Genomic DNA, 906453 nt, shown 5'->3' on the forward strand with positions numbered 1-906453 from the left:
TGTCGGTGCCTCCCGAGTCCGTGACCTCTTCGAGCAGGCCAAGGCGAACGCCCCGGCGATCGTCTTCGTCGACGAGATCGACGCCGTCGGCCGGCACCGCGGTGCGGGTCTGGGCGGCGGTCACGACGAGCGCGAGCAGACGCTGAACCAGCTGCTCGTCGAGATGGACGGCTTCGACGTAAAGGGCGGCGTCATCCTGATCGCCGCCACCAACCGGCCGGACATCCTCGACCCCGCGCTGCTGCGTCCGGGCCGCTTCGACCGGCAGATCGCGGTCGACCGTCCCGACATGCAGGGCCGTCTGGAGATCCTCAAGGTCCACCAGAAGGGCAAGCCGGTCGCCCCGGACGTCGATCTGGGCGCAGTCGCCCGGCGCACGCCCGGCTTCACCGGCGCGGACCTGTCGAACGTGCTGAACGAAGCTGCGCTCCTGACGGCGCGCAGCGACAAGAAGCTGGTCGACAACCACGCCCTGGACGAGGCGATCGACCGCGTCGTGGCGGGCCCGCAGAAGCGGACCCGGATCATGTCGGACAAGGAGAAGAAGATCACCGCGTACCACGAGGGCGGTCACGCCCTGGTCGCGGCGGCTTCGCCGAACTCCGACCCGGTCCACAAGATCACGATCCTGTCCCGCGGCCGGGCGCTCGGCTACACCATGGTCCTGCCGGACGAGGACAAGTACTCCACGACGCGCAATGAGATGCTCGACCAGCTGGCGTACATGCTGGGCGGGCGCGCGGCCGAGGAGCTCGTCTTCCACGACCCGACCACCGGTGCTGCCAACGACATCGAGAAGGCCACGGCCACGGCCCGCGCGATGGTCACGCAGTACGGCATGACCGAGCGTCTTGGCGCGATCAAGTTCGGCGGCGACAACACCGAGCCGTTCCTCGGACGTGAGATGGCTCACCAGCGCGACTACTCGGAAGAGGTCGCGGCGCTGGTCGACGAAGAGGTCAAGAAGCTCATCGAGACCGCGCACAACGAGGCCTGGGAGATCCTCGTCGAGAACCGCGACGTCCTCGACAACCTGGTCCTCCAGCTTCTGGAGAAGGAGACCCTCGGCAAGGAGCAGATCGCCGAGATCTTCGCCCCGATCGTGAGGCGCCCGGCCCGCCCGGCGTGGACCGGTTCCTCACGGCGTACGCCCTCGACGCGGCCGCCGGTGCTCTCGCCCAAGGAGCTGGCGCTGACGAACGGCGCCGTCGGTTCCAACGGTTCCGCCCCGACGGACGCCGCTCCGGCGATCGAGGCGGTCCCGGAGGAGCGTCCGGAGAGCTGACACATCAGGCGCTGCGGCCACGCAGGGCCCGGAATGAATGCCGCGTCCCCCAGGTTCTAGCCTGGGGGACGCGGCATTCTCGTATGTCCGCATGCCGGAGCACGAAGGAACGAGGCACAAATGACCGACCCGGTGACGCTGGACGGCGAGGGCAAGATCGGCGAGTTCGACGAGAAGCGGGCCGAGAACGCTGTTCGGGAGCTCCTCATCGCGGTCGGGGAGGACCCGGACCGGGAGGGCCTGCGGGAGACGCCGGGGCGGGTGGCCCGCGCGTACAAGGAGATATTCGCGGGGCTGTGGCAGAAGCCGGAGGAAGTCCTGACGACGACGTTCGACCTCGGCCACGACGAGATGGTCCTGGTGAAGGACATCGAGGTCATGAGCTCCTGTGAACATCACCTCGTGCCGTTCCACGGCGTGGCGCACGTCGGCTACATCCCGTCGTCCGACGGGAAGATCACCGGCCTGTCGAAGCTGGCCCGCCTCGTCGACGTCTACGCGCGGCGGCCGCAGGTGCAGGAGCGGCTGACGACGCAGATCGCGGACTCGCTGATGGAGATACTGGAGCCGCGCGGTGTGATTGTGGTCGTGGAGTGCGAGCACATGTGCATGACGATGCGCGGGGTGCGGAAGCCGGGCGCGAAGACGATCACCTCGGCGGTGCGGGGGCAGCTGCGGCACCCTGCGACGCGCAATGAGGCGATGAGCCTGATCATGGCGCGCTGACAGGGCGCGTTGACCTGATCATGGCGCTGACTTGATCATGGCGCGCGGAGCAGCCGTGTTCGCACGACTCCAGTGCGGTGGCCGTCCCGCGCGTGGCTGCGCAGGCCGAGCCATCACACCGCCGGCGGGTTACGCCCGTGTCGCGTTCTCGTCGTCGTCCTCAGGGAGCTTGCAGACCCGCTCCAGGAAGAACGCCGCCGCGATCACCGCGATCCCCGCCACCACCGAGAAGCCCGCGTAGATCGCCTGGTCCCGGCGGGGCGGGATGTCCAGGGAGCCCAGCAGGAACACTCCCGTACCGCCGTACATCCCCGACACGATCGCCGCCACCAGCGCGCTCGCCTGGCCGAAGACCACCGCTCGCGCCGCCATCAGCGGCTCCACGCCCTTCGCGCCGGGGCGCCTTTCGCGCTGGGCCCGCAGCCGGGCGCGCAGCGACAGCGCGGTCGAGGTGAGGACGACCGCGATGACCGCCAGCACGATCGGTGCGGCCAGCGGCACGCTCGGCAGCGTGCCGATCGACTCCCACAGGCGGGCAGCGCCCCAGGACAGCACCCCGGCCGCGGCGAAGAGACCGGCCAGTACACCGAGCCGTAGTTGCTTCACCGAGAGCGCCGCCCTTCACTTGTTGCCGCTTGCCGCACCGAGCCGTACAGGCTCCGCAGAGCCTAACGACTACTCGGGCAGACGGAGTTCCAGGTCGGCGCGGGGAAACACGCCGTCCTGGCCGATGCCGTCCAGCAGCTGCGCGACCGGTCCGCGGCCCGGCAGCTGGGCCTCCGGCTCCACATCGCGCCACGGCGCGAGCACGAACGCGCGCTGGTGGGCCCGCGGGTGGGGCAGCGTGAGCGCGGGGTCCTCGGAGACCACATCCGCGTACGCCACGATGTCGACGTCGATCGTCCGCGGTCCCCAGCGCTCCTCCCGGACCCGGTCGAAGGCCTCTTCGATGGCCTGGCCGCGCTCCAGCAGGGACGACGGCGGAAGCGTGGTCTTGATCACGACGACCGCGTTGAAGTACGACGGCTGGCTGCCGGGTTCGACGCCCCACGGCTCCGTCTCGTACACCGGAGAGACCGCCTTGACCCGCAGGCCCGGCGTGTCCTCCAGCGCGTCGATCGCGCCCTGGAGGGTCTCCAGGCGGTTGCCCAGGTTGGAGCCGAGGGAGATCACGGCCCGTTTCGGATTGGACAGGGTGATGTCCGCGGCGTCCACCTGCTCCACCACGGAGGTGGGCACCGGCTGCACGGTGGGGTCGCTCATGCTCGGCTCCGGGTGATCGTGATGGTCACATCGTCGAACGGGACGGTGATCGGGGCGTCCGGCTTGTGCACGACCACCTCGACCTCCTGAACGCCCTCGTGCTTGAGGCACTGCTGGGCGATGCGCTCCGCGAGGGTCTCGATCAGGTCGACCGGCTCGCCCTGGACGACGTCGACGACCTCCTCCGCCACCACGCCGTAGTGCACGGTCTTCGCCAGGTCGTCGTCGGCCGCCGCGGGGCGGGTGTCGAGGCCGAGCACCAGGTCCACGATGAAGGTCTGGCCCTCCTCGCGCTCCTTGGGGAAGACGCCGTGGTGCCCGCGGGCCTTGAGGCCGCGCAGCGCGACACGATCCACGCGAATCACTCCTGCTGTCGTTGGGCTTGCGGGCACGCGGCTGCCTGCGGGCGGCCGGGTGTCCATATTCGAATCTACCTGCGGGCACTGACAGTGCTCGCCCATGGGGGCTCCGGCGGGAGTTGGGCGCGCGGGCCCCGAGAGGCTGATAGGCGCGCCTACCCGGGAGCCCGGATTCCAACCCCCGACGGGTCGGTTACCCCCTTATGGGGAGGGCTCTTCGTCCTCTTCGGCGTCGTTTTCCGCCAGTACGGGTGAACCGTGATGTGACCAGATCTTCCACCCGTCCGATGTGCGACGGAACACATTGGTGGCCACGACGAGCTGTCCGACGAGCGGGCCGAGCTGGCCGCTCTCCTCGGCGGGGCCGCCGCTGAGGATGTTCTCCGTACAGGAGACGAGGGCGGTGTCGCCGTGCAGGCTGACCTTCACATCGGTGAGGAAGAACTGGATGTAGTCCGTGTTCGCCATGATCAGGGCGTACGAGCGGAGCACTTCGCCGCGGCCGGAGAGGACGGGCCAGCCGGGGTGGATGCACGAGATGTCCTCGTCCAGCCAGAGGCTGGAGAGCTTCTCGAAGTCACCGCGCTCCATGGTCTCGTAGAACGTGGTGTTGGCCTCTTCGACCAGTTCTACGTCGGTACGGCTCACCGGGCGCCCTCGATGGCGCGGGCGACGCGTACGGCGTCGGCCGTGGCGCGTACTTCGTGCACGCGGACGGCCCAGGCGCCCTCGTGGGCCGCGATGGCGGAGACCGCGGCGGTGGCGGCGTCCCGCTCTCTCGCGGGCGGCGGGGCGCCCTCCTTCGCCAGCACGTGGCCGAGGAAGCGCTTGCGGGAGGCGGCGACGAGCAGGGGGCGGCCGAGCGCGCGGAGTTCGGCGAGGTGGGCGACGAGGGCGAGGTCGTGCTCGGCCTGCTTGGCGAAGCCGAGGCCGGGGTCGATGACGATGCGCTCGGGGGCGATGCCGCCGGAGACGACGGCGTCCATGCGGGCGCGGAGCTCGCCGACGACTTCGGCGACGACGTCGGTGTAGACGGCGCGGGAGTTCATGTCCTGGCTGAAGCCGCGCCAGTGCATGACGACGAAGGGGACACCGGTGGCGGCGACGGCGGGGACCATGCGGGGGTCGGCGAGGCCGCCGCTCACGTCGTTGACCAGTACGGCGCCGGCCGCGACGGCCTTCTCGGCGACGGAGGCGCGCATGGTGTCGACGGAGACGGTGACGCCCTCGGAGGCGAGGCCGCGGACGACGGGCACGACGCGGCGCAGCTCTTCGTCCTCGTCGACGCGGGTGGCGCCGGGGCGGGTGGACTCGCCGCCGACGTCGACGAGGTCGGCGCCCTCGGCGACGAGGTCGAGGCCGCGCTTGACGGCGGCGGTGGTGTCGAACCAGCGACCGCCGTCGGAGAAGGAATCGGGCGTCACATTGACGACCCCCATGACCGCACAGCGATCCCACTCCGGCAGCCCGCTGGCCGTGCCCCGTGCGCGCAACGTACTCATGTCCCCAGCCTAGGCCCGCGCCCCGGTCCCTCATCGCCGGGTGCGCTGTCCCCACCCCCGCGGGGCACCCCCACCGGGCCCGCTCGGCCCGGGGACGCGGTTGTGCCGCGCCCCCGGGCCGCAGGGGCCGAGCGCTGCCGAGGGCGGCGGGCCCGGCAGGGCTTGGCTCCCGCCGGGGCGGGTGGCTCCGTGCAGCCGGCGGACGGGGCGGCCCAGCGGCTCACACGTACGGTCTACGCCGCGCGGACTTCCCTTTCCGCCTTCGGGAGGTGCGCGCACGGGCGGGGCTGGCGGGCCGGGCGGCGGCGCGGGAAGAGGCGGGGGAGCGCGACGTTCACAAAGCCCTCCGCCTGCATCGCGGCGAAGCCGATACGCGGCAGGTCGCGCGTGTTGCGGAAGACCACGAAGCGCGGTTCCCACCGCGGCTGGAACTTGGCGTTGAACTTGTACAGCGACTCGATCTGGAACCAGCGCGAGAGGAAGACGAGCAGTCCGCGCCACATGCGCAGCACCGGCCCGGCCCCGATCTTCTCGCCGCGCGCCAGCGCCGAGCGGAACATCGCGAAGTTCAGCGAGACCCGCTCGATCTTCAGCCCGGGAGACGCCTGCAGCGCGGCCACGATCAGCAGTTCGTTCATGCCCGGGTCCGCCGAGCGGTCGCGGCGCATCAGCTCCAGGGACATCCCGTCCGTACCCCACGGAACGAAGTGGATGATCGCCTTCAGGTCGCCGTACGGAGAGGCGGTGCCTTCGTCGTCCTGCTTGTGCGCCGTGGCTATCACCGCGTCGCCGTCCGCCGGGTCGCCGATCCGGCCGAGCGCCATCGAGAAGCCCCGCTCGGTGTCGGTGCCGCGCCAGTCCGCCGCGGCCCGGCGGATCTGCTCCAGCTCCTCGTCCGAGAGGTCACGAGCGCGCCGTACCCGGGTTTCGTAGCCATTGCGCTCGATGCGCTTCACCATCTGGCGTACGTTTCGCATCGCGCGCCCGGTGAGGGAGAAATCCGCGACATCCACCACCGCCTCGTCACCGAGCTCCAGCGCGTCCAGACCGGTCTCCCGGGTCCAGACCTCGCCGCCGGTCTCCGAGCAGCCCATCACCGCCGGGGTCCAGGAGTGTGCCTTCGCCTCGTCCATGAAGCGCTCGATCGCGCCGGGCCAGGCCTCGACGTCGCCGATCGGGTCGCCACTGGCGAGCATCACGCCGGAGACCACGCGGTAGGTGACGGCGGCCTTGCCACTGGGGGAGAAGACGACGGCCTTGTCGCGGCGGAGCGCGAAGTGGCCCAGTGAGTCCCGGCCGCCGTGCCTGGTCAGCAGGTCGCGCAGCCGCTGCTCGTCGTCCTCGGTCAGCTGCGCGGCCGGGTGCTCCGGGCGGAAGGCGAGGTAGATGGTGGTGACGGCGGTCAGCAGGCCGAGCGCACCGAGGGAGTAACCGACGGTCCAGGACACCCCGTCGGAGTAGTCGACGGGACCCTCGAAGCCGAAGAGCCCGTACAGGACGTGCTCCAGGCGGTCCGTCAGGCTCGGGCTGCCGACCTCCTTGCCGGGGTGCGCGCTGACGATGACCAGACCGAGCCCGAGGGAACCGGCGCCCATAAGAACGAAGTTGGCGAGTGCCTTCCAGCGGCTGCGCGGGTCCGGCAGTGCCGCGAACTCACTCCGGTGGCGCAGCAGCAGCGTCAGCAGCGCCAGCGAGACCAGTACGCCGATGATCGAGTGCCTGTATACGAACTGCCCGGCCGCCCCGGCGGGCAGCAGAATCACCGCGGCCCGCCAGGCCCGGCGCTTGTGGCGCTTGAGGCCGTGGGCGAGCAGCAGAAGCAGTACGCCGGCGCACAGCGAGAGCGCCGCGGCGAAGGGGCCGGTGGCTCCGGGGAGCACCTCGGCCAGGGAGTGCATGCGGCTGTGCCGGAACCGGGGAAAGACCCCGGCGGCAATGTCGATCAGGCCGACGAGTGTGCAGGCCGTTCCGACCAGCGAAGGAACCGACTCCGGGCGGGGGCCGCGCAGCACGCGACGCACCCAATCCGGAACCGATCCTGACTTGTCCCCATCTACCGTTGCAGACATCGCTTCCCGTGACTCCGCGAGAGATCCAGTGTCCGTGGGCCGCAGGTTGGGCTCCGGACGATTAGCGCTCTCTAGGACGGGACTTTCGGGAGGCGGGTTCACTCATTCACAGGAAATTCTCAAGAAAGAAAGCTCTCCCGACTCATGGGTCTGACCAGTAACAAAGTTCTGGCCTTGGCCGTCCTCGTGGCTGTGCTGCTGTTCGCCGCCACGGTCTGGCTCTGGCCGCGGCTCGCCCGCCGCGGCTGGCGCGCCGTGACCGGCAGGATCGGTCTGCTGCTGGCTACCCAGCTCGCGCTCTTCGTCGCGGTCGGACTCGCGGCCAACAACTCCTTCCTCTTCTACGGCTCTTGGTCCGACCTCTTCGGTCAGGAACAGGACATGGGCGTGGTGGTGGACCACTCGGCCGGCGGAAAGCGGATCAAGATCGTCGAGAGGAAGAGGCCCGATGTGCCGGGCGGCTCGCGGCCCGCGACGGGCGGTCAGATACACAAGGTCGTCATCGCGGGTGAGAAATCGAAGATCGACAGCCCGGCCTATGTCTATCTGCCGCCGGAGTATTTCCAGCCGAAATTCGCGAAAAGCACTTTTCCGGCGACTGTCGTGCTGACCGGGTATCCGGGGACCGCGGAGAACCTGCTCAAGGGGCTGAAGTACCCGAGGACGGCTTTTCAGCAGTCCAGGGACGGCACCATGCAGCCGATGATCCTGGTGATGCTGCGGCCGACCGTCGCGCCGCCGCGGGACACCGAGTGCGTCGATGTACCGGGCGGGCCGCAGACCGAGACCTTCTTCGCCAAGGACCTGCCGAAGGCGGTGTCCGAGACGTACCGGGTCGGGACCAAGCCGCAGAACTGGGGCTTCATCGGGAATTCGACCGGCGGCTACTGCGCACTGAAGATCGCGCTGCACCACCCGGAGCAGTTCGCCGCGTCCGCCGGCCTCTCCGCGTACTACAAGGCCGCCGACGACCCGACGACCGGTGATCTCTTCCACGGCAACAAGAGGGAGAAGAACCGGTCCAATCTGCTGTGGAGCCTGGACCATCTGCCGCAGGGGAAGTCGTCGTTCCTGGTGACCAGCTCCACGTCGGGCGAGGCGAATTTCAAGAACACCCTGAAGTTCATCGACAAGGTGAAGTCCCCCGCGCGCGTTTCGTCGATCATGCTCGACAGCGGCGGGCACAACTTCAACACCTGGCGGCGCGAGATTCCGCCCGCCCTGGCGTGGATGAGCGGCAGGCTCAGTGCTTCGTGACGGACGTCTTGACGGACGTCTTCGTGGCGGGCGTGTCCGTCACGGGCGTGACGGGCGCGACCGTCTCGATCGACTCCAGCTCGACTGCGGTACGGGGAATGTCCTGCGCGTCCGCGTCGATCGAGCGGCGCAGCGCCTCATGCAGCCGGGCCGGGGTGAGGACCCCGAGGAAGCGCCCGGTCTCCTCCGCGTCGATGACCGCGATCCATCCCGCGTCGTGTTGCAGCATCGTGGAGAAGGCCTGCTTCAGGGAGGCGCCGACGGGCAGCCATGCCTCCATCCGGCGGGCGTGTTCGCGTACGGAGCCCTTCTGCTGCGCCTGTTCGGCAGAGATCCAGCCGTGCAGTTCGCCCGATTCGTCCAGGACGACGGCCCAGCGGGAGCCGAGCTCCTTCGGCAGCGGGTCGTCGAGCCGTACGACGGGCGGCTCTTCCAGATCGCTCTCCTCGATGGGAGTGACCGAGAGCCGCTTGAGACCGCGGTCCGCGCCGACGAAGTCGGCCACGTACGCCGTGGCAGGGGTGCCGAGGACCGCAGCCGGGGCGTCGAACTGCTCGATCCGCCCCTGGCCGTAGACGGCGATGCGGTCGCCGAGGCGGACCGCCTCCTCGATGTCGTGGGTGACGAAGAGCACGGTCTTGCGCACCTGGGACTGGAGCCTGAGGAACTCGTTCTGCAGATGCTCGCGCACCACCGGGTCGACCGCGCCGAACGGCTCGTCCATCAGCAGCACGGGCGGGTCGGCCGCGAGCGCCCTGGCCACGCCGACGCGCTGGCGCTGGCCGCCGGAGAGCTGCTCGGGGTACCGCCCGCCGTACGTCTTGGGGTCCAGGCCCACCAGATCGAGGAGTTCGGCTGCCCGCTCACGGCCCTTGGAGCGGCGCCAGCCGAGGAGATGGGGGACGGTCGCGACGTTCTCCAGGACCGTCTTGTGCGGGAACAGGCCGACCTGCTGGATCACATAGCCGATACGGCGGCGCAGCTGGACGGGATCGATGGCGGATATGTCGGCCCCGTCGAGGAATATCCGGCCACTGCTCGGCTCGATGAGGCGGTTGACCATCTTCATGGTCGTGGTCTTGCCACAGCCGGAGGGTCCGACGAGCGTGACCAGCTCGCCCTCGGCGACCTCGAACGACAGGTCGTCGACCGCCGTCGTCCCGTCCGGGTACCGCTTGGTGACGTGCTCGAATCGGATCATGGTTCCCCATTGTGACGGGTGTTGTGTGAAAGCCATGTTGCTGCAATGTGGCGGCCCTCGGCGATTGTCAGTGGTCAGGGATAGGGTCGCCAGACATACGTTCGGCACTGCTGGGGAGGTGGGGGTGCGTGAGTACGGAGCAGGCTGCACAGAGCTGTCTGGCGGCCAATGACTGGATTTGCGGGGAGTATCTGCGCACCCGCAGCCAGGAGTTGACCGACGCCACCGTCCAGCATGTCTGGATCACTGTGGTGTCCGTACTGATCGGGCTCGCCGTGGCCTTTCCGCTGGCGCTGCTCGCCCGCGCGAAGCCGCGATTCGCCGGCCCGGTCCTCGGTCTGACGACCCTGCTCTACACGATTCCTTCGCTGGCGATGTTCTCGCTGCTGCTGCCGGTCTTCGGCCTTTCGGCCGCGCTGGTGGTGACGGGCCTGGTGCTCTATTCGCTCACCATTCTCGTACGGAACATCATGGCCGGTCTCGAGGCGGTGCCCGACGAGGCGCGGGAGGCCGCTCGCGGCATGGGGTACGGCTCGGGGCGGCTGCTCTGGGAGGTCGAACTGCCCCTTGCGCTGCCCGCGTTGATGGCGGGCCTGCGCATAGCCACCGTCTCGACGATCGCGCTCACGACGGTGGGAGCGCTCGTCGGCAAGGGCGGCCTCGGCAATCTCATCGACGACGGGGTGCAGACCACGTTCAAGGCACAGGTGCTCACCGCCTCCGTGCTCTGTGTGCTGCTGGCGGCGGTCGCCGATGTGCTGCTGCTCGGTCTGCAGCGGCTGCTGACGCCCTGGACCCGCATACGCACGGCGAGGCCTGCGGTGCGGACCGCGAGCAATTCCGCGGGAAGTTCCGAGGAGAATTCCGAGGCGAAGGTGAAGGTGGCGGGCTGATGGGGGTAGTCGCCGACGCGTGGACATGGCTGACCACCGGTTCCAACTGGTCGGGGGAGAGCGGCGCCTGGCACCGCCTTGGCGAGCATGTGTACGTCAGCGGGATCGCACTCGTGCTGGCCTGCGCCATCGCTCTGCCGATCGCGCTGTGGCTGGGGCATCTCGGCAAGGGCGGCGCGCTCGCGATCAATATCTCCAACGCCGGGCGGGCGATCCCCGTCTTCGCGGTCCTCGCCCTCTTCATGCTCACATCGCTGCGCAACGCCGGCTATCTGCCGACGATCATCGCGCTGGTGCTGTTCGCGGTGCCGCCGCTGCTCACCAACGCGTACGTCGGCATGCGCGAGGTGGACCGGGCGGTGGTGGAGGCCGCGCGGGGGATGGGGATGTCGGGCGGCCAGCTCTTCCTCCGGGTCGAACTGCCCCTCGCCTACCCGCTGCTCATGACCGGGCTGCGGTCGGCCGCCGTCCAGGTGGTGGCCACGGCCACGATCGCCTCGATGGTCGGCCAGGGCGGCCTCGGCCGGATCATCACCGCGGGATTCAACACGTACAACACCCCGCAGGTGGTGGCGGGCGCGCTCCTCGCGGCGCTGCTTGCGCTGCTGGTGGAGGGGGTGCTGGTGGCGGCCGACCGGCTGCTGAGCCCCCTCCGTAAGACCGTGTGACAACACTTGGACGGAGAACCTGATGAGCAAGACCTCGCGCATCGCGGGTGCGGTACTCGGTGTGGTGGCCCTGACGGGTTCTCTCGCCGCATGCGGCGGTGACAGCCTGGAGAAGGAGAAGGGCGGCTCGGCCTCGGGCGGCGGCTCGGGCAGGAAGGGCGCGCTCGCGGTCGGCGCCGCGTCCTTCACCGAGTCCAAGGTGCTCGCCGAGCTGTACGCACAGCTTCTCAAGGACGCCGGATACACGACATCGGTCACCACGGTGAAGAACCGTGAGCTGTACGAACCCTCCTTGGAGAAGGGTGAGATCGACGTCGTACCGGAATACGCCGCGACGATCGCCGAATTCCTCAACGCGAAGGCGAACGGGCCCAAGGCGCCCGACGAGAAGCCGGTCGCGTCCGGCGATGTCACGGCCACCGTGGCGGCGCTCACCAAGCTCGCCGAACCGCGCGGACTGAAGGTGCTTTCCGCGGGGGCGGCCGTCGACCAGAACGCCTTCGCGGTCAGCAAGGAATTCGCCGAGAAGAACAAGCTGAAGACGCTTTCCGATCTTGGGAAGTCGAAGCTGAAGGTGAAGATCGCGGCGGGCGACGAGTGCGAGGTACGGCCGTTCTGCGCGCCCGGTCTGAAGAAGACGTACGGCATTGATGTCGCGGGCATCGACCCCAAGGGCGTCGGCACCCCGCAGTCCAAGCAGGCCGTCAAGGACGGCACCGACCAGCTGGTGCTGACCACGACCACCGACGCCGTGCTGGACGGCCTCGTCTTCCTCGAGGACGACAAGAAGCTCCAGAACGCCGACAACGTGCTGCCGGTGGTCAATGCGAAGGACGCGGGCTCCAAGGAGATAGCCGATGTCCTCGACAAGCTCACCAAGGTGCTGACCACCGAGGATCTTGCCGAGTTGAACCGCAAGGTGGACGCCGAGCGCGCGAAGCCCGAGGACGCGGCGAAGGCATATCTCGAGTCGAAGGGCCTGCTCAAGAAGTAGCGAGGGGCCGCTTCGGAAGAGACGGGCGCCCGCTTGGAGAAGTGGCGGGCGCCCGCTTGGAGAAGCGGTGGGTGTCTGCCTCGGAAGCGGCAGGCGCCTGCCTCGGAAGTGGCGGCGGTACGACCCGGCGTTCTTGAACGAGACATTTGCCGGTCCGAGACCCCATTTGGCGTCTACGCACGGTAAATTTCAGGCCATGCCACGTGGACGCCACCGCCATTCCCCACCCCTTCACAGGCTGCTGCCGCCTTCGGCGGTCGCCGGAGCGTCGGTTCTTTGTGCCGCCGGCGCGTGGTTTCTGGCGGAGCCAGTTGTGCTCCGTTCGCTGGTCACCGCTGCTACGGCCGCGGCCGTCACCGGCGCCGTCATGATGCGCGGTTGGGACCGGGCGGCCGGGCGCCGCGTAGCGGAGCTGACCCGCGGCCGCGCGAGCGATGCCTGGAAGACCGAGGAGCGCATAGCCGAACTGGAGACGGACATCGAGGAGTCGCGCGAGCTGCGCGCAAAGCTCGATGCGAAGCTGCGGGCAAAACGGGTCGAACTGGCCGCGCTGCGCGGTGAGCACGCCGCGCTGCTGCGCCGGTACGCAACCGCCGAGACCGAGCGGGCCGGCGTGCTCGAGGACCGCCGGCAGCTCGCGCTGGAGGCGTCGTCCCCGGTCAAGGCGCTGCCGCCGGCCGGGACCACGCCCACTCCGGCGACCTTCCTGCGCGCCAACAAGGCCCTGGACGAGCTGTCGCGCAACGCCGCCGAGCAGGAGGCGAAGCGCACCGTCGAGGAGGCCCGCGCCCGCGATCTGGCCGAACGGGCCAGGGAGGCGGACGAGCCGCAGGGGAAGCACGCGGCGGTCGCCGGGGGAGAGCAGCACACCCGCCCGTCGTCCGCCGTCCCCGCCAGGCGTGCCGTCCCGGCAGCGGCCGCCATCGTTCCTTACGGACCCCAGCGCCGCCCGGCCAAGCGCCCCGAGGGCGGCTTCGACTTCTTCGGCACCGCCGCGGCCGCGGAGGCGGGCGCGGGTGCGGGTGCGCAGAAGGCGATAGAGGCCGCGCACAACGAGGATCTCGCCGATGTGGTGGGCGAGGAGGCGCTGGCCGCGCAGGAGTCGGCGGACGCCCGCCCGGTCGGCAAGGTCATCGATCTGACCGCGCACGACGAGACGGAACACCTCGACGTGGTCGCGCTGCGCGACGCGGTCAGCTGATCACGGGCGACGATTCGGCGGTTGATCAATCGCCGGTGGATCACTTGTCGATGTCACCGACGACGAAGAACAGCGAGCCCAGGATCGCCACCATGTCGGCGACGAGCGTCCCCGGCAGGAGCACCGCCAGGGCCTGGATGTTGTTGTACGACGCCGAGCGCAGCTTCAGCCGGTAAGGGGTCTTCTCGCCCTTGGAGACCAGGTAGTAGCCGTTGATGCCGAGAGGGTTCTCGGTCCATGCGTAGGTGTGGCCCTCGGGCGCCTTCAGTACCTTCGGCAGCCGCTGGTTGATCGGTCCCGGCGGGAGGTCCGCGATCCGCTCCAGGCAGGCATCCGCCAGCTCCAGCGCGTTGTGCGTCTGCTCGAGCAGCACCTCGAAGCGGGCCAGGCAGTCGCCCTCCGCCCGTGTGACGACCTTGAGTGTGTCCTGCAGTTCCCCGTACGCCAGATAGGGCTCGTCGCGCCGCAGGTCGAAGTCGACACCGGACGCGCGGGCGATGGGGCCGCTGACTCCGTACGCGTGCACGGCCTCCGCCGGCAGCGCGCCCACGCCGCGCGTACGGCCGCGGAAGATCTCGTTGCCGAGGACCAGCCGGTCGTACACGTCCATCCGGGAACGGAGCTCCGCCACCGCCTGCCGGGCCCGGCCGAGCCAGCCGGCCGGGAGGTCCTCCTTGAGGCCGCCGACCCGGTTGAACATGTAGTGCATCCGGCCGCCGGAGACCTCCTCCATGACGTGCTGGAGGTCTTCACGTTCCCGGAAGGCGTAGAAGATCGGGGTGATTCCGCCCAGTTCGAGGGGGTACGAGCCGAGGAACATCAGGTGGTTCAGGACCCGGTTGAGCTCGGCGAGGAGTGTACGGGTCCAGACCGCGCGCTCGGGGACCTCCATGCCGAGCATGCGCTCGACGGCGATGACGACGCCGAGCTCGTTGGAGAACGCGGAGAGCCAGTCGTGGCGGTTGGCCAGCATGATGATCTGGCGGTAGTCGCGCGCCTCGAAGAGCTTCTCCGCGCCGCGGTGCATATAGCCGATGACGGGCTCGGCGTGCTGGATGCGCTCGCCGTCGAGTACGAGACGGAGCCGGAGGACGCCGTGGGTGGAGGGATGCTGGGGGCCGATGTTGAGCACCATGTCGGTGCTTTCCGCCGCGCCGCCGATGCCGACCGTGGTCTCCGTCATGGGTGACAGTATCCCTCTGTCGGGGCTCCGCCCCGAACCCTCCCCCTACGTCCTGCGGGCGTGGGGGGACCCCCGGTCCTCAATCGCCTGGCGGGGTTGATCGCGGGCCCACCCGCTGGCGCAGCCAGCCGAAGTCGCCGAGGCCGGCCCTCGCCGTCAGTTCGGCCGCCTCGCCCGCCGAGGCCAGCGCGCGCACGTATGCCGTCGGGTCGGCCGACGCCAGCGACAACGGGGGCCGCGCGGCCGAGATGCCCAGGTCGGCGAGGGCCTCGCGTTGGCTGGTCAGGGTCGCGCCCGGGAAGGCGCACGCGTCCAGGGCCACGTGCGCCGTGATGTCGCAGCTGCCGTCCGGGACGGGCGGCACCTCCCGGCCGGCCCGGAAGCCGGTCAGCGTTCCGAAGGGCGGCCGGGCGTCCCGTACATGCGCATAGTCGACCGCGACCGCGAGCCCCGCCCGGAGCGTGCCGACCGCCGACGCCCATGCCTCGTCGCGCGGGCGGCCGATCTCCGCGCGCATGCCCGGTTCGGTCAGTGGCCACCAGCGGGCCAGCCACTGCGCGTCCGGTCCGGTGACGGGGGAGCCGAGGCGTTCCGTGCCGTCCGGGCGGACGAGGACGTAGCGCGCCACCCCGTCCTGATCCACTTCGGCGACGTCCACGGGGACGTTGTCCAGCCACTCGTTGGCGAAGAGGAGTCCGCTCACCCCGGCGGGCGGCTCGGCGCACCACTCGATGCGCGGGTCCAGGCCGGTGGGCCGGGGGGCCTGTTCGACGGCGTACGCCTGGACCGGGAAGCCGGCGGGGAGCGCGGCCAGCACGCCCGTGAGGAGTTCGCCGCGCCCCGCGCCGATATCGACGAAAGCCACGTCGTCCAGCTCGTCCGCCGTCGCCATCAGCAGTCGCGCGACGGCCCCGGCGAACAGGGGCGAGGCGTGCACCGACGTACGGAAGTGGCCGGCCGGGCCCTCGGGCCGCAGATAGAAGCCGTCGGGTCCGTACAGCGCAGCCTGAGTCGCTTCCCGCCAACCCCGCCACCGACACGTCTCAGCCGCCACGTCATCCATCACGGGCACAAGTCTCCACCTTGCGGAGTACGCCTCCGCCGCCCGGATCGCTCCTCCGGTTGACCCCTGCACCTATCTGCCTTCCCTACTCTGGGTTACGTGCAGCGCCTCTATGACTTCATCCGCAGACACCCGATGGGCGTCGACACCTTCTGGGCTGTCATGCTCTTCGGGTTCTCCATGCTGTGGGTGATCCAGGTGCCGGTCGGGGTCCAGGCCCACTGGTCGGCCGCGTTCATCGTTCTCCTGCTGTGCGTGGTGGTGGCGCTGCGCCGCCGTATGCCGGAGAAGATGCTGGTCCTCGCCGCCGCGCTGGGCGTTGCCCAGCTGGTGGCGGACGTCGACGTCAACCCGGCCGACTTCGCGATGCTGGTGATCATCTACACCGTGGCCGCCCACGACGGACCCCGCTGGGCGTCCCGTCTCGCGCTCGCCGGCGGGCTCTCCGCGGCCACGCTCTCGCAGATCCGCTGGCCGGCGGAGAACACCGGCCTCGGCGGCAAGATCTTCTTCACGATCGTCATGAGCGTGCCCTTCGCGCTCGCCTGGGTGCTCGGCGACTCGATACGCACCCGGCGCGCGTACTTCGACCAGCTCGAGGAACGCGCGACCCGGCTGGAGAAGGAGCGCGAGGCGCAGGCGAAGGTCGCCGTCGCGGCCGAGCGCGCCCGGATCGCCCGCGAGCTGCACGACGTCGTCGCGCACAACGTCTCGGTGATGGTGGTGCAGGCAGACGGCGCCGCGTACGTCCTGGACGCCGCACCCGACCAGGCCAAGCAGGCGCTGGAGACCATCTCGACCACCGGCCGCCAGGCGCTCGCGGAGATGCGCCGACTGCTCGGCGTACTGCGCACCGGCGATGGCCCGGAGAGCGGCGAGTACGTCCCGCAGCCCGATGTGCAGCAGATCGAGGACCTGGTCGAGCAGGTGCGCCGCGCCGGTCTGACCGTGGACTTCAAGATCGAGGGAACGCCGCGGCCGCTGCCGAGCGGCGTCGAGCTCACCGCGTACCGCATCGTCCAGGAGGCGCTGACCAACACCCGCAAGCACGGCGGCCCGGACGTCGGCGCCAGCGTGCGTCTCGTCTACTTCGACGACGGCCTCGGTCTGCTGGTGGAGGACGACGGCCGTGGCTCGGCGCACGAGCTGTACGAGGACGGGGGCGCCGACGGCCAGGGCCACGGGCTCATCGGCATGCGCGAACGCGTCGGTATGGTCGGCGGCACGCTGGACGCGGGGCCACGGCCCGGCGGCGGCTTCCGGATCAGTGCACTGCTTCCCCTCAAGCCCGCCCACTAGAGCCCGCCCACTAGAGACCGAGGACACAACTGACATGTCCATCCGTGTGATGCTCGTCGACGATCAGGTGCTGCTGCGCACCGGGTTCCGGATGGTGCTCGCCGCCCAGCCGGACATGGAGGTCGTCGCCGAGGCGGGCGACGGCGCCGAAGCGATCGAGAACCTCCGTTCCACGGCCGTGGACGTGGTGCTGATGGACGTACGCATGCCGAGGCTGGACGGCGTCGAGGCGACCCGTCGGATCTGTGCCGAGCCGGACGCGCCGAAGGTGCTGATCCTGACCACCTTCGACCTGGACGAATACGCCTTCTCCGGGCTGAAGGCGGGCGCCAGCGGCTTCATGCTCAAGGACGTGCCGCCCGGCGAACTGCTCGGCGCGATCCGCTCGGTGCACAGCGGCGACGCGGTGGTCGCGCCGTCCACGACGCGGCGACTGCTCGACCGCTTCTCGCCGATGCTGCCCAGCAGCACCAGCGAGCCCCAGCACAAGGAGCTGGAGAGGCTCACCGACCGGGAGCGCGAGGTGATGCTGCTCGTCGCCCAGGGCCTGTCGAACGGCGAGATCGCGGCCCGTCTGGTGCTGTCGGAAGCCACGGTCAAGACGCATGTGGGCCGCATCCTGACCAAGCTGAATCTGCGGGACCGGGTGCAGGTGGTGGTGCTGGCGTACGAGACGGGTCTGGTGCGGGCGGGCGGCGGGGCGGCCTGACGCATGCTGCTCTGGATCAACGGCCCCTTCGGGGGCGGCAAGACCCAGACCGCGTACGAACTGCGGCGGCGTCTGCCCGGCCGCGTCGTCTGCGATCCCGAGCATGTCGGCTTCGGGCTGCACCGGATGCTTCCGCGTGAACTGCGCTCGGACTTCCAGGATCTGGCCGCCTGGCGGCAGGGCGTGTACGAGGTGCTGGATCTGACGCTGCGGGGGTACGAGGGCGTGGTGATCGCGCCCATGACGGTGGTCGAACCGGCGTACTTCGAGGAGACGGTGGGCCGGCTGCGGGCGGCCGGGCACGAGGTGCACCACTTCGCGCTGCTCGCGGAGCGCGAGACGGTGCTGCGGCGGCTGACGGAGCGGGGTCTCGGCCGCGGGCTCAAGCGCGAGAGCTTCGCGGTGCGGCAGCTGGACCTGTGTCTGGAGCGGCTGAACCGGCCGCTGTTCGCCGAGCACATCCGTACCGACCGGGTCGGCGTGCCGCAGGTGGCCGACAACATCGCGGCTTCGGCGGGGCTGAGTCTTGAGCCGAACATGGACGGGCCGCTGCGGCACCGGCTGCGCAAGGCTTGGACGGGCCTCAAGCACATCCGCATCGGCTGACCGGCGTCGACCGGCTCAGTCGTCTCAGTCCTGTCCGTCCTGACGCAGGACGAGGTCCAGCAGGCCGGGGAAGCGCGCGTCGAACTCCGGGCGCCGCAGCCGGTTCACGCGCTTCGGTCCCATGTCGCGCTGCTCGACGAGCCCGGCGGCGCGCAGCACCGAGAAGTGATGGCTGATCGCCGCTTTCCGTACGGGCACGTCGAAGGATCCGCAGGTGCGCGTCCACTCCTCGGAGGCGGCGAGTTCGCGGACGAGCTGGATGCGTACGGGATCGGCCAGGGCGTCGAGCGCGTACAGCAGCGGGACATCGGCGGGGTGGGTGTGCTCGGGTGCGGGCCGGTGACTGCTCATGGCTCTCTCGTGTCCTCCTCGTGCGCCTTGCGGAGTGTTCGACGGTGGTCATACACTCCGAGTGTTCGCTTCCCATTGAACACTCTGGGCGAGGAGTTCGCTATGCGCGCGATTCAGGTGACGGAGTTCGGCGGTCCCGAGGTGCTGCGGCCGGCCGAGGCGGAGGTGCCGGAGCCCGGTCCGGGCGAGGTCGCGGTCGATGTCGCGTACGCCGGTGTGAACTTCGCGGAGATCAAGGCCAGGAGTACCGGCTACCTGGTCCCAAGTCTTCCCTTCCGGCCGGGACTTGAGGTCTCGGGCCGGGTGCGGGCGCTCGGTGAGGGCGTCACGGATCTGACCGTCGGCCAGGAGGTCGCCGCCTTCATCGCGCACGGCGGCTATGCGGAGGTTGCCATCGCGCCCGCTGCCCAGGTCTTCCCGGTACCGGCCGGTCTTTCGCTGCGTACGGCGGCCACGCTGCCGACCGTGCTGCCCACCGCGCATGCGCTGGTGCATGAGGTGGGGCGGCTGCGGGCGGGCGGAAGTGTGCTGGTGCAGGGCGCGGCGGGCGGAGTCGGCACGGTGGTGGGCCAGTTGGCCAAGCGCGTCGGCGACGGTGCCGTCTACGGCGTCGTCTCGTCCACCGCCAAGGCGGAGTTCGCGCTGAAGCACGGCTACGACCAGGTCTTCGTCGGCGACGACTGGCAGTCGCGGCTGGCCGCAGCGACCGACGGGCGCGGCGTCGACCTGCTGCTCGACCCGCTCGGTGGCGAGCAGCTGAGCCGCGCTCTGGACTCGCTGGCGCCGTTCGGCCGGGTGGTGAACTTCGGCAATGCGAGCGACGAGGCTCCCTGGCAGTTCGGCGCGGCCGAACTCGCGCCCGGTGCACGGTCGGTGGCGTTCTTCTCGATCCTGCACCTGGCCGTGACGGAGCCGAAGGCGCTGCGGGAGCTGTCGGAGCGGGCGTTCCGGCTGGTCGCGGACGGGGATGTGGAGCTGCCGGTCACCGCCGAACTGCCGCTTGCCGAGGCGGCGGAGGCGCACCGGCTGGTCGAGAGCCGCGCGACGACGGGCAAGCTGCTGCTCCGTGTCACCGTGGATTAGCCGTGGATTGGCCGTGGTTGGTCATGGATTGGCCGTGGATTGGCCGTGGATTGGCTCTGGATCAGCGGAGCACGGTCTCCAGGAAGTCGCTGCCCAGCCGTGCGACAGCGGCCACGTCCAGCTGGTGCAGTCCGTACCGGCCGCGCCGCCGGGTCGAGACGAGCCCTGCCTTCTTCAGCACGGCGAGATGGCGGGAGACCTCGGGCGCGGTGATGTTGTAAGCGTCCGCCAGCTCGCTCGTCGTGTACGGCGAGCGGGCGAGGTTGCGGCACAGCTGCATCCGCATCGGGTGGGCAAGCGCCTCCATCCGGAGCTTCAGCAGCTCGACGGGGGCGGGGCCGGGCAGTGACGGTGAGCCGACCGGATAGTGGATCACCGGCCGCCAGCCGGGCGCGTGCAGCACCATCAGATGCGGCCAGCCGAAGCTGGACGGCATGAGGGAGAGCCCGGCGCCGACGGCGGGGTCGACGGCGGTCGTGTGCCCGTCCGCAAGCTTGTCGGCGCTGATACGGGCATGGTCCTCGTCCACCGCGAGCGCGGGCGAGACGGCGTGCAGAGCGTCGGCGAGACCCTTGCGGCGCAGCAGATCGGTCTTGTGGCGGGCGTCGGCGGCGAGCTGGGTGGCGACGCGACGCCAGGTGTCGGCGAAGAAGGCCTGGTCGCAGTCCTCGAAGAGCCGGCGCACCCAAGCGCGTACGGAAGCCGGGTCGTCCAGCAGCCGCCGGGTGAAGTCGAGCTGCTTGGGGCCGCGGGTGGCGGCGAGTTCGAGGGCGCGCTCGCGGCGGACAGGGTCGGTCAGGACGGAGGGGCCGGCGACTCCGTACGTACCGGCGCAGGTGAACTCCAGGGCGGCGGAGACGAACCGCTCCTCGTCCAGCCGGTCGAGCATGTCCAAGTCTTCGGCGAGGGTCGTGCCGGCGCGGGCGTCGGGGCTGTTGAGACCCGCGAACGGCATGAAGACGTCCGAGAAGGTGGTCCGCCACAGGAAGTCGGCCTCGTGCAGCCGGTCGGCGAGATCGGGCTTGAGCCCGGCGGCGGTGGCGGTGGCCCAGCCGTGCAGCCCGGGATGGTGCGCGGGCTCGGCGAGCGCGTGCAGCGCCACGCCCAGCTCGGGGAGTGGGGAAATCTCGAAGACGATCCGCTCCGGGGCCAGGCCCGCGATGTCGATGCTCACGCTCACGGCTCCATGGTGCGGGGTGCGCGGGGCGGGGGCGACGTCATTTGACGGGGCTCGTCAATCGACGGGACGAGCGCGGGTGGGTGGGCGCAGCGTGAGGTCATGAACGCGATGCATCAGTACATGCTGGACAGTTACCGCGCATCCCGGCATGGCACCAAGGCCCCGCCCCAGCCGGGCCTCCACGACTGGCAGGCCATGCGCGAACTCACCACCCACGCGGCTCCTCGCCGCGCTCGCCACCCCGGAGGCCGCGTCCGCGCCGTGCTGTCGCGCCTGCTCCACTCCGGCTGAGGGCGCGGCGGGCCGTCCGGGGCACGGGTGCTTTTTCCCCTACCCGCCCCTTCCCGAACCGGGGCGCCGCCCCGGACCCCTTCTTTCGGGGGCTCTGCCCCCGTACCCCCGCGCCTCAATCGGCGGCGGGGCTGATTTTGGGCCTCACGGCGGCGAGGCTGATTTTGGGGCTCCGTCCCAAGCCCGGCGCCTCAACCGCCGGCGGGGCTGATTCGCGGGTCCGGGGGCTTGCCCACGGTGCGGGAAGGGGCGCCCCCGGGCCGTGCCTTCGGCGACGGCCCGATCGTCGCCCACCGCACACTCAAACCCGCCCACAGCCTGTGGACAAGCGCAAGAGGGCCACCCGCGCTGGCGTAGCATGACGAGAAATCGTCCGGTACCCCCCGCGGACTGGAACGGAAGGCCCCGCCGCGTGAATGCCACAGCACCACAGGAACCGCTCGACCCGCGGGACCGCCCCGCCAGGCTGCGCGTCGGCGTTGTCGGAGCCGGCCGCGTCGGTCCCGCCCTCGCGGCATCGCTGCAGCTCGCGGGACACCGGCCGGTCGCGGTCTCCGGCGTCTCCGACGCATCCGTGCGACGAGCGGCCGCATTGCTCCCCGACGTACCGATCGTGCCTCCCGCCGAAGTCCTCGCCCGTGCCGAGCTCGTGCTGCTGACCGTCCCTGACGACGCACTGCCCGCGCTGGTCGACGGCCTCGTCGAGACCGGCGCCGTACGCCCCGGGCAGCTGCTCGTGCACACCTCCGGGCGGTACGGCGCCAGGGTGCTGGACCCCGCCACGCGGGCCGGCGCGCTCCCCCTCGCACTGCACCCGGCCATGACCTTCACCGGGACGAGCGTCGACGTGCAGCGTCTGGCCGGCTGCTCGTTCGGTGTGACCGCCCCCGACGAGCTGCGGCTCGCCGCGGAGGCGCTCGTCATCGAGATGGGCGGCGAGCCCGAGTGGATCGAGGAGGAGGCCCGCCCGCTCTACCACGCGGCCCTCGCCCTCGGCGCGAACCATCTGGTCACGCTGGTCGCCCAGTCGATGGAGCTGTTGCGTACGGCGGGGGTCGCCGCCCCCGACCGGATGCTCGGCCCGCTCCTCGGCGCCGCCCTCGACAACGCCCTGCGCTCCGGCGACGCGGCCCTGACCGGACCCGTCGCCCGCGGTGACGCCGGCACCGTCGCGGCCCATGTCGCCGAGCTGCGCAAGCACGCCCCCGGCACCGTCGCCGGCTATCTGGCGATGGCCCGCACCACCGCCGACCGGGCCCTCGCGCACGGCCTGCTCAAGCCGGAGCTGGCGGAGGATCTGCTGGGCGTTCTCGCCGAGGGGGACCAGCGATGAGCAGGCGCACCGTCGAGCTCGTACCGACCAGGGACGATCTGCGGTACGCCATCGACCACCACGGCGCCGCCGGCCGCACCGCCGTCGTCATGACCATGGGCGCGCTGCACGAGGGCCACGCCACGCTGATCCGTGCCGCGCGCGAGCACGTCGGCAGCGAGGGCTTCGTCATCGTCACGGTGTTCGTCAACCCGCTCCAGTTCGGCGCGGGCGAGGACCTCGACCGTTATCCCCGTACGCTCGACGCCGACCTCAAGACGGCCGAAGAGGCGGGCGCGGACGTCGTGTTCGCCCCTTCGGTCGAGGTGGTCTACCCGGGCGGCGAGCCGCAGGTCAGGATCGCCGCGGGCCCCATGGGCGAGCGCCTCGAAGGAGAGAGCCGCCCCGGCCACTTCGACGGCGTGCTCACCGTCGTCGCCAAGCTCCTGCATCTCACCCGCCCCGACATCGCCCTGTTCGGCCAGAAGGACGCGCAGCAGCTCGCCCTGATCCGCCGGATGGCCGCCGATCTGAACTTCCCGGTCGAGATTGTCGGCGTACCGACCGTGCGGGAGCCGGACGGCCTCGCGCTCTCCAGCCGCAACCGCTATCTCTCGGCCGACGAGCGGCGCACCGCCCTCGCGCTGTCCGGAGCGCTGTTCGCCGCCCGCGACCGGCTCGCGGCCCAGCAGGCGCTGCGCGCGCGTGCCGAGTCGCTGCCCGCCTCGCAGTCCCGGGCAGCCGCGCTCTCCAAGCTGGGCGAGGCCCGGGCCGCCGCCGATGCGCACGCGGTGGCGCAGGCGGGACCCGGCGGCGCGGACGCCGTACGGGCCGCGGCCCGTGTCGTCCTCGACGAGGCGGCCAAGGCAACCCCGCCGCTCGTACTCGACTATCTGGCCCTCGTCGATCCGGCCGACTTCACCGAGGTCCCAGACGACCACACCGGCGAGGCGATCATCGCCGTCGCGGCCCGGGTGGGCACCACACGGCTGATCGACAACATCCCCCTGACCTTCGGAGCACCTAAGTGACAGGAATACGGCTGCACGCCCCGGCCCCCGGCTGGTTCATCGACGCCGAGGTCGTCGTGGTCGGCTCCGGGGTCGCCGGCCTGACCGCCGCGCTGCGCTGCGCCGCGGCAGGGCTGAGCACGGTCGTGGTCACCAAGGCCCGTCTGGACGACGGCTCCACGCGCTGGGCGCAGGGCGGCATCGCCGCGGCGCTCGGCGACGGCGACACGCCCGAGCAGCATCTGGACGACACCCTGGTCGCGGGCGCCGGCCTGTGTGACGAGGAGGCGGTACGCACCCTGGTCACCGAGGGCCCCGGCGCCGTACGCCGACTGATCGCGACCGGCGCGCACTTCGACACCGACCCGGGCTCCGGGGAGATAGAGCTGACGCGCGAGGGCGGCCACCACCGCCGCCGTATCGCGCACGCGGGCGGCGACGCGACGGGTGCCGAGATCTCCCGCGCGCTGGTCGAGGCGGTGCGCGAAGCGGGCATCCGTACGATCGAGAACGCTCTGGTCCTGGACCTGTTGACGGACGCCGAAGGCCGTACAGCAGGCATCACCCTGCATGTCATGGGCGAGGGCCAGCACGACGGCGTCGGCGCGGTCCACAGCCCCATCGTCGTCCTGGCCACCGGCGGCATGGGCCAGGTCTTCTCCGCCACCACCAACCCCGCGGTCTCCACGGGCGACGGCGTCGCGCTCGCGCTGCGCGCCGGTGCGGAGGTCTCCGACCTCGAATTCGTCCAGTTCCACCCGACCGTGCTCTTCCTCGGCACGGACTCCGAGGGCCAGCAGCCGCTGGTCTCCGAGGCGGTACGGGGAGAGGGCGCCCATCTCGTCGACGCGTCCGGCACCCGCTTCATGCTCGGACAGCACGAACTGGCCGAGCTCGCGCCCCGCGACATCGTCGCCAAGGGCATCATGCGCCGGATGCAGGAACAGGGCACGGCCCATATGTACCTGGACGCCCGCCACTTCGGCGCCGAGATGTGGGAGCAGCGCTTCCCGACGATCCTGGCCGCCTGCCGCGCCCACGGCATCGACCCGGTCACCGAGCCCATCCCGGTCGCCCCGGCCGCCCACTACGCCTCCGGCGGTGTCCGCACGGACCTGCACGGCCGCACCACGGTCCCGGGCCTGTACGCCTGCGGCGAAGTGGCGTGTACGGGAGTGCACGGCGCGAACCGGCTGGCCTCCAACTCCCTCCTGGAGGGACTGGTCTTCGCGGAGCGCATCGCCGCCGACATCGCATCCCGGGCCCCGCTCGCGGCCGGCGCCCCCGCGGACCCGGCGAGCCCGTCCGTACTTCCGCTCATCGCCCCCGAGGCGCGGGCCGAGATCCAGCGGATCATGTCCCACGGCGCGGGCGTGCTCCGCTCGGCCGAGAGCCTGGCGGCCGCGGCCGCCGCGCTGCACTCCGTACACCGCAACGCCGTGCAGGACCAGGAGGGTTCGGGCAAGACGGCCGAGCCCGGCGTCGAGTCCTGGGAGACGTCGAACCTCCTGTGCGTGGCCCGCGTGCTGACCACCGCGGCCCTGGAGCGCGAGGAGACCCGCGGCTGCCACTGGCGCGACGACCGGCCCGAGCGGGACGACGACTGGCGCCGCCATCTCGTCGTACGTCTCGCGCCCGACGCGCCGCCCGTCTCCCGCCACCACTCCTCCAACGAGACGCTTCGCGTCACACCTCCCGCTCTCGCCGTCAGCCGCACCGAGAGCACCGCATTCGCCCCGACCGTCCCCGACGCCCCAAGGGAGCCGTAACCGTGAGCACGCCCGAAGAACGTCCGCGCCCCGTGGACGTACCGCTGATCCAGATCGGCGCCCCCGCCCCGCCCCAGGGCGGCTGCGGGGACGGCTGCGGCTGCTCCGGCGAGGGGGAGGAGTACGACGAGCTGGAATGCGGCCTGGACCCCACGCTCGCGCAGCTGCTCGCCGACGCGGGCCTCGATCCCGTACAGGTCGAGGACATCGCTCATCTCGCGATCGCCGAGGACCTCGACGGCGGCGTGGACGTGACGACGGTGGCGACCGTTCCCGAGGACGCCGTCGCCACCGGCGACTTCACGGCTCGTGAGGCCGGTACGGTCGCGGGCCTGCGGGTCGCCGAGGCGGTGCTGTCGATCGTGTGCACCGACGAGTTCGAGGTGGAGCGGCACGTCGAGGACGGCGAGCGCGTGGAAGCCGGCCAGAAGCTGCTGTCCGTCACCACCAACACCCGCGATCTGCTCACCGGCGAGCGCAGCGCGCTCAACATCCTGTGCCGCCTCTCCGGCATCGCGACCGCCACGCGCGCGTGGGCGGACGTACTCGAAGGCACCGGCGCCCGGGTCCGCGACACCCGAAAGACGACGCCGGGCCTGCGCGCCCTCGAGAAGTACGCGGTGCGCTGCGGCGGCGGCGTCAACCACCGGATGTCGCTCTCGGACGCCGCGCTCGTCAAGGACAACCACGTGGTCGCCGCGGGCGGCGTGGCGGAGGCGTTCAAGGCCGTACGGGACGCCTTCCCGGACCTTCCCATCGAGGTCGAAGTGGACACCCTGCACCAGGTCCGCGAAGTCCTGGACGCGGGCGCGGACCTGATCCTGCTCGACAACTTCACCCCGGCCGAGACCGAGGAGGCCGTCGCGATCGTCGCGCACCGCGCCGCCCTCGAGTCCTCAGGGAGGCTCACCCTGGACAACGCCCGCGCGTACGCGGAGACGGGCGTCGACTACCTCGCGGTGGGCGCGCTGACGCACTCGTCCCGGATCCTCGACATCGGCCTCGACCTGCGTGAGGCAGGCGCCTGATGCTGCTCACGATCGACGTCGGCAACACCCAGACGGTCCTCGGCCTGTTCGACGGTGAGGACGTCGTCGAGCACTGGCGCATCTCCACGGACGCCCGGCGCACCGCCGACGAACTGGCCGTTCTGCTGCAGGGTCTGATGGGCATGCACCCGCTGCTCGGCGACGACCTGGGCGACGGTATTGAGGGCATCGCCATCTGCTCCACCGTTCCCTCGGTCCTGCACGAGCTGCGCGAGGTGACCCGCCGCTACTACGGCGACGTCCCGTCCGTCCTCGTCGAGCCCGGCATCAAGACCGGCGTGCCGATCCTGATGGACAACCCCAAGGAGGTCGGCGCGGACCGCATCATCAACGCGGTCGCCGCGGTCGATCTGTACGGCGGCCCGGCGATCGTCGTCGACTTCGGCACGGCGACGACCTTCGACGCGGTCAGCGCGCGCGGCGAGTACGCGGGTGGCGTGATCGCCCCGGGCATCGAGATCTCCGTCGAGGCACTCGGCGTCAAGGGCGCCCAGCTCCGCAAGATCGAACTGGCCCGCCCGCGCAGCGTGATCGGCAAGAACACGGTCGAGGCGATGCAGGCGGGCATCGTGTACGGCTTCGCCGGCCAGGTCGACGGCGTGGTCCAGCGCATGAAGCGCGAACTCGCGGAGGACCCGGACGACGTCACGGTGATCGCGACGGGCGGCCTGGCGCCGATGGTGCTGGGAGAAGCCTCGGAAATCGACGAACACGAGCCGTGGCTGACGCTGATCGGGCTGCGGTTGGTGTACGAGCGGAACGTCTCCCGCATGTGACGGTCACCCTGGTCCGTGGCCGGCGTGGGCCAGGGGCGTTGGTGGTTGCTGTCCGGTGGTGGGTTTCGCGGGCGAACCCCCGGAGCCCGCGCCGCACGGCACAGGTGCGCCCCCACCCACGGACAGCTCGCCGCGCCCGGGGGCGGCCAATTAACCCGATTTTGTCCAAGTCGGACGTATCGTCGGCTCATGCCCACGCCATACGGATCCCGCGGCGGCATGGCCTTCAGCGCAGACGAGCTGCGTGTGCTCCGACGCGCTCTCGCCAGCGCCCTCCATCCCGCCCCTCTCGCCGACTCGGACGTCCAGGACTGTCTGCGACTGGCCGGTTCCCTGGACGAGGCAGTACGCGAGGCCGGCCGGCTGCGTACGTTCCTTCTCGCCGACCTCGTCCGCTACCGCGATGCGCTCCCCGGTTCCGCCACCGGCTATCTGGAGCTCCTCCAGGACGCCCTGGCCGCCGGCTACGACCCTCGCCCGGAAGACCTGTCCGCGCTGCGCACCCTGCGCGGCAACCCGGTCGGCGCCGCCGTACTGCACCGCTGCCAGGCGATCGCCGAGCAGTCGCTGCGCGCCCGGCTGGCCGGCCGCGCAAGGGGGCCCGGCGCCACCGCGCCCGGTCCCCGCACCCGCCTCCTCGCGCTCCCCGGCGGCCGCGCGTCCGACGGCCCGAAGCCGCAGCCCAAGCCCCAGCAGAAGCCCCGGCAGGAGCCGCAGGAGAAACCGGAGCCCAAGGGGCCCACGCCCCCCGACCGCCCGATGCCGAAGCCGTCCGAGGTCTTCCCGCCCCGCCGCAAGCCCGTGCCCCCACCGGAACAGCGCGCCGCCGGATAGCTACCCTGGGGCCATGGACTACGTATCCGCGCTCCTGCCCCCCGTGGTGATGGCCGCCTTCTTCACCGTCCTGGTCGTGACGATCGTCAAGAGCCAGGGTGGCCCGAACAAGGCCAAGGAGGACGCGTTCGTGGACGCCGCGATCGCCCGCGCGGACTCCACCCGCCAGACCGGCCGGGACGACTGACACCTCACGGCGCACCGCGCGCTCGCGCTTCAAGGACGTACGGCAGATTTCCGAGGCCGTACGTCCTTTTTGTTACGTCAATAACCGGCCATTCCCGGCATCTCGCACTATGGTGGCGCTGTGCCCCGCCAATTGGGAGAGCTCGAAGACGCCGTCATGACACGCGTCTGGCAATGGAACCGGCCGGTCACCGTCCGGGAAGTTCTGGAAGACCTTCAGCAGGAGCGGTCCATCGCCTACACCACCGTCATGACCGTAATGGACAATCTCCATCAGAAGGGCTGGGTACGCAGGGAAGTCGACGGCCGCGCCTATCGATATACGGCGGTCTCCACCCGCGCCGCGTACTCCGCCGCACTGATGAACGAAGCCTGGTCCAAGAGTGACAACCCCGCCGCCGCACTAGTCGCCTTCTTCGGCATGATGTCGTCCGAGCAGCGTGAAGCCCTGCAAGCCGCCGTCCGCATCGTTCAGGGCGACGAGGCCGCCGAGGGCGGTACGCAGGCCGGGCGATAGCGTCGGGCCATGCCTTATGCCGCAGCAAATGCCATCACCGTCCGGCGAGCCAGGACCGGCGATGTGCCCTCGGTCCGCCGACTCGTGGACCCGTACGTGAGTGAAGGCATCCTGCTCGACAAAGCGACGGTCACCCTTTACGAAGCCATCCAGGAGTTCTGGGTCGCGGAACGCGACGACGATGCCCGCGTGGTCGGCTGCGGCGCTCTGCATGTCATGTGGGAAGACCTCGCCGAAGTCCGCACTCTTGCCGTCGATCCGGTCTTCAAGGGCACCGGCATCGGACATCAGGTGCTGGACAAGCTGCTGGACACGGCTCGCTGGCTCGGTGTGCGCCGGGTTTTCTGCCTCACCTTCGAAGTGGACTTCTTCGGCAAGCACGGCTTCGTGGAGATCGGTGAGACACCGGTCGACGGAGATGTCTACAGCGAGCTGCTGCGTTCCTATGACGAGGGTGTCGCCGAGTTCCTCGGGCTCGAACGAGTGAAGCCGAACACCTTGGGCAACAGTCGGATGCTTCTGCACCTGTGATCACCACAAGAACCGGAACCCTATGTCCGAATCGCGCACGTTTCCCGCGTTCTCGAGGTTCTGAACCTCTCCCAAGGGTTTGTGTTTTCCAAGGAAAAGCGGTTTCCTTTCCGCGTACTGCATTTTCGATGAAAGGAAATCCGGTGGCACAGAAGGTTCAGGTCCTTCTTGTCGATGACCTCGTCGGCGGCGAGGCGGACGAGACGGTGACGTTCGCTCTGGATGGCAAGACGTACGAGATCGACCTCACCGCCGCCAACGCGGACAAGCTCCGTCAGTCGCTCGCGGAGTTCGTGAAGGCCGGCCGTCGCACGGGCGGTCGTAGCTCGACCAGCCGTGGCAAGGGCCGTGCGGCCGCGGGTGGCAACAAGGACACCGCCGAAATCCGCGCCTGGGCCAAGGCGAACGGCTTCGAGGTCAACGACCGCGGCCGCGTCCCGGCCCATGTCCGTGAGGCTTACGAGAAGGCCAACGGCTGAGTATTCGCACGCGGCGTATTCGTACGCAGCAATCGGGCCCGGTGGCACTCGGTGGCCACGGTGTCCACGAGTCGTACGAGATCGGGGCTGATGCCCCCATCGGTTCCGGCACTGCGCCCGAAAGGGTTCAGGGTCGGCAGAGTCGGCTCCACCTCGCGCCCCGGCACGGGGGGTCGCAGCCATACGGCGGCCCCCCGCGAGCCGAACCATCCGGGTGGCGGCGGAGCCGTCATCAGCCCGCCAGCGCCGATGGTGGTCAGACCGAGGGCGATCCCGCCCCACTGCAGCCAGTCGAGCAGCCCAGGCAGCTCGTCGGCGCTCCCAGCGGCCACCAGGAGCCGCATTCTGTGCCCCATGAGGGCTACCGGCCCGGCGGTCCCTGCCGAGTCCGTACGGCGCAGCACGGCCGCTCCGGCGTCCGCCGGCAGCTCCAGCACATCGAAGCGCAGCCCGGTCGGCAACCGCACCGGGGAACCGCCCGCGGTGGCCCAGCCGAGCTCGTACTCGTACCACTGCGCAATGCCGCCGTCCGAGGGCGTGCGGGGGTGCGGGACGGTGAGAGCCATACCCTGGGAACTACGGAAGAGCCCCCAGAGTTACGCAGCGTGTGTGACTGATTGCACACAGTGTCCGAGTTGAGAGCGTACGGGGGCATTCGAGGGCGCAAGGTTGTTCGCCCGTAGCTGAGGGAACCGGTGCGTGCCGCATGGAGTGTCAGTGCTAACGGGTAAGACATTCCTAGTGGCAAGGGGCGACACGCCTGCCTGGCCGTCTCACGTTCGCCATCGGCGTAGCGGTGGTGAGGGTATCTGCCTGGCCTGCGGGAACATCGTCTCGCACCATCGGGTTGGAGCAGTTGTCGGCGTTCAGCGGTCAGGAGGCCACAGACGGGTGTCGGCAGTTGGAATGAGCGGTCCCCGCTTGCGGGACTAAGCTGCGGAAGGACAGGGAGGGGACCGACCCCTTTACTGCCTGACCGCTCTGAGGAGCGATTAACGATGTTCGAGAGGTTCACCGACCGCGCGCGGCGGGTTGTCGTCCTGGCTCAGGAAGAAGCCCGGATGCTCAACCACAACTACATCGGCACCGAGCACATCCTCCTGGGCCTTATCCACGAGGGTGAGGGTGTCGCCGCTAAGGCCCTGGAGAGCCTCGGGATTTCGCTCGAGGCGGTCCGCCAGCAGGTGGAGGAGATCATCGGCCAGGGCCAGCAGGCCCCGTCCGGGCACATCCCCTTCACCCCTCGTGCCAAGAAGGTCCTGGAGCTGTCGCTCCGCGAGGCCCTTCAGCTGGGCCACAACTACATCGGCACCGAGCACATCCTGCTCGGCCTGATCCGCGAGGGCGAGGGCGTCGCCGCCCAGGTTCTCGTGAAGCTCGGCGCCGATCTCAACCGGGTGCGGCAGCAGGTCATCCAGCTGCTCTCCGGTTACCAGGGCAAGGAAGCCGCCACGGCAGGCGGCCCGGCCGAGGGCACGCCCTCGACGTCGCTCGTCCTGGACCAGTTCGGCCGGAATCTCACCCAGGCCGCTCGTGAGTCCAAGCTCGACCCGGTCATCGGGCGCGAGAAGGAGATCGAGCGGGTCATGCAGGTGCTGTCCCGCCGTACCAAGAACAACCCGGTCCTCATCGGCGAGCCCGGCGTCGGCAAGACGGCGGTCGTCGAGGGCCTGGCGCAGGCCATCGTCAAGGGCGAGGTGCCCGAGACCCTCAAGGACAAGCACCTCTACACCCTGGACCTCGGCGCGCTGGTCGCGGGCTCCCGCTACCGCGGTGACTTCGAGGAGCGCCTGAAGAAGGTCCTCAAGGAGATCCGCACCCGCGGCGACATCATCCTGTTCATCGACGAGCTCCACACCCTGGTGGGTGCGGGCGCCGCCGAGGGAGCGATCGACGCGGCTTCGATCCTGAAGCCGATGCTCGCGCGCGGTGAGCTGCAGACCATCGGCGCCACCACGCTCGACGAGTACCGCAAGCACCTGGAGAAGGACGCGGCCCTGGAGCGCCGCTTCCAGCCCATCCAGGTCGCGGAGCCGTCGCTGCCGCACACCATCGAGATCCTCAAGGGCCTCCGGGACCGTTACGAGGCCCACCACCGCGTCTCCATCACGGACGAGGCGCTGGTCCAGGCCGCGACGCTGGCCGACAGGTACATCTCGGACCGCTTCCTGCCGGACAAGGCGATCGACCTGATCGACGAGGCCGGCTCCCGGATGCGCATCCGCCGGATGACCGCGCCGCCGGACCTCCGCGAGTTCGACGAGAAGATCGCGGGCGTCCGACGCGACAAGGAGTCGGCGATCGACTCCCAGGACTTCGAGAAGGCGGCCTCTCTCCGCGACAAGGAAAAGCAGCTGCTCGCCGCGAAGGCCAAGCGCGAGAAGGAATGGAAGGCCGGCGACATGGACGTCGTCGCCGAGGTCGACGGCGAGCTGATCGCCGAAGTCCTCGCCACGGCGACGGGCATTCCGGTCTTCAAGCTGACCGAGGAGGAGTCCTCGCGTCTGCTGCGCATGGAGGACGAGCTCCACAAGCGCGTCATCGGTCAGAAGGACGCCATCAAGGCCCTTTCCCAGGCGATCCGGCGTACCCGCGCCGGCCTGAAGGACCCGAAGCGCCCCGGTGGCTCGTTCATCTTCGCCGGCCCGTCCGGTGTCGGTAAGACCGAGCTCTCCAAGACGCTCGCCGAATTCCTCTTCGGCGACGAGGACGCGCTGATCTCCCTCGACATGTCGGAGTTCAGCGAGAAGCACACGGTTTCCCGTCTCTTCGGTTCCCCGCCCGGATACGTGGGTTACGAAGAGGGCGGCCAGCTCACCGAGAAGGTGCGCCGGAAGCCGTTCTCCGTCGTCCTCTTCGACGAGGTCGAGAAGGCCCACCCCGATATCTTCAATTCCCTTCTGCAGATCCTGGAGGACGGTCGCCTGACCGACTCCCAGGGCCGCGTCGTGGACTTCAAGAACACGGTCATCATCATGACGACCAACCTCGGGACCCGGGACATCTCGAAGGGCTTCAACCTGGGCTTCGCGGCGCAGGGCGACGTCAAGTCGAACTACGACCGGATGAAGGTCAAGGTCAACGAAGAGCTCAAGCAGCACTTCCGGCCCGAGTTCCTCAACCGTGTCGACGACACGGTGGTCTTCCACCAGCTGACCGAGGAAGACATCATCCAGATCGTCGACCTCATGATCGCCAAGGTGGACGAGCGCCTGAAGGACCGCGACATGGGCCTGGAGCTCAGCCCCACGGCCAAGTCGCTGCTCGCGAAGAAGGGCTACGACCCGGTTCTGGGCGCCCGGCCGCTGCGCCGGACGATCCAGCGCGAGATCGAGGACATCCTGTCGGAGAAGATCCTCTTCGGCGAGCTGCGCCCCGGTCACATCGTGGTCGTGGACACCGAGGGCGAGGGTGAGGAGAAGAAGTTCACCTTCCGCGGCGAGGAGAAGTCGGCGCTGCCGGACGTGCCTCCGATCGAGCAGGCGGCCGGCGGAGCCGGGCCGAACCTGTCGAAGGACGCGTAAGCGTTCTGAGTGTCTGAAGGGGCTGCCCCGGAAACCAGTGATGGTTCCGGGGCAGCCCCTTTTCGCCGTTGTCAGCGGTAGCCGATGATCTGTCGCTTGGGGAGGCCGGAGACGTTGAGCTTCAGCCCTGCCACGGCCCGCAGTGGCGTCAGATTCAGCTCTTCCTCCTCCATCGAGGGGTACGAGATGAAGACGGAGCGCAGCCGGGAAATCCGGGCCATGGCGCCCACGTCGACGGCGGAAACCCGCACGGCATCCAGGTCGACCACCTCCAGCGCGTCGAGCTCGGGGAGAAAGGTGAGGCTCTCCACGGTGGGGCAGCGCCTGATGGCCACCTGCTTGAGCCGTGCACCGCAGCAGCGCAGGAAGGCAAGGTCGGTGAGGAGCTTGTTGTCCGCGATACCGATGGTCTCGATGCTGTGGCCGTCGAGGTGGGCCTCGAGTTCGGCGGCGCTGATGTCACCCGTGATGTCGAGGTGACGAGCGTGTGACAACACGGGGAGCTGTGCCAGCTGTTCGCGGTTGGTGATGAACAGGGGTACGGCAGTCAGGTCGAGGCGAGTGAGGACTTCGCGTACTCGCCGGCCGGATAGTTGGCCCAGTTGCCCGCCAGTGAGGAGGCGAAGTGGCTGGAGCCGTCGGCCTTTTCCGCGAAGCGCCGGGCGTAGGGGATGGCGTCGGCGCCGCCGATCTCGTTGATCAGATCGACCACCAACGTCTCGTGCGACATGGGCCTGGGTGCGGGGCTCGGCAGCAGCGGCAGCACATAGGGACCCAGCCGGGCCAGCAGGTGCAGCTCCAGGTTGTTGCGGGGCTCGACGACTGACCTGATACCCCTCCGTACGCGGTCAAGGGTGTCCGAGTCCAGCCAGGCCGCGTGTTGCGCGCACAGCGCGGCCAGTACGTACAGCTCGGTGTGCGGCCTGCCGTCCAGCACCCCCAGTGAGGAACCGGCGTTCATCAACCCATGGACCAGCACGGTCAGTTCCCGGCGGGAACAATGGCCTGCCGCCAGCAACAGGACATCCTGCCATTGCTGTTCATGGGCGTGCTTCAGCGCCTCCTGGATGTGGTCGCCCCTCGACGAACTCCTTGGCCGCCAGGAAGTCCTGGAAGGTCCGGTGGGCGAACTGGAAGTCGTCGTCGCCGCGTTCCTGGAGGAGACCACTGCGGTTGAGCAGATGGTTCAGTGCATCCTCGGGGGTGCCCTGCTCCCGTACCCGTGGCATCCCCGGCAGGGCGCGCTTCAGTTGGTGCAGGGCCTGTTCCCGGGTGAATTCTGCCTGGCCGCCCCGCACCAGCCATACCGCGATGCGCTGGAGCAGCTGCAGATGCTCCTCCACGGTCATCGAGATGCCTTCGGGCGCGTCGATCTTGCGGCGCTTGTCGCGGTTGCCGAGGAGCATCTGGAGCGCGGACTGGTAGAGCGCCCACCTGGTCTCCGGCAGGAACCCCTGGCGCAGCCGGTGCAGCGCGCAGATGACCGCGCAGAGCAGCGGTGTACGGGCGAGATCGCTGAGTGTGCGGTTCTGCGCGAACTGCTGGGCCAGGTCCCGTTCCAGGTCGTCCAGGTTCTCGCCGTCGTCGCCGTCCAGGCGGGCTGCCCGGTGCCACGCGGCGACGAAGGCATGGATGTCCGCGCCCGTCATGGGCAGCAGGCTGAGCTCCTCGAAACCCTCCGACTTCAGCCAGTCCGGCTCGACCGCGAGCGGCCGTACGGTCACCACGCACCGGGTGCCGGGGAAGCGGGCGAGCAGCCCGGACAGCCACTCGTGGGCCTCTTCCCGGTCGTGTTTCGGCATCTCGTCAAGACCGTCCAGCAGCAGCAGGGCGCGACCGGCCTTGAGGACCCGCCCCGCCCAGCCTTCGGGCGGATCATCAGCCGTCAGCTGGGCCACCGAGTGGAGCTGGGAAGGGGTGGGGAAGGTGCCGCCGCGGGCGCGCAGGGTACGCAGGGGGACGACGAACGGCACCAGGCCGTTCAGCTGATCGAGCCGCGGACCGAGCGTCCCCGCCGAGGCGTGCGCGGCAAGCCACCACATGAGTGTTGTCTTGCCGGCGCCCGCCTCGCCGCGCAGCAGGACGCGCGGGCGGCCGGCCAGCAGGTCGTCGATCCTCTTCGGTACGGAGGCCACGGCACCGCCCGCTTCGGGGAGTTCGGGCGCTACGGGGACGTGGGGCAGGGGACCGGGGCTGTCGTGACTCCCGCCCTGCCGAGGCCTGGCCTCCAGGCTCACATAGGCCGTGTCGAGGTCCCACTCGGAGTCCCGTTTGCTCAGCTCGTCGAGGCCGAAGATCCTCGTTCTGCGGTAGGCGGCGCCCACGGCCTCCGCGTACTCCCGCTCGAAGCGGAGGTCGTTGATCGCCGGGCTGCTGAGCTCCGTCAGGCGCGGCGGCGAGTGACCGGTGGACGCACCGTACGCCTCAAGGAATCCTTGGTTCATCGCGAGTGTCTGCAGGGGAAGGCACTCGACTCGCTGGTGGCCACGGCCGCGAGGGACCTTCTGGACGATGCCGAGAAGCCCCTCGTCGGCGAAGACCGGCGAACCGGAGAGCCCAGCGAGCGGCGAGGTACCGTCAGCGGGCTCGCTCGCGGGAGGCCGGTCGAACTCGAACACCATCATGCGCCGGATGAGCCCGGCCATGGGGAGGATCGTCCCGGTGTACTGATCGAGGTCCAGCCTGTGGCCACCGCCGTACCGCTGGACGCGGGGGAAGCCGATGATCTCGCAATCCGCTACTGGCCGATCGGTGGCCAGGGTGCTCATGCGGGGCAGCAGCGCGGGTGCTTCCGGCTTTTGCGTGATGTGCAGCAACGCCGCATCGAGGCCATGGTCGGACCAGAGAAGCTGGCAGACCCGTTCGCCGGAGCTGCCGGGGACGGCCACCCGAATCGTGTCGGCGGCGCCGACGACATGCGCGCACGTGAGCACAGTGCTACGACCGATCAGTACGCCGCTGCCCTGGTGTTCGGCCAGGACCGCGACGATGCAACCGGACGCCCAAAAAGCCGAGCGGGCCATCAGTCAGCGGGTCCGGCGCCGAAGTCTTCGGTGCTGCCGAGGTCTTCGTTGCCCACCTTCCAGGGCTCGCCCGTCGTCGCTGTCCGCGGCTTGAGGGCGAAGGCGATCTTGTGAGTGTGGCCCGTTGTACGGCCGGCGTCCGCGCCCGCCTCCACCACCCAGGCCTTGACCTTCGTGCCGCCCTTGATCTCCTTGCGGAGCTCGATCGTGAACTCCATCTGGATGTCGCCCACTTCGAAGACCACCGGCTGCCCGGTGGCGCGGGTGGCGGCGTCGAGTAACTGGTCCCGTACCGACTGGATGGCGTCGGCGAGCTCAATGTCCGTCATGGCCCGGACCGTACCTTCCGTACGGTCCGGGGCATGTCGTTTCAGCAGAACTTCGGCTTCTGCCAGGAGCATTCGAGGTCGGACGGAAGCTCATGGGCGCGCGTCGTCTTCGGCGGTACGGCGGTGATCGCTCCCTCACTCGTCTTCGAGGAGGCCAGCGTGACCACGATCGCGTCCTCGATGCTCTTCACCGAGGAGGCGAGGTAGTTGTTGAGGACGACGCTGTAGACGAGCTCCCGGCCGCCCGCATCCCTCACGTAACCGGAGAGCGCCGAAGCGCCCGTCAAGGAGCCCGTCTTGCCGCGGGCGTTGAGTGCGGCAGGCGTCGCGCACATACGGGAGCGGAGCGTGCCGCCGATGGCGCGGTCCGGGTTGCAGGCCACCGGGAGGGACGCGTACCAGTCGGCGTACCAGGGGGCGTCCCGTACCGAAAGGAGCAGGGTGGCGAGCTGCTGGGCCGGGAAGAGGTTCATCCGGGTCAGGCCCGAGCCGTCGAGCTGGCGGATCGTGGAGGTCTGCACGCCCTCCTGTTTCAGATAGCCGCTGATCGCCGTCAGGCCCGCGTCCCAGGTGCCGCGGCCGGCCTTCTCGTAACCGATCGTCTTGGTGAGCGCCTCGGCGTGCATGTTGTTGGACAGCTTCATGAACGGGAGGACCAACTCCCGCAGCGGCATGGAGCTGTGCGAGGCGAGGAGCTTCGCGTCGGGCGGGGTGGGGCGGCCGAGGCGGGGGTGGCCGGTGATGCGTATGCCGTGCTGGGCGAGGGCGTCGGAGAAGACCGCGGCGGCGTAGCCGGTGGGTTCCCAGACGGTCACCCACTCCTTGGTGGCGCTCGCGCCGACCGGGATGTTTCCGCTGATGGTGATCGTGTTGGTGCCGTGCTGCCGCTCGACGGAGAGGGTGTCGGGCAGGCCCTTGGCGACCGTGGTGCCGCGGTTGTCGATGCGTACGTAGTCGGTGGGCGGAGTGAGCTTCACCTGCGGTTTGTCGCCGGGCGCGGCGCCGGGGAGCGCCTCGACGATGACCGTGCCGGAGTCGTAGTCGGTGTCGGGCGCGACGGTCAGCGGTGAGATCTGCGCCGAGTAGTACGAGGACTCGTCGTCCGCGGCCCAGGAGCGGCCGAGGCGCTGGGTGTCGAAGCGGGTGTCGTCGGCGACGAGGCGGCCGGTGACGCGCTTGACGCCCGAGGCGGCGAGATCGGTGGCCAGCTGGTCGTAGTCCTTGGCGAGGGTGGTCGGGTCGCCGCTGCCGCGCAGATACAGGTCGCCGCGGAGGGTGGAGCCATGCCGGCGGCCGTCGGTCAGGACGTCGGTGCGGAAGCGGTAGTCGGGCCCGAGTAACGCCATCGCGGCGGTGGAGGTGGCGAGTTTGGTGTTGGAGGCGGGCATCAGCCGGTCGGTGCCGTCGTGCTGGTAGAGGCGCTCCCCGGTGGTGGCGTCGGCGATCACCACGCTCGCCGCCCCGCCGTCCAGCCGGGCGTCGGTGAGGATCTTGTCGATGGCGCCCTTGAGGCCGGTGTCGGAGGGTCCGGCCCCGGCGGGCGCGCTCCAGGTAAGTGTGCAGGCGAGCCCGATGGCGACGGGCCAGATCCAGCCGTGGCGCTTCACACGGCGCTTCGAGCGAATCACGGGTCTACTCATGGCACAGGAGCATCCCGGACGAGGGTGCGTGCGGGAAGAACGCGTCGGCGGCTGTGCGGCGCCTCGGCGGTGGCGGGTGGTGGCGGGTGCCTTCAGCCGACCGCGGAGGCCCGCAGTGGAGCCTGGGAGAAGCGCTGCGGGCAGGTGGTTGCCGCTTGAATCAGGTGACAAGGCGCACAGGACAATTCGGACCTACTACCCGGAATAGTCGCAGCGACCCGCCCCGATCCGGGACCTCCGGAGTGCCGAGGGGTGGGCACTTTGGCCCGCTCGTGCCCGATGGCTGGGGATCCATGCCGGATGTCCCATTCGGTCGCCTCGGATGTGGGGCTAAACCTCTTCGCTTCGGTCGATTCTCAACCGTTTTGTCCGGATTCAGGGAGGGTGGGAGGGGAGTCAAGAGTCGAATTCTTGGCGTGCCATCTACGGCCTATGGTCGTAGATGGGCGGTTTGAGACCCGGCGGGGACTCGGGTTACCAAGGGATGGCCAGCCCGGCGCAGATGTGCCGGGTCCCTTTATGCCCGGAGGTTTCCCGATGACGCAGCGCGCTACGTCCCACCATCCCCGCCGGTCCGCTCTCCGTACCCGTGCCGCCGTGCTGGCTGCCGGTCTGGGAGCGTCCATGGTGCTCGGAGCCGGGGCCGCGTTCGCCGCTGGGACCACCACGACCACTGAGGCGGTTGCCGCTCCGGTGAACACCTCCGGCGCCGTCGCCGCGCAGGCCCTGGCGCAGGCCAAGGCCGCCACCGCTGCCCAGCACGCGGCTGCCGTCAAGCACGCTGCCGCCGTCGCGCACGCCGCTGCCGTCAAGCAGGCCGCCGCCAAGCAGGCAGCGGTGAAGAAGGCCGCGGTGAAGAAGGCCGCGGCCGCCGCCAAGAAGGCCGCCGCGAAGAAGGCCGGCTGGCACCAGCCGGTCGCCAAGTACACGCTGAGCGCGACCTTCGGCAGGGCCGGCAACATGTGGTCGCACGCCCACTCCGGCCAGGACTTCGCTGTGCCGATCGGCACCAAGGTCGTGGCCACGCACAGCGGCACCGTCGTGAAGGCCGGCCCGAACGGCGGCGGCGACGGCCCCGCGTACGGCAACGCCATCGTGATCAAGCACTCCAACGGCAAGTACTCGCAGTACGCGCACCTCTCGCGCATCAATGTGCAGATAGGCCAGACGGTGAAGACCGGGCAGAAGATCGCCCTTTCCGGCAACACCGGCAACTCCAGCGGTCCGCACGTGCACTTCGAGATCCGTACGACCCCGAACTACGGCTCGGCCGTCGACCCGGTCGCCTTCCTGCGCTCCGTGGGCGTCACCGTCTGACGCTCCGACGCTGAAAGGCGCCCTCAGGGCGTGACGTGGTGGGCCTGGGTGACCAGGCCCATCGCCACTTCCAGGACGGCCTTGCGCTTGTCCTCCGGGTCGGCCTCGACGTCCTTGAGCACGAACATTCCGGCGTGCATCGTGAAGAGCGCGCTGACGCAGCGGACCTGGTCCTCCAGGGCTGCTTCCGGCTCCTTGACGAGGTCGAGCATCACCAGCATCCGGTCCTTGAAGGTCTCGCCGATGCTGAGGTCCCGCACGGTGGCCTGGTTCTCCTGCATGAAGCGGAAGAGCGGCGCCGAGCTCGTGAGCGCCTCGCTGTAGCGGCGCAGGATCTCCTGCTTCGTCTCCAGGGTGCGCGGCTGCGTCTGCCCCCACTCGATCAGTTCGTCGATCGGCCTGCTCAGGTCCTGGAAGAGGCTGATCAGGATGTCTTCCTTGGTCTTGAAGTGGTAGTACAGCGCGGCCTTGGTGACCTCCAGCCGTTCGGCGATCTCGCGCAGCGAGGTCTTCTCGTAACCCTGCTCGGCGAACAGCTCCAGGGCGACGTCCTGAATGCGCTGACGGGTGTTGCCTCTGGTCATGGGGCACTCCTGAGAAAACTTACTTGACGCCCGGCTAGTGGCGGGCTACCTTCCCCAGTGTAGTCAACTAGCCGGGCGGCAAGTAAGTGTCGGGGAGTGGGAGCGATGGCCGGTACAGCGAAAGATCATAAAGAGGCGACGGCGGTGGACGAGCCGCCTCAGCCTCGCAGCGTCCGGGTCGTGATCCTCGCGCTCATGATCGCCATGCTGCTCGCCATGCTCGACAACATGATCGTCGGCACCGCGATGCCGACCATCGTCGGCGAGCTGGGCGGCCTGGAACATCTGTCGTGGGTGGTCACCGCGTACACCCTGGCCACAGCGGCCTCCACCCCGATCTGGGGCAAGCTCGGCGACATGTACGGCCGCAAGGGCACCTTCCTCACCTCGATCGTGATCTTCCTGATCGGCTCGGTGCTGAGCGGCATGGCCCAGGACATGGGGCAGCTGATCGGCTTCCGCGCCATCCAGGGCCTGGGTGCCGGCGGCCTGATGGTCGGCGTGATGGCGATCATCGGCGATCTGGTCCCGCCCCGGGAGCGCGGCAAGTACCAGGGGATGATGGCCGCGGTCATGGCCGTCGCGATGATCGGCGGACCACTGGCCGGCGGCACCATCACCGACCACCTCGGCTGGCGCTGGAGCTTCTACATCAACCTGCCGCTGGGCGCCGTCGCGCTCGCCATGGTGACCGCTGTGCTCCACCTGCCGAAGAAGGAGCGTACGAAGCCGCGCATCGACTACCTGGGTGCGGCGCTGCTGACCGTGGGCATCACGTCGATCGTGCTGGTGACCACGTGGGGCGGTACGGAGTACGCCTGGGACTCGGCTGTGATCATGGAGCTGATCGCGATCGGTGTGGCCGCCCTCACCGGCTTCTTCTTCGTCGAGACCAAGGCCGCCGAGCCGATCATGCCGCTGCACATCTTCCGCAGCCGCAACTTCACGCTGATGTCGGTGATCGGCTTCCTCGCGGGCTTCGTGATGTTCGGCGCGGTGCTCTTCCTGCCGCTGTTCCAGCAGTCCGTCCAGGGCGCTTCGGCGACCAACTCCGGTCTGCTTCTGCTGCCCATGCTGCTGTCGATGCTCGTCGTCTCGATGGTCGCGGGCCGGGTCACCAGCAGCACCGGCAAGTACCGGCTCTTCCCGATCATCGGCGGCGCACTGATGACGGCCGGCCTGTTCCTGCTCTCGACGATGGACACCGAGACGTCCCGGCTGACCTCCGGCCTCTATATGGCGGTGCTCGGCGCGGGCATGGGCTTCCTGATGCAGATCACCATGCTGGTCGCGCAGAACAGCGTCGAGCTGAGGGACATGGGCGTCGCCTCCTCCGGGGCCACTCTCTTCCGTACGCTCGGCAGCTCCTTCGGCGTCGCGATCATGGGCGCGCTGTTCACCGGCCGGGTACAGGACGAGATGGCCGCGAGGGGCGGCGCGGGAATCACGCAGCGCTCTGCGCAGCTGGATGCCGCGAGCCTGGCGAAGCTGCCGGACCCGATCCGTGAGGCGTACGAGTTCGCGGTGGCGTCCGGGACACACGTGGCCTTCCTGCTGGGGGCGGCGGTCGCGGTGATCGGCTTCGTGGCGGCGTTCTTTGTCAAGGAGGTGCCGCTGCGGGGAGCGGGACCGAAGCAGGAGGCCGTCGGCGACCAGCCTGCGGACCGGCCAGTGGACAAGCTGGCCGAGACCGTCTGACCGCGGCGAAAGACCCGGCCAAAGCCCCGGCCGACGGCCCTCGGTGTGCACCCGGTGTGCACGCCGGGGGCCGTTGTCAGTGGTGCGTGGGCGCGCGGCGTGGAGCCTCAATCCCCGGGAGCCGCTAGCCGGGGAGCGGCATCATCGGGAAGCTGCCGGTGTTGGTCGGCGCGTGCTCGGGCAGCCACAGCACCGCGATCGCGCCGCCGGACTCGCCCAGCGGCGTCGTACCCTCCGGCGCCGCGTTGCGGAAGGTGAGCCGGGCGCCGAGGACCCGTGCCTGGCCGGCCGCGATCGTCAGGCCCAGGCCGTGGCCCGTGCCCGCGCGGTCGCTCGCGCCCGTACGGAAGCGGCTGGGGCCCTCCCGCAGCAGCGCCTCGGGGAAGCCGGGGCCGTGGTCGCGTACCCGCACCACCCGGCCCTCGACCGTGACCTCGAACGGCGCCTTGCCGTACTTGGCGGCGTTGGTGAGCAGATTGAGCAGGATGCGCTCCAGCCGCCGCGGGTCGGTGCTGACCCACGACTCGTGCACGACCCGGATCTCGACATGGCGGTTCAGGGCCGAGATGCGGCGGCTGACGAACTCACCCAGCGCGATCTCCTGCAGTTCGGCCCGCTCCGAGGCACTGTCGAGCCTGGCCACTTCCAGCACGTCCTCGACCAGCGTCCGCAAGGCCTGGGCCCGGTCCCGTACGAGTTCGCTGGGGCGGCCGGGCGGCAGCAGCTCGGCGGCCGTGAGCAGTCCGGTGACGGGGGTGCGCAGCTCGTGCGCGATGTCGGCGGTGACGCGGCGCTCGGCCTCGATGCGTTCGTTCAACGCGTCGGTGAGCGCGTCGATGGCGCGGGCCAGCAGGTCGGTCTCGTCGCGTACGACACCGCCGATGGCGTCCCTGACCCGTACCTCCGTATTGCCCTGTGCGACATTGCCGGCGGCCGCGGCCGCCTTGCGCAGCCGGCGCGAGAGCTGTCCGCCGATCAGCACGCCGAGCGCGCAGCCGCCGAACACCACCGAGACCGAGCCGATGATCAGAGCCCGGTCGAGGTCCTTCATGACCGTGGCGCTGCGCCCGGCGAACTGGGTGTGCAGGGAGAGCACGTCGCCGTTGGAGAGCGGCACGGCGGCCCAGATCTCGGGCGGGCCCTGATGGCCGTCCTGCACATAGCTGCCGCGCCGCTTCTCGTGCATCAGCTTCTGCAGCGGCTTGGGCAGCGTGCGGTCATTGAGCTTGGTGTTGAAGCGCGGGTCCTTGTTCTTGGACGTCTCGTACCAGCGCTGGGCGAGCAGCACCCGGTCCATCTGGACATCGCGGGCGTTGTCCAGCATCGAGACCCGGGCGGCGTTGTGCACGACAAGACTCAGCGCCATCGCGATGAGCGCGCCGACCAGCGCGATCGCGATGCTGATCTTCCAGCGGACTCCGGTGCGCAGTACGAGGCGCTTCATGCCTTGAGCTTGTAACCGAAGCCGCGGACCGTTTCTATCCGGTCCTGCCCGATCTTTGTGCGCAGGCGCTGGACATGGACGTCCACGACCCGGGTGTCCCCGCCCCAGCCGTAGTCCCAGACCCGCTCGAGCAGTTTGTCGCGGGAGAGCACCGTGCCCGGCGCGGACGAGAACTCCAGCAGCAGCCGCATCTCGGTCGGCGTCAGCGCCACCGGCTCGCCCGCCTTGCGCACCTCCATGCCCTCCGTGTCGATCTCCAGATCGCCGAAGGAGAGCAGCGCGCCCTGCGCGTCCTCGCCCGCCGCGGACTCGCCGCCCGCCGTGCCGCCCGCGTGGCCGAAGCGGCGCAGCACCGCGCGGATACGGGCGACCAGCACCGCGCCGTCGAAGGGCTTGGTGACGTAGTCGTCGGCGCCGGCCTCCAGGCCGAGCACCACGTCGATCGAGTCGGCGCGGGCCGACAGCATGATCACCGGCACGGTCGACTCGTCTCGGATGCGGCGGCACAGGCTCACCCCGTCCAGGCCCGGCACCATCACATCGAGCAGCGCGATGTCCGGCCGGTTCGCGCGGAAGGCCTCCAGGCCCTGCAGCCCGTCGGGCATGGCGGTGACCACGAAGCCGTCGCGCTCCAGCGTCAGCTGGGTAGCCTCGCGGATGACGTCGTCGTCCTCGACGAACAGGACATGAGTGTCGGCCATCCCGCTGCTCTCAGTTCTCGTTCTTCGTGGGCGGTTCCGTGGCGACTATCTCGCCCTCCCCGACCGCTCTGTTGAATTCGGTGCGCACCCAGTGCAGCTGCACGAACTTCCCGCTCGTCCAGTGGTACGTGGTCACTTCCTCGCCGGACGGCTGGGCCACCGGGTCGCCGTTCGCGTAGACCTGCTTGGTCACCACCAGGTCGCCCCGGTCGATCGCGGAGTACACCGCGGGCTCCTCGGCGGCGTAGACGTTTTCGTACTTCGCGCCGTTGTCGCGATACACGTACGTGCCCATGCCCACAGCGTCGCCGCACGTCATCACATTGACGACGACATCGGGCGAGGTCCCGCCGGTGAGGTTTCCGTACGACGTGTCCACCGGGTAGGTGTCCCGGCCGCAGGGCTTGAGGTCGGCCTTGACCCGTTCGCTGACCTTCGGGTCGCTCTTGATCAGCTCCACCGCGTCGACCGACTTGGCGAACTGGGCCGCGCTGCTGGAGGAGGGCACGGACGAGGGGGTGGTCTTGGCGACGGAGTCGGCGTGCGCCGCGCCCTCGTCCTGCACCCCTGTGCCGCCCGAGGAGCAGGCGACGGTGAACAGGCCGACGGCGGCGAGGCCGGCCACCGCCGCACCGCTCGCCGCCAGGCTCCTGTTGCCGGCTCCGACTTTCAGGCCGCGCACCGCTCCCGCCCCCGTTCTCCCCCGTGGCCACGCTGGCGCGGGAGGTGCCCCTTGCACTCACGATCGGGCTGCACGTCCCCGCGCTCCAGGGCGCGGAAGTCCAGGTCCCGGCTCTCCAGCTCCTGGCGGAGCCGGGCCAGCGCCCGGTGCAGCGTGCTCTTCACCGTACCCGCAGACATCCCCAGCGCGGCAGCGGTCTCCTCGGTGCTCATCTGCTCCCAGTGCCGCAGCACCACGACGCTGCGCTGCTTGGGCGCCAGCACCTTCAGTACGTCCATCAGCAGGGCGCGGTCCGCGCGCTGCTCGCTGCCGTCCTCGACGCTCGCGTCGGGCAGCTGCTCGGTCGGCACCTCTTCGAGCTTGCGGGCGCGCCACCACTCCGTACGCGTGTTGATCATCACCCGGCGGAGGTAGGCGTCGGCCAGCGACTTGTCCGCAATGCCGTCCCAGCGGCCGTAGGTGCGGACCAGAGCGGTCTGCAGCAGGTCCTGCGCGTCGATCGGGTCGGGGACGAGGCGGCGGGCGCTGCGCAGCAGCGCCTCCTGCCGGTTGCGTACGTACTCTTCGAACTCGAGCACCTCGCCGTGCGCCATTCCAACCGCCTCCGTCCCCGTTGAATCCCCGTGACAGCAAATGCCGTTTGCCTTACGTCGCAAGAAGCTACGGAGGTGTTGTCACGGGCCTGTGCGGAGCAGCCGTCGGAGGGCGCACGGCCATCCATCGGTTGTGTAACAGCGGATGTTTCAGGTCGGGTTCGGGTGGGAAACGGCCCTCGGAGTGTTCCAGGGCCGGGTGCGACTCAGCTGTGCGGGAGGCGGTAGACGCCGTTCTCCAGTGGCTCCACGAGGCCGTCGGCGACCAGTCCGTCCAGTGCCCGCGCCCGCTGTACGGGCTCGTGCCAGACCGCGTCCAGCGCCGACTGCGGGACCGGTGCGACGGCCTCGCGCAGTACGGCGAGGAGCTTGCCGCGCACCTGGCGGTCCGTGCCCGCGTAGGTCTGGCCCCGGCGAGCGGGACCGTCGTACGCGGGCTTGCCCGCCAGCCGCCACGCACACCGCGACTTGATCGGGCAGCGCGCGCAGTCCTCGTTCTTCGCCGTGCACACCAGCGCGCCCAGCTCCATGGAGGCCGCCGCCCAGCGGGCCGCGGTCGCCTGGTCGTCGGGCAGCAGCGCGCGGGCCAGCTTCCGCTCGGCGGCGGTCGTGGCGGTCGGCGGGTACTGGATGCCGCTCGCGGCGCGGGCGAACACCCGGCGGACATTGGTGTCGAGGACGGCATGCCGCTGTCCGTACGCGAACGAGGCCACCGCGGCCGCTGTGTACTCGCCGATGCCGGGCAGCGCGAGCAACTGCGCGTGCTCGCTGGGTACATCGCCGCCGTGCCGCTCCGTTATCGCCTGCGCGGCCCCGTGCAGGCGCAGCGCACGCCGCGGATAGCCGAGCCGCCCCCAGGCGCGGACGGCCTCGCCGGGCGCGTCCGCCGCCAGATCCGCGGGGCGCGGCCAGCGGGCCAGCCACTGCTCGTACACCGGGAGCACCCGGCTGACGGGGGTCTGCTGCAGCATGAACTCGCTGACCATCACACCCCAGGCGCCGGCCTCGGGGCGGCGCCAGGGAAGATCGCGGGCGTGCTCGTCGAACCAGGCGATGACGGGGGCGTGGAAGGACGCCGCGTCGGCCTGGGCGGGGACTGTGGCGGTGGCAGGGTCTGCGGAGATGTCAGTCATGGCACTGACGATCCTGGCATGTCCGGGCGGGCGGACGGTGCATACGCTCCGGGGCCGCCGCGCCGTCGCTACGGTCGGCAGTGTGGTCCCCGGCCGGGACTTGCACGCATGAACCCGCCGAAAGCGGGGTCGCGGGCCGCGCCCGTGATGATGATCCGCAGAACTCGCGAAGTCGGGCGGCGGGTGGGACGGGAGTTGGCCCCGATCTCTCGTACAGTTTGCGCCGTGGGATCTCTGCGCAATCCGATCGGGCCGCTCCCCTCCTCCATCTACTGGCGACGGAGGGCAGTCGCGCTGTCCCTGATCGCGCTGCTCGCGGTGCTGGCCGCATGGGCGCTCAGTGCCGGCGGCGGCAACGGTGACCAGGACGACGGCAGCGCCAACGGCACGACCCCCGTGCCCTCCATCACCCCGGGACCCTCGCAGTCCGGTCCCGCGATCAGTGAACAGCCGGGCGGGCGCGACGAGTCGGGGGACTCCGGCTCCGGCGACAGCGGCACGGACGAGGGCGGTACGGGCGCGGGATCCGACGGCGGCACGGGCGGTGAGGCGGGCGCCGGCGGCGACAACGGCGCGGGCGGCGCGGGCAGTGGCGGCGCGGGCGGCCAGCAGGTCCCGGCCTCCTCGAAGCTCCCCGACTGCGCCCCGGGCGCATTGAAGTTGACTCTGCGCAGCGCCAAGGTCGCGTACGCGCCGGGAGAGAAGCCCACGTTCCAGCTGGTCGCCTCCAACCCGTCGGGGACCACCTGCAAGGCGGACTTCGGTCCCCGGGCGGCGGTGCTGACGGTCAAGAACGACAAGGACGACAAGGTGTGGTCGTCGAAGGACTGCCCGCGGGCGGCGGGAAGCCTGCTGCTGAAGGTCCCGGCGGGAGCGACGATCACGCACCCGGTGCAGTGGGACCGCAAGCAGAGCGCACCGCAGTGCGCGACGCCGCCGCCGGGGGTGGCGGGGGCGGGCACGTACCTGGTGGAGGCGGAGTTCCCGGGGGCGACGGTGCTTCCGGCGTCGTTCCGCCTGGAGAAGGACTAAAGCGTGTTTTGGAAGTCCCGCCCGCCCCTGTGGGCAACCGGAATCACACGTAGCGTTCGAGGATCGAGGACTCCGCGAGGCGCGACAGGCCCTCGCGCACGCTGCGCGCCCGCGCCTCGCCCACGCCGTCGACCGTCTGCAGATCGTCCACACTCGCCGCGAGCAGCTTCTGCAGTCCGCCGAAGTGCTCGACAAGCCGCTCGATGATCGCGCCGGGCAGCCGCGGCACCTTCGCCAGCAGCCGGTAGCCCCGCGGCGAGACCGCCGAGTCCAGCGTCTCCGGGGAGCCGCTGTACCCCAACGCTCTTGCCACTATGGGCAGTTCGAGCAGCTCTGCGTGCGTGAGGTCGTTCAGCTCGGTGAGCGCCTCGTCGACCGTGCGGGACCGCTTCGCGGTCGGCTCCGGCACATAGTCGCGTACGACCAGCTCGCGCTCCGGTTCCACGCCCGCGATCAACTCGTCCAGCTGCAGCGCCAGAAGCCGGCCGTCGGTGCCCAACTCCACCACGTACTCGGCGATCTCCGTGGCGATCCGGCGCACCATCTCCAGCCGCTGGGCCACGGCCGTGACGTCCCGGACCGTGACCAGGTCCTCGATCTCCAGTGCGGACAGCGTGCCCGCGACCTCGTCGAGGCGGAGCTTGTACCGCTCCAGGGTGGCGAGCGCCTGGTTGGCGCGGGAGAGGATCGCGGCCGACTCCTCGAGGACCCGGCGCTCCCCGTCCACGTACAGCGCGATCAGGCGCATCGACTGCGACACGGAGACGACCGGGAAGCCGCATTGCCGGGAGACCCGGTCCGCCGTGCGATGGCGGGTGCCTGTCTCCTCGGTGGGGATGGAGGCGTCCGGGACCAGCTGTACACCGGCCCGGTGGATCTTGCCGATGTCCTTGTCGAGGATGAGCGCGCCGTCCAGTTTGCACAGCTCGCGCAGCCGGGTCGCGGTGAACTCCACATCCAGCACAAAACCGCCGGTACACATGGATTCGACCGTTTTGTCCATGCCGAGGACGAGCAGACCTCCGGTGTTGCCGCGGAGGATCCGCTCCAGGCCGTCGCGCAGGGCGGTGCCGGGTGCGACCGCGCTCAGGGCGGCGCGGATCAGCGCTTCGTTGCCGGAGCCTCCGCCGGACTTTCCGGGTGCTGATGCCCCGTCCTTGGCTGCCACTGCACTCCTCCGGCTCGTACGGATGGGCGAGACCAGGGCAAAGTCTACCGGCGCGTGTCGTCGTCCCGGGTGGCCTCCGCACGCTCTTTGCGCGGGGCCGTTACGGAAGCCCCCTCGGAAGGTCTCTGCCGCCCGCGCGGGAGCACCCTCAGCGCGTCCCCCATGTCGGCCACTTCCGTCACCTTCATACCGGCAGGGACCTTGCCCGGATCGGACGGTACGAGGGCGTGCGTGAAGCCGAGACGGTGCGCCTCGGCGAGTCTGCGCTGGACGCCCGTGACCCTTCTGACCTCGCCCGCGAGTCCTACCTCGCCGATCGCGACCAGGTTCTTGGGCAGTGGGGTGTCACTGGCGGCGGAGGCCAGCGCGAGCGCGATCGCCAGGTCCGCGGCGGGCTCGGAGAGCTTCACGCCGCCCACCGTCGCGCTGTAGATGTCGCGCTTTCCGAGCGCGGTGATCCGGCCGCGCTGCTCCAGAACGGCGAGCATCATCGAGACCCGGGAGGTCTCCAGACCCGAGGTCGTGCGCCGGGGCGAGGGGATCTGCGAGTCGACGGTCAGCGCCTGCACCTCGGCGACGAGGGGGCGGCGGCCTTCCAGGGTGACCGTCAGACAGGTGCCCGGCACCGGGGCGTCCCGGCGGGTGAGGAAGAGCCCCGAGGGGTCGGCGAGCCCGGTGATGCCCTCGTCGTGCAGCTCGAAGCAGCCGACCTCGTCCGTCGCGCCGTAGCGGTTCTTGACGCCTCGTACGAGACGCAGACGCGCATGCCGGTCGCCCTCGAAGGACAGCACCACGTCCACCAGGTGCTCAAGGAGGCGCGGTCCGGCGATCGCGCCGTCCTTGGTGACATGGCCGACCAGGAGCGTGGACATCCCGCGTTCCTTGGAGGCACGGATCAGCGCGCCGGCGACCTCGCGGACCTGTGCCATGCCGCCGGGCGCTCCGTCGATCTCGGGTGATGCGACGGTCTGCACGGAGTCGAGGATCAGCAGGGACGGCTTGACCGCGTCCAAGTGGCCGAGGACCGCGGAGAGATCGGTCTCGGCGGCGAGATAGAGATGGTCGTGCACGGCGTTGATGCGGTCGGCCCGCAGCCGCACCTGGCTCGCGGACTCCTCGCCGGTCACATACAGCGTGCGGTGCTCGTCGCTTGCGGCCTTCGCCGCGACGTCGAGCAGCAGTGTGGACTTGCCGACGCCCGGCTCGCCCGCGAGCAGCACGACGGCGCCGGGCACCAGGCCGCCGCCGAGGACCCGGTCGAGTTCGTCCACACCGGTGGAGCGGGCGGTGGCCTGCCGTCCGTCGACCTGGCCGATGGGAACGGCGGCGGTGGAGACACGGCCGGCGGCCGTGGTGCGGACCGCGGGTGCGCCGTACTCCTCGACCGTGCCCCAGGCCTGGCATTCGGGGCAGCGACCGAGCCACTTGGCGGTCGTCCAGCCGCATTCGGTGCAGCGGTAGGACGGCCGGTCCTTCGCGGATTTCGTACGGGCAGCCATGCGCAAACCGTAGCGGGGACCACTGACAACGCGGTCGCCGCGGGCTGATTCGCCACGTTGCCGGGGGCTGATTCGCCACGTTGCCGGGGGCTGATTCGCCACGTTGCCGCGGGCTACTTCACCACTTCGAAGCGCAGGTGGATGATGTCCGACGACTCCAGGGACCACCGCCGGCGCAGTTCGACCTGGCCGCCGACATGGTCGAACAGCCGCTTGCCCGCACCGAGCAGGACCGGGACCAGCATGATGTGGATCTCGTCCAGCAGACCGGAGTTCAGCGCCTGCTGGGCCGCGGTCGCACCGTGCACGCCGACGTCCTTGCCGCCCGCGGCCGCCTTCGCCCGCGCGACCGCCTCCTCGATGCCGCCCGTGACGAAGGTGAAGACGTCCGGCGCGACCACGTCGTGCGGATCCGGCGGGCGGTGGGTGAGGACGAAACAGGGGATCTTGCCGGCCGGGCCGCCGTCGCCCCACCCGCCGTCGCCCTCGCAGACGTCGTACGAGTGCCTGCCCATGATGATCGCGCCCAGGCTGCGGACCATGCCGTCCAGGACCTGGGCGTCGGTCCGGTCCATCTCCCGGACCCACCGGTGCAGGCGCGTGCCGCCCACCCCCAGCGGGTTCTCGCGGGTGTCGTCGGGGGCGGTGATGAAGCCGTCCAGGGACATCGACATGCCTGAGATCACGTTGCCTGAGATCACGTTGCTCATGACAGGTTGACTTCCCCCGGCCGGGTAACTCATCGGCGGCCGACTGGGCGGTAGGGATGGAATTAACGATTCCTGTCCCCCTTCGAGCGAACTGTTCACCCGTAAGGATTAAAAGTGTTCAAGGGGTACGAAGGGGGTGTGCTTGTGAGCCTACGGTCGCCGGGTGACGAGCAGCAGGCTTGAGCCACCCACGCACACCACCGGCGCACACCGCACGCACCGGCGCGCGCCCCGTCCGTCCGCAGGGCAGTCTCCCGCACGTTACGAGCCGTACCTCGACGGCCTGTTCACCTACTGCCTCGCCGTGCTCTGCGACCACGACGCGGCGACCGCGCTCCTCGGTGAGGTACTCGCCATAGCCGAGCGCCACTACGGGCGTTGCCCGTCGGGCGAGGCGGAGCGGAAGGCCTGGCTGTACGCGCTCGCGCGGTGGGCCTGTCTGCGGCGGCTGACCGAGCAGCGGCGCAAGCGGCAGGGGGCGCACACCGGGCGCCCGGCGCGGGCCGCCGACGCCGACGAGGCCCCGGGCGTCCCCGAGGACGTGGCGGAGCGCCGCCGCGGTGAACTGGCGCTGCTGGCCTGGCCGGAGGCGGCGGGCACCACGCCCGAACAGCGCGAGGCCCTCGAACTCGCCGTCCGGCACGGGCTGGGAACGCGCGAGGTCGCCTCCGTCCTCGGCCTCGACCCGCTCGCCGCGCGGGAACTGCTGGCCGCGGCCGCCTGCGAGGTCGAGCGCACCCGGGCCGCGCTCGCCGTCGTCGAGTGCGGCAACTGCCCGGCCGTCGCCCGGCTCACCGACGACCACCGGGTGCTGCTCTCCGCCGCCCTGCGCCAGGAGCTCGTCCGGCACGTCGACGACTGCCCGCGCTGCCGCCGCGTCGCCGAGCGCGCCGGGGCGGGCGGCCCGTGGCCGGGGTCGGCCGTCACCCCGGCCACGCTGCCGCTCGTCGAAGCCCCGCGGGCCGCCGTGTACGTCGCGATGCAGCACGTTCCCCGGGCGCGGTCGGGCGCGCCGCGGTTCGGCCGCGGCGGCTTTCCGCTGGACCCGAAGGACCACGCGGCCCGCCGGGGCCGGCTGAGGGCGCGCGCGCTGACGACCACGGTCGTGGCCACCGTCGTCGCGGCGCCGGTGCTGGCGCTGTGGGCGGCCTACCGGGGCGCGCCGCTGACCGGGGAGGGGTACGACGGATCCTCGGTCGTCGCCAGCGAGGCGGACGGGCCGCGCGGGATGCACGGCGTGCCGTACGACTACTACGAGAACGCGGGCAACGCGCAGGCGGAACCGGACTCCCGGTTCACGGCCGGCTCGCGCTCGCCGGACGTCTCGGTCGAGGTCATCAGCGTCGGCACGTCCACGCCGTCGTCCCGCGCCGGCCGCCCGGGCCGCCCGGGCGGCCCGGGCCGCCTCACGGTCGAGGCGCAGCCGTCCGGCAACACCACGCGGATCACGCTGACGGCGTCGGGCGGCTCGCAGGTTCGGTGGTCGGTGTGGACGGACGCGGCGTGGCTGTATATGAGCCACACGTCCGGGACGCTGCGCCCCGGCGAGTCGGTGACGATCTACGTGACCGTGGACCGTGCGCGGGAGCCGGCCGGGGCGTGGAGCGCGCGGGTGGGGGTGGACCCGTCGGGAGCGGTGGTCGAGATCGACGGCTTCGGCGCGACCCCGGCACCCACTCCGTCGGAGCCGACACCGGCCCCGACACAGCCGTCTCCGGAGCCGACGCCGACGGACCCGACGCCGACGGACCCGACCCCGACCGAGCCCACGCCGACCCCGACGGACTCCTCTCCGTCGGATCCGCCCGCGACCCCGTCGGACGAGTCGTCGCCCCCGTCTTCCCCGTCAGGCTGAGCCTCAGGGGTCCGGTCTGAGCCTCAGGCGTTCGACGAGTTCGACGAGTCCGTCGGGTCCGCCGGGTGCGGCGCCACGAGGGGAAGCTGCGACGCCAGCCGGGCCTCGCACAGGTCCGCCAGGACGTCGTACGCCTTCTTGCCCATCAGTTCCGTCAGCTCCGGCCGGTAGGTCACATAGACCGGCTCGCCCGCCCCGTGAGCCGACGTCGCCGACGTGCACCACCAGTGGAGGTCGTGGCCGCCCGGGCCCCAGCCCCGCCGGTCGTACTCGCCGATCGACACCTGGAGCACGCGTGTGTCGTCCGGGCGGTCGATCCAGTCGTACGTCCGGCGGATCGGCAGCTGCCAGCAGACGTCCGGCTTGGTCTCCAGCGGCTCGCGGCCCTCACGCAGGGCGAGGATGTGCAGCGAGCAGCCCGCGCCCGCAGGGAAGCCCGGGCGGTTCTGGAAGATGCACGAGCCGTCCCACCGCCGCGTCTGGCGTTCGCCGTCGTCGTCGAGCTGGACCCAGCCACCCTCCGTCCCCTCGTCGTGGAACTGCCACAGCTCAGGAGTGAGACGCGCGACATGCTCCGCGACCCGCTTTTCATCGTCCTCGTCGGAGAAGTGCGCGCCCAGCGTGCAGCACCCGTCGTCCGCCCGGCCCGCCTGGATGCCCTGGCAGCCGCTGCCGAAGATGCAGCTCCAGCGCGAGGTCAGCCAGGTCAGATCGCAGCGGAAGACCTGCTCGTCGTCGGCGGGGTCCGGGAATTCGACCCACGCGCGCGCGAAATCGAGCCCCTTCTCGTCGCGCTCGTCACGCCTGGGCTCGGCACGCTGCTTGGAGGGCTTGGCTTTGCCCGGGTTCGCCTTTTTCGTCTTTGGCACGGACCCAGCGTATGCGGGTAACGGCAGTAGCGTTCGCTCCATGAGACTCGGAGTCCTCGACGTCGGTTCGAACACAGTGCACCTGCTGGTGGTGGACGCCCACCCCGGCGCGCGCCCGCTGCCCGCCCATTCGTACAAGGCGGAGCTGCGGCTCGCCGAGCTGCTCGACGACGGGGCGATCGGACCCGCCGGTGTCGAGCGGCTCGTCGAGACGATCGAGGGCGCGGTGCAGACAGCGGAGGACCAAGGGTGCGAGGAGGTGCTGCCGTTCGCGACCTCCGCCGTCCGCGGGGCCAGCAACGCCGACAAGGTGCTGGCCAAGGTGAAGGCCAAGACCGGGGTCGATCTGCAGGTCCTGGCCGGCGACGAGGAGGCCCGGCTCACGTTCCTCGCGGCCCGCCGCTGGTTCGGCTGGTCGGCCGGCAAGCTGCTGGTCCTGGACATCGGCGGCGGCTCGCTGGAGATCGCGTACGGGCTCGACGAGGAGCCGGACAAAGCCGTGTCGCTGCCGCTCGGCGCGGGCCGGCTGACCGCCGCGATGCTGCCGGGCGACCCGCCCGACCCGCAGGACGTGAAGGCGCTGCGCCGCTATGTGCGCGCCGAAATCGCCCGCGTGGTCGGTGAGTTCAACCGGCTCGGACGGCCGGACCACGTCGTGGCGACGTCCAAGACCTTTAAGCAATTGGCTCGAATCGCAGGGGCGGCCCGCTCCACCGAGGGCTTGTACGTGCAGCGTGAACTGAGTCATAAATCACTGCAGGAGTGGGTGCCGAAACTCGCTGCCATGACGGTCGAGCAGCGCAATACCCTCCCGGGCGTGTCCGAGGGCCGTGCCCGCCAGCTGCTGGCAGGAGCCCTGGTCGCGGAGGGTGCGATGGATCTGTTCGGGGTCCAGGTGGCCGAAATCTGCCCCTGGGCGCTGCGCGAGGGCGTCATTCTGCGGCGGCTGGACCACCTCCCGGCCTCCTAGCGCGGCCCCGTACCCTGTCTCCCGTGGCAGAACCGGCAGAACCAGTGGTGCGCATCCCGGATGCGAAGGTTGTCCTGTCGACGGCTTCCGTCTATCCGGAGTCCACGGCGACGGCCTTCGAGATCGCCGCACGCCTGGGGTACGACGGCGTCGAAGTCATGGTCTGGACCGACCCCGTCAGTCAGGACATCGAGGCCCTGCGCCGTCTCTCGGACTACCACCAGGTACCGATACACGCCGTCCACGCGCCCTGTCTGCTGATCACCCAGCGGGTCTGGTCCACCGACCCCTGGGTCAAGCTCCAGCGCGCGCAGACGGCGGCAGAGAAGCTGGGGGCGTCGACGGTCGTCGTGCACCCTCCCTTCCGCTGGCAGCGGCAGTACGCCCGGGACTTCGTCACCGGAATCTGGCGGATGGCAAACGAGACGGACGTCCGTTTCGCCGTCGAGAACATGTACCCCTGGCGCTACCGGGACCGCGAGATGCTCGCGTACGCACCCGACTGGGACGTCACCAAAGAGGACTACCGGCACTTCACGATCGACCTCTCGCACACCGCGACCTCCCGGACCGACACCCTGGCGATGGTCGACCGGATGGGCGACCGGCTCGGCCATGTGCATCTCGCCGACGGCAAGGGGTCCGCGAAGGACGAGCACCTGGTTCCGGGCCGCGGCAACCAACCGTGCGCCGAGCTGCTGGAGCGCCTCGCCCGTAACGGCTTCGACGGCCATGTCGTCATCGAGGTCAACACCCGGCGCGCGATGTCGGCCGCCGAACGCGAGGCCGACCTCGCCGAGGCCCTCGCCTTCACCCGGCTGCACCTGGCGTCGGCAGCCCGTATCTCATGACGGGCACGTCACCGAAGCGGCGCGGCCGCCCGGCCCGTACGGAGTCGGACACGGGCCCCGGCGCCCGGGAGCGCATCCTCGCCGCCGCCCGTACGGAGTTCGCCGAGCGCGGCTACGACAAGACGACCGTCCGCGGCATCGCCCGGGCCGCGGGCGTCGACCCGGCCCTCGTGCACCACTACTTCGGTACGAAGGACGAGGTCTTCGCGGCCGCCATCGAGGTCTCCTTCGAGCCGGCCCTGGTCATCCCGGTGATCCTGGGTCAGGGCGCGGAGGGCATCGGCGAGCGGCTCGCCCGCTACTTCATCGGGGTGTGGGAGAACCCGGTCAGCCGGGCGCCCATGCTGGCGATCATCCGATCGGCGCTCACCCACGACGCGGCGGCGAAGGTGCTGCGGAGCTTTGTGCTGCGGCGTCTCCTCGAGCGGATCGCGGGCGATCTCGATGTGCCGGACCCGAAATTCCGGGCGGAGCTCGCGGCCTCGCACATGATCGGCATTGTGATCCTGCGCTATGTGATTCAGGTGGAGCCGCTGGCCTCGGCGGACCCGGAGACGATCGTGGCGATGGTGGCCCCCACGTTGCAGCGGTATCTGACCGAAGCGTGAGCCGGGCGTCCCGTATAACGGACAGGGTGTCCAGATCTTGGAGCCGCGGCGTACGCTCGAATGAGGCCCATCCGTCTGAAGGAGCGAGCGACGATGCCCGAGCTGAGGTCCCGCACTGTCACCCACGGCCGCAATATGGCAGGTGCCCGCGCGCTTATGCGGGCGTCGGGCGTAGCCAGTGCGGATATCGGTAAGCCGATCATCGCCGTCGCCAACTCCTTCACGGAGTTCGTGCCCGGGCACACCCACCTCGCCCCGGTCGGCCGGATCGTGTCCGACGCGATCCTGGCGGCGGGCGCCGTGCCCCGCGAGTTCAACACCATCGCCGTCGACGACGGCATCGCGATGGGCCACGCCGGCATGCTCTACAGCCTGCCCTCGCGCGACCTGATCGCCGACTCCGTCGAGTACATGGTCGAGGCGCACTGCGCCGACGCGCTGATCTGCATCTCCAACTGCGACAAGATCACCCCCGGCATGCTGATGGCCGCGCTGCGCCTCAACATCCCGGTCGTCTTCGTCTCCGGCGGCCCGATGGAGGCCGGCCAGGCCACCCTCGTCGACGGCACGGTCCGCAAGCTCGACCTGATCAACGCCATCGTGGACGCGGTCAACGAGAACGTCTCGGACGAGGACGTCCTGCGCATCGAGGAGAACGCCTGCCCGACCTGCGGTTCCTGTTCCGGCATGTTCACCGCGAACTCCATGAACTGCCTGACCGAGGCCATCGGTCTCTCCCTGCCGGGCAACGGCTCCGTCCTCGCCACGCACACCGCCCGCAAGGCGCTGTACGAGAACGCCGCCCGCACGGTGGTGGACATCACCCGGCGCTACTACGAGCAGGACGACGATTCCGTCCTGCCGCGCAATATCGCCACCCGCGCGGCCTTCGACAACGCCATGGCCCTCGACATCGCCATGGGCGGCTCGACCAACACGATCCTGCACCTGCTCGCCGCCGCCCAGGAGGCCGGGCTCGACTACGACCTCAAGGACATCGACGCGGTCTCGCGCCGGGTGCCGTGCCTGGCCAAGGTCGCGCCGAACGTCGCCCCCGGCGGCACGTACTACATGGAGGACGTGCACCGGGCCGGCGGCATCCCCGCCATCCTCGGCGAGCTCTACCGCGCCGGAATGCTCAACGAGGACGTGCACACGGTCCACTCGCCGGGGATCAAGGAATGGCTGGAGGCGTGGGACGTGCGCGGCGGTTCGCCCTCGGACGAGGCCGTCGAGCTGTGGCACGCGGCCCCCGGCTGCGTCCGCTCCGCGACCGCCTTCTCGCAGTCCGAGCGCTGGGAGTCGCTGGACACCGACGCCGCAGGCGGCTGCATCCGCGATGCGGCGCACGCGTACTCCAAGGACGGCGGCCTCGCCGTCCTCAAGGGCAATCTCGCCGTGGACGGCTGTGTGGTGAAGACCGCCGGCGTCGACGAGTCGATCTGGACCTTCGAGGGCCCGGCCGTCGTCTGCGAGTCGCAGGACGATGCCGTCGACAAGATCCTGCGCAAGCAGATCAAGGAGGGCGACGTCGTCGTCATCCGCTACGAGGGCCCCAAGGGCGGCCCCGGCATGCAGGAGATGCTGTACCCGACGTCTTTCCTGAAGGGCCGCGGGCTCGGCAAGGCCTGCGCACTGGTCACGGACGGCCGCTTCTCAGGCGGCACGTCGGGTCTGTCGATCGGCCACGCCTCGCCGGAGGCGGCCTCGGGCGGCACCATCGCGCTGGTCGAGGACGGCGACCGTATCCGTATCGACATCCCGAACCGCACGATCGAACTCCTTGTGTCCGAGGAGGACCTGGCTGGCCGGCGTGAGGCGCTGGGTGGCGTCTACGCGCCGAAGAACCGCGAGCGGAAGGTCTCGGCGGCGCTGCGGGCGTACGCCGCGATGGCGACGAGCGCGGACAAGGGCGCGGTGCGGGACGTGTCCCAGCTGGGCTGACCGGCTGGGGCTCCGCCCCAGACCCCGCATGCGACCGTCGGCCGCGTGTCGCCGGACGGGTTTGATGTGCCCGTCACCACCGCGCCGGATCCCCCGCGTCCAGCGCGAACACCGACCCGTCCGGCGCCGTCCCGTACACCTCGCCCCCCGTCGCGACAGGCGCGGGCAGCATGGACGCGAAGGTGTAACGCCCGTCGTCCATGCGCGGTTTCGTCTGGCCGACCAGCACACCGCGCAACGCGTCCACCGCCAGCAGCCGCCCGTCCCCGGCCGTCACATACACCGCGTGCGCATCCGCGGCCGGGCGTGAGAGATGGGTCACCGAGGTCTCGAGCCGCCACAGCTGCGCGGGCTTGGACCCGCCGGTGGCGAGGGCGAGCAGCGCGCCGCCCGAACCGCTGAGGTAGACGGTGCTACCCGCCACCGTCGCCTGCGCCTGGTCGAGAGGCGTGGGAAGTGCGATACGGCGGACGGTGCGCGCCCGGCCCGTGGTGTCGAGTCGTACGACGGCGTCCGTGAAGCCGTCGGCGTTGGCGGCGAGCAGATACAACGTTCCGCCCACTCGCTGTACCGGACTCAGCGACCCCTTCACCCGTTTCTGCCACAGCAGGTCGCCGCTGGCCGGGTCGACCGCGCTGACCAGCGTCGACGTACCGTCCGGCGAAGGCGTCGCGGCGAGTGCCGGCCCCTCGGCGCCGGCGGACGAGACCCACTGGGCGCCGCGTCCGCCCCGCTGCCGGGTCCAGCGTTCCTCGCCCGTCGCCGCGTCGAGGGCCCGTACCCGACCGCTCTCGGTCACCAGCAGCACCATGGAGCCGGCGTGCCGGACCGAGGAGTACGGGGAGATGTCGAGGCCCCAGCGCACTGTGCCCGACTCCGGGTCGAGCGCTTCCAGACGGTGTCCGCCGGGCGCGACCACGTGCAGCAGCCCTCCGGCGAGCACCGGCGTCATGCCTTCGTCGGTCTGTGCCGTGGTGCTGGCCGCCGGCGCGGACCAGAGGGTCTTGCCGTTGTCCGGGTTCAGCCGGGCCGCCTTGATCCCCGGGGCCGCGCAGTACAGCCCGGGACCTCCCACCGCGCAGACCGGTGTCCTGTTCTCCCCGTCACCGCCGCGCAGGGAGACGCTCCAGGGGCTGAAGCCCTGCTCGGCACGGGGCGCGCTGGGTGCGGAGCCAGTGCTGTCGTCGTCCGCCACGGCCCGTACGACGACGATCCCGGCCGTGACCAGCACGACGAGCGCCGCGCCTGCCGCCACCCACCGCAGCTTGCGGCTCAGCCTGAGCCGGGGGCGTGCGGTGAGCCTGCGGAGCACGTTCTCGCGGGGGTCCGGGGTCCGCTGCGCCGGTATGTATGCCTGGGTGTCGTACGAGGACGAGGGTGAGGAGCTGCGCAGCGCGACCATCAGCTCGTACGGCGTCGGCCGGTCCGCCGGGTCCTTCGCCAGGCAGCGCCGGAACAGCGGCACCAGGTCCTTCGGCACGCCCGCCAAGTCCGGTTCGTTGTGCACCACTTGGTACGCCACGATGTACGGGCTGTCCGAGTCGAAGGGGCCACGCCCGGTCGCCGCGTGCACCAGCACGGCGCCCATCGCGAACACATCGGCGGCGGGCCCGACTTCGCGCGGGCGCTGGAACTGCTCGGGTGCCATGAACGGCGGCGTACCGATCAGCTTGCCCGTCTCCGTACGCAGATCGCTGTCCGCGGGACGGGAGATGCCGAAGTCGATGACCTTGGGCCCGTCGGGCGCGAGAAGTACATTGCTCGGCTTGAGATCGCGGTGCACCACGCCGGCGCGGTGGATGTCGCGCAGCGCCTCGGCCAGTCCCGCGCCTGCCTTGCGCAGCTCGTCCGCGCCCAGCGGCCCGTTCCGCTTCACCCGCTCGGCGAGCGTCGGGCCCTCGATGAACAGCGTGGCCATCCAGGGCCGTTCGGCCTCCGGGTCGGCATCGACGACGGGTGCGGTGAAGGCGCCGCTGACCCTGCGGGCGGCCGCGACCTCCTGCCGGAAACGGGCCCTGAACTCGGGATCGGAGGCATGCTCGGCATGGATGACCTTGACCGCGAGGCGCAACCCCGATGCGGAGCTGGCCAGATGGACGACACCCATTCCGCCTGTGCCCAGGCATGACTCAAGGCGGTACTGCCCGGCATATTCCGGATGCTCCGCTTCCGGGAACCGCCCGGTGCTGCGCAGCGGTGGCATCTTCCACCCCCGTGGTTGTTCGTGCGCACGCGCGACGCACGGAGCCTAGTCGATGATGCGTGCGATGCAGGTGTGGCTTGCTAGCCTGCGCGGCGTACGGAAGAACGTACGGATCAAGACACCCTAACGGAATCAAGTCACAGTGGCGGGGGAGAAGTTCCATGGCTGTTGAAGAAGTGCAGAGCGCGTCCGAGGGCCTCGGGGAGACCTTCGAGGAGACGGCCAAGCGCTATCCGGTCGCACCGGGAGTGGCGCTGAATGTCCGCAGCGGTCCCGGCACCAACTACCGGCTGATCAAGGTGCTCCCGATCGGTGCCCGGGTGCCGATCAACTGCCAGAAGCCGGGGGAGCGGGTCAGCGGCCCGTACGGCACCTCCAACCTCTGGGACAACATCGCCAACGGACAGTTCGTCGCGGACGCGTATGTGAACACCGGTAGCGACGGCTATGTGACCATCCGCTGCTCCTGAGGGGGCGGCGGTCTCGCCCGGGGATAATCGACCCCGTGAGCGAACAGAGTGAGCAGAGCGAGACGCGCGCCGGCGGCGGCCCGCAGCCCGAGCCCATCCGTTTCTTCGGCACGACCTGGGTCGGCCGTGACGGGGGCTACGGGCTGCGCCGCGCCGGCGTTGCCGCCGGCTCGCTCGCGGCCGCCGTCGCGGGCTGCCTCGTACTGCGCTTCGCCTACCAGGGCCTGGCGGTGGCCGACGTCGGCGGCTTCGTCAACACGCTGGTCGTGGTCATGTTCGCGATCTGCAGCGCTGTCGCCTTCCGTAAGACCTGGGAGGGCTTCACCCGCCGCGGCGCCGGCCCGGTCAGCGAGGACTCGCTGCGCAGCCTCAAAATGATCGGCTTCGTCGGCCTGCTTCTCGCGTACTTCTTCCGCTCGCTGACCGAGGCGCCGGGCGAGAGGCTGCACCGTGAGGAGTACGAGACGGCCCGCGGGCAGTACGAGAAGCGCCGCGGCGCGCGCACCGGCAACCCCGCGGCCCGCAAGGCGAAGAGCGGTGGGCCGAAGGGCGGTGGGCCGTACGGTGGCGGAACGAAGGGCGGCGGGGCGAAGAGCGGCAAGTCCCGGCGTAAGTAGCAGCATTCCGGTGAGGATGGGGCGCATGACGGATCACGCGCTGCGTGCGCTCTCCTTCGAGGCGGCCGCCGCGCAGTACGACGCCGCGCGTCCCGGCTACCCGCCGGCCCTCTTCGACGCGGTCGAGGAGCTGACCGGCCGCCCGCTCAGCGGCTCGCGCGTCATAGACGTCGGCGCGGGCACCGGTATAGCCACCCGCCTGCTGCGCGAGCGCGGCGCGCAGGTCACCGCCGTGGAGCCGGGTGCTAAAATGGCCGCCCAACTGCGCGGCACCCTGCCGGACACACCGCTGGTGCGGGGCCTCGGTGACGCGCTGCCGCTGGCCGACGGCTGCGCCGACCTCGTCACCTATGCCCAGTCCTGGCACTGGACCGACCCGGCGCGCTCCGTCCCGGAGGCCCTGCGGGTGCTGCGGCCCGGCGGTGCGCTCGCCCTGTGGTGGAACGTCTCGGACCCCGCCGTGCCATGGATCGCCGCGCAGGACGAACGCCTCCGCCGCGAGCTGACGTACGGGGCGCACGGCGCCGGGGGTCGCGCTCGGCAGCTGCCGGACGGCCTGGAGTCCGCCGGACGCCGGGTGCACTGGACCCGGCGGGTTCCGCTCGACACCCACCTCGCGAACCTCGGCAGCCATTCGATCTTCCTGGTGCTCGGTGCGGAGGCCACGGCCGACTTCCTCGCCCGGGAGCGGGCCGAACTGCTCGCACTCTTCCCGGACGGCGTTGTGGAGGAGGCGTACGCCGTGGACCTGACTGTCACACTCCGCGCGCCCGTCACGACCACCTTCCAGGGCACAGAGCGGGACTGGGGCACAGCGCGGGAGAGGAGCCGAGGCATGGCCGAGCTGGCCGAATTCGAGAAGCAGCGCAGCCGTCTGTGGGGCATCGCCTATCGCATCACGGGGTCGGTGGCGGACGCCGACGACGCGGTGCAGGAGACGTGGCTGCGCTGGCAGGCGCTGCCGGACGGCGAGGCCGAGGACCCGAAGGCGTATCTGACGACCGTGGTCAGCCGCATCTGCTACGACCAGCTGGGATCGGCCCGGGCGCGCCGTGAGTCGTACGTCGGGCCGTGGCTGCCGGAGCCCGTGATCACCGACGGTGGCCCGGAGGACCGGGTCACGCTGGACGAGTCCGTGGGCGTCGCCCTGCTCACCGTGCTGGAACGGCTCACGCCCGCCGAGCGCACCGCCTTCATCCTGCACGACGTCTTCTCGGTGCCGTTCCCGGAGATCGCCGATGTGGTGGACCGTACGCCCGATGCCGTACGGCAGTTGGCCTCGCGCGCCCGCAGGCGCGTGCGGGCCGAGGCCCCGCGCCGCTCCGTGGACCGGGGCGAACACCGACGGACCGTCGAGGCGTTCCTGACGGCCGTCACGGGCGGGGACTTCGAGGGGCTCCTGGAGATCCTCGACCCCGAGGTGGTGTGGCGCTCGGACGGCGGCGGCAAGGTCACGGCGGCCAGGCTGCCGGTGCTCGGCAACGAGAAGGTCGCGCGTTTCACGCAGCGGCTCACCCGCGGGTTCGACCCGGCGGCGATGCTCGTGGCCGTACGGGACGTCAACGGCGCCCCGGGCGTGGTCATCGTCGACTCCGCGACCGCGCAGACCGTGGTGTTCGCGTTCACCGTGCACCAGGGGCGGATCACCGAGATCGACGCCATCCTCAACCCCGACAAACTGGCGCATCTCGATCTGGACAGCCTGCGATGACCATGTGACGGGCATCACGGTCACAGTTGGCCGCCGTGCGTCGTCCCCCTTGCATGACGACATCGACGAAGCAATGGCGGAAGCAACCGGCCGAGCGCGGGACACAGCGGGTCATCGTCCTCGGAGCGGGCTATGGAGGCCTGCTGGCCGCGCTGCGGCTGGCCCCGCACAGCCGGGTGACGCTCCTCGACCCCAGCGACCGTTTCACCGAGCGCGTCCGGCTGCATGAACTCGCGGCCGGGCGCCCGGATGTGACCCATCCGCTCGCCGACCTGCTGCGCGGCACCGTCGTGGAGCATCTGGCCGTGCGCGCCGGTTCGCTCGACCCGGACGCCCGCCGGGTCACGACCGACGACGGCCGGAGCCTTTCGTACGACCGGCTGGTGTACGCGCTCGGCAGCCGCACCGCCGAGACCGTGGGGGAGCGGGTCTACACCGCCGAGTCAGCCGAGGCCCTGCGCAAGCGGATGCAGGACGGGCCGGGCAGCCTGGCTGTCGTGGGCGGCGGCCTGACCGGCATCGAAATGGCCGCGGAACTGGCCGAGTCCTACCCCGAGTGGAACGTCCGACTGCTCTCGGCGGGTGAGGTGTCCGCCGGGCACTCGGTCCGCGGCCGGGCCCATGTACGTGGCGCTCTGCAGGCGCGCGGGGTCCGCATCGAGGAGGGCCTCGAGGTCACGGACGCCGAGGCGGTGGACGCGGACGCGGTCGTCTGGGCCGCCGCGATGGTCCCCAACACGGCGCTCGCCGCGGACGCGGGTCTGGCGCTGGACCCGCACACGGGCCGCATCGCGGTCGACGCGAGCCTGCGTTCGGTCTCGCACCCGGAGATCTACGCGGCGGGTGACGCGGCCGCCGCGCACTCACCGGCGGCGGGGGCGATGCGCATGGGCTGCGCCGCCGCACTGCCGACCGGCTCCCACACGGCGACGGCGATCATCGCCGAGCTGCGCGGCCGGGAGCCGAAGCCGCTGCGTTTCGGCTATCTGATCCAGTGCGTGAGCCTGGGCCGGCACGACGGACTGATCCAGTTCGTCCGCCCGGACGACTCCCCCCGTGAACGCCTCCTGACGGGCCGCGCGGCGGCCCGCACGAAGGAACAGGTGATCCGCTCGACCATCCGCTTCCTGCACCTGGCCCGCCGCTATCCGGGCGCGATCCCGCTGTTCCCGGGCGTGGGCTGAGGCCCCTCTGCGGGGGGGCGTCCACGGGTTCCTCGCGCGGGCGTCCGCGGGGTGGCCGACCGCGGGGTTGCCCCGCGTCGCGTGTGACAGGGCGCCGCCCCTCACCCCCGCCCGCGGGAGAACCGTCCCACCAGGCCCACCACGGCAACCACCATCGCGCCCCGCCACAGCCCGTCCCACACGCTGCCGAAGATCCCCTGCCTCGTGAGCGCCTGGTGCACCACCACATCCGCCGCCACCATCAACGCGCCCGGCACGGCCGCGACCCGCCATGGGTGGGCCGCGGCCCAGCGCCGTATCCGGCGGTCGGAGCCGCTTCCCGCGCCCGGCCTGTCGCCGAGCACCGCGCCCGCCCCGCCGACCATGAAGAACAGCATCAGCGCGACCGACAGAGCCCCCGCGAGCACGCCGAGTCCGAGTCCGATGCCGTCGCCGATCGTCCCCAGCGCGAGCGCGACACCTCCGCCAAGACCGCCGACCGCCGCCGCGGCGCGCCACGGCCCGAGTGTTGCCGACGCGACGGCGAGCCGCCGCCGTTCGGCCTTCGAGATCTCACTGTTGTGACTCATATGTCCACAGTCCGCCGCCCTTCCCCCGGTACGCCATGGGGGATGCCCCTGACCCGCCCCCCATCTCTTGACGCCGCACCGCCCCCAGCCGCATTATTCATCGCATGATGAATTCTTCTGGGATTGCCGTCCTGGCCCGCGGCCTCACCGTCGTACGAGGAGACCGCACCGTCATCCGCGGCATCGACTTCACCGTCCCGCCCGGCCGTATCACCGGCCTCCTCGGCCCCTCCGGCTGCGGCAAATCCACCCTGATGCGCGCGATCGTCGGCACACAGGCCCAGGTCACCGGAACACTCGAGGTCCTCGGCAAACCGGCGGGCGACCGCGCACTCCGCTCCCGTATCGGCTACGTCACCCAGGCCCCGTCCGTCTACGACGACCTGACGGTGCGCCAGAACCTCGACTACTTCGCCGCCGTCCTGCTGCCCGGCCGCCACCACCGCGACGCCCGCCGCGAACACGTCACCCGCGCCATCACCGACGTCGACCTCGCCGCGCACGCCGACGACCTCGCCGGCCGCCTCTCCGGAGGGCAGCGCAGCCGCGTCTCTCTCGCCGTCGCCCTGCTCGGCACACCCGAACTGCTCGTACTCGACGAACCGACCGTCGGCCTCGACCCCGTTCTGCGCCGCGACCTGTGGGATCTCTTCCACCGCATCGCCGACGAACGCGGCACGACGATCCTCGTCTCCTCGCACGTCATGGACGAGGCCGAACGCTGCCACCGCCTGCTCCTGATGCGGGCGGGCGAGATCCTCGCCGAGGACAGCCCGGACGATCTGCGCTTCCGCACCCGCTCGGAAACGGTCGAAGCCGCCTTCCTCCACCTCGTCGACGAGGCCAACGCCCGGCACGCGACGGCCGCCGCCGAGCCCAAGCCCCTTCAGGAGAACGCCCGATGAGCACCTCACGCACCCTCGCCACCGCCGCCCGTGTCCTGCGCCAGCTGCGCCACGACCCGCGCTCCATCGCCCTGATGGTCCTCGTGCCGTGCCTGATGCTCTTCCTGCTGCGGTACGTGTTCGACGGCAGCCCCCGGACCTTCGACTCCATCGGTGCCTCGCTGCTCGGCATCTTCCCGCTGATCACGATGTTCCTGGTGGCGTCCATCGCGACCCTGCGCGAACGCACCTCAGGCACCCTGGAGCGCCTCCTCGCGATGCCCCTGGGCAAGGGCGATCTCATTGCCGGCTACGCCCTGGCCTTCGGCATCGTCGCCGTCGTCCAGTCCCTCCTCGCCACCGGCCTCGCGCTCTGGGCCCTGGGCCTCGACGTCATCGGCTCGCCCTGGCTGCTGCTGCTCGTCGCACTCCTCGACGCCCTGCTCGGCACGGCACTCGGCCTGTTCGTCTCTGCCTTCGCCGCCTCCGAGTTCCAGGCCGTCCAGTTCATGCCGGCCGTGATCTTCCCGCAGCTGCTGCTCTGCGGTCTGTTCACCGCGCGCGAGCAGATGCAGCCCGTCCTGGAGGCGATCTCGAACGTCCTGCCCATGTCGTACGCCGTCGACGCCATGACCCAGGTCCTGCGCCACGCGGACGCCACCGGCGACTTCCTGCGGGACGTGCTGATCGTCGGCGCCTGCGCGGTACTCGTCCTGGCCCTCGGCGCGGCGACCCTGCGCCGCCGCACGGCCTGACGCTCCTACTCCAGCGTGACGGTGTCGCCGACATTCAGCCGGTCGTAGACCCACCCGGCGTCGGCGGCCGGCACCCGCAGCACGCTCCGGTTCATGGGGCTTCCCGAGGCGTCGTCCGCGAACAGATACAGCACCTCACCGCTCGGCAGCGAGAGCTCCACCACCCAACTCGCCTCAAGGTTGTACGAGTTGTCCGGTGGGTCCGACAGCAACGCGGGGATCTTCCGCCTCGGGTCCTTGTACCTGACCTTCGCGCTGCCCGCGGTCACGTCGTCCCTCATCGTCAGACGGAAGGAACGGGCCTTCTCACCGGCCGGCTCGAACGTCAGCACCTTCGTGCGGATGTCGACGCGCGCACGGGTGGACGCAGGCGCGGGAGCCGACAGCGACGGGTTCGGCGGATCGGTCGCCACCGGCCGCCGGACCTCCTTGTTAGCGTCCATCAACCACGGCACACCGACCACGGCACCCGCGCCCAGCACCACGACCGCGGCCGTCGCCGCCACCACCCGCCTGCGCCGCCCACGCGCCTCACCGCGCCGCCGGATCTGCCCGCCCGACAGCGTCGGCGGCGCCGCCGCGTCGGCGGCCAGCACCCGCAGCGCGGAATCCAGCCCGTCCGGCTCGTGCTCAGACACGGCTACCCTCCCTCTCGTCAGCGGGCTCCCCGGGGGACAACAGCTTGGCGAGAGCGGCACGCCCACGCGACAGCCTGGCCTTGATGGTCCCTGTCGGGGACCCCGTCTCCGCCGCGATCTGCTCGACGCTCAGATCGCACAGATGATGCAGCACCACCGCGTGCCGCTGTGCCTCCGGCAGCTGCCGCAACGCCTGCACAAGCATCGTGTGTTCCGGACCGGGGCCCGGCACCCGGTCCGCAGGCGCCTGGTGGCGCACCAGCTCCACCCACCGCTTCGCCCGCCGCCAGCGGCTCACCGCGAGCCGCATCGCCACCGTACGGATCCACGCCTCCGGAGCCGCCTCCGCCAGGAAGGAGACACGGCGGTCCCAGGCCCGTACGAACGCCTCCTGAACCACGTCCTGAGCCTCGCCGTGATCGCCCGTCAACGCGTACAACTGCCCCACCAACCGCGGGAACGAGGTCGCGTAGAAGGCATCGAACTCCTCCTCCGTCACGAGCGGTAGGACAGCGCACGCGCCCCGCCGGTTCCCCGGAAACTCTCCCCGTCACCGCTGCAACCTTTCCCCTCCTCCCGTGCGTACAGAAGCCGGACCAGCACAGCTGAACATCAGCTGACCCAGGGGGAGGAACCATGCGAGGACACATCGGCGCGGCCGCACTCGGCCTGATCTGCGCACTGACGCTCACCGGCTGCTCGGACGCGGGCCTGACACCCGACGCCGCCGCAGCGCCCAGGCAACCAGTCGCCGGCAGCCCGGCCTTTCCCGCAACACCCCGGCCCACGACCACCCCGCCTTCAGCCGCCACCCTCGGCCACCTGTCCGACGCCTCCATCAACATCACCGACGGCGGGCACGTCGGCGTCGGCATGCCGATCTCCGTGACCTTCAAGCGCCCGATACCCACGTCCGAGCGCGCCGACGTGGAACGCCTGCTGAAAGTCACCGCCGACCCCGGCGTCACCGGGTCCTGGGCCTGGATCAAGGACCGCAACCTCCACGACGGCCAGCGCGTCGACTTCCGCCCTCGCACCTACTGGAAGCCGGGCACCAAAGTCAGCGTCACGGCAGGCCCCTCCATCCGCTCCTTCACCGTCGCCCGCTCCCTCGTCGCAACGGTCGACGTCCGCACCCACAAGATGACCGTGGTCACGGACGACGCGGCCCCGCAGACCATCCCGATCACCGCGGGCCGCCCCGGCCTGGACACCTGGAACGGCACGATGGTGGTCTCCGACAAGCAGCGCCGCGTTTATATGGACTCCCGGACCGTCAACATCGCCGACGCCTACCAGGGCTGGTACAGCTACGCGGTCCACCTCACCACCTCCGGCACCTGCCTCCACGAGAACGACAGGGCCAACACCTACGCCGGGAGCGACAACGTCACCCACGGCTGCATCGGTCTCGCCTCCGACGGCACGGCCCGCCGCTTCTACGAGCAGATCATCCCGGGCGACGTCATCCGCGTGATCAACTCCAAGGACCGGGTGGCCCCCGGCAACGGCTACGGCGACTGGAACCTCTCCTGGTCCGAATGGCGCTCCGGCAGCGCCCTCTAGACCCGGCAGGCGGGCTCGGCGGATCGTGGCGGATCGATCCTGGTCCCACCGCGCCCGCCGGGCACCACGGGGAACGGCGGGTCCCGTCAGGTCCCGTGTGCCCCGCCGACCCCGGCGTCCGTGGTGCGGGCCGACGCTCACCCGTACCGCCCCTCGGACGCCCCGGCACCGCCGCGCCCCCGGTGCGAGGATGACGGCACGTACCCCCACCGGCGAGGTGAACAGAGCCATGACCCAGACAGTCGCAGTCCTCGGCACGGGCAAGATCGGCGAGGCCCTTCTCAGCGGCATGATCCGCGCCGGTTGGCGCCCCGCCGACCTGCTGGTCACCACCCGCCGCACCGATCGCGCCGAAGAGCTCCGCACCCGCTACGGCGTCGAGCCCGTCCCCAACGCCGAGGCCGCCAAGCGGGCCGACACCCTCATCCTGGCCGTCAAGCCCCAGGACATGGGCAAACTCCTCGACGAACTCGCCCCGCACCTCACCGCTGACCGCCTCGTCATCAGCGCCGCGGCCGGTATCCCCACCTCCTTCATCGAAGAGCGCCTCGCCGCGGGCACCCCCGTCGTCCGCGTCATGCCCAACACCCCCGTACTCGTCGACGAGGGCATGTCCGTGATCTCGGCCGGCAGCCATGCGACCGCCGATCACCTCGCCCACGCCGAGGAGATCTTCGGCGGCGTCGGCAAGACCCTCCGCGTCCCCGAGTCCCAGCAGGACGCGGCCACCGCCCTGTCCGGCTCGGGGCCGGCGTACTTCTACTTTCTCGTCGAGGCCATGACCGACGCGGGCATCCTCCTCGGCCTCCCGCGCGCCCAGGCCCACGACCTCATCGTGCAGGCCGCCATCGGAGCTGCCGTCATGCTCCGCGACAGCGGCGAGCACCCCGTAAAGCTCCGTGAAGCAGTCACCTCCCCCGCCGGCACCACCATCAGCGCCATCCGCGAACTCGAGAACCACGGTGTACGCGCCGCCCTGATCGCCGCCCTCGAAGCGGCCCGCGACCGCAGCCGCGAACTCGCCTCCGGCAACGGCTGACTCCTGTCACCCCACCGCCGAGACGCCACAGCGGTGGGGCGCGCCGTCCTGCGTTACCCGGGCAGCAGCCCGATCGCCCGATAGGCGGCATCCACCCTCGGCCTGGCCATCCCCCTGGCCCGCTCGGCCCCCTTCTTCAGCACCTCGTCGACATATCCCTGATCCGCCGCCAGCTCGGCGTGCCGCTCCCTGACCGGCCGCAGCAGCTCAACCACCGCCTCGGCGGTGTCCCTCTTCAAGGCCCCGTACGACTCGTATACACCGGCCAGCTCGATCGGGTTCCCACCCTCACAAGCCGCCAGCACTTCGAGCAGATTCGCGATCCCGGGCCTGCCCTCCCGGTCGTACTCGACCTCACGCCCGCTGTCCGTGACCGCCCGCATGATCTTCTTGCGCACCACGTCCGCGTCATCGAGCAGATAGACGATCCCGGCCCCGGCCGCGTGCGACTTCCCCATCTTCGACGTCGGGTCCTGCAGATCCATGACCCGAGCCGCCACCGGCGGATGCGTTGCCTTCGGCACGGTGAAGACGTGCCCGTACCGCTGGTTGAACCGCACCGCCAGATCCCGGGTCAGCTCCACATGCTGGGTCTGGTCGTCCCCCACAGGAACCTCATCAGTCCCGTAGGCCAGGATGTCCGCGGCCATCAGCACCGGGTACGTCAGCAGCGACAGCCGCACACTCTGCCCGACCGCCCGCGCCTGCGCGCTCTTCTCCTTGTACTGGATCATGCGGCGCAGCTCGCCGTCCGTCGCCGTGCACTCCAGCAGATACGAAAGCCGCGCGTGCTCGTCCACATGACTCTGCACGAATACGGTGCACAGCTCCGGATCCAGCCCCGCCGCCAGCATCAGCGTGGCGGCCTGCCGGCTGAGTCTGCGCACCCGCGCCGGATCGTGCTCCACGGTCAGCGCATGCAGATCGACCACGCTGAACAGCGCATCCGCCTGATGCTGGTCGACCTCGACCCACCGGCGAAGCGCCCCGAGGTAGTTGCCCAGCGTCAGATGCCCCGTGGGCTTGATCCCGCTGAAGATCCGCGTCATCCCGCTCTCCGTCTCCTGATCGGAGCCGCCGCGTCCAGCGACCGGACTCCCGGAGGGAGAAACGAGAACGGCCGCCGAAGCGGCGGCCGTTGAGTGCATGCGTAGGTGCCGGCCGCCGTCAGGCGGCCCACCACTGAAGGAGGCACGTACGCGATGTCATGCCTACGAGACTACGGGAGTCGGCACCAGGTTGACAGCGGATACCGGCAACCGTAGTGTTCTCCGAGTTGTCCGACGTGAGCACCGACTTCGGCCGGTCCCCGGACAGCCATTCCGCAAGACCCACTACAGGCGAGTGACACTCTGTCGCTCAGCTTTCTGTGCGCTTTTGTGAAATGAGGAATCCGCGTTCGCAGGAGCGCAACCCCGATTAGCATCGGGGGTAAGGATTCCGCTAAAGTCTCACTCGCCGGAACGGCTCAACGGCCGGAAAGGCAACCCGAGTTCGACCGGGAATCAGGCCCGAAAGGATCTGATAGAGTCGGAACCGCCGGAAAGCCGAAAGGCCGGAAAGCGAGCCCCTTCCGACGGGGAATCGGACACGAAAGAGTCTGATAGAGTCGGAAACGCAAGACCGAAGGGAAGCGCCCGGAGGAAAGCCTGCGAGGGTGAGTACGAAGGAAGCGTCCGTTCCTTGAGAACTCAACAGCGTGCCAAAAGTCAACGCCAGATATGTTGATACCCCGGCCTGTTTCGGCAGGTTCGAGGTTCCTTTGAAAGTCCTACCGGCCTGTGTGGCGGGTAGGCATTGACACAGCGAGGACGCTGTGAACGGCCGGTCTTATTCCGACTGGTTGTTCCGCTCTTGTGGTGTTCATCCCGATGACGGGAAAACATTCATGGAGAGTTTGATCCTGGCTCAGGACGAACGCTGGCGGCGTGCTTAACACATGCAAGTCGAACGATGAAGCCCTTCGGGGTGGATTAGTGGCGAACGGGTGAGTAACACGTGGGCAATCTGCCCTTCACTCTGGGACAAGCCCTGGAAACGGGGTCTAATACCGGATACCACCTTCCGAGGCATCTCGGGGGGTTGAAAGCTCCGGCGGTGAAGGATGAGCCCGCGGCCTATCAGCTTGTTGGTGGGGTGATGGCCTACCAAGGCGACGACGGGTAGCCGGCCTGAGAGGGCGACCGGCCACACTGGGACTGAGACACGGCCCAGACTCCTACGGGAGGCAGCAGTGGGGAATATTGCACAATGGGCGAAAGCCTGATGCAGCGACGCCGCGTGAGGGATGACGGCCTTCGGGTTGTAAACCTCTTTCAGCAGGGAAGAAGCGAAAGTGACGGTACCTGCAGAAGAAGCGCCGGCTAACTACGTGCCAGCAGCCGCGGTAATACGTAGGGCGCAAGCGTTGTCCGGAATTATTGGGCGTAAAGAGCTCGTAGGCGGCTTGTCACGTCGGTTGTGAAAGCCCGGGGCTTAACCCCGGGTCTGCAGTCGATACGGGCTAGCTAGAGTGTGGTAGGGGAGATCGGAATTCCTGGTGTAGCGGTGAAATGCGCAGATATCAGGAGGAACACCGGTGGCGAAGGCGGATCTCTGGGCCATTACTGACGCTGAGGAGCGAAAGCGTGGGGAGCGAACAGGATTAGATACCCTGGTAGTCCACGCCGTAAACGTTGGGAACTAGGTGTTGGCGACATTCCACGTCGTCGGTGCCGCAGCTAACGCATTAAGTTCCCCGCCTGGGGAGTACGGCCGCAAGGCTAAAACTCAAAGGAATTGACGGGGGCCCGCACAAGCAGCGGAGCATGTGGCTTAATTCGACGCAACGCGAAGAACCTTACCAAGGCTTGACATATACCGGAAAGCATTAGAGATAGTGCCCCCCTTGTGGTCGGTATACAGGTGGTGCATGGCTGTCGTCAGCTCGTGTCGTGAGATGTTGGGTTAAGTCCCGCAACGAGCGCAACCCTTGTTCTGTGTTGCCAGCATGCCCTTCGGGGTGATGGGGACTCACAGGAGACTGCCGGGGTCAACTCGGAGGAAGGTGGGGACGACGTCAAGTCATCATGCCCCTTATGTCTTGGGCTGCACACGTGCTACAATGGCCGGTACAATGAGCTGCGATGCCGCGAGGCGGAGCGAATCTCAAAAAGCCGGTCTCAGTTCGGATTGGGGTCTGCAACTCGACCCCATGAAGTCGGAGTTGCTAGTAATCGCAGATCAGCATTGCTGCGGTGAATACGTTCCCGGGCCTTGTACACACCGCCCGTCACGTCACGAAAGTCGGTAACACCCGAAGCCGGTGGCCCAACCCCTTGTGGGAGGGAGCTGTCGAAGGTGGGACTGGCGATTGGGACGAAGTCGTAACAAGGTAGCCGTACCGGAAGGTGCGGCTGGATCACCTCCTTTCTAAGGAGCATCTAGATTCCGCAAGGAATCCAGAGCCACAACGCAGGCGAATGTCCTGCGGTGGTCAGCTCATGGGTGGAACGTTGACTATTCGGCACGGTTTCAGGGCTTCACTAGTACTGCTTCGGCGTGGAACGTGAGAGTCAGGGGATCGTGCCGGGCGCGCTGTTGGGTATCTGAGGGTACGGACTGCGGTCCCTGCCTTCGTGATGCCGGCCCCAGTGAACTCGCCCTGTAAGGGGGTGGGGTGGTGGGTGGCTGGTCGTTGCTTGAGAACTGCACAGTGGACGCGAGCATCTGTGGCCAAGTTTTTAAGGGCGCACGGTGGATGCCTTGGCACCAGGAACCGATGAAGGACGTGGGAGGCCACGATAGTCCCCGGGGAGCCGTCAACCAGGCTTTGATCCGGGGGTTTCCGAATGGGGAAACCCGGCAGTCGTCATGGGCTGTCACCCGCTGCTGAACACATAGGCAGTGTGGAGGGAACGAGGGGAAGTGAAACATCTCAGTACCCTCAGGAAGAGAAAACAACCGTGATTCCGGGAGTAGTGGCGAGCGAAACCGGATGAGGCCAAACCGTATGCGTGTGATACCCGGCAGGGGTTGCGCATGCGGGGTTGTGGGATCTCTCTTTCACGGTCTGCCGGCTGTGAGACGAGTCAGAAACCGTATAGGTAGGCGAAGGACATGCGAAAGGTCCGGCGTAGAGGGTAAGACCCCCGTAGCTGAAATCTATGCGGCTCGTTTGAGAGACACCCAAGTAGCACGGGGCCCGAGAAATCCCGTGTGAATCTGGCGGGACCACCCGTTAAGCCTAAATATTCCCTGGTGACCGATAGCGGATAGTACCGTGAGGGAATGGTGAAAAGTACCGCGGGAGCGGAGTGAAATAGTACCTGAAACCGTGTGCCTACAAGCCGTGGGAGCGTCGCTGTTGTTCTTCGGAGCAACAGTCGTGACTGCGTGCCTTTTGAAGAATGAGCCTGCGAGTTTGCGGTGTGTTGCGAGGTTAACCCGTGTGGGGAAGCCGTAGCGAAAGCGAGTCCGAACAGGGCGGTACAGTAGCGCGCTCAAGACCCGAAGCGGAGTGATCTAGCCATGGGCAGGTTGAAGCGGAGGTAAGACTTCGTGGAGGACCGAACCCACCAGGGTTGAAAACCTGGGGGATGACCTGTGGTTAGGGGTGAAAGGCCAATCAAACTCCGTGATAGCTGGTTCTCCCCGAAATGCATTTAGGTGCAGCGTCGTGTGTTTCTTGCCGGAGGTAGAGCACTGGATAGGCGATGGGCCCTACCGGGTTACTGACCTTAGCCAAACTCCGAATGCCGGTAAGTGAGAGCGCGGCAGTGAGACTGTGGGGGATAAGCTCCATGGTCGAGAGGGAAACAGCCCAGAGCATCGACTAAGGCCCCTAAGCGTACGCTAAGTGGGAAAGGATGTGGAGTCGCAGAGACAACCAGGAGGTTGGCTTAGAAGCAGCCACCCTTGAAAGAGTGCGTAATAGCTCACTGGTCAAGTGATTCCGCGCCGACAATGTAGCGGGGCTCAAGCGTACCGCCGAAGTCGTGTCATTCCAGCATGAGGGCCAACGCCCGCTGGGATGGGTAGGGGAGCGTCGTGTGCCGGGTGAAGCAGCCGCGGAAGCGAGTTGTGGACGGTTCACGAGTGAGAATGCAGGCATGAGTAGCGATACACACGTGAGAAACGTGTGCGCCGATTGACTAAGGGTTCCTGGGTCAAGCTGATCTGCCCAGGGTAAGTCGGGACCTAAGGCGAGGCCGACAGGCGTAGTCGATGGACAACCGGTTGATATTCCGGTACCCGCTTTGAAACGCCCAGTATCGAGCCCATTAATGCTAAGGCCGTGAAGCCGTCCTGGAGCCTTCGGGTGAAGGGGAGTGGTGGAGCCGCCGGTCCAAGGTGGTAGTAGGTAAGCGATGGGGTGACGCAGGAAGGTAGTCCAGCCCGGGCGGTGGTTGTCCCGGGGTAAGGGTGTAGGACGCAGGGTAGGCAAATCCGCCCTGCACATAGTCTGAGACCTGATGCCGAGCCGATTGTGGTGAAGTGGATGATCCTATGCTGTCGAGAAAAGCCTCTAGCGAGTTTCATGGCGGCCCGTACCCTAAACCGACTCAGGTGGTCAGGTAGAGAATACCGAGGCGTTCGGGTGAACTATGGTTAAGGAACTCGGCAAAATGCCCCCGTAACTTCGGGAGAAGGGGGCCATCACTGGTGATCCGGTTTACTCGGTGAGCTGGGGGTGGCCGCAGAGACCAGCGAGAAGCGACTGTTTACTAAAAACACAGGTCCGTGCGAAGCCGTAAGGCGATGTATACGGACTGACGCCTGCCCGGTGCTGGAACGTTAAGGGGACCGGTTAGTCACATTTCGGTGTGGCGAAGCTGAGAACTTAAGCGCCAGTAAACGGCGGTGGTAACTATAACCATCCTAAGGTAGCGAAATTCCTTGTCGGGTAAGTTCCGACCTGCACGAATGGCGTAACGACTTCTCGACTGTCTCAACCATAGGCCCGGTGAAATTGCACTACGAGTAAAGATGCTCGTTTCGCGCAGCAGGACGGAAAGACCCCGGGACCTTTACTACAGTTTGATATTGGTGTTCGGTTCGGCTTGTGTAGGATAGGTGGGAGACTGTGAAGCTTGGACGCCAGTTCAGGTGGAGTCGTCGTTGAAATACCACTCTGGTCGTGCTGGATGTCTAACCTGGGTCCGTGATCCGGATCAGGGACAGTGTCTGATGGGTAGTTTAACTGGGGCGGTTGCCTCCCAAAGGGTAACGGAGGCGCCCAAAGGTTCCCTCAGCCTGGTTGGCAATCAGGTGTTGAGTGTAAGTGCACAAGGGAGCTTGACTGTGAGACCGACGGGTCGAGCAGGGACGAAAGTCGGGACTAGTGATCCGGCGGTGGCTTGTGGAAGCGCCGTCGCTCAACGGATAAAAGGTACCCCGGGGATAACAGGCTGATCTTCCCCAAGAGTCCATATCGACGGGATGGTTTGGCACCTCGATGTCGGCTCGTCGCATCCTGGGGCTGGAGTCGGTCCCAAGGGTTGGGCTGTTCGCCCATTAAAGCGGTACGCGAGCTGGGTTTAGAACGTCGTGAGACAGTTCGGTCCCTATCCGCTGTGCGCGTAGGAGTCTTGAGAAGGGCTGTCCCTAGTACGAGAGGACCGGGACGGACGAACCTCTGGTGTGCCAGTTGTCCTGCCAAGGGCATGGCTGGTTGGCTACGTTCGGAAAGGATAACCGCTGAAAGCATCTAAGCGGGAAGCCTGCTTCGAGATGAGGACTCCCACCCCCTTTGAGGGGTTAAGGCTCCCAGTAGACGACTGGGTTGATAGGCCAGATGTGGAAGCCCTGTAAGGGGTGGAGCTGACTGGTACTAATAGGCCGAGGGCTTGTCCTCAGTTGCTCGCGTCCACTGTGTATGTTCTGAAGTAACGAACTCGCCCTTTTGGCCGGCTGGAGTTCACTATTTTCATAGAGTTTCGGTGGTCATTGCGTTAGGGAAACGCCCGGTTACATTCCGAACCCGGAAGCTAAGCCTTTCAGCGCCGATGGTACTGCAGGGGGGACCCTGTGGGAGAGTAGGACGCCGCCGAACAATTTTTAGCCGCAATCCCCGGATCAAGAATCCGGGGATTGCGGCATTTTTGCGTTGCGGGTCCCCGTGGCATTGGCATGAGCATGTTAGGTGAGTGTCTGGTCAAGTGTCGCGTGCTGGGCCTCTCATAGGGTGGTGGGCATGCGCTATGACCTCGTCATCTTCGACAACGACGGCGTGCTCGTCGACAGCGAGCCGATCTCCAACACCATCCTCGCCGGGTATATGAGCGAGCTCGGACACCCCACCTCGTACGAGGACTCCCTGCGGGACTACATGGGGGCGGCTGTGCATCGCATACACGACCTCGTCATGGAGCGGACGGGGAAGCGGCTGCCCGACGACTTCGACGAGACCCTGCACGCTCGCGTCTTCGCCGCCTTCGAGCGGGAGTTGGCCGCAGTGGACGGAGTGACCGAGGTGCTCGGGAAGCTGGTGGCGGACTCCGTGCCGTACTGCGTTGCTTCGTCCGGGAGCCATGAGCGGATCCGGGTCGGGCATCGGAAGACCGGGCTCGATCTCTGGTTCCAGGACGGTGTCGTCTTCAGCGCGCAGGACGTGGGGCGGGGGAAGCCGGCGCCGGATCTGTTTCTGCATGCCGCCCAGCGGATGGGAGTCGCGCCCGAGCGATGCGTCGTTGTGGAGGACAGCCCGCTGGGGGTGCAGGCGGCCCTGGCGGCCGGGATGGATGTGTACGGGTTCACGGCGATGACCTCGGCCGAGAAGCTGGACGGTGCCAAGGGGTACTTCGGGACCATGGCGGAGTTGCCCGCGCTGCTTGCCTGAGCGCCTGATCGCCTGTGCGATTCCTTGCGTGATCGATCTACCCATGGGTAAGGCGGCGCCCTACGCTGTCCGGCCATGACAGATGCGCGTGTGCGGCACGGGCGGGCCTCCCTGGCCTTGAGTTTCTTCGCGCAGGGGGTGGCCTTCGCGCTGCTCGTGACGCGTATTCCTGCCATTCAGGACCGGTACGGGATATCCGACGTGCTGCTGCCCGCCTTTCTGGCGGCGGTGCCGGTGCTCGCCGGTGTGGGCAGCGTTGTCACCGAGAAGGTGGTCGGGCGGGTCGCGCCGAGTGCCGTACTGAGGTGGGCGCAGCCGGTTGTGATGCTGGCACTGCTCGGGGTCGCTGCGGGCAGCGAGATGTGGCAGGTGGCGGTCGCTCTGGCCGTGTTCGGACTGGCCGTGGGAGCGCTCGACGCGTCCATGAACATGCTTGGGGTCAGCCTGCAGCGGGCGTACGGGCGCAGCATCATGCTCGGCTTTCATGCGGCGTACAGCCTGGGCGGGATCGCAGGCGCCTCGCTCGCATGGGCCGGGGCGCACTGGCATCTGTCGCTGCTCGTGTCGTATCTGCCGGTGGTGGGCGTGCTGCTGCCGGCGGTGCTGGCAGGGAGCCGCTGGTACGCGGACGGGGAGCGCGGCGAGGAAGCGGCGCAAGCGGGAGCAGCGGGGGCGGCGGGGCAGGGGGTCGCGTTCAAGCTCCTGCTGCCGCTCTGCCTCGTCATGGCCTTCGCGTACATCGGGGACTCGACGGTCTCCAACTGGAGCGCGAAGTATCTGCAGGACGTACTGGGGAGCTCGGAGGAGCTCGCGACCGTTCCGTACAACGCCTATATGGTCACGACTCTGCTCGGGCGTGCCGTCGGCGATTTCGGCGTGCGGCGCTTCGGCGCGGAGGCGGTCGTGCGGTGCGGGACCGTGCTTGCGGCGGCCGGATTCGGGGTGGTGGCCGTGGCACCCGGGGCCTGGGTGGGGATTCTCGGATTCACGCTGCTGGGGCTCGGGCTGTGTGTGATCGTGCCGCAGACGTTCGGGGCGGCGGGGCGGCGGGCTGTGGAGAGCGGTGGTCCCGCTGCGAGCGACGCGGCGGTGGCGCGGCTGAACGTCTTCAACTACGTGGGGTTCCTCATCGGTTCACCGCTCGTGGGGGCCCTCGGGGATGCCTGGAGCTATCGGTGGGCGATGGTCGTCCCCATGGTGTTGGTGCTGGTGACGTTGCGGTATGCCAGGTCGTTCGGGGCGGATCAGGCCGGATACCGTGGCGGGTATGAGCGGCCGCGGATTGTTGATGTGGGACGAGGCGGTAACGAAGTATGACTTCGGGAACGGCCATCCGATGGATCCGGTGCGGCTTGCGCTGACCATGGAGTTGGTGCGGGCGTACGGGCTTGACCGTGTCGTCGATGTGGTGGCCGCGAAGTCGGCCGGGAACTCGACGCTCCGGCTCGTACACCGCGAGGACTATGTGGCGGCGGTGCGGGCCGCGTCGGCGGATCCAGGGGCGGCGGATCAGGCGTACGGGCTGGGGACCATTGATGATCCCGCCTTTGCCGGGATGCACGAGGCTTCTGCGCTGATCGCCGGGCAGTCGGTGGGGGCGGCGGAGGCGGTGTGGCGCGGGGAGGCGACGCACGCGGTGAACTTCGCGGGTGGGCTGCATCATGCGATGCCGGGTTCGGCCGCGGGGTTCTGCATCTACAACGACGCGGCGCTGGCGATCGCGCGGCTGCTGGAGCTGGGGGCGGAGCGGGTCGCGTACGTGGATGTCGACGTGCATCACGGGGACGGGGTGCAGGCGGCGTTCTGGGACGACCCGCGGGTCCTCACGGTGTCGCTGCACGAACATCCGCAGACCCTGTTCCCCGGTACGGGGTGGCCACAGGAGACGGGTGGGCCGAAGGCCGAGGGCGGTGCGGTGAATGTGGCGCTGCCGGCGGGGACGGGCGATGCGGGGTGGCTGCGGGCCTTTCACGCGGTGGTGCCGGAGCTGCTGGCGGACTTCCGGCCGCAGGTGCTGGTGACACAGCACGGCGCGGATACGCACTTCGAGGACCCGCTGGCGCATTTGGCGGTGTCGCTGGACGCGCAGCGGTTGGTGCAGGAGTCCTGCCATGCGCTGGCGCACGAGCATGTGGAGGACGGGCGGTGGGTGGCGCTCGGTGGGGGCGGGTACGCGGTGGTGGACGTGGTGCCCCGGTCGTGGACGCACCTGGTGGGGATCGCGGGGCATGCGCCGGTGGATCCGAAGTCGGTGATTCCGTCGTCGTGGCGGGATGAGGTGTATGCGCGGACGCGGCAGCTGGCACCGGGGCGGATGACGGATGGGCGCGAGCCGGTGTGGCGGGAGTGGGAGTCGGGGTTTGACCCGGCGGATCGGGTGGACCAGGCGGTGCTGGCGACGAGGCGAGCGGTGTTTCCGGTGCGGGGGTTGTTGGCGTAGTGCCGCTGCGCGGGGCGTTTCCCCTCCCCGCCCCTTCCCGAACCGGGGCTCCGCCCCGGACCCCGGGTTTGTCCCCCACCCACCCGCCCTTGAGATGTGAGGGTACGGGGTACCCCCACGCCCCCGGCGGTTGCGGCAGCTTCGCGCCGCGGGCGTGCCGGAGGGAACGGTCGATGAGGCTTCGCGCCCTCGGCGCGGGCGGAGGCGCCCGGCCCCGGCAGTTGTGGCAGCTTCGCGCCGCACATGGGCGCTGCGGCCCCGGCCCCGGCGGCTCCGCCGGCCTCGTGCCGCGGCGTGCCTGAAAGGCCGGCCGGCGGCGGCTTCCAGCCGCAAGTGAGCGCCGCGCCCGCCCCCGGCGGTACGGCGGCCTCGCGCCGTCGCGAGGCGCCCAACGGCCGGCTTTTGCGCATGCCCTCCACAGGAAGCCACGGCAGGCTCAACCCGCCCAGCCCCCTCCCCATGGCGTGATTACGCCAACTGTGGGGGGTATTCCGCCTTTTGGCCCGGGATTCTTCTCCGTGCGGCAGCATCGGCAGCGTGTTGAGTACCGGAGCGCTGCGTGCGCACCTCTTGGCCGCGCGGTTGGCCGGGCCCGTCGCCACCACGCGGGAGGAGAGTCTGCGCAGTTACCGGCTCTTCGCCGCCAGGGATCCCCGCGTCACCCTCGGGCTCGATCCCGAATCGGCGTGGGGCGAGCGGGACTTGATCGCTTTGATGGCCGACAGGTGCGGCGTTTCGGCCGATCCCGGGCAGGTGTCCGGGCCGGATGTGATTGATCCTGAACGGACGTTGGGCGGGCTCGATGCCTTCGCCGGGCGGCTGGGGGAGGTGGCCGCTCGGCGCGGAGTCGTCATGTTCGGGACCGGGCATCCGCACCGGCTTCTCGGGTTCTACGCAGCGCTGGCAGACGCTTTGTCGGCGGTGGGGTGCGAAGTCCTCACCCCTGCGCAGGGGCGATGTGTCGACATAACGACCCGGTTCGGCGTACGCACGTACAACCTTGAGTACGTACGAGGCGTCGCGCTGGTGCGCGAACGCGGCGCACGGGGCGCCGGGAGTGTGACCGGCGTGCACACCCATTCTCCGCTCCCGGTTCGGGCCGCGCTGGAGGGCGTGGTGGAGGGTGGCGGACCACTGCCCGAGCTGGTCGTCGGGGACCACGGGTGGGTCTGCGGGGCAGGTCAGCTGGGGATTGAAGCCATCGGCCTGGCCGATACGGACGATCCCGCGCTGTTCGTCGGCGAAGCCGAGGGGCGAGTTTCCGTCGCCGTTCCGCTTGATGACGCTGTGCGGTCCGATTACTACCGACCGCTGACTCGCTATGTACTCAATCGAGCGTGTCTGTCACAGTAGGCGGCCGATGGCTGCTCCTCTTCCCCACTCGCATCACCCGCCCCTAGTCTGGGGAGTGAGCGCACAGCGACGAAGAGTCACCGGAGGGGAAGCCGGTGTGCGTCGTGTGCGGAAGGTACAGGTGGGTCATGGCTGCTGGCAGCGAGAGGCCTCTCAACGAGGTCAAGTTTCTTACCGTGGCGGAAGTCGCCTCGGTAATGCGGGTGTCGAAGATGACCGTGTACCGCTTGGTGCACAGTGGTCATCTGCCGGCGATCCGGGTGGGGAGGTCCTTCCGGGTTCCGGAGCAAGCGGTTCACGAGTATCTCCGCGAGTCCTTTGTGGGGGTGGAATCCGCCTAGCCGGAGACGGCCGGCTCCCCTCGGATTACAGGCTCGGAGCTCTGGCGGGTAGGCTAGGCCGACGTAGGTCGTGTGGGCCCAGACGCCCCGCACCAGTGAAGAGAAGTGAGCGAGGGTAGTCGTGGGCTCTGTTATCAAGAAGCGGCGCAAGCGGATGGCGAAGAAGAAGCACCGCAAGCTGCTCAAGCGCACCCGCGTTCAGCGTCGCAACAAGAAGTAGCGCGAACGCTTTACGTGTCGCCGCGGCCCTCCCACCAGCACGGTGGGAGGGCCGCGGTGCGTTTGGGCCCGCTGGCGGAGTCGTTGGCTCCGTTGGTGGCTGAACACTGGCAAAAGTGCGCCGCGCGGTCATCACAGCGCAACACCGAACCGCTACGGTGACGCGTGAGGGCGGATCCAGGCGGATCTGCGGACCTCGCGGACCTATGGGAAGGCGCTGATCTTGGGGAAGGTCGTGCTCGTCACCGGAGTGGCCCGGCAGCTCGGAGGTCGTCTCGTACGGCGCATCCAGCGGGATCCCGAGGTGGACCGGGTGATCGGCGTCGATGCGGTGGCGCCCGAGCACCACCTGGGAGGCGCCGACTTCATCCACGCGGACATCCGCCAGCCCGCGATAGGGCGGGTCCTTGCCGAGCACGCCGTCGACACGGTCGTCCACATGGATGTCACGGGTACGCCCCTGGGCACCGGCGGTCGTACGACGGTCAAGGAGACCAACGTCATCGGCACCATGCAGCTGCTCGGCGCGTGCCAGAAGTCGCCGACGGTCAAGCGCCTGGTGATCAAGTCCTCCACGAGCGTGTACGGCTCCGCGCCCCGCGATCCGGCCGTCTTCACCGAGACCACCCCGCCCAAGTCGCTGCCGAGCGGCGGCTTCGCGAAGGACACGGTGGAGGTCGAGGGGTACGTACGCGGATTCGCGCGCCGCCGGCCCGATGTCGCGGTGTGCGTACTGCGCTTCGCGAACATCCTCGGGCCGTGCGCGGACTCCCCGCTCGCCGAGTTCTTTTCGCTGCCGGTCATGCCGACGGTCTTCGGCTACGACCCGCGGCTGCAGTTCGTCCACGAGGACGATGTGATCGATGTGCTGCGGATCGCCCTGCACGAGCCACGGCGCGGCACGCTCAACAGCGGCACCTTCAACATCGCGGGTGACGGCGTGCTGCTGCTGTCGCAGTGCTCGCGGCGGCTGGGGCGGCCGACGCTGCCGGTGCTGCTGCCCGCGGTCACCTGGGTCGGCTCCGCGCTGCGCACGGTCGGTGTCACGGACTTCTCGCCGGAGCAGATCCGGCTGCTCACGCATGGCCGGGTGGTGAGCACCGCTCAGATGCGCGAGACACTGGGCTTCGACCCGAAGTACACGACCGCGGAGACCTTCGCGGACTTCGCCCGCAGCCGGGCGCCGGGGCTGCTGCCGCCGGACGGCCTGGCCCACGCGGTGGACCAGGTGGCGGCGGCAGTGCCCCTTGTGGGCGGAGCGCTGACGAAGGCCACCCAGCAGCTGACTCGGACGACTCGGCTGACACAGACGACTCAGAGCGACGCCGAATAAGGAGCGCAGCCAACGATGGCGGACGCCAAGGTCATTCCGTTCGACGACGACCGTTCGCGGGCCGGCGCGCAGCGCTCTCCGCGGCGGCGCCCGGCGCAGGGCCGTCGGAAGACCGAGCCCGCGGTGGTGCGGGAGGTTCCGGTCAGCCCGCTGCCGGGGCAGCAGGGGCCCGCGAGGGCCGCCGAGACGGCCGGGCAGGAGCCCGGTGAGCTCCGGGAGGCCGCGGGCCTGGGCGGCGGCTGGGAGCGGCGTATCGCGGGCGGTCTCGCGTTTCTGCGCCGGCGGATCACCGGTGATTACGAGGTCGACGAGTTCGGCTACGACAAGGAGCTCACCGACCAGGTCCTGATGTCGATGGTCCGGCCGCTGTACGAGAAGTACTTCCGGGTCGAGGTGAAGGGCATCGAGAACATCCCGTCCGACGGCGGGGCCCTGGTGGTGGCGAACCACTCGGGGACGCTGCCGCTGGACGGTCTGATGATGCAGGTCGCCGTGCATGACAACCATCCGGACAACCGCCATCTGCGGCTGCTCGCCGCGGACTTGGTCTTCATGCTGCCGGTGGTCAATGAGCTGGCCCGCAAGGCCGGGCACACGCTGGCGTGCGCCGAGGACGCGGAGCGGCTGCTGCAGCGGGGCGAAGTGGTCGGGGTGATGCCCGAGGGCTTCAAGGGCATCGGCAAGCCCTTCAGCGACCGTTACAAGCTGCAGCGGTTCGGGCGCGGCGGCTTTGTGTCGACGGCGCTGCGGGCGGGGGCGCCGATCGTGCCGTGCTCGATCGTCGGGGCGGAGGAGATCTACCCGATGCTCGGCAACGCGAAAACACTGGCACGGCTGCTGGGGTTCCCGTATTTCCCGATCACGCCGACGTTTCCGTGGCTGGGGCCGCTGGGAGCGGTGCCGCTGCCGACGAAGTGGACGATTCAGTTCGGGGAGCCGATCCCGACGGACGGGTATCCGCCGGAGGCGGCGGAGGATCCGATGCTGATGTTCAACCTGACGGACCAGGTGAGGGAGCAGATCCAGCACACGCTGTACAAGTTGCTGGTGCAGCGTCGGTCGGTGTTCTTCTGACGGTCTGATTCGGCGTCGGATTCGGCGGTCTGCTTGGACGGCCTTTTCTGGGGCGTGCAGCACAAGGGCGGCCGCTCCCAGCGGGAGCGGCCGCCCTCGTGTGTGCGGATGTACTACTCGTCGTCCTCGCCATCGAACCCGAGGCCCGGGAGGATGCCCGGGAGCAGCGGCGGGATCGTGACATCCGGCTGGGACGGGGTGAGGCTCTTGCCGGACGCGGACGGCGAGGCACCGCCGTCCGGGGTGTCGAACAGGCCGCCCGTGTCCCCGCCCAACAGGCCGTCGTCCGTCCTGGTGCTCGAGCCGGAGGGACGCGGACTGTTCTCTCCCGGTCGGCTGTCGCCCGCGCCGGGCGACGACTGTGTCGTACGGCCGGGGTCCGAGGGGTGTGCCGAGTCCTGGCTCGACGAGCCGGGCCGCTGCGAGCCGCGGGCGCCCTTCTCGGGACCCCTGGGCAGCAACGACTCCAGCGGGCCGACCTCTTGGTCTATGGCGTCGAAGACGGAGCTCACCTCGTCGCCGACGTCGGTCAGCTGCATGGGCAGCCGGTCGCGGAGTCCGTTCCACACGTCGCGGTGGGAGCGGGCGAATGAATTGAGCGTCGCCATCGGCCCGAGCGAGCCGTCCCGTTCGTACGCGGCGTGCAGCAGGCGGTGACCCTCGCTGACGTCGTGCCGCATGCCATTGAGCGCGCGGCGGACCTCGCCGAGCGACTCGTGGTCCATCGTGCCCGCGCGGCCGCGCTCCATGAGGCGGCGCGCCTCGCTCAGGCGGGTGGAGGCCTGGTCGAGATAGAGCTCGCCGCGGTCGGAGTCGTCGTCCGCCATGCCGAGCTTGAGATCCTCCATGCCGCGCTTCAGCCCGTACAGCGAGTCACCGGGTAGTGCGTCGGAACTGGCAGCGGCCACTCCGCTGAAGGCCCCCGCGGCGACTCCGACGGTCAGACCGCCGGCCGCGAGGCCCTTCGACCAGCGCGAGCGTGGTCGCAGTTTCCGGAGTGGGGAGGCCCGATGGGCGCCGCGGCCGGACGCCCGTTGCTCGGGCAGCGTAGAGCCCGCGGACGCACCTCCCGAGGCGAACATCTCTTCCATGGCGGCCACGAGCTGTGCTCGTTGAACCACCTTGACCTCGGGGTCCATCTCCGGTTTCGGCAACTCGCCGAGACCGTTCGCCAGAGCCAACAGCCGTCCGCGCCCGGCCGGTTCGACCGATTCCTCCGGCTGTTCGGCCGCCTGATCTTCCAGGGCCTGGGCGAAGGCGTTCGCCCGCCGGTGTGCCGAAACTTGTCCGATCACTGGCGGCACCTCCTCTCGTCATGACGATCGACTCCCCCGGGGGTCTGGAAGGTTGCACGCCTTGCACACATCCACACGATCGAGTGAGTGGCTATGGGCATGGCGTGACCACAGGGGGCCTGCATCCCGCACAACGAGCGTCGTGGCACTTGGGTTACGCGCGAAAGATGATCGGACCAGTGCGTCATCAAGCCGTCACCGATTGTGAGTTGAGGGTGAGGTCGGGGGTCGTCAGCGGGCGGACGAGCGGTCAGCGGGCGTCGTCGGGGAGGAGCCGGGCGAGGGTGCGTACGGCCCGGTACTGGAGGGTCTTGATCGCGCCTTCGTTCTTGCCCATCACCCGGGCCGTCTCGGCGACCGAGAGGCCCTGCAGGAAGCGCAGGGTCACGCACTCCTGCTGCTGGGGGTTGAGCTTGCGGACCGCTTCGAGCAGTGCGGCGTTGGAGAGGGACTCCAGGACGGAATCCTCGGGGCTGCGCTCGACCTCGTTGGCGTCGAGCATCTCGCCGGTGGTGACTTCGAGGCGGAAGCGGCTGGACTTGAAGTGGTCCGCCACGAGGTTGCGGGCGATGGTGACGAGCCAGGCGCCGAAGTCGCGGCCCTGCCAGGTGAAGGTGGAGATACGGCGCAGGGCGCGCAGGAACGTCTCGCTGGTGAGGTCCTCGGCCGTCGCCTTCCCGCCCACGCGGTAGTAGATATAGCGGTAGACGGTGTCGCTGTACTGGTCGTAGAGCCGTCCGAAGGCGTCGGCCTCGCCCGCCTGGGCGCGCTCGACCAGCTCCATCATGCGGGCGCTGTCGCTGTCGGCGGTGGGCCGACGGGCGGCGGTCGAGGCACCGGAGCTGCCCCGGCTGCCTCGTCTGCCGACCGTGGCGCGGCCGTCGGTCAGGGCGTAGCAGGGGGCGGCGGGGCCGCTGGCGGCAAGGCGGGGCATGGCGAAGGCGGGGACGGCGTACGCGGTGGGGACGAAGCCGCGCAAGTGGTCGAGGACCGCTGCGCGCAGCGTAGCCAGGCCCGAGGCGTCAACCCCGACGTGTGGGTACACGGGACTCCCAGAGGCAGAGCTTCCATCACGTGCAGTGCGGGACCATTCACCCGTCGTGGGGACTGGTGGAGGTCCGTCATGCGTCTGAGGAGAATAACGCTTCGTACAGGCAGTGCTACACCCAGTTGCTCAAATCGCCGTTTCCGTCGCTTCTCTTACGACTCGACGGCGGATCAAGTGGCACATCGTGAGCGTTTGTTGATCGTATTGCGTCGCGATCTGTCCCAACGGGGGGTGAGTTGTGCACGAGGCACGGCAAGAGGACTGGCCAGGGGTGTGGCGGGGTAAGACCGGTGATTGGCTTGGGGGCGCGGGGCCACGCGGGTTCTGTGGTGCGTGGTCCGCCGGCTTCGCCCGACGGCACGCCGGGACGTTGCGTCGCGGGTCGGAGACGCGCTTCGACGGACAGCCAGCGGCATGGCAGCCCGCGCGTTCAGTCGGGCGTGCCCTGCCCAGAGCGACCCCCCTCGCGGCATGGCGTGGCTGCGGCGCGCCGGCCGCAGCGGCCGGGCTCGGGTCAGCGGCGGCGGCGGTGCAGGGCGACCGCGGCCGCCGTGCCGCCCGCCAGGGCGCCGACGCCCGCGGCCGCCGGGATGCCCACCTTCGCCGCCTTGCGGCCCGTCCTGTAGTCCCGCAGCCGCCACTCACGCTCGCGCGCGTGTTTGCGCAGCTTCGTGTCCGGGTTGATCGCGTACGGATGCCCCACCAGCGACAGCATCGGAATGTCGTTGTGCGAGTCGCTGTACGCCGCGCACCGGGTCAGGTCCAGGCCCTCCGCCGACGCCAGCGCCCGCACGGCCTCGGCCTTTGCGGGCCCGTGCAGCGGTTCACCCACGAGTTTGCCGGTGTACACGCCCTCGACGGACTCGGCGACGGTGCCCAGCGCGCCCGTCAGGCCGAGGCGGCGGGCGATGATCGTCGCCGTCTCCACCGGGGCCGCCGTCACCAGCCACACCTTCTGACCTGCATCCAGGTGCGCCTGGGCGAGTGCCCGGGTGCCCGGCCAGATGCGGTCCGCCATGTACTCGTCGTAGATCTCCTCGCCGATGGACATCAGCTCGGAGACCCGGTGGCCCTTCACGATCGACAACGCGGACTCTCGTACGTCCTGCATATGTTCCGGGTCTTCGACGCCGGCCAGCCGGAACCAGGTCTGCTGCCAGGCGAACCGCGCCAGTTCGCGGCGCTGGAAGAACTTCCGCTTGTACAGGCCGCGGCCGAAGTGGAAGATCGCGGCGCCCTGCATCACGGTGTTGTCGAGGTCGAAGAACGCGGCGGCCCGGTCGTCCCCCAGGACGGGGAACTCCGGCTCGGCAGGCGGGGCCGTGCCGTCCGGCGCCTCGAGCACCTCGAACTGCTGTGACGACTTCCGTGCTGCTTCCGCTGCTGCCTCGCCTGCGAGCACGCTCCGCGCGGTGGCGGAGCGTCTACGGGGCGTGAGCCATCCCAGTGCGGCCATGTCGTGAGCATAGCCAGTCCGTTCGGGACTTCCCGACACGCCGGGATGCGGTGGCGTGAACTCTCCGCGACCGCTCTGTTAAGCGGCGATCGTGCGCATGTCCGGGATGGGTGCCGTGTCCCGTACGCATGGGCGGACAGGACGGAGAATGGCTTTATGAGTCCTGTGCTGCGACGTACGAAGAAGAAGGCCGCCGAGCGCGTGGTGACGCTGATCGGGAAGCCGGGGTGTCATCTCTGTGACGACGCGCGGGCCGTGATCGAGGAGGTGTGCACCGAGACGGGCGCGTCCTTCGAGGAGAAGGACATCACGCAGGACGAGGCGCTGCACCGGGCGTACTGGGAGCAGATCCCGGTCGTCCTGGTCGACGGGGATCAGCACACCTTCTGGCGCGTGGATGCCGGGCGGCTGCGCCGCGCGCTGGGGGCGTAAGCGGAAAGGGGCTGCCTTCGCGGACGTTTTGCCGGTACTTCTCCGGCCGGCCGGGCTGACCCGGATCTGCTGACACGGCTCTATCGGGACGCGATGTGGACAGGGCACAGTAGGCGGTCTCGGGGGCCTATGCGTGAGGAGTGTGTACGGCTTTGCCCCCTTCGGCTCTTCAACGGACCGATGCGGTTCGCGGTTCCTGGAACAAGCGATCGGATTGCGTGACCCCGGTCACTTTGCACGGACAAAACGGACACCATCTTTGTGCACGCGTTCACAAAGACATAGCCTGCATTCGACGGGGCGGTCCTTGGACGTATGGCCGCCTGCAGCCTCGCTCATCCCGCAGGAGCACCGTGGCAACTGGCCGAAATCACCGACCGGCGACCCGAAGCCGAGGAATCCCCGAGGCCACCGTCGCCAGGCTTCCGCTGTACCTGCGCGCCCTGACCGCGCTGTCCGAGCGGTCCGTACCCACGGTCTCCTCCGAGGAACTCGCCGCCGCCGCGGGGGTCAACTCCGCGAAGCTGCGCAAGGACTTCTCGTACCTGGGCTCGTACGGCACGCGAGGCGTCGGCTACGACGTGGAGTACCTCGTCTACCAGATCTCCCGCGAGCTCGGTCTCACCCAGGACTGGCCGGTCGTCATCGTCGGCATCGGTAACCTCGGCGCCGCGCTCGCCAACTACGGCGGCTTCGCCTCCCGTGGTTTCCGGGTCGCCGCGCTGATCGACGCGGACCCGACGATGGCCGGGAAGCCGGTGGCCGGGATGCCCGTCCAGCACACCGACGAGCTCGAGAAGATCATCAACGACAACGGGGTGTCGATCGGCGTCATCTCGACGCCCGCCGGCGCGGCGCAGCAGGTGTGCGAACGCCTGATCGCGGCCGGTGTCACCTCCATCCTCAACTTCGCCCCCACCGTCCTCTCCGTGCCCGACGGCGTGGATGTGCGCAAGGTCGACCTCTCGATCGAGCTGCAGATCCTCGCCTTCCACGAGCAGCGGAAGGCCGGCGAGGAGGCCGAGGCCGCGGCAGGCCGGAAGGGACCGGACGGGGACATGCCCGCCGTGATGCCGGCATGAGCCTTCTGGTTGTCGGACTGAGCCATCGCAGCGCGCCGGTGAGCGTGCTGGAGCGGGCCTCGCTGTCCGCGGACGCGCAGATCAAGCTGTTGCAGGACTCGCTGGCGGCGGAGCCCGCGACCGAGGCGGCGGTGCTGGCCACGTGCAACCGCATCGAGCTGTACGCGGACGTGGACAAGTTCCACGCGGGTGTCGCCGAGCTGTCCACGCTGCTCGCGCAGCACAGCGGTGTCGGTCTCGAGGAGCTCACTCCTTATCTCTACGTCCACTACGAGGACCGGGCCGTCCACCACCTCTTCTCGGTGGCCTGCGGTCTCGACTCCATGGTCGTCGGCGAGGGCCAGATCCTCGGGCAGATCAAGGACGCGCTCGCGCTGGGGCAGGAACTGCACACCGCGGGCCGGCTGATCAACGACCTCTTCCAGCAGGCGCTGCGGGTCGGCAAGCGCGCGCACAGCGAGACCGGGATCGACCGGGCCGGGCAGTCGCTCGTCACGTTCGGCCTGGAGCAGCTCGCGGACGGCGCGGAGGTTTCGGGCTGGGCGGCGGACAAGCGGGTGCTGGTGATCGGCGCCGGCTCGATGTCCTCGCTCGCCGCGACGACGCTGGCGCGGCTGGGTGTACGTGAACTTGTCATCGTCAACCGGACCTTGGAGCGCGCGGAGCGGCTGGCCGCGGTGCTGGACGGGGCGAGCGGGGTTTCCGCGCGCGCGGTGTCGATGGCCGACCTTGACGACGAGCTGACACGTGCCGATGTGGCGGTGTCGTGCACGGGCGCGACGGGTCTTGTCCTGACGGCCGAGTCGGTCGCGACGGCGCTCGCGGAGCACACCGTCCCCGCCCCCGCGCCCCGGGCCGACCTGCGCGCACCGGACGGCAGCCTGGTGGCCCGCCTGGCGGCGACGGCCGCACGGGACGGGCGTGTGCATGACCGCTCCGCGTCGGTGGGGCTCACCGACGACGACGCGGGCACCGGTCGGGGCTCCGCCCCGAACCCCGCGCCTCAGACGCCGGCGGGGCCGGAAAGCGAGAGCTGCCCGGTGGGGCTGGACGAGCTGCATGTCGATGAGCTTGCGCAGCACGGGGCGTGGGTGGACAACGCGGCGCGGACCATCAGGCCCACCCTCGGAGCGCGGGCGGCACGCAGTGGGGCGGTGCGACTGGCCCTGCTCGATCTCGCCATGCCGCGGGACATCGACGGTGCCGTCCACCGGCTCGCCGGAGTACGGCTCGTCGACATCGAATCGCTCGCCGAGGCATCCGCCGACGCCCCCATGGCCGCCGACGTCGACCAGGTGCGCCGCATCGTCTCCGACGAGGTCGCCGCATTCGGCGCCGCCCAGCGGGCCGCGCACATCACGCCGACCGTGGTCGCGCTGCGCACCATGGCCGCCGATGTCGTCGAGGGCGAGATGGCGCGCCTCGAAGGGCGGCTGACCGGGCTCGACGAGAAGCAGCGCGCCGAGATCAACCAGACCGTGCGCCGCGTCGTCGACAAGCTCCTGCACGCGCCCACCGTGCGAGTCAAGCAGCTGGCCAGCGAGCCCGGGGGTGCCGGGTACGCCGACGCGCTGCGGACACTCTTCGACCTCGACCCGGAGACGGTCGCCGCCGTCAGCCGGGCCGACATGAATGACCCGAATCGAGGGCGAGTATGACCGAGAGGGCACTGAGGCTCGGGACCAGGCGCAGCAAGCTGGCCATGGCCCAGTCCGGGCAAGTGGCTCAGGCGGTGCGCCAGTTGACCGGACGCCCCGTCGAGCTCGTCGAGATCACCACGTACGGGGACACCTCCCGTGAGCATCTCGCACAGATAGGCGGCACGGGCGTCTTCGTCACCGCGCTGCGCGACGCGCTGATCGCCGGTGAAGTGGACTTCGCCGTGCACTCACTCAAGGACCTGCCCACCACGCAGCCCGACAACCTCTCGCTGGCGGCCGTGCCGCCGCGCGAGGACCCCCGGGACGCACTGGTGGCGCGCGACGGACTGACCTTCGACCGGCTGCCCGACGGCGCCCGCGTCGGCACGGGTTCGCCGCGCCGTATGGCGCAGCTCAACGCGTACGCCCGTACGCACGGCCTGCGCATAGAGACCGTACCGATCCGCGGCAACGTAGACACCCGGATCGGATATGTACGCAGCGGGGAGCTGGACGCCGTGGTGCTTGCCGCGGCCGGGCTCAACCGCCTTGGCAGGACCGACGAGGTCACCGACTTCCTGTCGGTCGACTTCGTCCTGCCCGCCCCCGGCCAGGGGGCCCTGGCGATCGAGTGTGCCGCGGCCAACGCGGACCTCGCCGCCGCGCTCGCCGAGCTCGACGACCCGCACACCCGGGTCGCCGTGACCGCCGAGCGTTCCCTGCTCGCCGCCCTGGAGGCCGGCTGCTCCGCACCTGTGGGTGCGTTGGCCGACCTGCTGGCCGACGGACAGGTTGTCACCGAAATGCGCCTGCGCGGCGTCGTCGGCACGACCGACGGCTCGACGCTGGTGCAGCTGTCCACCACCGGTCCCGTACCCACGTCGCACAGCGACGCCATCGCGCTCGGTCGCGAACTCGCGTCCGAGATGCTCGCCAAGGGTGCGGCTGGTCTTATGGGGGAGCGAGCACTTTGAGCCCCACCAGTCCCACCGCCAACGCATCCTCGACGCTCTCGGCACACGGGCACGTCACTTTCCTCGGCGCCGGTCCCGGCGACCCCGGACTGCTGACACTGCGCGCTGTCGAGGCGCTCGCGGGCGCGGACGTACTGATCGCCGAGCCGGATGTGCTCGAGGTCGTACGCAGCCATGCGAGAGCGAGCGTAAGCACGCCTGAACTGACGGTTGTTGACGACGCGTCAACAGCCGCCGGGATCCCCGTCCTCAGGGATGCGGCCAATCTTGTCATGGAGGCCGCGCGCAGCGGCAAGCGGGTCGTCCGTGCGGTGACCGGCGACCCCGGCCTGGACACCAACGCAGGTCAGGAGATGCTCGCGTGCGCCGCGGAGGGGATTCCCTTCGAGGTCGTGCCGGGTGTGGCGACCGCGGTGGGTGTGCCCGCGTACGCCGGTGTGCCGCTGCGCGACGCCCAGGGCGCGGACGTCCGCTTCGTGGACGCCCGCACCGCGAGCGAGCGTTGCTGGACCGAGGTCGGCGCGAGCGACGGCACGGTCGTCGTCTCGACGACGCTGGAGACGGTCGCCGCGGCGGCGGGCGAGCTGGTGGCGGCGGGCCGCAAGCCCGACACCCCGCTGACGGTCACCGTCGCCGGTACGACGACGCGCCAGCGCACCTGGACCGCGACGCTCGGCACGATCGCGCAGACGCTGAAGCAGGCGAAGGTGCTGCCGTCGCCGGACGGCCACCAGCCCGTCATAGCCGTGGTCGGTGAGCGCAGTTCCGCCGCTCAGCGCGACCAGCTCGCGTGGTTCGAGTCCAAGCCGCTGTTCGGCTGGAAGGTGCTCGTGCCGCGGACCAAGGAGCAGGCGGCGTCGCTCTCCGACCAGTTGCGTTCGTACGGCGCGGTGCCGCACGAGGTTCCGACGATCGCCGTCGAACCGCCGCGGACGCCGCAGCAGATGGAGCGCGCGGTCAAGGGTCTTGTGACCGGGCGTTACGAGTGGATCGCCTTCACCTCGGTGAACGCGGTCAAGGCCGTGCGCGAGAAGTTCGAGGAGTACGGGCTCGACGCGCGGGCCTTCGCCGGAATCAAGGTCGCGGCGGTGGGGGAGCAGACCGCGGCCGCGCTGGTGGACTTCGGTGTGAAGCCGGACCTCGTGCCGAGCGGTGAGCAGTCCGCGGCCGGTCTCCTGGAGGACTGGCCGCCGTACGACCCCGTCTTCGACCCGATCGACCGGGTCTTCCTGCCGCGTGCCGACATCGCGACCGAGACGCTGGTCGCGGGCCTCATCGAGCTCGGGTGGGAGGTCGACGACGTCACCGCGTACCGGACCGTGCGGGCGTCGCCGCCGCCGGCGGACACGCGCGAGGCGATCAAGGGCGGCGGCTTCGACGCGGTGCTCTTCACGTCGTCGTCGACGGTGCGGAATCTGGTCGGCATCGCGGGCAAGCCGCACAACGTGACCGTCATCGCGTGCATCGGTCCTGCGACCGCGAAGACCGCGGAGGAGCACGGGCTGCGGGTGGACGTCCTGTCCCCGGAGCCGTCGGTGCACAAGCTGGCGGAGGCGCTGGCGGAGTTCGGCGCGCGGCGGCGGGCGGCGGCGGTGGAGGCGGGGGAGCATGTGACCCGCCCGAGCGAGCGCCGGCCCGGGGGGCGGCGGAGGCGGACGACGTAACCCTGGCGAGTGCGGGTTTCGCGGGGCGGCGGCTGGGGGTTTCCCCCGCCCCGCCCTTTCCCGTAACTGGGGGCAAGCCCCAGACCCCCGCGCGCCGGCTTCGCGACGCGAGCTCAGGGGCTCCGCCCCGTGGCCCCGGACGCCCGCTGGGGCCCCACACCCGAAGGGCGTAGGGGGAGTGTCCTCAAACGCCGGCGGGGCTTGATATGCCAGGGCAGATCAAGCCCCGCCGGCGTTTGAGGCGCGGGATTTGGGGCGGAGCCCCCACATCAGAGGCGCTTCGCGCTGCGCAGCGTCGAGGCGTAGAAGCCATTGCCGTCGAGGCGGGACGTCCCGCCCTTGTCGCCCATGGTGGGGCCGTTGGCCTCCTCCCGGCTGGAGATGAAGATCTTGTGGCCGTCGGCGTCGTTGCCGAGGTACATCCCCACATGGTCCAGTCGCTGCCCGGTGCGCGAGTCGAGCTTGAAGAAGACCAGGTCGCCCGGCTGCAGCACATCGGTTGAGCTGGGCCGGTCCGCCGGACCGATGCCCTTGAGCGGGATGATGTCGACGCCGGCATCGGAGCGGGCCATGCCGTTGGAGCTGCGCGGCAGGCCGTCGCCAAACGTGTCGGTCGCCATCAGGGGGTAGCGAGCCCGGTAGCCGAAGACGGTACGGATGAAGCCGGAGCAGTCGATGGACCGGTACTTGGCCGGCTCGGCCGCCATCGTGGTGCCGTTGCGGAAGGTGTACGACTGGCCGAGGTAGTCGTAGAAGTCCGACTGCTCGATCCGGAGGTCGCCGCCTCCCACGGAGTCCGGGTTGAGGGGACCGAACGCGGCGTCGCCCGCGTACGGGGTGCCGTCCACGTCCTTCTTCACCGGTGCCTGGTCGCCGTACTGGAAGGCGATGGCGAAGAGGTCCTCCTTCTCGCTGCCGTAGTACTCCTTGAACCACTCCTTGAACCACTGCTCGCGCTCGGCACCCTTGCGCCACTCCTCGGGCATCAGCCGCACCCAGTTCTCCGTGACCACCTTGGACTTGGTGTTGGCGGGCTCGCTGAAGGTGCGGCTCGGGCCGGTCAGAGTGGCGGTCCGGGCGCCGTCGGTGAAGGTGGCGAGCACGTCGCCGGCACCGTCGCGCAGCACGGAGCGTGCGGGGTTCTTCAGCCGCTCCCAGTTCTGCGAGCCGCCCTCACCGACGGCACCGGAGTCGACGGGCTTGTCGGTGACCGCCTGGATGGCGGGTGCGCCGGCCTGCTCCTCCTTGCGCAGTTCGACGGTGAAGTACGCGCTGCCGGCCAGCAGCGCGATCACGGTTGCCCCGTGCAGGACGGGACGTGTGCGGCTCTTGGACTTGGCGGTCATTCGGTGGCTCCGGGTCGGTGGTTCGGCGGACGGGGCGTCACGCGTGCGGCATGAGGCCGAGCAGGATTCCCGCGGTCAGGACGACGTACGTCATGAGCGTCGCCGAACCCGTCGCGAGCAGCGTGGCGCCCTTGGGCTGGCGCACCAGCTGGTAGGCGATCAGGCCGGGCACGATGAAACCGAGGGTCTGGTTGGCATACAGGAGCGGGAATTTCATCTGCAGCACGATCACCACGGTCGCCTGCAGCAGCACGCCGATGAGCACCACCGCCGCGAACAGCCGCTTGCCGTAGAGGATCACAAAGCGCTGGGTGACCAGCGTGAGCACGTACGTCAGGACCGTGATGAAGACGACGAGCGCGGCGCGCTGCAGGTCCTCGGCGAGCGTGAGTGCCAGCCAGCCCGGCGTGATCATGCCGCCGGGGGAGAGGTTTGTCGTCAGGTAGCACAGGAGGGAGAACAGCAGGCCCAGCGCGATGCCGATCGCGGCGATCTCGGGCGTGAGGACGGCGGGGATCAACGGGGCTCTCCTGGGTTCTGCCACTGCTGGGGGGTCGAAGGGGGCTGCCGCTCGTACGGGAGTGCCTCGGGATGCCACTGCCGCGGACGGGCCTGTACACGGCGGTCCTCCTCGGCCGCGGGCAGGTGCGCGTACGGGTCGAGGTGCTTGACGTACAGCGGCACGGTCCGATCGTGCCGGGGGTGCCCGGGCCGCTCGGTGGTGCTGTCCGCGATGCCCGCCTCGTCCGTCTCCTCGTCGGGCGGCAGCTCCGCGAGGTGTTCAAGGAGGACCTCGCCCTGGCCGTGGATGTTGCCGATGGCGACGAGCGAGGAGTTCTCACCGAGCAGGCCGAGGAGTTCGTGCATGAACTCCTCGCCGTCGCGGGCGTCCCCGCCGAGGTCGACGGCGCGTGAACGCCATTCGGCGGGTATGGCGTCGATGGCGCTCTTGGCCGGGTGGCCGATGACGAACACCTTGTCCGGCTGGAGGCCGGGGACGATCTGGCCCATCTGGCCGTTGCGTTCGACGCGGTCGGGGCGGCAGTTGATGACGACGTTCAGCGGCCTGTTGATCGCGCCGAGGTCCAGCAGCTGGTTGATGTTCATCAGCGTCGACTCGGGGTCGTTGGCGGCGAAGACGTTGGCGAAGCGCAGCCGCTTTCCGCCCGGGGCGATGTAGCGCTCGACGGAGAGCACACCCGGGTCCGGCGGGGCGTCGTACATGCCCTGGAGCGCGGTGTCGCGGTCGATGCCGAGCAGGTCGGCGACGGTGAGCGCGATGGCCACGTTCTCCTTGAAGGTGAACCAGCTGAAGCCGCGCAGCTCTTCGTCGGTGACCTGCTCGGGGTCGGCGTAGATGAGCCGGCAGTCGCGCTTGTCGGCTTCCTCCTTCAGGACGTGGAAGCGGTCCTTCTCGGCGGTGACGCAGATACCGCCGTGCGGCATCGAGCGGGACAGCGACCGTGCGATGTCGTCCAGGGTCGGGCCCATTTCGGCGACGTGGTCCTCGCGGACGTTGCACAGCACGCCGATCGTGGACTGGATCAGCTTGGACTGGTTGATCTCCTGGAGCGCGGGCATGACCGCCATGCACTCCATGACCAGTGCGTCCGGCCGGTAGGCGGCGGCGCGCCGCACGATGCCGATCTGCTCGACGACATTCGCGATGCCGAACTTGCGGTAGACCGGCTCCTCGGTGGCGTCGGGGTGGATGAAGCGGGCAGCGGTGCCGGTGGTCTTGGCGACCGTCGTCAGTCCGCCGCCACGCAGCGCGCCCGCGCACAGGCGGGTGATGGAGCTCTTGCCGCGGATGCCGTTGACCAGCACCCTGGTCGGTATCTGGTCCAGGCTGGCGAAGTGCCGTCGCTGCTCGACGATGCCCGCGATCAGCATGATCGCGCAGCAGACGACGAGCACCGCGTAGAGGAAGAGCACGGTGGTTCAGGTCCTTCCGGCCGGACGGTAGCTGCCGGACCGGCCGGCGCTGCCGCCGACGTCCCGCTTGCGCTGTGCGTGCAGCTGCTGGCGGATGACTTCCAGGCTGCGGGTGACGGCGCCGACCTCGTCGTGATGGCGCGGGTACATGACGGTGCGCCGGTCCCCGTCGGCGAGGGCCTCGGCCCGCTGGGCGAGTTCACGCAGCGGCCGTGCGACGATGATGTGCAGCCAGCCGAGGCAGGCGGTGGCGGCCGTGAGACCGAGCAGCCCGGCCAGTACGGTGCGGTTCTGCACGTCGTACGCGGGGATGGCCAGGCCCTTGGCGGGCTGCCAGCTGACCACGGTCCACCCGAGCGGCCCGGCGACGCCGCCCCCGCCGAACGGGGCCGCCGCAGCGATGGACACGCCGTCGCTGCGGATGACCCTGCCCCTGGGACGGGAGCCGTCCGCGTCGCTGCCGCCGTCCTTGCCGGAAGCTTTCTGGTTCACCTTCGTCACCAAGGCGTCGATCCCGCCCGAGGGCAGGGCCTCGAAGGCCAGATAGCCGGTGTTGGCGCCGATCACGCGGTGCTTCTCGTCGACCACGCGAATCTGGCCCAGGCCCGGCCGCTTGAGCAGCGCGTTGAGATAGCCGATGCGCAACTCGCCGACGACGGCCGCGCCCTTGAGGCCGGGGGCGTCGGCGTACTCGACGACGATCGGCTCGCTGCCTCCCTTGCCGAGCAGGGCGACGGGCTCGGCCGACGGGCCTTTGCCGCGGGGGTGGCGGGGCTTGGAGCCGGACTTCGCCACGATGGTCCCGTCCGCCCCGAGCACATACACCGATGTGTAGCGCGCATGCTGGTTACGGGTCTGCTCCAGCGCCTTTGTCATGGCGGCGGGGGTGGTGCGGTCATCGAGCAAGGACGCCACCGAGGTCAGGTCGGCGTGGCTCTCGTTGAGCGCGCGCCGGACCCGGTCGGCCAGGGTGTCGGTGCGATCCCGCTGGTCGTGGACGATCGACTTCGGTACGGAGACGGAGTCTCCGGCCCTGTTGAGCAGCAGCACGAGCGGGACCGACCAGACGAGCAGCAGAACGCCACAGACGGCGACGAGCGCGCGCACACCGATTCTGCCGCGCCGGCCGCGGCCGGTTCCGGAGCGACCCTGGGTCTGAGCCGGCTCTCCGAGCAGCTGGCGGCGCAGCCGCTCCAGTACAGCTCCGATGCGGGACGCCTCGCCGTACTTCGGCTGAGTCACCGGACGGGTCAGGTCGCCGCGACTGAGCCGGCGACTCTCCAGGAAGAGTTGCAGCAGCGGCCGTTGGACCGTGCCGATCAGCAGGGCGACGGCGAGGGCACCGATGAGGAGCAGCGCGCCGGCGGCGGCGATCCCGAAGAAGGAGCCGAGTGCGGCGGTCCGGTTCTCGGGGATGTCGACGAGCGATACGACGGTGAGGCCCAGCGCGGTCGACTCGGTGGCCTCGCCGGGCACCGGGCCGGTCAGGGCCGCGTAGCCGGCCACCGGGCGCCCGTTTCCATGGGCCTGGCCGAGCAGGCTTCCGCTGACGCCGGGGAAGCCGCCGGAACCGGGCTCCTTGGTCGTCAGCGGATGCTGACGTGCCTTGTGTGCCGCTGTCCCGGCGAAGGAGGCGAGATCTTTCCCCGCCCGCTCGGCGTTCGCCCTGGCCTTGTCGGAGGCTCCACGACCGGGATCGGGGAGACCGTCGCTGCTGAGGACCTGCCCCGAGGAGTCGACCACCGCGATCGCGCGGTCGTCGCCGAGACTCACGCCGGGAAACTTCAGGCTGCTGGAGGCGATCAGCAGCTGCTGGGGCCGGCCGGGCCAGGACAGGACGGCGAGGGTGAGCAGTCGCGTCCCGCCGTGTTCGAGCCGGACCATGCGCGGGCTCAGCCCGTCCTTTTCGTGGAGCTGCGTCCGGTCGATGGCCGTCAGTGGCAGGTTCTCGCCCCGCTGGGCCTCGAGCCGTCCCGACTTGATCTCGATGACGGCGGTGCCGCGCCACTTCTGATAGACGCTGCCGAGCTTGTCGAGCACGGTGTCGGCCGAGACGGGCTCACCCGCGTTGAACATCGCGGCGGTACTGCTCAGATCGGTGATGCTCTCGTCCAGGGACGCGCGAAGTGCGATGGCGCCGTCCTCGGCGAAGTACTGCTGCGATGTGCGGACCGCCTCGGGAACGGGATCTTCGCCCGCGCGTCCGATCTGGAACGCCGTGAGCGCGGCGAGGCAGAGCAGCAGGGCGGCCAGCACGGCGATGGGGGGCCGTATCCCGCCCAGCAGCGACATGTCCGCCCTGCGGCGGACTTTGTGCCGTCGCTTTGTGCGCGACGCGGCCAACGGACGCTCCCTTTGAGTTGGTGGACGGGCATGCCGGGTCTTCGGCACGGCGAGTGTGTGAGTGCGTGAGTGCGGGCGGGTGCTCCGGCGTGGGTCCTACGCCGCCCGGCGGTGACGCGCGCGGCGTGCCCGCCGGTGAGTACCGGGGCCTGTGCCTGCGGGAGCGCCGAACCATCCGCAGCCGGTCAGGGACACAGGCCTTGGCGGGAGTGTCACCTGAGCGGGGGGAGGCGCATGGGCCGCAGTTTTCGTCACTCAGATATTTTCATCTGACTATGGCTGGATCTTTCGCAAAGCGGATAACGATTGGCGTAATTTTCGCTTCCATCTGCGTCGTCGTGACGTGTACCATGCGCGACCGCGTACAACCTTTTGCCGAGAAGCGGGAAACGCCGCGGGCCGAGCCCGTCGCGGCGGTCGATCTGGAAGAACGGATCGCCCGGTTCACGGCCGGGTTCGGTTCACGGGGCGGATACCGGATCCCCACGCGGGACGAACGGCAGACCGTCGCTGAGGGCGTCGCGCTGTTGCTGGAGGGACATCAGAACGAGGCCCGCACCCGCCTGGCCGAGGTCGACTTCACCGTGCAGACGTTCACGGACGGTGCCGGCGGACGCCGCTTCGCGGAGGTGTCCGACGCTGTCACCCGCACCGACGGGACGAACCGGGGCTGGGGCCGGGTGTACGTCGACCTGGAGGCGCCGCCACGCTGGTCGGTCCAGGTGCCGCACCCGATCGCCGACGTCGACACGGAGCGGCTGGGCGCACGCGTGCTGCGGAGCTCCCCGGGAGGCGTCATGGTGCTGGCGGGGGCACACCGTACGGCGGGCAAGGGGGATGCCGCAGACGTCGCCCACCGCACGGACTCCGTCTTCCACGAGATCGTGAAGGAGCTGATGCGGCGAGGACTCCCGGGGGTGCAGCTCCACGGCTTCGCGGACGAGTCCTTTCCGCGGTACGACGCCGTGGTCTCCACCGGCTCCGGGCGCCGGGCCGTCGGGGACGGCAGACGGCTCGCGAAGGCGTTCCGTTCCGCCGGGCTGGAGGTGTGCCGGGCCTGGGAGCACGAGTGCAGGCTGTCCGGCACGGACAATGTGCAGGGGCGGGCCGCGGCCAGGGAGAACCTTCCCTTCCTCCATGTGGAGCTGAGCGGAAGCACGCGTGCCGTCGAGGCCGGCCTCGACGAGTCGGCGCGGGCTGTTTCGAAGGTCGTTGACGGTTGGTCGAGGCCCTGAATTCAAGCGCCCGCACCGACGGGCTGTCGGTACGTGCCCCCTCCCGGCGGGCGTAGCGTTGCCCTTATGACTGCGTACGGTTCCTTTCCCGGCGCGCGGCCGCGGCGGCTGCGCACGACCCCCGCGATGCGGCGCATGGTCGCCGAGACGTGGCTCCACCCCGCCGATCTCATCCTCCCCGCCTTCGTACGGGAGGGCATCAGTGAGCCCGTGCCCATCTCCGCGATGCCCGGCGTCGTGCAGCACACCCGGGACACCCTGCGGAAGGCCGCCGTCGAGGCGCGTGAGGCCGGTGTCGCCGGGATCATGCTGTTCGGGGTGCCGGAGGACGCGAAGAAGGACGCCGCCGGGACCGCCGGCACGGACCCGGACGGGATCCTGCAGGTCGCCATTCGGGATGTGAAGGCCGAGGTCGGGGACGAGCTCGTCATCATGTCCGACCTGTGCCTGGACGAGTACACGGACCACGGCCACTGCGGTGTACTGGACGCGGACGGCCGCGTCGACAACGACGCCACCCTGGAGCGGTACGCCGAGATGGCCCAGGTCCAGGCCGACGCCGGCGTTCACGTCGTCGGGCCCAGCGGGATGATGGACGGCCAGATCGGCGTGGTCCGCGATGCGCTGGATCAGACGAGCCACGAGGACGTCTCGATCCTTGCCTACACGGCGAAGTACTCGTCGGCCTTCTACGGGCCGTTCCGCGAGGCCGTCGGCTCCTCCCTCAAGGGCGACCGCAAGACGTACCAGCAGGATCCCGCCAACGTCCGGGAGTCCCTGCGGGAGTTGGCGCTGGACCTGGAAGAGGGCGCCGACATGGTGATGGTCAAGCCCGCCGGTCCCTACCTCGACGTCCTGGCGAAGGTCGCGGACGCGGTCGACGTACCGGTCGCCGCGTACCAGATCAGCGGTGAGTACGCGATGATCGAGGCCGCCGCCGAGAAGGGCTGGATCGACCGGGACAAGGCGATCGCGGAGGCGCTGCTCGGCATCAGGCGGGCCGGGGCGAACATGATCCTTACATACTGGGCGACCGAGGTCGCGCGCACGCTCTGAGAGACATAAAGCGGCTGCGGACCGGGGAAGGCTCCCGGCCCGCAGCCTGTGTGGGGGGTGTCAGCAGTACAGGTTGGAGCCTGTGGGCACGCCGAGGATCTGAGTGAACCGCGTGTAGCTGTCGACGCGGCTCTGGACCTGCGCCGGGTTCTTGCCGTCGCACTCCAGCGAGCCGTTGATGGAGCGGATGGTCTGGCCGAAGCCCGCCTGGTTGACCATGGCGTTGTGCGGCGTCATCGTGCCCGGCCCGTTCTGGGTGTTCCAGTACCAGAGGCCCGTCTTCCACGCCACGGCGGCGTCGTTCTGCACAAGCCAGGGGTTGTTGAGCAGATCGATTCCGAGCGCGTCGCCCGCGGCCTTGTAGTTGAAGTTCCAGCTGAGCTGGATCGGCCCGCGGCCGTAGTACGCCGACTGACCGGCCGGGCAGCCGTAGGGCTGGCTCCAGTCGCAGTAGTGCGGGTAGTTGGCCTGGTTCTGCTCGACGACGTAGACCAGACCGCCCGTCTCATGGCTGACGTTCGCGAGGAAGGCCGCGGCCTCCTGCTTCTTCACCGTGTCGCTGCCGGTGTTCGCGAAGCCCGGGTACGCGCTCAGCGCGGCCGTCAGCCCGCTGTACGTGTAGAACGAATTCCGGCTCGGGAACATCTGGTTGAACTGCGCCTCGCTCACGACGAAGCCGGAGGGCGACGGGTTCCCGCCACCGCTACAGGTGTACGGGTCCCAGTACCAGGTGCTGATGGTGGGGTCGTAGCCCGGATTGTCGTGCTCCGCGATGTAATACTTGCCGTCGGTGTATTTGACAACGTTGCCAGTGACATAGGACGTACCGGCGGACCAGTTCGGCGCGGAGGTGCAGGCGTCCGTGGTGGCGGCGGTGGCGGCGGGCATGAGGACCGCGGCCAGTCCGCTTCCTACGAGGACCGCGATCAGCAACGCCATGATGCGGTGTCTCAGCACTCGATCACTCCTTTGCACGCAACGGCGGTGCCGTGGTGGGGGGTTGTGCCGCACACTCAAGCGCGTTGACGTGATCGAGTCAAGGTATAGACCAATGCGAAGTTGGGTTTGCCGGGAAGTGGGTGCCTGGCGTGGTCGTTCCTGTGGAGATGTGCGGGCGGAACACCCTCAGCGGTCGAGGCCGGACGTCACGAAGGAGGACCAGGTGGCGGGGGTGAGGGTGAGCACGGGGCCGTCGGGGTTCTTGGAGTCCCGGACGTGGACGGCGGCGGGGTGGGAGGCCACTTCGACGCAGGCTCCGCCCTCGTCGCTGCTGTAGGTGGACTTGCGCCAGATGTAGGCGACTTCGAGGCAGTCGCCACCGTCGCTGCCGCTGTAGCTGGACTTGAACCACTGCAGTGCGGTGCTCATTGCTCTCCTAGCAAACGGTCCAACAGGCCCACGGTGTCCTCTTGGTTGAGGGCCTGAGTCCGCAGCATCGCATACCTCTGGGCAAGGATGCTCACCTCATCCAGGTCCGAAATGAGCTGACTTCCACGCTGAGTTTCGGCGTACGCGAGGTATTGATGATCCGGGGTCTCCAGCAGAATGAAGGGGCCGTCGAGAGCGGGGTGAGCCCCTCGATCGAGCGGCATGACCTGGATGGAGACGCCAGGGAGTTCGGCGCAGGCGCGGAGGTGGCGAATTTGCCCCGTGTGGGTCTCCCCATCTCCGAGGCGAAGCATGAGCACCGGCTGCCAGATGACGAAGCTGATGCTCATTGGGTTCTTGCGCTGCAAGATCTCCTGGCGCTCAATGCGGGTGGCGACGCGCTTGGTGATCTCATCCTCATCGAGGATGGGGATGCGGCTGCGGAAGACGGCGCGGGCATAGTTCTCGGTCTGCAGCTGTCCCGGAACGACCTGGTTCTGATACGAGGACAAGGCGATTGCCTCGCGCTCCAAGTCCATGTACTGCTCGGCCCACGCCGGGATGAGATCAATTTCGGGCATGTTGGCGACCGCTGTCTCCAGCGCCCTCTTGGTTTCCAGCAGACGGTCCAGCTGTACGGCGAGGTCAGGCTTGAGTGGGCGGCGGCCCTGCTCAATCGAGGCGATCGTCTCCAAGTTCACGTTGATCAAACTGGCCAGTTCGCGCTGGGTGAGCCCGGCCGCTTCCCGGAACATGGCCAACTGCGCGCCCACGAGCTTCATCGCCGACGCGTTCTTCCGCTGCCGCTTTCTGGGGTGCATACACGTCCAACTCCCCACCCATGTCCGTACGTCACGCCCTGCGGGCCCGTACGGATTTCTTGTACGGGTTCGCGTACTGCACCACCGTAGTCACGGGGAGTGACGCTCGTCTCATGAAAGACGTCATTCAACAACCCTGTCTGCGCGAGCAGTTCTACCTTCGCGAGCGGCGATCCGTCCCCGCTGCCAGGGAGTTCGTACGAGCCGTGCTCGCCGACTGGGGCCTCGGCACCCGCACGGACGACGTACTGCTCTGCGTGAGCGAGCTCGCCACCAACGCCCTCGTCCACGGCGTCCCGCCGGGGCGCGGCTACCGGCTGCGACTGTTGAGGTACGAGGACGGGCTGCTGCGCGTCGAGGTGCACGACAGCGGTGGCGGACAGCCCGGGGTGCGGGAGCCGGACGGGGAGTCGGGCCGGGGGCTGGTGCTCGTGGCCGCGCTCGCCGACAAGTGGGGGGTCGGCGAGCGCGATCCCGGCAAGATCGTGTGGTGCGAGTTCGGACAGTGGTGATCTGAGCGCGGACGGAGCACTCTGGAGGGGTACCTCTGGAGGTGATCCGCCATGCAGACACTCGTCGGATGGCATGTGGAGATGGAATTCAAGGAGGACGGTGACCGGACCAGAGCCGCCGCCATGGTGAGGCTCGGCGACGGCACGGAAATTCGCGGTCACGGCAACGCGCAGCGTCATCACTCCGACCCGGAGCAGCTGCGGGTGGGCGAGGAGATCTCGGGCGCACGGGCGCTCATGGACATCGCGTCGCAGCTGCTGCAGAAGGCACACGTAGAGATCGACGAGGCCTCGGGCAGGACGTCGCACGCGCTGCAGTGAGGCCCAGGAGCAGTGATCTAGTAGGCGAGCGCATCATCCATGGTGCTCTGCCAGTAGCTGACGCTCGCGGTGTCGTCGATGTACGTGCCCGCGGGGAGCTTCAGCTCGTCGGGCTGGGTGTCCGTCGAGCCCGATCCGTCGCGCGGGGCGAAGGAGACGCCCAGGTTCTTCGCCGTGCGGCCGTTCCCGCCGCTGCCGTCGGCGCTGGACAGGAGGATGGAGGCGTACGCGGACTCCCCGGGCGAGAGGGTCACGACCGCCTGCGGCCTGCTGTCGTCCATGATCTGGGTGACTGCCTGGGCATCGTCGAAGCGGAGCAGCGGGGCGTGGTAGGCGTTGCAGCCCTTCGAGCCAGTGTTGGTCATGGTGAGCAGCAGGTGGTTGATGGGGCGGGACACCTTGGTGACGGTGACCTTGGTGTTCGCGCCGATGCAGGCGGCGGTGACGGGGCCGCTGTCCCCTGCCTTGCCCTTGTCGCCTGCCTTGCCGGAGCCCTTGGGGGTGGGCTTGGCGCCCCCCGCGGGCTGATCGGTCGGTGGGGTCTTGTCCGCGGCGGGGGCCTTGGGCGTGCCCCCTGGGCTGGACGGGGCCACCGCGTCCGGATTGCTGGGGCTGTTGTCGGACGACTGGCAGGCGCCCAGCGAGAGGGCGGCGAGCAGCGTGGTGGTGGCGATGGCGGTCTTGCGCATGGTGTTCGGTTCTCCCCGTAGCGATCTGTGGTGGATCAGTAGTGGCAGATGAGGGCCGTGACGGTCGCGGTCGCCGCGATCAGTACGAGCACGGCCACGGCATCCACGACGCCGTTTCGGATGCGGTTTCGCATGTGGCCAAAGACTGGGCGGCGGTGGATTCGAGCCGCAACAGCCCCTGAACCATTGGGGATGCTGGAACGCTTCCGCGTACTGTGACCTGGGGGGACATGGCGTCCCTGGAACGGCGTTCCGGGACGGTCCACGGGGCTCACGAGGGGGAACACCGCAGTGGCAACGCCAGAGGCCGAGGAGTTCGCGGCCCTTCTCAGGGAACTCAAGGACCGCTCGGGACGCAGTTACGGCGTGCTGGCGGGCAAGCTCCACGTCAGTACGTCCACGCTGCACCGGTACTGCAACGGGGACGCCGTCCCCACCGAGTACGCGCCCGTCGAGCGGCTCGCACGGCTGTGCGCGGCGACGCCGGACGAACTCGTGGAGCTGCACCGACGCTGGATCGTGGCGGACGGGGCGCGGCGGCGGGCGCGGGCCGAGGGGGCGGTGCCGGAGGCGGCCGAGGCTCCCGCCGAACCGGAGGTCGCGCCGGAGCCCGTGCCGGATGCCGATGCCGAGGCCGGGGTCGCGCCGCGCACCCGTGACCACAAGCGGATGCGGATCGCCTTCGTCGCGGGCGCTGTTGTCGCCCTCGCCGTGCCGGCCGCACTCGTCGCGGCCTACACGGGCAAGCCGGACCACGAGGACAAGGGGAAGTCCGGAGCCGTCGTAGGCGCCCGCACGCTCCCGGTGCCGTCCCCGTCGGGGAGCGCCTCGCCGAGCGGCAGCCCTTCCCCGACCACGTCGCCGAGCGAGAGCCCGTCGGCTTCACCGTCGCAGAGCCGCGCGACCAAGCCGCCGGCGACCGTCGGCGTACCGCTGCGTGTGGGCGTCAGTTCGTACAACTGGGACTCGCCCTGCGGCCAGTACTACCTCCTGGACCAGGCCCCGGGAGCGGTCCCGCCGCCGCCCGCGCCGCAGGACCACCGGAGCTGGGCCCGCGCGCTGGGCGGAGTGGACGGCGGCCACATGCTGCTTCAGCTGACCGCGACGGGCAAGACAGCGGACTCGGTGGTGCTGAATGCCGTGCACCTACGGGTCGTTGAGCGCGGCGCACCCCTCGACTGGAATGCGTACTCGATGGGCGACGGCTGCGGCGGCGGCGTCACCCCGCAGACCTTCGACATCGACCTGGATGCCGCGCATCCGCTGGTGAAGCCCGTGGCGGGGCAGGACGGCGACACCGTCGTGCCCGCCAAGGACTTCCCGTACAAGGTCGCGTCCAACGATCCGCAGGTGCTCAACCTCGACCTGCACACCGAGGGACACGACGTCAGCTGGTACCTGGAGCTCGACTGGAGCAGCGGGGACCGGCGGGGGACGGTACGTGTCGACGACGGCGGCAAGCCGTTCCGTACGAGCGCGACCAAGGGACGGACCCAGTACGGATACTGGCCGGACAAGAGCGAGTGGGTCGAGCAGCCCTCTTCCTGAACGAGGGCGTCTGAAGGGGGCCTCTGAGGGCCCCTTCAGACGTCAGAGACGCTCGGGGGTGCGGATGCCGAGGAGTGCCATGCCCCGGTGGAGCGTGCGCGCGGTCAGGTCGCACAGGAAGAGACGGTTCTCGGCCACCTCCTGCGCGGGTGCCGGCTTGATGACCGGGCACTGGTCGTAGAACGTCGTGTAGAGCGACGCAAGCTGGTACAGATACGCGGCCAGCTTGTGCGGCTCGTACGACTCGGCGACCTCCGCCAGCATCTCCCCGAACTGGTCCAGATGCAGGGCCAGCGCCCGCTCCGCCGGGGCCAGTTCGAGCTCCGGGTGGGCCGCGGGCCTGCGGTCGCCGGCCTTGCCGAAGATCGACCGGATACGGGCGTACGCGTACTGGATGTACACGGACGTGTCGCCGGTCAGCGACACCATCTGGTCCAGGTCGAACTTGTAGTCCCGGGCGGCCGAGGTGGAGAGGTCCGCGTACTTGATCGCTCCGATGCCCACCTGGGTGGCGCGCTCGGCGATCTCCTCCTCCGTCAGGTCCTGGGACTTCGAGCGCACGACGGCCGTCGCGCGCTCGATCGCCTCGTCCAGCAGGTCCACCAGCCGAACCGTCTCGCCCTCACGGGTCTTGAACGGCTTGCCGTCCTTGCCGAGCACCGTGCCGAACGCCAGCTGCGCCGCGTGCACCTTGTCGTTCAGCCACCCCGCCCTGCGCGCGGTCTCGAAGACCATCTTGAAGTGCAGGGACTGCCGCGCGTCCACGACGTACAGCAGGGTGTCCGCGCCCAGGTTCTGGACGCGGTCGCGGATCGCGGAGAGGTCGGTCGCCGCGTAGCCGTAGCCGCCGTCGGACTTCTTGACGATCAGCGGGGTCGGGTTGCCGTCCGGGCCCTTGACGTCGTCGAAGAAGACGCAGAGCGCGCCGTTGGAGCGGACCGCCACGCCCGACTCCTCAAGGAGGCGGCAGGTCTCGTCCAGCATGTCGTTGTAGCCGGACTCGCCCACGACGTCGGCGTCCCGGATCTCCATGTCGAGCTTCTCGAAGACCGAGTTGAAGTAGATCTTCGACTCGTCGACGAACTTCTGCCACAGGGAGACGGTCTCCGGGTCGCCCGCCTGGAGATCGACCACCCGGCGCCGCGCCCGGGTCTTGAACTCCTCGTCGGAGTCGAAGACGACGCGGGCGGCCTTGTAGAGGCGGTTGAGGTTCGACATGGCCTCCTCGCCGGAGACCTCCTCACCGCTCTTGTGGTCCAGCTCGTGCGGGTGCTCGATCAGATACTGGATGAGCATGCCGAACTGCGTGCCCCAGTCGCCGATGTGGTGCCGCCGGATGACCTGCTCGCCCGTGAACTGAAGGATCTGCACGACCGCGTCGCCGATCACGGCGGACCTCAGGTGGCCGACGTGCATCTCCTTGGCGACGTTCGGCTGGGCGTAGTCGATGACCGTCGTGCCGGGGTTCTCGGCGAGCGGGACGCCCAGGCGGTCGTCAGCGGCGCGGGCGGCGAGCGTCTTCACGATCGCCTCGTCGGTGATCGTGATGTTGAGGAAGCCGGGGCCGGAGACCTCGATCTCCCTGATCACATCATTGGCCGGGAGCGCGTCGGTGACCTTGGCCGCCAGCTCGCGCGGGTTGCCCTTCAGCTTCTTGGCGAGCGCCAGGATGCCGTTGGCCTGGAAGTCGGCCCGGTCGCTACGTCGCAGCAGGGGGTCGACGGAACCGGCCTCCGGCAGGGCTGCCGAGAGGGCGTCCGCGAGGCGCTGCTGCACGGTCGAAGCGAGGGAAGGGACCGAGGCCATGAGCTTCCGTTCCTGTTGGTGACGGCTATATCGGTTGTCAAGTGTCCCATGGGCGAGGAGCCTCTCTCTCCAGGTTTTGTCCCTGGAAACGGGCAACCTCGGACGACCTCGTTCCGTCTGGGAGAATGGCTAACGCCAAGCTTCGAGAATTCTCGAGAAAGAAGGACGTGCCAACCGTGGCTCAGAGCAGCACCGAGACCGACTGGGTCTCCCGTTTCGCGGACGATGTCATCGCCGAATCGGAGCGACGTGCGCCTGGGAAACCGGTTGTCGTCGCGTCCGGACTCTCCCCCTCCGGCCCCATCCACCTGGGCAATCTCCGTGAGGTGATGACCCCGCACCTGGTCGCGGACGAGATCCGGCGGCGTGGGTACGAGGTCAGGCACCTGATCTCCTGGGACGACTACGACCGGTACCGGAAGGTGCCGGCGGGCGTCGCGGGCGTGGACGAGTCATGGGCCGAGCACATCGGGCGGCCGCTGACCTCGGTGCCCGCGCCCAAGGGGTCCCCGTACCCGAACTGGGCCGAGCACTTCAAGGCCGCGATGATCGCGTCGCTGGCGGAGCTGGGCGTCGAGTACGACGGCATCAGCCAGACCGAGCAGTACACCTCGGGTGTGTACCGCGAGCAGGTGCTGTACGCGATGAAGCACCGCGGGGACATCGACGCGATCCTGGCGCAGTACCGGACGAAGAAGGCCCCGGGGCAGAAGAAGTCGCAGAAGCCGGTCGACGAGGCCGAGCTGGAGGCCGCGGAGGGCTCCGGCGCGGCGGCCGAGGACGACGGCACGAGCTCGGCCGGGTACTTCCCGTACAAGCCCTACTGCGGCAACTGCAACAAGGACCTGACGACGGTCACGGCGTACGAGGACGAGACCACCGAGCTGACCTACAGCTGCACCGCGTGCGGCTTCGCGGAAACGGTCCGGCTGAGTGAGTTCAACCGCGGAAAGCTGGTCTGGAAGGTCGACTGGCCGATGCGCTGGGCGTACGAGGGCGTCATCTTCGAGCCTTCGGGTGTCGACCACTCCTCGCCCGGGTCGTCCTTCCAGGTCGGCGGCCAGATCGTCGGGATCTTCGGTGGCGAGCAGCCGATCGGCCCGATGTACGCGTTCGTCGGGATCTCCGGGATGGCGAAGATGTCGTCGTCGCGCGGTGGCGTGCCGACGCCTGCGGATGCCCTGAAGATCATGGAGGCGCCGCTGCTGCGCTGGCTGTACGCGCGGCGCCGGCCGAACCAGTCCTTCAAGATCGCCTTCGACCAGGAGATCCAGCGGCTGTACGACGAGTGGGACAAGCTCGAGTCCAAGGTCACGGACGGGAGCGCACTGCCGGCGGACGCGGCGGCGTACTCGCGGGCCGTGCGGACCGCGGCAGGTGAGCTGCCGCGTACGCCGCGGCCGCTGCCGTACCGGACGCTCGCGTCCGTCGTCGACATCACGGCCGGGCACGACGAGCAGACGATCCGGATCCTGAGCGACCTGGACCCGGCGAACCCGCTGTCCTCGCTGGACGAGGTGCGGCCGCGGCTGGACCGTGCGGAGAACTGGATCTCCACGCAGGTCCCGGCGGAGGCGCGGACGGTCGTGCGCTCGGAACCCGACACGGAGCTGCTCGGCTCGCTCGACGACGCGGGCCGGGAGTCGCTGCGGCTGCTCCTCGAGGGGCTGGACACGCACTGGTCCCTGGACGGTCTGACGACGCTGGTCTACGGCGTGCCGAAGGTGATGGCGGGCCTGGAGGCGGACGCCAAGCCGACGCCGGAGCTGAAGGCGGCGCAGCGGTCGTTCTTCGCGCTGCTGTACCACCTGCTGGTGGGGAAGGACACGGGGCCGCGGCTGCCGACGCTGCTGCTGGCGGTGGGGGCGGACCGGGTGCGGAAGCTGCTGGGCGCGTAGGGCTCGCCTGCGGCGGGCTGGCCCCTAACCCGCCCTCCCCCTACGGTCTGGCGGCCGTGGGAGGTACCCCCCATCCCGTAACTGGGGCTTCGCCCCAGACCCAGGACGCCCTTCGGGCGTGTCCTCAATCGCCGGACGGGCTTGAATTCCCGCCGGTCGACCTGAAGATTCAGGCCTACCGGCGGAAAATTCAGCCTCGCCGGCGATTGAGGCGCGGGGGTACGGGGGCGGAGCCCCCGAAAGACGGGGTCTGGGGGCTTGCCCCCAGTTACGGGATCGCCGCAGGCGGACGCGCGGCCCCGGCTACGCGATGTGTTCCGCCTCAAGATCCGCCTGGTAGCGGTTCTTGAACGCCGGGATCAGCCGCCGCAACAGCGCCGAGCTGCGAGGGTGCTGAACCCCATGCCCGTCGTTCAGATGTATGTCGAGCTGGTCGGCGCTGGGAAAGTCCCCGTGCTGCTCCACATACGTCCGGAAGACCGGGTACGCCAGCTCGGCGAACTGCTCGTCCTCCGCCGGGCCGGGCGAGCCGGGGACATCCACCGGCTCGGGCTGCGGGGTCTCGACGCGCGGGCCGGGAACCATGCCGCCGAGGGGGCGGGTACGGCCGGGGCCCGCGGGTACGCGTACCGGGGTGGGCTCCAGGCCCTCCACGTACGTCGGGTTGAAGGCGCTCTCGTACGCCTCCTGATACGCCTCCTGCGGCACCTGCGGCGCGGCGAACCACGGGCTCTCGTGGTTGGTGACGCCGTTTGCGACCTCGTCCGCGATCCCATCCGCGACCCCGTTCTGGGCGGGACGGGGCTGCGGCACGGGCTGCTCCGCGTACTGCTCGTACGTCTCCGCGGGCCACTCCTGCCCCCGGGGCAGCTCGGGCTGTTGCTGTTGCTGCTGCGGTGCCGGGGGCAGCAGCATCGGCTCGACGCCCGCCGCGGCCAGCCCCGCCGGTGCCGTCTCCGCGAGCGGTACGCCGTACTTCGCGAGCCGCAGCGGCATCAGCGACTCCACCGGGGCCTTGCGCCGCCACGACCGCCCGAAGCGGGCCTGGAGGCGCGCCTGGTAGATCAGCCTGTCCTGTTCGAGCTTGATGACCTGCTCGTAGCTGCGCAGTTCCCACAGCTTCATCCGGCGCCACAGCTTGAAGGTGGGTATGGGGGACAGCAGCCAGCGGGTGAGGCGTACGCCCTCCATGTGCTTGTCGGCCGTGATGTCCGCGATCCGGCCCACCGCGTGCCGCGCCGCCTCGACCGAGACGACGAACAGCACCGGAATGACCGCGTGCATGCCGACGCCGAGCGGGTCGGGCCAGGACGCCGCGCCGTTGAAGGCGATCGTGGCGACCGTGAGCAGCCAGGCCGTCTGGCGCAGCAGCGGGAAGGGGATGCGCAGCCAGGTCAGCAGCAGATCGAGGGCGAGCAGCACACAGATGCCCGCGTCGATGCCGATGGGGAAGACCAGGGAGAAGTCGCCGAAGCCCTTCCGCACGGCGAGCTCGCGTACGGCGGCGTACGACCCTGCGAAGCCGATCGCGGCGATGATCACCGCGCCCGTGACGACGAGCCCGATGAGTATTCGGTGCGTGCGTGAAAGCTGCATCGCGGCCACCCGCGATCCCCTCCCGTTATTGAATCCAGCGGGGCACAGCCTGGCACATGCTTGCGGAGCCCGTCGCTCCGGGAGCGACGGGCTCCGTCAACAGGCTGTGAACGGAACCTACTTGCGGCCGTCCTGTGACCTGATCGCGGCCAAGGTGCCGGCTGTGGGCGCCTGCGTGCCGGGTCGCCGCCGCCTACTTGTTGGCGACTGCGACCGAGGCCACGGCCTCCTTCGCCGCCGCCACGGCGCCCTTCATCAGGTCGGCGGAGGCCGGCGCGTCGGCGCCCGCGTACCCCGTGCCGTTGTAGGTGAGGGTGATCACGATGTTGTCCGTACGCGTCACGATCGTGGCGTAGGTGAAGTCCTCGCCCGTCTTCTTCAGCTCGTAGCCGATCGCTGTAGCCGCGTCGCCGACGCCGCCCGCGGGCGACATGCGCACCTTCTTCGCGCCCTCGGCGGCCTGCGTCTTGGCGATCTCCTTGGCGTAGTTGTCCTCGGCGCGCTTCTTGCCGCTGACGCCGAGGGAGGCGTCGGACTCGTACCGGAGGAAGGAGACGTCGAGCCAGCGGTACTGCGAGCCCTTGACGCCGTTGTCGTCCAGGCCGTTCCAGGAGCAGCTGCCGCGGCTGGTGGTGTCGGAGGACCGGCCGGCCGTGCCCGCCTTGGACTTCGTCTCCGGCACCAGCTGCGTGATCGTCTTCGTGGCGATCGCCTTGCAGGGGTCCGGCAGCTTGGCGTACTTCGCGGGCTCGACGTTCGCCGGCTTCTTGCCGCCCTGGGAGGAGGCGGAGGAGGACGAGTCCGTGCTCGCGTTCTTGGCGCTGTCGGAGTCGGACGAGCAGCCGGCGACGACGAGCATCACCGGGACGGCTGCGCAGGCGAGGAGGCGAGTGAGTCGCGGGGCTGAACGGTGCATGGTTCCTTCAGTCGATCAGTCGATTGTCGTACGGTCTCTCCGGTCGGCCAGGCCACGGTACGCGGACTCGGCACGTCCGCGGGTGTGTCTCCGGATACGTACGCAATTGCGCGGCCCGTCCGCCGGACCCCTCAGTCGCTGAACTCCTCGGCGAGCCGGCCGGCCAGACTCTGGGCCTTTTCCTGCAGTTCCTTGCTGTCCGGGACCTCCGTCGTACGGGCGGGCTGCTCGACGTACACGATGGTCACGATCACGTTGGATGTGCGGAAGACCACGCTGACGGTGCGGCGCTGGGCGGTGGATCCGGCCCCGGCGCCGTCGAGAACGTCATTGAGGAAGGCGGCGTCGCCGAGGCCGTCGAGGACGCGGGGTTCGAGCCCGTCGAGGGCGCCGGAGCCGGACGGGGTACCGGAGTCGGAAGGAGTGCCCGTGGGGGGCGCCGATCCTGTCGGTGGCTTCGACTGCGAGGGGTTGGCGGAGGGCGAGACGCCCTGGCCCTTCTCGTCGCCGGTGTCGGCGGGGGCCGGCAGCGAGGCCGCGGTCTGCTTGGTGGCGAAGACCTCCTGCGCGCGGTCGTCGTCGCTGACCGCCGTGTCGTACGAGACGACACGCTCGAAGTCGAGGGTGAGGTGATGGGAGGCGTCCGGGGAGTCGGCGTTCCAGCTGCAGCCGACGCGGCGGTCGGTGTCGTAGGTGACGTCGGCGGTCCCACGGAAGATCTTCTGCTGCTGGTCGTCGGGCAGCTCGGCTGTGCCTGGCAGCAGATCCTTGAGGGTGGAGCGCCCTATGGAGCCGCAGGGCTCGCGCAGTGTGCGGTACTTCCCCGGCGCCGCGACGGGGCTCTTGGTGGCGCCGGCCTTGGAGTCGATGGCGGAGCCGTTGGTGCCGCTGTCAGCGGTGCAGCCGGCGACGAGTGCGACGAGGAGCGCCGCCAGGCCGGGTGCATACGCCTTTCGCGCCCTTCGCTGCACGGTCCCAGGCTCCCTTCGCGAGCGAAAAACGGTTGCCGCCCGATGGCGGCCGATGGACACAATGTCTATCGCACACGCAGCCGTGGATGCCGGTCCGTTGAGCCTTTTACCGACCTTGGCACCGGCTTTTGCGCTTTGAGGCTTTTGATGGTTTTTCGGGGGAATCGAGGAAGTATGTCGTACGTAGAGGTACCGGGCGCCAAGGTCCCGATCAGGATGTGGACCGACCCTTCGACGGTGGAGGGCGGTGCGATGCAGCAGCTGCAGAACGTCGCCACGCTGCCGTGGATCAAGGGCCTGGCCGTGATGCCGGACGTCCACTACGGCAAGGGCGCGACGGTCGGCTCGGTGATCGCGATGCACGGCGCGGTCTGCCCGGCGGCGGTCGGCGTCGACATCGGCTGTGGCATGTCGGCGGTGAAGACGTCGCTGATGGCGAACGACCTGCCGGGCGACCTGTCCCGCCTCCGCTCGAAGATCGAGCAGGCCATCCCGGTCGGCCGAGGGATGCACGACGATCCGGTCGACCCGGGGCGGCTGCACGGATTTCCGGCGGCGGGATGGGACGACTTCTGGAGCCGGTTCGACGGGGTGGCCGATGCGGTCAAGTTCCGTCAGGAGCGGGCGACGAAGCAGATGGGAACGCTCGGTTCCGGAAATCACTTCATCGAGTTCTGTCTCGACGAGTCGGGTTCGGTCTGGCTGATGCTGCACTCCGGGTCCCGGAACATCGGCAAGGAGCTCGCGGACTTCCACATCGGCGAGGCCCAGAAGCTGCCGCACAACCAGGGTCTGGTCGACCGGGATCTGGCGGTCTTCATCGCGGACACCCCGCAGATGGCGGCGTACCGGAACGATCTGTTCTGGGCGCAGGAGTACGCGAAGTACAACCGCGCGATCATGATGGGGCTCTTCCAGGACGTGGTCCGCAAGGAGTTCAAGAAGGCGAAGGTCACCTTCGAGCCGGTCATCTCCTGCCACCACAACTATGTGGCGGAGGAGCGGTACGAAGGCATGGACCTGCTGGTGACCCGCAAGGGAGCGATCCGGGCGGGCAGTGGGGACTTCGGCATCATCCCGGGCTCGATGGGCACCGGCTCGTACATCGTGAAGGGACTGGGGAACGAGGCGTCCTTCAACTCCGCCTCGCACGGCGCCGGCCGGAAGATGAGCCGGAACGCCGCGAAGAGGCGCTTCTCGACGCGGGACCTGGAGGAGCAGACGCGGGGTGTGGAGTGCCGCAAGGACTCCGGTGTGGTGGACGAGATCCCGGGTGCGTACAAGCCGATCGAAAAGGTGATGGAGCAGCAGCGGGACCTGGTGCAGGTCGTTGCGAAGCTCAAGCAGGTCATCTGCGTCAAGGGCTGAGGAACAGCACGCCGCCTGATCGAGGCCCCGGACTGATAGTGGTCCGGGGCCTTCTGCTCGTTGGGGGGTCTGTAAGCACTTCTGCTGGCCCCGGTGTACCGGCGGCATCTTGGAAGGCAGGCAAGCTCAGAAGCAGTCCGCGGGCATGTCCAGGGTGGTGCGGTCGAGGCTTTCCAGCAGCGCGAACTGCGCCTCCGCCCTGGGCAGTTCGTACAGGAAGAAGTACTGACCCGCCCGGCGCTTGCCCTCGTAGAAGGCGCCGCTGCGTCCGGCGGCGGCCAGCATCTGCTCCAGCCACATCCAGGCAACCACGACGTGCCCTACGGCCTCCAGATAGACCGAGGCGTTGGCGAGGGCGCTCTCGGCGTCCCCGGCCTCCCACAGGCGCCGCGTCACGGCGGCGACGCGGGCGACGGAGGCGTCCAGCTGCCGTCCGAAGTCGGCGACCTGGTCCTCCGCGGCCGCCGCGCGGGCGGTCGTCACGGAGACGGTCTCGATGAGCAGGCGAAGCCCCGCGCCGCCGTCCATGACGACCTTTCGGCCCAGCAGGTCGAGGCCGTGGACACCGTGCGTCCCCTCGTGGATGGGGTTGAGGCGGTTGTCCCGGTAGAACTGCTCGACGTTGTACTCGCGGGTGTAGCCGTAGCCGCCGTGGACCTGGATGGCAAGGTTGTTGGCCTCCAGGCACCACTGGGAGGGCCAGCTCTTGGCCATCGGGGTGAGCATGTCCAGCAGAAGCCCGGCCCTGGCCCGCTCGTCGGCCGTCGGGGCGGTGCGCTCGTCGTCCAGCAGCCGCCCGCAGTACAGGGTGAGAGCAAGCGCGCCTTCGACGTACGACTTCTGGGCGAGGAGCATGCGCCGGACATCGGCATGCCCGATGATCGGGATCTGGGGGGTGGTGGCGTCCCTGGCCGTGAGCGGGCGCCCCTGGGGCCGGGTGCGCGCGTAGTCCAGGGCGTGCAGGTAGCCGGTGTAACCGAGCGCTGTGGCACCGAGCCCGACACCGATGCGGGCCTCGTTCATCATGTGGAACATGTAGGACAGTCCGCGGTGGGGCTCCCCGACCAGGAAGCCGACCGCACCGGGGGCCCCGCCGGGCCGGAAGGCGCCCTCACCGAAATTCAGCAGCGTGTTGGTCGTCCCTCGATACCCCATCTTGTGATTGAGGCCGGCCAGGGCGACGTCGTTGCGCTCGCCGAGTGTCCCGTCGGCCCCCACCAAAACCTTGGGGACGATGAAGAGCGAGAGTCCCTTTACCCCGGGCGGGCCGCCGGGGATCCTGGCCAGGACCAGGTGGACGATGTTCTCCGTCAGTTCGTGGTCGCCACCCGAGATCCACATCTTGTTACCGAACAGACGGTAGGTGCCGTCGTCGGCCTGTTCCGCGCGGGTGCGCACATCAGCCAGTGAGGAGCCCGCCTGTGGCTCCGACAGGCACATGGTCCCGGAGAAGCGGCCCTCGACCATCGGGCGGACATAGGTGTCGATCTGCCCGGGGGTGCCGTGGGCCAGCAGCAGGTTTGCGTTGCCGATGGTGAGGAGGGGGTAGGCGGCCGTGCCCACGTTGGCTGCCTGGAACCAGGCGAAGCAGGCGTTGGCCACCACGCTGGGCAACTGCATGCCGCCCACCTCGTGATCCATGCCGCCGCCGATCAGCCCGCCGTCGGCGAAGACCTTCAGGGCCTCTTCGACTTCGGGGATGATGTGCACCCGCTCGCCGTCGAAGCGCGGCTCCTGGGTGTCGTTCTTCTTGTTGTGCGGGGCGAAGTGCCGGGCGGCGATCGTCTCGCTGAGGTCCAGTACCGCGTCGAAGGTTTCGCGCGAGTGGTCGGCGAAGCGGGGGCGCGCGGTCAGGGATTCAACGTCGAGCCACTCGTGCAGCAGGAAGTCGAGGTCTCGGCGGGAGAGCAGGAGGGAGGCCATGGTCCTCTTCTTCTCGGGTTCAGGTTGCTCGTTCGAGGGGGAGTGGAGCTGTCGTCGGTCGGTCAGACCGTGGTGCCGAGGCCGCCGTCGACGGGGATGACCGCGCCGGTGACGTAGGCGCCCGCACGGCTGGCCAGATAGACGGCGACGCCTGCCATGTCGTCCGGCCGCCCGATCCGGCGCAGCGGAGCTGCCTCCGCGATCGCCTCGCCCATGGCGTCCAGGGTCGCGGCCATCATCTTCGACTCGAAGGGGCCGGGCGCGATGGCGTTCACCGTGATTCCCTGGGGCCCGAGCTCCTTGGCCAGGACGCGGGTCAGGTGGTGCAGGCCCGCCTTGCTGGCCGCGTAGGAGTAGGCCGAGGCCGGGCTGACGTGCAGGCCGTCGATGGATCCGACGTTGATGATCCGCGCAGGGTCCTCCGTCGACCCGCCGGCGCGCAGCTTCGGCAGGAGGGCTTGGGTGAGCAGGAAGGGGCTGCGCAGGTTGAGGTCCATCACCTTGTCCCAGCCGCTGACCGGGAACTCGTCCAGGGGCGCGCCCCAGGTGGCGCCGGCGTTGTTCACCAGGATGTGCAGCCGCTCCTCCCGCTCGCCGATGTCTGCGGCGAGTCGGTGGCACTCCTCCTCGCGCGACAGGTCGGCGGGCAGCGCGACCGCCTGGCCGGGACCGGACAACCCGCGCACGGCCTCGTCACAGGCGTCCGCCTTGCGGGAGCTGATGTAGACCTTGGCTCCCGCTTCGACCAGGCCCCGGGCGATCATCAGGCCGATGCCGCGGGAACCGCCGGTCACGAGGGCGGTTTTGCCGGAGAGGGAGAACAGTGAGATCACGGTGGACTCCTGAGGGGGAGGGGCACGGGCAGGCTGTTCCCGCCCCAGGCTAGATACTAAGCAGTCGCTTAGCTGCTGGCCAAGCCTTGCGCCCACGGCACCCCATCCGTGCCTCACCCGCGCCTTCCACTGCCGGCTCGGCCTCGCCCTCAAATCAACGAAACTCATGCCCACCCACGCCGCGGGCGACCTGCCCAACGGCCTCCACCTCATGCTCAACACCCAGGACTTCGTTGCCGCGCCGGGGACATCAGTCGGCGACCGCCGACCGCTGACGCTCCCGATGTGCCCGCGCCATGGTCATCAGCCCGGCGAGGGCGTCCCGGGTTCGTACGAGGTCGGCGATGCGCTCGGACAGCCGGTCGCGCTCCTGCGCCATCCGCTCCAGCGCGGCGTCGGAGTTCTCCTCGTTGGGAGAATCGACGCACGGCAGCAGTTCGGCGATGGTGCGGCTGGACAGTCCTGCGGCGAACAGCCGCTGGATGAACGCGACCCGCTCGACCTCGTGGTCCGTGTAGTGCCGCTGCCCGCCGGCACTGCGGGTGCTGGTGAGCAGCCCCTGCTCCTCGTAGTAGCGCAGGGACCGGACGCTGACTCCGGCCCGTGATGCCAGCTCCCCGATGCGCACGTCGTCTCCCTCTGCTTGGTGTGAGCTGAGGCACAAAGCTTGCCCCTGACGTCAGTGTCAGGTTCTAGCGTAGCCGCCGCGCCCGGTTGTGCGGCGCCGATCACCAAGGAGCCATGACATGACGACCTTGTTCACCTCGTACCGGCTGGGGGACCTGACGCTGCCCAACCGGGTGGTGATGGCGCCGATGACACGGGTCCGTGCCGCCGCCGGCGGTCTGGCGACGCCGTCGATGGCGACCTACTACGCCCAGCGGGCCACGGCCGGACTGATCGTGAGCGAGGGGGTGCAGCCGAACGTGGTCGGGCAGTCCAACCCCGGCACGCCGGGACTGCACACCGACAAGCAGGTCTCCTCGTGGCGCCCGGTCACTGATGCGGTGCACGCCAACGGCGGACGGATTTTCGCCCAGATCATGCATGGCGGACGGGTTTCGCACCCCGACACCACCGGTATGCAGCCGACCGGCCCCTCGGCAGTCGCGGCCGAGGGGTGGAAGGTGTTCACCCCGACCGGGCTCCAGCCGGCGCCGATCCCGCGCGCTCTGGACACCGCCGAGGTGTCCGAGCACGCCGAGTCGTACGCCCAGGCCGCCCGCCGCGCCATCGACGCCGGCTTCGACGGCGTGGAGCTGCACGGCGCCAACGGCTATCTCATCTCGCAGTTCCTCTCGTCCAACGCCAACCTGCGCACCGACCGCTACGGAGGCTCGGTGAGCAACCGGATCCGATTCGCCGTCGAGGCGGTGTCCGCAACCGCCGAGGCCGTCGGCGCGGCCAGGACCGGAATACGCCTGTCCCCAGGCGTAACCTTCTGGGGAGTCGAGGAGACCGACGTCCCCGAGCTCTACACCGCGCTACTGACCGAACTGTCCCGCCTCGGACTGGCCTACATCCACCTCGAAGCCACCGCCGAGGAGGAAGTGCTGGCCGGCCTGCGCCGCGCATGGCAGGGCACCCTGATCATGAACCCGGTGCTCCCGATGGGACCGAAGCACACCGGCCGGGACGAGGCCGACCACTGGCTCGAGCTGGGGGCCGAGCTCATCAGCTTCGGCCGCGCCTTCATCTCCAACCCCGACCTGGTCGAGCGGCTGCGCACCGGAGTGCCGCTCGCTCCCGTCGACGAGGCCACGTACTACCAGGGCGGCGACGCGGGGTACTTGACCTACCCGGCATACCAGTACACGGCCTGATACCGCCCCCGCGGCGTCCGGACCCCGTGACGCATCAGGCAGCCCGGCGAACACCCCTCTTCTCTTCACCGCTTCAGAGGGCATCCAGGTCCACGGCGGAGGGGCAGGATGGTATCGCCGACGGCCTTGACCCCCGTTAGCGCGGGCCACGCGGATCGGCTTCTGGTGGGCCTGGATGAGCTGACGTGCGGTCACGCGGTGTGCTGATCCCATGCAGGGGTCGCCCATCTCAGGGGCGCCGATGTCGTTCGCGCTCGTGTGGATGATCACCGTGTGTACGCCGGTGTGGTCGAGTACTTCGCGCCGGAAGGGTCGGCGGCCTTGTCGACGTCGGATCACATCTGCTGTCTGCTGTCTGCTGTCTGCTGTCTGCTGTCTGCAGGTCGCAGCGCTATGCGGTGCGCTCGTGATCTGGCCCTGGGGCCCGCGGGCTGCGCGGAACTCCGCTCGTTGTTCAGGCCGTTCAGCATCGTCCTGGCGAAGGAGCTGTTGCCGTGGGCGGCCGGCGGCCTCGTCGCAGAGAACTGACGGGCCGGCACGACCCCGCGTGGCGCTTCACAGCGGCGGGCATCTTGGGGCGACCCGCACGGCGGTCGGCCTCCGGCGCTCACGCGCCTCCCGGCTCACCCTCCGGCGTCCTCTGCCGGATTGGCCACGCCCAGCAGGGCGAGGCAGATGTGCAGTACGGCGTCCTCCAGGGCGGGGACCTCGCCGATGCGCTCCTGGCGCAGGAGGCGGCAGACGGCTTCGTGTGTGGCATCAGCCGCGGCCATGTAGGTCTCATGGGGGACACGGCGGTAACCGGGAATCCTGTTGTGCCAGGCGCGCATCGACTCGGCGAACCAGGAGCGGCAGGCGTCCTGGTGCTCCCGCGCCCGGCCGCCGGCCGCCGCTGTCTCCAGGAAGAACGCTTTGGCGAATTCGGGCTCTTCGGCGATCAGCCCGAGAAAGGCACGGATCGAGGCACGAAGCGTCGCCACAGGGGAGAGCGACTTCGTCGACGAGCGGGCAAACGACGCCTCAAGCCGCTTGACCATCAGCTCGCGGCCCGTCTCCGCAGCGGCGATGAAGCACTCCTCCTTGTCCGCGAACAGCTCGTAGAACGTCTTGCGGGACACGCCCGCCCGAGCCGTCACATCGGCCACGGTCGCGGTGATGTAGCCCTTCTCGGCCACCACGACCGTCATCGCGTAGATCAGCCGCTGGCGCTGCGAACCCGTCACACGCTCCCGCGCGAGCCCGTGCGGCCCGCGGGGAAGGTCGGTCAGGCTCGGCTGCAGCAGCGGCCGGATTGGCTCTCTCATGAGTGAGAAACAGTCTGGTACATGTTATAGACGCAAGTGTTTCTCACCCGACGTCACCTTACGAGAAAGCAGGAGCGCACCTTCATGAGAAAACCAACTTCCCTTTCGACGCCGGCCGCCTTACTGGTGGCCCTCGCAGGGATCGTGGCCGCCCCGCCGACCTCTGCGCAAGCAGCCTCCGCGTCGGCGACCTTCACGGTCGACTCCACCGAAGACGCCGTGGATGCGGATGCGTCCGACGGCGTCTGCCGCACCGCCCGAGGCGCCTGCACCCTGCGCGCGGCGGTCATGGCCGCAAACGCCCAGCCCGGCAGCACCATCGAACTACCCGCCGCCCACTACCGGCTGACCATTCCCCCCAACCCCGACCAGCTCAACGGGCGCACCGCCGACCCGACCAAAGGCGACCTGAACATCCTCGCGCCGACCACCATCCGGGGGGCCGGTGCCCGGGAGACCATCATCGACGCCGACCACATCGACCGGGTCTTCCGCATGGGCGCCGACACGCAGCTGTCCGACCTCACCATCACCGGAGGAGACGCCAAGCAGCGGGAGGTGCCCATCACCGACCCCGGCGGCGGCGGCATCGCCAACGGCAAGAACATGACGCTGCGCCGGGTAACGGTAACGGGGAACCGCGCCGGCTACGGAGGCGGCATCTTCAACATCCCCGACTCCCACCTGACGCTGATCGACAGCACCGTCAGCCGCAACACAGCGGGCGAGGCCGGAGGTATCCGGTTCGACGACACAGGCACCGTGGTCAATTCGACGATCACGGACAACCGCGTGACCGACGACTGGGACCGGCCGGGCAGCCTGTCCGGATACGGCGGCGGCATCGACATACGCGGCACCGGCCTGGTGGACATCCGCAACTCCACAATCACCGGCAACACCGCCACCGACGGCGGCGGCGGGATCAACATCGCCCCCGCCTACCTGGACAGCCTGCCCTGGCCAATCCCCGACATCGTCGACCTGCCGCTGGGTCACCTGGCCCTGCGGAACACCATCATCGCCGAGAACACCGTCGGCCAGGCCGTCGGCAACTGCAAGAAGGCCTTCGCCACCATCGAATCACGGGGCAACAACCTCGACAGCGGAAACAGCTGCAACCTCACGGCCGGAGGCGATCTCCCTCACCGTGATCCCCGCCTAGCGCCCCTCGGCGACAACGGCGGGCCGACAGACACCGTGGCCCTACTGCCCGGCAGCCCCGCCCTCGACGCCGCCCTTGACTGCCCCTCCGCCGACCAGCGCGGCGTCCCGCGGCCTCAAGGCCCGGCGTGCGACATCGGAGCCTTCGAATACCAGCACTGACTCCCGCCCTGCCCCTTCCCCTCACCCCTCAAGGACTCCACGAACGCGTGGAGTCCTTGAGGCTTGATGAGCGCCACCGCCGCGGCCATCGTCATCTGGCTCCGCTCATGATCGACCGGACAGGGCCTAGCAGGCCATGGGCCTGTAGCAGAGGCGGATGGAGCGCCAGCTCCGGTCGAGGCGCTGGTCGGCCCCGTCCACGGCGACGCCGGTGATGATGTTCCCGCCGACCGTTGGCCATGGCTGCGAAGTCCTTGGCGACTTCGCGGTTGTCCTTGCTCTCCATCGACGCGACGTACCAGCGCAGCTACCGGTCTCGCTGTCGTTCGTCGTCCCCACTCCGCGCCGGACCGCGCCCGCCCCGCTCCTGGACCCGTAACGCCGGCGTCCCGTCACGGCTGGCGATTCCTTTCCCGTGGCGTGCCGCTGCGGCCTATCGGTGTGGACCAGTTGCACGGAGCGGGCAGACGGATGTACGACGTGGCCGTGCGAGATGGTCAGAGCAAGCTCGCGGAAGGAATCACGTTCCTCTTTCGGCTGCGCGGAGTGTGGTGCTTGCGGCAGCGTCTTCAACGTGGCGGGCGAGTACGCGGCCGCGAACTCGCCTGATGGAGCCGGTCAGTTGTAGTCACCACAACTATGTGGCGGAGGAGCGGTACGAAGGCATGTACCTGCTGGTGACCCGCAAGGGAGCGATCCGGGCGGGCAGTGGGGACTTCGGCATCATCCCGGGCTCGATGGGCACCGGCTCGTACATCGTGAAGGGACTGGGGAACGAGGCGTCCTTCAACTCCGCCTCGCACGGCGCCGGCCGGAAGATGAGCCGGAACGCCGCGAAGAGGCGCTTCTCGACGCGGGACCTGGAGGAGCAGACGCGGGGTGTGGAGTGCCGTAAGGACTCCGGTGTGGTGGACGAGATCCCGGGTGCGTACAAGCCGATCGAAAAGGTGATGGAGCAGCAGCGGGACCTGGTGCAGGTCGTTGCGAAGCTCAAGCAGGTCATCTGCGTCAAGGGCTGACAGCGTCTGCCGTACCCGCGAATGCGCGCTCAATGGTCTGCGGCTGCATGAGGTGGCGGCCGATCTGATTGCGCACGCGTGTCGGTGCCGTACTCGGGATCCGGCCTCGCGCCACACTGATCTCTGATCCGCGCGACCGGCGGCAGTCGGCCCGGGCTGCCGCCCGACGCTCCGATGCCCTGTCCAGGAGCACGTGCGAGGTAGGCGGGTCCGCACAGCGCGTTCTCTCCCGTTCCACGATCACGGCTTCGTGCGTTGCGACAGGAAGAGTGGGACGTCATGAGTGGTGGCAGCGCCTGGACCGGAGCTGCGGTTGCGGCCGTTACCGCCGGCTATGCGTTGTTCTCGCGGCGCCTGGCCTCGACGCCCGTGTCGGCTCCGATGGTGTTCACCGGCTTCGGGGTGCTCATCGGGCCGATCGGGCTGGACGTCCTCGACCTGGGCCACGACGCAGGTCCAGTGCTGACGCTGATCGAGGCCGCCCTGGCCCTCTTGCTCTTCACCGACGCGGCGACGGTCCACCGACGGGACCTGCGTACGGGCGGCTTCCTGCCACTGCGGCTGCTGGCGATCGGACTGCCGTTGAGTATCGGAGCGGGGTGGCTGTTGGGGTGGTCCTTGATTCCGGGCCTGACCCTGTGGGAGTTCGCGTTGCTCGGGGCGGTCCTTGCCCCCACCGATGCGGCGCTCGGCAAGACCGCCTGCTCCAGCCCTCGTGTCCCGCCCCTCGTGCGCCACGGGCTCAACGTCGAGAGCGGCCTGAACGACGGCCTGGTGCTTCCGTTCTTCCTCATGTTCCTCGCCGCGCTCCCCGGCACGGTCGCCTCCGAGGAGGGCGCGGGCGGAGTGTTCTGGCGGGCAGTGGTGGTGAGCACCGTGGTGGGCCTGGCCTTCGGGTGGGTCGGCGGGTGGCTGCTGACCCTGTCGCGGGACCGGGGCTGGGTGACAGGTGAATGGCAGCAGGTCCTCGTCCTGGCGGTGGCCTTCTGCGCGTACAGCGTGGCGACGGCCGTGGACGGAAGCGGCTTCATCGCCACCTGGATGGGGGGCTTCGCGTTCGGTGTGGCACTGCGCAAGGGTGAGCCGGCGGGTGGGGAGTCGGCCAAGGAGGGGCCCGCCGACCTGGCCGGGTACGTGGCCGGGCTGCTGGGGACCCTGAGCTTCCTGGTCTTCGGCGCGGTCCTGCTCGGCCCGGCGCTGGAGCACCTGAACTGGCGGATCATCACGTATGCGGTGCTCAGCCTGACGGTGGTCAGAATGCTTCCGGTGGCCCTCGCGCTGGCCGGCACCGGCGTGCGGCTGCCCACCGTCGCCTACGTCGGCTGGTTCGGGCCCCGCGGCCTGGCCTCCGTGGTCTTCGGACTCCTCCTGGTGGAGGAACACGTGCCCGGGATCGAACTGCTGGGCCAGGTTGTCGCGGTCACCATCGGCCTCAGCATCCTGCTGCACGGCATGTCGGCCCCGTACCTCGCCGACCGCTACGGGAACTGGTACGACGCCGCGAAAGCCGCCACCCCCGACCTGCGCGAAGCCCAGGACACGCCGGAAGGCGCCGGGAAACAGCACGGCGGCCCGCGACGCCTGCGCTGAGCCGGGCGGGATCTGCCGGCACGGGCCGCCACCGTCAACCCGGGCGGCCGCGGGCCTCCGTCAGGCCGGATGATCACCGACCTGGCCGTCCGCCCAGTATTTTTCGGCTTTCCGGATGCAGGTCAGCCGTCCGCTCGCCGGGACCAGCGGCTTCGTCTACAGATACGGCTTCGACGAGGGCAAGGGCAACAACGTCAACGACGGGTCCCAGCTGACAGTCTTCACCAGCGGGACGCTGCCACCGTGATCGGCCTCTTGCCTCGTCGAAGCGGGCCCCTTCAAGGTGCGCGTTTACCAGTCGCGCCCTCTTGAGGACGCTGCCTTGCAAACAGGTTTCCTTCAACCACGCTCCTTCGAGCCGGGCTTCAGGCAGCCAGGCACCTTCCAGGCGAGCCTGGTTCAGGACGGCCTTCTCCAGCCGGGCGCGGGCCAGACGCGCCCTTTCCGCGGGCCTTGTCATTTGCGGTCCAGTGGGCGTGCGGCCCACCGGTGACCTGAAGGGCGACGGGCCATACGACCTCATACGGCCCATCAGCGACCAGCAGTTCCTCTGATCGAGGCAGGCCCTCACCGAGATGATTCGGTGGGTCCGGGCCGCGCGCCCGGGCGGGTCGGCGGTTGTTGCCCCGAGGGGCCTAATGGGGGCCGCCATCCGTATGGATTTCCCGATGTTCTGAGCGCAGGTGCGCCGACGATGCCGAGGAAAGGGTTACGTCTGTCGCGTCTCTACGGCGCCCCCGGATCAGTTCCCTCACCCGTCTCCGGCCAAGCGGAGGGGGGAGGGTGGCGGGCCGCTTGAACCGAGAGGAAGAAAACGCATGAATAAGCGTCTCGTGCTTGCTGGATCCGCTCTGATGGCGAGCCTGGGTCTGTGCGCGGCGGCAGTACCGGCCGCGGCCGAGCCGGTGAACGGAAGCGACGACGTAAGCGGCGTAAGCATCGACTGCGGCGACGTCGCCGGACTCATCGACGCGGTGAACCAGGCGAACATCGACGGTGGCACGATCAAGCTCGCAGAGCGCTGCGCCTACCGCTTCGAGGACGACTTCGAGGACTCCGGCAACGCCCTGCCTGCCATCACGGGCGACGTCACCATCCTCGGCAAGGACTCGACCCTGATCCGGTCCTCGCAGCACGGCGCCTCGCTGTTCCGCCTCCTCGCCGTCAACGAGGGAGGCAGTCTGACCCTCAAGGGGGTCACGGTCGCCGGTGGCCTCGTCGACGGGGACGGTGCGGGGATCGCGAACGCAGGCACCTTGAAGCTGCTACGGAGCACTGTCGCCGGTAACCAGGCCACCGGGAACGGCGGCGGCATCTCCAACGAGGGAGGGGACGTCACCCTCGACGAAAGCCGCGTCATCAACAATGCGGTCTTCGACGCCGACACCGACGCCGGGGACGGCGGCGGTCTCAGCAACAACGCGGACGGCACCCTGACGATCAAGAGTTCCACCATCGCGGGCAACTCCTCGGAGGAGGACGGCGGCGGCATCGAGAACTGGGGCACGCTGGCCATCGACGGCAGCCGTATCGTCAATAACGTGGCCCGTGACGACGACGGCGGCGCCATCCACAACCTCGGCACTGCCACGATCGACAACAGCAAGATCACCGAAAACTGGGCCGGCATCGACGGCGGCGCCATCGACAACGGTGAGGACGCGACGCTGGACGTTCTGGCCACCACCTTCAGCCGCAACGTGGCGGGCCGGGACGGTGGTGCCATCAACAACGAAGGCACCGCGACCCTGACGGACAGCTGGGTCAAGAAGAACCAGGCGGGCCGGGACGGCGGCGGCATCAACAACGAGCAGGAGGCGGGCGCCGACACCGCCGAGCTGACGCTCGAAGGCACGAAGGTTTCGGAGAACCGCGCCGCCGGTGTCGGTGGCGGCATCAACAACTGGGCCGGGGGCGTCGTCACGCTCGACGAGGACAGCAGCGTCACCGAGAACGAGCCCACCAACTGCGAGGGCGACGTTCCTGGCTGTGACGCGGTCGCCTCCGCCGCAGTGCAGCAGAACAAGGGGTGAACCCCTGACACAGCGCGAGGAATCCGGTTCGGCCGCCGTCGGGGGATCAACGGCGGCCGAAGCCGCATCCGCGTCAGCCCTGTCCGGGGCCGGCCTCAGAGTTTGCGGTGCACCTTGGCGTTGGAGGCCTGGGCGCGCGGGCGGACCACCAGAAGGTCGATGTTGACGTGGGAGGGGCGGGTGACCGTCCAGGTGATGGTGTCCGCCACGTCCTCCGCCGTGAGCGGCTCGGCCACTCCCGCGTAGACCTTCGCGGCCTTCTCCTCGTCGCCGCGGAAGCGGGTCGTGGCGAACTCCTCGGTCCTGACCATGCCGGGGGCCACCTCGATCACCCGGACCGGGGTGCCGACGATCTCCAGACGGAGGGTCTCGGCGAGGACGTGGGCGCCGTGCTTGGCGGCGACATAGCCACCGCCGCCCTCGTAGGTGGCGTGGCCGGCGGTGGAGGAGAGGACCACGACCGTGCCGTCGCCGCTCGCGGTGAGGGCCGGGAGCAGGGCCTGGGTGGTGTTGAGGGTGCCGATGACGTTGACCTCGAACATCTGACGCCAGTCGGCGGGGTCGCCGGTGGCGACGGGGTCCGCACCCAGGGCGCCGCCGGCGTTGTTGACGAGGACGTCACAGCGGTCCAGGGATGCGGCGAACTCGTCGACTGCCGGACGGTCGGTGACATCGAGGGCGTACGCGGTGGCACGGTGCCCCGCGCCGGTCAGTTCGTCGGCGAGAGCCTCGATGCGGTCCTTGCGGCGGGCGGTCAGAACCACCTGGTACCCGGCCGCGGCGAGCCTGCGTGCGGTGGCGGCGCCGATGCCGCTGCTGGCTCCGGTGACGACGGCGACGGGGGTCCCAGCGGCGGTCATGTCCTGCTCCTCGCGCGTGTGATCGACAATACGGCCAGGATAGGCGGCCCACCCGGCGGACGGCTTCTGGTCTCAGCGGCCCCGGGGGCCGTACATGATCAACGCCCGGTGATCGCCTGGCCGGCACCGACGATTCAGCGGTATCTGACGGCGGAGCAGCCGCAGGGCATTTGGTCCGTACAATCTCTGCATGACGCAGAAGAACGCGGCCGGGCGCGACGCGCTGCTGACCGGGCGCAGCAGGCTGATGGACGAGCTGTCCACCGCCTCGCGGCGCTACATGGCCTCGTACGCCCTGTTCAACCAGGCCCTCGCCGACCATCTGCGGCTGCACCCCACCGATCTCCAGTGCCTCAATCTGCTGGGACTCGAACCGGGTCCTGTCACCACCGGGCGGGTCGCCGAGCTCACCGGGCTGACCACGGGGTCCGCGACGCGGCTCGTCGACCGGCTGGAGCGGGCCGGGTATGTCACGCGTGAGCGTGACGCCGAGGACCGCCGGCGGGTGCTGGTGACCCCGGTGCCCGAGCGGATGGCGGAGCTCGGCGCGGTGTGGGAGAAGCTGAACGGCTCCTGGTACGCCATGTTCGCCGCGTACAGCGACGAGGAGATCGCCCTCCTCACCGCCCATATGCGACGGACCGTGGAGCTCAGTGCCGCGCAGATCGAGCGCCTGCGGGGCGGCGAGTTCTGACCGTGCCGAGGCCGTGGGCGCGCCCGCGCGCGGCGGTGAACTATGCGGCGGCCCCGCCGAATTCCCGCACGGCCTCCTCGACGATGGCCTCCAGGCGGGCGTGGTGCGCGCCCCGCCAGTACACCCGGTCGCAGGCCGTGCACTGCGCGAACACGTCGTACGAGCGCTGCGTGCCCTGCTGCAGCTGGTCCTGGACCGAGTCCTTGTCGGCGTCCGCCAGTCGCCCGTTGCACGCCGTGCAGCGGGTCCACGGCGCCAGCGCGGGCGCGAACCGCTCCAGTACGTCACGGAGCTGGTCGTCCGGCCGGTCGCTGTAGATGTACGCCCCCGCCCAGATCTCCCGTCGCCGCAGCAGCCCGCGGTCCCGGGAGAGCAGCACCCGCCGCTCCTTCGCCGAGAGGGTGGCGAGCGCAGGGTCGCCGATGTCCTCGTTCTCGTACGCGGCGTCGACGCCGAGGAGCCGCAGCCGCCGCGCCAGCGTGCCGAGGTGGACGTCGAGCAGGAAGCGGAGCGGGGCGCCGGGGACCTGCTGCGGCCGCTCGACGCCGTGGACCTCGACGCTCTCGCCCGCGCTCGGGATGTGGGACACGGCCACCTCGCGGCCGTCGACGAGCAGCCGGCCCGCCTCGGTGAGCGGGACGCCCAGCGACTCGATGACATGGCCGAGCGTCGACGATCCGTCGGTGACGAGGGCCGTACGCCCCTGCCGGCGCTCCGACGGGATGAAGAGGCGCAGCTCAGGGGCGACGCTGAGGTGGATTTCCGGTCCGTTCACGCCGCCAGCATGTCATCGGGCGGCGCGGAAGGCATCCGCGTTCTCCTCGGCCCAGTCGGCGAAGGTGCGGGCGGGATGGCCGGTCAGTTCCTCGACGGTCGTGGTGAGGGGGGCGGGCGAACCGTCCGTCGAGGCCCAGTAGTTGAGCAGTCCGTCGGCGAAGGCGCCGGGCAGGTAACCGGCAATGGATTCCTTCCAGGCCTCGCGCGTCACGGTGTTGAAGGGGAAGGGGCTGCCGACGGCGCGTTCGAGGATCGCGAGCTGCTCGGTGAAGGTGAGCGATTCGGGGCCGGTCAGGTGGTACGTGCTGCCGCGCAGCCGCGGCTGGGTGAGCACCGCGAGCGCGGCCTCTGCGATGTCCCGCTCGTGGATCGGATCGCCGTAACTGCCGGGATACGGCAGGTCGATCGAGCCTTGGGACTCCAGTGCCCAGCGCCACTGGAGCGCGTTGCCCGCGAAGGCGCCGGGCTGCAGGACGGTGCTCTCGACGGGCGAGGCCGCGAGCGCCTGCTCGACCGCGAGATGGGACGCGGCGATCGGGTTGTCCGCGGCGTCGGGGTCGAGGACGGAGCTCGACGAGAGCAGCACTATGTGTTCGACGCCCGCGGCCACGGCCTCGTCGAGGAAGGCGCCGATGTGCGACGGCTCGGCGTACAGAAACACGGAGGTGACGGAGTCGAGGGCGGCCGGGAAGGTCGCGGGATCGTCGAGGGCGCACTTCACGGCGCCGGCGGCCGCGGGCAGGCTGAGTTTCTCGGGGGCTGCGGATGCGGCGCGGACATCGGCTCCGGCCTGGTGCAGGAGCGTGATGAGGGTGGAGCCGACTTTGCCGCGGCTGCCGGTGACGAGCACGGTCATGACTGAGGTTCCTTAAGGGAGTTGTGTGCGATGCGGCTCGGACGACGCGGAGAGGCCGCTCCGAGGGCAGGGGGCACGCAGTCGCAACGCTCAATTAGGCGATGTTGCGCAGAATCTGCGTGACGCAGATAAATATCCGTGAAGAGGTGCCTGCCCGTCAAGCACATTAAGTGCGCGTGAGCCCGCCCCGCCTTGCCGGGGGCCTAGCCTCGCGGAGGCGCCTGCAGGTCCAGCCGCCAGTCGTTCGACGTCGCCACGGTGCCCGGCGGGTACTCGAAGTCGCACTCGCCCATCAGCTCGAAGCCCGCCTTCCTGCACACCGCGTTCGAGGGGCCGTTGTCAGGGGGCGGGAACGCGTGCAGATAGCGGTGCTTGTGCTCCGCCCGTGCCTCCCCGACGACCGCCACCGCGCCCGCCGTCGCTATTCCCCTGCCCTGGAAGGCGGACAGGACGCTCCAGCCCGTCTCGTACACCTGCTGTCCGTGCCACGGCTTCTCCCAGAAGCCGACCGCGCCGGCCGCCTCACCTGTCTCCGCCAGGACGATGCGGTACATCCGGCCCCTGCCCGTACGGTCGGAGCTCAGCTCCACATAGCGCTGATGCCGCGTGATCAGCTGTTCTTCCGTCTCCGGGCCTCCCAGGTGCGTCATCAACTCCGGTGCGTTCGCAGCGTGCAGCAGGTCGAAGTCGTCCTCGGACCATGGCTCGATCCGTACCTCCGGTGCTTTGATCTCCATGTCACGCACTGTAAGACGCAGGTCTGACAACCGGGGGTCCCGAGGATGAGCTTCACCGGTGTGTGGGTGATCGGTGCCGTGTCCGACGCCGAAGTCGTCGCCCTGCCCGGGCGCTTCGCCCACCTGGAGGGGGAGTGGACCATGCCTCCCGGCTACGCCGATGACCTGGCGTGGTGGCTCAGTGGCGGCGACCGCGAGCCGTACTTCACGCCCGAACCCACGCCCGCCGCGCTCCGCTTCGCCGCCTTCGCGCGCAGCGTCGGCCCGAGCGCACCGGCCGTGATCGCCATGAAGGAGGCGGGCATGGACCTCCTCCGTGCGGCCGAAGGCAGCGCTGCGTTTGTCGCCGCCGCCCGCAAGGGGGACCCCGCCACCGCCCTCTATTACGGCCTCGGGGCGGAGGCTGCCGCCCGGCTCCCCGGCTGGTTCGGCGACTTCCTGCTGACCGCCGCCGAAGTACGGGCCGTCCTCCCGCACGCCGAGTCCGTGCTCGCCGTCCACGGGCCCCGCCGTACGGAGATCCTCGCGCGCATCAATGCCTGGATGTCGGCCATGAGTGACGACTCCGGCTTCGACGCGAGCACGCTGCTGGACGGGCCGCTGCGGGTGCTGCGGTATGCCGCAGCCAACGGAACCGGGGCGGTCGGAGTCACCGAAAGCTACTGAGATCCACTGAGAGTTGCTGAGGGCTATCCCGGGGCCGGGCGTGCGTACGCCGTCGGCGGCACCCCCACCGTCGCGGTGAAGTCCCGCACGAGATGCGCCTGATCGCTGTAGCCGAGTTCGGCGGCCAGCTCCGCCCAGTCCGGCGCACCGTCGCTCACCGGATCCTCGCCCGACTCGGCCCGCTCAAGCGCCTCATGGATGCGGTAGCGCAGGATGACCCACTTGGGTCCGACGCCGACGTACGCAGCGAAGAGCCGCTGCAGCGAACGCGACGACACTCCTTCCGCCGCCGCGAGCTCGGCGACGCGCCGGATCGTACGGTCCCTACGCACCAGATCGACAAGCATCATCGCCCGCAGTGCCTGGGGGTCCGCCGCCGGCTCCAGTCCCAGCAAGAAGGCGTCCAGGGCGGCCACCCGCGCGTCCTCCGCCTCCGGCCCGATGATCGCCCCCGCCGTCCGGTCATCCGCACCCGCGAGCACGTCCGTGACCGGCACCCGCTGCCCCGTCCAGTCGGAAACCGGCCACCGGGGCGCGAAGGGCCGGAAGCCGCCGGGGCGGAACTGCACCCCGCACACCCGCCCCCGGCCCTGAAGCTTCTGGGTGAAAAGCCCCAGGCCGACGCCCGCGACCTCGCCCCACGCCGGCTCGTCGCCGTACCGCTGGAAGACGACGTTCACGGACGGATGCGGCACCACATGGGAGGCATATGGCTCCGAGAGCTCCCAGTCGATGAGCCAGTAGTGCTCGAGATACGGACGCAGCTCGGGGGCCGGTTCGCGGCGGCGGAAATCGACCCGCGCGAAGAGCTCGCGGGCCTCGACGATTCCCCTGTTGTCGCGTCGCGGGCCTGCCATGACGGGGATCCTATGTCGCGTTTGTTCAATACGCAGGGTGCCTGTGGCGTCCTACTGTCGAGGGATGACGAAGACCATCAGTGAGCTGCTCGACGCGGCGGCGGAGCGTGCCGTTCCGATTGTCCGCGGCATCGCCGACGACCGGCTGTCCGACCCCACGCCGTGCGTCGAGTACGACGTACGCAGCCTGACCGATCACCTCATCCAGGTCGTGATCAACTTCCAGAGGCTGGCCGCGAAACAGGACTCCGACTTCACCTCCGAGCCGCACTACATGGAGGGCGACTGGCGAGGCCGGTTCGCCGACGAGACCGCCGCACTCGTCGTGGCGTGGGCGGCACCCGGTGCCGAGGAAGGCACCACCGGGAGCATGGGCTTCCCGGCCAGGACCGTCGGCAACATGGTGCTGGGCGATCTGACCGTGCACGCCTGGGACCTGGCCCGCGCCACCGGGCAGGAGTTCACGCCGGATCCGGCCGTGGTCGACGAGATCGGGCCGGCGCTCGCGGAGATGGCGCCGATGGCACGGCAGGGCGGCGTGTTCGGCGAGCCCGTCGAGGTGGGCGACGACGCGTCCGCGTTCGACCGGGTGCTCGCCCTGACCGGCCGTGACCCGCACTGGCAGCCCAAGCCGTCCGAGTAGCCGACGTCGGACCGGGCGGCCCGGCACCCCGGGCGGCCGGAGCAGCCCGCGACGGACCGGGCGGCGGCTTCACCGGGCGGCGCTCGGCTTCACCGGGCGGCGGCTTCACCAGGCGGCGCTCGCGTTCACCCGGCGGGGCGTCGCCACCGTGCGATCTGCCGCTCGTTCAGGCCGCCAACGCCCTGCCCGGGCTGCCGGCTCAGGGCCACACCAGGCAGTACGGCTGGTGCCCCGCCTCATGCAGACGGTGGCTGAAATCCTGCCATTCGTGCAGCAATTGGTAGACATTGAACGCGTCTCGCGGGCCGCCCCGGTCCGGGACCGTCGACCAGATGAAGGCCGCCGCACCCACGGACTCCTCGCCGATGTCCCGCAGCGGGTCGACCACCGTCATCGGAAGCTTGACCACCGCGTAGTCGGGGTGGAGCACCACCAGCTCCAGCGGCGGCACTTTGTTCAGCGGCATGCCCTGGATGCCGGTCAGCACCATCGCGGCTATCGTCTCCGGCTTGATCTTGGCGAACATCCCGCCCATGCCGAGCTCGTCGCCGCCCAATTCCTCCGGGCGCATCGAAATCGGCACCCGTGCGGCCGTGGCTCCGTCAGGCGCGCCGAAGTATTTGTAGGTCACCCCCACTCGGCCGCTCCTGCTTCCCAAGGGCTCGTGCGCGCCCGCGTCGCCTCGCCGGTGCTTTCCACGCCGGGCAGGCTCAGGACCCAGGTCGTCGGTCCCCTCGCCCAGTCCGCCACCGCGATGCATATCTCCACCCGACCACTCGCAGCCCCCGCCGCGCAACCCGATCATCGTGACAGTGACCTCCCCCACGAACGTACTGTGAAACACCAGTCCGCAAGAACGTCGGGGCCTCTGACACCATGGATTCCGTGAGCTTTCCCAATGTCGCCCCAGTTTCGCAGACGCGAGCGGGGTGACGCCCTTTCGTAATACGAGGAGACCGCGCTCCCTGCTCACCGGTGGCCGAGATCCTCTCTCCCGGCCCCACCGAACACCCGAATCGCAGATCAGGACCAAAGTGGCGTATTCATACGAAGCCCCAGTTTCGCAGTCGCTTTTCGACCGCGCGTCCCTCGTGACGCCCGGCGGCGTCAACTCTCCCGTCCGCGCCTTCCGAGCCGTGGGCGGTACGCCCCGGTTCATGGTGTCCGGAAACGGCCCATACCTCACCGATGCGGACGGACGCGAGTATGTCGACCTTGTCTGCTCGTGGGGGCCGATGATCCTCGGGCACTCCCATCCGGCCGTCATCGAGGCGGTGCAGTCGGCGGTCGCCCGCGGCACTTCCTTCGGCACGCCCGGAGAGGGCGAAGTCACACTCGCCGAGGAGATCGTGGACCGGATCGACCCCGTCGAGCAGGTACGGCTGGTTTCCAGCGGTACCGAAGCGACGATGTCCGCGATCCGGCTGGCCCGCGGCTTCACCGGCCGGACCAAGATCGTGAAGTTCGCCGGCTGCTACCACGGCCATGTGGACGCGCTGCTCGCCGCCGCCGGCTCGGGCGTGGCGACCTTCGCGCTGCCGGACACCCCAGGAGTCACGGGCGCGCAGGCCGGGGACACCATCGTGCTGCCGTACAACGATCTGGCGGCGGTGCACGAGGCCTTCCGCGCGCACCCCGGTGAGATCGCCTGTGTGATCACCGAGGCGTCGCCGGGCAACATGGGCGTCGTACCGCCGCTGCCCGGCTTCAACGAAGGCCTCAAGGCGGCCTGTGCGAACAACGGCGCGCTGTACATCTCCGACGAGGTCATGACCGGATTCCGTACCTCGAAGGCCGGCTGGTACGGCGTCGACGGTGTCGTACCCGATCTGATGACCTTCGGCAAGGTCATGGGCGGCGGCTTCCCCGCGGCGGCCTTCGGCGGCCGCCAGGACGTCATGGCGCACCTCGCCCCGGCCGGCCCCGTCTACCAGGCGGGCACGCTCTCCGGCAACCCGATCGCGACGGCTGCCGGTCTGGCGCAGCTGCGGCTGCTGGACGACGCCGCGTACGAGAAGGTCAACGCCGTCTCGGCCGAGATCCAGGATCTTGTGATCCAGGCGCTGAGCAAGGAGGGCGTGGCCCACCGGCTCCAGACGGCGAGCAACATGTTCTCCGTCTTCTTCACCGGCTCTCAGGTCAGGAACTACGAGGACGCGAAGAAGCAGGAGTCCTTCCGCTTCACCGCCTTCTTCCACTCGATGCTCGCCCAGGGCGTCTACCTGCCGCCGTCGGCCTTCGAGTCCTGGTTCGTCTCCACCGCCCACGACGACCGGGCGATCGAGCGGATCGCCGCCGCGCTGCCCGCCGCCGCCCGCGCCGCCGCCGAGGCGACGGAGGTGTCGGCATGAGCGACAACCAGGACATCACCGTCGTCCATCTGCTGCGGCACGGCGAGGTCGAGAACCCCGACGGTGTGCTCTACGGCCGCCGGGCCGGCTACCACCTCTCCGAGCTCGGCCGGCAGATGGCCGACCGGGTCGCCGAGCATCTCGCCGACCGCGACATCACCCATGTCGTCTCCTCACCTCTGGAGCGCGCACAGGAGACGGCGACCCCGGTCGCCAAGAGCCACAGCCTCACTCTCGACACCGACGACCGGCTGATCGAGGCGGCGAATGTCTTCGAGGGCAAGACCTTCGGCGTCGGCGACGGCGCGCTGCGCAAGCCGGCCAACTGGAGGCATCTGACCAACCCGTTCCGCCCGTCGTGGGGGGAGCCGTACGTCGATCAGGTCGTACGGATGATGGGTGCGCTGGGTGCGGCGCGGGACGCGGCGCGCGGCCACGAGGCCGTCTGCGTCAGCCATCAGCTGCCGATCTGGATCGTGCGGAGTTTTGTCGAGCGGCGCCGGCTCTGGCACGATCCGCGGCGGCGGCAGTGCACTCTGGCATCGCTGACCACATTCACGTATCAGGGCGACCGGATTGTCTCCGTCGGTTACAGCGAGCCCGCACGTGATCTTGTTCCGGCTCATCTTCTCGCCGGGGCAAAGCCCGTGAAGGGCAAGGCCAAAGCATTCGGCGCATAGCACGGCGCAAGTACCGCGCACAGTAGGGCGCGTGGTAGCGCATACGTGGACCCGCAGATCGGTGAGCAGTCCGTGAGCAGTGGCTGAGCAGTTCCTCACGGACGCTCACGAAAACGAGTGCGAGTCCTTCGGAACCCCCGTCTTCCATTTCGCATCTAAACCATTGCCGGTTTGGACGAGCTCTCCCGACCCGGGAGAGGGCGGATGGGGGACGACAGATATGCGTGACATCAGTCGAAGGGGCTTGCTGGGGGCGGGACTTGGAGCCGCGGCCGCGATCTCGATCGCGGGCTGCGGCTCGTCCGGCCTGGACGTAGGCGGACATACCGGACCTGGTAAGGATGGTGACGGAGGGAAGCCCTCGCCGTCCAAGCCCGAGGGCCGGCCCATCGGTGACGGCTCGACGTCCGACACCGGAAAGCAGCCCAACCAGCCGCCGAAGCCCATTCCGCTTGAGCCTGGACAGACGCCGCCGCAATTCGTCGTCTTCTCCTGGGACGGAGCGGGCGAGGTCGGCAACGGTCTCTTCCCGCGCTTCCTCGAACTCGCGAAGAACCACGACGCGGCGATGACGTTCTTCCTCTCCGGGCTCTATCTGCTCCCGGAGTCGAAGAAGACGCTCTACCGCCCGCCGAACAATGGAATCGGCGCGTCCGACATCGGTTATCTCACCGACGGTCACATAAAGGAGACGCTGAAGTACGTACGCCAGGCGTGGCTCGACGGCCATGAGATAGGCACGCACTTCAACGGGCATTTCTGCGGCGGCTCCGGATCGGTCGGCAACTGGTCGCCCACGGACTGGCAGAACGAGATAGACCAGGCTGTGAAGTTCGTCACCGAGTGGCGTACGAACACCGGCTGGAAGGACATCGATCCGCTGCCCTTCGACTACCGCAAGGAACTCGTCGGCGCCCGCACGCCCTGTCTGCTCGGCCAGGACAAGCTGCTGCCCACGGCGAAGAAGCTCGGCTGGCGCTACGACGCGAGCTCGCCCGGCGGCCGCCAGACGTGGCCCGTCAAGCGCCAGGGCCTGTGGGATCTGCCGCTCCAGCAGGTGCCGTTCCCGGGGCACTCCTTCGAGGTGCTCTCGATGGACTACAACATCCTCGCCAATCAGTCGCAGAATTCGACCAAGGGCATGCCCGAGCGCTATCCCGGCTGGAAGAGGCAGGCCACCGACGCCTACCTCGCCGGATTCACTCGCGCCTACGAGTCCAATCGCGCGCCCTTCTACATAGGCAACCACTTCGAGCAGTGGAACGGCGGCATCTACATGGACGCCGTCGAGGAGGCTCTCAAGGGCATGGCCGGCAAGAAGGACGTACGGCTGGTCTCCTTCCGGCAGTTCTGCGACTGGCTCGACGTCCAGGACCCGCAGGTGCTCGCCAGGCTTCGCACGCTCGAGGTGGGTCAGTCGCCGGCCGGCGGCTGGAACGCATTCTTTAAGGCAGCTTGACAAGGTGCGTTACGGGCACCCAGGGGGTCGCGGAAAGATCCCCGCAAGGGCCATGCGAAACTTTTCACATGAGCCTTGGTCGTGCCCCTCGCGCAGCCGTGCTGACCGCCGTGGTCGCCGCCGGCGCGCTCACCCTGTCCGCCTGCAGCGGTGACTCCAACGGCAAGTCCGGCGGTGGCGGCAACACCAACTTCGTCACCAACACCGGCGGCATCTCCACCGTCGCGAAGGGGGAGCGGACGGCTCCCCACAAGCTCTCCGGCGAGACCCTCGAAGGCAAGCAGCTCGACATCGCCGACCTCAAGGGCAAGGTCGTCGTGATGAACGTCTGGGGCTCCTGGTGCCCGCCCTGCCGCGCCGAGGCGCCGTATTTCTCCAAGGTCTCCAAGGAGACCAAGGACAAGGGCGTGGAGTTCGTGGGGATCAATACCCGCGACCACAACAAGGGCCCGGCGCTCGCCTTCGAGGAGGACTACGGGATCGCGTATCCGAGCCTGTACGACCCGGTGGGCAAACTGATCGTCAATGGCTTCCCCAGGGGCAGCCTCAATCCGCAGTCCATTCCCTCCACGATCGTGCTGGACCGTGAGGGGAAGATCGCGGCACGCTCGCTGAAGGCGCTCGACGACGAGGAACTCCGCAAGATGATCGATCCGCTGATCGCGGAGAAGTGATCCTGTGCATGTTCTCGCCGCCGCTCCCGGCATGAATGAGACGGTCTTCGGCGGGGCGCTCGTACTCGCCCTGCCCATCGCCGTACTCGGCGGGCTCGTCTCGTTCTTCTCGCCCTGCGTGCTGCCCCTGGTACCCGGCTACCTCTCGTACGTCACCGGGGTCAGCGGCAGCGATCTGGCCGAGGCCAGGCGGGGCCGGATGGTCGCGGGAGCCTCCCTCTTCGTACTCGGCTTCACCGCCGTCTTCGTCTCCGGCGGGGCGCTCTTCGGCTACTTCGGCTCCACCCTGCAAGGACAGCGGGAGACCCTCTCCAAGATCCTCGGGGTGCTGATGGTCCTGCTGGGCGTCTTCTTCATGGGGCTGATGCCCTGGCTCACCCAGCGGGAATTCCGTATCCACAAGCGGCCGGTGACCGGCCTGGTGGGCGCCCCGCTGCTGGGCGCGCTGTTCGGCGTCGGCTGGACGCCGTGCATCGGACCGACGCTCGCGTCCGTGAACGCGCTGGCCGCCGAGCAGGCGAGCGCGGGCCGGGGGGCCATACTGACCGTCGCGTACTGCATCGGTCTCGGGCTGCCCTTCGTGCTCGCGGCGGTGGCCTTCCGCAAGGCGCTCGGCGCCTTCGGCTGGGTCAAGCGCCACTACGCCTGGGTGATGCGGATCGGCGGCGTCATGATGATCGCGACCGGTCTGCTGCTGCTGACCGGCGTCTGGGACAGCCTGGTGCAGGGCATGCAGAGCTGGTCCAACGGCTTCACGGTGGGGATCTGAGTTCGATGAGCAAGACAGAAGCGACAGAGCAGGAATTCGGCGAGGCCGGGTCCCAGCTCTCCACCGCTCCCCAGGAAGAGCTCATCGGCGGGCCCACCCTCGGAATCATCGGCTGGACCCGCTGGTTCTGGCGGCAGCTGACCTCGATGCGGGTCGCGCTGATCCTGCTCTTCATGCTCTCGCTCGGTGCGATCCCCGGTTCGCTCATCCCGCAGAACAGCGTGGACGAGCTGAAGGTGCGGACCTTCAAGGAAGCGCACACGACGGTCTCGCCGCTCTACGACAAGCTGCAGTTCTTCGACGTCTACAGCTCGGTCTGGTTCTCGGCGATCTACATCCTGCTGTTCGTCTCCCTCATCGGGTGCATCGTGCCGCGCTCCTGGCAGTTCGTCGGGCAGCTGCGCGGCCGCCCGCCGGGCGCCCCCGGCCGGCTGACCCGGCTGCCCGCGTACACGACGTGGCGTACGGAGGCCGAGCCCGAGCAGGTGCGTGAGGCCGCCCTCGCGATGCTCAAGAAGCGCCGCTTCCGCGCCCACACCGTCGGTGACGCGGTCGCCGCCGAGAAGGGCTATCTGCGCGAGGCCGGAAACCTGCTCTTCCACATCGCGCTGATCGTGATGCTGGTCGCCTTCGCGGCGGGACAGCTCCTCAAGTCCGAGGGCGGCAAGCTGATCGTCGAGGGCGAAGGGTTCTCCAACACCCTCATCCTGTACGACGACTTCAGGTCCGGATCGCTGTACAGCACGGACGACCTCGTACCGTTCAGCTTCAAGCTGGACAAGTTCACCGGCACGTACCAGAAGGACGGGCCGCAGCGTGGCACCCCGCGCACCTTCGAGGCCGACGTCACCTACTCGCGGGCGGACGGCCCGGACAAGAAGTCCGTCATCCAGGTCAACAAGCCCCTGGTCATCGACGGCACCAAGATCTTCCTGCTGTCCCACGGCTATGCGCCCGTCGTCACCGTCCGGGACGGCAAGGGCAAGGTCGTCTTCAGCGGCGCGGTGCCGCTGCTGCCCATCGACAACAACGTCACCTCGACCGGCGCGATCAAGGTGATGGACGGCTACCGCGACAAGAACGGCAAGAAGGACCAGCTGGGCTTCCAGGCCTTCTTCGTCCCGACCTTCGGCGGTGTGGGCAAGGGCACGATGTTCTCGCAGTTCCCGGGACTCGAGTTCCCGGTGCTCGCGCTCACCGGCTACCACGGCAGCCTGGGCGTGGACGCGGGTCTGCCGCAGAACGTCTACCAGCTCGACACCAGCAAGATGAAGCAGTTCAAGGACGCGAAGGGTCAGATCGTCAAGGCGCGGCTGCTGCCCGGCGAGAAGATGACCCTGCCGGGCGGTGCGGGCTCCATCACCTTCGAGAAGGAAGTGAAGGAGTGGGCGAGCTTCCAGATCTCGCAGCAGCCCGGCAACGGCTGGGCGCTGACCGGTGCGATCGCCGCCATCGGGGGTCTGGTCGGCTCGCTGTTCATCCAGCGCCGCCGGGTCTGGGCCAAGGCCGTACGGGGAGATGACGGCGTCACCGTCGTCGAGATGGCGGGGCTGGGGCGCAGTGAGTCCCCCAAGCTCCCCGAAGAGCTGGCCGACCTGGTCATGACTCTGCATGCACAGGCGCCGACCGCGCCTGAACCCGAAGACGTACCTGCCGAAGGGGCTGAGAAGTGACTCTCGCCGCCGCTACCAACGAAAATCTGGCGCACATCAGCAACATGCTGGTCTATTCGTCGATGGCCGTGTACATGCTGGCCTTCTTCGCGCACATCGCGGAATGGGTCTTCGGCAGCCGCAGCAAGGTCGGCCGCACGGCCGCCGCGCTGACCGGCACCGCTGCCACGGCCCCCTCGGTCACGGTCCAGGTGAAGCAGCAGGGCGGCGGCACCGCCGTACTGGACAAGCCGAAGATCGTCACCCGCTCCGCGGCCGGCACCCGGGACGTCCCGGACGGCCCCGGCGCGGCCGGCGGTACCGAGAAGGGCGACCTGTACGGGCGGATCGCCGTCTCGCTGACCGTCCTCGCCTTCCTCATCGAGGCGGCCGGCGTCGTCGCCCGCGCGCTGTCGGTGCAGCGGGCCCCCTGGGGCAACATGTACGAGTTCTCCATCACCTTCTCCACGGTGGCGGTCGGCGCGTACCTCGGCTTCCTGCTCGCCCGGAAGAACGTCCGCTGGATGGGGCTGCTGCTGGTCACCACCGTCCTGCTGGACCTCGGCATCGCCACCACCTGGCTGTACACGGACAGCGACCAGCTGGTGCCCGCGCTCCACTCGTACTGGCTGTGGATCCACGTCTCCACCGCGATCTTCTGCGGCGCGGTCTTCTACCTGGGCGCCGTCGGCACCCTCCTCTACCTGTTCCGCGACAGCTACGAGAACAAGCTGGCGAGCGGCGGCAACCCGAGCTCCTTCGCCCGGTCCGTCCTGGAGCGGCTGCCCGCGGCCGCCTCGCTCGACAAGTTCTCGTACCGCATCAACGCCGCGGTCTTCCCGCTGTGGACCTTCACGATCATCGCGGGCGCGATCTGGGCCGGCGACGCCTGGGGCCGCTACTGGGGCTGGGACCCCAAGGAGGTCTGGTCCTTCATCACCTGGGTCGCGTACGCCTGCTATCTGCACGCCCGCGCCACCGCAGGCTGGAAGGGCCGCAAGGCAGCCACCCTGGCGCTCATCGCCTTCGGCTGCTGGCTCTTCAACTACTACGGCGTGAACATCTTCGTCACCGGCAAGCACTCCTACGCCGGGGTCTGAGGTAGCGGACGCGCCGCCCGGGAGCGACGCTGGTGCCATGAGCGACGCGATCCCGTACGGCACCAGCGAGACCCGGGACGGCGACGTACATCTCCACTTCGAGCTGCGTCTGCCGCACCCGGTGATCCGGACCTGGGCGGCGGTCGCCACGCCGGAGGGCCTGCCGACCTGGCTGGCCGCCGCCGACGTCCTGGAACCGCGGATCGGCGGGGCGGTCGCGCTGCACTGGCTCAACGCGGATGCGGAGGGCCGCCACACGGTCGCCGAGGGCACCGTCACGGCGTGGGACATGGAGCGGGTCGCCGAGTACACGGTCAGTGTCCACGGCCGGATCCGCTTCCATCTGGAGCCCTACGACGCGGACGGCGCCGCGGGCACGACGCTCCGCTTCACCAATGAGTTCCGGGGCACGGACGAGCTGCGGCTGGACAACCTGGCGGGCTGGCACCACCACTTCGAGCTGCTGGCTGCGGCGTTGGAGGGGCGGCCGATGACGGGCGCGGACTGGGACGGGTGGACGCCGGACCGGTGGGAGCAGCTGCGGTCGGAGTACGCGGCGGTGGAGTACGGCGGAAATTCGAGCCCCGTCGGCGATTGAGGCGTGGGGGGAGACAGGTTGGGGTCAGCCCGTCGTGATCGCGTCGAGCTGGGCCCGCAGATAGGTGTGCGAGTCGATGCCCCGCACCTGCGTGCCCGGGTCGCACTCGTAGAAGTAGACCAGCGAGATCAGCTCCTCGGCCGGTACGTCCGCCGGTGGCGGCAGCACCCGGTGCCGGCCCGAGCGCCAGCGGCCCTGGGTCCAGCGGGCCATGAGATCCCCGATGTTGATGGTGAAGGCGTCCGGGTCGTACGGCGCGTCCTCCCAGCCGCCCTCGTCCGTGAAGACCTGGAGTCCGCCCTTGCCCGCCTGCCGGTCCAGGACCGTGACCGTGCCGAAGTCGGTGTGCGGACCGATGCGGAACTGGCCCGGCTGCGGCTCGCCGAGCCGCTCCCGGCTCGGGTACCAGTTCACATTGAAGCCCCAGGTCGGATGCGTGGTGTGCCGGGTGAAGAAGGTCTCCGGCTCGCCCAGCGCGACACCGAGCAGCTCCAGGAGGCGGTCCGACAGGTCACGCATCTGCCCGAGATACGTCTCCACCAGGGTCCTGAGCCTCGGCACCTCGCCCGGCCAGGTGTTGGGCAGGAACCACTCGGCGTCCACCGCGGCGTCACCGGTCGGGTCCTCGGCCGCGAAGGACAGCGACTCCTTCAGGTCCGGCGGGGTCTCGGTGCCCTCCGCATAGCCGTTGGCCTCCGCGCCCGGGCCCAGCCAGCCCCGTCCGCCGACCCGCACGGCGTACGGCTCCTTCGCCTCCTGCGGCAGCCGGAAGAACTCACCGGCCGCCTTCCGGATCTCCATCCGCAGCCCCGGGTCGACACCGTGCCCCGTGACCAGCAGGAATCCGGCGGTCCGCAGGGCCCGGTCGACGCTCGCGGCGATCCCCGCGCGGGCTGCCGGGTCCCCGGAGAACCAGGGGCGCAGATCGATCGTGGGGATCCTGGGTCCAGCCACCTCAGTCGTCTGAGTCACCGATGTCCTCGTTCCACAGCTCGGGGTTGGCCTCGATGAAGTCACGCATCAGGCTTCTGCATTCGCCGTCGTCCACCAGCACGATCTCCACGCCGCATTCGGCCAGCCAGTCATGCCCTCCGTGGAAGGTGACCGCCTCGCCGATCACCACCCGGGAGATGCCGAACTGCCTGACCAGACCGCTGCAGTACCAGCAGGGGGAGAGCGTCGTCACCATTGTCGTACCCCGGTACGAGCGCTGCCGCCCGGCCGCCCGGAAAGCCGCCGTCTCGGCGTGCATCGACGGATCACCGTCCTGCACGCGCCGGTTGCGGCCGCGTCCGAGCACGCTCCCGTCCGCCCCGTACAGCGCGGCACCGATCGGGATCCCGCCCTCGGCGAGCCCGGCCCGCGCTTCCTCGACGGCTGTCGCCAGCCACGTCTCGTACACACCCCGAAACGTATGCCATCGGCGGTGCCGATCGGGCCATCGGCAGGACGCCCCACTGGCTCGTGGACCGGCCCGGGCCCCGCTCGTAGCGTCATGGCCATGAACACAGAGAGCAAGGGCACCCTCGAACTGACCGCGGCCATGGTCCTGTCCGGCACGCTCGGCATCTTCGTCGTCGAGTCCGGCGCTTCGGCGTTCAACGTCGTGTTCTTCCGCGTCCTCTTCGGCGCCCTGGCACTGGGCGGCTACGCGCTGGCCCGCGGCTACTTCCGCGGCCACGGCCTCACCCCGAAGAAGCTCTCACTGGCCGCGCTCGGCGGTCTGTTCATCGTCTTCAACTGGGTGTTTCTCTTCGAGTCGTACGAGAACACGTCGATCTCGGTGGCGACCGTCGTCTATCACACCCAGCCGTTCTACGTGGTGCTGCTGGGCGCCCTGTTCTTCCGTGAGCGCCTGACCGCGGCGAAGGCGGGCTGGATCGGGCTCGCCTTCGCCGGTCTGATCCTGGTCTCCGGGGTGACACCGGCCGACTTCGCCGGCGGCGACGGCACCTATCTGCTCGGCGTCGGCCAGGCACTCGCCGCCGCGCTCCTCTACGGCCTCTCGACGATCGTCACCAAGCGCATCACGGGTGTACGCCCCCACCTGATCGCCCTCGTCCAGGTCCTTGTCGGCATCCCGCTGCTGCTGCCCTTCGCGGACTTCGGCGCCATGAGCGGTACCGGCGCGGACTGGGGCTGGCTGATCGGTCTCGGGCTCATCCACACCGGGCTGATGTACGTGCTGATGTACTCCGCGTACCAGAAGCTGCCCACCACGAAGATCGCCGTGCTCGCCTTCACCTACCCGGCCGTCGCGATGGTCGCCGACTGGGCGGTGTACGGACACCACATCGGCCTTGTGCAGGCACTCGGCGTCCCGCTGATCGTGCTGGCGAGCCTCAAGGTGAGCCTCGCCAAGTCGCCGCGCACCGTGGCTCGTTCGGCAGACTCGGCCGGTTCGGCAGATCCGGCTGGTTCGCCGAGTCCTGCTCCTGCTCCCGCACCAGTCGCATCGTCTCGTCGATGAACAGCCGCACATGGCGCGGCAGTCGCTTCCCTTCCCGCCATGCCACCTGGGTGGACAGCTGGAACGGCGGCTCCCAGGGCAGTGCGACGAGCGTTCCCGTCGCGAGTTCCTGACGGACCGTCATCCGCGGCAGCAGCGCCACGCCGAGCCCGCCGGCCACACCCCGCTTGGTCGCCTCGAGGGTGCCGAACTCCATGAAGGGCGGCGGAGAGCCGGTGCTCTCGCGCAGCTCCTCCTCGAAGAGATCGCGGTAGGGGCAGCCCGGCTCCGTACCCACCAGCTGGACCTCCGCCAGATCGATGGTGGCGAGCCGCGCGGCCGCTACGAGGGCGTGGCTGGGCGCGCAGACCAGCACCAGCGGCTCGGCGGTCAGCACCACGGTCTCCAACCCGGCGTGCTCCGTCTCGCGCTCCATCAGGAAGCCGATGTCGTACCCGCCCCGGCGCAGCGCCTGCCGGGTCTCGTCGCCCAGCGTGGGCCGCAGCGACAGCTTCACCTGCGGATAGCGGTGGTGGAACAACTCGAGCAGGGCGGGCAGCCGGTAGGACGTCAGCGACTCCATGGTGCCGATGTTGATCGTCCCGGCGGGCTCATCGGCGCCGGTGACGGCGGCCCGGGCCTCGTCGTTCAGCTCGATGATCCGCCGGGCGTACGGCAGTAGCCGCTCGCCCGCCTCGGTGAGCCTGATCCTGCTGCCGAGCCGGTCGAAGAGCTCCGTACCGAGCGAGGCCTCCAGCGAGCGGATCTGGCTGGTCACGCTCGACTGGGCGTACTTCAGCTCCACGGCCGCCCGAGTGAAGCTGAGGACGGTGGCGACCTTCTCGAAGGTGACCAGCAGGCGCAGTTCCACGTCAGGGCTGCTTGGGATCGTCGCCGTTCTCGCGGCGCTTGAGCTCCTCCTCGCGGCGGCGCAGATCCGCCTCCCAGTCCTTGAGGAGCGACTCGTCCTTCTTGTTCTCGTCCTTCAGCGACTTGAGGAAGTCGGGGTTGTCATCGGGCGCGACCCACTCCGTGCGCTGGTTGCGGTGCCACTCGGAGGGTGTGCTGCCGCCGCTGGGAGTCCGGCGCGCCCTGCCCGCCACCAGCCAGGCGATCGGGCCGATCAGCACCTCGCCGAAGAGCAGCACGATGATGACCCAGGCCACCTTGGGCAGATGCCTGACCTCCTCCTCGGGGGTGTTCAGGCAGTCGATGAACGCGTAGATCCACAGCGCCAGGATCAGAAGGAAGGGCAGATACCGGAGCATGGTCGTGCAATCCCCCCGGGGGAGCGATGGCGGGGCGCGGCGGGCCCCGGTGACCGGGCCAGGGTAGCGGGTACCGGATACTGGACCGCATGGCTTACGACGATCTTCGCTCCCTGCTCCGGGCGCTGGAGCGCGAGGGAGACCTCAAGCGCATCAAGGCCGAGGTCGACCCCTGTCTGGAGGTCGGGGAGATCGTCGACCGCGTGAACAAGGCGGGCGGACCCGCGCTGCTCTTCGAGAACGTACGCGGGTCGGCCATGCCGCTCGCGATGAACGTCTTCGGCACCGACCGCCGGCTCCTCAAGGCGCTCGGCCTGACGTCCTACTCGGAGATCAGCGACAAGATCGGCGGTCTGCTCAAGCCGGAGCTGCCACACGGCTTCGTCGGGGTCCGCGAGGCCTTCGGGAAGCTCGGCACGATGGTTCACGTGCCGCCGAAGAAGGTGAAGAACGCGCCGGTGCAGGAGGTGGTCCTGCGCGGTGACGACGTCGATCTGTTCCAGCTGCCCGCCCTGTTCACCTGGCCCGAGGACGGCGGGTCCTTCTTCAACCTGGGCCTCACGCACACCAAGCACCCGGAGACGGGGGTGCGCAATCTCGGTCTGTACCGCCTCCAGCGCCACGACCGGAACACCATCGGCATGCACTGGCAGATTCACAAGGACAGCCGCAACCACTACCAGGTGTCGGCCAAGCGCGGTGAACGGCTGCCGGTCGCGATCGCCTTCGGCTGCCCGCCCGCGGTGACGTACGCGTCGACCGCGCCGCTGCCCGGCGACATCGACGAATATCTCTTCGCCGGCTTTGTGCAGGGCAAGCGGATCGAGATGATCGACTGCAAGACGGTGCCGCTCCAGGTCCCGGCGAACGCCGAAGTCGTCCTGGAGGGCTGGCTGGAGCCCGGCGAGATGCTGCCGGAAGGCCCCTTCGGCGACCACACCGGCTTCTACACGCCGCAGGAGCCGTTCCCGGCACTGACCATCGACTGCGTCACGATGCGCACGCGGCCGCTGCTCCAGTCGATCGTGGTCGGCCGGCCGCCGACGGAGGACGGGCCGCTGGGGCGGGCGACGGAGCGGTTCTTCCTGCCCCTGCTCAAGATCATCGTGCCGGACATCGTGGACTACCACCTGCCCGAGTCGGGCGGCTTCCACAACTGCGCGATCGTCTCGATCGACAAGAAGTACCCCAAGCACGCGCAGAAGGTCATGCACGCGATCTGGGGCGCGCACATGATGTCGCTGACGAAACTGATCGTGGTCGTCGACGCGGACTGCGACGTGCACGATCTGCACGAGGTCTCGTGGCGGGCGCTCGGCAACACCGACTACGCCCGTGACCTGACCGTCGTCGAGGGCCCGGTCGACCATCTCGACCACGCCTCGTACCAGCAGTTCTGGGGCGGCAAGGCGGGCATCGACGCGACGAAGAAGCTCCCCGAGGAGGGGTACGTCCGGGACGGCGGCTGGCCGGACATGGTCGAGTCCGACCCCGAGACGGCGGCGAAGGTCGACCGCCGCTGGAAGGAGTACGGGCTGTGACCAGCGCCGCCGCAGCGGTACCCGGACCGGGCAGGACCAAGGCGTTCCTGCGGCTCGTCATGATCGAGCACTCCGTCTTCGCGCTGCCCTTCGCGTACATCGCGGCCCTCACCGCGATGTTCCGGCTCGACCAGAACATCCACTGGGGACGGCTGCTGCTGGTCACGCTCGCCATGGTCGGGCTGCGTACGTTCGCCATGGCCTGCAACCGGATCATCGACCGCGAGATCGACGCCCGTAACCCGCGTACCGCCGGGCGCGAGCTGGTGACCGGCGCGGTCTCGGTGCGGTCCGCGTGGACCGGCGCGCTGATCGCGGTCGTGGTCTTCCTGGGCGCGGCGGCCGCGCTGAACCCGCTCTGTCTCGCGCTCGCCCCCATCGCCGTGATCCCGATGGTGGTCTATCCGTACGGCAAGCGGTTCACGAACTTCCCGCACGCCATCCTCGGTCTCGCCCAGGCCATGGGCCCGGTCGGCGCCTGGATCGCGATCACCGGGCAGTGGTCCTGGGACGCGGTGGTCCTCGGTCTCGCGGTAGGTGTCTGGATCGGCGGCTTCGACCTGATCTTCGCCTGCCAGGACGTCCAGGCGGACCGCGCGCACGGCGTGATGTCGGTCCCGGCGCGCTTCGGCATCCCGGCGGCGCTGTACGGGGCGCGGGCCTCGCACGTCGTGACGACGGTGCTGCTGGTCTGGTACGCCCTGGCGACGGACGCGGGTGGGTTCTTCTGGACGGGCCTGGTGATCGTCTCGGTGGCCTTCCTCTACGAGCACTCCATCGTGACCCCGCACGACCTGTCCCGGCTGAACCGCGCGTTCTTCACGGTGAACGGTGCGATCGGGATCGCCCTTTTCCTGTGCGCGCTGCTCGATCTGCTGGTGCGCGGCCTCACTGTGTGACCGGCGGATAGGCTCAACGGCATGAACGACGCCAAGCGCACCCCCTGGGTGGTGGGGGTATCCGGTGCGTCCGGGACTCCTTATGCCGCCGCCGTGCTGCGTGGGCTGCTGGCCGCGGGCGAGAGTGTGGACCTGGTGATCAGCCGCGCCTCGCGGCTGACCCTGCTCGACGAGACGGGGATCGCCTTCCGCGATGCGCACTGGCGCGATGATCTGCGGGAGTGGCTGGCGCGCGGTGCCGACGGGAAGCCCGGCACCTTCCGGGTGGACGTCGAGGATGTACGGCACTGGCCCGCGGGGGATCTGGCCGCCGGGCCGTCCTCGGGCTCCTATCCCGTCAAGGGGATGCTGATTGTGCCCGCGTCGACGGCGTGTGTGGCCGGGGTCGCGCTCGGGCTCTCGAAGGATCTGCTGCAGCGTGCCGCGAGCGTGACGCTCAAGGAGCGGCGGCGGCTTGTGGTCGCGGTGCGGGAGACCCCGCTGAACGGGCAGACGCTGAGGCATCTGGTGGCGCTCGACGAGGCGGGCGCCGTGGTGCTGCCCGCCTCTCCGGCGTTCTACGCGGCGGCGACGCACATCCAGGATCTGGTGGACTTCGTCGCGGGGCGGGTGCTGGACGCGGCTGGGGTGCCGCATCAGCTGTACCGCCGTTGGGAGGGAGAGCTGGGTGGCTCTCGTGCGGATTAGTCCGGATTAGCCCGGACTAGCGCTTCTTGGCGCGGCGGGCCGTGCGGTTTGAAGGATCGCCAGGGAAAGTGTGAAAGATTCACAGGGTGTTGACCCTGCGCACCTTGGATTCTAAAGTAGATTTGCGAGATTGTTGAATAATGGAAGGGTCCAGACTATGGACGCGGTGGACAGGCAGCTCATCCAGGCCCTCAGGGAGAACGGCAGGGCCTCGTACGCCGAGCTCGGCCGGCTCGTCGGGCTCTCCGGGCCCTCCGTCACCGACCGCATCAACCGCCTTGAGGCGGCAGGCGTCATCACGGGTTACCGCGCCACCGTCGACGCGGCCTCACTCGGCCTCGGCGTCACCGCCCTGATCGGCATTTCGCTCTCCGACGCCGCCGACCACGAGGACGTGGCGCGCCGGCTGAAGGACCTCGCCGAGATCGAGGACTGCTGGTTCATCGCGGGCGACGACTCGTACATGCTCAAGGTGCGGGCGAGCGACGTGGACGGTCTGGAGAAGACGATCCGCCGGCTGTCCGGCACGCGGGGAGTCTCCCGGACACGCACCACGATCGTGCTCTCCACCAAGTGGGAGAACCGGGTCGGGGATCTGCCCGAACAGGGCTGACCTGGAACGCCCATGGGGGTTCCCCCCGCCTGAAAAGTGCGGGGGAGTACGGTTGGTGAAGCTCTCGGGGGTCCGTGGGGTGTCCCCCACGGAAGACACAGAACGAGACATATGGGAGGCGGGCCGTTTATGGACGCGGGGCTCAAGCGCGAGCTGGAGGAGAAGGTCCGGGCCGGTGAGCGGCTGAGCCGCGAGGACGGCATCGCCCTCTACGAGTCGGACGATCTGGCCTGGCTCGGCGGCCTCGCCCACGAGGTGCGCACGCGCAAGAACGGCGACGTCGTCCACTTCAACGTCAACCGCCACCTCAACATGACGAACGTGTGCACCGCGTCGTGCGCGTACTGCTCGTTCCAGCGCAAGCCGGGCGAGAAGGACGCGTACACCATGCGCATCGAGGAGGCCGTCCGCCTCGCCAAGGCGATGGAGAACGAGAACCTCACCGAGCTGCACATCGTCAACGGGCTCCACCCCAACCTGCCGTGGCGCTACTACCCGCGCTCGCTCTCCGAGCTGAAGAAGGCCCTGCCGAACGTCTCCCTGAAGGCCTTCACCGCCACCGAGATCCACCACTTCGAGACGATCTCGGGGCTGAGCGCGAGCGAGATCCTCGACGAGCTGATCGAGGCCGGTCTGGAGTCGCTGACCGGCGGCGGCGCCGAGATCTTCGACTGGGAGGTCCGGCAGCACATCGTCGACCACCGCACCCACTGGGAGGACTGGTCGCGCATCCACCGGCTCGCGCACGAGAAGGGTCTCAAGACCCCCTCCACAATGCTGTACGGGCACATCGAAGAGCCCAGGCACCGGGTCGACCACGTCCTTCGGCTGCGGGAACTCCAGGACGAGACGGGCGGCTTCCAGGTCTTCATCCCGCTGCGCTACCAGCACGACTTCGTGGATGTGAAGGACGGCAAGGTCCGTAACCGCCTTCAGGCGCGGACGACCATGGCGACCGGCGCCGAGGCGCTGAAGACCTTCGCGGTCTCGCGGCTGCTGTTCGACAACGTCCAGCACGTCAAGGTCTTCTGGGTGATGCACGGCGTGCAGACCGCCCAGCTTGCGCTGCAGCACGGCGCCGACGACATGGACGGCTCGGTCGTCGAGTACAAGATCACGCACGACGCGGACAACTACGGCACGCCGAACAAGCTGACCCGCGACGATCTGCTCGACCTGATCCGCGACGCGGGCTTCCGCCCGGTGGAGCGGAACACCCGCTACGAGATCATCCGCGAGTACCCGGGTCCGGACGCCGACCGCCGTGAGTCGCCGCAGCCGATGCGGGTCTGACGCGCGGGGAGCCCCCTGGTCCTTCAGAAGCCCCGGCCGCAGGCCGGGGCTTCTCGCGTGGTGGAAACCGGTTGAGCCGACAGGGTGGTAATGATTAGCATCCCTCCATGCCCCTTACCTTTCGGCTGGACCCGCCGATCGACCGTGACCTGCGGGACGGGATCGTCGCGCTCTGGGTCGACGTGTCCAATGCCGGCGGCGCCGTCGGCTTTGTGCCGCCCGTTGACGCCGATGCCGTACGGCCCGAGCTGGTGAAGCATCTGGCCTCGATGGCCGGGGAGCGGACCCGGCTGCTCGTCGGGTACGACGAGGAAGGCGCCGTCGCGGCCACCGCCTTCTTCACGTACAACACCCACCGGCTGATGCGGCATTGGGTCTGGCTGTACACGGTCATGGTCCACCCCCGCCACCAGGGCGCGGGGTACGGCCGCGATCTGATGGCCGCGGCGGCCGGGGCAGCCCGCGGCTTCGACGGCATCGAGGCGATACGGCTCACCTGCCGCGGCGGCACCGGCGTCGACCGCTTCTACGCCGCCTGCGGCTACAAGGAGGTCGGGCGGGTGCCCGGCGCGATCCGGGTGGCCGAGGGCGACGACCGCGACGACATCGTGATGCTGCTCCCCCTGAACTGATCGCCCGTCCGGCGCCCGGCCGCCACGCCTCATCGAGGCCCTGCGGTCCGCCCCTTTTGCCCGTCGTGCTTCACTTGACGGGCACGAGCTGTCGTACGAGAGAGAAGGCCCACCGTGTCCGCTGCCAAGTCGAGCGCCGCGATCCGGTACACCACCCTGCGCCTGGCCATCTTCATCGGCTGCCTCGTCGTCGTCGGCGGCCTGGTCCAGGTCGGCGCACTGCCCAAGGGTCTGGGCGACTCGAACTACGTCTGGGTCGTCCTGCTCGCGCTCGTGCTCTCCGCGCCGCTGAGTTTCGTACTGCTGCGCAAGCAGCGCGACGCGATGTCCGAGCAGATCGTCACCAAGGTCGACGAGGCGAAGGCCCGTCTTGAGGCGAACCGTTCGCAGGAGGACGGCGCCGTCCAGTAGGCGCCGCGTCCAGACGTCGCGTTACTTGCCGCGCCTCTTTCCTGCGGGGACGGCAGAGGCCTGCTGCCGCGTCCGGACCGGCTGCCGCCGAGTGCGCCGCGCCGGCTCGGGAACCGCGGCGAGGCGCTGAGCGGCGAACTCGCGGTTGACGATCGTCTGCTTGCGAAACACGTCGGGCACGTCGGGCAGCGCGAGAATGCTGTCGCAGGCCTGCAGCGAGCCGAGGTGGTCGCCCACCCAGTAGGCGGCGATCGAGTATTCGAACAGCAGCCCCCAGCGGTACACCCAAGGCTGGACGAACAGCAGGTCGTCCGGCTGCTTCTGGCCGAGTCCGGCGCAGACGAACGCGTGCGCGACCCGGTGGCGGCCCAGTTTGCGCAGCCGCGACGCCAGTTCGTAACAGGCTTCGAGCCGCTGCGGGCGGGACTCCCAGGCGCGTGAGAAGGCGTCCATGGCGGCCGGCCAGTCGTCGGAATCGGCCTTGAGGATGCCGACCTGCAGCAGCGAGTAGTACACCTCCTCGGCCCAACCCCCCATCTGCGCGCGGCGCTCGTACAGGGCGATCGCCTCGTCGGTTCGCTGCATGTCGCGCATGGTCTGTGCCAGGTAGAAGACCGTGCGCGTATCGGTGGGGTCGCGCTCGAGTTCGGCGCTCAGCAGGCGCGCGTCGCGCTCGAACTTGTCGTGCCGTGAGCCTCCGTCGGCGAAGTCCTCGATGACGAGTGCGTCGAGATTCTGCTGGGGGCCTTGGCGGTCGGCGGTGAGGTACTCATGGGTGACGCCCTCGTAGCGCCAGGCGATGGACCCCCGGACCAGGCGCTTGATGCGGTACTCCACCGCGCCTTCGTGCCGCAGCATGTACGAGTCGGCGGTCAGCCGGGGCAGCGGGCCGTCCTGCCGGACCACGTGATCGGCGTCGAGGAGGAGGAGATAGCCGGCCTTGCCGCGGGCGTGCCTGATGTTCAGCGTCCGGTTGTGGCCGAAGTTGACCCAGGGCTCCTCGTGCAGTTCGCCCGGGATGCCGTCCAGCGCCGAACGGATCAGCTGCTGGGTCCCGTCGGTCGAGCCGGTGTCGGAGATCACCCAGGTGTCCACCAAGTCGCGCACGGAGGCGAGGCATCGCTCGATGACTTTCGCCTCGTTCTTGACGATCATGCACAGGCACACGGACGGCTTCACGGGCATCACCCTTTTCCGGCGGGTCGGTCCGGCGGCGACCCTATGCAGCGCACCCGTCGGCGAGGTGACGGCACGCCGACGGCCACATCGCGTTCGCGTCCGCGTACGCCCATTGGTGTGTCTCTCATAGGCCATTGCGTTGATAGCCCCGCGAGCCTCTCAAGACGTTGCGCCCGCTAACCGATGATGCCGAGGGAAGCCCGAACTCGCTTCCGGAGCTTCACTCAAACCGGTTCAAGAAGGAGCATTGTATGAGTCCTGAGAACAGGACCAAGTCCCCTCTGGGCCCGCTTCCGAGGCGGCGTGCCTGGGTGACCGGCGGTTCGATCGCGTCGCTCGTCCTCGTGCTTGCGGGGATCGCGACCCCCGTGACAGCCACGGCGCAGAGTGCCAACGCCGGCGTCTCCGTCGCAGGTGCCTCGGGCCACGAACTGACCGTGGCCGGTCCGCACGGTCCGACGGGTCCGCGGGGCCACACCGGTCCGCGGGGCAACACCGGTCCGCGGGGGCCGATTGGCCCCAGGGGTGCGACCGGGCCCACCGGTCCGACCGGCCCCACCGGGCCGACCGGTCCGTGCAACGACATCGACACCTACAACCCCCTCCTGGTGGCCCCGATCGTCGCCACCCACCAGATCAGCGGCGTGCTCTTCGACCCGGACGGCGCGGGCCCGCTCGACGTCGAGGCCCACGCGGGCATCCGGACGGTCCCCGGGGGCGTCTACACCTGGACGGAAATCAGCAACAACGCCGACTTCCCGGAGGACGCCTGCTCCCTCTCGGTGTCCAGCAACGGGCCGTCGACGGGTACGCCGCTGGTGGGGAACACCTCGGTCCAGGTGCTGACCCAGGAGGGGGTCGTGTGGGAGACCACGTGCACCAACTCCTTCGTGGCGCCTGGAGATCCTGTGGGGACGCTCCCGACCCTTACGTGCAACGCCGCTTGGACTGAGGTAACGGACCAGCCGTAGCCTGCTCCAGGCGCTCGGCTCGGCCAGTGGTTCCGGTCGGGTTGCAGTCCCTGACCTGGTCCGGATCGTGGCGCGGCCCCCCTTTCATCCTGGAAGGGGGGCCGTTCCGCGTTTTTGGGCTCCTCCCGGTAGCCGTAGGCTTACCGCGGAGTCGGGGTGCGGGGCGGGAGGACGTCTGAACATGAGTGCTGTGAAGGGCGCGAAGGCCAAACGGATGCCGCGCGCCGTGCGCGAGCGGCAGATGATGGACGCCGCCGTGCAGACCTTCGGGCAGCGTGGCTACCGGGCGGCCTCGATGGACGAGATAGCGGAGCTCGCAGGCGTCTCCAAGCCCCTGGTCTATCTGTACCTGAACTCCAAGGAAGAGCTCTTCACCGCGTGCATCCGGCGTGAGGCGGAGGCGCTGACCGCCGCCGTACAGGCGGGCGTTGAGCCGGGACTGCCGGCGGACCGGCAACTGTGGGCAGGGCTCGCGGCGTTCTTCACGCACACCGCCGAGAACCCGGACGGCTGGGCGGTGTTGCACCGTCAGGCGCGTACGCACGGGGAGCCGTTCGCCGCGGAGGTGTCGGCGATGCGGGACGAGATGCTGGCATACGTGACCGTTCTGATCGGCGCCGCGGCACGCGAGACCCACCGGGACCGCGAGCTCGCCCGCCGCGATGTGGCGGGACTCGCCCAGGCGCTGGTGGGCGCCGCGGAATCGCTCGCGGGATGGGCCAACGAGACCGACGGCCTGTCGGCGAAGGAAGCCGCGGGGACGCTGATGAACTTCGCCTGGACGGGGCTGGGGGGCCTGATGAAGGGTGAGCGCTGGTCTCCCCGTTGAGAGGCTCCGCCGGGGGCGCCTGCCGGGCGCGTCGGGTGAACTCAGGGTGGTCGCGCGAGTGCGGTTCGCCACAGTCGGGGTTCGGAGCGGGTCCGGATACCCGTGCGTAGGGCTTCGCGCATCGCCGTTCCGAGCAGGGGTGATGCCGCTTCGGCGGGGTACGGGCGGGACGTGAGCCGCCCGTTGTCTGTGCTTCGTACACCAGGCGAGTCGGGTTAACACTGGATAAAGTCCTCGTTTGCCGTGCGCGGAATGGGGATTCGCAGCGCACTCCACACGACGACGGAGAGTGAGAGATGCGTACGAGCCAGCCTGGTTGCCACCGGAGCAAGCCCGCACCACGTGTCCTGTCGGCCGGCGAACGGTGCGCTGTATGACCGTGGCCCCGGAGTCTTTGGCTCTTCTCGACCCGCTGCTGGACGAAGCGCCCGCACCGGCCCTGTTCGCCGCCGGTGCCGCCGCCCCCGAGCGCACCCTGCTGGACATCCTCGACGAGACCGCCCGGCGTCACCCGGACGCAGCAGCCGTCGACGACGGCACGGCGCCGCTCAGCTACCGGGCACTGCTCGGTGAGGTCGAGGCGCTGCGAGTGCGTCTTGCCGACGCCGGGATAGGCGTCGGCGACCGGGTCGGTGTGCGGGTGCCGTCCGGGACCGCCGATCTTTATGTGTCGATCCTCGCTGTGCTCGCCGCCGGTGCCGCCTACGTCCCCGTCGATGCCGAGGACCCCGACGAGCGCGCCGAGCTGGTCTTCTCCGAGGCCGCGGTCGGCGCCGTCATCGGTGCCGGGCGTCGGATCGAGGCGCTGGGCCCGGCGGGCGGGCGCAAGGACTGCCGGCCCGGACCCGACGACGACGCGTGGATCATCTTCACCTCCGGCTCCACCGGCAGACCCAAGGGCGTCGCCGTCAGCCACCGCAGCGCTGCCGCCTTCGTCGACGCGGAGGCCCGGCTCTTCCTGGCCGGGGAGCCGCTCGGCCCCGGCGACCGCGTCCTGGCGGGGCTCTCCGTGGCCTTCGACGCCTCCTGCGAGGAGATGTGGCTGGCCTGGCGGCACGGGGCGTGCCTGGTGCCCGCTCCCCGCTCGCTGGTACGGACCGGTCTTGACCTCGGTCCCTGGCTGGTCGAGCAGCGCATCACCGTCGTGTCGACGGTTCCCACGCTTGCCGCGCTCTGGCCCACCGAGGCACTGGACGACGTACGTCTGCTGATCTTCGGGGGCGAGGCCTGCCCGCCCGAGCTGGCCGAGCGCATGGCCGTCGAGGGGCGCGAGGTCTGGAACACCTACGGCCCCACCGAGGCCACCGTCGTCGCCTGCGCAGCGCCGCTGACCGGCGAGGGGCCGGTACGGATCGGGCTGCCGCTCGACGGCTGGGAGCTCGCCGTCGTGGACGCCCGTGGCGAGGTCGTGCCGATGGGCGGGACCGGCGAGCTCGTGATCGGTGGCGTCGGCCTCGCCCGCTACCTGGACGAGGGCAAGGACGCGGAGAAGTACGCGCCGCTGCCCGCGCTCGGCTGGGGCCGCGCCTACCGCAGCGGCGACCTGGTCCGGGCCGAGGCGGACGGCCTGCTCTTCGTCGGCCGCGCGGACGAGCAGATCAAGCTCGGCGGCCGACGCATCGAACTCGGTGAGATCGACGCGGCGCTGCAGGCGCTGCCGGGCGTCGCGGGGGCCGCGGCCGCGGTCCGCACGACGGGCGCGGGGCATCAGCTGCTGGTGGGCTATGTGGTGCCGAGCGCACCCGCGTCGGATACGGACAGCCCGGACAGCCCGGACGGCACGGCTTCCGGCGCGGACGGCGCGGACGGCGCGGACGGCACGGCCTCCGGCGCCGTTGCGGCCGATGCCGACGCGACCGCCGCGCCCGGCGAAGACGCCGACGCGTGCGACCTTGTCTGCGACGCGTTGCCCCTCGACACCGTGCCCTTCGATCCCACCGACGCCGTCGCGCGGCTGCGCAAGGAGCTGCCCGCCGCTCTCGTGCCGCTGCTCGCCGTCGTGGACACCCTCCCGACCCGTACCTCGGGCAAGGTGGACCGGGCCGCGCTGCCGTGGCCGCTGCCCGCTCTGGACGCTCCGGCCACCGGTCGGCCCGAGCTCACGCCCACCGAGGCCTGGCTCGCCGAGCAGTGGGCCGGCCTCCTCGGCGCGCCGGTGAGCGGCCCCGACACGGACTTCTTCGCCAGCGGCGGCGGCAGCCTGGCCGCAGCGCAGCTGGTGTCCCGGATCCGGGAGCGGTACGCCACCGGGTCGGTCGGCGACATCTACCAGAACCCGACCCTCGGCGCGCTCGCCCGGACACTGGAGGAGACCTCCACCTCCGGCGCGCCCACCCGCGAGATACGTCCGGTGCCGCGCCGCGCCGGCCTCGCGCAACTGCTGCTCCTGCTGCCGCTGTTCGGCGTGGCCGGGCTGCGTTGGGGCGTGGTCGCGGCCGCCGTCAACAACGTCATCGGCCTTCCCTGGGCGCCCACCGTGTCCTGGTGGTGGATCGCCCTCGGCTGGCTGCTGGTCCTCAGCCCGGCCGGACGGATCGTGATCGCGGCGGGCGGCGCGCGGCTGCTGCTGCGCGGCCTGCGCCCCGGCACATATCCGCGCGGCGGCTCCGTCCATCTGCGGCTGTGGACCGCGGAACGCCTTGCCGACCTGAGCGGCGCGACCAGCCTCGCCGGAGCCTGGCTCACGTACTACGCACGGGCGCTCGGCGTCCGCATCCAAGAGGGCGTCGATCTGCACGCCCTGCCCCCGGTGACGGGCATGCTGCGGCTCGGCAAGGGCTGCGCGGTCGAGCCCGAGGTGGATCTGTCCGGGCACTGGCTCGACGGCGACCGGCTGCACATCGGCGACATCCGGATCGGTGCGGGCGCCACGGTCGGCGCCCGCAGCACGCTCTTCCCCGGCGCGCGGATCGGCAAGCGGGCCGAGATCGCCGCCGGGTCGGGTGTGACCGGGACGGTCCCGGTCGGCGAGCGCTACTCGGGTGTGCCCGCCACACGCAAGGGCAAGGCCAACCGCCGTCTCCCCGAAGGCCGCCCGCCCCGCAGACGCCGCTGGATCGGCGTCTACTCGCTGACCTCACTGCTTCTGGGACTGCTGCCCGCACTCGCGGCGCTGCCGGGGCTGCTGGTGATCGGCCTGTTCCTGCGCGGCCGCACCGGTCTCGGCGATGCCCTGACGGCGGCCCTGACCGCCGTGCCGCTCGCGACGGTTGTCGCCGTGGTCAGCTACGCACTGATCGTCCTCGCCGGAGTGCGGCTGCTCGGCATCGGCCTGCGCGAGGGCTACCACCCCGTTCACGGCCGGATCGCCTGGCAGGCGTGGGCGACCGAGCGGCTGATGGACATGGCCCGGGTACACCTCTTTCCGCTGTACGCGAGCCTGTTCACGCCTGTGTGGCTGCGGGCGCTCGGTATGAAGGTCGGCCGCCGGGTCGAGGCGTCGACCGTGCTGGCGCTGCCCGCGATGACGACGGTCGGCGACGGCGCGTTCCTCGCCGACGACACGATGGTGGCGAGTTACGAACTCGGCGGCGGCTGGCTGCGTATCGCCGAGGCCCGCATCGGCAAGCGGGCCTTCCTCGGCAACTCCGGGATGACCGCCGCGGGCCGCTCCGTCCCCAAGCGCGGCCTGGTCGGCGTGCTGTCGGCGACCCCGAAGCGGGCGAAGGCGGGCAGCTCCTGGCTCGGCATGCCGCCGATGAAGCTGCCCAGGGCGGCCGAGAAGGGCGACCAGAGCCGTACGTTCGACCCGCCGAAGCGGCTGATGTGGGCGCGCGCTGCGGTCGAGCTCTGCCGGATCGTGCCGGTCATGTGCGGTGCGGCGCTCGCCGTGCTCGCGCTGGTGATCTTCGGTCTGCTGGCCGGCCGCATCGGCGTCCTGCTCGCGGTGCTGTCCGGCGGCGCGGTGCTTCTCGCCGGCGGCCTCGCGGCCGGAGTCGTCGCGATCGCCGCCAAGTGGCTGCTGGTGGGCCGATTCCGGGCGGTCGAGCACCCGCTGTGGTCGCCGTTCGTGTGGCGCAACGAGCTCGCCGACACCTTTGTCGAGGTGCTCGCCGTGCCGTGGCTGGTCGGTTCGATCTCCGGTACGCCGCTGATGAATCTGTGGCTGCGCGGTCTCGGCGCCCGCATCGGCGGCGGGGCCTGGTGCGAGACGTACTGGCTGCCGGAGGCCGACCTCGTCACCGTCGGCGGCGGCGCCAGTGTCAATCGGGGGTGTGTTGTGCAGACCCACCTCTTCCATGACCGGATCATGCGTATGGACAATGTCGTACTCGGAGCGGGCGCGACGCTCGGTCCGCACGGCATCGCGCTGCCCGGCGCGGTCATCGGTGACCACGCGGCGGTCGGTCCGGCGTCGCTGGTGATGCGCGGGGAGCGGGTGCCCGCGGGCACCCGCTGGCTGGGCAACCCGATCGCGGCATGGAAGCAGTGACGTACGAGAGCAACAGCACGAAGGACGCACGAGGGTGACGGATTCGTACTTCCCGCAGCACGGCGACAGCGGCTACCGCACCACGGCGTACGACCTGGAGCTGGACTACCGTCCGCACACCGGACGGCTCTCCGGCCGGGCCAGGATCAGCGCCGTCGCCGAACGCCAGCTGCCCGGAGTCGTCCTCGATCTCGGCCCGTTCAGGATCAACCGGGTCCTGGTGGACGGCGGTCGCCCGGCCCGGTACACGCACCGGGACGACAAGCTGCGGGTGCGGCCCGCACGGCCGCTGCGGGCCGGGGCCGCGTTCACCGTCGAGGTGCGCTACACCGGCGTCCCCCGCCCCGTCCGCACCCGCGACTGGGGCGACCTCGGCTGGGAGCAGTTGGAGGAGGGGGCGCTGGTGGCCTCGCAGCCGACCGGCGCGCGGTCCTGGTTCCCGTGCAACGACCGTCCCGACGACAAGGCCCGCTACCGGATCGCGGTGACCGCCCCGACCTCGTACACCGTGGTCGCCAACGGTGCCCTGACCTCCCGTACGATCAGCGCCTCCACCACGACCTGGGTGTACGAGCAGCCCGCGCCGATGGCCAGCTATCTGGCGACCGTCCAGATCGGCCCGTACGAGCTGGTCGATGTCGCGCACGCGGGCAGGGTGCCGCAGCCGGCGGCCGTGCCCCGGAGCCTGCTCGACCGCTTCGAGCACGACTTCGCCCGGCAGCCGCAGATGATGACCGCCTTCACGGACCTCTTCGGCCCCTACCCGTTCGACGACTACGCCGTCGTGGTGGTGGACGAGGAACTGGACGTGCCCGTCGAGGCGCAGGGCCTGTCGATCTTCGGCGCCAACCATGTGGACGGGCGGCGCGGCAGCGAGCGCCTGGTCGCGCACGAGCTCGCCCACCAGTGGTTCGGCAACAGCCTGACCGTCGCCGACTGGCGGGACATATGGCTCAACGAGGGCTTCGCGAAGTACGCGGAGTGGCTCTGGTCCGAGGTCTCCGGAGGACCGTCGGCGGCTGCGCTCGCCGCCAAGTCCCGGGCCCGCCTCGCCCTGATGCGCCAGGACATCCGCCTGGCCGACCCCGGTCTGCGGCGGCTGTTCGACGACCGGGTCTACGAGCGCGGCGGCCTCACGCTGCACGCGCTGCGCACGGTGATCGGGCACGCGGCGTTCGTATCGCTGCTGCGTGAGTGGACCACGACGCACCGGCACGGCGTGGTGTCCACCGAGGAGTTCATCGCGCTGGCGCAGCGGCACTCGGCGCATCCGCTGGCCGGTCTGTTCAGGATGTGGCTGTACGACGAGAAGCTTCCCGCGCTGCCGCAGCCGCGAGGCTGACCGCCACGACGCGTCGCCCCGGGCGCCCGGCTACTCGGCGCGGGCGGCGCGCCACTCCCGTACGACCGCGTCGATGTCGAAGGGCAGGATGCCCAGCGGCGGCCCCGGCGGCGGGCGGCGGATCGCGGCCTCGATCTTCTCGTTGACGTCGGTGAGGATGCGGCGCACCTGGGACTCCGTGCCGGCCCGGCCGGCCGACTCCCGCGCGTCCTCGGCCTCCTTGCGCAGGGCTAGCGCGGGAGGCAGGACCGAGACGCCCTCGCGGTGCATCTTGCCCTTGACCCACCACAATTCGTCGTACGGGGCCGTGTCGTCGGGCAGGGGCTTTCCGAAGCCCGGCAGATTCTTGAAGTCCCCGCGCTCCGAAGCGTCGCGGATCTGCTTGTCGACCCACGATTCGAAGCTGACACCAGGGGGCTTGCGTTCGGTCACGGTCCGCTCCTCCCGTTTCGTCCCTCCATCGTAGGCGGGCGTACAAGGCCGGCGCGGGGCTGTCGTGGAGCGCACGCCGCCGAAACAGGCAGGAGCCCCGTTCCACAGGGGACGGGGCTCCTTGGTACTGCTAAGTCGTGCGCGATCGCCGACCCTGGCTGACTAGGCCGGGGTGACGTTCTCCGCCTGCGGGCCCTTCGGGCCCTGAGTGACGTCGAAGTTCACGACCTGGTTCTCCTCGAGAGAGCGGAAACCAGACGCGTTGATCGCGGAGTAGTGGACGAAGACATCCGGGCCGCCGCCGTCCTGGGCGATGAAGCCGAAGCCCTTTTCAGCGTTGAACCACTTGACGGTTCCGGTAGCCATAAGCCCTCCTTGGGCCAAAGGGTTGCCCTGCTCCAGAACCTGCAAGAAGTCTGAAAACTACAAAAGCCTGCGGGTTACATGCTCCGCAGGCTCTGTACTGCAAGGGAAACCAAACTGCAACTTGCGTCGAGCCTAGCACGCAGCGTGTGCGCAGCGGTAGAGGGAAAGATCACGTCACCCGGACGTTTGAAGCGATCTTGATTCTGCTGACGAAACGCCGATGAACCGCAGCTCGGAGGGGGCGCGCACCGCCCCGGCGCCGCCCGCCGCACGCCACAGGTCTAGCCTCACGATGTGGACAGTCTTGGAGAAAGCCCGGCAACCGACCGCCCTCGGATCCGGCCCCGCGTCGGACACATCCAGTTCCTGAACTGCATGCCCCTCTACTGGGGGCTGGCGCGTACGGGAACTCTCCTCGATCTCGAGCTGACCAAGGACACCCCGGAAAAGCTCAGTGAGCGGCTGGTGCGCGGCGAACTCGACATCGCGCCGATCACACTCGTCGAATTCCTGCGCAATGCCGACCAGCTTGTCGCCTTCCCTGATCTCGCGGTCGGCTGTGACGGTCCCGTGATGTCCTGCGTGATCGTCTCCCAGGTGCCGCTGGAGCACCTGGACGGGGCGCGGGTCGCGCTCGGCTCCACCTCGCGTACGTCGGTACGGCTGGCCCAGCTGCTGCTGGCCGAGCAGTACAAGGTGACGCCGGAGTACTACACGTGCCCGCCCGATCTCGGCCTGATGATGCAGGAGGCGGAGGCGGCCGTGCTGATCGGGGACGCCGCGCTGCGCGCCTCGCTGCACGACGCGCCCCGGCTCGGTCTCACGGTCCACGATCTTGGGCTGATGTGGAAGGACTGGACCGGGCTGCCCTTCGTCTTCGCGGTGTGGGCGGCGCGCAAGGAGTATCTGGCGCGCGAGCCGGCGGTCGTACGGGAGGTGCACGAGGCCTTCCTCGCCTCGCGGGACCTCTCGCTCCAGGAGGTCGTCAAGATCGCCGAACAGGCGGCGCGCTGGGAGGCCTTCGACGCGCAGCTCCTGGAGCGCTACTTCCGGACGCTGGATTTCCGCTTCGGCGCCGAGCAGCTCGCCGGCGTACGGGAGTTCGCGCGGCGGACCGGTCCCACGACGGGGTTTCCCGCGGACGTGGCGGTCGAGCTGCTCGGCGGCCGGTAGGGACAGCCGGGGCGCCACCGGGGGGCCGGTGGCGGCTAGGACGAAGGGATGGGGGCCTGCATGTGCTCGCTGATCCACTGGATGGATCCGTCCCCCATGCCCTTCACATAGGTCTTGGCGTTGTGCTCGCCGTCCTGGATCAGCTGGAGGCGGGTCTTGACCGGCCCCTTGCCGTAGTCGCGGATGAAGCGCTTGACGCGCTTCACCCCCGACTCCTTGGTGCCGATCTGGAAGGCCAGATAGACGTCGTTGTCCTTGGTGTCGGGTTTGGCGGACAGCGCCTTGGCGAGCTTCTCCGGGTTGTTGGCCTGGCGCTGCGTCTCGTGGCTGGCCCAGAGCGGCGAGTCCGGGACGGTGTCCGGGCCCGAGGCGATCACGGCCTTGAACTTGCCCGGGTGCTGCAGCACGGACTTGAGGCCCACGAACGCACCGGACGAGGAGCCCATGAAGGCCCAGCCGTCGCGGGACTTGAAGGTGCGGAAGTTGGCCCTCACGAAGTCGGGGACGTCCTCGGTCATCCAGGTGCCCATCCGAGGCCGGCCGGGGATGTCGCTGCCGTCGTAGTAGTACTTGGCGTCCGGGTTCAGCACCGGCATGACCACGACGAACGGCAGGCTCTTGCCCTCCTTCGACCACTTGCTGATGCTGCTCTGCAGCTTGAGGTCGGTGCCCATCCAGTAGTTCTTCGGGTAGCCGTTGCCGCCGGGGAGGGCGATCAGGACGGGGAAGCCGCTGTTCGCGTACGCGGGGTCGAAGTACTCCTTCGGGGCCCAGACCCAGACCTTGCCCCGGAAGCCGGACTTCTTGCCGTCCAGCGTGGTGACGCCGATCTTGGTGCCGTCGTCGAGGCTGTTCTGGGTGGTGAAGGACGCCTTGGGGCCGGTGGGCATCAGCGTCTTCGCCGCGGCTTCTTCCGACCCCGCGTTGTTCCCCTTGCGGCCCCCGGATGCGCCGGGCTGCCCGGCGGGTGCCTGGGCGGTGGGGTCGAAGGAGACCGGGTCGCCCTCGTCCGAGCAGCCCGCGACGAGCGCGACAGAGCCGAGGGCGACGGCGGCTATGAGGGCCTTGGGCAGGCGTTTCATGGGGACTCCGAGCGGTGTTTTCGGACAACCGGTGTGATTTACGCCCAGAGAGATGGCGCCGGGCCCGGTTCGGTTGGCTCCGCGGCGCCAGGAATCCTCGTGAAGCCGGACACGACGCCCCTAGGCTGAGGGCCGTAGCAGGTAGGGCAATCGGGGGAGTACAAATGCAGCCGCTGGATCCGGGCGAGCCGCAGAGCATCGGTGCGTACCGGCTGCTCGGCAGGCTGGGTGCGGGCGGGATGGGACGCGTCTATCTCGGGCGCAGCGCCGGGGGCCGCACGGTCGCGGTGAAGGTCGTCCATCCGCATTTCGCGCTGGACGAGGAGTTCCGGGCGCGGTTCCGGCGCGAGGTGGCCGCGGCGCGGCGGGTCGGCGGCCAGTGGACGGCGCAGGTGCTCGACGCGGACCCGGAGGCGACAGTGCCGTGGGTGGCCACCGGGTATGTCGCCGGTCCCGCGCTGTCCCAGGCGGTCGCCGGGCACGGTCCGCTGCCCGCGGCCTCGGTACGGGTGCTGGGCGCGGGCCTCGCGGAGGCGCTTGCGGCCGTGCACGGCCTCGATCTGGTGCACCGGGATGTGAAGCCGTCCAATGTGATGCTCACGCTGGACGGTCCGCGGCTGATCGACTTCGGGATCGCCCGGGCCACCGACGGCACGGCCTCGCTCACCTCCACCGGAGTCTCGGTCGGCTCGCCCGGCTATATGTCGCCGGAGCAGATCCTCGGCAAGGGCGTCACGGGCGCGGCGGACATCTTCTCGCTGGGCGCGGTGCTCGCGTACGCGGCGACGGGCGAGGCTCCCTTCCCGGGCGACTCATCGGCGGCGCTGCTCTACAAGGTGGTGCACGAGGAGCCCGAACTGGGTTCCCTGGAGGGCGATCTGCGGGAGCTCGTCGCGCACTGTCTGGCGAAGGACCCGGCGGCGCGGCCCGCGCCCGCGCAGATCGCCGAGAGGCTGGCCCCCGGCGGCGCGGCCGCGCTGGTCGGCTCCGGCTGGCTGCCCGGCCCGCTGGTCGAAGAGGTCAGCCGGTCGGCGGTCAGGCTGCTGGACCTGGAGCCCTCGGACGAGCCGGTCGCGGACGCCGTCTCGGGCCCGGTCGCCTTCAGCAGCCCGGCGATAGGTACCTTCGGGCCGCCCGTCGAGCCGGTGGAACCGCCGCGGGACGCGCGGCCGCACACACCGGAGCGGCCCGCGGAACAGCCGCCGGGCCGCGGCCGCCGGAAGGTGAGCTGCACGGTGACCCTGACCGTCGCGGCGGCACTGGCCGCGGTCACGGTCGGCGGTGGCTTGCTGTTCGACCTGTGGCCGTCGCACGGTTCGGACGGCGACGCGGGAGACGTGGCGGCGCACCCGCCGGCGGCCGAGAGCACGGTGCTGAACGAGGTGCCCAAGGCCTTCGTCGGCACCTGGAAGGGCCCGTTCGACGTCGAGTTCGCCGGCAGCAAGATCGCGGCCGGGACCTTCTCGGTCGTCGTCGGCCCCGGTAAGGCGGGCGCAAAGGTGGGCACCGTCACCCAGTTCGACGCCCTGGGGAACTTCGCCTGCGAGGACAGACTCGTGCTGCGCAGCGCGACCGCGACGCAGCTTGTCGCCGACGGCACGTCCAGCGGCAAGGACGGCAACCACTGCACGCCGGGCACGCACTCGGTGAAGTTGAAGCTCAACGGGGCCCGGCTCGAGTACACCTCCGAGGAGCCACGCGCGGGCAACCCGCATGCGCTCCTCGACCGGGCGCAGTGACCGGCTCGCAGGCCGTCGAGGCGGCTGGCGTAGGCTGGACCGGCCCGCAGATGCTCTGAAAAACCGCCGAAAGGTGACGCCCGGTGACCGAGAAGGCCGACCTTCAGTCCGTGCTGGACCGTGCTGCCGAGGGTGGTCGGATCACTCCCGAGGAGGCGCTGGAGCTCTACCGCGGCGCGCCGCTGCACGCGCTCGGCGCCGCGGCGGACGCCGTGCGGCGACGGCGTTACGCGGGGACCGAACACATCGCGACGTACATCATCGAGCGCAACATCAACTACACCAATGTGTGCGTCACGGCCTGCAAGTTCTGCGCCTTCTACGCCCCGCCCAAGGACACCGCCAAGGGCTGGACCCGCGACCTCGACGACATCCTGCGGCGCTGCGCCGAGACCGTTGAACTGGGCGGCACCCAGATCATGTTCCAGGGCGGGCACCACCCGGACTACGGCGTCGAGTACTACGAGGAGCACTTCGCCGCGATCAAGAAGGCGTATCCGCAGCTCGTCATCCACTCCCTCGGCGCGTCCGAGGTCGAGCACATGGCCCGGATCTCCAAGGTGTCGGTCGAGGAGGCGATCTCGCGCATTCACGCCGCCGGTCTCGACTCCTTCGCGGGCGCCGGCGCCGAGTTGCTGCCCGAGCGGCCGCGCACGGCGATCGCCCCGCTCAAGGAGTCCGGCGAGCGGTGGCTGGAGATCATGGAGACCGCGCACGGGCTGGGCGTCGAGTCGACGTCCACGATGCTGATGGGCACCGGCGAGACCAACGCCGAGCGGATCGAGCATCTGCGGATGATCCGTGAGGTGCAGGACCGGACGGGCGGCTTCCGGGCCTTCATCCCGTACACGTACCAGCCCGAGAACAACCACCTCAAGGGCCAGACGCAGGCCACCATCTTCGAGTACCTGCGCATGATCGCGATCGCCCGGCTCTTCTTCGACAACATCGCGCACATCCAGGGCTCGTGGCTGACCACGGGCAAGGAGATCGGCCAGCTGACGCTGCACTACGGGGCGGACGACCTGGGCTCGATCATGCTGGAGGAGAACGTCGTCTCGTCGGCCGGTGCGAAGCACCGCTCGAACCTGATCGAGATGATCGACATGATCCGCAAGGCGGACCGGGTTCCGGCCCAGCGGACGACGACGTACGAGCACATCGTGGTGCACGACGACCCGGCGGACGACCCGGTCGACGAGCGCGTGGCCTCGCACATCTCGTCGACGGCGATCGCGGGCGGCACGGCGCATCCCGAGCTGAAGCTGCTCGCCTCCAACTGAGGCCTCGATGCTGACACTTCACCGGGTGCGCGGAGTGCGGCTCGCCGCCGACGATCCGCGCGCCGCGGAGACCGACCTCGGGCATGCCGTCGTCGTCGAGGGTGCGCGGTTCGCCGCGATCGGGCCGTACGAGGAGCTGTTCGCGGCGTACGGGGACCGGGCCAGGATCCGGGAGTGGGACGGGATTCTCACCCCCGGGCGGTACGAACCGGACGCGGTCGCCCTGTTGGAGTCCACGTACTGGCCCGACCCGCGGGAGGCCGGCGAGCTGGGCAACGAACCGCTCACCGGGGACGCTCTCGCCGCGCTCGGGATGACCGACGCCCGGTGGGGCGCGAGCGCCCGGCGCGGGGTGCAGCGACTGCTGGCGGCCGGGACCACCGTGCTCGCGGGTCCCTTCACCCGCCCCGCGGTCCGGGCGGCCGTCGAGCGCTCCGGCATCCGGTACTACCCGCAAGCTCCCACCGGGCCCCGGCCCAGGGTCCTGGTCCCGACCGGCGCCGCCGACTTCGCGGTGTTCGCGGACGACGGGCGCTGCCTGGTCACCGCCCTCGACGGACGCCTGGTGTTCCGGCGTCAATAGCGCGGCGGCCGTCCATCACTTCGGGTGACGGTACCGTCGTAACCAGGACCGCGCTCCGTACGTGCGTCCACACTCGCGTCCATGGGAGCAGTCATGGCTAGTACCGGTCGAACCGAGCGGGCCACCGAGGACAACTGGATGTTCCCGCCCGCAGAGGGCTGGACCGTTGACCAAGTGAATGACTTGGAGCTGCCCTTCGACTGGGACCTCGTGGACGGAGTGATCGTGGCCCGTGGGCAGACGACGATGGTGCATGACGTGGTCCGGGGAAATGTGTGCGATGCCCTCCGAGCCGCTGCTCCCGACGGCTTCCGAGCGGAGGTTGAACGCTGCGTGCAGCTGAACGAGACCACGGCCATCAAGCCCGATGTCGTCGTCTACGACAAGCGTGGGCTCGACCTGTTCACTGTGCGCTGCACGCCCGCAGGCAAGGTGACACTCGTGGTGGAGGTCATGTCGCCCGGCTCCAAGGGCCAGGACCGGATTTCCAAGCCTGCCCAGTTCGCCGAGGCGAAGGTGCCCTGTTTCTGGCGCGTCGAGCTGGAGCGGGATCGGAAGCTTGCTGTGCACGAGTACTGGCTGAACCGGGATACCCGCTCCTACTTTCCGGCACCCATGCATCCCGTGCATCGGGACAAGCTCAGCACCGAGCTCCCGTTCTCCGTCGAGCTCGACCTGGCCGCCCTGCTCGAACCCTGACCGTGCCGGAGGGGCACAATGGGGTGCGTGACCCGAGCAACCCTGGACAAGCAGCCGCACGAAGTCGCCTCGATGTTCGACGACGTGGCGGCGAACTACGACCTCACCAACGATGTGCTCTCCCTCGGTCAGGACCGGCGGTGGCGCAAGGAGGTCGCCAAGGCTGTGGACGCGCGCCCGGCGCAGAAGATCCTGGATCTGGCCGCGGGCACCGGCACGTCCTCGCTGCCGTTCACCGCCGCCGGCGCGTACGTCGTGCCCTGCGACTTCTCGCTCGGCATGCTGCGCGAGGGCAAGAAGCGCAACCCGTGGCTGCCGCTCACCGCGGGGGACGCGACACGGCTCCCCTTCCGCGACGGGGTCTTCGACGCCGTGACGATCTCCTTCGGGCTGCGCAATGTGCAGGACACGGGCGCGGCGCTGCGCGAGCTGTACCGGGTGACCAAGCCGGGTGGGCGGGTCGTGATCTGTGAGTTCTCGCAGCCGACCTGGACGCCGTTCCGCACGGTCTACACCGAGTACCTCATGCGCGCGCTGCCGCCGGTGGCGCGGGCCGTCTCGTCCAACCCCGACGCGTACGTCTATCTCGCCGAGTCCATCCGCGCCTGGCCCGACCAGGCCGGTCTGGCGAAGCGGCTCCAGCAGGCCGGCTGGACCAAGGTCGCCTGGCGGAATCTGTCCGGCGGCATCGTCGCACTGCACCGCGGCACCAAGCCCCAGTAAGGCCATGGAGCAGCTGGACTACCAGGCCGTCCTGGAACAGGTCGCTCAGGACGTCGCACCGCAGATCGGCAGTGGCACGCCCGCCGCGTACATTCCGGCACTCGCCTCCGTCGACCCGAACCGCTTCGGCATGGCCATAGCCGATGTGGACGGCAAGGTGTACGGAGCCGGGGACTGGCAGCACCCCTTCTCGACGCAGTCGATCACCAAGGTCTTCACGCTCGCGCTGGCGCTTGCCGAGGGCGGCGACAGCCTCTGGGAGCGTGTCGGCCGGGAGCCCTCCGGCAATCCCTTCAACTCGCTGGTGCAGCTGGAGTACGAGAACGGGATTCCGCGAAATCCCTTCATCAACGCAGGCGCGCTCGTCGTCACCGACTCGCTGCAGACCCTGACCGGCGACGCGAGCAGCGAACTCCTGGAATTCCTGCGACAGGAGAGCGGCAACCCGGAGCTGGCCTTCGACGCGGAGGTCGCCGAGTCCGAATCCGCCTTCGGTGACCGAAATGCCGCGCTGGCCCACTTCATGGCCTCGTACGGCAATATCGCCAATCCGGTCCCCACGCTCCTCGACCACTACTTCTGGCAGTGCTCGATCGAGATGAGCTGCGCGGACCTGACCCTGGCGGCCCGCTTTCTGGCCCGCCACGGGCTGCGGGCCGACGGCTCCCGCCTGCTGACGCGCAGCGAGGCCAAGCAGATCAATGCGGTGATGCTCACCTGCGGTACGTACGACGCGGCGGGCGAGTTCGCCTATCGGGTCGGACTGCCGGGCAAGAGCGGCGTGGGCGGCGGGATCGTCGCGGTCGTGCCAGGGCACTGCACGCTGTGTGTCTGGAGCCCGGGCCTGGACGAGCGCGGCAACTCGGTGACGGGCGTCGCGGCGCTGGACCGCTTCACGACGCTGACCGGTCTTTCCGTCTTCTAGCGCGTCCCGCGCGGGCGTGGGCCCGCTCCCCGGCGGGATCCTGAAGTCACCCTGCGAAGCCGTGAGTTGACGGGAACCGGCGGACGGGCAAGATGAGTCAGTTGTTTACGACTCTTGTTTACGGCTTGCTTATCCGCCCTGTTCCTGTCCCCGCTCGTCCCCCGGAGTCTCGCCATGGCCTCGTACTGCCCGCACTGCGGCAACCCATCCCCGGATGAGGCTCGCTTCTGCATGAAGTGCGGGCGCGAGCGCTTGCCCGACGCCGCTGCGGCCCCGCCGCCACCGGCGCTGCCGCCGGCTCTGCCGGCCGCACCCGTGTATGGGCCGGGGCCCGCGCAGTTCTCGCCCGTCGGGGCCTTCTTCGGCCGGGTGTTCCGCGGCGACTGGCTGTCCTCGGCGAAGGCGGCCGCCTGGCCGAGTGGACTGCTGCTCGCGCTCGCGGTGGCGCTCGCCATCCCCTCGTACGGTCAGGACGACGAGGTCGTCGTCGGCTGGAGCGACCGGCTGCGGATCGCGCTCGCGATGCTGCTGCAGGCGCTCGGCGGCGGCTTCGAGGTGAAGGCGACGGCCGGCTCGTCGCCGTTCGGCTCGGACTCGGGCTCCGGCTCCTCCGGCGGGATCTTCGGCGACGGCGGCTACCCCGACACCTCGGGCGGTGGGAGCTCGGACGCGATCGTGCAGGGCGGGGCCTCGCTCTCCCTGGTACCGCTGACGATGACCCTGCTGTGGATCGGCGCGGTCTGCCTGGGCGCGCGGATGCTGCGTACGCGCGGTGCGGGACTGGAAGCTGCGGTACGGCTCTCGCTGCTGGTCACCGGCGTGGTGCTGGTCCTCGGGCTGTTCGCGCAGCCCGAGGTCGCGGGGGTCGAGGTCTCCTCGTCCCCGCTGCTCGCGGCGCTCGGTGCGCTGGGCATCTCGCTCGCGGTGAGCTGCGGGGTGCTCCAGCGCGACGACCTCGCCGCATGGCTCGCGCAGCGGCCCGCGGCCCGGTCGGCGGTGCGCGCCCTCGGTACGTCGGTCCGCGCGCTCGGCGCGGTGGTGGCGCTCTGCTCCCTGGTCGGCTTCGTCGTGTACGCGAACGCGGACGACGTGGACGGCACGGCCCTGCTGATCGCGCTGCCGATCCTGCCCAACATCGGATTCGCGGTGCTCGGGCTGAGCTGGGGTGTGCCGGTCGAGTTCGCCGTCCAGGGGCAGTTCAGCATGGTCGGCTCCAGCACGGAGCGCGGCAGTTTCGGGCTCGGCGAGATCAAGGACGTGTGGGGCGGCGGGGCGGTTGCCGGGCTGCTGGCCCTCGGTGCGGTCTGCGCGCTGACGCTGGGCGTCTGGGCGGCGCGCCGCTCGGCGGACCGCCGCGAACAGCTGCTGGCCGGAGGCTTCTCGCTGGGGCTCATCCTGCTGTTCATGGGCGTCAGCGGGGTCGGCGGAGACCTCGCGGGCGGGATGGAGGGCTGGGGCGGCCGGGGCACATCGGAATTCGCCCCGAGTGTCCCGGACGCGCTGCTGTTCGGCCTGCTGTGGGTGGGCGCGGCGACGTTCCTGGGCCCGTACGTACTGAAACTGACGGGCCGGCAGCCGACGGCTGCTCCCGCGGTACCGCCGTACGCCCCGGGCACCTCAGTCGCGCCGTACGCCCCGGGCACGCCGGTCGCGCCGTACGCGCCGCCTGGCGCCCAGCCCCTGGCGGCCCCGGGCTTCCCCGCGGCCCCGGCCGCTCCCGCGACGCCCGGCGCTGCGGCGGACCCGGGCGCCGCTGGAGCTCCGGCTCCTCCGGCCACACAGGTGGACGCGGCTGCTTCGGCCGCTCCCGCGACGCCCGTCGCCCCCGCGGCCCCCGCCGCCCCGGTTACCGTGACCGACCCGGCTGCTTCCGCCGCCCCCGCGGGCCCGGGCGGTCCGCCCGCCGGCGTCGTACCGCCGTACGCCGCCCAGACCCACGCGGCCGGTGCGTACGACCCGCACGCCGTCCATCTCGCCGCGGCGGCCCCGGCGGCCCCCGCCCTCGCGGCCGAGCGCAAGCGCAAGGTCCTCGTCTGGACCGCCACCCTCACCGTCGCGTTCCTCATCGGCGGGGGAGCGACGGCCGGCGCGCTGATCATGCGGAAGGACAACGACGGGACGGACCACTCGCAGAACCAGCACCAGAACCAGAACAAGCCCCCCGCCGCCTCGCCCTCCGAGTCCCCGAAGACGGACCCGGAGCCGAGCCAGGACCCCGGCCCGCAGCAGTCGCCGATCCCGTCGGCCTCGCCGACGCAGTCGACGGGCACCGGCACCCTCCCCGCGGGTTTCGTGCTGAAGCAGGACCCCGCCGGGTTCAGCGTCGGCGTCATGGACGGCTGGAGCCGCCGCCAGACCGGCAGCCAGATCTTCTACGAGGCCCCGACCGGCGGCGAATACCTCCAGATCGGCATCGTCAAGAACACGCCGATGTCCTCGTACGAGAACTTCCTCGGACTGGAGCAGAAGCACTTGGGGACCCCGGAGACCCAGTACGAGCGCAGTCAGCTGATCCAGAACACCTATCAGGGACGGCCGGGCGCGCTCTGGGAGTTCACCCACATCCCCGAGCCGGACGAGGGCACCCTCAAGCGGCACGTCATCGACCAGGCGTTCGTCGCCGCGGACGGCACGGAGTACGCGATCCTCGCCGCCGGCCGCGCCGAACTCTGGGACGCGAACAAGGACGTGGTGTTCTCGACCGCGCTCAACACGTTCAAAGCGGGCTGAGCTCCAGACGGAAGCAGTACCCCTTCCGCCGCGACTGCGGTGTTGTGAAGGTCTCCGCGAGTTCCATCCCCAGCCGCCGGGTCACCGCGATGGAGCGCTCATTGAGGGCGTCCACCATCGCCACCACCCGCTCCACCCCCGCCGCCCGTACCCGCTCCAGCGTGGTGCGGGCGGCGGCCGTCGCGTACCCCTTGCCCCACGCGGACCGCGCCAGCCGCCAGCCGATCTCGATCTCGCCGACCGGGCCGAAGCCCTCGTGCGGCCAGGGCTGCGCCCCGGTGAAGCCGACGACCTCGCCGTCCTCGTCGAGCATGGTCCAGAAGCAGAAGCCGCGTTCGGCGTCGTGTCTGCGCTGCCGGGCGGTCAGCTCCTCGTAGACCGACAGCTCGGCCGGCCTGCCGCCGTGGAACTCCATGACTTCCGGGTCGGCGAAGACACGGTGCCAGGCCAGGGCGTCCTCGTCGGTGGGCACACGCAGCTGTACGGCGGGGAGCGGCCTGCTCATAGGGGGTAACCCTTCAGTTTGTGGATCAGTGCGCACCCATAGACTGCACATGTCCTGTGCCATTCGGTACGCAATATCGAGTCTTCGGGAGAACCCGCCGTGACCGAGCCCCTCTCCGAACACACCGCCGATGTGATCGTCGTCGGGGCAGGCCCGGCCGGCTCCACAACCGCGTACTACCTGGCCAAGGCCGGACTTGACGTTCTGCTCCTGGAGAAAACCGCCTTCCCGCGCGAGAAGGTCTGCGGCGACGGCCTCACCCCGCGTGCCACCAAGCAGCTCGTCGCCATGGGCATCGACATCTCCGAGGAGGCCGGCTGGCTGCGCAACAAGGGCCTGCGGATCATCGGCGGCGGTGTGCGGCTCCAGCTGGACTGGCCGGATCTCGCCAGTTACCCGGACTACGGACTCGTCCGCAAGCGCGACGACTTCGACGAGCAGCTGGCCCGGCAGGCGCAGAAGGCGGGCGCGCGGCTGTACGAGCGCTGCAATGTGGGTGCGCCGGTCATCGACGACCGCACCGGCCGTATCACCGGCGTGCACGCCAAGCTGGGCGAGGAGAAGCGCGAGGTCACCTTCCACGCCCCGCTCGTCGTCGCGGCCGACGGCAACTCCTCCCGGATCTCCCTCGCCATGGGCCTTCACCGGCGTGAGGACCGCCCGATGGGTGTGGCCGTACGGACGTACTTCACCTCGCCCCGGCACGAGGACGACTATCTGGAGTCCTGGCTGGAGCTGTGGGACCGGCGCGGTCCGGGCGAGGACCGGCTGCTGCCCGGCTACGGCTGGATCTTCGGTATGGGTGACGGCACCTCCAACGTCGGCCTCGGCGTGCTCAACACCTCCGCCTCGTTCAAGGAGCTGGACTGGCGCGAGGTGCTGAAGGCCTGGTGCGCCTCGATGCCCGAGGACTGGGGCTACACCGAGGAGAACATGACGGGCCCGATCCGTGGCGCCGCGCTCCCGATGGCCTTCAACCGCCAGCCCCACTACTCGAAGGGCCTGATGCTGGTCGGCGATGCGGGCGGTCTGGTCAACCCGTTCAACGGCGAGGGCATCGCATACGCCATGGAGTCCGGGCAGATCGCCGCCGATGTGATCGTCCAGGCACACGCCCGGCAGACCCCCGCCCAGCGCGAACTGGCCCTCCACCGCTACCCCAAGGTCCTCAAGGACACCTACGGCGGCTACTACACCCTGGGCCGCGCCTTCGTGAAGCTCATCGGCAATCCGAAGGTCATGAAGATCGCGACGCAGCGAGGTCTGACGCATCCCGTGCTGATGAAGTTCACCCTGAAGATGCTGGCCAATCTGACCGACCCGACGGGCGGCGACGCGATGGACCGCATCATCAACGGGCTGAGCAAGGTGGCCCCGCGTTCATGACGATGCGCCGCCGCTTCGTACGGCGGCGTACCGGGCGGGCCTGACCGGCCTTGCGGCGATACGACGAAGGGCCGCGGCTCCACCCCCGAGCGGGGGAGCCGCGGCCCTTCGAAGTGTGCCCTTCACGGCGTGCCAGTCAAGGCGTGGGGCGGTCAGAGAACGCGGACCGCGCCGCTCGCCGGGTAGCCCGACAGATCCTGGATGACGACGCCCTTGCTGGGGTTGGCCGCGTCGAGGTACTTGCCGTCGCCGATGTAGACACCGACGTGGTACGCGCTGCCGGCGCCGCCCCAGTAGAGGATGTCGCCGACCTGGAGGTTGCTGGTGCCCACCTGGGTGCCGGCCACCGACTGGTCCCCCGAGACACGCGGCAGGTCGACGCCGACCGTCTTGAACGCGGCCTGGACGAGGCCGGAGCAGTCCCACGAGTTGGGTCCGGTGCCGCCCATGACGTATGCGTCGCCGAGCTGCGCCTTGAGGAACGCGACGACGGTCGCGGCGGAGCCCGTGGCGTTCGAGGTGGAGGCGGAGGCGGAGAGCGTGGTGCGCTCGGAGGAGCGGGAGGCGCGGTCCTTGGCGTCGGCCTCGGCGCGCTTCTTCGCCTCGGCCTTCTTCTTGGCCTCTGCCTTGCGGTCCGCCTCGGCCTTGGCCACCTTCGCGGTCTTCGCGGCCTTGGCAGCCGCGGCGTCCTCCCGGGCCTGCAGCTCGAGGTCGAGGGCGACCTGCTGCGTGGCCTCGGCGGACTGCGCGACGGCGGCGGAGAGGTCCGACGTGAGCGTCGGCATCTCGATGGTCTCGGTCACCGGCTCGGCGTTCGCCGACCCCGTGGCGGCGGCCACCGCGATGGTGCTGAGGACGCCACCGGCAACTCCGGCTCGCAGCGCCAGTTTCGAGCTGCTGCGGCGGGGCTTCCGGTGGCTGGGTATGTGAGCGGTGTGGGACATGAGTACAACCGCTATCAGGGGCGCGTGGTTCCCTTCAAGAAACGTGTGTTGCGCCACAGTTACGACCGGAACCTCTGAATCCGCTCTTCTCCGGCCCTTATTGACGCCGTAACGGGCAAAACGGGCAGCCATGATCACGGCCGTGATCAAGGGCTTTCCATAAAAGGTCCGAATTGCCTGGCACTTACCATCCCTTCACTCCGTTGGCCAAGCCCGCTTTTATTGCGGATCGGGGCGAGTGGCACAGGTCACAGGAAGGTGACGTCCGGCCGCCCGGGAGTTCGTGAACGCGAGCACGCGTCCACCTCCATCTGCCCCTGCAACCCGACCGGGTGACGCGGCGTCCACTATCACCCGTTGCGGTCCATCGCCAATTTGCCTGTACGAGCCACTCCTTGGTAGGGCATCGGCCCTCCGACCAGCGGTAACAGGTCCAGATGTCACGCCTGGTGATTGCCCAGGCGCTTCGCGTATGAAGATCACCGCTCATCCGACTTCATGATCGTTCGCCGGGTGGTGGAGATCACAAAGGCGTTGTCGTACCCCGTGTCGCAGATCACAGACCGGCAGGCATAGGATGCGGAGCAGTCGGGCTTGTGAACTGCCTCACATGTGCACGATCTTCGCGAGGCGGCGAGGCGGAATGCCCGGTGCGGTCCAACGGTCAAGGACGACTGGAAGGAGCGAGGAGGGTGAATGCTTACGCGCCCATCCTTGTGCTCGGCGCCCTCGGGGCAGGGTTTGCGATCTTCTCCGTGGTCATGGCCACGCTTATCGGCCCAAAGCGGTACAACAGAGCGAAACTGGAGGCGTACGAGTGCGGCATTGAGCCGACTCCGACGCCCGCCGGAGGCGGCCGCTTTCCCATCAAGTACTACCTGACGGCGATGCTCTTCATCGTCTTCGACATCGAGATCGTCTTCCTCTACCCCTGGGCGGTCACCTTCGACGCCCTGGGGCTTTTCGGGCTCGTGGAGATGCTGCTCTTCGTGCTCACCGTCTTCGTTGCCTACGCGTATGTATGGCGGCGCGGCGGCCTGGAATGGGACTGAGGGGCTGAGGGGCACCAATGGGAATCGAAGAGAAGCTGCCGAGCGGTTTCCTGCTGACCACCGTCGAACAGGCCGCGGGCTGGGTGCGCAAGTCATCCGTCTTCCCGGCGACCTTCGGTCTGGCCTGCTGCGCCATCGAAATGATGACGACCGGCGCCGGCCGCTACGACCTGGCCCGCTTCGGCATGGAGGTCTTCCGCGGCTCGCCGCGCCAGGCCGACCTGATGATCGTCGCCGGCCGGGTGAGCCAGAAGATGGCGCCCGTCCTGCGGCAGGTCTACGACCAGATGCCCAACCCCAAGTGGGTGATCTCCATGGGTGTTTGTGCCTCATCGGGTGGAATGTTCAACAATTACGCGATTGTGCAGGGCGTTGATCACATTGTGCCCGTCGATATCTATTTGCCCGGCTGCCCGCCGCGTCCGGAGATGCTGATCGACGCGATTCTCAAGCTCCACCACAAGATCCAGACCTCCAAGCTCGGCGTGAACGCGGAGGAAGCGGCCCGCGAGGCGGAGGAAGCGGCCCTGAAGGCGCTCCCCACGATCGAGATGAAGGGGCTACTCCGGTGAGCGACGCACGCGCGGCCGCCGGGCCGCAGACGACGACGAAAGTCGCACCTCTGCGCCGCGCGGGCGGAGAAGCGACCAAGGGGATGCAGCGATGACGGACCAGCCGAACCCCGAGAAGGAACTCAGCGAGCAGAACCTGCCGGGGCAGCGCGGTGAGGGCGGCGAGGAGATCCGCGTCCAGCGCGGCATGTTCGGCGCCGCCAGCGGAGGGGACACGTCCGGCTACGGAGGGCTAGTGCGCTCGGTACGCCTGCCGGGCCCGGCCACCCGCCCCTACGGTGGGTATTTCGACGAGGTGGCCGACGAGCTCGAGGGCGCGCTGGAAGAACAGGGACTCGTCCCCGAGAACGCCATCGAGAAGACGGTCGTCGACCGCGACGAGCTCACCTTCCACATCGCCCGCGAACACCTCCTCCAGGTGGCCCGCACCCTGCGCGACGACCCGGCGCTCCGCTTCGAGCTCTGTACCGGCGTCTGTGGCGTGCACTACCTGGAGGACAAGGGCCGCGAGCTGCACGCCGTCTACCACCTGCGCTCGCTCACTCACCGGCGGCTGATCCGCCTCGAAGTCTCCGCCCCGGACAGCGACCCGCACGTCCCGTCGCTGGTCACGGTCTATCCGACCAACGACTGGCACGAACGCGAGACGTACGACTTCTTCGGGCTCGTCTTCGACGGCCACCCCGCCCTCACCCGGATCATGATGCCGGACGACTGGCAGGGCTTCCCGCAGCGCAAGGACTATCCGCTCGGCGGCATCGCCGTCGAGTACAAGGGCGCCCAGATCCCGGCTCCGGACCAGCGGAGGTCGTACTCGTGACCACCCCATCTGCAAGCGCACGCGAGACCACCGAGGGGACCGTCTATACGGTCACCGGCGGCGACTGGGACGAGGTCGTCCGGACCGCGGCCAAGGCCGACGACGAGCGGATCGTCGTCAACATGGGCCCGCAGCACCCGTCCACGCACGGCGTGCTCCGGCTGATCCTGGAGATCGACGGCGAGACCGTCACCGAGGCCCGCTGCGGCATCGGCTATCTGCACACCGGCATCGAAAAGAACCTCGAGTACCGGACCTGGACGCAGGGCACCACCTTCGTCACGCGCATGGATTACCTCACCTCGTTCTACAACGAGACGGCGTACTGCCTGGGCGTGGAGAAGCTGCTCGGCATCACCGACCAGATCCCGGACCGGGCGAGCATCGTCCGCGTCATGCTGATGGAACTGAACCGGCTCTCGTCCCATCTGGTGGCCATCGCCACCGGCGGCATGGAGCTCGGCGCCACCACGATCATGATCTACGGGTTCCGGGACCGCGAAATGATCCTGGACCTCTATGAGCTGATCACCGGCCTGCGGATGAACCACGCGTTCATCCGGCCCGGCGGACTCGCCCAGGATCTGCCCCCGGGCGCGGTCGACGCGGTGCGCGAGTTCGTCAAGAAGATGACCAGGAACCTGCCGGAGTACGACAAGCTCGCCACCGGCAACCCGATCTTCAAGGCCCGTATGCAGGACGTCGGCCATCTCGATCTGGCCGGCTGCATGGCGCTGGGCGCGACCGGGCCGATCCTGCGCTCCGCGGGCCTCCCCCACGATCTGCGCAAGACCGACCCCTACTGCGGCTACGAGACGTACGACTTCGACGTCCCGACCGCCGACACCTGCGACGCCTACGGTCGCTTCCTCATCCGCCTGGAAGAGATGCGGCAGTCGCTGCGCATCGTCGAGCAGTGCCTGGACCGCCTCGAGCCGGGACCGGTCATGGTCGCCGACAAGAAGATCGCCTGGCCCGCGCAGCTCGCGCTCGGCCCGGACGGGCTCGGCAACTCGCTCGACCACATCAAGAAGATCATGGGCACCTCCATGGAGGCCCTGATCCACCACTTCAAGCTGGTGACCGAGGGCTTCCGGGTCCCGGCCGGGCAGGCGTACGCGGCGGTCGAGTCGCCCAAGGGCGAGCTGGGTGTCCATGTCGTCAGCGACGGCGGCACCCGCCCCTACCGGGTCCACTTCCGCGATCCGTCGTTCACCAATCTGCAGGCCATGGCGGCGATGTGCGAAGGCGGCCAGGTCGCCGACGTCATCGTCGCCGTCGCGTCCATCGACCCCGTGATGGGAGGCGTCGACCGATGACGGCCAACTCGCCGAACCAAGAGGTGCAGCTGGGGATGCCGCAGCTCCCCGCCCCCGAGTACCCGGCCGATGTGCGCGCCAGGCTGGAAGCGGACGCGAAGGAGATCATCTCCCGCTACCCCGACAGCCGGTCCGCCCTGCTGCCGCTGCTGCACCTCGTGCAGGCGGAGGAGGGGTATGTGACCCGCACCGGGGTCCGGTTCTGTGCCGAGATGCTGGAGCTGACCACCGCCGAGGTCACCGCGGTGTCCACCTTCTACTCGATGTACCGGCGCAAGCCCTCCGGCGACTACCAGGTCGGCGTCTGCACCAACACGCTGTGCGCGGTGATGGGAGGTGACGCGATCTTCGAGGAGCTCAAGGAGCACCTCGGCGTCGGCAACAACGAGACGACCGAGGACGGCAAGGTCACCCTCGAACACATCGAGTGCAACGCGGCCTGCGACTTCGCCCCCGTGGTGATGGTCAACTGGGAGTTCTTCGACAACCAGACGCCCGAGTCCGCGCGGCAGCTCGTCGACGACCTGCGCGCCGGACGCCAGGTCGAGCCGACCCGCGGCGCCCCCCTGTGTACGTACAAGGAGACCGCGCGGATGCTCGCGGGCTTCCCCGACGAGCGCCCGGGCGCGGTCGAGGCGAGCGGCGGCGCGGGCCCCGCCTCGCTGATCGGTCTGCGCCTGGCCAAGGGTGAGACCTCGGCGGCCCGGATCGTCTCGCCGCGCAGCGAGGCCCGGCGGGACGCGCCGCAACGCGGCTCCGAGCACCTCAGTTCGCACGACGCACCGCAGCAGACATCGGACTCCGACCCGGACCACCCGGCGGGACCCGCAGCCGAGGAGGGGGAGTGATGACCTTGTCCACCGAATACGGGGGCACCTCGGGGCCGGACGCCGGGGGAGAGACGAGTCCCGAGAAGCTTCTCGCGCCCGTCCTGTCGGCCTTCTGGGACGAGGAGGAGTCCTGGACGCTGGACACCTACCGGCGGCACCAGGGGTACGAGGGGCTGCGCAAGGCGCTGGCGATGTCGCCGGACGACCTCATCGCCTACGTCAAGGACTCCGGGCTGCGCGGCCGCGGCGGCGCGGGCTTCCCCACCGGCATGAAGTGGCAGTTCATTCCGCAGGGAGATGGAAAGCCGCACTATCTGGTTGTCAACGCCGACGAATCGGAGCCCGGGACCTGCAAGGACATCCCGCTCCTGTTCGCCAACCCGCATTCCCTCATCGAGGGGATCGTGATCGCCTGTTATGCGATCCGGTCCCATCACGCGTTCATCTATCTGCGCGGTGAAGTCGTCCCCGTACTGCGTCGGCTGCATGAAGCAGTGCGTGAGGCATACGAAGCGGGCTTCCTCGGCAAGAACATTCTCGGCAGCGGACTCGACCTCGAGCTCACCGTGCACGCGGGCGCGGGCGCGTACATCTGCGGTGAGGAGACCGCGCTGCTGGACTCACTGGAGGGACGTCGCGGTCAGCCCCGGCTGCGTCCCCCTTTCCCCGCGGTCGCCGGTCTCTACGCGTGCCCCACTGTGGTGAACAACGTCGAGTCCATCGCCTCGGTTCCCGCGATCCTCAACCGAGGCAAGGACTGGTTCAAGTCGATGGGCAGCGAGAAGTCCCCGGGCTTCACGCTCTACTCGCTCAGCGGCCATGTCACCAACCCCGGCCAGTACGAGGCCCCGCTCGGCATCACGCTGCGCCAGCTGCTCGACATGAGCGGCGGAATGCGCGCCGGGCACCGGCTCAAGTTCTGGACGCCGGGCGGCTCTTCGACCCCGATGTTCACCGACGAGCACCTCGACGTCCCGCTGGACTACGAGGGCGTGGGCGCGGCCGGTTCGATGCTCGGCACCAAGGCGCTCCAGTGCTTCGACGAGACGACCTGTGTGGTGCGGGCCGTGACGCGGTGGACCGAGTTCTATGCCCACGAGTCCTGCGGCAAGTGCACGCCCTGCCGCGAAGGCACGTACTGGCTGGTGCAGTTGCTGCGCGACATCGAGGCCGGCCGGGGCGTCATGTCCGACCTCGACAAGCTGAACGACATCGCCGACAACATCAACGGCAAGTCGTTCTGCGCGCTGGGCGACGGAGCCGCGTCCCCGATCTTCTCCTCGCTCAAGTACTTCCGCGAGGAGTACGAGCAGCACATGACCGGCAACGGCTGCCCCTTCGACCCCGCACGGTCGACCGTCTGGGCCGACAAGCACCTGGAGGTGAACGCATGACGGTGGCGCATGCGCCGAGCCCGGGCCGCGGCCTCGCCGCAGGCCGCTCCTCGGGCCCCGCACCCCACTTCGACACGCATCGCCCGGAGGTGCAGTCATGACCGTCACCACGCCTTCCCCCGCCTCAGGCGCAGGCGCGGCCGTACCGCCGGAGGATCTCGTCTCGCTGACCATCGACGGCATCGAGATCAGCGTGCCCAAGGGGACCCTGGTCATCCGGGCCGCCGAGCTGCTCGGCATCGAGATCCCGCGCTTTTGCGACCACCCCCTCCTCGACCCGGCCGGCGCCTGCCGGCAGTGCATCGTCGAGGTCGAGGGCCAGCGCAAGCCGATGGCCTCCTGCACCATCACCTGCACCGACGGCATGGTCGTCAAGTCGCAGCTCACCTCGCCCGTCGCCGAGAAGGCGCAGAAGGGCGTGATGGAGCTGCTGCTGATCAACCACCCGCTGGACTGTCCGGTCTGCGACAAGGGCGGCGAGTGCCCGCTGCAGAACCAGGCGATGTCCCACGGCGATGTCGACACCCGCTTCGACGGCCAGAAGCGCACCTATGAGAAGCCCGTGCCGATCTCCACACAGGTGCTGCTCGACCGTGAGCGGTGCGTGCTGTGCGCGCGCTGCACCCGCTTCTCCAACCAGATCGCGGGCGACCCGATGATCGAGCTGGTCGAGCGGGGCGCGCTGCAGCAGGTTGGCACCGGCGAGGGCGACCCCTTCGAGTCGTACTTCTCAGGCAACACCATCCAGATCTGCCCGGTGGGCGCGCTGACCTCGGCGGCGTACCGGTTCCGCGCCCGCCCCTTCGACCTGGTCTCGTCCCACTCCGTGTGCGAGCACTGCTCCGGCGGCTGCGCGACCCGCACCGACCACCGGCGCGGCAAGGTCATGCGGCGGCTCGCGTCCAATGACCCCGAGGTCAACGAGGAGTGGATCTGCGACAAGGGACGCTTCGGCTTCCGTTACGCGCAGCAGCCCGACCGGCTGACCACTCCGCTCGTACGCAACTCTGAAGGCGTCCTCGAACCGGCGAGCTGGCCCGAGGCGCTGGAGGCGGCGGCCAACGGGCTGCGCGCGGCCCGCGGCCGGACCGGAGTCCTGGTGGGTGGCCGGCTCACCGTCGAGGACTCGTACGCGTACGCCAAGTTCGCCCGGGTCGCCCTCGAGACCAACGACGTCGACTTCCGCGCGCGCGTCCACTCGTCCGAGGAGGCCGACTTCCTGGCCGCCAGGGTGGCGGGCCGCGGGCGGGACCTCGACGGCACGGGCGTCACCTACACCTTGCTGGAGAACGCCCCGGCGGTGCTGCTCGCCGGGTTCGAGTCGGAGGAGGAGGCTCCCGGCGTCTTCCTGCGGCTGCGCAAGGCCAACCGCAAGCACGGGCAGCGCACCTTCGCGCTGGCCACGCACGCCACCCGCGGCCTGACCAAGGCGGGCGGCACGCTGCTGCCCGCCGCGCCCGGCACCGAGACCCAGTGGCTGGACGCGCTGGCGGCCGGCAGCGGCCCGGAAGGCGACGGCGCGAAGGCGGCCGAGGCGCTGCGCGCCGAAGGCGCGGTGATCGTGGTCGGCGAGCGGCTCGCGGGCGTGCCCGGCGGGCTCACCGCCGCCGTGCGGGCCGCGACTGCGACAGGCGCGCAACTGGTATGGATCCCGCGCAGGGCAGGCGAACGCGGTGCGATCGAGGCGGGCGCGATCCCCTCGCTGCTGCCCGGCGGCCGCCCGGCCACCGACCCGCGGGCCCGCGAGGAGACGGCGGCGGCATGGCGCGTACGCGAACTCCCGCACCACTACGGTCGCGACACCGGCCAGATCGTCGAGGCCGCGGCGACCGGCGAGCTGGGCGCGCTGCTGGTGGCGGGCGTCGAGGTCGCGGACCTTCCCGACCCGGCACGCGCGCGTGAAGCACTCGACGCGGTCGGCTTCCTGGTCTCCCTGGAGCTGCGGCCGAGCGCGGTCACCGAGCGCGCGGACGTGGTCTTCCCGGTCGCGGCGGTCGCCGAGAAGCCGGGCACCTTCCTCAACTGGGAGGGCAGGGCCCGGCCGTTCGAGGCCGCGCTGAGGCCCCAGCAGATGACGCGCACCGTGGCGCCGACCGATGCCCGGGTACTGCACATGCTCGCGGACGCGCTCGACGTCAGCTTCGGGCTCCCGGACCTCGCGTCCGTCCGCAGGGAGATGGACCGGCTGGGTACCTGGGACGGCCCCCGCGCGAGCGAGCCGCTGGAGTCGGCGCAGCCGCTGCCCCGTCCCGGCGAAGGCGAGGCGGTCCTCGCCGGCCACCGGTTGCTGCTCGACCTGGGCCTGCTCCAGCAGGGCGACGCGGCACTGGCGGGCACCCGCCATGCCGCCCTCGCCCGGCTCTCCGCGGCGACGGCGGCGGAGACCGGGGTGAAGGACGGCGACGTGCTGGCCGTCACGGGACCGGCGGGTTCGGTCGAACTCCCGCTCCAGGTCACCGAGATGCCGGACCGGGTGGTGTGGCTGCCGCTGAACTCCGTCGGCGGCGGCGTCACCTCGGACACCGGCGTCGCCCCCGGACAGCTGGTCCGCATCGGCCCGGCGGCAACGCAGTCCGCCACGGACGCGGAGGTTCAGTCGTGACCGCCTTCACCGACCGCCTCGCGGCGGTATCCCGGCCGGCCCCGGGCCCGGCCCTCCCCGCAACGGAGGTGCGAGCGTGAGTGCCCTTGCTCATATCGCCGAAGCCCAGCGGAGCGTTCTCGCTGCCGAGGATCTCTCGATGTTCGGGAGCGACCCCTGGTGGCTCGTCGTCATCAAGGCCGTGTTCTGCTTCGCCTTCCTGATGATCACCGTGCTCTTCTCCATCGTCTGGGAGCGCAAGGTCGTCGCCTGGATGCAGCTGCGCATCGGCCCCAACCGGCACGGCCCCTGGGGCATGCTCCAGTCGCTCGCCGACGGCATCAAGCTGATGCTCAAGGAAGACCTGATCGTCAAGCGCGCGGACAAGGTCGTCTATGTCCTCGCGCCGATCGTCGCCGCCATCCCCGCCTTCATGGCGATCGCCGTGATCCCCTTCGGGCCGGCCGGCAACGAGGTCTCGATCTTCGGCCACCGCACCAGCATGCAGCTCACCGACCTGCCGATCGCGATGCTCTACATCCTCGCCGTCGCCTCGGTCGGCATCTATGGCATCGTGCTCGCCGGCTGGTCGTCCGGATCGACGTACCCCCTGCTCGGCGGACTCCGCTCCTGCGCGCAGATGATCTCGTACGAGATCGCGATGGGCGCCGCCTTCGCCTCCGTCTTCCTCTACTCCGGGTCGATGTCGACCTCGGCGATCGTCGAGGCGCAGGCGGACCGCTGGTACATCATCCTGTTGCCGGTCTCCTTCATCATCTACGTCATCACGATGGTGGGCGAGACCAACCGCGCACCCTTCGACATGCCGGAGTCCGAGGGCGACCTCGTCGGCGGCTTCAATACCGAGTACAGCTCGATCAAGTTCGCGATGTTCATGCTGGCCGAGTACGTCAACATGGTCACCGTCTCCGCGGTCTCGGTCACCCTCTTCCTCGGCGGCTGGCGCGCCCCGTATCCGGTCTCCAGCTTCTGGGAGGGCGCGAACCACGGCTGGTGGCCGATGCTCTGGTTCGTCATCAAGGTCCAGCTGCTGCTGTTCTTCTTCATCTGGCTGCGCGGCACGCTGCCCCGCGTCCGCTACGACCAGCTGATGAAGCTCGGCTGGAAGGTGCTGATCCCGGTATCGGTGGTCTGGCTGATGCTGGTGGCGACCGTACGGGCGCTGCGGAACGAGAACTACGACTTCCAGCAGATCGTGCTCTACGTCGGCGGCGCCGTGATCGCGCTGCTGCTGCTCTCCTTCGTGACGGACATCTTCCGCGGCAAGAAGGAGAAGGAAGCGGAGGCCGCCGAGCCGGAGCCCGCCGCCTTCGACCCGATGGCGGGCGGATTCCCCGTACCGCCGCTGCCCGGACAGACCCTGCCGCCCGTGCCGCGCCGACGACCGCGCCACGAGCGCGCGTTGATTGTCAGTGGTGGCCCGGACACTACGAGTGACGGCCCGAGTAACGGAAAGGAGGCTGACGATGTCTGAGGGATCCGAGAGCAAGTTCCAGAATCCGGTTGCCGGCTTCGGCGTGACCTTCAAGGCCATGTTCAAGAAGCGGCTGACCGAGCAGTACCCGGAGCAGCGGAAGGTCACGGCGCCGCGCTTCCACGGCCGGCACCAGCTCAACCGGCATCCGGACGGGCTCGAGAAGTGCGTCGGGTGCGAGCTGTGCGCCTGGGCCTGCCCGGCGGACGCGATCTATGTGGAGGGCGCGGACAACACCGAGGCGGAGCGGTACTCCCCGGGAGAGAGGTACGGCCGGGTCTACCAGATCAACTACGCCCGCTGCATTCTGTGCGGGCTGTGCATCGAGGCCTGTCCGACGCGGGCGCTGACGATGACGAACGATTTCGAACTGGCCGACAGCTCCCGCGAGAACCTGATCTATACGAAGGAACAGCTCCTCGCGGGCCTGGAAGAGGGCATGGTCGACTCGCCCCACTCGATCTTCCCGGGGATGGACGAGCAGGACTACTACCGGGGCCTGGTCACCGAGGCCGCGCCCGGCACGGTCCAGCAGGTCGCCGCCTCCAAGGGGGAGAAGGGCGAGGAGGTGGACGCATGAACACCCTCGCGGCCACTGCCACTTCGACCGGCGAAGCCGTTCAGTTCTGGGTCCTCGGCATTGTCGCGGTGCTGGGAGCGCTCGGCACGATCCTGATGAAGCGGGCCGTGCACAGCGCGCTCGCTCTCGCCGGGACCATGATCGTCCTCGCGGTCTTCTACCTCGCCAACGGTGCGTACTTCCTCGGCGTCGTCCAGATCATCGTCTACACCGGCGCCATCATGATGCTGTTCCTCTTCGTCGTCATGCTGGTCGGTGTCACCGCCGCCGACTCGCTCACGGAGACGCTGAGGGGCCAGCGCTGGCTGGCCGCGGCCTGTGGTCTCGGCTTCGGCGTGCTGCTGATCGCCGGAATCGGCAATGCCTCGCTGAAGCACTTCAACGGTCTCGGCGCGGCCAACAGCGCGCAGGGCGGAAACGTCGAGGGCCTGGCCCGGCTGATCTTCACCAAGTACGTCTTCGCCTTCGAGATCACCGGCGCGCTGCTGATCACGGCGGCCGTCGGCGCGATGGTGCTCACCCACCGGGAGCGCACCGAACGCGCCAAGACCCAGCGCGAGCTGGCCGAGCTGCGCGTACGGGCGGCAAGTGCTCCCGAGCCCGAGCACCCGTCGCTGGCCGCCTACGGCTGGCGCCTGCCGACTCCGCTTCCCGCGCCCGGCGTCTTTGCCCGGCACAACGCCGTGGACATGGCCGGGCTGCTGCCCGACGGCACGCCGTCGCAGCTCACCGTCAGCAAGACGCTGCGGGACCGCGGCCAGGTCCGCGATGTGCCGAGCGAGGCGCTGAACGACCTCAAGGCGCTGGAGCAGCGCGCGGAGGAGCGGCTGCTCGGACGGGACCGGGACGAAGAGCGGGACCGGGACGAAGAGGAGGCCACACGGTGAATCCGGTCAACTACCTCTATCTCGCAGCCCTGTTGTTCACCATCGGCGCGGCCGGGGTGCTCATCCGGCGGAACGCGATCGTGGTCTTCATGTGCGTCGAACTGATGCTGAACGCCTGCAATCTCGCGTTCGTCGCGTTCTCCCGGATGCACGGCAATCTCGACGGCCAGATCATCGCCTTCTTCACGATGGTCGTCGCCGCCGCCGAGGTCGTGGTCGGGCTCGCGATCATCGTGTCTATTTTCCGCACCCGCCACTCGGCCTCGGTCGACGACGCCAGCCTGATGAAGCTGTAAGGGGTCGCTGAATCGTGGAGAACCTGATTGCGCTGCTCGTCGCGGCGCCTCTGCTCGGAGCGGCGGTCCTGCTGTGCGGCGGCCGGCGGCTCGACCGCACCGGCCACTGGATCGGCACGCTGCTCGCGGCCGCGTCCTTCGTGATCGGCGTGGTGCTGTTCGCCGACATGCTGGGCAAGGGCGCGGAGGAACGGACCCTGCACCAGAAGCTGTTCAGCTGGATCCCCGTCGAGAGCTTCCAGGCCGACGTCGCCTTCCAGCTCGACCAGCTGTCGATGACATTCGTCCTGCTGATCACGGGCGTGGGCTCGCTGATCCACCTCTACTCGGTCGGGTACATGGAGCACGACGAGCGGCGCCGCCGCTTCTTCGGCTACCTGAACCTCTTCCTCGCGGCGATGCTGCTGCTGGTCCTCGCCGACAACTACCTGCTGCTGTACGTCGGCTGGGAGGGCGTCGGCCTCGCCTCGTACCTGCTGATCGGCTTCTGGCAGCACAAGCCCAGTGCGGCGACGGCGGCGAAGAAGGCATTCCTGGTCAACCGCGTCGGCGACATGGGTCTGTCGATCGCGATCATGCTGATGTTCACCACCTTCGGGACCTTCGCCTTCGGGCCGGTCCTCGCGTCGACGGGCGAGACGAGCGAGGGAAAGCTGACGGCCATCGGGCTGATGCTGCTGCTCGCCGCCTGCGGCAAGTCGGCCCAGGTGCCGCTGCAGTCCTGGCTCGGGGACGCGATGGAGGGTCCGACCCCGGTCTCGGCCCTGATCCACGCGGCGACCATGGTGACCGCCGGCGTGTACCTCATCACCCGCTCCGGAGCGATCTTCAACGCGGCCCCGGACGCGCAGTTGGCGGTCACGGTGGTCGGCGCGGTCACGCTGATCTTCGGTGCGATCGTCGGTTGTGCGAAGGACGACATCAAGAAGGCGCTGGCCGGTTCGACGATGTCGCAGATCGGCTACATGGTGCTCGCGGCGGGCCTCGGCCCGATCGGATACGTCTTCGCGATCATGCACCTGGTGACGCACGGCTTCTTCAAGGCGGGACTGTTCCTCGGCGCCGGTTCGGTCATGCACGGCATGAACGACGAGGTCGACATGCGCAAGTACGGCGGCCTGCGGAAGTACATGCCGATCACCTTCGTCACCTTCGGCCTCGGCTATCTGGCGATCATCGGCTTCCCGGGTCTGTCCGGCTTCTTCTCCAAGGACAAGATCATCGAGGCGGCCTTCGCCAAGGGCGGCGCCGAGGGCTGGATCCTCGGCGGTACGGCCCTGCTGGGCGCCGCGATCACCGCGTTCTACATGACGCGCGTGATGCTGCTGACCTTCTTCGGCGAGAGGCGCTGGCAGCCCGCACCCGACCCGGACAAGACGCCCGGCATCGAGCCCGGTATCGAGGTGCACCCCGGTGAACTGCCGCATCCGCACGAGTCGCCCAGGTCGATGACGATCCCCATGATCGTCCTCGCTTTCGGTTCGGTCTTCGCCGGCGGGTTCTTCAGCATCGGCGACCGGTTCCTGCACTGGCTGGAGCCCGTCACCGGGCATGAGCACGGGGACTCCCCGCTCAGCGCGGCGACGGTCACCGGAGCCACCATGGTGTGCCTGGTCATCGGCGTCGCGATCGCCTGGGCGATGTACGGACGCCGACCGGTGCCGGTCATCGCTCCGCGCGGCTCGCTGCTCACCCGGGCCGCCCGCCGCGATCTCCTCCAGGACGACTTCAACCACGTCGTCCTGGTCCGCGGCGGGGAGCACCTCACTCGCTCCCTGGTCTACGTCGACCACACTCTGGTCGACGGCGTGGTCAACGGCACGGCCGCCTCGTTCGGCGGGCTCTCGGGCCGGCTGCGCAAGCTGCAGAACGGCTATGCCCGCACCTATGCGGTCTCGATGTTCGGAGGTACGGCAGTGCTGATCGCCGTGACCCTGCTGATGAGGGCGGTGTAACTGCCATGTCGTTCCCTCTGCTTACGGCGACGGCGGCGCTCCCGGCGCTCGGTGCCATTGCCACCGCCGCCGTCCCGGCCGCGCGGCGCAACGCGGCCAAGTGGCTGGCGCTGCTGGTCTCGCTCGGCACGCTGGTGCTGGCCGCGGTCGCGCTCGTACGGTTCGAGCCCGGCGGCGCCCGGTACCAGCTGACCGAGTCGCATGCCTGGATCGCGGACTTCGGTGTCCGGTACGAACTGGGCGTGGACGGCATCGGGGTGACGCTGCTGGCGCTGACCGCCCTGCTGATCCCCTTTGTGATCCTCGCGGGCTGGCACGACGCCGACCCCCTGGAGACGAAGTCCTCGCGCTGGCGCCCGACTCAGGGCTTCTTCGCCCTGATCCTCTCCGTCGAGGCGATGGTGATCCTCTCCTTCGAGGCCACCGACGTCTTCCTCTTCTACATCCTCTTCGAAGCCATGCTCATCCCGATGTACTTCCTCATCGGCGGCTTCGGGGACCGGGCCCACGCGGGCAGCGACGAGAACGCCGCGGCCCAACGCTCGTACGCGGCAGTGAAGTTCCTGCTCTACAACCTGGTCGGCGGTCTGATCATGCTGGCCGCGGTCATCGGGCTCTATGTCGTGGCGGGCAGCTTCTCGCTCACCGAGATCGCCGACGCGCGCGCGTCCGGCTCGCTCGACATGGCGACCAGCACCGAACGGCTGCTGTTCCTCGGCTTCTTCTTCGCCTTCGCGATCAAGGCGCCGCTGTGGCCGCTGCACACCTGGCTGCCCAACGCCATGGGTGAGGCGACCGCCCCGGTCGCCGTGCTGATCACCGCGGTCGTCGACAAGGTCGGCACCTTCGCGATGCTGCGCTTCTGCCTCCAGCTCTTCCCGGATGCCTCGAAGTGGGCGACGCCGGTCATTCTCGTACTGGCGCTGATCAGCATCGTCTACGGCGCGCTGCTCGCCGTCGGCCAGCGCGACATCAAGCGGCTGGTCGCGTACGCATCGATCTCGCACTTCGGCTTCATCATCCTGGGCATCTTCGCGATGACCTCCCAGGGGCAGTCGGGTGCGACGCTCTACATGGTCAACCACGGAATCTCGACCGCCGCGCTGATGCTGGTGGCCGGGTTCCTGATCTCCCGGCGCGGCTCGCGGCTCATCGCGGACTACGGGGGGGTGCAGAAGGTGGCGCCGGTGCTCGCCGGCACGTTCCTGGTCGGCGGTCTGGCCACGCTCTCGCTGCCGGGCCTCGCGCCCTTCGTCAGTGAATTCCTGGTCCTGGTCGGCACGTTCACGCGATATCCGGTGGCCGGGATCGTCGCCACCTTCGGCATTGTGCTCGCCGCGCTCTACACTCTCGTCCTCTACCAGCGGACGATGACGGGCCCGGTGAAACCCGAGGTGGCGAAGATGCCGGACCTCAGGGCTCGTGAGCTGGTGGTGGTCGCACCGCTGATCGCGCTGCTGCTCTTCCTCGGCGTCTTCCCGAAGCCGCTGACGGACATCGTGAACCCGGCGGTGGAGCACACGCTGTCCGACGTACATCAGAAGGACCCCCAGCCTGCTGTGCCTATTCAAAACGCGGAGGCGGCCAAGTGAGCGCAATGATTGTCCACAGCCTGTGGACAACGGCCGCCGAGCCGATCGACAAGATCCCGGCCCCGACCATCGAGTACGCGCAGCTGGCACCCGCGCTGATCGTCGTGGGCGCGGCCGTCGTGGGTGTGCTGGTGGAGGCATTCGTCCCGCGCAGGGCCCGTTACTACGCGCAGGTGTTCCTGACCGTGGTCGCCCTGACCGCCGCCTTCGCCGCCGTGGTCGCCCTCGCGGCCGGCGGCTACGGCAGCACCAAGGCGCGTATCGCGGCGATGGGCGCCATCGCGGTCGACGGCCCGGCGCTCTTCCTGCAGGGCACCATCCTGCTGGCCTCGCTGGTCGCCGTCTTCACCTTCGCCGAGCGCCGCCTCGATCCCGCGGCACACGGCAACCGCATCGACTCGTTCGCCGCGCAGGCCGCGTCCGTGCCGGGCGGCGACAGCGAAAAGGCCGCGGTCAAGGCCGGGTTCACCACCACCGAGGTCTTCCCGCTGGTGCTCTTCGCGATCACCGGCATGCTGGTCTTCCCGGCCGCCAACGATCTGCTGACGCTGTTCATCGCGCTGGAAGTCTTCTCGCTCCCGCTCTACCTGCTGTGCGCCGTCGCCCGCCGCAAGCGGCTGATGTCGCAGGAGGCCGCGGTGAAGTACTTCCTGCTCGGCGCGTTCTCGTCGGCGTTCCTGCTCTTCGGCATCGCGCTGCTGTACGGGTACGCGGGCTCCGTCTCGTACGCGAGGATCGCGGACGTCGTCGACGGCAGCGTGCGGACCATCGACCCGGCGCTCGCCGACACCATGGGGAACGACGCGCTGCTGCTGATCGGCGGGGCGATGATCCTGGTGGGGCTGCTCTTCAAGGTCGGCGCGGTGCCGTTCCACATGTGGACCCCGGACGTCTACCAGGGCGCGCCGACGCCGGTCACCGGCTTCATGGCGGCGGCGACGAAGGTCGCCGCGTTCGGCGCGCTGCTGCGGCTGCTGTATGTGGTGCTGCCGGGGCTGCGCTGGGACTGGCGGCCGGTCATGTGGGCGGTCGCGATCGTCACCATGCTGGGCGGTGCGATCGTCGCGATCACCCAGACCGACATCAAGCGTCTGCTCGCGTACTCCTCGATCGCGCACGCGGGCTTCATCCTGGCCGGTGTCATCGCGACGACGCCCGACGGTGTTTCCTCCGTCCTGTTCTACCTGGCCGCGTACTCCTTCGTGACGATCGGCGCGTTCGCGGTGGTCACGCTGGTGCGTGACGCGGGCGGCGAGGCGACGCACCTGTCCAAGTGGGCGGGGCTCGGGCGCCGTTCACCACTGGTGGCGGCGGTCTTCGCGGTCTTCCTGCTGGCCTTCGCCGGTATTCCGCTGACCTCGGGCTTCGCCGGGAAGTTCGCGGTCTTCAAGGCGGCGGCGGAGGGCGGCGCGGGTGCGCTGGTCGTGGTCGGTGTGATCTCGTCGGCGATCGCCGCGTTCTTCTACATCCGGGTGATCGTGCTGATGTTCTTCAGCGAGCCGAAGGAGGGCGGCCCGACGGTCGCCGTGCCGTCGCCGCTGACGATGACGACGATCGGGGTGGGTGTGGCGGTGACGCTGGTACTGGGTGTGGCGCCGCAGTACTTCCTGGATCTGGCGAGCCAGGCGAGCGTGTTCGTGCGCTGACCCGGCATGTATGAGGGCCCGGCTTCTCCGTACGGAGGGGCCGGGCCCTTCGGCTGTTACGGCTGCTGCTCCTGGGTTCGCTTCCGGCGCGCTGCGATCCCGTCCAGATCCAGGTCGACGGGGAACGGGACGGAGACCTTCATCCGGTCGTGGAAGATCCCGGTGCTGGTGTAGGCGCCGGTAGCCGGTTCGAGTTCGAAGACGTACACGACAGCCTTGCCCTCGTTGTCCTCCACCCGCCAGTAGTGCGGGATCTTGGCGCGTGCGTACTTCACCGGCTTGGTTTCGCGGTCGCGGGTCACAGAGTCGGTGGAGACGACCTCGATGGCCAGCACCACCGACTCGGCCGGGAACCGGGTCTGCTCCCAGTCCCCGATGACCTCCCCGCGCACGACGAGCACATCGAGCTCGGGCCGGTTCCAGCGGTCGATGTCGATGGTGAATCGCGCGACGACTTCCAGATCCTGGGGCGCGATCGACTCCAGTTGCCACCTGAAGAAGTCGATCGAGCGCGAATGAAAGACGGTTTGCGGACTCGGGAAGACGAGGCTCGCGTCGATGAGTTCCGTATGCGGAGGCAGATTCGGAAGCCGGTCCAGCCGCCGAGGGGCGGGGTGGGCCGGCTGGGCTCCGGGACGCCAGGGCCGCCGCTCATCGGTGTTCCCATGGGATGGGAGTCTCGCGGGCCTGTCCCGCGCAATCTGGGGGAAGTTGATCAGGCTCCCGCACACGGGTGAACGCGTCACGTCGCGTTGACGCGCCCAGCGTGTGGGCTAGCGTCGACGTCCATGGACGACATCTGGCAGTTGCTGGAATGCGCACACGCGCCCGTCTACTTCGCGCCGGAGACGGGGCCCGTCTACTCCGCCGCCGGATCGGGGCTCAAGGGCTTCTGGATGGGGTACTTCGCCTCCCGCGCCGCCGCCCTCGGTGCGGTCCCGCCGGGGGTGGTGACGGCCGCCTTCTACAACTTCGCACCCGCCCGGGTCGCCCGGGCGCTTCCCGATGCCTGGGAGCGTTGCTCACCCGCGCAGGTCCTCGCCGCCCGGCTCGACGTGGCCGACCGGTGTCTGCGTCGGCTGCTCGGGGAACTCGCCGACGGCCCGCAGGTGGCCGAGGCCGCGGAGCTCGGGCGACGGGCGGTCGAGGCCCTGCCCACCGCCGGGCGGGTGCTGTTCGCCGCGCATGCCGCGTTGCCCGTGCCCGAGCAGCCCCATCTGGCGCTGTGGTGGGCGGCGACCGCGCTGCGCGAATTCCGTGGGGACGGTCATGTCGCCGCCCTGGTGACCGCCGGGGTGGACGGCTGCGAGGCCAATGTGATCACCGTGGCACTGGGGCTCGCCCCGGCCGAGCAGCGGCTCAACCGCGGCTGGAGCGAGCCCGAGTGGGAGGCCGCGCACGCCGGTCTCCGCGACCGTGGAGTGCTCGCACCGGACGGAACCCTCACCGACGCGGGCCGCCTTGAGCGGATGCGATCGAGGCCACCACCGATCGGCTTGCCCGGCCCCTCCTCGGCGGTACGAGGCTCGCCGAGTGTCTGCGGCCGCTCGCCCGGCGGATTGTCGAGGCGGGCGGGGTGCCGTTCCCCAATGCGATGGGGCTGCCGCCGCTCAGGCCGGGGTAGCCGCCCGGGAGGCATACGCGCGGACGTCCGCGTCCGGGTCGGTGACCGCGGTGGCCAGCGCCGCCCGGGCGTCCTCGCGGGCGGAGTGCCTGAGCAAGGACAGCACCGCCGCCTTGCGGACATCGGCGTTGGAGTCGCCGAGCGCCTTGGCCAGGGCGGATACGGCAAGGTCCGGGCCGGCCGCGCCCAGGGCCGTGGCCGCGCCCGCGCGGACCTGCCAGGACGGGGCGGCCAGCGCGGTGATCGCCGTGGTGTCGTACGGGGCCGGGCAGCCCGCGACGGACAGTGCGGCGAGTGCGGCCGCGCGGACCAGGATGTCCGGGTCGTGGAGCAGGGGCTCGAGCGCGGCCGGGTCGTCCAGGCTGCGGGCCACCGCGACGCGGACCTCGCGGGCGGAGTCGGCGGTCGCTCGGGCGACGACATCGAGGGCGTCGACCGAGACCAGGGCGCGTACGGCCGCGATGCGGACCTCGATGGCCGGGTCCGAGAGCGCGCCGCCGAAGAGGCCGGCGTCACCCAGCCGGAGCGCGCGCAGGACGTCCAGCGTGGTGGAGCGGACCCGGGGGTCGTCGTTGTCGAGCGCCGCCACCAGGCGGGTGCTCAACTCCGGCGTCGGCGGCAGGACTTCGACCAGCTCCTGGAGGGAGGCCGCGGCCGCGGCACGTACCGCTCCGTCCTCGTCCACCAGGGCCGTGGCGAGCGCCGGGCCCGTGCCGTCCGGGGCCGTCTCGGTGAGCGTGGCGACCGCGGCGGCCCGGACCGCCGGGTCGGCGTCGGCGAGGTAGGGGCTCAACTCCGTGAGCGACGGCTCCTCCTCGGCGAGCGCGAGGAGTTCGAGGATGCGTGGGGAGTGGGCCGCGACATGTGTCTCGACGCGTACGGGGGCGGCGATGCGTGAGCCCGTCGGCGCGATCTCGCGCGGGCCCGCCGTGGAGACCTGCTCGAGAGCAACCTCACCGAGGTGGCGGGACGGGCCGCCGATGGGGCTGAACTCGTCGACCGGCACCAGGTAGGGCGCGACCGGGCGGGCCGTGAACTCCATCGTCCCGGCGGGGGACTTGCGCAGGTCCAGGTGGTGCAGCCAGTCCTCGTCGTCGCGCTGCGGGTGATCCGTACGCTCGTGGTAGAGGCCCCAGCGGGACTCCGTACGCGCGAGTGAGGAGCGGGCCGCCATCTCGGCGCAGTCGCGGATGAAGGTGACCTCGGCGCAGCGCATCAGCTCGTGCGGGGTCTCGGCGCCCATCTCGGCGATCTCGCCGCGCATCCGCTCGAAGTGCTCGACGGCGAGGGAGAGCCGGGCGCCGGACTTGCGCGGGGCGACGTAGTCGTTGACGAAGCGGCGGAGTTTGTACTCGACCTGGGTCTGGGGCGGTCCGTCCGGGTTGCGCAGCGGCCGGTAGATCAGCTCATGGGCGGCGCGCAGCTGGTCGGCGGGCAACTCGCCCTCGTACGCCCGGTACTGGGACGCGTCCGCGCCCGCCAGATCGCCGAAGACGAAGGCGCCGATCATGTAGTTGTGCGGGACGCAGGCCAGGTCGCCGGCGGCGTACAGACCGGGCACGGTGGTGCGGGCGTGGTCGTCGACGCGGACGCCCGAGGCCGAGTGGCCGCCGCAGAGGCCGATCTCGGAGATGTGCATCTCGACATCGTGGGTGCGGTAGTCGTGGCCGCGGTTCGCGTGGAAGGTGCCGCGGGTGGGGCGCTCGGTGGAGTGCAGGATGCCCTCCAGCGCGCCGATGGACTCCTCGGGGAGATGGCTGAGCTTGAGGAAGACGGGGCCGCGGTCGGAGGCGAGTTCGTTCGCGAACTCCGCCATCATCTGGCCCGACCAGTAGTCGGAGTCGACGAAGCGCTCGCCGTGCCGGTTGACCTGGTAGCCGCCGAAGGGGTTGGCCACATACGCGCAGGCGGGGCCGTTGTAGTCCTTGATCAGCGGGTTGATCTGAAAGCACTCGATGCCGGTGAGTTCGGCGCCGGCGTGGTAGGCCATGGCGTAGCCGTCGCCGGCGTTGGTGGGGTTCTCGTAGGTGCCGTAGAGATAGCCGGAGGCGGGGAGACCGAGGCGGCCGCAGGCGCCGGTGGCGAGGACGACGGCACCCGCGCGTACCGAGACGAACTGTCCTGTACGGGTGTTGAAGCCCGCGGCCCCGACGGCCTTCCCCCCGGCCGTCAGGACCCGGACCGGCATCACACGGTTCTCGATACGGATGCGCTCGCGCATCTCGCGGCGGCGCAGTTGCCGGTAGAGGACCTTCTTGACGTCCTTGCCCTCGGGCATCGGCAGGACGTACGAGCCGGAGCGGTGCACCTGGCGGACCGCGTACTCGCCGTGTTCGTCCTTCTCGAACTTCACGCCGTACGACTCCAGGCGCTGCACCATCGCGAAGCCGCGGGTCGCGGTCTGGCGGACGGTGGACTGGTCGACGATGCCGTCGTTGGCACGGGTGATCTCGGCGACGTAGTCGTCGGGCTCGGCGCGGCCGGGGATGACGGCGTTGTTGACGCCGTCCATGCCCATGGCGAGGGCGCCGGAGTGCCGTACGTGCGCCTTTTCGAGGAGCAGGACGTTCGCGCCGTGCTCGGCCGCGGTGAGCGCGGCCATGGTGCCGGCGGTGCCGCCACCGATGACGAGGACGTCGCAGGAGAGTTCCTCGGCGTCCGCGAGTGCGGGGATGTCCATGGGGGAGGGCCTCTCAGGTGCCGAGGGATTCGAGTACTTCGCGGCGCAGCGCGAGGGTCGCGGGTTCGCCGTGGGCCGCACGGTCGCGGGGGCGGGGGACGTCGAGGACGCGTCCGGTGCCGAGGAGGGCGACGCGGTCGCCGAGGAAGAGCGCCTCGTCGACGTCGTGCGTGACGAAGACGACGGTCGCGCCGGTGCCGCGCAGCACGTCGACGAGCAACTGCTGCATCCCGGCCCGGGTCTGCGCGTCGAGCGCGCCGAAGGGCTCGTCCATGAGGACGGCCCGCGGCTCGGCGGCGAGCGCCCGCGCGAGCTGGACGCGCTGGCGTTGCCCGCCGGAGACGCGGTGCGGGAGGTGGGCGGCCCGGTCGGCGAGCCCGACCCGGTCCAGCCATGCCTCGGCCCGCCGACGTCGCTCGGCGCGGCCGACTCCCCTGATGGCCAGGGGGAGTTCGACGTTGCCGCGCAGGGTGCGCCACGGAAGGAGGGCGTCTTCCTGGAAGATCAGTGCCCGCTCGGCACGGGGGGCGGTGATGGGCTCACCGTCCTGCGCGACCGCGCCGTCGAGCGGGGGGAGCAGCCCGGCGAGGGTCCGCAGGAGGGTCGACTTGCCGCACCCGGAGGGGCCGACGACGGTCAGGATCTCGCCGGGCACGACCTCCAGGTCGATCCCGTCGAGCACGGGCGCTCCGGGCCGCCCCAGCGACGCACCGCGCAGGGTGAGCCGGGTCCCACGGGGCGGTGCGGGGGTGGGGGCGAGGGTGGTTTCGGGGGGTGTGGTCATGGGGTTACGCCTCCTCGTGGGTGGGGATGGGGTATGGGTGGCCCCGGACGCCCTTCGGGCGTGTCCTCAATCGCCGGACGGGCTGAAGTTCAGCCCGTCCGGCGATTGAGGAGCGGGGTCCGGGGCGGAGCCCCGGAAATCAGCCTCGCCGGCGTTTGAGGCGCGGGGCCCGGGGGCTTGCCCCCCGCCGCGGGAAGGGGCCGGGTGGGGGAAACCCTCCGGCGCCGGACCGGCGGTCCCGACTCCACCCGCGGGAGCCACCTCGTCACCCGGCGCCCCGCCAGTTCCACCGCAGTCGACGTCAGCCAGCCCAGGACGCCGATCGTCGCCATGCCCACGAACACGCCGGGGTAGTCCACCACCGTGTAGTCCTGCCAGGTGCGGTAACCCACCCCGTACTCACCGGAGATCATCTCCGCCGAGATCACGCAGATCCACGAGACCCCGATCCCCACCGAGAGACCGCCGAGGATCCCCGGCAGCGCCCCCGGCAGGACCACCGACGCCAGAATCCGCCGGCGGCCGCCGCCCATGGTGAGGACGGCCTCTTCCCAGACCGGGGTCAGGGCGCGCACGGCATGCCGTGTGGAGACCATGATCGGGAAGAACGCCGCGGTGAAGGTGATGAAGACGATGCCCTGCTCGTTGCTGGGGAAGAGCAGGATCGCCACCGGTACCAGCGCGATCGCCGGTATTGGACGCAGGACTTCGAGCACCGGACCGAGCAGGTCCGCCGCCAGGTGGGAGCGGGCGATCGCGGTGCCGATCGCCACGCCCGCGAGCGCCGCCAGCGAGAAGCCGGTGACGATGCGGGTGAGGCTGTCGGTCAGGTCCTGCCAGTACGGGCCGCTCCCGACCCGCTCCCCGAACTCCCGCGCGACATCGACGACTGTCGGAAACTGCTCGAACCGCAGCCACAGATTGATGTCGAAGGCGGTCAGCAGCTGCCACACCCCGAGCGCGCCCAGCAGGGACAGCACGCGCACGATGTGCCGGGCGGTCATGACACCTGCTTCAAGGCTTCGGCGTACGACACGGCCCGGGCGCCCGCGTGTCCCGTCACGTAGGCCGCGGCCGCGGACCGGGTGACGAAGGGCAGCAGCGTCGTGCCGTCGGCCACCCACACCGCCTTTTCCGCGAACCAGCGCGTGCCGGTGGTCGCGTCGGGGACGTACGCTGCGCGCACCTGTCCGGGAGCCGCGGCGACCTGCCGCAGCAGCTCGGCCGGGGTCGCGAAGGACCGGGTCGTGTTCTTGCCCTTCAGCCACAGCTCGCTGCGCGCGGGCGCGGCCGCGGACGTGAGCTCCTTGGCATAGCCGTTCCCCAACGCCCGCTTCACATACTGGTCGTCGACGAAGGCGTCCACATCCACGTCGCCCACCAGCTTCGCCGACTTCAGCACCGGCACGTCCTTCTTCAACGCGTCGACCAGCTCGGGCTTGATGGCGGGGCCGAAGGTGGCGATGCCGTGCGCTCCGTTGTAGAGGTAGACGACCTCGGCCGGGAGTCCGGTCGCCTTGGCCACCGACTCCGCGGCCGCGACCGGCTGCTTGCGCAGATACTCGGTCGCGTCGGCCTGCGCGCGCAGGAAGTCTTCGAGCACCGCGGGCCGCTTCTTCGCGAAGTCCTCGCGCGCGGTGACGCCGTGGAAGGTCGGCAGATTCAGCTCCGCCCCGTCGTACAGCGCCTGCGCCTTGCCCTGGAAGGCCAGCAGCCCGGGCCAGGCCACGAACTGCGAGAGCGCGTCCGTGCTGCCTGCCTGGAGCGCCGACGCACCCACGGCCGGCTGCTGGTTGAGCTTGCGGATGTCCTTGTCCGCGTCGATGTCCGCCCGTTGCAGCGCCCGTACGAGCGTGCCGTCCGCGGCCGAGCCGACACTCGTGGAGACCTTCTTGCCGCGCAGGTCCTTCAGCGAGGACAGCTTCGAACCGGGTGCTGTGACAATGGTGTTGAGTCCGCCGCGCAGGTTGTAGCCGGTGACGGAGACGAGCCGCGTCGGCCGGTGCAGCTGCTTGCCGCGCGTGGCGTTGATCAGCAGCGGGAAGTCGCCCATCGAACCGATGTCGATCTTCCCGGCGGTCATCTGCGCGGTGATCGGCGCGCCCGTGGCGTAGTCCTGCCACTTCACCTTGTAGGTGACGCCCTCACGTTTGCCGCGGGCCGTGAGCTCCCGCTCGAAGTAGCCGAGCGACCGCAGCAGCGTGCCCGCCGTGACGGTGTTGATGGTCTTGGACTGGTAGCCGACGGTGACGGTGACGGTCGAGCCGCCCCCCGCCTCCGCGTCACCGCCGCAACCGGTGAGCGGCAGCAGCAGGGCGGCGGCGAGAAACACAACTGGCTTGCGTGACATGGGAGTTCGTACCTCTCGAGCTTTACCGCAACAGATAGGGCATATTGACCGTGACCGCGTCCGTGGGACACCGGGCCGCGCACGGGCCGCAGTACCAGCACTCGTCCACGTGCATATAGGCCTTGCCGCTGTCCGGGTTGATCGCGAGGGAGTCGAGCGGGCACATGTCGACGCAGAGGGTGCAGCCGTCGATGCACTTCGACTCGTCGATGGTCACGGGCACGTCGGCACGCTGGGGCGCAAGAGGCATGGCTGTCTCCGGGAAAGGGGTACGGGGCTATGGGGACGGGTCAGAGGGAGCGGTGGAGCAGCCCGCTCATGGTGATGCGGTCGCCGCGGAAGCGGATGAACTCCAGATCCACGGGGCGTCCGTCGGACAGATGCGTGAGCCGTTCGAGCATCAGCACGGCGGCGCCGCGCGGGGCTTCGAGTACGGCGGCGGAGTGCGCGTCGGCGTTGACGGCCTCCAGGGTGATCTCGGCCGTGCCCAGCGCCTGTCCGGTGAGGTTTTCGAGCAGCCGGAACACATCGGTGTGCTCCAGGTCGCAGCCGAGCAGACCGGTGCCGATGTCCATCGGGATGTAGGTGAGGTCGAGCGAGAGGGGCAGGCCGTTCAGCCGCCGCAGCCGCTCGATGTAGAGCACGTCGGCGTGCTCGGGCAGGCCGAGCCGCCGGGCCACGGGTGCGGGCGCGGGGACGGGGCCGACGGTGCGGACTTCGTTGGTGACGTCGCCGTGTTCGCGCAGGGTCTCGGCGAGGCCCTGCAGCCGGTCGAGGCCGTGCGGGTACTTCTCGGACACCACGACCGTGCCGACGCCCGGCTGGCGTTCGACCAGCCCTTCCGTACGGAGCAGATCCAGCGCTTGGCGGACGGTGTTGCGGGAGACGCGGTAGTCGTTGCCGATCGTGCCCTCCAGCGGCAGCACGCCGCCGGGGAAGCCGCCGGTGCGCACCTGGTGGCGCAGCAGGTCGGCGAGCTGCCGCGCCTGGTCCGCGCGCAGCCGCCGCCGGCGTGCGGCGGCGAGGGGCACGGTGTGCTCACGGGTACGTTCGGCTGGCATGCCCCGGACCATACCGACGCTGCGTCGGCGATGGTGTTGCCAGAGTGTTGCGCCATGAACCGGCCACCGGGACACCGTGCTGACCTGCGGTGATGCGGATCAGTCGGAAAGATCTGCCACCCCGGGGGCGTCAGTCGCCGCCGCCTCCGCCATCGCCTCCGCCACCGTCCCCGTCGCCCCCGAAGCTGATGCTGGTACTGCTCGACTTCTTGTCCTGCTTTATGGCGCGGTGCACGGCGTACGGGGCCCATTGCTCCCGGACGAGAACGCGCAGTGCGCCCCGCCCCTGCCACGACTCGAATCTCGGATGGAGCACTTTGGCGATGCCGATCGCCGCGGTGAAGGCGGCCAGCAGCCTGCTGCGGCGGTCCGGGAAGCCGGCCCACACCGACTGGGCGTAGCGCCCGCGGGCCGGGGCCGAGAGGTCCTCGGCCGCAGCGGGGTACCGGCGGTACGGGAAGATGCCCAGGAAGCGATGGGTCTCGACCCGCAGCGCACCGCGTCCCACCAGGTGGTGCAGGCACAACTCCTCGACGTGCCGCCCGGCGCGCCTGACCCAGGGCCGGGCGCGTACGCCGTCGCCGAACCGGCTGGTGCCCGGGGCCGGGAGACTCGCCAGTATCTGCGCCGACAGCGGGTCCTGCGGCGGCAGTGGATTGACCACCGTCACCCTGCCGCGCGCCTCGGCGACCCTGCCCTGGAGCTCCAGCTCGGCGAGGGCGGCGCCGGCCAGTCCGTACTGGAGGTAACTCCTGCTGCAGTGCCGGCGGCCCGTCACGGGGTCGAGAGCGAGCAGCAGGAGCTCCTCCGGCAGGGAGAGTCCGGTCATTCCGCGGCGCTCGCCGCGATCCGGCCGGTGACCTCGCCGAGGCCGACCCGTACGCCGTCCGGGCCAGGTGCCCAGGCCGTCATCGTCACCACGTCGCCGTCCTCCAGGAAGGTCCGCCTGCCCTCGGGAAGTTCGAGAGCGTCCCGTCCGTTCCAGGTGAGCTCCAGCAGCGAGCCGCGCTGATGGACCTCGGGCCCGCTGACCGTGCCGGAGCCGAAGAGGTCGCCCGTACGGAGCGAGGCGCCGTTGACCGTCATATGGGCCAGCTGCTGGGCGGCCGTCCAGTACATCGTGGCGAACGGCGGCTCGGAGACCACATGGTCGTTGATTGCCACCGTGATGCGCAGGTCGAAGCCGCCGGGCTCCTCGTCGCCGGAGTCGTCGAGGTAGGGGAGCAGCTCGAAGTCCCGCGCGGGGGGATCGGTGCGGGCCGCGTCGAGGGCCTCCAGCGGGGTCACCCAAGCGGAGACGGACGTGGCGAAGGACTTGCCGAGGAACGGGCCGAGCGGCACGTACTCCCAGGCCTGGATGTCCCGGGCCGACCAGTCGTTGAGGAGCGTCACACCGAAGACATGCTCCCGGAAGTCCCCGAGTGCCACCGGGCGGCCGAGCTCGGAGGGAGTGCCGACGAGGAAGCCGACCTCGGCCTCGATGTCGAGCTTCACGGACGGGCCGAACAGGGGCGCGGGGTCGGCCGGGGCCTTGCGCTGGCCGCTGGGGCGCACCACGTCGGTGCCGGAGACGACAACCGTCCCGGCCCGGCCGTGGTAACCGATCGGCAGATGCTTCCAGTTGGGCGTCAGGGCGTCCCCGTCCGGCCGGAACATCTTGCCGACATTCGTGGCGTGGTGCTCGCTCGCGTAGAAGTCGACATAGTCGGCGACCTCGTACGGAAGGTGCAGCGTGACCGAGTCGAGCGGGTGCAGCAGCGGCTCGATGTCCGGCCGGTGGGCGGGCACGGTGACCCAGGCGGTGATCGCCCGGCGCACGTCCCGCCAGGCGGTGCGGCCCGCCGCGAGGAGCGGGTTGAGGTTCGGCTGTGCGAGCAGTGCCGCGTAGGGGGAGCCGAGAGTGCGGGCGGCCGCTCCGGCGTCGAGCACATGGCTGCCGATGCGGACGCCTAGCCGTCGGCGCCCGGGCTCGTCGGCCGTGGTGAAGACGCCGTACGGGAGGTTGTGCGGGCCGAAGGGATCGCCCTCGGCCAGATCGAGCGGGCTCTGCTCGGGCATCGGTGCTTGCCTCGCTTTCCACGTGTGTGGGGCACACGTTACGTGGGTGTTGCCCCGCCGCGGCAGGTCACCCGCCCCGCCCGCTCACCCCGCCATTCTCGGGAAGCGCCGTTCCCATGTGCGGTGGAAGACGATCTCGTCGCCGTCCCTGCACACCACCTCGTCCGACGCGATGAAGTCGGCCGCGTCGCAGGTGAGTTCGGAGCGTGTCTCGATCCGTACGTCCCAGGCAAGCTCCGGCCGGTGCAGCCGGATTGTCCAGTCGGAGCGGGCTTGCGCGGAGTGCGGGTCGCGCTCGCGGATCGTGTACGTCTGAAGGGCCTCCTCCGTATACTCCAGACCGTCCGGATACACCCGCATGCCGCCGGGTCGCGGGTCGGCCTCCAGACGCCACTCGCCCTTGGCGACGTCGCGGATCACCAGACGCTCGGGCCGCTGCTCGTCGAGGGTGACGGGGGAGCTGACTCCGAGCGGCTCGGACTGCTCCGGTTCCTCGAAGAGGATCTTGTCCTCGCTCGCGCCCTGGGAACGTACGGGAAGTTCCAGGCGGGAGCCCGCCGGGTCGAGGGTGAAGCCCGCCGAGCCCGGCTGCGGCCAGATCCACGGCCAGTACGCGGAGGAGACGGCGAGCCGGATGCGGTGGCCGGGCGGGAAGCTGTGGCCAGCGGCGTTCAGCTCGAAGGTCACGTCCTCACGCGCGCCGAGCGGCCAGGCATTGGCGCGGTCACGGCCGTGGCGGGCGGAGAGATTGAGGACACCCCGGGTGACGAGGGTGGACGATCCGTCGGGGGCGACGTCGCAGAGGCGGGCGATCGCCTGGCCGTGGGGCACGTCCAGGCGCAGCTTCAGCGTGACCGCAGGGCGGCCCAGGAGCTCGACCGGCGCGTCGGTGACCGGGAACTCGAAGCAGGCCGAGCGGGCGTCCTCGTCGCGCTGGTCCGGCGGCAGATCGGCGTCGTTCCCGCAGGGGAGGAAGCGGCCCGCGTCCAGGCCGGTGTACTGGGGCGAGTCGACGATCACCGGCCCGCCCGTCAGCGCGTACGACACGGTCGTGACGTGCGGCGACGGCCAGGCGGGCGCACCGACCCAGCGGCCGGGCAGCTCCTCGTACACGGTCGCGGGCGGGTGCGAATCGCTGATCCAGGAGCGCAGCAAGGGCTCGGACATCACGTCATTGGCGGTGTTCTTCAGGTGGTGGTCCCACCATCTGAGCGTCTCCTGGAGAAAGCCGATGGCCGGGCCCGGCCGCATGCCCCGGTCCGGGTACTGGTGCGGCCACGGGCCGAGCAGTCCCCGTACCCGATCGGGCGGCAGCTGCTCGACCAGGCGCAGCACCGTGTCCCGGCAGGGGTCGTGCAGGCCGCCCACCGCGAGGACCGCCGCGTCGATCGCCGCGTAGTCCTCGCGGACGCTGCCGTGCTTCCAGTAGTCGTCGCGGATCTGGTGGGCGAGCCAGATGTGGATGAAGGGGGTGACCGCTTCGAGGCGCCCGAGCCACATCTGCCGCCACTGATCGCCGACGAAGAGGGGGTCCGGCGGTCGCGCGACGAGGGCGAGCAGGGTGGCGGCCCGGGCGTGCATGCCGCAGGCGAGCACGGAACCGCCCATGTAGTGCGCGTCGTTGTCGTAGCGGTCGTCCGTCGAGCAGACCGTGACGACCGCCTTCAGCGGCTCCGGGGCCAGCGCGGCGATCTGCAGGGAGTTGGTGCCGCCCCAGGAGATGCCGAACATGCCGACCCGCCCGGTGCACCAGGGCTGCGCGGCCAGCCAGTTGATCACCGCTACCCCGTCGGCCCTCTCGGTCGCGCTGTACTCGTCGCCGGGAAGGCCCTCGCTGTTGCCGTGCCCCCGCACATCGACCCGTACGGAGGCGTAGCCGTGGCCCGCGTACCAGGGGTGGCGCTGCCAGTCGCGCGGCGCGGTCCCGTCGCTCAGCCGGAACGGCAGATATTCGAGCAGGGCGGGTACGGGTTCATCGGTGAGCGGGCGCCACACGCGCGCGTAGAGCCTTGCGCCGTCCGGCATCGGGATCCGGATGTCCTCGTGGGAGGTCTCGTACGGGAAGTCGGTGCGGATGCGCATGGCAGGACCTCGGTTCCGACAAAGCAGCCGTTTCATGTCGTATTGGCTGATCACGAACATACCGGGGGTGGCGGGAAGGCGCCCACGGTGATCGAAACGCGACCGGATACGCTGACTTGAGTGAATCCAGCGACACATCGACAATCCGTGTGACCGTCAGCAGACAGGAGATCCCCTCGTGACCGTCGTCGGGCCGTTCGGGCTGAGCGTGCGGGACCAGGCTCTTGAGGCCGATGTCCAGACCGGATTGGCGGCTGTCGAGGCGGGACTGCTCGAAGCCACCAAGAGCGAGGTGCCCTTCATCACGGAGGCCGCACAGCACCTGGTACGAGCCGGGGGCAAGCGCTTCCGGCCGCTGCTGGTGATGCTCGCGGCCCAGTTCGGTGATCCGTACGCGCCGGGTGTGGTGCCCTCGGCCGTGGTCGTCGAGCTCACTCATCTCGCGACGCTGTACCACGACGATGTGATGGACGAGGCCGAGGTGCGGCGCGGTGTGGACAGCGCCAACGCCCGCTGGGGCAACTCGGTGGCGGTGCTGACCGGCGACTTCCTGTTCGCGCGGGCCTCCCACATACTGGCCGACCTGGGTCCCGAGGCCGTACGCATCCAGGCGGAGGCGTTCGAGCGCCTGGTCACCGGCCAGATCCTGGAGACGGCGGGTCCGCGGGACGGCCGCGACCCGGTGGAGCACTACCTCGACGTCATCGGGGGCAAGACCGGCTCGCTGATCGCGGTCTCGGGCCGGTTCGGCGCGATGATGTCGGGCGCGGACGAGGGTGTCGTGGACATCCTCACCCAGTACGGGGAGCGGCTCGGTGTCGCCTTCCAGCTCGCGGACGACGTACTCGACATCGCCTCCGACTCGCACGAGTCCGGCAAGACGCCCGGCACGGATCTGCGTGAGGGCATCCCGACGCTTCCGGTGCTGCATCTGCGCGCGCAGGCGGAGGCGCACGCGCGGTCCGAGGACCTTGAGCTCGTCGCGCTGCTCGAAGAGGATCTGACGGACGACGCCCGGCATGCCGAGGCGCTGCGGCTGCTGCGCATTCACCCCGCGCTGGAGCAGGCCAGGCGGGACACCGTGCGGTACGCGGAGGAGGCGCGCGCGATGCTGGCGCCGCTGCCCGACTGCTATGCGAAGGCCGCGCTGGAGGAACTCTGCGACGCGGTGGTCCACCGCGCGGGCTGACGCGCGGGGCTGACGGCTGACGCGCGAGGCCGACTGGCGAACGCCCCGGACTGATGGCCGACGCCCGGGACTGAGGGCGGACGCCCTGCTCACAGTGGGTGCGGGGCGCCCTCCTGGCGTGCCCGCAGGACCTCCGTTCATCCCTCGTTGATCTCCCGTACACCCTTCGTGTGGACCGCTGCCCGGCCCTTCCGTGATCTGTGGCGCAGGTCACATTATTGGATTGAGTCTAACCTTCGATCCACTCCGTACCCATGCCCAGAAGCTGACGCACAGGGCGTTGGCCTCAGTACGGGGAGACAACAGAATGAAGCGCAACAAGGCCCTCCTTATCGGCACCACCGCCGTCGCCGCCGCTGCCGGGGTGGCGCTCGCCGTCCTGCCGGCCTCGGCCGACAGCAAGAGCTCCGCCGCCGACCACGCGGGGCACGGCAACAGCGGCGCCGGCATCGCCGTCCAGAGCGGTTCGGACCGCACCGGCTCGGACCGTGGTGCCTCCCTCTTCGTGGCGAGCCTGAACGGCGCCAACGAGGTGCCGGTGCAGGGTGGACCCGCCGTCGGTGACCGCGACGGCGCGGCGCTCGAGTTTGTGAAGGTCAAGGGGGACAAGGTGTCCGTCGCCGTGAAGTTCCGCGGCACCGACAAGCCGACCGCCCTCCACCTCCACCAGGGCGCGAAGGGCACCAACGGCGGCATCAAAGTCGACTTCACCGGGCTGATCGGCAAGGGCAGGACCAAGGCCAAGGGCTGGACCGGCGCGGTCACCGGCACCGTCAAGGTCACCGACAAGGCCGTCCTCGACGCCTTCACGGCCGACCCGAACAGCTTCTACGCCAATCTGCACACCGCCGCCTTCCCGGGCGGCGCGGTCCGCGGTCAGTTCCACAAGATCACCGGCTCCTTCGGCTTCGGTGCCGCGCTCGACAACATCCAGGCGTCCGTGGTCAAGGGCAAGCAGATCTACGAGTGCAAGAAGGGTGACGACGGCACGTACTCCTTCCAGCAGCGCGACGTGCGTGCCGTCCTCGGCGGACACATCGCCCACTCCTTCGTCGCCCCCAACTCCGGTACGCCGCAGTGGATTGCGCCCGACCACAGCGCCGTCACCGGCAAGCTGATCAGCAAGACGCCCAACGGCGCCAAGAACATCGCCGAGCTGGACCTCAAGGCCACTCAGTCCGGCAAGAAGCGGGGACTGCTCGCGAACACCCAGGAGATCTTCCGGCTGAACACCGTGGGCGGCGTCGCCCCGGCCGGCAGCTGCGAGAAGGGAGCGATCGTCGGCGTCCCCTACGGGGCGGACTACGTCTTCATCCAGAAGTAACCCTTACGGCAACAGGGTTCGCGGCGCTTCCCCTACTGGTTGGGGGAGGCGCCGCGTCATCCTGTCATCCCAGAGCAGTACGCCAAGTTGCTCCCGCGGTCTGACGCTTCTTCACGCCCGATTTGGTCAGATGAATGCAGTTGAACGAATGCAGTTGAACAGCGCCACCCTGACCAACCACGGAGGTAGGGCACACCATGGCACCGAACGACAGCGCACAGACCACCGACGAGGCCGAGGACCTCGCAGCGGGCCGCCGCAAGGCAGCGCGCTACTTCGTCCCGGTCGCGGTGGCCGGGGTGGCGGCGGCGACCATCGGGCTCGTCCCGGCGCTCGCTGCCTCCGGTGACCCCGATCTGCCGAAGATCAGCGCGCAGGAACTCATCGCGAAGATGGCCGCGTCGGACACCCAGCAGCTCTCCGGCACGGTGAAGGTCAACACGGACCTCGGCCTGCCCTCGCTCGCCGGTCTCGGCGGCCTGGGCGGTGGCTCCTTCGCCCCCAAGGGCGGGAACGGCGACGGCGGCGGCTCGTCCGCATCCCCCGACGGCAAGCTGATGGAGCTGGCCTCGGGCTCGCACACGCTGCGGATCGCGGCCGACGGCCCCGACAAGCAGAAGGTGTCGATCCTTGAGGACGCCGCCGAGTACAGCCTGATCCACAACGGCAACGAGGTCTGGGCGTACGACAGTGCCTCGAACGAGGCCTTCCACACCAAGGACGGCGCACGCGACGGCAAGGACCGGAAGGCGACACCGCCCAAGGACCTGCCGACCACGCCCAAGGCGCTCGCCGACGAGGCGCTGAAGGCCGCGGACGACACCACCTCGGTGACCGTCGACGGTACGGCCCAGGTGGCCGGCCGGGACGCCTATCAGCTGGTCATCAAGCCCAAGCAGAGCGGTTCGACGATCGGCTCGATCAAGGTCGCGGTGGACGCGAAGAACGGCGTGCCGCTGAAGTTCACGCTCACCCCGAGCAGCGGCGGCAAGGCCGCGATCGACGTCGGCTTCACCAAGGTCGACTTCTCCAGGCCGGCCGCGTCCACCTTCGACTTCACCCCGCCCAAGGGCGCGAAGGTGACCGAGGGGGACGAGCCGGCGAAGGGGCACGCCGCCAAGGGGCACGAAGGGTTCAAGAACCACAAGGGCATCGAGGGCTTCAAGAACGGCAAGGGCGGCGAGGACGTCAAGGGCCCCCACGACTTCCAGGGTCTGAACGTCATCGGCAAGGGCTGGACCTCCATCGCCAAGATCGAGACGCCGGGCGGCAAGGGCGCCACCGCGCCCAAGGACGGCGACGTCCCGCCGGAGGCCAAGAAGTTCCTGGACGCGCTCGGCGACCAGGTCGAGGGGAAGTTCGGCTCGGGCACGGTCTTCACGACCCGCCTGGTCAACGTCCTGATGACGGACGACGGCACGGTCTACGCCGGCGCCGTGACCAAGGACGCGCTCGTGCAGGCCGCGAACGCGTCGAAGTAGCTCAAGGCGCGTCTTCCGTCCGCCCCGCCGTACGCTCCGTACGGTGGGGCGGACCGTTGACCGACAGAACGGGGACCGGAATGACAGCTGTCATCGAGACGCGCGGGCTCACCAAGCGTTACCGGGGCGGACAGTTGGCCGTCGACCGGCTCGATCTGTCTGTGCCGGCCGGCAGCGTCTTCGGGTTCCTCGGCCCCAATGGCTCCGGCAAGACCACCACCATCAGGATGCTGATGGGGCTCATCGAGCCGACGGCGGGCAGCGCCACGGTCCTCGGACGGCAGATGCCCCGCGCCGTGCGGACCGTACTGCCGCAGGTGGGCGCGTTGATCGAGGGGCCCGCGCTGTACGGGTTCCTGAGCGGCCGGGACAATCTGCTGCGCTACGACTGTGCCGACCCGGGCGCCGACCCCCGCACCCGGCGTGCCCGGGTCGCCGCCGCGCTGGACCGGGTCGGGCTGACCTCGGCCGCGGGCAAGAAGGCCAAGGCGTACTCGCTCGGGATGAAGCAGCGGCTCGGCCTTGCGGCCGCGCTGCTGCAGCCGCGGAGGCTGCTGGTGCTCGACGAGCCGACGAACGGCCTCGATCCGCAGGGCATGCGGGAAATCCGTTCCCTGGTACGGGAGCTGGCGGCGGACGGCACCACGGTCTTTCTCTCCTCGCATCTCCTCGACGAGATCGAGCAGGTCTGCACGCATGCGGCCGTGATGGCGCAGGGACGGCTGCTCACCCAGGGGCCGGTCGCCGATCTCGCGGCAGGTGCGCGGGGCCGGCTGGTCGTCACCACACCCGACGCGGGTGATGCCGCGCGCATTCTCAAGGAGCAGGGCGTGAGCGACCTGACCGTCACCGAGGAGAGGGTCGCCGGCGAACCACCCCCCAAGGACCTCGGGAAGGACCTCGCGGAACTCAACGCAGCACTGGTGCGGGCGGGCGTACGGGTACGGGGCTTCGGCCTCGAACGCGCCTCCCTGGAGGACGCCTTCGTGGCCCTGACCGGAGAGGGCTTCGATGTTGCAGGCTGAAGCGACGACGCTTCCCGTACGGCATCACTGGACGCTCGGGCTCTTCCGCTCCGAGCTGACCACGACGTTCCGGCGCTGGCGCACGCTCGCGCTGCTGGGGGTGCTGGCGGCCGTGCCCGTACTGATCGGCATCGCCGTGAAGATCGAGACGAGCGACGGCGGTCCGGTCGGCAACGGCGGCGGTGGCGGCCCGGCGTTCATCACGCAGATCACCAACAACGGGCTCTTCCTGGTCTTCGCGGCACTCGCCGCGACCCTGCCCGTCTTCCTCCCGATGGCAATCGGCGTCGTGGCGGGAGACGCGATCGCGGGCGAGTCGAACTCCGGCACCCTGCGCTATCTGCTGGTCGCGCCGGCCGGACGCACCCGGCTGCTGCTCGCCAAGTACGCCGCGGCGTGCGCCTTCTGCCTGGTCGCGGCCCTGGTGGTCGCGGCGTCCGCGCTCGCGGTCGGGTCGCTGCTCTTCCCGCTCGGCGATGTCACAACGATCTCCGGCACCCAAATCTCCTTCGGGGACGGGCTGCTGCGGGCCGGCCTCGTCGCGGTGGTCGTGGCGGCGTCGCTGACCGGGATCGCGGCGCTCGGACTGTTCGTCTCGACCCTGACGGGCAGTGGCATCGCGGCGATGGCGACGACGGTCGGGCTGCTGATCACGGTGCAGATCCTGGACAGCATCCCGCAGCTGCACGGGATCCATCCGTATCTCTTCCCGCACTACTGGCTGTCCTTCTCGGACCTGCTGCGGGAGCCGGTCTACTGGGACGAGGTGCTGAAGAACCTCGGTCTGCAAGGGGTGTACGCGGCGGTGTTCGGGTCGGCGGCGTGGGCGCGTTTCGCGGCGAAGGACATCACGGCCTGACCGTCTGGAAGAAGGACTTGGCGGTCAGCGCCGCCTCCGCGTCACGTACGACATCGCCGGGCCGGAGCTGCTCGGCGGCCGGCCGGGCGAGCGTCTCGGTGTTGCCGCCGGTACGGCTGCTGCCCAGCAGGAACAGGAACTTCCGGGTCATGGCGCTCCCCTCGTACGCGACTGCATGCGTGCGCAGTATATGCACACGCATGCAGTCTGTGGGGGGTGGCGGTCCTGGGCTATCTCAGAAGGTGAGCTTCCAGCTGTCGATGTATCCGGTGTCCTGCGCGGCCTTGTCCTGGACCCGTAGCTTCCAGGCGCCGTTGGCGACCTCGGAGGAGGCGTCGACGGTGTAGGTCGCCTGGACGTTGTCCGCCGAGTCGGAGGAGCTGAACGGCTTCAGGTTGTACACCGTGCCGTCCGGGGCGAGCAGGTCGACGACCAGATCGCCGCGCCAGGTGTGCTTGATGTCGACGCCGACCTTGAGGGTGGCCGGGGCGTTGCCGTTGCGGCCGGAGACGGTGACGGTCGAGGTGACGGCCGCGCCGTTGTCCGGGACGGTGACGTCCGCCGTGGTCTCGTACACCTCACCCGGCGGGGTGGTCGTCCCGGTCGAGAGCGTCCAGATCGCGTGCGCGATCGCATCGCTGTTGCGGTCGAGCGCGGTGTCGTTGATGTTCGACGAGTTGTCGCAGGAGGAGTGGTAGCAGCGGTCGAAGGCCTGGCCGGCCGTGCCGCCCCACTTCTGTGCCTGGGCTGCGGTCTTGGTGTAGTCGGCGCCGCTGAACAGGCCGCCGACGGGGACGCCCGCGTTCTTGAACGGCGCGTGGTCGGAGCGGCCGTCGCCCTCGGTCTCGATCTCGGTCGGGACGTTCAGCCCCGCGAAGTAGTCCTTGAGCGTCTTCTCGATCGTCGGGTCGTCGTCGTAGACGAAGTAACCGGGGTTCGGGGAGCCGATCATATCGAAGTTGAGATAGCCGGAGATCTTCGAACGCTCGGTGGCGGGAAGGTTGTTGACGTAGTACTTCGACCCGACCAGACCCAGCTCCTCCGCGCCCCACCAGCCGAAGCGCAGATGCTTGTCCGGCTTGAACTGGGCGCGGGAGACGGCGAGTGCGGTCTCCAGGACGGCCGCGGAGCCGGAGCCGTTGTCGTTGATCCCGGCGCCCGCGCCGACCGAGTCGAGGTGCGAGCCGGCCATCAGAATCTGATTGGCGTCGCCGCCCGGCCAGTCGGCTATCAGGTTGTAGCCGGTGGCGCCCGACGAGGTGAACTGCTGGATGGACGTGGTGAATCCGGCCGCGTCCAGCTTCGCCTTCACATAGTCGAGGGATGCCTTGTATCCGGCCCGGCCGTGCGCGCGGTTGCCGCCGTTGGCGGAGGCGATCGACTGCAGCTGGGTCAGATGGGCCTTGACGTTGGCGAGTGGTATGTCGGGGGCGGCGAGCGCGGGCGCCGGGGCCGCGTTCGCGGCGGGCGCGGCGGATGCGAGCAGCCCGGCCAGGGCCAACGCGGCAGCCGCGAGCGTGCGTCTGGGAACGGAGATGTTCATGTGGGGGCTCCGAATTCCGTACGGGGACAGGACGGAACGTGCGAGACGCCCCGGGATGGCGGGTCCTGGGGCGCTGGAGCTTGTGGTGCGCGTGCGTGGTGCGCTGGGACTTGTGGTGCGCGTGCGTGGTGCGTTGTGCGTGCTGAATGTTCGGTGAGAGCGTGACTCACCGTCAAGGGCGGAAATCGGTCACGGGTGTTCGGATGTCGGACGAATGTGCTGCTCGCTGGTACGTCGCGGAGCGCTGGGGTTCACGAGAACCGGCGCTCCCGCCCATGCCGAAGGCCCGCCGACCCCGGGGCATCACTGCACGCAGAACTCGTTGCCCTCGGGGTCCGCCATCGTCGTCCATACCCCCGTCGGCTCGTTCACGTCATAGAGGACCCTCGCCCCCAGGCCCTCGAGCCGGGCGACCTCCGCTTCCCTCCCGTCCGGGCCGACATGCACGTCGAGATGGATGCGGTTCTTCGTCGTCTTCTTCTCCGGGACGCGCTGGAACAGGAGCCGGCGGCCCCTGCCCATGCCGCTGGTCTCGTCGAAGGGGTCGTCCGGATGCCGAACAGCGGCGTAATCGCGCCAAGCGTCCCGGCCGTGCGACTGGACCGTCGAGTCGTCCGGCAATTGGCCGTACCCGCGCAGACGGGCGATCAGTGCGCTGTGGTCCTCCACCTCGTAGCCCAGGGCCTCGGACCAGAAGTCGGCCTGGGCGTGCGGGTCGGACGTATCGATGACGAGCTTCCAGTGCAGTGCCATGGTAACCAGTTATAGTAGTTACGTGAGCGAGGCCGCAAGAGGACTGACCCTTCGCACCCCGGAGGGGCACACCTATCGATTCGACGCCGGGGCGCTCTGTCTTGAGCTGCTGCCCACCGGAGGCCCTGGAGGCTTCGCGCGGTACGAGGTGCTGCACGGGCCCGATGATCTGGTGCGGTGGGCGGCGGAGAGCCGGCTGCCCGGCGGGCTCGAGCCCGTTGTCACCGGCACGGACATGGCCGCGGCCCGTGCGCTGCGCGACGCTCTGTGGCGGCTCACCGCCGACCGGGCGCACGGACGTCCCCTCGGCCCCGATGACCTGGCCGTGGTCAATGAGGCGGCCGCGCAGGCTCCGCCCGCCCCGCGAATCACCCCGGACGGCTGCCGCGGCTGGGTCCGGGCTGCCACCGGGACGCAACTGCTGTCCGCCGTGGCGCGCGACGCGGTCGACCTCTTCACCGGTCCGTACGCGGACCGCATCCGCGAATGCGCCTCGCACGACTGCTTCTTGCTCTTCGTCGACACCTCGCGGCCCGGGCGCCGCCGCTGGTGCGCGATGGAGCGATGCGGCAACCGGAACAAGGTCCGGGCGCACCGCGCCCGGCACGCGGAAGGGGACTGATGATGCCTACGGGACTGACGCAGGACGCAGGCTGGGAGATCGGTGTCTCGAAGACGCTGCCGCTCCCCGTGGACATCGTCTGGGAGTTCATCGCGAGCCCCGAGGGCGTCGCCTGCTGGCTCGGCGAGGGCACCCAACTGCCCACCCGGAAAGGGGAGTCGTACGAGAGGGAGGACGGCATCGCGGGCGAGGTGCGCAGCTACCGGCCGGGGGACCGGGTCCGGCTGACGTACGGCACGACCACCCTCCAGGTCGCGGTCTCCGCCGCGGGGGAGAAGACCGTGCTCCGCTTCCATCAGGAACGTCTGGCCGACTCGGGGGAGCGCGAGCGGCAGCGGGCGCACTGGAAGGCCGTGATGGCCGAGATCGTGCAGGCGCTGGGGTTGGACTGAGGGCCTTAGGTGGGCCGGTCCTTTGGCCAAGGGCTGTTACGGCCGTGCCGCACGGCTCACATCGGGTCGATGAAGTCCGGCCCCTCGCCCGGAGCCGTCGGGCCCCCGGGAGGCTTGCGGCGTGGCGTCGTCGGGCCCGGCTCCGCCTTCTCGCGGACCCGCGCCGACTCCTGTTCCGCGATCGAGAGCCACCGCTCCCAGCGCCGGCGCATCGGGTGGATGAGGCCGCCGCCCACGCCCACGATCAGGATGCCCGCGATCGTGGCCAGCGCGGCGGTGAGCACCGGTCCGGTCACCGAGGTCGCGATCTCGGCCTGGCCGAGCGCCGCGATCACGCCGAGCGCGACGATGCAGGCCCAGGCGACCGTGGACAGGCCCCTGCCGTACGGGGTCTCGCCCAGTGCTCCCCGGACGATGTCGCGGACCGCGCGTGCGATCGCCATGGCCACCACGACGATCACGCAGGCGACGATCGCCTTCGGCAGCCAGGCGACCACACCGTTGATCATGCTGCTGACCGGATTGGGGCCGAAGACCCCGAAGCCCAGCTGAAGGGCGATCAGCAGGATCCCGTAGTAGAGGATCTTGGCGAGGATCCCGGTGGCGTCGTACTGCGGCCCCCTGAGGGCGTGCGCGACGCCGCTGCGCTCCGCGAGCCGCTCGAAGCCGACCCGGCGCAGCAGCCGGTCGGCGACCCGGGCCGTCAGCTTCGCCAGAAACCAGCCGATGAGCAGGATGACCAGGAAGGCAATCAACTTCGGGACGAATGTGGCGACCGCGGTCCACGCGTCGGTGAACCCCTGACCGAAGTCGACCGAAAGGGCGAGGGGTGGCGGCATGACGCGCTCTCTCCGCTCCACGGGCCCGGCCCGAATGGCGAAAGGCCTCGACCTCCGGCGTATCACCGGTCGAGCGGTCGGGCCCTGCGGCCAGGGCCCAAGGTGGGCCGATCGAGTGACAGAACGAGGGACGCAAACGAGGGACGCAAACGAGGGATGGAAACGAGGGACGGCAGGAGCGATGGAAACGAGGGACGGCTTCGCGGCCGGGCGTCAGGCCGTCGGTTCCGCCTGCGGCGCGGGCGACGCAGGCACCCGGGACGGCGGCGCCGCCATCGCCGACCGCAGCGCCTCGGCCTTCGTACGCCGTGCCGTCCTCAGCGCGTCCCACGTCAGACACGTCAGCGCCAGCCACACCAGTGCGAAGCCCGCCCACCGCTCGGCCGGCATCTCCTCGTGGAAGTACAGGACGCCCAGCAGGAACTGGAAGACCGGCGCCAGATACTGCAGCAGCCCCAGCGTGGAGAGCGGCACCCGGATCGCCGCCGCGCCGAAGCAGACCAGCGGCACCGCCGTCACCACGCCCGTCGCGGCGAGCAGGGCGGCGTGGCCGGCCCCGTGCGCGCCGAAGGTGAGCGAGCCGTCGGCGCCCAGCCAGAGCAGAAAGCCGAGCGCCGGCAGGAACTGGATCGCCGTCTCGGCGGCCAGTGACTCGAGACCGCCGATGTTGACCTTCTTCTTGACCAGGCCGTACGTCGCGAAGGAGAAGGCGAGCGTCAGCGAGATCCACGGCGGCTGCCCATAACCGATCGCCAGGACCAGCACCGCCGCGAAGCCGGTGCCCACCGCGACCCACTGCGCCGGGCGCAGCCGCTCCTTCAGCAGCAGTACGCCCATCGCGATGGTGACCAGGGGGTTGATGAAGTAGCCGAGCGACGCCTCGACGACATGGCCGGAGTTCACGGCCCAGATGTAGATGCCCCAGTTGACGGTGATCACGGCCGCGGCGACCGTGATCAGTCCCAGCTTCCGGGGGCTGCGTATCAGCTCCGGTATCCAGCCCCACCGCTTGAGTGCGAGCAGCGCGATGCCGACGAAGGCGAGCGACCAGACCATCCGGTGGGCGAGGATCTCCGCCGCCCCGGACGGCTTCAGCAGCGGCCAGAACAGCGGGACGAGGCCCCACATTCCGTAGGCCCCGATCCCGTACAGCAGCCCTGCCCGCTGTTCGCCCTCAGGCTTCATCTGCCTCTCCTGCCCTGCGCGCATCACCAGGACGAAGGTACGCGGGACAGGGCCGGGATGTCATGCCCGTATCGCCATACGGTCATGACCGGGCAGGGGGCGCGGCAGGCCCCTGCCGGGTACGACGAAGCCCGGACCTCCTGACAGGAGATCCGGGCTTCGGGGTACCTCAACGCATCAGCCGACGACGGTCCACGTGTCGTTGCCCGCCAGCAGCGCGGCCAGGTCACCCTTGCCGTTCTGCTCGATGGCGGTGTCCAGCTGGTCGGCCATCATCGTGTCGTAGACCGGCCGCTCGACACTGCGCAGCACCCCGATGGGAGTGTGGTGCAGGGTGTCCGGGTCGGCCAGCCGGGAGAGTGCGAAGGCCGTGGTCGGGCTGGCGCTGTGGGCGTCGTGGACGAGGATCTGCGACTCGTTCTCCGGCGTGACGGCGACGACCAGCAGATCGCCGGTCGCCGGGTCCCGTACGACACCCTTGTCGCCGTCGGCGCCGAAGCGGATCGGCGCTCCGTGCTCCAGGCGGATGACCGCCTCTTCCGCCTGCTGCTTGTCCTTCAGCACGTCGAAGGCGCCGTCGTTGAAGATATTGCAGTTCTGGTAGATCTCCACCAGCGCCGTGCCCTGGTGGGCCGAGGCCTGGCGCAGCACCTCGGTGAGGTGCTTGCGGTCGGAGTCGACGGTGCGGGCCACGAAGGAGGCCTCGGCGCCGATCGCCAGCGACACCGGGTTGAAGGGCGCGTCCAGCGAGCCCATCGGGGTCGACTTGGTGATCTTGCCGACCTCGGAGGTCGGGCTGTACTGGCCCTTGGTGAGTCCGTAGATCCGGTTGTTGAAGAGCAGGATCTTCAGGTTCACATTGCGGCGCAGCGCGTGGATCAGGTGGTTTCCGCCGATGGAGAGGGCGTCGCCGTCACCGGTGACGACCCAGACCGACAGATCACGGCGGGAGGAGGCGAGCCCTGTCGCGATCGCGGGTGCGCGGCCGTGGATGGAGTGCATCCCGTAGGTGTTCATGTAGTACGGGAAGCGGGAGGAGCAGCCGATTCCGGAGACAAAGACGATGTTCTCCTTCGCCAGGCCGAGCTCGGGCATGAAGCCCTGCACGGCGGCGAGGATCGCGTAGTCACCGCAGCCCGGGCACCAGCGCACTTCCTGGTCGGACTTGAAGTCCTTCATGGACTGCTTGGCCTCGGCCTTGGGCACCAGTGAGAGCGCCTCAGTCATTGATGGCCTCCTTGAGAGCGGTGGCGAGCTGCTCCGCCTTGAACGGCATGCCGTTCACCTGGTTGTAGCTGTGCGCGTCGACCAGATATCTCGCCCGGATCAGGGTGGCGAGCTGGCCGAGGTTCATCTCGGGTACCACTACCTTCTGGTAACGCCCCAGAACCTCCCCGAGATTCCTCGGGAACGGGTTGAGGTGGCGCAGATGGGCCTGCGCGATGGGGAGGCCGGCGGTGCGCAGCCTGCGTACGGCGGCGGTGATCGGCCCGTACGTCGATCCCCAGCCGAGAACAAGCGTGGTCGCGCCGTGCGGATCGTCCACCTCGAGATCCGGGACCTCGATGCCGTCGATCTTGGCCTGACGGATGCGGACCATGAAGTCGTGGTTGGCCGGGTCGTAGGAGATGTTGCCGCTGCCGTCCTGCTTCTCGATGCCGCCGATCCGGTGCTCGAGTCCGGGCGTCCCCGGAACCGCCCAGGGACGCGCCAGGGTCTGCGGATCACGCTTGTACGGCCAGAACACCTCCGTACCGTCGGCGAGCTCGTGGTTGGGCCCGGTGGCGAACTGCACCCGCAGATCGGGCAGTTCGTCGATGTCCGGGATCCGCCACGGCTCGGAGCCGTTGGCCAGATAGCCGTCGCTCAGCAGCATCACCGGTGTGCGGTAGGCCAGGGCGATCCGGGCCGCCTCGATGGCCGCGTTGAAGCAGTCCGCGGGCGTACGCGGCGCGACGATCGGGACCGGGGCCTCGCCGTTGCGTCCGAACATCGCCTGCAGCAGATCGGCCTGCTCGGTCTTGGTGGGCAGACCGGTCGACGGGCCACCGCGCTGGATGTCCACGATCAGCAGCGGCAGCTCCAGGGAGACCGCGAGCCCGATGGTCTCGGACTTGAGCGCCACGCCCGGGCCCGAGGTGGTGGTGACACCGAGGGCGCCGCCGAAGGCCGCGCCGAGCGCCGCGCCGATGCCCGCGATCTCGTCCTCGGCCTGGAACGTCCGTACACCGAAGTTCTTGTGCTTGGAGAGCTCGTGCAGGATGTCGGAGGCCGGGGTGATGGGGTACGAGCCCAGGTAGAGCGGCAGGTCGGCCTGCTTGCTCGCGGCGATCAGCCCGTAGGCGAGGGCCAGGTTCCCGGAGATGTTGCGGTATGTGCCGGTGGGGAACGCCGCGCTCGCGGGCGCGACCTCGTAGGAGACGGCGAAGTCCTCGGTCGTCTCGCCGAAGTTCCACCCGGCCCGGAAGGCGGTGATGTTCGCCTCGGCGATCTGTGGCTTCTTGGCGAACTTGGTCCGCAGGAAGGTCTCGGTGCCCTCGGTCGGCCGGTGGTACATCCAGCTCAGGAGCCCCAGCGCGAACATGTTCTTGGAGCGCTCGGCCTCCTTGCGGGAGAGCCCGAAGTCCTTGAGCGCCTCGATCGTCAGCGTCGTCAGCGGCACCGGGTGGACGCGGTAGGCGGCCAGCGAGCCGTCTTCCAGAGGAGAGGTGTCGTAGCCGACCTTGGCCATGGCGCGCTTGGCGAATTCGTCGGTGTTGACGATGATCTCGCCGCCGCGCGGCACATCGCCGATGTTCGCCTTGAGGGCGGCCGGATTCATCGCCACCAGCACGTTCGGCGCGTCACCCGGGGTGAGGATGTCGTGGTCGGCGAAGTGCAGCTGGAAGCTGGAGACGCCGGGCAGCGTCCCGGCGGGTGCCCGGATCTCGGCGGGGAAGTTCGGCAGCGTGGAGAGGTCGTTTCCGAACGACGCGGTCTCCGAGGTGAAGCGGTCACCGGTGAGCTGCATACCGTCACCGGAGTCACCCGCGAAGCGGATGATCACCCGGTCGAGGTGGCGGATCTCCTTCTCGCCGGCGTGCTTGCGCTGCCCGCCGACGAGAGCGTCGTTGGCCTCGTCGTCACTGGACTCATCGGCCTGCTCGGCTGCGCTACTGACCTGGCTGGTCACTGAACTGGACCTCCCTCGAGGCGGCTCCTCGGGTCCGGCCGGCCTGCCGGCCGTCCCACTAGCCACCCTACGTCGCTAAGGGTGACCTTCCTTGGACCGCTCATATGCCGGACATCCTTTTGAGACATCCTGACGCCCTGATGTGCCATGTTCCTTCTTCGCCCCCGGTCCTTCTGGTAAGACGCTCTCCACTCATTCTTCGGTTCTGGAACTGCCGCCCGGCTCGACAGTGAATCAATATCTGACAGAGTGTCAGTCAACTACGAGTTGAGGTAGGTCAACACCGCCAGTACACGCCGGTGATCCCCGTCGCTGGGGGACAGCCCGAGCTTCAGAAAGATGTTGCTGACATGCTTCTCGACCGCGCCGTCGCTCACCACTAGCTGTTTGGCGATCGCTGAATTCGTACGCCCCTCGGCCATCAGGCCGAGGACCTCCCGCTCACGCGGAGTGAGACCCGCCAATACGTCCTGCTTACGGCTGCGGCCGAGGAGCTGCGCCACGACCTCCGGGTCCAGGGCCGTGCCGCCCCGGGCGACCCGGACCACGGCGTCCACGAACTCCCGCACCTCGGCCACCCGGTCCTTGAGCAGATAGCCCACTCCGCGGCTGCTGCCCGCGAGCAGCTCGGTGGCGTACTGCTCCTCGACGTACTGGGAAAGCACCAGCACGCCGACCCCTGGATGGTCCCGGCGCAGCCGCACCGCGGCCCGTACGCCCTCATCCGTATGGGTGGGCGGCATCCGCACGTCGGCGACGACCACATCCGGCAGCGCCTGCTGCGCGGCCAGCTCGCCGACCGACTTGATCAGCGCCTCCGCGTCGCCCACGCCGGCCACGACATCGTGTCCGCGGTCGGTCAACAGCCGGGTCAGGCCCTCCCGAAGCAGCACTGAATCCTCGGCGATGACCACCCGCACCCTGTCCTCCACGACCCTGAGCCCCCTGTCGATCTTTTCCCACCCCTGCACCGTCCAGCATCCCAGTATTCGGACCGGACCGCGCCCAGGCTCGGACAATCGACGGGTTTACGGGTTCCTGAGAGGACGGGTGGCGGGGGTCAGCCACGCCAGGGCAGCTCGGCGGTGACCGTGGTCGGACCGCCGGCCGGCGAGTCCAGGGCGAGGATGCCGTCCACCGCGTCCAGCCGCTCCGCGAGGCCCGCGAGACCGCTGCCGGCCGACCCGGCGGCCCAGCCGCCGACGGGCAGCGTGGCGCCACCCCGGCCGTCATCGGTGACCTGCAGCATCAGCCGGTCCCGGGAGCGCCACACGTCCACCGTGGCGCGGCGTGCCTGCGCGTGCTTGCTCACGTTCTGCAGCAGCTCCGAGACGGTGAAATAGGCGATCCCCTCGATGGCGGGGGCGGGCCTGGACGGCAGATCCACCTCGACCGTCACCGGGACGGTGCAGCGGGAGGCGACGGCGGAGAGGGCTGCGTCCAGTCCGCGGTCGGTCAGTACGGCGGGGTGGATGCCGCGCGCCAGATCGCGCAGCTCCTGCAGCGCCACCTTCACCTCGCCGTGGGCCTCGTCCACCATGCGGGCGGCGGCCTGCGGGTCCTCCGCGAGCTTCTCCTTCGCGAGACCGAGGTCCATGGCGAGCGCGACGAGGCGGGCCTGTGCGCCGTCGTGCAGATCGCGCTCGATACGGCGCAGATCGGCCGCGGCTGTGTCGACGACCACGCCGCGGTCCGACTCCAGCTCGACGACCCGGGTGTCGAGCGTTGACGGCCCGAGGAGCCCGGCGACCATCAGCCGGTCGACCCAGGTCAGACCGCGGATCAGCCAGGCGGTCGCGAGTACGAGCACAAAGCCGACGGCGGCGGTGGCACCGATCTCGAAGGGGGTGTCGAGATAGAACCTGGTGCCGTCGCTGTCGCCGTAGAGGGAGATGCCCGGCTCGTCGAGATAGCGGGGGAAGGTCCACCGCCACAGGGGGTAGGTGAGCAGACCCCAGCCGGTGAACCAGAAGGTCGCGGAGACGCTGAAGGCGAAGACCGCCCACGGGAAGTGCAGCATCGCGTAGAGGAAGTGCCGCCAGGAGGTCCCGCTCTTGAGCACGGCGCCGACCCACGACATCAGCCCGCTCTTCCGGGCGCGCACGGGAGACGGATCGCCGACATCCAGCCGCAGCAGCCCCCGCGCCCGGGCCCGCTCCAGGGCACCGAACCCGCGGCAGCCCGCGAGCCCGGCGGCGAGGACGGGGATGCCGAGGAAGGTGACGAGCAGCCCCGCACCCATCGAGACGGTCGCGACGGCGAAGGTGAAGAAGGCGATGCTGATCGGCAGGCTGAGCAACAGATAGCCGAACTCACGCCAGGTGCGGCCCTCGAACGGCGCGCTCAGCGCCGGGGGGAGGAAGTGGTCCCGGGGCTCCGAGGGGTATTCCGTGGCCATCGAAGTCGTCCGTTCTGCGTATCGGGCTGTCATGACAGCAAGCCTCCCGTCGCGGAGGGGTCCGCACCATGAGGGGGGTTCCCGGATTGGGGCGGGGGTTTTCCCCACCCTTGGGGCTCGGGCGGGGTGCGCCCGGTGCGGGTCGCGGGGTGGCCCGGTGCGGGCGTGCGCGGTGCGGGTCGCGAGGTGGCCCGGTGCCGCGGGGTGCGGGCTCCGGGGGTTCGCCCGCGAAGCCACCCACCGGGCAGCAACCACCAACGCCCCCTGGCCCACGCCCCCTGGCCCACGCCCCCTGGCCCACGCCCCCTGGCCCACGCCCCCTGGCCCACGCCCCCTGGCCCACGCCCCCTGGCCCACGCCCCCTGGCCCACGCCCCCTGGCCCACGCCCACCACGACCGCGGTACGGGCGCCGTCGGGCTCGACTCTTCGGGGTCGGCGGCGTACGGGGGTGCGCGTTGATCACTTGGCGATTGCCGCCGATCCCCTGCGGGGGCGACCCTGCACCGCCGCTCCCCACGAGACGGGGCACCCGAGCGCGGCGCGAAGCTCCCGGCGGCGGGAGGTGGCGCCACGAAGCGGGCGCGTCCGGGGTGTGGGGCGCCCGCCGGCCACTGCGAGCCCGGGGGCGGGGCGGAGCCCCGGTCAGCCGGCGACCCGCCCCCGCCACGGCAGCTCCGCCCTGACCGTCGTCGGTCCCCCCACCGGCGAGTCCAGTACGAACACCCCGTCCACCGCCCCCAGCCGCTCCGCCAGACCCGCCATCCCCGTGCCGCCGTCCAGCCGCGCGCCACCCTGCCCGTCGTCCGTGACCTTGATCAGCAGCCGCTCGTCAGCCCGCCACACATCCACCGAGACGCTCGTCGCCCGCGCGTGCTTGCTCACGTTCTGCAGCAGTTCGGAGACGGTGAAGTACGCGATGCCCTCGATCGCCTCGGCCGGCCGTTCCGCCAGATCCACGGTCACCTTCACCGGAGCGGTACAGCGGGACGCGACGGCGGAGAGGGCCGCGTCCAGTCCGCGGTCGGTCAGTACGGCGGGGTGGATGCCGCGCGCGAGATCGCGCAGCTCCCGCAGCGCGAGCTTCACCTCGCCGTGCGCCTCGTCGACCATCGCCGCGGCCGTGTCCGGGTCCTCCAGCAGCTTCTCCTTCGCGAGGCCGAGCCCCATCGCGAGCGCCACCAGCCGCGCCTGCGCGCCGTCGTGCAGATCGCGCTCGATACGCCGCAGATCCGCGGCGGCCCGGTCGACGACCACGCCGCGGTCCGACTCCAACTCCGCGATCCGCCGCTCCAGTTCGTCGGAGGGGGAGAGCAGGCCGCGGGCCATCGCCCGGTCCGCGTTGGTCAGCCCGCGCGCGACGAAGGGCAGTACGGGCCAGAGCACGAACAGCCCCACCAAGGTCACACTGAAGGTCAGTACACCCCACGGCAGCCGGATGAAGGAGTACAGCACCGACCGCCATGCGACCGGGTCCTTCAGGCTCGTCCACAGCCAGGGCAGGACTCCGTCCTGCCGGTGCGGCCGGTACAACGGGCTCGGCTCCTCGATCCGTACCCCCAGCAGCGCCCGTGCCCTCGCCCGCTCCGCCCTGCCCAGCAGACGCGCACCGGCCAGCCCGACGGCGAGCAGGGGCAGACCGATCACGGTCACCGACAGTCCAGCGCCGGTGAAGATCATGAACGCCACGTAGACGAATCCGATCAGCGCCGTCGGCAGATTGGCCAGGAGATACGCGATCTCCTTCCAGGTGTGGCGGCCGAAGGCGAAGCGCGCGGGTGGCGGCCGGTCGTGGTCGGGTGCGGTGCTGCTCACGGTCATAGGGCCCAGCCTGCCGGGCCGGGACCGCCGCACGCCATGGGGTACATGGGTGGGATGAAGTAGGGATAACCCCACCCGCCGCCCACGGATGCGTGACCGACTGCTTACCGTCCCTTTAGCAGGGCCTAGACTCCCGTGCGTACAGATCGTCGAACAGATCGCCAAACGAAGTCAGGGAGCGAGGGGCGGACGTGCCGGAACCGACCGTGGCCGTGCTCGCGGCGGACTATTTCGAGAGCTATTCGGTCGTCGGACTGATCGGGCTGATCGGCGTGCTGTTCGTCGCCGTCGCCTTCGGGGCGGGCCGGCTGCTGCGGCCCGTGGTGCCCACGCCGGAGAAGCTCCTGACGTACGAGTGCGGAGTGGACCCGGTCGGCGAGGGCTGGGCACACAGCCAGGTCCGCTACTACGTCTACGCTTTTCTGTACGTGATTTTCGCAGTCGACTCGATCTTCCTCTTCCCATGGGCGACGGTTTTCGCGGCCGCGGGATACGGCGCGACGACGCTCGTGGAGATGTTCATCTTCCTCGGCTTCCTGGCCGTGGGACTGCTCTACGCATGGAAGAAGGGCGTCCTGACATGGACGTGACCCGTGAGCCGGTTCCCGAGCCGGCTGCTGAGCTGCTTCCCCAACTGCTTCCCGAGCCGAAACGGCTCGGAGCCCTGGCCCGCCTCGCCCCCGAGCCGATGAAGGTGGTCCTCAACTGGGGCCGCCGCTACAGCCTGTGGGTCTTCAACTTCGGGCTGGCCTGCTGCGCGATCGAGTTCATCGCGGCCTCGATGGCGCGCCACGACTTCATCCGGCTCGGCGTGATCCCCTTCGCGCCCGGACCGCGCCAGGCGGACCTCATGGTCGTCTCGGGCACGGTGACGGACAAGATGGCACCGGCGGTGAAGCGGCTGTACGAGCAGATGCCCGAGCCCAAATACGTCATCTCCTTCGGCGCCTGCTCCAACTGCGGCGGCCCGTACTGGGATTCGTACTCCGTGACCAAGGGCGTCGACCAGATCATCCCCGTCGATGTGTATGTGCCGGGGTGTCCGCCGCGCCCCGAGGCGCTGCTCCAGGGCATTCTGAAGCTCCAGGAGAAGATCGCCCGGGAGTCGCTCGGCGAGCGCTACGCGTCGCCGCGGCCCTCCGCCGCCGCCCTCCAGAGCGGCCTGGTGCTGCCCCCGACCCCGGGGGAGGGACGCGCATGAGCTCGTACGACCGCCTTCCGGACGCCGTGACCGAGATCTTCGGTGAGGAGGCCACGGCCGAGAGCGCGTACGACCTGCTCACGGTCGATGTCCCCGTCGGCTCGTGGATCGCCGCGCTGGAGATCGCCCGGGACACGCTGGGCTGCACCTATTTCGACTGGCTGAGCGCTGTCGACGAACCGGGCACGGGCTTCCGCATCTGCGCCCATGTCGTCGCGCTGGGCGGCGGTACGGTGCGCCGCCTGCTGCTCCGTACGACCGTTCCGCACACCGCCCCCTCGCTCCCTTCCGCCGTCGAGATCTACGCCGGCGCGGCCTGGCACGAGCGCGAGACGCATGAGATGTTCGGCGTCGAGTTCCCCGGTCACCCGCACCTCGTCCCGCTGCTCCTGCCGGAGGGCTTCGAGGGCCATCCGCTGCGGAAGGACTTCGTGCTGGCGGCCCGGGTCGCGAAGGCCTGGCCGGGCGCGAAGGAGCCGGGGGAGTCGGAGCACGGCGGCCCGAAGCGCCGCCAGATGCTCCCGCCGGGCGTCCCGGACCCGAACGAATGGGGCCCCCTCAAGGGCCAGCTCCCTCCGGCTCCGGCCCGCCCTGCCCGCACCCCCCGCGCGGCGGGCGCGACCGCCGACCGCCCCCCGCGCCGCACGCGTACCGCGGGGGAGGGCTCGGCCGGCCAGGCGACGGAGCCCGCCGAGACGGGGGAGACCGGGGGAACCCGGGCACCCGCGGGCCCGCGCCGCGCACGCACCGGGAGCGAGGGCTCGGCCGGCCAGACCGCAGCCCCGGGCGCGACCCCGCCGCGCCGCGCACGCACCGCGAGCGAAGGCTCGGCAACACAGCGCGAGGACCTCACCCCCGCGCCGGACGCGGCACAGACACAGCCTGCCGAGTCCGCGGGCAGGGCGCCTGAGCAGGAGCCGAAGGACAAGTCCCCGGCAGCAGGGTCCGGGGCGCAGAAGCCCAGGGCCGAGGCGCCCGCCGAGGCACCGGCGGACGAGCCGTCCGCGCAGGCGTCGGCGGACGCCCCGGAGACGTCGGCCCCGCCGCCCCGCACTCGTAGCGCCGACGCGCCGTGGCACCACGCGCGGCCCGCGTTCGACGACTCGGCCGCCGGTGCCGAGACCGGCACCGACGAGGACGCAGGCGGCGACGCCCGCAGCGAAGCAGACAGCGACACCCCACCGACCACCCCCCGGCCGAAGACCCGGTCCGCCGAGGGACCCGACGACGAGCCGACCGATACCGCAGGAGGCGACCCCGCGTGAACGACGCCCTCGACATCGCCCTCCGGCTGGTCGTCGTCTTCGCCGTGTTCCTTGTCCTTCCCCTCGTCATCGGGCAGACCGAGCACAAGGTGATGGCCCATATGCAGGGCCGACTCGGCCCCATGTACGCCGGCGGTTTCCACGGCTGGGCCCAACTCGTCGCGGACGGCGTGAAGTTCGCACAGAAGGAGGACGTGGTCCCGGCCGGCGCCGACCGCCGCATCTTCCAGCTCGCCCCCGCCGTCGCCCTCCTCCCGTATCTGCTCGTACTGGTCGCCATCCCGATCGGCCCGAGCCAGGGCGCCGTCGGCCAGGTCGTCGACGCGGGCATCTTCTTCGTGCTCGCCGTGATGGGCGTCGGCGTGCTCGGCTCGCTCATGGCGGGCTGGGCCTCTGCCAATAAGTTCTCCCTCCTCGGCGGTCTGCGTACCGCCGCACAGCTGCTGGCGTACGAGCTGCCGATGCTGCTGGCCGCCGCCTCCGTCGCCATGGCGGCCGGCACGGTCTCGCTGCCCGGCATCCTGAACGCCTTCGAGTGGTGGTGGCTGCCCTGGCAGATCGTGGGCGCACTGGTCTTCTTCGTCGCGGGTCTCGCCGAACTCCAGCGCCCGCCCTTCGACATGCCGGTCGCCGACTCCGAGATCATCTTCGGCGCGTACACCGAGTACACCGGGCTGCGTTTCGCGCTGTTCCTGCTCGCCGAGTACGCGGGCATCGTCGTCCTGTGCGGACTGACCACCGTCCTCTTCCTGGGCGGCTGGCACGGCCCGTTCGGGGCGGAGGGCCTCGGCTGGGTGTGGACCCTGCTCAAGACGGCCGTGCTCGCCTTTGTCGTCATCTGGCTGCGAGTGACCTATCCCCGGTTGCGCGAGGACCAGTTGCAGAAGCTCGCCTGGACCACGCTCATTCCGCTCGCCCTCGCCCAGATCGCCCTCACCGGCGTCGTGAAGGTGGTGATGCAGTAATGCCTCCGATCCCCGGATCCGGCCTCGCGAAGGGCCTCGCCGTCACCCTGCGCACGATGACGAAGCGCTCGCACACCGCGCAGTACCCCGACGCCCAGCCCGAACTCCCGCCGCGCAGCCGCGGCGTGATCGGCCTGTTCGAGGAGAACTGCACGGTCTGCATGCTCTGCGCCCGTGAGTGCCCCGACTGGTGCATCTACATCGACTCCCACAAGGAGACGGTCCCGCCCGCCGCCCCCGGCGGCCGCGAGCGCAGCCGCAACGTCCTCGACCGGTTCGCCATCGACTTCGCGCTCTGCATGTACTGCGGTATCTGCATCGAGGTCTGTCCTTTCGACGCGCTGTTCTGGTCCCCGGAGTTCGAGTACGCGGAGACGGACATCCGCGAGCTCACCCATGAGCGGGACAAACTCCGCGAGTGGATGTGGACGGTGCCGGCACCGCCCGCGCTCGACCCGGGCGCCGAGGAGCCGAAGGAGCTCGCCGCGGCCCGCAAGGCGGCCGAGAAGCTCGCGGTGGCACAGTCGGAACCGACCCCGCCACCGTCGGCTCCCTCCGCTCCCGCAGCCTCGGGCGGCTCGGCTGGTCCGGCCGACTCCGCTGGTTCGACCGGCCCGGCGGGTCCGTCCGGCCCGGCACCTGCGGGCGGCCCGGCTGACCGGCCACGCCCGGCAGGCGGGGATGGTCCGGCTGGCTCGACCGGCCCTGGCGATGCCGCCACGCCGCCCTCGGGCGAGGGAGGCTCCGCATGATGCTCGCCGCCGCCCAGACCCACGGCTTCCTCTCCCCGACCGGCGTCGAGATCGCCTTCCTCCTCGTCGGCATCGCCACCCTCGGCGCGGCCGCCATCACGGTCACGACCAGGCAGCTCGTGCACGCCGCCCTCTGGCTGGTCGTGACCCTCGGCGGTCTCGCCGTCGAGTACCTCCTCCTGACGGCGGAGTTCATCGCCTGGGTACAGGTCCTGATCTACGTCGGTTCCGTGGTCGTCCTCCTTCTCTTCGGGCTGATGCTCACCAAGGCACCCATCGGCCGCTCCCCGGACGCGAACTCCGGCAACCGCTGGGTCGCCCTGGCCGTGGCCGTCGCCGCAGCGACCGCCCTGGTCTGGGTGGTCGTGGACGCGTTCCGTACCACCTGGATCGACCTGGACGGACCCGCCCAGGGCTCCACCCAGGTCTCTGGCCAGATCCTCTTCCGGCACTGGGTGCTGCCCTTCGAGGCGCTCTCCGTACTGCTGCTCGCCGCTCTCGTCGGCGCGATCGTCCTGTCCCGCAAGGACGCCAAGGATCCCGATCCCGAGGGGAAGCGCTGATGCACCTCGCCTATCCCGCCGTGCTGGCCGTCCTCCTCTTCAGCGTCGGGCTGTACGGAGTGCTCGCACGCCGCAACGCGATCCTGGTCCTGATGTCCGTCGAGCTGATGCTCAACGCGGTCAACCTCAACCTCGTCGCCTTCGACGTCTGGCTGCGCGATGCCCTGCACGCCGGCCAGGCGCTCACCCTCTTCACCATCGCCATCGCAGCCGCGGAGATCGGCATCGGCCTGGCGATCGTCCTGATGGTCCACCGCAACCGCGGGACCTCGGACGTCGACCGGCTCCGCGACACCGCCGAGGGCCCCGACGGCATCCCCGACGCCCCGGACGCGACCGCCTCGGCGCAGAAGGCTGAGGCCACCGCGTGACCACCACGACCCTCGCCGTCCTCGTACCCCTCCTTCCGTTCCTGGGCGCCGCGGCCGGACTGCTGCTCGGCCGCACCGCCCCCGGTATGGTCCGGCCGTTGGCCGTACTGCCGACCCTTGCCGCGGCCGCCATCGCCGTCCTCGTCGCCGTACGTCAGGGCGGGGGGAAGGCGATCGACGCCTCGACCCAGCTCACCCCCACCGGCTCGGTCCCCATCGACCTCGCCCTGCACCTCGACGGCTTCGCGGTCCTCGTCGCCGTCCTGGTCGGGGTCGTCGCGTCCTGCGTGCAGATCTACTCCACCGGCTATCTGCGCGACGACCCGCGCTATCCCTCGTACGCCGCGCTCGTCTCCCTCTTCACCTCCGCGATGCTGCTCGTCGTCTACTCCGGCGACCTGATGGTGCTCCTGGTCGGCTGGGAGATCATGGGCATCTGCTCGTACTTCCTCGTCGGCCACTACTGGGAGACGCCCGAGGCGCGCGCCGCCTCCCTCAAGGCCTTCCTGGTCACCAAGCTCGGCGATGTCCCTTTCCTGATCGGTCTGTTCGCGCTCGCCGCCGACGCGGGCACATTCCGGATCACGGGCATCCTCGGCTCCGTCGCCGCCGGCGGGATCGAACACCCCACCCTCGTCGCGCTGCTGCTGCTCGCGGGCGTGGCGGGCAAGTCCGCGCAGTTCCCGCTCCACACCTGGCTGCCCGACGCGATGGCGGGCCCCACTCCCGTCTCCGCGCTGATCCACGCCGCGACGATGGTCGCCGCCGGTATCTACTTCGTGGCCCGTCTCCTTCCCGTCTTTGCCGCCTCGGCGGCAGCGCTGATCGTCCTCGCCGTGATGGCAGCCGTCACGATGGTCGGTTCGGGTCTTGCCGCCCTCGCCCAGGACGACATCAAGCGTGTCCTCGCCTACTCGACCATCGGCCAGCTCGGCTACATGTCCGGCGCTCTGGCCGTCGGTGACCGAGGCGCCGCCGTCTTCCACCTCCTCTCCCACGGTGCGTTCAAGGCGCTCCTCTTCCTCGCCGCCGGCGTGATCATCCACGCCGCGGGCACCAACTCGCTGGCCGCCATGTCCCGGATGAGCGGCCTCACCAAGCGCATCCCCGACGCGTTCTGGACGATGACCGTCGCCCTCCTCGCGCTCGCCGCAATCCCTCCCTTCGCCGGCTTCTTCTCCAAGGAAGCCGTTCTGGTGGCCGCCGAGCACGCCGCGCTCGGCGAGTCCGAGGTCGCACCCGGCGTCGCCGGCTGGACCGTACTGGTCTCCGGTCTGATCACCGCCTTGCTCACCGCCGCGTACGCCACCCGCCTGTGGCTGCTCGCCTTCCGCGGCCGCGGAGCCGAAGCCCCCGACCACGGCCGCCAGCCGATCGCCATGAACGCCGTGCTGTGGGTGCTCGCCATCCCCTCTCTGGGCTTCGGTCTGACCGTCGGTTACCTCGACGACTGGTTCGACGGCCACAGCCTCACCCCGACCGTCACCACCGGTGTCCTCGGCACCGGGGTCGCACTCGTCGGCGGACTGATCACCTACGGCACCTGGCGCGCCATCCAGTACCGCGCGGGCGCCGCCCGCATCCCCCTGGGCGCCGTCGCCGCCCATCCGGAAGCCCCGCCGTCGGTCGTCGAGGCCGAGGCCATCGCCGCACACACGCCCGCCTACGGCGACATCGCGGCAGCCCCTGACCCCGCGGACCCCGGCCGACTGCTGCTCGGCCCGCTCCACCGCCACGCGGCGGCCGGTTTCCACCTCGACGCCGTCTACTCCGCCCTGTTCGTACGACCCGTACGGGCCGCCGCCCAGCTGGTCAGCTTCCTCGACCGGGAGGTCGTGGAAACGTATGTACGCGGATCGGGCACCGGAACCCGCTGGCTGGGCGCGGCCGTCCGCCGCGCCCAGACCGGCAATGTGCAGACCTACCTCAGCGCGCTGCTCGCCGGTTCCGTCGTCCTGGCGATCGCCGCCGTCGTCCTTTCCAACGTCAACGCGGGATCGTGAGCCGTGATCGATATCAGCGAGTCCGTGATGCAGTTCCTTCTCGCGTTCATCGTCGTCGGCCCGCTCGTCGGGGCCGCCGCCGCGCTGCTGCCCGCACCGCCCGGGCTGCGCGGCAAGAGCCCGGACCAGGCGGTCCTGCGCCACGGCGTGACCGTGACCGGCGTCATCCTCGCCGCGGCGATCGTGCTGGCTCTCGGCTTCGACCACGACCACCCGTCGAAGATGCAGGCAACGACGGACATCAGCTGGATCCCCGCACTCGATGTGCGGATCCACTTCGGAATCGACGGCATCTCGCTCCCCCTCCTGGTCCTGACGGCGCTGCTGACCTTCCTGTGCGCGCTGTACAGCTACTTCAAGATGCCTGCGGGCCCGTCCCCGAAGGCATTCGTCGCGCTTCTGCTCGTCCTGGAATCCGGGACGCTCGCGACCTTCGCCGTTCTCGACCTGCTGCTCTTCTTCCTGGCCTTCGAGATGGTGCTCATCCCGATGTACTTCCTGATCGCCCGCTGGGGCGGTGCGGATCGGCAGGCCGCGGCCTGGAAGTTCATCCTCTACACGCTGCTCGGCTCTGTCGTCATGCTGCTCGGCCTGCTGCTGGTCGGGCTGAAGACCGGCACATTCGACATGGTGGCACTCGCCACTGACAACGGCCGCGGACTGACCACATCCGCGCAGGTCATCGCCGTTTTGGCGATCGGGCTCGGCCTCGCCGTGAAGACTCCGATGTGGCCGCTGCACAGCTGGCTCCCCGATGCGCACACCGCCGCACCGACCGTCGGCTCCGTTCTCCTCGCCGGCGTACTGCTGAAGATGGGTACGTATGGGTTTGTCCGCATTGTGCTTCCCATCGCGCCCGACGGCATGCAGACCTTCGCGCCGTACCTCGCCGCCTTCGCCGTGGCCGGCATCATCTACGGGTCCCTGGCCTGCCTCGCCCTCGCCAAGCAGGGCGCGGGCGGGGACCTCAAGCGCCTGATCGCCTACTCCTCCGTCGGCCACATGGGCTTCGTGCTCCTCGGCATCGCGACCATGACCCCCACCGGCGTCAACGGCGCACTCTTCGCCAACATCGCCCACGGCCTCATCACCGGCCTGCTCTTCTTCCTGGTCGGAGCGCTCAAGGACCGCTACGGCACTGCCGACCTCGACACCCTCGCGGGCGCCACCGGCGCGGCCCTCTACGGCCGTGCCCCCCGCCTCGGCGGTCTCCTCGCCTTTGCCGCCGTCGCCTCCCTCGGCCTCCCCGGCCTCGCCGGATTCTGGGGCGAGATGCTCGCGCTGTTCGGCGCGTTCGACCCCGCCGACGGCCTGAGCCGCCCCGCCTTCCTCACCTTCATGGCGATCGGCGCGTTCGGAACCCTGCTCACCGCCGCGTATCTCCTCGTCGTCGTGCGCCGCGTCTGCATGGGCGCACTGCGGCAGGACGAGCAGGGGCAGCCCGAGGCGAAGCCGCTCGCCGACGTCCAGACATACGAATTCGCCGCCTGGACACCGCTCGTCGCCCTCACCGTCCTGGCCGGACTGTGGCCCGCGGTCCTCCTCGGCCTCACCGACCCGGCCGTGCAGAAGCTCCTCGCAGGAGGCAAGTCGTGACCGTGGCAGCCGACAGCGGCACCAGTCTCGTCCAGTCCGTCGACTGGCTTACGATCGCGCCGCCGACCATCACGGCGATCGTTGCCCTGATCGTTCTGGTCGCCGACCTGTTCGTACCCGAGAGCCGCAAGCGGCTGCTGGGCGCGGTGGCGATCGCCGGTCTGGTCGCCGCTCTCATCACCCTGATTCCGCTGCGCAAGGGCAACCGCGCGACGTTCTGCCTCACGACCGACGCCGACGCCTGCAGCTACACCGCCGATCACTTCACCCTGGTCATCCAGCTCCTGGTGCTCGGCGGCGCCCTGCTCACCGCCCTGCTCTCGATCCACGACACACGCAAGAAGCTCCCCGCAGGGGAGTTCTGGTTCCTGCTGCTGTCCTCCGCCGCAGGCGCGGCGCTGCTGCCCGCCTCGCGCGACCTCGCCACGCTCGTCGTCGCCCTGGAGGTCGCATCGCTGCCCGCCTTCGCGCTCGTCGGCCTCAGGCGCGGCGACCGAGTCTCCAGCGAAGCGGCCCTGAAGTTCTTCCTCTCCTCGGTCACCGCGACTGCGGTGACGCTGCTCGGTGTCAGCTTCGTGTACGCCACGACCGGCACCCTGCACCTCACGCAGATCGCCGCCGACCTCGACAAGGTCCCCGGCCAGCTGGACACCCTCGCCAAGACGGGCGTGGCGCTGACCCTCGTCGGCTTCGCCTTCAAGACTGCCGCGGTCCCCTTCCACTTCTGGGTTCCCGACACCTATGTGGGCGCCCCGCTGCCCATCGCCGCGTATCTCTCCGTCGTCGGAAAGGCGGTCGGTTTCTCGGGCCTCGTCCTGGTGACCGTCATCGCCTTCCCCGGATACGCGAATGTCTGGGGCCCGGCCGTCGCCGTCCTCGCCGGTCTCACGATGACCGCGGGCAATGTCGCGGCGCTGCGCCAGTCGGCCACGCGCGCGTGGAGCGCGGTACGCCTGCTCGCCTGGTCCTCCGTGGCGCAGGCCGGCTACATCCTGGTGCCGATCGCCGCCGCCGCGTACTCCAGTGACGACCAGATCGGCGCCACCATCGCGTACGCCCTCATGTACGCCGTCGTGAACCTCGGGGCCTTCGCGGTGGTGGCGCTCGTCGCCCGTACGGCGCCGCTCAACCGGATCGCCGACTACCGAGGCCTGTACGCCACCCGCCCGCTCACCGCGCTCGCGATGGGCTTCTTCCTGCTCTGCCTGGCCGGCCTGCCCCCCGGCATCATCGGCCTCTTCGCCAAGGTGACCGTCTTCTCCTCGGCCGTCGACGCCGGACTGGGCTGGCTGGCCGTCATCATGGGCGTCAACGTGGTGATCGCCCTGTACTACTACCTGCAGTGGACCACGATCCTCTTCCGAGCCCCCGAGGGAGCTCCTGAAGGAGCCCCTGCGGGAACCGAGGAGAGCGCCGGCGAGCCCGTCCGGAAGCGCGCCCCCGCCCCGGTCACCGTCGCCATCGTGATCACCGCCGTCGTGGGCGTCGTCCTCTCCGGCTATCCACAGCTGGTTCTGCGGGTCGCGGCGAGCAGTCTGTTCTGAGCGCCACCCGAACGGCCCACTCCAAGGCCGAGTGCACAAGGGAACCAGCGTCCTTCGCCTGGCGTTGACCAGTACAGAAGGGTCCACTGAAGCGTGGAGCACACCACCTGAAGGGTTCCCCTGCCGCACGATTTGGAGGGCGTACCGTGCACCGCCGGCACAACGGGCTGAAGACCGCCGTACTCCTCGGGGGGCTGTCGGCACTCATTCTCGTCATCGGCAGCTTCTTCGGCCGTACGGGGCTGCTCGTCGCGCTCGTCGTTGCGCTCGGCACCAATGCGTACGCCTATTGGAACAGCGACAAGCTGGCGCTTCGCGCCATGCGCGCCCGTCCGGTCAGCGAATTCGAGGCACCCACGCTCTTCCGCATCGTCCGCGAGCTCTCCACCGCCGCCCGCCAGCCCATGCCGCGCCTGTACATCTCGCCGACCCAGGCCCCCAATGCCTTCGCCACCGGCCGCAACCCGCGCAACGCCGCGGTCTGCTGCACGGAGGGCATCCTGCAGATTCTCAGCGAGCGTGAGCTGCGCGGAGTCATCGGCCACGAGTTGAGCCATGTCTACAACCGCGACATCCTTATCTCGTCGGTCGCGGGGGCTCTCGCCTCCGTGGTGATGTTCCTGGTGAACTTCGCCTGGCTGATCCCCATAGGCCGGTCCGACGACGACGAGGGCCCCGGTCTGATCGGCTTGCTGCTGGTGATGATCCTGGGCCCACTGGCAGCGTCCGTGATCCAGCTTGCCGTCAGCCGTTCGCGGGAGTACGAGGCCGACGCCTCGGGCGCCCAACTGACCGGGGACCCGCTTGCCCTGGCGAACGCCCTGCGCAAACTCGACGCCGGCACGAAGCAGTTGCCGCTGCCGCCCGAACCAAGGTTGGAGACCGCGAGCCACATGATGATCGCGAACCCGTTCCGCCCGGGACCCGGCCTTTCCAGGATGTTCTCGACCCACCCGCCGATGGCGGAACGTATTGCCCGACTCGAGCAGATGGCAGGTCGCCGCCCGTGAAGACAATCCTGAACGTCATATGGCTCATCCTGTGCGGCTTCTGGATGTTCCTCGGCTACATGGTCGCGGGACTGCTGCTGTGCATCACGATCATCGGCATCCCGTTCGCTCTCGCCGCGTTCCGTATCGGCGTCTACGCCCTCTGGCCGTTCGGCTACACCGTGATCGACCGCTACGACGCGGGAGCGCCGTCATGCGTCGGCAATGTGCTGTGGCTGGTCCTCGCCGGCTGGTGGCTGGCCCTCGGCCACATCGTCACGGGCCTCGCGCTGTGCATCACGATCATCGGCATCCCGCTGGGCATCGCCAATTTCAAGCTGATCCCGGTCTCGCTGATGCCCTTCGGCAAGGAGATCGTCCCCGCGGACCAGCCGTTCGCCGTTCGGTGACGCCGGCCCCCGCTTTCGCCTGGCGCCCGGTCGACGACGAGGACGGCTCCGGTCCCGCCTGATTGTCAGTGCCGTGGTCCACCATGAACACATGACCGAGATCGAGCAGTTGCTGGACCGCGTTGCTGCCGAGGCGCGCACCAGCCGTCCTTGGGGCTGGGATTCACTTCCCGATCCGGTGGGCCCCGACACCCTCGCCCGCGCCGAGGCCGCGCTCGGCTTCGGCCTGCCTCCACTGCTCGCTGCCCTCTACTCCCGCATAGGCGACGGCGGATTCGGTCCCGAGTACGGCCTGCTTCCGCTCCTCGAAGGGCCGCCCCGGGGCGAGCGGCCGGCCGTTGCGCAGTATCTGGACAACCGCAAGGGCGGCGAAAAGGATCCCGACTGGCCCTGGCCCGCGGGAGTGCTGCCGATATCCCACTGGGGCTGCGGGATGTACGCGTGTGTCGACAGCCGCAGTGCGCAGGGCACGGTCCTGCTGTTCGAGCCGAACGCCGACGAGGCCGACCACGCGTGGTACGTGGACGCGCCGAGCCTCGCCGACTGGCTGCGTGGCTGGCTCGACGGCACCGGCTGGTACGAGGAGACCAACGAAGGCGTGGACCTCGAGCCCTGGTCGGAGTTCAGGGCGCGGACCGCGACCGGCTGACCTTCCTTACAGCGAACAGGGCCGCGCCCAGCGCCAGCACGGCCGCCCCTGCCAGCACCGACGACACGGGCAGGGCGAAGGCCAGCACCAGGCATCCCAGCAACCCGCTGCCCGCCGTCACCCGGACCGTCATCGCTCGGGCTGCTGCCACCCGTTCGGGTGTATCGCCATCCGGGCCGGAACTCAGCGTCCACGCCGAGGCGTTGGCAATTGCGTAGTACACCAGCACTCCGAACGACGAGAAGCCGATCGCCCCGCGTACATCCGCCGTCGCCGCCACCACGGCGACGACCGCACCCACCGCCAGCTCCGCATGGTGCGGCACTTGGAAGCGGGGGTGGACGGCAGCCAGTGCCCCGGGCAGATGACCGTCCCTTGCCATCGCCAGCGTCGTCCGTGAGACGCCGAGGATCAGCGCCAGCAAAGACCCGAGTGCCGCCACCGCGGCGCCCACCCGCACCACGGGAACCAGCCAGTGCGCGCCCGCCGCGCGTACGGCATCGGCGAGCGGAGCCGCCGCCCGGCCCAACTCCCCGGCTCCCAGCACAGAAAGGACCGAGACCGCGATGCACACATAGACCACCAGCGCTATGCCCAGCGCCAGCGGGACGGCGCGCGGGATCGTACGAGCCGGATCACGTACCTCCTCGCCCAGCGTGGCAATCCGGGCGTACCCCGCGAACGCGAAGAACAGCAACCCCGCCGCCTGGAGCACCCCGCCGGCCGAGGCGTCCGTGCCCACATCCAGCCGCCCGAAGTCCGCCGCGCCCGACCCGAGGGAGACCACGACGACCGCAGCAAGGACCGCCAGCACGACCGCGACGATCGCCCGCGTCAGCCACGCCGACTTCTGAACGCCTCCGTAGTTCACGGCAGTCAGCGCCACCACCGCGGCGACCGCCACCGCGTGCGCCTGCCCCGGCCATACGTACGCACCGACCGTCAGCGCCATCGCCGCGCACGACGCGGTCTTTCCCACGACGAACGCCCAGCCGGCCAGATACCCCCAGAACTCGCCGAGCCGTTCCCGCCCGTACACATAGGTCCCGCCGGACGCCGGATAGCGTGCGGCGAGCCGCGCCGACGACATTGCGTTGCAATACGCGACGACGGCGGCGAGCGCCAGTCCCAGCAGCAGCCCCGACCCGGCCGCCTGGGCCGCCGGGCCCAGCGCGACGAAAATGCCCGCCCCGATCATCGACCCAAGCCCGATCACGACCGCGTCGAAGACTCCCAAGGATCGCCGCAGCTCATGTGTCATGCGCGGCACCCTACTGACCTCCGCAACCGCGGCCCCACCCCCCGGCGTCCTCCAGTGCAACACCGTACGAAAGGCAGGTTCACGGCATGGGCATCATCAGCTGGATCATCCTCGGGCTGCTCGCCGGAGCCATAGCCAAGATCCTGCTGCCGGGGCGCGACCCGGGCGGTCTGATCGGCACCACGCTCATAGGCGTGGCGGGCGCGTTCATCGGCGGCTGGATATCCGCCCGCTTCCTGGACCGGCCGATCACCAAGGAGTTCTACGACGGGGCCACGTGGACCGCGGCCATCGGCGGCTCGCTCGTGCTGCTGATCATCTACCGGCTCCTGTTCGGTCACTCGCGCTCGCGCTAGCACCCCTCTCAGGCCCGGTAGGTCCGGCGGTCCGGTCAGCCGGGGAGTCCGGTCTCCCGCAGCGTGATGTTCAGCCGCCCGCTGCTCATCCCCGTGGCCGGGTCGGCCGTGCCCGGGTACACCTTCGGCACTCCGTGGTACGCGAAGCGCGCGGGTCCGCCGAAGACGAACAGGTCCCCGGACGCCAACTCCACATCCGTGTACGGACGGCCCCGTGTCTCGGTGTTCCCGAACCGGAAGACACAGCTGTCGCCGATGCTCAGCGACACAACCGGCGCACCGGAGCGCTCCTCCTTGTCCTGGTGCATTCCCATCCGGGCGCCGCCTTCGTAGAAGTTGATCAGGGCGGTGTCGGGGGTGTACGCCCGGTCGACCCCGCCGTTCCAGTTGCCGTCGGTGCGGCCCACCCCGCTGCCGCCGCTCCCGCCTTCTCCGTACGCCTCGACCAGGGCGGAGCGCCCCAACTCCACAAGCCAGTCCGGGAATTCCGCGACCTGGGCGCCGTTCACATCGCCCGCGGTGCGGCTGTACCGGTAGGGCTGCCAGTGCCAGCCCACGCACACGGTCTCTACGGACATCACGCCACCGCCCGGCAGCACGGTGTGCCGGATCGGCACAGGGCCGCGTGCCCAGGCGCGGCAGGCCTTGACCAGCTCCCGCTGCCGCTCCACCGGCAGCCAGCCCGGCACATGCACCGCCCCCGGGGCGACTGTCGCCCGCTCCCTGGGGAACAGTGCCTCGCCGCTCACGATGCCCGCGCGCCCTCGATGCCGAGGAGCCGCTCCTTGCGCTCCAGCCCGCCGGCGTACCCCCGAAGGGCGCCGTCCGCTCCGATCACCCGGTGGCACGGGCGCACAACGAGCAGTGGATTGCGTCCGATCGCGGTACCGACGGCCCGTACGCCCACCGCCGAGGTTCCGATCCGCTCGGCGATCTTGCCGTAGGTCGTGGTGGCGCCGTACGGAATCTCCTCAAGCGCCTCCCACACCCGCCGCTGGAAGTCCGTACCGCCGTCGACGTACTCGATCTCGAAGTGAGTCAGCAGCCCCTCGAAGTACGAGCTCAGCTGCCTGCCGATCTCCTCGAAGGAGGCGGGGTCGCGCCGCCAGTTGTTCTGGACGACGGCCGCGCCCTTCTGACCGGGCAGAGAGAGCGAGGCGAGCGCGGTGCCGCCCTTCGCGGTGGCGGACTCCTCGCCGACCAGCAGCAGTTCGCCCAGTGGGCTGTCGATAGGCGCGTAGACCGTCATGGCTTGTACCTTTCCTCGCGGCGGGGCGCTGTGTCCCGCGCTGTATGCCTACGCCTACGAGTCTGTCCGCCCGCCCCCGCCGAAGCTGGCGGGAATCGGACATCGCGCCGCTCATCGTCCGCGCCCCGCACCTGCCTCAGGTGGCCGCGCAGCGCGCCCGTCTGGGCGGGGGCGGGACGGCCGAGCCGCTCCGCCCCCGGTCCGCCCGTCGCGCGCCCGCCGGAATCACCGGTAGTTCACGAACTGCAGCGCGAAGTCGAAGTCCTGCCCCTTCAGCAGCGCCTGCACGGCCTGCAGGTCGTCCCGGCTCTTCGAGCTGACGCGCAGCTCCTCGCCCTGGACCTGCGCCTTGACGCCCTTCGGGCCCTCGTCGCGGATGATCTTCGCGACCTTCTTGGCGTTCTCCTGGGAGATGCCCTCCTCGATCGAGGCGAAGATCTTGTACTCCTTGCCGGACAGCTGCGGCTCGCCCGCGTCCAGCGCCTTCAGCGAGATCCCGCGCTTGACCAGCTTGGTCTGGAAGACGTCGAGGATGGCGGCGACCCGCTCCTCGGAGTTCGCCTGCATAAGGATCTTCTCGCCGGACCAGGCGATCGAAGCCCCGACGTTCTTGAAGTCGTAGCGCTGGGAGATCTCCTTCGCCGCCTGGTTGAGGGCGTTGTCGACCTCCTGCCGCTCGACCTTCGAGACGATGTCGAAACTGGAGTCGGCCATGTCCTGTGGCTCCTTGTATCGGGTGCGTGGAGGCGCGGCCGGAGTCCCGGACCGCACCCGCAAGCCTAGCCACCCGCACCCGTCCCCAGGGCTGATCAATCCGGTGGCGAAGCACCCCTGGGCATCAGGTATCGTTTACGTCGTTGCCACGGAGCACCGCCCACAGCGGGCCTCCTGAGGCGACATCCCATGGCGGTGTGCCCGAGTGGCCAATGGGAGCGGACTGTAAATCCGTCGGCTTAGCCTACCCAGGTTCGAATCCTGGCGCCGCCACGCGAAAAGACGGCCCCTGATCTGCGGAAACGCGGATCGGGGGCCGACCTCGTTGTACTTCGACCCAGCCTGGGTGTCTCACTGTGTCTCGATCCCGCACGCTGTCCATCAGTAGTTGTGGACGGGGCGTGGACGGGATGCCCGCTCGATCGTCCGGAGGTAGCGGCCTGCTGTCAGGCGTACCTGTCGGCGGTGCCGGCGAGGTGAGGCATCTCAGGGCAGCGGCTCGCCCCACGTCTCCGGGCCGCCATCCCGCCACTCGATCAGCGTCGGATCGTCGATCGCAGTGTCAGCCTCCGGCAGATCCGCACGGCGCAGGAACTCCAGCAGGTCGAACAGGTTGAAGGCCGTGCCCACGGCCTCACCGCGGATCGTCACTCGCCTGCCGCCGTCCGGCGACACCGGATGCACGATCACGGGCGCGTTCTCGGTCATGATCCCAGCGTCCATCCGTACGAGGCCGGACGCATCCGGACGGTTACGGGATATCCGTGTCGGACGGCTCCGCGTCGTACCTCCCCGGCTCGCCACCCACCCAGTCGATCAGCTTCGAGCCGCCGAGGACCAGCTCGTCCGGATCCGGCACACCAGCCCGGCGGAGGAACTCGATCACGTCGGCGTCCGACCGGGCGAGGCCGAGGATCCGCTCGTCCCCCTCGACGCGGACAGTGACCCGCCGCCCGCCCGACGGAGAGATCCGGTGCACGACGATCGGGGCGTGTTCCATACCTCCAGGCTGCGCCGGGGCGCCGATCACAGCACTCCGAGCGCCGTATCCGGCCGACAGAACGGGCACGCCTCGACGCCCTTCTTTGGGTGCACGGTCCCTTAGACAGCCTTCAGCTGAGCTGCTCGGCCAGTCCGACGATGATGCCCTCGGGGCCGCGGACGTAGCAGAGCCGATAGCTGTCCTCGTACTGCGCCAGCTCGCCGACGAGTTCGGCGCCGTGGGTGCGCAGGCGGGCAACGACGTCCTCGATGTCGTCGACGGCGAACATGATGCGACGAATGCCCAGAGTGTTCGTCGGCGCGTCCTTCGGCTCGGCGCTGATCGCCTTCGGCGTGTGGAACATCGCCAGCTCGATTCGGCCGTGGCCGTCCGGGGTCCGTAGCATTGCGATGTCCTGTCGGACGTCGTCGAGCCCGATGACACGCTCCACCCAACGTCCCTCGATGGGCATCTTGCCCTCCAGCTCCATGCCAAGTTCGACGAAGAACGAAATAGCAGCGTCAAGGTCGTCGACAACGATGAGGACGTTGTCCATCCGCTGGATCGTCATGCTGGGCCTCCTTGGTGTGGCACGGCCAAGGTGGCCGCATCCGCCCCTGAGACGGAGCCGCCAGGCCGTTCTCGACATCCTCTGCCACATCTTCTTCGAGAACAAAAAGGCCTCGGGCATGGGTGCGCGACCTGCGCCGGGAGATCTTGACGACTTGAGGATTGGTCCAATCTCCAAACTCCGAACATCCGCGGACGTTGAGGGACCGTCACCCCAGGTCAATCAATCTCCGACCGCAGTCATGGACGGGTGTCGAATTGCTTTTGGGACGAAGAGGTCGCCAGTTCAACTCGCCGCCAGACCAGCATCAGGAACTCTTGCAGCCGTTAGCGATGAAAGCTGAGTGCCCCCGACCGGGTGGCTGGGGGCACAGGGGGTCGCGCACGTTCATCGGGCCGCGTGGACGGCTTTTGCGTCAACTACTACGGCGATAAAGGCAGATGTAGAGCAGAGGCAGGAGAACCGAGAGCGTCAGAAAGGCTGCTGGCACCTGCCAAGGTTCAGTTACCTTGGCGGCGTCCAAGGCTTTCGCCATCAAGTACGGCGCGGTCACTGACCCCATCACGCCTGACGTGATCCTTAGCGTTTCGAGGAGACGAATAGAGTGCTCCTCGGGGACGCCCACTGAGAGAGCAGGCCCCTCAGGGGACGTCGTGAACGTGACGTAGGCCGCCACTGTCTGTCGGTCTGCGCTGTCAAGCGTCGGAGTGCCGTCGGTGGCCATCTCAGACCCTTCACTATCACCCGTACCAGGTGCTTTTCACCTAGGTGGGAACCGGGTTCAAGGGCTTCATGGCAATCACCTCCTCTTCGCGTCGTGGGTCTTCCTCAATGTGAGCTCAGGACAACTCCTCTCACGGTTGGGTCACTCGGCCCGGATGCGCACCGCATCGCCGCGTCGAGCGGATACGAGATCGCCGACGCTGCACTCCGAGCGCTACAGCCGGGCTTTCCCCCTTGTGAGCCCGTGCCGGCAGCGCCCGGAGTGGGTCAAGGCTGGCCACGTCCCTTCAGGCGCGGGGCAGCGGTGACACCCGGGGCGAAGCAGCCTCGAGCATTGGCACCGTCGGTGCCGCTTCGCCCACGCAGCGTACCGCACAGGTGCATTTCTGCACCAGCATGGTTCAATAGAGGTGTCATGAGGGTGCGGGCGTCTGGGGGCGGCGGCCCGTGCTCGGTAGATCTCGCCGGAGAGGAGAAGGCTTCATGGCGCAGCAAGCCAGCCCGCCGCAGACGACGGCCAGTGAGCGCTACTCGGTGACGCTCGTCCCGCCAGCGGTGAAGGCAATTGCTGAACTCACAGAGCGGAGCGGCCTAAGCAAAACGGATGTGATCAACCGGGCAGTCCAGATCTACGCCTATCTCGAAGCGCAGAAGGACGAGGGCAGGGATCTCCTACTCCGCGGCTCAGACGGATCGTTGGAGCGACTCCACATTGTTTGATCCGCTGTACGTGCCGCTGAGGTCGCAGGCGCTGAAGTCGATTCGGCGAGATCGCCCCAGGAGCATGCTCTCGACGAGTGGTCGGCAGACCGCGCAAACGTCTCGGAACGCTGCTTCCCAGGTCGGAGGCGGCCCGGGCGCGCCCAATAGCGGACTGTAGATCCGTAAATCCGTCCGCTTAGCCTTCCCAGGTTCGAATCCTGGCGCCGCCACGCGATGAAAGACCCCTGTTGACCTGCGGAAAAGCAGGGTAGCGGGGGTCTTCTCGTTGTCTGGCGAGATCCAGCGTTTTCCGCGATGATCACACTGGCGATCCTCGGGCTCGTCGGCCTCGCCGCCGCGGCATTCCTTCCTCAGGGCCTGGTTTCGAGCACCACCCCTTCCCCGTCGCACGAACCCACCTGAGCTGTCTTCCGAATCAGACAGGCCTGAACGGGTGCATCGACGACGCACACCGGTTACCAGCGCCCCCGCGAGAGCGGATGCTCCAAGGCCCTCCCGGGCAGATCGGACGGCACCTTGACCGGTCGTCGGTCGTTCCGGTTCTTCACTCGGCCATGAGGATGTCCGATCCAGTGCATGGCATCAGAATTGGCGTTATCTACTGTTTCTGCCGGATCGGAGCCAGCCCATGAAGGACCTCAAGTTTGAGCAGAAGCGCTCGCTGTCACGCCTTGAGGCGGCTGATCAGCTCATGGCGCTCGCGGCCGCGCTGAGGGAAGGTGGGGATGCAGATCTGGAACTCGGCCCCGGGACGCTGAGCCTGCGGATCCCCGACGACCTTCGCAGCGAGATAGAGGTCGAGGTCGGCGACGGGGCGACGGAGATCGAGTTCAAGTGGCCGACACTCACCCGAACAGCGCAATCCCAGGCGGCGGCAGGCACAAAGGAGGCCCCGAGGCGGCGGAAGAGTGCGCCCGCCAAGCCCAAGCCCAGGCGGAGCAGCACCGGCACCAGCAGGAGCACAAGCGCGAAGCGGTCCACCACAAAAACGTCCTGAGCCGCGCCAAGGCCCACGGGCCGGCCACCCGGGCCGAGCGGCAGGCCGAGAGCAAGATCCGGATCGTCGTTCCTGCCGTCGGCCGAGCGCTCAGTCCCGCTCCGTCTCCGCCGTGTGCTGACGGGCGGTCCGGGCTGTCAGGCCCCGGTCAGGTCCAGCTCGCCCACGGTCTGATCGCCGCTCTTCTCTCCGGTCGGTCGAAAACCGAGCCGCAGGTAGAACCGCTCGGGCCCGTGTTCTCCCGGCGCCCATGTCGTCGTTGCGCGTGTGTGCCCGCGCCTGCGGACCTCCTCGCACACGGACTCCACGGCGAAGCGGCCGTACCCCCGCCGCTGTTGGCCGGCGGCGATGTTCAGTCGCCAGATTCCGGAGCGGAAATCGTCGTCCGACCCGTCCGACCCGTCCGATGCGAAATTGGCCTCGAAGAAACCCATGACGAAGCCCACGAGCTGCTCACCGTCGAAGATCAGTCGAGGCCAGGCCAGCTCAGGGTGCACATATGCCTCTGCCAGAGACCGTGCGACCGGAGCCACGAGGCGCTCCTGGTAGGGCTGCACCTTCAACCGGCACGCGGCCAGAACGTTGTCCGGTGTGACCTTCTCCAGGCGGGGCGACGATGTCATTTCGGCAGCCTATAGGCCGTCCCCGAAGGCTCGCCGGGCACATACTGCCTGCTGGGGCACCCGGAACAGCGCGGCCTCAGCCGACCAGCCGGAACGCCAGCTCGATCTCCCACTTGGACATGTCCGGCTCCTCCCTCGGATCGGTCAGATACGACTCCAGGCGGCACGCCCAGCGCTCAACACCGTCGACCACCGTCATGTCCCACTCCAGACTCTGCCGCTCCGCCCACTCCCGTACGGCGGTGATGACCCCGGGCAGCTGGTCGGGATGGCCGATATGAGTGACCGTCACATACCGGCCCGCCGGCAGCATTGCGACGCCGATGTCGCCCTCCGGCTCCGGCATGGACACGACGGGCACGCCCGCCTCGACCTCCGACTCCCCTTCCATGTCGATGCTGTTGAAGCGGAAGAAGGGCGCCCCGGCGGTCTCCACCCCACGGCCGGCCAGCCAGCGGATCAACTCCGGCAGCCGGTCGGCGATCGGGGCGAAGGCGTCCATCCGTACGGAGCCGCGGATGAAGGCGTAGGGCTGCTCCCTGCGCTCGACGACCGTGGGCTGGATCTCAGGCATCTGTTCCCTCATGACAACAAAGACCGTACGGAGACCGGGAATTCATCGCAGAGAGGAAATAAAGCGGTCCGACAACCGACTTTCGCTAGTTCCCCGCGACGGCCTTCACCGCGACCGTCACCGGCACCGACCCGCTGATCAGCTCCAGCGTCAGCCCTGCTGTGCCCGGCGTCTCGGCGATCTCCGCCAGTACCGCCGCCACATCGTCACGCGGCACCGTCCCGCGCCCGGTCGATGCCTTCAGCTCCACAAGACCGGTTCCTGCGTCGTTCGTCAGGATGCCCGGCCGCAGAATCGTCCAGTCGAGGCTCGGCCTGGACCGTACGTAGTCGTCGGCGGCGCCCTTCGCGCGCAGATAGACGTCGAACACGTCGTCGCCCGGATGCTGAGAGTCGGCGCCCGTCGAGGAAACGACGATGTGCCGCCGTACGCCTGCCCGTTCCGCTGCGTCCGCGAAGAGCACCGCGGCGCCGCGGTCCACCGTTTCCTTGCGGGCGACGCCGCTGTTCGGACCCGCGCCCGCCGCGAAGACCGCGGCGCCCGCGCCCTGCAGCACCGCGGCGACCTGCTCGACCGAGGCCGACTCCAGGTCGAGCAGGACCGGTTCGGCTCCCGCTTCGCGCAGGTCGTCACCCTGTTCCGGTTTGCGGATGATGCCTGCGACCTCGTGTCCACCCGCCGAGAGCAGCCTCTCCAGGCGAAGTGCGATCTGTCCGTGTCCTCCGGCGATGACAATACGCATGACTACGACGGTACGTCCGAAGCGCGGGCAGCGCTCAGGGACCAGTGTTCTCCGATGTCGGAGGAGCGGATCAAGGCCCGTGGTCAGGGCCCGGGATCCGGTCGCCCCTGCCGCGGCAGCTCGAGCGCGACCGCCGCCGCCGAGTCGCAGTACTCCCGCACCGCGCTCGTCCGTGCCACCACCCGCCCCCGGTGAATCACGATCCGGCTGTACGCGAGCGACAGCACCCCCGAGATCCGCTCGCCGCGGACCGCCAGCAGCTCCGCCGGAAAACCCGCCTCCACCCGCACCTCGGGCAGCCCCATCGCCTCCCGCGCCACCCCCGCCACCGCCCCGTACGCGTCCCGCGCCCGCATCCCGCCCTGCGAAGCCAGCAGATACGCGGCCTCCAGCGGATCACCGCGGCCCACCGGGTTGGAGACGTCCCGCAGCGCCCCGCTGCCCGCCGCGACCCGAACGCCGGCCGCGCGCAGCAGCCGCACCGGCGCGTTGCCCCGGTGTTCGACGGGTCCGCAGCCGCCCTGCGGCACACAGACCACCGTGACGCCGGCCGCCGCCAACTGGTCGGCCGCCCTGGAGGCGGCCTCGCGCGGCAGCCGGGCGAGCCCCGCGCACGGCCCGATCACCACCCCCGGCCGCAGTCCGCCCGCCATCGCCGCGAGGCGCCCGAGCCGGGCCGGGTCGTCACCGTGGGTGTGGAGATCGACGGGGCAGCCGTGTTCGGCAGCGACCTCCAGCACGGCTTCCGCGTACCCGGTGGGATCGGGATCGGCGTCCGGGCAGCCGCCCACAATCCCGGCGCCCATCTTCACCGCGTCCCGCAGCATCGCCAGACCGTCCGCCCCCGCCACGCCCGTGAGCAGCCGAGGAACCGCGACCGCCGTCAGATCCGCGAGCCCGCGCAGCGAGCGCCGTGCCTGCAGCACCGCCTCCAGCGGGCCGAGACCCTGCACATCCCCGATCCGTACGTGCGAGCGCAGTGCCGTCGCCCCGTGTCCCAGCTGCAGCAGTGCGGCCTCGGTGGCACGCCGCTGGACCTCTTCGATGTCGTACGAGACGGGCCCGGGGGAGTCGGCGGTGAGGGCGGTGTCGCCGTGGGTGTGCGGCTCGGCCGGCGCGGGCAGCAGCAGATAGCCGCTCAGGTCGACACGGGTGTAGTACGGGGTGAGGCTGCCCGCGGTGCCGACCGCCTCGATGCGGCCGCCGCTGAGTCGTACGTCGACGGTGCGGCCGTCAGTGAGCCGAGCGCCGCAGAGCAGCAGCGCGGTGGTGTCCGCGGTGGCGCCGTCGGGCGGCTGCGGCTGGCTGTCGGGCATTGCGCTCCTGCGTCGGGCGGTGGGGCTCGGGCGGCGTGACGAAGGGCAAGATCACGCAGCGTGAGTCGAGCCTAGGGGCGCGTCGAGCGTGCTTCGAGGAGGAGCGCAATAGTCGTACCGGTGTGGCCACGAGTGGCGTACGGGACAGGCGGGGCGCAGACCGGTCGGGGGGCGGAGAAACGGATTTGGGCGATCGGCGACCGACCGTGTAATGTCTTCATCGCTCGCCCCAATAGCTCAGTCGGTAGAGCGTCTCCATGGTAAGGAGAAGGTCTACGGTTCGATTCCGTATTGGGGCTCTGATGTCGGTGATCCTCACCTTCGGGTGAGGGGATCCGGTATCGCAGCGGTGTAGCTCAGTCGGTAGAGCAAGCGGCTCATAATCGCTGTGTCACCGGTTCAAGTCCGGTCACCGCTACACACAGTAGCCGATTGTGGGGTCGGTCCTCCGATCGGCTACTCTTTTATGCGTTCATCCGTTCATCAGTCCGTCCAAGGAGCACTCACGTGGCTGCCACCGACGTCCGCCCGAAGATCACGCTGGCCTGCGTGGAGTGCAAGGAGCGGAACTACATCACCAAGAAGAACCGGCGCAACAACCCGGACCGTCTTGAGATGAAGAAGCACTGCCCGCGCTGCAACTCGCACACGGCGCACCGCGAAACGCGCTGACTCAGGCTCGTATACGAGGCCGTCCCCACTGGGGGCGGCCTCGTGTCGTTTGTTGTGGCCAATCCGTCGGGTCAAGCCGTCAGGTCAATCCGTCGGGCCAAGCCACAAGTTCAATCGATCAGGCCAAGCCATCAGGTCAATCCAGCAGGAGGGAGCCAGTCCATGGCGCTCGACCAGTCCTTCGTGGGGCGGACCTATCCGCCCACCTCGCCCTATGAGGTCGGCCGGGAAAAGATCCGCGAGTTTGCCGAGGCGGTGGGTGACGCCAATCCCGCGTACACCGACCAGGAGGCCGCCAAGGCGCTCGGCCACTCCGATGTGATCGCTCCGCCGACTTTCGCCTTTGCGATCACTTTCAAGGCGGCGGAACAGGTCATTCAGGACCCGCAGTTGGGGCTGGACTACGACCGGGTGGTGCACGGCGATCAGAAGTTCGCGTACACCCGGCCGGTGCGGGCGGGGGACCGGCTGACGGTCACGTCGACCATCGAGAGCATCAAGTCCCTTGCGGGCAACGACATCGTGGACATCCGCGGTGAGGTGCACGACGAGGCGGGCGAGCATGTCGTGACCGCCTGGACAAAGCTGGTGGCGCGCGCCGCCGAGGGGGTGTGAGACGTCATGACGGCGAAGATCTCTTACGCGGACGTCGAGGTCGGCACCGAGCTGCCGGCGCAGAGCTTCCCGGTGACCCGCGCCACGCTGGTGCAGTACGCGGGCGCCTCGGGCGACTTCAATCCGATCCACTGGAACGAGAAGTTCGCCACCGAGGTCGGGCTGCCGGATGTGATCGCGCACGGCATGTTCACCATGGCCGAGGCGGTCCGCGTGGTGACGGACTGGGTGGGTGACCCGGGCGCGGTCGTCGAGTACGGCGTGCGCTTCACCAAGCCCGTGGTCGTGCCGAACGACGACAAGGGCGCGCTGATCGAGGTCAGCGGCAAGGTCGCGGTGAAGCTGGACGACAACCGGGTGCGGGTGGACCTGACGGCGATGAGCGCCGGGCAGAAGGTACTGGGGATGTCCCGCGCCGTGGTGCAGCTCGCCTGAGCAGTACGGGTCCTGAGCAGCACGGGTTCTGGGCAGCACGGATAGCGGTAAGGGGCGCCCGTCAGTGGCGGGTGCTCCTTACCGCGTGTGGGGCTTTCTCCTCAGCTCTTGACTTTATTAGTGATTGGCCACTAACTTACTCGCATGGTCAGGATGAGCGCAGATGAGCGACGTGAGAGCGTCATCCGCGCCGCGATCACCGAGTTCGCGCGCGGCGGCTACAACGGCACCTCCACCGAGGCGATCGCCAAACGGGTCGGAGTGTCGCAGCCGTATCTCTTCCGTCTCTTCAAGAACAAGCGGGAGCTCTTCCTGGCGGCGGCCCTCCGCTGCCTCGAGGAGACCCCCAGAGCCTTCGCCGACGCGCTGGAGCAGCGTCCCGACAGCTCGCCGCTCGAAGCGATGGCGGCCGCTTACATGCGGATGATCAACGACAGCGACAAGCTGCTGATGCAGATGCAGACGTATGTCGCGGTGGCTTCCGCCGAGGCGGCCGGCGATCACGAGTTCGGCGAAGAGATCAGGGCCGCCTGGGCCGAGATCTGGGACTTGGCGCAGGTTGCCTTCGCGGGGGACGCGTGCGAGACGACCGACTTCCTCGGCTGCGGCATGCTGATCAACGTTCTGGTGGCGCTGGGCTTCCCTGAGGATCACCGGGTCTGGTCCGGACTCGACATGTCCGACATCAAGGCTCCGCGCTAGGGCTGCCACCACCCGTCCCCTCGGGGGCGAGTTCTGCCCGTAAAAGTTAGTCATTAATAACTAACCCTCTGGGGGAGCAATGAACCAGCAAACAGCCCGCCGCGGCAGCGCTGCCTGGGCCCTCGTCATCACCAGCGTCGCCGGCTTCATGGCGGCCCTCGACAACCTCGTCGTCACCACCGCCCTCCCCTCTATCCGCAAGGACCTGGGCGGCGCGCTGGAAGACCTCGAATGGACGGTGAGCGCATACACCCTCACCTTCGCCGTCCTGCTGATGCTCGGTGCCGCGCTGGGCGACCGGTTCGGCCGCCGCAGGCTCTTCATAGCGGGCCTGACCGTCTTCACCGGCGCATCCGCCGCGGCCGCCCTCGCGCCGGGTATCGACGCGCTGATCGCCGCCCGCGCCGTCCAGGGCGTCGGCGCCGCGATCATGATGCCGCTGACGCTCACCCTGCTCACCGCGGCCGTCCCGGCGGCCCGTCGCGGCGCGGCCCTCGGCATCTTCAGCGCCGTCACCGGCCTGGCCGTCGCCAGCGGTCCGCTCATCGGCGGCAGCCTCACCGAGCACATCTCCTGGGGGTGGATCTTCTGGCTGAATGTGCCGATCGGCCTGGCTCTGCTGCCCCTGGCCCGGCTGCGCCTGGACGAGTCGTACGCCCCCAACGCCCGGCTCGACATACCCGGCACCCTGCTCGTCAGCGGCGGGCTCTTCGGGATCGTCTACGCCCTGGTCAACGGCCAGGCCGACGGCTGGACCAGCACCCCGATCCTGGCCGGCCTGATCGTCGGCACCCTGCTGCTCGTCGCCTTCGTCCGGCACGGGCTCGTCAGCAAGAACCCCATGCTCCCCATGCGGCTCTTCCGTGACCGCGCCTTCTTCGGGATCAATATCGCGAGCCTGCTGATGTTCCTGGGCATGTTCGGCTCGATCTTCCTGCTCAGCCAGTTCCTGCAGGGCGTCGCCGGTTACTCGCCCACCGAGGCCGGTCTGCGGATGCTCCCCTGGACCGGTATGCCGCTGATCGTCGCGCCGATCGCCGGAATACTCTCCGACAGGATCGGCGGCCGCCCGGTCGTCGCCACCGGTCTCGCCCTCCAGGCCATCGGCCTCGGGCTCTTCGCCCTGGTCCTTGAGCCGGGTGTGTCGTACGCGGCCCAGCTCCCCGGTCTGATCCTCGGCGGCGTCGGCATGGCCCTGTACTTCGCCCCGGCGGCCAGCGTGGTCATGTCCAGCGTCCGCCCCGGCGAGCAGGGCATCGCCTCCGGCGCCAACAACGCTCTGCGCGAGGTCGGCGGCGCCCTGGGCGTCGCGGTCCTGGGTGCGGTCTTCGCAGCTCAGGGCGGATACGAGACCCCCGACGCCTTCACCGACGGCACCGTCCCGGCGCTCTGGATCGGCGCGGGTGCGGTGGCCCTCGCGGCGCTGGTCGCCCTGCTGATCCCGGGCCGCCGCACGGAGCAGGCCGCGCAGGCCGTGTCCCAGGCGCCCGCGCAGGCCACCGAGGAGCCCCAGTCCGTCGCCGTGTGACAAGGCGCGTGACCAGGCCCATGACAAGGCGCGGGACAAGGCGTACGAAAGCCGCCGTATGAGAAGGGGTACACGTCCACGGTCCGTGGTCCCGTCCGAGCGGCGGGCCACGGACCGTACCCTTGTCCCCGTGCAGGAACTCCACGACGTCCCCCTCGCCCCCCTGACCACCTTCCGGCTCGGCGGCCCCGCGACCCGACTCGTCACGGCGACCACCGACGACGAGGTGGTCGCCGTCGTACGCGCGGCGGACGCCGCCGGCACCCCGCTGCTGATCATCGGCGGTGGCAGCAATCTGGTCGTCGGCGACAAGGGCTTCGAAGGCACCGCCCTCCGCATCGCGACGAAGGGCTTCGAACTCGACGGCACGCGGCTGGAGCTGGCGGCCGGCGAGGTCTGGACGGACGCCGTCGCCCGCACCGTGGAGGCGGGCCTCGCGGGCATCGAGTGCCTGGCCGGCATCCCCGGCTCGGCCGGTGCCACCCCGATCCAGAACGTCGGCGCGTACGGCCAGGAAGTCTCCAGCACCATCACCGAGGTCGTCGCCTACGACCGCCGCACCGGCGAGACGGTCACCGTCCCGAATGCCGAGTGCGCCTTCTCGTACCGCCACAGCCGCTTCAAGCAGGACCCGGAGCGCTATGTCGTCCTGCGCGTCCGCTTCGAGCTGGAGGACGCGGACGGCCTCTCGGCACCCCTCAAGTACGCCGAGACCGCGCGGGCCCTCGGCGTCGAGGCGGGCGAGCGCGTCCCGGCCGCGGCCGCCCGCGAGAGCGTCCTGAAGCTGCGCGCCGGCAAGGGCATGGTGCTGGACCCCGAGGACCACGACACCTGGTCGGCGGGCTCGTTCTTCACCAATCCGATCCTCGACCAGGCGGCGTACGAGGCATTCCTGGCCCGGGTCCATGACCGCCTCGGCCCGGACGTCGTGCCGCCCGCCTTCCCGGCGGGGGACGGTCACACCAAGACCTCGGCGGCCTGGCTGATCGACAGGGCCGGCTTCACCAAGGGGTACGGCTCCGGCCCGGCCCGTATCTCCACCAAGCACACCCTCGCCCTCACCAACCGCGGCGAAGCCAGCACCGAGGATCTGCTGGCGCTGGCCCGCGAGGTCGTGGCGGGCGTGCGCGAGGCCTTCGGCGTCACGCTGGTCAATGAGCCCGTGACGGTCGGCGTCAGCCTGTAAAGACCGCCTGTAAAGAACGCCTGCACAACCGATGGAACCCCCCGGGCCTGCCATGTTGTCGAGTGGGTGACAGGGTCCTTCAGGACCACACTGCTCGGGGGGAGCGCCTGTGGGCGACGGCGGTTCGGCACGCGACCTGGAGTTCGCGGATTTCGTGACGGCGGCGCACACGTCGCTGCTGCGGACCGCCCGTCTGCTGACCGGCGATCCGCACACCGCGGAGGACCTGGTGCAGGCCGCACTGGTGCGCGTCTATCTGCACTGGGGCCGCTCGGCGGGCTGGGACTCACCCCAGGCGTACGCGCGCAAGGTGGTCGTCAATCTCTACGCGACCTGGCGCAGGCGCCGCTGGCACACGGAAGTCGTCCGCCCGGAGAAGGACAGTGCTCCGGACGGTCACGACATGGCGGGCAGCGCGGAGGCACGGCTCGAACTGGGCCGCGCGCTCGCCGCCCTGCCCCGTGCCCAGCGCGCCGTGGTGGTGCTCCGCTTCTACGAGGACCTGTCGGTGGAACAGACGGCCGAACTGCTCGGCTGTTCGCCCGGGACGGTCAAGAGCCGTACCAACAGGGCCTTGGAGCGGCTGCGCGCGACGGGGGCGCTGGCCGGTTACGCGGGAAGGGGCACGCGATGAGCGACACGACTCACTCGGACGAGGACCTGCTGAGGCGGGGCCTGCATGAGCTGGCCGACGCGGACGGCTCCGCGGGGGCGCCCGCGGTCGACGACCTGGTGACCCGGGGCCGCCGGACCCGCCACATGCGCCGCGCCGCGGCGGTCTGCTGCGCGACGGTCCTGGTGGCAGGGGGAGTTGGCCTCGGCCTGCGGCTGACGGACCACGCGCCACGTACCCCGGACCCGCTCGCGTCCAGGGTGACACCCGCCCCGGAGCGGTCCCTGCAACTTGGGCCGCCCGACCCGAAGATCGGGGTCAATTACCCCTACGACCTGGTCACCAGCTGTGATCTGCGCTTCGCCACCTTTGGCGGCAGCAACTGGGTCAGCACCACGGAACCGAACACCAAGGCACGGTGGGCCACCGACCACGTGTCCGGCTACATGACCCTGACGTCGAAGGACACCGCCCGCTTCGAGTTCCCGCCAGGATCCGAGCGAGGCCCCATCGCGTTCCGCACGGCTACGGGCGGCGGGAACTGCCCCATCAACCCGGCACCGAACCCGGCCAAGCCGCCGGTCCTGGAACTCGCGCCTGCGAAGGCGCAGGAGGGGGCCTGGTATCCATACGGCCTCTACGTCCACTGCGGCCTCCGCTACGCCACGTTCGACAGCCGTCTGTGGACGACCGTGCGTGACTACACGAAGGAGACCGGCATGGACGGGAGCGGACGGTTCACGATCGTGAGCGGCTTCGCGAAGATGTCCGGGGACACGCTCCGATTCGAGTACGCCGGTGGCGCTCCGATCGAATTCCGGCCCGCCGAACCCGGCGAGAAGCCGCCCATGTGCGCCTGACCGGGGCCCTAGTACGCCACCCCGACCCCCTGCTTGACCGTCGCCGGGTCGTCCACCATCGCCAGCATCGCGTGCGCCACATCCGCGCGCCCGATCGTCCGCCCGCTGCGCGGATTGCCCCCGACGACCGTCCGGTACGCGCCCGTCACCGGCTTGTTCAGCAGCCGCGGCGGGCGCACCGACGTCCAGTCCGTCGCACTGCTGACCAGCTCCTCCTCCATGGCCCGCAGATCGGCGTACACGTCCTGCAGCAGCATGTTGATCACCGCCAGCATCGTGCGGTCGAGCAGCGGCGTTCGCTCCGGGGTCGGACCGAGCGGGCCCGCGCTGACCACCAGCAGCCGGCGGGTCTGCTCCGCCTCCATCGCCCACAGCACCGAGCGCGTCAGTTTCGCCGCGATCCCGGCGTCGGCGCGGCGCCGTGCCCCCAGAGCCGAGAGCACCGCGTCGCGCCCGGCGACGGCCGCCCGCAACGACTCGCCCTCCTTCAGGTCCGCCTTGAACACCTGCAGGTCAGGGCCTGTGATCGGGAACCGTGAGGGATCGCGCACCACCGCCGTCACCTCGTGTCCCGACGCCAGCGCCTGCCGCACTATCTCCTGTCCGATGCCTCCGGTCGCACCGAAAACCGTGAGCCTCATTGCCCGCACCTCCATGGTGGGTAAGTGTTCACTCACCTCTAGAGTGGGTAAATACTCACCCACCCGTCAAGTCCAGGTCTCCCGGCGGAGGATCCATGCAGAAACCGGCCCGCGTCCGCATCCTCGACGCCGCCCATGAGCTCATGCTCACCATCGGCCTCGCCCGCGCCACCACCAAGGAGATCGCCAAGGCGGCCGGCTGCTCCGAGGCAGCGCTCTACAAGTACTTCGCGAGCAAGGAAGACCTGTTCGTGACCGTGCTCAAGGAGCGGCTGCCGGGGCTCAACCCGCTGCTGAGCCGACTGGCCGAAGAGCCGGGGGAGCGGAGCGTCGAGGAGAACCTGACCGAGATCGCCCGCGAGGCCGCCCTCTTCTACGCCCAGAGCTTCCCGATCGCCGCTTCGCTCTACGCCGAGCCCACGCTCAAGCAGCGCCACGACGCGGCCATGCGCGAGATGGGCAGGGGCCCGCACATGCCCATCCGGGGCCTCGACGCCTACCTCCGCGCCGAGCAGGCAGCCGGCCGCATCAGCCCCGAGGCCGACACCTACGCCGCGGCGTCCCTCCTCCTCGGCGCCTGTGCCCAGCGCGCCTTCGCGTACGACATGACCGAGGACGGGAAGCCGCCGCAGTCCGTCGAGGAGTTCGCCGCCGGACTCGCCCGCACCCTCCTGCGCGGAATCGGCTAGCCGGTCAGCCAGTCGTCGATGCCGGCCTCCAGCTTTGCCTTCACCTCGTCCGGCGCCGCCGACCCCCGCACCGACTGCCTGGCCAGCTCCGCCAGTTCCTCGTCCGTGAAGCCGTGATGCCTGCGCGCCAGTTCGTACTGAGCGGCCAGCCGGGAGCCGAAGAGCAGCGGGTCGTCAGCCCCCAGTGCCATCGGCACCCCCGCGTCGTACAGCGTCCGCAGCGGTACGTCCTCGGGCTTCTCGTACACGCCCAGCGCCACATTCGAGGCGGGGCACACCTCGCAGGTCACCCCGCGCTCGGCGAGCTTCCGCAGCAGCCGGGGGTCCTCCGCTGCCCGCACCCCGTGGCCGATGCGCGAGGCGTGCAGATCGTCCAGGCAGTCCCGTACCGACGCGGGGCCCGTCAGCTCGCCGCCGTGCGGTGCCGCGAGCAGCCCGCCGTCCCGGGCGATCGCGAAGGCGCGGTCGAAGTCCCGTGCCATGCCCCGGCGTTCGTCGTTGGAGAGGCCGAAGCCGACGACGCCGCGTTCCGCGTACCGCACCGCGAGCCGCGCCAGTGTGCGGGCGTCCAGGGGATGCTTCATCCGGTTCGCGGCGACCACCACCCGCATCCCGAGTCCGGTGTCCCGCGCCGCGGTCTCCACCGCGTCCAGAATGATCTCCAGGGCCGGGATCAGCCCGCCGAGCCGCGGTGCGTACGAGGTCGGGTCGACCTGGATCTCCAGCCAGCCCGAGCCGTCCCTGATGTCTTCCTCGGCGGCCTCGCGCACCAGCCGCCGGATGTCCTCGGGCTCGCGCAGGCAGGAACGCGCCATGTCGTACAGCCGCTGGAAGCGGAACCAGCCGCGCTCGTCGGTGGCCCGCAGCTTGGGGGGCTCCCCGCTGGTCAGCGCATCGGGCAGATGGACGCCGTACTTGTCGGCGAGCTCCAGCAGAGTGGTGGGCCGCATCGAGCCGGTGAAGTGCAGATGCAGATGGGCCTTCGGCAGCAGGCTGAGATCTCGTACACGCTCCATTGCAGGATCTTGCCGCACCCGCCCGCCGCGTGGCAGCCCCTTTCCCCGATCGGGTTCTTGCTCGAACGAAGAAAGGAAAGGCCACCGACTCGTGTGAGCCGGTGGTCTTTCGTTGCCGACGGACCGCACCCTCGCCGGGCCGTCGTTGGCAGGACGTCAGTCGCGCGCTTCGGCCAGCAGCTTCTGCAGCCGCGACACACCCTCGACCAGATCCTCGTCGCCCAGCGCGTACGACAGCCGCAGATAGCCCGGCGTACCGAATGCCTCGCCCGGTACGACCGCCACCTCGGCCTCGTCCAGGATCAGCGCCGCCAGCTCCACCGAGGTCTGCGGGCGCTTGCCGCGGATCTCCTTGCCGAGCAGTGCCTTCACCGAGGGGTACGCGTAGAAGGCGCCCTCCGGCTCGGGGCAGAGCACGCCGTCGATCTCGTTGAGCATCCGCACGATCGTCTGCCGACGGCGGTCGAAGGCGGTCCGCATCTCGGCGACCGCGTCCAGCGAACCGGAGACGGCGGCCAGTGCCGCGACCTGCGCCACGTTGGAGACGTTCGACGTGGCGTGCGACTGCAGGTTGGTCGCGGCCTTCACCACGTCCTTCGGGCCGACGATCCACCCCACGCGCCAGCCGGTCATCGCATAGGTCTTGGCCACACCGTTGACCACGATGCACTTGTCGCGCAGCTCGGGCACGAGCGTCGGCAGCGAGGTGAACGTGGCGTCGCCGTACACCAGGTGCTCGTAGATCTCGTCCGTCAGCACCCACAGGCCGTGCTCGTGGGCCCAGCGGCCGATCGCCTCGGCGTCGGCCCGGCTGTAGACCGCGCCCGTCGGGTTGGACGGCGAGACGAACAGCACAACCTTCGTACGCTCCGTGCGCGCCGCCTCCAGCTGCTCGACGGAGACCCGGTAGCCGGTGGTCTCGTCGGCGACGACGTCGACCGGGACACCGCCCGCGAGCCGGATCGACTCGGGGTAGGTGGTCCAGTACGGCGCCGGGACGATGACCTCGTCGCCCGGGTCGAGGATGGCCGCGAAGGCTTCGTAGATCGCCTGCTTGCCGCCGTTGGTGACGAGGATCTGGGATGCCTCGACCTCATAGCCGGAGTCGCGGAGCGTCTTCGCGGCGATGGCGGCCTTGAGCTCGGGGAGCCCGCCGGCCGGGGTGTACCGGTGGTACTTGGGGTTCTTGCAGGCCTCGATGGCGGATTCGACGATGTAGCCGGGCGTCGGGAAGTCGGGCTCACCGGCGCCGAAGCCGATCACCGGGCGCCCGGCGGCCTTGAGGGCCTTGGCCTTGGCGTCTACGGCGAGGGTCGCGGACTCGGAGATCGCGCCGATGCGGGCGGAGACCCGGCGCTCGGTGGGAGGGGTTGCAGCGCTCATGCGGCCCATCGTCCCAGACGGCAATCGCGCACGGCACACCTGTTTCGACTAGCGGACCGGAAGCTTTCGGGTAGCGGACCGGAAGCGCTCGGGAGCTATCTGTTCGACGCCGCGCCCATGACCACGTACACTCACTCGTCGTTGGCCCTCACCAACCACATCGTGGGATGGGGTAGGTTGGGGAAACCACAAAGGGTCGTAGCTCAATTGGTAGAGCACTGGTCTCCAAAACCAGCGGTTGGGGGTTCAAGTCCCTCCGGCCCTGCTACACACACCTCCGCCAGGTTGTGTGCGCATGTACGTACATTCAATGAACCGCCGTGCGGCTCCACCGGGTGCGGCACGGCCACGACCCGGAACCAGGTGAAAGATCGTGACGGACGCCGTGGGCTCCATCGACATGCCTGATGCCGAGGACGAGGCGCCGGAGTCGAAGAAGAAGTCCCGCAAGGGCGGCAAGCGCGGAAAGAAGGGCCCCCTGGGCCGTCTCGCGCTCTTCTACCGACAGATCATCGCCGAGCTGCGCAAGGTCGTCTGGCCCACTCGCAGCCAGCTGACCACGTACACCACAGTGGTGATTGTCTTCGTAGTCGTCATGATTGGTCTGGTGACCGTGATTGACTATGGGTTCCAGGAAGCCGTCAAGTACGTCTTCGGCTGATCCCGCGGAGGGCGCCGGCAGCGGCGCCCCTTTCGCATGTTCCACCCCATCTGTATCCAGGAAGAAGCAGCCACCGTGTCTGACCCGAACCTGAACGACGCCGGCGAGTCGGTCGAGTCCGTAGAGGACGAGCTCGACATCGTTGAGGCGGCGGACGCTGTGGAGCCTGACGAGGCCGAGGCCGCCGACGCCAGCGCGGGTACCCCGGCCGAGGCGGCCGCGACGCACGTCGAGGGCGAGGCGGCCGAGGTCGATGAGGACGAGCTCGCTGAGGAGGAGGCCGACGTGGCCGCCGCCGCAGAGCTCGAAGAGGGCGAGCCGACCGAGCCCGAGGCCCCGGTCGACCCGGTCGCGGCCCTGCGCGAGGAGCTCCGCGGTCTGCCCGGCGAGTGGTACGTCATCCACACCTACGCCGGGTACGAGAAGCGCGTGAAGGCCAACCTTGAGCAGCGCGCCGTCTCGCTGAACGTCGAGGACTTCATCTACCAGGCCGAAGTGCCCGAGGAAGAGATCGTCCAGATCAAGAACGGCGAGCGCAAGAACGTCCGCCAGAACAAGCTCCCCGGCTATGTGCTCGTCCGTATGGACCTGACGAACGAGTCCTGGGGCGTCGTCCGCAACACCCCCGGCGTCACCGGCTTCGTGGGCAATGCCTACGACCCGTACCCGCTGACCCTGGACGAGATCGTCAAGATGCTCGCCCCGGAGGCCGAGGAGAAGGCCGCCCGCGAGGCCGCAGAGGCCGAGGGCAAGCCGGCTCCGGCCCGCAAGGTCGAGGTCCAGGTGCTGGACTTCGAGGTCGGCGACTCGGTCACCGTCACCGACGGCCCGTTCGCGACGCTGCAGGCCACGATCAACGAGATCAACGCCGACTCGAAGAAGGTCAAGGGCCTCGTCGAGATCTTCGGCCGCGAGACCCCGGTCGAGCTGAGCTTCGACCAGATCCAGAAGAACTGACACCCTCTGGAACATATGCCTCCGACCAGGTCAGAACGGCTCTCGCAGCCGCTCTGACCTGCTCGGTTTTTGGCCGCGCAGCTATACCCGTTATCGTTGTGCGGTATGCCTCCATCCGGATGATCGGGTGGAGCGCTGAAAACTCTCACTAGGACCCGGAGAGAGCAATGCCTCCCAAGAAGAAGAAGGTCACGGGGCTTATCAAGCTCCAGATCCAGGCCGGCGCGGCCAACCCGGCACCGCCGGTCGGCCCCGCGCTGGGTCAGCACGGCGTCAACATCATGGAGTTCTGCAAGGCCTACAACGCCGCGACCGAGTCGCAGCGTGGCATGGTCGTGCCGGTGGAGATCACGGTCTACGAGGACCGTTCCTTCACCTTCATCACCAAGACTCCGCCGGCCGCCAAGCTGATCCTCAAGGCCGCGGGTGTGGACAAGGGCTCCGGCGAGCCGCACAAGACCAAGGTTGCCAAGCTCACCGGCGCCCAGGTCCGTGAGATCGCCACGGTCAAGATGCCCGACCTGAACGCCAACGACCTGGACGCCGCGTCGAAGATCATCGCCGGCACCGCCCGTTCGATGGGCATCACGGTCGAGGGCTGATCAGCCCCCACTCGGCGCCGGCAGCACATATGGCGCCGTAGACCTCAGTGGCAGGACCACGCGCTGGTCCGCACCACGACTCCATACCTGAACCACCAGGAGAAGAAGTGAAGCGCAGCAAGGCTCTCCGCAACGCGGACGCCAAGATCGACCGGGAGCGCAACTACGCCCCGCTCGAGGCCGTCCGTCTTGCGAAGGACACCGCCAGCACCAAGTTCGACGGCACCGTCGAGGTCGCCTTCCGTCTGGGCGTTGACCCGCGCAAGGCCGACCAGATGGTCCGTGGCACCGTGAACCTCCCGCACGGCACCGGTAAGACCGCCCGGGTCCTGGTCTTCGCGACCGGTGACCGTGCCGAGGCCGCACGTGCCGCGGGCGCCGACATCGTCGGCGCCGACGAGCTCATCGACGAGGTTGCGAAGGGCCGTCTGGACTTCGACGCCGTCGTCGCCACCCCGGACCTCATGGGCAAGGTCGGCCGCCTCGGCCGCGTGCTCGGTCCGCGTGGTCTCATGCCGAACCCGAAGACCGGCACCGTCACCCCCGATGTCACCAAGGCTGTGAACGACATCAAGGGCGGCAAGATCGAGTTCCGTGTCGACAAGCACTCGAACCTGCACTTCATCATCGGCAAGGTTTCCTTCGACGAGACGAAGCTGGTCGAGAACTACGCCACGGCGCTGGAGGAGATCCTCCGTCTGAAGCCGTCCGCCGCGAAGGGCCGCTACATCAAGAAGGCGGTCCTGACCACCACGATGGGCCCCGGCATCCCGCTGGACTCCAACCGCACCCGCAACCTCCTCGTCGAGGAGGACCCGGCCGCCGTCTGAATCTGACGGCAGTCGCGGGTCTCGCGTACTGAAGCCGGCCCCCGCACCTCGTACGAGGCGCGGGGGCCGGTTCTTTTGCCCGTCAGGAAGCAGGCCCCCGTGGCTCCGGCGCGACCGCCGGCGGCCCTGGGGGCGGCAGCACCGGCGCCGGGGAGCCGAAGCACGTGGGCGGCGCCCCGGCGGGCGCCGTGAAGCCGGCCGACGGGGCCGGCAGCCGGCTGCGTGAGGCCCGATTTGCCTGAGTGGGATCCGGTCCCGTACTCTTCCACAGAAGCCAAAGACCGCTGGTCGTTGCCGTGCTCTCGCAAGAGGGTGCGGCGGCCGAAGGATCCGCTAGCTGCGGACGTCCTGCGCAGGTGACTGTGGAAAGTTCCCGGGTTCCCTCCGGTTGAGCTACGCCCCGTGCGCCTGCGCCGGGGCGTTTCGTTTTGTCCAGCCCCTTCTGAGCGGTCCTCATCACCCGGAAGGAGGCCGACGCTCTATGGCAAGGCCCGACAAGGCTGCCGCGGTAGCCGAGCTCGCGGACCAGTTCCGCAGCTCGAACGCCGCCGTGCTGACCGAGTACCGGGGTCTCACCGTGGCCCAGCTCAAGCAGCTGCGCCGTTCGCTCGGTGAGAACGCCCAGTACGCCGTGGTGAAGAACACGCTGACCAAGATTGCGGCCAACGAGGCCGGGATCAACACGCTCGACGACCTGTTCAACGGTCCGACGGCGGTTGCCTTCGTCACCGGTGACCCGGTGGAGTCGGCGAAGGGTCTTCGTGACTTCGCCAAGGACAACCCCAACCTGATCATCAAGGGCGGTGTCCTTGATGGCAAGGCGCTGTCCGCCGATGAGATCAAGAAGCTTGCGGACCTCGAGTCCCGCGAGGTTCTGCTCGCCAAGCTGGCGGGCGCCATGAAGGGCAAGCAGTCCCAGGCTGCCGCGCTCTTCCAGGCGCTTCCCTCGAAGTTCGTCCGCACCGCGGAGGCGCTTCGTGCCAAGAAGGCCGAGCAGGGCGGTGCCGAGTAATTCGGCTCGCGCATTGATCAGCGTCGCCTGACGGCGCTGGTCGCAGCGGGCCGCACGCCCGCCGACATATACATCCGGCACCAGCCGAATTAGTGGAAGGACCGCCATCATGGCGAAGCTCAGCCAGGACGACCTGCTTGCGCAGTTCGAGGAGATGACCCTCATCGAGCTCTCCGAGTTCGTGAAGGCCTTCGAGGAGAAGTTCGACGTCACCGCCGCCGCCCCGGTCGCCGCCGCCGGCGTTGCCGTCCCGGGTGCCCCGGTCGAGGCCGAGGCCGAGCAGGACGAGTTCGACGTCATCCTCACCGGCGCCGGCGAGAAGAAGATCCAGGTCATCAAGGTCGTGCGTGAGCTGACCTCCCTGGGTCTGAAGGAGGCCAAGGACCTCGTCGACGGCACCCCGAAGCCGGTCCTCGAGAAGGTCGCCAAGGAGGCCGCTGAGAAGGCTGCCGAGTCCCTCAAGGCCGCTGGCGCCTCCGTCGAGGTCAAGTGACCTTTTGAGTCTCTGATTCGTGGCTCCGCAAGGGGCCGCAGGGACACAGCGAAGGGCGATCACCCATTCGGGTGGTCGCCCTTCGGCGTTGTGACGGCCTCCCTTGTTCTTCCGGAAGCGCCGAGTATGGTGATCTTCGCCGTGCGCTCCAGACCCTGGTCAGTCCTGGTCAGTGACGATCTCAGCAGCCAGTTTGGGTTGGGGGGCCTTGACGAACCGCACGCAGCGCGCAATTCTCAGGACGCGTCGGCACAACGATCCGTATCCGAGGCATGGATCGACGACCGAACGGGCAGTATCGAGGTGCGCCACACGGCGCGAGGGTTACGCGGAGTTGAGGACAACGAGGGTCTCGAAAACCCGCACTGGACATCAGTGTGCCAAGTGGCTACACTGACCCTTTGCGCTGCCTGTTAACTGCCCCCTGCCCGTCACCAGGGGCATCCCCACGTATGAGCATCGTTGACTGAACTTCCCTGAGCTGGGATTTCTGTCTCCGTGCCCATGGTGGGACCGGTACGCGCGTAGTGAGTCCGAGCCCTCGGAAGGACCCCCTCTTGGCCGCCTCGCGCAACGCCTCGACCTCGAATACGAACAACGGCGCCAGCACCGCCCCGCTGCGCATTTCCTTTGCAAAGATCAAGGAGCCCCTCGAGGTTCCGAACCTCCTCGCGCTGCAGACCGAGAGCTTTGACTGGCTGCTCGGCAATGCCGCATGGAAGGCTCGTGTCGAGGCGGCTCTCGAAAGCGGACAGGACGTCCCCACCAAGTCCGGTCTGGAGGAGATCTTCGAGGAGATCTCTCCGATCGAGGACTTCTCCGGGTCGATGTCGCTGACCTTCCGCGACCACCGCTTCGAGCCTCCGAAGAACTCCATCGACGAGTGCAAGGAGCGCGACTTCACGTACGCTGCCCCGCTCTTCGTCACGGCCGAGTTCACCAACAACGAGACCGGCGAGATCAAGTCCCAGACGGTCTTCATGGGCGACTTCCCGCTCATGACCAACAAGGGCACCTTCGTCATCAACGGCACCGAGCGTGTCGTGGTGTCGCAGCTGGTCCGCTCGCCGGGTGTCTACTTCGACTCCAACATCGACAAGACGTCCGACAAGGACATCTTCACGGCCAAGATCATCCCGTCCCGGGGTGCCTGGCTGGAGATGGAGATCGACAAGCGCGACATGGTCGGTGTCCGCATCGACCGCAAGCGCAAGCAGTCCGTCACCGTCCTGCTCAAGGCTCTCGGTTGGACCACCGAGCAGATCCTCGAGGAGTTCGGCGAGTACGAGTCCATGCGCGCCACCCTGGAGAAGGACCACACCCAGGGCCAGGACGACGCGCTGCTCGACATCTACCGCAAGCTCCGTCCGGGCGAGCCGCCGACGCGTGAGGCCGCTCAGACGCTGCTCGAGAACCTCTACTTCAACCCGAAGCGCTACGACCTCGCCAAGGTCGGCCGCTACAAGGTGAACAAGAAGCTCGGCGCCGACGAGCCGCTGGACGCCGGCGTGCTCACCACCGACGACGTCATCGCGACCATCAAGTACCTGGTCAAGCTGCACGCCGGTGAGACCGAGACCGTGGGCGAGAGCGGCACCCAGATCGTCGTCGAGACCGACGACATCGACCACTTCGGCAACCGTCGTCTGCGTAACGTCGGCGAGCTCATCCAGAACCAGGTCCGCACGGGTCTGGCTCGTATGGAGCGCGTCGTGCGTGAGCGCATGACGACCCAGGACGTCGAGGCGATCACGCCCCAGACCCTGATCAACATCCGGCCGGTCGTCGCCTCCATCAAGGAGTTCTTCGGCACCAGCCAGCTGTCGCAGTTCATGGACCAGAACAACCCGCTGTCGGGTCTCACCCACAAGCGCCGTCTGTCGGCGCTCGGCCCGGGTGGTCTCTCCCGTGAGCGGGCCGGCTTCGAGGTCCGTGACGTGCACCCGTCGCACTACGGCCGCATGTGTCCGATCGAGACCCCTGAAGGCCCGAACATCGGTCTGATCGGCTCGCTCGCCTCGTACGGCCGGGTCAACGCGTTCGGCTTCGTCGAGACGCCGTACCGCAAGGTCGTCGACGACCAGGTGACCGACGAGGTCGACTACCTGACCGCCGACGAGGAAGACCGGTTCGTCATCGCGCAGGCCAACGCCGCGCTGACCGACGACATGCGCTTCGCAGAGGCTCGTGTCCTGGTCCGCCGCCGAGGCGGCGAGGTCGACTACGTCCCGGGTTCCGACGTGGACTACATGGACGTCTCGCCGCGCCAGATGGTGTCGGTCGCGACCGCCATGATCCCGTTCCTCGAGCACGACGACGCCAACCGTGCCCTCATGGGCGCGAACATGATGCGCCAGGCCGTTCCGCTGATCACGGCCGAGGCGCCGCTGGTCGGCACCGGCATGGAGTACCGCTGCGCGGTCGACGCCGGTGACGTCATCAAGGCGGAGAAGGAAGGTGTTGTCCAGGAGGTCTCCGCGGACTACATCACCGTCGCCAACGACGACGGCACGTACACCACGTACCGCATCGCCAAGTTCTCCCGGTCGAACCAGGGCACCTCGGTCAACCAGAAGGTCGTCGTGGACGAGGGCGCCCGGGTCGTCGAGGGCCAGGTCCTCGCCGACGGTCCGGCCACCGAGCAGGGCGAGATGGCGCTCGGCAAGAACCTGCTGGTCGCGTTCATGCCGTGGGAGGGTCACAACTACGAGGACGCGATCATCCTGTCGCAGCGCCTCGTGCAGGACGACGTCCTCTCCTCGATCCACATCGAGGAGCACGAGGTCGACGCCCGTGACACCAAGCTCGGCCCCGAGGAGATCACCCGGGACATCCCGAACGTCTCCGAGGAGGTCCTCGCCGACCTCGACGAGCGCGGCATCATCCGTATCGGTGCCGAGGTCGTCGCCGGCGACATCCTGGTCGGCAAGGTCACGCCCAAGGGTGAGACCGAGCTGACCCCGGAGGAGCGTCTGCTCCGCGCGATCTTCGGTGAGAAGGCGCGTGAGGTCCGTGACACCTCGCTGAAGGTGCCGCACGGCGAGACCGGCAAGGTCATCGGCGTACGCGTCTTCGACCGCGAGGAGGGCGACGAGCTGCCGCCGGGCGTGAACCAGCTGGTTCGCGTGTACGTCGCGCAGAAGCGCAAGATCACCGACGGTGACAAGCTCGCCGGCCGTCACGGCAACAAGGGCGTCATCTCGAAGATCCTGCCGATCGAGGACATGCCGTTCCTGGAGGACGGCACCCCGGTCGACATCATCCTCAACCCGCTGGGTGTCCCGTCCCGAATGAACCCGGGACAGGTCCTGGAGATCCACCTCGGCTGGCTCGCCAGCCGCGGCTGGGACGTCTCCGGTCTCGCCGACGACTGGGCCCAGCGCCTGCAGGCCATCGGCGCCGACCAGGTCGCCCCGGGCACCAACGTCGCGACGCCGGTCTTCGACGGTGCGCGCGAGGACGAGATCGCGGGTCTCTTCGAGGCCACGATCCCGAACCGCGACGGTGACCGGCTGGTCCAGCCGTCCGGCAAGGCCAACCTGTTCGACGGCCGCTCCGGCGAGCCGTTCCCGGACCCGATCTCGGTCGGGTACATGTACATCCTCAAGCTCCACCACCTGGTCGACGACAAGCTGCACGCCCGCTCGACCGGTCCGTACTCGATGATCACCCAGCAGCCGCTGGGTGGTAAGGCTCAGTTCGGTGGCCAGCGATTCGGTGAGATGGAGGTGTGGGCGCTGGAGGCATACGGCGCCGCATACGCCCTCCAGGAGCTGCTGACCATCAAGTCCGACGACGTCACCGGCCGCGTGAAGGTCTACGAGGCCATCGTCAAGGGCGAGAACATCCCCGAGCCCGGCATTCCCGAGTCCTTCAAGGTGCTCATCAAGGAAATGCAGTCGCTCTGCCTCAACGTGGAAGTGCTCTCCTCGGACGGTATGTCCATCGAGATGCGCGACACGGACGAGGACGTCTTCCGCGCAGCGGAGGAGCTCGGTATCGACCTGTCCCGGCGCGAGCCGAGCAGCGTCGAAGAGGTCTGACGGGTCTGGCCGGGACCTCCTCGTGAGGCCCCGGCCCTGCCCCGGACCCGTACAGACCATGATTGAGACACGACCCCGAAAGAGGGATTGACGACAAGTGCTCGACGTCAACTTCTTCGACGAGCTGCGGATCGGCCTGGCCACCGCGGACGACATCCGACAGTGGTCGCACGGCGAGGTCAAGAAGCCGGAGACCATCAACTACCGCACGCTCAAGCCCGAGAAGGACGGACTCTTCTGCGAGAAGATCTTCGGTCCGACCCGGGACTGGGAGTGCTACTGCGGCAAGTACAAGCGTGTCCGCTTCAAGGGCATCATCTGTGAGCGCTGTGGCGTCGAGGTCACTCGCGCCAAGGTGCGCCGTGAGCGGATGGGCCACATTGAGCTGGCCGCGCCCGTCACCCACATCTGGTACTTCAAGGGCGTCCCGTCGCGCCTCGGCTACCTGCTCGACCTCGCGCCGAAGGACCTCGAGAAGGTCATCTACTTCGCCGCGTACATGATCACGTTCGTGGACGAGGAGCGCCGCACGCGCGACCTGCCCTCGCTGGAGGCGCATGTCTCCGTCGAGCGCCAGCAGGTCGAGAACCGCCGCGACGCCGACCTCGAGGCCCGCGCCAAGAAGCTCGAGACCGACCTGGCCGAGCTCGAGGCCGAGGGTGCCAAGGCCGATGTGCGCCGCAAGGTGCGCGAGGGCGCCGAGCGTGAGATGAAGCAGCTGCGCGACCGTGCGCAGCGCGAGATCGACCGTCTCGACGAGGTGTGGAACCGCTTCAAGAACCTCAAGGTCCAGGACCTCGAGGGTGACGAGCTGCTCTACCGCGAGCTGCGTGACCGCTTCGGCACGTACTTCGACGGCTCGATGGGTGCCGCGGCGCTGCAGAAGCGCCTGGAGTCCTTCGACCTCGAGGAGGAGGCCGAGCGTCTCCGCGAGATCATCCGTACCGGCAAGGGCCAGAAGAAGACCCGTGCGCTCAAGCGCCTCAAGGTCGTCTCCGCGTTCCTGCAGACCAGCAACAGCCCCAAGGGCATGGTGCTGGACTGCGTGCCGGTCATCCCGCCGGACCTGCGTCCGATGGTGCAGCTGGACGGTGGCCGCTTCGCGACCTCCGACCTGAACGACCTGTACCGCCGTGTGATCAACCGCAACAACCGCCTCAAGCGTCTCCTTGACCTCGGTGCCCCCGAGATCATCGTGAACAACGAGAAGCGGATGCTGCAGGAGGCCGTCGACGCGCTGTTCGACAACGGCCGCCGTGGTCGCCCGGTGACCGGTCCCGGTAACCGCCCGCTGAAGTCCCTGAGCGACATGCTCAAGGGCAAGCAGGGTCGTTTCCGTCAGAACCTGCTCGGCAAGCGAGTCGACTACTCGGCGCGTTCCGTCATCGTCGTCGGCCCGCAGCTGAAGCTGCACCAGTGCGGTCTGCCCAAGGCCATGGCGCTGGAGCTCTTCAAGCCGTTCGTGATGAAGCGCCTGGTCGACCTGAACCACGCGCAGAACATCAAGTCGGCCAAGCGCATGGTGGAGCGCGGCCGCACCGTGGTGTACGACGTCCTCGAAGAGGTCATCGCCGAGCACCCGGTGCTGCTGAACCGTGCGCCCACCCTGCACCGCCTCGGCATCCAGGCCTTCGAGCCGCAGCTGGTCGAGGGCAAGGCCATCCAGATCCACCCGCTCGTCTGTACCGCGTTCAACGCGGACTTCGACGGTGACCAGATGGCCGTGCACCTGCCGCTGTCCGCGGAGGCACAGGCCGAGGCCCGCATCCTGATGCTGTCCTCGAACAACATCCTCAAGCCGGCCGACGGCCGTCCGGTCACCATGCCGACCCAGGACATGGTGCTGGGCCTCTTCTTCCTCACCACGGACGAGGAGGAGCGCGAGGTGCGCGGCGAGGGCCGTGCGTTCAACTCCACCGCCGAGGCGATCATGGCCTTCGACGCCCGGGAGCTCTCGCTCCAGGCGAAGGTCGACATCCGCTTCCCGGTCGGCACGATCCCGCCGCGTGGCTGGACCCCGCCGGCCTCGGAAGAGGGCGCGGACATCGCCGCCGGCGAGTGGCAGCAGGGTGACAGCTTCCGGCTGCGTACGACTCTGGGCCGCGCGCTCTTCAACGAGCTGCTGCCCGAGGACTACCCCTTCGTCGACTACTCGGTCGGCAAGAAGCAGCTCTCCGAGATCGTCAACGACCTCGCCGAGCGCTACCCCAAGGTCATCGTGGCGGCGACGCTCGACAACCTGAAGGCGGCGGGCTTCTACTGGGCCACCCGTTCCGGTGTCACGGTCGCCATCTCCGACGTCGTCGTTCCCGAGGCGAAGAAGGAGATCGTCCGCGGCTACGAGGCGCAGGACGAGAAGGTCCAGAAGCAGTACGAGCGCGGTCTGATCACCAAGCAGGAGCGCACGCAGGAGCTCATCACCATCTGGACCAAGGCGACCAACGAGGTTGCCGAGGCGATGAACGCGAACTTCCCGAAGACCAACCCCATCTTCATGATGGTCAACTCGGGTGCTCGCGGAAACATGATGCAGATGCGTCAGATCGCCGGTATGCGTGGTCTGGTGTCCAACGCCAAGAACGAGACGATCCCGCGGCCCATCAAGGCGTCGTTCCGTGAGGGTCTGTCCGTGCTGGAGTACTTCATCTCCACGCACGGTGCCCGTAAGGGTCTCGCGGACACCGCTCTGCGTACCGCCGACTCGGGTTACCTGACCCGTCGTCTGGTGGACGTCTCGCAGGACGTCATCATCCGCGAGGAGGACTGTGGCACCGACCGCGGTCTGAAGCTCAAGATCGCGGAGCGCGGCGCCGACGGCACGCTGCGCAAGACCGAGGACGTCGAGACCTCCGTGTACGCGCGGATGCTCGCCGAGGACGTCGTCGTCGACGGCAAGGTCATCGCGCCGGCCAATGTCGACCTGGGTGACGTGCTCATCGACGCCCTGGTGGGCGCCGGTGTCGAGGAGGTCAAGACCCGCTCGGTGCTGACCTGTGAGTCGGCGGTCGGCACCTGTGCCTTCTGCTACGGCCGTTCGCTGGCCACCGGCAAGCTGGTCGACATCGGTGAGGCGGTCGGCATCATCGCCGCCCAGTCCATCGGTGAGCCCGGTACCCAGCTGACGATGCGTACCTTCCACACCGGTGGTGTGGCCGGTGACGACATCACCCAGGGTCTGCCCCGTGTCGTCGAGCTCTTCGAGGCTCGTACGCCCAAGGGTGTCGCCCCGATCTCGGAGGCGGCCGGCCGCATCCGTATCGAGGAGACCGAGAAGACCAAGAAGATCGTCGTCACCCCCGACGACGGCAGCGACGAGACCGCGTTCCCGATCTCGAAGCGTGCCCGTCTGCTGGTGGGTGAGGGCGACCACGTCGAGGTGGGCCAGAAGCTCACCGTGGGTGCCACCAACCCGCACGACGTGCTGCGGATCCTCGGTCAGCGCGCGGTCCAGGTCCACCTGGTCGGCGAGGTCCAGAAGGTCTACAACTCGCAGGGTGTGTCGATCCACGACAAGCACATCGAGATCATCATCCGGCAGATGCTGCGCCGGGTGACGATCATCGAGTCCGGCGACGCAGAGCTGCTGCCGGGCGAGCTTGTCGAGCGCTCGAAGTTCGAGACCGAGAACCGTCGTGTGGTCACCGAGGGCGGTCACCCCGCCTCCGGCCGTCCGCAGCTGATGGGTATCACCAAGGCCTCGCTGGCCACCGAGTCGTGGCTGTCGGCGGCGTCCTTCCAGGAGACGACCAGGGTCCTGACCGACGCGGCGATCAACGCCAAGTCGGACTCCCTGATCGGCCTCAAGGAGAACGTCATCATCGGTAAGCTCATCCCGGCCGGTACGGGTCTGTCCCGCTACCGCAACATCCGGGTGGAGCCCACCGAGGAGGCCAAGGCCGCGATGTACTCGGCCGTCGGCTACGACGACATCGACTACTCGCCGTTCGGCACCGGCTCCGGCCAGGCCGTTCCGCTGGAGGACTACGACTACGGTCCGTACAACCAGTAAGGCGTAGGTCTGACGAAGGGCGGTCACCCCACACGGGGTGGCCGCCCTTCGGCGTTTGTGGGTCTGGCGTTTGTGGGCCTCAGCGGCCGGGCTGGTGGTACCGCGCCAGGGCGCGCAGCCGGGTGGCGTGGTCGGGGTGGGTGTCGAGCAGCCTGGCCAGCGTGCCCGGCTCGTTGAGCTTCTGGCCGGCCCCGGCCGCGCGGACCTTGTCCGCGTCCTCCTCGGCCTGGAGCCGGTGCAGCACCTGGGCCACCTCGGGCGCGAAGCCGAGGGCCGCGGCCTGCTGGTCGGCGCGGAGTTCGGCCTGCCGGCCCACGTAGGCGAGCAGATACGGGGCGATGACCAAGGGGATCGTGATGTACCAGGCGCCGAGCAGACCCGCTATCACGAACATCCCGAAGAAGAGGATGAGAAAGCCGTACGCGACCAAGGAAAGCCGCCTGGCGATGAAGAGCGCGATCCGGGCGAATCCCCGGGCCAGGGACCAGGCCATGCGCCCGGGCAGCGAGTACCAGTAGCCGAGCAGGCCCGCCCAGGCGTGGCCGCCCGTGTGGTGGCCGAGTTCATGGGCGAGTACGGCGGCCAGGTTGCTGCTGGACAGCCGGTTGAGCGAGTACGTCGTGACCCCGACGACGTGCCCGGCGGCGGCCATGGCATTGAGCTCGGTGCTGTTCTCCACCATCAGTTCGTACGTGTCCCTCTCCACGCCCGCCCGGGCGGTGACCTCGCGCCAGACCGGCTCCAGCCTGGCCCGTTCCTGCGCGAGCGGGGGCCGCAGCTTGAGCACGCTTCGGGCGTAGGCCAGCTCGGTGGGGCGGTGGAAGACCAGGGCGCCGGAGGCCAGCCAGGCGAGCACGACGAGCCAGCCGCCGACCGTGCCGAACAGCCCCTGCGCGATCGCGGCGACCACGGCGAGGCTCACCAGGAAGCCCGGTACGTGGATCGCCAGCCGCCCGATGGCGGTGGCGTCGGCGCCGCGCTGGTGGGCTGCCACGTGGACGCGGGAGCCGCGGTGACGGTAATCGAGGTCGTCGGCGGCGGGCTGCTGCGGGGGTGGAGTCGCGGCCGACGCGGGGTGCGGGTACGGGGTTGCTCCCTGCGGGTACTGCGGGTACTGCGGGGCCGGGGGAGGCGCGGCGGTCGGGTACTGGGGAGGCTGGGCGGCCGCCTGCGGGGCCGGCGGTGTGGGCGCGGGGTATTGCGGGGGCTCGGTGGCCTCCGGGTACTGCGGGGCCGGGGACGGGGCGCCCGGGTACTGCGGGGCCGGGGACGGCGCGGCGCTCGGGTGCTGCGGAGGCGCGGTGTTGCCGCCCGGGTACTGGGGCGCCGGATAGGTGGGGCCCGGTGGCTGGGACATGGGACTTCCTTCGCGTCGTTGGGGACGTCAGCCGATCAGCAGGGATGCGGGGAGCAGCACCGTGCCGACGCAGAACGCGATCAGCCCCGTGCGGATCCACTGGTGCTTGCGGGCGGCGATGCGGCTGGTTTCGGTGAGGGCCGCCGCCAGGCCGGCGACGGGATCGCGTTCGGTCTCGGCGAGTGCGGCCGCCAACTGGCCCTGCCGTGCCGCCTGTTGGATGTCGCCGAAATAGGAGAGCGGCTGTCCGGGCGCCCAGGTGCCACGGCGGTAGCGGGGCAGCACGGCCAGCAGCAGCGCGAAGAGGGAGAGAGCGAGCGTCGACGCCCCCAGCCACCAGGCGGCCGTGCCCCACAGGGAGAGCGGGCCGGGCGCCCAGTGGCGCCCGGCGAGCAGTGCGCTGAACACACCCCCGGTCATGCCCAGCGCCGCGACCAGTACGGAGGCCTTGCTGTCGGCCCGGGCGATCTCGGCCCGCAGCTCGGTGAGCAGCCGCTCGGCGGTTCTGGTGCCGTCAGCGGTGTCCGGTGCCGTCATGAGGAGCCTGAATCCGGGGCGTTCTGCGGAGGCGGCGTGTAGGGCGGCGGCGGGGTGTAGGAGTGTGGGGCGCCGTACGGCCGCGGGGATGTGGCATCAGACGCCTGCCCCGCGTACGGCTGCTGCGGCGCCTGCCCTTCGTAGGGCGGCTGCGGTACGGCTCCGGGGGCCTGCCCCGCGTAGGGCTGCTGCGGCGCCTGCCCTTCGTAGGGCGGCTGCGGTACGGCTCCGGGGGCCTGCCCCACGTAGGGCTGCTGCGGCGCCTGATCGCCGTACGGCTGCTGCTGCGGGACGGATCCGGCCGACAGCGCGCCCTGCTCTTCGTCCGGGGGCGGTGGCATCGGCGAGGTGAGCCCGTGCTGACGGATGAGGTCGTTGACCGCGCGCAGGGCGTGCTTCGCCGACTCGGCCTTCTGGTAGTCCTCCAGGGCGTCCCTGCCGATCAGCTCCAACTGGCTTTTGATCAGCGCCAGTTGGTCCTGTCTGATGCTGTTCATGACCAGCTGGGTGTCCTCGGGGTGCTGAGCCAGATGCAGTGCCCACACTCCGACCCCGCCGTGCTGCAGGTGGTACTGGTAGAACGCGATCTTCTGCGCCACCAGCTCGTGCGACTGCCGCTGGCGCAGCAGCTCCAGCTCGTGCTGCTGGTGTGCCATCCGCAGCCGGAACTGGTGCTCGGGCTCGAGCATCTCGTTCTCGTACCGCAGATTCCGCTGTCGCCGCCGGTGCGCGATCGCCTCGTCGTCGAGCCGGAGCCGCACCACGCAGGTCACGTCGAGTCCGATGCCCGCCGCGAAGCCCCCGCTCTCGACCGCCTGCTGCACCGCGGCCTCGGCCGCCGGGCTGTCCTCGATGGAGAAGCGGCGGCTGACCGGCCGCGCCAACTGGTTCAGCTCGCGGGTCAGCCGCGTGGGTACGTCGCGTTCGCCGCCCGCCACATAGGCGATCGGGTCCGAGACGCGCCAGGTCAGATCGGCAGTGACCCCGAAGGAGAACGCGTCGTCGTCACTGGGCAGTTGCAGCTCCAGCTGCACGGGGTGGGTGCCCATGTCCACCTCGTACACGGAGGCGTAGCGCCGGGCCGCGGCGTCCGCGCGGCTCGGCCGGTGCGGTGGGACGAAGACGTCGTACGTCCCCTTGGCGGTGGCGAAGACCAGTGCGTGGTCGATCGCGGTGACGGGCCTGCGGGCCGTGTAGTCGAACCGCGAGATCGGCCGCACGGTGAGCACCGGGTCGATCAACGTACTGTGCCGGTCGGCCTGTTGCTGCCACTCCGGCTGACGGCGGAAGTCCGCCATGGGTCAACTCCTCGACGGTTCAGGGGCGGGTAGGTCAAAAATCGGGCAGGTGCAGCAGAGATCAGTGGGACGGGGCCGGGGGGCGCGCGGGGTGGAGCACCTTCAGCAGTCGGTCGGCGATCGCGGGCCGCGGGCCGCCGTCCACGGCGCGCAGGGTCTCCAGCAGATGGCTCAGCCGGTCGCGGTCGGCGGACGTGCTGACCAGCGCGGGCAGCAGCAGTTCCAGGGCCTGCGCCGTGTCGGCCCGCCGCTCAGCGACGTACAGCCAGGTCCGCAGCGCTTCCATCGCCTGCCTGGTGTGGGTGCGGTCGCCCAGAGCGGTGCGCCAGAGCGTGGCGAGATCGCGGGCGGATTCCGCGTCGTGCATGCCGTACTCCGTGTACCACTCGACGAGCCCGTGCTCCTCGGCGTTGTCGCAGGCGCGCACGAACGCGGCGAGGGCGAGTGCGCGGACCGCCGGCGTGTCCAGGCAGAGCAGCCGCACCAGCTCGGAAAGCATCTCCCTGCGGCTGCCCGCGGACAGGAGCAGAGCCGTGGACTCGACGAGGTTGTGGCGTTCCGCCTCGCTGCTGTCGTCGGCCCGGGCCCGGGCCGCGAGCGCGTCCAGGGCGCGCCCGGCCAGATCGGGCCGCAGCGGCGCAAGCAGCGCGAAGGCACGGATCGCGGTCCAGCGGCGGGCCCAGTGCGGGTCGGTGCACCACTGTGAGAGCAGCCGCAGGATCACCGGGGCGTCGAGAAGCTGGGCGAGCGTGAGGGTGTTCGCGGCGGTCACCCGGGGTCCGAAGGAACGCGAGAGCGCCCAGCCGTCGAGCAGCAGCGCCATCGTCGAGGGCAGATCGGCGGCGGCCAGCAGCGCGGTGGCGGCGGCTGCCCGGGTCCGTACGAGCGGGCGGCCGTCGCGGGCCAGCTGCTTGAGCCAGTCGACCAGGGCGGGCCGGGCCGAGGGGTGGCCCGTCCACACCTCGGTGAGCAGGGCGCGCGGGGTGCGCTCTTCACTGAACTGCGCCATGTACTGGGGGACCGGACCCCATTCGGTCGTCTCGTGCCGCAGCTCGCCGCCGGCCCGCGCGAGGCCCAGCCGGTCGGTGACCGCGGGACCGAACACGGGTATCTCCGGCGGCTGTTCGGGGTGCTGGAGCCGCTGGAAGTGGACGAAGAGCTTGTCGGCGAGCTCGGCGGCGAGCGCATAGGGCGCCTGGTCGAACACCGCGAGCGAGATCAGAAAGGCCTTGTCCCGCAGCCCGAGCGCAGGGTCGCTCAGCCATGTGCGGCACTGTTTCTGGACCGCGGCGAGACCGAACCCCGCGAGTCGCCCGAGCGCCTCCTCGCTCCCGTCGTACGCGGCGAGCCCTTCGGCGAAGTCGGCGGCCTCAGCCGGCCGGTGGTGGCCGTGCGCCAGGAAGTCCCGTACGGGGGCGAGCGCGAGCAGCGACTCGATGTCGTCCTCCGCGCGCAGCGCCGCCACATGCGCGCGCAGAACGGCCTCGGCCTCCGGCGGCTCCCACGGCGCAGGCGTGACCCCCAGCAGATAGGGCGAATTCTCGACGGTGATGACCAGATAGCCGTCGGACGCCTTGAGCTGGTCGCGGGCGGAGTGCAGATGGGTGTCGCGCAACGGTTTGTTGCGGCTCAGGGGCATGTCGTGCAGGACGTGGCCGCCCGGCCGCGCGAGCTGTGCGGCCAGCGCCGCCGGGCTGGTCTCGGGCTGGAGAGCGCGTACGGCGGGGACGCCCAGGCGGTGCAGCAGCATCAGCGCGGCCGCGCTGCGCCCGGTCGCGTGGGCGCCCGACAGCACCAGGACCCGCTCGTCGCACAGCCGTTGGAGGGCAGCCGTGAAGGCCGGGGTCTCCACGAAGACGCCGGCGAGTTGGTCGAGCCGCACCCGCGGGATCTTTCCGGAGGCGTACGCGGGCCCGGCCGCCGCACCGTAATGGTGGATCTCGGTCTTGCCGCCCATGAAGACGTCACCGGTGACCTGTCCGCCGGACACCCCGTGCTGGGCACCGCCGACCAGCGAGCCGCCGAAGGCCGCGGCCGAACCGAGGATGAATCCCGGTGCGTGCGCGAAGAGTTCACGCTGCGCGGCCCGTGCCTCCTGTGACTGCTCCTCGGGCTCGGTCGCCTCCGTCGCCTCCGTCGTCGACGGGCCGGGGTCCGGGGACGGCGACTGCTGCTGAGCAGGTGGTACGGCGCCGGCGGCGCGGTCGGCCTGTGGGGGTACGTTCATGCGGGCTCACCCTGTTCCGGACGGCGAGAGCCGGAGACCGGGCCCGACCCGGACGCGGAGCCCGGGCCCGAGCCCCCGAGGTGCACATCGCCCGTGACCTGCCCACCGGACACCCCGTGCTGGTCGCCGCCGACCAGCGAGCCGCCGAAGCCGGGGGCGCCGCCGTTGAAGTTGAAGACCGCGGACCCGGGAGCCGTGCCCTGCTGCGGTCCCGGGCCCGTGCCCTGCTGCGGTCCCGGGTCCGTGCCCTGCTGCGGTCCCGGGCCCGTGCCCTGTTTCGGCCCGATGCCGGAGCCCCCCTCCTGCTCGGGCACCGGGCCGCCCCCCGCCCCCGGATCCCCCTGGTCCTTTTCCGGGCTCCCGCCCTCGTTCGGCACCGGCCCGTGCAGCCATGCCTTGAGCGGGCCGTTCTTGCTGCTGACGGTGATGGCGTGGAAGTCCTCGGCCGGGATGCCCGGATGGCTGTGCAGCACGATCCCGTCGTGCACGCTCTGAGAGACGCACAGAGCGAAGTCGTCGGTGCGCTCACGCAGCGCCGCACGCAGCAGTTCCGCGTCGAGGAGCCTGCAGGCGTGGTTGAGGTCGGAGCCGACCCATCCGTCGTGCCCGTCGACCGCGACGTACCCGGTCGCGACGACTCCGCGCAGCCGGATCTGCGCGGAGCTGGACGCCATCCGGTTCACCGCGCGCAACTGGGCCGGCACCTCGAACAGGAGCGCGCGAAGCAGCGCGGTCACCGAGGCGTTGGCGTCGATCAGCTCCATCACACTGTCGCCGCGGTCGGCGCGCAGCCGAAGGGTCTCGTCGACGCCTGCCGCCTCCAGCGCGCTGTCGGTGATGCCGTACAGCATGCGCCGCAGGTAGGCCTGCTCGACATCGTCCCGGTCGCTGTACTTCTCGATGTCGAGCAGGAGGATCGTCCGGCTCACGGGATCGGTCATGGTCACCTTTCGATGGGGTGCCGCACGGGGTGGCAGTAAGAGTGCAGGTCCGCTGCCGTCGGCGGTGAGGAACGATGACGCACTCGGAGTGTGACCGTGTGCACAGAGTCGCTCCTGGGATGCATGCGGGCACCGTGAGTGAGGGTGCCGGGCCGCAGAGCAGGCGGGTGGGCGGCGTGGCGGCCGACGCGGTCAGGGATCGTGTTGTTCCGCGCGGGCTGTCCGGCGCAGCACATCCGGGCGCGTGATCAGCAGCGCGCGCCGCCCGGTGGCCACCGCCTCGCGCGTCCGCAGCTCCTTGAGCAGCCGCTGAACCATCTCGCGGGAGGCTCCCACCGACCCGGCGAGCTCCTGTTTGCTCAGCGGTACGGCCAGTTCGATTCCCGCGTTCGTACGTCGTCCATGCGTACGGGCCAGATCCAGCAGCAGCGCGGCGAAGCGCTCGCGCACGCTCATCGAGGCGAACTGCAGACGGCGCCGGTCGGCGGCACGGGTCCGGTCGGAGGTGAGCCCGAGGAGGGCGAAGGAGACATCGGGGGAGCGGCCGAGGAACTCCTTGAACCGCTCGTGCTCCACCGCCACCGCCCGTACGGGTTCCAGCGCGGTCACCGTCGCCGAGCGCGGCCGACGCGTCAGCGCGGCGGACTCCCCGATGACGTCGCCGGGGCCGCGCAGTGCGAGCAGCGCCTCGTAGCCGTTGGCGGCAGCGGCGGTCACCTTGGTCCAGCCCTGGGTGAGAAAGAGGACGTGGGAGGAGGGTTCGTGCTGATGCAGCAGGACGACACGGGGCGCGAAGCCCAGCTCACGGCCGAGTGCCAGCAGCGTCTGCCGGTCCTCGGTCTCGAGGCGCGCCAGGAAGGGCACGCGGTCGTCCAGACCCCCGTCGTCGGGTAAGTTCACCGCCGTCATGGCTCCCCCGGTAGTCACAGCAGACCGGTCAAGGTACTGAAGGCATGGGGTCTCGTGGGCGCGAATGCGCCAATGGATCCATCGCGCCACGGTGGTGCGGTATCCGGGGCGGGCCGCCCGGCGTGTCGCGGCCCCCTTGCATTTGTTTTGACCGAAGTCCATGAGGTAGGTACGCTCAGACCTTGTGCCTGGGGTGTGCCTGGGCTCGTGTGCGTGTCCTCAACCGCATGGCGAGCCTGAAGAATCGGCCATCGTAATCTGCGCTCTCTTTGCCTCGCGGCAGGAGCCTGCAGTATTCGACACACCCGACCGCGTGGGTCGGCGACGTTCCAGGTTAGCTTCACGAACGGCACACAGAAACCGGAGAAGTAGTGCCTACGATCCAGCAGCTGGTCCGCAAGGGCCGGCAGGACAAGGTCGAGAAGAACAAGACGCCCGCACTCGAGGGTTCCCCTCAGCGTCGCGGCGTCTGCACGCGTGTGTTCACGACCACCCCGAAGAAGCCGAACTCGGCGCTGCGTAAGGTCGCGCGTGTGCGTCTGACCTCTGGCATCGAAGTCACGGCCTACATCCCGGGTGAGGGACACAACCTGCAGGAGCACTCCATCGTGCTCGTGCGTGGTGGCCGTGTGAAGGACCTGCCGGGTGTTCGTTACAAGATCATCCGCGGTTCCCTGGACACCCAGGGCGTCAAGAACCGCAAGCAGGCCCGCAGCCGCTACGGCGCCAAGAAGGAGAAGTAAGAATGCCTCGTAAGGGCCCCGCCCCGAAGCGCCCGGTCATCATCGACCCGGTCTACGGTTCTCCTCTTGTCACGTCGCTGATCAACAAGATCCTGCTCAACGGCAAGCGTTCCACTGCCGAGCGGATCGTCTACGGCGCCATGGAAGGCCTCCGCGAGAAGACCGGCGCCGACCCGGTCATCACGCTGAAGCGCGCTCTCGAGAACGTCAAGCCGTCTCTCGAGGTCAAGTCCCGCCGTGTCGGTGGCGCCACCTACCAGGTGCCGATCGAGGTCAAGCCCGGTCGCGCCTCCACCCTCGCGCTGCGCTGGGTCGTGGGTTACTCCCGCGCCCGCCGCGAGAAGACCATGACCGAGCGCCTCATGAACGAACTGCTCGACGCCTCCAACGGCCTCGGCGCTTCGGTCAAGAAGCGTGAGGACACGCACAAGATGGCCGAGTCCAACAAGGCCTTCGCGCACTACCGCTGGTAGTCGCTACCCACATCGAGACCGAGAGAAGACTGAGCCATATGGCCACCACTTCGCTTGACCTGGCCAAGGTCCGCAACATCGGGATCATGGCCCACATCGACGCGGGCAAGACGACGACCACCGAGCGCATCCTGTTTTACACCGGTGTGAGCTACAAGATCGGTGAGGTCCACGACGGCGCTGCCACGATGGACTGGATGGAGCAGGAGCAGGAGCGCGGCATCACCATCACGTCCGCCGCGACGACCTGTCACTGGCCGCTCGAGGACGTCGATCACACCATCAACATCATCGACACCCCGGGTCACGTCGACTTCACGGTCGAGGTGGAGCGTTCGCTCCGCGTGCTCGACGGTGCCGTCACGGTGTTCGACGGTGTGGCCGGTGTTGAGCCGCAGTCCGAGACGGTGTGGCGTCAGGCCGACCGTTACGGCGTGCCCCGCATCTGCTTCGTCAACAAGCTCGACCGCACCGGCGCGGAGTTCCACCGCTGCGTCGACATGATCGTGGACCGCCTTGGTGCGACCCCGATCGTGATGCAGCTGCCGATCGGCGCCGAGGCGGACTTCAAGGGCGTCGTCGACCTCGTTCGTATGAAGGCTCTTGTCTGGTCCGCCGAGGCCACCAAGGGCGAGATGTACGACGTCGTCGACATCCCGGCCACGCACACCGAGGCCGCCGAGGAGTGGCGCGGCAAGCTGATCGAGACCGTGGCGGAGAACGACGAAGAGGTCATGGAGCTGTACCTGGAGGGCGTCGAGCCCACCGAGGAGCAGCTGTATGCCGCGATCCGTCGTATCACCATCGCGTCCGGCAAGGGCGGCGGCACCACGGTCACCCCGGTGTTCTGTGGCACCGCCTTCAAGAACAAGGGTGTTCAGCCGCTGCTCGACGCGGTCGTGCGCTACCTGCCTTCTCCCCTGGACGTCGAGGCCATCGAGGGCCACGACGTGAAGGACCCGGAGACGGTCGTCAAGCGCAAGCCGTCCGACGACGAGCCGCTGTCCGCCCTGGCCTTCAAGATCGCGAGCGACCCGCACCTGGGCAAGCTCACCTTCATCCGGGTCTACTCGGGTCGCCTGGAGTCCGGCACGGCTGTGCTGAACCCCACCAAGGGCAAGAAGGAGCGCATCGGCAAGATCTACCGTATGCACGCGAACAAGCGTGAGGAGATCGAGTCGGTGGGCGCCGGCGACATCGTCGCCGTCATGGGCCTGAAGCAGACCACCACCGGTGAGACGCTGTGCGACGACAAGAACCCGGTGATCCTGGAGTCCATGGACTTCCCGGCGCCGGTCATCCAGGTCGCGATCGAGCCCAAGTCCAAGGGTGACCAGGAGAAGCTGGGTGTCGCCATCCAGCGTCTCGCGGAGGAGGACCCCTCCTTCCAGGTCCACTCCGACGAGGAGACCGGCCAGACCATCATCGGTGGTATGGGCGAGCTTCACCTCGAGGTGCTCGTCGACCGCATGCGGCGCGAGTTCCGCGTCGAGGCGAACGTCGGCAAGCCGCAGGTCGCGTACCGCGAGACGATCCGCAAGGCCGTCGAGCGTATCGACTACACGCACAAGAAGCAGACCGGTGGTACCGGTCAGTTCGCGAAGGTGCAGATCGCGCTGGAGCCCATCGAGGGCGGCGACGCGTCGTACGAGTTCGTGAACAAGGTCACCGGTGGCCGCATCCCCCGTGAGTACATTCCCTCGGTGGACGCGGGTGCGCAGGAAGCCATGCAGTTCGGCATCCTGGCCGGGTACGAGATGGTGGGCGTCCGCGTCACCCTTCTCGACGGTGGTTACCACGAGGTCGACTCCTCCGAACTCGCGTTCAAGATCGCCGGTTCGCAGGCGTTCAAGGAGGGTGCTCGCAAGGCGTCCCCCGTGCTCCTCGAGCCGATGATGGCCGTCGAGGTCACCACGCCCGAGGACTACATGGGCGATGTCATCGGCGACCTCAACTCCCGCCGTGGCCAGATCCAGGCCATGGAGGAGCGCAGCGGCGCCCGGGTCGTCAAGGGCCTGGTTCCGCTGTCGGAGATGTTCGGCTACGTCGGAGACCTCCGCAGCAAGACCTCGGGTCGCGCAAGCTACTCGATGCAGTTCGACTCCTACGCCGAGGTTCCGCGGAACGTCGCCGAGGAGATCATCGCGAAGGCCAAGGGCGAGTAACTCTCCCGAGTACACGCTTTAGGCTTGTCACCGGAGCCTGCTGGGGCATTCCACCCGAATCCCGGATGGAATGCCCCGGGGCCCCGGCATCCCAGCAAAGATCACCTGGCGCCGATGAAGTAAGGCGTACAGAACCACTCCACAGGAGGACCCCAGTGGCGAAGGCGAAGTTCGAGCGGACTAAGCCGCACGTCAACATCGGCACCATCGGTCACATCGACCACGGTAAGACGACCCTCACGGCCGCCATTACCAAGGTGCTGCATGACGCGTACCCGGACCTGAACGAGGCCTCGGCCTTCGACCAGATCGACAAGGCTCCTGAGGAGCGCCAGCGCGGTATCACGATCTCGATCGCGCACGTCGAGTACCAGACGGAGTCGCGTCACTACGCGCACGTCGACTGCCCCGGTCACGCGGACTACATCAAGAACATGATCACGGGTGCGGCGCAGATGGACGGCGCCATCCTCGTGGTCGCCGCCACCGACGGCCCGATGCCGCAGACCAAGGAGCACGTGCTCCTGGCCCGCCAGGTTGGCGTTCCGTACATCGTTGTCGCGCTGAACAAGGCCGACATGGTGGACGACGAGGAGATCCTGGAGCTCGTCGAGCTCGAGGTCCGCGAGCTGCTCTCCGAGTACGAGTTCCCGGGCGACGACCTTCCGGTCGTCAAGGTCTCGGCGCTCAAGGCGCTCGAGGGCGACAAGGAGTGGGGCCAGACCGTCCTCGACCTGATGAAGGCCGTCGACGAGTCGATCCCGCAGCCCGAGCGTGACGTCGACAAGCCGTTCCTGATGCCGATCGAGGACGTCTTCACGATCACCGGTCGTGGCACCGTCGTCACCGGTCGTATCGAGCGTGGTGTCCTCAAGGTCAACGAGACCGTCGACATCGTCGGTATCAAGCAGGAGAAGACCACCACCACGGTCACCGGCATCGAGATGTTCCGCAAGCTGCTCGACGAGGGCCAGGCCGGTGAGAACGTCGGTCTGCTCCTGCGTGGCATCAAGCGCGAGGACGTCGAGCGCGGCCAGGTCATCATCAAGCCCGGTTCGGTCACGCCGCACACCGAGTTCGAGGCCCAGGCCTACATCCTGTCGAAGGACGAGGGTGGTCGTCACACCCCCTTCTTCAACAACTACCGCCCGCAGTTCTACTTCCGTACCACGGACGTGACCGGCGTTGTGACCCTCCCCGAGGGCACCGAGATGGTCATGCCGGGCGACAACACCACCATGACGGTCAACCTGATTCAGCCGGTCGCCATGGAGGAGGGCCTCAAGTTCGCCATCCGTGAGGGTGGCCGGACCGTCGGCGCCGGCCAGGTCACCAAGATCAACAAGTAATTGCTGATCTGACCTGGTTGCTCCTGGAGCATCAGCAAGGGCCCCGCACTTCGGTGCGGGGCCCTTCGCGTTGCGCGGGATGCGGTCCTGTCGGCCGGCGCTGTCAGCCGGCGGTGCCGGACTGCGGGGACCAGATCCAGGGGTGTGCGTCCGCGCCCATGCCCACCGCCGTCGCGGTGCCGCGCGGGCCGCGCAGGTGGAGGGCGGGGGAGTCCAGCGCCGGAGTGCCCTGAGTACGTGTCAGAAGCTGCTTGCCGACACGGAGTTGAACCCGGCCGCGGGTGTCCTTGCCGAGCAGTACCGGGCCGCCGGGGGCTGCGGCCGCGCTGAGCTGCCCGTAGCCGGCGAAGCCCTCCTTGCGAGGCCGCGACGGTGCGCCACCGGGGCGTACGGCCATCACCAGCGAGGACGCCGGCCTGCGGTAGAAGAGCTCGATACCCCCGTCGCGCGTCGGAACGGGGGCCGCCGGGTCCCCGGGCACGGGCAGCTCGCCGTCCGGGCGGAAGGTGAGCGGCAGCCCCATCGTCTCCTGCGTCCAGTGGTGCACGTTCTCCCGCCCGGCACCGAAGACATGGACCCGCCCGGCGCCGTCCACGACCGTCGACAGACCGTCCTGGATCTCCGCGCCGCCGAGGTCGCGCCAGCGGTCCCAGCTGCCGTCGGTGTCGCGTATGCGGGCAGAGATGCCCTTGTCCGCGTTGCGTACGAAGAGATGCACCCGGCCGTCGGGCGCCGCGACCGCGACCGGCACGCCGATGCGCCGGCCCCGGTCGTCGTCCCGCTCGGGGTTGCCGAGACCGTTCCAGGCGAGGAACTCGCCGCCGGGGGAGCGCTGCTCGAGCAGCACTATCTCGCGGCGGTTGGTGCCGCCGTGGCCGCCGATCGAGGCGAAGCGCAGCGCGAACAGCAGCTGACGGCCGTCCCTGAGGGCCGCGGCGCCGAGCGTGGGCGCGAGCGGGCCGCCGCCGAGGTCGTCCGGGGCAGCCCACCGGCCGCTGCCCGGCCGCGTCTCGCGCCAGCGGACCGTGCGCAGTCCGAGCACGCCATAGGCGACCAGCCGGCCGGACGGCTCGGCGGCGACGACGGGCCGGGCGCCGGGGTAGCGGTAGTGGGTGGAGCGCACCCAGCCCTTCCTGTTCCTGAGCGGGCGGATGCCACCGACGTTGTAGTCGCCGCAGCCGGCCGGGTTGCCGCACTCCCAGTCCGGGTCGCCGCCGTACGGGACGAGGCCCGCGGCCTTCTCCTTGAGGACCGGGGCCGGGAGGTTCTTCGGCCAGTGGCGGTTGTAGTAGCCGCGGAACGAGGTGGCGACAAAGCCGGGCACCTCACCGCCGTCCTTGGTGGCGTGGGCGACCCAGCGGACCATCGCGGCCCAGCTGAACGAGGCGACGGCGGTGTGGTCGGCGTGATCCGAGTAGCCGTGCTGCTCGCTGTCCTGCTTGCGGGTCGCCTCGTCGCTGTGCTGGATGTCCGGGTCGGGGTCCAGGGTCTGGATCACGGTCGGCCGGTACTGCTCCATCAGCCCGACGAGTACGTCGATGAGCGCGTCGTAGTCGTAGGCGACGGTCCGGCGCAGCCGGGAGCCCGCGGCGACGACGGTGTTCAGGCCCAGCGCGCGGTGCTGCCACAGGCTGGGGAGGGCCATATAGCGGCGGGCGGTGTGCATGGGCAGGTTGAGGAAGATCAGCTCGACCCTGCGGTTGCCGTTGGTGAGGGTGTTGATCTCGGCCTGGCGGTCGCCGTTCAGCGAGGCGACGCCCTTGGTCCAGTCGGCGAACTTGTCGAGCCCTATCAGGGCGGCGTACGCCTGGCGCAGGCCCTGGTGGCGCGCGGAGGAGTAGTCGGCCTTGTCCGCGGGGACGTCCCCCTGGCCGGGGATGTGGTTCCTGCCGTCGTGCTCACCGGCCGTGACATAGACGCTGACGAGCGGGACCCCGGCGTCCAGCATCCGCTGGGTGTCCGGGTTCATGAAGTACAGATCGTCGTCCGGGTGGGCCAGTATCTGCATCAGCTGTGCCCGCCGGGAGCTGGCTATCGGCATTCCGGGGGCGGGGTCGGCGGTGGCCGTGGCCCGCCGTGGGGCGGGTACGGAGCAGGAGGTGACCGCGCCCGCCGCCACCAGGGCGGTCAGCGCGGCGACGACACTGCGCCTGCGTGGCCGGCTTCGCCCGCCGCCGGTGGCCGTGTCACCGTGCTCCCCGGCCGCGGGTATGTCCTCGCCCCTTGCGCGCGCGGCCGTGGGCAGCGCGCGGACAGCTCCGTCGTTCACTTGTGCTCCGTCCGCTTCCCCCCGCAGCGGTCGGGCCGTGCCCCCGTCTGCGTACTGTGATCTCCCCAGGCGGAGAGGCTGGTCGGAGCCGCTCTCCGCGATCAGCTAGACGGAAAGCAGGCACGCCAGGTTGCCTGGGCGTTGGTGTGGTGTTCCTCTCCGCGGGGAGGGATCCGCGGGCAGGGATCAGCCCAGCGTCGGGACCTCGCCGCCGGGTGCCTGGACGAGCGTGACGCCGGGCATGCCCCGCAGCCAGCGGTCGGCGATCTCGGCGAGAAGGGTCCGGTCGGGCGGGGTGGGGCCCAGACCGATGGCATACCGCCTGGTGGCCGGGTCCGTACCGAACGGCTGGGGCCAGGCGTGGACGTCCGGTACGCCCGCCTCTTCCAGGGCGGTGAGCAGCGCCCGCATGCGGCCGCGGACCCGGCCCTCGTCCGGGCCGCGGGGCACGGTCACGACGGCCCACGCCGCGTGGCGGCGGTGCAGGGGCGGTGGCGACAGCAGGCGCGGCCACGGGTCCGTCTCCGTCTCCAGGAGCTCCCAGGCGCGGAACAGCTCCTGGGCCAGCAGGTCACGGCCGGCGGCCGTCACCTGGGCGGTGCAGGGGCGGATCGGCTCCGACGGGGTCATGATCGCGACGGGGACGGCAGGCCATGGGGCTCCCACGACAGGGACGGCGGGCCCCGGCGGGCCAACGACCGGGACGGCGGGCCCGGGCAGGCTCACCGGCTCGCGCCAGTCCCAGGCCGCCCACGTCGCGAAGAAGTGGCGCAGCAGGTCGGCGGGCGGCAGGTCGCCGGCCTCGCGGACGGTACGGGCCGCCAGTACGCACCAGGCCAGACCCGGCAGGCCACCGAAGGGAGCCGAGTCGAGGCCGCGGGCCTTCGCCCACGCCTTGACCTGGGTGGCCAGTCGGGCGAACGCCGCGCCGTGGGCGCCGACCGATGCGAGGAGGTCGTTCGCGTCGCTCACCGCACTGAGCGCGATCGCCGCCGCCTCACCCAACTCGGCCCGGCGGCCCACCGCTTGAGCGGGATCCACCGGTCCGGTGGCGACGACGACCAGGTCCACGCCCAGACCGTCGACGCACAGTCGCAGCCCCGGCACACGTGCCCCGATCACCTCCCGCACCTCGGTCGCGTCGGGCAGCGCGGCCGCCAACCGCGCCCGCACGTCGGCCGGTTCGGCCGCGCCCGGCAGCGTGGCCACCAGGTCCAGGTCCGCGCCGGGCAGGGCGCACCCCATCCGCCGGGAGCCGACGAGGTGGACGGCTCCGCCGCCGAGCGCCTGCGAGACGCGCTGTGCGATCCGCCCGGCATGCTCGGTGCGGCCGGGATCCTCGGCGGCCGAAGCACCTCCGGCGCCGTCCTCCGGCACCCATCGCAGCTCGCCCGTCCCCAGCGTCACCGTCGCCCGCACCCGCATGGGCTCGTCGCCCCGGCGGGAGAGCAGGACCAGCTCCCCTACCCGCGCCGTCATGCCGTCGAGCAGGGCGGCGCAGCGGGCGGCGAGCTCGTGCGGATCCCTGGTCCGGCCCAGCGAAAGATGCGGAGTGAAGCCCTTCGCACCGCCCCCGCAGCGCGGGAAGCGCTGCTCCAGCGCGTGGCGCAGCCGGCTCCACGGCTCCTCGCCGTCCGCCGCCGGGTCGAGCCAGACGGTGGAGTCCTCCCGGTGCCCGAACCAGTGCACGCCTTCCAGCCGGGCGGTGAACGCCGGTGTCTCGGCCGCCGCCGCGGCGAGCAGCGGGGCCGCCCGCTCGAACTCGGACTCCGGTACGAAACCGAAGAGAACATTGACGTGCGGCGGCCAGCGGTGGATCTGGCGGTCGTGCTCCCGGCGTACGTGCTGGATCGGAGGCCACAGCTGCTGCGGGGGAATCCACGCCACCGCCGTGCGGGCCGTCGGCCGTACGGCGAGGACCTCGCCGGGCTCGTGCCCGCCGAGACCCAGGGGGTGTCTTTCGGATCTTGCCGGGCTCGCGTGCCCTGGCACGGCACCTCGCTGCGTTGTCGCCAGTCGCCTACGCTCCGCGTGGGCTCCTTTCTCCGCCTCGCGATGCTCCCCCGTAGCCCTTCGGGCACGGGAGGTGCCCCCATCGCCAGACGCCGCTCGCTGATCCGGCCTGATCCAAAAGACACCCCCTAGCTCCGCCTCGACGCCGTAGTGGTCGGAGACGTACAGCCCGTCCGGACCTGGCGCACTGCCCCGCAGGACCGCTCCGTCCGCCCGTAGGCCCTCCGCACGCAGCAGCACCCGGTCCAGCCGGGAGGCCCGCCCCGACAGCGAGGACACCGCGGCGAGCGGATTGGCGGCGGGGTCGAAGGTCGGCGTCCGGTCGTGCGGCCCGTGCACCTCGCTCCACGCGTCCCGCATCCCGAGAGTCGTCTGCGGGGCGTCCCCGCCGTCGTTGAAGTCGCCGAGCAGGACCAGGTCGCCCTCGACGCCCGCCAGGCCTTCGGCCAGCCGGACCAGTTCGGCGTCCCGCCTGACCTGGCCGTTCTCGGAGTGGTCGCTGGTCAGATGGGTCGCCGCGATGCCGAGTGGGCCGGACGCCGTGTCCACGACGACGGCGGTGACGGCCTTGTGCGGCCCGAGGACATGCAGGCCCGCCTCCCGCACGGGCAGCCGGCTGAGCAGCAGCAGCCCGCAGTCCTCGACGTCCGCCGCGGCCGGGTCGGTGCCCAGCGTGTAGCCGTCGCGCACCCATCCGGTCCGCAGCAGCATGCGAAGCAGCTCCGCCTCGACCTCCTGCAGCGCGATGACGTCCGCGTCGGCGTCACGGAGAGCCTCCAGCAGCAGCGGGCGGCGCCGGGCGGTGTCGATGCGGTCGCTGTCGTAGCGGTCCCACAGGGTGTTCCAGGTCAGTACGCGCAGGCTCTGAGACACGGCTGCGCCCCGGGGCGTCCGGGCGGGCACCCAGGCGTCCTGCTCCCGGTCCCAGGCGTACGGAGTCCGCGCCGCGAAGAACGGCGCGCGCAGTCGCCGCGGGTCCCGTACCCGTCCGGCGTCCGTCGCGTCGATCCGGTCGACCCCCGATGAGCGGTCCCACACGAGCTCGCCGTCCGCCTCGAAGAACAGCACCCGGTGCCACGGGATCTCGCCGCCGGGGTCGAATGTGTCCAGCGGAATCCGCTTGGGCGGCGCGGACCGCTGGTTGATCCCCATCACGAACCGGGCCGGGTCGAAGCGCGAGTCCCAGCGGACCCGGTGGTAGATCTCCTCGCTGGTACGCACCTATGCCTCCTCCTCGACGGTCCCGCCCGCCCCGATGTACCAGGTGCGGTGTGCCTGGCCGGGGTACGGCGGTACGAAGCGGTGCAGCTGCGCGTCGAGCACCTGTGGCGGCACCGGGTTCGCCCGGTCGGCATTGCGCCGGGCCAGTTCGGCCGCGTCGACGAGCACCACCGCGTGCGTGGTCAGGGCGTCGCGGCGGCGGGCGACCGCGTGGACCAGGGAACGCTGGTGCGGGTTCAGGGATGTGGCGTCCCACACCACGGTCCCACCTTCGGCCAGTGCGGTGTCGAGCCGCTCCAGTCCGGCGCGCAGGATGTCCCCGCCCGCGCGCTGGTCGGCGCGTGAACCGCGGGCCTCCCGCAGATCGTCGAGGGACACATACGCATCGGCGTCCAGGCCGTGCGCGAAGGTGCTCTTCCCGCTGCCCGAAGGACCCACCATGTGGATCAGCTTCGGAAACTCCCCGGACCGCCAGCGCCAGCTCGCGGCGACGGCTTCCTCGGCGGTCGTGATGCGCCCCTGGGCGTACGCCTCGCGCGCCTCGGCCCAGCAGCGGTCGGCTGCGTCGGTGTCCAGACCGGCGAACGCCTCCCGCAGGCCGGCCGGCACATCGACGCCTTCCGCGTGCAGTTGGGACCAGTCCACCTGCTCGCGCGCCTCGGCGTCCGACGCGAGGGCCCCGGCGACGGCGTGCAGCACATCCAGGTCCACCGCGTACGACATCCGTACGAGCCCGGTCCGGCGCTTCTCGTCGGGGTAGGGCCGGTGCAGCCCGGTGTGCAGGCCGACCAGGTCCGCGACGCGGCGGGCCGCCGGCATGCCCAGCGGTGCGGCCAGCCGGCCCGCGAGGAAGGAGCGCGGGCGCTCGTGCAGCAGCGCGGCGAGGACTCCGGCGAGCCGCGCGTCGCCGGTCCGCCCGAGCACATCGAGCCGCGCGGACACATCACAGGCGGCGGCCCGATCCCCCTCGGTCACGCCGGCCGCGGCCCGATCCCCCTCGGGCACCCCCACCGCGGCGAGCAGTGCCTCGGCGTCCGGCGCGGCGCCGGACCGGACCGCCCACAGCGCGGCGGCCGGACCCAGTCCGTTCGCCACGACGTTGGCGTGCATCCAGTGCGTGTCGGTCCCTACGTGCCCGGTCCGCACCCACTTGGCGACCCGCTGTCCGAACTCCTGCGGACCGAAGCCGTCGACCGTCCGTACGACGTAACCCTCCTGCCGTTCGGTGTCGCACTTCAGCGCCCGCAGCGCACGTTCGGCCCGCCGGTCGAACACCCCCCGCCACAGCACCGCCGGCACCGGAACCCCCAGGCCACGCAGAAACCGCACGGTCCGGTCCCAGTCCAGACACCGGCCGTCGCCGTCCCAGACCGAGAATCCGTAGAACCAGCTGTCGAGGTCCCGGTACGCGATCGAGTGCCGCGCGTACATGTTCTCGCCGCACACCCGCCACCCGTCCGGGATGCCGTGCCCGATCCGCCCCTGCAGGGCCTTGATCCAGGCCCGCGACGGATGATGCGCCGAGTCGAGGGAGCGGGCGTGCAGCCCGTCGGCGTAGAGCGTCGTGTTCTCGCCGTCGAGTTTCTCGGTGACCACGACCTCGCGGCCCAGCAGCCCGGACAGATCGGCAATCCGCACATCGTCCGAGGCCGCACCCGGCGACCACGGCAGATGTGGTGTCCGCGGATAGTGCGTGCGCATGACGGATCGGCCCCCCCGGTGACGATGTGCCCGTCACTGTAGGAGTCTCTCGGAGCGGCGTTCCAGCCATTAACCACCGGCCGGCCGGCCCGGCCCGCCGCGTGCCGCTGTTTGACACGCAACCCCGCCGGAGTAACCTCTTCGGCTCGATTGGCCAGGGCACCGGCCCGTATGGCAGACTATCCGGGTTGCTCGGTTGAGTGCCAATGCTGCGCGCCTCCCGCCGGGAGGACCGGAAGCGAGTCCCACAGTACTCGTCGCCCCATCTGCCAATAAGGCAGCGCTGGAGCGGACGTACGGGAATCTTCCGGGAAGTGTCAGCGGGGTACCGGCCAGGCACTCGGTGGGTGTTCTTCCCCCGACGCGTGGTCTTCGGCCCGCACCCCCTTGGTTGGGAAATCCTTCGGGAGATCTTCGTAGAGGGAGTGCGACACGCCCGACCGCGGGGGTCGGAGAAGATCGCAGGACCGACCGAGTTCCAGAGCGTTTCACTAGACAAAGGACTACTGAGTAGCCATGGCGGGACAGAAGATCCGCATCCGGCTCAAGGCCTACGACCACGAGGTCATCGACTCCTCGGCGAAGAAGATCGTCGAGACGGTGACCCGCACTGGTGCGTCGGTCGCGGGCCCGGTGCCGCTGCCCACTGAGAAGAACGTGTACTGCGTCATCAAGTCGCCGCACAAGTACAAGGACTCTCGCGAGCACTTCGAGATGCGCACCCACAAGCGCTTGATCGACATCCTCGACCCGACGCCCAAGACCGTTGACTCGCTGATGCGCCTGGACCTTCCGGCCGGCGTTGACATCGAGATCAAGCTCTGAGAGGCGCGGAAGAGATGGCTAAGCAGATCAAGGGCGTCCTGGGCGAGAAGCTCGGCATGACCCAGGTCTGGGACGAGAACAACCGTGTCGTCCCGGTGACCGTCGTCAAGGCCGGGCCCTGTGTCGTTACCCAGGTCCGTACGAATGACTCCGACGGCTACGAGTCGGTCCAGATCGCCTTCGGCGAGATCGACCCGCGCAAGGTGAACAAGCCTCTCAAGGGCCACTTCGCCAAGGCCGACGTGACCCCCCGCCGCCACCTGGTGGAGCTCCGCACCCCTGACGCCAGCGAGTACACGCTGGGCCAGGAGATCACTGCCGAGGTGTTCGAGTCCGGCGTCAAGGTTGACGTCACGGGCAAGAGCAAGGGCAAGGGCTTCGCCGGTGTCATGAAGCGTCACAACTTCAAGGGCCTCGGCGCCGGTCACGGTACCCAGCGCAAGCACCGCTCTCCCGGCTCCATCGGTGGCTGCGCCACCCCGGGCCGTGTGTTCAAGGGCCTCCGCATGGCGGGCCGTATGGGCAACGAGCGGGTCACCACCCAGAACCTGACCGTTCACGCCGTTGACGCGGAGAAGGGCCTGCTCCTGATCAAGGGCGCGGTTCCTGGTCCGAACGGCGGCCTGGTCCTGGTCCGCACTGCGGCCAAGGGGGCCTGAGGACTATGAGCACCATTGACATTCTGTCGCCCGCGGGCGACAAGTCCGGGACCGTAGAGCTCCCGGCCGAGATCTTCGACGCCAAGGTCAGCATCCCGCTGATCCACCAGGTCGTCGTCGCGCAGCTGGCCGCTGCCCGTCAGGGCACGCACAAGGTCAAGACGCGTGGCGAGGTCCGCGGTGGTGGCAAGAAGCCGTACCGCCAGAAGGGCACCGGCCGCGCCCGCCAGGGTTCGACCCGTGCGCCGCAGTTCGCCGGCGGTGGCGTTGTCCACGGCCCGCAGCCGCGTGACTACTCGCAGCGGACCCCGAAGAAGATGAAGGCCGCCGCCCTGCGCGGTGCCCTCACCGACCGGGCCCGTCACTCCCGTATCCACGTCGTCTCCGGCGTGGTCGAGGGCGAGGTCTCCACCAAGGCCGCGAAGACGCTGTTCGGCAAGATCAGTGAGCGCAAGAACCTGCTCCTGGTCGTCGACCGCGCCGACGAGGCCGCGTGGCTCTCCGCCCGCAACCTGCCCCAGGTGCACATCCTGGAGCCGGGCCAGCTGAACACGTACGACGTGCTCGTCTCCGACGACGTGGTCTTCACCAAGGCCGCCTTCGAGTCCTTCGTGTCTGGCCCCAAGGCCGCTGAGACCGAAGGGAGCGACGCCTGATGTCCGAGGCGACCGTAACCAGCAAGACCTACTCGGACCCGCGTGACGTTCTCGTCAAGCCGGTTGTTTCCGAGAAGAGCTACGCCCTGCTCGACGAGAACAAGTACACGTTCATCGTCGCGCCCGGCTCCAACAAGACCCAGATCAAGCAGGCCGTCGAGGCGGTCTTCTCGGTCAAGGTCATCGGGGTCAACACGATCAACCGCCAGGGCAAGCGCAAGCGCACCCGCACCGGTTTCGGCAAGCGCGCCAACACCAAGCGCGCCATCGTGACCCTTGCCGAGGGCGACCGTATCGACATCTTCGGCGGTCCGACCGCCTAACGGCGGTCTGGATCGTCCGGAATCGGACGAGGACTGAGAAATGGGAATCCGCAAGTACAAGCCGACGACGCCGGGCCGCCGTGGCTCCTCCGTCGCCGACTTCGTCGAGATCACGCGGTCCACGCCGGAGAAGTCGCTGGTCCGCCCCCTGCACAGCAAGGGCGGCCGTAACAACACCGGTCGTGTGACCGTCCGTCACCAGGGCGGTGGCCACAAGCGTGCCTACCGCGTGATCGACTTCCGTCGTCACGACAAGGACGGCGTGCCGGCCAAGGTCGCGCACATCGAGTACGACCCGAACCGCACCGCGCGCATCGCGCTGCTGCACTACGCAGACGGCGAGAAGCGCTACATCATCGCGCCGCGTGGCCTGTCGCAGGGCGACCGTGTCGAGAACGGTCCGGCCGCCGACATCAAGCCCGGCAACAACCTGGCGCTGCGCAACATCCCGGTCGGTACGACCATCCACGCCATCGAGCTGCGGCCCGGCGGCGGCGCGAAGTTCGCCCGCTCCGCGGGTGCCTCCGTGCAGCTGCTGGCGAAGGAGGGCTCCATGGCCCACCTTCGTATGCCGTCGGGTGAGATCCGCCTGGTCGACGTCCGCTGCCGCGCCACCATCGGCGAGGTCGGCAACGCCGAGCAGTCGAACATCAACTGGGGCAAGGCCGGGCGTCTGCGCTGGAAGGGCGTTCGCCCGACCGTCCGCGGTGTCGCCATGAACCCGGTCGACCACCCGCACGGTGGTGGTGAGGGTAAGACCTCCGGTGGTCGCCACCCGGTCAGCCCGTGGGGTCAGAAGGAGGGTCGTACTCGCTCGCCGAAGAAGGCATCGAGCAAGTACATCGTCCGCCGCCGCAAGACGAACAAGAAGCGCTAGGAGCGGGTTTAGATGCCGCGCAGTCTCAAGAAGGGGCCCTTCGTCGACGACCACCTGATCAAGAAGGTGGACGTACAGAACGAAGCAGGCACCAAGAACGTCATCAAGACCTGGTCCCGTCGCTCGATGATCATCCCGGCCATGCTCGGCCACACGATCGCGGTGCACAACGGCAAGACCCACGTCCCGGTGTTCGTCACCGAGTCGATGGTCGGCCACAAGCTCGGCGAGTTCTCGCCGACTCGCACCTTCCGCGGCCACGTCAAGGACGACCGGAAGTCGAAGCGCCGCTAACGCGGGGTGGAACGACTATGACTTACACCGAAGGGACAACCATGGAAGCCAGGGCCCAGGCGCGGTACATCCGCGTCACGCCCATGAAGGCCCGCCGCGTGGTGGACCTCATCCGTGGCATGGATGCCACGGAGGCTCAGGCGGTCCTGCGTTTCGCCCCGCAGGCCGCGAGCGTGCCGGTTGGCAAGGTGCTTGACAGCGCCATTGCCAACGCTGCACACAACTACGACCACACTGACGCCTCTTCGCTGGTCATCAGCGAGGCGTACGTGGATGAAGGCCCGACCCTGAAGCGGTTCCGTCCGCGTGCTCAGGGCCGTGCCTACCGGATCCGTAAGCGGACCAGCCACATCACCGTGGTCGTCAGCAGCAAGGAAGGAACCCGGTAATGGGCCAGAAGGTTAACCCGCATGGGTTCCGGCTCGGCATCACCACGGACTTCAAGTCCCGTTGGTACGCCGACAAGCTGTACAAGGACTACGTCAAGGAAGACGTCGCCATTCGTCGCATGATGACGAAGGGCATGGAGCGAGCCGGCATCTCGAAGGTTGAGATCGAGCGCACCCGCGACCGCGTCCGCGTTGACATCCACACCGCCCGCCCGGGCATCGTCATCGGTCGCCGCGGCGCCGAGGCCGACCGTATCCGCGGCGAGCTCGAGAAGCTGACCGGCAAGCAGGTTCAGCTGAACATCCTCGAGGTCAAGAACCCCGAGGTGGACGCTCAGCTGGTGGCCCAGGCCGTCGCCGAGCAGCTGTCCTCCCGCGTCTCCTTCCGTCGGGCCATGCGTAAGAGCATGCAGAGCTCGATGAAGGCCGGCGCCAAGGGCATCAAGATCCAGTGTGGCGGCCGTCTCGGCGGCGCCGAGATGTCTCGCTCGGAGTTCTACCGCGAGGGCCGCGTGCCCCTGCACACGCTCCGCGCGAACGTCGACTACGGCTTCTTCGAGGCCAAGACGACCTTCGGCCGTATCGGTGTGAAGGTCTGGATCTACAAGGGCGACGTCAAGAACATCGCCGAGGTTCGCGCCGAGAACGCCGCTGCCCGCGCCGGCAACCGTCCGGCTCGTGGCGGCGCTGACCGCCCGGCCGGCCGCGGTGGCCGTGGTGGCGAGCGTGGCGGTCGCGGCCGCAAGCCGCAGCAGTCCGCGCCGGCAGCCGAGGCCCCCAAGGCCGAGGCTCCCGCCGCCGCTGCTCCGGCTGAGAGCACCGGAACGGAGGCCTGACCGAAATGCTGATCCCCCGTAGGGTCAAGCACCGCAAGCAGCACCACCCGAAGCGCAGTGGTATGGCCAAGGGTGGTACGCAGGTTGCGTTCGGCGAGTACGGCATTCAGGCCCTCACTCCGGCGTACGTGACCAACCGCCAGATCGAGGCGGCTCGTATCGCGATGACCCGCCACATCAAGCGTGGCGGCAAGGTCTGGATCAACATCTACCCGGACCGCCCGCTGACCAAGAAGCCCGCCGAGACCCGCATGGGTTCCGGTAAGGGTTCCCCTGAGTGGTGGGTCGCGAACGTCAAGCCCGGTCGGGTGATGTTCGAGCTGTCCTACCCGAACGAGAAGATTGCTCGTGAGGCGCTCACCCGCGCTGCTCACAAGCTTCCGATGAAGTGCCGCATCGTTCGGCGCGAGGCAGGTGAGGCGTGATGTCGGCCGGAACCAAGGCGTCCGAGCTGCGCGAGCTGGGCAACGAGGAGCTTCTCAACAAGCTCCGCGAGGCCAAGGAAGAGCTGTTCAACCTCCGCTTCCAGGCGGCGACGGGTCAGCTCGAGAACCACGGCCGGCTCAAGGCCGTCCGCAAGGACATCGCGCGGATCTACACCCTCATGCGTGAGCGCGAGCTGGGCATCGAGACGGTGGAGAACGCCTGATGAGCGAGAGCAATGTGACTGAAGAGAACACCGCCCGCGGTTTCCGCAAGACCCGTGAGGGTCTGGTCGTCAGCGACAAGATGGACAAGACCGTCGTCGTCGCCGTCGAGGACCGTGTGAAGCATGCGCTGTACGGCAAGGTCATCCGCCGTACGAACAAGCTCAAGGCGCACGACGAGCAGAACGCTGCCGGCGTCGGCGACCGCGTCCTCATCATGGAGACGCGTCCGCTGTCGGCGACCAAGCGCTGGCGCATCGTCGAGATCCTCGAGAAGGCCAAGTAATTTTGCGGGGTTCTCCCTGATGGGAGAGTCCCCGCATGCCCCTCGCTGGGGCTTCGGTCCCAGCACTAGTTCCGCCAGGCTCGGTGGGCTGGCCAGTGATCTGGCACAGCCCGCCGGGAACCGGCAGACGATCAGGAGATAGACGTGATCCAGCAGGAGTCGCGGCTGCGTGTCGCCGACAACACTGGTGCCAAGGAGATCCTTTGCATCCGTGTTCTCGGTGGTTCCGGTCGCCGCTACGCGGGCATCGGTGACGTCATCGTCGCCACCGTCAAGGACGCGATCCCCGGTGGCAACGTGAAGAAGGGTGACGTCGTCAAGGCGGTCATCGTTCGCACCGTCAAGGAGCGCCGCCGTCCGGACGGCTCGTACATCCGCTTCGACGAGAACGCCGCCGTCATTCTGAAGAACGACGGCGACCCTCGCGGCACCCGTATCTTCGGCCCGGTGGGCCGTGAGCTGCGCGAGAAGAAGTTCATGAAGATCATCTCGCTCGCGCCGGAGGTGCTGTAAGCATGAAGATCAAGAAGGGCGACCTGGTTCAGGTCATCACCGGCAAGGACAAGGGCAAGCAGGGCAAGGTCATCGCGGCCTTCCCCCGCGAGGACCGCGTCCTGGTCGAGGGTGTCAACCGGGTCAAGAAGCACACCAAGGCCGGTCAGACCGCTCGCGGTTCGCAGACCGGTGGCATCGTCACGACCGAGGCCCCTGTTCACGTGAGCAACGTTCAGCTCGTCGTGGAGAAGGACGGCAACAAGGTCGTCACGCGCGTCGGTTACCGCTTCGACGACGAGGGCAACAAGATCCGCGTTGCCAAGCGGACGGGTGAGGACATCTGATGGCTACCACCACCACTCCGCGTCTCAAGACGAAGTACCGCGAGGAGATCGCGGGCAAGCTGCGTGAGGAGTTCTCGTACGAGAACGTCATGCAGGTGCCCGGCCTCGTCAAGATCGTGGTCAACATGGGTGTGGGCGACGCCGCCCGCGACTCCAAGCTGATCGATGGTGCCATCAAGGACCTCACCACGATCACCGGCCAGAAGCCGGCCGTCACCAAGGCCCGTAAGTCCATCGCGCAGTTCAAGCTGCGTGAGGGCCAGCCGATCGGTGCCCACGTCACTCTTCGTGGCGACCGCATGTGGGAGTTCCTGGACCGCACCCTGTCGCTCGCGCTTCCGCGCATCCGCGACTTCCGTGGTCTGTCCCCCAAGCAGTTCGACGGCCGTGGCAACTACACCTTCGGTCTCACGGAGCAGGTCATGTTCCACGAGATCGACCAGGACAAGATCGACCGCGTCCGGGGTATGGACATCACCGTGGTGACCACGGCGACCAACGACGCTGAGGGCCGTGCCCTTCTCCGTCACCTCGGCTTCCCGTTCAAGGAGGCGTAAGCGAGATGGCGAAGAAGGCTCTTATTGCCAAGGCTGCTCGTAAGCCCAAGTTCGGTGTGCGCGCGTACACCCGCTGCCAGCGCTGCGGTCGTCCGCACTCCGTGTACCGCAAGTTCGGCCTGTGCCGCGTGTGCCTTCGTGAGATGGCTCACCGTGGCGAGCTGCCGGGCGTGACCAAGAGCTCCTGGTAATTCCCTACTTGGGAATCACCGGAAGCTCTCGGTAAGTATCTGGTCGGCGGGGGCCCTCCCTCACATGCCGTAGGCTTGTGGGGTTGGGCGCCCGCCGCCCTGACCGACTTACTACGCCGTAGGTCCCCGCACCGCACCCGTCCCGCCACTGAGTGGGGAGAGGGATGGCGCATACAGGAAACCCCGGCGAGAGAGGCCGAAGGCCAATTCATGACCATGACTGATCCCATCGCAGACATGCTCACGCGTCTGCGTAACGCGAACTCGGCGTACCACGACTCCGTCGTGATGCCGCACAGCAAGATCAAGTCGCACATCGCGGAGATCCTCCAGCAGGAGGGCTTCATCACCGGCTGGAAGGTCGAGGACGCCGAGGTCGGCAAGAACCTCGTCCTGGAGCTGAAGTTCGGCCCGAACCGCGAGCGTTCGATCGCCGGCATCAAGCGCATCTCCAAGCCGGGTCTGCGCGTGTACGCGAAGTCCACCAACCTGCCGAAGGTTCTCGGCGGCCTGGGCGTGGCGATCATCTCCACGTCCCACGGTCTCCTGACCGGCCAGCAGGCGCAGAAGAAGGGCGTGGGTGGGGAAGTCCTCGCCTACGTCTGGTAGTCGGGAACGGAGGAATAGCCAATGTCGCGAATCGGCAAGCTCCCCATCCAGGTTCCCGCCGGTGTGGACGTCACCATCGATGGCCGCACGGTCGCGGTGAAGGGCCCCAAGGGTTCCCTCTCGCACACCGTCGCCGCGCCGATCGAGGTCACCAAGGGCGAGGACGGCACCCTGAAGGTGCTGCGCCCGAACGACGAGCGTCAGAACAAGGCCCTGCACGGCCTGTCCCGCACGCTGGTGGCGAACATGATCACCGGCGTGACCACGGGGTACGTCAAGGCGCTCGAGATCAGCGGTGTCGGTTACCGCGTTGCCGCGAAGGGCTCCAACCTGGAGTTCCAGCTCGGCTACAGCCACCCGATCCTGGTGGAGGCGCCCGAGGGCATCTCCTTCAAGGTCGAGTCGCCGACCAAGTTCTCGGTCGAGGGCATCGACAAGCAGAAGGTCGGCGAGGTCGCCGCGAACATCCGCAAGCTGCGTAAGCCCGACCCGTACAAGGCCAAGGGCGTCAAGTACGCGGGCGAGGTCATCCGCCGCAAGGTCGGAAAGGCGGGTAAGTAAGCCATGGCATACGGTGTAAAGATCGCCAAGGGTGACGCGTACAAGCGCGCCGCCATCAAGCGTCGCCACATCCGCGTCCGCAAGCACATCTCCGGTACGCCGGAGCGTCCGCGCCTGGTCGTGACGCGCTCCAACCGCAACATCGTTGCGCAGGTCATCGACGACATCGCGGGCCACACGCTCGCGTCGGCGTCGACCCTGGACACCTCGATCCGTGGTGGCGAGGGCGACAAGAGCGCCCAGGCCAAGCAGGTCGGCGCGCTCGTTGCCGAGCGTGCCAAGGCTGCGGGCATCGAGGCCGTCGTGTTCGACCGTGGTGGCAACAGGTACGCCGGGCGCATTGCCGCTCTGGCTGACGCCGCCCGCGAAGCCGGGCTGAAGTTCTAGGCCCCGGTTCCGGGACTAACGGACGTAACAGAGAGAGGTAATCCAATGGCTGGACCCCAGCGCCGCGGGAGCGGTGCCGGTGGCGGCGAGCGGCGGGACCGGAAGGGTCGCGACGGTGGCGCTGCTGCCGCCGAGAAGACCGCGTACGTTGAGCGCGTTGTCGCGATCAACCGCGTCGCCAAGGTTGTGAAGGGTGGTCGTCGCTTCAGCTTCACCGCGCTGGTCGTGGTGGGCGACGGTGACGGCACCGTGGGTGTCGGTTACGGCAAGGCCAAGGAGGTGCCGGCCGCCATCGCCAAGGGTGTTGAGGAGGCCAAGAAGCACTTCTTCAAGGTCCCCCGTATCCAGGGCACCATCCCGCACCCGATCCAGGGCGAGAAGGCCGCGGGCGTCGTCCTGCTCAAGCCTGCTTCCCCCGGTACCGGTGTTATCGCCGGTGGCCCGGTGCGCGCCGTTCTGGAGTGCGCCGGCGTTCACGACATCCTGTCGAAGTCGCTCGGCTCCGACAACGCGATCAACATCGTGCACGCGACCGTGGCGGCCCTCAAGGGCCTGCAGCGTCCCGAGGAGATCGCGGCTCGCCGTGGTCTGCCGCTCGAGGACGTCGCCCCCGCGGCTCTGCTCCGTGCGCGTGCGGGAGCGGGTGCGTAATGGCCCGCCTCAAGATCACGCAGACGAAGTCGTACATCGGAAGCAAGCAGAACCACCGCGACACCCTGCGTTCGCTCGGGCTCAAGCGCCTGAACGACGTGGTTGTCAAGGAGGACCGTCCCGAGTTCCGCGGCATGGTGCACACCGTCCGCCACCTCGTCACGGTTGAGGAGGTCGACTGACATGGCGGAGAACAACCCGCTGAAGGTCCACAACCTCCGGCCCGCCCCGGGTGCCAAGACCGCGAAGACCCGTGTGGGTCGTGGTGAGGCGTCCAAGGGTAAGACCGCAGGTCGTGGTACCAAGGGCACCAAGGCCCGTTACCAGGTTCCGGAGCGCTTCGAGGGTGGGCAGATGCCCCTCCACATGCGTCTCCCGAAGCTCAAGGGCTTCAAGAACCCGTTCCGCACCGAGTACCAGGTCGTGAACCTGGACAAGCTCGGTGCTCTCTACCCCGAGGGTGGAGAGGTCACGGTGGCCGACCTGGTCGCCAAGGGCGCGGTGCGCAAGAACAGCCTCGTCAAGGTCCTGGGCCAGGGCGAGCTCTCCGTGGCGCTGCAGGTGACGGTTGACGCCGTCTCCGGCTCCGCCAAGGAGAAGATTGCCGCTGCCGGCGGCACCGTCACCGAGCTCGTCTGAGACGAGTTCAGTGGCTGAAAGCTGAAAACCGACCGGGGATGCCTCCCAAAAGGGGCATCCCCGGTTGGTCGTTCCTAGGGGAGCACATCCGCCGGTAAGGTGGCGTGCACTGTTGCTGTAAATACCTATTCGTTGATCCTCAAAAACCGTCACCTCTGACGCAGAAGCGCGGGGGTCGCAGGAGGCACCGTGCTCACCGCGTTCGCCCGGGCGTTCAAGACGCCCGACCTGCGCAAGAAGCTGCTCTTCACGCTCGGCATCATCGTTCTGTACCGGCTCGGGTCGCACATTCCGGTCCCGGGTGTCAGTTATCAGAACGTACAGATCTGCGTGGACGCGGCCCAGAAGGGCAACAACAGCCTGTTCGGCCTGGTGAACATGTTCAGCGGCGGGGCGCTGTTGCAGATCACCATCTTCGCGCTGGGCATCATGCCGTACATCACGGCGAGCATCATCCTGCAGCTGCTGACCGTGGTCATCCCGCGCCTGGAAGCCCTCAAGAAGGAGGGCCAGTCCGGCACGGCGAAGATCACGCAGTACACCCGCTATCTGACCGTGGCGCTCGCCGTGCTGCAGGGCACCGGCCTGGTGGCCACGGCCCGCAGCGGCGCGCTCTTCAGCGGCTGTCAGGTGGCCGACCAGATCGTTCCGGACCGCTCGATCTTCACCACCATCGTCATGGTGGTCTGCATGACCGCGGGCACCGCGGCGGTCATGTGGCTCGGTGAGCTCATCACCGACCGCGGCATCGGCAACGGCATGTCGATCCTGATGTTCATCTCGATCGCCGCCGGCTTCCCGGGCGCCCTGTGGGCCATCAAGCAGACCGGCAAGCTCGCCAAGGGCTGGATCGAGTTCGGCACGGTGATCCTGATCGGCTTTGTGATGGTCGCCCTCGTCGTCTTCGTCGAGCAGGCCCAGCGCCGTATCCCGGTTCAGTACGCGAAGCGCATGATCGGGCGCCGTTCCTACGGCGGCACGTCCACCTACATCCCGCTCAAGGTGAACCAGGCGGGTGTGATTCCCGTCATCTTCGCCTCGTCGCTGCTCTACATCCCGGCGTTGGTCGCCCAGTTCTCCAACTCCCAGTCGGGCTGGAAGTCTTGGATCCAGGCGCACTTCGTCAAGGGTGACCACCCGTACTACATCACCGCGTACTTCCTCCTGATCGTGTTCTTCGCCTTCTTCTATGTGGCGATTTCGTTCAACCCCGAGGAAGTCGCGGACAACATGAAGAAGTATGGTGGCTTCATCCCGGGTATCCGGGCTGGTCGACCTACTGCCGAGTACCTGAGCTACGTGCTCAACAGGATCACTTGGCCGGGCTCGCTGTACCTGGGTCTGATTGCTCTCGTCCCAACAATGGCGTTGGCGGGCTTCGGCGGCGCAAACCAGAACTTCCCGTTCGGCGGGACGAGCATCCTCATCATCGTGGGTGTGGGTCTGGAGACCGTGAAGCAGATCGAGAGCCAGCTCCAGCAGCGCAATTACGAAGGGTTCCTCCGCTGATGCGAATCGTCCTCGTCGGACCGCCCGGTGCCGGCAAGGGAACGCAGGCTGCGTACCTTGCCAGGAACCTCTCGATCCCGCACATCTCCACGGGCGACCTCTTCCGCGCCAACATCAGCCAGGGCACAGAGCTCGGCCGGCAGGCCAAGGCCTACATGGACGCGGGAGAGCTGGTCCCGGACGAGGTCACCATCGGCATGGCCAAGGAGCGGATGGAGCAGCCCGACGCCGCGGGCGGTTTCCTGCTGGACGGCTTCCCGCGCAATGTCTCGCAGGCCGAGGCGCTCGACGCGATGCTGAAGTCCGAGGGCATGACGCTCGACGCGGTGCTCGACCTGGAGGTCCCCGAGGACGAGGTCGTGAAGCGGATCGCGGGCCGTCGTATCTGCCGCAACGACTCCAGCCACGTCTTCCACGTGACGTACTCCCCGCCGAAGCAGGAAGATGTCTGCGACATCTGCGGCGGCGATCTGTACCAGCGCGACGACGACACCGAGGAGACGGTGCGCAAGCGGCTCGAGGTCTACCACACGCAGACCGAGCCGATCATCGACTACTACCGGGGCCAGGGCCTGGTGGTCACCATCTCCGCGCTGGGCAAGGTCACCGACGTGACCGAGCGCGCGATGGAGGCGCTGAAGAAGTCCACGCAGCACGCCAAGGACTGAGCAGTACCCCGCAGTACCAGTGGTTCGGCCGCGGTGTCCGATGGGCGCCGCGGCCGTACTGTTGAGCACAGACCCGACAGAGGTGGAAGGCAAGGACATGGTGCAGATCAAGACCCCGGAGCAGATCGCGAAGATGCGCGAGGCGGGGCTGGTCGTCGCCGCGATCCATGCGGCGACGCGTGAGGCGGCCGTGCCCGGTGCCACCACCAAGGATCTGGACGAGGTCGCCCGCAAGGTGATCGCCGACCACGGTGCGAAGTCGAACTTCCTGGGGTACGGCGGTTTCCCCGCGACGATCTGCACCTCGGTGAACGAGGTGGTCGTGCATGGCATCCCGGACGAGAAGACCGTCCTCAAGGACGGCGACATCATCTCCGTCGACGCCGGCGCGATCGTCGACGGCTGGCACGGTGACGCGGCCTACACCGTCTTCGTCGGCAGCGGTCACGCTCCGGAGCTGATCGAGCTCTCGCGGGTGACCGAGGAGTCGATGTGGGCGGGCATCGCGGCGATGAAGAACGGCAACCGGCTCGTGGACGTCTCGCGCGCGATCGAGACGTACATCCGCCGCCAGCCGAAGCCGGGCGGCGGCCGGTACGGGATCATCGAGGAGTACGGCGGCCACGGCATCGGCACCGAGATGCACATGGACCCGCACCTGCTGAACTATGTCTCGCGCAAGCGCGGCAAGGGCCCGAAGCTGGTCCCCGGCTTCTGTCTGGCGATCGAGCCGATGGTCTCGCTGGGCACCCCGCACACCGAGGTGCTGCAGGACGACTGGACGGTCATCACGACGGACGGCACGTGGTCCTCGCACTGGGAGCACTCCGTCGCCCTGACCGAGCAGGGCCCGCTGGTCCTCACCGCGCCGGACTGCGGCAGGGCGAAGCTGGCGGAGTACGGGATCACGGCGGCCCCCGACCCGCTGGGCTGAGCCGTGTCCGGCGGACGGAGTCGGGCGGAGCCGGTCGAAGCTTGTGAGGCGCCCTGGCGCCGAGCCCGGGAGAGCGGCGCCAAGGATCGGGTTCCGCCGGGCTGAGCCCGTCCGGGCCGCTTAAGGATCTCTCCGGGTGGGCAAACTTGCCGGATTCGTCTTTTCGAGTGGCCTGACGTAGACTGATGCGTCGGCTCTCGTGTACCCGTGTGTCTGCATGCGGTTGTGTGAGCCGATCAAGGTAGCCGATTCGAAGGGCGAAGCGTGGCCAAGAAGCAAGGTGCCATCGAAATTGAGGGCACCGTGATCGAGTCCCTCCCGAACGCCATGTTCAAGGTGGAGCTCCAGAACGGTCACAAAGTCCTCGCGCACATCTCCGGCAAGATGCGGATGCACTACATCCGTATCCTCCCGGACGACCGGGTTGTCGTGGAGCTCTCTCCGTACGACCTGACGCGCGGACGGATCGTCTACCGGTACAAGTAGATCTTGTCGTCACCCCCATCGCGTGGGGTGCCGGCACTGACCCGGAGAACCTCACATCCCATGAAGGTCAAGCCGAGCGTCAAGAAGATCTGCGACAAGTGCAAGGTGATCCGCCGTCACGGCCGGGTCATGGTCATCTGCGACAACCTGCGCCACAAGCAGCGCCAGGGCTGACGCACGACCTGCATTCGCAGATCTTCGCGCGACGTATCCAAGCAAGTACATACGCAGAATCCGCCCAGCCCGTAAAGGGTCGGCGGCACCTCCGGCGGGGGCCGGGGACCCGGACGTACCACTGCCTCACTCGAGGCGGTCGGCGGTCGGGAGTGGTTCTGCGGAAGACCCCCGAAACACACAGGAGCCATTGAATGGCACGCGTTTCCGGTGTTGACATCCCGCGCGAAAAGCGTGTGGAGATCGCACTCACCTACGTCTTCGGTATCGGGCGCACCCGGTCGAAGGAGATTCTCTCCGAGACGGGCGTGAACCCGAACACCCGCGTTCGTGACCTCCCCGAAGAGGACCTGGTCAAGATCCGCGAGTACGTGGACGCCAACCTTCGCACCGAGGGTGACCTTCGCCGTGAGGTCCAGGCCGACATTCGCCGCAAGATCGAGATCGGTTGCTACCAGGGTCTGCGGCACCGCCGTGGCCTGCCGGTCCACGGTCAGCGCACCAGCACGAACGCTCGTACCCGCAAGGGCCCGCGTCGCGCGATCGCCGGTAAGAAGAAGCCGGGCAAGAAGTAGTCCTCAGCCGGACGCTCATCAGCGGTCTTCGCTGTAGGACCGACCACCTCCCGTAGGAGTAATAGATGCCCCCCAAGGGTCGTCAGGGCGCTGCCAAGAAGGTGCGCCGCAAGGAAAAGAAGAACGTCGCTCACGGGCACGCCCACATCAAGAGCACGTTCAACAACACGATCGTCTCGATCACGGACCCCTCGGGCAACGTGATCTCCTGGGCCTCCGCCGGCCACGTCGGCTTCAAGGGCTCGCGCAAGTCCACCCCCTTCGCCGCGCAGATGGCCGCCGAGTCGGCCGCCCGCCGCGCGCAGGAGCACGGCATGCGCAAGGTCGACGTCTTCGTCAAGGGTCCCGGCTCCGGCCGTGAGACCGCGATCCGCTCCCTCCAGGCCACGGGCCTCGAGGTCGGTTCGATCCAGGACGTCACCCCCACCCCGCACAACGGCTGCCGCCCCCCGAAGCGTCGCCGCGTCTGACCCCTCGCGGGTAGGACTTTGCGGGCGGTATGGCGCTTCGGTGCCGTACCGCCCGTACCCTTGTTCCGTTGGCATCAAATAGTGGGTGCCAAGACTGGAGGCATTTCTCATGCTTATCGCTCAGCGTCCTTCGCTGACCGAAGAGGTCGTCGACGAGTACCGCTCACGGTTCGTGATCGAGCCGCTGGAGCCGGGCTTCGGCTACACCCTCGGCAACTCGCTCCGCCGTACGCTCCTCTCCTCGATTCCGGGTGCGGCGGTCACGTCCATCCGTATCGACGGTGTCCTGCACGAGTTCACCACCGTGCCGGGCGTCAAGGAGGACGTCACCGACCTCATCCTGAACATCAAGCAGCTGGTCGTCTCCTCGGAGCACGACGAGCCGGTCGTGATGTACCTGCGCAAGCAGGGTCCGGGCCTGGTCACCGCCGCTGACATCGCCCCGCCGGCCGGTGTCGAGGTGCACAACCCCGACCTGGTGCTCGCCACGCTGAACGGCAAGGGCAAGCTGGAGATGGAGCTGACCGTCGAGCGCGGTCGCGGCTATGTCTCCGCCGTGCAGAACAAGCAGCTGGGCCAGGAGATCGGCCGTATCCCGGTCGACTCGATCTACTCGCCGGTGCTCAAGGTCACGTACAAGGTCGAGGCGACCCGTGTCGAGCAGCGCACCGACTTCGACAAGCTGATCGTCGACGTCGAGACCAAGCAGGCCATGCGTCCCCGTGACGCCATGGCGTCGGCCGGTAAGACCCTGGTCGAGCTGTTCGGTCTGGCGCGCGAGCTCAACATCGACGCCGAGGGCATCGACATGGGTCCGTCCCCGACGGACGCCGCGCTCGCTGCCGACCTGGCGCTGCCGATCGAGGAGCTCGAGCTCACCGTTCGTTCGTACAACTGCCTCAAGCGCGAGGGCATCCACTCCGTGGGTGAGCTCGTCGCCCGCTCCGAGGCGGACCTGCTCGACATCCGCAACTTCGGTGCGAAGTCGATCGACGAGGTCAAGGCGAAGCTGGCCGGCATGGGCCTGGCCCTGAAGGACAGCCCGCCCGGATTCGACCCGACCGCCGCCGCCGACGCCTTTGGCGCCGACGACGACGCGGACGCCGGTTTCGTCGAGACCGAGCAGTACTGATCGGGACCCGTCCGGCGATCGACTTCTCGATCGCCGGACGGGCTTGATCACACACTTCCGGTGGGCGGCCGCCCACCGGTAACTGACATCGGTACCTGATACGGCCGGTGCAGATCACAAGGAGAAACACCATGCCGCGTCCCACCAAGGGAGCCCGTTTCGGCGGCAGTGCCGCGCACGAGCGTCTGCTTCTCGCGAACCTCGCGAAGTCGCTGTTCGAGCACGGCCGCATCACCACGACCGAGGCCAAGGCCCGCCGCCTGCGTCCGGTCGCCGAGCGCCTGATCACCAAGGCGAAGAAGGGCGACATCCACAACCGTCGCCTGGTGCTGCAGACGATCACGGACAAGGGCGTCGTGCACACCCTCTTCACCGAGATCGCCCCGCGCTACGCCGAGCGCCCGGGTGGCTACACCCGCATCACCAAGATCGGCAACCGTCGTGGCGACAACGCCCCGATGGCTGTGATCGAGCTGGTCGAGGGTGAGATCGCCAAGAAGGCGACCGTCGCCGAGGCCGAGGCCGCGACCAAGCGTGCGGTCAAGGAGTCCGAGACCAAGGCCGCCGAGGCCGAGGTTGTCGAGGACGCCGCGCCGGCCGACGAGGCCGCCGAGTCCAAGGACGCCTGAGCGTTCCGAGGCTGATGGACGGGTCCGCTCCCTCACGGGAGCGGGCCCTTCCGCGTTGAGAGGATCTGTCGCGTGAGCGATGAGGTGGAGCCCGGATGTGTACGGGTGCGGCTGGACCTGTCGTACGACGGGGCGGACTTCTCCGGCTGGGCCAAGCAGGCCCGCGGGCAGCGGACGGTCCAGGGGGAGATCGAGGACGCCCTGCGTACGGTCACGCGCTCCTCGCAGACGTACGAGCTGACCGTCGCCGGGCGTACCGATGCCGGGGTGCACGCCCGCGGGCAGGTCGCGCACGTCGATCTGCCGCGGAGCGTCTGGGCCGAGCACCAGGAGAAGCTGCTGAAGCGGCTGGCCGGGCGGCTCTCGCGCGATGTCCGGATCTGGCGGGTCGCCGAGGCTCCGGCCGGGTTCAACGCGCGCTTCTCGGCGATCTGGCGGCGGTACGCGTACCGGGTGACCGACCACCCCGCGGGCGTCGATCCGCTGCTGCGCGGCCATGTGCTCTGGCACGACTGGCCGTTGGACGTGGAGGCCATGAACGCCGCCGCCGAGAAGCTGGTGGGGGAGCACGACTTCGCGGCGTACTGCAAGAAGCGTGAGGGCGCCACCACCATTCGTACGCTGCAGCAGCTTCGGTGGGAGCGGGACGCGGACGGGATCATCACCGCGACCGTGAAGGCCGATGCCTTCTGCCACAACATGGTGCGCTCGCTGGTCGGCGCGCTGCTGTTCGTGGGAGACGGCCACCGTCCGGTGGACTGGCCGGGCAAGGTGCTGGCCGCGGGTGTGCGGGACTCGGCCGTCCATGTGGTGCGGCCGCACGGCCTCACGCTGGAGGAAGTCGGTTATCCCGCCGACGAGTTGCTGGCCGCCCGGAACCGGGAGGCCCGCAACAGGCGTTCGCTGCCGGGGTCAGCCGGCGGGGTTGGCGGCTGCTGCTGAGGCCTGGGCCTCGCCGCGGCGCACGATCTGACGGAAGGTGAACTCGGCGAGGTCGTCGCCCGTCTGGAAGGCCTTGCTGTCGCCCGAGGTGACGGACTTGGCCTTGGTGTAGCCGGTGGCGGTGAAGTAGGCGTAGCGGCCGTAGGAGTTGGCGGTGAACCGGCAGACCGGGCCGCCCTTGCAGAAGCTGGGGACGCCGGCGCCGGCGAGCGGGGCGACATTGCCCTTCGCCTGCTGGGCCGCCTTCTTGGCCTCCGTCTCGGTGCCGAAGATGGCGACGCCGATGGTGACCGCGATGCCGTCCTTGCTGTAGGTGGCGCGGAAGACCTGGTCGCAGCCGTTGCTCTCGAGGATCGAGCCGAGAGCGCCCTGGGTGGCGGAGGGGCAGGTGCCGGTGCGGGCGGTGGCGCCCTTGGCGTAGACCCGGTCGCCCATGGTCAGCTTCTTGCCCGGGAAGAGGGACTCCGCACTGAGCGGTGCCGTGTCCTTCTTCTCGTCGGAGATGAAGTCCTTCGGGTTCGGCGGAGGCAGCGGGGCGACCGAGGAGAAGGACGGCTCGGGCTGGGTCGTGTCGCTGGGCAGGTCGGGCGCCGTGGGGAGCTCGCCGGCGTTCTTGCCCGAAGAGCGGTTGTCCTCGTCACTGTTGGAGGCGACGATCCCGGTCGCCACGACGCCGGCGATCGCGGCGGTCGCGAGTGCGCCGCCGCCTATCAGCAGCCATCGCCTGCGGCGGGCACGGGTCGCGGAGGCGTCGGCGAGCGCGGCCCAGTCCGGTGTGTTGTCGGCCGCCGAGGCACGCAGACCGAACGGATCCGGGTCGTTCTGCCCGAAGTTGTACCGGTCCTGTCGCCCGTACGGGTCTTGACCTCCGTACGGGTCCTGGTTCTGTCCACCGGACCCCCACTGAGGTCCCCCCTGCCCAAAGCTCATGCCGCGCATCCTAAACCTGTTGGGCGCGGGGATGACGACGGCGAGAATCGGAGCATGGGACATCTAGAGGCAGCGCACCTGGAGTACTACCTACCGGACGGGCGGGTGCTCCTCGGTGACGCCTCCTTCCGGGTGGGCGAAGGCGCGGTGGTCGCCCTGGTCGGGGCGAACGGCGCCGGCAAGACGACGCTGCTGCGGCTGATGGCGGGGGAGCTGCAGCCGCACGGCGGGGCGGTGTCGGCGAGCGGCGGGCTCGGTGTGATGCCGCAGTTCGTCGGGTCGGTGCGGGACGAGCGGACCGTACGGGACCTGCTGGTGTCGGTGGCGCAGCCGCGGATCCGCGCGGCCGCCGCCGAGGTGGACGCCGCGGAGCACCTGATCATGACGGTCGACGACGAGGCCGCGCAGATGAAGTACGCGCAGGCGCTGAGCGACTGGGCGGAGGCGCGGGGGTACGAGGCCGAGACCGTCTGGGACATGTGCACCATGGCCGCGCTGGGCGTTCCGTACGAGAGCGCGCAGTGGCGGCTTGCCCGCACCCTCAGTGGGGGCGAGCAGAAGCGGCTGGTGCTGGAGGCGCTGCTGCGGGGTCCTGACGAGGTGCTGCTCCTCGACGAGCCGGACAACTATCTGGACGTGCCGGGCAAGCGATGGCTGGAGGAACGGCTGAAGGAGACCCGTAAGACGGTGCTCTTCGTCTCTCACGACCGGGAGCTGCTGGCCCGGGCCGCCGAGCGGATCGTGAGTGTGGAGCCGAGTCCGGCGGGGTCGGACGTGTGGGTGCACGGCGGCGGCTTCGGTACGTATCACGAGGCGCGCAAGGAGCGGTTCGCGCGCTTCGAGGAGCTGAAGCGGCGCTGGGACGAGGAGCATGCGCGGCTGAAGGCGCTGGTGCTGCGGCTGCGGCAGCAGGCGGCGATCAGCCCGGACATGGCGTCGCGGTACCGGGCGATGCTAACCCGCTTCAGGAAGTTCGAGGAGGCGGGGCCGCCGCCGGAGCCGCCGCGGGAGCAGGAGATCCGGATGCGGCTGCGCGGCGGGCGGACCGGGGTGCGCGCGCTGACCTGCGCGGGGCTTGAGCTGACCGGCCTGATGAAGCCGTTCTCGCTGGAGATCTTCTACGGGGAGCGGGTCGCCGTCCTCGGCTCGAACGGGTCCGGGAAGTCGCACTTCCTGCGGCTGCTGGCGGGGGAGCCGGTGGCGCACAAGGGGGAGTGGAAGCTGGGGGCGCGGGTGGTCCCCGGGCACTTCGCGCAGACGCATGCGCATCCGGAGCTGCTGGGGCGGACGCTGGTCGACATTCTGTGGACGGAGCACGCCAAGGACCGGGGCGGGGCGATGTCGGTCCTGCGGCGGTACGAGCTGGAGCGGCAGGGGGACCAGCGCTTCGAGAAGCTCTCGGGCGGCCAGCAGGCACGGTTCCAGATCCTGCTGCTCGAACTGGCGGGGACGACCGCGCTGCTCCTCGACGAGCCGACGGACAACCTGGACCTGGAGTCGGCGGAGGCGCTGCAGGAGGGCCTGGAGGCGTACGAGGGGACGGTGCTGGCGGTCACGCACGACAGGTGGTTCGCGAAGTCGTTCGACCGGTACCTGGTCTTCGGCTCGGACGGGGTCGTACGGGAGTCGACGGAGCCGGTGTGGGACGAGCGACGGGTGGAGCGTGCGCGGTGACCTCGGCCGCGCATCGGCCGCTGGGCGCGGCGTGAGGTCCCGGTTGCTCTGGAGCGCAGGGACCAAACGCCGTTAGAGTGGCGCCCGTTGTCGGGTGGGGCGGACCCGGGGGGCGGGCATGCAGGGTGACGGGGTGGCGGATGCGCTCCCGGTGGGGCACAGCAGTTTCGGGCCGTTCACGGTGCTGGCCGAACTGGCCAGCGGAGGCATGGGGCGGATCTATCTCGCCCGCTCGCCCGGCGGGCGCACGGTCGCCGTCAAAACACTGCTCACCGACGGCGTGGACGACCGTCGGCGGTTCGCCCGCGAGGTGGTCCTGGCACAGCGGGTCCGGGGCGTGTACACCGCGAGCGTCGTCGAGGCCGACGCGCACGCCGCGGTGCCGTGGATGGCGACCGAGTACATCCCCGCGCCCTCGCTGAGGGATCTGGTCGAAGGCTGCGGGCCGCTCGGTCCGAGCGCCCTGCACTGGGTGGCCGCCGGCATGGCCGAGGCTCTGGTGTCCATCCACGCGGCCGGTCTGGTGCACCGGGACGTCAAGCCGTCGAACGTACTGCTGCCGGTCGAAGGCCCGCGGGTGATCGACTTCGGCATCTCGCAGGCCGGTGATGTGACCCGTACGCAGGCGGCACTCGGGACGGTCGCGTACGCCGCGCCCGAGCAGGCTCGGGGCGAACCCACCACCGCGGCCTCGGACGTCTTCTCGCTGGGGGCGACACTCTTCTTTCTCGCGGTGGGCCGGGCGCCGTACCGCGAGGGGGGCGCGGGCTCCGCGATGGAGCAGCTGGTGCGTGCCGCGACGGGCGACCTCGATGTCTCCGGGCTGCCGCCGGAGCTGGACGCGCTGGTCCTGCCCTGTCTGGCGCTGGACCCGGCCGAGCGGCCCGCTCCCGCCGAGATCCTGGCGCTGTGCGCGTCCCGGCTGGGGGAGCGGCCGGACGCCCGCGGCGGCGAGGACTGGCTGAACCCGTCGTGGATCGAGGCCATCGAAGGGCACCGGGAGCGGCGGAACCGCGCGGTGGAGGACGCCCGGCGGCGGGTGCAGCCGGACGCGGTGACGGATGCGGTGCCCCTGCCCCGGCCGACCTCACACCTGGCGGCGCCGGCTCCCGTACGGCGTACCAGGCTGTGGTGGGCGGGCGGCGGGGCGGGGCTCGCGGTGGCGGCGCTCGCGGTGGGCCTGGTGGTACGGCCCTGGGAGGGCGACCAGGCGGCGGGTGTGCCGGACAAGCCCGTGCGCATCCTGGAGGTGGAGAGCGAGTTCCGGGGCTCGTGCTCGACCGGACCGGACCCGGGGCTCCTCCCGACGCGGACGCCCGTGCCCGACGGACGGGGCTTCGCCTCTTACGACACGCAGACCTGTGTCGTCGTATCGACGGCTCCCGGGATGACCGTCAACAAATTCAAGAAGGTGACTGCCTTCGAGGACACGGGGCCGGGGGCGAAGGGGTGGGCCGTCATGGTCACCTTCGAGGACGCCGACAAGGCGAAGTTCGCCGAGCTGACCGGGAACGTCGCGGGCCGGGCCGAGCCGCACAACCACCTGGCGTTCGTCCAGGGTGACGACCGGCTGCTGGCCAGCCCGGCGATACTGGAGCGGCTGCCGGGCGGGAGCGCGCCGATCGCCGTCGGCCTGGAGCGCGACCAGGCCCAGTTTCTGGCCAAGGTACTGGGTGCCCCCTGACGGCGGCGTTTTGACCCGACCGGGGGAGCGCGGGTATTCTTCTGGTTCGTTATGCGTATTGGCTTGCTCTATCTCACGTGAGGGGCCCTTACGCCGGTCCACCGGGCCGATGACCAGCGGCAGGCACTCGGGTTGCGTCCCCGTAGCGCCGCCAAGGCTGTCGTGATCGTCCGGGTGACCTGTCAGGACCCTTCCCCTAAGCCTTGGGGCTTGGGGAGGCCCCATCACTGAAGAAGCGAAGGCTACGACCGTGCGTACGTACAGCCCCAAGCCCGGCGATGTCACGCGCCAGTGGCACATCATCGACGCGCAGGACATTGTCCTGGGCCGTCTGGCGACTACGGCAGCGAACCTCCTCCGGGGCAAGCACAAGCCGACTTACGCCCCCCACATGGACATGGGCGACTTCGTCATCATCATCAACGCCGAGAAGGTTCACCTCTCCGGCAACAAGAAGACCCAGAAGATGGCGTACCGCCACTCCGGGTACCCGGGTGGTCTGCGCTCCGTCCGCTACGACGAGCTGCTTGCCAAGAGCCCGGAGAAGGCTGTGGAGAAGGCCATCAAGGGCATGATCCCCAAGAACACCCTGGGTCGGCAGATGCTCTCGAAGCTGAAGATCTACGCGGGCGACCAGCACCCGCACGCTGCTCAGCAGCCGGTCCCGTTCGAGATCACCCAGGTCGCGCAGTAGTTCCGGCCACCCCCTAAGACGTACAGAAAGATCTGAGGAGAATCGTGGCCGAGACCACTGCAGAGACCCCCGTCGAGGGCGAAGAGACCTACGCGGAGGTCACCACCTTCGAGTCGGAGACCCCCGTCGAGGGTGAGTACACCTCCGAGTCCCTTGCTTCCCGCTTCGGCGACCCGCAGCCGGCTGCCGGCCTGGGCCGTCGCAAGAACGCCATTGCCCGCGTCCGGATCGTTCCGGGCACCGGCAAGTGGAAGATCAACGGTCGCACCCTTGAGGACTACTTCCCCAACAAGGTGCACCAGCAGGAAGTCAACGAGCCCTTCAAGGTGCTCGAGCTCGACAACCGCTACGACGTCATCGCCCGCATCTCGGGTGGCGGCGTCTCCGGTCAGGCCGGCGCCCTGCGCCTCGGCGTGGCCCGCGCCCTGAACGAGGCGGACGTGGACAACAACCGCGCGCCGCTGAAGAAGGCGGGCTTCCTGAGCCGCGACGACCGTGCGGTCGAGCGCAAGAAGGCCGGTCTGAAGAAGGCCCGCAAGGCCCCGCAGTACAGCAAGCGTTAATCGCTCGCTGGCCTGTACGGCTTTCGTTCGCCCCGGCGGCACTCCGTGCTGCCGGGGCGTTCGTTTATGGACCACCTCGGGCGTATAACGGGCTACGGCGCTCGGGGGCTTGCATTTTCGGAGCATTTTCGGAGGACAGCTGTGGGACGACTCTTCGGCACGGACGGCGTGCGCGGTGTCGCCAATGCGGATCTGACGGCTGAGCTCGCGCTCGGCCTTTCGGTCGCTGCGGCGCATGTGCTCGCCGAGGCGGGGACCTTTGAGGGGCATCGGCCGACCGCCGTGGTCGGACGTGATCCGCGTGCGTCGGGAGAGTTTCTGGAGGCCGCCGTCGTGGCGGGCCTCGCAAGTGCGGGCGTGGACGTGCTGCGCGTCGGCATACTGCCGACCCCCGCGGTGGCGTATCTCACCGGTGCCCTCGGCGCCGACCTCGGCGTGATGCTCTCCGCGAGCCACAACGCCATGCCCGACAACGGCATCAAGTTCTTCGCGCGCGGCGGTCACAAGCTCGCCGACGAGCTCGAGGACAGGATCGAGTCCGTGTACGAGGAGCACCGCACCGGCGCTCCCTGGGACCGGCCGACCGGTGCGGGCGTGGGCCGCGTGTCCGACTACGACGAGGGCTTCGACAAGTACGTGGCCCATCTGCTCGCGGTGCTGCCGAACCGGATCGACGGGCTCAAGGTCGTCCTTGACGAGGCGCACGGTGCGGCCGCCCGTGTCTCGCCCGAGGCGTTCGCGCGGGCGGGCGCCGAGGTGATCACCATCGGCGCGGACCCGGACGGCCTCAACATCAACGACGGCTGCGGCTCCACGCACCTCGGCCTGCTGAAGGCCGCGGTCGTCGAGCACGGCGCCCACCTCGGCATCGCCCACGACGGCGACGCCGACCGCTGCCTCGCCGTGGACGGCGCGGGCAACGAGGTCGACGGCGACCAGATCCTCGCCGTGCTGGCGCTCGCCATGCGCGAGGCCGGGACCCTGCGCGGGGACACCGTTGTCGCCACCGTGATGTCCAACCTCGGCTTCAAGCTGGCGATGGAGCGCGAGGGCGTACAGCTGGTGCAGACCGCGGTCGGCGACCGGTACGTCCTGGAGTCGATGAAGGCCGAGGGGTACGCGCTCGGCGGCGAGCAGTCCGGGCACGTCATCGTGCTCGACCACGCCACGACCGGCGACGGCACGCTCACCGGCCTGATGCTGGCGGCCCGGGTCGCCGCGACGGGCCGCTCGCTGGCCGATCTTGCCGGGGTCATGGACCGGCTGCCGCAGGTGCTCATCAATGTGCCGGACGTGGACAAGGCGCGGGTGAACACCTCTACGGAGCTGGCCGGCGCGGTCGCCGAGGCGGAGCGCGAGCTGGGTGCCACCGGTCGCGTACTGCTGCGTCCCTCGGGCACCGAGCCGCTGGTACGCGTCATGGTCGAGGCCGCCGACATCGAGCAGGCCCGCTCGGTGGCCGGCCGGCTGGCGGACGCGGTGAAGTCCGCGCTCGGCTGATACGGATGGCGGGGCGCGCCGGTGGACCCGGCCCGCCCCGCCGTGCTTTCCCCTGCGCCCGGTTCGGACCATGACGGTTCGGGCCGGGCGCTTCTGCCTGCCCCCCGGCGTCAGCCCAGCGTCGTTCTTGCCGCCGTACGCGCCCGCTGCCTCGCCCAGAGGTACTTCTGCACCAGCAGCGTCAGCGCGCCCGCCAGCACGATGCCCAGCAGATTCAGCAGCAGCTGCTCAGTCGAGCCCCACGCCTGCTTGTACTTCTGGTAGCTGAATGCCACCGCCGCGTTCGCCGCCGCCGGGACCGTCGTCACCGAGATCGCCACGCCCACCAGCGCGCCCGACTTCGCCGAGGTCAGCGAGAGCGTCCCGGCCGCGCCGGCCAGCACGGCGACGACGAAGGAGAACCAGTCCGGGCGGTAGATGAAATTGGTGTTGGGGCGCTCGGCCGTCAGCTGCGACGCCTCGAAGAGGCCCACCGCGTCCATGAAGTAGCTGAAGGCCACCGTGGCCAGCATGGCCGCGGCGAAGCCGACGATCAGCGCCTGGAACGAGCGCCACGCCAGCCGCGGGGCGCGCTGCACCAACGCTGTGCAGATGCCCGCCAGCGGGCCGAACTCCGGGCCCACCGCCATCGCGCCCACGATCAGGATCGCGTTGTCGAGCACCACGCCGCACGCCGCGATCATCGTCGCCAGTGTCAGAAAGGCGATGTACGTGACCGAGAGCGTCGACTCCTCGTCGGTCGCATCCGTCAGGTGCTCCCACAGCACCGCGTCCGCGCCCTCGCCCGGGGCCTCCTCCTCCGCCTTGTCGGCGCGCCTGGAGAGCGACAGGTCGATGTTCTCGACGGCGATCGAGCCGGTCTCGTCGATACCGAGCGCCCGCAGCGCGCCGATCAGCTCATCGCCCGCCTCCCGGGCCACGTCGCACATCACCAGGTCGCCCGGGGGATTGAGGGCGGTGCCTGGGACGAGGGCGAGATGCGCCGTGCCGACGGTCCGCTCGATAAGCCGGACCACCTCGGCGGTGCGGTCGGCCGGGGTGATCAGGCGCAGATGCAGCACGCGGGCGGCTCCTCAGAGTTTGCGCAGGGACAGGCGCTGCACCTTGTGGTCGGGGCCCTTGCGCAGCACCAGCGTGGCACGGCCGCGGGTCGGCGCCACGTTCTCCAGCAGATTGGGCTTGTTGATGGTGCGCCACATCGTACGGGCGTAGTCCAGGGCCTCCTCCTCGGAGACCTGGGTGTACTTCCTGAAGTACGAGAAGGGGTTCTGGAAGGCCGTCTCACGCAGCCTGCGGAAGCGGTTGAGGTACCAGCGCTCGATGTCCTCGGGGCGGGCGTCGACGTACACGCTGAAGTCGAAGTAGTCCGCCAGACCCACCCGGGTGCGGCCGTCCTTGCCCGGCAGCGCGGGCTGCAGAACGTTGAGGCCCTCGACGATCAGGATGTCGGGGCGGGCGACCGTCAGGCGCTCGCCGGGCACGATGTCGTAGATCAGGTGGGAGTAGACGGGGGCGGTGACCTCGTCCTTGCCGGCCTTGATGTCGGCGACGAAGCGGGTCAGGGCGCGCCGGTCGTACGACTCGGGGAAGCCCTTCCTGGACATCAGACCGCGGTCCTGGAGCTCCTTCATGGGGAGCAGGAAGCCGTCGGTGGTGACCAGCTCGACGCGCGGGTGCTCGGGCCAGCGGGCGAGCAGGGCCTGCAGCAGTCGGGCGACGGTGGACTTGCCGACCGCGACGGAGCCCGCGACGCCTATGACGAAGGGGGTGCCGCGCTGCTCGCCGTGGCCGTTCCCGGCGTCGCCGAGGAACGTGTTCAGCGCCCCGCGCAGACCGGCCGTGGCCTGTACGTACAGATTGAGCAGCCGGGAGAGCGGGAGGTAGACGTCCCGTACCTCGTCCAGGTCGATGACATCGCCGAGACCGCGCAGTTGCTCGACCTCTTCGGCCGTGAGGGGGAGCGGGGTCTTTTCACGCAGGGCGCTCCACTCCGCGCGGGTGAGGTCGACGTAAGGCGTCGACGCAGGCTCGGCCCGGCGGTGGGCGCTTCGTGGCGGCGAAGAGATCACCTACACATTGTCGGTGCTGGGCGGCGGTTCTGGATGGTGTGCTCGGTCACGCGGCGCCGACGGGCCCCCCTCCTCGACGGACGGTCCGAGGTGACGGGCGAGCCACGGCTCCTGCGCGAGGACCGCACCGACCGTGATGCCGACGGCGATCGCGGCGCAGACCACGATCAGCCACGAGAGCATGGTGAACACCGATCCCAGCGATCCGTACTCCGCCATGCTGCGGTTGAGCGCCCGCGGCATGTAGATCCGCGCGCCGGCCGACAGGGCGGTCAACGCCGCCGCCGTGAGAAGCGCGCCGGGCAGCAGCGGCAGCCAGCGGACCCGGCCGCCCAGCAGCAGGTGCTGAGTCCACCACCAGAGGAGGGTCAGACTGACGGCGGTCAGCGGGATGCCCAGCCACAGCCCGGCGCCGAAGCCGTCGCGCAGGGGCCCTTGCACCAGTAGGGCGAGCATCCAGACGGCGATCCAGACCAGCCACCGCCAGGGGGCGAGCTTGGAGCCCGTCTTCGGCAGGGCGAAGGCACGTCGGCACAGCCGCTGCAGCGCCCGGCTGACGGCTGTCGCCGAGATGAGCACCATGACAGCGCCCACCGCGCCGATGGTGTCGCGCACGCCACCCGCGTGCGACTCGAGAAGCTGATTCAGCTGTGCGTTCGCGGCTCCGGTGAGGCCGAAGACCGTACGTACGGAGCTGACGAGCTGATTCCGCACTCCGCTCGAGGCGAAGGAGGCGATCACGAAGAGCAGGGGGACCGCGGTCAGGAACGACTGCGCTGCCAGCCGGGTCGCGGCGTCCAGGATGTTGACGGCGCGCATCCGCGACACGAGGCGCGCCATGACGGGGAAACGCGTATGCGCCTCGGCGAGCCTCAGCCGCAGCCGGGCGTCCAGGGCGTGGGACCACGCTCGCCACCGCGCCATCCTCGCCTCCTCTGCGCTCGGTGTTCGCCGGCCCGCCCGGGTGCGCGGGGCCGTCAGACAAGTTGGTAGATGCTCCGGCCGGCCAGCCAGAAGCCCATTACCAGGGACAGAGTGACGACGGCTTGGTCCTGGTGGTCCGTCATCCAGGTACGCAGTGACGCGAGTTTGGCTCTGGCCGCGACGGGCCGGAATGTCGCGTACAGCTCCATCGCCAGCAGACTGGAGGTGGCCAGGAGGCAGTACAGCATCAGCGTCAGCCACGAGGCGGCGTGCGAGAGATCCGCCTTCATCACGGTCGCGGCTCCCGCGGCGACAAGCCCCCAGGGTTGGAGGAGGACTGCGAGGCCGGCCGCCGTCCATGGAGAGACCTCGTGCGGCTTCGCCTGCCCTGCGGGGTCCCGTCGGGGGCGGTCGGCGCGGCGACGCCTGTGCACGCCGTAGCCGATCAGCCCGACGCCGATGGCCAGTTTGGCGGCGAGTGACCCGGTCGACGGGGCGGAGCGCGCCTTGGGCGGCGTCCCGCCGGTGAAGAGCAGCACACAGGCGATCACCAGGACCAGGCACGCGAGCCAGGCGAGCAGGAAGGCGAGGCCCTTGCGTACGCCCTTCTCCGCGGACAGCACCAGGATGAACGCCATGACCGGAAACGGTTCGAGGGTGATCGCCAGGCCGATGAGGATGAGGTCGAGCGTCATCTCGGCGTGCTCACTCCTCCAGGGTCCTGGTCTTCGGCGGACGCGTCCATGCGTCCCCCGAATCCAGCGAGACACGGAGTCGGTGGAAGTGCGAAAGGTGGGCGCCCATTGGGATGACCTGCGTGGCCGGTCTCGTCCGGAGGAGGGCCGACCCGAGGTGCATGGAGTTCGGTGCGGTGATGCAATGGGTTCGGTGGTGTGAATGCCGCCCGGCAGTTCGGAGAGGGTTCCTCCTTGGATGAGCCCCTGGCGAGCCGAACCAGAGGAGCCCGTATGAGCGCCGACGAATTTTACGAAATGGGTCCGGTCGACTATCTCGTCGTCGAGTTTCCCGGCAACCGGATGACCGGCGAGGGCCTGCCGCTACTCGTCGATCTGGTCGAGCGCGGAATTATCCGGATTCTCGACCTCAGCTTTGTCAGAAAGGAACGCGACGGCTCGGTCACCGGGCTGGAAATCGCGGACATCGACGGCGACGGCGAACTCGACCTGGCCGTCTTCGAGGGCGCGTCCTCGGGTCTGCTCGGTGAGGACGACATTCAGGACGCGTCCGCCGTGCTCGAGCCCGGAAGCTCCGCGGGGATCATCGTGTACGAGAACCTGTGGGCCGCGCCCCTTGCGGCGGCGCTGCGGCGCGGCGGCGCCCAGTTGGTCGCCAGCGGACGGATTCCGGTTCAGGCCCTCCTGGCCTCACTCGAAGCCGCCGAGGCCCGGTCCGATTCCTGAGGAAGCCGGCAGCGGCTGCTCACGAGACAAGGACACAGCACATGCCTGGTCTACTGCGCGGGGTCGCCCGTACCGCCGTCGTCGCCGGCACGGCGACCGCGGTCTCCAACCGTGTGTCGCGACGACAGGCCGGCCGATGGGCCGAACAGGACAGCCGGCCGGCCGCCGCACAGCAGCAGGCCGCGCCTCCACCCCCGCCCGCGCCTTCGATGGAGAGCAAAATCGCCCAATTGAAGGAACTCGGAGATCTCAAGGCGCAGGGTGTCCTCACTGAATCCGAGTTCGAGGCTCAGAAGAGTCAGCTCCTGAGCTCCTGAGCGAAATCCCGTTTCGTCGGGGTCCCGATCGGAGTGCCCATGGACCGATATCCTCCTATCGCCGACCATGGTCTGATCGGTGATCTGCAGACAGCCGCTCTGGTCTCCTCCCAAGGCGTCATCAACTGGTTCGCGGCTCCCCGGTTCGATTCACCAAGTATTTTCGCCGCCCTGCTCGACCATGACCGCGGCGGATATTTCCTCTTCGCTCCGGACGACGCCAAATCGGTCTGCAAACAGCTCTATTTCCCCGACACGGCAGTCCTGGTGACCCGGTTCATGTCGCCCGAGGGCGTCGGTGAGATCATCGACTGCATGCCGCCGGACCAGGGGCTCACGCCGACGGACCGGCACACGCTGGTGCGCATCGTACGGTGCGTACGCGGCACCGTGCGGTTCGCTCTGGAGTGCAGACCGCGGTTCGACTACGGGCGGGCCAAGCATGACCTCGAACTGCGCCCGGAGGGCGCGGCATTCAGGGCGCCGAAGCAGACCGGCTACCTCTGGGCCACCATCCCCCTGGAACGTGACGGGCTGGACGTCCGGGGCGAGGTCACACTCAACGCGGGCGGGTCGGCCGCCGCCGAATTCACTGTCTGTGACCCGGACGGTGAGCGACCCCCTCCCCCCACGGTGGAAGGGCTCACCGAACAGCTCTTCGCCGTGGGCAACTTCTGGCAGGACTGGCTGCACCATTCCCGGTACCGCGGCCGGTGGCTGGAGATGGTCAACCGCTCCGCGATCACCCTGAAACTTCTCACCTACGCTCCCACGGGCGCTCCGGTCGCCGCGGCGACCATGGGTCTGCCCGAACAGATCGGGGGCGAGCGCAACTGGGACTACCGCTACACCTGGGTTCGTGACGGCTCGTTGTCGGTGCGGGCGTTGCTGGACCTCGGATTCGTCGACGAGGCGGCCCTGTTCACGCGCTGGCTCGGCGACCGGATGCGCGATCGCGCGGGCTCTGCGGGCGAACGTCTGCAGATCATGTACCGGGTCGACGGAGATCCCGACATCCCGGAGGAGATCCTCGATCACTTCGACGGATACCGCGGCTCGTCCCCGGTGCGGGCCGGGAACGCCGCCATGGATCAACTCCAGCTCGACATCTACGGCGAGGCGCTCTACGCCCTGGCCGAAGGCCAGGAAGTGGGAGTCCAGACCGGATACCACGGCTGGAAGGGGCTCGCCTCGACGCTCGACTGGCTTGCCGAATCCTGGGACCGCCCGGACGAGGGCATCTGGGAAACCCGCGGCGGTCGCAAGGACTTCACCTACAGCCGGGTGATGTGCTGGGTCGCCTTCGACCGCGGCCTGCGTCTGGCACAGGAGTTCAGCCGGCCCGCGAACACCGCTCTGTGGACCTCCGCACGGGACACCATCCTCGACCAGGTGATGGAACGGGGGTGGAGCGACAAGGAGCAGGCCCTCGTCCAGCACTACGGCGGCGATGTCATGGATGCCTCCCTGCTGCTCATTCCACGGGTCCGGTTCCTGGCCGCCAAGAGCCCCGGCTGGCTGTCCACGCTCGACGCCGTGGACCGCAAGCTCGTCTCGGACAGTCTTGTCTACCGCTACGACCCGACCGCTTCCCCGGACGGTCTGCGCGGCTCGGAGGGCACGTTCAGCCTCTGCACGTTTCTCTACGTCGACGCGCTGGCCAAGGCCGGGCGGATCCCTCAGGCGCGCTACGCGTTCGAGAAGATGCACACATATGCCAACCATGTGGGCCTGTTCGCCGAGGAGATCGGTCCCAGCGGTGAGCAACTCGGAAACTTCCCACAGGCGTTCACCCATCTCTCCCTCATCATGGCCGCCACCACTCTCGACGAGGCCCTCGACCGGGCACAGAGCCGCTGAGGTCAGGCTTTGGTGGCCGCGTCCTTGTCCTTGTCCTGGCCCTGCGGCTCGGGCGGCGGGGCCGACGGCCCGGGGGGCAGCAGCTCGGTCGTGACGAAGGCGACCACGGCCGCGAGGATCACCACGGGGATGGTCGCGGAGTTTCCGAGCAGCAGCACGACGAGTACCACGCTGCTGACCGGTAGCCGCAAAGCACTGGTCGCGGCTGCCGCCATACCCGCGGCCACCCCGGGTACCACCCCCAGACCGGGCAGCGGCGACAGCAGTACCCCTGCCGCCGCGCCCAGGAACAGAGCGGGAAAGATGGGACCGCCTCGCAGGCTGCCCAGACAGAGCGTGTAGGCGGCGGATTTGAAGAGCAGCACGGCCAGCAGGGCACCGACCCCCCAGGCATGGGGATCGGAGGCCATGGTGGTCAGGGTGGCCTGCCCGGACGAAGCGACGTCTGCCGGTGAGCGGTCGGTGATGACCGCGTACAGGGCCGCGCAGCCCCCGGCAGCCACCGCGCAGACAACCGTCCTGCCCAATGTCTGCGCTGCGACGAATGCCGCGGTCAGCCGTCCTCCGGCGAACACCAGGTGCATCAGCGCGCCGATGGCCACGGCCATCAGGATCGACCACACCACGTCTCCGGTGTCCAGCTGGGAGGGAGGCTCCGGGAGCTTCAGCTTGAGGCTGTCCGTCTTCAGACCGGTCCAGCGTCCGAAGCCGGTGAACACCACGGCTCCCACTCCACTCGACAGCAGAGCGGGGAGCATGACGGCGAACAGCTGCGGGCCGCCCACTCCCACCACCTCTATGAGGAGCACCCCCGCGATGAGCGGATTGCCGAAGATCGCGGCGATGGCGGCCGCGGCGCCGGCGGCGCCCAGCAACGCAGTGTTCATCGGAGTGGCCGGGGCGCGGGCGAGATCCCTGAAAAGCAGCGCCAACCCACCGCCGAGGGCGATCAGTGGTGCTTCCGGTCCGAGGGTCGCGCCGAGCGGGAGGCTTGCCGCCGCCGCGATGATCACTCCGGGCAGTGCAGCCGTCGTGGCTCCTCCGGCGTGCAGACCGGAGGCGGGGATGTGGCCGCCCGCGCCGGGCAGATGGGTGACGACCAGCCCCACGACGACTCCGGCCACCAGGAGAAGCGGCAGTGGCCACCACCACGGCGGGGTGCTCCAGTCCAGAGCCTGCGGCAGATCTGCCCACAGCAGATGCTGGAGTTCGTGCAGGCCGACCAGGAACCAGAAGGCGGCGAGGGAGACCGGAACACCGATCAGTGCGCTGAACGCCAGCGTCTTGAGGTAGCCGGGAGCGCGCAGTATCTCCCGCAGCTGCGCGGCCACCGGTGGCTGCGTCGTGCCGTCGGAGGCTGCCTGCCGATCGCTCGGCTCCGTCATGGATTTCGTCCCTTCCGCCGCTCCAGCGCGAGCTGAACAGCTCCGAAGATGACCCTGGCGATCAGGCCCAACAGGATCAGGTCGGCGACCATCTGCACAGTGGTCAGCACCCGGGTGGTCGGCGACGTGGCCACGATGTCGCCGAAGCCGACGGTGGCGAAGACCGTGACCGTGAAGTACAGCGCGTCGGTACGGCTCAAGGGTTCGGAGAAGGACGACGGCCGCTCTTTGGCGAGGATGTAGTACGTCGCGGAGAACAGCAGCAGGAACAGGGGCACAGCCGTGGCCAGTGCCTCCATGGCGCGCAGCCGCGGATGTTCGGCACGGATGATGGCCACCGTCTGCCAGGTGACCAGAGCCCCGAACGCGAGCAGTCCCACGATCAGCGCCATCACCGTACCGAGGCCCGTCCTCTGGTCCAGCGGAGCCACGTAATACAGCGCGGTGAGCACAGCCACGGCGGCCGTCGAGCGCAGCAGCGGAACGAGCAGGATGCGGCGCCGCTGCCGGTTGCTGAGCGTGCCGCCGTCATCAGCTGTCACGACGGTCTCGGCGGCGCGTCCGCGCCGGTCCGCCCGGCTCCGTCCGGTGAGCCGGCGTCGTCCAGGAACTCACGGAGTGCGAAGGCCGCGAGTACGACGAGCCCGATCCACAGCACCACTGGAGTGGTCGGGTAGGACCAGGTGACGAGGACGAGCACCGCGGCCAGCAGGATGGCTCCGCCGATCCAGCGCTTGTAGCGGTGGACGAAGCGCCCCACCGGGCCGAGCCGCAGTCCGGCCGACTCGGTCGCACCCCGCACGGAGCCGATCCCGTCGGCTCCGGCACGTCGCACGGTGACCGCGGCCCGGGAGGGCCCGATGAGGAAGGCGCCGATGGCGGTCACCAACGCCACAGCGGCCACGGCACGCACGGTGGAGCGCAGGAATCTGACGAGATCGTCGAAGACCGCGGACGCCGCGGGCTGGTACACGCTCGGCGGCAGCCGGTCGAGATAGATGTTCTTGAAGATGGCGAGGCTGACGCCGAGCACCAGCATGGCGAAGGCGATCGAGAGCGCGGCCGCGATGAGGATGCGGCGGCGGTGGGCCGACAGGAACACCGCGGCGGCGGCGATGACCACCGTCACCACCGGCAGCCAGGTACCGAGGATCTGCAGGATGCGCATATATGTCTTGATCTTGCCGAGGTCGTCCGAGGAGAACACGACGAACTCGGTGTGCACCTCGGGGATCTTTGCCGCGGGGGAGAAACCGGCTTTGACCAGTTCGTCCTTGGCCTTGGCGATGATCGGCCCCAGATCGACGGTGACGTCGTTGTTCTTCAAGGAGACCGCGCCGCCGCCCTTACCGGTCAGCGCCTTGTCCAGGGCGGTATGAGCGACCCGGTTGGCGTCGATCCACAGGGTCTCGAACGCGCCGCTGGAGACGACCTTGCGGACCGTGCTGCTGATCAGTTCCTTCAAGCCGCTCTCGATCGGTCCGTCCAGATTGTTGATCAGCTCGGCAGCCTTGGGCGGTACGCCCTTCTGGGCCGCCGCATCGGACAATTGGGCGACCAGGGCCTTCACGTCGATCTGGGCCAGGACCGCGTTGGTGGCCCGGTTGGTGACAGCCGTCTGCACGTCTGGATCCTGCGCCAGTGGGGCGACGGTGGCGACGTAGCGGTCGGTGTCTCCCACGATGCTGTTCACCCATACGGCGACGACCGAGAGGATGGACAGGAGCGCGGCCAGGATGACCAGTACGGCGGAGAGCACCGACCGGACACGGTGTCGCTGCCGCTTTCCGCCCTCCAGTTCCGCTACCCGGCGCCGCAGTTCGTCCAACGATGCCTGATCACCGGAGGGCGGCCGATCACCGGCTTTCGCACGGGACGGTCCTTCGGAGGCTGCGTCGCCCGACCGCCCGCTCGGTGCAGGGGGGACGTCGGGTCCTTGACCGGTACCCGATGGATCCGGCTCGGATGCGTGGGGTGCCATGAAGCGCTCCTGCGTCTGGTCCCGTGGGTATGAGCGGCGGAGCTGTCCGCCGCTCATCCAGGAGAAACGCTCCGGGGGAATCGTGCGACAGGAGGGCCGCCGGACGCAGTCGGCTGCCGGGTGCAGGAGAGGGGGCGTCGGTTCGTGACGGCCCGCCGGGTGTCAGAATTTCTCAGGGCGTGGGGCGACGCAGAGCGCCCAGATGATGAAGACGTTGATGGCGATGAGCACGATGGACCAGAAGGGGTAGTAGGGCAGCCACATGAAGTTCGAGATCATGATGAGGCCCGCCACGGCGACGCCGATGAACCGCGCCCAGATGGCTCCACTGAACAGTGCGAATCCGGCGAGCACGATGAGAATGCCCAGGATCAGGTGGATCCAGCCCCAGCCGGTCAGGTTGAACTTGTACACGTAGTCACGGGTGGCGACGAACACGTCGTCCTTGGCGATGGCGGCGATGCCCTGAAAGATCGCCATGAACCCGCCGAAGACCATCAGGGCCGCGGCGAACATCATCCATCCTGTGGAGAAACCGCTGTGAGAGCTGTGCCCCGCGCTGTCCTGTCGGACGCCTGCATGAGTGCTCATGGTGCGTTTCCTTCGACTAGTACTGCCGACGAGCCGGGGCGGCCCGTACGGCCGAACGCCTTGAATCCAGCCTCCACCTCTCCGGCATGATCCGCACGCGGGAGGGTCGGTTGCCGGGTCGACGACCGCCGGGGCGGGGGCCCGACCGGGCGAAGAAGGTCCGCCCAACGGCCCAATGGGAGACGGGAGAGGGTGCCGCCCCCGCCCGCCGGTGATTGCCTGACGAGCCGGCTCGACGGGTGCTGCGGTCTGCGGGACCGGGGCCACGCACCGAGGAGGCACACCATCGTGAATCCCACCGCCGGCGCAGCACAGGCCGTGCTCAGCGCGCAGCTGCTGAAGGGCCAGAAGGCGCTCGTCACCGGCGCCAATTCCGGTATCGGCAAGGCGACCGCCATCGGACTCGCCCGGGCGGGCGCCGACGTGGGCGTGAACTACGTTGCCGACCGCGACGCCGCCGAGGAGGTCGTCCAGGAGATCAAGAGCCTCGGCGTGCAGGCCGCCGCGTACGAGGCCGACGTCTCCAAGGAGGAGCAAGTCGTCGCCATGGTCGACGGGATGGTCCAGGAGTTCGGCACCATCGACATCCTGGTGGCCAACGCGGGCCTGCAGCGGGACGCCCGGCTCGTCGACATGACACTCGCCCAGTGGCAGAAGGTGCTGGACGTCAATCTCACCGGACAGTTCCTGTGCGCCCGGGAGGTGACGAAGGAGTTTCTGCGCCGTGGCGTCGTCCCCGAAGTGTCCCGCGCGGCCGGAAAGATCATCTGCATGAGCTCGGTCCATCAGCTCATCCCCTGGGCGGGGCACGTCAATTACGCCTCCTCCAAGGGCGGCGTACTGATGATGATGCAGACGCTGGCGCAGGAACTCGCTCCCCAGAAGATCCGGGTGAACGCGGTCGCCCCGGGAGCCATCAGGACGCCGATCAACCAGAGCGCCTGGGAGACGCCCGAGGCCCGGGAGGAACTGCTGAAGCTGATTCCCTACGACCGCATCGGGGACCCCGAGGACATCGCGTACGCCGTCGTCGGCCTCGCCTCCGACCTCATGGACTACGTGGTGGGGAGCACCCTCTATGTGGACGGCGGGATGACTCTCTTCCCCGGCTTCGCCACCGGCGGCTGATCTCTCCCCGCACGCTGCGAACACGTTGGGACTCGCCGGATGCGGCGCGCGGGAGTCGTAGGCTGCGGCTATGTGCGGAATCGTGGGTTACGTCGGCGGACAGTCGGCGCTTGATGTGGTCATCGCGGGCCTCAAACGGCTCGAGTACCGGGGCTACGACTCGGCCGGTGTCGCGGTGCTCGCCGACGGCGGGCTTGCCGCGGCGAAGAAGGCGGGCAAGCTCGTCAATCTGGAGAAGGAACTGGTGATCCGGCCGCTGCCGAGCGGGTCCACCGGTATCGGGCACACCAGGTGGGCCACGCACGGCGGGCCGACCGACGCCAACGCCCATCCCCATCTGGACAACGCCGGGCGCGTCGCCGTCGTACACAACGGGATCATCGAGAACTTCGCGACCCTGCGCGACGAACTGGCCTCGCGCGGGCACGAGCTGGCGTCCGAGACCGACACCGAGGTCGTGGCGCATCTGCTGGCGGAGTCGTTCTCGTCGTGCGGGGATCTGGCGGAGTCGATGCGTCAGGTGTGCCGGCAGTTGCAGGGCGCCTTCACGCTGGTCGCCGTGCACGCGGACGAGCCGGATGTGGTGGTCGGCGCGCGGCGCAACTCCCCGCTGGTGGTGGGTGTCGGGGAGGGCGAGGCCTTCCTCGCCTCGGACGTGGCCGCGTTCATCGCCCATACGCGCTCCGCCATCGAGCTGGGCCAGGACCAGGTGGTGGAGCTGCGCCGGGAGAGCGTGACCGTCACCGACTTCGACGGGTTGCCGGCCGAGGTGCGCTCGTACCACGTGGACTGGGACGCGTCCGCCGCCGAGAAGGGCGGCTACGACTACTTCATGCTCAAGGAGATCGCCGAACAGCCGAAGGCGGTCGCCGACACCCTGCTCGGGCGGATCGACGCGGAGGGCTCCCTCAGCCTCGACGAGGTGCGCATCCCCACGTCGGTGCTGCGGGAGGCCGACAAGATCGTCATTGTGGCCTGCGGCACGGCCTTCCATGCCGGCCTGATCGCCAAGTACGCCATCGAGCACTGGACCCGGATCCCGTGCGAGGTGGAGCTGGCGAGCGAGTTCCGCTATCGGGACCCGATCCTGGACCGGCGGACGCTGGTGATCGCGATCTCCCAGTCGGGCGAGACGATGGACACCCTGATGGCGCTGCGGCATGCCCGCGCGCAGGGCGCGAAGGTGCTGGCCATCTGCAATACGAACGGCTCGACGATCCCGCGCGAGTCGGACGCGGTGCTGTACACGCACGCCGGGCCCGAGGTCGCCGTCGCCTCGACCAAGGCGTTTCTGACCCAGCTGGTGGCCTGCTATCTGGTCGCGCTGTATCTGGGCCAGGTGCGCGGCACCAAGTGGGGCGACGAAATCCAGGCCGTCATCAGGGACTTGGCCCAGATCTCGGGCGAGGTCGAGAAGGTCCTGGAGACGATGGAGCCGGTACGCGAGCTGGCGCGCTCGCTCGCTGAGAAGAACACGGTGCTGTTCCTGGGACGGCACGTGGGCTATCCGGTCGCGCTGGAGGGCGCGTTGAAGCTCAAGGAGCTGGCGTACATGCACGCGGAGGGCTTCGCGGCGGGCGAGCTCAAGCACGGACCGATCGCGCTGATCGAGGACGATCTGCCGGTGGTGGTCGTGGTGCCGTCGCCACGCGGGCGTTCCGTACTGCACGACAAGATCGTCTCCAACATCCAGGAGATCAGGGCGCGAGGAGCGCGGACGATCGTGATCGCGGAGGAGGGGGACGAGACGGTCGTGCCGTACGCGGACCATCTCATCCGCATCCCGGCGACGCCCACCCTGCTCCAGCCGCTGGTCGCGACCGTGCCGTTGCAGGTCTTCGCCTGCGAGCTGGCGACGGCGCGCGGCAACGAGGTCGACCAGCCCCGCAACCTCGCGAAGTCTGTCACCGTCGAATGATCATCGGGGTGGGGATCGACGTCGCAGAGATCGACCGCTTCGCCGCATCGATGCGGCGCACCCCGGCAATGGCCGAACGGATCTTCCTGGAGCGGGAGTTGCTGCTGCCCAGCGGGGAGCAGCGCGGTTATGCCTCCCTCGCGGCGCGGTTCGCCGCGAAGGAGGCGGTCGCCAAGGCGCTCGGCGCGCCCGCCGGGCTGCACTGGACGGACGCGGAGGTGTACGTGGAAAACAGCGGGCAGCCGCGGCTGCGGGTGCGCGGGACGGTGGCCGCGCGGGCGGCCGCGCTCGGCGTGCGGTCGTGGCATGTGTCGCTCAGCCATGATGCGGGGGTGGCGTCGGCCGTGGTGATCGCGGAGGGTTGACCGTATGCGTACCGCTTACAGCGTGGAGACCGTACGGGCCGCCGAGGCCGAGTTGATGGCACGGCTGCCGGAAGGCGCGCTCATGCAGCGGGCCGCCGCCGGGCTTGCCGCCACCTGTGCCGCGCTGCTGGGGCGGGTGTACGGCGCGAGAGTCGTGCTGCTCGTCGGCAGCGGGGACAACGGTGGCGACGCGCTGTACGCGGGGGCGCGGCTGGCCCGGCGCGGGGCCGGGGTCTCGGCGGTGCTCCTGGGGTCGCGCACGCACGAGGGCGGTCTCGCGGCCCTGCTCGGCGCGGGCGGGCGGGTCGCGGACGACCCGTTCGAGGTGCTTGCCGTCGCCGATCTGGTGATGGACGGCGTCACGGGGATCGGCGGGCGCGGCGGGCTGCGGCCGGACGCGGTACCGGTGGCGCGCGCGGCACGTGGGTCCAATGCGGTGGTCGTCGCCGTCGACCTGCCGAGCGGGGTCGAGGCGGACACCGGGGAGGTGCGGGGCGAGGCGCTGCACGCGGACGCCACGGTGACCTTCGGGACGTACAAGCCGGGGCTGCTGATCGATCCGGCGCGCGAGTACGCGGGGACGGTGCGGGTCGTCGGCATCGGCCTGGAGGAACACCTGCCCTCGGTGCCCGACCTGGAGGCACTCCAACACGAGGACGTGGCACGGCTGTTGCCGGTGCCGGCCGCGGAGAGCGACAAGTACCGGCGCGGCGTCGTCGGCGTGGCCGCCGGGTCCGCGCGCTACCCGGGCGCGGCCGTGCTCGCCGTGGCGGGCGCGCTGCGCGGCGGCGCGGGTGCGGTGCGGTACGTCGGGCCCGGTGCCGACGCCGTGATCGCCCGGTTCCCCGAGGCCCTGGTGCACGCGGGGCCGCCGTCGAAAGCGGGACGGGTGCAGGCGTGGGTCGTGGGCCCGGGGCTCGGCGACGGGCTCGATCCCGTACGCGACGTACTGGCCTCCGACGTCCCTGTACTGGTCGACGCGGACGGACTGCGGCTGCTCGACGCGGCGGCGGTACGGGGCCGGAGCGCGCCCACACTGCTGACCCCGCACGCCGGGGAGGCGGCCGCGCTGCTGGGTGTGTCGCGCGAGGAGGTCGAGTCCGCGCGGCTCGCCTCGGTACGCGAACTGGCCGCGCGCTACGGGGCGACGGTGCTGCTCAAGGGCTCGACGACACTGGTCGCCGCGCCGGACGACGGCCGGTCCCCGGTCCGGGTGAACCCGATGGGCACACCCTGGCTGGCGACGGCCGGCAGCGGCGACGTCCTGTCGGGTCTGGCGGGCTCACTGCTCGCCGCGGGCCTGGAGGCGCGGGACGCGGGCTCGGCGGCGGCGTATCTGCACGGCCTGGCGGCGCGTCGCGCGGCGTCGGAGGGAGTGCCGATCACGGCGTACGAGGTGGCCCAGACGCTGCGCTTCGCGTGGCGCGACGTGCAGTCCTGAGTCTCCGCCCGCGGGACGTCCCTCGGGCGTGTCCGGGGCGGGCCCCGCCCGGGGCCTGGGGGCCTGCCCTCAGATCGGGAAGGGGCGGGGTGGGAGACACGCGCGCCTCCGTGAGCAACCGCACAGCCCCTCACTCGTTCAAACCGCGACCTGTTGTACGAACACTGTCGTACCCCTCTGAGACACTGGGCCCGATGAACCAGCCACCGCCTCTCCGAGCCCGCGCCGAGATCGACCTCGCGGCCCTGCGCGCCAATGTGCGCGCGCTGCGCGCCCGCGCGCCTCGGGCTGCCCTGATGGCCGTGGTGAAGTCGGACGCGTACGGACACGGCATGCTGCCCTGCGCCAGGGCCGCGCTCCAGGCCGGAGCGACCTGGCTCGGCACCGCCACTCCCCACGAGGCCCTCGCCCTGCGCGCTGCGGGCATCCAGGAGCGCGTGCTGTGCTGGCTGTGGACCCCTGGGGACCGCTGGGGCGAGGGCATCGAGGCCGATCTCGACATGTCGGTGAGCGGCCTGTGGGCACTCACCGAGGCCACCGCCGCGGCGCGCCGGGCCGGGCGCGCGGCCAGGATCCAGCTCAAGGCCGACACCGGCCTCGGGCGCAACGGCTGCCAGCCCGCCGACTGGCCCGAGCTGGTGACCGCCGCGCTCGCCGCCGAGGCCGAGGGCACGGTCAAGGTCACCGGTCTCTGGTCGCACTTCGCCTGCGCCGACGAGCCGGGCCACCCCTCGATCACCGCCCAGCTTGAGCTGTTCCGCGAGATGGTGGCCTACGCCGAGAAAGAGGGCATCGAGCCCGAGGTCCGGCACATCGCCAACTCCCCGGCGACGCTGACCGTCCCGGAAGCGCACTTCGATCTCGTACGGACCGGCATAGCGATGTACGGCATCTCGCCCAGCCCGGAGCTCGGCACGCCCGCGGACTTCGGGCTGCGGCCCGTGATGACGCTCGCCGCCTCCGTCGCCCTGGTCAAGCACGTCCCGGCGGGCCACGGCGTCAGCTACGGCCATCACTACGTCACACAGGCCGAGACGACGCTCGGCCTCATCCCCCTCGGCTACGCGGACGGCATCCCGCGCCATGCCTCAGGACGCGGACCCGTCCTGGTCGGCGGCGAGTGGCGGCGGGTCGCCGGCCGGGTCGCGATGGACCAGTTCGTGGTGGATCTTGGCGGGCAGAAGATCCAGGAAGGCAGCGAGGCGCTGCTCTTCGGACCGGGCCTGCGGGGTGAGCCGACCGCCGAGGACTGGGCCGAGGCAGCGGGCACCATTGCGTACGAGATCGTCACCCGCATCGGAACAAGGGTTCCGCGCGTCTATCTGAACGAGGACAGCGACGAGTAGGAGCGGCACGGTGAGCGAGACCAGCACGGGGGACGTCGTGGCGGCCGCGGCGACGGCCGCCACGACGGGCAACTGGCGCCGGGCGGGCATGGCCGGTGCCGCGATAGGCGTCATCGCAGCCGGTGCGGCCGCGGGCGTCGCGATCGAGCGGCTCACGGTCGGCCGCGGCATGCGCCAGAAGGCGCGGCTCGCGCTGGACGCTTCGGGGCCGTACGGCTCGTTGCGCGGCATGCCGGGCACGGCGGTCGCCGACGACGGCACCGAGCTCTACTACGAGGTCGACGAGGTGGACCCGGAAGCGGGCGGTCCGCGTCGCCGCAGGCTCTTCGGCCGCAAGGCCCCGGCGCCCGTCACCGTCGTCTTCAGCCACGGCTACTGTCTGAGCCAGGACTCCTGGCACTTCCAGCGCGCCGCCCTGCGCGGTCTGGTGCGCACCGTGCACTGGGACCAGCGCAGCCACGGCCGTTCGGCCAGGGGCGCGTCCCAGTCGGGACCGGACGGCGTACCGGTCTCCATCGACCAGCTGGGCCGCGATCTCAAGGCCGTCATCGACGCGGCCGCGCCCGACGGGCCGCTGGTGCTGGTCGGCCACTCCATGGGCGGGATGACGATGATGGCGCTTGCCGGCCACTTCCCCGAGTTGATAAGGGAGCGGATCGTCGGGGTCGCCTTCGTCGGCACCTCCTGCGGAAAGCTCGGCGAGGTCAATTACGGCCTGCCGGTCGCGGGCGTGAACGCGGTACGCCGGGTGCTGCCCGGGGTGCTCAAGGCGCTCGGCTCGCAGGCCGAGCTGGTCGAGCGGGGCCGCCGCGCGACCGCCGATCTCTTCGCGGGCCTCATCAAGCGGTACTCGTTCTCGTCCAAGGACGTGGACCCGGCGGTGGCGCGGTTCGCGGAACGGCTCATCGAGTCCACCCCGATCGACGTGGTCGCCGAGTTCTACCCGGCCTTCGTCGAGCACGACAAGGCCGAGACCCTTCCTGCCTTCCGCGAGGTGCCGGTGCTCGTGCTGGCGGGTGACAAGGATCTGGTGACGCCGAGCTCGCACAGTGAGGCGATCGCGGACCTGCTGCCGGACTCAGAGCTGGTGATCGTGCCGGACGCCGGGCATCTGGTGATGCTGGAGCACCCAGAGGTCGTCACGGACCGTCTTGCGGACCTGCTGGCCCGGGTCGGCGCGGTGCCGGCACCGGCTAACGTTGGCCCGTATGGAAGCACCGCACAGCCAGGCGGCTGAGTCTGCCGCCCGCCTCCCCGTCGATTCACCCGAGCAGATGCAGGACGTGGGGCGCAGACTCGCGAAACTGCTGCGCCCGGGCGATCTGGTGATGCTCACCGGCGAGCTCGGGGCGGGCAAGACGACGCTGACCCGGGGTCTGGGCGAGGGCCTGGGCGTGCGCGGCGCCGTCACCTCACCCACGTTCGTGATCGCCCGTGTGCACCCCTCGCTGACCGGTGGACCTGCCCTGGTCCATGTGGACGCGTACCGGCTGGGCGGCGGGCTCGACGAGATGGAGGATCTCGATCTCGATGTCTCGCTGCCGGAGTCGGTGGTGGTCGTGGAGTGGGGCGTCGGCAAGGTCGAGGATCTCTCGGACGACCGGCTGCATGTGCTGATCCACCGGGTGGTGGGTGACACCGAGGACGAGCGGCGTGAGGTGACTCTGACGGGGTTCGGCGCGCGCTGGTCCGCGGTCGATCTTGCCCTGCTGGCGGGCTGACGGCCGCGTTTGTGTCCGTTCCGACAAGACGTCGGCAAAATGTTGCGCGGGCGGCACCGGGCGTGGTCACATGGTAGTGAGACCTGGTTAGGTCTGCCTAACCACGCCTGCCCCCGGAGCCTCAGGAGGCGACCATGTCGGCATCCGAGCGCGAATCCCAGCCGCAGCAGCAGCAGCCGGCCGAGCCGGTGACGCCGTCGCCGTCGGCCCTGTCGATGCGCGATCTGCTGGCATCGTGTGCGGCGGCCAGCGCGGTCTCCACTCCGCCGCGCGAGGAACGGCTCCCCGGGGAGCGTGCATCGCGGCGAGACGCCGCGTAGCACGTCCGGGGCGGCGACGCCCTTACCCCGTTCGGGGGTTATCGGACGACGACGATCTTCGTGCCGATGGCAGCGAACTTCCAGATCGCGTCGCCGTCCGCCCGCTTCATCCGTACGCCGCCCGTCTTTCTGTCCGGGTCGGGGCTCGCCATCGACCCGTTCACCGCGGCGCTGAAGCCGATCGACACATCGTCGATGCTCGCGAACCGCACCACATGCTCGACCGGCACTCCGTCGGAGCCGGGAACGGTGCCGGACCGTGAGGTCACCGCGTACGTACCGGGCGCCGGGCCGACCGTCGACGGCATGACCTCGATGGCCCGCTCCGCCTTCCCGTTCGCGCCCACCAGCCAGACCCGCCGCTCGCCGAGTGAATACACGACGCGGACGCCCTTGCCCGACTTCGCGGGCAGCGCCAGTGGGTTCTTGGACTTCTGCCGGGGGCTGCCGGGGGCCTGCGTGGACGGCGCCGCACTGGAGGTCGCGGGCCTGCCGGGCTGATCGGGGGCGCTCGCCGACGCCTGGTATGCGAGGAAACCGACGGCGGCCAGAGCTGCCGCCGTGAGCCCGGCCACGAGTCCCGAGCTGCTCCGTGCCACCACGCCCACCTTTCCCTTGTACGTATCCGTTGGTGACGGTAGCAGCAGCCGTACCCTCCGACGGGGCACCGTGCCCCCGTCGCCGGAGCCGTAGGCTGTTTGCGTGCTCCTGCTCGCCGTTGATACCGCCACGCCCGCCGTCACCGCCGCCCTCCACGACGGCAGCTCCGTCGTCGCCGAGTCGTCCCGCATCGACGCGCGACGGCACGGGGAACTGCTGCTGCCCGCCGTCGACCGCGTCCTCGCCGAGGCCGGGGTGAAACTGGACGCCGTCACCGCCGTGGTGGCCGGCGTCGGCCCCGGTCCGTACACCGGACTGCGGGTCGGCCTGGTGACGGCCGCGACCTTCGGTTCCGCGCTGGGGGTGCCGGTGTACGGGCTGTGCACGCTGGACGGGCTGGCGTACGCCTCCGGCCTCGACGAACCGTTCGTGGTGGCCACGGACGCGCGCCGCAAAGAGGTGTACTGGGCGCGGTACGAATCGGCCCGGGCGCGGGTCGGCGAACCCGCCGTGGACCGGCCGGCCGAGATCGCCGAGCAGGTCGCGGGCCTGCCCGCCGTCGGCGCCGGTGCGCTGCTCTACCCCGAGACCTTCCCGGACGCCCGCGCGCCCGAGCACGTCTCGGCCGGTGCGCTGGCCGCGCTGGCCGCCGAGAAGCTGGCCGCGGGGGACGACTTCCTGCCGCCACTGCCGCTGTATCTGCGTCGGCCCGACGCCCAGGTCCCGAAGAACTACAAGGTGGTCACGCCCAAGTGACCGAAGTACCGACCGCTGTGCTGCGTGAGATGCGCTGGTGGGACCTGGAGCCGGTGCTCGCGCTCGAGCATGCGCTCTTCCCCGAGGACGCCTGGTCGGCCGGGATGTTCTGGTCCGAGCTGGCTCACGCGCGCGGCCCGCGGGCCACCCGCCGCTATGTGGTGGCCGAGGCCGACGGGAAGGTCGTCGGATACGCGGGCCTCGCGGCGGCCGGCGGCCTCGGGGACGTACAGACCATCGCCGTCGCCCGCGAGCAGTGGGGCACGGGACTCGGGTCCCGGCTCCTGGCCGATCTGCTGCAGCACGCCACCGCCTTCGAGTGCGACGAGGTGCTCCTCGAAGTGCGCGTGGACAACACCAGGGCCCAGAAGCTGTACGAGCGCTTCGGCTTCGAGCCCATCGGATTCCGCCGCGGCTACTACCAGCCGGGCAATGTCGACGCCCTCGTCATGCGGCTCCACGTACAAGGAACAGAGACCTAACTGATGGCTGACGAACCGCTCGTACTCGGCATCGAGACCTCCTGCGACGAGACCGGCGTCGGCATCGTCCGGGGCACGACCCTGCTCGCCGACGCCATCGCCTCCAGCGTGGACACGCATGCACGCTTCGGCGGCGTGGTGCCCGAGATCGCCTCGCGCGCGCATCTGGAGGCGATGGTGCCGACCATCGAGCGCGCCCTGAAGCAGGCGGGCGTCTCGGCGCGCGACCTCGACGGCATCGCGGTGACGGCAGGGCCCGGTCTCGCGGGCGCGCTGCTGGTCGGCGTCTCGGCGGCGAAGGCGTACGCGTACGCACTGGGCAAGCCGCTGTACGGCGTGAACCACCTGGCCTCGCACATCTGCGTCGACCAGCTGGAGCACGGCAGACTGCCCGAGCCGACGATGGCGCTGCTGGTGAGCGGCGGCCACTCGTCCCTGCTGCTCGCGCCCGACATCACCTCCGACGTACGGCCCCTGGGCGCGACGATCGACGACGCGGCGGGCGAGGCCTTCGACAAGATCGCGCGGGTGCTCGACCTGGGCTTCCCGGGCGGTCCGGTGATCGACCGGCTGGCGAAGGAGGGCGACCCGGCGGCGATCGCGTTCCCGCGCGGTCTCACCGGCCCGCGCGATGCGGCGTACGACTTCTCCTTCTCGGGGCTCAAGACCTCGGTGGCCCGCTGGATCGAGGCGAAGCGGGCGTCGGGCGAGGAGGTGCCCGTACGGGATGTGGCGGCGTCGTTCCAGGAGGCGGTCGTCGACGTACTGACCCGCAAGGCGGTGCGCGCCTGCCAGGACGAGGGCGTGGACCATTTGATGATCGGCGGCGGAGTGGCCGCGAACTCGCGGCTGCGGGCGCTGGCCGAGGAGCGGTGCGGGCCGGCGGGCATCCGGCTGCGGGTGCCGCGGCCGGGACTGTGCACGGACAACGGCGCGATGGTGGCGGCGCTGGGCGCGGAGATGGTGGCGCGGGGGCGGCCGACGTCCGACCTGGAGCTGTCGGCGGACTCGTCGCTGCCAGTGACGGACACGCATGTGCCGGGCGCCGCGCATAGCCACGACCATGTGCACGAGATCAGCAAGGACAACCTCTACTCATGACGGTCGCGTTGATGTGGGAGGCCCGGGCGGCCCAGGGCCGGGGTGGTGAGCTGCTGGAGTGGGCGCGGGGCCAGGAGCTGGCGCGGCAGCCACTGCGCCGGGAGACGTTCCGCGCGCCGGACGACCGGGTGCTGGTGATCACCTGGTGGGAGGGATCAGACGTGGGCGCGGAGCTGCCGGAACTGCCGGAGCCGACCGCGGACTTGATCACGCGGCCGGCGCACCGCTGGCGCTTCGAGTCGGTTGACATCGGCTGATCGGACCGCACGGGTGGCCGCTGATCGGGCCGTACCAGTGGCCACTGATCCGGCCGTACCAGTGGCCGCTGATCGGGCCGTACCAGTGGCCGCTCCGGAAAAACCTCAGAAGAATCCTGCGAAGGATGTCGATCCGGCCGTCTCCCGTTCGACGCATGAGTGAGAGGCGGGGAACGGCCCCGCTCACCCGACCCGAGGAGCCACCATGCCGCGCTACCTGACCATGGTCCGCGTCAACGAGAACGAGATGCCCGCCGAGGGCCCCAGCCCCGAGCTCATGGAGCGGATGGGCAAGCTGATCGAGGAGATGACCAAGGCGGGGGTCCTGCTCGACACCAATGGGCTGACCCCGAGCTCGCAGGGCACCCGGGTCACCTGGTCCGGCGGGAAGCTGACGGTCACCGACGGGCCCTTCACCGAGAGCAAGGAAGTGGTCGGCGGATACGCCATCCTGCAGGCCAAGGACAAGGCCGAGGTCCTGGAGTGGACCAAGCGGTTCCTGCAGGTCCACGAGGAGCACTGGAACGTCACCTCCGAGATCCGCGAGATCGCCGAGGGCTGAGGGCCCTGCGCTTGCTCGCCCTGCCCACGGCTGTTCTGATGGGTGGCCGTGACGGCAGCAAGCGCGGTTGAAGCGGTATTTCGGATCGAGTACGCGCGGATCATCGCCGGTGTCGCCCGCATCGTGCGCGACGTGGGCATCGCCGAGGAGATCGCGCAGGACGCTCTGGTCGCCGCGCTGGAGCAGTGGCCGGAGTCGGGTGTCCCGGACCGGCCGGGCGCCTGGCTCATGGCCACCGCCAAGCATCGCGCGATCGATCTCGTACGCCGCAAGGAGACCTACGCCCGCAAGCTGGCGGAGGTCGGGCGCGCCCTGGAGGACGTGCCACCGCCCGAGCCGGCCGACACCGAGGACATCGACGACGATCTGCTGCGGCTGATCTTCACCGCCTGCCATCCGGTGCTGTCGACGGACGCACGGATCGCCCTCACACTGAGGCTCCTCGGCGGCCTGACCACCGAGGAGATCGCGCGCGCCTTCCTGGCCACGGAGCCGGCGGTCGCCCAGCGGATCGTCCGCGCCAAACGCGCCCTCGCCAAGGCGGGCGTCCCCTTCGAGGTCCCGTACGGCTCCGAGCGCGCCCAGCGCCTGTCGTCGGTCCTGGAAGTCATCTACCTCGTCTTCAACGAGGGCTACTCGGCGACGGCGGGCGACGACTGGCAGCGCCCGGCGCTCTGCGAGGACGCGCTGCGGCTCGGCCGGGTGCTGGCCGGCCTCATGCCCCAGGAGCCCGAAGTCCACGGCCTGGTCGCACTGCTGGAGATCCAGGCCTCACGCACGGCGGCGCGCACCGGCCCGGACGGCGAGCCGGTGCTGCTCGCCGACCAGAACCGCTCCCGCTGGAACCAAATGCTGATCCGGCGCGGTTTCGCGGCGCTGGCACGGGCGAACGCGACGGCGAGCGGTGCCCCCGGCCCGTACGCCCTCCAGGCCGCGATCGCCGCCTGCCATGCCCAGGCGATGCGCTACGAGGAGACGGACTGGCCGACGATCGCCGTCCTGTACGGACAGCTCGCGGCGCTCACCCCGTCCCCTGTCGTGGAGTTGAACCGCGCGGTCGCGGTCTCGATGGCGGAAGGACCGGAGGCGGGGCTCGCGATGGTGGACGAACTGGCCGCCGAACCCGCCCTGAAGGACTACCACTTGCTGCCGAGCGTGCGCGGGGACCTGCTGGCACGGCTCGGGCGTACGGCGGAGGCGCGGGCGGAGTTCGAGCGGGCGGCATCGCTGACGCGCAACGAGCGGGAGAGGGACCTGCTGTTGGCCCGCGCCTCCGAGTGCGCCCCGGACGGTCGATAGGGTCGGACACATGTCCAGCCGCACTCTGCCCCCGCCCCCGCCGCCTGTGGAAATACGCTGCTGGCCCGACCGCGAGGCGCTGCTCGCCGACCGGGCGAAGGCGATGGAGGAACTGCACCGGCTGAGCATCGGGGTGTCGCGGCTGCTGCTGCTGTGGCTGACGGCGTTCGGCCTGGCGGTGGGATGGGGCCTGGCCGGCGCGGCGCTGAAGACCTTCGAGGAGAGCGTCGACATGTTCAGCGCCCTGTTCGGAGTGATCTTCGCGTGCCTGGCCGCCGGGTTCCTGATCCCGACCGGCATTGTGATCGGACTTGGCGTCCGCCGCGACAAGACCGTCCGTGAACGGCTCACCCAGTGGTCCTCGCTGGACCGCGACCCGACGAGCGACGCCCGCTTCCGCTCGCCCGGAGTGAGCCTGTGCTGGTTCGTGCCGTCGTTCCTGCTGTGCGCGCTGGGACTCTGGCTCTCTTTCGCGACCCCGGCGACGGCGGAGCGCGGCCAGGAGACGTACGCCGACGTCACGATGCTGATGGGCCTTGGGTTCATCCTCTGGCTGACGGGGCTGCTCGGCATCGCGAAGGCGGTGAGCCACTACCGGTGGGCGGTACGGCTGCTGACGGCCGTGCCGCTGCCGGCGGGCCGCGGGGGCACGCACCGCTGAGGCGGAACCGTGTAGGGGGATGGGGACCCGGCTTACGCGGGCCGACCGATCAGCATCGTCGGCGCCCCCGCCACCCGGGTGAGAAAGACCGTCGCCGCATTCGGGCCCTGCGGCTTCACCTTGCGGCGCAGTTCCTCCGGCTCCACTGCCGAGCCGCGCTTCTTCACCGTCAGTACGCCGACCTCCCGCTCCCGCAGCAGCGCCTTCAACTTCTTCAGATTGAAGGGGAGTTCATCGGTGATCTCGTACGCCGTCGCGAACGGCGTCGGGCGCAGCTCGTCCGCCGTGATGTACGCGATTGTCTCGTCGACCAGCCCGCCCTCCAGTTCCTCCGCGACCTCGGCGACCAGATGCGCGCGGATGACCGCGCCGCCGGGCTCGTACAGGAAACGCCCCACCTTCCGCACCGCCGGATCGGGCAGCCCGCGGCCGGTGAGCGCGCGCGGGCCGGGGAGCAGGGTGGCCCGTACCGTGCGGGGAGCCGTGCCGAACCAGAGCACGGCCTCCTTCACATCGCCGTGGTCGGAGATCCACTCCGCCTCGGCGTCCTCGGGGACGGCCTCGTGCGGGATGCCGGGGGCGATCTTGAGTGCCGCGTGCGGGCGGGTGCGGGCCGCGTCGATCGCCCAGGACAGGGGCGGGGAGTACGCCTCCGGGTCGAAGATCCGGCCGCGTCCTCCCCTGCGGGCCGGGTCGACGAAGACCGCGTCGTACGAGGCCGTGTCGATGTCGGTGACATCCGCGCACCGGACCTCGATCAGCTCCGCGAGACCCAGCGCCTCGGCGTTCGCGCGCACGGTCTCGGCCGTCAGCGGGTCCCGGTCCACCGCCAGGACCGAGATGCCGGCCCGGGCCAGCGCGATCGCGTCGCCGCCGATGCCACTGCACAGGTCCGCCACGTTCCGTACGCCGAGGGCGGCGAAGCGCTCGGCGCGGTACGAGGCGACGGAGCGGCGGGTCGCCTGCTCGACGCCGTTCGGCGTGAAGTACATCCGGCCCGCGTCCTCGGGCCCGAACTTGGCGGCCGCCCGCTGTCGCAGCCGCGCCTGCCCGAGCGCCGCCGAGACCAGTTCCGCCGGGTGCTCGCGGCGCAGCCGGGTGGCGACGGCCAGTTCCTCGGACGGGTTGTAGTCGGCCAGGGAGTCCAGCAGCGCCCGCCCCTCCTCGGTGAGCAGAGCGGCGAAGGAGGCAAGGGGATCGAGGTCGTTCACCCGGCCCATTGTGGGCCAGCCGGGGGATGGTGCGCCCGCGGCGGCGGTGTCGGCCGGGCCGTACGGACCCGTGCTGACAGGATGCGGCGCCATGCAGCTAGTACGACAAAAGTCAAAAAGTACTCTGAATGGGGCGCGAGTCGGCAGGGCCCGTGCCGTCCTGGCCGTGCTCCTGGTCGCTGCCCTCGCCGCCGCCTGCGCCGCCGAGTCCCCGGACGCCGGCAGGGGCGCGGAACCTGCCCCGGGTCAGCAGCCGAAGCAGCCGCCAGGACCGGCCGGCGCGCTCTCCGCGTACGTGGCGAAGGTGAAGCATGCCCAGGCGGCACGGGCGCTCGCCGCCAAGAAGTGGGGCCTGGCCAAGACCCCGCTGGCCGCCCCCCAGCCGCCCGCCGAGAAGCCGAAGATCACCACCCGCAAGGGCTTCGAGGTGGAGGGTGGCGAGTCCCTGCCACCGGTCTTCACCACGGTGCCGGTCAAGGAGAAGATTGTTTTCCTGACGATCGACGACGGTGCGGAGAAGGACCCCGCCCTGCTCCGGATGATGAACGATCTCCAGATCCCGTACAGCGCCTTCCTCAGCGACTACTTGATCGACGACAACTACGACTACTTCAAACAGATGCAGGACCACGGCGTCGCCCTGCAGAACCACACCCTCAACCACCGATACCTGCCCGGCCTTTCGTACACCCAGCAGAAGAGGGAGATCTGCGGTCAGGAGGCCAAGCTCGAGAAGCGGTACGGAAAGCGGCCCCCGCTCTTCCGCCCGCCGTACGGCAACTACAACCGGGACACGCTGCGCGTCGCCCGGTCGTGTGGTGTGAAGGCCGTGCCTCTGTGGGCCGCCGAGGCATTTCCCGATCACATGGAGTGGCGGGAGTGGGACCGGGACCTGCACCCCGGCGACATCATCCTCACGCACTTCCGTGGCCGCCATGACTGGAAGGGCACCATGCCCGACATGATCCGGCGGGTGATGAAGACGGTCACCGACAAGGGCTACGCCGTGGCGAGGCTGGAGGACTACGTATGACAGGGGCGCACCGGCTGCTGGCCGGGCTGCTGGCGGCCGGTGCGCTGCTCACCGCGGGGTGCGCTCAGTCGGTGGACCCGATCGAGCGCCTCGGGCGCAAGGCCGCGCAGAGGGTCACCCCCGGCGCGGGCCCGCCCGGCTCGGCGGTGCACAAGCGGTGGGGGCTGGCCGGACCGCTCGCCGCCGCGCCGAAGCCGCCTGCGCACCGGCTCTCTACGGCGTATGTGGTGGACCGGGTGCGCACCCCCGACAAGGTCGTCTTCCTCACCTTCGACGAGGGCGCGGCGCACGACCCGCAGTTCGTCCGGATGACCGCCGAGCTGAAGTTGCCGGTCAGCATGTTCCGTTCGAGCGCCCGCTCCGACCTGAGCACCCTCTCGTACGAGAGGCAGCGCGCCGAGATCTGCGGGCAGCGGGAGCGTCATCTGTTCCGCCCGCCGCACGCGACCTACAACGGGGACACCTTGCGGGCGGCGGCCGACTGCGGGATCCGTGCGGTGGTGCTGGCCAGGGAGTACGCGGAGGGCGAACGGCTCCACCCCGGCGACATCGTGCGGGCGGAGACGAGGACCACGGCGCGGCTGCTGCGCCGCATCCAGGAGCAGGGGTACGCGGTGGCCCGCCTGGAGGACTACGTCTGAGAAGGCTGGCCAGGCGCCGGGCGGGACTACGCCGGACGGGGGTTCCACGGGGCGGGGCCGGCTCCCGTCCGCGCCGTGCCTCAGGGGCTGCTGAAGCCGCCGCGCGGCAGATCAATTGGCACTCCGCTTGACCGAGTGCTAATCCCGGTCATAGTCTCAGTTCTGGCACTCCCCACCGGAGAGTGCCAACACAGCGACGGGCAGGTCCGGCACCCGCGACGACGGATCCACCTGGTCGCCACCTCAGACAGTTAACCCCGTGAGATCTCCGAAGGGGGAGGTCGGATCGTGACGACCGCCAGCTCCAAGGTTGCCATCAAGCCGCTCGAGGACCGCATTGTGGTCCAGCCGCTCGACGCCGAGCAGACCACGGCCTCTGGCCTGGTCATTCCGGACACCGCCAAGGAGAAGCCCCAGGAGGGCGTCGTCCTGGCCGTGGGCCCGGGCCGCTTCGAGAACGGCGAGCGTCTTCCGCTCGACGTGAAGACCGGCGACATCGTGCTGTACAGCAAGTACGGCGGCACCGAGGTGAAGTACAACGGCGAGGAGTACCTCGTCCTCTCGGCTCGCGACGTGCTCGCGATCATCGAGAAGTAATTCACCAGAATTTGCTGTGAACTGCGCCCCTGGCCCCCGCTGCTGTGTTCATTCACGTGTGCCGGGTGGTCAGGGGCGCAGTTCATTTTGAGAGGACTGATTCAGCTCCATGGCGAAGATCCTGAAGTTCGACGAGGACGCCCGTCGCGCCCTCGAGCGTGGCGTCAACAAGCTTGCCGACACCGTCAAGGTGACGATCGGCCCCCGCGGCCGCAATGTCGTCATCGACAAGAAGTTCGGCGCACCCACCATCACCAACGACGGCGTGACCATCGCCCGTGAGGTCGAGGTCGAGGACCCGTACGAGAACCTCGGCGCCCAGCTGGTGAAGGAGGTGGCGACCAAGACCAACGACATCGCGGGTGACGGCACCACCACCGCCACCGTGCTGGCCCAGGCGCTCGTCCGCGAGGGCCTGCGCAACGTCGCCGCCGGCGCGTCCCCGGCCGCCCTGAAGAAGGGCATCGACGCCGCGGTCGCGGCCGTGTCCGAGGAGCTCCTCGCGACCGCCCGCCCGATCGACGACAAGGCCGACATTGCTGCCGTCGCCGCGCTCTCCGCGCAGGACCAGCAGGTCGGCGAGCTGATCGCCGAGGCCATGGACAAGGTCGGCAAGGACGGTGTCATCACCGTCGAGGAGTCCAACACCTTCGGTCTGGAGCTCGACTTCACCGAGGGCATGGCCTTCGACAAGGGCTACCTGTCGCCGTACATGGTGACCGACCAGGAGCGGATGGAGGCCGTCCTCGACGAGCCGTACATCCTCATCCACCAGGGCAAGATCTCTTCGATCCAGGACCTGCTGCCGCTGCTCGAGAAGGTCATCCAGGCGGGCAGCTCCAAGCCGCTGCTGATCATCGCCGAGGACGTCGAGGGCGAGGCCCTCTCCACCCTCGTGGTCAACAAGATCCGCGGCACCTTCAACGCGGTCGCGGTCAAGGCCCCGGGCTTCGGCGACCGCCGCAAGGCGATGCTGCAGGACATTGCCACCCTCACCGGTGCCACCGTGGTGGCCGAGGAGGTCGGCCTCAAGCTCGACCAGGCCGGTCTGGACGTGCTGGGCACCGCCCGCCGCGTCACCATCTCCAAGGACGACACGACCATCGTCGACGGTGGCGGCAGCCACGAGGACGTCGTCGGCCGTGTCAACCAGATCAAGGCCGAGATCGAGTCCACGGACTCCGACTGGGACCGCGAGAAGCTCCAGGAGCGCCTCGCGAAGCTGGCCGGCGGCGTGTGCGTGATCAAGGTCGGCGCCGCCACCGAGGTGGAGCTGAAGGAGAAGAAGCACCGTCTGGAGGACGCCATCTCCGCGACCCGCGCCGCGGTCGAGGAGGGCATCGTCTCCGGTGGTGGCTCCGCGCTGGTCCACGCCGCCAAGGTGCTCGAGGGCAACCTCGGCAAGGAGGGCGACGAGGCCACCGGTGTCGCGGTCGTCCGCCGCGCCGTCGTCGAGCCGCTGCGCTGGATCGCCGAGAACGCCGGCCTCGAGGGCTACGTCATCACCGCCAAGGTGGCGGAGCTGGACAAGGGCCAGGGCTTCAACGCCGCGACCGGCGAGTACGGCGACCTGGTGAAGGCCGGCGTCATCGACCCGGTCAAGGTCACGCGCTCCGCCCTGGAGAACGCCGCGTCCATCGCCTCGCTGCTGCTCACGACCGAGACCCTGGTCGTCGAGAAGCCGGCCGAGGAGGAGGCCGACGCGGGCCACGGCCACGGTCACGGTCACAGCCACTGACACGGTCACGGACGCCGTCACCGACGACGTCGCAGGACGTGTGAAGGCCCCTGTTCCCGCGCGCTGCGGGAACGGGGGCCTTCAGCGTTTTGGCGCTGGTCCGTTGTGCTAGCCCATCGCGCCGAGCTGCTTCATGAGGCCGATGGCGTCGAAGTGCCACCAGCCTTCCTGGATCTTCCCGTCCTCGAAGTGGAAGATCGTGGTGCCGGTCATGGTGCACTGCTTGCCGGTGGGGGCGATGCCCATGAAGTCGCCCTTGTGCCGGCCCGTCCAGGTCCACAACGTCACGACGTCGTCACCCTCGGAGATCTGCCTGTCAAGATCGAAGGTGAAGTCGAAGGCGTTGCGATAGCCGGTGACATCGCTGCGAATATTGTCGATCCCTACGACGGTGTCCTCCTCCTTCATGATGTCGTGGTCGCGGTAGTCGGCCGCGAACACCTCCTCCAAGGCGTCGAGATTGCCTCCGGCGGCTATCTCGTGGAAGAAGCGGCGGGCGGTCGCCGTGTTCAGCTGCTCCTCGCGAACCACGTCGAGGTCGGTGAACGAGGGCATCCCGTCGCAGAGCGCCACCATGTCCTGGAAGATCCGGTCGGTCTCCGGAAGGTGGGAGTTCTTCATCGCCTCTTCGTACGAGGGGAATTCGACGATCTCGACATAGTGGGAGCCGTCGGACCGGTCCTTACCGGTGACGGTGTGTGTGGCGGTCCGCTTGCCCTTGGTCTGCTCGACCCACTTGTCCATGAGCTTGTCCACGCTGTCGTACTGCGCGGTCTTGTAGTCGACTATCTGTACGAATTTCATGGCGCCTCCCGGAGGGGTGGGGGATACGTCCATTTTAGTGATGAATACCGTTTTTACGCGGTCTGGGTATGTGCGGCGTCCCCTCCACTCCGCGGCGGGCGGGACCGGAGTTCAGGCCGGGCCGGGCGGCGCGCTGTCGCCCTAGGCGGACTGGTGCCGCGTTGCCGCCAGGACCGGGTCCATGAAGGGCAGCCCCTTCGCGTACCGCTCCAGTTCGTCGAGGGTCCGGTCCGCCATCCGGTGCAGTTCATTGCCGAGCGAGCCCGCGATGTGCGGGGTCAGCAGGACATTGGGGAGGCTGTACAACGGCGAGTCGGCGGGCGGGACTTCGGGGTCGGTGACGTCGAGTACGGCGTGCAGCCGGCCCGATGTCAGCTCCGGCAGCAGCGCTTCCCCGTCGATCAGCGAGCCACGCGAGGTGTTGATCAAGGTCCCCCCGTCCGGCATCAGCGCCAGTCGGCGGCCGTCGATCATATGGCGCGTTGTCGCCAGCTGCGGAGCGTGGACCGTGACGATGTGGCTGCGGCTGCAGAGCTCGTCAAGACCGGTGAGAACCGCGCCGAGTCCGGCCGCATCGGCGGGGGTGACGTACGGGTCGTACAGCAGTACCTCGAAATCGAACGGCCGCAACAGCTCAATGACGCGGCGGCCGATCCGCGACGCGCCGACGATTCCTGCCGTACGGCGGTAGTTGCCGGCGTCGGCGAGCTCCCGGCTCCAGTCGTGGCCCGTGCGCAGCCGGCCGTAGCGCTGTGCCGAGCGCAGCACCTGCTTGCCCGCGAAGAGGATCGCCGCGAGCGTGTACTCGGCCACGGGCAGGGCGTTGACGGCGGCGGCCGAGGTCACGGCGATGCCGCGCTCCCAGCACGCCTCGGTGATGTGATGCCTGACGGAGCCCGCGGCATGCACCACCGCCCGCAATCCGGGAGCGGCATCAAGGACTTCGGCGGTGAGCGGGGGAGCACCCCAGCAGGTCAGCAGTACGTCGGCGGCGGCGAGGGCGGCGGCGACTTCGGGCGTCGGGGCCGCCAGGTCGTGGGCGATCAGCTGCGGGTCGGTGCGGGCGAGCGCGGTCAGCCGGGTGCGGTGCCGGTCGGCGAACAGCCGCTCGGCGATGCCCGGGCCCATGGCGAGCAGGACCGTGGGGCGGTTGTCCGTGGCGGGATGCATGCTGGAACCCGTACTCCTCATATGTCGCTTGAGGTCCAACTGATCACGGGAACGCCCGAAGACATTTCCTACTGAGGCCCGTATTTACGACCGGCCTTCGAGCTGACTCCGCCCAGCAGCCCCCGCGGCGCCAGTTTCACCACGCTCATGAGCACCTTGTACCGCGGGTCCGGGATCGACAGAGTCTTTCCGCGTGCCAGGTCGGACAACGCTGTCGAAACCAGCTTGTCCGCGTCCAGCCACATCCACCCCGGGATGTTCTCCGTGCCCATCCCGGCCCGCTCATGGAACTCGGTGCGTACGAAGCCGGGGCAGAGCGCCATCAGCCGCACCCCCGACCCCGCCAGATCCCGCGCGGCTCCCTGTGTGAACTGCACGACCCACGCCTTCGACGCGCCGTACGTCCCGCGCGGCACGAACGCGGCCACCGACGCCACATTCACCACACCGCCCCGGCCGCGCTCGCGCATCGCCCCGGCCGCCGCCGAGGTGAGCCGCAGCACCGCCTCGCAATGCACCTTCAGCATCGTCAGCTCGTCGGCCATGGACACTTCCAGCAAGCGCCCCTTGTTCCCGAACCCGGCGTTGTTGACCAGCAGATCCACCGCGTTCTTGCGGTCGGCGAGCCGCCGCTCGACCGCCTCGATCCCGTCGTCCCGGGAGAGGTCGGCGGTCAGCACCTCCGCCTCGATGCCGTGCCGGTCGTGCAGCTCGGTGGCCTGCTCCTGCAGCCGCTTGGTGTCGCGGGCCACGAGCACCAGGTTGTGTCCCTCGGCCGCGAGCCGCCGCGCGAACGCGGCACCGATCCCCGCGGTCGCTCCCGTAATCAGTGCAGTCGTCATAGGCGGCACGTTAGTGCCCCGAGTGTGAGTGCGGTGTACGCACCTTGCCTGCCTGCCGGCCCTTCTCGACCACTACGAACTGACCCATCATCCCCAGGTCCTCGTGGTACAGCAGATGACAGTGGTACATATACGGAGTCTCCGGGTCCGCCGGCCCCTCGAAGCGCATCGCGAGCTTGACCGTCTTGAACGGGGGCACGAAGACCGTGTCCTTCGCCCCGCGCAGCTCGGGCGGCGGCTCCTCGCCGTCCACCTCCAGGACCCGGAACTGCACATCGTGCACGTGGAAGTTGTGCGGGGTGCCGTGTTCGTTGCGTACGGTCCAGGTCTCGGCGGTCCCCCGGACGACCGTCTCGTCGATCCGGTCCATCTTCATCTTCTTGCCGTTGATGCCGGTCGTCACCAGACCGAAGAACCGTTCGCCCACCGAGTCCGATCCGTCGGGCACCTCCAGCGTGCCCAGTTCGCCGGGGAGCTGGGGCGAGGGCCGCAGCGCCTTTGCGGCCCGCAGCTGAAGGACATCGAAGCTGTCGTCCCCGCCGCCGAAGCGCCCCTGCCAGCCGTCCCCGTAACCGCTGTGCGGGAAGCTGCGCAGCACGGTCCGCTCGCCGGGCTTCATCCGCACCACGATCTCGGCCCGTTCACCGGGGGAGAGCTGTATCCGGTCCGTCCCGGTCGGCTGCTCGAGCAGCCCGCCGTCCGTCCCGATCAGTGCGAACCGCCGATCGTCGGAGAACCCGAAGTCGTATATGCGGGCGGTCGACGCGTTGAGCAGCCGCAGCCGCAGAAGTTCGTCGCCGACCAGCTTGTACGGATCGAGCGTGCCGTTGACCATCGTCCGGTCGCCCAGAAAACCGGTGTCCCGCAGGATCTGGTGCCCGTGGTCGAACTTCGCCCCGTTGAAACGGACGTCCTGGACGATGACCGGCAGATCGTCGACTCCGTACTTCCTGGGCAGCGCGAGCCGGGCCGACTTCTCGTCGTCGAGGAGGAACATCCCGGCGAGACCGCGCTGCACATGCCGCTCCGTCGTGCCGTGCGGATGCGGGTGGTACCAGAGCGTCGCCGCGGGCTGGTTCACGGTCCAGCGTGGGCTGAAGGTCCCGCCCGGGGCGACCATCTGATGCGGACCGCCGTCCATCTTCGCGGGCAGATGCATGCCGTGCCAGTGCACGGTGGATGCCTCGCCCAGCGTGTTCTTGATCTTCACCTCGATCTTCTCGCCGCGCTTCGCCCGCAGCGTCGGCCCGAGGAAGTCGCCGTTGAAGCCCCAGGTGGGCGTCTGCTTGCCGGCTCTGAACTCCTTCTGACCCGCCTGCATGGTCAGTTCGAAGCGCCGGGTTCCGTTGGGCGTCACCGTCGATTTGGCCGGCGGCGGCACGGCCAGCTCGGTGCGGAACTCGGTACCGACCGTGGACACGTCGGCGTCGGAGTAGAGATACAGAGCGCCACCGCCCAGTGCGAGGCCGATGACGACCACGACCGTTGTGAGAATGATGAGGACGCGCTTCAGGCGAGACATACAACGAGCGTCCCGGCGGGCGCTCGTGGCTGCATCGGGGACGGCCCCCAGGCCGCCCCCGAATCAAATCCCTTACCAGCTAAGGGATTCCCCCTATGCGGTCTGCTTCGTGACGTAGTCGTGTGCGGCCTTGAGCAGCTCGGGGTGGAGCGCCTCGCCCGCCGCCAGCACCTGGGGCAGCAGCGTCCGCTCGGTGGTCTCGGACCGGAACGCCATGTGGACCGTCACCTCGTGATCCGGCCGGTGCACGATCTCGATCGCGTCACCGGCGCGGATCTCGCCCGGCTCGATGACCCGCAGATACGCGCCGGGCGCGCCCTGCTGCGTGAAGCGCTTGACCCAGCCCTTCTCGCCCAGCCAGCCGGCGAACGTACGACAAGGAATGCGGCCGCTCGTCACCTCCAGCACCAGGGTGTCGCCTATCCGCCAGCGCTCGCCGATCCTCGCCCCGCTCACATCGAGCCCGCTCGTCGTGAGGTTCTCGCCGAACGCGCCATTGGTGATCGGCCGTCCCAACTCCCGCTCCCAGAAGTCGAGATCCTCGCGGGCGAATGCGTACACCGCCTGGTCGGTGCCGCCGTGGTGCCGCAGATCGCAGACCGCGTCGCCCGCCACCCCGCCGCCCGCTTCGCCCTTGGGGCCCGGGTCCGTCACCCGTACGGCCCCGTCGACCGGCTGCTTGTCGATGCCGGTCGTACCGCCCGCTGTGCCGGTGTATTCAACGACCTTGGGCCGTCCCACATTCACGGTCAGAAGCTTCATGGACTCACGCTAACCGCCAGCACTCAAACGATCCAGCCAATAATTAGCCTCACCCCCAAGGGACCCTTATATTCGAAGAGTGATCGAGACCCGTCATCTCCGAGTCCTGTGCGCGGTCGCCGCCACCGGCTCCTTCTCCGCGGCGGCGCGCAGACTCGGCTGCACGCAGCCCGCCGTCAGCCAGCAGATGAAGGCGCTCGAGGCCTCCGCGGGCACCCCGCTGCTGATCCGTACGGGCCGTGAGATGCGACTGACCCAGGCGGGGGAAGCCCTCGTACGCCACGCCGCCGGCATCCTCGCCGGGCTGACCGCCGCCGAGGAGGAGATCGCGGCCATCGCCGGTCTGCGGGCCGGCCGGGTGCGCCTTGTGTCCTTTCCCAGCGGCAGCTCCACGCTCGTACCGACCGCGCTCGCCGCACTGCGCGCGGCCCATCCGGGCACCCGGGTCTCGCTCGTGGAGGCCGAGCCGCCGCGCTCGGTCGAGATGCTGCGGGCGGGCGACTGTGATGTGGCGCTCGCCTTCCGGTACGGCGGGACGGCCGCGGAGTGGGACGACCTGATCGTCCGCCCCCTGCTCACCGACCGCCTCGTCGGGCTGGTCCCGGAGGGGCACCGGCTCGCCGGATCACGGTCCGTCGCCATCGGCGATCTCGCCGACGAGTCCTGGATCGCGGGCTGCCCACGCTGCCGCCACCACCTTGTGGAGGTCTGCGAGGAGGCCGGCTTCACGCCCAGGATCGACTTCGCCACCGACGACTACCCGGCGGTGATCGGTCTGGTGGGGGCGGGTCTCGGCGTCGCCGTGCTGCCCGAGCTCGCGATGGAGTCCGTACGGCTGGGGGGTGCACGCACCGTGATCGTCGAGCCGTCCGTCGAACGCGAGATCGTGGCGCTCACGCTGCCGGACCTGGCCCAGGTCCCGGCGGTCGCGGCGACGCTCGACCAGCTGAGCCTGGCAGGCCCGGCCGTCAGCACCCCGCAGACGCGGCCGTGACCGGCTGAGCCCGGCCGCACCCCGCTGACCCGGTCCCGCCCGGCCGGCACCGGTTGCGCCCGAGAACCCGGGCGGCTGAGCCCGCTTGCACCCGAGATCAGGCGGGTTTGAGCACCTTAAGGCCCGGCCACCCCCGTCCGAAGCCGGGCGGGGGTGGTGCAGGAACGTTTCTTCGAATGTCCTTCGAACCGCGGACCTCAGTTCCGCGTCACGCCTCCCACGCTGGTGGCCGGGATCAGGCGATGCCGTGCACGCCCCATCAGCTCCTCGCGCTCGTCCTCTGTCAGTCCGCCCCACACGCCGTACGGCTCCCGCACCGCCAGCGCGTGCGCCGCGCACTCCGCGCGGACCGGGCACCTCATGCAGACCTCTTTTGCCGAGTTCTCGCGCGCACTCCGTGCGGCACCCCGCTCGCCCTCGGGGTGGAAGAAGAGAGAGCTGTCCACACCACGGCAGGCTGCGAGGAGCTGCCAGTCCCACAAATCGGCGTTGGGTCCGGGAAGGCGGGAGAAATCTGCCATAGCGCATGTCCCCTTGAAACCGTGCTGAGTGGATACAGGTCAGGTCGCACACGAGCGGGCTACGAGCCGGGTCCGGCACCCGCACGTGCCTCACGACCGTACATCTACTGTGTAAGTAGATGTAAATATGACTCATTGCGAATCTAGCTACAGACACTACAAAAAGGGAAGAAAAGGCGCTAAATGGGGCAGACCTTCCGAGTGAAGGGCTGGTGACCTGCGACGCTCTCTTCTGTGCACGCCCCCTCACATAGAGTGCTGAAGGCTGAAGTCCGACCCGTAACTCTTTCGAGTGACCGTCGTTGAGAGTGCGGAGGCGGTTGAAAGAACAAGCGCTCGGGCACATGCCCGAGAGCGTTCAACCGCACAGGTGACGAAAAGTACCCAGCCTGGAGGCTCAAGGTGACGCGCATCAGCTGCGGAGGGCGGCCATGACATCCGTCCTCGTCTGCGACGACTCCCCGCTTGCCCGAGAGGCGCTCCGCCGCGCGGTTGCCACCGTGCCCGGCGTCGAGCGCGTGACGACCGCGGCCAACGGCGAGGAAGTCCTCCGCCGCTGGGGCGCGGACCGCTCGGACCTGATTCTGATGGACGTACGCATGCCCGGTCTCGGCGGTGTCGAGACCGTCCGGCGGCTGCTGTCCGCGGACCCGGGCGCCCGGATCATCATGCTCACCGTCGCGGAGGACCTGGACGGCGTCGCGCTCGCGGTCGCCGCCGGTGCCCGCGGCTATCTGCACAAGGACGCCTCGCGCGCCGAACTGCGCGCGACGGTCACCCAGGCCCTCGCCGACCCGACGTGGCGGCTCGCCCCGCGGCGGCTGCGTTCGGCCGAGATGGGCGCGGCGCCCACCCTCACCGCTCGCGAGATCCAGGTGCTCGAGGGAATGAGCCACGGCCGGTCCAACGCCGAGATCGGCCGCGAGCTCTTCCTCTCCGAGGACACCGTGAAGACGCACGCCAGGCGGCTCTTCAAGAAGCTGGGCGCCTCGGACCGGGCGCACGCGGTGGCGCTCGGATTCCGCTGGGGCCTGGTCCGCTAGGCCATACGAGTGGTTTGCCGCGGGGGCGTGTCGGACCCCGCCCGCCGTCGGGTGGGCGGGGCGACGGATGGCCGAGGGCATCCGTTTCCCCCGCGATGCCGCATCCTTGAGGAGTGGAGTTCCTCGGGGACAAGTCGGTCGAGCGGAAGAGGAGGGCGCAGGAGATGAGTTCCGGCGCACCTGCTCATAACGCTTCGGTGCACAACATCGGACGCAGTGCCACGGATGCTCAGCCGCCAAGGCACCATGGACCGATGCACAACGACGAGCCCACGGTGATCGGTGCACTCGTTCACCGTGCCGTCGATGGCGACGAGCAGGCAACGCACGATCTCCTCGCGCATGTCCATCCGCTCGCGCTGCGCTACTGCCGCACCCGGCTCAGTCGGCTGCCGGGTGACGCGCGCCATTTCGTGGAGGACCTCGCGCAGGAGGTCTGTGTCGCGGTGCTGATGGCGTTGCCGCGGTACCGGGACACGGGACGGCCCTTCGAGGCCTTCGTGTTCGCCATCGCGTCGCACAAGGTCGCCGACCTTCAGCGGGCCGCCATGCGGCATCCGGGATCGACGGCCGTGCCGTCGGACGAGATGCCCGAGCGGCCCGACGACTCCCTCGGCCCCGAGGAGCGCGCGCTGCTCAGCGATGACGCCGAGTGGGCCAAGAAACTCCTCGCCAACCTCCCGGAGAACCAGCGCGAGCTGCTGGTGCTGCGGGTCGCGGTGGGGCTGACGGCCGAGGAGACCGGGCAGATGCTGGGCATGTCCCCGGGGGCGGTGCGGGTGGCGCAGCACCGGGCGCTCAGCCGGCTGCGCGCACTGGCCGAACAGTGACGCGCACTGGCCGAGCGGCCAGGTGTACGGCAGTGAGCCGCGCGGCAGACACTCGTGCGGCACTGAGTCGTGCAGCAGTGAGTCGTACGGCACCTCGCGCACGTATGAACACACAAAGCTGCTCGCTGATCTTGATCGTGGAATGAGACGGCTTCCGAGCCCGTTAGCATGGACATCCGCACCGATCAAGGCCATTTGGGGAAGGTGTCATGACCAACGTCGACGGAGTGCCCGATAAATTCGCGACACTCGGGCTGACCTACGACGATGTGCTGCTGCTGCCGGGTGCCTCGGACATGGCGCCCGACCAGATCGACACCTCCTCGTACATCTCGAAGAACGTACGGGTGAACATCCCGCTGCTGTCCGCCGCCATGGACAAGGTCACCGAGGCCCGGATGGCCATCGCGATGGCCCGGCAGGGCGGCGCCGGTGTGCTGCACCGCAATCTCTCCATCGCCGACCAGGCCAACCAGGTCGACCTGGTCAAGCGCTCCGAGTCCGGCATGGTCACCGACCCGATCACGGTGAACCCGGACGCGACGCTCGGCGATGCCGACCAGCTCTGCGCGAAGTTCCGTATCAGCGGCGTTCCGGTCACCGACCGCGGCGGCAAGCTGCTCGGCATCGTCACCAACCGCGACATGGCCTTCGAGTCGGACCGCTCGCGCCAGGTGCGCGAGGTCATGACGCCGATGCCGCTGGTCACCGGCAAGGTCGGGATCTCCGGTGTGGACGCCATGGAGCTGCTGCGCCGGCACAAGATCGAGAAGCTTCCGCTGGTCGACGAGGCCGGTGTGCTCAAGGGTTTGATCACGGTCAAGGACTTCGTCAAGGCCGAGAAGTACCCGATGGCCGCCAAGGACAAGGACGGGCGGCTGCTGGTCGGCGCCGCCGTCGGTGTCGCGGGCGACGCCTTCGAGCGGGCCCAGGCGCTGATCGAGGCGGGCGTCGACTTCATCGTCGTCGACACCGCCCACGGCCACTCCAGGCTGGTCGGCGACATGGTCGCCAAGATCAAGTCGAACTCGGCCGGCGTGGACGTCGTCGGCGGCAACATCGCCACCCGCGACGGCGCGCAGGCGCTGATCGACGCGGGCGTCGACGGCATCAAGGTCGGGGTGGGCCCGGGCTCCATCTGTACGACCCGCGTGGTCGCCGGCATCGGCGTACCGCAGGTGACGGCCATCTACGAAGCCGCGCTCGCCGCCAAGGCGGCCGGCGTCCCGGTGATCGGCGACGGCGGTCTGCAGTACTCCGGCGACATCGCGAAGGCGCTGGTCGCGGGCGCGGACACGGTGATGCTCGGCTCGCTGCTGGCGGGCTGCGAGGAGTCGCCGGGTGAGCTGCTCTTCATCAACGGCAAGCAGTTCAAGTCGTACCGCGGCATGGGCTCGCTGGGCGCCATGCAGTCCCGCGGTGAGCAGCGCTCCTTCTCCAAGGACCGGTACTTCCAGGAGGGCGTGGCCTCCGACGAGAAGCTGGTCCCCGAGGGCATCGAGGGCCAGGTGCCCTACCGGGGTCCGCTCTCCGCGGTCGTGCACCAGCTGACCGGTGGTCTGCGGCAGTCGATGTTCTACGTCGGCGGCCGGACGGTGCCGGAGCTGCAGGACCGCGGCCGGTTTGTGCGGATCACCTCGGCGGGGCTCAAGGAGAGCCACCCGCACGACATCCAGATGACGGTCGAGGCGCCGAACTACAGCAGGAAGTAGCGCGTTCCCCGGCGAGGGGCGGTTCCGGAATTCCCGGGGCCGCCCCTCGCGCATGTGTCGGGGATACTGGAGCGGCAGACGTAGAGGGAAAGGCCACACATCGTGACTGAGATCGAGATCGGGCGCGGCAAGCGCGGCCGCCGGGCGTACGCGTTCGATGACATCGCCGTCGTACCGAGCCGGCGCACCCGGGACCCGAAGGAGGTCTCGATCGCCTGGCAGATCGACGCCTACCGCTTCGAGCTGCCCTTCCTGGCCGCTCCGATGGACTCGGTGGTCTCCCCGCAGACCGCGATCCGCATCGGTGAGCTGGGCGGTCTCGGCGTGCTGAACCTCGAGGGTCTGTGGACCCGGTACGAGGACCCGCAGCCGCTGCTCGACGAGATCGCCGACGAGCTGGACGAGACCGCCGCGACCCGCCGTCTGCAGGAGATCTACGCCGCTCCGATCAAGGAGGAGCTGATCGGGCAGCGCATCAAGGAGGTGCGCGACTCGGGTGTGGTGACCGCGGCCGCGCTCTCGCCGCAGCGCACCGCTCAGTTCTCCAAGGCCGTCGTGGACGCCGGGGTGGACATCTTCGTCATCCGCGGTACGACGGTCTCGGCCGAGCATGTCTCGGGCGCGGCCGAGCCGCTGAACCTGAAGCAGTTCATCTACGAGCTCGATGTGCCGGTGATCGTCGGCGGCTGCGCCACCTACACGGCCGCGCTGCACCTGATGCGTACGGGCGCCGCGGGCGTGCTGGTCGGCTTCGGCGGCGGGGCCGCGCACACCACGCGCAACGTGCTGGGCATCCAGGTCCCGATGGCGACGGCGGTGGCCGATGTGGCCGCAGCCCGCCGGGACTACATGGACGAGTCCGGCGGCCGGTATGTGCACGTCATCGCGGACGGCGGCGTGGGCTGGTCGGGCGACCTGCCCAAGGCGATCGCATGCGGCGCGGACGCGGTGATGATCGGCTCCCCGCTGGCCAGGGCGACGGACGCGCCGGGCCGCGGCCACCACTGGGGCATGGAGGCGGTCCACGAGGACGTGCCGCGCGGCAAGCTGGTGGACCTGGGCATCGTGGGCACGACCGAGGAGGTCCTCGCCGGTCCCTCGCACAGCCCCGACGGGTCGATGAACTTCTTCGGCGCGCTGCGGCGGGCGATGGCGACGACGGGCTACAGCGAGCTCAAGGAGTTCCAGCGCGTCGAGGTGACGGTGGCGGACTCGCAGCACCGCCGCTGATCTTCTCGGTACATACGAAAGGGCCCCGCACCGGCTGGTGCGGGGCCCTTCGCTTGCCTGGATCAGTCGTTGGCCTTCTTGGCGCCGGCGAACGCGGCGACCGCGCCGATGGCGAGGAAGACGTAGGACATAAAGTCCGCCGCTTCCTTCCACACCTTGGTCAGGTCGCTGAAGTGGTTGAAGAAGTACTCCGTGAAGGAGAGGTCGCCCAGCTTCGTGAAGATGACCGCGATGGCGACCAGCTGGCCCAGGTACACGGCGCCGAGCGCGAGCACCGCGCTGATGACGGGCAGGGCCGGGTTGCGGCCGCCGACCTTGGCGGCGGCGAAGCCGACGAGGAAACCGACACCGATGGCCGCGTAGCCGATCTCGCGCTCGATGGCGCCGCCGATGGCGCCGTACGCGCCCGCGGCGACCAGGGCGGCTACGATCGCGGCCACGATGCCGAGGCCGACGTTGTCACGGACGGGCGCCGGAGGCGTGGCCGGGGCGTACGGGGCGCCGGCACCGGCGTCGGCGAACGGGTTGCCGGGCGGCGGTGGAACGGGCTGGCTCATATGGAAATCCCCCCAGGGACGGATGCGTCGCACGAGAGTGCGAGCGGAGGTCCCGGAGACTAGCAGCCCGGTCGGACAGCGCGGCACCGAGTTACCAAGCTGTTGGAGAGGCTCAGAGGCGGTGCGCGGCGCCGGCCGGGGTGGCGCCCCTTGTGTCGAGGAGGAGTTGGGCCTTGACCGCCAGACCTTGGAGATCGTATGTGCGGTGATGCTGGAGCAGCACCGTCAGATCCGCGTTGGCCGCGGCCTCGTAGAGGGAGTCCGCGCGCGGGACGGGAACGTCACGCACGCGCCAGTCCGGGACGTACGGGTCGTGGTAGCTGACGGCGGCGCCCAGATCCGTCAGACGGCGGGCGATCTCGGTCGCGGGGGAGCGCTCCGGGTCGGGGAGGTCCGCCTTGTAGGTGATCCCCAGCAGCAGCACGCGCGCGCCGCGGACCGATTTGCCGTGCTCGTTGAGGAGGGTGGCGCAGCGCTGGATGACGTACTGCGGCATCCGGGAGTTGATCTCCTGCGCGAGGCCGACCATCCGCAGCGGGTGACCGGGGGCGCGGCCGGTGTGCGGGACGACGCCCGGCACATCCGGGACACCTGGGAGGCCCGGGTCCCTGAGGTCCCTGAGGTTCCTCGGGTCTCTCAGGTCGCCCTGGGTTCTCGGGGTCGTCGGGGTCCTCGGGTCGCTCGGGTCCAGGGGGACGCCGTGGCCGCCGACGCCGGGACCGGGGCGGAAGGCCTGGAAGCCGAAGGGCTTGGTCTCGGCGCAGCGGATGACGTCCCAGAGGTCGACCCCGAGGTCGTGGCAGAGCACTGCCATCTCGTTGACCAGGGCGATATTGACGTGCCGGAAGTTCGTTTCGAGGACTTTGACGGTCTCGGCCTCGCGGGGTCCGCGCGCGCGGACCACTTTGTCGGTGAGGCGGCCGTAGAAGGCGGCGGCCGATTCGGTACAGGCGGGGGTGAGGCCGCCGATGACCTTGGGGGTGTTGGCGTAGCCGTGGGTGCGGCTGCCCGGGTCGACGCGGCTGGGGGAGTACGCGAGATGGAAGTCCCGCCCGGCACGCAGACCCGAGCCCTGCTCAAGGACCGGGCGGAGGAAGTTCTCGGTGGTGCCGGGCTGTACGGCCGATTCGAGCAGCACCGTGGTGTGCGGGCGCAGCCGTGCCGCGAGTGCGCGGGCGGCCTCGGCGAGTGCCGAGAGGTCCAGGGCGCCGTCGCTGCCGAGGGGGGTGGGGGCACAGATCGCGGCGGTGCGGACCCGGCCGAGCTCGGCCGCGTCGGTGACGGTCCGAAAGCCGGAGGAGAGCATGCGGCGGACGTCGGCCGGGGTGCGGCCCGCAGCCGGTTCGGCGAGCTGGCGCGGGTCGGTGTCGTAGCCGATGGTCTCGATGCCGGCGGCAACGGCGGCCTGGGCGAGGGGCAGGCCGAGATGACCGAGTCCGATGACGGCGAGATCTGCGGGCATGGTGTTGGCCGTCCTTCCCTTAACCGGAGGGGGCAGATAGCGCAAGCCCTGTGGGCAGAACGGGCAAGCGCAATGTCAGACTAGGCGTAAATATGACCGATATGCCGCATTGCAAGCTTGTGGCTGTCCGAGTGTTATCCACAGGCGGTGGCTGAAGTCGTCGACTGCGGACAGAATCGACGGTGTGAGCCCGACTGCAGGGGCCGTACGGGGGCGACGGGAGGCAGCAGTGAGGACAGCGACACTGGGACCCGAGGAGCGTGCCGAAGCGCTCGCCGGGATGGCCGAGCGTGAACTGGACGTGCTGGTGGTGGGCGCGGGCGTGGTCGGAGCAGGGACCGCGCTGGACGCCGCGACACGAGGCCTCTCCACCGGGCTTGTCGAGGCGCGTGACTGGGCCTCGGGCACATCGAGCAGGTCGAGCAAGCTGATCCACGGCGGGCTGCGCTATCTGGAGATGCTGGACTTCGCGCTCGTGAGGGAAGCGCTGAAGGAGCGCGGGCTGCTGCTGGAACGGCTGGCGCCCCACCTGGTGAAACCGGTGCCGTTCCTGTATCCGCTGCAGCACAAGGGCTGGGAGCGGCTGTATGCCGGATCGGGCGTCGCACTGTATGACGCAATGTCGGTGTCCTCGGGGCACGGGCGCGGGCTGCCCGTCCACCGGCATCTGTCGCGGCGGCAGGCGCTGCGGGTCGCGCCCGCACTGAAGAGGGACGCGCTGGTCGGGGCCCTGCAGTACTACGACGCCCAGATGGACGACGCGCGCTATGTGGCGACGCTGGTGCGGACGGCCGCGAGCTATGGGGCCCAAGTGGCCAGCCGGGCCCGTGTGATCGGCTTCCTGAGGGAGGGGGAACGGGTCGTCGGGGCGCGGGTGCAGGACGTGGAGGCCGGCGGGGAGTACGAGATCCGGGCCAAACAGGTCGTCAATGCGACCGGGGTGTGGACGGACGACACCCAGGCGCTGATCGGGGAGCGTGGGCAGTTCCATGTGCGCGCGTCCAAGGGCATCCATCTGGTGGTGCCCAAGGACCGGATCCACTCGTCGACCGGGCTGATCCTGCGGACCGAGAAGTCGGTGCTGTTCGTCATCCCCTGGGGCAGGCACTGGATCGTGGGGACGACGGACACCGACTGGGACCTCGACAAGGCGCATCCGGCCGCCTCCAGCGCGGACATCGACTATCTGCTGGAGCACGTCAACTCGGTGCTGGCGGTGCCGCTGACCCGGGACGACGTCGAGGGGGTGTATGCGGGGCTGCGGCCGCTGCTCGCCGGGGAGTCGGACGCGACCAGCAAGCTGTCGCGCGAGCACACGGTGGCGCATCCGGTGCCGGGCCTGGTGGTCGTGGCGGGCGGCAAGTACACGACGTACCGAGTGATGGCGAAGGACGCCGTGGACGAGGCGGTGCACGGCCTCGACCAGCGGGTGGCCGCCTGCGTCACGGAGAACGTGCCCCTGGTCGGCGCCGAGGGTTACACGGCGCTGTGGAACGCGCGGGCGAGGATAGCGGCGCGGACGGGGCTTCATGTGGTGCGCGTGGAGCACCTGTTGAACCGGTACGGCTCGCTGGCCGAGGAGCTGCTGGCGCTGATCGCCGGCGACCCGACGCTCGGTGAGCCGCTGGGCCATGCGGACGACTATCTGCGGGCCGAGATCGTCTATGCCGCATCGCACGAAGGGGCGCGGCACTTGGACGACGTACTGACCCGGCGCACCCGGATCTCGATCGAGACCTTCGACCGGGGGACGCACAGTGCGCGCGAGTGCGCGGAGCTGATGGCGCCGGTGCTGGGGTGGGACAAGGAGCAGATCGAGAAGGAAGTCGAGCACTACGAGAAGCGTGTGGAGGCGGAGCGCGAGTCGCAGCGGCAGCCGGACGATCTGACGGCGGACGCGGCACGGCTGGGGGCGCCGGACATCGTGCCGCTCTGATCCCGAGGGCACCCGCGCAGGGCCCCGACCAGCGAGGCGGTGAGCTTTACACGGAGTAGTGGCATGGTGGGTGGTCCCAGCCTCCCGGCCCGTCCCGAGGGACGGCGGACCCGGGAGCAGCGCCGGTCCCGGAGTGAGGGACAATGGAGGCTCTGCCAGGGCGGGTTACCGCATCGCGCGGGAAGCGGCAGGCGCGGGCGAAGATCAGGGATCGCAGAGGGGACGCATGTCGGAGGCTGAGCAGTCGCGGGAGCCCCAGCGGGACACGGCCGAGGAGCCGCGCGAGCGGCAGGAGTTGGCGTCGGAAGCGGCCGGGGGCGCACCGGATCCGGGGTCCGAGTCGGCGTCGGGCGGCGGTGCCGAGTCGGCCAAGGCGACGGGGGCCGAGTCGGCGTCGGGCGGCGGTGCCGAGTCGGCCAAGGCGGCGGGGGCCGGGAGTGAGGCCGAACGGGGATCCGGACAGCGTGAGTCGGCCGGAGCGAAGAAGCCGGCCGACGTGTCGGGGCAGGCGTCCACGAAGGACTCCGGTACGGGTGCGGCACAGGGCGACGCGGCCGGGGCCGGGCGTGGCGCCAAGGTGGGCGTGACCAAGGCCGGCGTGACCACGGCGGGTGCGGCCACGGCGGGCGGGGGCAAGGCGGATGCCGCGGGCCGGTTGCTCGCCGGGCGGTATCGGCTCGGCGGGGTGCTCGGGCGCGGCGGCATGGGCACGGTCTGGCGGGCCGTCGACGAGACCCTCGGCCGTACCGTCGCCGTGAAGGAGCTGCGCTTCCCCAACAGCATCGACGAGGACGAGAAGCGCCGGCTCATCACGCGTACGCTGCGCGAGGCCAAGGCGATCGCCCGGATCCGCAACAACAGCGCGGTGACGGTCTACGACGTCGTCGACGAGGACGACCGCCCGTGGATCGTCATGGAGCTCGTCGAGGGCAAGTCGCTCGCCGAAGCCGTGCGCGAGGACGGCACGCTGACGCCGCGGCGGGCCGCCGAGGTCGGACTCGCGATCCTCGACGTACTGCGTTCCGCGCATCGCGAGGGCATCCTGCACCGCGATGTGAAGCCGTCCAATGTGCTGATCGCCGAGGACGGACGCGTCGTGCTCACCGACTTCGGCATCGCTCAGGTCGAGGGTGACCCGTCCATCACCTCCACCGGCATGCTCGTCGGCGCCCCCTCGTACATCTCGCCCGAGCGCGCCCGTGGCCACAAGCCCGGACCGGCCGCCGACCTCTGGTCGCTCGGCGGGCTGCTGTACGCGAGCGTCGAGGGCTGCCCTCCGTACGACAAGGGCTCGGCGATCGCGACGCTGACCGCCGTGATGACCGAGCCGCTCGACCCGCCGAAGAACGCGGGCCCACTGGAGGAGGTCATCTATGGCCTCCTCGTCAAGGATCCCGCGCAGCGGCTCGACGACGCGGGCGCGCGGGCGTTGCTCACCGAGGTGCTGCACGCACCCGAGGCGCCCGAGCGGGCCTTGGAGCCAGAGCCGCCGGCGGATGCCACCCGGGTCATCGGGCTGCCGCCGCTGCCTCCCCCGCCGCCGGAGGCGAGGGCGAAGGACCCCGCCGCCGACCGCGTGCGCGGTGCGCTGCGCTCCGTACGCAACGCTGCCGCCGCTGCGGCCGCCAAGCCCGAGATGAAGAAGCCGCAGTCCACGCCCACGCCCGCGCCTGCGGCCACGCCGTCCGCCGCGCGGCCTGCGCCGGTGCGCGCGCCGCTCACCGATGTGGTGCCCCGGCGGACCCTCGTGATCATCGCACTCGTCGCCGCGCTCGCCGTACTGATCACCGTGCTCGTTCTGACGCTGGGAGACGACAAGGGCGGCCAGAACAAGACCAAGAGCGACAAGACGGCTTCGGCCGGAGCCACGAGCGGCAGCAACGGCAAGACCAAGGACAAGGGCAAGGGCAGGGCCGACGGCAAGGGCACCGGTACCGATACCGGCCAGGGCGGCAGCGGGGGCACCGGCCGCCAGGGCGGGAAGCCGTCCGGGAAGCCCAAGATCGACGACGCCGCGGGCGGGATCGGTGTGCCCCCCGGGTATGTGATGGTCTCCAACGACCAGTTCCACTTCACGATGGCCATGCCCAAGGGCTTCCACCTCACCGGGACGGCGGGCCGGAACTCCGGCGGGATATTCAGCCTGAACGGCGGCTTCCCGCGCATCCAGGTCGACTTCGGCGACAGTCCCCAGGACGACGCGGCCGCCGCCTGGGGTGCCGCGGTCGCCGGGACCCGCGCCAGCAGCGACGGCTTCAAGCAACTGGGCATCGCAAGGGTCAAGTACAACGGCTATCCGACCGTTGCCGACTGGAAGTTCGAGCGCAATCAGGACGGCGCGCGGGTACGGGTCCTCAACAGGGGCTTCAAGGTGGATGACGAGCGCGGTTACGCGATCATGATCACCTGCAAGGCGAGCGAGTGGCAGAGCACGGAGTGCGAGACCTTGCGCAAGACGGCGTTCGCCACATTCAAGCCCAAGGACTGAGCAAGGCCACGTATCGTGAGAGCCCGCGGACGGTACGCAGCCGCAAGAGGTCGTAAGAAGCCATCGGACGACCGGAATTGACGGTTTGTTACGCCTCCGGGGACCGGCCGGGGAAAAGCGCGCTTGTGGGGAGGCGACGTGGACGACTATGCGGGAAGGGTGCTCGCCGACCGCTACCGCCTGCCGCTGCCGCCCTCGGACGAGTACGAACTGGTCGAGACCCGGGCGTTCGACACCTACAGCGGCCAGGAAGTCCTGGTGCGGCAGGTGCCGCTGCCGGAGGTGGTGGAGGCGGAGGTCGTCGAAGCGGACGGCCTGGCGGGCGCGGCGGTGCCGCGCCGGACCCAGGGACGTACGACGCGGCGGCCCACGGACCCGGCGGTGCGGCGCGCCGTCGAGGCCGCGCAGGCGGCCGCGCAGATTCCCGACCACCCGCGCCTGGACCAGGTCTTCGACGTCTTCGCGGAGGGCGGTTCGCTCTGGATAGTGAGCGAGCGCGTCGCCGCCCGGCCGCTTGCCGCGCTGCTGGCGGAGAGGCCGCTCAGCCCGTACCGGGCGGCCGAGGTCGCCTCCGACGTCCTCACCGCGCTGCGGGTGCTGCATGCGCACGGCTGGATCCATCGGAACATCACCACCCGTACGGTGCTCGTCTGCGACGACGGGCGGGTGGTCCTGACCGGTCTGGCGTCAGGGGCGGCGGAGGAGGCACTGTGCGGGTACGCGCCGGTGCCAGGTCCTCCGGACGAGTCGGCGGGGGTTCCGGGGCCGTCGGAAGCGCCGTTGCCTCAAGCGCCGCTGCCGGAAGCGTCGTCGGCGGTGGAGGCGGAGACCTACGCGGATCCTGACGAGGGCGGACCGTACCGGGCTTCGCCCGGCGCCCGGGCCGCCCTGCCGGGCCCCGGGACCGGTGTGCCGGACGTCCGGGCCGCCAGAGCGGGCGCGATCGCGGCCTACCGCGCGGGTGCGCGTGCCGCGGCGCGGGTCAGCGAGGACCAGCGAGAGGGCGACCGTCCGGTTCAGGCCGGCTTCGACCCGGACTGGTGGGCCAGGCGCCCGGGCGAGCCGGGCCCGGACCTCGGCATCGACGACGAGACCGACGACGAGATCGACGACGAGGACGAGGGCGGCGGCTGGTCCGGCCCCGGCCGCGCCCGGCTGGCCGGGACATGGCACGACGGCCCCTTCCCGGCCCAGGACGGCCGGGGCCCCATCCCGGCGGGCGGCACCACGCCCGGCACCGGCCCCGGCCCCCGCACCAGCGCCACGCCCGCGGGTGGCAGCGGCTCCGCAGGTGGCAGGCCCGCCGCCGAACTGCCGTACGGCGCCCGCCCCGCGCTCCCCGGCCCCGCACGCGCCGCTGACAATCACCCCTACGGCGCCCGCCCCGCGCTCCCCGGTGCGCGCACCGATCCCCGGGCCGGCAGTGTGCCGCCCGCCGGCAGTAACGGTGGGACCGCCCGGGAAGCCCTGCGGGCCGATTCCCAGCGGCAGCCCGTCGTGGCCAGTGCCCAGACGCCCAGCGGGCGGTGGGACGAGATCGTCGCGGGCAGCACCGCTCCCGCGTACCGCGGACCCGCCACGCCCCTCGCCGCCGAGCGGGCCCGGCAGGCGCGCATCGCCGTCGTCGGGGCCGTCACCGAGCGGTGGGCCCCCGAGCAGGCCGGACCCGTCCACGAGAACTGGCAGTTGGCCGCCCCCGTCGGCCCCGCCACCGACCTCTGGGCGCTGGGCGCGCTGCTGTTCCGGGCCGTGCAGGGCCATGCCCCCTACCCCGAGGAGAGCGCCGTCGAGCTGGTCCAGCTCGTCTGCGCCGAGCCGCCCGCCTTCGCCGAGGAGTGCGGGCCGCTGCGCCCCGTCGTCGAGTCGCTGCTGCGCCAGGACCCCACGGAGCGCCCGGACTTCGAGGAGCTGCGCGGATGGTTGCGTTCGCTCGTGCGGTCCGCGCCCGAGCCCGAGGCCGGGATGGATGTCGTGCCGGTCCCCTCGGGTGCGGTCGACGGCTCACGGCTGCCTGTCGTACGCCGCCGGGGCGAGCTCGTGCGCAAGCGCCGCGGCTCGGCCGAGGTCGTGCACGGCCGCCACCGCCACAAGAAGGCCGCGCGCAAGCGGCGCGGCCCGCGTTCGCTGGGCCGCGTCCTGCTGCTGCTGATACTGCTGCTCCTGGTCGCAGCCGTGGCGTATGCCGTGCTCTTCATGCCGAAGTCCCAGGGCCAGCAGCGCGAGGAGTCCCAGGGCAAGAACGGTGGGCGTCCGCCGGCCGCCAGTCCGAGCCCGTCCCGTACCGCCCCGGACGACAACAGGCCCACCACCCCGGCCACCAGTGGCGCCCAGCAGCCCCAGACCTCCGCCCCGGCCGGGAAACTGCCCGATGGCTACACGCGGCGCAAGGACCCGGAAGGCTTTGAGACGGCCGTCGACAAGACCTGGCAGCGCCGCCCCATCAACGACATAGGACAAGTCCGTTACACCGACGGAGTTTTCACACTGATAGTCGTCCCCGGCCGGGACACTGTGAAAGCGAACGGCAACGACCCGCTGGCGTACCAGCGTGACAAGGAGCGCGAGCTGCAGCCGTGGCGGGACTCCTCCTGGGCCGGGGCGTCCGGGCTGCGTCGCATCGACGTCGGGCAGCAGGCCATGGCCGAGGGCCAGTTCACCTGGCAGGACAGCGGCGGCCGCGAGGTGTTCGTACGCAATCTCGTCCTGATCGTCGGCGGTAACTACCACGTCATCCAGGCGATCGGCCCGGAGGATCAGCGCGACAAGGTGACGGAGGTCTACCGGGAAGCCACGACCGCTTACCGCACCACCCGCTGACCGTCCACCACGCCAGGCGCTAGCATCACGGCGAGGTCACTTGAGGCATCCGGGGTTCCGCGCCCGTACATCCCCTCCGTAACCTGTCATCCCAAGGAACTGGGCGGGGGACGTGGAACATTCTCAGAGTCAGAGCACCGGAGCAGGTCTACTGCTCGCCGGGCGGTACCGGCTGAGCGAGACCATCGGCAAAGGTGGCATGGGCAAGGTCTGGCGCGCACACGACGAGGTGCTGCACCGGATCGTCGCGGTCAAGGAGCTGACCGCCGGCCGTTATGTCTCCGAGGCCGACCGGATCGTCCTGCACGCCCGCACCCAGAAGGAGGCCCGGGCCGCGGCCCGGATCAGCCACCCCGGCGTCGTCACCGTCCATGATGTGCTCGAACACGACGACCGGCCCTGGATCGTCATGCAGTACGTCGACGGGCCCTCGCTTGCCGACGCGGCCAAGGAGTCCGGGCGCATCCCGGCCACCGAGGCCGCCCGTATAGGACTGCATGTGCTGCGCGCGCTGGGCGCCGCGCACGCCGCGGGGGTGCTCCATCGGGACGTCAAGCCCGCGAACGTACTGCTCAACCGGGATGGCCGGGCGCTCATCACCGACTTCGGGATCGCAGCGATAGAGGGCGACGCGACCATTACCCGGACCGGCGAAATCGTCGGGTCCATTGACTACTTGGCCCCCGAGCGGGTACGCGGCGGGGATCCCGGGCCGGCCTCCGACCTCTGGTCGCTGGGCGCGACGCTGTACACGGCGGTGGAGGGCGAGTCGCCGTTCCGGCGCTCGTCGCCGCTGTCCAGCATGCAGGCCGTCGTGGGCGAGGAGCCACGCCACCCCGACAACGCCGGACCGCTGGCGCCCGTCATCATGGCGCTGCTGCGCAAGGATCCCGCCGCCCGCCCGTCGGCAGCCGAGGCCGAGCAGATGCTGGCGGAAGCGATGGGAGAGCGCCGGGCAGCGCCGCGGAATGCCCAGGTTCCGCCCCAGCGGACCACGGAGCGGCACACCCGGCCCCAGACCACTCAGCTGCCGACGCCGACGCCGCACACTCCGGTGCCCGCCGTCGGTCCCGACCCGGCCCCGCCGAAGCCCCGTCGCGGCGGCCGGCTGCGCCGGGCGGCGCTCGTCGTCGTCCTCGCGGCCGTCGTCGGCGTCGGTGCGGGCTTCGCGGCCATGAAGTACGCGCGCGGCGACAACGATGGCGCAGCGCCCACCGGCAACCAGTCGACGAAGCAGCCGGGGCAGCCCTCGGGCCTGCCGGCCGGCTGGCGTCGCGTGGATGACCCGGACGGCTTCACTCTCTGGGTACCGGAGGGCTGGACGCGCCAGACGGACGGCGACCAGATCGACTACACGCCCGACAACGGCCGCCACCGCATCCGGATCAGCAGCAACACGTCACCCGACTTCGAGAATCCGTATATGCACATGCTGGACATGGAGAAGAGTCTCAAGAAGCGGCTTCCCCAGTACAAGCGGCTGAAGCTGGGCCCCAACACCTACCGCGACCAGACGAACTCCGCGCTCTGGGAGTTCACCTGGACCGAGAAGAAGACCTTCCCCGGTCCGCGGCGGGCCATTGACCAGATGTACGACGAGGACGACGGCACGGAGTACGCCCTCTACATGTCGGGTCCGGCCGATGACTGGGCGACGACCCGCGCGCAGTTCGACACCATGCTCCGAGGCTGGCGGCCTCCCGGCATGATGGACGAAGGCTGATCGAGAGGGAGTTGCGTGTCCGAGGAAACGCGGCTGATCGCGGGCCGCTACCGACTCCTTGACCGGCTGGGACGCGGGGGCATGGGCACCGTGTGGCGCGCCGACGACGAGTTGCTGGGCCGTCGCGTTGCCGTCAAGGAGCTCCATCCGGAGGATGCGCGGGGCGGGCGCCATTCGTCCCCGTACACCTCGACGGCTGCGCCGCTGCGCGAGGCCCGGGCCGTCGCCCGGGTCAAGCATCCGCATGTGATCGTCGTCCATGACGTGGTCGTCGACGATGGACTTCCGTACATCGTCATGGAGCTGGTCGACGGCGACTCGCTGGCCGAGCGGATCGCGCGCCGCGGTCCCGCCGATGTGGCGGAGGCGGCGCGTATCGGGCTTGCGCTGCTGGGCGCGCTGCGGGCCGCGCACGAGCTCGGGGTGCTGCACCGTGATCTGAAGCCCGCCAACGTACTGCTCGAGGAGTCCACCGGACGGGTCGTGCTGACCGACTTCGGCATCGCGCAGCTCGCCGGGTCCACGACGATCACCGAGACGGGGTCTTTCGTGGGATCGCCCGAGTACACCGCGCCGGAGCGGATGCAGGGCGTCACGGCGGGGCCCGAGTCGGACCTGTGGTCGCTGGGGGTGCTGCTGTGCGCGGCGGTGAGCGGTGAATCGCCGTTCCGCCGCGACTCGTTGGGCGGCATTCTGCACGCGGTGGTCGAGGACGAGATCCGTCCGCCCGCGCAGGCCGCGCCGCTGCTACCGGTCGTACTGGGCCTCCTTGAGCGGGATCCGGAAAGCCGGCTCGGCGCGGCGCAGGCGGAGGAACTGCTGCGTACGTACGTCACGACGGGCGCGGTGCCCGTGCGGCATACCCCCACGAGGCAGGACGCGCCGAGTGTGATCGCGCCCCCGCCTCCTGCCACGCCCGCCCGTCGCAGGCGTACGCCGTTGCTGGTCGCGGCCGCCCTGGTGGCCGCACTTGCCGGGGCGGGAGGGGCGGCTGCGGTTCTGCTGGGCGACGACGGAGGGAACACGGCGGCATCGGGGCACCCGACCGTGAGCGGTACGCCTTCGATCCGTACGGCACAATCACCGGCCGCGGACGCGAAGCCCACCCCCACCGTGACCGTCACCGCCCCCACCGTCGCCGGCCCCAAGGCACCCGAGGGTTATCTCACGGTCGCGGACCCGGACGGTTTCGCGCTTTCCGTCCCCGAGGGCTTCGTCCGTTCCGAGGACGACAAGCGGGTCTACTACATGGCGCCGGACAAGGGGATCAGGATGGGCGTACGCGTGCAGCCGTCCGCCTCCGACGGGCCGCTCGGAGCGATGCGCCGCTCGGACGCCGACGGGTCCAGTACCAACCCCGGCTACCGGGCCGGCAAGGTCACCCCCACCACGCACAACGGACTGTCGGCCGCGCTCTGGGAGTTCACCTGGAACGGCTTCTCCACGGCGGAGGGGCCCCGGCACACGTACGACATCTGCTGGGACGAGGGCGGGAAGATGTACGACGTCTGGGTCTCCGCCCCGGTCGGCCAGGCCGACGAGGCGCGGCGGCACTTCGACACCGCGCTGGACTCCTTCACACCAGGCAGGTGACGCGGGGACACGGTCACAGGAGGGGGACACGGCACGTCCCGTCCACCGGCTCGCCCGCTACGTCGTCGAGATGCCCGAGGGCGGCCGGGAGAGGCCGAGGGGCAAGAACTTTTCCGCGCTGTGCGTGACCGTCCGAAGCTCGGAAAAGCGCAGACAAGCCCCTGATCAGGGCTTATCTGCCAGCGATCGCTGGCACGGTGGTGAGGGCCGTGTGAAAAGCCGTTACCGGCGGGTACCCAAAGTTCCGGATGCCGCATACTCTCGCCCCCATGACGGACTCGCAGGCCCCCGCCGCCGCCCTCGGCACCAACCCGACAGCCGCCGCCCCGGCCGGTGCGCGCACCGCAGCCGACGTGGTCACCCCCGAGGTGGTCGCCCAGCTCACGCGCGGTGTGATCGGCTCCGGCCGTACCGCCAACCACACCCCGTTCACCGGGGAGAAGCTGGCGGACCTGCCCGAGTCCACACCTGAGGACGTGGCGGAGGCCTTCGAGCGCGCCCGCGCCGCCCAGCCCGCCTGGGCCGCGACCCCGGCCCGCGCCCGCGCCGCCGTCCTGCTCCGCTTCCACGACCTCGTACTTGAACGTCAGGCCGAAGTACTCGACCTGATCCAGCTGGAGACGGGCAAGGCCCGGCTGCACGCGCACGAAGAGGTACTGGCCGTCGCGGTCGCCGCCCGCCACTACGGCCGCAAGGCCCCGGCGTATCTCAGGCCCAAGCGGCACACCGGCGTCGTGCCCGTGCTCACCAAGACGACCGAACTGCGTCAGCCGCGCGGTGTCGTCGGCCAGATCGCCCCGTGGAACTACCCGTTCGAGCTCTCCGTCGGCGATGCGCTGCCCGCGTTCGTGTCCGGCAACGCCGTCGTGATGAAGCCCGATACGGAGACCGCGCTGACCGCTTTGTGGGCCCGCGATCTGCTCATCGAGGCCGGACTCCCGGCCGAGGTCTTCCAAGTGGTCCTGGGCGAGGGCCCCGTCGTCGGCCCCGAGGTCGTCAAGCACGCGGACTACGTCTCCTTCACCGGCTCCACGCGCACCGGCCGCGAGGTCGCCCGGGGCGCGGCGGCCCGCCTCATCGGTGTCTCCCTCGAACTCGGCGGCAAGAACGCCATGCTGGTGCTGCACGACGCGGACATAGAGAAGGCCGCGGCCGGAGCGGTCCGCGCCTGCTTCTCCTCGGCCGGCCAGCTGTGCATCTCCATCGAGCGGCTGTACGTCCACGAGTCGATCGCGGACGAGTTCGTCGAGCGTTTCGCCGCCCGCACGAAGGCGATGCGCCTCGGCAACTCCCTTGCGTACGGAGCGGACATGGGATCCCTCGTCGGCGAGCGCCAGCTGGAGACCGTCACCCGCCATGTCGAGGAGGCCGTCGCCAAGGGCGCGATGCTCGTCGCCGGCGGCGTCGCCCGCCCCGACATCGGCCCGCTGTTCTACGAGCCCACCATCCTCGACGGCGTCGAGGCCCCGATGGCCGTGTGCACCGAGGAGACCTTCGGCCCTGTCGTCTCCATCTACCGTTTCAAGGACGAGGACGAGGTCGTCAAGCAGGCCAACGCGACTCCGTACGGCCTGAATTCGAGCGTCTGGACGCGCGACGGCCGCCGCGGCCACGCCCTCGCGGCGAAGCTGCGCACCGGCACGGTCAACATCAACGAGGGGTATGCACCGGCGTACGGCAGCGTGCAGTCCCCGATGGGTGGGATGAAGGACTCCGGCCTCAGCCGGCGGCACGGCTCGGAGGGCATTCTCAAGTACACCGAGGCCCAGACGGTCGCCCAGCAGCGGCTGCTCCCGCTGGCCCCGTCGCTGGGCATGGACGACGAGAAGTACGCGGCGTTCATGAGCCGGTCCCTGAAGGCGATGAAGGCCCTGCGTCTGAGCTAGTTCACTTTTTTACGCACCGAGGAGAGCCATGCCCGAGGTATCCCCTGCCCAGAATCAGGACGACTCGCTCCACGAGGACTACGACTACGACGTCATCGTCGTCGGCTCGGGCTTCGGCGGCTCGGTCTCCGCGCTGCGGCTGACCGAGAAGGGCTACCGGGTCGGGGTCCTGGAGGCGGGCCGCCGCTTCACCCGCGAGACGCTGCCCAAGAACTCCTGGGATCTGCGCAACTTCCTGTGGGCCCCGGCCCTCGGCCTCTTCGGCATCCAGCGCATCCATCTGCTCGGCAATGTGATGGTGCTGGCGGGCGCGGGAGTGGGCGGCGGTTCGCTCAACTACGCCAACACCCTCTACGTACCGCCGAAGCCCTTCTTCGACGACCCGCAGTGGAAGGACATCACCGACTGGCAGGAGGAGCTGACGCCGTTCTACGACCAGGCCCGGCGCATGCTGGGGGTGCGGCTCAATCCGACGATGACGCCCTCGGACGTCCATCTCAAGGCGACCGCACAGGCCATGGGGATCGGCGACACGTTCCACCTGGCGCCGGTCGGAGTCTTCTTCGGGGACGGCGACGACGCCGACGGCAGGGCGAAAGCGGCGCCGGGGACGGAGGTCGCCGACCCCTACTTCGGTGGCGTGGGGCCGTCCCGCAAGGCGTGTACCGAATGTGGCGAGTGCATGACGGGCTGCCGTCACGGCGCGAAGAACACCCTCAACGAGAACTACCTCTATCTGGCGGAGCAGGCGGGCGCGGTCATCCACCCGATGACGTCGGTCGTCACCGTCACGGAGGACGCGCGGGGCGGCTTCGCCGTGCAGACCCTCCCGAGCGACAGCAAGCGCAAGGGGAAGGGCCGTACGTTCACCGCTCAGCGCGTCATCATCGCCGCGGGCACCTACGGCACCCAGACCCTCCTCCACCGGATGAAGGACAGCGGCCTGCTGCCGCGCATCTCGGCGCGGCTCGGCGAGCTGACCCGTACCAACTCCGAGGCGCTGGTGGGCGCGCAGACCGACAACCGGCGCTACCGCAAGCGGCACGGCGCGGAGAAGGTCGACTTCACGCGCGGAGTCGCGATCACGTCCTCGATCCACCCCGACGAGAACACTCATATCGAGCCGGTCCGCTACGGCAAGGGCTCGAACGCGATGGGCGGCATGACGGTTCTCCAGGTCCCCTACAGCTCACGTCGTGTCCTGTCCTGGCTCGGCAACTGCGCGCGCCACCCCTTGCTTTCGGTCCGCGCGCTCTCGAACCGCCGCTGGTCGGAGCGGACCATCATCGGTCTCGTCATGCAGTCGCTGGACAACTCGCTGACCACGTACCGCAAGCCGAAGGGCATCGGCAAGGGCCTGCTCACCGCCCGCCAGGGCCACGGCGCGCCCAATCCGAACCAGATCCCGGAGGCCACCCGCGCGGCCTCCCTGCTCGCCGAGGAGATCAACGGCTTCGCGGGCTCGAACATCGGCGAACTGATGGGCACCCCGCTGACCGCGCACTTCCTGGGCGGCTGCCCGATCGGTTCCTCCTCGGAAGCGGGCGTCATCGACCCGTACCACCGGCTGTACGGCCACCCGGGCATCTCGGTCGTGGACGGCGCGGCGGTCTCGGCGAACCTGGGCGTGAACCCTTCGCTGACGATCACGGCACAGGCGGAACGGGCGATGTCGTTCTGGCCCAACATGGGTGAGGAGGACGCGCGTCCGGCGCAGGGAGAGACATACGAACGGCTCTCGGCGATCGCACCGAAGTCCCCGGCGGTCCCGGAGTCGGCCTTCGGCGCGCTGAAGCTGCCGTTCCTGGGGATGCCGTCGGTCCCGCCGAAGAAGTAGGCCCACGCTTTCTGGCCACGCGAACGTGCGAAGGCCGCTGCACCCCCCTCCGAGTGCAGCGGCCTTCTGGCTTTTGGGCCCTGGTGTTACGCGGTGGCGTCACCGCTGCGGCGGCGCTTCATCGCGAAGACGACACCGGCGCCGGCGACGATGGCGATGCCACCGGCGATCCCGACGGTCGGGAGCATGGAGCTGGAGCCGGTGGTCGCGAGGTTGCCCTCGACCGGGATCTCGTTGGCCCCACCCTGCGGCTTGGCGTCGGGCTTCTCACCACTCGGCTCGGCGTCCTCGACGTCGCCCGGGGTGCTGCCTGCCTTCAGGACGTCGAACTCGTAGAAGTCGGTGTCCTCGTAGCAGTCCTCGCCCTTGTCGTAGCCGCCGGCCGCGATGGCGATGCCCTTGCCGGCAGGGGCCTGCTTGTCGATGCGGACACGCAGCTTGATCGAACGCTTCTCGGCCTTCTTGAGGTCGATGACGTTGAAGTAGAAGCCGTTGTTCATGCCGGACAGGTTGCCGCCGGAGTGCCATTCGCCGGACGCGAAGTACTCGAAGTGCGCGTACTTCTCCACGAGACGGTTCTCGTCCGCGTCGAGCTCGTCCTCGTACGAAGCGAAGGTGAAGAGACCGAAGTCCTTGATCCCCTGCTTGCTGTTGTTCTTGACGTCGAGGCTGAACTTCTTCCAGGCGCCGCCCGCGACGATCTTGTTCGGGAAGCCGGAGAGCTTCACGTCGACCGCGGACTGCTGGCACTCGAAGTCCGGCTCCTCCTCGTCCTCCTCCGGCTCGCTCTCCGAGGGGCTGGGGGAGGCGCTCGGCGTGGTCGCCGGGGTAGTGCTCGGCGGCGCGGCCGGCGTACTCGGCGAGTTCGTCGCGGCGGCCTCGGCCGCCGGGGAGGACTCACCGGCAGCCGGAGTGGCGGGCGTCGTGCCCGGCGCGGGGGCCGACGGCGACGTCTCGGCCGTCCCCGGGGTTCCCGTCGCGAACGCGGCCGGAGCCGACAGGAGCGCGACGGGGGCTATGACAGCGGTCGCTGCAGCGACGGCCATAGCGCGGCGAAGCTTCATTAAGACCTCAGTGAAGTCCGGCATACCACGTGACGCGGTACGCAATCTGGAGGCCGTCCGAGGTGGGGGTACACGGGTGGGGCCGTTGGTACGCATAGTTGACCTGTGAATGGCCGGAATGGTTGCCCCCGTTTTCACAGAAAACTTATGTGTCCCGTGTCACATACCGTCCGGCCTCACTAGGGGCAGGGGTCGGCCGCGGTTCGGTCCCGCGCAGCTGACCCGCGCAGGAGGAGTCCAAGAGCAAGGGCCCCGCGGACGCATGATCCGCGGGGCCCTTGGCCGTCAGCACCGACGTCAGGGCGGCGCCGGTGCCGAGGTGCGGCGCCGGGGGGTAGCGCCGCTTTGGGAGGGTCGCCGACCCGGCGCACTCGCGGCGCACGGGTGGTATCGACCTTTGGCAATGTGGTGGCGCAGAGGGACGCGCCTGTCTTGGCATCGTGCTGGACCGGCTGCGGAGTGCGCAACCGTTTCGACCGGATGCGGTCGGCCCCGGGCGTCCCCGGAGCCGACCGCCCTTGGGGTGACCGGGCTGCTGTCCCCTGCCGACCGGTCACGCACGCTGGGGCGAGGTCCCACGACGTACCTGCAGTACGTCACACGCTCCAGCGGAGCCACGCGTGGTTTCCTTCGAGGTCCGCGCCTGGCTGGCACGGTCACCGGTACCAACGAAGTCCCGCCGGGCGCGGTCACGTGCCGTACGGGTGAGGATGCGCCCGAACTCAGATACGGCCTCAGATACGGCCCCGGCAGAGCTCGAGCAGCGTCATCGCGAGTGCCGTTCCCGGCTTTCCGAGCGCGTCCCGGAAATGGCCGAGAACCTCCATCTCGCGCGACAGGTTGACCCGGCGGCCGCCGGAGGAGATACGCGCCTCCTGGATGACGGCCGAGACGGCCATCCGTTCCTGTACGAGACCGATGATCCGGTCGTCGAGAGCGTCGATCCGCTCGCGCGCGCCGGTGATCAGATCCGCGGCCTCTTCGGTGCGGGCGCCGGTCTTCTCCGCGCCGGTCTTCTCCGCGCCGGTCTTCTCCGTGACGGTCATGTCCGAGGGCTCCTTGTGTTCGGGGCGGCGGCCCCGGAGCGACAGCGCCCGGAGATGACAGAACGCCCCGGGCCTTGTCGGCCCGGGGCGCCTGGGAAGTTGCTTGTCAGTGGCTCAAGCAGCACGACCATGGCAGCCGGACGGGCCGGTGCCATAGGTAAAGACGAAGGTCAGCTGCTTGTGCATGGGAGCAGTATGGACCGCCCGCAAACCCGGGCCAAAGCCGGGTTCGGATGGTGAGACGAAAAGCGGACCCGCCACGCCGGTAGAATCGACAAAACCGACCCCCTCCCACCGCCGGAAGGCCGCCAGTGTCATCAGCGTCCCCCGCTGCCGCGCCAGACCACTCCAACCCGGACGTAGTCCTCGTTGTCGACTTCGGCGCGCAGTACGCCCAGCTCATCGCCCGCCGCGTCCGTGAGGCCCGGGTCTACAGCGAGATCGTCCCGTCCACGATGCCGGTGGCCGAGATGCTGGCCAAGAAGCCGAAGGCGATCATCCTCTCCGGCGGGCCCTCCTCCGTGTATGCGGAAGGCGCCCCGCGCCTGGACCGTGAGCTCTTCGAGGCCGGGGTTCCGGTCTTCGGCATGTGCTACGGCTTCCAGTTGATGGCGACCACGCTCGGCGGCACCGTCGACAACACGGGCGCGCGCGAGTACGGCCGTACGCCGCTGCATGTCTCCATGACCGGCTCGACGCTCTTCGAGGGCACCCCGGCCGAGCAGTCGGTGTGGATGTCCCACGGCGACGCCTGCTCGGCGGCTCCCGAGGGCTTCACCGTCACCGCGTCCACGGACGTCGTGCCGGTCGCGGCCTTCGAGAACGACGAGAAGAAGCTGTACGGCGTGCAGCACCACCCCGAGGTGATGCACTCCACCTACGGCCAGCAGGTCCTGGAGCACTTCCTCTACCGGGGCGCCGGCATCGAGCCGACCTGGACCACCGGCAATGTCATCGAGGAGCAGGTCGCGGCGATCCGCGAGCAGGTCGGCAGCAAGCGGGCCATCTGCGGGCTGTCCGGTGGCGTCGACTCCGCCGTTGCCGCGGCTCTCGTACAAAAGGCCATCGGCTCGCAGCTGACCTGCGTGTACGTCGACCACGGCCTGATGCGCAAGGGCGAGACCGAGCAGGTCGAGAAGGACTTCGTCGCGGCGACCGGCGTGCAGCTGAAGGTCGTCGACGCGCAGGAGCGGTTCCTGAACGCGCTGGCCGGGGTCTCCGACCCCGAGGAGAAGCGCAAGATCATCGGACGCGAGTTCATCCGGGTCTTCGAGCAGGCTCAGGCCGAGATCATCGCCGAGGCCGCGCACGGCGAGGACGTCGCCTTCCTGGTGCAGGGCACGCTCTACCCGGACGTGGTCGAGTCCGGCGGCGGCACCGGTACCGCGAACATCAAGTCCCACCACAACGTCGGCGGGCTGCCCGAGGACCTCGAGTTCGAGCTCGTCGAGCCGCTGCGCAAGCTGTTCAAGGACGAGGTCCGGATGGTCGGCCAGGAGCTCGGCCTGCCGGAGGAGATCGTCCAGCGCCAGCCCTTCCCGGGCCCGGGCCTTGGCATCCGTATCGTCGGCGAGGTCACCAAGGACCGGCTCGACCTGCTGCGCGAGGCGGACGCGATCGCCCGCGAGGAGCTGACGGCAGCCGGTCTGGACCGTGACATCTGGCAGTGCCCGGTGGTGCTGCTCGCCGATGTACGGTCCGTGGGTGTGCAGGGCGACGGGCGTACGTACGGCCACCCGATCGTGCTCCGGCCCGTCTCGTCCGAGGACGCGATGACGGCGGACTGGACGCGGATGCCGTACGACGTGCTGGCGAAGATCTCGACGCGGATCACCAACGAGGTGGCCGACGTCAACCGCGTGGTGCTGGATGTGACCAGCAAGCCGCCGGGCACCATCGAGTGGGAGTGACCTTTCTGCGAGGTCAACGCCGACGCCGTCGCTCATTCGTTTGAGCGGCGGCGTCGGCGTATGGGCTGGGTACGCTGACCGTACGGTCCAGAATCCCGTCCATGGGAGGAACCATGACCGCTGAGATCGCGCACCCCTGGCCGGTGCCGCCGCAGGACGGTTACACCGTGGACGACCTGCTGACCCTGCCCGACCTCCCGCCGCACACGGAGTTGATCGACGGGAGCCTGGTCTTCGTAAGTCCGCAGCGGTATTTCCACAGCATCGTGATCGATCTGCTGGTGAACAGCCTGCGTCGGACTGTGCCACCCGAGTTGAGGGTCGCTCGGGAAATGACTGTGGTGATCGACAAGCGCAACGGTCCGGAGCCGGACGTCTCTGTCGTACGCGCCGCAGCGGTGCGGAACCGGGGCCAGACGCACTTCCAGGTCAGGGACGTGCTGCTCGCGGTCGAGGTTGTCTCTCCGGACTCCGAGTCCCGGGACCACGACACCAAGCCGCACAAGTATGCCGCCGCCGGTATCCCGTACTTCTGGCGAGTCGAGATGGCGGGAGTGGACGACCATCCGGTTGTCCATGTCTTCGAGCTCGACAAGGAGACGCGCGCATACACGCCGACCGGCACGTACCGGGACACGCTCAAGCTTTCCGTCCCGTTCGACATCGACATCGACCTGGCGGAGATCGACAACCTGTAGCCCCTCAGCTCTCTTCGGGCTTCTCCAGTTCGAAGTCGTCGTAGTGGAACCCCGGCGCCACGATGCAACTCACCAGCACCGGCTCCGTACCCGCCGGGTCCGCCGACTGCCAGACGCCCGCAGGGACCAGGAGCTGTGGCTGTTCGCCCGCCTCGACCGAGGGACCCAGCGTCAGGGTCCTGGCTTCGCCCGGCTCGTTGTCCGAGCCGCCGAGGTGGAGCCGGAGCGGGCCGCCGCGGTGCCAGAGCCAGAGTTCGTCGGAGCGCACGCGGTGCCAGCGCGACCTCTCGCCGGGATGCAGCAGGAAGTAGATGCCGGTGGCGTACGCGCGCGGGCCGGGGTAGTCCGGCGGGGTCGTCGAGCCCGCGGTCTTCCAGGTCTCCCGGAACCAGCCGCCCTCCACATGCCGTTCGAGGCCGAGGAGCTGGACCAGCTCAGATGTCGTGTCGGTCATGAGCGCATTCTGGTACAAGGCGTGTGACGTCTCTGGTCACTTGCGGTACCCGGAGGTAGCTTCCCGGCCATGACTGATCCGGCCACCAGTGTGTCGCCCGCCCCCGTCCCCGTCGCGCAGTTGCGATTCGCCATGCCGCCGGTGCACGAATCCCTGGTGGACGAGCGGGCGTACCGGAAGCAGCGGCTCGCCGGGGCGCTGCGGCTCTTCGGGCGGTTCGGTTACGAGGAGGGGGTTTCCGGCCATATCACCGCGCGGGACCCGGAGTTCGCCGACTGCTTCTGGGTGAATCCCTTCGGCGTGCCGTTCGCGCATGTCACGGCCGGTGACCTGGTGCTGGTCAACGAGGCCGGGCAGGTCGTCGTGGGCCGCCACCACGTCAACCAGGCGGCGTTCGCCGTACACGCACAGGTGCACCGCGCCCGGCCCGAGGTCGTCGCCGTCGCACACACCCACTCGGTGCACGGACGGGCGCTGGCCGCGCTCGGTGAGCTGATCGAGCCGATCACCCAGGAGGCCTGCGCCTTCTACGAGGATCACGCGCTGGTCGACGCGTACACCGGCGTGGTCGTCGACGAGGCGGAGGGACGGCGGATCGCAGACGCCCTCGGTGCGTACAAGGGCGTGATCCTGCGCAATCACGGGCTGCTGACGGTGGGCGACTCGGTCGACGCCGCGGCCTGGTGGTTCATCTCCATGGAGCGCTGCGCCCAGGTGCAGCTCGCGGCGCGGGCCGCGGGCAAGCCCGTGATGATCGAGCAGCGGGACGCGGTGGCCACGCGTGAGCAGCTCGGCAGCGATCTGGTCGCGTGGATCAACTACCAGGCGTTGTGGCGGCAGATCAGCCGCGCGGAGCCTGAGCTGCTTCAATAGCCGGGCAGTCAATTGAGTGGCGGCACTTTCACCCTCTGTGGCCTCGTGCGCCGGAGTGTGCGCCCCTCTCGTACGGCACAATTCCCATGAATTACTGGGAAGTTCACTCGGTACGGGGCGGGGAAGGCGGCGTCGGTCGTGGCGGTGCAAGAAGCAGGACAGTGTGACGAATGCACGCACGGCGGACGGGAAGGGCATCGGCGGGCCGTGGCCGCCTTCCTCGCCAAGCGGGACGAGCTGGCCGCCGGGCAGGGGCTGCCCGCCGCCGTCGCCCACTCGCCCGGCGCCTCGCGCCAGTGGGTGTCCGACGAGCTGACCCAGTCGGCCCGCGCCGTCGCCGACCGCAGCCGCCAGGCGGGCGAGGCCTGGCTCCAACGGGTATGGCGGCGCTCGCTGTTCGCCGTCTGGGCGGGCGTCGCCACGCTGGCGCTCGGACAAGCCGTGACCGCGATCGGCGCGGGCTGGACCGGAAGCCGTACGGCCGGCCTCTTCGCCGCGGTGGCCGTCGGCGCTCTGCTGACCGCGGCCGCCCGGCTGCACCGGGAGCGCGGCGGGGTGCTGGCCCCGCTGATCGGTGAGGACAACCGCCTCTCCACCTCGCGCGCCGTCGCCGCCGCCTGGGTACTGCTCGCCGTCTTCGCGGTGCTGGTGCTCGCCCTTCAGCTGGCCTGGGCCTCCGCCACCGCCGACCGGGACGCGCTGATCGAAGGGCTCGACCTGGCAAGTGGCGAGGGCATGCTCTCCGTCCTCGCGCTCGTGTGCGCGATCGCCGTCGTCGTACGCCGCGTGGTGGCCGTACGCGTCGTCGGCCAGCGCTTGCAGAAGGTGCGCGCCGACCGCCCCCGTCTCGGCGATCTGCTCTGCGACGACGGCGGCCGCGGCAGCTTCGCGGATGCCCAGTACGCGCTGGTGAACTCCGTCGCGGTCGTCTTCGCGCTGGTACGCCTGGCCCGCCGGCCCGAGCAGCTGCCCGATCTGCCGTGGGGGCTCGCGCTGCTGGTCGCGGTCTCGGCGGCGACGTACTTCGCAGGGAAGTACGCGGAAGGCGGCAGACCCGTTGTGCTCTCGGTCGTCCGGGCCCGTGAGGTGGGCGATCTGGACGCCCCCATCCGCACCGGTGACGACATCGAGATCCGCGGCGCGGGTTTTGTGCCGCCGGGCGCGGGCGCTCCCGACCGGCTCGCCCGTCTGGTCGTACGGATCGGTTCGGTGCATGTCCATGTCCCGCTGATCCCGGTGCCCGGCGGCTTCGCCAACCCGTCGGACACGGTGCTCACCGTGCCGGTCCCGGCCGAGGTCGAGCCGGGGCAGGTGGACATCCAGGTGGTGACCGCGGCCGGCCTGGAGAGCAACAGCTGCCGCATCGAGGTGACGGACTGACGGCCGCCCGGGCGGTTGTCACAGAGTGAGCCGCATGCCTGGTGAGCCGGGCGGCTTCGTCGTACGTATGGTCAGTTGACGGGTCTACCCGAAGGCGGGACCAGTAATGACACACACATATCGGACGACGGCCAGCTACGGCACGATCGACGGCGGCCGCGGCGGCCTCAGGGAGCGGGCACGTCATTACGCCCTGCTGCCGCTGCGCATCTTCCTCGGCGTGACCTTCATTTATGCGGGCATCGACAAGCTCATGGACAGCCAGTTCATGGCCGCGAGCGGGAACGGTTCCATTGGCGACCTGATGCGCAGCGTGCGCGACACCGCCGCCGTGCCCGCCCTCGTCGACCTTGCGCTCAAGAGCCCCGAGGGCTTCGGCTACGCGATCGCGCTCGGTGAGCTCGCCGTGGGCATCGGCACGCTCGTCGGGCTGCTGGCCCGGCTCGCCGCGCTCGGCGGCGCGCTCATCTCGCTGAGCCTGTGGCTGACGGTGAGCTGGCAGACCGAGCCCTACTACTACGGCAACGACCTCGCCTATCTGATGGCCTGGCTGCCGTTGGTGCTCGCCGGAGCCTCGGTGTTCTCGCTCGACGCCCTGCTGGCCGAACGGCGGCGCCGAATGCCGTAGTGCACCCAGGTCACCGCCCCGGCCAGGAACAGACCGCCGAAGACGACCGGGAAGACCACGAACCAGGGTGTCTGCCAGGAGCCGGCCGCGTCGCCCGCATAGAGCAGTGCCGTGGCCAGCACCGCTGCGCCCGCGACCAGCTTGCCCGGCCGGAATCCATGCCGGAATTCACGACGCGGCACGGGTCACCTCCACCTGTCCGATGCCGACTTCGAGACGGAGCTCCACCGTGCCCGACGGCTTCGCGCCGGCGGGCGCGGGCAGCGTACGCTGCCGCTCCTGTCCGGGGGCGACGTCGATGTCGTTCGCCGCGTCGTCGGGGAGGCGGATGTCGCCGAAGCCCGCCTCGACCCGCAGCTTCACCGGTGCGTCCTTCGGCACCACGACCTTCAGCTGACCGGCCGCGACCTGTGCCCTCGTCGACACCGTCTGCCCCTTGGGCACGGCGAGGGAGGACAGGTCGAGGGTGGCGACGCCGGAGCCGAGTTCGTACCGCGTCTGGACGGCGGCGACGGAGGCAGGCTTCCAGTCCATACGCACCCAGTGGGTGCTGATGTCCTTGGGGAGGGCCGCGGCGCCCGCCAGCAGCACCGCCGTGACCGCCGTCATCAGGATCGTGCCGAAGCCGGTACGGCCGAGCAGCGAGCTCAGCAGCAGGCCCGCGCCGAACACCGCCAGCGCGCAGACCAGACCGATCTGCAGGCTGGTGCCCAGCGGATGGCCGTCCCAGCTGAGCCCGGTACCCAGGCCGCCCGCCACCAGTGCGTTGAGAAAGACCATGCCGCCGATTCCGCGCGGACCGCGCGTCCGCGGGGGCGCAGCCGGCGTACGCCGCCGGGGCGGCGCAGCGGCCTCGGCCGTCGCCTCCTCCGGTCCCCACAGATAGCCGGTCGCCACCGGGCCCGTGGTGCCGTCCTTCACGATCGGGTCCCGCCACCACGAGGGGCTGCCGGGCGTGGGCGGAGCCTTCGTCTCGGGCGGCGCCTCGGCCACCGCGTGCGCCGTCGCCGGATCCAGCGCCGCGCCGTCGGGCGCGGCGATCCGGCGCCGCTGCGACCACACGGCCGCGCCGACCACCGCGATCGAGAGCATGGCGGCGAAGGCGAGCATCCCGCCGTTGCTCAGCATCGTGAGAAACACTCCGCAGCCGATCAGGGCGAGAAAGACGGCGGTCAGCGACGCGCCCTCCACGCGGCCCGAGAGCAGTCTGCGCACCTCGTTCTCGTCCTCGCCCTCATAAGGGATCAGCAGCCAGGCGAAGCCGTAGAAGATCAGGCCGAGGCCACCGGTCACGGAGAGCACGCCGATCACGATCCGGAAGATCACCGGGTCGATGTCGCAGGACCGGCCGAGACCGCCGCAGACACCCGCCACCACCTTCTGGTTCGGGGCGCGGCGCAGGTACACCTCTGGCGGGGCGTCCGGCTGCACCTGAGGCGGAGTGGTCGGCTGAGTCATACGTCCATGGTGACGGGCCCCGCGCCGCCGTGGCACCCGGGCCGACCCTGGCCCTTCCCTGATATCGGCCCCTGCTCTCAGGGTCGGTTTGGGGGACGACCCTGATACCGCGGGCTGCCCGTGCATGTGACGATCGGGGCATGCCAGTCGTCCCGCCCCGATCCGCCGGTTCCTCGCGCGCCCCCGTGCCGGAGGAGCAGCCGCTGCGCAAGCTGTACCGCAGCGCCGACGGACGGATGCTCGGCGGTGTGGCGCGCGGTCTCGCCGGACATCTGGGCCTGCCCGTCATCTGGGTACGTCTCGTCTTCCTCGGCCTGTTCATGGCCGACGGCCTCGGTGTGCTGCTGTACGCGGTCTTCTGGATCGTGGTGCCGCTCGGTGTGGGGGGCCGGACCGCCGAGCCGCGTTCCGTCTTCGAGGCCACCGCCGACGGCCGGCGCCGGCTGCGCAAGCCCGACAAGGGGCAGCTGTTCGCCATGGTCGCGCTGATGATCGGCGCGGCGATCTTCGTCGGCAATGTGAACATGGGCGGCAACGCCAACCGCTATATCTGGCCGATCCTGCTGGTCGGCGCCGGTGTGGTGCTGGTGTGGCGGCAGGCGGACAACGCCCGGCGGGCCCGGTGGACCGAAGTGGGCCGCCGCCGCAGACTGCTGCAGCTCGGCCGGGCGCTCGCGGGCGTGGCGCTGGTCGGCATGGGACTGACCGTCTTCATAGTGGTGCGCGGCTCCGCCGCCCAGCTCGGCAACGTACTGACCGCGGCGATAGCCGTCATCGCGGGAATGGCACTGCTCGCCGGGCCCTGGCTGGTGCGGATGACCCAGGACCTCTCGGAGGAGCGGACGATGCGCATCCGGGCCCAGGAACGTGCCGAGGTCGCGGCCCACGTCCACGACTCCGTACTGCACACCCTCACCCTGATCCAGCGGAACGCCGACGAGGCCTCGGAGGTGCGCCGCCTCGCCCGCGCGCAGGAGCGCGAGCTGCGCAACTGGCTCTACAAGCCGGAGGGCACCGGCAAGGACGAGGACGAGGAACCGGACACGCTCGCCGAGGCGGTGAAGAAGGCCGCCGCCGAGGTCGAGGACAAGCACGGTGTCCCGCTGGAGGTCGTGGTCGTCGGCGACTGCCCGCTGGACGAGAAACTGGCCGCACAGATGCAAGCCGCGCGCGAGGCAATGGTCAATGCGGCCAAGTACGGTGGCGAGGGCGGGGCGGTCCAGGTCTACGCGGAGGTCGAGGGTCGTACGGTCTTCGTCTCCGTACGCGACAGAGGACCCGGATTCGACCCGGATTCGGTGCCCCAGGACCGTATGGGCGTAAGAGAATCGATCATCGGCCGGATGCAGCGCAACGGCGGGACGGCACGGCTTCGCTCGGTGCCCGGCGGAGGCACCGAGGTCGAGCTGGAGATGGAGAGGGCGGGCGAATGACCGAGAACGAGGCTGCGGGAGAGACTGCCGGGCGGCACGTACGGGTGGTGCTCGTCGACGACCACCGGATGTTCCGCACCGGAGTGCAGGCCGAAATCGGCCAGACCGACCGCACCGGCGTCGAGGTGGTCGGCGAGGCCGCCGACGTCGACCAGGCGGTCACCGTGATCACGGCGACGCGGCCCGAAGTCGTCCTGCTGGACGTGCATCTGCCGGGCGGCGGCGGGGCGGAGGTGCTGCGCCGCTGCGCCTCGCTGATGGCGGCGGCGGAGGATCCCGTACGGTTCCTGGCGCTGTCCGTCTCGGACGCCGCCGAGGATGTCATCGGGGTGATCCGGGGCGGCGCCCGCGGCTATGTCACCAAGACGATCACGGGTACCGACCTGGTCGACTCGATCTTCCGGGTGCAGGACGGCGACGCGGTCTTCTCGCCGCGGCTGGCGGGCTTCGTACTGGACGCCTTCGCCTCGACGGACGCGCCGCCGGTGGACGAGGACCTCGATCGGCTCACGCAGCGCGAGCGCGAAGTGCTGCGGCTGATCGCGCGCGGATACGCGTACAAGGAAATCGCCAAGCAGCTGTTCATCTCGGTGAAGACGGTCGAGTCGCATGTGTCCGCCGTACTGCGGAAACTGCAGCTCTCGAACCGGCACGAATTGACGCGATGGGCTACTGCTCGACGGCTGGTTTAGGCTCCGCTGTGAGGTAACCGGTACATAGCCGGGCAACCGTCTACGCCGAGTTCACCTCTTGTTGTGCGTGATGAATTTGACGGGGAACACCTTCTTCGTGATCACGATCGTCCTGGTCGTGATCGCCGTACTGCTGCCGCTGCTGCTGTGGGGCCGGCTGCGCGGACCCGCCCTGCTGCGGGGCGCCATCCGGCTTGTCATGGTGCTCTTCGCACAGGCGACGGCGATCACGGTGGTGTTCGTGGCGGTCAACAACGCCAATGGCCTCTACGACAGCTGGGACGATCTGCTCGGCACGTCCGGTCATGTCGACGCCGCGAACGACCTCGGACCGAACGGCCTGGGCGGCAAGCAGATCTCCGCCCTGCCGAAGGTGCTCCAGAAGTTCGAGAAGGTCGACGATCCCAAACTCGGCAGCGGGTTGGTGCGCACCGAGCTCAAGGGCTCCATTTCGGGGGTAAAGGGCGAGGTGTACGTCTGGCTGCCGCCGCAGTACAACGACCCCGCCTACCGCAGCAGGAAGTTCCCCGTCGTCGAGGTCATGTCCGGCTTCCCCGGCTCCTCGAAGAACTGGTTCCGGACGCTGAAGTTCCAGGACCGGGTCCAGCCGCTCATCGAGTCGGGCAGGGTCGCGCCCTTCATCCTGGTCTCGCCGCGCACCATGCTGGGCGACAAGGACACCGGGTACGCGAACATACCGGGCGAGGTCAACGCGGACAGCTGGCTGACCGTCGACGTACGCAAGATGGTCGCCGACAACTTCCGGGTGTCGCTCGGCCCCGAGAACTGGGCGATCGCGGGCTACTCGGCGGGCGCCCACGGCGCGGCCAAACTGGCCCTCGCCCACCCCGACCGCTACAGCGCGGCCGTCAGCTTCTCCGGCTACAACGACCCGGCCGCCGAACATGGATCGCTGACCGCGGCGGACCCCACTCTGCGGCGCGAGAACAATGTGCTGCACATCCTGAAGTCGGCGAAGACCCCGCCGCGCGTCTCGCTGCTGGTGACGGGGGAGGGCGCGGACGGGTACCTGCCGGGGCTCGCGCTCCAGCAGGTGGCCAAGCCGCCGACGAGGATCGATCTGCGGCCGACGACGGGCGGGCATGTCACGCCCGTGTGGAGCAGACAGCTGCCGTACGCGTTCCAGTGGCTGACGCAGCGGATGAACCTGCACAGCTGGGGCCAGGGGCAGCAGGGCCTGGGGCAGAGCCAGGGTGATGCCCCGGAGGACCGGGTGCTCACCCCCAGCGGCCTAATGGAGTGACATGTCGGCCTTCTCGCCGACCCGCCGGTAGCCGATCCCCGCGTAGATCCGCTCGATGTCCCGGTCGCCGGGCTCCAGCCAGACCACCCGGCAGCCTCGGTCGAACGCGGCGGCGGTGAGGTACGCGGAGAGCGCCGCGCCGATGCCCCGGCGACGGTGTGAGGAGGCGACCGCGAGGCCGCAGAGCTCGGTCAGCCCGTCGACCGGGACCGAGCAGCCGCCCGTGGCGAGTGGGGTGCCGTCCTTGTCGTCGGTGGCGAGAGCCGCGACCCCGCCGCCCTCCTGGGCCGTGCGCAGCCAGGTGATCTCGCCCTCGGTGGGCCCGCCCGACTGCCCGTACGCGAGATGCTGCACCCCGGCCGCAGCGTGGTACTCGGCGTCGTCGGACGGTTCGACGATCGTGATCCCGTCCACCGGCTTCGGTTCGACGAGACCGCCCGGCACGACCGCGAGGAGCGGTGCCCGTTTCTCCACGGTGAACCCGGCCGCCAGCAGGGCGGGTTCGACCTCGGGCGCGCAGGCCGGCAGAAACTCGAGGCGCGGTACGCGATCGAGCTCGCGGAATGTCTCGACGAGCGCGTCGATGTCCTCGCGCGTCGGTGTCGCACCCTCGTCCGGTATCGCGTAATTGGCGGGTGCAATGGACCAGCCCGGGTTGTAGCGGACGACGAAGGGGCCCACGCGCCGGTGGTCGGGGGAGCGCAGCGTCAGCGTACGGACGGAACTCTGCAGGTCGTTGGGTATGTCGAGGTCCATTCGGCGGATGCTATGCCACTCGTGTGGCGCCCGCGAAGGGCATTTGGTCGATCGGCGCGACGCGGACGGGAGCGCCGGGGTGGGGCGCGTGGATCATCTGGCCGCCGCCGATGTAGAGGCCGACATGGCTGATGCCGGAGTAGAAGAACACCAGGTCACCGGGGGCGAGTTGGGAGCGCGACACCCGCTGTCCCGCGTTGATCTGGGCGTACGTGGTGCGGGGCAGCGAGACTCCGGCGGAGCGCCAGGCGGCCTGGGCGAGCCCGGAACAGTCGAAGGAGGCGGGCCCGGTCGCGCCCCAGACGTAGGGCTTGCCGAGCGCTCCGTAGGCGTAGGCGACGGCTTGGGCGGCACGGGAGTTGGGGGCCCTGAGGGAGCCGCGGGACACGACGGAGCGGTCGGCGCGCGCGGCCTCGGGGGAGCCGCTCGCGTACAAGGCGCGCTGCTCGGCGGGGAGCCTGGCCAGCAGGCTTTGGGCGGCCGAGAGCTTCTCCTGGACGGTCGCCTTGTGCCTGGCCAGCTCTCGCTGGCGGTCCTTGAGCGCATCGAGCCGCTTGCCGGCCTCGGCCCGCAACCGGGCGATGTCCACGAGCTGTTGGTGCACCCCGGCGATGGCGTTCGCCTGCCGCTCGCCGACGCGCTCGGCAAGCGCGGCCCGCTCCAGATACTCGTCGGGCTCGGAGCTCAGCGCGAGCTGCAGTCCGGGGTCGATGCCGCCGGCGCGGTACTGCGCGGTGGCGACCGAACCCAGGGCGTTGCGCGCGGTGTTGAGCCGCTCGGTCCTGCGGACGGCCTCGTCGCGCAGCGAGTCCACCGACGTGCGGGCGCTCGCGGTCCGCTCCTTGGCCCCGTTGTACTGCTCGGTGGCAGCCTCCGCCTCCTGGTAGAGCCTGTCGACCCTGGCCTTGATCTGCGCCGGGGTGAGAGTGGGCTCGGCGTGCCCGGTGCCGTCGAACGCGGTGGCGGTCGCAGCCCCGGCAAGCGCAAGCGTTGCGGCGGTCCGGGCGGCGGGCCCGCTGAGCGGATGCTGCTTGGCTTTCCGGTGCGCTGCCACGAGGGCGTCCACGTCCTTCCGTCGTTCCTGCTGCCCGAGTCCGGGTCCAGTCCGGGTCCGAGCCGGGGCCGGCGGCGGTCCGCACAGGGGGAGCGTCCCGCCGCCGGTATTTCTCGGCGGTGATGGCCGACTGCCGCCTGGGGAGCTGCGGCGGCGATGGAACAGCCGGTCACCTGGGGGAGGACGCTAAACCTGAGCGTCACGGGAAGGCGGCACAAGGACCGAAGTTGCCCAAAGCTGGACAGGCGGGTGCGCTTTCTGCGAGCCGGTCTGATGCCATCGGCGCATATCCGCGTACCGCCGTGACCGATGCGGCGAATGAGGCGTACCTGCCCTGAGAGCGGTGGTATGGCGACGGTTAGGCTCCGCCTCATGGACGTACTCATCAATGTCTTCGTCGCCCTGCACATCATCGGTATCGCGTCGCTGCTCGGCGGCTTCCTCACCCAGATGAAGGCGATGGGCGAGGACACGGCCCGCTTCAGCCCGGCGATGCTGCACGGCGCGCTGACGATGCTGGTCACGGGCGTGGCACTGGTGGGGCTGAACCAGGCGGACGATCAGCCGGTGAACAACATCAAGATCGGCATCAAGCTGGCGGTCCTGGTGGTGATCCTGGGACTGGTCTACGTCAAGCGGGACGAGGAGAGGGTGGAGAAGGCGCTCTTCGGGGCGGTGGGCGGGCTGACCGTCGCGAACATCTTCATCGCGACGCTGTGGACCTGATGCGCTGGACCTGCGCCGGCCGTGACTGCTTTGGCCCCGATGCCTCGGCCCTGATGCTGCGGCCCAGACGCTTCGGACGTGATGCTGCGGCCCAGACGCTTCGGACGTGATGCTGCGGACGTGAGAACGCCCGGACCCGACGGGGTCCGGGCGTTCGGCTGCGTCCGGGCTCAGGCCGGGCGCACGCTGCCGTAGATCGGCATGTAGTAGATCGACTCCTCGCGCACGTTCGCACCGGGCTTGGGCGCGTGGATCATCTTGCCGTCGCCTATGTAGATGCCCACGTGGCTGATGTCGTCGTAGAAGAAGACCAGGTCGCCGGGGACAAGGTCCTTCGTCGCCACCCGCGTTCCGACCTTCACCTGGTCCCAGGTGGTGCGCGGCAGGTCCACGCCCGCCGCCTTCCAGGCGGCCTGGGTCAGTCCCGAGCAGTCGTACGAGCTCGGGCCCGTCGCGCCCCAGACGTACGGCTTGCCCAGCTGGGCGCGGGCGAAGGACAGAACCTTGTCGGCCTTGGCCGTGTAGCTGCCGTCGGCGGTGCCGGAACCAGTACCAGTGCCGGTACCGGTGCCCGTGCCGCTGCCCTGGTTCTGCTCCTGCTTGCGGGCGGCCTCCGCTCTGGCACGGGCCTCCGCCTCCGCCTTGGCCTTCTCCTCGGACCTGCGGCGGGCCTCTTCCTCTTTCTTGCGCTCGATCTCGGCGAGCCGCGCCTTCTCCTCGGCGGTCAGCCTCGACAGCAGCGTACGCGCCTCGGCGAGCTTCGCCTGGACCTCCTGCTTGCTCGTACGCAGGGCCTTTTGGGAGGTCGTGAGCGACTCGAGCTGCTTCGTCGCCTCCGCCCGCTGCTTGGCGGCTTCCGCCCGCTGGGTCTCGTAGTCGTCGATCGCGCCGCGCTGACGGTCCGTCATCCGGCTCATCAGCTGGGTCTGGTCGAAGTACGACTCCGGGCTGTCCGCGAACAGCAGCGCGGCAGTCGGGGTGACCGCGCCGGTGCGGTACTGCGCGGCGGCGTAGTTGCCGAGCGCTCTGCGGGACTCGTTCAGCTTCTCCGTGCGCTTGGCGGCGTCGTCTAGCAGTGTGTCGACCTCGCGCCGCTTCTCGTCGGTGGATTCCTTGGCCTTGTTGTACTTCTCGGTCGCGGTGCCGGCCTGCCGGTACAGGTCGTCGACCTTCTTCTGTACCTCTTCGACGGAGGGCTTCGGTTCGGCGGGCGCCGCGTTGGCGCCCTGCGTCGACAGCAGGGTGACGCCGGCGATGGCTGCCGTCGTGAGCCCGACGGCGGGCGAGGTCTTCGCGGTACGGCTGCGTTGTTTGCGATGCGACGCCAAGGCCGGCATCTCCTTCTTCCGTGGACCGCCTACCGGGTTAGCTGTCGGGTTCGGGCAGAACGGAAGATCGCCCTACGGACCGAATGAGACAGGTCCGATTCACCCCGGTTGTGCATGGTGGGTCCCCGGTTCCGAACTTCCTTGACGGAAGCCCGAATTCGGCGCAGGCCGCCCGATTGACGTGGATCGCCATGGGGGTACGGGCCGCCTGGTCGAGCACGCTAGCCAACTCGCGTGGCCGCTGTGAAGGTTGATGTCAGATATGCCCGATACATTTTCGTGACCTTTTTTCAGCACCTCGGGGAAGCGGGTGTCCGGCGTGACTGTGCCATGACATGTCGAAGTGGCTCGATCGCACAGGGTGGCCGGGCCGGATTCCGGTGCGGCATGCCAATGCGGCCGCGAGCTGTCAGTGCGGCGGCCTAGACTCGTAGAGCGATGAGCAGCCTCTTTGACGACAGCTTCCTGGCGGACCTCCAGCCCAGCGCGGAGCACCCTCCGCCACCGCCCGAGGACTCGGCCCCGGAGGAGATTCCGGACGATCTCTTCCAGGGCGCGTTCGACGTGCCTCCGGCCCGGGATCCGTACCACCGTGACGGCGCCCCACGCACCGTCGTGGACCCCGCCGCCCTGCTGGAAGGGCTGAACGAACAGCAGCGTGCCGCCGTCGTGCACACGGGCTCGCCGCTGCTCATCGTCGCCGGGGCCGGGTCCGGCAAGACCCGGGTGCTGACCCACCGGATCGCGCATCTGCTGGGGACCCGCAGCGTCCACCCCGGGCAGATACTGGCCATCACCTTCACCAACAAGGCCGCCGGCGAGATGAAGGAGCGTGTCGAGCAGCTCGTCGGCCCGCGCGCCAACGCCATGTGGGTCATGACCTTCCACAGCGCGTGCGTGCGGATCCTGCGCCGGGAGTCCAAGAGGCTCGGCTTCACCTCGTCGTTCTCGATCTACGACGCCGCGGACTCCAAGCGGCTGATGGCCCTGGTCTGCCGCGATCTGGATCTTGACCCCAAGAAGTTCCCGCCGAAGTCCTTCAGCGCCAAGATCTCGAACCTGAAGAACGAGCTGATCGACGAGGAGACCTTCGCCGACCAGGCGGTCGACGGTTTCGAGAAGACGCTCGCCGAGGCCTACCGGATGTACCAGGCGCGGCTGCGCGAGGCCAATGCCCTGGACTTCGACGACATCATCATGACGACGGTGCATCTTCTGCAGGCGTTCCCGGACGTCGCCGAGCACTACCAGCGGCGCTTCCGCCATGTCCTGGTGGACGAGTACCAGGACACCAACCACGCTCAGTACACACTCGTACGCGAGCTGGTAGGGACGGGCCACGAGGATCTGCCGTCGGCCGAGCTCTGCGTCGTCGGCGACGCCGACCAGTCGATCTACGCCTTCCGCGGCGCGACCATCCGCAACATCCTCCAGTTCGAGGAGGACTACCCGGACGCGACGACGATCCTGCTGGAGCAGAACTACCGCTCCACACAGACGATCCTCTCCGCAGCCAACGCGGTCATCGAGCGGAACGAAAGCCGCCGCCCCAAGAACCTGTGGACGAACGCGGGCGCGGGTGCGCAGATCACCGGCTATGTCGCCGACACCGAGCACGACGAGGCACAGTTCGTCGCCGACGAGATCGACCGGCTGACGGACGCGGGCGAGGCGAAGGCCGGCGACGTCGCCGTCTTCTACCGTACGAACGCACAGTCCCGTGTCTTCGAAGAGATCTTCATCCGGGTCGGCCTGCCGTACAAGGTCGTCGGCGGGGTGCGCTTCTACGAGCGCAAGGAGGTCCGGGACGTCCTCGCGTATCTGCGGGTCCTCGCCAACCCCGAGGACAATGTCCCGCTGCGCCGGATCCTCAATGTCCCCAAGCGGGGGATCGGCGACCGCGCGGAGGCGATGATCGACGCGCTCGCGCTGCGCGAGAAGATCACGTTCCCGCAGGCGCTGCGCCGCGTGGACGAGGCGTACGGCATGGCGGCCCGCTCGGCCAACGCCGTCAAGCGCTTCAACGTGCTGATGGAGGAACTGCGTACGGTCGTCGACTCGGGCGCAGGCCCTGCTGTGGTGCTGGAGGCCGTTCTGGAGCGGACCGGCTACCTCGCCGAGCTGCAGGCCTCCACCGACCCGCAGGACGAGACGCGCATCGAAAACCTTCAGGAACTGGCCGCGGTCGCTCTGGAGTTTGAGCAGGACCGCGCCGAGGAGGAGGGTGCGGGCACGCTCGCCGAATTCCTGGAGAAGGTCGCGCTCGTCGCCGACTCCGACCAGATTCCGGACGAGGACGAGGGCGGCTCCGGGGTCATCACCCTGATGACGCTGCACACCGCGAAGGGCCTTGAGTTCCCGGTGGTGTTCCTGACGGGCATGGAGGACGGCGTCTTTCCGCACATGCGCGCCCTCGGTCAGGCGAAGGAGCTGGAGGAGGAGCGGCGTCTTGCGTATGTCGGCATCACGCGCGCCCGCGAGCGGCTCTATCTGACGCGGTCGTCGATGCGGAGCGCCTGGGGCCAGCCCTCGTACAACCCGCCCTCGCGCTTCCTCGAGGAGATCCCGGGCCAGCACCTGGAGTGGAAGCGGACGGGGCCGATGGCCGCGCCCGCGGGTCCGACCTCCGCCATCGCCTCGTCGCTGTCGTCGTCGCGGTCGCGGTCGGGCGGTGGCGCTTCGGGGTTTGCGACGCGGCGTACGACCGACAAGCCGGTGATCTCGCTCGCGGTCGGCGACCGGGTCACGCACGACCAGTTCGGTCTGGGGACCGTGGTGGGAGTGACGGGGTCGGGCGCGGACGCACAGGCGACGATCGACTTCGGGGACACGAAGCCGAAGAGGCTGCTGCTGAGGTACGCGCCGGTCCAGAAGCTGTAGCGATCACGGCCAGGTCGGGTGGAGGCCGTGGCCGTGGCTGCTGTCAGGGCGGGTCGAGGCCGCGGTTATGGTCAGGTCGGGTCGAGGCCGTGGCTGCGGAGCCACGGCAGCGGGTCGATCGCCGAGCCGCCGCCGGGCCGGACCTCGAAGTGGAGGTGCGGTCCGGTGGAATTGCCGGAGTTGCCGGAGAACGCGATGACGTCACCGGCCTTGACCGAACCGGAGCGGATCTTGGTGCTGCTGAGGTGGCAGTACCAGGTCTCGGTGCCGTCGGGTGCCGTCACGATCGCCATGTTGCCGTAGGCGCTGTTCCACTGGGTGCGGATGGTGCCGTCGGTCGCCGACATCACCTTGGTGCCGTACGACACCGGGAAGTCGATGCCGGTGTGCACGGACATCCAGTTGACGCCGGCCTGACCGTAGTACGCGCTCAGACCCTGCTGCGACACCGGCAGCACAAACTTGGGTCGCAGAGCCTCGCGGCGCCTCGCCTCGTCCTCGCGCTTCTTCTTGTCCGCCTCCTGGCGCGCCTTCAGATCGAGGCGTTCCTGGGTGCGGGAGGCACGGTCGCCGAAGTCACGGGCGTCGGCGCTGAGAGCGGCGAGCTGCGTGTCCATCTTGTTGTTGGCGGCGATCGGCTTGACGGAAGACGGGTCCGCGGCGGCCTGGTTGGCGGCTTCGCCCTTGCCGTCGCCACTGAGGTCGCCGACGGATGCGGCGGCGATGCCGGCGACGCCCATCACGCATGCGGAGGGCACTGCGACGGTCAGGAGCGCGGAGCGCTTGGCGGGGGTGCGGCGACGGCCGCGGGAGCCGCCGGAACGGCGGACGGGGCGGGGGTTCACGGCGACGGCGAGGGGCTCGGGTTCGCGCGCGAGCTCCGACTCCGACTCTGATTCGAGCTCGGTGTCGGCGTCGAATCCGGCTTCGAGATCTTGCTCGGCCGCGGGTTCAGGCTCCGCCTCGTACGTGTACCCGGCGTCGTACTCGGCCCCGTACTCCTGCGGGAAGTCCGGCTGGAACTCGGTGGTGAGGTCGGGTGCGCTCTCGTACTCGAACTCGGCAGCCGCCGGTGCGGTCTCGTGGAGAAACTCGTGCTCCGGCGTGAACTGTTGCGGTACGAGGGCTTCCGCGCCGGTGTTCCAGGCGGTGGCGTCATACGTCCCGGTCTCGGCGCCGGGCGCCGCCCACTGTCCCGTCGCGTCATATGCAAATGTGGCGGCAGCCGTTTCGAACTGACCTGTCTGCGTGGTCTGGTTCCAGGCGCCGGCGTCCCACTGGCCGGTCGTGTCGTACTGGACCGCGCTCGTGTCCCACTGGCCGGTGGTTTCGTACCCGCCGCCCGTGGCGTCGTACTGCGGGAATTGCTGCGTCTGCTGCGGCTGTTGTATCTGCTGCTGCCCGGCGTAGACGTCGTAACCGTCGTAGCCGGTGGTCTGGTGCGACCCGGTGTCCCACTGGGTGGAGTCGTACTGGCCGCTGTGGCCCGCTTCGTAACTGCCGGGGAGCGCTCCGAAGAGCGGGTCGGCGTCGAAGGTGCCATTGGAGAAGCTGCCAGTGGTGGAGTACTCGTCGTATCCGACGTACCCGGCGTGGGGGTGCTGGTCGTTCACCAACTTCTCTCTCGCCTCGGCAGCAGGACCTGGGTCTGGGGCCACGGGGAGCGAGGGACCCAGAGGGGAAAGCAGTGGCGCGACTGTACCCGGCGGTACGCGACGGCGACAATCTTCGGCAGGTTTTAAGTAATCAGGAAACGGGCATTCGGCCGTGTTTCGGGGGACTGCGGGCGCAGCCTTGGCCCTACGTTCGAAAAGCGTTCGACTTTCCGTTGCTTGTCTGACGCCGTTGAACGCGGATCGGGCGACCGCGGGATCAGGCGACGGAGACGGTCCCCGAGGCGCCCGCAGCCGATTCGCTCGACTCCAGCGCCTGCCGGATGCCGCCCGCGACCGCGGGGTGGACCGGGAGAGCGAGATGGCCGACTCCGCTGACGCGTACGTTCTGCGCGATGAGGTCCGGGTGATCGATACAGGCCGTCTCGACCGGGACCATGATCTGGTCCAAATCGCTCCAGAAGCTGATGAAATGGGTGCGGCAACCGGGCGCGGGCCGGCGCAGCTCCGCGATCAGGGCGGAGCCGGGCCGCATCTGGCGCACGATGGGGTGAGCGCTTGCGAGCGGGGCGACCGCGGTGCCGGAGTGGGGGGTGCCGAGCGTGACCAGCGTGCGTACGCGCTGGTCACCGCCGAGGCGCTGCACGTAGTAGCGGGCGATCAGGCCGCCGAGGCTGTGCCCGACGATGTCGACCTCGCTCCGTCCCGTGCGGGCACAGATCTCCTCGATGTGCCGGCCGAGCAGCTCGGCGGCGGTGCGGATGTCGCAGGTCAACGGGGAGTAGTTGAGGCACTCGAGATGCCGCCAGCCGTGCCGGGCGAGGGAGCGGCGAAGCAGTACGAACACGGAGCGGTTGTCCACGAAGCCGTGCAGCAGGACGGCGGGCGGGTGGTCCGGGCCGCAGCCGGTCGGCAGGGTCGCGGTGTCGGCCGGGTGTGCGTCCTCGGAGGGGTTCGGGCCTGGGGTGTGGGCTGGGCGCTCGGTGATCAGACCGGTCGGGTAGAGGAGAAGGTGCCCGGCGAGGATCGCCAGCTCGAGGGCGGTGGCGCGGAGCAGCGCGGCGGATATTCGCAGCTGTCGCACGTGCCGCACGGGGCGCAGACACAGCGGAAAGAAGGGCAGGACCTTCATTACCGACCTCCCGTACGGCAATGCGGGAGGACAGCTCCGTCCCCCGTCAATGCCCTCATGGGCGCCGTTCAGTCCCTGTGCGGCTCGGTGCCCGTGCCGGGCCGATGCCAAAGGTGTGTCGTGTTCTCCGCGCCGCGCGGCTGACGGCGCGGAGATACGACGATCCGAAGCGGCTCCCTTGCGACCGTCCCCTGTGGCGGCGCGGCCTGCGAGCCGCTTGTGTGTCGCCTGATGCGGGTAGGACGCGTTGCGAACATGTCCCACGTGTGATTTCCCCCTCGCTATCCACCGTGAAACGGGCGGGTGCGGGATGCTGGAGATAACGTTCGTTCACTTCCCTGGGCCTTTGCCGGTGCGGGACCCGTGCGGGACCCGTGCCCAGGGCGGCGCAGTCGTATGTGGAGGCAGTGATGGGTGTGACTGGTCCGATCCGCGTGGTGGTGGCCAAGCCGGGTCTCGACGGCCACGATCGGGGCGCCAAGGTGATCGCGCGGGCGCTGCGTGACGCGGGCATGGAGGTCATCTACACCGGGCTCCACCAGACCCCGGAGCAGATCGTGGACACGGCGATCCAGGAGGACGCTGACGCGATCGGCCTCTCGATCCTGTCCGGCGCCCACAACACGCTCTTCGCGAAGGTGATCGAGCTCCTGAAGGAGCGCGAGGCGGAGGACATCAAGGTCTTCGGCGGCGGCATCATCCCGGAGGCGGACATCGCCCCGCTGAAGCAGAAGGGCGTGGCGGAAATCTTCACCCCGGGCGCGACGACGGCGTCGATCGTCGACTGGGTCAACGCGAACGTCCGCCAGCCCGCGGACGCGTAGGCCGCAGCCTTTCCGCTGTGCCGGCGCGCCGCCAGGCGGGGCGAGCGCCGGTGGCGGTCGTGCGGCTGGTCCGGTGCGGGGTTCGTCTGTGCGGCGCGAAGCTGCCGGGGCGTGGGTGCGGTAGCCCACGTACCAACTCCCCCGGACCTCGGTCCTCGGACCCCGGACCCGGGGCGCGGTGGCCCCGGGGGGCCTGGGGGGCGTCAGCCTCCAGTTTCGGGCAGGGGCGGGGTGGGGGAAACACCCGCCAGCTCCACCCGCATCGCCGCCCGCAACCTCAACGTCGACACCAGCCTCTGAAACGCCTCCGACCAGTACCCCCCGGCCCCCGGCGACCCCCCTTCCACCTCGTCCGGCGTCGCCGTCAGCAGCTCCAGCCGGCTTGCCTCCGCCGGGTCCAGGCAGCGCTCCGCCAGGCCCATCACCCCGCTGAAGCTCCAGGGGTAACTCCCCGCGTCCCGCGCGATGTCCAGCGCGTCCACCACCGCGCGGCCCAACGGCTCCGCCCACGGCACCGCGCAGACGCCGAGCAGCTGGAACGCCTCCGACAGACCGTGCGCCGCGATGAACTCGGCCACCCACACCGCCCGTTCCGCTTGCGGAAGTGTCCCGAGCAGCTTCGCCCGCTCCGCGAGGGACGACGTGCCTGGCCCGGTCTCCGGCGGCGTGGACGGCGCGCCGAGCAGGGCGCGGGACCACTGCGCGTCCCGCTGCCGCACCGCCGCCCGGCACCACGCCGCGTGCAGCTCCTGCCCCCATTCGTCCGCGACGGGCAGCGCGACTATGTCCTGCGCCGTACGTCCCCCGAGTCGTCCCGCCCACGTGGACAGCGGGGCCGCCTCCACCAACTGGCCCAGCCACCATGATCGTTCGCCCCGCCCCGACGGCGGGTTCGGGACGACCCCGTCGCGTTGCATGCCCGCATCGCATTCGTGCGGCGCCTCCACAGCTATCGCCGCACCACTCCCGTCCCCGCTGCGGTCCAGGCTGACGCACGACGCCGCGCGCGTCGCCATCCGCCCGGCAAGCGCCGAGTGCGGCAGCGCGGAGAGCAGCTCGGCCGCCGTCGCGCGGACGTTGCGGCTGCGGTCGGACAGCGCCTGCTCCAGGAACGGCTCGTCCGCGTCGGACAGCCCCGTACGCAGGGAGTCGAGGAACATCAGCCGGTCCTCGGCCCGCTCCGTCGCCCATGTCGCCGTCAGCAGCGCCGGCGCCGCGCCCGCATTGTGCGCCCGTACCGAAGCGAGCAGGGCGACCCGCTCGGCGAACAGCCCCTCCTCCCAGAGACGTTGGACCGCTTCGGCGTCGGCCGGGTCCGGCAGCACCAGGCCCCCGGACCCGCCGCGCAGCGCGAACTTCCACTCCGGGTTGAGCCGGGCCAGCCACAGCCCGCGCGGACCGGCGAAGGCGAGGGCCTGCGGCCGCAGATCCGTACGCGCGCGGGCCGCATCCAGCAGCGCGGGCAGTACGGACGGCGGCGCCTGGTATCCGTGCTCGTTGGCCGTGGCGAGCCACTGCGGCAGCAGCTCGGTCAGATCGGGTGCCGTACCGCGCCGCCCGCCCGCGTGCGACGGGGCCGACCGGTCGGCCAGCAGCAGGCCGAGCCTGCGCCGCGCGGGCGGGGGCAGCTGCGGGCGGGCGTCGTGCGGTGCGGGCTCAGGACGGGCGGCCGCGGGAGCGGGCATCAGCCCCGCCCTGCGCCGGACGGTGTGGAGCGCCGCGGCGTCCAACAGCGCGGCCGGCGCGTCCTTGCCCGACGTCACGGCGGCGCCCGGCGGCGTGCGCCGGTCGGTGCCGAGAAGGGCCGAGGTGACGAGCTCTTCCCACAGTGCGGCGCCGCTGGTGCTGGTGGTGCTGGTCATGGCGTCCTCTCTACGTTCAGATGAGCGGGACCGTCTCGGACCCGGCCTCGGACCACGCGGCGAGCGGCGAGAAGCCCTGATGGCCGCATTCGCCGAAGACGGTGACCGGGCCGCCGCCGGAGAGCGCGACGAGCTTCAGCAGCCCGGAGCGGTCGAGCGCCGCGGGCGTGATGGGCAGTGCGGTCTCGCTGTCGGCGTCGGCCAGTTGCCACCCGGGGCTCGTCGGGACGGGTATGACGCGGCTCAACGTCACCGGCCAGGACTCCAGCCAGGGGTCGTCGCGCAGCGCCCGCCCGTACGCATCGAGAGCCGCCGCGGTCGGCCCGCCCGATGGCGGCGACGTGATCGGGGCAGGCGCGCCGAACTGGTCGCCCAGCTCGGCCCGCAGCTGCCCCGCGCCCGCGTACGGAGTGAGCTCGGCGTCGATCATCAGGCCCACCGGAAGCGCCTGTTGCGGGGAACGGCCGGCCGCTCCGAAGGAGAGCAGCAGTGCCATGCGCCCGAACTTGCGCCCGTACAGCCATATACGGCGTGTGGTGATCTTGCCGTCCGAGGAGTCGTACTGAGCCAGGATCATCCAGTCGTCCCGGACCGGCGGGCCGTCGGCCGGCGAGGTGAGGCCGACCCGGGTGCGAACCGTCGCGGCCAGCGGCTCCGGCAGCCGCTCGACCCCCAGCCAGGCCGCGTCCAGCAGATGGATCAGCGCGCACTCCTCCAGCAGCCGCACCGGCCAGCCGGGCCCCGAGCCCGGGATCGCCCCCAACTCCCGCACCCGGGCCGCCAGTCCGGGCGCCTGTGCGTCGACCATGCGGGCCGCGGTCTCCTCCCACAGTCCGTACCCCGACTGCTCGGCCGCGGCGAGGCCGCCACGCAGCAGATCCGCGAGCCGCTGCTCCAACTCCGTGGCCCCGGCGGTGATCCGTCCCGCCCGGCGCTCGGCGCGGCGCCTGGCCGCCTCGGGGTCGGCCCTCTTCGCGGACCGGCCCTCGCCCGCGTCGCTCTGTTCCTTGTCGGTGGCGCGCTTTCTGCGCCCCTCCAGCCACTCCTCGGCCCAGTCCGGTGTGGTGGAGACCTGTACGGCGTCCTCGTCCGCCGCCCAGAGCAGCAGCAGTCCCAGCGCGTGCTTGCACGGGAACTTCCGGCTCGGACAACTGCATTTGTACGCCGGGCCCGTGGTGTCGACGATGGTCTGGTACGGCTTGCTGCCGCTGCCCTTGCACAGGCCCCACACTGCCCCCGATCCGCTACTGCCCGCCCCGGCCCACGGACCGGCCGCGCCGAGTCTGTTTCCCGCCTTGCGTGATGCGTCGTCAGGAGCCAGTGCCAGCACCTGTTCCGACGTCCAGCGCACCCCCTGCTGATTCATGCCGACGACGTTACGGGCCGGGTCTGACAATGGCCTCTGACCTGCACAGACGGTCGATTGTCAGTGGCGTGGTGCACGGTTGGATTCACATCGGGCCGAACCATCTGGCCGACGACCCGGAGGGGGATCCATGACCGTGTCCGAAACCGGCGCAGCCACCGGCGCCGAGGTGCTGCGGCCGCATGCCGAGCACGCTTTTGCCCACGAGCTGAAGGCGCTTGCCGCGGCCGACGACCGGCCGCGTCCGGTCAACTGGCAGCTGTCGCCGTGGGCCGTCGCCACCTATCTGCTCGGCGGCGAACTCACCGACGGCACGGTGATCACGCCCAAGTACGTGGGACCGCGCCGGATCGTCGAGGTCGCCGTCACCACACTGGCCACCGACCGGGCCCTGCTGCTCCTCGGCGTGCCCGGCACCGCCAAGACCTGGGTCTCCGAGCATCTGGCCGCGGCGGTCAGCGGCGACTCGACCCTGCTGGTGCAGGGCACGGCGGGCACACCCGAGGAAGCCATCCGGTACGGCTGGAACTACGCCCAGCTGCTTGCCCACGGCCCCAGCCGGGACGCGCTCGTGCCCAGCCCCGTCATGCGCGCGATGTCCGAGGGCATGACGGCGCGGGTCGAGGAGCTCACCCGTATCCCCGCCGACGTACAGGACACGCTGATCACGATCCTGTCCGAGAAGACCCTGCCGATCCCAGAGCTGGGGCAGGAGGTGCAGGCAGTCCGCGGGTTCAGCCTCATCGCCACCGCCAATGACCGCGACCGCGGGGTCAACGACCTCTCCAGCGCGCTGCGCCGCCGGTTCAACACGGTCGTACTGCCGCTGCCCGCGACGCCCGAGGCCGAGGTCGACATCGTGTCCCGGCGCGTCGATCAGTTGGGGCGCTCGCTCGATCTGCCCGCCGTGCCCGAGGGGTTGGAGGAGATCCGCCGGGTCGTCACCGTCTTCCGGGAGCTGCGCGACGGCGTCTCGGCGGACGGCCGGACCAAGCTCAAGTCGCCGTCGGGCACGCTCTCCACGGCCGAGGCGATCTCTGTCGTCACCGGCGGTCTCGCGCTCGCCGCGCACTTCGGCGACGGCGTGCTGCGACCCGGGGACGTGGCGGCCGGCATCCTCGGCGCGGTGGTGCGCGACCCCGCGGCGGACCGGGTCATCTGGCAGGAGTATCTGGAGACGGTGGTCCGCGAGCGGGACGGCTGGAAGGACTTCTACCGCGCCTGCCGTGAGGTGAGCGTATGACCGGCCCACTGCTGCTCGGTGTGCGCCACCACGGGCCGGGCTCGGCACGGGCGGTGCGGGCCGCGCTGGATGCGGCGTCGCCTCCGGCGGTGCTGATCGAGGGTCCGCCCGAGGGCGACGCACTGCTTGCGCTGGCGGCGGACGAGCAGATGCGGCCGCCGGTCGCGTTGCTCGCCCATGCCGTGGACGATCCGGGGCGGGCGGCGTTCTGGCCTCTTGCCGAGTTCTCGCCGGAGTGGGTGGCGATCCGCTGGGCGCTCGGGCGGGGGGTGCCAGTGCGGTTCATCGACTTGCCGGCGGTGCACTCGCTGGCGCTGGCGGAAGCGGAGACGGCCGCCGACCCGGACCCGGCCTCGCCCCGGGACCCCGGCCCGGACCGGCCCGCGGACCCGGACTCGCAGAGCGACCCGGGCGGCGTACGCATCGATCCCATCGCCGTCCTCGCCGAAACCGCCGGGTACGACGACCCCGAGCGGTGGTGGGAGGACGTCATCGAGCACCGCGGCTCGGGGTCGGGCTCGGGGTCCGGGTCCTCGTCCGAGCCCGGGACCGGGACCGGCTCCGCGGTCGACGACGCGGACCCCCGTGCGCCCTTTGTCGCGCTCGGCGAAGCCATGACCGCACTGCGCGAGATGTACGGCCACGGCGGGCACGACCGGGATCTCGTCCGCGAGGCCCATATGCGGATCCAGCTGCGCGCCGCGCGTAAGGAGTTCGGGGACGGCGTCGCCGTCGTCTGCGGCGCCTGGCATGTGCCCGCGCTCGCCGAGAAGACCACGCTCGCCGCCGACAGGGCCCTCCTCAAGGGGCTGCCCAAGGTCAAGGCCGAGATGACCTGGGTGCCCTGGACGCACCGCAGGCTCGCCCGCCACAGCGGCTACGGCGCGGGCATCGACTCGCCCGGCTGGTACGGGCATCTCTTCGGCGCGCCGGACCGGCCGGTGGAGCGCTGGATGACCAAGGTCGCCCGGCTGTTGCGGGACGAGGACCGGATGGTCTCGTCCGCCCATGTGATCGAGGCGGTGCGGCTTGCCGACACCCTTGCCGCCATGCGCGGCCGCCCGCTCGCCGGGCTGACCGAGACGACCGACGCCATACGGGCCGTGATGTGCGACGGCTCCGACGTTCCGCTCGACCTGATCCGGGACCGGTTGATCGTCGGCGACGTCCTCGGCGAGGTCCCGGACGCCGCGCCCGCCGTGCCGCTGCAGCGCGATCTGAGCCGGTTGCAGCGCAGCCTGCGCCTCAAACCGGAGGCGCTGGAGCGCGAGTTGGACCTCGATCTGCGCAAGGAGACCGATGCGGCGAAGAGCCGGCTGCTGCACCGGCTGCGGCTGCTCTCCATCGGCTGGGGCGAGCCCGTCACGGGGCGGGGGAGCACCGGCACGTTCCGGGAGAGCTGGCGGCTGCGCTGGGAGCCGGAGCTCTTCGTGCGGGTCGCCGAGGCCGGGGTGTGGGGCACCACGGTGCTCTCCGCGGCCACGGCCAAGGCCGAGAACAAGGCCGTGTCGGCGACCGCCCTCGCCGACGTCACCGCGCTCGCCGAGCACTGCCTGCTGGCCGAACTGACCGACGCGCTCCCCGTGGTGATGCGGGCGCTCGCCGACCGGGCCGCGCTGGACGCGGATGTCGGCCATCTCGCCCAGGCGCTGCCCGCCCTGGCCCGCGCCCTGCGGTACGGGGACGTACGGTCCACGGACACGGCCGCCCTCGGCGAGGTCGCGGCCGGGCTCGCCGAGCGCATCTGCGTCGGGCTGCCCCCCGCGTGCACGGGGCTCGACGCGGACGGCGCCGCCGAGATGCGGAGCCATCTGGACGCCGTGCACACCGCGATCGGCCTGCTGCCCAAGGCCCAGGAGCTCGGCGAGCGTTGGGGCTCGGTACTGCACCGGCTCGCGGCCCGTGACACGGTGCCGGGGGTGATACGCGGCCGGGCCGCCCGGCTGCTGCTGGACGACGGCCGGCTCGAGGAGGACGAGGCCGCGCGGCTGATGGCCTTTGCGCTCTCGCCCGGCACGCCGCCGGCCGAAGCGGCCGCCTGGATCGAGGGCTTCGTCGGCGGCGCGTCCGGAGGCGGGATGCTCCTGGTCCACGACGAGCGCCTGCTCGGGCTCGTCGACGCCTGGCTGACCGGGGTGCCTGCGGACGCCTTCACCGACGTACTGCCGTTGCTGCGCCGCACCTTCTCGGCGTACGAACCGGGCGTGCGCCGCACGCTCGGCGAGCTGGTCAGGCGCGGCCCGGCAGCGGGCGGCCACCCACACCAGGAGTCGGGCGTGCCCGGATTCGGCGCGGGCCTCGACGCGGAGCGGGCGGACGCGGTGCTGCCGGTCCTCCAGCTGCTTCTCGGTATCGACGACAACGACCTTGTGGGGGTGGCCCGATGACGGAGATCGCGCACGACGAGCGGCTGCGTCGCTGGCGGCTGGTGCTCGGCGGCGACTCCGCCGACGGCACCGGCTGCACGCTCGCCGGGACGGACGCGGCGATGGACGGCGCCCTGTCCGCCCTCTACGGCGACGGCAGCGGCCGCACGAGCGCGGACAGCCGCAGCGGCGGCCGCACGGCCGGGCTCGGGGCGTCCGCCCCGTCCGTCGCCCGCTGGCTCGGCGACATCCGTACGTACTTCCCCAGCTCCGTCGTCCAGGTCATGCAGCGCGACGCGATCGACCGGCTCGGTCTGTCCACGCTGCTGCTGGAGCCGGAGATGCTGGAGGCCGTCGAGGCGGACGTCCATCTCGTCGGCACCCTGCTCTCCCTCAACAAGGCGATGCCCGACACGACCAAGGAGACGGCCAGGGCGGTCGTACGGAAGGTGGTCGAGGACCTGGAGAAGCGGCTCGCCAGCCGCACCCGCTCCACCCTCACCGGTGCGCTGGACCGATCGGCGAAGATCAACCGCCCGCGCCACCGGGACATCGACTGGGACCGCACCATCCGGGCCAACCTCAGGAACTATCTGCCGCTTCCTGAAAACGAAGGTGCCTACACCGTCGTGCCCGAGCGGCTGATCGGATACGGACGGGCGTCACAGTCGGTGAAGAAGGACGTCGTCCTCTGCATCGACCAGTCGGGTTCGATGGCCGCCTCGGTGGTCTACGCATCCGTCTTCGGCGCGGTCCTGGCGTCCATGCGTTCGATCGCCACCCGCCTCGTCGTGTTCGACACCGCCGTCGTCGACCTCACCGACCAGCTCGACGACCCGGTGGACGTCCTCTTCGGCACCCAGCTCGGCGGCGGCACCGACATCAACAGGGCGCTCGCGTACTGCCAGTCCCAGATCACCCGCCCCGCCGACACCGTCGTCGTACTGATCAGCGATCTCTACGAAGGTGGCATACGGGACGAGATGCTGAAGCGGGTCGCGGCGATGAAGGCGTCCGGCGTGCAGTTCGTGGCGCTGCTCGCGCTCTCCGACGAAGGGACGCCCGCGTACGACCGCGAGCACGCGGCGGCGCTCGCGGCGCTGGGCGCACCGGCCTTCGCGTGTACGCCCGACCTCTTCCCGGAGGTGATGGCGGCCGCGATCGAGAAGCGGCCACTACCCATACCGGACATGGTGACCCATCAGTAACGTGGGACTTGCGCCAACCCGGGAGGTTCGTGCGAGCATCATCCGGATCCCCGCGGAAGGTCCGCTTCCGCCGACCGGGAAGGCCCCCTCACCGTGACTGCCGCAGCTGCTCGTTCTGCTGCTGCCTTGTGCGTACTGCGCAGGGCGGTCGGCGGTCGGTGTGTGCTGCGGGTGATGCTGTTCCTCGGGGGCCTGCTGACGGTCGGTTTCCTCTACGGCGGACAGGCGCAGGCGGCCGAACTGCCGGACCGGGCCTCCCAGGTGTCGGCCGACACCGAGGTGAGCGCGGCGCCGTCGGCCCGGCCGGCTCCGGCGCGAGAACTGCGGCGCGCGGCAACGGACTCCGTCGACGCCGCGAAGTCCGCTGTGCCTGTGGGGTCCGTACATGAGGCGGTGCAGCCGGTCGCGGGCACCGTGGAGGACGCCGTACGGCTGGTGGTCGAGCCGGTGACCGGCACACCGGGCGAGCTCCTTCCCGTACCGCTGCCGTCCGCCGGCGGCGGTACGGACCCCGGACACCCGCAACGGCCCTCTGACCGGCCCGTGGACGAGCCTTCGGACGGGTTCACGGTGAAGCACCTCGCAAGTGCGGCAGACCCGGCCCGGCCTTCCGGTGCTTCCGCCGTCGTGGTCGGCCCGGCCGACGCGTACGACGGTGCACTCGGCCGGCACCTCGGCGAAGTCCCGCACGCGCAGCCCGCGTCGGCACCGGCGCCCGAGCAAGTCCCCGGCACGCCCTGCAACTCCATACCCGGCGCGCTGCAGCAGTCCACCGAGACGCACACCCCGCGTACGGGAGATCAGCACGCGGCGGTGAGTGCGTGCGGCAGGCCCGTCGCGCTCGGCTCCGGCGCGGTCCGGGCGGCGGCGGATGCGCCGACTCGCGAACGACCGCGCGACATCCTCGAATTCCCCGGCTAGGGCAGCCCTTCCCCCGCTCAAGACCTGCCGCGCGGGGGCGGGACAGGTCTGCCCGCCAACCGGATAGTTCCGGACAGCCGAACTCATTCGAAGGATTCGACTCAGCATGCACAAGAACATTCGACGTTCCATAGCCGTCGCCGCCACGGCCGGCGGCATGTGGGCCATCGGCACCGCCGCGGCCAGCGCCGACGAGGTGCACGTCTCCGTACCGCTCTCCACGCCCGACCAGGCGGCCGACGCCGTCCAGGACGCCACGGGTGCCGCCTCCGACGCGCGCTCCACCGCCACCGCCACGGCCACCCAGGCCAGGGGCAAGGCGACGGGCACGGCCGCGCAGGCTCAGCGCACCGCCACCGCCACGGCCACCCAGGCCAGGGGCAAGGCTACGGGCACGGCCGCGCAGGCTCAGCGCACCGCCACCGCCACGGCCACCCAGGCCAGGGGCAAGGCGACGGGCACGGCCGCGCAGGCTCAGCGCACCGCCACCGCCACGGCCACCCAGGCCAGGGGCAAGGCGACGGGCACGGCCGCGCAGGCTCAGCGCACCGCCGCCGGCAGCGCCGCCCAGGCCAAGGGCAAGGCCCAGTCCGTAGCCCGCACCGACGTTCAGGACGAGATCGACTACCTGTTCGGCCCGCTCTCCGCCTTCGCGCCGGACCTCGAGCAGGCCCCGGCCCAGGCCGGATACCGGGCCCAGGGCGCCGTTGCCGCCGCCACCCCGCTCGCCGACGCCGCCGCGCAGGACACCCTGCCGCCCATCGCCGCCCGTGCTGTGAGCGGCGTGCTCCCGGTTGCCGGTCAGGCGGTCGGCGACGCGGGCGGTCTCGCGCAGGGTGTCGTCGGCGATGCGACGCCGTTCGCGGGCGGTGTCGTCTCCGAGGTCCAGCCGTTCGCCGGTGGCGTCGTCTCCGAGGTCCAGCCCTTCGCGGGCGGGGTTGTCGGTGCGGTCCAGCCGCTCGTCGAAACCGTCGTCGACCACGTCCACCCGCTCACGTACGGCGTCGGCGGCAGCGCGAGCACCTTCGCGCAGGGTGTGGCCGGCGATGTGACGCCGTTCGCGGGCGGTGTCGCCCACCAGGCCCAGCCGTTCGCGCAGGACGTGTACGGCACGGCCCACTCGACGCCGCTCGCCGGCAACGCCGTCTCCGGTGCCCAGGGCGCGGCCTCCTCGATCACTCCGAGTTACGCGTCCCACCTGACCCAGAGCATCTGATTCGGGGCATCTGATTCAGGCACCCGCATCAGCGAGTCCTGCATCAGCAAGCCCTGCAGCTGACGGAGTGCATCTGACAGGCGGGTCCGATGCTCACGGGCGGTCTCCATTGGGGTGGGGACCGCCCGGTTCCGTACAGCGCAGCCACCTGTGCAGTCTGTGACCGGTATCACCGCCCAGGTGTGATCTGCGATTTAGGGACCCACGGCCCACGGGGATAACCTGCGAGACGGACATGCCGCGTGCTCGGACAACCGTGTACGCCTCCCTTGTGACAGCGCAGTCACGTTGCCCTTCGCGGCACGCCCACGCAGACAACGAACCGCGATCATCAGAAAAGGGACGGACGCGCGTGGACCTGTTCGAGTACCAGGCGAGGGACCTCTTCGCCAAGCACGGTGTACCGGTGCTGGCCGGTGAAGTCATCGACACGCCTGAGGCGGCGCGCGAGGTGACCGAGCGTCTGGGCGGCCGGTCGGTCGTCAAGGCGCAGGTGAAGGTCGGCGGCCGCGGCAAGGCCGGCGGCGTGAAGCTGGCCTCCGACCCGGCTGACGCGGTCGAGAAGGCCGGCCAGATTCTTGGCATGGACATCAAGGGCCACACGGTCCACAAGGTGATGCTCGCCGAGACGGCACCGGAGATCGCCGAGGAGTACTACGTTTCGTACCTCCTCGACCGCACCAACCGCACCTTCCTGGCCATGGCCTCCGTCCAGGGCGGCGTCGAGATCGAGGTCGTCGCCGAGGAGAACCCCGAAGCCCTCGCGAAGATCCCGGTCAACGCCAATGAGGGCGTCGACCTGGCGAAGGCCCGCGAGATCGTCGCGGCCGCGAAATTCCCGGCCGATGTCGCCGACCAGGTCGCCGACATCCTGGTGACCCTGTGGAAGACCTTCATCGAAGAGGACGCGCTCCTCGTCGAGGTCAACCCGCTGGCCAAGGTCGCCGACGGCCGTGTCATCGCCCTCGACGGCAAGGTCTCGCTCGACGAGAACGCCGACTTCCGGCAGCCCGAGCACGCGGCGCTCGAGGACAAGGACGCAGCCAACCCGCTCGAGGCTGCTGCCAAGGCCAAGAACCTCAACTACGTCAAGCTCGACGGCGAGGTCGGCATCATCGGCAACGGCGCGGGTCTGGTCATGTCGACCCTCGACGTCGTCGCCTACGCCGGTGAGAACCACGGCGGCGTGAAGCCCGCCAACTTCCTCGACATCGGTGGCGGCGCCTCCGCCGAGGTCATGGCGAACGGTCTCGAGATCATCCTCGGCGACCCGGACGTCAAGTCCGTCTTCGTCAACGTCTTCGGTGGCATCACCGCCTGTGACGAGGTCGCCAACGGCATCGTCCAGGCCCTGGCGCTGCTCGCCTCCAAGGGCGAGGAAGTCAACAAGCCGCTGGTCGTGCGCCTCGACGGCAACAACGCGGAGCTGGGTCGCACGATCCTGTCGGACGCCAACCACCCGCTGGTTCAGCGCGTGGACACCATGGACGGCGCGGCCGACAAGGCCGCCGAGCTCGCGGCTGCGAAGTAAGGGACGAGGTTCAGCACAGCCATGGCTATCTTCCTCACCAAGGACAGCAAGGTCATTGTCCAGGGCATGACCGGTGCCACGGGCATGAAGCACACCAAGCTCATGCTCGGTGACGGCACCAACATCGTCGGTGGCGTCAACCCGCGCAAGGCGGGCACCAGCGTCGACTTCGACGGCACCGAGGTGCCGGTCTTCGGCACGGTCGCCGAGGCGATCGAGAAGACCGGGGCCGACGTCTCCGTCCTCTTCGTGCCGCCGGCCTTCGCCAAGGCCGCCGTCGTCGAGGCCATCGACGCCGAGATCCCGCTGGCCGTCGTCATCACCGAGGGCATCGCGGTGCACGACTCCGCCGCCTTCTGGTCGTACGCGGTCAGCAAGGGCAACAAGACCCGGATCATCGGCCCGAACTGCCCCGGTCTGATCACCCCCGGTCAGTCCAACGCCGGCATCATCCCGGGCGACATCACCAAGCCCGGCCGTATCGGTCTCGTGTCCAAGTCCGGCACGCTGACCTACCAGATGATGTACGAGCTCCGTGACATCGGCTTCTCCTCGGCCGTCGGCATCGGCGGCGACCCGGTCATCGGTACGACGCACATCGACGCCCTCGCGGCGTTCGAGGCCGACCCGGAGACCGAGCTGATCGTGATGATCGGCGAGATCGGCGGAGACGCCGAGGAGCGTGCGGCGGACTTCATCGCGAAGAACGTCACCAAGCCGGTCGTCGGCTACGTCGCGGGCTTCACCGCACCCGAGGGCAAGACCATGGGCCACGCCGGCGCCATCGTCTCCGGCTCCTCCGGCACGGCCCAGGCGAAGAAGGAGGCCCTTGAGGCCGCGGGCGTCAAGGTCGGCAAGACGCCGACCGAGACGGCCAAGCTGGCGCGCGCCATTCTCGGCCTGTAAACACAGCTCGGCGCCTGATCTTCGCAGCACGGCAGTACGGCAGTACGGCAGTACGCACAGGTGTGGGCCCGCGTCTCTTCGTGAGACGCGGGCCCACGCGCATGTTCAGCGGCTTTGCGGTACCAGCCGTTCGGGGCCGGCTTCCGGCTCGGCGAGCAGCTTTGCGCGCAGCTGCCTGTCCCGGGCGGTCAGAGCCTCCGGACCGTAGTGCGCCGGTACGCCGCCGACCTCCTGGCCCGGGGCGAGCGGCGGTTCGTACCGAGTCGGGGCGTTGACCAGGGTGAACATCGTGGCACCGATGATCAGCGTGGTGACGGTGATGGCGGCCCGCGTCCAGAACCGGGCCCTGCGCTCGCTGCCCGTGCGTACGGCCTCGGCGGCCGGCAGCTGTGGCAGCGGGCCGGCGAGCGCGAGGGCCGTCAGCTCCTCGTGCAGCGTCTCGGGCACACCCAGCTCTGGAAGGCGTTCGGCGAGAGCCTCGCGCGCGTGCAGCACGCGGTTCGCGGTGGCCGGGGTGCTCGCCTCGGTCTCGGCGGCCGTCTCCGGCAGATCGAGGCCGACGCCGTCGTAGAGCAGCAGCGCGCGGCGGTACGACGGGGGCAGCTCGAGCAGTGCGTCGAGGAGCTCGCTCCGGCCCCCCTCCACGGGTGGCCTGTCGGGGGCGCGGTGGGTGCGCCGCAGCCGTTGCCAGGGGGACATGGCGTAGTCGTACGCGGCCGCCCGCACCCAGCCCGCGGGGTCCCTGTCGACGGCGACCTCGGGCCAGCGCTGCCAGGCGAGGTGGAAGGCGCGCTCGACGGACTCCTGGGCGAGCCGGCGGCGGCCGGTGAGCAGATAGGTCTGGCGTACGAGGGCGGGGGCGGCGAATGCGTACAGCGCGTCGAAAGCGTCGTCGGCGGTGAGCTCGGGAGGCCTTGGCGGGTCGGCGGCACGGGCCGGTGTTCTGGGCTGGGCGGTGTGCGGCGGCGTCGGGTCGGCAGGGACCGTGGGCGGCCTGTCCGCGCGCTTGGCGGCGGGCTTGGGCCGGGTGGTCGCGTGCGACTGCCTGGGCCGGCGGGAGCGAGCCGGCGGCTGCGTGTCGCTTGTGGCTGTGGGGGCGGGCGACTTCGGGGACTGCTGCGCGGGCGTGTCCGGCTGGTCTGCCCACGCGGCGAGCAGCTTGGCGTACGCCTCGCGCTTGCGCCCCCGCGGGGTGGTGCGGCCCCTCTCCCAGGATCTGACGGTCGCCCGTGTGACGCCGAGTGCTGTCGCGACCTCCTCCTCGCTCACGGCGGACGCCTCGCGCAGTCTGCGCCGTTCCCCGGGGGAAGGCAGGGGGGATGTGGCGGAGCGTGTGGTGCTCTGAGTCATGAGGGGCTCCCCGCGGCAGTGCACTCGGCGTAAAAGTACATAAACGTATCTTGAGCGACACAACGGGTAATCACCTGTTACGTGGGTAAAGCGCGTGTCGTTGGCAGCATGGCCGGGTGACCCATGTGACCGAGCACAGCCCCTCGATGTCGCCGCCGCACGCCTCGGCCGTCGTACAGGGGGGTCGTGCGCCCGCGCTGGCCGCGGCCGTCGTGCGCGGGGCGACCGCGGCGGGGCTCGGCCTCGGCACGCTGGCCGTCCTGGTGACGGTGCTGTGGATCAGCTCGCCGTATCCGGACAGCGGTCCGGCCGAGGCGCTGCATGCCGCGGCCGGACTGTGGCTCCTCGCCCACGGCACGGAGCTGGTACGGGCCGGAACGCTCTCCGGGCACCCGGCGCCCGTCGGTGTCGTGCCGCTGCTCCTTGCCGCGCTGCCGGCCTGGCTGGCGCACCGGGCAACGCGCGATGCGCTGGAGCCGGACGAGGGGCGGCCGCGGCCGTCGGCGCGGGGCGCGCTGTGTGCGGTGAGTGCGGGATATCTGCTGGTCGGCGGGGCGGTGGCGGGCTATGCGGCGAGCGGTCCGCTGACGGTGAATCCGCTGAGCGCGGTCCTGCATCTGCCACTGGTGACGGTGTGCGCGGCAGCGGCCGGCGTCTGGACGGCGAGCGGGCGACCGCTCGGGCCGCTGCCGGGGTGGCTGCCCGAGCGGCTGCGGGAGGAGGCCGCCCGCACCCGGGTGGGCGTCGCGCTGCGGTCCGCGGCGGCCGGGGCGCTGACGCTGGTCGGGGGCGGGGCGCTGCTGGTCGCGGCTTCGCTGGTGTGCCACGCGGACGCGGCGCAGGACTCGTTCCTGCACCTGGCGGAGGACTGGTCGGGGCGGTTCGGGGTGCTACTGCTGAGTCTTGCGCTGGTGCCGAACGCGGCGGTGTGGGGTGCGGCGTACGGGCTCGGCCCCGGCTTCGCGCTCGGTACGGGTGCGACGGCGACACCGCTGGCGCTGGTCGGGGATCCGGCGCTGCCACACTTCCCGCTGCTGGCCGCGGTCCCGGCGGAGGGGCGGGGGACGGCGCTGAACTGGGCGGCGGTGGCGGTGCCGGTGGTGGCGGGGGTGGTGGTCGCGTGGTTCACGGTACGGACGGTGGAGCAGCGGGGAGTCCGCGAGACCGCGCTGAGGGGGCTGCTGGGTGCGGTGGGTTGCGGGGTGCTGACGGCCCTGCTGGCGGCGGCAGCGGGCGGTCCGCTGGGCACGGGCCGGTTGGCGGCGTTCGGCCCGGCATGGTGGCTGACGGGCGCGGCGGCGGTGGTGTGGTCGGCGGTGATCGGGGTGCCGGGGGCGCTGGGGGTGCGGGCTTGGCGGATGAGGGGGCGGGTGGTGCCGGTGGGGGAGGGTCCGCCCGATCCGCCTGGTCCGCCCGAGCCGTCGGATCTGGACGCTCTGGACGTTCTGGACGCTCTGGACGACGAGGCGGAGGAGTCGTACGACTTCCTGCCGATCGGGGCTTGGGGGGAGAGCCCGTCGGCGCCGGTGCCGGTGCCGGTGACGTTGCCGTTGCCGGAAGAACCGCCCGAGCCGGCGCCGGAGCCGCTGCCGGCCGAAGGGGCCGAGCCGTCGGCCGAGCCGGAGCCGCCAGGGGAGGCGTCGGCACCGTAGGAGGGACCTTCCCCGCCCCTTCCCGTAACCGGGGGCAGCCCCCCCCGGACCCCCGGCCCGTGCGGCGGCTTCGCGGCGCGCTCGGTTCGCCCCCCGGGCCCCGGCGCCGCAGACTCGGCTACTCCTTGATGCCGATCACGCCGCGCAGCGGGTCCGGGAGCAAGTCGTTGCAGGCCAGTTGGCCCGACTTCGTCAGGGCGTCGTTCACGCACGTGTAGTAGTCGCGGTAGACCAGCTGCGCCGTGAAGGACGCCGTCACGATCATCAGCGCGATGCTCGCCATGACCAGGCCGCTCACCGCCGCCGTCAACTGGGGCCTGGTCGGGGACGACGGTGCTGCCGGAGGCGGTGGTGCGGGGGAGGTCAGCGTGTCCGCAGCGCGGCGGGTGGGCTTGGCGCGGAGGGAGCTGATGCTCCAGTACAGCGCCAGCGCGCCCAGCAGCAGCGCGATCTCCGGGAGGTCGAACAGCGCGAAGAAGAACGCCCACATGCCCGACAACAGCGCATAACGCGCCCGTCTCTGCGCCGGGTCCGTCGGATCCCACTTCAGGCCGCTGGAGGGAGCGCCGTCCGGGCCCTGCTGTCCGCCGCCGTTCTGGCCGGGCTGGCCGCCGGGGCGGCCGCCGAAGCCACCGCCCGAGGAGCGGCCCGGCTGGCGGCTGCTCCACTGGCTGCCCCTGGACGACGAGTCACGATCTCCGGAGTCCGAGTCCGAGTCCGAGTCGGAGCCGGAGGATGAGGACGGCGAGTCGTCGGAGTGGCCGTCGTTCGCCGGGCGGCGCGGCTGCCAGGGCTGGTCCGGCCTGCCCTCCGGCGGCGGCGCGAAGGGGTTGGTCTCGTCCGTGGACTGGCGCTCCCGCGGCAACAGGAGGTCCGTACGGCGGCGTCGGTCCGGCATCTGGTGAACGTCTTCCCCTCAGACCCAGCGCACATGGGGTCTTCTGTCGTCGTGCCCGTCAGAGGACGGGTCCTGTCCCCAGACGCTACCTCCCGGCCACGCCCCCGTCCCGTGGGGGCCGTTCTGTGTGCCGGTATCGTTGCTGACGGTCGGCGCCTTCGTAGAGTTCCCCGTATCGAGGGGTGCGATCCGTTCGTACGACCACACAAATGACGCACCACACGCCGCACAGCACCGCGAGAAAGAGACCCGCCGTGGCCTCCCCGCCCCCCTCCGCCCGACCGGCCCGCCTCGTGGTCCTGGTCTCCGGATCCGGTACGAATCTTCAGGCCCTGCTCGACGCCATCGACGAGGACCCGGAGGGCTTCGGCGCCCGTATCGTCGCCGTCGGGGCCGACCGGGACCGGATTGCCGGGCTCGAGCGCGCCGGGCGCGCCGGGCTTCCCACCTTCGTGTGCAAGGTGAAGGACTACGAGACCCGCGAGGCGTGGGATCTCGCACTCACCGAGGCCACTGCCGCCTACGAGCCGGACCTCGTCGTCTCGGCCGGCTTCATGAAGATCGTGGGCAAGGAATTCCTCGCCCGCTTCGGCGGCCGGTTCGTGAATACGCATCCCGCCCTGCTGCCCAGCTTCCCCGGGGCCCACGGAGTGCGCGACGCGCTCGCGTACGGAGCCAAGGTCACCGGGTGCACCGTCCACTTCGTCGACGACGGCGTCGACACCGGCCCGATCATCGCGCAGGGCGTGGTCGAGGTCCGGGACGAGGACGACGAAGTCGCTCTTCATGAGCGCATCAAGGAAGTCGAGCGAGCTCTGCTCGTCGAGGTCGTGGGGCGTCTGGCCCGTAACGGCTACCGCATTGAGGGACGAAAGGTAGTTTTCCCGTGACTGTTGAGGCCGAGAAGCGGGCCATCCGGCGAGCGCTGGTCAGCGTGTACGACAAGACCGGTCTCGAGGAGCTCGCCCGCGGGCTGCACGAGGCGGGCGTGGAGCTGGTCTCCACCGGCTCGACCGCCGCGAAGATCGCCGCGGCCGGAGTACCGGTCACCAAGGTCGAGGAGCTCACCGGCTTCCCCGAGTGTCTGGACGGCCGGGTCAAGACGCTGCACCCGCGCGTGCACGCCGGGATCCTCGCGGATCTGAGGCTCGAGTCGCACCGCGAGCAGCTCGCCGAGCTGGGCGTCGAGCCCTTCGACCTGGTGGTCGTCAACCTCTACCCCTTCCGCGAGACGGTCGAGTCCGGTGCCACCCCGGACGAGTGCGTGGAGCAGATCGACATCGGCGGCCCGTCGATGGTCCGCGCCGCCGCCAAGAACCACCCGTCCGTCGCGGTCGTCACGAGCCCCGCGCGGTACGCGGACGTCCTCGCCGCGGCACGGGAGGGCGGCTTCGATCTGGCCGGGCGCAAGCGGCTCGCCGCCGAGGCCTTCCAGCACACCGCCGCGTACGACGTGGCCGTCGCGTCCTGGTTCGCCTCTTCCTATGCGCCCGCCGACGACTCGGTCCTCCCAGACTTCCTGGGCGCGACGTTCGAGCGTACGAATGTTCTCCGGTACGGCGAGAACCCGCACCAGGCGGCCGCTCTCTACTCCAACGGCAATGGTGGCCTCGCCGACGCCGAGCAGTTGCACGGCAAGGAGATGTCGTACAACAACTACGTCGACACCGAGGCGGCCCGGCGGGCGGCGTACGACCACGACGAGCCCGCCGTCGCGATCATCAAGCACGCCAACCCCTGCGGCATCGCGGTCGGCGCGGACGTCGCCGAGGCGCACCGCAAGGCGCACGCCTGCGACCCGCTCTCGGCGTTCGGCGGGGTCATCGCCGTCAACCGGCCGGTGACGGTCGCGCTCGCCGAGCAGGTCGCCGAGATCTTCACCGAGGTCATCGTGGCACCGGCGTACGAGGACGGCGCGGTCGAGGTGCTGGCGCGCAAGAAGAACATCCGCGTGCTGCGCTGCGAGGGCGCCCCGGCGGCGCCCGTCGAGCTCCGTCCCATCGAGGGCGGTGCGCTCCTCCAGATCAAGGACCGCCTCCAGGCGGAGGGCGACGACCCCGCGAACTGGACGCTGGCGACGGGCGATGCGCTGTCCCCGGCGGAGCTGGCCGAACTGGCCTTGGCCTGGAGGGCCTGCCGCGCGGTGAAGTCCAACGCGATCCTGCTCGCCAAGGACGGCGCGTCCGTCGGTGTCGGCATGGGCCAGGTCAACCGTGTCGACTCCGCGAAGCTCGCGGTGGAGCGGGCGGGTGCGGAGCGCGCGGCGGGTTCGTACGCCGCGTCCGACGCGTTCTTCCCGTTCCCGGACGGTCTGGAGATCCTGACCGCCGCGGGCATCAAGGCGGTGGTTCAGCCGGGCGGTTCGGTCCGTGACGAGCTGGTCGTCGAGGCCGCGAAGAAGGCGGGCGTGACGATGTACTTCACGGGGACGCGGCACTTCTTCCACTGAGCTCACTCAGCCCACTGAGCCGCACGGCCCGGAGGCCTCGCCCCGCACTGAGCGCACTGCGGGGCGGGGCTTAGAACGGCCGAAGGCCGTAAACCCGCCGGTCGGCGGGTTTACGGCCTTCGTGCTCGTGCGCTCAGAGGTGGTTCAGTGCCGGGCGCGGTTGAACCAGGCGCCGCCGTCCGACTTGCCGACGAACACGGCCACGAGGATCGCGAGCACCGTGTGGGCCAGGCCGACGATGACGAACGGGTAGATGCCCAGGACCGCCGTGATGATGCCGAAGACCATCGCGGTGACGCGAATGCCATTGCCGCCGCTGCTGAACTTGGCGCCCAGGAAGATGGCGAGCACGCCCCAGAGCAGAACCGCGACCCCGAGGGCGTAGACCCCGCCCGTCGGGAAGTCGGCGAGGTCCTTGAACTGGATGTCGTCCTTGAGGGCCGGGTTGTCCTGGGCCTTGCTGATGGCCGCGCCGGTGAGGAAGAACAGGACCGAGCCGATCACCTGGAAGCCCGCGATGACGAACAGCATCACGCGGGCCGCCTTCACACCGCCCGGCATCTCGGTCGGGCCGCCGGCGAAGCCACCGGCGTACGGCTGGACCGGCGGGGCCTGCGGATAGCCGTAACCGGGCTGACCCTGGGGCTGCTGGCCCTGGGGGTAGCCGTAGCCCGGCTGACCGCCCTGCTGCTGGCCGTAGGGGTTGTTCGGGTCGCCGAAGCTCATTGCGGGATTCCTCCGTTGGAAAGTGCGGGGACGACGCGGTCCGAGCGGAGGAACGTCACGAAATATGCGGTTTGCCCCCCAACACTGCCGCGGTACTGCGCGGCTCATCGTGGTCTTAACGTCGACTTTTTGTCCAGTCGGTAATCGTGTGTGTTGTGCAAGTGCAACCTCCCGTTCGCGTTGGCGGGGGGCGGGGCGGCGGCGCGATGCGGTCCGGAGCGGCGTAGCGATCAGGACCGAATTGGAACAGGGGCGGGTCTATCCGCGAGGATGGGCCCATGACTGCCCAGATTCTCGATGGCAAGGCCACCGCAGCCGCGATCAAGTCCGATCTGACCGCCCGCGTGGCGGCGCTCAAGGCGCGGGGTGTCACTCCCGGCCTTGGCACTGTGCTGGTCGGCGACGACCCGGGCAGCCGCTGGTACGTGAATGGCAAGCACAAGGACTGCGCGCAGGTCGGCATCGCGTCGATCCAGCGCGAACTGCCGGACACCGCCACGCAGGAGGAGATCGAGGCGGTCGTCCGCGAGCTCAACGACAACCCCGACTGCACGGGCTACATCGTCCAACTCCCGCTTCCCAAGGGCATCGACACCAACCGCGTGCTGGAACTGATGGACCCGGCGAAGGACGCGGACGGGCTGCACCCGATGAGCCTGGGCAGGCTGGTGCTGGGGGTGGAGGGGCCGCTGCCGTGCACTCCGTACGGGATCGTGCAGCTGCTGAGGCACCACGGCGTGGAGATCAACGGCGCGAATGTGGTGGTCGTGGGGCGCGGGATCACCATTGGGCGGCCGATGCCGCTGGTGCTGACGCGCAAGTCCGAGAACGCGACGGTGACGCAGTGCCACACGGGTACGCGTGATCTGTCCGCGCATCTGCGGCAGGCGGACATCATCGTGGCCGCGGCGGGTGTGCCGCACCTGGTGAAGCCGGAGGACGTCAAGCCGGGCGCGGCGGTCCTGGATGTCGGTGTGAGCCGCGACGAGAAGGGCAAGATCGTCGGGGACGTCCACCCGGGCGTCGCGGAGGTGGCCGGCTGGGTCGCCCCGAACCCGGGCGGTGTGGGCCCGATGACACGGGCGCAGCTGCTGGTCAACGTCGTCGAGGCGGCGGAGCGCGCGGTCGCCGCCGCGGGCTGACGGGGAAGGCGCGAGCGCATGGGCGTAAGCAGGAACGACGAAGGGGCGGCCCGGCCGGCCCCGGCCACTGGTGCCGCCGTACCGCCGTCCGGCACGGACGGTGGTACGACGACACCTGGTGACCCGGTCGGCGGTGCCGCTCCCGCGGGTGGGGGCGGCGTCCCCGGGCCCGACGCCGCCGAGCGCGCCGCGCTCGCGGTCGGCCAGGAGGTGGACGACGCCGTGGAGGCGGCGCTCGCTGAGGCGGTCCATCCGCGGTCACCCGCCACGGGTGGGCAGCCCGAACCGGCCGCGGGCGAGACCGACGGCCGGGCCACCTCCGGGCCGGAGACGCCGGATACGGTCGGCGCGGACGCGCGCGCCGCTGCCCTCGGCCAGCCGGTCAAGGTCGATGCGGGCGACTGCGCTCCCTCCGGGCCCGAGGCCGGCAGTCCGAACGGGAACACCCCTCGCGTCGAGGGCGGGCAGAGCAAGTCGCCTTCCCGGCGGCCGCCTGCCCTCACGCGGGACACCGCTCGGCCGGAAGGCGGAGGGCGGGCCGCCCCCTCGGACGCCTCCGCGCCCGCGCGGCAGTGGCCCCTGCTCACCGTGCTCGGGCTCGCCGGGCTCGGGCTCGTCATCGTCGCCAGTGACGCCTTCGCCGACGCCTTCCGCGTCGGCGCCATCCTCATCGGTGTCGCCCTGGTCACCGGCGCCGTCATGCGCCGCGTACTGCCCTCCGTCGGCATGCTCGCCGTGCGCTCGCGCTTCACCGACATGGTCACGTACGGGCTGCTCGGCACGCTGATCGTCCTGCTCGCGCTGGTGACGCAGCCGAAGCCGTGGCTGGACGTCCCGTTCCTGGAAGACGCGGTCCACTTCACCGTCAGATAGCGCACCGTCAGATAGCGCACCGTCAGATAGCGCACCGTCGGACAGCGCCGCGTGGGCGTCGGACAGCTCCGCGTTGAGTATCTTGATCACGGGATATCGGGATATGTCGACGCGTGAGAGGGGCGTTCCACCTCATGGCCAAGATCAAGGCAGCCAACCCGGTCGTCGAGCTCGACGGCGACGAGATGACCCGCATCATCTGGTCCTTCATCAAGGACAAGCTGATCCTCCCGTACGTCGATGTCGAGCTGCAGTACTTCGACCTGGGCATCGAGCACCGCGACGCCACCAACGACCAGGTGACCGTCGACGCCGCCAACGCCATCAAGAAGTACGGCGTCGGTGTGAAGTGCGCCACGATCACGCCGGACGAGGCGCGGGTCGAGGAGTTCAACCTCAAGGCGATGTACCGCTCGCCCAACGGCACCATCCGCAACATCCTCGGCGGCGTGATCTTCCGTGAGCCGATCATCATGGAGAACGTGCCGCGGCTCGTCCCGGGCTGGACCAAGCCCATCGTGGTCGGCCGTCACGCCTTCGGCGACCAGTACCGCGCCACCGATCTGAAGGTCCCGGGACCGGGCACCCTCACCATGACCTTCACTCCGAAGGACGGCTCCGACCCGATCGAGCTCGAAGTGCACGAGTTCCCGGGCCCCGGCGTCGCGCTCGGCATGTACAACCACGACGCGTCGATCCGCGACTTCGCGCGCGCCTCGTTCCGGTACGGCCTCGCCCGTAACTACCCCGTCTACATGTCCACGAAGAACACGATCCTCAAGAAGTACGACGGCCGCTTCAAGGACATCTTCCAGGAGATCTTCGACGCCGAGTTCCAGACGGACTTCGACAGGGCGGGCCTGACCTACGAGCACCGTCTGATCGACGACATGGTCGCTGCGGCGCTCAAGTGGGAGGGCGGCTACGTCTGGGCGTGCAAGAACTACGACGGCGACGTCCAGTCCGACATCGTCGCCCAGGGCTTCGGTTCGCTGGGGCTCATGACCTCCGTGCTGATGTCGGCCGACGGCAGGACCGTCGAGGCCGAGGCCGCCCACGGCACGGTCACCCGCCACTACCGCCGGCACCAGCAGGGCAAGCCGACCTCGACCAACCCGATCGCGTCGATCTTCGCCTGGACCCGCGGTCTCGCCCACCGCGGCAAGCTGGACGGCACCCCGGAGGTCACCAGGTTCGCGCAGACCCTGGAGCAGGTCTGTATCGAGACCGTCGAGGGCGGCCAGATGACGAAGGACCTGGCGCTGCTGATCTCCAAGGACACTCCGTGGCTGACGACGGAGCAGTTTCTGGGGGCGCTCGAGACCAACCTGCAGAAGAAGATGGCGGCTGCCTGAGCGGCCACGGCACCGGCACGCCCGGCCCAAGAAGCCACGGGCAGCCCGCGTCCGGCGTCGTCCTGCCCGGGCTTGGCCACCGAATTCTACGAACGCAACAGCGCCCGTCCTCTCCCCCGAGGGAGGACGGGCGCCGTTGTGCTTCCAGGGTCATGGACGCGCCAAGCCCGTACAAGGGACGGCTGGGGCCTGTGGCATGGAAGTGACGATTCCGCCACGGTGTGATCATTGCGCTACTTTTGCGAGACTGAGGCGGCAACCGGGGCGGGGCGCACATCGGGGCGCTCAACCGCCGCGAATGCTCCCGTGCGCGCCGATATCAGGAACTGACATCCTGGCCCTGCGCATCCCAGTGGGTAGTCCGGTACTCGGACCCCCGAGGGGGTACCGCAGGGGGCTCGACAGCACGGGGCGCATCAGGCCCGTTCGGGAAGACAAGGGGGGAAGTACATGCCTCGTTGGAAGGCACTGCCGGAAGAGCTCGACCCGCAGGTCAAGGAGTTCGCCAGCCAGCTGCGGCGGCTTGTCGACCGCAGCGGGCTGAGCATCGCGGCCGTGGCGGACCGCACCGGCTACAGCAAGACGTCCTGGGAGCGGTATCTGAACGGCCGGCTGCTCGCGCCCAAGGGCGCGATAGTCGCGCTGGCCGAGGTGACCGGCACGAACGCCTTCCATCTCACCACCATGTGGGAGCTCGCGGAGCGTGCTTGGAGCCGAGCCGAGATGCGCCACGACATGACGATGGAAGCGATACAGATCTCCCAGGCGCGAGCGGCGCTCGGGGAATTCGGCCCTGCCCCGGCGGGCACCGCGAACAGCGGGGCGGGCGGACGGACCGGCGTGCCCACGGACCCGGGCGGCCGTGATCTTGAGCCGCGGGACCAGTCGTATCTGCCGACCCGGAGCGAGCCCGGCCACCGGGGGCCGGCGGCCAGGCAGCCGTCTCCCGGACAGGGCGCATCCGGCCAGGCAGGTCCCGGCCGGGGAAGTGCGGGGCGGGGCGGTTCCGGGCGGGGCGGCGGCAAGCACAAGGTCACCATGTTCCTGGTCGGCCTCGTCGGCGCGCTGCTGGTGATCGCCGCGGCCGTGCTGCTGACCGACCTCGGCGGGGACGGCGGCGACGCCAAGGCGGCTTCCCGGACTCCGTCGGCAACGCCGACCACCAGCAGCCCGCAACTGCCCGCCGGAGTGAAGTGCAGCGGCAAGGACTGCACCGGCCAGGACCCGGAGACGATGGGCTGCGGCGGCCAGTTCGCCAAGACCGTCTCGTCCGCGACCGTGGGCAACGCCTTGGTCGAGGTCCGCTACAGCAAGACCTGCCAGGCGGCCTGGGCACGTATCACTCGGGCGGCGCCCGGCGACACGGTGCAGATCAGTGCCGGCGGCGAGGGCGCGCAGAATGGTCTGGTGAACGCGGACAACGACGCGTACACGCCGATGACCGCCGTGACCGGACCGGCCGATGCCAAGGCCTGCGCGACGCTGAAGACCGGTGGGAAGGGCTGCACCGCGCCACAGTGAGCCGCGCCACAAGGGGGCGTGGGTTGGCCGGGGTCCCGGGTCGGATAGCCTGATCGCTGGATATCTCTTCACGTCAAGATTCAGTCCGAGGCTTCGGGGCGGAATTCCGAGGCTTCGGGACGAAATGACCAGACGTGGCGGAGGTGTCCAGCATCAGGGGCAGGGAACCCCACCGCCAGCTGTCTTACGGAGATCGCCATGACCCGCACTCCCGTCAACGTCACCGTGACCGGCGCGGCCGGCCAGATCGGCTACGCGCTGCTCTTCCGCATCGCCTCCGGCCACCTGCTCGGCGCGGATGTGCCGGTCAAGCTGCGCCTTCTCGAAATCCCGCAGGGCCTCAAGGCCGCCGAGGGCACCGCGATGGAGCTCGACGACTGCGCCTTCCCGCTGCTGCGCGGCATCGAGATCACGGACGACCCGAACGTCGCCTTCGACGGCGCGAACGTAGCCCTCCTGGTAGGCGCCCGCCCGCGGACCAAGGGCATGGAGCGCGGCGACCTCCTCTCCGCCAACGGCGGTATCTTCAAGCCGCAGGGCAAGGCGATCAACGACAACGCCGCCGATGACATCAAGGTCCTCGTCGTCGGCAACCCGGCCAACACCAACGCGCTGATCGCGCAGGCCGCCGCCCCGGACGTACCGGCCGAGCGCTTCACCGCGATGACCCGCCTCGACCACAACCGCGCGATCTCGCAGCTGGCGAAGAAGACCGGCGCGCCGGTCACCGACATCAAGCGCCTCACCATCTGGGGCAACCACTCGGCGACCCAGTACCCGGACATCTTCCACGCGGAGGTCGCCGGCAAGAACGCCGCCGAGACCGTGAACGACGAGAAGTGGCTGGCCGACACCTTCATCCCGACCGTCGCCAAGCGTGGCGCCGCGATCATCGAGGCCCGCGGCGCGTCCTCGGCCGCATCGGCCGCGAACGCCGCGCTCGACCACGTGTACACCTGGGTGAACGGCACCGCCGAGGGCAACTGGACCTCGATGGGCATCCCGTCGGACGGTTCGTACGGCGTCCCGGAGGGCCTGATCTCGTCCTTCCCGGTCACCACGAAGGACGGCAAGTACGAGATCGTCCAGGGCCTGGAGATCAACGACTTCTCGCGTGCGCGGATCGACGCGTCCGTGAAGGAGCTGGAGGAGGAGCGCGCGGCCGTCCGCGAGCTCGGCCTCATCTGAGGGATCTGACCCCGACCGCCCCCGGCAGCCGACTGGCAGCCGGGGGCGGTTTGCGTGCACCCCGCGCGTCGTCGGCCGAGTCCGGGCGGTCACGCGCGCGTCGTCGGCCGAGTCCGGTCTGTCACGCGCGCGCGTTCGGAGGCGGTGACCCACCGGCAGGACCCGATCCCGCCGCCGCGTAGGCAGCGAATAAGTGACACGCGACACGTTCGGCCACCCATTGCGCATGCTTTCCACCCCCAGGGGCAGGCGCCCCGTCCGCTGGTCCTTGCCAGCGGGGAACAAATCGGGAACGGAAGGCTAAACGCGACGTGTCGGCACAACAGACCATCCACGTGGGCGGAGAGTGGCGTGCAGCCGCCTCCGGCGCCGCGCGCGAGATCATCGACCCCGCTGACGCGACCGTATGCGCCGTCGTCGCGGAGGGCGGGGTCGAGGACACCGACGACGCCGTCGCCGCCGCGCGTGCCGCGTTCGATCAGGGGGCGTGGCCCCGCACCCCCGTCGCCGAGCGGGCCGCGCTGCTGCGGCGGGTCGCGGACCTGCTGCAGCGGAACCGCGAAGCGCTCGGGCAGTTGGAGAGCCGGGACACGGGCAAGACCGTCGAGGAAGGCCGCATCGACGTCGACTGTGTGAGTGACGCCTTCCGCTACTTCGCCGACCTCGTCATGAACGAGAGCGGGGGACGGGTGGTCGATGCCGGTTCGCCGGACATACACAGCGTGGTGGTGCATGAACCCGTCGGCGTCTGTGCGCTGATCACGCCGTGGAACTACCCACTCCTGCAAGCCAGTTGGAAGATTGCCCCGGCGCTGGCCGCGGGCAATACTTTTGTGATCAAGCCGAGTGAGATCACTCCGCTGACGACCGTCGAGCTGATCCAGCTGCTGGAGGAGGCGGGGCTGCCCGCCGGTGTGGCGAACATCGTGACCGGCGCGGGCGACCCCGTAGGGGCCCGGCTCGCCGAGCATCCCGGTGTGGATCTCGTGTCCTTCACCGGCGGGCTCGCCAGCGGTACGAAGGTGATGCGCGCCGCCGCCGACAGCGTCAAGAAGGTCGCCCTCGAACTCGGCGGCAAGAACCCCAATGTCGTCTTCGCCGACGCATGTGAAAGCGACGCGGACTTCGACACGGCTGTGGACCAGGCCCTCAACGCCGCCTTCATCCACAGCGGTCAGGTCTGCTCCGCCGGGTCCCGGCTCATCATCGAGGAGTCCCTGCGCGAGCGCTTCGTCGCCGAACTCGCCCGCCGGGCCGAGAAGATCCGCCTCGGACGCGGCACCGACGACGGTGTGGAGTGCGGCCCACTCGTATCCGCCCAGCAGCTGGCCAGGACGGAGTCCTTCGTCGCTTCCGCGCTGGTCGAAGGGGCGGTGCTGCGGGCCGGGGGCCGGGGGCCGGAAGGCGACGGGTACTTCTACCGGCCCACCGTCCTCGATCAGTGCCACCGTTCCATGCGCGTCGTACGCGAAGAGGTCTTCGGGCCCGTGCTGACCGTCGAGACCTTCCGTACGGAGGACGAGGCCGTCGCCCTCGCCAACGACACCGAGTACGGTCTCGCCGGCGCCGTCTGGACCGCCGACCCGGGCCGCGCACGGCGGGTGGCCGGGCGGCTGCGGCACGGGACCGTCTGGATCAACGACTTCCATCCGTATCTCCCGCAGGCCGAGTGGGGCGGATTCGGGAAGTCCGGCATCGGGCGCGAGCTGGGGCCGGCCGGCCTCGCCGAGTACCGCGAGGCCAAGCACATCTACCAGAACCTCGCCCCGCGCCCCGTGCGCTGGTTCACGGGCTGAGCAGGAGAACCAGAACATGACCACGTACGACTATGTCGTCGTCGGGGGTGGCACCGCCGGATCCGTCGTCGCTTCCCGGCTCACCGAGAACCCGGACGTCACCGTCGCCGTCATCGAAGGCGGACCGAGCGACGTCGGCCGGGACGACGTGCTCACCCTGCGGCGCTGGATGGGCCTGCTCGGCGGTGAGCTCGACTACGACTACCCCACCACCGAGCAGCCGCGCGGCAACTCCCACATCCGGCACAGCCGCGCCCGCGTGCTCGGCGGCTGTTCCTCCCACAACACCCTCATCGCCTTCCGGCCGCTGCCGTCCGACTGGGACGAGTGGGCGGCGGCGGGTGCCGAGGGCTGGGACGCCGAAGCCATGGACCCGTACTTCGACCGGCTGCTCAACAACATCGTGCCGGTCGACGAGGCGGACCGTAACGCCGTGGCCCGCGACTTCGTCGACGCGGCCCAGTCCGCGCTCGCCGTCCCGCGCGTCGAGGGCTTCAACCAGAAGCCTTTCCACGAGGGCGTCGGCTTCTTCGACCTCGCGTACCACCCGGAGAACAACAAGCGCTCCTCCGCCTCGGTCGCGTATCTCCACCCCTTCCTGGACCGGCCGAACCTTCATATCGCGCTGGAGACCTGGGCGTACCGGCTGGAGCTCGACGGCACCCGGGCCGACGGCGTGCATGTGCGTACGAAGGACGGCGAGGAGCGGTTCGTCCGGGCCCGGCGCGAAGTCCTCGTCTGCGCGGGCGCGGTGGACACACCGCGGCTGCTGCTGCACTCCGGCATCGGGCCGCGCGCCGACCTGGAGGCACTCGGGATCCCCGTCGTACACGATCTGCCGGGCGTCGGCGAGAACCTGCTCGACCACCCGGAGTCGGTGATCGTCTGGGAGACGCACGAGCCGATCCCCGAGAACTCCGCGATGGACAGCGACGCGGGTCTGTTCGTCCAGCGCGATCCGGACGGCCGGGGGCCGGACCTGATGTTCCACTTCTACCAGGTTCCGTTCACCGACAACCCTGAGCGACTGGGGTACGAGAGGCCCGCACACGGGGTGTCGATGACGCCGAACATACCCAAGCCGCGCAGCCGCGGCAGGCTGTATCTGACCAGCGCGGACCCACAGGTGAAGCCTGCACTGGACTTCCGGTACTTCACGGACGAGGACGACTACGACGGCCGCACGCTCGTCGACGGGATCAAGCTCGCCCGCGAGATCGCGAAGGCCCAGCCGCTGGCGGGATGGCTGAAGCGGGAGGTCTGCCCGGGGCCGGAGATCACCTCGGACGAGGCGATCAGCGAGTACGCGCGCAAGGTCGCACACACCGTGTACCACCCCGCCGGTACCTGCCGGATGGGGTCGTCGACGGATGAACTGTCCGTCGTCTCACCGGACCTGAGGATCCACGGCCTCGACGGCATCCGTATCGCCGACGCGTCCGTCTTCCCGACCATGCCTGCCGTGAACCCGATGATCGGGGTCCTGATGGTGGGAGAAAAGTGCGCGGAGCTGCTTGCAGCGGCGCCCGAGGAAAGGGGCAGCGCCCTATGACCGACATCAGCACCGGAACCGGCACCGCTGTGGAGAAGGATGGCGCGGGTCAGCCGCCCGTCTTCTCCGTACGCGAGCTGTGGAAGGTCTTCGGCCCGAAGTCCGACCGCATCCCCACCGACGCCGAACTCGGCGCGCTCGACCCGGCCGAGCTGCGCGAGCGCACCGGCTGCACCGCAGCCGTACGCGATGTGTCCTTCGACGTCCGCAAGGGCGAGGTCTTCGTCGTCATGGGCCTGTCCGGCTCCGGCAAGTCGACGCTCGTACGCTGTCTGACCCGGCTGATCGAGCCGACGTCCGGGGCGATCGCCATCGACGGCGAGGACGTGCTCTCCATGGACGCGGCGCGGCTGCGCGAACTGCGCCGCCACCGTGCGTCGATGGTCTTCCAGCACTTCGGCCTGCTGCCGCACCGCTCGGTGCTCGACAACGTCGCGTACGGACTCGAGATCCAGGGCATGGGCAAGGCCGCGCGCCGGTCCCGGGCGACGGAGGTCGTCGCCAAGGTCGGCCTGGAGGGTCTTGAGCACCGGCGGCCCGGCCAGCTGTCCGGCGGTCAGCAGCAGCGCGTCGGGCTGGCCCGCGCGCTCGCCGTCGACCCCGAAGTGCTGCTCTTCGACGAGCCGTTCAGCGCGCTCGACCCGCTGATCCGCCGCGATATGCAGGAGGAGGTCATCCGGCTGCACCGCGAGGAGGGCCGCACGATGATCTTCATCACCCACGATCTGGGCGAGGCGCTGAAGCTGGGCGACCGTATCGCGCTGATGCGGGACGGCCGGATTGTGCAGCTGGGCACTCCGGAGGAGATCGTGGGCTCGCCCGCGGACGACTACGTACGGGACTTCGTCCGCGATGTGCCGCGCCAGCAGGTGATGACGGTGCATACGGCGATGCGCCCGGCGGCCGGGGACGAGGCGGAGTCGGGTCCGGCGATCGCCCCCGACGTGACGGTCTCCGAGGCGATAGAAGCGGTCGCCCGCAGTGGCGAGACGGCACGCGTGGTGGAGAACGGCCGCTGCCTGGGAGTGGTGGACCATGTGAGTCTGCTGGACGTGGTGGCGGGCCTCGACCGCGGCGCCCCTACGGACAAGGCGGTCGTCGCATGACAGCCGTCGTCACCGCCCCCGCCAAGGAAGCGCCCGCACTGCGCAACGTCCTGAACAACCGTGTGCATCGCAAGCTGCTCGTGCTCGCCCTCGGGGCGCTGGTCCTCATACCGCTCGGCATCGCCCTGTGGGGCAGCGGCAGTTGGCCCTCCGGGCTGACCGTCGACATCTCCCGCCCCCTCGACGACGCCAACCAGTGGGTCATCGACAACCGTGACACCCACCCCCTCTTCCTCTACTTCCTGCTGCACTTCTCCAACACCGCCACCGACGCGGTCGACGTCGTCTACCGGTTCCTGGACGCCATGGGCTGGCTGGGCGTCTTCGCCGCCGGTGTGCTGTTCGCCTGGCGTGGCGCCGGGCTCGGGCGGCGTGGGATCAAGGTCGCGGCGACCGCCTTCGGGACGTTCGCCGTGTGCGGGCTGCTCGGGATGTGGGACGCCACGCTGCTGACCATCGCGCTGATGGTCGTGTCGGTCGCCGTCGCCGCGCTGCTCGGCGTGCTGATCGGGCTCGCCGTCGGTCTTTCCGACCGCGTCGACCGGGCGCTGCGGCCGGTCCTCGACACCATGCAGGTGCTGCCCGCCTTCGCGTATCTGCTGCCGTTCGTGCTGGTCTTCGGCACCGGCACGCCCGCCGCGCTGTTCTGCACGGTCATCTACGCCGCCCCGCCGATGGCCCGCCTCACCGCGCTGGGGCTGCGCGGCGCCGACCCCGCCGTGCTGGAGGCCTCCGCCTCGCTCGGCGCGAATGCATGGCAGCGGCTGCGGACCGCACGGCTGCCGCTCGCCCGCAAGCAGATGCTCCTCGGCCTCAACCAGACGATCATGATGGCGCTCTCGATGGTCGTCATCGCTGCCCTCGTCGGGGCCGGCGGCCTCGGCGAAGAGGTCTACTCGGCGCTCTCCACGGTCGACGTCGGCAAGGCGCTCGCCGCGGGCATCCCGATCGTGCTGATCGCGGTCTGGCTGGACCGTACGACGGCCGCGGCCGGCGACCGTATCGGCGAGAGCGCACCGGGCGGCGGGCTGCTGCACGGCCGCCCGGCCTGGGCGCTCGCCGTCGGGGGCGTGGTGGCCGCAACGCTGGCGGGCCTGGTCGTCGGCAGGGCGTGGCCGGAGGCGTGGACGTACGACATCTCCACGCCCGTCAACAAGGCCCAGAACTGGATCACCGAGAACCTCGCGTCCGGCGTCCCGGTGTTCGGCGGCACCGAAGTCTGGTCCGAGCACTTCACGCTCTGGATCCTCAACCCCCTGCGCGATGCGCTGATCTGGCTGCCGTGGTGGTCGGTGCTCCTGCTCGTCGCGGCCGTGGCCTGGCTGGTCGGCACCTGGGCGACCGCACTGACCGCGACGCTCTCGATGGGTGCGATCGGCGTGCTCGGGGTGTGGGGCAAGTCCCTCGACACGCTGTCACAGGTGCTCGCGGCGCTGGTCCTCACGCTCGCGCTCGGCGTGCTCGCGGGCGTCTTCTGCGCGCGTGCCGGGCGGATCGAACGCTGGCTGCGGCCGGTGCTGGACGCCATGCAGACGATGCCGCAGTTCGTGTATCTCATCCCGGTGGTCGCGCTGTTCGGCGTCACCCGGGCCTCGGCGATCATCGCGGCCGTCGTCTACGCGCTGCCCGCGGTCGTACGCATCACCACCCAGGGCCTGCGCGAGGTCGACCCGGCCGCGCTGGAGGCCTCCCGCTCGCTGGGTGCGTCGACCCGCCAGCAACTCCTCCAGGTCCAGCTCCCGCTGGCCCGCCCGGCGCTGCAGCTCGCCGTCAACCAGGGCGTGGTCCTGGTGCTGGCCGTGGTCGTCGTCGGCGGCCTGGTCGGCGGCGGGGCGCTTGGCTACGACGTTGTGAAGGGCCTGTCCCGGGGCGAGATGGGCATCGGGATGACGGCCGGAGCCGCGATCGTCTGCCTCGGTCTCGTACTGGACCGGATCACCCAGTCCGGCTCCCGCAAGCAGTCCCACTGACCCCTTTTAACCCAATTATCAGGAGCACCATGCGCACCCTCCGTATCTCCACTGCTGTCATCAGCGCCCTCGGCGTCCTCACCCTCAGCGCGTGCGGCGCTGCCGAGACCGGCAAGAAGGACGAGGCCGGCGGCAAGAAGTCCGTGACGCTGACCGTGCCTTCGTGGGTCGGCGCGCAGGCCAACACGGCCGTCGCCGGCTACATCCTGAAGAAGGAGCTCGGCTACCACGTCAAGACCCAGCAGATGGGCGAGGTCCTTGCCTGGGACGCGCTGTCCAAGGGCGACATCGACGCGGTCATGGAGGACTGGGGCCACCCCAAGGAGGAGAAGCAGTACGTCACCACGAAGAAGACCGTCGTCAAGGGCGGCGACCTCGGGGTGACCGGGCACATCGGCTGGTACGTGCCGAAGTACTGGGCGGACAAGAACCCTGAGGTCACGGACTACAAGAACCTCAACAAGTACGTGAAGGACCTGAAGACCGCGGAGAGCGGTGACAAGGGCCAGATCCTGGAGGGTTCCCCGGACTACGTCACCAACGACGACGCGCTCATCAAGAACCTGAAGCTGGATCTGAAGACCAACTACTCGGGCTCCGAGGCCGCGCAGATCACGGCGATCAAGAAGTACGCGAAGGAGAAGAAGCCGTTCCTGACGTACTGGTGGACGCCGCAGTGGCTGAACGAGCAGGTCGAGATGGTCGAGGTCAAGCTGCCGGAGTACAAGGCGGGTTGTGACGCGGACCCGAAGAAGATCGCCTGCGCGTACCCGAACACGCCGCTGCAGAAGTACCTCAACGCGGACTTCGCGAAGAACGGCGGCGAGGCGGCGGAGTTCCTGAAGAACTTCAAGTGGACGACCGAGCAGCAGAACGAGGTCGCGCTGATGATCGCGGGCGAGAAGATGTCGCCGGAGGCGGCGGCGGAGAAGTGGGTCAAGGCGAACGAGGCGACGTGGAAGGCGTGGCTCCCGAAGAAGTAGGCGCGCGCCCGGCTCGGGCCGGTGTGCCGTGGGCGGGCCGCTCCTCAATTGCCGGACGGGCTGAGTTTCAGTCCGTCCGGCACCGGCTCGGGGCCGCTGCAGGGCCCGGCCCCGCGTCGAGCTCTGAAGTAGCTCAAGCCGCTTGAGCCGCCGTGCAGTTGCGGTGAGGATCAGTACATGTTCGGACTCGGCAAGCAGGAACTCTCGGTACTCGTGCTGCGGGACGCGGACAGCATCGCCGACGCTGTCCGCGCCGCGCTGTCCACCGCCACCCCGGAAGACCGCCCCGGCCTGGAGCGCGCCGCCGCCATCGTCGCCCGGGCCGCGGACGCCCCCGCCGCCGAGCTGCGCGGGCGCTGGGTGCGCCAGCAGCTGGACGCGGCCGGCTTCAAGGGCCCGGCCGACTCGATCCACGCCATCAAGGCCCTGCGCAAGGCCGAGCCGCGACTGAGCCTCGTGACGGCGGTGAGCCTGGCGAAGGACGCGGAGTCGACCGGGCGGGGGGCCCTCAGCCCCGAGGCCTGAAGTGGTTGCCGGCCACCTCCCCGTCGGCCGCGGCGACGCAGCGGAAGACGCGCAAGCCGTCCGCGAATTCGGTCTGGGTGGGTGGCAGGACGTCGGCCGACCACTGCCCCTGTCCCTGCACCGTCCTGGACTTGGTCATGACATCGGTCGAGCAGAGCTTGAGAACATCGGGATGCTTGCTCAGGTCCCGGTAATTGTTCGTCATGCCGTCCTTGGGCAGCGGAGCGATGGCGAAGGTCTCCCATACATGGCTCGCCTTGCAGTCCGCGCGGCTGATGGACACGATCCCCGTAATGACCACCATGCCGGACCAGCACTCGGCGGTCGTGGTGCACCGGCCGCCCACACCCTCGACGGCCGCCGCCGGGCAGTCCTCCGTGGTGGTCGGCACCACGAAGCCGCTCGCGCCGGCGGTGGCGGAGGCCGACGCGGAGGGACCGGGGGAGGCGTCGTCGGACCGTGACTGGTTCTGGTTCACCACCACTGTGACCGAGATGCTCACGGAAACCGCTACTGCCGCCAGTGCGGCGATCAGCCGTGGGCGCCGGCCGCGTCGGCCCCGGCCGTCCGGATCCGGGGCGGCGGCGGCGGTCGTCCGTCCGCTGCCGCCCGGAGGGTGGAGCGGCGGCGGTATGTGTGGGGCGGTCGGCGCGGGAACGGCGTCCCGAGGGGCGGCAGGCGGTGCGTACGACGGTGGCGTGTCCCTGGGCATCTGGACGGCCGTGGCCGAGGCAGGGGCAGCGGCGTCCAGGTCGACAGCGGCGAGGGCGTCCCGCAACGCTCCGGCGGTCGGCAGCCGGTCGGCCGGGTCGGGGGCCATGGCGTGTCTGAGGACCTCGGTCAGGGCAGTCGGCACACCGGGCAGGTCGGGAACGGGCCAGGTGTGCCGCACGATGAGCTCCGCGAGACTGAGCTCACCGTCGTCGGGGTAGTGCGGCGGGCGGCCCCGCAGCAGGGCGTAGGCGGTCGCGGCGAGCGAGTACACATCCCCGGCCGGGGCGGGTTCGGCCATACGGAACGCCTCGGGCGGTGCGTACGCCGGAGTCAGTGCCTCCCTGGTCACGGACAGTTCGTGGCCCGGCCGTGGTATCGCGGCCAGCCCGAAGTCGGCGAGGGCGACGCCGCCGTACTGGTTGACCAGGATGTTCCCCGGCTTGATGTCGCGGTGCAGCACCCCGGCGGCGTGCGCGGCCGCCAGCGCGTCGGCGATGTTCACCGCGATGTCGCGTGCCTCCTTCGGCGGCAGCGGGCCGTGCCGGCGCAGCCGGTCGGCCAGCGAACCGCCGGGGCACAGCTCCAGAACCATGTGGGGGCGGCCGTCGGAGAGAACTCCGGCGTCGTACACCGCGACCACATGCGGATGACCCGACAGCTGCCCGGCGGCGGTGACCTCGCGCAGGAACCGCTGCTGGTCCCGGGGCGAGGACAACACCCGGCTGTCCACCTTGAGCGCGACCTCCCGGCCCACGGCCAGCTGGCGCGCCCGGTACACCGTGGCGAATCCGCCCTGGCCGAGGATCTCTACGATCTCGTAGCCGTGCAGTTCCATATGTTCGGCCCGCATCGCTCCGCATCCCCCAGCGCCAACCCCGGGCCGGAACGTCCGGGTGGGGATGGGCGAAGACTGTAGCCCGAGCCGGCGGACGCGGTGCGGGGGCCCCGGCCAAGGACCGTCCTCGAACCCTCGACCGGGAGACGGAGGGTGAGGGGGCCCAGGTCCGTCCGGCCGATCTTGCCGGGCTCGCGTGCCCTGGCACGCACATCTGCCGCGTTGTCGTCAGTCGCCGACGCTCCGCGTGGGCTCCATCCTCCGCCTTGCATCTGCACGCACCAGACCCCGCTCACTGATCCGACCTGATCGACCGGACAGGACCTAGTTTCCGCGCAGGGCCTCGGCGGCCTTCAGCGCCGCCGCCACGGCTTTTTGCTGCAGGAAGGGCCCGAAGGTGATGCGCGTCGCGCCGAGCCGGCCCAGTTCGGCGACGGACGGGCCGCCCGGGAACGGCGCGACGTTGATCGGGCCCTCGATCTCCGCGCGCAGCAGCGGCAGTTGCTCCGGCGGTACGGCGAAGGGGTAGACGCAGTCCGCCCCGGCCGCCACATACAGCCGCGCCCTGGAGATGGCCTCCGCCGGGTCGGCCACTCCGCGCAGGAACGAGTCGACCCGGGCGTTGACGAACAGTCCGTCGCCCGCCTCCGCCCGGACCTCGGCGAGCCAGTCGGCGTGCCGCCGCGGGTCCTTGAGGGACTTGGTCACGGCGTCGGAGTCCTCCAGGTTGCAGCCGACCGCACCCGTGTCGAGGAGCCGCGCGACCAGCTCCTTGGGCGGCAGGCCGTAGCCGCCCTCGATGTCCGCCGAGACCGGGACGTCCACCACCCGGGTGATACGGGCGACCGCCGCGAACATCTCGTCCGCGGGCGTCTTCCCGTCCTCGTACCCGAGCGACGCCGAGACCCCCGCGCTCGGCGTCGCAAGGGCCGGGAAGCCCGCGTCCGCGAAGACGCGGGCGCTGGCGGCGTCCCAGGGGCCGGGCAGGACCAGGGGATCGCCGGGAACCCGGCCGTGGTGGAGGGAACGGAAGGTTTCAACGCTCATGACGCTCTCCCGATCTCGTCAGCGCTTGTACTGGCCGGGCGTGTAGTGACCGGGAACCATGCGCGTGCTCACCCCGAAGCGGTTCCAGGCGTTGATGACCGCGATCGTCGAGATCAGCTGGGCGAGCTCCGCCTCCTCGAAGTGCTTGGCCGCCTTCTCGTACGCCTCGTCCGGCACAAAGCCGTCGGTGAGTTCGGTGACCGCCTCCGTCAGCTCGATCGCCGCGATCTCCTTCGCCGTGTAGAAGTGCTGCGACTCCTCCCAGGCGCTGAGCTGGATGATCCGCTCGGCCGACTCGCCGGCCGCGAGCGCGTCCTTGGTGTGCATGTCGAGGCAGAACGCGCAGTGGTTGATCTGCGAGGCACGGATCTTGACCAGTTCGACGAGAACCGGGTCGAGGCCCTGCCGGGCTGCCACGTCCAGTTTGACCATGGCCTTGTAGACCTCGGGCGCGAGCGTGGCCCAGGGCAGGCGGGACGTGTGCTCCGCAACGTAGGAAGGCTTCTCACCGGGCGTCTGGTCGGTCGTCATACGTACGAATCTATTGCCGGTGTGGCGCAGGAGTATGGTCCACCTGCATGACGGATTCCTGGGCCACTTTCGGTGCCGACCTGCATCTGGAACTGCGTGGTTCCGGGCTGCGCACGGGGCTGATGGACGCCCTGCGGGAGGCCGTTCGCACCGGACGGCTCGGCCCCGGCACACGGCTGCCGTCCTCGCGTTCGCTCGCCGCAGACCTCGGGATCGCCCGCAACACGGTCGCCGACGCATACGCCGAGCTGGTCGCCGAGGGGTGGCTGACGGCGCAACAGGGCTCGGGGACGCGGGTCGCCCGCCGCGCCGCGGCGCGCAGGCCCGCGGCGGGGGCGGCCAGGGCGCGGCCGGCTCGGCGGGGTCCGCAGTACAACCTGCGGGCCGGACACCCCGACCTCGCCGCCTTCCCGCGCGCCGAGTGGCTGAAAGCGGCCCGCCGGGCGCTGACCGCCGCGCCCCACGAGGCCTTTGGATACGGCGATCCGCGCGGGCGCGTCGAACTGCGCACCGTGCTCGCCGACTATCTGGCACGGGCGCGCGGCGTGTACGCGGGCCCCGAGCGGATCGTGATCTGCTCCGGCTTCGTGCACGGGCTGATGCTGATGGGGAAGGTGCTGCGGCGGCGACGGGTACGTGAAGTGGCCGTCGAGTCGTACGGGCTCGCTGAGCACTGGAATCTGCTGACCGAGGCGAGGCTGCGGACGCCCGCGCTGCCGTTTGACGAACTGGGCTCCCACACAGGCGAGTTGGGCGCTCTGCGCGGGGTCGGGGCGGTGCTGCTGACGCCGGCGCACCAGTTCCCGGTCGGCGTCGCCCTGCACCCCGACCGGCGTGCGGCCGCCGTCGACTGGGCGCGCGGGAACGGCGGGGTGATCCTGGAGGACGACTACGACGGGGAGTTCCGCTACGACCGCCAGCCGGTGGGCGCGCTCCAGGGGCTCGACCCGGACCGGGTCGTCTATCTGGGCACGGCGAGCAAGTCGCTGGCGCCGGGGCTGCGGCTCGCCTGGATGGTGCTGCCGGAGGAGCTGGTGGAGCCCGCGCTCGCGGCGAAGGGGCACATGGACTGGGTGTCGAGCGCGCTGGACCAGCTGACGCTCGCGGAGTTCATCGCGTCGGGCGCGTACGACCGTCATGTGCGGGGCATGCGGCTGCGCTACCGCAGAAGGCGCGACCAACTGGTGGCGGCGCTGGCGGAGCGCGCGCCGGACATCAAGGTCAGCGGGATCGCGGCGGGGCTGCACGCGGTCCTCGAGCTCCCGTCGGGCACGGAGCACGCCGTGGTCCAGGCCGCCGCATGGCATGGCCTGGCCGTGGAGGGCGTCTCCCGCTACCGGCACAAGGACGCGCCGCGGGGGCGGGACGCGCTGGTGGTGGGGTACGGGACGCCGCCGGACAGCGCCTGGTCGGGGGCGCTGGACGCGCTGTGCCGTGCGTTGCCGTAACGGGGGCTTCGCCCCAGTTCATCAGGGGAAACGCTCCGCTCGGGCGCCCGCACCGTCGCCCACCTCCGACGCCGCCGGCGGCTCGCCGAACCGCGCCAGCGTCAGCGCGCCCGCCACCGCCACCGCGAAGCCCGTGACGGCCAGCCAGGCCAAGCCCTCGCGGGTACGGTCGCCCAGCCACACCACGCCCACCAGCGCCGGGCCGATCGTCTCGCCGATCACCATGCCCGCCGTGGCCGTCGTCACCGAGCCGCGCTGCAGGGCGGAGGTGAGCAGCAGGAACGCCGCGGCCCCGCCGAGCAGCAGCGCATACAGCGCCGGATTGCCCAGCACACCCGGCAGAGCGACCGAGTCGATCAGCCGGACCGAGACCTCGACGACCCCGAAGCCGAAGCCCGCGCCCAGGCCGAGCACCAGGGCGCGCGGCTTGTCGGGGAGGCGGCCCGCGGCCGCGCCGACGAGGAGTACGGCGAACGCGATGCCGAGCATGGACCAGCGCAGCGCGGACGATCCGGCCTTGTCGCCCTCCTCGCCGGAGGCGAGGCCCAGCATCGCCAGGCCCGCGCAGACCACCGCGACGGCGCCCCACTCGATACCGCTGAGACGGACATGGAGCAGGCGGGCGGCGACCACGGCGGTGACCGCGAGGCTGGCGGCGAGCGCCGCGCCTACCGCGTAGATGGGGATGGAGCGCAGGGCGACGATCTGGAGGACGAAACCGAGGCCGTCCAGGGCGAGTCCGGCGATATATCGCCACTGGCGCAGTGCGCGCAGCAGCAGCGCCGCGTCGACGCCGGAGCCGGTGCCCGGCTGTGTGGCGCGGGCGGCGACGGCCTGGAGAACGGAGGCCGTGCCGTAGCAGACCGCTGAACCGAGCGCGCAAATCATCCCAATGAGCACAAAGCGACTGTAGATGAGGAGGGTTGGCGGACCGGGCCGACAGCCGGGCGGGGCGGCCCTCTAGTCTGTCCGGCGATCCACTGGCTTGATTCGAACGGGGGCGACCGGGATGGCACGACGCAGGCTGAGGTCGAGCACGGTGGTGCTCGGCGGCATGGGGGTGCTCGCGGCGACGCTGACGGCGTGCAGCTCGGAGCCCGACGAGCGCTGTGTCGATCCGGTCACCTACGAAGTGCTGCCGGACTACAAGTGCGACGGCGACGGCGACGCCGACAGCGACGGATACAACAGCTCCGGCAGGTACTACTACGGCGGCAGTGTCAGCGGTGGCCGGGCCGAGGGCGGCAGCTTCGACAGGACCGCCGTCGACAGTGGCGGCTTCGGCCACTCCAGTTCCGGCGGCGGCTGAGCAAGGGGCACACGGAGCATGAAGCGGCACACCGTCGAGCCCCGCCCCGGCTGGCAGCAGATCGTCGAGGAGCAGGGCCTCATCTACCCGCTCACCCGCTACCCGGACGGCTCCCTGCGTCCGTACTGGGACGAGAGCGCGTACTACGAGTTCTCGCTGCCCGAGGTCGAGGCGCTGGAAGAGGTCGTCGAGGAACTGCACGCCATGTGCCTGGCCGCGGCCGCGCACATGGTCGAGCAGGATCGTTTCGCCGACCTCGGCATCACCGACCCGAGGCTCGCCTCACTGATCGCCGAGTCCTGGCGGCGCCGGTCCGAACTCCCCTCCGTCTACGGGAGGTTCGACCTCCGCTACGACGGAACCGGCCCGGCCAGGATGCTGGAGTACAACGCCGACACCCCCACCTCCCTGGTGGAGGCCGCCAGCCCGCAGTGGTTCTGGATGGAGGACCGCTTCCCCGGCGCCGACCAGTGGAACTCCCTCCACGAACGCCTCGTCGAGGCCTGGAAGCGGCAGGCCCCGCTGCTGCCGCCGGGGCCGCTGCACTTCGTCCACTCCGATGGGGACGAGCTGGGCGAGGACCTGATGACCGTCGCGTATCTGCGCGAGACGGCCGAGCAGGCGGGGCTCGCCACCGAGGCGCTCTCCGTCGAAAGGATCGGCTGGGACCGGCTGTCCGGGCGCTTCGTCGACGACCGGCTGCGCTTCATCCGCAGCTGCTTCAAGCTCTATCCGTGGGAGTGGCTGGTCACCGACCGCTTCGGGCCGCACGTCCTCGGCACCCTGGACAACGGTGGCGGCACCGGCACCACCTGCTGGATCGAGCCCGCCTGGAAGATGCTGCTCTCCAACAAGGCGCTGCTTGCGATCCTCTGGGAGCTGAACCCGGGACACCCGAACCTGCTCCCCGCCTATCTCGACGGCCCGCGCGAACTCGCCGCCGAGCGGGGCTATGTCGCCAAGCCGCTGCTCGGCCGCGAGGGCGCGGGCGTCACGATGCATGAGGCGGGCGATGCCCCCGTGGTCCGCGAAGAGGCGTGCTGCTACCAGGAGCTGGCCCCGCTGCCCGACTTCGAAGGCAACCGCGTGGTGCTCGGCGCATGGGTCGTCGAGGACGAGGCGGCGGGTCTCGGCATCAGGGAATCGGCGGGGCTTGTCACGGACGAGTACGCCCGCTTCCTGCCCCACGTCATCCTCTGACCCGGGCCGGGGCGAGCCGCTACGCGTCCAGGACCGCCCTGAGCTGGTCCAGGCCCCAGTCCAGGTCCTCCTTGCTGATCACCAGGGGCGGGGCGATCCGGATGGTGGAACCATGGGTGTCCTTCACCAGGACCCCGCGGTCCATCAGCTTCTCCGAGATCTCCCGGCCGGTGCCGTGGCTCGGCACGATGTCGACGCCCGCCCACAGCCCGCGGCCGCGCACCGCCTCCACCGCGCCGCCGCCCGTCAACAGGCCCAGCTCGTGGTGGAGGTGCTCGCCCAGCTCGGTGGCGCGCTGCTGGAACTCGCCGGTGCGCAGCATCGCGATCACCTCCAGGGCCACCGCGCAGGCGAGCGGATTGCCGCCGAAGGTCGAGCCGTGCTCACCGGGGCGGTAGACGCCGAGCACCTCATTGGAGGACACGACCGCCGACACCGGGACGACACCGCCGCCCAGCGCCTTGCCCAGCACATACATGTCCGGCACGACACCCTCGTGCTCGCAGGCGAAGGTACGGCCGGTCCGCCCGAGGCCGGACTGGATCTCGTCCGCGATGAAGAGCACGTTCCGCTCGCGGGTCAGCTGCCTCACCCGCGGCAGATACCCGGACGGCGGCACCAGCACCCCGGCCTCACCCTGGATCGGCTCCAGCAGCACCGCCACGGTGTTCGCGCTCATCGCCGCCTCGAGCGCGGTGAGGTCCCCGTACGGAACGATCTCGAAGCCCGGCGTGTACGGACCGAAGTCCGCGCGCGCCTCATGGTCCGTGGAGAAGCTGATGATGGTGGTCGTGCGGCCGTGGAAGTTGTTGGCGGCGACGATGATCTTTGCCTGGTTGGGCGGGACGCCCTTGACCCGGTAGCCCCATTTCCGGGCGGTCTTGACGGCGGTCTCCACCGCCTCCGCCCCGGTGTTCATGGGCAGCACCATCTCCATGCCGCACAACTCGGCGAGTTGTGTACAGAAGTCGGCGAACCGGTCGTGGTGGAACGCGCGGGAGGTAAGTGTGACTCTCTCCAGCTGCGCCTTGGCGGCGTCGATCAGCCGGCGGTTTCCGTGGCCGAAGTTGAGCGCCGAGTACCCGGCGAGCATGTCGAGGTAGCGGCGCCCCTCGACATCGGTCATCCACGCGCCGTCCGCCGAGGCGACGACAACGGGAAGCGGGTGGTAGTTGTGCGCACTGTGCGCCTCCGCAGAGGCAATGGCACTCTCCGATGCAGACACGGGATCTCCGTTCAGGTAGAGACAAGGCATCCGGCGTGGGGCGGGGTGATGCCCCTGTTTCTATCGTCGCTCGCATGGTGGACGAAGAAACCTTGCTGCAGGACGTGGCCGCTAGGCTGGACAGTACGCACGGCGACTGGCGTACGGGGAAGTAACCCCGAGGGAACCGCGCGCGGAAGATCACACGAGGTGCCGCCCGCCTGGGCACCCCGGGACTTGTCCCGTGGTGCTGCCCGTCCCCTGCCCGGCCTGCCCGGCAAGGGGTCCCGAGCCGCATCCCGGGACCACGACCGAGCAGACGGATCGCCCCGGAGGACACCATGACTCTTCCCCTGCCCCACCCGGCACTCTCTGCCGCCGACCCCGAACTGGCGGCCCTGATCGGCGACGAGGAGCGGCTTCAGGCCGACACGCTGCGCCTGATCCCCAGCGAGAACTATGTCTCCAGGGCCGTCCTGGAAGCCTCCGGCACCGTTCTGCAGAACAAGTACAGCGAGGGGTACCCCGGCCGCCGCTACTACGAGGGCCAGCAGAACATCGACAAGGTCGAGCTGCTCGCCATCGCCCGCGCCAAGGAGCTCTTCGGCGTCGAGCACGCCAATGTCCAGCCCTACTCGGGCTCCCCGGCGAACCTCGCCGTCTATCTCGCCTTCGCCGAGCCCGGCGACACCGTGATGGGCATGGCCCTGCCGATGGGCGGCCACCTCACCCACGGCTGGGGCGTATCGGCCACCGGCAAGTGGTTCCGCGGCGTCCAGTACGGCGTGCGCCAGGACACCGGCCGCATCGACTTCGACGAGGTGCGCGAGCTCGCCCTCAAGGAACGCCCGAAGCTCATCTTCTGTGGCGGCACCGCGCTGCCGCGCACCATCGACTTCGCGGCCTTCGGGGAGATCGCGCAGGAGTCCGGCGCCATCCTGGTCGCCGATGTCGCGCACATCGCCGGCCTGATCGCCGGCGGTGCCCACCCCTCGCCGGTGCCGTACGCGGACGTGATCTCCACGACCACCCACAAGACCCTGCGCGGGCCGCGCGGCGCGATGCTGATGTCCCGCGAGGAGCACGCCAAGGCCATCGACAAGGCGGTCTTCCCCGGCCTCCAGGGCGGCCCGCACAACCAGACCACGGCCGCTATCGCGGTCGCCCTCCACGAGGCGGCCCAGGCCCCCTTCCGCACATACGCCGAGTCGGTCGTCGCCAATGCCAAGGCACTCGCCGACGAACTGCTCGCCCGCGGCTTCGAACTGGTCTCCGGCGGCACCGACAACCACCTGATCCTGATGGACCTCACCCCCAAGAACGTCCCCGGCAAGGTGGCGGCGAAGGCGCTCGACCGGGCCGGGATCGTCGTCAACTACAACACCGTGCCGTACGACCCGAGGAAGCCCTTCGACCCCTCCGGTGTCCGCATCGGTACCCCCTCCCTCACGTCCCGCGGTCTCGGTACGCAGCACATGGCCGCCGTCGCCGAGTGGATCGACCGCGGTGTGACCGCGGCCGGCTCGGGTGACGAGGACGTGCTGGGGGAGATCCGGTCCGAGGTCGCGGAGCTGATGGCCGGGTATCCGGCGCCCGGGCTGAGCGCGTAGTGCGGTGACTCCGGCCGGCGGCCGGTTGGCCTGACGGTCTGAGCCCTCGGGCGGGGCGGGGCACCCCCGTGGTCCGCCCCGCCCGGGGCCCGCCCCTGGCCGGCTCGTCCAGCGCGGCCGGCAGCAGTCGCACCGCCGAGCGGACTGTGCTCCTCGTCTCATTGACCACGATCCGCAGCAGCCATGGACGGAACGCGGCACCGTCCCGGAGGCGCCCCGGCGACCCGGCGCGCATCCGCGCGATCACCGCAGCCTCTTCCTCGACGATGCGGCCCCCCTCCGGACCGGCCTCCAGGGTCCCCTCCCGCGTCCTCACACCGTTCATACACCGGCGGCCGGAGATCGGTTCCGCACCTGAGAGAATGTTGTGCATGGCCTCAGACCGACCCCGCGCGCTCTCCGGTATCCAGCCCACCGCAGGCTCGTTCCACCTCGGGAACTACCTCGGCGCGATCCGCCAGTACGTGGCGCTGCAAGAGACCCACGACGCGTTCTACATGGTCGTGGACCTGCACGCGATCACCGTGCCGCAGGACCCTGCCGAGCTGCGCGCCAACACCCGGCTCGCGGCCGCCCAGCTGCTCGCCGCCGGTCTCGACCCCGAGCGCTGCACGCTCTTCATCCAGAGCCATGTCCCCGAGCACGCCCAGCTCGGCTGGATCATGAACTGCCTCACCGGCTTCGGCGAGGCCTCCCGGATGACGCAGTTCAAGGACAAGTCCGCCAAGCAGGGCACGGACCGGGCCACGGTCGGCCTGTTCACCTATCCGATCCTGCAGGTCGCGGACATCCTGCTGTACCAGGCCAACGCCGTCCCGGTCGGTGAGGACCAGCGCCAGCACATCGAGCTCACCCGTGACCTCGCCGAGCGCTTCAACACCCGTTTCGGGCACACCTTCACCATCCCGGCGCCGCACATCGTCAAGGAGGTCGCGAAGATCTACGACCTTCAGGACCCGTCGATCAAGATGAGCAAGTCGGCGTCCACGCCCAAGGGCCTGATCAACCTGCTCGACGAGCCCAGGGCGACCGCGAAGAAGGTCAAGAGCGCGGTCACCGACACCGAGACCGTCATCCGGTTCGACCCGGTGAACAAGCCCGGCGTCTCCAACCTCCTGACCATCCACTCCACCCTCACCGGCAAGACCGTCGCCGAGCTGGAGGCGGAGTACGAGGGCAAGATGTACGGAGCGCTCAAGACGGATCTCGCCGACATCATGGTGGAATTCGTCACTCCGTTCCGCTCCCGCACCCAGGAATATCTGGACGACCCCGAGACGCTGGACTCAATTCTGGCCAAGGGTGCGGAGAAGGCCCGCGCGGTCGCGGCCGAGACCCTGGCGTCCGTTTACGACAAGGTGGGGTTCCTGCCGGCGAAGCACTGAGTGCGTTCCGATTCCGTACTGAGGTCATCACCGGATCGGCACTGTGTCCAAGGCCTCTGGCCACATATGCCGTGCAGCCGCCACACTGGCGGCGGCACACCTACCCGCAGACGATTGAGGAGAACGACGTGGGGACCGTAACGCTCGGCGTTTCGATCGCGGTCCCGGAGCCCTATGGCAGCCTGCTCCAGGAGCGGCGTGCGGGCTTCGGGGATCCCGCCGCGCACGGCATTCCGACCCACGTCACACTCCTGCCGCCGACCGAGGTCGACGCCGGGGCCCTGCCCGCGATCGAGGCGCATCTCGCCAGGGTCGCGGCGAGTGGCCGGCCGTTCCCGATGCGGCTCAGCGGCACCGGGACATTCCGCCCCCTCTCGCCCGTCGTGTTCGTCCAGGTCGTCGAGGGCGCGGCCGCCTGCACCCGGCTGCAGAAGCGGGTGCGGGACGCGTCCGGGCCGCTGGTGCGTGAGCTGCAGTTCTCGTACCACCCGCATGTGACCGTGGCGCACGGCATCGCCGAGGAGAAGATGGACCGTGCGTACGAGGCGCTGTCCGAGTACGAGGCGTCCTGGACCTGCGCCTCCTTCGCGCTGTACGAGCAGGGCGCGGACGGCGTGTGGCGCAAGCTCCACGAGTACGCCTTCGGGGGCGGCATCGTGTCCGTGCCCGCCCAGGGCTCCCCGGTGGACGAGCCCGCAGCCACCTCCTGACCTCGGGGCCCACAGCCAGCGGGGCGGTCGTCACAGAGGCAGTCTGCGGAACAGCGATCGCGGCACATGCCGCAGCGCCGACATCACCACACGCAGTGCCCCCGGCACCCACACCGTCTCCGATCTGCGTCGCAGCCCGAGCTCGACAGCCGTGGCGACGGCCTCGGCAGTGGTGGCCAGCGGCGCATCGGGCAGCCCCGCCGTCATCTTCGTACGGACGAATCCGGGGCGTACGACCATGACGTGCACGCCCGTCCCGTGCATCGCGTCCCCCAGCCCCTGTGCGAAGGCGTCCAGGCCCGCCTTGCTGGAGCCGTAGATGAAGTTCGCGCGGCGGGCGCGTTCGCCCGCGACCGAGGAGAGCACCACCAGCGAGCCGTGCCCCTGGGTCTGCAGGGCCGCCGCGCACACCAGTGAGGCCGAGACCGCCCCCGTGTAGTTGATCTGCGTGACCCGGACGGCGGCCGGCGGGTCGGCCTCGTCGTTCGCCTGGTCGCCGAGGACGCCGAAGGCCAGCAGCACCATGTCGATGTCGCCCTCGGCGAAGACCTTCCCCAGCACCTCTTCGTGCGCGGCACAGTCCAGGGCGTCGAAGGCGACCGTGCGGACCTCGGCCCCGAGGGTACGGAGCCTGCTCGCCGCGTCTTCGAGGGAGGGGGAGTGGTGGCCGGCCAGCCAGACCGTTCGGGTGCGGCGGGCGATGAGCCGCCGGGCGACGGCCAGGCCGATCTCCGACGTACCGCCGAGGACGAGGAGGGACTGCGGGGAGCCGAAGGCGTTCTTCACGGGAGGTGCTCCTTAGAGGGAGAGACGGCGGGAGAGGTCGGAGGTGAAGACTCCGCGGGGGTCGAGAGCGGCCCGCAGGGCACGGAATTCGGGCAGTCGTGGATACATCCCGGCGAGCAGTTCCGGACGCAGTCTGGAGTCCTTGGCCAGATAGACCCGGCCGCCCGCCGCGGCGACCTCCTCGTCCAGCTCGTCCAGGAACGCGCCGAGTCCGGGCAGCCGGGCCGGGATGTCCAGCGCGAGCGTCCAGCCGGGCAGGGGGAACGACAGCCAGCCGGGATCGCCGGCGCCGAAGCGCTTGAGGACCGCCAGGAACGAGGGGCACTGGCGCCGCGAGATCCGGCGCACGATCCGGCGCAGGGCGTCCTCCTGTCCGTACCCGACGACGAACTGGTACTGGACGAAGCCGCCGCGGCCGTAGATCCGGTTCCAGTGCGGGAGGCCGTCCAGCGGGTGGAAGAAGGCCGCCAAGGTCTGCAGCTCGCCGGTGCGCGAGCGGGGCGCCCTGCGGTACCAGAGCTCGTTGAAGAGCCCGACGGTGGCGCGTCCGAGCAGCCGTTCCGGTACGAGTCGGGGGGCGGCCGGCAGCGTCCCGGGGCGGAAGGCGAGCGGTGTGCGCCGGGTCCGCGGAGGCAGTGCTTCCAGCGGGGCGTGCTCGCCGCGGCTGAGGACCGAGCGGCCCAGCGCACGCCCGCGCGCGAGGAGGTCGATCCAGGCGACCGAGTACCGGTGGCGGTGGTCGGTCGCGGTGAGCCTGGCCATCAAGTCGTCCAGGTCGGCGGTCCGCTCGGTGTCCACGGACATCAGGGACGTCTCGACGGGGTGGAGCCGGACGGTCGCCGAGAGGATCACGCCGGTCAGGCCCATGCCACCCGTCGTCGCGTCGAAGAGGTCGGTGCCGGGCCGGACCGTCCGTACGCAGCCGTCCGCCGTCAGCAGTTCCAGCGAGCGCACATGGCGCGAGAAGGAGCCGCAGACATGGTGGTTCTTGCCGTGGATGTCGGCGCCGACTGCGCCGCCGACCGTGACATGGCGCGTCCCGGGCGTCACCGGCACGAACCAGCCGAGCGGCAGCAGCACTTCCATCAGCCGGTGCAGGCTCACGCCCGCGTCGCACACGACGACACCCGCGTCGGCGTCGATGGTGCGGATGCGGTCGAGCAAGGTCATGTCGAGGACGGCGCCGCCCGCGTTCTGCGCCGCGTCTCCGTACGCCCGTCCGAGCCCGCGCGCGATGCCGCCACGCGCCCCCCAGCCCCGCACCGCCGCGGCGGCCTCCTCAGGGGTACGGGGACGCAGCAGGCAGGCGGTTGTCGGGGCCGTCCGGCCCCAGCCGGTGAGGGACACCAACTCGGTACGCGCAGGGCCACTTGTGTCGGTGGTTCTGGTCTCGGCAACCATGTCCGAGACGTTATAGCCGCCTATGCCCGCATTTGGCGGTACCTCGCTGGACTCGCCGAAATGGGTGATTAAACGAGTGTCATCAAAGAATGACGTGAAAGTCCGCCGATCGCCGAGAAGAGTCGCCCCTGGCTCATGAGAGCTCATGAGAAGGGGTGGCAGATGAGATACGTGGACTGCGCGGCCGCCGAGCGGCGGCTGCTGGTGGCGCTGCGCGACTGCGGGCGGCAGCCGCGGATCGCCGCTGCCGCTCGCGCGCTCTCCGTCACCGGCGAGCACGGCGCGCTCTGGCTCGCCGCCGGACTCGCGGGCGCGGCGGCCGACCGCGAGCGGCGAGGGGCCTGGCTGCGGGCCACCGCCCTGGTCGGCGCGGCACATCTGGCCAGCATCGGCGTCAAGGCGGCGGTACGCCGCCCCCGCCCCCGACTCCCCTTCGGCGAGCCTCTCGTCCGTACCGCGGGCCGCCACTCCTTCCCCAGCTCACATGCCACATCGGCGGCCGCTGCCGCCGTGGCCTTCGGCGCGCTGCGCCCGGCCGGACGCCGGCTGGCGCCGCCGCTGGCCGCCGCGATGTGCGTGTCCCGGCTCGTCGTCGGCGTCCACTATCCGACGGACATCGCGGCGGGCGCCGCGCTCGGCGGTCTGGCGGTCCGGCTCGGCGCCCGCTGGATGACGGGTCCCCGCCGGTGCTCCGCGCCTGAAGGCGGGCCTGGGGGGCCGCCGAGGCCGGCTTTCCGGGGGCGGCATGACTGAGCGCGGCAGCGCGCTGCTGAAGCGGTCCGAACGGCCCCGGCGGCCCTCACGGCCCGCGCCGCGCCGGGCCGTCGGCCTGCCCTTCGGCCTGCTCAGAACCGCGCGCCCGCGCCAGTGGATCAAAAACGTCCTGGTCGTCGCCGCTCCCGCTGCCGCCGGAGACCTGGGCTCCAGGCACACCGCCGGTCAACTGGCCCTCGTCTTCGTCCTGTTCACCGCGGCAGCCGCGGCGGTCTACCTCGTCAACGACGCCCGCGACCGCGAAGCCGACCGTGCCCACCCCGTCAAATGCAGACGTCCCGTCGCCGCCGGGGACGTGCCCGTGCCCGTCGCGTACACGGTGGGCGCCCTGCTCGCAGCCGCCGCGATCACCTCAGCAGCGGCCCTGTGCAACGCCATGACGGGCGCCCTGCTCACCGCCTATCTGTCGATGCAACTCGCGTACTGCCTCTGGCTCAAGCACGTCCTTGTCGTCGATCTGGCCGTCGTGACCACCGGATTCCTGATGCGCGCGATGACCGGCGGGGTCGCGCTCGCCATCCCGCTGTCCCGCTGGTTCCTCATCACCACCGGCTTCGGCGCGCTGTTCGTCGTGGCGGCCAAGCGGTACTCGGAAGCCGTGCAGATGGAGGGCAGCAAGGGCGCGACCCGGGCGCTGCTCAATGAGTACACGACCGGTTATCTGCGCTTCGTCTGGCAGCTCGCGGCCGGTGTCGCCGTGCTCGCGTACTGCTTGTGGGCTCTGGAGAGCGGCGGAGTGGCCGCCCAGGCGCTGCTGCCCTGGCGGCAGCTGTCGATGATCCCGTTCATCCTGGCGGTGCTGCGCTACGCCGTCTTCGCGGACCGCGGCACGGCCGGCGCGCCCGAGGACGTGGTGCTGCACGACCGGGCGCTCGCCGTCGTCGGACTGGTCTGGGCCGCGATGTACGGACTGGCGGTCGCCGACCTGTGAAGCCCGTCGAGTCCGAGCTGGGCTCTTTCGCGCTGGTCGGAGGTTGTGCGTACGCCGCCGACCTGGCCGTTTTCGTATGGCTGCGCGGCCCGCTCGGCTGGGAGCCGCTGACCGCGAAGGCCCTCTCCTTCCTCGCCGGGTGCACGGTCGCGTACCTCGGCAACGCCTTGGGGACCTACCGGCGCAGAAGGATGGGCCTTCGGGAGTGCGCCGTCTTCTTCGCCGTCAATCTCGCGGGTGCGCTCGTGCAACTGCTCTGCCTCCTCGTCTCGCACCACGGCTTCGGACTCACCTCGGGGCGCGCCGACACCGTTTCCGGGCTCGGCGTCGGCATGCTCCTCGCGACCTGCCTGCGATTCTGGGGCACCCGGACACTGGTATTCGGCGCGGAGGGTACGCGTACGACATGGACTGGCTGACCAAACTCCCCGTCATCGGACCGCTGGTCGCACGGCTGATGCAGACGCATGCCTGGCGCTCGTACGAGACGCTCGACCGGGTGCACTGGACGCGGCTCGCCGCCGCGATCACCTTCATCAGCTTTCTCGCGCTCTTCCCGCTGATCACGGTGGCCGCGGCGATCGGCGCCACGCTGCTCGACGAGGAGCAGCTGTCCAAGCTCGAGGACAGGATCGCCGAGCAGGTGCCGGGCATCTCCGACCAGCTCGACGTCAACTCCCTGGTCGCCAACGCCGGCACGATCGGAGTTGTCGCGGGCGCGCTGCTGCTCTTCACCGGCATCGGCTGGGTCGGTTCGATCAGGGACTGCCTGCGTGCGGTCTGGGAGCTGGACGACGAGGACGAGGGCAATCCCGTCCTGCGCAAGCTCAAGGACGGGGGCGTACTGCTCGGGCTCGGCGCGGTCGCGCTCACCTCGATCGCGGCATCGACGCTCGCCTCCACCGCCGTCGGCTGGAGTGCCGACCGGCTCGGCATCGACAAGGGCGGAGCCGGTGGCGTACTGCTGCAGGCCGTGGCCATCGCGATCGCCGTCGTCGCCGACTTCCTGGTGCTGCTGTATCTGCTGACGCTGCTGCCGGGCGTGCACCCGCCGCGCCGCCGCCTGATGGTGGCCGCGCTGATGGGAGCGGTCGGCTTCGAGCTGCTCAAACTGCTGCTCAGCGGCTATATCCAGGGTGTCGCCTCGAAGAGTATGTACGGCGCGTTCGGCGTCCCGGTCGCCCTGCTGCTGTGGATCAACTTCAGCGCGAAGCTGCTGCTGTTCTGCGCCGCGTGGACGGCGACGCAGAGCAAGCAGACGGCGGACGGGACGTCCCCGGAACGGCTAGGACCTAGCGACGGCGCAGCGGCCAGCGCCGGTTGACCAGGAAGACCCCGGCCGCCAGCACCACCAGCACCCCGGCGATGATGCCGAGCGCGGTACCGATGCCGCCGGAGCTGTGCTGGGCGGCAGCGGTCTTGGCCGGAGCGCCCTTGCCCGCGGGCTGTGCGCCGCCCGACTCGGGGAGGGTGGCGGACTTCGGCGGGACCAGCTCACCGACCGGCTTGACCTTGCCGGCCGCCGCGAAGCCCCAGTCGAGCAGCCGGCCCGCCTCCTGGTAGACGGCCTGGCTCTCGCCCGAGTCCGGGTTCATGACGGTGACGAGCAGCACCTTGCCGTTCCGCTCGGCGACACCGGTGAAGGTCGCGCCCGCGTGCGTGGTGTTGCCGTTCTTGACGCCGGCGATGCCCTTGTACGGAGAGACGCCGCTGTCGCCGGTCAGCAGCCGGTTGGTGTTCTGGATCTCGAAGTAGTCGCGCTTGCTGCCGGGCACCTTCTCGCCGGGGAACATGGCGCGGGGCGTCGAGCAGTACTCGCGGAAATCCTTCTTCTGCATACCGCTGCGGGCGATGAGGGTCAGGTCGTACGCGGAGGAGACCTGGCCGTCGGCGTCATAGCCGTCGGGCGAGACGACATGCGTGTCGAGCGCCTGCAGCTCGTCGGCGTGCGCCTGCATGTCCTCGACGGTCTTGGCGACGCCGCCGTTCATCGAGGCCAGCACATGCACGGCGTCGTTGCCGGAGCGGAGGAAGACGCCGAGCCACAGATCGTGGACGGAGTAGGTGTGGTCCTCCTTGACCCCGACCAGGCTGCTGCCCTCGCCGACATCCGCGAGCTCGTCGTTGGTGACCATGTGGATCTCGTCCTTGGGCAGCCGGGGGAGCACGGTGTCCGCGAACAGCATCTTGAGGGTGGAGGCGGGGGGCAGCCGCCAGTGGGCGTTGTGCGAGGCGAGCACATCGCCGCTCTCCGCGTCCGCGACGATCCAGGACCGGCCGCTCAGTTCGGCGGGCAGTACGGGCGCACCGGGTCCGAGGCTGACCTGGGTGCCGGCCTTGCCGAGCTGGGCGCCGCCGACGCTGGACATGGAGCCCGGGGGGTTGGGTTGCTGCTTCCTTCCCGGCTTGTCGTCATGGGTGTCCGCGGTCGCGGGTGCGACGGTGAGTGCGGGCAACAACACGGCGGCGGCGACCGTCAGCGCGGTCTTCTTCGAAGCAGACACGGACGAGAACGTACATCGCCTTGCAGAAAATATGCTTATCAGCTCGGTGACTCGCCGGGGGCGACCCCGGGACAGCCCACCCCGGAGGACCCGGACGGAGGACGGTGGCGATACTGATTCCATGAAGCTCAGCCGCTCTGCCTCCTGGTTCCTGCTCGCGTTCGGGGTGTGGAGCTGGTTCATCTGGATCACTTTCGTCAAGAACCTGTGGAAGGACGGCAGCGGGCTCGCCTTCGACGACTCGGGCGACCCGACCGGGTACTTCTGGGTCCATCTTCTGCTCGCCATCGCGTCCTTTGTCTTGGGGACGGTCGTCGGGGTGATCGGGTTGCGCGGCGTGCGCGCATTGGCCGCATCGCGCGCCAAGGACTAAGGGTTAGGGGAGCGGTTCGTGCTGGTGGTCGTCCTGCTTGTGGTGGTAGCGGTTGTCGCCCTGCTGGCGGGGGCGCACTGGTACACGTGGCGGCGCCTGGTCCGCGACACGACCGCGCCTGGCGGGGTGGCCCGGCGTGCGGGCACGGTGGCGGCGTGGGTGCTGCCGCTGCTGTCCGTGGGGGCGCTGGTGTCGGGGCGGGCCGGGGCACCGTTCTGGGTGCAGCGGGTGGTGGCCTGGCCGGGGTATCTGTGGCTGGCCGTGCTGCTGTATCTGGTGCTGGGGTTGGTGGTGGGGGAGGTTGTACGGCCGGTACTGCGGGGGGTGCTGGGGCGTCGGGGCCAGGCGAGCGGCCCCCAGACGTCCGCCGTGGGCTTCGCCGCGGCGGATGAGACCGACCGGCCCGTGGCCGCCGTCGGCGCAGCCGCGCAGGCCACGGACGACACGGCCACCGCGGTAGCGACGGCGCCGGAGACCGCCCCGGCCCCGGATGCCGGAGCGGTCCGTACCGACGTGGGAAGCGCGGAGGTCCGCACCGAGGAGGTCGCGGGTGCGCGGCCCGGGGTCTCGCGGCGGATGTTTGTGAGCCGGATCGTCGGGGGCGGCGCCGCCGCCGTCGCCCTCGGGACCGTTGGGTACGGAACGTACGGCGTCCTCCGCGGGCCCAGCGTCAAGCGGGTCACCGTTCCTCTCGCCAGGCTTCCCCGTGCCACCCACGGGTTCCGGATCGCCGTCGTCAGTGACATCCACCTCGGGCCCGTCCTCGGCCGCGCCCACACCCAGCGGATCGTCGACACCATCAACGCCACATCGCCCGATCTGGTCGCTGTCGTCGGTGATCTCGTCGACGGGAGCGTTGCCGATCTCGGGCCCGCCGCCGAGCCGCTCGCCCAGTTGGAGGCACGCCACGGGGCCTTCTTCGTGACGGGGAATCACGAGTACTTCTCCGGGGCCGAGGCGTGGGTCGAGCATGTCCGCGAGCTCGGGCTGCACCCCCTGCGGAACGAGCGCGTCGAGATCGGCGGCTTCGACCTCGCCGGGGTCAACGACGTCGCCGGCGAGAGCGAGGGCGACGGGCCCGACTTCGCCAAGGCGCTCGGCGACCGGGACCGCAGCCGCGCGTCCGTGCTGCTCGCGCATCAGCCCGTCGTCATCCATGACGCCGTCGAGCACGGCGTCGACCTGCAGCTGTCCGGCCACACCCACGGCGGTCAGCTCTGGCCCGGCAACCACCTCGCCGCTCTCGCCAATCCGACCGTCGCCGGCCTTGAACGCTACGGCGACACCCAGCTGTATGTGACCCGCGGCGCAGGTGCCTGGGGCCCGCCCGTGCGCGTCGGGGCGCCCTCGGACATCACCGTCGTACAGCTCGCATCCCGCAAGGCGTAACGGCGCGCACCCCCACCGCGCACCCTCACCGCGCGCTCGCTACGCCGTCGGCGCGGGGGCGGCCGCCGGGAGCGCGACCGACACCGCCAGGCCCTCGCCCGGCGCGGTCCGCACCGTCACCTCGCCGCCGTGCGAGGCGACCACCGCCTGCACGATCGCCATGCCGAGACCGCTGCCCGCGGGCCCGCTCCCTTCCCCGCCCGCCCGGAAGAAGCGGTCGAAGATACGGTCGGCGTCCACGCCGGCCATGCCCGGCCCCTCGTCCGCCACCCGCAGCCGCACCGAACCCGGCCCCCGCCCGTCGCCGTTCTGACGCGCCAGCTCCACCCGCACCGGGACATCCGCCGGGGTGTGCGCGCGGACGTTGGCCAGCAGATTGCCCACGACCTGCCGCAGCCCCGACTCGTCGCCCTGCACGAGCAACGCTCCGTCCGCCCGGACCGTGAGCGGCCGCTGTGGCTGCTGGGCCCGCAGATCGTCCGCCGCGTCCCGCACCAGATGGCCCAAGTCAACCGCGCAAAGCCGCAGTTGCGGCTGCTGGTCGAGACGGGCCAGGGTCAGCAGCTCCTCGACGAGCCGGCCCATCCGGTCGGCCTCGGCGTTCATCCGGGCCAGCGCCCTGGTCCGTTCCACCGGCTCGCGCAGCATCCCCTTGTCGTACAGCTGCAGATAGCCGCGGATCGCGGACAACGGCGTACGCAGTTCGTGCGAGGCGTCCGCGACGAACCGCCGCAGCTGGGCGGCGCTGTGCTCGCGCGTCTCGAAGGCCGACTCGACCTGGTGGAGCATGGAGTTGAGGGCGACCCGCAGCTGTTCGATCTCGGTGACCGGATCACGTCCGGCGGGCACCCGGCGGGTCAGATCGCCCTCCGCTATGGCGGACGCCGTCTCCACCATGTCCTCCAGCGGCCGCAGCCGGTGCTTGGTACCGAGCATGGTGAGCAGGGCGAGCAGCGCGAGCAGCAGGCTGCCGAAGGCGAGATCGAGCTTCAGGGCCTTCGCCATTCCGTTGTGCACGGCTCCGGTCTCGGTGGCCAGCAGCACGAACGTGCCGTCGCCGAGACGGGCGCCGACCACGCGATAGGGCTCGCCGTCGACGTTCACGTCCCGCGCCTCGGCGGAGTCGGCGAGCGCGCCGGGATCGTCGACCGCTGCCGCGAGGTCCCGCTGCCGGTCGGTGGGCACGATTCTGGCGAAGGCGATCGGCCGGTGCCCGGCGTCGAGGGCGACAAGGATCGTCGGCGAGCGCGGCAGCCGGCTCGCCTCCTTGTCGTCCGGTGCGAACTGGTCCCGCAGCGCCCCGATCGCGCTCAGCGAGTCGATCTCCCGCTGCGTGAATCCGGTGCGCGCCAGGGCATGTGCGCTTCCCATCAGCTCGCTGTCCACCCGGTCGAGCAGATAGTGCCGCATGCCCATCAGACTGACGGCGGTGGCGGCGACGATGCCGAGGGCCAGCAGCGCCACATTCACCACGGTGAGCTTGGCGCGCAGGGAGTGGATTGAGCGGTGGTGCTGCCGGTGCCAGGCGCGGGCGCCGGCCGCCGCCCGTATCCAGCGCCTCATGCGAGTCCGTATCCGACGCCCCTGCGCGTGGTGATCAGCGGCGGGCCCAGGGGATCGAGCTTGCGGCGCAGATAGCTGATGTACGTCTCGACGACGGTCGACTCCGCCTGGTGCTCGTACTGCCAGACATGGCGCAGCAGCTGCTCCTTGGTGACGATGCGCCCGGCATTGCGTACCAGGAAACGCAGCAGCGCGTACTCGGTGGGGGTGAGCTGCACCGAGCCGCCCTCGCGCCGCGCCGCATACGTCGCGTCGTCCAGCTCAAGGTCCCCGTACCGCAGCGGAGGCCGCACCGGCAGCACATCCGCCGGTCTGGTGCGCCGCAGCACCGCCCTGATGCGGGCCACGACCTCGTCGACGTTGAAGGGCTTGGTGATGTAGTCGTCGCCGAAGCCGAGTGCGCCCACGATCTCGGCGGGGGCGTCGCGCGCGGTGAGGAAGACGAGGGCCGTCTCGGGGCGGGCGGCGCGCAGTTCACGTCCGAGCGCGCGCCCGTCGCCGTCCGGAAGCATCACATCGAGGAGCGCCACATCGGGGCGCGTCTGCCCGGCCACCTGCCGGGCCTGCCGCACGCTTCCCGCCGTGATCACCTCGAAGCGGTGATAGCGCAGTGCGATGGCGAGAACGTCGGCGATGCTCGGCTCGTCCTCGACGACCAGCACGGTCGCTCCCTCATGGTCCATGTCCTCAGTATCGGCATGTTCCCCGCGACGGGGGCCGGTCGCTGTCTTGGAGTTCCTTGAGAGTCATGGCCGCACCACGCCACGGACGCCGCCGGCGGCCGATTCTGGAGACCGGCCCGGGGGAGACGGATCGACGAAGGGGCAGGAATCGTGGCGGCATTGGCACGGTGGTGCTATCGGCATCGGCTGGTGGTCCTGGTGCTGTGGGTGGGGGCGCTGTTCGGCCTGGGGGCCGCGGGCAGTTCGGCAGGCACCAACTACTCCAACAGCTTCAGCCTTCCGGACACGGACTCCACGCATGCGTACGACTTGATGGTGAAGGCCTTCCCGCAGAGCTCCGGCGACACCGACACCGTGGTGTGGCGGGTCCGGGAAGGGTCGGTGCGCGATGTGTCCGTACAGGCGCGCATCGAGCCCGCGCTCAAGGAGATCGCGGGCATGAAGGGAGTCGGCGAGGTCGCGAGCCCTTACACCGCCGCGGGCGCCGCGCAGATCAGCAGGGACGGGCGGATCGCCTACGCCCAGATCACGTTCGCCGAACAGGCCAACGGCGTGCCGAAGGGCCTGATCGAGGACGTCGTCGACACCGCGCAGGACGCCGAACGCGCGGGACTGCAGGTCGAGCTCGGCGGACAGGCGATCGCCCGCATCCAGGAGCCGCCGACCGGCACGGCCGAAATGGTCGGCCTCGCGGCCGCGGCGGTCGTTCTCTTCCTGGCCTTCGGCTCGCTCTTCGCGATGGTGCTGCCGCTGGTTGTGGCCGTCTTCGGCGTGGGCACCGGCATGCTGTCGACGACGCTGCTCAGCCATGCCACGGATGTGCCCGAAGTGGCCCCGCTGCTCGGTTCGTTGATCGGACTCGGCGTCGGCATCGACTACGCGCTGTTCATCGTCACACGCCACCGGAAGGGCATTCTGCGGGGCATGGCCCCCGAGGACTCGGCGGTCACCGCGCTGAACACATCAGGGCGCGCGGTGCTGTTCGCGGGCGGCACAGTGTGCATCGCGCTCGCCGGCATGCTGGTGATGAACATGCGGTTCCTCGACGGCGTGGTGATCGCCACCTCGCTCACTGTCGTACTGAGCGTGCTCGCCGCGATCACCCTGCTGCCCGCGCTCCTCGGCGTCCTGGGTCCGCGGGTGCTGAGCCGGCGGCAGCGGCGCAGGCTCGCAGCCGTCGGCCCGGAGCCCGAGGAGTCCAGTGGCGCCGCCGCCCGCTGGTCCGCGACCGTGCAGAAGCGGCCCAAATCGATCGCGCTGCTCGCCGTCGTGGTGATGGCTGCGCTCGCGATCCCCGTACTGTCCCTGCGGCTCGGCGCCACCGACCAGGGCAACCACAAGAAGGACACCACGACCCGGCAGGCGTACGACCTGCTCGCCGAGGGCTTCGGGCCCGGCTTCAACGGGCCGTTGCAGCTGGTCGCGAAGGACGCCGAACCGGCCGCCGTCCGGACGCTGGTGGGCACGGTACGCGGCACGGAGGGCGTCGCCCAGGTCGTCGCGCTGCCCTCGCCGCCGGGCTCCGGCGTCACGGTGATCCAGGTCGTGCCGACGACCTCACCGCAGTCGAGGGAGACGGACCGGCTGATCGACACCCTGCGCGACAAGGTCATCCCCCAGTCGGGCGAGGAGATCCATGTCGGCGGAGTCACCGCGATCTTCAAGGACTTCGCGGCGGTGACCGGCGACCGGCTGCCGTACTTCGTCGGCACGATCATCGCGCTGGGCTTCCTGCTGCTGCTGGTCGCGTTCCGCTCGCTGGTCGTACCGCTGACCGCCGCGCTGATGAACCTGATTGCGGCCGCGGCCTCCTTCGGTGTACTGGTCGCGATCTTCCAGTGGGGCTGGGGAGCGGAGGCGCTGGGCCTCGGCAAGGAGGGGCCGATCACCGCGTTCCTGCCGGTCATCATGCTGTCCCTGCTCTTCGGCCTCTCGATGGACTACCAGGTGTTCCTGGTGAGCCGGATGCACGAGGAATGGGTGCACACCCAGGACAACGCGCGCGCCGTCCGGGTCGGCCTCGCCGAGACCAGCCGGGTCATCAACTGCGCAGCCCTGATCATGATCTGTGTGTTCAGCGCCTTTGTGCTGAGCGGCGACATGGAGGGCGCGATGGCGGGCATCGGGCTCGCGGCGGCGGTGGCGCTGGACGCGTTCATCCTGCGTACGGCGCTGGTGCCGGCGGCGATGCATCTGCTGGGGCGGTCCAACTGGTGGCTGCCGGCCGGTCTTGAGAAGCGGCTGCCGCATCTGGCGGTGGAGCCGCGGGAGGACGCACCGGCGCTCGCGGGCGCCGTGCCGGGACCGGGTGCGGAGCCGGTGGCCGGGGACGGCATCGACGGGGATCCGCTGGTCCACGATGTGGCGCTGTCGAAGGAGGGCGTGCATCAGCCGTAGCGAGGCGCGGCCCTCGGCTGCTGACCGGTCCCGCTCGGCGGGGCCGGTCAGGGCCTTGTGCGGAGCCTCAGGCCGTTTTGCGGGAGTCCGGGGCAGGTGAGGCCTTCTTGCGGGAGACGGCGGTCTCCGCCATCCCGGGCAGGAAGTCCGTGAACAGCTCGTGCACTTCGTGTACCAGCGGGCGCAGCACCCGGAACCGGGAGAGCGCGACGCCGCGCGTGGTGAGGCGGGCGCCGCGTTCGGCCAGCCGTCTGCTGCGCTCGCGGCCCTCCGAGCGGTCGAAGACCCAGTACAGGACGAGTCCCATCTGGGAGAGCCACATCAACTCGGGCAGTACGTCTGCGAGTTCGTCGGCGACCTTGGCCTTGGAGCCGGCCAGTACCTCCCGGTGGACGGAGAGGGCCGCCTCGCGGGCGTGTTCCGACTCGGGGGAGAACGGGCTGAGCGGGCTCTGCGGGTCGGCCGCGTTCTTGAAGAACTGGGCCGCGAACTCGTGGTACGGCTCGGCGATCTCCAGCCAGGACGTCAGCACCCCGGCCAGCCGGGTCTCCAGATCGGTCTCCCGGTCGAGGATGGGCCGGACCGCCGCCTGGTGGTCGGCGCCGATCCGGTCGTAGAAGCCCTGGACGAGGTGTTCCTTGGACTCGAAGTAGTAGTACGCGTTACCCACGGAGACCCCGGCCTCCTTGGCGATGGCCCGCATGGTCGTCTTGTCGTAACCGCGCTCCTGAAAGAGCCGGAGCGCGGTCTCCAGGATGAGCGTGCGGGTCTGCTCGCTCTTGGGAGCCTTCGCGTCTGTCGGGGCCTTCGCGTCTGTCACGGTGTCCGAGCCTAACCGGGAAGGGAGCACCGGTTGTCGCAGGGCGGCGCGGTGACCTCCCGGTACTTGGCCGCGGCCAGCGCCGTCACCCGGGCGAAGGGCTCGCCGGCCGGAGTGGCCAGCCAGTGGGCCTTCGGCCGGTGTTCGGCCAGCGCCCACAGGCAGACGATCCAGGCGGAGGTTCCGCGGTAGATCTGGCCGGCGTCGCCGATCACCGTGATCTCGGTGAGCGTCCCCGTGTGGTCGAGGCCGGGGAAGCGGCGCCGGGCCTCGTCCGACGCCGCCGGGACCAGGTCGAGCGGCACGAGCTGGCGCTGCCGCAGCAGCCAGTGCCGCAGATGGACACAGAGCGGGCACTGCGCGTCGTACAGCACGGTCAGCCGTTTCACCGGGGTGCGCACGGTCGTGATGCCCATGGCCGGTCAGGCTCCGGTCGCGGGCGCTGCCCACGGGCCCTGACCTGCCTGGCCCGTCCAGCCCTGCGGCGGCACGGGCGGCACCTGCTGGCGCTCCATCACTCCACGACGGCGGATTTTGTTGAGGACGTACACATTGGCGAGGTGCATCACGCCGAGTACGAGCAGTACGACGCCGACCTTCACCGACAGCGCCTCGAAGAGCCCGCGGGCGTCGGCGACGGCGTCGGCCGACTTCAGGTAGAGCGCGACGAAGCCCAGGTTCACCAGGTAGAAGCCGACCACCAGAAGGTGGTTCACGGCGTCGGCGAGCTTTTCGTTCCCCTGTAGTACGTCGGCGAGAAAGATCCGTCCGTTGCGGCTGAGCGTGCGGGCCACCCAGATGGTGAGCGCCACGCTGATCAGCAGGTAGACGACGTAGGCGACAACAGTGAGGTCCATGCCCCACCCTCCCTTGAACGCGTTCAAAAGCTGTTGTCATGGACTGTAGACCTACTTTTGAACATGTTCAAGCGAGGGCCGGTGTCTCCCCGTCAACCACCCGGTCATCCCCTGCGGCACGGCTGATTGTCAGTGGGGGGTTCTACTGTTCTCGGCATGGGAAGTCGCACGGAGCAGGCGCGCCTGGAGCGCATCGAGGAGCTCGCCACGGCGTACTCGTTTCACGCCCACCACGAGCTGATCACCCTGGCCGAGGGCGAGCTGGACGCCGGGCGCACTCTGCCCGGGGCCTTTGTCGCCGTGCTCCGCCGTTCCAGGCTGAACAGTTACGAGGCCGAGCCCGAGCTCTCCCGCGTACTGGACCGGGTCGACGAACCCGTCCTCAACCCCGGGGAGGCGTGGGTCGACCGGGCCCTCGCGGACGCCGCCCGGTTCGGGGACGCCGGACGACGGCTGCTGAGGCATCTGCGGAAGGCCACCTCCGCCAAGCCGACCGGCGCCTGGGAGAAGACCGCCCGCGCCCTGGTCGACGAGATCGGGACGGCGGCCGTACGGGTCGCCGTGCTGGACTGGCTCCAACTCGTCGGGCAGGCACGGACGATACAGCTGCACATCAATCCGGGCTGGGTCGACTACAACAGCATGGACGACCCCTTCAACGCCGACGCCCTGCGTGGGGTCGCCTGGCTTACGGCCCTGCTGCCGGCCCGGCAGGACACCGCGCGCGCCCTCGGGGCGCTGGTAGAGGGCTCCCTGCGCAAGGTCAGCGGCAGCGGCCCGCGCAATCCGAAGGTCGCCAACGCGGGGGTGACCGGGCTCGCGCGCGCGGAAGGCGACGCGGCCCTCGCCGAGCTGGCACGGCTGTCCACCCGCGTCACCTACAAGGGCACCCTCAAGCAGGTGGTCGCGGCACTCGACGCCCGTGCGCAGGCGCTGGGGCTGAGCCGCGAGGAAGTCGAGGAGCTCGGCATCGCGGAGTACGGGCTGAGCGGCGTCGGGAACGGCGAGCGGCGACTGGGCGACGTCACGGCCCTGTTGGAGGTGCGGGGCAGCAAGGCCGTGCTGGTCTGGCGCAATGCGGCGGGCAAGACGGTCAAGGCGGTACCCGCGGCGGTGAAGCGCGACTTCCCCGAGGAGCTGGGGGAACTCAAGGCCGCCGCCAAGGACATCGACAAGATGCTCACCGCCCAGTCCGAGCGGCTGGACCGGCAGTTCCTGGCCCGCCGCAGCTGGGCGTACCAGGACTGGCGCGCGCGCTTTCCCGATCATCCGCTGGTCGGCACTCTCGCCCGCCGGCTGATCTGGACGATCGCGGGCACATCGGTCGCCTTCGACGGCGCCGAGCTGCGCACACTCGGCGGCGACCGGGTGGACGCCACGCCCACCGCCGTCGTCGAGCTCTGGCATCCCGTCCTGCGGCCCGCCGGCGAAGTCGCCGCCTGGCAGCAGTGGTTGGAGACCAGGCAGATCATTCAGCCGTTCAAGCAGGCCCACCGCGAGGTCTATCCGCTCACCGACGCCGAGCGGCGCACCCGTACCTACTCCAACCGTTTCGCCGGGCATGTCCTGCGCCAGCACCAGTTCAACTCCCTTGCGGCCATACGCGGCTGGACCGCCCGGCTCCGGCTCGGCGTCGACGCCTCGTACCCGCCTGCCGTGCGGGAGCTGCCGCAGTGGGGGCTGCGCGCGGAGTTCTGGATCGAGGGCATCGGCGGCAGCAAGGACGACGACCTCACCGACGCCGGTGCGTACACCCGGATTTCGACCGACCAGGTGCGCTTCTATCCGATCGACGCCCCCGGCAACCAGGCGCACGCGAGTGGCGGCGCGTACCGCCAGGGCGGCCGATGGCGGCGCGGGACCCGCGTCGCCCCACTGCCGCTCTCCGGGATACCCGAGCTGGTGCTCTCCGAAGTCCTGCGGGACGTCGACCTGTTCGTGGGTGTGGCCTCCGTCGACAACGACCCCACTCGGCAGGACGGCTCATGATCGACCCGCAGGAGCGCTGCCTGTGCGCCGATGACTACATGCTGCTCAGCGAGCGGGCATAGTTGATCTGGCCCATCACCATCTGGAACGTCTCCGGACGCTGGGCCGGGATCATCGTCGAGTGGTGCTTCCCGCCGCTCGTCACCGTGACCTGGATGAAGCCGGTCGTGGTCTTCTCCTTCATCAGAAGGAAGAGCAGACCCAGCAGACAGGCGAAGAAGAAGATGATCGCGAGCACGATGGCGACCGCCGGGATCTTCTCCTCGGTGCGCGACATGTCGGTGGCGTTCCACACCGCGCCCCGCAGCGGCAGCGTGCCCGCGGGTGTCACGATCGAGTCGCCCACGACCGTGATGTCACCGATCGAGACCAGTGGCTGGCCGCCCATCGGGGCAGGCGCGCCGTCGATGGGGACGGGCACACCTGCGGGCTGCGTCTGGGCGTACGTCGGGGGCTGGTTGGGATAGCCGTACCCCGGGGCGGGGTTGGGGTATCCGTAGGCCGGGGTACCGGGCGGCTGTGTCGGCCCCCACTTGTACTCGGGCTCTCCGTCCGCCGCGTACGGATTCGGCTCGGTCATGTGTCCCCGTCCCCCATCAAGTTGAAAGCCCGCTTCCGTACGGGTCAGCGTACAGAAGCGGGCCTTCGCGGAGGCGGGAGGTTCCTCAGAAGCGACGCGTGATCAGCGCGCGCTTCACTTCCTGGATCGCCTTGGTGACCTCGATGCCACGCGGGCAGGCGTCCGTGCAGTTGAACGTGGTGCGGCAACGCCACACGCCGTCCTTGTCGTTGAGGATCTCCAGGCGCTGCTCCCCGGCCTCGTCACGCGAGTCGAAGATGAAGCGGTGCGCGTTGACGATCGCCGCCGGGCCGAAGTACTGGCCGTCGTTCCAGAACACCGGGCACGAGGACGTGCACGCGGCGCACAGGATGCACTTGGTGGTGTCGTCGAAGCGCTCGCGGTCCTCCGCGGACTGCAGCCGCTCGCGGGTCGGCTCGTTGCCGGACGTGATCAGGAAGGGCATCACGTCCCGGTACGCCTGGAAGAACGGCTCCATGTCCACGACCAGGTCCTTGAGGACCGTCAGGCCCTTTATGGCCTCGACCGTGATCGGCTTCTCCGGGTTGATGTCCTTGATCAGCGTCTTGCAGGCGAGCCTGTTCTTGCCGTTGATCCGCATCGCGTCGGAGCCGCAGATGCCGTGCGCGCAGGAGCGCCGGAAGGTGAGCGAGCCGTCGACGTCCCACTTGATCTTGTGGAGACCGTCGAGCACACGCTCCTTCGGGTCGATCTCGATCTGGAAGTCCTGCCACTGGGCCTCGTCGGAGACCTCGGGGTTGAAGCGGCGGATCCGGAAGGTGACCGTGATGTACGGCGAGGCGGCGGCTTCCGCCTCCACCTTGTCCATGGTCGGGGTAGCCATCAGTACTTACGCTCCATCGGCTGGTAGCGGGTCTGGACGACCGGCTTGTAGTCGAGACGAATGGACTCGATGCCGTCGTCGCCCACCTCGCGGTACGCCATGGTGTGGCGCATGAAGTTGACGTCGTCGCGGTTCGGGAAGTCCTCACGGTAGTGACCGCCGCGGGACTCCTTGCGGGCCAGCGCAGAGACGGCCATGACCTCGGCCAGGTCGAGCAGGTTGCCCAGCTCGATGGCTTCGAGCAGGTCCGTATTGAAACGCTTGCCCTTGTCCTGGATGGACACGTTCTTGTAGCGGTCCCGCAGCTCGCCGATCTTCTCGACCGCGGTCTTGATCGTCTGCTCGGTGCGGAACACCATGACGTTCGCGTCCATGGTCTCCTGCAGCTCGCGGCGGATGTCCGCCACCCGCTCCTTGCCCGTGGAGCTGCGCAGCCGCTCGACCTGCGCCTCGACCAGCGAGGCCGGGTTCTCGGGCAGCTCCACGTACTCGGACTTCGCGGAGTACTCGGCGGCGGCGATACCCGCCCGCTTGCCGAAGACATTGATGTCCAGCAGCGAGTTGGTGCCCAGGCGGTTGGCGCCGTGCACCGAGACGCAGGCGACCTCACCGGCGGCGTACAGGCCCGGGACGACGGTGGTGTTGTCCGCCAGGACCTCACCCTCGACGTTCGTGGGGATGCCGCCCATGGCGTAGTGCGCGGTCGGCTGGATCGGGATCGGGTCCGTGTAGGGCTCGATGCCGAGGTACGTACGCGCGAACTCGGTGATGTCCGGGAGCTTGGCGTCCAGTTGCTCCGGCGGCAGGTGGGTCAGGTCCAGGTAGACGTGATCGCCCTCGGGACCGCAGCCGCGGCCCTCGCGGATCTCCGTGTAGATGGAGCGCGAGACGACGTCACGCGAGGCGAGGTCCTTCATGACGGGCGCGTACTTCTCCATGAAGCGCTCGCCGTCCTTGTTGCGAAGGATGCCGCCCTCGCCGCGGGCGCCCTCGGTGAGGAGGATGCCCATGCGCCAGATGCCCGTCGGGTGGAACTGGAAGAACTCCATGTCCTCCAGCGGCAGGCCGCGCCGGTAGCAGGCGGCCTGGCCGTCACCGGTGAGCGTGTGCGCGTTGGAGGTCACCTTGAAGAACTTGCCGGTGCCGCCCGAGGCGTAGATCACGGCCTTCGCCTGGAAGATGTGGATCTCGCCGGTGGCCAGCTCGAACGCGACCACGCCCGCCGACTTCTTGACGCCGTCGACCTCGGTGATCAGCTGGTCCAGGACGTAGAACTCGTTGAAGAACTCCACGCCCTCCTTGACGCAGTTCTGGTACAGCGTCTGGAGGATCATGTGGCCGGTGCGGTCCGCGGCGTAGCAGGACCGGCGGACCGGGGCCTCGCCGTGGTTGCGCGAGTGGCCGCCGAAGCGGCGCTGGTCGATGGTGCCGTTCGGGGTGCGGTTGAACGGCAGGCCCATCTTCTCGAGGTCCAGGACCGCGTCGATGGCCTCCTTCGCCAGGATCTCGGCGGCGTCCTGGTCGACCAGGTAGTCACCGCCCTTGACCGTGTCGAAGGTGTGCCACTCCCAGTTGTCCTCCTCCACGTTGGCGAGCGCGGCGGCCATGCCGCCCTGCGCGGCGCCCGTGTGGGAGCGGGTCGGGTAGAGCTTGGTCAGCACGGCGGTACGGCTGCGCTTGGTCGACTCGATGGCCGCGCGCATACCGGCGCCGCCGGCGCCGACGATGACGGTGTCGTACTTATGGATCTTCATTGGTCGTCAGCCCCGGCTTTAGCGGATGTTCGGGTCGAAGGTGAAGATCACCAGCGTGCCCAGAAGGATGGTGAACACCGTGGCGGTGTACAGCAGGCCCTTGAGCCACAGGCGCGTGTTGGCACGCTCCGCGTAGTCATTGATGACGGTACGCAGGCCATTGGCGCCGTGCAGCATGGCAAGCCACAGCATCAGCAGATCCCAGACCTGCCAGAACGGGGAGGCCCAGCGGCCGGCCACAAAGGCGAAGCCGATCTTGGAGACGCCGCCGTCGAGCACCAGCTGGATCAGCAGGTGGCCGATGACGAGGACGACCAGGACGATGCCGGACAGACGCATGAAGAGCCATGCGGCCATCTCGAAGTTGCCGCGGGTCGCCTTCGGGGTCTTCCCGGTGCGCTTGCGCGGGGCCTCGATGAACGGGGCCGGGTTGTCTGTGTCGAATCGGGGGAAAGGCTCGGCGCCCTCGACGGGCCCGACGGCGGAGGTCTTGGCGACTGTGTCGTTCGAAGACATGGTGTGGCTCAGCTCCCGAACAGTTCACGTACGGCGTGGCCGAGCACCGGGTACAGGGCGCCCACCATCAGCACGAACCAGATGGCCAGCACGGTCCAGAACATCTGCTTCTGGTAGCGCGGGCCCTTGGACCAGAAGTCCACGGCGATGACACGCAGGCCGTTGAGCGCGTGGAAGAGAATCGCGGCCACCAGGCCGTATTCGAGCAGCGCGACGATCGGCGTCTTGTACGTGGCAACGACATCGTCATAGGCCTCGGGCGAGACGCGGACGAGAGCGGTGTCCAGCACGTGTACGAACAGGAAGAAGAAGATGAGGACGCCGGTGACTCGATGAGCCACCCAGGACCACATTCCTTCCCGGCCGCGGTACAGCGTTCCAGCCGGCACGGAAGAACCCTCCGGGAGCGGGGATTGGGGCCATGCCGGCTTCTCTGTCGGTCTGGCCCGGCCGGGTACGGTCCACCGGCCCTGGCCATCGTAGCGACGACTTGTCGGTTCGCCCGCCCGGGGTCCTCAGGTGTGATCAAACAGGCAATCAAACAGCCTCGGACGGGCTATCGGGAGGCTGCGGCGACGTCTGATTCCGGATGGTTGGCCACTGCATGTACCAATCGGGTGCGGGCGAGGCCGCGCAGCTCCTCGGCGGAGACGGCCCGCTCCTCGTCCCTCTCGTGGCCGAGCCTGGCGCGGATACCGGTCAGTACCCGGTCGAGATACTCCTCCGGGCGGTACCCGTCGAGGCAGATCACGAAGGCGTGGCCGAAGCGGCTCTCGTACGCGGCGTGGGCGGCGGCCAGCGCGGTGTGCGCGGCCGCGGGTGCGCCCGGGTGCACACCGGCGGAGGACTCGTCGGAGAGGGCCTCGGCGAGGTCGGCGGGGGAGAGGTCGTAGCTGGCCTCGTCGGCGGCGGCGAGGAGTGCGTCGAGGTCGGGATAGGGGCGGTGGGCGACCAGGCGCTGGGCCCAGCGGTGGCTGCCGCAGCAGGCGAGGAGCGCGGCTTCGGCGGCTTCGGCAGCGGCGGTGTTGAAGCGGTCGAGACCGGGAGTGCCGTGGCGCTGTGCGGGCAGCGGGGAGGGCAGAGCCGAAGGGGCGAGGGCGCGTGAAGTGTGGTGGAGTGTCGGCGGTCGCATCGGGAGGCCGGCGTGGGATTCGCTGGACAGCGTGGGCTCCTCGAAAAGGACAGCGGGACGGCTGTACCGCAAGGGACGGGGCACCGCGGTCGTGGTGAACCTGGGCCGGAGGCGTGGGTGGCTGATGTGCGTGGTGGGCCGCCGGGGCGGGACGGGGCGCTGCGGTCGTGGTGAACCTGCGCCAGGGGCGTGGGTGGCCGATGTGCGTGCTGGGTCTGCCGGTGCGCTGAGGCGCAACGCTATCCATGCGCGCGCCGAGCTGTCCGACGGATGCGCGATTTTCACCCGGACGGGAGAGTTTCGACTCATGTGGTGGACGATGTACGGGAGTGCTTCGCCGTAGTTGCGACACATATGGGAGGTATCCGAGTGATACGGCACTCAGGACGTGCCCGGTTCGCCGGAGCAGTCCTGGCCGCGACCGCGGCCTTCTCGATGACCCTGACCAGCTGCTCGAGCGGCGAACCCGCGAAGGCCAGGGGTGCCGAGGCGAAGACCCCCGCCGCGGTGAGCCCGTCTCCCAGACCGTCCAGGACGTACGCCCTCTCGGTGGCGCCCGCCACCATCCCTTCGGTGCGTACGCACGAGCCCGCCCGCGGTCCGGGCTGGCGTCCCGGCCCCGGTGCCGGGGTCGTCGTCGCCCGGGGCAGCGAGGCGCTCGCGGACGAGGCGCGGCTGATCGCCGGCGAGCTGAAGCTCGGCTACCGGGGCGCGGTGGCCGCCCGCGCGGGCGATGTCGAGCTGGCGCTGGATGCCGGGGGGAAGGGCGGGCCCGAGTCGTACACCGTGAACGCAAGCGGCGGCCGGGTCCGGATCACCGGGCCCGCCGAGGCCGGGGTCTTCTATGGGACGCGGACGCTCAAGCAGGCGGTGAAATCGGGCGGGGTGATGCCGGAGGGTGTCGTACGAGACGGTCCCGACCGGCCGCAGCGCGGGCTGATGGTCGACATCGCGCGCAAGCACTTCACCGCGGCCTGGATCGAGGCGCGGCTGCGCGAGATGGCCGACCTCAAGCTCAACCAGCTGGGTCTGCACTTCTCCGACGACCAGGGCTTCCGCATCGCGTCCGACTCGCATCCCGAGGTGGTCTCACGCGAGCACCTGACCAAGGGCGAGGTGCGCAGAATCCTTTCGCTTGCCGCGCGCCTGCACATCACGGTCATCCCCGAGATCGACTCCCCGGGCCATCTGGGCGCGGTGCTCGCCGCGCATCCGCAGCTGCGGCTGAGGGATGCGGCGGGCAGGCCGGTGCCCGGGGCGATCGACATCGGGCAGGGCGAGTCCGCGCGGATCGTGGACGAGCTGCTGCGGGAGTACGCGGAGCTGTTCGGCGGCGCGTACTGGCATCTGGGCGGCGACGAGTACCAGGCGCTGGTCCGGAAGAACCCGGAGGCGTCCTTCCCGCAGCTGGCGGCCCTGGCCCGGCAGAAGTACGGACCGCAGGGGCGGGTCCAGGACCTGGCGACGGCCTGGGTGAACGACCGCGCGGCGGTGCTGCGTCCCCTGGGGCGCAAGCTCAAGGCATGGAACGACGGATTCTTCCGGGGCGGTGTGGTCAGAGCGGACAAGGACCTCGAGGTCGAGTACTGGACCGGCAAGGAGATCGGCGCGCGCCCGCCGCAGGAGTATCTGCGCGAGGGCCGGCGGCTGGTCAATGTCAATGACGAGTATCTGTACTACGTGCTCGGGCAGCCGCAGACCTTCGTATATCCGACGGGGCGCCGGATATACGAGCAGTGGACGCCCTTCGTGATCCGTGGCACCCAGGCGGTGTCGCGCACGTACTCGGACCAGATACTGGGCGGCCGGTTCGCGGTCTGGTGCGACCTCGCCAACTCGCAGACCCAGGAGCAGGTGGCGCGCGGCATCGCCATGCCACTGGCTGCGACGTCGCAGAAACTCTGGGACCCGCGCACTCCGGAGCGCAGCTGGCAGTCCTTCGAGGCGCTGGCCCGCAAGCTGGGCCTCGCGGGCTGAACGGGCCTCGCGGGCCGCACGGGCTGAGCATGCCCAGCGCGCTGAGTGGGGTCGCCGAGTGGGCCGGCGCAGGAGGGTGCGGTGCGAGCTCGCCCGGGGGTGTGCGGGCTCACACCGCGGGAATCCAGGCCGAGGCGCTCCCAACCGGGCGCTCTGCAGGCCGAGTTCCGTGGCGAAGAATGTAACAGAGCCGTGGCGTATATGTGTACGAGTTGCGCATGATGAATGCTCGGCGTCGGCTTGGCAGGACTGTGGCGGCAGGGGCACCGAAGGGAGTACTTTGCGCCATGCGGTCCGCGGCCTGTGCCGAGGGGTTCTCCTTCCGATTGCCGGAACGAACTGGGGATTCCCGGCCCGGAGGAGTGACGCATTTGAGCCACGGGGCGCAGTAAGAGAAGTACTGCGTCCGTGATGGGAGTCGTCCGGTGGCGTCGAAGAGCCTGAGGGAACTGATCGCACAGGCGGATGAGCGAGGCCTGGCCGCGAGCGGGCTCGCCTGCCTGGATCGTTGTCTGCCGCTGCTCGCGTCGGAGGCCGACGCGCTGCGTCCGCTGTGGTCGGGCCTCGTGGACGGCGAGGAGGACTGGTCGGGGCGGCTCGCCGAGGCCAGAGCGGCCATGGAGAGCGAGGCCGTCGATGACGAGGCCGCCACGCTCGTACGGCAGATGCTCGGCGCCGCGCCCTCCGAGTGGGCAGCGGACCCGCTGCGGGAGTGGGCGGACGACTGCTCCGTCGCCGCGCTCGAACTCCACCACCGCTTCGACGCGGGCCCCGGGGCCGGCGAGCCGGCCGCGGCCGATGTCGTCCAGGTGCTCGCGCGCTGCCGCGAGGGCGAGCCGGACGGCGCGGGGCCGCTCGTGGCCGGCGAACTGCGCCGCCAGATCCAGATTCTGGAGATCCTCGCGGAGGCCCGGGACGGCGTCGGACTGCGCCAGGCGCTGGATGTCTCGATCGAGGGCCAGCGCGTGCTGCGCGCGGTGGTCTCCCGCCGGGCCCGCGTCAAGCGCTGACCCGGGCGGCTGGGGCGGCCGCGGACGGCTGCCCCCGGGGCGGCTAGGGGCGCGAGCGCGCCCGGCTCCGGTTCCGTACGCCCTGTCCCGTGCCCGCCGGGGGTACCGCACAGACTGAGACGAGCGGGCGTCAGTGCCCGCCGCGCTCGCCGGCCGGCAGCTCGCCGGTGCAGGTTGCTCGCCCGTAGTTGCCGGACGCGGTGGCACGTTGCACGTGCTTGCCGCGGATGGCGAGCGTGCAACTGGCCTGGCCGCCCTTCCCGTCGAGGACGAGGGCGACGGTCGGTGCCTTGCCGAGCGGTACCTGGACGGTCTTCCTCCAGGGCAGCGTGACGCCCTTCTCCACGGTTGCCTCGCCGGACTCGCTGCGCGCGAGGTACGAGAGCTCGGCCGTGCCGCTTCCGGTCACCTCATAGGTCACCTCGGCCGTCGGGAGGGCGCGGGGCTTCGGCTTCTCGGGAGTGTTGAGGAAGCCGTAGCCGATGAGTCCGCCGCAGGCGAGCAGCGCGACTGCCGCGATGACCAGGCCACGCCGGTCCGGGCGGCCCTTCTCGGCGGTCTCCGTCTCCGCGACGTCGATCAGATCCGAGGCTTCGGTCGCTTCAGCTGATTCTACGGACTCAAGGGACTCGGTGGACTCGGCGGATTCCGTGGATGGCATAAGGGACCGGCTTTCGGCGAATTGACTCTGTGCGGAACCGGGCGTTTATACACGACGCGATCCGCCTGGCGCGAGCGAGCGGATGAAACGGGCGAATCGATGCTCTTTTCGGTGGCCAACTGTCCCTAATGTCCGAGGGGTTGACGGGGCGTCACCCAGGTGGTTAGAAATCACGCCGCCACAGCAGTGAACTGCCGGTTCGCGGTCGTGGAGCAATGAGTCACGCCGGCCGGAAACCTCCGGGTCGGCTCATTCGGCGTGCCCATTTCGCATGCGGCGAATTGGCCGCCGATGCGGAAGGGCATAGAGGTGAAAGTTCCGTACGGGAGATATATCTCCTGTCTAGTCGTTTCGGCGGTGGCGGGAACGCTGCTGCCGCAGGTCGCGTATGCGACCCCTGCGTCGTCGTCGAATGACGGCGGCAAGGGGATTGTCGACACCGTCAAGGGCTGGTTCTCGGACGACGACGAGGAGTCGGCCAGGCCGCCCGTCGGCGGCAAGCTGGAGATTCCCAGCCGGGAGAAGCTGCCGAAGGGCAAGAAGCTTCCGAAGGCCAAGCGGGTCAAGGAGCTGACGGACCGCCGTACGCCGCAGGCGCGGTTCTGGCAGCTGTCGGACGGCCGGGTCGAGGCGGAGCTGTCGGCCGTGCCGGTCTCGTACAAGTCCGGGAAGTCCTGGAAGCCGATCGACACGGCGCTGAGGCCGACGACGGTGAAGGGTTTCGACTTCGCCAACACGGCGAACACGGGCCAGAGCTGGTTCGGCTCCGACGCCGCGAAGCTGCTGCGTTTCGGGGCGCCGAACGGCCGCTCGGTCACGATGGGTCTGAAGGGTGCCGGCACGTCGCTGAAGCCGCAGGCCAAGGGCGAGACCGTCACGTACAAGGACGCTGTCTCCGGCGCGGATCTGCAGTACGTGGTGGGCCGGGGACAGGTCAAGGAGAACATCGTCCTGGACGCGGCTCCGGCCGGCCCGGTGTCGTACACCTTCACGCTGAACACCGACGGCCTGACGCCGAAGGCCCGCAAGGACGGTTCGGTCGCGCTGTTCGGTGAGCTCCCGAACACTCCGGTGATGGTGATTCCGGCGCCGTACATGACGGACGCCAAGAAGGACGCGCTGTCGCCGACCGGTGGTACGTACTCCACCAAGGTCAGCCAGAAGCTCGCCCGCGACGGCAAGAACTGGAAGCTGACACTCACGCCGGATGCCAAGTGGCTGGCGGCGAAGGCGCGTCAGTACCCGGTGGTGATCGACCCGACGATCACCATCGCGCCGTCGCCGACAACCTCGCAGGACACGATGGTCCTGTCGGATCAGCCGTCGGTGAACTTCAACACCACGTGGAAGCTGTCGGCCGGCAAGACGGACACCGGCATCGCCCGCTCGCTGATCCAGTTCCCGCTGAGTGAGATCCCGGCGGGTGTGAAGGTCGACGCCGCGCGGCTGTCGATGTACTACGACCAGTCGCACACCACCAACGGCAACGCGGTGACCATCGAGGCGCACCGGGCGACGGGTTCGTGGACCGAGGCGGGCGCGAACTGGTCCAACACCAGTGCGCTGGTGGGTGAGCTGTCCGGCACCACCGTCCAGCAGGACGACGGGGACACCGGTACGGCGGCGGTCGGCGAGTGGCCGGGAGGCACCACCACCGGTGGGGCCGCGACCAATGACGACTTCGCCTACAACAAGAACGCGCTGACGGGCGAGAAGTACACCTGGCAGCCGCAGGTCCCGGAGACCGACTCCTACCGGGTGGATGTGCACTACCCGGCGGCCTCCGACGCGGCCACGGCCGCGCCGTACACCGTCACGTACAACGGCGGCACGAAGAACTACACGGTCAACCAGACCGGGACGGGTGGGGTCTGGAAGACCCTGGACGCCGCCGAGTACAGCTTCGCCAAGGGCAACGCGGGCAAGATCGTGCTGGGTGACACCGGCAGTTCGACCACGCGCACCCTGGCGGACTCGGTCCGGCTGGTGAACCCGGCCCAGATCGTGAAGCCGGTCGGCAAGTACAACCTGTGGCACGACTTCCCGGTCGCCGACACCGTCCAGAAGTGGGTGTCGGGTACCGCCCCGAACTACGGGTTCGTACTGAAGGCCACCGACGAGTCGGGTACCGCGCCGACCGGCGGCCCGCGCTACGAGGCGGGCGACGGCAACACCTACGGCGGCGAGACCTCGACCATTCCGCGGCTGACCGTCACCTACGGGAAGGTCGGCACGGCGCTGAACTCCCCGACGGTGGTGCACGGCACGGGCCCGGAGCTGTCCTGGCCGGCGTACGTCAACACCAGCGGCGCGACGAACGACGCGATCGTCGAGTACCAGCTGCACCGTTCCACGCAGCAGGTCTTCACGCCGTCCGCGGCGACGCTGGTCGCGCCGATCCCGTCGACGACGACCGCCTACACGGACACCACCGCGGTGCCGACCCCGGACCCCAGCTCGTCGGAGATCGGCAAGTCGTACTTCTATCAGCTGGCAGTGAAGACCAAGGGCGGTGAGCTGCTCGGGTCGCCGACCCGGGTGGTGGGCATCCCGAAGGCCGGCCGGACGATGAAGATCATCCAGTCCGGTCAGACGGACACGACGCTGTCCTCGCAGCAGCCGACCACCAACCAGAACGCGATCCAGTCCTTCGGCGTGGGCCAGACCTGGCTGAGCGTCGGCAACAACTCCACCACGTACGGCAAGACGCGTGCCGTGCTGAAGTTCCCCACCACCGGCATCCCCACCACGGCGACGGTGCTGGAGAACAAGCTGTACATGTGGGGCGCGGAGACCACCAGCACCAGCAGCGGTGCGATCTACGAACTCCACGCGCTGACCCGGGACTTCACCGACACGACGGCGACGTGGAACAACGCGACGGCGACGACCGCGTGGACCACGCCGGGCGGCGACATGTCCGCCACCGTCTCGGACACCGTCCCGCAGATCACCGACGAGGTCGGGCGCCACTGGTGGGACGCCACCGGCCTGATGCAGTCCTGGGTCAAGACGCCCACGGGCAACAAGGGCGTGGCCGTCAAGCTGAAGGACGAGACCACCACCGGCCCGCAGGAGCGCACGCTGTTCCTGTCGTCGGAGGCCTCCGACCCGCAGCTGCGTCCGTACATGCAGGTCATCTACGTCGACTCCACCACGGAGGACACGTACTACGCGCCGCAGACGCCGGCCCGGATGACGCCGAACTCCACGTACACGGTGGACTTCACGGTCACCAACACGACCGCTTCGGCGTGGGCCGCCGGTGAGCGGCAGCTGTCGTACACCTGGAAGCTGCCCGACGGCACGGACATGACCAACGGCGGCAACCAGCTCTCCACGGCGATCCCGGCGCTGCTGCCGGGCAAGTCGGCCACGATCCAGGCGCAGGTCAAGACTCCCATCAACTCGGACAACGGCTCCAAGCGCACCGAGTACGTGCTGGGTTGGGACGTCCGCAAGATCTCGGACGGCAGCTGGCTGTCGGCCGGGACGGGCGCCATCCCGTCGCTGAAGCAGAACGTGGCGGTGGAGGACCCGACCTCCAACTCGCTGGGTCTGGAGAAGTTCTACTCGTACACCGGCAAGAACACGGGCGCCGGTTCGAGTGTGATGAACAACCTCGCGTCCGGTAACGGCGTGTGGTCCTACAACGCGTTCACGAACCCGGGCAGGGGTCTGAACACGTTCGCGCGGTTCGCGTACAACTCCCTCGACACATCGGACACGGTGGCCGGCCACGGCTGGTCGTTCCAGGCCGCGGGGCCGATCCGGCTCGGTGCGCCGCTGGACTTCCACCCCAACCCGAACCCGACGGAGATCCGTCTCCCGGACGGTGACGGCACCACGCACGTCTTCAGCAAGCAGCCCGACGGCTCGTGGAAGGCCCCGGCGGGTGTCCACTACAAGGTCACGATGAAGTCGGGCCTGGACTGCAAGCCCTCCAAGGACCCGGTTCCGGACGCCTGGACGCTCACCCGTCCGGACGGTACGCGCTTCCTGTTCGGCTGCGACGGCTACATGACGTCGGCGGTCGACAAGAACGGCAACACGCAGACGTTCACCTACGAGGAGCGCAAGTCCAACAACAAGCCGACCAAGTTCCTCAAGTACATCACCGACCCGGCCGCTCGGCAGTCGCTGACCGTCACCTACTTCAACAAGGGTGACGCGTCCTACGACTACATCGACGCCACCGGCGCCAAGGTCACCGGCACCAACCTGACCAACTCCAAGATCTACGACCACGTGAAGTCCATGACGGACATCTCCGGTCGCAAGATCTCGTTCTACTACACCGACAAGGGCCTGCTGGGGCAGTTCACCGACGGTGACGGCTCCGCGCAGCCCAAGGTGTTCAAGTTCACCTACGACGCCACCCAGGGCAACAAGAACGTCAAACTGGTCAAGGCCACCGACCCGCGCGGCAACGCCACCAACATGGCGTACTACGCCCCGCAGACCGGTGACGATCCGAAGTACCACTGGTGGACCAAGACGATCACCGACCGTCTCAATGGGAACACCGGTTTCGCCTATGCGGTGAACGCGGGCAACACCAAGTTCGTCGACACCACGGTGACGGACGCGGAGGCGCACACCACCAAATACGTGACGGACGACTTCGCCCGCCCTGTCCAGACGACCAATGCCAAGTCCCAGACCATCAAGATGAGCTGGGACGCGGACAACAACGTCACGTACCTGGAGGAGGCCAACGGAGCTAAGAGCGCGTACTGCTACGACCAGAAGACGGGCTACCCGCTGTGGTCGCGTGACGCCGAGAACAACAAGGCAGGGGTCCCGCCGTCCTCGGACTGCGCCCCTGGCACCTACCCGGCCAACGCGCAGAAGTACGAGTACCAGACCCGTCTGGACGGGTACTCCGCCGACCTGTTCACCAAGACCTCTCCCGAGGGTCGCAAGTGGCAGTTCGGCTACGACTCCTTCGGAAACCTCAAGACCGTCACCGACCCCAAGGGCGTCGCTACCGCCACGGTCGACGACTACACCACCAAGTACGAGTACGACGGCTACGGTCAGCTGACCAAGGCGACCGACGCCAACGGCAACCCGACGACCAACAGCAACTTCGGTCCGACCGGGTACCCGGCGACCATCACCGACGCACTGCAGAAGTCGACGTCGTACGTGTACGACGAGCGCGGCCAGGTCACCCAGGTCACGGACGCGCTGGGCAAGAAGACCACGCAGACGTACGACACGTACGGCCGTCCGCTGGTGAGCAAGGTGCCGAAGGACCAGGCGGCGGGCGTCTACATCACCACCCCGGCACCGGTCTACGACGCCAACGACAACATCACGGAGTCGACGTCACCGACGAACGCGGTGTCTAAGGCGGCGTACGACCCGATGGACCAGGTGACGTCGGCGACCGCGCCGGCGAACAACCTGACCGCAGAGCGCAAGACGGCCTACACCTACGACAAGGTCGGCAACCTCAGGACGACGACCGAGCCGAAGGGCGTGGCGACCACCGCGGACGCCACGGACTACGTCACCACCAACAACTACGACGCCATCTACCAGCTCGCGTCGGTGGTGAACTCCAAGAACGACAAGATCTCCTACGAGTACGACAACGTCGGCAATGCCGTCACGGTGATCGACCCGAAGAAGAACGCGACGGCCGACACCACCGACTACACCGGCAAGACGGAGTACGACTTCGACCACCGGCCGTTCAAGCAGATCGACGCGGCCGGCAAGTTCACCACCACGCAGTACGACAAGGACTCGATCGTCGTCGCGACGATCGACCAGGAGGGGAACAAGACCCAGATAGTCCCCGACGAGCGGGGAATGACCTTCGAGGTCAAGGTGCCGTACGACGGCACCACGGTGCGTACCACCCGCTTCCAGTACGACCAGGTGGGCAACACCACCAAGGTCGAGACGCCGCGGGGCACCGCCACCACCGGCACGGACGGGGACTTCGCGGCCCGTACCGAGTACGACAAGCTCAACCGGCCGGTCAAGCAGTTCCAGCCCTACGACCCGGCGGACTCCGAGCACAACAAGGCGGATGTCTACACCGAAACGGTGTACGACGAGGTAGGCCGGGTGAAGAAGACGTCGCTGCCGCCGGCGGGTGACCCGGCGCGCATCGACACCGACTACACCTACTTCGACAACGGCTGGATCAAGACCTCCACCGACGCGTGGAATATCAAGACGGCCTACGACTACAACAACGGCGGTCAGCAGGAGAAGCGGACGCTGACCGGTGACAACGGCACGTCCACGCGGACCATGGGCTGGTCGCACTACCCCGACGGATCCCTGAAGGGCCGAACAGACGCCGCCGGAGACCCCTCCGCGGACAGGTCGTACGCCTACGACTACGACCTCAACGGCAACATGCTCAAGATCGGTGAAACGGTCGGCAGCACCACGAGCACGCCGTACACCATGACCTACACCGGTCTGAACCAGGTGGACAAGGTCACGGAGGCGCTCACCGGCCAGACGCCGATGACCACCTCCTACACGTACGACGCCAGCGGCCAGCTGGACACCGTCAGCCATCCCCAGCAGAACTCGAAGTACGAGTACGACCTGCGCAACCTGCTCAAGAAGGTCACGGCGAGCCAGGTTCCGACCGATCCTCAGCCGGACATCACGCAGTTCACGTACACGGATCGCGGTCAGCGCGCCACGCTCACCAAGGGCAACGGCAACACCGTCGATTACACCTACTACGCCAGCAGCGCCGTCAAGACCAGCACCGAGAAGAACCTCTCAGGCGCGCTGGTCTCGTCGCACGGCTACGAGTACGACGCCAACGGCAACAAGAGCAAGGACACGGCGTCGCTGCTGAGCGGTGACGGCGACGGGCTCCGGAACTCCGTGACCAACTACACCTACGACCCGGTCGACCGGATCAAGGAGTTGGACAAGACCGGCAACAAGCCGCGGACGGAGCAGTACTGGCACGACGACAACTCCAACGTCACCAAGCAGTTCTTCCTCCAGAAGTCGGATCTGACCGAGTTCTACTACAACAAGAACCGGCTGAGCTCCTCCTCGAACCTGGTCGACTCCTCGGCCATCTACGACTACGACACCTTCGGCCGGATGAAGTCCGTCACCGAAAACGGTGGCGCGGCCGTCGAGACGAACACCTTCGACGGCTTCGACCGGCTCATCGGCACGGTCCGCAAGGCGGGCGACAAGACCAACACGACCGACTACCGCTACGACGCACTCGACCGCACGGTCGAGAAGCGGATCAACAACGCCGTCACCTACGAGTACAACTACCTGGGCCTCGACAGTGAGGTATTGAGCGAGGAGCTCGACGGAACCCTTGCCAGGACCTACCAGTTCGGCCTGGGAGGCGAACGCCTCTCCCAGCTGAACCACTTGAACGGCGAGAGCGGCTACTACGGTTACAACGGCCACGGCGACGTCGAGACGTTCACCTCGTACACCAACACTCCCACGTCCACCTACGCCTACACCGCATATGGCCAGGACGTCAGGGACGAATGGACCGGCCTGGACAGCATTACGGCGCCGGACGACGAGGGGACCAACCCCTACCGCTTCAACGGCAAGCGCTGGAACGCCCAGTCGGAGACGTACGACATGGGCTTCCGGGACTACAGCCCGGAGCACAACCGGTTCATCAGCCGCGACTCGTACGCCGGCGCCGCGGCCGACATGAGCCTGGGTACCGGGGCCGCCAACAGCAACCGTTACGGCTTCGCCGGCGGCAACCCGGTCAACAACGTCGACCGGGACGGGCACGAGTCCTGCGACGCCGGCTGCCAGGCACGCAGCCAGTACCGCATGGACGGCGCCCCGGTCATCCCCGACCCGGAGAAGCTCGAGTTCAACGTCCAGTACCACGACGGCTCCACGGGCCTCGAGAACTGGGTGGACCCCTGGGGCATCTTCAAGGAACTGTCCGGATTCTCCGATGTCGAGGGGTGCAAGAACGACCCGTCGGCCATGCAGTGCACGATGGCTGCGGCTGCGGCATTCCCTGTTGCAGGGAAGTTCCTGAAGGGTGCCAAGTACCTTGACGATGCTGCCGAGATCGCAGCAGGCGCCAAGAAACTGGCTGATGCCATCCACGAGCAGATCCCAAGCGCGTTTGCGCGCGAGGTCTTCAGGACGACTGCAGTGACAGCAGCCCGGACATCTGACGATTCGCTGGTCTATGTGGTCACAGGCGCAGGCCGGGGGTTGGAGAAGGCGCAACTCGACTACATCAGCTCGTTGAAGCGCAAAGACATCATCGTCGCGACCAATATGGACGCAGCCCATGCAGAAGCGACGGCCGCCCACTACATGGCATCGAACGGGCTGACCCCAGTCGCTGGTGGCGTGTCGCGGAACGCCTGCGACCCTGACGGCTGCGCAGACTTCCTCAGTCAAGTGGGCGCGCAGATGGCAGGGCCAGTTACCATTGGCACGAAAGCGAAGATCCCAGGGCAGTCCATGTACGTCTGGAACGACCACGAGGCATGGACGAACTTCCTGGCAACGATGGGCTATCGGTGACTGACACGGTGAATCAGCCAGACTGGCGGGATGACGAAACGCTGTCAGCCCAGATCCGCGCGATGACTCGGCAGCAGCGTCACCAGGCCGCGTACCTGGCCCTGCGCAGATTGCAGGCGCCGTTGCTCGACATCGCGATGCCCGTGGAGTGGGGAGTGGATTCCGCAGCTCTCACTTCCGTGCTCCGCGAGGGAGCCACGCGACTGGATGGCGAGGTCAATGAGGACCTTGGGCATGCAATCGCAGAGCTCTGTTCCGCACCCTTGTTTGAGTCCGAGATCGAGCCTGAATTCGTCGAGAGCTTCCAGTTGGAGGCCATCAACGGCTGGCTCATGCTCGGGGAATCCTTGGGGGAGATGAGCGAGGTTCAAACCGATAGGGTCATCAGCCTTGCACGAGAGATGGCCGTATACCTCGACTCATACATGGATGGCTCTCTCACCGTGGTCGAGGGGGATGAGCTTCGTGAGCGCTACCTTGCTCGCGTCGCAGACAACCTTCGCGTCTATGGGATGGGCTATTTCGGCACGAGGAACCTTGAGATCGAGGGTGCCTGCCATGCGGCCATCATTGCTGTTTCAGCAAGCGAGGATCTGCTCGGTTCTGCGGTTGGTCACCAGCTGGAGGCTACCTGCGACGAATACAGCAGCCAGATCTCGTCAGCCCTGAGGGCGTTCACTCAGTGAGATCCCGCGAATGAAATCAACTGAGGTCCCATCGATCAGATCGATGGGACCTCAGTGCTTTGGCCTCAATCCTTGACCCTGCTGCTCAATTCCGTGCAGCACCAGCACCTGTACGGAGGTGCCGATTGCAGTTGCGAGCGGAGTTGATCCCGCCGGTCGCGGTCGTTCTGGCGGCGCCGTTCTTCGGAGGTTAGGCGGGGTGAGGGTTCATGATTCTCGTCGATTTCGACCGAGATTCCATGCGGGAGCCCTCGGCCCCGCAGCTTGAGAAGCTGGATTCCGTCGCGGAGTGGCAGTTGCGCTACTGCTATTTCGAGACAACGGTCGCGCTCGCCGCAGACGGCTTCGATGCGGAAACCTTCCGGGTTCCGGTTCTAGATTTCATGTGCGGCCTCCTGCTGACTGCCCAGTCGATTCGAGGGGGCGGAAAAGGGCGAGTCAGTTTCACTGAGAGCGACATGCTGATCGAACTCGTAACGCAGGGACCAGAGTTGAAGATCCTGAGATCCTGGGATCCGGTTCCTGGAAACTGTGGAACGGACGAGTTCGTCGTCGCGGTCACCCGGTTCACGGATGACGGTCTGGGCCTCATTGTCGACAGATATCCGGCGTTCCAAAACAACCCTACGTACCTGAAGTTGATCGACTTCAGGTCCGGCTTAGTGTGAAGGGGATGGGAGTCGGTCAGTTGATCTTGGATTGGGTGTCGAGGCGAGACAGGAGTCCAAGTTGGGTACGTCACTGAGAATGCGCCGGGTTTCTGCTGATGAGGTGGCGAAGGGCCCGGATCATCTGGAGAAGCAATTCTCGAAGACCCTCAAGAACAGAACGTTCAAGAAGGAGTTGGATTCCGGGGTACTGTGCAGCCTTGGTGAGTACTGGCAGATGGTCAACGTCCTTCTCGCCGGTGAGGACTTTCCGGCCACCGGAGTCGAGTCGTTGCCCGTGCTCGGGGGCGAGCACATCGCGACTCAGGGGGAACGGGTCGATGTACTGCTAGTTCTGAAACCGGAGTTGGTCCTTGCTGCGGCTGATTATCTTCAAGGCATCGACCCTGAGGCCCAGGTGCGTGAGAACAAGGGCAAGCTTCGGGTTGTCGGGGGAGCACCGGACTGGATGATCGATGCGCTGGTTGGCAAGTTTGAAGCGATGAGGAAGTTCTATCTGGAGGCTTCGGCGAGCGGCAGCGCCGTGGCCAAGCGCGTCTACAGCTGAGCGTCATCAGTGGCCCGCTGGCCTGAACCGCAGATACAGCGCCGGACTTCTTCCCGATGGAATCAGCGGCCTGAGCGCGTGGAGTGGTGCATATGGAGTGGGTTGATCGCCTGGTGGCGGTGACTGGTTGGAGCGCGGAACCCGGCAAACTCGACTGGTCCAGCACCGAAAGGGTGCTCGGCACCCCTCTGCCGGCTGATTTCAAGGAACTGCGTCAGCGCTTCCCGGAGTGGGGCGCTTTCAGCGACCATGTTCTGGTGCTGGAGGCGCAAGGAGATACGGAGTCAGTGCTTGCCAATCACGAGTCCTTGCTCAGGTCCGTGCGGGAAAGCCTTGACAATCTTCGGATGTTCGAACCGTTCGGGATCCTCGGGACGAACGACGAGAGCAGCGGTAAGGGCCTTGTCCAGTGGGGGTATTCATTCATCGAGGAGGAGTACTACTGGCTTGTCGACACCTCGATGGATCCGTCGACGTGGCCCGTGGTGGCGCGAGTGGACCCGCTGGAGCCTTTCCAGCGTTTCGACATGACCGCCTCGGAATTTGTCTACCGTGTGCTCACGGAAGCGGAGTTCTTCCCCTTCGGTGTCGCGGCGACGATTGAGACGCCCTACTACCGGGCCTTCTGGGCTGGCGGGCCCTCTGAACCAGGGTGAATGTCATGACGGACGAGGTGCAGGCCGCACTGGTCACGGACCTGCGAGAGCTCGTCGGATGCGAAGCCTCGGTCCTGGCTGTCGAGCTGAGGCAGGGAAAGGCGCTGCTTCGGTAGGGCGTCCCCGTGACCGTCCGTGTGGTCTGTGGGCAGGGCCGTACGCGACTGGAGGTCACCGACCCCGACCCCCGGGCGCTGCCCGTTCTGTGCAAGGCCGCAGACGATGACGAGACCGGCCGCGGCCTCGCTCTGCTCGACGCCCTGACCCTCCGCTGGGGCGTGGAACAGGGGCCCGCAGCAAGACCGTGTGGTGCGAACTGCCGGGCATTCATGCCAGTTTGCGAGGAATGGTCGTCGGTGTGATCGGAGGCTGATCACTGCTGTACAGTCCGCGCGCCCCGCCGTGACGTAAGGAAGAGATCCATGCGAAGTCGTTTCAGGTCCGCTGCACTGGTTCTGCCGCTTGCCTTCTCGCTGGCCGCCTGCGGCGCGGCGGAGGAGGAGGGGCCGGTGGAGCCGGCCGGGGCCGAGAGCTCTGAGGCGACGCAGTCCTCCGAGCAGGCCGAGGCGACGCCCGCGGCACCCGAGTCCCCGGAGGACTTCCTCGACCTCGCCGAGAAGGCGATGGCGGAGGAAGGCGCCTGGACCTTCTCCGTGAAGGGACAGGAAGGGCTGACGCTCCAGGGCCGCAAGAGCGCCGCGACCTACCGGGCCACGGTCCGGCGCGGCATGGAGCCGGAGGCGCTGCACTCGCAGGGCGTCAGCACCAGCAGCAAGGGGACCACGAAGAACGAGGAGATCTACGTCGTCGACGGCACGGCATACCTCAAAAAGGCCAGCGCGCCTTGGAAGGCCGCGCCCACCTCCGACCCCGAGATGCAGAACAAGGTCGAGGACCCCGTCGCGGCCATCGAGGAGTTCCGGGAGTACGCGCAGGCCACCGGTGACGAGATGACGCTGACCAAGAGGGACGGCACGATCGAGCTCCGTGTCGCCAGCGACAAGCAGAAGCTGACCGCCGTCCGGGAACGGGCCTGGGTGAAGAAGGCGCAGCGGGAGTTCGACCCCACCGCCGAGCAGCTCCGGGACGCCGGAATCCCCGTGAACGACGCTCAGTTGACGCTGTCGGGGCTGGAGGAGGTGCTGGTCCTGGACGCCAGGACGTACCGGATCAAGAGCCACCGGTTCGAGTTCGGCTTCCTCGTCCCGTACGCCGGTGGCCGGGACATCACGTACGAGCAGGACGTACGGCAGGAGAACCAGGGCACGTTCGGCGGGAAGATCGAGCTCCCCGCGGGCGTGCGGTGACGCCCTGCACGCCATCGAGGCCGTGAACTCTGCCCGCCCACGGCGTCGTGCTCGGCGGGACGCCGCAGAACGCGGGCGGAGGTCGGCAACATCCAGGATCCGCAGACGACATGCTGAGGAGGCCCGGGGGAGGGGCGGCAGTGAAGGTTTTCGTGGACGTCTTGATAGTGACGTCGGTCGCGCTGTCCCTCGCTGTGACCCGGCGGGCTCTGGCCCGCCGTCGGGATCCCGTCCGGACGGCGGGCCGCCGCTTTGTGCCGCCCCTCGCCCTGCTGGTGGGGGTGACCGGCGCGGTCTATCTGAATCAGGTGCTGTTCACGGTGTACGTGCTGCGTGTGCACGGTGGAGACCCGTCGTTCATCGCTCGCTATCTGCCCGCCGGCTGGTTCTCCCTGGCGGGAGGCAATCCGGTTCTGCGTTCGCTCGCTGAGGGCTTTCCGATGCCGTCGGTCCTCGCCCCGTCGGTCCTGCGCGTTCAGGCGTTCCTGGAGCTCCCCTTCGTTCTGCTGGCCTTCGCGACGGTGGTGCGCTGGCTGGATGCCGACCTGTACCGGAGGATCGCGCGCTCAGGGCTGCTGCCGCTGGCGGCGGTCTCGTACACGGTTGTGTTCTGCGTCGTCGAGTGGGACCTGAAGAACCCCTACACGATGGACGACCTTGTCGTCCGGGCCGTCTCGGCCGTGCTCACGCCGCTTTTCATGGCCCGCATGGCCGCCCGAGACAGGGCCGAATCCCGGCCCCTTTCCGCCTCCGGGCTGTTTCTCTTCATCGCATCGCTGGGTGCGTTGGGGGTGCTGGTCCTTGTCGTCTACGACACGGCTCTGCTCTACAACCTGGGCAGGCTGGACGACCGCGGTCTGCTTGCCCTTGCCGCTGTAGGCGCGCTGACCGTCTCGCGCGTGATCGCCGTCCGGCTCCCGGCTCGCTCCGCCCCGGGCCCTTCGGTGATGTTCCTGGGCCATGCCCTTCGCCACTGGCTGACCCTGTTCTTCGTGTCGGCGCTCGCGGTGCGGTACGGGGTTGCCTTCGGGACGCCGGAACTTGCTGCGGGCGCGGGGTTGTTGATGGCGCTTGTCGCGATGGCGTACGCGATGCGGGATGCGGTGGCCGATCCGGCGCCGGGAGGGAGTGCGCTCCTGCTGGTGGGGCAGCTCGGTTGCGCCGTGGTGGCGGGGGTGGCGGTGGCGTACGCGGTGGTCCGGTGGACGACCGGTCCGTACTACGAAGCGACGCTGCTGGAGGGGGCCGCCGCGTTTCTCGTGACGGTGATCGCGGTGTGTGCGCTTACCGATGCGGTGGCCAGGGGGCGCGGGCCACACGCCAGAGCCTCTTAGGCAGCACGGAGGCTCAGAGTTGGTTTCCCTCCGCGGCCTGACCGGTGGGCCGCCGCCCAGCACGAAGCACCGAGACCGGCGTGGTTTCTGCAGTGGGCGGGTCTTGAGACGCCGGCGGTCAGCCTCAATATGGCGTTTCCAGTCACCGCCGCTACGAACGGGCGGGCTGGTTGGCGATCAGCAGAGTGGTGCCGGCCGGGCGGAAGCCCAGGCGGGTATAGATGCGGGCGGCGGCCTCCTCTGCGTAGGCGAGGAAGATGGTGTGCACGCCGTGGTCGCGGGCATGGGCGGCCAGGGCCGCTGCGACGGCGGCGGCGAGGCCCTGGCGGCGGGAGGTGGGAAGGGTGGCGATGCCGCCGATCTCGGTGGTGCCGTTTGCGGGGTGGTAGTGGCCCACCGCGAGCGGGGTGCCGTCGGGGGCGAGGGCAGCCACGACTGTCTTGTGGCCGGCGCGGATGGTGGGGCGGGTCGTTGCGACCGTGCCGTCCGCCGTGAGCCTCTCGGCGACCACAGTCAGTTCCGCGCGACCGACAGAGCCGACCGCGGTGCCTTCTTCGGCGAAGGCCAGATAGGGGACGGCGAGGGCGGCGGGCAGGACCGGGTCGTCGGGTTCCAGGGCGCGGATCGTGACGCCTTCGGGAAGGGGCTGCGTGGGCAGTGGGTGGTGTGGATCGAGGGTCATCAACGGGCGTTCCATCACCGGGAGGCCCGCGGCCTCGATGAGGGCGCGCATCGACGGCGCCGCCTCGGCGAGCCACTCGAAGGCCTCCGGCACGCCGAGCTCGCGCTGCCGGGCGCGCACCCGGGCGATGTCGGCGGCGGTGACCATCGCGGATCCTGCCGAGGTGGGCTGGGCGTGGTTCGGCCCGCCGTAGTAAGGGGCGCCTGCTGCCTTTCGAACGAACAGGCGCAGGGGGCCGAAATCCTCGGCGTCGGCGAACATCAGCGGCGCGGTGGCGTAGTACTGCTCGATGAGCGTACGCAGGGACAGATCACTCACGCGAGGCATCCCATCACGGGGCGGCGGCGCACTGCACCCGCCTCCCAGAAGCTGACTCTCTTCAGGTCCGAGTTGGCCTGAGCAACACGGCAGGCTCCATCGTTCGTGATGGGCCGCCAGCCTTGATGCGCCTCGGCCTCGGTGCCATGGGTGATTCGTCCGAAAGGTCCGTCGGCTCGCATTTCGGCGTCGGCCTGATATAGAACCGGCCCGACTTCGCCGTGCCGACCTCGGCCGTCGCGTTCCCCCATCAACCGAAGGGTTACTTCGTGCTGCCCTCGTCCCGTAACTTCTCCGCCGCACTGGCTGCCACCGGCGCGATACTCCTGGCGTCGGCATGCGGGCACCAGGGCCAGGATGCCCCGGCCGCAGATGCCGCCGCGGCCACCGCCGAGAGCATGACGTCGGAGGCGCCCAACTCGTCCGTCTCTCCGAGCAGTTCCGCCTCCGCCTCGGCATCTGCTTCCCCCTCAGCCTCCGCCTCCACGTCCGCGAAGCCGTCCGGCAGTGCGAAGCCGACGCCCAGCGGCTCCCCTACCGCGGCCGTCGGCGGTACAGGGAAGGCCCAGGCAACCCCGCAGCCCGCGGGGCCGAACTTCCCCGTACCGGTCTCCGTGGGCAACGCCACTCAGGTCATCACCGTGAAGGCGAGCGGCTCGTACGCCAAGGTGACGGCCTGGTCCAAGGGGGCGTCCGGCTGGAAGTCCGTCTTCTCCGACAGCGGCAGGGTCGGTTCGAACGGTATTGTCAGTGGTTCCACGCGCCGACAGGGCACCTACACCACGCCGTCGGGCACTTACACCATCACCGAGGGCTTCGGCGTCGAGTCCAGCGGCACGAGCATGCCGTACACCCGGGTCAACTCCAGCCACTGGTGGGTGGAGGACCCCGAGTCGAAGTTCTACAACCAGATGCACACCGAGGCCGGGGCCGACTTCCCGCTCACCGAGAGCGGCGACCGGGGCAGTGAGCACCTCATCAACTACCCGACCCAGTACGCCAAGGCTCTGGTCATCAACTTCAACCGCTGGCCGGCCACACCGGGCCGCGGCGCCGGGATCTTCCTGCACGTCAACGGCAAGGGTGCGACCGCGGGTTGCGTATCGGTGCCGCGCTCCACGATGGACCGGATCATGGGCTGGATCCAGCCCGGTGCGCATCCGCGCATCGCCATCGGCTGAGGGGCCAGGCCATCGCGCTTCCTCAGGCCCCTCAGCACCGAAACGGCCGCGCAGCCACTGGAGCAAGGGCGCGGTGGCCGAGGACGCCTGAGTCGTGCCCGTGGTTGTACGCTCGGCTCGAACCCACGTGTGAGAACGAACACTTCCGTACTCCGTGATGATCTCCGCGCACGTGTCGCTTGGTCATACATGGATACCGACTTTGGAGTGCTGCCCAGTGCTGACGGCATGCGCGCGTACGTCGCCGGGGTCGTCGACCGGCTGACGGAGCGCAGCCGGCTGCCGTTCGACTACTCGGTCGCCAGCCTGCGCCTCGTCGACTTCATGGTGGACGGGGTACGGCGCAGCCGTCCGGAGGCCGCTCAGATCGCCGGGCTGCTCCAGGGGCTCGGGGCGTACACGGGAGAGGTGATCGTCCGGCGGGCCGGGGCTCAGTGGGCGGACTGCGGGCCGCAGCAGCGGGAGCTGTTCGGGCAGCCGGTGGGCGTCCGGATGCCCGATGGGCGGGTGTGGAATCCGCTCGGCAAGGTCGTCAACCGCTTTGAGCTGGGCGGCCCGGAAGAGTCGGTGCAGCGCCTCTATCTGCTGCTGCACGGGCGGGCGCGCAGAACCGCCGATCCGAGGGCCGTCTGCGGGAGGTGACGTTTCTCCGGCTCCGTACGCAGAGATGAAGGGGCATGTGCCAAAGGGCACTGGCACGGAGAGGGACGTGTGGGGGCGTACGACGCGGAGCTGGGGGCTGCCGTCGAGCAGGCGCAGCAGGGTGACGAGGGCGCGTTCGCGACCGCGTACCGGCTGGTGCAGCCGGGGCTGATCGGCTACGTCCGAGGGCTCGTCGGCGACGATGCGGAAGACGTGGCGGCCGAGGCGTGGCTGGAGATCGCCCGCGACCTGGGCCGCTTCCGTGGCGACGGGGCCGGGTTCCGGGGCTGGACGGCGACGATTGCACGTCACCGGGCCCTGGATCATCTGCGAAAGCAGAAGCGGCGTCCGCGCACCTCGTTACTGGAACAGGACATGCTCGAACTTCCGGACGATCAGGACACGGCCGCCGCGGCGATCGAGGCGCTTTCCACCCGGCGCGCTCTCGCACTGATCGGGAGTCTGCCGCGCGAGCAGGCGGAAGCCGTACTGCTGCGTGCGGTCGTCGGACTCGACGGGCCGACATCCGCACGGGTACTGGGCAAGCGTCCCGGAGCCGTACGCACCGCGGCGTACCGGGGACTGAAAGGACTGGCGGAGCGACTGACCAGGGCCGGGGCGGGCAGTAGCCATCCCACGGCACGGCGCACGCTGAAGGATGGGACATGAAACCGGAACGGGAAGCCCCCCGTAGGCCCGAACTGGAGGCGCTGCTGAACGCGGCGCGCCGCCCCGGCGTGCTCGATCCGGCTGCCGAGCAGCGGGCGCTTCTGGCCTTCCGCGCGGTGCGCGACGAGGGCGTGCGCCCGTCACTGGTGCGGTGGCGGCGCAGCCGGGACGACTGGCGGCCGGCCGGTGAGCGGCACCGGGGGCGGGCACTCAAGGCGCTGGTGGCGGGTGTTGCCGCGGCGGGGCTGGGCGGGGTGGCGGTCGCGGCCGGGAAGGGCGCGATCCCGTTGCCGTTCGGGGGCGCGGAGCCGAAGCCGGTACGGAGCGCGCCCACGCAACCGGGCGCTGAAGAGAGCGTTGAAGAGGACAGTGCCGGTGGCCGGCGCGGGCAGGGAGCATCGGCGGGCCCGGTGTGGCCCACCCGGTCGTCCGCGCCCGGGCGTCCGGCCACCGCGCGGGACACGGCCGCGCACTGTCGCGTGTACCTGACGGCCGTGGAGCGACGGGGTACGCCGCCCCGGGGCGAGGCCATGGCCGCACTGGAGGCGGCCGCGGGCGGCCCGGAGGCCGTACGGGCCTACTGCGAGCCACTGTTGGCGGGTGAGATGCGCGACACCCGCCCGAACCCGGCGGACGGAAACAAGGCGGACGGGAAGCCCGCGGAGAAGTCGGGGAAGCAGGACAGCGGGTCGGCAGCCGGCCTCGGTGGCGGCGCCGGGGAAACACCGGCGGCTCGGCCCCGCTGACCGGCGGTCCTGGACATGGAAGGACGACCGGGGCCGCCACCCCCCACAGGAGAGGCCCCGGTCGTCGTTCGCCGCGGCCGCGGAGCGGCCCCGTACTTCTCTCAGCGCCTGGCGTGCCTTTTCTGTCACACCCCGCTGCGTCCGTGTGTTGTTGCGGGTTGTACAAATTGTGGACGCGGCCCCACGGGAGGACGTAGCGTGCTGATTCGCGCAGGGTGGCGCAGTGGTGACCAGCTGCTATTTGGGACAGGTTGAGGGAGTGCTGGGGGACGACGCGGAGCTGACCGCCGCGGTGCTCGCGGCGCAGGACGGGGACGAGAGTGCCTTCCGTTCTGTGTACCGCGCCGTGCACCCGCGGCTGCTCGGCTATGTACGCACTCTGGTGGGCGAGCCGGACGCCGAGGACGTCGCGTCCGAGGCCTGGCTGCAGATAGCGCGTGACCTCGACCGGTTCAGCGGCGACGCGGACCGCTTCCGCGGCTGGGCCGCACGGATCGCCCGCAACCGCGCCCTCGACCACATCCGCATGCGGGGCCGCCGCCCCGCCGTCGGCGGCGACGAGACCGAGCTCACCGGCAAGCCCGCCGAGTCGGACACCGCGGACGAGGCCATGGAGGCCCTCGCCACCGGCAACACCATGGCGCTCATCGCCCAGCTGCCGCAGGACCAGGCCGAGGCCGTCGTGCTTCGTGTTGTGGTCGGCCTCGACGCGAAGAGCGCGGCCAAGACTCTGGGCAAGCGGCCCGGCGCGGTACGGACGGCCGCGCACCGCGGACTGAAGCGGCTGGCCGAGCTGCTGGGCGCGGACGGCCCGTACGGAGCGGACGGTACGGACGGTGCTGATGGGGCGTACGGGGCGGACGGCTCCAACCAGGACAACCCCGGCACAGAGCCCGCCGAGCGCGGCGTGGATCTGAATGGCGTACCGCCGCAGCGTGGCCCACGGCCGGGCGTGACGGCTCCCGCTGGTGTGACGCATTCACGCCTGCGGACGCAGAAGGACATGTGATGGCCGACGAGCGGTACGAGTGGCTTGACAAGGAAGCGGCGGAGCGGCTGCTGCGCGGTGACCCGGTCGAGGCCGCCGACGAACACGCACGCGCTCAGGCCGCACGACTTTCCCGTGCCCTGTACGACACCAACAGGGGCGGCACTCACGCCTACGCCGACGAGGACGAAATGCCCGGTGAGGCGGCCGCGTTGGCCGCTTTCCGCAAGGCCAGGGCGGATGCCGCGGCACCCGCCGGCGACACCCTCGGCACGGTGCGGCTGGCTCGTCCCACGCGTCCCGCGTTCGGTATGCGCCTGGGCCGCCCGGTGCGCTTCGGGCTGGTCGCGGCGGTGGCAGGATGCGCGCTCGGCGGTGTCGCCGTGGCGGCGGGCACGGGCCTGTTGCCCAGTCCTTTTGACGGTCCTCTACCCGCGTCGACCGTCTCGGCCGCCGCGACCCCGCAGCCGCTGGCCTCCGACCTTCCCAGCGATGGAACCCTCACGCCGCCACAGGCGCCGGGTTCGCCCAGCACGCCGGCGTCGCCGTCGCAGAGCACCGGCGGCAGCCGGAGTCCGGAGCCGACGAGCGGTCCCGAGGGCGGCGATTTCGGCAAGCAGGGCGACACGGACAAGAAGCGGAAGGCCAAGCTGCGCCGCAAGACGGTCGAGGCATGCCGCGACTACCGCAGCGGCCGCATCAGCCCGGAGCGCATGCGGGACCTGGAGGCGCTGGCCAAGGGGCCCGGCCGGGTCGAGCACTTCTGTGACCGGCTGCTCGACGGCGAGTCCGGGGGCGACAAGGACGACAACGACAGCGGCGGCAGTGGTGACGGCGACGACGGCGACGGCGGCGACGGGGACGGTGGTGCCGGGCGGCTCCCCGGTTCCGTCGGCACCGCGGGCGGCGCTTCCCTGCCGCCGGTCTCCTGGTCGCAGCTGCCCGCGGAGCCCGCGCCGCTGCCGTCCGAAAATGCTCCCCGGCCCTCGCTGAGCCCAGCGCTGCGCGCGCTCTGACCTGTGGTTTCTCGACAGTGACGAATTTCGGTCGGCCAGGTGTGACGTTTTTTGAGCCTACGGCGCAGTAAAGAGTGAGCCGACTGGTCATCGGCTGCGCCAGAAGCCGGGGTTCCCCCCGTACCTACGGCTGGGCGCAAATGGCGCGGGCGGGACACGTTCCCCCGGTCCCGCCCGCGCCGCTCCCTCCCAGGTCGCGCGCCGGCAGATCTCGCCGGTCGCTCACCGTGGATCACCCCGGTCACTCACCAGTAGATGACGACCTTGTCGCCGTTGTGGACCTGCGCGAAGAGCGAGGCGATCTTCCCCTTGTCCCGGACATTGACACAGCCGTGGGAAGCGCCGTTGTAGCCGCGGGCCGCGAAGTCCGAGGAGTAGTGCACCGCCTGGCCGCCGCTGAAGAACATCGCGTACGGCATGGACGTGTGGTAGATCGTCGAGACATGGTCCCTGGACTTGCTGAACACGCTGAAGGTTCCCTCACGGGTGGGCGTGTACTGCGAGCCGAAGCGCACGTCCATCGTCGACTGCACATGGCCGTCGATCACCCATGAGAGCGTGCGGGTGGTCTTGCTGATGCAGAGCACCCGGCCGGTCTTGCAGCGCGGGTCGAGCTTCGCCGACGGCTTGTTGACGGCCTTGCCGTCCAGCTCGTCGCGCGTCGGCTGCTTCGTCATACCGAGCAGCTTCTGCCAGGTCACGGTGTCCGTGTCGCCGGTGGGGGGCAGCCCGCGCTTGCCCTGGAAGCCCTTGACCGAGGCGACTGTGACCGGACCGTAGGTGCCGGTCGGCCGGTCGTCGAACCAGCCGATCTGGGCCAGCCTGGCCTGAAGTTCGCGCACCTGCTGACCCTTTGAGCCGCCGGCCATCAGCACCTCGGGCTTCGCGGTCTCGCTCGCCTGCTCGCTCGGCCTGCCCGTCGGGGACGCGCCGTCGGACGCCGACGGCGTCTGTGCGGCTTCCGGTGCGGTCGCCGAGCTGCCGGGCTTGGCGTCGGCCACCGGCCGGCCGGTCGCGGCCTGCGCCGTACAACCGGAGGCCACGGCCACCACGGCGGCCGCGGCCATTGCTCTGCGTATGACGTTTTTCCGAAGCATGTCGCCCCCCTGTATCCCTTGTGCCTCAAGAGACAGATTTCCGCTCTGCCCGGTTGCGCAATCCCGCGCATGATGGGGAAGAGGCTGTGAGGAACGTCCCAGCACACGGCCCTCCAACCGTCGAAGGCCCGCCGCTACAGTCCGGGGCGAGGGTCAGTTACCAACGAGTAGCTTCACGAACGGCTTCAGCGGGAGGCACAGACATGGCGCGCGAGTCCGAGTCGGGACTGCCCATCGAACCGGTCTACGGACCCGACGCACTGGATGGGTGGGAACCGGCCGAGAAGCTGGGCGAGCCCGGCTCGTACCCCTTCACCCGCGGCGTCTACCCGAGCATGTACACGGGCCGCCCCTGGACCATGCGCCAGTACGCGGGCTTCGGCACCGCCGTCGAGTCCAACGCCCGCTACCAGGACCTCATCGCCCACGGCACCATGGGCCTGTCCGTCGCCTTCGACCTGCCGACCCAGATGGGCCACGACTCGGACGCGCCCATCGCACACGGCGAGGTCGGCAAGGTCGGCGTCGCCATCGACTCGCTCGACGACATGCGGGTGCTGTTCGACGGGATCCCGCTGGACAAGGTCTCCACGTCGATGACCATCAACGCCCCGGCCGCGCTGCTCCTGCTGCTCTACCAGCTCGTCGGCGAGGAGCAGGGCGTCCCGGCCGACCAGCTCACCGGCACCATCCAGAACGATGTGCTCAAGGAGTACATCGCCCGCGGCACCTACATCTTCCCGCCCAAGCCCTCGCTGCGGCTGATCGCCGACATCTTCAAGTACTGCAAGGCCGAGATCCCGAAGTGGAACACCATCTCGATCTCCGGCTACCACATGGCGGAGGCCGGGGCCTCGCCCGCGCAGGAGATCGCCTTCACGCTCGCGGACGGGATCGAGTACGTCCGCACCGCCGTCGCCGCCGGCATGGACGTCGACGACTTCGCGCCGCGGCTCTCCTTCTTCTTCGTCGCCCGTACGACGATCCTGGAGGAGGTCGCCAAGTTCCGTGCCGCGCGCCGGATCTGGGCGCGGGTGATGAAGGAGGAGTTCGGCGCCAAGAACCCCAAGTCGCTCATGCTGCGCTTCCACACCCAGACCGCGGGTGTGCAACTGACCGCGCAGCAGCCCGAGGTGAATCTGGTGCGTGTCGCGGTGCAGGGCCTCGCGGCGGTCCTCGGCGGCACCCAGTCGCTGCACACCAACTCCTTCGACGAGGCGATCGCGCTCCCGACGGACAAGTCGGCCCGGCTCGCCCTGCGGACCCAGCAGGTCCTCGCGTACGAGACCGATGTCACCGCGACCGTCGACCCCTTCGCGGGCAGTTACGTCGTGGAGAAGATGACGGACGAGGTGGAGGCGGCGGCGCTGGCGCTGATGCAGCGGGTCGAGGACCTGGGCGGCGCGGTCAGCGCGATCGAGCACGGCTTCCAGAAGAACGAGATCGAGCGCAGCGCGTACCTGATCGCGCAGCAGACGGACTCGGGCGAGCGGGTCGTCGTCGGCGTCAACCGCTTCACGCTGGACGTCGAGGAGCCGTACGAGCCGCTGCGGGTCGACCCGGCGATCGAGGCGCAGCAGGCGGAGCGGCTGGCGAAGCTGCGGGCCGAGCGCGACCAGTCAGCCGTTGACGCGGCGCTGGCGGCACTGCAGAAGGCCGCGGAGGGCACGGACAACGTCCTCTACCCGATGAAGGACGCACTGAAGGCGCGGGCGACCGTGGGCGAGGTGTGCAATGCGCTGCGCGCGGTGTGGGGCACCTACGTCCCGACCGACGCCTTCTGAGCGGTCTTCCGTCATCCGGAACGCAAAGGCGGAGTGTCGTACCCATGTGCGACACTCCGCCTCATGCTGGGTGTCACCGATCTGCCGACCTACCTCGCCGGCCTTGTCCTTATCGTTCTGCTGCCGGGACCGAACTCGCTCTATGTGCTCTCGGTCGCGGCCCGCCGCGGTGTGCGCACGGGCTACAACGCCGCCGCCGGTGTGTGGTGCGGCGACACCGTGCTGATGGTGCTGTCGGCCGCGGGCGTTGCCTCGCTGCTCCAGGCCAATGCCGTGCTCTTCGGGATAGTGAAGTTCGCCGGCGCCGGCTATCTGACCTGGCTGGCGGTCGGGATGCTGCGCGCGGCCCGGTCGATGTGGCGCACCCGCCGTGAGGTGACGGCCGAGCAGCCGGCCGCGCCGGACGCGTCCGGCGCCGAGCGGCCGTTCCGGCGGGCGTTTGTGATCAGCCTCTTCAACCCGAAGGCGATCCTCTTCTTCATCGCCTTCTTCGTGCAGTTCGTCGACCCCGGGTACGCCTACCCGGCGCTGTCGTTCGTGGTCCTCGGCGCGCTCGCGCAGCTGGCCAGCTTCCTCTATCTGACGCTGCTGATATTCACCGGCACCCATCTGGCCGCCGCCTTCCGCCGTCGCAAGCGGCTGTCGGCGGGTGCGACGTCGGCGGCCGGCGCGCTGTTCCTCGGCTTCGCGGTGAAGCTGTCGCTCAGCAGCACCTGACGCGCTTCAGATAGCCGGTCAGGCCCCTCGCGTCCTCGCCAGCCCAGCCGACATACCCGTCGGGCCTGACGAGGAAGAGCCCCTTGCCGTACGGCTCGTACGCGTCGATGCGGTGTACGTGTACCCACTCACCCTCCAACGGCGGCAGTTCGGCGTCCGTACCCACCGCGAGCAGGGTGAAGTGCGGGCCGCGGAAGAGGTCGAAGAGCCGCCGTCCGCCGGGCAGCGGGCCGTCGGGGGCGCGGTCGCCCGCCTGAAGGGCGCCCGCGGAGCCGTCGGAGAGCGGGCCGCCGCGGTAACCGAGGCCCAGCTGCCGGGTGGCCGCGCCGCGCTGCTCCTGGCCGCGGTGGATACGCGTCGACAGGCCGAGCATCTGTGCGGCGACGGGCAGCCGCTCCTCCTCGTACGTGTCGAGCAGCGAGTCGGGCGCGCCGTGGCGCAGCACCTGGCCGAGCTTCCAGCCGAGGTTGTAGGCGTCCTGGACGCTGGTGTTGAGGCCCTGCCCGCCCGCGGGTGAGTGGACATGGGCGGCGTCGCCCGCGAGGAAGACGCGTCCTTCGCGGAAGCGGTCGGCCATGGCGGCGCGGGGCCGGAAGTCGGAGGCCCACAGCACGTCGGTGACGTCGTGGGCGGCGAGGTGGGTGCGGGCGGCGATCAGCTCCCGTACGCCCTCGGCCGAGATGTCGGGCTCGCCCTGGGTGAACTGGCCGATGACCTGGAAGTCGTCGGTGCCGGGCAGCGGGCAGACGGCGAGATGGCCGGTGCCGCCGTCGCCGGGGAAGATGTGCCAGTTGAGCCGGTCGAGCGCGGGGATGCGGACATCGGCCACCAGCATCGGGGCCGGGTCGACGCTCTCCCCGGTCATCGCGATACCGAGGGCCCGGCGGACCGTGCTGCGGCCGCCGTCGGCCGCGACCGCGAACGCGGCGCGGACGGTACCGGTCGACAGTTCGGCGGTCACCGCGTCGGCGTCCTGGGTGATCCCGGTCAGGGCCGTGCCGAAGGCGACGCTCCCACCGAGCTCGGTCAGGCGCTGGTGCAGGATCTGCTGGGTGCGCCACTGGGGGAGCAGCCAGGGCTCGCCGTAGGGCTCCGTCTCCGTCGGCCCGGGGCGGTCGAACATGTCGTGCTCGCCCTGCCGGACGCCGTGCTGCCAGACCATGCCGACCGGGGCCGTGCCGCCGGCGACGAGCACCGCGTCCAGCACGCCGAGGTCGTGGAGTACCTCCAGGGTGCGCGGCTGGATGCCCTTGCCGCGGGAGCCGGGGAAAAGGGTGTCCGACCGCTCGACGACGAGGGTGCGCACGCCGCGGCGGGCGAGATCGCAGGCGAGGGCGAGACCGGTGGGTCCGGCGCCGACGACCAGTACCCCGATTTCCTTAACGTTGTTAAGTTCCATGCCTCAGAGGGTGCACTTAACGCTGTTAAGTTGTCAAGGGGGTGCGGGTAGGTTGGCCACGTGGCTACGGAACGACTCGACCGGACCCGGGTGGCGCGCACCGCCCTGCGCCTGCTCAACGAAGTGGGCCTCGAAGGGCTGACATTGCGCGCCATCGCCAAGGAACTCGACGTCAAGGCCCCGGCGCTGTACTGGCACTTCAAGGACAAGCAGGCGCTGCTCGACGAGATGGCCACGGAGATGGTGCGGCGGATGACGGCGGACATGACGCCGTCGGGGCCGCCGGCGGACTGGGCCGAGGCGCTGACAGCGGCGATGCGGGGGCTGCGGGAGCATCTGCTGCGGTACCGGGACGGCGCGAAGGTCTACAGCGGCACGCACTACACCGACACGAGCTACGCGGCCGCGATGGAGGCGCATCTGCGGCTGCTCACCGAGGCGGGCTTCACGGCGGCCGGGGCGGCGCGCGCGTGGTTCACGGCGTACAGCTACACGATCGGCTACGTGATCGAGGAGCAGGCGATGGGGCCGGACCCGGCGACGGGTGCGGGGTTCGACCTGGCGGCCCGCGCGGAGCGACTGGCGGCGTATCCGCTGGTCGCGGCGGCGGGGGAGGAGCTCTTTGGGCGGCAGGAGGAGGGGTTCGAGGCGGGGTTGGCGGCGGTGGTGGCGGGGGTGGGTGTGGTGTTCCGGGGCGCGTGAGTTTCCCCTACCCGTCCCTTCCCGGAACTGGGGGCAAGCCCCCGTACCCCCGCACACCGGCTTCGCGGCGCGCCGGGGGTGCGGGGCGGAGCCCCCGAAAACACGTTCAGCCCCGGACTACCCGCGCAACGCGGCGCGCTTGGCGGACCAGCCGCCGCGCCGTCGCGTTGCGCGGGACCGGGATCCCGCCCGGTAGCCCCAGCACCGTCAGCCGGCGGCGCTTGAAGTAGCGCCGGGTGCGGGCGTTCAGATGGGCGCCGAGATAGCTCTCCGCCGCCGGCCGCAGATCCGGCCTGATCTGTGGCTGCATCGCGAAGCCGACCGCGCCGACCAGGCCCCTCAGCGTCTCGTCCGCCTCCCCGGGCGCCCCCGCCTCCCCCTCCGCCAGGTCCGGCAGCAGCGCGTCGACGATCGTCAGCGGGATCCGGTTGCTGTTCTGGTACGGCGTCAGCCGGTCGAGCAGCGGCTCGGTGCCGATCCGGGCGACCGGGATGCCGTAGAACGTGCTCGCCGTGCACAACGCGGTCGAGAAACAGCCCGCCACCAGGGCGGGCCGCAGCCGGCGGTAGACCACTTCCGCGATCAACGGGCGGTCCAGGACCGTCAGTTCGGCATCGAGCGCCGCCGCCTCGCGCTCCAGGGTGCGCGTCCAGGACGCCGGAGCCGTCGGGTGCGGCTTGAATACAATCCGGCGGTGGCCGAGCGCGACCGCGCCGCGCACCATCCGGATGTGCAGGGCCTCTTCCTCCTCGGGCGTGATGATGCCCAGCGCCGCGAGGTACTGGCCGAGCAGCAGCGCCGCGCCCTCCTCCGCGCCCTCTCCCACGGGCGCAGGATCCGTCACGGCGTCGGAGAGTTCGGCGATGACCTTGACGAAGGCCTCCGTCGGCACGACCTGCGGCTCCGCCTCGAACTCCGCGAGCAGCAGCGGCTTCAGGCCCGGCACCAGATCCAGGTGGAAGAGCCTGCGCACCCGCTCGCCGACCAGCGGGTCGATCTTGTTGCGGGTGGGGCCGTAGCTCATGAGGCCGTCCGCGTACACATCCAGTGCGGCGTCCGGGAAGAGCTGCGCGATCGAGAGCGCCGGGGTGACCTGGATGGACTCGACGGCCAGCTCGATCCGGTCGTCGCCCAGGTCCCACAGCATCCGCAGATACCGCTCCCACAGCGGGACGTCGTCCGGGCGCGGGGACCAGCCGCCCGGATGGAAGGGCGCGATGGTCTCGTTCCAGGAGAGCACCCCGTCGAAGCGGCCGCGCAGCCGCTCGAAGCCCGGCATACGGTCCAGCGAGGGCGACGTCTCGGGCGTGGTGGAGTTGTTGGCGACCAGGAGCAGCCGTCGGTCGGCGGTCTGGAAGGCGCCGCTGTCGATCGCCGCGGCCAGCGTGGCGGCCCCGTACAGCGAGGATGCGTAGAAGATCTGGGTCGTGCGCATCAGGCCGCGGCCTCCGCGGAGAGTGGGGCGGGCCGGCGGCGCAGCCTGCGCAGCTTCGACGCGCGTTCGATGTCCATCGAGCCGAGCGCGTCCTTGAGAATGTCCTGCGGCATCCGCTTCAGCGCCGCCGCGCTCATCGCACGCAATTTCCGGGCCACTGCGGGTTCGAACCTCTCTACTGATCCCAAGTGGTGGGAAATAACAGCACAGTACGTCCGTACGGCTTTTGGCAGCAGCCGATCGGAATCCGGATCCTTTGCCGTTTCTTCGAGCACCTGGTCGAATGCGCGGATGAAATCCAGCTGACGAATGTCACCGATTTGTGTCAGGGATGATGCGATCCCGCGTCGGTAGAAGATCCCCAACTCGCTGATGGCGGCGAAGGACTTTGCCTCGCGGTGCAGCCGCCAGATCCACGGCCGGTCCTCGGCGGTGCGCAGCCCGTCCGAGAAGTGCAGCAGCCCGCGCTCCGCGAGCCGCCGGTGGTACATCCCCGCCCAGGCCATCGGGTAGTCGACGCTCGTCGAGCGGTCGGCGGGCAGGATCGCGTCGCGCGGCCGCAGCACCTCGCCGCGCCGCCCGACCGGGACGCGGTGGACCGTACGGGCCCTGGCCGTGCACTGCACATGGTCGGTGCGGACGAAGTCGCAGCCCAGTGCCTCGATGGCGGCGAGCAGCCGTTCGTAGTGGCCGGCCGCCAGCCAGTCGTCGCCGTCCAGGAAGGTGAGGTACTCCCCGCTCGCGGCGTCCAGACCGGTGTTCCGCGCGGTGGCGAGCCCGCCGTTCTGTTCATGTCTGATCAGCCGGGCTCCCGGAACCTCACGCTCCGCGCACTCCAGGATCTCCGGTGTCCCGTCCGTCGAACAGTCGTCGACGAGCAGGAATTCGAAGTCCTCGCGGGCGTTCGCCTGGAGACTTCTGAGGGTGTCGGGGGCATATGTCTGCACGTTGTAGAACGGCACGATGACGGAGAGCTTAACCACCCGCGTGAGGTTAGGGCGGTGCCCGGCATTCGTCCTGACCCTGAGAGAGATGGCGGGTGAACAGAAAGCGACGGACTTGTTAATCGGTTTGATTCATGGCCCTTTTCGCCAATCGTAGACACGCTGTTAACCAGCTGTTGTAGTCGAGTTGGGCCGTCAAACCACATGCCTTTCTAACGTCCTCGGCGTGCCATCAAGTACCAGTGAGGCCGTACGGATCGCCGTACTCGCCGACTCCGACACCCGGTGGAAATGGGGCGCGCTCACCGCGCGTCGTATCGCCCCGGGCGATGCCCCGGATTCCATCGAGCTGAGCGGCTTTCTGCTGCGCGGCCGAGCCACTCCCACGGCCCGCCAGCTCGCCGAGGTGGGCGTGAGCGCCGACGAGCTGCGCGAGGTGACCGGGAACGAGTTCCTGGGGACGATACGGGACGCGGACGAGCCGTACGACGTGATCGTCCTCGCGCTCGTCGGCGGCACCGTCCAGGCCATGCTGCACGGACTCGGCGCCCTGCCGCTGCCGCGGCGGCCCGTCGTCGTCACCGGCTATGTCGGCGTCGTCTACGAGAAGCTCGCCGACGGACTGCTGCTGCGGCACGGCGCGGACGTCGTACTCGCCAACTCCCGGCACGACGCGGACCGTTTCCGCGCGGTGTACGAGGGCGTGGGCGCCGACGCCTCGTGTGTCACCGAGGCCGCGCTGCCTTTCCTCGGCGGCGCGCCCTACCGGGCCGAGGAGGACCGCGACACCGTCGTCTTCGCGGCCCAGCCCTCCGTGCCCGAGTCCCGCGCCGACCGCACCTATCTGCTGCGCCGACTGGTCGAGCACGCAAGACTCCACCCGCACCGCGAGGTGCTGCTGAAGCTGCGCTCCAAGCCCGGCGAGCACACCACGCACCTCGAAGAACTGCCGTACCAGAAGCTCGCCGACAGGCTGCCCGGCGGACTGCCGCCCAACTTCCGCCTGGTGTACGGGCACATGGGCGAGGTCCTCGACGGCACCGACCTGCTGGTGACTCTCTCCTCGACGGCCGCGCTGGAGTCCCTGCACCGCGGCATCCCCACCGCGCTCCTCACCGACCTGGGTGTGCGTGAGGCGCTCGGCAACCACCACTTCCTCGGCTCCGGGCTGCTCACCTCCTGGGACCGGCTCGACGGCGGCCACCGTCCGGCCCCCGACCCGGACTGGCTGGCGCGGCAGGGCGTCGCCGCCGACGGTGCGTACGACACGGCCTTCGACGCGGCCCGCAAGCGCGTCGCCGAGCTGCTGGAACGCCCCGAACTCCCACCGCTCGCTCCGTACTACACGCCCGCGACAGCGCCCGGCTATCTGCCCGGCATCCTCGCCCGCCACCACCTGGCCCCCGACGGCACCCCGCTGCCGGGCGCGGCTGCCACGGCCGAGATCAGCGGCGTACGGCGGGTGGTGCGCGACGCCGTACGGAACGCGGCACGCGGCGCGTACCGCCACGGCGTGCAGCGCGTCGCCCCCCTCATCCGCCGGCTGGGCGAGCTGTGAGCCCCCACCGCACGCCTGTGATCAACTCCCGTACTCAGGAGCACCGATGACCGTCCTCGCCGTGATCCCCGCCCGTGGCGGCTCCAAGGGCGTACCGGCCAAGAACCTGGCCCCCGTGGGCGGCGTGCCGCTCGTGGCGCGCGCCGTGCGCGAGAGCCTTGCCGCCCGCCTGGTCACGAGCGTCGTGGTCTCCACGGACGACCCGGACATCGCGGCCGCCGCACGCAGCGCCGGTGCCGAAGTGGTGCTGCGCCCCGCGGCGATCGCGGGGGACACCGCCACCAGCGAGGCCGCGGTGCTGCACGCGATGGACGCGCACGAGGCGATGCACGGCAGGCCCGTGGACGTGGTCCTGCTCGTCCAGTGCACCAGCCCGTTCCTGTCGTGCGAGGACGTCGAGGGCGTGGCGTCCGCGGTCATCGAGGGCGGCGCGGACAGCGCGGTGACCGTCGCGCCCTTCCACGGCTTCGTCTGGCGCGAGGAGGACGGCGACGTCGGCTCCGCGGGGACCGTCGGCGCCCAGCGTGTCGCCGGCTCCACGGCGCTGCTCGTCGAGGCAGTCAAGGCCTCGGGGTACGGCGTCAACCACGACGCGTCCTTCCGGCCGCGCCGCCAGGACCGGCCGCAGGACTTCCTGGAGACCGGGGCCGCGTACGCGATGTCCGCCACCGGTTTCCGGGACGCCGGGCACCGCTTCTTCGGCCGCACCGCGCTGGTACGCACCGACCCGGCGCGCGTCCTGGAGGTCGACGACCCGCACGACCTCGACCGGGCGCGCGCGCTCGCACCGCTGCTCGACACCCCCGAGCTGCCCACGCGCGAGGACGTCGACGCCGTCGTCCTGGACTTCGACGGCACGCAGACCGACGACCGCGTGTACATCGACGCGGACGGCCGCGAGACCGTCGCCGTGCACCGCGGCGACGGCCTCGGCGTCGCGCACCTTCGCAGGGCCGGCCTGGAGCTGCTCATCCTGTCCACCGAGCAGAACCCGGTCGTCGCCGCCCGCGCCCGCAAACTCAGGATCCCCGTCCTGCACGGCATCGACCGCAAGGACCTCGCACTGAAGCAGTGGTGCGAGGAGAACGGGATCGCGCCGGAGCGGGTGCTCTACGTCGGCAACGACGTCAACGACCTTCCGTGCTTCCACCTCGCCGGCTGGCCCGTGGCCGTCGCGAGTGCGCACGGCTCCGTACGTGCCGCCGCGCGCGCGCTCACCACCGCGCGCGGCGGCGAGGGGGCGATCCGCGAGATCGCCGCCTGGCTCCTCGGCCCGACGCTCCACGTCGGTGCCGACACGGCCCCTGCCGTCACCGCCCCCGCCAACACCCACCACACCCCTGCCTCGTCCCACAACTCCCCTGAAAAGTAAGGAACTTCCCCCCATGAGCACGTCCCGTCTGCGCACCCTCGGCACCAAGACCGCGGGCCCCGGTAACTCCGTGTACGTCACCGGCGAGATCGGCATCAACCACAACGGCGACCTGCACAACGCCTTTGCGCTCATCGACGCCGCCGCCGACGCGGGCTGCGACGCGGTCAAGTTCCAAAAGCGCACCCCCGAGATCTGCACGCCGCGCGACCAGTGGGACATCGAGCGCGACACCCCCTGGGGCCGGATGACGTACATCGACTACCGCCACCGGGTGGAGTTCGGCGAGGACGAGTACCGCCAGATCGACGCGCACTGCAAGAAGCGCGGCATCGACTGGTTCGCGTCCCCGTGGGACACCGAGGCCGTCGCCTTCCTGGAGAAGTTCGACGTCCCGGCCCACAAGGTCGCCTCCGCCTCGCTCACCGACGACGAGCTGCTGCGCGCCCTGCGTGCCACCGGCAAGACCGTCATCCTCTCCACCGGCATGTCCACGCCGCGGCAGATCCGGCACGCGGTGGAGGTGCTCGGCAGTGACAACATCCTGCTCTGCCACGCCACGTCGACGTACCCGGCGAAGGCCGAGGAGCTCAACCTCCGCGTGATCAACACCCTCCAGGCCGAGTACCCGAACGTCCCGATCGGCTACAGCGGCCACGAGACGGGCCTGCAGACCACGCTCGCCGCGGTCGCGCTCGGCGCCGCGTTCGTCGAGCGCCACATCACGCTCGACCGCGCGATGTGGGGCTCCGACCAGGCCGCCTCGGTCGAGCCGGGCGGGCTGCAGCGACTGGTCCGCGACATCCGGACCATCGAGACCGCGCTCGGTGACGGCGTCAAGAAGGTCTACGAGTCCGAGCTCGCGCCGATGAGGAAGCTGCGCCGGGTCGCGGGCGTCGTCGCCGAGGCGGGCGACCGTGAGCCGGCCGCGGTCTGACGTGTCCGACGCCGCGCCGAGTCGTCCCGCCGCCGAGCTGTGTCGTCCCGCCAACCGGGAATCACGAGGTGAACGACGGTGAATCTCGCTTTCGTCGAGAGTCCGGTCCAGCTTCTGAATGTCCTGGAGTGGGCCCACGCCCGGCCGGGTGCGCGGCTGGCCGGTGTCCCCGGGCAGCCGACGGGCCCGGCCGGGACCACGCGGCTCCCGGTCGCCGACCTCACCGTGGTCGTCCTGTCGCCCACGGACCCGATGTCGCGGGGCCAGCTGCGCCGGATGGCGGAGCTGGCCCGCGACGAGGGGTTCACGGTGCGCTGGCAGGAGGCGCGCGGCGGGGCGGGCGCGCCGCTGAAGACGGTGCGCGAGCTGGCCCCGATGCTGCACCGTGCCGAGCGCATCGTGATCGGGGACCCGTTCTCGCGCTACGTACAGATGCTGCTGACACTGTTCGGCGGCAAGGATCTGACCGTGGTCGACGACGGCACCGCCACGATGGAATTCGTGGCGCAGCTGGCGCGCGGCGAGAAGCTGGTGCGCTGGCACCGGCGCGGCAGGCGCGGCCCGCGCGAGCTCGTCCTCGCACCGGTCACCTTTCTGGCCCGCCGCAGGCTCACCCCGTCCCGCGGCCGTGACGTCGAGGTCTTCACCTCGATGCCGGTCGAGCCGCCGCCGGGGGTGACGCTCACACCGAACCGGTTCGCCTGGACCCGCTCCCGCTTCGGACCGCCCAAGATCACCCGGGGTGCCGACCTGGTGGGCACGTCCCTCGTGGAGACGGGGGTCGTCGACCCGGACCAGTATGTGGAGGCGGTCGCCGCGCTGGCCCGTACGCACGGTGCGACGCGCTACTTCGCGCACCGCCGCGAGAGCTCCGACAAGCTGCACCGGCTGGCCGTCGAGACCGGTCTGGAGATCGTCCGCCCGGATCTGCCGCTGGAGCTGATCGCCCGCCGTGGCCCGATCGGCGGTACGGTCCTCAGTTTCCCCTCCACCGTGGTGCACACCCTGCCGCTCGCCCTGGTGGGCACGGGCATCAGGGTCGCGGTCTGCGACATCGCTCCGGAGTGGCTCAGGGACACTGCGTCACCGCGGGCCCAGGGGTTCCTGGCGGGGGTGACAGGGACCGCCCGGGATGTGCAGCGGCTGCCCGCACCGGCCTGAAACCGTGATCGTTCAGCCGTCCGCCGGTTGAGGTACGGTCGAGAAGAGGCGTGAGCTTACCCACACGCGTGGGCAATCATGCACCTCGGGGCCACCTTTCCTTACCCTAACGGGCTGAACTTTTGTTGATCAGTGGTCAGTTGGCCGGTCTCTGGGCCTACTCTTCAACAGGTGAACCAACTGATGTCCCGCGAGTCCGAAGCCGACCTGCCCGGTGAAGCGCCCGGGGAAGCAGTACTGCCCGGAACGCTGTCCGAATCGCTGCGCGCCGAACTGATCACCTTCCGCCGCGACTTGCACATGCACCCCGAGCTCGGCAACCAGGAGTTCCGTACCACGGCCGCGCTCAAGGCGCGACTGGAACAGGCCGGGCTCAGGCCCCGCGTGCTCTCCACCGGCACCGGGCTCATGTGTGACATCGGCGGCCGGGACGGGAACCGTCCCTTCTTCGCGCTCCGCGCCGACATCGACGCGCTCCCCATCCCGGACACCAAGACCGGGGTGCCCTACCGCTCCACCGTCCCCGACCGGGCCCACGCCTGCGGGCACGACGTGCACACCGCCGCGGTCCTCGGCGCCGGGCTCGTGCTCGCGGACCTCGACCGGCAGGGGCTGCTGCCGCAGCCGGTCCGGCTGATCTTCCAGCCCGCCGAGGAGGTGCTGCCCGGCGGGGCGCTCGACGCCATCGAGTCGGGCGTCCTCGAAGGCGTGAGCAAGATCATCGCGGTGCACTGCGACCCCAAGGTCGAGGCGGGCGTCATCGGGCTGCGCCCCGGCCCCATCACCTCCGCCTGCGACCGGCTCGAGGTCACCCTCGACGGCCCCGGCGGTCACACCGCCCGCCCGCATCTGACCACCGACATGGTGAATGCCGCCGCGAAGGTCGTCACCGAGGTCCCCGCCCTGCTCGCCCGCCGCGTCGACACACGCTCCGGGCTTGCGGTGACCTGGGGCCGTATCGAAGCGGGCCACGCCTGCAATGTCATCCCGCAGCACGCGGAGCTGTCCGGAACCGTTCGCTGCCTGGATCTGGCGGGCTGGCGCGCGGCTCCCGATCTGGTGCACGCCGCCATCGACGAGATCGCCACCCTGTACCGGGCCAAGTCGCAGATCAACTACATCCGCGGGGTCCCGCCGGTGGTCAACGACCCCGTCGTCACCGAGCTGCTGCGCGACGCGCAGACCGCGCGCCGGGGATCGTACGCAATCGAGGACACCGAACAGAGCCTGGGCGGCGAGGACTTCTCCTGGTACCTGGAGCATGTCCCGGGCGCGATGGCGCGCCTGGGCGTGCGCACGCCGGGCGACACCACCCGGCGTGATCTGCACCGGGGCGACTTCGACGCGGACGAGCACGCGATCACGGTCGGTGTGGAGCTCTTCACGGCGGCCGCGCTGCTCGACGGCCGCGCCTGAGCCGCGACGGCGTTCATTGAGGCGGCCCGCCGATGTTCTCGGCGGGCCGGTTCGTTTGATCGTCGCAATGCTCATGCCAATGCCTGCGAAGGCGGTCTTTCGGGTGTTCAATGGCTTGCAGCACCTCCTGCAACGTTCGAGTGACCGAATGGCTTGATCGCGTCGCTGCGTGTAGCTGCCACGGCTGAGGTGGCATGCTTGTGAGTCGTCTGCCAAGAGTTGGCGGGTTCGCTGTTCGCGACGATCCGATAACGACTCATGAACAGGTCTTTAACTGACATCTACGCGCGTTACGATCGCGGCAAAACCAGCGCCGGAAGAGGCGCTTTCGGTCAGTCTTGAAGGGACCCTTCCTCTTGCGCCGGGTATCCAAGATCACTGCCGCGTGTATCGCCACCGCGGCCCTCGCTTTCACCGCCACCGCGTGTGGCGAGTCGTCCACCGAGTCCTCGGGCTCGACCCAGGGCACCCTCAAGATCGGCATGGCCTACGACGTCGGCGGCCGTGGCGACAACTCCTTCAACGACTCCGCGGCCCGCGGTCTGGACAAGGCCAAGGCCGAGTTCAAGGCCGAGACCAAGGAGCTCACCGCCAAGAACGGTGAGACCCCGGCCGACCGTGAGGCGCGGCTGGCCTCCCTCGCCGAGGGCGGCTACAACCCCGTCATCGCCGTGGGCTTCGCCTACAAGGACGCGCTCGACAAGGTCGCGGCCAAGTACCCGAAGGTCAACTTCGGTCTGGTCGACTCCGTCGCCGAGGCGAAGAACGTCGACAACATCGTCTTCACCGAGGAGCAGGGCTCGTACCTCGCCGGTGTCGCGGCGGCGCTCAAGTCCAAGGACGGTCAGATCGGCTTCATCGGCGGTGTGGACCTTCCGCTGATCAAGAAGTTCGCGGCCGGCTTCCAGCAGGGCGTCCTGGAGACCAACCCCAAGGCCAAGGTGCAGATCCAGTACCTGACCACGGGCTCGGACCTCTCCGGCTTCGGCAGCCCGGACAAGGGCAAGGCCGCGGCCAAGGGCATGCTCGACAAGGGCATCGACGTCATCTACGCGGCGGCGGGCGGCTCCGGCGCCGGTGCGATCGAGGCCGTGGCCGCCCAGAAGGGCGCCTGGGCCATCGGTGTCGACTCCGACCAGGCCAAGGACCCGGCTCTGGCCAAGTACGCCGGCTCGATCCTGACGTCGGTCGTCAAGAACGTGGACACTGGTGTCTACGAGCTCGCCAAGTCCGTCAAGGACGGCAAGCCGCTCACCGGCACGCACGTGTACTCGCTCGCCGAGAACGGCGTCAGCCTGACCACCACGGGTGACCACCTCAAGGACATCCAGGCCAAGCTCGACGAGGCGAAGAAGAAGATCGTCGACGGCACCATCAAGGTCAAGACCACGACCTGACCGGCCCGTGATCGGGGCCCGGAGGAGCTGCTTCGGCCGCTTGTCCGGGCCCCGACCCGCGTAGCGGGTTCGGCCCTTCAACAATTTGGCGGCGCTACGCGCGTAGCACCCCCACTACGCGGTATTTTTCGCCACCACCGCCTCTGCTCCTCCCACTCCCTGCCTAGGAGAGTGCGCCATCAAAGCGTCCAGCACTTCCCATGCCGTAGAGCTCCGCGGCATCACCAAGCGATTCCCCGGGGTCGTGGCCAACCACGACATCGACATCACCGTGCGCCGCGGCACCGTGCACGCCCTCGTCGGCGAGAACGGTGCGGGCAAGTCCACTCTGATGAAGATCCTTTACGGCATGCAGAAGCCGGACGAGGGCACCATCGCGGTGGACGGCGAGCAGGTCTCGTTCCACGATCCCGGCGACGCCATCGACCGCGGCATCGGCATGGTGCACCAGCACTTCATGCTCGCCGACTACCTCACCGTCCTCGAGAACGTCGTCCTCGGCTCCGAGAAGCTGCACGGCATCGGCGACAAGGCCCGCGCCAAGATCAAGGAGATCTCGGACGCGTACGGCCTAAACATCCGTCCCGACGCCTATGTCGAGGACCTCGGTGTCGCCGACCGCCAGCGTGTGGAGATCCTCAAGGTCCTCTACCGCGGCGCCCGCATCCTCATCCTCGACGAGCCGACCGCCGTGCTCGTCCCGCAGGAGGTCGACGCGCTCTTCGAGAACCTGCGCGGACTCAAGGCCGAGGGCCTCACGGTCATCTTCATCTCGCACAAGCTGGGTGAGGTGCTGTCGGTCGCCGACACGATCACGGTCATCCGCCGCGGCACCACGGTCGGCGACGCCGACCCGAAGTCGGTCACCACCAAGCAGCTCGCCGAGCTGATGGTCGGCAGCCAGCTGCCCTCGCCGGAGACCCGTGAGTCGACCGTCACCGACACGCCGATGCTCACGGTCGAGGACCTGCGGCTGACCGCCACCGACCCCGACGGTGTCGTACGCGCGGTGCTCGACGGCATCAACTTCACCATCCACAAGGGTGAGGTGCTCGGCATCGCCGGCGTCGAGGGCAACGGCCAGTCCGAACTGGTCGAGGCCATCATGGGCATGCGGACCCCGGACACCGGCGTCCTCACCCTGAACAGCGACGACATCTCGCACGCGCCGACGCGCAAGCGCCGCGAGCACGGTGTCGCCGTCATTCCCGAGGACCGTCACCGGCACGGACTGCTGCTGGAAGCCCCGCTCTGGGAGAACCGCATCCTCGGCCATGTCACCGAGGAGCCCAACAGCAAGGGCGCGTTCCTCGACCTCAAGGCCGCCCGCGCCGACACCGCGCGGATCGTGCGCGAGTACGACGTACGCACCCCCGGTATCGAGGTCACCGCGGCCTCCCTCTCCGGCGGCAACCAGCAGAAGCTGATCGTCGGCCGCGAGATGAGCCACAGCCCGAAGCTGCTGATCGCCGCCCACCCCACCCGCGGTGTGGACGTCGGCGCGCAGGCGCAGATCTGGGACCAGATCCGCGCGGCACGCCGCGAGGGCCTGGCCGTACTGCTCATCTCCGCGGACCTGGACGAGCTGATCGGGCTCTCCGACACGCTGCGTGTCATGTACCGCGGCCAGCTGGTCGCCGACGCCGACCCTGCCACCATCACTCCCGAGGAGCTGGGCTCGGCCATGACGGGTGCCGCCACCGGCCACCTCGAAGCGCCGGGCAACGACGCCGACAGCCACCCCGTCAACGACCCCGACGGGGGAGAGGACCGATGAAGAAGATCGACAAGGAGCGAGTGCTCCTGGGGATTGCCGCGCCCCTGCTCGCGATCGTGGTCGCCTTCCTGGTGACGGCCCTGGTGCTGGCCGCCACCGGCAAGGAGCCGTTCAACGCCTTCGGCATCATGTTCGACTACGGCACGAAGTCGGACAGCCAGGTCTACATCCTGAACAAGGGCACCACGTACTACCTGGCGGGTCTCGCGGTCGCCCTCGGCTTCCGGATGAACCTGTTCAACATCGGTGTCGACGGCCAGTACCGGCTCGCGGCCTTCTTCGCCGCCGCGCTCGGCGGCGCGCTCACCCTCCCGGGCGTCGTCCAGATCCCGCTGATCATCATCACCGCGATGATCGTCGGCGCGATGTGGGCCGGTATCGCCGGTGTTCTCAAGGTCACCCGGGGAGTCAGCGAGGTCGTCTCGACGATCATGCTGAACGCGATCGCCACCGCGATCATCGGCTACCTCCTCCAGGTCGGCCGGCTCGGCCACCTCGACGAGGCCGGCACGAAGATCTCCACCACCCCGATCCCCGAGTCCTCGCACTTCTTCGAGTTCCCGACCACGCCGACCCCCATCTGGGGCTTCATCGTGATCGCGATCGTCGCGGGCATCGGGTACTGGTTCGCGCTGTCGCGCACCCGCTTCGGCTTCGACCTCCGTACGGTCGGCCAGTCCGGCTCCGCGGCCGAGGCCAGCGGCGTCGATGTGAAGAAGATGGTCGTCACCTCGATGCTGATCTCCGGCGCCATGGCCGGTCTGATCGGTATGCCGACCCTGCTCAACGACTCCTTCGAGTACAGCGGTGACTTCCCGGTCGGTGTCGGCTTCACCGGCATCGCCATCGCCCTCCTCGGCCGCAACAACCCCGTCGGCATCGCGCTCGGCGCGGTGCTCTGGGCCTTCCTGGAGCGCGGCTCCGGAAAGCTCGAATTCGAGGGCTACGACAAGGAGATCGTCGGCGTCATCCAGGGCGTCATCGTCCTGTGTGTCGTCATCGCCTACGAAGTGGTGCGCCGCTACGGCATCAAGCGCCAGCAGCGGCAGGTCGGCGAGAAGCTCGCCGCCCAGGCCCGTAACTCCGACCAGCAGGAGGTGTCGGCGTGAGCGCCACGGCGACTTCCACCCCGCCGCCCGCGGCCCCCAAGGTGGCCGGCGGCAAGGGCGGCCGCACCCGCCTCTCACTCCCCGTCATTCTGCTGATCATCGCGGGAGCCCTGCTCGCGCTGTCCGCGGTGCGTGCCATCACCGGCGCCCAGGACATCACGTCGGCGGGTCAGATCAGCGCGGCCCTCGCCATGGCGGTGCCGATCGGCCTCGCCGGTCTCGGCGGTCTGTGGGCCGAGCGCGCGGGCGTGGTCAACATCGGCCTCGAAGGCATGATGATCCTGGGCACCTTCTTCGGTGCCTGGGCCGGCTGGCAGACCAGCCCCTGGCTCGGCGTACTCGCCGGTGTGCTCGGCGGCATGTTCGGCGGTCTGCTGCACGCGGTCGCCACCGTCACCTTCGGCGTCGACCACATCATCTCCGGTATCGCGATCAACATCCTGGCGGTCGGTGTCACCACCTACTTCGCCAAGCTGTGGTTCAACACCGGTGAGGCGGCGGCCAGGGGCGGCAGCCCCAAGCAGTCCCCGCCGGTCGACGAGATCACCTCGGTGACGATTCCAGGGATCTCCGACTGGCTGCATTCGATCGAGGCGCACCACTGGTTCTTCGTCTCGGACCTGGCAGGTGTGCTGGGCGGCGTGGTCACCAACCTGTCGCTGCTGACGATCCTGGCGGCGGTGCTGTTCGTGCTGACCTTCTGGGTGCTGTGGAAGACGGCGTTCGGTCTGCGGCTGCGCTCCTGTGGCGAGAACCCGATCGCGGCGGAGTCGCTCGGCGTCAACGTCTACACGTACAAGTACGTCGCGGTGATCGTCTCCGGCGGTCTGGCGGGTCTCGGCGGCGCGTTCCTCTCGCTCGTCACCTCGCACATCTACAACGAGGGCCAGACGGGCGGCCGCGGTTACATCGGCCTCGCGGCGATGATCTTCGGTAACTGGCGGCCCGGCGGACTCGCCATGGGCGCGGGCCTGTTCGGCTTCTCCGACGCGCTCCAGCTGCGCAACGGTGGCGAGTCCGTCCATGCGCTGCTTCTGCTGCTGGTGGTCGTGCTCGCGGGTCTCGCGGTGTGGAAGGCCTACCGCAAGAGCTTCGTCACGGCCGTGATCAGCGCGGTCATCGCCGCGCTGGTGCTGGTCTGGTACCTCGCCACGGACACCGTCCCGAACGAGTTCGTGACCGCGACGCCGTATGTCGTCACCCTGCTCGTGCTCTCGATCTCCGCGCAGCGGCTGCGGATGCCGAAGGCCGACGGAATGCGCTACCGCAAGGGTCAGGGCAAGTGACGACGTCCGTGACCTTCGACTGGGACGCTCTGCGGAGGCAGGCGCGCGAGGCGATGTCGCACGCGTACGCCCCCTACTCGGGCTACCCGGTCGGAGTCGCGGCGGTCGTCGACGACGGCCGCACGGTGACCGGCTGCAACGTCGAGAACGCCTCGTACGGGCTCAGCCTGTGCGCGGAGTGCGGCCTCGTCTCGCAGCTCCAGGCCACCGGCGGCGGCCGGCTGACCCACTTCACCTGTGTGGACGGCCGGGGCGAGGTCCTGGTCCCGTGCGGCCGGTGCCGTCAGCTGCTGTTCGAGTTCGGCGGGCCCGAACTGCTGCTGGAGACCCCCCAAGGGGTGCTCCCGCTCTCCGAGATGCTGCCGCAGTCCTTCGGGCCCGGGCATCTGGGCTAGCCCCGCGGCCCTCCCGTTCGGCGGGAGGGCCGCTCCCCTACATCCTCTCTATGCGCGTAGAGTCGCGCGTAGGCGAATACCGCACTTGCCGGAAGGAATCCCATGGACGCCATCTCCGTCATCCGCACCAAGCGGGACCGGGGCGAGCTGAGCCCGGAGCAGATCGACTGGGTCATCGACGCCTACACGCGCGGTGAGGTCGCCGACGAGCAGATGTCGGCGCTGGCGATGGCGATCCTGCTGAACGGCATGAACCGTACGGAGATCGCCCGCTGGACCGCCGCGATGATCGCGAGCGGCGAGCGCATGAACTTCGACGCGCTCTCCCGCCCCACCGCCGACAAGCACTCCACGGGCGGCGTCGGCGACAAGATCACGCTGCCGCTCGCGCCGCTGGTGGCCGCGTGTGGCGCTGCCGTGCCGCAGCTGAGCGGCCGCGGCCTCGGCCACACCGGCGGCACCCTCGACAAGCTGGAGTCCATCCCCGGCTGGCGCGCGCTGCTCTCCAACGAGGAGATGCTGCACGTCCTGGACACGACCGGCGCGGTGATCTGTGCCGCGGGCGACGGACTGGCCCCCGCGGACAAGAAGCTGTACGCCCTGCGGGATGTCACCGGCACCGTCGAGGCCATTCCGCTCATCGCCTCCTCGATCATGTCCAAGAAGATCGCCGAGGGCACCGGCTCGCTGGTCCTTGACGTCAAGGTGGGCACCGGCGCCTTTATGAAGACCATCGAGGACGCCCGCGAACTGGCCTCCACCATGGTCGCGCTGGGCACCGACAGCGGCGTGAAGACCGTCGCGCTCCTCACCGACATGTCGACTCCGCTCGGCCTCACCGCGGGCAACGCCCTCGAGGTCCGCGAGTCCGTCGAGGTCCTCGCGGGCGGCGGCCCCCAGGACGTCATCGACCTCACCGTGGCCCTCGCCCAGGAGATGCTCGTCGCTGCCGGTATCGACGACGCCGACCCCGCGAAGGCACTCGCCGACGGCTCCGCGATGGACGTCTGGCGCCGCATGATCGCCGCGCAGGGTGGTGACCCGGACGCCGAGCTCCCGGTCGCCCGTGAGCAGCACGTGATCACCGCCCCGTCGTCGGGTGTCCTCACCCGCCTCGACGCGTACGGCGTCGGCGTCGCCGCCTGGCGCCTCGGCGCGGGCCGGGCCCGCAAGGAGGACCCGGTCCAGGCGGGCGCGGGCATCGAGATCCACGCCAAGCCCGGCGAGCCGGTGACCGCGGGCCAGCGTCTGCTGACCCTGCACACGGACACCCCGGAGAAGTTCGGGTACGCCCTGAAGTCCTTGGAGGGCGCGTTCGACATCGCCCCGTCGAACACGGAGTTCACCCAGAACCCGATTGTGCTCGACCGCATCGCCTGACCCCGCCCGCTCGGCGTGGCCGATGAGAATCGGCCCGCCGGGCGGTCCACAGAGCAGGGCATATCCGCCACTGCGACGGGACGGGGACATGGGGCCATGGGCCGACGACCGGGTACCACGATGAGTTCTGGACGCCGGGGCAGTCTCCTGCGTGTGGACGCCACACAGCCGATCATCGTGCGCATCGCAGGGAGAGTGTCCCCGGCCGATGTGCCGCGCCTGTGCGAGGAGTTGAGCGCGCGGCTCAGCGGCGCCGACGTCGCCGCCGGGGTCGCAGAAGTGATCTGTGACGTCGGCGGGCTCACCCATCCCAACCTGGCCGCCGTCAATGCCGTGGCCCGGCTGCAGCTCACAGCCCGCCGGCTCGGCGGTCGGATACGGCTGCGCGACACCGGGCCGGAGCTGCGGGTCCTGCTCGATCTGGTGGGACTCGGTGAGGTCGCTTAGCCCCAATGCCGTGACTCTGTTGGTGATGTTGGTGGGGTCAGGTGGCGGCGGTGCACAGAGCGCGGAAGTGGCTTGATCGGCGGCGGGCTGTGGGTGGGGTGTTGATCCAGTCAGCGACGCGGGCGACGTTGCAGGCCAGTGCGGTGAGCACGTGCTGGACGTGGGTTCTCGCCAGCCCGCGGTAGCGGGAGCGGCGCAGGCCGTGGGTGCGGACGTTCTGCGAGAGGGTGGCCTCGATGCCGGCCCGGATCGCATAGCGGTGCTGCCACTCGTCGGTGGCCTGCTCCAGCCGGTTGCGCATCTGGATCTCGTGAAGCTCGCGGGTGGGCAGCAGGGCGAGGGCTCTTGGCTGGGTGGCGGAGCTGGTGCACTGCGGGCGGACCGGGCAGGCCAGGCAGTCGCCTTTGGCGAACTTGACCTGGATGTAGTCGTGTCCGCTGATCCGCAGTGGTCTCCACTCCCGGCTGACCGCGCCCTGGGGGCAGGTGGCCTGCTGGCGGTCCACGGGGAAGGCCGACTTGGCGAAACCTGAACCGGCCTTGGCCTGATGGCTGTGGTCGGGGACCACCGGGCCGAGCAGGGTGATGCCGTGCATCCGGGCGGCCCGCTCAATGTGCGCCGGGGTGACGTAACCGCTGTCCACGACGTGCTCGCGGGGCAGCAACTCCCGCTCGGCGAGATCGTCATGGATGAGCGCTGTCACCTCGACGTCCTGCACGGTGGAGTGCGTCGTGGCCACGTGGACCACCAGCTCCGGGCGCTCTTGGTCGCAGGACTCGGTCAGATGGACGCGGTAGCCGCTCCAGGCGGTGTCCCGTTTGACGCAGTAGTGCGCCTCCGTGTCGTAGGGGGAATCGAACCGCAGGTGGGCCGGGGGCAGAGCATGGCCGTCCCGCCAGCGCAGTCGCCCCTGCACATCCCAGTAGTAGTGGTGGACCCAGACCTGACGCAGAATCTCCACCTGCGGCAGCAGCCGTAAGTGAGGCGGGGCGGACGCGGCCCAGGCAGCGGCAAGGATCTTCCGCCCGTCCCGGCCGGTCTGCTCGGCCCGCTCAGTCACCTCCGCCTTCCCGCCCGGCAGCTTGCCGACCTCCACCTTCCGCCCGTACCGCTTGACCCACTCCGGCTCGATCAGCGGAGCCAGCCAGCCTGGGGCGGCCTCGGCCAGCTCCTCCAAAGCGGCCCGCAGCGACTCCCCGACCAACTCCAATCGGCTGAGGAAGCGCACCGCGGCCAGCACATGGGTGGCGTCGGTGCGCTGCCGTCCACCGGCCTTGAGCAACCCGGCCTCAACCAGCCGCCCCAGCATCGCCTCCAGTAGGCGGTCGGCGCCGCCGTCCTCGGCCAGCCGGGCCCGAAACTCGCACAACACCGAGTAATCGAACCCGGGATCGTCCAGCTCCAGGCCGAGCGCGTACTTCCAGTCGATCCTGGTCCGCACCGCGTCTGCTGCCGCCCGGTCGGACAGGTTCTCCGCGAACTGCAGCACCGACACCAACGCCAACTGCCCCGGCGACAACCCCGGCCTGCCATCCGCGGGATACAGCCTGGCGAACTCCGTGTCCTTGAACAGCACGTCCAACCGGTCCCTGATCAGCATGGCCGGCGTGCCGTTCGGACAGGCTGCCCGCGCCGTCCGCACCGTCCTGATCGGGATCCGCTGATGACTTTCCGGCCGCAGCGACACCGCGACCACCCCTCACCGCCGACACCGCCCCGCTTTCAAACAGCCAACCACCCACCGGCCCAGACGTCAGCACCCCACCAACATCACCAACAGAGTCATGCCGTTGCGTTAGATCCGGGCGTACGTTGCTGTGGCGGTGTCCGGGGGTGGTGTCGGTGGCCGAGTGTCTGTCGGAGTTATCGGGTCTGGGGCTGCTGACCTGGGTGTATCCGCCGGGGCCGGTGGGCTCGCCGTCGGAGAAGACGAACAGGATCGGCTGGTCGGCGACGGACTTCATCTCGCGCGCCACCGGCAGCCGCTCCTGCGCGGTCCGGAATGCCTTGCCGAGGCGGTCGAGACCCCGGACAACCGTGGCGGTCGCCTTCCGGGGCGACCCAGGACCGCAACCCCCAGGGAGCTGCCATGTGACCGCAGCCCATGCCCTTGCTGCCGGTAGCTGCCCCTCGACTCAAGCGGCACGTCCAACGCGCAGAGCGGACCGGGCTCGGGCAGCTCCCGCCGCGTACGGGTGCGGCTCACCGTCCGAGTAGCAACTCGCCGACGAGCTGTTGCTCGTCCTCAACGGCGCCTGTCCCGCCGCCGGCCGGCCCCACAGGCCCCGCCCGACGGGCGCAAGAGCTGGCCCGACGGCTCATCTGGACGGCCAGCAGTGACACCGCTCGTCGGCCACGCTGACCGGCAACGACCCGCCCCAGGCTGCCGTTTCCGCCACCCGACGTCGGCGCAGGCAGGTGGCCGCTATCAGGGCTGCTGCGGGCAGCGGGCCCGCAGCAGCCGATACCTCCACGTCAAGCATGGCCAGCTCCGTGTCGACCTCCACGTTGATCGTGCCGTGCTACTTGACGTTCTCGCTGTGCGCTTGGACTTTGCAACGGTCCTGGTACTTGAGCCAGATTCCGGGTGCGGATGGCCCGTTTATGTAGCTGCATAAACGGGCCATCCGCACCCTATGGTGGCACCTCCAACGGGATTCCATACTGGTCACAAGAGCACGGGTGGACGAGCGAAAATCGGGAGAATAAGTCGTGAGCCGTTACGGAGTTGCTAAAGCATCACTTGTCGCCGTTCTGGCCATTGCCGGACTTGTTGTTTCCGGTCCTATTCGGGGAGCGGATTCGTCAGGGCTTACGGGAGCGGTCGCGGCGGATTCCGCAGCCATCTCGACCGGCGCGACGGGCAAGACCGCACCAGCCACCCCCGAAAACCCGATCTGGCAGTGACGGATATCCGTGAGGCCCGGATCGTGGTCGAGGGGCTTCGAAAGAGCTTCCGTCTGCGATCGTCCGGCGGGCGGTGGTTCCGGCGCGACGCCGATAGGGCGACCGATGAAGTCATTGCCGTGGACGGCATCAGCTTCTGCATCGAGCCGGGCGAAGTGGTTGGATTTCTCGGGCCCAACGGGGCCGGCAAGACCACCACGCTCAAGCTGCTCTCCGGCCTGCTGCACCCGACCGCCGGGAAGGTTCGGGTTGGCCGCTACCGGCCTGCCGACCGGGACCATGACTTCCTGCGTTCGATCGCTTTCGTAATGGGCCAGCGCCAACAACTGGTATGGGACATCCCCATCAAGGACTCCCTGGAACTGAACCGAGTCGTCTACCGGGTGTCGGACAGTGACTTCCGGCGCACCCGGGAGGAACTCGTCGAGATGCTCGAGCTCGGCCCGTTGCTGGGCCGGACCGCGCGAACGCTGTCACTGGGCCAGCGAATGCGCTGCGAGATCGCGGCCTCACTGATCCACTGCCCCAGTCTGCTGTTCCTCGACGAGCCGACACTCGGCCTGGACATCTCGATGCAGCGGCGAATCCGGACCTTCGTCCGGGAGCACAACCGCCGCCGTGGCACCACCGTTCTGCTGACGAGCCACTACATGGGCGACATTGCCGAGTTGTGCGACCGGGCGCTGGTCATCCACCAGGGTGGCCTGGTGTACGACGGTGGGCTGGACGCGCTCAAGGCACGGATCGCCCCGTTCAAGCGGATCTCCGTGAAACTGCGGGGTGAGGCAGCGGAGCTCGGCAGTCTCGGCACGGTGGTCTCACAGAGCTCCGGGGAGGCCGAGATCCAGGTCAAGTCCGAAGCGGCGCCCGGTGCGGTGGCCCGACTGCTGGCCATTGACCAGGTGTACGACTTCCAGGTCATGGATCCCAGCCTGGAGGATGCGGGCACTGTTCTGGGCGACCGAACTGGGCATTGGGGAGGCGGCCGCCGGGGAAGCGGGCGTCAGCGAGCCACGCAGCGGGAAGGAGGACGACTGATGGGCCGCCGGTTCCTGATGTTCCCGTGGCAGGTTGGTGCCGGGCACACCGGGCGCTGCCTGGCGCTGGCAGGACTGCTCCGTGCGGCCGGTCACGAGGTGGTCTTCGCCACCGACCCGGTCGGCGACATGGTGCGTGCGGCCGCGCTGCCGGTCCTCAGCGAGGCGCCCGCGATGCGCCGGTCCGGGCCGGCGCCGTCGTCGTCCACCCACCCAGATCCTCAGCGCGGTAACGCAACCGCATTGCGCTCAGCCCCGGGCTCGGACCCCGCGCTTCCGTTACGCCGCCAGCCGGTCCGGCAGCCCGAAGAGCGGGAACCAGCGCTTGGTGTCCAGGAAGAAGTCCATCCCGCCGATCATGCCGTCCCTGACCTCCAGAACGATCAGCGCCCACGGCTCGTACCCGTCGCCGCTCCGGCTCGGGTGGTAGTGCGCGAACGCCGGCGAGCCGTTGGCCACGGTCGGAACCAGCTTCGAACCCCGGCAGACCTCGCCGACGCCGAGCATCCATCCCACTATGTCGTCGTGGCCGCGCAGCCACAGGTCGTAGGGCGGCATGGACATGGTCGCATCCTCGCGGAGCAGCGCCGTCAGCGCCTTCATGTCGTACCCCTCGAAGGCCGCGACATAGCGGTCGAGAAGCTTCTTCTGCTCGTCGTCGAGCGGATCTGCCGCATCCGCCGCGGCCGGTTCCGATTCGGCGAGCGTCGCCCGCGCCCGCTGCAGCGCGCTGTTGACCGAGGCGACCGAGGTGGCAAGCAGCTCGGCCACCTCGCTCGCCTTCCACGCCAGCACCTCGCGCAGGATCAGCACCGCCCGCTGCTTGGGCGGCAGATGCTGGAGCGCGGCGACGAAGGCCAGCCGGATGGTCTCCCGCTCCACCGCCGTCTCCGCCGGGTCGGCGACCGAGGGCAGCACCCGCCCGTCGGGCACCGGCTCCAGCCAGGTGACCTCCGGGCGGGCGTTGAGCTGTGCCTGGGCGACGGGCGTGGGGGAGGTGAGGTCCATCGGGCGGGCCCGGCGGTTGCCGGCCTTCAGCATGTCCAGACAGACGTTCGTCGCGATGCGGTAGAGCCAGGAGCGCAGCGACGAGCGCCCTTCGAACGAGGCGAAGCTCCGCCAGGCCCGGACCATCGTGTCCTGGACGGCGTCCTCCGCCTCGAAGGCCGAGCCCAGCATGCGGTAGCAGTAGCCGGTCAGTTCCCGGCGGTACTGCTCCAGCCTGGAGTCCAGGTCCTTGGTCGTTGCCGTATCACTCATCGGGTCCACCCCTGTCGCCCCTTGGCACCAGTCCTCCGGAAGCTACAGGAGGGGACTGACAATGGGGTTCAGGTTCCGGGCTTGCGCCCGTACACGAAGACGTCGTCGCCGTTCTTCAGCAGATTCCAGTATGCCTTCGCGTCCGCGGGGCGCATGTTCACACAACCGCCGGAGCCGGGCGGGTTGTACATCGACTTCGTGGTGGAGTGGAAGGCCTGCCCGCGGTCGAAGAACTGCGCGTACGGCATCCGCACGTGGTAGAGCGTCGACCAGTGGTTGATGCTCCTCCAGTAGACCTTCTTCGCGCCGGTACGGGTCTCGGTGCCGTTCTTGCCCGTACGCACCGGCACCGGGCCGTACTTGAGCTTCCTGCCGTCCTGGATCCAGGTCAGCTGGCGCGTCAGGTCGACGCAGGCGATACGGCCCTTGTTGGTCGGGCACCTGCCCGCCTGGTTCGGGTTCTTGCCGGCCGCCCGCTGCGCGAGCATCGTGCTCATGGTGCGCCAGGTCAGCGGCCCCGCGTACCCGATGGTGGGCGTGATCCCGTGCTTGGCCTGGAAGGCCCGGATCGCCTTGCAGTCGGCCGCCGACTGCTTCCCGTCCACCGGGCGGCCCAGGAACTTCTCCACCTGCTTCTGGTACGGCCCCGTCGACGTCGTACACGACGCCGCCTGCGCGGGCGTGCTGCCGAGTGCCACGGTCAGCGGGACCACCAGTCCGGTCAGTCCGAGCACGACCCCTGCTCGTCTGCGGTGTGTACCCCTCGTCATACCTCTCACAGCCACCAACTCCCCTCCGTGCACCGCGCAGTTGCGATATGCATGCCCGTTGGACGCACGCCGGAGAGTTGGAGTTGTGCGGATTTCTGTGTTTATTTCAGCGCTGGGCCGCAGCGAGCACCAGCCGGTGCTCGGCCCGCGCCACCCGCGTCCCGTACAGCGTGATCGACACGACGCCGAGGACAGCGAGCAGACCCAGCAGGACCGTGCCCGCCCAGCCGCCGGAGTGGAAGGCGATCGCGCCGAGCGTGCCGCCCGCGCTGCTGCCCAGGTAGTACGCCGACTGGTAGAGCGCCGACGCCTGGGCGCGGCCCGTCTTCGCCGTACGGCTGACCGAGGACGAGGCGACCGCGTGGCCCGCGAAGAAGCCCGCGGTGATCAGGACCAGGCCGAGCAGCACGGCGGGCAGCGAGTCCGCCAGCGACAGCAGCAGGCCGGCGGCGGTGGTCGTGACCGCGAGGTAGAGCGCACCACGGCGGCCGAGGCGGGCGACCAGCGTGCCGGCCGCGGCGGACGAGACCGTACCGACCAGATAGACCAGGAAGATCGATCCGATGATGCCCTGGGGGAGATTGAAGGGCGCCTCGACCAGGCGGTAGCCGATCACCGTGTAGACCGCGCCGAAGACGGTCATGAACAGCGCGCCGATCGCGTACAGCCGCCGCAGCAGCGGGTCGGCGAGGTGACCGCGTACGGTCTCGGCGAGGGCCTTCGGGTTGAGCGAACCCGGCGTGAAATGACGGGCCTTGGGGAGCATCGCGCGGAAGACCAGCGCGCACGCCAGCGCCATCAGGCCCACCGCGGCGAGCCCCGCGCGCCAGCCCCACAGCTGGGCCACCCAGCCGGTGACGATCCGGCCGCTCATGCCGCCGATGCTGTTGCCCGCCACGAAGAGGCCGATCGCCGCGACCAGCGCCTTGGGCCGTACCTCCTCGGCGAGAAACGCCATCGCCGAGGCCGGCAGACCGGCGAGCGCCGCGCCCTGCACGGCGCGCAGCGCCACCAGCCACTCCAGGCTCGGCGCGAACGGCACCAGCAGCCCGACCACGACGGCGACCGCGAGCGAGGCGGTCATCACGGTGCGCCGCCCGTGGCGCTCGGAGAGGGCGCTCATCGGCAGGACGCACAGGGCGAGCGCGCCGGTCGCGGCGGAGACCGTCCAGCTGGCGGCGCTCGCGCTCACGCCGAAGCCGGCGGAGACGGCGGGCAGCAGCGCCTGCGTGGAGTAGAGGAGGGCGAAGGTCGCAACGCCGGCGGCGAAGAGCGCGAAGCTCATGCGGCGGTAGCCGGGGCGGCCGGGGGCGAGGAGCTCGGCGGAGTGCGAAGGGGACGGCGAAGGGGACGGCGAGGTGAGGGCACCCACGGTGGTGGGCGCCCCGGTACTGGCGGAAGGCATGCTTCGAAGGTAGGCACCGGATTCTGATGCGTCCAATGCATGGAAGGGCTTTAATCGTTCCCATGGTGCATGAGTACAGCTCACAGGGTCGCGTGTCACTGAACAGTTACGAAGAAGACATGCGGCTGCTGCTCGCGCCGCGGCTGGCGTACTTCGCGGGTGTCGCCCGGCACGAGCATGTGACGCGGGCCGCGCAGGAGCTCGCGGTCCCTCAGTCGACGCTGTCGCGCGCGATGGTGCGGCTCGAGGAGGACCTGGGCGTCGCGCTGTTCACGCGCAAGGGCCGTACGGTGTCGCTGACACCGGCGGGCCGTACGTTTCTCACGTCCGTGGAGCGGGCGCTGGCCGAGGTCGAACGGGCGGCGGAGTCGGTACGGGCCGACGCGGACCCGTCCGCCGGAAAGGTCGCCTTCGGCTTCCTGCACACGATGGGCTCCGAGACCGTGCCGGAGCTCATCCGCCGCTTTCGCGTGGACCATCCGCGGGTCCGCTTCACGCTCGTACAGAACTACGGCGAGGCGATGATCGAGCGCCTGCGCGCGGGTGAGCTCGACCTCTGTCTGACCTCACCGGTCCCGGACGCCCCGGACCTGGTGGCCCGGCGTCTGGACGAACAGCGCCTGCGGCTGGTGGTCCCGGACGACCACCGGCTGGCCTCGCGCAAGCGCATCCGCCTCGCGGAGGCAGCGGACGAGGTCTTCGTGACCCTCGAACCCGGCTACGGACTGCGCCGCATCACCGACGACCTGTGCGCGGAGGCGGGCTTCACGCCGCGCGTGGCCTTCGAGGGGGAGGAGGCGGAGACCCTGCGGGGCCTGGTCGCGGCGGGCCTGGGGGTGGCCCTGCTTCCCCCACCGGCGGTGGCTCGCCCGGGCGTGGTCGAACTGACGGTGACGGCACCACGAGCGGTCCGCGAAATCGGTGTGGCGTGGCTGGACGGCCACCGGGACACGGCGCCGGTGGCGGCGTTCAAGAAGTTCCTGCTGTCGCGACGGGGCCAGCTTCTGCCGGACTGAGCCTCAATTTCCGAGCCGGCCCGCCTTGAGGGCGGTGACGAAGGGGACCGGCAGGCGGGGGCGGGGATGACGAGGGCGGGGCCGTGGGGGTTCCTGGAGTTGCGTACGGGGACGAGACCGGGGAGGTCGTCCCGGACCTCGACGCGGCCCCGCCGTCGCCGTTGCTGAGTACGCGGGGTCGTACTTCCTGAGTACCGGCCCGGATACCCCGGCACGACAGCCACGGTTGGATCAAGGCCATGAGCCAGACTTCGCAGCCACCCCCCGCCCAGGCCGCTCCGGGCACGCCTTCCTCCCGCATCCGCATGTGGTCCGTGATTTCCGCCGCCCTGCTCATCCCGGCGGTGATCGCAGCCGGGGTTCTCTACTTGGCCACCGAGCACGGGTCGAGGTGCCTGACCTACGGCGGCCCCGACTGCTCCCCCTGGCCCCAATCCGCTTTCACCGTGACGGTGATCGGCGCGGTCGTGGCCTGTGTGGTGACCATCGCCATTCCCGCACGCACGCGGCAGGCCCGCGACCTGCGCACGGCCGCCTTCGTCCTCCAGATCGTGCTGGAGATATTCGCGGTGGCGCTCAGCATCCCCTGAGCCCGTCAACCGCGCGGCGGCAGGGCTAAGCCCTACGAGCGCAGTGCGCGGCCGAAGCCCGCCGCCAGTGGCATGCGCAGGCCCAGTGGCGGAGGGGCCGCCAGGGCGTCGGTGACCGGGCGGGCGTAGGTGCGGGTGAACAGTGCGCCCAGCACGAAGTCCGCCGCCAGTGCCTGGACTTCCTCCTGGTACTGGCGCAGCGCATGGCCGTCCGAGTGGACCTCGAAGCGGCATGTGTCGCGGTTGGCCTTCTTCGCGCGCTCCGCGAGGCGGTAGGAGAGCTCCGGATCCGTACGCGCGTCATTCGTGCCGTGCACTATCAGCACATGGCGGCCGACCAGTTGCTTCACCGGTTCCGGCGTCGCCGCCACATCGTCCTCCGGCAGCCAAGGGGCCATCGCCAGTACGGAGTTGACCGCCGGGTGGCCCGCCGCGTGCAGGGCCGCGCGGCCGCCCATGCCGTGGCCGGCGAGGCAGACGGGGACGTCGCCGTAGCGCCGTACGACCTCGTCCACCGCCCAGCTCGCGTCCGCCGCCAGATGCGCGTCCGTGCCGTTCCAGCCGCGGCAGCGGTAGCGGACCGCGTGGGCGACCAGGCCGTCCCCGCGCCCCGCCCGCGCCAGCGTGCGGCCGAGCGGCAGAGCCGCGGCGTACGACAGCGTCGAGGGTCTGCGTACCGACTGCGGCTCCCCGTCGGGCAGCAGCAGCACCACCCCGCCCACCGCGGAGTCGGCCCCAGCGCCCCGTCCTTTGGTGGCCCTGCCCAGGCGCGCGCACGGCGTTTTCCGGCTCCCTCGCGCGCCCCTTGTCACTGTCGCTCCCGCCGCGCCTTCCGGACGCCCCCACCACAGGGGCAGTGCGTGGTGTGCCATGGCAGAACAGTCTCAGAAGGACAGATGTACTCCACCCGTACGGACGGTCACTGTTACGTATCGACGCGGCGCCTTCTACGCGCGTAGGGGCTAGAGTGCGCAGATGACGAGCCAGACCCTCAATACGCCCTCCGCGGACCAGATCCGCCGCGCTCCGAAGGTGCTCCTCCACGACCACCTCGACGGCGGGCTGCGTCCGGGCACGATCATCGAACTCGCCCGCGACGCGGGCTATACGGCGCTTCCCGAGAGCGAGCCCGACAAGCTCGGAATCTGGTTCCACGAGGCCGCCGACTCCGGGTCCCTGGAGCGCTATCTGGAGACCTTCGCGCACACCTGCGCCGTCATGCAGACCCGCGACGCCCTCGTCCGCGTGGCCGCCGAGTGCGCGCAGGACCTCGCCGAGGACGGCGTCGTATATGCGGAGGTGCGGTACGCGCCCGAGCAGCATCTGGAGGCCGGGCTCTCCCTCGAAGAGGTCGTGGAGGCGGTCAACGAGGGCTTCCGCGAGGGCGAGCAGCGGGCCCGCGAGAGCGGCCACCGCATCCGCGTCGGCGCCATGCTGACCGCGATGCGGCACGCCGCCCGCGCCCTGGAGATTGCCGAACTCGCCAACCGTTACCGCGACCTGGGCGTCGTCGGCTTCGACATCGCGGGCGCCGAGGCGGGCTTCCCACCCACCCGCCACCTCGATGCCTTCGAGTATCTGAAGCGGGAGAACAACCACTTCACGATCCACGCCGGCGAGGCCTTCGGGCTGCCGTCGATCTGGCAGGCGCTCCAGTGGTGCGGCGCCGACCGGCTCGGGCACGGAGTGCGGATCATCGATGACATCGAGGTCACCGAAGACGGTGCCGTCAAGCTCGGACGGCTTGCCTCGTACGTACGGGACAAGCGCATTCCCCTGGAGCTCTGCCCGACCTCCAACCTGCAGACCGGGGCAGCCGCCTCGTATGCCGAGCACCCCATCGGACTGCTGCGCCGGCTTCATTTCAGGGCCACCGTCAACACCGACAACAGACTGATGTCGGGCACCAGCATGAGCCGCGAGTTCGAGCTGCTGACCGAGACCTTCGGATACACGCTCGACGACATGCAGTGGTTCACCGTCAATGCGATGAAGAGCGCGTTCATTCCTTTCGATGAACGACTGGCGATGATCAACGACGTGATCAAGCCAGGTTACGCCGAGTTGAAGTCCGAATGGCTGTTCCGGCAGACCGCCACGACCAGCGACTCTTCCCCCACCCAGGGCTGAGTGGGAGCACGCAGAAGCGGCCGGGAACGTCAACGCCCGGCCGCTTCGGGGTGTTTGCGGCCGCTGTGCGGTGCTGGCTAGCTTGGCGAGCCGCCCACCAACCTCGTCCCAAGGACTCATCCCTGATGAAGCAGTCTGCTGCCAAGACTCTCGGTGTCGCCGCTCTCGGTGCCGCCTTCGCCGCTGCCGCCGCGGGCACCGCCTCCGCCGCGCCGGCCGTCCTGCCCGCCCCCGCGCCCTCGCTGGACACCGTCACCAGCGTCCTGCCGGCCCAGGAGGCGCTGACGCACGCGCTGCCCACCGGTCAGCAGGCGGACCCGGTCTCCACTCTGCTCGGCGGCCTCCCGACCGACGGCCTCCCGATCGGTGACGTCGGCATCCTGCCGGTCGGTGACGGTCTGCCCGGCCTCGGCTGACCTCGCCTCGGCGGACGTACGGCAGTGGGGTGCTCACCCGGGTTCGGGTGTGCACCCCATTTCGCTGGTGCCGACGCGTACTACCAGGCCGTGCTCGCGGTCTTCTCCGAGGGCAGCAGCACCCAGAGCGCCAGGTAGAGCAGGAACTGCGGTCCCGGCAGCAGGCACGAGACCAGGAAAATCACGCGCATCGTGTTCGCGGAGGTGCCGAAGCGCCGTGCCAGCGCCGCGCACACTCCACCGATCATGCGTCCGTCACGGGGGCGGGCAAGTGCGGCCATGGTGGGCTCCTTAGCAAGAACCGTTCGTGGGAGCAGCTCCGTCGTGCTCCCGATGACTCCATGGTGGCTCCGCGAGGGGGGTCAAAGCGTCGCTCTACGGGGCGATCCCGACCCTGGGAATCGTCGGGGTCGCCCCCTGAGACGCCTCGTCCCGCGGCAGGGCACCGCGCTGTTGCCGGGCCGATCCGGCAGCAGATCCCGCGGCCGGTCCCGTCGCCGTCCGCTCCTGCCTGCGGCGGAGCCTGGCCCGTCCGGCGGGCACGACCAGCAGATGGGCCAGCGCGACCCCGGCCGTGTTCAGCAGCAGCGAGTCCACATCCAGGACCCGGCCAGGCACCCCGGTCTGCAGCAGTTCAATGGCGAGCGACAGCAGTGCTCCGGCCGCGACGGTACGGACCAGGGATGCCAGCGGGGAGACGAAGAGCCGGCCGCCCGCCATCGGCAGCAGTATGCCGAGAGGGGCCAGCAGCAGCAGTCCTTCGCCGATCCTGCGCGCGGCCTCCACCGGCCCCAGCACCAGGTCCGCCTTGATTCCGGCGAGCGGCTCCAGATTCGTCGCCGTCACCCACACGACGTCCAGTGGGCGCAGCGTCAGCCATGCGACGAGCAGCAGATGCGCGAGGAGGAGGATGACCCCCGCCGCGCGGAAGCGGATGGCGGCACTGCCGCCCTGACCTTGACGCTGCACGCCCCTCAAGACGCATGCTTCGCGCGAATCGGTTCCGTGCGGTGCGAAGAGGAAGCCGAATGGCCCCTCCGGGAGCCTGTGAAGGAGCGGTCCTAGGAAGAAGGCGAGGGGAGCGCGCCGAGCGTCGGCACCGGGTCCTCGGGGCGTTCCTTGGTCTCGGCCGAGCACTGGTACCCGCGCGGCGCGTACTCCCCGGGCCCGCCCAGCACCACCGAACCGTCCGTGGCCGCCGCCCGGCTCTCGGCGAGCGTGCACACGATCTGGGCGAGCGCCGCCGGCGGCAGATCCTCCGGCTGACGGCTCAGCCGCAGCGTCCCCGCGGGATCGCCCGTGCGCGGCCCGCTCAGCACCAGCGGCCCTCGTACGTAGGTGGCGAAGCCCGCCTCGTGCTCGGGCGACGAGGGCTCCCTCGCCAGCTCGTCGATGAGCGCCTGGGCGATCTGTACGCGGCTGTCGAAGGCCTTCTCCGAAACCCTGGCCGTACGGTCCACGGACCCCAGCTGGGACGCGCAGACCAGATAGACGCGGACCGGGACGCCCTTCGGCTGCGCCTGGGGAGTGAGGTCCTGCGAGGTCACCTCGCACGGCACGCGCGAGGGCGCGGGACCGGCGTCGACCGGCACCTGGGTGGTCCTGATCCCGCAGCCGCCGAGCGCGGTGGTGGCTATGAGCACGGCGAGTGCGGCCGCCGCCCGCCGCATGCGGCCCTTCGGCGTCACAGCACGCCTTCCTCTCCCCGGTCGTCCGGGCGGTCCTGAGCAGCGCCGGCGTCCGCGTCGCCGTGCCCTTCGTAGTCCTGCAGCGACGACGCGTCGCGCGGCAGCGTCAGCACGAACACTGCGCCGTCGCCGTCCTCGGAGTTGGCCGCGGTGATGTCGCCGCCGTGGATATGGGCGTTCTCCATCGCGATCGAGAGTCCCAGACCGCTGCCCTCGGAGCGCGGCCGCGAGGCGCTCGCCTTGTAGAAGCGGTCGAAGACGTGCGGCAGTACGTCCTCGGGGATGCCTGGCCCGTGGTCCCGTACCTCGATCCGCAGCTCGTGGTCGACCGGCCGCACCGACACCCGTACCGGCGAACCGCCGTGCTTGAGTGCGTTGCCGATCAGATTGGCCAGGATCACATCGAGCCGGCGCGGATCGAGCAGCGCCATGATTCCGCGCTCGGCGTCCAGCTCCACCGCGTCCAGCCAGGCGCGCGCGTCGATGCAGGCGGTGACCTGGTCGGCGACGTCGACCGTGTCCAGGACCAGCTTGGCCGTGCCCGCGTCGAAGCGGGTGACCTCCATCAGGTTCTCGACGAGGTCACCGAGCCGCCGGGTCTCGCTCACCACCAGGTTCACGGCGGGCGCGATCATCGGGTCGAGGCTGTCGGCCTCGTCCTCCAGCACCTCGGTGACGGCGGTGAGCGCGGTCAGCGGGGTACGCAGCTCGTGCGACATGTCGGCGACGAAGCGGCGGCTGGACTCCTCCCGCGCGCTCATGACCGCGACCTTCGTCTCCAGCGACTCCGCGGTCTTGTTGAACGTCCGTGCCAGCTCGGCCAGTTCGTCCGTGCCCGAGACCCGCAGCCGGGTGTCGAGCTTGCCCTCGCCGAGCCGCCGGGCCGCCTCGCCGAGCCGGTGCACCGGCCTGAGCACGGTGGTGGCCGCGGCCTGCGCGAGCAGTGCGGAGCCGACCAGTGCCAGCGCGGTGGCGATCCCCAGCGACCACGCCAGCGAGTTGAGGTCCTGCCGCTCCTGGTCCAGCGACTTGAAGACATAGCCGGTCGGACCGCCGCCGACGATCCGGCTGCCGCCGACCAGATAGGGCTTGCCGCGGCGCTGGGTGCGCTGCCAGTAGAGGTGGTACGGGACGGAGTTGCCCGCGCCCACACCCTGCCGCTCGTTCACCGCCTCCTGCAGCTTCGCCGGCACGTCCTTGAGCGTGAAGTTGTCCGGGTTGGACGCGCCGACGATCGGCTTGCCCTCGGCGCGCTCGCCGATGAGCAGCACGCCGTAGCCGGAACTGCCGCCGGCCATCTGCTCGGCGGCCTTCTGCAGTTCGTTCTGCGTCGGCCGCAGCGGCAGCGCGGCGGCCCGGTTCTGCATCTCCTGGCGGAAGTCGCGGAGCGTGGCGTCCTGTGTACGGGTGAGCACCGCTTCCCGGTTGAGCCAGTACGCGATGCCCGACGCGGACACGGCGGCGGTCAGCGCGACGAGGGCGAAGACGACGACCAGACGGAGGCGCAGGCTCGTCCACCGAAGTCCGGCGAGTGTCGCGCGCTTTGCGGCACTGCTCACCTAGGGGTTCCGTTTCTGGGGGTCAGGGCGTGCACCTGTCTCACTGCGGGACGTCCAGCCGATAGCCCACGCCGCGCACCGTACGGATCAGGGTCGGCGACGACGGCACGTCCTCGACCTTAGCCCGCAGCCGCTGTACGCAGGCGTCCACCAGTCGTGAGTCGCCGAGGTAGTCGTGCTCCCACACCAGACGCAGCAACTGCTGCCGCGACAGGGCCTGACCGGGCCTGCGGCTCAGTTCGAGGAGCAGCCGCAGCTCGGTCGGCGTGAGCTGCAGATCCTCGCCGTTCTTGGTGACTGTCATCGCGGAGCGGTCGATCACCAGCGAGCCGAAGGTCGCGGAGTCGGTGGACTCGCGCTCGCCGCGCCGCAGCACGGCGCGGATCCGGGCGTCCAGCACGCGGCCCTGCACGGGCTTGACGACATAGTCGTCGGCGCCCGACTCAAGACCCACGACCACATCGATGTCGTCGCTGCGTGCGGTCAGCAGAATGATCGGCAGCTGGTCGGTGCGCCTGATGCGCCGGCACACCTCGAAACCGTCGATCCCGGGCAGCATCACATCCAGCACGATCAGGTCCGGCCGCTGCTCGCGCAGCAGTTTCAGGCCGTCCTCGCCCGTCGCCGCGGTGGCCACACGGTGGCCCTGGCGTGACAGGGAGAGTTCGAGGGCCGTGCGGATGGCGTCGTCGTCCTCGATCAGCAACAGGAAAGGCACGGAGGTCATTCTGGCCCATGGGGCAGCCGGAGTTCGACCGTTGGAGCGCTCCCACACGACTCCTCCGCTTGTGAGAGGCGTAACGAGCGCTTTCTGTGGTGGTGGGCGAAGGGGGTCGGACGGCGTCTGCGGGGCCTCCGCGCGGGCCCCTGGCTCCCACCCTCCGGCCCCCTGAGGGGCCCCCGGTGGGCCCTGTGACAGGCCTGTGACAGTCGGCGGACACCGCGATGAAACTGCCCAGGCAATCTTTTGGCACACGGACGGAAACAGACTCCACTCGACGGGGGGCGCGAGATGAACGCACTGCACAGCACCAACTCAAGCGCAGTTGTCACGCGTCTCCACGACGTCGTGAGGAGCACGGAGAAGTCCGGCGCCGTGAACGGGCGGGGGTGCGTTCGCGGCGCCGGGCGTCAGCACAAGCCGTCGTACATGACGGTGGTTGACGCGACTCTCGGGGGAGCCGCGTACGGGGAGGCGACTGGGGAGCGGACAAGCCTGTCGGAGGCGGAGTTCACCGCCTACGTGCAGGAACGCCGCGCCTCCCTGTACGCGACCGCGTACCACCTGACCGGGGACCGGTTCGAGGCGGAGGATCTGCTGCAGAGCGCCCTCTTCTCCACGTACCGGGCCTGGGACAGGATCAGCGACAAGGCGGCGGTCGGGGGCTATCTGCGCCGCACGATGACCAACCTGCACATCAGCGCCTGGCGCCGGCGCAAGCTCAACGAGTACCCGACGGAGGAGCTGCCGGAGACGGCGAGCGACACCGACGCGATGCGGGGTACGGAGCTGCGCGCGGTGCTCTGGCAGGCGCTGGCCAGGCTGCCCGAACTCCAGCGGACGATGCTGGTCCTTCGCTACTACGAGGGCCGGACCGACCCGGAGATCGCGGAGATCCTGGACATCAGTGTCGGCACGGTGAAGTCGAGCATCTGGCGGTCGCTCCGCCGGCTGCGTGAGGACGATGTCCTCAGCTTCGGCCGTGACGAGGAAGAGTCCTTCGGCGAGCTGGTGGCCTGAGGGCACCTGGGGGGAATCGGGGGAACGGGGGCCCGCTGTTTCGGGGGAGACGGCGGGGTCGGGGGATCACGGGGGTCACGGGGGACCAACGGGGACCACGGGGGAAACAACGCGGGACCGGACAGGCCGGGGGGTCTTGTCCGGCCCCGCGCTTTCTTTTGTCCTGCGGCGCCGGGTGCGCTGCCTCAGCAAGACCTCGGCCGTCAGGCCAGGGTGCGCGCCGCAGGCGTACGGCTGTGGCCCGCTGCCGCCGAGGCGAGGCGGCCCAGCGCCTCCTCCTTGCCGCACGGATACGCGCCAAGTTCCGTCTGGCGGGCCACGATGCCCCGTTCCGCGCGCATCAGACGCCAGCCGCGGCGGAGCAGAAAGCCCACCGACTTGCGGCCCTCGCGCACATCCCGCGCCAGCCGGCGGCGGAACGTCGTCGACGGGCGGCCGCGCAGGCACAGCGCGTCCGCCAGCACGCCGAGTTCTTCGCAGCGGCCCACGATGTCCGCCGCGAAGATCCCCTCCGCCACGAACAGCGGCGTACGGCCGATCCCGAACGCCTCCTGGTCGACGCGCGAGCTCGTGGCGATGTCGTACACGGGGACGGTGGTACTTCCCGTACGGCACAGCTCCTCGATCGCGGCCACCGCCGCGTCCGCGTCCCACGACCCCGGCGAGTCCCAGTCGATGTCCGAACTGCCCACCACCAGCGGCAGCGTCGGGTCGTCGCCCTCCTTGTAGAAGTCGTCCAGGCGCAGCACCGGCAGAGCCGAGCGCTCGGCGAGGGACGACTTTCCGGAACCGGAAGGACCCGAGAGCAGCACAACACGGGCGGGAATGGGGGAAGAGCTCACGGGACACCAGTGTGAGGCATTGACTCGTGAAGGGGACCCGCCGGGGCCGGGGTTGGTATTGAGCATCACACCTCAATACTCTGCGTGCTCGACCGATTACTCCTTCAGGCGGGAATCTCCATGGCACGTCACAAAGCTCCCCAGCCCGCGCGGCTCGCCCTGCTGCGAGCAGGTCTGACCGTCGCGACGGTGGCCGCGGCCCTCGGCGCGGGCGGTGCCGCCCACGCCGCGCCGACGACCGCACCCGTGGGCCTCGACACCCTCGAAGACCAGGCCCAGCGGGCGACGGGCGTGGTCACGGACTCGGTGTCCGGTGCCGGGCAGCTCACGAGCCTCCAGCTCAACCCCCTGGCCAACACCGGCGTCGACCCGCTCGACAACTCCTTCGGCACACAGGTCGCCGACTTCCAGCCGGTGTCCACGGCGGCGGTCACCGGCCCCCTCGCGGCCGGTGCCGCGGCCAAGGACCTGCCGGTCGTGGGCGGGGCTACGCGCCTGCTGCCGTTCTGAGTCCGTTCTGAGTCCGGGCGCGAAAGAGCCCCCTGCCGCCGGACGGGACGGCAGGGGGCTCGGTCATGGGCCGGGCAGCTGCCCGGTCAGTACGCGGAACGTCCAGTACGCGGAACCGTCAGTACGCAGGACGGTCAATACGCCGAACCGGACGCGCCGAGCGAGCCCGTCGGATGCCAGACCGTCTTCGTCTCCAGGAAGGCCGTCAGGCGGTGCGTGCCGGGATCGGCCGAGAAATCCACAGCCTGTGGACGAAGGACGCGCTTGAGATTGTCCGCCGCCGCGATCTCCAGTTCCTTCGCCAGTACGTCATCGGCACCGGTGAGGTCGATGGCGTTGACGTCCTGGTGCGAGGCCAGCGGGGCCGCGATCTCCGCGGTCCGCCCCGACAGGACGTTGACCACACCGCCGGGCAGGTCGGACGTGGCCAGCACCTCGCCCAGCGAGAGCGCGGGCAGCGGGGACTTCTCGCTGGCGATCACGATCGCCGTGTTGCCGGTCGCGATCACCGGGGCGAGCACAGACACCAGGCCCAGGAAGGCCGACTCCTGGGGAGCCAGGACCGTGACCACGCCCGTCGGCTCGGGGGTCGACAGATTGAAGAACGGGCCCGCGACCGGGTTCGCCCCGCCCACGATCTGGCCGATCTTGTCCGTCCAGCCCGCGTACCAGACCCAGCGGTCGATCGCCGCGTCGACGACCGCCGCGGCCTTCGACTTCGACAGGCCCTCGGCGTCCGCCACTTCGCGTACGAACTGGTCCCGGCGGCCCTCCAGCATCTCGGCGATGCGGTAGAGGATCTGGCCGCGGTTGTACGCGGTGGCGCCGGACCAGCCGCCGAAGGCCTTGCGGGCGGCGACGACGGCGTCACGCGCGTCCTTGCGGGAGGAGAGCGGGGCGTTGGCCAGCCACTTGCCCTTTGAGTCCGTCACCTCGTACACCCGGCCGCTCTCGGAGCGGGGGAACTTGCCCCCGACGTACAGCTTGTAGGTCTTGAAGACGCTCAGTCGCCCGTCAGACATCGAGGTAGGCCTCCAGACCGTGACGGCCGCCCTCGCGGCCGAAGCCCGACTCCTTGTAGCCGCCGAAGGGCGAGGTCGGGTCGAACTTGTTGAACGTGTTGGCCCAGACGACGCCGGCCCGGAGCCTGCTCGCGACCGCGAGGATGCGGGAGCCCTTCTCCGTCCAGATGCCCGCCGAGAGGCCGTACTGGCTGTTGTTGGCCTTGGCGACGGCCTCGTCCGGCGTACGGAACGTCAGCACGGACAGCACCGGGCCGAAGATCTCGTCGCGCGCGATGGTGTGCGCCTGGGTGACGTTCGTGAAGAGCGTCGGGGCGAACCAGTAGCCCGAGCTCGGCAGCTCGCACGGGGCGGACCAGCGCTCGGCGCCCTCCGCCTCGCCCGTCTCGGTCAGCGTATGGATACGGGCCAGCTGGTCGGCGGAGTTGATCGCGCCGATGTCGGTGTTCTTGTCCAGCGGGTCGCCGAGGCGGAGCGTGGACAGCCGGCGCTTCAGCGAGTTCAGCAGCTCGTCCTGGATGGACTCCTGGACGAGGAGGCGGGAGCCCGCGCAGCAGACCTGGCCCTGGTTGAAGAAGATGCCGCCGACGATGCCCTCGACGGCCTGGTCGATGGGGGCGTCGTCGAAGACGATGTTGGCGCCCTTGCCGCCCAGCTCCAGGGTGACCTTCTTGTCCGTGCCTGCGATCTGGCGGGCGATGGCCTTGCCGACCGCGGTCGAGCCCGTGAAGGCGACCTTGTTGACGTCGGGGTGCTCGACGAGCGCGGCGCCCGTCTCGCCGTATCCCGGAAGGATGTTGACGACGCCCTTCGGCAGGCCCGCCTGGCGGCAGATGTCCGCGAAGAACAGCGCACTCAGCGGCGTGGTCTCGGCGGGCTTCAGCACCACGGTGTTGCCGGTGGCGAGCGCCGGGGCGATCTTCCACGCGAGCATCAGCAGGGGGAAGTTCCAGGGGATGACCTGGCCGGCCACGCCGAGCGGCCGCGGATTGGGGCCGTATCCCGCGTGGTCGAGCTTGTCGGCCCAGCCCGCGTAGTAGAAGAAGTGCGCGGCGACGAGCGGCAGATCCGCGTCGCGCGTCTCCTTGATCGGCTTGCCGTTGTCGAGGGTCTCCAGGACGGCGAGCTCGCGCGAGCGCTCCTGGATGATCCGCGCGATGCGGAAGAGGTACTTGGAGCGCTCCGAGCCGGGCAGCGCCGACCACTTCTCGAACGCCTTGCGGGCCGCCTTCACGGCGCGGTCCACGTCCTCGGTGCCCGCCTGGGCGACCTCGGCGAGGACCTCCTCGGTGGACGGCGAGACGGTCTTGAAGACCTTGCCGTCGGCGGCGTCGGTGAACTCGCCGTCGATGAAGAGGCCGTACGACGGCGCGATGTCGACGATCGACCGCGATTCGGGGGCGGGTGCGTAGTCAAAAGGCTGCTTGTTCATTGCCATGAGGTCTCAGTCCACCGTCACGTAGTCGGGGCCGGAGTAGCGTCCGGTGGCCAGCTTCTGCCGCTGCATCAGCAGGTCGTTCAGCAGGCTCGACGCGCCGAAGCGGAACCAGTGGTTGTCCAGCCAGTCCGGCCCGACGGTCTCGTTGACCAGGACCAGGAACTTGATCGCGTCCTTGCTGGTGCGGATGCCGCCCGCGGGCTTCACGCCCACCTGCACTCCAGTCTGCTCCCGGAAGTCGCGTACGGCCTCCAGCATGAGCAGGGTGTTCGCGGGGGTGGCGTTGACCGCGACCTTGCCGGTCGAGGTCTTGATGAAGTCCGCGCCCGCGATCATGCCGAGCCAGGAGGCGCGGCGGATGTTGTCGTACGTCGAGAGCTCGCCGGTCTCGAAGATGACCTTCAGCCGGGCGTGGCCCGCGGCCTCCTTCACGGCGCGGATCTCGTCGTAGACCTTCAGGTAATGACCGGCGAGGAAGGCCCCGCGGTCGATCACCATGTCGATCTCGTCTGCCCCGGCGGCGACGGCGTCGCGGGTGTCCGCGAGCTTCACGTCGAGCGCGGCACGGCCGGCCGGGAACGCGGTGGCGACGGAGGCGACCTTGACGCCGGAGCCCTTGAGAGCCTCGGCGGCGACGGCGGCCATGTCGGGGTAGACGCAGACCGCGGCGGTCGACGGGGTGGTGCGGTCGGTCGGGTCGGGGTGGACGGCCTTGGCGGCGAGCGCCCGGACCTTGCCCGGGGTGTCCGCGCCTTCGAGCGTCGTCAGGTCGATCATCGAGATGGCCAGATCAATGGCGTACGCCTTGGCCGTGGTCTTGATCGAGCGCGTACCGAGCCCTGCGGCGCGGGCCTCCAGGCCGACGGCGTCGACGCCGGACAGGCCATGGAGGAAGCGCCGCAGTGTGCTGTCGGACGCGGTCACGTCAGCGAATGCGGTGGGGATGGTGGGCATGGTCACCAGAGGAGCATATCTACGCGCGTAGCGACCTGTACAGGGGGTGGCGGGAGCCCGTCCATTGTGCCCCGGATCGAGACCTGCCCCGCGCGCGCGGCACTGGTCGGCGGCCCTCGCCGGGCGTACGGCAGAATCGGAACCATGACGACCCCCCAGCCGCCCGCCGAGCCCACCTACGCCGACCGGGCCTTCCGCTCGCCCCTCGGGATGGTGGGCGGCGTCCTGCTGCTCGCGCTCGTCGCCTGGCTCACCGGGGACGCGATCGTCCGGGGCGAGGGGCGTACGCCGTGGGTGGCCCTCGCCGCGGCGCTGCTGGCGGCCCCGCTGGTGATCGCCTTCACGCTGCGTCCCGCGGTCTTCGCCGGCCACGACCGGCTGCGCATCAGGAATCCGTTCCGGACGATCACGCTTCCCTGGGCCGTCGTCGCGGATGTGCGGGCCGGGTACTCCAGCGAGATCTTCACGCAGTACGGTACGAAGTACCAGCTGTGGGCGATCCCGGTCTCGCTGCGGCAGCGCAAGCGGGCCTCGCGCCAGCAGATGCGGCGGGCGCAGGACGACCCGCACGGGCGCACGCCGGTCTCGGCGGATGTCACCGACTCGGCGGCGCGGGTGGCGCCGGCGGACCAGGCGATCGTGGACCTGCGGGAGCTGAAGGAGCACAACGCGGCGCGGCCGGGCGCGCAGGGTGAGCCGCAGATCCGCTGGGCGTACGAGGTCGTGGCGCCGGCGGTGGCCGGGGCGGTGCTGCTCGCGGTGCTGCTGGGAATCGGCTGACGGACCGTCCGAGCCGCGGCTCGGGCCCCTGGGGGGCACCGCGTCCTCGGTGGTCACGGCAGATTACGGCGGGCCCTTCCAGACCAGCAGCATGTACGCCCCCAGCCAGGCCGACGACAGCGTCGCCATGGCGAGTACACCCGCCACCACCGCCGTACGCCGCGCTCTTGCCAGCGACCGGGCCAGCGGCATCAGCAGCGGGAAGCCCGGCATCAGAAAGCGGGCGCGCGGGAAGTAGACGCCGCCGCTGCCGAGCACGACGAGCAGCAGCACGCCGGTGAAGACCAGCAGCGCGAGCGGCTGGCGCTCGGCGACGCACAGCACGTACAGCCCGACCGACACGATCAGCACGACCGACACGACCACCAGGAACAGCTGGGGCTTGGTCATATAGACCAGGTACTGCCGCAGATAGCGCAGCGTGGACGCCCCGCCGTCCCACTGGTTCCGCCACAGCTTCTGTACGGCGAAGTAGCCGTCCACGCGTCCCACGCGCGCCCCCACCCAGGCGACGTACGCCAGCCACCCCGTGGGCGCGATCAGCGCCCCCACGAGAGCCGCCCGCCGGCCGCCGGGGCGGCGTCCGCGGCAGGCCGGCAGCGCCGCCAACGACACCGCCGCCGCGAGCGCGATGCCCGTCGGCCTGGTCAGTCCGGCCAGCGCCGCGAGCGAACCCGCCCACAGCCAGCGCCCGGTGAGCACCGCGTACAGCGACCACGCCGCGAGCGCGGTGAACATCGACTCGGTGTAGCCCATCCACTGGACCATCGCGACGGGCAGTACGCCCCAGAGCACGGTGAGCAGGACGCCCACCCGCAGCCCGTACAGCCGGTCGCCCACCGCGAAGACGCCCCACGCGGCGACGAACGAGAAACCGACCGCGAGCAGCAGCCCGACACTCGCGCGTGAGCCGGGCGTGAGAGCGGCGACGGCCTTCACCAGCACCGGATAGAGCGGGAAGAAGGCGAGGTTGTTGTCGTTGGGGCGGGTGCCGAGGGCGTCGACGTAGCCGTGGTCGGCGATGCCCAGGTACCAGCCCGAGTCCCAGGACGTGGCCAGCGTCGGCCAGACGCCGTGCCCCTTCACATGCGCCCATCTGGCGAGGACCAGCAGCCCGCAGAGCCGTACCGCGAGATAGCCGAGCAGCGCGGGCGCGGCCCGCCGCAGCGCCCGCCGGAGACGGTCCGCTGCACCCGCCGGGCCGCCGCCTCCCGCGGCCGGTGGCCGGCGGGAGCCGGGGACAGCGGCTCGAACGGTCGCGGTGGGGGACACGGCGGCTGCTCCTGTGACTCGGCATGCGCTACCGGGTCACCATTGCCCGGACGGTCACAGGGAGCGGCTGCCGCTGCCTCAACTCCGTACGAGATTCACCCGTACGGGCGGTCAGATCCCGGCCGCGGCCGCCAGATCCCGCTTGATTCCGTCCAGGATCTCCGTGGCCCGCTCCCGCGCGGTCTCGAGCTCGCTCGCGTCCGCGACCGGCACCACGACCTCCAGATAGCACTTGAGCTTGGGCTCGGTGCCGCTCGGGCGGACGATGACGCGGGCCTTGAACTCGCCGTCGAGGTAGTACCGCAGGCCGTCCGTGGGCGGGAGCTTGTCCGTGCCGCGGGTCAGGTCCTCGGCGGAGACGACGCGCAGCCCGGCCAGTACGGTCGGCGGCTGCTCGCGCAGCGTGCGCATCGCGTTCGCGATGATGCTCAGATCCTCGACGCGCACCGACAACTGGTCGGTGGCGTGCAGGCCGTGCGCGACGGCGAGGTCGTCGAGCAGATCCGTGAGGGTGCGGCCCTGTTCCTTCAGCTCCGAGGCGAGCTCGGCGACGAGCAGGGCGGCGGTGACGCCGTCCTTGTCGCGTACGCCCTCGGGGTCGACGCAGTAGCCGAGCGCCTCCTCGTAGCCGTACCGCAGGCCCTCCACGCGGGCGATCCACTTGAAGCCGGTCAGCGTCTCCTCGTACGGCAGACCTGCCGCGCCGGCGATCCGCCCGAGCAAGGAGGAGGACACGATGGACTCGGCGAAGGTGCCCCGTGCGCCCTTGTGGACGAGGTGCGCGGCGAGCAGCGCGCCGACCTCGTCGCCGCGGAGCATGCGCCAGTCGCCGTTGTCCGGGACCGCGACCGCGCACCGGTCGGCGTCCGGGTCGTTCGCGATCACGATGTCCGGCTGGACCTCGCGGGCCTTCGCGAAGGCGAGATCCATCGCGCCCGGTTCTTCCGGATTGGGGAACGCGACGGTCGGGAACGCCGGGTCGGGCTCGGCCTGTTCCGCCACGAGAGCGGGTGCGGGGAAGCCGGCCCGGGCGAAGGCCGCGGTCAGCACGTCCTTGCCGACGCCGTGCATGGCCGTGTAGACGACGCGGACGGTGCGAGGGGAACCGGCGGTCAGCACGGCGTCCGTACGGGCCAGATAGGCGTCCAGGGCCTCGTCGCCGAGGGTGTCCCAGCCCGACTCGGCGCGCGGAACGTCGCTCAGGCTGCGGATCGCGTCGATCTCGGCGGCGATCTCGGAGTCCGCGGGCGGCACGATCTGGGTGCCGTCGCCGAGGTAGACCTTGTAGCCGTTGTCGCGCGGCGGGTTGTGGCTGGCGGTGACCTCGACACCGGCGACGGCGCCCAGTTCCCTTATGGCGAAGGCGAGTACGGGGGTGGGCAGCGGGCGGGGCAGCAGCGCGGCGCGGAGCCCGGCGCCGACCATCACGGCGGCGGTGTCGCGCGCGAAGTCGGCGGACTTGTAGCGGGCGTCGTATCCGATGACGACGAGGCCGTCGGCCTGGCCCTTCGCCTTGAGATACGCGGCGAGCCCGGCGGCGGCCCGGATGACGACGGCCCGGTTCATACGCATGGGCCCGGCCCCGAGCTCCCCGCGCAGCCCGGCCGTCCCGAACTGCAGCGTCCCGCTGAACCGCGCGGCGAGCTCGTCGACATCGTGCGCGTCGATGAGCTTCCCGAGCTCGTCCCGGGTCTCACTGTCCGGGTCCTCCGCCAGCCACGCGCTGGCCCGCGCGATGAGGTCATGCTGCACGGTTGGTCCGCCTCTCGTGTGTGGTCGTCGTCGCCCTGCCATTGTCGGGGCGTGGGCGTGGGCATGGGTGCGGGGTGCGGTGGCTCGGGCGCGGGGCTTGTTCCACCACGCCGCCCCGTCCCGGCTGTATCGACTTGCGGCTCCGCCGCGTGGGGGCTTGGCCCCGGGCCCCCGGGGGAGGTTCGCAGGGGCTGACGCCCCACGCCCCGTAAGCGCCGGCTCGCGCGCCTGAAGCCCCGCGGGGGAAGGGGCGTCTGGGCGGTGCTGCGGCCCGCCGTTCGGCAGCTTCGGGCCGCGCCCCTGCGATACGTCCCCCTGGGGAGGGGCCGTGCAGGGTCGTCCCCGCAGGGGATCGGCGGCAAGCGCCGAGTGATCAACGCGCACCCCCGTACGCCGCCGACCCCGTACGCCGCCGACCCCGAGGAGTCGAGCCCGACGCGGCCGGTACCGCGGTCGTGGTGGGCGTGGGCCAGGGGGCGTTGGTGGTTGCTGCCCGGTGGGCGGCTTCGCGGGCGAACCCCCTGCGCCGGCACCACACGCACCGGGTACCCCGCACCCCCGCGGCCCGCAGCGGCGAACCGTCAGATCCGGTCCAGGACCCGCGTCAGCAGCGCGCCCATCCGTGCCGCCGAGTCCCGGCCCGCCTGGAGCACCTCCTCGTGGTTCAGCGGCTCACCCGTCAGACCCGCCGCCAGGTTCGTCACCAGCGAGATGCCCAGCACCTCCGCGCCCGCCTCACGGGCCGCGATCGCCTCCAGGACCGTGGACATGCCCACCAGGTCGCCGCCCAGCACGCGGACCATGTTGATCTCCGCCGGCGTCTCGTAGTGCGGGCCGGGGAACTGGACGTACACGCCCTCCTCCAGCGACGCGTCGATCTCCTTGCACAGCGCACGCAGCCGCGGCGAGTACAGGTCCGTCAGGTCCACGAAGTTCGCCCCGACGATCGGCGAAGTGGCCGTCAGGTTGATGTGGTCGCTGATCAGCACCGGCTGTCCGGGCCGCATGCCCTCGCGCAGACCGCCGCAGCCGTTCGTCAGGACGACCGTCTTGCAGCCCGCGGCGACCGCGGTGCGCACCCCGTGCGCGACGGCCGCGACACCCCGTCCCTCGTAGTAGTGCGTACGGCCCAGGAAGACCAGCGCCCGCTTCGCGCCGATGCGGTACGAGCGGATCGTGCCGCCGTGGCCCTCGACCGCCGGCGGCGGGAAGCCGGGCAGTTCGGTGACCGGGAACTCGGCCTCGGGCGCACCGAGCGCGTCGACGGCCGGCGCCCAGCCGGAGCCCATCACCAGGGCTACGTCATGCGTCTCGGCGCCGGTCAGCTCGCGCAGGCGCGCGGCGGCGGCGTCGGCTGCGGCGTGGGGGTCGGCGGTAACGCCGTTGAGGTCCGGATTCACAGATGCGTTCACGCGGACGAGGGTAACCGGTGATTCCCTACGCGCGTAGATGACGCAGCTCACGGTCTTCGGATCGTTGTCTTGTTGTTTCCGACAAACGACCGACGAACACAGGTCAGGACGCGGTCAGGACGCGGACATGACGCGGTCAGCTCGCAGGTCGCAGCACGGGAACGAACGCGCCTAGCACGGCCGCTTGCGCAGCTCCATCACATAGTCGTGCGGCGCCCCCGCCGAATCCGCCGCATCCGCGAGCTCCCCCAGATACCGCGCGGACGGCAGCCCGCCCTCGTACCCGTTCAGCACATACACCCAGGCCGGCTCCTCGCCGTCCAGCGTGTCCACGCGGACCCGCATCCGCCGGTAGATGTCCAGGCCGACGCCCTCCCAGCGGTCCATCGAGTCCTCGTCCATCGGGGCGATGTCGTACAGCGCCACGAAGACCTGCGAGCGCGGCGCCTCCACGATCGTGGCCAGCGCCCCCTCCCAGCCCATCTGCTCGCCGCCGAACGTCAGCCGCCAGCCGTTCAGCCAGCCGGTGCCGCGCAGCGGGGAGTGCGGAGCGCGGCGGGACATCAGCCGCGCGTCGAGGTTGCCGGCGTACGCGGCGTAGAGCGACATGGGATCGAGGGTACGGGAGGGGCGCGGGTGAGTGCCGTTCACCATTGGAGGGACCCGGGGCGATGGCACTTGAACCGTGCGGGACAATGGAGGACGTACTGCAGTCCAACGGGGCCACCCCCCGACCCCCGGCAGAACGAACGAGAGCGCGAGGCGTAACCCCAGTGACCCGGATCGTGATCATCGGCGGCGGACCCGGCGGATACGAGGCGGCCCTGGTGGGCGCCCAGCTCGGCGCGGAGGTGACCGTCGTCGACTGCGACGGCCTCGGCGGCGCCTCGGTGCTGACCGACTGCGTACCTTCGAAGACCCTCATCGCCACCGCAGAGGTGATGACCACCTTCGACTCCTCCTACGAAGAGCTCGGCATCATCGTCGCCGACGACACCCCGCCGCTCGAGCAGGCCGCGCGCGTCGTCGGCGTCGATCTCGGCAAGGTCAACCGACGCGTGAAGCGCCTCGCGCTCGCCCAGTCCCACGACATCACGGCCTCCGTCACCCGGGCCGGCGCGCGCGTTCTGCGCGGCCGCGGGCGGCTGGAGGGCCAGCAGGCGATGGACGGCTCCCGCACGGTGGTCGTGCGCGCGGCCGACGGCACCGAGGAGCGGCTGACCGCCGACGCGGTGCTGATCGCGACCGGCGGTCACCCGCGCGAGATCCCGGATGCGCTCCCCGACGGAGAGCGCATTCTCAACTGGACCCAGGTGTACGACCTGGACGAGCTTCCCGAGGAGCTCATCGTGGTCGGCTCCGGCGTCACCGGCGCCGAGTTCGCCGGCGCGTACCAGGCGCTCGGCTCCCGGGTCACCCTCGTCTCGTCCCGCGACCGCGTGCTGCCCGGCGAGGACCCGGACGCCGCGGCCGTCCTCGAGGACGTCTTCCGCCGCCGCGGCATGAACGTCATGGCCCGCTCCCGCGCCGAGTCCGCCAAGCGCGTCGGCGATCGCGTCGAGGTCACGCTCTCCGACGGCCGGGTCATCTCCGGCTCGCACTGCCTGATGGCGGTCGGCGCGATCCCGAACTCCGCGGGGATGGGCCTGGAGGAGGCCGGGGTCCGGCTCAAGGACTCGGGCCACATCTGGACCGACAAGGTCTCCCGTACGTCCGCGCCCGGTGTGTACGCCGCGGGTGACGTCACCGGAGTCTTCGCGCTCGCCTCCGTCGCGGCCATGCAGGGCCGTATCGCGATGTACCACTTCCTGGGCGACGCGGTGCAGCCGCTGAACCTGAAGACCGTCTCGTCGAACGTCTTCACCGACCCGGAGATCGCCACCGTCGGCTACAGCCAGGCGGACGTGGACGCGGGCAAGATCGACGCCCGGTCCGTGAAGCTGCCCCTGCTGCGCAACCCGCGCGCGAAGATGCAGGGCATCCGGGACGGCTTCGTCAAGATCTTCTGCCGTCCGGGTACGGGAATCGTGGTCGGCGGCGTGGTCGTCTCGCCGCGTGCCAGCGAGCTGATCCATCCCATCTCGATCGCGGTCGACAACAATCTGACGGTGGAACAGATCGCAAACGCTTTCACCGTGTACCCGTCTCTGTCGGGGTCGATCGCCGAGGTGGCGCGGCAGTTGCACACCCGGAAGACCTCGGGTGAGGCGTGATGCAGGCGTAAACCCGAAGAACCGGGCACTTCGCGCCACGACTGATCAACTTCGGGACTGTCCATACCACTTGGTGGCCACCACCGTGCACAACTTCGGTTATTCGGCGCATAGTGCTGAAACCTTCGGCCGGTCAGGTTACTGTCAGTTTCGTGTTCGCTGCAGAACGTCGCCAATTGATCCTCGAAATGGTGCGCGCCAACGGGGCCGTGTCGCTCCGTGAGCTCGCCCGCGTCGTCCAGACCTCCGAAGTGACCGTACGGCGGGACGTGCGGGCACTGGAGGCAGAAGGACTCCTCGACCGCCGGCACGGCGGTGCGGTACTGCCGGGCGGTTTTACGCGGGAGTCCGGCTTTCCGCAGAAATCCCTGTCCGCGACCGCGGAGAAGACGGCCATCGCCGATCTCGCCGCGGGCCTCGTCGAAGAGGGCGAGGCCATCGTGGTCGGCGCGGGGACGACCACGCAGGAGCTGGCTCGCCGGCTTGCGCGCGTCCCCGGGCTGACCGTCGTCACCAACTCCCTGCTGGTGGCGCAGGCGCTGGCCCATGCGAATCGGGTCGAAGTCGTCATGACGGGAGGGACGCTGCGTGGCTCCAACTACGCGCTGGTGGGCAGCGGGGCGGAGCAGTCCCTGCAGGGCCTGCGGGTCTCCCGCGCGTTCCTCTCCGGAAGTGGCCTGACCGCCGAACGCGGTCTGTCCACGTCCAACATGCTCTCCGCGAGCGTGGACCGCGCGCTGGTCCAGGCGGCGGGGGAGGTCGTCGTCCTCGCGGACCACACCAAGCTCGGCACCGACACGATGTTCCAGACGGTGCCGACGGATGTGATCACGCGGCTGGTCACGGACGAGCCGCCGACGCATGACGACCGGGCCGGTACGGAGCTGCAGGCGCTGGCGGACCAAGGGGTCCAGATCGCGGTTGCGGGTCCCGAGGCCGGCGGCGGTGACGGCGTCCCGACGGGGCGAGGGCCTCGCCGGGATGTGCCGCTCCCGGGCCAACGCCGCACGCGCGGTGGCGGCGCGGGCCCCCAACTGCGCACCGCCACGGGCGCCCTCGCGGACACGCCTACGCCGCCGGAACGCTCGGCACGGGTGGCGGACCTCCGCCGCCGCTGAGGGCGTTCGGGCGGGGGTCTTTCCTCCACCTCGCCCTTTCCCGTAACGGGGGGCGGTCCCCGCAGGCCCCCCAACTCGACGGTGCCCGCGGCGCGGGGTGCCGTGGTGCGGTCGGAGCGCGGCGTGAAGCTGCCGCGGTGTACCCAGGCCCGCCAACTCGGCGGTGCCTGGTCCGGGTTCGGGGCGCAGCCCCACCTGGTGCGCCGCCAAGCCGGCGTTACCAGTGGTCCGGGGGCGCAGCCCCGCGTATCTCCCCCCGGGGTCCGGGGCGGGGGCAGGCCCCGCGCCCCCTACTCCGCCGCCTTCAACCCCCGCAGCGTCAGCATCAGCAACCGGTCCGCCAACTCCGGATCCCCCGGCTCCTCCTCCGCCGCCAACGCGATCGCGTTCGTCAGCTGCATCAGATCCCCGATCGACACATCCCCCCGCACCGCGCCGCTCTCCTGCGCCCGCACCAGCAGCCGTTCGCCCGCCTCCCGCATCGGCACGCTGCACTCCGACAGCGCCGAACTCTCGTCGTGAGAAGCCGACATGAGCGCCCGCGCCAGACCGCGGTACTCACCCGCATGAGTGATGATCGCGCGCAGCCACTCCACCAGCGCACCGCACGGCTGCTCGGCCGAAGCCAGTTCGCGGGAGCGCTGCAGCAGTGAGGCCAGCGCCTCCTGGAAGACCGCGCTCATCATCGCGTGGCGGTTGGGGAAGTGCCGGTACAGCGTGCCGATACCCACACCCGAGCGGCGTGCGATCTCCTCGAGCGATGCATCGGTGCCGTGTTCGGCGAAGACGACCCGGGCTTCGGTCAGCAGCCGTTCGTAGTTGCGGCGCGCATCGGCTCGCATCGGCCGTGCCGAGCCCGCTGCCGTACCCGTACCCGTACTCGTGCCCGTACCGGTCGACGTACTCGTCGCCATCGCGCCGTCCTCCCTGAGTCCGCCCCCGACGTCCAGTGTCCAGGATGCCATTGGCGAAACCGGAGGCGCCCTCCGTATCTTAATCGGAGGAACCCTCCGCATATTGTCGTCCCCTGGAGGCGCCACCGTCATGCCCACCACCGACGCAGTCGCATCCGAGCACCCCGAGCACCCCGAGCACCCCGAGCACCCCGAGCACCCCGAGCACCCCGAGCACCCCGGGAATTCCGAGAATTCCGCACGCCCTCGCGCCCGCCACCGGCCCGCCCTCGCGCTCACCCTGATCCTGACCTGCCAGATGATGCTGATGCTCGACGCGACCGTCGTGAACATCGCCCTGCCCGACATCGGCGAGGAACTCGGCTTCAGCTCCGCCGGGCTGTCCTGGGTGCTCAATGCCTACACCCTCGCCTTCGGCGGACTCCTCCTCATCGGCGGCCGGATCGGCGATCTCATCGGCCGCCGCCGCGCACTCGTCATCGGCGTACTCGCCTTCACCGCCGCCTCCCTCCTCGGCGGTCTCGTCGACAGCGCCGGCTGGCTGCTCTTCGCCCGCGCCGCACAGGGCGCCGCCGCCGCGCTCACCGCCCCCTCCACCCTCGCCCTGGTCGCCACCACCTTCGGCGAGGGGCGCGAACGCGACCGCGCGCTCAGCCTGTTCACCGGGATGGCCGCCGCGGGCTCCGCGATCGGCATGATCCTCGGCGGCATCCTCACCGAAACGGGCTCCTGGCGCTGGACGCTGTTCATCAACGTGCCCCTCGGCCTCGCCGTCGCCGCGCTCGTCCCGCTCGGCATCGCCGAGACCGAGCGCCATCGCGCCCGTTTCGACCTTGTCGGCGCGCTCACCGGCACCGCCGCCGTGACCGCCCTCGTCTACGCCTTCATTCGCGCCGCCGACCACGGCTGGGGCGACGGGCAGGTCACCTGGGCCTTCGCGGTCGCGGTGGTGCTGCTGCCCGTCTTCCTGCTCGTGGAGCGCCGGGTACGGCAGCCCGTCGTACCGCTCGAACTCTTCACCGTACGCAATCGAGTCATCGCGTACGCCGGGATGCTGCTGGTGCCCGCCGCGATGTTCGGGGTCTTCTACTTCGACACCCAGTACTTCCAATTCGTACGCGCCTACAGCCCGTTGCGCGCCGGAGCGGCCTTCCTGCCGCTCGCCGTCGGCATTTTCGTCGCCTCGACCTTCGCCGGGAAGCTGCTCGCCCGCCACGGCCTGAAGAAGGTCGCGGGGACAGGACTCGCGCTCGCCGTCGCGGGCGTGCTGTGGCAGTCCACGCTCTCCACCAGCAGCGGCTACTGGACCACGCTCTTCGTCCCGCTCGCCGTCAACGGCTTCGGCGTCGGACTTGTCTTCATGCCGCTGAGCGTCCTCATCCTGACCGGCATCCGCCCCGACCAGGCGGGCGCCGCGTCAGGTCTGATGCAGACCATGCAGCAGGTCGGCGGCGCGCTCGGGCTCTCGGCGCTGGTGACGGTGTACGGGAGTGCCGTGCGCGGCGCGGGCGGCTCGGGCCTGGATGCGATGGCGGAGGGCTTCTCGGCGGGGCTGCTGGCGGCCGCGGCCTTCATGACGGTCGCGCTGGCCCTGCTCCTGCTGTCCCGGAACCCGGCCGACCGGGACTGAGCACACGCGCCGCCCCGGCCTGAACTCACGCGCCGACGGCCCTGAACATACGTGTGGGGCCTGCCCGTTGACGTACCGGGCAGGCCCCACACACGTACTCGTACTCGGCAGGACGTCAGTCCTTGATCTCGCAGATGACCGCGCCGGAGGAGATGGAGGCGCCGACCTCGGCGCTGAGGCCCTTGATGGTGCCGGAACGGTGGGCGTTCAGCGGCTGTTCCATCTTCATGGCTTCGAGGACGACGACGAGGTCGCCCTCGTTGACCTCCTGGCCTTCCTCGACGGCGATCTTGACGATGGTGCCCTGCATCGGGGAGGCGAGGGTGTCGCCGGAGGCCGCCGACGCGGACTTCTTCGCCGCGCGCCGCTTGGGCTTGGCGCCGGCGGCCAGGCCGGTGCGGGCCAGCGTCATGCCCAGCGAGGACGGCAGGGAGACCTCGAGGCGCTTGCCGCCGACCTCGACGATGACGGTCTCGCGGCCCGGCTCGTCCTCCGTCTCCGCCTCGGCGGGCGCGGCGAACGGCTTGATCTCGTTGACGAACTCGGTCTCGATCCACCGGGTGTGGATGGTGAACGGGTCGGCGGTGAAGGCGGGGTCGGTGACGACCGCGCGGTGGAAGGGGATGGCGGTGGCCATGCCCTCCACCTGGAACTCCGCCAGCGCCCGCGCGGCACGCTGGAGCGCCTGCCGGCGGGTGGCGCCGGAGACGATCAGCTTGGCGAGCAGGGAGTCCCAGGCCGGGCCGATCACGCTGCCGGACTCCACACCCGCGTCCAGGCGCACGCCCGGACCGGACGGCGGGGCGAAGGTGGTGACGGTGCCGGGCGCGGGGAGGAAGTTGCGGCCGGGGTCCTCGCCGTTGATGCGGAACTCGAAGGAGTGGCCGCGCACGGCGGGGTCGTCGTAGCCCAGTTCCTCACCGTCGGCGATGCGGAACATCTCGCGCACCAGGTCGATGCCGGTGACCTCTTCGGTGACCGGGTGCTCGACCTGCAGACGGGTGTTGACCTCCAGGAACGAGATCGTGCCGTCCACACCGACGAGGAACTCCACGGTGCCCGCGCCGACGTAGCCGGCCTCCTTGAGGATGGCCTTGGAGGCGGCGTACAGCTCCGCGTTCTGGGCCTCGGACAGGAACGGGGCGGGAGCCTCCTCCACCAGCTTCTGGTGGCGGCGCTGCAGCGAGCAGTCACGCGTGGAAACGACCACGACATTGCCGTGGGAGTCCGCCAGGCACTGCGTCTCCACGTGGCGGGGCTTGTCCAGGTAGCGCTCGACGAAGCACTCGCCGCGGCCGAACGCGGCGACGGCCTCGCGCACCGCGGAGTCGTACAGCTCCGGGACTTCTTCCAGCGTGCGGGCGACCTTGAGGCCGCGGCCGCCGCCGCCGAACGCTGCCTTGATCGCGATGGGCAGGCCGTGCTCCTCGGCGAAGGCGACGACCTCGTCCGCCCCGGAGACCGGGTCGGGAGTGCCGGCCACCAGCGGCGCGCCGGCGCGCTGGGCGATGTGGCGGGCGGCGACCTTGTCACCCAGGTCACGGATGGCCTGCGGCGGCGGGCCGATCCAGGTCAGTCCGGCATCCAGCACCGCCTGGGCGAACTCGGCGTTCTCCGAGAGAAAGCCGTATCCGGGATGGATGGCGTCCGCGCCGGAGTCCTTTGCGGCCTGGAGCACCTTGGCCATGTCCAGATAGCTGGTGGCCGGGGTGTCACCGCCCAGGGCGAACGCTTCGTCGGCCGCGCGGACATGCAGAGCGTCCCGGTCCGGATCGGCGTAGACGGCTACGCTCGCGATCTGGGCATCCCGGCAAGCACGGGCAACGCGGACAGCGATTTCGCCACGGTTGGCGATGAGCACCTTGCGCACGATGGCTCCCTCCTTGAAACAAGCTGAGTTTAGGGACTGCCGACACGGCCTTACGACCCGTCCCCATTGGTGAGCTTGCCCACACGGAGCGTGATTCGAGGCTCGCGCAAGTCGCGAAATCCCTTGTCGCACCACGGTACGACGGGTTTCTCCCTCGCACAGTAGACCTGCGGTGTGGCACAGGTCTCTGTTCGAGAGACCAGCCGCCGAATGGGTTTCTTTGTGGAGTCCCTACCAATGGCCCAACGATTCTTTGCCGTGAGACCGGGCGTGCCAAGCCCCTTGTCCAGACGTTTACCCGTTAGTAGCGTTCGCGATGTCGTACGTACTTCCGGTAACTGAGGGTTGGGGGCGCCGTGGCGCGCAGGCCGGTGGCCGTGGTGGCCGCGATTGTTCTGCTGGTGGAAGCCGTCGGAATCGTGGTGATCAACGGCATCCTCGCCACGTTCGTCGACAAGCAGGACATGTCGCTCGCCGACCTGGACCCGGACGCGATGGTCACGGGGACCTGGGTGATGGGCGGCGTGTTCGGGCTCTACCTCGCGGCGTGCGGCGTGGTGGCCCTGCTGGCCGGTCTGCGCGACCGGGCCCCGGGCCGCGTCGCGCGGATCCTGCTGATCAGCTGCGCCATCACCCACGGGGTGCTGGGCGCACTGACGGTGGGCCTGGTCGGCTGGGACGCCTTCGCGTTCATGATGGTGGTGCTGGGCCTGATCGTGCTGACGCTGGTGGCGTACGGCAGGCAGGGGCCGACGGTGGAGGACGCCCCGGCGGCTACGGACGGCGCGGCGCCCACGAATGGTGCTGCGCCGGCCTGAGGCCGAGCCGGGTGGGCAACGGCGAACCGCCACCTGACGGCCCAGTAGGCATCAACTCCGCCGGGCCAAGTCCCGCGCAGCCCCCGCGTGCCCGAGGGCGACCCCCGCCGCGATCACCGCGAGGAACAGCAGCACAGTGATCGCCGGATTCACGAACGCGGGCACGAAGTCGTGGGTGTACCCGTCGGACCAGCGACAGGTCGAGCCGACCGGGAAAAGACTGTCCTGCATCCGCTCCAGGTTCGCGCCGGCGTTCCCGGAGGAGTTTCCGTACCGCTCGGTTGCGCACGTGGAGGACTCGTTCTCCAGCCGGATGTAGCACAGGAGCCCGTACACGTAGAGCGCCAGCGCGAGCGTCACGCACACCACCGCCAGGTCCCGCAGCGTCCCCGGGAGCGTCGGGGCGGCAAAGCCGCGACGGGCGGCGAACGTCGGGAACAGATACGCGCAGAGCGTGATCAGGACGAGCAGCCCGAGGACGATGATCCCCAGGGCCGCCATGCCGTTCTGGCCGGTGTCCGTTGCCAGCCGGACCGTTTCAGTACTCGTGGAGGTCGGACGCATGCGACTCATCCTGCACTGCTGGAGAGGCGCGAGGGGCGGACAACCGGGCAGCTGCGGAGGTCAGTTACTGATCTCAGGTCCACAGATCGGTGATCGAGTGACCCAGCTCGGCCAGCAGCTTGCGCAGCATCGGCAGTGAGAGGCCGATGACGTTGCCGTGGTCGCCGTCGATTCCTTCGATGAAGGGTGCCGAGCGGCCGTCCAGGGTGAACGCGCCCGCCACGTGCAGCGGTTCGCCGCTCGCGACGTAGCTGGCGATCTCGGCGTCGGACGGGTGGCCGAAGCGCACGACGGTGGAAGCGGTCGCCGAGGCGTAGTGGCCGGTGGCGGTGTCGTAGACGCAGTGCCCCGTCTGCAGAGTGCCCGCGCGGCCGCGCATCGACTTCCAGCGTGCGATGGCCTCCTCCTCGTCGGCCGGCTTGCCGAACGCTCGGCCGTCCAGGTCGAGTACGGAGTCGCAGCCGATGACGAGCGCCCGGCTCCTGATCACATCGGCCCGGGCGGCCACGACGGACGCCTTGGCCTCCGCGAGTGCCAGCGCCAGCTCGGCCGGGGTGGGCGCGGTGACGGCGTCCTCGTCGACGCCGCTGACGATCACTTCGGGGGCGAGTCCGGCCTGCCGCAGCAGATTGAGGCGGGCGGGGGAGGCGGAGGCGAGGACGAGGCGGCGACGCTGATCGGTCATAGGGCCATCGTAGGTGGCGATCAGTGGAGGCCGACCACGAACATCGCGAGCACCATCGCAAGCGCCAGCACGAGGCCCACGCGGCGCATCATCGCTTGCGCATCACGCAGTTCCTCGGGGGGCTCGTTCTCCGGGTCGGACCACAGCATCTTTCGATCCTGCGGCCGGTGGCCCGGCGAGCGCCTGAGTACGGGTACTCAACCGTGGGGGTGCCGGCGGGCCAAATTCATGTGCGCCGGTCGGCCTGAGGATTCAGGCCGACCGTCGGGAAATCGAAGCAGGCGCTGGGGTCCCCCTACTCCCGCAGGACGTAGGGGGAGGGTCCGGGGCGGAGCCCCAGGCGTCGGGCTACACCGGCCAGTAGCTGCGCGCCCACGCCCGCGGACCCAGCAGTGGCCTGCGGGTCCTCGCGATGCGCGCCGGGTCCGACCAGCCCTCGGGCGGCGGCGGTGCTGACCCCTCCGTCGTGGAGGCCGACGCCGCGGCGCGCGCCCGGACCACCGCCAGTGCGGCGGCAAGCTCCTCCGGCGTCGGGTTCCCTCGTACGACCCTGATCATCGTCAAGTCCCTTCCTGAAGTCTCTTGGCGTCCTAGAGGGGGATGTTGCCGTGCTTCTTCGGCGGCAGGCTTTCCCGCTTCGTACGCAGCTGGCGCAGACCTCTCACGATGTGCGCCCGCGTGTCCGACGGCATGATCACCGAGTCGACGTAGCCGCGCTCGGCCGCGATGTACGGGTTGAGGAGCGTGTCCTCGTAGTCCTGGATCAGCTCCGCGCGCGTCGTCTCGACGTTCTCCGCGGCCGCGATGGTGCGGCGGTGCAGGATGTTCACCGCGCCCTGCGCCCCCATCACCGCGATCTGCGCGGTCGGCCAGGCGAGGTTCAGGTCCGCGCCCAGGTGCTTGGAGCCCATGACGTCGTACGCGCCGCCGAAGGCCTTCCGAGTGATCACCGTGATCAGCGGGACCGTGGCCTCGGCGTAGGCGTAGATCAGCTTTGCGCCGCGGCGGATGATGCCGCCGTACTCCTGGTCGACGCCGGGCAGGAAGCCGGGCACGTCGACGAAGGTCAACACGGGGACATTGAAGGCGTCGCAGGTGCGGACGAAGCGCGCGGCCTTCTCGCTGGCGTTGATGTCGAGACAGCCCGCGAACTGCATCGGCTGGTTGGCGACGATGCCGACGGGGTGGCCCTCCACCCGCCCGAAGCCGGTGACGATGTTCGGCGCGAACATCGACTGGGTCTCCAGGAACTCGCCGTCGTCCAGCACATGCTCGAGGACCGTGTGGATGTCGTACGGCTGGTTCGCGGAGTCCGGGATGAGGGTGTCGAGCTCCAGGTCCTCGTCGGTCGTCGCCAGATCGGCCTCCTCGGGGAAGGCCGGCGCCTCGGAGAGGTTGTTCGACGGCAGGTACGACAGCAGCGACTTGATGTAGTCGATGGCGTCCTTCTCGTCGCCCGCCATGTGGTGCGCGACGCCCGAGGTGGTGTTGTGCGTACGGGCTCCGCCGAGTTCCTCGAAGCCGACGTCCTCGCCGGTCACCGTCTTGATGACGTCCGGACCCGTGATGAACATGTGGGAGGTCTGGTCGACCATCACCGTGAAGTCGGTGATCGCGGGGGAGTAGACCGCGCCGCCCGCGCAGGGGCCCACGATCAGGGAGATCTGCGGGATCACTCCGGAGGCGTGGGTGTTGCGGCGGAAGATCTCGCCGTACAGGCCGAGGGCCATGACGCCCTCCTGGATACGGGCGCCGCCGGAGTCGTTGATGCCGATCATCGGGCAGCCCGTCTTCAGGGCGAAGTCCATGACCTTGACGATCTTCTGGCCGTAGACCTCGCCGAGCGCGCCGCCGAAGACCGTGAAGTCCTGCGAGAAGACGGCGACCGGGCGGCCGTCGACCGTGCCGTAGCCGGTGACCACGCCGTCGCCGTAGGGGCGGGTCTGCTCAAGACCGAAATTCGTGGACCGGTGCCTGGCGAATTCGTCGAGTTCGACGAACGAACCCTCGTCCAGCAGCAACTCGACCCGCTCCCGGGCGGTCAGTTTGCCCTTCGCGTGCTGCTTCTCCACCGCGCGCGCGGATCCGGCATGCGTCGCTTCGTCGATGCGGCGCTGCAGGTCCGCGAGCTTGCCCGCGGTGGTGTGGATGTCAATCTCGGACTCCGACATCGGGATGCGGCTCCCTGTCCTGGTCAACCTGTCCTGGTCAACGTCAACCGAATGGCTACTGACACGTAGCGTATCGGCGTGCATGGCGCTCGGCAGTGCGGCGTTGGCCACACCTAACCTGGCTTGCATGACGCCTGAGAATGCGCCCGCGAGCCGTTGGAACGACCTGGAACGGCCGCCACTGAACGAGTCCGCGCTGCGCCACGCCCTGCTGCAGCCCGGTGGACTGTGGACCTCACTCGACATCGTGCCCTCGACCGGCTCCACCAACTCCGACCTGGCGGCCCGAGCCGCGTCCCTGGAGGGCGAGGGGGCGGTGCTGGTCGCCGAGGAGCAGACCGCGGGACGGGGGCGGCTGGACCGCAGCTGGACGTCGCCCGCGCGCTCGGGGCTGTTCCTGTCCGTACTGCTGCGGCCGGGCAAGAACGTCCCGACGGAGCGCTGGGGCTGGCTGCCGCTGCTCGCCGGAGTGGCCTGCGCGACCGGTCTGGCGCGGGCCGCGGGTGTCGACATGTCCCTCAAATGGCCTAATGACCTGCTGGTAAAGGTGAACGGCGAGGAACGCAAGACCGGCGGGATCCTCGCCGAGCGTGCGGGCGACGATGCGGTCGTCGTCGGCATCGGCCTCAATGTCACGCTGCGTGCCGACGAACTCCCTGTCCCGGGGGCCGGCTCGCTCGCCCTGGCGAACGCGATCTCCACCGACCGCGACCCGCTGCTGCGGGCCGTACTGCGCTCGCTGGAGCAGTGGTACGGGGACTGGCGCGAGGCGGGCGGCGACCCGGGGCTCTCGGGGGTGCAGGAGGCGTACGCGGCGGGCTGCGCGACGCTGGGCCGGCCGGTACGGGCCGAGCTGCCCGGTGAGCGCTCGGTGATCGGCGAGGCGGTGGCGATCGACGGCGACGGGCGTCTGGTGCTGAGCACGGAGGGCGGCGGGCGACAGGCGATCAGCGCGGGCGACATCGTGCACCTGCGGCCGGCCGGCTGAACCCCGTGAACCGGGTGGGCGACCGGGACGTGAGCTAGGGCACACCTGCCGTATCGTTGAGGCGATCGAGCGACAGATCGGCAGGGCATGCGCAGGGAACGGGCAGGAGGCGGCTGGTGACCGTCGACGACACCACCTCCGGCGCGGGCGCGGAGCCGCCGTCGGACTCCTCTTCGGGTGGGTCGGACGCGTCCGGGTCGTCCGGGGCGGCGTCCGGTTCGTCGGAGGCCGCTGGGGCCACGGGGTCGGGTGCCTCGGGGTCGGGCGGTGCGTCGGGTGACTCGGGGTCCGGTGGTTCGTCGGGGGGCGCGTCGTCGGCCGTCCATCCGCCGCACCACGAGGTCGACCACACCGCGGAGCCGACCGACGATCCGCTCGCGATCCGGCTCGAGCAGCTGATCCTCGGCGCGGACCGGCGCTATACGCCGTTTCAGGCCGCGCGGACGGCCGGGGTCTCGATGGAGCTCGCCTCCCGTTTCTGGCGGGCCATGGGATTCGCGGACATCGGCCAGGCGAAGGCGCTCACCGAGGCGGACGTGCTGGCGCTGCGGCGACTGGCCGGTCTCGTCGAGGCGGGCCTGCTGAGCGAGCCGATGGCCGTCCAGGTCGCCCGCTCGACCGGCCAGACGACCGCCCGGCTCGCGGAATGGCAGATCGACTCCTTCCTGGAGGGCCTGACCGAGCCGCCCGAGCCCGGGATGACGCGTACGGAAGTCACGTACCCCCTGGTGGAACTGCTCCTGCCGGAGCTGGAGGAGTTCCTGGTCTACGTCTGGCGGCGTCAGCTCGCGGCGGCCACCGGGCGGGTGGTCCAGGCCGCGGACGACGAGGAGATGGTCGACCGCCGGCTCGCGGTCGGCTTCGCTGACCTGGTGGGCTTCACCCGGCTGACCCGCCGGCTGGAGGAGGAGGAACTGGGCGAGCTGGTCGAGGCGTTCGAGACCACGTCGGCGGACCTGGTGGCGGCGCACGGCGGTCGGCTGATCAAGACCCTCGGCGACGAGGTGCTGTACGCGGCGGACGACGCGGGTACGGCGGCGGAGATCGCGCTGCGGCTGATAGAGACGATGACGAACGACGAGACGATGCCGGCGCTGCGCGTCGGCATCGCTTTCGGGACGGTGACGACACGGATGGGCGACGTCTTCGGCACGACGGTGAACCTGGCGAGCCGCCTGACGTCGATAGCGCCGAAGGACGCGGTGCTGGTGGACGGCGCGTTCGCGGAGGGGCTGATCCGGACGGGAGACGCACCGGCCTCGGAGGCGCAGGCGGCGGAAGAGGCCGCCAAGGCGGAAAAGGAGGGCGAGGAGCCGCCCACGTACCGCTTCGCGCTCCAGCCGATGTGGCAACGCCCGGTGCGCGGCCTGGGCGTGGTCGAGCCCTGGCTCCTCTCCCGACGGCGCTGACCCTGAGGCCGGGCCCCGCCCTCAAGGGTGGGCGAGACCCCCGGGCGCGCCCCCGCCTATGATCCGGTGAACCGTCGTTAACCGGGAGGGTGCCGTCATGTCCGAGTCCGAGCAGCGGTTCGGTGAATTCGTCGTCGTACGCCGCCATGAGTACGTCGCCGAGCTCGTCCTCGATCGGCCCGAGGCCATGAACGCCGTCTCGACCGAGATGGCCCGCTCCCTCGGCGCCGCCTGTGCCGCGCTCGGTGCGGACCGGGACGTACGCGTCACCGTGCTCACCTCCAGCCACGAGCGCGCCTTCTGCGTCGGCGCCGATCTGAAGGAGCGGAACTCCTTCTCCGACGCCGACTTGGTGCGGCAGCGGCCCACCGCGCGGGCCGCCTACATCGGGGTACTCGAGCTGCCCATGCCGACCGTCGCCGCCGTGCACGGGTTCGCGCTCGGCGGCGGGTTCGAGCTGGCCCTCGCCTGCGATCTCATCGTCGCCGACGAGACCGCCGTGGTGGGGCTGCCCGAGGTGTCCGTCGGCGTCATCCCCGGCGGTGGGGGCACGCAGCTGCTGCCGCGCCGGGTCGGGGCCGCCCGCGCCGCCGAGCTCGTCTTCACCGCGCGGCGCGTCGAGGCGGCCGAGGCCCGGGAGTTGGGGCTCGTCGACCAGTTGGCCGACGACGCCAGGACCGACGCGCTCGCCCTCGCCGCCCGTATCGCCGCGAACTCCCCCGTCGGCCTGCGCGCGGCCAAGCGCGCGCTGCGGCTCGGGCACGGCCTCGATCTGCGGGCCGGCCTCGAGGTCGAGGACGCCGCCTGGCGCTCGGTCGCCTTCTCCGGGGACCGGGCCGAGGGCGTCGCCGCCTTCAACGAGAAGCGGAAGCCGCAGTGGCCCGGTGAGTGACCCCGCAGAAGCCGGGCCAGTACAACTGATCAAATTCGGGCAAACCTCCCTAAGCTGGGGTGATGGCTGAGGATCGGCGGTTGCGGGCCGTAGTGGCGCTGGCGCAGGCAATGGCTGCCGCGCACACCCCGCGCGAGTTCTGGCGGGCGGCGGCGCTCGGCGCCTGCGACGCGCTCGCCGGGTCCTTCGCCGCGCTCTCGGTGTGGGAGCGCGAGCTCGGCCGCCTCAAGGTGCTCGTCAACGCCGGTGAACGGGCCCCCGGCGAGGAGGAGTTCCCCGAGTCGGAGACCTACCCCGTCAACCGTTTCCCGGAGATCGCCGAGTTTCTGCACGAGCAGTGGGCCGGCGGCGGCGAACCGGACGCCTGGGTCGAGACCGCCGACGGCCCGGTCTCCGACAGGCACGGCCCGCACCATCACGAGCCGCCTCCCGCGCGCGAAGTGCTGTGGGGGAGGGTCGCGGCCCTGCGCCGCCGCCACCGCGGCTGCTGCGTCGTCGCGCCGATCGTGCTGCACGGCCGTGCCTGGGGCGAGCTGTATGTCGCCAGACCGCCCGGCGCCACCGTGTTCGACCGGGACGACGCGGACTTCGCGACCGTCCTCGCCTCCGTCGTGGCCGCCGGGATCGCCCAGACCGAACGACTCGAAGAGGTCCGCAGGCTCGCCTTCACGGATCCGCTCACCGGCCTCGCCAACCGCCGCGCCGTCGACATAAGGCTCGACGAGGCCCTGGAGCGTCACCGCGCGGACGGCTCGGTCGTCAGCCTGGTGGTCTGCGACATCAACGGCCTCAAGCAGGTCAACGACACCCACGGCCACGCCGTCGGCGACCGGCTGCTCGAACGCTTCGGCTCGGTCCTCTCGCTCTGCGGCGCCATGCTGCCCGGCACGCTCGCGGCCCGCCTCGGCGGCGACGAGTTCTGCCTCGTCATGGTCGGTCCCCCCGCGGACGAGGTGGTCCGTGTCGCGGACGAACTCTGCGTCCGCGCGAATGAGTTGGAGCTGGGTGAGGGCGTGGCGTGCGGCGTCGCGTCCACCGGCGACCCGATCGGGGAGGTCCGCTCGTCCCGTCGGCTGTTCCGGCTCGCGGACGCGGCCCAGTACCGGGCGAAGGCGGCTCGCTCGCCGAAGCCCGTGGTCGCGGGCCGCGACGGCACGGTGCTGCGACTCGCCGACGCCCCGCCCCGCCCGCCGCACGAGCGCCGCAGCTTCCGCGCCGCACGGCCCGAGGATCCGCACGAGGCCCAGGAGCCCTGGAGCGAGCCCTGAGGCGGGGGCGGAGCCGTGAGTGCGTAAGGGGCCAACCCGGCCGCCACTAGTGACAGGTAGCGATTCAGTCCGTACGCTGCTGAATATGGATATGCACACTGTCGTGGTGGGGACGTCCGGTACCACTGCCGAAGACGTCATCGCCGTGGCCCGCGAAGGCGCCCGCATCGAGCTCTCCGCCGAGGCCGTCACCGCCCTCGCCGCGGCCCGCGGGATCGTGGACGCGCTGGCCGCCAGGCCCGAGCCCGTGTACGGGGTCTCCACCGGATTCGGCGCACTCGCCAGCCGGCACATCAGCACCGAGCTCCGCGCCCAGCTGCAGCGCAACATCGTCCGCTCGCACGCCGCCGGCATGGGCCCGCGCGTCGAGCGCGAGGTCGTCCGCGCGCTGATGTTCCTGCGCCTGAAGACCGTGGCCTCCGGCCACACCGGCGTACGCCCCGAGGTCGCCCAGACCATGGCGGACGTACTGAACGCCGGCATCACGCCCGTCGTCCACGAGTACGGCTCCCTCGGCTGCTCCGGCGACCTCGCGCCGCTCTCCCACTGCGCGCTCGCCCTCATGGGTGAGGGCGACGCCGAGGGCCCCGACGGCGTCGTGAAGCCCGCCGGCGAGCTGCTCGCCGAGCACGGCATCGCACCCGTCGAGCTCCGCGAGAAGGAGGGCCTCGCCCTCCTCAACGGCACCGACGGCATGCTCGGCATGCTGGTCATGGCCCTCGCCGACCTCCAGCGCCTCTACACCACCGCCGACATCACCGCGGCCCTCTCCCTGGAGGCGCTGCTCGGCACCGACAAGGTGCTCGCCCCCGAGCTGCACGCCATCCGCCCGCACCCGGGCCAGGGCGTCGCCGCGGCGAACATGAGCGCCGTCCTCAAGGGCTCCGGCCTCGTCGGCCACTTCCAGGAGGAAGAGGCCCCCCGTGTCCAGGACGCGTACTCCGTGCGCTGCGCCCCGCAGGTCGCGGGCGCCGGGCGGGACACCCTCGCCCACGCCAGTCTGGTCGCCGGCCGCGAGCTCGCCTCGGCCGTCGACAACCCGGTCGTGCTGCACGACGGCAGGGTGGAGTCCAACGGCAACTTCCACGGCGCGCCCGTGGCGTATGTCCTGGACTTCCTGGCCATCGCCGCCGCGGACCTCGGCTCCATCGCCGAGCGCCGTACGGACCGGCTGCTCGACAAGAACCGCTCGCACGGCCTGCCGCCGTTCCTCGCCGACGACGCCGGCGTGGACTCGGGCCTGATGATCGCCCAGTACACCCAGGCCGCGCTGGTCAGCGAGATGAAGCGGCTCGCCGTGCCCGCCTCCGCCGACTCGATCCCGTCGTCGGCGATGCAGGAGGACCACGTCTCGATGGGCTGGTCGGCCGCGCGCAAGCTGCGTACCGCCGTCGGCAATCTGAACCGGATCCTGGCCGTGGAGCTCTACGCGGCGACCCGTGCCATCGAGCTGCGCCGCCATCTGACTCCCGCGCCCGCCTCACAGGCCGCCATCGCGGCCCTGCGCGCGGCGGGCGTCGAGGGCCCGGGCCCGGACCGTTTCCTCGCCCCGGACCTGGAGGCGGCGGATGCGTTCGTACGGGACGGCAAGCTGATCGCAGCGGTGGAGCCGGTGACGGGCCCGCTGGCCTGACCCGCGTGACCGGGGCTTCGCCCCGTGGACCTCCGGGACGCCCTTCGGGAGTGTCCGAGCGGGGGTCTCGGGGCGGAGCTCCCGAAAATCCGGGGTCTGGGCGGAGCTCCAGACCGTGCGGCCCCGGTCAGAACAGCGCGGCCCCGTCGCGGCGGCGGACCGAGTACGTCACAAACCCCACGCCTATGCCCAGAAAGGTCATCCCGCCGATCAGATACGGCGTGGTGTCGAACGTGCCCGTGTCGGCCAGTGCCAGCTCCTCCGCCGGCGTACTCGCCCCGACCCGCTGTCTCTGCACCGCTTCCCGCTCGGCCGTGGCGTTCGCCGAGGGTACGAACCACAGCGCACACAGCACAGTCCCTGCGGCAGTGGCGGTAAGAAGCGGTCGACGTGCGACGGACACGGACTCGATCCCCCTTGAGGCATCCTCGAATTGGCCGGGTGCGCTGATGCTAGTGAACGCAGCGGGTCGTGGGAAAGCCACGGGATGCAGAGCTCTACCCTCCCTCGTATGACCACTTCTGAGACATCACGGTATGTACGGTTGCGAGTGGATTTGGTACTGGAGGTGGAGGACCCCGACGCATTGACCGGCGCCGCGCTCGAACGCATCGCATCCGACGAGTTCATGCCGGACGAGGAGCGGGCACACGCCAAGTCGGCGGTCCGTGAGGACGCTGCCGAGGCGATCGCGTATCTCGTCGACCCCTTCGACATGGTCAGCGAGGTGCCGGGGGTGGATCTCGCGCAGGCCTCGTGGAGCAGCGAGCAGATCGAGTACGACCCCGATGCGGAGGACTGGGACCTCGATGAGGAAGATGGAGTCTGAACCGGAGCCCGTCCACATGCGCGGCGTGTTCGAGGCGCGCTGCAACCGGTGGGGCCACAGCTGCGTCGGTGAATGTCGATGAGTGGTGTTGCCCACATCGAACGGAGATGTGGAACCGGACAGCCCGAAATGGGTGTTTGTCCAAGGAGCGGTCAGGGAAATCGGCGACGATGGAGAAGCGTGTGATGACGGACAGCAAGCGGCGCAGGGGCCTGATGGCCGCGTCCGCGGTGCTCGGCGGCGTGCTGGTGATATCGGCCTGCAGCGGCGGCGGGGACAAGGACGGCAGCGCTGACGGCTCGAAGAAGTCGCAGGCCCAGGTCGACGAGGCAGCTGCGAAGGACGCCTCGGAGGCCCGAATATCCATCGCGCCGAAGAACGGCGCCACCAACGCGAGCATCAACAACGGCACCAAGGTCACCGTCAGCGACGGCACGCTCACTCAGGTGACCATGACCACCGCCGCCGGCGTGAGCGTCAAGGGCACGCTGGCCGCCGACAGCAAGAGCTGGCAGCCGGACGAGCAGCTGGACCGCTCCACCACGTACAAGATCTCCGCCACGGCGAAGGACTCCGAGGGCCGGGAGGCCCACGAGAACTCCTCCTTCACCACGGTCTCGCCCGCCAACAGCTTCATCGGCAACTTCACGCCGGAGGACGGATCCACCGTTGGCGTCGGCATGCCGGTGTCGATCAACTTCAACAAGGTGATCGCCAACAAGAAGGCCGTCCAGTCCGGGATCACCGTGACGTCGAGCAGCGGCCAGGAGGTCGTCGGCCACTGGTTCAACGGGCAGCGCCTGGACTTCCGCCCCGAGCAGTACTGGCAGGAGGGCTCGACCGTCACCCTCAAGCTGCAGCTCGACGGGGTCGAGGGCGCGAACGGTGTCTTCGGTGTCCAGCAGAAGACGGTCACCTTCAAGATCGGGCGTAACCAGGTCTCGACCGTCGACGCGTCGGCCAAGACGATGACGGTCACCCAGGACGGCAAGACGATCAAGACCATCCCGATCTCGGCCGGTGGTCCGGACAACCCGACGTACAACGGCCAGATGGTCATCTCCGAGAAGTTCAAGGAGACCCGGATGGACGGCTCGACGGTCGGCTTCAAGAAGAAGGACGGCAAGGGCGAGTACGACATCAAGGACGTCCCGCACGCGATGCGGCTGTCCACGTCGGGCACGTTCATCCACGGCAACTACTGGGGCGCCGACTCGATCTTCGGCAGCGCCAACACCAGCCACGGCTGCGTCGGCCTGAACGACGTGAAGGGCGCGGGCGACCCGAACCAGCCCGCCGCCTGGCTGTTCGACAACTCGATGGTCGGTGATGTCGTCATCGTGAAGAACTCCCAGGACAGGACCGTCCAGCCCGACAACGGTCTGAACGGCTGGAACCTGAACTGGAGCGCGTGGAAGGCCGGCTCCGCGGCCTGAGCGACGTAGTACGCAGGAGGGCGGCGGCACCCCTGGGGTTGCCGCCGCCCTCGTCTGTCCCCTCGTCTGTCCGCTCAGCTGGTGTGGTGCTGCACCGGCCCGCGGCGGACCAGCCGGCTGCCGTCCCGCACGGAGACCGTTCAGGTGACCGCCTGGCCGGCCCGTTGGCGATCACTCAGCGGGTCGGTCGGCGCTCGCGTCGGTCACCTCGTCGACGCCCCAGCCTGCCAGCAGCCGCAGCGATTCGGCCGACCGGCTGCCGGGCTCCGCGTGATAGGTGACCAGTGACACGTCGTGCTCGTCGGGCAGCCTCAGCGACTCGTACGACAGGGTCAGCTCGCCCACCAGCGGATGGTGCAGCCGCTTCACGCCGTGGGTCTTCTCCGTGACCGTGTGCGCGGCCCAGAGCCTGCGGAACTCCTCGCTCCTGACCGACAGTTCGCCGATCAGCCCGGGCAGTTGCGGGTCGTCGGCCGAGCAGCCCGCGTACATCCGCAGCACGCTGACGACCTCGGTCGCCTTCGCGTCCCAGTCGTCATACAGATCGGGTGCGTTGGGGTCGAGGAAGACGAGCTTCGCCATGTTCCGCTCCTGCGGCGGCAGCGCGGACATGTCGCCGAGGAGGGCGCGGGCCATCCGGTTCCAGGCCAGGATGTCCAGCCGCCGCCCCAGGACGTACGCGGGCACCCCGTCCATCGCATCGATCAGATGCTGGATCGCGGGCCTCACCTGCTGCGGCCGCCCCATCCGCCGGTGCTTCTTCTGCTTCGGCTTGGCCAGGTGGGTCAGATGGTCGCGCTCGGCGTCGGTCAGCCGCAGCGCCCGCGCTATCGAGTCGAGCACCTCGGTGGACACATTGCGGCCGTTGCCCTGTTCCAGCCGTGTGTAGTACGCGACGGACACCCCGGCGAGCTGGGCCAGCTCCTCACGGCGCAGCCCGGGGACGCGGCGGTGGCGGCCCAGCTGAGGCAGGCCCACGTCCTCGGGCTGCAGCCGGGCACGGCGGGAGCGGAGGAATTCGCTGAGTTCGGCACGCTGGTCCATACAGACAGTATTGCGGCCGGGGAGCCTGACAAGGCTGACCCTGCCAGTAGTACGCACGCGGGACGTAGGCACAACAGAGGGCTGGGTAGATGGTGCGCCGGGCGGCACGCTCGTAGACATGACCACCACCGTTTCCGCATACGCCGCTCCCGCTGCCAAGGCGCCGCTGGAGCGAACCACCATCCCTCGCCGCGCCGTCGGCGAGCACGACGTACTCATCGAGATCAAGTACGCCGGCATCTGCCACTCCGACATCCACCAGGCACGCGACGGCTGGACCGAGGGCATCTACCCGATGGTGCCGGGCCACGAGATCGCGGGCATCGTCGCCGAGGTCGGCCCCGGCGTGACGAAGTTCGCCGTCGGCGACCGGGTGGGCGTCGGCTGCATGGTCGACTCCTGCCGTGAGTGCGACAACTGCAGGGCGGGTCTGGAGCAGTACTGCACCGGCGGGGGCGTCCTCACGTACAACGCCCTCGACAAGAACGGCGAGCCGACCTATGGCGGCTACTCCACCCACATCGTCGTCGACGAGGCCTTCACCCTGCGCATCCCCGACGGCCTGTCGCTGGAGGTCGCGGCCCCGCTGCTGTGCGCCGGCATCACTCTCTACTCGCCGCTCGCCCACTGGCAGGCGGGCCCCGGCAAGAAGGTCGCCATCGTCGGTCTGGGCGGCCTCGGTCACATGGGCGTCAAGATCGCCCATGCGCTGGGCGCCGAGGTGACGGTGCTCAGCCAGTCGCTGCGCAAGCAGGAGGACGGGCTGAAGCTGGGCGCCGACCACTACTACGCGACCAGCGACGAGGCGACGTTCGAGAAGCTGGCGGGCTCCTTCGACCTGATCGTCTCCACGGTGTCGGCGCCGCTGCCCTTCGACAGGTACCTCTCGCTGCTCACGACGGATGGCGCGCTGGTGAACGTCGGTGCGCCCGAGGAGCCCGTCTCGCTGAACGTCTTCTCGCTGATGCTCGGCCGCAGGTCCCTCGCCGGCTCGGGCATCGGCGGCATCCGTGAGACCCAGGAGATGCTCGACTTCTGCGCCGAGCACGGCCTGGGCGCGGAGATCGAGCTGATCCGCGCGGACGAGATCAACGATGCGTACGAGCGGGTGCTGACGAGCGACGTCCGCTACCGCTTTGTGATCGACACGGCGACGATCTAGGCGTCGTCGTTCCGGGTGCCCCGGTTGCGGCGGATCAACTTCGCGCGGATCAGCTTCGCGTGGATCCGCCGCAGCCGGGGCATCGCGGCTCGCGGCCAGGACCGCTGGGCAACGCGAGGGCGAGTGGCCCCAAGCGCTCGTCATCATCGCCTTCCCGTCGATGGACGCCGCCCGCGGGTGGTACGACCCCGGCCCATCAGGAGCTGATCACCCTGCGCACCCGGCACATGGCGGGCGATGTGCTGCTGATCGACGGGGTGCCGTACGGCTACCGGGCGTCGGCGACCGCGGACCGCCTCAGGCAGGCGCAGGCCGGGGCAGCATGACCGCCGTGATCACGATTCCGGCGCATGGCAGACCGCCTCCACGTTGTTGCCGTCCGGATCCCTGACGAACGCGCCGTAGTAGTCCGGGTGGTACTCGGGCCACAGCCGTGGCTCGTGCAGCACTTCCGCACCTGCCTCGACGGCCGCCGCGAGGAAGGCTCTCACGCCCGCGCGGTCGGCGGCCGAGAAGGCTATGTGCGCCTCGCGCGCCCGCCCCTCGGTCGTCACCGGTCCGATCCAGAACGTCGGCCTCGTCGTGCCGTAACCGATCACCTGGCCGAAGTCGAGCAGCCGTCTGCCGCCGAGCGGGGCCAGCACACGGTCGTAGAAGGCGGCACTGGCCGCCGGGTCCGCCACTTGTACCGAGATGTGGTCAATCATGGGCCGAGCGTGCCACACGCCACTGACAATCGCGGTTCTGGCACTGATCAACTGAGCGGGGCGGCAACCGTGAGGGACTGAAGATGCCGACGGAGGATGTCGCGCGCGGCACTGGGGGCGACACCGCCCGGGTACAGCACTCCGCCGAAGGCCAGGCCGTCCAGAAGGGCGGCGAGCCGCTGCGTCTCCAGCTCGATGTCGAGGCCTTCGGGGATGCCGCCGGACTTCTGGGCCTCGTACAGCACCCGAGCGATCAGCTCGCGCATCTCGTCATGCATCCTGCGGGCGGACGGCCGGAATTCGGGGCGGGTGCATGCGGCGGTGACGAACGCCGTCCAGAGCACGGCTTCTTCGCGGCGAGTCTCGTCCAGGGGGAGGAATTCGGCGAGCAGTTCCTCGGTGCGGGCCCGGCGGTCGATACCGGCGTCCGGGTCGAGGAGCTGCTCGGCATGGCGGCGGATGCGGTGGTCGATGCGCTGCCGCAGCTCCTCCATCGTAAAAATCATCAACTCGGTCTGGCCGGCGAAGTAGTGCCGTACAGACCCGATGGCCAACCCCGCCTCCTGGGCGACGTTGCGCAGTGAAGCACTCTCCAGCCCGTCCCGCCCCACGATGCGCAGCACTGCCTGCGCAACGTCCTGACGTCGGGTTTCGGCTACGACAACCTTTGGCATACTATTTTTATAGCATGACCGTGCTAAATTGGCGGCGGTTCGCTGGACGTGGACCGGCCGGAGCAAAGGGGGAGCGGGAGTGAACATCTGGTTACTCGTCACGATCATCGCCGTCGTGGCAGTCGCAGTGGTGGTCAAGCGCCTGAGGGGCGAGCCGCTCAACGCTCGCGACCTGTTCGCGCCGCCGCTGGTACTCACCGGACTCGGAATCTGGGCACTCACTGAAGTCGAGGGACTGTCCGGGACCGACCTCGGCTGGGTGGTCGGCGGAGCGGTAGTGGGTGTGGGGCTCGGCGCGGTGCGCGGAGCAACCATCCAGGTCTACCCCAAGGACGGGATTCTCTTTCAGCGCTATACGGGCAGGACGTTCCTCGTCATCGTCGGATCCCTGGTGGTGATGGCGGGTTTCGGCTTTCTCGCGGTGCGGATGGGCATGCACGAGGAAGCGCGGCCGATCAACCTGTCCATCGGCGTCGGGTTCCTGGGCGAGGCGCTGGTTGTCGGCGCGCGTGGCCTGGCGAGCGGAGTCCCCTTCGCCCCGGAGAAGCCGAGCCTGCTCGACAAATACTCCGGGCGCTGAAGTACTCCTGGCGCCGAAGCATCCGCCCGAGCTCCGGCTCCGATCGGCTGTCAGCAGTCGGAGCCGGCCGAGCGCGGCAGCCGGTAGGGCGAGTCCAGCCGGTACTCGCCCGCCCTGCGCACCGTCAGCCGTGTCCACTGTCCCTCCTGCCGCAGACAGGCCCCCTCCGCCCGCAGCCACGGCGAGTACGCCACCCGCACCGTCACCGACCCGGCCGCCGGCATCCGTACCACCAGCTCCGCGTCGTCGCCGCGCACCACCGTGCCCGGCGCCGACACGAGCGGAACCGCGTCCCGCACCCGGTAGACCGTCCAGCCCTCGTCCTGCCACACCCGCTCCAGCCAGTCGGGGGCGCTCCTGACGATCTCCGCCTCGCCCTCGGCGGGCCCGTCGGGGCGCCCATGGTGCAGCACCACGAATCCGACCGCCGACCGGTCCAGCCACTGCCGGTACGCCGCCGGGGTCAGCGACCCGTCGTAGAAGAGCCGCCCCCGCTCCACGTCGAGCTGACGGTTCCAGCCGCGCGCCATATTGATGTGCGGCGCGAGGACGGTCGCCTCGCGGTGGTTGCGGGCGGGGACGACCTCGACCCGTGTGCGGTCGGCGCCGAGCCGCTCGAGCTCACGTACGACACCGTCCGTGTGCGCCGCCCATGCGGGGACGCCGCCCGAGACGACCAGATCGTCCTCGGTCTTGTCGATCAGCCAGTACGTGTTCACGGCGAGCGCGATCGCGAGCACCGCCCGCAGGAGTCTGCCGCGCCCACCGAGTCTGCCAAGCCGGGCGAGCCCACCGAGCCCGCCCGCGAGCAGTGCTGCGAGCAGCACCGGTGGCCCCACGAGACCGGCCAGACGCTCGACGTTCGTGCCAATCGGCGAGGCGATGAGATACGTCAGGACGACCCCGACGCCGTACACCCCGGCCCCGTACCGCACCACCCGCAACTCACGCGGCGCAGCGAGGGCCACCGCGGCGGACGCGACCAGCGGTATCCACAGCTTGCCGGGGGCCATGGGCTGTTCGCCCTGGAAGGGGAAGAGCCGTGTCACCGCCCCGACCACCACGAACGGCGGCAGTACCAGTGCCGCGCCGCTGCGCCACTGCCGGTCCAGCAGATACGCCGCCCCCGCCACCACCAGGAACAACCCGGCGACGGGACTGGCCATGGTCGCGAGTGTTGCGAACGCCGCCGCGAGCGCGGTCCGGCGTAGGTACAGCAGGGCGAGCAGCCCGATCGCGACGCCGAGCGCGAAGGTCGTACGCCCGGAGGCGACGTTGCACCAGAGCGCGACCGCCCCGAGGACGGCGGGCCACACCGGCCGCCGTACCCCGCTGCGTACGAACAGAAGGGCCAGCACCCAGGTTCCGGCGAGCCCGGCGGCCACCGAGACGGCGCGTACGCCGAAGACGGCCATCAGCGGCGGAGTCAGCAGGCTGTAGTTGGCGGTGTGGGTGCCGCCGTACCAGGAGAGGTTGTACGCGGAGGCCGGGTGCCGCTCCATGAAGCCCGCCCAGGCGAGCTGCGCGGCCAGATCGCCGCCGCCGGTCGCGAGCCAGAGAGCCCACAGGACGTACAGCGGCAGGACGACGGCCGTCGCGACGAGCGGGACGCGCCACCGCGATGGCGCGTCCCGCTCGCCTGCGTCTGCCAGTGCGGTATGAGTCCGCTCGCTGATCCCCACGGCACAGACCCTAGTCCGGCGTCATCCCGCACAGCTGATCACGCCGCCGGGGTCGGGCTGTTACAGCCACATCCCCTACCTGCGTCTCGTGTCAGCAGTGCTTCTTGGAACCGCCGTCGTCCAGATTCAGGCTGTACACCCAGCCGTTGACCGACGTGCCGTCGATCCGGACGTGGGTCCACTGATTGCCTGACGAGTTGGTGATGTAGCAGTGGTACTGGAGCTTGAAGTCCGAGTTGACCTCCGCGATCTTGTCACCGCAACTGGCGGGAAGCTCCCGGACGGGCGCGACGACGGCCCGGATGGCGCGGCCGGTGTCGGAGTCCTTGTTCTGCCAGAAGTAGTTGATGGTGCATGCGGAGGCCCCGGCCGTCGCGGCTGACGCGACCGGCGCGGTGGCGAGGAGGCCCGACACCGTGACGAGCGGCAACGCAACTGCGGTCCAGATCTTGGTCCTCGCCCTTGTCCTTGTCCTGGTCCTGTTCATGAAAACTCCCCGTTCGTGCCGCGTCCGACGGATGAATGACGATGCGCACTTTGCGGCCGCGGACACTCTCGTACGCTGATAAATGGACGACCGTACCCTACCGTATGGTCTATCGCGGAACGTCAACCGCCGTACAGCACACCGTCGTTGGGAAGACGCGGCCAGGGGTCGTGGCGCGCCCTGGTCACCACTGCCCCCTTCACCCGCCGAGGCGGACGACGAGTTTGCCGAAGTGACGCCCCTGCTCGAGGTCTTCGTGTGCGGTCCTGATCTCGTCCAGTGCGTACACATGGGTGGGGCCGAGGGGCGTGTCTCCGCCGGCCACGCGGTCGAGGTGGCGCTGGAGTACCTCGGCGGGCAGGTCGGCGGCGTCGCCCGAGTAGCCGGTGAGCCGGACGCCGCTCGGGATGTAGCCGATCGGGTAGAAGTCCGGCACGGTCCACTGATTGGACAGCATGCCGGCGAAGCAGACGGTGCCGTGGACGCGAGTGGCGGCCAGGGTGTCGGGCAGGGTGGGCGTGCCGACGAGTTCGAGTGCGGCATGAACGCCCTCGGGGACGATCTCGCGCACCTGGCCGGCGATGCTGCCGTCGTCGATCAGCGGGTGGTCGATGCCGTGGTCGGTGAGTGCGCTGGTGCGGCTCGCGCTGCGGGTGGTGGCCAGGACGGTGGCCCCGATCTCCTTGGCCAGGGTCGAGGCGGCCAGGCCGAGAGCGGAGGTTCCGCCGCGGATCAGAAGGGACTGGCCGGGTCGCAGATCCAGGCCGGTGGTCAGCGACCCGTACGCGGTCTGCAGCGTCTCCGGGACTGCGCCGAGCGTTTCCCAGGGCAGTTCGGAGCGGAAGGGGATCACCTGGGAGCGCGGCACCACGGTGTACTCGGCGTAGCCGCCGTCAAAGGTGCGGCCCATGCCGCCCATCATGGCCACGACCTGCTGTCCGGGACGCAATTCGCCGTCCGGGTCGGCGTCGATGGTTCCCGTCGCCTCGATGCCGAGGACACGGGGGAAGGTCACCCCTTCGGCCAGGCCGAGGCGGGTATGCAGCTCGGAGCGGTTGAGGCCGAACGCCTCGATCTTGATCCGCACCCAGCCCTTGGGCGGCTCGGGGAGCGGGAGCCGGCGGATGTGCAGTTGGTCCACAGGTCCCGGCTTGTCGAGCACGACTGCCCGCATCGTCCTGTCCACGGCGTTCTCAGTCTCCTTGTGTCATGTACGCAGGTCCGCCACGAGGAACGGCTCCAACAGACCGAGCAGGGCCTCGGGGCGGTCCAGCGGGATGATGTGGCCACAGTCCTCGACGACATGACCTTCGAGGTGATCGGCCACGGGCCGCAACTGCCTTTCGAGTGCGGCCCCGACGGGGTGGGCACCGATTGCCATGGTGGGAACCGTGAGCCGGGCCGACTCGACCGCGTCCTGGATCTGCTGCGCGCTGGTGTGCAGCGCGCGGTAGTACGAGAAGGCGCAGCGCAGAGCCTCGCCTCCGGTGTAGGCGCTGACGAAGGCGTCGCGAATGCCGGGGCGCACGCCCCGGCCGTGGGTGCCGGAGTTGAGGAACCAGCCGACGTACTCCGCTTCGTGACCGCTCAGCACGTTCTCCGCGAGGCCCGGCTCGGCGTGGAAGCCGAACCACCAGGGCGGTCCGCCGGCAAGGAGTTCCTCGGCCCCGGGCAGCCTGCCCAGCAGCGACTCCATGACCACCAGCCGCCGGACGAGGCCGGGCCGCCGCATGGCGAGCAGAAAGGCCGGCGGGGAGCCCGCATCGATGCCCACCACCGCTGCGGAGGTCTCCCCGAGCGCGTCCAGGAGGCCTGCGGCGTCGGTGGCGAGACTGCCGGCGTCGTAGCCGTCCGCCGCCCGGGTGCTGGCGCCGAACCCTCGCATGTCCGGTGCGACGACCCGGTACCGCTCGGCGAGCCGGCCGATGACGTCGTCCCAGACCTGCCAGGTGTGCGGGAATCCGTGCAGCAGCAGCACGGCGGGTCCCTCGCCGGCGATCGCCACGTTGAGCTCCACGCCGTTGGTCGCGATACGGCGCAGCTCGACCCCGGCGGGGCGGCACTCCGAGGACGAGGACGCGGGACCGGACATGATGCCTCCGAAGCAGTTACCAATGGTGACAAGGAAACGCTAGGAAACTAGGTTGGAGGTGCCAAGACCGTACTTTCCCCCCAGGCGGTGAGTTCGAGGTGACCTCCCAGTCCGGGCGTGCCTCCGGCAGCGCGCGCGGTGACCTGTTCGACCCGCTGTGCCCGACCCGTCAGCTGCTGGACCGGATCGGTACGAAGTGGACGTCGATGGCCGTCAAAGTGCTGGCCCAGGCCGCCCCGGACGAGGTGCGCTTTGCCGAGCTCCAGCGCAGGATGCCCGGCGTCTCGCAGAAGATGCTCTCAGTGACACTGCGGAGCCTGACCCGTGACGGCCTGATCACCCGCCGGGTGGAGCCGACCGTTCCGCCGCGCGTGCATTACCAACTCACCGAACTCGGACGGTCGTTGGAGATCGCGCTCGCCACGGTCCGGGCCTGGGCCGAGGAGCACATGGCGGAAATCGACCGGGCCAACGAACTCAGCGAGGAGCACACCGCGGACGGCGGCTGAGCATCGGCAGCCGTCGCGGTTCGTTTTCCTCCTGGAGAGGGTCCAAACGGAGGGCCTGCTTTCACCTCATCGGTTGCCGTAGAGGCCCAGCGGTAGGCCTATCGGCTTACCCGACAGGTCAGGCCCATCCCCAGCTTGTAACGTCCGTCCACAGATGCCGAGCCACACCGAATTGCCGAACCGGTACGTGCCAAACCTTGCGGTGGATCACATCATGCCGGATCCATTACTGCGTCCACATTGGTGGGCCGGAAAATACAAGAAAGGGAGAGAGTTGACGCTCAGTAAGATGGCTTCGAAAATGACTTTAGGAGTAGTTGTCGTAGCGGTCTCCACCTTGGCCGTCGCTCCCGTTGTCACGGCAACCGTCTCCCATGAGAAACGGAACATGAAATTCGCATCCCAGCGACTCAAGGGCAGGTCAATTGAATGCACGTCGGAAAATTCCGGACTGGCAAATTCCCTTACTCGAGACATAGCGAAGTCGCTGGAAAATCGCGCCAGTCATGCCTCGGTGGTGCTGTATGACCGAACTACCCATACCTCCTGCACGTACCGCCCGGACAAGCACTACGACTCTGCAAGCACGGTCAAGCCGATAGTATTGGGGGCTCTGCTCCTGGAGGAAGGCGTCCCCCTGTCCGAGGATGAGCAGGATCTGGCCCGGCAGATGATCGTGAACTCGGACAACGACGCGACGTACGCCCTGTGGGACAGCCTGGGCCCCGAAAGTATCCAGAATTTCCTGGACAAGGCCGGCATGAAGAACACCATCCTCGACGAAGCAGGCTTCATGGGCCTGACTCAGGTCACTGCCCGGGACCAAGCCAAACTGCTTGAGCTGCTCACCGCTGAAGACAACTCGGTCCTCAACGCGGAGGAGCGCACCTACATTCTCGGCCTCATGCGTGACGTGGAGGGGGATCAGCGGTGGGGAACGCCCGCCGGGGCTCCCTCGGACGCTGCCGTACAGGTCAAGAACGGGTGGCTTCAGCGCTCCCAGAAGGAGCTCAAGGACCCCTGGGACCGCGGAGATTGGAAGGTCAACAGCATGAGTGCGTTCACCGGCCATGCCTACGACTATGGCCTCGTGGTCCTCACCGAGAACAACAGAGTGCCTGAAGACGAGTCGTCGGAGGCGGGGTGGGACTATGGCATGGAGACGGTTGAAGGCGTGGCTAAGGCCATCCATCATGACCTGTACCCGGACCAGACTCCCCCGGCTGCCGGCCGTCCCGGCCACCTGTGAAGGTTGCGCAGCAGGCGGGTCCGGTCGGGTAGCAGATTCCCGTGACGAGGGCTGGGTCGAGGTGGAAAGAGCTGCTGGTGGCTGCGTCACCGGCATGCGGCGACCATCACCCGGGTTGCCCCGCCGACGCGAACCCTCTTCCGAACCCCGAGCTTTGTACGCCTTCGATTCAGCGTGGCCGCAGCCCGTCGAAGACGACCTCGAAGATCCGCTCCCGGGGCGCCGGATCCGCTCCGAGCTGTTCCATCGCCCTGCCGACGCCGGCCAGGAGGGCGATGAACTCCGGCAGGCCCAGCTCCGGGCGGACCGCCCCCGCCTGTTGCGCCCCGGTCAGTAGATCGGCCAGCCGGGCCGGGATCTCCATGGTCGGCTCCTGCAGAGACGCGTGTACGTTCACCCCGGCCGCGGTGAGAGCCTGGGCGAACTCGTTCTTGCCCGCGGACTGATCCACCACCAGACGGAAGCAGGCGAAGAAGGCTTCGGCGGGCCCGGCCTCGGCGGCCAGCTGCGCGGTCTGGGCTGCCATTTCCTCCAGTCTGCGCACCATCACCGCCTCCAGCAGCGCCTCCTTGGTCGGGAAATGCCTGAAGAGCGTGCCGACTCCGACCCCGGCGATGCGGGCGATCTCCTCGGTCGGCACGCTGACGCCGCGGGCGGTGAATACCTCCGTGGCGACATCCAGCAGCCTGGCCCGGTTGCGGACCGCGTCCGCCCGCAGCGGGCGCTCCTGAGCGTCACCCATCCCTCTCCCGTCCCTTCGCCGTCGACGGCAGAGCCACCCTGGACAACCGGAGTCTCCAGTCCGTATCGTGAAAACGGAGCCGCTAGTCCGATTCTAGCCGTGGATTCCACCGGAGGTTTGTCATGCCTGAAACGCTGTCACCGCGCGAGGTCTTCCAGGAGCTGATCGAGGGCATCAGCGCGGGGCGGTTCACGGAGCTGGCCGAGCTCTATGCCGAGGACGCCGTAGTGGAGACCGTCTTCGAGCCGGTCGGTCCGCGCCGGGTCGAGGGGCGGGCCGCACTCAAGGAGCGGTTCGCTCAAGTCTCCGCAAGTTCGCCCGTGGAGCTGACCCCGGCGAACGTGGTCGTCCGGGAAACCGACGACGCGGAGGTGGTCGTCGCCGAGTTCGACTACCACGTGCACCACCGGTTGACCGGACGGACCTTCGAGGCCTCCAACATCCAGGTGCTGCGGGTCCGCGACGGCCTGATCGTCAGCAGCCGGGACTACCACGACCACCTTGCCCTCATCGTGGCCGGCGGCAACCTGTCTCAGCTGGTGGCGGCGCTGGAAGGCAAGTAGCACGAGTGCGGTGCTTCGAGCCGGGGAGGCTGTGGAAGCGCACCCAACAGTCCGCGTACGTACTGCGGAACGTGTGGGCGAGGGGCGGACTCAACGGCCGCCGTTCCTGCCACAGCCCCCCGGCTGCGCGGGGGTGAAGCCGGAGCTCACCCCTCGGCCTTCGCCACGCCGATCGGGCACGAGACCCCGGTGCCGGCGAGCCTGTGCTGCCATGTGACCCGTTGAGTCAGGCACGTAGACCCGTGAGCCCGTCATACGCGGCCGTGACGATCTCCAGTCCCCGATTGTCGTCCGCGGGTTCGCGCATCTGATGTGTCACGTATGCCGCTGCCATTCGGGCGTCAGGATCGATCATGACCAGTGAGCCGCCCCAACCGCCCCACCCGTAGGTGTTGCCGAACAGTCCGTAGCCCAGACCCCAGCGCATCGGCATGCCCAGGACGCGGTCATCGCCGTGGAACTGCTCCTCCCGGGCACGGTCACAACCCGCCTGCGACAGCAGCCGCGCCCCCCGCACCGATCCTCCACAGGCCATCACGGACTGGACGAGGGCGACCGAGCGGGCGTTGCCGAGCCCGCTCGCCGCAGGGATTTGCGCACGGCGCCAGGCCACGCTGTTCCCGTCGCGGACCCGTATCGGGGTCCCGGCGGCGGGAGCCGCGCCGCTGCCGGCGGCACTCGCGGCGTAGCCGTCGTCCCGGGACTGTGGCGGAACCGCGAGCGCCACCCGGTGGTCGTGCTCGGCGGGCAGGCCGATGTGGAAGTCCGCGCCCAGCGGGCCGGCAACCTCGTCGGCGAAGAACGCGCCCAGAGTCCGGCCGGTGATGCGGCGTACGACCTCGCCCACGAGGAAGCCCTGGGTGAGCGAGTGGTATCCGGCCTCGCTGCCCGGCTCCCATTGCGGAGCCTGCGCGGCCAGTCGTGCCGTGGCGGACGTCCAGTCGTACAGCTCCGCCACCGGCCCGTCCCAGGCGGGCAGGCCGGCCGTGTGCGCGAGCAGGTGGCGTACCAGCACCTTCTCTTTGCCCGCCGCGGCGAACTCCGGCCAGTACTGGGCGACCGGCGCGGCCAGGTCGAGTTCGCCACGGTCGGCGAGAACCAGGGCGCACAGGGCGGTCATCGTCTTGGTGACGGACCAGACGTTGACGATCGTGTCGCGGTGCCACGGGATCGTACGGTCGGCGTCGGTGAATCCGCCCCAGACGTCCACCACCGGCCGGCCGTCCACGAAGACGGCCACCGAGCCACCGGCGTCTCCCTCGTCCAGCAATGCCGCCAGCGCGCTGGGCACGGCAGTGAACAGATCATCGTATGAGCCTTGAATGTCCGCCATGCGGAGAATCTAGCCAGCTTGGGGTGACGCGAGGCAACTGAATTCCCGGCCCGCCGGGGGCGGCTGTCCCTCAGTGGCTTCCGGCGCAGGGGCGATGCCGGTCGGGCAGGAGCGGCCCGACCGGACGCGTCTCGCAGCGCTGCGGGGGGTGGCCGATGTCTCGCTTCCACCATTGGCCATCCGCTCGCGGAAACCGAAGGTGATCACAAGCCTCATGCCCGGTGTGGGTGAAAGTGGTACGCCCCCTGCATCGAGCAGTTGTACACGCGACGTCAGAGACTCTCCAGGCTGCAAGATGCACGCCTCTGCAGTGTTATGCGAGATGTTCGGATTGAGGCGCCAGGTTGCTTCTGGGTCTGCCGCTTCTGCGCGCACGGGCCAACTGGCCCGGTCCTGGCCGCTGCCGGCCGAGATGTCCGCGAACTCCCCCGAGATTGTCCGTGAACGGTAACGGACGCATCCCGTGGCCGCCGCCCCTCGTCCTGCCAGGTGGTCGCAATGTGACCGGGGATCGGCGAGGGACTGCGCGAAAGCGGGGCGGACATGGCACGGCACGGCGGCGGGCGGGGCTGGTACGGCAAGCTGGTGGGGGCGGCGCTCGGGGTGACGGTGCTCACCACCGGTGCCTCGGTGTGGACCGCGCAGGCCGGTTCGGTGGGCGGCTCGTCGCCCAAGGCGGCCGCGTCGGCGACACCGGGCAGTGACGTCAAGCAGGTCGCGGTGACCATCGCGCACGCCTCGGACAAGGGGACGCGCGGCGTCAACATCACCATCGACGACGGCCCCGACCCTGTGTGGACCCCTCAAGTGCTGGACGTGCTGCGGGAGTACGGGGTGAAGGCCACGTTCTGCATGGTGGGGATGCAGGCGCAAGCCCACCCGGACCTCGTGAAGAAGGTCGTCGCGGCCGGGCACCGGCTGTGCAACCACTCGGTGTCGCACGACACCACCATGGACCAGAAGCCCCAGGCCTACCAGTCGCAGCAGATACGCGACGCCGAACGCATGATCACCGAGGCGTCCGGAGGTGTACGGCCGATGTACTACCGGGCGCCCGGCGGGGCCTTCACCCCTCACAGCCGCAAGCTCGCCGCTTCCCGGGGGATGCGCCCGCTGGGCTGGAACGTGGACACCAAGGACTTCGACCGACCGGGCACGGACGCCATCGTCGCCACCGTCGAGCGGGAGCTGCCCAATGGGCCGACGCTCCTCTTCCACGACGCGGGCGGCGACCGTTCCCAGACCGTCGAGGCCCTGCGCCGGATCCTCCCCTGGCTCAAGGAGCAGGGCTACTCCTGCGGCTTCCCGGTGCGTTGAGCAGCCCTGGTCGGTTCCGGCGATCGAGGTCCCGGCCCCGGCGCGAGCGCCACCCCCAGCCCGGGCTGGGCAGCTCAGCGGCGTCGTGCCGAGTGCGCTGTGGTGGCGTCGGCCTTCCAGCTGCTGGTGTCAGAGCCCCGCTGGGTGGCTGGAGAGCCAGTCGGTGTGCTGGCTGCGCAGCCGGTCTCGCTCCGCGGTTGTGGTGAGGACGACGTCGGCGCCCCCGTCGTACGGATGGTGGATGCGTCGAAGTTCCGCATCGGTGAAGAACACCTCGACGAGAGCCTCGTCCGCGACGGCGCGCAGTAGTTCATCGACGCAGCCGTGTTCCCACGGGCGCCGGTCGGCGTACAGACGTGTGTGGGTGTGGAATTCCGGGTCGGCGTCGTCCTGGTCCGACTCGGTCCACCAGCGGATGCCGTCGGGGTGCAGTGTCCGTCGTGGTGTCGCGTGGCCAGCGGGACCGGTCGGCGTGTTCGACCAGTCCATGGTCACCACGAACACGTCCTCGCCCGCGAACAGTTCGTCGAGAACGGTGTTGTACCGGTCCAGCACGATCGCGTACTCGGCCTCGGACTCCGGGTAGCGCTTCGATTCGGGGAGGCTGTGGAAGCGCACCCAGCGGTCCGTGTACGTACTGCGGAACGTGTGGGCGATGGGCGGACCCGACGACCGCCGTTCCTGCCACAGCCCCGCCAACAACTCGGGGGTGACGCCAGCGCTCACCCCTCCGCCTTCGCGACACCGATAGGACAGCTGACGCCGGTCCCGCCGATCCCGCAGTACCCCGCCGGGTTCTTGTCCAAGTACTGCTGGTGGTATCCCTCGGCCGGGAAGAACGGGCGGCCCTCCGCCGGCAGCAGCTCCGTCGTGATCGTCCCGTACCCGGAGCCCGTCAGAACCCCCTGATACGCCTCCCGCGAAGCCTTCGCAGCCGCGGCCTGGGGCTCCGAGTGGGTGTAGATCGCCGAGCGGTACTGCGTGCCCACGTCATTGCCCTGCCTGAAGCCCTGCGTCGGGTTGTGGGACTCCCAGAACAGCTTCAGCAGCGACTCGTACGAGACGACCTTCGGGTCGAAGACGACCCGCACCGCTTCCGTGTGGCCCGTCAGGCCCGAGCAGACCTCCTCGTACGACGGGTTCGGGGTGTGGCCGCCCTGGTAGCCGACCAGCGTCGTCCAGACGCCGTCCGTCTGCCAGAACTTGCGTTCCGCGCCCCAGAAGCAGCCCAGGCCGAAGTCCGCCACCTCCAGGTCCTCCGGGTACGGGCCCAGCAGTGGGTTGCCCAGGACCGTGTGGCGGTCGGGGACGGTGAATTCGGGGGTGGGGCGGCCGCGCAGGGCCTGGTCGGGGGTGGGGAGCTCGGGGGTGCGGCGGGACAGGAACATGCGGGGCTCCTCAGGTGGTCGATGCCTACAGCACAACGTCCGGGGGCGGTCCAGGATTCCGCCGCCCGGCTCACTGCGGCAGCGTCGCCGGGCTGCCGCCGTTCGCCTCGTAGCCCGCCACCGCGAGGTTCCGGTGGATCGTGTACGTCGCCGCCGGGTCCTCGCTCATGGTCCACGGCAGCGCGCCGACGTGACCGTCCACCCGGACCAGCTGGTTCATCGCCTCGGCCCAGCGCTCCGAGCGGACCAGGAAGAGGATCAGCAGATGGCGCACGTGCGCCAGCATCGGGTCGTCCGGGCGGGCCGCGTGGACCGCGAAGAGGGCGCCCTCCGTCGCCTTCGTCACCACCGCGCTCCGGTAGAAGCCCCGCACCAGGTTGACCTCGGGCAGGTGCTCGTACACCGCGAACAGCGGCAGCGCGGCCAGCAGTGAACCCTGCGGGGCGCGGGCCGCGGCCGTCGTCGCGAAGTGGTCGGCCTCGTCGCGCGAGCCGTGCCACTTCTCGCACCAGTAGTGCAGCGCGGCCAGATACGCGCCCATGTGCTCCGGCGCCCGGTCGATGATCTTCGCCCACACCTGGTCGAACTGCTCGTGCGAGTAGCCGAGGCCGCGCGCGACGGCGAGTTCCACGATGTACGGAATCGGGTCGCCGGGCGCGAGCAGCGCGGCCTCGCCGCAGGCCGTACGCGCCTCCTCCAGGATGATCCGGAAGTCGTCGGTCCCTGCCGCAGAGGAACGCCATGCCTGCTGCACAAGGAACTCGGCGAAAACGGCCGCGCCGCCCGCGTCCTTGGGGGAGTCCAGCCGCCAGGCACGCAGCCACGCGCCGCCGACTCCCGGCTGCTGCTGGAGCTCCAGCGACGCGGCCCCGGCGAAGGCCTGTACGCGCTGCCAGCGCACCTCGCCCTCCCGCGGGGTGCCCGCGAGCAGCTGCGAGGCGGCGTGCCAGTCCTGGGTGCGCTGGACGACGTCGAGTACGTCGAGGAGGTCCTGGTCAGGTCCCGGGAGCCGGATGTCCTGCTCCTCCTGGCGCAGGAATCCGTACGTGTCCGGGTCTGCGGCGTCGGGCGAGCCCGGCTCGACCAGGTGGATGCCCGAGCGCCGGCGCAGTACAAAAGGACCGATGACGGCTGTCAGCATGCACAGCGCGATCAGGAACCAGAGAATCTCCATGGATCCATTGTCCCGGACCGCGCAGGACGGGCGTCGGGCCGGTCCGCGCCGAAGCCCGGCTCGGGACTGTGCCCGGCTCGGGACTGTGCCCGACTCGGGACTACGCTCGGGCTCATGAGCGACCAGCACAGCTTGCACAGCTTCGAGACCCGCGCCATCCACGCGGGCAACACCGCCGACCCGCTGACCGGCGCCGTCGTCCCGCCCATCTACCAGGTGTCCACCTACAAGCAGGACGGTGTGGGGGGACTGCGCGGCGGCTATGAGTACAGCCGCAGTGCCAACCCGACGCGTACCGCGCTGGAGGAGAACCTCGCGGCGCTCGAGGGCGGCCGTCGCGGGCTCGCCTTCGCGTCCGGACTGGCGGCGGAGGACTGCCTGCTGCGTACGCTGCTCGAGCCCGGCGATCACGTGGTGATCCCGAACGACGCGTACGGCGGCACCTTCCGGCTCTTCGCCAAGGTGGTCTCGCGCTGGGGCGTCGAATGGTCGGTCGCCGACACCTCCGACCCGGCGTCGGTACGGGCGGCGCTCACCCCGAAGACCAAGGTCATCTGGGTCGAGACCCCGTCCAACCCGCTCCTCGGCATCACCGACATCGCGGTCGTCGCGGAGATTGCCCGGGGCGCGGGCGCGCGGCTGGTCGTGGACAACACCTTCGCGAGCCCCTACCTTCAGCAGCCGATCGCGCTCGGCGCTGACATCGTCGTGCACTCGCTGACCAAGTACATGGGCGGGCACTCGGACGTCGTCGGTGGTGCGCTGATCGCGGCGGACGCGGCGGTCGGCGAGGAACTGGCGTACCACCAGAACGCGATGGGCGCGGTCGCGGGCCCGTTCGACGCGTGGCTGGTGCTGCGTGGCATCAAGACGCTGCCCGTCCGGATGGACCGGCACAGCGAGAACGCCACCCGGGTCGCCGAGATGCTCACCCGCCACCCCAAGGTCACCCAGGTCCTCTACCCGGGCCTGCCGGACCACCCGGGCCACGAGATCGCCGCGAAGCAGATGAAGCACTTCGGCGGCATGGTCTCGTTCCGCGTCACGGGTGGGGAGGAGGCCGCGGTCGAGGTCTGCAACCGCGCGAAGCTGTTCACGCTGGGTGAGTCCCTGGGCGGCGTCGAGTCGCTGATCGAGCACCCGGGACGGATGACGCACGCCTCGGTGGCGGGCTCCGCCCTGGAGGTTCCGGCGGACCTGGTGCGCGTGTCGGTGGGCATCGAGGCCGGGGACGATCTGCTGGCAGACCTGCAGCAGGCGCTGGGCTAGGTGTCGATCACGAGCGGCCGACAGCGAGCCGGCGGCGCCGGCCTCGGGTCCCGGCCGGGTCCTGCGGAGGGACCCGGCCCGGGCGCCCGCCGAGGCAGACTCTCTCGTCACTGGCCCGCCCGCGCCCGTACGAATGGCCGCCCGGCGCGCCCGCACGGTCACCGGCCCGCCCCGTCACCGGCCCGCAGGCGAAACTCAAGCGTCAGGCGCTGACCTTCTCGTCCTCCAGGAGTTCACGGATCTGCGCGCGCAGCTCCAGGCTGTCCGCGTGCCCGTGGACCGAGACCGCGTGCTCCGACGCGGCCCGTACGACTTCCTCCTCCTCGCCGCTGATCGTCAGCGAGCAGTGCGTGTCACTCGGGAACTTGCGGCAGTCGGCGACTTTTCTCGTCATGACGATCTCCTCGGCTCGATCTGTACGCCGCTTTCTCCAGGGTAAATCCGTACAGATCGGGTGCTACGGGTGATGCGGGCGGGACTACCAGCCCTCCAGCGGAGGCGTCGTATTCGTCGGCGGTGTCACCCACGGCTGTTTCAGCGCCGCCCAGACCGCGAACGCGATCAGCGCCGCTGCCAACAGCAGCCATGCCGCACGGCGCACCGCCCGATGGCGGCGCAGCAGCCGGGTGCCCTGTGCCTCGGCGCGCGTGGCCAGGTCCGCGGGGACCTGTGGATGCCGGGTCTCCAGCATCCGGCGGACCTCGTCCTCCTTGCGGTCCCGGGGGCTCATGCAGCCGCCTCGGCCTGAGCCCGCGGGCGGCGGCTCATGTCGCCGCCTCCGCCGGAGCGCGCGGCGGTCTCGGCGGCGGAGTGCTGCGCATCGCCGCGATCGCGCGGGCGCAGATCGCGTGGACGCGTTCCACCGGCAGCCCGATCAGCGCCGCCGTCTGCTCCTCCGCCACCCCCTCGTACAGGCGCACCACCAGAATCAGCCGCTCCTGCGGGGTGAGGCGGTCGAGCACCCCGCCGCGCACCTTGTGGTAGCGCCAGGCGTTGCGCGCGAAGCGGGCGGCGAGCTCCTGGCGGGTGTGTTCGTACGGGTCCTCGCCGCGCAGCCGGTCCCACTCCGCGTACGTATGGGCAAGCGCGACGGTCAGCAGCTGCTGGGCGTGCGGGTTGGCGCCGGGCGGCTCGGCGGTCAGCAGGGTGGCGGCGTGCAGCAGCCGGCCGGCCGCGCCCGCGACGAACGCCTCGAACTCCCGGGCCCGGCGACGCCTTTGTGCCGTCTGCCGCTCGCTCACGTCCTCATATAGGAGCAGATGCGCCACCCGGGTCAAGAGGTCTGCGGCGTCTCCGTGTCCACGGGCGGCAGGCCGGCCTGGCGGGCGGACAGCGCGGTGTTGAAGCGGGTGAGCAGGGTGCAGAACGACTCCCGCTCCGTCTCCGTCCAGCCGTCCGTCACCTGGGCCATCAGCTCGCGCCGCGAGGAGCGGACCTCTTCGAGCCTGGCCTGGCCGCGCGGGGACAGCTGGAGCACGACGGCGCGGCCGTCCTCCGGGTGCGAGGTGCGCTTGACCAGGCCGGTGTCGACGAGCGGCGCGACCTGGCGGGTGACGGTCGAGGAGTCGATGCCCATGCCCGCCGCGAGCGCCTTGACGCCCATCGGGCCTTCCTTGTCGAGCCGGTTGAGCAGCAGATACGCGGCGCGGTCCATGGAGTTGCGGACCTGGCCGACCCCGCCGAGCCGGGTCTGTTCCGCGCGGCGTGCGAAGACGGCTACCTGGTGCTGGAGGGCATCGAGGAGGCCGGGGTCGAGATGAGTCGTCATGTCCTGAGAGGTGGGCATGGCCAGAGGGCTCTCTCGTGCGGTGGTCGGTTGGTGGGGGACAGAGTACGCGGCCTTCACGCGGTGCGTACCAGGGCTGCACAAACCAGCGGGGGAGTGTGGGATCCGGGCGGCCGCCGGGAAGTGGGGGCATGGGATCCGCGCGGCCGCCGGGCCGGTGAGCTGCGAGACTTGACGTCATGACCTTCAGTACGTCTGGCCCCTTGCACCCCGTCATCCTCGACGACATCCGGGGGGCACAGAAGATGCTCTCGGGGGTCGCGAGAACCACGCCGATGGAGGGCAGCAGGCATCTGTCGCAGCTGGTGGGCGCGCCCGTCCATCTCAAGTGCGAGAACCTGCAGCGCACCGGCTCGTTCAAGCTGCGCGGCGCGTATGTGCGGATCGCCGGGCTCTCCCCGGAGGAGCGGGCGGCCGGGGTCGTCGCGGCCTCCGCCGGCAACCACGCGCAGGGCGTGGCGCTGGCCTCCTCGCTCCTCGGCGTGCGCTCCACGGTGTTCATGCCCATGGGGGCGCCGCTGCCGAAGGTCGCCGCGACGAGGGAGTACGGCGCCGAGGTGAAGCTGCACGGTCAGGTCATCGAGGAGACCCTGGCCGCCGCGCAGGAGTACGCGCACGACACGGGCGCGGTCTTCATCCACCCCTTCGACCACCCCGACATCATCGCCGGACAGGGCACGGTGGGCCTGGAAATCCTGGAGCAGTGCCCGGAGGTGCGGACGATCGTGATCGGGGTCGGCGGCGGCGGGCTCGTGGCCGGTATCGCGGTGGCGGTGAAGGCGCTGCGGCCGGATGTGAAGCTGGTCGGCGTGCAGGCGGAGGGCTCGGCCGCGTATCCGCCCTCGCTCAGCGCCGGGCATCCGGTCTCCATCGACGCGCCGACGACGATGGCGGACGGCATCAAGGTGGGCCGCCCCGGAGACGTTCCGTTCAAAATCATTGGCGATCTGGTGGACGAGGTCCGTACGGTCTCCGAGGACGCGCTCTCCAGCGCGCTGCTGCTCTGCCTGGAGCGGGCGAAGCTGGTGGTGGAGCCTGCGGGAGCGAGTCCGGTGGCGGCGCTGCTGAGTGACCCGCGGTCGTTCAAGGGGCCGGTGGTGGCCCTGTTGTCGGGTGGCAATGTGGACCCGCTGCTGATGCAGCGGATCCTGCGGCACGGCATGGCGGCGGCGGGCCGTTATCTGTCGCTGCGGGTGCGTCTGACGGACCGGCCCGGGGCGCTGGCGGCACTTCTCGGCTCGTTGTCAGTGGTCGACGCTAACGTCCTTGATGTGAGTCATGTACGGACCGATCCGCGGCTCGGACTCACGGAGGTGGAGGTGGAGTTGCAGCTGGAGACGAAGGGCCCGGAGCACTGCGAGCAGGTGGCGACGGCACTGCGCGAGGCGGGTTACACGGTCATCAACTGACCGGGGCTGCCCGCCGATCCGACGCAGCAATGCACGGCGTCAAGGCCTTGTCGTCTCTGCGGGCGCGTGCATGCACCATCACTCGCGACACTCTTGAGAGTCGCGATGTATCGCGTTACGGTAAGGGGGCTCTCCACGTGCTCTCGCCAGGCGCGGAAGACCGTTCATATCTGAGCTGTTCTGTACGAAGCAACCCACTCATCTGCACCTTGGGAGAACCCATATGCCGGGCGCCATATACGCCGAAGGCCTGGTGAAGACCTTCGGCGAGGTAAGGGCACTGGACGGCGTCGACCTCGACGTCCCCGAAGGCACGGTTCTGGGACTTCTCGGTCCCAACGGAGCCGGCAAGACCACCGCCGTGCGCGTACTGACCACTTTGCTGCAGCCGGACAGCGGCAAGGCCGTCGTCGCCGGTATCGACGTCCTGAAGCACCCGAACGAGGTCCGCCGCTGTATCGGCCTCTCCGGCCAGTTCGCCGCGGTCGACGAGTATCTGACGGGCCGTGAGAACCTTCAGATGGTCGGCCAGCTCTACCAGATGAGCGCGCGCGACGCGAAGACCCGGGCGGTCGAGCTGCTCGAGCGCTTCAACCTCGCCGACGCCGCCGACCGGCCCGCCAAGACGTACTCCGGCGGTATGCGCCGCCGGCTCGACCTGGCCGCGGCCCTGGTCGTGTCCCCGCCCGTGATGTTCATGGACGAGCCCACCACCGGGCTCGACCCGCGCAACCGGATGCAGCTGTGGGAGGTCATCCAGGAACTGGTCAGCGGCGGTACGACACTGCTGCTGACCACCCAGTACCTCGAAGAGGCCGACCACCTGGCCGACGACATCTGCGTCATCGACCACGGCAAGGTCATCGCCCGCGGCACCGCCGACCAGCTCAAGGCCCAGACGGGCGGCGAGCGCGTCGAGGTCGTCGTGCACGAGAGCGAGCAGATAGCCCCGACCCGCGAGGTGCTGCTCGGCTTCGGCAAGGGAGACGTCGCCGTCGCCGAGCACACCCGCAAGCTCACCGTCCCGGTCGCCGGAGGCGCCAAGCTGCTCGCCGAGGTCATCCGCGAACTGGACATCCGCGGCGTGGAGATCGACGACATCGGCCTGCGCCGCCCCACCCTCGACGACGTCTTCATCTCGCTCACCGGCCATGTGGCCGAGCTTGAGCAGGAGGAGAACGGCGGGCCGGCGGACGCGTCGAGCGCCAAGGACAAGAAGTCCCGGAAGGAGAGCGCCAAGTGACCGCCACAACGGAAGCCGTCAGGCCGGCGGCCCCCAAACCCCGCGGTGGTGTCGTGCAGTCGGTCAACGACTCGCTCGTCGTCGCCAAGCGCAATCTGATCCGGATGACCCGCATCCCGGAGATGATCATCTTCGGGATGATCCAGCCGATCATGTTCGTGGTCCTGTTCACGTACGTCTTCGGCGGTTCCATCCAGGTCGGCGGCTCCATATCCGCCCAGGACTACCGCGAGTTCCTGATGGCCGGCATCTTCGCCCAGACCGTCACCTTCGCCACCGCGGGTGCCGGCGCGGGCATCGCCGACGACATGCACAAGGGCCTCATCGACCGCTTCAGGTCGCTGCCCATGGCCCGCGGCGCGGTCCTCACCGGACGTACCCTCGCCGACCTGGTGCAGACCGCGCTCACGCTCGTCGTGCTCGCAGTCGTCGCGCTCCTGGTCGGCTGGCGGGTCCACGAGGACATCGGCAGTGTGCTGCTCGGCTTCCTGCTGCTGCTCCTGCTCGGGTACGCCTTCTCCTGGATCGGCGCCCTGATCGGGCTCACCGTGCGGACGCCCGAGGCGGCCACGTCCGGCGGACTGATCTGGCTGTTCCCGCTGACGTTCATCTCGAACGCCTTCGTGGACGCCAACCAGATGCCCACCTTCCTGCGGCACATCGCCGAGTGGAACCCGTTCAGCGCCACCGTCCAGGCCTGCCGCGAGCTGTTCGGCAACCTGCCGCCCGGCTTCAAGGCCCCCGAGGCCTGGCCCATGCAGCACCCGGTGCTCGCCTCGGTCATGTGGTCGGTGGTGATCCTGATCGTCTTCAGGACGCTGGCGGTGCGCAAGTACCGCTCGGCCGCGGCCTGATCATCGGCCACGGCCTGATCATCGGCCGTGGCCGGCTGACCGGCCGCCGCCCGATCAGCCGGAGCAGATGACTGAGGGGAAGTGACCGCCCGGATTACCGGCCGGGCGGTCACTTCCCCTTCCGCTGTCTCCGAGTCCTCCCAGTCCTCCGAGTCCTGCCTGCCAGACGATGCGGGCGGCCTGGAGTCGGCTGCGGATGCCGAGCTTCGCGTAGATGTGGTGCAGATGGTCCTTGGCCGTGTCCGCGCTGATCGTCAGGGTCGCCGCGATCTCCGGGTTCGACAGGCCGTCGCCCGCGAGTGCGATCACCTCTCGCTCCCGCGGTGAGAGCTCGCCGAGCAGCGCCTGTGCCCTGGCCTGCTCGGCGGCCGCGCCCGCGGGCTCGGCGGAAGTGTCCGCCAGGTCCCTTGCCAGCCCCGGTGCCAGGGCCAGGCCGCCGTGGGCCGCCGCGTGGACCGCCCACGGCAGATGCCTGCTCGCGGTGGTCCGGTGCAGGATGCCCGCAGCGCGGAGCCTCAGAAGCCGGCGCACGCCGTCGCGGGTGAGCCGGTCGGCGAGCAGTAATGCGGCCGGGGGCGCCGGTATTTCCGTGATGCGTTTCAACGCGCCGAGTGCCGCGCCCTCTTCCGGCTGGCTCACGATCACCACATCCGGGCGGCTGCGGCACACGAGGTCGCATTCCTGGCCCGGCACTCCCTCGGCGACGACGCGATGGCGGTGGTCCGCCTCCAGAGTGGTGCGGATCCGCGCCCTTTCCAGCTGATGCCGGGCGACGAGCACGATCCTTATCACGTGAATTCCCCCTCGTGCGAAATAACGCACCATCGTGAACATGCGCGCTGGTCAGGCGCGCACTTGACGCTACAACGGTGCCCTGATCACCACTCGGCCGTGGAGTGAACACGTGGTAACTGAGGGGAATTTGAGCTTCGTGCGGTACGTGTTGAAGATCCCCTGGGTGGGGGATATTCGAGAGCTCCCCGGAGCGGAGATGCTGCCTGGGACCGAAGCCGGCCGGCCGCTATTGGGCCGGCCGGCATTGCGCTGAAACCAGGGGGTTCTCAATGAACAAGACGCGCATGGGTGTTGTCGCTGCCATGGCCTCGGCAGTGATGGCTGTGAGCACGACGCAGGCGTCGGCGGCGCCGAAGCTTGAGGCGTACACGCCCCGCATTGTGCAGGGTGTGGTCGGGGGCCAGGTGTTCTACGACGGCTACAAGAAGGTCTGTGCCTCGCTTCTGGGGCAGACGCTGGCCGGGTGGGTCCAGCTGACGCACAAGTGCGTCACGGTCTCCCCGAACTCCTCGGGCAGCTTCAACACCACCATCAAGTGCCCGACGCGCGGCGCCTTCAAGACCTGGGTGGAGGGGACCAAGCGCAACGGCAGGGTGGACGTGAAGATGTCCGGCGGTATCTACCTCGAGTGCCGCCACTGACCACCGCGGGCAGCCGTACGCACCACGAAGCCCCCGGCACATCGACTCGCATCGACTCGTGCCGGGGGCTTTCGCGCTGTCCGGTGGCGGGCTCAGCCCGTGTACGGCTTGGCGTCGAGGATCTTCACGGAGGCCGTCCTGCCGTTCGGCAGCTCGTAGTCCGCGTCCTCTCCGACCTTCTTGCCGTTCACGCCGGCCCCCAGCGGGGACTGCGGGGAGTACGTCTCGATGTCCGCGCTCGCGTACTCGCGCGAGGCCATCAGGAACGTCAGAGTGTCGTCGGGGTCGCCGTCGAAGGCGATCGTCACGACCATGCCGGGCTCGACCACGCCATTGTCCGCGGGTGCCTCGCCGACCTTGGCGTTCTCCAGGAGCTGGGTCAGCTGGCGCACACGGAGCTCCTGCTTGCCCTGCTCCTCCTTGGCCGCGTGGTACCCGCCGTTCTCCCGCAGGTCGCCCTCCTCACGGGCCGCCTCGATCTTCTTGGCGATCTCCGTGCGCGCGGGACCAGACAGGTACTCCAGCTCGGCCTTGAGCTGGTTGTACGCCTCCTGGGTGAGCCAGGTGACGTTCTCGCTGGTCTGGGTCACAGGTGCTCCTCGTAGGTACTGGGAATACAAAGCATCGCCCTACCCAGAAGGATGTGCCTTCATGGATGGGCGAAACCACGAGCCTAACAATTTCATGGCGGAAGGGGGAGGACGAAAGCCATGAGAATTACATAAGCGCAGGTCAGCGACGAGACCCGCCGTGGTTCACCAGCTCAGTGGGCGGTGCATTGCACGAGCTCGGCGCTGGTCGCGCGCGCCGTCGTACGCACCTTCACGACCTGGTCGATGCGCGTCTCGCCGCGCTGCCCGACGGGGACGTCGAGCCGGCCCACCTCGTCGCCGTCCTCGGCGCGGCTGCGCAGGGTGCAGGTGCCGGTGGCGTCCGCGTCCTTGCGCACCTCCAGGTGCACTTGGACCTCGGCGTCGGACGTGACACTGAACTTGATCACTTCGGCGCTGATCTGCTGCCCGGCGATGTAGTCGTAACCGAACCAGCCGATCACCCCGAGGAACCCGACACCGAGGCACGCGCCAACGATCTTGAGCTTGCGGTCGGCACGCTCGTCCGCGGAGCGGCCGTAACGGCCCGTGGGGACGTCGTCGCGCAGCGCGGTCATGTCAATCCTCTCGGCGGGGGCTGCGGAATTTTCCGTCCCCCGATTCGGTCACTATAGAAGCCTCTCGCCCGTCATCCGACCGCCGCCCCAGATCGACGTCCTTGCGGGACGGCACCGGTATTTCGCGACCAACTGAGGATCGAGTCTTGACTGAGCAGCTGCGACTGATGGCCGTTCACGCCCACCCCGACGACGAGTCGAGCAAGGGCGCGGCCACGATGGCCAAGTATGTGTCCGAGGGGGTGGACGTGCTGGTCGTGACCTGCACGGGCGGCGAGCGCGGCTCCATCCTCAATCCCAAGCTCCAGGGGGACGCGTACATCGAGGAGCACATCCACGAAGTGCGCAAGAAGGAGATGGACGAGGCACGCGAGATCCTGGGGGTCGGCCAGGAGTGGCTCGGCTTTGTCGACTCCGGTCTGCCCGAGGGCGACCCGCTGCCTCCGCTGCCCGAGGGCTGCTTCGCGCTGGAGGACGCCGAGGAGGCCGCCGGGCGCCTCGTGAGGTCCATCCGCAACTTTCGCCCGCAGGTCGTCACGACGTACGACGAGAACGGCGGCTACCCCCACCCCGACCACATCATGACCCACAAGATCTCGATGGTGGCCTTCGACGGCGCGGGGGACGCCGAGAGGTTCCCGGAGTCGGAGTTCGGACCGGTCTGGCAGCCGTTGAAGCTCTACTACAACCAGGGCTTCAACCGTCCGCGTACGGTCGCGCTGCACGAGGCGCTGCTGGAGCGCGGCATGGAGTCCCCGTACGGGGAGTGGCTGGAGCGCTGGAAGGAGTTCCAGCGCGCCGAGCGCACGCTGACCACGTACGTTCCGTGCGCCGACTTCTTCGAGATCCGCGACAAGGCGCTGATCGCGCACGCGACGCAGATCGACCCCGACGGCGGCTGGTTCCGCGTCCCGATGGAGATCCAGAAGAAGGTCTGGCCGACGGAGGAGTACGAGCTGGCCAAGTCTCTGGTCGATACCTCCCTCCCCGAGGACGACCTCTTCGCGGGCGTACGCGAGAATGCCTGATATGAGCGCGAGCCTGGCACTGACGACGCACCTGGTCCCTCTGGCCAAGGAGATCGACAACGACAAGGTGACGCCCGGCGTCCTCGGCTTCATCGTCTTCGCGGCGCTGGCCGTGGGGGTCTGGCTGCTGATGAAGTCGATGAACCGGCACATGGGGAGGGTGAACTTCGAGGAGGCGCCGGACCCCACGGCGGAAACCCCGAGGGACGGCGGCAAGCGGGAGGCCGGGCCCGCGTCGGCCTGAACGCGGGGTTGGGTCACCCGCCCCTTCCCGTAACTGGGGCTTCGCCCCAGACCCCGAACGCCTTTCGGGCGTGGGGTCCGGGGAGGAGCCCCGGTGTGACGCTAGGTCGCCGCGGCCACCGGGACGCCCATCACCTCGCGTGCGTGCCGGCTCGGGACCATGCCCAGGTGCCAGGCCTGCCAGCCGTCCTCCAGGCGGACGCCGCGTTCCAGCATCACCGCGAGCGCCTCCGCGCAGTCCTCCAGCTTGCCGTCGCGTGAGGGGTGCGGCCGCTCCATCAGCCGGGCGAGCTCCTCCTGGGCCACCACCGTGCCGACCTCGATACCGCCCGGGGACGCGTACGGCAGCAGGGTGCAGCGCAGGAAGCGGGCCCAGGCGCCGCCGCGGTCGTCCTCGTACGAGGCGAACAGCTCCACCGCCTCGTCGCACAGCGTCAGCGCCTGGGCCGCGCGGTTGTTCCCCGCGTCGATCAGGGCCAGCTCCAGACAGGTCCAGGCCTCTCCGTGGGCCACCCCGATGCGGTGGAAGTCGGCGCGGGCGTCCACCAGCAGCTGCCGGGCGAAGCCGGAATTGCGCAGGTTGCCCGTCTGGTCCGCGCGCTGGTCGCGGGTGACCCGGCCCGAGTGGTGGCGGGCGCACGCCAGGCCGTAGACGTCGCGCATCCGGGAGAACATCGTGCGGGCCCGCTCCAGCTCCCGTACCGCCTGGTCGCGGTCGCCGCTCTCCTCCAGCGCCTGGCCCAGGTAGTACAGCGTCCAGGCCTCGCCGCGCGCGTCCTCGTTGTCCCGGTGCCGGGACAGGGCCTGGCGCAGCTGGTCCACCGCCGGGACCGGGTCGCCGTCCACCAGCCGCGCGCGGGCCAGCTGGGTCAGCGCCCAGGCCTCGCCGCGGCCGTCACGGGTGCGGCCGTAGAGATCCAGGGCGGTGCGCAGCTCCGACTCCGCGCGCGGGACATCGCCCATGCGCAGGCACACCTGGCCCAGCTGGAAGTGCGTCCACGCCTCGCCGTGCAGCGACTCGCCCTCCCGGTGCAGGGTCAGCGCCGTCGCCAGCAGGGTCAGCGCCTCCTTGAGATTGGCCCGGTCGCGCTCCACCGCGGCCAGCGCGTGCAGCGACCAGGCGCGGTCCTCGGCCTGCTCGTCCGAGGACTGAAGCGCGATCGCCTCGTGCAGCTTCGCCGCGGCCTCGGTCAGATTGCCCTGGTGGTGCAGTGTGATGCCGAGCGAGCAGAGCGCGAGCGCGGTGCCCGAGTCGTTCTGCGCCTCGCGGTAGAGGCCGACGACGGACGACAGGGTCGTACGGGCCTTGTCGAGCTCGCCGAGCTGGCGGGCCGCGATTCCGGTACGCCAGCGCACGGACCGCTCCAGCAGCCCCTGGTCCACGGCCTGCGAGAGCTCGCTGATCTCACCGAGGCGATAGAGGTCGCCGCGCAGCAGGCAGTAGTCGCACAGCGCGCCCAGCAGATTCAGCACGGTCTGCTGGTCCACGCCCTCCGCGTACCGCAGTGCCGAGGTGATGAAGCTCGACTCGTCGTCCAGCCAGCGCAGTGCCGCGTCCAGTGAGGGGAAGCCGTGGGCCCCGAACTGGCCCGCGCGGGTGGACATCTTGCCGTCCACCATCCGGATCACGGCCCCGGCCAGATCCGCGTAGTTCTGGATGAGCCGCTCCTGCGCCGCCGTACGCTCGGCGGCCTCCTCCTCGTCGAGGAGCCGGGTCCGGGCGAAGGACCGTACGGTGTCGTGCAGCCGGTAGCGGCTGGCCCGCACATGGTCGATCAGGCCCGTGTCCGCCAAGGCTGTCAGCAGCCGTTCGGACTCCTGCTCGTCCGTGGCCAGCAGTGCCGCCGCGGCGGCCGCGCCCAGCGACGCCCGTCCGGCCAGCGCGAGCCTGCGCAGCAGCCGGCGCGCCTGCTCGGGCTGGTCCGTGTAGCGCAGCCACAGCGCACGCTCGACCGGGTCCACCGGACCGTAGGCGGCCAGGTCGGCCGCGAGCTGGTGTGCGGTGCGAGAGCCGAGCGAGGAGCCGGCGATACGCAGCGCGAGCGGCAGCCCGCCGCACAACTCCCGTACGGCGTCGGCCGACTGGGCGTCGTACGGACCGGACGAGGGCTCCTCGGCCGAGGCCCGCAACAGCTCTTCGGCGCCCGCCGGGTCCAGCGCGTCGACCGGCAGCTGGTGCACCCACGCCGGAATGTCGTCCGGCAGGTCGAGCGGCCCGCGCGCGGTCACCAGGACCAGGCTGTCCGAGCGCTCCGGCACCAGCGTGCGCACCTGCGCCGGGTCGCTCGCGTCGTCCAGGACCACCGTCACCGGCAGTCCGGTCAGATGCTGGTGGTAGAGCTCGCTCAGCCGCCGCACCTGCTGCTCGGGCGAGGACCGCTCGCGGAACAGCAGCTGCTCGCGCGGTGCGCCAAGACGGTTCAGCAGATGCAGCAGGGCGTCCCGCGTGGAGAGCGGCTGGTCGCCGTCGCCGCGCAGATCGACTATGCACGCGCCGCGGAACTGGTCCTTGAGGTGGTGCGAGGCCCGCACCGCGAGCGTGGTGCGCCCCGCGCCCGGCTCGCCGTGCAGCACCACGATCGTCGGCTTCGTCTCGGTCGAGGCGCGGGCCGCGTGCACCCACTGCGCGATCTGCGTCATCTCGTCCCGTCGGCCCGCGAACGGCCCTTCCGGGTCCGGCAGATGACCGAAGGACTGCTCGAGCAGGGAGCGCCTGCGGGCCGCCGCGCTCCGGTCGGCGCCCCGCAGCTGCGGCGCCGCGGCAGCCTTCTTCGTCGCGGTACGGGTCGTCGAGGCCAGCATCCGCTGCTGGTCCAGGAACGGGCGGATGCCCCGTACCTCCAGCGCCGTCAGCCACTGCAGGCGCAGCTGCTCGGTGCCGCCCGGCTGCCCGAGCGCCCCGGCGCGGCGGTGCGCGGCCGGCCAGTGCGAGGCGGTCACCTTGACGACGGTGGTCGCGGCCCCGGCGACGGCGACGACGGCTCCGGCGCCGAGCGCGGTCCCCGCGGCCGTGCCCAGCGCCAGGTCCGCACCGATCGCGGCGGCCGCGGCAATGGCGGTCACCAGCACGGGTGTTGCTGTGTTCTGCCGACTGAACTGCGCGGACAGGGGCTGCGCTCCGGCCCCCGCCTCCGCCAGTGCCTGCTCGTACGCGGCGTACTCCTCGCCCGCACTCGCCGCCATGCTGTCCAGGGCTGCCCGCCCGCGTGCCAGCAGCACACCCGAGTCCGACCGCCCTCCCGAACGCCGTACCTCTTCCTCGACGGCGCGTACCAACAGCCGCTCGGCTTCCGCCCGATGGCTGTCCCGCATGTGCGTCCCCCTCTGAGAGCTCCGGTTTCCGTACCGGTCCGGTTCCGGTTCCGGTTCCGTACCGGCGTCAAGTGTCCTGCGTACGGGGCGTCAGCGCGAGGGAGCCACGAGGGACCGCAGGGCGGCGAGGGTGTCGAGGGGTTCCGGTGCCGGGCCCGAAGTGCGCCTTCTGGCAGGCGAGTACACGTTTCCGCTCGGTACGGACCGGTCGTCCGGCGGCCGAGGGTCCACGCGGCGGGCAGCGCGTCCGCCAGAGGCCGGCTCACGGAACGTGGTTCCGGTTCCACGGTGTGTCACCACCGTGGCGCATGGGCGTCCCTTCGCCGTGTGCGCAAAGATTGAGGTATGCCGAACCGCCTCGCTCATGAGACCTCCCCCTACCTCCTGCAGCATGCCGACAACCCGGTCGACTGGTGGCCATGGTCGAACGACGCCTTCGAGGAGGCGCGCAGGCGCGGGGTGCCGGTGCTGCTCAGCGTCGGGTATTCGAGCTGTCACTGGTGCCATGTCATGGCGCACGAGTCCTTCGAGGACGAGGCGACCGCCGAGTATCTGAACGAGCACTTCGTTCCGGTCAAGGTCGACCGCGAGGAGCGGCCCGACGTCGACGCCGTGTACATGGAGGCCGTGCAGGCGGCCACCGGGCAGGGCGGCTGGCCGATGACCGTCTTTCTCACCGCGGACGGCGAGCCCTTCTACTTCGGTACGTACTTCCCGCCCGAGCCCCGGCACGGCATGGCGTCCTTCCGGCAGATCCTGGAAGGGGTTGTGGGCGCCTGGACCGAGCGTCGTGACGAGGTCGGCGAGGTGGCGGGGAAGATCGTCCGGGATCTGGCCGGGCGCTCGCTCGCGTACGGCGGGGAAGGGGCGCCCGGCGAGGAGGAGCTGGCGCAGGCGCTGCTCGGGCTGACGAGGGAGTACGACGAGCGGCACGGCGGCTTCGGCGGGGCGCCCAAGTTCCCGCCGTCCATGGCGATCGAGTTCCTGCTGCGGCACCATGCCCGCACGGGTGCCGACGGTGCGCTGCAGATGGCCGCCGAAACCTGCGAGGCGATGGCACGCGGCGGGATCTACGACCAGCTCGGCGGCGGTTTCGCGCGGTACTCGGTGGACCGCGAGTGGGTGGTGCCGCATTTCGAGAAGATGCTCTACGACAATGCGCTGCTGTGCCGGGTGTACGCGCATCTGTGGCGGGCCACCGGGTCGGAGCTGGCCCGGCGGGTGGCGCTGGAGACCGCGGACTTCATGGTGCGGGAGCTGCGCACGGCGGAGGGCGGGTTCGCGTCGGCGCTGGACGCCGACAGTGCCGTCGGAGACGGATGGGGGCACCCCCGGGCCGAAGGCTCTGGGGGTGGGGCGGGCAAGCATGTCGAGGGCGCCTTCTACGTATGGACGCCGCAGCAGCTGAGAGATGTGCTGGGGGACGAGGACGGGCGGCTGGCCGCCGAGCACTTCGGGGTGACGGAGGAAGGCACGTTCGAGGAGGGTGCGTCGGTCCTGCAACTCCCGGACGGGGAAGCCGATCCGGCCATCAAGCGGCGTCTGCTCGCCGCGCGGGAGCGGCGGGCCCGGCCGGGCCGGGACGACAAGGTCGTCGCCGCGTGGAACGGACTGGCGATCGCGGCCCTGGCGGAGGTCGGCACGTACTTCGAACGGCCGGATCTGCTCGAACGGGCGACCGAGGCGGCCGATCTCCTGGTGCGCCTCCACATGGATACGGCCGCGCGCCTTTCCCGTACCTCCAAGGACGGCCACGTGGGCGCACACGCAGGTGTGTTGGAGGACTACGCGAATGTCGCGGAGGGCTTCCTGGCGCTCGCGGGCGTGACCGGCGAGGGTGTGTGGCTCGAGTTCGCGGGCCTCCTCCTCGACACCGTCATCGACCAGTTCGTCGGCGAGGGCGGCGCTCTGTACGACACGGCGCATGACGCCGAGCGGTTGATCCGCCGCCCGCAGGACCCGACGGACAGCGCCGCCCCGTCCGGCTGGACGGCGGCCGCCGGTGCGCTGCTCTCGTACGCCGCGCACACCGGATCGGAGGCCCATCGCACCGCCGCCGAGGGCGCGTTGGGCGTGGTGAAGTTGCTCGGCCCGCGGGCCCCGCGCTTCATCGGCTGGGGGCTCGCGGTCGCGGAGGCGCTGCTCGACGGGCCGCGCGAGGTGGCGGTGGCCGGCCCCTGGGGAGCCGAAGTGCATACAAAGACACGGGAGTTGCACCGTACGGCGCTGCTGGCCAAGGCCCCGGGCGCGGTCGTCGCGGTCGGCGAGCCGGACAGCGAGGAGTTCCCGCTGCTGCGGGGCCGCACCCTGGTGGACGGCAGCCCGGCGGCGTATGTCTGCAGGAACTTCGCCTGCCGGATGCCCACGACGGACCCGGCGGAGCTCGCCGAGCAGCTCGGCGGCTGAGGCCCGGGCCGTGGCCGGATCTATATAGCACGGGCGGACGTACACGTGCCCGAAACGCGCCAACTGACGGAGACACATCACTTTTTATCGGGTGAGCACCGGAGCTTAACGTTCCGGGGCTAGGGTCCCGCTCGAGGAGTAGCCGGGTAATGGCACTGGGGGGTGCCGCGCCCGAAGCTGCACAGGTGTGTGCTGCCGGCCAGGGGGGTCCTGGTGCCGGGGCACAGGTCCAAGGGGGGACCCTTCGGTGCTCATATCGGTGTTTGTCGTTGCCATTTCGGTTGCTTTGTTCTGGATGGCGGCTTTTACGCTGTGGTGGCAGATGCATGCCTGGCGTACGCCCGAGACGCTCGCTTCGACTCGCTTCGACCGTCCCGAGGGCGGGACCGGACTCTCCTTTTCGCTGCTGCTGCCCGCCCGCCACGAGCAGGCCGTGCTGGAGCACACCATCGAGCGGCTGCTGGAATCCAGCCACACCAACTACGAGATCATCGTGATCGTCGGCCACGACGACCCGGAGACCGCGGCGGTCGCCGAGCGCGCGGCGGAGCGTGATCCGATCCGGGTACGGGTCGTCACCGACACCCATGAGTCGAAGAACAAGCCCAAGGCCCTCAACACCGCCCTCCCGCACTGCCGCGGCGACATCGTGGGCGTCTTCGACGCCGAGGACCAGGTCCACCCCGAACTGCTCGCCCATGTCGACCACGCCTTCACCTCCACCGGCGCGGACGTCGTCCAGGGCGGGGTCCAGCTGATCAACTTCCACTCCAGCTGGTACAGCCTGCGCAACTGCCTGGAGTACTTCTTCTGGTTCCGCAGCCGGTTGCATCTGCACGCGCAGAAGGGCTTCATACCGCTCGGCGGCAACACCGTCTTCGTGCGTACGACCGTCCTGCGCGAGGCCGACGGCTGGGACCCGAACTGCCTCGCCGAGGACTGCGACCTGGGCGTACGGCTCTCGTCCGTCGGCAAGAGGGTCGTCGTCGCGTACGACAGCGACATGGTCACCCGCGAGGAGACCCCCGGCACCCTGATGAGCCTGCTCAAGCAGCGCACCCGCTGGAACCAGGGCTTCCTGCAGGTCTACCGGAAGAAGGACTGGAAACAACTCCCCGGCCGCGGCCAGCGGTTGCTCGCCCGCTACACCCTGATGACGCCCTTCCTGCAGGCATTCTCCGGCGTGATCATCCCGCTCAACGCCGCCATCGCGCTCTTCCTCGACGTCCCCGTCGGCATCGCCATCGTGACCTTCCTGCCGCTGATCACGGCGATGGTCACCTTCGTCTTCGAGATCGTCGGGCTGCACGACTTCGGCAGGCAGTACGGCCTTCGCGTCCGCTTCGTCCACTACCTCAAGCTCATCGTCGGCGGTCCCTTCTACCAGGTGCTCCTGGCCGGCGCCGCGGTGCGCGCGGTCTGGCGGGAGCAGCGGGGACGCAACGAGTGGGAGCTCACCAGCCATGTAGGCGCGCATCTCACCGAGACCCGAGAGGACGTCCGCCGGTGACCACGACCCTGCCCCCGGCTCCCGACACCGCCACGCCGACCGTCACCGCCGATCCCCGCCCGACGGTGCCCGAGCATGTCCGGCCCGTCATACGCTTCCGCAGCTCCCGGCCCGATCTGTTGCTCTGCTTCGGACTGCTGGCCGTGATCCTGCTCGTCCAGGGCTGGAACATCACGAACTTCCCGAACCTCAGCGACGACGAGGGCACGTATCTCGCGCAGGCCTGGTCGGTCCAGCAGGGCGACGGGCTCGCGCACTACACGTACTGGTACGACCATCCGCCGCTCGGCTGGATACAGATAGCCGGGCTCACCTGGATACCGTCCCTGATCGCGCCCGACGCGATGAACGTGGCGTCGATGCGCTTCGCGATGCTGCTTGTCAGCGCGGCGTGCGCGGTGCTGCTGTACGTGCTGGCGCGCCGGCTCTTCCTGCCGCGCTGGGCCGCCGGCCTCGCCATGGTGCTCTTCGGGCTCTCGCCGCTCTCCGTCGTACTCCAGCGCGAGATCTTCCTCGACAACATCGCCGTGATGTGGATGCTGCTGGCATTCTGCCTGGCCGCGTCGCCGAGCCGTCATCTGTGGCACCACTTCGGCGCGGGGCTCGCCGCCGCGACGTCCGTGCTCACCAAGGAGACGATGCTGGTGGTGCTGCCCGCGCTGCTGGTGACGATGTGGCGGCACAGCCATCGCGACACCCGTAAGTTCGCCGTCACCGGCGCGATTACGGCATGCGCGCTGATCGGGCTGTCCTATCCGCTGTTCGCGCTGCTCAACAATGAGCTGTTCCCCGGACCCGGCCATGTGTCGCTGATCGACGGCATCACGTACCAGATGGGCCGCGAGGGCTCGGGCTCCATCTTCGACGCGGGCTCCGGATCGCACGGGGTGCTGCAGTCCTGGCTGTACTACGACAGGGTGCTGCCGCTCGGCGGACTCGCGGGCGCGGCGCTGCTGCTGATCACCCTGCGCTGGTCGGTCACCGCACGGGCACTGGCCGGCCCGGCGCTGGCGGTGGCGATCCTCGCGCTGGTGGCGATGCGCCCGACCGGGTATCTGCCGGCGATGTACGTGATCCAGGCGCTGCCGTTTCTGGCGCTGGTGCTGGCGGGGGGCGCGGCGAGTGTTGCGCATGCGGTGCTGTGGCGAAATGGAGCCCCTCCGGTGATGGAGGAGCTGGGCCTGCGCCCGCAGGGCGTAGCGGGCGGGTTCGGGGGCGGAGCCCCGGTCAGGGTGGGCGTGGCCGTCGTGCTCGCCGTTGCCGCCGCCGCGTACGTCGTGCCCCGGTGGTACACCGGCAACCGCGACGCCCTCACCGTCGACGCCAACGGCCCCTACCGCGCCGCCGCCTCCTGGCTCCAGGACGAGGTCGCCGACCCCGCGGCGACCAGGGTGCTCGTCGACGACGCGCTCTGGCTGGACCTCGTGCACGACGGGTACCGGCCCGGCACCGGCGCGATCTGGTTCTACAAGGCCGACCTCGACCCCGCCGTGACGAAGACGATGCCCCGCGGCTGGCGTGACCTCGACTACGTCGTCTCGTCCCCGACCGTCCGCCGCGACGCGGTGAACCTGCCCAACGTCAAGTCTGCCCTGGAGCATTCGAAGCCCGTCGCCGTCTTCGGCGGCGGCGAGGACCGGATCGAGATCCGCCGGATCGCCGGAGGCGAGCGATGACCACACCCCGTACCGGCGCCGAAGAACTCGGAGATCCGGAACTGGGCGCCGCCCAGCTCGCCGAGCCCGGCGCCGTCACCATCATTGTCCCGACCTTCAACGAGGCGGGAAACATCAGGGAGTTGCTGCACCAGCTCACCGAGTCGGTGCCCTCCCGCCTGCCGTGCGAGGTCCTCTTCGTCGACGACTCCACGGACGACACGCCCGAGGTGATCCGCGACGCCGCGCGGGACTGCCCGTTTCCCGTCGCCGTACTGCATCGCGAGACCCCGGTCGGCGGACTCGGCGGCGCGGTCGTCGAGGGCATGAAGAGAGCGGGCTCCGACTGGATCGTCGTCATGGACGGCGACCTCCAGCACCCGCCCGCGCTGGTGCCGGAGCTGGTCGGGGCGGGGGAGCGCGCGGGCGCCGACCTCGTGGTCGCCAGCCGCTACATACGCGGTGGCAGCCGCGAAGGCCTCGCGGGCGGCTACCGCATCGCCGTGTCGCGCGGAGCAACGTGGCTGACGAAGGCACTCTTCCCGCGCCGGCTGCGCGGCATCAGCGACCCGATGAGCGGCTTCTTCGCGATCCGGCGCAGCGCGGTGACCGCCGAGACGCTGAAGCCGCTCGGCTACAAGATCCTGCTGGAGCTGGCGGTGCGCTGCCGTCCGGAGACGGTCGCCGAGGTGCCGTTCGTCTTCCAGGAGAGGTTCGCGGGCGAGTCCAAGTCGACGGCGAAGGAAGGGCTTCGGTTTCTTTCGCACCTGGCAGCGCTGCGTACGTCGTCGCCGGTCGCGCGGATGGTCGCCTTCGGCCTGATCGGCCTGACCGGCTTTCTGCCGAACCTGCTCGGGCTGCATCTGCTGGTCGCCGCGGGGATGCACTATCTGCCGGCCGAGATCGTCGCCAACCAGTTCGGCGTGCTGTGGAACTTCGTCCTCATCGAGGTCCTGCTGTTCCGGGACCGCCGCGGGCACCGGCACTGGGCGGACCGGGTGGGACGGTTCGCGGTGCTCGCCAACGCGGATCTGCTGCTGCGGATTCCGCTGATCGCGGTGTTCGTGGGCCGGCTGGGCCTGGCGGTGCTGCCGGCGACCACGCTGGCGCTGCTGACGACCTTCGTCCTGCGCTTCGCGGCGACGGAGGCGCTGGTGTATCTGCCGCGCAAGGGGCGGGAATCGGGCGCTGGGGCGACCCGGACCACCCGAAGCGCGGGGAGCGCGCGGCGCTAGCACAGGCCGCGCTTGGCTGCCGGGAGCCGTCCGGCAGCCGGTTCGTCCTTGATCGCCGGACGGGGAGATCGAGGACAGCACAGAGAGGGATCTGCCCATGCCACCAACGATCCGAAGAAGGCGCAGACGTTCCGCCGCGCTGCTGAGCGTCGGCGCGATGACCGCCGCGCTGCTGATATCCGCTCCCCAGCCCGCGTCCGCCGGGGCCAATCTGATCACCAACCCCGGCTTCGAGCAGGCCGGTTCCGCCGATATGCCGGCCTGCTGGGAGAAGTCCGGCTGGGGCGACAACGACTTCACCTTCGCGACCGTCGCCGACGCGCACTCCGGAAGCAAGGCCATGAAGGTGTCGCTGACCCGACGGGTCGACGGCGACCGCAAGGCGATGATCACCGAGGACACGGTCTGCGCGCCCAAGGTGAAGCCGGGCAAGCAGTACGACCTGTCGTTCTGGTACAAGAGCGACACCCCCGACACCGCGGTCACGCTCTTCCGGCACGACGTCACAGCGGGCTGGCAGTACTGGACGGACCTCAGGACCCTGCCGATCAGCGCGAGTTACCAGCGCTCCGAGGTCCGTACACCCGAGATCCCGCCGGGCACCGACCAGATCACCTGGGGCGTCTCGGTGTACGGCACGGGCTCGGCCACCACCGACGACTACGTCATGGAGGAGGTGTCCGCGCCCGACCCCGAGCCCCAGTGCACGGGGACGCCCGAGGAGTGCGCCAAGGGCCGCTGGGACGTCCTGACGGTCAAGAACCCGGTGCGCTCCATGCACTCCGTGGTGCTGCACAACGGCAAGGTGCTCGTCATCGCGGGCTCCGGCAACGACCAGGCGCAGTTCGATGCGGGCACCTTCACCTCGGCGATCTACGACCCGGTGACCGGCGCCTTCCGTATGATCCCCACGCCCGCGGACATGTTCTGCGCCGGCCATGTCCAGCTCCAGGACGGCCGGGTGCTGGTGATGAGCGGCAACAAGGGCTATCCCTCCGCCGACGGCCGAATCGGCTACCAGGGTCTGAAGGACTCGTACATCTTCGACCCGGCGACCGAGACGTACACGAAGACCAACGACATGAACGGCGGCCACTGGTATCCGTCGGCGACGATCCTCGGCAACGGTGACGTCATCTCCTTCGGTGGTTTGAAGGAGGACTCGACCGGCAATGTGACCGCCGAGAAGTTCTCCGCGGCGCAGCACAAGTGGCTCCCGCTGAACGAGGTCAACCAGACCTGGTCCTTCTGGGGTCTGTACCCGTCGATGATCCTGATGCAGGACGGCCGGCTGTTCTACTCCGGCAGCCATGTCTTCGGCAACGGCACCCAGGGGTCGGGCGCCTCGATCTACGACTACACCGCGAACACCATCACCGATGTGCCCGGCCTGCAGAACAAGGACCAGCGGGACGAGTCGGCGAGCGTGCTGCTGCCGCCCGCGCAGGACCAGCGGGTGCTGACGATGGGCGGCGGCAACAACGAGACCAACCCGGCGGCCAACCGCCTCACCGACATCATCGACCTCAAGGCGCCCAACCCGTCGTATGTGCACGGCCCGTTGCTGCCGCAGGGCCAGGTCGACCAGGGTCAGGGCAAGCGCCCGCAGACGGGCGCGGAGGGCAAGATGTTCGTGTCCGCGGTGCTGCTGCCCGACGGCAAGGTCTTCGAGACGGGCGGTGGACTGCACGACCGGGCCGACCCGGTGTACGAGGCGTCGTTCTTCGATCCCGTGAGCAACACGTACCAGGAGGGTCTTGCGACGGACCCGATCCCGCGTACGTACCACTCCTCGGCGTTCCTGCTCCCGGACGGCCGGGTGATGGCGGTCGGCGACAACCCCGGCAACGGCACGTACAACAACAATGTGTCGGTCTACACCCCGCCGTATCTCCTCAAGGGCGCGCGGCCGAGGATCACTTCGGTGATCGACGGGTCGTGGACGTACGGGGACACGCAGCGGATCACGGTCGACCGGCCGATCGCCAAGGCGGAGCTGATCCGTCCGGCGGCGGTCACTCACTCCTCCGACCCCAACCAGCGGTTCGTGGATCTGCCGATGACGGTCGACGGGAACAACATCGACCTCAATGTCACCAGCAACCCGAACATGGCCCCGCCCGGCTGGTACATGCTCTTCGCGGTCGACGCGAACGGCATTCCGTCGGTGGCGGAGTGGGTGCACCTCGGTGGCCCGGCGGCGATGTCCGCGGACGCGCCGTCGGCGCACGTCCACAGCTTCGCGGAGGCGCCTTCCTCGACGCCGAAGTCGCGCCTGAAGAAGCGGAACTCGGTCCCGGTGAGCCCGCGGATCGCGGGGTGCGACCGGCACTACGGGACGATCGGGCTCTGCGTCCCGACGGTCTTCCCCCGGGGGGTGAAGGCGACGACGAAGGCGCGGTGCGGGTGGCTGGAGGCGCATGACTACGGGCGGCTGAAGGTGAACGGGAGGGACGATCCGTTGCGGCTGGATCCCAGTGGGGACGGGGTCGCGTGCGGAAAGGGGGACGGGCTGAGGTAGCGGCGGGGCTTTCCCCCACCCGCCCCTTCCCATAACCGGGGCTCCGCCCCGGACCCCGCGCTGGCTTCGCCGCGCGGCACTGCTGGGGGGGCGAGCCCCCAGGCCCCTGCGCCCGCTTCGCGGCGCGGACTTGGGGGCTTCGCCCCGTACCCCCAGACGCCCGTCAGGCGTGTCCTCAATCTCCCCCAGACTCCGTCCGGGGGGACCCCCACACGGGCCAGTCTCCGGGGTCGTGGTTGCCGTCGGCCAGGGGGCGTTGGTGGTTGCTGTCCGGTGGGTGCTTTCGCGGGCGGACCGCAGCGGGGTCCGGGGCGGAGCCCCGAAATCAAGCCCCGCCGGCGATTGAGGCGCGGGGTCCAGGGGCGGAGCCCCAGGGACGGTGACCGGCGGCGAGGCTGAAAAAAGCCCCGCCGGCGATTGAGGCGCGGGGTCCAGGGGCGGCGCCCATGGTTCGGGAAGGGGCGGGGTGGGGAACAAGCCCCGCCCCCGGGTCAAAGCTTCAGGCCCCCCTGAATCGTCGTCAGCGCCCGCTCCACCAGCTCGATCAGGTCGTCCCGATGCCCCCGCCCCGCCCAGTACAGCATCACCTCGCGCAGCGCCCCCAGCACCGCCGCCGTGAAGACCCGCACGTCCAGGTCGTCGGGGTCACGGCCCGTCCGGTCCGCAAGCGCGCGCACCAGCAGCTCGGGCGTCGTCGCCATCGTTTCCGTCATCCGGGCCCGGATCGCCGGGACCTCCACCATCAGCTTGGTCCGCTGGACGACCTCGTCGCGCTCCTCGCGGACGAAGGCCGACAGGCCGAGTGTCATCACCTGCCGGATCGCCTCCAGCGGCTCCTCGTCCGCCGGCCTCGCCCGCAGCTCCGCCGCCATGATCGGGTCGTACTCGTCGGTGAGGACGATGTCTTCCTTCGTGGGGAAGTAGCGGAAGACCGTGGACGGCGAGACCTCCGCCGCGTCCGCGATCTGCTCGATGGTCGTCGCCTCGTACCCCTGCTCCGAGATGAGCCGGTATGTCGCCCGGCGGATCGCGATCCGCGTCTTCAGCTTCTTGCGCTCGCGCAGGCCCAGTTGTGGCTTCGCGTCGGCGAGGGATTCGCGCGAGCGATGACGTGTGGTGGCGGCCATGTGCCTCATTGTTGTGCATCGACGGGCGCCGAGCCACGTCCACTCGGGCGCTTTCGGCGGGCCACCGGTACTGCCTACCCGTGCTGGTAGGCCACCAGCGAGATGCCGACGTAGTGCACGACGAACGCCGCGAGCGTGAGGGAGTGGAAGACCTCGTGGAAGCCGAACCACCGTGGTGACGGGTTCGGCCGCTTGATTCCGTAGATCACGCCGCCCGCGCTGTAGAGCAGCCCGCCGACGATCACACAGACGAGCACCGCGATCCCGCCGGCGCGCATGAAGTCGGGCAGGAAGAAGACGGCGGCCCAGCCCATCGCGATGTAGCACGGGGTGTAGAGCCAGCGCGGTGCGCCGACCCAGAAGACCCGGAACGTTATGCCCGCCACGGCCGCCGCCCAGACCGCCCAGAGCAGCGTCCGGCCGGTGGAGTCGGGCAGTAGCAGCATCGTCAGCGGGGTGTAGGTGCCCGCGATGATCAGAAAGATATTGGCGTGGTCGAGCCTGCGCAGCACGGCTTCGCCGCGCGGGCCCCAGTTGCCGCGGTGGTAGAGCGCGCTCACGCCGAAGAGCAGGCACGCGGTGAAGACATAGATCGCGCAGGCCACCCTGGCCCGGCTGGAGTCGGCGAGCGCCGTCAGCGTCAGTCCCGCGACCAGTACGGCGGGGAACATCCCGGCGTGCAGCCAGCCGCGCAGCCGGGGTTTCACCGGCGGGGGCTCTATCTCGGTCACTTCGGGCGCGGCAGAGGTCATAACGGCGATGGTACCTACGCAACCGTAGGTAACAGCCCCCTCCGGCCAGTCTCACAGCGAGTGTCAGAGCGGGCGCCACGGGGCCGGGCACATGCCGTCTTCGAGTGTCCTCCGAGTTTGGCGTGCCCGCGAGTGGTGATGCTCACGTGAGAGCTCCTCTGGACATATGCGCATACTGCACGGATGATCAGATGAGTGCAGTCGGCACCGGATGAGCGGCTACGAAGCATCCGGGTCGCAGCCCCCACGGGGCAACAACCAACAAATCCCTCACTTAGGAGCGATCGTGGCGCGCGACATCGCGGCTCCCAGCACCGTCCCCACCAACCACCGGGAGCTCGTCTCCTGGGTCGACGAGATCGCAGCAATCACGCAGCCGGACAGCGTCGTCTGGTGTGACGGATCCGAGGCCGAGTACGAGCGCCTGTGCGAGGAGCTCGTCTCAAAGGGCACGTTCAAGAAGCTGGACCCGATCAAGCGCCCGAACTCCTACTACGCCGCATCCGACCCGAGCGACGTCGCGCGCGTGGAGGACCGCACCTTCATCTGCTCCGAGAAGGAGGAGGACGCGGGCCCGACGAACCACTGGAAAGCCCCCGCGGAGATGAAGGCCATCTTTACCGGGGAAGGAAACAGTTTCGCCGGTGAGCAGGGCATCTTCCGCGGCTCGATGCGCGGTCGCACGATGTACGTCGTGCCGTTCTGCATGGGCCCGCTGGGCTCCGACCTGTCCGCGATCGGCGTCGAGATCACCGACTCCGCCTACGTCGCGGTCTCCATGCGGACGATGACCCGCATGGGACAGCCCGTCCTCGACGAGCTCGGCTCCGACGGCTTCTTCGTCAAGGCCGTGCACACGCTGGGCGCCCCGCTGGAGCCGGGTCAGGCCGATGTCCCGTGGCCCTGCAACTCCACCAAGTACATCTCGCACTTCCCGGAGACCCGCGAGATCTGGTCGTACGGCTCGGGCTACGGCGGCAACGCGCTGCTCGGCAAGAAGTGCTACGCCCTGCGCATCGCGTCCGTCATGGCGCGCGACGAGGGCTGGCTCGCCGAGCACATGCTGATCCTCAAGCTCACCCCGCCGCAGGGCGAGTCCAAGTACGTCGCCGCGGCCTTCCCGTCCGCCTGTGGCAAGACCAACCTCGCCATGCTGGAGCCCACGATCTCGGGCTGGACGGTCGAGACCATCGGTGACGACATCGCCTGGATGCGCTTCGGCGAGGACGGCCGGCTGTACGCGATCAACCCCGAGGCCGGCTTCTTCGGCGTCGCGCCCGGCACCGGCGAGCACACCAACGCCAACGCCATGAAGACCCTGTGGGGCAACGCCGTCTTCACCAATGTCGCGCTCACCGACGACAACGACATCTGGTGGGAGGGCATGACCGAGGAGGCCCCGGCCCACCTCACGGACTGGAAGGGCAACGACTGGACCCCGGCGTCCGAGACTCCGGCGGCTCATCCGAACGCCCGCTTCACCGTGCCCGCCTCGCAGTGCCCGATCGCCGCGCCCGAGTGGGAGGACCCGAAGGGTGTGCCGATCTCGGCGATACTCTTCGGCGGCCGGCGCGCCTCCGCCGTACCGCTGGTGACCGAGTCCCTGAACTGGCAGCACGGCGTCTTCCTCGGCGCGAACGTGGCGAGCGAGAAGACCGCCGCGGCCGAGGGCAAGGTCGGCGAGCTGCGCCGCGACCCGTTCGCGATGCTGCCGTTCTGCGGCTACAACATGGGCGACTACATGGCCCACTGGATCAAGGTCGGCAAGAACGCGGACGCGTCGAAGCTGCCGAAGATCTACTACGTGAACTGGTTCCGCAAGAACGACGCGGGCAAGTTCGTGTGGCCGGGCTTCGGTGAGAACAGCCGCGTGCTGAAGTGGATCGTGGAGCGCCTGGCGGGCAAGGCCGAGGGCGTCGAGACCCCGATCGGCATCCTGCCGACGCGCGAGGCGCTGGACACGGACGGCCTCGAGCTGCCCGAGGAGGACCTCGACTTCCTGCTCAAGGTCGACAAGGACGTGTGGCGCGAGGAGGCCGCTCTGATCCCCGAGCACCTCAACACCTTCGGTGACCACACGCCGAAGGAGCTGTGGGACGAGTACCGCTCGCTGGTCGCCCGGCTCGGCTGAGCACCTGTAGTACGTCGCGGCGGACCCACTCGACATCCGCCCTGACCTGTGGGGTCACCCAAGGTCTGCCGCGTCCCCGGCCCCCGGGAGCCCCCTCACGGCTCCCGGGGGCCGGACCTTTCCTCCAGATAGTGCGTGTGGGTCTGCTGCCGCCGCGCCTCCTCGTCCTGCAGGGCGGCGGCAATCGCGGTCACCTCGTCGTACAGCACGGTGAGCTGCCGCTCCAGATGGCGCTCCGGCGGCTGGGAACCGGGTGCGACACGGGTCCACCAGCGGGTGCGTACGTAGCTGTCGACCGCCTCCGGGATGTCCTGGCGTACCGCCCGCGACAGCACGTGCACGTGCTCCGGGTCGCGAACCCAGCCCGGCTCCAGCAGCGCCTCGACAACCGCGTCGAGCTCGGTGAGCCGGCCGGCGGCCGCCGGGGGCAGTTCCACCTCGGTGAGATACGCCCTCAGGGTGGCGAAGTCGCCGCGCAGGGCGCCGAGTTGCTCGGCCGGGTCCGGAAAGTCGGGTGCCGGGGGCCGCTCGGGCGGGGCGATGAGCGCGCCCGCGCCGTACAACCCGGCGACCACGAGCGGCCAGTACGTCCCGGCGAGCCCCGCGAAGGTCAGGGCCAGGCCGGCGATGCCGAAGGCGCTGCCGGTCAGGTTCTTCCGGGACTCCAGGAGGCTCAGGACCTTATTGGTAGCCACGGATCTCCTCGAACGCGCCGTCCAGGGAGCCGTTCGTCGCGTCGAACAGACGCCCGCCGGTGAGCGTGGCGATGTGGCCGAGTTCGGACCGGTCCGAGTCCCCGGCGACGGCCGCGTCGTCCGCGGCGACCTTGCCGCCGTCGGCGACGTACGAGGCGGCGGCCAGATACAGCGCACCGGAGTTGGAGGCGACGGGATCGGTGCTGGTGATGAACACGGTCCCGGTCAGCTCGGCATGCCCTGCAGCCCCCTTCAGCTGCTGCCAGGTCCGATCGCCCATCGCGGCCTCCAGATACGGGCCCATACGCAGCGTGCCGCTCGACTTGCCGGTGAGTGTGGCAAGGCCGTTGTCGGCCAGGACGCGCGCCGCGGCGCTGTGCGCCACGACGACGAGGGGGGAGTAGAACGGGCGGATGGGCCCGCCCGGAATCTTCGTTCTGCGCCGCAGCTCGTCGGCCGGCGACTTGGACGACGGAAAGGCGAAGTCCTGACCCTTGAGGGGCAGTTCCTCCATGGCCCAGGACCCTGAGGTCTCCGTCTTCACGGTGAAACCCTTGGCAGCAAGGGTCTTCACCACCTCGGGATCGGCGAAGAACTCCGCCTTCTCCGATCCGATCACTCCTCGCACGGTCTTCGTTGCCGTGCCTTTGTCCTGGCTCTCGCGGCCTGCGACGACGGTGACTGCCACTCCGCCGATCAGCAGCACCGCCAGGACGATTCCTGCGATGCGTCTCACAGGAGCAGCGTGCTCGCGGAATCCCACATTCCAGGCGGTGTTGGATGTACGGGAGGTGAAGGGCGGATCCCAGTACGCAACCGGAATCGGCCACTCTCACGACGGCGCGAAGTGTTCCGCCCTACGGGCCGGACGGACCTTTGACGTCGGACGCGACGTTCAGCGCGACCGGGCCGGGGTGGTGAGGTGAGTGGCACCCGGTCCACATGCCTCCGCGGCCGTGGACCGGGGCCGTCAGGGGGCGCCGACCAGGCGCGAATCGGCCAGGGCGGCCGTGTGCGCGTCCATGCGTTCGGCGGAGAGGATCGCCGCCGCGGTGTCGGCGCGGGATGCCGCGACCACGAGGGCGCGGCCTGCGAAGGCGAGGGCGCGGCGGTGCAGGGACGCGGGGTCCGCGCCGCTCAAGCCCGCGTGGCGGACGGGCGGGGCGCCGCGGAGGCGGGCGATCTGGGCCGCGATGCTCTCGGCGGCCTTGCCGAGGCCGAGCTCGTCGGTGACGGCGAGCAGGGCGGACAGATGGCCCGCGAGCTGGATGTCCAGCTCTTCTTCGCGGCTGCGGTGCGGGTACTGGGCATCGTCGGCCATCGCATGGACCGACTTCGTGCGGATCGGCTCGTACATGGGAATGGCCTCCTGCTGTCTCAGAAGGCCATCCTAGCTTAGATTCTGTCTAAAGTTGAGCTCGGTCGCGATTCTTTGCTCAGGGCTGGCTGTAGCCGTCCAGGAACGTCCCGATCCGCGTCACCGCATCCGCCAGGTCCTTCGCCGCCGGGAGGGTCACGATCCGGAAGTGGTCCGGCTCCGGCCAGTTGAAGCCCGTGCCGTGCACCACCATGATCTTTTCGTTGCGCAGCAGGTCGAGCACCATCTGCCGGTCGTCCTTGACCTTGTAGACCTTGGGGTCGAGCCGCGGGAACAGATACAGCGCACCCTTCGGCTTCACGCAGGTCACGCCGGGGATCTGGGTGAGCAGGTCGTACGCGACGTCCCGCTGCTCAAGGATCCGGCCGCCCGGCAGCACCAGGTCCTCGATCGACTGCCGCCCGCCGAGCGCCGTGGCCACCGCGTGCTGCGAGGGCATGTTCGCGCACAGCCGCATATTGGCCAGGATCGTCAGGCCCTCGATGTAGGAAGCCGCGTGCGCCTTGGGGCCGCAGACCGCCATCCAGCCGGAGCGGAAGCCCGCCACGCGGTAGTTCTTGGAGAGCCCGTTGAAGGTGAGGACCATCAGGTCCGGGGCGACCGCGGCGGTCGGGGTGTGCGTGGCGCCGTCGTAGAGGATCTTGTCGTAGATCTCGTCGGAGCAGACGATCAGATTGTGCCGGCGGGCGATCTCCGTGAGGCCGCGCAGCATCTCGTCGTCGTACACCGCACCCGTGGGGTTGTTCGGGTTGATGATCACGATCGCCTTGGTGCGGTCGGTGATCTTCCGTTCGATGTCGGCGAGGTCCGGCATCCAGTCGGACTGCTCGTCGCACCGGTAGTGCACGGCCGTGCCGCCCGCCAGCGAGACGGACGCGGTCCACAGCGGGTAGTCCGGGGCCGGTACGAGCACCTCGTCGCCGTCGTCGAGCAGCGCCTGCATCGACATCTGGATCAGCTCGGAGACGCCGTTGCCGAGGTAGATGTCCTCGACGTCCAGGTCGATGCCCTTGGTCTGGTAGTGCTGCATCACCGCGCGGCGTGCGGACAGCAGGCCCTTCGCGTCGCCGTATCCGTGTGCGTCGCCGAGGTTGCGGAGCATGTCCTCGAGGATCTCGGGCGGGCACTCGAAACCGAAGGCGGCGGGGTTGCCGGTGTTGAGCTTGAGGATGCGGTGACCCGCTGCCTCAAGCCGCATCGCCTCCTCGAGGACCGGGCCCCGGATTTCGTAACAGACGTTTGCGAGCTTCGTCGACTGGATCACCTGCATGTCGGTGAGCTTACGGGCGCGTAACGCTGATCGCTTGGTGTTTTCGGCCACGAGGTGGTGATGAAAATGTCCGGTTTGGCGTGTTCGGCCGGTGAGAACGCCCGCATTCCTTCGAAAGGCCCGGCCTGGCGGTCCGTACGCCTGCGGATTGCGTTGCGGCGGGGAAAAGAAAACGGGCCGGTGTTGCCCTCGTCACCCCGGCCGGCGGTCGTCGCGCCTGAGGCAGTTCCGTCCGGTTGCCGCCCAGCTGCATACGCGCCTCGGACAACCCCGCTCGACAGGCGCTCCGCTCGCAACGGCCTTACGGTCGAGCGGTAGACGCTGTAGCGATGCGGAGCCATTGCTTCCGCCCCTGAACTCGCGTCAGCGACACACCAACAGGAGACGACCCGACATGGCCACAGCTTCTGAAACCCCTGTTCTGGACACCCTCGCCGCGATGACGGTCGACTCGGTCGAGCGGTGCGGGCTGGCCCCGAATATGTTCATGCTCACCCGCATCGCGGCCCTCGCCGCCTCGGACGCTCCGCCGATCTCCTACGTGGCTCACATCGACCCTGCCCTCAAGGCCGGCATGACCGCCGACCAGCTGCAGGACGTCCTGGTCGCCATCGCCCCCATCGTCGGCACAGCCCGCGTGATGACGGCAGCCGGCAACATCGCCAAGGCGCTCGGCATCGCCATCGCCGTCGCGGATGCCGATGCCGAGGCTCAGGCCACCCGGGGCTGAGCGTAGACACGCTGCCCGAGGTCTGGAGCCGACTGACCGGCCCGGCACGGACAACCGGCCGGGCCGGTCAGTCGGCGAAGCGGCGTACGTAGCGGCGCTGCCACGGGGTTTCGACGGCGTGCGGGTCGTAGTTCCGGCGTACGAACTCCACCGCTTCGTCGGTCGGCACACCGTCGAGCAGGGCGAGACAGGCCAGCGCGGTGCCGGTGCGTCCCCGGCCGCCGCCGCAGGCGATCTCGACCCGCCCGACCGCGGCGCGGTCCCAGGCCTCGCCCAGCAGGGCCCGGGCGTCCGCCCGGCTGCTGGGCAGCCGGAAGTCCCGCCAGCGCAGCCAGGTCGCTTCCCAGGGGACCTCGGGCGGCTGCTTGCCGAGCAGATAGACGGCGTACGTGGGCTCGGGACCGGCGGGCAGGGGCCGGCGCAGCGCGCGGCCCCGGACGAGCCGCCCGGAGGGAAGGCGCAGGACACCGGGAGCGGTGGGATCCCAGGGTTCGGTGTTGGTCACCTGGTCACCGTAGTGCGAGGGCTGGCGGTATGCGGCCGAGGCGCACCTTCAGAGGGCGGCCAGGAACGCGGTCCACGCGGGGGCGGGTATGGCGAACCGGGGGCTGGTCCCGCCGAGCTTGGAGTCGCGGACGTGGACGGTGTGGGGGCAGGTGGCGACCTCGACGCAGTCGCTGCCTTGGCTGTCGCTGTGCGTGGACTTCCGCCAGTCCAGGGCGACTTCGACGCATTCGCCGCCTTCGCTGTCGCTGTAGCTGGACTTGAACCACGTGAGCCGGTCGCTCATAGCTCTGCCGCCACCTTCCTGATGAACTCCGCCGACTCCTCAATGCTGAGGGCCTGCATGCGGATCATTCCATGAGACTGGGTTAGGTCACCGACCCTGTCCGCATCCGCATAGAGCGCACTGGTCTTCTGGCCCTCGATGTAGGCGAGATGATCGCGGTCTGCGGTCTCGACGAGCACGAACGAGCCGTTGAGGGCCAGGCCCACGCACCGGCCAACGGGGAGCACCTGGATCGAGACATTTCGAAGCTCCCCGACCTCCAGGAGACGTTTCAGCTGTCGCCGCATGACCTCGGCGCTGCCGACAAGCGTGCGGAGCGCCGCCTCGTAGACCACGAAGCCGAACACGGTCGTCGCTCGGCGTGTCAGTGATTCCTGTCGCCGCAGCCGTGCACGTACCCGCTCCTCCACCGTCTCATCGTCAAGTGGCGGACAGCTTTCGCTGATCAGCGTCCGCGCGTAGTCCTCGGTCTGCAGAAGCCCTGGGATCAACAACGGTGCGTAGGAATGCAAGGCGATCGCGTCCGCCTCCGCCGACATGTACTCCTGTGTTCTCGCGGGGAACGGTTCCGGCTTCAGGAACTCCTGCGCCGCCAGCAGCTTCCCCTGCGCCCCGCACATCTGGTCCGCCACCTGCAACAGCCGTACCGTCGGCCGTCGTCGCCCCTGCTCCATCGACTTGACCGACTCGTACTCGTAATTCGCTTCCTTGCCCAGCTCCTCGCGGCTCACCCCGGCCTGCGTACGCCACAGCTTGATCTGGTTTCCGCAGTACCGCCACGTCTCCGTCACGGTCGCCTCCTTTGGTACCCGCCGGGTACAACCACCCTCCGTACCCATCTCGTTACTCCAGAGGCTAAGCCCGCGCCACCACCGTATAAGCCATGAACCAGCACATCGAGTGGCGGCTGCCGCGCACTCCCCGAAGCGTGGGCCGGGCCCGCGCGCTTCTCGCCGAGCAGGCGCGGGACTGGAAGATCCCGGACGAACTGGCCGACACCGCCGTGCTGTTACTCAGCGAGCTCATGACGAACGCCTGCCGTCATGCCCGCGTCCCGGCCGGGCGGGAGGTGGCCGCGCGATGCGTGCTGAGTGAAGCCGTCCTCCGCGTGGAGGTGCACGACGCGAGCGACGCGCCGCCGCAGCCGCGCATCGCGTGCGCGGACGACGAGTCGGGGCGCGGGCTCGCCCTCGTCGATGCCCTCGCCGACGCATGGGGCGCCGAGCCCCGGCCGTACGGCATCGGCAAGGCAGTCTGGTTCGAGCTGCGAGCCATCCGTACGTAGACACAAAGGCGCGGCCCGTCCGGAGGGGGGACACCGGACGGGCCGCGGGCGGGAGAGGCCGGAACAGGGGCCAGAGCTACCAAGGCCCCCGCGGCCGAGGGCTGACCTCCCTGGGCCCGTCGCGCAACTGCCGCCCGGCCACCGAGAGGTGGCCGGGGCGGCGTGCCTGCTCAGCGTCGTGCTGGCTCAGAACAATTCTCCTCAGAGCTCGGGGCACACCTTCCATGCGAGCCGGTAGATGGTGTTGATCTCTCCGTCCGTGGAGTCCATCGTCATGAAGCTGGTCGTCTTCTTCGGATCCGATGTCCCGGCGTTGACCCGCACTTCGGTGTTGATGTTGAAGTTGCGCTTCACCCCGCACGGCGCCCAGACCAGTTGGCCCCACTCGGTGGAGTCGGTGGCCTGCCAGTTGTCATCGAGCGGGCCGTTGAAGGGGTGGGTTCTGGACGCCGTGTCCGGAGATCCCTGGAAGTAGTACGAGGCCTTCTGCGTGGCCGTGGCGCCGGGCTGCAGGCTGGCGAAGCCGCGGTAGTCGGCGCTGGCGATCGCGTAGGTGAATCCCTGCGGAACATGCACCACGAGGTTGAGCTGGCAGTTCTTCCGGTAGTCGGTCGGGCTGGCCCCGACGCCGACCTTGGCGAGGTACTCGCTGTAGGTCACGGTGAAGGCGGTGTTGTCCTCGGACACCGCCACCGCGGCAGACCCTGGACGACAGCCGGATCCGTTGACTGTCGCGATGTCGATCGTGATTTTGTCCGGGGGCGCGATGCTGATGGCGGAAGCGTTCTGAGAGGCCAGCAACGAAGCGAGAATTGCCGCTGCCGCGCCGCCGGCGAAAAGTGCACGGGACATGATTCTCCCATCGGGGAAATGTGAGGGGTTCATCCGGAAGCCGGCCATCACCAATTCGACCAAGAACGCCGATTTAGGCATGGCCGTGTCAACTCTTCAAACATTTCTTGGCGCTTCTCGAAGAGCCGGAACGAGTGGAATGGTAGGTACCAACGCAGGGGCTGACTAGGTCCGTTATCAGCCTCTCGCCGATGCGCCGGAATCAGCCATCGCAGAAAAGCGGCCCCGGGGCGCACTTTCGTACGCCTCGGGGCCGCTTTGTACTGAATGTCAGCCGATGAAACAGGCGTTGCCCATAGTCGGGTTCAGCAGTGCGATCAGATTGAGGGAGTTGCCGCAGGCATTGAGCGGAACGCTGACCGGAATCTGCAGGACGTTGCCCGACAGGACGCCGGGGGAGCTGACAGCGGAACCGATGGCATCCCCGTCCGCCATGGCGGGGGCGGCGGCGCCCATGGCCAGGAGGACGCCTGCGACGACGGCCGCGGCCTTGGTGTGCTTCATTTTGTGGATCCTTTCAGCAGTGGTGCCATACGCAAGCGCGACCTTCGCGCTGCGCTGCCAGTTCCCTGTTCGTGAACACCCCTGCAGGACTGGTAACGACTGGATTCCCGCAAAGAAACCTCAATATGACCACCCGTTCGAAAAGTCACTCGTATGCAGCATCGGGCGCTTTATCGAACCGTCGGAGAGATTCTTTGCGATAATGCCTTCCTGCTTCTCGGGGAGTCATTTCTTTTCACTGGAACATATGGCGCCCTGAATGAGTGCACCCCGAACGCGCAGCGCTCAGCGGCGAACCCGTACTAGCTGTCGGTCGAGCCGTTGCCGGACAGGACCGGAATGCTGTCGAGGACGTGCGACAGCGGTTCGTCGCCCTTGACCTGGCTCGAGTTCTCGGAGCACTGCTGGGTCTGCGGGGCGGACAGGACCGGGATGTCCTGGACCCCGACGGGCACGACGCCGATGAGGGAGCCGGCGTTGGCCTTGGCCGGCAGGCCGAGGCAGGGCTTGTTCAGGGAGCCCTGGACGAGACCGATCTGCGGGCTCATGTCGCCGTTGGTGGTGGAGTTGCCGAAGACCTGCGAGGCCCCGACGCCGCTCTCCGTGGTGGTGCCCCCGTCGTCGCCGATGGCCAGGGCCTGCGGAGCCATCGCGGCACCGGCGCCCACCATCGAAGCGGTGACCGCAGCGGTGGCCAGAATCTTCTTGATCACTTTTTGTCCCTTTTCGCTTTGACCGATCGAGCGCGGAGCAGACTGATCAACTGCGTCCGGCGAGTTTGGTTCCGCGCGGTCACTCGAATGTCGCAATGCACTGATGCGTTGCCGGCAGGTGAATATCGGCGGAGGGTCATTGAGGAGACCCTCCGCCGATGAGGGCAGATCGTCGCGCGCACCCGGATGCGCCATGCCAACAGGAAGCACGACTGCCCCACGACGCAATGCGCCGCCGGCTGGAGGGTTGCACCGGGAGCAGAGCGCATGCACGGTCTGCTCCGCCATTCCATCATTCCCGGGCGGTCGTCCAGCCCCCGTATTCACCCGTCTGCCGAATGAATTCCGGACCGGCCGGAGCAATTCGTGATTGAGGCACAATGGGGCCGTCCAGGACGCAATCGAAGCGGTGGAAACAGTATGACAATCACGGTGAGCGGATCTGTGCCCACGGAACACGGGAGAAGCCGAAGGGCTCGCAGAGACGAAATCGGCGGCAGGCGGCCCTTCGCCTGGCTGCTTGTGATCACGGGGGCGGCGGGTCTGCTGGCTTCGTGGGTGATCACGATCGACAAGTTCAAGCTGCTGGAGGACCCCGGTTTCACGCCGGGGTGCAGTCTGAATCCGGTCGTTTCCTGCGGGAACATCATGAAGAGTGAGCAGGCGTCGGCGTTCGGGTTTCCGAATCCGATGCTGGGGCTGGTGGCGTACTCGATGGTGATCGCGATCGGGGTGGCGCTGCTGGCGGGGGCGCGGTACCGGCGCTGGTACTGGCTGGGTCTCCATGCCGGGTGTCTGTTCGGGGTGGGTTTCTGCACGTGGCTGCAGTACCAGTCGCTGTACGAGATCAACTCGCTGTGCCTGTGGTGCTCGCTGGCGTGGGTCGCCACGATCGTCATGTTCTGCTACGTCACCGTGCACAACATCGAGCACCGGATCATCCGGGTCCCTGAGGGTCTGCGGAAGGGGCTCCTGGAGTTCCACTGGATGCCGCCGGTGCTGTGGATCGGGATCATCGGGATGCTGATCCTGACCCGCTGGTGGGACTTCTGGACCGGCTGACCCGGTCCAACTCCCCGTACGGACACGCAAAGCCCCGTAGGGACAGGCAAAGACCCGTAGGGACAGGCAAAGACCCCGGCGGCCTGCGAGAGGCGCCGGGGTCTTCGATGTGACTGGCTCTGCGTGCCGACCTGCTGTCGGCGGGGGCGGGGCTCAGCTGTCGTTGGAGCCGTTCGCGGACAGAACCGGGATGTTGCTGAGGACGTGCGACAGCGGTTCGTCGCCCTTGGCCTGGGTCGAGTTCTCGGAGCACTGCTGGGTCTGCGGAGCGGACAGGACGGGGATGTCCTGGACCCCGACGGGCACGACGCCGACGAGCGAACCGAGGTTGGCCTTGGCGGGAAGACCGACGCAGGGCTTGTTGAGCGAGCCCTGGACGAGGCCGATCTGCGGGCTCATGTCGCCGTAGGTCTCGGAGTTGCCGAACGACTGGCTGGCGTCGTTGCCGCTCTGCGTCGTCATGCCCTCGTCATCGCCGATGGCCATAGCCTGCGGTGCCATAGCCGCGCCGGCGGCCGCCACGGAAAGGGTGATCGCCGCAGTCGCCATAACCTTCTTGAACATGTTCCGTCCTTACGTCTCGTGGATGCCCGCTGGTAGGGCTCCCTGGTCAACTACCTCCTTTGAGGATTGGTTCTGCGGGTTCACTCAATTGGCCCGCATCGGCACGCTCGTAGGGAAATTGGGCTGAACAGGGGGTACCGGCGCTGTCGCCGTGTCATCTCTATGGGCAATCCGTTTCGATCTGTGTGAGCCCTAATGTTGGGCAGAACATCGAGCAGAAGGTGCTATTTCCCATGAAGACTGCCAAGAAGGCCGCCCTGGTGCTGGCCACCGCTGGTCTCGCCGCTGGTGCTGCCTCCGGTTCCGCGTTCGCCGACGTCAACGCGTCAGGTACCGCCGCCAACTCGCCGGGTGTGCTCTCCGGCAACCTGGCTCAGCTTCCGGTCCACCTCCCGGCGAACGTCGCCGGCAACTCCGTGAACGTGGTCGGCCTGCTGAACCCGGCGTTCGGCAACGTCGCCTCCAACAGCTGACCCGCGCGACCGTCACACCAGGGTGGCGCCACCGGTATCCACCGGTGGCGCCACCCTGGTTTTTCCCCCGGTCTCTTCCCGTGCCTGCTGACGTGTACGAACAGCGGGAGGGGGTGCGACCGCCGACGGTCGCACCCCCTCCCCGAACACCCCTCGGAGGGGGCGCGTTCAGCCGCCCAGTCCGACGCCGCCCAGCAGGGGGGTGACCTCGTGCGCCGACTTCAGGACCTTCCCCGGGGCGCCGCCCTTGGCGTTCTTCAGGTCGGTCGCGGTGTCGGCGATCTCGGTCACCATGGACTCGTCGCCATTCAGCAGCGGGGTCTGGCTGAAGGTATGGGCGAGGCCGCCGTTGAGGCTCATGGGAGGCATGGGCGCCGTCGCGGCGATCGCGGGAGATGCTGCCCCCAGGGCCGCCACGGAGCCGGCAACGATCGCAGCAACCCTCGAGTACTTCATGTCTTCGAACCCCTTTCCCAGGCTGCGATTCTCGCCGCCGTCGCCATGGGTAACGACACCTGGCCGCCGGAGAAACCCTGGTTCCGCGCTACGGAGATTCTCGTACCAGCTGTTATTGGGCCGATCGATCCCGATCGTCCACGGTGACCTCCTGAAGGCGGTGCGAGCGAGTCTGGCGTGATTTCCAACTGGCTCTCTGACAAAGTGCACTCCTGTTTTGTTTCACGGCGGCGCTGCTTGCCATATCAGATTCACCGTCCGCTTACGAAGAGAGCCGCGCGTGCTGCCGAGAAGTACGAGTGAGAACAGCCGACTGACGGTTTTTCACCTCGGCGCGCCGGTGGAGGCGATGGCCTGTGGTCTGCCCGTCGTGGTGACCGACGTCGGCGGAGCTGGCGAGAGTCTGCCGCCCGGCCATGGGGCCTTTGGACTCGTACCGCCCGAGGACCCGGCGGCCCTCGCGGCGGCGCTCGTCACGCTGCTCACCAAGCCGGAACTGCGGCAATCCCTGGGCCGCCAGGCCCAGGACCCCACACGGGTGACCCGCGATGTGCGCACCACCGCAGCGGCGGTCTGCGGCCTCTACCAGGAACTGCTGCAGCACGTGCCGCTGGGCCCGCCCCGGCCCGCGGGGAAGCGCAGACCGTAGCGCCGGCGCCCAACTGCTGTGCCCTGGGCCTGTGTTCGCCCTCCACTTCACCACCCCTCGACCAAGTGAGCAGGCCAATGACCGAGTCGCCCGAGCAGGAACCAGCCATCCCACCACCGCCGTCACAGCGGATCGGCGCACTCTCGGTCAGGCTGTGCCGTGACCCCCGCGACTTCGCCGGACTCAGACACCAGTGGCAGGCGCTGCAGCGCAGGTGCGCCACGGCCACGCCCTTCCAGAGCCACGCCTGGCTGCTCTCCTGGTGGCTGTCGTACGGGGGTGGCGGCCGGCTCCGTGTCGTTCTCGTACGCCGTGACGGAGAACTGATCGCGGCCGCGCCCCTGATGCTCGTACACCGTCCGCTGCCGCTGCTCGTGCCGATGGGCGGCCAGATCTCCGACTTCGGCGACATCCTCGTCGACGACGAGCAGGCGGAGACCGCGATCACGGCGCTGGAGCGCGGCCTGCACCGCGCGGCCCGCCATGCGGTGATCGAGCTGCGCGAGGTACGGCCCGGGGCTGCCGCCGAGCGGCTGTACGAGGCGTGGACGGGGGCGCGGCGGCGGCTTGCCGACTCGGTCTGTCTGGAGCTCCCGGCAGTTCCGGTGGAGGAGATCCTCAAGCGGCTGCCGGCCGGCAGGGCGCAGCGCGCACGGGCCGGTCTTGGCAGGATCGATGCGCTGAAGATCGAGGACTGCGCGGTGCCGGAGCACGAGGTGCCGGCGGCCGTCGACCACTTGCTGCGGCTGCGCGAACTCCAGTGGCGGGGAAGCGGGGCCACCGCGGAGCACCCCGAGCCCCGCCTGGCGGAGCATCTGGCGCGGGCGATCAGGCGGATGGTGCGGGACGGCGAAGCCTCGCTCACGGAGTTCCGGCTGGACGGCGAGGTGGTGGCGGCCAGTGTGGCACTGCACTCGGGGTATCTGACGGGCAGTTATCTGCACGGCGTTCACCCCGGGCTGCGGGAGAAGGACGTGGACGTCACCACACTGCTGCTGCGTCATGAGGTGGAGCTCGCCGCGAGCACGGGAGGACGGGTGCTGAGCCTGCTGCGGGGCGATGAGCCGTACAAGAACCACTGGCGACCGCGGGCCGTCATCAATCAGCGGCTGCTGCTGGCTCCGTCCGGGCTGGAGGCCGCGCTGCGGCTGCGCGCTTCGCAGGCGGCCCGGCGCGAGAGCACGGCGGGGACCGTCGGCACACGGTTCCCGCCCGTGCCGTCCTTCGATCCGGCGCTGCCCCTCGTCCACGGCGCGACGTTCACGGCAGGCCGCCTCGTCGCCGGGGTGCGCAAGCGCCTGCGCGGCGGCGCGCCGGCCCGGGTGCCGCACCCCGCGCCGCCGGTGTCCGCGGCGGAAGTGACGCAGCCCGTCCGTGATCGCTGACCCCGCTCAGGCGTGGAGCCAGCCCCTGCGCGGCGGCGGGGTACCGGGGCGGACGTCGGCCTTGCCGCCCGGTTGCGGCACATAGTGGGCGAGGCGGGTCCACTCGAAGTCGGGCCTGCCCGGCAGGGTGCGGCCCGCGGCGGCCCACTCCCGCTCGAGCTCTTCGTAGATGGGGCTGGCACCGGCGGGCGGACTCGTCGGATTCGGTGCTGAGAGCGTCTGGACGCGCTGCCACTGAGCAGACGCGTTAGTCCTTGCCATAAGGCGACAAACGCGGGACCGGTGGCCGAAGTCACTCCCGGGGTGCGGAGCGGGGGTACGGCAGGAACGTTTTTGCGACCCGGAAAATACGGATTGTACGGCCCCACCGCGCCGCGGGAACGCCCACGGAGGGCGGCAGTTACAGCAGACACCCGGCTTCGGCCATCCAGGTGAACGGATGAGTCGAGCGGGGTTCGCAGGGCCTAGGGTGCCGAGCCATGACCACAGCGCACACTTCCAAAAGCACTGTTCAGCGCGGCCATTTGGGCACCCTTTCGGTGCTCGCGTGGACCGGCGATCCCGAGGAGGGCTACGACACGCCCTATCTGATCGCCTACTCCCTCGGCGACGGTGCCGCGGGCGCCGAGGCGGGCGAGGCCGCCGTCCTGGCGATGATCGGGGAGCTCGGGTTCGCGCCGGGCGGTGGCCTGGCCGACGTCACCGGCGTGAACAACTCCGCGATCAGGCTGCTCGTCGAGGGCGGTCAGGCCGTTCTGAGCATGCCCTATCTGAACGTTCAGTGCCCCGCCCCGAAGGAGTGGCTCAGGGCCGCCGACGGTCGCGGCCATGTGCACTTCATGATCGCGAGTCGTCCCTGGCCCGAGGCGGCTCCGGGCCGGCCCGTCACCGAGGACATGCTCCAGGCCTTCCTCGGCGACGAGGACACCCTCACCAGCGCGGCGCACGTACTGCTGCCGGTGGGCCGGGTGCGCCGGTGACCGTGGCCGGACAGGGCCTGAGTGAGCAGTGACGCCCGCGTCCCTGCGGCTCGGCCGCAGGGCCCGCGGCTTCAAGGTGATGTCAACGCCTGACCGGAAACCATCCCTTGTCGGCCGTGGCGGATCCCCCAACAATGCGCATGACAAACCGAAGACCCCCTTCGGTCACAGAAGTCGCAAGAGGGGACCCCCACATGAAGAAGCCTCTCGTCGGCGCGTTCCTCGCCCTGGCACTCCTCGGGGCGGGCGCGGCCCCCGCGGTCGCGGTCACCACCGCGGACGCGGCATCGGCCGCCACGAGCACCGAACCCGGCGCCAAGCCCCGAGTCGACCTCAAGGCGGTCGACTTCGCAGGGACTGTGGCGCTCAGCAACTGCTCCGGATCGCTGGTGCGCACGCCGGCCTCCGAGCCCGACGACCCCGCCCTCGTACTCTCCAACGGGCACTGCATAGAGAGCGGCTTCCCGGCCGCGGGCGAGGTCGTCGTCGACCAGCCGTCCACCCGCAGTTTCAGTCTGCTCAACTCCGCGGGCAGCAGAGTCGCCACGCTGCGGGCCAGCAAGATCGCCTACGCGACGATGACGGACACCGACATCTCGCTCTACCAACTCACCCGTACGTACGCGCAGATACAGAGCAGCTACGGCATCAAGGCACTCGAACTGAACGCCGCGCACCCCGTGCAGGGCACGGCCATCAAGGTCGTCTCCGGGTACTGGAAGCGGATCTACAGCTGCAACATCGACGGGTTCGCATACCTCCTCAAGGAGGGTGAGTGGACCTGGAAGGACTCGGTCCGCTACACCTCCAGCTGCAACACGATCGGCGGCACCTCGGGCTCGCCCGTCGTCGACAACGCCACCGGCAAGGTCGTCGCCGTCAACAACACCGGCAACGAGGACGGCGGGCGCTGCACCGACAACAACCCGTGCGAGGTGGACGAGAGCGGGAAGGTCACGGTGCGCCAGGGGATCAACTACGCCCAGGAGACGTACGTGATCGTCCCCTGCGTAGGCCTCGACAACAAGATCGACCTGGGCCGGGCGGGCTGCACACTGCCCAAGCCGTGACCACGTCGTAGGAAGGCGCGGCTGTCGCGGCCGTCGTCCGCGCCGTGGTGGCGGACGACGGCCGCGGACGGTCCAGGTCTGTCCCCTCCCGGCCCGGCGATCCCGCTCAGGGATCCGTTCGTATGTTCGAATGCCAGGGGTATTCTGGAGGCATGGCACCGCACCTCCAGGGTTCGCTCTTCGACCAGACCGACGAGATACGACTCGGCCCGCTGAAGGACGTCCGGCGGACCGTGCTCGGGGACGGGGCCTGGATCGATCTGCTGCCCGGCTGGCTCGGCGGGGCGGACGCTCTGTTCGAAGAGCTGGTCTCCCAGGTGCCGTGGCGGGCCGAGCGGCGGCAGATGTACGACAACGTGGTGGACGTGCCGCGGCTGCTGGCCTACTACCAGGAGGGGGACGCCCTCCCGCACCCCGTCCTGGACGAGGCCCGCGCCGCGCTCTCCGCGTACTACGCGCGCGAGCTCAGGGAGCCGTTCACCACGGCAGGGCTCTGCTACTACCGGGACGGCCGGGACAGCGTCGCCTGGCACGGGGACACCACCGGGCGCGGGTCCCGGGAGGACACCATGGTCGCGATCCTGTCCGTCGGGGCGCCGCGCGATCTGGTGCTGCGGCCCCGCGGCGGCGGCCTCCCGTTGCGGCGGCCGCTCGGGCACGGCGATCTCATCGTGATGGGCGGTTCCTGCCAGCGGACCTGGGAGCACGCCGTGCCGAAGACCGCCCGCGCGGTCGGGCCGCGCATCAGCATCCAGTTCCGGCCGCACGGGGTCAGCTGACGGACCGCGCGGGCGTCCTGCGCACCGAACGGCCCGCCATGACGTCCGTACGCGTACCGTCCTCGATCACGAACCTGCCGTCGATCAGCACATACGGGATGCCGGTCGGCAGTGTGCGGGGGGCCTCGAAGGTCGAGCCCGCCGCGACCGTGTCCGGGTCGAACAGCACCAGGTCCGCGCGGTGGCCCTCGCGGACCAGGCCGCGGTCGGGCAGCCGCAGCCGGGCGGCCGGGCGCGAGGTCAGATGGGCCACGGTCTCCTCCAGGGTGAGGATGCCCAGCTCCCTTGCGTACCGGCCGAGATAGTGCGGGAAGGTGCCGTAGGCGCGCGGGTGCGGCTTGTAGCCCTGCAGGATGCCGTCGCTGCCGCCCGTGTGGACGCGGTGGCGCATGATCTGCCGGACGTTCTCCTCGTGGCCGACGTGCTGGAGGATCGTCGAGCCGAGGCTGTCGTTGATGAGGAGCCGGCGGGCGGTGGCCCAGGGGGCCTCGCCGCGCTGGTCGGCGGACTGCTGGATCGTCTTTCCCACGCAGCCCGCGAGCCCGGGGTCGCTCACGCCCGAGATCTCGATGGTGTCCCACTCGATGGGTACGCCGTGGCAGCCGTCCGATCCGATCTCCTCCAGGTGGTGACGGATCTTCTCGGCACTCTCGTCGTCCCGCAGGCGGGTCAGGACCGCCTCGGGCCCGCCCTCGCTCGCCCAGCTGGGCAGCATCGCGACGAGGGTGGTGCAGCCGGGGGTGTACGGGTAGGTGTCGAGGCTGATGTCCGCGCCCGCGTCCAGCGCCTCGTCGAGCAGGGCGAGCAGATCCGGTGCCCGGCCCTTGTTCACGCCGAAGTTCATCGTGGCGTGGGCGAGATGGAGGGCGCAGCCGGCGTCGCGGGTGAGGGCGACCATCTCCTCGTAGGCCTGCAGCGCCCCGGCTCCGTACGAGCGGTGGTGCGGGCAGTAGTAGCCGCCGTAACGGGCCACCACCCGGCACAGCTCGGTCAGTTCGGCGTCGCCCGCGTACATGCCGGGTGTGTAGGTCAGCCCGGACGACATGCCGACCGCGCCCTGTTCGAGGCCTTCGGCGACGAGCTGCTTCATCCGCCGGAGTTCGGCATCGGTCGCCGGGCGGTCGTCCCAGCCGACGGCGTACATCCGTACGGTGCCCTGCGGGACGAGATAGGCGGCGTTGACCGCGATGCCGCGGTCGAGGCGGTCCAGATACTCGCCGACCGTGCGCCAGTCGAAGTCGATATCGCTGCCGTCGCCGTTCCAGCCCGTGATGGCCTTGCGGACCTCGCAGAGGGTGGCGTCGTCGACAGGCGCGTACGACAGCCCGTCCTGTCCCAGCACTTCGAGGGTCACGCCCTGCGCGGCCTTCGCCTCGTGCGCGGGGTCGCGGAGCAGCGCGAGATCGCTGTGCGCGTGCATGTCGATGAAGCCGGGGGAGAGGGCGAGGCCGTGCGCGTCGAGGGTGCGTCTGCCGGCCAGGGCAGGCCCGCCCTCGCGGCGTATGGCGGCGATCCGGCCGCCGTCCAGGCCGACGTCGGCGCGGTACGAGGGGCCGCCCGAGCCGTCGATGACCGTTGCGTCGCGGAGGACGAGATCCATGGGGCGGCCTCTCAGAAGAAGGTGCGGATGTAGTCGGTGACCGTGCCGTCCGCCTCTACGAGCGGGATCAGCTGCCACTTGTCGAAACTGGTGCAGGGGTGGGAGAGGCCCATCCCGATCCAGTCGCCGACCTCCAGCCGCGCCTCGGATGTCGTACGCACCCAGCCGTGCTGGTCGGAGAGGCCGCTGACCGTGATGCCGGTCGCGGGGCGGATCTCGCCGGTGCGGCCGTCGCGTACGACCTGGGCCTCGGGGAGGTCGAGGTCGTACGCGGCGTCCCGCTTGCCCGCGTTGACGAAGGCCTGCTCCTGGGTGGGGCGGGAGACGACCTGGGCCCAGAGGCGGAAGGCGGGCTGGAGACGGCCCTCGTCGGGGACGCGGTTGAAGGGGGTGAGGTGGCGGTAGTGGCCGTCGTCGTGCGAGACGTACGCGCCGGAGCGGAGCAGCTTCAGTACGGGGAGGGAGAGGTCGGGGATCTCGGCGAAGACGTCCGCGACCGCGTCGAACCAGGCGCTGCCGCCCGCGCTGATCACGATCTCCTCGGTGGCGGCGAAACGGCTGGCCTTGTCGAAGTCGGCGGCCAGCGCGGTGAGGCGGCGCAGCCAGGCGCGTACGCGGTCGGCGTCGGCCTGGGGGACCTCGCCCTCGTAGCCGGCGACACCGACGAGGCGGAGGGTTTCGACGGCGGCCACGGCGTCGGCGACGGCGGCGCAGTCGGCTTCGCTGCGGGCTCCGGTGCGGGCGCCGTCACCGGCGCCGAGCTCGACGACGACATCGAGGGGGCGGCCGGTTCCTCGCAGCGCTTCGTCCATCAGCTCGACGCCGCGTACGGAGTCGACGTAACACATGAAGCGGAAGTCGGGGTCGGCGTTCAGCTCGTGGGCGAGCCAGCGCAGGGCGGGCGGATCGACGACCTCGTTGGCGAGGAAGATCCGCTGGATGCCGTAGGCGCGGTAGACGCGGGCCTGGTGGGGGACGGCGGCGGTGATGCCCCAGGCGCCGTACGCCAGTTGGCGGGCGAAGAGCTGGGGCGACATCGAGGTCTTGCCGTGGGGGGCGAAGGCGAGGCCGTGTCGCTCGGAGTATGTCTCGAGGAGCGCGAGGTTGTGTTCGACGGACTCGGCCGAAAGGGCGAGGACGGGGGTGGTGAAGCCGCCGGTGAAGAGATTGCGGCGCTGGGCGGCGAGCGCGCCGACGGTGAGGCCGGCGGTTTCGGCGTCCGGGGGGAGGGCCTTGAAGCGGTGGTCGACGGGTTCGTCGGCAAGTCGTCCGACCGTGTTGTCGCCTGCCATTGGCCCTCCTCGGGTCGCTTTCGCCTCTGCGTTGCAGCATTTGCAACAGTCATTGCGCATCTCGCTTACCGCTGTCTAACATCCGTGCCAACGCCGGGTCAATGGTGTCCGGCGGCCCACCAGTGAGGAGCCTGAGCGATCGTGACCGCCACAGTGCCCGGAGCCGGACCCGTGGACATCGTCTGCCTCGGCGAGTCCATGGTCACGTTTGTGCCCACGGTGCCGGGCCGCCTCGCCGATGTGCCGTCGTTCGTACGCGGCATCGGCGGAGCGGAGTCCAATGTGGCCTGTGCGCTCGCGGCGTCCGGGCACAGCGCGAAGTGGGTCGGCAGGGTGGGCGCGGACGGCTTCGGCGAGCACCTGGTCGCGGCGATCGCGTCGTACGGCGTCGACACGTCGGCGGTACAGCGCGATCCGCAGCGGCCGACGGGGATCTACTTCCGAACGGCGGGCGACCGCGCGGCCGACGCACACGAGGTCCTCTACTACCGGACGGGGTCGGCGGCATCGGCGATGTCGCGGTCGACGGTGCGGGACGAGGACGTGTGGTCGGGGCGGATCCTGCACCTGTCCGGGATCACGGCGGCGCTGTCGGCGGACTGCCTGGCGCTGATGCGTGACCTGACGACGCGCCGGTCCAGGCGCCCGCTCGTCTCCTTCGACGTCAACCACCGTCCCGGCCTGTGGCGCGACGCCGCCGGTCCGGCAGTCCTCCTCGACCTGGCCCGGGGCGCGGACATCGTCTTCGTCGGCGAGGACGAGGCGGAGGAGGCATGGGGGGTGCGGGGCGCGGATGCGATCCGGGAGGCGCTGTGTGAGCCGGACGTGCTCGTGGTGAAGCGGGGGGCGCAGGGCGCGGTCGCGTACGGCCGCCGCTGCCCCGGATCCGGACCCCGCCCCGACGCCGTCACCCACGCGCCCGCGCCCCGCGTCGATGTCGTCGCCCACGTCGGCGCGGGCGACGCCTTCGCCGCCGGGTTTCTCTCCGCCACCCTCCGCGGGCTCCCCGCCCACGACCGGCTGCGGCACGGGCACCTCATGGCCGCCGCCACCCTCACCGTCGACGCGGATCTCGCCGTGCCGCCCGCACGGGCGTATGCCGACCGGCTGGTCGCACTCGACGCACGCGGCTGGGAGACACTGCACCTCGGCCCCGGCTGGACCGCAGCCGTGGATGAGGAGGTAGCTACGCCATGAGCCAGACCGTCGATCGCGCCCTGAGCATCCTGCCGCTGCTCGCGCAGGGACCCGCCGACCTCGGACAGGTCGCCGACCGGCTCGGCGTGCACAAGTCCACCGCCCTGCGCCTGCTCCGTACGCTCCACGAGCACGGACTCGTCTACCGCCAGCAGGACCAGCGCTACCGCCTCGGCGCCCGCCTCTTCGCGCTCGCCCAGGAAGCGGTCGAGAACCTCGATGTGCGGGAGATCGCGCACCCCCATCTCGTACAGCTCAACGAGCAGTGCGGGCACACCGTCCACCTCGCCGTGTACGAGGAGAACGAGGTCCTCTACATCGACAAGGTCGAGAGCCGCTATCCCGTCCGGATGTACTCCCGGATCGGCAAGCCCGTCGCCATCACCGTCGCCGCGGTGGCGAAACTGCTGCTCGCCGACCTCCCCCAGGCCGAGCGGCGCGCCCTCGCCGAGAAGCTCGACTACCCCATGTACACATCCCGTTCGATCCCGAACCCGGCCGCGTTCCTCAAGGAGCTCGCCGCCGTCCGCGAACAGGGCTGGGCCACCGACCTCGGCGGCCACGAGGAGTCCATCAACTGCATCGGCGCGCCCATCCGCGGCGCGGACGGCCGGGTCGTCGCCGCCATGTCGGTCTCCGCGCCGAACGTCGTCGTCACCGCCGAGGAACTCCTCACCCTTCTCCCGCTGCTGCGCCGCACCGCCGCCGCCATCAGCCGGGAGTACTCCGGTGCCGTACCCGACGCACATGCCGTCCCACCCAAGGAAGCTCCATGAGCGAGAAGATCGCGATCACCCCCGCCACCCACACCGCCCCGCCCGCGAAGTTCTCCCACGGCGTCAAGAAGGGCAACATCCTTCAGGTCGCCGGCCAGGTCGGCTTCCTGCCCGCCGTCGAGGGGCAGTCCCCGACCGTCGCCGGTCCCACTCTGCGCGAACAGACGCTCCAGACCCTCGCCAACGTCAAGGCGGTCCTCGAAGAGGGCGGCGCGAGCTGGGACGACGTCATGATGACGCGCGTCTATCTCACCGACGTGGACCACTTCGCCGAGATGAACGAGATCTACAACGCGTACTTCGAGGAGGAGGGTCTCAAGGCCCCCGCCTCCGCCCGTACGACGGTGTACGTCGGCCTTCCCGCCGGCCTCCTGATCGAGATCGACGCACTGGCAGTCCTGGGCTGAATCTGCGACTGACCTTCGTTGATCTTGTTTAACCCCCCACTGCCGGGGGCGGCGCCTTTCCCCCGAGCGCCGTCCCGTGGTCCGCCCTTGCCCAAAACAGGAAGTTTCCCCATGCTCATCGCCGCTGACGCCCCACCACCACCCCCGCCCCACACCGGCGGTCTCCTCCTTCTCATCGACGGCACCGCCGGTCTGCTGACCGTCGCCGCCCTCGGCATCGCGCTGCTGCTCCTCCTCATCATCAAGGTCCGGCTGCAGCCCTTCGTCGCCCTGCTCGCCGTCTCCATAGCCGTCGGCCTCGCCGCCGGTCTCTCCGTCACCGAACTCTTCGGCACCGTCCAGAAGTCGGCCGCCGTCTCGGTGATCGAGCAGGGCATGGGCGGCATCCTCGGACACGTGGCGATCATCATCGGGCTCGGCACCATGCTCGGCGCGATACTCGAAGTGTCCGGCGGCGCCGAGGTGCTGAGCTCGCGTCTGCTGAACCTCTTCGGCGAGAAGCGCGCCCCGCTTGCCATGGGCCTGACCGGCTTGATCTTCGGCATACCCGTCTTCTTCGACGTCGGCATCTTCGTCCTCGCGCCGATCGTGTACGCCGCCGCCAAGCGCTCCGGCAAGTCGATCATCCTTTACGCGATGCCGCTGCTGGCCGGTCTGTCCATGACCCACGCCTTTCTGCCGCCGCACCCCGGCCCGGTCGCCGCCGCCGGACTGCTGCATGTCTCGCTCGGCTGGGTCATCCTGATGGGCATCCTCGTCGGCCTCCCGGCGGTCCTGGCCGCCTGGGGCTACGCCGCCTGGATCGGCAAGCGGCTCTTCGTCGAGGTCCCGCAGGACATGGTGGAGGCCGCGGAGGACGCCAAGGCCGCGGTCGCCGCAGAGCGCATGCGGCGCGACGGACAGTCGGCCGAGGCGCCCATCTCCCTCGCCACGGTGCTCCTCATCATCGGTACGCCGCTGGTGCTCATCCTCGCCGCGACGTTCTCCTCCATCGCGCTGGACCCTTCCACCCTCCGAAGCGTCATCGAGTTCTTCGGCAGCCCCTTCGTCGCCCTGACGATCGCGCTGGTCCTCTCGTACTACCTGCTGGGCATCCGGCGCGGGTGGTCCCGCAAGTCCCTCGAGCAGGTGTCGACCTCATCGCTCAAGCCGGTCGGCAACATCCTGCTCGTCGTCGGTGCGGGCGGCGTCTTCGGCGCCATCCTCAAGGCGAGCGGCGTCGCGCAGGCGCTCTCCGACACCTTCAACGACGTCGGCCTGCCGGTGGTCGTCCTCGCGTATCTGATCTCGCTGGTGCTGCGTGTGGCGCAGGGTTCGGCGACGGTCGCGATCGTCACCACGGCCGGCATCGTGCTCCCGCTGGTCGAGAACGGCGACCACTCGCAGGCCTTCCTCGCCCTCGTCATCATGGCGATCTCGGCCGGTTCGATCTTTGCCTCGCACGTCAACGACGGCGGGTTCTGGATCGTCGCCAAGTACTTCGGCATCTCCGAGCGCGACACCCTGAAGTCGTGGACGGTGCTGGAGTCGGTGCTCTCGGTCGCGGGCTTCGCGGTCGCGGCCGCGCTGAGTCTGGCCGTCTAGCGGCGCCGAGTCCGGCCGTACAGCCGCGCTGCGTCCGGCCATACAGCGGTACGCAGAACGCGGGGGCGCCCCGGAACCGAGCGGTTCCGGGGCGCCCCTGTCCGTATCAACCGAAGTACCGCGTCAACCCGTGCAGTACTGCTGCTCCTTGCCGATGGACCGGTACATGCAGTCCGCGTTCTCGAGCAGCTGCAGCACGGCGTCACGGTTGCGGCTCGTCTCACGCTCGATCACCTCGTCGGGCGGGTAGAAGCCGCCGCCGCCGAAGCCCGTCGGATACATCTCGAACGTGTAGGAGAAGATCTTCTGGTTGCCCCACAGCCAGTCGTCGATCGAGCCGTCCGTGATGTAGAGGTCGCTCGACTGCTCCGGCGTGTAGCCATTGCTCGCGGCCATCTTCTGGCCGACCGCGGCGAAGGCGTTCCGGTCGTCCTGGGTCATGCCCGGGGCGGTGTCGGAGTTGGTGTAGCCGAACGGCCAGAGCACCAGCTCGCTGTAGGTGTGGAAGTCGATGCCCGCCTTGATCTGCTGCTTGCCGCCGACGACCCGGCTGCGGGCGAAGTCGGCGACCACCTTGACCTCGGGGGCGGACTCGGCGGCCCGGCCGCGGTAGGTCTCGGAGCCGGTGGAGCCCGAAGAGCCGCCGCAGCAGCCCCACTTGTAGTCCCAGTTGCGGTTGGTGTCGGTGCCGACGCTCGACGAACCGGAGTTGGGCTGACGGTTCTTGCGCCAGCTGCGGTAGCTGCCGGTGGCGATGTCGTACTCGCCGCCGTCCGGGTTGACGTCGGGGATGATCCAGATCTCGCGGCCGTTCACGGCGTTGGTGATCCGGGAGTCCTTGCCGTAGCCGTCACCGAGCTCGCGCACCAGATACAGCGCCATCTCGACGGTGAGGTGCTCGCGCGCGTGCTGGTGATGGGTGAAGAGGACCTCGGGCTCGTTCTCGTCGGTCGCGACGTTGTCGCTGATCTTGACGGCGATGATGTCCCGGCCCTCGTAGCTCTTGCCGATGACGCGCTTGCTGATGATGTTCGGGTGCGCGGCGATCCGCTGGTCGATCTCCGCCTTCGTCTCGGCGTAGTTGTGATAACGCGCGTCGGCGGAGGGGAAGTCGAAGGGTTCGACGGCCTCGCCGGCCCTGTTTCTGGCCGGGGGAGCGCCCAGGGCCTTGGGCGTGTAGCCGAGGGCGCGCAGCCGCTTCACCTGTGTGGCGGTGGCGCTCACGACGACCGATCGTGCGTCGGTCTCGTCGATCGACACGCCGGTGGCGGCGAGCGCGGTACGGGCGGCGGCGTCGGCCGGGCCCTGGACCTCGTACTGCTGGATCTGTTCCTCCTCGGCGGCTGCCGGGGTGGTCCTCGCCGTGGGATCGGGGGGTGCGGCGTTGGCGGTGAAGGGGGCGGCAACGGCGAGCGCGAGCAGGGCCGTGAAGGTTGCGGCCTTCCTGCTTCTGCCGCGGATGCGAAGTCGCATGAAGTCTCCTGGGTGGGGAGTGTGGGGGGTTGTTCAGTTGCGACGCATGGGGTGATGCGTGGGGTGGTGCGGTTGTGTGGGCACATCGTGGGGCCATGGCATGACCCGGTCAAGAGGCCACCTTCGGCCATATTATCGATCTTGAAACTCATCGGCATGTATGCCGTGGAGCTCAAGCACGCCGAGGGCGGCCGATGCGGCGGGTCTGCCCTTCCCGGCGTGTGGGTGCGCCGGATCACCGGCCGGAGCCACCCGTCCGTACGGGCCGAATGGGCGAGGGCATAGCCCGGACGGCCGTCCCCCACATGCCTGCCGTCCTCGCCGCGGCTCCTGCCGGTCCGGGCACCGGCCGCAACGCGCAGCAGCGCCGCCGGTTGAGCGGCGGCGCTGCTGTTCCGGGTCGGTGGCAGCCCTACGGCAGACCGTGGACGTGCGGGCCCACCGCGTTCGACCAGGCGTTGCCCGACTTCGCGTCCCAGTTCGTGGACCAGGTCATCGCGCCCCGCAGCGAGGGATATGTCTTGGACGGCTTGAACGATCCGCAGTTCGTGCCCCGGGCGAGGCAGTCCAGCGCGTTGTTCACGATCGTCGGGGAGACATAGCCGCTGCCCGCGCCACTGGTCGAGGCCGGCAGGCCGAGCCCGACCTGGGCCGGCGCGAGACCGCCCTCCAGCTGGATGCAGGCGAGCGCGGTGAGGAAGTCCACCGAGCCCTGCGAGTAGACCTTGCCGTCGCAGCCGTTCATCGAACCGCTGTTGTAGTACTGCATATTGACGACGGTCAGGATGTCCTTGATGTTGAGCGCCGTCTTGAAGTACTCGTTCGACGTCGACTGCATGTCGATGGTCTGCGGCGCCATCGTGATGACGAGCTTCGAGCCCGCCTTCGACGACAGGGACCTGAGCGCCTGGGTCATATAGGTGGAGTTGAGGCCGTTCTCCAGGTCGATGTCGACGCCGTCGAAACCGTACGTCTGCATCAGCGAGTAGACGGAGTTGGCGAAGTTCGTGGCGGAGGTGGAGTCGTTGATCGTGACGGTGCCGTTCTGGCCGCCGATCGAGATGATCACGGACTTGCCGGCCGCCTGCTTGGCCTTGATGTCGGCCTTGAACTGGTCGACGGTGTAGCCGCCGAGCCCGGCCGTGTCGAGGTTGAAGGTGACGCCGCCGGGCGTGCCGGTCGCGTCGGCGAAGGAGACCGCGATGATGTCGTAGTTGGCCGGCACATCGCTGATCTTCTGGACGGTGGCGCCGTTGTTGAAGTTCTGCCAGTAGCCGGTCACCGCGTGCTTGGGCACGGTCCCGCCGCCACCGCCGCCGCCGGAGGCCGAGGTGGTACCGGTCACCGCCGCGGACTTCGCGGACTCACCGGCCGCGTTGGTCGCGGTCACCTGGAACTGGTACGAGGTCGAGGCGCTCAGCCCGGTCGCGGTCGCCGACGCGCCGGTGACCGACTGCACCTTGGTGCCGTTCTGGTAGACGTTGTACCCCGTCGCGTTGGACACGGTGTTCCAGGACAGAGCCACGGAGGACGAGGTCACGGATCCGACCGCGAGCCCGCCGGGGGCGGCGGGCACGGTCGGCGAGGGGTCGCCGCCACCGCCGGCGTCCGGGCCGAAGACGGACACGTCGTCGGCGTAGTAGGCGGCCTGCCCGTACCAGCCGTGCGTGTAGACCGTCACGGAGGTGGTGCTGCCGCCGGTCGTAAAGGTGGTGGACAGCTGCTTCCAGCCGGCGGAATCCGGGGTCCAGGTGGAGACATCGGTCGTGCCGGTTCCGGTGGCGCCGAGGTAGGTGTACCCGCCCTGTACCCAGGCACTCAGCGTGTACGTCGAGTTGGGCTTCACGGCGACGGTCTGGGTGCACTTGGCGTTGTCCTGCCCGGCGGGCGTGGCCTTGAGGGCGGAGGCGCCGCCGTGCACCGGGGAGGAGACACTGGCCCCACTGCCTCCGGAACAGGTCCAGTTGGCGAGCCCGGACTCGAAGCCGGCGTTCTTGGCGACATTGACGTCGGCGGCCTGCGCGGTTCCTGTGATGCCCATGAAGGTGAGGCCGGCCCCGAATGCGAGCGCGAGCGCTCCGCCGAGCCATTTCCGGGACGGTCGTCTTCGTGAGCGTGTGGTGCGGTCCACTTGCTGCCTCCGGTGGGGGAGTTGGGGGTGTGGAGGGGTACGGGGGAACGGTGGCCACCGCTGGGCGTACAAACTGGTCCAGACCAATCAGGTTGTCAAGACCTCTGGCGTCGATTCGTATACGAACGCCCGGTGCGCCACCGTGGGGCCGTGCGGGACGGCGGCGCTCAGGCCTCGTCCGCCGAAACGCCCCGCTGGAACTCACTCTGGGGTTGCGGGAGTTAACTAATGACCTCTTTGCACCATTTGGCCTGTGCGGAGCGTGTGCGGGTTGAGGCTCTCGGTTCTGAAAGGTGTTCTCTGCCTCCTCACTCGTGGATAAAGTGCAGGAGCAGGAGCACGGAGCAGTAGGGATCTGCGGGCGTCGGAATTCCGGCGGCCGGAGCGAACGGGGAACCAGCGTGCCGACCGCGATAGCTGTCACCAGCGCAGATCTGGTGCTGCCGCCGACCGACCAGCAGACGCCCACCGCGGCTCTGCTGCAGTCGCCGGACGCTCAGCCGCTGGATGCCGCCCTCGCCGACATGACCGTCCTGCTGGAGCAGCACGGCTATGTGATCGCCCTCTATTCCTCCTCCCTTCCGGTGGCTCATGAACGCCGGCTGCATACGGTCCGCTCCGTCCTGGAAAGCGACCGCATCGCGCTGCTGAAGGTCGACCTGCCGCCGCTCGGCCTCGCCGTACTCGTACGCCAGATGCGGCAGTTATCGGTCTGTGACTTCAGCGCGGGAGTCGTCGCATCCGCGGCCCGGCTGCTCTCGCACTATGTCTACGCGGGTGCACTGCTCGGCTCGGTCACCAAGCTCGACCGGGTTCCGGTCGGTCTCAAGTCCCATGCCAAGTCCTGGGTCCCGGGCTCCCAGTTCGGCGTGCTGGCCAATCCCCACCCTCAATTGGTCAAGATCGGCAGCGGCGGTCTCGCGGGACCCGAATTCGGCACCCAATTGATCGTCGCCAGAGGCCAGTTGCAGTCGGACTGGGTGACGGGGACTCTCGCGCCGTCCTGGCAGGTCCAGAACGTGCAGGAATCAGCACTGCCCGCCGAGTCCCCCAGGTGGTGGGGCACGGTCAGGGTGATCGAATTCGCCGCCTTCCTTGCCGACATCTCCGTCCTCTATCAATTGGTTTCGTCCGTACGGCGAGAGGTGTGCTCCTGGTGCGGCATTCAACTGATCGGTGACCGCTGCGGGTTCTGCCTGTCACCCCTTTCCGCCGCCGAGGACCAGGCGCGCGGTGTCCTGAACCATCGTGGAACACCCACGCACCAAGGGTCGTGATCCCGCCTCCAGGGCGGTCGGCACGGGTCGTGGCGGCCTGCCGAAAGGGCGTACCAACCCGCTCCGCTCTCCCTGTCCGCTCCGTCAGTCCACGTATCCGAACGAGGTTGTCCCGCCCATGAATTCACGGCAGCGCCGCGGCGTCGTACTACTGCTTCTCTCGGTTCTCTGCGCCTTCGGTGCGTTCGCCGGTGTGCTCTCGGTGATCAGTGATGTGAATTCAAAGGTCGGGCCCGAGGTTGCCGCCTACCGGGTCAAAGGTGATATCGCGCCCTATACGCCCCTGGTGCCGGACCAGTTCGAGAAGGTCACCATGCCCAAGCGCTGGTTGTCCCGGAGTGCCGTGACCGATCTCGATGTGATCAACGGAAAGATAGCCGTCACACAGCTCCGCGGCGGCTCGCTGCTCCAGGACGACATGATCGTGAAGCGGCCGCAGCTGGAGAGCGGGCAGCAGGAGATCGCCATCATGATCGATGCCGCCACCGGAGTCGCGGGCAAGATCAGGCCCGGCAACCTGGTCAATATCTTCGCCACGTTCGCCGCGCAGAACGACTCCGAACGGGACCAGTCCCGGATCATCGTCGCCAATGCCAAGGTCCTGGACGTCGGCGAGCTCACAGCGCTCAGCCCCAAGAAGGGTGAGCGCAACAGCGGCCCCACCGAGGCCGTGCCGATCACCTTCGCTCTCACCACCACCGACGCGCAGCGCGTGGCCTACGCCGAATCCTTCGCCGAGCACGTACGCCTTGCCCTGCTTCCCGACGGCAGCCCCACCACGCTGCGCCCGGGAGAGGGCAGCTACGACCTCTCCGAAGACAAGAACAAGTGAGGGCCGGATGACGACTCGTATCCTCCCGGCCGTCGGTGACGCCGACGCCTCCCGATCCATCACCACCCTCCTCAGCCAGCTCCCGGACGCGGAACCGGCCCCGCCGGTGGGCGACTCGACCTCACTGCTCGACCTGCTGTCCCGGCTGGCGGGCGAATCCCTCGACGAACTGCCCGAGGTCGTGCTGGTCCACGAGCGGATCGGACCGGTGCCGGCTCTCGAGCTGATCCGGGAGGTGGCACTGCGCTTTCCGGCGGTCGGGGTCATCCTGGTCACCTCCGACGCCGGCCCGGGTCTGTACTCGGCGGCGATGGACTCCGGTGCCCGGGGGCTGGTGGGACTGCCGCTGTCGTACGAGGTGCTGGCGCAGCGCGTCCAGGCGGCGGCGGGCTGGTCAGTGGGAGTACGACGCCATCTGGGCCAGGGGGCCGAAGTCTTCACCGGCCCCGGCGGCAGAGTCGTCACCGTCAGCGGCGCCAAGGGCGGGGTCGGCACGACCGTGACGGCGATCCAGCTCGCCCTCGCCGCCCGGGCGTCCGGGCACACCGTCGCTCTCGTCGACCTGGATCTGCAGGGCGGTGATGTGGCCTCGTATCTGGATGTGCAGTTCCGCCGGTCCATCGTGGACCTGGCGACCATCCAGGACATCTCGCCCCGGGTACTGCAGGACGCGCTCTTCAGTCATGAGACGGGGCTCGGGCTGCTCCTCGCGCCGGGGGAGGGCGAACGCGGCGAGGACGTCAGCGACCGGCTGGTCCGCCAGATCGTCAGCGCGCTGCGGCACCGCTACGAGGTCGTCGTCATCGACTGCGGCACCTATATGAACACGGCCAACGCCGCGGCCATCGAGATGGCGGACACCACGCTGTTGGTGACCACGCCGGACGTCGTCACCGTCCGGGCCACCAAGCGCATGGTCAGGCTCTGGGACCGGCTCCAGATCCGCAAGGCGGAGGAGACCGTCGCCGTCGTCAACCGGCATACGCGCCACACGGAGATCCAGCCCCAGCTGATCGAGAAGATCACCTCGACCCGGGTGGCCCGGGTGGCGGTCCCCGCCAATTTCAAGGAACTTCAGGCCGTCGTCGATGCCGGCCGGATGCAGGATTTGGAGCCCAGGTCCACGGTGAAACAAGCACTGTGGCAACTGGCGGGAGAACTGGGGCTCGTGAAGAGTGGATCGGCCGAGAAGCCGAGCAGGTTCCGCGGAGACCGGGGCTCGCTCGGCGGTGGCCGCCGCCCGGGCCGTACGAGGTGATGCCGAAATGAGGGGGAGCGTTGCGTCATGAAAGGTCGAGCGGTACGCCTGTCTTACCGGGGCCTGCGGGATGACCGGGGGCAGTCCGTCATCGAGTTCACGGGCATGGTGCCGATCATTCTGGTGACGATGCTCGTGCTGTGGCAGGCGGCGCTCGTCGGCTACACCTTCGTGCTCGCGGGCAACGCCGCCGACAAGGCGGTGAGCGCGGGCGCCGTGGCGGAAGGAGACCGGGACGCGGCCTGCAAGCGGGCAGGCGAGGTGGACGTGCCCGGAGCGTGGACGCGCCACATCACCTGCCACCAGGAGGGCGATCTGGTCAAGGCCGAGGCGAACCTCGAAGTCCCGCTGCTCTTCCCCGGCGGCTTCAGCCTCCCGATCACTGTGCCCGGCCGGGCCGCCGCCGCGACGGAGAGGAACTGAGCCATGCGCAAGCAGGCAGCCCGTCGGGACGACAGGGGCCAGGCGGTCATCGAGTACGGGGGATGGCTCGTCATGCTGCTCTTCGTGGCCCTGGTCGCGGTCCAGGTGGGGCTGGCCGTGTACGCCGCGCAGCAGGCGGGCACGGCGGCGCGGGCAGCGGCCCGGGTGGCCTCGCAGCACCAACCACGCATCTCCTATCAGCAGGCGGGCCGGGAGTCGGTGAGCTCCTGGCTCCAAGCGAGCTTCACCGAGTCCTCTGCGGGCGACGACGAGGTCACGGTCGAGGCCACGGTCACCGTTCCCTCCCTCGTCCCGGGCTTCGACTTCACCACCACCAAGAGCGCCACCATGCCCCGGGACTGAACCGACAGCGCCAGGCAAGCCGTACAAGGGAGTTGACGTCATGGGTCTGCGGGCGCGCATCAACAACCCCGAGCCGACGAACGGACAGGGCGAGGAGAGCCGGCTCGTCGGGGTCTACCGCGCCAAGCTGCTGGAGGAGATCGACCTCGCCGAGATGTCCGCCCTCGCGGCAGCCGACCGCCGCGCTCGTCTGGAGCGGGTCCTGGGCCACATCATCAGCCGTGAAGGCCCGGTCCTCTCCACGGTCGAGCGCACCCAGCTCATCCGCAGGGTCGTCGACGAAGCCCTCGGCCTCGGCATCCTCGAACCGCTCCTCGAAGACGCCTCCATCAGCGAAATCATGGTGAACGGACCCGAGCAGGTCTTTGTGGAGCGCAGCGGACGGCTGGAACTGCTCCCGCTGCGCTTCTCCTCCACCGAGCAGCTGATGCAGACCATCGAGCGCATCGTCTCCACCGTCAACCGGCGGGTGGACGAGGCCAATCCGATGGTCGACGCCCGCCTGCCCAGCGGGGAGCGCGTCAACGTCATCATTCCACCGCTCTCCCTGACCGGCCCGATCCTCACCATCCGGCGCTTCCCCCGGGCCTTCACGCTCCAGGAGATGATCGGCCTGGGCTCGCTGGACGAACAGATACTGATGCTGCTGGCGGGTCTGGTGCGCGCCAAGTTCAATGTGATCGTCTCCGGCGCCACCGGTACCGGAAAGACCACGCTGCTCAACGCTCTGTCGGGACTGATCCCGGGCGGCGAGCGCATCGTCACCATCGAGGACTCCGCCGAGCTCCAGCTTCAGCAGTCGCATGTGATCACGCTGGAGAGCCGTCCCGCCAACGTCGAGGGCAAGGGTCAGGTCACCATTCGCGATCTGGTGCGCAACTCCCTGCGCATGCGGCCCGACCGCATCATCGTCGGCGAGGTCCGAGGCGGCGAGACGCTCGACATGCTCCAGGCGATGTCCACCGGCCACGACGGTTCGCTCGCCACCGTCCACGCCAACAGCGCCGAGGACGCGCTGATGCGACTGCAGACCCTCAGCTCCATGTCCGAGGTCGGGATCCCCTTCGTGGCGATCCATGACCAGATCAACAGCGCGGTCGACGTCATTGTGCAGCTCACCAGGCACGCTGACGGCGCTCGCAAGATCACCGAGATCGCCGTCGTCGACTCGTACGGCCGTGAGGACTACCGGTTTGTCACGGTCTGCCGCTTCGACGCCCAGCCCATGGCCCCGGACGGGCGTATCCACGGGAAGTTCGCGTACTTCCCGCTGCCCCGACGGGTCGCCGACCGCCTCTATATGGCCGGCGAGTCGATTCCCCCGGCTTTCGGCGTCGCGCGGTCCGAGGACCAGCTTGCCTCGCGCACATCGACGGCCTGACCAGCCCCCCTTCCCCTCCGCCCGCCCACACAGAAGGCCCGCCCGAGATGAACAACCTCCCGCTCCTGACGATGGCCGTCACACTGCTCGGCTGTGTGCTCGCCGTCGTCGGCGTCCATGTCTACGCATCGGGTCAGGCCCAACGGCAGGCCCTGCTGGAGCGGATGACCCAGGAGGGCCAGCTCGCGATCGAGAGCGGCCGACGCCGTCGGTTCAGCGGCGTCGACCGGCGGCTGCGCAAGACACGCCTCGGCAAGCGCATCGAGCGCAAGCTCTCCGCGACCGGTCTCGACCTGACTCCGGGCGAGTACTTCGTCTCCGTACTCGGCGCGCTGCTCGCCCTCTACTTCATCGCCGCGTCGGTCTTCGCGCCCTTCTTCGGGATCATCGCCGCCGTCATCGGGATCTGGGGCGCCAACGGGTTCCTCAACTGGCAACGCGTCAAGCGCACCGAAGCGTTCATCAACCAGCTCCCCGAACTCACCCGCGTACTGGCCAATGCCACCCAGGCCGGACTGGCACTGCGCACAGCCATCGGCATGGCCGTGGAGGAGCTCGACGATCCGGCCAGGGAAGAGCTGCGGCGGGTGACCGATCAGCTGGCCCTGGGCCGCTCGCTCGACGACGCACTGAACGATCTCGCCGCGCGTCTGCCGTCGCGCGAGCTGACCGTTCTCGTCACCACCCTCATCCTGTCCAACCGGGCCGGCGGCACCATCGTCTCCTCGCTGCGCAACCTCACCGAGACCCTGGAGGAGCGCAAGGAGACCCGCCGCGAGGTCACCACCCTGCTCTCGCAGGTCAAGGTGACCGCGGTGGCGGTCCCCGTGCTCGGCACGGGCTTTCTGCTGCTCATCAACGGGATGCGGTCCGGCGCCCTCGACGACATGACCAGCGCCCTGGCCGGCAGGCTCGCCGTGCTCGTCTCGGCGGGCCTCTACGCGCTCGGCTTCTTCCTCATCAACCGCCTCACCCGCGTCCGCATCTGATCTGCATCTGATCCGTATCCGTCCGACGATCCGTATCCGAAGGGAGGGAGTACACCATGGGACTGCTGCTCGCGGCCGTCATCGGACTCGCCGTTTACGGAGCCTTCCTGGGCGTCCGCATGTACCGCGCCGAGGCAAAGCTCCCCGGCGACCTCGCCGTCGCGCTGGAGGTCGGCGCCACCCGCACCACCGCCACAGGTTCCGTCATCGACCGCCTGGGCATGCGGTACGCCCCGTACGTCCTGCGCATGATGGGGCCCAAGCGGGTCGAGGCGGTCCGCAGGAAGCTGGACATGGCGGGCAACCCCGGTGGTCTGACCGTCGACCGCTACGCCGCCCGGCGCGCCGTCTACGGCGGCCTCGGCTCGCTGGTGGCCCTCGGCATGCTGATGAACGGCCGGTTCGTACTCGCCGTGTTCTTCGTCCTGTACGGCCTGTTCTGGACCGACGTACTCCTGTGGGCAGCCATCAGCAGGCGCAAGGACGACATCGAGCGCACGCTCCCCGACTTCCTCGACGTCCTCGCGGTCGTGGTCTCCGCCGGACTCGGGTTCCGGCAGGCGCTGGAGCGGGTCGCCGAGAAGTACGAGGGGCCCTGGGCGGACGAACTGCGAATCACCCTGCGCCAGATGGACATGGGCGTGAGCAGGCGCGAGGCCTTCGAGCAGCTGCGCAGGCGCAACCAGTCGGACCAGGTGTCGATGTTCGTGTCCGCGCTTCAGCAGGGCGAGGAGCTCGGAGCCCCGATCGTCGACACCCTCATCCAGATCGCCAACGACATGCGCAGGACGGATGCGCAGAACGCCCGCCGCAAAGCCGCCAAGGCCGTCCCCAAGGCCACGCTCATCGTCACCAGCTTCATGCTCCCGGGGACGATGATCCTGATCGTGGTCGGCTTCTACTACGCCTCCAATGTCAATTTCAGCGACATCTTCGGAGGCTGAACCGGCCATGGGACGGGTTCCGCGGCCGACCAGGACGGCGCTGACCGGTGGGGCCGAGGCGAGCGCGCCCGCGAGCGCCCCGGCACATGTGCCGTCGCTGCCGATCCAGGTCAACGCGCTCCAGGCGCTGTGCCGCCAGCTGTTCGGCTTCCGCCTGGCCATGACCGCGCTCGCCGCCCCGTTCGCCCTCGCGCGCGTCGACCGGGGGCTGGGCGGCTGGCTGGTGGGCGCGGCCGTTCTCGTCACGGTCATGGTGTCCTATGTGCTGCTGCGCGACTGGGAGCGCTTCGGACCGGTGCTGCTGCGGCACCCTTCGCTGCTCGCCGCCGACATGCTGTTCGGGGCGCTGCTGCTGTTCTCCGCCTCGCCCGGTTCCACGCTCACCTACGTCACCTTCTGCACCCCGCTCCTCGCCGGGCTCGTGTACGGGTGGCGCGGAGCCGCGATCTTCGCGCCGCTCCAGTCCCTGCTGCTCGCCGCCGCCTACGCCATCAACCAGAAGATCGAGGCGGACGCGTCGGCGCTGCTGATGGTCGGCCTCTGTGTGATGGCGGGAGCCGTCGGCAGCACCCTGCGCAACCTCCTGCTCGGCTTCGGCGCCGCGTCCCAGGCGCTCACCGAGACCCGGGCCCGGCTCGCCGTCAGCGACGCGGTGGAGCACGAGCGGGCCCGGCTCGCCCGCGAGATGCACGACTCCGTCGCCAAGACGCTCCACGGCCTGGCGCTGGCGGCCGACGGCCTCGCCGGCACCGCCGACCGGATGGACCCGCTGACCGTCAGGCACCAGGCCGAGCTGGTGGCCCGCTCGGCCCGCCGGGCCGCGACCGAATCCCGTGAGCTCCTGTCGGATCTGCGCCGGAAGTCGGGACTGGACGGCGAGGTCGACATCCTCGCCGAACTTCGCGCCAGGACCGAGGACTTCGCCCGGCGCCACGGCATGTCGGCCGGCTTCCGCGGGCTCGGCGACATCCCCGTGCCGCCGGTTCCCCAGGCGGTCGCCCGGCAGGCCCTGACCATCGCCACCGAGGCCATGGAGAACGCCCACCGGCATGCGCACCCCAGCCGTCTGGACGTCTCGGCGGGACTCGTGGGCGAGGTGCTGAGAATCAGCGTGTACGACAACGGGCGGGGCTTGCCTCCCGGCACCACTCTGGAGGACCTGCGGCGGGCGGGCCACTTCGGCCTGGTCGGCATGGTCGAGCGTGCCGCCGCCATCGGGGCCCGTATCCGGATCGGCAGAGGCCGGGCGGCGAAGGGCACCGAAGTCCTCCTGGAGCTGCCCGCCGCCGCACTGAGACTCGCGCCCGGCATCCCCACGCAACCCGCTCGGTCCGCGCACCATCGGTTCCCGCTGCTCAACTGACCTGTTGACTTTGACCTGTTCACTGACCTGTCCACGGCGTCAACCCCACCCACCGTCCCCACTTCGAGAGGAGGCTGCAGCATGCCGGACGACATCTCCTACAGCTCGGGGCAGAACTGGACCCAGCAGTCCCATGTCTCGCAGCACACGTCCTCGCACGCCACCCCGCTCAGCTCCGACCACACCACGGGCATTCCCCTGGCCTCCGTGCCACCGCTGTCACCCGTGCCCACGGGCGAATTCCCCGCCCTGCCGGGCCCGGCCCCCCTGCCCAAGGCACCGTCCCTGCGCGTTGTCGTCGCCGACGACAACCCGGTCGTACGCGCGGGCCTGACCGTTCTGCTCCAGGGCCGCGCCGACCTCGAGGTCGTCGCGGAGGCGGCGGACGGACGTCAGGCCTACGAGGCCGCTGTCCGACACCGCCCGGATGTCGTGCTGTTGGACGTCCGCATGCCCGGCGTCGACGGCATCTCGGCCCTGCCGCACCTGGTGCGACTGGCCCCGGTGCTGATGATGACCTACAGCCGGGAGAGCGAGATCGTCCACGAGGCGCTGCGCCTGGGCGCGGGCGGCTATCTCGTACACGGCGAGTTCACCGCCGACCAACTCGTCACCGCGGTACGGGACATCAAGACGGGCCGGGCGCACTTCACGCACTCCGCCTCCGGCGCACTGCTGGCGAGGGTGCGGGACGACGGAACCGGCGGGGGCTGTGGTCCGGCGCTGCCCGACGGCCTGGGCACGGCGTTCACCGGCTCCGGCCGACAGTCGGCTTCGCCGGAGCAACCGTCTACGGTCGCGTACGGCGTGCACGCACACGCCGGGTCCGACCGGTCAACGAGCCAGTCGCCAGCCGCCTTTGACGCCGACCTGGCCGCACAGGGATTTGCTCGAATGCCTTCGCTTTCGCAAGCGAATGTGGCACATTCGTCTCAGGGCCGTGGCGTAGCCGGAGGGCTGCGCGGAGTGATCACGGAGCTGAGTCGGCGGGAGGTGGAGGTGATGGAGCTGATTGCGTCCGGCATGACCAACCAGCAGATCGCGGCGTCCTGCTTCATCAGCCAGAAGACCGTCAAGAACCACATCAACCGCATCTTCGCCAAGCTGAACGCGGGGAGCCGCGGCGAAGCCATCGCCATCTGGCACGCCGTGGCGCGAGGGGGGTCGGCAGCGCATGGCTGAACAGGTGCCGGCCCGCCGGCGGAGGGCCCAGCCCGGGTTTTGGGCCCGCAGTTGGGCCCTGAGGCCCATGGCGTGGGAAGCCTTACGGTCGTACGTTTCCGGTGTCGCCGGGTCCGGTCAGGGGGAAGCCGGAAGTGCGAGAGCCGACACCAGGGATGCGTACAAAACCGGAGGGGAACGCCATGACGGACGTCGGGCTGAAGGCCGCGACAGCGGCCAGGGTCTATGTGGCCGGCTGGAGGGACTCGGTCCTCGAGGGCATCAAGAGCCGCAGGGACAGGGGACAGGGCGCGATCGAGTACGTGGGCATCACGATTCTGGTGGTGGCCATCGTGGTGCTGCTGCTGCAGACCAACATGGGCACCGAGATCGCGAACAAGTTCTCGGAGAAGATTCGCTCGGTCCTCAACAGCGGCGGCGGGGGTGGCGGCGCCGGCTGACCCTGCCGGTGCACAGAGACAGAGGGCAGGCCACGCCGCTGTACATCGCAGCGGTGGTTGGCCTGCTCTTTTTTGCGCTCGTATACCTCGCCTTCGGTCAGGCGGACATCAGCCGTAACGGCACCCAGACAGCGGCCGACGCCGCTGCCCTGGCGGCCGCGCGGGAGTCCAGGGACCAGCTGGACCTGACGGACTTCCTCGATGACCTGCAAGGCCTCTTCGACGGGGACGAGATCGGGACGGCCAACGGCTGCACGGAGGCACCTCGGTTTGCCGCCCTCAACGGCGCGCGCGTCGGCTGCACCCAGCTCACGGATGGGCGCTGGGGTTTCACCGTGGAGGCCACGTCTCTCAAGCCGATGGGGGACAACATCGTCGAGGGGACCGCAGACCAGCACGCGACAGCCAGAGCCACGGCTGTGGTCGAGCCCCGCTGCGCGTTCACGCCTCGTGAGCCGGACGAGTCAAAGGGGCCTCCCGGGAGTGGGGACGAGGAACAGAAGCCGCCTTTGGGCAAGCTCGTCTGCGATACCCAGGAGTGGGAGATCGACCCCGGGCACCTGGAGCTGCTCCCCGACGTTGCGGACCTCTTCACCGTCCGACTGGCCGAGGACTGACCTCGAATGAGTGCAAAGGAACAGGATTGATGAGTATGCGGCAGATGAGGACCATGCGCCGGGCCGGGGCGGCAGCCTTGCTCTCTGCGGCCCTGACCTTTTCGCTGACTGCATGCGGGGGTGACGGCGGAGAAGACAAGGGCAAGGAGCCGGCCTCCTCTTCCTCGGCCCCGGACAAGGGCAAGGACGGGAAGAACGACAACGCGACCGCGCCCACGTCCGGAGACCCCATCGCGAACGTCAAGGGTGACGGAGGGCTGGAGCTTGCCGTCCATTCGGCAAAACGTGATGACGGCGGATTCCTCACTGTGGACGGACAGTTCAAGAACACCGGATCCGCCGGGTTCTCCGTTCCGGTCAGCTGGAACGGCATGGAACAGGCAGTGGCCGCCACGGGCCACTCGTTCGCCGGAATGACGCTGGTCGATTCCAAGGGCAAGAAGCGCTACTACGTACTGCGCGACACCGACAACCGGCCTTTGACCACCTATGGGTACGACGGCTTCATCCAGCCCGGGCAGGCCCTCGCCTTCTTCGCCCAGTTCCCGGCACCCCCGCAGACCACCACCAAGGTCGACATCCAGTTCCCCGGCTTCCCCAGCACGACGATCGAGCTCTCCTGATGAGCGCCCTCACCACCCCCACCCGGCACCACTCGCGCACCGCGGCGACCGTCCTCGTGGCCGCACTCTCCCTGGGTCTTGCGGGCCCGGTCGATGCCGTGGCCGAGGACGGACCGTATCCCACCCCGTCGGCTTCCGCGCCCGTCCAGATCGACGCCAAGGACTCCGACCTCAAGCTCCCTGAAGGGGCAACTCTCGCCGCGGCCAAGGTGCTCGACATCAAGTCGGTCGTCGAGGAGCTCGGCGGCGAGGAGCGCCGCGAGGAGACCAACGCCGACATCACGTTCGCTCTCCAGGCCGAGGTGCTCTTCGGAAAGGACAGCGCGAAGCTCTCCACCGAGGCGAACGCCCGCATCGCCGCGATCGCCGCGGAGATCAAGAACCAGGACGCCAAGAAGGTCCGAGTCTTCGGCTTCACCGACAATCTCGGTACCTCCGAGCACGGTGACGTACTGTCGAAGCAGCGCGCGGCCGCCGTGCACAGCGTGCTGTCGCAGCAGCTGAGTTCCCTTGGCATCACCTATGAGATCCGTGGGTACGGCGAGCAGTACCCCATCGCGAACAACGCGACCGAAGAAGGACGCAAAAAGAACCGCCGGGTTGAGGTTTCCTTCCCCAGGGGGTGAAAGTCCCGGCGAGGGCCGCCCGCAGCGTGCCGCGGGCGGCCCTCGCCTGTGCGGGCAGGCCGGTCGGGTGCGGAGGAGTGGAGCAGTGACAAGGGGCAAAGCCGGAGTGATCAGCGTGCTGGCCCTCTGTACCGTCGGTTTGGCGGCTGTGCCGGTCGAGGCCTCGTCTCCGGGTGGGCCGGAGGACTTGGCGCCGTACCGGACGGCCCAGGACGCCAGGCCCGTACGGGGCACCGCCGTGAGTACGGAGGGGCCGAGGCTGCGGCCGGGGACGTACACCGACACCATCTTCGCGGGGCAGAAAAAGTACTACCGGGTGGAACTGGATGCCAGGACCAATGTCTATGTCTCGGCCGTTCTCGCTCCGCCGCCCGAGAGCAGGGTGCAGCCCACGGACGGAATCCGGGTCACGCTGGAGTCCACCGACGGCGTGGAGTGCAGCGTCAGCAATGAGGTCAGCTTCGGGAGCGCCACCCCCCGTCCCATCGCCGACTACGCGACCCGCCGCATCGGGAACGGCCGGGAATGCCAGGGCGCGGGCGACTATCTCTACAGCGTCGAATGGACCGGTTCCGGCGGTGGCCCGGGCGTCGGTGGCTGGCCCGTGGAGTTGAAGTACATGACGGAGCCGGGGCTGAAGGCCGGGGCGGTGGTGCCGTCGGCGCCGTCCACGTGGGGTGCGCAGGCGCCCGAGCCCGCTACCGGGACAGCAAAGGGTGTGAGCGGCGGCACCGGCTTCAACGATGCGCCCGCGGTGGGACAAGGGGTCTGGAAGGACGAACTGAGCCCCGGTGAGAGCCGCTTCTACAAGGTGCCGGTCGACTGGGGGCAGCAACTGTTCCTCGACGCGGAATTCGCGAATTCGACGACCGAGCAGGCGCCCGTGGTGGTCGACGGGCTCAGGCTGTCCCTGTTCAACACCGCCCGTGGATTCGTACGGAGCGCGGACACCAACTATCTGGGCAAGCCGGCGGCGGTCGGCTTCGGCACCGCCCCGGCCGCCTTCGCGAACCGTGGCTCGTCCCAGGACGACACCGGCGCGATGCGCTTCTCCGGCTGGTACTACGTGAGGGTCACCCTCGACCGCCAGATCGACAGCTCCCTCCCCATGACCCTGCGCGTCGGCATCGAGGGTGAGCCACAGCAGGGCCCGGCGTACGACGGTGACGCGACGGCGGCCGGGTTCGGCATCACGGACGCGGACCGGGCGGCCGCCCAGGAGGGCCGCGTCGAGGACGGTGGCGCGGAGAACGCGGGGCTGAAGGCGCTGGGCATCGGGGCGATCGGACTGGGCACGGTACTGCTGCTGGGACTCGGCACATGGGCGCTTGTCGGGCGTCGCGGAGAGGTGACGGAGCAGGTCCCGCTGCCGTGGGAGCCCTGAGCCGTCGCCCCGTCGCCCCGTCGCCCCGTCGCCCCGTCGCCCCGACGGCCGGCCCGCGCCTGACCGGTCCGAGCCGTCACCGCGAGGGACCGCTCGGGTGGCTGAGCTCAGTCGATCTCCACTTGCACCCCCGGGCGCAGGCCCCAGCCCGCCATCGACCCCGCCTCCGCCTCCAGCACATGCCGCGCCCTGAGCCGTGGCCTGCCGAGTCGGCCCGGCCGCATCGCGTGCAGGTCGACGACCCTCAACTCCTTGTCCAGATACGCCACATCGATGGCGAAGCGCATCCGGAAGGTGTGCACGCTGTTGCACGGCGTCAGCAGGATCGCGCCCTCGATCCCGTCCCGCCCCAGCAGCCCCCGACGCCGCGGCCCGTACGTAGCCGCGATCTCCACCGGTACCGCCGCGTCCCGTCCGGGAACCCTCAATGTCCCTGTGCCGCCCCGCCATTGACGCCGTCCGCCCATGGCCGTAGACCGTAGCGCCCGGCGTACGGCCATGGGCCCTGGACCGTCAGGAGTGGGCCCCAGGGCCCATGACCGGACCCGGACCGGCCGCCTACGCTCGCTGCCGTGTACGTCACGCTGATCGCCGTCGCCGCCCTCTGGGGCGCCGCCGCCGGGCTGCTCGTCCCGCGCGCCGCATACCGGCTCTCCGTCGAGCCGGAGGAGGGGTGGCGGGACGCGTGCCCCGCCGGGCACCCCTTCACCGGGCCCGCGCGGGGCTGGCTCGGCGGCTTGTCGTGTGCCGCCTGCGCGGTCCGTGCCACGGCCGTTCCGGTCCGCACGGCCGACGGCCCGGCGACACGAGAGCCCGACGCGCCCACCCGGTACACGGTCCCGCTCGTCACCGCCGTCAGCTGCGCCGTCCTCGCCGCCGCCACCGGGCCGCGCCCCGAGCTGACCGTCTGGCTGCTGCTGACGCCCTTCGCCGTGCTGCTTGCCGTCGTCGACCGCACGGTCCACCGGCTGCCCGACCGGCTCACCCTCCCGCTCGCCGCCGCGGCCGCCGCCCTGCTGGGGCTCGCCGCGCTGCTCCCCGGTGCCGCGGGCTCCTGGCCCGCCGCGTTGCTCGGCGGGCTCGTCCTCGGCGTCGCCTACCTCGTGCTTTTCCTGATCCACCCGAACGGAATGGGCTTCGGCGACGTCAAACTCGCCCTCTCGCTCGGCGTCGTCCTCGGCTGGTACGGATGGACGGTCCTCTTCTTCGGCGCCTTCGCCGGGTTTCTGCTCGGCTCGCTGTACGGCCTCGGCCTGATGGCCCTTGGCCGCGCCGGCCGCAAGACGGCGATCCCGTTCGGGCCCTTCATGATCGTGGGGGCGCTGTGCGGTCTGTTGCTGGGAGCCCTCGCGGCGACGGGGTAGCACCCGCCGACGCACGGCGCGGCGACGCGCTTCCTCATCGAGCCGGTCAAGCCCGTCCAGCGCCGTCAGGCCCGTCTAGCATCCGGATGCATGCGGACATTTTCTGACAATGCGGCGGCGCGACGTGGACTGCTGCGGTCCCCCGTCCCCGCCCCTTCGCCGGAACCCGGATCCCGCCCGACTGCCCGCTTTCCCGCCGTCCTGCTCCCCTGGAGCTGGGCGGCGGCGTTCTTTCTGCTGTACGCCACCGTCGCCGTACGGCGCCATCTGCTGCTGCGCACCACCGGATACGACCTCGGCATCTTCGAGCAGGCCGTACGCGCCTACTCCCAACTGCGGCCGCCCATCGTGCCGTTGCGCGGCGACCAGTTCAATCTGCTCGGCGACCACTTCCACCCGGCGCTCGCCGTCCTTGCCCCTCTCTACCGCCTGTGGCCGTCGCCTCTGTGCCTGCTGCTCGCCCAGTCCGCGCTGCTGGCGCTCGCCGCCGTGCCGCTCGTGCGCTGGGCCCTGCGCGTGCTCGGCCGCCGTCCGGCGCATGCCGTCGCCCTCGGCTACGGCCTCAGCTGGGGCATCGCATCCGCCGCCGCCTTCGACTTCCACGAGGTCGCGCTCGCCGTGCCGCTGCTCTCCTTCGCCCTGGAGGCGCTGGGCCGGCGCCGCTGGGTCCCGGCGGCCGCCTGGGCGGCCCCGCTGGTACTGGTCAAGGAGGACCTGGGGCTCACCCTCGCCGCACTCGGGTGCTACGTCGCCTGGAAGGGCCCGCGCCGGCTCGGCGTCGTCACCGCGGCGGCCGGCCTGCTCGCGTCGGCGATCGAGATCGAACTGCTGCTGCCCGCCTTCAATCCGGCGGGCGGCTACGCCCACGGCGACAACCTCGCCGAGGGCACACACAGCTCGCTGCTCACCACGATCGCCTTCGCCCCTATCGACGCGCTGCGTCCCGACATCAAGGCCATGACCCTGATCCTGGTCTTCGCGCCGTCCGCGCTGCTCGCCCTGCGCTCACCGCTCGCGCTGCTCGCCCTGCCCACGCTCGCCTGGCGGATGCTGTCCCAGAACGGCTTCCACTGGGGCACGTCCTTCCACTACAGCGCCGTACTGATGCCGGTCGTCTCCGCCGGGCTCATCGACACGCTGGGGCAGTGGCGTGGTGCGGACCATCCGCTCGCCGCCCGCCACATCCGCGCCTCGCTCGTCACGGTCCTCGCGGTCACCGTCGTGATGCTGCCGTCGTTCCCCCTCGCCCAGCTGGCCCAGCGCGCCACCTGGCACACCACCCCCCATATCGGGGCCGCCCGCTCGCTCCTCGCGAAAATCCCCGACGGCGCCACCGTCGCGGCCTCCAACCGCCTTGCATCACAGCTCACTTCACGGTGCGAGGTGGTCCTCTTTCCGACTTTCCCGGTCGACGCGCGGCTCTATGAGTACGACACGGAGCGGCTGCCCCGCCCCACCGCCGAGTGGATCATTCACGACAGCAGGGCGCCCGAGGCCTGGCCGTATCGCACGGGCCACTGGCCCTACCCGCCCGGGCAGCAGGCCACCGAACTCGCCCTGGCGCAGCGCAAGTACGGCTACGAGCGCATCGCCCAGCGCGAAGGCATCACCCTGCTGCGTCTCAGGCATGCGGCCCGACCGTGAGCCTCCCCACCGTCAAATCGGCCCGGCCTTCCAGGACTTCGCCGACCCTTCGCACCTGCTGCGCCAGCTCGCGGCGCCCGGCGGCGGAGGCCGGCCAGTCCCCGATCGGCTCCACCGTCACCGCGATCCGCCGCCCGGACCGCCGCTGGTGCCAGACGCCGGCGACGGTCCCGTCCACCAGCACCACCGGGTAGTTCCCGGCCTGTCCGCCGGCCAGCGCCCGCTCGTAGGCGGCACCGGGGAAGAGCAGTTCGCGGGGCTGGGAGGCGATCGTGTACGCGTCGAAGTACGGCAGCAGCCGCACGCCCTGCGGCGGCGCGTCGGGGAAGGCGGTGTCATCGGCCGCCACCCAGGCCGGGCCGCCCTCGAACGCCACCTCCTCGATCGTTCCCTCGCCCGCCAGCGTGGTGAACAGCTCAACAGCCCAGTTCTTGGACGTGGCAAGCCACTTGGCGAAGTGCTGCGGCGTCGCGGGCCCGTAGGCGTGCAGATAGCGCCGTACGAGCTCCGAGAGCGCGGCGGCCGGCTCCATGGGGGTCACGCCGGGGCTGGTGTACGTCACTTTGCGGCCGCGGTTGGGCCCGAAGGCAAGCACCCCGCGGTGCGCGGCCGTGTGCGTCATCTGCCGCCAGCGCGGCCACTTGTCCTGGAAGGCGTCCATCACCCGGTCACCGGCCCAGGGCCCGGTGCGCGCCACGATCGCGTCCGTCAGCTCGTCGATCGTCAGTTCGGCACCGGCGAGTGCGTCCCCGATGGCCGCGACGACCTGGTTGGTCTGCTCGGCGGTCATCCGTACATCCGCGGGCATCGGGCTGGCACCGGACGGGATCGCGGACAGCGCCCCGGTCCACAGCGGCAGGTCCGCCGTGGCCAGCAGATGGACCGTGCCGCGCGGTCCGTACGTCTTCACCAGGCTGCGGTCCGTCCACAGCGCCTCGCGCACATCGGCCCGGGTCGCGCCGCCGTGCAGCCGCAGCGCGAGGGACAGCTCGGCGGCGGACAGCACCTGTGCGTGCCCGCCGAGCATGGCGGCCGCCATCGCGGCGGGGGAGCTCTTGGCGGGTTCGGCCAGCCCCTGTCGCGCCAGCCGGCGGGCGTTGGCCTCTGTCCACGTCACACTGTGCGTCGTCATGGGACGACTCTAGGATCGAATTAGGCCAGTATCTGTCCGCATTGCCGCTTGGCTCGCACCCATACCCCCCGTACGGTGGTGTACTGGCGAAACGGTAAGTGTCGCCAAGTGCCGTACGGCGTGGAGGAGTTGCGGTGGCCAAGGTCAAGGCTTCCTACCGCTGCGGCCTCGACGCGGCCGTGGACGTCGTGGGCGGAAAGTGGAAGCCCCTCATCCTGTGGGCGCTGCACGACGGGACGTACCGCTTCGGAGAGTTGAAGCGCCGTGTCAGCGGCGTCAGCGAGAAGATGCTCATCCAGCAGCTGCGCGAGCTGGAGGCGGACGGCATCGTCCATCGCGAGGTCTACCGCGAGGTCCCGCCGCGCGTCGAGTACTCCCTCACCGACCTGGGCCGGGCGCTCAACACCGCTCTGCTCCCGCTCGGCGAGTGGGGTGACACCTTCATGGAGCGGATTCTCGCCAACAAGACCCAGCAGCCGGTGGCCTGACCCGCCGTCAACCTGACGCCCGTATTCGGGGGTCGCTCTTGTGGGGTACGCCTCCGGCAGCAGGCCGCTGGTGACTGCCCGCTGTCCACCGAATCCGAAGCGTGGTTGCGGCATGGCGTTGCACCCAGCAGGACTTACGACGGGTTATGGTGGAAACCCCCCCTCGGGCCGGTCCGTATCCCCCCCACGGACCGGCCCGTTTTCTCTTCCCGGCCCCGCACGTCAGCTCCGCCCGGCCCAGAGGTTGGTGCCCTCGGTGTCGACCGCGAAGGTGTCGATCTCCTTCAACTCCTCGGCGCTCAGCGGCGGTCCGGTCGGCGCCGCGACATTCTCCTCCAGCTGCTGCACGCTGGACGCGCCGATCAGCGCGGAGGTCATCCGCGGATCCCGCAGCACCCAGGAGAGCGCCAGCTGGGCGAGCGACTGGCCGCGGGCGGCCGCGATGTCGTTCAGCCCCCTCAGCCGTCGCAGGACCTCGCCGGAGAGCAGGTCCGGGTCCAGGGACTTGCCCTGGGTGGCCCGGGAGCCCTCCGGGATGCCCTTGAGGTACTTGTTGGTGAGCAGGCCCTGCGCGAGCGGCACGTAGGCGATGCATCCCATGCCGGCGCTCTCCAGTGTGTCGAGCAGCCTTCCCCCAGACTCCGTCCGGGGGGACCCCCCTCTCGCTGCGCTCCCCTCAATCCAGCGATTGATCATGGAGTACGAGGGCTGGTGGATGAGGGCGGGGACGCCCATCTCCTTCAGCAGCCGGGCCGCCTCGGCACTCTGCTCGGCGTTGTACGACGAGACGCCCACGTACAGCGCCTTGCCCTGCCGTACGGCGGAGGCCAGCGCGCCCATCGTCTCCTCGAGCGGAGTGTCCGGGTCGAAGCGGTGGGAGTAGTAGATGTCGACGTAGTCCAGCCCCATCCGCTTCAGGGAGGCGTCGAGGGAGGAGAGCAGATACTTCCGCGAACCCCACTCGCCGTAGGGCCCGGGGTGCATCTCATAGCCCGCCTTGGTCGAAATGACCAGTTCGTCACGGTATGGCGCAAAGTCCTGCGCAAAGATCTTGCCGAAATTGAGCTCGGCCGAGCCGGGCGGCGGACCGTAGTTGTTCGCCAGGTCGAAGTGCGTCACCCCCAGGTCGAAGGCGCGGCGCAGGATGGCGCGCTGCGAGTCCAGGGCACGGTCGTCACCGAAGTTGTGCCAGAGACCGAGCGAGATCGCGGGGAGCTGGAGTCCGGAGCGGCCGCAGCGCCGGTACTCCATCGACGCGTAGCGATCCGTGTCGGCTCGGTAAGAAGGGGTATCAGTCACGCATCCCTCCTTATCACGGACTTGTGACAGACCGGGTTGGGCCGCTGTGGCCCGTGCGCAGTACTGTGGCGGCTTCGGGGACTGCGGCCCGGAGGGGTCTCAGGCGGTGCCGCGTCTCGCGGGGGCCGGCCCCGGAACCCCGCCAGGGGACGGACAATCCCCGACGGAACCGAGAGGTGGACTCAGTGAACTTGCGCGACCTGGTGTACGGGCTCTACGCACGCCGGGTGGAAGGCCGACTCGACCACGCCCAGGTGCCCAAGCACATCGGCGTCATCCTCGACGGCAACCGTCGCTGGGCGAAGGCCTCCGGCGGTACGGCCGCGCAGGGCCACAAGGCCGGGGCCGACAAGATCTCCGAGTTCCTCGGCTGGTGCCACGAGACCGATGTCGAGGTCGTCACGCTGTGGATGCTGTCCACGGACAACTTCGACCGGCCCGAGGACGAGCTGATCCCGCTCCTCGGCATCATCGAGAACACGGTCCGCGGCCTCGCCGCCGACGGCCGCTGGCGCGTCCACCACGTCGGCACACTGGACCTGCTGCCCGCCCGCACCCAGTCCGTACTGAAGGAAGCCGAACAGGTCACCGACGGCATCGACGGCATACTCGTGAACGTCGCCGTCGGCTACGGCGGCCGCCAGGAGATCGCCGACGCGGTCCGCTCCCTCCTGCTGGAGCACGCCGACAAGGGCACGAGCTTCGAGGAGCTCGCCGAGATCGTCGATGTCGAACACATCTCCGAACACCTCTACACCCGTGGCCAGCCCGACCCGGACCTGGTCATCCGCACCAGCGGTGAGCAGCGTCTGTCCGGCTTCATGCTCTGGCAGAGCGCCCATTCGGAGTACTACTTCTGCGAAGTTTTCTGGCCGGCCTTCCGCAAGGTCGACTTCCTGCGTGCGCTGCGCGACTACGCCGCACGCCACCGCCGCTACGGCGCCTGACGCGAGACACGCGCGACTCCCGCGCACCCGCGTGAGTGCTGTCACCCCCTGTTCACCCACGCGCCGTCATATGCCATGGCATGGCTGCGCTTGTTCGAGGGAATACCCCTTCCAGAGTGAGTGGCACGGAGTCCGCTCACCCGGGAGGCCCTTTGCACCAGGACGACCGTGCAGTACCTGTACGGACGACGCGGAGGGCCGGTGCTCGGCCCGCGCAGCGAGGCCCGAGCCCGGCCCCATCCCCCCGCGACGCCGTCGCAGTCGCACCCCGACCTCATCCGAGGGGGTACGTCCTTCCGTGGTGAACAGCACAAAGCGCCGCATGCCCGACAGGCGCACCTACGTTCTCGACACCAGCGTCCTGCTGGCCGACCCGAACGCCCTGAGCCGCTTCGACGAGCACGAAGTTGTGCTCCCGATCGTGGTGATCACGGAGCTGGAGGCCAAGAGGCACCATCCGGAACTCGGCTATTTCGCCCGTCAGGCGCTTCGCCTGCTGGACGACTTCCGGATCCGGTACGGACGCCTCGACGACCCCATCCCCATGGGCGACCTCGGCGGCACGCTCCGTGTCGAGCTCAACCACTCCGATCCCGGCGTCCTTCCGGCCGGCTTCCGATTGGGGGACAACGACTCACGGATTCTGGCGGTAGCGCGCAATCTGCAGGCCGAGGGGTACGACGTCACGGTCGTCTCCAAGGATCTGCCGCTGCGCATCAAGGCGTCCTCCGTCGGCCTGCTGGCCGAGGAGTACCGGGCAGAGCTCGCCATCACCGACTCCGGCTGGACCGGCATGTCCGAACTGCCGCTGTCCGCCGAACAGGTGGATCTGCTGTACGGAGAGGACACGCTGTACGTTCCCGAGGCGGCCGAGCTGCCGGTGCACACCGGCCTCGTCCTGCAGTCCGAGCGCGGCAAGGCGCTGGGCAGGATCACCGCCGAGGGCAATGTCCGGCTGGTGCGCGGCGACCGGGAGGCCTTCGGCATCCACGGCCGCAGCGCCGAGCAGCGCATCGCCCTCGATCTGCTTCTCGACCCGGACGTCGGCATCGTCTCGCTGGGCGGGCGGGCCGGCACCGGAAAGTCGGCGCTGGCTCTCTGCGCCGGCCTGGAGGCGGTCCTGGAGCGCAGGCAGCACCAGAAGGTGATGGTCTTCCGGCCCCTGTACGCGGTGGGCGGGCAGGAGCTCGGCTATCTGCCCGGCACCGAGGCCGAGAAGATGAGCCCCTGGGCGCAGGCGGTCTTCGACACGCTGTCGGCCGTGGCGGGCCGCGAGGTGATCGAAGAGGTGCTGGGGCGCGGCATGCTGGAGGTCCTGCCGCTCACTCATATCCGCGGCCGCTCGCTGCACGACGCGTTCGTCATCGTCGATGAGGCCCAGTCGCTGGAACGGAACGTCCTGCTGACTGTTCTGTCCCGTATCGGGGCGAATTCCCGGGTTGTGCTCACCCATGACGTGGCACAGCGGGACAATCTGCGCGTCGGCCGATATGACGGAGTCGTCGCGGTTGTCGAGAAGTTGAAGGGCCATCCGCTCTTTGCGCATGTCACCCTCACCCGCTCCGAGCGCTCGCAGATCGCCGCGCTCGTGACCGAAATGCTGGAGGACGGCCAGATCTAGTACGGAATACGACAGTTGGCGCCGCCCGGCAGAGCGCAAGAGCGTAGCCGGGCGGCGTCGTGCTGTCCGCCGCTTTCTCCAAAACTCCTGGCGTAAACGGGGTGTGAGCTTTCACACGCAACGAAGAATTGCCTTGCGGCGTCGGCTTCCGGCAGAGTCTTGCTTCCGTCAGGCCCCGCATACGACACACCAGCACCACTCGGTGCACCGCACCACACAACTCAAGACCCGCCGTCGTGTGCCGCCCGAGAGCATCATGCGGCTTCTTCCGTGAGGGAGTTGCCCACCGGGTCCGCGCCTCCCGTGACCCAAGCAGTAGGGAGGCCAGCGCCAGGGGCACGATCGCGCTCGCAAGGTCACCGAAGCGGGCGATGCTGGAAGGAAACCGTGTGAGCCGGATCTCGGTCCGGGGATTCGCGGTGGCATCTGCCACTGCGGTCACCACCGTCGGCGCCGTCGTGGGCGTTGCGTCGGGCACTACGCAGCCCTCGAACGACAACCTCGAGGCTACGGCGGCCGACGCGACTCTCCTCGCGGACATACCCATGGGCCAGCAGGCCCAGGTTCAGGTCTCGTCACTGACGCAGCAGGCCGAAGCGCAGGCCGCTGCCGCGGACGCGGCTGCGAAGAAGTCTGCCGAGGAAGCCGCCCGCGTTCAGGCTGCCAAGACCGCCGAGGCGAAGAAGCAGGCCGCCGAAGAGGAGGCCGAGCGCAAGCGCGAGGACGCGGAGGCGCGTGCCAACCGCGACTCCCTGCGCGACGCGTCGAGCTTCTCCGCGAAGAGCTCCTACACCGTCGCCGAGGTCAAGGCGATCGCACGGCAGATGGTCCCGGCCGACCAGTTCCAGTGCTTCAGCAACATCGTGAACCACGAGTCCACCTGGAACTACCAGGCGCAGAACGCCTCTTCCGGCGCTTACGGTCTCGTTCAGGCGCTGCCCGGTTCGAAGATGTCCTCGGCCGGTGACGACTGGCGGACAAACCCGGCAACCCAGATCAAGTGGGGCCTGAACTACATGAACAGCCGCTACGACAGCCCCTGTGGCGCGTGGTCGTTCTGGCAGGCCAACCACTGGTACTAGGCCCAGCCCGGGTTCGCCCCCCGCTCAACTTCACGCAGCCCCTCGCCGTCCTACGGTGGGGGGCTGCGTGCGTGTACCGTCGGTCCGGAAAAGCTCCCGGGGGGAGTGGTGGGGGGAAGAGGAAAGATCATGTCACGACTGCCAGGATGGCTCGCCGGGCTTGGCGCCGGGCTGACCCGGATCAGCGAGCGCCTGGACGAGCGCCGCCACGAGGCCGAGGCGGACGACGTGCCCGACGTCGCCGTCGTCCCGGCGGCCCGGGACAGCGTCCCGCCGCCGCCCGCCTACGCCCCCACCGTCGCGGCCCGTCCCGATCCGGTCGCCGCGATCCCCTGGGGCATGCGCGTCGCCGCCGAGGCCGGCTGGCGGCTGCTCGTACTGGCGGGCACGCTCTGGGTGTTGATACGCATCATCAGCGCGGTACAGCTGGTGGTCCTCGCCTTCGTCGCGGCGCTGCTCGTCACCGCGATGCTCCAGCCCACCGTCGCCCGGCTGAAGAGGCTGGGTCTGCCGCGCGGTCTGGCCACCGCGGTCACCGCGATCGCGGGCTTCGTCATCATGGGCCTGGTCGGCTGGTTCGTGGTCTGGCAGGTCATGGACAACCTCGACAATCTCTCCGACCGGGTCAGGGACGGCATCGAGGAGCTCAAGCGCTGGCTGCTGGACAGCCCGTTCCATGTCACCGAGCAGCAGATCAGCGACATCGCGAAGAACCTCAGCGACACCATCGGGACCAACACCGAGGAGATCACCTCGGCGGGTCTGCAGGGTGTGACGGTGATGGTGGAGGTTCTCACCGGGATACTGCTCGCGATGTTCTCCACGCTCTTTCTGCTGTACGACGGGCAGCGCATCTGGCAGTGGGTGCTCAAGCTGGTGCCGGCACAGGCCCGTGAGGGGGTCGCGGGGGCGGGGCCGCGCGCCTGGCGCACGCTGACCGCGTATGTGCGCGGCACGGTGATCGTCGCCCTGATCGACGCGATCTTCATCGGACTCGGCATCTACTTCCTCGATGTGCCGATGGCCGTGCCGCTCGCCGTCTTCATCTTCCTGTTCGCCTTCATCCCGCTGGTCGGCGCGGTCATCTCCGGTGCGCTGGCGGTGGTCGTCGCGCTGGTCACCCAGGGCGTGTTCACCGCCCTGATGGTGTTGATCGTCGTCCTTGCCGTGCAGCAGCTCGAGGGCCATGTGCTGCAGCCCTTCATCCTGGGCCGGGCGGTGCGGGTGCATCCCCTCGCCGTTGTCCTGGCGGTCGCGGCGGGTGGCCTGACCGCGGGGATCGGCGGCGCGGTGGTGGCCGTACCGCTGGTGGCCGTCACCAATACCGTCGTCGGCTATCTGCGCGCGTACGGCCAGGAGCAGGCGCTGCGCGGCGCGGCGGTGGTCGAGGCCCCTCCGACGGCTGCGCCGACGCCTGTCACGGCGTCCGGGCCGACCGGGTCGGACGCATCGGGTGCGGTGGCCGCCGAGGGGCGCGAGTGATATCCGAGCCGGAACTGGTGGGGGAGGACGAGCCGTTCGGCGTCGCGGAGATCCCCGGCCCGCGGACGGAGCTGAACGCCGAGCCCGAGACGGTCGGAACGGACGACACCCCCCGCCTTCGGCGGCCGCCGCTCAAGGCCGGGCTGTGGGTGCTCTCGGGTGCGGTGGCCGCGTCGGCGCTGTGGGCGGGTGGTCTGTACGTATACGAGAGGCCGGACCCGGATGTCGGCGCGTACCGGACCAGCCGCAACCTCTGCGTCGAGACGGATCTGAAGGCGCTGTTTACGGCACTCGGCGAGGTGGAGACGCCGACGCCGACCGGGCGCGAGCACGAGGGCATGGACGTGGCGTCCTGCTGGATCACGCTGCGGGACAGCACGCGGAAGCAGTCGCCCGAGTCCATGCCGGCGAGCGCCTTCCTCACCTACACGCTGCACAAGAAGACCGACCCGGGGCCGGAGTTCGAGGCAAGCGTCGGCTCGCAGACGACGGCGCTGTTCGGCGGAGAGACCGTGGTCAAGCTGGAGCGGGCCCAAGGAGTCGGCGAACGCGCCTTCTTCGTGCAGGCCGAGGGCGACGACTCGCCCGTCCTCCATGTGCTGGACGGCCAGGCGGTGCTGACGCTCGGCGTCATGGCGGGCAGTTCGCCGGGGCCGGACGGCCAGGAGGCGCCGACGGATCTGTCGGGGATCAAGCCCTTGATGATCCAGGACATGAGGGATCTGATGGCGAAGCTGCAGAGCTGACGGGGGAGACGCGGGCGCCCGCATTGCTCTGCTGTCCCCCACGGCAAAAGGGCGCCCCCGCCCGGCTCCGAGCCGGGCGGGGGCGCCCTTCCGCACAGGATTACTGCGCCAGCGCGGCTTCCGCGTCCAGCGTCGTGCCCACCGCCTGGAGTACCGCGGCGATCTTGAAGGCTTCCTGGATCGTCTCGCGGTCCACGCCCGCCTTGCGCAGTACCTGCTCGTGGGAGTCGAGGCACTGGCCGCAGCCGTTGATCGCGGAGACGGCGAGCGACCACAGCTCGAAGTCGACCTTCTCCACACCCGGGTTGCCGATGACGTTCATCCGCAGACCCGCGCGCAGCGTCCCGTACTCCGGGTCCGACAACAGGTGCCGGGTCCGGTAGAAGACGTTGTTCATCGCCATGACGGCGGCGGCCGACTTGGCCGCGGTGTACGCCTCGGGGGAGAGGTTCGCCTTCGCCTCGGGCTCGAGCTCGCGCAGCACCCGCGGCGAGCGCGAGGCGATCGCGCAGGCCAGGACGGTGCCCCAGAGCTGCTGCTGCGGCAGCTCGCTGTTGCCGATCACCGAACCGAGGTTCAGCCGCAGGTCCTTGGCGAAGTCCGGTACCGCCGACTTCAGTTCATCGAGAGACATCCGGGATCACTCGCCCGACAGGAGCGCGGCCGGGTCGAGGGTGTTCTCGCCCTTGTTCCAGTTGCACGGGCACAGCTCGTCGGTCTGCAGGGCGTCCAGCACCCGCAGGACCTCCTTGGGGTTACGGCCCACGGAACCGGCGGTCACCATCGTGAACTGGATCTCGTTGTTCGGGTCGACGATGAAGACGGCGCGCTGCGCGAAGCCGTCCTGGCCCTCGATGCCGAGGTCGCGCATCAGCTCGTGCTTGGAGTCGGCCATCATCGGGAAGGGCAGGTCACGCAGGTCGGCGTGGTCCTTGCGCCAGGCGTGGTGGACAAACTCGGAGTCGCCGGAGAAGCCGAGGATCTGGGCGTCACGGTCGGCGAACTCGTCGTTCAGCTTGCCGAAGGCCGCGATCTCGGTGGGGCAGACGAAGGTGAAGTCCTTGGGCCACGCGAAGACGACCTTCCACTTGCCCTCGTAGGACTTGTGGGTGATCTCCTCGAACTCCTTGCCGCTCTCCAGCGAGACGCAGGCGGTCAGTTCGAACGTGGGGAACTGGTCACCAACAGTGAGCACGCGCTCTCCTTGCGGATGAGAAGCCCCTTTTGGGGGCTTCGTGGGGGTTGGACGGATTCTTGATCCTGTCACAGGGTCTATTGATCACGGAAATAGCTAGACTGGGTCAGCGTGATCGGAGGTACCTATCAGTGGCCGTAGTGCATGGCGCCACGGGCGTCGGCCCCAGAGGCAAGCAGCCCAGCCTGGCGCAGCTGCGCGCCTTTGCCGCCGTGGCCGAGTGTCTGCACTTCAGGGACGCGGCCGCGGCGATCGGAATGAGCCAGCCTGCCCTGTCCGGCGCGGTCTCGGCGTTGGAGGACGTCCTCGGCGTGCAGCTGCTGGAGCGTACGACCCGCAAGGTGCTGCTCTCGCCGGCCGGTGAGCGGCTGGCGGTACGGGCCAAGGCCGTCCTCGACGCGGTCGGTGAGCTGATGGAGGAGGCAGAGGCGGTGCAGGCCCCCTTCACCGGGGTGCTCAGGCTCGGGGTGATCCCGACCGTCGCGCCCTATCTGCTGCCGACGGTGCTGCGGCTGGTCCACGAGAAGTACCCGGACCTCGATCTGCAGGTCCATGAGGAGCAGACCTCCTCACTGCTCGAAGGACTCGCGGGCGGGCGGCTCGACCTGCTGCTGCTCGCCGTGCCGCTCGGCGTGCCATTCGTCACCGAACTCCCGCTGTTCGACGAGGACTTCGTCCTGGTCACGCCCGAGGACCACTGGCTGGGCGGCCGCGAGGACATCCCCCGCGAGGCGCTGAAGGAGCTCCATCTCCTGCTCCTCGACGAGGGGCACTGCCTGCGTGACCAGGCGCTCGACATCTGCCGGGAGGCGGGCCGGGCGGACGGTGCCGCGGTGACCACCACCGCGGCGGGCCTGTCCACCTTGGTACAGCTGGTCGCGGGCGGGCTCGGCGTGACGCTGCTGCCGCGGACCGCCGTGCAGGTGGAGACCGGACGCAACGACCGCCTGGTGACGGGGTACTTCGCGGATCCGGCGCCGACGCGGCGGATCGCCCTGGCGATGCGCGCCGGTGCGGCACGCCAGGGCGAGTTCGAGGAGTTCGCCGAGGCCCTGCGGGACGCGATGCGGCCGCTGCCCGTACGGGTCATCGGCTGACCGCTCCGTACGCGGGCGACCACCCCATACGCAGGCGGCTACTCCGTACGCAGACCGTCGGGGCGCATCAGGCGCCACAGCGGCGGCAGGCTGAGCAGCGTCACCAGCGCGATCAGTCCGCCGCCGACCCCGACGATCGGCAGGAAGGCCCACCAGTCGGCGACCTGCTTGTCGACCAGTTTCAGCAGGACGAGCCCGAGCCCGATGCCGCCCGTGACCGCCAGCGCGAGCCCCAGCGCGATCGGCACGGCCGTCTGCCACAGCACGGACCAGCTCAGAGTGGCGCGCCGGGTGCCGTAGGCGACCAGCACCGACAGCAGCCGCTTGCGGTCGCGGAGTTGCTCCAGCGTGGAGACGAGCATGGACGCCGCGATCAGCAGCATTGTCGCGGTCGCGCCCACGAACAGACCGGTGCGCACGCTGGAGAACTGGCTGTCACGCTCGAAGTTCTGCAGCGTGAAGACGTGGGTGACCGGATCGATGGCCGCCGCGGTGTTCCGCGCGTACTCGGCCGCGTCCGGCACCGTCGGGTCGAGCTGGATCATCGCTCTGGCCGTGGGCTCCTTCAGTTGTGACACATCGATGGTGGACGGCGTGGCCATCCATCCACTCCTGCGCGGTGCGCTCGGCGGCCTTGCGCCTGACGCCGGTGAGCCGCAGGGGCAGGGCGACGTTCTCCGTACAGCTCAACTCCGGTACGAGCTGGCCGAACTGGAAGACGAAGCCGAACTCCGTACGGCGCAGGGTGCTGCGCTCGGCGTCCGACATCGCGGTGAGGTCGCGTCCGCCGTAACTGATCGACCCGGCGTCCGCCCGCACGATCCCGGCGAGGCAGTGCAGCAGGGTCGACTTGCCGGAGCCGGAGGGCCCCATGACGGCGACGACCTCGCCGGGGTGGATGGAGAAGGACGCGCCGTCGAGGGCGGGGGTGGGGCCGTACGCCTTGTGCAGATCGGCGGCGACGAGGAGGGAGCCCGCGGGGGTCATCCGCGCACCGCATTCTCGAGCTGACCGAGCCGGGCGGCGGTCAGCTCCAGCCAGCGCAGATCGGCTTCGAGGTGGAAGAGGGCGTGATCGCAGATGAGCTGGTCGGCAAGGTCGCCGCGGCGCTTGCGGTCGGTGAGGACGCGCATGAGCCGCAGATGCTCGGCCCGCTGCGTATCGAGGAGATCGGCGGCACTGCGGCCGGTGAGCAGGGCGAGGACGACCTTGGTGTAGAGGGTCGACTGGAGATACGGCTCGGGCTTCTCGGGCTGCGCGAGCCACTGCGAGACGTCGGTGACCCCGGCGTCGGTGATCGCGTACCGCTTCCGCTCGGGTCCGCCGCCGGCCTCGATCCCGTCGACCTCGACGAGACCGTTCTTCAGGAGGCGGGACATGGTCGAGTAGACCTGCCCGTAGTGGAGGGGCCGGTCGTGGCCGAACTTTTCGTCGAAGGTGCGCTTGAGGTCGTATCCGTGGCGTGGGCCGGACTCGAGGAGCGCGAGGAGGGTGTGACCGATGGACATGGAAGCACTGTACACGCGATGTATACGCCCCGTGTATACCTGGAGTGAACACGTGCGGGGGGCCGGGGGTCCCGAAAAGCAGGCAGCGGACCCGCGCCGGTCGGCGCGGGTCCGCAGGTGGTGCCGCTCGTTACTCCGGGGCCGCCGGGGGCTTCGGGGGCCGGCCCCGGCGGGGGATCGGGCGCACGCTGCCCGGCAGGCGGCCCGCTTCCGACAGGGCGCGGCGGAGGATGAACTCGATCTGCGCGTTCGTGCTGCGCAGTTCGTCCGACGCCCACCGCGCCAGCGCTTCGTACACCGCCGGGTCCAGCCGCAGCAGTACCTGTTTGCGCTCGGGGGGCGGCGTCACTGGTAGAGCGTGCCCGTGTTGAGGACCGGCTGCGCCGCGCGGTCACCGCACAGCACCACCATCAGGTTCGACACCATCGCCGCCTTCCGCTCCGCGTCCAGCTCGACGATGTCCTGCTCCTGGATCCGGACCAGCGCCGCCTCGACCATGCCCACCGCGCCGTCCACGATCTGCCGCCGCGCCGCGACCACCGCGCCCGCCTGCTGGCGCTGGAGCATCGCGGACGCGATCTCCGGCGCGTACGCGAGATGCGTGAAGCGCGACTCGATGATGTGGACGCCCGCCGCCTCCACGCGCGCGTGCAGCTCGACCGCCAGCTTCTCCGTGATCTCCTCCGCGTTGCCCCGCAGCGACAGCCCCTCCTCGTCGTGCGCGTCGTACGGGTACTCGATCGCGATGTGCCGCACCGCCGCCTCCGTCTGCGTGGAGACGAACTCCAGGAAGTCGTCCACCTCGAACATCGCCTGCGCGGTGTCCTCCACCTTCCAGACGACGACCGCCGCGAGCTCGATCGGGTTGCCGTACGCGTCGTTCACCTTCAGCACCGCGGTCTCGTGGTTCCGTACCCGAGTCGAGATCTTGGACCGTGAGGTGAGCGGGTTGACCCAGCGCAGCCCGTCCGTGCGGATCGTGCCCCGGTAGCGCCCGAAGAGCTGCACGACCCGCGCCTCTCCCGGCGCGACCGTGTTCAGCCCGCACATCGCGACGAACGCCGCGATCGCTATCACGATGCCGGCCAGGATCAGCGCCACCTTCGCGCCCGTCGCGGCGAGGGCCGACCCGGCCACGATGAGCACGACCCCGAGGGCGAGACCGACCAGTCCCAGCAGCAGGGCAAGCCCTCCACCGATGTTGTGTGCCGGAAATTCACGGACCTGTGGCGTCGGCATCTGAGGCAGGTCGTCCGTCGTTCCTGTGCTGGTGGCAGGCATGATCGCTCCCCGGTTCCGCGGTCGGCGACCATCGCCGACGCTCTAGCAGAGTGATATCACATTATCTTCTACGGCAACCCTGCGCACCTCTCGTGAGTCGGTTCCATGAGACGGGGTGCTGATTCTCACGTCCGGAAAAGGCCGGATCGGTCGCCCTTTGTCTGGACGAGCGGTGTTAGCTTTCTGAGCCGATTCCGAGCGGGTACGGGTCCGTTCCGGACCGAATCCGGCATGAGACCACAGAAGACGAAGAGCGGAGCGACGAAGCGATGGGCCGAGCGGAAGCGCGAAAGGCCCGGCAGCGCGGGGCGCGCCGGGCGAACAGAGCCAAGCCCACAGGCATACGGCGCTTCTTCACCTGGAGGAAGGTGCTGGGCACCTTCCTCGGTCTCTGCCTGCTGGTGATGGGCGCGTTCTTCGTGATCTATCTGCTGGTTCCCGTGCCCTCGGCCAACGCCCAGGCCGAGATGCAGAGCAACGTCTACAAGTACAGCAACGGCAAGATCCTCGCCCGCACCGGCAAGATCAACCGCGAGATCGTCGGGCTCGAGAAGATCCCCAAGGACGTCCAGTTCACCTTCGTCGCCGCGGAGAACAAGACCTTCTTCAAGGACTCCGGAGTCGACTTCAAGGGCACTGCCCGCGGCCTGATGAACACCATCACCGGCAAGGGCAAGCAGGGTGGCTCGACCATCACCCAGCAGTACGTCAAGAACTACTACCTGAACCAGGACCAGACGGTCACCCGCAAGCTCAAGGAGCTGGTGATCTCGCTCAAGGTGGACCAGAAGAAGGACAAGCCCGAGATCCTCGCGGGATACATCAACACCAGCTACTACGGCCGCAATGCGTACGGAATCCAGGCCGCGGCCCAGGCGTACTACCGCAAGGACGCCAAGGACCTGAACGTCGCCGAGGGCGCCTACCTCGCCGCTCTCCTCCAGGCGCCGAGCCAGTACGACTGGGCGGTCGCGTCGCCCACCGGCAAGAAGCTGGTCACCGAGCGCTGGAACTACGTACTCGACAACATGGTCGAGGAGCACTGGCTCGACGCCTCCGTCCGAAGCGGTCTGAAGTTCCCCGAGCCCAAGGCGCCCAAGGCCGCCCCGGGCATGGAGGGCCAGACCGGCTATCTCGTCGACGCCGCCAACGCCGAGCTGGAGCGCCAGGGCATCAGCGAGGAGGACATCAAGGCCGGCGGCTGGACGATCACCCTCAACATCGACGAGAAGCGCCAGAAGCAGCTGGTCAAGTCGGTGAACAAGCAGCTTGAGGAGAAGCTGGAGCGCAAGAAGGACAAGGCCGACGCGACCGTCCAGGCGGGCGCCACGTCCGTCGACCCGAAGACCGGCCATGTCGTCGCGCTCTACGGCGGCGTCGGAGCCACCGAGCACTGGCTGTCCAACGCCACCCGCCGCGACTACCAGCCCGCATCGACCTTCAAGCCCATCGTCCTCGCCTCGGCCCTGGAGAACGGTGCCGAGACCCAGGACGGCGAGAAGATCGGCCTCAACACCAAGTACGACGGCACCAGCAAGCGGCCGGTCGAGGGCAGCGACACCCCCTTCGCGCCGGAGAACGAGGACGACCAGGACTACGGCCCGGTCACCGTCCAGCGGGCGACCAACAGCTCGATCAACTCCGTCTTCGCGCAGATGATCGTGGACGTCACCCCTCAGAAGGCGAAGAAGACCGCGCTCGACCTGGGCATGAAGGACGGCCAGGGCTGGCCGGAGCGCCCCGCGATGTCGCTCGGCACGATGGGCGCCTCCACCTGGGACATGGCCGCGGCGTACGCGACCCTCGACAACCACGGCAAGAAGGTCACGCCGACGATCGTGAAGTCCGCCGAGCACGCGGTACGCAAGGCCGATCCGAAGGACCCGATCGGCGACCAGGTCATCAGCCGCGAGGCGGCGGACACCGTGACCAAGGCCATGACCGGCGTGGTGAAGAGCGGCTCCGGCACGAACGCGGCCGGTGACTACGCGGCGGCCGGCAAGACCGGTACGTCGGAGAACAACCGCTCGGCGTGGTTCGTCGGCTACACCCCCGATCTCGTCACGGCCGTCGCCCTCTTCGGCGAGAAGCTCGACGGCACCGGCCAGGTCACCCTGACCGACACCGTCAACGAGGGCCGTGCCAACGGTGGTGGCGTCCCGGCCAAGATCTGGAAGCAGTACACGACGGGCGCCCTCGACGACGAGGCAGCCGCGGACGAGTTCGACCTGGAGGTCGACGAGAGCGCGGTCGTGGAACCGGACCCGACGCCGTCGGACACCCCGTCCGCGACGCCCTCGCAGACCCCGTCGAGGTCGCCGGAGATCACTCCTTCGCAGACGCCGAGCAAGTCGCCCACCAGGACGCCGTCGAAGGACCCGACGGGGACGCCGAGCACCACGCCGTCGGTGACGCCGAGCTTCAGCCCGCCGGTCGAGCCGGGAGACGGCGACCCGGGCGGGCCGAACGGCAATTCCGTCGCCCAGCCATGACGCTCGTCAAGGCCTGACGGTCGTCTACCCGTGACGGTCGCCGAGCCCTGACGGCATGACGGTGCCCGCGGACCCGGAACCGGGTGCCGCGGGCACCGTCATGCCGAGGGGAGTCAGCCGCCGTTCACGTTGTTGCCGATACGGTCGCCGATCTCCTTGTCGATGTTGCGCCAGTACTGCACCGCCCGGTCCAGCACCGGCCGCGACACACCGTCGAGCAGATGCCCGCTGACGTTCGACACCAGCCGGTCACGGGCCGCGTCGTCGAGCACCTGGCGGACCATGGTGCCCGGCTGGCCCCAGTCGTCGTCCTCGCGGTGCGGCTTGTACGCCTCGCGCACCAGCTCGCCCGCGGCCTCCCAGCTCGCCGGCTCCCCGAAGCGCAGACGGTCGGCGGCGGGGCCGCCGTAGGAGTTCGGGGCGTACGGCCTCGCCGCGTTCGACGGGACGTACCGCATCGGGCCGTCCTTGGCGTACGAGTTGACCGGCGCATGCGGCCGGTTGGGCGGCAGCTGTGCGTAGTTCGGCCCGATCCGGTACCGGTGGGTGTCCGGGTAGGAGAAGAGCCGGCCGAGCAGCATCTTGTCCGGCGACGGGCCGATGCCCGGCACCAGGTTCGACGGTTCGAAGGCGGCCTGCTCGATGTGGATGAAGTAGTCCTCGGGGTTCCTGTTGAGCGTCATACGGCCGACGTCGATCAGGGGGTAGTCGCCGTGCGGCCACACCTTGGTCAGGTCGAAGGGGTTGAAGCGGTAGTCGGCCGCGTCCTCGAACGGCATGATCTGGACCTTGAGGGTCCACGACGGCGCGTTTGCGGACTCGATGGACTCCCACAGATCGCGGCGGTGCTTGTCCGCGTCCGTGCCGGCCAGCTCGTCGGCCTCGGCCTGGGTGAGGAAGTCGATGCCCTGGTCGGTCTTGAAGTGGTACTTCACCCAGAACCGCTCGCCCCCGCCGTTGATCCACATATAGGTGTGGGAGCTGTAGCCGTTCATATGGCGGTAGGTCTTCGGGATACCGCGGTCTCCCATCAGCCACGTCACCTGGTGCGCGGACTCGGGGGAGAGCGTCCAGAAGTCCCACTGCATGTCGTTGCTGCGCAGCCCGGTCGCCGGGTGGCGCTTCTGCGAGCGGATGAAGTCCTGGAACTTGATCGTGTCGCGTACGAAGAAGACCGGCGTGTTGTTGCCGACCATGTCGTAGTTGCCGTGTTCGGTGTAGAACTTCAGCGCGAAACCGCGGGGGTCGCGCCAGGTGTCGGGCGAGCCCTGCTCACCGGCAACCGTCGAGAAGCGGGCCAGCATCTCGGTGCGCCTGCCCGGCTGGAACAGATCCGCCCTGGTGAACTGGCTGACGTCATTGATGACTTCAAAAGTGCCATATGCTCCGGCGCCCTTGGCGTGGACCACCCGCTCGGGAACCCGTTCGCGGTTGAACTGGGCCATCTTCTCGATCAGATAGTGGTCCTGGAGCAGGATCGGTCCGTCGGCACCCACGGTGAGCGAGTGTTCGTCGCTCTCCACCGGGATGCCGACGTTGTTGGTCGTGTACGGAGCTTTGGGGGATGACTCGGTCACGAGCGTCCTCCCGTCACATAGAGGGATTCGTTCTCGCTTCGCGTGCCCCAGCCAACTCCGCACATGCGATGCCGGCAACATTTGGACAGGGTCCAGAGCTGGGTTACGTACGGGTGGGCAGCTCGAACCAGACCACCTTGCCGGTGGAGAGGCGAGTCGCCCCCCACCGCCTGGCCAGCCGGTTCACCAGGAACAGACCGCGGCCGCCCTCGTCCGTGTCCCGGGCGCGGCGCTGCCTCGGCAGCTGCGGAGAGTCGTCACCGACCTCGCAGCGCAGCACTTCCGTACGCAGCAGCCGCAGCGTCACCGGACGCTCCGCATACCGCACGGCATTGGTGACCACCTCGCTGACCAGCAGCTCCACCGAGTCGCTCAGCTCCTCCAGGTCCCAGCGGGCCAGTGCCTTGCGGGCGAGGCGGCGGGCCCGGCCGGGGGCCGCGTCCTCCGGGTCCAGGTGCCAGTACGCGACATCGCTCGGCGCGATGCCGTCGAAGCGGGCCGCGAGCAGCGCGATGTCGTCGTCCCGGTCGCCCGGGCCGAGCATGTCCAGTACGTCGTCGCAGAGGGCCTCCAGCGGCGGCGAGTGGTCGGGACCGGTCAGCTGGGCGGTGTCGGCGAGCCGCTCCCGCAGCTGCTCGATCCCCGTCCACACATCGCGCAGCCGGGACTCGACGAGACCGTCCGTGTAGAGGAGCAGGGTCGCGCCGGCCGGGGCGTCCAGCTCCACGGCCTCGAAGTCGACGCCGCCGACCCCGATCGGTGCGCCGGGCGGTACCCGCAGCACCTCGGCCCGCCCGCCCAGGTGCAGCAGGATGGGTGGCGGGTGGCCCGCGTTGGCGATGGTGATCCGGTGCGAGACCGGGTCGTACACGGCGTACAGGCAGGTCGCCATGCGGTCGGTGCCGAGCCGCTGGGCCTGTTCGTCGAGATGGTGCAGGACCTCCTGTGGCGGCAGATCGAGCCCGGCCAGGGTCTGCGCGGTGGTCCGCAGCTGACCCATGATCGCGGCCGAGGTCATCGAATGCCCCATGACATCGCCGACCACGAGCGCCACCCGGCTGCCCGGCAGCGGGATCGCGTCGTACCAGTCGCCGCCGACGCGGGCCGTCTCGGCGGCCGGCAGATAGCGGGACGCCAGCCGTACACCGGTCGGCTGGGGCAGCGAGTCGGGCAGCATGGTGCGCTGCAGCTCGTCCGCGATGTACGCCTCACGGCCGTACAGCACGGCCTTGTCGATGCCGAGGGCGGTGTGCGTCGCCAACTGGGCCGCCACCAGCAGATCGTTGGGCTCGAACCCGGCCCGGTCGGGCCGGCGCAGAAAGACGGCCGCTCCGATCACCCGGCGCCTGCCGCGCAGCGGGGCCAGTATCGCGCGATGGCCGCTCGGCACGGTCCGTCCGTCGCCCAGCAGCTCGGGCAGCGCGGCCCGGGCGGCGGCGGAGTCGCCGAAGACCGGCCGCACCCCGCGCAGCACCTCGGAGAGCGCACCGCCGGACCGCACCTCGCACAGCTCGGAGGCCGGAATGAGGTCGGTCTGCGGGTCGAGCAGGGGGATCGGCCCGGACGGGCCGAGGTCGGTGTCCTCACCGGCTAAACGGAGCCGGTCGGTGCGGCGCAGCCGTAGTACGAACGGGGAAACGGGCCGCTCGTCGCCCACCGGCAGCGGATCGCGGAGATAGACGAGGATCGCGTCGGAGAAGGTCGGCACGGTCGCCCTGCACAGCCCGAGAACGATCTCGTCCAGGTCGATCCCGCGCGCGATCCGCCGGGTGGCCGCCCCCACGAAGCGCAGCCGGTCGCCCTCGCGCCGCGCCGTCCCCGCCAGATCCTGCGGCGGCGGCCCGGGCGGCGACGGCACGGCCGAGGGGCCTGCCTCCGACCGCGGCCGGGTGCGCTCGTGCGACCGGGCAGCCAGGGGCTGCCGGCCTTCGTGGGACGTGGGCTGCTCCGTCACGCGTGGGATTCCGTCCGTCCGGGCCGGTTGTGCGATGCGATGGCCTCGTGAAGCGGTGCTGCACTCTCTCGGGGGATAACCCCCGAGCCCCCGGCCGAAACAACCGTTCTGGGGGTGGGGTCGACAGGGTGGCCGGCATCCGGCACAGCTCCACCCCCTTGAATGACTCGAGATGACTTACGGTCAGGTCGTCTGCTGCGCTCAATGGTTGTCAAAACGGCGCAACCTTGCGGACGACGATCCTACGTTTGCCCCCAGGGGGCGCATCAAGAGTCTCATGAGGTCGTTCGCGCCGGAGCGTGTTACTGGACAAGAGTCAGCCATGGCGATCGCGCCCCCCGCTCACCACCTTGCGGGGCGCTCAGGACGTCAGCTGCGCGGCCGTACGCCCCCAGTCCGCGGGCAGTTCGGGCACCCGCCAGGCCGGGTCCGGGCGCCAGCGCTCCCAGCCGTCGCAGAACGGCGCTCCCCAGGCCCGGATCACCTCGAGGGCGGCCCGGCCCGCCTCCCGTACCCGCCCGGCCTTCTCCGGGCCCATCATGCCGACCAGCTGGGCCTGGGCGAACTCGTCCTCGTCGTGCCAGCGCCAGCTGCGGTCCGGATGGACCGAAAGGTCCAGGAAATGGTCCTCCGAGTCGATGCCGCCCGCCCAACGGGTGTGCGGCTCCTCGAGGTTCACGTACCAGTTGCGGAACTCCCAGCCGCGCTCCCAGAACAGCCACACCGACCACGGCTGCCCCGGCCGGGCCAGCTTCAGCACCCCCGCACCGAACCACCGGGAGCGGGTCACGGTGCGCGGGGCCGTGTAGCGGGTGGCCAGCGGCTCCTGGTGCACCGGGGTGCCGTCCGCGAGCACCGGCTTCACACACTCCGTGCCCGGCGCCATCCACGCCGCGAGCAGGTCCTCGGTGTCCTGTACGACGGTCACCGGGCGGCAGATGTGGATGCTCGAGCCCGACAGGTCCGGGGCATGGCCGCGATAGCGCCAGAGGATGTGGTCCCCGGGCGTCCAGCGTGTGCTGCGTTCCGTACCTGTCATGAGCAGATCTTAGGAGGACGGCCCGGCCCGCGCAGCGATACAGGTCACGGCCGCCGCGTCAGGGGTGCGTCATACGCAGCACGTCAAGGGCCTCGTCCAGCTGCTCGAGGGTCAGCGCTCCACGCTCCACATAGCCGGACTCGAGGACGACCTCACGGATCGTCCTCCGCTCGGCGAGCGCCTTCTTGGCGACCTTGGCGGCCTCCTCGTAGCCGATGTACTTGTTCAGGGGGGTGACGACGGACGGCGAGGACTCCGCGTACTCCCGGGCCCGCTCGACGTTCGCCGTGATGCCGTCGACGGTGCGGTCCGCGAGCAGCCGCGAGACGTTCGCGAGCAGCCTGACCGACTCCAGCAGATTCCTGGCGATCACCGGGAGCATGACGTTCAGCTCGAAGTTCCCGGCGGCGCCGGCGGTGGCGACCGTGGCGTCGTTGCCGGTCACCTGGGCGGCGACCATCAGGACGGCCTCGGGGATGACCGGATTGACCTTGCCGGGCATGATCGACGAGCCCGGCTGGAGATCGGGGAGGTTGATCTCCGCCAGACCCGTGCGCGGGCCCGAGGCCATCCAGCGCAGATCATTGGAGATCTTGGTGAGCGAGACGGCGATGGTGCGGAGCTGACCGCTCGTCTCCACCAGCCCGTCCCGCGCGCCCTGCGCCTCGAAGTGATTGCGGGCCTCCGTCAGCGGCAGCCCGGTCGCGCGGGCGACCTCGGCGATGACCGCCGCCGAGAAGCCGGGCGGGGTGTTGATGCCGGTGCCCACCGCCGTGCCGCCGAGGGGCAGTTCGGCGAGGCGGGGGAGGGACGCCCCGAGCCGCTCCACGCCGTACCGGATCTGGGCGGCATAGCCGCCGAACTCCTGGCCCAGCGTCACCGGAGTGGCGTCCATCAGATGCGTACGGCCGGACTTGACGACGTCCGCGAACTCGGCCGACTTTCGCTCCAGCGAGGCCGCCAGCTGCTCCAGCGCGGGGACGAGATCGCCCGTCACGGCCGCCGTCGCCGCGATGTGGATGGAGGAGGGGAAGACGTCGTTGGACGACTGGGACGCGTTCACATGGTCGTTGGGGTGCACCTCGCGGCCGAGGCGCTCGGTGGCGAGCGTCGCGATGACCTCGTTGGTGTTCATGTTGGAGGAAGTGCCGGAGCCGGTCTGGAAGACGTCCACCGGGAAGTGCTCGTCCCAGCGGCCCTCGGCGACCTCGGCGGCGGCGTCGGCGATCGCGCCCGCGATGTCCTTGTCGAGCACGCCCAGTTCGGCGTTGACCTGCGCGGCGGCCGCCTTGATCCGGGCCAGGGCCTCGATGTGGGAGCGTTCGAGGCGCTGCCCGGAGATGGGGAAGTTCTGCACCGCCCGCTGGGTCTGGGCCCGCCACTTGGCGTGCGCGGGGACCCGCACCTCACCCATGGAGTCGTGCTCGATCCGATACTCGCTCGTGTCGTCCATCGCCGCCACGCCTCCTCATCACTCGGCTGTGTCCCTCGGGGGCGCGACCCCCGAATCCCCGAAAAGGTGAGCACTTGTCTTGTTACGCCTATTCCCAAGTGCGCTACCCGCCAGTAAATACCCGGATCAACCACAAACCGGGGAGGCGCAATGACGCGCACCAGGCACAGACTTCGCTGTACGGTCGCGGCCGCCGCCGCACTGGCCGCGGGCCTGGGAGGATTGGCGGCCACGGCCACCACCGCCCGGGCCGCCGAGCGCGGTTCGTCCCGTACAGCCGCAGCCTTACCGCTCCCGCCCGAACTGGAATCCATCCGCGCGGCCGAGGCCGTCAAGCTCTACGGCAGCCCCGCCGAACGCCCCCTCGCCGACCGCAAAACTGGCCTGATCTCGCTGGGCGACAGCGAGATCTCGGGCGAAGGAGTCGGCACCTACGAGCCCGGCACCAACGGCCCCGACAACTGGTGCCACCGCTCGCCCGACGCCGCCATCCACCGCACCGGCATCGCCGCGGACCTCACGTACGACGTCGCCTGCTCCGGCGCGTCCACCGGAAACATCAGGATCGGCGGTTCGAAGCAGCACGCCGACGAGCTGGTCCAGAGCGACGCTCTCGCCATCAAAGCGCGCAACACCCGCATCAAGATGGTCCTGTTGGTGGCCGGCGCCAATGACGACCTGCAGTTCGGACCGGTCATGACCGACTGCGTCACGCGCTATGTGCTGTTCCAGGGGCCCTGCGAGCCCAAGTACGCCCCCGGCTGGCAGACCCGCGTCGACGGCCTCGTCCCCAAGGTCGAGCAGACCGTACGCGACCTGCGCACCGTGATGCGCGACGCGGGTTACGCGGACGCCGACTACAAACTGGTCGTGATGGGCTACCCGAGCCCCGTCGGCCCGGACTTCCGCGACAACCCGAACTTCCCCGGCAAGCTGCTGTGCGGCGGCATGGGCTACGACTCCGACACCGTCTGGGGCCGCAACACCGCCGTCCCCGCCTTCGAACGCGGCATGCGCAGGGTCGCGCAGTCCACGGGGGCGGTCTATCTCGACAACTCCCGGCTCTTCCACGGCCATGAGGTCTGCATGGAGGACACCTGGGCGCGCGGGCTGTACATCGACCTCTCCAACCCCTTCCCGCCGGACTCCAATTCGGTCCGCCAGTCCTTCCACCCGAATGCGCGCGGGCATGCGGCCTTTGCCTCCTGCCTGACCCAGCTGTACAACTCGGGCCTGAGCGCGGCCGGTTGCGCGGACGTGGCGTCCAGCGGGAAGCCGCAGCTGTACGCGGGCGCGTGGGACGAGGCGTACCGGCCGCTGAAGAACGAGGCGACGGGTGCGTGCGTGGACGTCTCCGGCGCGGTCAGCCGCAATGGCACGGCCGTTGCCGGGTGGGACTGCCACGGCGGCCGCAACCAGGGCTGGTGGTACGACGCGGCGCGCGGCTCCCTGCATACGGAGCTGACGCAGGACCGGTGCCTGGATGTGCCGGGGGCGAGGTATCAGGCGGGGGCGGCGCTGATCGTCTGGAACTGCTCGGGCGCGGCGAACCAGAGCTTCGTCCAGGCCTCGGGCACGATCCGGCCGACCGGGGCGACGGGGCTGTGCGCGACGCTGGGGTCGGCGCGGGAGGCGTTGCGGCTCCAGCCGTGCAACGGCTCGGCTGGACAGCGCTTCGCGTGAGTTTCCCGGGGGCGCTGCCCCCGGACCCGCCCCCTACGCCCTGCGGGCGTGGGGGACCCCCAGCGCCTCAAACGCCGACGGGGCTGACTGTTCAGCCCGTCCGGCGTTTGAGGACTGGGGGTCTGGGGGCGAAGCCCCCAGTTACGGGATGGGGGTACCTCCCACGGCCGCCAGGCCGCAGGGGGAGGGCGGGTAGGGGAAGGCCCGCCGCGGGCGCTACGCCAGCCCCGGGCCCCGCACCGGGATCGACGTGAACGTCGGCGCCGGCGCAGGCTCAGTGAAGAAGTCGTTCCCCTTGTCGTCCACCACGATGAACGCCGGGAAGTCCTCCACCTCGATCCGCCACACCGCCTCCATCCCCAGCTCCTCGTACTCGACGACCTCCACCTTCTTGATGCAGTCCTGCGCGAGCCGCGCCGCGGGCCCGCCGATCGAGCCCAGGTAGAAGCCGCCGTGCGTCCCGCACGCGTTCGTCACCTGCTGCGAGCGGTTGCCCTTCGCCAGCATGACCTTCGAGCCGCCCGCCGCCTGGAACTGCTCGACGTACGAGTCCATACGGCCCGCGGTCGTCGGCCCGAAGGAGCCGGAGGCGTAACCCTCGGGCGTCTTCGCCGGACCGGCGTAGTAGACCGGGTGGTCCTTGAGGTACTGCGGCATCTCCTCGCCCGCGTCCAGACGTTCCTTGATCTTGGCGTGCGCGATGTCGCGGGCGACGACCAGCGGGCCGGTCAGCGAGAGCCGGGTCTTGACGGGGTACTTGGTGAGCTCGGCAAGCACCTCGTCCATCGGCCGGTTCAGGTCGATCTTCACGACGTTCCCCGCCTCGTCGAGGTGCTCGTCCGTCGTGTCGGGGAGGAACCGCGCCGGGTCCGTCTCCAGCTGCTCCAGGAACACACCCTCGGCGGTGATCTTCGCGGTGGCCTGACGGTCGGCCGAGCAGGACACGGCGATGGCGACCGGCAGCGAGGCGCCGTGCCGCGGCAGCCGGACAACGCGCACGTCGTGACAGAAGTACTTGCCGCCGAACTGTGCGCCGATGCCGATCTTCTGGGTGAGCTCGAAGACCTTCTCCTCCAGCTCCTTGTCCCGGAAGCCGTGACCGGTGGCGGAGCCCTCGGCGGGCAGCTCGTCGAGGTAGTGCGCGGAGGCGTACTTCGCGGTCTTCAGCGCGAACTCGGCGGACGTACCGCCGACGACGATCGCGAGGTGGTACGGAGGGCACGCGGCCGTGCCCAGCGAACGGATCTTCTCCTCCAGGAACTTCATCATGGAGGCCTCGTTCAGGACCGCCTTGGTCTCCTGGTAGAGGAACGACTTGTTGGCGGAGCCGCCCCCCTTTGCCATGAAGAGGAACTTGTACGCGCCGCCGTCGGTCGCGTACAGCTCGATCTGGGCGGGGAGGTTGGAGCCGGTGTTCTTCTCCTCCCACATGGTGAGGGGAGCCATCTGCGAGTAGCGCAGATTGAGCTTGGTGTACGCGTCGAAGATGCCGCGCGAGAGGGCTTCCTCGTCGCCGCCCTGCGTCAGGACGTTCTGGCCGCGCTTGCCCATGACGATCGCCGTGCCGGTGTCCTGGCACATGGGGAGTACGCCGGCGGCGGCGATGTTGGCGTTCTTGAGCAGGTCGAGCGCGACGAACTTGTCGTTGGAGGAGGCCTCCGGGTCGTCGACGATACGGCGCAGTTGCGCGAGGTGGGCGGGCCGCAGGTAGTGCGAGATGTCATGCATGGCCTCGGCGGCGAGCTTGCGCAGCGCCTCCGGCTCGACCTTGAGGAACGTACGCCCGTCGGCCTCGAAGGTGGAGACTCCCTCGGCGGTCACCAGGCGGTAGGGCGTGGTGTCCTCTCCCAGCGGGAGCAGATCGGAGTACGCAAACTCTGGCATTACGGCCATTCCTTACTCGGCAGACGGCGGCGCGGCCTCCATTGGCAACGCGTCCTCAAGCGTAGAACGCGTTTGGTTGACGCAGTCTGTGAGGTAAGGCTCACCCGCGGGGCCCGAACCGCGGGGGTCCGGGGCGCAGTCCCGGTTCAACGGCGACCCGCGGCCGCGCCCCCTAGTCGCGATCTATCGCGTTTCGCTACCCTGGCTCCGTGGACCTCGACAAGCACCCCCAGAAGCCGGTCGCCCCCGCGGACCCCGCCACCGCCGGCGACATTCGCGCCTCAGACGCCGACCGCGACCGGATCGCGGACATCCTCAGGGACGCGCTGGCCGAGGGCCGGCTGGACGCCGAGGAGCACTCCGAGCGCATCGACGCCGTCTACCGGGCCAAGACCGTCGGTGAACTCGAGCCGCTCGTCCGGGATCTGCCCACGACCCGCAAGCGCCCGGACCCCGCCGCGTACGCGTACGGGCCCGAAGAGCCCGCCGGACCCGCGGAGAATCTGATCGCCGTCTTCTCCAGCTCCACCCGCAAGGGGCGTTGGCGCGTCGGCCGTCGGACCAACGCCTTCTCGCTCTTCGGCAGTGTCGAGATCGACCTGACCGAGGCGCTCTTCGAGCAGCGGCTCACCGTGATCAACGCGACGTCCATCTTCGGCAATGTCGAGGTGCGGGTCCCGGAGAACATCTCGCTGCGCGGCAGTGGCACCGGATTCTTCGGGAACTTCGACGTCCTCAGCCTGGAGGCCGCCGACCCCGAGGCCCCGGTCGTCGTCGTCAACGGTTACTCGGTTTTCGGCAATGTCGAAGCCAAGCCGAAGAGGGGCCGGCTGATCGCCGATCTCCATGACCGCCTGCGTAAAGACCTGGGCTGACGGCTCCGCCCCGGAGTGCTTTCAAGCCGCGAGCGCCCGCCCGCAATTCCGTACCACGGAACTCAGTGCCACTCAGTGAATAGGAGTGCGTACAGCGGGTAGGGAGTGCTGCATCGTCTCTCGCTCGCGAAGCCGTCGTCAGGAGTAGACCGTGCTGCAACTGCCGCATCAGTCCTTGCAGGTCGCCGCCCTTGCGCCCCAGCGGATTCCCGCTCGGGAAGATCAGGCCGGCCCCTGGCACGCGGAGGCGGTGTGCCGCCGGGACGAGGCCGGGCTCTTCTTCGCGCCATCCAAAGAGCCAACGGCCGCACGGCTGTCACGCGAGGAGGCTGCCAAGCGGGTCTGTGCGCGCTGCCCGGTGATGGTCGAGTGCCGGGAGCACGCCCTGCTCCAGCCCGAGCCGTACGGCGTGTGGGGCGGGCTCACCGCGGCCGAGCGCCGCGTGGTGCTCGCCCGGCGCAGGCGGCGGGAGGTCGAGATCAAGAAGCCGGCCTCGGCGGCCTGAGCCGTACCCGCGACCCGCGCACGGACGCGTACCTGCGGGAAGGGGCGCCCCACTCGTGCGAGCGCCCCTTCCGTATGCACTGTGTGTCCCGTGCGTACGGGAACTACTCCCGTACGGGACCTACTTCGCGCGGTCGAAGTCGATCGCGCTGTACGCGCGCAGCTTCGACAGCCGGTGGGTCGAGTCGATCTTCCGGATCGTGCCGGACTTGGAGCGCATCACCAGCGAGGACGTGGTGGCGGTCTCCGCGCGGTAGTGCACGCCGCGCAGCAGCTCGCCGTCGGTGATGCCGGTCGCGACGAAGAACACGTTGTCGCCGCTGACCAGGTCGTTCGTGTGCAGAACCCGGTCCAGGTCGTGGCCGGCGTCGAGCGCGCGCTGCCGCTCGGCGTCGTCCTTCGGCCAGAGCTTGCCCTGGATCGTGCCGCCGAGACACTTGATCGCGCAGGCGGAGATGATGCCCTCCGGTGTGCCGCCGATGCCCATCAGCATGTCGACGCCGGTGCCTTCGCGTACGGCCATGATCGAGCCGGCGACGTCGCCGTCCGAGATGAACTTGATCCGGGCGCCGGTCTCCCGGATCTCCTTGACCATGCTCTCGTGGCGGGGGCGGTCGAGGATGACGACGGTGATGTCCTCGGGATTGGAGCCCTTCGCCTTGGCGACGCGCCGGATGTTCACCGAGACGGGCGCGTTGATGTCGACGAAGTCGGCGGCCTCGGGGCCGGTGACCAGCTTCTCCATGTAGAAGACCGCGGACGGGTCGAACATGGTGCCGCGGTCGGCGGCGGCCAGGACGGCGATGGCGTTCGGCATGCCCTTGGCGTTGAGCGTGGTGCCGTCGATCGGGTCGACGGCGATGTCGACCTCGGCGCCGGTGCCGTCACCGATGTGCTCGCCGTTGAACAGCATCGGGGCTTCGTCCTTCTCGCCCTCGCCGATGACGACGACGCCGTTCATCGAGACGGTGGAGACGAGGGTCCGCATGGCCCTGACGGCCGCGCCGTCCGCGCCGTTCTTGTCCCCACGCCCGACCCAGCGACCGGCGGCCATGGCAGCGGCCTCGGTGACCCGGACGAGCTCCAAGGCGAGGTTGCGGTCGGGGGCTTCGGGCGAGACCTCGAGCTGGGGCGGCAAATTGTGCTCGGTCATCGGAGCGCACCTTTCTGTACGACGACGGCCGGAAAAGAGGGTGATGCGACTCTATCGGTACGTCGACAAATTGAGCAGAGGGGGCCACGTTTGAGCACGCCACCTTGATGCGAACATGGGGGCGTGGCAGGTATGCGAGGCAGACAGACGGTGCGGGACATGGTGCTGTCGATGGCGGTGATCGGCGCCGTCGTCGCAGTCATCTACATGTTCATTCCGCACGACGACAAGGCGGACCCGATCAAGGCGGTCGACTACCGGGTCGAGCTGGTGACGGCACGGCGCGCGGCGCCGTACCCGGTGGCGGCTCCGGAGGGCCTTGCGAAGGGGTGGAAGCCGACCTCGGTCTCGTACGGGCGGACCGACGGCGACGCCTGGCACCTCGGTTTCCTGGACCCGGACGGCGAGTACGTCGCCGTGGAGCAGTCCACGGCACCGGCAAGGAAGTACATCCCGAAGGTCAGCCAGCAGGCGCACGAGACCGGGAAGACCCAGCAGATCGCCGACGCGACGTGGCGGCGCTGGGAGGGCCCGAAGTACGACGCGCTGGTGCGCGAGGACAAGGGCTCGACGACCGTGGTGACCGGGACGGCGTCGGCGGAGCGGCTGGCGGAGATGGCGGCGGCGCTGGAGACCGGCAAGGCCGGTCAGTAGCGCGTCTGGAGAACCCGGCGCTGACACGCCGACGGAGACGGCGACGGCCCCGGAGCACGGTGTGCTCCGGGGCCGCGTGATGTCAGGGCTCGCGTAGGCCGACCGGCGGCTCAGACGGTGGTGACCAGCTCGTCGTACGCCAGCCGCGGCGAGCGCGGACTGTGTTTTCCCGGGGGGCGACCCCCGGACCCCCGGTAGTGGGGCTGTCGGGCGCTTCGTCAGACGGTGGTGACGACCTCGTCGTACTCCAGCCGCGGCGAGCGCGGGTGCCACGCGTCGTCGCCCGGCTTGCCGATGTTGACGATCATCAGCGGGGTGTGGTCGCCGTCCAGGAACTCCTTCTGGACGCCGGCGAAGTCGAAGCCGGTCATCGGGCCCGCCGCCAGACCGGCCGCGCGGACGCCGACGATGAAGTACGCGGCCTGCAGCGCGGCGTTGAAGCCCGCAGCCTGCTCACGGACCGGGCGCTCCGAGAAGAACGCGTCCTTCGCCTGCGGAAAGTGCGGGAACAGGGCCGGGAGCTCCTCGTGGAACTCGTTGTCGGCGGCGAGGATCGCGACCAGCGGGGCAGCCGCGGTCTTCGGCCGGTTGCCCTCGGCCATGTGCTGCACCAGGCGCTCGCGGGCCTCCTCCGAGCGGACGAGGACGACGCGCAGCGGGGTCTGATTGAAGGCGGTCGGGCCGAACTTCACCAGGTCGTAGATCGCCTGGACCTGCTCCTCGGTCACCGGCTCGTCCGTGAACGTGTTGGCGGTGCGGGCCTCGCGGAAGAGGAGGTCCTGGGCGGCGGGGTCAAGAACGAGGGACATGCTGGCGTACCTTCCGGGACGTGCGGAGGATCTTTACGGCGGGTGTAACCGCACCCCGGTAGATTAAATTTCAACTACACGGTGATGGTGATCCGACTCACACCGGCGCGTCCGCGCCCGGCTCGCCCCCGGCGTCCCAGCTGTCAGTCCTCGTCGCTTCCCGCGGCCTCGTCCGCCCCCGCGGACAGCGCAGCGTCCAGCCGCGCGCGGGCGCCCTCCAGCCAGTGGCGGCAGACCTTCGCCAGCTCCTCGCCGCGCTCCCACAGCGCCAGCGACTCCTCGAGCGTCGTACCTCCTGCCTCCAGGCGGCGTACGACCTCGATCAGCTCGTCCCGTGCCTGCTCATAACCGAGCGCAGCCTCGTCCGTGTTCGCAGCCATGCGATCCACCCTATGTGTGAGGTACGACAACCACGCTCACCACGGCCCGGCGGTCACTCGGCGACCCGTACAGCGAACTCGCCCTCCGAGACCCGTGCCCGCAGCTCCTCGCCCGCCGTCACGTCCTCCGGCGAGCGCACGACCGCCCCGTCCGCCCGCTGCAGCACCGCATACCCCCGCTCCAGCGTCGCCGCCGGCGACAGCGAGACCACGCGCGCCCGGGTGTGCGCCAGCTCCGAGTCCGCGCGGTCGAGGAGGTGGCCGAGCACCCGCCGACTGCGGGCGACCAGCGCGTCCACCTCCGCCTCGCGCTCGTCCACCATCCGCTGCGGATGCTCCATCGACGGGCGGGCCAGCGCATGCGCCAGACCGCGCTCCTCCCGCTCCAGCAGCCCCCGGACAGTGCGCCGCGCACGCTCGCGCAGCTGGTGCACCCGGTCCAGCTCCTCGCCGACGTCCGGGACGACCTTCTTTGCCGCGTCCGTCGGCGTCGACGCCCGCAGGTCCGCCACCAGGTCGAGCAGCGGCGAGTCCGGCTCGTGCCCGATCGCCGACACCACCGGCGTACGGCACTCGGACACCGCCCGCACCAGCTGCTCGTCCGAGAACGGCAGCAGGTCCTCCACGCTGCCCCCGCCGCGCGCCACGATGATCACGTCCACGTCGGCGAGCTCGTCCAGCTCCTTGACCGCCTGGACGACCTGGGCGACCGCGTGCACCCCCTGCACCGCGACATTGCGTACCTCGAAGCGGACGGCGGGCCACCGCCGCCGCGCGTTCTCCAGGACGTCGCGTTCGGCTGCCGACGCCCGCCCGCAGACCAGGCCCACCCGGTGCGGCAGGAACGGCAGCGGCCTCTTGCGGTCGACCGCGAACAACCCCTCAGCGCCCAGGGTCCGCTTCAACTGTTCAAGGCGCGCGAGCAGTTCGCCGATCCCCACCGGCCTTATCTCCACGGCCCGCAGCGACAGCTGCCCCCGCGGCGCGTACCACTCGGGCTTGGCGAGCATGACGACGCGCGCGCCCTCCGCCACCACATCCGCGACCGCGTCGAAGACCTGCCGGAAGCAGGTGACGCTGACGGAGATGTCGTACGAGGGATCGCGCAGCGTCAGGAAGACGACCCCGGCGCCCGGCCGCCGCGACAGCTGGGTGATCTGCCCCTCCACCCAGACCGCGCCGAGCCGGTCGATCCACCCGCCGATGAGCCGTGACACCTCGCCGACCGGCAGAGGAGCTTCCGCGGACGTGTTGAGAGCCATACGGGCGAGCGTATCGGCCGCGTACGACAAAGCCGCCCGCCGCGACCGCGGCTACGGCTGTTCCGGGGGCCCGCCGCGACCGCGCCTACAGCTGTTCCGAGGGTCCGACTCGACCCCACTGCACCGCCAGCACGATCAGCCCGACCCCCAGCCACACCACGCCGACCACCTGCGCCGAGCCCGCCGCCGTCACGATCACCGCCACCAGCACCCCGGCGCCGAGCAACGGCACCAGGACATGCCGCAGCCAGTCCGGCGGCCCGTCCATCCGGCGCACCACGAACCAGCCGATCACACTCGCATGCAGCAGGATGAACGCCGTCAGCGCCCCGATGTCGACCACCGACACCAGATGGTCCATGCCGTCGTCACGCCGGGCCGCCCACAGCGCCGCGACCATCGTCACCGCGGCCGCCATCAGCAGTGCGATCCGCGGCACGCCCGAGTCCGTACGGGACAGGGCGTGCGGCAGCCGCCTGTCGCGTGCCATCGCGAACAGCAGCCGGCCCGCGGCCGCCTGCCCGGCGAGCGCCGCGAAGGCCGCACCGATGGCCTTGCTCACCGCGACCAGGTCGTGCAGCCACCCTCCGATCGACGCGTCCACCGCGTCGTAGAAGGCCGACCCCTGCTTGCCCGGCTCCGCGGCCAGCTGAGACGACGACATCGGCTCAAGGAGGGCCACCAGATACGTCTGCGCCACGAACAGCACGCCCGCCAGCGCCAGACAGAACAGCACCGCCCTTGCCACCTTCCGCGAACCGCCGGTGGCCTCCTCCGCGAACGACGCGATCGCGTCGAAGCCGAGATACGACAGCACCGCTACCGACACCGCGCTCAGCACCGCCATCAGCGAGAAGCCCGCATCCCCGGAGAAGGGCGACGCCCAGCCGCGCTCAGCACCGTCCCGTACGAGCACCACCACCGCCGACACCACGAACACCAGCAGCACCACGATCTCCATCGCGAGCACCGCGAAGCCGACCCGGGCCGCCGCCCGTACACCCCAGAGATTCAGCAGCGTGGTGACGACCACCGCAATCGCGGTCCACACCCACCGGTCCACGTCCGGAACCAGCGCCTCCATCGCGATCCCGGAGAAGAGATACGCCACGGCCGGGATCAGCAGATAGTCGAGCATCGCCATCCACCCGGCGATGAACCCGGGCCCGTCGCCGAGCCCCTTGCGGGCGTAGGTGAAGACCGAACCGGCCTGCGGGGCGACCCGGACCATCTGGGCGTAACTCACCGCGGTGAACGCCATGGCGATCGTCGCCACGACATAGACGAGCGCGACGGCCCCGTGCGACTTGGCGTCGAGTGTGCCGAAGATGCCGACCGGAGCCATGGGCGCGATGAACAGCAGTCCGTAGACGAGCAGATCCAGGAATCCGAGTGTGCGCCGCAGCTCGCCGCCCGTGCCGTCCCCCTTGTCCGGCACTTCCGCTGCCGCCATCGCGTCCCTCCGTCGCTCGCGTCCCGCCTCAGTCTTCCCGCTGCGGGTGATCTCTCGCCTCTTCTGGGCGGCCTTACGATGGGGGGCATGACTGCTACGACTCCTGCCCGACGCGTCCTTCTCGCCGCTCCCCGTGGCTACTGCGCGGGCGTGGACCGTGCCGTGATCGCCGTGGAGAAGGCCCTTGAGCAGTACGGGTCGCCGATCTATGTGCGCCACGAGATCGTCCACAACAAGTACGTCGTACAGACCCTGGAGAAGAAGGGCGCGATCTTCGTCGACGAGACGGCGGAGGTCCCCGAGGGTTCGATCGTCATGTTCTCCGCGCACGGTGTGGCGCCGGTCGTGCACGAGGAGGCGGCGGAGCGCAGGCTCGCGACCATCGACGCGACCTGCCCGCTCGTCACCAAGGTCCACAAGGAAGCGGTCCGTTTCGCCGACGAGGACTACGACATCCTGCTCATCGGCCACGACGGCCACGAGGAGGTCATCGGCACGTCCGGCGAGGCGCCCGACCACATCACGCTCGTGGACGGCCCCGAGGACGTCGCGAACGTTTCCGTACGGGACGAGTCGAAGGTCGTCTGGCTCTCGCAGACCACGCTCTCCGTCGACGAGACGATGGAGACGGTGGACAAGCTGAAGGAGAAGTTCCCGCAGCTGATCTCCCCGCCGAGCGACGACATCTGCTACGCCACGCAGAACCGCCAGATCGCGGTCAAGCAGATGGGCGCGGAGGCGGACCTGGTCATCGTGGTCGGCTCCAAGAACTCCTCCAACTCCGTCCGGCTGGTCGAGGTCGCGCTGGGCGCGGGCGCCAGGGACGCCCACCTCGTGGACTGCGCCGACGAGATCGACCAGGCCTGGCTGGACGGGGCCTCGACGGTCGGCGTCACGTCGGGCGCCTCGGTGCCGGAGGTGCTGGTCGAGGGCGTACTGGAGTGGCTGTCGCAGCGCGGCTTCGAGGACGTCGAGATCGTCAAGGCGGCGGAGGAGTCGATCACCTTCTCGCTGCCGAAGGAGCTGCGCAGGGACCTTCGCGCGGAGGCTGCCGAGCTCGCCGGGAAGCCGTCCGGAACGTAGTCCTGAGAGCGGTCCGGGTCCTGCCCGGGACGTAACTGTCAGGGGCTGCCCGTAACGTTGTGTCCATGGACGTGTTCGGAGTGGACATCGGCGGATCCGGCATCAAGGGCGCACCAGTGGACCTTGAGCGCGGCGACCTGGCGCAGGAGCGCCACAAAGTTCTGACCCCGCAACCGGCGACGCCGGACGCGGTGGCCGACGGCGTTGCGGAGGTGGTGGGCCATTTCGACTGGTCGGGCCCCGTGGGCGTCACCTTCCCCGGCGTCGTCACGGGCGGCATCACGCGTACGGCGGCGAACGTCGACAAGGGCTGGGTCGACGTGGACGCGGGCAAACTGCTCGCCGACCGCCTCGGCGGCCTGCCGGTGACGATCCTGAACGACGGTGACGCGGCGGGCATCGCGGAGATGGCCTTCGGCGCGGGCCGCGGCCGCAAGGGCACGGTGATACTGCTGACCTTCGGTACGGGCATCGGCAGCGCGGTCTTCATCGACGGTCGGCTTGTCCCGAACACCGAGCTCGGCCACCTCGAGCTGCACGGCCACGACGCCGAGAAGCGCGCCTCGACGAAGGCCAAGGAGGACGAGGAGCTGAGCTGGCACCACTGGGCGCACCGGGTGCAGAAGTATCTGGCACACGTGGAGATGCTGTTCTCGCCGGAGCTGTTCATCATCGGCGGTGGGGTGAGCCGCAAGGCGGACAAGTTCGTGCCGTTGATCGAGGGCATCAGGGCGGAGATCGTCCCGGCGGAGCTGCAGAACAACGCGGGCATCGTGGGGGCGGCCATGGCGGCGACGAGTCGCTAGCGCGAGGCGCGATGTGAACGCCGGCCTTGTGGCGTTCAGGCGGGCGCGGGCGTCGAAGGGGCCCTACGTGTTCGTACCGTCGGGCCCGGGGCGAACGTCAGCCCCGTCGTACCGGCGGCCCCTGGCGGGTGCGGCGCAGTCGGCGGCTCATCACCCGGATCTTCCGTACGCAGGTGATGAGCCCCGCGACAAGCGTGCCGCCGTACAGCCAGCCCGCGTGCACGGCCAGCGAAGTCACCACGGCCATCGCCTGTCCGCCGAAGCCGCCCGCCCCACCCGAGATCGGCACGATGCCGGCCGCGAAGGCGATCGGCACGCTGATCGGCGCGGTGACCAGGTCGGCTTCCCGCACCCAGAGCGCGGTCAGTGCGCTGACGGGCAGGAACAGCACCCCGTACACCACCGCGGAGCCGCCGAACAGCAGCCAGTCCAGGCAGCCGAGCATCAGCATGGTCGCGACGCCGAAGAGCCCGCCGCCCAGCCCGGTCAGCCGGGGATTGGGCAGTCTGCGCAGTGCGAGCACCACGGGCGGGACGGTACGCGCGGGCCGGGCAGCCACCCGGTACACGGCGGGACCTTCTCCGAGCGTGCCCTCCACGAGCGCACCCTGCGGGGAGAGGGGGCCCGGCGGGGAGAGAGGGGCCTGTGGCCGCTGGCGGCGCTGAGGGTGACTTGTCCTGTGCTGCTCCACCTGACCAACGTAGGTCGCAACTGGGGATGAAACAGGCCTGGGACACGCCCTTTGGGTGACCTTGGGGTTGAGTTCGAGCCACAGCTCCCGTCACGGCCCCGCTCGACCCGCCCGTAAACTGGGGAATCGGCCCACCTCCGGGCCGGGCGCCCATCAGCCAGTCCTCACTCCAGGAAGTCGCCAACGTGTCGCTCACGATCGGAATCGTCGGCCTGCCAAATGTCGGCAAGTCGACCCTGTTCAACGCCCTGACCAAGAACGACGTGCTGGCGGCCAACTACCCGTTCGCCACCATCGAGCCGAACGTCGGCGTCGTCGGCGTCCCGGACGACCGCCTCGCCACACTGGCCGAGATCTTCAGTTCGCAGCGCATCCTCCCGGCGACGGTGGACTTCGTCGACATCGCGGGCATCGTGCGCGGCGCGAGCGAGGGCGAGGGCCTGGGCAACAAGTTCCTGGCGAACATCCGCGAGTCGGACGCGATCTGCCAGGTCATCCGGGCCTTCAGGGACGAGAACGTCGTCCACGTGGACGGCAAGATCTCGCCGAAGGACGACATCGAGACGATCAACACGGAGCTGATCCTCGCCGACCTCCAGTCGGTCGAGAAGGCCGTCCCGCGCCTGACGAAGGAGTCCCGCCTCCAGAAGGACAAGGTCGCGGTACTCGCGGCGGTCGAAGAGGCGCAGAAGATCCTTGAGGCCGGCACGACGCTCTTCGCCGCGGGCATCACCGCCGGCACGGAGAAGGGCCGCCTGCTGCACGAGCTTCACCTGCTCACCACCAAGCCCTTCCTGTACGTCTTCAACGTCGACGAGGACGAACTGGTCGACGAGGACTTCAAGAACGAGCAGCGCGCGCTGGTCGCCCCGGCCGAGGCGATCTTCCTCAACGCGAAGATCGAGTCCGAGCTGATCGAGCTCGACGACGACGAGGCGCTGGAGCTCCTCCAGTCGATGGGCCAGGAAGAGCCGGGCCTGGCGACGCTCGGCCGGGTCGGCTTCGACACCCTGGGCCTTCAGACGTATCTGACGGCGGGCCCGAAGGAGACCCGCGCCTGGACCATCAAGAAGGGCGCGACGGCCCCGGAGGCTGCCGGTGTGATCCACACCGACTTCCAGAAGGGCTTCATCAAGGCCGAGGTCATCTCCTTCGCCGACCTCGTCGAGACGGGGTCGGTCGCGGAGGCCCGCGCGAAGGGCAAGGCACGCATGGAGGGCAAGGACTACGTGATGCAGGACGGCGACGTGGTGGAGTTCCGGTTCAACGTGTAGCGGGTGACGTGACGGCACGTCGTTGATCTGGCAAACATACAGGTCAGGTGGGGTCCGACTCTTCGGAGTCGGGCCCCTGGTTTTTCCCCGTGCTGGGATGGTGCTGGGAGATCTGACCCTCGTCACCCGTGATCATCTCTGCTCACCTCTACCGTGCTGGGTTTTAGGCAGGGCTTGTGCGGTGAGCGGCCCGCGTCCGTGCGCTCGCCCGTCACCCTCGCCGAGCAGGATGCAGGCTCCCATCCGCAACCTCGCACTCCGTGCCCGCTTCTGCAACTCGATCCACTGGGCCGCTTGAGGTGAAGTAAGATTCAATCTACGTAATACTCTATCTACGTTAATCCCGTGGGGTTGGTGTGTCGTGGAGTTCCAAGGCCGGGTCGGAGATCTTGAACTGCTGGCCGAGCGGTACCGGACAGTGGCAGAGGGCGTTGGAGCCACCCGAGGGCGGGCTGTGATCATGACGGGTCGGCGGCGAGTGGGGAAGTCGCGACTGGTCCAGGAATTCTGCGACCGCTCGGGAGCGCCGTATGTGGTGTTCCAGGCCACCCGTGGGCGTAACCCTGTGACGGAGCGCGCCGACTTTGCCGCGACCCTCGCGCAGTCACTACTGCCGGGGGCGGAGCTGGTCGCCGGCCTCCAGGCGCAGGACTGGAACCAGGCCCTGCGCTCGCTGGCGCTCGCGGTACCCGATGACTCACCCAGCATCGCGGTGATCGACGAGGTGCCCTGGCTGGTCGAGCAGGATCAGGAATTCGAGGGCGCACTCCAGACTGTCTGGGACCGTCACCTGTCTTCCAAGCCCGTGCTTCTGCTGCTGGTTGGCAGCGATACATCGGTGATGGAGGCACTGCAGTCGTACGGACGCCCATTCTTCGGCCGGGCGGCGAAAATGACCGTCCACCCCCTGAACCTGGCCGACGTGCAGGCCATGACGGAACTCGACGCCGCAGGGGCCGTCGACGCCCAGTTGATCACTGGTGGATTCCCTGAGATCGTGCAGTCCTGGCGGCCGGGAATGGGGCGTACGGCCTTCTTGCAGGCTTCCGTCGCCAATCCTCTCTCGCCCCTGCTGGTGGCCGGCGAGCTGTCCCTGCTGGGCGAATTCCCCGAGGCTTCGCACTCACGGGCCGTACTGGAAGCGGTTGGCAGCGGTGAGCGCACGTTCAGCGCGATCGCAGCCCAGGCCGGCGGTGCCGGCGCGCTGCCGTCCGGCACGCTCTCCCCGCTGCTGGCCATGCTGCAGGCCAAGCGAGTCCTGGCCGCTGATCTCCCCCTGTCCGTCAAGCCGGACAGCAGGAACAAGCGCTATCGGATCGCCGACCCGTATCTGCGGTTCTGGCTGGCGTTCCTGGCACGCGCCATCCCACTCACCGAGCGAGGCCGCGGCGACTTGGCACTGGAACGCATCGAGCGGTCATGGACCACTTGGCGCGGGCGAGCGGTCGAGCCACTGATCCGCGAGTCCTTGCTGCGTCTGATGCCCAATGATGAGTGGCCCGAGACCGAGGCCATCGGCGGTTGGTGGAACCGTCAGAACAACCCCGAGATCGACCTCATCGGTGCAGACCGCGAGCCGGTGGCCCGCCAGGTGCACTTCGTCGGGTCGGTCAAGTGGCTGGAGGCCCAGCCCTTCGGCCGTCGTGAGTACGACACCTTGGTACGCGACATGCTCGCCGTCCCCGGTACCGCCCCGGACACTCCACTGGTCGCGGTCTCCCGCTGCGGGGTGGCCGATGATCTGCCGCTGACCGCGCACTGGGGGCCGGAGGACCTCGTACGGGCGTGGCAGCCCCGATAGCCGCGGAGCCCGAGGTATCTCACACGGCGAGTGCCCCTGGAACTACGGAGCTGTTGGAGGTTCACGCTGTGAACGGAGATGGGAGGCGTCGTCCGTACCCCGTTCCTTCTCACCCCTCGTGGCGATGGCGCAGGCCGTGCCCATGGCCCTCGCCCCCGCTCGCCCCGTGTGCATCCCTGCGCGTCGGTTCTGCCTTACACGGCACTGCTTTCGAGCAGGCCCTTGAGCTTCTGCTCGTTCCTCGGCATCTCCTTCCGTGCGTGCGGGCGGACGACCAGCGGAACGAGCAGTTTGCCCATCCCATGAGACTCGAACTCGAGGTCGAGCGTCAGGCGTGACCGTTCGCCGTCGCCGAGTGGTTCGATCGTGCCGTGGACGTCGCCTCTGACGGGCCCGTCGACGCCTCGCATGTGCCAGCTGCGCGGCGGGTCGAGTTCGGTGACCTCCATGGTCATCGGGAACTCCCGGCGGCCGATGCGCCGGGTCACCACCATGCGGGACCCCACGTGCATCGGAGTGTCGCCCAGTGGCTGTACGGATACGGCGCTCTCCTGCCACTCGGGGAGGTGGGAGGGGTCGGTCACGTAGGAGTAGATGTCTTCGGGACGGCGGGAGATGTCTACGCTCTCCTTGATGGCGGACATTTCGCCTCCTTTGTCTGGTTGTGTCACCAAGGATCCCACCCGGGGCAGGAGAAGGTGAGCCGACCAGGCAGCTCGGGGGGTCAGCGGTCGGCCGGTGCGTAGCGGACCAGCATGTTGTCCGTTCCCTCCCACGTGGCAGCAGCTCGTCCACGTCATCCTTGACGGCCATCATCCCGGCCCGGTGTCCGCCAGTTCCGCGATGACCTCGGCATGGCACCGCTCCGGCACGCACCAGCAGCCGAGTCTGCGGCCGCGCAGCGCGTGCAGGAGTTCGAGGAGGTCCGGCCGGGACAGCAGATGGACGCGGTACTTCTCGACGACCTCCTCACGCGTACCGTCGGGGCCCGGACGGAAGGGGCTGGCCAGCGGCGATCCGTCGAGATGCCAGCCACCGCGGTGCATCGCACGGCCCACGTACACGACGTCCGCGTAGTCGGGGTCGTCACGATGGCCCTTGAGATTGACGACCGTCGTCCTCTTCTTCATGTGCTGGATCCTCCGGCTTCCGGCCGCGTCCCGCCACGCGAGACCGCGCAGGTCGTGGTGGCGAGCATCGGGCCCCAACGATCGGGCCCGCGGGCCGCGCGATGCGACCCGCGAGCCGTCACCGTCAGGGGAGCTTGACCGCCAGCAGGTCCACGGGACGGATGTCCGGCGCCGTGCTAAGCATCGTCTCCGCCGCCTCCATCAGCGCCGCGGCGATCCGGCCCCGCAGATGGCCGGTCCTTCCCTCCTCGTTCTCGAAGGTGTCGAAGACTCCGAAGACCGTGGCGCTCTCCCGGAACGCGAACCAGGTGACCGTGTGCTCCTCCTCGCGAGCGAGCTGCAGCGCATCGCTCAACAGGCCCTCGACCTTGTCCGCGTACTCCGGCTTGGCTTCGATCCTGGCCAGCAGTCCGATGTTCATGACGTGTCACTCCGTAGGTCGGGGTCGGATCGGTTCGGCGTCCCGATCAGCGGGACGTCAGCAAATCTAGGCGCGCGAGAACCGCCGCCCCAGTGGCGTAAACGACTACTCCGATAGCGTTTCCGCCATGGATGTGGCAGTGGCCGTCTACGACGGCGTATTCGATTCAGGGCTCTCCGCGATCCTCGACGTGCTCGACGCGGCCAACGCCATGAGGGGCGAGCTCCCGCAGCCGCCGCCCGGCTGGCAGGTGACCACGGTCGGATTCCGCCGCCGGGTGCGCACCGGCGCGGGCCATCTCGTCGCCACCGCGCCCGCGGCCGAGGCCGAACGGACGGACCTGCTGATCCTGCCGGCCCTCGCCGAGCGGCGGCCCGATGCGCTCATCGCCCAGGTTTCCGGCCCGGACTCGGCAGCCGTACGGAGCCTCGTGGCCGATGCGCGGGGGCGCGGCACACCCGTGGCCTCGGCCTGTACGGGCACGTTTCTGCTTGCCGAGGCGGGGGTGCTGGACGGCCGCAAGGCGACCACGAGCTGGTGGCTGGCGCCGGCCTTCCGGCAGCGCTATCCGGCGGTCACGATCGACGAGACCCGGATGGTGGCCACGTCGGACGGTGTGACGACGGCCGGTGCGGCCTTCGGCCACGTCGACCTCGCGCTGGCCGTTGTCCGGATGAGCAGTCCCGCGCTGGCCGATCTTGTCGCCCGCTATCTGGTCATCGACGAGCGGCCTTCCCAGTCCGCGTACGCGATCCCGAGCGCCCTTGCCCAGAGCGATCCGGTGGTCGCCGCCTTCGAGCGCTGGGCCAGGCTGCATCTGGAGGAGCCGCTCGACGTCGGCGCGGCGGCGCGCTCGCTGGGGGTGAGCGAACGCACCCTCCAGCGGACCGTACGCCGCGTGCTCGGCACGTCTCCCGTGCGCTTCGTCCAGGACCTGCGGGTCGAACAGGCCTCCCATCTGCTGCGTACGACGGCCATGCCGCTGGACTCCATCGCCCGCAAGGTCGGCTACGAGCACGCGAACACCCTGCGGATTCTGCTGCGCGAGCGCACGGGCAGTACGGCGGGTGCGTTGCGCGGCCGCTGACCCGCCCCACCGATGCGCGTCAGTTGGAATTGACAACCCTCTCCTCGCGGGGCAGGGTTGATGATGTAGGTTTGAAGTTCAAACCATTGCAGGGGATGGGGAGGTTGTCGTGGTGCGGAACGCGGTGATCGTCGAGGCGGTTCGTACGCCGGTCGGCAAGGGCAAGCCGGGAGGGGCGCTGCACGACGAGCGCCCCGTGGACCTGCTGGCCCGCACACTCGCGGCGCTCGTCGAGCGGGCCGGGATCGATCCCGCGCTCGTGGACGACGTCATCGGCGGCTGTGTCACCCAGGTCGGGGACCAGGCGCTCAACCTCACCCGGAACGCGGTGCTCGCCGCCGGATTCCCCGAGAGCGTGCCGGGCATGACAGTGGACCGGCAGTGCGGCTCGTCCCAGCAGGCCGCGCACATCGCGGCGCAGGGAGTGATCAGCGGGGCGTACGACATCGCGATCGCCTGCGGTGTGGAGTCGATGTCCCGGGTGCCGATGGGTTCCAACGTGCTGCCGGGCAGCGATCCGTTCGGGCTGCGGCTCGGCGAGCGGTATCCGGAGGGTCTTGTCGGCCAGGGGATCGGTGCGGAACTGATCGCCGCCCGATGGAAGATCTCCCGGGAGGAGATGGACGCGTTCGCGCTGGAGTCGCACCGGCGGGCGGCGGGCGCGTGGGAGCGCGGGGAGTTCGACCGGGAGGTCGCCTGGGCGGGGCAGCGGGACGAGACCGTCCGACCCGGAACGTCGGCCCAGGCCCTGGGAGCGCTTCGGTCGGCCTACTACGACCCGTCGACCGAGCAGCGCTTCCCCGAAATCGGCTGGCAGGTCACGGCGGGCAACAGCTCACCGATCAACGACGGCGCGGCCGCGCTGCTGATCATGGGCGCGGACGTGGCGGAACGGCTGGGGCTGCGGCCGCGGGCACGGTTCCACTCCTTCGCGGTGGTGGGGGACGATCCGCTGCTGATGCTCACGGCGATCATGCCGGCGACCGAGAAGGTGCTGGCCAGGGCCGGTCTCGGCATCGAGGACATCGATCTGTTCGAGGTGAATGAGGCGTTCGCGTCGGTGGTCCTCGCCTGGCAGCGGGAGACGGGCGTGGCCGCGGACCGGCTGAATGTGCGCGGCGGCGCGATCGCGATCGGGCACCCGCTGGGCGGCAGCGGGGCGCGCATCATGACGACGTTGCTGCACAACCTGGAGGACCGGGGCGGCCGGTACGGGCTGCAGACGATGTGCGAGGCGGGGGGCCTGGCGAACGCCACGATCATCGAACGCCTCTGACGGCCTCTCTGAACGCGTAAGGAGGTGTCCGAACGCGTCCAGAACGTTTGGATTCGCCGGTGAAGTGGCAGCACGTGTGCGGGCAGACGCTGGAGCCCAGGCTGGTCTGCGCGCACTGCGGCGAACCGGCGCGCAAGGATGTGCACTCGCCCATGGGGCGCGGGGCGCTGACCGCGGACTGACCCGCGAGAGGCTCGTCGCAGCACCGTGGGACGGTGGTTCCGACGCCGACGCCGACGCCGACGCCGACGCCGACGCCGACGCCGACGCCGACGCCGGCCGAGACGAGGAGACGTACATGTCGTATCCGGACCCGAAGTACGTGGACGGCAAGGGCGAGATCAGCGCCGAGTTCCGGCCCGCGGACACCCGGGCGAATCTGGAGAGCAGAAACGGAAGCCGCACGCACTACCTGGCCACCACTGCCTCCACGGGCGGGGAGTTCGGGCTCTACCGGATGGACATGGCCCCGAAGGCGGGTGGCCCGAAGACGCACTTCCACAAGTCGATCTCGGAGTCGTTCTTCATCATCGAGGGGACGGTACGGCTCTACAACGGCGACAGCTGGATCGACGCGACCGCCGGTGACTTCCTGTACGTCCCCCAGGGCGGCCTGCACGCCTTCCGCAACGACTCGGACGCGCCCGCATCGATGCTGCTGCTCTTTGCGCCGGGCGCGCCCCGCGAGGAGTACTTCGAGAAGGTCGCCGAGGTCGCCACCGAGTGGTCGCCCGAGCAGCAGGCGGAGTTCTTCATCAAGCACGACACCTACTGGACCGACTGACCCGCACCGCCCTGGGGCGCCAAGCCGGTCTTGAGACCCGCGCCGCAGAGCGGGACGACGGCCGTGCGGTCGGTCCAGGCGCCCGTGGCCGCCCAGCAGGCGACGCCCGTGGACTCGACGAACAGTCCGTGTGCGGCCAGATCCAGCTGGGCCGCCCGGATCTGCTCCTCCGTCACCGTCAGGAAGGTGCCCCCCGATTCGCGCACGGCCCGCAGGATCTGCCGGGCCCGGGGCGGACGTGGGATGGCGATGCCCTCGGCGAGCGTCGGCCGCGGCGGCGCGCCGTCGTCCAGCAGCCCCTCGGCACCGGCGTGGAAGGCTGCGGCCAGTGGGGACACCGCCTCGGCCTGGACCGCGATCAGGGCGGGGCGCCCGGCGATCAGCCCGTGGGCGTGGAGCTCGCCGAGGGCGAGCGCCGCGCCCAGGAGCAGTGTGCCGTTGCCGACGGGGACGACGATCGCCTCGGGGAGCCTGCCGCCGAGGTCCTCCCACAGTTCGTAGACGTATGTCTTCGTGCCGTGCAGAAAATACGGGTTATAGACGTGACTTGCGTAGAAAGCTCCTGTTTGATCCGCTGCTGCACGGGCCGCGTCCGCGGTGGCCTCACGGTCGCCCGGCACGAGTTCGAGGTGCGCCCCGTGCGCCCGGATCTGCTCGACCTTCTTGGCCGAAGTGGCCTCGGGGACGTATACGGTGCAGTCCAGACCGGCCCGGGCGCAGTACGCGGCGACGGCCGTGCCCGCGTTTCCGCTGCTGTCCGCGAGCACCCGCCGGGCCCCCAGGCGGCGGGCCAGCTCCACCAGCATCACGGCGCCGCGGTCTTTGAACGAGAGCGTCGGCATCAGATAGTCGAGCTTGACGGAGACGGTCTGGGTGAGCGGTACGAGAGGGGTGCGGCCCTCACCGAGCGAGACGGCGGGCGCGGCGAGCGGCAGCGCCTCTTCGTACCGCCACAGTGAGTTGACCCTGCCCGGAAGCGACTTGAGGTCGACCGGCAATGCGGTGAAGTCCAGATCCCAGGGGCTGGCGCAGTCCGGACAACGCCAGCCGGCAGTTTCGACGGGGGACCGGTTACCGCACTCCGGGCAGTGGTAGGAGATCATGGTTCGCCAGCATGGCAGTTGTGTGGCGCATGTGTTACACCACTCTCCGCACCCTTGTGGGATTCCTATGGATCCGACAATCTTTCGCTCGGCAGGCGAGACAGGGGCGCGATGAGTGCAGCTCATCCAGTGTCATGGGCCTGCCGCACCCCCACAGAACGCACCACCAATGAGGAGGACCCCTCACATGTCAGTGATGCGTAATTCGCGTCGAAGACTTGCCGCAGGCAGCGCGATAGCCGTCGCCGCGCTCTCGTTCGGCGCGGTTTCCGCCTTCACGGCCACGGCGGCCGAGTCGGCGCCGCAAGGCATCATCCAGAATGCGGGCGCACCCGGCGCCATCAAGGGCAGTTACATCGTCACGCTGCGCGAGTCCGCGGCCGACGCGGGCTCCAAGGCCGGCAAGGCGCTCGCCGCGGAGTACGGCGCGAAGATCAAGAAGACGTACAACGCGGCGCTGAACGGCTACTCCGTCCAGCTCTCCGAGGCGCAGGCGAAGAAGTTCGCCGCCGACCCGGCCGTCGTCTCCGTCGTGCAGAACCGCGTCTTCAAGGCCAACGGCACCCAGCCGAACCCGCCGTCCTGGGGCCTGGACCGGATCGACCAGAAGGCCCTGCCGCTCAACAAGAGCTACACCTACCCGGACACCGCGGGCGAGGGGGTGACCGCGTACATCATCGACACCGGTGTACGGATCACCCACAGCGACTTCGGCGGCCGGGCGTCGTACGGCTATGACGCCATCGACAACGACAACACCGCGCAGGACGGCAACGGCCACGGCACGCATGTGGCCGCCAATGTCGCCGGCAACACCTACGGCGTGGCCAAGAAGGCCAAGATCGTCGGCGTCCGCGTCCTCGACAACTCGGGCTCGGGCACGACCGAGCAGGTCGTCGCGGGCATCGACTGGGTGACGCAGCACGCCGTCAAGCCGGCCGTCGCCAACATGAGCCTCGGCGGCGGAGTCGACACCGCACTCGACACGGCGGTGCGCAACTCCATCGCCTCCGGCGTGACCTACGCGGTCGCGGCGGGCAACGACGGAGCCAACGCCTCCAACCACTCGCCCGCGCGCGTGGCGGAGGCCATCACGGTCGGCTCCTCGACCAGCACCGACGCCCGCTCCAGCTTCTCCAACTACGGAACCGCGCTGGACATCTTCGCGCCGGGCTCGTCGATCACCTCGGCCTGGAACACCAGTGACTCGGCGACGAACACGATCTCCGGTACGTCGATGGCGACCCCGCACGTCACGGGTGCGGCCGCGCTCTACCTTGCTGCCAACAAGACCGCGACCCCGGCCCAGGTCTCCACGGCGCTGACCACCGCCGCGACGAGCGGTGTGGTGACCAACCCGGGCACCGGTTCGCCGAACCGCCTGCTGAACGTCGGCACCGGCTCCACCCAGCCTCCGGGCGCGAAGTTCGAGAACACCGCGGACTACACGATCAGCGACAACTCCACGGTGGAGTCGCCGATCACCGTCAGCGGCGTCGCCGGTAACGCGCCGTCCAGCCTGAGCGTGCCGGTCGACATCAAGCACACGTACATCGGCGACCTGCGCATCGACCTGGTCGCGCCGGACGGGACGGTCTACAACCTGAAGGCGTACGGGTCCGGCGGCAGCACGGACAACGTGATCACGACTTACACGGTGAACGCGTCGTCGGAGGCCGCGAACGGCACGTGGAAGCTGCGGGTCGGCGACAACGCGGCGCAGGACGTCGGCAAGATCGACTCCTGGGCTCTGCAGTTCTGAACTTGAGCCGGTTCTGAACTTGAGCCGATTCTGAGCTGATTGAGCCCGATTGAGCTCAGCGGGCTGATTCAGGACTGGTTCGGTGGGGGGCGGTCGCCGCGGCGACCGCCCCCCACACTCTGATTCGCGGTCGGTCCCCGAGTATGATCCGCGCGCCTGTTCGCGTGAGCCGGCCGAGTCCGGATGAGGAGCACTTTCCCGTGGCCATGTACCCGCCCCCGTACAACGCCCCGTACACCCCGGCAAGGCCGCCGTCCGTGAACGGGCTCGCCATCGCGTCCCTGGTGCTCGGGATCGTCTGCTGCATACCCCCGCTCGGCCTGATCCTGGGCCTGATCGCCCTCTCCCAGATCAACCGGAGGGGCCAGCGCGGCAAGGGCATGGCCATCGCGGGGAGCATCCTCTCCGGGATCAGTACGGCTCTGCTGGCCGTCGCCCTCGCCACCGGCGGGATCAACGACGCCTGGAACGGCTTCCAGGACGGCATGGAGGAGGCAGGCCGCTCCCGCAGCACGCTCGACCTGCGCAAGGGGGACTGCTTCACCGTCCCCGGCGAGCTGGAACGGGAGACCGCGAGCGTGACGGTGGTCGACTGCGCCAAGGAGCACGAAGGCGAGGTCACGGGCTCCTTCAAGCTCGACCGGTTCGACTCCTGGCCCGGCGAGGCGGCGGTCGAGCCGGTGGCCGAGAGCCGCTGCGAGGAGATCAACAACGGGTACGTGTCGGACGCCTCGGCCGTGCCCGACAATGTGGACATGTACTACTACATGCCGAGCAAGCGCAGTTGGCGCCTCGGCGACCACTCGGTGACCTGCACCCTCGCTGCCACGGACGGAAAGCTCACGGGCTCCCTGAGGTCCGGCAGCGCCCCCGCGGCCGGAGTGAGCGGCGGCGCGTCCGGCGACGGGACCGGCGAAGAAACCGGCAACGGGATCGGCGGAACGTCCGGCGACGAGACCGGCGAAGAGACCGGCGAAGAGACCGGAGCCTGAGCCACCGACGGCCCGGGCACCGGACTCTTCCATCCGGCTCCCGCCCAGCCTGACGGGGCCCAGGCGACCCCGCTCACTGATCCGGCCTGATCGACCGGACAGGCCTAGCTCCGCGAAAGTCCGCGGTCGACGGCGGTCATCAGCTCGCCGTCCGCCGTGTCCCCGTCCAGGGACCAGAACATCGCGCCGCCGAGACCTCGTTCGCGGATGTACGAGGTCTTGGTGCGCAGCACCTGCGGATCGTCGTACGTCCACAGGGTTGTGCCGTCGAAGAGCCACGCATGGCCGCCCCGCCGGTCCCGGTGGAGTGTGTACGTTCCCGAGTCGGCCAGCTTCTTGAGGGCCTTGTAGTCCTCGTAACCGGCCGCCCAGGTCGCCGGGGCCGGAGCCTGCGCCGGCTGGTTCAGGCCGTCGCCACCGCCGCTCACACCCGTCCAGCCCTGGCCGTAGAAGGGTATGCCCATCACCAGCTTGCGGGCGGGCGCGCCGCGGCGCAGCCAGTCGCGCACGGTCTGGTCGACGCTGAAGTCGCCGCGCGCGTACAGGGCGGACTGCTGGGCGGTGGTCTTCTCGCCCGACACATGGAAGTCGTAGCCCTGGAGGTTGACGAAGTCGAGGTCCCGCATGATCCTGTGGACCTCGAAGCCCGCGTCGATCTTCGCGGGAGCAGTGGGCACAAATGCGGTCAGTTCGTAGTGCTTACGCTTTTCGAGGGATTTTCCGTATGCGTCGAGCTGTGCTCTGAACTCCCGCACCAGCGCGGTGAAGTTCTGCTTGTCCTCCGGCCGGAAGACGGTGTCGGTGTCGCCCGCCGAGCCCGGCCACTCCCAGTCCAGATCCACGCCGTCGAAGAGCCCGGCCGCCGCGCCTGCCCCGCCGCGTGTTCCGTCAACGGGCAGATTGCCCTTGATGTAGAGGTCGATGCAGGAGGACACGAACGCCTTGCGGGACGCGGGGGTGCGGGCGGCGTCCGAGAAGTGCGTCGACCAGCTCCAGCCGCCCAGGGAGATCAGCACCTTGAGGCCGGGGTGCTTGGCCTTGAGCTCGCGCAACTGGTTGAAGTTTCCCGCGAGGGGTTGTTCGGCGGTGTCGGCGACGCCGTCCACCGAGCCGGCGGCGTCCAGCGGGCGGGCGTAGTCGGCCCAGGCGTCCGCCTCGCCGGGGATGTTGCCGGTGAAGCACCTGCCGTCGGAACTGACGTTGCCGAAGGCGTAGTTGATGTGGGTGAGCTTGGCGGCCTGCCCGCTGGTGTCCAGGTCCTTGACCTGGAAGTTGCGGCCGTAGACGCCCCATTGGGTGAAGTAGCCGACGCGCTTGTACGCGGGCCTTCCGTGACTGCCGCCGTGGTCGGGGACGGCGGCGGCGCCGGGTGCGAGGGCGGCGAGGAGGGCGAGGGAGCAGGCGGCAACGGCCGCCCTGGCAAGGGATCTTCGGCTGTTTCGAAGCATGGTCAGGAACGTATTGGTCTGGACCATTGCGGTCAAGAGTGCGGGCATGGACCGGCGCCGGGGGCGGTGGTGGGACGCATGCCAGGCACGGCGCCGGACGAGGTGCCGGAAGCCGCAGGTGTGTGCCGAATGTCCATACCCCGCTAAACGCCTGCGTAAAGGCAAGTCATCACTTCGGGTGAAACTTTGGCCCATGCTTGCGGTCAACAACCCAGGGTTGCCACGCTGTTGCTGTCTGTCAACCTGTTGGGAGTGGCCAGTGACATTCGGTGAGCAGCCCGCCTATCTGCGCGTTGCGAGCGATCTCCGCCAGAAGATCGTCAACGGGGCGCTGCCGCCGCACACCCGGCTTCCCTCGCAGGCCCGCATTCGCGAGGAGTACGGAGTCTCGGACACCGTCGCCCTGGAGGCACGCAAAGTCCTGATGGCGGAGGGCCTGGTCGAGGGCCGTTCCGGCTCCGGCACCTATGTCCGCGAGCGGCCGGTCCCGCGCCGGATCGCCCGCTCCGGCTACCGGCCGCCCTCCGGCGCCAACCCCTTCCGTCAGGAGCAGGCCGAGGAGGCAAGCCGGGGCACCTGGGAGTCCAGCAGCGAACAGGAGGCGGCCGGCCCGGAGATCGCCGCCCGCCTCGGTATCGAGCTCGGCGCCCGCGTGATGCGTACGCGCTATGTGTTCCGGGACGCGGGTGAGGCGATGATGCTCTCCACCTCCTGGGAGCCTCTCGAGGTCACCGGGCGCACACCGGTGATGCTGCCGGAGGAGGGTCCGCTGGGCGGCTGCGGGGTCGTCGAGCGCATGGCCGCCATCGATGTCGTCGTGGACAACGTGGCGGAGGAGGTCGGCGCCCGGCCCGGTCTCGCGGAGGAGCTGCTGGCGCTCGGCGGCGTACCGGGCCATGTGGTGATGGTCGTCGAGCGCACGTACTACGCGTCGGGGCGTGCGGTGGAGACGGCGGACGTCGTCGTCCCGGCCGACCGCTACCGGATCGCCTACCACCTGCCGGTGAAGTGAAGCCGGATCGCCGGTGATTGCCTGCGAGGTGACCCAGAGAGGTGACCTGGTGAGGTGACCTGGTGAGGTGACCCGGTAGCCGGACAGCGCGTCCGGCTACCGTGACCACGAGTTAACGGCGCATGGCGTCCCGTAACGCCCGGGCAATGCCCTGCTGCGACGGCCTGTCACGTCCCGCTCCTACCTTCCGTCCGTACGCCGCCCCGCCCCGCCAGGGACCGACGAACGGGAAGCCGCTGATGACGGACACCGCCGCGCCAACGCAGGCACCCCAGCAGGAACAACCGAAGCGCAGTTACGCGAAGCTCGCCGCCGACGAGAGCCGTGAGGACTACTCGCTGCGCTATGCGCCGCACTCCTTCCGGCGCTGGTCGCCCTCGATGGTCGCGGGCACCGCGCTCGGCGGCATCGCCTATCTCGCGGACTTCGCGATCGGCGCGTCGATCGTCTTCACCTACGGATTCACCAGCGGGCTCGCCTCGATCCTCACCGCCGCAGTGATCATCTTCCTCACCGGGATCCCGATCGCCCGAGCCTGTGCGAAGTACGGCCTGGACATGGACCTCGTCACGCGCCGCGCCGGGTTCGGCTACTTCGGCTCCACCCTCACCTCCCTCATCTATGCCTCGTTCACCTTCATCTTCTTCGCGCTCGAAGGCTCGATCATGGCTCAGGCCATGCACCAGGCCGTCGGACTGCCCGTTCAGGTCGGCTATCTGATCACCACGCTGATCGTCATCCCGATCGTCTTCAAGGGGATGGGCGCGCTGGCGAAGGTGCAGGCGTGGACGCAGCCCGTCTGGATCATCGGCATGGTGCTGCCCTTCGTGGTGCTGGCCTTCGAAGCGCCGGACGCCTGGGGCGCGTTCGGCTCCTTCGGCGGTACGGAGGGGGCCGGCTCGGGCTTCTCCTGGATCGGCTTCGGCCTCGGCACCGGTGTGGCACTCTCGCTGATCGCCCAGATCGGCGAACAGGCCGACTATCTGCGGTTCATGCCGGCCAAGACCGAAGAGAACAAGCGCCGTTGGAATCTGGCCGTTCTCGCCGCCGGGCCCGGCTGGGTGATCATCGGCGCGGCCAAGCAGCTCGGCGGCGCCTTCCTCGCCTTCGTCGCGCTGGAGGCGGTGGGCAAGACGCACGCCCTGGAGCCGATCGCCCCGCAGATCGAGGCGCTCAAGCCCTGGCTCGGCTCGGTCGCCCTGCCCGCCGCAGCGCTCTTCGTGATCGTCTCGCAGATCAAGATCAATGTGACCAACGCCTACAGCGGCTCGCTGTCCTGGTCGAACTTCTTCTCCCGCATCACCCACCGGCACCCGGGCCGGGTCTGGTACATCTTCCTCAACCTCGCCATCGCGCTGACGCTGATGGAGATGAACATGTTCGCGGCCCTGGGCAAGCTGCTCGGCTTCTACTCGAACGTGGGCATCGCCTGGATCGCGGCCGTCGCCGCCGACCTCGTCATCAACAAGCGGGCGGGCTGGAGCCCCAAGTACATCGAGTTCAAGCGGGCGTATCTGTATGCCGTGAACCCGGCCGGGTTCGGTGCGATGGCCATCGCGTCGACCGTCTCGATCCTCGCCTTCTTCGGGCTCTTCGGAAAGTACGCCGAGGCCTTCTCGACCTTCATCGCGGCCGGACTCGCGCTGATCCTCTGCCCGTTGATCGCATGGGCGACGAAGGGGAAGTACTACCTGGCCCGGCCCAATACCGTGAACGGCCCGGACGTGGTGGTCGAGGATGTCACCGCCACTCACACCTGCGCGGTGTGCGAGACGGCGTACGAACTCCCCGACATCGCCGACTGCCCGGTCCAGTCCGGCCCCATCTGCTCGCTGTGCTGCTCGCTGGACGCCGAGTGCGGCGATGTCTGCCGCAAGGATCCGGCGGCCGGACCGGTCCTGATGCCGATGCCGACGATGACGTCTCCCGCCTCGTAGCGGCTGGGCGGTCAGGGCGGCCGGAACCAGCCAGACGGGGCGTATCCAGACGGGTACGCCCCGCTTTCCTGTCTCTTTGTGTAAAGGCGTATCCGCTGAGTAAAGGTCAGGCGTACGCTCAGGCATATGCGTAGTGCGGTTTCCTGGCAATCGTTACGGACAAGCGGACCTGCTGAGGGAGGGGCGCGATGAACGACACCGGCCCTGTCCTGCCCTGGCTGGTCATTCGGCAGGACGACAACGGCAACCGCTATCGCGTCGGCAGGTACGCCACCAGGGACGAGGCCCAGCAGATAGTGGACACACTCGACGGCCGCGGACACAAGCAGCTCTACTGGGTCGAACGTATCGGGCAGCCGACGCACTGACCGGGCACTGACCGGGCCGCGGCCGACCATGTGGGCGGGCCGCGGCCCGCCCACAGGTGCGTCCCGCCGCGGGCAATATGCTCCGGCGCATGAGCGATCGTGTCGTGGTGGTGGCCGGAGCGGTGTACGACCGGGGGCGGCTGCTGGCCGCACGCCGCAGCGCCCCCGAAGAGCTCGCCGGCCGCTGGGAACTGCCCGGCGGCAAGCTGGAACCCGGGGAGAGTCCCGAACAGGGCCTGGTGCGCGAGCTCCGCGAGGAACTGGGTGTCGAGACGGAGCCGCTGGAGCGGATTCCCGGCGAGTGGCCGCTGAAGCCCGGTTATGTCCTTCAGGTGTGGACGGCCCGACTGCTCTCCGGGGAGCCCCGGCCGCTGGAGGATCACGACGAACTGCGCTGGCTCGCACCGCACGAAACGGATGCCGTCGACTGGCTCGACCAGGACCGGCCCGCCGTGGCGGAGGCCGCCCGGCTGCTGAGCGAGAGTGCCGCCCGGCTCCCGCGCGAAAGCGCTGAGTGCCCTGAGTGCCCTGAAGGCCCTGAGCGAAGGCCTCAGTGAAGGGGCGCGCGACGGCGCTCACCACCGGCGCGTACGCCGTTCGTACCACCGTGCGCTCATTGCCGCGCCGGCGGGATACCCGGCCGCGAATATCGGGTATGTGCTGATTAACCCACCGAAATGGTGCGTGTGTCTGCTGCTGGACTCGGGAAGTGAGCGGCGTGATCGACACCGAAGGCGAATGCGCCGAGTGGACCTTCCCTGCCGAGCCCGACGCCGTGCGCGCTGCTCGGCATGTGGTGCGCGACACACTCCGAGCCTGGGGACTGGACTCGGTTGTCGGCGACATGACGGTGCTGCTGGTCAGCGAGCTGGTGACCAATTCCCTGCGGTACGCATCGGGCCCGATCGGGGTCCGGCTGTGCCTGCCCGACCCCGGCGGGAGTGCCCCCAGCCTGCTCGTCGAAGTCTCCGATCCGCTTCCGGATCCGCCCACCGAACGCCCCGCGGCACCCGATGACGAGGGTGGCCGCGGTCTGCAGCTGGTGGCTTGTTCTGCCCGTCGCTGGGGCACGCGCAGAGGCAGGACCGGCAAGACCGTGTGGTTCGAGCTGCCTCTGACTGGTTAGAAGGTGTAGGGACACCGATCAGGCCGGACTCGGTTCCGGCCTGAACCGGACTCGGCCGAAAACGAACGAGACCGTGCTGTGATCGTGAACGCCGTGTCGATCGGGGCCGTAGTGCTGAATACTGCGGTCATGGCCGGTCCGGTGCGGTGAGCTGGAGGGGACGGTCGCGTGAGCGAAATACCTGAGACGGCGAGCAATGTCGTGTGGCAGAGCAGCCCGCCTGGCTCGATCTATGACTACATCAAGGTTGCTTCCTTCTCGATCGGCGCCGACGGGCTGGTCGACCAGTGGAGTCGCCGTGCGGTGGATCTCTTCGGGATTACCGCGGAGGAGGTCAGGGGCAGGGATCCGGTCGAGGTCTTCATGCCCGCGGAGCTGCGCCCGCGCGGCCATCGTCAGGTGGCCGAGATCCTGGACGGCAAGGAGTGGACGGGCCTGGTCCCCTTCCGTATGCCGGGCGGGGGTCGAGCACACGGCGTCGCCGAGGTCTATGTGATGCCGAGTGAGACGGAGAGCGGCGAGAGGGCTGCGCTCTGCCTCGTCGTGGATGTCCGGGCACTGCGGCGGATCGAGACCGACCTTGCCGCTTCGCAGGCTATTTTCGGCCAATCTCCTTTCGGCTTCCTTCTGTTCGGCACGGACCTCACGGTGCAACGCACCAACGAGCGCTTCGCCACCGTCTTCGGAGGTACCGCCGCCGACCATCGCGGACGCACCGTCCACGACTATCTCTCCCGGCCGGAGGCGGAGCGGATGAACGCCTCGCTGCGCCGGGTCCTGGAGACCGGCGAATCCGCCATCGATCTGCAGATCGTCGGCGCCGTACCCGGCAGCACGGAGCGCAGGCACTGGTCGATCAACCTCTACCGCGTGCACAGCGGATCGGGCCGGCCCGTCGGAGTAGCCGGAATCGGCACCGATGTGACCCGTCGTCAAATCGCCGCCCGCGAGGCCGCCAGCGCCCGGCGCAATCTCGCCCTTCTCAATGAGGCCAGCGCCCGCATCGGCAACTCCCTCGACCTGGAGACCACCGCCCGCGAACTCCTCGACGTCGCCGTCCCGGGCTTCTGCGACCTCGCCTCCGTCGACCTCTATCAGGGGCTGCTCACCGGCGACGAGGCCCCGCCCGGGAGAGCGGACGGCAGCGCCGAGTTGCGCCGGGTCGCCTTCGCCAGTGCCGTCTCCGACGCCCCGCTGGTCACCACGCCGGGCTGGGGCCCGAAGGGCAGCACCCCCACCGCGGTCGGCGCGGTGCACCGCTATCCCTTCAACTCGCCCTGCGCCGGCGCCCTGCGCACCGCCCGGGTCAAGTCGATCCCCGGCGAGGACGGCACGCTCGTCCAGTCCACGCTCGCGGTGCCGATGGTCGCGCACGACACCGTCGTCGGCCTGGTGCAGTTCTCCCGGACGAAGGGGAGCGAGCCCTTCGGGGAGCGGGACCAGGCGCTCGCCGTCGAGCTCGCCGCCCGCGCCGCCGTCTGCATCGACAACGCACGGCTGTATCGCAGGGAGCACGAGCGGGCGCTGATCCTCCAGCGCAGCCTCCTCCCGCCCGGTGACCCCGAGGCCGCGGGCCTGGACATCGCCTGCCGCTATCTCCCCGGCAACACGGCCACCGAGGTGGGCGGAGACTGGTTCGACGTCATCGAACTCCCGGGCCACCGCACCGCCCTGGTCGTGGGCGATGTGATGGGCCGTGGCCTGCGGGCCGCGGTTGCCATGGGCGAACTCCGCACCGCGGTACGGACCTTGGCGCTGCTCGACCTGGAACCGGCCGAAGTGCTCTCCGCGCTCGACGAGATCGCCCGCGGCCTCGGCAGCCCCAGCGGCGCCCAGCAGGCCTCGCGCGTCGCCCACAAGTCCCGCGACGCCGACCTCTCGGAGGTCTATCTCGCGACCTGTGTCTACGCCGTCTACGACCCCGTCACCCGGCGCTGCACCTTCGCCAACGCAGGCCATCTGCCCCCCGTCCTCGTCGAACCGGGCGAGGAGGCGCTGCTGCTCGACGTGCCGCCCGGAATGCCGCTCGGCGTGGGCGGCGAGCCTTTCGAGGAGGTCGAGGTCGAGCTCCCCGAGGACGCGCTGCTCGCGCTCTACACCGACGGGCTCGTCGAATCCCGCGACCACCCCCTCGACGAGGGACTGCGCGCCTTCCGCACCGCGCTCACCGACCCGGTACGTCCCCTGGAAGATGTCTGCGACCACGTGCTCAACACCCTCGACACCCGGCACGGCGAGGACGACATCGCCCTGCTCATGGCCCGTATCCAGGGACTGCCCCTGGAGGCCGTCGGCGACTGGCGGCTGCCGCGCGAACCCCGCTCGGTGGGCCGGGCCCGCGAGCTGGCCCGCGCCCAACTCGTCGCCTGGGACCTCGAAGCGCTGGTGGACACGGTCGAGCTGCTGGTCAGCGAGCTGGTCACCAACGCGCTGCGGTACGGCGAGGGCGAGATCCGGCTGCGGCTGCTGCGGGATCGCACCCTTGTCTGTGAGGTGTGGGACGCGGGGCTGGTCCAGCCCCGGCGGCGACGCGCGCGCGACACCGACGAGGGCGGCCGCGGGCTGCAGCTGGTCGGGCTGCTGAGCGCCGCCTGGGGCTCCCGCCGGACCCCGCGCGGCAAGACGGTCTGGTTCGAACTGGCCCTGCCCGACGGGGACTCGACGGCCGAGCCCACGGTCGAGCAGCTGCTCAGCATGTTCTGACAGGGCCCGGCACCACCGGAGCGTTGTCAGACCAGTGATCTAACCTTGCGAGGCATGGGGGAAAACAACGGGGTGGGAATGCGCGAGCGCGCAAGGGCGCTGCTCGCGGCTTCGGGCGCGCAGGCGCTCGTACGAAAGTGGCGTGGCCGCCGCCTGAGTTGGCCGAGGCGGATCGCCCTGGCCCTGGCCGTTCTGCTGGTCGTACCGGTCGTCACCGCCGCGGTCGCGCTGCGGGTCAATTACGCCGGCGACATCGCGGAAGGCACGATGACGCGCGGCAAGGACGCCGTGTGGCTCGGCCACGCCTGGGTGGACGGCCGGAAGAAGGACGCCGACGTCGACGCCTTCGCCGCGCGGATACGGGGGAGCGGGATCCGGGACCTCTATGTCCACGCCGGGCCGCTGGAGCACGACGGGTCGCTGCCCGCCGACCGCTATCCACGCGCGCGGTGGCTGATCGACGCCGTCCACCGGAAGATCCCCGGCATACGCGTCCAGGCCTGGCTCGGCGACGAGTTGGCGAGCGAAGGCCCGGACGGGCTGAAGCTGCCGGACGCCGGCACCCGCGCCGCCGTCGTGCGCTCCACCGCCCAGATCCTGGACGCGGGCTTCGACGGCGTGCACTACGACCTGGAGCCGCTGCACTCCGGTGACCGCGACTATCTGTCCCTGCTGGACGATCTGCGAGAGCTGACGCGTGCCCGCAAGGTCCCGCTGTCCGTCGCCGCCCACCAGATAGATCCGCTCCCGGCGCTGCACACTGTGAGGGGCGGGCTCACCGGGCACCCCAAGTGGTGGTCGCAGAGATTCTTCGGCCAGGTCGCCCGCCGGGTCGACCAGATAGCCGTGATGTCGTACGACACGGGTGTCCCGCTGGAGAGCCTGTACGGCGGCTACGTCGCGCAGCAGACCGCGCTCGCCCTCGAAGCCACGCCCGAGGACACCGACCTGCTCATGGGCCTGCCCTTCTTCCACGAGGACGACATCGGCCACTGGGAGAACGCCGAAACGGTCGCGGCCGCGATCCGCGGCACCCGGCTGGGGCTCGGGCGCACGGACCGCGACCGCGAGCGTTTCGGGGTCGCGCTCTATGTCGATTTCGCGGCGGAGGAGGCCGACTGGCAGGCGTACCGGAAGGACTGGGGAGAGCACGGCTACTCCGCGCGGTAGCGGACGGCTACTCCGCGCGGTAGCGGACGGCTACTCCGCGCCGTAGGGCGTAGGGGAGCCGCCCGGCCGCGCGCAGGGTGCCCGCCCGCGCGCAGGAGGCCGCGCGGACCGGGGCCGCCGCGCCCGCGCCACGGAGCGGGCCCGCGGTGCTGCCCGGCACGATCCGCCGGGCAGGACCTATTCGGCGCCGCGGCGCTTGATCTTGTCGCCGAGCCACACCAGCGGGTCGTACTTCCGGTCCACCGCCCGCTCCTTCAGCGGGATCAGCGCATTGTCAGTGATCTTGATGCCCTCCGGGCACACCTCCGTACAGCACTTCGTGATGTTGCAGTAGCCGAGGCCGTGCTCGTCCTGGGCGCTCTTCTTGCGGTCCAGACCCGTCTCCGCAGCCGCGTCCAGCGGGTGCATGTCCAGCTCCGCCACCCGCATCAGAAAGCGCGGTCCGGCAAACGCTTCCTTGTTCTCCTCGTGGTCGCGCACCACATGGCAGGTGTCCTGGCACAGGAAGCACTCGATGCACTTGCGGAACTCCTGCGAGCGGTCCACATCCATCTGCTGCATCCGGTACTCACCGGCCGCGACACCAGGCGGCGGCACAAAGGACGGCACCTCCCTGGCCTTCGTGTAGTTGAAGCTCACGTCGGTCACCAGGTCCCGCACCACGGGGAACGCCCGCAGCGGCGTCACCGTGATCGTCTCCTCCCGGGAGAAGACCGACATCCGGGTCATGCACATCAGCCGCGGCCGCCCGTTGATCTCCGCGCTGCACGAACCGCACTTGCCCGCTTTGCAGTTCCAGCGGACCGCGAGATCGGAGGCCTGGGTGGCCTGCAGACGATGGATGATGTCGAGGACGACCTCGCCGTCATTGACCTCGACGGAGAAGTCCTCCAGCGCCCCGCCGTCCTGATCGCCGCGCCACACCCTGAAGCTGGCTACGTATTGAGTAGAAGCGGTCGAACTCACTCGTAGAGCTCCTCTTCGGCGAGGTACTTGACCAGCTCCTCCTTCTCGAAGAGAGCGAGCAGGTCCGGACGGATCGGTTCAGTGGTCTTCCGCTCGAGCGCGATCTGGCCGCGCACCGGATCGGTGGCCGCCAACCCGCCCGAGGAATCGATCAGATGGCACAGCAGATTGACCCGCCGCCACTCGCGCTCCATGGTCGGGAAGTCCTCGCGGGTGTGCCCGCCGCGGCTCTCCGTGCGCTCCAGTGCCGCCCGCGCGATGCACTCGCTGACCAGCAGCATGTTCCGGAGGTCGAGAGCGAGATGCCAGCCGGGGTTGAACTGCCGGTGCCCCTCGACCCCGGCGCGCCGTGCCCGTACCCGTAGATTCGCCAGCTTCTTGAGCGCCTGCGCCATCTCCGCCTCGCGCCGGATGATGCCGACCAGGTCGTTCATCGTCTGCTGGAGCTCCTGGTGGAGGGTGTACGGATTCTCGGGCTGCGCGCCCTCCTCGGGGCCCTCCGCGCTGAACGGACGCAGCGCCTCCGCCGCGGCCGTGTCGATCTGAGTCTCATCCACCGGCGGGCGCTCGGCGAGCCCTTCGGCGTGCTCGGCCGCGTGCTGGCCCGCCCGGCGGCCGAATACCAGCAGGTCGGAGAGGGAATTCCCGCCGAGCCTGTTGGAGCCGTGCATCCCGCCCGCGACCTCGCCCGCAGCGAACAGACCGGGGACGCCGACCGCCGCGGCGGTGTCGGATTCGACGGCGATGCCGCCCATCACGTAGTGGCAGGTCGGTCCGACCTCCATCGCCTCCGCCGTGATGTCGACGTCCGCCAGCTCCTTGAACTGGTGGTACATCGACGGCAGCCGGCGCCGGATGACCTCGGCCGGCATCCGGGTCGAGACATCGAGGAAAACGCCGCCGTGCGGGGAGCCGCGGCCCGCCTTCACCTCGGAGTTGATGGCACGGGCCACCTCGTCGCGCGGCAGCAGCTCGGGAGGACGCCGGTTGTGGTCCGGGTCCTCGTACCAGCGGTCGCCCTCCTCCTCCGACTGCGCGTACTTCTCCTTGAACACATCAGGGACGTAGTCGAACATGAACCGTTTGCCCTCGGAGTTGCGCAGCACCCCGCCGTCGCCACGCACCGACTCGGTGACCAGGATGCCCTTCACCGAGGGCGGCCAGACCATCCCGGTCGGATGGAACTGCACGAACTCCATGTTCAGCAGCGGCGCGCCCGCGAGCAGCGCCAGCGCGTGCCCGTCACCCGTGTACTCCCACGAGTTGGAGGTCACCTTGAAGGACTTGCCGATGCCGCCGGTGGACAGCACCACGGACGGCGCCTCCAGTACGAAGAAGCGTCCGGACTCGCGCTCGTAACAGAACGCGCCGGCGACCCTTTCCCCGTCCTTGAGCACCCGCGTGACCGTGCACTCCTGGAAGACCTTCAACCGGGCTTCGTAGTCGCCGAATTCGGCCTTGTCCTCCTGCTGCAGCGAGACGATCTTCTGTTGCAGCGTACGGATCAGCTCCAGGCCGGTCCGGTCGCCGACGTGCGCGAGGCGCGGGTACTCGTGTCCGCCGAAATTGCGCTGGGAGATCTTCCCGTCGGCCGTGCGGTCGAAGAGCGCGCCCCAGGTCTCCAGCTCCCAGACCCGGTCCGGCGCCTCGCGTGCGTGCAGCTCGGCCATCCGCCACTGGTTGAGGAACTTCCCGCCGCGCATGGTGTCGCGGAAGTGCACCTGCCAGTTGTCCCCGGCGTTGACATTGCCCATGGAGGCGGCGATGCCGCCCTCGGCCATCACCGTGTGGGCCTTGCCGAAGAGGGACTTGCAGATCACGGCCGTCCGGGCGCCCCGCTCGCGCGCCTCGATGGCGGCCCGCAGTCCCGCGCCGCCCGCCCCCACGACCACGACGTCCCACTGCTGCCGTTCGAGTTGCGTCATCTAGAAGGCCCCTTCAACTAAAAGAGTCGCGGATCGTCGAAGGCACCGGACGCGACGAGATAGACGTAGAAGTCGGCGAGCGCCACGCTGATCAGCGACGCCCAGGCGAGCAGCATGTGGCGCTCGTTGAGCCTGCCGACCCAGCCCCACAGGCGGTAGCGCACCGGATGCTTGGAGAAGTGCTTGAGCCGGCCGCCGATGATGTGCCGGCAGGAGTGGCAGGAGAGGGTGTACGCCCAGATCAGCACGATGTTCACCACGAAGACGATCGTGCCGAGGCCCACATGGCCCCAGGCGTAGTGCTCGTCGCGGAAGGCGAGCACGGTGTCGTACGTGAGGATCGAGGCGACCGGCAGCGCCGCGTAGAAGAAGTAGCGGTGGATGTTCTGCAGGATCAGCGGGAAGCGGGTCTCGCCGCTGTACGTCTTGTGCGGCTCGGCGACCGCGCAGGCCGGTGGTGAGGCCCAGAAGCCCCGGTAGTAGGCCTTGCGGTAGTAGTAGCAGGTCAGCCGGAAGCCCAGCGGGAAGATCAGGATCAGCAGCGCCGGGGACAGGCCCCACCAGCTGCCGAAGATCTCCCAGTTGGGGCCGCCGCGCATCGTCGCGCAGTTCTCCGCCAGGCAGGGGGAGTAGAACGGCGAGACATACGGCGCCGCGTAGTAGTCGGCGTTGGCGAATGCGCGCCAGGTCGAGTAGACGATGAAGGCGAGCAGCCCGCCGGCGGTCAGCGCGGGCGACAGCCACCAGCGGTCGGTCCGCAGATGGCGGGGGCCGATGGCTGCGCGGGTCGCGGCATGCACGCCTGTATTGATTTGTGGTGGTTCAGTGCCTGTGGCCAACGAGGTCTCCTAGGGGGCGTGCCGGTCTCGGACGCCCAGGCCCTCGTCGTCCGAGTCCGTCCACAGCGCGTTGTTGTACGGGACGTCGGGAATGGTGACCAGCTCGGGGCGGCCCGCTTCTTTCGGCGCGGCAGCTGCGGCCGGGCCGGCGCCACGCAGCTGACCGACGGTCCGCTCCAGCTCGGCGACACGCTGGACGAGCTGGTCGAGGCGCTGCTGGATCGCCGTCAGATCTTCCTGCTGGGACATGACTTGCCCTCACTTCCGCAGGGTGCGGTGGCATCGCTCATGCGCCTGCGAGTGTTGCGCGTCACATCCCCCCTTGTGAAGGGATGTGCGGGGATTGATCGGCGCATGGGCCTGCGGCGCGCCCCTTGTGGCTGGTTTTTCACTCCCCCCATTTTCTCCCTTTTGGTGACACTATGCCCGTCTCTTCGTTGGGCCGCACGGGTGGCGTTGGGGGCGCGTGCCGCCGTGTCGCCGCTTCCCGCCGGGCTTCGTCCACTTCAGTGGGCGGGAATCGATGTGATCATCTCTAAATGTCAGAAAACAGGACGAAGAGGTAGAAGTCATGTCCCAGGTCGACGCGCCACGCGGGAGGACTTGCTCCCGGACACTTCGCTCCGTCGCACTGCTCACCAGCGGGATGCTCGCCCTCCCGGTCCTGACGGGCTGCGCTTCGGACGAGGCCGAGAACACCGGCAAGGCCACCGCCCAGGACATCGCGGCCACCGGGCGGGACCAGGTCGCCGACGGGGGCTCCCTGCGCTGGGCGATCGACGCGTTGCCCACCACGCTCAATGCCTTCCAGGCCGACGCGGACGCCGCCACCACGCGCGTCGCGGGGGCCGTGCTCCCCTCCCTCTTCGTCCTCGACAAGAGCGGCCGCCCGCAGCGCAACCCCGACTACGTCGAGTCCGCCAAGGTCGTCGAGCGCGAGCCCAAGCAGGTCGTTCTCTACAAGCTCAACCAGCAGGCGGTGTGGAGCGACGGCCGGGAGATCGGCGCGGCGGACTTCCTCGCCCAGTGGCGAGCGCTGAGCGGGAAGGACTCGGCGTATTGGACCGCGCGCAACGCCGGGTACGAGCGGATCGAGAAGATCGAGAAGGGCGCCGACGACCTCGAGGTCAAGATCACCTTCAAGAAGCCCTACGCGGACTGGCGGTCCCTCTTCACCCCGCTCTATCCGAAGGAAGTGACCGGGACACCGGCCTCCTTCAACGACGGGGCGCGCAGCACGCTCAAGTCGACGGCCGGCCCCTTCCAGGTGAAGTCCGTCGACCACAAGGCGGGCACCACCGTCCTCGTACGCAATCCCCGCTGGTGGGGACAGCAGGCCAAGCTGGACCGGCTGGTGCTCACCGCGGTGCCGCGCGAGGCGCGGGGCGCGGCGCTGGTCGAGGGCGCGCTCGATCTCGCGGAGGTCGACCGCGGCACGGCGGACCGTATCGTCCTCGCGGCACGGGACAAGGCCTCCGGTCGGCCGACGGCCCAGGGGCCGGGCGCCGCCCCCAGGGCCGCGCAGCCGGCCCGCGAAGAGGGCGCCGAGGCGATCGAGGCGTCAACCGCCGAGGAGACCGCCCTGCGCCGGTATGTGGTCCGCAAGTCGCTGGAGCCCGCGTACACCCAGCTCGCGCTCAATGGTGAGACGGGACCGCTTGCCGACGACCGGGTGCGCCGCGCCGTGGCGCGGGCGCTGAACCGCAAGGAATTGGCCGAGACCGTACTGACCCCGCTCGGCCTGCCCGCCACGCCGCCCGGCAGCCATCTGGCGCTGTCCGGCCAGCGGGCGTACATGGACAACAGCGGCGCGCTCGGTGAGCAGAACACGGAGGAGGCGCAGGCGCTGCTGGCCGACGCGGGCTGGACGCCTGCCGGGGCTCGTATGAAGCCCGCTCCGGCGAAGGCGGGCAACGAGGCGAAGGCCTCACCCGGCGTTTCGTCCAAGGCATCGCCCGGTGCACCGCCCAGCGGGTCGGCCGGCACGTCGCCCAAGGCGTCCGCCACGACGTCCGCCACGACATCTGCCAAGGCCTCGTCCAAGGCATCGCCGTTGGCGGCGCCCGAAGCCGCCAACAGGAAGAAGGAAGAGAAGAAGGAAGAGGACGTCGCCTCCAACGAGGGGATGTACATCGTCGGCGACGACAAGCCCGCGGCCGCCGGCCACGGCCAAGAGGCCGGTACGCACATCCTCGCCCCCGCCCCCGCCGCGGCCCTCCAGGGCATGGCCGTACGGCGCCAGGCCCGGGCACTGGACGGCGGGGTCCCCGGAGCGTACGCCCCGCGCGGCACCGCTGCCCCGGCCCACGTGAGCGGCCCCATCGGCAAGGACGGCAAGCCGCTCACCCTGCGCTTCGTACTCCCCTCGGGGCCCGGCTCCGATGCGCTGCGAGCCGTCGGCGACAAGATCGTTCGGATGCTGGACCGCATCGGCGTGCACACCGAGATCACCAAGGTCTCCGACGACAGCTACTTCAAGGACCACATCGCATCGGGCAACTACGACCTGGCGCTGTACTCCTGGCCCGCCACCGCCTACCCGGCGACCGACGCCCGCCCGATCTTCGCCAAGCCCGTACCCGCCGCCGACGGATCGCTGCTGGTGGAGCAGAACTACACCCGTGTCGGCTCCGACTACGTCGACCAGCTCTTCGACCAGGCGGCCGCCGAGCTGGACGAGGACGCCGCCCGTGATCTGGTGCGCCGTGCCGACGCCCGGATCTGGGCCGCCGCGGGAGCCATTCCGCTCTACCAGCGCCCCGAGCTGGTCGCGGCCAGGCCGGCTGTGGCCAATGCCGGGGCCTTCGGCTTCGGCACCCCCCGCTACCAGGACATCGGCTTCAAGAAGCCGGAGGCAGCCAAGGGAGCGAAGGCCGCCAAGAAGTAGCAGCTGTCAGGAAGCAGCAGGTCAGAACCTCAGAACTGGCTCAAGTCCCTTGCCCGCCGGCAGCGCCGGCGGGCAGGATCGTGCCACCCTTTGACCCGGGGCTCCACACCCAGGCACCACACCCGCTTCATCGCACACCCCGTGCTGCAGAAACCCTCCCCCGATCGGACCGGGAAGCCCCTTGCGCGGCGTGCCCGTACCATAGGACTAAGCCGTGGCGTGTCCGCCCGGCGGGCGGACGAGGCTACGACCGTCAGACGCCTGATCCCACGATCGAGAGAAGCGCCAGCCAGCATGCCCACGCGCCACGACATCCGTAACGTTGCCATCGTCGCCCACGTCGACCACGGCAAGACCACCCTGGTCGACGCCATGCTGAAGCAGGCCGGCGCCTTCGCCGCGCACGCCGCCGAGCACCTCGACGACCGCATGATGGACTCGAACGACCTGGAGCGTGAGAAGGGCATCACGATCCTGGCGAAGAACACCGCCGTGAAGTACCACCCCAAGGACGGCGGGGACCCGATCACCATCAACATCATCGACACTCCCGGCCACGCCGACTTCGGTGGCGAGGTGGAGCGCGGTCTGTCGATGGTGGACGCGGTCGTCCTGCTCGTCGATGCCTCCGAGGGCCCGCTTCCGCAGACCCGCTTCGTGCTCCGCAAGGCCCTCCAGGCCCGGATGCCCGTCATCCTCTGCATCAACAAGACGGACCGCCCGGACTCCCGGATCGCCGAGGTCGTCGACGAGACGTACGACCTGTTCCTGGACCTGGACGCGGACGAGGAGCAGATCGAGTTCCCGATCGTCTACGCCTGCGCCCGTGACGGCGTCGCCTCGCTGACCAAGCCGGAGGACGGCACCGTCCCGGCCGACAGTGACAGCCTGCAGCCGTTCTTCAACACCATCCTGGAGCACGTCCCGGCCCCCGAGTACGACGAGTCCGCGCCGCTCCAGGCCCATGTCACCAACCTCGACGCCGACAACTTCCTCGGCCGTATCGCACTGCTGCGTGTCGAGCAGGGCGAGCTGAAGAAGGGGCAGACCGTCGCCTGGATCAAGCGCGACGGCAGCATGTCCAACGTCCGCATCACCGAGCTGATGATGACCGAGGCGCTCACCCGCAAGCCGGCCGAGAAGGCGGGCCCGGGCGACATCTGCGCGGTCGCCGGTATCCCGGAGATCATGATCGGCGAGACCCTGGCCGACCCGGAGAACCCGATCGCGCTGCCGCTGATCACGGTCGACGAGCCCGCGATCTCCATGACCATCGGTACGAACACCTCGCCGCTGGTCGGCAAGGGCGGCAAGGGCCACAAGGTCACCGCCCGGCTGGTGAAGGACCGGCTGGACCGCGAGCTGATCGGTAACGTCTCGCTGCGCGTCCTGCCGACCGAGCGTCCCGACGCCTGGGAGGTGCAGGGCCGCGGTGAGCTGGCGCTGGCCATCCTCGTCGAGACCATGCGCCGGGAAGGCTTCGAGCTGACCGTCGGCAAGCCCGAGGTTGTCACCAAGGAGATCAACGGCAAGCTGCACGAGCCGATCGAGCGCATGACGATCGACTCCCCCGAGGAGCACCTCGGCGCCATCACGCAGTTGATGGCGACCCGCAAGGGCCGCATGGAGACGATGACCAACCACGGCTCGGGCTGGATCCGCATGGAGTGGATCGTCCCGTCCCGCGGCCTGATCGGCTTCCGTACGGAGTTCCTGACCCAGACCCGTGGCACGGGCATCGCGCACTCCATCTTCGAGGGCCACGAGCCGTGGTTCGGCGAGCTGCGCACCCGTAACAACGGCTCGCTGGTCGCGGACCGCGCCGGCACCGTGACGCCGTTCGCGATGATCAACCTCCAGGAGCGCGGGGTCATCTTCACCGAGGCCGGCACCGAGGTCTACGAGGGCATGATCATCGGTGAGAACTCGCGCTCCGACGACATGGACGTGAACATCACCAAGGAGAAGAAGCTCACCAACATGCGTGCCGCGTCCGCGGACACCACCGAGAACGTGGTGCCGCCGCGCAAGCTCTCGCTGGAGCAGTCGCTGGAGTTCTGCCGTGACGACGAGTGCATCGAGGTGACCCCGGAGACCGTGCGTATCCGCAAGGTCGTCCTGGACCAGAAGGAGCGCGGCCGCACCGCCTCGCGCGCCAAGCGCAACTGACCCGCCGCGGGCGCCCGCCCGCATGCCTGTCCGGCAACGGCCCGGACGACCCCGCCAGGGGGTCGTCCGGGCCGTTTGCGTGTGTCGGATCGCATGGAAAACTGCCCGGACGGAACACGGGTCGGGGCTTGTCCGTCAACAGGTTTTCCTACCCCACTTGTTCGGCTATCGGACGTTGCTCACCGGAAACCTGTATTAACAGTCCGTTTCGCGGGTGTCTGTCTGCGATCCCTTTGTCCGAATTTTGGGCCTCTGGGGCGGGGTGATGTTGCCAAAACGAGATGCTTTAAGTGTGGTTTGCAGCCTGAACTTACCCAATAGTTGGCTTCATTGAGCTCGGGTCAACGGGTCACGCGCTTTGGGGAGCGCCGACTCACGAGCACACGAGGTACTGCATCTTCGCCGTCAGGGGTGTCGGCGGGTGTCATGTGCCCAGCCTTGCAGTGAATACGTGGACTCCTGAGGAGGAACCCATGCGCGGTGCCACGAGCGCCAGTGGGGACGGGTCGTCGCAGACGACCCGTACGGCCGGTTTTTTGCAGCGCACTTCATCCGGTCAGGTCGCTGGCAGCGGCCGGCGAATCTGACACTCGGTCAACCGCTCGGCTCGCGCTCCTGGGGATGGAACCCATCCCGATCAATGCTCTTTCCAGCCTTCCTGCCCATGGGTACTCCCCTGGGCAGAGGGTGACGCGACCGCACCCGTCCAGGGCGCGGACGCAGGCGGGGCATTGTCACGCGACAGCCATGACGGTCCGAGGGCAAACCGCTCGGCCGTCACAGCGCGCAGGATCGCGGGTCACCCGACACCCGTGAATGGACACATCATGACCAGTCCAATTGAGACCGAGGGCACCGACGCCTCTGTCGCCTTGGACGAAGACACCGCGACCAAGACCGACGCGGCGGACAGCACCAAGGCACTCACCGGCCGCTCACCCGGCCAGCTGATGTGGACGCGCTTCAAGCGCGACCGCACGGGCGTGATCTCCGCCTGCGTGGTGCTCTTCTTCTTCGCCGTCGCCGCGCTGGCCCCGGTGATTTCGGCCCTGTACGGCAAGGATCCGTACACGCTGTATCCCACCAAGCCGGAATACGCGGACCTGCTCGACGACTTCTCGATGCCGGCCGGCGGCTTCGGCGGCATCTCCGGAGACTTCTGGTTCGGTGTCGAACCGAACCTGGGACGCGATGTGTTCACCATGCTGCTCTACGGCATGCGCACCTCGCTCTACATGGCGCTCGTGCTGACGCTCTTCAGCGTGCTCACGGGCGTGATCGTCGGCATGGTGGGCGGCTACTTCGGCGGCAAGGTCGACTACTGGCTCGGCCGGGTGACCGACTTCTTCCTGGCCTTCCCGAGCCAGCTGTTCTTCATCGCCTTCATGCCCGTCGTGACCGCGCTGTTCGTCTCTCCGACGGATGAGACCCCCACCTACCTGCGCGCTGTCGCGATCCTCCTGGTGATGTGGTTCCTCGGCTGGATGGGCATGGCCCGCCTGGTACGCAGCTCCGTACTCTCCCTGCGCGAGCGGGAGTTTGTGGAGGCGGCCAAGGTCTCGGGCGCCTCACGGTGGCGGATCGTCCGTAAGGAGATCCTGCCGAACATCGTGACGCCGATCCTGGTGCAGGGCACCTACACGCTGCCCAGCTCCATCCTCAGCATCGCCTTCCTCTCCTATGTCGGTGTCGGCTTCGTGGAGCCGACACCCGACTGGGGCCGGATGTTCGCGATCGGTTCCAAGATCTACGAGCAGGATCCGGCGTTCATGATCTTCCCGGGCGTGGCCATGGTGGTTTTCGTCCTCGCCTTCAACCTTCTTGGCGACTCGGTCCGGGACGCGTTCGACCCCAAGACCGGACGGTGACGTCCATGGGCGGGGGTAACTGCCGCTCCCGCGCCGGGCAACCGGACGGTCAGGCAGCTCTTTTGGATAACAACCGACAGGTAGGTGCAACGAGCATCATGAAGCCCATTCACTCGCGCTCCGCACGCGCCATAGTCGTCGCTGTCGCGGCCGGCTCCCTGGCCCTCACCGGCTGCTCCAAGGACAGCGGTAAGGACTCCAAGGACCAGTCCAAGAATCAGCAGGACGCCGCGGCCCAGTCCAAGCCGGTCGCCTACGCCGACGCGGCTGGGTCCAACGGTCCGGCGGCAGAGGTCCCGGGTGCCAAGCCCGGTGGCAGCATCAACGTCTTCACGCAGTCGGACCTGTCCCACATGGACCCGGGCCAGATCTACGTGAGTGACGCGGGCCAGTTCGCCAACCTGGTCCACCGCAAGCTGACCAACTACCAGGAGGACGACAAGGGCAACCTGACCGTCGTCGGTGACATCGCCACCGACTCCGGCAAGTCCTCCGAGGGCGGCAAGACCTGGACGTACACGCTCAAGGACGGCATCAAGGACGAGGACGGCAACGCCATCACCTCGGCCGACATCCGTCACACCATCGAGCGTCAGTACTCGAAGGTCATCTTCGACGGTCCGACCTTCGTCCAGAGCTGGCTCTCCGGCTCCGACTACCGCAAGGCGCTGCCGGACGGTCCGTACAAGGGCAAGCACCTTCCGGACACCGTTCTGGCGACCCCGGACGCGAAGACTGTCGTCTTCCACTTCGACAAGCCGCGTCCGGACCTCCCGCAGGCGCTGGCCATGGCCGGTTACGCCGTCGTGCCGCAGAAGGCGGACACGAAGGAGAAGTACGACAAGGCCCCGAAGTCGCTGGGTCCGTACAAGGTCGCCGAGTACAAGGCCGGCAAGTCCCTGAAGCTGGTGAAGAACACCAACTGGGACCCGAAGACGGACGCCGTGCGCCACCAGTACGTCGACGGCTACAACTTCACCACCACGATCGACCAGCCCAGCCAGACCAAGCGTCTCGTCGCCGACCAGGGCGAGGCCAAGAACGGCATCCAGTTCACGGACTCCGTGGACCCGGCGCAGATGCAGTCCGTGATCAACAACGCGGCGGTCAACAAGCGCACGATCAAGGGCTACCAGCCTTACGTGTGGCAGATGAGCTTCAACCTGGACCGTCTGAAGGACAAGAAGGTCCGCGACGCGATCACGTACGCGATCCCGAACCAGCGCATGATCCAGGCTGACGGTGGCAAGTACGGCGGCGAGCTGGCCGGTGGTCTGTTCGCGCCGACCCTGCCGGGCTTCGACCCGAAGTACGACCCGTTCGGCAAGCTGAAGATGCCCAACGGTGACCCGGAGAAGGCCAAGAAGCTCCTCGCGGAGGCGGGTGTCAAGAAGGGCACCAAGCTCACCTACGCCTACTCCAACACCCCGCGTGGCCAGAAGCAGATGGTCATCATCAAGGACGCGCTGAACGCGATCGGCTTCGACGTTCAGGCCAAGGAGATCGAGCGCGCCACGTTCTACGAGCAGATCGGCAAGCTCAAGAACCCGTACGACCTGTACATGACCGGCTGGGGCCAGGACTGGTCCTCCCCGTCGACGGTCGTCACCCCGGTCTACGACGGCAAGCTGATCGCCGACGGTGCCCCGAACTACTCCCACATCAACGATGACAAGGTCAACTCCCTCATCCAGGAGGCCCTGGTCCTGCAGCCCGAGGCCGCTGCCAAGAAGTGGGAAGAGGCGCACCACCGCATCGTCGAGGAGATCAACCCGTCTGCTCCGGTCTACTACTCGAAGCAGATCCAGCTCTTCGGCTCCAACGTCGGCGGTGCCCGGTACAGCACGAACTCGAGCTACATCGACATCAACCGTCTGTACCTGATCAAGCCGTAACACCGAATCACGGCTGATCCGTGGGGGTGTGCGCCAGGCGGAGCGCACCCCCACGGACTCCAACCCCTCACAACCCCCGCCGCTTCCGAAGAGAGCAGCCTCCCGCGATGCTTCAGTTCCTCATCCGCAGGTTGATCGGCGCCGTCGTGATCATGTTCCTGATCGGCGCGTTCACGTTCTTCCTGTTCTACACAATCCCCCAGGACTTCGCCGAGCTCTCCTGCGGCAAGAACTGCACGCCGGAGAACATCGCGGTCATCCGCGAGAACCTCGGCCTGGACAAGCCCATCACCGCACAGTTCTGGGACTTCATGGTCGGCATCGTGACCGGCCGGGACTTCCCCGTCGGGCACTGCCCCGCGCCGTGCCTCGGTGTCTCCTTCAGCACGGGCGACTTCGTCTGGGCCTCCATCATGGACCGCTTCCCGCTGACGCTGTCGCTGACCATCGGCGGCCTCATCATCTTCCTGGTGCTGGGACTCGCCTCGGGACTGATCGCCGCATGGAAGCGCGGTACCGCGGTCGACAAGGCCGTCAGTGGCGCCTCGATGGTGCTCAGCTCGTTCCAGATCTACTTCCTCGGGCCGATCGTTCTTGGCATCTTCGTCTACAGCACGGGCTGGATGGAGAACCCCAAGTACGTTCCGTTCACGGACGATCCGGTCGGCTGGGGCGTCGGGCTGCTGATCCCCTGGGCCGTCATGGCAACGATCTTCACCGCGCAGTACACGCGTATGGCTCGTTCCACCATGATCGAGCAGCTTCAGGAAGAGCATGTCCGCACCGCGCGGGCCAAGGGCATGCGACAGCGGTACGTCTTCTTCCGCTACGCCTGGCGCGGCTCCCTCGCTCCCATCGTCACCATCCTCGGTATGGACCTCTCCGGGCTCCTCGCGGGCGCCGTGGTCACCGAGTTCACCTTCGACCTGGCGGGCGTGGGCCGCCTCGCGGTGGAGTCCTCGCTGACCAAGGACCTGCCGCTGACGATGGGCGTGATGTTGTTCGGGGCCTTCTTCATCCTGATCCTGAACATCATCGTGGACCTCGCCTACGCCTACATCGACCCGCGCGTGCGCCTCGCCTAGGAGAACGACCGTGACCACACTGACCAAGACCGAAGACACACCGGCCCCGACCGGGCCGGAGGCCTTCCTCTCGGTCCGCGACCTGCGGGTGCGGTTCTCCACCGAGGACGGCATCGTCAACGCGGTCGACGGCCTCTCCTTCGATGTCGAGCGCGGCAAGACGCTGGGCATCGTGGGCGAATCGGGCTCCGGCAAGTCCGTCACCAACCTGACCGTGCTCGGTCTGCACAACCCCAAGACCACCGCCGTCGACGGCTCGATCCGACTCGACGGGCAGGAGCTGACCGACACCTCCGAGAAGGAGCTCGAGAAGCTTCGCGGCAACAAGGTCGCGATGATCTTCCAGGACCCGCTGACGGCGCTCTCGCCGTACTACACGGTGGGCCGGCAGATCGCCGAGCCGTTCATGAAGCACACCGGCGCCTCCAAGAAGGAGGCGAAGGCTCGGGCCATCGAGATGCTCGACAAGGTCGGCATTCCGCAGCCCGCGCTGCGCTTCAACGACTACCCGCACCAGTTCTCCGGCGGTATGCGCCAGCGCGCGATGATCGCCATGGCACTGATCTGCAATCCCGACCTGCTGATCGCCGACGAGCCGACCACCGCGCTCGACGTGACCGTGCAGGCGCAGATCCTCGACCTGCTCAAGGATCTCCAGCAGGAGTTCGGGTCGGCGATCATCTTCATCACCCACGACCTGGGCGTCATCGCCAACATGGCCGACGACCTGCTGGTGATGTACGCGGGGCGGGCGGTGGAGCGCGGCAGCGTCCGCGAAGTGCTCCAGGCACCGCAGCACCCGTACACCTGGGGTCTGTTGAGCTCCATGCCGCGCCTCGGTGGTGACATCGACGAGGCGCTCATGCCGATCCCCGGCTCCCCGCCGAGCCTGCTCACACCGCCGTCCGGCTGCCCCTTCCACCCGCGCTGCACCTTCACCGACAAGGTGAGCGACTCGCGGTGCTCCGGCGAGCGGCCGCTGCTGGCCGAGGGGCGGGCCGCTGCCTGCCACCTCACGGCGGATCAGAAGCAGACCATCTTCATCGATCAGATCAAGCCCCGGCTGGGCTAGGGAGACGCAGAGACATGAGTGAAAACGTCACTCTGCCTAAACAGCAGGGAACATCGGATGTGGCCGACGACCGGGGCGAGGCACTGCTCACGGTCGAGGGCCTGACCAAGCATTTCCCGATCTACGGAGGCTTCCCCTTCAAGCGCCAGGTCGGCGCCGTCAAGGCGGTCGACGGGATCGACCTGACCGTGCACGCCGGTGAGAGCCTCGGCCTCGTCGGCGAGTCGGGCTGTGGCAAGTCCACGACCGGACGGCTGATCACCCGCCTGCTCGAACCGACCGGCGGCAGGATCACCTACTCCGGGCAGGACATCACCCACGCCAGCCGCAAGCAGCTGGCGCCGATCAGGTCCGAGATCCAGATGATCTTCCAGGACCCGTACTCGTCGCTGAACCCGCGGCAGACCGTCGGCACCATCATCAAGAGCCCGATGGAGGTCAACGGCATCAACCCGCCCGGCGGGCGCGAGAAGCGGGTGCGGGAGCTGCTGGAGACCGTGGGTCTCAACCCGGAGCACTACAACCGCTTCCCGCACGAGTTCTCCGGCGGCCAGCGGCAGCGGATCGGTGTGGCGCGGGCCCTCGCGCTCGAGCCGAAGCTGATCGTCGCCGACGAGCCGGTCTCGGCGCTGGACGTGTCGATCCAGGCGCAGGTCGTCAACCTGCTGAAGAAGGTCCAGGACGAGCTGGGTATCGCCTTCCTGTTCATCGCCCACGACCTGGCGGTCGTGCGGCACTTCTCGCAGCGCGTGGCCGTCATGTACCTGGGCAAGGTGATGGAGGTCGCCGACCGCGACTCCCTGTACAACAGGCCCCGCCACCCGTACACGCACGCACTGCTCTCGGCGGTGCCCGAGGCGGACGTCGACGCCGCGAAGAAGGAGCGGATCCGTCTCTCCGGCGACGTTCCCTCCCCGGTGCTGCCGCCGTCCGGCTGCCGCTTCCGCACCCGCTGCTGGAAGGCGCAGGACAAGTGCGCGACCGAGGAGCCGCCGCTGGTGCAGCTCTCCGGGAACCGGGCGGGCCACCTGACGGCCTGCCACTTCCCTGAGGAGCCGACGACCGAGGGGCGTGCCGAGGACGTTGTTCTCGACCCGGCGCTCGCGGCGCTCGAGGACCAGAGCGGTTCCGACGACTGACGCGTATGCATGGAAAGTGCCCCGGCCGCCTTGTGGTGGCCGGGGCATTTCCATTCACGGCCCGGTGGATTTCACTCCCGGGGGCCGGTCCTTGGTATTCGTCAGGAGTACTGAATACCCCACAGATTGTTGTTCGCCTTGACCGGAATGACGCCGGGCTTCTTGTAAACGGTCTGCGTCTTGCAGACGCCGCCGGCTCCCGTGTAGACCCGGTACTTGTGCGCGGTGAAGCTCTTGGCGTCGTGATACATCATCAGTCGGCCCTTGGTCTTGCCGGCCTTGCGCTGCACGGTGGCCGAGTAGGTCCAGGTGTCGGACTTGGTCCAGGTCTTCGCCAGGGAGACGCTGAAGGACGTGCTGGCCTTGGCGAAGATGACGCCGGCCTCGGCGCCGACGGTTGCCGTGCCGGTGGCGGTCCAGCTGCCGGTCTTGTTCTTCGCGTAACTGATGGTGACACCAGGCCGGGCCCAGTCGCTGTGAATGTTGGTGGGCTTCCACACCGTCTTCTTGTTGATGATGGCGATGTAGGTCCCCGACGAGTCGCATCCCTGAACTCCCGCATGTGCGGGCGCGGCTGCGACGATGGTGCCACCGCTGAGGACAACAGCAGCGAGTGCCGTGCTGAGTGCACGCCTCATTTTCAGTTTTCCCCTCGTTTTGGTCTCACCGTCGGCGGCTTGACCGGTCGCCGACAACTGTGGCCCAAGTGGTCGCGAGTTGGAATCCATTTGAGGAAAAGCTGAGCTTGACTTCCGTGTCACTGAAGGAAGTTGACGATCCAACAGAAATACGGCCGGTCAAAATCGTTTGCGCATCCGCGTTCCGGCCCGAAGAGTGGCGGCATGTCCCTTACCGTCCGGCCGGCCACCCCCGAGGATGCGCCCGCTGTCTGTGCCCTGCTGAACGCGGTCGATGTTGCCGAAATCGGGCGACCGGATACCGATCTCAGCTCCGTCGAGACCGATCTGACCCGCTCCGAGGCCGATCTGGAGCACAACTCCTGGCTGGCGTTCGAGGACGGCGGCCTGGTGGCGTACGGACTGCTGTGGGACGACTCCGGGGCCGAGCGCATCGACATCGACCACTATGTGCTGCCCGACCACCAGGCGGCGGGCGAGCGGCTCCTCGATCTGATCGAGATACGGGCCGCCCAGAAGGCCGCCGCCAACGGAGCCGACCGGGCAGTCGTCCACCTCCACCTCAATGTCCGCCCCACCCTGGACACCGCGCTGCTCACCAGCCGCAGCTGGGAGACCGTGCGCCGCTACAACGTACTGAGCCGGCCGCTGTCGCCGGCGGCCGATCACGTCCCCGCACCGCCTGCGGGGCTCACCCTGCGCGAGTGCCGCGGCGAAGCGGACCGCAGGCGCGCCCATCAGCTCGTCGAGGAGACCTTCGCCGAGCACTACGACCATCAGCCGCGCAGCTACGAGCAGTGGCTCGAGGGCCGGGGCAAGGGCCTCGACTGGTCCCTGGTGTGGATCGCCTCTCTCGCCGGCTCCGGTGATGTCGCGGTGGTGATGACCCGCAACGACCGGGAGAACATGGGCTGGATCCAGGACCTCGGCGTACGCAAGCAGGTCAGGGGCCAGGGCATCGCGAGCCATCTGCTGCGCCACGCCTTCGGCGTCTACGCCGGTCTCGGCCGCGACATCAGCGCCATCGGCCTGGGCGTGGACACCGGGAACGCGACGGGTGCGCTGCGGCTGTACGAGTCCCATGGCATGAGCCTCGACTTCGCCGTGGACACCTGGGAGGTGATCCTGAGGGCCGATCCGCCGACTCGTCCGGACGGCCGAGGATAACGCGCGGTCTGCACATATATGGGGTGTATTCGGTCCTAAGGGAGACTCGGGACCACAGGAGGCACTCCATGCGTGGAGCGACGCACGCCAGATGGGCCGCAGCTGCGGTGGCCGTCGCCCTCACGGCGACGGCCTGCGGCGGCGGCACCGACAGCGGTGGTGGCGACACAGGGATCGTGAGCTCTTCCTGGGGCGACCCGCAGAACCCGCTGGAGCCCGCGAACACCAACGAGGTGCAGGGCGGCAAGGTCCTCGACATGGTCTTCCGCGGCCTCAAGCGGTACAACGCGAAGACCGGCGCGGCCGAAGACATGATCGCCGAGAAGATCGACACCTCGGACTCGGTCAACTTCACGATCACCATCAAGGACGACTGGACCTTCAGCAACGGCGAGAAGGTCACCGCCAAGTCCTTCGTGGACGCCTGGAACTACGGCGCCAACCTCAAGAACAACCAGAAGAACGCGTACTTCTTCGGCCAGATCGACGGGTACGACCAGGTCCACCCGGAGAAGGGGCAGCCCACCGCCCAGACCCTGTCCGGACTCAAGGTCGTCAACGACACGAGCTTCACGGTCAAGCTCAACCAGAAGTTCTCCACCTGGCCCGACACCCTCGGCTACTCCGCCTTCTCCCCGCTTCCCCAGGCGTTCTTCACCAGCCACGACTCCTGGCTCGCGAAGCCCGTCGGCAACGGCCCGTACACCATCGACTCGTACGCCAGGGGCTCGAAGATGTCCCTGCGCAAGTGGGACGGCTACCCGGGCCCCGACAAGGCGCAGAACGGCGGCGTCGACCTGAATGTGTACACGGACAACAACACCGCCTACACCGATCTGACGGCGGGCAATCTGGACCTCGTCGACGATGTGCCGGCCGCGCAGCTGAAGAACGTCAAGGCCGACCTCGACGGCCGGTACATCAACACTCCCGCCGGCATCATCCAGACCCTCGCCTTCCCGTACTACACCAAGGCATGGAACACCCCGAACGGTGCGAAGGTCCGCAAGGGCATCTCCATGGCGATCAACCGCCAGCAGATCACCGACACGATCTTCCAGAAGACGCGTACGCCCGCGAAGGACTGGACCTCCCCCGTGCTCGGCACGGACGGCGGTTACAAGGACACGCTCTGCGGCGACGCCTGCACCTACAACCCCACCGAGGCCAAGAAGCTGATCACGGAGGGCGGCGGCTTCCCCGGCGGCCAGCTGAAGATCTCGTACAACGCCGACACCGGCTCGCACAAGGAGTGGGTCGACGCCGTCTGCAACAGCATCAACAACGCGCTGGGCAACGACCGGGCGTGCGTCGGCAACCCCGTCGGCACCTTCGCCGACTTCCGCAACCAGATCGGTCAGCACAAGATGCCCGGCCCCTTCCGGGCCGGCTGGCAGATGGACTACCCGCTGATCCAGAACTTCCTGCAGCCGCTCTACTACACCAACGCCTCGTCCAACGACGGCCTGTGGAGCAACCCGGAATTCGACAAGCTCGTCAACGAGGCCAACGCCGAGTCCGACACGAAGAAGGCCGTGGAGACCTTCCAGCAGGCCGAGGAAGTCGTACGCGACCAGATGGCCGCCATCCCGCTCTGGTACCAGAACGGCAGTGCCGGCTACTCGGAACGGATCTCCGATGTCGCGCTGAACCCGTTCAGTCTCCCTGTCTACAACGAGATCACGGTGAAGTGACCGACCGACGCCGGGAGGCCAGCGATGGGACGGTATGTGATCCGGCGTCTGCTGCAGATGATCCCGGTCTTCTTCGGCGCGACGCTGCTGATCTTCCTCATGGTGAACGTGATGGGCGACCCCATCGCGGGGCTCTGCGGCGAACGCCAGTGCGACCCCGCGACGGCCGCCCAGCTGCGCAAGGAGTTCGGCCTCGACAAGCCGGTGTGGCAGCAATACCTGACCTATATGGGCAACGTCTTCACCGGTGACTTCGGCACCGCCTTCAACGGGCAGCCGGTCACCGAGCTGATGGCGGAGGCCTTCCCGGTGACCATCCGGCTCACCCTGGTCGCGATCGTCTTCGAGATCATCATCGGCATCACGCTGGGCGTGATCACCGGCCTGAAACGCGGCCGTCCCGTCGACACCGGCGTGCTGGTGCTCACCCTGGTGGTCATCGCGATCCCGACCTTCGTCATGGGTCTCCTCCTCCAGCTGCTGCTGGGCGTCGAGTGGGGCGTCATCAAGCCCGCCGTATCACCGGAAGCACCGCTCAACGAGCTGATCATCCCCGGTCTCGTACTCGCCTCGGTCTCGCTCGCGTACGTCACCCGGCTGACCAGGACCTCGATCGCCGAGAACGCCCGCTCCGACTATGTCCGCACCGCGAAGGCGAAGGGGCTCCCCAGAAGGCGGGTCATCAGCCGCCATCTGCTGCGCAATTCACTGATCCCGGTGCTCACCTTCATCGGCACCGACGTGGGCGCGCTGATGGGCGGCGCGATCGTCACCGAGCGCATCTTCAACATCCACGGCGTCGGCTACCAGCTCTACCAGGGCATCGTCCGCCAGAACACCCAGACCGTCGTCGGCTTTGTGACCGTTCTCGTCCTGGTGTTCCTGCTGGCGAATCTGCTCGTCGACCTCCTGTACGCCGTACTCGATCCAAGGATCCGCTATGCCTGAGCCGCAGTACGACAACGGCGGAGCCATCGCTTCGACCGGCGCGGGCGGCGGGATGGACCTCGCGACCAGCGAGGGCGCGACCCTGGAGAAGACCCCCGGCGGCCCGCTGGGCACGGGTCCCTCCGAGAAGCCCCGCAGTCTCTGGTCGGACGCCTGGGGCGATCTGTGGCGCAATCCCGTCTTCATCATCTCGGGAGTGATCATCGCCTTTCTGGTGATCATCGCGATCTGGCCGCAGCTCATCGCCTCCGGCAATCCGCTCCAGTGCGACCTCGCCAAGGCGCAGCAGGGCTCCCAGCCCGGCCACCCCTTCGGCTTCAACGGACAGGGCTGCGACGTCTACACACGTACCGTCTACGGCGCGCGGACCTCGGTGACCGTCGGCGTTTGTGCCACCCTCGGCGTCGCGCTGCTCGGGTCCGTACTCGGCGGTCTTGCCGGTTTCTTCGGCGGTGCCTGGGACGCGATTCTGTCCAGAATGACCGACATCTTCTTCGGCATCCCCGTTGTCCTGGGTGGTCTGGTGCTGCTGTCCGTGGTCAACAGCACGACGGTCTGGCCGGTGGTCGGCTTCATGGTGCTGCTCGGCTGGCCGCAGATCTCCCGTATCGGGCGCGGCTCGGTCATCACCGCCAAACAGAACGACTACGTCCAGGCGGCGCGGGCGCTCGGCGCGTCCAACACTCGGATGCTGCTGCGGCACATCGGGCCGAACGCCGTCGCCCCGGTGATCGTCGTGGCGACCATCGCGCTCGGTACGTTCATCGCCCTGGAGGCGACCCTGTCCTACCTCGGCGCCGGTCTGAAGCCGCCGACCGTGTCCTGGGGCATCGACATCTCCTCGGCGTCGCCGTACATCCGCAACGCCCCGCACATGCTGCTCTGGCCGGCCGGCGCGCTGGCGATCACGGTGCTCGCGTTCATCATGCTCGGCGACGCGGTGCGCGACGCCCTCGACCCCAAGCTGCGCTGAGGAGCCCGCCCATGTTGCTCGAAGTGCGCGATCTGCACGTGGAGTTCCGTGTGCGGGACGGCGTGGCCAATGCCGCCAACGGCGTCAACTACACGGTCGAGGAGGGCCAGACGCTCGCCGTACTGGGCGAGTCGGGCTCCGGAAAGTCCGTCACCGCGCAGGCCGTCATGGGGATTCTGGACATCCCGCCGGGGCGGGTCACCGGCGGTGAGGTGCTCTTCAAGGGACAGGATCTGCTGAAGCTCAAGGAGAAGGAGCGGCGGAAGATCCGCGGGGCCCAGATGGCCATGATCTTCCAGGACGCGCTGTCGTCGCTGAACCCGGTGCTGAGCGTCGGTGACCAGCTCGGGGAGATGTTCACCGCGCACCGGGGGATGTCGAGGAAGGACGCGCGGGCGAAGGCCGTTGAGCTGATGGAACGGGTGGGAATCCCGGGGGCGAAGGAGCGGGTGGGGCAGTATCCGCACCAGTTCAGCGGGGGCATGCGGCAGCGGATCATGATCGCCATGGCGCTGGCGCTGGAGCCGTCGCTGATCATCGCGGACGAGCCGACGACCGCGCTCGACGTCACCGTCCAGGCACAGGTGATGGAGCTGCTCGCGGGGCTCCAGGACGAGCTGAACATGGGGCTGATCCTGATCACCCACGACCTGGGCGTGGTCGCGGACGTCGCGGACAGGATCGCGGTGATGTACGCGGGGCGGATCGTCGAGACGGCCCCCGTGCACGACATCTACAAATCCCCTGCTCATCCGTACACGAAGGGTCTGCTGGCCTCGATCCCACGGCTCGACCAGAAGGGCCGCGAGCTGTACGCGATCAAGGGCCTGCCGCCGAACCTGATGCACATTCCGCCCGGCTGCGCCTTCCATCCGCGCTGTCCGCTGGCGCAGGACGTGTGCCGGACGGACGAGCCGCCGCTGTACGAGGTGTCAAAGGAGCGGGGCAGTGCCTGCCACTTCTGGCAGGAGGTACTCCATGGCTGAGGCGATCCTGGAGGTTCGCGACCTGGTGAAGCACTATCCGCTGACCCGGGGCATCCTCTTCAAGAAGCAGGTCGGCGCGGTCAAGGCGGTGGACGGGGTCGACCTCGACCTGGTGGCGGGCGAGACGCTGGGCATCGTGGGGGAGTCGGGCTGCGGCAAGTCCACGCTGGCGAAGATGCTGGTGCATCTGGAGGAGCCGACGGCGGGGTCGATCCGCTACAAGGGCGACGACGTCACCAAGCTGTCGGGACGGGCGCTGAAGGCGGTGCGGCGGAACATCCAGATGGTGTTCCAGGATCCGTATACGTCCCTCAACCCCCGGATGACGGTCGGGGACATCATCGGGGAGCCGTACGAGATCCATCCGGAGGTGGCGCCGAAGGGCTCGCGCCGGCAGAAGGTGCAGGACCTCCTCGACGTCGTCGGGCTCAACCCGGAGTACATCAACCGCTATCCGCACCAGTTCTCCGGCGGGCAGCGGCAGCGGATCGGCATCGCGCGGGGCCTCGCGCTCCAGCCGGAGATCATCGTGGCGGACGAGCCGGTGTCGGCGCTCGACGTCTCGATCCAGGCGCAGGTCATCAATCTGCTGGACAGCCTGCAGAGTGAATTCAACCTGAGCTATGTGTTCATCGCACACGACCTGTCGATCGTGCGGCACATCTCGGACCGAGTGGGCGTGATGTATCTGGGCCGGATCGTGGAGATCGGCAAGGACGAGGAGATCTACGAGCATCCGACGCATCCGTACACCCAGGCACTGCTGTCGGCGGTTCCGGTGCCGGATCCGGAGGCGCGGGAGCACCGGGAGCGGATCATTCTGCACGGGGATGTGCCGTCACCGGCGAACATTCCGTCGGGGTGCCGCTTCAGGACGCGCTGCTGGAAGGCACAGGAGCGGTGCGAGGTGGAGGTGCCGCTGCTGGAGGTGCCGGAGATGTTCCGGCGGGGGGCCGGGCCGGCGAAGCATCCGTCGGCGTGCCACTTCGCGGAGGAGAAGCGGGTGGTGCCGCCAGGAGCGGGGCACCTCTGAACGAGGAGTGAGCATGGGCGACATAGCCCAATAAATGTGCATCAATTTCTTTAACACGCAGGCAACTTGACCGTCGCAGCTCCGATATACGAACCCGTCACGCTGAACAGCGTACGGCCGTGCGGGTGCCGTAGACCGGTCGGGGATCGCCATGTGGCCCCGACCGGTCGCCTGTGCGGTGCGTGAACCCTTGTTGAAGGGGCCACAGCGATGCAGCATCGCCGGTGTGACTCTTACCCGGCGGGCCCGGATCACCGGTGCGGTGCTGTGCGCCGCACTCGCCCTCGTCCTGGGGGTGTGGATAGTCCGGGATCTCACGAGCGTCGACAACCCGCTCGACCTCTTGCGCCTCTGGACGACCGGAAACGACCGCGGCAACGCCGCCGTCCCGCTGACGACCACCCTCGACGACCTGGTGCTGTTCCTGGTGTACGTCACCGTGGGCGTAGCCGCCCTGCGCTCGCCCGTGGCGGCCGCCGCGCTGGTGGCCGCGGGCGTGATCACGCTCGCTGTGCGGCTGCCCAGGCTGTGGGTCCTCAGCTCGTCCTGGATGGGGCTGCGGGCCAGCGACGAATTGCGCACCAGGGCGCTGTACTTCACCTTCGCGGCGATCGCTCTGGGCGTGGGGCTGCTCATCACGGCGGTGGCGGGGCGGCGGCGGGCGCGGCCCGGTGCGTCCGCCCCGTACACGGCGTACACGGCGTACACCGCGTATGACGCGTACGCCGCGCAGGCCGCGCACGAGCGGACGCCGACCCGGCCGACGCGAGGTGTGTCGGTGCTCGCCTTTGTGCTGCTGAGCGCGGCGGCGGGGGTGCTGGCGGCATGGGAGGTCCGCACGGCGACGCGGAACAGGGGCCGCGGCTATCCGGACCGCTTCACCGGCAGCGAGTCCATGCCGTTGCCGCTGCTCGGCACGCCGCCGGGCTGGCTGACCGCGGTGATCGTGGTACTCGCGCTGGTGGCGGCGTTCGGCGCGCTCTTCCATGCGGTGTACTCGCGGCCGCTGGGGCTGGTGGTGGCGGCGTTCCTGCTCGGCGCGGGTGGGCGCGGCGTCGACACCGCGATACGGAACGAGCTGCTCCCGGGGCTCGGTGATCTGCCGACGTGGGACCAGCTGCTCGTGCTGTCCTGGCTGTTCGAACTGACGGCGGGTGCGGTGCTGGTGCTTGCGCTGGCCCGCCGCGGGGAGAGCGCCGCGCAGGGGGCGGTGCGGCCGTCGGGTTACGGGTACGGCTATCCGCAGGGGGGTGGCACGGGCCCGCCGCCGCCGTCCTCGCCCCCACCGGGCTGGTGACGGCGGAGTTCCCCCACCCCCACCCCCGCCCCTCCGCGCTGAGGACTCGCCCGAAGGGCGTCAGCGAGGCGACGGAAACTACCCCAGCCCCAACGACCTCCTCAAGAACTCCACCTGAAGCAGCAGCAGATTCTCCGCAATCTGCTCCTGCGGCGTCATATGCGTAACTCCCGTCAACGGCAGCACCTCATGCCCCCGCCCCGCCGCCAACAACGCCGCCGACAGCCGCAACGTATGTGCCATCACCACATTGTCGTCCGCCAGGCCGTGGATGATCATCAGCGGCCGCGCCGGATCCTCCGGCGTCGTCAACCCGTCCTCCGTCACCAGGGAGTTCGCCGCGTACACCTCCGGCCGCTCCGCCGGATCCCCCAGATACCGCTCCGTGTAGTGCGTGTCGTACAGCCGCAGATCGCTCACCGGCGCGCCCGCCACCGCCGCATGGAAGACGTCGGGGCGGCGCAGCACCGCCAGCGCCGCCAGATAGCCCCCGTACGACCAGCCGCGGATCCCCACCCGGCCGAGGTCCAGGGGGAACGTCCCGGCCAGTGAGTGCAGCGCCTCGATCTGGTCGTCGAGGGTCAGCGGGAAGTTGTCCTTGATCGCCTTCTCCCAGCCGGGGGAGCGCCCGGGAGCCCCCCGCCCGTCCGCGACGATCACCGCGAAGCCCTGGTCCGCGAACCACTGCGAGGTCAGATACGGATTGTGCGCGGCCAGCACCCGCTGGCTGTGCGGTCCGCCGTACGGATCCATCAGCACCGGCAGGGGGCCGTCCGACTCCCGGTACCCCGTGGGGAGCAGGACCGCGCACGGAATCCTGGGCCGGCCCCCCTCGCACAGCCGCACCCGGGGACTCAGCACCGGCTGCTCCGCGTACGAGGCCACGGTCGCGATCGGCTTCCCCTCCCGCAACACCTGCACGGACGTTCCGCTCACCTCCGTACGCGAGGACGCAAGCACGGTCACCCCGCCGGAGCGCACCGCCGAGTGCACCCCGGAGCCCTGCGAAATCCGCTCGATCCCCAGCTCATTGACCCGGTAGACATGCATCTCGCCGATCTCGGGTTCCGCGGCCTCCTCGCCCGCCGCCGCGGAGACCAGCACATCGCTCTCGCCGATGTCCAGCACCGCCCGCAGCTGCAGCTGCGCCCCGGTCAGCGCCCGGTCGCCGACCGCCAGCACCCGTGCGCCGCCCTCGTCCGCGATCCGTACAAGGCGGCCGTCCGGCGCCCAGGCCGGCACTCCGGGGAACAGGTCCAGCCACACCGGATCCTCGTCGACGTGCACCGTCCGGGTCGCGCCCGACTGCGAATCCACCGCCAGATAGAGCTGGGTGCGCTGGTCGCGCGCCTGGACGAGCAGCAGCGGAGCGCCCGCCGAAGACCAGTGCACCCGGGCGAGATACGGATACCGGGCCCGGTCCCAGGTCACCTCCGTACGCTCCCCGTCCAGCGTGACCAGGAACAGCCGCACCTCGGCATTGGGCGTCCCGGCCGCCGGGTACGCGATCTGCTCCGGCTTCCGGTCCGGATGCGCGGGATCGGAGATCCACCAGCGCCGCACCTTCCGCTCGTCCACCCGGGCCACCAGCAGCCGGTCCGACTCGGGCGCCCACCAGAAGCCGCGCGAGCGCCCCATCTCCTCGGCCGCGATGAACTCCGCAAGGCCGTACGAGCTGTCCTTGTCCTCCGGCTCCGCCAGCGCCCGGTCCCCGTCGCCCTCCGCGCCGGTCACCCGCAGCGCGCCCCTGGCCACATAAGCGATACGGCGGCCGTCGGGGGACGGGCGGGGGTCGATCACCGGCCCGGGCACGGGCAGTTCGCGCGCGGTTCCGGCCCGCAGCTCGGCCGCGTACAGCCGCCCGGAGAGCGCGAAGGCCGCCAACTCGACCTCCTGGTCCACCGCATAGGCGACGATGCCCGAAGACCCCTCGCGGCTGCGCTCCCGCCTGGCCCGCTCCTGCGCGGAGAGCTTCTCCTGCGCCCCGCCCAGCAGCGCGTCGGGATCGGCGGCCAACCGTTCCTGCGGCCGGCGGGCATCGCCGTCGAGATCCAGCACCCAGAGCCGGCCCACCCGGTCGGTCCCGGAGGCCGACCGGAGGAACACCACCCGGGAGCCGTCCGGCGACACGGTGAAGGCGCGCGGTGCGCCGAGCGTGAAGCGCTGGGTCCTGGCGTACTGACGCGGGAAGGAGAGCTGCAGCCTCGTGGTCATGCGACCGAACCTAGCGTTCGTGCGCCCCCGTGTGCTGCTGTGCACCGATCGATGCGTTGGTACGGATAGTTATGATCCCTAGCGCAAGGTGGGTATGAACCCGCTGGCACATGCAACCTGCCCGTCCCGACCGAATATCTGTGGAGGTGAACCGCCGTGGCACTCTCGATTTCGGCGGTGGTGCTGCTGGCGATCGTCGTCTTCCTGCTGGTCCGGAAGTCCGGGCTGAAGGGTGGGCATGCGGCGGTCTGCGTGTTGCTCGGGTTCTATCTTGCAAGCTCGTCCATCGCCCCCACCATCAACGAGCTGACCACGAATGTGGCGGGGATGATCGGTGGCATCAAGTTCTAGCGCGACGGGTCCGGCCTGATCCAAAAGACAGGCCCTAGGCTGCCCCGTATGAAGGATCTACCCGCCCGTCGTCTGCTCCTGGTGCATGCGCACCCGGACGACGAGTCGATCAACAACGGCGCCACGATGGCCCTGTACGCGGCCACCGGCACCCAGGTCACGCTGGTGACCTGCACCCTCGGGGAGGAGGGCGAGGTCATTCCGCCGGACCTCGCCCACCTCGCGCCCGACCGGGACGACCGGCTCGGACCCCATCGCATCGGTGAACTGGCCGCCGCGATGACGGAGCTGGGCGTCACCGACCACCGCTTCCTCGGCGGCCCCGGCCGCTTCCGGGACTCCGGGATGATGGGCCTCGAGCAGAACCACCGCCCCGGCGCGTTCTGGGACACCGATGTGGACGAGGCTGCCCCGTACCTCGTCGAGATCATCCGTTCGGTGCGGCCCCAGGTGCTTGTGACGTATGACCCCAACGGCGGCTACGGACACCCCGACCACATCCAGGCGCACCGCGTCGCGATGCGCGCGGCCGAGCTGGCCGCGGAGCCCGACTTCCGGCGCGACCTCGGCGACGCGCACGCCATCGCCAAGATCTACTGGAACCGGGTGCCACGGTCGGTGGCCGAGGAGGGCTTCGCCCGGCTGCGGGCGGCGGGAGTGGACTTCCCGGGCATCGCGGCGATCGACGACATTCCGGGTGTCGTGGACGATTCCCAGATCACCGCGGAGATCGACGGTACTTCGTACACGGAGCGGAAGGCGGCGGCGATGCGCGCTCATGCCTCCCAAATCGCCGTGGACGGGCCCTTCTTCGCACTCTCCAACGATCTGGGGCAGCCGATCTTCGGCACGGAGTACTACCAGTTGGTGCGGGGTGAGCCGGGTGCTCCACTCGGAGAGCGCGAGCACGACCTCTTCGCGGGAGTGGCGGCATGAGCGGACATGACGGGCAGGCCGGCTCCTGGCTGACGCAGTCGCCCAGACCGGGCCGGATCGCCGCGTACCTCGGTCTCGCCGTGTTCGGCCTGCTGGTCGGGATCGCGGGCGCGCTGGTCCAAGGCGCCTGGTTCCCGGGCGGGTTGCTGCTCTCGCTGCTCGCCACCGCGGGTCTCTTCTACGGCTCGCTGCGCGCCACCGGCACCCAGCTCGGCGTGCTCGCGCCGGCGGTGGGATGGCTGATGGGGATCGTGGTGCTGAGCATCGGACGGCCCGAGGGTGACGGGGTGTTCGCCGCCGGGATCGGGCCGCTCGTCTACATGCTCGGCGGAATGGCAGTGGCTGTGATGTGCGCCACCATGTCGAGGCCTTTGCAACCGGACGGCAGACCCAGCCGACTTGGCACATAAGGGGTCTGCGATACCCCCGCCAAGCAGTCGGTACGGCAGACGCCTATGGTGGGTCGCCCCGAGGGGTGGGAAGCCCCCGAACTGACCATGCCGGTACGGTCGGCGGTATGTCGCTTCCCACAGTCCCGGGGTGTCTGTCGGCGGCGCCCAGTATGGTGGTGCGCGCCGCCGAGCCGCCCACAGCAGTAGCTATCCAGTAAAAAACGGGCGGCGAAGCCAACCGGGAGAACCTGCTTTGAGTCGTGAAACTGACAGTTCGTCCTCCGGCCCCCAGGGGCGCGGTGGAGCCGCGTACCCCTCGGGGACACCGCCGTACGGAACCCGCCAGTATCCGTCGCTGCATCCCACGCAGGACGCACCGGACGAGGCCGACGCGGTCCCCGAGCAGCAGTCGGACGAGCCCAGGACCGAGACCACGCTGACCACGCGCATCCGGATCAACATCCCGGGCTCGCGGCCGATCCCGCCGGTGGTCATGCGCACGCCCATGAGCGACGTGGACGCGGCCACCGCCTCGGCGGCGACCGCCGCTTCCTCGGGTTCCGCCGGCTCCTCCGGAAGACAGAGCGGCGAGCGTACGGGCAGCACACCGCGGCCCGATGTGACGCAGGAGAGTGCCGCGCCGGCGGCGGAGCCGCAGGCCGAGGAGAAGGCTCCGGCGAGCGACTGGTTCGCTCCCCGCAAGTCCTCGTCCGCCACGAACGGGGCGGGCCTGTCGGCCTCGGCCGCGCAGCCGTCCGCTCCCGTTCCGGCTCCGGGTGCGCCCGCGGGCCCGGCGTCCGCGAGCGGCGGCGGAAGCGGCGCGTCGTCGCCGTACTTCTCCGACGGTCCCGGCTCGGGCGGTCCGGCCTCCGGTGGTCCCGGCGGCCAGGGTGGTCCCGGCGTGCCCCGCCCCGGTGGCTCGCTCAGCGACCTGGCGGCGAACGCCGACGGCCCGGCATCCGGCGCGAACGGCTTCGCCCCCGGGAACAACACGCCTCCGCCGGGAGCGCGCCCGCCCGCCGGGCCGACTTCGGGACCCGTCAAGGGCAGCATGCCGATCCGCCCGCGCCCCGGCGGCCAGGGCGGCCCCGGCACGAGCGGCGTTCCCGGCGGCCCCGGTCCGATGGTCCCCGGCCTCCCCGGCCTCCCCGGCGTCCCCGGCGGCCCCGGTCCCGGCGTCCCCGGTCCGATGGTTCCCGGCGTCCCCGGTCCCGGCCCTGGCGCCCCCGGCGCGCCCCGGATGTCCGACGACACCGCCGTGCTGACCCCGCAGAAGCCCGCAGGACCCGCCCCCGAGCCTCCCGCCGGCCATGTCTCCGGCGACACGCTCACCAGCGGCATTCCCGTCGTCCCGAGCGACCACCGCTCGCCCTTCCCGTCGCCCGGCGGCCCGCCGCCGGGCCCCGGCACCGGACCGAACCCGGTCATGGGGGGATACCCCGGCCCCCAGGACGAGGGCGAATTCTCCGCGCCGGAATTCCCGGCCGGCCCCGGCGGCGGCCCCGCCGGACCCGTCGTGCCGACCCCGCCCGCCACCCCGAGGCCCGCACCCCGGCCCGCGCCCGCCAAGAAGGGCCGCTCCAAGCTGGTGCTCGCCGGCGCCGGAGTGGTCGGCCTGCTCGGCATCGCGTACGGCGCCGGACTGCTGCTGAACCACTCCGACGTACCGAAGAGCACCACGGTCCTCGGCGTCGACATCGGCGGCGGCACCAAGGAGGAGGCGGTCAGCAAGCTCGACACCGCCCTCGGCAAGCAGGCCGCCACGCCGCTCCAGCTCTCGGTCGGCGGCAAGAAGGAGCAGCTCGCCCCGGACAAGGCCGGGCTCTCCCTGGACAGCCAGGCAACCGTCCGTAACGCCGCGGGCAGCGACTACAACCCCGTCTCGGTGATCGGCTCCCTCTTCGGCAGCGAGCGGGTCGCCGAACCGGTGATCCTCGTCGACGAGGAGAAGCTGAGCGTCGCGCTCACCGATCTCGCGGGCGTCTCCGGCTCGGCGAGTGAGGGCACGATCAGGTTCGAGCCGAACAAGGCCGTCGCCGTACCGGGCAAGGCGGGCCTGACGCTGGACGTCGGCCGTTCCATGATCTCGGTCAAGGACGCCTACCGCGCCCAGGTCGAGACAGGCAGGCCGAACGTCGTTGAACTCCCCGTCGCCACCCGCGGGCCGAGGGTCACCCAGACCGAGCTGGACCGGGCGATGAAGCAGTTCGCCGAGCCCGCCATGTCCGGCCTGATCACCATAAAAGCGGGCGACAAGCAGATCCAGTTCGGCCCGGCCAAGTCGCTGCCGAAGATCCTTTCCATGAAGGCGATCGACGGGAAGCTGGTCGAGGTCTACGACAAGAAGGCGATCACCGAGCTCCTCGACGGCGTCTTCGACGGGATCATGATCACCAAGGGTGACGGCAAGAAGCACCAGCTCACCGCGGACGACGTCGCCCAGGCGATGGGGACGGCGCTGCGCGGCAAGACGCCGGCCGAGCGCACCGCCACGATCGAGCTCGACCCGAGCTAGCGTTACTGACAGCTCATGAGCCCCTGCCCGGTCCCGCGGGCAGGGGCTCTGTCACGACCACGGCCATGACATCTGTCATCCCTCAGTCACGACCGCCGACACTGACGGCGGACCCCTGCCCACGGCCAGTCTTGGCACATGACGACGACAGCCGCTCCCACCGTGACGACCCCGGTGGTGAGCTTCGAGAAGGTGAACAAGAGCTACGGCTCGGTCCGTGCGGTGACTGATCTCTCGCTGACGCTCCACCCCGGCGAGACCGTCGCCCTCCTCGGCCCCAACGGTGCGGGCAAGTCCTCCACCCTCGATCTGCTCCTCGGCCTGCGCCCCGCCGACACCGGTTCCATCAAGCTCTTCGGTACGACCCCGCAGCAGGCCGTCACGGGCGGCCGCGTCGGCGCGATGCTCCAGAGCGGCGGCCTGATGGAGGAGGTGAAGGTCCGCGAACTGGTGCGGCTCGCCTGCGCGCTGCACCCCAAGCCGTACCCCGTCGACCAGGTGCTGTCCCAGGCCGGGATCGCCCAGATCGCCGACCGTATGGTCAACAAGCTCTCCGGCGGCCAGGAGCAGCGCGTGCGGTTCGCGCTCGCGACCGCCGGAGCCAATGACCTCATCGTGCTCGACGAGCCGACCACCGGTATGGACGTCACATCGCGGCAGTCCTTCTGGGCCACCATGCGCGAGCAGACCCGGCAGGGCCGCACGGTCCTGTTCGCCACGCACTATCTGGAAGAGGCCGACGCGATCGCCGACCGGGTGATCGTGCTGCACCGCGGGCGGCTCCTCGCCGACGGCACGGCCGCCGAGATCAAGGCGAAGGCGGGCGCCCGGCGGATCTCCTTCGACCTGGAGGGCGCTGTCGACGAGCGAGCGCTGCGCGGGCTGCCGTTCCTGTCCACGTTCTCGCTGTCCGGCCGTACGGTCCGCATGCAGTCGCACGACGCGGACGCGACCGTCCACGCGCTGTACGGACTCGGGGTCTACCCCCGCAATCTCGAAGTCGCAGGACTGGGCCTTGAGCAGGCCTTCGTCGCCATCACGGAGGCCGAGGAGGCCAAGACAGCATGCTGAATCCATTCTCTGGGGCTCTCATCAAGCTGGAGATCACCCGCACCCTGCGGAACAAGAAGTTCATGTTCTTCTCGGCGATCTATCCCTCCGCGCTCTTCCTGATGATCGCGGGCACCCAGGACTCCACCGCCAAGGTCCCGCACACCAATCTGACGATGCCCGCCTTCTACATGGTCGCGATGGCGTCCTTCGGCGCGCTGACCGCCGTACTGATGGGCAACAGCGAGCGGATCGCCAAGGAACGCGAGAAGGGCTGGGTCCGCCAGCTGCGCCTCACCTCGCTGCCCGGTCGCGGCTATGTCCTGGCGAAGATCGCCGGTGCCGCGGTGGTCACCCTGCCGTCGATCGTGATCGTCTTCGTGGTGGCGGCCGCGGCCAAGGACGTACGCCTGGAGAACTGGCAGTGGCTCGCGCTCACCGGCGCCATCTGGGCCGGCAGCCTCTGCTTCGCCGCCCTCGGAGTGGCCCTCGGCTATCTCGTCTCGGGCGACGCGGTACGGCCCGTCACGATGATCCTGTACTTCGGCCTCTCGATCCTCGGCGGCCTGTGGATGCCCACCACCGTCTACCCGCAGTGGCTGCAGACCATCGCGGAATGGCTGCCCACGCACGCCTACGCGGCCCTCGGCCAGGCCATTGAGCTCGGAACGTCCCCGCACCTGAAGGACGTTGCGATACTGGCCGCGTACTTCCTGATCTTTGCCTCAGGTGCGGCCTGGCTGTACCGGAAGGACACACTGAAGGCGTGAACGAGGAAACCTTCGCCGAGATCGGGCGGCCGCCGACCACGCGCCGTCAGGCCTTCATGAAGCTGATGTGGATCGGCATCTGGCTGGCCTTCATGGGCGCCCCGGTCAGCGACCTCGTGGGCGGCGGACACGCCGCCCGGCCGACCGCCCTCGGGTGGCTCGGCCTGGTGGCCTTCGTAGCCGTCTATCTGGCCCTGGTCTTCCGCCACACCTCAAGGCCGCTGGCCAGGACCACGGTCTACGCCACACTCGCCGTCCTCTTCTCCCTCTCCGTCGTCCTCTCCCTGACGCTCGGCTCCGAGTGGCTGGTGCTCTTCGTGTACGTGTCGGTGTCGGCCGGAGCGGTACTGCCGCTGCGGCTGGCCCGTTGGGCGATCCCGGGGATCACGGGGGCGATGGTCCTGATCGGCCTGAAGACCGACGACCCGGGGCGCATCCTCCCGGCAGTCGTCATCCCCGCGCTGCTCGGCGGATTCTCGATGACGGGCGTGCGGCATCTGGTGCGTACGACCATTGAACTGCGCGAGGCCCGGGCCACGGTCGCCCAGCTCGCCGCGAACGAAGAGCGCCTGCGGCTGGCCCGGGACCTGCACGACCTGCTCGGCCACTCCCTCTCCCTGATCACCCTGAAGAGCGAACTGGCCGGGCGGATGCTGCCGGACCAGCCGGAGCGGGCGGCCCAGCAGGTCGCCGACATCGAGCAGGTCAGCCGGCAGGCGCTGGTGGACGTACGGGAGGCGGTCACCGGCTATCGACGGCCCACGCTGCCGGGCGAGTTGGCGGGGGCGCGCACTGCCCTGGCGGCGGCCGGGATCACGGCCGAAGTTCCCACGGATTCCCCCGAAGTCCCCGAGAAGCAGGAGGCGGCACTCGCCTGGTCGCTGCGGGAGGCGGTGACCAATGTCGTACGGCACAGCGGAGCGCACCGCTGCGTCATAGCGCTGACGCAGCGCCAGACACTGGACGGCCCGCTGCTGGAGCTGACCGTGGACGACAACGGTCATGGCGGCGGCGCGGCGTTCGGCAACGGACTCACCGGTCTTCGCGAACGCGTCACCGAGGTCGGCGGCACGGTGACCACCGGCTCCGGAAAAGCAGGCGGCTTCACCCTCACCGTCCAGGTCCCTCTAGGATCCGCCTCATGATCCGACTCCTCCTGGCCGAAGACCAGTCGATGGTCCGCGAGGCCCTTGCGGCGCTGCTCGGCCTGGACCCGGACTTCGAGGTGGTCGCCCAAGTCGCCCGCGGCGACGAGGTCTTGGCGGCGGCCCGCGCCCACGAGGCGGACGTGGCCCTCCTCGACATCGAGATGCCGGGCAAGACGGGCATCGAGGCGGCCCGCGAACTCCACGCGGAGTTCCCCGCGATGAAGATCGTCATCCTCACAACTTTCGGCCGCCCCGGCTACCTCCGCACCGCGATGGAATCGGGCGCGGACGCCTTCCTGGTGAAGGACGCCCCCGCGGCCCAACTGGCCGACGCGGTACGCAAGGTGCTCGCCGGCGAACGCGTCATCGACCCGGGCCTGGCGGCGGCGGCGCTGGCGGAGGGCGCCAACCCGTTGACCGACCGCGAACGCGAGGTCCTGCGGTCGGCGGCGGACGGGGCGACGAACGCGGAACTGGCGACGCGGCTGCATCTGTCGCAGGGGACGGTGCGCAACTATCTGTCGACGGCGATCCAGAAGCTGGCGGTCAGAAACCGGGCGGAGGCGGTACGGACGGCGCGCGAGAAGGGCTGGCTGTAGGCGGTTTCCACGGAGCGCGGGCGGCAGTCGGGCGCTCTCGGCATCGCGGGACAAGCCGAGGCGCCGTGCCTGCGCACCCCTCGCGCGTCAGCCGACCCAAGTGACCCGCTGGATGTACACGCGCTTGCGGTAATCGATGATCTGGTACCACACCATGATCGGTCCCGTGGCGATCACTCGGAGACCCTGGGGTTCGCTGTGCTCGCCCCGTCGCCGGGGTCCTGCCCCAGAGAGGCGAGCACCACGAGCTCGCGGGCGATCTCCTGCGCGGCTTGCCGTCCCCGCTCCGGCAGGTCACCGACGACCCAGTCGGGTTCCGCGCCGTACTCCCAGGACCACTCGTTGTCCGGTAAATCCTGTCCGCTCAAGCCGAGATCTCCCTCTCGGCCTCGCGCAGAATGCTGTTGATCTCCGCCAGGGCCGACCAGAACGTCTTTTCGTCGGCCGTACTGTCCTGGGAGATCCGTTCGGCTTCGTGCAGCCGGGCGGCACGCGTGGGGAAGCGCTTCACGGCTACGAACACACCCCAGCGGCGCAGGAAGAGCTGCAGGGGTGCGGTGCTCCCGGTCTGGCTGGCCTCGTCGAACGCGCGCCCTGCCTCCAGATCGAACTGCGGCAGATCCACCAGGCTGACGCACTTGACGGCCTCACGCAGGGCCCCTCGGGTCAGCGGCGGCGTGGGGATGACCGGTCCGTCGTGATGCGCAGGCTGTGCGCTCATCGCTTCGTTCCTCTCACCTGCCGACGTGACGCGGTACGGCGTATGCGGCCACCGGGTCAGGATAGCCGTGGCGGGTGATCCCCGACCGGTACTCGGCATCCGCCCGCTCACGACGTCCACGACCCGGCCAGCGCCGCTCGGGCGAGCGCCGCGCCGCGCGTGGCCGGGGCGGCCGTGATCTCGGCCCGTCCCTGTCGGCACCCGGGGCACAGCTCCTCGTCCGCCACCGGCCGGAACAGCCGTAACTGAGTGTGCTCGCCCTCGCACTCCCGCATCCGCGCGACCCTCGGTTCCGGGGGTACGTCGACGGGCGGCGCCTCTCGCAGTGCATACCGCAGCAGACCACCGGGCCGGTGGATGGGCGTACCCGGCGCGGGCAGGTTGCGTCCAACCCCGGCCCGTAGAGTCTCGGCCGTGTGCCCGCCGGCCAGCCGCTGCGCGGCGAGGGCCGCGAGCTCCGGCAGCATGGCGCGAGGCACGCGCAGCCGCTGGTCCAACTCGTACAGCCCCTCCACCACTTGGCGCGCGTCCTCCGGCGCGGCGGGAGGGTTGGCGGTGTTTCTCGGGGAGATCTTCTCTGGATGACGGCCGACGGCCCGAGCGGTCGGCTCACCGGCGGCCGGGTTCCGTACCGTCGGTCCTCCGTCTCGCGCGTGGGCGGCCTCCTCCGCGCTGAGCGGCACGTTGGAAACGAGCTGCCGGGTCCGCCAGCGCCCCCGCTCCGCCTGTTCCCGCCACTCGTGCAGAAAGCCTTCCGCCTTGAGCTGCTGCTTGGCCCGCAGAAAGGCGATCTTCTTGATCCCGGCGCGCTCGGCGGTCTTCGACAGCGGCTCGTCGGCTTCCTTCGGCAGCGACAGCTGCCAGGTCAGGAGCCGTACGGCGTCGGAGGAGAGGCGCGGATGGCGGATGATCTCGTTCGGTCTGGCCGAGTTTGGCCAGTATCCGCGAGATGTGCGCCTTGACGGTGCGTTCTGCTTTCCCCAGCCGGTGCGGTCGCTGCGTGCAGGTCAGAGAGCGAAGCGCGGGGTGGTCCCGAGGTCCTTGATCTGGACGTGGATCGTCGTTCCGTTGGGGAACTTCTCCGGCTGCTTGAGCTCCCAGCTGGCGCGGTAGACGTGGCTGATCTCGCCGACGTACTTCGCCTTCTTCCAGCCGGTGAACGCCCTGGGAGCCTTCTTCGGCTCCTCGACGATCACGCGCATCTGGTAGGTGCCGCCCTTCTGGGGGGCGGTGTAGTCACCGGAGAGGCTGTAGAGGAGGTCCTTCTCCCGGTCCGCGACGACCAGGGTCGCCCGGGTGTGGTCCTTGTTGTGGACGTCGTGGAACTTCTTCGCCGCATACGCCTGCCCTCCGACGAGAAGCGCACCGACGGTCATGGCCAGGGTGAGAAGGACGCTTGCAGCGGTGCGGATCTTACGCATATGCGAATTTGTCTCCCTGATGCCGCTCGTCCCAGCGAAGCCCCGTGCCCCGAGTGCGGCGGCAATCGAGATCCAACCTAACTGATCGCTCTGACAGATACAGGGCAGTAACTAGCCGTGCAACGACGGGTGTTGGCCATCGGGGAAATACCCGTCAGGGCTCACCCGAAGATCCACGCCGAGCACCGGAGTCGCGGCGGCCAGCGCCAGGAACGGGTACTGCAGCCCGAAGGAGTAGTCCCGCACTCGCAAATGGGTCACGTCCGGGGCTCAGTTCAGCATCGCCCGCGCCGCCCGCGCCCTCTCCTTGATCACGTCCGCCGTCGCCGGGTCCACCGCCGCCACCACCTCCGCGTACGCGTCGAGCTCCGCCGCACCCGTCAGGAACTCCCCGCGCTGTACGAGCAATTGGGCCCGCTCGTACCGCAGGCGCGCCGGGTGCGAGGGCAGCAGCAACGACAGATCGAGCGCCCACAGCGCGACCTCCGACTGTTCCGGCCGGGCCGCCGCCCACGCGCGGATGTTGTTCAGGATGCGCAGTACGAGGTCGAGCGGATCCGCCGGGGCCAGCATCGAAGGGTCCAGCGGCGCCCCCGTCGCCCCTGCGACCAGCAGATCCGCGTCGGAGCCCGTCAGCACCCGGCCGCCGTCGAAGGGGTCGGCCAGGACCTGCTCGTCCGTAGCGGCCGGGTCGCCGAAGCCGACCACGAAATGGCCGGGCAGGGCGACTCCGTACACCGGCGCACCCGCCCGGCGTGCCACCTCGATCCACACCACCGAGAGCAGGATGGGCAGGCCCCGGCGGCGTCGCAGCACCTCGTGCAGCAGGGACGACTCAAGGCGCTGATAGTCGCCGGGGCTGCCCCTGAAGTCGTAGCGACCGCCGAGCAGGTCGGCCAGGGCCGTGGCCCACGCGCGGGGGCCGGTCAGGCCGAAGGGGAGCATGCCCGCGAGGCGGTCCAGTTCGATCTGGGCCGCGTCCAGACCTGCGTCGTCCAGCGCCGGATCCGCCACCGTGCCGACCAGCAGGCACAGCAGTGAGAGGTCGGGCCGCTCGCAGCGGGCCTCCTCGGCGAACTGCCGCCGCCGGTCGACGGGCGGGTCGGGGGATTCATCGTACATACGCGATTTGTACCCGCCTACGCAGCTCGGAAGTGGTGATAGCGGTGGTGGGGCGCGAAGCCCATCCCCTCGTACAGCGCACGCGCCCCTTCATTGTCGGACTCCACCTGGAGCCACGCCGCCGATGCGCCCTCCTCCAGCGCGCGGCGCCCGAGCGCGGTCATCACCGTGGTCGCGATGCCCTGACGCCGCAGCGCCGGGTCCACCTCCACCGCCATGAAGCCCGCCCAGCGTCCGTCGACCACACACCGCCCGATCGCCGCCGGCACACCCCCCTCGCCGGGCACCGAGGCGAACCACACCGAAGGGCCGCTGTTCAGTACCTTCAGCACATGGGGGCCGGGCACCCCGAACCGCTGGTAGCGCTGTAGCCACGCCTCGTCGACGGAGCGTGCGAGCCGCACCCGCGCCACGTCGCTGTCCAGGTCGCCGATGCGGGCGAGCGAGCCGATCCGCACCTCCGCCGAGACCTCGCGCTGCCAGCCGCGCGCCTCCAGCGCGGCGCAGAGCTCCTCCTGTGTGCCCGCCGCCCCGGTCGCGGTCTGTATGTACGCGGGCAGGCCCCGCTTCTCGTACCACGCCCGGACCTGCGCCAGGGCCCGGTCCAGCGGCAGCCCGGGGTCACCGAGCGGCAGCACGGAGTTCGCACGCCGGGTGAACCCGAACGACGCCCGCAGCTCCCAGTCGCCGAGCCGCTCGCTCTCCACCGGCTGCCAGGCGCGCGCGGTGACTCGGGCGAGCTCCTCGAAGTCCGCCGCAGGCCCCCTTCGCCGGGCCGGTGCGGCAGGCACGACCTTGCCCGCGACCAGGGACGATTCCGGGATGTGGACGCTCTCTCCGGTCCGTTGTGTGATCAGCAGCACACCCTCGTTCCAGGATGTGAGAACGCCGACCGTGTCCGTGAACTTCTCTGGCCCCCCGCTGGAGTCGCTCTGACGCCTTACTGATACACGTTTTCCCACGTCAGCGGGTGTAATGCGGACCTCGAGCCGTCCGCCGCCGATGAATTCCACAGCTCTGCGAGCCCCTCCTGTTCGGATCGTCCCCAAGAACGGAGATACTAGGGGCGGGCATCGACGACGCCGCGCTCCCGCGCAATGCCAGCCCTACCGAGGAGGAACGACAGCGTGACCTACGTCATCGCGCAGCCTTGTGTCGACGTCAAGGACAAGGCGTGCATCGAGGAGTGCCCCGTCGACTGCATCTACGAGGGCTCCCGGTCCTTGTACATCCACCCGGACGAATGCGTCGACTGTGGGGCTTGTGAGCCGGTCTGCCCGGTCGAGGCGATCTTCTACGAGGACGACACCCCGGAGGAGTGGAAGGACTACTACAAGGCGAATGTCGAGTTCTTCGACGAGCTCGGTTCGCCCGGTGGTGCTTCCAAGCTCGGCCTGATCGAGCGTGACCACCCCTTTATCGCCGCACTGCCGCCGCAGAACCAGTAAGCCGGCAAGTGCTCCGCCCCCGGTCCCGTACGGTTCGTCGTCCGTACGGGACCGAGGCGTTTGCCGCCGCCACTTCACGTACGAGAAAGAGAAGCCCTGTGTCCGCAGTCTCTTCGCGCCTTCCCGTCTTTCCCTGGGACAAGCTCGAGCCGTACAAGGCGACGGCCGCGGCCCACCCCGACGGCATCGTCGACCTCTCCGTCGGCACGCCCGTGGACCCCGTCCCCGAGCTGATCCAGAAGGCCCTCGTCGAGGCCGCGGACTCGCCCGGCTATCCGACGGTGTGGGGGACGGCCGAGCTGCGGAACGCGCTCACCGGGTGGGTCGAGCTGCGGCTCGGCGCGGTCGATGTCGCGCACACGAACGTCCTGCCCGTCGTCGGCTCCAAGGAGCTGGTGGCCTGGCTGCCGACCCAGCTGGGTCTCGGCCCCGGCGACAAGGTCGGCTATCCGCGGCTCGCCTACCCGACGTACGAGGTGGGCGCGCGGCTGGCTCGCGCGGAGGCCGTCGTCTACGACGACCCCACGGAGCTGGACCCGGCCGGTCTCAAGCTGCTCTGGCTCAACTCGCCCTCCAACCCCACCGGCCGGGTGCTGGCCAAGGAGGAGCTGATCCGTATCGTCGCGTGGGCGCGCGAGCACGGCGTGCTGGTCTTCAGCGACGAGTGCTACCTGGAGCTGGGCTGGGAGGCGGAGCCGGTCTCCGTCCTGCACCCGGACGTCTGCGGCGGTACGTACGAGGGCGTGGTCGCCGTTCACTCCCTGTCCAAGCGTTCCAACCTGGCCGGCTACCGAGCGGCGTTCATCGCCGGTGACGACGCCGTGCTGGGCGAGCTGCTCCAGATCCGTAAGCACGGCGGGATGATGACCCCCGCGCCGGTGCAGGCCGCCACCGTCGCTGCGCTCGGCGACGACACGCATGTCACGGAGCAGCGGGCGCGGTACGCGGCCCGGCGTGCCGCCCTGCGCACCGCGCTGGAGGGGCACGGCTTCCGGATCGAGCACAGCGAGGCGAGCCTGTATCTGTGGGTGACGCGCGACGAGCCGTGCTGGGACACGGTGGCGCACCTGGCGGAGCTCGGCATTCTGGTGGCGCCCGGCGACTTCTACGGAACGGCCGGTGAGCGTTTCGTACGAGTGGCGTTCACCGCGACCGACGAGCGCGTCGAGGCCGCGGTCAAGCGCCTGGGCTGAGCATGCCGAGCATGACGAAAGGGCCCCGGGAGCACAGGCTCCCGGGGCCCTTCCTGTAGGGAACTACTTCATGTGCGGGGACTAGCCGAGCGGCAGCGACTTCACGGGCAGCTGGTCGGTGGCGGGGAGGCCGCCGCCGGCGAGCGCGTCGGTCGGCAGGCCACCGCCGCCGAGGGACCCGGTCGCGGTGCCGGCGGTCTCGCCGACGACCTGGCCCGCGCTGCCCGCCGTGTCACCGGCGGCCTTCTGCGCGGCGGGGGTCGCGGTCTTGCCCGCCTTGCCGACGGTCTTGCCCGCGGCCGGGAGGGTCTGCTTGACCGCCTCGCCGCCGGTGTTGCCGGCCAGGGTGGAGGTCTTCTGAGTGGCACCGTCGACCGTGCCGCTGAGGCCGTCGGCGTCGAGCGCGGTAAGGCCGCCGAGCGGGGCCTGCGGGAGTTCGACGGCGCTTGCGGAGCCGGCCGCACCGACCACGGGGGCTGCGCCCGCCGCGATGAGCAGCGCGGCACGGGCGATCCGACGGGTCAGGGGGAGGGACATGATGCTCCTTGAGACGAGGAAGGACGTTGGAATGGTGCCTGTCCGGTGCCGGTCCACGGTGCGGTCTCCGGCGTCCGGACGCAGTGACAACCGCTCGGAGGGAGGGGGAAGTTGCGGTGCACCGAGGTAAAGAGTTGGTAATGCATCGCATTATCAGCCTCGGATAAAAACGGGCAAACATTCCATTGCGTAACAGGCTGCTGAACCGTCACTTCCCTTTGCTTTCAAGGGGATTGAGCGATCAGTGGTGAGCGGTCCAAAAGGCCGCGGGAGTTCTCGCCGAAAGCTGGGACCAGTGGCCCGTTCGGGGGAGTGCCCGGATCAGCGTGCGAGTCGAATTCGTACGTTGCCCGCAGCGGAATCGGGGCTGGTGCCGGAATCCGAGCCTGCGCTGGAGTCCGCATCGGAGGCGGATTCGGTGCCGGAGCCGTCGTTCGCGGCGGGGGAGTCGGTACCGGTGCCGGAGTCTTCGATGGCAGCGGAGCCGGTGTCCGTGCGGTCGGCCCTGCCGGAATCGGTGCCCGGATCGGTGCCGGAATCCGGCTCCGCGCCCGAGTCGGTACTGGTGCCGGTGCCGGAATCCGCGTCCGCTGCGGAGCCGGTGCCCGCGGCGGAGTCCGGGCCCGTGGTGCGCCAGCCCTGCTCGGACTCCTTCGCGCTCCACACCCGGCCCCCGTACGAGACCTCCTCGATGCGCAGCCCGTCCGCTCGCGCCACCGCCCAGTGCGCCAGCTCCCAGCCCCGCTGGGACGCCCCGCCTTCGCGTGTCCCGACCGTCGACGGCACCGGTACGGACACCTCGCGCGCCCCGGGTGCCCCCGCCGCCCGGCCCGATGGGGTCGCCTGCGGCAGCACCTCCGGCCCGAACGCGCGGACCAGTTCCTGACGCACCTTCGCCGGGTCGCCCGCCTCGCCGCTGCTGCCCGACACACAGGTCAGAGCCCCGCTCGCGCGCCCGGTGAGAGCAGCCGCCAGCAGCGTCGCGTCCGGCTCGTGCTTCGCGTACGCCTGCGGGAAGCCGCTGCGCTGGACGCGCTGCGCGGCGACGGTCAGCGGGAGACGCGAGTAGCCGGGGATCTCGGCGAGATGCTCGTAGAACTTCCCGGAGGCGTAGACGGGGTCGAGGATCTGCTGCCTCGTGCCCCACCCCTTGGAGGGGCGCTGCTGGAAGAGTCCGAGCGAGTCGCGGTCGCCGTGGTGGATGTTTCGCAGGCCCGACTCCTGGAGCGCGGTCGCGAGCGCGATCGTGACCGCGCGCTCCGGCATGCCGCGGGTGGTGCCGACGGCGGAGATGGTCGCGGCGTTCGCGGCCTGCTCGGCACTGAGTTCGTATGTGGGGCCGCCCGCGCCCTCGGCCGTACGGACCGTGCAGCCAGGAGCGCCGCCGCCGGTGACGTACTGCACGACGACATAGCCGATGAGTGCGAGAAGCACGGCGAACGCGGCCGCGATACGCAGGAGGCGGCCGCGCCGGACAGGGGAGGCGGTCTCGGACACGTGCCCACCGTACTGGAGCCCGCGTTAAGGTCGGAGTCATGCCCGACACCGTGCTTGACCTCACTCTTGACGCCCCGGCGCTCACCGCTGCACTCGTCGACTTCCCGTCGGTCAGCGGCACGGAGAAGCCCCTCGCCGACGCGATCGAGCGGGCGCTGCGCGCCGTGCCGCACCTCACCGTCGACCGGCACGGCAACAACGTCGTGGCCCGTACGTACCTCGGGCGCAGCGAGCGGGTCATCCTGGCCGGGCACATCGACACGGTCCCGATCGCCGACAACGTGCCGTCCCGGCTGGACGAGAAGGGCGTGCTGTGGGGCTGCGGCACGAGTGACATGAAGTCGGGCGTCGCGCTGCAGCTGCGGATCGCCGCGACCGTCCCCGAGCCCAACCGCGACCTCACCTTCGTCTTCTACGACAACGAAGAGGTCGCCGCACACCTCAACGGTCTCCGCCATATGGCCGAAGCCCATCCCGACTGGCTGGAGGGCGACTTCGCGGTCCTGCTGGAGCCGTCCGACGCGCAGGTCGAGGGCGGCTGCCAGGGCACGCTGCGCGTCTTTCTCCGTACGACGGGGGAGCGGGCACACTCCGCGCGCAGCTGGATGGGGTCCAACGCCATTCACGCGGCGGCGCCGATCCTGGCGCGGCTGGCCGCGTACGAGCCGCGGCGGCCGGTGATCGACGGACTCGAGTACCGGGAGGGGCTCAGCGCCGTACGGATCGAAGCGGGTGTGGCGAACAACGTCATCCCCGACGAGTGCACCGTCGTGGTCAACTACCGCTACGCACCCGACCTGAGCGAGGCGGAGGCGCTGGCGCACGTCCACGAGGTCTTCGCGGACTGCGGGGTCGCCGAGTTCGTCGTGGACGACCACTCGGGGGGCGCGCTGCCGGGGCTCTCGCACCCGGCGGCGGCCGCGTTCATGGAGGCGGTCGGCGGCACCGCGCAGCCCAAGTTCGGCTGGACGGACGTCTCCCGGTTCAGCGCGCTGGGCGTGCCCGCGGTCAACTACGGACCCGGTGACGCTCTCTACGCGCACAAGCGGGACGAACATGTCGCGGTGGACAAGATCACGCACTGCGAGGGGCGGCTGCGCGACTGGCTCACTGCCTGACCGCTGGGATTTCACATCTTGTAACGTTCGCCGACCTACCCTGACCCAAAGCAACGATGTTCTGCAGTGCACGGCTTTGCGAGGCAGAGTGCGGCAGAGTTCGGCGGAGGGAGCAGGTCATGGGCAACCCCGAAGGATCCGAGGGTTTGCGGGCGCTGGAGGAGCAGCGACTGGGACCGGTACTGCGCCGCAGGGAACAGGTGCAGTCCGGCACCACCGACCAGCGGCTGCTGGACACCGAGGGCGACTCCCAGTGGGTGCACACAGACCCGTGGCGGGTCATGCGCATCCAGTCGGAGTTCGTGGAGGGCTTCGGCGCGCTGGCCGAACTTCCCAGCGCGATCAGTGTCTTCGGCTCCGCCCGCACGGCGCCGGGAACCCCCGAGTACGACACGGGTGTCCGGATCGGCAAGGCCCTGGTCGAGGCGGGCTTCGCGGTGATCACGGGCGGCGGCCCGGGCGCCATGGAAGCGGCGAACCGGGGCGCGCGCGAGGCGAAGGGCATCTCGGTCGGCCTGGGCATCGAGCTCCCCTTCGAACAGGGCCTCAACGCGCACGTCGACATCGGGGTGAACTTCCGCTACTTCTTCGTCCGCAAGACGATGTTCGTGAAGTACGCACAGGGTTTTGTGGTGCTCCCGGGAGGCCTCGGCACGCTGGACGAACTGTTCGAGGCGCTGACCCTGGTCCAGACCCGCAAGGTGACACGGTTCCCGATCGTGCTCTTCGGCACGGGGTACTGGAGCGGCCTGGTGGACTGGCTCCGCAACACGGTGGTGGCGCAGGGGAAGGCGTCGGCGAAGGACCTGCTGCTCTTCCATGTGACGGACGAGGTGGATGAGGCGGTGGCGATGGTGACGAAGGAGACGGGCCACTAGGGCTTGATTCCGGGGCTCCGCCCCGGACCCTGCGCCTCAATCGCCGGCGGGGCTGGAAATTCCAGCCCGTCCGGCGATCCTCAGGCGCCCCGCACCCGCACCCCTTACGCCAGCCCCCGCCGCGCCACGGCCGGCCCCCGGTGCCCCGCGATCGTCGCCACCATGTCCAGCACCTGCTTCGTCTCCGCCACCTCATGCACCCGGTACACCTGCGCCCCCAGCCACGCGGACACCGCCGTCGTCGCCAGCGTCCCGATCACCCGTTCCTTCACCGGCCTGTCCAGCGTCTCCCCGACGAAGTCCTTGTTCGACAACGAGACGAGCACCGGCCACCCCGTCTCCACCAGCTCGCCCAGCCGTCGCGTCGCCTCCAGCGAGTGCCGCGTGTTCTTCCCGAAGTCATGGCCCGGGTCGATCATGATCCCGTCACGCCGGACGCCCAGCTCCACCGCACGTTCCGCCAGGGAGAGCGTCACCCGCAGAATGTCGGCCACCACGTCGTCGTACGCGATCCGGTGCGGCCGCGTCCGCGGCTGAGCGCCGCCCGCGTGCGTGCACACCAGCCCCGCCCCGTACCGCGCGGCGACCTCCGCCAGCCGCGGGTCGACGCCGCCCCACGCGTCGTTCAGCAGATCCGCGCCGGCCTCGCAGACCGCCTCGCCCACATCGTGCCGCCAGGTGTCGACGCTGATCACCACGTCCGGGAACCGCTTGCGCACCTCGGCCACGAAGCCGACCGTGCGACGCGCCTCCTCCTCGGCCGTGACCTCCTCCCCGGGACCGGCCTTCACCCCACCGATGTCGATGATGGCGGCGCCCTCCGACACCGCCTGCTCGACGCGGGCGAGCGCGGGCTCGTCGCGGAACGTCGCGCCCTGGTCGTAGAAGGAGTCAGGCGTACGGTTCACGATCGCCATGATCACCGGCTCGTGCGCGTCGAATTCGCGCCGTCCCAGCCGCAGCATCAGCGGTTTCCTCCTCAGGTCGTTCGCCTGCGACCCTAACTGTCAGAGGGTCGTGGCACGATCGGCACCGGAGAGTTTCCGTTCGGGGAGAGGGTTGCTCGTGTTCTTGTTCTTGCTGATCGCGATGGTCGTGGTGGTCGCCGCGGTCACGCTCGCCGTCGTCGGCGGCGGCGACAGCGCGGCCCTGCCGGAGGTCGCGCCCGAGCAGCTCGTCGACCCGTTGCCGGGCACCCGCCCCGTCGGTCGCGCGGACGTCGAGGCGCTGCGCCTGCCCGTCGCCCCGCGCGGCTACCGGATGGCGGACGTCGACGACGTGCTCGGCCGCCTCGGCGCCGAGCTGGCCGAGCGTGACGCCCGCATCGCCGAACTGCAGACGGCTCTGGCCGGTGCGCAGGCCACCGCGGCGGGCAGGCGCGACCTGTTCACCAAGCCCGGCGAGGAGACCGAGCAGTGAGCGGCGGCGCCGTGGCCGGTCCCGACGGGAAGCTGCGCTGCCCCTGGGCCCTGTCCACCGACGACTATGTGACGTACCACGACGAGGAGTGGGGCCGCCCGGTCCACGGCGACGACGCGCTGTTCGAGCGCCTCTGCCTGGAGGCATTCCAGTCCGGTCTGTCCTGGATCACCATTCTCCGCCGCCGCGAGGGCTTCCGTACCGCCTTCGACGACTTCAAGATCGCGGCGGTGGCGGAGTACACCGCCGCCGACCGGGACCGCCTCCTCGCCGACGAGGGGATCATCCGCAACCGCGCCAAGATCGATGCGACCCTCGCCAACGCGCGCGTGCTCGCCGGCTGGTCCGCCGGCGAGCTGGACAAGCTGATCTGGTCGTTCGCGCCTGACGCGGCGACGCGGCCGGCTCCGCGCGCGCTCGCCGACCTACCTCCGGTGACCGACGAGTCCAACGCGCTGGCGAAGGCCCTCAAGAAGCGCGGCCTGCGCTTCATCGGGCCCACCACGGCCTATGCGCTGATGCAGGCGTGCGGCCTCGTGGACGACCATCTGAGCGACTGCATCGCCCGCGGGAGGCCCTGAGGCCCGTCCTAGCGGCCCAGGTACTTCGGCTTCTCCTTGCCGACGAAGGCCTGGACCGCGATCGCGTGGTCCTCCGAAGCACCCGCCCTCGTCTGGAGCTCGTCCTCCTTCTCAAGGGTCTCGCCGAGCGTGTGACCCGCGCCGTAGGCCAGGGACTCCTTGATCGCCGCGTACGCGACGGTCGGGCCCTCGGCCAGGGCGCGGGCGACCGCCGTGGCCTCGGCGGCCAGCTCGTCGGCGGGGACCAGCTTGTTCGCGATACCCAGCTCGTACGCCTCCTGCGCGGAGAACGAGCGCGGGAAGAGCAGCAGATCCGCGGCCCGGCTCTGGCCGATCAGCCGGGGCAGCGTCCACGACACCCCGGAGTCGGCGGTCAGCGCGACGCCCGCGAAGGACGTCGTGAACTTGGCCGTGTCGGCGACGACCCGGTAGTCCGCGGCGAGGGCGAAGCCGAGGCCCGCGCCGGCGGCGACGCCGTTGACCCCGGCCACGACCGGCTTCGGCATCTCGGTCAGGGCCCGCACGATGGGGTTGTAGTGCTCCCGCACGGTGGTCATGGTTGCGCCGCTGCCGGACTCGCGGGCCGCGGCGAGGATGCCGATGTGCTCCTTGAGGTCCTGGCCCACACAGAAGGCGCGCCCGGACGCGGTGAGCAGTACTGCTCGTACGGAGGGGTCGGCGGCGGCCGCCCGTGCCGAGTCCCGGAGGGCGACCTTGGCCTCGGTGTTCATCGCGTTCATGGCCTCGGGCCGGTTGATCGTGATCGTCGCGAGTCCGTCGCTCACCTCGTACAGCACGGAGTCGGCCATGTCAGGGTCCCCTTTGCGGCTCAGGCGGTGGTGTGCAGGCCCAGCATGGCGGAGATCGATGAGGGCGAACATGTGACCTGCGTCAAACAATATGTGGGACCGCTCCGGTGAGCGGCGGCGAAGTATCGCAGGCGGATCGCCGAATTGCGTGGTTTTGAGAGAGCGCGTTGCGCAAGCGATGCCGACTGATGTTGGTCATCGGGTCCCGCCATGCGGGATAATGACCTGGAAGCAATGTGTTCGATGCCGGGACGCGTGCCTATCCATGGGCCGTCGGCTGACGATGAGCTGGTTTCAGGAAGGGGAACGAGCATGGCGGCCATGAAGCCGCGGACGGGCGACGGCCCGCTCGAGGTGACCAAGGAGGGGCGGGGCATCGTCATGCGCGTTCCGCTCGAAGGCGGCGGTCGGCTTGTCGTCGAGCTGACTCCGGACGAAGCCGATGCCCTCGGCGACGCCCTGAAGAAGGTCGTCGGCTGACGCGGAAGCGCCCTGATTTCTCATTGCCCCGGTACTGCGACGTGCCGGGGCAATGTGTTTTCTGAGGGGGCGCGCGGCGGGGAGGCTCCGGCCGGGCCGGACGCCGTCCGTCAAGCGTGACGGCGTCAGCCGCGGCGGACCGCGCAGAGGAGGCCGTCGCCCACCGGGAGCAGGGAGGGGAGCAGCTCCTGGCTCTCCCGGACCGCGCGCAGCAGTTCACGCAGGCGCAGCACCTCCGCCGGCTGGGCCGCCGAGTCGACCGTGCGGCCGTCCGCGAAAACGCCCTCGAAGCAGACCAGACCACCAGGTCGCAGCAGGCGCAACGATTCAGCGAGATAGTCCAGCGACTCCATCCGGTCGCCGTCGCAGAAGACGAGGTCGTACCCGCCGTCCGCCAGCCGCGGCAGTACGTCGAGGGCGCGGCCGGGGATGAACCGCGCCCGGTTCCCCGCGAAGCCTGCGGCCCGGAAGGCCTGCTTCGCGAACTGCTGCCGCTCCGGCTGCGGGTCCACGGTGGTCAGTACGCCGTCGGGCCGCATGCCGTGCAGCAGATAGATCCCGGAGACACCCGTACCCGTACCGATTTCGGCCACTGCTTTTGCGTCGGTCGTGGCAGCCAGCAGTCGCAGCGCGGCACCCGTGCCTGGTGACACCGAGGGGAGGCCTGACTCCCGGGCCCGGTCCCGGGCCCAGCGCAGCGCATCGTCCTCGGCGACAAAGGCGTCGGCGAATGCCCAGCTCGTCTGCCGGTTGGCTGTAATGACCCTCTCCTGTCCCCCTAGGTTGCCGAGGCTGACTGTATCCGCTGCACCCGGGAACCCGCCGATGGGACCAGGCGTTATGGAAGGACAGGGGGAAGCGCATGGATCAAGACCGGAAGCAGCACCCAAATTCGCGTAAAGATTCTTATCCGGAGCTAACGGGCGAGGTGGCTATGGTAGGGGCTCCGCTGGACACCACCAGAGCCGACAGGGGAGGTGCGGCTGCACCTGCGGATCGGAGAGGAGTGCTGAAGCGCTTCCTCAGGTCGGTGGGTGAGCCGAGATCCGTGACCTACATTGCTGACCAGTCCCTCCCCCACAGCCCCAAGGGCGTGGGAGGTGCCTCCTACAACGACTCCGCAGCTACCGCGACCTTCGCATCGGATGCGGACTCGCCGGCGTGGACGCCTCCCACCTGGGAGGAGATCGTCAGCACGCACAGCGGCCGGGTCTACCGTCTCGCCTATCGACTGACGGGCAATCAGCACGACGCCGAGGACCTCACCCAGGAAGTCTTCGTGCGCGTCTTCCGCTCCCTGTCGACGTACACGCCCGGCACCTTCGAGGGCTGGCTGCACCGCATCACCACGAACCTCTTCCTGGACATGGTCCGGCGCAAGCAGCGCATCCGCTTCGACGCCCTCGGCGACGACGCGGCCGAGCGGCTGCCCAGCCGTGAGCCGTCTCCGCAGCAGGTCTTCAACGACACCCACTTCGACGCCGATGTGCAGCAGGCGCTGGACACCCTCGCGCCCGAGTTCCGTGCCGCCGTGGTGCTCTGCGACATCGAGGGTCTTTCGTACGAGGAGATCGCCGCCACCCTGGGCGTCAAGCTCGGCACCGTCCGCAGCCGCATCCACCGCGGCCGGTCCCATCTGCGCAAGGCCCTGCAGCACCGTTCCCCGGAGGCCCGCGCCGAGCAGCGCACACTGACGGGTGCGGTCGGCCTGGCACTGGAGGGCGGACCGGCGTGAGCGGCTCAGGTCCGACCCCTGCGGAGCAGCACCTGGGGGACCGGCTCGCTGCGCTTGTCGACGGCGAGCTCAAACACGATGCCCGGGACCGGGTGCTGGCCCATCTGGCGACGTGTCCCAAGTGCAAGGCCGAGGCCGACGCCCAGCGCCGGGTGAAGAGCGTCTTCGCGCAGGCCGCGCCGCCGCCCCCGTCCGAGGGGCTGCTCGCGCGGCTCCAGGGGCTGCCCGCGGGACCCGGAGGTGACGACGAAGGCAGCGGTGGACCATTCAGCGGGGGGCGAATCGCCGACGGCGTCTTCGGAGCGCTGAGCCCGTCCGCGGGAAGAGGCCGCGACCCCCGCACGGAGACCTTCGGGTACGTACCGGCGGGCGCGCACGCGGGAGTGCTTCCCGGCGGTCCGGGCAGTGGCTTCCGGATCCATGAGGTGGGGCGTGCGGAAGCGGAGCGCTCCCCCTGGCGCGGGCGGAGGTTCGCCTTCGCCGCGGCCAGCGCGGTCTCCTTCGCCGCGATCGCCCTCGGAGCACTGCCGCTGGACACATCGGTCCAGGCCGGCCCCCGGAGCGAGGGACCGCGGAACAGCGTCACGCCACTGCGCGCGGCCACCCCGGCCACGGCGGGTGTCGGCGGCTCCAACTCCGCATCGGGCAACGGCGCGACGGGCTTGCGGAGTGCGGACGTCGAGCGCCGCCGCAGCGGGGGGAACGGCCTGGCCAGGTCGGACAATCGCCCGGTGATCGCAGGGGCACCCGGGCTGCTGGCTCCGGCGGCGCCGATGAACCACCCCTTCGTCGCCCCGCAGCTGACCAACGCCTCCTTCTCCCCGCCGCTGATACGTCCCACGGGCGCGGCGTTCCAGCTCGCCACCGCCCCCGCGGCCACCCCCACCGCCACTCCGATCCCCTCATATCTCGCTGCCCCGACCAAGCCTGGTGGCTCCCGCTCGCCCCAGCGCTGAGAGGGACCCTTCGCGGAGATTCAGGGACCTGGTTGAATCCTCGGAGGGGTGCCCCGCGGGGGGCGCAGTGGTCGGCAGTTTGCGGGGAGAGCATGGACGACGGGAAGCCCACCGGACCGAAGGCGAAGTGGTGGAGCCGGCCCAGTGCGGGACGTGCCACCCACTCGGAACCGGAGGTGCACGAGCCGGTGCCGGCTGCTGTGGCCGAGCCTTCGCCGGAGCCTGCGCCGCTGCCCGTTCCGGCGCAGGCGGATGCCGCTGAGTCCGAGGATGCGGCGGAGTCCGCGGCGACGGCGGAACTGCCGCCCACGCCTGCCTCGATGTCCGCGGCGGCCACGTCCGTCTCTCCTGCGTCTGCCTCTGCCGCGCCGGACACCTCTGCGCCGGCCAGGCCGCAGCCGTTGCATGAGCCGGACGAGTACAGCACCCCGCCGTACGGCGGACCCGGGCCGTGGGCGCCCGCGCCGCCCGTACAGCGGCCGATGGCGACCCCGGCGCACGGCACTGCCGTACCGCCGCAGTACCCGGCCTCCCACGGCACGGTGACGGATGCGGGTGCCACCGGCGGCGGTTACGCCCCACCACCCCAGCCCCAGCCCGTCGCCGCGGCTCCGGTCCAGCCCCAGCCCGTCGCCGCGGCTCCGGTCCAGCCCCAGCCCGTCGCCGCGGCTTCGTCCCAGCCTCAGCCCCCGCAGCCGCAGCCGCAGTCCTCGCTCTGGATGCAGTACGACCCCTGGAGCACACCCGGCCAGGTGCTGACCCACCCCGGCGAGCCCGCCAAGAAGCCGCGCCGGCGCGGATCGCTGCTGGCCGGAGCCGTCCTGCTGGCCCTCGTCGCGGGCTGCGTCGGCGGCGGTATAGGCGCGTACATCGAACGCAACGGCGGCATCACCCAGGTCGAACTCCCCCAGGCCGCCAAGGACAACGGCAACCGCGCGCCCGACAGCGTCGCGGGCATCGCCGCCAGCGCGCTGCCGAGCGTCGTCACCCTCCATGTCAGCGGAAGCGGCGAACAGGGCACCGGCACCGGCTTCGTCCTGGACCAGCAGGGTCACATCCTGACCAACAACCATGTCGTCGACCCCGCGGGTTCCTCCGGCGACATCTCGGTCACCTTCAGCGGCGGCGAGACCGCCAAGGCGACGCTCGTCGGCAAGGACAGCGGCTACGACCTCGCCGTGGTCAAGGTCTCCGGCGTCTCGGGCCTCAAGCCGCTGCCGCTCGGCAACTCCGACAACGTCCAGGTGGGCGATCCGGTGGTGGCCATCGGCGCGCCCTTCGACCTCCAGAACACCGTGACCTCCGGCATCATCAGCGCCAAGGAGCGCCCGATCACCGCGGGTGGCGAGAAGGGTGACGGCAGCGATGTCAGCTATGTCGACGCGCTGCAGACCGACGCGCCGATAAACCCCGGTAATTCGGGCGGCCCGCTGGTGGACACCAAGGCCCGCGTCATCGGCATCAACAGTGCGATCCGCGCCGCGGACACCGCGGGCACCGAGGGCGGCCAAGCCGGTTCCATCGGACTCGGCTTCGCCATCCCCATCAACCAGGGCAAGCGCGTTGCCGAAGAGCTGATCAACACCGGCAAGGCCACCCATCCGGTGATCGGCGTCAGCCTCGACATGAAGTACACGGGCGACGGCGCCCGCGTGGGTGACAAGGGCAAGGACGGCGCCCCGTCCGTCACCCGGGGCGGCCCCGGCGCGAAGGCCGGGATCGAGCCGGGCGACATCATCACCGAGGTCGACGGCCAGCGTGTGCACAGCGGCGAGGAGCTGATCGTCAAGATCCGCTCGCACCGTCCCGGCGACCGTCTCGAGCTGACCCTGGTCCGCGGCGGCAAGGAGCGGAAGATGACGCTGACGCTCGGTTCCGCGAACGGCACATGACGGGCAAGCGGCACCTGACACAGGTCCCGGCCCCCGGGCGGTGGAAGGTACCGCACGGACAGTCTCGGCGGGTACCGTGGATCGGGCCCCGACCCCATCCGACCTGCGGGCCGCAGAGAACACGAGGAGCAGCAGGGTGTTCAATGACATAGGCGCACTGGAGCTGGTGGCGCTCGTGGTGCTCGCCGTGCTCATCTTCGGCCCGGACAAACTGCCGAAGCTCATCCAGGACGTCACCCGCACCGTCCGGAAGATCCGCGAGTTCTCCGAGGGCGCGAAGCAGGACATCCGCAGCGAACTGGGGCCGGAGTTCAAGGATTTCGAGTTCGAGGACCTCAATCCCAAGGCGTTCATCCGCAAGCAGCTGAACGAGAACGACGACCTCAAGGAACTCAAGGACCTGCGCAGCAGCTTCGACCTCAAGAAGGAGATCAACGAGGTCGCGGACGCGGTGAACAGCAGAGAATCGGACACCTCCGTGCCCGCGGCCGTCGGGGGTACCTCCGGTGCCGAAGGCTACGGGGGAGGCTCGCCCGGCACCCCCGACCTGCTCAAGAAGCGCGAAAAGCTCGATCAGGACGAGCGCCCGCCCTTCGACGCAGACGCCACCTGAGTACCGTCAATCCCTGCGAGCCGGGACAGGGTGGCTATTCTCTCCATCTGTCAGGACGCGAGGACGCCCGAGGGGGGCGGGTCCGCTCCGGACCTCGGAGACAGAGGAGGCGGCCGGGTAGATGGAGACGAGAAGTCGACTAGCGGCTCAGAGCACGGTCAGCGATTCCCCCGCTCCCGGCGGGCAGCGCACGATCGCAGCGGCACGGACGGGGACGGCGGCCCAGCGCGCGCTCGAGGGATATCTGCGTGCGTCCTTCCCCTGGTACGGCCTTGACGAGGCCTTCACGGGGCCGCGCTGGCTGATGCAGGTCGGCACCGCGGCGGACGGCACGGTGCAGCACGGCGCGATGGGTCACGGCGAAGAGCCGTCGATACGGTCGGAAGCCGGCGGAGCGGAGAAGGAGCGCTTCGCGGCGGTCATCACCGTGGCGTCCGGCCCCGTGCGCAGCAGTGGCGACGGCACGGGCGTGCTGGACGCCATCACGGTCTCCTCCGCGGCCTGGCTGGCCGGCTCGGGGCTGCTGGCCCACACCTGGCCCGCCCAGCTGGACCACTCGCTGCGTGACCACTGGCTGAACCAGCAGACGGAGACCGCGTTCGAGCTCGCCGACGATCTGGCCGGGCCGGCCTGGTCGACGCTCTCGCTGCCGGTCGACGGTGTGCCGACGTCGTTCCACTACCGCGAGTCGGAGTTCGGCTGGGTGCTGGCGGGGTCGACGCGTGGCGGGCTGCACATCGGCGCGTACGGGCGTGGGATGAGCGCGTACGGTCTCGGCTTCTCGGTGGTGGAGGACCTCGGCGCGTACGCCTGAGTGCACTGCCGGGGGCCAGGCCCCTCAGCGAACCCGGGCTACGCCCCAGACACTGCCGGGGGCCAGGCCCCTCAGCGAACCCGGGCTACGCCCCAGACCCCGTACGCCCGCCGGGCGTCCCCCACGGGGGGAGGGTCTGGGGCCGAGCCCAGTAAGCACCTTCTGCGCGTCAGCTGTCGCGCGTCAGAACTTGTTGCGCGGGGTGATCCCCAGGGACATGCCCGACAGACCGCGCTGGCGGCCGCCCAGCTTGCCCGCGATCGCCCGCAGCGCCGCGCCCGCCGGTGAGTCCGGGTCGGTCAGCACGACCGGCTTGCCCTCGTCGCCGCCTTCCCGCAGCCGTACGTCGATCGGGATGGAGCCCAGCACCGGCACATTGGCGCCGGTCGTCTTCGTCAGCCCCTCGGCGACCCGCTGGCCGCCACCCGAGCCGAAGACGTCGACCATCTCGTCGCAGTGCGGGCACGGCAGACCCGACATGTTCTCGACGACGCCCACGATCTTCTGGTGGGTCTGTACGGCGATCGCGCCGGCTCGTTCGGCGACCTCGGCGGCGGCCTGCTGCGGGGTCGTGACCACCAGGATCTCCGCGTTCGGCACGAGCTGTGCCACCGAGATCGCGATGTCGCCGGTCCCCGGCGGCAGGTCGAGCAGCAGCACGTCCAGGTCGCCCCAGTACACATCGGCGAGGAACTGCTGGAGCGCGCGGTGCAGCATCGGCCCGCGCCACACCACCGGGGCGTTGCCCGGGGTGAACATCCCGATCGAGATGACCTTCACGCCGTGCGCCGACGGCGGCATGATCATGTTCTCGACCTGGGTCGGCCGGCCGTCCGCACCGAGCATGCGCGGCACGCTGTGCCCGTAGATGTCCGCGTCGACGACGCCGACCTTCAGGCCGTCGGCCGCCATCGCCGCCGCCAGGTTCACCGTGACAGAGGACTTGCCGACGCCGCCCTTGCCCGAGGCCACCGCGTACACCCTGGTCAGCGAGCCGGGCTTGGCGAACGGCACCTCGCGCTCGGCGGTCCCGCCGCGCAGTGAGGCCGCCAGCTCGCGCCGTTGTTCGTCGCCCATCACGTCCAGCGTGACGTCCACGCGCGTGACGCCGTCGACGCGCGCGACCGCGTCCGTCACATTCTTGGTGATCGTGTCGCGCATCGGGCAGCCGGAGACGGTGAGATACACCGTGACGGCGACCGCACCGTCCGCACCGATCTCGACCGATTTGACCATGCCGAGGTCGGTGATCGGTCGGTTGATCTCGGGGTCGTTCACCGTCGCCAGTGCTTCAAGCACCGCGTCTTCCGTAGCCATATGGAGATGGTACGGCGCTGCCTCCCGCCCCTGGTAAGCCCGTCAGCGGTCGCCTTCGTCACTTCCGTACGGATGCCCGTTCGGGAATACGGTGCGCTGCTCCTCCATCTCCCTGACCAGGTCCTGGAGCTCCGAGCGGATCCAGTCGCGGGTGGCGACCTCGCCGAGGCCCATCCGCAGCGCCGCGATCTCCCGGGTCAGGTACTCGGTGTCGGCGATGGAACGCTCGTTCTGCTTGCGGTCCTGTTCGAGATTGACCCGGTCCCGGTCGGCCTGCCGGTTCTGTGCCAGCAGGATCAGCGGGGCCGCGTACGAGGCCTGCAGCGACAGCATCAGCGTCAGAAAGATGAACGGGTACTGGTCGAAGCGCAGCTTCTCGGGGGCGGAGACATTCCAGACGACCCACATGATGATGACGAACGTCATCCAGACGATGAACCGTCCGGTACCCAGGAAGCGGGCGATCCGCTCGGACAGCCGCCCGAAGGCCTCGGGGTCGTACTCCGGCAGCAGCCTCGGCCGCGGCGCGCGCGGCTGGTCGAGCCGGGTCCGCGGAGCGGGACGCTCTGCCGTGCGGTCAATGGCCATGACGGGCCCCCTCCTCGTGGAACTCCGTCTCGCGCCAGTCCTGCGGCAGCAGATGGTCGAGTACGTCGTCGACGGTCACCGCCCCCAGCAGCGAACCGCTCTCGTCGACGACGGGCGCCGCGACCATGTTGTACGCCGCGAGATAGCTGGTGACCGCGGGCAGCGCGGTGCCCGGGGCGAGCGGGGGCAGATCGCTGTCCACGATCGAGCTGCACAGCGTGTACGGCGGGTCCCGCAGCAGCCGCTGGAAGTGCACCGTGCCCAGATACTTGCCCGTCGGCGTCTCGTCCGGCGGGCGGCACACATACACCTGTGCGGCGAGCGCGGGGGAGAGGTCCTGCTGGCGTACGCGCGCCAGCGCGTCGGCGACCGTGGCGTCCGGGCGCAGCACGATCGGCTCGGTGGTCATCATGCCGCCCGCCGTGTTGTCCTCGTACGCCAACAGCCGTCGTACGTCCGCGGCGTCGTCCGGGCGCATCAGTGCGAGCAGCCTTTCCTTGTCGTCCTCGGGCAGCTCGGACAGCAGGTCGGCCGCGTCGTCCGGGTCCATGGCCTCCAGGACGTCCGCCGCGCGCTCTTCCTTGAGCTTGCCGAGGATCTCGATCTGGTCGTCGTCCGGCAGTTCCTCCAGTACGTCGGCGAGCCGGTCGTCGTCGAGGGCCGCGGCGACCTCGGCGCGGCGCTTGGGGGAGAGGTGGTGCAGGACATTGGCGAGGTCGGCGGGGCGCAGCTGCTCGAAGGTGGCGAGAAGGCTCTCGGCGCCCTGTCCGTGCTCCTCCAGCGAGAAGCCGGTCACCGCGGACCACTCGACGGTCAGCGTCTCGCCCTTGCGACGCAGCGCCCCCGGCTTGCCCTTGCGCACGAAGACCTTGTCGATCTCCCATTCGCGGCGCGCGGGCAGCTGCTGGATCGACACGTCGAGGACGGTGACCTCCTCGCCGCTCTCCACCAGGCGTACCCGCCGGTCCAGCAGCTCGCCGAGGACGAGCCGTTCGGTCGGGCGCTGCTCGAAGCGGCGCACGTTGACCACGCCGGTGGTGATGACCTGGCCGGACTCGACGCCCGTGATCCGGGTCATGGGCAGGAAGATCCGGCGGCGGCTGACCACCTCGACGACCATGCCGAGCAGCCGGGGCGGGCGGCGGCCGACCCGGAGCATCGCGACGAGGTCGCGGACCCGGCCGACCTGGTCGCCGTTGGGGTCGAAGACGGGGATTCCGGCGAGGTGCGAGACAAAGATCCGGGGGGCGCCGGCGACCATGCTCCGCACCTCCTCTTCGACGGGAAATTTGGCGTGAAATGCCGCTGTTTGACGGCTTCAGGCTAGCCCGTACCCTTCCGGGCCGCCCCTGGCTGGCGTCCGTACGGCTCCCTGCAGATCGTTGCGCTCCACACGGGTACGCTGCGGTCTGCCACCCGACACGCAGACGAGAGGCAGTGCGCTTGTGACTCCCCTCCCCCTGGTTTCCCGCGCCCGCAGGGCCGCGATCTCCATGGCGCTGTGCGCCGGGCTGACCGTGGCGCTCACGGCTTGCGGCGAGGACCCGGACGCGGGGACCAACGGCGTCGGCAAGTTCTCCGCCGACGAGATCGAGACGAAGGCGCGCGCGGCGGCGGACGCGGCCTCCTCGGTACGGCTCTCCGGGACGCTGGTCAGCAAGGGCGGTACGTACAAGCTGAACATGCGGCTCAAGCACGACGGCGGCACCGGCTCCGTCACCTCGAAGGACAACACCTTCGAGCTGCTGCGGGTCGGGAAGGCGCTCTATCTGAAGGCCGACGCGGGCTTCTGGAGCCATGCGGACGGCAAGGGCGAGGAGAAGCCGAGCAAGACGGACGCGGACGTGGCGGCCAAGCTCGCCGCCAAGTATGTGAAGGTGCCGGAGGGGGACCCGGCGTACAAGCAGTTCCGCGGCTTCACCGACATGGATGTGCTGCTGGACGGCCTGCTGGGCATGCAGGGCGAACTGAGCAAGGGCGACCGCACGCAGGTGGGCGGCGTCCGCACGATCAAGGTCAGGGCGGGCGAGGGGGCGGGCGGCACGCTGGACGTCTCGCTGGAGGGCAGGCCGTTTCCGCTGCAGTTCGCCCGTGCGGGGGGCGCGGGGGTGCTGACGCTGGGGGACTGGGACAAGGACTTCGCGCTGGCGGCGCCGTCGAAGGAGGACACGGTGGATTACGGCCGTGCGCTTCCGAAGACCCGCGACGGCGACGGCTGAGAGCCGGGGGCGTCCGGCGGCCGGGTTTTTTGTCCTCAAAGCCGACGGGCTGAGGTGCGCGGGTGGTCCCGCAGGCGGGCTTGTCCTCAAGCGCCGCAGGGGCGGGATGTCTACTTCTTGGCGCGCTTCTTCTTGCGCGCGAGGAGAAGCCGCGGGAGCGCCGCCGGTGCCGCGTGGCGCGTTGTCGCCGGGGTCGGCAGCGGCGGTGCCGCCAGCGACCCGTCCGGCAGGGACGTGATCGCGTCCTTCGGCTCAAGGCGCAGCACCCGGCACTCGCGCGCCCACCGCTCCGTCATCTGCTCCGCGTCCGGCGCGTTCAGGCGCTTGCCCTTCAGCTCGGCGACCGCCGACTCCCACGCCTCGGAGTGCGGCTCCAGCTCGCTCACCGCCGCCGTCCAGGTGATCAGCCGGCCGCCCTTGTCCTTGCTGCGCACGGTGACTTCCGCCGTACCGCCGCTCACCAGCTGCGGCAGCGGCTGCTCGCCGGGGCCGTCGCCGACGACATGCGCCGCGCCCTCGTGCCACACGTGCCACAGCGCCCGTGAGGGACCGTCCCCACGCACCCAGATGAGGCCGGACTTCTTCGTGGCCTCCTCGATGAGCGCCTGGGCGAGCACCTGATCTGTCATGCGCGCAGCCTATCGCCCGCCCGGCTACAGCCAGCCGTTGCGCTTGAGTGAGCGATGGATCACGAGGCAGACCCCGATGATGCTGGTGAGCACCAGGGGATAGCCGTACTTCCAGTGCAGCTCCGGCATGTACGTGAAGTTCATGCCGTACACCCCGCAGACCGCCGTCGGCACCGCGATGATCGCCGCCCAGGACGTGATCTTGCGCATGTCCTCGTTCTGCGCGACCGTCGCCTGCGCCAGATTGGCCTGGAGGATGGAGTTCAGCAGCTCGTCGAAGCCGATGACCTGCTCGTGCACGCGCGCAAGGTGGTCGGCCACATCACGGAAGTACTTCTGGATGTCCGGGTCGACCAGCCGCATCGGCCGCTCGCTGAGCAGTTGCATCGGCCGCAGCAGCGGGGACACGGCCCGCTTGAACTCCAGCACCTCGCGCTTGAGCTGGTAGATCCGGCCCGCGTCGCTGCCGCGCGGGCTGCCCTTCGCCGGTGCGGAGAAGACGTCGATCTCGACTTCGTCGATGTCGTCCTGCACCGCCGCGGCCACCGCGATGTATCCGTCGACCACATGGTCCGCGATGCCGTGCAGCACCGACGAGGGCCCTTTGGCGAGCAACTCCGCGTCCTTCTGCAGGCTGTGCCGCAGCGCCCGCAGCGAACCCTTGCCGCCGTGCCGGACCGTGATGACGAAGTCCCGTCCGGTGAAGCACATCACCTCGCCGGTCTCGACGACCTCACTGGTGGCCGTGAGCTCCGTGTGCTCGACGTAGTGGATCGTCTTGAAGACGGTGAACAGCGTGTCGTCGTACCGCTCCAGCTTGGGCCGCTGGTGGGCGTGGACCGCGTCCTCCACGGCCAGCGGGTGCAGCCCGAACTCCGCCGCGATACCCGCGAACTCCGCCTCCGTCGGCTCGTGCAGCCCGATCCACGCGAAGCCGCCGCCCTCGCGCACCCGCAGCATCGCCTCGTGCGGCGTCTGGCAGGTCTCGCTCTCCACCCGCTGCCCGTCACGGTAGACCGCGCAGTCGACGACGGCGCTGGAGGCGGACGGATCCCGGGTGGTGTCGTACGTGCTGTACGGGGCGCTGCTCTTGCGCAGGGCGGGACGGACCGCTGCGCGCAGGTCACGGATCATCGACATGGCTGGCTCCTTCACGGAGAGGCCGTCGGCGAGTGGCGTGGCACAGCCCGGAATGAGGACGTGATGCATACGTCCGCAAAGCGGGCGGCACCGCGGGATCGCGGTGACGGGGTTCGCTACAGACAGGCAAAAACGAAGTGCTCTTCCGTCGTGCGAAAAGCTGTGGGCCCCGTGCGGGAAGGCCTCAGACGCCTCGGGTCACCGAGGAAAGGTGCCGTGCGGAAGAGCGGTTGGTACTGCACGGTCGACTTCGATCCACCGCAGCCCCACCTCCTCCGGCCTGTCCCCCGTGGGGGATGACGTGTCGTCGGGACCGGAGAGCAACTCCCCCTGAGCTCCGCCTGGGGATACCCCCACCCGCGTGCCCGTCCCGACCAGCGGCCAAGACTATCAGCCGACAGAGGGTCAATCCCTTGTTTTGCCCGTTCCATACGCGCTTTATGCTCGCGACATGGAAGATGTTCTTGCTCTGGTCGAGGCCCGGTTGCGTACGGCGCTCGGCGAACCGGACGCGCGCGCCGCGGTGACCTTCCTCGGCACGGACCGTATCGAGGTGCTCCGGTTCCTCGACCGGGGCGGCGACGGGGACATCGTCCGCTACGCCACGCTCGGCATGTCCGCGCAGCCGATGACGGACCCCACCGCGGCTCTCGCCGACCCGGTCAAGGGGCCCCGCGCCGAGCTGATCCTGTCCGTACGGGCCGGGCTCGCCGACACCGGCAAGGTGCTGCGACCGCTGGCCGTACTCGCCGCGTCCCCGCAGGTCGAGGGCGTCGTCGTGACGCCCGGCGCCTCGCTGGACGTGGGCGATCCGCTCTGGCCCGGCGCGCCGTTCAGTTCGGTCCTCGTCGCCGAGCCGGGCGGTCTTGTCGAAGACCTGGAGCTGGACGAGCCGATGGACCCGGTGCGCTTTCTGCCGCTGCTGCCGATGACGTCGAACGAGGCGGCCTGGAAGCGGGTGCACGGGGCGCAGGAACTTCAGGAGCGCTGGCTGACGCACGGCACGGACCTGCGCGATCCGCTGCGCAGGTCCGTAACTCTGGACTGAATCAGGTCAGTTGGCGACGATCTGAAACGCTGTTCTGGCCGGCGCCGGGCTGGTGCTCCGTTGCCTCGTGGCTCAGCGAGGCGCACCGCGCCCAGCTAGGCGCACCGCGCCCGATGATTTAGACAGGCCAATGAATGCAGAGTGCATACATTTTTGGCCGGTGGGGGCACACGCCGGAAGGGTGATCGTCCTTGACGCGACGACGGGCGGGGAGGACCGTTGAGCGCTATGAGGGGCGAACCCAGTTGCCCGAAGTGCGGTGGCCGGGTCAGGGCGCCCGGTCTCTTTGCCGACTCCTGGCAGTGCGATGTGCACGGCGGCGTGCACCCGCTGCAGCCGGTGATCCCGCCCAGCGTTGAGGCCCTCAGCGTGGTCGTGCACCGCGCGAAAGTCCCTGTCTGGATGCCCTGGCCACTGCCCGTCGGCTGGCTCTTCACCGGTGTCGCGTACGCGGGGGACGACCGCAGCGGCGGCCGCGCGACCGCCGTCGCCTGCTCGGGACCGGGGCCGCTCGGCGGCATAGGTGAACTGCTGCTGGTCGCCGAGGAGTTGGGGGTCGGCCTCGGAGCGCGCTACGCGGGAATCGACGGGCCCGATCCGGGCCCGCACATCTGTGTCGACAAGCCGCCGCAGGCGAAGGTGCTCGCCGCCGGCCGCCCGACCCCGCTGTGGCATGTGGCCGACGCGCCCGACGACCGCGCGGTGTTCGCGGGGGAGGCGAGGGGATTGTGGCTGTGGGCCATCGTCTGGCCCGAGCAGTCAGGGCTGTTGATGTACGACGAGTTGGTGCTGACGGATCTGCGGGACGCGGGCGCGGAGGTGGAACTGGTGCCCTGCGGGGCGCTGTCGCCGCGGCTGCTGTCGTGAGCGGAGCGACCGGGCCGGGGCTGCGCCTGTACTGAGCCGAGGTCGGTTCGGAGCCGGGTCGGGCAGGCGCGCGGCGAGCCGATGCCGAACCGGGGCTGTTCGAATCCCCGATACACTGGAGCGTCCCCTGTCCGTCCCTCGTCCCTGGAGTCACGCGTCGTGCGCATCGATCTGCACACCCACTCCACGGCGTCGGACGGTACGGACACCCCGGCCGAGCTGGTGCGGAACGCCGCCGCGGCCGGACTCGACGTCGTGGCGCTCACCGACCACGACACCACCCGCGGCCACGCCGAGGCGATCGCAGCGCTCCCCGAGTCCCTCACCCTCGTCACGGGCGCCGAGCTCTCCTGCCGTCTCGACGGGGTGAGCCTCCATATGCTGGCGTACCTCTTCGACGCGGACGAGCCCGAGCTGCTGCGCGAGCGCGAGCTCGTACGGGACGACCGGGTGCCGCGCGCCCGGGCGATGGTGGCCAAGCTCCAGGAGCTGGGGGTTCCCATCGAGTGGGACCAGGTCGCCCGGATCGCCGGGGACGGCTCGGTCGGCCGCCCGCACATCGCGTCCGCGCTCGTCGAGCTCGGCGTCGTGCCGACCGTCTCCGACGCCTTCACGCCGGAGTGGATCGCCGACGGCGGCCGTGCGCACATCGTCAAGCACGAGCTCGACCCCTTCACCGCGCTCCGGCTGGTCAAGGCGGCCGGCGGGGTGACCGTCTTCGCGCATCCGCTCGCCGTCCAGCGCGGCCGCACCGTGCCGGAGAGCGCGATAGCAGAGCTCGCCGCCGCCGGCCTCGACGGCATCGAGGTCGATCACATGGACCACGACGAGCCGACCCGGGCCCGGCTGCGCGGCCTCGCCGCCGACCTCGGCCTGCTGGCCACCGGTTCCAGCGACTACCACGGCAGCCGCAAGACCTGCCGGCTCGGCGAGTACACCACCGACCCGGAGATCTACGGCGAGATCACGCGGCGCGCGGCCGGCGCGTTCCCGGTGCCGGGCGCGGGCGGACACCGCCCGTAACCCCCTCGTCTCCCCGCCCGACCCTTCCTCCCGCTAGGCCTCACTACGTGTTTGACGCTGCCGTTTTCGGCTCTCTGTTTCTGACCCTTTTTGTCATCATGGATCCCCCCGGGATCACTCCGATCTTCCTCGCCCTCACCTCCGGACGGCCCGCCAAGGTGCAGCGCCGGATGGCCTGGCAGGCGGTGGCCGTCGCCTTCGGTGTGATCACCGTCTTCGGCATTCTCGGCCAGCAGATCCTGGACTATCTGCACATCTCCGTGCCCGCGCTGATGATCGCGGGCGGTCTGCTCCTGCTGCTCATCGCGCTCGATCTGCTGACCGGCAAGACGGACGAGCCGCAGCAGACGAAGGACGTCAATGTCGCGCTCGTACCACTGGGCATGCCGCTGCTCGCCGGGCCTGGAGCGATCGTCTCGGTCATCCTCGCCGTGCAGCACGCGGGGAGCGTCGAGGAGCAGGTCTCGGTGTGGGCGGCGATCGTGGCCATGCATCTGGTCCTCTGGCTGACCATGCGCAACTCGCTGCTGATCATCAGGCTGATCAAGGACGGCGGTGTGGTGCTGGTGACCAGGCTCGCGGGCATGATGCTCTCCGCGATCGCCGTGCAGCAGATCATCAACGGCGTCACCCAGGTGATCAAGGGCTCCTGAGCGGTCGCCCGGGCTGCTCTCCTGCCCGGGCGCCCGAGTGCCCGACGCGCCGCGCCCCCGTACGGATGGTCCGTACGGGGGCGCGGTGCGTAACACGCGTCGTAAGCGTTACGAGGCGGTGGAATCGGCCGGTCGGATCAGAATGCGCTGGCCGATCGAAGCGGCCTGCTGCACGATCCGGTTGACGGAGGCGGCGTCCACGACAGTGGTGTCCACGGCGGTGCCGTCGACGTCGTCAAGACGCATGATTTCGAAGCGCAAGGGCTTCTCCCTTCGTCTGATCCTCCTGCTGGAGAACTGGTGGCGACGGATGTCCGTCGGTGTTCTGCGTTCTATACCTGTTCAACAGGACGCACCCTGCAAACATTCCCTACGCTAAGGAAATTTTTTGGATGCCTAACTACTGGCAGGTGGCGGCGGGGCCACGGACAATGAGCACCGTATGAACGATGCAGAGATCAACGAGATCAGCGCCCGCCTGGAGCGCACCAACGAGCTGCTCCATCGCATGCTCGCCGAGGTGGCCAAGACCCCTTCTACCCACGCCATCTTCGTCGACGCGGGTTACGTCTATGCTGCGGCCGGGTTGCTTGTAGCGGGTACCGAGGACCGGCGCTCCTTCGATCTGGACGCGGAGGGGCTGATCGAGGCCTTCATCGACAAGGCCCGGACGATCTTCGCGGACAGCAGACTGCTGCGGGTGTACTGGTACGACGGCGCCCGGCGCCGTATCCACACCCCCGAGCAGCAGTCCATCGCCGAGCTGCCGGACGTCAAGGTGCGGCTCGGCAACCTCAACGCGAACAACCAGCAGAAGGGCGTCGACTCACTCATCCGTACGGATCTGGAGTCGCTCGCCCGGCATCGCGCGATCAGCGACGCGGCGCTGGTGGGCGGCGACGAGGACCTGGTCTCGGCGGTCGAGGCGGCCCAGGGGTACGGGGCACGGGTCCATCTGTGGGGCATAGAGGCGGCGGACGGGCGCAATCAGGCGGAACCGCTGCTGTGGGAGGTCGACAGCCAGCGGACCTTCGACCTCGACTTCTGCCGTCCGTACATCACACGCCGCCCGGTCACGACGTACGAGAACGAGGGCGCGCCTCCGCCGTCGCGGGACGAAGTGCGCTTCGTGGGGGCGCAGATCGCGGCGACATGGCTGGCGGAGCGGGGCCGGGACGCGATGGCCGAGCTGCTGCCCGGCCATCCGTATCTGCCCGGCCCGGTGGACCAGGACCTGCTGATCGAGGCGGAGAGAGTGCTGCAGCGGTCACTGAGGGGCCATGCGGTGCTCCGGCGGGGGCTGCGGGACGGCTTCTGGCAGCACCTGCAGTCTCAGTACTGACCCTGCCGGTCCCAGAAGGCCGTGATCGCCGCCGCCGTCTCGGCGGGGCGATCGGTGTTGGGGGAGTGCTCGGCTCCGGCGATCACGGTCCGGCCGGCGCCGAGCCGCCGCGCCATCTCGTCGAGGAGCGGCACCGGCCAGGTGTCGTCACGCTCGCCGGAGATCACATGCTTGGGCAGCGGCTGTACGGCGGCGAGTTCGGCGACCCGGTCGGGCTCGACGGTCAGCTGGCGGCCGGTGGCGATCAACTGGGCGGGATTGTGGCGCAGCCAGCGGCGGCGGAGGTCCTCGCCGTCGTCCTGGGGCGCGTCGGCGTCCTCGGGCGGATCGAGCGCCCTCATGGCTTCCCAGACCCGGTCCATGCTCATCGTCGCGAGTGCGTCGCTGAGCAGCTTGACCTTCCGCTGCTGGGCGGGGGAGATCTGGGCGGGCCCTGAGGACATGAGGGTGAGCGTGCGGAAGGGGGCGGGGTCGAGGAGCACTGCGGCGCGGGCGATCTGTCCGCCGAGGGAGTGCCCGAGGAGGTGCACGGGGCCCTGGATCGACTCGGCCTGAGCGAGCACGTCCTGGGCCAACTCGGCCTGGGCATAGGCCTGTTGGTCGTCGGGGCCGGCGGTCTCGTACTGCCCGCGCCCGTCGACGGCGACCGCGCGGTAGCCGGCGGCGGCGAGGGGCTCGAGCAGCGCGATGAAGTCCTCCTTGCTCCCGGTGTACCCGGGGAGGAGGAGCGCGGTGCCCTTGGCGGCGCGGCCGTTGTCGGTGGGCTGCGCGTCGAGCACGGCGAAGTCGCCGCGGGCGGTGGGGAGGGTGCGGGCGTGGGCGGAGGGGGGCGGCGTGAAGGTGGTCGGGCGACTCATGCGACGAGGCTAACGGGGCTGGGGCTGCGCCGGGACTGCGCCCCGGGGAGCTGCTCCCCGAACCCGGGACTCCGCCCCGGACAGGCCGATGGCCCGGTCCCCATCCCGCGGGGGCCGGGCCATCTGGTCGGGCGTCAGCTTTCGGGCTGGACTGCCTTACGCGTGCGCGTGCGGCGGCGCGGCGGGGTCTCGGATGTCTCCGTGGCCACCGCCTCGGCCGTCTCGACCGGCGCTGCGGCCTTGACCGTGCGCGTGCGGCGGCGGGGCTTGGTCTCGGTCGTTTCCGTGGCCACCGCCTCGACCGTCTCGACCGCCTCTGCCGTCTCCACCGCCTTCACCGCACGGGTACGGCGTCGGGGCTTCGTTTCGGACGTTTCCGTGGCGACTGCCTCGACCGCCTCCGCCGTCTCCACCGCCTTCACCGCACGGGTGCGGCGTCTGGGCTTCGGTTCGGCCTCGGGAGCCGACACCTCGACAACAGCCTCGGCCGCCTCGATCACCGCGACCGCCTCTGCCGTCGATGCTCCCGCTCCCGCACGGGTGCGGCGGCGCCGCCGCGGGGTGCGCGGCTCCGACGGCTCAGCCGACTGGGACGACTCGGACTCCGACTCCGCCGGAGCGTCCGCGTCCGGCGTCAGGAGGGACGAGCCGGACCGGGTACGGCGGCGCTGGCGCGGGGTCCGGGTGCGCGGGGCGCGCTCCTCGGTCGGAGCGGCGGACTTGCGACCGCGGCCGCCCGTCTCGCCGAGGTCCTCCACCTCCTCCGCGGCGAGGCCCGCCCGGGTGCGCTCGGCGCGGGGCAGGACGCCCTTCGTGCCCGCCGGGATGCTCAGCTCCTCGAACAGGTGCGGCGACGTGGAGTACGTCTCGACCGGGTCGCTGAAGCCGAGGTCCAGCGCCTTGTTGATCAGCTGCCAGCGCGGGATGTCGTCCCAGTCGACCAGCGTGATGGCGATGCCCTTGGCGCCCGCGCGGCCGGTGCGGCCGATGCGGTGGAGGTAGGTCTTCTCGTCCTCGGGGGACTGGTAGTTGATGACATGCGTCACACCCTCGACGTCGATGCCACGCGCCGCGACGTCGGTGCAGACGAGGACGTCCACCTTGCCGTTGCGGAAGGCACGCAGCGCCTGCTCACGCGCGCCCTGGCCGAGGTCGCCGTGGACCGCGCCGGAGGCGAAGCCGCGGCGCTGCAGCTGCTCGGCGATGTCGGCCGCCGTGCGCTTGGTGCGGCAGAAGATCATCGCGAGCCCGCGGCCGTCGGCCTGCAGGATGCGGGAGACCATCTCCGGCTTGTCCATGGAGTGCGCGCGGTACACGTACTGCGCGGTGTTCGCGACGGTCGCGCCCTCGTCGTCCGGCGCGGTCGCGCGGATGTGCGTGGGCTGCGACATGTAGCGGCGGGCGAGGCCGATGACCGCACCCGGCATGGTCGCCGAGAACAGCATCGTCTGGCGCTTCGCCGGAAGCAGCTGGATGATCTTCTCGACGTCCGGGAGGAAGCCCAGGTCGAGCATCTCGTCGGCCTCGTCCAGAACGAGCGCCTTGACGTGCGAGAGATTCAGCTTCTTCTGGCCGGCCAGGTCCAGCAGTCGGCCCGGGGTGCCGACGATCACGTCGACGCCCTTCCTGAGCGCCTCGACCTGCGGCTCGTACGCACGGCCGCCGTAGATCGCGAGCACGCGGACATTGCGTACCTTGCCGGCGGTCAGCAGGTCGTTGGTGACCTGCGTGCAGAGCTCACGGGTGGGGACGACCACAAGCGCCTGCGGGGCGTCGGTCAGCTGCTCGGGCTTCGCCCGGCCGGCCTCGACGTCCGCGGGGACGGTGACGCGCTCCAGCAGCGGCAGACCGAAACCGAGCGTCTTGCCGGTGCCGGTCTTGGCCTGGCCGATGACATCGGTGCCGGAGAGCGCGACGGGGAGCGTCATCTCCTGGATGGGGAACGGGGACAGAATGCCGACGGCTTCGAGGGCCTCGGCGGTCTCGGGAAGGATCCCAAGATCACGGAAAGTCGTAGGCTGCGTAGTCAGGGTGTTGCCTCTTCTGTGAGACGCGGCGCGAGGCGAACGATGGGGGGTCGTACCGCGCCTCGGTACTGGGCCGGCCGTGGGTTGGCCGGATGGCGCGGGACCACTGCCGTCGCTCGAGCGCTCATGCCGCTGAGGGGCCCCTCATCTGCGGTTGTACGCAACTGAAGCGCACGGGCCCGCGTGGAGGGCGGTCGGTTTGGAGCCGATCGTGCCACCGACCGGGCATCCTCATGGGGGGTCTGAGGAAGTAAATCCCTCAGTCAAACACTGCGATCGCCCGCCGAGTAACCAAAACGCTCGACAGGCGCATTACCACTGTACCCCGGATTCGTGCATGTGTGTTGGGTGAATTCGTAGGAGCGGCGGTTCGGGCGTGGCTGACCAGGCCCTTCCGCCCTGCGAGGAGCGGGCTATTGTGCGCTTCATGGAGACGCCTGACAACGCCACTGAACACACCGGAATCGCCGCCCAGGACTGGGCCACGGCATCCGCCGACCCCCAGTACCGCGCCGCCGTCGTGGATCTGCTGGGCGCGCTCGCGTACGGCGAGCTGGCGGCCTTCGAGCGGCTCGCCGAGGACGCCAAGCTCGCGCCGACGCTGGCCGACAAGGCGGAGCTGGCGAAGATGGCCTCCGCGGAGTTTCACCACTTCGAGCAGCTGCGTGACCGGCTGACCGCCATCGATGCCGAGCCGACCGCCGCGATGGAGCCGTTCGCCCAGGCGCTGGACGACTTCCACCGCCAGACCGCGCCGTCCGACTGGCTGGAAGGCCTGGTCAAGGCGTATGTGGGTGATTCGATCGCCAGTGACTTCTACCGCGAGGTCGCGGCCCGGCTGGACACCGACACCCGCGCGCTGGTGCTCGCGGTGCTCGACGACACGGGCCACGGCAATTTCGCGGTCGAGAAGGTGCGCGCCGCGATCGAGGCCGAGCCGCGCGTCGGCGGACGGCTCGCGCTGTGGGCGCGGCGGCTGATGGGCGAGGCGCTTTCCCAGGCGCAGCGCGTGGTGGCGGAGCGCGACGCGCTCTCCACGATGCTCGTGGGCGGTGTGGCGGACGGGTTCGACCTGGCCGAGGTGGGCCGGATGTTCTCCCGAATCACCGAGGCGCACACCAAGCGGATGGCGGCGCTCGGCCTCGCGGCATAGGGCGGCGTGGGGCGACCGGCAGTCCTGGGGCGCGGGACGGGCTGATCAATCCGGCCCGTCCGGTGCCCCGGGCCGGTGCGCAGAGTTCTCAGAAGGGGAACGCCCGTCGCAGGCGGCGCGCTGACGGCCGGATCAGCAGCGAGAGCACCACGGCTCCGATCGCCACCGCGCCCACCAGCACCGCCAGGATGTGTCCCGGACCGAGCGCCGCATGCGTCACATACGCGCCGAACAGCGCGCCGATCGGGCCTGTGGTGAACACCACTCGGCGGGACGGCATCCGGTCGGGCAGATGACGGGTGGCTGCCCAGGCCAGGGCGAGTCCGAGCAGGACTGAACCGAGCGCTTCCAGCAGCACTGCTGATCACCTCACGATGCCGGTGCGGGCAAATCGGTCGTAGCCCGTACTACCCGGCGGCATCGGAATACAACCCTCCCCGAGCAGCGGAAGAGGGCCCGGCGGGAAATCCCGCCGGGCCCTCTTCACTTACGCCCTTAGGGCGCTCGCGTCGCCCTACAGCGCGCCGAAGCCCACGCGCCGGGTGGCCGGCTCGCCGATCTCGATGTACGCGATCCGGTCGGCCGGCACCAGGACCTTGCGGCCCTTGTCGTCCGTGAGGCTGAGCAGCTGTGCCTTGCCGGCCAGCGCGTCGGCCACCGCGCGCTCGACCTCCTCGGCGGACTGCCCGCTCTCCAGAACGATCTCCCGGGGCGCGTGCTGCACGCCGATCTTGACCTCCACGGCTATGTCCCTCCGAACGGTCAGTGCGTTGCGCGGTCAACCGCGCCGTACGCAGCACACACTAGCCCGGCGGGCGGGCACGGCAGACGCCCCTCAAGAACGCCAGGAGCGAACACCGGCCGCGGCAGGGGCATCGCGCGCGTCAGTGCTGCTCGATGGGCTCGATGGGCTCGATGGGCTCGATGGGCTCGCTGCCGTGCAGCGGGAAGCCGGCGATGCCCCGCCATGCCAGCGAGGTCAGCAGCTGCACCGCCTTGTCGCGCGGGATGCCGGAGCTGCTGGAGAGCCAGTACCTGGCCACCACCTGGGAGACCCCGCCGAGGCCCACGGCCAGCAGCATGGACTCCTCCTTGGACAGGCCGGTGTCCTCGGCGATCACGTCGGAGATCGCCTCGGCGCACTGCAGCGAGACCCGGTCGACGCGCTCGCGCACCGCGGGCTCGTTGGTCAGGTCCGACTCGAAGACCAGTCGGAAGGCCCCGCCCTCGTCCTCGACGTACGCGAAATACGCGTCCATCGTGGCGGCGACGCGGAGCTTGTTGTCGGTCGTCGACGCGAGGGCCGTACGGACCGCCAGCAGCAGCGACTCGCAGTGCTGGTCGAGCAGGGCGAGATAGAGCTCGAGTTTGCCCGGGAAGTGCTGGTAGAGCACGGGCTTGCTGACGCCGGCCCGCTCGGCGATGTCGTCCATGGCGGCCGAGTGGTAGCCCTGGGCCACGAAGACTTCCTGGGCAGCTCCCAGAAGCTGGTTCCTGCGGGCTCGGCGTGGCAGGCGCGTGCCCCGCGGGCGCGCTGCCTCTGTCTGCTCGATGGCTGTCACGCCGCCTCCCAAAAAATCGTTCTGTGCGCGCTGTGCGCCGCGCCGCCATCGTACTTTTGGGTAACCCGGCTGTGCGTGCCGCGGACGCAGAATTTCACGGACCGGACAGTCGCGGTAGCTCCCGATTCAGGGGCAAAGAGGGGCAGGTCACCGGTAGTCGTCCTCGTCGAGGGCGACGACGCGGGCCTGTTCCACGGCGTCCGCCTCGTTCGCCGTGAGTGGATCGACGCGGGTCAGAGGCTCGTCGTGCTCCGGTCGTACGCCTGTGTGCTGTTCCGCCGCGTCGGCCTCGGGGACCTCCTCGTCGAGCTCTTCAACCTGATCGTCGTCTTCTTCTTCAAAAACTTCAAAGGTGTCGGGGTCGGTGGGATCGACAGGCATGAGGCACCGCTTTCCATGGAGAGCGCCTTTCCTACGAGCGTAGGAGCTCCTGATTCGCAGCGCTACGCGATGTGTGATGCCGAACACACGATCCACGGTGTGATCGTCTCGTAACATTGCCGCATGTCTTCGACAGAGCTGCCTGGAGTCCGCGCCGTCACGGCCGCCGCGGCCCCCAAGGTCGCGGCCGTGCGGGTCGCGGAGGGGGAGGAACTGCGCTCCGTGGAGCTGCCAGGACTGACTCTCAGGGTCAGATCCCGGCCCCCGGCGCGCGCCGGACTGCCGCCCGCGCTGTACGTCCACGGGCTCGGCGGTTCCTCGCTCAACTGGTCTTCGCTGATGCTGCTGCTCGAGGACGTCGTGGACGGTGAGGCGATCGACCTGCCCGGCTTCGGGGACTCCCCGCCGCCGGACGACGGCAACTACTCGATCACCGCCCACGCACGGGCGGTGATCCGTCATCTCGACGCCGCCGGGCGCGGGCCCGTGCATCTGCTCGGGAACTCTCTGGGCGGCGCGGTCTCCACCCGCGTCGCGGCCGTCCGGCCCGACCTGGTGCGCACGCTCACCCTTGTCTCACCCGCGCTGCCCGAGCTGCGTGTCCAGCGCTCCGCCGTGCCGACCGCGCTGCTCGCGTTGCCCGGCGTGGCCCTGCTGTTCACCCGACTCACCAAGGACTGGTCGGCCGAGCAGCGCACCAAGGGAGTGCTGGAGCTCTGTTACGGAGACCCCGCGCGCGTCGGCGACGAGGCGCTGCGCAATGCTGTGGAGGAGATGGAGCGGCGCACACAACTCCCGTACTTCTGGGACGCGATGGCCCGCTCGGCCCGGGGAATCGTCGACGCGTACACCCTGGGCGGTCAGCACGGACTGTGGCGGCAGGCGGAGCGGGTGCTCGCGCCGACGCTGCTCGTCTACGGAGGGCGGGACCAGCTCGTGTCGTACCGTATGGCGCGCAAGGCGGCAGCGGCCTTCAGGGATTCCCGGCTGCTGACGCTCCCGGACGCGGGGCATGTCGCCATGATGGAGTACCCGGATACGGTCGCCCTGGCCTTCCGGGAGCTGCTCGACGACCGTAGGAGCTGATCCGGGGCGTGGGACGACACAGCCGCAAAGGCCCCGCACCCAAGGGCTCGGATTCGGACAGCACGGCCGGCATAGGGACCACGGACTCCGGCGGTGGACGGCGCAGACGCGCAGCCGCACCGGGATCCGAGCAGCACGCTCCCGCCGACTACGGCACACCGCAGGCCAGGGGCGGCCACCCCGAGCAGCGTGAGCAGGGCGGCGGCTGGGGCATACCGCGGCAGTACCAGAACTGGCAGGGTGCCCCGGGCGGTCAGCGGGCGCAGCCGCCTCCCGCGCCGCCGCGGACGGTCGCCACCGGGGCGCGAATACCGGGCCCGCGACGGGAGTTCGTCGAGGCCTTCGACCAGCCGCGGGCGCAGTCCCAGTCCCAGCAGGACGGACAACCGGAGTCCGATCCGTATACCTCCGTCACATCCTGGTCCGACGAGCCGGGCGGGCCCGACGTGCTCGACGACCGGGAGGGCGCGCCGCAGGAGCAGCCCGCCAAGGCGGGCAAGGGGCGCACCTTCACCGGGATCGCCGCCGCCGCGGTGACCACCGTTCTCGCCGTCGTCGTGGCCGGCCAGGTGGCCGCCGACGATCCCGGCCGCCCCACCGCCCAGTCCGCGGGCGACGACCGGGGCGCGGCCGAGAGCCCGGCGTCCCGGTCCGAGGACCGGAAGGCGCCGCCGGAGGACCGGCAGGCCGCCGCGCCGGGGGCCTCGTACCAGCAGCTGATGGCGACTCGGTTCCCCATCGACGCCAAGCTGACGGCGAGCGGGAAATTCCAGGCGGTCCCCGGCTTCGACAGGGCGCCGGGCAAGGGCCGCAAGATCCGCTACCGGGTGGATGTCGAGCAGGGCCTCGGACTGGACGGCGCGCTCTTCGCCAAAGCGGTCCAGGAAACCCTCAATGACGACCGCAGTTGGGCGCACGGCGGTGAGATGACCTTCGAGCGGATCTCGTCCGGTGAGCCGGAATTCGTCATTACGCTGGCGAGTCCGGGGACCACGGCGGACTGGTGCGCCAAATCCGGTCTGGATACCACGGTCGACAATGTCAGCTGTGATTCCGCGTCGACCGACCGCGTGATGATCAACGCGTACCGCTGGGCCCAGGGCTCGGTGACGTACGGCGACAAGGCGATGGTCATCTACCGCCAGATGCTCATCAACCACGAGGTCGGGCACCGGCTCGGGCACGGCCATGTGAGCTGTCGCACGCCCGGGGCGCTCGCGCCGGTCATGCAGCAGCAGACCAAGTCGCTGGACATCGACGGGATCAAGTGCAAACCCAACCCCTGGGTGTATCCCAGCAGTTGAGTCCATAATGCGAGACGGGTGTCTCGCGCCCGGCTGTTGACGGCGTTGACAGCGGCCGCGAGGGCGTACATATTTCTCGGCATGTCGCACCGTCACGCCGCCTCCGATCGCGCCGCCATTGAGCTGGCGCTCATCGGCGTGACCGGGCACAGCGTGGCCGACATTCACTGTCGCTGACGCCTGTCCGAGCGCGCACCGGCCCACATTTCTCAGCCGATTTCTGCCGCGCCCGGGCGTATCACGTCCGCAGGCGCGGCATTTCGCGCGACGGCCGCATCGTGGAGCAGGGCGCTGTCGACGAGGTGTACGACTCGCCCCAGGACCCGTACGCGAAGGAGCTGCTCGCCGCCGTGCCCGCGCTCGACCCCGTGCTCGCGGCGGTCCGCCGGTCCGCCCGCAGACAGCTGCGCGAGGAGCTGGCCGCAGCCTGACGTTCCGTAATGGTGTGACACCTTAGCGCGACGGAACGCCACCGGCGCGCGAAAGTTACGTGCATTCACCCCTTCCGGTGGTGCGACGGACAACCGTCCGTCGTACCACCGGTACACCGGCTTAACGTCGTCCCGCTGTGAGCCGCCGGATCAACGGCGGCCGCCCACAAGGGAGATCGGGGGTGCGCTCGTGCGGATCGGGCTGCTTACGGACGGTGGTTATCCGTATGCGACAGGTGAGTCCAGGCTGTGGTGCGACCGGCTTGTGCGCGGACTGGCGCAGCACGAGTTCGACATCTACGCGCTGAGCCGGAGCGCGCAGCAGGAGGACCACGGCTGGATCCAGCTCCCGCCGCAGGTGCAGCGTGTGCACACCGCCCCGCTGTGGGCGCCCGAGGACGACGGACGCACCTATGGGCGCCGTGAACGGCGGCGCTTCGTCAGCCACTTCAAGGAGCTGGCCACAGCGCTGTGCGGGGAGAACGGCGACTTCGCCGAAGGGCTGTACGGCCTTGCCGAACTCGCCCGCGAGCGCGGCGGCCTCTACGCCGCCCTGCGCTCCGAACTCGCCGTACGCGTCCTCGAATCCGCCTGCCGCGCCCCCGGCACACGCCGCACCGTGCACGCCGCCACGGTCCTCGACTACCTCGCCTTCGTGGACCGACTCGAGCGCGCACTGCGGCCGCTCTCGCTCGACTGGTATCGCGATGACGGACTCGGTGCCGTGGACCTCTGCCATGCGGCGTCCGGCGGATCCGCGGCCCTGACCGGCCTGTTGGCCAAACGCTTCTTCGGGGCGCCGCTGCTGGTCACGGAGTACGGCGTACAGCTGCGCGCGCACTATCTGGCGGCCGCTGACCGCGAACTGACCGCGCCGGTACGGGCCCTGCTCGCCGCCTTCCAGGGCAGGCTCGCCGCCGAGGTGTACACGCAGGCCTCCCTCATCACGCCCGGCAATGCGCATGCCCGGCGCTGGCAGGAGAAGTGCGGTGCCGACCGGGCCAAACTGCGGATCGTCTACCCCGGCATGGAGTCGGACCGTTTCGCCGCGGTGGGCGACGGCGACGACAGCGGCGATGGGCACACCCTCGTCTGGGTGGGCAGGATCGAGCCCGCCAAGGACCTCATCGCGCTGCTGCACGCGTTCGCGGAGGTGCGCAAGGAGGAGCCGGGCGCGCGGCTGAGGCTGTTCGGGGCGCCGGTGCAGGGGCCGGAGGCCACGACATATCTCGCCCACTGCAAGGCGCTGGCCGCCCAGCTCTTCCCCGACGAGGCGGCCGACGCGCACGCCGTCGGCGACAACCCCGTCTCCTTCGAGGAGATCGGCGGACCCGAGGCCCCCGAACTCGCCGACGCATACGCCGCAGGCGCCGTGGTCGTCCTGTCCAGCGTCATCGAGGGCTTCCCGATCAGCCTGGTGGAGGCGATGTTCTGCGGCCGCGCGACCGTCTCCACGGACGCCGGCGCGGTCGTCGAAGTCATCGGGGGCACGGGCCTGGTCGTGCCCCCGCGCAATCCGCGGGCGCTCGCGGACGCGTGTCTCGCTCTGCTGCGCGACCCCGAGCGCCGGGAACGGCTGGGCGCCGCCGCACGCGCCCGGGCGCTCGAACTGTTCACGATCGAGCAGAACCTGACGGCATTTCGCGCCCTGTACCTGGAGCTGATCTCGCACTCCCCGGTCCGGCGCGAGGCCGAGTCCATCGGCGCCGACGGCGAGCCGCTGCCCTTCGCCCGCCCGGCCGAGGCGTATGTGCCCGGGAACTGGACGGGCGGCGGCACCGCGTCGGGCGGCCGCATCCCGCGCTGGGCGAACGGCCCGGGGCCGTTGCGCGGTCTGATCGGCGCGGCTGCGACCCGGAAGGAGGCACGGGCATGAGTACACCGCGCATCACGGAGAGCGCGGCCGGAGAAGAACCGGCGGGCGTGCGCTCCCTCGACAGCCTGGCCGGCATTCCGGTCGATGTCCCGCTCGATGTCCCGCTCGATGTCCCGATCGACATCCCGGTCGACATCCCGGTCGACATTCCCAGTGCGCCCCTCAGTCCCGGCGGCTGGGACACCTGCGCGGACGCGCTGCTCGCCGACCCCCTCGCGACAGTCGACAAGGCGGCCGACAAGGCGGCCGACAAGCGGCCCGGCAGGACGGGCGGACGGACGCCCGAGCAGGCGTCCGGCAAGACGACCGCGCGCAAGCCCCCGGCCCCGCGCCGCGGCCCCGCCGACCCCGTCAGAGCGCTGATGCACCGCCACCGGGAGCTGTGCGAACGGGCCGTCGACCCCTTGGAGATCGCCGCGGGCCTCGAAGCCCACGGCGTCACCGACCGGACCGCCGCCCGCTTCCGCCACCGGGACGTCTTCTCCCTCGCCGAGGAGCTCTACGCGCGCGTGCCACGAGGAGCCGAGTCGTCGGCGGCAGCCGACCGCCCGGCGCGCGTCGCACCGACGCGGACACGTCCAGGCGCGGGACGCGTGCTCCTCGTGCTGCTGCCGGGCGCCGTCTGCGCTCTCGCCGTCGCCGGCACGGAGGCGATGGAAGGCGCCGCCCGGATCGCCGCCGGAGCCGTCGGCGCCGTAGTGGCGGCCGTGGTGCTCACGCTGTGTCTGCGTCACGGCCCACTGCGCGCCCAGCGGCGCACCGTCCCCGCCGTACGCCTGTGGACGCTCTGGCTGCTGGCGTACGCGGCGTACGGCGAAGGACTCCTCGACCAGATCGTCGGCGGCGGCCCCGATGGACCCCTGCCGCTGGCCCCCGCCCCGCTTGTCGCCCTCGCCGTCGCCGTCGCCCCAGCGGCCTGCTGCGCCTGGCTCTTCTCGGTACAGGCGCGGCGCAGGCTCGACGGCAGCCGCGGCCTCGACGAGTTCACCTCCGGCGTGCGCCCCCTGCTGCTCGGATTTGTCGCGCTGTATGTCTGCGCTCTCACGGCGCTCGTCCTGCTGGCCGGGCTCGCCCTCCCGCACACGGGCGCCGTGCCCGCCGTCGCCCTCGGCGCCCTGCTCTTCCTGGCCCGGCTGCTCATCGTCCACGGCTTCCCCGAGTCGGCGGCCGCCGGACTCGCCGCCGCCTGCGCGGCCGAAGCCATCGCGCCCGCGCTGCTGCTGGCCGCACGCCTGCCCGGCTGCGGCTTTCTGGCGGGCCCCGTCGATGCGGCCGTCGGCGCCTGGGGCGCCGGATCCGTGCCGGCCATCGCCTGCGGGACCGCCGCACTCTGCCTGCTGGCCCACGCCACGGCGGCCCTGTCACGGGCCTCGGCGCACACCGTCTGACCTCCCGCGGAGCCGACACCGCGGGCGTCCCCCGGCACCAGTACCGGCGCCGGTTCCGGCACCGAAAGCACCATCCCTAAGGAGAAAGCGACATGACCCCTCAACCCCCAGCTCGGGCCCGTCGGTACCAAGGGGCCGCGCGATGAGGGTGCTGCTGCTCGGTGCCAATGGATTCCTCGGCCGCTTCGTCGCCGACCGGCTGCTCGCGGACCCGGCCGTGCACCTCACCGCCCTCGGTCGCGGCGACGACGCCGACGTACGCTTCGACCTCGCCGGAGGCAGCCCCGGAGCCCTCACCCGCTTCCTGGGCGCCGTCCATCCCGGCGTCGTCATCAACTGCGCCGGTGCCACCCGCGGCGGCGCCCGCGATCTGACCCGGCACAACACCGTCGCCGTCGCCACCGTCTGCGAGGCCCTGCGCCGCAGCGGCTGCGGCGCCCGGCTCGTCCAGCTCGGCTGCGCCTCCGAGTACGGCCCCTCCCAGCAGGGCTCGTCGACCGCGGAGGACGCGATCCCGCGCCCCGGCGGCCCGTACGGCGTGAGCAAGCTCGCCGCCACCGAGCTGGTGCTCGGCGCGGGCCTGGACGCCGTCGTGCTGCGGGTCTTCTCGCCCGTCGGGCCCGGCACTCCGGCCGGCTCCCCGCTCGGCCGCCTCGCCGAGGCGATGCGCCGCGCGATGCAGGCCGGCGACGGCGAGCTGAAGCTCAGCGGCCTGGGCGTGCAGCGGGACTTCGTCGACGTACGGGACGTGGCGCGCGCCGTCCACGCCGCCTCGCTCTCCGCGGCCCAGGGCATCGTCAACATCGGTACGGGACGTGCCGTACGACTGCGGGACGCGGCGGCCGTCCTCGCCAGGGTCGCGGGGTACGCGGGCGCGCTGCACGAGCTGGACACCCCGTCCGGCCGCCCGCCCCTCGGCGGCCCGCGCTCCGAGTCCGTCCTGGAGCAGCTGGCCGCGCCCCCGGTGCCCTATCCCGACGGCAGCGGCAGCTGGCAGCAGGCGGACGTCCGCACCGCCCGCGACCGGCTCGGCTGGCGCCCGCGTATCAACCTCGAAGAGTCCCTTGCCGACATCTGGATGGAGGCGGCATGCCGCATCTGACCACCACCGGCACCCAGCTCTCGGCGACCGGCGCGGAGAGACTCGGCTTCGGCGTCCCCGGCTATGCCCACCCGCTGCTGGCGCCCGTCGAATGGGCGGAACTGACCCGGCCGGGAACCCCCCTGCACTGGGTCGTCCTCAATGTCGACGACGGCCCAGGCGACCGCCCCGACCCGCACTGCCTGGAGGCCGCGGGCAAGCTGAGCAACGCCGGCGTACGCGTCCTCGGCCATCTCGACATGGCGCACGGCTCGCGCCCGTTCGGCGATCTCGTCGCCGATGCGCACCACTATCTCGAGTGGTACCGGGTGGAGGGCTTTCTGCTCGACCGATGTCCCACGGACCGCGCCGACCTTCAGGAGGTGCGGCGTACGACGGCGACGCTGGAGGCGGTCCTCGACGGTGGCCATCTGGTGCTGGGGCACGGCGCCCACCCGTATCCCGGATATGCGGAGGCCGCCGACCAGCTGGTCACCTTCTCCGGGCGGTGGGCCGACTACCGCTGGTCACAGGTGGCGGAGTGGACGGCTGACCACCCACCGGAGCGCTTTGTGCACTTCGTCCATGGGGTGCCGCGTACCCATCTGGAGGAGGCCACCCGCATCGCGCGCTGGCAGGGCGCGGGGACGATCTTCTTCACCGACCGCACCGATGGGACGGGGTCGGGCGGTCAAAGGGGATGCATCGACCCATTCGAGACACTGCCCGGTTACTGGGACGAAATCGTCTCGCAGATCGGACGGGGTGTCTCGGAATGAGGGGGGCCGTGGCAGTGTTACGGAGAGAACAACCGTACTGACATACCGATCAACGGAGTCCCCGTGTCGCTGCCACCCCTGGTCGAGCCAGCTGCTGAGCTCACCGTCGACGAGGTCCGCAGGTACTCCCGCCACCTGATCATCCCCGATGTCGGGATGGACGGGCAGAAGCGGCTGAAGAACGCCAAGGTGCTCTGTGTGGGCGCGGGCGGTCTGGGTTCGCCGGCCCTGATGTACCTGGCCGCGGCCGGTGTCGGCACGCTCGGCATCGTGGAGTTCGACGAGGTCGACGAGTCGAACCTGCAGCGCCAGATCATCCACAGCCAGGCCGACATCGGCCGCTCCAAGGCCGAGTCCGCGAAGGACTCGGTGCTCGGCATCAACCCGTACGTGAACGTCGTCCTGCACGAAGAGCGGCTCGAGGCCGAGAACGTGATGGACATCTTCAGCCAGTACGACCTGATCGTCGACGGCACCGACAACTTCGCGACCCGCTACCTGGTCAACGACGCGTGCGTGCTGCTGAACAAGCCGTACGTCTGGGGCTCGATCTACCGCTTCGACGGCCAGGCCTCCGTCTTCTGGTCCGAGCACGGTCCCTGCTACCGCTGCCTCTACCCCGAGCCCCCGCCGCCGGGCATGGTCCCGAGCTGCGCCGAGGGCGGCGTGCTGGGCGTGCTGTGCGCGTCCATCGGCTCCATCCAGGTCAACGAGGCCATCAAGCTGCTGGCCGGCATCGGTGAGCCGCTGGTCGGCCGGCTGATGATCTACGACGCCCTGGAGATGCAGTACCGCCAGGTCAAGGTCCGCAAGGACCCGAACTGCGCCGTGTGCGGTGAGAACCCCACCGTCACTGAGCTCATCGACTACGAGGCCTTCTGCGGCGTCGTGTCCGAGGAGGCCCAGGAGGCGGCGGCCGGTTCGACGATCACTCCCAAGCAGCTCAAGGAGTGGATCGACGACGGCGAGAACATCGACATCATCGACGTCCGTGAGATCAACGAGTACGAGATCGTCTCGATCCCGGGTGCGCGGCTGATCCCGAAGAACGAGTTCCTGATGGGCACCGCCCTGGAGGCGCTGCCGCAGGACAAGAAGATCGTCCTGCACTGCAAGACGGGTGTCCGCAGTGCGGAAGTCCTCGCGGTCCTCAAGTCCGCGGGCTTCGCCGACGCGGTGCACGTCGGCGGCGGCGTGATCGGCTGGGTCAACCAGATCGAGCCGGACAAGCCGATCTACTGACGCAGGCCTTGTGCGCGGGCCCCGGACCGGAGTGCCGGTCCGGGGCCTTTCGCGCTGCTGAGGGGTTCTGCGCGCCGCTCCCGCTCACGAGCACGTCGTGCCGTTCGCCGGGACCTTGCCGTCCAGCAGATACGCGTTCACGGCCTGCTGTACGCACTTGTTGCCGCTGTCGTACGCGCCGTGGCCCTGGCCCTTGTACGTGAGCTCCACGCCGACACCCTTGCCGAGGGCGTTGACCATCGCCCGCGCACCTTCGTACGGGGTCGCCGGGTCGCCGGTGTTGCCGATGACGACGATGGGCGGCGCGCCGGGAGCCGATACGTCGGGCGTGGACCAGGCCCCGGGCACCGGCCACTCGGTGCAGCCCATCAGGGACCACCCCAGGTAGTCGCCGAAGACCGGCGAGGCCGCACGGAACTCCGGCAGCTTCGCCCTGGTCTGCTCCAGGGAGTAACGGTCCTTGGAGTCCACACAGTTGATGGCCGCGTTGGCCGCCTGGATATTGCTGTAGTCACCGTTCTCGCTGCGCCCGTTCATCGCGTCGGCGAGCGCGAGCAGCAGTCCGCCGTTGCCGCCGTCGGCCTCGTCGAGCCCCTGTTCCAGATACTTCCAGTACTCCTTGGAGTACAGAGCCTGCGCGATGCCGCCGGTGGCCAGGGACTGGGTCAGCATCCGGTCGCCGCTGCCGGGGATCGGCTTCTTGTCGAGCTGCTGGAGGAGCGCGATGATCCAGTTCTGGATCTCCTGCGGTGTGGAGCCGGGCAGCAGGCACTTGTCACCGCGGTTCACGCAGTCCTGGGCGAAGTTGGTGAGCGCGAGCTGGAAGCCCTTCGTCTGGCCCAGGGAGCTCTGCTCGGCGTTCTTCGTCGGGTCGACGACGGCGTCGAAGACGGCCCGGCCGACGTTCGACGGATACAAGTGGGCGTAGACGCCGCCCAGTTCGGTGCCGTACGAGATGCCGAAGTAGTAGAGCTTCTTGTCGCCCAGGACCTGGCGCATCAGGTCCATGTCGCGGGCGGCGTTGGTGGTTCCGACGTACGGGAGTTCGTCTCCGGAGTTCTTTTTGCAGGCCTCGGCGAAGGACTTCAGGCTGTTCGTGAACGTCTTCTCCTCGGCGGCGTCGTCGGGCGTCGCGTCCTGTTCGTAGTACGCGTCGAGCTGCTTGTCGTCCTCGCACTCCACGCCCGCGCTGCGGCCGACCCCGCGCGGGTCGAAGCTCACGAGGTCGTAGCGGGTGTGCAGGGCGGTGTAGTCGGGAGCGGCGGCGGGCAGATTGGCGACCCCGGAGCCGCCGGGCCCGCCGAAGTTGAAGATGAGGGAGCCGATCCGCTTGTTCGGGTCACGGGCCTTGGCGCGGATCAGAGCCAGTTCGATGGTGTCGCCGCCCGGCTTTTCGTAGTCGAGCGGGGCCTCCATGAAGGAGCACTCCCAGGCGATGCCGCCGGGCAGGGGCGACGGCGGGGTCCCGCCGCCCTCCGCCTCCGAGGGGGCGGGGCACGTCTGCCACTGCAGCTTCTGGGTGGCGAAGTCCGCCCGGGCCTGGTCCGTGCTCTTGCCCTTGTCGCCGTTGTCGGAGCAGCCGGCGGCGGCCAGCAGCACGGAGACCGAGGCGACGAGGGCGACGGCACGGGCGGCTGCGGAAGCGGCGCGCACCGCCGAGAAAGAGGTCGGCATGCGGCCATCGTGCGCCGCGCGCGGGGGCCGCGCCCGCGACGACGGTCCATGCGGGTGGTCCAGCCGGATCAAGCCGGTCCGGAGTTTGAGGCCGGCCCGCGCAGATCAAGCCCGTCCGCGTCCTGCGCACATCGAGCCCGCCCGGCGTCCTGCGCACATCAAGCCCGCCCGGGCACATCAAGCCCGTCCGGCGATTGAGGACAAAGCGGCCACCGGACGACCCCGGTACTACAGCGCACCCTTGCGCGTCAGGTGGTTGAACGCGAACCACCCCGGCAGCACCGGCACCCACAGCGTCATCATCCGGTACAGCAGCACCGCCGGCGCCGCGACCTCCTTGGGCACCCCGGCCACGATCAGACCGAAGGTGAGCGCACCCTCCACCGCGCCCACACCGCCCGGTGTCGGCGCCGCCGAGCCCAGCGCGTTGCCCGCCAGGAACACCACGGCGATGCTCGCGTAACTGAGCGGCTGGTTGCCGTTGTCGAAGGCCCGGATCGACGCGTCCAGACACATCACGAACACACCGGTCAGCAGCAGCATCCCGCCGATGCCGGTGAGCAGCTTCATCGGCCGCTGCAGTACGTCGAGCATCCGCGGCACGACCCCGGCGAACAGCGAACGCAGCCGCGTCGAGACGAACTTGCGCAGGAACGGGATCGCGGTCACCACCAGCACCAGCACGGCGACCGTCAGCAGCCCCGCGATCACCGTCCTCGACGGGGTGAGCGACGCGGTCTTCTCCGTACCGGTCAGATAGCCGAAGGAGAGCAGCAGCAGGATGTGCGCGCCGAGGCCGAAGAGCTGGGAGGCGCCGACACTGGCCACGGCTAGCCCGGGCCGTACGCCCGAGCGCTGCAGGAAGCGGGTGTTCAGGGCGACGCCGCCGACCGCCGCCGGAGCGACGATCTTGACGAAGGACCCGGCGACCTGCGCGACGACGGTCCGCATGAAGGACACCCGCTCCGGCACGAAGCCGAGCAGGCTCATCGCCGCCGCGAGGTAGCTGAGCGCGGAGAAGGCGACCGCGGCGGCCACCCAGCCCCAGTGGGCCCGGCCGAACACGGTGCCGAAGTCGATGCCGGCGAGCTGCGAGAGCAGGAAGTACGCGGCGACCGCGCCCGCGATGAAGCTGACGAGCGTACGCGGCCTGATCCGTTCGAGACGGACCGGCTCGACCGGCGCCTGCGGCCTGATCAGCAGCATCTGGCGACGGATCTGGGAGAGCAGATCCTCCTCGCGCGCCTCGTCCATGGCCTCGCCCATGGCCTTCTTGTCGGCCTGTTTCTCCGCGCGCTCCGTCTTGCGTACGGACTTGCGGTCGGCCTCGGCCCCCTCCGTACGGTCCTGTTTGGCGGCCTGGGACGCCGCAAGCACCGCGTCCCGCTCGCGCTGCGACCGCTCGCGGGCGAGCTTGCGCAGCGTCGCCCGGGTCGAGCGGCTGAGCGCGATCGGCTGCAGCAGGGGCAGGCAGTCGGCGACCTGGTCGGGACCGAGCACCTCGACCGCCGTGGCGACCGCCCGCTCGGCGCCCACCCGCAGGCCGATCGTGGTGAGCAACTGCGCGATGTCCATGCGCAGCACCAACTCGCCGGCCGCGATCTCGCCGCCGCGCAGATCCGTGAGGATCACCTTGCCGGAACGATCCACCAGAATCGCGTCGCCGGTCAGCCGCCGGTGCGCGATACGCCTCGACTGGAGCGCCTTCACCTGCTGCCAGGCCCCGCGGACCACGTCGTCGGTGACCTCGTCGTCCGCCAGGGAGTCCAGGGAACGGCCGCCCAGGTGCTCGTACACGAGCATCACGGCGTCCGGACCGAGCTCGGAGGTGGCGATCAGCCTGGGGGCGTTGGCTCCTGCGGCGATCGCCGCGTAGGCCAGCAGCGCCTCCTGCTCCAGGGCCTGACGCAGCGACTGGATGGAGCGGCGGGTGGTGATGGAGCGAAGCGTCAGCCGGCGCCAGACCCGGTAGAAGAAGCCCTGCGCCTGCTGCTCCCGGTCGACGACCGTGACATCGAGGGGCGAGCCCTCCTCCAGCGTGACCAGATAGCGCCGACCGCGGTCGCCCTGTTCTGCGGAGTCGGGGACGTCCTCGGCGCGCATGGCGGTGACCGGGCGGAAGCCGACATGGCGCAGACCGGCCAGCAGGGTCTGGCCGGTGGGCCGTACGTTCGGCGAGCCGACGGCGTACAGCGTGCCGTAGGCGACGGTCCAGCCGAGCAGCACGGTGAGGATGATCGAGAACGGGGTGGTGTACCCGGCGACCAGCATCGCGAAGGCGTCGAGCAGCAGCACCACCCACAGGACCACCCGCCATCGCGGTCTGCGGGCCATTCCGACGGCCGTCATATAGGCGATGACGGGGGCGAGATAGCCGTGCACGGGATCGGTGAGGCCGCCGCCCGTCTGGGTCTGGGTCAGTGCGTCCTGGAGGGTGTCGGGCGCGGCCCTGGCGACCCACAGGTCGGTGGCGAGGGTGACGCCGTGCGCCAGCACGGCGGCGAGGACGCCGTCCGCGATGCGCAGGCCGTCCCGTTTGATCAGCCGCTCGATCGCGAAGGCGACCGGGACGAGCAGTACGGCGATGCTGGAGACCAGACCGGCGATCTTGACCAGCAGGTCGGGCGCCTGGCCGGTGCCCTTGTTGATGTCCTGTTCGAGGCCGGATGTGGTGCCGTGGGCGAAGGCGGCGACGGCGAGCACGACCGCGATCGCGAGGATGCCGATGAGCAGGCGCAGCAGATCGGAGGGGCGGTGGACGCGGGCGGCGAGCAGCGGCTCGTCCCCCGAGACCCGGTCGACGCTGCCCACGTCGGTTTCCTCTGCTGGCTTGGGCTGGTCCTCGTGCTGTGGCTTGGGCTGGTCCTCGTGCTGCCTTCCCTCCGAGGCTACGGGGGAGGGCGCGTCCGGGTGCGACTCGGCCTCAGGGGTGCTTGCCGCCTTCTGAGGCTGCACGCCCTGCTCCTTCGCCGTCTCGGTCTCTTCTTGATCTCGTATCACCAGTCACCGCCCGCATGATGGTGGCACGACCGGACGACAGAGGGGTGCATCAGGGTGCATCGAGGGGGCGCGAGGTGCGTAAGATACGCCCCTTTGCTTCCTGCGGTCCACTGTGAGCGCCGTGTCCGCGGGCCGGGGCGTTGTCGGTGGCGTGCGGCAGGATGGGCCGGATGGAAGAGCTGCCGGAGTACGCGGAGCGGGTGCTCGAGGTCACCGAGCTGATCCCGCCTGGCCGGGTGATGACGTACGGGGACGTCGCCGAGTGGCTGGACGAGGGAGGCCCGCGCCAGGTCGGCCGCGTGATGGCGTTGTACGGCGGCGGGGTGCCCTGGTGGCGCGTCGTGCGCGCGGACGGCACGCTGCTGCCCGGCCACGAGCTCCGCGCGCTCGCGCAGTACCGCGCGGAGGGGACGCCCCTGCGCCCGGCCGCACGCAGCTCCGAAGGCCATGTGCCGCGCATCGACATGAAGCACGCGCGATGGGACGGCGGCGACGGTGCGGTCGGGGGCGAGGGTCCCGGGGACAACAGCGCTCACATATGACAGCTTCCGCCAAACGCCGGCGGCGCGGGTGCTCCGGGGACCGTACGGATTACCAGGAGCACGCGGAGTACGCGACAGACTCACTGCGTCCCCGGGCGCTGGCGTAGCGTCTTCAGCGCGCGGTACGAACCGCTCCCTCACCACCAGCACACCCACCAGGACCGGCGATCCACGTGAGCTCCTCCTCCACCACCGGGCGTACGGCGTACCAGCAACAGGTACGTCAGGGGGCCCCCGCACGCCCACAGGGGCGTAGAGGGAGGACCTCCGGCGCGTACCGACTGGTGCGTACCCCACCGGGCCCGGTGGCTCCCCCTCTGCTGGACGCAACTCAGCGCGCGGTGGTTGACCACGGTCATGGGCCGCTGCTCGTTCTGGCAGGTCCGGGCACCGGGAAGACCACCACGCTGGTGGAGGCGGTGGCCGCGCGGGTGGCCAACGGGGCGGATCCGGAACGGATCCTGGTGCTCACCTTCAGCCGCAAGGCGGCGGTGGAGCTGCGCGACCGGATGGCGCTGCGGCTGGGCGGGTCGCGGGGGCCGCAGGCGACCACCTTCCACTCGTTCTGCTACGCGCTGGTGCGCGCGCACCAGGACGCCGACCTGTTCTCGGAGCCCCTGCGGCTGCTGTCGGGTCCCGAGCAGGACGTCGCCGTACGTGAGCTGCTGGCGGGTCAGCTCGACCTGGAGTCGGAGGGACTGGCGCGCAACCACTGGCCGGACGAGCTGCGGGCGTGCCTGACGACGCGTGGCTTCGCCGACGAGGTACGGGCGGTGCTCGCCCGGAGCCGGGAGCTGGGCCTCGGCCCGGACTCCCTGGCCCGCTTCGCGGCCCGCACCGGTCGTCCCGACTGGGAGGCGGCGGCGACGTTCCTCGCGGAGTATCTGGACGTCCTGGACATGCAGGGGGTGCTGGACTACGCGGAGCTGGTGCACCGGGCGGTGCTGCTGGCGGAGCGTCTGCCGTACAGCTTCCCCTACGACGCGGTGTTCGTGGACGAGTACCAGGACACCGACCCGGCGCAGGTGCGGCTGCTCCGGGCCCTGGCAGGGAGGGGCCGGACACTGGTCGCTTTCGGCGACCCGGACCAGTCGATCTACGCCTTCCGCGGCGCGGACGTGAACGGCATCCTCGACTTCCCCGACGCCTTCCGGCACGGAGACGGAAGCCCCGCGAGGGTGGCGGTCCTGACGACATCCCGCCGCAGCGGGTCGGACCTGCTTGCCGCGACCCGCCTGCTGACCCGCAGGATGCCGCTGCCCCGGCTTCCCGCGGAGAAGGCCCGCGCCCACCGGGAACTGTCCGCGGTCCGGGAGGGCGGCAGGGTCGAGACGTACACCTGTCCGACGGCCTCCACGGAACTCGACAACATCGCGGACATCCTGCGCCGGGCCCATCTGGAGGAGGGCGTCCCCTGGCACGACATGGCCGTCCTGGTCCGCGCCGGCGGCCGCACCATCCCCGCCATCCGCCGCGCACTCACCTCGGCAGGCGTTCCCCTGGCGATCGACGGCGACGACGTCCCCCTGCGCCACGAACCGGCGGTGACCCCGCTGCTGACGGCACTCCGCACGGTGGCGGAGGCGGCGACGGAAGGGGGTACGGCGCGCGAGGCGGAGCCCGAGGGCGAAGCCCCCGAGGGATCTGGGGGGCTCGCCCCCCAGGTTCGGGAAGGGGCGGGGGAGGGGAGGAACACCTGGCTCAGCACCGAGACCGCCGTCACCCTCCTCACCTCCCCCCTCGGCGGCATGGACGCCGCCGACCTCCGCCGTCTCGGCCGCGCCCTCCGCGATGAGGAGCGGGCCGGCGGCAACCGCGTCCCCCCGCCCTCCGACCAGCTGCTCGCCCGCGCCCTCGCCGAGCCCGAACGCCTCGTCGCGCACGACCCCGCGTACGCCCGCGGCGCACAGCGCCTCGGCGCGCTCCTGCGCAAGGCGCGCGAGCTCCTCGAAGGCGGCGGCACCGCCCAAGAGGCCCTGTGGGAGCTCTGGGACGGCACCCCCTGGCCGCAGCGCCTTGAACGCGCCGCCCTCCGCGGCGGCGCGGGCGGCCGCAACGCGGACCGCGACCTCGACGCCGTCTGCGCCCTCTTCGACACCGCCGCCCGCGCCGAGGAACGAACCGGCGGCCGCGGCGCCCTCAACTTCATCGAGGAGATCGAGGCCCAGGACATCGCCGCCGACACCCTCTCCCAGAGGGCCGTCCGCCCCGACGCGGTACGCCTGATGACCGCCCACCGCTCCAAGGGCCTCGAATGGCGCCTCGTCGTCGTCGCCGGCGTACAGGAGGGCCTCTGGCCCGACCTGCGCCGCCGCGGCTCCCTCCTGGAGGCCGACCGGATCGGCCGCGACGGCCTCGCCGAACCGCTCACCCCCGGCGCCCTCCTCGCCGAGGAGCGCCGGCTCTTCTATGTCGCGGCGACCCGCGCCCGCGACCGCCTGGTCGTCACCGCCGTCAAGGCCCCGGCCGACGACGGCGATCAGCCCTCCCGCTTCCTCACCGAACTCGGCGTCGAGCCCAAGGACGTCACCGGCCGCCCCCGCCGCCCCCTCGCCGTCGTCGCGCTCGTCGCCGAACTGCGCGCCACCACCGTGGACCCGCAGGCGACACCCGAGCTGCGCGACGCCGCGGCCCGCCGCCTCGCCCGCCTCGCCGCGCTCACCGACGACGACGGCCAGCCGCTCGTGCCCGCCGCACACCCCTACCGCTGGTGGGGCCTTTACGAGCCGACTCACAGCCGGCTGCCCCTGCGGGACCGGAACCAGCCCGTCACCCTCTCCGGCAGCGCACTGGACCAGCTCGCCAACACCTGTGCTCTCCAGTGGTTCCTGGGGCGCGAAGTGAAGGCGGACGCCCCTGCCACCGCAGCCCAGGGCTTCGGCAATGTCGTCCATGTGCTCGCGGACGAGGTCGCTTCCGGACAGACCCCGGCCGACCTGGCCGTACTCATGGAACGCCTGGACTCCGTCTGGGACGCGCTCGTCTTCGACGCCCCATGGAAGTCGCAGCAGGAAAAGGCGCATGCGCGCGTGGCGCTCGAACGCTTCCTGCGGTGGCACGTCATGGACCGCGGCGGCCGCGTCCCCGCCGCGACCGAGCAAGACTTCGACGTGACGCTGGAGGCGGGTGAGTACGAGGTACGCATCCGCGGCTCCATGGACCGCGTCGAGCAGGACGCCGAAGGCCGTGCGTACGTCGTCGACTTCAAGACCGGCAAGCAGACCCCGACCCGGGACGAGGTCGCCCGCCACCCCCAACTTGCCGTCTACCAGCTCGCCGTCCGCGAGGGCGCGCTCGACGAGGCCTTCGAAGGCCGCCGTCCCGAGCCCGGCGGCGCCGAACTCGTACAGCTGCGCCAGGCCGCCGCCAAGAAGGAGGGCGGCGAGGCGCTTCCCAAGATCCAGGCGCAGGAGCCGCTCGCGGGGGAGTGGGTCGGCGAGCTGCTCGCCACCGCCGCCGGCCGCGTCCTGGACGAACGCTTCACCCCGACCGCCGGAGCGCACTGCACCCACTGCGCGTTCCGTGCTTCGTGCAGCGCACAGCCCGAAGGCCGCCAGATAGTGGAATAGACGGCGCTGTGAGGCAGATCACGAGGGCCGTTCGGCAAACCACGTGATCCACGAGGAGAGGCACATGGGGGCCAAGCGGAAGTTCCTGGTCACGGCCGTGCTCTGGGGAGCCACGCTCGCCGGCCTTGCGGGCTGCTCCACCGGCGGCGAACTCAAGGCCCAGGGCAGCGTCGAGAAGAAGGACGCGGTGGCCGCCGCGACCACGAAGGCATCGGATGACCCGTTCGGCGGCCTGAGCGCCGACCAGATCGCGGACAAGGCGGTCACGGCCACCAAGAAGGTCGAATCCATGAGGATGGCGGGCCGGGTCGTGAGCGACGGCGAACCCCTCACCCTCGACTTCGCCGTGGACAGCAAGGGCTTCTGTACCGGCAAGCTCGGGATGAAGGGCGGCAGGGCCGAGCTGCGCCAGGTCGACGAAGTGCTGTACATGAAGGGCGACGAGAAGTTCTGGGATGCCTCACTCGGCGTGGAGGCCAAGGGACTCACCGCCCTGCTGAAAGGCCGCTGGTTCAAGGTGCCGGCGGGCAGTACGGCCGACATGGACGGGATCTGCGACCTCGAGGCGATGCTCGACGGTCTGGACAAGGACAAGTCGGATCGCCGGGGCATGACCAGGGGTCCCGACGCCGAGGTCGACGGCAGGCCCGCGGCGACCCTGGTGAAGAAGAAGACCGGCGGCAGGTCGACGACCATGTACGTGGCCAAGGAAGGCAAGCCCTATCTGCTCAAGGTCGTCAAGACCGGCGGGAACGAGCCCGGCACGATCGTCTTCTCGGAATACAACAAGCCGGTCAAGGCAGTCGCTCCGCCGGCCGACCAGATCGTCGACCTGGAGAAGCTGGGCACGGACTCGTTTGCGGCCCTGGACCTGGGCAAAGCATTCGGCGGCATCAGCGTCTGACTCGGCCGAGGGCCCGGCCCGGCCTACAGGCGCGGCGGGCTGGACCCCGGCCGAGCCCGGCTCGGCTGGGGCAGGTGGGGGCCCTCGCTGTCAGTGGTCCCCATTAGCCTCACTGAGGTGACCCCACGCATCACCGATCCCGAGCAGCTCAAGGAGCTTCTTGGGATCCCCTTCACCCCGGAGCAGACGGCCTGCATCACCGCGCCGCCCGCCCCGCAGGTCATCGTGGCCGGGGCCGGGTCGGGGAAGACGACGGTGATGGCCGCGCGGGTGGTGTGGCTCGTCGGGACCGGCCAGGTCGCACCCGAGCAGGTCCTCGGCCTCACCTTCACCAACAAGGCCGCCGGCGAGCTCGCCGAGCGCGTCCGCACGGCGCTCGTACGGGCCGGGGTGACGGACCCCGACGTCATCGACCCGGACAACCCCCCGGGCGAGCCGCGCATCTCGACCTATCACGCCTTCGCCGGACAGCTCCTCACCGACCACGGTCTTCGGATAGGCCTGGAGCCGACCGCGCGCCTGCTCGCCGACGCCACCCGCTATCAGCTCGCCGCGCGCGTGCTGCGCGAGGCGCCGGGCCCGTATCCCTCGCTCACCAGATCCTTTCCGTCCCTGGTCAGCGACCTGCTCGCGCTCGACGCGGAGCTCGCGGAGCATCTCGTACGCCCCCAGCAGCTCGCCGCGTACGACGCGGAGCTGCTGCGCAGTCTGGAGAGCGCCCGGCTCAGCAACGCCGAGCTGCGCAAGGTCCCCGAGGCGGCCGCGGTCCGCCGCGAACTGCTCGATCTGACCGTCCGTTACCGCGAGGCGAAGCGCGCCCGCGACCTCCTCGACTTCGGCGACCAGATCGCGCTCTCCGCCGAGCTGGCACTCACCAGGCCCGAGGTCGGGTTGATTCTCCGGGACGAGTTCCGGGTGGTCCTGCTCGACGAGTACCAGGACACATCGGTGGCCCAACGGCTGCTTCTGTCCAGCCTGTTCGGGCAGGGCACCGGCCATGCCGTGACCGCGGTCGGCGACCCCTGCCAGGCCATCTACGGCTGGCGGGGCGCCTCCGTCGCCAATCTCGACGACTTCCCGGCGCACTTCCCCTACTCCGACGGCCGCCCCGCCGCCCGCTTCTCGCTGAGCGAGAACCGCCGCAGCGGTGGCCGGCTGCTGCACCTCGCCAACGGCCTGGCAGCCCCACTGCGGGCCATGCACGAGGGCGTCGAGGCGCTGCGCCCCGCCCCCGGCGCCGAGCGCGACGGCATCGTGCGCATCGCCCTCCTGCCCACCCACGCGGAGGAGATCGAGTGGCTCGCCGACTCGATCGCCCATCTGGTGCGTACGGGCAAGGAGCCCGGCGAGATCGCGGTCCTGTGCCGTACGGCCGGCGACTTCCCCGAGATCCAGGGCGCGCTGGTGGCCAGGGACATCCCCGTCGAGGTCGTCGGCCTCTCCGGACTGCTCCACCTCCCCGAGGTCGCCGACCTGGTGGCGATGTGCGAGGTCCTGCAGGACCCGGGTGCCAACGCCTGCCTCGTACGCCTCCTGACCGGGCCGCGCTGGCGCATCGGCCCGCGCGACCTGGCGCTGCTCGGCCGCCGGGCCCGGCTGCTCGTCCACCGCGACGCGTCCGACGGGACGGACCCGGACGAGCGACTGGCCGCGGCGGTCGAGGGCATCGACCCGGCGGAGGTCATCTCGCTCGCCGACGCGCTGGACACGTTCCCGGAGTCGGGCGGCGATGACGACGACCTGCCCTTCTCCGCGGAGGCCCGGGTCCGCTTCGCCCGTCTCGCCGCGGAACTGCGCGACCTGCGCCGCTCACTGGCGGACCCCCTGATGGACGTCCTGCACCGGGTCCTGGCCACCACCGGCCTCGAGGTCGAACTCTCCGCGTCCCCGCACGCCCTGGCCGCCCGCCGCCGCGAGACCCTCGCCAACTTCCTGGACACAGCGGCCGGTTTCGCGGCGCTCGACGGGGAGGCCACGCTGCTCGCCTTCCTCGGCTTCCTGCGTACGGCCGCGCAGTACGAGAAGGGCCTGGACAACGCCCTGCCGGGCGGCGAGAACACGGTCAAGGTCCTGACGGCGCACAAGTCCAAGGGCCTGGAGTGGGACGTCGTGGCGGTCCCCGGACTGGTCGCCAAGCACTTCCCGAACGACCAGGCACGCGAGGCCTGGACCTCCCAGTCCAAGGTTCTGCCGCATGCGCTGCGGGGCGACGCGGTCACGCTCCCGGACATCCCGTCCTGGGACGCGAAGGGTCTGAAGTCCTTCAAGGACGCCATGAAGGCCCACCAGCACACGGAGGAACTGCGCCTCGGCTACGTCACCTTCACCCGCCCCCGCTCCCTGCTCCTGGGCTCGGCCCACTGGTGGGGCCCGACCCAGAAGCGCCGCCGGGGCCCTTCGGAGTTCCTCCAGGCGCTGTACGACCACTGCGCGGACGGCTTCGGCGAGATCGAATTCTGGGCCCCGGAACCGGACGAGGACGCGGAGAACCCGTCCCTTCACGAGACGACGGGCGAGCAGGCCTGGCCACTCCCACTGGACACCGCATCACTGTCGCGCCGCCGCGAGGCGGCGAACACGGTGCTGTCCTACCTGGACGCGCTTTCGCAGACCCCGGACGGCGTGGCGGAACCGGAGGACCTGGATGTTCCCCAGGACGCGGACGAGCCTGAGGACCTGGAGGACATCGACTGGACGCCGTGGGACGACGACGAGCAGGTCGACCTCCCACACCAGCGCCGCGAGACCCCGGAGGTCGGGGGCGAAGCCCGGGTTTCAGGAAGAGGCGGGGCAGGGGAGCACCCCTCCACCCCCGAAGACGCCCGCACCATCGCCTCCTGGGACCGTGACCTCACCGCTCTCACGCGCGAGCTCCACCGCACCCGCGCCGCCGTCCGCGACGTTCCCCTTCCCTCCTCCCTCTCCGCCTCTCAGCTCATGCGCCTCGCCGCCGACCCCGACGGCTTCGCCCAGGAAGTGGCCCGCCCCATGCCCCGCCCCCCGCACCCCGCCGCGCGCCGGGGCACCCGGTTCCACGCCTGGGTGGAGTCGCGGTTCGAGGAGCTGCCGCTTCCGATGCTCGGCCCGGACGAGCTGCCGGGGGGCGACGAGGACGACCCCGAGATCGCCGACGAGCGCGACCTGACCGCGCTCAAGGAAGCGTTCGAGCGCACCCCGTACGCCCGCCGTACCCCGTTTCGCGTGGAGTCCCCGTTCCAGATCACCCTCGCCGGCCGAGTGATCCGGGGCCGCATCGACGCGGTCTACCTGACCGACCCGGGAGGGGGCGCCCCGTACACGTACGAAATCGTCGACTGGAAGACCAGCCGCACCCTCACCGCCGACCCCCTCCAGCTCGCCATCTACCGCCTCGCCTGGGCCGAGCAGCACGACCTCCCCCTCGAAGCCGTCAACGCCGCGTTCGTCTACGTGCGCAGTGGAGAGATCGTCCGCCCCGACGCCCTCCCGGGGCGCGCCGAGCTCGAACGCATCCTGCTGGGCGAGACGGCCGACGAGACACCCACCGTCGCCCGTTAGGCTCACGTGCATGAGCGACACCCCGGACAGCGTCGTCCGTACGTACATAGGGCAGCACCGCGCCGCCTTCCTCGACGACCTCGCCGACTGGCTGCGCATTCCGTCCGTATCGGCACAGCCCGACCGCGCGGCGGACGTACGGCGCAGCGCCGACTGGCTCGCGGCCACGCTCAAGGAGACGGGCTTCCCGGTCATCGAGGTCTGGCCCACGCCCGGTGCACCCGCGGTCTTCGCCGAGTGGCAGTCCGGCGACCCGGACGCACCCACCGTTCTGGTCTACGGCCATCACGACGTCCAGCCCGCCGCCCGTGAGGACGGCTGGCACACCGACCCGTTCGAGCCGCAGACCGTCGACGGCAGGATCTACGCCCGCGGTGCCGCGGACGACAAGGGGCAGGTCTTCTTCCACACCCTGGGTGTACGGGCCCACCTCGCCGCCACCGGCCGCACCGCGCCCGCGGTCAACCTCAAGCTGCTGATCGAGGGCGAGGAGGAGTCGGGCTCGCCGAACTTCCGCGCCCTCGTCGAGGCGAACGCGTCCCGTCTCGCCGCCGACGCCGTGATCGTCTCGGACACCGGCATGTGGTCCGAGACGACCCCCACAGTCTGCACCGGCATGCGCGGCTTCACCGACTGCGAGATCGAGCTGTACGGCCCCGACCAGGACATCCACTCCGGCTCCTTCGGCGGCGCGGTCCCCAACCCGGCCACCGTCGCCGCCCGTCTCGTCGCCGCGCTGCACGACGCCGACGAGCAGGTCACCATCCCCGGCTTCTACGAGGGCATCACGCCGCTGACCGACGCCGAGCGCGAGTTGTTCGCGGAGCTCCCCTTCGACGAGGCGTCCTGGCTGAGCACCGCCAATTCGCACGGCACGCTCGGCGAGGCCGGGTACTCCACGCTGGAGCGCGTCTGGGCCCGCCCGACCGCCGAGCTGAACGGCATCGGCGGCGGCTATCAGGGCCCCGGCGGTAAGACGATCATTCCGTCGTCGGCCATGCTGAAGCTCTCCTTCAGGCTGGTCGCAGGCCAGGATCCGGGCCGCGTCGAAGAGGCCGTCCGCACCTGGGTCGCGGCCAGGATTCCCGTCGGCATCCGCCACGAGCTGACCTTCGGCCCCTCGACCCGCCCCTGTCTGACGCCGCTCGACCACCCCGCCCTGCAGTCGGTCGTACGGGCCATGAGCCGGGCCTTCGACGGGCAGAAGATCCGCTTCACCCGCGAGGGCGGCTCGGGCCCCGCCGCGGACCTTCAGGATGTCCTTGAGGCGCCCGTGCTCTTCCTGGGCATCTCCGTACCGTCCGACGGCTGGCACGCGCCCAACGAGAAGGTCGAGATCGACCTTCTCCTCAAGGGCGTGGAGACGACCGCACACCTGTGGGGCGACCTCGCCGCCGCCCTGAGCCGAACGTCGCCGAACTGACACCCAATCCACCCGGGGGAGTTGGAAGTACCGTGAGCACCAACAGCTACGCCGTCCCAGACCGCCCGATCGGTCTCACCGCGCCGAGCGGCATCGACCGCGAGGCACACCACCGCCTCGACGAGGCCTGGCTGGCGGCGGCGTGGAGCCACCCGACGACCCGGGTCTTCGTGGTCTCCGGGGGTCAGGCGCTGGTCGACGACACCCCCGACGGCCGCACCGAGCTCGTCATGACGCCCGCCTTCGAGGCTCCCGTCACCGAGACCCATCGCTACTTCCTGGGCACCGACGAGGACGGTGTGCGGTACTTCGCGCTCCAGAAGGACGCCCTCCCCGGCCGTATCGACCAGTCCGCGCGTCCCGCGGGGCTGCGCGAGGCCGGACTGCTGCTCGCCCCGCGCGACGCGGCCCTGCTGGTGCACGCGGTCGCGCTGGAGAACTGGCAGCGGCTGCACCGCTTCTGCTCACGCTGCGGCGAGCGCACCGTCATCGCGGCCGCGGGTCACATCCGCCGCTGCCCGGCGTGCGGCGCCGAGCACTACCCCCGTACCGACCCGGCCGTGATCATGCTCGTCACCGACGGGGAGGACCGCGCACTGCTGGGCCGCCAGCTGCACTGGCCGGAAGGGCGCTTCTCCACGCTCGCGGGCTTCGTCGAGCCGGGTGAGTCGATCGAGCAGTCGGTGCGCCGGGAGGTCTTCGAGGAAGCGGGAGTCAGCGTCGGCGAGGTCGAGTACGTCGCGAGCCAGCCCTGGCCCTTCCCGTCGAGCCTGATGCTCGGCTTCCTGGCGCGGACCGATCCCGCGGGCTCCTCCGAGATCAATGTCGACGGCGAGGAGATCCACGAGGCGCGCTGGTTCTCCCGGGACGAGCTGCGGGCCGCATTCGAGTCCGGGGAGGTGCTGCCTCCCTTCGGGATCTCGATTGCGGCCCGCCTCATCGAGCTCTGGTACGGCAAGCCGCTGCCGAGGCCCGGGGATGTCGCTTAACGGGTGCTCGGCGATCGCTGAGCCGTCGCTCAGACGCCGATCTTCTGCTTGACCTGGGCCAACGAGGGGTTGGTCAGCGTCGAACCGTCCGCGAAGAGCACGGTGGGAACGGTCTGGTTGCCCCCGTTGGCCTTCTCGACGAATGCCGCGGAGTCGGGGTCCTGTTCGATGTTGATCTCGACGTACGTGATGCCCTCCCGGTCCATCTGGCTCTTCAGCCGACGGCAGTAGCCGCACCACGTGGTGCTGTACATCGTCACAGTGCCCTGCATCGTCTCTTCGCTCCTCGGTCTCGTCTCGCTGTGTCATCGGGTGTGCTCGATACGTGTTCGCGTGTGCGCACCGAGTAGATGAACGTACGTGACCTGGCCACCATTCCCGCATTAGTACGACTGCCCCCGCCCCCCTGTGGACAACTGCCCCAGCCACCTCCCGGGACCTGGCAGCATGGCGGTGTGACAGCAGCAACGCACTCCTCCCTTTTCCCGCAGGTCCCCGAGTCGGCGGACGCGGTGCTCGACGGGCTCGACCCCGAGCAGCGCGAAGTGGCGACCGCCCTGCACGGTCCGGTGTGCGTGCTGGCAGGCGCCGGCACGGGCAAGACGCGGGCGATCACCCACCGCATCGCGTACGGCGTGCGTGCGGGCATCATCCAGCCCGCCAGCGTGCTGGCCGTCACCTTCACCAACCGCGCCGCGGGCGAGATGCGCGGCCGACTCCGCCAGCTCGGCGCCGGCGGGGTCCAGGCCAGGACCTTCCACTCGGCCGCCCTTCGCCAGCTCCAGTACTTCTGGCCGAAAGCGGTCGGCGGTGAGCTGCCCCGGCTGCTCGACCGCAAGATCCAGCTGGTCGCCGAGTCCGCCGCCCGCTGCCGCATCCGGCTCGACCGCAATGAGCTGCGGGACGTCACGAGCGAGATCGAGTGGGCCAAGGTCACCCAGACCGTGCCGGCCGACTACCCGGCGGCGGTCGCCAAGTCGCACCGGGACGCCCCGCGCGACCCGGCCGAAATCAGCCAGATCTACGGGATGTACGAACAGCTCAAACGCGACCGCTCGGGCATCGACTTCGAGGACGTTCTGCTGCTGACGGTCGGGATCCTCCAGGACCGGCACGACATCGCCGACCAGATCCGCCGCCAGTACCAGCACTTCGTGGTGGACGAGTACCAGGACGTGAGCCCCCTTCAGCAGCGGCTCCTTGAGCTGTGGCTGGGCGACCGGGACAGCCTCTGCGTGGTCGGCGACGCCAGCCAGACGATCTACTCCTTCACCGGAGCGACCCCCGACCATCTGCTGAACTTCCGCACCCGACACCCCGACGCGACCGTCGTCAAGCTGGTTCGCGACTACCGCTCCACACCGCAGGTCGTCCATCTCGCCAACGGCCTGCTGAGCCAGGCCCAGGGCCGGGCCGCCGAGCATCGCCTCGAACTGATCTCGCAGCGGGAGGCCGGCCCGGAGCCCGCCTACACGGAGTACGGGGACGAGCCGGCCGAGGCCGAGGGCACGGCCCGCCGCATCCGCGACCTGATCGCCGCAGGCGTCCCGGCCGGCGAGATCGCCGTGCTGTACCGGGTCAATGCCCAGTCGGAGGTCTATGAGCAGGCGCTCGCCGACGCCGGAGTCCCGTACCAGTTGCGCGGCGCCGAGCGTTTCTTCGAGCGCCAGGAGGTACGGGAGGCCGGCGTCGCCCTACGCGGCGCGGCCAGGGCCGGGGGCAACGATTCGCTGCTCGACGACGCGGAGGACCTCCCCGCCCAGGTCCGGGCCGTGCTGTCGACGAAGGGCTGGACCACCGAGCCGCCCGCCGGTTCCGGGGCGGTGCGCGATCGCTGGGAGTCGCTGGCCGCGCTGGTCCGCCTCGCCGAGGACTACGCCCGGGCCAAGCCGGACGCGACCCTCGCCGATCTGGTGACCGAACTGGACGAGCGTGCCGCCGCTCAGCATGCCCCCACCGTCCAGGGCGTCACGCTCGCCTCGCTCCACTCGGCCAAGGGCCTGGAGTGGGACGCCGTGTTCCTGGTCGGGCTCACCGAGGGCATGATGCCGATCACGTACGCCAAGACCGAGGATCAGGTCGAGGAGGAGCGTCGGCTGCTCTATGTCGGCGTCACCCGGGCCAGGCTCCATCTGTCCCTGTCCTGGGCGCTGTCCCGTTCACCGGGCGGCCGCGCCTCCCGCCGCCCCACCCGCTTCCTGAACGGGGTGCGACCGGGCTCCGTGGCCCCCGGTGCACGCGGAGCGGGCGGCGCGGGCGGCATCGAGCGCGGCAGCGGCGGCCGCCGCAAGCGGCGCGGCCCCGTGCTGTGCCGGGTATGCGGCAAGACGCTCACCGACGCGGGTGAGATGAAACTGATGCGGTGTGAGGACTGCCCCTCCGACATGGACGAGGCGCTGTACGAGCGGCTTCGCGAGTGGCGCTCGGACCAGGCGAAGGAGCTGGGTCAGCCCGCTTACTGCGTGTTCACCGACAAGACCTTGATGGCGATCGCCGAGGCCGTGCCGGGGGACGAGGGGGAGTTGGCCGGGATCTCCGGCGTCGGCGGCCGCAAGCTGGAGCGTTTCGGCGCCGATGTGCTCGCCATCTGTGCAGGTCAGGAGCTTGGTGGAGCGGACGAGGAGGACTGATACAAACTCGTCGAGAAAATAGTTTGCGCCCGCCCCAGCAAGCCCCATAGGTTCTTAACCACGGGAACAGCGACTTCTCTGAAGCCCTGTCCTCGTGCTGTACTTATCCGAATACGCGTGATCGGCCCCGGCCGGTCCCCGAGACGCCGAGAGGAGGCGATTCCAGTGATCAGCATCAAGACCCGCTTCACCAGCACCGACAAAATGACCGATCGCTCGGTCGTCTCCGCCTGCACGCTCGGCTTCTCCGCGGCGTTCAACGGCACCGGTGTGTCCGGCATCTCCGCCGTGCGTCCGGTCTCCGGTCTGGGCGGACTCCCCGTCCTGGAGCGCAATGAGCGACCGACCAAGGCACTGGAAGCAGCAGTAGCAGCGGCAAAGGCTAGGGCCTATGCCTTTGCGGCGGCCAGTGCCGGCACCAAGAAGCAGCAGACGCAGCACCACACGATGTGGGCCTTCCGTGGGCTCGAACCCTGGAGTGATCCAGCCTGATCCAGATCAGGCCGGCGCCTTCAGGGCCGCGGAACCCCACCCGGGATCCGCGGCCCTTCTGTTTTCCCCGAACGGGGAGACCAGAGCGAAGGGGCCTCGGGACAAGCAGCACCCGGTACCAGCCGACACCCGGCCAACAGGCCGGACCGACCAGACGAGGAAAGACCACCGTGCAACTCGAAGCGCACGCCCCGTCCGTACCGCCTTCCGAGACGATCCCCCCGCCCGCCCTCACGGAGGACTCCACCTTGACTCCGCTCACTGCGCTCACCGCGCTCGACGACGCCATCGAGAACCTCGGCGTACCCGTCCCCTGCCGTGCCTACGACCCGGAGGTCTTCTTCGCCGAGTCCCCGGCCGATGTCGAGTACGCCAAGTCGCTCTGCCGCACCTGCCCGCTGATGGAGGCCTGCCTCGCGGGCGCCAAGGAGCGGCGTGAGCCGTGGGGCGTCTGGGGCGGCGAGCTCTTCGTCCAGGGCGTGGTCGTCGCCCGCAAGCGGCCGCGTGGTCGCCCGCGCAAGAACCCGGTCGCGGCATGAACGCCATCGGAACCATCGACCGACCCGTCACGCACGATCCCCAGAAGCAGGCCCCAATGACCTCTTCCACGAGCGAGCCGTCCGGCTCCGCCACCCCAGACGTCACCACCACCGGCGCGAACGCCTCGCGTCAGAACAGGACCCGTGAGATGCAACTCATCCCAGAAGCCATGGCACGTGCGCATATGCACGATCGCCTGCGCGAAGCCGACGCGGAACGCCAGGCCCTGCGCCTGATCGCCGCCCGGAAGATGCAGCGCCGTGCCGAACGTGTCTCGATGCGCGCCCGCCGCGCACTGGCCATGGCCGTCATGCACTGACCGCACACATGAACTGACAGCAGAAGCAGTAGCAGTAGCTGACCCGCGGGGGCCGGTCCGAACGGACCGGCCCCCGCGGTGCGTTGTCCCGGTGCGTTGTCCCTGCGGCCGGTCCCTTTCGGGGTTATCGTCACGAGGTGGACCAGCAGCAGACTCCTCACCCTGCGCAGCCGGGTGCCGAGAGCATTGTGTGTTCCCACTGCGGCGCCGTCGCTGAGGGACCGCCGCCCACCTGGACCTGCTCCGTGGAGAACGGCACTCGCCACTACTACTGCGACGACTGCGCACGCGCCAACATCAGAGCGATCGAGGGCGGGCTCGACTCCGCCTGGTGGTGACGGCCGCGTGCCGACCGGGTACCGCTGACCGGATCAGGCCCGCGCCTCGACCGCCTCGCCGTCCTCCTGGTCGTCCGCCAGAAATCCGGGAAGCCACGAGTCCAGCTCGTCGCGCAGCCGCACCGTGGCGTTCAGCTGGCACAGCACCCCGATCGTGCTCAGCGTCACCCGGTGTATGAGCAGATACGAGGGCGGCAGATTGAGCTGCTTGCCCAGCTGATGGGCGGGGGAGCGGATATCGGCGATCCGGGTGGCCTGGTGGCGCATCCAGCTCCGGGTGAAGGTGAACTCCTCGGCCTCCGCGGGCTCGATGATCGGCAGCAGATACTCGAGCACGGAGTCCGGGTCGAGTTTGATGGTTTCCTTGACAAAGCCCGCCTCGCGCAGCAGCTCGTAGACCGCTTCGGCCTCGCCATCAATCGTCATTCGCAGACAGTCGCCGATGGTCTGCGGCAGCCCACCGGGCAGCCGGTCAACGGTGCCGAAGTCCAGTACCCCGAGCCGCCAGCCCCCGCCGTCCTCCGCCGGGAGCAGCCGGAAGTTCCCCGGGTGCGGATCGGCGTGCAGCAGCCCCGTGCGTGCCGGACCCGAGAACAGGAAGCGGGCCAGCAACTGCCCCGCCCGGTCCCGCTGCTCGTCCGTGCCGTCGGCGATCACCTCGGCCAGCGGGATCCCGTCGATCCACTCGGTCACCAGCACCTGGTCACACTGATGCACCACATCCGGCACCACGACATCCGGGTCGTCCGCGAACTCGGCCGCGTGCTCCCGCTGTGCCTGCGCCTCCAGCTCGTAGTCCAGCTCTTCCGACACCCGGTCACGGAGCTCGGCGATCAGCGGCTTGATGTCCATCCCCGGGATCAGCGGACCGAGCAGCCGGGCGAACCGGCTGAGCTGCGTCAGATCCGACAGCAGCGCATCCCCCGCCCCCGGGTACTGCACCTTCACCGCGACCTCGCGCCCGTCGTGCCACACCGCCCGGTGCACCTGACCGATGGACGCGGCGGCAGAGGGCTTGTCCTCGAAGGAGAGGAACAGCTCCCGCCACTCCGTGCCCAGCCGCTCCGTCAGGACCGAGTGGACCGTGCGCGTCGGCATCGGGGGCGCCGCGTCCTGCAGCTTGGTGAGAGCCGCGCGATAGGGGCCCGCGATCTCCTCGGGGAGCGCCGACTCGAAGACGGACATGGCCTGCCCGAACTTCATCGCACCGCCTTTGAGCTCACCGAGGACCTTGAAGAGCTGTTCCGCCGTGCGCTGTTGCAGCTCCCTCGCCACGATCTCCGCGGACTTCCCGCCGATCCGTTTGCCCAGACCCCACGTGGCACGGCCGGCGAAGCCCAGTGGCAGCGCGGCCAACTTGGCGGTCCGGGTGACCGCCTTCCGGGGAAGATCAGACATGCGCCCCTCCAAATCCCAGACAGCCGTGCCGCGTTCGCCTGATGGCAGTACCTCACTGACGGCGGTTACCCAGCCATTGTCTCGTGCGACGGCCCGAACCCTGAGGTGTGCCCCCTCTCACTTTTCCCGGCTGCCCTGCAGAGGCAGTCGAGGTGCGGTGTGATCGTCTCCGATCGCCAGTCCAGCAGAGGCAGGGATGTCTCCCATCGCGCTCCCGTGCTCGCGGGCAGCTCCCCGTCGAGAAACGACAGCGCATGAGCCGCCGTCATCCCCGCCACCGCAGTGGCGAGGGCGAGATCGCAGGCCGGAGCCGCGCTGCGACGGCCGCCCGAGCGCCACTGCGCGAGCAGCCTCGCCCTGCCCGGGTCGCGCTCGGCCCGGAGCAGCTCCAGGCAGCCGGCGCAGGCCGTGCCGCCGGGCAGCACCAGCGGGCCCACCACGCCGGTGGCTTCGACAACCCCCGCGTACAGATGCGGGGTGCCGGTGGTGATCCTGTCCTCGGCCGCGGCCGGATCGGGCATATAGGCCGCGAGCCCGTCCCGTGGAGCCACCACGATCAGCGAGAGGCCGGGCTCGCCCCCGGCCGGTGCCGTCGTCGACTCGGCCGCGCGCGGTGGGCGGTCTGGCGCGGACCGCCGCACCAGCTGCCGTGCCGCCGCGTCCCGCCGTTCGCCGACCGCCTCCGTCGGCAGGCCGCCGGGGGCCACGTCCCACGGCTGCGCGCATCCTCCGTCAAGCACCTCGACCCGGCCCACTCCGGAGGCGGACAGCGCCGCGGCGACCGTCGCACCCACCCGGCCCGCGCCCCGGACCTGGACGCGCATCGCGCGCCTGGCCGCCAGGCGCTGTATTCCGGCGCCCGGTTCCGGGTGGACCACGGACAGCGATGCCAGATCGGGGCGCAGCCGGTCGAGCGCGCCTGTCCGTTTCCGTAACGCATCGGCCGTAGGTCCGCCGGCCGTCGGATCGTCGAGCAGTCCGGCTCTCGCCAACCGCTTGACCAGAGCGTCCACTTGTCCCTCGGGCAGACCCCTCACCCGCGCCTCCTCGCGCAACAGCGGCAACCCCCGTGTGCCGTCCAGGAGCTCGAGGAGTGAGCCCGTCGCCGTGTCCACCGGGCCGACCGCCACCGCATGCGCGGGCGTCACCCCGAACTGCACGGTCTGCCGCTCCCGCCATGCCCGCCTCAGGGCAGGCTTCACCATCGGATGCATTTCCACTTCCCCGTTCCCCGATCTCGTCGAAGTGTTGTGAAGGTCTTGTCGGATCTCCACGCCGATCTGTGGTCTGATCTGCTGTCAGAATGCACGCTCGCGCCGACAGCTGTGAAAAGTTGTCCACAGGCACCTGGTATTAGTCGTTCAAATGGTGCACGCCATGGAGTGGATCATGCTCGAACCGTCCCGGAGGCGGGACTTCCCCCACTGACAGCGGGTAACGTCGGGGCGTGTCCGTCGACCCTTCCCCTCGCCTCGCTGGGGAGACCCCACCGCGCAGCTCCGGGAGTCAACAGCGCAGTGCGATCAGCCGCCCGTCCCGCGGATCGGGGACGAGTGCGGTCGAGGTCCGCAGGAGCGCCCGGCGCAGCAGAACGGTCTCCGCCTATCGGGAGGGTGACCGGACCATCGTCCTCATTCCCGCCAGGATGTCGGAGGCGGAGGAGCGGCGCTGGGTCACCGTCATGCTCGACAAGCTCGCCGCGCAGGAGTCCAAGCGCATCCTCGGCGACGCCGAACTGGCCGAGCGGGCCGAGAGCTTGTCCGCCCAGTACTTCGACGGGCGCGCAAGACCGACATCCGTGCGATGGGTGACGAATCAGAACACCCGCTGGGGCTCCTGCACCCCCGCGGAGGGCAGCATCCGTCTGTCGCACCGTCTGCAGGGCATGCCCGAGTACGTCGTGGACTATGTGCTCGTCCATGAGCTGGCCCATCTTCTTGTGCCGGGACACGGGCCGCGGTTCTGGCAGCTGCTGGAGGCGTATCCCCGTACGGAGCGGGCCCGAGGCTATCTCGAGGGCGTCGTCGCCGCCGACCGGCTGCCCCACCTCCCCGCCGCGCGCGGAGAGTGACGATCTACGGTCCTGTACCGAATGGGTACCGGCTTGGCTCAATCTCGGACTCAGCCGTTAGCCTGTCGCGACGTAATCATATTTCGGGATGGGGGACGGTCGTTACGCATGGCCAGGGAATTCCAACGCGGCCACAAGGCCAAGATCAGTGATCTCACGCCGGGAACAGATCTGTACGTAGGTGTGCAGATCGCCGCTCCTGGTTTGACCTTCGACATCAGCTGCTTCGGACTCGACGCCAACGAGCAGCTTTCTGACGACCGGTACTTCATTTTCTTCAACCAGCCGAAATCGCCGGAGGAGTCCGTCCAGCTGCTCGGCGCGCAGGCCGGTGACACGGAGTCCTTCCGTGTCACTCTGGACCGCATTCCGGCCAACATCCACAAGCTCTCGTTCACCGCGACGATCGACGGCGCCGGGCAGATGTCACAGGTCGGGCCTGGGTACATCCGCATCGTCGCGGGCGGCGAAGAGGTCGTGCGGTACGCCTTCACGGGTTCGGAGTTCACCACCGAGCGCGCGGTGATGCTCGGCGACTTCTACCTGAAGGACGTGTGGCGCTTCGCCGCCGTCGGGCAGGGCTTCGACGGCGGACTCGACGCGCTGCTCAAGAACTTCGGCGGCGAGGTCGCCGAGGAGCAGCCGGCCGCACAGCAGCCGCAGGGCGCCGCGCCGTCGTTCGCGCCGCCCGCGCAGGCGACCGCGCCCCCGGCGTTCGGTGCGCCCGCCGCGCCGCAGATGCCCCAGGCCCCCCAGCCTGCGCCCTCCTTCGGCACACCGCCCGCCCCGGCACCGGCCCCGGCGCCCGCTCCTGCGCACAACCCGCAGATGCACGCCGCGCCCACCATCGCGGCGCCGATGACCCCGCCGGGTGGCACCGTTCCGCCGCCGCCCGCCCCCTCGCCGTACGGACAGCCGCCCCAGCAGCCGCAGTACGGCCAGGTCCCGGGTCAAGTGCCGGGCCAGCTGGCCGGACAGCCGGGCCAGGTCCCGCCGGGCGCGCCTGCCCCGTACGGACAGCAGGCACCGGCCCCGTACGGACAGCAGCAGCCCGCCGGCATGCCGCAGGGAGTCCCGCAGGCAGGCGCCGGGCTTCAGGCCGCCCTCCAGCCCTACCGCGAGACCCCCACCGGTCAGCGCTGGACCCCGCAGAACCAGCAGCTCATGCGGGTCGATCTGACCATGGGAGGCACGCCCGTCCTGGCCCGCCAGGGCAGCATGGTGATGTACCAGGGCAAGGTCGACTTCAGCTACAAGGGCGCCGGTTTCGCCGGTCGCATCGTCGGCAACGCCACCGGCCAGGAGATGCAGTTGATGCGCTGTTCCGGCCGCGGCCAGGTCTTCCTCGCCGAGAACGGCGCGCATCTGCACACCATCGAACTGCAGGGCGACGGCATCTGTGTCTCCGCCGAGAACGTGCTCGCGTTCGACGAGACCCTGCAGCACGAGGTGCGCAGGATCGAGGGCCACGGCATCCCCGGCGGCGCGCTGTTCACGATGATGTTCAGCGGCACCGGCACGGTCGTCGTCAAGACCCATGGTGTTCCCGTGGTGCTGCCGGTCACGCCGACGACGTTCGCCGACTGCAACGCCGTCGTCGCCTGGTCGGCCGCCTCCCAGGTGATCCTCTCCAGCCAGGTCCGGCTGCGTCGCAACGCGTACCCGGGACACAGCGGAGAGACCGTCAATCTCCAGTTCCGGGGTGCCCCCGGGAACTTCATCGTCGTCCAGCCGTACGAGGTCTGAGGGAGCCCGAAAAATGAACCAGCAACTCGCGGGCTTCGCCCCGACCCCGATCGCGGCCCGGATGGAGAACCACGGCCGCGCCATGCTCAAGGTGGCTATGGCCGGCGGCCAGGACCTGTATGCACGCACCGGCTCGATGGTCGCCTACGAAGGCTTTGTGCAGTACGAGCCGAACCCGCCCGCCGTCCGCCAGATCGCCTCCCAGTGGGTGACCGGCGAGGGCGCGCCCATCATGAAGTGCTCCGGCGACGGACTGCTCTACCTCGCCGACTACGGCGCGGACGTCGTCGTCATCAACCTCAACAACGACTCGCTCTCGGTCAACGGCACCAATCTGCTGGCCTTCGACGCGCACCTGCAGTGGGGCGTCGAGCGGGTCAAGGGCCTGGCCAAGTTCGCCGGCCAGGGCCTGTGGAACATCGAGATCTCGGGCACCGGCTGGGTGGCCCTGACCTCGCGCGGCACGCCGATCGTCGTCGACTGCGGCCGCGGCGAGGACGAGACGTACGTCGACCCGGACGCCCTTGTCGCCTGGTCCCCGAACCTCAAGGTGAAGGGCAAGCGCAGCTTCAAGGCGTCCTCGCTGATCGGGCGGGGCAGCGGAGAGGCCTACCAGATGGCCTTCTCGGGCCAGGGCATCGTCGTCGTACAGCCGAGCGAGGACAGTACCGACCGCTTGCGGATCCGGAACTGAGGGGGAGCGAGAACACATCATGCAGAGTCCGCTTTTCAGCTACACGGAACAGCAGTCGCAGGACCGGTACGTCGTGCAGAACCCGCAGCTCCTGCGGGTCTCGCTGACCGGCCACGACGACATCCTCGCCCGCAAGGGCGCCATGGTCGCGTACCAGGGCCTCGTCGACTTCGACGGCGAGTACCAGACGAACAACCAGCGGCGGGCCCGTGCCAACACCGGCGAGGGCCTGGACCTGATGCGCTGCTCGGGGCAGGGCACCGTCTACTTCGCCAACCTCGCGCAGTACATCCACGTAGTGGATGTCGACCAGGACGGCATGACGGTCGACAGCGCCTATGTGCTGGCGCTCGACTCCACGCTGCACACCGAGGTCATCGCGGTGGACAGCCAGTACGGAATCTCCGGTTCCGGCAAATATCAGCTCAATATCTCCGGCCGGGGCAAGGTCGCGCTGATGACCTCGGGCCAGCCGCTGATGATGCAGGTGACGCCCGACAAGTACGTCAATGCCGACGCCGACGCGATCGTCGCCTGGTCCTCCGCCCTGCGGGTGCAGATGCAGGCGCAGACGCACTCTTCGGGCGTACGGCGGCGGCGGGGCAACACCGGCGAGGGCTGGGAGCTGAGCTTCCTCGGCCAGGGCTTCGCGCTGGTGCAGCCGAGTGAGGTCATGCCGCCGCAGAGCGCGGAGATCGGGCAGGGCCTGCGCGCGCAGTACGGCGTGGGCCAGCACGGTGCCCACGCCCAGAACCAGAACAACGCCTGGAGCTAGCAGGATGTACGCGTAACACGGTGCACGAGTAAGGGGCGGCCTCCAGGAGGCCGCCCCTTACTTCATTCCGTGGCTACAGCGCCGAGCGGGTGTGATCGAGGAGTCGTACGACCGACTCGTCGGCCACGCCCGCCACCTCGTCGTACGCGAACCAGCGCAGATCGAGCGACTCGTCGCTGATTTCCGCGACCGCCCCGGCCGTAGCCAGCGCCGCGTACTGCACATCGAGATGCCAGTGGCAGGGCGCCGGAATCGCATGCCGGTCAAGGCGCACCGGACCACCGCGCAGCAGGGTCAGCCCGGCGACCCCGGACTCCTCCGTCGCCTCCCGCAGCGCGGCATGCGCGAGCGTCGCATCACCGGGCTCGCAGTGGCCGCCCATCTGCAGCCACATGCCGAGCTTCTTGTGCAGCGTCAGCAGCACCCGAGCGCGCTCCGGGTCGATGACCAGTGCGCTCGCCGTGAGATGCCCGGTCCCGCAGGACTTCCACATCCCGTCCGGGTGCGCTGCCAGATGGTCCAGATAGAGCTGCCGCAGCTCCTCCTGTTCGTCGTAGCTCTTCAGTACGAGAACGGCGTCGTCGTGCAGGCTCACTTGTCGGTGTCGTCCTTTTCATCCCTGTCGCCGTCGTCGCCCTTGTCGCCCTTGTCGAGTTTCGGCGTGCCGCCGCCTGCCGCCTCGCCGAGCATCTTGTCCAGCTCGGAGAAGTCGAGCTGCTCACGGTGGACGAAGCCGTCCGGGTCGTCCAGATCGGTGGCCGTCGGCAGCATGTCCGGGTGCGACCACAGGCCGTCGCGCCCGTCCACGCCCCGCGCGTCCGTGAGAGAGGCCCACAGCCGCGCTGCGTCCCGCAGCCGTCGTGGCCGCAGCTGGAGGCCGATCAGCGTCGCGAAGGTCTGCTCGGCGGGGCCGCCCGAGGCACGCCGCCTGCGCAGCGTCTCGCGCAGCCGGTCCGCCGAGGTCAGCCGGGTCGAAGCGGCCTCGTGCACAACCGCGTCCACCCAGCCCTCGACCAGCGCGAGGGCGGTCTCCAGGCGGGCCAGCGCCGCCTTCTGCGCCGGGGTGTCCTCCGGCTGGAACATGCCCTGCTGGAGGGCCTCCTGCAGCTGCTCGGGGTGCGTGGGGTCGAGCTGGCCGACCACGTCCTCCAGCTTGCTGGTGTCGACCTTGATCCCGCGCGCGTAACTCTCCACCGCGCCGAACAGATGCGAGCGCAGCCACGGCACATGTGCGAAGAGCCGCTGGTGGGCGGCCTCGCGCAGGGCGAGATACAGCCGCACCTCCTCCTTCGGCACTCCGAGGTCCTTGCCGAAGGCCTCGATGTTCAGCGGCAGCAGCGCGGCCTTGCCCGCCGGGCCGAGCGGCAGGCCGATGTCGGTCGAGCCGACCACCTCGCCCGCGAGCGCGCCCACGGCCTGTCCGATCTGCTGGCCGAACATCGCGCCGCCCATGGAGCGCATCATGCCGATCAGCGGGCCCGCCATCGCCTGCATCTCCTCGGGCAGCACATCGCCCATGGCCAGGCCGACACGCTCAGCGACCGGATCGACGAGCTGCTGCCACGCGGGCAGGGTCGCCTCGACCCACTCGGCACGGCTCCACGCCACCGCGGTGTTCGCGCCGGAGGGCAGTGAGGTCGCGCCGTCCAGCCACAGGTCGGCGAGGCGCACGGCCTCCTCGACCGCCGTCCGCTCGGCCGGGCCCACGCTCTCGTCCTTCGCGCCGTCCGGAGTGCCCTGGGAGACCGTCTGGCGCGCGATCTGCTTGGCCATGTCCCAGTTCACCGGGCCGCCCTCGAAGCTCAGCATCTGGCCGAGCTGCTGGAATGCCGCGCCCAGGTCGTTCGGGTTCAGGGAGCCGAACATCGCGGCGAACGGATTGTCCGCGCCCTGCCCGGAGCCGAAACCGAAGGGATTCGCCGGGGAGGGCCCGTCGGCGCCCTGGCCACCGCCGGCGGGATCCTTCTTCTTGCCCTCGTCGCCGTTCTCCGGCTCCTCCGGCGGAAGGCCGAATCCGAATGGGGTGTCACTCACGGGGTTCCTCGGCTCGTAGGGCCGCCGGCTTCCTGCCGGCGGCGAATGCCCGACAACACCACCAGCCTAAGCGGCTGCGGGTCTGCCGGAGTGGCCTCGACATCCGGGCCGCATATGGGCTCGGTGCTCCGCCGACTCCTGGCCTGCGGCAGGATGGACGCCACCTGGTACGTACGCGTCATTCGCTCACGTACTGAAGACAACCGCTGGAGACGCCTGGTGAGTTCCCCAGATCCGCAGGTTCGCGCAGCGCGAAACCGCTCAACCCAGACCGCAGGCCGCGGGTCGGCAGGCCGTGGTCCCGTCGTCGCGGTCACCGGCGCCGCCACCGGCGTCGGTGACCTGCTCACCCGGCGGCTGGCCGCGTCCGCGGAGATCAAGCAGGTCATCGCGATCGACGAGCGCCGGGGTGAGGTCTCCGAGGCGCAGTGGCACATTCTCGACGTACGCGACCCGGCCATCGCCGAGAAGCTGCGCGGCGCCGACGTGGTGGTGCACCTCGCGCTCGACCTCGACCTGGAGACCGACTCCGCCGCGCGTAGCGCGTACAACGTGCGCGGCACCCAGACCGTGCTGACCGCGGCGGCGGCCGCCGGTGTGCACCGGGTCGTCCTGTGCACCTCCGCCATGGTCTACGGGGCGCTGCCCGACAACGACATCCCGCTGTCCGAGGACGCGGAGCTGCGCGCCACCGCCGAGGCGACGGGCGTCGGTGACCTTCTGGAGATCGAGCGCCTGGGCCGCCGTGCGCCGCGCGCACACCCGGGGCTCAACGTCACGGTGGTAAGACCCGCCGTCCTGGTGGGCGGTACTGACACCGCGCTGACCCGCTACTTCGAGTCGCCGCGACTGCTGGTGGTCGCCGGATCCCGTCCGACCTGGCAGTTCTGCCATGTCGAGGACCTGGTGAGCGCGCTGGAGTACGCCGCCCTGGAGAAGGTCGAGGGCGAGCTGGCGGTCGGCTGTGACGGCTGGCTGGAGCAGGAGGAGGTCGAGGAGCTCAGTGGCATCCGGCGGATGGAGCTCCCATCGGCCGTCGCCCTCGGCGCGGCGGCCAGGCTCCACCGGATCGGCCTCACCCCGTCCCCGGCAGGGGACCTCGCGTACACGATGCACCCCTGGGTGGTCAGTGTGAGCCGGCTCCACGACGCGGGCTGGCGTCCGCAGTGGACCAACGAGGAGGTCCTGGCCGCGCTGCTGGAAGAGGTGGAGGGGCGGCACACCGTCGCCGGCCGCCGTCTCGGCCGCAAGGACGCGACTGCCGCGGGTGCCGCGGGTGCGACGGTGGCGCTGCTCGGTACGGCCGCCCTGGTCCGGCGTGCGCGCAAGGCGCGGCGCCGTCTGTAGGAGGCTCCAACGCGCTGCCCCGGCGGCCGGTCGGATCCGCTGTTCCGCGATGTCAGTGGCGTACGGCACGATGGAGGGCATGGCAAGCAGGTACGACCACCCCGGCGAGCAGGCCGCGCAGGACCCCATCCGGCTGCTCGCGATCCGTGAGACCCCGCTCTCCGTCGACGAGGTCTTCACGGCCGTCGGCGACGACGCCACGGGAGGCACCGCCCTCTTCGTCGGCACCGTGCGCAATCACGACGGCGGGGCGGATGTCGACACGCTCGGGTACTCCTGCCACCCCTCGGCCGAGGCCGAGATGCGCCGTATCGCCGAGAAGATCACGGCGGAGTTCCCCGTGCGGGCGCTTGCCGCCGTCCACCGTGTGGGTGACTTGGAGGTCGGCGATCTGGCGGTCGTCGTCGCCGTGTCCTGCCCGCACCGCGGGGAGGCCTTCGAAGCGTGCCGGAAGCTGATCGACGACCTCAAGCACGAGGTGCCGATCTGGAAGCACCAGAAGTTCTCCGACGGCACGGAAGAGTGGGTCGGCGCGTAGGGCTGTCGGCGGGGGCTGAAACCCGTACGCTGCCAAGCGCCCCAGTTTGCGTAACCGCACCCCTGCCATGAGCGTTGAACCAGCAGACACTAATCTGTTGATCACTCAGTTCCGGTTGCTCATGGTGTAGGGAGGTCGCGATGGCGGCACTCGCTTGGCTGCTCATTCCGCTGTTCGCTGCCGTCGGTGCCGCGATATGGGGAAGTTGGGCCTCACGGAACCGGACGACCGGGGATGTGGCCGAGCTTGCCGGCTATGCGCGGTTCCGCGACGCGATGGAGAAGGCGGGCTCCGGAACCGACGCCGTATGACCCGGGTGTGACAGCGCCGATCCGAGTGTGCCCCGGCCGGGGACCGTACGCAGCTGCCAAGTCGCCCGTACGAACCGGCCCCGACGGTCCCGTGACAGACCCGTCCCGTACTGTCGTTCCATGCCACGCCGCACCGCGACGATGCTCGCCTCCACACTGATCTTTGTCGCGCTGCTCTGCGCAGGGGTGTTCATCACTGTGCCGTATTCGGAGATGTCGCCCGGACCGACGGTCAACACCCTCGGCGCGGCCGGTGGCGAACCGGTCCTGCAGATCTCCGGCCGCAAGACCTACCCGACGACCGGTCACCTCAATATGACGACGGTCAGGGTCACGGGCGCGGACTACAAGATGAACCTCGTCGAGGCGGTCTACGGCTGGCTGGCCCACGACAACGTGGTGGTGCCGCACGACACGCTCTACCCGGGCGGCAAGACGGAAGAGCAGTCGACGCAGGAGAACGCGGAAGAGTTCACCCAGTCGCAGGAGAGCGCGAAGGTCGCGGCGCTGCAGCAGCTGAGGGTCCCGGTGAAGACGCGCGTGGTCGTCTCCACGGTCGTCAAGGACACGCCCGCCGAGAACCGGCTGCACGCGGGCGATGTGATCCGGGCGGTGGACGGCACGGCGGTGAAGGAGCCCGCGGATGTCGCGAAGCTGGTCGTGAAGCACAAGCCCGGGCAAAGCGTCGTCTTCACGATCGTCCCCGCGAAGGATGCGGCCGCGGCGGAGAAGGCGGGCAAGGAGCCTTCGGGCACCGAGAAGGTCACGATCACCACGGTGAAGGCGGACAAGGACAACCGGGCGATTGTCGGCATCCAGGCCGGGACTGACCACACCTTCCCGTTCGGCATCGACATCAACCTGGCGGACGTCGGGGGCCCGAGCGCGGGCCTGATGTTCGCGCTCGGGATCGTCGACAAGCTGACGCCGGGGGACCTCACGGGCGGGAAGTTCGTGGCAGGCACGGGCACGATCGACGACAAGGGGAAGGTCGGCCCGATCGGGGGGATCGAGATGAAGCTCGTGGGGGCGCGGAACGCCGGGGCGGAGTATTTCCTGACGCCGAGTGAGAACTGCGCGGCGGCGGCGTCGGACATTCCGAAGGGGCTGACGCTCGTGAAGGTGAACACGATCGACGATGCGGCGAAGTCGCTGGAGAAGATCAGGTCGGGGGACACGGCGGGGTTGGTGGGCTGCGGTAAGGGCTGACGGGGCGGGGGAGAGCAGCCGCCCCCTCGTCCACCGGCCGCGGCCGGGCCACCCTGCGGCACACCGCCGTACCCGGCGCCGTGCGACCGGGTACGGCGGTGCCGTACGACGATGTCGGCTACGCCTCGAACGTTGCCGAGAGCGCCTCTGCCAGACCCGGGACCAGGGAGGCGCCCGTGAGGACCTCCGTCGGGGAGTCCTTTTCGCGCAGGCGGAGCGCCGATTCGCGGGTGCCGTCGCGGAGGACCCCGACCGTCATGCGGACCTCCTGGCGGTCCGGGTGGGACGCGACCCACTTGGTGAGGGCCTTGCCGGAGAGGCCGGCCGGGACCGAGGCCTCCGCCGAGGGCGGGAGCATCTGGCGCTCTACCGTCAGGGCGCAGCCCGAGACCGCGTCCGGCCAGGCGATCGTCGCCAGGAACTCGTCCAGCGGGGTGCCGGACGGGATCTCGTCCTGCTCGATCGGGGTCAGCGGCGCGGCCGCCTCGTCGCGGTCGAGGCCGAGCTGGGCCGCGAGGCCCGGCTCCTGGGTGCGTAGTTGCGCGGTGTCGACGAGCGCGAAGAGCCTGGCCGGCTGGTCCCAGCCGAGCCCGGACGCATACTCGTCGATTTCGAGCACCGCGCGGGTCAGTGGGCTCGTGGCCATGGGAGGGCCGGAAGAAGAATCGTTGGGCATGCCCAATATCCTGCCTCCTTCCGGCCCCAAGACGGGAACTAGGTAAAGCCTCAGTAAGTTGCAGTAGTGGGCTCTACGATCGCGGGGCCCGTTTCACACGACCGCGAACTTCGAGGTGCGCACGTTGGCTTTCCAGATGCCGGACCGCGGCGGAGGCCCGACCGGGCCACGGATCAGAGTGGGCCGGCCGTCCCGGCGTGTCCGCACCCTGCTCATGACACTGGGCGTGCTGGCCGTGCTGGCCATGGCGTTCGTCATGTTCGCCGGGTTCTGGACCGACTGGCTCTGGTACCGATCCGTCCACTACTCCTCCGTCTTCACCACCACCCTGTGGACGAAGATCGGTCTGTTCGCCGTCTTCGGGCTCCTGATGGCCACCGCTGTCGGCGTGAACATCTGGCTGGCCCACCGGCTGCGCCCGCCGCTCAGCGCCATGTCGATGGAGCAGCAGAGCCTTGACCGGTACCGGATGGGCATCGCCCCGTACAAGAAGTGGGTGCTCCTCGCGATCACCGCTCTGGTCGGGCTGATCGCCGGCGCCTCCGCCACCGGTCAGTGGCGGACCTGGCTGATGTGGGTCAACGGCGTGTCCTTCGGTCAGAAGGACCCGCAGTTCCAGATGGACGTGTCGTTCTACGCCTTCGACCTGCCCTGGTACCGCTTCCTGCTCGGCTTCGGCTTCGCTGCCGCAGTGCTTTCCCTGATCGTCGCGGCCCTCACGCACTATCTGTACGGCGGGCTGCGGATCACCAGCCCCGGCCCGCGCGCGACCGGAGCGGCCACCGGCCACCTGTCGGTGCTGCTCGGCTTCTTCGTCTCGCTCAAGGCCGTGGCGTACTGGCTCGACCGGTACGGGCTCGCGGTGAAGTCCAGCGACTTCAAGGCCACCGGCAACTGGACGGGCCTGCGGTACGTCGACGCCAACGCCTACCTCCCGGCGAAGACGATCCTCTTCTGCATCGCCGTCATCTGCGCCGTGCTGTTCTTCGCGACGCTCTGGCGCCGCACCTGGCAGCTGCCCGTGATCGGCTTCGGGCTGATGGTTCTGTCGGCGATTCTCATCGGCGGTCTCTACCCCGCGATCGTGCAGAAGTTCCAGGTCCAGCCGAACGAGCAGGCCAAGGAAAGCCCGTACATCAAGAAGAACATCGAGGCCACGCGTCATGCGTACGGCATCGACAAGGCCACCCCGGAGGACTACTCCGGCAAGGGCGACCCCAAGCGCAAGGCCCAGCAGCGCGCGGCGGCTCCCTCGGCGGCCAGCTATCGACTTGTCGACTCGAACGTCGTCTCGCCCGCCTTCCAGCAGCTCCAGCAGGAGCGCAAGTACTACCAGTTCCCCGCGACTCTCGACGTGGACCGGTACACCGGCCCCGACAAGCAGCCGCAGGACACGGTCATCGGTCTGCGCGAGCTCAACATCAAGGGCATCCAGAAGCGCAACTGGATCAATGACCACTTCACCTACACCCATGGCTATGGCGCGATCGCGGCCAAGGGGACGAGCGCCATCACGGACCCGGACAAGGGCACCGTCGGCTCGCCCGACTTCACCGAGTCCGGGATGCCCACCAGCGGCGCGCTCCCCAAGTATGAGCAGCGGATCTACTACGGCGAGAAGACCGAGCAGTACTCGATCGTCGGCGGCCCGCAGCAGGAGCTCGACTACGAGGCGAGCGTCGGGCCCACCAAGTACACGAGCTACCAGGGCAAGAGCGGCGTCAACCTCTCCAACCCGCTCAACCGCGCGGCCTACGCCGTCGCCTTCAGCGAGCCGCAGATCCTCTACTCGGGAGCCGTCGGCGAAGGCTCGCGGATTCTGTACAACCGCACACCCAAGGAGCGCGTCGAGGCGGTCGCCCCGTGGCTGACCATCGACGGCGACGCCTACCCGGCGGTCGTCAACCACCGGATCCAGTGGATCGTCGACGCGTACACCACGACCAACGGCTACCCCTACGCCTCGCGTACCACGCTGGGGGACACCACGGCGGACTCGCTGACCACCAATCAGCGCACGGTCGTTGCCCAGCAGAACCAGGTCAACTACATCCGCAACTCGGTGAAGGCCACCGTCGACGCGTACGACGGCACGGTCAACCTGTACCAGTGGGACACCGAGGACCCGGTGCTCAAGACCTGGATGAAGGCGTTCCCCGGCACGGTGAAGGCCAAGGGCGACATCTCGCCGGCGCTGAAGGCCCATCTGCGGTACCCGCAGGACATGTTCAAGGTGCAGCGCGAGCTGCTGACCCGGTACCACGTCACCGAGCCGGCGCAGTTCTACAGCGGCTCCGACGCCTGGCAGGTGCCGGACGACCCGACGAACAAGGACACCAGCGCGGTTCCGCCGTACTACCTGAGCCTGAAGATGCCCGGGGACAAGGCGCAGAAGTTCTCGCTGACGACGACGTTCACCCCGGCCGGACGCCCCAACCTGGGCGCGTTCATGGCGGTCGACGCCGATGCCAACAGCGACAAGTACGGCACGATAAGGCTGTTGAGAACCACCGAGACCGTGCAAGGTCCACAACAGGTGCAGAGTGAGCTCAACGGCAATGACGACGTCGCCGAGTTCGTCAGAAACCTCAGAGGCACCGACTCGGACATCGAGTACGGCAACCTGCTCACCGTGCCGCTCGACGGCGGGTTCCTCTATATCGAGCCGGTGTACGCACGCGGTGGCAGCGCGAACTACCCGCTGCTGAAGAAGGTCGCCGTCGCCTACGGCGGAGGCAAGCCGGTCTTCAAGGACGATCTGACGCAGGCGCTCGACGCGGTCTTCGCGCAGGAGGGCGCCGCGCAGCCGCCGACGACGACACCGCCACCGGGCACCACCAAGCCACCGGCGACCGGTGGCGACGCGCTCAAGGCCGCCATCGCGGACGTCCTGAAGGCGCACCAGGACGCCGAGGCTGCGCTGGCGAAGGAGCCGAAGGACTGGGAGGCGTACGGCAAGGCCCAGAAGGATCTGGACGCGGCGCTGGAGCGGCTCTCCGCGGCGCAGTCCACGCCGCCGAGCGGTACGGCCAAGCCAGGCGGCTGAGGGGCAGGGGGACTCGAGGGTCACTGAAGGCCACGGTCACTGAAAGGCCGCTGAGAGGCGGCTGGGCAGGCACCGTCCCGCGTCGTGATACGGTTGCAACACAACGACGCGGGGTGGAGCAGCTCGGTAGCTCGCTGGGCTCATAACCCAGAGGTCGCAGGTTCAAATCCTGTCCCCGCTACTGAAGATGAAGAGGGCCCGGATCCTTTGAGGATTCGGGCCCTCTTCGTGCGTATGTGCTGCCGGTGGGAACTGCGTGCCGCGTGGGGCAGGTTGGCGTCGAGCGTGTTTGACTTATCCATCTGTGGGCATGTCGACAAAACGCTGAAGTGACCTCACTGGCTGCGGTATACCAGGTGTACGCGGGTTGCAGGTGGTGCGACGATGGAATTTATGGGGGACAGGGCGACTCTGTTGGAGACAGGGCGGTTTGTGCAGCGGCATGCCGGAAGCGTGATGGACGCGGCCAGTGCCGCTGCTGACGACGCCGTTGACAACGTTGACGGCGCAGGCCGCGGGGCCGGCGCCGACCAGGCGGAGACCTCGGTGGAGACCGCCGGGGCCGAGGCGCGCCACCGGCGCGCGGCCGACGGCGGCGACACCGCGTCGATGAGCGTGCTCGGCGCGCTGCTGCTGCGCCGCGGCGACCTCGACGGCGCCGAGCCCTATCTGCGTGCCGCGACGGCCGACGGCGACCGCGCCGCCGCCAACAATCTGGGTGTCCTGCTCCACCAGCGGGGGTACGCCGACGATGCCGCCGGATGGTGGCGCATCGCGGCCGTCGCCGGTTCCGCGGCCGCGGCGCATGCGCTGGGGCGGCACTTCCGTGAGCGCGGCGACGAGCCCGCCGCGGAGTACTGGCTGCGTCAGTCCGCCGAGCAGGGGCATGCGCTGGGTGCGTATGCCCTCGCCGATCTGCTGGAGCACCGCAGCGATGCGGGCGCCGAGCGCTGGCTGCGCGCGGCTGCGGAACAGGGTCACCGCGAGGGGGCCTACCGGCTCGCCCGCGCGCTGGAGCGCCGGGCGGCGGAGGAGGCCCCCGCGGGAGGGGGCGTGGGCCTGGTGATGGGCCACGCGGAGCCGGCGGTACGGGACGGTGCGGTGGCTGCGGCCGCCGCTTCGGGCGCCGGTGCGGGCGGAGCTGCCCCGGGCGGCGCTGCGTCGGCCGGCGGTCCCGGTCACTCCGTCTCCGCTGCTCCCGGCGACGTCGCTCGCGCTGCCCCGGGCGCGGCTGCCCCCGCCGCCGGTGCCGATGCCGAGGGCGGTGAGCCGTCCGTACTCGACGAGGCCGCCCAGTGGTACCGGCAGGCCGCCGCCCGTGGGCATCGGCGGGCCGCGCTGCACCTCGGCGCGATCCTCGAGAAGCGTGGCGAGCTGAAGGAGGCCGGTCGCTGGTACCTCATGTCCGCGAAGGACGGCGAGGCCCGGGCCGCGTGCGCGCTCGGGTTCCTGCTGCGGGACGCGGGCGACGAGGAGAGCGCCGCGGTCTGGTGGCTGCGTGCTGCCCAGGACGGCGACGGCAACGCCGCCAACGCCCTTGGCGCGCTGCACGCCGCGCGCGGCCAGCAGCAGACGGCCGAGCGCTGGTACCGGGCCGCCATGGACGCGGGCGATGTGAACGGCGCGTACAACCTGGGGCTGCTCTGCGCCGCCCAGGACCGTACGCCGCAGGCCGAGCAGTGGTACCGACGTGCCGCGTACGCCGGGCACCGCGAGGCCGCCAACGCGCTCGCCGTGCTGCTTCTGCAGGCCGGCGACGCGACCGGCGCCGAGCCCTGGTTCTCCAAGGCGGCCGAGGCCGGAAGCGTCGACGCCGCCTTCAACCTGGGCATCCTCTACGTCGGCCGCGACGACGACCGTACGGCTCTGAGCTGGTACGAGCGGGCGGCGGCCGCCGGTCACACCGAGGCCGCCCTCCAGGTCGGCATCGCGCTGCTGAGGGACGGCGACGAGCAGGCCGCGGAGCGCCATCTGCGCTGTGCGGCGGGTAGCGGCAGCGCGGAGGCCGCCTTCCGGCTCGCCACCGTGCTGGACTCCCGCCAGCCGCCGCCGGGGCCGCCGGCGCTCGGCGAGCCGATGGCGGACAAGAGCGAGTGCGAGGAGTGGTACGAGCGCGCGGCCGAGCAGGGACACCGCCGTGCCCAGGTACGGGTCGGGATGCTCGCCGCCGCCCGCGGCGACATGACCGACGCCGCGCGCTGGTACCGGGAGGCCGCGGAGGCGGGCAGCCGCAACGGCGCGTTCAACCTCGGGCTGCTGCTGGCCCGCGAGGGGAACGAGCGCGAGGCCGCCCTGTGGTGGAGCCGTGCCGCCCGCGCGGGGCACGGCCGGGCCGCACTGCGCCTTGCGCTGCTCGCGGCGCGCAGGGGGGAGCTGACCGAGGGGCAGCGGTGGTGCGCGCGTGCCGTTGAGCTGGGTCCCGCGGAGGTGGCGGAGCGCGCGGCACGGCTGCGGGAGGCGCTGCACCAGGAGCTCACGGCGTAGCTCCGGATCCGCCCGGGCCCGGCTCAGGGCCTGGCCAGGGCGTAGCGGATATCGATTTGCGCTGGTCGGCGGGGTGACGTAGTGTTGTGTTCACCGACGCGGGGTGGAGCAGCTCGGTAGCTCGCTGGGCTCATAACCCAGAGGTCGCAGGTTCAAATCCTGTCCCCGCTACTCAGAGACGAAGGCCCGGATCCTGATGGATCCGGGCCTTCGTCGTATGCGCTGAGCGCGCAGTGGCTGGTTGCGCGAAGGGCCCGGCATCCAGACGCGCGAAGGGCCCGGCATCCAGAGGATGCCGGGCCTTCGAGGCTCAATGTGTGCTCAGCGCGTCCGAGGCTCAGTGCGTCACGCCGAAGCGCAGTTCGGGCACGTGCCCCGGTATGTCACCTCGACGTCCGAGATCGTGAAGCCGAAGCGCTCCGAGGCCGGGAGGTCCGCCATCGGGTTGCCCGCCGGATGCACGTCGCGGATGGCGCCGCACTGGGCGCAGACCAGGTGCTGGTGCGGCTGGTGCGCGTTCGGGTCGTACCGCTTGGCGCGGCGGTCCGTGGAGACTTCCAGGACTTCGCCGAGGGAGACGAGCTCGCCGAGCGTGTTGTAGACCGTCGCCCGGGAGATCTCGGGCAGCCTTGTCACCGCCCGTGCGTGTACCTCGTCGGCCGTCAGATGGACATGTTCGCCGTCGAGGACCTCGGCCACGACACGCCGCTGTGCGGTCATACGCCAGCCGCGTCCGCGAAGTCGTTCCAACAGGTCACTCATAAAGACAAGCCTAACAGTGGTGGGACCCAGGTCCCGAACGGGTGTGACTTTGGATGCTCGCTTGACTTAGACAATATCCATTGTAGGATCGGGAACAGGTAAACGCCAAGGACAGGACGTTGCAGGAATGACGCAGGAGGCGCACGTGACGCAGGGACCGCTCACCACGGAGGCCGGGGCTCCGGTCGCCGACAACCAGAACAGCGAGACCGCGGGCGTCGGCGGGCCGGTTCTCGTCCAGGACCAGGCGCTGCTCGAGAAGCTCGCGCACTTCAACCGTGAGCGCATCCCGGAGCGCATCGTCCACGCCCGCGGCGCCGGTGCCTACGGCACCTTCACGCTGACCCGTGACGTGTCCCAGTGGACCCGCGCCAAGTTCCTCTCCGAGGTCGGCAAGCAGACCGAGACGTTCCTGCGCTTCTCCACCGTGGCCGGCAACCTCGGTTCCGCCGACGCCGTCCGTGACCCCCGCGGGTTCGCGCTGAAGTTCTACACCGAAGAGGGCAACTACGACCTCGTCGGCAACAACACCCCGGTGTTCTTCATCAAGGACGCCATCAAGTTCCCCGACTTCATCCACACCCAGAAGCGCGACCCGTACACGGGCAGCCAGGAGGCTGACAACGTATGGGACTTCTGGGGGCTGAGCCCGGAGAGCACCCACCAGGTGACCTGGCTCTTCGGCGACCGCGGCATCCCGGCCACGCTGCGCCACATGAACGGCTACGGCTCGCACACGTACCAGTGGAACAACGAGGCCGGCGAGGTCTTCTGGGTCAAGTACCACTTCAAGACCGACCAGGGCATCAAGAACCTCACCACGGACGAGGCCAACCGCCTCTCCGGTGTGGACCCGGACTCCCATCAGCGTGACCTGCGTGAGTCCATCGAGCGCGGCGACTTCCCGTCCTGGACCGTGCAGGTGCAGATCATGCCGGCGGCCGAGGCGGCGACCTACCGCTTCAACCCGTTCGACCTGACCAAGGTCTGGCCGCACGAGGACTACCCGCCGATCGAGATCGGCAAGCTGGAGCTCAACCGCAACCCGGAGAACATCTTCGCCGAGGTCGAGCAGTCCATCTTCAGCCCCGCGCACTTCGTGCCGGGCATCGGTCCGTCCCCGGACAAGATGCTCCAGGGCCGTCTCTTCGCGTACGGCGACGCCCACCGCTACCGCGTCGGCATCAACGCCGACCACCTGCCGGTGAACCGCCCGCACGCCACCGAGGCGCGTACGAACAGCCGTGACGGCTATCTGTACGACGGCCGCCACAAGGGCACCAAGAACTACGAGCCGAACAGCTTCGGCGGCCCGTTCCAGACGGACAGGCCGCTGTGGGTGTCGACCGCCGTCTCCGGCGCGACCGGCAACCACGAGGCGCCCTCGCACGCCGAGGACAACGACTTCGTGCAGGCGGGCAACCTCTACCGGCTGATGTCCGGGGACGAGAAGGACCGCCTCATCGAGAACCTCGCCGGGTTCATCTCCAAGGTGTCGCGTGACGACATCGCCGAGCGCGCGGTCAACAACTTCCGTCAGGCCGACGGAGACTTCGGTAAGCGGCTGGAGGCCGCGGTCCAGGCCCTGCGTGGCTGACGGACGCCTGCCGTAGTACGGAAGGCCGGATCCCTGTCCAGAGGGGTCCGGCCTTTTCGCATGCGCGCTCACCGGGTCCTGTGCGTGCCGACCGGTTCTTGTGCCTGCCGACCGGTTCTTGTGCGTGCCGACCGGTTCTTTGTGAGAGCCGGTCGGCTCGTGTGCGCGCTAGCCGGCGAGCGTCGCCGGGTGGCGCCTCGCGGGGGCCCAGCAGCGGATGATGTCGCGTACGGAGACGATGCCCACGGGCCCGTCGCCGTCGAGCACGATCAGATGCCGGAAGCCGCCGTGTGTCATGGCCTCCGCGGCCTCCTCCAGGGTCCATGAAGGCGCGGCGAAGACGACGTCGGTGGTGGTGTGGGCGCCGGCGGTCTCCAGATCGGGGTCCTGCCCCGTACCCACCGAATTGAGGATGTCTCGCTCGGTCAGAATGCCGAGCCCGCCGGCGTCGGTGTCGAGGACGACGGCCGCGCCGACACGGCGGGCGGCCATCAGGCGGGCGGCCTGGCGGAGTGTGTGTGCGGGTCCGATGGTGAGGACCACCGTGCTCATGGCGTCACGGACGAGCATGGATGGAGCCACCTCCTTGGCGGATCGGTTGTTCGGGAACCGATTCACAAATTCACAAGTGGGGGGACTCTCAGAGTCGCAGCCCTGCGGGGCGGCAGCAAGAGGGCGCGCACGTTCGGTTGTGCGCCGGGTGAATGGGTGTATGCGCCCGCCGGTTGCCGGCCGGCCGCTCGTCAGTAGCGCTGGTTGAGATAACCCAGCAGCTCGTCGTGGAGCAGCCCGTTCGACGCGGCCGCATTTCCGCTGTGCGGACCCGGCCGTCCGTCCAGGCCGGTGAAGGATCCGCCCGCCTCCTGTACGACGATTGCGGTCGCCGCCATGTCCCACAGCGAGAGCTCCGGCTCGGCGCAGATGTCCACCGAACCCTCGGCGACCATCATGTACGGCCAGAAGTCGCCATAGCCGCGGGTACGCCAGCAGGCCCGGGTCAGATCCAGGAACCCGTCGAGCCGCCCCTGCCCCTCCCAGCCGCTCAGCGAGGAGTACGCGAAGGAGGCGTCCTGAACCCGGGAGACCTTGGAGACCCGCAGCCGGGTGGCCGAACTGAGACTGCGCCCGGTGTATGCGCCGCCGCCCTGCACCGCCCACCAGCGGCGGCCCAGCGCCGGGGCCGACACCACGCCCACGACGGGCTGGTAGCCGCCCTCGCCCTGCACCATCAGCGAGATCAGCGTCGCCCAGACCGGCACCCCGCGCACATAGTTCTTGGTGCCGTCGATCGGGTCGATCACCCAGCGGCGCGGACCCGTGCCCTCGATGCCGTACTCCTCGCCGAGGATCGCGTCGCGCGGGCGCGCCCGCTGGAGCTGCCCGCGGATCAGTTCCTCCGCCGCCTTGTCGGCCTCGCTCACCGGCGTCATGTCCGGCTTGGTCTCGACCTTGAGGTCCAGCGCCTTGAACCGGTCCATCGTGGCGGCGTCGGCGGCGTCCGCGAGCACATGCGCAAGACGCAGATCGTCGTGGTAGTCGGGCATGGTCATCACTCTATCGGGGCTGAGTAGGGCCGTCCTGTGCCCCTGCCGGCCGCGGCTATTGACAGTGGATGGCGGCCCGTCAACTCTGAGCGCAGAGCCGCACGGCCCGGTGGGCGCACGGCCTGAGAGCCGCACGGCCTGGGAGGCGACGATGCCTACAGCGCGAGAGTCCTTGCTGAACGCCGCTCTCACGGCGCTCGCCGCACTGCCGTGGTCCGGGGTGCGGATGGTCGATGTCGCGTCCGCGGCCGGGGTCTCGCGGCAGACCCTCTACAACGAGTTCGGCAGCAAGGACGGCCTCGCCCGCGCGCTCGTGCGGCGCGAGGCCGATACGTACCTCCATGGCGTCGAGGGGCTGCTGGCCGAGCGGGCGAGAGCCATGGACCGGCTGGTCTCGGTCGCGGAATGGACCGTGGGAGAGGCGCGGGCGAAGCCGCTGCTGCGGGCCCTGCTCACCGGCTGCTGGAGCGAACATCTGCCGGCGCCGCGGCCCGCCCGGCGCGGCACCGTGATCTCCCCGGTGCCTGCCCAGCGCCGCGCGGACGCGGGGCTTCCGTCGCCGGGTGAGCTGGTCGCTGCCGTACGGGACCGGGTGGTGGCCGCGCTGGAGCACGGGCGCCGGGACAACGGCCGGGACAACGGTCGTACGAAGGAGGAGTCGGCCGAGCTGGCGCGCCGCTGCGAGCTGGCGGTGCGGCTCGCGCTCTCGTATGTGATCGCGCCCGTCGGCGAGGGGGTCGGCGAGCTGGTGCGTACGGCCGTCGCCGGAGCCGTCAGTGCGACGAGCCCGACAGCTGCAGACCGATGACGCCCATGATCACCAGCGCGATCGAGACGATCTTGAGGGTGGAGACCACGTCGTCGAGGAAGACCATTCCGTAGATCGCGGTGCCCGCCGCGCCGATGCCGGTCCACACCGCATAGGCGGGACCGACGTCGAGCTTCTTCAGGGAGAGCGTCAGCAGTCCGAAGCTGCCGAGTGCGAAGGCGGCGAACGCGATCGTCGGCCAGAGCCTGGTGAAACCGTGCGAGAGCTTGAGGCAGACGGCGAACCCCGTCTCAAGCAATCCGGCGACCACCACCAGCAGCCACGCCATGGTCTGTGCCTCCCGCATCAGTCGGTGACTGCTTCGTCGCACTTGGTGCGAGTATGCACTTACCAACAAGCGGGGACCGCAAACGTGCGCGAGTCAGTCGCCTTCGCGTCGCTCCCGCGTGGCAAGCAGCCGCCGCAGCGAGTACAGCCGCGCCGGATCCGCATGGCCGTCGGCAACCCAGGCGTCCAGCGCGCAGTCCGGCTCGTCATGACTGCATGCCCGCGGACAGCCCTCCGTTCCCGTCACGAGATCAGGGAAGGCATGGATCACGCGGGACGGATCGACATGGTGCAGACCGAAGGAACGCACGCCCGGGGTGTCGATCACCCAGCCGCCCTCGGCGTCGTTGAGCGGCAGAGCAAGCGCCGATGTGGTGGTGTGCCGGCCGCGGCCCGTGACCGCGTTGACAAGTCCGGTGCTCCGCCGGCGCTCCTTCGGTACGAGCGCGTTGACCAGGGTCGTCTTGCCGACACCGGAGTGGCCGACGAACGCGGTGGTACGACCTTTGAGGTGCTCATGCACGCGCTCGGCCGCGACGCCGTCCACGAACTCGTCGCGGGTGGTGACCACATGGGGGACGCCGAGCGCGCCGTACATCTCAAGGAGCTTGTCCGGCGAGGCCAGATCCGACTTGGTCAGCACGAGAAGAGGCGTGAGCCCGCCGTCGTACGCGGCGACAAGACAGCGGTCGATCAGCCGCGGGCGCGGTTCGGGGTCTGCCAGCGCCGTCACGATCGCCAGCTGGTCGGCGTTGGCGACGACCACGCGCTCGTACGGATCGTCGTCGTCGGCCGTGCGCCGCAGTACGGACTTCCGCTCCCCGATGCGCACGATGCGGGCGAGGGTGTCCTTGTCGCCGGAGAGATCGCCGACGATGCTGACCCGGTCGCCGACCACCGCGGCCTTGCGGCCCAGTTCGCGCGCCTTCATCGCCATGACGACACGGTCGTCGACGAGGCAGGTCAGCCGCCCGCGGTCGACGGTGAGGATCATGCCCTCGGAGGCGTCCTCGTGCTTGGGCCGGATGTTGGTGCGGGGGCGGTTGCCCTTGCGGTTGGGGCGTACACGGATGTCGTCCTCGTCGGGGTTCTTGCCGTAGCGGCGCATCTCGTCAGGCCCCGAGCATTCCGGCCCACATCTGCGGGAAGTCGGGCAGGGTCTTGGCGGTCGTCGCCACGTTCTCGATCCGTACGCCCTCGACGGCGAGCCCGATGACCGATCCCGCGGTGGCCATGCGGTGGTCGTCGTACGTATGGAAGATGCCGCCGTGCAGCGGGCGCGGGCGGATGTGCAGACCGTCGTCGGTCTCGGTGACATCGCCCCCGAGCTCGTTGATCTCCTTGGTCAGGGCCGCGAGGCGGTCTGTCTCGTGCAGGCGCAGATGGGCGACGCCGCGCAGCGTGGAGGGGGAGTCGGCGAGCGCCGCGACCGCCGCGATGCCGGGGGTCAGTTCGCCGACCTCTCCGAGGTCGACGTCGATGCCGTGGATACGACCCGTTCCGGTGAAGATCAGACCGGCGTCGGTCAGCTCGCAGGAACCGCCCATCTCGGTGAAGATCTCGCGCAGCGCGTCACCGGGCTGGGTGGTGCGCTCGGGCCAGTCGGGGATGGTGACCCGGCCGCCGGTGACCAGGGCCGCGGCGAGGAACGGCTGGGCGTTGGAGAGGTCCGGCTCGACGGTCAGATCGCGGCCGAGCAGGGCGGACGGGGAGACCCGCCAGACATTGGGCTCGCCGCCGGTCTCGGGCTCGTCGACCTGGGCGCCGACGGCGCGCAGCATGTCGACGGTCATCCGGATGTGCGGCATGGAGGGGAGCTTGCCGCCGATGTGCCGCACCTCCACGCCCTGGTTGAACCGGGGTGCGGACAGCAGCAGGGCGGAGACGAACTGGGAGGACGAGGAGGCGTCGATCTCGACCGGGCCGCCGTCGAGTGCGCCGCCGCCGATGACGGTGAGCGGGAGCGCGCCACGTCCGTCGTCGTCGATACGGGCGCCGAGGACACGCAGGGCGTCGATCACGCCGTTCAGCGGGCGTTCGTACGAGCGGGGGTCGCCGTCGAAGCGGACCGGGCCGTCGGCGAGCGCGGCGACGGGAGGCATGAAGCGCATCACCGTGCCGGCGTTGCCGACGTCCACCGTGGCGGGTCCGTGCAGGCCTGCGGGGATGACGCGCCAGGCCTCACCCTCGCCGTCGTGGCTTCCCGCGACGGTGGAGCTGGACGACACCGTCTCCTCGATACCGACGCCGAGGGCGCGCAGCGCCTCCGCCATCAGGAGGCTGTCGCGGGAGCGCAGCGGGCGGCGCAGCCAGCCGGGCTCGGCGGCGAGGGAGGCCAGCACCAGCGCACGGTTGGTGACCGATTTGGATCCGGGCACGATGACTGTCGCGTCGACGGCCCCGGTCGCGTAGGGGGCGGGCCAGAGGGCGGGGTGCACGGAGCTTTCGGTCATGGCCATCACTTTAGTGGCTCGGTGGAGAGCCCGATCTTGATCAAATACGTCGAAATCGGGGCGTAACCGTTCGGTGGTAGAGGGCTTCGGCGGAGCAGCGGGGGCGTTTTCCGGCCGAGCTGGGGTCGGGCCGGGAGCCGGGCTAGAGGCCGAGCAGCCAGCGGCCGCCGCCGATCAGTGAGCAGAGCGACACGGCGTGGAAGAGGAAGAGCCACATCGCGGGTGGCACATGGGTCAGCCGGGACAGCTGGTCGGCGTCCGAGTCGGGGGCCCCGCCGTGACGGCGCTTGGACTGGAGCTCGAAGGCGGGCCGTACGCCGCCGAGCAGCAGGAACCAGACGGCGGCGTAGGCGAAGCCGGCCTGTACGCCGGGTTCTGTCAGCCAGGAGACGAGGAGAAAGGCGGCACCCGTGACGATCACCGTGAGTGCGCCGTACGCATTGCGGATCATCACCAGCATCGCGATGAGCAGGGCGGTGGCCAGCCAGAGAAGCAGGGTGATGTGGTGCGCCGCGAGCAGCCAGGCGCCGCCGAGGCCGAGCAGCGGGGGCGCGGTGTAGCCGGCCGCGGCGGTCAGGATCATGCCGAGGCCGGTGGGCTTGCCCGCGCTGACGGTGAGGCCGCTCGTGTCCGAGTGCAGCCGTATCCCGTCGAGCCGGCGGCCGGTGAGCAGGGCGACGAGGCCGTGGCCGCCTTCGTGGGCGATCGTGACGGCGTTGCGTGAGATCCGCCATATCGGGTGGGGGGCCACGGCGGCGAGGGCGAGCAGGCCGGTGGCGATGACGAGCCACTTGTCGGGGACGGGCTGGGCGCCGAAGACGCGGTCCCAGAGGTCGCTGACGGAGGCGCTGCTGAGGGTGGTTGCGGGGTCGGTGCTGACCATTTCTCGGGCGGCTCCTCGGGCGTCGGGCGGAAGTGGCAGTGTGGCACTCATGTGCGGACGGTATGCAGCGAGTCGAAGGCCCGAGGATCTCGTGGGAGTCTTCGAGGTCGAGAAGTGGGAGCCGGAGGAGACGCTGGCGCCCGACTGGAACGTGGCCCCCACGAAGGAGGTCTACGCGGTTCTCGAGCGCCCTCTGAAAGACGCTGACGATCAGCGTCCGGTTCGCCAGCTGCGGGCGCTGAAGTGGGGGCTCGTGCCCTCGTGGGCGAAGTCACCGGAGGGCGGGGCGCGGATGATCAACGCGCGGGCCGAGACGGTGCACGAGAAGCCGTCCTTCCGCAGGCCCTTCGTCTCCCGGCGCTGCGTTCTCCCGGCGGACGGCTATTACGAGTGGGTGACCGGGTCCGGGGAGCGGGAGCTGGAGGTCGAGGGGAAGAAGAAGCGGCCGCGGAAGCAGCCGTACTTCGTGACACCGGCGGACGGGTCGGTGTTCGCGATGGCGGGCCTCTACGAGTTCTGGCGGGACCGGACGCTGCCGGACGACCATCCGCAGGCGTGGTGGGTGACCTGTTCGGTGATCACGACGGAGGCGGAGAAGGGACCGCTGGGGGTGGCGCCGGCCGAGGGGCCGCGGTCCCTGTCGGACATCCATCCGCGGATGCCGCTGATGCTGACGCCGGACCGCTGGGACGCGTGGCTGGACCCGTCGCGGACGGACCCGGAGGAGCTGCGGAGGCTGCTGGAGCCGCCGCCGGAGGGGCTGATGAGGGCGTATGCCGTGACGACGGCCGTGAGCAATGTGCGCAACAACGGGCCGGAGCTGCTGGAGGAGCTGGCGGCGCCGGAGGAGGGCACGCTGTTCTGAACCGGCCTTGCCGCCCGGCGCCCGTGCCGACCGGCCTTGCCGCCCGGCGCCCGTGCCGACCGGCCTTGCCGCCCGGCGCCCGTGCCGACCGGCCTTGCCGCCCGGCGCCCGTGCCGACCGGCCTTGCCGCCCGGCGCCCGTGCCGACCGGCCTTGCCGCCCGGCGCCCGCCGCACCGGCGCGGCAGGATGAAGGCGTGGGTCCCGTTGAGAACGTACAGAACGCACAGCACGCAGAGATCGTGAAGACGGACGCCGGTGACGCCCGCGTGACCTGGGTGCGGGCCAAGCGCGCTCGTCTCGTCCTCGCCCTCAGCCATGGGGCCGGAGGCGGGATCGAGGCCCGGGATCTGCGGGCGATCGCCGACGCGCTGCCCGCGGACGGGGTCACCGTCGCCCTCGTCGAGCAGCCGTGGCGGGTCGCCGGCAAGAAGGTCGCCCCCGCGCCGAAGACGCTGGATGTCGGCTGGCGCGGGATCTGGCCCGTACTTCAGAAGCCGGGGCTGCCCGTCGTCGCCGGCGGGCGCAGTGCTGGGGCCCGGGTCGCCTGCCGGACCGCGACGGACCTGGGGGCCGTCGGCGTGCTCGCGCTGAGTTTCCCGCTGCATCCGCCCGGCAGGCCCGAGAAGTCCCGCGCGGACGAGCTCCTCGCCGCAGGAGTGCCCACCCTCGTCGTCCAGGGCGGCAATGACCCCTTCGGCAAGCCCGAGGAGTTCCCGGAAGGGGAGTACGAACTCGTGGAAGTCCCCTACGGAGATCACGGCTTCGCCGTGCCCAAGCGCGCCGGGACCGCGCCGGAGGAGACTCTCCGAGTGATCACGGACGCCGTGCGGACCTGGGCGCGAGGGCTACGGGAGTCGCGAGGGCCACGGGAATGAGGTGCGGGCGCGCACTGTTGTGGCGGATGTCGAGACGTCAGTCACAGAGCATCGAGTAGGGAGTCCGTCGCATGGGTTCGACCATCTGCCCGAGCCGCGCGCACGCCGCTGACCTGGAGTGGACGGTGCTTTCCGCGGCCAAGACCGCCCCTGTTCGGGCGGCGGGCGGAGCGGATCGTGTTCTATCCTCCGATTCGAGCGGGTCCGCATTCGGGTTCGCCACATCGTTGGAGGAGGTGGGTCCGGTCACTGGGACCGACGCAGGGACCGACGACGGCCAGGCGGAGCAGTCCGAGGAGACGACTGCCGAGCGCAATGCCCGTTTCGAGCGGGACGCTCTCGGCTTCCTCGACCAGATGTACTCGGCTGCGCTGCGCATGACGCGCAACCCCGCCGATGCCGAGGATCTTGTGCAGGAGACGTATGCCAAGGCGTACGGATCCTTCCATCAGTTCCGTGAGGGCACGAACCTCAAGGCATGGCTGTACCGGATCCTCACGAACACCTTTATCAACTCGTACCGCAAGAAGCAGCGCGAGCCTCAGCGCAGCGCCGCCGAGGAGATCGAGGACTGGCAGCTCGCGCGCGCCGAGTCGCACATGTCGACCGGGCTGCGCTCCGCCGAGTCGCAGGCCCTCGACCACCTGCCCGATTCGGACGTCAAGGCAGCACTGCAGGCCATCCCCGAAGAGTTCCGCATCGCGGTCTATCTCGCCGACGTAGAGGGCTTTGCGTACAAGGAGATCGCGGACATCATGGGAACACCCATCGGGACGGTGATGTCCCGCCTGCACCGGGGCCGCCGTCAACTGCGTGGCATGCTCGAGGACTACGCCCGTGAGCGCGGGCTCGTCCCGGCCGGAGCGGGGGAGTCGAACGACGCGAAAGGCTCGGGCTCATGAGCTGCGGAGAGCCGCACGAGACGGACTGCTCAGAGGTCCTGGACCATCTCTATGAGTTCCTCGACCGCGAGATGCCCGACAGCGACTGCACCAAGTTCGAGGTGCACTTCGAGGAGTGCTCTCCCTGCCTGGAGAAGTACGGGCTCGAGCAGGCCGTGAAGAAACTGGTCAAGCGGTGCTGCGGACATGACGACGTGCCCAGCGACTTGCGGGCCAAGGTCCTGGGGCGCATTGATCTGATCCGCTCCGGCCAGGCGGTGCCCGAGCAGGACGTCGTCAAGGAGTAGCCGCTTTTCGTACAGACGTACGGGGTGTGTCGTGGTTGTCACGGCACACCCTGTTCGTGTGTCACCCGTAGGTGCGAATAGCCGTCATCCTGCCGCCGTGATTCACCCAACTCGCTAGCCTGACGCTCTCTTTGAGACGGGGCGGGGAGGGCGGGCCAGTGAGGGCCATTCCGGCGGCAGCACGCGTGTACATCCTGTGCGCGGTGCTCTGCGCTGCGGCATGTGCGCTGCCCGTCCTGAGGCAGGGGGGCCACTGGCGCGCCGTGCTGCTGCTCGCCGGGCTCTACGCCGTGTGCGAGCTGCCCGCCCGCTGCCGCTATGTCGGGAACTCCGTGCCGGTGGGCGCCGGCTCCTTCTTCCCCGTGCTGCTCGCCGCGGCGTTCTTGCTGCCGCCCGCCGTGGCGGTGTTCGTCGCCGTGCCCGGCGCGCTGCTGGGGCGGGTCGACCAGCGGCCTGCCGGCGCGCGGCGGATCTGGCGCGCCGCGCAGCTTGCGCTGGCGACCTGGGGCGCGGCGCAGGCGTACGCACTCCTCGGCGGCGCGCGGGCCCTGCGCGCGCCGGACTTCCCGTACGCGCTGCTGCCCGCGGCGGCCGGGGCGCTCGCCTTCTGCCTGGTGCTGACGGCCCTCGACGGCGGCATACTCGCCGCCGCGGAACGGGTACCCCTACGGGCCGCCTGGCGCGGGCTGCTGCTGCGCTCCCCGGCGCCGCACTGTGTGCACGGGCTCGCCGGGCTGATGATGGCCGTGCTGTGGCGCAGTCCGTACGGGCCGCTGTCCGCGCTCTTCGTCCTGCTGCCGATGTACATCTCCTGCTGGATCTTCGCGCAGTACCACCGCGAGCGGGCGGCCCATCAGGCGACGATCCGCGCGCTGGTCCAGGCGGTCGACATCAAGGACCAGTACACGCGCGGGCACAGTGAGCGGGTGGGGCGGGCGTCCGTGCTCATCGCGCGCGAGCTGAGCATGGACGAGGGGCGGCTGGAAGTCCTCCGGTTCGCCGGGATCCTGCACGACGTGGGGAAGCTCGGGGTGCCGACGCGGGTGCTGCGCAAGGACGGGCCGCTGACGCCGCAGGAGCGGCGGGTGATAGAGCTGCATCCGGAGTACGGGCACGAGATGGTGCGGGGTATCGGGTTTCTGGAGGAGGCGCGGGCGGCGATCCTGCACCACCACGAGCGGCTGGACGGGAGCGGGTATCCGTACGGGCTCGTGGGGCGCCAGATCCCGGAGTTCGCGCGTGTGGTGGCGGTGGCGGACGCCTTCGACGCGATGACGTCGACGCGGTCGTACCGCCGGGCGCGTCCGGTGGCGGCGGCGCTGGAGGAGCTGAAGCGGTGCGCGGGGACGCAGTTCGACCCGCGGATGGTGCGGGCGCTGGTGCGGGCGCTGGAGCGGCACGGGTGGGAGACGGCGGTGACGTCGGACGAATGGGAGCGGGTGGGGGGCGTGCCGGCGAGAGTGGGAGGTCGGCCGCTGTGAGCGCGGGCATACGGGGCGCGGGCGGTTTTTCCCCCACCCCGCCCCTTCCCGAAACTGGGGGCAAGCCCCCAGGCCCCCGGCCTGCGGCGGGGGCGGCGGCTTCGCGCCGCGCGGCTCTCCGGCCTGCAGTCGGCGCGCCAGCTCCGCGCCCCGTGAGCGGACCCCCCGGGCCCCCGCCTGGGCTCGGCCCCGTCGCTTCATGCCGCGTCGTACCCCGGCCTGCAGTCGGTGGCGTGTAATGGCCGGAGATAGTGGCGGCATTCGTGGCGTCTACGGCGCCGCCGCCCTGGTTGCCGCTGTGGGGCTTGTGTGGACCCTGTGGCGAGGGGTTGATCAGCCCGGTAACGCCCTCGCGTTCGGTGCGTTCATCGCCGTCGGGGAGCTCGCTCGGTGGGGGTCGCAGCCCGGGGAGCGGGAGCCGGCGCCGCTCGGGGCCGCGGGGGCGCTGGCCTATGCGTTGCTCGGGGAGTGCGCGGGGCGGCCGACATCCCACGGGGCCCTGCAGGTCGTCGCCGTCGTCGTCGCGGGCGTGCTCGTCGGGGCCGTGCCGCATGTGGCGCGGGGGCACGGGCCCGCGCTCGAACATGTGGCGCGGCGGGTGCTGACCGTCGGGTTCGCCGCCGCCTGCTTTCAACCGCTCTACACCTCGGGCGAGTTGGAGCGCAGAATCGGCCACGGCGCGTACTACGCGCTCTTCCTGCTTCTGCTGCTCGTCCTGACCGCCCTCTGCGACGCCGTCCTCTCCGCCGCGATGCTGCGCGCCCGCACCCGATATCCGTACGGACCCCTGCTGCGCGACGAGCTGCGCGCGCTGCTCGGCATCGGCTCCGCCGTCTGCGCCACAGGCGCCGTGGTGGCCCTCTCCGTCGCTGTCGCCGGACTCTGGGCCCTGCCCGTGTTCTGTGTACCCCTGCTGCTCACCCAGCTGTCCTTCCGGCGCTACGCCGCCGTGCGGACCACCTACCGGCAGACCATCGCCTCCCTCGCCCGCGCGACCGAGATCGCCGGGTACACCCAGCCGGGGCACGCCCGTCGCGTAGCCGCGCTCGCCACCGCCGTAGGCCGCGAGCTGGGGCTCTCCGGGCCCGATCTGGCCGTGCTGGAGTACGCGGCGCTGATGCACGACATCGGGCAGCTCTCGCTCGTGGACCCGGTCCCGGAAGGGGCCACCGCGCTGCTCCCGGCCGCCGAGCAGCGGCGCATAGCCCTGCTGGGTGGCGCCGTGGTTCGGCAGACCGGCGCGCCCGCAGCCGTCGCCGTCGTGGTCGAGCTGCAGGCCGACCCGTACCGGGATCAGCCGCTGCCCGCCCGGATTGTCCGCGCCGTCAACGCATACGACGATCTCACCGGGGGAAGCGGAGGAACAGCGGGCGGGGCGCTCAGCGCACTCGAACGGCTGCGTCTCGGCACCGGGCACGACTATCAGCCAGAGGTCGTCGAATCGCTCGCCAGGGTCCTGGCCCGAGGCGGTCTGGCCCCGGTCCCGCCGGGGTAACCCATCAGTAATGAGCGAGCCTCCGACTCGGCATGGTTGGATGCGAATGAAGGCACAAGTAGGTGTCCGGGGGTAGTGACCCGAGCGAACCGGCAGGCAGGAATCGTGAGGATCTTCGGGAAGGTACGGCATCGGCCATCCGCCTCGTGGCGGCAGGCCACCGACCGCGCGTTCACGCTGATCGGCGACGGCCGGTACGAGGACGCGGGCGCGTTGCTGACGCGCGCGGCGGACCTTGAGCCCTGGCTCTCCGAGTCCTGGTTCAACCTGGCGCTGCTGCACAAGTTCCGGCACGACTGGGAGCAGGCGCGCGCCGCGGGCCTGCGGGCCGTCGCGCTGCTCGACAAGGAGACCGGTGCCCCCGACTGGTGGAACGTCGGCATCGCGGCCACCGCGCTGCAGGACTGGCCGCTGGCCCGCCGCGCCTGGCAGGCGTACGGACTCAAGGTCCCCGGGGGCCCCACCCGCGCCGGAGGCGGCGGGGGAGCCAACGGCGAGCCGGTCGGCATGGAGCTCGGCAGCGCCGCCGTGCGGCTGTCGCCCGAGGGCGAGGCAGAGGTGGTCTGGGGCCGCAGGCTCGACCCGGCCCGGATAGAGGTGCTGTCCATCCCGCTGCCGTCATCCGGGCGCCGCTGGGGCGAGGTCGTCCTGCACGACGGCGTCCCGCACGGCGAGCGCATCACCAGCGCGGGCCCCTCGTACCCCGTCTTCGACGAGATCGAGCTCTGGGCGCCCTCACCCGTACCGACCTGGGTGGTTCTGCTGGAGGCCGCGACCGAGGCCGACCGGGACGCCCTTGAGCAGCTCGCGTCGGACGCCGGTTTCGCCGCCGAGGACTGGTCCTCGTCGGTGCGGCTGCTGTGCCGGGCCTGTTCCGAGAGCCGGATGCCGAGCGCCGAGGGCGAGGGCGAGCACCTCGACCCGCACGACCACAGCGAGCCGGGCCACCCGGGCCCGCTGGGCCACCGCACCGAGGGCGATCTGTGGTCGCCGGAGCGCGAGTGCGGCATCGCGGCGCCCGCACCTCTGGTGCGCGGGCTGCTCGACGGCTGGGTCGCCGACAGCCCGGACTCCCGTGAGTGGCGGGATCTCGAGGAAGTCTGCTGACCCCTGCCCGTAGGCTGTACGGACACAGAGTGACCGGACACCGGGCATACATCGGGCAGTGAGAAGGGCGTACGGCTGACATGGCGTCGCAGCAGGAGACGGACCAGCAGGTCAACGATGGTTTCGTCGTGGACACAGAGGACTGCGAGGAGCGTGAGCTGGCGTACCGCGAGCGCGGCACGTCCCGCCCGATCACGGTCGTCGGCAATCCGGTGCTCCACAAGGAGTGCAAGGACGTCACCGAGTTCGACGACAAGCTCGCCGCTCTCATCGACGACATGTTCGCCAGCCAGCGGACGGCGGAGGGCGTGGGCCTGGCCGCCAACCAGATCGGCGTGGACCTGAAGGTCTTCGTCTACGACTGCATGGACGACGAGGGCGTACGGCACGTCGGCGTCGTCTGCAACCCGGTACTGGAGGACCTGCCGGCCGAGCGCCGCGTCCTCGACGAGTCCAATGAGGGCTGCCTCTCCGTCCCGACGGCCTACGCCCCGCTGGCCCGCCCCGACCATGCGGTGGTGCGCGGGCAGGACGCCGGGGGCAACCCGATCAAGGTGCGCGGCACGGGGTACTTCGCCCGCTGCCTGCAGCACGAGACGGACCACCTGTACGGCTACCTGTACATCGACCGGCTCTCCAAGCGGGACCGCAAGGACGCGCTGCGGCAGATGGAAGAGGGCACGCCGCGGTACGAGACCGTTCCGAACGACTGATCCGGCCGCACCGGCCTCAGACGGTCAGGCGACGCCGCGCACCGGGCCCCGGAAGGTCCGGCGGTAGGCGTTCGGCGTGGTGCCGAGCGTACGGAGAAAGTGGTGGCGCAGCCCCGCCGCGTTGCCGAAGCCGGCGCGGCCCGCGATCGCGTCAACCGTCTCGTCCGTCGTCTCCAGCAACTCCTGTGACAGCAGCACCCGTTGGCGCAGCAGCCAGCGGTAGGGAGTGGTGCCCGTCTCCTGCTGGAAGCGGCGGGCGAAGGTGCGCGGCGACATATGGGCCCGGGCGGCGAGCTGCTCGACGGTACTCTCACGGTCCAGATGCCGCTGCATCCAGGACAGGACGTCGCCGACCGTGTCACAGCGGGTGCGTGGCAGCGGGCGCTGGATGTACTGCGCCTGGCCGCCGTCGCGGTGCGGCGGCACGACCATCCTGCGGGCGATCTGGTTGGCGACCTCGGGGCCGTGTTCCTGGCGTACGACATGGAGGCTGGCGTCGATCGCCGAGGCGGTCCCGGCCGAGGTGATCACCGGGCCCTCGTCGACGTACAGCACATCGGGGTCCACAAGCGCCCTCGGAAAGCGCTGGGCCAGTTCCTGGGCGTGCCGCCAGTGGGTGGTGCAGCGGCGGCCGTCGAGCAGTCCGGCGGCGCCGAGGACGAAGGCGCCGGTGCAGACACTGAGCACCCGGGCGCCGCGGTCGACCGCGCGGCGCAGCGCGTCGAGCAGCTCTTCGGAATAGCCGCGGGTCGGGTACGAGCCGGCGGCGGGGACGGCGATGAGATCGGCTTCCTCGAGCCGTTCGAGGCCGTACGGAGTGCTGATGGTGAACCCGGCGTGGGTGGGCAGGACGGGGCCCTCCGCGGAGACCGCCGCGAAGTCGTAGACGGGCAGGCCGTCGTCGCTGCGGTCGTAACCGAAGACCTCACTGATCACGCCGAGTTCGAAGGGATGCACGCCGTCGAGGAGGACGGCGGCCACGTTTTTCAGCATGGAACCATTGTGGCAGTAATTCGATGGTTCATGACAGTCCTGCCACTGACTTCTTTGGCGCGCGAGGACGACAGTGGACCGCATGAACACATTCATGGAGTACCTCTTCGTCATCGCCATCTTCGGGCTCGTCACCCTTCCCGCACTGGTGTGGTACGCCAGGGAGTGCGCCATCGACCGCCGGCTGCGTGAGGCGGAGCTGGGCCGGGCCGACCTGCGTCGGGCCAGGGCGCGCCAGGCCGAACGGCGCCGGGGCCAGCTGCGGCGCGCCGAGCTCCCTGACGCCGAGCTCCCTGATGCCGAGCTCCCTGACGCCGAGCTCCCTGATGCCGAGCTCCCTGACGCCGAGCTCCGTCAGGCCGAACCTCGTCAGACCGAGCTCCCTCAGGCCGAGCTCCGTGAGGCTGCGCCGTGCAGGGCGGCATAGCGGTCCGCGGACGCGGTGGGCATACGAAACGGCCGGGCGGAAGCTGTACGCATCCGCCCGGCCGTTCGTTTCCCGGCGCTCCCCCGTCCCCCCGGCGGGAGAGTGTCCGGGCGTCTAGAAGTCGTCGTCGAAGCCGACCGAGCCCTCGACCGCCACCTGATAGGCGGACGGACGGCGCTCGAAGAAGTTCGTCAGCTCCTGCACGCCCTGCAGCTCCATGAAGGAGAACGGATTCTCCGAGCCGTACACCGGGGCGAAGCCCAGACGGGTCAGCCGCTGGTCGGCGACGCACTGCAGATACTCGCGCATCGACTCGGTGTTCATGCCCGGCAGACCGTCGCCGCACAGATCGCGGCCGAACTGCAGCTCCGCCTCGACGGCCTCCTTCAGCATGTCGGTGACCTGCTGCCGGAGCTGGTCGTCGAAGAGCTCCGGCTCCTCCTTGCGGACCGTGTCCACGACCTCGAATGCGAAGTTCATGTGCATCGTCTCGTCGCGGAACACCCAGTTGGTGCCGGTGGCCAGACCGTGCAGCAGACCGCGGGAGCGGAACCAGTAGACGTAGGCGAACGCGCCGTAGAAGAACAGGCCCTCGATGCACGCAGCGAAGCAGATCAGGTTCAGCAGGAAGCGACGGCGGTCAGCCTTCGACTCCAGCCGGTCGATCTTCTCGACCGAGTCCATCCACTTGAAGCAGAACTGGGCCTTCTCGCGGATGGAGGGGATCTCCTCGACCGCGTCGAAGGCGGCCGCGCGGTCGTCCGGGTCCGGCAGATAGGTGTCGAGCAGCGTCAGATAGAACTGGACGTGCACCGCCTCCTCGAAGAGCTGACGGCTCAGATAGAGCCGCGCCTCGGGGGAGTTGATGTGCTTGTAGAGCGTCAGCACCAGATTGTTGGAGACGATCGAGTCGCCCGTCGCGAAGAACGCGACCAGCCGGCCGATCATGTGCTGCTCGCCGGGCGAGAGCTTGGCGAGGTCGGCCACGTCGGAGTGGAGATCGACCTCCTCCACGGTCCAGGTGTTCTTGATCGCGTCGCGGTAGCGCTCGTAGAAGTCCGGGTAGCGCATCGGACGGAGCGTCAGCTCGAAGCCCGGGTCCAGCAGGTTCTTTTCGGTCGAGCTCATTACTGGCAGGCCTCGCAGGACTCGGGGTTTTCCAGGGAGCAGGCGATCGCGTCCGCGTCGGGCGCGGAGGCCTGCTGCACTGGGATGGGGGCGGCGGCCGCCGCGGTGCCGGAAGCCGCGCGGGCGATCCGTGTCGCCGGACGGGAGCGCAGGTAGTACGTCGTCTTCAGGCCCTGCTTCCAGGCGTACGCGTACATCGAGCTGAGCTTCCCGATGGTCGGCGTCTCCAGGAACAGGTTCAGCGACTGCGACTGGTCCAGGAAGGGGGTGCGGGCGGCGGCCATGTCGATCAGGCCGCGCTGGGGGATCTCCCACGCCGTGCGGTACAGCGCGCGAACGTCGGCCGGGATCCAGTTGAAGCCCTGCACCGAGCCGCTGGAGTCGCGCAGCGCCTCCCGGGTCTGCGCGTCCCACACGCCGAGCTTCTTCAGCTCCTCCACCAGATAGGCGTTGACCTGGAGGAACTCACCGCTCAGCGTCTCGCGCTTGAAGAGGTTGGAGACCTGCGGCTCGATGCACTCGTACACGCCCGCGATCGAGGCGATGGTGGCGGTCGGAGCGATGGCGAGGAGGAGGGAGTTGCGCATGCCGCTCTTCGCCACCCGGGCGCGCAGGGCGTCCCAGCGCTCCGGCCAGTTGAGCTCGACGTCGTAGTGATCGGGGTGGAGTACGCCACGGGCCGCGCGGGTCTCGGACCAGGCGGGCAGCGGGCCGTTGCGCTCGGCGAGCTCGCAGGACGACTCGTACGCCGCGAGCATGATCCGCTCGGCGATCTTCGTGGAGAGCGCCTTCGCCTCGGGCGAGTCGAAGGGGAGGCGGAGCTTGAAGAAGACGTCCTGGAGGCCCATCGCGCCCAGGCCCACCGGCCGCCACCTGGCGTTGGAGCGCCCGGCCTGCTCGGTCGGGTAGAAGTTGATGTCGACGACCCGGTCGAGGAAGGTCACGGCGGTACGGACGGTCTCGTCGAGGCGCTCCCAGTCGATGCCGTCGCCCGCGACGAACGAACCCAGGTTGACCGAGCCGAGGTTGCAGACGGCCGTCTCGCCGTCGTCGGTGACCTCGAGGATCTCGGTGCACAGGTTCGACGAGTGGACGACCCGGCCGGGCTGGGCGTTCTGGTTGGCCGTGCGGTTGGAGGCGTCCTTGAAGGTCATCCAGCCCTGGCCGGTCTGGGCGAGCGTCCGCATCATCCGGCCGTAGAGGTCACGGGCCGGCATGGACTTCTGCGCGAGACCGGCGGCCTCCGCCTTGCGGTACGCCGCGTCGAACTCGTCGCCCCACAGGTCTACCAGCTCCGGCACATCCGCGGGCGAGAACAGCGACCAGTCGGCGTCGGCCTCGACGCGGCGCATGAACTCGTCCGGGATCCAGTGCGCGAGGTTCAGATTGTGCGTACGCCGGGCGTCCTCACCGGTGTTGTCACGCAGCTCCAGGAACTCCTCGATGTCGGAGTGCCAGGTCTCCAGGTAGACGGCGGCGGCGCCCTTGCGCCTGCCGCCCTGGTTCACCGCGGCGACCGAGGCGTCCAGGGTCTTGAGGAACGGGACGATGCCGTTGGAGTGGCCGTTGGTACCCCGGATCAGCGAACCGCGGGAGCGGATACGGGAGTAGGAGAGGCCGATGCCGCCCGCGTGCTTCGAAAGACGGGCCACCTGGTGGTAGCGGTCGTAGATCGAGTCGAGCTCGTCCAGCGGCGAGTCCAGCAGATAGCAGGAGGACATCTGCGGGTGACGGGTACCGGAGTTGAAGAGCGTGGGCGAGGAGGGGAGGTAGTCGAGGCGGCTCATCAGGCCGTACAGCGCGGCGACCTCGTCCAGGGCGCGTACCGAATCGTCCTCGGCGAGGCCGCAGGCGACGCGCAGCATGAAGTGCTGCGGGGTCTCGATCACCTGACGGGTGATCGGGTGCCGGAGCAGATAGCGGCTGTAGAGGGTACGCAGTCCGAAGTAGCCGAAGCGGTCGTCGGCGGCCTGGTCGATGAGCGCGTCCAGCCGGGCGGCGTGCAGCGTCACGAAATCGGCGGTGCGGTCCGCGATCAGGCCCTCGCGGTGGCCGACCGCGACCGATGCGAAGAAGGAGACCGCGCCCTGGCCGGCGGCCTCGTCCGCGATGTGACGGGTCAGCAGGCGGGCGGCGAGCCGGGAGTAGGCCGGGTCCTCGGAGATCAGCCCCGCGGCGGCGTCGGTGGCGAGGCTCCGCAACTCGGCCGCGTCCGACGCGGCGTTGCGGCCCCGCAGCGCGGCGGCGGCGACACGTCCCGGGTCGGTGTCCGGCAGATCGGCGGTGAGATCGGCCAGGGTCCGCAGAAGCTCGGTACCCGGGCCGTCGGCAGCCTGCTCTGCGATGCCTGAAGCCGGATCGGCTGGCGCGATGGTCACGTGGTGCTCTCCCTCGCTCGGCTCTGGGCCGACGGGGGAGGGGGCGGGCCGCGGAGGCGTACGTACCCGGAAAGGCAGCACACCGCACGGCGTCCACCGACCCAACCGCGAGGCCCGGACGTCTCGGCACCCGGTTCGGTCGAGCCGGATGCGCCGTCGGCAGGTCTTCGGACTGATGGGGTGCGACAAAGCACACCACAGCACACCGTTGCGGGACAGTTCCGGATTCGCACCGGATTCCCCTGCGGCGACAGCGAGCATGAGCATACATGTGGGGGCGGGGAGTTGCCGCACCCACCACATGTTGTGTCGGGGCGGCTACAGCTCCAACGCGTACGTCAGCAGGGTTATCCCGAGAATCGGCTCCCAGTCCCGCTCGGGTGTCCGGACGAAGCCGAGTCGCTCGTAGATCCGGTGGGCCGCGAGCATGCTGCGTTGCGTCGACAACACGAGCCGCCTGCACCCCGCGACGCCCCGGGCGCGCTCGACGCACGCCCGCACAAGGGCCTCGCCGGCACCCCGCCCACGGGCGTGTTCCGCGACGGCGAGCATCCGGAACTCGGCCTCGTCGTCCTGGGCGACATCGGCCCACGCCCCGCCGCCCGAGACAAAGGTCACGCCACCGAGCAGGCGGCCGCGACCGTCGACGGCGACGAGCACCTCGGCCTCGGCGGCCCGCCGCGCCACATCCCGCAGCACAGGCAGATACGAATCGTCCTCGCCGAAGTCCAGCAGCCCGTCGCCCAGATACGCCTGGGCGACGATCTCGCCCAGTTCGGTGTACTCCTTCGGCCGCACTGCCCTGATGGCGATGTCCATGGGCGCAGTGTGGACCGGATCAACCGCTCACGCCCACCTCATTGTTGGGGGCGCCGTCGCCGGCCGGGGGCAGGTCGCCGCGTTCCACGGGCGTCTGTCCGCCGATGTCCTCGGCCGGGGGCAGCACCTCGTCCAGCTCACGGTCGTCGGCGAGATGGGCCGCCTCGGCGGCCTTGCGCAGCACATCGCGCTCCACCTGAGTGCCGGCGCTGATCTGGATCCGCAGACCGTTCTCCGTACGGACGTACTCATGGCCGCTGTCCGAGGTGCGGTACCAACCTTTACCGTCCTTCGCGCAGGGTAGGCCGACGGGGCCGTCCGCGCCCGTGGCCGAACCCATGGGGATTGCGGCGCAGTTCGCGTCGTCCACCGTGCCCCGGTCGACGGCGAGAGTGATCTGCCCGCCGGTCTTGGAGACATATGTGGCCGAGAAGCCGTCGCCGCCGAGGACACCCACGGACTGCCGCGCCAGCTCGAAGCCGTCGGACCGGGTCACATACACATGCTCGGGCAGGGTCTGCAGCGCGCGGGCGCGCGCCTCGAGCGCGGACCTCTCGGGCACCGGACCGCTGTTGCTCCCCGTGCCGTCGCCGCCCCGCGAGCCGCTGTTGGCCGCCACCTCCGAACCGCAGCCGGCAAGGGCGAGGGGCAGCAGCAGAAGCAGCGACAAGCTCGAACCACGTCTCATACGCGCATTCTTTCGCAGGAACGACGAGGGCCGCCGCGCTTTCCCGTGGGAAGCGCGACGGCCCTCGACCGGTGAGGCGGCTCGGTGACGGCTCAGTGCGTCGCCGTGCCCGCCGTCGCCGGCGGCAGTTCCACCTGGACGCCCGGGTCGCCGGCGTCCGCCGTGAAGTCCGACGGGGACGTCTCGTCCACACCCTCCGGAGCCTTCGCCGCCCGCAGCACAAACGTCAGGACCACCGTCACCGCCACGTTCAGCACGAACGCGGTGAGGCCGATGTAGCCGATCTCCCCGATGCCCGGGATCTCCGCCGACGAGCCGCCGAAGTGCTTCTGGGTCGGGCTTGCGACTCCGTACGCGGCCGCCGTGCCGTAGATCATGCCGACCGCCCAGCCCGCCAGCAGCGCCCACCGGTGGAACCAGCGGGTGAACAGGCCGCCCACCAGTGAGGGGAAGGTCTGCAGGATCCAGATGCCGCCCAGGAGCTGGAAGTTGATGGCCACGGTCTTGTCCATCGTCAGGACGAAGACCAGCGCGCCCACCTTCACCAGGAGCGACACCAGCTTGGAGACCTTGGTCTCCTGCGCCGGAGTGGCGTCCGGTTTGATGAAGTCCTTGTAGATGTTGCGGGTGAACAGATTCGCCGCCGCGATCGACATGATCGCCGCCGGTACCAGCGCGCCGATGCCGATCGCCGCGAAGGCGACACCCGCGAACCAGTCCGGGAACATGTTCTCGAACAGCTGCGGGATCGCCAGCTGCCCGTTCTTCACGTTCACACCCGCCGCGATCGCCATGAAGCCGAGCAGCGCCAGCAGCCCCAGCATCAGCGAGTACAGCGGCAGGATCGTCGTGTTGCGCCGGATGACCTCACGGCTGCGGGACGAGAGCGTCGCCGTGATCGAGTGCGGATACATGAAGAGCGCGAGCGCCGAGCCGAGCGCGAGCGTGGCGTAACCCCACTGGCCCGCCTCGCCCGGCGCCAACGCGCCACGTGGCTTCTCGGTCACCGGGTTGATCTGCGCGAACGCATCCCCCGCCTTTGTGAAGATCTCGTCGAAGCCGCCCAGCTTGATCGGGATGTAGATGATCGCCACCGCGATGACGATGTAGATCAGGGTGTCCTTGACGAACGCGATCAGCGCCGGTGCCCGCAGGCCGGAGGAGTACGTGTACGCCGCCAGCACGCCGAAGGCGATCAGCAACGGCAGGTCCTTCACGAACCAGTTCGTGGTCTCGCCGCCGCCGATGCCCATCACGTCGAGCACCGCCTGGATGCCGACCAGCTGGAGGGCGATGTAGGGCATCGTCGCGAGGATGCCGGTGACCGCGACCGCCAGCGACAGGCTCTTCGAGCCCCACCGCCCGCGGACGAAGTCCGAGGTGGTGACGTAACCGTGCTTGTGCGACACCGACCACAGCCGCGGCAGGAAGGTGAAGATCAGCGGATAGACGAGAATCGTGTACGGCACGGCGAAGAAGCCCGCCGCGCCCGCCGTGTAGATCGCCGCGGGCACGGCCACGAAGGTGTACGCCGTGTACAGGTCGCCGCCGAGCAGGAACCAGGTGACCCAGGTGCCGAACGACCGGCCGCCGAGGCCCCATTCGTCGAGGCTGTCGGCCTCGGCCCGGCGCCAGCGCGCGGCCAGGAAGCCCATGACCGTGACGGCCAGGAAGAAGAAGATGAAGACGGCGAGCGCGACGCCGTTCACGCCGTCCTTCACTTCGACGCACCCCCCTTGTGGGCGCGCTGGTCGCGCTGCCACAGCTTGTAAGCGACCATGGTGAGCACGGTGGAGATCAGCACCCAGAGCATCTGGTACCAGTAGAAGAACGGAATGCCGATGAACTTCGGTTCGATCTTCGCGTAGGAGCCGACCCAGAGCATCGCCACAAAGGGCGCGAAGAGGCAGAGGGCGACGACCACGCGCACTGGCGTGATCAAGGCTCGTTTCTCATCGGTCACTTCGGACATACAGCGACTCCGTCCCCTCACCTGTCACCAGTTGTAATGGGCAGGAAATCTAAGCGAGGGTTTCGCGTACCGTCACCCCCCGTCGGTATATCGGTACGGCAACGAATCGGCGGTAACGAGGGTTCGTGGGTGTGCAGAGCGCACCGGAGGTCCTCCCGTCGCATGCGATGACTGGAGGACCGTAGAGCAGTAGGGCGACCCGCGCCACACCACGCGCACGCTCAGTCCTTCGGGCGCTGAAGCCCGGCCGGCCGCCGTGTCAGTCCTTCGGCCGCTGAAGCCTCGCCACGAACTTGTACCGGTCGCCGCGGTACACCGAGCGCACCCACTCCACCGGCTCGCCCTGTGCGTCCAGTGAGTGGCGCGAGAGCATCAGCATCGGCAGGCCCACGTCCGTACCCAGCAGACCCGCCTCGCGCGGAGTGGCCAGCGAGGTCTCGATCGTCTCCTCGGCCTCGGCCAGATGGACGTCGTACACCTCCGCCAGCGCGGTGTACAGCGAGGTGTACTTGACCAGCGACCGCCGCAGCGCCGGGAAGCGCTTCGCCGACAGATGCGTCGTCTCGATCGCCATCGGCTCGCCGCTCGCGAGCCGCAGCCGCTCGATCCGCAGGACCCGCCCGCCCGCCGAGATGTCGAGCAGCCCGGCCAGCGTGTCGTCGGCCGTGACGTACCCGATGTCGAGCAGCTGCGAGGTGGGCTCCAGGCCCTGGGCCTTCATGTCCTCGGTGTACGAGGTGAGCTGCAGGGCCTGCGAGACCTTGGGCTTGGCCACGAACGTGCCCTTGCCCTGGATGCGCTCGAGGCGGCCCTCGACGACCAGCTCCTGGAGCGCCTGCCGCACCGTCGTACGCGAGGTGTCGAACTCCGCCGCGAGCGTGCGCTCGGGCGGCACCGGCGTGCCCGGGGGCAGGGTTTCGGTCATATCGAGCAAGTGGCGCTTGAGCCGGTAGTACTTGGGCACCCGTGCGGTACGCGTCTGTGCCCCGCCCTCGTTGTCCGTGCTGCCCCCGTCCGTGGTCATGGCCCGCCTTCCCGACTCCTGTGCTGCCGTCACCGGCTCCTCCGTCTGTTGCGGCTCACATGGTGGCACGCTCCGGTCACGGCTCGTTGCCCTCCCTCAGGTGTCGGTCCGATAACGGACCCGACTGCCCTTCTTATACACCCTTGACACCCCTAAAGGTCTAGGCCAAGCTCCCGGTACTGGTCTAAACCATTAAAGGCCAGGTCCCAGCCCCACGAGTAGTACTCGTCGTATGTCTTTGCGGTGGGCAGGGGTTGCAGGCATCCCTGAGGAGGGTGGCGTGAAGCGCAAGCTCATCGCGGCGATAGGCGTCGCGGGCATGATGATCGGCCTTGCGGCCTGTGGTGATTCGGACAAGGGCGGGGACAAGGCCGGCGGCGACGCCAAGGAACTGACCGTCTGGCTCACCGTCGACGCCCAGAACAACTGGCCCGAACTGGTGAAGGCGGCCGACGACGCGGTCGTCAAGAAGCACCCCGGGATCAAGATCAAGCACGAGTACTACGGCTGGCCGGACAAGAACACCAAGCTTGACGCCGTACTCGCCACCGACAAGGCGCCGGACGTTGTCGAGATGGGCAACACCGAGATGCTCGGCTACATGGTGAAGGGCGCCTTCGCCGAGGTCGACCCGAAGAAGTTCGAGCAGTCGGACGCATGGCTGGACGGCCTCAAGGAGTCCACCCAGTACGAGGGCAAGACCTACGGTGTCCCCTACTACGCCGGTGGCCGCGTGGGCACCTGGCGCAAGGACATCGCCGCCGAGGCCGGCGTGAAGGCCGCCCCCAAGACGTACGCCGAACTCACCGCCGCCCTGGACAAGATCCAGGAGAAGAAGGGAGACAAGTTCAGCGCCTGGTACCAGCCTTCGCCGGACTGGTACGCCGCGATGTCCTTCGTGTACGACGCCGGTGGCTCCATCGCCAAGAAGGACGGCGACAAGTGGAAGGCCAACCTCTCCTCGCCCGAGTCCCTCAAGGGCCTCAATGAGTACAAGTCGATCCTCGACAAGTACATGCACGGCGACAAGACGAAGGACGAGGCCGACCGTCCCGTCGTCTTCGGCCAGGGCAAGTCCGCGACCATCTTCAGCGCGGCCTGGGAGGGTGGCACCGCCGCCGATCCGAAGAACGACAAGGTCGGCAAACTCGCCGACAAGCTCGAGAACTTCGTGATGCCCGGCCCGTCCGGCAAGCCGCTGCCCGTCTTCCTCGGCGGCTCCGACCTCGCCGTCCCGGTCAAGTCCAAGGCGCAGGACGTCGCGGCCGAGTGGATCAACGCCTTCACCGGCACCCAGGGCCAGAAGGGGCTGCTCGCCAAGGGCAACCTGCCCAACAACAAGACGGACCTGGCGACCCTGAAGAACGACCCGAAGACGGTGGTCCCGGCCACCGCCGCCGAGTCCAACTGGTTCGTGCCGATGGCACCGGGCTGGGGCCAGGTCGAGAAGGCCCAGACCCTCAAGACCATGCTGCAGGAGATCGGTACCGGCAAGAAGTCGGTCGAGGAGGCCGCGAAGGCCGCGGACGCCGCGATCGACAAGGTCATCAACACCAAGTGACCTGTGGGCAGGGCCCCGTCGCATGGACGGGGCCCTGCGGGGGTTTCTTGTGGATCGGGCCGGATCAGTGAGCGGGGTCTGGTGCGTGCGATCGCAAGGCGGAGGAAGGAGTCGACGCGGAGCGTCGGCGACTGACGACAACGCAGCGTGGGGGTACCTCCCGTGCCCGAAGGGCTACGGGGGAGTGCGTGCCAGGGCACGCAAGCCCGGCAAGATCCACAAGACACCCCCAGACACCGTACCGGGAGAGGGACCGCTGAGGAGCACGGGATGAGTGCCGCAGAGACAACCACCGCCAAGGTGCCGCCCACGCGGCAATCACCGCCGAGAAACGCGGCCGCAAACCCCCGGAGGCCGGACAAGAAGCCGACAACGGGCGGGGCCGGGGTGCCCTGGCTGCTGCTCGCGCCCTGCCTCCTCATCCTGCTGCTGGTCCTCGGCTATCCGCTGGTGCGGCTGGTCACGCTCTCCTTCCAGAAGTTCGGACAGCCGCAGCTGTGGGGCTTCAAGGACCCGGAGTCGGTCGGCTTCGGCAACTTCTCCGCGATCCTCGGGGACAGCGAGTTCTGGACCGTCGTCGTGCGGACCGCGGTCTTCGCGGTCAGCGCCGTGGTCCTGACGATGGTCATCGGCATGCTGATCGCCCTGCTGCTCCAGCGGGTCTCCGGCTGGGTCAAGACGCTGATCAACATCGCCCTGGTGGCGAGCTGGGGCATGCCCATCATCGTGGCCACCGCCATCTTCAAGTGGCTCTTCGACGCGGACTACGGCGTACTCAACTGGCTGCTGTCCCGGCTTCCCGGCGTCGACATGGTCGGACACAACTGGTTCGCCAGCGGCCCCCAGGGCCTGGCCGTGATCATCCTGCTCGTCGTCTGGGGCGCCGTGCCCTTCGTCGTCATCACGCTGAGCGCCGGCCTCACCCAGGTGCCCAAGGAGCTGGAGGAGGCGGCCCGCCTCGACGGCGCCGGCGCCTGGGGTGTCTTCCGCTTCGTCACCCTGCCGATCCTCAAGCCCATCGTCGTCATGCTGACGACGCTGTCGGTGATCTGGGACATGGGCGTCTTCCCGCAGGTCTTCGTGATGCGCAACGGTCACCCCGAGGCCGAGTTCCAGCTCCTGACCACGTACTCGTACGACAAGGCGTTCGTCGTCAACGACTACGGCACGGGCTCGGCCATCGCCCTCGTCACCGTGATCCTGCTGCTCGGCGTGGTCGCGGTCTATATGCGCCAGATGCTCAAGATCGGAGAAGTCGAGTGAGCGCAGTGAACGTACGAAGCGGCGTGACCTCGACCAACGCGGCTCCCGCCGCCCCCCGTCGCCCCCGCACGAGCAAGGTCGGCTGGAATCTGCTCGGCCTCCTTGTCTTCGTCACCGCGGGCTTCCCGGTCTACTGGATGCTGAACACGGCGTTCAAGCCGGCCAAGGACGCCATCGACCCCAACCCGCACTTCTTCCCGAACGTCTTCACGACGGAGAACTTCCGGCGTGCCCTGGACATCGCCGATTTCTGGGGTCCGGTCGGGCGCAGCCTCATCGTGTCGCTGGTCGTGGTCGTCATCGGTATCGCCGTCGGCATGCTGGCCGCGCTCGCCATCTCGCGGTTCGCCTTCCGCGGCCGCAAGATCGTGATCGTCGGCATTCTCGCGGTCCAGATGATCCCGCTGGTCGCCATGATCATCCCGGTCTTCCTGCTGCTCAACGACCTTGGTCAGTACGACAAGCTCACCGGCCTGATCATCACGTACCTGACCTTCATCCTCCCCTTCACGGTGTGGACGCTGCGCGGATTCATCGTCAACATTCCGAGGGAGCTGGAAGAGGCGGCGATGGTCGACGGCTGCACCCGCACCGGCGCCTTCGTCCGGGTGGTCTTTCCGCTGCTCGCCCCGGGCATGGTCGCCACCTCGGTCTACGGCTTCATCCAGGCGTGGAACGAGTATCTCTACGCGCTGATGCTGATGAGCCAGCAGAACCAGACCGCGACCGTGTGGCTCGGCAACTTCACCACCAAGAACGGCACCGAGTACGCCCCCATGATGGCCGGCGCCACGATGATGGCCGTCCCCATCGTGATCCTCTTCCTCCTCGTCCAGCGCAAGATGGCCGCAGGTCTGACGGCCGGCGCAGTGAAGGGATAACGCCGACTCATGACGACTCTCGTACGTGGATCCTCGGACACCCTGACCCGCGACGCCCTCGCCGTCCTCCAGCCCGGCTTCGTCGGCACGACCGCACCGGAGTGGCTGCTGCGCCGGATCGGCGAAGGTCTCTCCGCCGTCGGCCTGTTCGGTCGCAATATCGTTTCAGCAGGTCAACTGGCCGCCCTCACCGCACAGTTGAGGGCCGAGCGGGACGATGTGCTGGTCGCGATCGACGAGGAGAGCGGGGACGTCACCCGTCTGGAGGTGCGCACCGGCTCCTCCTTCCCCGGCAACTATGCGCTGGGCACGGTGGACGACACGGAACTCACCCGGGCCGTCGCCCGTGAACTCGGCCGCAGGCTCGCCGAATGCGGGGTCAATCTCAACTGGGCGCCGTCCGCCGACATCAACTCCAACCCCGACAACCCGGTCATCGGTGTGCGGTCCTTCGGCGCGGACACCGCGCTCGCCGCCCGGCACACCGTCGCGTACGTCGAAGGCCTCCAGGCCGCCGGAGTCGCCGCATGTACCAAGCACTTCCCGGGACATGGGGACACCAATGTGGACTCGCACCATGCGATGCCCCGGATCGATGTGGATCTCGACACTCTGCACGCCCGTGAGCTGGTGCCTTTCCGCGCGGCGATCGCGGCGGGTTCCAAAGCGGTGATGAGCGCGCATATCCTGCTTCCCGCGCTCGATCCGAACCGCCCGGCAACACTGAGCCCGCAGATCCTCACCGGTCTGCTGCGCGAAGAGCTGGGCTACGAAGGCCTGATCGTCACCGACGGCATGGAGATGCAGGCCATCTCCTCGACGTACGGCATCGAGCGTGGCTCCGTCCTCGCGATCGCCGCGGGAGCCGACGCGATCTGCGTCGGCGGCGGCCTGTCCGACGAGGAGACCGTACTGCGACTGCGCGACGCGCTGGTCGCGGCGGTACGGGACGGCGAACTGCCCGAGGAGCGGCTGGCCGACGCGGCGGCGCGGGTGCGCGCCCTCGCCGACTGGACGCGACGGGTAAGGGGGGCCGCAGCGGAGCCGGGCGTGGCTTCACAGGAGGAGGGGACCGCGCCCGGCTCCGACATCGGGCTGGTGGCGGCGCGGCGGGCGGTACGGGTGACGGTGGGACCGCAGCCGTACGAGCCGCTGACGAGTGGGCCCTACGTCGCGGCCTTCACTTCCGGCGCGAACATCGCGGTGGGGGACGAGACTCCGTGGGGTGTGGCGGCGGAGCTGGCGGCGCTGCTGCCGGGCACGACGACGGACACGTATGACGCCTCGGCCGATAGTTCCTCTTTGTCAGCAGATGTGCTGGGTGTTGCGGGGGACCGTAGGATCGTCGCTGTAGTGCGCGACGTTCACCGCCACCCCTGGATGGCGGACGCTCTGGACGCCCTGCTCGCGGCCCGTCCCGACACGGTCGTGGTCGAGATGGGGCTGGACCGGGCGGAGCCGAGGGGGGCCCTGCACATCGCGACCCATGGCGCCGCCCGCGTCTGCGGACGGGCCGCCGCGGAGGTCATCACCGGCAAGGGCGCCGGGGCCTGACCGTCGCGGATCGTGCACGAGGAATGCCACATGGAGGCACCCCGCATGTCCGAACAGCCGGGCCGGATCATGGCTGGTGAGATGGCAGAGCAGCCGACGGTGCTGCGGCGCATTCTGGAAAAGGGCGCGCCGAGGATCCGCGAGGCGGCGACGGCGATCGCGGCGCGCCGGCCGCGGTTCGTGCTGCTCACGGCGCGTGGCACGTCCGACAACGCCGCGCTCTACGCGAAGTATCTGCTGGAGATCCAGCTGGGTCTGCCGTGCGGGCTGACCTCCATGTCCACGACGACGGCGTACGGCGCGCGGCCCGACCTGACGGATGTCCTGGTCATCTCGGTCAGCCAGTCCGGCGGCTCACCCGACCTGGTGGCCTCGACCAAGGCGGCGCGGGACGCGGGTGCGATCACGCTGGCGGTCACGAACAACCCGGACTCGCCGCTGGCGGCGGTCTCCGAATTCCACATCGACATCCTGGCCGGTCCGGAGAAGGCGCTTCCGGCGACGAAGACGTACACCGCGTCGCTGCTGGCCCTCTATCTGCTGGTGGAGGGGCTGCGGGGCGGCGACGGTGCGGCGGCGAAGGCACTGCCCGACCTCGCGTCCCAGGTGCTGACCCGCCAGGACGAGGTACGGCACCTGGCGTCGCGTTACCGCTTCGCCGAGCGGATGGTGATCACGTCGCGGGGTTACGGCTACCCCACGGCGAAGGAAGCCGCGCTGAAGCTGATGGAGACGAGCTACATCCCGGCCCTTTCGTACTCGGGCGCGGACCTGCTGCACGGCCCGCTGGCGATGGTGGACAACATCTCCCCGGTGATCGCGGTGGTCACGGACGGCAAGGGGGGCGAGGCGCTCCAACCGGTCCTCGACCGCCTCCGCGGCCGCGGCGCGGACCTGGTGGTGGTGGGCCCCCGCCCGCAGGTGGAGGCGGCGTCGGCGGGCTTTGTCCTGCCGACGGAGTCAGTCCCGGAGGAACTCCAGCCGATCCTGGAAATCCTGCCGCTGCAGCGCCTGGCGTACGAGGTGACGATTGCGCGGGGTCAGGACCCGGATGCGCCGAGGGCGCTGGCGAAGGTGACGGAAACGCACTGACCCGCGCGGGCTCCGCCCCCGGCCCCCTGCGCGTGGGGGGACCCCAGCGCCGGCGAGGCTGGATTGTGCGGCTCGGCCGCACGAATAAGCCCCCGCACAAAAACCCGCGGGCCGCGGCGCCGTGACGGGACCCTCAACCCGTCCGGCACCGCAGCCCGGAGTTGCTACGGCCGGCAGGTGTGCGGTCCCGCGCGGCCGTGAGGGAGGCCTCGACGCAGTCAAGGGCAGAGAGCGCCGGGTACCTCGGTCCACCCTCCTGTGCGGGGAGGGCGGAGGCTTCATATACTCATTGTGGACTAGACCATTCTCGGATGTCCATCCATCTGCCGAGCATAGTTGCGGGCCCATCCTCCACCACGGGCGCCCGGCTCACCAGGTTTACCCCCAGGTAGGCTCACAGATGTGCCCTCCATGAACGACCTCGTACGTCAGCACACAGCCCTCAGTGAATCAGACCTCGAGTGGCTCCATCTGCTGGTCTCGGAGTGGCAGCTGCTCTCCGACCTTTCCTTCGCCGACCTCGTTCTGTGGGTCCCCACCCGTGACGGCACCCGGTATGTATCCGTGGCCCAGATGCGGCCCAACACCGGCCCCACCTCCTATCAGGACGACATGGTCGGCCATCTCGTGCCCCGCGGCCGGCGCCCGCTGCTCGACGCCGCGCTCGACGAGGGGCGGATCGTGCGCGAGGGCGACCCGGAGTGGCGCGAGGAGGTTCCGGTACGGGTCGAGTCCATCCCCGTGCGCCGGGAGGGCCGCGTCCTCGGTGTCATCGCCCGCAATACGAATCTGCTGACCGTGCGTACCCCGTCCCGGCTGGAGCTCACCTACCTGCAGTCCGCCTCCGACCTCGCCCAGATGATCGCCGCAGGATCGTTCCCCTTCCCTGGTCAGCAGGTCGACATGGACGCCTCGCCGCGCGTCGGCGACGGGCTGATCCGGCTCGACGCGGATGGCGTCGTCCAGTACGCGAGCCCCAACGGCCTCTCCGCCTACCACCGCCTCGGCCTCGCGTCCGACCTCGTCGGACACCACCTCGGCCAGACCACCGCCGAACTCGCCCCCTCCCGCGGCCCGGTCGACGAGGCCCTTGTCAAACTGGCCAGCGGCTACGCGCCCCGCGAGACCGAGGTCGAGGGCAACGGCGGCGTCATCCAGCTGCGCGCCATCCCGCTCAAGCCCAAGGGCACCCGGATCGGCTCTCTCGTACTCCTGCGTGATGTCACCGAACTGCGCCGTCGTGAACGCGAGTTGATCACCAAGGACGCGACCATCCGGGAGATCCATCACCGGGTGAAGAACAACCTCCAGACGGTCGCCGCCCTGCTGCGGCTGCAGGCCCGCCGGATGGATTCCGCACAGGGCCGCGAGGCGCTCAACGAGGCGGTACGGCGCGTCGGTTCGATCGCGATCGTCCACGAGACCCTCTCCCAGAACCTGGACGAGCGCGTCGAGTTCGACGAGATCGCCGACCGGGTCATCGCGATGGTCTCGGAGATCTCACCGGGCAAGGTCGACTGCCGCCGTACGGGTCGCTTCGGCATCCTCGACGCCGAGGTCGCGACGCCGCTCGCGATGGTCCTGACCGAGGTGCTGCAGAACGCGCTGGAACACGCCTTCCCGCAGGAGGAGCACGGCTCGGTCGAGGTCTCGGCCGTACGCGGCGACCCGCGCGCGGACAGCCGGCTGCTGATCACGGTCCAGGACGACGGCTGCGGGCTGCCCGAGGGCTTCGACGCGCAGCGGGCCGGCAATCTGGGACTGCAGATCGTACGAACCCTGGTGGAGGGGGAGTTGGGCGGCACCTTCGACATGGTCCGGGTGCCGGAGCCGGGCCGTGGCACCCGGGTGGTGCTCGACATCCCCGTCCAGGGCTCGAAGTAGTCCAGGGCGCGCAGCAACGGAAAAAGCGATGAGCCCCGGACCGTGGTGAACGGTCCGGGGCTCGAAGCTCACGTTGCGATGCGCATCGGGGGTACTGCGCGCTGCGGCTCGGGGGCGGTGAGTGCGTACTCGCTGTACGCGCCGCCAGAGCTCAGGCTTGGGGCATCAGGCGCTGGCGTTACGCGCCCGGTTGCGAGCGGCACGGCGCTTCATGGCGCGGCGCTCGTCCTCGCTGAGGCCACCCCAGACGCCGGAGTCCTGGCCGGACTCGAGCGCCCACTGCAGGCACTGCTCCATGACGGGGCAGCGACGGCAGACGGCCTTGGCTTCCTCGATCTGCAGCAGCGCAGGACCGGTGTTGCCGATGGGGAAGAACAGCTCGGGGTCTTCCTCACGACAAACGGCGTTGTGACGCCAGTCCATGGCTGCTACCTCTCCTTGGTATTACATGCGGGTTGCTTGTGAATGTGAACGCTTTCACGAATCCCTCCGTAACGGAAGGGCCGACTGCCAGTTGCACTGGCGTGGTCCTGAGGTTTGGGAGGGGTTCTGGCGGTCTGTGGGGCCGATGCTGCGGGCCGTCCCGATCGCCATGTAGAGATTCGCAAACCTCGGCGGCGGATACAACCCCTTCCGGAAACTTTTTTTTGATTCCTCGGTGTCGACTAGGTCACAGCCGTACTTCTATGGGGTGGAGCCCAGTCCGTACGTTCGAGATAAAGGCCCTACGGCCCTTCTACTCACACAATCACACGCAGTGCACGGCGTACGCCTGTGAACGTCACGCTGGTGCGGAGCCCTAGGTGGTCACCGTCCATCTGGAACGGGAGCGGAACCTTTGAATTCAAGGTGAAGTCCGTCTGGTCATGCAGAGCGACGGCGTGCTTGCCGCGCGGGCCGCGCTCGGGGGTGGAAGTGAGCAGCTGGGTCGCGTAACGGGCCACGGCCGGGGTCGAGAGTCTGTCCAGCGCGAGCACGTCGAGGGCCGTGTCGAAGGAGGCGTCCGGGGACGCGTACACCGGGCGGTTGCCCAGGTAGGTCCAGGGGGCGGTGTTGCAGATTATGGAGAGCACGAGATCGCTGATCGGCTCCTGGCCGGGTCGCTCCAGGGTGATGGTGCCGTGCCGGCGGCGGGGCTCGTCCAGGAACTGGCGCGCCACCTGGCGCAGGTAAAGGGCGTGCGTGGACCGCTTGCCTCTCTCCCGCTGCTGCTCGACCCGGCCGATGACACCCGCGTCGAAGCCGAACCCGGCGCAGAAGGTGAACCAGCGGTCCGGGGCCGCCTCGTCCTCCGAGCCGGGGGTGCCGGCGGCGAGACCGAGGCCGATCGTCCGCTCGGTGCGGTCACGCAGCGCGTCCAGGATCGCGCCGGTCGCCTCGACGGCGTCGTTCGGCAGACCCAGGGCGCGGGCGAAGACATTCGTCGAGCCGCCGGGGACGACGGCGAGGCGGGGGAGGCGTTCGGGGTCGGGGCCGTGGTGGAGCAGGCCGTTGACGACCTCGTTCACGGTGCCGTCTCCGCCGAGGGCCACAACGAGCTCGATGTCGTCGGACTCGGCGGCCCGGCGGCCGAGGTCGCGGGCGTGCCCGCGGTACTCCGTGGTGACGGCCTCGAGCTTCATCTCGCTGGCCAGAGCGTGGATGAGTACGTCACGGGTGCGGGCACTGGTGGTGGTTGCTGCCGGATTGACCACAAGAAGTGCGCGCATGCCCAGCAGCGTACCCAGTGGGTGATACCTGACTCAGCCCAGGGCTTCGCCCGACGGCTACCCTGCTGGGGTGAGCACTGACCAGACCCCCCGCCCTGCCCGTATTGCCGTCGCGGCGGCGGTGTCCGGTCTGGAAGGCCTGGCACTGGTCGCGGGCGGCGTCTACATGCTGGTGATGGGGCTGCTCGGACGGCCGGACAACTCGTCGCAGGCCGGGATGGGCGGGGTGACGCTGATTGCACTCGGCGCGATTCCGCTGATCGCGGCGCGGGGGCTGCTGAGGCGGCGCAGCTGGAGCCGGGGCCCGGCGATCATCACGCATCTGATGTCGCTGATCCCGGCGTGGACGCTGCTGCGGGCGTCGGGGGCGCTGATCCCGGTGGGGATCGTGCTGGCGGCAGTGGCGGTAACCGGGCTGGTGCTGCTGGTGAGCCCGACCACGACACAGGCGCTGGGCGTCCGGGGCGCCGGCCCGCGCGACGCGTAAAGGTCCTGTCCGGCGATGACCCGCGTCCCCGGCGGCACCGGGGACGCGGCGGGGTGTCACTCCTCGACCAGGAGCTTTTCGCGCAGTTGCGCCAGCGTGCGGGCCAGCAGGCGGGAGACGTGCATCTGCGAGATGCCCACCTCCTGCGCGATCTGGGACTGGGTCATGTTGCCGAAGAAGCGAAGGAGCAGAATCCGCTTCTCCCGGGGTGGAAGGTCCTCCAGCAGCGGCTTCAAGGACTCCCGGTACTCCACCCCCTCCAGCGCCTCGTCCTCCGCGCCCAGCGTGTCAGCCACCGCCGGTGACTCGTCGTCCGTGTCGGGAACGTCCAGGGACAGCGTCGAGTACGCGTTCGCGGACTCCAGGCCCTCCAGGACCTCCTCCTCCGAGATGCCCAGGCGGTGGGCCAGCTCGTGGACCGTCGGGGAGCGGCCGTGCTGCTGCGACAGCTCCGCCGTCGCCGTGGTCAGCGCGAGCCGCAGCTCCTGCAGGCGGCGCGGAACCCGTACCGCCCAGCCCTTGTCGCGGAAGTGGCGCTTGATCTCGCCCACCACCGTCGGCGTCGCGTACGTCGAGAACTCGACGCCGCGCTCCGGGTCGAACCGGTCCACCGACTTGATCAGGCCGATCGTCGCCACCTGCGTGAGATCGTCCAGCGGCTCGCCGCGGTTGCGGAAGCGCCGCGCCAGATGCTCCACCAGCGGCAGATGCATCCGCACCAGCTGGTTGCGCAGCTCCGCCCGCTCCGGCGAGCCGTCGGGCAGCTTGCGCAGCTCGATGAACATCACCCGCGCCCCGCTGCGGTCATGTGGATCGTGGTGCTGCTTCTCGTGCACGTGCTCGCTCATACGATCCGCCTGCTCTGCCTGCGCCTGCTCCGCCGCGGCCGTCTGGCCGTCAAGTCCGTCCACCTCCGGGTGCGGCCGGGCCTGCTGTTCCGGGATGCCCGTCACTGCGGGCGGCTCGTTCCGCACCGGACCGTCCCCGTTCCTCACGCCGGCCCGGGTCCCGCGCCGCGCTGTTTGTACAGGCTGATGGAGACCGTACGGTCATCGGCGACCGATGAGTCGACCTTTCCGGCCAGTGCCGAGAGCACCGTCCAGGCGAATGTGTCGCGCTCCGGCGCCCGGCCGTCGGTCGTCGGGGCCGAGACCGTCACCTCGAGCGAGTCGTCGACGAGCCGGAACACGCAGCTGAGGACGGAACCGGGGACGGCCTGCTGGAGCAGGATCGCGCACGCCTCGTCGACCGCGATCCGCAGATCCTCGATCTCGTCGAGGGTGAAGTCCAAGCGCGCTGCGAGACCGGCCGTGGCCGTACGCAGCACGGACAGGTAGGCACCCGCAGCGGGCAGCCGGACTTCCACGAAGTCCTGAGTCCCGGGCTCGCCTGCGATCTGGGACACCCTCACCTCCAAGGTGGCACAAGCTCAATCGGGGCTACGGGAGGGTGATCCCGAAGCCGTCGCTACGTACTCGATACGTAGCCGGTACTGCCCGGCGACGCTATCGCGATCCATGGTGCCCTGTCGCCGGGACCCCAGTCGGTAGCTGTCACTCATGGTAAGCATATGAGTACACACAGTGGCTAGAGGTCTGCGGCGCCCAATTGAGAGGAATCAGCGGAGGGTTGACGTACCCACGCGTCAGACGATCGAACCGTCCACGAAGCACCAACGCCAGGGCATACCTGGCTCGAAGCTTCGCATCACCGGATGCCCCGTCTCCTCGAAGTGTGCGCTCGCGTGCTGGTGGGGCGAGGAGTCACAGCAGGCGACATGGCCGCAGGACAGGCAGATCCGCAGCTGTACGGGATGACTGCCCCTCGCCAGACACTCCGGGCAGGTCTCGCTCAGCGGGACCGGCTCGGGGTGGGGGAGTTCGGCTATGTGCGGACACTCGCTCATGATTGCCAGATTACGACGTTGGCGACGGACGCACGGACGGACGTGGGGGACGGCGAGATGGACGCATTGCCACTGGTGGCGCTGATCGCGGCGAGCGCCGCGATCGCCGGGGCGGCCCGCAGAACTCCGATCCCGGCGCCGCTGTTGCTGGTGACGCTGGGACTGATCGGCGCGTATGTGCCCGGGGTGCCGGACTACACGCTCGACCCGGACATCGTGCTGCCGCTGGTGCTGCCGCCGCTGCTGTACAAGGCCGCGGTCGACAGCTCGTACCTCGATCTGCGCGCGAATCTGCGGCCCATCGCGCTGCTCTCGGTCGGCTATGTCCTTTTCGCGACTCTCGCGGTGGGTTACCTCGCCCATCTTCTTGTGCCCGATCTGCCGCTGACCGCCGCGCTGGTGCTCGGCGCGGTCGTCGCGCCACCGGACGCCGTCGCCGCGACCGCGATCGCCCGTCGTCTCGGGCTGCCGACCCGGATCACCACCATCCTGCAGGGCGAGTCCCTGGTGAACGACGCGACCGCGATCACCGCGTTCAAGGTGGCGCTCGCCGCGGCCGTCGGCGAGGGCGCGAGCTGGGCCGGAGGCATCAAGGAGTTCGCGCTGGCGTCCATCGGTGGCGTCCTCGTCGGCCTGGTGCTGATGGTGCCGATCCACTGGCTGCGCAGCCATCTGAAGGAAGCACTGCTGCAGAACACGCTCTCGCTGCTGATCCCCTTCGTCGCCTACTCCGCCGCCGAGCAGGTCGGGGCGTCCGGCGTGCTCGCCGTGGTCGTCGTCGCGCTCTATCTCGGCCACCGGGCCTGGCAGGTCGACTTCGCGACCCGGCTGCAGGAGGCGGCGGTCTGGAAGATGGTCGCGTTCATCCTGGAGTCCTCCGTCTTCGCGCTGATCGGCCTGCAGTTGCCGTATGTGGTCAAGGGCCTGGGCGGGTACAGCGTCGGCGAGACGTTCTGGTACGCGGTCGGGGTCTTCGCGGCCGTCGTGGTGGTGCGTTTCGTGTGGGTCTTCCCGGCGACGTTCCTGCCGCGCGCGCTGTTCCGGCGGATCAGGGAACGCGAGCCGGAAACCAGCTGGACCGCGCCGGTGATCGTGGGCTGGGCGGGGATGCGCGGGGTCGTCTCACTGGCGATCGCCTTCTCCATCCCGCTGGCGACGGCGCACGACCAGCCCTTCCCGGCGCGGAACCTGGTGCTGTTCCTGACCTTCACGACCGTGATCGGGACGCTGGTGGTGCAGGGGCTCACCCTGCCGTCGCTGATCCGGGCGCTGAAGCTGCCGGGGCGCGACGCGTACGCGGAGACGCTGGCCGAGGCGCAGGCCCAGAGTGAGGCCTCGCGGGCGGCGGAGCAGCGGCTGGACGAGCTGCTCGCGGACGAGCGCAACACGCTGCCGGAGCCGCTCGTGGACCGGCTGCGCGCGGTCCTTGAACGGCGGCGGAACGCGGTCTGGGAGCGGCTCGGGGCGGTGAACGAGGTGACAGGGGAGTCGCTGGACGACACCTACCGGCGTCTTGCGCGGGAGGTGATCGAAACCGAGCGAAAGGTCTTCGTACAGCTGCGGGACCAGCGGCGGATCGACGACGAGATGATGCGTACGCTGCTGCGCCGGCTGGATCTGGAGGAGGCGGCGGCCTACCGCGAGGATTCCTGACCGGTGATGACGGCGGCGAGCGTCGTGCCGGGCGGGAAGGCGCCTTCTTCGGTGAGGGCGAGGAGCCCGTACAGCATCTTGGCGACGTAGATCCGCTCGACGGGGAGGCGGTGGCGGGCCTCGAAGTCCTCGGCGAAGGCGGTGAGTTCGGGGGTGGTACGGGCGTATCCGCCGAAGTGGAAGCGCTCGTCGAGCCGCCAGGCGCCGGCGGGTCCGCCGAAGGCGTCGCGCTGGAGGGCGCGTATCTCGTCGCCGAGGAAGCCGCCCTTGAGGACGGGGAAGCCGATGGCGCGCTGTCCGGGGGCCAGCCCCGCGGCCAGTCCCGCGAGGGTCCCACCGGTGCCGCAGGCGACGGCGACGGCATCCGCGAGGCCGCGCAGCTCGTGGCCGAGGGCGGCGCAGCCGCGGGCGGCGAGAGCGTTGCTGCCGCCTTCGGGCACGACGTAGATGTCCCCCACCCTCTCCCTTCCCGGGAGCGCGGGGCCCGCGGACAGTGCGGCCGTGGCCAGCGACAGGATGCGCCTTTGCACGTCCGGGGTGTTCTTCGCGCGGTACGTCGCGCGGTCGACGAAGAGCAGATGCATGCCGTCCGCCGCGCACTGGGACAGGGACCAGTTCAGGGGGCGGGCGGTCAGTTCGTCGCCGCGGACTATTCCTGTCGTCGGGAAGCCGAGCACCCTGCCCGCCGCGGCCGTGGCGCGGAGGTGGTTGGAGTAGGCGCCGCCGAACGTGAGCAGGGGACGGCCCGCCGCCGCCTCGAGGTTCGGGGAGAGTTTGCGCCACTTGTTGCCCGGGAGGTCAGGGTGGATCAGGTCGTCGCGCTTGAGCAGCAGACGTATGCCGTGCCGGGCGAAGCGCTCGTCCTCGACCGCTTGCAGCGGCGACGGCAGTCGCGGCCGCAAGGCCGTGGTGGGGTCGAGCGCTTCCCTGGTCACGCATCCATTGTCACGTCCGATGTCACTTCAGGCGCTCGTCGATGCGTGCGCGCATGGAGTTCATCGTGAAGCCCCGCGGGTCGACCTTCCCCGGCTGCCATTCGAGGTGGCCGATCACCGAGCGCGCGGTCCAGCCGTGGTGGCGGCAGATCGCCGCGGCCGCCCGCTCGATCGCGTCCAGCTGGACTTCGGGCCACGGGTCCTCGCCGTCGCCGAGGTTCTCGCATTCGAAGCCGTAGAAATGACGGTTTCCGTCGGTGTTCGCCTCGTTGTCCGGGGGCAGCGCCTTCTCCGCGATGACGGCGCGCAGTACGTCGTCGTCGCCGAGCCCCGCGTGGTTCGCGCGGCCGTAGCCGACGAGATGGACCGTGCCGTTCTTGGCGATGACCCCGTGGCACAGCGGCCCGGGCAGGGCCTCGAAGCCGTCACGGCAGATGCGGACGGTGTTGGCGGTGCCCTCGGTGACTGTGTGGTGGATCATCACGCCGTGCACGGGGCCCCAAGGGCCCTTGTGGTTGCGGTTGTGCGTGCGCCATTCGCCGACTTGGACGACTGTGAGCCCTTCGTCGCGAAGTGCGTCGAGGAAGCTGTTTGCGGACATGGGTGGGGACATGACCATCTCCTTGGGGATCCGCGGTGAACTGCGCGGAATGCGCGGTACTGCGCTTTTACCCCAACTCCCGTGGCAGGGCCACTCGTTCGTACGGCGTGCGAGCCGATCCGGTCAGCCGGGGGGAGCGGCCGTCCAGATGCTCGTGCGTGCCGCTGGAAGTGCCGCGCAACATGCCCCGCCCACGCCGAACTAGTCCCATCCATTTGTGTAATGGCATCGGGACTCTCCGTGATGAAGGCTTGTCAGCGCAGGTCACATCCATGATGAAGAGGGAGTCACATGTCGGTTGGTCCGGTTGGTTCGGTTGGTTCTGCCGGCGACGAGATCGGCGAGCAGCAGACGCCACAGCAGAGTCTCGGTACGGGCGCCGCGCGGAACCTTGCGACGACCACCAAGTCCGTCCCGCAGATGCAGGAGATCACCTCCCGGTGGCTGCTGCGCATGCTGCCGTGGGTGCAGGTTCAGGGCGGCACCTACCGGGTGAACCGCCGACTGAGTTACTCCGTGGGCGACGGCCGCGTGACGTTCGTGCAGACCGGCGACCGGGTGGTGGTCATCCCCGCCGAACTCGGCGAGCTGCCGGCCCTGCGGGACTTCGCCGACGAGGCGGCGCTCGCCGAGCTGGCGAACCGCTGTGAGCAGCAGGAGTTCGCGGCCGGCGAGGTGCTCGCCGAAGCGGGCTCGGCCGCCGACCGGATCTATCTGCTGGCGCACGGCCGGGTGGAAAAGATCGGCACCGGGCCGTACGGCGACGAGGCGGTCCTCGGCGTCCTCGCCGACGGCTCGTACTTCGGCGACCAGACGCTCCTCGACGAGGAGGCCTCCTGGGAGTTCACGGCCCGTGCCGCGACCGCCTGTACCGTCCTCGTGCTGACCAGGGCCGACGTGATGAACCTGGCGGTGCGCGCGGAATCGCTGCGTACGCACCTGGCCGGGGTCAGCGCCCTGCCGCAGCGGCGGACCAACGCGTACGGCGAGGCGGCGATCGACCTCTCGGCCGGCCATGTCGGCGAACCCGTCGTGCCGCACACATACGTCGACTACGAAGCGGCCCCGCGCGAGTACGAACTGAGCGTCGCCCAGACCGTGCTGAAGGTCCACAGCCGGGTCGCCGACCTCTACAACCAGCCGATGAACCAGACCGAGCAGCAGTTGCGGCTCACGGTCGAGGCGCTGCGCGAGCGCCAGGAGCACGAGCTGGTGAACAACCGCGAGTTCGGACTGCTGAACAACTGCGACTACGGACAGCGGCTGCAGCCGCACGACGGCGTGCCCGGCCCCGACGACATGGACGAACTGCTGTCGCGGCGTCGCGGGTCGAAGCTCTTTCTCGCCCATCCGCGTGCCATCGCGGCCTTCGGGCGCGAGTGCAACAGGCGCGGTCTGGTCCCCGACAGTGTGGAGGTCGCGGGCCACCATGTGCCCGCCTGGCGCGGAGTGCCGATCTTCCCCTGCAGCAAGATCCCGATCACCGAGGCCAGGACCACCTCGATCATCTGCATGCGTACGGGCGAGTCCGACCAGGGCGTCATCGGACTGCAGCAGAGCGGTATCCCGGACGAGATCGAGCCCAGCCTCTCCGTGCGTTTCATGGGCATCGACGAGCAGGCGATCATCTCCTACCTGGTCACGGCCTACTACTCGGCCGCGGTGCTGGTGCCGGACGCGCTCGGCGTCCTGGAGAACGTGGAGGTGAGCCGCTGGCGGTGACCGACCCGGCCGGGAAGCGGCGGCGCCCCGCGCCCCGGCCCGCCGTCAGGCGCACCCGTCGTCCCGGCCCCATGCCTGGAAAGGAACGCCCAGTTGACCATGTCGGAGATCGTCGGGGCCCGTGAGGCCGCCGCCCTCCTCGAACGCACCCGCACGGCCGTCGATCCCCAACTGCGTGCCACCGTCGAGTCATTGCCCGGCTCCATGCGCCGTGTCGCGATGTACCACTTCGGCTGGGAGCACGCGGACGGCACCCCGGCGGCGGGCTCCGGGGGCAAGGCCATCAGACCCGCGCTCGTCCTGGCCGCGGCGCGGGCGCTCGGCGGAGACCCGCAGCAGGCGGTGCGCGCGGCGGCCGCAGTGGAGCTCGCGCACAACTTCACCCTGCTCCACGACGACGTCATCGACGAGGACTCCATCCGCAGACACCGTCCCACCGCCTGGTCCGTCTTCGGCACCGCGGACGCCATCGTCGTGGGCGACGCCCTGCTCGCTCTCTCGCTGCGGATGCTCGCCGAGGACCGGCACCCGGCGTCGGCCGCTGCGTCGGAACGGCTCGCGGCCTGCGTGATCGAGCTGTGCGCGGGGCAGCAGGCGGACTGCGCCTTCGAGGAGCGCGCGCCGCACGAGGTCACGCTCGACGAGTGCCTCGCCATGGCGACGGCCAAGACCGGGGCACTGCTGGGCTGCGCCTGCGCGCTCGGGGCGCTGTACGCGGGCGCGAGTGCGGCACAGGCCGCGGCGATGGACGCCTTCGGGCGGGAGGCCGGGCTTGCCTTCCAGCTCATCGACGATCTGATCGGGATCTGGGGCGACCCCGACCGTACCGGCAAACCGGCCGGCGCCGATCTGGCGGCCCACAAGAAGTCCCTGCCGGTGGTCGCCGCCCTGACCTCGGGCACTGCGGCCGGCGCGGAGCTGGCCGAGATCTACCGCGGCCCCATGAACGCGACAGCGGTACGCCGCGCCGCTGAAGCCGTGGACCGGGCGGGCGGCCGCGACTGGGCGCAGCTCCAGGCAGCGGACCGGATGGCGCGGGCCGTCCAGGAGCTCGCCCGTGCGGTGCCGGATCTGACGGCGGCGGGTGATCTGCTGGCCCTTGCGGAGTTCGTCACCCGCCGTACGCGCTGAGAAGCGCAGGCCGCTCGGCTGTCCGGGCTGCCCATACCGCCATATCCTGGGGGTATGGGCAGCGAAGGACGCGAGACCGTCCGCAGCCCGCAGGCCGAGTACCGATGCCCGGCGTGCGGGGAGCCTGTCGGGACGGTCATCAAGCGACGCAAGACGCTCGGGGCATTCGTCCCGACCTGGGAGCCGGGTCCCTGCCGCAATCTCCGGTGTGCACTGAGCCCCGAGTACCGGGACGAGGAGCCGGCCGGCAAGCCCGGCGGTGAGTCCGAAGGTGAGCCCGACGGTGAGCCCGGCAAGGGGGTAGGCGCTGCCTGAGGCATCCCGGCTGTTCAGCGGAAGGTGCTGTACCGCTACAGTCCGCGCCATGTCATCGGAGTCGACTGAAGTCTGGGCGGGCTGGTACCGCGACCGCCGGGGCGCGGAAGCGGTCACGATCGCGGCGCACGGACGGCAACTGCGCACGCTCATCAGGGGCGTTGAGTACGAAGGGGCGGCATTCGCCGCCCTGCGGCCGGTCGGGGCCGATGGAGTGCTCTCCTCCTGCGTACTGGAGTGGGACATACCGTTGCCCGTCGACCTGGACGGTGCGGTTCAACGGGCCACGCTCAGCTGCCTGTTGACGCTCGGCGAGCCGCAGCCGGACGGGTCGCTCGACCGGGCCGACCTCAATCTGACCCTGCACTACGGCGGGGCCGCGTACGAATCCGGCGTTGCCGGGGGCGACTTCGGCGACGCACTCGCCCGCATCCAGAAGCAACTGCCGCCGGGCGCGGAGCTGGCAGCGCTCAGCCCGGCCGGCGCCTGAGACGGCGCGCGCGCCTCAGCGCAATCCGTTCCAGCCCCAGCGCGGCGTCGGGCCCGCGTCTCCCAGGTCCGTGCCCTGCGGGTCGGCCGAGACCTCGCGGGCGATCTTCGTACCCCAGTCGAAGTACTCGATCACCCGTCGGCGCAGCAGCTCGTCGTCCGGGAGCTCCTTCTCCACTGCTGCGGTCATCAGCTCCATCCAGCGCAGCCGCTGCTCTTCGGTGATCGAAAGACCGAGGTGGGCGCGGAGCAGAGCCTGGTGGCCGCCCAGCTCGGCGGTGAAACGGTCCGGTCCGTCAAAGATCTCGGCGAGCCAGACGGCGACATGCTCGATATGGGTGGGTGTGAAGTCGGCGAAGACAGGCGCGAGCAGGGGGTCGGCGAGGACGGCCTCGTAGAAGGTGTTGCTCAGCCGACTCAGGGCGTCCGCGCCGCCCACGGCCCCGTACAACGTCTCGGAACGCTCACTCGGACTCGTCATGACGCCAGCCTAAGCGCGGATACGCGGAGGGGCGCCCCCCACTTTCGGCGGGCGCCCCCTGGGCCTGTCGTCCGGATCAGGCCCTCGTGCCTCAATAACCGGTTACGAGACCTTGGCGATCGCCGCCGCCAGTCCGTTCGCCCACAGGCTGTTCACCCGGGCGCGCTCCTGCGCGTTCGGGTAGGCGTTCTGGCAGGAGGTGCCTGGGCCGCCGCCCGACATCAGCTCGCTGCACGGGCCGGAGTAGTGGTCCGGCAGGCCGAGCACGTGCCCGGTCTCGTGAGCGGTGACACGGGTGGAGTTGTACTGCTGGTTCTGCCGGTAGTCGAGGAATATGTAGCCGCGGCCGTGCCCGTCGGTGCTCGCGTACGAGCCGCGGGAGTCATTGCCCTCGTAGTACCGGAAGTCGGGGCTGCCGCCCTCCTGGAGCTTCACATTGCTCACGGAGCTGTTCCAGATCTGCGTGCTCCGGGATATCTGGCTGCGGAAGCTCGGTGCGTTGCTGGTGCTGTAGACGACGGTCACGGCCTGGGCGCCGGGGTTCGCGGCGCGCTTCTCGGCGATCGACTTCACGACGGCGTCGAAGAAGGCCTTGGTCGCCTTGGCGTCCTCGGCGGACCCCTGGTAGGCGGCGTACGAGGACGTGGTGTGCGAGGACGGGGCAACGACGGCCGTTGGGGAGGCGGCGGTCGTGGCGGCGGTGGCGGGCGCTGCGCCCAGCGCGGCGGCGAGGCCGAGACCGAGTGCGGCGGAGAGTAACGTTCTCTGATGACGCATGGGGGGCTCCTACTACTCGTCCGGTGAACTCCGAGCTCCGATGAACGGGTTCGGTAGGGCAGAGTTTCGGGGAGTCCGCCCCTCGCGCGGATGATGTCAACTGCCGATAGCACAAGCCCATCACCCCTGCTCGGCCTGTCCCGGTCCGTCCGCTGTACCCCGACTAGGGTTACTGGTGTGGCAGTTGGTGCAGCCGTACGCTCGGTTCATGGAGCTCGAAGTGCGGCACCTGCGTGCGCTGTGCGCCATAGCGGACACCGGCAGCCTCCACAAAGCAGCCCGCCAACTGGGCGTCAGCCAGCCTTCCCTGACGACCCAATTGCAGCGGATCGAGAACGCCCTGGGCGCCGAGCTCTTCTCGCGTGAACGCACCGGCTGCCGGCCCACTCCGCTGGGCCGTTCGGTGCTCAGCCGCGCCCGCCCGTTGGTGGCCGAAATGGCTGCCCTCGTCGTCGAGGCCAAGGCCGCCGCGGCGCGCGCCGGCGGCCCCCGATTACGCGTCGGCTCCACCGCCAGCCGCGTGCTTGCCGGATGGCTGCGCAGGCTGCGGCAGCGGCTCCCGGGCACCGACATCTCACTGCATGTGGACGTATCGGCCAACGCGCTGCTGCGGATGGTCGCGGCGGGTCAGCTCGACATCGCCTTCGTGCACGAGGTGGAGGGCTGCCCGCTGCTCGTGCCGGACTCCCTCGCCGTACGCGTACTGCTCGATCGGGAGCCGCAGTTCGTCTCCATGGCCCGCGATCATCCGGCCGCCGCGGCTTCTGTCGTGGAACTCGCCGATCTGGCCGAGGACCGCTGGATGGTCGACCCGACGGTGGACGGTGAGTGGGACGGTCTGCGCCGGGTGCTGGTCGCGGCCGGGCTCAACCCCCCGGTCCTGCACGGGGACTACCTCACCGCCGCATCCCTGATCGCGATCGGCGAGGCGGTCGCGCCGTGCCAGCCGACCTCCGGCCCGCGCGAGGACATGGCAATACGGCCGCTGCGCGGCGACCCGCTCGGGGTACGGCTGCTGCTGTACTCCAGACCCGGGGCGTGCCCGGCGCTGTACGAGGCGGTGTACGCGGATCTTGAGGCGGCGTACCGGGAGGCGGCACTGCGGGCGGTGGCGTACCGGCAGTGGCTGCGCAGGCACAAGAGCCCGCTGCTGCACGCGCCCCGCGGCCTGACCCGTCACGGCGTGCAAGCGGAAGCACGACACGGTGACGACGTGGTGGGAGGTCAAGACAGTGGTCCAGCGTGCCGACATCGACCGGAACAAGAGCACCCACGAGGCGATACGGAAGGACCAGGATGTGGTCAGGGCCACTATCGGGCGGGTGCTGACATGACTTCGTCGTATCCTTCCGCGCGGAGTCGGCCGAGCCGAGTGCCGCCTCCAGAGGGGAAGCGCCGTGCCGACAGGTAGAGACCGGTCCCGGATGATCGCCACGGAGGGCGGCCATCGGGTGACGCCTGCCGAGCTGTTCTTCGACTTGGTGTTCGTCTACGCGATCACCCAGGTCACCGCTCTGATGGCGGCCGACCCGTCGGCACTGCGGATGGTCGGCGCGGGCGTCGTGCTCGCGCTGCTGTGGTGGTGCTGGTGTTGCTTCGCCTGGCTGGGCAATGTCGTACGAGCCGACTCCGGAGCCATGTTCACCGTGCTCGTCGCGGTGATGGCGGTGGTGCTCGTCGTCTCACTGACCGTGCCGGAGGTCTATGACGACCTGCCCGGAGGCCTGTACGCGCCGCTGGTCTTCGTGCTCTGCTACGGCGCCGTGCGGATCCTGCATCTGGTCACCTACTGGATCTCCAGCCCCGGTGACCAGGCCCTCCATGCCACCCTGCGCCGTACCGCGCTGCTGTCGGTGGCGCCGCCCTTCGCGCTGCTCCTCGTCGGCAGCAGCCTCACCGGCGTGGCCCAAGTACTCGTCTGGCTCGGCGCGGTGGCGATCGACTACTTCGGGATCTACCTCACGGGATCGTCGGGCTGGCGCGTGGCCTCACCGGGACACTTCGCCGAGCGGCACGGCCTGATCGTCATCATCGCCCTCGGCGAGTCCATCGTCGCGATCGGCGTCGGAGTGGCCGACCTTCCCATCTCCACGCCGGTGCTGGCCGCCACCGCCGCCGGAGTGCTGGTCGTTGCCGGACTCTGGCGGCTGTACTTCCGGCAGATCAGCGAGAGTGCCGAGCACCGGCTGACCGCGCTGGAGGGCGACGACCGCACCCGCCTGGCGCGCGATGCCTACACCTTCCTGCATCTGCCACTCGTCGCGGGAATCGTGCTCACCGCGCTCGGCATGAAGAAGGTGCTCCACCAGGTCGCCGACAGCGAGCACTACGACCTCTCGGAACCGCTGCACGGCGTGGTGGCGTGGGCGCTCGCCGGAGGCGTGGGCATTTTCCTGCTGGCGGCAGCGGCGATCCTGCTGCGCACCGGCGGAAGCAGGTCCCCGGTCCTCATCGTCGGAGGGCTCGGCTGCCTGTGCGCGGGCCTGGTGGTCGTGCTGATCCCCGCACTGCTCGCACTCGCGCTGCTGGCCGCGGCGGTGACGGCCATGGTGGTCCTGCACAGCCGCAGGGCCGGCGCGACCGAGGCGGGCCCGGCCTGACACGACAGCAGCACCCGGCTCCGCGCGGATGCCGGGTGCTGCCGTACGTACGCGATGGACGTGACCGGAAAGGTCAGGCCTTCTTCGTCTCCCAGAAGATCTTGTCGATCTGGGCGATGTAGTCCAGCGCCTTCTGTCCGGTCGCCGGGTCCGTCGAAGCCTTCGCGGCCGACAGCGCCTTCAGGGCGTCGTTGACCAACTGGTGCAGCTCCGGGTACTTCTCGAAGTGCGGCGGCTTGAAGTAGTCGCTCCACAGCACCGAGACGTGGTGCTTGGCGAGCTCCGCGCGCTGCTCCTTGATGACCGTGGCGCGGGCCCTGAAGTGCGGGTCCTCGTTGGCCTGGAACTTCTCCTGGACGGCCTTGACCGACTCGGCCTCGATACGGGCCTGGGCCGGGTCGTACACACCGCAAGGCAGGTCGCAGTGGGCGCTGACCTTCACCTTGGGGGCAAACAGGCGGGAGAGCATTGAGCTGTCCTTCCTCGTGATCGTCTTCTCAGGTGGGACATTACTCCGTGAGTGACCTGTTTTCGCGAGTGCCCCCTAGGGCTTAGGACAAAAGTCCAGGGTCAGTATGGGACTGGTGGCCGAACGTACCGTGGGACTCGGAGGTGGCGAATGACTGAGCAGGGGCGGGAGCCGAACCCGCCGTTCGGAGTCGCCGAAGTGACAGGTCCTTCCATGTACCCGACGCTCAAGCACGGCGATCAACTGCTGGTGCACTACGGCGCGCAGGTGCGGGCCGGCGATGTCGCCGTGCTGCGCCATCCGCTCCAGCAGGATCTGCTCATCGTCAAGCGGCTCGTCGAGCGGCGCGAGGACGGCTGGTGGGTGCTGGGAGACAACCCGGGGGCCGAGGGGGACAGCCGGGTCTTCGGCACCGTGCCCCATGAGTTGCTGCTGGGGCGGGTGCGCGGCAGATACCGGCCGCTCGCGGAGGATCAGCGCTCGGTGCGCGGGATCGCCTCCTGGGCGTTCTCCGCGGTGCGGCCGGTGCTGTCGGACCGTTCCGTCTCCAGGCGTTTGCGGGCGCGGTAGGCGGCCACGTTGGCCCGGGTCGCGCAGCGGTCCGAGCAGTAGCGGCGGGAGCGGTTGGTCGAGGTGTCGAGGTAGGCGTTGCGGCACGGCGCTGCCTGGCACAGGCCGAGCCTGTCGACTCCGTACTCGGTGAGATGGAACGCGAGCCCCATCGCGGCGGTCGCGGCATACCCCGCCGTCGCGTTGGACGGATGGTCCGCCAGGTGCATGTGCCACTTGGGTCGGCCGTCCTCGTCCCGGTGGTCGTGGCCCGAGATCTGCGGGCTGACCGGGAACTCCAGGAGGAGCGAGTTGAGCAGGTCGACCGCCTGGGTCTCCTCGCCCGCGTCGGCCGCGGCGAAGACCGCGCGCAGCCGGCCCCGTACGGACCGGAACCGCGTGACGTCCGCGTCGGTGGCACGGCGTGCGGCCTGCGAGGACGGTCCGAAGAGTTCGCGGATGGCCTCGACCGAGGTGAGGGAGTCCTTGTTGCGAGCCGGCTCCTCGGTGTTGACCAGGCGCACGGCGTAGTCCGAGTAATAGGCCAGTTCCACTTGCAGTCCTTACCGGCGGCAGTCTAATGTCGACGTAACAGCTGATGGTGCTTCGAGGGTATTACGAACGGGAGGCTTCCGGTGGTGGAGACGGAGACGGTGGCAGGGACGAGCGCCGACTGGCGGGCCCGGCAGGAGAGCTGGGACCGGCAGCAGGAGTGGTACATGCCCGACCGCGAGGAGCGGTTCCGGGTCATGCTCGACATGGTCGAGGCACTCGTCGGCCCCGAGCCCCGGGTGCTTGATCTCGCGTGCGGTACGGGAAGTATCACGGACCGGCTCCTCGATCGGTTCCCGAAGGCCACCAGCACGGGTGTCGATCTGGACCCCGCCCTGTTGACCATTGCCCGCGGCTCCTTCGACGGCGACGAGCGCGTCACCTTCGTCACCGCCGACCTCAAGGACCCGGACTGGGCGCGGAAGCTGCCGTACGACTCGTACGACGCGATCCTCACCGCCACCGCCCTGCACTGGCTGCGTGGCGGACCGCTGGCCACCCTTTACGGGCAGCTCGCCACGCTCGTGCGCGAGGGCGGGGTCCTCATGAACGCGGACCACATGATCGACCGCACCACCCCGCGCATCAACGCGGCCGAGCGCGCCCACCGGCACGCGCAGATGGACCGCGCCAAGGCGGCCGGCGCGCTCGACTGGTCCGAGTGGTGGGCCCTGGCGGCCAAGGACCCCGTACTCGCGGGGCCGACGGCCGAGCGGTACGAGATCTACGGCGAGCACGCCGACGGCGAGATGCCGTCCGTGCGCTGGCACGCCGAGACGCTGCTCACGGCCGGGTTCGGCGAGGCCAGGGCCGTGTGGGCGTCGCCGTCGGACACCCTGCTGCTGGCAGTGAAGTAGCCCGGCGGGCAACACGAGAGGGCGGTACGGACACCCGGTCCGTACCGCCCTCTTCCGTGCCGTCAAAGAACCTTCGAGAGGAAGGCCTTGGTGCGGTCGTGCTGAGGGTTGCCCAGTACGTCGCGCGGGTGGCCGGCCTCGACCACCACACCGTCGTCCATGAACACCAGCGCGTCGCCGACCTCGCGGGCGAAGCCCATCTCGTGCGTGACGACGATCATCGTCATACCGTCCTCGGCCAGGCCGCGCATGACGTCGAGGACCTCACCCACCAGCTCCGGGTCGAGCGCGGAGGTCGGCTCGTCGAAGAGCATCAGCTTCGGCTCCATCGCCAGCGCACGGGCGATGGCGACGCGCTGCTGCTGGCCGCCGGAGAGCTGGGTGGGGTAGTGCTTGCCCTTGTCGCCCAGGCCCACCCGGTCCAGCAGTCGCTCGGCCCGCTCCCGGGCCACCGCCTTCGACTCGCCCTTGACCTGTATCGGCGCTTCCATCACGTTCGCCAGCGCCGTCATGTGCGGGAAGAGGTTGAAGCGCTGGAAGACCATGCCGATGTCCCGGCGCTGGGCCGCGACCTCGCTGTCCTTCAGCTCGTAGAGCTTCTCGCCCTTCTGCCGATAGCCGACCAGCTGACCGTCGACCGAGAGCCGGCCGGCGTTGATCTGCTCCAGGTGGTTGATGCACCGCAGGAACGTCGACTTTCCGGAACCGGACGGGCCGACCAGGCAGAACACCTCACGGGGCGCGACCTCGAGGTCGATGCCCTTGAGGACGTGGGCCAGGCCGTAGGACTTGTGTACGCCCTCGGCCTTCACCATGGCGGTCATGTCACACCCCCCTGGGGCTGCTGAGGAATGTCAGGTTCTTCCTGACCTTCTGCCACGGAGTGAGTGGCAGCTGGCGCAGAGACCCGCGCGCGTAGTACCGCTCCACATAGTACTGGCCGACGCTGAAGACGCTGGTCAGAGCCAGGTACCAGACCGAAGCCACCAGCAGCATCTCCATGACCGCGAAGGACGTGGAGCCGATGTTCTGCGCCGCCCGCAGCAGTTCGGTGTACTGCACCGCGGACACCAGGGACGAGGTCTTGAGCAGGTTGATGAACTCGTTGCCGGTCGGCGGAACGATCACCCGCATCGCCTGCGGCAGCACAATCCGCCGCATGGTCTTGCTGCTGGACATGCCGAGCGCGTGCGAAGCCTCGGTCTGGCCCTCGTCGACCGACTGGATGCCGGCCCGGACGATCTCGGCCATGTAGGCGCCCTCGTTCAGGCCCAGGCCCAGCAGGGCGACCACGAACGGGGTCATCACGTCGACCATCTCATCCTTGTAGAACCCGAGGTTCAGGACGGGGAAGATCAGCGCGAGGTTGAACCACAGCAGCAGCTGCACAAACACCGGAGTGCCGCGGAAGAACCAGATGTACAGCCAGGACACCGCACCCGTCACCGGGTTCTTCGAGAGCCGCATGACCGCGAAAATGATGCCCAGCACGAGGCCGATGAGCATCGACAGCACGCTGATCAGCAGCGTGTGCAGCATGCCGGTCAGGATCCGGTCGTCGAAGATGAAGTCTCCGACCGTGCCCCAGTCGACATCGCCCTGCGAGAACGAATAGACCAGCAGGGCCAGCAGCCCCACGACGACGACGCCGCTGACCCAGCGGCCCCAGTGCCGTACCGGGATGGCCTTGATCTGCTCAGGGTGGGATGCCACCTTGACGACCGCCGAGTCCTTGGGTGGCTCGTCGGCGGGCGTCTTGTCGAACTTGTCAGTCACAGTGACTGCCCTTCAGTGAAACGCTTGAGGCTGGCGCCAGGGATTACTTGCCGGCGTTGATGGTCGCCTCGGTGACGGCGCTGTTCTTGACGTCCCACTTCTCCAGGACCTTCGTGTACTCGCCGTTCTTGATGATCGCGTTCAGGGCGTCCTTGAGCGCGTCGCGCAGCTGCGTGTTGTCCTTGTCGACGGCGATACCGAACGGACCGGCGTCGGTCTGGTTACCCGCGACCTCGAAGTCGTTGCCGCCGCCCGCGGTCTTCGCGATGTACGCGGCGACCGGGTAGTCGTTGAGGTCGGCAGCGGCGCCGCCGGACTTCACGCGGGTCTGGGCCTCGGCGTCGGTGTCGAACGCCTCGATGGTGAGCGTGCCCTTGCCGTCCGTCTGGCACTTGGTGGCCTGCTTCTTGAAGGTGTCCTCGTAGATCGTGCCGCGCTGGACGGCCACCTTCTTGCCGCACAGGTCGTCGAGCGACTGGATCTTGTCCGGGTTGCCCTTCTTGACCAGGAGCGAGACGCCGGAGTTGAAGTAGTCGACGAAGTCGACGCCCTGGCCGACCTTCTTGCCCTTGTCGTCCAGGCCCTCCTGGCGGGCCTTGGTGTCGCTCATGGCGGACATGACAATGTCCTGGCGGCCGGTGTTGAGCGAGGAGATCAGGCCGTCGAAGGTGCCGCTGGTGAACTGGAACTTGACGCCGAGCTGCGTGCCGAGGGCCGCGGCGATGTCGGGGTCGATACCGACGATCTTGCCGCCCTCCTCGTACTCCATCGGAGCGTACGCGGCGTCCGTGCCGACCTTGATCACACCGGCGTCCTGGTACTTCTTCGGCAGCTTGTCGAAGAGCGGAGCGCTGCTGGACTTGGTGCCCCCGGACTCGGTGGTGCTCGAGCCCGAGCTCGTCTGGTCACCGCAGGCGCTGAGCGTCAGGGCGCCGACGACCGCGATCGCGCCGACCGCGGCGATGCGGGACCTGGTTGCGGTCGTACGACAGGTGTTGCTGGCGGTCATGGTCGGGATCCTCCGGCGGGTGAGGGAGCTGCCATTTCGGACATTTTGGTCGTTGTGCTCATCTTCGAGTGTCGCGACCTTGAGTGTTTTCGGCATCTTGCCATTCGGGCTAGCCCGATCAGGGGGCCGCGCATGTCAAAATCGGGTAACGGGTCACCCCCGAACCCCACGAGGCCGGTACATCAAGGCCGGACCTCTTACGGGAATGCCTTCTTCCCACCGGAAGATCTGCGGTCCGTCTCGTGCTCTGGACGGTTTTCAGGGCGCGAACCAGACGTGTCCAGATATTCGGCGATGAGTCGTGTCACCGCGTGGATACCGACTCGTCGGCGGTGCCGTCCGTCAGGTAAGAAGGACGTTTACACCCCTCATCCGGGGCTCAGGGCGCGTGTGCGGCGCGCCCGCGCGTACGTACCTCCCCCTGCCAGGCGGGCCAACCGCCGAGGCAGGGAACGGACGCGGTGCCCGCCCACCCCTCCTCAACCAGGAGTGGCCACCCTCAACTGATGAAGACTTAAGGGGTCAACCAAATGGCAGCGGAGATCGTCAATCCTCGCAGCGACAGCGGTACGGAGAGTGCTCCCGAGGAGCCCTTCGATCCGGCCTTCGCGCTGCATCGCGGCGGCAAGATGGCCGTCCAGGCCACCGTGCCGATTCGCGACAAGGACGACCTGTCCCTCGCGTACACGCCCGGTGTCGCCAAAGTGTGCAGCGCCATCGCCGAGCAGCCGGAGCTCGTCCACGACTACACCTGGAAGTCCCAGGTCGTGGCCGTTGTGACGGACGGCACCGCGGTCCTCGGGCTCGGTGACATCGGACCGGAGGCGTCGCTTCCGGTGATGGAGGGGAAAGCCATCCTCTTCAAGCAGTTCGGCGGCGTGGACGCGGTGCCGATCGCGCTCGCCACGACGGACACCGACGAGATCGTCGAGACCGTCGTGCGGCTCGCCCCCTCCTTCGGCGGGGTGAACCTCGAGGACATCTCGGCGCCCCGCTGCTTCGAGATCGAGCGCAGGCTCGAGGAGCGGCTCGACATCCCGGTCTTCCACGACGACCAGCACGGCACGGCGGTGGTCACCCTGGCGGCCCTGCGGAACGCCGCGAAGCTGACCGAGCGCGGCCTGGGCGAGCTGCGCGCGGTCATCTCCGGCGCGGGCGCGGCGGGTGTGGCCATCGCGAAGTTCCTGCTGGAGGCGGGCATCGGCGATGTCGCCGTGGCCGACCGCAAGGGCATCGTCAGCCAGGACCGCGAGGACCTCACCGAGGTCAAGCGGGAGCTCGCGGAGATCACCAACCGGGCGGGGCTGACCGGCTCGCTGGAGACCGCGCTGGCCGGCGCGGACGTCTTCATCGGCGTCTCCGGCGGCACGGTGCCGGAGGCGGCTGTCGCGTCCATGGCGCCGGGGGCCTTCGTCTTCGCCATGGCCAACCCGAACCCGGAGGTCCACCCCGACGTCGCGCACAAGTACGCGGCGGTCGTGGCGACGGGTCGCAGCGATTTCCCGAATCAGATCAACAACGTGCTGGCGTTCCCGGGGATCTTCGCGGGCGCGCTCCAGGTCCGGGCGTCCCGGATCACCGAGGGCATGAAGATCGCGGCGGCGAACGCGCTGGCGGACGTGGTGGGCGACGAGCTGGCGGCCGACTATGTGATCCCGTCCCCGTTCGACGAGCGGGTGGCCCCGGCGGTCACCGCGGCGGTGGCCGCGGCGGCTCGTGCGGAGGGTGTGGCGAGGCGCTGACGAGGCGCTTCAACGTCTGACGCGCGAATCCGACGCACGCGAATCCGACGTAGGCGAACGGGCCGTGGCGCACTCCTTGGGGTGCGGCACGGCCCGTTCTGCCGGCCGCTCCGGCCCATTGGTGCGGCCGCCGGCACATTGGTTTCGGGGACCTCGTCCGAACGGGTGGGTCCCGGGGACCCCAGGAGTCCGCGCGCGACGCGGTGCGTCTCACACCGCCCGGCGGTTCCGTCACGTCCCGTCCCCGCCCTATCGTCAAGGTCATGTTCGCCGCCTACGCCGCACGCATCGACCGTGACACCCCGCTCAACGGCCTGGAGCTGGGCGAACGCCCGGCCCCCGAGGTCCGCCCCGGGTGGACCACCATCAACGTCAAGGCCGCCTCACTCAACCACCACGACCTCTGGTCGCTGCGCGGCGTAGGCCTCGCCGAGGACAAGCTCCCGATGATCCTGGGCTGCGACGCCGCGGGCGTCGACGAGGACGGCAACGAGGTGGTGATCCACTCCGTCATCGGCCAGACCGGTCACGGCGTCGGCCCGAACGAGCCGCGTTCCATCCTCACCGAGCGCTATCAGGGCACCTTTGCCGAGCAGGTCGCCGTCCCGGCCTGGAACGTGCTGCCCAAGCCGAAGGAGCTCAGCTTCGAGCAGGCCGCCTGTCTGCCGACCGCCTGGCTCACCGCGTACCGGATGCTCTTCACCAACGCCGGGGTGCGACCCGGTGATTCGGTCCTCGTCCAGGGGGCGGGCGGCGGCGTCGCGACCGCCGCGATCGTCCTGGGCAAGGCGGCCGGACTGCGCGTCCTCGCCACCAGCCGTGACGAGGCCAAGCGCAAGCGGGCCGTCGAGCTGGGCGCGGAGGAGGCGTACGAACCGGGCGCCCGGCTGCCGCGCCGCGTGGACGCCGTCATCGAGACCGTCGGCGCCGCCACCTGGTCGCACTCGATCAAGTCGCTGAGGCCGGGCGGCACGCTGGTGATCTCCGGGGCCACCAGCGGCGACCGCCCCTCGCACGCCGAGCTCACCCGGATCTTCTTCCTGGAGCTGAAGGTCGTCGGCTCGACGATGGGCTCCAAGGACGAGCTGGAGGACCTCCTCTCCTTCTGTGCGGCCACGGGCGTACGGCCGGTGATCGACGAGGTGCTGCCGCTGGACCGGGCCCGGGAGGGCTTCGAGCGGATGGCCGGCGGCGACCTCTTCGGAAAGATCGTGCTGACGCCCTCTTGATGGGTCGTCAGGTGCGCTGATGGGATCCGTCCCATGCGTACGCGCCGAACAATCCAGGCACTTGTGGCGGTCTGCTGCACTCTCGTGCTGTCCGCGGCGGCGCCCGCCGCCGCGGACCCGGGAGATCCCGTCGGCATGTCCCGCCTCGATCCCCGCACCATTCCCCGCCTCGATCCCGGCCTCGATCCCGGCCTCGATCCCGGCCTTGTTCCCCGCCTCACCGACGACCGCGGCCGGGCACTGACCCTGCGCGGCTGGAACGTCGAGGACAAGACGAACCGGGGTGAGGCGGCCCTGTCCGCGATCACCGAGAAACACTTCCGCGACATGCGCGCCAAGGGCTTCAACTTCGCCCGCCTGCTGGTCTTCTGGGACGACCTCGAACCCCGCGAAGGCCGGTACAGCGCGGGGTATCTGCGCAAGATCGAGCGGATTCTGGACTGGGCCGGGAGATATGACATCCAGGTGCTGATCGACGCCCACCAGGATGTCTTCGGCCCGGCCTTCGGGCATCGTGGCGTACCCGAGTGGGCGACCCGGACCGACGGACTGCCCTTCGCTCCGCATCCGGACGACTGGTTCGCCGAGTACTTCGAACCTGCCGTGCAGCGCGCGTTCACCCACCTCTACGAGGACGAGGACCTGCGGCGGGCTCAGGCGCGGATGTGGCGGGTGCTCGCCCACCGTTTCGAGCACCACCCGGCCGTACTCGGCTACGACCTGATCAACGAGCCGATGGGCGAACTGCACGAGGGTGAGGACCTGCCCACCGCGGCCCGGCGCATCGAGCGCGATGAGCTCACGCCGATGTACAACCGGCTTGCGGACGCGGTCCGTTCGGCCGACGACGGCAACTGGCTCTTCGTCGAGCCGACCCCGATCGTGGGCGAGGGAGTCCCGACGGGCCTCGGCAGGGTCGAGGACCCGAAGGTCGTCTACGCACCACACTTCTACAACGCCGCGATGGAGGCAGGGGCGGACTACGACCCGTCGGCGGGCTGGATCGAGTCGTACGAGGCGGCCGTCACCGCGTACCCGAAGGAACAGCGGGTCCCGATGGTGGTGGGGGAGTGGGGGCCGCTGAACAACTCCCTTCCGAACATGGCCCGTTTCTACCGCGAGGCGCTGGCCTCCCTGAGCCGCTACAGCTCAGGCTGGGCGGGCTATGTGTGGTGCTACGGCGGCGGCTACTGCGCCGTCGACGAGCGAGGCGTCTTCCGTATGAACAAGGAGCAGACGGCCGCGCCCTATGCGGCAGCGGTCGCGGGTCGGGTGGCGTTCGACGGGTACGACCCGGTGGCCGGGACCTATCGGCTGGCGTACCGGGCGTCCGGGCGGGGCGTCACCGAGGTCTCGCTGCCGCCGAGCACGACCGGCTGGCGTATTACCCCGCAGGGACCGGCGTGGACCGGCACTCGGACGGTGGCGGCGGGCAGGGCGGGCACGGTGCGGGTCCTCGCCCTGCCCGGGGCGCGGATCGCGGTGACCGTCACGCCTCTCGCTCCTCCCGCTCCTCTCAGTCGCGGTACACCACGATGAAGTCGCCGCAGTGCGTCCTGCGCTCGGCGAGGGCGTCGCGCAGCCGCCGCAGATGCGCGGTCGTCAGCTGGAGCGGGGGCTCGTCCGGCTGATGGGTCGTGCCCCGGGGATAGTCCTCGTCGGGCGTGGTCGTCATCTCGATGTGGCAGCCGAGGATGTGGGTGACCGGGGTCGTCTCGCAGAAGGCGAGCAGCCGGTCGACGGTGGCGGCGAAGACGGACGTGTCCTGCACATACAGCCGGCCCGGGTAGAGCGAGTCGCCGGTCAGCAGCAGCCCGGTGTGCCGGTCGTGGAAGACGACGGCCGCGTCCTGGTGCCCCGGGCCGGGGATGAGGTCGAGGACCCGCCCGCCGAGATCCAGCTCGGCGCGGTCCTCGGGCCACCTCTGAAACCCGAAGAACGCCTTCACCTCGGCCAGCGACGGTCCCACGACCTCTGTGTAGCGCCGGTCCGCGAACTGGGGGTCGCCCGCGATGTGGTCGCTGTGGCCGTGGGTGTGCGCCACCACCAGTCCGTACTCGTCGCGGGGGTTGTGGAGCAGCCACCGTTCGATCAGCGCGTCGACGGTCGGGCGCAGGGGGAAGTACGCGAGGTCCGGCGTCGCGCCGGTGTCGAGCAGCAGCGCGCGTTCGTTCCCGAAGAGGAGGAAGAGGAACGGGGCTTCGAAGTGCACGGACTTGTTCTGCCGAAGGATCAGGGTGTGTTCGGAGTACGCGTGCACCTGAATCTCCGGAGCCGGGTCGTGCTTCGGGGAGGGCCAGCCGGGGTGCCAGTGGACGTCGAGGCGGCCGGGTGCGGGTGCGGGTGTACGGAAATCGATCACGGGACCACGGTACGACGGGGCGGCGGTGTGGGTCTGGTGCGGTGCGGTGTGACCGGGTCCGGGTTGTTCCCCCACCCCGCCCCTTCCCGAAACTGGGGCGGTGCCCCAGGCCCCCTGGGAGGGGAAGGGACGCGGGGGCTGACGCCCCCGCTCCCCTGGGCGCCGGCTTGGCGGCGCGGGGCGTGGGCTCGTCCGTACGCCGCTGGGGAGGCCCCGGCCTCCTGGGGCGCCGGCTTGGCGGCGCGGGGCGTGGGCTCGTCCGTACGCCGCTGGGGAGGCCCCGGCCTCCTGGGGCGCCGGCTTGGCGGCGCGGGGCGTGGGCTCGTCCGTACGCCGCTGGGGAGGCCCCGGCCCCCTTGGGCGCCGGCTTCGCGGCGCGCGGCGTGGGCTCGTCCGTACGCCGCTGGGGAGGCCCCGGCCTCCTGGGGCGCCGGCGTCGCGGCGCGGGGCGTGGGCCCGTCCGTACGCCGCCGGGGGAGGCCCCGGCCCCCTTGGGCGCCGGCTTCGCGGCGCGCGGCGTGGGCTCGTCCCTACACGGCGGAGGGGCGGGGCGGGCGCCCCCGCACCCGCGGGCGTCGGCGTCGCGGCGCGGGCTGCGCCCGTATGGGGGCATCGCCCGGGCCGGGGTCTGGACCCGTCCGTACGGGGCCGCACCGCACCCCGTCCCCAGCGTCAGGGCTTCGGGCCCCTCAGCAGGGCTCCGATGTGGGCCGCCGCCGTTGACAAGTGGCGGCGGGCCTCGCCCAGTTGGTCTTCCGTCACGCCGTGGTCCCTCGCCGCGTCGCGGATGTCGTCGCGGAAGCGGTCGAGCAGGCGGTCCAGGGTGCGGGCCGGGTCGTCCGAGGGCAGAGGGGCCTTCGCCCACTCCGGGGGCTCCTCGGCCGGGTCCGGCTTGGAGTACGGCGGCCATGCCGTGCCCCGCGCCAGGCCGCCCAATTGGGTGGTCAGCTCCGACAGGCCCTCCCGCACGCCCGTCGGCCAGTCGCCCCGCGCGAAGTGGTCCTGAACCTGTTCCTGGACCTGCTTGGCGATGCGCTGCATTTCCCGGCGGGCCGTCTCCTGCGCCTCCTTCGCCTGGCGTCGCGCCTGCTGTGCGTCCTCGCGGGCCCTGCGCGACTCGTCCTTCGCGCGGCGCGCCTGCTCCTTCCACTCCTGCTTGGCGCGGCGCAGCTCCTCCTTCGCCGCCCCCCAGTCCTCCGTTCCGGCGGCCTTCTGGGTCTGCGACGCCGCCGCGCGCATCTCGCTGCGCAGCTTGCCCGCCGCACCGCGTACGTCGTCGCGGATCTCCGCGGCCAGTTCGGAGACGGACTCGCGGATCTCCAGTTCCAGATCGGCCAGTTCACCACTGCGGCCGGCCAGCTCCGCGCGGCCCGCGTCGGTGATCGAGTAGACCTTGCGGCCGCCCTCGGTGGCGTGGGTGACCAGGCCCTCGGCCTCCAGCTTGGCCAGCCGCGGGTAGACCGTGCCCGCCGAAGGCGCGTACAGGCCCTGGAAACGCTCCTCCAGCAGTCGGATCACCTCGTATCCGTGGCGCGGGGCCTCGTCCAGGAGCTTCAGCAGGTACAGGCGCAGCCGGCCATGGGCGAAGACGGGAGGCATGTCAGAGCACCTTTCCAGCGGGAGCCGCGTCGTACGGGTCGTCCTCCGCCGGCGGCCTGCGCAGCAGCGCGATCGAGCCGGACACCGTCGTCGCCTTCAGCTTCCCGGTGCCCGCCCCCAGTGTGCCGGTGATCTTCTTCGCGCCCCACTGGCCGCTGACCCGCAGATCGTCGAAGGCGTTGGAGACCGCACCGCTCGCGGTGTTCGCCTCGACCTGCGCGTCCGCGGGGTGCGGCAGCCTGATCGCGACCTCGCCCGAGACCGTGGTCAGCCGGATGTCCGTCGGCTTCCCCACCGGGTCCAGGTCGATGACCATGTCGCCGCTGACCGAATCTGCCCGTACGGAGGAGCCGGCGCCCTCGATCACGGTCAGATCGCCGGAGACGGAGTTGTAGCGCAGATCGCCGGTGACGGACTGGGCCTCCAGGTTCCCGGAGACCGTGTCGGCGCGGACCGCGCCGGAGAGCCCGACCAGCGTGGTGTCGCCGCTGATGCCGCGTACGGCCGTCGTCCCCCGGATCCGCGAGATGACCGCGCCCGCGCCGACGACGCCGACCTCGACGGACGAGCCGGCCGGCACGGCGAGGGAGACCACCGCGCTGCGGTGCCAGCCCTTGCGGTCGAGCCACTTGAGGAAGCCCTTCCAGGGCAGATCCTCGTACGCGACGGTGAGTGAGGAGCCCTGCTGCGTGACGATCAGCGGAGGGCCGTCGATCTCGGTGATCTCGAGGCGTGCGGAACCTTCGTCCGTGCCCACGACGTTGACCGTTCCGTTGACGATCCGCACATTGAGTGCCGTCACGGGGTCGTCGAAGGTGAGCTTCTTCGGCTCTGAGACGGACCACTCGGACATGATGCAGACCTCCCTGTGCGGGCTGTGACGCAACATATCGCGTCTTATGCTCAACACGATATATCGCGGTTGCGGGATGTCAAGCGCGATGACGCGGGTATTGAGTGCTGACGTCGGCGCCCATGAGCGGTCATACAGGCACAAATTGGCCTAGCGTGGGCGCATGAACGCGACATCCGTGGGTGCCTTGCTGCTCTGCCGGGCCGAGCCCGCCGTCGTACGACCCCCCGCCCATCTGCTCCGCGAGCATCAGCTCCTCGTCCCGGCGGGCCAGAACTGGAGCATGCTCGTCCCGGAGGGAAAGCCCTGGCTGGACGCCGCCGAACCGGTCGACCGGGTGCTCGCGGGCTGGGCGACGGCACTCGCCGTCGGCGTGAACTGGCCGGTGCTCGCCCTGTGGTGGGACGGCGACCGCGCCGGATTCACCCTCGCGTCCGGCTTCCGCAGGCCCGTCGGCTACACCTGGCTCGCGGACGGCAGGCCGGTCGGCGAGGACGAGGCGATGCGTACCTTCGCCGCCCGGCTCGGCCTCGATCCCGTACTCGACATGCAGGCGCTGGAGCCGCTCACCCTCCCCGACCCGGGGTCGGACGCGCGGACCCGGCTGCTCGGGCTGATCGCCGTCCTCGCGCGGGACGGCCTGTATCTGCCCATGGGCATGACGCCGGGCGAATCGGCCGACCGGCTGCGGTCGGTCGCCCGTGCGCTGGGCGCCGAACCGGTGGAGTGGTCGGGCTGGCGCGACGCCGTACGGGCGGAACTCGACGCGGTCGAGGAGGGTCCACTCGGTCCCTGGCTCCGCGGCCCGAAGGCCCGACTGCTGGGAGCCGCCCAGCTGGCGGCCGGGGTGCCGCTGGCGGTGTGGGGGCTGCGGCGGCGCAGCGGCGGCTGGGTGGTGGCGGGGGCGGTGCTGATGGCGCACGGGGTGCTGGGTCTGGCGTACGACCGGCTGCGCGAGCGGACGCTCTAGCGGCGGTACTACTCGTCCTCGTCCTCGTCGTCCAGCCGCGCCAGCCACGTCGCCAGCCGCTCCACCGGGACCTCGAAGTCGGGGTTCAGGTCGACAAACGTACGCAGCTGCTCGGCGAGCCACTCGAAGGTGACCTCCTCCTGGCCGCGCCGCTTCTCCAGCTCCTCGATGCCGCGATCGGTGAAGTACAAGACATGCTCCTGGTACGGACGGAACCCAAACTCTTCAGACTCTCCAGATTACGGCGACTTCCCGCTCTCCCCTGCAACCGGGCAGGCCAGTAACGTCGTCGCCTCGGGTGCAGCGGCGGTCGATCCGCCAAGAGGGGGAGAGCCGTGAACGGACGTGTCCAGCAGATAGAACTTCCCGGGGGAGCCGTCGTGCTCGCCCGGCTCTCCACTCCCGGCGGTGGATACGGAGAGGACGACGAGGACGTCGGCTTCGTCGAGAACGCCACCGCCAAAGTCCAGCAGCTCCAGCAGCTGATCACAGACGTCGGCGCCTCCGTCCTCGACGCCGCGGCCGCCGCCGGGCCCGACGAGGCGAGCGTCTCCTTCGGCGTCGAGCTGACCGCCAGGTCCGGCGTCGCCCTGGCCGTGCTCGCCGCGGGAGAGGCCAAGGCATCCGTCCAGGTCACCCTCACCTGGCAGCTCAAGGACCGGCGCAGGGATCAGTGCGCGGATCAGGCCACGGACCCTCCCCCAGACCCGCCCACGCATCAGCGCATGGACCAGCCCCGCGCAGACACGACATGACCGACTCCGATTCCGTCATCGATGCCCTCACCCGCGCGGCCACCGTTCACTTCACCTCCGCCCACCAGGACGCCGCCATGTGGGGCAGCGGCTTCTTCGTCGCCCCCGGCTGGGTCCTGACCTGCGCACACGTACTCGCGCCCCATCTCAAGGGCGACCGGACCCGCACCTTCCAGCTCAGCGGCAGCGAGGTCAACGACGGCGAACCGCTCACCGCCCGCCTGGAGTGCTGGCTGCTCTCCGGCGAGCCGCGCGCCGAGCAGCGCGTGCCCGTCGAGCAGGATCTCGCCCTCGTACGCCTCGTCGAGTCCGGCGTCGAGCACGAGTGCGTCTGGCTCACCGACCGCACCGAGTACCCCGGCGGCCGCGGGATCGTCCAGGGCTACCGGCCCGAGGAGGATTCCGTACGGCGGGCCGTGCGCTGGAAGGCCGCCGCCAGGATCAACGGCTTCGACGACGACTACGGCATGCGATTTCGGCCAGAGGCCGAGTTCCCCAAGGGCGGCTCGGGATCCCCCGTGCTGGACGCCCACACCGGCGCCGTCGTCGGCATCCTCAAGTCCCGCCGGGTCGGCAGGGACGGCGGTATGGCCATCGCGGCCACCGCCCTGCGCCGGTTCGGGCCCACGTACCAGCTCCTGATGGCCGCGCACGACCGCTGGCACGGTCAGTCCCCGAAGGTCACGGGGCACAACTGGATCGAGCGCCAGCACCAGTTGCCCGGCGCCGGCCTGCACACGGGTGGCGACCAGTGGAGCCCCCGCGACCGCCGCGAGGCACTGTTCCTGCTGGCCGCCGTGCATCCGCCCGCCGCCATCCGGCCCGTCGTGGAGCTCGCCAAGAAGGCTCGCGGCGGCGTCGCCTCGCCGCCCGGCCAGCTGCTGCCGCGCAGCTGGCGCGACGGACACGGACTGCTCTACGAGGCGGGGCAGCCCGTTGCCGCCATCGCCGCGCTGCACTACCTCCAGCTGGTGGTGGAGTACGAGCGCAGCCGCGGCGGCGACCCGGTGGCGCTCGCCGACTGGGTGGCCCGCCGGCTCCAGGACGTGCCTCGTATCGTGCACACCGTGGTCACCGAGGCCACCCTGCCGCCGGCGCTCGTCCATGCGCGCACACCCGACGGGCAGGACCGGATCGTCGTCCGCTATCCGCGGCCCGGCGACGGGTCCGCCGTCGTCATCGTCGAGCTGGAGCCCGTCTGCGACGCCCGCACCACCCGCTTCTACTGGCGCATTCGCGTCGACGACGGCCAGGACGTGAACGAGCCGCTGCACGAGGAGCAGACCGGCGACGGTGTGCCACCCGAACAGCTCGTCCAGAAGCTGCGCGGCCCGCTGGACGAGGTCTTCGCGTCCGTCGACTCGCCCGGTGCCCCCGCGCCCCTCGAAGTCGCCCTGCCCGTCGACCACTTCGACACCGCCGTACACCGCTGGCAGCTCACCGAGATGGCCAGGCTGCACCATCCGGCGTATGTCGGAGTACGCAGAATGGTGGTGCTGCGCGACCTCGCGAGACGAGGAAATCCGGACGCCGTGTGGCAGCGCCGCTGGGAGGACATGCTCGCCTCCGATGCGCTCGCCGCCTGCCGCACCCCGCCGCAGCGACAGGTCCCACGACCACGGCACTTCGAGGACATGCCACCCTCCGCCGTGCCCGTCCTGTGCAGGCCCGCAGGCAGCGGCGTCGGGCGAAGAGCCATCGGCATGGCACTCCAGGCCGGACTCGGCATCGCCCTGTGGCACACGGACGGCCATCCCGACCACGGCTGTACGGAGTTCTGCGAGGAACTGCACCGGGGCGCCGCCCAGTTGCTCGGACAGACGAGGGCCGCCGTTGAGTTACCCGACCGGTTGCGCCGTATCAGAGACGACATCAGCGGATCGAGGAACAGCCGGCACTGGGCGGAAGGGGTGGCCATGCTCTACGACGACCCGAGCCGCCCGCTGCCCGCCGACGACACCGGACCGGTGGACTCCCCTTGAGGGGCCGCCACCGGGGTACTCGCACGCGCCTCGCGGTGTCCGCGCCGGACACCGCGGCCGACGCGTGTTTCCGGCCGGGGAGTCCGGGAACCGTCCCCCGGAAAACGCGGTCTGGGACGGCAGAGCGGTGGGTACATGTCCCCCCGCATGGTCCGCCACGGGTCCCACCGGACCCAGGGAGCGAGCGATGGACGACTGGCTGATCTACCGAGGCGTCGGCGCACCGGATCCCGACCGGATCCGCAGGCTGCCGCCCCCGCCCCCGTGGCGCGCCTTCTCCGGAGAGCCGCTGCCCGACCCGGCCCCGCCGATCGACAGCTCGTCGACGCGGCGGCTCGGCGCGCGGGTGGAGTCCCCGCCCGCCCAGGACGCCGAAGCGCTCGAACTCATCAACGCCGCCCTGTACTTGCGGCGGCCGCTCCTCGTCACCGGCGAGCCCGGCTCCGGCAAGTCCACGCTCGCCCACTCCATCGCGTACGAGCTGGGGCTCGGCCGGGTCCTCCAGTGGCCCATCGTCAGCCGCACCGAACTCAAGGACGGGCTCTACACCTACGACGCCATCGGCCGGCTCCAGGACGCCCAGCTCGCCGAGCGGGAGTCCGACGACATCGGCCGCTACATCAGGCTCGGGCCGCTCGGCACCGCGCTGCTGCCCGCCGAGCGGCCCCGGGTGCTGCTCATCGACGAGCTCGACAAGAGCGACATCGATCTGCCGAACGACCTGCTGAACGTGGTGGAGGAGGGCGAGTTCGCCCTCCCCGAGCTGGAGCGGATGGCCGACCGGCCGGGCCACGACGAGGTGCAGGTGCTCACCGACGACGGCCGCCGGGTGCCCGTGCGGGACGGCAGGGTGCGCTGCCATGCCTTCCCCTTCGTGGTGATGACCAGCAACGGAGAGCGCGACTTCCCCGCCCCGCTGCTGCGCCGCTGTATCCATCTGCACCTCGACCCGCCGCGCGACGAGCGGCTCGCGGCCATGGTGCAGGCCCACTTCGGGGCCGGGGCGGACGAGCAGAACCTCGATCTGATCGGACAGTTCACACGGGACGACGGCGACGGCGAGCTGCGCCCGACCGACCAGCTGCTCAACGCCATCTATCTCACGCAGCACGCGGTACGCGCGGACACGGGACGGCGCGAGGAGCTGGCCGAGCTGCTGATACGTCCCCTCGACACCCGGCAGCGCTGACCTGTGACCCCGCCCCCGCGGCCCGCCGCCGCACCGGCTCTGACCGCCCTTGTCGCGCGGCTGCGCGAGGCGGAACTGAAGCCGACCGCCGAGGAGTTGGCGGACGCCCTGTGGCTGTCGCGGTTTGTGCCGCCCGCGGCCGCCCGGCGGCCGGGCCCCGAGACCGCGGGAGCTGTCGGGCCGCCGCACATGGACCGCCCGCCCGTGGAGGCCGAACCGGGGCCTGCGCCCTCGTCGTTCCCGGCCGGGCCGCCGACACGACCCCGCGTCGGCCTCTTCGGCCCCGCGCAGCCGGGGGGCGTCCCCGGCGGCGTACCGGCCACCGGTATGCGCAGGGTTCCCGTGCCCGCCGCCGCCGCGCTGCCGGACGCGCTCGCGCTCCAGCGCTCGCTGCGGCCCCTCCAGCGGTACCGTCCGCCGATGCGGCTGGTCCGCCGCGAGATCGACGAGGTCGCGACAGCCGACCGCGCCGCCGACACCGGTCTGGTGGTGCCGGTGCTGCGCACGGTCCGGCGGCGTGAGGCGCGGCTCGCCCTGGTCATGGATGTCTCCTCGTCGAATGTCATGTGGGGCAAGGCACTTGACGAGCTGCGGGAGGTCTGCGAGCGCGCCGGGGCCTTCCGCGAGGTCGCCGTGCACCACCTGCGCGAGGACGAGCCGACCCCCGCCCAGCTCGGCGACCCCACCGGACGGCAGCTGACCGTGGTGCTCAGCGACTGCGCGGGGCCCATGTGGCGCGGCGGCCGGATGCAGCGGCTGCTGCACACCTGGGCCTCGACCGCGCCGGTCGCCGTCGTACAGCCGCTGCCGCAGCGGCTGTGGCGGCGTACGCATCTGCCCGCGCGGCCCGGGCTGCTGCGGCGGCGCGAGGGACCGGTCGGACGGCTGGAGTTCACCCCGCACTTCGCCCCGCAGGGCGCTCCGGAGTGGGGCATACCGGTTCCGGTGCTGGCGCTGCGCCGCTCCTCGTTCGAGGCCTGGACCCGGCTGGTGGCCGGCGCGACAGGGCAGTCGCTGAACGCGGCGGCCGGTCTGGTGCGGGCCCGCCACCGGGCGGCCGTGAGCCCGTCCCGTACGGCACAGGACATCGAGGCCCCCGAGCGCGTACGGGCCTTCCGCAGGACCGCGTCGCCCGCCGCCACACAGCTCGCCGTCTATCTCTCCGCGGTCCCGCTGGTGCTCCCGGTGATGCAGCTCGTCCAGCGCGCCATGCTCGTGCGCAGCGGCCCCGACGTGCTGGCGGAGGTCCTGCTCAGCGGGCTGCTGCGGCGGGACGACCACGGCCCGGACGAGCGGGAGGGCGGACCGGCGTACGCCTTCCTGGACGGGGTCCGTGAGGAGCTGCTCGGCCAACTTGGCGCCAGCAGCGCGGCATTGGTGCTGAAGCACTGCTCCGAGTACGTCGAGTCCCGCTACGGGCGCACCGTGCGCAACTTCCCTGCCCTGGCCGCCGCCTTCCTGGCCGGCTCGGTGGACCCGCACCCGCTGCCCCACGCCGCTCCCGCCGGCCGCAGCCAGTGGGCGTTCGCACAGGTCTCGGCGCAGGTGCTGCGGCGGCTCGGCGGCACGGAACCGGCGTCGCCGCCGGGCGGTCTGCCGAAGGACGGCCCGGCGGGCCTGGTGGCGCAGGCCCGCGCCTGTCTGGCGCACTTCGGCGAGTACGGCACCGTACGCGAACTGGACGAGGCGATCCGGCTGCTCGGCTCGGCGGCCCAGGCCGAACGCCGCACTCCTGAACGGGCGGCGCTGTACGGGGAGCTGGCCGAGGCCATGCTGCGCCGCTGGCTGGTGCGGCCGCTGCCCGAGGATCTGCGCGAGGCCCTGGACGCCGCCCAGAACGCGCTCAACGGGAAGCCGGGGGCCCATCTGACGCTCGCGCACGTCCTCGAGGCGATGGCCGACGAGGTGCAGGCGGGCCGGCTCAGTCCCCGTCTGATGCCGGAGTGGGTACGGGTCCAGGCGGCCGCCGCGCCCGACGACACGGGCCTGGTGGCGGCGATCCTGCTGGCGACGGCCGATGCCGGCCTCGCCGAGCTGACCGAGAACCCGCCGCGGCAAGGCGCCGTGCGGGTCCTCAGGGAAGCCGCGGCGGCCGACCGGATCCGGGTGCTGAGGCGACTCGCGGTGACGGGCGCTCCGTACGGGCTGCGCGGCCCGGTCCGGCCCGAGGACTGGTTCACCGAGACGCTGCAGTGCGCGCTCGGCGTCGTACAACTGCTGCTGGCCGACGAGAACCGGGAGTCCGCGCTGCTCATCAGGGGCGGCATCCTGCTGGAACTGGCCCGCCACCACCGGGGCGAGGGTCCGGTGCCCAGGGCCGCACGCGAGGAGGACCGGATCGCCTCCCGGGCCTTCGCCGACCGGGCCGACAAGGATCTGCACTCGGGCATCGACGGTCTCGACTGGGACGCCATCGCGCAGCCGGAGCTCTGCCGCGCCTGGCTGGACTACGCGGACGCCATCGAGTTCGCCCACGAGAACCCGGACGACGACGATCGGCTGCGCATCCTCCAGGCCCTGGACCAGGCGCGCCAGCACGTCGGCAAGGACGAGGAGGTGCAGGCCGACATCCTGCTGCGGATGGCCCGCGTCCTGGAGCAGCGCTATGTGTCCACCGGCGGCTGGGCGCACCGCGACTCGGCGGTCGCGGCCTGGACGGAGGCCGTGCCGCTGCTGCCCTGGCACGACCCGAGCCGTGCCGTGGTCCTCACCTCGCTGGGCAGGCAGCTGACCGAGCGCGGCGTGGACAAGAACTCCGCCGCCGACATTCACGCGGCCGTACGGGCCCTGCGCGGCGCGATCGACGAGACGGCGGCGGACGATCCGGAGCTCCCGCGCCGCCGGGCCCTGTTGGGGCACGCCTACCTCGAGCGCTTCCGCGCCGACGGCACGGTCGCCGATCTGCACGAGGCGGACTGGACCCTGGGCGCCGCGGCCCGGGCCGCGGCGGATCCCGAACTGGCCGCGTACGCCTGGTGGTACCGCGCCCTGGCCTCCGCACTGCTCGCCCGGCGCACGGCCTCGCACCGAAGGCTCCAGGACGCCGCTGCCCACTACCGCCGGGCCGCGGCGCAGCCCCGGGCCGGTGAGGTGCTGGAGCGGGCGGCCGCCGCCCAGTGGATGCGGGCCACCCGCCTGGAGCGCACGGCGGGCCCGGAGCGCGCCCTGGAGGAGCACCGGGCGGTGCTGTCGATGCTGACCGCCGCGGACGCGGCAGGGACGCGGCCGGCGGACCTGATGCGCCAGGAGATCGCCCAACTCGAGGGCGCCTGAACAACGCCGAGGGCCCGGCACCGAGTCGAACTCGGTGCCGGGCCCTTCATGGCGTACGACCGGTCAGGCCTCGTAGACCTCGTTGAGCAGCTGCTGCTGCTCCGCCTGGTGGCGCTTGGCCGAGCCGACCGCCGGGGACGAGCCGTGCGGACGCGAGATCCGGCGCAGGCGCTCGGCACCCGGGACGTCCGCGCCGACCGCCAGGTCCAGGTGGTCGATCAGGTTCAGCGCGATGAACGGCCACGCACCCTGGTTCGCCGGCTCCTCCTGCACCCAGAGGTACTTCTCGGCGTTCGGGAACTTGGCGATCTCGGCCTGCAGTTCGGCACCCGGCAGCGGGTACAGCCGCTCCAGACGGATGATCGCGGTGTCCTTGACGCCGCGCTTCTGCCGCTCGCCCTCGAGGTCGTAGTAGACCTTGCCGGTGCAGAAGACGACCTTGCGGACCTCGTTCGCCTCCACCGTCTCGTCGCCGATCACCGGGCGGAAGCCGCCAGTGGTGAACTCCTCCATCTTCGACGCCGCGGCCTTCAGACGCAGCATCGACTTCGGGGTGAAGACGATCAGCGGCTTGTGGTGCGGGTTGTGCACGTGCCAGCGCAGCAGGTGGAAGTAGTTCGACGGCAGGGTCGGCATGGCGACCGTCATGTTGTTCTGCGCACACAGCTGGAGGAAGCGCTCCGGGCGGGCGGAGCTGTGGTCCGGGCCCTGGCCCTCGTAGCCGTGCGGCAGGAGCAGGCTGACGCCGGATGTCTGGCCCCACTTCTGCTCGGCGGAGGAGATGAACTCGTCCACAACGGTCTGCGCGCCGTTGACGAAGTCACCGAACTGCGCCTCCCACATGACCAGCGCGTCCGGACGGGCCAGCGAGTAGCCGTACTCGAAGCCCATCGCCGCGTACTCGCTGAGCAGCGAGTCGTAGACGTTGAAGCGCGCCTGGTCCTCGGCGAGGTACAGCAGCGGGGTGTAGTCCTCGCCCGTCTTCTGGTCCACCAGCACCGCGTGGCGCTGGCCGAACGTGCCGCGGCGGGTGTCCTGGCCGGCGAGCCGGACCGTGGTGCCCTCCATCAGCAGCGAGCCGATGGCGAGCGTCTCGCCCATGCCCCAGTCGATCGTGCCGTCCTCCACCGAGGCCGCCCGGCGCTGCAGCTGGGGCAGCAGACGGGGGTGGACGGTGACGTGTTCGGGGATGTTGACCTGGGACTCGGCGATCCGCTTCACGACCTCCTCGGAGACCGCGGTGGTGACGGCCACCGGGAACTCGGGCTGGGCGTCCGGGACCTGCGCCGGGGCCGGGTGCGACGTGGCCTCGCGAACCTCCGCGAAGACCTTCTCCAGCTGGCCCTGGAAGTCCTGGAGCGCCTGCTCGGCCTCTTCCAGCGTGATGTCGCCGCGACCGATCAGCGACTCGGTGTACAGCTTGCGCACCGAGCGCTTCTTGTCGATCAGGTTGTACATCTGCGGGTTGGTGAACTGCGGGTTGTCGCCCTCGTTGTGACCGCGGCGGCGGTAGCAGATGAGGTCGATCACGACGTCCTTGTTGAACGTCTGGCGGAACTCGAAGGCGAGCCGCGCGACGCGGACCACGGCCTCCGGGTCGTCGCCGTTCACATGGAAGATCGGCGCCTCGATCATGCGGGCCACGTCGGTCGCGTACATGGACGAGCGCGACGACTCCGGGGCGGCGGTGAAGCCGACCTGGTTGTTGATGACGATGTGGACCGTGCCGCCGGTGCGGTAGCCGCGCAGCTGCGACATGTTCAGCGTCTCGGCGACGACACCCTGGCCGGCGAAGGCCGCGTCACCGTGCAGGGCGACCGGCAGGACCGTGAAGTCCGTGCCGCCCTTGTTGATGACGTCCTGCTTGGCGCGCGCGACACCCTCGAGAACCGGGTCGACCGCCTCCAGGTGCGAGGGGTTGGCGACCAGCGAGACCTTGATCTGCTCGCCGTCCAGACCGGTGAAGGTGCCGTTGGCGCCCAGGTGGTACTTCACATCGCCGGAGCCGTGCATCGACTTCGGGTCGAGGTTGCCCTCGAACTCCCGGAAGATCTGCGCGTACGACTTGCCGACGATGTTCGCCAGGACGTTCAGACGGCCGCGGTGGGCCATGCCGATGACGACCTCGTCGAGGCGCGACTCGGCGGCCGAGTCGATGACCGCGTCGAGCAGCGGAATGACGGACTCGCCGCCCTCCAGCGAGAACCGCTTCTGACCGACGTACTTGGTCTGCAGGAAGGTCTCGAAGGCCTCGGCCGCGTTCAGGCGGCGCAGAATCCGCAGCTGCTCCTCGCGCTCGGGCTTGGAGTGCGGGCGCTCGACCCGGTCCTGGATCCACTTGCGCTGCTTCGGGTCCTGGATGTGCATGAACTCGATGCCGGTGGTGCGGCAGTACGAGTCGCGCAGCACGCCGAGCACATCGCGCAGCTTCATCAGGGACTTCCCGGCGAAGCCGCCGACCGCGAACTCGCGCTCCAGGTCCCACAGCGTGAGCCCGTGCTCGGTGATGTCCAGGTCGGGGTGCTTGCGCTGGCGGTACTCCAGCGGGTCGGTGTCGGCCATGACATGGCCGCGGACCCGGTAGGAGTGGATCAGCTCGAAGACACGGGCGGCCTTGGTGACGTCGTCGTCGTGCGAGGCGTCGATGTCCTTGAGCCAGCGGACCGGCTCGTACGGGATGCGCAGCGCCTCGAAGATGTCGTCGTAGAAGCCGTCCTCGCCGAGGAGGAAGTTGGCGACGATCCGCAGGAACTCGCCGGAGGCGGCGCCCTGGATGACCCGGTGGTCGTATGTCGAGGTCAGCGTCATGACCTTGGCGATGCCCAGCTTGTTCAGGGTGTCCTGGGAGGTGCCCTGGAACTCCGCCGGGTAGTCCATGGAGCCGACGCCCATGATGACCGACTGCCCGGGCATCAGACGCGGCACGGAGTGGACCGTGCCGAGGCCGCCGGGGTTGGTCAGCGAGACGGTGACGCCGGTGAAGTCGTCCATCGTCAGCTTGTTGTTGCGGGCGCGCCGGACGATGTCCTCGTAGGCCTGCCAGAACTCGAAGAAGTTCAGCGTCTCGGCCTTCTTGATGCCCGCGACGACCAGCTGGCGGTCGCCGTTGGGCTTCACCAGGTCGATGGCGAGGCCGAAGTTGATGTGCGGCGGCTTCACCAGGTACGGCTTGCCGTCCTTCTCGGCGTACGACGAGTTCATCGACGGCATGGCCTTGATGGCCTGCACCATCGCGAACCCGATGAGGTGGGTGAAGGAGACCTTCCCACCGCGGGCGCGCTTGAGGTGGTTGTTGATGACGATGCGGTTGTCGAAGAGCAGCTTGACCGGGACGGCGCGCACGGAGGTGGCCGTGGGCATCTCCAGCGAGGCGTTCATGTTCTTCGCGACCGCGGCGGCGGGCCCGCGCAGGGGCACGACCTCCGCGCCTTCGGGCGCAGGCACCGGAGCCTTGGCGGCAGGAGCCGGGGGCTTGGGCGCGGCGGCAGGCTTCGCCGGCGCGGGAGCCGGCGCGGCCGGGGCCGCCTGCTGCTGGGCAGGAGCCTGCGCGGCGGGAGCCTGGGCGGCGGGAGCGGCCTGTGGCGCGGTGGCAGCCGGCGCCGCGCCATTGGAGGTGGGGGCCGCAGCGGCCGCCGGGGCCGCGGTACCCGCAGCCCCCGCGGCTACGGCACCCTGGGCACCGGCTCCCGAGGCCACGGAGCCGTCCGCGGCGGGGGCTTCGCTCACCGGCTTCCCCGCTGGGGCGGCAGCACCCGCGCTGCCTGGCTTGTAGTCGGCGAAGAAGTCCCACCAGGCACGGTCGACCGAATTCGGGTCCTGGAGGTACTGCTGGTAGATCTCGTCGACGAGCCACTCATTGGGACCGAACGCGGCGGCAGGGTTCTTACCCTGCCCGCCCTGGTCGGCCGAGATGCTCGAGTTACTGGGGGACTGAGACGACACGGCGGCAACCGCCCTCTTCCGCTTCACAAGGTGATGGACAGCGGAAATAAAGGCTACGCCTCCCTGGCCGGGAGGTGCAGGCCGGGCTGGTCATCGTCGCGCAAGTCACACCGAAGAGCGGGTTTCGTGGGAAGTTATGGCGGGAAACAAGCGTGGTTCTGCATCACGGCAGGTGCCCGCGGGTACTGCGAGGCGCGCGTCGGCCCCATCGGAGCGGCTGACGCCGGGCGAAAATCTGCGGCCACGGCCCGTCGGCTCGTACACCTGACGGGTACTGAGCCGGGTTCGGGCACGCCCTCACTGCATACACGCAGAACGCGCGCTTCCGGTTCGAACCCTACGTCAACCGCGCGCCGCCGGGGCCCCCGGCAAGGTCACGAGAATGCGGCAGCCCCGGGACGATTCGGCCACCCCGATGCGGCCGCCGTGCAGATCGACCGCCCAGCGTGCGATCGCGAGGCCCAGGCCGGTACCGCCGTCGCTGCCCTTGCCGTGCGGGGCCGTGACGCTGCCCCGGTTGAAGCGCTCGAAGACCCGGTGGCGCTCCTGCTCGGGGATGCCGGGGCCCTCGTCGACCACTTCCAGGTCCAGGGACTCCGGCAGCGAACCGCGGCGGGCCCGTACCGTCACACGGCCGTGCGGCGGCGAGTGCTTGACCGCGTTGTCGATCAGATTGGCCACCACCTGGTGCAGCCGCTCCGCGTCCGCGTGCGCGGTCAGCTCGGGCGGCGACACATCCAGGTGCAGATGCACGTCGGTACGGGTGTGATGGCCGGACCCGGAGGTCAGACCGCGCTGCGCGGCGGCCAGATTGGCCTCCTTCAGCACGCCCGAGAGATACGGCCACACCTCGAAGCGGCGGGCCCGCAGCGGTACGACGCCGTTGTCGAGGCGGGACAGATCCAGCAGCGTCTCGACCAGCCGGCCCAGGCGCTCCGTCTGCTTCAGCGCCGTGCGCATGGTCTCCGGGTCGGCGGCGGACACCCCGTCGACGACGTTCTCCAGGACGGCGCGCAGCGCGGCGATCGGGGTGCGTAGTTCGTGCGAGACATTGGCGACCAGCTCCTTGCGGTGCTGGTCCACGGCCTCCAGGTCGTCGGCCATGCGGTTGATGGTGGAGGCGAGGTCACCGAGCTCGTCGCGGCGGTCGGCGCCGCGCACCCGGCGGGTGTAGTCGCCGTGCGATATGCCCTTGGCGACGGTGGTCATCTCGTCCAGCGGCGCGGTCAGACCGTGCGCCACGAACTGGGTGATCAGCAGGGTGGCGATCACCGAGAAGACGGTGATGAAGCGCAGTTCCGTCTGGGTGCGCACGGCCACCAGCAGCAGGCCGGTGGTGATGAAGACCGAGACGACGACCAGCGTGCCCAGCTTGGTCTTGATCGAGATGGAGACGGACCGCAGCCGGCTGCGCCGGCCGGCGCGCCGGGGCGGCCGGTCCCGCCGGCTCTCGCGGCCGGGACGTCGTCCCCCGCGCCGCCCTCTCATGGCGCCGGCGTCTCCAGCGCGTAGCCGACACCGTGGACGGTACGAATGCGCTCGGCGCCGATCTTCCGGCGCAGGGCCTTGATGTGGCTGTCGACGGTACGGGTGCCGGAGGCATCGGCCCAGTCCCACACCTCCGCGAGCAGCTGCTCGCGGGAGAGGACCGCGCGCGGCGTGTTCGCCAGGCAGACCAGCAGGTCGAACTCGGTGGGGGTGAGATGCACGTCCTCACCGCGCACCCGGACCCGGCGCTGGGCGTGGTCGATCTCCAGTTCACCGAGGCGGAGGATGCCGCTGCGCGGAGTCACCGCGGCGAGGGCGGCGCGTTCCACGCGGCGCAGCAGCACATGCACCCGGGCCGCGAGCTCGCGCATCGAGAACGGCTTGGTCATGTAGTCGTCGGCGCCGACGCCGAGGCCGACGAGCATGTCGGTCTCGTCGTCGCGCGCCGTGAGCATCAGGACCGGGACGGGGCGCTGTGCCTGGACCCGGCGGCAGACCTCCAGGCCGTCGAAGCCCGGCAGCATCACATCGAGAACCATGAGGTCGGGCTGCCAGGCCTCGGCCGCGTCGACGGCGGCCGGGCCGTCCGCGGCGGTCTGGACCATAAAGCCCTCCGCCCGTAGCCGGGCGGCGATGGCATCGACGATCGTCGAGTCGTCCTCGACGACCAGCACCCGGCGCTGGGCGCCGGGCGTGGCCGCGACGCCGTTGTGCGTGGTGTGTGTCTGCTCCATGGCCCCGCCCCTGTACGCGTTCTCGCGAGCTGCATGCCGGTGTAGATCCCGTGTGTAGGTCAGCAGCGTAAGGGCATGGACGGCATCCCGGCTACGCAGGGCGAACGGCGAGATGGACCACGTCCGGTACGCCTCGGGCAACCCGGATCTCTTCGGTTCTTACCCCGGTGAATCCGGCATTCCGCAACGCATCCTCAAAAGCGGAAGAGGGCTGCGCGGACCACACGGCGAGCACCCCGCCCGGCTCCAACCGGCCCTGGCAGGCGGCGAGTCCGGCCGGTGAGTAGAGGTTCTCGTTGTCGTCGGTGACCGTCCAGCCGGGGCCGTTGTCGATGTCCAGGCAGAGCGCGTCGTAACGGTCTGTGGCCGTGCGGAGGTGGGTGACGAGGTCCGTGTGAAGGATCACGCTGCGGGGGTCGGCGAGCGCGTCTCCGGAGATCCGGTCCAGCGGCCCCGAGCGGTGCCAGTCGATGATCGCCTGCTCGCGCTCGACGACGGTGATGCGCCGCCAGCGGGGGTTGGCGGCGGCCCGGACCAGGGAAAAGCCGACGCCGAGTCCACCGATGAGCAGGGCGGGGGCGGTCCGGCCGGCGGCGGCGAGCGCGTCGTACGCGGCGTCCACGAGCAGCCGCTCGGAGCGGCCGTCGGAGGTGTCCATGAGGAAGCATCCGTTGGCGATGATCTCGTGATGCTCGCCACGCTGCCGCAGCACGACCTCGCCGTGGGGGCCCTCGCGGCGGTCGAGGGTGACGGGGGCGGTATCGGTGTGCGGGGGCATCGGCGGTGACCTCCTGGGACGGGTAGGTGGCCATGGTCGCGGGGCGGGGCGAGCGGGACAAATGGTTTGAGCGTTCTCGGGGCGCGGGGGCTGCGCCCGATCCGGCCGGTCGGGGGCCGGTTCATGGGCTTCCGCACAGCCGTCTCACAGCCGCCGCACAGCTGGTCGGCGCAGTCTGACGTGGCCACGACGCCCGGGATGCTGCCCGGGTTGCCTCGTGTGGCGCACGTCATAGACGAGGGGGATGGTGATCGCGTTGGGTGGGGGATCGTTCGGGGGCTTGACGAGAGGGGCCTCACGCGTGGACCAGCTGACGACACGCGATCCGGCCACGGGCAAGGAGCTGCTGGGCGGCATACCGGCCCAGCGCTCGGCGCCGACGCGGGTGGCGATGCCCGCGCTGCCGCCCAGGCCCCTGCCTGCCCCGTGCCTACGGCTGCCGCTCTGGCGGCGGGCGCTCCACCTGCTGCCCACGCCGACCGGGACGCCGTTCACCTTCTGCTACATCCTCGTGCTGATCGTCACCTCGCTCTACGCGGAGCACGGCGATCCCGCAACCGTCTCCTCGCTGCTGCATGGCTCCAGTACCGATGTCGCCCATTTGGCGGATACGCCGCTGCTCGTTCTCGGCGCGAGCGCACTGTGGGTGGCAGGCGGCCTGGCGTCCCCGTACGCGGTCGCCTTCCTTTTCGTACTCACCGCGCTGGAACGCCGCATCGGCGGCTGGCGCACCGCCGGGGTCTTCCTGGCGGGCCATGTCGCGGCGACGCTGGCCACCGAGGTGCCCGTCGCGGTGTGGGTGGTGACCGGGCATCTGCCCGCCAGCTCGCTGCACCGCCTCGACTACGGCATCAGCTTCGGCCTGATGGCGAGCATCGGCGCGCTGGCCGGACTGCTCCGCCCCGTGCCGCGCGGGACGCTGCTCGGTTTTGTCTTCCTGATGCTCGTCCAGGACGCGGTGGCCTTCGAGGATCCGCTCACCGTGTGGGGCCACCCGCTTGCCCTGCTGTCCGGGATCGCTTGCTGGCCGCTGGTGCGCCGCTGGGCCCGGGAGCGCGGGTCAGTCGTCCAGGAACGCGCGTCAGTGGTCCGGCAGCGCGGCGAATACCTCCCGCAGGGCGGGTAGCCGCGCCGTCTCGTCGGTGGTCACGGTGTGGCCCTCGTACGTGATCCGGTAGGTGAAGCCGTCCGCGACGGGGCTTCCGGTGGCCTCGCGGGGGAGATGGGCGAAGTCCGCCTTCTCCAGGGCCCGGCGCAGGGCGGCCAGCTCGGCGGGCGACATCCGCCCGGAGCGGCCGGGTCCGGCTTTCTTGTACGTCTTGTATGTGCCGTCGTTCTGGACGACGAGGCGGTCGTTGACGCCGGCGAAGCCGCCGGTGACGGTCATCTCGACCAGCGTCCGCGCCGGGACGGGCGAGGTGGAGGCCGACGGCGAGGGTGGGCCTGACGGCGACGCCGCGCCCGGCGACGGTGAGCTCGGCGAGGACGTTCGCGGCGCGGCCCCGCCGTCATCGACACCGTCGCCCTCCGCGGGGGCCCCGCACCCTGCCGCGAGCGCAAGGGCCAGCACCACGCCCGCCGTCGTCATCCGTCGTCGCACACGCTTACGGCTCATGGCCCCAGCATGTGGGATCAGGCCGCCGGATCGCGGACTATTCCGGTGAGCGGGCCCTGGAGCTGCCGCCGAGCTTTGCGCACGAGCCGGGCGCGATCCTTGATCGCTGAGAGCGAACGGCACCCCGGGAACATCTCGCCCCCCTCGTGCATTGAGTCCGTACAGCTCAACTTCACTGCCTAAGGGGAGATCATGGCTGCTGAGTCCTCCGCGTTCACGCCGCTCACACTGCCCGTGCTGCCGCTCGACGACGAGGTCGTGCTGCCCGGAATGGTGGTGCCGCTCGACCTGTCCGACACCGACGTACGAGCCGCGGTGGAGGCTGCTCAGGCCGCCGCCCGGTCAAGTGGTGCAAGCAAGCCCACCGTCCTGCTTGTTCCGCGCGTCGACGGGAACTACCCGGGGATCGGCGTGCTGGGCACCGTCGAGCAGGTCGGCCGGCTCTCCGACGGCGACCCCGGCGCGCTCATCCGTGGCCGCGGCCGGGTGAAGATCGGCGCCGGCACCACAGGCCCGGGCGCCGCTCTGTGGGTCGAAGGCTCCCGTATAGAGGAGAGCGTGCCCGACCCGCTGCCCGGCCAGCTCACCGACCTGGTCAAGGAGTACAAGGCGCTGGCCACCGACTGGCTGAAGAAACGCGGCGCCTGGCAGGTCGTGGACCGCGTCCAGCAGATCGACGACGTCTCGCAGCTCGCGGACAACGCCGGCTACTCACCGTTCCTGACCACCGCCCAGAAGATCGAACTGCTGGAGACCGCCGACCCGGTGGCCCGGCTGAAGCTCGCCACCGAGCAGCTGCGCGAGCACCTCGCCGAGCAGGACGTCGCCGAGTCCATCGCCAAGGACGTCCAGGAAGGCGTCGACAAGCAGCAGCGCGAATTCCTGCTGCGCCGCCAGCTCGAAGCCGTACGCAAGGAGCTGCGCGAGCTCAACGGCGGGGCCACCGACGCAGCGGACGAGTCCGACGACTACCGCGCCCGCGTCGAGGCCGCCGACCTGCCCGAGAAGGTGCGCGAAGCCGCCCTCAAGGAGGTCGAGAAGCTGGAGCGGTCCAGCGACCAGAACCCCGAGGGCTCCTGGATCCGCACCTGGCTGGACACCGTCCTCGAACTGCCGTGGAACGAGCGAACCGATGACAGCGGGGCCGGGTACGACATCCAGGGCGCCAGGTCGATCCTGGACGCCGAGCACGCGGGCCTGCAGGACGTGAAGGAACGGATCACCGAATACCTGGCGGTGCGCAAGCGGCGAGCCGACCGGGGGCTCGGCGTGGTCGGCGGGCGGCGCGGGGGCGCGGTTCTGGCGCTCGTCGGCCCGCCGGGAGTCGGCAAGACCTCGCTCGGCGAGTCGGTCGCGCACGCGATGGGGCGGAAGTTCGTCCGGGTCGCGCTCGGCGGCGTACGGGACGAGGCGGAGATCCGCGGGCACCGGCGTACGTACGTCGGGGCGCTGCCCGGCCGTATCGTCCGGGCGATCAAGGAGGCCGGTTCGATGAACCCGGTCGTCCTGCTCGACGAGATCGACAAGGTCGGCTCCGACTTCCGGGGCGACCCGGCGGCCGCCCTGCTCGAAGTGCTGGACCCGGCGCAGAACCACACCTTCCGCGACCACTATCTGGAGGTCGAACTCGACCTGTCCGACGTGGTGTTCCTGGCCACGGCGAACGTCCTCGAAGCCATCCCGGAGGCTCTGCTCGACCGGATGGAGCTGGTCAGGCTCGACGGCTACACCGAGGACGAGAAGGTCGTCATCGCGCGGGACCACCTGCTGCCGCGCCAGCTGGAGCGGGCGGGTCTGGAGCCCGGCGAGGTCGTCCTGGAGGTCTCGGCGCTGCGCAAGCTCGCGGGCGAGTACACGCGGGAGGCGGGCGTCCGTAACCTGGAGCGTTCGGTGGCCCGGCTGCTGCGCAAGGTGGCGGCACAGCACGAACTCGGCGAGCGCGAGCTGCCGTTCACCATCGCCGACACCGATCTGCGGGCGCTCATCGGACGGCCGCACCATGTGCCCGAGTCCGCGCAGGACCCGGCCGAGCGGCGGACCGCCGTGCCCGGTGTGGCCACCGGTCTCGCGGTCACCGGCGCGGGCGGCGACGTGCTGTTCGTCGAGGCGTCGCTGGCCGACCCGGAGACGGGCGCGGCGGGGCTGACGCTCACCGGTCAGCTCGGCGATGTGATGAAGGAGTCCGCACAGATCGCGCTCTCCTTCCTCCGCTCGCACGGCGCCGAACTGGAGCTGCCCGTGGCCGATCTGAAGGACCGGGGCGTGCACATCCACTTCCCGGCGGGCGCGGTGCCGAAGGACGGCCCGAGCGCGGGCATCACCATGACGTCGGCGCTGGCGTCGCTGCTTTCCGGACGCCAGGTGCGTACGGATGTGGCGATGACGGGTGAGGTGTCGCTGACCGGGCGGGTGCTGCCGATCGGCGGTCTGAAGCAGAAGCTCCTCGCCGCGCACCGGGCCGGGATCACGACGGTCGTGATCCCCAAGCGGAACGAGCCGGACCTGGACGATGTCCCGGCCGAGATCCTGGACAAGCTGGAGGTCCACCCGGTGACCGATGTCCGGCAGGTGCTGGAGATCGCGCTCTCGCCGGCCGAGATGCCGGTGACGGCCGCGGCCTGATCCCCGGTCTGTTCCCCGGCCCGATCTCCGGCCGAAGGGCCCGGCGGCACGCCCGCCGCCGGGCCCTTCGCGCTACGACCCCGCGGCCTCCTCGTACACCTCGCGGGTGCGGTCGTCGAAGAGGGCGGCCGTCGACTCGCTGTCGGTGTCGCCGCCGCTCAGTACGCCGATGAGCCGGCCCTGGTGCTTGGCGTCCCGGTAGTCCGCCAGCCAGGGGCCGCCGCTGGTGCCCTCCCAGAAGCCCGCGCACTCCATGAGCAGCATCCGGGGCAGATCCGGGTCGGGGCGGGTGTCGGTGGTGCAGGCGATGGGGCGGTTGCCGGGGTTGTGCTGCTTGTTGGGGTAGCCGACGACCGTGACCCGCCGGTCGGGGGCCGACGACCAGTCGGGGGTGGCGGCGCCGACGACCTGCTGCACCTGACGTCCCCTGGCGTCCGGCGCCAGGGTCAGGAACGCGTAGTCGGCGGCATCTGCGTCCTCGGCGTCCTCGGTCCAGCGCTCGTCGAGGTGTACGGAGCCGACCTTCCAGCGTCCGTACGGATACCTCCCCTTGCCCTGGCCCGTGAACCCGGGCGCGAACTCCAGCTCGCCCGGCTCGTAGGCGGGATCGCCACCGGCGTCCTGGAGACAGTGCGCGGCGGTGGCGATGATGTTGCCCTTGGAGCTGCTGACGACGCTGGCGGTACAGAAGTGCTCGCCCTGCGAGTCGATGAGCACGCCGACGGAGGAGGCCCCGGCGAAGGGGACCGCCGACGACCGCGGCTCGGGCGCGGCGGCGCGCGCAGCGGACTCGCCGGACTTGGTGGCCCTGGGCAGCGCGGCGGAGGACGCGGGCCCGGCACAGGAGTTCAGGGTCAGCCCGAGCAGCAGGACGAGCAGGAACGGACGCGCGCGTCTGCCTCCTGCGCAGACGGCTCTTCCTGCGCGCCGGCCCGTGCCCCGCGCAGCGGGCGTCGTGGTTGTCGTGCTCGTACGGCTGTGCCACGTCATTCGGACATCTTGCCGCTTCATGGCTCTCAGTCCAGCCAGCCCCTCAACGTCGCCTGCGCTCCCGCCTGGAAGCGGGTCTCCGCGCCCAGTGTCTCCAGCAGACTGCTGATCCGCCGGCGGGCGGTATGAACATGGACGCCCAGACGGCGGGCGATTGCCTCGTCCTTCAGGCCCGCGGCCAGCAGCCCCAGCAGTTCCTTCTGCGCCTTCGGGACCGCGGCGCACGCCCCGCCCGTGCCGCCGAGTGGGGTCGCCCGGTCCCAGACCGTTTCGAACAACGGCAGCAGCGCGTTGCGCAGCAGCCCGTCGCCTATCACCAGCGCGGTGGCCCTGGGGTCCGCCGCGTCCGTCGGCGGGAGCAGGGTGATCCGCCGGTCCACGGCGATCAGTTTGGTGGGGATCGCGGTCGCCACCCGTGCCCGCAGGCCCTGTTCGACCAGGACAGTCACCGAGCGCATCCGCCCGGGATGGGCGAGCCCGTCCCGGTCCAGGACGGTCCGTACCTCCACGCCCCGGTCGAGGAGCGCCTCGATGTCCAGCCCCGGCGTGCGGGAACTGTCGTCACCCCGCGGCCCCTTCACATACGGCGGGCGGTCCAGGATCGCCACCTCCCGCTCAGCCGACGCCAGGAGATACTCCGCGCGCTCGCCGATCGCCCGCGGGCCCGTCACCACCTCGATACCGCACTCGGGCGCGCTGGGTGACCCGGACATCAGCCGACCCGCCAGCTGGTCCGCGGTCATCCGTAATCGTTCCAACTCAGCGGAGCGTAAATGCAGTTCGGCCTGACGGCGGTGGATGAGCGTACGGATCGCGGCTGCGGGCGCGGCCGGATGCGGCAGCCCGTCCCCGACCGCCGGCAGCGCGAGGCCGTGTTCGACCAGCCGGCCGAGCAGCAGGTCGAGCCGTTCCCTCGGCAGCCCGAGCAGCCGCGCCAACTCCTCCGCCCCGGCGGCCCGTTCCTTGAGCAGTGCCTCATAGGTGCGTTCCTCGGCCTCCCCCAGGCCAAGGGTGTGCAATTCCCCCTCGGTCATCCTCGGATTCTCACTCCCTCTTCACGGGCCACACAAGTGTGCGTGTCCACTTGTCAACACGCCGACCACATTGATCGGTTGGCGCCTCGCCGGTTGCATGGCCATGACCACCTTTACGGCTTGACCAGCACGTGGGAGGGGTACGAACTGTGCGCAAGGCCAGAACAAGCACACAGAGATCGGGCATGACCAGGGGGACCGGTCTCGCCACTCTGCTAGGCGTCGCCGGGCTGTTGCTCACCGCGGTACCGGCGCAGGCGGTCACCCCGCCGGCCGCCGCACCGCCCGCCGACGTCATTCCGGGGGCCGAGACGGCCACCCCGTTGCTCGTCGACGGAATCCGGGAGGCGGCGGACGCCAAGGCCAGTCCCGCCGACGCGGCCCGCAGCCATCTCGCCGCCAAGGAGAGCCGCTACAAGATCGCCGACGCGCGGCGCGACCTCGCGCCGCTGGGGACCGTCAAACATGGCTCGGAAGAGACCGTGCGGCTGCAGCAGAAGCACCACGGCATCCCGGTGTTCGGCGGCCAGTACGTCGTCCGGATGGAGACCAAGGGCGGCAAGCGTGTCGTCACCGGCACCTCCGGCAAGTACTTCACCGGCCTGAAGACGGACACGAAGGCGACGGTCAGCAAGGAGACCGCGGAGCGCCGCGCCCTCGCGGCGACCGCCAGACGCCTCGGCGGCAAGACGCTGAGCAAGGCCGACGCGATACGCGCCAAGGGGGCCAGGTCCGCCAAGGCGGCCGCGCTCACCGCCACCACCGGCGGCCTCGTGGTGATCCCGCGCGGCGAGGGCGTACTCGCCCACCACGTGACCGTACGCGGCACGAACCCCAGCACCGGCGAACCGGTGCTGCAGCAGGTCTACATCGACGCCCGCGCCGGGTACCCGGTGCTGCAGTTCAGCGGCATCAAGACGCTGACGGCGGCGCCGAACGCGGCGTCCGGCGGCACCGCGAAGGCGGCCCCCACGGGGAGCGCCCGCGCGGCCGCGGCCGACCCCGGCACCCTCGTCACAGGCAGCGGCGTGAAGCTCGACAGCGCGAAGGTGGACCTCGACCTCTACCTCCCCGCCGCCAACACGTATGTGATGTCCGACCACTCGCGGATGGCGGACACCAGCAAGAACACCCTCACCACCTGGGACGCCCGCGACCGCGACGTCAGCGAGGTGGCGGGCGCCTGGCCCGCCGGGCTGAAGGAGTTCAGCGGCCCCGGCAAGGAATTCGGCAAGGACGCCACCGAGTCCGGCGCGGTGGACGCCCACTGGGCGGCCGGGAAGGTCTACGACTACTACCGCAAGAACCATGCCCGCGACAGCCTGGACGGCCGCGGCATGACCATCAATTCCCTGGTCGGCGTGACCTACTTCGGCGGTCCGTACGTCAACGCTTTCTGGGACGGCCAGAAGATGGTCTACGGCAGTGGCGACGAGGAGTACAAGCCGCTCTCCGCCGACCTCGACGTGGTGGGCCACGAGATGACGCACGGCGTCGTCGAGAGCACCGCCAACCTCGTCTACGCCGGCCAGTCCGGGGCGCTCAACGAGGCGCTCGCCGACTACTTCGGCAATGCGATCGACACCGCCGCCTCCGGCGTCTCCATGGACGACCCGGACGCCGGTCTGATCGGCGAGGACCTCTGCCGTACGACCAAGCCGCGCGACTGCGCCTTCCGCAACCTCAACGACGGCGCGAGCACCTCGAAGAACTTCCTCGGGGTCACCTTCTCCGCCGACAACGGCGGCGTGCACCTCAACTCCACCATCTTCTCCGGCGCACTGTGGGACCTGCGCCAGGACGTGGGCGGGCAGCTCGCCGACCGCATCGTGTACAAGGCGCTCTCCGAGTACATGACGCCGCTCGACGGCTTCACGGACGGCCGCAACGCCGTGCTCGCGGCGGCCAAGGACCTCGGCGTCAGCGCCGGCGAACTGGGCGCGGTGAAGCGCTCCTTCAACGCCCACGGCATCGTCCCCGGCTGGGAGGACGCCCTCGGCGTCGACTCCGACCAGCTCCTCGGCAAGGTCAACACGACCGGCACCGGCGCCCAGGCGGGCGGCGGCTGGTGGACCACCTCCCAGTCCAACGACGACGGCTCGGAGCCGTACTCCGTGTACGCGGGCCGTACGGACGGCAAGGGGGCGCCGAAGCTGATCAGCCCCAATGACGGGCGCTACCACGTGTACCCGGCGACCGACGGCAAGACGGTCGTCTGGGCGGCGTACGGCACGACCAGCCTCGACATCCTGTCCCGTCCGCTCGCGGGCGGTCCGATCAAGAAGCTCTACACCTCGACCACCGACGTCGGCGGCCTGCGGGTGGAGAACGGCGTCGTCGTCTTCGAGAGCTTCGGGATCTTCGGCGACCGGCACGTGGGCTATCTGCGCCCGGGCGACCGCACGCCCACCTTCGTGGACGGCGCGGGCTGGGAGATCCTCACCGCGCTCCCGTCGATCAAGAACGGGAAGCTCGCCTACGCCAAGCTGTATCCGGTCGGGGAGGAGTACAAGCTGGGCGTCGAGGTCTCTGACCTCACGACCGGCAAGTCCGCCCTCGCGCAGCAGCTCGGCGAGCCGCAGATCCTCGGCCAGACCGGAATCAACTCCACGCACGCCTTCTGGCTGGTGGACGAGAATCTGAACGACGAGGGGCAGATGGCCGTGCGCCGCTCAAGCCTGGACGGCACCGACACGGTGGACATCAGCTCCGAGAGCAAGCCGGCCGCGCTGCTGGCCTTCGACCTCACCGCCTCCGACGCCGCGGTCACCGTGAACGGCGCGAAGCCCGAGGTCGTGTTCGGCAATGAGTCGCTGCCGAAGCTGTGGCAGCTGACCACCGACGGCTCGCGCCAGGAGCGGGTCTCCTGCAACCGCGGCGAGCAGCTCTCCCCGGCCGCGGTCTCCGGCCGGCAGGTGGTCTGGATCGACGGCACGACGGGCTGGACCGATCTGGTCACCCGGGAGCGTCCGGCGGGCCTGTGCGGCTGACGCCCGGCAGTTGAGAGACGGACCCCCGGCGCCCGTGCGCCGGGGGTCCGCCACAATAGACCGATGGACACCGAGACCGCGAAACCCGAAGGCGGGGCCCTCAAGGGCGACTGCGGGAGCTGCTTCGGGCTGTGCTGTGCCGCGCTGCCGTTCGCGGCGTCGGCGGACTTCGCGATCAACAAGGACGCCGGGGAGCCGTGCCCCCATCTGAGGACGGACTTCCGCTGCGGCATCCACACCCGGCTGCGGCAGAGTGGCTTTCCGGGCTGCACGGTCTACGACTGTTTCGGCGCCGGACAGAAGGTCTCCCAGATCACCTTCGGCGGCCGGGACTGGCGGCAGGTGCCCCAGAGCGCGCAGCAGATGTTCGCGGTGTTCCCCGTCGTACGGCAGCTGCACGAGCTGCTCTGGTATCTGACCGAGGCGGTGAAGCTGCGCCAGGCCTCCTCGCTGCACGGCGAGCTCCAGGTACTGCTGGAGAAGACCGAGCGGCTCACCGGGCTGGGCCCGGAGGAGCTGGAAAAGCTTGATGTGGCTTCGCACCGGCAGGACGTCAATGTGCTGCTGCTCGGTACGAGCGAACTGGTCCGGGCCGGAGCGGGACGCAAGAAGAAGGACCGCAGGGGGGCGGACCTGGTCGGGGCGAGGCTCAGGGGCGCCGACCTCAGGGGCGCCAGTCTGCGGGGCGCGTATCTCATCGCCGCGGATCTGGCGGGCGCCGATCTGCGTCTCGCCGACCTCATCGGGGCCGACCTCAGGGACGCGGATCTTTCGGGTGCGGATCTGACCGGCAGCATCTTCCTCACCCAGCCGCAGCTCAATGCGGCGAAGGGGGACGCGGCCACGAGGCTGCCGGCCGGGCTGACCCGTCCCGCGCACTGGTTGTAACCAGCGGGCACGGGACGGGCACTGGTCTGCGCTCAGCCGTTGGCGAGCGCCGCGACGCGGTCGAGCGCGCCGTTGGTCTACGCCTGCGAAATACTGGCCGAGCTGCGGCGATGGGTGCCGCGGGAAGAAACCTTCAGGTTCCGGAAAGCGCGCGAGGGGTGCTGACGTGCACGAAAGCGGTACGGGGAGTGAAGCGGACCCCAAGGGCGGGAGCGGTGTGGACCAGGAATTCCTCGCCCTGGAACGGGAGTTGGCGGTCTTTCTGCGCCGGGCGCGGGCGTCCTCGGGCGAGATGGCACGCGAGGTCCACCCCGAGCTGGAGCCTGCGGCGTACGGACTGCTCGTCCGTCTGGAGGACGCGGGGCAGCAGCGCGCGACGGATCTCGCCGGGTACTTCGGCGTCGGCAAGGCGACGATGAGCCGCCAGCTGCGCGCGCTCGACGAACTCGGCCTGGTGACCCGCGAGCCGGACCCGGCGGACGGAAGGGCCTCACTCGTCCGCCTCACGGAGGAGGGCCGCGCCCGCTTCCGCCGGGTGAGGGACGCGCGGCGGGAGCGCTACGTGAGCAAACTGGCGGGCTGGGACCGCGGGGAGATCGCGGAACTGGCGCGTCTGCTGCACCAACTCAACGCGAGAGCGGAAAGCTGAGCCGGGGCTCGCTCTCGGGGGCTCCGCCCCCGAACCCCCGCGCCTGAATCGCCGGCGAGGCGAGTCACCGGGTTCGTGGTGGGCGTGGGCCAGGGGGCGTTGGTGGTCGTTGTCCGGTGGGTGGTTTCGCGGGCGAACCGCAGCGGGTTGACCTCGCACCGGCACCTCAATCGCCGGACGGGCGGAAATTCAAGCCCGTCCGGCGATTGAGGACACGCGCGAAGCGCGTACGGGGTCCGGGGCGGAGCCCCGAATTGCCGCGCCGCGAAGCCGGCGCGCCGGGGTCTGGGGCTTGCCCCCAGTTACGGGAAGGGGCGGGGTGGGGAAATACGCCCCCGCCCCGGCACCCGCGTCAGAGCTCCGCGAAAACCGCCGTCGCATCATCGTGCAGCTTCCACCGGACCACCTCCGTGCGCTCCCGCGCCGACGTCTCCACCGCCCTCACCCGGTCGATCAGCCCCCGTGCCCCCTCCTTGCGCAGCAGGGCCATGCACTCCGTCCAGCTGCCCTCCGCGAACATGTCGACCCAGCGCGACGCCCCGTCCGTCAGCGCCGCCACCGCCCCGACCTCGGCGCGCGGCGTGCTGCCCGTCACCGCGCGGGTCGATACCCCGGGGTCGGCCGCCGCCGTGAAGAAGCCGCCCTCCGCGTTGCGCAGCGCGTCCGCCGTGGCATGTGTGCGCAGTGCCTCGCGGGGCAGCCGGTCGATGCGGTCGTCCAGTACCGCCCGCACCTCCCCGGCCGGTGACTCGAGCAGCAGCGTCGAGTCGGAGAGCACCAGGTATTCCACCTCGTCCGCGGGGCCGCCCCAGCGCGCCAGGACCACCGTGGCCTGGGGTGTACGTACGTGAGAAAGGTCACAGGTGTCACCGTGGGCGTCCGCGGTGCGCCGGATTGCCTCCGAGAGGATCTCCGGCAGCGTCATATCCCGCCGCGAACCGGACAGTTCGATCAGTGCGCCACCCAGCCTCGCGGTGAACCAAGGCACACCATGCACACATCCGTCGTCGCCCGCCGGAGGTGTCACGCCGTCCAGCACCACGAGCGTTCCGCCCTGGCCCGAGGCAGGCAGGGCCACGGATGCCCAGTCCTCATTGAGGCGTTCCGGGGTGCCGGGGACGGAGGCCAGTTCGATACGCATGACCCCCAGTCTGCATGACTCCTTCACGTTGCCCGCATGAGTCCGCAATCGGCTCATACCGGCAGGTCAGGAGGGGTTCACCAGCCCCGGCAAGCGGGGCCGCAAAGCTGCGGGCGCGCATCCTCCCAAAGCCCGGCCGGAAGATCCAGCCCATGCCCCGCGCGCCGACGCCCGGCCCTCGGACGCCAGTTGTTTGCCCACTCCTGAGTGTTGTTCACTCCTTCGGGTGGCGGAGCGGCCGTTGCGCGCCTCCCTCCCAAAAGCGCTGGAATGGTCTGAAGCCGTACCAGGGGTGGGGCTTTCGTGTGTGACCGGTCGTCATCTCTGCTTCATGGCTGGACGAGTCAAGCAAGATTGCGAGCACCGGTGCAGAAGAAGCGGCCTCGGCGAAACGGCAGCGGCCCCTTGGAGACTCCGGGGGCCCAGGACGCCTCACCCGACCCTGCCGACCGCGGCCGCACCGTACGCGTCCGCAACCGTCTGGTCGCCGGCGTCGCCGCCGTCGGTCTCGTCGTGGTCGCGGCCGGTACTCCCGGAGTCCTCGACGTCTCCGCCGAACTGACCGAGTCCCAGCGGCTCGTCACCCTCGCCGGGCTCAACCGCCAGGCCGTCACCCTGGCCCACTCGCTCGCCGACGAGCGTGACGAGGTCACCGCGTACATCGCCGCAGGCCGCGACGCCCAGACGGGCGACGAGGACAGCCGGCGCGAGATCTCCGGCAGTCGCAGCGCCCGCGTCGACCGGCAGATCGACGAGATCCGCGGCGCCATCCCCGCGGACCACGCCGAGCTGCGCCGCGACCTGTCCGCCGTACCGTCCGTCCGCCGTACCGCGCTGACCGGCAAGGGCACGGCGATGGAGGCCCACCGGGCGTACTCCGCCGTCATCACCAATCTGCACGCCCTCGCCGACGAACTCGCCGAGAAGACCCCGCCGCGCGCCGCCGCCGGCACCCGCGCGCCCGCCGCGCTCGGCCTCGCCGTCGAGCAGGCGTCCGCCACCCGCGGCCTGCTGCTGGCCGCGCTCTCCGTGCCCCGCAAGCAGAGCAGCCAGACCTTCGACCCGGTCACCGGCCTGCCCGTGCAGGACGAGGGCGAGGACGCCGACGCGGCCGACCTGACGAGGGACGCGCTCAGCGCCGCCGCCCAGCAGTCCCGGGTGCGTGAACTCGCCGCGCTCGCCGACTTCGACCAGGCCGCCGGCCCGGACGCCCGTACCTCGCTGGCCGCCACCGTCACCGGGCCCGAGGTCAAGACCGCCGAGCGCTATCTTGCCCGGCTCACCGACCAGCCCGAGCTCTCGTCGGCCGACCGCAAGTCCAACCGCGAGAAGCTCGAATCCTCGCTCACCGCCCGGATCGAGCAGATGCGGGGCGTGGAGTCGTCCCTCGCCACCGGCCGGGTCGAGCGCTTCGAGGAGCTGCGCGACGACGACGTCACCGCGCTGGAGATCCGGATCGCCCTTCTCGGTGGCCTGCTGATCGTCGCCATCGGTGTTTCCGCGGCCGTCGCCCGTACGCTCACTCGCCCGCTCGCCGTCCTGCGGATCGGCGCGGCCCGGCTCGCGGCCGACCCCGAGGCCGAGGAGCCGGTCCGCTTCACCGGCCGCAACGACGAGTTCGCCCAGGTCGTACGGT

843 protein-coding genes, 7 tRNA genes, 3 rRNA genes, 19 pseudogenes and 3 riboswitches (2 of these 875 only partly in view) are annotated in these 906453 nt (G+C 69.8%); of the genes and pseudogenes, 525 read left to right on the forward strand and 347 right to left on the reverse strand.

Going from position 1 to position 906453, the window contains the following annotated elements; genetic code table 11:
* Positions 1–1285, forward strand: the 3' portion of a protein-coding gene (gene ftsH / locus ACQEVG_RS21760; RefSeq protein WP_432986503.1) for an ATP-dependent zinc metalloprotease FtsH. The gene continues 737 nt to the left of window position 1, outside the view; the window shows 1285 of its 2022 coding nt (coding positions 738–2022); its start codon lies off the left edge, out of view; its stop codon occupies positions 1283–1285.
* Between the two features lie 120 nt (positions 1286–1405).
* Entirely contained in the window at positions 1406–2011 is a 606-nt protein-coding gene (gene folE, locus ACQEVG_RS21765) for a GTP cyclohydrolase I FolE (protein ID WP_432986505.1), read from the forward strand.
* Positions 2012–2140: 129 nt separating this feature from the next.
* On the opposite strand, the gene ACQEVG_RS21770 is transcribed toward folE, so the two are convergent.
* The 6 genes from ACQEVG_RS21770 to ACQEVG_RS21795 all read right to left on the reverse strand — a co-directional run bounded on the left by ACQEVG_RS21770 (position 2141) and on the right by ACQEVG_RS21795 (position 7204).
* On the reverse strand, positions 2141–2617 hold the full coding sequence (locus ACQEVG_RS21770; protein WP_432986507.1) for a DUF3180 domain-containing protein: 477 nt from the start codon (positions 2615–2617) through the stop codon (positions 2141–2143).
* A 69-nt stretch (positions 2618–2686) separates the two neighbouring features.
* On the reverse strand, positions 2687–3274 hold the full coding sequence (gene folK, locus ACQEVG_RS21775; protein ID WP_432986509.1) for a 2-amino-4-hydroxy-6-hydroxymethyldihydropteridine diphosphokinase: 588 nt from the start codon (positions 3272–3274) through the stop codon (positions 2687–2689).
* A complete protein-coding gene (folB, locus tag ACQEVG_RS21780; RefSeq protein WP_432986511.1) occupies positions 3271–3630 on the reverse strand; it encodes a dihydroneopterin aldolase in 360 nt (119 codons plus the stop codon). Before folB ends, folK begins: the two co-directional genes overlap by 4 nt.
* 204 nt (positions 3631–3834) lie before the next feature.
* A complete protein-coding gene (locus ACQEVG_RS21785) occupies positions 3835–4281 on the reverse strand; it encodes a nuclear transport factor 2 family protein (protein WP_432986513.1) in 447 nt (148 codons plus the stop codon).
* Positions 4278–5135, reverse strand: a complete 858-nt coding sequence (folP, locus tag ACQEVG_RS21790) for a dihydropteroate synthase (RefSeq protein ID WP_432986515.1) — start codon at positions 5133–5135, stop codon at positions 4278–4280. Before folP (ACQEVG_RS21790) ends, ACQEVG_RS21785 begins: the two co-directional genes overlap by 4 nt.
* 233 nt (positions 5136–5368) lie before the next feature.
* Positions 5369–7204, reverse strand: a complete 1836-nt coding sequence (locus ACQEVG_RS21795) for a phosphatidylglycerol lysyltransferase domain-containing protein (protein WP_432986517.1) — start codon at positions 7202–7204, stop codon at positions 5369–5371.
* Between the two features lie 144 nt (positions 7205–7348).
* Here ACQEVG_RS21795 and ACQEVG_RS21800 point away from each other — a divergent pair, with 144 nt between their 5' ends.
* A complete protein-coding gene (locus ACQEVG_RS21800; RefSeq protein ID WP_432986519.1) occupies positions 7349–8461 on the forward strand; it encodes an alpha/beta hydrolase in 1113 nt (370 codons plus the stop codon).
* On the opposite strand, the gene ACQEVG_RS21805 is transcribed toward ACQEVG_RS21800, so the two are convergent.
* Positions 8448–9662 (reverse strand): ABC transporter ATP-binding protein, encoded by a 1215-nt coding sequence (locus ACQEVG_RS21805; RefSeq protein WP_432986521.1) that lies wholly within the window; start codon positions 9660–9662, stop codon positions 8448–8450. The two genes, ACQEVG_RS21800 and ACQEVG_RS21805, sit on opposite strands and share 14 nt — an antisense overlap.
* Positions 9663–9790: 128 nt before the next feature.
* Here ACQEVG_RS21805 and ACQEVG_RS21810 point away from each other — a divergent pair, with 128 nt between their 5' ends.
* The 4 genes from ACQEVG_RS21810 (at position 9791) to ACQEVG_RS21825 (ending at position 13418) form a co-directional block, all read left to right on the forward strand.
* Positions 9791–10555: an ABC transporter permease gene (locus tag ACQEVG_RS21810; RefSeq protein WP_432986524.1), complete on the forward strand. Its 765-nt coding sequence runs from the start codon at positions 9791–9793 to the stop codon at positions 10553–10555.
* Complete coding sequence (locus tag ACQEVG_RS21815; RefSeq protein WP_405806986.1) at positions 10555–11223, forward strand: ABC transporter permease; 669 nt, start codon at positions 10555–10557, stop codon at positions 11221–11223. Before ACQEVG_RS21810 ends, ACQEVG_RS21815 begins: the two co-directional genes overlap by 1 nt.
* Before the next feature lie 22 nt (positions 11224–11245).
* The gene (locus tag ACQEVG_RS21820) at positions 11246–12217 is read left to right on the forward strand and encodes an ABC transporter substrate-binding protein (RefSeq protein WP_432986527.1); all 972 of its coding nucleotides are present in this window, start codon (positions 11246–11248) and stop codon (positions 12215–12217) included.
* Positions 12218–12413: 196 nt separating this feature from the next.
* Entirely contained in the window at positions 12414–13418 is a 1005-nt protein-coding gene (locus ACQEVG_RS21825) for a hypothetical protein (protein WP_432986529.1), read from the forward strand.
* 40 nt (positions 13419–13458) lie between these two features.
* Here the strand turns inward: ACQEVG_RS21825 and ACQEVG_RS21830 are convergent, their stop codons facing one another.
* Positions 13459–14601, reverse strand: coding sequence for an NADH-quinone oxidoreductase subunit D (locus ACQEVG_RS21830; RefSeq protein WP_432986531.1), 1143 nt, complete (start codon positions 14599–14601; stop codon positions 13459–13461).
* 79 nt (positions 14602–14680) lie between these two features.
* On the reverse strand, positions 14681–15664 hold the full coding sequence (locus tag ACQEVG_RS21835; RefSeq protein ID WP_432992789.1) for an SAM-dependent methyltransferase: 984 nt from the start codon (positions 15662–15664) through the stop codon (positions 14681–14683).
* 99 nt (positions 15665–15763) lie between these two features.
* On the opposite strand from ACQEVG_RS21835, the gene ACQEVG_RS21840 reads away from it, so the two are divergent.
* The 3 genes from ACQEVG_RS21840 to ACQEVG_RS21850 are packed head-to-tail and all read left to right on the forward strand — an operon-like array spanning position 15764 to position 18278.
* On the forward strand, positions 15764–16963 hold the full coding sequence (locus ACQEVG_RS21840; RefSeq protein WP_432986533.1) for a sensor histidine kinase: 1200 nt from the start codon (positions 15764–15766) through the stop codon (positions 16961–16963).
* Between the two features lie 34 nt (positions 16964–16997).
* Positions 16998–17672 carry a response regulator gene (locus ACQEVG_RS21845; RefSeq protein ID WP_432986535.1) on the forward strand — a complete coding sequence of 225 codons (675 nt, stop codon included), beginning with the start codon at positions 16998–17000 and terminating at the stop codon, positions 17670–17672.
* A gap of 3 nt (positions 17673–17675) precedes the next feature.
* Complete coding sequence (locus ACQEVG_RS21850; RefSeq protein WP_432986537.1) at positions 17676–18278, forward strand: AAA family ATPase; 603 nt, start codon at positions 17676–17678, stop codon at positions 18276–18278.
* Between the two features lie 24 nt (positions 18279–18302).
* Here the strand turns inward: ACQEVG_RS21850 and ACQEVG_RS21855 are convergent, their stop codons facing one another.
* Positions 18303–18629 (reverse strand): ArsR/SmtB family transcription factor, encoded by a 327-nt coding sequence (locus ACQEVG_RS21855; protein ID WP_432986539.1) that lies wholly within the window; start codon positions 18627–18629, stop codon positions 18303–18305.
* A gap of 102 nt (positions 18630–18731) precedes the next feature.
* Here ACQEVG_RS21855 and ACQEVG_RS21860 point away from each other — a divergent pair, with 102 nt between their 5' ends.
* Positions 18732–19712: a quinone oxidoreductase family protein gene (locus ACQEVG_RS21860; protein WP_432986541.1), complete on the forward strand. Its 981-nt coding sequence runs from the start codon at positions 18732–18734 to the stop codon at positions 19710–19712.
* A gap of 61 nt (positions 19713–19773) precedes the next feature.
* Here ACQEVG_RS21860 and ACQEVG_RS21865 read toward each other — a convergent pair whose 3' ends face one another.
* On the reverse strand, positions 19774–20886 hold the full coding sequence (locus ACQEVG_RS21865) for a DUF5937 family protein (RefSeq protein WP_432992792.1): 1113 nt from the start codon (positions 20884–20886) through the stop codon (positions 19774–19776).
* Positions 20887–20991: 105 nt separating this feature from the next.
* Between ACQEVG_RS21865 and ACQEVG_RS21870 the strand changes: the two genes are divergently transcribed.
* The 11 genes from ACQEVG_RS21870 (at position 20992) to ACQEVG_RS21920 (ending at position 29646) form a co-directional block, all read left to right on the forward strand.
* Positions 20992–21183 carry a hypothetical protein gene (locus ACQEVG_RS21870; RefSeq protein ID WP_432986543.1) on the forward strand — a complete coding sequence of 64 codons (192 nt, stop codon included), beginning with the start codon at positions 20992–20994 and terminating at the stop codon, positions 21181–21183.
* A gap of 412 nt (positions 21184–21595) precedes the next feature.
* A complete protein-coding gene (locus ACQEVG_RS21875) occupies positions 21596–22516 on the forward strand; it encodes a Rossmann-like and DUF2520 domain-containing protein (protein WP_432986545.1) in 921 nt (306 codons plus the stop codon).
* Entirely contained in the window at positions 22513–23526 is a 1014-nt protein-coding gene (gene panC / locus ACQEVG_RS21880) for a pantoate--beta-alanine ligase (protein ID WP_432986547.1), read from the forward strand. Before ACQEVG_RS21875 ends, panC begins: the two co-directional genes overlap by 4 nt.
* Complete coding sequence (locus ACQEVG_RS21885) at positions 23523–25274, forward strand: L-aspartate oxidase (RefSeq protein ID WP_432986550.1); 1752 nt, start codon at positions 23523–23525, stop codon at positions 25272–25274. Before panC ends, ACQEVG_RS21885 begins: the two co-directional genes overlap by 4 nt.
* A gap of 2 nt (positions 25275–25276) precedes the next feature.
* Positions 25277–26302, forward strand: coding sequence for a carboxylating nicotinate-nucleotide diphosphorylase (gene nadC / locus ACQEVG_RS21890; protein WP_432986552.1), 1026 nt, complete (start codon positions 25277–25279; stop codon positions 26300–26302).
* Positions 26302–27099: a type III pantothenate kinase gene (locus tag ACQEVG_RS21895; protein WP_432986554.1), complete on the forward strand. Its 798-nt coding sequence runs from the start codon at positions 26302–26304 to the stop codon at positions 27097–27099. Before nadC ends, ACQEVG_RS21895 begins: the two co-directional genes overlap by 1 nt.
* A gap of 219 nt (positions 27100–27318) precedes the next feature.
* On the forward strand, positions 27319–27933 hold the full coding sequence (locus ACQEVG_RS21900) for a hypothetical protein (protein ID WP_432992795.1): 615 nt from the start codon (positions 27319–27321) through the stop codon (positions 27931–27933).
* 13 nt (positions 27934–27946) lie between these two features.
* Complete coding sequence (locus tag ACQEVG_RS21905) at positions 27947–28120, forward strand: hypothetical protein (protein WP_432986556.1); 174 nt, start codon at positions 27947–27949, stop codon at positions 28118–28120.
* Between the two features lie 120 nt (positions 28121–28240).
* A complete protein-coding gene (locus tag ACQEVG_RS21910; RefSeq protein WP_432986558.1) occupies positions 28241–28636 on the forward strand; it encodes a BlaI/MecI/CopY family transcriptional regulator in 396 nt (131 codons plus the stop codon).
* 9 nt (positions 28637–28645) lie between these two features.
* Positions 28646–29167, forward strand: a complete 522-nt coding sequence (locus tag ACQEVG_RS21915) for an amino-acid N-acetyltransferase (protein ID WP_432986560.1) — start codon at positions 28646–28648, stop codon at positions 29165–29167.
* 143 nt (positions 29168–29310) lie between these two features.
* Positions 29311–29646 carry a histone-like nucleoid-structuring protein Lsr2 gene (locus ACQEVG_RS21920; RefSeq protein ID WP_432986562.1) on the forward strand — a complete coding sequence of 112 codons (336 nt, stop codon included), beginning with the start codon at positions 29311–29313 and terminating at the stop codon, positions 29644–29646.
* On the opposite strand, the gene ACQEVG_RS21925 is transcribed toward ACQEVG_RS21920, so the two are convergent.
* Positions 29625–30212: an SCO3374 family protein gene (locus ACQEVG_RS21925; RefSeq protein ID WP_432986564.1), complete on the reverse strand. Its 588-nt coding sequence runs from the start codon at positions 30210–30212 to the stop codon at positions 29625–29627. The two genes, ACQEVG_RS21920 and ACQEVG_RS21925, sit on opposite strands and share 22 nt — an antisense overlap.
* Before the next feature lie 432 nt (positions 30213–30644).
* Here ACQEVG_RS21925 and ACQEVG_RS21930 point away from each other — a divergent pair, with 432 nt between their 5' ends.
* Positions 30645–33170, forward strand: coding sequence for an ATP-dependent Clp protease ATP-binding subunit (locus ACQEVG_RS21930; RefSeq protein ID WP_405999308.1), 2526 nt, complete (start codon positions 30645–30647; stop codon positions 33168–33170).
* 71 nt (positions 33171–33241) lie between these two features.
* Here the strand turns inward: ACQEVG_RS21930 and ACQEVG_RS21935 are convergent, their stop codons facing one another.
* From ACQEVG_RS21935 to dacB, 5 genes are all read right to left on the reverse strand, one after another.
* A complete protein-coding gene (locus tag ACQEVG_RS21935) occupies positions 33242–33664 on the reverse strand; it encodes a hypothetical protein (protein WP_432986566.1) in 423 nt (140 codons plus the stop codon).
* 53 nt (positions 33665–33717) lie between these two features.
* Positions 33718–34131, reverse strand: coding sequence for a hypothetical protein (locus tag ACQEVG_RS21940; RefSeq protein WP_432986568.1), 414 nt, complete (start codon positions 34129–34131; stop codon positions 33718–33720).
* Between the two features lie 79 nt (positions 34132–34210).
* Positions 34211–36193 (reverse strand): NACHT domain-containing protein, encoded by a 1983-nt coding sequence (locus tag ACQEVG_RS21945; RefSeq protein ID WP_432986570.1) that lies wholly within the window; start codon positions 36191–36193, stop codon positions 34211–34213.
* Entirely contained in the window at positions 36193–36522 is a 330-nt protein-coding gene (locus tag ACQEVG_RS21950; RefSeq protein ID WP_432986572.1) for a trypco2 family protein, read from the reverse strand. Before ACQEVG_RS21950 ends, ACQEVG_RS21945 begins: the two co-directional genes overlap by 1 nt.
* A gap of 41 nt (positions 36523–36563) precedes the next feature.
* Positions 36564–38162 carry a D-alanyl-D-alanine carboxypeptidase/D-alanyl-D-alanine endopeptidase gene (dacB, locus tag ACQEVG_RS21955; protein ID WP_432986574.1) on the reverse strand — a complete coding sequence of 533 codons (1599 nt, stop codon included), beginning with the start codon at positions 38160–38162 and terminating at the stop codon, positions 36564–36566.
* 537 nt (positions 38163–38699) lie between these two features.
* On the opposite strand from dacB, the gene ACQEVG_RS21960 reads away from it, so the two are divergent.
* On the forward strand, positions 38700–39479 hold the full coding sequence (locus ACQEVG_RS21960; RefSeq protein WP_432986576.1) for a M23 family metallopeptidase: 780 nt from the start codon (positions 38700–38702) through the stop codon (positions 39477–39479).
* A gap of 23 nt (positions 39480–39502) precedes the next feature.
* Here ACQEVG_RS21960 and ACQEVG_RS21965 read toward each other — a convergent pair whose 3' ends face one another.
* Positions 39503–40063, reverse strand: a complete 561-nt coding sequence (locus ACQEVG_RS21965) for a TetR/AcrR family transcriptional regulator (RefSeq protein ID WP_432986578.1) — start codon at positions 40061–40063, stop codon at positions 39503–39505.
* Between the two features lie 105 nt (positions 40064–40168).
* Here ACQEVG_RS21965 and ACQEVG_RS21970 point away from each other — a divergent pair, with 105 nt between their 5' ends.
* A complete protein-coding gene (locus tag ACQEVG_RS21970) occupies positions 40169–41761 on the forward strand; it encodes an MDR family MFS transporter (RefSeq protein WP_432986580.1) in 1593 nt (530 codons plus the stop codon).
* 124 nt (positions 41762–41885) lie between these two features.
* On the opposite strand, the gene cseC is transcribed toward ACQEVG_RS21970, so the two are convergent.
* The 5 genes from cseC to ACQEVG_RS21995 all read right to left on the reverse strand — a co-directional run bounded on the left by cseC (position 41886) and on the right by ACQEVG_RS21995 (position 46314).
* Positions 41886–43205 (reverse strand): two-component system sensor histidine kinase CseC, encoded by a 1320-nt coding sequence (gene cseC, locus ACQEVG_RS21975; protein WP_432986582.1) that lies wholly within the window; start codon positions 43203–43205, stop codon positions 41886–41888.
* On the reverse strand, positions 43202–43906 hold the full coding sequence (gene cseB, locus ACQEVG_RS21980; RefSeq protein ID WP_432986584.1) for a two-component system response regulator CseB: 705 nt from the start codon (positions 43904–43906) through the stop codon (positions 43202–43204). Before cseB ends, cseC begins: the two co-directional genes overlap by 4 nt.
* 10 nt (positions 43907–43916) lie before the next feature.
* Complete coding sequence (locus ACQEVG_RS21985; protein ID WP_432986586.1) at positions 43917–44588, reverse strand: hypothetical protein; 672 nt, start codon at positions 44586–44588, stop codon at positions 43917–43919.
* A complete protein-coding gene (locus ACQEVG_RS21990; protein ID WP_432986588.1) occupies positions 44576–45181 on the reverse strand; it encodes a SigE family RNA polymerase sigma factor in 606 nt (201 codons plus the stop codon). Before ACQEVG_RS21990 ends, ACQEVG_RS21985 begins: the two co-directional genes overlap by 13 nt.
* Before the next feature lie 206 nt (positions 45182–45387).
* Positions 45388–46314, reverse strand: a complete 927-nt coding sequence (locus ACQEVG_RS21995) for an A/G-specific adenine glycosylase (RefSeq protein ID WP_432986590.1) — start codon at positions 46312–46314, stop codon at positions 45388–45390.
* 225 nt (positions 46315–46539) lie between these two features.
* Here ACQEVG_RS21995 and ACQEVG_RS22000 point away from each other — a divergent pair, with 225 nt between their 5' ends.
* Entirely contained in the window at positions 46540–47346 is an 807-nt protein-coding gene (locus ACQEVG_RS22000) for a hypothetical protein (protein ID WP_432986592.1), read from the forward strand.
* 43 nt (positions 47347–47389) lie between these two features.
* Here ACQEVG_RS22000 and disA read toward each other — a convergent pair whose 3' ends face one another.
* The 3 genes from disA to ACQEVG_RS22015 all read right to left on the reverse strand — a co-directional run bounded on the left by disA (position 47390) and on the right by ACQEVG_RS22015 (position 50723).
* On the reverse strand, positions 47390–48514 hold the full coding sequence (disA, locus tag ACQEVG_RS22005; RefSeq protein WP_360871416.1) for a DNA integrity scanning diadenylate cyclase DisA: 1125 nt from the start codon (positions 48512–48514) through the stop codon (positions 47390–47392).
* Positions 48515–48558: 44 nt separating this feature from the next.
* Positions 48559–50013 (reverse strand): DNA repair protein RadA, encoded by a 1455-nt coding sequence (radA, locus tag ACQEVG_RS22010; protein ID WP_432986594.1) that lies wholly within the window; start codon positions 50011–50013, stop codon positions 48559–48561.
* A 113-nt stretch (positions 50014–50126) separates the two neighbouring features.
* Positions 50127–50723, reverse strand: coding sequence for a dihydrofolate reductase family protein (locus ACQEVG_RS22015; protein ID WP_432986596.1), 597 nt, complete (start codon positions 50721–50723; stop codon positions 50127–50129).
* A 163-nt stretch (positions 50724–50886) separates the two neighbouring features.
* Between ACQEVG_RS22015 and ACQEVG_RS22020 the strand changes: the two genes are divergently transcribed.
* Positions 50887–52578, forward strand: coding sequence for a BACON domain-containing protein (locus tag ACQEVG_RS22020; protein ID WP_432986598.1), 1692 nt, complete (start codon positions 50887–50889; stop codon positions 52576–52578).
* 23 nt (positions 52579–52601) lie between these two features.
* Here ACQEVG_RS22020 and ACQEVG_RS22025 read toward each other — a convergent pair whose 3' ends face one another.
* Positions 52602–53447 (reverse strand): hypothetical protein, encoded by an 846-nt coding sequence (locus tag ACQEVG_RS22025; RefSeq protein ID WP_432986600.1) that lies wholly within the window; start codon positions 53445–53447, stop codon positions 52602–52604.
* A 40-nt stretch (positions 53448–53487) separates the two neighbouring features.
* Between ACQEVG_RS22025 and ACQEVG_RS22030 the strand changes: the two genes are divergently transcribed.
* The 4 genes from ACQEVG_RS22030 to ilvD all read left to right on the forward strand — a co-directional run bounded on the left by ACQEVG_RS22030 (position 53488) and on the right by ilvD (position 57820).
* Positions 53488–54417, forward strand: a complete 930-nt coding sequence (locus ACQEVG_RS22030) for a Ppx/GppA family phosphatase (protein WP_432986602.1) — start codon at positions 53488–53490, stop codon at positions 54415–54417.
* 23 nt (positions 54418–54440) lie between these two features.
* On the forward strand, positions 54441–55268 hold the full coding sequence (locus ACQEVG_RS22035; RefSeq protein WP_432986604.1) for a sugar phosphate isomerase/epimerase family protein: 828 nt from the start codon (positions 54441–54443) through the stop codon (positions 55266–55268).
* A complete protein-coding gene (locus ACQEVG_RS22040; protein ID WP_404727700.1) occupies positions 55265–55876 on the forward strand; it encodes a TetR family transcriptional regulator in 612 nt (203 codons plus the stop codon). Before ACQEVG_RS22035 ends, ACQEVG_RS22040 begins: the two co-directional genes overlap by 4 nt.
* Before the next feature lie 93 nt (positions 55877–55969).
* On the forward strand, positions 55970–57820 hold the full coding sequence (gene ilvD / locus ACQEVG_RS22045) for a dihydroxy-acid dehydratase (RefSeq protein WP_432986607.1): 1851 nt from the start codon (positions 55970–55972) through the stop codon (positions 57818–57820).
* A 73-nt stretch (positions 57821–57893) separates the two neighbouring features.
* On the opposite strand, the gene ACQEVG_RS22050 is transcribed toward ilvD, so the two are convergent.
* Positions 57894–60023: a PQQ-binding-like beta-propeller repeat protein gene (locus tag ACQEVG_RS22050; RefSeq protein WP_432986609.1), complete on the reverse strand. Its 2130-nt coding sequence runs from the start codon at positions 60021–60023 to the stop codon at positions 57894–57896.
* A 161-nt stretch (positions 60024–60184) separates the two neighbouring features.
* Here ACQEVG_RS22050 and ACQEVG_RS22055 point away from each other — a divergent pair, with 161 nt between their 5' ends.
* The 5 genes and pseudogenes from ACQEVG_RS22055 (at position 60185) to ACQEVG_RS22075 (ending at position 64005) form a co-directional block, all read left to right on the forward strand.
* Positions 60185–60493, forward strand: coding sequence for a peptidase (locus tag ACQEVG_RS22055; protein WP_432986611.1), 309 nt, complete (start codon positions 60185–60187; stop codon positions 60491–60493).
* A gap of 35 nt (positions 60494–60528) precedes the next feature.
* Entirely contained in the window at positions 60529–61110 is a 582-nt protein-coding gene (locus tag ACQEVG_RS22060) for a hypothetical protein (protein ID WP_432986613.1), read from the forward strand.
* Between the two features lie 16 nt (positions 61111–61126).
* Positions 61127–61876 (forward strand): annotated as a pseudogene (locus tag ACQEVG_RS22065) (class I SAM-dependent methyltransferase); the annotation flags it as partial.
* 69 nt (positions 61877–61945) lie between these two features.
* Entirely contained in the window at positions 61946–62821 is an 876-nt protein-coding gene (gene sigJ / locus ACQEVG_RS22070; protein WP_432992798.1) for an RNA polymerase sigma factor SigJ, read from the forward strand.
* A gap of 53 nt (positions 62822–62874) precedes the next feature.
* Positions 62875–64005, forward strand: coding sequence for an NAD(P)/FAD-dependent oxidoreductase (locus tag ACQEVG_RS22075; protein ID WP_432986615.1), 1131 nt, complete (start codon positions 62875–62877; stop codon positions 64003–64005).
* Positions 64006–64106: 101 nt separating this feature from the next.
* On the opposite strand, the gene ACQEVG_RS22080 is transcribed toward ACQEVG_RS22075, so the two are convergent.
* On the reverse strand, positions 64107–64574 hold the full coding sequence (locus ACQEVG_RS22080; protein ID WP_432986617.1) for a hypothetical protein: 468 nt from the start codon (positions 64572–64574) through the stop codon (positions 64107–64109).
* Positions 64575–64678: 104 nt separating this feature from the next.
* Here ACQEVG_RS22080 and ACQEVG_RS22085 point away from each other — a divergent pair, with 104 nt between their 5' ends.
* Positions 64679–65479 (forward strand): ABC transporter ATP-binding protein, encoded by an 801-nt coding sequence (locus tag ACQEVG_RS22085; protein WP_432986619.1) that lies wholly within the window; start codon positions 64679–64681, stop codon positions 65477–65479.
* The gene (locus ACQEVG_RS22090; RefSeq protein WP_432986621.1) at positions 65476–66213 is read left to right on the forward strand and encodes an ABC transporter permease; all 738 of its coding nucleotides are present in this window, start codon (positions 65476–65478) and stop codon (positions 66211–66213) included. Before ACQEVG_RS22085 ends, ACQEVG_RS22090 begins: the two co-directional genes overlap by 4 nt.
* Before the next feature lie 5 nt (positions 66214–66218).
* On the opposite strand, the gene ACQEVG_RS22095 is transcribed toward ACQEVG_RS22090, so the two are convergent.
* Together ACQEVG_RS22095 and ACQEVG_RS22100 are read right to left on the reverse strand one after the other, a co-directional pair.
* Positions 66219–66851 (reverse strand): hypothetical protein, encoded by a 633-nt coding sequence (locus ACQEVG_RS22095; protein ID WP_432986623.1) that lies wholly within the window; start codon positions 66849–66851, stop codon positions 66219–66221.
* On the reverse strand, positions 66844–67350 hold the full coding sequence (locus tag ACQEVG_RS22100; RefSeq protein ID WP_404727690.1) for a SigE family RNA polymerase sigma factor: 507 nt from the start codon (positions 67348–67350) through the stop codon (positions 66844–66846). The genes ACQEVG_RS22095 and ACQEVG_RS22100 overlap by 8 nt, the downstream gene beginning before the upstream one ends.
* Before the next feature lie 137 nt (positions 67351–67487).
* On the opposite strand from ACQEVG_RS22100, the gene ACQEVG_RS22105 reads away from it, so the two are divergent.
* Both ACQEVG_RS22105 and proC read left to right on the forward strand, forming a co-directional pair.
* Positions 67488–68417, forward strand: coding sequence for a L,D-transpeptidase (locus ACQEVG_RS22105; protein WP_432986626.1), 930 nt, complete (start codon positions 67488–67490; stop codon positions 68415–68417).
* 229 nt (positions 68418–68646) lie between these two features.
* Positions 68647–69456, forward strand: coding sequence for a pyrroline-5-carboxylate reductase (gene proC, locus ACQEVG_RS22110; RefSeq protein ID WP_432986628.1), 810 nt, complete (start codon positions 68647–68649; stop codon positions 69454–69456).
* A 53-nt stretch (positions 69457–69509) separates the two neighbouring features.
* Here the strand turns inward: proC and trpS (ACQEVG_RS22115) are convergent, their stop codons facing one another.
* Positions 69510–70505: a tryptophan--tRNA ligase gene (gene trpS / locus ACQEVG_RS22115; RefSeq protein ID WP_432986630.1), complete on the reverse strand. Its 996-nt coding sequence runs from the start codon at positions 70503–70505 to the stop codon at positions 69510–69512.
* An 836-nt stretch (positions 70506–71341) separates the two neighbouring features.
* On the opposite strand from trpS (ACQEVG_RS22115), the gene ACQEVG_RS22120 reads away from it, so the two are divergent.
* The 11 genes from ACQEVG_RS22120 to ACQEVG_RS22170 all read left to right on the forward strand — a co-directional run bounded on the left by ACQEVG_RS22120 (position 71342) and on the right by ACQEVG_RS22170 (position 84035).
* Positions 71342–72867 (forward strand): 16S ribosomal RNA (locus ACQEVG_RS22120).
* Positions 72868–73168: 301 nt separating this feature from the next.
* Positions 73169–76291: ribosomal RNA gene (locus tag ACQEVG_RS22125) — 23S ribosomal RNA — on the forward strand.
* 81 nt (positions 76292–76372) lie between these two features.
* Positions 76373–76489: ribosomal RNA gene (gene rrf / locus ACQEVG_RS22130) — 5S ribosomal RNA — on the forward strand.
* Together the 16S, 23S and 5S rRNA genes form the textbook arrangement of a ribosomal RNA operon.
* A gap of 141 nt (positions 76490–76630) precedes the next feature.
* Positions 76631–77275, forward strand: a complete 645-nt coding sequence (locus ACQEVG_RS22135; protein ID WP_432986633.1) for an HAD family hydrolase — start codon at positions 76631–76633, stop codon at positions 77273–77275.
* A gap of 75 nt (positions 77276–77350) precedes the next feature.
* Positions 77351–78592, forward strand: a complete 1242-nt coding sequence (locus ACQEVG_RS22140; protein ID WP_432986635.1) for an MFS transporter — start codon at positions 77351–77353, stop codon at positions 78590–78592.
* Positions 78543–79715, forward strand: coding sequence for an acetoin utilization protein AcuC (locus tag ACQEVG_RS22145; RefSeq protein WP_432986637.1), 1173 nt, complete (start codon positions 78543–78545; stop codon positions 79713–79715). The genes ACQEVG_RS22140 and ACQEVG_RS22145 overlap by 50 nt, the downstream gene beginning before the upstream one ends.
* Before the next feature lie 537 nt (positions 79716–80252).
* Positions 80253–81068 carry a phosphatase gene (locus tag ACQEVG_RS22150; protein WP_432986639.1) on the forward strand — a complete coding sequence of 272 codons (816 nt, stop codon included), beginning with the start codon at positions 80253–80255 and terminating at the stop codon, positions 81066–81068.
* A 128-nt stretch (positions 81069–81196) separates the two neighbouring features.
* Positions 81197–81409: a helix-turn-helix domain-containing protein gene (locus tag ACQEVG_RS22155; RefSeq protein WP_014046653.1), complete on the forward strand. Its 213-nt coding sequence runs from the start codon at positions 81197–81199 to the stop codon at positions 81407–81409.
* Positions 81410–81530: 121 nt separating this feature from the next.
* On the forward strand, positions 81531–81629 hold the full coding sequence (locus ACQEVG_RS22160; RefSeq protein WP_003948845.1) for a 30S ribosomal protein bS22: 99 nt from the start codon (positions 81531–81533) through the stop codon (positions 81627–81629).
* 222 nt (positions 81630–81851) lie between these two features.
* Positions 81852–82961: an NAD-dependent epimerase/dehydratase family protein gene (locus ACQEVG_RS22165; protein WP_432986642.1), complete on the forward strand. Its 1110-nt coding sequence runs from the start codon at positions 81852–81854 to the stop codon at positions 82959–82961.
* Between the two features lie 15 nt (positions 82962–82976).
* A complete protein-coding gene (locus ACQEVG_RS22170; protein WP_432986644.1) occupies positions 82977–84035 on the forward strand; it encodes a lysophospholipid acyltransferase family protein in 1059 nt (352 codons plus the stop codon).
* A gap of 113 nt (positions 84036–84148) precedes the next feature.
* Here ACQEVG_RS22170 and ACQEVG_RS22175 read toward each other — a convergent pair whose 3' ends face one another.
* The 3 genes from ACQEVG_RS22175 to ACQEVG_RS22185 form a co-directional block, all read right to left on the reverse strand.
* Complete coding sequence (locus tag ACQEVG_RS22175) at positions 84149–85330, reverse strand: DUF5667 domain-containing protein (protein ID WP_432986646.1); 1182 nt, start codon at positions 85328–85330, stop codon at positions 84149–84151.
* A gap of 250 nt (positions 85331–85580) precedes the next feature.
* Positions 85581–86375, reverse strand: a complete 795-nt coding sequence (locus tag ACQEVG_RS22180; protein ID WP_432986648.1) for an ECF subfamily RNA polymerase sigma factor, BldN family — start codon at positions 86373–86375, stop codon at positions 85581–85583.
* Between the two features lie 517 nt (positions 86376–86892).
* Positions 86893–87834 (reverse strand): HAD family hydrolase, encoded by a 942-nt coding sequence (locus ACQEVG_RS22185; protein ID WP_432986650.1) that lies wholly within the window; start codon positions 87832–87834, stop codon positions 86893–86895.
* A 156-nt stretch (positions 87835–87990) separates the two neighbouring features.
* On the opposite strand from ACQEVG_RS22185, the gene ACQEVG_RS22190 reads away from it, so the two are divergent.
* The 5 genes from ACQEVG_RS22190 (at position 87991) to ACQEVG_RS22210 (ending at position 93626) form a co-directional block, all read left to right on the forward strand.
* Positions 87991–88266: a glutaredoxin family protein gene (locus ACQEVG_RS22190; RefSeq protein ID WP_404725420.1), complete on the forward strand. Its 276-nt coding sequence runs from the start codon at positions 87991–87993 to the stop codon at positions 88264–88266.
* A gap of 353 nt (positions 88267–88619) precedes the next feature.
* Positions 88620–89348 carry a redox-sensing transcriptional repressor Rex gene (locus ACQEVG_RS22195; protein WP_432986653.1) on the forward strand — a complete coding sequence of 243 codons (729 nt, stop codon included), beginning with the start codon at positions 88620–88622 and terminating at the stop codon, positions 89346–89348.
* Positions 89345–91006 (forward strand): glutamyl-tRNA reductase, encoded by a 1662-nt coding sequence (locus ACQEVG_RS22200; protein ID WP_432986655.1) that lies wholly within the window; start codon positions 89345–89347, stop codon positions 91004–91006. Before ACQEVG_RS22195 ends, ACQEVG_RS22200 begins: the two co-directional genes overlap by 4 nt.
* Positions 91003–91962, forward strand: a complete 960-nt coding sequence (gene hemC, locus ACQEVG_RS22205) for a hydroxymethylbilane synthase (protein ID WP_432986657.1) — start codon at positions 91003–91005, stop codon at positions 91960–91962. Before ACQEVG_RS22200 ends, hemC begins: the two co-directional genes overlap by 4 nt.
* On the forward strand, positions 91959–93626 hold the full coding sequence (locus ACQEVG_RS22210) for a uroporphyrinogen-III synthase (RefSeq protein ID WP_432986659.1): 1668 nt from the start codon (positions 91959–91961) through the stop codon (positions 93624–93626). The genes hemC and ACQEVG_RS22210 overlap by 4 nt, the downstream gene beginning before the upstream one ends.
* A 269-nt stretch (positions 93627–93895) precedes the next feature.
* Here the strand turns inward: ACQEVG_RS22210 and ACQEVG_RS22215 are convergent, their stop codons facing one another.
* From ACQEVG_RS22215 to ACQEVG_RS22230, 4 genes are read right to left on the reverse strand one after another with little or no spacing between them, the layout of a single operon-like run.
* Complete coding sequence (locus ACQEVG_RS22215; RefSeq protein WP_432986661.1) at positions 93896–94972, reverse strand: C40 family peptidase; 1077 nt, start codon at positions 94970–94972, stop codon at positions 93896–93898.
* Between the two features lie 37 nt (positions 94973–95009).
* Positions 95010–95492: a poly-gamma-glutamate biosynthesis protein PgsC/CapC gene (locus tag ACQEVG_RS22220; RefSeq protein ID WP_432986663.1), complete on the reverse strand. Its 483-nt coding sequence runs from the start codon at positions 95490–95492 to the stop codon at positions 95010–95012.
* Positions 95489–96907, reverse strand: coding sequence for a poly-gamma-glutamate synthase PgsB (gene pgsB, locus ACQEVG_RS22225; protein WP_432986665.1), 1419 nt, complete (start codon positions 96905–96907; stop codon positions 95489–95491). The genes ACQEVG_RS22220 and pgsB overlap by 4 nt, the downstream gene beginning before the upstream one ends.
* Positions 96908–96913: 6 nt before the next feature.
* A complete protein-coding gene (locus ACQEVG_RS22230; RefSeq protein ID WP_432992801.1) occupies positions 96914–99199 on the reverse strand; it encodes a HAMP domain-containing protein in 2286 nt (761 codons plus the stop codon).
* Positions 99200–99600: 401 nt separating this feature from the next.
* On the opposite strand from ACQEVG_RS22230, the gene ACQEVG_RS22235 reads away from it, so the two are divergent.
* The gene (locus ACQEVG_RS22235) at positions 99601–100485 is read left to right on the forward strand and encodes a hypothetical protein (RefSeq protein WP_432986667.1); all 885 of its coding nucleotides are present in this window, start codon (positions 99601–99603) and stop codon (positions 100483–100485) included.
* A 66-nt stretch (positions 100486–100551) separates the two neighbouring features.
* Positions 100552–101541 (forward strand): porphobilinogen synthase, encoded by a 990-nt coding sequence (gene hemB, locus ACQEVG_RS22240; RefSeq protein ID WP_432986669.1) that lies wholly within the window; start codon positions 100552–100554, stop codon positions 101539–101541.
* Positions 101542–101601: 60 nt separating this feature from the next.
* Here hemB and ACQEVG_RS22245 read toward each other — a convergent pair whose 3' ends face one another.
* The 3 genes from ACQEVG_RS22245 to ACQEVG_RS22255 form a co-directional block, all read right to left on the reverse strand.
* Entirely contained in the window at positions 101602–102498 is an 897-nt protein-coding gene (locus ACQEVG_RS22245; RefSeq protein ID WP_432986671.1) for a glycoside hydrolase family 19 protein, read from the reverse strand.
* Positions 102499–102666: 168 nt separating this feature from the next.
* Positions 102667–102909 (reverse strand): DUF397 domain-containing protein, encoded by a 243-nt coding sequence (locus tag ACQEVG_RS22250; RefSeq protein ID WP_432986673.1) that lies wholly within the window; start codon positions 102907–102909, stop codon positions 102667–102669.
* Positions 102906–103730 (reverse strand): helix-turn-helix domain-containing protein, encoded by an 825-nt coding sequence (locus tag ACQEVG_RS22255; protein WP_432986675.1) that lies wholly within the window; start codon positions 103728–103730, stop codon positions 102906–102908. The genes ACQEVG_RS22250 and ACQEVG_RS22255 overlap by 4 nt, the downstream gene beginning before the upstream one ends.
* A 113-nt stretch (positions 103731–103843) precedes the next feature.
* On the opposite strand from ACQEVG_RS22255, the gene ACQEVG_RS22260 reads away from it, so the two are divergent.
* Both ACQEVG_RS22260 and ACQEVG_RS22265 read left to right on the forward strand, forming a co-directional pair.
* Positions 103844–104242 (forward strand): ATP-binding protein, encoded by a 399-nt coding sequence (locus tag ACQEVG_RS22260; protein ID WP_432986677.1) that lies wholly within the window; start codon positions 103844–103846, stop codon positions 104240–104242.
* A gap of 51 nt (positions 104243–104293) precedes the next feature.
* A complete protein-coding gene (locus ACQEVG_RS22265) occupies positions 104294–104563 on the forward strand; it encodes a DUF1876 domain-containing protein (protein WP_432986679.1) in 270 nt (89 codons plus the stop codon).
* Between the two features lie 17 nt (positions 104564–104580).
* Here ACQEVG_RS22265 and ACQEVG_RS22270 read toward each other — a convergent pair whose 3' ends face one another.
* Positions 104581–105252: a DUF4232 domain-containing protein gene (locus tag ACQEVG_RS22270; protein WP_432986681.1), complete on the reverse strand. Its 672-nt coding sequence runs from the start codon at positions 105250–105252 to the stop codon at positions 104581–104583.
* 291 nt (positions 105253–105543) lie between these two features.
* Here ACQEVG_RS22270 and ACQEVG_RS22275 point away from each other — a divergent pair, with 291 nt between their 5' ends.
* Complete coding sequence (locus ACQEVG_RS22275) at positions 105544–106800, forward strand: helix-turn-helix domain-containing protein (RefSeq protein WP_432986683.1); 1257 nt, start codon at positions 105544–105546, stop codon at positions 106798–106800.
* A 42-nt stretch (positions 106801–106842) separates the two neighbouring features.
* Here ACQEVG_RS22275 and argS read toward each other — a convergent pair whose 3' ends face one another.
* Complete coding sequence (gene argS / locus ACQEVG_RS22280) at positions 106843–108606, reverse strand: arginine--tRNA ligase (RefSeq protein ID WP_432986685.1); 1764 nt, start codon at positions 108604–108606, stop codon at positions 106843–106845.
* Between the two features lie 167 nt (positions 108607–108773).
* On the opposite strand from argS, the gene lysS reads away from it, so the two are divergent.
* Positions 108774–110504: a lysine--tRNA ligase gene (lysS, locus tag ACQEVG_RS22285; protein WP_432986687.1), complete on the forward strand. Its 1731-nt coding sequence runs from the start codon at positions 108774–108776 to the stop codon at positions 110502–110504.
* A 303-nt stretch (positions 110505–110807) separates the two neighbouring features.
* On the opposite strand, the gene ACQEVG_RS22290 is transcribed toward lysS, so the two are convergent.
* The 3 genes from ACQEVG_RS22290 to ACQEVG_RS22300 form a co-directional block, all read right to left on the reverse strand.
* Positions 110808–112109 carry a DUF2637 domain-containing protein gene (locus ACQEVG_RS22290; RefSeq protein ID WP_432986689.1) on the reverse strand — a complete coding sequence of 434 codons (1302 nt, stop codon included), beginning with the start codon at positions 112107–112109 and terminating at the stop codon, positions 110808–110810.
* A 184-nt stretch (positions 112110–112293) separates the two neighbouring features.
* The gene (locus tag ACQEVG_RS22295) at positions 112294–113016 is read right to left on the reverse strand and encodes a DUF3558 family protein (RefSeq protein ID WP_432986691.1); all 723 of its coding nucleotides are present in this window, start codon (positions 113014–113016) and stop codon (positions 112294–112296) included.
* Between the two features lie 131 nt (positions 113017–113147).
* Positions 113148–113987 (reverse strand): DUF3558 domain-containing protein, encoded by an 840-nt coding sequence (locus ACQEVG_RS22300; protein WP_432986693.1) that lies wholly within the window; start codon positions 113985–113987, stop codon positions 113148–113150.
* 174 nt (positions 113988–114161) lie between these two features.
* Here ACQEVG_RS22300 and ACQEVG_RS22305 point away from each other — a divergent pair, with 174 nt between their 5' ends.
* The gene (locus ACQEVG_RS22305) at positions 114162–115355 is read left to right on the forward strand and encodes an RtcB family protein (RefSeq protein WP_432986695.1); all 1194 of its coding nucleotides are present in this window, start codon (positions 114162–114164) and stop codon (positions 115353–115355) included.
* A 126-nt stretch (positions 115356–115481) separates the two neighbouring features.
* Here ACQEVG_RS22305 and ACQEVG_RS22310 read toward each other — a convergent pair whose 3' ends face one another.
* The 3 genes from ACQEVG_RS22310 to ACQEVG_RS22320 all read right to left on the reverse strand — a co-directional run bounded on the left by ACQEVG_RS22310 (position 115482) and on the right by ACQEVG_RS22320 (position 118739).
* A complete protein-coding gene (locus ACQEVG_RS22310) occupies positions 115482–117278 on the reverse strand; it encodes an acyl-CoA dehydrogenase (RefSeq protein WP_432986697.1) in 1797 nt (598 codons plus the stop codon).
* A gap of 62 nt (positions 117279–117340) precedes the next feature.
* The gene (locus tag ACQEVG_RS22315; RefSeq protein ID WP_432986699.1) at positions 117341–118111 is read right to left on the reverse strand and encodes an SDR family oxidoreductase; all 771 of its coding nucleotides are present in this window, start codon (positions 118109–118111) and stop codon (positions 117341–117343) included.
* Positions 118112–118361: 250 nt separating this feature from the next.
* The gene (locus ACQEVG_RS22320) at positions 118362–118739 is read right to left on the reverse strand and encodes a MerR family transcriptional regulator (protein WP_432986701.1); all 378 of its coding nucleotides are present in this window, start codon (positions 118737–118739) and stop codon (positions 118362–118364) included.
* 118 nt (positions 118740–118857) lie between these two features.
* Here ACQEVG_RS22320 and ACQEVG_RS22325 point away from each other — a divergent pair, with 118 nt between their 5' ends.
* The gene (locus ACQEVG_RS22325; RefSeq protein ID WP_432986703.1) at positions 118858–119934 is read left to right on the forward strand and encodes an alkene reductase; all 1077 of its coding nucleotides are present in this window, start codon (positions 118858–118860) and stop codon (positions 119932–119934) included.
* A 623-nt stretch (positions 119935–120557) separates the two neighbouring features.
* Here ACQEVG_RS22325 and ACQEVG_RS22330 read toward each other — a convergent pair.
* Positions 120558–121238, reverse strand: coding sequence for a TetR/AcrR family transcriptional regulator (locus ACQEVG_RS22330; protein ID WP_432986705.1), 681 nt, complete (start codon positions 121236–121238; stop codon positions 120558–120560).
* An 84-nt stretch (positions 121239–121322) separates the two neighbouring features.
* Between ACQEVG_RS22330 and ACQEVG_RS22335 the strand changes: the two genes are divergently transcribed.
* From ACQEVG_RS22335 to ACQEVG_RS22350, 4 genes are all read left to right on the forward strand, one after another.
* Positions 121323–122564, forward strand: coding sequence for a choice-of-anchor Q domain-containing protein (locus tag ACQEVG_RS22335; RefSeq protein WP_432986707.1), 1242 nt, complete (start codon positions 121323–121325; stop codon positions 122562–122564).
* A 239-nt stretch (positions 122565–122803) separates the two neighbouring features.
* Positions 122804–123583, forward strand: coding sequence for an RtcB family protein (locus tag ACQEVG_RS22340; RefSeq protein WP_432986709.1), 780 nt, complete (start codon positions 122804–122806; stop codon positions 123581–123583).
* A 279-nt stretch (positions 123584–123862) separates the two neighbouring features.
* Complete coding sequence (locus ACQEVG_RS22345; RefSeq protein ID WP_432986711.1) at positions 123863–125173, forward strand: cation:proton antiporter; 1311 nt, start codon at positions 123863–123865, stop codon at positions 125171–125173.
* A 115-nt stretch (positions 125174–125288) separates the two neighbouring features.
* Positions 125289–125420 carry a hypothetical protein gene (locus ACQEVG_RS22350; protein ID WP_432993201.1) on the forward strand — a complete coding sequence of 44 codons (132 nt, stop codon included), beginning with the start codon at positions 125289–125291 and terminating at the stop codon, positions 125418–125420.
* A 21-nt stretch (positions 125421–125441) separates the two neighbouring features.
* On the opposite strand, the pseudogene ACQEVG_RS22355 reads toward ACQEVG_RS22350, so the two are convergent.
* Positions 125442–125825: pseudogene (locus tag ACQEVG_RS22355) on the reverse strand (pentapeptide repeat-containing protein); the annotation flags it as partial.
* A 166-nt stretch (positions 125826–125991) separates the two neighbouring features.
* On the opposite strand from ACQEVG_RS22355, the gene ACQEVG_RS22360 reads away from it, so the two are divergent.
* Positions 125992–127206, forward strand: a complete 1215-nt coding sequence (locus tag ACQEVG_RS22360) for a hypothetical protein (protein ID WP_432986713.1) — start codon at positions 125992–125994, stop codon at positions 127204–127206.
* A 95-nt stretch (positions 127207–127301) separates the two neighbouring features.
* Here the strand turns inward: ACQEVG_RS22360 and ACQEVG_RS22365 are convergent, their stop codons facing one another.
* On the reverse strand, positions 127302–128066 hold the full coding sequence (locus tag ACQEVG_RS22365) for an SDR family NAD(P)-dependent oxidoreductase (protein ID WP_432986715.1): 765 nt from the start codon (positions 128064–128066) through the stop codon (positions 127302–127304).
* A 190-nt stretch (positions 128067–128256) separates the two neighbouring features.
* Here ACQEVG_RS22365 and ACQEVG_RS22370 point away from each other — a divergent pair, with 190 nt between their 5' ends.
* Complete coding sequence (locus ACQEVG_RS22370; RefSeq protein WP_432986717.1) at positions 128257–128760, forward strand: MarR family winged helix-turn-helix transcriptional regulator; 504 nt, start codon at positions 128257–128259, stop codon at positions 128758–128760.
* Between the two features lie 40 nt (positions 128761–128800).
* Here ACQEVG_RS22370 and ACQEVG_RS22375 read toward each other — a convergent pair whose 3' ends face one another.
* The 3 genes from ACQEVG_RS22375 to ACQEVG_RS22385 form a co-directional block, all read right to left on the reverse strand.
* Positions 128801–129535 (reverse strand): Mut7-C RNAse domain-containing protein, encoded by a 735-nt coding sequence (locus ACQEVG_RS22375; protein WP_432986719.1) that lies wholly within the window; start codon positions 129533–129535, stop codon positions 128801–128803.
* A gap of 12 nt (positions 129536–129547) precedes the next feature.
* On the reverse strand, positions 129548–130393 hold the full coding sequence (locus tag ACQEVG_RS22380) for an NAD(P)H-binding protein (RefSeq protein ID WP_432986721.1): 846 nt from the start codon (positions 130391–130393) through the stop codon (positions 129548–129550).
* A gap of 203 nt (positions 130394–130596) precedes the next feature.
* Complete coding sequence (locus ACQEVG_RS22385; protein ID WP_432986723.1) at positions 130597–131130, reverse strand: GNAT family N-acetyltransferase; 534 nt, start codon at positions 131128–131130, stop codon at positions 130597–130599.
* Positions 131131–131175: 45 nt separating this feature from the next.
* Between ACQEVG_RS22385 and ACQEVG_RS22390 the strand changes: the two genes are divergently transcribed.
* On the forward strand, positions 131176–131796 hold the full coding sequence (locus ACQEVG_RS22390; RefSeq protein WP_432986725.1) for a hypothetical protein: 621 nt from the start codon (positions 131176–131178) through the stop codon (positions 131794–131796).
* A gap of 23 nt (positions 131797–131819) precedes the next feature.
* Here the strand turns inward: ACQEVG_RS22390 and ACQEVG_RS22395 are convergent, their stop codons facing one another.
* Positions 131820–132653, reverse strand: a complete 834-nt coding sequence (locus ACQEVG_RS22395) for an AraC family transcriptional regulator (RefSeq protein WP_432986727.1) — start codon at positions 132651–132653, stop codon at positions 131820–131822.
* A gap of 64 nt (positions 132654–132717) precedes the next feature.
* Between ACQEVG_RS22395 and ACQEVG_RS22400 the strand changes: the two genes are divergently transcribed.
* On the forward strand, positions 132718–133296 hold the full coding sequence (locus ACQEVG_RS22400) for a TIGR03086 family metal-binding protein (protein WP_432986729.1): 579 nt from the start codon (positions 132718–132720) through the stop codon (positions 133294–133296).
* Positions 133297–133495: 199 nt separating this feature from the next.
* Here ACQEVG_RS22400 and ACQEVG_RS22405 read toward each other — a convergent pair whose 3' ends face one another.
* Positions 133496–134056 (reverse strand): hypothetical protein, encoded by a 561-nt coding sequence (locus ACQEVG_RS22405; protein ID WP_360874495.1) that lies wholly within the window; start codon positions 134054–134056, stop codon positions 133496–133498.
* A 274-nt stretch (positions 134057–134330) separates the two neighbouring features.
* On the opposite strand from ACQEVG_RS22405, the gene hemL reads away from it, so the two are divergent.
* The 8 genes from hemL (at position 134331) to ACQEVG_RS22445 (ending at position 142579) form a co-directional block, all read left to right on the forward strand.
* A complete protein-coding gene (gene hemL / locus ACQEVG_RS22410; RefSeq protein ID WP_432986731.1) occupies positions 134331–135647 on the forward strand; it encodes a glutamate-1-semialdehyde 2,1-aminomutase in 1317 nt (438 codons plus the stop codon).
* The gene (locus tag ACQEVG_RS22415) at positions 135644–136327 is read left to right on the forward strand and encodes a histidine phosphatase family protein (RefSeq protein ID WP_432986733.1); all 684 of its coding nucleotides are present in this window, start codon (positions 135644–135646) and stop codon (positions 136325–136327) included. Before hemL ends, ACQEVG_RS22415 begins: the two co-directional genes overlap by 4 nt.
* Before the next feature lie 220 nt (positions 136328–136547).
* Positions 136548–137786, forward strand: a complete 1239-nt coding sequence (locus ACQEVG_RS22420) for a hypothetical protein (RefSeq protein WP_432986735.1) — start codon at positions 136548–136550, stop codon at positions 137784–137786.
* A gap of 68 nt (positions 137787–137854) precedes the next feature.
* On the forward strand, positions 137855–138460 hold the full coding sequence (locus tag ACQEVG_RS22425) for a TlpA family protein disulfide reductase (RefSeq protein ID WP_432986737.1): 606 nt from the start codon (positions 137855–137857) through the stop codon (positions 138458–138460).
* 31 nt (positions 138461–138491) lie between these two features.
* Complete coding sequence (locus ACQEVG_RS22430; RefSeq protein WP_432986739.1) at positions 138492–139229, forward strand: cytochrome c biogenesis CcdA family protein; 738 nt, start codon at positions 138492–138494, stop codon at positions 139227–139229.
* 5 nt (positions 139230–139234) lie between these two features.
* Positions 139235–140902, forward strand: coding sequence for a cytochrome c biogenesis protein ResB (gene resB / locus ACQEVG_RS22435; RefSeq protein ID WP_432986741.1), 1668 nt, complete (start codon positions 139235–139237; stop codon positions 140900–140902).
* Entirely contained in the window at positions 140899–141981 is a 1083-nt protein-coding gene (ccsB, locus tag ACQEVG_RS22440; protein ID WP_432986743.1) for a c-type cytochrome biogenesis protein CcsB, read from the forward strand. The genes resB and ccsB overlap by 4 nt, the downstream gene beginning before the upstream one ends.
* Before the next feature lie 37 nt (positions 141982–142018).
* Entirely contained in the window at positions 142019–142579 is a 561-nt protein-coding gene (locus ACQEVG_RS22445) for an SRPBCC domain-containing protein (RefSeq protein WP_432986745.1), read from the forward strand.
* 24 nt (positions 142580–142603) lie between these two features.
* On the opposite strand, the gene ACQEVG_RS22450 is transcribed toward ACQEVG_RS22445, so the two are convergent.
* Together ACQEVG_RS22450 and ACQEVG_RS22455 are read right to left on the reverse strand one after the other, a co-directional pair.
* Positions 142604–143551: an isopenicillin N synthase family dioxygenase gene (locus tag ACQEVG_RS22450; protein WP_432986747.1), complete on the reverse strand. Its 948-nt coding sequence runs from the start codon at positions 143549–143551 to the stop codon at positions 142604–142606.
* A complete protein-coding gene (locus ACQEVG_RS22455; RefSeq protein WP_432986749.1) occupies positions 143535–143981 on the reverse strand; it encodes a nucleoside deaminase in 447 nt (148 codons plus the stop codon). The genes ACQEVG_RS22450 and ACQEVG_RS22455 overlap by 17 nt, the downstream gene beginning before the upstream one ends.
* Positions 143982–144080: 99 nt before the next feature.
* Here ACQEVG_RS22455 and ACQEVG_RS22460 point away from each other — a divergent pair, with 99 nt between their 5' ends.
* Positions 144081–145049 (forward strand): DMT family transporter, encoded by a 969-nt coding sequence (locus tag ACQEVG_RS22460; protein ID WP_432986751.1) that lies wholly within the window; start codon positions 144081–144083, stop codon positions 145047–145049.
* Here ACQEVG_RS22460 and ACQEVG_RS22465 read toward each other — a convergent pair.
* Together ACQEVG_RS22465 and ACQEVG_RS22470 are read right to left on the reverse strand one after the other, a co-directional pair.
* Positions 145015–145899: pseudogene (locus tag ACQEVG_RS22465) on the reverse strand (LysR family transcriptional regulator); the annotation flags it as partial. The gene ACQEVG_RS22460 and the pseudogene ACQEVG_RS22465 overlap by 35 nt on opposite strands.
* Before the next feature lies 1 nt (position 145900).
* Positions 145901–146296 carry a PLD nuclease N-terminal domain-containing protein gene (locus ACQEVG_RS22470; RefSeq protein ID WP_432986753.1) on the reverse strand — a complete coding sequence of 132 codons (396 nt, stop codon included), beginning with the start codon at positions 146294–146296 and terminating at the stop codon, positions 145901–145903.
* An 89-nt stretch (positions 146297–146385) separates the two neighbouring features.
* On the opposite strand from ACQEVG_RS22470, the gene ACQEVG_RS22475 reads away from it, so the two are divergent.
* The 7 genes from ACQEVG_RS22475 (at position 146386) to ACQEVG_RS22505 (ending at position 152372) form a co-directional block, all read left to right on the forward strand.
* On the forward strand, positions 146386–147837 hold the full coding sequence (locus ACQEVG_RS22475; protein ID WP_432986755.1) for a menaquinone biosynthesis decarboxylase: 1452 nt from the start codon (positions 146386–146388) through the stop codon (positions 147835–147837).
* On the forward strand, positions 147834–148736 hold the full coding sequence (gene mqnP, locus ACQEVG_RS22480; protein WP_432986757.1) for a menaquinone biosynthesis prenyltransferase MqnP: 903 nt from the start codon (positions 147834–147836) through the stop codon (positions 148734–148736). The genes ACQEVG_RS22475 and mqnP overlap by 4 nt, the downstream gene beginning before the upstream one ends.
* A gap of 21 nt (positions 148737–148757) precedes the next feature.
* Positions 148758–149423, forward strand: coding sequence for a UbiX family flavin prenyltransferase (locus ACQEVG_RS22485; protein ID WP_432986759.1), 666 nt, complete (start codon positions 148758–148760; stop codon positions 149421–149423).
* A 157-nt stretch (positions 149424–149580) separates the two neighbouring features.
* Positions 149581–150036, forward strand: coding sequence for an Lrp/AsnC family transcriptional regulator (locus ACQEVG_RS22490; protein WP_360874493.1), 456 nt, complete (start codon positions 149581–149583; stop codon positions 150034–150036).
* A 129-nt stretch (positions 150037–150165) separates the two neighbouring features.
* Complete coding sequence (gene mqnE, locus ACQEVG_RS22495; protein ID WP_432986762.1) at positions 150166–151329, forward strand: aminofutalosine synthase MqnE; 1164 nt, start codon at positions 150166–150168, stop codon at positions 151327–151329.
* 107 nt (positions 151330–151436) lie between these two features.
* A complete protein-coding gene (locus ACQEVG_RS22500; protein WP_432986764.1) occupies positions 151437–151961 on the forward strand; it encodes an N-acetyltransferase family protein in 525 nt (174 codons plus the stop codon).
* A gap of 114 nt (positions 151962–152075) precedes the next feature.
* On the forward strand, positions 152076–152372 hold the full coding sequence (locus tag ACQEVG_RS22505) for a DUF4229 domain-containing protein (RefSeq protein WP_432986766.1): 297 nt from the start codon (positions 152076–152078) through the stop codon (positions 152370–152372).
* A gap of 21 nt (positions 152373–152393) precedes the next feature.
* On the opposite strand, the gene ACQEVG_RS22510 is transcribed toward ACQEVG_RS22505, so the two are convergent.
* Positions 152394–153557 (reverse strand): glycosyltransferase, encoded by a 1164-nt coding sequence (locus ACQEVG_RS22510; protein ID WP_432986768.1) that lies wholly within the window; start codon positions 153555–153557, stop codon positions 152394–152396.
* Between the two features lie 245 nt (positions 153558–153802).
* Between ACQEVG_RS22510 and ACQEVG_RS22515 the strand changes: the two genes are divergently transcribed.
* From ACQEVG_RS22515 to ACQEVG_RS22530, 4 genes are all read left to right on the forward strand, one after another.
* On the forward strand, positions 153803–154522 hold the full coding sequence (locus ACQEVG_RS22515; protein WP_432986770.1) for a hypothetical protein: 720 nt from the start codon (positions 153803–153805) through the stop codon (positions 154520–154522).
* 214 nt (positions 154523–154736) lie between these two features.
* A complete protein-coding gene (locus ACQEVG_RS22520; protein ID WP_432992805.1) occupies positions 154737–155351 on the forward strand; it encodes a TetR/AcrR family transcriptional regulator in 615 nt (204 codons plus the stop codon).
* A gap of 373 nt (positions 155352–155724) precedes the next feature.
* Positions 155725–159783 carry a Pls/PosA family non-ribosomal peptide synthetase gene (locus ACQEVG_RS22525; RefSeq protein WP_432986772.1) on the forward strand — a complete coding sequence of 1353 codons (4059 nt, stop codon included), beginning with the start codon at positions 155725–155727 and terminating at the stop codon, positions 159781–159783.
* 34 nt (positions 159784–159817) lie between these two features.
* Positions 159818–161125, forward strand: coding sequence for a M1 family metallopeptidase (locus ACQEVG_RS22530; protein ID WP_432986774.1), 1308 nt, complete (start codon positions 159818–159820; stop codon positions 161123–161125).
* A 30-nt stretch (positions 161126–161155) separates the two neighbouring features.
* Here ACQEVG_RS22530 and ACQEVG_RS22535 read toward each other — a convergent pair whose 3' ends face one another.
* On the reverse strand, positions 161156–161557 hold the full coding sequence (locus tag ACQEVG_RS22535) for a DUF1992 domain-containing protein (protein ID WP_432986776.1): 402 nt from the start codon (positions 161555–161557) through the stop codon (positions 161156–161158).
* A gap of 162 nt (positions 161558–161719) precedes the next feature.
* Positions 161720–161923: a cold-shock protein gene (locus ACQEVG_RS22540; protein ID WP_003967102.1), complete on the reverse strand. Its 204-nt coding sequence runs from the start codon at positions 161921–161923 to the stop codon at positions 161720–161722.
* Positions 161924–162217: 294 nt separating this feature from the next.
* On the opposite strand from ACQEVG_RS22540, the gene ACQEVG_RS22545 reads away from it, so the two are divergent.
* Positions 162218–163096 carry a menaquinone biosynthetic enzyme MqnA/MqnD family protein gene (locus ACQEVG_RS22545; RefSeq protein ID WP_432986779.1) on the forward strand — a complete coding sequence of 293 codons (879 nt, stop codon included), beginning with the start codon at positions 162218–162220 and terminating at the stop codon, positions 163094–163096.
* Positions 163097–163131: 35 nt separating this feature from the next.
* Here the strand turns inward: ACQEVG_RS22545 and ACQEVG_RS22550 are convergent, their stop codons facing one another.
* Positions 163132–164178 carry an alpha/beta hydrolase gene (locus ACQEVG_RS22550; protein ID WP_432986781.1) on the reverse strand — a complete coding sequence of 349 codons (1047 nt, stop codon included), beginning with the start codon at positions 164176–164178 and terminating at the stop codon, positions 163132–163134.
* A 164-nt stretch (positions 164179–164342) separates the two neighbouring features.
* Between ACQEVG_RS22550 and ACQEVG_RS22555 the strand changes: the two genes are divergently transcribed.
* The 8 genes and pseudogenes from ACQEVG_RS22555 to ACQEVG_RS22590 all read left to right on the forward strand — a co-directional run bounded on the left by ACQEVG_RS22555 (position 164343) and on the right by ACQEVG_RS22590 (position 172860).
* Positions 164343–165917: a serine/threonine-protein kinase gene (locus ACQEVG_RS22555; protein ID WP_432986783.1), complete on the forward strand. Its 1575-nt coding sequence runs from the start codon at positions 164343–164345 to the stop codon at positions 165915–165917.
* An 83-nt stretch (positions 165918–166000) separates the two neighbouring features.
* Positions 166001–167200, forward strand: a complete 1200-nt coding sequence (gene mqnC, locus ACQEVG_RS22560) for a cyclic dehypoxanthinyl futalosine synthase (RefSeq protein WP_432986785.1) — start codon at positions 166001–166003, stop codon at positions 167198–167200.
* 7 nt (positions 167201–167207) lie between these two features.
* A complete protein-coding gene (locus tag ACQEVG_RS22565) occupies positions 167208–167783 on the forward strand; it encodes a hypothetical protein (RefSeq protein ID WP_432986787.1) in 576 nt (191 codons plus the stop codon).
* A 93-nt stretch (positions 167784–167876) separates the two neighbouring features.
* The gene (locus tag ACQEVG_RS22570) at positions 167877–168482 is read left to right on the forward strand and encodes a Uma2 family endonuclease (protein WP_432986789.1); all 606 of its coding nucleotides are present in this window, start codon (positions 167877–167879) and stop codon (positions 168480–168482) included.
* A 27-nt stretch (positions 168483–168509) separates the two neighbouring features.
* Positions 168510–169205: a demethylmenaquinone methyltransferase gene (locus ACQEVG_RS22575; protein ID WP_432986791.1), complete on the forward strand. Its 696-nt coding sequence runs from the start codon at positions 168510–168512 to the stop codon at positions 169203–169205.
* A gap of 13 nt (positions 169206–169218) precedes the next feature.
* A complete protein-coding gene (locus ACQEVG_RS22580; RefSeq protein ID WP_432992808.1) occupies positions 169219–170130 on the forward strand; it encodes a glutaminase in 912 nt (303 codons plus the stop codon).
* Between the two features lie 174 nt (positions 170131–170304).
* Positions 170305–170373 (forward strand): annotated as a pseudogene (locus ACQEVG_RS22585) (zinc-ribbon domain-containing protein); the annotation flags it as partial.
* A gap of 9 nt (positions 170374–170382) precedes the next feature.
* Entirely contained in the window at positions 170383–172860 is a 2478-nt protein-coding gene (locus ACQEVG_RS22590; protein WP_432993204.1) for a hypothetical protein, read from the forward strand.
* Here ACQEVG_RS22590 and ACQEVG_RS22595 read toward each other — a convergent pair.
* Positions 172847–173365 (reverse strand): GNAT family N-acetyltransferase, encoded by a 519-nt coding sequence (locus ACQEVG_RS22595; RefSeq protein ID WP_432986793.1) that lies wholly within the window; start codon positions 173363–173365, stop codon positions 172847–172849. The two genes, ACQEVG_RS22590 and ACQEVG_RS22595, sit on opposite strands and share 14 nt — an antisense overlap.
* Before the next feature lie 99 nt (positions 173366–173464).
* Between ACQEVG_RS22595 and ACQEVG_RS22600 the strand changes: the two genes are divergently transcribed.
* Positions 173465–174751: a geranylgeranyl reductase family protein gene (locus tag ACQEVG_RS22600; RefSeq protein ID WP_432986796.1), complete on the forward strand. Its 1287-nt coding sequence runs from the start codon at positions 173465–173467 to the stop codon at positions 174749–174751.
* Between the two features lie 152 nt (positions 174752–174903).
* Here the strand turns inward: ACQEVG_RS22600 and ACQEVG_RS22605 are convergent, their stop codons facing one another.
* The gene (locus ACQEVG_RS22605; RefSeq protein WP_432986798.1) at positions 174904–175695 is read right to left on the reverse strand and encodes a C40 family peptidase; all 792 of its coding nucleotides are present in this window, start codon (positions 175693–175695) and stop codon (positions 174904–174906) included.
* Positions 175696–176387: 692 nt separating this feature from the next.
* Here ACQEVG_RS22605 and ACQEVG_RS22610 point away from each other — a divergent pair.
* From ACQEVG_RS22610 to nuoN, 14 genes are all read left to right on the forward strand, one after another.
* Positions 176388–176747 (forward strand): NADH-quinone oxidoreductase subunit A, encoded by a 360-nt coding sequence (locus tag ACQEVG_RS22610; RefSeq protein WP_030494815.1) that lies wholly within the window; start codon positions 176388–176390, stop codon positions 176745–176747.
* A 17-nt stretch (positions 176748–176764) separates the two neighbouring features.
* Positions 176765–177319 (forward strand): NuoB/complex I 20 kDa subunit family protein, encoded by a 555-nt coding sequence (locus ACQEVG_RS22615; protein WP_327325411.1) that lies wholly within the window; start codon positions 176765–176767, stop codon positions 177317–177319.
* Positions 177320–177410: 91 nt separating this feature from the next.
* The gene (locus ACQEVG_RS22620) at positions 177411–178139 is read left to right on the forward strand and encodes an NADH-quinone oxidoreductase subunit C (protein WP_432986801.1); all 729 of its coding nucleotides are present in this window, start codon (positions 177411–177413) and stop codon (positions 178137–178139) included.
* A complete protein-coding gene (locus tag ACQEVG_RS22625; protein ID WP_432986803.1) occupies positions 178136–179458 on the forward strand; it encodes an NADH-quinone oxidoreductase subunit D in 1323 nt (440 codons plus the stop codon). The genes ACQEVG_RS22620 and ACQEVG_RS22625 overlap by 4 nt, the downstream gene beginning before the upstream one ends.
* A 35-nt stretch (positions 179459–179493) precedes the next feature.
* Positions 179494–180306: an NADH-quinone oxidoreductase subunit NuoE gene (gene nuoE, locus ACQEVG_RS22630; protein ID WP_432992811.1), complete on the forward strand. Its 813-nt coding sequence runs from the start codon at positions 179494–179496 to the stop codon at positions 180304–180306.
* Positions 180306–181682, forward strand: a complete 1377-nt coding sequence (gene nuoF, locus ACQEVG_RS22635) for an NADH-quinone oxidoreductase subunit NuoF (protein ID WP_432986805.1) — start codon at positions 180306–180308, stop codon at positions 181680–181682. Before nuoE ends, nuoF begins: the two co-directional genes overlap by 1 nt.
* A 97-nt stretch (positions 181683–181779) precedes the next feature.
* A complete protein-coding gene (locus ACQEVG_RS22640) occupies positions 181780–184284 on the forward strand; it encodes an NADH-quinone oxidoreductase subunit G (RefSeq protein WP_432986807.1) in 2505 nt (834 codons plus the stop codon).
* 139 nt (positions 184285–184423) lie between these two features.
* Positions 184424–185758, forward strand: a complete 1335-nt coding sequence (nuoH, locus tag ACQEVG_RS22645) for an NADH-quinone oxidoreductase subunit NuoH (protein WP_432992814.1) — start codon at positions 184424–184426, stop codon at positions 185756–185758.
* Positions 185751–186338, forward strand: coding sequence for an NADH-quinone oxidoreductase subunit NuoI (gene nuoI / locus ACQEVG_RS22650; protein ID WP_432986809.1), 588 nt, complete (start codon positions 185751–185753; stop codon positions 186336–186338). Before nuoH ends, nuoI begins: the two co-directional genes overlap by 8 nt.
* A complete protein-coding gene (locus tag ACQEVG_RS22655) occupies positions 186335–187225 on the forward strand; it encodes an NADH-quinone oxidoreductase subunit J (protein ID WP_432986811.1) in 891 nt (296 codons plus the stop codon). The genes nuoI and ACQEVG_RS22655 overlap by 4 nt, the downstream gene beginning before the upstream one ends.
* On the forward strand, positions 187222–187521 hold the full coding sequence (nuoK, locus tag ACQEVG_RS22660) for an NADH-quinone oxidoreductase subunit NuoK (protein WP_404725496.1): 300 nt from the start codon (positions 187222–187224) through the stop codon (positions 187519–187521). The genes ACQEVG_RS22655 and nuoK (ACQEVG_RS22660) overlap by 4 nt, the downstream gene beginning before the upstream one ends.
* Positions 187522–187535: 14 nt before the next feature.
* On the forward strand, positions 187536–189476 hold the full coding sequence (nuoL, locus tag ACQEVG_RS22665) for an NADH-quinone oxidoreductase subunit L (RefSeq protein WP_432986814.1): 1941 nt from the start codon (positions 187536–187538) through the stop codon (positions 189474–189476).
* 5 nt (positions 189477–189481) lie between these two features.
* The gene (locus tag ACQEVG_RS22670) at positions 189482–191068 is read left to right on the forward strand and encodes an NADH-quinone oxidoreductase subunit M (RefSeq protein ID WP_432986816.1); all 1587 of its coding nucleotides are present in this window, start codon (positions 189482–189484) and stop codon (positions 191066–191068) included.
* A complete protein-coding gene (gene nuoN / locus ACQEVG_RS22675) occupies positions 191065–192714 on the forward strand; it encodes an NADH-quinone oxidoreductase subunit NuoN (protein ID WP_432986819.1) in 1650 nt (549 codons plus the stop codon). The genes ACQEVG_RS22670 and nuoN overlap by 4 nt, the downstream gene beginning before the upstream one ends.
* Before the next feature lie 56 nt (positions 192715–192770).
* On the opposite strand, the pseudogene ACQEVG_RS22680 reads toward nuoN, so the two are convergent.
* Positions 192771–193369: pseudogene (locus ACQEVG_RS22680) on the reverse strand (Uma2 family endonuclease).
* 133 nt (positions 193370–193502) lie between these two features.
* Between ACQEVG_RS22680 and ACQEVG_RS22685 the strand changes: the two are divergent.
* Positions 193503–194123, forward strand: a pseudogene (locus ACQEVG_RS22685) (SCO6745 family protein); the annotation flags it as partial.
* A 201-nt stretch (positions 194124–194324) separates the two neighbouring features.
* On the opposite strand, the gene ACQEVG_RS22690 reads toward ACQEVG_RS22685, so the two are convergent.
* From ACQEVG_RS22690 to ACQEVG_RS22730, 9 genes are all read right to left on the reverse strand, one after another.
* Entirely contained in the window at positions 194325–197018 is a 2694-nt protein-coding gene (locus tag ACQEVG_RS22690) for a fumarate reductase/succinate dehydrogenase flavoprotein subunit (protein ID WP_432986822.1), read from the reverse strand.
* Positions 197019–197031: 13 nt separating this feature from the next.
* On the reverse strand, positions 197032–197802 hold the full coding sequence (locus ACQEVG_RS22695; protein WP_432986824.1) for an ABC transporter ATP-binding protein: 771 nt from the start codon (positions 197800–197802) through the stop codon (positions 197032–197034).
* A gap of 89 nt (positions 197803–197891) precedes the next feature.
* The gene (locus ACQEVG_RS22700) at positions 197892–198806 is read right to left on the reverse strand and encodes an ABC transporter permease (RefSeq protein WP_432986826.1); all 915 of its coding nucleotides are present in this window, start codon (positions 198804–198806) and stop codon (positions 197892–197894) included.
* On the reverse strand, positions 198803–200152 hold the full coding sequence (locus tag ACQEVG_RS22705) for an ABC transporter substrate-binding protein (protein WP_432986829.1): 1350 nt from the start codon (positions 200150–200152) through the stop codon (positions 198803–198805). Before ACQEVG_RS22705 ends, ACQEVG_RS22700 begins: the two co-directional genes overlap by 4 nt.
* A 22-nt stretch (positions 200153–200174) precedes the next feature.
* Complete coding sequence (locus ACQEVG_RS22710; RefSeq protein ID WP_266479325.1) at positions 200175–200402, reverse strand: 4Fe-4S dicluster domain-containing protein; 228 nt, start codon at positions 200400–200402, stop codon at positions 200175–200177.
* A gap of 40 nt (positions 200403–200442) precedes the next feature.
* Positions 200443–201213 (reverse strand): GntR family transcriptional regulator, encoded by a 771-nt coding sequence (locus ACQEVG_RS22715; protein ID WP_432986833.1) that lies wholly within the window; start codon positions 201211–201213, stop codon positions 200443–200445.
* A gap of 130 nt (positions 201214–201343) precedes the next feature.
* The gene (locus tag ACQEVG_RS22720) at positions 201344–202042 is read right to left on the reverse strand and encodes a GOLPH3/VPS74 family protein (RefSeq protein WP_432986835.1); all 699 of its coding nucleotides are present in this window, start codon (positions 202040–202042) and stop codon (positions 201344–201346) included.
* Entirely contained in the window at positions 202039–203271 is a 1233-nt protein-coding gene (fahA, locus tag ACQEVG_RS22725; RefSeq protein ID WP_432986838.1) for a fumarylacetoacetase, read from the reverse strand. Before fahA ends, ACQEVG_RS22720 begins: the two co-directional genes overlap by 4 nt.
* A gap of 84 nt (positions 203272–203355) precedes the next feature.
* Complete coding sequence (locus tag ACQEVG_RS22730) at positions 203356–205353, reverse strand: CocE/NonD family hydrolase (RefSeq protein ID WP_432986840.1); 1998 nt, start codon at positions 205351–205353, stop codon at positions 203356–203358.
* 178 nt (positions 205354–205531) lie between these two features.
* On the opposite strand from ACQEVG_RS22730, the gene ACQEVG_RS22735 reads away from it, so the two are divergent.
* The 5 genes from ACQEVG_RS22735 (at position 205532) to ACQEVG_RS22755 (ending at position 211231) form a co-directional block, all read left to right on the forward strand.
* Complete coding sequence (locus ACQEVG_RS22735; protein ID WP_432986842.1) at positions 205532–206542, forward strand: polyprenyl synthetase family protein; 1011 nt, start codon at positions 205532–205534, stop codon at positions 206540–206542.
* Between the two features lie 307 nt (positions 206543–206849).
* A complete protein-coding gene (locus ACQEVG_RS22740) occupies positions 206850–207866 on the forward strand; it encodes a CHRD domain-containing protein (RefSeq protein ID WP_432986845.1) in 1017 nt (338 codons plus the stop codon).
* Positions 207867–208063: 197 nt separating this feature from the next.
* On the forward strand, positions 208064–209347 hold the full coding sequence (locus ACQEVG_RS22745) for a LolA family protein (RefSeq protein WP_432986847.1): 1284 nt from the start codon (positions 208064–208066) through the stop codon (positions 209345–209347).
* Between the two features lie 80 nt (positions 209348–209427).
* Positions 209428–210372, forward strand: coding sequence for an ABC transporter ATP-binding protein (locus ACQEVG_RS22750; protein WP_432986849.1), 945 nt, complete (start codon positions 209428–209430; stop codon positions 210370–210372).
* On the forward strand, positions 210359–211231 hold the full coding sequence (locus ACQEVG_RS22755) for an ABC transporter permease (RefSeq protein ID WP_432986852.1): 873 nt from the start codon (positions 210359–210361) through the stop codon (positions 211229–211231). The genes ACQEVG_RS22750 and ACQEVG_RS22755 overlap by 14 nt, the downstream gene beginning before the upstream one ends.
* Before the next feature lie 55 nt (positions 211232–211286).
* Here ACQEVG_RS22755 and ACQEVG_RS22760 read toward each other — a convergent pair.
* From ACQEVG_RS22760 to ACQEVG_RS22770, 3 genes and pseudogenes are all read right to left on the reverse strand, one after another.
* Positions 211287–211382: pseudogene (locus ACQEVG_RS22760) on the reverse strand (flavodoxin); the annotation flags it as partial.
* A gap of 84 nt (positions 211383–211466) precedes the next feature.
* Complete coding sequence (locus tag ACQEVG_RS22765; protein ID WP_432986855.1) at positions 211467–212774, reverse strand: M28 family metallopeptidase; 1308 nt, start codon at positions 212772–212774, stop codon at positions 211467–211469.
* Between the two features lie 303 nt (positions 212775–213077).
* A complete protein-coding gene (locus tag ACQEVG_RS22770) occupies positions 213078–213527 on the reverse strand; it encodes a VOC family protein (RefSeq protein WP_432986857.1) in 450 nt (149 codons plus the stop codon).
* Between ACQEVG_RS22770 and ACQEVG_RS22775 the strand changes: the two genes are divergently transcribed.
* Both ACQEVG_RS22775 and ACQEVG_RS22780 read left to right on the forward strand, forming a co-directional pair.
* Positions 213526–214149: a CGNR zinc finger domain-containing protein gene (locus tag ACQEVG_RS22775; RefSeq protein WP_432986860.1), complete on the forward strand. Its 624-nt coding sequence runs from the start codon at positions 213526–213528 to the stop codon at positions 214147–214149. The genes ACQEVG_RS22770 and ACQEVG_RS22775 overlap by 2 nt on opposite strands.
* Positions 214150–214151: 2 nt before the next feature.
* Positions 214152–214541 carry an SRPBCC family protein gene (locus ACQEVG_RS22780; protein ID WP_432986862.1) on the forward strand — a complete coding sequence of 130 codons (390 nt, stop codon included), beginning with the start codon at positions 214152–214154 and terminating at the stop codon, positions 214539–214541.
* A 56-nt stretch (positions 214542–214597) separates the two neighbouring features.
* Here ACQEVG_RS22780 and ACQEVG_RS22785 read toward each other — a convergent pair whose 3' ends face one another.
* The 7 genes from ACQEVG_RS22785 to ACQEVG_RS22815 form a co-directional block, all read right to left on the reverse strand.
* Positions 214598–215380, reverse strand: coding sequence for a mechanosensitive ion channel family protein (locus tag ACQEVG_RS22785; RefSeq protein WP_432986864.1), 783 nt, complete (start codon positions 215378–215380; stop codon positions 214598–214600).
* A 213-nt stretch (positions 215381–215593) separates the two neighbouring features.
* Complete coding sequence (gene rarD / locus ACQEVG_RS22790) at positions 215594–216565, reverse strand: EamA family transporter RarD (protein WP_432986866.1); 972 nt, start codon at positions 216563–216565, stop codon at positions 215594–215596.
* 177 nt (positions 216566–216742) lie between these two features.
* Entirely contained in the window at positions 216743–217792 is a 1050-nt protein-coding gene (locus tag ACQEVG_RS22795) for a 2-oxoacid:ferredoxin oxidoreductase subunit beta (protein ID WP_432986868.1), read from the reverse strand.
* On the reverse strand, positions 217785–219737 hold the full coding sequence (locus tag ACQEVG_RS22800; RefSeq protein ID WP_432986870.1) for a 2-oxoacid:acceptor oxidoreductase subunit alpha: 1953 nt from the start codon (positions 219735–219737) through the stop codon (positions 217785–217787). The genes ACQEVG_RS22795 and ACQEVG_RS22800 overlap by 8 nt, the downstream gene beginning before the upstream one ends.
* A 260-nt stretch (positions 219738–219997) precedes the next feature.
* A complete protein-coding gene (locus ACQEVG_RS22805; RefSeq protein ID WP_432992817.1) occupies positions 219998–220657 on the reverse strand; it encodes a LuxR C-terminal-related transcriptional regulator in 660 nt (219 codons plus the stop codon).
* A 140-nt stretch (positions 220658–220797) separates the two neighbouring features.
* Positions 220798–222135 carry a sensor histidine kinase gene (locus tag ACQEVG_RS22810; RefSeq protein WP_432986873.1) on the reverse strand — a complete coding sequence of 446 codons (1338 nt, stop codon included), beginning with the start codon at positions 222133–222135 and terminating at the stop codon, positions 220798–220800.
* A 643-nt stretch (positions 222136–222778) separates the two neighbouring features.
* Complete coding sequence (locus tag ACQEVG_RS22815; protein WP_432986875.1) at positions 222779–223954, reverse strand: sensor histidine kinase; 1176 nt, start codon at positions 223952–223954, stop codon at positions 222779–222781.
* 191 nt (positions 223955–224145) lie between these two features.
* Here ACQEVG_RS22815 and ACQEVG_RS22820 point away from each other — a divergent pair, with 191 nt between their 5' ends.
* From ACQEVG_RS22820 to ACQEVG_RS22880, 13 genes are all read left to right on the forward strand, one after another.
* Positions 224146–224544: an NADH-quinone oxidoreductase subunit A gene (locus ACQEVG_RS22820; protein WP_432986878.1), complete on the forward strand. Its 399-nt coding sequence runs from the start codon at positions 224146–224148 to the stop codon at positions 224542–224544.
* The gene (locus ACQEVG_RS22825; protein WP_432986881.1) at positions 224535–225155 is read left to right on the forward strand and encodes an NADH-quinone oxidoreductase subunit B; all 621 of its coding nucleotides are present in this window, start codon (positions 224535–224537) and stop codon (positions 225153–225155) included. The genes ACQEVG_RS22820 and ACQEVG_RS22825 overlap by 10 nt, the downstream gene beginning before the upstream one ends.
* Complete coding sequence (locus ACQEVG_RS22830; RefSeq protein WP_432986883.1) at positions 225152–226420, forward strand: NADH-quinone oxidoreductase subunit C; 1269 nt, start codon at positions 225152–225154, stop codon at positions 226418–226420. The genes ACQEVG_RS22825 and ACQEVG_RS22830 overlap by 4 nt, the downstream gene beginning before the upstream one ends.
* Positions 226417–227385 carry a complex I subunit 1/NuoH family protein gene (locus ACQEVG_RS22835; RefSeq protein ID WP_432986886.1) on the forward strand — a complete coding sequence of 323 codons (969 nt, stop codon included), beginning with the start codon at positions 226417–226419 and terminating at the stop codon, positions 227383–227385. Before ACQEVG_RS22830 ends, ACQEVG_RS22835 begins: the two co-directional genes overlap by 4 nt.
* Entirely contained in the window at positions 227385–228137 is a 753-nt protein-coding gene (locus tag ACQEVG_RS22840) for a 4Fe-4S binding protein (RefSeq protein ID WP_432986888.1), read from the forward strand. Before ACQEVG_RS22835 ends, ACQEVG_RS22840 begins: the two co-directional genes overlap by 1 nt.
* Positions 228134–228700: an NADH-quinone oxidoreductase subunit J family protein gene (locus ACQEVG_RS22845; protein ID WP_432986891.1), complete on the forward strand. Its 567-nt coding sequence runs from the start codon at positions 228134–228136 to the stop codon at positions 228698–228700. The genes ACQEVG_RS22840 and ACQEVG_RS22845 overlap by 4 nt, the downstream gene beginning before the upstream one ends.
* Positions 228700–229071 carry an NADH-quinone oxidoreductase subunit NuoK gene (gene nuoK, locus ACQEVG_RS22850; protein ID WP_432986894.1) on the forward strand — a complete coding sequence of 124 codons (372 nt, stop codon included), beginning with the start codon at positions 228700–228702 and terminating at the stop codon, positions 229069–229071. Before ACQEVG_RS22845 ends, nuoK (ACQEVG_RS22850) begins: the two co-directional genes overlap by 1 nt.
* A complete protein-coding gene (locus ACQEVG_RS22855) occupies positions 229068–231074 on the forward strand; it encodes an NADH-quinone oxidoreductase subunit 5 family protein (RefSeq protein ID WP_432986896.1) in 2007 nt (668 codons plus the stop codon). The genes nuoK (ACQEVG_RS22850) and ACQEVG_RS22855 overlap by 4 nt, the downstream gene beginning before the upstream one ends.
* Before the next feature lie 27 nt (positions 231075–231101).
* Entirely contained in the window at positions 231102–232670 is a 1569-nt protein-coding gene (locus ACQEVG_RS22860) for a complex I subunit 4 family protein (RefSeq protein WP_432992820.1), read from the forward strand.
* Positions 232667–234214, forward strand: a complete 1548-nt coding sequence (locus ACQEVG_RS22865) for an NADH-quinone oxidoreductase subunit N (protein WP_432986898.1) — start codon at positions 232667–232669, stop codon at positions 234212–234214. Before ACQEVG_RS22860 ends, ACQEVG_RS22865 begins: the two co-directional genes overlap by 4 nt.
* 146 nt (positions 234215–234360) lie before the next feature.
* Entirely contained in the window at positions 234361–235224 is an 864-nt protein-coding gene (gene htpX, locus ACQEVG_RS22870) for a zinc metalloprotease HtpX (RefSeq protein WP_432986900.1), read from the forward strand.
* Entirely contained in the window at positions 235221–235613 is a 393-nt protein-coding gene (locus ACQEVG_RS22875) for a YccF domain-containing protein (protein WP_432986903.1), read from the forward strand. Before htpX ends, ACQEVG_RS22875 begins: the two co-directional genes overlap by 4 nt.
* 91 nt (positions 235614–235704) lie before the next feature.
* Positions 235705–236262 (forward strand): SMI1/KNR4 family protein, encoded by a 558-nt coding sequence (locus tag ACQEVG_RS22880; RefSeq protein WP_432986905.1) that lies wholly within the window; start codon positions 235705–235707, stop codon positions 236260–236262.
* Here the strand turns inward: ACQEVG_RS22880 and ACQEVG_RS22885 are convergent.
* The gene (locus tag ACQEVG_RS22885) at positions 236237–237523 is read right to left on the reverse strand and encodes an APC family permease (RefSeq protein WP_432986907.1); all 1287 of its coding nucleotides are present in this window, start codon (positions 237521–237523) and stop codon (positions 236237–236239) included. The two genes, ACQEVG_RS22880 and ACQEVG_RS22885, sit on opposite strands and share 26 nt — an antisense overlap.
* An 86-nt stretch (positions 237524–237609) precedes the next feature.
* On the opposite strand from ACQEVG_RS22885, the gene ACQEVG_RS22890 reads away from it, so the two are divergent.
* Positions 237610–237879, forward strand: coding sequence for a GlsB/YeaQ/YmgE family stress response membrane protein (locus tag ACQEVG_RS22890; RefSeq protein ID WP_432986909.1), 270 nt, complete (start codon positions 237610–237612; stop codon positions 237877–237879).
* A 35-nt stretch (positions 237880–237914) separates the two neighbouring features.
* Here the strand turns inward: ACQEVG_RS22890 and ACQEVG_RS22895 are convergent, their stop codons facing one another.
* The 3 genes from ACQEVG_RS22895 to ACQEVG_RS22905 all read right to left on the reverse strand — a co-directional run bounded on the left by ACQEVG_RS22895 (position 237915) and on the right by ACQEVG_RS22905 (position 239842).
* Positions 237915–238628, reverse strand: a complete 714-nt coding sequence (locus tag ACQEVG_RS22895) for an alpha-ketoglutarate-dependent dioxygenase AlkB family protein (RefSeq protein ID WP_432986912.1) — start codon at positions 238626–238628, stop codon at positions 237915–237917.
* On the reverse strand, positions 238625–239128 hold the full coding sequence (locus tag ACQEVG_RS22900; RefSeq protein WP_432986915.1) for a methylated-DNA--[protein]-cysteine S-methyltransferase: 504 nt from the start codon (positions 239126–239128) through the stop codon (positions 238625–238627). Before ACQEVG_RS22900 ends, ACQEVG_RS22895 begins: the two co-directional genes overlap by 4 nt.
* 225 nt (positions 239129–239353) lie before the next feature.
* Positions 239354–239842, reverse strand: coding sequence for a YajQ family cyclic di-GMP-binding protein (locus ACQEVG_RS22905; RefSeq protein WP_266479228.1), 489 nt, complete (start codon positions 239840–239842; stop codon positions 239354–239356).
* Between the two features lie 191 nt (positions 239843–240033).
* Between ACQEVG_RS22905 and ACQEVG_RS22910 the strand changes: the two genes are divergently transcribed.
* A tRNA-Tyr gene (locus ACQEVG_RS22910) sits at positions 240034–240115 on the forward strand.
* Positions 240116–240328: 213 nt separating this feature from the next.
* On the opposite strand, the gene ACQEVG_RS22915 is transcribed toward ACQEVG_RS22910, so the two are convergent.
* From ACQEVG_RS22915 to ACQEVG_RS22935, 5 genes are all read right to left on the reverse strand, one after another.
* Complete coding sequence (locus ACQEVG_RS22915) at positions 240329–240550, reverse strand: hypothetical protein (RefSeq protein WP_432986918.1); 222 nt, start codon at positions 240548–240550, stop codon at positions 240329–240331.
* 43 nt (positions 240551–240593) lie between these two features.
* Complete coding sequence (locus ACQEVG_RS22920) at positions 240594–240842, reverse strand: hypothetical protein (RefSeq protein ID WP_432986921.1); 249 nt, start codon at positions 240840–240842, stop codon at positions 240594–240596.
* Between the two features lie 26 nt (positions 240843–240868).
* Positions 240869–240937, reverse strand: coding sequence for a DUF6233 domain-containing protein (locus tag ACQEVG_RS22925; protein WP_432992823.1), 69 nt, complete (start codon positions 240935–240937; stop codon positions 240869–240871).
* Positions 240938–240954: 17 nt separating this feature from the next.
* Positions 240955–241395, reverse strand: coding sequence for a VOC family protein (locus ACQEVG_RS22930; protein WP_432986923.1), 441 nt, complete (start codon positions 241393–241395; stop codon positions 240955–240957).
* 415 nt (positions 241396–241810) lie between these two features.
* The gene (locus tag ACQEVG_RS22935) at positions 241811–242119 is read right to left on the reverse strand and encodes a hypothetical protein (protein WP_432986925.1); all 309 of its coding nucleotides are present in this window, start codon (positions 242117–242119) and stop codon (positions 241811–241813) included.
* 482 nt (positions 242120–242601) lie between these two features.
* Here ACQEVG_RS22935 and ACQEVG_RS22940 point away from each other — a divergent pair, with 482 nt between their 5' ends.
* The 3 genes from ACQEVG_RS22940 (at position 242602) to ACQEVG_RS22950 (ending at position 243838) form a co-directional block, all read left to right on the forward strand.
* Positions 242602–242838, forward strand: a complete 237-nt coding sequence (locus ACQEVG_RS22940; protein ID WP_432986928.1) for a hypothetical protein — start codon at positions 242602–242604, stop codon at positions 242836–242838.
* A gap of 124 nt (positions 242839–242962) precedes the next feature.
* Positions 242963–243050 (forward strand) — tRNA-Ser (locus ACQEVG_RS22945).
* 419 nt (positions 243051–243469) lie between these two features.
* Positions 243470–243838 carry an amphi-Trp domain-containing protein gene (locus ACQEVG_RS22950; RefSeq protein WP_432986930.1) on the forward strand — a complete coding sequence of 123 codons (369 nt, stop codon included), beginning with the start codon at positions 243470–243472 and terminating at the stop codon, positions 243836–243838.
* Between the two features lie 137 nt (positions 243839–243975).
* Here the strand turns inward: ACQEVG_RS22950 and ACQEVG_RS22955 are convergent, their stop codons facing one another.
* The 4 genes from ACQEVG_RS22955 to ACQEVG_RS22970 form a co-directional block, all read right to left on the reverse strand.
* The gene (locus tag ACQEVG_RS22955; protein ID WP_432986932.1) at positions 243976–244461 is read right to left on the reverse strand and encodes a GNAT family N-acetyltransferase; all 486 of its coding nucleotides are present in this window, start codon (positions 244459–244461) and stop codon (positions 243976–243978) included.
* A gap of 76 nt (positions 244462–244537) precedes the next feature.
* Positions 244538–245035, reverse strand: coding sequence for a GyrI-like domain-containing protein (locus ACQEVG_RS22960; protein WP_432986935.1), 498 nt, complete (start codon positions 245033–245035; stop codon positions 244538–244540).
* Between the two features lie 85 nt (positions 245036–245120).
* The gene (locus ACQEVG_RS22965; RefSeq protein WP_432986938.1) at positions 245121–245777 is read right to left on the reverse strand and encodes an SDR family oxidoreductase; all 657 of its coding nucleotides are present in this window, start codon (positions 245775–245777) and stop codon (positions 245121–245123) included.
* 83 nt (positions 245778–245860) lie between these two features.
* Positions 245861–247093, reverse strand: a complete 1233-nt coding sequence (locus ACQEVG_RS22970; RefSeq protein WP_432986941.1) for an amidohydrolase family protein — start codon at positions 247091–247093, stop codon at positions 245861–245863.
* A 226-nt stretch (positions 247094–247319) separates the two neighbouring features.
* On the opposite strand from ACQEVG_RS22970, the gene ACQEVG_RS22975 reads away from it, so the two are divergent.
* The 10 genes from ACQEVG_RS22975 to ACQEVG_RS23020 all read left to right on the forward strand — a co-directional run bounded on the left by ACQEVG_RS22975 (position 247320) and on the right by ACQEVG_RS23020 (position 253704).
* Positions 247320–247392: transfer RNA gene (locus tag ACQEVG_RS22975), tRNA-Thr, on the forward strand.
* Positions 247393–247438: 46 nt separating this feature from the next.
* Positions 247439–247511, forward strand: a tRNA-Met gene (locus tag ACQEVG_RS22980).
* An 89-nt stretch (positions 247512–247600) separates the two neighbouring features.
* Complete coding sequence (gene rpmG, locus ACQEVG_RS22985) at positions 247601–247765, forward strand: 50S ribosomal protein L33 (protein ID WP_003956487.1); 165 nt, start codon at positions 247601–247603, stop codon at positions 247763–247765.
* Between the two features lie 162 nt (positions 247766–247927).
* Positions 247928–248380, forward strand: a complete 453-nt coding sequence (locus ACQEVG_RS22990) for an FAS1-like dehydratase domain-containing protein (RefSeq protein WP_432986943.1) — start codon at positions 247928–247930, stop codon at positions 248378–248380.
* A 6-nt stretch (positions 248381–248386) separates the two neighbouring features.
* Complete coding sequence (locus ACQEVG_RS22995) at positions 248387–248815, forward strand: MaoC family dehydratase (RefSeq protein ID WP_432986945.1); 429 nt, start codon at positions 248387–248389, stop codon at positions 248813–248815.
* A 144-nt stretch (positions 248816–248959) separates the two neighbouring features.
* A complete protein-coding gene (locus tag ACQEVG_RS23000; RefSeq protein WP_432986948.1) occupies positions 248960–249517 on the forward strand; it encodes a TetR/AcrR family transcriptional regulator in 558 nt (185 codons plus the stop codon).
* 79 nt (positions 249518–249596) lie between these two features.
* Positions 249597–251045 (forward strand): DHA2 family efflux MFS transporter permease subunit, encoded by a 1449-nt coding sequence (locus ACQEVG_RS23005; RefSeq protein WP_432986951.1) that lies wholly within the window; start codon positions 249597–249599, stop codon positions 251043–251045.
* 130 nt (positions 251046–251175) lie between these two features.
* Positions 251176–252231 carry a UDP-N-acetylmuramate dehydrogenase gene (locus ACQEVG_RS23010; protein WP_432986954.1) on the forward strand — a complete coding sequence of 352 codons (1056 nt, stop codon included), beginning with the start codon at positions 251176–251178 and terminating at the stop codon, positions 252229–252231.
* Positions 252232–252340: 109 nt separating this feature from the next.
* Entirely contained in the window at positions 252341–252865 is a 525-nt protein-coding gene (locus ACQEVG_RS23015; RefSeq protein ID WP_432986956.1) for a SigE family RNA polymerase sigma factor, read from the forward strand.
* Positions 252862–253704, forward strand: a complete 843-nt coding sequence (locus ACQEVG_RS23020) for a hypothetical protein (RefSeq protein WP_432986958.1) — start codon at positions 252862–252864, stop codon at positions 253702–253704. Before ACQEVG_RS23015 ends, ACQEVG_RS23020 begins: the two co-directional genes overlap by 4 nt.
* 8 nt (positions 253705–253712) lie before the next feature.
* Here the strand turns inward: ACQEVG_RS23020 and ACQEVG_RS23025 are convergent, their stop codons facing one another.
* Positions 253713–254345, reverse strand: a complete 633-nt coding sequence (locus ACQEVG_RS23025; RefSeq protein WP_432986960.1) for an NAD(P)-dependent oxidoreductase — start codon at positions 254343–254345, stop codon at positions 253713–253715.
* Positions 254346–254440: 95 nt separating this feature from the next.
* Between ACQEVG_RS23025 and ACQEVG_RS23030 the strand changes: the two genes are divergently transcribed.
* Positions 254441–255034, forward strand: a complete 594-nt coding sequence (locus ACQEVG_RS23030; RefSeq protein WP_432986963.1) for a TetR/AcrR family transcriptional regulator — start codon at positions 254441–254443, stop codon at positions 255032–255034.
* Here the strand turns inward: ACQEVG_RS23030 and ACQEVG_RS23035 are convergent.
* Both ACQEVG_RS23035 and ACQEVG_RS23040 read right to left on the reverse strand, forming a co-directional pair.
* Positions 255031–256050, reverse strand: coding sequence for an adenosine deaminase (locus ACQEVG_RS23035; RefSeq protein WP_432986965.1), 1020 nt, complete (start codon positions 256048–256050; stop codon positions 255031–255033). The genes ACQEVG_RS23030 and ACQEVG_RS23035 overlap by 4 nt on opposite strands.
* A 156-nt stretch (positions 256051–256206) precedes the next feature.
* The gene (locus tag ACQEVG_RS23040) at positions 256207–257433 is read right to left on the reverse strand and encodes a pyridoxal phosphate-dependent aminotransferase (RefSeq protein ID WP_432986968.1); all 1227 of its coding nucleotides are present in this window, start codon (positions 257431–257433) and stop codon (positions 256207–256209) included.
* Positions 257434–257625: 192 nt separating this feature from the next.
* On the opposite strand from ACQEVG_RS23040, the gene ACQEVG_RS23045 reads away from it, so the two are divergent.
* The 9 genes from ACQEVG_RS23045 to ACQEVG_RS23085 all read left to right on the forward strand — a co-directional run bounded on the left by ACQEVG_RS23045 (position 257626) and on the right by ACQEVG_RS23085 (position 270040).
* Positions 257626–257698, forward strand: a tRNA-Trp gene (locus ACQEVG_RS23045).
* A 108-nt stretch (positions 257699–257806) separates the two neighbouring features.
* Positions 257807–258094 (forward strand): preprotein translocase subunit SecE, encoded by a 288-nt coding sequence (gene secE, locus ACQEVG_RS23050; protein ID WP_404725567.1) that lies wholly within the window; start codon positions 257807–257809, stop codon positions 258092–258094.
* Between the two features lie 75 nt (positions 258095–258169).
* Complete coding sequence (nusG, locus tag ACQEVG_RS23055) at positions 258170–259051, forward strand: transcription termination/antitermination protein NusG (RefSeq protein WP_432986972.1); 882 nt, start codon at positions 258170–258172, stop codon at positions 259049–259051.
* A 167-nt stretch (positions 259052–259218) separates the two neighbouring features.
* Positions 259219–259653, forward strand: coding sequence for a 50S ribosomal protein L11 (gene rplK / locus ACQEVG_RS23060; protein WP_307661693.1), 435 nt, complete (start codon positions 259219–259221; stop codon positions 259651–259653).
* A 107-nt stretch (positions 259654–259760) separates the two neighbouring features.
* Positions 259761–260483, forward strand: a complete 723-nt coding sequence (gene rplA / locus ACQEVG_RS23065) for a 50S ribosomal protein L1 (RefSeq protein WP_432986975.1) — start codon at positions 259761–259763, stop codon at positions 260481–260483.
* A gap of 481 nt (positions 260484–260964) precedes the next feature.
* Positions 260965–261495 carry a 50S ribosomal protein L10 gene (gene rplJ, locus ACQEVG_RS23070; RefSeq protein WP_326651935.1) on the forward strand — a complete coding sequence of 177 codons (531 nt, stop codon included), beginning with the start codon at positions 260965–260967 and terminating at the stop codon, positions 261493–261495.
* Positions 261496–261604: 109 nt separating this feature from the next.
* Entirely contained in the window at positions 261605–261988 is a 384-nt protein-coding gene (gene rplL / locus ACQEVG_RS23075) for a 50S ribosomal protein L7/L12 (protein WP_432986978.1), read from the forward strand.
* Between the two features lie 557 nt (positions 261989–262545).
* Entirely contained in the window at positions 262546–266031 is a 3486-nt protein-coding gene (gene rpoB, locus ACQEVG_RS23080) for a DNA-directed RNA polymerase subunit beta (protein ID WP_432986981.1), read from the forward strand.
* Between the two features lie 97 nt (positions 266032–266128).
* Positions 266129–270040: a DNA-directed RNA polymerase subunit beta' gene (locus ACQEVG_RS23085; protein ID WP_432986983.1), complete on the forward strand. Its 3912-nt coding sequence runs from the start codon at positions 266129–266131 to the stop codon at positions 270038–270040.
* A 79-nt stretch (positions 270041–270119) separates the two neighbouring features.
* Here ACQEVG_RS23085 and ACQEVG_RS23090 read toward each other — a convergent pair whose 3' ends face one another.
* The 6 genes from ACQEVG_RS23090 to ACQEVG_RS23115 all read right to left on the reverse strand — a co-directional run bounded on the left by ACQEVG_RS23090 (position 270120) and on the right by ACQEVG_RS23115 (position 277309).
* Positions 270120–271397, reverse strand: coding sequence for a M48 family metalloprotease (locus tag ACQEVG_RS23090; protein ID WP_432986985.1), 1278 nt, complete (start codon positions 271395–271397; stop codon positions 270120–270122).
* Between the two features lie 27 nt (positions 271398–271424).
* The gene (locus ACQEVG_RS23095) at positions 271425–271934 is read right to left on the reverse strand and encodes a Pycsar system effector family protein (protein WP_432986987.1); all 510 of its coding nucleotides are present in this window, start codon (positions 271932–271934) and stop codon (positions 271425–271427) included.
* A complete protein-coding gene (locus tag ACQEVG_RS23100; RefSeq protein WP_432986989.1) occupies positions 271931–273232 on the reverse strand; it encodes a PE-PGRS family protein in 1302 nt (433 codons plus the stop codon). Before ACQEVG_RS23100 ends, ACQEVG_RS23095 begins: the two co-directional genes overlap by 4 nt.
* A gap of 61 nt (positions 273233–273293) precedes the next feature.
* Complete coding sequence (locus tag ACQEVG_RS23105; protein ID WP_432986991.1) at positions 273294–275459, reverse strand: hypothetical protein; 2166 nt, start codon at positions 275457–275459, stop codon at positions 273294–273296.
* Positions 275456–276400: a hypothetical protein gene (locus tag ACQEVG_RS23110; protein ID WP_432986994.1), complete on the reverse strand. Its 945-nt coding sequence runs from the start codon at positions 276398–276400 to the stop codon at positions 275456–275458. Before ACQEVG_RS23110 ends, ACQEVG_RS23105 begins: the two co-directional genes overlap by 4 nt.
* A 192-nt stretch (positions 276401–276592) precedes the next feature.
* Positions 276593–277309 carry a Crp/Fnr family transcriptional regulator gene (locus ACQEVG_RS23115; RefSeq protein ID WP_432986996.1) on the reverse strand — a complete coding sequence of 239 codons (717 nt, stop codon included), beginning with the start codon at positions 277307–277309 and terminating at the stop codon, positions 276593–276595.
* A 371-nt stretch (positions 277310–277680) separates the two neighbouring features.
* Here ACQEVG_RS23115 and rpsL point away from each other — a divergent pair, with 371 nt between their 5' ends.
* The 4 genes from rpsL (at position 277681) to tuf (ending at position 282039) form a co-directional block, all read left to right on the forward strand.
* Positions 277681–278052, forward strand: coding sequence for a 30S ribosomal protein S12 (rpsL, locus tag ACQEVG_RS23120; protein ID WP_003948652.1), 372 nt, complete (start codon positions 277681–277683; stop codon positions 278050–278052).
* A 2-nt stretch (positions 278053–278054) separates the two neighbouring features.
* The gene (gene rpsG / locus ACQEVG_RS23125) at positions 278055–278525 is read left to right on the forward strand and encodes a 30S ribosomal protein S7 (protein ID WP_006347241.1); all 471 of its coding nucleotides are present in this window, start codon (positions 278055–278057) and stop codon (positions 278523–278525) included.
* Between the two features lie 38 nt (positions 278526–278563).
* The gene (gene fusA / locus ACQEVG_RS23130) at positions 278564–280690 is read left to right on the forward strand and encodes an elongation factor G (RefSeq protein ID WP_360878804.1); all 2127 of its coding nucleotides are present in this window, start codon (positions 278564–278566) and stop codon (positions 280688–280690) included.
* 155 nt (positions 280691–280845) lie between these two features.
* Complete coding sequence (tuf, locus tag ACQEVG_RS23135; RefSeq protein WP_142214210.1) at positions 280846–282039, forward strand: elongation factor Tu; 1194 nt, start codon at positions 280846–280848, stop codon at positions 282037–282039.
* A 103-nt stretch (positions 282040–282142) separates the two neighbouring features.
* Here the strand turns inward: tuf and ACQEVG_RS23140 are convergent, their stop codons facing one another.
* From ACQEVG_RS23140 to ACQEVG_RS23150, 3 genes are all read right to left on the reverse strand, one after another.
* Positions 282143–284170 carry a PIG-L family deacetylase gene (locus ACQEVG_RS23140; RefSeq protein ID WP_432992826.1) on the reverse strand — a complete coding sequence of 676 codons (2028 nt, stop codon included), beginning with the start codon at positions 284168–284170 and terminating at the stop codon, positions 282143–282145.
* 324 nt (positions 284171–284494) lie between these two features.
* Positions 284495–287542: a poly(A) polymerase gene (locus ACQEVG_RS23145; RefSeq protein WP_432986999.1), complete on the reverse strand. Its 3048-nt coding sequence runs from the start codon at positions 287540–287542 to the stop codon at positions 284495–284497.
* The gene (locus ACQEVG_RS23150) at positions 287543–289243 is read right to left on the reverse strand and encodes an RNA ligase family protein (RefSeq protein WP_432987001.1); all 1701 of its coding nucleotides are present in this window, start codon (positions 289241–289243) and stop codon (positions 287543–287545) included. It abuts the gene before it with no gap.
* Between the two features lie 516 nt (positions 289244–289759).
* On the opposite strand from ACQEVG_RS23150, the gene rpsJ reads away from it, so the two are divergent.
* From rpsJ to truA, 31 genes are all read left to right on the forward strand, one after another.
* Positions 289760–290068 (forward strand): 30S ribosomal protein S10, encoded by a 309-nt coding sequence (gene rpsJ, locus ACQEVG_RS23155; protein ID WP_003948644.1) that lies wholly within the window; start codon positions 289760–289762, stop codon positions 290066–290068.
* A 14-nt stretch (positions 290069–290082) separates the two neighbouring features.
* Positions 290083–290727 carry a 50S ribosomal protein L3 gene (rplC, locus tag ACQEVG_RS23160; protein ID WP_360878816.1) on the forward strand — a complete coding sequence of 215 codons (645 nt, stop codon included), beginning with the start codon at positions 290083–290085 and terminating at the stop codon, positions 290725–290727.
* 5 nt (positions 290728–290732) lie between these two features.
* Positions 290733–291383: a 50S ribosomal protein L4 gene (gene rplD / locus ACQEVG_RS23165; RefSeq protein WP_432987005.1), complete on the forward strand. Its 651-nt coding sequence runs from the start codon at positions 290733–290735 to the stop codon at positions 291381–291383.
* Complete coding sequence (rplW, locus tag ACQEVG_RS23170) at positions 291383–291706, forward strand: 50S ribosomal protein L23 (protein ID WP_432987007.1); 324 nt, start codon at positions 291383–291385, stop codon at positions 291704–291706. Before rplD ends, rplW begins: the two co-directional genes overlap by 1 nt.
* A 40-nt stretch (positions 291707–291746) precedes the next feature.
* Positions 291747–292583: a 50S ribosomal protein L2 gene (gene rplB, locus ACQEVG_RS23175; RefSeq protein ID WP_351498702.1), complete on the forward strand. Its 837-nt coding sequence runs from the start codon at positions 291747–291749 to the stop codon at positions 292581–292583.
* A gap of 12 nt (positions 292584–292595) precedes the next feature.
* On the forward strand, positions 292596–292877 hold the full coding sequence (gene rpsS, locus ACQEVG_RS23180; protein WP_142214205.1) for a 30S ribosomal protein S19: 282 nt from the start codon (positions 292596–292598) through the stop codon (positions 292875–292877).
* A 41-nt stretch (positions 292878–292918) separates the two neighbouring features.
* Positions 292919–293266: a 50S ribosomal protein L22 gene (gene rplV, locus ACQEVG_RS23185; protein ID WP_004571827.1), complete on the forward strand. Its 348-nt coding sequence runs from the start codon at positions 292919–292921 to the stop codon at positions 293264–293266.
* Positions 293266–294102 (forward strand): 30S ribosomal protein S3, encoded by an 837-nt coding sequence (gene rpsC, locus ACQEVG_RS23190; RefSeq protein ID WP_030914139.1) that lies wholly within the window; start codon positions 293266–293268, stop codon positions 294100–294102. Before rplV ends, rpsC begins: the two co-directional genes overlap by 1 nt.
* 5 nt (positions 294103–294107) lie before the next feature.
* Positions 294108–294527: a 50S ribosomal protein L16 gene (gene rplP, locus ACQEVG_RS23195; protein WP_432987011.1), complete on the forward strand. Its 420-nt coding sequence runs from the start codon at positions 294108–294110 to the stop codon at positions 294525–294527.
* Entirely contained in the window at positions 294527–294751 is a 225-nt protein-coding gene (gene rpmC, locus ACQEVG_RS23200; protein ID WP_059079052.1) for a 50S ribosomal protein L29, read from the forward strand. The genes rplP and rpmC overlap by 1 nt, the downstream gene beginning before the upstream one ends.
* The gene (gene rpsQ / locus ACQEVG_RS23205; protein ID WP_360878832.1) at positions 294751–295035 is read left to right on the forward strand and encodes a 30S ribosomal protein S17; all 285 of its coding nucleotides are present in this window, start codon (positions 294751–294753) and stop codon (positions 295033–295035) included. Before rpmC ends, rpsQ begins: the two co-directional genes overlap by 1 nt.
* 144 nt (positions 295036–295179) lie before the next feature.
* The gene (gene rplN / locus ACQEVG_RS23210; protein WP_003998823.1) at positions 295180–295548 is read left to right on the forward strand and encodes a 50S ribosomal protein L14; all 369 of its coding nucleotides are present in this window, start codon (positions 295180–295182) and stop codon (positions 295546–295548) included.
* Between the two features lie 2 nt (positions 295549–295550).
* The gene (gene rplX / locus ACQEVG_RS23215) at positions 295551–295874 is read left to right on the forward strand and encodes a 50S ribosomal protein L24 (protein WP_142214201.1); all 324 of its coding nucleotides are present in this window, start codon (positions 295551–295553) and stop codon (positions 295872–295874) included.
* The gene (gene rplE / locus ACQEVG_RS23220) at positions 295874–296431 is read left to right on the forward strand and encodes a 50S ribosomal protein L5 (RefSeq protein WP_347727997.1); all 558 of its coding nucleotides are present in this window, start codon (positions 295874–295876) and stop codon (positions 296429–296431) included. Before rplX ends, rplE begins: the two co-directional genes overlap by 1 nt.
* Positions 296432–296436: 5 nt before the next feature.
* Complete coding sequence (locus ACQEVG_RS23225; protein ID WP_003956452.1) at positions 296437–296622, forward strand: type Z 30S ribosomal protein S14; 186 nt, start codon at positions 296437–296439, stop codon at positions 296620–296622.
* A 210-nt stretch (positions 296623–296832) separates the two neighbouring features.
* Positions 296833–297231 carry a 30S ribosomal protein S8 gene (rpsH, locus tag ACQEVG_RS23230; protein WP_005313538.1) on the forward strand — a complete coding sequence of 133 codons (399 nt, stop codon included), beginning with the start codon at positions 296833–296835 and terminating at the stop codon, positions 297229–297231.
* Positions 297232–297252: 21 nt separating this feature from the next.
* Positions 297253–297792, forward strand: a complete 540-nt coding sequence (gene rplF / locus ACQEVG_RS23235; RefSeq protein WP_360878840.1) for a 50S ribosomal protein L6 — start codon at positions 297253–297255, stop codon at positions 297790–297792.
* Positions 297793–297795: 3 nt separating this feature from the next.
* Positions 297796–298179, forward strand: a complete 384-nt coding sequence (rplR, locus tag ACQEVG_RS23240) for a 50S ribosomal protein L18 (protein ID WP_360878843.1) — start codon at positions 297796–297798, stop codon at positions 298177–298179.
* Positions 298180–298224: 45 nt separating this feature from the next.
* Positions 298225–298830, forward strand: a complete 606-nt coding sequence (gene rpsE, locus ACQEVG_RS23245) for a 30S ribosomal protein S5 (protein ID WP_005313527.1) — start codon at positions 298225–298227, stop codon at positions 298828–298830.
* Positions 298830–299012 (forward strand): 50S ribosomal protein L30, encoded by a 183-nt coding sequence (gene rpmD / locus ACQEVG_RS23250; protein WP_005313525.1) that lies wholly within the window; start codon positions 298830–298832, stop codon positions 299010–299012. The genes rpsE and rpmD overlap by 1 nt, the downstream gene beginning before the upstream one ends.
* 1 nt (position 299013) lies before the next feature.
* Positions 299014–299469 (forward strand): 50S ribosomal protein L15, encoded by a 456-nt coding sequence (gene rplO, locus ACQEVG_RS23255; RefSeq protein ID WP_432987017.1) that lies wholly within the window; start codon positions 299014–299016, stop codon positions 299467–299469.
* 189 nt (positions 299470–299658) lie between these two features.
* Positions 299659–300978, forward strand: a complete 1320-nt coding sequence (secY, locus tag ACQEVG_RS23260; protein ID WP_432987019.1) for a preprotein translocase subunit SecY — start codon at positions 299659–299661, stop codon at positions 300976–300978.
* Positions 300978–301646, forward strand: coding sequence for an adenylate kinase (locus ACQEVG_RS23265; RefSeq protein ID WP_432987021.1), 669 nt, complete (start codon positions 300978–300980; stop codon positions 301644–301646). The genes secY and ACQEVG_RS23265 overlap by 1 nt, the downstream gene beginning before the upstream one ends.
* Before the next feature lie 97 nt (positions 301647–301743).
* Complete coding sequence (gene map / locus ACQEVG_RS23270) at positions 301744–302580, forward strand: type I methionyl aminopeptidase (protein WP_405806731.1); 837 nt, start codon at positions 301744–301746, stop codon at positions 302578–302580.
* 264 nt (positions 302581–302844) lie between these two features.
* Positions 302845–303066, forward strand: coding sequence for a translation initiation factor IF-1 (gene infA / locus ACQEVG_RS23275; RefSeq protein WP_003956442.1), 222 nt, complete (start codon positions 302845–302847; stop codon positions 303064–303066).
* Positions 303067–303126: 60 nt separating this feature from the next.
* Positions 303127–303240, forward strand: coding sequence for a 50S ribosomal protein L36 (gene rpmJ / locus ACQEVG_RS23280; protein ID WP_003956441.1), 114 nt, complete (start codon positions 303127–303129; stop codon positions 303238–303240).
* 194 nt (positions 303241–303434) lie between these two features.
* On the forward strand, positions 303435–303815 hold the full coding sequence (gene rpsM, locus ACQEVG_RS23285) for a 30S ribosomal protein S13 (RefSeq protein ID WP_360878855.1): 381 nt from the start codon (positions 303435–303437) through the stop codon (positions 303813–303815).
* A 65-nt stretch (positions 303816–303880) separates the two neighbouring features.
* A complete protein-coding gene (gene rpsK / locus ACQEVG_RS23290) occupies positions 303881–304285 on the forward strand; it encodes a 30S ribosomal protein S11 (protein ID WP_003956432.1) in 405 nt (134 codons plus the stop codon).
* 109 nt (positions 304286–304394) lie between these two features.
* The gene (locus ACQEVG_RS23295) at positions 304395–305417 is read left to right on the forward strand and encodes a DNA-directed RNA polymerase subunit alpha (protein WP_010473911.1); all 1023 of its coding nucleotides are present in this window, start codon (positions 304395–304397) and stop codon (positions 305415–305417) included.
* Positions 305418–305548: 131 nt separating this feature from the next.
* Positions 305549–306046: a 50S ribosomal protein L17 gene (gene rplQ / locus ACQEVG_RS23300; protein WP_360878860.1), complete on the forward strand. Its 498-nt coding sequence runs from the start codon at positions 305549–305551 to the stop codon at positions 306044–306046.
* Between the two features lie 72 nt (positions 306047–306118).
* Positions 306119–306988 carry a tRNA pseudouridine(38-40) synthase TruA gene (truA, locus tag ACQEVG_RS23305; protein WP_432987025.1) on the forward strand — a complete coding sequence of 290 codons (870 nt, stop codon included), beginning with the start codon at positions 306119–306121 and terminating at the stop codon, positions 306986–306988.
* Here truA and ACQEVG_RS23310 read toward each other — a convergent pair.
* Entirely contained in the window at positions 306959–307918 is a 960-nt protein-coding gene (locus tag ACQEVG_RS23310) for a hypothetical protein (RefSeq protein WP_432987027.1), read from the reverse strand. The two genes, truA and ACQEVG_RS23310, sit on opposite strands and share 30 nt — an antisense overlap.
* A gap of 54 nt (positions 307919–307972) precedes the next feature.
* Between ACQEVG_RS23310 and ACQEVG_RS23315 the strand changes: the two genes are divergently transcribed.
* From ACQEVG_RS23315 to glmM, 5 genes are all read left to right on the forward strand, one after another.
* Positions 307973–309592 carry an ABC-F family ATP-binding cassette domain-containing protein gene (locus ACQEVG_RS23315; RefSeq protein ID WP_432987029.1) on the forward strand — a complete coding sequence of 540 codons (1620 nt, stop codon included), beginning with the start codon at positions 307973–307975 and terminating at the stop codon, positions 309590–309592.
* 133 nt (positions 309593–309725) lie between these two features.
* Positions 309726–311276 (forward strand): protein kinase domain-containing protein, encoded by a 1551-nt coding sequence (locus ACQEVG_RS23320; RefSeq protein WP_432987031.1) that lies wholly within the window; start codon positions 309726–309728, stop codon positions 311274–311276.
* Positions 311277–311526: 250 nt separating this feature from the next.
* The gene (gene rplM / locus ACQEVG_RS23325; RefSeq protein ID WP_005313471.1) at positions 311527–311970 is read left to right on the forward strand and encodes a 50S ribosomal protein L13; all 444 of its coding nucleotides are present in this window, start codon (positions 311527–311529) and stop codon (positions 311968–311970) included.
* A 44-nt stretch (positions 311971–312014) separates the two neighbouring features.
* The gene (gene rpsI / locus ACQEVG_RS23330) at positions 312015–312533 is read left to right on the forward strand and encodes a 30S ribosomal protein S9 (RefSeq protein ID WP_432987034.1); all 519 of its coding nucleotides are present in this window, start codon (positions 312015–312017) and stop codon (positions 312531–312533) included.
* A 141-nt stretch (positions 312534–312674) separates the two neighbouring features.
* Positions 312675–314033: a phosphoglucosamine mutase gene (gene glmM / locus ACQEVG_RS23335; RefSeq protein ID WP_432987036.1), complete on the forward strand. Its 1359-nt coding sequence runs from the start codon at positions 312675–312677 to the stop codon at positions 314031–314033.
* Positions 314034–314143: 110 nt separating this feature from the next.
* On the opposite strand, the gene ACQEVG_RS23340 is transcribed toward glmM, so the two are convergent.
* From ACQEVG_RS23340 to ACQEVG_RS23355, 4 genes are read right to left on the reverse strand one after another with little or no spacing between them, the layout of a single operon-like run.
* The gene (locus tag ACQEVG_RS23340; protein WP_432987038.1) at positions 314144–315094 is read right to left on the reverse strand and encodes a DUF389 domain-containing protein; all 951 of its coding nucleotides are present in this window, start codon (positions 315092–315094) and stop codon (positions 314144–314146) included.
* A 12-nt stretch (positions 315095–315106) separates the two neighbouring features.
* Entirely contained in the window at positions 315107–316102 is a 996-nt protein-coding gene (coaA, locus tag ACQEVG_RS23345; RefSeq protein WP_432987040.1) for a type I pantothenate kinase, read from the reverse strand.
* Complete coding sequence (locus ACQEVG_RS23350) at positions 316103–317026, reverse strand: YhjD/YihY/BrkB family envelope integrity protein (protein WP_432987042.1); 924 nt, start codon at positions 317024–317026, stop codon at positions 316103–316105.
* 53 nt (positions 317027–317079) lie between these two features.
* Positions 317080–317721, reverse strand: coding sequence for a GAP family protein (locus ACQEVG_RS23355; protein WP_432987044.1), 642 nt, complete (start codon positions 317719–317721; stop codon positions 317080–317082).
* Positions 317722–317994: 273 nt separating this feature from the next.
* Between ACQEVG_RS23355 and ACQEVG_RS23360 the strand changes: the two genes are divergently transcribed.
* Genes ACQEVG_RS23360 through ACQEVG_RS23370 form a run of 3 tightly spaced genes read left to right on the forward strand, consistent with a single transcriptional unit; the run spans position 317995 to position 320624 of the window.
* On the forward strand, positions 317995–318447 hold the full coding sequence (locus ACQEVG_RS23360; RefSeq protein WP_432987046.1) for a DUF6325 family protein: 453 nt from the start codon (positions 317995–317997) through the stop codon (positions 318445–318447).
* Positions 318448–318488: 41 nt separating this feature from the next.
* The gene (locus ACQEVG_RS23365) at positions 318489–318764 is read left to right on the forward strand and encodes an SHOCT domain-containing protein (protein WP_432987048.1); all 276 of its coding nucleotides are present in this window, start codon (positions 318489–318491) and stop codon (positions 318762–318764) included.
* A gap of 39 nt (positions 318765–318803) precedes the next feature.
* Positions 318804–320624 (forward strand): glycoside hydrolase family 15 protein, encoded by a 1821-nt coding sequence (locus ACQEVG_RS23370; RefSeq protein ID WP_432987050.1) that lies wholly within the window; start codon positions 318804–318806, stop codon positions 320622–320624.
* 2 nt (positions 320625–320626) lie between these two features.
* Here the strand turns inward: ACQEVG_RS23370 and ACQEVG_RS23375 are convergent, their stop codons facing one another.
* The 4 genes from ACQEVG_RS23375 to ACQEVG_RS23390 all read right to left on the reverse strand — a co-directional run bounded on the left by ACQEVG_RS23375 (position 320627) and on the right by ACQEVG_RS23390 (position 324581).
* Positions 320627–322009, reverse strand: coding sequence for a chloride channel protein (locus ACQEVG_RS23375; protein ID WP_432987052.1), 1383 nt, complete (start codon positions 322007–322009; stop codon positions 320627–320629).
* Positions 322006–322551, reverse strand: coding sequence for a potassium channel family protein (locus ACQEVG_RS23380; protein WP_432987054.1), 546 nt, complete (start codon positions 322549–322551; stop codon positions 322006–322008). Before ACQEVG_RS23380 ends, ACQEVG_RS23375 begins: the two co-directional genes overlap by 4 nt.
* The gene (locus tag ACQEVG_RS23385) at positions 322548–323837 is read right to left on the reverse strand and encodes a hypothetical protein (protein ID WP_432987056.1); all 1290 of its coding nucleotides are present in this window, start codon (positions 323835–323837) and stop codon (positions 322548–322550) included. The genes ACQEVG_RS23380 and ACQEVG_RS23385 overlap by 4 nt, the downstream gene beginning before the upstream one ends.
* A gap of 315 nt (positions 323838–324152) precedes the next feature.
* Complete coding sequence (locus ACQEVG_RS23390) at positions 324153–324581, reverse strand: DUF7144 family membrane protein (protein WP_432987058.1); 429 nt, start codon at positions 324579–324581, stop codon at positions 324153–324155.
* A 288-nt stretch (positions 324582–324869) separates the two neighbouring features.
* On the opposite strand from ACQEVG_RS23390, the gene ACQEVG_RS23395 reads away from it, so the two are divergent.
* The 8 genes from ACQEVG_RS23395 (at position 324870) to ACQEVG_RS23430 (ending at position 332820) form a co-directional block, all read left to right on the forward strand.
* Positions 324870–325709, forward strand: coding sequence for an SDR family oxidoreductase (locus ACQEVG_RS23395; protein WP_432987060.1), 840 nt, complete (start codon positions 324870–324872; stop codon positions 325707–325709).
* A gap of 70 nt (positions 325710–325779) precedes the next feature.
* Positions 325780–327627 carry a glutamine--fructose-6-phosphate transaminase (isomerizing) gene (gene glmS / locus ACQEVG_RS23400; protein ID WP_432987062.1) on the forward strand — a complete coding sequence of 616 codons (1848 nt, stop codon included), beginning with the start codon at positions 325780–325782 and terminating at the stop codon, positions 327625–327627.
* Entirely contained in the window at positions 327624–327992 is a 369-nt protein-coding gene (locus ACQEVG_RS23405; protein WP_432987064.1) for a holo-ACP synthase, read from the forward strand. The genes glmS and ACQEVG_RS23405 overlap by 4 nt, the downstream gene beginning before the upstream one ends.
* 4 nt (positions 327993–327996) lie before the next feature.
* The gene (locus ACQEVG_RS23410) at positions 327997–329433 is read left to right on the forward strand and encodes an NAD(P)H-hydrate dehydratase (protein WP_432987066.1); all 1437 of its coding nucleotides are present in this window, start codon (positions 327997–327999) and stop codon (positions 329431–329433) included.
* Positions 329434–329627: 194 nt separating this feature from the next.
* On the forward strand, positions 329628–330779 hold the full coding sequence (gene alr, locus ACQEVG_RS23415) for an alanine racemase (protein ID WP_432987068.1): 1152 nt from the start codon (positions 329628–329630) through the stop codon (positions 330777–330779).
* 10 nt (positions 330780–330789) lie between these two features.
* Complete coding sequence (locus ACQEVG_RS23420) at positions 330790–332016, forward strand: alpha/beta fold hydrolase (RefSeq protein ID WP_432987070.1); 1227 nt, start codon at positions 330790–330792, stop codon at positions 332014–332016.
* Positions 331988–332500 carry a tRNA (adenosine(37)-N6)-threonylcarbamoyltransferase complex ATPase subunit type 1 TsaE gene (gene tsaE / locus ACQEVG_RS23425; RefSeq protein ID WP_432987072.1) on the forward strand — a complete coding sequence of 171 codons (513 nt, stop codon included), beginning with the start codon at positions 331988–331990 and terminating at the stop codon, positions 332498–332500. The genes ACQEVG_RS23420 and tsaE overlap by 29 nt, the downstream gene beginning before the upstream one ends.
* A gap of 134 nt (positions 332501–332634) precedes the next feature.
* Complete coding sequence (locus ACQEVG_RS23430; RefSeq protein ID WP_432987074.1) at positions 332635–332820, forward strand: hypothetical protein; 186 nt, start codon at positions 332635–332637, stop codon at positions 332818–332820.
* Positions 332821–332858: 38 nt separating this feature from the next.
* Here ACQEVG_RS23430 and ACQEVG_RS23435 read toward each other — a convergent pair whose 3' ends face one another.
* Positions 332859–333419, reverse strand: coding sequence for a L,D-transpeptidase (locus ACQEVG_RS23435; RefSeq protein WP_432987076.1), 561 nt, complete (start codon positions 333417–333419; stop codon positions 332859–332861).
* A gap of 103 nt (positions 333420–333522) precedes the next feature.
* On the opposite strand from ACQEVG_RS23435, the gene tsaB reads away from it, so the two are divergent.
* From tsaB to ACQEVG_RS23470, 7 genes are all read left to right on the forward strand, one after another.
* A complete protein-coding gene (gene tsaB / locus ACQEVG_RS23440; RefSeq protein WP_432987078.1) occupies positions 333523–334176 on the forward strand; it encodes a tRNA (adenosine(37)-N6)-threonylcarbamoyltransferase complex dimerization subunit type 1 TsaB in 654 nt (217 codons plus the stop codon).
* 29 nt (positions 334177–334205) lie between these two features.
* Complete coding sequence (rimI, locus tag ACQEVG_RS23445; protein WP_432992829.1) at positions 334206–334658, forward strand: ribosomal protein S18-alanine N-acetyltransferase; 453 nt, start codon at positions 334206–334208, stop codon at positions 334656–334658.
* 3 nt (positions 334659–334661) lie between these two features.
* Positions 334662–335759 (forward strand): tRNA (adenosine(37)-N6)-threonylcarbamoyltransferase complex transferase subunit TsaD, encoded by a 1098-nt coding sequence (tsaD, locus tag ACQEVG_RS23450; protein WP_432987080.1) that lies wholly within the window; start codon positions 334662–334664, stop codon positions 335757–335759.
* Positions 335756–336016 carry a hypothetical protein gene (locus ACQEVG_RS23455; RefSeq protein ID WP_432987082.1) on the forward strand — a complete coding sequence of 87 codons (261 nt, stop codon included), beginning with the start codon at positions 335756–335758 and terminating at the stop codon, positions 336014–336016. The genes tsaD and ACQEVG_RS23455 overlap by 4 nt, the downstream gene beginning before the upstream one ends.
* A 205-nt stretch (positions 336017–336221) precedes the next feature.
* A complete protein-coding gene (locus ACQEVG_RS23460; RefSeq protein WP_432987084.1) occupies positions 336222–336578 on the forward strand; it encodes a YciI family protein in 357 nt (118 codons plus the stop codon).
* 48 nt (positions 336579–336626) lie between these two features.
* Positions 336627–337877: an RNA polymerase sigma factor gene (locus ACQEVG_RS23465; RefSeq protein WP_432987086.1), complete on the forward strand. Its 1251-nt coding sequence runs from the start codon at positions 336627–336629 to the stop codon at positions 337875–337877.
* 10 nt (positions 337878–337887) lie between these two features.
* Positions 337888–338538 carry a hypothetical protein gene (locus ACQEVG_RS23470; RefSeq protein WP_432987088.1) on the forward strand — a complete coding sequence of 217 codons (651 nt, stop codon included), beginning with the start codon at positions 337888–337890 and terminating at the stop codon, positions 338536–338538.
* A 32-nt stretch (positions 338539–338570) separates the two neighbouring features.
* On the opposite strand, the gene ACQEVG_RS23475 is transcribed toward ACQEVG_RS23470, so the two are convergent.
* Entirely contained in the window at positions 338571–339758 is a 1188-nt protein-coding gene (locus ACQEVG_RS23475; RefSeq protein ID WP_432992832.1) for a class I SAM-dependent methyltransferase, read from the reverse strand.
* Between the two features lie 82 nt (positions 339759–339840).
* On the opposite strand from ACQEVG_RS23475, the gene ACQEVG_RS23480 reads away from it, so the two are divergent.
* From ACQEVG_RS23480 to groL, 4 genes are all read left to right on the forward strand, one after another.
* Entirely contained in the window at positions 339841–340782 is a 942-nt protein-coding gene (locus ACQEVG_RS23480) for a polysaccharide deacetylase family protein (protein ID WP_432987090.1), read from the forward strand.
* A complete protein-coding gene (locus tag ACQEVG_RS23485; protein WP_432987092.1) occupies positions 340779–341423 on the forward strand; it encodes a hypothetical protein in 645 nt (214 codons plus the stop codon). The genes ACQEVG_RS23480 and ACQEVG_RS23485 overlap by 4 nt, the downstream gene beginning before the upstream one ends.
* Before the next feature lie 288 nt (positions 341424–341711).
* Positions 341712–342020 (forward strand): co-chaperone GroES, encoded by a 309-nt coding sequence (groES, locus tag ACQEVG_RS23490; RefSeq protein ID WP_055493212.1) that lies wholly within the window; start codon positions 341712–341714, stop codon positions 342018–342020.
* A 109-nt stretch (positions 342021–342129) separates the two neighbouring features.
* Positions 342130–343758 carry a chaperonin GroEL gene (gene groL / locus ACQEVG_RS23495; RefSeq protein ID WP_432987094.1) on the forward strand — a complete coding sequence of 543 codons (1629 nt, stop codon included), beginning with the start codon at positions 342130–342132 and terminating at the stop codon, positions 343756–343758.
* Between the two features lie 108 nt (positions 343759–343866).
* Here groL and ACQEVG_RS23500 read toward each other — a convergent pair whose 3' ends face one another.
* The 5 genes from ACQEVG_RS23500 to ACQEVG_RS23520 all read right to left on the reverse strand — a co-directional run bounded on the left by ACQEVG_RS23500 (position 343867) and on the right by ACQEVG_RS23520 (position 348858).
* A complete protein-coding gene (locus ACQEVG_RS23500) occupies positions 343867–344562 on the reverse strand; it encodes an ester cyclase (RefSeq protein WP_432987096.1) in 696 nt (231 codons plus the stop codon).
* A gap of 141 nt (positions 344563–344703) precedes the next feature.
* Entirely contained in the window at positions 344704–345732 is a 1029-nt protein-coding gene (locus ACQEVG_RS23505) for a hydroxyacid dehydrogenase (protein ID WP_432987098.1), read from the reverse strand.
* 68 nt (positions 345733–345800) lie between these two features.
* Complete coding sequence (locus ACQEVG_RS23510) at positions 345801–346574, reverse strand: SDR family NAD(P)-dependent oxidoreductase (RefSeq protein WP_432987100.1); 774 nt, start codon at positions 346572–346574, stop codon at positions 345801–345803.
* A 10-nt stretch (positions 346575–346584) separates the two neighbouring features.
* Positions 346585–348096, reverse strand: a complete 1512-nt coding sequence (locus tag ACQEVG_RS23515) for a multicopper oxidase family protein (RefSeq protein WP_432987103.1) — start codon at positions 348094–348096, stop codon at positions 346585–346587.
* 93 nt (positions 348097–348189) lie between these two features.
* The gene (locus ACQEVG_RS23520; protein ID WP_432987105.1) at positions 348190–348858 is read right to left on the reverse strand and encodes an MOSC domain-containing protein; all 669 of its coding nucleotides are present in this window, start codon (positions 348856–348858) and stop codon (positions 348190–348192) included.
* A 79-nt stretch (positions 348859–348937) separates the two neighbouring features.
* On the opposite strand from ACQEVG_RS23520, the gene ACQEVG_RS23525 reads away from it, so the two are divergent.
* Positions 348938–349852 (forward strand): LysR family transcriptional regulator, encoded by a 915-nt coding sequence (locus ACQEVG_RS23525; protein ID WP_432987107.1) that lies wholly within the window; start codon positions 348938–348940, stop codon positions 349850–349852.
* A 197-nt stretch (positions 349853–350049) separates the two neighbouring features.
* Here ACQEVG_RS23525 and ACQEVG_RS23530 read toward each other — a convergent pair whose 3' ends face one another.
* Entirely contained in the window at positions 350050–350373 is a 324-nt protein-coding gene (locus ACQEVG_RS23530) for a WhiB family transcriptional regulator (RefSeq protein WP_360884116.1), read from the reverse strand.
* Positions 350374–350804: 431 nt separating this feature from the next.
* On the opposite strand from ACQEVG_RS23530, the gene ACQEVG_RS23535 reads away from it, so the two are divergent.
* The 4 genes from ACQEVG_RS23535 (at position 350805) to ACQEVG_RS23550 (ending at position 355188) form a co-directional block, all read left to right on the forward strand.
* The gene (locus tag ACQEVG_RS23535) at positions 350805–351416 is read left to right on the forward strand and encodes a response regulator transcription factor (protein WP_003948568.1); all 612 of its coding nucleotides are present in this window, start codon (positions 350805–350807) and stop codon (positions 351414–351416) included.
* A gap of 254 nt (positions 351417–351670) precedes the next feature.
* Entirely contained in the window at positions 351671–352246 is a 576-nt protein-coding gene (locus ACQEVG_RS23540; RefSeq protein ID WP_432987110.1) for a sigma-70 family RNA polymerase sigma factor, read from the forward strand.
* 209 nt (positions 352247–352455) lie between these two features.
* Positions 352456–353958: an IMP dehydrogenase gene (gene guaB, locus ACQEVG_RS23545; RefSeq protein WP_432987112.1), complete on the forward strand. Its 1503-nt coding sequence runs from the start codon at positions 352456–352458 to the stop codon at positions 353956–353958.
* A 102-nt stretch (positions 353959–354060) separates the two neighbouring features.
* On the forward strand, positions 354061–355188 hold the full coding sequence (locus tag ACQEVG_RS23550) for a GuaB3 family IMP dehydrogenase-related protein (protein ID WP_432987114.1): 1128 nt from the start codon (positions 354061–354063) through the stop codon (positions 355186–355188).
* Positions 355189–355250: 62 nt separating this feature from the next.
* On the opposite strand, the gene ACQEVG_RS23555 is transcribed toward ACQEVG_RS23550, so the two are convergent.
* From ACQEVG_RS23555 to ACQEVG_RS23565, 3 genes and pseudogenes are all read right to left on the reverse strand, one after another.
* Positions 355251–355745: a hypothetical protein gene (locus ACQEVG_RS23555; RefSeq protein WP_432987116.1), complete on the reverse strand. Its 495-nt coding sequence runs from the start codon at positions 355743–355745 to the stop codon at positions 355251–355253.
* Positions 355746–355857: 112 nt separating this feature from the next.
* A pseudogene (locus ACQEVG_RS23560) lies at positions 355858–356301 on the reverse strand (UDP binding domain-containing protein); the annotation flags it as partial.
* A 129-nt stretch (positions 356302–356430) separates the two neighbouring features.
* Positions 356431–357207: pseudogene (locus tag ACQEVG_RS23565) on the reverse strand (nucleotide sugar dehydrogenase); the annotation flags it as partial.
* 229 nt (positions 357208–357436) lie between these two features.
* Here ACQEVG_RS23565 and ACQEVG_RS23570 point away from each other — a divergent pair.
* The 7 genes from ACQEVG_RS23570 (at position 357437) to ACQEVG_RS23600 (ending at position 371487) form a co-directional block, all read left to right on the forward strand.
* Complete coding sequence (locus tag ACQEVG_RS23570; protein ID WP_432987118.1) at positions 357437–359143, forward strand: glycerol-3-phosphate dehydrogenase/oxidase; 1707 nt, start codon at positions 357437–357439, stop codon at positions 359141–359143.
* Between the two features lie 226 nt (positions 359144–359369).
* The gene (locus ACQEVG_RS23575; RefSeq protein ID WP_432987120.1) at positions 359370–361631 is read left to right on the forward strand and encodes a serine/threonine-protein kinase; all 2262 of its coding nucleotides are present in this window, start codon (positions 359370–359372) and stop codon (positions 361629–361631) included.
* Positions 361632–361769: 138 nt separating this feature from the next.
* A complete protein-coding gene (locus ACQEVG_RS23580; protein WP_432987122.1) occupies positions 361770–364448 on the forward strand; it encodes a protein kinase in 2679 nt (892 codons plus the stop codon).
* A gap of 112 nt (positions 364449–364560) precedes the next feature.
* Positions 364561–366171, forward strand: coding sequence for a serine/threonine-protein kinase (locus ACQEVG_RS23585; RefSeq protein ID WP_432987124.1), 1611 nt, complete (start codon positions 364561–364563; stop codon positions 366169–366171).
* Positions 366172–366186: 15 nt separating this feature from the next.
* Positions 366187–367764, forward strand: coding sequence for a serine/threonine-protein kinase (locus tag ACQEVG_RS23590; RefSeq protein ID WP_432987126.1), 1578 nt, complete (start codon positions 366187–366189; stop codon positions 367762–367764).
* A gap of 269 nt (positions 367765–368033) precedes the next feature.
* Positions 368034–369650: a succinic semialdehyde dehydrogenase gene (locus ACQEVG_RS23595; RefSeq protein ID WP_432987128.1), complete on the forward strand. Its 1617-nt coding sequence runs from the start codon at positions 368034–368036 to the stop codon at positions 369648–369650.
* A gap of 28 nt (positions 369651–369678) precedes the next feature.
* The gene (locus ACQEVG_RS23600; RefSeq protein WP_432987130.1) at positions 369679–371487 is read left to right on the forward strand and encodes a GMC oxidoreductase; all 1809 of its coding nucleotides are present in this window, start codon (positions 369679–369681) and stop codon (positions 371485–371487) included.
* 86 nt (positions 371488–371573) lie between these two features.
* Here ACQEVG_RS23600 and ACQEVG_RS23605 read toward each other — a convergent pair whose 3' ends face one another.
* The gene (locus ACQEVG_RS23605) at positions 371574–372533 is read right to left on the reverse strand and encodes a hypothetical protein (RefSeq protein ID WP_432987132.1); all 960 of its coding nucleotides are present in this window, start codon (positions 372531–372533) and stop codon (positions 371574–371576) included.
* A gap of 752 nt (positions 372534–373285) precedes the next feature.
* Positions 373286–373597, reverse strand: coding sequence for a chorismate mutase (locus ACQEVG_RS23610; protein WP_432987134.1), 312 nt, complete (start codon positions 373595–373597; stop codon positions 373286–373288).
* A gap of 311 nt (positions 373598–373908) precedes the next feature.
* Between ACQEVG_RS23610 and guaA the strand changes: the two genes are divergently transcribed.
* Both guaA and ACQEVG_RS23620 read left to right on the forward strand, forming a co-directional pair.
* Positions 373909–375507 carry a glutamine-hydrolyzing GMP synthase gene (gene guaA, locus ACQEVG_RS23615; RefSeq protein WP_432987136.1) on the forward strand — a complete coding sequence of 533 codons (1599 nt, stop codon included), beginning with the start codon at positions 373909–373911 and terminating at the stop codon, positions 375505–375507.
* A 113-nt stretch (positions 375508–375620) separates the two neighbouring features.
* Complete coding sequence (locus ACQEVG_RS23620) at positions 375621–376205, forward strand: Uma2 family endonuclease (RefSeq protein WP_432987138.1); 585 nt, start codon at positions 375621–375623, stop codon at positions 376203–376205.
* Between the two features lie 4 nt (positions 376206–376209).
* Here the strand turns inward: ACQEVG_RS23620 and ACQEVG_RS23625 are convergent, their stop codons facing one another.
* Positions 376210–376659: a cupin domain-containing protein gene (locus ACQEVG_RS23625; RefSeq protein WP_432987140.1), complete on the reverse strand. Its 450-nt coding sequence runs from the start codon at positions 376657–376659 to the stop codon at positions 376210–376212.
* A gap of 69 nt (positions 376660–376728) precedes the next feature.
* Between ACQEVG_RS23625 and ACQEVG_RS23630 the strand changes: the two genes are divergently transcribed.
* From ACQEVG_RS23630 to ACQEVG_RS23640, 3 genes are all read left to right on the forward strand, one after another.
* Positions 376729–377532 (forward strand): class II aldolase/adducin family protein, encoded by an 804-nt coding sequence (locus ACQEVG_RS23630; RefSeq protein WP_432987142.1) that lies wholly within the window; start codon positions 376729–376731, stop codon positions 377530–377532.
* A gap of 207 nt (positions 377533–377739) precedes the next feature.
* Positions 377740–378912, forward strand: coding sequence for a hypothetical protein (locus ACQEVG_RS23635; protein ID WP_432987144.1), 1173 nt, complete (start codon positions 377740–377742; stop codon positions 378910–378912).
* 106 nt (positions 378913–379018) lie between these two features.
* A complete protein-coding gene (locus tag ACQEVG_RS23640; RefSeq protein ID WP_432987146.1) occupies positions 379019–379540 on the forward strand; it encodes a DoxX family protein in 522 nt (173 codons plus the stop codon).
* On the opposite strand, the gene ACQEVG_RS23645 is transcribed toward ACQEVG_RS23640, so the two are convergent.
* Both ACQEVG_RS23645 and ACQEVG_RS23650 read right to left on the reverse strand, forming a co-directional pair.
* Complete coding sequence (locus ACQEVG_RS23645; RefSeq protein WP_432987148.1) at positions 379447–379722, reverse strand: hypothetical protein; 276 nt, start codon at positions 379720–379722, stop codon at positions 379447–379449. The genes ACQEVG_RS23640 and ACQEVG_RS23645 overlap by 94 nt on opposite strands.
* Positions 379709–380998 (reverse strand): PspC domain-containing protein, encoded by a 1290-nt coding sequence (locus tag ACQEVG_RS23650; RefSeq protein ID WP_432987150.1) that lies wholly within the window; start codon positions 380996–380998, stop codon positions 379709–379711. Before ACQEVG_RS23650 ends, ACQEVG_RS23645 begins: the two co-directional genes overlap by 14 nt.
* A gap of 140 nt (positions 380999–381138) precedes the next feature.
* On the opposite strand from ACQEVG_RS23650, the gene ACQEVG_RS23655 reads away from it, so the two are divergent.
* The 3 genes from ACQEVG_RS23655 (at position 381139) to ACQEVG_RS23665 (ending at position 384387) form a co-directional block, all read left to right on the forward strand.
* Positions 381139–382431, forward strand: coding sequence for a PspC domain-containing protein (locus ACQEVG_RS23655; protein WP_432987152.1), 1293 nt, complete (start codon positions 381139–381141; stop codon positions 382429–382431).
* Positions 382428–383123 carry a LuxR C-terminal-related transcriptional regulator gene (locus ACQEVG_RS23660; RefSeq protein ID WP_432987154.1) on the forward strand — a complete coding sequence of 232 codons (696 nt, stop codon included), beginning with the start codon at positions 382428–382430 and terminating at the stop codon, positions 383121–383123. Before ACQEVG_RS23655 ends, ACQEVG_RS23660 begins: the two co-directional genes overlap by 4 nt.
* A gap of 70 nt (positions 383124–383193) precedes the next feature.
* Entirely contained in the window at positions 383194–384387 is a 1194-nt protein-coding gene (locus ACQEVG_RS23665) for an alpha/beta hydrolase (RefSeq protein ID WP_432987156.1), read from the forward strand.
* Here ACQEVG_RS23665 and ACQEVG_RS23670 read toward each other — a convergent pair.
* Positions 384376–385143 (reverse strand): GNAT family N-acetyltransferase, encoded by a 768-nt coding sequence (locus ACQEVG_RS23670; RefSeq protein ID WP_432987158.1) that lies wholly within the window; start codon positions 385141–385143, stop codon positions 384376–384378. The two genes, ACQEVG_RS23665 and ACQEVG_RS23670, sit on opposite strands and share 12 nt — an antisense overlap.
* A gap of 10 nt (positions 385144–385153) precedes the next feature.
* Positions 385154–386197, reverse strand: a complete 1044-nt coding sequence (locus tag ACQEVG_RS23675; protein WP_432987160.1) for an NlpC/P60 family protein — start codon at positions 386195–386197, stop codon at positions 385154–385156.
* A gap of 372 nt (positions 386198–386569) precedes the next feature.
* On the opposite strand from ACQEVG_RS23675, the gene ACQEVG_RS23680 reads away from it, so the two are divergent.
* Positions 386570–386923: a hypothetical protein gene (locus ACQEVG_RS23680; RefSeq protein WP_432987162.1), complete on the forward strand. Its 354-nt coding sequence runs from the start codon at positions 386570–386572 to the stop codon at positions 386921–386923.
* Positions 386924–387093: 170 nt separating this feature from the next.
* Here ACQEVG_RS23680 and ACQEVG_RS23685 read toward each other — a convergent pair whose 3' ends face one another.
* Positions 387094–388260, reverse strand: a complete 1167-nt coding sequence (locus ACQEVG_RS23685) for an NlpC/P60 family protein (protein ID WP_432987164.1) — start codon at positions 388258–388260, stop codon at positions 387094–387096.
* A 2-nt stretch (positions 388261–388262) separates the two neighbouring features.
* Positions 388263–388425: riboswitch (cyclic di-AMP (ydaO/yuaA leader) on the reverse strand.
* A 264-nt stretch (positions 388426–388689) separates the two neighbouring features.
* On the opposite strand from ACQEVG_RS23685, the gene pcrA reads away from it, so the two are divergent.
* A complete protein-coding gene (gene pcrA, locus ACQEVG_RS23690; RefSeq protein WP_432987166.1) occupies positions 388690–391131 on the forward strand; it encodes a DNA helicase PcrA in 2442 nt (813 codons plus the stop codon).
* Positions 391132–391202: 71 nt separating this feature from the next.
* On the opposite strand, the gene ACQEVG_RS23695 is transcribed toward pcrA, so the two are convergent.
* Together ACQEVG_RS23695 and ACQEVG_RS23700 are read right to left on the reverse strand one after the other, a co-directional pair.
* Complete coding sequence (locus ACQEVG_RS23695) at positions 391203–392744, reverse strand: M23 family metallopeptidase (RefSeq protein WP_432987168.1); 1542 nt, start codon at positions 392742–392744, stop codon at positions 391203–391205.
* A gap of 259 nt (positions 392745–393003) precedes the next feature.
* The gene (locus tag ACQEVG_RS23700; RefSeq protein WP_432987170.1) at positions 393004–393876 is read right to left on the reverse strand and encodes a lipase family alpha/beta hydrolase; all 873 of its coding nucleotides are present in this window, start codon (positions 393874–393876) and stop codon (positions 393004–393006) included.
* A 410-nt stretch (positions 393877–394286) separates the two neighbouring features.
* Here ACQEVG_RS23700 and ACQEVG_RS23705 point away from each other — a divergent pair, with 410 nt between their 5' ends.
* A complete protein-coding gene (locus tag ACQEVG_RS23705) occupies positions 394287–394700 on the forward strand; it encodes a cobalamin B12-binding domain-containing protein (RefSeq protein WP_360871825.1) in 414 nt (137 codons plus the stop codon).
* 203 nt (positions 394701–394903) lie between these two features.
* Here ACQEVG_RS23705 and ACQEVG_RS23710 read toward each other — a convergent pair whose 3' ends face one another.
* Positions 394904–396562 carry a DUF5691 domain-containing protein gene (locus tag ACQEVG_RS23710; RefSeq protein WP_432987173.1) on the reverse strand — a complete coding sequence of 553 codons (1659 nt, stop codon included), beginning with the start codon at positions 396560–396562 and terminating at the stop codon, positions 394904–394906.
* A 16-nt stretch (positions 396563–396578) separates the two neighbouring features.
* The gene (locus tag ACQEVG_RS23715) at positions 396579–397928 is read right to left on the reverse strand and encodes an SWIM zinc finger family protein (RefSeq protein ID WP_432987175.1); all 1350 of its coding nucleotides are present in this window, start codon (positions 397926–397928) and stop codon (positions 396579–396581) included.
* Positions 397929–398058: 130 nt separating this feature from the next.
* Between ACQEVG_RS23715 and ACQEVG_RS23720 the strand changes: the two genes are divergently transcribed.
* From ACQEVG_RS23720 to sucD, 7 genes are all read left to right on the forward strand, one after another.
* On the forward strand, positions 398059–399171 hold the full coding sequence (locus ACQEVG_RS23720; protein ID WP_432987177.1) for an ATP-binding protein: 1113 nt from the start codon (positions 398059–398061) through the stop codon (positions 399169–399171).
* Positions 399168–401558 carry a DUF5682 family protein gene (locus ACQEVG_RS23725; RefSeq protein ID WP_432987179.1) on the forward strand — a complete coding sequence of 797 codons (2391 nt, stop codon included), beginning with the start codon at positions 399168–399170 and terminating at the stop codon, positions 401556–401558. Before ACQEVG_RS23720 ends, ACQEVG_RS23725 begins: the two co-directional genes overlap by 4 nt.
* Positions 401555–402745 carry a VWA domain-containing protein gene (locus ACQEVG_RS23730; protein WP_432987181.1) on the forward strand — a complete coding sequence of 397 codons (1191 nt, stop codon included), beginning with the start codon at positions 401555–401557 and terminating at the stop codon, positions 402743–402745. Before ACQEVG_RS23725 ends, ACQEVG_RS23730 begins: the two co-directional genes overlap by 4 nt.
* Positions 402746–402871: 126 nt before the next feature.
* Complete coding sequence (locus tag ACQEVG_RS23735) at positions 402872–403666, forward strand: hypothetical protein (RefSeq protein WP_432987183.1); 795 nt, start codon at positions 402872–402874, stop codon at positions 403664–403666.
* A gap of 106 nt (positions 403667–403772) precedes the next feature.
* Complete coding sequence (locus tag ACQEVG_RS23740; protein ID WP_432987185.1) at positions 403773–404882, forward strand: hypothetical protein; 1110 nt, start codon at positions 403773–403775, stop codon at positions 404880–404882.
* A gap of 352 nt (positions 404883–405234) precedes the next feature.
* Entirely contained in the window at positions 405235–406413 is a 1179-nt protein-coding gene (gene sucC, locus ACQEVG_RS23745; RefSeq protein ID WP_432987187.1) for an ADP-forming succinate--CoA ligase subunit beta, read from the forward strand.
* A gap of 21 nt (positions 406414–406434) precedes the next feature.
* The gene (sucD, locus tag ACQEVG_RS23750; RefSeq protein ID WP_432987189.1) at positions 406435–407319 is read left to right on the forward strand and encodes a succinate--CoA ligase subunit alpha; all 885 of its coding nucleotides are present in this window, start codon (positions 406435–406437) and stop codon (positions 407317–407319) included.
* A gap of 105 nt (positions 407320–407424) precedes the next feature.
* Here sucD and ACQEVG_RS23755 read toward each other — a convergent pair whose 3' ends face one another.
* On the reverse strand, positions 407425–408669 hold the full coding sequence (locus ACQEVG_RS23755; RefSeq protein WP_432987191.1) for a sigma factor-like helix-turn-helix DNA-binding protein: 1245 nt from the start codon (positions 408667–408669) through the stop codon (positions 407425–407427).
* Between the two features lie 116 nt (positions 408670–408785).
* Here ACQEVG_RS23755 and ACQEVG_RS23760 point away from each other — a divergent pair, with 116 nt between their 5' ends.
* Positions 408786–410321: a cell division protein PerM gene (locus ACQEVG_RS23760; RefSeq protein ID WP_432987193.1), complete on the forward strand. Its 1536-nt coding sequence runs from the start codon at positions 408786–408788 to the stop codon at positions 410319–410321.
* Positions 410322–410439: 118 nt separating this feature from the next.
* Here ACQEVG_RS23760 and ACQEVG_RS23765 read toward each other — a convergent pair whose 3' ends face one another.
* Entirely contained in the window at positions 410440–411219 is a 780-nt protein-coding gene (locus ACQEVG_RS23765; protein WP_432987195.1) for a hypothetical protein, read from the reverse strand.
* Positions 411220–411473: 254 nt separating this feature from the next.
* On the opposite strand from ACQEVG_RS23765, the gene purN reads away from it, so the two are divergent.
* On the forward strand, positions 411474–412109 hold the full coding sequence (purN, locus tag ACQEVG_RS23770; protein WP_432987197.1) for a phosphoribosylglycinamide formyltransferase: 636 nt from the start codon (positions 411474–411476) through the stop codon (positions 412107–412109).
* Positions 412106–413668: a bifunctional phosphoribosylaminoimidazolecarboxamide formyltransferase/IMP cyclohydrolase gene (gene purH, locus ACQEVG_RS23775; protein WP_432987199.1), complete on the forward strand. Its 1563-nt coding sequence runs from the start codon at positions 412106–412108 to the stop codon at positions 413666–413668. The genes purN and purH overlap by 4 nt, the downstream gene beginning before the upstream one ends.
* A gap of 144 nt (positions 413669–413812) precedes the next feature.
* Here the strand turns inward: purH and ACQEVG_RS23780 are convergent, their stop codons facing one another.
* The gene (locus ACQEVG_RS23780) at positions 413813–414394 is read right to left on the reverse strand and encodes a hypothetical protein (RefSeq protein ID WP_432987201.1); all 582 of its coding nucleotides are present in this window, start codon (positions 414392–414394) and stop codon (positions 413813–413815) included.
* Between the two features lie 278 nt (positions 414395–414672).
* Here ACQEVG_RS23780 and ACQEVG_RS23785 point away from each other — a divergent pair, with 278 nt between their 5' ends.
* The 11 genes from ACQEVG_RS23785 (at position 414673) to ACQEVG_RS23835 (ending at position 428405) form a co-directional block, all read left to right on the forward strand.
* Positions 414673–415536, forward strand: coding sequence for a bifunctional methylenetetrahydrofolate dehydrogenase/methenyltetrahydrofolate cyclohydrolase (locus ACQEVG_RS23785; RefSeq protein ID WP_432987203.1), 864 nt, complete (start codon positions 414673–414675; stop codon positions 415534–415536).
* Between the two features lie 18 nt (positions 415537–415554).
* Complete coding sequence (locus ACQEVG_RS23790; RefSeq protein WP_432987205.1) at positions 415555–416409, forward strand: DUF3017 domain-containing protein; 855 nt, start codon at positions 415555–415557, stop codon at positions 416407–416409.
* A gap of 134 nt (positions 416410–416543) precedes the next feature.
* Entirely contained in the window at positions 416544–417764 is a 1221-nt protein-coding gene (locus tag ACQEVG_RS23795) for an NADP-dependent isocitrate dehydrogenase (protein WP_432987207.1), read from the forward strand.
* Between the two features lie 450 nt (positions 417765–418214).
* Positions 418215–419285 (forward strand): XRE family transcriptional regulator, encoded by a 1071-nt coding sequence (locus tag ACQEVG_RS23800; protein ID WP_432987209.1) that lies wholly within the window; start codon positions 418215–418217, stop codon positions 419283–419285.
* Between the two features lie 198 nt (positions 419286–419483).
* Positions 419484–420473: a malate dehydrogenase gene (locus ACQEVG_RS23805; protein ID WP_432987211.1), complete on the forward strand. Its 990-nt coding sequence runs from the start codon at positions 419484–419486 to the stop codon at positions 420471–420473.
* 311 nt (positions 420474–420784) lie between these two features.
* Positions 420785–422269 (forward strand): aldehyde dehydrogenase family protein, encoded by a 1485-nt coding sequence (locus ACQEVG_RS23810; RefSeq protein WP_432987213.1) that lies wholly within the window; start codon positions 420785–420787, stop codon positions 422267–422269.
* A gap of 16 nt (positions 422270–422285) precedes the next feature.
* Positions 422286–423821, forward strand: coding sequence for a GMC family oxidoreductase (locus ACQEVG_RS23815; protein WP_432987215.1), 1536 nt, complete (start codon positions 422286–422288; stop codon positions 423819–423821).
* Positions 423818–424927: a quaternary amine ABC transporter ATP-binding protein gene (locus tag ACQEVG_RS23820; protein ID WP_432987217.1), complete on the forward strand. Its 1110-nt coding sequence runs from the start codon at positions 423818–423820 to the stop codon at positions 424925–424927. Before ACQEVG_RS23815 ends, ACQEVG_RS23820 begins: the two co-directional genes overlap by 4 nt.
* Positions 424924–426897, forward strand: a complete 1974-nt coding sequence (locus tag ACQEVG_RS23825; protein WP_432987219.1) for an ABC transporter permease — start codon at positions 424924–424926, stop codon at positions 426895–426897. The genes ACQEVG_RS23820 and ACQEVG_RS23825 overlap by 4 nt, the downstream gene beginning before the upstream one ends.
* Positions 426898–426926: 29 nt before the next feature.
* On the forward strand, positions 426927–427880 hold the full coding sequence (locus ACQEVG_RS23830; protein ID WP_432987221.1) for a glycine betaine ABC transporter substrate-binding protein: 954 nt from the start codon (positions 426927–426929) through the stop codon (positions 427878–427880).
* 177 nt (positions 427881–428057) lie between these two features.
* Positions 428058–428405, forward strand: a complete 348-nt coding sequence (locus tag ACQEVG_RS23835) for a hypothetical protein (protein ID WP_432987223.1) — start codon at positions 428058–428060, stop codon at positions 428403–428405.
* Here ACQEVG_RS23835 and ACQEVG_RS23840 read toward each other — a convergent pair.
* The 3 genes from ACQEVG_RS23840 to ACQEVG_RS23850 form a co-directional block, all read right to left on the reverse strand.
* Entirely contained in the window at positions 428389–429969 is a 1581-nt protein-coding gene (locus ACQEVG_RS23840) for a serine/threonine-protein kinase (RefSeq protein WP_432987225.1), read from the reverse strand. The genes ACQEVG_RS23835 and ACQEVG_RS23840 overlap by 17 nt on opposite strands.
* Positions 429970–430278: 309 nt before the next feature.
* Positions 430279–431001: an isocitrate lyase/PEP mutase family protein gene (locus ACQEVG_RS23845; RefSeq protein WP_432987227.1), complete on the reverse strand. Its 723-nt coding sequence runs from the start codon at positions 430999–431001 to the stop codon at positions 430279–430281.
* A gap of 18 nt (positions 431002–431019) precedes the next feature.
* The gene (locus tag ACQEVG_RS23850; RefSeq protein WP_432987229.1) at positions 431020–431532 is read right to left on the reverse strand and encodes a carboxymuconolactone decarboxylase family protein; all 513 of its coding nucleotides are present in this window, start codon (positions 431530–431532) and stop codon (positions 431020–431022) included.
* 47 nt (positions 431533–431579) lie between these two features.
* On the opposite strand from ACQEVG_RS23850, the gene ACQEVG_RS23855 reads away from it, so the two are divergent.
* Positions 431580–432980, forward strand: coding sequence for a PLP-dependent aminotransferase family protein (locus ACQEVG_RS23855; RefSeq protein WP_432987231.1), 1401 nt, complete (start codon positions 431580–431582; stop codon positions 432978–432980).
* A gap of 21 nt (positions 432981–433001) precedes the next feature.
* On the opposite strand, the gene ACQEVG_RS23860 is transcribed toward ACQEVG_RS23855, so the two are convergent.
* Positions 433002–433868 (reverse strand): hypothetical protein, encoded by an 867-nt coding sequence (locus ACQEVG_RS23860; protein WP_432992835.1) that lies wholly within the window; start codon positions 433866–433868, stop codon positions 433002–433004.
* 121 nt (positions 433869–433989) lie between these two features.
* Between ACQEVG_RS23860 and ACQEVG_RS23865 the strand changes: the two genes are divergently transcribed.
* Complete coding sequence (locus tag ACQEVG_RS23865) at positions 433990–434289, forward strand: hypothetical protein (RefSeq protein WP_432987233.1); 300 nt, start codon at positions 433990–433992, stop codon at positions 434287–434289.
* A gap of 18 nt (positions 434290–434307) precedes the next feature.
* Positions 434308–435489 (forward strand): glutathionylspermidine synthase family protein, encoded by a 1182-nt coding sequence (locus ACQEVG_RS23870; protein ID WP_432987235.1) that lies wholly within the window; start codon positions 434308–434310, stop codon positions 435487–435489.
* A 19-nt stretch (positions 435490–435508) separates the two neighbouring features.
* Here ACQEVG_RS23870 and rocD read toward each other — a convergent pair whose 3' ends face one another.
* Positions 435509–436744: an ornithine--oxo-acid transaminase gene (rocD, locus tag ACQEVG_RS23875; protein ID WP_432987237.1), complete on the reverse strand. Its 1236-nt coding sequence runs from the start codon at positions 436742–436744 to the stop codon at positions 435509–435511.
* 92 nt (positions 436745–436836) lie between these two features.
* A riboswitch (ZMP/ZTP riboswitch) is annotated at positions 436837–436927 on the forward strand.
* A 107-nt stretch (positions 436928–437034) separates the two neighbouring features.
* Between rocD and glyA the strand changes: the two genes are divergently transcribed.
* A complete protein-coding gene (gene glyA, locus ACQEVG_RS23880) occupies positions 437035–438303 on the forward strand; it encodes a serine hydroxymethyltransferase (RefSeq protein ID WP_432987239.1) in 1269 nt (422 codons plus the stop codon).
* 127 nt (positions 438304–438430) lie between these two features.
* Here the strand turns inward: glyA and ACQEVG_RS23885 are convergent.
* A pseudogene (locus ACQEVG_RS23885) lies at positions 438431–438628 on the reverse strand (siderophore-interacting protein); the annotation flags it as partial.
* A 46-nt stretch (positions 438629–438674) separates the two neighbouring features.
* On the opposite strand from ACQEVG_RS23885, the gene trpS (ACQEVG_RS23890) reads away from it, so the two are divergent.
* Together trpS (ACQEVG_RS23890) and ACQEVG_RS23895 are read left to right on the forward strand one after the other, a co-directional pair.
* Complete coding sequence (gene trpS, locus ACQEVG_RS23890) at positions 438675–439688, forward strand: tryptophan--tRNA ligase (protein WP_432987241.1); 1014 nt, start codon at positions 438675–438677, stop codon at positions 439686–439688.
* Positions 439689–439816: 128 nt separating this feature from the next.
* The gene (locus tag ACQEVG_RS23895) at positions 439817–440398 is read left to right on the forward strand and encodes a 2'-5' RNA ligase family protein (protein ID WP_432987243.1); all 582 of its coding nucleotides are present in this window, start codon (positions 439817–439819) and stop codon (positions 440396–440398) included.
* Positions 440399–440428: 30 nt separating this feature from the next.
* Here the strand turns inward: ACQEVG_RS23895 and ACQEVG_RS23900 are convergent, their stop codons facing one another.
* On the reverse strand, positions 440429–441184 hold the full coding sequence (locus tag ACQEVG_RS23900) for a decaprenylphospho-beta-D-erythro-pentofuranosid-2-ulose 2-reductase (RefSeq protein ID WP_432987245.1): 756 nt from the start codon (positions 441182–441184) through the stop codon (positions 440429–440431).
* A gap of 12 nt (positions 441185–441196) precedes the next feature.
* Positions 441197–442585 carry an FAD-binding protein gene (locus tag ACQEVG_RS23905; protein WP_432987247.1) on the reverse strand — a complete coding sequence of 463 codons (1389 nt, stop codon included), beginning with the start codon at positions 442583–442585 and terminating at the stop codon, positions 441197–441199.
* A gap of 162 nt (positions 442586–442747) precedes the next feature.
* On the opposite strand from ACQEVG_RS23905, the gene ACQEVG_RS23910 reads away from it, so the two are divergent.
* From ACQEVG_RS23910 to ACQEVG_RS23925, 4 genes are read left to right on the forward strand one after another with little or no spacing between them, the layout of a single operon-like run.
* Complete coding sequence (locus ACQEVG_RS23910; RefSeq protein ID WP_432987249.1) at positions 442748–443338, forward strand: phosphatase PAP2 family protein; 591 nt, start codon at positions 442748–442750, stop codon at positions 443336–443338.
* Positions 443331–444290 carry a decaprenyl-phosphate phosphoribosyltransferase gene (locus tag ACQEVG_RS23915; RefSeq protein WP_432987251.1) on the forward strand — a complete coding sequence of 320 codons (960 nt, stop codon included), beginning with the start codon at positions 443331–443333 and terminating at the stop codon, positions 444288–444290. The genes ACQEVG_RS23910 and ACQEVG_RS23915 overlap by 8 nt, the downstream gene beginning before the upstream one ends.
* A complete protein-coding gene (locus tag ACQEVG_RS23920) occupies positions 444287–444709 on the forward strand; it encodes a GtrA family protein (RefSeq protein WP_432987253.1) in 423 nt (140 codons plus the stop codon). Before ACQEVG_RS23915 ends, ACQEVG_RS23920 begins: the two co-directional genes overlap by 4 nt.
* Positions 444697–445614, forward strand: a complete 918-nt coding sequence (locus ACQEVG_RS23925) for a YihY/virulence factor BrkB family protein (protein ID WP_432987255.1) — start codon at positions 444697–444699, stop codon at positions 445612–445614. The genes ACQEVG_RS23920 and ACQEVG_RS23925 overlap by 13 nt, the downstream gene beginning before the upstream one ends.
* Here the strand turns inward: ACQEVG_RS23925 and ACQEVG_RS23930 are convergent.
* Positions 445583–446794: a D-alanyl-D-alanine carboxypeptidase family protein gene (locus ACQEVG_RS23930; RefSeq protein ID WP_432987257.1), complete on the reverse strand. Its 1212-nt coding sequence runs from the start codon at positions 446792–446794 to the stop codon at positions 445583–445585. The two genes, ACQEVG_RS23925 and ACQEVG_RS23930, sit on opposite strands and share 32 nt — an antisense overlap.
* 121 nt (positions 446795–446915) lie before the next feature.
* On the opposite strand from ACQEVG_RS23930, the gene ACQEVG_RS23935 reads away from it, so the two are divergent.
* Positions 446916–447167, forward strand: a complete 252-nt coding sequence (locus tag ACQEVG_RS23935) for an SCO4848 family membrane protein (protein WP_432987259.1) — start codon at positions 446916–446918, stop codon at positions 447165–447167.
* Between the two features lie 18 nt (positions 447168–447185).
* Positions 447186–448556, forward strand: coding sequence for a metallophosphoesterase (locus ACQEVG_RS23940; RefSeq protein ID WP_432987261.1), 1371 nt, complete (start codon positions 447186–447188; stop codon positions 448554–448556).
* Between the two features lie 39 nt (positions 448557–448595).
* On the opposite strand, the gene ACQEVG_RS23945 is transcribed toward ACQEVG_RS23940, so the two are convergent.
* Positions 448596–450119, reverse strand: a complete 1524-nt coding sequence (locus tag ACQEVG_RS23945) for an ATP-binding protein (protein WP_432987263.1) — start codon at positions 450117–450119, stop codon at positions 448596–448598.
* Positions 450116–450802: a response regulator transcription factor gene (locus tag ACQEVG_RS23950; RefSeq protein WP_432987265.1), complete on the reverse strand. Its 687-nt coding sequence runs from the start codon at positions 450800–450802 to the stop codon at positions 450116–450118. Before ACQEVG_RS23950 ends, ACQEVG_RS23945 begins: the two co-directional genes overlap by 4 nt.
* A 159-nt stretch (positions 450803–450961) precedes the next feature.
* Between ACQEVG_RS23950 and ACQEVG_RS23955 the strand changes: the two genes are divergently transcribed.
* Positions 450962–453199: an MMPL family transporter gene (locus ACQEVG_RS23955; protein ID WP_432992838.1), complete on the forward strand. Its 2238-nt coding sequence runs from the start codon at positions 450962–450964 to the stop codon at positions 453197–453199.
* 67 nt (positions 453200–453266) lie between these two features.
* On the opposite strand, the gene ACQEVG_RS23960 is transcribed toward ACQEVG_RS23955, so the two are convergent.
* Genes ACQEVG_RS23960 through ACQEVG_RS23970 form a run of 3 tightly spaced genes read right to left on the reverse strand, consistent with a single transcriptional unit; the run spans position 453267 to position 454876 of the window.
* On the reverse strand, positions 453267–454019 hold the full coding sequence (locus tag ACQEVG_RS23960; RefSeq protein ID WP_432987267.1) for a TetR family transcriptional regulator: 753 nt from the start codon (positions 454017–454019) through the stop codon (positions 453267–453269).
* An 11-nt stretch (positions 454020–454030) separates the two neighbouring features.
* Complete coding sequence (locus ACQEVG_RS23965) at positions 454031–454435, reverse strand: thiol-disulfide oxidoreductase DCC family protein (protein WP_432987269.1); 405 nt, start codon at positions 454433–454435, stop codon at positions 454031–454033.
* Between the two features lie 6 nt (positions 454436–454441).
* Positions 454442–454876 carry a hypothetical protein gene (locus ACQEVG_RS23970; RefSeq protein ID WP_432987271.1) on the reverse strand — a complete coding sequence of 145 codons (435 nt, stop codon included), beginning with the start codon at positions 454874–454876 and terminating at the stop codon, positions 454442–454444.
* 156 nt (positions 454877–455032) lie between these two features.
* Between ACQEVG_RS23970 and ACQEVG_RS23975 the strand changes: the two genes are divergently transcribed.
* Positions 455033–456865 (forward strand): DUF4132 domain-containing protein, encoded by a 1833-nt coding sequence (locus ACQEVG_RS23975; RefSeq protein ID WP_432987273.1) that lies wholly within the window; start codon positions 455033–455035, stop codon positions 456863–456865.
* Between the two features lie 34 nt (positions 456866–456899).
* On the opposite strand, the gene ACQEVG_RS23980 is transcribed toward ACQEVG_RS23975, so the two are convergent.
* From ACQEVG_RS23980 to ACQEVG_RS24005, 6 genes are all read right to left on the reverse strand, one after another.
* Positions 456900–457445: a hypothetical protein gene (locus ACQEVG_RS23980; protein ID WP_432987275.1), complete on the reverse strand. Its 546-nt coding sequence runs from the start codon at positions 457443–457445 to the stop codon at positions 456900–456902.
* An 85-nt stretch (positions 457446–457530) separates the two neighbouring features.
* Positions 457531–458289, reverse strand: coding sequence for a succinate dehydrogenase iron-sulfur subunit (locus tag ACQEVG_RS23985; RefSeq protein ID WP_432987277.1), 759 nt, complete (start codon positions 458287–458289; stop codon positions 457531–457533).
* The gene (gene sdhA / locus ACQEVG_RS23990; RefSeq protein ID WP_432987279.1) at positions 458289–460043 is read right to left on the reverse strand and encodes a succinate dehydrogenase flavoprotein subunit; all 1755 of its coding nucleotides are present in this window, start codon (positions 460041–460043) and stop codon (positions 458289–458291) included. The genes ACQEVG_RS23985 and sdhA overlap by 1 nt, the downstream gene beginning before the upstream one ends.
* Before the next feature lie 18 nt (positions 460044–460061).
* On the reverse strand, positions 460062–460559 hold the full coding sequence (locus ACQEVG_RS23995; protein ID WP_432987281.1) for a succinate dehydrogenase hydrophobic membrane anchor subunit: 498 nt from the start codon (positions 460557–460559) through the stop codon (positions 460062–460064).
* Between the two features lie 8 nt (positions 460560–460567).
* A complete protein-coding gene (gene sdhC, locus ACQEVG_RS24000) occupies positions 460568–460948 on the reverse strand; it encodes a succinate dehydrogenase, cytochrome b556 subunit (protein ID WP_404725712.1) in 381 nt (126 codons plus the stop codon).
* A 167-nt stretch (positions 460949–461115) separates the two neighbouring features.
* Entirely contained in the window at positions 461116–461691 is a 576-nt protein-coding gene (locus ACQEVG_RS24005; protein ID WP_432987284.1) for a 2-oxo-4-hydroxy-4-carboxy-5-ureidoimidazoline decarboxylase, read from the reverse strand.
* A 435-nt stretch (positions 461692–462126) separates the two neighbouring features.
* Between ACQEVG_RS24005 and ACQEVG_RS24010 the strand changes: the two genes are divergently transcribed.
* Together ACQEVG_RS24010 and ACQEVG_RS24015 are read left to right on the forward strand one after the other, a co-directional pair.
* A complete protein-coding gene (locus tag ACQEVG_RS24010) occupies positions 462127–463668 on the forward strand; it encodes a beta-N-acetylhexosaminidase (RefSeq protein ID WP_432992841.1) in 1542 nt (513 codons plus the stop codon).
* Between the two features lie 425 nt (positions 463669–464093).
* Positions 464094–464678 carry a hypothetical protein gene (locus ACQEVG_RS24015; protein WP_432987286.1) on the forward strand — a complete coding sequence of 195 codons (585 nt, stop codon included), beginning with the start codon at positions 464094–464096 and terminating at the stop codon, positions 464676–464678.
* A gap of 130 nt (positions 464679–464808) precedes the next feature.
* Here the strand turns inward: ACQEVG_RS24015 and ACQEVG_RS24020 are convergent, their stop codons facing one another.
* A complete protein-coding gene (locus ACQEVG_RS24020; protein ID WP_432987288.1) occupies positions 464809–465339 on the reverse strand; it encodes a hypothetical protein in 531 nt (176 codons plus the stop codon).
* 291 nt (positions 465340–465630) lie between these two features.
* Between ACQEVG_RS24020 and ACQEVG_RS24025 the strand changes: the two genes are divergently transcribed.
* The 8 genes and pseudogenes from ACQEVG_RS24025 (at position 465631) to ACQEVG_RS24060 (ending at position 479069) form a co-directional block, all read left to right on the forward strand.
* Entirely contained in the window at positions 465631–473871 is an 8241-nt protein-coding gene (locus ACQEVG_RS24025; RefSeq protein ID WP_432987290.1) for a DNRLRE domain-containing protein, read from the forward strand.
* Positions 473835–474557, forward strand: a complete 723-nt coding sequence (locus tag ACQEVG_RS24030; RefSeq protein ID WP_432987292.1) for a hypothetical protein — start codon at positions 473835–473837, stop codon at positions 474555–474557. The genes ACQEVG_RS24025 and ACQEVG_RS24030 overlap by 37 nt, the downstream gene beginning before the upstream one ends.
* A gap of 209 nt (positions 474558–474766) precedes the next feature.
* A complete protein-coding gene (locus ACQEVG_RS24035; protein WP_432987294.1) occupies positions 474767–475225 on the forward strand; it encodes a hypothetical protein in 459 nt (152 codons plus the stop codon).
* 61 nt (positions 475226–475286) lie between these two features.
* Entirely contained in the window at positions 475287–475772 is a 486-nt protein-coding gene (locus tag ACQEVG_RS24040) for a DUF1877 family protein (RefSeq protein WP_432987296.1), read from the forward strand.
* Positions 475773–475864: 92 nt separating this feature from the next.
* On the forward strand, positions 475865–476428 hold the full coding sequence (locus ACQEVG_RS24045) for a hypothetical protein (protein WP_432987298.1): 564 nt from the start codon (positions 475865–475867) through the stop codon (positions 476426–476428).
* A gap of 116 nt (positions 476429–476544) precedes the next feature.
* A pseudogene (locus ACQEVG_RS24050) lies at positions 476545–476801 on the forward strand (ATP-binding protein); the annotation flags it as partial.
* Positions 476802–476850: 49 nt separating this feature from the next.
* Positions 476851–477735: a hypothetical protein gene (locus ACQEVG_RS24055; RefSeq protein WP_432987300.1), complete on the forward strand. Its 885-nt coding sequence runs from the start codon at positions 476851–476853 to the stop codon at positions 477733–477735.
* A gap of 140 nt (positions 477736–477875) precedes the next feature.
* Positions 477876–479069 carry a hypothetical protein gene (locus tag ACQEVG_RS24060; protein WP_432987302.1) on the forward strand — a complete coding sequence of 398 codons (1194 nt, stop codon included), beginning with the start codon at positions 477876–477878 and terminating at the stop codon, positions 479067–479069.
* A 151-nt stretch (positions 479070–479220) separates the two neighbouring features.
* Here the strand turns inward: ACQEVG_RS24060 and ACQEVG_RS24065 are convergent, their stop codons facing one another.
* A complete protein-coding gene (locus ACQEVG_RS24065) occupies positions 479221–480078 on the reverse strand; it encodes a GNAT family N-acetyltransferase (RefSeq protein ID WP_432987304.1) in 858 nt (285 codons plus the stop codon).
* 253 nt (positions 480079–480331) lie between these two features.
* Positions 480332–480697, reverse strand: coding sequence for a hypothetical protein (locus tag ACQEVG_RS24070; RefSeq protein ID WP_432987306.1), 366 nt, complete (start codon positions 480695–480697; stop codon positions 480332–480334).
* Between ACQEVG_RS24070 and ACQEVG_RS24075 the strand changes: the two genes are divergently transcribed.
* The 6 genes from ACQEVG_RS24075 to ACQEVG_RS24100 all read left to right on the forward strand — a co-directional run bounded on the left by ACQEVG_RS24075 (position 480684) and on the right by ACQEVG_RS24100 (position 485311).
* Complete coding sequence (locus ACQEVG_RS24075; RefSeq protein ID WP_432987308.1) at positions 480684–481250, forward strand: L,D-transpeptidase family protein; 567 nt, start codon at positions 480684–480686, stop codon at positions 481248–481250. The two genes, ACQEVG_RS24070 and ACQEVG_RS24075, sit on opposite strands and share 14 nt — an antisense overlap.
* Positions 481251–481439: 189 nt before the next feature.
* Positions 481440–481892 (forward strand): hypothetical protein, encoded by a 453-nt coding sequence (locus tag ACQEVG_RS24080; RefSeq protein WP_432987310.1) that lies wholly within the window; start codon positions 481440–481442, stop codon positions 481890–481892.
* A gap of 69 nt (positions 481893–481961) precedes the next feature.
* On the forward strand, positions 481962–482561 hold the full coding sequence (locus ACQEVG_RS24085) for an RNA polymerase sigma factor (RefSeq protein WP_432987312.1): 600 nt from the start codon (positions 481962–481964) through the stop codon (positions 482559–482561).
* Positions 482558–483307: a hypothetical protein gene (locus tag ACQEVG_RS24090; RefSeq protein ID WP_432987314.1), complete on the forward strand. Its 750-nt coding sequence runs from the start codon at positions 482558–482560 to the stop codon at positions 483305–483307. Before ACQEVG_RS24085 ends, ACQEVG_RS24090 begins: the two co-directional genes overlap by 4 nt.
* A 259-nt stretch (positions 483308–483566) precedes the next feature.
* Positions 483567–484316 carry an RNA polymerase sigma factor gene (locus tag ACQEVG_RS24095; RefSeq protein ID WP_432992844.1) on the forward strand — a complete coding sequence of 250 codons (750 nt, stop codon included), beginning with the start codon at positions 483567–483569 and terminating at the stop codon, positions 484314–484316.
* The gene (locus ACQEVG_RS24100) at positions 484316–485311 is read left to right on the forward strand and encodes a hypothetical protein (protein WP_432987316.1); all 996 of its coding nucleotides are present in this window, start codon (positions 484316–484318) and stop codon (positions 485309–485311) included. Before ACQEVG_RS24095 ends, ACQEVG_RS24100 begins: the two co-directional genes overlap by 1 nt.
* Positions 485312–485556: 245 nt before the next feature.
* Here ACQEVG_RS24100 and ACQEVG_RS24105 read toward each other — a convergent pair whose 3' ends face one another.
* A complete protein-coding gene (locus ACQEVG_RS24105; RefSeq protein WP_432987318.1) occupies positions 485557–486408 on the reverse strand; it encodes a L,D-transpeptidase family protein in 852 nt (283 codons plus the stop codon).
* Between the two features lie 203 nt (positions 486409–486611).
* Between ACQEVG_RS24105 and ACQEVG_RS24110 the strand changes: the two genes are divergently transcribed.
* Both ACQEVG_RS24110 and leuE read left to right on the forward strand, forming a co-directional pair.
* Entirely contained in the window at positions 486612–488192 is a 1581-nt protein-coding gene (locus ACQEVG_RS24110; protein ID WP_432987320.1) for an acyl-CoA mutase large subunit family protein, read from the forward strand.
* A gap of 63 nt (positions 488193–488255) precedes the next feature.
* Complete coding sequence (gene leuE / locus ACQEVG_RS24115) at positions 488256–488909, forward strand: leucine efflux protein LeuE (RefSeq protein ID WP_432987322.1); 654 nt, start codon at positions 488256–488258, stop codon at positions 488907–488909.
* Here the strand turns inward: leuE and ACQEVG_RS24120 are convergent.
* Positions 488896–490308, reverse strand: a complete 1413-nt coding sequence (locus ACQEVG_RS24120) for an FAD-dependent monooxygenase (RefSeq protein WP_432987324.1) — start codon at positions 490306–490308, stop codon at positions 488896–488898. The genes leuE and ACQEVG_RS24120 overlap by 14 nt on opposite strands.
* Positions 490309–490368: 60 nt before the next feature.
* On the opposite strand from ACQEVG_RS24120, the gene ACQEVG_RS24125 reads away from it, so the two are divergent.
* On the forward strand, positions 490369–491010 hold the full coding sequence (locus tag ACQEVG_RS24125; protein WP_432987326.1) for a TetR/AcrR family transcriptional regulator C-terminal domain-containing protein: 642 nt from the start codon (positions 490369–490371) through the stop codon (positions 491008–491010).
* A gap of 106 nt (positions 491011–491116) precedes the next feature.
* Here ACQEVG_RS24125 and ACQEVG_RS24130 read toward each other — a convergent pair whose 3' ends face one another.
* A complete protein-coding gene (locus ACQEVG_RS24130) occupies positions 491117–492445 on the reverse strand; it encodes an alpha-2,8-polysialyltransferase family protein (protein WP_432987328.1) in 1329 nt (442 codons plus the stop codon).
* Positions 492445–493428, reverse strand: a complete 984-nt coding sequence (locus ACQEVG_RS24135; RefSeq protein WP_432987330.1) for a glycosyltransferase family 2 protein — start codon at positions 493426–493428, stop codon at positions 492445–492447. The genes ACQEVG_RS24130 and ACQEVG_RS24135 overlap by 1 nt, the downstream gene beginning before the upstream one ends.
* A gap of 187 nt (positions 493429–493615) precedes the next feature.
* Between ACQEVG_RS24135 and ACQEVG_RS24140 the strand changes: the two genes are divergently transcribed.
* The 12 genes from ACQEVG_RS24140 (at position 493616) to ACQEVG_RS24195 (ending at position 507624) form a co-directional block, all read left to right on the forward strand.
* Complete coding sequence (locus ACQEVG_RS24140) at positions 493616–494947, forward strand: DUF6716 putative glycosyltransferase (RefSeq protein WP_432987332.1); 1332 nt, start codon at positions 493616–493618, stop codon at positions 494945–494947.
* A gap of 46 nt (positions 494948–494993) precedes the next feature.
* Positions 494994–496319, forward strand: coding sequence for a cytidylyltransferase domain-containing protein (locus tag ACQEVG_RS24145; protein WP_432987334.1), 1326 nt, complete (start codon positions 494994–494996; stop codon positions 496317–496319).
* A gap of 13 nt (positions 496320–496332) precedes the next feature.
* Positions 496333–497256, forward strand: coding sequence for an N-acetylneuraminate synthase family protein (locus ACQEVG_RS24150; RefSeq protein WP_432987336.1), 924 nt, complete (start codon positions 496333–496335; stop codon positions 497254–497256).
* A 78-nt stretch (positions 497257–497334) separates the two neighbouring features.
* Positions 497335–498417 carry a hypothetical protein gene (locus ACQEVG_RS24155; protein WP_432987338.1) on the forward strand — a complete coding sequence of 361 codons (1083 nt, stop codon included), beginning with the start codon at positions 497335–497337 and terminating at the stop codon, positions 498415–498417.
* 183 nt (positions 498418–498600) lie between these two features.
* Positions 498601–499833 (forward strand): amidohydrolase, encoded by a 1233-nt coding sequence (locus tag ACQEVG_RS24160; protein WP_432992847.1) that lies wholly within the window; start codon positions 498601–498603, stop codon positions 499831–499833.
* Positions 499834–500189: 356 nt separating this feature from the next.
* Positions 500190–501230, forward strand: a complete 1041-nt coding sequence (locus ACQEVG_RS24165) for a BMP family lipoprotein (protein ID WP_432987340.1) — start codon at positions 500190–500192, stop codon at positions 501228–501230.
* A gap of 178 nt (positions 501231–501408) precedes the next feature.
* Positions 501409–503007 carry an ABC transporter ATP-binding protein gene (locus ACQEVG_RS24170; protein ID WP_432992850.1) on the forward strand — a complete coding sequence of 533 codons (1599 nt, stop codon included), beginning with the start codon at positions 501409–501411 and terminating at the stop codon, positions 503005–503007.
* Entirely contained in the window at positions 503004–504116 is a 1113-nt protein-coding gene (locus ACQEVG_RS24175) for an ABC transporter permease (RefSeq protein ID WP_432987343.1), read from the forward strand. The genes ACQEVG_RS24170 and ACQEVG_RS24175 overlap by 4 nt, the downstream gene beginning before the upstream one ends.
* The gene (locus tag ACQEVG_RS24180; RefSeq protein WP_432987345.1) at positions 504113–505402 is read left to right on the forward strand and encodes an ABC transporter permease; all 1290 of its coding nucleotides are present in this window, start codon (positions 504113–504115) and stop codon (positions 505400–505402) included. The genes ACQEVG_RS24175 and ACQEVG_RS24180 overlap by 4 nt, the downstream gene beginning before the upstream one ends.
* Positions 505399–505797, forward strand: a complete 399-nt coding sequence (locus tag ACQEVG_RS24185) for a cytidine deaminase (protein ID WP_432987347.1) — start codon at positions 505399–505401, stop codon at positions 505795–505797. The genes ACQEVG_RS24180 and ACQEVG_RS24185 overlap by 4 nt, the downstream gene beginning before the upstream one ends.
* 102 nt (positions 505798–505899) lie before the next feature.
* Positions 505900–507177: a thymidine phosphorylase gene (locus ACQEVG_RS24190; RefSeq protein WP_432987349.1), complete on the forward strand. Its 1278-nt coding sequence runs from the start codon at positions 505900–505902 to the stop codon at positions 507175–507177.
* Positions 507178–507330: 153 nt separating this feature from the next.
* Complete coding sequence (locus tag ACQEVG_RS24195) at positions 507331–507624, forward strand: STAS domain-containing protein (protein WP_432987351.1); 294 nt, start codon at positions 507331–507333, stop codon at positions 507622–507624.
* 37 nt (positions 507625–507661) lie between these two features.
* Here the strand turns inward: ACQEVG_RS24195 and ACQEVG_RS24200 are convergent, their stop codons facing one another.
* Positions 507662–509320 carry an IS1182 family transposase gene (locus ACQEVG_RS24200; RefSeq protein WP_432987353.1) on the reverse strand — a complete coding sequence of 553 codons (1659 nt, stop codon included), beginning with the start codon at positions 509318–509320 and terminating at the stop codon, positions 507662–507664.
* Between the two features lie 1366 nt (positions 509321–510686).
* Between ACQEVG_RS24200 and ACQEVG_RS24205 the strand changes: the two are divergent.
* Positions 510687–511166: pseudogene (locus ACQEVG_RS24205) on the forward strand (ATP-binding cassette domain-containing protein); the annotation flags it as partial.
* A gap of 183 nt (positions 511167–511349) precedes the next feature.
* Here ACQEVG_RS24205 and ACQEVG_RS24210 read toward each other — a convergent pair.
* The 4 genes from ACQEVG_RS24210 to ACQEVG_RS24225 all read right to left on the reverse strand — a co-directional run bounded on the left by ACQEVG_RS24210 (position 511350) and on the right by ACQEVG_RS24225 (position 515003).
* Positions 511350–511664, reverse strand: a complete 315-nt coding sequence (locus tag ACQEVG_RS24210) for a hypothetical protein (protein ID WP_432987355.1) — start codon at positions 511662–511664, stop codon at positions 511350–511352.
* A 183-nt stretch (positions 511665–511847) separates the two neighbouring features.
* Positions 511848–512828, reverse strand: coding sequence for a sigma-70 family RNA polymerase sigma factor (locus tag ACQEVG_RS24215; protein WP_432987357.1), 981 nt, complete (start codon positions 512826–512828; stop codon positions 511848–511850).
* Positions 512829–512896: 68 nt separating this feature from the next.
* A complete protein-coding gene (locus tag ACQEVG_RS24220) occupies positions 512897–513598 on the reverse strand; it encodes a L,D-transpeptidase family protein (RefSeq protein ID WP_432987359.1) in 702 nt (233 codons plus the stop codon).
* A 106-nt stretch (positions 513599–513704) separates the two neighbouring features.
* Positions 513705–515003, reverse strand: coding sequence for an MFS transporter (locus ACQEVG_RS24225; RefSeq protein ID WP_432987361.1), 1299 nt, complete (start codon positions 515001–515003; stop codon positions 513705–513707).
* Between the two features lie 62 nt (positions 515004–515065).
* Between ACQEVG_RS24225 and ACQEVG_RS24230 the strand changes: the two genes are divergently transcribed.
* Positions 515066–516019, forward strand: coding sequence for a LysR family transcriptional regulator (locus tag ACQEVG_RS24230; protein ID WP_432987363.1), 954 nt, complete (start codon positions 515066–515068; stop codon positions 516017–516019).
* Positions 516020–516258: 239 nt separating this feature from the next.
* A complete protein-coding gene (locus ACQEVG_RS24235; RefSeq protein WP_432987365.1) occupies positions 516259–516609 on the forward strand; it encodes a hypothetical protein in 351 nt (116 codons plus the stop codon).
* A gap of 32 nt (positions 516610–516641) precedes the next feature.
* Here ACQEVG_RS24235 and ACQEVG_RS24240 read toward each other — a convergent pair whose 3' ends face one another.
* The gene (locus ACQEVG_RS24240) at positions 516642–517322 is read right to left on the reverse strand and encodes an alpha/beta hydrolase (protein WP_432987367.1); all 681 of its coding nucleotides are present in this window, start codon (positions 517320–517322) and stop codon (positions 516642–516644) included.
* A gap of 262 nt (positions 517323–517584) precedes the next feature.
* Between ACQEVG_RS24240 and ACQEVG_RS24245 the strand changes: the two genes are divergently transcribed.
* Together ACQEVG_RS24245 and ACQEVG_RS24250 are read left to right on the forward strand one after the other, a co-directional pair.
* The gene (locus tag ACQEVG_RS24245) at positions 517585–518739 is read left to right on the forward strand and encodes an adenosine deaminase (protein WP_432987369.1); all 1155 of its coding nucleotides are present in this window, start codon (positions 517585–517587) and stop codon (positions 518737–518739) included.
* 125 nt (positions 518740–518864) lie between these two features.
* Positions 518865–519155, forward strand: coding sequence for an ATP-binding protein (locus tag ACQEVG_RS24250; RefSeq protein ID WP_432987371.1), 291 nt, complete (start codon positions 518865–518867; stop codon positions 519153–519155).
* An 80-nt stretch (positions 519156–519235) separates the two neighbouring features.
* On the opposite strand, the gene ACQEVG_RS24255 is transcribed toward ACQEVG_RS24250, so the two are convergent.
* From ACQEVG_RS24255 to afsQ1, 5 genes are all read right to left on the reverse strand, one after another.
* The gene (locus tag ACQEVG_RS24255; protein ID WP_360871546.1) at positions 519236–519436 is read right to left on the reverse strand and encodes a PspC domain-containing protein; all 201 of its coding nucleotides are present in this window, start codon (positions 519434–519436) and stop codon (positions 519236–519238) included.
* Positions 519437–519530: 94 nt separating this feature from the next.
* Positions 519531–520124, reverse strand: coding sequence for a VanZ family protein (locus ACQEVG_RS24260; protein WP_432987374.1), 594 nt, complete (start codon positions 520122–520124; stop codon positions 519531–519533).
* Between the two features lie 92 nt (positions 520125–520216).
* Positions 520217–520843 (reverse strand): hypothetical protein, encoded by a 627-nt coding sequence (locus tag ACQEVG_RS24265; protein ID WP_432987376.1) that lies wholly within the window; start codon positions 520841–520843, stop codon positions 520217–520219.
* Complete coding sequence (locus ACQEVG_RS24270; RefSeq protein ID WP_432987378.1) at positions 520840–522402, reverse strand: ATP-binding protein; 1563 nt, start codon at positions 522400–522402, stop codon at positions 520840–520842. The genes ACQEVG_RS24265 and ACQEVG_RS24270 overlap by 4 nt, the downstream gene beginning before the upstream one ends.
* A gap of 40 nt (positions 522403–522442) precedes the next feature.
* On the reverse strand, positions 522443–523120 hold the full coding sequence (afsQ1, locus tag ACQEVG_RS24275; protein ID WP_175257369.1) for a two-component system response regulator AfsQ1: 678 nt from the start codon (positions 523118–523120) through the stop codon (positions 522443–522445).
* Positions 523121–523414: 294 nt separating this feature from the next.
* Between afsQ1 and ACQEVG_RS24280 the strand changes: the two genes are divergently transcribed.
* Positions 523415–524143 (forward strand): SigE family RNA polymerase sigma factor, encoded by a 729-nt coding sequence (locus ACQEVG_RS24280; RefSeq protein WP_432987381.1) that lies wholly within the window; start codon positions 523415–523417, stop codon positions 524141–524143.
* A 203-nt stretch (positions 524144–524346) separates the two neighbouring features.
* Here the strand turns inward: ACQEVG_RS24280 and ACQEVG_RS24285 are convergent, their stop codons facing one another.
* Entirely contained in the window at positions 524347–525051 is a 705-nt protein-coding gene (locus ACQEVG_RS24285; RefSeq protein ID WP_432987383.1) for a uridine kinase, read from the reverse strand.
* A 54-nt stretch (positions 525052–525105) separates the two neighbouring features.
* Here ACQEVG_RS24285 and ACQEVG_RS24290 point away from each other — a divergent pair, with 54 nt between their 5' ends.
* Positions 525106–525495: a hypothetical protein gene (locus tag ACQEVG_RS24290; RefSeq protein ID WP_432987385.1), complete on the forward strand. Its 390-nt coding sequence runs from the start codon at positions 525106–525108 to the stop codon at positions 525493–525495.
* Positions 525496–525629: 134 nt separating this feature from the next.
* Here the strand turns inward: ACQEVG_RS24290 and ACQEVG_RS24295 are convergent, their stop codons facing one another.
* From ACQEVG_RS24295 to deoC, 3 genes are read right to left on the reverse strand one after another with little or no spacing between them, the layout of a single operon-like run.
* Positions 525630–526517 (reverse strand): aldehyde dehydrogenase family protein, encoded by an 888-nt coding sequence (locus ACQEVG_RS24295; protein WP_432987387.1) that lies wholly within the window; start codon positions 526515–526517, stop codon positions 525630–525632.
* The gene (locus ACQEVG_RS24300; RefSeq protein WP_432992853.1) at positions 526510–527949 is read right to left on the reverse strand and encodes an aldehyde dehydrogenase family protein; all 1440 of its coding nucleotides are present in this window, start codon (positions 527947–527949) and stop codon (positions 526510–526512) included. Before ACQEVG_RS24300 ends, ACQEVG_RS24295 begins: the two co-directional genes overlap by 8 nt.
* A gap of 12 nt (positions 527950–527961) precedes the next feature.
* Positions 527962–528909 carry a deoxyribose-phosphate aldolase gene (gene deoC, locus ACQEVG_RS24305; protein ID WP_432992856.1) on the reverse strand — a complete coding sequence of 316 codons (948 nt, stop codon included), beginning with the start codon at positions 528907–528909 and terminating at the stop codon, positions 527962–527964.
* Positions 528910–529053: 144 nt separating this feature from the next.
* Between deoC and ACQEVG_RS24310 the strand changes: the two genes are divergently transcribed.
* On the forward strand, positions 529054–529689 hold the full coding sequence (locus tag ACQEVG_RS24310; protein ID WP_432987389.1) for a PH domain-containing protein: 636 nt from the start codon (positions 529054–529056) through the stop codon (positions 529687–529689).
* A gap of 63 nt (positions 529690–529752) precedes the next feature.
* Here the strand turns inward: ACQEVG_RS24310 and ACQEVG_RS24315 are convergent, their stop codons facing one another.
* The 4 genes from ACQEVG_RS24315 to ACQEVG_RS24330 all read right to left on the reverse strand — a co-directional run bounded on the left by ACQEVG_RS24315 (position 529753) and on the right by ACQEVG_RS24330 (position 534734).
* Complete coding sequence (locus ACQEVG_RS24315) at positions 529753–530961, reverse strand: hypothetical protein (protein ID WP_432987391.1); 1209 nt, start codon at positions 530959–530961, stop codon at positions 529753–529755.
* Positions 530962–531072: 111 nt separating this feature from the next.
* Positions 531073–532755 carry a phospho-sugar mutase gene (locus ACQEVG_RS24320; RefSeq protein WP_432987393.1) on the reverse strand — a complete coding sequence of 561 codons (1683 nt, stop codon included), beginning with the start codon at positions 532753–532755 and terminating at the stop codon, positions 531073–531075.
* A 539-nt stretch (positions 532756–533294) separates the two neighbouring features.
* Positions 533295–534125: a purine-nucleoside phosphorylase gene (locus ACQEVG_RS24325; RefSeq protein ID WP_404725764.1), complete on the reverse strand. Its 831-nt coding sequence runs from the start codon at positions 534123–534125 to the stop codon at positions 533295–533297.
* Positions 534126–534296: 171 nt separating this feature from the next.
* Positions 534297–534734, reverse strand: a complete 438-nt coding sequence (locus ACQEVG_RS24330; RefSeq protein ID WP_142214025.1) for a gamma-glutamylcyclotransferase — start codon at positions 534732–534734, stop codon at positions 534297–534299.
* A 164-nt stretch (positions 534735–534898) separates the two neighbouring features.
* Here ACQEVG_RS24330 and ACQEVG_RS24335 point away from each other — a divergent pair, with 164 nt between their 5' ends.
* Positions 534899–536338 carry an NAD(P)H-quinone dehydrogenase gene (locus tag ACQEVG_RS24335; protein WP_432987396.1) on the forward strand — a complete coding sequence of 480 codons (1440 nt, stop codon included), beginning with the start codon at positions 534899–534901 and terminating at the stop codon, positions 536336–536338.
* 152 nt (positions 536339–536490) lie between these two features.
* Positions 536491–537456 carry a DeoR/GlpR family DNA-binding transcription regulator gene (locus ACQEVG_RS24340; RefSeq protein WP_432987398.1) on the forward strand — a complete coding sequence of 322 codons (966 nt, stop codon included), beginning with the start codon at positions 536491–536493 and terminating at the stop codon, positions 537454–537456.
* A 290-nt stretch (positions 537457–537746) separates the two neighbouring features.
* Here the strand turns inward: ACQEVG_RS24340 and ACQEVG_RS24345 are convergent, their stop codons facing one another.
* A complete protein-coding gene (locus ACQEVG_RS24345) occupies positions 537747–538370 on the reverse strand; it encodes a TetR/AcrR family transcriptional regulator (protein ID WP_432992859.1) in 624 nt (207 codons plus the stop codon).
* 130 nt (positions 538371–538500) lie between these two features.
* Between ACQEVG_RS24345 and ACQEVG_RS24350 the strand changes: the two genes are divergently transcribed.
* Positions 538501–540000: an MFS transporter gene (locus ACQEVG_RS24350; protein WP_432987400.1), complete on the forward strand. Its 1500-nt coding sequence runs from the start codon at positions 538501–538503 to the stop codon at positions 539998–540000.
* Between the two features lie 115 nt (positions 540001–540115).
* Here the strand turns inward: ACQEVG_RS24350 and ACQEVG_RS24355 are convergent, their stop codons facing one another.
* Positions 540116–541870 (reverse strand): acetyl/propionyl/methylcrotonyl-CoA carboxylase subunit alpha, encoded by a 1755-nt coding sequence (locus ACQEVG_RS24355; protein WP_432987402.1) that lies wholly within the window; start codon positions 541868–541870, stop codon positions 540116–540118.
* A gap of 356 nt (positions 541871–542226) precedes the next feature.
* Between ACQEVG_RS24355 and ACQEVG_RS24360 the strand changes: the two genes are divergently transcribed.
* Positions 542227–542688: a hypothetical protein gene (locus ACQEVG_RS24360; RefSeq protein ID WP_432987404.1), complete on the forward strand. Its 462-nt coding sequence runs from the start codon at positions 542227–542229 to the stop codon at positions 542686–542688.
* Positions 542689–542739: 51 nt separating this feature from the next.
* Here ACQEVG_RS24360 and ACQEVG_RS24365 read toward each other — a convergent pair whose 3' ends face one another.
* From ACQEVG_RS24365 to ACQEVG_RS24385, 5 genes are all read right to left on the reverse strand, one after another.
* Positions 542740–543252: a hypothetical protein gene (locus ACQEVG_RS24365; RefSeq protein ID WP_432987406.1), complete on the reverse strand. Its 513-nt coding sequence runs from the start codon at positions 543250–543252 to the stop codon at positions 542740–542742.
* A gap of 73 nt (positions 543253–543325) precedes the next feature.
* Positions 543326–543937 carry a Maf family protein gene (locus ACQEVG_RS24370; RefSeq protein ID WP_432987408.1) on the reverse strand — a complete coding sequence of 204 codons (612 nt, stop codon included), beginning with the start codon at positions 543935–543937 and terminating at the stop codon, positions 543326–543328.
* Between the two features lie 20 nt (positions 543938–543957).
* Positions 543958–544086: a morphogenic membrane protein MmpB gene (mmpB, locus tag ACQEVG_RS24375; protein ID WP_432987410.1), complete on the reverse strand. Its 129-nt coding sequence runs from the start codon at positions 544084–544086 to the stop codon at positions 543958–543960.
* Between the two features lie 199 nt (positions 544087–544285).
* A complete protein-coding gene (locus ACQEVG_RS24380) occupies positions 544286–544495 on the reverse strand; it encodes an acyl-CoA carboxylase epsilon subunit (RefSeq protein ID WP_432992862.1) in 210 nt (69 codons plus the stop codon).
* Between the two features lie 32 nt (positions 544496–544527).
* A complete protein-coding gene (locus ACQEVG_RS24385; RefSeq protein WP_432987413.1) occupies positions 544528–546108 on the reverse strand; it encodes an acyl-CoA carboxylase subunit beta in 1581 nt (526 codons plus the stop codon).
* A 127-nt stretch (positions 546109–546235) separates the two neighbouring features.
* Here ACQEVG_RS24385 and ACQEVG_RS24390 point away from each other — a divergent pair, with 127 nt between their 5' ends.
* The 5 genes from ACQEVG_RS24390 (at position 546236) to hutH (ending at position 552298) form a co-directional block, all read left to right on the forward strand.
* Complete coding sequence (locus tag ACQEVG_RS24390) at positions 546236–547096, forward strand: biotin--[acetyl-CoA-carboxylase] ligase (protein ID WP_432987415.1); 861 nt, start codon at positions 546236–546238, stop codon at positions 547094–547096.
* Positions 547097–547212: 116 nt separating this feature from the next.
* A complete protein-coding gene (locus tag ACQEVG_RS24395) occupies positions 547213–548505 on the forward strand; it encodes an adenylate/guanylate cyclase domain-containing protein (protein WP_432987417.1) in 1293 nt (430 codons plus the stop codon).
* A gap of 97 nt (positions 548506–548602) precedes the next feature.
* Positions 548603–549397 carry an enoyl-CoA hydratase/isomerase family protein gene (locus ACQEVG_RS24400; RefSeq protein ID WP_432987419.1) on the forward strand — a complete coding sequence of 265 codons (795 nt, stop codon included), beginning with the start codon at positions 548603–548605 and terminating at the stop codon, positions 549395–549397.
* 62 nt (positions 549398–549459) lie between these two features.
* Entirely contained in the window at positions 549460–550665 is a 1206-nt protein-coding gene (locus ACQEVG_RS24405; protein WP_432987421.1) for a diguanylate cyclase domain-containing protein, read from the forward strand.
* 85 nt (positions 550666–550750) lie between these two features.
* Positions 550751–552298, forward strand: coding sequence for a histidine ammonia-lyase (hutH, locus tag ACQEVG_RS24410; protein WP_432987423.1), 1548 nt, complete (start codon positions 550751–550753; stop codon positions 552296–552298).
* A 127-nt stretch (positions 552299–552425) separates the two neighbouring features.
* Here the strand turns inward: hutH and ACQEVG_RS24415 are convergent, their stop codons facing one another.
* Positions 552426–552701 (reverse strand): hypothetical protein, encoded by a 276-nt coding sequence (locus ACQEVG_RS24415; RefSeq protein ID WP_432987425.1) that lies wholly within the window; start codon positions 552699–552701, stop codon positions 552426–552428.
* Positions 552702–552809: 108 nt separating this feature from the next.
* Here ACQEVG_RS24415 and ACQEVG_RS24420 point away from each other — a divergent pair, with 108 nt between their 5' ends.
* Together ACQEVG_RS24420 and ACQEVG_RS24425 are read left to right on the forward strand one after the other, a co-directional pair.
* Positions 552810–553127: a hypothetical protein gene (locus ACQEVG_RS24420; RefSeq protein WP_432987427.1), complete on the forward strand. Its 318-nt coding sequence runs from the start codon at positions 552810–552812 to the stop codon at positions 553125–553127.
* A 170-nt stretch (positions 553128–553297) separates the two neighbouring features.
* Complete coding sequence (locus tag ACQEVG_RS24425) at positions 553298–554563, forward strand: L,D-transpeptidase (protein WP_432987429.1); 1266 nt, start codon at positions 553298–553300, stop codon at positions 554561–554563.
* 171 nt (positions 554564–554734) lie between these two features.
* Here ACQEVG_RS24425 and ACQEVG_RS24430 read toward each other — a convergent pair whose 3' ends face one another.
* A complete protein-coding gene (locus tag ACQEVG_RS24430) occupies positions 554735–555607 on the reverse strand; it encodes a helix-turn-helix transcriptional regulator (RefSeq protein ID WP_432987431.1) in 873 nt (290 codons plus the stop codon).
* A 118-nt stretch (positions 555608–555725) separates the two neighbouring features.
* Between ACQEVG_RS24430 and ACQEVG_RS24435 the strand changes: the two genes are divergently transcribed.
* Both ACQEVG_RS24435 and ACQEVG_RS24440 read left to right on the forward strand, forming a co-directional pair.
* Positions 555726–556769 (forward strand): NAD(P)-dependent alcohol dehydrogenase, encoded by a 1044-nt coding sequence (locus tag ACQEVG_RS24435; RefSeq protein WP_432987433.1) that lies wholly within the window; start codon positions 555726–555728, stop codon positions 556767–556769.
* A 124-nt stretch (positions 556770–556893) separates the two neighbouring features.
* Positions 556894–557160, forward strand: a pseudogene (locus tag ACQEVG_RS24440) (hypothetical protein); the annotation flags it as partial.
* Here ACQEVG_RS24440 and ACQEVG_RS24445 read toward each other — a convergent pair.
* Complete coding sequence (locus ACQEVG_RS24445; RefSeq protein WP_432987435.1) at positions 557105–557476, reverse strand: VOC family protein; 372 nt, start codon at positions 557474–557476, stop codon at positions 557105–557107. The pseudogene ACQEVG_RS24440 and the gene ACQEVG_RS24445 sit on opposite strands and share 56 nt — an antisense overlap.
* 47 nt (positions 557477–557523) lie before the next feature.
* Positions 557524–558150 carry a TetR/AcrR family transcriptional regulator gene (locus ACQEVG_RS24450; protein ID WP_432987437.1) on the reverse strand — a complete coding sequence of 209 codons (627 nt, stop codon included), beginning with the start codon at positions 558148–558150 and terminating at the stop codon, positions 557524–557526.
* A 79-nt stretch (positions 558151–558229) separates the two neighbouring features.
* Between ACQEVG_RS24450 and ACQEVG_RS24455 the strand changes: the two genes are divergently transcribed.
* Positions 558230–558730 carry a DUF1453 domain-containing protein gene (locus ACQEVG_RS24455; protein ID WP_432987439.1) on the forward strand — a complete coding sequence of 167 codons (501 nt, stop codon included), beginning with the start codon at positions 558230–558232 and terminating at the stop codon, positions 558728–558730.
* A gap of 50 nt (positions 558731–558780) precedes the next feature.
* Here ACQEVG_RS24455 and ACQEVG_RS24460 read toward each other — a convergent pair whose 3' ends face one another.
* The 4 genes from ACQEVG_RS24460 to ACQEVG_RS24475 all read right to left on the reverse strand — a co-directional run bounded on the left by ACQEVG_RS24460 (position 558781) and on the right by ACQEVG_RS24475 (position 562991).
* Positions 558781–560382, reverse strand: coding sequence for a hypothetical protein (locus tag ACQEVG_RS24460; protein WP_432992865.1), 1602 nt, complete (start codon positions 560380–560382; stop codon positions 558781–558783).
* 121 nt (positions 560383–560503) lie between these two features.
* Positions 560504–560899, reverse strand: coding sequence for an SH3 domain-containing protein (locus ACQEVG_RS24465; protein WP_432987441.1), 396 nt, complete (start codon positions 560897–560899; stop codon positions 560504–560506).
* Positions 560900–561098: 199 nt separating this feature from the next.
* Positions 561099–562073 carry a zinc-binding alcohol dehydrogenase family protein gene (locus tag ACQEVG_RS24470; RefSeq protein WP_432992868.1) on the reverse strand — a complete coding sequence of 325 codons (975 nt, stop codon included), beginning with the start codon at positions 562071–562073 and terminating at the stop codon, positions 561099–561101.
* A gap of 33 nt (positions 562074–562106) precedes the next feature.
* Entirely contained in the window at positions 562107–562991 is an 885-nt protein-coding gene (locus ACQEVG_RS24475) for an alpha/beta fold hydrolase (RefSeq protein WP_432987443.1), read from the reverse strand.
* Between the two features lie 98 nt (positions 562992–563089).
* Here ACQEVG_RS24475 and ACQEVG_RS24480 point away from each other — a divergent pair, with 98 nt between their 5' ends.
* Positions 563090–563500 (forward strand): winged helix-turn-helix transcriptional regulator, encoded by a 411-nt coding sequence (locus ACQEVG_RS24480; RefSeq protein ID WP_432987445.1) that lies wholly within the window; start codon positions 563090–563092, stop codon positions 563498–563500.
* A 154-nt stretch (positions 563501–563654) separates the two neighbouring features.
* A complete protein-coding gene (locus ACQEVG_RS24485) occupies positions 563655–564749 on the forward strand; it encodes a serine hydrolase (RefSeq protein ID WP_432987447.1) in 1095 nt (364 codons plus the stop codon).
* A gap of 169 nt (positions 564750–564918) precedes the next feature.
* Here the strand turns inward: ACQEVG_RS24485 and ACQEVG_RS24490 are convergent, their stop codons facing one another.
* Positions 564919–565491, reverse strand: a complete 573-nt coding sequence (locus ACQEVG_RS24490) for a TetR/AcrR family transcriptional regulator (protein ID WP_432987449.1) — start codon at positions 565489–565491, stop codon at positions 564919–564921.
* A 122-nt stretch (positions 565492–565613) separates the two neighbouring features.
* Between ACQEVG_RS24490 and ACQEVG_RS24495 the strand changes: the two genes are divergently transcribed.
* A complete protein-coding gene (locus ACQEVG_RS24495) occupies positions 565614–566054 on the forward strand; it encodes a nuclear transport factor 2 family protein (protein WP_432987451.1) in 441 nt (146 codons plus the stop codon).
* Positions 566055–566280: 226 nt separating this feature from the next.
* On the opposite strand, the gene ACQEVG_RS24500 is transcribed toward ACQEVG_RS24495, so the two are convergent.
* Entirely contained in the window at positions 566281–567387 is a 1107-nt protein-coding gene (locus ACQEVG_RS24500) for a serine hydrolase domain-containing protein (protein WP_432987453.1), read from the reverse strand.
* Positions 567388–567930: 543 nt separating this feature from the next.
* On the opposite strand from ACQEVG_RS24500, the gene ACQEVG_RS24505 reads away from it, so the two are divergent.
* The gene (locus ACQEVG_RS24505) at positions 567931–568704 is read left to right on the forward strand and encodes a polysaccharide deacetylase family protein (RefSeq protein WP_432987455.1); all 774 of its coding nucleotides are present in this window, start codon (positions 567931–567933) and stop codon (positions 568702–568704) included.
* A gap of 129 nt (positions 568705–568833) precedes the next feature.
* On the opposite strand, the gene ACQEVG_RS24510 is transcribed toward ACQEVG_RS24505, so the two are convergent.
* From ACQEVG_RS24510 to ACQEVG_RS24520, 3 genes are all read right to left on the reverse strand, one after another.
* Positions 568834–569430, reverse strand: a complete 597-nt coding sequence (locus ACQEVG_RS24510) for a DUF3885 domain-containing protein (protein ID WP_432987457.1) — start codon at positions 569428–569430, stop codon at positions 568834–568836.
* Positions 569427–570092: a peptide-methionine (S)-S-oxide reductase MsrA gene (gene msrA, locus ACQEVG_RS24515; RefSeq protein WP_432987459.1), complete on the reverse strand. Its 666-nt coding sequence runs from the start codon at positions 570090–570092 to the stop codon at positions 569427–569429. Before msrA ends, ACQEVG_RS24510 begins: the two co-directional genes overlap by 4 nt.
* Positions 570093–570162: 70 nt before the next feature.
* Positions 570163–571266 carry a hypothetical protein gene (locus ACQEVG_RS24520; protein WP_432987461.1) on the reverse strand — a complete coding sequence of 368 codons (1104 nt, stop codon included), beginning with the start codon at positions 571264–571266 and terminating at the stop codon, positions 570163–570165.
* A gap of 114 nt (positions 571267–571380) precedes the next feature.
* Here ACQEVG_RS24520 and ACQEVG_RS24525 point away from each other — a divergent pair, with 114 nt between their 5' ends.
* Positions 571381–572535 carry a cystathionine gamma-synthase gene (locus ACQEVG_RS24525; protein WP_432987463.1) on the forward strand — a complete coding sequence of 385 codons (1155 nt, stop codon included), beginning with the start codon at positions 571381–571383 and terminating at the stop codon, positions 572533–572535.
* A 202-nt stretch (positions 572536–572737) separates the two neighbouring features.
* Here ACQEVG_RS24525 and ACQEVG_RS24530 read toward each other — a convergent pair whose 3' ends face one another.
* From ACQEVG_RS24530 to ACQEVG_RS24545, 4 genes are all read right to left on the reverse strand, one after another.
* The gene (locus tag ACQEVG_RS24530) at positions 572738–572929 is read right to left on the reverse strand and encodes a DUF1059 domain-containing protein (RefSeq protein ID WP_432987465.1); all 192 of its coding nucleotides are present in this window, start codon (positions 572927–572929) and stop codon (positions 572738–572740) included.
* An 84-nt stretch (positions 572930–573013) separates the two neighbouring features.
* Positions 573014–573265 carry a hypothetical protein gene (locus ACQEVG_RS24535; protein ID WP_432987467.1) on the reverse strand — a complete coding sequence of 84 codons (252 nt, stop codon included), beginning with the start codon at positions 573263–573265 and terminating at the stop codon, positions 573014–573016.
* A 34-nt stretch (positions 573266–573299) separates the two neighbouring features.
* Positions 573300–573776, reverse strand: coding sequence for a sigma factor-like helix-turn-helix DNA-binding protein (locus ACQEVG_RS24540; RefSeq protein ID WP_432987469.1), 477 nt, complete (start codon positions 573774–573776; stop codon positions 573300–573302).
* A 32-nt stretch (positions 573777–573808) separates the two neighbouring features.
* Positions 573809–574321, reverse strand: a complete 513-nt coding sequence (locus tag ACQEVG_RS24545; RefSeq protein WP_432987471.1) for a MarR family winged helix-turn-helix transcriptional regulator — start codon at positions 574319–574321, stop codon at positions 573809–573811.
* A gap of 179 nt (positions 574322–574500) precedes the next feature.
* Between ACQEVG_RS24545 and ilvA the strand changes: the two genes are divergently transcribed.
* From ilvA to ACQEVG_RS24560, 3 genes are all read left to right on the forward strand, one after another.
* Positions 574501–575730, forward strand: coding sequence for a threonine ammonia-lyase (gene ilvA / locus ACQEVG_RS24550; RefSeq protein WP_432987473.1), 1230 nt, complete (start codon positions 574501–574503; stop codon positions 575728–575730).
* Between the two features lie 223 nt (positions 575731–575953).
* Positions 575954–576973, forward strand: a complete 1020-nt coding sequence (locus ACQEVG_RS24555) for an ATP-binding cassette domain-containing protein (protein ID WP_432987475.1) — start codon at positions 575954–575956, stop codon at positions 576971–576973.
* Positions 576970–577827, forward strand: a complete 858-nt coding sequence (locus ACQEVG_RS24560) for an ABC transporter permease (RefSeq protein WP_432987477.1) — start codon at positions 576970–576972, stop codon at positions 577825–577827. Before ACQEVG_RS24555 ends, ACQEVG_RS24560 begins: the two co-directional genes overlap by 4 nt.
* Positions 577828–577881: 54 nt before the next feature.
* Here ACQEVG_RS24560 and ACQEVG_RS24565 read toward each other — a convergent pair whose 3' ends face one another.
* On the reverse strand, positions 577882–578619 hold the full coding sequence (locus ACQEVG_RS24565; RefSeq protein ID WP_432987480.1) for a helix-turn-helix transcriptional regulator: 738 nt from the start codon (positions 578617–578619) through the stop codon (positions 577882–577884).
* 272 nt (positions 578620–578891) lie between these two features.
* Here ACQEVG_RS24565 and ACQEVG_RS24570 point away from each other — a divergent pair, with 272 nt between their 5' ends.
* A complete protein-coding gene (locus ACQEVG_RS24570; protein WP_432987482.1) occupies positions 578892–579263 on the forward strand; it encodes a hypothetical protein in 372 nt (123 codons plus the stop codon).
* 92 nt (positions 579264–579355) lie between these two features.
* Here ACQEVG_RS24570 and greA read toward each other — a convergent pair whose 3' ends face one another.
* Together greA and ACQEVG_RS24580 are read right to left on the reverse strand one after the other, a co-directional pair.
* Entirely contained in the window at positions 579356–579853 is a 498-nt protein-coding gene (greA, locus tag ACQEVG_RS24575; protein ID WP_432987484.1) for a transcription elongation factor GreA, read from the reverse strand.
* Between the two features lie 173 nt (positions 579854–580026).
* Positions 580027–580431 (reverse strand): DUF4307 domain-containing protein, encoded by a 405-nt coding sequence (locus ACQEVG_RS24580; RefSeq protein WP_432987486.1) that lies wholly within the window; start codon positions 580429–580431, stop codon positions 580027–580029.
* 146 nt (positions 580432–580577) lie between these two features.
* Here ACQEVG_RS24580 and mca point away from each other — a divergent pair, with 146 nt between their 5' ends.
* Together mca and ACQEVG_RS24590 are read left to right on the forward strand one after the other, a co-directional pair.
* Positions 580578–581459 (forward strand): mycothiol conjugate amidase Mca, encoded by an 882-nt coding sequence (gene mca / locus ACQEVG_RS24585; RefSeq protein WP_432987488.1) that lies wholly within the window; start codon positions 580578–580580, stop codon positions 581457–581459.
* Positions 581452–581703 carry a hypothetical protein gene (locus ACQEVG_RS24590; protein WP_432987490.1) on the forward strand — a complete coding sequence of 84 codons (252 nt, stop codon included), beginning with the start codon at positions 581452–581454 and terminating at the stop codon, positions 581701–581703. The genes mca and ACQEVG_RS24590 overlap by 8 nt, the downstream gene beginning before the upstream one ends.
* A 101-nt stretch (positions 581704–581804) precedes the next feature.
* Here ACQEVG_RS24590 and ACQEVG_RS24595 read toward each other — a convergent pair whose 3' ends face one another.
* Positions 581805–585014: a tetratricopeptide repeat protein gene (locus tag ACQEVG_RS24595; protein ID WP_432987492.1), complete on the reverse strand. Its 3210-nt coding sequence runs from the start codon at positions 585012–585014 to the stop codon at positions 581805–581807.
* A gap of 345 nt (positions 585015–585359) precedes the next feature.
* On the opposite strand from ACQEVG_RS24595, the gene ACQEVG_RS24600 reads away from it, so the two are divergent.
* The 5 genes from ACQEVG_RS24600 to ACQEVG_RS24620 all read left to right on the forward strand — a co-directional run bounded on the left by ACQEVG_RS24600 (position 585360) and on the right by ACQEVG_RS24620 (position 594341).
* Positions 585360–587420: a thioredoxin domain-containing protein gene (locus ACQEVG_RS24600; RefSeq protein WP_432987494.1), complete on the forward strand. Its 2061-nt coding sequence runs from the start codon at positions 585360–585362 to the stop codon at positions 587418–587420.
* Positions 587421–587715: 295 nt separating this feature from the next.
* On the forward strand, positions 587716–588930 hold the full coding sequence (locus ACQEVG_RS24605) for a glycosyltransferase (RefSeq protein WP_432987496.1): 1215 nt from the start codon (positions 587716–587718) through the stop codon (positions 588928–588930).
* Positions 588927–590606 carry an ArnT family glycosyltransferase gene (locus tag ACQEVG_RS24610; protein WP_432987498.1) on the forward strand — a complete coding sequence of 560 codons (1680 nt, stop codon included), beginning with the start codon at positions 588927–588929 and terminating at the stop codon, positions 590604–590606. The genes ACQEVG_RS24605 and ACQEVG_RS24610 overlap by 4 nt, the downstream gene beginning before the upstream one ends.
* Entirely contained in the window at positions 590603–591820 is a 1218-nt protein-coding gene (locus ACQEVG_RS24615) for a glycosyltransferase (protein ID WP_432987500.1), read from the forward strand. Before ACQEVG_RS24610 ends, ACQEVG_RS24615 begins: the two co-directional genes overlap by 4 nt.
* Before the next feature lie 97 nt (positions 591821–591917).
* Positions 591918–594341 carry a galactose oxidase-like domain-containing protein gene (locus ACQEVG_RS24620; RefSeq protein WP_432987502.1) on the forward strand — a complete coding sequence of 808 codons (2424 nt, stop codon included), beginning with the start codon at positions 591918–591920 and terminating at the stop codon, positions 594339–594341.
* A gap of 491 nt (positions 594342–594832) precedes the next feature.
* Here the strand turns inward: ACQEVG_RS24620 and ACQEVG_RS24625 are convergent, their stop codons facing one another.
* Complete coding sequence (locus ACQEVG_RS24625; RefSeq protein ID WP_432987504.1) at positions 594833–595468, reverse strand: TetR/AcrR family transcriptional regulator; 636 nt, start codon at positions 595466–595468, stop codon at positions 594833–594835.
* Between the two features lie 74 nt (positions 595469–595542).
* The gene (gene trhA / locus ACQEVG_RS24630) at positions 595543–596220 is read right to left on the reverse strand and encodes a PAQR family membrane homeostasis protein TrhA (RefSeq protein WP_432987506.1); all 678 of its coding nucleotides are present in this window, start codon (positions 596218–596220) and stop codon (positions 595543–595545) included.
* A gap of 286 nt (positions 596221–596506) precedes the next feature.
* Between trhA and ACQEVG_RS24635 the strand changes: the two genes are divergently transcribed.
* The gene (locus ACQEVG_RS24635) at positions 596507–598351 is read left to right on the forward strand and encodes a phosphoenolpyruvate carboxykinase (GTP) (RefSeq protein ID WP_432987508.1); all 1845 of its coding nucleotides are present in this window, start codon (positions 596507–596509) and stop codon (positions 598349–598351) included.
* 95 nt (positions 598352–598446) lie between these two features.
* Here ACQEVG_RS24635 and ACQEVG_RS24640 read toward each other — a convergent pair whose 3' ends face one another.
* From ACQEVG_RS24640 to ACQEVG_RS24655, 4 genes and pseudogenes are all read right to left on the reverse strand, one after another.
* Positions 598447–599046, reverse strand: coding sequence for a hypothetical protein (locus tag ACQEVG_RS24640; protein WP_432987510.1), 600 nt, complete (start codon positions 599044–599046; stop codon positions 598447–598449).
* A 106-nt stretch (positions 599047–599152) separates the two neighbouring features.
* Positions 599153–599809 (reverse strand): annotated as a pseudogene (locus tag ACQEVG_RS24645) (hypothetical protein); the annotation flags it as partial.
* A gap of 207 nt (positions 599810–600016) precedes the next feature.
* Positions 600017–600403: a hypothetical protein gene (locus ACQEVG_RS24650; RefSeq protein WP_432987512.1), complete on the reverse strand. Its 387-nt coding sequence runs from the start codon at positions 600401–600403 to the stop codon at positions 600017–600019.
* A 79-nt stretch (positions 600404–600482) separates the two neighbouring features.
* Positions 600483–601694: a pyridoxal phosphate-dependent aminotransferase gene (locus ACQEVG_RS24655; protein ID WP_432987514.1), complete on the reverse strand. Its 1212-nt coding sequence runs from the start codon at positions 601692–601694 to the stop codon at positions 600483–600485.
* 394 nt (positions 601695–602088) lie between these two features.
* Here ACQEVG_RS24655 and ACQEVG_RS24660 point away from each other — a divergent pair, with 394 nt between their 5' ends.
* Entirely contained in the window at positions 602089–602424 is a 336-nt protein-coding gene (locus tag ACQEVG_RS24660; RefSeq protein WP_432987516.1) for a carboxymuconolactone decarboxylase family protein, read from the forward strand.
* Between the two features lie 67 nt (positions 602425–602491).
* On the opposite strand, the gene ACQEVG_RS24665 is transcribed toward ACQEVG_RS24660, so the two are convergent.
* Genes ACQEVG_RS24665 through ACQEVG_RS24675 form a run of 3 tightly spaced genes read right to left on the reverse strand, consistent with a single transcriptional unit; the run spans position 602492 to position 604005 of the window.
* Positions 602492–602929, reverse strand: a complete 438-nt coding sequence (locus ACQEVG_RS24665) for a phosphatase domain-containing protein (protein ID WP_432987518.1) — start codon at positions 602927–602929, stop codon at positions 602492–602494.
* A 48-nt stretch (positions 602930–602977) separates the two neighbouring features.
* Positions 602978–603214, reverse strand: a complete 237-nt coding sequence (locus tag ACQEVG_RS24670) for a DUF397 domain-containing protein (RefSeq protein ID WP_432987520.1) — start codon at positions 603212–603214, stop codon at positions 602978–602980.
* Entirely contained in the window at positions 603211–604005 is a 795-nt protein-coding gene (locus ACQEVG_RS24675) for a helix-turn-helix domain-containing protein (protein ID WP_432987522.1), read from the reverse strand. Before ACQEVG_RS24675 ends, ACQEVG_RS24670 begins: the two co-directional genes overlap by 4 nt.
* 92 nt (positions 604006–604097) lie before the next feature.
* Here ACQEVG_RS24675 and ACQEVG_RS24680 point away from each other — a divergent pair, with 92 nt between their 5' ends.
* Positions 604098–604499, forward strand: coding sequence for an ATP-binding protein (locus tag ACQEVG_RS24680; protein WP_432987524.1), 402 nt, complete (start codon positions 604098–604100; stop codon positions 604497–604499).
* Between the two features lie 201 nt (positions 604500–604700).
* Here ACQEVG_RS24680 and ACQEVG_RS24685 read toward each other — a convergent pair whose 3' ends face one another.
* The 3 genes from ACQEVG_RS24685 to ACQEVG_RS24695 all read right to left on the reverse strand — a co-directional run bounded on the left by ACQEVG_RS24685 (position 604701) and on the right by ACQEVG_RS24695 (position 606568).
* Positions 604701–605351, reverse strand: coding sequence for a DUF4360 domain-containing protein (locus ACQEVG_RS24685; RefSeq protein ID WP_432987526.1), 651 nt, complete (start codon positions 605349–605351; stop codon positions 604701–604703).
* Positions 605352–605621: 270 nt separating this feature from the next.
* Positions 605622–605855 (reverse strand): chaplin, encoded by a 234-nt coding sequence (locus ACQEVG_RS24690; protein ID WP_432987528.1) that lies wholly within the window; start codon positions 605853–605855, stop codon positions 605622–605624.
* Between the two features lie 302 nt (positions 605856–606157).
* Positions 606158–606568 carry a rodlin gene (locus tag ACQEVG_RS24695; RefSeq protein ID WP_432987530.1) on the reverse strand — a complete coding sequence of 137 codons (411 nt, stop codon included), beginning with the start codon at positions 606566–606568 and terminating at the stop codon, positions 606158–606160.
* Positions 606569–606988: 420 nt separating this feature from the next.
* On the opposite strand from ACQEVG_RS24695, the gene ACQEVG_RS24700 reads away from it, so the two are divergent.
* Entirely contained in the window at positions 606989–607630 is a 642-nt protein-coding gene (locus tag ACQEVG_RS24700; protein WP_432987532.1) for a vitamin K epoxide reductase family protein, read from the forward strand.
* A 153-nt stretch (positions 607631–607783) separates the two neighbouring features.
* Here ACQEVG_RS24700 and ACQEVG_RS24705 read toward each other — a convergent pair whose 3' ends face one another.
* Positions 607784–608194, reverse strand: coding sequence for a rodlin (locus tag ACQEVG_RS24705; protein WP_432987534.1), 411 nt, complete (start codon positions 608192–608194; stop codon positions 607784–607786).
* Positions 608195–608427: 233 nt separating this feature from the next.
* On the opposite strand from ACQEVG_RS24705, the gene ACQEVG_RS24710 reads away from it, so the two are divergent.
* On the forward strand, positions 608428–608667 hold the full coding sequence (locus ACQEVG_RS24710; RefSeq protein ID WP_432987536.1) for a chaplin: 240 nt from the start codon (positions 608428–608430) through the stop codon (positions 608665–608667).
* A 168-nt stretch (positions 608668–608835) separates the two neighbouring features.
* Here ACQEVG_RS24710 and ACQEVG_RS24715 read toward each other — a convergent pair whose 3' ends face one another.
* A complete protein-coding gene (locus ACQEVG_RS24715) occupies positions 608836–609123 on the reverse strand; it encodes a hypothetical protein (protein ID WP_432987538.1) in 288 nt (95 codons plus the stop codon).
* A 280-nt stretch (positions 609124–609403) separates the two neighbouring features.
* Between ACQEVG_RS24715 and ACQEVG_RS24720 the strand changes: the two genes are divergently transcribed.
* Positions 609404–609772 carry a glycosyltransferase gene (locus ACQEVG_RS24720; protein WP_432987540.1) on the forward strand — a complete coding sequence of 123 codons (369 nt, stop codon included), beginning with the start codon at positions 609404–609406 and terminating at the stop codon, positions 609770–609772.
* 77 nt (positions 609773–609849) lie between these two features.
* Positions 609850–611157, forward strand: coding sequence for a GNAT family N-acetyltransferase (locus ACQEVG_RS24725; protein WP_432987542.1), 1308 nt, complete (start codon positions 609850–609852; stop codon positions 611155–611157).
* A gap of 6 nt (positions 611158–611163) precedes the next feature.
* Here the strand turns inward: ACQEVG_RS24725 and ACQEVG_RS24730 are convergent, their stop codons facing one another.
* Positions 611164–611418, reverse strand: a complete 255-nt coding sequence (locus ACQEVG_RS24730) for a hypothetical protein (protein ID WP_432987544.1) — start codon at positions 611416–611418, stop codon at positions 611164–611166.
* A gap of 218 nt (positions 611419–611636) precedes the next feature.
* On the opposite strand from ACQEVG_RS24730, the gene ACQEVG_RS24735 reads away from it, so the two are divergent.
* The 3 genes from ACQEVG_RS24735 to ACQEVG_RS24745 all read left to right on the forward strand — a co-directional run bounded on the left by ACQEVG_RS24735 (position 611637) and on the right by ACQEVG_RS24745 (position 613986).
* A complete protein-coding gene (locus ACQEVG_RS24735) occupies positions 611637–612137 on the forward strand; it encodes a DUF5949 family protein (RefSeq protein ID WP_432987546.1) in 501 nt (166 codons plus the stop codon).
* 194 nt (positions 612138–612331) lie between these two features.
* Positions 612332–613207, forward strand: coding sequence for a trypsin-like serine peptidase (locus ACQEVG_RS24740; protein ID WP_432987548.1), 876 nt, complete (start codon positions 612332–612334; stop codon positions 613205–613207).
* A 152-nt stretch (positions 613208–613359) separates the two neighbouring features.
* Entirely contained in the window at positions 613360–613986 is a 627-nt protein-coding gene (locus ACQEVG_RS24745) for an alpha-ketoglutarate-dependent dioxygenase AlkB (protein WP_432987550.1), read from the forward strand.
* Here ACQEVG_RS24745 and ACQEVG_RS24750 read toward each other — a convergent pair.
* The gene (locus ACQEVG_RS24750; protein ID WP_432987552.1) at positions 613979–615586 is read right to left on the reverse strand and encodes an N-acyl-D-amino-acid deacylase family protein; all 1608 of its coding nucleotides are present in this window, start codon (positions 615584–615586) and stop codon (positions 613979–613981) included. The genes ACQEVG_RS24745 and ACQEVG_RS24750 overlap by 8 nt on opposite strands.
* 11 nt (positions 615587–615597) lie before the next feature.
* Positions 615598–616878, reverse strand: a complete 1281-nt coding sequence (locus tag ACQEVG_RS24755; protein ID WP_432987554.1) for an alanine racemase — start codon at positions 616876–616878, stop codon at positions 615598–615600.
* A gap of 141 nt (positions 616879–617019) precedes the next feature.
* On the opposite strand from ACQEVG_RS24755, the gene ACQEVG_RS24760 reads away from it, so the two are divergent.
* From ACQEVG_RS24760 to ACQEVG_RS24775, 4 genes are all read left to right on the forward strand, one after another.
* Positions 617020–618075 (forward strand): sugar kinase, encoded by a 1056-nt coding sequence (locus tag ACQEVG_RS24760; RefSeq protein WP_432987556.1) that lies wholly within the window; start codon positions 617020–617022, stop codon positions 618073–618075.
* Entirely contained in the window at positions 618072–618851 is a 780-nt protein-coding gene (locus ACQEVG_RS24765; protein ID WP_432987558.1) for an IclR family transcriptional regulator, read from the forward strand. The genes ACQEVG_RS24760 and ACQEVG_RS24765 overlap by 4 nt, the downstream gene beginning before the upstream one ends.
* A complete protein-coding gene (locus ACQEVG_RS24770) occupies positions 618848–619258 on the forward strand; it encodes a RidA family protein (RefSeq protein ID WP_432987560.1) in 411 nt (136 codons plus the stop codon). Before ACQEVG_RS24765 ends, ACQEVG_RS24770 begins: the two co-directional genes overlap by 4 nt.
* Positions 619259–619369: 111 nt before the next feature.
* The gene (locus ACQEVG_RS24775) at positions 619370–620842 is read left to right on the forward strand and encodes a GntP family permease (RefSeq protein WP_432987562.1); all 1473 of its coding nucleotides are present in this window, start codon (positions 619370–619372) and stop codon (positions 620840–620842) included.
* A 123-nt stretch (positions 620843–620965) separates the two neighbouring features.
* On the opposite strand, the gene ACQEVG_RS24780 is transcribed toward ACQEVG_RS24775, so the two are convergent.
* The gene (locus ACQEVG_RS24780) at positions 620966–622315 is read right to left on the reverse strand and encodes a M14 family metallopeptidase (RefSeq protein ID WP_432987564.1); all 1350 of its coding nucleotides are present in this window, start codon (positions 622313–622315) and stop codon (positions 620966–620968) included.
* Between the two features lie 141 nt (positions 622316–622456).
* Between ACQEVG_RS24780 and ACQEVG_RS24785 the strand changes: the two genes are divergently transcribed.
* Positions 622457–622600 carry a hypothetical protein gene (locus ACQEVG_RS24785; protein ID WP_432987566.1) on the forward strand — a complete coding sequence of 48 codons (144 nt, stop codon included), beginning with the start codon at positions 622457–622459 and terminating at the stop codon, positions 622598–622600.
* 127 nt (positions 622601–622727) lie between these two features.
* On the opposite strand, the gene ACQEVG_RS24790 is transcribed toward ACQEVG_RS24785, so the two are convergent.
* Entirely contained in the window at positions 622728–624446 is a 1719-nt protein-coding gene (locus tag ACQEVG_RS24790; protein ID WP_432987568.1) for a chitinase, read from the reverse strand.
* Positions 624447–624847: 401 nt separating this feature from the next.
* Here ACQEVG_RS24790 and ACQEVG_RS24795 point away from each other — a divergent pair, with 401 nt between their 5' ends.
* The 15 genes from ACQEVG_RS24795 to ACQEVG_RS24865 all read left to right on the forward strand — a co-directional run bounded on the left by ACQEVG_RS24795 (position 624848) and on the right by ACQEVG_RS24865 (position 638148).
* Entirely contained in the window at positions 624848–625723 is an 876-nt protein-coding gene (locus tag ACQEVG_RS24795; protein WP_432987570.1) for a hypothetical protein, read from the forward strand.
* A 118-nt stretch (positions 625724–625841) separates the two neighbouring features.
* The gene (cpaB, locus tag ACQEVG_RS24800; protein ID WP_432987572.1) at positions 625842–626555 is read left to right on the forward strand and encodes a Flp pilus assembly protein CpaB; all 714 of its coding nucleotides are present in this window, start codon (positions 625842–625844) and stop codon (positions 626553–626555) included.
* Between the two features lie 7 nt (positions 626556–626562).
* Positions 626563–627813: an AAA family ATPase gene (locus ACQEVG_RS24805; RefSeq protein ID WP_432987574.1), complete on the forward strand. Its 1251-nt coding sequence runs from the start codon at positions 626563–626565 to the stop codon at positions 627811–627813.
* 27 nt (positions 627814–627840) lie between these two features.
* On the forward strand, positions 627841–628236 hold the full coding sequence (locus ACQEVG_RS24810; RefSeq protein WP_432987576.1) for a TadE/TadG family type IV pilus assembly protein: 396 nt from the start codon (positions 627841–627843) through the stop codon (positions 628234–628236).
* Positions 628237–628239: 3 nt separating this feature from the next.
* Complete coding sequence (locus ACQEVG_RS24815) at positions 628240–628599, forward strand: TadE/TadG family type IV pilus assembly protein (protein ID WP_432987578.1); 360 nt, start codon at positions 628240–628242, stop codon at positions 628597–628599.
* Positions 628600–628639: 40 nt separating this feature from the next.
* Complete coding sequence (locus ACQEVG_RS24820; RefSeq protein ID WP_432987580.1) at positions 628640–629980, forward strand: CpaF family protein; 1341 nt, start codon at positions 628640–628642, stop codon at positions 629978–629980.
* A 47-nt stretch (positions 629981–630027) separates the two neighbouring features.
* On the forward strand, positions 630028–630969 hold the full coding sequence (locus tag ACQEVG_RS24825) for a type II secretion system F family protein (RefSeq protein ID WP_432987582.1): 942 nt from the start codon (positions 630028–630030) through the stop codon (positions 630967–630969).
* Positions 630970–631025: 56 nt separating this feature from the next.
* Positions 631026–631913 (forward strand): DUF5936 domain-containing protein, encoded by an 888-nt coding sequence (locus ACQEVG_RS24830; protein WP_432987584.1) that lies wholly within the window; start codon positions 631026–631028, stop codon positions 631911–631913.
* A 7-nt stretch (positions 631914–631920) separates the two neighbouring features.
* Entirely contained in the window at positions 631921–633276 is a 1356-nt protein-coding gene (locus tag ACQEVG_RS24835; protein ID WP_432987586.1) for a sensor histidine kinase, read from the forward strand.
* Positions 633277–633357: 81 nt separating this feature from the next.
* Entirely contained in the window at positions 633358–634458 is a 1101-nt protein-coding gene (locus tag ACQEVG_RS24840) for a response regulator (protein ID WP_432987588.1), read from the forward strand.
* 182 nt (positions 634459–634640) lie between these two features.
* The gene (locus ACQEVG_RS24845; RefSeq protein ID WP_432987590.1) at positions 634641–634898 is read left to right on the forward strand and encodes a hypothetical protein; all 258 of its coding nucleotides are present in this window, start codon (positions 634641–634643) and stop codon (positions 634896–634898) included.
* An 8-nt stretch (positions 634899–634906) separates the two neighbouring features.
* Positions 634907–635515 (forward strand): pilus assembly protein TadG-related protein, encoded by a 609-nt coding sequence (locus ACQEVG_RS24850; protein WP_432987592.1) that lies wholly within the window; start codon positions 634907–634909, stop codon positions 635513–635515.
* A 29-nt stretch (positions 635516–635544) separates the two neighbouring features.
* Entirely contained in the window at positions 635545–636138 is a 594-nt protein-coding gene (locus ACQEVG_RS24855; RefSeq protein WP_432987594.1) for a hypothetical protein, read from the forward strand.
* Positions 636138–636764 (forward strand): OmpA family protein, encoded by a 627-nt coding sequence (locus ACQEVG_RS24860; RefSeq protein ID WP_432987596.1) that lies wholly within the window; start codon positions 636138–636140, stop codon positions 636762–636764. Before ACQEVG_RS24855 ends, ACQEVG_RS24860 begins: the two co-directional genes overlap by 1 nt.
* A gap of 85 nt (positions 636765–636849) precedes the next feature.
* Positions 636850–638148: a hypothetical protein gene (locus ACQEVG_RS24865; RefSeq protein ID WP_432987598.1), complete on the forward strand. Its 1299-nt coding sequence runs from the start codon at positions 636850–636852 to the stop codon at positions 638146–638148.
* A 107-nt stretch (positions 638149–638255) separates the two neighbouring features.
* Here the strand turns inward: ACQEVG_RS24865 and ACQEVG_RS24870 are convergent, their stop codons facing one another.
* On the reverse strand, positions 638256–638615 hold the full coding sequence (locus ACQEVG_RS24870) for a DUF192 domain-containing protein (protein ID WP_432987600.1): 360 nt from the start codon (positions 638613–638615) through the stop codon (positions 638256–638258).
* A 105-nt stretch (positions 638616–638720) separates the two neighbouring features.
* Here ACQEVG_RS24870 and ACQEVG_RS24875 point away from each other — a divergent pair, with 105 nt between their 5' ends.
* The gene (locus tag ACQEVG_RS24875; RefSeq protein ID WP_432987602.1) at positions 638721–639512 is read left to right on the forward strand and encodes a prepilin peptidase; all 792 of its coding nucleotides are present in this window, start codon (positions 638721–638723) and stop codon (positions 639510–639512) included.
* 90 nt (positions 639513–639602) lie between these two features.
* The gene (locus ACQEVG_RS24880; protein ID WP_432987604.1) at positions 639603–641156 is read left to right on the forward strand and encodes a DUF2079 domain-containing protein; all 1554 of its coding nucleotides are present in this window, start codon (positions 639603–639605) and stop codon (positions 641154–641156) included.
* Here the strand turns inward: ACQEVG_RS24880 and ACQEVG_RS24885 are convergent.
* The gene (locus tag ACQEVG_RS24885; RefSeq protein ID WP_432987606.1) at positions 641134–642288 is read right to left on the reverse strand and encodes a winged helix DNA-binding domain-containing protein; all 1155 of its coding nucleotides are present in this window, start codon (positions 642286–642288) and stop codon (positions 641134–641136) included. The genes ACQEVG_RS24880 and ACQEVG_RS24885 overlap by 23 nt on opposite strands.
* A 134-nt stretch (positions 642289–642422) precedes the next feature.
* On the opposite strand from ACQEVG_RS24885, the gene ACQEVG_RS24890 reads away from it, so the two are divergent.
* Complete coding sequence (locus ACQEVG_RS24890; RefSeq protein WP_432987608.1) at positions 642423–642776, forward strand: winged helix-turn-helix transcriptional regulator; 354 nt, start codon at positions 642423–642425, stop codon at positions 642774–642776.
* A gap of 222 nt (positions 642777–642998) precedes the next feature.
* Here ACQEVG_RS24890 and mgrA read toward each other — a convergent pair whose 3' ends face one another.
* Positions 642999–644075, reverse strand: coding sequence for an L-glyceraldehyde 3-phosphate reductase (gene mgrA / locus ACQEVG_RS24895; protein WP_432987610.1), 1077 nt, complete (start codon positions 644073–644075; stop codon positions 642999–643001).
* 185 nt (positions 644076–644260) lie between these two features.
* On the opposite strand from mgrA, the gene ACQEVG_RS24900 reads away from it, so the two are divergent.
* The 5 genes from ACQEVG_RS24900 (at position 644261) to ACQEVG_RS24920 (ending at position 649953) form a co-directional block, all read left to right on the forward strand.
* Positions 644261–645022, forward strand: coding sequence for an isoprenyl transferase (locus tag ACQEVG_RS24900; protein ID WP_432987612.1), 762 nt, complete (start codon positions 644261–644263; stop codon positions 645020–645022).
* A 298-nt stretch (positions 645023–645320) separates the two neighbouring features.
* Positions 645321–646643: a PhoH family protein gene (locus ACQEVG_RS24905; protein ID WP_404724333.1), complete on the forward strand. Its 1323-nt coding sequence runs from the start codon at positions 645321–645323 to the stop codon at positions 646641–646643.
* A 389-nt stretch (positions 646644–647032) separates the two neighbouring features.
* Positions 647033–647725 carry a transglycosylase SLT domain-containing protein gene (locus tag ACQEVG_RS24910; RefSeq protein ID WP_432987614.1) on the forward strand — a complete coding sequence of 231 codons (693 nt, stop codon included), beginning with the start codon at positions 647033–647035 and terminating at the stop codon, positions 647723–647725.
* 129 nt (positions 647726–647854) lie between these two features.
* A complete protein-coding gene (locus ACQEVG_RS24915) occupies positions 647855–649207 on the forward strand; it encodes an AI-2E family transporter (RefSeq protein WP_432987616.1) in 1353 nt (450 codons plus the stop codon).
* On the forward strand, positions 649204–649953 hold the full coding sequence (locus ACQEVG_RS24920; protein WP_432987618.1) for a hypothetical protein: 750 nt from the start codon (positions 649204–649206) through the stop codon (positions 649951–649953). Before ACQEVG_RS24915 ends, ACQEVG_RS24920 begins: the two co-directional genes overlap by 4 nt.
* A 100-nt stretch (positions 649954–650053) precedes the next feature.
* Here ACQEVG_RS24920 and ACQEVG_RS24925 read toward each other — a convergent pair whose 3' ends face one another.
* Positions 650054–650587 carry an alkyl hydroperoxide reductase gene (locus ACQEVG_RS24925; protein WP_432987620.1) on the reverse strand — a complete coding sequence of 178 codons (534 nt, stop codon included), beginning with the start codon at positions 650585–650587 and terminating at the stop codon, positions 650054–650056.
* A 6-nt stretch (positions 650588–650593) separates the two neighbouring features.
* A complete protein-coding gene (locus ACQEVG_RS24930) occupies positions 650594–651148 on the reverse strand; it encodes a peroxiredoxin (RefSeq protein ID WP_432987622.1) in 555 nt (184 codons plus the stop codon).
* A 131-nt stretch (positions 651149–651279) separates the two neighbouring features.
* On the opposite strand from ACQEVG_RS24930, the gene ACQEVG_RS24935 reads away from it, so the two are divergent.
* Positions 651280–652245, forward strand: coding sequence for a LysR substrate-binding domain-containing protein (locus ACQEVG_RS24935; protein ID WP_432987624.1), 966 nt, complete (start codon positions 651280–651282; stop codon positions 652243–652245).
* A 38-nt stretch (positions 652246–652283) separates the two neighbouring features.
* Here the strand turns inward: ACQEVG_RS24935 and ACQEVG_RS24940 are convergent.
* The 5 genes and pseudogenes from ACQEVG_RS24940 to ACQEVG_RS24960 all read right to left on the reverse strand — a co-directional run.
* Positions 652284–652880 (reverse strand): annotated as a pseudogene (locus ACQEVG_RS24940) (ABC transporter permease); the annotation flags it as partial.
* Positions 652846–653232 (reverse strand): annotated as a pseudogene (locus ACQEVG_RS24945) (ABC transporter ATP-binding protein); the annotation flags it as partial. The pseudogenes ACQEVG_RS24940 and ACQEVG_RS24945, both read right to left, overlap by 35 nt.
* Complete coding sequence (locus ACQEVG_RS24950) at positions 653229–653753, reverse strand: PadR family transcriptional regulator (protein ID WP_432987626.1); 525 nt, start codon at positions 653751–653753, stop codon at positions 653229–653231. The pseudogene ACQEVG_RS24945 and the gene ACQEVG_RS24950, both read right to left, overlap by 4 nt.
* A 130-nt stretch (positions 653754–653883) precedes the next feature.
* The gene (locus ACQEVG_RS24955) at positions 653884–654102 is read right to left on the reverse strand and encodes a hypothetical protein (protein ID WP_432987628.1); all 219 of its coding nucleotides are present in this window, start codon (positions 654100–654102) and stop codon (positions 653884–653886) included.
* Positions 654099–655034: an SPFH domain-containing protein gene (locus ACQEVG_RS24960; protein WP_432987630.1), complete on the reverse strand. Its 936-nt coding sequence runs from the start codon at positions 655032–655034 to the stop codon at positions 654099–654101. The genes ACQEVG_RS24955 and ACQEVG_RS24960 overlap by 4 nt, the downstream gene beginning before the upstream one ends.
* A 269-nt stretch (positions 655035–655303) precedes the next feature.
* On the opposite strand from ACQEVG_RS24960, the gene ACQEVG_RS24965 reads away from it, so the two are divergent.
* Positions 655304–657526 (forward strand): transglycosylase domain-containing protein, encoded by a 2223-nt coding sequence (locus ACQEVG_RS24965; RefSeq protein WP_432987632.1) that lies wholly within the window; start codon positions 655304–655306, stop codon positions 657524–657526.
* 113 nt (positions 657527–657639) lie between these two features.
* On the opposite strand, the gene ACQEVG_RS24970 is transcribed toward ACQEVG_RS24965, so the two are convergent.
* The 4 genes from ACQEVG_RS24970 to ACQEVG_RS24985 all read right to left on the reverse strand — a co-directional run bounded on the left by ACQEVG_RS24970 (position 657640) and on the right by ACQEVG_RS24985 (position 663549).
* On the reverse strand, positions 657640–659103 hold the full coding sequence (locus ACQEVG_RS24970) for a catalase (protein ID WP_432987634.1): 1464 nt from the start codon (positions 659101–659103) through the stop codon (positions 657640–657642).
* Between the two features lie 103 nt (positions 659104–659206).
* The gene (locus tag ACQEVG_RS24975) at positions 659207–661057 is read right to left on the reverse strand and encodes an ATP-binding SpoIIE family protein phosphatase (protein ID WP_432987636.1); all 1851 of its coding nucleotides are present in this window, start codon (positions 661055–661057) and stop codon (positions 659207–659209) included.
* Between the two features lie 361 nt (positions 661058–661418).
* Entirely contained in the window at positions 661419–662096 is a 678-nt protein-coding gene (fomD, locus tag ACQEVG_RS24980) for a cytidylyl-2-hydroxypropylphosphonate hydrolase (protein WP_432987638.1), read from the reverse strand.
* Between the two features lie 58 nt (positions 662097–662154).
* Positions 662155–663549 (reverse strand): class II fumarate hydratase, encoded by a 1395-nt coding sequence (locus ACQEVG_RS24985; protein ID WP_432987640.1) that lies wholly within the window; start codon positions 663547–663549, stop codon positions 662155–662157.
* A 150-nt stretch (positions 663550–663699) separates the two neighbouring features.
* Here ACQEVG_RS24985 and ACQEVG_RS24990 point away from each other — a divergent pair, with 150 nt between their 5' ends.
* Positions 663700–665232, forward strand: coding sequence for a ricin-type beta-trefoil lectin domain protein (locus ACQEVG_RS24990; RefSeq protein WP_432987642.1), 1533 nt, complete (start codon positions 663700–663702; stop codon positions 665230–665232).
* 216 nt (positions 665233–665448) lie between these two features.
* Here the strand turns inward: ACQEVG_RS24990 and ACQEVG_RS24995 are convergent, their stop codons facing one another.
* The gene (locus ACQEVG_RS24995) at positions 665449–667125 is read right to left on the reverse strand and encodes a fumarate hydratase (RefSeq protein WP_432987644.1); all 1677 of its coding nucleotides are present in this window, start codon (positions 667123–667125) and stop codon (positions 665449–665451) included.
* A gap of 200 nt (positions 667126–667325) precedes the next feature.
* Between ACQEVG_RS24995 and ACQEVG_RS25000 the strand changes: the two genes are divergently transcribed.
* Positions 667326–667991, forward strand: a complete 666-nt coding sequence (locus tag ACQEVG_RS25000; RefSeq protein ID WP_432987646.1) for a DUF1707 SHOCT-like domain-containing protein — start codon at positions 667326–667328, stop codon at positions 667989–667991.
* A gap of 151 nt (positions 667992–668142) precedes the next feature.
* Positions 668143–668496 carry a WhiB family transcriptional regulator gene (locus ACQEVG_RS25005; RefSeq protein WP_360879220.1) on the forward strand — a complete coding sequence of 118 codons (354 nt, stop codon included), beginning with the start codon at positions 668143–668145 and terminating at the stop codon, positions 668494–668496.
* Between the two features lie 120 nt (positions 668497–668616).
* On the opposite strand, the gene glpX is transcribed toward ACQEVG_RS25005, so the two are convergent.
* Complete coding sequence (gene glpX, locus ACQEVG_RS25010; RefSeq protein WP_432987648.1) at positions 668617–669648, reverse strand: class II fructose-bisphosphatase; 1032 nt, start codon at positions 669646–669648, stop codon at positions 668617–668619.
* Between the two features lie 132 nt (positions 669649–669780).
* Between glpX and ACQEVG_RS25015 the strand changes: the two genes are divergently transcribed.
* Positions 669781–670302 (forward strand): DUF4245 domain-containing protein, encoded by a 522-nt coding sequence (locus ACQEVG_RS25015; protein ID WP_432992871.1) that lies wholly within the window; start codon positions 669781–669783, stop codon positions 670300–670302.
* A gap of 218 nt (positions 670303–670520) precedes the next feature.
* Here the strand turns inward: ACQEVG_RS25015 and ACQEVG_RS25020 are convergent, their stop codons facing one another.
* From ACQEVG_RS25020 to ACQEVG_RS25035, 4 genes are all read right to left on the reverse strand, one after another.
* Positions 670521–671111 (reverse strand): malonic semialdehyde reductase, encoded by a 591-nt coding sequence (locus ACQEVG_RS25020; protein WP_432987650.1) that lies wholly within the window; start codon positions 671109–671111, stop codon positions 670521–670523.
* 143 nt (positions 671112–671254) lie between these two features.
* Positions 671255–671491: an exodeoxyribonuclease VII small subunit gene (locus tag ACQEVG_RS25025; RefSeq protein WP_432987652.1), complete on the reverse strand. Its 237-nt coding sequence runs from the start codon at positions 671489–671491 to the stop codon at positions 671255–671257.
* A 53-nt stretch (positions 671492–671544) separates the two neighbouring features.
* The gene (gene xseA / locus ACQEVG_RS25030) at positions 671545–672753 is read right to left on the reverse strand and encodes an exodeoxyribonuclease VII large subunit (protein WP_432987654.1); all 1209 of its coding nucleotides are present in this window, start codon (positions 672751–672753) and stop codon (positions 671545–671547) included.
* 85 nt (positions 672754–672838) lie between these two features.
* Positions 672839–674206, reverse strand: a complete 1368-nt coding sequence (locus ACQEVG_RS25035; protein WP_432987656.1) for an APC family permease — start codon at positions 674204–674206, stop codon at positions 672839–672841.
* Positions 674207–674284: 78 nt separating this feature from the next.
* On the opposite strand from ACQEVG_RS25035, the gene ACQEVG_RS25040 reads away from it, so the two are divergent.
* A complete protein-coding gene (locus tag ACQEVG_RS25040) occupies positions 674285–675289 on the forward strand; it encodes a 4-hydroxy-3-methylbut-2-enyl diphosphate reductase (protein WP_432987658.1) in 1005 nt (334 codons plus the stop codon).
* Positions 675290–675354: 65 nt separating this feature from the next.
* The gene (gene ppgK / locus ACQEVG_RS25045; protein ID WP_432987660.1) at positions 675355–676095 is read left to right on the forward strand and encodes a polyphosphate--glucose phosphotransferase; all 741 of its coding nucleotides are present in this window, start codon (positions 675355–675357) and stop codon (positions 676093–676095) included.
* 97 nt (positions 676096–676192) lie between these two features.
* On the opposite strand, the gene ACQEVG_RS25050 is transcribed toward ppgK, so the two are convergent.
* Entirely contained in the window at positions 676193–676786 is a 594-nt protein-coding gene (locus ACQEVG_RS25050) for a DUF6542 domain-containing protein (RefSeq protein ID WP_432987662.1), read from the reverse strand.
* 185 nt (positions 676787–676971) lie between these two features.
* Here ACQEVG_RS25050 and ychF point away from each other — a divergent pair, with 185 nt between their 5' ends.
* Positions 676972–678060, forward strand: a complete 1089-nt coding sequence (gene ychF, locus ACQEVG_RS25055) for a redox-regulated ATPase YchF (protein ID WP_432987664.1) — start codon at positions 676972–676974, stop codon at positions 678058–678060.
* 361 nt (positions 678061–678421) lie between these two features.
* Entirely contained in the window at positions 678422–679861 is a 1440-nt protein-coding gene (locus ACQEVG_RS25060) for an ATP-binding protein (protein WP_432987666.1), read from the forward strand.
* Between the two features lie 194 nt (positions 679862–680055).
* On the opposite strand, the gene ACQEVG_RS25065 is transcribed toward ACQEVG_RS25060, so the two are convergent.
* From ACQEVG_RS25065 to ACQEVG_RS25075, 3 genes are all read right to left on the reverse strand, one after another.
* The gene (locus tag ACQEVG_RS25065; RefSeq protein WP_432987668.1) at positions 680056–680505 is read right to left on the reverse strand and encodes an SRPBCC family protein; all 450 of its coding nucleotides are present in this window, start codon (positions 680503–680505) and stop codon (positions 680056–680058) included.
* Positions 680506–680673: 168 nt separating this feature from the next.
* The gene (locus ACQEVG_RS25070) at positions 680674–680991 is read right to left on the reverse strand and encodes a DUF4326 domain-containing protein (RefSeq protein ID WP_432987670.1); all 318 of its coding nucleotides are present in this window, start codon (positions 680989–680991) and stop codon (positions 680674–680676) included.
* Between the two features lie 124 nt (positions 680992–681115).
* The gene (locus tag ACQEVG_RS25075; protein ID WP_432987672.1) at positions 681116–681412 is read right to left on the reverse strand and encodes a putative quinol monooxygenase; all 297 of its coding nucleotides are present in this window, start codon (positions 681410–681412) and stop codon (positions 681116–681118) included.
* A gap of 127 nt (positions 681413–681539) precedes the next feature.
* On the opposite strand from ACQEVG_RS25075, the gene ACQEVG_RS25080 reads away from it, so the two are divergent.
* The 3 genes from ACQEVG_RS25080 to ACQEVG_RS25090 all read left to right on the forward strand — a co-directional run bounded on the left by ACQEVG_RS25080 (position 681540) and on the right by ACQEVG_RS25090 (position 684559).
* Positions 681540–682499, forward strand: a complete 960-nt coding sequence (locus tag ACQEVG_RS25080) for a GlxA family transcriptional regulator (protein WP_432987674.1) — start codon at positions 681540–681542, stop codon at positions 682497–682499.
* Positions 682500–682611: 112 nt separating this feature from the next.
* A complete protein-coding gene (locus ACQEVG_RS25085; RefSeq protein ID WP_432992874.1) occupies positions 682612–683775 on the forward strand; it encodes a thiolase family protein in 1164 nt (387 codons plus the stop codon).
* A gap of 298 nt (positions 683776–684073) precedes the next feature.
* Positions 684074–684559, forward strand: a complete 486-nt coding sequence (locus ACQEVG_RS25090; protein ID WP_432992877.1) for a cupin domain-containing protein — start codon at positions 684074–684076, stop codon at positions 684557–684559.
* Here the strand turns inward: ACQEVG_RS25090 and ACQEVG_RS25095 are convergent.
* Entirely contained in the window at positions 684544–685662 is a 1119-nt protein-coding gene (locus ACQEVG_RS25095) for a pyridoxal-phosphate dependent enzyme (RefSeq protein WP_432987676.1), read from the reverse strand. The genes ACQEVG_RS25090 and ACQEVG_RS25095 overlap by 16 nt on opposite strands.
* 187 nt (positions 685663–685849) lie before the next feature.
* Here ACQEVG_RS25095 and ACQEVG_RS25100 point away from each other — a divergent pair, with 187 nt between their 5' ends.
* Together ACQEVG_RS25100 and ACQEVG_RS25105 are read left to right on the forward strand one after the other, a co-directional pair.
* A complete protein-coding gene (locus ACQEVG_RS25100; RefSeq protein WP_432987678.1) occupies positions 685850–687424 on the forward strand; it encodes a S8 family peptidase in 1575 nt (524 codons plus the stop codon).
* A 206-nt stretch (positions 687425–687630) separates the two neighbouring features.
* Positions 687631–688416: a DUF4190 domain-containing protein gene (locus ACQEVG_RS25105; RefSeq protein ID WP_432992880.1), complete on the forward strand. Its 786-nt coding sequence runs from the start codon at positions 687631–687633 to the stop codon at positions 688414–688416.
* A 104-nt stretch (positions 688417–688520) separates the two neighbouring features.
* Here ACQEVG_RS25105 and ACQEVG_RS25110 read toward each other — a convergent pair whose 3' ends face one another.
* The gene (locus ACQEVG_RS25110) at positions 688521–689864 is read right to left on the reverse strand and encodes a glycoside hydrolase family 18 protein (RefSeq protein ID WP_432987680.1); all 1344 of its coding nucleotides are present in this window, start codon (positions 689862–689864) and stop codon (positions 688521–688523) included.
* 259 nt (positions 689865–690123) lie between these two features.
* Here ACQEVG_RS25110 and ACQEVG_RS25115 point away from each other — a divergent pair, with 259 nt between their 5' ends.
* The 7 genes from ACQEVG_RS25115 (at position 690124) to ACQEVG_RS25145 (ending at position 698180) form a co-directional block, all read left to right on the forward strand.
* On the forward strand, positions 690124–690876 hold the full coding sequence (locus ACQEVG_RS25115) for a GntR family transcriptional regulator (protein ID WP_432987682.1): 753 nt from the start codon (positions 690124–690126) through the stop codon (positions 690874–690876).
* A gap of 239 nt (positions 690877–691115) precedes the next feature.
* Positions 691116–692813, forward strand: a complete 1698-nt coding sequence (locus ACQEVG_RS25120) for a purine-cytosine permease family protein (RefSeq protein WP_432987685.1) — start codon at positions 691116–691118, stop codon at positions 692811–692813.
* Positions 692814–693001: 188 nt separating this feature from the next.
* Complete coding sequence (locus ACQEVG_RS25125; protein WP_432987687.1) at positions 693002–693181, forward strand: SPOR domain-containing protein; 180 nt, start codon at positions 693002–693004, stop codon at positions 693179–693181.
* An 89-nt stretch (positions 693182–693270) separates the two neighbouring features.
* Positions 693271–693738, forward strand: a complete 468-nt coding sequence (locus ACQEVG_RS25130) for a (deoxy)nucleoside triphosphate pyrophosphohydrolase (RefSeq protein ID WP_432987689.1) — start codon at positions 693271–693273, stop codon at positions 693736–693738.
* Positions 693739–693890: 152 nt separating this feature from the next.
* The gene (locus tag ACQEVG_RS25135; RefSeq protein WP_432987691.1) at positions 693891–694307 is read left to right on the forward strand and encodes an ATP-binding protein; all 417 of its coding nucleotides are present in this window, start codon (positions 693891–693893) and stop codon (positions 694305–694307) included.
* 168 nt (positions 694308–694475) lie between these two features.
* Positions 694476–697010 carry a SpoIIE family protein phosphatase gene (locus ACQEVG_RS25140; protein ID WP_432987693.1) on the forward strand — a complete coding sequence of 845 codons (2535 nt, stop codon included), beginning with the start codon at positions 694476–694478 and terminating at the stop codon, positions 697008–697010.
* A gap of 78 nt (positions 697011–697088) precedes the next feature.
* Positions 697089–698180: a hypothetical protein gene (locus tag ACQEVG_RS25145; protein WP_432992883.1), complete on the forward strand. Its 1092-nt coding sequence runs from the start codon at positions 697089–697091 to the stop codon at positions 698178–698180.
* Between the two features lie 7 nt (positions 698181–698187).
* Here the strand turns inward: ACQEVG_RS25145 and ACQEVG_RS25150 are convergent, their stop codons facing one another.
* Genes ACQEVG_RS25150 through ACQEVG_RS25170 form a run of 5 tightly spaced genes read right to left on the reverse strand, consistent with a single transcriptional unit; the run spans position 698188 to position 702159 of the window.
* The gene (locus ACQEVG_RS25150; RefSeq protein ID WP_432987695.1) at positions 698188–698340 is read right to left on the reverse strand and encodes a hypothetical protein; all 153 of its coding nucleotides are present in this window, start codon (positions 698338–698340) and stop codon (positions 698188–698190) included.
* A gap of 17 nt (positions 698341–698357) precedes the next feature.
* Positions 698358–699146 carry a succinate dehydrogenase/fumarate reductase iron-sulfur subunit gene (locus ACQEVG_RS25155; RefSeq protein ID WP_432987697.1) on the reverse strand — a complete coding sequence of 263 codons (789 nt, stop codon included), beginning with the start codon at positions 699144–699146 and terminating at the stop codon, positions 698358–698360.
* Positions 699143–701071 carry a fumarate reductase/succinate dehydrogenase flavoprotein subunit gene (locus tag ACQEVG_RS25160; protein WP_432987699.1) on the reverse strand — a complete coding sequence of 643 codons (1929 nt, stop codon included), beginning with the start codon at positions 701069–701071 and terminating at the stop codon, positions 699143–699145. Before ACQEVG_RS25160 ends, ACQEVG_RS25155 begins: the two co-directional genes overlap by 4 nt.
* Positions 701072–701088: 17 nt before the next feature.
* Positions 701089–701910: a hypothetical protein gene (locus ACQEVG_RS25165; protein WP_432987701.1), complete on the reverse strand. Its 822-nt coding sequence runs from the start codon at positions 701908–701910 to the stop codon at positions 701089–701091.
* Between the two features lie 9 nt (positions 701911–701919).
* On the reverse strand, positions 701920–702159 hold the full coding sequence (locus tag ACQEVG_RS25170; protein WP_432987703.1) for a hypothetical protein: 240 nt from the start codon (positions 702157–702159) through the stop codon (positions 701920–701922).
* Between the two features lie 322 nt (positions 702160–702481).
* Between ACQEVG_RS25170 and ACQEVG_RS25175 the strand changes: the two genes are divergently transcribed.
* The 7 genes from ACQEVG_RS25175 (at position 702482) to ACQEVG_RS25205 (ending at position 714025) form a co-directional block, all read left to right on the forward strand.
* On the forward strand, positions 702482–704797 hold the full coding sequence (locus ACQEVG_RS25175; RefSeq protein ID WP_432987705.1) for an ABC transporter family substrate-binding protein: 2316 nt from the start codon (positions 702482–702484) through the stop codon (positions 704795–704797).
* A gap of 294 nt (positions 704798–705091) precedes the next feature.
* Entirely contained in the window at positions 705092–706966 is a 1875-nt protein-coding gene (typA, locus tag ACQEVG_RS25180; RefSeq protein ID WP_432987707.1) for a translational GTPase TypA, read from the forward strand.
* Between the two features lie 827 nt (positions 706967–707793).
* The gene (locus tag ACQEVG_RS25185) at positions 707794–708834 is read left to right on the forward strand and encodes an ABC transporter permease (protein WP_432987709.1); all 1041 of its coding nucleotides are present in this window, start codon (positions 707794–707796) and stop codon (positions 708832–708834) included.
* A 98-nt stretch (positions 708835–708932) separates the two neighbouring features.
* On the forward strand, positions 708933–710729 hold the full coding sequence (locus tag ACQEVG_RS25190) for an ABC transporter substrate-binding protein (RefSeq protein WP_432987711.1): 1797 nt from the start codon (positions 708933–708935) through the stop codon (positions 710727–710729).
* 107 nt (positions 710730–710836) lie between these two features.
* Positions 710837–711814: an ABC transporter permease gene (locus tag ACQEVG_RS25195; RefSeq protein ID WP_432987713.1), complete on the forward strand. Its 978-nt coding sequence runs from the start codon at positions 710837–710839 to the stop codon at positions 711812–711814.
* A 10-nt stretch (positions 711815–711824) separates the two neighbouring features.
* Positions 711825–712886 (forward strand): ABC transporter ATP-binding protein, encoded by a 1062-nt coding sequence (locus tag ACQEVG_RS25200; RefSeq protein ID WP_432987715.1) that lies wholly within the window; start codon positions 711825–711827, stop codon positions 712884–712886.
* A 14-nt stretch (positions 712887–712900) separates the two neighbouring features.
* On the forward strand, positions 712901–714025 hold the full coding sequence (locus ACQEVG_RS25205) for an ABC transporter ATP-binding protein (RefSeq protein ID WP_432987717.1): 1125 nt from the start codon (positions 712901–712903) through the stop codon (positions 714023–714025).
* A 101-nt stretch (positions 714026–714126) separates the two neighbouring features.
* On the opposite strand, the gene ACQEVG_RS25210 is transcribed toward ACQEVG_RS25205, so the two are convergent.
* Entirely contained in the window at positions 714127–714663 is a 537-nt protein-coding gene (locus tag ACQEVG_RS25210; protein ID WP_432987719.1) for a hypothetical protein, read from the reverse strand.
* 204 nt (positions 714664–714867) lie between these two features.
* On the opposite strand from ACQEVG_RS25210, the gene ACQEVG_RS25215 reads away from it, so the two are divergent.
* The 7 genes from ACQEVG_RS25215 (at position 714868) to ACQEVG_RS25245 (ending at position 722761) form a co-directional block, all read left to right on the forward strand.
* The gene (locus ACQEVG_RS25215; protein WP_432987721.1) at positions 714868–715830 is read left to right on the forward strand and encodes a GNAT family N-acetyltransferase; all 963 of its coding nucleotides are present in this window, start codon (positions 714868–714870) and stop codon (positions 715828–715830) included.
* 68 nt (positions 715831–715898) lie between these two features.
* Positions 715899–717524 carry a peptide ABC transporter substrate-binding protein gene (locus ACQEVG_RS25220; protein ID WP_432987723.1) on the forward strand — a complete coding sequence of 542 codons (1626 nt, stop codon included), beginning with the start codon at positions 715899–715901 and terminating at the stop codon, positions 717522–717524.
* A gap of 24 nt (positions 717525–717548) precedes the next feature.
* Positions 717549–718472 carry an ABC transporter permease gene (locus ACQEVG_RS25225; protein ID WP_432987725.1) on the forward strand — a complete coding sequence of 308 codons (924 nt, stop codon included), beginning with the start codon at positions 717549–717551 and terminating at the stop codon, positions 718470–718472.
* Entirely contained in the window at positions 718465–719445 is a 981-nt protein-coding gene (locus ACQEVG_RS25230) for an ABC transporter permease (protein WP_432987727.1), read from the forward strand. Before ACQEVG_RS25225 ends, ACQEVG_RS25230 begins: the two co-directional genes overlap by 8 nt.
* Before the next feature lie 11 nt (positions 719446–719456).
* Positions 719457–720431: an ABC transporter ATP-binding protein gene (locus ACQEVG_RS25235; RefSeq protein ID WP_432987729.1), complete on the forward strand. Its 975-nt coding sequence runs from the start codon at positions 719457–719459 to the stop codon at positions 720429–720431.
* Entirely contained in the window at positions 720424–721464 is a 1041-nt protein-coding gene (locus ACQEVG_RS25240; protein ID WP_432987731.1) for an ABC transporter ATP-binding protein, read from the forward strand. The genes ACQEVG_RS25235 and ACQEVG_RS25240 overlap by 8 nt, the downstream gene beginning before the upstream one ends.
* Before the next feature lie 226 nt (positions 721465–721690).
* Complete coding sequence (locus ACQEVG_RS25245; RefSeq protein ID WP_432987733.1) at positions 721691–722761, forward strand: hypothetical protein; 1071 nt, start codon at positions 721691–721693, stop codon at positions 722759–722761.
* Between the two features lie 78 nt (positions 722762–722839).
* On the opposite strand, the gene ACQEVG_RS25250 is transcribed toward ACQEVG_RS25245, so the two are convergent.
* Entirely contained in the window at positions 722840–724975 is a 2136-nt protein-coding gene (locus ACQEVG_RS25250; protein WP_432987735.1) for a prolyl oligopeptidase family serine peptidase, read from the reverse strand.
* A 156-nt stretch (positions 724976–725131) separates the two neighbouring features.
* On the opposite strand from ACQEVG_RS25250, the gene ACQEVG_RS25255 reads away from it, so the two are divergent.
* The 8 genes from ACQEVG_RS25255 to ACQEVG_RS25290 all read left to right on the forward strand — a co-directional run bounded on the left by ACQEVG_RS25255 (position 725132) and on the right by ACQEVG_RS25290 (position 732736).
* Positions 725132–725326: a hypothetical protein gene (locus tag ACQEVG_RS25255; RefSeq protein ID WP_142213873.1), complete on the forward strand. Its 195-nt coding sequence runs from the start codon at positions 725132–725134 to the stop codon at positions 725324–725326.
* 48 nt (positions 725327–725374) lie between these two features.
* Entirely contained in the window at positions 725375–726262 is an 888-nt protein-coding gene (mshB, locus tag ACQEVG_RS25260; RefSeq protein WP_432987737.1) for an N-acetyl-1-D-myo-inositol-2-amino-2-deoxy-alpha-D-glucopyranoside deacetylase, read from the forward strand.
* Positions 726259–726672 carry a DUF6113 family protein gene (locus ACQEVG_RS25265; RefSeq protein WP_432987740.1) on the forward strand — a complete coding sequence of 138 codons (414 nt, stop codon included), beginning with the start codon at positions 726259–726261 and terminating at the stop codon, positions 726670–726672. The genes mshB and ACQEVG_RS25265 overlap by 4 nt, the downstream gene beginning before the upstream one ends.
* A 235-nt stretch (positions 726673–726907) precedes the next feature.
* Entirely contained in the window at positions 726908–729169 is a 2262-nt protein-coding gene (locus ACQEVG_RS25270) for a hypothetical protein (protein ID WP_432987742.1), read from the forward strand.
* A 138-nt stretch (positions 729170–729307) separates the two neighbouring features.
* Positions 729308–730240 carry an ABC transporter ATP-binding protein gene (locus tag ACQEVG_RS25275; protein ID WP_432987745.1) on the forward strand — a complete coding sequence of 311 codons (933 nt, stop codon included), beginning with the start codon at positions 729308–729310 and terminating at the stop codon, positions 730238–730240.
* Positions 730234–730989 carry an ABC transporter permease gene (locus ACQEVG_RS25280; RefSeq protein WP_432987748.1) on the forward strand — a complete coding sequence of 252 codons (756 nt, stop codon included), beginning with the start codon at positions 730234–730236 and terminating at the stop codon, positions 730987–730989. The genes ACQEVG_RS25275 and ACQEVG_RS25280 overlap by 7 nt, the downstream gene beginning before the upstream one ends.
* 56 nt (positions 730990–731045) lie before the next feature.
* Positions 731046–732134 carry a sensor histidine kinase gene (locus ACQEVG_RS25285; protein ID WP_432992886.1) on the forward strand — a complete coding sequence of 363 codons (1089 nt, stop codon included), beginning with the start codon at positions 731046–731048 and terminating at the stop codon, positions 732132–732134.
* Positions 732131–732736: a response regulator gene (locus tag ACQEVG_RS25290; RefSeq protein ID WP_432987750.1), complete on the forward strand. Its 606-nt coding sequence runs from the start codon at positions 732131–732133 to the stop codon at positions 732734–732736. The genes ACQEVG_RS25285 and ACQEVG_RS25290 overlap by 4 nt, the downstream gene beginning before the upstream one ends.
* A 173-nt stretch (positions 732737–732909) precedes the next feature.
* Here ACQEVG_RS25290 and ACQEVG_RS25295 read toward each other — a convergent pair whose 3' ends face one another.
* The 7 genes from ACQEVG_RS25295 to ACQEVG_RS25325 all read right to left on the reverse strand — a co-directional run bounded on the left by ACQEVG_RS25295 (position 732910) and on the right by ACQEVG_RS25325 (position 737013).
* Positions 732910–733104 (reverse strand): hypothetical protein, encoded by a 195-nt coding sequence (locus ACQEVG_RS25295; RefSeq protein ID WP_432987752.1) that lies wholly within the window; start codon positions 733102–733104, stop codon positions 732910–732912.
* Positions 733101–733457 (reverse strand): hypothetical protein, encoded by a 357-nt coding sequence (locus ACQEVG_RS25300; protein WP_432987755.1) that lies wholly within the window; start codon positions 733455–733457, stop codon positions 733101–733103. Before ACQEVG_RS25300 ends, ACQEVG_RS25295 begins: the two co-directional genes overlap by 4 nt.
* A 107-nt stretch (positions 733458–733564) precedes the next feature.
* The gene (locus ACQEVG_RS25305; RefSeq protein ID WP_432987757.1) at positions 733565–734140 is read right to left on the reverse strand and encodes a hypothetical protein; all 576 of its coding nucleotides are present in this window, start codon (positions 734138–734140) and stop codon (positions 733565–733567) included.
* A gap of 324 nt (positions 734141–734464) precedes the next feature.
* The gene (locus ACQEVG_RS25310; protein ID WP_432987760.1) at positions 734465–734878 is read right to left on the reverse strand and encodes a hypothetical protein; all 414 of its coding nucleotides are present in this window, start codon (positions 734876–734878) and stop codon (positions 734465–734467) included.
* Between the two features lie 111 nt (positions 734879–734989).
* Positions 734990–735139, reverse strand: coding sequence for a hypothetical protein (locus ACQEVG_RS25315; protein ID WP_432987762.1), 150 nt, complete (start codon positions 735137–735139; stop codon positions 734990–734992).
* Between the two features lie 9 nt (positions 735140–735148).
* Complete coding sequence (locus tag ACQEVG_RS25320) at positions 735149–736000, reverse strand: transglutaminase-like domain-containing protein (protein ID WP_432987765.1); 852 nt, start codon at positions 735998–736000, stop codon at positions 735149–735151.
* A gap of 17 nt (positions 736001–736017) precedes the next feature.
* Positions 736018–737013, reverse strand: coding sequence for a GNAT family N-acetyltransferase (locus tag ACQEVG_RS25325; RefSeq protein ID WP_432987768.1), 996 nt, complete (start codon positions 737011–737013; stop codon positions 736018–736020).
* 114 nt (positions 737014–737127) lie between these two features.
* On the opposite strand from ACQEVG_RS25325, the gene fdxA reads away from it, so the two are divergent.
* Together fdxA and ACQEVG_RS25335 are read left to right on the forward strand one after the other, a co-directional pair.
* Positions 737128–737448, forward strand: coding sequence for a ferredoxin (gene fdxA / locus ACQEVG_RS25330; RefSeq protein WP_018089397.1), 321 nt, complete (start codon positions 737128–737130; stop codon positions 737446–737448).
* Between the two features lie 98 nt (positions 737449–737546).
* The gene (locus tag ACQEVG_RS25335; protein ID WP_432987771.1) at positions 737547–738641 is read left to right on the forward strand and encodes a bifunctional succinyldiaminopimelate transaminase/glutamate-prephenate aminotransferase; all 1095 of its coding nucleotides are present in this window, start codon (positions 737547–737549) and stop codon (positions 738639–738641) included.
* A gap of 81 nt (positions 738642–738722) precedes the next feature.
* On the opposite strand, the gene ACQEVG_RS25340 is transcribed toward ACQEVG_RS25335, so the two are convergent.
* Positions 738723–739178 (reverse strand): ATP-binding protein, encoded by a 456-nt coding sequence (locus ACQEVG_RS25340; RefSeq protein ID WP_432987773.1) that lies wholly within the window; start codon positions 739176–739178, stop codon positions 738723–738725.
* 606 nt (positions 739179–739784) lie between these two features.
* Positions 739785–740675 (reverse strand): annotated as a pseudogene (locus tag ACQEVG_RS25345) (hypothetical protein); the annotation flags it as partial.
* A 38-nt stretch (positions 740676–740713) separates the two neighbouring features.
* Between ACQEVG_RS25345 and dapE the strand changes: the two are divergent.
* Positions 740714–741793, forward strand: coding sequence for a succinyl-diaminopimelate desuccinylase (gene dapE / locus ACQEVG_RS25350; protein ID WP_432987775.1), 1080 nt, complete (start codon positions 740714–740716; stop codon positions 741791–741793).
* Between the two features lie 119 nt (positions 741794–741912).
* Positions 741913–742671, forward strand: a complete 759-nt coding sequence (locus tag ACQEVG_RS25355; protein ID WP_432987777.1) for a TIGR00730 family Rossman fold protein — start codon at positions 741913–741915, stop codon at positions 742669–742671.
* A 104-nt stretch (positions 742672–742775) separates the two neighbouring features.
* Here ACQEVG_RS25355 and folP (ACQEVG_RS25360) read toward each other — a convergent pair whose 3' ends face one another.
* Positions 742776–743636 carry a dihydropteroate synthase gene (gene folP, locus ACQEVG_RS25360; protein WP_432987780.1) on the reverse strand — a complete coding sequence of 287 codons (861 nt, stop codon included), beginning with the start codon at positions 743634–743636 and terminating at the stop codon, positions 742776–742778.
* Positions 743637–743736: 100 nt separating this feature from the next.
* Here folP (ACQEVG_RS25360) and ACQEVG_RS25365 point away from each other — a divergent pair, with 100 nt between their 5' ends.
* Both ACQEVG_RS25365 and ACQEVG_RS25370 read left to right on the forward strand, forming a co-directional pair.
* The gene (locus tag ACQEVG_RS25365) at positions 743737–744090 is read left to right on the forward strand and encodes a DivIVA domain-containing protein (protein WP_432987783.1); all 354 of its coding nucleotides are present in this window, start codon (positions 743737–743739) and stop codon (positions 744088–744090) included.
* Positions 744087–744671 (forward strand): DNA-3-methyladenine glycosylase I, encoded by a 585-nt coding sequence (locus tag ACQEVG_RS25370; protein ID WP_432987786.1) that lies wholly within the window; start codon positions 744087–744089, stop codon positions 744669–744671. The genes ACQEVG_RS25365 and ACQEVG_RS25370 overlap by 4 nt, the downstream gene beginning before the upstream one ends.
* An 8-nt stretch (positions 744672–744679) precedes the next feature.
* On the opposite strand, the gene ACQEVG_RS25375 is transcribed toward ACQEVG_RS25370, so the two are convergent.
* Positions 744680–745480 (reverse strand): enoyl-CoA hydratase/isomerase family protein, encoded by an 801-nt coding sequence (locus ACQEVG_RS25375; RefSeq protein WP_432987789.1) that lies wholly within the window; start codon positions 745478–745480, stop codon positions 744680–744682.
* A 312-nt stretch (positions 745481–745792) separates the two neighbouring features.
* Here ACQEVG_RS25375 and ACQEVG_RS25380 point away from each other — a divergent pair, with 312 nt between their 5' ends.
* Entirely contained in the window at positions 745793–745960 is a 168-nt protein-coding gene (locus ACQEVG_RS25380; protein ID WP_003966491.1) for a DUF3117 domain-containing protein, read from the forward strand.
* A 125-nt stretch (positions 745961–746085) separates the two neighbouring features.
* Here ACQEVG_RS25380 and ACQEVG_RS25385 read toward each other — a convergent pair whose 3' ends face one another.
* Positions 746086–746787 (reverse strand): O-methyltransferase, encoded by a 702-nt coding sequence (locus ACQEVG_RS25385; RefSeq protein ID WP_432992889.1) that lies wholly within the window; start codon positions 746785–746787, stop codon positions 746086–746088.
* Positions 746788–746894: 107 nt separating this feature from the next.
* Here ACQEVG_RS25385 and sigE point away from each other — a divergent pair, with 107 nt between their 5' ends.
* The 5 genes from sigE to ACQEVG_RS25410 all read left to right on the forward strand — a co-directional run bounded on the left by sigE (position 746895) and on the right by ACQEVG_RS25410 (position 751970).
* Entirely contained in the window at positions 746895–747695 is an 801-nt protein-coding gene (gene sigE / locus ACQEVG_RS25390; RefSeq protein ID WP_432987791.1) for an RNA polymerase sigma factor SigE, read from the forward strand.
* Positions 747692–748651 (forward strand): anti-sigma factor family protein, encoded by a 960-nt coding sequence (locus ACQEVG_RS25395; RefSeq protein WP_432987795.1) that lies wholly within the window; start codon positions 747692–747694, stop codon positions 748649–748651. The genes sigE and ACQEVG_RS25395 overlap by 4 nt, the downstream gene beginning before the upstream one ends.
* A gap of 92 nt (positions 748652–748743) precedes the next feature.
* A complete protein-coding gene (locus ACQEVG_RS25400) occupies positions 748744–750543 on the forward strand; it encodes a trypsin-like peptidase domain-containing protein (RefSeq protein ID WP_432987798.1) in 1800 nt (599 codons plus the stop codon).
* 136 nt (positions 750544–750679) lie between these two features.
* The gene (locus ACQEVG_RS25405) at positions 750680–751156 is read left to right on the forward strand and encodes a sec-independent translocase (protein WP_432987801.1); all 477 of its coding nucleotides are present in this window, start codon (positions 750680–750682) and stop codon (positions 751154–751156) included.
* A gap of 121 nt (positions 751157–751277) precedes the next feature.
* The gene (locus ACQEVG_RS25410; protein ID WP_432987804.1) at positions 751278–751970 is read left to right on the forward strand and encodes a hypothetical protein; all 693 of its coding nucleotides are present in this window, start codon (positions 751278–751280) and stop codon (positions 751968–751970) included.
* Positions 751971–752153: 183 nt separating this feature from the next.
* Here ACQEVG_RS25410 and ACQEVG_RS25415 read toward each other — a convergent pair whose 3' ends face one another.
* Genes ACQEVG_RS25415 through ACQEVG_RS25425 form a run of 3 tightly spaced genes read right to left on the reverse strand, consistent with a single transcriptional unit; the run spans position 752154 to position 755136 of the window.
* Complete coding sequence (locus ACQEVG_RS25415; RefSeq protein ID WP_432987806.1) at positions 752154–753287, reverse strand: Mrp/NBP35 family ATP-binding protein; 1134 nt, start codon at positions 753285–753287, stop codon at positions 752154–752156.
* Between the two features lie 42 nt (positions 753288–753329).
* Positions 753330–753875, reverse strand: coding sequence for a DUF1003 domain-containing protein (locus ACQEVG_RS25420; protein ID WP_432987808.1), 546 nt, complete (start codon positions 753873–753875; stop codon positions 753330–753332).
* Positions 753865–755136, reverse strand: coding sequence for a magnesium transporter MgtE N-terminal domain-containing protein (locus ACQEVG_RS25425; protein WP_432987811.1), 1272 nt, complete (start codon positions 755134–755136; stop codon positions 753865–753867). Before ACQEVG_RS25425 ends, ACQEVG_RS25420 begins: the two co-directional genes overlap by 11 nt.
* A gap of 184 nt (positions 755137–755320) precedes the next feature.
* Between ACQEVG_RS25425 and ACQEVG_RS25430 the strand changes: the two genes are divergently transcribed.
* Complete coding sequence (locus ACQEVG_RS25430) at positions 755321–756094, forward strand: hypothetical protein (RefSeq protein ID WP_432987814.1); 774 nt, start codon at positions 755321–755323, stop codon at positions 756092–756094.
* Positions 756095–756204: 110 nt separating this feature from the next.
* On the opposite strand, the gene ACQEVG_RS25435 is transcribed toward ACQEVG_RS25430, so the two are convergent.
* Positions 756205–756723, reverse strand: coding sequence for a hypothetical protein (locus ACQEVG_RS25435; protein ID WP_432987816.1), 519 nt, complete (start codon positions 756721–756723; stop codon positions 756205–756207).
* A 24-nt stretch (positions 756724–756747) separates the two neighbouring features.
* On the reverse strand, positions 756748–757863 hold the full coding sequence (locus ACQEVG_RS25440; protein ID WP_432987819.1) for a magnesium and cobalt transport protein CorA: 1116 nt from the start codon (positions 757861–757863) through the stop codon (positions 756748–756750).
* 451 nt (positions 757864–758314) lie between these two features.
* Here ACQEVG_RS25440 and ACQEVG_RS25445 point away from each other — a divergent pair, with 451 nt between their 5' ends.
* From ACQEVG_RS25445 to ACQEVG_RS25460, 4 genes are all read left to right on the forward strand, one after another.
* The gene (locus tag ACQEVG_RS25445; RefSeq protein ID WP_432987822.1) at positions 758315–758911 is read left to right on the forward strand and encodes a suppressor of fused domain protein; all 597 of its coding nucleotides are present in this window, start codon (positions 758315–758317) and stop codon (positions 758909–758911) included.
* A 228-nt stretch (positions 758912–759139) separates the two neighbouring features.
* Positions 759140–759778, forward strand: coding sequence for a DUF6758 family protein (locus tag ACQEVG_RS25450; protein WP_432987825.1), 639 nt, complete (start codon positions 759140–759142; stop codon positions 759776–759778).
* A 159-nt stretch (positions 759779–759937) separates the two neighbouring features.
* Entirely contained in the window at positions 759938–760801 is an 864-nt protein-coding gene (locus tag ACQEVG_RS25455; RefSeq protein WP_432987827.1) for a PHP domain-containing protein, read from the forward strand.
* Between the two features lie 47 nt (positions 760802–760848).
* Positions 760849–761454: a MarC family protein gene (locus ACQEVG_RS25460; RefSeq protein ID WP_432987830.1), complete on the forward strand. Its 606-nt coding sequence runs from the start codon at positions 760849–760851 to the stop codon at positions 761452–761454.
* A 108-nt stretch (positions 761455–761562) separates the two neighbouring features.
* Here the strand turns inward: ACQEVG_RS25460 and ACQEVG_RS25465 are convergent, their stop codons facing one another.
* Positions 761563–761715, reverse strand: coding sequence for a hypothetical protein (locus ACQEVG_RS25465; protein ID WP_432987833.1), 153 nt, complete (start codon positions 761713–761715; stop codon positions 761563–761565).
* 181 nt (positions 761716–761896) lie between these two features.
* On the opposite strand from ACQEVG_RS25465, the gene ACQEVG_RS25470 reads away from it, so the two are divergent.
* Positions 761897–762796, forward strand: coding sequence for an NYN domain-containing protein (locus ACQEVG_RS25470; protein WP_432987836.1), 900 nt, complete (start codon positions 761897–761899; stop codon positions 762794–762796).
* Here the strand turns inward: ACQEVG_RS25470 and ACQEVG_RS25475 are convergent.
* A complete protein-coding gene (locus ACQEVG_RS25475) occupies positions 762787–763653 on the reverse strand; it encodes an alpha/beta fold hydrolase (protein WP_432987838.1) in 867 nt (288 codons plus the stop codon). The two genes, ACQEVG_RS25470 and ACQEVG_RS25475, sit on opposite strands and share 10 nt — an antisense overlap.
* Before the next feature lie 134 nt (positions 763654–763787).
* Positions 763788–765581 (reverse strand): DEAD/DEAH box helicase, encoded by a 1794-nt coding sequence (locus tag ACQEVG_RS25480; protein ID WP_432987840.1) that lies wholly within the window; start codon positions 765579–765581, stop codon positions 763788–763790.
* A 526-nt stretch (positions 765582–766107) separates the two neighbouring features.
* Between ACQEVG_RS25480 and ACQEVG_RS25485 the strand changes: the two genes are divergently transcribed.
* Positions 766108–766833, forward strand: a complete 726-nt coding sequence (locus tag ACQEVG_RS25485) for a ferritin-like fold-containing protein (protein ID WP_404724231.1) — start codon at positions 766108–766110, stop codon at positions 766831–766833.
* An 88-nt stretch (positions 766834–766921) separates the two neighbouring features.
* Here the strand turns inward: ACQEVG_RS25485 and ACQEVG_RS25490 are convergent, their stop codons facing one another.
* The 4 genes from ACQEVG_RS25490 to ACQEVG_RS25505 form a co-directional block, all read right to left on the reverse strand.
* Positions 766922–767191 (reverse strand): hypothetical protein, encoded by a 270-nt coding sequence (locus tag ACQEVG_RS25490; protein WP_432987844.1) that lies wholly within the window; start codon positions 767189–767191, stop codon positions 766922–766924.
* Between the two features lie 156 nt (positions 767192–767347).
* A complete protein-coding gene (locus ACQEVG_RS25495) occupies positions 767348–767575 on the reverse strand; it encodes a DUF3107 domain-containing protein (RefSeq protein ID WP_360873579.1) in 228 nt (75 codons plus the stop codon).
* A 142-nt stretch (positions 767576–767717) separates the two neighbouring features.
* Positions 767718–768395 carry a TetR/AcrR family transcriptional regulator gene (locus tag ACQEVG_RS25500; RefSeq protein ID WP_432987847.1) on the reverse strand — a complete coding sequence of 226 codons (678 nt, stop codon included), beginning with the start codon at positions 768393–768395 and terminating at the stop codon, positions 767718–767720.
* A gap of 147 nt (positions 768396–768542) precedes the next feature.
* Positions 768543–768776 carry a hypothetical protein gene (locus ACQEVG_RS25505; RefSeq protein WP_432987849.1) on the reverse strand — a complete coding sequence of 78 codons (234 nt, stop codon included), beginning with the start codon at positions 768774–768776 and terminating at the stop codon, positions 768543–768545.
* Positions 768777–768899: 123 nt separating this feature from the next.
* On the opposite strand from ACQEVG_RS25505, the gene ACQEVG_RS25510 reads away from it, so the two are divergent.
* From ACQEVG_RS25510 to moeZ, 9 genes are all read left to right on the forward strand, one after another.
* A complete protein-coding gene (locus tag ACQEVG_RS25510; RefSeq protein ID WP_432987852.1) occupies positions 768900–769862 on the forward strand; it encodes an alpha/beta fold hydrolase in 963 nt (320 codons plus the stop codon).
* Between the two features lie 8 nt (positions 769863–769870).
* Positions 769871–771166 (forward strand): DUF3152 domain-containing protein, encoded by a 1296-nt coding sequence (locus tag ACQEVG_RS25515; protein ID WP_432987855.1) that lies wholly within the window; start codon positions 769871–769873, stop codon positions 771164–771166.
* Positions 771167–771247: 81 nt separating this feature from the next.
* A complete protein-coding gene (locus ACQEVG_RS25520) occupies positions 771248–771343 on the forward strand; it encodes an Ms4533A family Cys-rich leader peptide (protein ID WP_432987857.1) in 96 nt (31 codons plus the stop codon).
* 101 nt (positions 771344–771444) lie between these two features.
* Positions 771445–771597 (forward strand): hypothetical protein, encoded by a 153-nt coding sequence (locus tag ACQEVG_RS25525; protein WP_432987859.1) that lies wholly within the window; start codon positions 771445–771447, stop codon positions 771595–771597.
* Positions 771598–771787: 190 nt separating this feature from the next.
* Positions 771788–773473 (forward strand): DUF3492 domain-containing protein, encoded by a 1686-nt coding sequence (locus tag ACQEVG_RS25530; RefSeq protein ID WP_432987862.1) that lies wholly within the window; start codon positions 771788–771790, stop codon positions 773471–773473.
* Entirely contained in the window at positions 773470–774861 is a 1392-nt protein-coding gene (locus ACQEVG_RS25535; RefSeq protein WP_432987865.1) for a hypothetical protein, read from the forward strand. The genes ACQEVG_RS25530 and ACQEVG_RS25535 overlap by 4 nt, the downstream gene beginning before the upstream one ends.
* A gap of 142 nt (positions 774862–775003) precedes the next feature.
* Entirely contained in the window at positions 775004–775963 is a 960-nt protein-coding gene (locus tag ACQEVG_RS25540; protein WP_432987868.1) for an NAD-dependent epimerase/dehydratase family protein, read from the forward strand.
* Entirely contained in the window at positions 775951–776721 is a 771-nt protein-coding gene (locus tag ACQEVG_RS25545; RefSeq protein WP_432987870.1) for a spherulation-specific family 4 protein, read from the forward strand. Before ACQEVG_RS25540 ends, ACQEVG_RS25545 begins: the two co-directional genes overlap by 13 nt.
* Before the next feature lie 63 nt (positions 776722–776784).
* A complete protein-coding gene (moeZ, locus tag ACQEVG_RS25550) occupies positions 776785–777963 on the forward strand; it encodes an adenylyltransferase/sulfurtransferase MoeZ (RefSeq protein ID WP_432987873.1) in 1179 nt (392 codons plus the stop codon).
* Positions 777964–778047: 84 nt separating this feature from the next.
* Here moeZ and ACQEVG_RS25555 read toward each other — a convergent pair whose 3' ends face one another.
* Both ACQEVG_RS25555 and ACQEVG_RS25560 read right to left on the reverse strand, forming a co-directional pair.
* Positions 778048–779637 carry an alpha/beta hydrolase gene (locus ACQEVG_RS25555; protein WP_432987876.1) on the reverse strand — a complete coding sequence of 530 codons (1590 nt, stop codon included), beginning with the start codon at positions 779635–779637 and terminating at the stop codon, positions 778048–778050.
* A 228-nt stretch (positions 779638–779865) separates the two neighbouring features.
* Complete coding sequence (locus tag ACQEVG_RS25560; protein WP_432987879.1) at positions 779866–782592, reverse strand: lysylphosphatidylglycerol synthase domain-containing protein; 2727 nt, start codon at positions 782590–782592, stop codon at positions 779866–779868.
* 206 nt (positions 782593–782798) lie between these two features.
* Between ACQEVG_RS25560 and ACQEVG_RS25565 the strand changes: the two genes are divergently transcribed.
* The 6 genes from ACQEVG_RS25565 to nudC all read left to right on the forward strand — a co-directional run bounded on the left by ACQEVG_RS25565 (position 782799) and on the right by nudC (position 793601).
* Positions 782799–783179 (forward strand): MGMT family protein, encoded by a 381-nt coding sequence (locus ACQEVG_RS25565; RefSeq protein WP_432987882.1) that lies wholly within the window; start codon positions 782799–782801, stop codon positions 783177–783179.
* 173 nt (positions 783180–783352) lie between these two features.
* The gene (locus ACQEVG_RS25570; RefSeq protein ID WP_432987885.1) at positions 783353–786748 is read left to right on the forward strand and encodes an ATP-dependent helicase; all 3396 of its coding nucleotides are present in this window, start codon (positions 783353–783355) and stop codon (positions 786746–786748) included.
* 64 nt (positions 786749–786812) lie between these two features.
* On the forward strand, positions 786813–787652 hold the full coding sequence (locus tag ACQEVG_RS25575) for a hypothetical protein (protein ID WP_432987888.1): 840 nt from the start codon (positions 786813–786815) through the stop codon (positions 787650–787652).
* 117 nt (positions 787653–787769) lie between these two features.
* Positions 787770–791189, forward strand: coding sequence for an ATP-dependent helicase (locus ACQEVG_RS25580; RefSeq protein WP_432987890.1), 3420 nt, complete (start codon positions 787770–787772; stop codon positions 791187–791189).
* A gap of 10 nt (positions 791190–791199) precedes the next feature.
* Complete coding sequence (locus tag ACQEVG_RS25585; RefSeq protein WP_432987892.1) at positions 791200–792612, forward strand: dipeptidase; 1413 nt, start codon at positions 791200–791202, stop codon at positions 792610–792612.
* A 32-nt stretch (positions 792613–792644) separates the two neighbouring features.
* Positions 792645–793601, forward strand: a complete 957-nt coding sequence (gene nudC, locus ACQEVG_RS25590; RefSeq protein WP_432987895.1) for an NAD(+) diphosphatase — start codon at positions 792645–792647, stop codon at positions 793599–793601.
* Between the two features lie 29 nt (positions 793602–793630).
* Here the strand turns inward: nudC and ACQEVG_RS25595 are convergent, their stop codons facing one another.
* Positions 793631–793873: a mycoredoxin gene (locus ACQEVG_RS25595; RefSeq protein ID WP_404724215.1), complete on the reverse strand. Its 243-nt coding sequence runs from the start codon at positions 793871–793873 to the stop codon at positions 793631–793633.
* 78 nt (positions 793874–793951) lie between these two features.
* Here ACQEVG_RS25595 and ACQEVG_RS25600 point away from each other — a divergent pair, with 78 nt between their 5' ends.
* From ACQEVG_RS25600 to ACQEVG_RS25620, 5 genes are all read left to right on the forward strand, one after another.
* Complete coding sequence (locus ACQEVG_RS25600) at positions 793952–796231, forward strand: ATP-dependent DNA helicase UvrD2 (RefSeq protein WP_432987898.1); 2280 nt, start codon at positions 793952–793954, stop codon at positions 796229–796231.
* 165 nt (positions 796232–796396) lie between these two features.
* On the forward strand, positions 796397–796723 hold the full coding sequence (locus tag ACQEVG_RS25605) for a hypothetical protein (RefSeq protein ID WP_432987901.1): 327 nt from the start codon (positions 796397–796399) through the stop codon (positions 796721–796723).
* A gap of 170 nt (positions 796724–796893) precedes the next feature.
* Complete coding sequence (locus ACQEVG_RS25610) at positions 796894–797262, forward strand: WhiB family transcriptional regulator (RefSeq protein ID WP_360873518.1); 369 nt, start codon at positions 796894–796896, stop codon at positions 797260–797262.
* Positions 797259–797582 carry a hypothetical protein gene (locus tag ACQEVG_RS25615; RefSeq protein WP_432987905.1) on the forward strand — a complete coding sequence of 108 codons (324 nt, stop codon included), beginning with the start codon at positions 797259–797261 and terminating at the stop codon, positions 797580–797582. The genes ACQEVG_RS25610 and ACQEVG_RS25615 overlap by 4 nt, the downstream gene beginning before the upstream one ends.
* 137 nt (positions 797583–797719) lie before the next feature.
* Positions 797720–797920: a hypothetical protein gene (locus ACQEVG_RS25620; RefSeq protein WP_432987908.1), complete on the forward strand. Its 201-nt coding sequence runs from the start codon at positions 797720–797722 to the stop codon at positions 797918–797920.
* Between the two features lie 33 nt (positions 797921–797953).
* On the opposite strand, the gene ACQEVG_RS25625 is transcribed toward ACQEVG_RS25620, so the two are convergent.
* Together ACQEVG_RS25625 and ACQEVG_RS25630 are read right to left on the reverse strand one after the other, a co-directional pair.
* Positions 797954–799318, reverse strand: a complete 1365-nt coding sequence (locus tag ACQEVG_RS25625) for an ABC1 kinase family protein (protein WP_432987911.1) — start codon at positions 799316–799318, stop codon at positions 797954–797956.
* A 65-nt stretch (positions 799319–799383) separates the two neighbouring features.
* Entirely contained in the window at positions 799384–800532 is a 1149-nt protein-coding gene (locus ACQEVG_RS25630; RefSeq protein ID WP_432987913.1) for a ThiF family adenylyltransferase, read from the reverse strand.
* Between the two features lie 233 nt (positions 800533–800765).
* Here ACQEVG_RS25630 and ACQEVG_RS25635 point away from each other — a divergent pair, with 233 nt between their 5' ends.
* From ACQEVG_RS25635 to ACQEVG_RS25650, 4 genes are all read left to right on the forward strand, one after another.
* The gene (locus ACQEVG_RS25635) at positions 800766–801389 is read left to right on the forward strand and encodes a M48 metallopeptidase family protein (protein ID WP_432987916.1); all 624 of its coding nucleotides are present in this window, start codon (positions 800766–800768) and stop codon (positions 801387–801389) included.
* 108 nt (positions 801390–801497) lie between these two features.
* Positions 801498–803135, forward strand: a complete 1638-nt coding sequence (locus ACQEVG_RS25640; RefSeq protein WP_432987919.1) for a TerD family protein — start codon at positions 801498–801500, stop codon at positions 803133–803135.
* A gap of 13 nt (positions 803136–803148) precedes the next feature.
* Positions 803149–803829, forward strand: coding sequence for an AIM24 family protein (locus ACQEVG_RS25645; protein ID WP_404724206.1), 681 nt, complete (start codon positions 803149–803151; stop codon positions 803827–803829).
* A gap of 19 nt (positions 803830–803848) precedes the next feature.
* Entirely contained in the window at positions 803849–804604 is a 756-nt protein-coding gene (locus ACQEVG_RS25650) for an AIM24 family protein (RefSeq protein WP_432987922.1), read from the forward strand.
* 73 nt (positions 804605–804677) lie between these two features.
* Here ACQEVG_RS25650 and ACQEVG_RS25655 read toward each other — a convergent pair whose 3' ends face one another.
* The gene (locus ACQEVG_RS25655; protein WP_432987924.1) at positions 804678–805199 is read right to left on the reverse strand and encodes an NUDIX hydrolase; all 522 of its coding nucleotides are present in this window, start codon (positions 805197–805199) and stop codon (positions 804678–804680) included.
* On the reverse strand, positions 805196–806638 hold the full coding sequence (locus ACQEVG_RS25660) for a zinc-dependent metalloprotease (protein WP_432987927.1): 1443 nt from the start codon (positions 806636–806638) through the stop codon (positions 805196–805198). Before ACQEVG_RS25660 ends, ACQEVG_RS25655 begins: the two co-directional genes overlap by 4 nt.
* A 219-nt stretch (positions 806639–806857) precedes the next feature.
* On the opposite strand from ACQEVG_RS25660, the gene ACQEVG_RS25665 reads away from it, so the two are divergent.
* The 4 genes from ACQEVG_RS25665 to ACQEVG_RS25680 all read left to right on the forward strand — a co-directional run bounded on the left by ACQEVG_RS25665 (position 806858) and on the right by ACQEVG_RS25680 (position 810043).
* Positions 806858–807985 (forward strand): SDR family oxidoreductase, encoded by a 1128-nt coding sequence (locus ACQEVG_RS25665; RefSeq protein ID WP_432987930.1) that lies wholly within the window; start codon positions 806858–806860, stop codon positions 807983–807985.
* A gap of 79 nt (positions 807986–808064) precedes the next feature.
* Positions 808065–808523, forward strand: a complete 459-nt coding sequence (locus ACQEVG_RS25670) for a molybdenum cofactor biosynthesis protein MoaE (RefSeq protein WP_432987933.1) — start codon at positions 808065–808067, stop codon at positions 808521–808523.
* A gap of 140 nt (positions 808524–808663) precedes the next feature.
* A complete protein-coding gene (locus tag ACQEVG_RS25675) occupies positions 808664–808834 on the forward strand; it encodes a hypothetical protein (RefSeq protein ID WP_360873484.1) in 171 nt (56 codons plus the stop codon).
* A gap of 120 nt (positions 808835–808954) precedes the next feature.
* A complete protein-coding gene (locus tag ACQEVG_RS25680) occupies positions 808955–810043 on the forward strand; it encodes a YlbL family protein (protein WP_432987936.1) in 1089 nt (362 codons plus the stop codon).
* 118 nt (positions 810044–810161) lie between these two features.
* On the opposite strand, the gene ACQEVG_RS25685 is transcribed toward ACQEVG_RS25680, so the two are convergent.
* Positions 810162–810719: a PPA1309 family protein gene (locus ACQEVG_RS25685; protein WP_432987939.1), complete on the reverse strand. Its 558-nt coding sequence runs from the start codon at positions 810717–810719 to the stop codon at positions 810162–810164.
* A 136-nt stretch (positions 810720–810855) separates the two neighbouring features.
* On the opposite strand from ACQEVG_RS25685, the gene ACQEVG_RS25690 reads away from it, so the two are divergent.
* The 4 genes from ACQEVG_RS25690 (at position 810856) to ACQEVG_RS25705 (ending at position 816420) form a co-directional block, all read left to right on the forward strand.
* Positions 810856–813765: a UPF0182 family membrane protein gene (locus ACQEVG_RS25690; RefSeq protein WP_432992892.1), complete on the forward strand. Its 2910-nt coding sequence runs from the start codon at positions 810856–810858 to the stop codon at positions 813763–813765.
* A 107-nt stretch (positions 813766–813872) separates the two neighbouring features.
* Positions 813873–813946: transfer RNA gene (locus tag ACQEVG_RS25695), tRNA-Met, on the forward strand.
* A gap of 275 nt (positions 813947–814221) precedes the next feature.
* Complete coding sequence (locus ACQEVG_RS25700) at positions 814222–816249, forward strand: sel1 repeat family protein (RefSeq protein ID WP_432987941.1); 2028 nt, start codon at positions 814222–814224, stop codon at positions 816247–816249.
* Between the two features lie 97 nt (positions 816250–816346).
* Positions 816347–816420 (forward strand) — tRNA-Met (locus ACQEVG_RS25705).
* A 174-nt stretch (positions 816421–816594) separates the two neighbouring features.
* On the opposite strand, the gene ACQEVG_RS25710 is transcribed toward ACQEVG_RS25705, so the two are convergent.
* Positions 816595–817011: a Fur family transcriptional regulator gene (locus tag ACQEVG_RS25710; RefSeq protein WP_432987943.1), complete on the reverse strand. Its 417-nt coding sequence runs from the start codon at positions 817009–817011 to the stop codon at positions 816595–816597.
* Positions 817012–817138: 127 nt separating this feature from the next.
* Between ACQEVG_RS25710 and ACQEVG_RS25715 the strand changes: the two genes are divergently transcribed.
* On the forward strand, positions 817139–818608 hold the full coding sequence (locus tag ACQEVG_RS25715; protein WP_432987946.1) for a catalase: 1470 nt from the start codon (positions 817139–817141) through the stop codon (positions 818606–818608).
* Between the two features lie 168 nt (positions 818609–818776).
* Here ACQEVG_RS25715 and ACQEVG_RS25720 read toward each other — a convergent pair whose 3' ends face one another.
* Complete coding sequence (locus tag ACQEVG_RS25720) at positions 818777–819178, reverse strand: CBS domain-containing protein (protein ID WP_360873467.1); 402 nt, start codon at positions 819176–819178, stop codon at positions 818777–818779.
* 173 nt (positions 819179–819351) lie between these two features.
* Positions 819352–820152 (reverse strand): histidinol-phosphatase, encoded by an 801-nt coding sequence (hisN, locus tag ACQEVG_RS25725; protein WP_432987949.1) that lies wholly within the window; start codon positions 820150–820152, stop codon positions 819352–819354.
* A gap of 151 nt (positions 820153–820303) precedes the next feature.
* On the opposite strand from hisN, the gene ACQEVG_RS25730 reads away from it, so the two are divergent.
* The gene (locus ACQEVG_RS25730; RefSeq protein ID WP_432987952.1) at positions 820304–820960 is read left to right on the forward strand and encodes a TetR/AcrR family transcriptional regulator; all 657 of its coding nucleotides are present in this window, start codon (positions 820304–820306) and stop codon (positions 820958–820960) included.
* Here the strand turns inward: ACQEVG_RS25730 and ACQEVG_RS25735 are convergent.
* The 4 genes from ACQEVG_RS25735 to ACQEVG_RS25750 form a co-directional block, all read right to left on the reverse strand.
* Entirely contained in the window at positions 820926–821249 is a 324-nt protein-coding gene (locus ACQEVG_RS25735) for a DMT family transporter (protein WP_432992895.1), read from the reverse strand. The two genes, ACQEVG_RS25730 and ACQEVG_RS25735, sit on opposite strands and share 35 nt — an antisense overlap.
* A gap of 93 nt (positions 821250–821342) precedes the next feature.
* A complete protein-coding gene (rsgA, locus tag ACQEVG_RS25740; protein WP_432987955.1) occupies positions 821343–822356 on the reverse strand; it encodes a ribosome small subunit-dependent GTPase A in 1014 nt (337 codons plus the stop codon).
* A gap of 4 nt (positions 822357–822360) precedes the next feature.
* Entirely contained in the window at positions 822361–823701 is a 1341-nt protein-coding gene (aroA, locus tag ACQEVG_RS25745; protein WP_432987957.1) for a 3-phosphoshikimate 1-carboxyvinyltransferase, read from the reverse strand.
* A gap of 142 nt (positions 823702–823843) precedes the next feature.
* Positions 823844–824584, reverse strand: a complete 741-nt coding sequence (locus ACQEVG_RS25750; protein ID WP_432992898.1) for a M50 family metallopeptidase — start codon at positions 824582–824584, stop codon at positions 823844–823846.
* Positions 824585–824633: 49 nt separating this feature from the next.
* On the opposite strand from ACQEVG_RS25750, the gene ACQEVG_RS25755 reads away from it, so the two are divergent.
* The 8 genes from ACQEVG_RS25755 to def all read left to right on the forward strand — a co-directional run bounded on the left by ACQEVG_RS25755 (position 824634) and on the right by def (position 832310).
* The gene (locus ACQEVG_RS25755) at positions 824634–825449 is read left to right on the forward strand and encodes an SOS response-associated peptidase (RefSeq protein WP_432987960.1); all 816 of its coding nucleotides are present in this window, start codon (positions 824634–824636) and stop codon (positions 825447–825449) included.
* 195 nt (positions 825450–825644) lie between these two features.
* A complete protein-coding gene (locus ACQEVG_RS25760; protein ID WP_432987963.1) occupies positions 825645–826325 on the forward strand; it encodes an alpha/beta hydrolase family protein in 681 nt (226 codons plus the stop codon).
* Positions 826326–826561: 236 nt separating this feature from the next.
* Positions 826562–827227 (forward strand): sigma-70 family RNA polymerase sigma factor, encoded by a 666-nt coding sequence (locus ACQEVG_RS25765; RefSeq protein WP_355831914.1) that lies wholly within the window; start codon positions 826562–826564, stop codon positions 827225–827227.
* Entirely contained in the window at positions 827224–827514 is a 291-nt protein-coding gene (rsrA, locus tag ACQEVG_RS25770) for a mycothiol system anti-sigma-R factor (RefSeq protein ID WP_432987967.1), read from the forward strand. Before ACQEVG_RS25765 ends, rsrA begins: the two co-directional genes overlap by 4 nt.
* Before the next feature lie 158 nt (positions 827515–827672).
* Complete coding sequence (locus tag ACQEVG_RS25775) at positions 827673–828995, forward strand: HD-GYP domain-containing protein (protein ID WP_432987969.1); 1323 nt, start codon at positions 827673–827675, stop codon at positions 828993–828995.
* Positions 828996–829233: 238 nt separating this feature from the next.
* The gene (locus tag ACQEVG_RS25780; protein WP_432987972.1) at positions 829234–830490 is read left to right on the forward strand and encodes an HD-GYP domain-containing protein; all 1257 of its coding nucleotides are present in this window, start codon (positions 829234–829236) and stop codon (positions 830488–830490) included.
* A gap of 105 nt (positions 830491–830595) precedes the next feature.
* On the forward strand, positions 830596–831597 hold the full coding sequence (locus tag ACQEVG_RS25785; protein WP_432987974.1) for a tetratricopeptide repeat protein: 1002 nt from the start codon (positions 830596–830598) through the stop codon (positions 831595–831597).
* An 80-nt stretch (positions 831598–831677) separates the two neighbouring features.
* A complete protein-coding gene (gene def / locus ACQEVG_RS25790) occupies positions 831678–832310 on the forward strand; it encodes a peptide deformylase (RefSeq protein ID WP_432987976.1) in 633 nt (210 codons plus the stop codon).
* Between the two features lie 24 nt (positions 832311–832334).
* Here def and ACQEVG_RS25795 read toward each other — a convergent pair whose 3' ends face one another.
* Positions 832335–833303, reverse strand: coding sequence for a GlxA family transcriptional regulator (locus tag ACQEVG_RS25795; RefSeq protein ID WP_432987979.1), 969 nt, complete (start codon positions 833301–833303; stop codon positions 832335–832337).
* 82 nt (positions 833304–833385) lie between these two features.
* Between ACQEVG_RS25795 and ACQEVG_RS25800 the strand changes: the two genes are divergently transcribed.
* Entirely contained in the window at positions 833386–833730 is a 345-nt protein-coding gene (locus tag ACQEVG_RS25800; protein WP_432987982.1) for a hypothetical protein, read from the forward strand.
* A 114-nt stretch (positions 833731–833844) separates the two neighbouring features.
* On the opposite strand, the gene ACQEVG_RS25805 is transcribed toward ACQEVG_RS25800, so the two are convergent.
* From ACQEVG_RS25805 to ACQEVG_RS25835, 7 genes are all read right to left on the reverse strand, one after another.
* Positions 833845–834858: a ribonucleotide-diphosphate reductase subunit beta gene (locus tag ACQEVG_RS25805; RefSeq protein ID WP_432987985.1), complete on the reverse strand. Its 1014-nt coding sequence runs from the start codon at positions 834856–834858 to the stop codon at positions 833845–833847.
* The gene (locus ACQEVG_RS25810; RefSeq protein ID WP_432987988.1) at positions 834858–837236 is read right to left on the reverse strand and encodes a ribonucleoside-diphosphate reductase subunit alpha; all 2379 of its coding nucleotides are present in this window, start codon (positions 837234–837236) and stop codon (positions 834858–834860) included. The genes ACQEVG_RS25805 and ACQEVG_RS25810 overlap by 1 nt, the downstream gene beginning before the upstream one ends.
* A gap of 141 nt (positions 837237–837377) precedes the next feature.
* Positions 837378–837503: riboswitch (cobalamin riboswitch) on the reverse strand.
* Positions 837504–837554: 51 nt separating this feature from the next.
* Positions 837555–838055 (reverse strand): GNAT family N-acetyltransferase, encoded by a 501-nt coding sequence (locus ACQEVG_RS25815; RefSeq protein WP_432987990.1) that lies wholly within the window; start codon positions 838053–838055, stop codon positions 837555–837557.
* A 19-nt stretch (positions 838056–838074) separates the two neighbouring features.
* A complete protein-coding gene (locus ACQEVG_RS25820; protein WP_432987993.1) occupies positions 838075–838743 on the reverse strand; it encodes a hypothetical protein in 669 nt (222 codons plus the stop codon).
* Positions 838744–838835: 92 nt separating this feature from the next.
* Complete coding sequence (gene mctP, locus ACQEVG_RS25825; protein WP_432987995.1) at positions 838836–840464, reverse strand: monocarboxylate uptake permease MctP; 1629 nt, start codon at positions 840462–840464, stop codon at positions 838836–838838.
* Positions 840461–840715 (reverse strand): DUF3311 domain-containing protein, encoded by a 255-nt coding sequence (locus ACQEVG_RS25830; protein ID WP_432987998.1) that lies wholly within the window; start codon positions 840713–840715, stop codon positions 840461–840463. The genes mctP and ACQEVG_RS25830 overlap by 4 nt, the downstream gene beginning before the upstream one ends.
* Positions 840716–840974: 259 nt before the next feature.
* Positions 840975–841739, reverse strand: a complete 765-nt coding sequence (locus ACQEVG_RS25835) for a GntR family transcriptional regulator (RefSeq protein ID WP_432992901.1) — start codon at positions 841737–841739, stop codon at positions 840975–840977.
* Positions 841740–842019: 280 nt separating this feature from the next.
* Here ACQEVG_RS25835 and ACQEVG_RS25840 point away from each other — a divergent pair, with 280 nt between their 5' ends.
* From ACQEVG_RS25840 to ACQEVG_RS25865, 6 genes are all read left to right on the forward strand, one after another.
* Positions 842020–843300: an extracellular solute-binding protein gene (locus ACQEVG_RS25840; protein WP_432988000.1), complete on the forward strand. Its 1281-nt coding sequence runs from the start codon at positions 842020–842022 to the stop codon at positions 843298–843300.
* Positions 843301–843570: 270 nt separating this feature from the next.
* On the forward strand, positions 843571–844563 hold the full coding sequence (locus tag ACQEVG_RS25845; RefSeq protein ID WP_432988003.1) for a carbohydrate ABC transporter permease: 993 nt from the start codon (positions 843571–843573) through the stop codon (positions 844561–844563).
* A 23-nt stretch (positions 844564–844586) separates the two neighbouring features.
* Complete coding sequence (locus ACQEVG_RS25850; RefSeq protein ID WP_432992904.1) at positions 844587–845444, forward strand: carbohydrate ABC transporter permease; 858 nt, start codon at positions 844587–844589, stop codon at positions 845442–845444.
* A 9-nt stretch (positions 845445–845453) separates the two neighbouring features.
* The gene (locus tag ACQEVG_RS25855) at positions 845454–846998 is read left to right on the forward strand and encodes a glycoside hydrolase family 3 protein (protein WP_432988006.1); all 1545 of its coding nucleotides are present in this window, start codon (positions 845454–845456) and stop codon (positions 846996–846998) included.
* 45 nt (positions 846999–847043) lie between these two features.
* Positions 847044–848090, forward strand: coding sequence for an SIS domain-containing protein (locus tag ACQEVG_RS25860; protein WP_432988009.1), 1047 nt, complete (start codon positions 847044–847046; stop codon positions 848088–848090).
* A 411-nt stretch (positions 848091–848501) separates the two neighbouring features.
* Complete coding sequence (locus ACQEVG_RS25865; RefSeq protein ID WP_432992907.1) at positions 848502–849974, forward strand: sensor histidine kinase; 1473 nt, start codon at positions 848502–848504, stop codon at positions 849972–849974.
* 165 nt (positions 849975–850139) lie between these two features.
* On the opposite strand, the gene ACQEVG_RS25870 is transcribed toward ACQEVG_RS25865, so the two are convergent.
* Both ACQEVG_RS25870 and ACQEVG_RS25875 read right to left on the reverse strand, forming a co-directional pair.
* Positions 850140–850397, reverse strand: coding sequence for a WhiB family transcriptional regulator (locus ACQEVG_RS25870; protein ID WP_003953983.1), 258 nt, complete (start codon positions 850395–850397; stop codon positions 850140–850142).
* A gap of 317 nt (positions 850398–850714) precedes the next feature.
* The gene (locus tag ACQEVG_RS25875; RefSeq protein ID WP_432988012.1) at positions 850715–851683 is read right to left on the reverse strand and encodes a diacylglycerol/lipid kinase family protein; all 969 of its coding nucleotides are present in this window, start codon (positions 851681–851683) and stop codon (positions 850715–850717) included.
* A 70-nt stretch (positions 851684–851753) separates the two neighbouring features.
* Here ACQEVG_RS25875 and ACQEVG_RS25880 point away from each other — a divergent pair, with 70 nt between their 5' ends.
* A complete protein-coding gene (locus ACQEVG_RS25880; RefSeq protein ID WP_432988015.1) occupies positions 851754–852170 on the forward strand; it encodes a hypothetical protein in 417 nt (138 codons plus the stop codon).
* 56 nt (positions 852171–852226) lie between these two features.
* Here the strand turns inward: ACQEVG_RS25880 and ACQEVG_RS25885 are convergent.
* The 3 genes and pseudogenes from ACQEVG_RS25885 to ACQEVG_RS25895 all read right to left on the reverse strand — a co-directional run.
* Positions 852227–853213, reverse strand: a pseudogene (locus ACQEVG_RS25885) (RNA polymerase sigma factor SigF); the annotation flags it as partial.
* On the reverse strand, positions 853162–853575 hold the full coding sequence (locus tag ACQEVG_RS25890) for an anti-sigma regulatory factor (RefSeq protein ID WP_018845530.1): 414 nt from the start codon (positions 853573–853575) through the stop codon (positions 853162–853164). The pseudogene ACQEVG_RS25885 and the gene ACQEVG_RS25890, both read right to left, overlap by 52 nt.
* Before the next feature lie 240 nt (positions 853576–853815).
* The gene (locus ACQEVG_RS25895) at positions 853816–854076 is read right to left on the reverse strand and encodes a UBP-type zinc finger domain-containing protein (protein WP_432988018.1); all 261 of its coding nucleotides are present in this window, start codon (positions 854074–854076) and stop codon (positions 853816–853818) included.
* Between the two features lie 57 nt (positions 854077–854133).
* Between ACQEVG_RS25895 and ACQEVG_RS25900 the strand changes: the two genes are divergently transcribed.
* Positions 854134–855729: a Na+/H+ antiporter gene (locus tag ACQEVG_RS25900; protein ID WP_432992910.1), complete on the forward strand. Its 1596-nt coding sequence runs from the start codon at positions 854134–854136 to the stop codon at positions 855727–855729.
* On the opposite strand, the gene ACQEVG_RS25905 is transcribed toward ACQEVG_RS25900, so the two are convergent.
* Both ACQEVG_RS25905 and ACQEVG_RS25910 read right to left on the reverse strand, forming a co-directional pair.
* Positions 855711–856664 (reverse strand): 1-aminocyclopropane-1-carboxylate deaminase/D-cysteine desulfhydrase, encoded by a 954-nt coding sequence (locus ACQEVG_RS25905; RefSeq protein ID WP_432988020.1) that lies wholly within the window; start codon positions 856662–856664, stop codon positions 855711–855713. The two genes, ACQEVG_RS25900 and ACQEVG_RS25905, sit on opposite strands and share 19 nt — an antisense overlap.
* 22 nt (positions 856665–856686) lie before the next feature.
* A complete protein-coding gene (locus ACQEVG_RS25910) occupies positions 856687–857277 on the reverse strand; it encodes an N-acetylmuramoyl-L-alanine amidase (protein WP_432988022.1) in 591 nt (196 codons plus the stop codon).
* A 279-nt stretch (positions 857278–857556) separates the two neighbouring features.
* Between ACQEVG_RS25910 and ACQEVG_RS25915 the strand changes: the two genes are divergently transcribed.
* The 4 genes from ACQEVG_RS25915 to ACQEVG_RS25930 all read left to right on the forward strand — a co-directional run bounded on the left by ACQEVG_RS25915 (position 857557) and on the right by ACQEVG_RS25930 (position 860923).
* Complete coding sequence (locus ACQEVG_RS25915) at positions 857557–858987, forward strand: family 2B encapsulin nanocompartment shell protein (protein WP_432988025.1); 1431 nt, start codon at positions 857557–857559, stop codon at positions 858985–858987.
* Between the two features lie 99 nt (positions 858988–859086).
* Positions 859087–860118, forward strand: coding sequence for a family 2 encapsulin nanocompartment cargo protein polyprenyl transferase (locus ACQEVG_RS25920; RefSeq protein WP_432988028.1), 1032 nt, complete (start codon positions 859087–859089; stop codon positions 860116–860118).
* A gap of 54 nt (positions 860119–860172) precedes the next feature.
* Positions 860173–860433, forward strand: a complete 261-nt coding sequence (locus tag ACQEVG_RS25925; protein ID WP_432988030.1) for a hypothetical protein — start codon at positions 860173–860175, stop codon at positions 860431–860433.
* A 49-nt stretch (positions 860434–860482) separates the two neighbouring features.
* Positions 860483–860923 carry a DUF6304 family protein gene (locus ACQEVG_RS25930; protein ID WP_432988033.1) on the forward strand — a complete coding sequence of 147 codons (441 nt, stop codon included), beginning with the start codon at positions 860483–860485 and terminating at the stop codon, positions 860921–860923.
* A gap of 15 nt (positions 860924–860938) precedes the next feature.
* Here the strand turns inward: ACQEVG_RS25930 and ACQEVG_RS25935 are convergent, their stop codons facing one another.
* Complete coding sequence (locus ACQEVG_RS25935; RefSeq protein ID WP_432988035.1) at positions 860939–861403, reverse strand: group II truncated hemoglobin; 465 nt, start codon at positions 861401–861403, stop codon at positions 860939–860941.
* A gap of 102 nt (positions 861404–861505) precedes the next feature.
* Positions 861506–862180, reverse strand: a complete 675-nt coding sequence (gene snpA / locus ACQEVG_RS25940) for a snapalysin (RefSeq protein ID WP_432988038.1) — start codon at positions 862178–862180, stop codon at positions 861506–861508.
* 208 nt (positions 862181–862388) lie between these two features.
* Between snpA and ACQEVG_RS25945 the strand changes: the two are divergent.
* A pseudogene (locus ACQEVG_RS25945) lies at positions 862389–863333 on the forward strand (LysR family transcriptional regulator); the annotation flags it as partial.
* A gap of 244 nt (positions 863334–863577) precedes the next feature.
* The gene (locus ACQEVG_RS25950) at positions 863578–864780 is read left to right on the forward strand and encodes a low temperature requirement protein A (protein WP_432988041.1); all 1203 of its coding nucleotides are present in this window, start codon (positions 863578–863580) and stop codon (positions 864778–864780) included.
* 73 nt (positions 864781–864853) lie between these two features.
* Here the strand turns inward: ACQEVG_RS25950 and sodN are convergent, their stop codons facing one another.
* Positions 864854–865249, reverse strand: a complete 396-nt coding sequence (gene sodN / locus ACQEVG_RS25955; protein WP_215095254.1) for a superoxide dismutase, Ni — start codon at positions 865247–865249, stop codon at positions 864854–864856.
* Between the two features lie 150 nt (positions 865250–865399).
* Between sodN and sodX the strand changes: the two genes are divergently transcribed.
* Entirely contained in the window at positions 865400–865819 is a 420-nt protein-coding gene (sodX, locus tag ACQEVG_RS25960; protein ID WP_432988045.1) for a nickel-type superoxide dismutase maturation protease, read from the forward strand.
* Here sodX and ACQEVG_RS25965 read toward each other — a convergent pair.
* Positions 865723–866352, reverse strand: coding sequence for a CGNR zinc finger domain-containing protein (locus tag ACQEVG_RS25965; protein WP_432988047.1), 630 nt, complete (start codon positions 866350–866352; stop codon positions 865723–865725). The genes sodX and ACQEVG_RS25965 overlap by 97 nt on opposite strands.
* An 81-nt stretch (positions 866353–866433) precedes the next feature.
* On the opposite strand from ACQEVG_RS25965, the gene ACQEVG_RS25970 reads away from it, so the two are divergent.
* On the forward strand, positions 866434–867207 hold the full coding sequence (locus ACQEVG_RS25970; RefSeq protein WP_432988050.1) for a class I SAM-dependent methyltransferase: 774 nt from the start codon (positions 866434–866436) through the stop codon (positions 867205–867207).
* 62 nt (positions 867208–867269) lie between these two features.
* Here ACQEVG_RS25970 and ACQEVG_RS25975 read toward each other — a convergent pair whose 3' ends face one another.
* The 3 genes from ACQEVG_RS25975 to ACQEVG_RS25985 are packed head-to-tail and all read right to left on the reverse strand — an operon-like array spanning position 867270 to position 869992.
* Positions 867270–868031: an amino acid ABC transporter ATP-binding protein gene (locus ACQEVG_RS25975; RefSeq protein ID WP_432988053.1), complete on the reverse strand. Its 762-nt coding sequence runs from the start codon at positions 868029–868031 to the stop codon at positions 867270–867272.
* Between the two features lies 1 nt (position 868032).
* Positions 868033–868983 carry an amino acid ABC transporter permease gene (locus ACQEVG_RS25980; RefSeq protein WP_432988055.1) on the reverse strand — a complete coding sequence of 317 codons (951 nt, stop codon included), beginning with the start codon at positions 868981–868983 and terminating at the stop codon, positions 868033–868035.
* 43 nt (positions 868984–869026) lie between these two features.
* Positions 869027–869992, reverse strand: coding sequence for an ABC transporter substrate-binding protein (locus ACQEVG_RS25985; RefSeq protein WP_432988058.1), 966 nt, complete (start codon positions 869990–869992; stop codon positions 869027–869029).
* Between the two features lie 530 nt (positions 869993–870522).
* On the opposite strand from ACQEVG_RS25985, the gene ACQEVG_RS25990 reads away from it, so the two are divergent.
* The 3 genes from ACQEVG_RS25990 (at position 870523) to ACQEVG_RS26000 (ending at position 874502) form a co-directional block, all read left to right on the forward strand.
* Entirely contained in the window at positions 870523–871734 is a 1212-nt protein-coding gene (locus ACQEVG_RS25990; protein WP_432988060.1) for an NAD(P)-dependent malic enzyme, read from the forward strand.
* A 263-nt stretch (positions 871735–871997) separates the two neighbouring features.
* Complete coding sequence (locus tag ACQEVG_RS25995) at positions 871998–872963, forward strand: zinc-binding dehydrogenase (protein WP_432988062.1); 966 nt, start codon at positions 871998–872000, stop codon at positions 872961–872963.
* A gap of 33 nt (positions 872964–872996) precedes the next feature.
* Positions 872997–874502, forward strand: a complete 1506-nt coding sequence (locus ACQEVG_RS26000; protein ID WP_432988064.1) for a glycoside hydrolase family 5 protein — start codon at positions 872997–872999, stop codon at positions 874500–874502.
* On the opposite strand, the gene ACQEVG_RS26005 is transcribed toward ACQEVG_RS26000, so the two are convergent.
* From ACQEVG_RS26005 to ACQEVG_RS26015, 3 genes are all read right to left on the reverse strand, one after another.
* Positions 874480–875325 (reverse strand): MBL fold metallo-hydrolase, encoded by an 846-nt coding sequence (locus ACQEVG_RS26005; RefSeq protein ID WP_432988067.1) that lies wholly within the window; start codon positions 875323–875325, stop codon positions 874480–874482. The genes ACQEVG_RS26000 and ACQEVG_RS26005 overlap by 23 nt on opposite strands.
* A gap of 672 nt (positions 875326–875997) precedes the next feature.
* A complete protein-coding gene (locus ACQEVG_RS26010) occupies positions 875998–876924 on the reverse strand; it encodes a helix-turn-helix transcriptional regulator (protein WP_432988069.1) in 927 nt (308 codons plus the stop codon).
* Position 876925: 1 nt separating this feature from the next.
* The gene (locus ACQEVG_RS26015) at positions 876926–877777 is read right to left on the reverse strand and encodes a DUF4097 family beta strand repeat-containing protein (protein ID WP_432988071.1); all 852 of its coding nucleotides are present in this window, start codon (positions 877775–877777) and stop codon (positions 876926–876928) included.
* A gap of 163 nt (positions 877778–877940) precedes the next feature.
* On the opposite strand from ACQEVG_RS26015, the gene ACQEVG_RS26020 reads away from it, so the two are divergent.
* Positions 877941–878747 carry a hypothetical protein gene (locus ACQEVG_RS26020; RefSeq protein ID WP_432988073.1) on the forward strand — a complete coding sequence of 269 codons (807 nt, stop codon included), beginning with the start codon at positions 877941–877943 and terminating at the stop codon, positions 878745–878747.
* Between the two features lie 8 nt (positions 878748–878755).
* Here ACQEVG_RS26020 and ACQEVG_RS26025 read toward each other — a convergent pair whose 3' ends face one another.
* On the reverse strand, positions 878756–878938 hold the full coding sequence (locus ACQEVG_RS26025; protein ID WP_055509879.1) for a DUF6104 family protein: 183 nt from the start codon (positions 878936–878938) through the stop codon (positions 878756–878758).
* Positions 878939–879082: 144 nt separating this feature from the next.
* On the opposite strand from ACQEVG_RS26025, the gene ACQEVG_RS26030 reads away from it, so the two are divergent.
* From ACQEVG_RS26030 to ACQEVG_RS26045, 4 genes are all read left to right on the forward strand, one after another.
* A complete protein-coding gene (locus ACQEVG_RS26030; RefSeq protein WP_432988075.1) occupies positions 879083–879502 on the forward strand; it encodes a CU044_2847 family protein in 420 nt (139 codons plus the stop codon).
* Positions 879499–881484, forward strand: a complete 1986-nt coding sequence (locus ACQEVG_RS26035; RefSeq protein WP_432988077.1) for a trypsin-like peptidase domain-containing protein — start codon at positions 879499–879501, stop codon at positions 881482–881484. The genes ACQEVG_RS26030 and ACQEVG_RS26035 overlap by 4 nt, the downstream gene beginning before the upstream one ends.
* Before the next feature lie 187 nt (positions 881485–881671).
* Positions 881672–882673, forward strand: a complete 1002-nt coding sequence (locus ACQEVG_RS26040) for an AAA family ATPase (RefSeq protein ID WP_432988079.1) — start codon at positions 881672–881674, stop codon at positions 882671–882673.
* Positions 882674–882676: 3 nt separating this feature from the next.
* A complete protein-coding gene (locus ACQEVG_RS26045; protein WP_432988081.1) occupies positions 882677–885946 on the forward strand; it encodes an SAV_2336 N-terminal domain-related protein in 3270 nt (1089 codons plus the stop codon).
* A gap of 63 nt (positions 885947–886009) precedes the next feature.
* On the opposite strand, the gene ACQEVG_RS26050 is transcribed toward ACQEVG_RS26045, so the two are convergent.
* The 4 genes from ACQEVG_RS26050 to ACQEVG_RS26065 all read right to left on the reverse strand — a co-directional run bounded on the left by ACQEVG_RS26050 (position 886010) and on the right by ACQEVG_RS26065 (position 892888).
* The gene (locus ACQEVG_RS26050) at positions 886010–889888 is read right to left on the reverse strand and encodes a multifunctional oxoglutarate decarboxylase/oxoglutarate dehydrogenase thiamine pyrophosphate-binding subunit/dihydrolipoyllysine-residue succinyltransferase subunit (protein ID WP_432988083.1); all 3879 of its coding nucleotides are present in this window, start codon (positions 889886–889888) and stop codon (positions 886010–886012) included.
* Positions 889889–890230: 342 nt separating this feature from the next.
* A complete protein-coding gene (locus ACQEVG_RS26055) occupies positions 890231–891376 on the reverse strand; it encodes a HAMP domain-containing sensor histidine kinase (RefSeq protein WP_432988085.1) in 1146 nt (381 codons plus the stop codon).
* Positions 891373–892110, reverse strand: coding sequence for a response regulator transcription factor (locus ACQEVG_RS26060; RefSeq protein WP_360881822.1), 738 nt, complete (start codon positions 892108–892110; stop codon positions 891373–891375). The genes ACQEVG_RS26055 and ACQEVG_RS26060 overlap by 4 nt, the downstream gene beginning before the upstream one ends.
* A gap of 91 nt (positions 892111–892201) precedes the next feature.
* The gene (locus ACQEVG_RS26065) at positions 892202–892888 is read right to left on the reverse strand and encodes a spermidine synthase (RefSeq protein WP_432988088.1); all 687 of its coding nucleotides are present in this window, start codon (positions 892886–892888) and stop codon (positions 892202–892204) included.
* 301 nt (positions 892889–893189) lie between these two features.
* Here ACQEVG_RS26065 and ACQEVG_RS26070 point away from each other — a divergent pair, with 301 nt between their 5' ends.
* On the forward strand, positions 893190–894014 hold the full coding sequence (locus tag ACQEVG_RS26070) for a rhomboid-like protein (protein ID WP_432988090.1): 825 nt from the start codon (positions 893190–893192) through the stop codon (positions 894012–894014).
* Here the strand turns inward: ACQEVG_RS26070 and ACQEVG_RS26075 are convergent.
* Positions 893970–894503: a protealysin inhibitor emfourin gene (locus tag ACQEVG_RS26075; protein ID WP_432988092.1), complete on the reverse strand. Its 534-nt coding sequence runs from the start codon at positions 894501–894503 to the stop codon at positions 893970–893972. The genes ACQEVG_RS26070 and ACQEVG_RS26075 overlap by 45 nt on opposite strands.
* Positions 894504–894695: 192 nt before the next feature.
* On the opposite strand from ACQEVG_RS26075, the gene lon reads away from it, so the two are divergent.
* Positions 894696–897125, forward strand: a complete 2430-nt coding sequence (gene lon, locus ACQEVG_RS26080) for an endopeptidase La (protein ID WP_432988094.1) — start codon at positions 894696–894698, stop codon at positions 897123–897125.
* A 72-nt stretch (positions 897126–897197) separates the two neighbouring features.
* On the opposite strand, the gene ACQEVG_RS26085 is transcribed toward lon, so the two are convergent.
* Together ACQEVG_RS26085 and ACQEVG_RS26090 are read right to left on the reverse strand one after the other, a co-directional pair.
* Complete coding sequence (locus ACQEVG_RS26085; protein WP_432988096.1) at positions 897198–898115, reverse strand: trypsin-like serine peptidase; 918 nt, start codon at positions 898113–898115, stop codon at positions 897198–897200.
* Positions 898116–898141: 26 nt separating this feature from the next.
* Positions 898142–899149 (reverse strand): helix-turn-helix domain-containing protein, encoded by a 1008-nt coding sequence (locus tag ACQEVG_RS26090; protein WP_432988098.1) that lies wholly within the window; start codon positions 899147–899149, stop codon positions 898142–898144.
* Positions 899150–899334: 185 nt separating this feature from the next.
* On the opposite strand from ACQEVG_RS26090, the gene ACQEVG_RS26095 reads away from it, so the two are divergent.
* From ACQEVG_RS26095 to ACQEVG_RS26105, 3 genes are all read left to right on the forward strand, one after another.
* Positions 899335–902139, forward strand: a complete 2805-nt coding sequence (locus ACQEVG_RS26095; RefSeq protein ID WP_432988100.1) for a M4 family metallopeptidase — start codon at positions 899335–899337, stop codon at positions 902137–902139.
* A gap of 63 nt (positions 902140–902202) precedes the next feature.
* Positions 902203–903027 (forward strand): pentapeptide repeat-containing protein, encoded by an 825-nt coding sequence (locus ACQEVG_RS26100; RefSeq protein ID WP_432988102.1) that lies wholly within the window; start codon positions 902203–902205, stop codon positions 903025–903027.
* 166 nt (positions 903028–903193) lie between these two features.
* The gene (locus tag ACQEVG_RS26105) at positions 903194–903676 is read left to right on the forward strand and encodes a MarR family winged helix-turn-helix transcriptional regulator (protein ID WP_432988104.1); all 483 of its coding nucleotides are present in this window, start codon (positions 903194–903196) and stop codon (positions 903674–903676) included.
* Between the two features lie 352 nt (positions 903677–904028).
* Here ACQEVG_RS26105 and ACQEVG_RS26110 read toward each other — a convergent pair whose 3' ends face one another.
* Positions 904029–904817, reverse strand: a complete 789-nt coding sequence (locus tag ACQEVG_RS26110) for a hypothetical protein (protein ID WP_432988106.1) — start codon at positions 904815–904817, stop codon at positions 904029–904031.
* Positions 904818–905183: 366 nt separating this feature from the next.
* On the opposite strand from ACQEVG_RS26110, the gene ACQEVG_RS26115 reads away from it, so the two are divergent.
* On the forward strand, positions 905184–906453 hold the start of the coding sequence (locus ACQEVG_RS26115) for a sensor histidine kinase (RefSeq protein ID WP_432988108.1). 1598 nt of this gene lie beyond the right edge of the window; only the first 1270 of its 2868 coding nucleotides appear in the window; it begins with the start codon at positions 905184–905186; its stop codon lies beyond the right edge, outside the window.

The sequence above is a fragment of the Streptomyces sp. CA-135486 genome, from assembly GCF_050936555.1.
In the GTDB taxonomy this organism is placed as follows: domain Bacteria; phylum Actinomycetota; class Actinomycetes; order Streptomycetales; family Streptomycetaceae; genus Streptomyces.

Coding starts and splice junctions, on each gene's coding strand:
- trpS (WP_432986630.1), bottom strand. CDS start 70,505: ATGACGCGGATCTTCAGCGGGATCAAGCCCACGGGGCATCTGACGCTG.
- msrA (WP_432987459.1), bottom strand. CDS start 570,092: ATGTTCCTGTCCCGCCGCACCCCCGAGCTCCCCACCCCCGACCAGGCC.
- ACQEVG_RS22825 (WP_432986881.1), top strand. CDS start 224,535: ATGGACGTGACCCGTGAGCCGGTTCCCGAGCCGGCTGCTGAGCTGCTT.
- ACQEVG_RS21915 (WP_432986560.1), top strand. CDS start 28,646: ATGCCTTATGCCGCAGCAAATGCCATCACCGTCCGGCGAGCCAGGACC.
- ACQEVG_RS24465 (WP_432987441.1), bottom strand. CDS start 560,899: ATGAACAGGACCAGGACAAGGACAAGGGCGAGGACCAAGATCTGGACC.
- ACQEVG_RS21950 (WP_432986572.1), bottom strand. CDS start 36,522: ATGACGGACATTGAGCTCGCCGACGCCATCCAGTCGGTACGGGACCAG.
- ACQEVG_RS23350 (WP_432987042.1), bottom strand. CDS start 317,026: ATGGCGCGGTGGCGAGCGTGGTCCCACGCCCTGGACGCCCGGCTGCGG.
- ACQEVG_RS22595 (WP_432986793.1), bottom strand. CDS start 173,365: ATGAGCAGGCCGCTCCCCGCCGTACAGCTGCGTGTGCCCACCGACGAG.
- ACQEVG_RS23655 (WP_432987152.1), top strand. CDS start 381,139: ATGCCAGTCGTCCCGCCCCGATCCGCCGGTTCCTCGCGCGCCCCCGTG.
- ACQEVG_RS24990 (WP_432987642.1), top strand. CDS start 663,700: ATGACGCGCACCAGGCACAGACTTCGCTGTACGGTCGCGGCCGCCGCC.
- ACQEVG_RS21900 (WP_432992795.1), top strand. CDS start 27,319: ATGGCCTTCAGCGCAGACGAGCTGCGTGTGCTCCGACGCGCTCTCGCC.
- ACQEVG_RS21925 (WP_432986564.1), bottom strand. CDS start 30,212: ATGGCTCTCACCGTCCCGCACCCCCGCACGCCCTCGGACGGCGGCATT.
- ACQEVG_RS25445 (WP_432987822.1), top strand. CDS start 758,315: ATGGAAGATGTTCTTGCTCTGGTCGAGGCCCGGTTGCGTACGGCGCTC.
- folP (WP_432986515.1), bottom strand. CDS start 5,135: ATGAGTACGTTGCGCGCACGGGGCACGGCCAGCGGGCTGCCGGAGTGG.
- rpsE (WP_005313527.1), top strand. CDS start 298,225: ATGGCTGGACCCCAGCGCCGCGGGAGCGGTGCCGGTGGCGGCGAGCGG.
- ACQEVG_RS22520 (WP_432992805.1), top strand. CDS start 154,737: ATGCCGCGCGCCGTGCGCGAGCGGCAGATGATGGACGCCGCCGTGCAG.
- ACQEVG_RS24780 (WP_432987564.1), bottom strand. CDS start 622,315: ATGCGACTTCGCATCCGCGGCAGAAGCAGGAAGGCCGCAACCTTCACG.
- ACQEVG_RS24310 (WP_432987389.1), top strand. CDS start 529,054: ATGACGACCCCCCAGCCGCCCGCCGAGCCCACCTACGCCGACCGGGCC.
- ACQEVG_RS24700 (WP_432987532.1), top strand. CDS start 606,989: ATGACAATCACGGTGAGCGGATCTGTGCCCACGGAACACGGGAGAAGC.
- ACQEVG_RS25015 (WP_432992871.1), top strand. CDS start 669,781: ATGCGAGGCAGACAGACGGTGCGGGACATGGTGCTGTCGATGGCGGTG.
- cseB (WP_432986584.1), bottom strand. CDS start 43,906: ATGGCCGACACTCATGTCCTGTTCGTCGAGGACGACGACGTCATCCGC.
- ACQEVG_RS25220 (WP_432987723.1), top strand. CDS start 715,899: ATGCGTGGAGCGACGCACGCCAGATGGGCCGCAGCTGCGGTGGCCGTC.
- ACQEVG_RS24925 (WP_432987620.1), bottom strand. CDS start 650,587: ATGTCTCTCGATGAACTGAAGTCGGCGGTACCGGACTTCGCCAAGGAC.
- ACQEVG_RS25585 (WP_432987892.1), top strand. CDS start 791,200: ATGAGCGACACCCCGGACAGCGTCGTCCGTACGTACATAGGGCAGCAC.
- ACQEVG_RS23100 (WP_432986989.1), bottom strand. CDS start 273,232: ATGGCGGACTTCCGCCGTCAGCCGGAGTGGCAGCAACAGGCCGACCGG.
- rimI (WP_432992829.1), top strand. CDS start 334,206: ATGCGCTGGTGGGACCTGGAGCCGGTGCTCGCGCTCGAGCATGCGCTC.
- ACQEVG_RS22950 (WP_432986930.1), top strand. CDS start 243,470: ATGAAGGACCTCAAGTTTGAGCAGAAGCGCTCGCTGTCACGCCTTGAG.
- ACQEVG_RS22740 (WP_432986845.1), top strand. CDS start 206,850: ATGAAGCGCAACAAGGCCCTCCTTATCGGCACCACCGCCGTCGCCGCC.
- rplK (WP_307661693.1), top strand. CDS start 259,219: ATGCCTCCCAAGAAGAAGAAGGTCACGGGGCTTATCAAGCTCCAGATC.
- ACQEVG_RS22515 (WP_432986770.1), top strand. CDS start 153,803: ATGAGTCCTGAGAACAGGACCAAGTCCCCTCTGGGCCCGCTTCCGAGG.
- ACQEVG_RS24660 (WP_432987516.1), top strand. CDS start 602,089: ATGGCCACAGCTTCTGAAACCCCTGTTCTGGACACCCTCGCCGCGATG.
- ACQEVG_RS23265 (WP_432987021.1), top strand. CDS start 300,978: ATGCGAATCGTCCTCGTCGGACCGCCCGGTGCCGGCAAGGGAACGCAG.
- ACQEVG_RS25250 (WP_432987735.1), bottom strand. CDS start 724,975: ATGACCACGAGGCTGCAGCTCTCCTTCCCGCGTCAGTACGCCAGGACC.
- ACQEVG_RS25835 (WP_432992901.1), bottom strand. CDS start 841,739: ATGACCACGGACGGGGGCAGCACGGACAACGAGGGCGGGGCACAGACG.
- ACQEVG_RS24365 (WP_432987406.1), bottom strand. CDS start 543,252: ATGCGTCCGACCTCCACGAGTACTGAAACGGTCCGGCTGGCAACGGAC.
- ACQEVG_RS26055 (WP_432988085.1), bottom strand. CDS start 891,376: ATGAGAGGGCGGCGCGGGGGACGACGTCCCGGCCGCGAGAGCCGGCGG.
- ACQEVG_RS22050 (WP_432986609.1), bottom strand. CDS start 60,023: ATGCCACCGCTGCGCAGCACCGGGCGGTTCCCGGAAGCGGAGCATCCG.
- resB (WP_432986741.1), top strand. CDS start 139,235: ATGAGCAAGACAGAAGCGACAGAGCAGGAATTCGGCGAGGCCGGGTCC.
- ACQEVG_RS23985 (WP_432987277.1), bottom strand. CDS start 458,289: ATGGCTACCCCGACCATGGACAAGGTGGAGGCGGAAGCCGCCGCCTCG.
- ACQEVG_RS24010 (WP_432992841.1), top strand. CDS start 462,127: ATGACCCTGACCAGCTGCTCGAGCGGCGAACCCGCGAAGGCCAGGGGT.
- ACQEVG_RS24235 (WP_432987365.1), top strand. CDS start 516,259: ATGAGCCAGACTTCGCAGCCACCCCCCGCCCAGGCCGCTCCGGGCACG.
- ACQEVG_RS22365 (WP_432986715.1), bottom strand. CDS start 128,066: ATGACCGCCGCTGGGACCCCCGTCGCCGTCGTCACCGGAGCCAGCAGC.
- ACQEVG_RS25480 (WP_432987840.1), bottom strand. CDS start 765,581: ATGACGCTCCCCGTCGCGCTCTCCGGCACCGATGTCATCGGCCAGGCC.
- ACQEVG_RS25290 (WP_432987750.1), top strand. CDS start 732,131: ATGATCCGACTCCTCCTGGCCGAAGACCAGTCGATGGTCCGCGAGGCC.
- ACQEVG_RS22295 (WP_432986691.1), bottom strand. CDS start 113,016: ATGCACCGTTCAGCCCCGCGACTCACTCGCCTCCTCGCCTGCGCAGCC.
- ACQEVG_RS22380 (WP_432986721.1), bottom strand. CDS start 130,393: ATGACCGTGCTCGTCACCGGCAGCCGCGGCAAAGTCGGCTCCACCCTC.
- ACQEVG_RS22305 (WP_432986695.1), top strand. CDS start 114,162: ATGTCGTACGTAGAGGTACCGGGCGCCAAGGTCCCGATCAGGATGTGG.
- ACQEVG_RS25475 (WP_432987838.1), bottom strand. CDS start 763,653: ATGAGTCGCCCGACCACCTTCACGCCGCCCCCCTCCGCCCACGCCCGC.
- ACQEVG_RS24755 (WP_432987554.1), bottom strand. CDS start 616,878: ATGGCAGGCGACAACACGGTCGGACGACTTGCCGACGAACCCGTCGAC.
- ACQEVG_RS22325 (WP_432986703.1), top strand. CDS start 118,858: ATGACGACCTTGTTCACCTCGTACCGGCTGGGGGACCTGACGCTGCCC.
- ACQEVG_RS24065 (WP_432987304.1), bottom strand. CDS start 480,078: ATGCCTCGCGTGAGTGATCTGTCCCTGCGTACGCTCATCGAGCAGTAC.
- ACQEVG_RS23540 (WP_432987110.1), top strand. CDS start 351,671: ATGCACAACGACGAGCCCACGGTGATCGGTGCACTCGTTCACCGTGCC.
- ACQEVG_RS23295 (WP_010473911.1), top strand. CDS start 304,395: ATGCTTATCGCTCAGCGTCCTTCGCTGACCGAAGAGGTCGTCGACGAG.
- nuoE (WP_432992811.1), top strand. CDS start 179,494: ATGCCGCAGCTCCCCGCCCCCGAGTACCCGGCCGATGTGCGCGCCAGG.
- ACQEVG_RS24295 (WP_432987387.1), bottom strand. CDS start 526,517: ATGTCTGACGGGCGACTGAGCGTCTTCAAGACCTACAAGCTGTACGTC.
- ACQEVG_RS21940 (WP_432986568.1), bottom strand. CDS start 34,131: ATGAACGCCGGTTCCTCACTGGGGGTGCTGGACGGCAGGCCGCACACC.
- ACQEVG_RS24580 (WP_432987486.1), bottom strand. CDS start 580,431: ATGACCGCGCTGCGCGACGACGTCCCCACGGGCCGTTACGGCCGCTCC.
- ACQEVG_RS25300 (WP_432987755.1), bottom strand. CDS start 733,457: ATGAGCGCACAGCCTGCGCATCACGACGGACCGGTCATCCCCACGCCG.
- ACQEVG_RS25910 (WP_432988022.1), bottom strand. CDS start 857,277: ATGTCCCCACCCATGTCCGCAAACAGCTTCCTCGACGCACTTCGCGAC.
- ACQEVG_RS24020 (WP_432987288.1), bottom strand. CDS start 465,339: ATGCCATCCACGGAATCCGCCGAGTCCACCGAGTCCCTTGAGTCCGTA.
- ACQEVG_RS26075 (WP_432988092.1), bottom strand. CDS start 894,503: ATGAGCCGTAAGCGTGTGCGACGACGGATGACGACGGCGGGCGTGGTG.
- deoC (WP_432992856.1), bottom strand. CDS start 528,909: ATGCCCACCATCCCCACCGCATTCGCTGACGTGACCGCGTCCGACAGC.
- ACQEVG_RS24530 (WP_432987465.1), bottom strand. CDS start 572,929: ATGACGAGAAAAGTCGCCGACTGCCGCAAGTTCCCGAGTGACACGCAC.
- ACQEVG_RS23150 (WP_432987001.1), bottom strand. CDS start 289,243: ATGCGCACGCACTATCCGCGGACACCACATCTGCCGTGGTCGCCGGGT.
- ACQEVG_RS25545 (WP_432987870.1), top strand. CDS start 775,951: ATGCCGCATCTGACCACCACCGGCACCCAGCTCTCGGCGACCGGCGCG.
- ACQEVG_RS22400 (WP_432986729.1), top strand. CDS start 132,718: ATGACGAAGACCATCAGTGAGCTGCTCGACGCGGCGGCGGAGCGTGCC.
- ACQEVG_RS25915 (WP_432988025.1), top strand. CDS start 857,557: ATGTCGGTTGGTCCGGTTGGTTCGGTTGGTTCTGCCGGCGACGAGATC.
- ACQEVG_RS23640 (WP_432987146.1), top strand. CDS start 379,019: ATGACACACACATATCGGACGACGGCCAGCTACGGCACGATCGACGGC.
- ACQEVG_RS25690 (WP_432992892.1), top strand. CDS start 810,856: ATGCCGGACCGCGGCGGAGGCCCGACCGGGCCACGGATCAGAGTGGGC.
- ACQEVG_RS22565 (WP_432986787.1), top strand. CDS start 167,208: ATGCTGACACTTCACCGGGTGCGCGGAGTGCGGCTCGCCGCCGACGAT.
- ACQEVG_RS24885 (WP_432987606.1), bottom strand. CDS start 642,288: ATGACGACGCACAGTGTGACGTGGACAGAGGCCAACGCCCGCCGGCTG.
- rplC (WP_360878816.1), top strand. CDS start 290,083: ATGGCTAAGCAGATCAAGGGCGTCCTGGGCGAGAAGCTCGGCATGACC.
- ACQEVG_RS24810 (WP_432987576.1), top strand. CDS start 627,841: ATGAAAGGTCGAGCGGTACGCCTGTCTTACCGGGGCCTGCGGGATGAC.
- ACQEVG_RS24600 (WP_432987494.1), top strand. CDS start 585,360: ATGCCGAACCGCCTCGCTCATGAGACCTCCCCCTACCTCCTGCAGCAT.
- ACQEVG_RS22905 (WP_266479228.1), bottom strand. CDS start 239,842: ATGGCCGACTCCAGTTTCGACATCGTCTCGAAGGTCGAGCGGCAGGAG.
- ACQEVG_RS25820 (WP_432987993.1), bottom strand. CDS start 838,743: ATGAGACGTGGTTCGAGCTTGTCGCTGCTTCTGCTGCTGCCCCTCGCC.
- dacB (WP_432986574.1), bottom strand. CDS start 38,162: ATGAGTAGACCCGTGATTCGCTCGAAGCGCCGTGTGAAGCGCCACGGC.
- ACQEVG_RS25340 (WP_432987773.1), bottom strand. CDS start 739,178: ATGTCCCTCCCCCTGACCCGTCGGATCGCCCGTGCCGCGCTGCTCATC.
- mqnE (WP_432986762.1), top strand. CDS start 150,166: ATGGACGCGGGGCTCAAGCGCGAGCTGGAGGAGAAGGTCCGGGCCGGT.
- ACQEVG_RS22785 (WP_432986864.1), bottom strand. CDS start 215,380: ATGCCGCCACCCCTCGCCCTTTCGGTCGACTTCGGTCAGGGGTTCACC.
- ACQEVG_RS24535 (WP_432987467.1), bottom strand. CDS start 573,265: ATGAGCCCCCGGGACCGCAAGGAGGACGAGGTCCGCCGGATGCTGGAG.
- ACQEVG_RS24380 (WP_432992862.1), bottom strand. CDS start 544,495: ATGATCAGGGTCGTACGAGGGAACCCGACGCCGGAGGAGCTTGCCGCC.
- ACQEVG_RS22720 (WP_432986835.1), bottom strand. CDS start 202,042: ATGACCGGACTCTCCCTGCCGGAGGAGCTCCTGCTGCTCGCTCTCGAC.
- ACQEVG_RS22830 (WP_432986883.1), top strand. CDS start 225,152: ATGAGCTCGTACGACCGCCTTCCGGACGCCGTGACCGAGATCTTCGGT.
- ACQEVG_RS23950 (WP_432987265.1), bottom strand. CDS start 450,802: ATGGACCATGAGGGAGCGACCGTGCTGGTCGTCGAGGACGAGCCGAGC.
- ACQEVG_RS23535 (WP_003948568.1), top strand. CDS start 350,805: ATGACATCCGTCCTCGTCTGCGACGACTCCCCGCTTGCCCGAGAGGCG.
- ACQEVG_RS22445 (WP_432986745.1), top strand. CDS start 142,019: ATGAGCGACGCGATCCCGTACGGCACCAGCGAGACCCGGGACGGCGAC.
- ACQEVG_RS23000 (WP_432986948.1), top strand. CDS start 248,960: ATGGTCAGGATGAGCGCAGATGAGCGACGTGAGAGCGTCATCCGCGCC.
- ACQEVG_RS21795 (WP_432986517.1), bottom strand. CDS start 7,204: ATGTCTGCAACGGTAGATGGGGACAAGTCAGGATCGGTTCCGGATTGG.
- ACQEVG_RS22555 (WP_432986783.1), top strand. CDS start 164,343: ATGCAGCCGCTGGATCCGGGCGAGCCGCAGAGCATCGGTGCGTACCGG.
- ACQEVG_RS22430 (WP_432986739.1), top strand. CDS start 138,492: ATGAATGAGACGGTCTTCGGCGGGGCGCTCGTACTCGCCCTGCCCATC.
- folE (WP_432986505.1), top strand. CDS start 1,406: ATGACCGACCCGGTGACGCTGGACGGCGAGGGCAAGATCGGCGAGTTC.
- ACQEVG_RS25235 (WP_432987729.1), top strand. CDS start 719,457: ATGTTGCTCGAAGTGCGCGATCTGCACGTGGAGTTCCGTGTGCGGGAC.
- ACQEVG_RS23685 (WP_432987164.1), bottom strand. CDS start 388,260: ATGCCGGCCTTGGCGTCGCATCGCAAACAACGCAGCCGTACCGCGAAG.
- ACQEVG_RS25485 (WP_404724231.1), top strand. CDS start 766,108: ATGGAGACGCCTGACAACGCCACTGAACACACCGGAATCGCCGCCCAG.
- ACQEVG_RS24855 (WP_432987594.1), top strand. CDS start 635,545: ATGAGTATGCGGCAGATGAGGACCATGCGCCGGGCCGGGGCGGCAGCC.
- ACQEVG_RS24190 (WP_432987349.1), top strand. CDS start 505,900: ATGGACGCCATCTCCGTCATCCGCACCAAGCGGGACCGGGGCGAGCTG.
- hutH (WP_432987423.1), top strand. CDS start 550,751: ATGGATATGCACACTGTCGTGGTGGGGACGTCCGGTACCACTGCCGAA.
- rpsM (WP_360878855.1), top strand. CDS start 303,435: ATGGCACGCGTTTCCGGTGTTGACATCCCGCGCGAAAAGCGTGTGGAG.
- rplQ (WP_360878860.1), top strand. CDS start 305,549: ATGCCGCGTCCCACCAAGGGAGCCCGTTTCGGCGGCAGTGCCGCGCAC.
- ACQEVG_RS24420 (WP_432987427.1), top strand. CDS start 552,810: ATGACCACTTCTGAGACATCACGGTATGTACGGTTGCGAGTGGATTTG.
- ACQEVG_RS22690 (WP_432986822.1), bottom strand. CDS start 197,018: ATGGACATCCCCGCACTCGCGGACGCCGAGGAACTCTCCTGCGACGTC.
- ACQEVG_RS24775 (WP_432987562.1), top strand. CDS start 619,370: ATGCTCATCGCCGCTGACGCCCCACCACCACCCCCGCCCCACACCGGC.
- ACQEVG_RS23225 (WP_003956452.1), top strand. CDS start 296,437: ATGGCGAAGAAGGCTCTTATTGCCAAGGCTGCTCGTAAGCCCAAGTTC.
- ACQEVG_RS25565 (WP_432987882.1), top strand. CDS start 782,799: ATGGGCCGGATGGAAGAGCTGCCGGAGTACGCGGAGCGGGTGCTCGAG.
- ACQEVG_RS22695 (WP_432986824.1), bottom strand. CDS start 197,802: ATGACCACACCCCCCGAAACCACCCTCGCCCCCACCCCCGCACCGCCC.
- ACQEVG_RS25735 (WP_432992895.1), bottom strand. CDS start 821,249: ATGGCGTGGCTGCTGGTGGTGGTCGCCGGATTGCTTGAGACGGGGTTC.
- ACQEVG_RS22260 (WP_432986677.1), top strand. CDS start 103,844: ATGAAAGACGTCATTCAACAACCCTGTCTGCGCGAGCAGTTCTACCTT.
- ACQEVG_RS24555 (WP_432987475.1), top strand. CDS start 575,954: ATGCCGGGCGCCATATACGCCGAAGGCCTGGTGAAGACCTTCGGCGAG.
- ACQEVG_RS23095 (WP_432986987.1), bottom strand. CDS start 271,934: ATGACGGCACCGGACACCGCTGACGGCACCAGAACCGCCGAGCGGCTG.
- ACQEVG_RS24495 (WP_432987451.1), top strand. CDS start 565,614: ATGCCTGAAACGCTGTCACCGCGCGAGGTCTTCCAGGAGCTGATCGAG.
- ACQEVG_RS25185 (WP_432987709.1), top strand. CDS start 707,794: ATGACCAGTCCAATTGAGACCGAGGGCACCGACGCCTCTGTCGCCTTG.
- ACQEVG_RS24385 (WP_432987413.1), bottom strand. CDS start 546,108: ATGTCGGAGTCCGAGATTGACATCCACACCACCGCGGGCAAGCTCGCG.
- ACQEVG_RS24650 (WP_432987512.1), bottom strand. CDS start 600,403: ATGTACGAGCCGATCCGCACGAAGTCGGTCCATGCGATGGCCGACGAT.
- ACQEVG_RS24750 (WP_432987552.1), bottom strand. CDS start 615,586: ATGGATCTCGTCCTCCGCGACGCAACGGTCATCGACGGCTCGGGCGGC.
- ACQEVG_RS23730 (WP_432987181.1), top strand. CDS start 401,555: ATGACGGAGATCGCGCACGACGAGCGGCTGCGTCGCTGGCGGCTGGTG.
- rocD (WP_432987237.1), bottom strand. CDS start 436,744: ATGCCTTGTCTCTACCTGAACGGAGATCCCGTGTCTGCATCGGAGAGT.
- ACQEVG_RS22460 (WP_432986751.1), top strand. CDS start 144,081: ATGAACACAGAGAGCAAGGGCACCCTCGAACTGACCGCGGCCATGGTC.
- ACQEVG_RS24615 (WP_432987500.1), top strand. CDS start 590,603: ATGACCACACCCCGTACCGGCGCCGAAGAACTCGGAGATCCGGAACTG.
- ACQEVG_RS24715 (WP_432987538.1), bottom strand. CDS start 609,123: ATGAAGTACTCGAGGGTTGCTGCGATCGTTGCCGGCTCCGTGGCGGCC.
- ACQEVG_RS21830 (WP_432986531.1), bottom strand. CDS start 14,601: ATGACGGAGACCACGGTCGGCATCGGCGGCGCGGCGGAAAGCACCGAC.
- ACQEVG_RS23815 (WP_432987215.1), top strand. CDS start 422,286: ATGACCACGTACGACTATGTCGTCGTCGGGGGTGGCACCGCCGGATCC.
- radA (WP_432986594.1), bottom strand. CDS start 50,013: ATGGCTGCCCGTACGAAATCCGCGAAGGACCGGCCGTCCTACCGCTGC.
- ACQEVG_RS23035 (WP_432986965.1), bottom strand. CDS start 256,050: ATGGAGCGTGTACGAGATCTCAGCCTGCTGCCGAAGGCCCATCTGCAT.
- ACQEVG_RS25815 (WP_432987990.1), bottom strand. CDS start 838,055: ATGGACATCGCCATCAGGGCAGTGCGGCCGAAGGAGTACACCGAACTG.
- ACQEVG_RS23710 (WP_432987173.1), bottom strand. CDS start 396,562: ATGACCAGCACCACCAGCACCAGCGGCGCCGCACTGTGGGAAGAGCTC.
- ACQEVG_RS25630 (WP_432987913.1), bottom strand. CDS start 800,532: ATGCATCCGATGGTGAAGCCTGCCCTGAGGCGGGCATGGCGGGAGCGG.
- ACQEVG_RS21870 (WP_432986543.1), top strand. CDS start 20,992: ATGAACGCGATGCATCAGTACATGCTGGACAGTTACCGCGCATCCCGG.
- ACQEVG_RS25730 (WP_432987952.1), top strand. CDS start 820,304: ATGCCTACAGCGCGAGAGTCCTTGCTGAACGCCGCTCTCACGGCGCTC.
- panC (WP_432986547.1), top strand. CDS start 22,513: ATGAGCAGGCGCACCGTCGAGCTCGTACCGACCAGGGACGATCTGCGG.
- rplX (WP_142214201.1), top strand. CDS start 295,551: ATGAAGATCAAGAAGGGCGACCTGGTTCAGGTCATCACCGGCAAGGAC.
- hemC (WP_432986657.1), top strand. CDS start 91,003: ATGACCGAGAGGGCACTGAGGCTCGGGACCAGGCGCAGCAAGCTGGCC.
- ACQEVG_RS25845 (WP_432988003.1), top strand. CDS start 843,571: ATGAGTGCCGCAGAGACAACCACCGCCAAGGTGCCGCCCACGCGGCAA.
- rpmD (WP_005313525.1), top strand. CDS start 298,830: ATGGCCCGCCTCAAGATCACGCAGACGAAGTCGTACATCGGAAGCAAG.
- argS (WP_432986685.1), bottom strand. CDS start 108,606: ATGGCCTCGGTCCCTTCCCTCGCTTCGACCGTGCAGCAGCGCCTCGCG.
- ACQEVG_RS21995 (WP_432986590.1), bottom strand. CDS start 46,314: ATGACTGACATCTCCGCAGACCCTGCCACCGCCACAGTCCCCGCCCAG.
- ACQEVG_RS25870 (WP_003953983.1), bottom strand. CDS start 850,397: ATGGACTGGCGTCACAACGCCGTTTGTCGTGAGGAAGACCCCGAGCTG.
- ACQEVG_RS24280 (WP_432987381.1), top strand. CDS start 523,415: ATGAACGCACTGCACAGCACCAACTCAAGCGCAGTTGTCACGCGTCTC.
- rplL (WP_432986978.1), top strand. CDS start 261,605: ATGGCGAAGCTCAGCCAGGACGACCTGCTTGCGCAGTTCGAGGAGATG.
- lon (WP_432988094.1), top strand. CDS start 894,696: ATGGCTGCTGAGTCCTCCGCGTTCACGCCGCTCACACTGCCCGTGCTG.
- ACQEVG_RS22485 (WP_432986759.1), top strand. CDS start 148,758: ATGAACGACGCCAAGCGCACCCCCTGGGTGGTGGGGGTATCCGGTGCG.
- fomD (WP_432987638.1), bottom strand. CDS start 662,096: ATGACAGGTACGGAACGCAGCACACGCTGGACGCCCGGGGACCACATC.
- ACQEVG_RS22845 (WP_432986891.1), top strand. CDS start 228,134: ATGATGCTCGCCGCCGCCCAGACCCACGGCTTCCTCTCCCCGACCGGC.
- ACQEVG_RS23555 (WP_432987116.1), bottom strand. CDS start 355,745: ATGAGCCAGCCCGTTCCACCGCCGCCCGGCAACCCGTTCGCCGACGCC.
- ACQEVG_RS24330 (WP_142214025.1), bottom strand. CDS start 534,734: ATGTCGCTCTACGCCGCGTACGCCGGCAACCTCGACGCGCGGCTGATG.
- ACQEVG_RS25375 (WP_432987789.1), bottom strand. CDS start 745,480: ATGGCCGACTCCGTGCTGTACGAGGTGAGCGACGGACTCGCGACGATC.
- ACQEVG_RS26010 (WP_432988069.1), bottom strand. CDS start 876,924: ATGCCTCCCGTCTTCGCCCATGGCCGGCTGCGCCTGTACCTGCTGAAG.
- ACQEVG_RS22655 (WP_432986811.1), top strand. CDS start 186,335: ATGAACACCCTCGCGGCCACTGCCACTTCGACCGGCGAAGCCGTTCAG.
- ACQEVG_RS23980 (WP_432987275.1), bottom strand. CDS start 457,445: ATGACCGAGCCGAATCCGTACGCGGCGGACGGAGAGCCCGAGTACAAG.
- ACQEVG_RS25450 (WP_432987825.1), top strand. CDS start 759,140: ATGAGGGGCGAACCCAGTTGCCCGAAGTGCGGTGGCCGGGTCAGGGCG.
- rpsS (WP_142214205.1), top strand. CDS start 292,596: ATGCCGCGCAGTCTCAAGAAGGGGCCCTTCGTCGACGACCACCTGATC.
- ACQEVG_RS25750 (WP_432992898.1), bottom strand. CDS start 824,584: ATGGTCAGCACCGACCCCGCAACCACCCTCAGCAGCGCCTCCGTCAGC.
- ACQEVG_RS25640 (WP_432987919.1), top strand. CDS start 801,498: ATGGCCAGGGAATTCCAACGCGGCCACAAGGCCAAGATCAGTGATCTC.
- ACQEVG_RS23855 (WP_432987231.1), top strand. CDS start 431,580: ATGACGGATTCCTGGGCCACTTTCGGTGCCGACCTGCATCTGGAACTG.
- ACQEVG_RS23390 (WP_432987058.1), bottom strand. CDS start 324,581: ATGAGCACTCATGCAGGCGTCCGACAGGACAGCGCGGGGCACAGCTCT.
- ACQEVG_RS23610 (WP_432987134.1), bottom strand. CDS start 373,597: ATGACCGTCACGGAGAAGACCGGCGCGGAGAAGACCGGCGCGGAGAAG.
- ACQEVG_RS22015 (WP_432986596.1), bottom strand. CDS start 50,723: ATGAGCAACGTGATCTCAGGCAACGTGATCTCAGGCATGTCGATGTCC.
- ACQEVG_RS24225 (WP_432987361.1), bottom strand. CDS start 515,003: ATGCCTTCCGCCAGTACCGGGGCGCCCACCACCGTGGGTGCCCTCACC.
- ACQEVG_RS23500 (WP_432987096.1), bottom strand. CDS start 344,562: ATGAAATTCGTACAGATAGTCGACTACAAGACCGCGCAGTACGACAGC.
- ACQEVG_RS23755 (WP_432987191.1), bottom strand. CDS start 408,669: ATGACTCAGAGCACCACACGCTCCGCCACATCCCCCCTGCCTTCCCCC.
- ACQEVG_RS24400 (WP_432987419.1), top strand. CDS start 548,603: ATGTCCGAGTCCGAGCAGCGGTTCGGTGAATTCGTCGTCGTACGCCGC.
- ACQEVG_RS21970 (WP_432986580.1), top strand. CDS start 40,169: ATGGCCGGTACAGCGAAAGATCATAAAGAGGCGACGGCGGTGGACGAG.
- ACQEVG_RS24120 (WP_432987324.1), bottom strand. CDS start 490,308: ATGGAACTTAACAACGTTAAGGAAATCGGGGTACTGGTCGTCGGCGCC.
- ACQEVG_RS22840 (WP_432986888.1), top strand. CDS start 227,385: ATGCCTCCGATCCCCGGATCCGGCCTCGCGAAGGGCCTCGCCGTCACC.
- ACQEVG_RS24485 (WP_432987447.1), top strand. CDS start 563,655: ATGCCGAGCCACACCGAATTGCCGAACCGGTACGTGCCAAACCTTGCG.
- ACQEVG_RS21930 (WP_405999308.1), top strand. CDS start 30,645: ATGTTCGAGAGGTTCACCGACCGCGCGCGGCGGGTTGTCGTCCTGGCT.
- ACQEVG_RS25230 (WP_432987727.1), top strand. CDS start 718,465: ATGCCTGAGCCGCAGTACGACAACGGCGGAGCCATCGCTTCGACCGGC.
- ACQEVG_RS25025 (WP_432987652.1), bottom strand. CDS start 671,491: ATGGCTGCGAACACGGACGAGGCTGCGCTCGGTTATGAGCAGGCACGG.
- ACQEVG_RS25125 (WP_432987687.1), top strand. CDS start 693,002: ATGAACGACACCGGCCCTGTCCTGCCCTGGCTGGTCATTCGGCAGGAC.
- ACQEVG_RS21835 (WP_432992789.1), bottom strand. CDS start 15,664: ATGGATGACGTGGCGGCTGAGACGTGTCGGTGGCGGGGTTGGCGGGAA.
- ACQEVG_RS24080 (WP_432987310.1), top strand. CDS start 481,440: ATGGATACCGACTTTGGAGTGCTGCCCAGTGCTGACGGCATGCGCGCG.
- rpmJ (WP_003956441.1), top strand. CDS start 303,127: ATGAAGGTCAAGCCGAGCGTCAAGAAGATCTGCGACAAGTGCAAGGTG.
- ACQEVG_RS22040 (WP_404727700.1), top strand. CDS start 55,265: ATGACGGGCACGTCACCGAAGCGGCGCGGCCGCCCGGCCCGTACGGAG.
- ACQEVG_RS23795 (WP_432987207.1), top strand. CDS start 416,544: ATGGCCAAGATCAAGGCAGCCAACCCGGTCGTCGAGCTCGACGGCGAC.
- ACQEVG_RS23020 (WP_432986958.1), top strand. CDS start 252,862: ATGAGCGACACGACTCACTCGGACGAGGACCTGCTGAGGCGGGGCCTG.
- ACQEVG_RS24130 (WP_432987328.1), bottom strand. CDS start 492,445: ATGCGCACGACCCAGATCTTCTACGCATCCTCGCTGTACGGGGCCGCC.
- def (WP_432987976.1), top strand. CDS start 831,678: ATGGCGTCGCAGCAGGAGACGGACCAGCAGGTCAACGATGGTTTCGTC.
- ACQEVG_RS25975 (WP_432988053.1), bottom strand. CDS start 868,031: ATGACCGCCATGGTGAAGGCCGAGGGCGTACACAAGTCCTACGGCCTG.
- ACQEVG_RS23725 (WP_432987179.1), top strand. CDS start 399,168: ATGACCGGCCCACTGCTGCTCGGTGTGCGCCACCACGGGCCGGGCTCG.
- ACQEVG_RS22215 (WP_432986661.1), bottom strand. CDS start 94,972: ATGACCGCCAAGTCCAAGAGCCGCACACGTCCCGTCCTGCACGGGGCA.
- ACQEVG_RS25275 (WP_432987745.1), top strand. CDS start 729,308: ATGACGACGACAGCCGCTCCCACCGTGACGACCCCGGTGGTGAGCTTC.
- ACQEVG_RS23715 (WP_432987175.1), bottom strand. CDS start 397,928: ATGAATCAGCAGGGGGTGCGCTGGACGTCGGAACAGGTGCTGGCACTG.
- ACQEVG_RS25400 (WP_432987798.1), top strand. CDS start 748,744: ATGGACGACGGGAAGCCCACCGGACCGAAGGCGAAGTGGTGGAGCCGG.
- ACQEVG_RS24825 (WP_432987582.1), top strand. CDS start 630,028: ATGAACAACCTCCCGCTCCTGACGATGGCCGTCACACTGCTCGGCTGT.
- ACQEVG_RS22965 (WP_432986938.1), bottom strand. CDS start 245,777: ATGCGTATTGTCATCGCCGGAGGACACGGACAGATCGCACTTCGCCTG.
- glpX (WP_432987648.1), bottom strand. CDS start 669,648: ATGACCGAGCACAATTTGCCGCCCCAGCTCGAGGTCTCGCCCGAAGCC.
- rplB (WP_351498702.1), top strand. CDS start 291,747: ATGGGAATCCGCAAGTACAAGCCGACGACGCCGGGCCGCCGTGGCTCC.
- ACQEVG_RS23455 (WP_432987082.1), top strand. CDS start 335,756: ATGACGGTCGCGTTGATGTGGGAGGCCCGGGCGGCCCAGGGCCGGGGT.
- ACQEVG_RS25425 (WP_432987811.1), bottom strand. CDS start 755,136: ATGGTCGCCGGCGCCCCCCGGATCTTTGTCTCGCACCTCGCCGGAATC.
- ACQEVG_RS25930 (WP_432988033.1), top strand. CDS start 860,483: ATGTCATCGGAGTCGACTGAAGTCTGGGCGGGCTGGTACCGCGACCGC.
- ACQEVG_RS25065 (WP_432987668.1), bottom strand. CDS start 680,505: ATGTCCGCCATCAAGGAGAGCGTAGACATCTCCCGCCGTCCCGAAGAC.
- ilvD (WP_432986607.1), top strand. CDS start 55,970: ATGCCCGAGCTGAGGTCCCGCACTGTCACCCACGGCCGCAATATGGCA.
- ACQEVG_RS25070 (WP_432987670.1), bottom strand. CDS start 680,991: ATGAAGAAGAGGACGACGGTCGTCAATCTCAAGGGCCATCGTGACGAC.
- xseA (WP_432987654.1), bottom strand. CDS start 672,753: ATGGCTCTCAACACGTCCGCGGAAGCTCCTCTGCCGGTCGGCGAGGTG.
- ACQEVG_RS23630 (WP_432987142.1), top strand. CDS start 376,729: ATGACTGATCCGGCCACCAGTGTGTCGCCCGCCCCCGTCCCCGTCGCG.
- ACQEVG_RS22640 (WP_432986807.1), top strand. CDS start 181,780: ATGACCGTCACCACGCCTTCCCCCGCCTCAGGCGCAGGCGCGGCCGTA.
- rplE (WP_347727997.1), top strand. CDS start 295,874: ATGGCTACCACCACCACTCCGCGTCTCAAGACGAAGTACCGCGAGGAG.
- rplD (WP_432987005.1), top strand. CDS start 290,733: ATGAGCACCATTGACATTCTGTCGCCCGCGGGCGACAAGTCCGGGACC.
- ACQEVG_RS21990 (WP_432986588.1), bottom strand. CDS start 45,181: ATGGCGCACGGCGAGGTGCTCGAGTTCGAAGAGTACGTACGCAACCGG.
- rpmC (WP_059079052.1), top strand. CDS start 294,527: ATGTCGGCCGGAACCAAGGCGTCCGAGCTGCGCGAGCTGGGCAACGAG.
- ACQEVG_RS22135 (WP_432986633.1), top strand. CDS start 76,631: ATGCGCTATGACCTCGTCATCTTCGACAACGACGGCGTGCTCGTCGAC.
- ACQEVG_RS26000 (WP_432988064.1), top strand. CDS start 872,997: ATGCGTACGCGCCGAACAATCCAGGCACTTGTGGCGGTCTGCTGCACT.
- ACQEVG_RS25780 (WP_432987972.1), top strand. CDS start 829,234: ATGGCCGGAGATAGTGGCGGCATTCGTGGCGTCTACGGCGCCGCCGCC.
- ACQEVG_RS24490 (WP_432987449.1), bottom strand. CDS start 565,491: ATGGGTGACGCTCAGGAGCGCCCGCTGCGGGCGGACGCGGTCCGCAAC.
- ACQEVG_RS25320 (WP_432987765.1), bottom strand. CDS start 736,000: ATGTACGATGAATCCCCCGACCCGCCCGTCGACCGGCGGCGGCAGTTC.
- ACQEVG_RS24035 (WP_432987294.1), top strand. CDS start 474,767: ATGATTCTCGTCGATTTCGACCGAGATTCCATGCGGGAGCCCTCGGCC.
- leuE (WP_432987322.1), top strand. CDS start 488,256: ATGCTGGGTGTCACCGATCTGCCGACCTACCTCGCCGGCCTTGTCCTT.
- ACQEVG_RS22470 (WP_432986753.1), bottom strand. CDS start 146,296: ATGCTCCGGTATCTGCCCTTCCTTCTGATCCTGGCGCTGTGGATCTAC.
- ACQEVG_RS22395 (WP_432986727.1), bottom strand. CDS start 132,653: ATGGCAGGCCCGCGACGCGACAACAGGGGAATCGTCGAGGCCCGCGAG.
- ACQEVG_RS23830 (WP_432987221.1), top strand. CDS start 426,927: ATGCGCACCCTCCGTATCTCCACTGCTGTCATCAGCGCCCTCGGCGTC.
- ACQEVG_RS25615 (WP_432987905.1), top strand. CDS start 797,259: ATGAACGCCATCGGAACCATCGACCGACCCGTCACGCACGATCCCCAG.
- ACQEVG_RS23820 (WP_432987217.1), top strand. CDS start 423,818: ATGACCGACATCAGCACCGGAACCGGCACCGCTGTGGAGAAGGATGGC.
- ACQEVG_RS25710 (WP_432987943.1), bottom strand. CDS start 817,011: ATGAGTGACCTGTTGGAACGACTTCGCGGACGCGGCTGGCGTATGACC.
- ACQEVG_RS22930 (WP_432986923.1), bottom strand. CDS start 241,395: ATGACGATCCAGCGGATGGACAACGTCCTCATCGTTGTCGACGACCTT.
- ACQEVG_RS23835 (WP_432987223.1), top strand. CDS start 428,058: ATGTTCGGACTCGGCAAGCAGGAACTCTCGGTACTCGTGCTGCGGGAC.
- ACQEVG_RS25170 (WP_432987703.1), bottom strand. CDS start 702,159: ATGTCCCAGCAGGAAGATCTGACGGCGATCCAGCAGCGCCTCGACCAG.
- ACQEVG_RS24320 (WP_432987393.1), bottom strand. CDS start 532,755: ATGGCAGGGCGACGACGACCACACACGAGAGGCGGACCAACCGTGCAG.
- ACQEVG_RS22860 (WP_432992820.1), top strand. CDS start 231,102: ATGCAGTTCCTTCTCGCGTTCATCGTCGTCGGCCCGCTCGTCGGGGCC.
- ACQEVG_RS25035 (WP_432987656.1), bottom strand. CDS start 674,206: ATGGCGGCAGCGGAAGTGCCGGACAAGGGGGACGGCACGGGCGGCGAG.
- ACQEVG_RS26085 (WP_432988096.1), bottom strand. CDS start 898,115: ATGACGTGGCACAGCCGTACGAGCACGACAACCACGACGCCCGCTGCG.
- ACQEVG_RS26100 (WP_432988102.1), top strand. CDS start 902,203: ATGGACACCGAGACCGCGAAACCCGAAGGCGGGGCCCTCAAGGGCGAC.
- ACQEVG_RS24655 (WP_432987514.1), bottom strand. CDS start 601,694: ATGCAGGTGATCCAGTCGACGAAGCTCGCAAACGTCTGTTACGAAATC.
- ACQEVG_RS24090 (WP_432987314.1), top strand. CDS start 482,558: ATGAAACCGGAACGGGAAGCCCCCCGTAGGCCCGAACTGGAGGCGCTG.
- rplV (WP_004571827.1), top strand. CDS start 292,919: ATGGAAGCCAGGGCCCAGGCGCGGTACATCCGCGTCACGCCCATGAAG.
- mmpB (WP_432987410.1), bottom strand. CDS start 544,086: ATGCTGTGGTCCGACCCGGAGAACGAGCCCCCCGAGGAACTGCGTGAT.
- ACQEVG_RS22745 (WP_432986847.1), top strand. CDS start 208,064: ATGGCACCGAACGACAGCGCACAGACCACCGACGAGGCCGAGGACCTC.
- ACQEVG_RS21945 (WP_432986570.1), bottom strand. CDS start 36,193: ATGGCCCGCTCGGCTTTTTGGGCGTCCGGTTGCATCGTCGCGGTCCTG.
- rplJ (WP_326651935.1), top strand. CDS start 260,965: ATGGCAAGGCCCGACAAGGCTGCCGCGGTAGCCGAGCTCGCGGACCAG.
- typA (WP_432987707.1), top strand. CDS start 705,092: ATGCCCACGCGCCACGACATCCGTAACGTTGCCATCGTCGCCCACGTC.
- ACQEVG_RS24475 (WP_432987443.1), bottom strand. CDS start 562,991: ATGTCCGGTCCCGCGTCCTCGTCCTCGGAGTGCCGCCCCGCCGGGGTC.
- ACQEVG_RS25895 (WP_432988018.1), bottom strand. CDS start 854,076: ATGAGCGAGTGTCCGCACATAGCCGAACTCCCCCACCCCGAGCCGGTC.
- ACQEVG_RS24160 (WP_432992847.1), top strand. CDS start 498,601: ATGTCCCGCGAGTCCGAAGCCGACCTGCCCGGTGAAGCGCCCGGGGAA.
- ACQEVG_RS22170 (WP_432986644.1), top strand. CDS start 82,977: ATGGCGGACGCCAAGGTCATTCCGTTCGACGACGACCGTTCGCGGGCC.
- ACQEVG_RS23430 (WP_432987074.1), top strand. CDS start 332,635: ATGTCGGCATCCGAGCGCGAATCCCAGCCGCAGCAGCAGCAGCCGGCC.
- ACQEVG_RS24390 (WP_432987415.1), top strand. CDS start 546,236: ATGACGCCTGAGAATGCGCCCGCGAGCCGTTGGAACGACCTGGAACGG.
- ACQEVG_RS25860 (WP_432988009.1), top strand. CDS start 847,044: ATGTCCGAACAGCCGGGCCGGATCATGGCTGGTGAGATGGCAGAGCAG.
- ACQEVG_RS23975 (WP_432987273.1), top strand. CDS start 455,033: ATGGGAAGTCGCACGGAGCAGGCGCGCCTGGAGCGCATCGAGGAGCTC.
- ACQEVG_RS25855 (WP_432988006.1), top strand. CDS start 845,454: ATGACGACTCTCGTACGTGGATCCTCGGACACCCTGACCCGCGACGCC.
- ACQEVG_RS23110 (WP_432986994.1), bottom strand. CDS start 276,400: ATGACCGATCCCGTGAGCCGGACGATCCTCCTGCTCGACATCGAGAAG.
- ACQEVG_RS25535 (WP_432987865.1), top strand. CDS start 773,470: ATGAGTACACCGCGCATCACGGAGAGCGCGGCCGGAGAAGAACCGGCG.
- ACQEVG_RS25875 (WP_432988012.1), bottom strand. CDS start 851,683: ATGCGCGCACTTCTTGTGGTCAATCCGGCAGCAACCACCACCAGTGCC.
- ACQEVG_RS21800 (WP_432986519.1), top strand. CDS start 7,349: ATGGGTCTGACCAGTAACAAAGTTCTGGCCTTGGCCGTCCTCGTGGCT.
- ACQEVG_RS26020 (WP_432988073.1), top strand. CDS start 877,941: ATGAACGCGACATCCGTGGGTGCCTTGCTGCTCTGCCGGGCCGAGCCC.
- ACQEVG_RS22475 (WP_432986755.1), top strand. CDS start 146,386: ATGGCTTACGACGATCTTCGCTCCCTGCTCCGGGCGCTGGAGCGCGAG.
- ACQEVG_RS24730 (WP_432987544.1), bottom strand. CDS start 611,418: ATGGCAAGGACTAACGCGTCTGCTCAGTGGCAGCGCGTCCAGACGCTC.
- mshB (WP_432987737.1), top strand. CDS start 725,375: ATGAAGGATCTACCCGCCCGTCGTCTGCTCCTGGTGCATGCGCACCCG.
- ACQEVG_RS24220 (WP_432987359.1), bottom strand. CDS start 513,598: ATGACGAGGGGTACACACCGCAGACGAGCAGGGGTCGTGCTCGGACTG.
- ACQEVG_RS24005 (WP_432987284.1), bottom strand. CDS start 461,691: ATGCGACCGCCGACACTCCACCACACTTCACGCGCCCTCGCCCCTTCG.
- ACQEVG_RS25110 (WP_432987680.1), bottom strand. CDS start 689,864: ATGCTTCGAAACAGCCGAAGATCCCTTGCCAGGGCGGCCGTTGCCGCC.
- sucD (WP_432987189.1), top strand. CDS start 406,435: ATGGCTATCTTCCTCACCAAGGACAGCAAGGTCATTGTCCAGGGCATG.
- ACQEVG_RS24470 (WP_432992868.1), bottom strand. CDS start 562,073: ATGCGGGCAGTCGTGCTCGACAAGCCGGGACCTGTGGACCAACTGCAC.
- nuoH (WP_432992814.1), top strand. CDS start 184,424: ATGTTCGGGAGCGACCCCTGGTGGCTCGTCGTCATCAAGGCCGTGTTC.
- ACQEVG_RS25195 (WP_432987713.1), top strand. CDS start 710,837: ATGCTTCAGTTCCTCATCCGCAGGTTGATCGGCGCCGTCGTGATCATG.
- ACQEVG_RS24300 (WP_432992853.1), bottom strand. CDS start 527,949: ATGAACAAGCAGCCTTTTGACTACGCACCCGCCCCCGAATCGCGGTCG.
- ACQEVG_RS22420 (WP_432986735.1), top strand. CDS start 136,548: ATGCGTGACATCAGTCGAAGGGGCTTGCTGGGGGCGGGACTTGGAGCC.
- ACQEVG_RS24995 (WP_432987644.1), bottom strand. CDS start 667,125: ATGGCCGTAATGCCAGAGTTTGCGTACTCCGATCTGCTCCCGCTGGGA.
- ACQEVG_RS22570 (WP_432986789.1), top strand. CDS start 167,877: ATGGCTAGTACCGGTCGAACCGAGCGGGCCACCGAGGACAACTGGATG.
- rplF (WP_360878840.1), top strand. CDS start 297,253: ATGTCGCGAATCGGCAAGCTCCCCATCCAGGTTCCCGCCGGTGTGGAC.
- ACQEVG_RS21905 (WP_432986556.1), top strand. CDS start 27,947: ATGGACTACGTATCCGCGCTCCTGCCCCCCGTGGTGATGGCCGCCTTC.
- ACQEVG_RS22345 (WP_432986711.1), top strand. CDS start 123,863: ATGAGTGGTGGCAGCGCCTGGACCGGAGCTGCGGTTGCGGCCGTTACC.
- ACQEVG_RS22995 (WP_432986945.1), top strand. CDS start 248,387: ATGACGGCGAAGATCTCTTACGCGGACGTCGAGGTCGGCACCGAGCTG.
- ACQEVG_RS21895 (WP_432986554.1), top strand. CDS start 26,302: ATGCTGCTCACGATCGACGTCGGCAACACCCAGACGGTCCTCGGCCTG.
- ACQEVG_RS22670 (WP_432986816.1), top strand. CDS start 189,482: ATGTCGTTCCCTCTGCTTACGGCGACGGCGGCGCTCCCGGCGCTCGGT.
- ACQEVG_RS23905 (WP_432987247.1), bottom strand. CDS start 442,585: ATGGTTGCCGAGACCAGAACCACCGACACAAGTGGCCCTGCGCGTACC.
- ACQEVG_RS22615 (WP_327325411.1), top strand. CDS start 176,765: ATGGGAATCGAAGAGAAGCTGCCGAGCGGTTTCCTGCTGACCACCGTC.
- ACQEVG_RS22335 (WP_432986707.1), top strand. CDS start 121,323: ATGAGAAAACCAACTTCCCTTTCGACGCCGGCCGCCTTACTGGTGGCC.
- ACQEVG_RS24430 (WP_432987431.1), bottom strand. CDS start 555,607: ATGGACCAGCGTGCCGAACTCAGCGAATTCCTCCGCTCCCGCCGTGCC.
- ACQEVG_RS23680 (WP_432987162.1), top strand. CDS start 386,570: ATGGACGTACTCATCAATGTCTTCGTCGCCCTGCACATCATCGGTATC.
- ACQEVG_RS25700 (WP_432987941.1), top strand. CDS start 814,222: ATGGACGCGGCCAGTGCCGCTGCTGACGACGCCGTTGACAACGTTGAC.
- ACQEVG_RS23995 (WP_432987281.1), bottom strand. CDS start 460,559: ATGTCTTCGAACGACACAGTCGCCAAGACCTCCGCCGTCGGGCCCGTC.
- ACQEVG_RS23970 (WP_432987271.1), bottom strand. CDS start 454,876: ATGGACCTCACTGTTGTCGCCTACGTCGTCTACCTGCTGATCAGCGTG.
- ACQEVG_RS23355 (WP_432987044.1), bottom strand. CDS start 317,721: ATGACGCTCGACCTCATCCTCATCGGCCTGGCGATCACCCTCGAACCG.
- ACQEVG_RS24985 (WP_432987640.1), bottom strand. CDS start 663,549: ATGGACGACACGAGCGAGTATCGGATCGAGCACGACTCCATGGGTGAG.
- ACQEVG_RS21850 (WP_432986537.1), top strand. CDS start 17,676: ATGCTGCTCTGGATCAACGGCCCCTTCGGGGGCGGCAAGACCCAGACC.
- rpsK (WP_003956432.1), top strand. CDS start 303,881: ATGCCCCCCAAGGGTCGTCAGGGCGCTGCCAAGAAGGTGCGCCGCAAG.
- ACQEVG_RS24690 (WP_432987528.1), bottom strand. CDS start 605,855: ATGAAGCACACCAAGGCCGCGGCCGTCGTCGCAGGCGTCCTCCTGGCC.
- ACQEVG_RS25075 (WP_432987672.1), bottom strand. CDS start 681,412: ATGAACATCGGACTGCTGGCCAGGATCGAAGCCAAGCCGGAGTACGCG.
- ACQEVG_RS24950 (WP_432987626.1), bottom strand. CDS start 653,753: ATGTCCATCGGTCACACCCTCCTCGCGCTCCTCGAGTCCGGCCCACGC.
- ACQEVG_RS24745 (WP_432987550.1), top strand. CDS start 613,360: ATGGCACCGCACCTCCAGGGTTCGCTCTTCGACCAGACCGACGAGATA.
- ACQEVG_RS22415 (WP_432986733.1), top strand. CDS start 135,644: ATGAGCGACAACCAGGACATCACCGTCGTCCATCTGCTGCGGCACGGC.
- tsaE (WP_432987072.1), top strand. CDS start 331,988: ATGGAAGCACCGCACAGCCAGGCGGCTGAGTCTGCCGCCCGCCTCCCC.
- rpsQ (WP_360878832.1), top strand. CDS start 294,751: ATGAGCGAGAGCAATGTGACTGAAGAGAACACCGCCCGCGGTTTCCGC.
- ACQEVG_RS22920 (WP_432986921.1), bottom strand. CDS start 240,842: ATGGAACACGCCCCGATCGTCGTGCACCGGATCTCTCCGTCGGGCGGG.
- ACQEVG_RS24735 (WP_432987546.1), top strand. CDS start 611,637: ATGACCACAGCGCACACTTCCAAAAGCACTGTTCAGCGCGGCCATTTG.
- ACQEVG_RS22265 (WP_432986679.1), top strand. CDS start 104,294: ATGCAGACACTCGTCGGATGGCATGTGGAGATGGAATTCAAGGAGGAC.
- ACQEVG_RS22705 (WP_432986829.1), bottom strand. CDS start 200,152: ATGTCACGCAAGCCAGTTGTGTTTCTCGCCGCCGCCCTGCTGCTGCCG.
- ACQEVG_RS24285 (WP_432987383.1), bottom strand. CDS start 525,051: ATGCTCAATACCAACCCCGGCCCCGGCGGGTCCCCTTCACGAGTCAAT.
- ACQEVG_RS25865 (WP_432992907.1), top strand. CDS start 848,502: ATGAACGACCTCGTACGTCAGCACACAGCCCTCAGTGAATCAGACCTC.
- ACQEVG_RS25280 (WP_432987748.1), top strand. CDS start 730,234: ATGCTGAATCCATTCTCTGGGGCTCTCATCAAGCTGGAGATCACCCGC.
- ACQEVG_RS25595 (WP_404724215.1), bottom strand. CDS start 793,873: ATGCAGGGCACTGTGACGATGTACAGCACCACGTGGTGCGGCTACTGC.
- ACQEVG_RS25645 (WP_404724206.1), top strand. CDS start 803,149: ATGAACCAGCAACTCGCGGGCTTCGCCCCGACCCCGATCGCGGCCCGG.
- fahA (WP_432986838.1), bottom strand. CDS start 203,271: ATGCCCGAGCAGAGCCCGCTCGATCTGGCCGAGGGCGATCCCTTCGGC.
- ACQEVG_RS22310 (WP_432986697.1), bottom strand. CDS start 117,278: ATGGCCTCCCTCCTGCTCTCCCGCCGAGACCTCGACTTCCTGCTGCAC.
- ACQEVG_RS25900 (WP_432992910.1), top strand. CDS start 854,134: ATGGACGCATTGCCACTGGTGGCGCTGATCGCGGCGAGCGCCGCGATC.
- ACQEVG_RS24045 (WP_432987298.1), top strand. CDS start 475,865: ATGGAGTGGGTTGATCGCCTGGTGGCGGTGACTGGTTGGAGCGCGGAA.
- ACQEVG_RS23925 (WP_432987255.1), top strand. CDS start 444,697: ATGGACTGGCTGACCAAACTCCCCGTCATCGGACCGCTGGTCGCACGG.
- ACQEVG_RS21960 (WP_432986576.1), top strand. CDS start 38,700: ATGACGCAGCGCGCTACGTCCCACCATCCCCGCCGGTCCGCTCTCCGT.
- ACQEVG_RS24215 (WP_432987357.1), bottom strand. CDS start 512,828: ATGAGTGATACGGCAACGACCAAGGACCTGGACTCCAGGCTGGAGCAG.
- ACQEVG_RS25410 (WP_432987804.1), top strand. CDS start 751,278: ATGGAGACGAGAAGTCGACTAGCGGCTCAGAGCACGGTCAGCGATTCC.
- rplP (WP_432987011.1), top strand. CDS start 294,108: ATGCTGATCCCCCGTAGGGTCAAGCACCGCAAGCAGCACCACCCGAAG.
- ACQEVG_RS23370 (WP_432987050.1), top strand. CDS start 318,804: ATGGACCGATATCCTCCTATCGCCGACCATGGTCTGATCGGTGATCTG.
- ppgK (WP_432987660.1), top strand. CDS start 675,355: ATGGACGTGTTCGGAGTGGACATCGGCGGATCCGGCATCAAGGGCGCA.
- ACQEVG_RS22200 (WP_432986655.1), top strand. CDS start 89,345: ATGAGCCTTCTGGTTGTCGGACTGAGCCATCGCAGCGCGCCGGTGAGC.
- ACQEVG_RS22795 (WP_432986868.1), bottom strand. CDS start 217,792: ATGACTGAGGCGCTCTCACTGGTGCCCAAGGCCGAGGCCAAGCAGTCC.
- ACQEVG_RS23845 (WP_432987227.1), bottom strand. CDS start 431,001: ATGAGCGTTGAAACCTTCCGTTCCCTCCACCACGGCCGGGTTCCCGGC.
- ACQEVG_RS25310 (WP_432987760.1), bottom strand. CDS start 734,878: ATGCGTAAGATCCGCACCGCTGCAAGCGTCCTTCTCACCCTGGCCATG.
- ACQEVG_RS23460 (WP_432987084.1), top strand. CDS start 336,222: ATGCCGCGCTACCTGACCATGGTCCGCGTCAACGAGAACGAGATGCCC.
- ACQEVG_RS23910 (WP_432987249.1), top strand. CDS start 442,748: ATGAGATACGTGGACTGCGCGGCCGCCGAGCGGCGGCTGCTGGTGGCG.
- ACQEVG_RS23510 (WP_432987100.1), bottom strand. CDS start 346,574: ATGACGACTGCACTGATTACGGGAGCGACCGCGGGGATCGGTGCCGCG.
- ACQEVG_RS24820 (WP_432987580.1), top strand. CDS start 628,640: ATGGGTCTGCGGGCGCGCATCAACAACCCCGAGCCGACGAACGGACAG.
- ACQEVG_RS22270 (WP_432986681.1), bottom strand. CDS start 105,252: ATGCGCAAGACCGCCATCGCCACCACCACGCTGCTCGCCGCCCTCTCG.
- aroA (WP_432987957.1), bottom strand. CDS start 823,701: ATGACCGAAAGCTCCGTGCACCCCGCCCTCTGGCCCGCCCCCTACGCG.
- ACQEVG_RS22090 (WP_432986621.1), top strand. CDS start 65,476: ATGAGCACCTCACGCACCCTCGCCACCGCCGCCCGTGTCCTGCGCCAG.
- ACQEVG_RS23705 (WP_360871825.1), top strand. CDS start 394,287: ATGGGTGTGACTGGTCCGATCCGCGTGGTGGTGGCCAAGCCGGGTCTC.
- ACQEVG_RS25795 (WP_432987979.1), bottom strand. CDS start 833,303: ATGCTGAAAAACGTGGCCGCCGTCCTCCTCGACGGCGTGCATCCCTTC.
- ACQEVG_RS25990 (WP_432988060.1), top strand. CDS start 870,523: ATGGCAGCGGAGATCGTCAATCCTCGCAGCGACAGCGGTACGGAGAGT.
- ACQEVG_RS22770 (WP_432986857.1), bottom strand. CDS start 213,527: ATGGCACTGCACTGGAAGCTCGTCATCGATACGTCCGACCCGCACGCC.
- ACQEVG_RS23485 (WP_432987092.1), top strand. CDS start 340,779: ATGACAGGGGCGCACCGGCTGCTGGCCGGGCTGCTGGCGGCCGGTGCG.
- ACQEVG_RS23625 (WP_432987140.1), bottom strand. CDS start 376,659: ATGACCGACACGACATCTGAGCTGGTCCAGCTCCTCGGCCTCGAACGG.
- ACQEVG_RS24230 (WP_432987363.1), top strand. CDS start 515,066: ATGGTGCATGAGTACAGCTCACAGGGTCGCGTGTCACTGAACAGTTAC.
- ACQEVG_RS26015 (WP_432988071.1), bottom strand. CDS start 877,777: ATGTCCGAGTGGTCCGTCTCAGAGCCGAAGAAGCTCACCTTCGACGAC.
- ACQEVG_RS25510 (WP_432987852.1), top strand. CDS start 768,900: ATGTCTTCGACAGAGCTGCCTGGAGTCCGCGCCGTCACGGCCGCCGCG.
- ACQEVG_RS24110 (WP_432987320.1), top strand. CDS start 486,612: ATGGCGCGCGAGTCCGAGTCGGGACTGCCCATCGAACCGGTCTACGGA.
- tsaD (WP_432987080.1), top strand. CDS start 334,662: ATGGCTGACGAACCGCTCGTACTCGGCATCGAGACCTCCTGCGACGAG.
- sigE (WP_432987791.1), top strand. CDS start 746,895: ATGGTAGGGGCTCCGCTGGACACCACCAGAGCCGACAGGGGAGGTGCG.
- ACQEVG_RS24770 (WP_432987560.1), top strand. CDS start 618,848: ATGAGCGAGAAGATCGCGATCACCCCCGCCACCCACACCGCCCCGCCC.
- ACQEVG_RS24425 (WP_432987429.1), top strand. CDS start 553,298: ATGGAGAAGCGTGTGATGACGGACAGCAAGCGGCGCAGGGGCCTGATG.
- ACQEVG_RS22900 (WP_432986915.1), bottom strand. CDS start 239,128: ATGACGGTCTACGCGCCTATCGACAGCCCACTGGGCGAACTGCTGCTG.
- ACQEVG_RS23515 (WP_432987103.1), bottom strand. CDS start 348,096: ATGTCTCGCCTGAAGCGCGTCCTCATCATTCTCACAACGGTCGTGGTC.
- ACQEVG_RS24055 (WP_432987300.1), top strand. CDS start 476,851: ATGCGAAGTCGTTTCAGGTCCGCTGCACTGGTTCTGCCGCTTGCCTTC.
- ACQEVG_RS25830 (WP_432987998.1), bottom strand. CDS start 840,715: ATGTCCGAAGTGACCGATGAGAAACGAGCCTTGATCACGCCAGTGCGC.
- fusA (WP_360878804.1), top strand. CDS start 278,564: ATGGCCACCACTTCGCTTGACCTGGCCAAGGTCCGCAACATCGGGATC.
- rarD (WP_432986866.1), bottom strand. CDS start 216,565: ATGAAGCCTGAGGGCGAACAGCGGGCAGGGCTGCTGTACGGGATCGGG.
- ACQEVG_RS25225 (WP_432987725.1), top strand. CDS start 717,549: ATGGGACGGTATGTGATCCGGCGTCTGCTGCAGATGATCCCGGTCTTC.
- groL (WP_432987094.1), top strand. CDS start 342,130: ATGGCGAAGATCCTGAAGTTCGACGAGGACGCCCGTCGCGCCCTCGAG.
- ACQEVG_RS22890 (WP_432986909.1), top strand. CDS start 237,610: ATGGGCATCATCAGCTGGATCATCCTCGGGCTGCTCGCCGGAGCCATA.
- ACQEVG_RS25675 (WP_360873484.1), top strand. CDS start 808,664: ATGGCGGCACTCGCTTGGCTGCTCATTCCGCTGTTCGCTGCCGTCGGT.
- ACQEVG_RS22885 (WP_432986907.1), bottom strand. CDS start 237,523: ATGACACATGAGCTGCGGCGATCCTTGGGAGTCTTCGACGCGGTCGTG.
- ACQEVG_RS25380 (WP_003966491.1), top strand. CDS start 745,793: ATGGCGGCCATGAAGCCGCGGACGGGCGACGGCCCGCTCGAGGTGACC.
- ACQEVG_RS25800 (WP_432987982.1), top strand. CDS start 833,386: ATGAACACATTCATGGAGTACCTCTTCGTCATCGCCATCTTCGGGCTC.
- ACQEVG_RS23785 (WP_432987203.1), top strand. CDS start 414,673: ATGACTGCCCAGATTCTCGATGGCAAGGCCACCGCAGCCGCGATCAAG.
- ACQEVG_RS24965 (WP_432987632.1), top strand. CDS start 655,304: ATGGGCCGAGCGGAAGCGCGAAAGGCCCGGCAGCGCGGGGCGCGCCGG.
- ACQEVG_RS25265 (WP_432987740.1), top strand. CDS start 726,259: ATGAGCGGACATGACGGGCAGGCCGGCTCCTGGCTGACGCAGTCGCCC.
- ACQEVG_RS23315 (WP_432987029.1), top strand. CDS start 307,973: ATGGGACATCTAGAGGCAGCGCACCTGGAGTACTACCTACCGGACGGG.
- ACQEVG_RS21965 (WP_432986578.1), bottom strand. CDS start 40,063: ATGACCAGAGGCAACACCCGTCAGCGCATTCAGGACGTCGCCCTGGAG.
- sdhA (WP_432987279.1), bottom strand. CDS start 460,043: ATGAAGATCCATAAGTACGACACCGTCATCGTCGGCGCCGGCGGCGCC.
- ACQEVG_RS24705 (WP_432987534.1), bottom strand. CDS start 608,194: ATGTTCAAGAAGGTTATGGCGACTGCGGCGATCACCCTTTCCGTGGCG.
- ACQEVG_RS25505 (WP_432987849.1), bottom strand. CDS start 768,776: ATGCCTGTCGATCCCACCGACCCCGACACCTTTGAAGTTTTTGAAGAA.
- ACQEVG_RS23825 (WP_432987219.1), top strand. CDS start 424,924: ATGACAGCCGTCGTCACCGCCCCCGCCAAGGAAGCGCCCGCACTGCGC.
- ACQEVG_RS22185 (WP_432986650.1), bottom strand. CDS start 87,834: ATGGCCGCACTGGGATGGCTCACGCCCCGTAGACGCTCCGCCACCGCG.
- ACQEVG_RS24625 (WP_432987504.1), bottom strand. CDS start 595,468: ATGGCCGCCACCACACGTCATCGCTCGCGCGAATCCCTCGCCGACGCG.
- ACQEVG_RS24520 (WP_432987461.1), bottom strand. CDS start 571,266: ATGGAGATTCTCTGGTTCCTGATCGCGCTGTGCATGCTGACAGCCGTC.
- ACQEVG_RS23505 (WP_432987098.1), bottom strand. CDS start 345,732: ATGCATCCCGCCACGGACAACCGCCCCACGGTCCTGCTCGCCATGGGC.
- ACQEVG_RS23410 (WP_432987066.1), top strand. CDS start 327,997: ATGCGTACCGCTTACAGCGTGGAGACCGTACGGGCCGCCGAGGCCGAG.
- ACQEVG_RS24435 (WP_432987433.1), top strand. CDS start 555,726: ATGACCACCACCGTTTCCGCATACGCCGCTCCCGCTGCCAAGGCGCCG.
- ACQEVG_RS25205 (WP_432987717.1), top strand. CDS start 712,901: ATGAGTGAAAACGTCACTCTGCCTAAACAGCAGGGAACATCGGATGTG.
- proC (WP_432986628.1), top strand. CDS start 68,647: ATGACCCAGACAGTCGCAGTCCTCGGCACGGGCAAGATCGGCGAGGCC.
- ACQEVG_RS24545 (WP_432987471.1), bottom strand. CDS start 574,321: ATGCCCACCTCTCAGGACATGACGACTCATCTCGACCCCGGCCTCCTC.
- ACQEVG_RS23740 (WP_432987185.1), top strand. CDS start 403,773: ATGCACAAGAACATTCGACGTTCCATAGCCGTCGCCGCCACGGCCGGC.
- ACQEVG_RS25435 (WP_432987816.1), bottom strand. CDS start 756,723: ATGACAGATCAGGTGCTCGCCCAGGCGCTCATCGAGGAGGCCACGAAG.
- ACQEVG_RS22765 (WP_432986855.1), bottom strand. CDS start 212,774: ATGAACATCTCCGTTCCCAGACGCACGCTCGCGGCTGCCGCGTTGGCC.
- ACQEVG_RS24680 (WP_432987524.1), top strand. CDS start 604,098: ATGAACCAGCACATCGAGTGGCGGCTGCCGCGCACTCCCCGAAGCGTG.
- ACQEVG_RS25670 (WP_432987933.1), top strand. CDS start 808,065: ATGGCAAGCAGGTACGACCACCCCGGCGAGCAGGCCGCGCAGGACCCC.
- ACQEVG_RS24595 (WP_432987492.1), bottom strand. CDS start 585,014: ATGCGGGACAGCCATCGGGCGGAAGCCGAGCGGCTGTTGGTACGCGCC.
- ACQEVG_RS22605 (WP_432986798.1), bottom strand. CDS start 175,695: ATGTCCCACACCGCTCACATACCCAGCCACCGGAAGCCCCGCCGCAGC.
- ACQEVG_RS23840 (WP_432987225.1), bottom strand. CDS start 429,969: ATGCGGGCCGAACATATGGAACTGCACGGCTACGAGATCGTAGAGATC.
- rplO (WP_432987017.1), top strand. CDS start 299,014: ATGGCGGAGAACAACCCGCTGAAGGTCCACAACCTCCGGCCCGCCCCG.
- ACQEVG_RS25575 (WP_432987888.1), top strand. CDS start 786,813: ATGGGGGCCAAGCGGAAGTTCCTGGTCACGGCCGTGCTCTGGGGAGCC.
- ACQEVG_RS24030 (WP_432987292.1), top strand. CDS start 473,835: ATGGACGAACTTCCTGGCAACGATGGGCTATCGGTGACTGACACGGTG.
- nuoK (WP_432986894.1), top strand. CDS start 228,700: ATGCACCTCGCCTATCCCGCCGTGCTGGCCGTCCTCCTCTTCAGCGTC.
- ACQEVG_RS23480 (WP_432987090.1), top strand. CDS start 339,841: ATGCAGCTAGTACGACAAAAGTCAAAAAGTACTCTGAATGGGGCGCGA.
- ACQEVG_RS24765 (WP_432987558.1), top strand. CDS start 618,072: ATGAGCCAGACCGTCGATCGCGCCCTGAGCATCCTGCCGCTGCTCGCG.
- ACQEVG_RS24405 (WP_432987421.1), top strand. CDS start 549,460: ATGGCTGAGGATCGGCGGTTGCGGGCCGTAGTGGCGCTGGCGCAGGCA.
- nuoF (WP_432986805.1), top strand. CDS start 180,306: ATGACCTTGTCCACCGAATACGGGGGCACCTCGGGGCCGGACGCCGGG.
- ACQEVG_RS23025 (WP_432986960.1), bottom strand. CDS start 254,345: ATGAGGCTCACGGTTTTCGGTGCGACCGGAGGCATCGGACAGGAGATA.
- ACQEVG_RS22755 (WP_432986852.1), top strand. CDS start 210,359: ATGTTGCAGGCTGAAGCGACGACGCTTCCCGTACGGCATCACTGGACG.
- ACQEVG_RS26060 (WP_360881822.1), bottom strand. CDS start 892,110: ATGGAGCAGACACACACCACGCACAACGGCGTCGCGGCCACGCCCGGC.
- ACQEVG_RS22780 (WP_432986862.1), top strand. CDS start 214,152: ATGCCTACGGGACTGACGCAGGACGCAGGCTGGGAGATCGGTGTCTCG.
- ACQEVG_RS22880 (WP_432986905.1), top strand. CDS start 235,705: ATGACCGAGATCGAGCAGTTGCTGGACCGCGTTGCTGCCGAGGCGCGC.
- ACQEVG_RS25415 (WP_432987806.1), bottom strand. CDS start 753,287: ATGGCTACGGAAGACGCGGTGCTTGAAGCACTGGCGACGGTGAACGAC.
- ACQEVG_RS24605 (WP_432987496.1), top strand. CDS start 587,716: ATGGCGGCTTTTACGCTGTGGTGGCAGATGCATGCCTGGCGTACGCCC.
- ACQEVG_RS23800 (WP_432987209.1), top strand. CDS start 418,215: ATGCCTCGTTGGAAGGCACTGCCGGAAGAGCTCGACCCGCAGGTCAAG.
- ACQEVG_RS21820 (WP_432986527.1), top strand. CDS start 11,246: ATGAGCAAGACCTCGCGCATCGCGGGTGCGGTACTCGGTGTGGTGGCC.
- ACQEVG_RS23620 (WP_432987138.1), top strand. CDS start 375,621: ATGACCGCTGAGATCGCGCACCCCTGGCCGGTGCCGCCGCAGGACGGT.
- ACQEVG_RS23405 (WP_432987064.1), top strand. CDS start 327,624: ATGATCATCGGGGTGGGGATCGACGTCGCAGAGATCGACCGCTTCGCC.
- ACQEVG_RS25095 (WP_432987676.1), bottom strand. CDS start 685,662: ATGATCTCCTACCACTGCCCGGAGTGCGGTAACCGGTCCCCCGTCGAA.
- hemB (WP_432986669.1), top strand. CDS start 100,552: ATGACTGCGTACGGTTCCTTTCCCGGCGCGCGGCCGCGGCGGCTGCGC.
- ACQEVG_RS25920 (WP_432988028.1), top strand. CDS start 859,087: ATGTCGGAGATCGTCGGGGCCCGTGAGGCCGCCGCCCTCCTCGAACGC.
- ACQEVG_RS23860 (WP_432992835.1), bottom strand. CDS start 433,868: ATGATTTGCGCGCTCGGTTCAGCGGTCTGCTACGGCACGGCCTCCGTT.
- ACQEVG_RS24740 (WP_432987548.1), top strand. CDS start 612,332: ATGAAGAAGCCTCTCGTCGGCGCGTTCCTCGCCCTGGCACTCCTCGGG.
- ACQEVG_RS23780 (WP_432987201.1), bottom strand. CDS start 414,394: ATGAGCTTCGGCGACCCGAACAACCCCTACGGCCAGCAGCAGGGCGGT.
- ACQEVG_RS23670 (WP_432987158.1), bottom strand. CDS start 385,143: ATGGACCTCGACATACCCAACGACCTGCAGAGTTCCGTCCGTACGCTG.
- ACQEVG_RS25720 (WP_360873467.1), bottom strand. CDS start 819,178: ATGCTCGTCCGTGACGCCATGAGCACGGTGGTCCTCACCATCGGACCC.
- ACQEVG_RS22385 (WP_432986723.1), bottom strand. CDS start 131,130: ATGGAGATCAAAGCACCGGAGGTACGGATCGAGCCATGGTCCGAGGAC.
- ACQEVG_RS25130 (WP_432987689.1), top strand. CDS start 693,271: ATGAGCGATCGTGTCGTGGTGGTGGCCGGAGCGGTGTACGACCGGGGG.
- ACQEVG_RS24860 (WP_432987596.1), top strand. CDS start 636,138: ATGAGCGCCCTCACCACCCCCACCCGGCACCACTCGCGCACCGCGGCG.
- ACQEVG_RS25160 (WP_432987699.1), bottom strand. CDS start 701,071: ATGACGCAACTCGAACGGCAGCAGTGGGACGTCGTGGTCGTGGGGGCG.
- ACQEVG_RS26065 (WP_432988088.1), bottom strand. CDS start 892,888: ATGCCCCCGCACACCGATACCGCCCCCGTCACCCTCGACCGCCGCGAG.
- ACQEVG_RS22235 (WP_432986667.1), top strand. CDS start 99,601: ATGCGCGACCGCGTACAACCTTTTGCCGAGAAGCGGGAAACGCCGCGG.
- ACQEVG_RS25680 (WP_432987936.1), top strand. CDS start 808,955: ATGCCACGCCGCACCGCGACGATGCTCGCCTCCACACTGATCTTTGTC.
- folP (WP_432987780.1), bottom strand. CDS start 743,636: ATGCTGCGGCTGGGACGGCGCGAATTCGACGCGCACGAGCCGGTGATC.
- ACQEVG_RS24525 (WP_432987463.1), top strand. CDS start 571,381: ATGAGCGACCAGCACAGCTTGCACAGCTTCGAGACCCGCGCCATCCAC.
- ACQEVG_RS22775 (WP_432986860.1), top strand. CDS start 213,526: ATGGTAACCAGTTATAGTAGTTACGTGAGCGAGGCCGCAAGAGGACTG.
- ACQEVG_RS26095 (WP_432988100.1), top strand. CDS start 899,335: ATGACCAGGGGGACCGGTCTCGCCACTCTGCTAGGCGTCGCCGGGCTG.
- rplW (WP_432987007.1), top strand. CDS start 291,383: ATGTCCGAGGCGACCGTAACCAGCAAGACCTACTCGGACCCGCGTGAC.
- ACQEVG_RS25715 (WP_432987946.1), top strand. CDS start 817,139: ATGACGCAGGAGGCGCACGTGACGCAGGGACCGCTCACCACGGAGGCC.
- ACQEVG_RS25285 (WP_432992886.1), top strand. CDS start 731,046: ATGAAGCTGATGTGGATCGGCATCTGGCTGGCCTTCATGGGCGCCCCG.
- cpaB (WP_432987572.1), top strand. CDS start 625,842: ATGAATTCACGGCAGCGCCGCGGCGTCGTACTACTGCTTCTCTCGGTT.
- ACQEVG_RS25210 (WP_432987719.1), bottom strand. CDS start 714,663: ATGAGGCGTGCACTCAGCACGGCACTCGCTGCTGTTGTCCTCAGCGGT.
- ACQEVG_RS22190 (WP_404725420.1), top strand. CDS start 87,991: ATGAGTCCTGTGCTGCGACGTACGAAGAAGAAGGCCGCCGAGCGCGTG.
- ACQEVG_RS23790 (WP_432987205.1), top strand. CDS start 415,555: ATGGGCGTAAGCAGGAACGACGAAGGGGCGGCCCGGCCGGCCCCGGCC.
- sodN (WP_215095254.1), bottom strand. CDS start 865,249: ATGCTCTCCCGCCTGTTTGCCCCCAAGGTGAAGGTCAGCGCCCACTGC.
- ACQEVG_RS22550 (WP_432986781.1), bottom strand. CDS start 164,178: ATGAAACGCCTGCCCAAGGCCCTCATAGCCGCCGTCGCCCTCGGCTCT.
- ACQEVG_RS22360 (WP_432986713.1), top strand. CDS start 125,992: ATGAATAAGCGTCTCGTGCTTGCTGGATCCGCTCTGATGGCGAGCCTG.
- ACQEVG_RS25540 (WP_432987868.1), top strand. CDS start 775,004: ATGAGGGTGCTGCTGCTCGGTGCCAATGGATTCCTCGGCCGCTTCGTC.
- ACQEVG_RS24845 (WP_432987590.1), top strand. CDS start 634,641: ATGACGGACGTCGGGCTGAAGGCCGCGACAGCGGCCAGGGTCTATGTG.
- ACQEVG_RS24915 (WP_432987616.1), top strand. CDS start 647,855: ATGTCACGACTGCCAGGATGGCTCGCCGGGCTTGGCGCCGGGCTGACC.
- sigJ (WP_432992798.1), top strand. CDS start 61,946: ATGGCCGAGCTGGCCGAATTCGAGAAGCAGCGCAGCCGTCTGTGGGGC.
- ACQEVG_RS24100 (WP_432987316.1), top strand. CDS start 484,316: ATGGCCGACGAGCGGTACGAGTGGCTTGACAAGGAAGCGGCGGAGCGG.
- ACQEVG_RS22155 (WP_014046653.1), top strand. CDS start 81,197: ATGGCTGCTGGCAGCGAGAGGCCTCTCAACGAGGTCAAGTTTCTTACC.
- ACQEVG_RS25420 (WP_432987808.1), bottom strand. CDS start 753,875: ATGGCCATTGACCGCACGGCAGAGCGTCCCGCTCCGCGGACCCGGCTC.
- ACQEVG_RS22620 (WP_432986801.1), top strand. CDS start 177,411: ATGACGGACCAGCCGAACCCCGAGAAGGAACTCAGCGAGCAGAACCTG.
- ACQEVG_RS23575 (WP_432987120.1), top strand. CDS start 359,370: ATGTCGGAGGCTGAGCAGTCGCGGGAGCCCCAGCGGGACACGGCCGAG.
- ACQEVG_RS24450 (WP_432987437.1), bottom strand. CDS start 558,150: ATGCCAAAGGTTGTCGTAGCCGAAACCCGACGTCAGGACGTTGCGCAG.
- ilvA (WP_432987473.1), top strand. CDS start 574,501: ATGACCTTCAGTACGTCTGGCCCCTTGCACCCCGTCATCCTCGACGAC.
- ACQEVG_RS22510 (WP_432986768.1), bottom strand. CDS start 153,557: ATGCCCGTGAAGCCGTCCGTGTGCCTGTGCATGATCGTCAAGAACGAG.
- ACQEVG_RS22955 (WP_432986932.1), bottom strand. CDS start 244,461: ATGACATCGTCGCCCCGCCTGGAGAAGGTCACACCGGACAACGTTCTG.
- glyA (WP_432987239.1), top strand. CDS start 437,035: ATGACTCTTCCCCTGCCCCACCCGGCACTCTCTGCCGCCGACCCCGAA.
- ACQEVG_RS23870 (WP_432987235.1), top strand. CDS start 434,308: ATGAAGCGGCACACCGTCGAGCCCCGCCCCGGCTGGCAGCAGATCGTC.
- ACQEVG_RS22490 (WP_360874493.1), top strand. CDS start 149,581: ATGGACGCGGTGGACAGGCAGCTCATCCAGGCCCTCAGGGAGAACGGC.
- ACQEVG_RS22085 (WP_432986619.1), top strand. CDS start 64,679: ATGATGAATTCTTCTGGGATTGCCGTCCTGGCCCGCGGCCTCACCGTC.
- ACQEVG_RS24685 (WP_432987526.1), bottom strand. CDS start 605,351: ATGTCCCGTGCACTTTTCGCCGGCGGCGCGGCAGCGGCAATTCTCGCT.
- ACQEVG_RS25985 (WP_432988058.1), bottom strand. CDS start 869,992: ATGACCGCCAGCAACACCTGTCGTACGACCGCAACCAGGTCCCGCATC.
- ACQEVG_RS23720 (WP_432987177.1), top strand. CDS start 398,059: ATGACCGTGTCCGAAACCGGCGCAGCCACCGGCGCCGAGGTGCTGCGG.
- glmS (WP_432987062.1), top strand. CDS start 325,780: ATGTGCGGAATCGTGGGTTACGTCGGCGGACAGTCGGCGCTTGATGTG.
- ACQEVG_RS24445 (WP_432987435.1), bottom strand. CDS start 557,476: ATGATTGACCACATCTCGGTACAAGTGGCGGACCCGGCGGCCAGTGCC.
- rpsH (WP_005313538.1), top strand. CDS start 296,833: ATGACCATGACTGATCCCATCGCAGACATGCTCACGCGTCTGCGTAAC.
- map (WP_405806731.1), top strand. CDS start 301,744: ATGGTGCAGATCAAGACCCCGGAGCAGATCGCGAAGATGCGCGAGGCG.
- ACQEVG_RS22990 (WP_432986943.1), top strand. CDS start 247,928: ATGGCGCTCGACCAGTCCTTCGTGGGGCGGACCTATCCGCCCACCTCG.
- ACQEVG_RS25190 (WP_432987711.1), top strand. CDS start 708,933: ATGAAGCCCATTCACTCGCGCTCCGCACGCGCCATAGTCGTCGCTGTC.
- ACQEVG_RS23915 (WP_432987251.1), top strand. CDS start 443,331: ATGACTGAGCGCGGCAGCGCGCTGCTGAAGCGGTCCGAACGGCCCCGG.
- ACQEVG_RS23530 (WP_360884116.1), bottom strand. CDS start 350,373: ATGGCAGATTTCTCCCGCCTTCCCGGACCCAACGCCGATTTGTGGGAC.
- ACQEVG_RS24805 (WP_432987574.1), top strand. CDS start 626,563: ATGACGACTCGTATCCTCCCGGCCGTCGGTGACGCCGACGCCTCCCGA.
- ACQEVG_RS23650 (WP_432987150.1), bottom strand. CDS start 380,998: ATGACTCAGCCGACCACTCCGCCTCAGGTGCAGCCGGACGCCCCGCCA.
- ACQEVG_RS22960 (WP_432986935.1), bottom strand. CDS start 245,035: ATGCCTGAGATCCAGCCCACGGTCGTCGAGCGCAGGGAGCAGCCCTAC.
- ACQEVG_RS23700 (WP_432987170.1), bottom strand. CDS start 393,876: ATGAAGGTCCTGCCCTTCTTTCCGCTGTGTCTGCGCCCCGTGCGGCAC.
- rpsG (WP_006347241.1), top strand. CDS start 278,055: ATGCCTCGTAAGGGCCCCGCCCCGAAGCGCCCGGTCATCATCGACCCG.
- ACQEVG_RS23935 (WP_432987259.1), top strand. CDS start 446,916: ATGAAGCTCAGCCGCTCTGCCTCCTGGTTCCTGCTCGCGTTCGGGGTG.
- ACQEVG_RS25440 (WP_432987819.1), bottom strand. CDS start 757,863: ATGTCGATGATCCGTGACCTGCGCGCAGCGGTCCGTCCCGCCCTGCGC.
- ACQEVG_RS22710 (WP_266479325.1), bottom strand. CDS start 200,402: ATGCCTCTTGCGCCCCAGCGTGCCGACGTGCCCGTGACCATCGACGAG.
- ACQEVG_RS22075 (WP_432986615.1), top strand. CDS start 62,875: ATGACGACATCGACGAAGCAATGGCGGAAGCAACCGGCCGAGCGCGGG.
- ACQEVG_RS24505 (WP_432987455.1), top strand. CDS start 567,931: ATGGCACGGCACGGCGGCGGGCGGGGCTGGTACGGCAAGCTGGTGGGG.
- ACQEVG_RS25755 (WP_432987960.1), top strand. CDS start 824,634: ATGTGCGGACGGTATGCAGCGAGTCGAAGGCCCGAGGATCTCGTGGGA.
- ACQEVG_RS24345 (WP_432992859.1), bottom strand. CDS start 538,370: ATGGCGACGAGTACGTCGACCGGTACGGGCACGAGTACGGGTACGGGT.
- ACQEVG_RS22815 (WP_432986875.1), bottom strand. CDS start 223,954: ATGACCGTGAGCAGCACCGCACCCGACCACGACCGGCCGCCACCCGCG.
- ACQEVG_RS26040 (WP_432988079.1), top strand. CDS start 881,672: ATGGACGACTGGCTGATCTACCGAGGCGTCGGCGCACCGGATCCCGAC.
- ACQEVG_RS22370 (WP_432986717.1), top strand. CDS start 128,257: ATGACGCAGAAGAACGCGGCCGGGCGCGACGCGCTGCTGACCGGGCGC.
- rplR (WP_360878843.1), top strand. CDS start 297,796: ATGGCATACGGTGTAAAGATCGCCAAGGGTGACGCGTACAAGCGCGCC.
- rsgA (WP_432987955.1), bottom strand. CDS start 822,356: ATGCGCCGCTACGGCAAGAACCCCGACGAGGACGACATCCGTGTACGC.
- ACQEVG_RS24670 (WP_432987520.1), bottom strand. CDS start 603,214: ATGAGCGACCGGCTCACGTGGTTCAAGTCCAGCTACAGCGACAGCGAA.
- ACQEVG_RS21825 (WP_432986529.1), top strand. CDS start 12,414: ATGCCACGTGGACGCCACCGCCATTCCCCACCCCTTCACAGGCTGCTG.
- ACQEVG_RS23115 (WP_432986996.1), bottom strand. CDS start 277,309: ATGACGGCGGTGAACTTACCCGACGACGGGGGTCTGGACGACCGCGTG.
- ACQEVG_RS25555 (WP_432987876.1), bottom strand. CDS start 779,637: ATGCCGACCTCTTTCTCGGCGGTGCGCGCCGCTTCCGCAGCCGCCCGT.
- ACQEVG_RS24145 (WP_432987334.1), top strand. CDS start 494,994: ATGACCGTCCTCGCCGTGATCCCCGCCCGTGGCGGCTCCAAGGGCGTA.
- ACQEVG_RS25625 (WP_432987911.1), bottom strand. CDS start 799,318: ATGTCTGATCTTCCCCGGAAGGCGGTCACCCGGACCGCCAAGTTGGCC.
- ACQEVG_RS22540 (WP_003967102.1), bottom strand. CDS start 161,923: ATGGCTACCGGAACCGTCAAGTGGTTCAACGCTGAAAAGGGCTTCGGC.
- ACQEVG_RS23805 (WP_432987211.1), top strand. CDS start 419,484: ATGACCCGCACTCCCGTCAACGTCACCGTGACCGGCGCGGCCGGCCAG.
- ACQEVG_RS24350 (WP_432987400.1), top strand. CDS start 538,501: ATGCCCACCACCGACGCAGTCGCATCCGAGCACCCCGAGCACCCCGAG.
- ACQEVG_RS21860 (WP_432986541.1), top strand. CDS start 18,732: ATGCGCGCGATTCAGGTGACGGAGTTCGGCGGTCCCGAGGTGCTGCGG.
- ACQEVG_RS22080 (WP_432986617.1), bottom strand. CDS start 64,574: ATGAGTCACAACAGTGAGATCTCGAAGGCCGAACGGCGGCGGCTCGCC.
- ACQEVG_RS24150 (WP_432987336.1), top strand. CDS start 496,333: ATGAGCACGTCCCGTCTGCGCACCCTCGGCACCAAGACCGCGGGCCCC.
- nuoI (WP_432986809.1), top strand. CDS start 185,751: ATGTCTGAGGGATCCGAGAGCAAGTTCCAGAATCCGGTTGCCGGCTTC.
- ACQEVG_RS22750 (WP_432986849.1), top strand. CDS start 209,428: ATGACAGCTGTCATCGAGACGCGCGGGCTCACCAAGCGTTACCGGGGC.
- ACQEVG_RS23310 (WP_432987027.1), bottom strand. CDS start 307,918: ATGAGCTTTGGGCAGGGGGGACCTCAGTGGGGGTCCGGTGGACAGAAC.
- ACQEVG_RS24245 (WP_432987369.1), top strand. CDS start 517,585: ATGACGAGCCAGACCCTCAATACGCCCTCCGCGGACCAGATCCGCCGC.
- ACQEVG_RS24590 (WP_432987490.1), top strand. CDS start 581,452: ATGCCTGATATGAGCGCGAGCCTGGCACTGACGACGCACCTGGTCCCT.
- ACQEVG_RS25925 (WP_432988030.1), top strand. CDS start 860,173: ATGGGCAGCGAAGGACGCGAGACCGTCCGCAGCCCGCAGGCCGAGTAC.
- ACQEVG_RS24710 (WP_432987536.1), top strand. CDS start 608,428: ATGAAGACTGCCAAGAAGGCCGCCCTGGTGCTGGCCACCGCTGGTCTC.
- ACQEVG_RS24620 (WP_432987502.1), top strand. CDS start 591,918: ATGCCACCAACGATCCGAAGAAGGCGCAGACGTTCCGCCGCGCTGCTG.
- ACQEVG_RS24290 (WP_432987385.1), top strand. CDS start 525,106: ATGGCACGTCACAAAGCTCCCCAGCCCGCGCGGCTCGCCCTGCTGCGA.
- pcrA (WP_432987166.1), top strand. CDS start 388,690: ATGAGCAGCCTCTTTGACGACAGCTTCCTGGCGGACCTCCAGCCCAGC.
- ACQEVG_RS22935 (WP_432986925.1), bottom strand. CDS start 242,119: ATGGCCACCGACGGCACTCCGACGCTTGACAGCGCAGACCGACAGACA.
- ACQEVG_RS23965 (WP_432987269.1), bottom strand. CDS start 454,435: ATGGGCATCACGACCGTGCGCACCCCGGTGAAACGGCTGACCGTGCTG.
- ACQEVG_RS22940 (WP_432986928.1), top strand. CDS start 242,602: ATGGCGCAGCAAGCCAGCCCGCCGCAGACGACGGCCAGTGAGCGCTAC.
- ACQEVG_RS25020 (WP_432987650.1), bottom strand. CDS start 671,111: ATGTCCCTCGTTCTTGACCCCGCCGCCCAGGACCTCCTCTTCCGCGAG.
- ACQEVG_RS24830 (WP_432987584.1), top strand. CDS start 631,026: ATGGGACTGCTGCTCGCGGCCGTCATCGGACTCGCCGTTTACGGAGCC.
- ACQEVG_RS24835 (WP_432987586.1), top strand. CDS start 631,921: ATGGGACGGGTTCCGCGGCCGACCAGGACGGCGCTGACCGGTGGGGCC.
- ACQEVG_RS25105 (WP_432992880.1), top strand. CDS start 687,631: ATGTACCCGCCCCCGTACAACGCCCCGTACACCCCGGCAAGGCCGCCG.
- ACQEVG_RS25470 (WP_432987836.1), top strand. CDS start 761,897: ATGAACGATGCAGAGATCAACGAGATCAGCGCCCGCCTGGAGCGCACC.
- ACQEVG_RS21805 (WP_432986521.1), bottom strand. CDS start 9,662: ATGATCCGATTCGAGCACGTCACCAAGCGGTACCCGGACGGGACGACG.
- ACQEVG_RS22255 (WP_432986675.1), bottom strand. CDS start 103,730: ATGCACCCCAGAAAGCGGCAGCGGAAGAACGCGTCGGCGATGAAGCTC.
- ACQEVG_RS22350 (WP_432993201.1), top strand. CDS start 125,289: ATGCAGGTCAGCCGTCCGCTCGCCGGGACCAGCGGCTTCGTCTACAGA.
- ACQEVG_RS24500 (WP_432987453.1), bottom strand. CDS start 567,387: ATGGCGGACATTCAAGGCTCATACGATGATCTGTTCACTGCCGTGCCC.
- ACQEVG_RS23475 (WP_432992832.1), bottom strand. CDS start 339,758: ATGGGCCGGGTGAACGACCTCGATCCCCTTGCCTCCTTCGCCGCTCTG.
- ACQEVG_RS24255 (WP_360871546.1), bottom strand. CDS start 519,436: ATGGCCGCACTTGCCCGCCCCCGTGACGGACGCATGATCGGTGGAGTG.
- ACQEVG_RS22500 (WP_432986764.1), top strand. CDS start 151,437: ATGCCCCTTACCTTTCGGCTGGACCCGCCGATCGACCGTGACCTGCGG.
- ACQEVG_RS24880 (WP_432987604.1), top strand. CDS start 639,603: ATGCGGACATTTTCTGACAATGCGGCGGCGCGACGTGGACTGCTGCGG.
- ACQEVG_RS23040 (WP_432986968.1), bottom strand. CDS start 257,433: ATGAGCGCTGCAACCCCTCCCACCGAGCGCCGGGTCTCCGCCCGCATC.
- ACQEVG_RS22425 (WP_432986737.1), top strand. CDS start 137,855: ATGAGCCTTGGTCGTGCCCCTCGCGCAGCCGTGCTGACCGCCGTGGTC.
- ACQEVG_RS24250 (WP_432987371.1), top strand. CDS start 518,865: ATGAAGCAGTCTGCTGCCAAGACTCTCGGTGTCGCCGCTCTCGGTGCC.
- ACQEVG_RS23520 (WP_432987105.1), bottom strand. CDS start 348,858: ATGAAGCTTCTGACCGTGAATGTGGGACGGCCCAAGGTCGTTGAATAC.
- ACQEVG_RS23005 (WP_432986951.1), top strand. CDS start 249,597: ATGAACCAGCAAACAGCCCGCCGCGGCAGCGCTGCCTGGGCCCTCGTC.
- ACQEVG_RS22730 (WP_432986840.1), bottom strand. CDS start 205,353: ATGCGCATCCGCACCGACTTCCCGTACGAGACCTCCCACGAGGACATC.
- ACQEVG_RS24870 (WP_432987600.1), bottom strand. CDS start 638,615: ATGGGCGGACGGCGTCAATGGCGGGGCGGCACAGGGACATTGAGGGTT.
- ACQEVG_RS23945 (WP_432987263.1), bottom strand. CDS start 450,119: ATGAGGCGCTGGATACGGGCGGCGGCCGGCGCCCGCGCCTGGCACCGG.
- ACQEVG_RS22145 (WP_432986637.1), top strand. CDS start 78,543: ATGAGCGGCCGCGGATTGTTGATGTGGGACGAGGCGGTAACGAAGTAT.
- trpS (WP_432987241.1), top strand. CDS start 438,675: ATGGCCTCAGACCGACCCCGCGCGCTCTCCGGTATCCAGCCCACCGCA.
- ACQEVG_RS22525 (WP_432986772.1), top strand. CDS start 155,725: ATGACCGTGGCCCCGGAGTCTTTGGCTCTTCTCGACCCGCTGCTGGAC.
- trhA (WP_432987506.1), bottom strand. CDS start 596,220: ATGACCTCTGCCGCGCCCGAAGTGACCGAGATAGAGCCCCCGCCGGTG.
- ACQEVG_RS22810 (WP_432986873.1), bottom strand. CDS start 222,135: ATGGCCACGGAATACCCCTCGGAGCCCCGGGACCACTTCCTCCCCCCG.
- ACQEVG_RS23375 (WP_432987052.1), bottom strand. CDS start 322,009: ATGACGGAGCCGAGCGATCGGCAGGCAGCCTCCGACGGCACGACGCAG.
- rpsJ (WP_003948644.1), top strand. CDS start 289,760: ATGGCGGGACAGAAGATCCGCATCCGGCTCAAGGCCTACGACCACGAG.
- ACQEVG_RS25090 (WP_432992877.1), top strand. CDS start 684,074: ATGTCGTATCCGGACCCGAAGTACGTGGACGGCAAGGGCGAGATCAGC.
- ACQEVG_RS21815 (WP_405806986.1), top strand. CDS start 10,555: ATGGGGGTAGTCGCCGACGCGTGGACATGGCTGACCACCGGTTCCAAC.
- hisN (WP_432987949.1), bottom strand. CDS start 820,152: ATGCCCGACTACCACGACGATCTGCGTCTTGCGCATGTGCTCGCGGAC.
- folK (WP_432986509.1), bottom strand. CDS start 3,274: ATGAGCGACCCCACCGTGCAGCCGGTGCCCACCTCCGTGGTGGAGCAG.
- ACQEVG_RS22700 (WP_432986826.1), bottom strand. CDS start 198,806: ATGACCGCCCGGCACATCGTGCGCGTGCTGTCCCTGCTGGGCGCGCTC.
- ACQEVG_RS25240 (WP_432987731.1), top strand. CDS start 720,424: ATGGCTGAGGCGATCCTGGAGGTTCGCGACCTGGTGAAGCACTATCCG.
- ACQEVG_RS25080 (WP_432987674.1), top strand. CDS start 681,540: ATGGATGTGGCAGTGGCCGTCTACGACGGCGTATTCGATTCAGGGCTC.
- ACQEVG_RS21855 (WP_432986539.1), bottom strand. CDS start 18,629: ATGAGCAGTCACCGGCCCGCACCCGAGCACACCCACCCCGCCGATGTC.
- ACQEVG_RS24960 (WP_432987630.1), bottom strand. CDS start 655,034: ATGCCTGCCACCAGCACAGGAACGACGGACGACCTGCCTCAGATGCCG.
- ACQEVG_RS22915 (WP_432986918.1), bottom strand. CDS start 240,550: ATGACCGAGAACGCGCCCGTGATCGTGCATCCGGTGTCGCCGGACGGC.
- ACQEVG_RS23090 (WP_432986985.1), bottom strand. CDS start 271,397: ATGTCCCAGCCACCGGGCCCCACCTATCCGGCGCCCCAGTACCCGGGC.
- ACQEVG_RS25995 (WP_432988062.1), top strand. CDS start 871,998: ATGTTCGCCGCCTACGCCGCACGCATCGACCGTGACACCCCGCTCAAC.
- ACQEVG_RS23865 (WP_432987233.1), top strand. CDS start 433,990: ATGGCACGACGCAGGCTGAGGTCGAGCACGGTGGTGCTCGGCGGCATG.
- ACQEVG_RS22715 (WP_432986833.1), bottom strand. CDS start 201,213: ATGCCAGCCGAACGTACCCGTGAGCACACCGTGCCCCTCGCCGCCGCA.
- ACQEVG_RS22330 (WP_432986705.1), bottom strand. CDS start 121,238: ATGAGAGAGCCAATCCGGCCGCTGCTGCAGCCGAGCCTGACCGACCTT.
- ACQEVG_RS23030 (WP_432986963.1), top strand. CDS start 254,441: ATGCAGAAACCGGCCCGCGTCCGCATCCTCGACGCCGCCCATGAGCTC.
- ACQEVG_RS22140 (WP_432986635.1), top strand. CDS start 77,351: ATGACAGATGCGCGTGTGCGGCACGGGCGGGCCTCCCTGGCCTTGAGT.
- ACQEVG_RS22055 (WP_432986611.1), top strand. CDS start 60,185: ATGGCTGTTGAAGAAGTGCAGAGCGCGTCCGAGGGCCTCGGGGAGACC.
- rsrA (WP_432987967.1), top strand. CDS start 827,224: ATGAGCTGCGGAGAGCCGCACGAGACGGACTGCTCAGAGGTCCTGGAC.
- ACQEVG_RS22340 (WP_432986709.1), top strand. CDS start 122,804: ATGGCTGCGAAGTCCTTGGCGACTTCGCGGTTGTCCTTGCTCTCCATC.
- rpsC (WP_030914139.1), top strand. CDS start 293,266: ATGGGCCAGAAGGTTAACCCGCATGGGTTCCGGCTCGGCATCACCACG.
- ACQEVG_RS23365 (WP_432987048.1), top strand. CDS start 318,489: ATGCCTGGTCTACTGCGCGGGGTCGCCCGTACCGCCGTCGTCGCCGGC.
- ACQEVG_RS22390 (WP_432986725.1), top strand. CDS start 131,176: ATGAGCTTCACCGGTGTGTGGGTGATCGGTGCCGTGTCCGACGCCGAA.
- guaB (WP_432987112.1), top strand. CDS start 352,456: ATGACCAACGTCGACGGAGTGCCCGATAAATTCGCGACACTCGGGCTG.
- ACQEVG_RS24025 (WP_432987290.1), top strand. CDS start 465,631: ATGCGGAAGGGCATAGAGGTGAAAGTTCCGTACGGGAGATATATCTCC.
- ACQEVG_RS22105 (WP_432986626.1), top strand. CDS start 67,488: ATGCGAGGACACATCGGCGCGGCCGCACTCGGCCTGATCTGCGCACTG.
- ACQEVG_RS22030 (WP_432986602.1), top strand. CDS start 53,488: ATGAGACTCGGAGTCCTCGACGTCGGTTCGAACACAGTGCACCTGCTG.
- ACQEVG_RS24725 (WP_432987542.1), top strand. CDS start 609,850: ATGACCGAGTCGCCCGAGCAGGAACCAGCCATCCCACCACCGCCGTCA.
- ACQEVG_RS24175 (WP_432987343.1), top strand. CDS start 503,004: ATGAAGAAGATCGACAAGGAGCGAGTGCTCCTGGGGATTGCCGCGCCC.
- ACQEVG_RS23470 (WP_432987088.1), top strand. CDS start 337,888: ATGTCCAGCCGCACTCTGCCCCCGCCCCCGCCGCCTGTGGAAATACGC.
- ACQEVG_RS25650 (WP_432987922.1), top strand. CDS start 803,849: ATGCAGAGTCCGCTTTTCAGCTACACGGAACAGCAGTCGCAGGACCGG.
- ACQEVG_RS24105 (WP_432987318.1), bottom strand. CDS start 486,408: ATGCTTCGGAAAAACGTCATACGCAGAGCAATGGCCGCGGCCGCCGTG.
- ACQEVG_RS23765 (WP_432987195.1), bottom strand. CDS start 411,219: ATGCCGGACCGACGCCGCCGTACGGACCTCCTGTTGCCGCGGGAGCGC.
- ACQEVG_RS24570 (WP_432987482.1), top strand. CDS start 578,892: ATGAACAAGACGCGCATGGGTGTTGTCGCTGCCATGGCCTCGGCAGTG.
- ACQEVG_RS25100 (WP_432987678.1), top strand. CDS start 685,850: ATGTCAGTGATGCGTAATTCGCGTCGAAGACTTGCCGCAGGCAGCGCG.
- ACQEVG_RS23660 (WP_432987154.1), top strand. CDS start 382,428: ATGACCGAGAACGAGGCTGCGGGAGAGACTGCCGGGCGGCACGTACGG.
- ACQEVG_RS25685 (WP_432987939.1), bottom strand. CDS start 810,719: ATGCCCAACGATTCTTCTTCCGGCCCTCCCATGGCCACGAGCCCACTG.
- ACQEVG_RS25145 (WP_432992883.1), top strand. CDS start 697,089: ATGCGCGAGCGCGCAAGGGCGCTGCTCGCGGCTTCGGGCGCGCAGGCG.
- ACQEVG_RS23600 (WP_432987130.1), top strand. CDS start 369,679: ATGCCCGAGGTATCCCCTGCCCAGAATCAGGACGACTCGCTCCACGAG.
- ACQEVG_RS24840 (WP_432987588.1), top strand. CDS start 633,358: ATGCCGGACGACATCTCCTACAGCTCGGGGCAGAACTGGACCCAGCAG.
- ACQEVG_RS25175 (WP_432987705.1), top strand. CDS start 702,482: ATGTCCCAGGTCGACGCGCCACGCGGGAGGACTTGCTCCCGGACACTT.
- ACQEVG_RS25040 (WP_432987658.1), top strand. CDS start 674,285: ATGGGGGGCATGACTGCTACGACTCCTGCCCGACGCGTCCTTCTCGCC.
- ACQEVG_RS25600 (WP_432987898.1), top strand. CDS start 793,952: ATGAACGTACGTGACCTGGCCACCATTCCCGCATTAGTACGACTGCCC.
- ACQEVG_RS24815 (WP_432987578.1), top strand. CDS start 628,240: ATGCGCAAGCAGGCAGCCCGTCGGGACGACAGGGGCCAGGCGGTCATC.
- ACQEVG_RS22405 (WP_360874495.1), bottom strand. CDS start 134,056: ATGCATCGCGGTGGCGGACTGGGCGAGGGGACCGACGACCTGGGTCCT.
- ACQEVG_RS25805 (WP_432987985.1), bottom strand. CDS start 834,858: ATGAGCTCGACCGAAAAGAACCTGCTGGACCCGGGCTTCGAGCTGACG.
- sodX (WP_432988045.1), top strand. CDS start 865,400: ATGACTGAGCAGGGGCGGGAGCCGAACCCGCCGTTCGGAGTCGCCGAA.
- ACQEVG_RS23105 (WP_432986991.1), bottom strand. CDS start 275,459: ATGAACGTACCCCCACAGGCCGACCGCGCCGCCGGCGCCGTACCACCT.
- ACQEVG_RS26090 (WP_432988098.1), bottom strand. CDS start 899,149: ATGACCGAGGGGGAATTGCACACCCTTGGCCTGGGGGAGGCCGAGGAA.
- ACQEVG_RS25935 (WP_432988035.1), bottom strand. CDS start 861,403: ATGACGAGTCCGAGTGAGCGTTCCGAGACGTTGTACGGGGCCGTGGGC.
- ACQEVG_RS22970 (WP_432986941.1), bottom strand. CDS start 247,093: ATGCCCGACAGCCAGCCGCAGCCGCCCGACGGCGCCACCGCGGACACC.
- ACQEVG_RS23605 (WP_432987132.1), bottom strand. CDS start 372,533: ATGGCCGTCGCTGCAGCGACCGCTGTCATAGCCCCCGTCGCGCTCCTG.
- ACQEVG_RS25120 (WP_432987685.1), top strand. CDS start 691,116: ATGACGGACACCGCCGCGCCAACGCAGGCACCCCAGCAGGAACAACCG.
- cseC (WP_432986582.1), bottom strand. CDS start 43,205: ATGAAGCGCCTCGTACTGCGCACCGGAGTCCGCTGGAAGATCAGCATC.
- ACQEVG_RS22250 (WP_432986673.1), bottom strand. CDS start 102,909: ATGAGCACCGCACTGCAGTGGTTCAAGTCCAGCTACAGCGGCAGCGAC.
- ACQEVG_RS24370 (WP_432987408.1), bottom strand. CDS start 543,937: ATGACCGATCAGCGTCGCCGCCTCGTCCTCGCCTCCGCCTCCCCCGCC.
- dapE (WP_432987775.1), top strand. CDS start 740,714: ATGCCCGACACCGTGCTTGACCTCACTCTTGACGCCCCGGCGCTCACC.
- ACQEVG_RS22230 (WP_432992801.1), bottom strand. CDS start 99,199: ATGTCGCTGCTGGGCGGGATACGGCCCCCCATCGCCGTGCTGGCCGCC.
- alr (WP_432987068.1), top strand. CDS start 329,628: ATGAACCAGCCACCGCCTCTCCGAGCCCGCGCCGAGATCGACCTCGCG.
- ACQEVG_RS26035 (WP_432988077.1), top strand. CDS start 879,499: ATGACCGACTCCGATTCCGTCATCGATGCCCTCACCCGCGCGGCCACC.
- ACQEVG_RS21845 (WP_432986535.1), top strand. CDS start 16,998: ATGTCCATCCGTGTGATGCTCGTCGACGATCAGGTGCTGCTGCGCACC.
- ACQEVG_RS26110 (WP_432988106.1), bottom strand. CDS start 904,817: ATGCGTATCGAACTGGCCTCCGTCCCCGGCACCCCGGAACGCCTCAAT.
- ACQEVG_RS25215 (WP_432987721.1), top strand. CDS start 714,868: ATGTCCCTTACCGTCCGGCCGGCCACCCCCGAGGATGCGCCCGCTGTC.
- ACQEVG_RS23595 (WP_432987128.1), top strand. CDS start 368,034: ATGACGGACTCGCAGGCCCCCGCCGCCGCCCTCGGCACCAACCCGACA.
- ACQEVG_RS25520 (WP_432987857.1), top strand. CDS start 771,248: ATGTCGCACCGTCACGCCGCCTCCGATCGCGCCGCCATTGAGCTGGCG.
- snpA (WP_432988038.1), bottom strand. CDS start 862,180: ATGCGTCATCAGAGAACGTTACTCTCCGCCGCACTCGGTCTCGGCCTC.
- ACQEVG_RS23665 (WP_432987156.1), top strand. CDS start 383,194: ATGAATTTGACGGGGAACACCTTCTTCGTGATCACGATCGTCCTGGTC.
- ACQEVG_RS23850 (WP_432987229.1), bottom strand. CDS start 431,532: ATGACGACCGACCAGACGCCCGGTGAGAAGCCTTCCTACGTTGCGGAG.
- ACQEVG_RS25355 (WP_432987777.1), top strand. CDS start 741,913: ATGGGCAACCCCGAAGGATCCGAGGGTTTGCGGGCGCTGGAGGAGCAG.
- ACQEVG_RS23360 (WP_432987046.1), top strand. CDS start 317,995: ATGAGCGCCGACGAATTTTACGAAATGGGTCCGGTCGACTATCTCGTC.